At 55.3% G+C, this 922,746-nt stretch carries 871 protein-coding genes, 6 tRNA genes, 1 other RNA gene and 4 pseudogenes (2 of these 882 cut by a window edge); 548 read left to right on the forward strand and 334 right to left on the reverse strand.

What is annotated here, in order from left to right:
- The 4 genes from H8K03_14300 to H8K03_14315 form a co-directional block, all read right to left on the reverse strand.
- On the reverse strand, positions 1-267 hold the start of the coding sequence (locus tag H8K03_14300) for a protease modulator HflC (GenBank protein UVT18973.1). Its footprint begins 594 nt before the window's first position; 267 of the gene's 861 nt are visible here — the first part of the coding sequence; its start codon is at positions 265-267; the stop codon falls past the left edge of the window.
- The gene (gene hflK, locus H8K03_14305) at positions 264-1,391 is read right to left on the reverse strand and encodes an FtsH protease activity modulator HflK (protein ID UVT18974.1); all 1,128 of its coding nucleotides are present in this window, start codon (positions 1,389-1,391) and stop codon (positions 264-266) included. The genes H8K03_14300 and hflK overlap by 4 nt, the downstream gene beginning before the upstream one ends.
- Positions 1,392-1,665: 274 nt before the next feature.
- Entirely contained in the window at positions 1,666-1,836 is a 171-nt protein-coding gene (locus H8K03_14310; GenBank protein UVT18975.1) for a hypothetical protein, read from the reverse strand.
- A gap of 443 nt (positions 1,837-2,279) precedes the next feature.
- Complete coding sequence (locus H8K03_14315) at positions 2,280-2,573, reverse strand: hypothetical protein (protein UVT18976.1); 294 nt, start codon at positions 2,571-2,573, stop codon at positions 2,280-2,282.
- A 325-nt stretch (positions 2,574-2,898) separates the two neighbouring features.
- Here H8K03_14315 and H8K03_14320 point away from each other — a divergent pair, with 325 nt between their 5' ends.
- The 4 genes from H8K03_14320 (at position 2,899) to H8K03_14335 (ending at position 6,552) form a co-directional block, all read left to right on the forward strand.
- Complete coding sequence (locus H8K03_14320; GenBank protein UVT18977.1) at positions 2,899-3,369, forward strand: GNAT family N-acetyltransferase; 471 nt, start codon at positions 2,899-2,901, stop codon at positions 3,367-3,369.
- Positions 3,369-3,785 (forward strand): hypothetical protein, encoded by a 417-nt coding sequence (locus H8K03_14325; protein ID UVT18978.1) that lies wholly within the window; start codon positions 3,369-3,371, stop codon positions 3,783-3,785. The genes H8K03_14320 and H8K03_14325 overlap by 1 nt, the downstream gene beginning before the upstream one ends.
- A 249-nt stretch (positions 3,786-4,034) precedes the next feature.
- Positions 4,035-4,556 (forward strand): hypothetical protein, encoded by a 522-nt coding sequence (locus H8K03_14330; protein ID UVT18979.1) that lies wholly within the window; start codon positions 4,035-4,037, stop codon positions 4,554-4,556.
- A gap of 121 nt (positions 4,557-4,677) precedes the next feature.
- Complete coding sequence (locus H8K03_14335) at positions 4,678-6,552, forward strand: ATP-dependent DNA helicase RecQ (GenBank protein ID UVT18980.1); 1,875 nt, start codon at positions 4,678-4,680, stop codon at positions 6,550-6,552.
- 99 nt (positions 6,553-6,651) lie between these two features.
- Here the strand turns inward: H8K03_14335 and H8K03_14340 are convergent, their stop codons facing one another.
- Positions 6,652-6,873, reverse strand: coding sequence for a hypothetical protein (locus tag H8K03_14340; protein UVT18981.1), 222 nt, complete (start codon positions 6,871-6,873; stop codon positions 6,652-6,654).
- A 444-nt stretch (positions 6,874-7,317) separates the two neighbouring features.
- On the opposite strand from H8K03_14340, the gene H8K03_14345 reads away from it, so the two are divergent.
- The 4 genes from H8K03_14345 to ssrA all read left to right on the forward strand — a co-directional run bounded on the left by H8K03_14345 (position 7,318) and on the right by ssrA (position 10,581).
- The gene (locus tag H8K03_14345) at positions 7,318-7,695 is read left to right on the forward strand and encodes a hypothetical protein (protein ID UVT18982.1); all 378 of its coding nucleotides are present in this window, start codon (positions 7,318-7,320) and stop codon (positions 7,693-7,695) included.
- A 9-nt stretch (positions 7,696-7,704) separates the two neighbouring features.
- Entirely contained in the window at positions 7,705-8,661 is a 957-nt protein-coding gene (locus H8K03_14350; GenBank protein ID UVT18983.1) for a tyrosinase family protein, read from the forward strand.
- A gap of 162 nt (positions 8,662-8,823) precedes the next feature.
- Positions 8,824-10,068, forward strand: coding sequence for an NnrS family protein (locus H8K03_14355; GenBank protein ID UVT18984.1), 1,245 nt, complete (start codon positions 8,824-8,826; stop codon positions 10,066-10,068).
- A 163-nt stretch (positions 10,069-10,231) separates the two neighbouring features.
- Positions 10,232-10,581, forward strand: a transfer-messenger RNA (tmRNA) gene (gene ssrA, locus H8K03_14360).
- On the opposite strand, the gene H8K03_14365 is transcribed toward ssrA, so the two are convergent.
- The 11 genes from H8K03_14365 to H8K03_14415 form a co-directional block, all read right to left on the reverse strand.
- Positions 10,560-12,245 carry a recombinase family protein gene (locus tag H8K03_14365; protein UVT18985.1) on the reverse strand — a complete coding sequence of 562 codons (1,686 nt, stop codon included), beginning with the start codon at positions 12,243-12,245 and terminating at the stop codon, positions 10,560-10,562. The genes ssrA and H8K03_14365 overlap by 22 nt on opposite strands.
- Positions 12,246-12,488: a hypothetical protein gene (locus H8K03_14370; protein UVT18986.1), complete on the reverse strand. Its 243-nt coding sequence runs from the start codon at positions 12,486-12,488 to the stop codon at positions 12,246-12,248.
- A gap of 2 nt (positions 12,489-12,490) precedes the next feature.
- The gene (dnaB, locus tag H8K03_14375; GenBank protein ID UVT18987.1) at positions 12,491-13,804 is read right to left on the reverse strand and encodes a replicative DNA helicase; all 1,314 of its coding nucleotides are present in this window, start codon (positions 13,802-13,804) and stop codon (positions 12,491-12,493) included.
- The gene (locus H8K03_14380; protein ID UVT18988.1) at positions 13,798-14,724 is read right to left on the reverse strand and encodes a hypothetical protein; all 927 of its coding nucleotides are present in this window, start codon (positions 14,722-14,724) and stop codon (positions 13,798-13,800) included. Before H8K03_14380 ends, dnaB begins: the two co-directional genes overlap by 7 nt.
- A gap of 48 nt (positions 14,725-14,772) precedes the next feature.
- Positions 14,773-14,958, reverse strand: coding sequence for a helix-turn-helix domain-containing protein (locus tag H8K03_14385; protein ID UVT18989.1), 186 nt, complete (start codon positions 14,956-14,958; stop codon positions 14,773-14,775).
- A gap of 138 nt (positions 14,959-15,096) precedes the next feature.
- Positions 15,097-15,870: a hypothetical protein gene (locus H8K03_14390; protein UVT18990.1), complete on the reverse strand. Its 774-nt coding sequence runs from the start codon at positions 15,868-15,870 to the stop codon at positions 15,097-15,099.
- A 104-nt stretch (positions 15,871-15,974) separates the two neighbouring features.
- Positions 15,975-16,658, reverse strand: coding sequence for a recombinase family protein (locus H8K03_14395; protein ID UVT18991.1), 684 nt, complete (start codon positions 16,656-16,658; stop codon positions 15,975-15,977).
- A gap of 61 nt (positions 16,659-16,719) precedes the next feature.
- Positions 16,720-17,133, reverse strand: a complete 414-nt coding sequence (locus tag H8K03_14400; protein UVT18992.1) for a hypothetical protein — start codon at positions 17,131-17,133, stop codon at positions 16,720-16,722.
- Entirely contained in the window at positions 17,130-17,351 is a 222-nt protein-coding gene (locus tag H8K03_14405) for a hypothetical protein (GenBank protein UVT18993.1), read from the reverse strand. Before H8K03_14405 ends, H8K03_14400 begins: the two co-directional genes overlap by 4 nt.
- Positions 17,348-17,524, reverse strand: a complete 177-nt coding sequence (locus H8K03_14410; protein ID UVT18994.1) for a hypothetical protein — start codon at positions 17,522-17,524, stop codon at positions 17,348-17,350. Before H8K03_14410 ends, H8K03_14405 begins: the two co-directional genes overlap by 4 nt.
- Before the next feature lie 156 nt (positions 17,525-17,680).
- On the reverse strand, positions 17,681-17,821 hold the full coding sequence (locus tag H8K03_14415) for a hypothetical protein (protein ID UVT18995.1): 141 nt from the start codon (positions 17,819-17,821) through the stop codon (positions 17,681-17,683).
- 101 nt (positions 17,822-17,922) lie between these two features.
- Here H8K03_14415 and H8K03_14420 point away from each other — a divergent pair, with 101 nt between their 5' ends.
- The 7 genes from H8K03_14420 to H8K03_14450 all read left to right on the forward strand — a co-directional run bounded on the left by H8K03_14420 (position 17,923) and on the right by H8K03_14450 (position 23,710).
- The gene (locus H8K03_14420; protein ID UVT18996.1) at positions 17,923-18,111 is read left to right on the forward strand and encodes a hypothetical protein; all 189 of its coding nucleotides are present in this window, start codon (positions 17,923-17,925) and stop codon (positions 18,109-18,111) included.
- A 39-nt stretch (positions 18,112-18,150) separates the two neighbouring features.
- Positions 18,151-18,354, forward strand: a complete 204-nt coding sequence (locus H8K03_14425; GenBank protein ID UVT18997.1) for a superinfection immunity protein — start codon at positions 18,151-18,153, stop codon at positions 18,352-18,354.
- A gap of 35 nt (positions 18,355-18,389) precedes the next feature.
- Positions 18,390-18,650 (forward strand): hypothetical protein, encoded by a 261-nt coding sequence (locus H8K03_14430; protein UVT18998.1) that lies wholly within the window; start codon positions 18,390-18,392, stop codon positions 18,648-18,650.
- A 264-nt stretch (positions 18,651-18,914) separates the two neighbouring features.
- Positions 18,915-19,118 carry an HU family DNA-binding protein gene (locus H8K03_14435; protein ID UVT18999.1) on the forward strand — a complete coding sequence of 68 codons (204 nt, stop codon included), beginning with the start codon at positions 18,915-18,917 and terminating at the stop codon, positions 19,116-19,118.
- Positions 19,119-19,145: 27 nt separating this feature from the next.
- Positions 19,146-20,861 (forward strand): cadherin-like beta sandwich domain-containing protein, encoded by a 1,716-nt coding sequence (locus H8K03_14440; GenBank protein UVT19000.1) that lies wholly within the window; start codon positions 19,146-19,148, stop codon positions 20,859-20,861.
- 1,039 nt (positions 20,862-21,900) lie between these two features.
- The gene (locus H8K03_14445; GenBank protein ID UVT19001.1) at positions 21,901-22,293 is read left to right on the forward strand and encodes a hypothetical protein; all 393 of its coding nucleotides are present in this window, start codon (positions 21,901-21,903) and stop codon (positions 22,291-22,293) included.
- Between the two features lie 1,162 nt (positions 22,294-23,455).
- Positions 23,456-23,710: a hypothetical protein gene (locus H8K03_14450; protein UVT19002.1), complete on the forward strand. Its 255-nt coding sequence runs from the start codon at positions 23,456-23,458 to the stop codon at positions 23,708-23,710.
- 40 nt (positions 23,711-23,750) lie between these two features.
- Here the strand turns inward: H8K03_14450 and H8K03_14455 are convergent, their stop codons facing one another.
- Together H8K03_14455 and H8K03_14460 are read right to left on the reverse strand one after the other, a co-directional pair.
- Positions 23,751-24,047: an STAS-like domain-containing protein gene (locus H8K03_14455; protein ID UVT19003.1), complete on the reverse strand. Its 297-nt coding sequence runs from the start codon at positions 24,045-24,047 to the stop codon at positions 23,751-23,753.
- The gene (locus H8K03_14460) at positions 24,040-24,930 is read right to left on the reverse strand and encodes a hypothetical protein (GenBank protein ID UVT19004.1); all 891 of its coding nucleotides are present in this window, start codon (positions 24,928-24,930) and stop codon (positions 24,040-24,042) included. Before H8K03_14460 ends, H8K03_14455 begins: the two co-directional genes overlap by 8 nt.
- Before the next feature lie 940 nt (positions 24,931-25,870).
- Between H8K03_14460 and H8K03_14465 the strand changes: the two genes are divergently transcribed.
- A complete protein-coding gene (locus H8K03_14465; GenBank protein ID UVT19005.1) occupies positions 25,871-26,371 on the forward strand; it encodes a thermonuclease family protein in 501 nt (166 codons plus the stop codon).
- Between the two features lie 210 nt (positions 26,372-26,581).
- On the opposite strand, the gene H8K03_14470 is transcribed toward H8K03_14465, so the two are convergent.
- Entirely contained in the window at positions 26,582-26,782 is a 201-nt protein-coding gene (locus tag H8K03_14470) for a hypothetical protein (protein ID UVT19006.1), read from the reverse strand.
- Between the two features lie 589 nt (positions 26,783-27,371).
- On the opposite strand from H8K03_14470, the gene H8K03_14475 reads away from it, so the two are divergent.
- The gene (locus H8K03_14475) at positions 27,372-27,608 is read left to right on the forward strand and encodes a hypothetical protein (GenBank protein ID UVT19007.1); all 237 of its coding nucleotides are present in this window, start codon (positions 27,372-27,374) and stop codon (positions 27,606-27,608) included.
- Between the two features lie 20 nt (positions 27,609-27,628).
- Positions 27,629-27,934: a hypothetical protein gene (locus tag H8K03_14480; GenBank protein UVT19008.1), complete on the forward strand. Its 306-nt coding sequence runs from the start codon at positions 27,629-27,631 to the stop codon at positions 27,932-27,934.
- A 932-nt stretch (positions 27,935-28,866) separates the two neighbouring features.
- Here H8K03_14480 and H8K03_14485 read toward each other — a convergent pair.
- Complete coding sequence (locus H8K03_14485; GenBank protein ID UVT19009.1) at positions 28,867-29,289, reverse strand: hypothetical protein; 423 nt, start codon at positions 29,287-29,289, stop codon at positions 28,867-28,869.
- Positions 29,290-29,626: 337 nt separating this feature from the next.
- Between H8K03_14485 and H8K03_14490 the strand changes: the two genes are divergently transcribed.
- Positions 29,627-29,788 carry a hypothetical protein gene (locus tag H8K03_14490; GenBank protein UVT19010.1) on the forward strand — a complete coding sequence of 54 codons (162 nt, stop codon included), beginning with the start codon at positions 29,627-29,629 and terminating at the stop codon, positions 29,786-29,788.
- A 408-nt stretch (positions 29,789-30,196) separates the two neighbouring features.
- Positions 30,197-31,558, forward strand: a complete 1,362-nt coding sequence (gene nhaD / locus H8K03_14495; GenBank protein ID UVT19011.1) for a sodium:proton antiporter NhaD — start codon at positions 30,197-30,199, stop codon at positions 31,556-31,558.
- Positions 31,559-31,851: 293 nt separating this feature from the next.
- Here nhaD and H8K03_14500 read toward each other — a convergent pair whose 3' ends face one another.
- The 7 genes from H8K03_14500 to H8K03_14530 form a co-directional block, all read right to left on the reverse strand.
- The gene (locus H8K03_14500; protein UVT19012.1) at positions 31,852-32,031 is read right to left on the reverse strand and encodes a helix-turn-helix domain-containing protein; all 180 of its coding nucleotides are present in this window, start codon (positions 32,029-32,031) and stop codon (positions 31,852-31,854) included.
- Positions 32,032-32,050: 19 nt separating this feature from the next.
- Entirely contained in the window at positions 32,051-32,527 is a 477-nt protein-coding gene (locus H8K03_14505; protein ID UVT19013.1) for a hypothetical protein, read from the reverse strand.
- Between the two features lie 60 nt (positions 32,528-32,587).
- The gene (locus H8K03_14510; protein UVT19014.1) at positions 32,588-32,788 is read right to left on the reverse strand and encodes a hypothetical protein; all 201 of its coding nucleotides are present in this window, start codon (positions 32,786-32,788) and stop codon (positions 32,588-32,590) included.
- Positions 32,789-33,060: 272 nt separating this feature from the next.
- Positions 33,061-33,501 carry a terminase small subunit gene (locus H8K03_14515; protein ID UVT19015.1) on the reverse strand — a complete coding sequence of 147 codons (441 nt, stop codon included), beginning with the start codon at positions 33,499-33,501 and terminating at the stop codon, positions 33,061-33,063.
- Entirely contained in the window at positions 33,501-33,914 is a 414-nt protein-coding gene (locus H8K03_14520) for a hypothetical protein (protein ID UVT19016.1), read from the reverse strand. Before H8K03_14520 ends, H8K03_14515 begins: the two co-directional genes overlap by 1 nt.
- A gap of 112 nt (positions 33,915-34,026) precedes the next feature.
- Positions 34,027-34,233 (reverse strand): hypothetical protein, encoded by a 207-nt coding sequence (locus H8K03_14525; GenBank protein ID UVT19017.1) that lies wholly within the window; start codon positions 34,231-34,233, stop codon positions 34,027-34,029.
- A gap of 966 nt (positions 34,234-35,199) precedes the next feature.
- Positions 35,200-35,466, reverse strand: coding sequence for a hypothetical protein (locus H8K03_14530; GenBank protein ID UVT19018.1), 267 nt, complete (start codon positions 35,464-35,466; stop codon positions 35,200-35,202).
- Positions 35,467-35,897: 431 nt separating this feature from the next.
- On the opposite strand from H8K03_14530, the gene H8K03_14535 reads away from it, so the two are divergent.
- A complete protein-coding gene (locus H8K03_14535; GenBank protein ID UVT19019.1) occupies positions 35,898-36,452 on the forward strand; it encodes an outer membrane beta-barrel protein in 555 nt (184 codons plus the stop codon).
- Between the two features lie 230 nt (positions 36,453-36,682).
- Here H8K03_14535 and H8K03_14540 read toward each other — a convergent pair whose 3' ends face one another.
- The gene (locus H8K03_14540) at positions 36,683-36,928 is read right to left on the reverse strand and encodes a hypothetical protein (protein UVT19020.1); all 246 of its coding nucleotides are present in this window, start codon (positions 36,926-36,928) and stop codon (positions 36,683-36,685) included.
- 685 nt (positions 36,929-37,613) lie between these two features.
- On the opposite strand from H8K03_14540, the gene H8K03_14545 reads away from it, so the two are divergent.
- Positions 37,614-38,183: an MEDS domain-containing protein gene (locus H8K03_14545; GenBank protein ID UVT19021.1), complete on the forward strand. Its 570-nt coding sequence runs from the start codon at positions 37,614-37,616 to the stop codon at positions 38,181-38,183.
- Positions 38,184-38,333: 150 nt separating this feature from the next.
- Here H8K03_14545 and H8K03_14550 read toward each other — a convergent pair whose 3' ends face one another.
- From H8K03_14550 to H8K03_14580, 7 genes are all read right to left on the reverse strand, one after another.
- Positions 38,334-39,026 (reverse strand): hypothetical protein, encoded by a 693-nt coding sequence (locus H8K03_14550; protein ID UVT19022.1) that lies wholly within the window; start codon positions 39,024-39,026, stop codon positions 38,334-38,336.
- Positions 39,027-39,290: 264 nt separating this feature from the next.
- A complete protein-coding gene (locus H8K03_14555) occupies positions 39,291-40,181 on the reverse strand; it encodes a ferredoxin oxidoreductase (GenBank protein ID UVT19023.1) in 891 nt (296 codons plus the stop codon).
- A 184-nt stretch (positions 40,182-40,365) separates the two neighbouring features.
- A complete protein-coding gene (locus tag H8K03_14560) occupies positions 40,366-41,574 on the reverse strand; it encodes a ferredoxin oxidoreductase (GenBank protein UVT19024.1) in 1,209 nt (402 codons plus the stop codon).
- 50 nt (positions 41,575-41,624) lie between these two features.
- Complete coding sequence (gene erpA, locus H8K03_14565) at positions 41,625-41,945, reverse strand: iron-sulfur cluster insertion protein ErpA (GenBank protein ID UVT19025.1); 321 nt, start codon at positions 41,943-41,945, stop codon at positions 41,625-41,627.
- 311 nt (positions 41,946-42,256) lie between these two features.
- A complete protein-coding gene (locus H8K03_14570; GenBank protein UVT19026.1) occupies positions 42,257-42,577 on the reverse strand; it encodes a hypothetical protein in 321 nt (106 codons plus the stop codon).
- Between the two features lie 542 nt (positions 42,578-43,119).
- Entirely contained in the window at positions 43,120-43,521 is a 402-nt protein-coding gene (locus tag H8K03_14575; GenBank protein ID UVT19027.1) for a hypothetical protein, read from the reverse strand.
- 450 nt (positions 43,522-43,971) lie between these two features.
- Positions 43,972-44,211: a hypothetical protein gene (locus H8K03_14580; protein ID UVT19028.1), complete on the reverse strand. Its 240-nt coding sequence runs from the start codon at positions 44,209-44,211 to the stop codon at positions 43,972-43,974.
- 636 nt (positions 44,212-44,847) lie between these two features.
- On the opposite strand from H8K03_14580, the gene H8K03_14585 reads away from it, so the two are divergent.
- The gene (locus H8K03_14585) at positions 44,848-46,986 is read left to right on the forward strand and encodes an ATP-dependent metallopeptidase FtsH/Yme1/Tma family protein (protein UVT19029.1); all 2,139 of its coding nucleotides are present in this window, start codon (positions 44,848-44,850) and stop codon (positions 46,984-46,986) included.
- Here H8K03_14585 and H8K03_14590 read toward each other — a convergent pair.
- The 4 genes from H8K03_14590 to H8K03_14605 all read right to left on the reverse strand — a co-directional run bounded on the left by H8K03_14590 (position 46,951) and on the right by H8K03_14605 (position 48,382).
- Positions 46,951-47,073, reverse strand: a complete 123-nt coding sequence (locus tag H8K03_14590; GenBank protein ID UVT19030.1) for a helix-turn-helix domain-containing protein — start codon at positions 47,071-47,073, stop codon at positions 46,951-46,953. The genes H8K03_14585 and H8K03_14590 overlap by 36 nt on opposite strands.
- Positions 47,074-47,137: 64 nt before the next feature.
- The gene (locus H8K03_14595; GenBank protein UVT19031.1) at positions 47,138-47,527 is read right to left on the reverse strand and encodes a hypothetical protein; all 390 of its coding nucleotides are present in this window, start codon (positions 47,525-47,527) and stop codon (positions 47,138-47,140) included.
- A gap of 347 nt (positions 47,528-47,874) precedes the next feature.
- Positions 47,875-48,117, reverse strand: a complete 243-nt coding sequence (locus H8K03_14600; GenBank protein ID UVT19032.1) for a hypothetical protein — start codon at positions 48,115-48,117, stop codon at positions 47,875-47,877.
- A 106-nt stretch (positions 48,118-48,223) separates the two neighbouring features.
- Entirely contained in the window at positions 48,224-48,382 is a 159-nt protein-coding gene (locus H8K03_14605; protein UVT19033.1) for a hypothetical protein, read from the reverse strand.
- A 20-nt stretch (positions 48,383-48,402) separates the two neighbouring features.
- On the opposite strand from H8K03_14605, the gene H8K03_14610 reads away from it, so the two are divergent.
- Together H8K03_14610 and H8K03_14615 are read left to right on the forward strand one after the other, a co-directional pair.
- Entirely contained in the window at positions 48,403-48,639 is a 237-nt protein-coding gene (locus H8K03_14610; GenBank protein UVT19034.1) for a hypothetical protein, read from the forward strand.
- Between the two features lie 39 nt (positions 48,640-48,678).
- Positions 48,679-48,930: a hypothetical protein gene (locus H8K03_14615; protein ID UVT19035.1), complete on the forward strand. Its 252-nt coding sequence runs from the start codon at positions 48,679-48,681 to the stop codon at positions 48,928-48,930.
- Between the two features lie 58 nt (positions 48,931-48,988).
- Here the strand turns inward: H8K03_14615 and H8K03_14620 are convergent, their stop codons facing one another.
- Positions 48,989-49,147, reverse strand: a complete 159-nt coding sequence (locus tag H8K03_14620; GenBank protein ID UVT19036.1) for a hypothetical protein — start codon at positions 49,145-49,147, stop codon at positions 48,989-48,991.
- A 280-nt stretch (positions 49,148-49,427) separates the two neighbouring features.
- Complete coding sequence (locus H8K03_14625) at positions 49,428-50,390, reverse strand: helix-turn-helix domain-containing protein (GenBank protein ID UVT19037.1); 963 nt, start codon at positions 50,388-50,390, stop codon at positions 49,428-49,430.
- 104 nt (positions 50,391-50,494) lie between these two features.
- Here H8K03_14625 and H8K03_14630 point away from each other — a divergent pair, with 104 nt between their 5' ends.
- Entirely contained in the window at positions 50,495-50,797 is a 303-nt protein-coding gene (locus H8K03_14630; GenBank protein UVT19038.1) for an antibiotic biosynthesis monooxygenase, read from the forward strand.
- A gap of 222 nt (positions 50,798-51,019) precedes the next feature.
- The gene (locus H8K03_14635) at positions 51,020-51,607 is read left to right on the forward strand and encodes a GAF domain-containing protein (protein ID UVT19039.1); all 588 of its coding nucleotides are present in this window, start codon (positions 51,020-51,022) and stop codon (positions 51,605-51,607) included.
- An 83-nt stretch (positions 51,608-51,690) separates the two neighbouring features.
- Here H8K03_14635 and H8K03_14640 read toward each other — a convergent pair whose 3' ends face one another.
- Positions 51,691-52,911: a PepSY domain-containing protein gene (locus H8K03_14640; protein UVT19040.1), complete on the reverse strand. Its 1,221-nt coding sequence runs from the start codon at positions 52,909-52,911 to the stop codon at positions 51,691-51,693.
- Positions 52,912-53,036: 125 nt separating this feature from the next.
- On the opposite strand from H8K03_14640, the gene H8K03_14645 reads away from it, so the two are divergent.
- Positions 53,037-54,011 (forward strand): serine acetyltransferase, encoded by a 975-nt coding sequence (locus H8K03_14645; GenBank protein UVT22492.1) that lies wholly within the window; start codon positions 53,037-53,039, stop codon positions 54,009-54,011.
- Between the two features lie 148 nt (positions 54,012-54,159).
- Here the strand turns inward: H8K03_14645 and H8K03_14650 are convergent, their stop codons facing one another.
- Positions 54,160-55,164, reverse strand: coding sequence for a cysteine synthase A (locus H8K03_14650; protein ID UVT19041.1), 1,005 nt, complete (start codon positions 55,162-55,164; stop codon positions 54,160-54,162).
- 152 nt (positions 55,165-55,316) lie between these two features.
- Positions 55,317-57,101, reverse strand: coding sequence for a glycoside hydrolase family 15 protein (locus tag H8K03_14655; protein UVT19042.1), 1,785 nt, complete (start codon positions 57,099-57,101; stop codon positions 55,317-55,319).
- A 48-nt stretch (positions 57,102-57,149) separates the two neighbouring features.
- On the opposite strand from H8K03_14655, the gene H8K03_14660 reads away from it, so the two are divergent.
- Complete coding sequence (locus tag H8K03_14660; GenBank protein UVT19043.1) at positions 57,150-59,390, forward strand: trehalose-6-phosphate synthase; 2,241 nt, start codon at positions 57,150-57,152, stop codon at positions 59,388-59,390.
- Between the two features lie 7 nt (positions 59,391-59,397).
- Positions 59,398-60,174, forward strand: coding sequence for a trehalose-phosphatase (otsB, locus tag H8K03_14665; GenBank protein ID UVT19044.1), 777 nt, complete (start codon positions 59,398-59,400; stop codon positions 60,172-60,174).
- Between the two features lie 78 nt (positions 60,175-60,252).
- Here otsB and H8K03_14670 read toward each other — a convergent pair whose 3' ends face one another.
- Entirely contained in the window at positions 60,253-61,728 is a 1,476-nt protein-coding gene (locus H8K03_14670; GenBank protein ID UVT19045.1) for a fused MFS/spermidine synthase, read from the reverse strand.
- Positions 61,729-62,003: 275 nt separating this feature from the next.
- Here H8K03_14670 and H8K03_14675 point away from each other — a divergent pair, with 275 nt between their 5' ends.
- Positions 62,004-63,317, forward strand: a complete 1,314-nt coding sequence (locus H8K03_14675; GenBank protein ID UVT19046.1) for a UDP-glucose/GDP-mannose dehydrogenase family protein — start codon at positions 62,004-62,006, stop codon at positions 63,315-63,317.
- Between the two features lie 156 nt (positions 63,318-63,473).
- On the opposite strand, the gene H8K03_14680 is transcribed toward H8K03_14675, so the two are convergent.
- From H8K03_14680 to H8K03_14710, 7 genes are all read right to left on the reverse strand, one after another.
- Positions 63,474-64,178, reverse strand: a complete 705-nt coding sequence (locus H8K03_14680; GenBank protein ID UVT19047.1) for a HEAT repeat domain-containing protein — start codon at positions 64,176-64,178, stop codon at positions 63,474-63,476.
- Between the two features lie 26 nt (positions 64,179-64,204).
- On the reverse strand, positions 64,205-64,972 hold the full coding sequence (locus H8K03_14685) for a HEAT repeat domain-containing protein (protein ID UVT19048.1): 768 nt from the start codon (positions 64,970-64,972) through the stop codon (positions 64,205-64,207).
- A complete protein-coding gene (locus H8K03_14690; GenBank protein UVT19049.1) occupies positions 64,965-66,065 on the reverse strand; it encodes a HEAT repeat domain-containing protein in 1,101 nt (366 codons plus the stop codon). The genes H8K03_14685 and H8K03_14690 overlap by 8 nt, the downstream gene beginning before the upstream one ends.
- 44 nt (positions 66,066-66,109) lie before the next feature.
- Complete coding sequence (locus H8K03_14695) at positions 66,110-67,204, reverse strand: HEAT repeat domain-containing protein (GenBank protein ID UVT19050.1); 1,095 nt, start codon at positions 67,202-67,204, stop codon at positions 66,110-66,112.
- A 100-nt stretch (positions 67,205-67,304) separates the two neighbouring features.
- The gene (locus tag H8K03_14700) at positions 67,305-68,660 is read right to left on the reverse strand and encodes a HEAT repeat domain-containing protein (protein UVT19051.1); all 1,356 of its coding nucleotides are present in this window, start codon (positions 68,658-68,660) and stop codon (positions 67,305-67,307) included.
- Positions 68,653-69,066 (reverse strand): hypothetical protein, encoded by a 414-nt coding sequence (locus H8K03_14705; protein ID UVT19052.1) that lies wholly within the window; start codon positions 69,064-69,066, stop codon positions 68,653-68,655. Before H8K03_14705 ends, H8K03_14700 begins: the two co-directional genes overlap by 8 nt.
- Before the next feature lie 60 nt (positions 69,067-69,126).
- Positions 69,127-70,146 (reverse strand): alkaline phosphatase family protein, encoded by a 1,020-nt coding sequence (locus H8K03_14710; GenBank protein UVT19053.1) that lies wholly within the window; start codon positions 70,144-70,146, stop codon positions 69,127-69,129.
- 175 nt (positions 70,147-70,321) lie between these two features.
- Between H8K03_14710 and H8K03_14715 the strand changes: the two genes are divergently transcribed.
- Genes H8K03_14715 through H8K03_14725 form a run of 3 tightly spaced genes read left to right on the forward strand, consistent with a single transcriptional unit; the run spans position 70,322 to position 73,221 of the window.
- Entirely contained in the window at positions 70,322-71,341 is a 1,020-nt protein-coding gene (locus H8K03_14715) for a hypothetical protein (protein UVT19054.1), read from the forward strand.
- Positions 71,338-71,898 (forward strand): hypothetical protein, encoded by a 561-nt coding sequence (locus H8K03_14720; GenBank protein ID UVT19055.1) that lies wholly within the window; start codon positions 71,338-71,340, stop codon positions 71,896-71,898. Before H8K03_14715 ends, H8K03_14720 begins: the two co-directional genes overlap by 4 nt.
- A 54-nt stretch (positions 71,899-71,952) precedes the next feature.
- Complete coding sequence (locus tag H8K03_14725; GenBank protein UVT19056.1) at positions 71,953-73,221, forward strand: hypothetical protein; 1,269 nt, start codon at positions 71,953-71,955, stop codon at positions 73,219-73,221.
- Here H8K03_14725 and lon (H8K03_14730) read toward each other — a convergent pair.
- Both lon (H8K03_14730) and H8K03_14735 read right to left on the reverse strand, forming a co-directional pair.
- Positions 73,218-75,614, reverse strand: coding sequence for an endopeptidase La (gene lon, locus H8K03_14730; protein ID UVT19057.1), 2,397 nt, complete (start codon positions 75,612-75,614; stop codon positions 73,218-73,220). The genes H8K03_14725 and lon (H8K03_14730) overlap by 4 nt on opposite strands.
- A 256-nt stretch (positions 75,615-75,870) precedes the next feature.
- Positions 75,871-77,046 carry a class I SAM-dependent RNA methyltransferase gene (locus H8K03_14735; protein UVT19058.1) on the reverse strand — a complete coding sequence of 392 codons (1,176 nt, stop codon included), beginning with the start codon at positions 77,044-77,046 and terminating at the stop codon, positions 75,871-75,873.
- 37 nt (positions 77,047-77,083) lie between these two features.
- On the opposite strand from H8K03_14735, the gene H8K03_14740 reads away from it, so the two are divergent.
- The gene (locus H8K03_14740) at positions 77,084-77,623 is read left to right on the forward strand and encodes an NUDIX hydrolase (GenBank protein UVT22493.1); all 540 of its coding nucleotides are present in this window, start codon (positions 77,084-77,086) and stop codon (positions 77,621-77,623) included.
- A 21-nt stretch (positions 77,624-77,644) separates the two neighbouring features.
- On the opposite strand, the gene H8K03_14745 is transcribed toward H8K03_14740, so the two are convergent.
- The 4 genes from H8K03_14745 to H8K03_14760 form a co-directional block, all read right to left on the reverse strand.
- Positions 77,645-77,908, reverse strand: a complete 264-nt coding sequence (locus H8K03_14745) for a type II toxin-antitoxin system RelE/ParE family toxin (GenBank protein UVT19059.1) — start codon at positions 77,906-77,908, stop codon at positions 77,645-77,647.
- Positions 77,909-77,913: 5 nt separating this feature from the next.
- Complete coding sequence (locus tag H8K03_14750; GenBank protein UVT19060.1) at positions 77,914-78,117, reverse strand: hypothetical protein; 204 nt, start codon at positions 78,115-78,117, stop codon at positions 77,914-77,916.
- Between the two features lie 68 nt (positions 78,118-78,185).
- Positions 78,186-78,536 carry a PilZ domain-containing protein gene (locus tag H8K03_14755; protein ID UVT19061.1) on the reverse strand — a complete coding sequence of 117 codons (351 nt, stop codon included), beginning with the start codon at positions 78,534-78,536 and terminating at the stop codon, positions 78,186-78,188.
- A 204-nt stretch (positions 78,537-78,740) separates the two neighbouring features.
- A complete protein-coding gene (locus tag H8K03_14760; protein UVT19062.1) occupies positions 78,741-79,229 on the reverse strand; it encodes a hypothetical protein in 489 nt (162 codons plus the stop codon).
- A gap of 177 nt (positions 79,230-79,406) precedes the next feature.
- Here H8K03_14760 and H8K03_14765 point away from each other — a divergent pair, with 177 nt between their 5' ends.
- The 3 genes from H8K03_14765 to H8K03_14775 are packed head-to-tail and all read left to right on the forward strand — an operon-like array spanning position 79,407 to position 81,245.
- Positions 79,407-80,117: an A/G-specific adenine glycosylase gene (locus H8K03_14765; protein ID UVT19063.1), complete on the forward strand. Its 711-nt coding sequence runs from the start codon at positions 79,407-79,409 to the stop codon at positions 80,115-80,117.
- 7 nt (positions 80,118-80,124) lie between these two features.
- Positions 80,125-80,532, forward strand: a complete 408-nt coding sequence (locus tag H8K03_14770; GenBank protein ID UVT22494.1) for a (deoxy)nucleoside triphosphate pyrophosphohydrolase — start codon at positions 80,125-80,127, stop codon at positions 80,530-80,532.
- Positions 80,529-81,245, forward strand: coding sequence for a ribonuclease H-like domain-containing protein (locus tag H8K03_14775; GenBank protein ID UVT19064.1), 717 nt, complete (start codon positions 80,529-80,531; stop codon positions 81,243-81,245). The genes H8K03_14770 and H8K03_14775 overlap by 4 nt, the downstream gene beginning before the upstream one ends.
- Before the next feature lie 11 nt (positions 81,246-81,256).
- Here the strand turns inward: H8K03_14775 and H8K03_14780 are convergent, their stop codons facing one another.
- Positions 81,257-82,246, reverse strand: coding sequence for a hypothetical protein (locus tag H8K03_14780; protein ID UVT19065.1), 990 nt, complete (start codon positions 82,244-82,246; stop codon positions 81,257-81,259).
- Positions 82,247-82,299: 53 nt separating this feature from the next.
- Between H8K03_14780 and H8K03_14785 the strand changes: the two genes are divergently transcribed.
- On the forward strand, positions 82,300-82,542 hold the full coding sequence (locus tag H8K03_14785; protein UVT19066.1) for a hypothetical protein: 243 nt from the start codon (positions 82,300-82,302) through the stop codon (positions 82,540-82,542).
- 357 nt (positions 82,543-82,899) lie between these two features.
- On the opposite strand, the gene miaB is transcribed toward H8K03_14785, so the two are convergent.
- Together miaB and mtaB are read right to left on the reverse strand one after the other, a co-directional pair.
- Positions 82,900-84,231 (reverse strand): tRNA (N6-isopentenyl adenosine(37)-C2)-methylthiotransferase MiaB, encoded by a 1,332-nt coding sequence (gene miaB / locus H8K03_14790; GenBank protein UVT19067.1) that lies wholly within the window; start codon positions 84,229-84,231, stop codon positions 82,900-82,902.
- Complete coding sequence (mtaB, locus tag H8K03_14795) at positions 84,228-85,562, reverse strand: tRNA (N(6)-L-threonylcarbamoyladenosine(37)-C(2))-methylthiotransferase MtaB (GenBank protein ID UVT19068.1); 1,335 nt, start codon at positions 85,560-85,562, stop codon at positions 84,228-84,230. Before mtaB ends, miaB begins: the two co-directional genes overlap by 4 nt.
- Positions 85,563-85,702: 140 nt before the next feature.
- Between mtaB and H8K03_14800 the strand changes: the two genes are divergently transcribed.
- The 7 genes from H8K03_14800 to H8K03_14830 all read left to right on the forward strand — a co-directional run bounded on the left by H8K03_14800 (position 85,703) and on the right by H8K03_14830 (position 94,821).
- Positions 85,703-86,086 carry a hypothetical protein gene (locus H8K03_14800; GenBank protein ID UVT22495.1) on the forward strand — a complete coding sequence of 128 codons (384 nt, stop codon included), beginning with the start codon at positions 85,703-85,705 and terminating at the stop codon, positions 86,084-86,086.
- Positions 86,087-86,385: 299 nt separating this feature from the next.
- Positions 86,386-87,696, forward strand: a complete 1,311-nt coding sequence (locus H8K03_14805) for an MFS transporter (protein UVT19069.1) — start codon at positions 86,386-86,388, stop codon at positions 87,694-87,696.
- Between the two features lie 69 nt (positions 87,697-87,765).
- Positions 87,766-88,137: a DUF4359 domain-containing protein gene (locus tag H8K03_14810; GenBank protein UVT19070.1), complete on the forward strand. Its 372-nt coding sequence runs from the start codon at positions 87,766-87,768 to the stop codon at positions 88,135-88,137.
- A gap of 267 nt (positions 88,138-88,404) precedes the next feature.
- Positions 88,405-91,947, forward strand: coding sequence for a vitamin B12-dependent ribonucleotide reductase (locus tag H8K03_14815; GenBank protein UVT19071.1), 3,543 nt, complete (start codon positions 88,405-88,407; stop codon positions 91,945-91,947).
- Positions 91,948-92,193: 246 nt separating this feature from the next.
- Positions 92,194-92,604 (forward strand): hypothetical protein, encoded by a 411-nt coding sequence (locus H8K03_14820; GenBank protein UVT19072.1) that lies wholly within the window; start codon positions 92,194-92,196, stop codon positions 92,602-92,604.
- A gap of 3 nt (positions 92,605-92,607) precedes the next feature.
- A complete protein-coding gene (locus H8K03_14825; GenBank protein ID UVT19073.1) occupies positions 92,608-93,288 on the forward strand; it encodes a septal ring lytic transglycosylase RlpA family protein in 681 nt (226 codons plus the stop codon).
- Between the two features lie 264 nt (positions 93,289-93,552).
- Positions 93,553-94,821 (forward strand): HlyC/CorC family transporter, encoded by a 1,269-nt coding sequence (locus H8K03_14830; GenBank protein ID UVT19074.1) that lies wholly within the window; start codon positions 93,553-93,555, stop codon positions 94,819-94,821.
- 2 nt (positions 94,822-94,823) lie between these two features.
- Here H8K03_14830 and ligA read toward each other — a convergent pair whose 3' ends face one another.
- On the reverse strand, positions 94,824-96,884 hold the full coding sequence (ligA, locus tag H8K03_14835) for an NAD-dependent DNA ligase LigA (GenBank protein UVT19075.1): 2,061 nt from the start codon (positions 96,882-96,884) through the stop codon (positions 94,824-94,826).
- Between the two features lie 229 nt (positions 96,885-97,113).
- On the opposite strand from ligA, the gene H8K03_14840 reads away from it, so the two are divergent.
- The 14 genes from H8K03_14840 to H8K03_14905 all read left to right on the forward strand — a co-directional run bounded on the left by H8K03_14840 (position 97,114) and on the right by H8K03_14905 (position 114,331).
- Positions 97,114-97,755 (forward strand): LysM peptidoglycan-binding domain-containing protein, encoded by a 642-nt coding sequence (locus H8K03_14840; protein ID UVT19076.1) that lies wholly within the window; start codon positions 97,114-97,116, stop codon positions 97,753-97,755.
- Positions 97,756-97,765: 10 nt separating this feature from the next.
- Positions 97,766-99,262 carry an anthranilate synthase component I gene (gene trpE, locus H8K03_14845; GenBank protein ID UVT19077.1) on the forward strand — a complete coding sequence of 499 codons (1,497 nt, stop codon included), beginning with the start codon at positions 97,766-97,768 and terminating at the stop codon, positions 99,260-99,262.
- Between the two features lie 89 nt (positions 99,263-99,351).
- Complete coding sequence (locus tag H8K03_14850) at positions 99,352-99,915, forward strand: aminodeoxychorismate/anthranilate synthase component II (GenBank protein ID UVT19078.1); 564 nt, start codon at positions 99,352-99,354, stop codon at positions 99,913-99,915.
- 184 nt (positions 99,916-100,099) lie between these two features.
- Positions 100,100-101,113, forward strand: coding sequence for an anthranilate phosphoribosyltransferase (trpD, locus tag H8K03_14855; protein ID UVT19079.1), 1,014 nt, complete (start codon positions 100,100-100,102; stop codon positions 101,111-101,113).
- A gap of 7 nt (positions 101,114-101,120) precedes the next feature.
- Entirely contained in the window at positions 101,121-101,948 is an 828-nt protein-coding gene (gene trpC / locus H8K03_14860; protein UVT19080.1) for an indole-3-glycerol phosphate synthase TrpC, read from the forward strand.
- 10 nt (positions 101,949-101,958) lie between these two features.
- Positions 101,959-102,585, forward strand: a complete 627-nt coding sequence (locus H8K03_14865) for a phosphoribosylanthranilate isomerase (protein ID UVT19081.1) — start codon at positions 101,959-101,961, stop codon at positions 102,583-102,585.
- Positions 102,586-102,758: 173 nt separating this feature from the next.
- The gene (gene trpB / locus H8K03_14870; GenBank protein ID UVT19082.1) at positions 102,759-103,952 is read left to right on the forward strand and encodes a tryptophan synthase subunit beta; all 1,194 of its coding nucleotides are present in this window, start codon (positions 102,759-102,761) and stop codon (positions 103,950-103,952) included.
- On the forward strand, positions 103,949-104,752 hold the full coding sequence (locus tag H8K03_14875) for a tryptophan synthase subunit alpha (protein ID UVT19083.1): 804 nt from the start codon (positions 103,949-103,951) through the stop codon (positions 104,750-104,752). The genes trpB and H8K03_14875 overlap by 4 nt, the downstream gene beginning before the upstream one ends.
- Positions 104,753-105,219: 467 nt before the next feature.
- Entirely contained in the window at positions 105,220-110,121 is a 4,902-nt protein-coding gene (locus tag H8K03_14880) for a VCBS repeat-containing protein (protein ID UVT19084.1), read from the forward strand.
- A 69-nt stretch (positions 110,122-110,190) separates the two neighbouring features.
- Positions 110,191-110,847 carry a tail fiber protein gene (locus H8K03_14885; protein ID UVT19085.1) on the forward strand — a complete coding sequence of 219 codons (657 nt, stop codon included), beginning with the start codon at positions 110,191-110,193 and terminating at the stop codon, positions 110,845-110,847.
- A gap of 89 nt (positions 110,848-110,936) precedes the next feature.
- Positions 110,937-111,428 (forward strand): hypothetical protein, encoded by a 492-nt coding sequence (locus H8K03_14890; protein UVT19086.1) that lies wholly within the window; start codon positions 110,937-110,939, stop codon positions 111,426-111,428.
- Positions 111,429-111,450: 22 nt separating this feature from the next.
- The gene (locus H8K03_14895; protein ID UVT19087.1) at positions 111,451-112,899 is read left to right on the forward strand and encodes an RHS repeat-associated core domain-containing protein; all 1,449 of its coding nucleotides are present in this window, start codon (positions 111,451-111,453) and stop codon (positions 112,897-112,899) included.
- 52 nt (positions 112,900-112,951) lie between these two features.
- On the forward strand, positions 112,952-113,335 hold the full coding sequence (locus H8K03_14900) for a hypothetical protein (GenBank protein ID UVT19088.1): 384 nt from the start codon (positions 112,952-112,954) through the stop codon (positions 113,333-113,335).
- Between the two features lie 405 nt (positions 113,336-113,740).
- Positions 113,741-114,331 (forward strand): hypothetical protein, encoded by a 591-nt coding sequence (locus tag H8K03_14905; GenBank protein ID UVT19089.1) that lies wholly within the window; start codon positions 113,741-113,743, stop codon positions 114,329-114,331.
- A 200-nt stretch (positions 114,332-114,531) separates the two neighbouring features.
- Here H8K03_14905 and H8K03_14910 read toward each other — a convergent pair whose 3' ends face one another.
- The 9 genes from H8K03_14910 to lnt form a co-directional block, all read right to left on the reverse strand.
- Entirely contained in the window at positions 114,532-115,080 is a 549-nt protein-coding gene (locus tag H8K03_14910) for a hypothetical protein (protein ID UVT19090.1), read from the reverse strand.
- On the reverse strand, positions 115,062-115,244 hold the full coding sequence (locus H8K03_14915) for a hypothetical protein (GenBank protein ID UVT19091.1): 183 nt from the start codon (positions 115,242-115,244) through the stop codon (positions 115,062-115,064). The genes H8K03_14910 and H8K03_14915 overlap by 19 nt, the downstream gene beginning before the upstream one ends.
- A 151-nt stretch (positions 115,245-115,395) precedes the next feature.
- Positions 115,396-115,965, reverse strand: a complete 570-nt coding sequence (locus H8K03_14920) for a hypothetical protein (GenBank protein ID UVT19092.1) — start codon at positions 115,963-115,965, stop codon at positions 115,396-115,398.
- Positions 115,966-116,016: 51 nt separating this feature from the next.
- Positions 116,017-117,159, reverse strand: a complete 1,143-nt coding sequence (gene traF, locus H8K03_14925) for a conjugal transfer protein TraF (protein ID UVT19093.1) — start codon at positions 117,157-117,159, stop codon at positions 116,017-116,019.
- A 179-nt stretch (positions 117,160-117,338) separates the two neighbouring features.
- Complete coding sequence (locus H8K03_14930) at positions 117,339-118,001, reverse strand: ABC transporter ATP-binding protein (GenBank protein ID UVT19094.1); 663 nt, start codon at positions 117,999-118,001, stop codon at positions 117,339-117,341.
- 61 nt (positions 118,002-118,062) lie between these two features.
- On the reverse strand, positions 118,063-119,340 hold the full coding sequence (locus H8K03_14935) for a lipoprotein-releasing ABC transporter permease subunit (GenBank protein ID UVT19095.1): 1,278 nt from the start codon (positions 119,338-119,340) through the stop codon (positions 118,063-118,065).
- Entirely contained in the window at positions 119,340-120,824 is a 1,485-nt protein-coding gene (lysS, locus tag H8K03_14940; GenBank protein ID UVT19096.1) for a lysine--tRNA ligase, read from the reverse strand. The genes H8K03_14935 and lysS overlap by 1 nt, the downstream gene beginning before the upstream one ends.
- 18 nt (positions 120,825-120,842) lie before the next feature.
- Positions 120,843-121,989 (reverse strand): peptide chain release factor 2 gene (gene prfB / locus H8K03_14945; GenBank protein UVT19097.1). Its coding sequence is split into 2 segments (ribosomal slippage): positions 120,843-121,922 and positions 121,924-121,989, totalling 1,146 coding nucleotides; the frame shifts between segments, so codons are not numbered across the junction.
- Positions 121,990-122,010: 21 nt separating this feature from the next.
- Positions 122,011-123,627 carry an apolipoprotein N-acyltransferase gene (gene lnt / locus H8K03_14950; protein ID UVT19098.1) on the reverse strand — a complete coding sequence of 539 codons (1,617 nt, stop codon included), beginning with the start codon at positions 123,625-123,627 and terminating at the stop codon, positions 122,011-122,013.
- A gap of 113 nt (positions 123,628-123,740) precedes the next feature.
- On the opposite strand from lnt, the gene H8K03_14955 reads away from it, so the two are divergent.
- From H8K03_14955 to H8K03_14975, 5 genes are all read left to right on the forward strand, one after another.
- Positions 123,741-124,070, forward strand: a complete 330-nt coding sequence (locus tag H8K03_14955; protein UVT19099.1) for a PilZ domain-containing protein — start codon at positions 123,741-123,743, stop codon at positions 124,068-124,070.
- Positions 124,067-124,282, forward strand: coding sequence for a hypothetical protein (locus H8K03_14960; GenBank protein ID UVT19100.1), 216 nt, complete (start codon positions 124,067-124,069; stop codon positions 124,280-124,282). The genes H8K03_14955 and H8K03_14960 overlap by 4 nt, the downstream gene beginning before the upstream one ends.
- Before the next feature lie 475 nt (positions 124,283-124,757).
- Positions 124,758-125,771 (forward strand): hypothetical protein, encoded by a 1,014-nt coding sequence (locus tag H8K03_14965; protein ID UVT19101.1) that lies wholly within the window; start codon positions 124,758-124,760, stop codon positions 125,769-125,771.
- A 114-nt stretch (positions 125,772-125,885) separates the two neighbouring features.
- Positions 125,886-128,189: a hypothetical protein gene (locus H8K03_14970; GenBank protein ID UVT19102.1), complete on the forward strand. Its 2,304-nt coding sequence runs from the start codon at positions 125,886-125,888 to the stop codon at positions 128,187-128,189.
- Positions 128,190-128,348: 159 nt separating this feature from the next.
- Positions 128,349-129,317 carry a galactose oxidase gene (locus H8K03_14975; GenBank protein ID UVT22496.1) on the forward strand — a complete coding sequence of 323 codons (969 nt, stop codon included), beginning with the start codon at positions 128,349-128,351 and terminating at the stop codon, positions 129,315-129,317.
- Between the two features lie 71 nt (positions 129,318-129,388).
- Here the strand turns inward: H8K03_14975 and H8K03_14980 are convergent, their stop codons facing one another.
- From H8K03_14980 to H8K03_14995, 4 genes are all read right to left on the reverse strand, one after another.
- On the reverse strand, positions 129,389-129,988 hold the full coding sequence (locus tag H8K03_14980) for a JDVT-CTERM system CAAX-type protease (protein UVT19103.1): 600 nt from the start codon (positions 129,986-129,988) through the stop codon (positions 129,389-129,391).
- Entirely contained in the window at positions 129,985-132,327 is a 2,343-nt protein-coding gene (locus H8K03_14985) for a S8 family serine peptidase (GenBank protein ID UVT19104.1), read from the reverse strand. The genes H8K03_14980 and H8K03_14985 overlap by 4 nt, the downstream gene beginning before the upstream one ends.
- Complete coding sequence (locus H8K03_14990; GenBank protein UVT19105.1) at positions 132,290-132,628, reverse strand: hypothetical protein; 339 nt, start codon at positions 132,626-132,628, stop codon at positions 132,290-132,292. Before H8K03_14990 ends, H8K03_14985 begins: the two co-directional genes overlap by 38 nt.
- A 446-nt stretch (positions 132,629-133,074) precedes the next feature.
- Complete coding sequence (locus H8K03_14995; protein UVT19106.1) at positions 133,075-133,398, reverse strand: pyridoxamine 5'-phosphate oxidase family protein; 324 nt, start codon at positions 133,396-133,398, stop codon at positions 133,075-133,077.
- A 536-nt stretch (positions 133,399-133,934) separates the two neighbouring features.
- On the opposite strand from H8K03_14995, the gene H8K03_15000 reads away from it, so the two are divergent.
- A complete protein-coding gene (locus H8K03_15000; protein ID UVT19107.1) occupies positions 133,935-134,453 on the forward strand; it encodes a DUF4124 domain-containing protein in 519 nt (172 codons plus the stop codon).
- Between the two features lie 29 nt (positions 134,454-134,482).
- Positions 134,483-136,747 (forward strand): WD40 repeat domain-containing protein, encoded by a 2,265-nt coding sequence (locus H8K03_15005; GenBank protein UVT19108.1) that lies wholly within the window; start codon positions 134,483-134,485, stop codon positions 136,745-136,747.
- 342 nt (positions 136,748-137,089) lie between these two features.
- On the opposite strand, the gene H8K03_15010 is transcribed toward H8K03_15005, so the two are convergent.
- The gene (locus tag H8K03_15010; protein ID UVT19109.1) at positions 137,090-138,226 is read right to left on the reverse strand and encodes a pentapeptide repeat-containing protein; all 1,137 of its coding nucleotides are present in this window, start codon (positions 138,224-138,226) and stop codon (positions 137,090-137,092) included.
- A gap of 428 nt (positions 138,227-138,654) precedes the next feature.
- Between H8K03_15010 and H8K03_15015 the strand changes: the two genes are divergently transcribed.
- From H8K03_15015 to H8K03_15025, 3 genes are read left to right on the forward strand one after another with little or no spacing between them, the layout of a single operon-like run.
- Complete coding sequence (locus tag H8K03_15015) at positions 138,655-140,640, forward strand: DNA topoisomerase VI subunit B (GenBank protein ID UVT22497.1); 1,986 nt, start codon at positions 138,655-138,657, stop codon at positions 140,638-140,640.
- 6 nt (positions 140,641-140,646) lie between these two features.
- Positions 140,647-141,750 carry a DNA topoisomerase IV subunit A gene (locus H8K03_15020; protein ID UVT19110.1) on the forward strand — a complete coding sequence of 368 codons (1,104 nt, stop codon included), beginning with the start codon at positions 140,647-140,649 and terminating at the stop codon, positions 141,748-141,750.
- Positions 141,751-141,808: 58 nt separating this feature from the next.
- The gene (locus H8K03_15025; protein UVT19111.1) at positions 141,809-143,368 is read left to right on the forward strand and encodes a DEAD/DEAH box helicase family protein; all 1,560 of its coding nucleotides are present in this window, start codon (positions 141,809-141,811) and stop codon (positions 143,366-143,368) included.
- A gap of 154 nt (positions 143,369-143,522) precedes the next feature.
- Here the strand turns inward: H8K03_15025 and H8K03_15030 are convergent, their stop codons facing one another.
- Together H8K03_15030 and H8K03_15035 are read right to left on the reverse strand one after the other, a co-directional pair.
- Positions 143,523-143,747 (reverse strand): hypothetical protein, encoded by a 225-nt coding sequence (locus tag H8K03_15030; protein UVT19112.1) that lies wholly within the window; start codon positions 143,745-143,747, stop codon positions 143,523-143,525.
- Between the two features lie 292 nt (positions 143,748-144,039).
- Positions 144,040-145,038, reverse strand: a complete 999-nt coding sequence (locus H8K03_15035; protein UVT19113.1) for an endonuclease/exonuclease/phosphatase family protein — start codon at positions 145,036-145,038, stop codon at positions 144,040-144,042.
- Between the two features lie 88 nt (positions 145,039-145,126).
- On the opposite strand from H8K03_15035, the gene H8K03_15040 reads away from it, so the two are divergent.
- From H8K03_15040 to H8K03_15070, 7 genes are all read left to right on the forward strand, one after another.
- A complete protein-coding gene (locus H8K03_15040; GenBank protein ID UVT19114.1) occupies positions 145,127-145,429 on the forward strand; it encodes a hypothetical protein in 303 nt (100 codons plus the stop codon).
- A gap of 16 nt (positions 145,430-145,445) precedes the next feature.
- Entirely contained in the window at positions 145,446-145,907 is a 462-nt protein-coding gene (locus tag H8K03_15045) for a hypothetical protein (GenBank protein ID UVT19115.1), read from the forward strand.
- A 20-nt stretch (positions 145,908-145,927) separates the two neighbouring features.
- Positions 145,928-146,194, forward strand: coding sequence for a thioredoxin family protein (locus tag H8K03_15050; GenBank protein ID UVT19116.1), 267 nt, complete (start codon positions 145,928-145,930; stop codon positions 146,192-146,194).
- Positions 146,195-146,200: 6 nt separating this feature from the next.
- Positions 146,201-146,356, forward strand: a complete 156-nt coding sequence (locus tag H8K03_15055) for a hypothetical protein (GenBank protein ID UVT19117.1) — start codon at positions 146,201-146,203, stop codon at positions 146,354-146,356.
- A gap of 99 nt (positions 146,357-146,455) precedes the next feature.
- Entirely contained in the window at positions 146,456-149,635 is a 3,180-nt protein-coding gene (locus tag H8K03_15060; GenBank protein UVT19118.1) for an exodeoxyribonuclease V subunit gamma, read from the forward strand.
- The gene (locus H8K03_15065) at positions 149,628-152,978 is read left to right on the forward strand and encodes a UvrD-helicase domain-containing protein (protein ID UVT19119.1); all 3,351 of its coding nucleotides are present in this window, start codon (positions 149,628-149,630) and stop codon (positions 152,976-152,978) included. The genes H8K03_15060 and H8K03_15065 overlap by 8 nt, the downstream gene beginning before the upstream one ends.
- A gap of 17 nt (positions 152,979-152,995) precedes the next feature.
- A complete protein-coding gene (locus H8K03_15070; GenBank protein ID UVT19120.1) occupies positions 152,996-153,373 on the forward strand; it encodes a metallopeptidase family protein in 378 nt (125 codons plus the stop codon).
- Positions 153,374-153,609: 236 nt separating this feature from the next.
- Here the strand turns inward: H8K03_15070 and H8K03_15075 are convergent, their stop codons facing one another.
- Positions 153,610-154,404, reverse strand: a complete 795-nt coding sequence (locus H8K03_15075) for a prolipoprotein diacylglyceryl transferase (protein ID UVT22498.1) — start codon at positions 154,402-154,404, stop codon at positions 153,610-153,612.
- 444 nt (positions 154,405-154,848) lie between these two features.
- Here H8K03_15075 and H8K03_15080 point away from each other — a divergent pair, with 444 nt between their 5' ends.
- Entirely contained in the window at positions 154,849-155,118 is a 270-nt protein-coding gene (locus H8K03_15080) for a YtxH domain-containing protein (GenBank protein UVT19121.1), read from the forward strand.
- Positions 155,119-155,180: 62 nt separating this feature from the next.
- Here H8K03_15080 and H8K03_15085 read toward each other — a convergent pair whose 3' ends face one another.
- The 3 genes from H8K03_15085 to H8K03_15095 are packed head-to-tail and all read right to left on the reverse strand — an operon-like array spanning position 155,181 to position 157,578.
- Complete coding sequence (locus H8K03_15085; protein ID UVT19122.1) at positions 155,181-155,927, reverse strand: DUF3365 domain-containing protein; 747 nt, start codon at positions 155,925-155,927, stop codon at positions 155,181-155,183.
- Positions 155,928-155,943: 16 nt separating this feature from the next.
- Positions 155,944-156,975, reverse strand: a complete 1,032-nt coding sequence (locus H8K03_15090) for a transporter substrate-binding domain-containing protein (GenBank protein ID UVT19123.1) — start codon at positions 156,973-156,975, stop codon at positions 155,944-155,946.
- A 51-nt stretch (positions 156,976-157,026) separates the two neighbouring features.
- Entirely contained in the window at positions 157,027-157,578 is a 552-nt protein-coding gene (locus tag H8K03_15095) for a hypothetical protein (protein UVT19124.1), read from the reverse strand.
- Positions 157,579-157,873: 295 nt separating this feature from the next.
- On the opposite strand from H8K03_15095, the gene H8K03_15100 reads away from it, so the two are divergent.
- Entirely contained in the window at positions 157,874-158,434 is a 561-nt protein-coding gene (locus tag H8K03_15100) for a DUF3015 family protein (protein UVT19125.1), read from the forward strand.
- Between the two features lie 72 nt (positions 158,435-158,506).
- Here the strand turns inward: H8K03_15100 and H8K03_15105 are convergent, their stop codons facing one another.
- The 4 genes from H8K03_15105 to H8K03_15120 form a co-directional block, all read right to left on the reverse strand.
- Positions 158,507-158,695, reverse strand: coding sequence for a hypothetical protein (locus tag H8K03_15105; protein ID UVT19126.1), 189 nt, complete (start codon positions 158,693-158,695; stop codon positions 158,507-158,509).
- Between the two features lie 69 nt (positions 158,696-158,764).
- Positions 158,765-158,959: a superinfection immunity protein gene (locus H8K03_15110; protein UVT19127.1), complete on the reverse strand. Its 195-nt coding sequence runs from the start codon at positions 158,957-158,959 to the stop codon at positions 158,765-158,767.
- A 24-nt stretch (positions 158,960-158,983) separates the two neighbouring features.
- Positions 158,984-159,142 carry a hypothetical protein gene (locus H8K03_15115; protein ID UVT19128.1) on the reverse strand — a complete coding sequence of 53 codons (159 nt, stop codon included), beginning with the start codon at positions 159,140-159,142 and terminating at the stop codon, positions 158,984-158,986.
- A gap of 372 nt (positions 159,143-159,514) precedes the next feature.
- Positions 159,515-159,928 carry a response regulator transcription factor gene (locus H8K03_15120; GenBank protein UVT19129.1) on the reverse strand — a complete coding sequence of 138 codons (414 nt, stop codon included), beginning with the start codon at positions 159,926-159,928 and terminating at the stop codon, positions 159,515-159,517.
- 377 nt (positions 159,929-160,305) lie between these two features.
- Between H8K03_15120 and H8K03_15125 the strand changes: the two genes are divergently transcribed.
- A tRNA-Leu gene (locus tag H8K03_15125) sits at positions 160,306-160,395 on the forward strand.
- Positions 160,396-160,486: 91 nt separating this feature from the next.
- Here the strand turns inward: H8K03_15125 and H8K03_15130 are convergent.
- Complete coding sequence (locus H8K03_15130; GenBank protein ID UVT19130.1) at positions 160,487-164,851, reverse strand: response regulator; 4,365 nt, start codon at positions 164,849-164,851, stop codon at positions 160,487-160,489.
- A 606-nt stretch (positions 164,852-165,457) separates the two neighbouring features.
- Here H8K03_15130 and H8K03_15135 point away from each other — a divergent pair.
- The 4 genes from H8K03_15135 to H8K03_15150 all read left to right on the forward strand — a co-directional run bounded on the left by H8K03_15135 (position 165,458) and on the right by H8K03_15150 (position 169,107).
- Positions 165,458-166,273: a uracil-DNA glycosylase gene (locus H8K03_15135; GenBank protein UVT19131.1), complete on the forward strand. Its 816-nt coding sequence runs from the start codon at positions 165,458-165,460 to the stop codon at positions 166,271-166,273.
- Complete coding sequence (locus tag H8K03_15140) at positions 166,270-168,045, forward strand: amidohydrolase family protein (protein ID UVT19132.1); 1,776 nt, start codon at positions 166,270-166,272, stop codon at positions 168,043-168,045. Before H8K03_15135 ends, H8K03_15140 begins: the two co-directional genes overlap by 4 nt.
- A gap of 323 nt (positions 168,046-168,368) precedes the next feature.
- Positions 168,369-168,602: a hypothetical protein gene (locus H8K03_15145; protein UVT19133.1), complete on the forward strand. Its 234-nt coding sequence runs from the start codon at positions 168,369-168,371 to the stop codon at positions 168,600-168,602.
- Between the two features lie 58 nt (positions 168,603-168,660).
- On the forward strand, positions 168,661-169,107 hold the full coding sequence (locus H8K03_15150; GenBank protein ID UVT19134.1) for a hypothetical protein: 447 nt from the start codon (positions 168,661-168,663) through the stop codon (positions 169,105-169,107).
- Here H8K03_15150 and H8K03_15155 read toward each other — a convergent pair whose 3' ends face one another.
- The 4 genes from H8K03_15155 to H8K03_15170 all read right to left on the reverse strand — a co-directional run bounded on the left by H8K03_15155 (position 169,108) and on the right by H8K03_15170 (position 173,138).
- Positions 169,108-169,419: a DUF2007 domain-containing protein gene (locus tag H8K03_15155; protein ID UVT19135.1), complete on the reverse strand. Its 312-nt coding sequence runs from the start codon at positions 169,417-169,419 to the stop codon at positions 169,108-169,110.
- Between the two features lie 37 nt (positions 169,420-169,456).
- Positions 169,457-169,714, reverse strand: coding sequence for a hypothetical protein (locus H8K03_15160; GenBank protein ID UVT19136.1), 258 nt, complete (start codon positions 169,712-169,714; stop codon positions 169,457-169,459).
- A 250-nt stretch (positions 169,715-169,964) separates the two neighbouring features.
- On the reverse strand, positions 169,965-172,622 hold the full coding sequence (gene polA / locus H8K03_15165) for a DNA polymerase I (protein ID UVT19137.1): 2,658 nt from the start codon (positions 172,620-172,622) through the stop codon (positions 169,965-169,967).
- Between the two features lie 84 nt (positions 172,623-172,706).
- Positions 172,707-173,138, reverse strand: coding sequence for a hypothetical protein (locus H8K03_15170; protein UVT19138.1), 432 nt, complete (start codon positions 173,136-173,138; stop codon positions 172,707-172,709).
- Between the two features lie 292 nt (positions 173,139-173,430).
- Here H8K03_15170 and H8K03_15175 point away from each other — a divergent pair, with 292 nt between their 5' ends.
- Positions 173,431-173,496, forward strand: a complete 66-nt coding sequence (locus tag H8K03_15175) for a hypothetical protein (protein UVT22499.1) — start codon at positions 173,431-173,433, stop codon at positions 173,494-173,496.
- A gap of 190 nt (positions 173,497-173,686) precedes the next feature.
- Here the strand turns inward: H8K03_15175 and H8K03_15180 are convergent, their stop codons facing one another.
- The 5 genes from H8K03_15180 to H8K03_15200 all read right to left on the reverse strand — a co-directional run bounded on the left by H8K03_15180 (position 173,687) and on the right by H8K03_15200 (position 177,024).
- Entirely contained in the window at positions 173,687-174,346 is a 660-nt protein-coding gene (locus tag H8K03_15180; protein ID UVT19139.1) for an endonuclease III, read from the reverse strand.
- A gap of 61 nt (positions 174,347-174,407) precedes the next feature.
- Entirely contained in the window at positions 174,408-174,602 is a 195-nt protein-coding gene (locus H8K03_15185; protein UVT19140.1) for a 30S ribosomal protein S21, read from the reverse strand.
- Between the two features lie 51 nt (positions 174,603-174,653).
- Complete coding sequence (gene ftcD, locus H8K03_15190) at positions 174,654-176,141, reverse strand: glutamate formimidoyltransferase (GenBank protein ID UVT19141.1); 1,488 nt, start codon at positions 176,139-176,141, stop codon at positions 174,654-174,656.
- Between the two features lie 81 nt (positions 176,142-176,222).
- Positions 176,223-176,468 carry a sulfurtransferase TusA family protein gene (locus H8K03_15195; GenBank protein UVT19142.1) on the reverse strand — a complete coding sequence of 82 codons (246 nt, stop codon included), beginning with the start codon at positions 176,466-176,468 and terminating at the stop codon, positions 176,223-176,225.
- A 25-nt stretch (positions 176,469-176,493) separates the two neighbouring features.
- The gene (locus tag H8K03_15200) at positions 176,494-177,024 is read right to left on the reverse strand and encodes a DsrE/DsrF/DrsH-like family protein (protein UVT22500.1); all 531 of its coding nucleotides are present in this window, start codon (positions 177,022-177,024) and stop codon (positions 176,494-176,496) included.
- Positions 177,025-177,212: 188 nt separating this feature from the next.
- On the opposite strand from H8K03_15200, the gene H8K03_15205 reads away from it, so the two are divergent.
- Positions 177,213-178,295 (forward strand): Rieske 2Fe-2S domain-containing protein, encoded by a 1,083-nt coding sequence (locus H8K03_15205; GenBank protein ID UVT19143.1) that lies wholly within the window; start codon positions 177,213-177,215, stop codon positions 178,293-178,295.
- 118 nt (positions 178,296-178,413) lie between these two features.
- Here the strand turns inward: H8K03_15205 and H8K03_15210 are convergent, their stop codons facing one another.
- Positions 178,414-180,423, reverse strand: a complete 2,010-nt coding sequence (locus tag H8K03_15210; protein UVT19144.1) for a cation:proton antiporter — start codon at positions 180,421-180,423, stop codon at positions 178,414-178,416.
- 421 nt (positions 180,424-180,844) lie between these two features.
- Between H8K03_15210 and H8K03_15215 the strand changes: the two genes are divergently transcribed.
- Positions 180,845-181,408, forward strand: a complete 564-nt coding sequence (locus H8K03_15215) for a hypothetical protein (GenBank protein UVT19145.1) — start codon at positions 180,845-180,847, stop codon at positions 181,406-181,408.
- 19 nt (positions 181,409-181,427) lie between these two features.
- Here H8K03_15215 and H8K03_15220 read toward each other — a convergent pair whose 3' ends face one another.
- From H8K03_15220 to H8K03_15230, 3 genes are read right to left on the reverse strand one after another with little or no spacing between them, the layout of a single operon-like run.
- Positions 181,428-182,450 carry an NAD-dependent epimerase gene (locus H8K03_15220; protein ID UVT19146.1) on the reverse strand — a complete coding sequence of 341 codons (1,023 nt, stop codon included), beginning with the start codon at positions 182,448-182,450 and terminating at the stop codon, positions 181,428-181,430.
- A gap of 27 nt (positions 182,451-182,477) precedes the next feature.
- Entirely contained in the window at positions 182,478-184,109 is a 1,632-nt protein-coding gene (locus tag H8K03_15225; protein ID UVT19147.1) for an MBL fold metallo-hydrolase, read from the reverse strand.
- Complete coding sequence (locus H8K03_15230; GenBank protein ID UVT22501.1) at positions 184,106-184,543, reverse strand: VOC family protein; 438 nt, start codon at positions 184,541-184,543, stop codon at positions 184,106-184,108. The genes H8K03_15225 and H8K03_15230 overlap by 4 nt, the downstream gene beginning before the upstream one ends.
- 157 nt (positions 184,544-184,700) lie before the next feature.
- Here H8K03_15230 and H8K03_15235 point away from each other — a divergent pair, with 157 nt between their 5' ends.
- Positions 184,701-185,513, forward strand: a complete 813-nt coding sequence (locus H8K03_15235; GenBank protein UVT19148.1) for a uroporphyrinogen-III synthase — start codon at positions 184,701-184,703, stop codon at positions 185,511-185,513.
- Positions 185,514-185,758: 245 nt separating this feature from the next.
- Here the strand turns inward: H8K03_15235 and H8K03_15240 are convergent, their stop codons facing one another.
- The 7 genes from H8K03_15240 to H8K03_15270 all read right to left on the reverse strand — a co-directional run bounded on the left by H8K03_15240 (position 185,759) and on the right by H8K03_15270 (position 192,447).
- A complete protein-coding gene (locus tag H8K03_15240) occupies positions 185,759-186,046 on the reverse strand; it encodes a hypothetical protein (protein UVT19149.1) in 288 nt (95 codons plus the stop codon).
- Positions 186,047-186,279: 233 nt separating this feature from the next.
- The gene (locus H8K03_15245) at positions 186,280-187,875 is read right to left on the reverse strand and encodes a carboxypeptidase regulatory-like domain-containing protein (protein UVT19150.1); all 1,596 of its coding nucleotides are present in this window, start codon (positions 187,873-187,875) and stop codon (positions 186,280-186,282) included.
- Positions 187,876-189,003: 1,128 nt separating this feature from the next.
- Complete coding sequence (locus tag H8K03_15250; GenBank protein UVT19151.1) at positions 189,004-189,297, reverse strand: type II toxin-antitoxin system RelE/ParE family toxin; 294 nt, start codon at positions 189,295-189,297, stop codon at positions 189,004-189,006.
- Entirely contained in the window at positions 189,294-189,566 is a 273-nt protein-coding gene (locus H8K03_15255) for a type II toxin-antitoxin system Phd/YefM family antitoxin (GenBank protein ID UVT19152.1), read from the reverse strand. The genes H8K03_15250 and H8K03_15255 overlap by 4 nt, the downstream gene beginning before the upstream one ends.
- 187 nt (positions 189,567-189,753) lie before the next feature.
- Complete coding sequence (locus tag H8K03_15260) at positions 189,754-190,752, reverse strand: zinc-dependent alcohol dehydrogenase family protein (GenBank protein ID UVT22502.1); 999 nt, start codon at positions 190,750-190,752, stop codon at positions 189,754-189,756.
- 50 nt (positions 190,753-190,802) lie between these two features.
- Positions 190,803-191,414, reverse strand: coding sequence for a polyisoprenoid-binding protein (locus H8K03_15265; protein UVT19153.1), 612 nt, complete (start codon positions 191,412-191,414; stop codon positions 190,803-190,805).
- Positions 191,415-191,454: 40 nt separating this feature from the next.
- The gene (locus H8K03_15270) at positions 191,455-192,447 is read right to left on the reverse strand and encodes an energy transducer TonB (protein UVT19154.1); all 993 of its coding nucleotides are present in this window, start codon (positions 192,445-192,447) and stop codon (positions 191,455-191,457) included.
- 96 nt (positions 192,448-192,543) lie between these two features.
- Here H8K03_15270 and tdh point away from each other — a divergent pair, with 96 nt between their 5' ends.
- The 7 genes from tdh to H8K03_15305 all read left to right on the forward strand — a co-directional run bounded on the left by tdh (position 192,544) and on the right by H8K03_15305 (position 199,039).
- The gene (gene tdh, locus H8K03_15275) at positions 192,544-193,578 is read left to right on the forward strand and encodes an L-threonine 3-dehydrogenase (GenBank protein ID UVT19155.1); all 1,035 of its coding nucleotides are present in this window, start codon (positions 192,544-192,546) and stop codon (positions 193,576-193,578) included.
- A gap of 63 nt (positions 193,579-193,641) precedes the next feature.
- Positions 193,642-194,832 carry a glycine C-acetyltransferase gene (locus tag H8K03_15280; GenBank protein UVT19156.1) on the forward strand — a complete coding sequence of 397 codons (1,191 nt, stop codon included), beginning with the start codon at positions 193,642-193,644 and terminating at the stop codon, positions 194,830-194,832.
- A gap of 83 nt (positions 194,833-194,915) precedes the next feature.
- Positions 194,916-195,383, forward strand: a complete 468-nt coding sequence (locus H8K03_15285; GenBank protein ID UVT19157.1) for a 50S ribosomal protein L9 — start codon at positions 194,916-194,918, stop codon at positions 195,381-195,383.
- Between the two features lie 19 nt (positions 195,384-195,402).
- Positions 195,403-196,668, forward strand: a complete 1,266-nt coding sequence (locus tag H8K03_15290; GenBank protein UVT22503.1) for a serine hydroxymethyltransferase — start codon at positions 195,403-195,405, stop codon at positions 196,666-196,668.
- A gap of 32 nt (positions 196,669-196,700) precedes the next feature.
- Complete coding sequence (nrdR, locus tag H8K03_15295) at positions 196,701-197,165, forward strand: transcriptional repressor NrdR (GenBank protein UVT19158.1); 465 nt, start codon at positions 196,701-196,703, stop codon at positions 197,163-197,165.
- 112 nt (positions 197,166-197,277) lie between these two features.
- Positions 197,278-198,381: a hypothetical protein gene (locus H8K03_15300; GenBank protein UVT19159.1), complete on the forward strand. Its 1,104-nt coding sequence runs from the start codon at positions 197,278-197,280 to the stop codon at positions 198,379-198,381.
- Entirely contained in the window at positions 198,368-199,039 is a 672-nt protein-coding gene (locus H8K03_15305) for a response regulator transcription factor (protein UVT19160.1), read from the forward strand. The genes H8K03_15300 and H8K03_15305 overlap by 14 nt, the downstream gene beginning before the upstream one ends.
- Positions 199,040-199,199: 160 nt before the next feature.
- Here the strand turns inward: H8K03_15305 and H8K03_15310 are convergent, their stop codons facing one another.
- The 8 genes from H8K03_15310 to H8K03_15345 form a co-directional block, all read right to left on the reverse strand.
- A complete protein-coding gene (locus H8K03_15310; GenBank protein UVT19161.1) occupies positions 199,200-200,501 on the reverse strand; it encodes a cadherin-like beta sandwich domain-containing protein in 1,302 nt (433 codons plus the stop codon).
- 317 nt (positions 200,502-200,818) lie between these two features.
- Positions 200,819-202,432, reverse strand: a complete 1,614-nt coding sequence (locus H8K03_15315) for a cadherin-like beta sandwich domain-containing protein (GenBank protein ID UVT19162.1) — start codon at positions 202,430-202,432, stop codon at positions 200,819-200,821.
- Positions 202,433-202,756: 324 nt separating this feature from the next.
- Positions 202,757-205,354, reverse strand: a complete 2,598-nt coding sequence (locus H8K03_15320; protein UVT19163.1) for a cadherin-like beta sandwich domain-containing protein — start codon at positions 205,352-205,354, stop codon at positions 202,757-202,759.
- A gap of 404 nt (positions 205,355-205,758) precedes the next feature.
- On the reverse strand, positions 205,759-207,345 hold the full coding sequence (locus tag H8K03_15325; GenBank protein ID UVT19164.1) for a cadherin-like beta sandwich domain-containing protein: 1,587 nt from the start codon (positions 207,343-207,345) through the stop codon (positions 205,759-205,761).
- A 239-nt stretch (positions 207,346-207,584) separates the two neighbouring features.
- On the reverse strand, positions 207,585-208,967 hold the full coding sequence (locus H8K03_15330) for a DUF4340 domain-containing protein (protein UVT19165.1): 1,383 nt from the start codon (positions 208,965-208,967) through the stop codon (positions 207,585-207,587).
- A 3-nt stretch (positions 208,968-208,970) separates the two neighbouring features.
- The gene (locus tag H8K03_15335) at positions 208,971-210,494 is read right to left on the reverse strand and encodes a GldG family protein (protein UVT19166.1); all 1,524 of its coding nucleotides are present in this window, start codon (positions 210,492-210,494) and stop codon (positions 208,971-208,973) included.
- The gene (locus tag H8K03_15340) at positions 210,491-211,261 is read right to left on the reverse strand and encodes an ABC transporter permease subunit (GenBank protein UVT19167.1); all 771 of its coding nucleotides are present in this window, start codon (positions 211,259-211,261) and stop codon (positions 210,491-210,493) included. Before H8K03_15340 ends, H8K03_15335 begins: the two co-directional genes overlap by 4 nt.
- Before the next feature lie 7 nt (positions 211,262-211,268).
- Positions 211,269-212,255 (reverse strand): ATP-binding cassette domain-containing protein, encoded by a 987-nt coding sequence (locus tag H8K03_15345; GenBank protein ID UVT19168.1) that lies wholly within the window; start codon positions 212,253-212,255, stop codon positions 211,269-211,271.
- Between the two features lie 463 nt (positions 212,256-212,718).
- On the opposite strand from H8K03_15345, the gene H8K03_15350 reads away from it, so the two are divergent.
- The 3 genes from H8K03_15350 to H8K03_15360 all read left to right on the forward strand — a co-directional run bounded on the left by H8K03_15350 (position 212,719) and on the right by H8K03_15360 (position 214,596).
- Positions 212,719-213,354 (forward strand): septal ring lytic transglycosylase RlpA family protein, encoded by a 636-nt coding sequence (locus H8K03_15350; protein UVT19169.1) that lies wholly within the window; start codon positions 212,719-212,721, stop codon positions 213,352-213,354.
- Positions 213,355-213,515: 161 nt separating this feature from the next.
- Positions 213,516-213,725, forward strand: a complete 210-nt coding sequence (locus tag H8K03_15355; GenBank protein UVT19170.1) for a hypothetical protein — start codon at positions 213,516-213,518, stop codon at positions 213,723-213,725.
- Between the two features lie 37 nt (positions 213,726-213,762).
- The gene (locus tag H8K03_15360) at positions 213,763-214,596 is read left to right on the forward strand and encodes a HEAT repeat domain-containing protein (protein ID UVT19171.1); all 834 of its coding nucleotides are present in this window, start codon (positions 213,763-213,765) and stop codon (positions 214,594-214,596) included.
- Positions 214,597-214,602: 6 nt separating this feature from the next.
- On the opposite strand, the gene H8K03_15365 is transcribed toward H8K03_15360, so the two are convergent.
- From H8K03_15365 to H8K03_15380, 4 genes are all read right to left on the reverse strand, one after another.
- Positions 214,603-215,058 carry a hypothetical protein gene (locus H8K03_15365; GenBank protein ID UVT19172.1) on the reverse strand — a complete coding sequence of 152 codons (456 nt, stop codon included), beginning with the start codon at positions 215,056-215,058 and terminating at the stop codon, positions 214,603-214,605.
- A gap of 12 nt (positions 215,059-215,070) precedes the next feature.
- Positions 215,071-216,480 carry a HEAT repeat domain-containing protein gene (locus H8K03_15370; GenBank protein ID UVT19173.1) on the reverse strand — a complete coding sequence of 470 codons (1,410 nt, stop codon included), beginning with the start codon at positions 216,478-216,480 and terminating at the stop codon, positions 215,071-215,073.
- Positions 216,474-218,636 (reverse strand): alpha-glucan family phosphorylase, encoded by a 2,163-nt coding sequence (glgP, locus tag H8K03_15375; GenBank protein UVT19174.1) that lies wholly within the window; start codon positions 218,634-218,636, stop codon positions 216,474-216,476. The genes H8K03_15370 and glgP (H8K03_15375) overlap by 7 nt, the downstream gene beginning before the upstream one ends.
- A 63-nt stretch (positions 218,637-218,699) precedes the next feature.
- Positions 218,700-219,536: a hypothetical protein gene (locus H8K03_15380; protein UVT19175.1), complete on the reverse strand. Its 837-nt coding sequence runs from the start codon at positions 219,534-219,536 to the stop codon at positions 218,700-218,702.
- Positions 219,537-219,671: 135 nt separating this feature from the next.
- Here H8K03_15380 and H8K03_15385 point away from each other — a divergent pair, with 135 nt between their 5' ends.
- From H8K03_15385 to glnA, 67 genes and pseudogenes are all read left to right on the forward strand, one after another.
- Entirely contained in the window at positions 219,672-220,199 is a 528-nt protein-coding gene (locus H8K03_15385; protein ID UVT19176.1) for a DUF4112 domain-containing protein, read from the forward strand.
- Positions 220,200-220,275: 76 nt separating this feature from the next.
- Positions 220,276-222,303: an ATP-dependent helicase gene (locus H8K03_15390; protein ID UVT19177.1), complete on the forward strand. Its 2,028-nt coding sequence runs from the start codon at positions 220,276-220,278 to the stop codon at positions 222,301-222,303.
- 46 nt (positions 222,304-222,349) lie between these two features.
- Positions 222,350-223,243, forward strand: coding sequence for a hypothetical protein (locus H8K03_15395; protein UVT19178.1), 894 nt, complete (start codon positions 222,350-222,352; stop codon positions 223,241-223,243).
- Positions 223,244-223,468: 225 nt separating this feature from the next.
- Positions 223,469-223,554 (forward strand) — tRNA-Tyr (locus tag H8K03_15400).
- A gap of 103 nt (positions 223,555-223,657) precedes the next feature.
- A tRNA-Gly gene (locus H8K03_15405) sits at positions 223,658-223,732 on the forward strand.
- A 103-nt stretch (positions 223,733-223,835) separates the two neighbouring features.
- Positions 223,836-223,911, forward strand: a tRNA-Thr gene (locus H8K03_15410).
- Between the two features lie 165 nt (positions 223,912-224,076).
- Positions 224,077-225,282 (forward strand): elongation factor Tu, encoded by a 1,206-nt coding sequence (gene tuf, locus H8K03_15415; GenBank protein ID UVT19179.1) that lies wholly within the window; start codon positions 224,077-224,079, stop codon positions 225,280-225,282.
- Between the two features lie 97 nt (positions 225,283-225,379).
- Entirely contained in the window at positions 225,380-225,529 is a 150-nt protein-coding gene (gene rpmG, locus H8K03_15420; GenBank protein UVT19180.1) for a 50S ribosomal protein L33, read from the forward strand.
- A gap of 74 nt (positions 225,530-225,603) precedes the next feature.
- A tRNA-Trp gene (locus tag H8K03_15425) sits at positions 225,604-225,678 on the forward strand.
- Between the two features lie 120 nt (positions 225,679-225,798).
- The gene (gene secE / locus H8K03_15430) at positions 225,799-225,993 is read left to right on the forward strand and encodes a preprotein translocase subunit SecE (protein ID UVT19181.1); all 195 of its coding nucleotides are present in this window, start codon (positions 225,799-225,801) and stop codon (positions 225,991-225,993) included.
- 60 nt (positions 225,994-226,053) lie between these two features.
- Complete coding sequence (gene nusG, locus H8K03_15435; GenBank protein UVT19182.1) at positions 226,054-226,590, forward strand: transcription termination/antitermination protein NusG; 537 nt, start codon at positions 226,054-226,056, stop codon at positions 226,588-226,590.
- Positions 226,591-226,669: 79 nt separating this feature from the next.
- Positions 226,670-227,095 (forward strand): 50S ribosomal protein L11, encoded by a 426-nt coding sequence (rplK, locus tag H8K03_15440; GenBank protein ID UVT19183.1) that lies wholly within the window; start codon positions 226,670-226,672, stop codon positions 227,093-227,095.
- A gap of 25 nt (positions 227,096-227,120) precedes the next feature.
- Positions 227,121-227,813: a 50S ribosomal protein L1 gene (locus tag H8K03_15445; GenBank protein UVT19184.1), complete on the forward strand. Its 693-nt coding sequence runs from the start codon at positions 227,121-227,123 to the stop codon at positions 227,811-227,813.
- A 98-nt stretch (positions 227,814-227,911) separates the two neighbouring features.
- Positions 227,912-228,847 carry a 50S ribosomal protein L7/L12 gene (gene rplL / locus H8K03_15450; GenBank protein UVT19185.1) on the forward strand — a complete coding sequence of 312 codons (936 nt, stop codon included), beginning with the start codon at positions 227,912-227,914 and terminating at the stop codon, positions 228,845-228,847.
- A 120-nt stretch (positions 228,848-228,967) separates the two neighbouring features.
- Entirely contained in the window at positions 228,968-232,924 is a 3,957-nt protein-coding gene (gene rpoB, locus H8K03_15455) for a DNA-directed RNA polymerase subunit beta (protein UVT19186.1), read from the forward strand.
- 46 nt (positions 232,925-232,970) lie between these two features.
- Positions 232,971-237,065 (forward strand): annotated as a pseudogene (gene rpoC / locus H8K03_15460) (DNA-directed RNA polymerase subunit beta').
- A gap of 204 nt (positions 237,066-237,269) precedes the next feature.
- On the forward strand, positions 237,270-237,641 hold the full coding sequence (locus H8K03_15465) for a 30S ribosomal protein S12 (GenBank protein ID UVT19187.1): 372 nt from the start codon (positions 237,270-237,272) through the stop codon (positions 237,639-237,641).
- Positions 237,642-237,685: 44 nt separating this feature from the next.
- Positions 237,686-238,156, forward strand: coding sequence for a 30S ribosomal protein S7 (gene rpsG, locus H8K03_15470; protein UVT19188.1), 471 nt, complete (start codon positions 237,686-237,688; stop codon positions 238,154-238,156).
- A 116-nt stretch (positions 238,157-238,272) separates the two neighbouring features.
- Positions 238,273-240,342 (forward strand): elongation factor G, encoded by a 2,070-nt coding sequence (gene fusA / locus H8K03_15475; GenBank protein ID UVT19189.1) that lies wholly within the window; start codon positions 238,273-238,275, stop codon positions 240,340-240,342.
- A 29-nt stretch (positions 240,343-240,371) separates the two neighbouring features.
- The gene (gene tuf / locus H8K03_15480) at positions 240,372-241,577 is read left to right on the forward strand and encodes an elongation factor Tu (GenBank protein ID UVT19190.1); all 1,206 of its coding nucleotides are present in this window, start codon (positions 240,372-240,374) and stop codon (positions 241,575-241,577) included.
- A 38-nt stretch (positions 241,578-241,615) separates the two neighbouring features.
- The gene (gene rpsJ, locus H8K03_15485; protein ID UVT19191.1) at positions 241,616-241,927 is read left to right on the forward strand and encodes a 30S ribosomal protein S10; all 312 of its coding nucleotides are present in this window, start codon (positions 241,616-241,618) and stop codon (positions 241,925-241,927) included.
- 68 nt (positions 241,928-241,995) lie between these two features.
- Entirely contained in the window at positions 241,996-242,616 is a 621-nt protein-coding gene (gene rplC / locus H8K03_15490) for a 50S ribosomal protein L3 (GenBank protein ID UVT19192.1), read from the forward strand.
- A gap of 1 nt (position 242,617) precedes the next feature.
- A complete protein-coding gene (gene rplD, locus H8K03_15495; protein ID UVT19193.1) occupies positions 242,618-243,241 on the forward strand; it encodes a 50S ribosomal protein L4 in 624 nt (207 codons plus the stop codon).
- A 2-nt stretch (positions 243,242-243,243) separates the two neighbouring features.
- Positions 243,244-243,531, forward strand: a complete 288-nt coding sequence (locus H8K03_15500; GenBank protein ID UVT22504.1) for a 50S ribosomal protein L23 — start codon at positions 243,244-243,246, stop codon at positions 243,529-243,531.
- 53 nt (positions 243,532-243,584) lie between these two features.
- Complete coding sequence (gene rplB / locus H8K03_15505; GenBank protein UVT19194.1) at positions 243,585-244,427, forward strand: 50S ribosomal protein L2; 843 nt, start codon at positions 243,585-243,587, stop codon at positions 244,425-244,427.
- Positions 244,420-244,707 carry a 30S ribosomal protein S19 gene (gene rpsS, locus H8K03_15510; protein ID UVT19195.1) on the forward strand — a complete coding sequence of 96 codons (288 nt, stop codon included), beginning with the start codon at positions 244,420-244,422 and terminating at the stop codon, positions 244,705-244,707. The genes rplB and rpsS overlap by 8 nt, the downstream gene beginning before the upstream one ends.
- Before the next feature lie 88 nt (positions 244,708-244,795).
- On the forward strand, positions 244,796-245,152 hold the full coding sequence (gene rplV, locus H8K03_15515) for a 50S ribosomal protein L22 (GenBank protein ID UVT19196.1): 357 nt from the start codon (positions 244,796-244,798) through the stop codon (positions 245,150-245,152).
- Between the two features lie 31 nt (positions 245,153-245,183).
- Positions 245,184-245,852, forward strand: coding sequence for a 30S ribosomal protein S3 (gene rpsC / locus H8K03_15520; protein ID UVT19197.1), 669 nt, complete (start codon positions 245,184-245,186; stop codon positions 245,850-245,852).
- 12 nt (positions 245,853-245,864) lie between these two features.
- A complete protein-coding gene (gene rplP, locus H8K03_15525; protein UVT19198.1) occupies positions 245,865-246,281 on the forward strand; it encodes a 50S ribosomal protein L16 in 417 nt (138 codons plus the stop codon).
- Positions 246,282-246,311: 30 nt separating this feature from the next.
- Entirely contained in the window at positions 246,312-246,527 is a 216-nt protein-coding gene (gene rpmC / locus H8K03_15530) for a 50S ribosomal protein L29 (GenBank protein UVT19199.1), read from the forward strand.
- A gap of 8 nt (positions 246,528-246,535) precedes the next feature.
- Positions 246,536-246,802 (forward strand): 30S ribosomal protein S17, encoded by a 267-nt coding sequence (gene rpsQ, locus H8K03_15535; protein ID UVT19200.1) that lies wholly within the window; start codon positions 246,536-246,538, stop codon positions 246,800-246,802.
- Positions 246,803-246,853: 51 nt separating this feature from the next.
- Entirely contained in the window at positions 246,854-247,222 is a 369-nt protein-coding gene (gene rplN / locus H8K03_15540) for a 50S ribosomal protein L14 (GenBank protein ID UVT19201.1), read from the forward strand.
- 23 nt (positions 247,223-247,245) lie between these two features.
- Complete coding sequence (locus H8K03_15545; GenBank protein ID UVT19202.1) at positions 247,246-247,575, forward strand: 50S ribosomal protein L24; 330 nt, start codon at positions 247,246-247,248, stop codon at positions 247,573-247,575.
- An 8-nt stretch (positions 247,576-247,583) separates the two neighbouring features.
- The gene (rplE, locus tag H8K03_15550; GenBank protein ID UVT19203.1) at positions 247,584-248,231 is read left to right on the forward strand and encodes a 50S ribosomal protein L5; all 648 of its coding nucleotides are present in this window, start codon (positions 247,584-247,586) and stop codon (positions 248,229-248,231) included.
- A gap of 44 nt (positions 248,232-248,275) precedes the next feature.
- Positions 248,276-248,461: a type Z 30S ribosomal protein S14 gene (locus H8K03_15555; protein UVT19204.1), complete on the forward strand. Its 186-nt coding sequence runs from the start codon at positions 248,276-248,278 to the stop codon at positions 248,459-248,461.
- A gap of 49 nt (positions 248,462-248,510) precedes the next feature.
- The gene (gene rpsH / locus H8K03_15560; GenBank protein ID UVT19205.1) at positions 248,511-248,906 is read left to right on the forward strand and encodes a 30S ribosomal protein S8; all 396 of its coding nucleotides are present in this window, start codon (positions 248,511-248,513) and stop codon (positions 248,904-248,906) included.
- Positions 248,907-248,946: 40 nt separating this feature from the next.
- Entirely contained in the window at positions 248,947-249,483 is a 537-nt protein-coding gene (gene rplF / locus H8K03_15565) for a 50S ribosomal protein L6 (GenBank protein UVT19206.1), read from the forward strand.
- 6 nt (positions 249,484-249,489) lie between these two features.
- Complete coding sequence (locus H8K03_15570) at positions 249,490-249,858, forward strand: 50S ribosomal protein L18 (protein ID UVT19207.1); 369 nt, start codon at positions 249,490-249,492, stop codon at positions 249,856-249,858.
- Positions 249,859-249,942: 84 nt separating this feature from the next.
- Complete coding sequence (gene rpsE, locus H8K03_15575) at positions 249,943-250,452, forward strand: 30S ribosomal protein S5 (GenBank protein ID UVT19208.1); 510 nt, start codon at positions 249,943-249,945, stop codon at positions 250,450-250,452.
- A complete protein-coding gene (gene rpmD, locus H8K03_15580) occupies positions 250,452-250,670 on the forward strand; it encodes a 50S ribosomal protein L30 (GenBank protein UVT19209.1) in 219 nt (72 codons plus the stop codon). The genes rpsE and rpmD overlap by 1 nt, the downstream gene beginning before the upstream one ends.
- Entirely contained in the window at positions 250,667-251,116 is a 450-nt protein-coding gene (gene rplO / locus H8K03_15585) for a 50S ribosomal protein L15 (GenBank protein UVT19210.1), read from the forward strand. The genes rpmD and rplO overlap by 4 nt, the downstream gene beginning before the upstream one ends.
- Positions 251,109-252,428 (forward strand): preprotein translocase subunit SecY, encoded by a 1,320-nt coding sequence (gene secY / locus H8K03_15590; GenBank protein ID UVT19211.1) that lies wholly within the window; start codon positions 251,109-251,111, stop codon positions 252,426-252,428. Before rplO ends, secY begins: the two co-directional genes overlap by 8 nt.
- A 4-nt stretch (positions 252,429-252,432) precedes the next feature.
- The gene (locus tag H8K03_15595) at positions 252,433-253,089 is read left to right on the forward strand and encodes an adenylate kinase (protein ID UVT19212.1); all 657 of its coding nucleotides are present in this window, start codon (positions 252,433-252,435) and stop codon (positions 253,087-253,089) included.
- Complete coding sequence (map, locus tag H8K03_15600) at positions 253,086-253,844, forward strand: type I methionyl aminopeptidase (protein ID UVT19213.1); 759 nt, start codon at positions 253,086-253,088, stop codon at positions 253,842-253,844. Before H8K03_15595 ends, map begins: the two co-directional genes overlap by 4 nt.
- Positions 253,845-253,869: 25 nt before the next feature.
- The gene (gene infA, locus H8K03_15605; GenBank protein UVT19214.1) at positions 253,870-254,088 is read left to right on the forward strand and encodes a translation initiation factor IF-1; all 219 of its coding nucleotides are present in this window, start codon (positions 253,870-253,872) and stop codon (positions 254,086-254,088) included.
- Positions 254,089-254,106: 18 nt separating this feature from the next.
- Positions 254,107-254,220, forward strand: coding sequence for a 50S ribosomal protein L36 (rpmJ, locus tag H8K03_15610; GenBank protein ID UVT19215.1), 114 nt, complete (start codon positions 254,107-254,109; stop codon positions 254,218-254,220).
- A gap of 112 nt (positions 254,221-254,332) precedes the next feature.
- Positions 254,333-254,731 (forward strand): 30S ribosomal protein S13, encoded by a 399-nt coding sequence (gene rpsM / locus H8K03_15615; protein ID UVT19216.1) that lies wholly within the window; start codon positions 254,333-254,335, stop codon positions 254,729-254,731.
- 26 nt (positions 254,732-254,757) lie between these two features.
- Positions 254,758-255,141 carry a 30S ribosomal protein S11 gene (gene rpsK / locus H8K03_15620; GenBank protein ID UVT19217.1) on the forward strand — a complete coding sequence of 128 codons (384 nt, stop codon included), beginning with the start codon at positions 254,758-254,760 and terminating at the stop codon, positions 255,139-255,141.
- An 87-nt stretch (positions 255,142-255,228) separates the two neighbouring features.
- A complete protein-coding gene (gene rpsD / locus H8K03_15625; GenBank protein UVT19218.1) occupies positions 255,229-255,855 on the forward strand; it encodes a 30S ribosomal protein S4 in 627 nt (208 codons plus the stop codon).
- A 79-nt stretch (positions 255,856-255,934) separates the two neighbouring features.
- Positions 255,935-256,939: a DNA-directed RNA polymerase subunit alpha gene (locus H8K03_15630; GenBank protein UVT19219.1), complete on the forward strand. Its 1,005-nt coding sequence runs from the start codon at positions 255,935-255,937 to the stop codon at positions 256,937-256,939.
- A gap of 24 nt (positions 256,940-256,963) precedes the next feature.
- Complete coding sequence (gene rplQ / locus H8K03_15635) at positions 256,964-257,395, forward strand: 50S ribosomal protein L17 (protein ID UVT19220.1); 432 nt, start codon at positions 256,964-256,966, stop codon at positions 257,393-257,395.
- A gap of 163 nt (positions 257,396-257,558) precedes the next feature.
- On the forward strand, positions 257,559-258,131 hold the full coding sequence (gene lptC, locus H8K03_15640) for an LPS export ABC transporter periplasmic protein LptC (protein UVT19221.1): 573 nt from the start codon (positions 257,559-257,561) through the stop codon (positions 258,129-258,131).
- A gap of 79 nt (positions 258,132-258,210) precedes the next feature.
- Complete coding sequence (locus H8K03_15645; protein UVT19222.1) at positions 258,211-258,708, forward strand: hypothetical protein; 498 nt, start codon at positions 258,211-258,213, stop codon at positions 258,706-258,708.
- Entirely contained in the window at positions 258,705-259,487 is a 783-nt protein-coding gene (lptB, locus tag H8K03_15650; GenBank protein ID UVT19223.1) for an LPS export ABC transporter ATP-binding protein, read from the forward strand. The genes H8K03_15645 and lptB overlap by 4 nt, the downstream gene beginning before the upstream one ends.
- An 18-nt stretch (positions 259,488-259,505) precedes the next feature.
- A complete protein-coding gene (gene rpoN / locus H8K03_15655) occupies positions 259,506-261,011 on the forward strand; it encodes an RNA polymerase factor sigma-54 (protein UVT19224.1) in 1,506 nt (501 codons plus the stop codon).
- A 44-nt stretch (positions 261,012-261,055) separates the two neighbouring features.
- Positions 261,056-261,367 (forward strand): ribosome-associated translation inhibitor RaiA, encoded by a 312-nt coding sequence (gene raiA, locus H8K03_15660; GenBank protein ID UVT19225.1) that lies wholly within the window; start codon positions 261,056-261,058, stop codon positions 261,365-261,367.
- Positions 261,368-261,551: 184 nt separating this feature from the next.
- Positions 261,552-262,418 (forward strand): RNase adapter RapZ, encoded by an 867-nt coding sequence (rapZ, locus tag H8K03_15665; GenBank protein ID UVT19226.1) that lies wholly within the window; start codon positions 261,552-261,554, stop codon positions 262,416-262,418.
- A 117-nt stretch (positions 262,419-262,535) separates the two neighbouring features.
- Positions 262,536-262,766, forward strand: coding sequence for a MerR family transcriptional regulator (locus H8K03_15670; GenBank protein ID UVT19227.1), 231 nt, complete (start codon positions 262,536-262,538; stop codon positions 262,764-262,766).
- A 15-nt stretch (positions 262,767-262,781) separates the two neighbouring features.
- Positions 262,782-263,888: a type IV pilus assembly protein PilM gene (pilM, locus tag H8K03_15675; protein ID UVT19228.1), complete on the forward strand. Its 1,107-nt coding sequence runs from the start codon at positions 262,782-262,784 to the stop codon at positions 263,886-263,888.
- Complete coding sequence (locus H8K03_15680; GenBank protein ID UVT19229.1) at positions 263,885-264,439, forward strand: PilN domain-containing protein; 555 nt, start codon at positions 263,885-263,887, stop codon at positions 264,437-264,439. The genes pilM and H8K03_15680 overlap by 4 nt, the downstream gene beginning before the upstream one ends.
- A 2-nt stretch (positions 264,440-264,441) precedes the next feature.
- Entirely contained in the window at positions 264,442-265,080 is a 639-nt protein-coding gene (gene pilO / locus H8K03_15685; GenBank protein UVT19230.1) for a type 4a pilus biogenesis protein PilO, read from the forward strand.
- Positions 265,081-265,094: 14 nt separating this feature from the next.
- Positions 265,095-265,721, forward strand: a complete 627-nt coding sequence (locus H8K03_15690; GenBank protein ID UVT19231.1) for a pilus assembly protein PilP — start codon at positions 265,095-265,097, stop codon at positions 265,719-265,721.
- Entirely contained in the window at positions 265,718-267,697 is a 1,980-nt protein-coding gene (pilQ, locus tag H8K03_15695) for a type IV pilus secretin PilQ (GenBank protein UVT19232.1), read from the forward strand. The genes H8K03_15690 and pilQ overlap by 4 nt, the downstream gene beginning before the upstream one ends.
- Positions 267,698-267,941: 244 nt before the next feature.
- Positions 267,942-269,036: a 3-dehydroquinate synthase gene (locus H8K03_15700; protein UVT19233.1), complete on the forward strand. Its 1,095-nt coding sequence runs from the start codon at positions 267,942-267,944 to the stop codon at positions 269,034-269,036.
- Between the two features lie 118 nt (positions 269,037-269,154).
- Positions 269,155-270,936 (forward strand): NAD+ synthase, encoded by a 1,782-nt coding sequence (locus H8K03_15705; GenBank protein UVT19234.1) that lies wholly within the window; start codon positions 269,155-269,157, stop codon positions 270,934-270,936.
- Positions 270,937-271,267: 331 nt separating this feature from the next.
- Complete coding sequence (locus H8K03_15710) at positions 271,268-271,606, forward strand: P-II family nitrogen regulator (protein ID UVT22505.1); 339 nt, start codon at positions 271,268-271,270, stop codon at positions 271,604-271,606.
- Between the two features lie 58 nt (positions 271,607-271,664).
- Positions 271,665-273,074: a type I glutamate--ammonia ligase gene (gene glnA, locus H8K03_15715; GenBank protein ID UVT19235.1), complete on the forward strand. Its 1,410-nt coding sequence runs from the start codon at positions 271,665-271,667 to the stop codon at positions 273,072-273,074.
- Positions 273,075-273,119: 45 nt separating this feature from the next.
- On the opposite strand, the gene H8K03_15720 is transcribed toward glnA, so the two are convergent.
- Complete coding sequence (locus H8K03_15720) at positions 273,120-273,509, reverse strand: hypothetical protein (protein UVT19236.1); 390 nt, start codon at positions 273,507-273,509, stop codon at positions 273,120-273,122.
- Positions 273,510-273,697: 188 nt separating this feature from the next.
- On the opposite strand from H8K03_15720, the gene H8K03_15725 reads away from it, so the two are divergent.
- Entirely contained in the window at positions 273,698-274,459 is a 762-nt protein-coding gene (locus tag H8K03_15725; GenBank protein ID UVT19237.1) for a CBS domain-containing protein, read from the forward strand.
- Here H8K03_15725 and H8K03_15730 read toward each other — a convergent pair.
- Genes H8K03_15730 through H8K03_15750 form a run of 5 tightly spaced genes read right to left on the reverse strand, consistent with a single transcriptional unit; the run spans position 274,436 to position 276,715 of the window.
- Entirely contained in the window at positions 274,436-274,624 is a 189-nt protein-coding gene (locus H8K03_15730; GenBank protein ID UVT19238.1) for a hypothetical protein, read from the reverse strand. The two genes, H8K03_15725 and H8K03_15730, sit on opposite strands and share 24 nt — an antisense overlap.
- A 20-nt stretch (positions 274,625-274,644) precedes the next feature.
- Positions 274,645-275,256 carry a hypothetical protein gene (locus H8K03_15735; protein UVT19239.1) on the reverse strand — a complete coding sequence of 204 codons (612 nt, stop codon included), beginning with the start codon at positions 275,254-275,256 and terminating at the stop codon, positions 274,645-274,647.
- A 5-nt stretch (positions 275,257-275,261) separates the two neighbouring features.
- Positions 275,262-275,699: a hypothetical protein gene (locus tag H8K03_15740; protein UVT19240.1), complete on the reverse strand. Its 438-nt coding sequence runs from the start codon at positions 275,697-275,699 to the stop codon at positions 275,262-275,264.
- Positions 275,700-275,709: 10 nt separating this feature from the next.
- The gene (locus H8K03_15745; GenBank protein UVT22506.1) at positions 275,710-276,267 is read right to left on the reverse strand and encodes a hypothetical protein; all 558 of its coding nucleotides are present in this window, start codon (positions 276,265-276,267) and stop codon (positions 275,710-275,712) included.
- A gap of 55 nt (positions 276,268-276,322) precedes the next feature.
- The gene (locus H8K03_15750) at positions 276,323-276,715 is read right to left on the reverse strand and encodes a hypothetical protein (protein UVT19241.1); all 393 of its coding nucleotides are present in this window, start codon (positions 276,713-276,715) and stop codon (positions 276,323-276,325) included.
- Between the two features lie 214 nt (positions 276,716-276,929).
- Here H8K03_15750 and H8K03_15755 point away from each other — a divergent pair, with 214 nt between their 5' ends.
- Positions 276,930-278,765, forward strand: coding sequence for an ABC-F family ATP-binding cassette domain-containing protein (locus H8K03_15755; protein UVT22507.1), 1,836 nt, complete (start codon positions 276,930-276,932; stop codon positions 278,763-278,765).
- A 96-nt stretch (positions 278,766-278,861) separates the two neighbouring features.
- Here the strand turns inward: H8K03_15755 and H8K03_15760 are convergent, their stop codons facing one another.
- A complete protein-coding gene (locus H8K03_15760) occupies positions 278,862-279,359 on the reverse strand; it encodes a hypothetical protein (GenBank protein ID UVT19242.1) in 498 nt (165 codons plus the stop codon).
- A gap of 120 nt (positions 279,360-279,479) precedes the next feature.
- Between H8K03_15760 and H8K03_15765 the strand changes: the two genes are divergently transcribed.
- The 4 genes from H8K03_15765 to H8K03_15780 all read left to right on the forward strand — a co-directional run bounded on the left by H8K03_15765 (position 279,480) and on the right by H8K03_15780 (position 282,571).
- Positions 279,480-279,827 (forward strand): transposase, encoded by a 348-nt coding sequence (locus tag H8K03_15765; protein ID UVT19243.1) that lies wholly within the window; start codon positions 279,480-279,482, stop codon positions 279,825-279,827.
- A 5-nt stretch (positions 279,828-279,832) separates the two neighbouring features.
- A complete protein-coding gene (locus H8K03_15770) occupies positions 279,833-280,675 on the forward strand; it encodes an IS3 family transposase (protein ID UVT19244.1) in 843 nt (280 codons plus the stop codon).
- A gap of 108 nt (positions 280,676-280,783) precedes the next feature.
- Positions 280,784-281,641 (forward strand): HDOD domain-containing protein, encoded by an 858-nt coding sequence (locus H8K03_15775; protein ID UVT19245.1) that lies wholly within the window; start codon positions 280,784-280,786, stop codon positions 281,639-281,641.
- 186 nt (positions 281,642-281,827) lie between these two features.
- The gene (locus H8K03_15780; GenBank protein ID UVT19246.1) at positions 281,828-282,571 is read left to right on the forward strand and encodes a sterol desaturase family protein; all 744 of its coding nucleotides are present in this window, start codon (positions 281,828-281,830) and stop codon (positions 282,569-282,571) included.
- A gap of 111 nt (positions 282,572-282,682) precedes the next feature.
- Here H8K03_15780 and H8K03_15785 read toward each other — a convergent pair whose 3' ends face one another.
- Positions 282,683-284,263 carry an HDOD domain-containing protein gene (locus tag H8K03_15785; GenBank protein ID UVT19247.1) on the reverse strand — a complete coding sequence of 527 codons (1,581 nt, stop codon included), beginning with the start codon at positions 284,261-284,263 and terminating at the stop codon, positions 282,683-282,685.
- A 193-nt stretch (positions 284,264-284,456) separates the two neighbouring features.
- Entirely contained in the window at positions 284,457-286,736 is a 2,280-nt protein-coding gene (locus tag H8K03_15790; protein UVT19248.1) for a hypothetical protein, read from the reverse strand.
- 59 nt (positions 286,737-286,795) lie between these two features.
- Here H8K03_15790 and H8K03_15795 point away from each other — a divergent pair, with 59 nt between their 5' ends.
- Entirely contained in the window at positions 286,796-288,523 is a 1,728-nt protein-coding gene (locus tag H8K03_15795; GenBank protein UVT19249.1) for a hypothetical protein, read from the forward strand.
- 307 nt (positions 288,524-288,830) lie between these two features.
- Here the strand turns inward: H8K03_15795 and groL are convergent, their stop codons facing one another.
- The 3 genes from groL to H8K03_15810 all read right to left on the reverse strand — a co-directional run bounded on the left by groL (position 288,831) and on the right by H8K03_15810 (position 292,078).
- The gene (gene groL, locus H8K03_15800; GenBank protein ID UVT19250.1) at positions 288,831-290,468 is read right to left on the reverse strand and encodes a chaperonin GroEL; all 1,638 of its coding nucleotides are present in this window, start codon (positions 290,466-290,468) and stop codon (positions 288,831-288,833) included.
- Between the two features lie 57 nt (positions 290,469-290,525).
- The gene (locus H8K03_15805; GenBank protein UVT19251.1) at positions 290,526-290,825 is read right to left on the reverse strand and encodes a co-chaperone GroES; all 300 of its coding nucleotides are present in this window, start codon (positions 290,823-290,825) and stop codon (positions 290,526-290,528) included.
- Positions 290,826-291,082: 257 nt separating this feature from the next.
- Positions 291,083-292,078 (reverse strand): RNA polymerase factor sigma-32, encoded by a 996-nt coding sequence (locus H8K03_15810; protein UVT19252.1) that lies wholly within the window; start codon positions 292,076-292,078, stop codon positions 291,083-291,085.
- A gap of 295 nt (positions 292,079-292,373) precedes the next feature.
- Between H8K03_15810 and H8K03_15815 the strand changes: the two genes are divergently transcribed.
- The 21 genes from H8K03_15815 (at position 292,374) to H8K03_15915 (ending at position 309,311) form a co-directional block, all read left to right on the forward strand.
- Positions 292,374-293,582 carry a bifunctional 3,4-dihydroxy-2-butanone-4-phosphate synthase/GTP cyclohydrolase II gene (locus H8K03_15815; protein ID UVT19253.1) on the forward strand — a complete coding sequence of 403 codons (1,209 nt, stop codon included), beginning with the start codon at positions 292,374-292,376 and terminating at the stop codon, positions 293,580-293,582.
- A gap of 56 nt (positions 293,583-293,638) precedes the next feature.
- On the forward strand, positions 293,639-294,172 hold the full coding sequence (locus H8K03_15820) for a 6,7-dimethyl-8-ribityllumazine synthase (GenBank protein ID UVT19254.1): 534 nt from the start codon (positions 293,639-293,641) through the stop codon (positions 294,170-294,172).
- Positions 294,173-294,175: 3 nt separating this feature from the next.
- Positions 294,176-294,637 (forward strand): transcription antitermination factor NusB, encoded by a 462-nt coding sequence (nusB, locus tag H8K03_15825; protein UVT19255.1) that lies wholly within the window; start codon positions 294,176-294,178, stop codon positions 294,635-294,637.
- Positions 294,630-295,970, forward strand: a complete 1,341-nt coding sequence (locus H8K03_15830) for an adenylosuccinate lyase (protein ID UVT19256.1) — start codon at positions 294,630-294,632, stop codon at positions 295,968-295,970. Before nusB ends, H8K03_15830 begins: the two co-directional genes overlap by 8 nt.
- Positions 295,967-296,761: a chlorite dismutase family protein gene (locus tag H8K03_15835; protein ID UVT19257.1), complete on the forward strand. Its 795-nt coding sequence runs from the start codon at positions 295,967-295,969 to the stop codon at positions 296,759-296,761. Before H8K03_15830 ends, H8K03_15835 begins: the two co-directional genes overlap by 4 nt.
- Positions 296,762-296,782: 21 nt before the next feature.
- On the forward strand, positions 296,783-297,487 hold the full coding sequence (locus tag H8K03_15840) for a phosphoribosylaminoimidazolesuccinocarboxamide synthase (protein ID UVT19258.1): 705 nt from the start codon (positions 296,783-296,785) through the stop codon (positions 297,485-297,487).
- 155 nt (positions 297,488-297,642) lie between these two features.
- Positions 297,643-297,858, forward strand: a complete 216-nt coding sequence (locus H8K03_15845) for a hypothetical protein (protein ID UVT19259.1) — start codon at positions 297,643-297,645, stop codon at positions 297,856-297,858.
- Positions 297,855-298,094, forward strand: coding sequence for a phosphoribosylformylglycinamidine synthase subunit PurS (purS, locus tag H8K03_15850; GenBank protein UVT19260.1), 240 nt, complete (start codon positions 297,855-297,857; stop codon positions 298,092-298,094). The genes H8K03_15845 and purS overlap by 4 nt, the downstream gene beginning before the upstream one ends.
- 16 nt (positions 298,095-298,110) lie before the next feature.
- Positions 298,111-298,824 carry a phosphoribosylformylglycinamidine synthase subunit PurQ gene (gene purQ / locus H8K03_15855; protein ID UVT22508.1) on the forward strand — a complete coding sequence of 238 codons (714 nt, stop codon included), beginning with the start codon at positions 298,111-298,113 and terminating at the stop codon, positions 298,822-298,824.
- Positions 298,825-298,973: 149 nt separating this feature from the next.
- On the forward strand, positions 298,974-299,309 hold the full coding sequence (locus H8K03_15860; protein UVT19261.1) for a hypothetical protein: 336 nt from the start codon (positions 298,974-298,976) through the stop codon (positions 299,307-299,309).
- Between the two features lie 169 nt (positions 299,310-299,478).
- Positions 299,479-301,728, forward strand: coding sequence for a phosphoribosylformylglycinamidine synthase subunit PurL (gene purL / locus H8K03_15865; GenBank protein UVT22509.1), 2,250 nt, complete (start codon positions 299,479-299,481; stop codon positions 301,726-301,728).
- A gap of 20 nt (positions 301,729-301,748) precedes the next feature.
- A complete protein-coding gene (locus H8K03_15870) occupies positions 301,749-303,179 on the forward strand; it encodes an amidophosphoribosyltransferase (protein ID UVT19262.1) in 1,431 nt (476 codons plus the stop codon).
- A gap of 18 nt (positions 303,180-303,197) precedes the next feature.
- Complete coding sequence (locus H8K03_15875; protein UVT19263.1) at positions 303,198-303,545, forward strand: PilZ domain-containing protein; 348 nt, start codon at positions 303,198-303,200, stop codon at positions 303,543-303,545.
- 136 nt (positions 303,546-303,681) lie between these two features.
- Entirely contained in the window at positions 303,682-304,212 is a 531-nt protein-coding gene (locus H8K03_15880) for a TlpA family protein disulfide reductase (protein ID UVT19264.1), read from the forward strand.
- A gap of 159 nt (positions 304,213-304,371) precedes the next feature.
- The gene (locus H8K03_15885; protein ID UVT19265.1) at positions 304,372-304,611 is read left to right on the forward strand and encodes a hypothetical protein; all 240 of its coding nucleotides are present in this window, start codon (positions 304,372-304,374) and stop codon (positions 304,609-304,611) included.
- Positions 304,612-304,643: 32 nt separating this feature from the next.
- Positions 304,644-305,246, forward strand: coding sequence for a hypothetical protein (locus H8K03_15890; protein UVT19266.1), 603 nt, complete (start codon positions 304,644-304,646; stop codon positions 305,244-305,246).
- Positions 305,243-306,046: a tetratricopeptide repeat protein gene (locus H8K03_15895; GenBank protein ID UVT19267.1), complete on the forward strand. Its 804-nt coding sequence runs from the start codon at positions 305,243-305,245 to the stop codon at positions 306,044-306,046. Before H8K03_15890 ends, H8K03_15895 begins: the two co-directional genes overlap by 4 nt.
- Positions 306,039-306,473, forward strand: coding sequence for a hypothetical protein (locus tag H8K03_15900; protein UVT19268.1), 435 nt, complete (start codon positions 306,039-306,041; stop codon positions 306,471-306,473). Before H8K03_15895 ends, H8K03_15900 begins: the two co-directional genes overlap by 8 nt.
- A complete protein-coding gene (locus H8K03_15905) occupies positions 306,470-307,525 on the forward strand; it encodes a methyltransferase (protein UVT19269.1) in 1,056 nt (351 codons plus the stop codon). The genes H8K03_15900 and H8K03_15905 overlap by 4 nt, the downstream gene beginning before the upstream one ends.
- A gap of 379 nt (positions 307,526-307,904) precedes the next feature.
- Positions 307,905-308,345 (forward strand): DUF393 domain-containing protein, encoded by a 441-nt coding sequence (locus H8K03_15910; protein UVT19270.1) that lies wholly within the window; start codon positions 307,905-307,907, stop codon positions 308,343-308,345.
- Positions 308,346-308,438: 93 nt separating this feature from the next.
- On the forward strand, positions 308,439-309,311 hold the full coding sequence (locus H8K03_15915) for a hypothetical protein (GenBank protein ID UVT19271.1): 873 nt from the start codon (positions 308,439-308,441) through the stop codon (positions 309,309-309,311).
- A gap of 50 nt (positions 309,312-309,361) precedes the next feature.
- On the opposite strand, the gene H8K03_15920 is transcribed toward H8K03_15915, so the two are convergent.
- Positions 309,362-310,777 carry a hypothetical protein gene (locus H8K03_15920; protein ID UVT19272.1) on the reverse strand — a complete coding sequence of 472 codons (1,416 nt, stop codon included), beginning with the start codon at positions 310,775-310,777 and terminating at the stop codon, positions 309,362-309,364.
- 135 nt (positions 310,778-310,912) lie between these two features.
- Between H8K03_15920 and recG the strand changes: the two genes are divergently transcribed.
- The 3 genes from recG to H8K03_15935 are packed head-to-tail and all read left to right on the forward strand — an operon-like array spanning position 310,913 to position 314,764.
- On the forward strand, positions 310,913-313,462 hold the full coding sequence (gene recG, locus H8K03_15925) for an ATP-dependent DNA helicase RecG (protein ID UVT19273.1): 2,550 nt from the start codon (positions 310,913-310,915) through the stop codon (positions 313,460-313,462).
- A 7-nt stretch (positions 313,463-313,469) separates the two neighbouring features.
- The gene (locus H8K03_15930) at positions 313,470-313,793 is read left to right on the forward strand and encodes a hypothetical protein (GenBank protein UVT19274.1); all 324 of its coding nucleotides are present in this window, start codon (positions 313,470-313,472) and stop codon (positions 313,791-313,793) included.
- A complete protein-coding gene (locus H8K03_15935) occupies positions 313,790-314,764 on the forward strand; it encodes a Ppx/GppA family phosphatase (GenBank protein ID UVT19275.1) in 975 nt (324 codons plus the stop codon). Before H8K03_15930 ends, H8K03_15935 begins: the two co-directional genes overlap by 4 nt.
- Before the next feature lie 110 nt (positions 314,765-314,874).
- Here the strand turns inward: H8K03_15935 and H8K03_15940 are convergent, their stop codons facing one another.
- The gene (locus H8K03_15940; protein ID UVT19276.1) at positions 314,875-316,365 is read right to left on the reverse strand and encodes a class I SAM-dependent methyltransferase; all 1,491 of its coding nucleotides are present in this window, start codon (positions 316,363-316,365) and stop codon (positions 314,875-314,877) included.
- A 79-nt stretch (positions 316,366-316,444) separates the two neighbouring features.
- Positions 316,445-316,822 carry a hypothetical protein gene (locus tag H8K03_15945; GenBank protein UVT19277.1) on the reverse strand — a complete coding sequence of 126 codons (378 nt, stop codon included), beginning with the start codon at positions 316,820-316,822 and terminating at the stop codon, positions 316,445-316,447.
- Positions 316,823-317,118: 296 nt separating this feature from the next.
- On the opposite strand from H8K03_15945, the gene H8K03_15950 reads away from it, so the two are divergent.
- Positions 317,119-317,583 carry a hypothetical protein gene (locus H8K03_15950; GenBank protein UVT19278.1) on the forward strand — a complete coding sequence of 155 codons (465 nt, stop codon included), beginning with the start codon at positions 317,119-317,121 and terminating at the stop codon, positions 317,581-317,583.
- 46 nt (positions 317,584-317,629) lie between these two features.
- Here H8K03_15950 and H8K03_15955 read toward each other — a convergent pair whose 3' ends face one another.
- Positions 317,630-317,860 (reverse strand): hypothetical protein, encoded by a 231-nt coding sequence (locus tag H8K03_15955; GenBank protein ID UVT19279.1) that lies wholly within the window; start codon positions 317,858-317,860, stop codon positions 317,630-317,632.
- Here H8K03_15955 and H8K03_15960 point away from each other — a divergent pair.
- The 3 genes from H8K03_15960 (at position 317,844) to scpB (ending at position 320,569) form a co-directional block, all read left to right on the forward strand.
- A complete protein-coding gene (locus H8K03_15960) occupies positions 317,844-318,893 on the forward strand; it encodes a hypothetical protein (GenBank protein ID UVT19280.1) in 1,050 nt (349 codons plus the stop codon). The two genes, H8K03_15955 and H8K03_15960, sit on opposite strands and share 17 nt — an antisense overlap.
- Before the next feature lie 69 nt (positions 318,894-318,962).
- On the forward strand, positions 318,963-319,775 hold the full coding sequence (locus H8K03_15965; GenBank protein ID UVT19281.1) for a segregation/condensation protein A: 813 nt from the start codon (positions 318,963-318,965) through the stop codon (positions 319,773-319,775).
- 29 nt (positions 319,776-319,804) lie between these two features.
- The gene (gene scpB, locus H8K03_15970) at positions 319,805-320,569 is read left to right on the forward strand and encodes an SMC-Scp complex subunit ScpB (protein ID UVT22510.1); all 765 of its coding nucleotides are present in this window, start codon (positions 319,805-319,807) and stop codon (positions 320,567-320,569) included.
- A gap of 97 nt (positions 320,570-320,666) precedes the next feature.
- Here the strand turns inward: scpB and H8K03_15975 are convergent, their stop codons facing one another.
- On the reverse strand, positions 320,667-321,551 hold the full coding sequence (locus H8K03_15975; protein ID UVT19282.1) for a hypothetical protein: 885 nt from the start codon (positions 321,549-321,551) through the stop codon (positions 320,667-320,669).
- A gap of 1,053 nt (positions 321,552-322,604) precedes the next feature.
- Here H8K03_15975 and urtA point away from each other — a divergent pair.
- The 11 genes from urtA (at position 322,605) to H8K03_16030 (ending at position 334,021) form a co-directional block, all read left to right on the forward strand.
- Positions 322,605-323,969, forward strand: a complete 1,365-nt coding sequence (gene urtA / locus H8K03_15980; protein ID UVT22511.1) for an urea ABC transporter substrate-binding protein — start codon at positions 322,605-322,607, stop codon at positions 323,967-323,969.
- Positions 323,970-324,132: 163 nt separating this feature from the next.
- Positions 324,133-325,710 (forward strand): urea ABC transporter permease subunit UrtB, encoded by a 1,578-nt coding sequence (gene urtB, locus H8K03_15985; GenBank protein UVT19283.1) that lies wholly within the window; start codon positions 324,133-324,135, stop codon positions 325,708-325,710.
- Positions 325,703-326,836 carry an urea ABC transporter permease subunit UrtC gene (gene urtC, locus H8K03_15990; GenBank protein UVT19284.1) on the forward strand — a complete coding sequence of 378 codons (1,134 nt, stop codon included), beginning with the start codon at positions 325,703-325,705 and terminating at the stop codon, positions 326,834-326,836. The genes urtB and urtC overlap by 8 nt, the downstream gene beginning before the upstream one ends.
- Positions 326,833-327,597, forward strand: a complete 765-nt coding sequence (gene urtD, locus H8K03_15995; GenBank protein ID UVT19285.1) for an urea ABC transporter ATP-binding protein UrtD — start codon at positions 326,833-326,835, stop codon at positions 327,595-327,597. The genes urtC and urtD overlap by 4 nt, the downstream gene beginning before the upstream one ends.
- Positions 327,598-327,622: 25 nt before the next feature.
- On the forward strand, positions 327,623-328,357 hold the full coding sequence (gene urtE / locus H8K03_16000) for an urea ABC transporter ATP-binding subunit UrtE (protein ID UVT19286.1): 735 nt from the start codon (positions 327,623-327,625) through the stop codon (positions 328,355-328,357).
- 306 nt (positions 328,358-328,663) lie between these two features.
- Positions 328,664-328,966: an urease subunit gamma gene (locus H8K03_16005; GenBank protein UVT19287.1), complete on the forward strand. Its 303-nt coding sequence runs from the start codon at positions 328,664-328,666 to the stop codon at positions 328,964-328,966.
- Between the two features lie 358 nt (positions 328,967-329,324).
- Positions 329,325-329,777, forward strand: a complete 453-nt coding sequence (locus H8K03_16010; GenBank protein UVT22512.1) for an urease subunit beta — start codon at positions 329,325-329,327, stop codon at positions 329,775-329,777.
- The gene (gene ureC, locus H8K03_16015; protein ID UVT19288.1) at positions 329,774-331,498 is read left to right on the forward strand and encodes an urease subunit alpha; all 1,725 of its coding nucleotides are present in this window, start codon (positions 329,774-329,776) and stop codon (positions 331,496-331,498) included. Before H8K03_16010 ends, ureC begins: the two co-directional genes overlap by 4 nt.
- A 121-nt stretch (positions 331,499-331,619) precedes the next feature.
- Positions 331,620-332,306 (forward strand): hypothetical protein, encoded by a 687-nt coding sequence (locus H8K03_16020; protein UVT19289.1) that lies wholly within the window; start codon positions 331,620-331,622, stop codon positions 332,304-332,306.
- A gap of 99 nt (positions 332,307-332,405) precedes the next feature.
- Positions 332,406-333,077 (forward strand): urease accessory protein UreG, encoded by a 672-nt coding sequence (ureG, locus tag H8K03_16025; GenBank protein UVT19290.1) that lies wholly within the window; start codon positions 332,406-332,408, stop codon positions 333,075-333,077.
- A gap of 2 nt (positions 333,078-333,079) precedes the next feature.
- Positions 333,080-334,021: an urease accessory protein UreD gene (locus H8K03_16030; GenBank protein ID UVT19291.1), complete on the forward strand. Its 942-nt coding sequence runs from the start codon at positions 333,080-333,082 to the stop codon at positions 334,019-334,021.
- A gap of 39 nt (positions 334,022-334,060) precedes the next feature.
- On the opposite strand, the gene H8K03_16035 is transcribed toward H8K03_16030, so the two are convergent.
- Complete coding sequence (locus H8K03_16035) at positions 334,061-334,951, reverse strand: fatty acid desaturase (protein ID UVT19292.1); 891 nt, start codon at positions 334,949-334,951, stop codon at positions 334,061-334,063.
- Between the two features lie 338 nt (positions 334,952-335,289).
- On the opposite strand from H8K03_16035, the gene H8K03_16040 reads away from it, so the two are divergent.
- From H8K03_16040 to H8K03_16165, 26 genes are all read left to right on the forward strand, one after another.
- Positions 335,290-336,084 (forward strand): hypothetical protein, encoded by a 795-nt coding sequence (locus tag H8K03_16040; protein ID UVT19293.1) that lies wholly within the window; start codon positions 335,290-335,292, stop codon positions 336,082-336,084.
- A 161-nt stretch (positions 336,085-336,245) separates the two neighbouring features.
- Entirely contained in the window at positions 336,246-337,235 is a 990-nt protein-coding gene (locus H8K03_16045) for a methyltransferase (GenBank protein UVT19294.1), read from the forward strand.
- Between the two features lie 72 nt (positions 337,236-337,307).
- Positions 337,308-338,024 (forward strand): DUF420 domain-containing protein, encoded by a 717-nt coding sequence (locus tag H8K03_16050; protein ID UVT19295.1) that lies wholly within the window; start codon positions 337,308-337,310, stop codon positions 338,022-338,024.
- 41 nt (positions 338,025-338,065) lie between these two features.
- Entirely contained in the window at positions 338,066-338,557 is a 492-nt protein-coding gene (locus H8K03_16055) for a PCP reductase family protein (protein ID UVT19296.1), read from the forward strand.
- A gap of 17 nt (positions 338,558-338,574) precedes the next feature.
- Positions 338,575-339,645 (forward strand): hypothetical protein, encoded by a 1,071-nt coding sequence (locus H8K03_16060; GenBank protein UVT19297.1) that lies wholly within the window; start codon positions 338,575-338,577, stop codon positions 339,643-339,645.
- 4 nt (positions 339,646-339,649) lie between these two features.
- On the forward strand, positions 339,650-341,524 hold the full coding sequence (locus H8K03_16065) for a cytochrome ubiquinol oxidase subunit I (protein UVT19298.1): 1,875 nt from the start codon (positions 339,650-339,652) through the stop codon (positions 341,522-341,524).
- A 17-nt stretch (positions 341,525-341,541) separates the two neighbouring features.
- A complete protein-coding gene (locus H8K03_16070; protein UVT19299.1) occupies positions 341,542-342,195 on the forward strand; it encodes a DUF3047 domain-containing protein in 654 nt (217 codons plus the stop codon).
- A 35-nt stretch (positions 342,196-342,230) separates the two neighbouring features.
- Positions 342,231-342,587: a hypothetical protein gene (locus H8K03_16075; protein ID UVT19300.1), complete on the forward strand. Its 357-nt coding sequence runs from the start codon at positions 342,231-342,233 to the stop codon at positions 342,585-342,587.
- Positions 342,588-342,620: 33 nt separating this feature from the next.
- Positions 342,621-343,538: an SUMF1/EgtB/PvdO family nonheme iron enzyme gene (locus H8K03_16080; GenBank protein ID UVT19301.1), complete on the forward strand. Its 918-nt coding sequence runs from the start codon at positions 342,621-342,623 to the stop codon at positions 343,536-343,538.
- A gap of 6 nt (positions 343,539-343,544) precedes the next feature.
- Positions 343,545-344,441, forward strand: a complete 897-nt coding sequence (locus tag H8K03_16085; GenBank protein ID UVT19302.1) for an SUMF1/EgtB/PvdO family nonheme iron enzyme — start codon at positions 343,545-343,547, stop codon at positions 344,439-344,441.
- A gap of 644 nt (positions 344,442-345,085) precedes the next feature.
- Positions 345,086-347,002 (forward strand): cytochrome ubiquinol oxidase subunit I, encoded by a 1,917-nt coding sequence (locus H8K03_16090; GenBank protein UVT19303.1) that lies wholly within the window; start codon positions 345,086-345,088, stop codon positions 347,000-347,002.
- Positions 347,003-347,079: 77 nt separating this feature from the next.
- Positions 347,080-348,384 (forward strand): c-type cytochrome, encoded by a 1,305-nt coding sequence (locus H8K03_16095; protein UVT19304.1) that lies wholly within the window; start codon positions 347,080-347,082, stop codon positions 348,382-348,384.
- A gap of 47 nt (positions 348,385-348,431) precedes the next feature.
- Positions 348,432-349,469, forward strand: a complete 1,038-nt coding sequence (locus tag H8K03_16100) for a cytochrome c (GenBank protein ID UVT19305.1) — start codon at positions 348,432-348,434, stop codon at positions 349,467-349,469.
- Between the two features lie 52 nt (positions 349,470-349,521).
- Entirely contained in the window at positions 349,522-351,294 is a 1,773-nt protein-coding gene (locus H8K03_16105) for a c-type cytochrome (protein UVT19306.1), read from the forward strand.
- Between the two features lie 85 nt (positions 351,295-351,379).
- Complete coding sequence (locus tag H8K03_16110) at positions 351,380-351,991, forward strand: molybdenum cofactor guanylyltransferase (GenBank protein UVT19307.1); 612 nt, start codon at positions 351,380-351,382, stop codon at positions 351,989-351,991.
- A gap of 23 nt (positions 351,992-352,014) precedes the next feature.
- Positions 352,015-353,001, forward strand: a complete 987-nt coding sequence (locus H8K03_16115) for a glycosyltransferase family 9 protein (protein ID UVT19308.1) — start codon at positions 352,015-352,017, stop codon at positions 352,999-353,001.
- Between the two features lie 109 nt (positions 353,002-353,110).
- Positions 353,111-354,835, forward strand: coding sequence for an arginine--tRNA ligase (locus tag H8K03_16120; protein UVT19309.1), 1,725 nt, complete (start codon positions 353,111-353,113; stop codon positions 354,833-354,835).
- Positions 354,836-354,858: 23 nt separating this feature from the next.
- Positions 354,859-356,037: a tRNA guanosine(34) transglycosylase Tgt gene (gene tgt / locus H8K03_16125; GenBank protein ID UVT19310.1), complete on the forward strand. Its 1,179-nt coding sequence runs from the start codon at positions 354,859-354,861 to the stop codon at positions 356,035-356,037.
- 21 nt (positions 356,038-356,058) lie between these two features.
- Positions 356,059-356,445 (forward strand): preprotein translocase subunit YajC, encoded by a 387-nt coding sequence (gene yajC / locus H8K03_16130; GenBank protein ID UVT22513.1) that lies wholly within the window; start codon positions 356,059-356,061, stop codon positions 356,443-356,445.
- 31 nt (positions 356,446-356,476) lie between these two features.
- Positions 356,477-358,114 carry a protein translocase subunit SecD gene (gene secD / locus H8K03_16135; protein UVT19311.1) on the forward strand — a complete coding sequence of 546 codons (1,638 nt, stop codon included), beginning with the start codon at positions 356,477-356,479 and terminating at the stop codon, positions 358,112-358,114.
- Positions 358,115-358,176: 62 nt separating this feature from the next.
- Complete coding sequence (gene secF, locus H8K03_16140; GenBank protein ID UVT22514.1) at positions 358,177-359,094, forward strand: protein translocase subunit SecF; 918 nt, start codon at positions 358,177-358,179, stop codon at positions 359,092-359,094.
- Positions 359,095-359,148: 54 nt separating this feature from the next.
- Complete coding sequence (locus tag H8K03_16145; GenBank protein UVT19312.1) at positions 359,149-362,328, forward strand: PAS domain S-box protein; 3,180 nt, start codon at positions 359,149-359,151, stop codon at positions 362,326-362,328.
- A complete protein-coding gene (locus H8K03_16150; GenBank protein UVT19313.1) occupies positions 362,325-363,770 on the forward strand; it encodes a sigma-54-dependent Fis family transcriptional regulator in 1,446 nt (481 codons plus the stop codon). Before H8K03_16145 ends, H8K03_16150 begins: the two co-directional genes overlap by 4 nt.
- A gap of 111 nt (positions 363,771-363,881) precedes the next feature.
- Positions 363,882-364,289 carry a hypothetical protein gene (locus H8K03_16155; protein UVT19314.1) on the forward strand — a complete coding sequence of 136 codons (408 nt, stop codon included), beginning with the start codon at positions 363,882-363,884 and terminating at the stop codon, positions 364,287-364,289.
- A gap of 85 nt (positions 364,290-364,374) precedes the next feature.
- Entirely contained in the window at positions 364,375-365,346 is a 972-nt protein-coding gene (locus tag H8K03_16160) for an aldo/keto reductase (GenBank protein UVT22515.1), read from the forward strand.
- A gap of 120 nt (positions 365,347-365,466) precedes the next feature.
- Positions 365,467-365,787, forward strand: a complete 321-nt coding sequence (locus H8K03_16165; protein ID UVT19315.1) for a PilZ domain-containing protein — start codon at positions 365,467-365,469, stop codon at positions 365,785-365,787.
- 530 nt (positions 365,788-366,317) lie between these two features.
- Here H8K03_16165 and H8K03_16170 read toward each other — a convergent pair.
- The gene (locus tag H8K03_16170; GenBank protein ID UVT19316.1) at positions 366,318-366,992 is read right to left on the reverse strand and encodes a thioredoxin family protein; all 675 of its coding nucleotides are present in this window, start codon (positions 366,990-366,992) and stop codon (positions 366,318-366,320) included.
- A gap of 99 nt (positions 366,993-367,091) precedes the next feature.
- Between H8K03_16170 and H8K03_16175 the strand changes: the two genes are divergently transcribed.
- Entirely contained in the window at positions 367,092-367,814 is a 723-nt protein-coding gene (locus H8K03_16175) for an SIMPL domain-containing protein (GenBank protein ID UVT19317.1), read from the forward strand.
- 10 nt (positions 367,815-367,824) lie between these two features.
- On the opposite strand, the gene H8K03_16180 is transcribed toward H8K03_16175, so the two are convergent.
- On the reverse strand, positions 367,825-368,904 hold the full coding sequence (locus H8K03_16180; GenBank protein ID UVT19318.1) for a WD40 repeat domain-containing protein: 1,080 nt from the start codon (positions 368,902-368,904) through the stop codon (positions 367,825-367,827).
- Between the two features lie 160 nt (positions 368,905-369,064).
- On the opposite strand from H8K03_16180, the gene H8K03_16185 reads away from it, so the two are divergent.
- The 13 genes from H8K03_16185 (at position 369,065) to H8K03_16245 (ending at position 382,960) form a co-directional block, all read left to right on the forward strand.
- Positions 369,065-370,063, forward strand: a complete 999-nt coding sequence (locus H8K03_16185) for a hypothetical protein (protein UVT19319.1) — start codon at positions 369,065-369,067, stop codon at positions 370,061-370,063.
- A gap of 142 nt (positions 370,064-370,205) precedes the next feature.
- The gene (locus tag H8K03_16190) at positions 370,206-370,808 is read left to right on the forward strand and encodes a 4Fe-4S dicluster domain-containing protein (protein UVT19320.1); all 603 of its coding nucleotides are present in this window, start codon (positions 370,206-370,208) and stop codon (positions 370,806-370,808) included.
- A gap of 157 nt (positions 370,809-370,965) precedes the next feature.
- A complete protein-coding gene (locus tag H8K03_16195; GenBank protein UVT19321.1) occupies positions 370,966-371,937 on the forward strand; it encodes a molecular chaperone TorD family protein in 972 nt (323 codons plus the stop codon).
- Positions 371,938-372,033: 96 nt separating this feature from the next.
- Entirely contained in the window at positions 372,034-372,954 is a 921-nt protein-coding gene (locus H8K03_16200) for a nitrite oxidoreductase, gamma subunit (GenBank protein ID UVT22516.1), read from the forward strand.
- Positions 372,955-373,190: 236 nt separating this feature from the next.
- Positions 373,191-374,969: a radical SAM protein gene (locus tag H8K03_16205; GenBank protein UVT19322.1), complete on the forward strand. Its 1,779-nt coding sequence runs from the start codon at positions 373,191-373,193 to the stop codon at positions 374,967-374,969.
- A gap of 48 nt (positions 374,970-375,017) precedes the next feature.
- The gene (locus tag H8K03_16210) at positions 375,018-376,142 is read left to right on the forward strand and encodes a hypothetical protein (protein UVT19323.1); all 1,125 of its coding nucleotides are present in this window, start codon (positions 375,018-375,020) and stop codon (positions 376,140-376,142) included.
- Between the two features lie 19 nt (positions 376,143-376,161).
- Positions 376,162-376,959, forward strand: a complete 798-nt coding sequence (locus H8K03_16215; protein UVT19324.1) for a tetratricopeptide repeat protein — start codon at positions 376,162-376,164, stop codon at positions 376,957-376,959.
- A 25-nt stretch (positions 376,960-376,984) separates the two neighbouring features.
- Entirely contained in the window at positions 376,985-377,260 is a 276-nt protein-coding gene (tatA, locus tag H8K03_16220) for a twin-arginine translocase TatA/TatE family subunit (GenBank protein UVT19325.1), read from the forward strand.
- A 221-nt stretch (positions 377,261-377,481) separates the two neighbouring features.
- Positions 377,482-378,735, forward strand: coding sequence for a hypothetical protein (locus H8K03_16225; GenBank protein ID UVT19326.1), 1,254 nt, complete (start codon positions 377,482-377,484; stop codon positions 378,733-378,735).
- Between the two features lie 199 nt (positions 378,736-378,934).
- The gene (locus tag H8K03_16230; GenBank protein ID UVT19327.1) at positions 378,935-379,645 is read left to right on the forward strand and encodes a hypothetical protein; all 711 of its coding nucleotides are present in this window, start codon (positions 378,935-378,937) and stop codon (positions 379,643-379,645) included.
- Between the two features lie 80 nt (positions 379,646-379,725).
- Positions 379,726-380,175, forward strand: coding sequence for a PDZ domain-containing protein (locus H8K03_16235; protein UVT19328.1), 450 nt, complete (start codon positions 379,726-379,728; stop codon positions 380,173-380,175).
- A 4-nt stretch (positions 380,176-380,179) separates the two neighbouring features.
- On the forward strand, positions 380,180-381,493 hold the full coding sequence (locus tag H8K03_16240) for a hypothetical protein (protein ID UVT19329.1): 1,314 nt from the start codon (positions 380,180-380,182) through the stop codon (positions 381,491-381,493).
- A gap of 135 nt (positions 381,494-381,628) precedes the next feature.
- Positions 381,629-382,960, forward strand: coding sequence for a hypothetical protein (locus H8K03_16245; GenBank protein UVT19330.1), 1,332 nt, complete (start codon positions 381,629-381,631; stop codon positions 382,958-382,960).
- A gap of 87 nt (positions 382,961-383,047) precedes the next feature.
- Here the strand turns inward: H8K03_16245 and H8K03_16250 are convergent, their stop codons facing one another.
- The 3 genes from H8K03_16250 to H8K03_16260 form a co-directional block, all read right to left on the reverse strand.
- A complete protein-coding gene (locus tag H8K03_16250) occupies positions 383,048-383,764 on the reverse strand; it encodes a hypothetical protein (GenBank protein ID UVT19331.1) in 717 nt (238 codons plus the stop codon).
- An 11-nt stretch (positions 383,765-383,775) separates the two neighbouring features.
- Entirely contained in the window at positions 383,776-384,030 is a 255-nt protein-coding gene (locus tag H8K03_16255) for a hypothetical protein (GenBank protein ID UVT19332.1), read from the reverse strand.
- Between the two features lie 92 nt (positions 384,031-384,122).
- Complete coding sequence (locus tag H8K03_16260; GenBank protein ID UVT19333.1) at positions 384,123-385,295, reverse strand: PQQ-dependent sugar dehydrogenase; 1,173 nt, start codon at positions 385,293-385,295, stop codon at positions 384,123-384,125.
- A 326-nt stretch (positions 385,296-385,621) separates the two neighbouring features.
- Between H8K03_16260 and H8K03_16265 the strand changes: the two genes are divergently transcribed.
- From H8K03_16265 to H8K03_16280, 4 genes are all read left to right on the forward strand, one after another.
- Positions 385,622-387,676 (forward strand): sodium-translocating pyrophosphatase, encoded by a 2,055-nt coding sequence (locus tag H8K03_16265; protein UVT19334.1) that lies wholly within the window; start codon positions 385,622-385,624, stop codon positions 387,674-387,676.
- A 219-nt stretch (positions 387,677-387,895) separates the two neighbouring features.
- Positions 387,896-388,093: a ubiquitin-like protein Pup gene (locus H8K03_16270; protein UVT19335.1), complete on the forward strand. Its 198-nt coding sequence runs from the start codon at positions 387,896-387,898 to the stop codon at positions 388,091-388,093.
- Between the two features lie 156 nt (positions 388,094-388,249).
- Positions 388,250-389,947, forward strand: a complete 1,698-nt coding sequence (gene recJ / locus H8K03_16275) for a single-stranded-DNA-specific exonuclease RecJ (GenBank protein UVT19336.1) — start codon at positions 388,250-388,252, stop codon at positions 389,945-389,947.
- A 6-nt stretch (positions 389,948-389,953) separates the two neighbouring features.
- Complete coding sequence (locus H8K03_16280) at positions 389,954-392,131, forward strand: bifunctional (p)ppGpp synthetase/guanosine-3',5'-bis(diphosphate) 3'-pyrophosphohydrolase (GenBank protein ID UVT19337.1); 2,178 nt, start codon at positions 389,954-389,956, stop codon at positions 392,129-392,131.
- 23 nt (positions 392,132-392,154) lie between these two features.
- Here H8K03_16280 and H8K03_16285 read toward each other — a convergent pair whose 3' ends face one another.
- Entirely contained in the window at positions 392,155-392,631 is a 477-nt protein-coding gene (locus H8K03_16285) for a DUF192 domain-containing protein (protein UVT19338.1), read from the reverse strand.
- Between the two features lie 143 nt (positions 392,632-392,774).
- On the opposite strand from H8K03_16285, the gene H8K03_16290 reads away from it, so the two are divergent.
- Together H8K03_16290 and H8K03_16295 are read left to right on the forward strand one after the other, a co-directional pair.
- A complete protein-coding gene (locus H8K03_16290) occupies positions 392,775-392,960 on the forward strand; it encodes a hypothetical protein (GenBank protein UVT19339.1) in 186 nt (61 codons plus the stop codon).
- A gap of 36 nt (positions 392,961-392,996) precedes the next feature.
- Positions 392,997-393,638 (forward strand): NAD(P)H-dependent oxidoreductase, encoded by a 642-nt coding sequence (locus tag H8K03_16295; GenBank protein UVT19340.1) that lies wholly within the window; start codon positions 392,997-392,999, stop codon positions 393,636-393,638.
- A gap of 74 nt (positions 393,639-393,712) precedes the next feature.
- Here H8K03_16295 and H8K03_16300 read toward each other — a convergent pair whose 3' ends face one another.
- Positions 393,713-393,910: a (2Fe-2S)-binding protein gene (locus H8K03_16300; protein ID UVT19341.1), complete on the reverse strand. Its 198-nt coding sequence runs from the start codon at positions 393,908-393,910 to the stop codon at positions 393,713-393,715.
- A gap of 124 nt (positions 393,911-394,034) precedes the next feature.
- The gene (locus tag H8K03_16305) at positions 394,035-395,834 is read right to left on the reverse strand and encodes a M3 family oligoendopeptidase (GenBank protein ID UVT19342.1); all 1,800 of its coding nucleotides are present in this window, start codon (positions 395,832-395,834) and stop codon (positions 394,035-394,037) included.
- A gap of 154 nt (positions 395,835-395,988) precedes the next feature.
- Here H8K03_16305 and H8K03_16310 point away from each other — a divergent pair, with 154 nt between their 5' ends.
- Positions 395,989-396,321 (forward strand): hypothetical protein, encoded by a 333-nt coding sequence (locus tag H8K03_16310; GenBank protein ID UVT19343.1) that lies wholly within the window; start codon positions 395,989-395,991, stop codon positions 396,319-396,321.
- Between the two features lie 51 nt (positions 396,322-396,372).
- Positions 396,373-397,221: a hypothetical protein gene (locus tag H8K03_16315; GenBank protein ID UVT19344.1), complete on the forward strand. Its 849-nt coding sequence runs from the start codon at positions 396,373-396,375 to the stop codon at positions 397,219-397,221.
- A gap of 18 nt (positions 397,222-397,239) precedes the next feature.
- Here the strand turns inward: H8K03_16315 and H8K03_16320 are convergent, their stop codons facing one another.
- Positions 397,240-397,932 carry a nucleoside deaminase gene (locus tag H8K03_16320; GenBank protein UVT19345.1) on the reverse strand — a complete coding sequence of 231 codons (693 nt, stop codon included), beginning with the start codon at positions 397,930-397,932 and terminating at the stop codon, positions 397,240-397,242.
- A complete protein-coding gene (locus tag H8K03_16325; protein UVT19346.1) occupies positions 397,830-398,147 on the reverse strand; it encodes a tetratricopeptide repeat protein in 318 nt (105 codons plus the stop codon). The genes H8K03_16320 and H8K03_16325 overlap by 103 nt, the downstream gene beginning before the upstream one ends.
- A gap of 122 nt (positions 398,148-398,269) precedes the next feature.
- Between H8K03_16325 and H8K03_16330 the strand changes: the two genes are divergently transcribed.
- The 6 genes from H8K03_16330 to H8K03_16355 all read left to right on the forward strand — a co-directional run bounded on the left by H8K03_16330 (position 398,270) and on the right by H8K03_16355 (position 403,705).
- Positions 398,270-399,214 (forward strand): histone deacetylase, encoded by a 945-nt coding sequence (locus H8K03_16330; protein ID UVT22517.1) that lies wholly within the window; start codon positions 398,270-398,272, stop codon positions 399,212-399,214.
- A 32-nt stretch (positions 399,215-399,246) separates the two neighbouring features.
- Entirely contained in the window at positions 399,247-400,128 is an 882-nt protein-coding gene (locus H8K03_16335; protein ID UVT19347.1) for a sulfurtransferase, read from the forward strand.
- Between the two features lie 85 nt (positions 400,129-400,213).
- On the forward strand, positions 400,214-400,576 hold the full coding sequence (locus tag H8K03_16340) for a metal-binding protein SmbP (protein ID UVT19348.1): 363 nt from the start codon (positions 400,214-400,216) through the stop codon (positions 400,574-400,576).
- A 97-nt stretch (positions 400,577-400,673) separates the two neighbouring features.
- A complete protein-coding gene (locus H8K03_16345) occupies positions 400,674-401,465 on the forward strand; it encodes an acyltransferase (GenBank protein UVT22518.1) in 792 nt (263 codons plus the stop codon).
- Between the two features lie 73 nt (positions 401,466-401,538).
- Positions 401,539-402,099 (forward strand): YqgE/AlgH family protein, encoded by a 561-nt coding sequence (locus H8K03_16350; GenBank protein ID UVT19349.1) that lies wholly within the window; start codon positions 401,539-401,541, stop codon positions 402,097-402,099.
- 241 nt (positions 402,100-402,340) lie between these two features.
- A complete protein-coding gene (locus H8K03_16355; protein UVT22519.1) occupies positions 402,341-403,705 on the forward strand; it encodes a DUF3422 family protein in 1,365 nt (454 codons plus the stop codon).
- A gap of 56 nt (positions 403,706-403,761) precedes the next feature.
- Here H8K03_16355 and uvrA read toward each other — a convergent pair whose 3' ends face one another.
- On the reverse strand, positions 403,762-406,554 hold the full coding sequence (gene uvrA / locus H8K03_16360; protein ID UVT19350.1) for an excinuclease ABC subunit UvrA: 2,793 nt from the start codon (positions 406,552-406,554) through the stop codon (positions 403,762-403,764).
- Positions 406,555-406,681: 127 nt separating this feature from the next.
- Between uvrA and H8K03_16365 the strand changes: the two genes are divergently transcribed.
- Together H8K03_16365 and H8K03_16370 are read left to right on the forward strand one after the other, a co-directional pair.
- On the forward strand, positions 406,682-407,002 hold the full coding sequence (locus H8K03_16365; protein UVT19351.1) for a heavy metal-binding domain-containing protein: 321 nt from the start codon (positions 406,682-406,684) through the stop codon (positions 407,000-407,002).
- Between the two features lie 161 nt (positions 407,003-407,163).
- Positions 407,164-407,739 carry a hypothetical protein gene (locus tag H8K03_16370; protein ID UVT19352.1) on the forward strand — a complete coding sequence of 192 codons (576 nt, stop codon included), beginning with the start codon at positions 407,164-407,166 and terminating at the stop codon, positions 407,737-407,739.
- Between the two features lie 22 nt (positions 407,740-407,761).
- On the opposite strand, the gene H8K03_16375 is transcribed toward H8K03_16370, so the two are convergent.
- From H8K03_16375 to H8K03_16390, 4 genes are all read right to left on the reverse strand, one after another.
- Positions 407,762-408,100, reverse strand: a complete 339-nt coding sequence (locus tag H8K03_16375) for a DUF3147 domain-containing protein (protein ID UVT19353.1) — start codon at positions 408,098-408,100, stop codon at positions 407,762-407,764.
- A gap of 12 nt (positions 408,101-408,112) precedes the next feature.
- Complete coding sequence (locus H8K03_16380) at positions 408,113-409,132, reverse strand: ribonuclease Z (GenBank protein ID UVT19354.1); 1,020 nt, start codon at positions 409,130-409,132, stop codon at positions 408,113-408,115.
- 79 nt (positions 409,133-409,211) lie between these two features.
- Positions 409,212-409,919 carry a CPBP family intramembrane metalloprotease gene (locus tag H8K03_16385; protein ID UVT19355.1) on the reverse strand — a complete coding sequence of 236 codons (708 nt, stop codon included), beginning with the start codon at positions 409,917-409,919 and terminating at the stop codon, positions 409,212-409,214.
- A gap of 7 nt (positions 409,920-409,926) precedes the next feature.
- Entirely contained in the window at positions 409,927-411,492 is a 1,566-nt protein-coding gene (locus H8K03_16390) for a TolC family protein (protein UVT19356.1), read from the reverse strand.
- Positions 411,493-411,560: 68 nt separating this feature from the next.
- Here H8K03_16390 and H8K03_16395 point away from each other — a divergent pair, with 68 nt between their 5' ends.
- A complete protein-coding gene (locus H8K03_16395; GenBank protein UVT19357.1) occupies positions 411,561-412,016 on the forward strand; it encodes a hypothetical protein in 456 nt (151 codons plus the stop codon).
- A 104-nt stretch (positions 412,017-412,120) separates the two neighbouring features.
- Here H8K03_16395 and H8K03_16400 read toward each other — a convergent pair whose 3' ends face one another.
- The gene (locus H8K03_16400; protein ID UVT19358.1) at positions 412,121-413,509 is read right to left on the reverse strand and encodes a M28 family peptidase; all 1,389 of its coding nucleotides are present in this window, start codon (positions 413,507-413,509) and stop codon (positions 412,121-412,123) included.
- Positions 413,510-413,822: 313 nt separating this feature from the next.
- On the opposite strand from H8K03_16400, the gene H8K03_16405 reads away from it, so the two are divergent.
- From H8K03_16405 to uvrB, 4 genes are all read left to right on the forward strand, one after another.
- A complete protein-coding gene (locus H8K03_16405) occupies positions 413,823-414,077 on the forward strand; it encodes a hypothetical protein (GenBank protein ID UVT19359.1) in 255 nt (84 codons plus the stop codon).
- Between the two features lie 95 nt (positions 414,078-414,172).
- Entirely contained in the window at positions 414,173-414,877 is a 705-nt protein-coding gene (locus tag H8K03_16410) for a hypothetical protein (protein ID UVT19360.1), read from the forward strand.
- A 249-nt stretch (positions 414,878-415,126) separates the two neighbouring features.
- Entirely contained in the window at positions 415,127-415,426 is a 300-nt protein-coding gene (locus H8K03_16415) for an RNA-binding protein (GenBank protein ID UVT19361.1), read from the forward strand.
- A 128-nt stretch (positions 415,427-415,554) separates the two neighbouring features.
- Positions 415,555-417,552, forward strand: coding sequence for an excinuclease ABC subunit UvrB (gene uvrB / locus H8K03_16420; protein UVT19362.1), 1,998 nt, complete (start codon positions 415,555-415,557; stop codon positions 417,550-417,552).
- Here the strand turns inward: uvrB and H8K03_16425 are convergent.
- Positions 417,549-417,809, reverse strand: a complete 261-nt coding sequence (locus H8K03_16425; GenBank protein UVT19363.1) for a DUF4321 domain-containing protein — start codon at positions 417,807-417,809, stop codon at positions 417,549-417,551. The two genes, uvrB and H8K03_16425, sit on opposite strands and share 4 nt — an antisense overlap.
- Before the next feature lie 239 nt (positions 417,810-418,048).
- Between H8K03_16425 and ffh the strand changes: the two genes are divergently transcribed.
- From ffh to H8K03_16480, 11 genes are all read left to right on the forward strand, one after another.
- Entirely contained in the window at positions 418,049-419,395 is a 1,347-nt protein-coding gene (gene ffh, locus H8K03_16430) for a signal recognition particle protein (protein ID UVT19364.1), read from the forward strand.
- Positions 419,396-419,437: 42 nt separating this feature from the next.
- The gene (gene rpsP / locus H8K03_16435; protein ID UVT19365.1) at positions 419,438-419,731 is read left to right on the forward strand and encodes a 30S ribosomal protein S16; all 294 of its coding nucleotides are present in this window, start codon (positions 419,438-419,440) and stop codon (positions 419,729-419,731) included.
- 8 nt (positions 419,732-419,739) lie between these two features.
- On the forward strand, positions 419,740-420,258 hold the full coding sequence (gene rimM / locus H8K03_16440) for a 16S rRNA processing protein RimM (protein ID UVT19366.1): 519 nt from the start codon (positions 419,740-419,742) through the stop codon (positions 420,256-420,258).
- A 1-nt stretch (position 420,259) separates the two neighbouring features.
- Positions 420,260-421,045 carry a tRNA (guanosine(37)-N1)-methyltransferase TrmD gene (trmD, locus tag H8K03_16445; protein UVT19367.1) on the forward strand — a complete coding sequence of 262 codons (786 nt, stop codon included), beginning with the start codon at positions 420,260-420,262 and terminating at the stop codon, positions 421,043-421,045.
- Positions 421,046-421,049: 4 nt separating this feature from the next.
- Complete coding sequence (rplS, locus tag H8K03_16450) at positions 421,050-421,457, forward strand: 50S ribosomal protein L19 (GenBank protein ID UVT19368.1); 408 nt, start codon at positions 421,050-421,052, stop codon at positions 421,455-421,457.
- Between the two features lie 67 nt (positions 421,458-421,524).
- Positions 421,525-422,181, forward strand: a complete 657-nt coding sequence (locus H8K03_16455) for a ribonuclease HII (protein UVT19369.1) — start codon at positions 421,525-421,527, stop codon at positions 422,179-422,181.
- Between the two features lie 7 nt (positions 422,182-422,188).
- Positions 422,189-422,569, forward strand: a complete 381-nt coding sequence (locus H8K03_16460) for a YraN family protein (protein ID UVT19370.1) — start codon at positions 422,189-422,191, stop codon at positions 422,567-422,569.
- 38 nt (positions 422,570-422,607) lie between these two features.
- Complete coding sequence (ftsE, locus tag H8K03_16465) at positions 422,608-423,288, forward strand: cell division ATP-binding protein FtsE (GenBank protein UVT22520.1); 681 nt, start codon at positions 422,608-422,610, stop codon at positions 423,286-423,288.
- Complete coding sequence (locus H8K03_16470) at positions 423,285-424,184, forward strand: ABC transporter permease (protein UVT19371.1); 900 nt, start codon at positions 423,285-423,287, stop codon at positions 424,182-424,184. The genes ftsE and H8K03_16470 overlap by 4 nt, the downstream gene beginning before the upstream one ends.
- Positions 424,181-425,365 carry a peptidoglycan DD-metalloendopeptidase family protein gene (locus tag H8K03_16475; protein ID UVT19372.1) on the forward strand — a complete coding sequence of 395 codons (1,185 nt, stop codon included), beginning with the start codon at positions 424,181-424,183 and terminating at the stop codon, positions 425,363-425,365. The genes H8K03_16470 and H8K03_16475 overlap by 4 nt, the downstream gene beginning before the upstream one ends.
- Positions 425,366-425,431: 66 nt before the next feature.
- The gene (locus H8K03_16480) at positions 425,432-426,790 is read left to right on the forward strand and encodes a S41 family peptidase (protein UVT22521.1); all 1,359 of its coding nucleotides are present in this window, start codon (positions 425,432-425,434) and stop codon (positions 426,788-426,790) included.
- Between the two features lie 2 nt (positions 426,791-426,792).
- Here the strand turns inward: H8K03_16480 and H8K03_16485 are convergent, their stop codons facing one another.
- Positions 426,793-427,281 (reverse strand): histidinol-phosphatase, encoded by a 489-nt coding sequence (locus H8K03_16485; protein ID UVT19373.1) that lies wholly within the window; start codon positions 427,279-427,281, stop codon positions 426,793-426,795.
- A 109-nt stretch (positions 427,282-427,390) separates the two neighbouring features.
- Between H8K03_16485 and thiS (H8K03_16490) the strand changes: the two genes are divergently transcribed.
- The 11 genes from thiS (H8K03_16490) to H8K03_16540 all read left to right on the forward strand — a co-directional run bounded on the left by thiS (H8K03_16490) (position 427,391) and on the right by H8K03_16540 (position 438,202).
- Positions 427,391-427,645 (forward strand): sulfur carrier protein ThiS, encoded by a 255-nt coding sequence (gene thiS / locus H8K03_16490; GenBank protein UVT22522.1) that lies wholly within the window; start codon positions 427,391-427,393, stop codon positions 427,643-427,645.
- Positions 427,642-428,415, forward strand: coding sequence for a thiazole synthase (locus H8K03_16495; protein UVT19374.1), 774 nt, complete (start codon positions 427,642-427,644; stop codon positions 428,413-428,415). Before thiS (H8K03_16490) ends, H8K03_16495 begins: the two co-directional genes overlap by 4 nt.
- Positions 428,416-428,647: 232 nt before the next feature.
- A complete protein-coding gene (gene thiE / locus H8K03_16500) occupies positions 428,648-429,274 on the forward strand; it encodes a thiamine phosphate synthase (GenBank protein UVT19375.1) in 627 nt (208 codons plus the stop codon).
- A gap of 141 nt (positions 429,275-429,415) precedes the next feature.
- Entirely contained in the window at positions 429,416-431,185 is a 1,770-nt protein-coding gene (gene arc, locus H8K03_16505; protein UVT19376.1) for a proteasome ATPase, read from the forward strand.
- Between the two features lie 7 nt (positions 431,186-431,192).
- A complete protein-coding gene (locus tag H8K03_16510; GenBank protein UVT19377.1) occupies positions 431,193-432,692 on the forward strand; it encodes a proteasome accessory factor PafA2 in 1,500 nt (499 codons plus the stop codon).
- A gap of 23 nt (positions 432,693-432,715) precedes the next feature.
- Positions 432,716-433,531, forward strand: coding sequence for a proteasome subunit beta (gene prcB / locus H8K03_16515; GenBank protein UVT19378.1), 816 nt, complete (start codon positions 432,716-432,718; stop codon positions 433,529-433,531).
- A 2-nt stretch (positions 433,532-433,533) separates the two neighbouring features.
- The gene (prcA, locus tag H8K03_16520) at positions 433,534-434,220 is read left to right on the forward strand and encodes a proteasome subunit alpha (GenBank protein ID UVT19379.1); all 687 of its coding nucleotides are present in this window, start codon (positions 433,534-433,536) and stop codon (positions 434,218-434,220) included.
- Positions 434,221-434,311: 91 nt separating this feature from the next.
- A complete protein-coding gene (gene pafA / locus H8K03_16525; GenBank protein ID UVT19380.1) occupies positions 434,312-435,688 on the forward strand; it encodes a Pup--protein ligase in 1,377 nt (458 codons plus the stop codon).
- Positions 435,685-436,680, forward strand: coding sequence for a M23 family metallopeptidase (locus H8K03_16530; protein ID UVT19381.1), 996 nt, complete (start codon positions 435,685-435,687; stop codon positions 436,678-436,680). The genes pafA and H8K03_16530 overlap by 4 nt, the downstream gene beginning before the upstream one ends.
- A 91-nt stretch (positions 436,681-436,771) precedes the next feature.
- Complete coding sequence (locus tag H8K03_16535; GenBank protein UVT19382.1) at positions 436,772-437,044, forward strand: hypothetical protein; 273 nt, start codon at positions 436,772-436,774, stop codon at positions 437,042-437,044.
- Between the two features lie 81 nt (positions 437,045-437,125).
- Entirely contained in the window at positions 437,126-438,202 is a 1,077-nt protein-coding gene (locus tag H8K03_16540) for a DUF2252 family protein (protein ID UVT19383.1), read from the forward strand.
- Positions 438,203-438,323: 121 nt separating this feature from the next.
- Here the strand turns inward: H8K03_16540 and H8K03_16545 are convergent, their stop codons facing one another.
- The 3 genes from H8K03_16545 to H8K03_16555 form a co-directional block, all read right to left on the reverse strand.
- Positions 438,324-438,725, reverse strand: coding sequence for a hypothetical protein (locus H8K03_16545; GenBank protein UVT19384.1), 402 nt, complete (start codon positions 438,723-438,725; stop codon positions 438,324-438,326).
- Between the two features lie 460 nt (positions 438,726-439,185).
- Positions 439,186-439,593, reverse strand: a complete 408-nt coding sequence (locus H8K03_16550; protein ID UVT19385.1) for a DUF4410 domain-containing protein — start codon at positions 439,591-439,593, stop codon at positions 439,186-439,188.
- Positions 439,594-440,629: 1,036 nt separating this feature from the next.
- Entirely contained in the window at positions 440,630-441,124 is a 495-nt protein-coding gene (locus H8K03_16555; GenBank protein UVT19386.1) for a hypothetical protein, read from the reverse strand.
- 941 nt (positions 441,125-442,065) lie between these two features.
- Between H8K03_16555 and H8K03_16560 the strand changes: the two genes are divergently transcribed.
- From H8K03_16560 to H8K03_16580, 5 genes are all read left to right on the forward strand, one after another.
- Positions 442,066-442,749, forward strand: a complete 684-nt coding sequence (locus H8K03_16560) for an MOSC N-terminal beta barrel domain-containing protein (protein ID UVT19387.1) — start codon at positions 442,066-442,068, stop codon at positions 442,747-442,749.
- 32 nt (positions 442,750-442,781) lie between these two features.
- Positions 442,782-443,678 carry an alpha/beta hydrolase gene (locus H8K03_16565; GenBank protein ID UVT19388.1) on the forward strand — a complete coding sequence of 299 codons (897 nt, stop codon included), beginning with the start codon at positions 442,782-442,784 and terminating at the stop codon, positions 443,676-443,678.
- A gap of 406 nt (positions 443,679-444,084) precedes the next feature.
- Positions 444,085-444,477: an alcohol dehydrogenase catalytic domain-containing protein gene (locus H8K03_16570; protein ID UVT22523.1), complete on the forward strand. Its 393-nt coding sequence runs from the start codon at positions 444,085-444,087 to the stop codon at positions 444,475-444,477.
- A gap of 5 nt (positions 444,478-444,482) precedes the next feature.
- Positions 444,483-444,671: a zinc-binding dehydrogenase gene (locus tag H8K03_16575; GenBank protein ID UVT19389.1), complete on the forward strand. Its 189-nt coding sequence runs from the start codon at positions 444,483-444,485 to the stop codon at positions 444,669-444,671.
- Positions 444,672-444,713: 42 nt separating this feature from the next.
- Positions 444,714-445,373, forward strand: a complete 660-nt coding sequence (locus H8K03_16580; protein ID UVT19390.1) for a hypothetical protein — start codon at positions 444,714-444,716, stop codon at positions 445,371-445,373.
- 254 nt (positions 445,374-445,627) lie between these two features.
- Here the strand turns inward: H8K03_16580 and H8K03_16585 are convergent, their stop codons facing one another.
- Positions 445,628-445,948, reverse strand: coding sequence for a hypothetical protein (locus H8K03_16585; protein ID UVT19391.1), 321 nt, complete (start codon positions 445,946-445,948; stop codon positions 445,628-445,630).
- Between the two features lie 58 nt (positions 445,949-446,006).
- Positions 446,007-446,378, reverse strand: a complete 372-nt coding sequence (locus H8K03_16590) for a hypothetical protein (GenBank protein ID UVT19392.1) — start codon at positions 446,376-446,378, stop codon at positions 446,007-446,009.
- Between the two features lie 235 nt (positions 446,379-446,613).
- Between H8K03_16590 and H8K03_16595 the strand changes: the two genes are divergently transcribed.
- On the forward strand, positions 446,614-447,381 hold the full coding sequence (locus H8K03_16595; GenBank protein ID UVT19393.1) for a hypothetical protein: 768 nt from the start codon (positions 446,614-446,616) through the stop codon (positions 447,379-447,381).
- Between the two features lie 71 nt (positions 447,382-447,452).
- Here H8K03_16595 and H8K03_16600 read toward each other — a convergent pair whose 3' ends face one another.
- The 5 genes from H8K03_16600 to galU all read right to left on the reverse strand — a co-directional run bounded on the left by H8K03_16600 (position 447,453) and on the right by galU (position 453,943).
- Positions 447,453-448,871, reverse strand: coding sequence for an HD domain-containing protein (locus H8K03_16600; protein UVT19394.1), 1,419 nt, complete (start codon positions 448,869-448,871; stop codon positions 447,453-447,455).
- A 14-nt stretch (positions 448,872-448,885) separates the two neighbouring features.
- The gene (locus H8K03_16605; GenBank protein UVT19395.1) at positions 448,886-449,401 is read right to left on the reverse strand and encodes a DUF2062 domain-containing protein; all 516 of its coding nucleotides are present in this window, start codon (positions 449,399-449,401) and stop codon (positions 448,886-448,888) included.
- Positions 449,401-450,444, reverse strand: a complete 1,044-nt coding sequence (thiL, locus tag H8K03_16610; GenBank protein UVT19396.1) for a thiamine-phosphate kinase — start codon at positions 450,442-450,444, stop codon at positions 449,401-449,403. Before thiL ends, H8K03_16605 begins: the two co-directional genes overlap by 1 nt.
- Before the next feature lie 9 nt (positions 450,445-450,453).
- Positions 450,454-452,952 (reverse strand): endopeptidase La, encoded by a 2,499-nt coding sequence (gene lon / locus H8K03_16615; GenBank protein ID UVT19397.1) that lies wholly within the window; start codon positions 452,950-452,952, stop codon positions 450,454-450,456.
- 94 nt (positions 452,953-453,046) lie between these two features.
- Positions 453,047-453,943, reverse strand: a complete 897-nt coding sequence (gene galU, locus H8K03_16620) for a UTP--glucose-1-phosphate uridylyltransferase GalU (protein ID UVT19398.1) — start codon at positions 453,941-453,943, stop codon at positions 453,047-453,049.
- A 609-nt stretch (positions 453,944-454,552) separates the two neighbouring features.
- Here galU and bamA point away from each other — a divergent pair.
- The 66 genes from bamA (at position 454,553) to aepY (ending at position 531,554) form a co-directional block, all read left to right on the forward strand.
- Positions 454,553-456,826 carry an outer membrane protein assembly factor BamA gene (gene bamA / locus H8K03_16625; protein UVT22524.1) on the forward strand — a complete coding sequence of 758 codons (2,274 nt, stop codon included), beginning with the start codon at positions 454,553-454,555 and terminating at the stop codon, positions 456,824-456,826.
- Between the two features lie 13 nt (positions 456,827-456,839).
- Positions 456,840-457,415 carry an OmpH family outer membrane protein gene (locus H8K03_16630; protein UVT19399.1) on the forward strand — a complete coding sequence of 192 codons (576 nt, stop codon included), beginning with the start codon at positions 456,840-456,842 and terminating at the stop codon, positions 457,413-457,415.
- Between the two features lie 16 nt (positions 457,416-457,431).
- Positions 457,432-457,974, forward strand: coding sequence for an OmpH family outer membrane protein (locus tag H8K03_16635; GenBank protein ID UVT19400.1), 543 nt, complete (start codon positions 457,432-457,434; stop codon positions 457,972-457,974).
- A gap of 36 nt (positions 457,975-458,010) precedes the next feature.
- Positions 458,011-458,466, forward strand: coding sequence for a 3-hydroxyacyl-ACP dehydratase FabZ (fabZ, locus tag H8K03_16640; protein ID UVT19401.1), 456 nt, complete (start codon positions 458,011-458,013; stop codon positions 458,464-458,466).
- Positions 458,467-458,556: 90 nt separating this feature from the next.
- Positions 458,557-459,411 (forward strand): acyl-ACP--UDP-N-acetylglucosamine O-acyltransferase, encoded by an 855-nt coding sequence (lpxA, locus tag H8K03_16645; GenBank protein ID UVT19402.1) that lies wholly within the window; start codon positions 458,557-458,559, stop codon positions 459,409-459,411.
- Complete coding sequence (lpxI, locus tag H8K03_16650; protein ID UVT19403.1) at positions 459,408-460,274, forward strand: UDP-2,3-diacylglucosamine diphosphatase LpxI; 867 nt, start codon at positions 459,408-459,410, stop codon at positions 460,272-460,274. Before lpxA ends, lpxI begins: the two co-directional genes overlap by 4 nt.
- Before the next feature lie 99 nt (positions 460,275-460,373).
- Positions 460,374-461,321: a Gfo/Idh/MocA family oxidoreductase gene (locus H8K03_16655; GenBank protein ID UVT19404.1), complete on the forward strand. Its 948-nt coding sequence runs from the start codon at positions 460,374-460,376 to the stop codon at positions 461,319-461,321.
- Positions 461,322-461,404: 83 nt separating this feature from the next.
- Positions 461,405-462,547 (forward strand): lipid-A-disaccharide synthase, encoded by a 1,143-nt coding sequence (lpxB, locus tag H8K03_16660; GenBank protein ID UVT19405.1) that lies wholly within the window; start codon positions 461,405-461,407, stop codon positions 462,545-462,547.
- Positions 462,535-464,280, forward strand: coding sequence for a lipid A export permease/ATP-binding protein MsbA (msbA, locus tag H8K03_16665; protein UVT19406.1), 1,746 nt, complete (start codon positions 462,535-462,537; stop codon positions 464,278-464,280). The genes lpxB and msbA overlap by 13 nt, the downstream gene beginning before the upstream one ends.
- An 85-nt stretch (positions 464,281-464,365) precedes the next feature.
- Complete coding sequence (locus H8K03_16670; GenBank protein UVT22525.1) at positions 464,366-464,911, forward strand: lysophospholipid acyltransferase family protein; 546 nt, start codon at positions 464,366-464,368, stop codon at positions 464,909-464,911.
- A 119-nt stretch (positions 464,912-465,030) separates the two neighbouring features.
- Positions 465,031-466,365, forward strand: coding sequence for a 3-deoxy-D-manno-octulosonic acid transferase (locus tag H8K03_16675; GenBank protein ID UVT19407.1), 1,335 nt, complete (start codon positions 465,031-465,033; stop codon positions 466,363-466,365).
- A 1-nt stretch (position 466,366) separates the two neighbouring features.
- Positions 466,367-467,458, forward strand: a complete 1,092-nt coding sequence (gene lpxK / locus H8K03_16680) for a tetraacyldisaccharide 4'-kinase (GenBank protein UVT19408.1) — start codon at positions 466,367-466,369, stop codon at positions 467,456-467,458.
- Positions 467,451-469,142 (forward strand): lipopolysaccharide heptosyltransferase II, encoded by a 1,692-nt coding sequence (waaF, locus tag H8K03_16685; GenBank protein ID UVT19409.1) that lies wholly within the window; start codon positions 467,451-467,453, stop codon positions 469,140-469,142. The genes lpxK and waaF (H8K03_16685) overlap by 8 nt, the downstream gene beginning before the upstream one ends.
- Before the next feature lie 94 nt (positions 469,143-469,236).
- Positions 469,237-470,238 carry a class I SAM-dependent methyltransferase gene (locus tag H8K03_16690; GenBank protein UVT19410.1) on the forward strand — a complete coding sequence of 334 codons (1,002 nt, stop codon included), beginning with the start codon at positions 469,237-469,239 and terminating at the stop codon, positions 470,236-470,238.
- An 88-nt stretch (positions 470,239-470,326) separates the two neighbouring features.
- Positions 470,327-471,394: a lipopolysaccharide heptosyltransferase II gene (waaF, locus tag H8K03_16695; GenBank protein UVT19411.1), complete on the forward strand. Its 1,068-nt coding sequence runs from the start codon at positions 470,327-470,329 to the stop codon at positions 471,392-471,394.
- A complete protein-coding gene (locus H8K03_16700) occupies positions 471,391-472,419 on the forward strand; it encodes a glycosyltransferase family 9 protein (GenBank protein UVT19412.1) in 1,029 nt (342 codons plus the stop codon). The genes waaF (H8K03_16695) and H8K03_16700 overlap by 4 nt, the downstream gene beginning before the upstream one ends.
- 105 nt (positions 472,420-472,524) lie before the next feature.
- Complete coding sequence (locus tag H8K03_16705; protein UVT19413.1) at positions 472,525-473,112, forward strand: winged helix-turn-helix transcriptional regulator; 588 nt, start codon at positions 472,525-472,527, stop codon at positions 473,110-473,112.
- A gap of 53 nt (positions 473,113-473,165) precedes the next feature.
- Positions 473,166-473,702, forward strand: coding sequence for a UpxY family transcription antiterminator (locus tag H8K03_16710; protein ID UVT19414.1), 537 nt, complete (start codon positions 473,166-473,168; stop codon positions 473,700-473,702).
- A gap of 184 nt (positions 473,703-473,886) precedes the next feature.
- Positions 473,887-474,711 (forward strand): hypothetical protein, encoded by an 825-nt coding sequence (locus H8K03_16715; protein ID UVT19415.1) that lies wholly within the window; start codon positions 473,887-473,889, stop codon positions 474,709-474,711.
- A gap of 273 nt (positions 474,712-474,984) precedes the next feature.
- Complete coding sequence (locus H8K03_16720; GenBank protein UVT19416.1) at positions 474,985-475,716, forward strand: ABC transporter permease; 732 nt, start codon at positions 474,985-474,987, stop codon at positions 475,714-475,716.
- Positions 475,709-477,055, forward strand: a complete 1,347-nt coding sequence (locus H8K03_16725) for an ABC transporter ATP-binding protein (GenBank protein UVT19417.1) — start codon at positions 475,709-475,711, stop codon at positions 477,053-477,055. Before H8K03_16720 ends, H8K03_16725 begins: the two co-directional genes overlap by 8 nt.
- A 127-nt stretch (positions 477,056-477,182) precedes the next feature.
- On the forward strand, positions 477,183-477,962 hold the full coding sequence (locus tag H8K03_16730; protein UVT19418.1) for a methyltransferase domain-containing protein: 780 nt from the start codon (positions 477,183-477,185) through the stop codon (positions 477,960-477,962).
- 619 nt (positions 477,963-478,581) lie between these two features.
- Positions 478,582-480,075 carry a glycosyltransferase gene (locus H8K03_16735; GenBank protein UVT19419.1) on the forward strand — a complete coding sequence of 498 codons (1,494 nt, stop codon included), beginning with the start codon at positions 478,582-478,584 and terminating at the stop codon, positions 480,073-480,075.
- A gap of 200 nt (positions 480,076-480,275) precedes the next feature.
- Positions 480,276-481,304 (forward strand): hypothetical protein, encoded by a 1,029-nt coding sequence (locus H8K03_16740; GenBank protein UVT19420.1) that lies wholly within the window; start codon positions 480,276-480,278, stop codon positions 481,302-481,304.
- A gap of 382 nt (positions 481,305-481,686) precedes the next feature.
- Positions 481,687-482,751, forward strand: coding sequence for a UDP-N-acetylglucosamine 2-epimerase (non-hydrolyzing) (gene wecB, locus H8K03_16745; GenBank protein ID UVT19421.1), 1,065 nt, complete (start codon positions 481,687-481,689; stop codon positions 482,749-482,751).
- Positions 482,752-482,758: 7 nt separating this feature from the next.
- On the forward strand, positions 482,759-484,687 hold the full coding sequence (gene asnB / locus H8K03_16750) for an asparagine synthase (glutamine-hydrolyzing) (GenBank protein UVT19422.1): 1,929 nt from the start codon (positions 482,759-482,761) through the stop codon (positions 484,685-484,687).
- Positions 484,684-485,631, forward strand: a complete 948-nt coding sequence (locus tag H8K03_16755; protein UVT19423.1) for an NAD-dependent epimerase/dehydratase family protein — start codon at positions 484,684-484,686, stop codon at positions 485,629-485,631. The genes asnB (H8K03_16750) and H8K03_16755 overlap by 4 nt, the downstream gene beginning before the upstream one ends.
- A gap of 35 nt (positions 485,632-485,666) precedes the next feature.
- Positions 485,667-486,734 (forward strand): NAD-dependent epimerase/dehydratase family protein, encoded by a 1,068-nt coding sequence (locus tag H8K03_16760; GenBank protein UVT19424.1) that lies wholly within the window; start codon positions 485,667-485,669, stop codon positions 486,732-486,734.
- Positions 486,735-486,862: 128 nt separating this feature from the next.
- A complete protein-coding gene (locus H8K03_16765) occupies positions 486,863-488,611 on the forward strand; it encodes a hypothetical protein (GenBank protein ID UVT19425.1) in 1,749 nt (582 codons plus the stop codon).
- Positions 488,612-488,702: 91 nt separating this feature from the next.
- On the forward strand, positions 488,703-489,836 hold the full coding sequence (locus H8K03_16770) for a glycosyltransferase family 4 protein (GenBank protein ID UVT19426.1): 1,134 nt from the start codon (positions 488,703-488,705) through the stop codon (positions 489,834-489,836).
- A 2-nt stretch (positions 489,837-489,838) separates the two neighbouring features.
- Positions 489,839-491,839, forward strand: a complete 2,001-nt coding sequence (asnB, locus tag H8K03_16775) for an asparagine synthase (glutamine-hydrolyzing) (GenBank protein UVT19427.1) — start codon at positions 489,839-489,841, stop codon at positions 491,837-491,839.
- 117 nt (positions 491,840-491,956) lie between these two features.
- Complete coding sequence (locus tag H8K03_16780; protein ID UVT19428.1) at positions 491,957-492,952, forward strand: SDR family NAD(P)-dependent oxidoreductase; 996 nt, start codon at positions 491,957-491,959, stop codon at positions 492,950-492,952.
- A gap of 17 nt (positions 492,953-492,969) precedes the next feature.
- Positions 492,970-494,136 carry a LegC family aminotransferase gene (locus H8K03_16785; GenBank protein UVT19429.1) on the forward strand — a complete coding sequence of 389 codons (1,167 nt, stop codon included), beginning with the start codon at positions 492,970-492,972 and terminating at the stop codon, positions 494,134-494,136.
- Positions 494,133-494,762 carry an acetyltransferase gene (locus H8K03_16790; protein UVT19430.1) on the forward strand — a complete coding sequence of 210 codons (630 nt, stop codon included), beginning with the start codon at positions 494,133-494,135 and terminating at the stop codon, positions 494,760-494,762. Before H8K03_16785 ends, H8K03_16790 begins: the two co-directional genes overlap by 4 nt.
- Positions 494,762-495,766 carry an N-acetylneuraminate synthase gene (neuB, locus tag H8K03_16795; protein ID UVT19431.1) on the forward strand — a complete coding sequence of 335 codons (1,005 nt, stop codon included), beginning with the start codon at positions 494,762-494,764 and terminating at the stop codon, positions 495,764-495,766. Before H8K03_16790 ends, neuB begins: the two co-directional genes overlap by 1 nt.
- Positions 495,763-496,926, forward strand: a complete 1,164-nt coding sequence (gene neuC / locus H8K03_16800) for a UDP-N-acetylglucosamine 2-epimerase (hydrolyzing) (protein ID UVT19432.1) — start codon at positions 495,763-495,765, stop codon at positions 496,924-496,926. The genes neuB and neuC overlap by 4 nt, the downstream gene beginning before the upstream one ends.
- 131 nt (positions 496,927-497,057) lie before the next feature.
- Positions 497,058-498,146 (forward strand): nucleotidyltransferase family protein, encoded by a 1,089-nt coding sequence (locus tag H8K03_16805; protein UVT19433.1) that lies wholly within the window; start codon positions 497,058-497,060, stop codon positions 498,144-498,146.
- Positions 498,147-498,208: 62 nt separating this feature from the next.
- Positions 498,209-498,904 carry an acylneuraminate cytidylyltransferase family protein gene (locus H8K03_16810; protein ID UVT19434.1) on the forward strand — a complete coding sequence of 232 codons (696 nt, stop codon included), beginning with the start codon at positions 498,209-498,211 and terminating at the stop codon, positions 498,902-498,904.
- 151 nt (positions 498,905-499,055) lie between these two features.
- Positions 499,056-500,534, forward strand: a complete 1,479-nt coding sequence (locus tag H8K03_16815; protein UVT19435.1) for an oligosaccharide flippase family protein — start codon at positions 499,056-499,058, stop codon at positions 500,532-500,534.
- A 27-nt stretch (positions 500,535-500,561) separates the two neighbouring features.
- Positions 500,562-502,070, forward strand: a complete 1,509-nt coding sequence (locus H8K03_16820; GenBank protein UVT19436.1) for a hypothetical protein — start codon at positions 500,562-500,564, stop codon at positions 502,068-502,070.
- A 251-nt stretch (positions 502,071-502,321) separates the two neighbouring features.
- Positions 502,322-503,458, forward strand: a complete 1,137-nt coding sequence (locus H8K03_16825; protein ID UVT19437.1) for a glycosyltransferase — start codon at positions 502,322-502,324, stop codon at positions 503,456-503,458.
- The gene (locus H8K03_16830) at positions 503,455-504,294 is read left to right on the forward strand and encodes a glycosyltransferase (GenBank protein ID UVT19438.1); all 840 of its coding nucleotides are present in this window, start codon (positions 503,455-503,457) and stop codon (positions 504,292-504,294) included. Before H8K03_16825 ends, H8K03_16830 begins: the two co-directional genes overlap by 4 nt.
- 88 nt (positions 504,295-504,382) lie before the next feature.
- Entirely contained in the window at positions 504,383-506,350 is a 1,968-nt protein-coding gene (gene asnB / locus H8K03_16835) for an asparagine synthase (glutamine-hydrolyzing) (protein ID UVT19439.1), read from the forward strand.
- Complete coding sequence (locus H8K03_16840; protein ID UVT19440.1) at positions 506,313-507,476, forward strand: glycosyltransferase family 4 protein; 1,164 nt, start codon at positions 506,313-506,315, stop codon at positions 507,474-507,476. The genes asnB (H8K03_16835) and H8K03_16840 overlap by 38 nt, the downstream gene beginning before the upstream one ends.
- Entirely contained in the window at positions 507,473-508,468 is a 996-nt protein-coding gene (locus H8K03_16845; protein ID UVT19441.1) for an NAD-dependent epimerase/dehydratase family protein, read from the forward strand. The genes H8K03_16840 and H8K03_16845 overlap by 4 nt, the downstream gene beginning before the upstream one ends.
- A gap of 177 nt (positions 508,469-508,645) precedes the next feature.
- Positions 508,646-509,671 (forward strand): glycosyltransferase family 4 protein, encoded by a 1,026-nt coding sequence (locus H8K03_16850; GenBank protein UVT19442.1) that lies wholly within the window; start codon positions 508,646-508,648, stop codon positions 509,669-509,671.
- Positions 509,672-509,752: 81 nt separating this feature from the next.
- Entirely contained in the window at positions 509,753-510,988 is a 1,236-nt protein-coding gene (locus H8K03_16855) for an O-antigen ligase family protein (protein UVT19443.1), read from the forward strand.
- Positions 510,985-511,785 (forward strand): glycosyltransferase family 2 protein, encoded by an 801-nt coding sequence (locus H8K03_16860; GenBank protein ID UVT19444.1) that lies wholly within the window; start codon positions 510,985-510,987, stop codon positions 511,783-511,785. Before H8K03_16855 ends, H8K03_16860 begins: the two co-directional genes overlap by 4 nt.
- Positions 511,782-512,597 (forward strand): glycosyltransferase family 2 protein, encoded by an 816-nt coding sequence (locus tag H8K03_16865; protein UVT19445.1) that lies wholly within the window; start codon positions 511,782-511,784, stop codon positions 512,595-512,597. Before H8K03_16860 ends, H8K03_16865 begins: the two co-directional genes overlap by 4 nt.
- A gap of 24 nt (positions 512,598-512,621) precedes the next feature.
- Entirely contained in the window at positions 512,622-513,734 is a 1,113-nt protein-coding gene (locus H8K03_16870) for a glycosyltransferase family 9 protein (GenBank protein ID UVT19446.1), read from the forward strand.
- Positions 513,731-515,626, forward strand: coding sequence for a polysaccharide biosynthesis protein (locus H8K03_16875; protein UVT19447.1), 1,896 nt, complete (start codon positions 513,731-513,733; stop codon positions 515,624-515,626). Before H8K03_16870 ends, H8K03_16875 begins: the two co-directional genes overlap by 4 nt.
- A gap of 111 nt (positions 515,627-515,737) precedes the next feature.
- Complete coding sequence (locus H8K03_16880) at positions 515,738-516,478, forward strand: NTP transferase domain-containing protein (GenBank protein UVT19448.1); 741 nt, start codon at positions 515,738-515,740, stop codon at positions 516,476-516,478.
- Positions 516,479-517,495 carry a dTDP-glucose 4,6-dehydratase gene (gene rfbB / locus H8K03_16885; GenBank protein UVT19449.1) on the forward strand — a complete coding sequence of 339 codons (1,017 nt, stop codon included), beginning with the start codon at positions 516,479-516,481 and terminating at the stop codon, positions 517,493-517,495.
- An 85-nt stretch (positions 517,496-517,580) separates the two neighbouring features.
- Positions 517,581-518,432: a dTDP-4-dehydrorhamnose reductase gene (rfbD, locus tag H8K03_16890; GenBank protein UVT19450.1), complete on the forward strand. Its 852-nt coding sequence runs from the start codon at positions 517,581-517,583 to the stop codon at positions 518,430-518,432.
- A 156-nt stretch (positions 518,433-518,588) separates the two neighbouring features.
- Positions 518,589-519,071: an HAD-IIIA family hydrolase gene (locus tag H8K03_16895; GenBank protein UVT22526.1), complete on the forward strand. Its 483-nt coding sequence runs from the start codon at positions 518,589-518,591 to the stop codon at positions 519,069-519,071.
- Positions 519,072-519,079: 8 nt separating this feature from the next.
- Positions 519,080-520,531, forward strand: coding sequence for a mannose-1-phosphate guanylyltransferase/mannose-6-phosphate isomerase (locus tag H8K03_16900; protein UVT19451.1), 1,452 nt, complete (start codon positions 519,080-519,082; stop codon positions 520,529-520,531).
- Between the two features lie 74 nt (positions 520,532-520,605).
- Positions 520,606-522,006 carry a phosphomannomutase/phosphoglucomutase gene (locus H8K03_16905; GenBank protein UVT19452.1) on the forward strand — a complete coding sequence of 467 codons (1,401 nt, stop codon included), beginning with the start codon at positions 520,606-520,608 and terminating at the stop codon, positions 522,004-522,006.
- Between the two features lie 59 nt (positions 522,007-522,065).
- Entirely contained in the window at positions 522,066-522,821 is a 756-nt protein-coding gene (locus H8K03_16910) for a DUF3108 domain-containing protein (GenBank protein ID UVT19453.1), read from the forward strand.
- Positions 522,822-522,869: 48 nt separating this feature from the next.
- Positions 522,870-523,874: a class 1 fructose-bisphosphatase gene (gene fbp, locus H8K03_16915; protein UVT19454.1), complete on the forward strand. Its 1,005-nt coding sequence runs from the start codon at positions 522,870-522,872 to the stop codon at positions 523,872-523,874.
- Positions 523,875-523,916: 42 nt separating this feature from the next.
- A complete protein-coding gene (locus H8K03_16920) occupies positions 523,917-524,840 on the forward strand; it encodes a class I fructose-bisphosphate aldolase (GenBank protein UVT19455.1) in 924 nt (307 codons plus the stop codon).
- A gap of 37 nt (positions 524,841-524,877) precedes the next feature.
- Entirely contained in the window at positions 524,878-526,428 is a 1,551-nt protein-coding gene (locus H8K03_16925) for a DegQ family serine endoprotease (GenBank protein ID UVT19456.1), read from the forward strand.
- Positions 526,429-526,536: 108 nt separating this feature from the next.
- Positions 526,537-527,241 (forward strand): 2-C-methyl-D-erythritol 4-phosphate cytidylyltransferase, encoded by a 705-nt coding sequence (gene ispD / locus H8K03_16930; protein ID UVT19457.1) that lies wholly within the window; start codon positions 526,537-526,539, stop codon positions 527,239-527,241.
- The gene (locus H8K03_16935) at positions 527,238-527,723 is read left to right on the forward strand and encodes a 2-C-methyl-D-erythritol 2,4-cyclodiphosphate synthase (GenBank protein UVT19458.1); all 486 of its coding nucleotides are present in this window, start codon (positions 527,238-527,240) and stop codon (positions 527,721-527,723) included. The genes ispD and H8K03_16935 overlap by 4 nt, the downstream gene beginning before the upstream one ends.
- 19 nt (positions 527,724-527,742) lie before the next feature.
- Entirely contained in the window at positions 527,743-528,393 is a 651-nt protein-coding gene (gene cysE, locus H8K03_16940; GenBank protein UVT19459.1) for a serine O-acetyltransferase, read from the forward strand.
- Positions 528,394-528,665: 272 nt separating this feature from the next.
- Positions 528,666-530,300, forward strand: coding sequence for a phosphoenolpyruvate mutase (gene aepX / locus H8K03_16945; protein UVT19460.1), 1,635 nt, complete (start codon positions 528,666-528,668; stop codon positions 530,298-530,300).
- Between the two features lie 120 nt (positions 530,301-530,420).
- The gene (gene aepY, locus H8K03_16950) at positions 530,421-531,554 is read left to right on the forward strand and encodes a phosphonopyruvate decarboxylase (GenBank protein ID UVT19461.1); all 1,134 of its coding nucleotides are present in this window, start codon (positions 530,421-530,423) and stop codon (positions 531,552-531,554) included.
- Between the two features lie 136 nt (positions 531,555-531,690).
- Here the strand turns inward: aepY and truA are convergent, their stop codons facing one another.
- A complete protein-coding gene (gene truA / locus H8K03_16955; protein UVT19462.1) occupies positions 531,691-532,428 on the reverse strand; it encodes a tRNA pseudouridine(38-40) synthase TruA in 738 nt (245 codons plus the stop codon).
- A gap of 30 nt (positions 532,429-532,458) precedes the next feature.
- Positions 532,459-533,742 (reverse strand): N-acetylmuramoyl-L-alanine amidase, encoded by a 1,284-nt coding sequence (locus H8K03_16960; protein ID UVT19463.1) that lies wholly within the window; start codon positions 533,740-533,742, stop codon positions 532,459-532,461.
- 126 nt (positions 533,743-533,868) lie between these two features.
- Here H8K03_16960 and H8K03_16965 point away from each other — a divergent pair, with 126 nt between their 5' ends.
- Positions 533,869-534,390, forward strand: a complete 522-nt coding sequence (locus H8K03_16965; GenBank protein ID UVT19464.1) for an NYN domain-containing protein — start codon at positions 533,869-533,871, stop codon at positions 534,388-534,390.
- Here H8K03_16965 and H8K03_16970 read toward each other — a convergent pair.
- Together H8K03_16970 and H8K03_16975 are read right to left on the reverse strand one after the other, a co-directional pair.
- Positions 534,377-535,150, reverse strand: coding sequence for a TatD family hydrolase (locus tag H8K03_16970; protein UVT19465.1), 774 nt, complete (start codon positions 535,148-535,150; stop codon positions 534,377-534,379). The two genes, H8K03_16965 and H8K03_16970, sit on opposite strands and share 14 nt — an antisense overlap.
- A gap of 185 nt (positions 535,151-535,335) precedes the next feature.
- Complete coding sequence (locus tag H8K03_16975; GenBank protein ID UVT19466.1) at positions 535,336-536,397, reverse strand: 3-deoxy-7-phosphoheptulonate synthase; 1,062 nt, start codon at positions 536,395-536,397, stop codon at positions 535,336-535,338.
- A 152-nt stretch (positions 536,398-536,549) separates the two neighbouring features.
- Here H8K03_16975 and H8K03_16980 point away from each other — a divergent pair, with 152 nt between their 5' ends.
- The 4 genes from H8K03_16980 to H8K03_16995 all read left to right on the forward strand — a co-directional run bounded on the left by H8K03_16980 (position 536,550) and on the right by H8K03_16995 (position 540,573).
- A complete protein-coding gene (locus tag H8K03_16980) occupies positions 536,550-536,906 on the forward strand; it encodes a hypothetical protein (protein UVT19467.1) in 357 nt (118 codons plus the stop codon).
- Between the two features lie 103 nt (positions 536,907-537,009).
- Positions 537,010-539,421 (forward strand): TonB-dependent receptor, encoded by a 2,412-nt coding sequence (locus H8K03_16985; protein UVT19468.1) that lies wholly within the window; start codon positions 537,010-537,012, stop codon positions 539,419-539,421.
- Positions 539,422-539,435: 14 nt separating this feature from the next.
- Positions 539,436-539,897 carry an energy transducer TonB gene (locus H8K03_16990; GenBank protein ID UVT19469.1) on the forward strand — a complete coding sequence of 154 codons (462 nt, stop codon included), beginning with the start codon at positions 539,436-539,438 and terminating at the stop codon, positions 539,895-539,897.
- A 91-nt stretch (positions 539,898-539,988) separates the two neighbouring features.
- The gene (locus H8K03_16995) at positions 539,989-540,573 is read left to right on the forward strand and encodes a phosphatase PAP2 family protein (protein UVT19470.1); all 585 of its coding nucleotides are present in this window, start codon (positions 539,989-539,991) and stop codon (positions 540,571-540,573) included.
- 13 nt (positions 540,574-540,586) lie between these two features.
- On the opposite strand, the gene H8K03_17000 is transcribed toward H8K03_16995, so the two are convergent.
- The gene (locus tag H8K03_17000; GenBank protein UVT19471.1) at positions 540,587-541,546 is read right to left on the reverse strand and encodes a GTP-binding protein; all 960 of its coding nucleotides are present in this window, start codon (positions 541,544-541,546) and stop codon (positions 540,587-540,589) included.
- Positions 541,547-541,819: 273 nt separating this feature from the next.
- On the opposite strand from H8K03_17000, the gene H8K03_17005 reads away from it, so the two are divergent.
- Positions 541,820-542,347 (forward strand): hypothetical protein, encoded by a 528-nt coding sequence (locus H8K03_17005; GenBank protein ID UVT19472.1) that lies wholly within the window; start codon positions 541,820-541,822, stop codon positions 542,345-542,347.
- Between the two features lie 122 nt (positions 542,348-542,469).
- Here the strand turns inward: H8K03_17005 and H8K03_17010 are convergent, their stop codons facing one another.
- From H8K03_17010 to H8K03_17020, 3 genes are all read right to left on the reverse strand, one after another.
- Positions 542,470-543,348: a hypothetical protein gene (locus tag H8K03_17010; GenBank protein ID UVT19473.1), complete on the reverse strand. Its 879-nt coding sequence runs from the start codon at positions 543,346-543,348 to the stop codon at positions 542,470-542,472.
- 261 nt (positions 543,349-543,609) lie between these two features.
- Entirely contained in the window at positions 543,610-545,244 is a 1,635-nt protein-coding gene (locus H8K03_17015; GenBank protein ID UVT19474.1) for a B12-binding domain-containing radical SAM protein, read from the reverse strand.
- A 223-nt stretch (positions 545,245-545,467) separates the two neighbouring features.
- Positions 545,468-546,832: a DUF2254 domain-containing protein gene (locus tag H8K03_17020; protein ID UVT19475.1), complete on the reverse strand. Its 1,365-nt coding sequence runs from the start codon at positions 546,830-546,832 to the stop codon at positions 545,468-545,470.
- 279 nt (positions 546,833-547,111) lie between these two features.
- Here H8K03_17020 and H8K03_17025 point away from each other — a divergent pair, with 279 nt between their 5' ends.
- From H8K03_17025 to H8K03_17045, 5 genes are all read left to right on the forward strand, one after another.
- Entirely contained in the window at positions 547,112-548,212 is a 1,101-nt protein-coding gene (locus H8K03_17025) for a sensor histidine kinase (GenBank protein UVT19476.1), read from the forward strand.
- Positions 548,209-548,856 (forward strand): response regulator transcription factor, encoded by a 648-nt coding sequence (locus tag H8K03_17030; GenBank protein UVT19477.1) that lies wholly within the window; start codon positions 548,209-548,211, stop codon positions 548,854-548,856. The genes H8K03_17025 and H8K03_17030 overlap by 4 nt, the downstream gene beginning before the upstream one ends.
- Positions 548,857-549,132: 276 nt before the next feature.
- Entirely contained in the window at positions 549,133-549,957 is an 825-nt protein-coding gene (locus H8K03_17035; GenBank protein ID UVT19478.1) for a methane monooxygenase/ammonia monooxygenase subunit C, read from the forward strand.
- A gap of 126 nt (positions 549,958-550,083) precedes the next feature.
- Positions 550,084-550,926: a methane monooxygenase/ammonia monooxygenase subunit A gene (locus H8K03_17040; GenBank protein UVT19479.1), complete on the forward strand. Its 843-nt coding sequence runs from the start codon at positions 550,084-550,086 to the stop codon at positions 550,924-550,926.
- Positions 550,927-551,043: 117 nt separating this feature from the next.
- Positions 551,044-552,816 carry an ATP-dependent metallopeptidase FtsH/Yme1/Tma family protein gene (locus H8K03_17045; protein UVT22527.1) on the forward strand — a complete coding sequence of 591 codons (1,773 nt, stop codon included), beginning with the start codon at positions 551,044-551,046 and terminating at the stop codon, positions 552,814-552,816.
- A gap of 58 nt (positions 552,817-552,874) precedes the next feature.
- On the opposite strand, the gene uca is transcribed toward H8K03_17045, so the two are convergent.
- The 24 genes from uca to H8K03_17165 all read right to left on the reverse strand — a co-directional run bounded on the left by uca (position 552,875) and on the right by H8K03_17165 (position 574,593).
- Complete coding sequence (uca, locus tag H8K03_17050) at positions 552,875-556,489, reverse strand: urea carboxylase (GenBank protein UVT19480.1); 3,615 nt, start codon at positions 556,487-556,489, stop codon at positions 552,875-552,877.
- On the reverse strand, positions 556,482-557,168 hold the full coding sequence (locus tag H8K03_17055) for an urea carboxylase-associated family protein (protein UVT19481.1): 687 nt from the start codon (positions 557,166-557,168) through the stop codon (positions 556,482-556,484). The genes uca and H8K03_17055 overlap by 8 nt, the downstream gene beginning before the upstream one ends.
- Positions 557,165-557,896: an urea carboxylase-associated family protein gene (locus tag H8K03_17060; protein ID UVT19482.1), complete on the reverse strand. Its 732-nt coding sequence runs from the start codon at positions 557,894-557,896 to the stop codon at positions 557,165-557,167. The genes H8K03_17055 and H8K03_17060 overlap by 4 nt, the downstream gene beginning before the upstream one ends.
- A 31-nt stretch (positions 557,897-557,927) precedes the next feature.
- Complete coding sequence (locus H8K03_17065; protein ID UVT19483.1) at positions 557,928-559,364, reverse strand: amino acid permease; 1,437 nt, start codon at positions 559,362-559,364, stop codon at positions 557,928-557,930.
- Positions 559,365-559,654: 290 nt separating this feature from the next.
- A complete protein-coding gene (locus tag H8K03_17070) occupies positions 559,655-560,164 on the reverse strand; it encodes a nucleoside deaminase (protein UVT19484.1) in 510 nt (169 codons plus the stop codon).
- A 122-nt stretch (positions 560,165-560,286) separates the two neighbouring features.
- On the reverse strand, positions 560,287-560,940 hold the full coding sequence (locus H8K03_17075; protein ID UVT19485.1) for a hypothetical protein: 654 nt from the start codon (positions 560,938-560,940) through the stop codon (positions 560,287-560,289).
- Positions 560,937-561,539: a sigma-70 family RNA polymerase sigma factor gene (locus tag H8K03_17080; GenBank protein UVT19486.1), complete on the reverse strand. Its 603-nt coding sequence runs from the start codon at positions 561,537-561,539 to the stop codon at positions 560,937-560,939. Before H8K03_17080 ends, H8K03_17075 begins: the two co-directional genes overlap by 4 nt.
- A gap of 121 nt (positions 561,540-561,660) precedes the next feature.
- Positions 561,661-562,506 (reverse strand): S24/S26 family peptidase, encoded by an 846-nt coding sequence (locus tag H8K03_17085; protein ID UVT19487.1) that lies wholly within the window; start codon positions 562,504-562,506, stop codon positions 561,661-561,663.
- Positions 562,503-563,465: a nucleotidyltransferase family protein gene (locus H8K03_17090; GenBank protein ID UVT19488.1), complete on the reverse strand. Its 963-nt coding sequence runs from the start codon at positions 563,463-563,465 to the stop codon at positions 562,503-562,505. Before H8K03_17090 ends, H8K03_17085 begins: the two co-directional genes overlap by 4 nt.
- Positions 563,434-564,492: a radical SAM protein gene (locus H8K03_17095; protein UVT19489.1), complete on the reverse strand. Its 1,059-nt coding sequence runs from the start codon at positions 564,490-564,492 to the stop codon at positions 563,434-563,436. The genes H8K03_17090 and H8K03_17095 overlap by 32 nt, the downstream gene beginning before the upstream one ends.
- Entirely contained in the window at positions 564,489-565,394 is a 906-nt protein-coding gene (locus H8K03_17100) for a hypothetical protein (protein ID UVT19490.1), read from the reverse strand. The genes H8K03_17095 and H8K03_17100 overlap by 4 nt, the downstream gene beginning before the upstream one ends.
- 6 nt (positions 565,395-565,400) lie before the next feature.
- Entirely contained in the window at positions 565,401-565,646 is a 246-nt protein-coding gene (locus H8K03_17105; GenBank protein UVT19491.1) for a hypothetical protein, read from the reverse strand.
- Between the two features lie 53 nt (positions 565,647-565,699).
- On the reverse strand, positions 565,700-566,863 hold the full coding sequence (locus H8K03_17110) for a radical SAM protein (GenBank protein ID UVT19492.1): 1,164 nt from the start codon (positions 566,861-566,863) through the stop codon (positions 565,700-565,702).
- The gene (locus H8K03_17115) at positions 566,856-567,767 is read right to left on the reverse strand and encodes a radical SAM protein (GenBank protein ID UVT19493.1); all 912 of its coding nucleotides are present in this window, start codon (positions 567,765-567,767) and stop codon (positions 566,856-566,858) included. Before H8K03_17115 ends, H8K03_17110 begins: the two co-directional genes overlap by 8 nt.
- The gene (locus H8K03_17120) at positions 567,751-568,062 is read right to left on the reverse strand and encodes a PqqD family protein (GenBank protein UVT19494.1); all 312 of its coding nucleotides are present in this window, start codon (positions 568,060-568,062) and stop codon (positions 567,751-567,753) included. Before H8K03_17120 ends, H8K03_17115 begins: the two co-directional genes overlap by 17 nt.
- Before the next feature lie 68 nt (positions 568,063-568,130).
- A complete protein-coding gene (locus H8K03_17125) occupies positions 568,131-568,931 on the reverse strand; it encodes a class I SAM-dependent methyltransferase (protein ID UVT19495.1) in 801 nt (266 codons plus the stop codon).
- A gap of 3 nt (positions 568,932-568,934) precedes the next feature.
- Positions 568,935-570,029 carry a hypothetical protein gene (locus H8K03_17130; GenBank protein ID UVT19496.1) on the reverse strand — a complete coding sequence of 365 codons (1,095 nt, stop codon included), beginning with the start codon at positions 570,027-570,029 and terminating at the stop codon, positions 568,935-568,937.
- A 52-nt stretch (positions 570,030-570,081) separates the two neighbouring features.
- Positions 570,082-570,282 carry a hypothetical protein gene (locus H8K03_17135; protein ID UVT19497.1) on the reverse strand — a complete coding sequence of 67 codons (201 nt, stop codon included), beginning with the start codon at positions 570,280-570,282 and terminating at the stop codon, positions 570,082-570,084.
- Between the two features lie 28 nt (positions 570,283-570,310).
- A complete protein-coding gene (locus H8K03_17140; protein UVT19498.1) occupies positions 570,311-570,628 on the reverse strand; it encodes a tetratricopeptide repeat protein in 318 nt (105 codons plus the stop codon).
- A gap of 94 nt (positions 570,629-570,722) precedes the next feature.
- Positions 570,723-571,475, reverse strand: coding sequence for a hypothetical protein (locus H8K03_17145; GenBank protein ID UVT19499.1), 753 nt, complete (start codon positions 571,473-571,475; stop codon positions 570,723-570,725).
- Positions 571,476-571,488: 13 nt separating this feature from the next.
- On the reverse strand, positions 571,489-572,085 hold the full coding sequence (locus H8K03_17150) for an acyloxyacyl hydrolase (GenBank protein ID UVT19500.1): 597 nt from the start codon (positions 572,083-572,085) through the stop codon (positions 571,489-571,491).
- Positions 572,086-572,292: 207 nt separating this feature from the next.
- Entirely contained in the window at positions 572,293-573,057 is a 765-nt protein-coding gene (locus H8K03_17155) for a tetratricopeptide repeat protein (protein UVT19501.1), read from the reverse strand.
- A gap of 242 nt (positions 573,058-573,299) precedes the next feature.
- The gene (locus H8K03_17160; GenBank protein UVT19502.1) at positions 573,300-573,800 is read right to left on the reverse strand and encodes a hypothetical protein; all 501 of its coding nucleotides are present in this window, start codon (positions 573,798-573,800) and stop codon (positions 573,300-573,302) included.
- 37 nt (positions 573,801-573,837) lie between these two features.
- Positions 573,838-574,593: a multidrug transporter gene (locus tag H8K03_17165; protein UVT19503.1), complete on the reverse strand. Its 756-nt coding sequence runs from the start codon at positions 574,591-574,593 to the stop codon at positions 573,838-573,840.
- 76 nt (positions 574,594-574,669) lie between these two features.
- On the opposite strand from H8K03_17165, the gene H8K03_17170 reads away from it, so the two are divergent.
- The gene (locus tag H8K03_17170; GenBank protein ID UVT19504.1) at positions 574,670-576,436 is read left to right on the forward strand and encodes a SagB/ThcOx family dehydrogenase; all 1,767 of its coding nucleotides are present in this window, start codon (positions 574,670-574,672) and stop codon (positions 576,434-576,436) included.
- A gap of 57 nt (positions 576,437-576,493) precedes the next feature.
- Positions 576,494-577,348: a hypothetical protein gene (locus tag H8K03_17175; protein UVT19505.1), complete on the forward strand. Its 855-nt coding sequence runs from the start codon at positions 576,494-576,496 to the stop codon at positions 577,346-577,348.
- 32 nt (positions 577,349-577,380) lie between these two features.
- Here H8K03_17175 and H8K03_17180 read toward each other — a convergent pair whose 3' ends face one another.
- Positions 577,381-577,746, reverse strand: coding sequence for a response regulator (locus tag H8K03_17180; GenBank protein UVT19506.1), 366 nt, complete (start codon positions 577,744-577,746; stop codon positions 577,381-577,383).
- A gap of 344 nt (positions 577,747-578,090) precedes the next feature.
- On the opposite strand from H8K03_17180, the gene H8K03_17185 reads away from it, so the two are divergent.
- The gene (locus H8K03_17185; protein UVT19507.1) at positions 578,091-578,663 is read left to right on the forward strand and encodes a DUF882 domain-containing protein; all 573 of its coding nucleotides are present in this window, start codon (positions 578,091-578,093) and stop codon (positions 578,661-578,663) included.
- A 97-nt stretch (positions 578,664-578,760) separates the two neighbouring features.
- Here the strand turns inward: H8K03_17185 and glgB are convergent, their stop codons facing one another.
- Positions 578,761-580,959, reverse strand: coding sequence for a 1,4-alpha-glucan branching protein GlgB (gene glgB, locus H8K03_17190; protein ID UVT22528.1), 2,199 nt, complete (start codon positions 580,957-580,959; stop codon positions 578,761-578,763).
- Positions 580,960-581,118: 159 nt separating this feature from the next.
- On the opposite strand from glgB, the gene H8K03_17195 reads away from it, so the two are divergent.
- Positions 581,119-582,459, forward strand: coding sequence for an ArsB/NhaD family transporter (locus tag H8K03_17195; GenBank protein ID UVT19508.1), 1,341 nt, complete (start codon positions 581,119-581,121; stop codon positions 582,457-582,459).
- Between the two features lie 6 nt (positions 582,460-582,465).
- On the opposite strand, the gene H8K03_17200 is transcribed toward H8K03_17195, so the two are convergent.
- The 10 genes from H8K03_17200 to H8K03_17245 form a co-directional block, all read right to left on the reverse strand.
- Positions 582,466-584,001 carry a DUF4403 family protein gene (locus H8K03_17200; GenBank protein UVT19509.1) on the reverse strand — a complete coding sequence of 512 codons (1,536 nt, stop codon included), beginning with the start codon at positions 583,999-584,001 and terminating at the stop codon, positions 582,466-582,468.
- Between the two features lie 242 nt (positions 584,002-584,243).
- A complete protein-coding gene (locus tag H8K03_17205; protein ID UVT19510.1) occupies positions 584,244-584,666 on the reverse strand; it encodes a hypothetical protein in 423 nt (140 codons plus the stop codon).
- 64 nt (positions 584,667-584,730) lie between these two features.
- Positions 584,731-585,033, reverse strand: coding sequence for a cupin domain-containing protein (locus H8K03_17210; protein UVT19511.1), 303 nt, complete (start codon positions 585,031-585,033; stop codon positions 584,731-584,733).
- A 38-nt stretch (positions 585,034-585,071) separates the two neighbouring features.
- The gene (locus tag H8K03_17215) at positions 585,072-588,839 is read right to left on the reverse strand and encodes an SIR2 family protein (protein ID UVT19512.1); all 3,768 of its coding nucleotides are present in this window, start codon (positions 588,837-588,839) and stop codon (positions 585,072-585,074) included.
- Between the two features lie 240 nt (positions 588,840-589,079).
- Entirely contained in the window at positions 589,080-591,866 is a 2,787-nt protein-coding gene (locus H8K03_17220; GenBank protein ID UVT19513.1) for a tetratricopeptide repeat protein, read from the reverse strand.
- 89 nt (positions 591,867-591,955) lie between these two features.
- On the reverse strand, positions 591,956-592,894 hold the full coding sequence (locus H8K03_17225) for a cation transporter (GenBank protein ID UVT19514.1): 939 nt from the start codon (positions 592,892-592,894) through the stop codon (positions 591,956-591,958).
- 70 nt (positions 592,895-592,964) lie between these two features.
- A complete protein-coding gene (locus H8K03_17230) occupies positions 592,965-593,819 on the reverse strand; it encodes a hypothetical protein (protein UVT19515.1) in 855 nt (284 codons plus the stop codon).
- Positions 593,816-595,792 (reverse strand): methionine--tRNA ligase, encoded by a 1,977-nt coding sequence (gene metG, locus H8K03_17235; protein ID UVT19516.1) that lies wholly within the window; start codon positions 595,790-595,792, stop codon positions 593,816-593,818. The genes H8K03_17230 and metG overlap by 4 nt, the downstream gene beginning before the upstream one ends.
- 36 nt (positions 595,793-595,828) lie before the next feature.
- Positions 595,829-596,857: a DNA polymerase III subunit delta' gene (holB, locus tag H8K03_17240; protein UVT19517.1), complete on the reverse strand. Its 1,029-nt coding sequence runs from the start codon at positions 596,855-596,857 to the stop codon at positions 595,829-595,831.
- 3 nt (positions 596,858-596,860) lie between these two features.
- Positions 596,861-597,535, reverse strand: coding sequence for a dTMP kinase (locus tag H8K03_17245; GenBank protein ID UVT19518.1), 675 nt, complete (start codon positions 597,533-597,535; stop codon positions 596,861-596,863).
- A gap of 202 nt (positions 597,536-597,737) precedes the next feature.
- Between H8K03_17245 and H8K03_17250 the strand changes: the two genes are divergently transcribed.
- The 17 genes from H8K03_17250 (at position 597,738) to glgA (ending at position 614,019) form a co-directional block, all read left to right on the forward strand.
- The gene (locus H8K03_17250; protein UVT19519.1) at positions 597,738-598,406 is read left to right on the forward strand and encodes a DUF502 domain-containing protein; all 669 of its coding nucleotides are present in this window, start codon (positions 597,738-597,740) and stop codon (positions 598,404-598,406) included.
- A gap of 41 nt (positions 598,407-598,447) precedes the next feature.
- On the forward strand, positions 598,448-600,043 hold the full coding sequence (glmU, locus tag H8K03_17255; GenBank protein UVT19520.1) for a bifunctional UDP-N-acetylglucosamine diphosphorylase/glucosamine-1-phosphate N-acetyltransferase GlmU: 1,596 nt from the start codon (positions 598,448-598,450) through the stop codon (positions 600,041-600,043).
- A gap of 57 nt (positions 600,044-600,100) precedes the next feature.
- Positions 600,101-601,930, forward strand: a complete 1,830-nt coding sequence (gene glmS, locus H8K03_17260) for a glutamine--fructose-6-phosphate transaminase (isomerizing) (GenBank protein UVT19521.1) — start codon at positions 600,101-600,103, stop codon at positions 601,928-601,930.
- A 179-nt stretch (positions 601,931-602,109) separates the two neighbouring features.
- Positions 602,110-602,403, forward strand: coding sequence for an Asp-tRNA(Asn)/Glu-tRNA(Gln) amidotransferase subunit GatC (gatC, locus tag H8K03_17265; GenBank protein ID UVT19522.1), 294 nt, complete (start codon positions 602,110-602,112; stop codon positions 602,401-602,403).
- Between the two features lie 72 nt (positions 602,404-602,475).
- Entirely contained in the window at positions 602,476-602,832 is a 357-nt protein-coding gene (locus H8K03_17270) for an aspartate 1-decarboxylase (protein ID UVT22529.1), read from the forward strand.
- An 81-nt stretch (positions 602,833-602,913) separates the two neighbouring features.
- Positions 602,914-604,380 (forward strand): Asp-tRNA(Asn)/Glu-tRNA(Gln) amidotransferase subunit GatA, encoded by a 1,467-nt coding sequence (gene gatA, locus H8K03_17275; GenBank protein ID UVT22530.1) that lies wholly within the window; start codon positions 602,914-602,916, stop codon positions 604,378-604,380.
- A gap of 64 nt (positions 604,381-604,444) precedes the next feature.
- The gene (locus H8K03_17280; protein UVT19523.1) at positions 604,445-604,852 is read left to right on the forward strand and encodes a DUF948 domain-containing protein; all 408 of its coding nucleotides are present in this window, start codon (positions 604,445-604,447) and stop codon (positions 604,850-604,852) included.
- Positions 604,842-605,165: a YtxH domain-containing protein gene (locus H8K03_17285; protein UVT19524.1), complete on the forward strand. Its 324-nt coding sequence runs from the start codon at positions 604,842-604,844 to the stop codon at positions 605,163-605,165. The genes H8K03_17280 and H8K03_17285 overlap by 11 nt, the downstream gene beginning before the upstream one ends.
- Positions 605,162-606,589: an Asp-tRNA(Asn)/Glu-tRNA(Gln) amidotransferase subunit GatB gene (gene gatB / locus H8K03_17290; GenBank protein ID UVT19525.1), complete on the forward strand. Its 1,428-nt coding sequence runs from the start codon at positions 605,162-605,164 to the stop codon at positions 606,587-606,589. Before H8K03_17285 ends, gatB begins: the two co-directional genes overlap by 4 nt.
- Positions 606,590-606,786: 197 nt before the next feature.
- Positions 606,787-608,073: a phosphopyruvate hydratase gene (gene eno / locus H8K03_17295; GenBank protein UVT19526.1), complete on the forward strand. Its 1,287-nt coding sequence runs from the start codon at positions 606,787-606,789 to the stop codon at positions 608,071-608,073.
- A gap of 27 nt (positions 608,074-608,100) precedes the next feature.
- Complete coding sequence (locus H8K03_17300) at positions 608,101-608,460, forward strand: septum formation initiator family protein (GenBank protein UVT19527.1); 360 nt, start codon at positions 608,101-608,103, stop codon at positions 608,458-608,460.
- On the forward strand, positions 608,457-609,341 hold the full coding sequence (gene era, locus H8K03_17305; protein UVT19528.1) for a GTPase Era: 885 nt from the start codon (positions 608,457-608,459) through the stop codon (positions 609,339-609,341). Before H8K03_17300 ends, era begins: the two co-directional genes overlap by 4 nt.
- Positions 609,342-609,470: 129 nt before the next feature.
- A complete protein-coding gene (gene mgtE / locus H8K03_17310) occupies positions 609,471-610,808 on the forward strand; it encodes a magnesium transporter (protein ID UVT22531.1) in 1,338 nt (445 codons plus the stop codon).
- A gap of 52 nt (positions 610,809-610,860) precedes the next feature.
- A complete protein-coding gene (recO, locus tag H8K03_17315) occupies positions 610,861-611,619 on the forward strand; it encodes a DNA repair protein RecO (protein ID UVT19529.1) in 759 nt (252 codons plus the stop codon).
- Positions 611,620-611,644: 25 nt separating this feature from the next.
- The gene (locus H8K03_17320; protein ID UVT22532.1) at positions 611,645-612,001 is read left to right on the forward strand and encodes a DUF971 domain-containing protein; all 357 of its coding nucleotides are present in this window, start codon (positions 611,645-611,647) and stop codon (positions 611,999-612,001) included.
- Between the two features lie 23 nt (positions 612,002-612,024).
- Positions 612,025-612,489 (forward strand): hypothetical protein, encoded by a 465-nt coding sequence (locus tag H8K03_17325; GenBank protein UVT19530.1) that lies wholly within the window; start codon positions 612,025-612,027, stop codon positions 612,487-612,489.
- A 21-nt stretch (positions 612,490-612,510) separates the two neighbouring features.
- On the forward strand, positions 612,511-614,019 hold the full coding sequence (gene glgA / locus H8K03_17330; GenBank protein ID UVT19531.1) for a glycogen synthase GlgA: 1,509 nt from the start codon (positions 612,511-612,513) through the stop codon (positions 614,017-614,019).
- Between the two features lies 1 nt (position 614,020).
- Here the strand turns inward: glgA and H8K03_17335 are convergent, their stop codons facing one another.
- Together H8K03_17335 and H8K03_17340 are read right to left on the reverse strand one after the other, a co-directional pair.
- Positions 614,021-614,518: a hypothetical protein gene (locus H8K03_17335; protein ID UVT19532.1), complete on the reverse strand. Its 498-nt coding sequence runs from the start codon at positions 614,516-614,518 to the stop codon at positions 614,021-614,023.
- Between the two features lie 174 nt (positions 614,519-614,692).
- On the reverse strand, positions 614,693-615,301 hold the full coding sequence (locus tag H8K03_17340) for a response regulator transcription factor (GenBank protein ID UVT19533.1): 609 nt from the start codon (positions 615,299-615,301) through the stop codon (positions 614,693-614,695).
- Between the two features lie 332 nt (positions 615,302-615,633).
- Here H8K03_17340 and H8K03_17345 point away from each other — a divergent pair, with 332 nt between their 5' ends.
- The 27 genes from H8K03_17345 to H8K03_17475 all read left to right on the forward strand — a co-directional run bounded on the left by H8K03_17345 (position 615,634) and on the right by H8K03_17475 (position 648,632).
- Positions 615,634-615,981 (forward strand): PilZ domain-containing protein, encoded by a 348-nt coding sequence (locus H8K03_17345; GenBank protein ID UVT19534.1) that lies wholly within the window; start codon positions 615,634-615,636, stop codon positions 615,979-615,981.
- 360 nt (positions 615,982-616,341) lie between these two features.
- On the forward strand, positions 616,342-616,887 hold the full coding sequence (locus tag H8K03_17350; GenBank protein ID UVT19535.1) for a hypothetical protein: 546 nt from the start codon (positions 616,342-616,344) through the stop codon (positions 616,885-616,887).
- Positions 616,888-617,091: 204 nt separating this feature from the next.
- Positions 617,092-617,865 carry a glucose-1-phosphate cytidylyltransferase gene (gene rfbF / locus H8K03_17355; GenBank protein UVT19536.1) on the forward strand — a complete coding sequence of 258 codons (774 nt, stop codon included), beginning with the start codon at positions 617,092-617,094 and terminating at the stop codon, positions 617,863-617,865.
- A gap of 241 nt (positions 617,866-618,106) precedes the next feature.
- Positions 618,107-619,165 (forward strand): SDR family oxidoreductase, encoded by a 1,059-nt coding sequence (locus H8K03_17360; GenBank protein UVT19537.1) that lies wholly within the window; start codon positions 618,107-618,109, stop codon positions 619,163-619,165.
- 72 nt (positions 619,166-619,237) lie between these two features.
- The gene (locus tag H8K03_17365; GenBank protein ID UVT19538.1) at positions 619,238-620,473 is read left to right on the forward strand and encodes a class I SAM-dependent methyltransferase; all 1,236 of its coding nucleotides are present in this window, start codon (positions 619,238-619,240) and stop codon (positions 620,471-620,473) included.
- Entirely contained in the window at positions 620,470-621,018 is a 549-nt protein-coding gene (gene rfbC, locus H8K03_17370) for a dTDP-4-dehydrorhamnose 3,5-epimerase (protein UVT19539.1), read from the forward strand. The genes H8K03_17365 and rfbC overlap by 4 nt, the downstream gene beginning before the upstream one ends.
- Before the next feature lie 53 nt (positions 621,019-621,071).
- Positions 621,072-622,337, forward strand: a complete 1,266-nt coding sequence (locus tag H8K03_17375) for a DUF4910 domain-containing protein (protein ID UVT22533.1) — start codon at positions 621,072-621,074, stop codon at positions 622,335-622,337.
- A 71-nt stretch (positions 622,338-622,408) separates the two neighbouring features.
- On the forward strand, positions 622,409-623,218 hold the full coding sequence (locus H8K03_17380; protein UVT19540.1) for a dTDP-glucose pyrophosphorylase: 810 nt from the start codon (positions 622,409-622,411) through the stop codon (positions 623,216-623,218).
- A 230-nt stretch (positions 623,219-623,448) separates the two neighbouring features.
- On the forward strand, positions 623,449-624,195 hold the full coding sequence (locus H8K03_17385; protein UVT19541.1) for a polysaccharide biosynthesis/export family protein: 747 nt from the start codon (positions 623,449-623,451) through the stop codon (positions 624,193-624,195).
- A 21-nt stretch (positions 624,196-624,216) separates the two neighbouring features.
- On the forward strand, positions 624,217-624,867 hold the full coding sequence (locus H8K03_17390) for a polysaccharide biosynthesis/export family protein (GenBank protein UVT19542.1): 651 nt from the start codon (positions 624,217-624,219) through the stop codon (positions 624,865-624,867).
- A 122-nt stretch (positions 624,868-624,989) separates the two neighbouring features.
- Entirely contained in the window at positions 624,990-626,255 is a 1,266-nt protein-coding gene (locus tag H8K03_17395) for an outer membrane beta-barrel protein (GenBank protein UVT19543.1), read from the forward strand.
- A gap of 211 nt (positions 626,256-626,466) precedes the next feature.
- Complete coding sequence (locus tag H8K03_17400; GenBank protein UVT19544.1) at positions 626,467-627,402, forward strand: NAD(P)-dependent oxidoreductase; 936 nt, start codon at positions 626,467-626,469, stop codon at positions 627,400-627,402.
- Positions 627,403-627,680: 278 nt separating this feature from the next.
- The gene (locus H8K03_17405; protein UVT19545.1) at positions 627,681-628,511 is read left to right on the forward strand and encodes an ABC transporter permease; all 831 of its coding nucleotides are present in this window, start codon (positions 627,681-627,683) and stop codon (positions 628,509-628,511) included.
- A gap of 9 nt (positions 628,512-628,520) precedes the next feature.
- A complete protein-coding gene (locus H8K03_17410; GenBank protein UVT19546.1) occupies positions 628,521-629,687 on the forward strand; it encodes a GNAT family N-acetyltransferase in 1,167 nt (388 codons plus the stop codon).
- A gap of 242 nt (positions 629,688-629,929) precedes the next feature.
- The gene (locus H8K03_17415; GenBank protein UVT19547.1) at positions 629,930-630,976 is read left to right on the forward strand and encodes a hypothetical protein; all 1,047 of its coding nucleotides are present in this window, start codon (positions 629,930-629,932) and stop codon (positions 630,974-630,976) included.
- A 396-nt stretch (positions 630,977-631,372) separates the two neighbouring features.
- Positions 631,373-632,659, forward strand: coding sequence for an ABC transporter ATP-binding protein (locus tag H8K03_17420; protein UVT19548.1), 1,287 nt, complete (start codon positions 631,373-631,375; stop codon positions 632,657-632,659).
- 187 nt (positions 632,660-632,846) lie between these two features.
- Positions 632,847-634,100, forward strand: coding sequence for a glycosyltransferase (locus H8K03_17425; protein UVT19549.1), 1,254 nt, complete (start codon positions 632,847-632,849; stop codon positions 634,098-634,100).
- Between the two features lie 10 nt (positions 634,101-634,110).
- Positions 634,111-636,135, forward strand: coding sequence for a glycosyltransferase (locus tag H8K03_17430; GenBank protein ID UVT19550.1), 2,025 nt, complete (start codon positions 634,111-634,113; stop codon positions 636,133-636,135).
- A gap of 446 nt (positions 636,136-636,581) precedes the next feature.
- The gene (locus tag H8K03_17435; GenBank protein ID UVT19551.1) at positions 636,582-638,243 is read left to right on the forward strand and encodes a hypothetical protein; all 1,662 of its coding nucleotides are present in this window, start codon (positions 636,582-636,584) and stop codon (positions 638,241-638,243) included.
- 157 nt (positions 638,244-638,400) lie between these two features.
- Complete coding sequence (locus H8K03_17440) at positions 638,401-639,411, forward strand: glycosyltransferase family 2 protein (protein ID UVT19552.1); 1,011 nt, start codon at positions 638,401-638,403, stop codon at positions 639,409-639,411.
- A gap of 169 nt (positions 639,412-639,580) precedes the next feature.
- Positions 639,581-640,516: a hypothetical protein gene (locus H8K03_17445; protein ID UVT19553.1), complete on the forward strand. Its 936-nt coding sequence runs from the start codon at positions 639,581-639,583 to the stop codon at positions 640,514-640,516.
- 55 nt (positions 640,517-640,571) lie between these two features.
- Positions 640,572-642,116: a hypothetical protein gene (locus tag H8K03_17450; protein ID UVT19554.1), complete on the forward strand. Its 1,545-nt coding sequence runs from the start codon at positions 640,572-640,574 to the stop codon at positions 642,114-642,116.
- A gap of 111 nt (positions 642,117-642,227) precedes the next feature.
- Positions 642,228-643,643: a glycosyltransferase gene (locus tag H8K03_17455; GenBank protein UVT19555.1), complete on the forward strand. Its 1,416-nt coding sequence runs from the start codon at positions 642,228-642,230 to the stop codon at positions 643,641-643,643.
- Positions 643,640-644,767 carry a glycosyltransferase family 4 protein gene (locus H8K03_17460; protein ID UVT19556.1) on the forward strand — a complete coding sequence of 376 codons (1,128 nt, stop codon included), beginning with the start codon at positions 643,640-643,642 and terminating at the stop codon, positions 644,765-644,767. Before H8K03_17455 ends, H8K03_17460 begins: the two co-directional genes overlap by 4 nt.
- A 241-nt stretch (positions 644,768-645,008) precedes the next feature.
- On the forward strand, positions 645,009-646,046 hold the full coding sequence (locus H8K03_17465; protein UVT19557.1) for an O-antigen ligase family protein: 1,038 nt from the start codon (positions 645,009-645,011) through the stop codon (positions 646,044-646,046).
- 25 nt (positions 646,047-646,071) lie between these two features.
- Positions 646,072-647,295, forward strand: a complete 1,224-nt coding sequence (locus H8K03_17470; protein UVT19558.1) for an SGNH/GDSL hydrolase family protein — start codon at positions 646,072-646,074, stop codon at positions 647,293-647,295.
- 185 nt (positions 647,296-647,480) lie between these two features.
- Positions 647,481-648,632, forward strand: coding sequence for a glycosyltransferase family 4 protein (locus tag H8K03_17475; protein ID UVT19559.1), 1,152 nt, complete (start codon positions 647,481-647,483; stop codon positions 648,630-648,632).
- A 20-nt stretch (positions 648,633-648,652) separates the two neighbouring features.
- Here H8K03_17475 and H8K03_17480 read toward each other — a convergent pair whose 3' ends face one another.
- Entirely contained in the window at positions 648,653-649,867 is a 1,215-nt protein-coding gene (locus H8K03_17480; protein UVT19560.1) for a right-handed parallel beta-helix repeat-containing protein, read from the reverse strand.
- 632 nt (positions 649,868-650,499) lie between these two features.
- Here H8K03_17480 and asnB (H8K03_17485) point away from each other — a divergent pair.
- The 5 genes from asnB (H8K03_17485) (at position 650,500) to H8K03_17505 (ending at position 656,242) form a co-directional block, all read left to right on the forward strand.
- Positions 650,500-652,320, forward strand: a complete 1,821-nt coding sequence (asnB, locus tag H8K03_17485) for an asparagine synthase (glutamine-hydrolyzing) (GenBank protein UVT19561.1) — start codon at positions 650,500-650,502, stop codon at positions 652,318-652,320.
- 323 nt (positions 652,321-652,643) lie between these two features.
- Positions 652,644-653,375 carry a glycosyltransferase gene (locus tag H8K03_17490; protein UVT19562.1) on the forward strand — a complete coding sequence of 244 codons (732 nt, stop codon included), beginning with the start codon at positions 652,644-652,646 and terminating at the stop codon, positions 653,373-653,375.
- A 299-nt stretch (positions 653,376-653,674) separates the two neighbouring features.
- Positions 653,675-654,703, forward strand: coding sequence for a glycosyltransferase family 2 protein (locus H8K03_17495; GenBank protein ID UVT19563.1), 1,029 nt, complete (start codon positions 653,675-653,677; stop codon positions 654,701-654,703).
- Positions 654,687-655,346: a methyltransferase domain-containing protein gene (locus tag H8K03_17500; protein ID UVT19564.1), complete on the forward strand. Its 660-nt coding sequence runs from the start codon at positions 654,687-654,689 to the stop codon at positions 655,344-655,346. The genes H8K03_17495 and H8K03_17500 overlap by 17 nt, the downstream gene beginning before the upstream one ends.
- Positions 655,343-656,242, forward strand: coding sequence for a polysaccharide deacetylase family protein (locus H8K03_17505; GenBank protein ID UVT19565.1), 900 nt, complete (start codon positions 655,343-655,345; stop codon positions 656,240-656,242). Before H8K03_17500 ends, H8K03_17505 begins: the two co-directional genes overlap by 4 nt.
- 260 nt (positions 656,243-656,502) lie before the next feature.
- Here the strand turns inward: H8K03_17505 and H8K03_17510 are convergent, their stop codons facing one another.
- Positions 656,503-657,726, reverse strand: coding sequence for a right-handed parallel beta-helix repeat-containing protein (locus H8K03_17510; GenBank protein ID UVT19566.1), 1,224 nt, complete (start codon positions 657,724-657,726; stop codon positions 656,503-656,505).
- A 436-nt stretch (positions 657,727-658,162) separates the two neighbouring features.
- Here H8K03_17510 and H8K03_17515 point away from each other — a divergent pair, with 436 nt between their 5' ends.
- The 8 genes from H8K03_17515 (at position 658,163) to H8K03_17550 (ending at position 666,835) form a co-directional block, all read left to right on the forward strand.
- A complete protein-coding gene (locus H8K03_17515; GenBank protein ID UVT19567.1) occupies positions 658,163-658,315 on the forward strand; it encodes a hypothetical protein in 153 nt (50 codons plus the stop codon).
- A gap of 283 nt (positions 658,316-658,598) precedes the next feature.
- Complete coding sequence (locus H8K03_17520) at positions 658,599-660,026, forward strand: MBOAT family protein (protein UVT19568.1); 1,428 nt, start codon at positions 658,599-658,601, stop codon at positions 660,024-660,026.
- A 188-nt stretch (positions 660,027-660,214) separates the two neighbouring features.
- Positions 660,215-661,021: a hypothetical protein gene (locus H8K03_17525; GenBank protein ID UVT19569.1), complete on the forward strand. Its 807-nt coding sequence runs from the start codon at positions 660,215-660,217 to the stop codon at positions 661,019-661,021.
- A gap of 174 nt (positions 661,022-661,195) precedes the next feature.
- Positions 661,196-661,348: a hypothetical protein gene (locus tag H8K03_17530; protein ID UVT19570.1), complete on the forward strand. Its 153-nt coding sequence runs from the start codon at positions 661,196-661,198 to the stop codon at positions 661,346-661,348.
- A gap of 452 nt (positions 661,349-661,800) precedes the next feature.
- Complete coding sequence (locus H8K03_17535; GenBank protein UVT19571.1) at positions 661,801-663,384, forward strand: Gfo/Idh/MocA family oxidoreductase; 1,584 nt, start codon at positions 661,801-661,803, stop codon at positions 663,382-663,384.
- 14 nt (positions 663,385-663,398) lie between these two features.
- A complete protein-coding gene (locus tag H8K03_17540; GenBank protein UVT19572.1) occupies positions 663,399-664,535 on the forward strand; it encodes a DegT/DnrJ/EryC1/StrS family aminotransferase in 1,137 nt (378 codons plus the stop codon).
- Between the two features lie 39 nt (positions 664,536-664,574).
- Positions 664,575-666,419: a carbamoyltransferase gene (locus H8K03_17545; GenBank protein UVT19573.1), complete on the forward strand. Its 1,845-nt coding sequence runs from the start codon at positions 664,575-664,577 to the stop codon at positions 666,417-666,419.
- 11 nt (positions 666,420-666,430) lie between these two features.
- A complete protein-coding gene (locus H8K03_17550) occupies positions 666,431-666,835 on the forward strand; it encodes a sxtJ (GenBank protein ID UVT19574.1) in 405 nt (134 codons plus the stop codon).
- A gap of 723 nt (positions 666,836-667,558) precedes the next feature.
- On the opposite strand, the gene H8K03_17555 is transcribed toward H8K03_17550, so the two are convergent.
- The 5 genes from H8K03_17555 to H8K03_17575 form a co-directional block, all read right to left on the reverse strand.
- Positions 667,559-669,874 (reverse strand): AAA family ATPase, encoded by a 2,316-nt coding sequence (locus H8K03_17555; protein ID UVT19575.1) that lies wholly within the window; start codon positions 669,872-669,874, stop codon positions 667,559-667,561.
- A gap of 84 nt (positions 669,875-669,958) precedes the next feature.
- Positions 669,959-672,505 carry a polysaccharide biosynthesis protein gene (locus tag H8K03_17560; protein UVT19576.1) on the reverse strand — a complete coding sequence of 849 codons (2,547 nt, stop codon included), beginning with the start codon at positions 672,503-672,505 and terminating at the stop codon, positions 669,959-669,961.
- On the reverse strand, positions 672,505-673,662 hold the full coding sequence (locus tag H8K03_17565) for a DegT/DnrJ/EryC1/StrS family aminotransferase (GenBank protein UVT19577.1): 1,158 nt from the start codon (positions 673,660-673,662) through the stop codon (positions 672,505-672,507). Before H8K03_17565 ends, H8K03_17560 begins: the two co-directional genes overlap by 1 nt.
- Positions 673,663-673,870: 208 nt before the next feature.
- On the reverse strand, positions 673,871-674,101 hold the full coding sequence (locus tag H8K03_17570; GenBank protein UVT19578.1) for a hypothetical protein: 231 nt from the start codon (positions 674,099-674,101) through the stop codon (positions 673,871-673,873).
- 827 nt (positions 674,102-674,928) lie between these two features.
- Entirely contained in the window at positions 674,929-675,192 is a 264-nt protein-coding gene (locus H8K03_17575) for a hypothetical protein (protein ID UVT19579.1), read from the reverse strand.
- 136 nt (positions 675,193-675,328) lie between these two features.
- Between H8K03_17575 and H8K03_17580 the strand changes: the two genes are divergently transcribed.
- From H8K03_17580 to H8K03_17710, 27 genes are all read left to right on the forward strand, one after another.
- A complete protein-coding gene (locus H8K03_17580; GenBank protein UVT19580.1) occupies positions 675,329-676,903 on the forward strand; it encodes a hypothetical protein in 1,575 nt (524 codons plus the stop codon).
- A 540-nt stretch (positions 676,904-677,443) separates the two neighbouring features.
- Positions 677,444-678,739 carry a nucleotide sugar dehydrogenase gene (locus H8K03_17585; GenBank protein UVT19581.1) on the forward strand — a complete coding sequence of 432 codons (1,296 nt, stop codon included), beginning with the start codon at positions 677,444-677,446 and terminating at the stop codon, positions 678,737-678,739.
- 220 nt (positions 678,740-678,959) lie between these two features.
- The gene (locus H8K03_17590) at positions 678,960-681,293 is read left to right on the forward strand and encodes a hypothetical protein (GenBank protein UVT19582.1); all 2,334 of its coding nucleotides are present in this window, start codon (positions 678,960-678,962) and stop codon (positions 681,291-681,293) included.
- Positions 681,290-681,796 (forward strand): type II secretion system protein, encoded by a 507-nt coding sequence (locus H8K03_17595; GenBank protein ID UVT19583.1) that lies wholly within the window; start codon positions 681,290-681,292, stop codon positions 681,794-681,796. Before H8K03_17590 ends, H8K03_17595 begins: the two co-directional genes overlap by 4 nt.
- On the forward strand, positions 681,771-682,172 hold the full coding sequence (locus H8K03_17600) for a prepilin-type N-terminal cleavage/methylation domain-containing protein (protein ID UVT19584.1): 402 nt from the start codon (positions 681,771-681,773) through the stop codon (positions 682,170-682,172). Before H8K03_17595 ends, H8K03_17600 begins: the two co-directional genes overlap by 26 nt.
- 47 nt (positions 682,173-682,219) lie before the next feature.
- Positions 682,220-682,993, forward strand: a complete 774-nt coding sequence (locus H8K03_17605) for a LysM peptidoglycan-binding domain-containing protein (protein ID UVT19585.1) — start codon at positions 682,220-682,222, stop codon at positions 682,991-682,993.
- Between the two features lie 86 nt (positions 682,994-683,079).
- Positions 683,080-684,252, forward strand: coding sequence for a type II secretion system F family protein (locus tag H8K03_17610; protein UVT19586.1), 1,173 nt, complete (start codon positions 683,080-683,082; stop codon positions 684,250-684,252).
- Positions 684,253-684,309: 57 nt separating this feature from the next.
- The gene (tadA, locus tag H8K03_17615; protein ID UVT19587.1) at positions 684,310-686,037 is read left to right on the forward strand and encodes a Flp pilus assembly complex ATPase component TadA; all 1,728 of its coding nucleotides are present in this window, start codon (positions 684,310-684,312) and stop codon (positions 686,035-686,037) included.
- A gap of 4 nt (positions 686,038-686,041) precedes the next feature.
- Positions 686,042-687,037, forward strand: a complete 996-nt coding sequence (locus tag H8K03_17620) for a hypothetical protein (protein UVT19588.1) — start codon at positions 686,042-686,044, stop codon at positions 687,035-687,037.
- 1 nt (position 687,038) lies between these two features.
- A complete protein-coding gene (locus tag H8K03_17625) occupies positions 687,039-687,674 on the forward strand; it encodes a PilN domain-containing protein (GenBank protein ID UVT19589.1) in 636 nt (211 codons plus the stop codon).
- Positions 687,671-688,243, forward strand: coding sequence for a hypothetical protein (locus H8K03_17630; GenBank protein ID UVT19590.1), 573 nt, complete (start codon positions 687,671-687,673; stop codon positions 688,241-688,243). Before H8K03_17625 ends, H8K03_17630 begins: the two co-directional genes overlap by 4 nt.
- A gap of 2 nt (positions 688,244-688,245) precedes the next feature.
- Positions 688,246-688,851 (forward strand): hypothetical protein, encoded by a 606-nt coding sequence (locus tag H8K03_17635; GenBank protein ID UVT19591.1) that lies wholly within the window; start codon positions 688,246-688,248, stop codon positions 688,849-688,851.
- Positions 688,852-688,911: 60 nt separating this feature from the next.
- Positions 688,912-689,541, forward strand: coding sequence for a hypothetical protein (locus H8K03_17640; GenBank protein ID UVT19592.1), 630 nt, complete (start codon positions 688,912-688,914; stop codon positions 689,539-689,541).
- 158 nt (positions 689,542-689,699) lie between these two features.
- Positions 689,700-690,725: an SDR family oxidoreductase gene (locus tag H8K03_17645; protein ID UVT19593.1), complete on the forward strand. Its 1,026-nt coding sequence runs from the start codon at positions 689,700-689,702 to the stop codon at positions 690,723-690,725.
- A 103-nt stretch (positions 690,726-690,828) separates the two neighbouring features.
- Complete coding sequence (locus tag H8K03_17650; protein UVT19594.1) at positions 690,829-692,139, forward strand: glutamate-5-semialdehyde dehydrogenase; 1,311 nt, start codon at positions 690,829-690,831, stop codon at positions 692,137-692,139.
- Positions 692,140-693,921: a hypothetical protein gene (locus H8K03_17655; GenBank protein ID UVT19595.1), complete on the forward strand. Its 1,782-nt coding sequence runs from the start codon at positions 692,140-692,142 to the stop codon at positions 693,919-693,921.
- 164 nt (positions 693,922-694,085) lie between these two features.
- Positions 694,086-694,262 carry a hypothetical protein gene (locus H8K03_17660; GenBank protein UVT19596.1) on the forward strand — a complete coding sequence of 59 codons (177 nt, stop codon included), beginning with the start codon at positions 694,086-694,088 and terminating at the stop codon, positions 694,260-694,262.
- 96 nt (positions 694,263-694,358) lie between these two features.
- Positions 694,359-694,637: a hypothetical protein gene (locus tag H8K03_17665; GenBank protein UVT19597.1), complete on the forward strand. Its 279-nt coding sequence runs from the start codon at positions 694,359-694,361 to the stop codon at positions 694,635-694,637.
- A gap of 513 nt (positions 694,638-695,150) precedes the next feature.
- On the forward strand, positions 695,151-695,474 hold the full coding sequence (locus H8K03_17670; protein ID UVT19598.1) for a hypothetical protein: 324 nt from the start codon (positions 695,151-695,153) through the stop codon (positions 695,472-695,474).
- An 84-nt stretch (positions 695,475-695,558) separates the two neighbouring features.
- Positions 695,559-696,290 (forward strand): hypothetical protein, encoded by a 732-nt coding sequence (locus H8K03_17675; GenBank protein ID UVT22534.1) that lies wholly within the window; start codon positions 695,559-695,561, stop codon positions 696,288-696,290.
- Between the two features lies 1 nt (position 696,291).
- Complete coding sequence (locus H8K03_17680) at positions 696,292-702,822, forward strand: hypothetical protein (protein ID UVT19599.1); 6,531 nt, start codon at positions 696,292-696,294, stop codon at positions 702,820-702,822.
- Between the two features lie 101 nt (positions 702,823-702,923).
- Positions 702,924-705,116, forward strand: a complete 2,193-nt coding sequence (locus tag H8K03_17685; GenBank protein ID UVT19600.1) for a type I secretion system permease/ATPase — start codon at positions 702,924-702,926, stop codon at positions 705,114-705,116.
- 13 nt (positions 705,117-705,129) lie between these two features.
- Positions 705,130-706,521: an HlyD family type I secretion periplasmic adaptor subunit gene (locus H8K03_17690; GenBank protein ID UVT19601.1), complete on the forward strand. Its 1,392-nt coding sequence runs from the start codon at positions 705,130-705,132 to the stop codon at positions 706,519-706,521.
- 3 nt (positions 706,522-706,524) lie between these two features.
- Complete coding sequence (locus tag H8K03_17695) at positions 706,525-707,877, forward strand: TolC family protein (GenBank protein UVT19602.1); 1,353 nt, start codon at positions 706,525-706,527, stop codon at positions 707,875-707,877.
- Between the two features lie 252 nt (positions 707,878-708,129).
- A complete protein-coding gene (gene malQ, locus H8K03_17700; GenBank protein ID UVT19603.1) occupies positions 708,130-710,349 on the forward strand; it encodes a 4-alpha-glucanotransferase in 2,220 nt (739 codons plus the stop codon).
- A gap of 79 nt (positions 710,350-710,428) precedes the next feature.
- On the forward strand, positions 710,429-711,601 hold the full coding sequence (locus H8K03_17705; protein ID UVT19604.1) for a hypothetical protein: 1,173 nt from the start codon (positions 710,429-710,431) through the stop codon (positions 711,599-711,601).
- Positions 711,601-713,013 carry a sigma-54-dependent Fis family transcriptional regulator gene (locus H8K03_17710; protein UVT19605.1) on the forward strand — a complete coding sequence of 471 codons (1,413 nt, stop codon included), beginning with the start codon at positions 711,601-711,603 and terminating at the stop codon, positions 713,011-713,013. The genes H8K03_17705 and H8K03_17710 overlap by 1 nt, the downstream gene beginning before the upstream one ends.
- Here H8K03_17710 and H8K03_17715 read toward each other — a convergent pair.
- The 3 genes from H8K03_17715 to H8K03_17725 all read right to left on the reverse strand — a co-directional run bounded on the left by H8K03_17715 (position 713,010) and on the right by H8K03_17725 (position 715,319).
- On the reverse strand, positions 713,010-713,498 hold the full coding sequence (locus H8K03_17715; GenBank protein ID UVT19606.1) for a hypothetical protein: 489 nt from the start codon (positions 713,496-713,498) through the stop codon (positions 713,010-713,012). The two genes, H8K03_17710 and H8K03_17715, sit on opposite strands and share 4 nt — an antisense overlap.
- Positions 713,495-713,749, reverse strand: coding sequence for an Lrp/AsnC ligand binding domain-containing protein (locus H8K03_17720; protein ID UVT19607.1), 255 nt, complete (start codon positions 713,747-713,749; stop codon positions 713,495-713,497). Before H8K03_17720 ends, H8K03_17715 begins: the two co-directional genes overlap by 4 nt.
- Positions 713,750-713,912: 163 nt before the next feature.
- On the reverse strand, positions 713,913-715,319 hold the full coding sequence (locus H8K03_17725; GenBank protein UVT19608.1) for a hypothetical protein: 1,407 nt from the start codon (positions 715,317-715,319) through the stop codon (positions 713,913-713,915).
- 378 nt (positions 715,320-715,697) lie between these two features.
- Between H8K03_17725 and H8K03_17730 the strand changes: the two genes are divergently transcribed.
- The 5 genes from H8K03_17730 (at position 715,698) to H8K03_17750 (ending at position 721,458) form a co-directional block, all read left to right on the forward strand.
- Positions 715,698-716,813, forward strand: coding sequence for an SGNH/GDSL hydrolase family protein (locus H8K03_17730; protein UVT19609.1), 1,116 nt, complete (start codon positions 715,698-715,700; stop codon positions 716,811-716,813).
- Positions 716,814-718,229: 1,416 nt separating this feature from the next.
- Positions 718,230-718,427 (forward strand): hypothetical protein, encoded by a 198-nt coding sequence (locus H8K03_17735; GenBank protein ID UVT19610.1) that lies wholly within the window; start codon positions 718,230-718,232, stop codon positions 718,425-718,427.
- Between the two features lie 1,044 nt (positions 718,428-719,471).
- Entirely contained in the window at positions 719,472-719,726 is a 255-nt protein-coding gene (locus tag H8K03_17740) for a hypothetical protein (protein ID UVT19611.1), read from the forward strand.
- Positions 719,727-720,241: 515 nt separating this feature from the next.
- Positions 720,242-720,577: a hypothetical protein gene (locus tag H8K03_17745; GenBank protein ID UVT19612.1), complete on the forward strand. Its 336-nt coding sequence runs from the start codon at positions 720,242-720,244 to the stop codon at positions 720,575-720,577.
- 62 nt (positions 720,578-720,639) lie between these two features.
- Positions 720,640-721,458: a prohibitin family protein gene (locus tag H8K03_17750; GenBank protein UVT19613.1), complete on the forward strand. Its 819-nt coding sequence runs from the start codon at positions 720,640-720,642 to the stop codon at positions 721,456-721,458.
- 87 nt (positions 721,459-721,545) lie between these two features.
- Here the strand turns inward: H8K03_17750 and H8K03_17755 are convergent, their stop codons facing one another.
- A complete protein-coding gene (locus H8K03_17755; GenBank protein UVT19614.1) occupies positions 721,546-721,944 on the reverse strand; it encodes a hypothetical protein in 399 nt (132 codons plus the stop codon).
- A 347-nt stretch (positions 721,945-722,291) separates the two neighbouring features.
- Positions 722,292-724,175, reverse strand: a complete 1,884-nt coding sequence (locus H8K03_17760; protein UVT19615.1) for an aminoacyl-tRNA hydrolase — start codon at positions 724,173-724,175, stop codon at positions 722,292-722,294.
- A gap of 893 nt (positions 724,176-725,068) precedes the next feature.
- Here H8K03_17760 and H8K03_17765 point away from each other — a divergent pair.
- Positions 725,069-725,344: a hypothetical protein gene (locus H8K03_17765; protein UVT19616.1), complete on the forward strand. Its 276-nt coding sequence runs from the start codon at positions 725,069-725,071 to the stop codon at positions 725,342-725,344.
- Between the two features lie 47 nt (positions 725,345-725,391).
- Here H8K03_17765 and H8K03_17770 read toward each other — a convergent pair whose 3' ends face one another.
- The 4 genes from H8K03_17770 to H8K03_17785 all read right to left on the reverse strand — a co-directional run bounded on the left by H8K03_17770 (position 725,392) and on the right by H8K03_17785 (position 729,498).
- Complete coding sequence (locus tag H8K03_17770) at positions 725,392-725,574, reverse strand: hypothetical protein (GenBank protein ID UVT19617.1); 183 nt, start codon at positions 725,572-725,574, stop codon at positions 725,392-725,394.
- Between the two features lie 80 nt (positions 725,575-725,654).
- A complete protein-coding gene (locus H8K03_17775) occupies positions 725,655-725,858 on the reverse strand; it encodes a hypothetical protein (protein UVT19618.1) in 204 nt (67 codons plus the stop codon).
- A 617-nt stretch (positions 725,859-726,475) separates the two neighbouring features.
- A complete protein-coding gene (locus H8K03_17780; protein UVT19619.1) occupies positions 726,476-727,885 on the reverse strand; it encodes a sigma-54-dependent Fis family transcriptional regulator in 1,410 nt (469 codons plus the stop codon).
- Complete coding sequence (locus H8K03_17785; GenBank protein UVT19620.1) at positions 727,882-729,498, reverse strand: HAMP domain-containing protein; 1,617 nt, start codon at positions 729,496-729,498, stop codon at positions 727,882-727,884. Before H8K03_17785 ends, H8K03_17780 begins: the two co-directional genes overlap by 4 nt.
- Positions 729,499-730,197: 699 nt before the next feature.
- Between H8K03_17785 and H8K03_17790 the strand changes: the two genes are divergently transcribed.
- The 3 genes from H8K03_17790 (at position 730,198) to H8K03_17800 (ending at position 735,044) form a co-directional block, all read left to right on the forward strand.
- Positions 730,198-733,389 carry an efflux RND transporter permease subunit gene (locus tag H8K03_17790; GenBank protein ID UVT19621.1) on the forward strand — a complete coding sequence of 1,064 codons (3,192 nt, stop codon included), beginning with the start codon at positions 730,198-730,200 and terminating at the stop codon, positions 733,387-733,389.
- Position 733,390: 1 nt separating this feature from the next.
- Complete coding sequence (locus H8K03_17795; protein UVT19622.1) at positions 733,391-734,605, forward strand: efflux RND transporter periplasmic adaptor subunit; 1,215 nt, start codon at positions 733,391-733,393, stop codon at positions 734,603-734,605.
- A gap of 130 nt (positions 734,606-734,735) precedes the next feature.
- Entirely contained in the window at positions 734,736-735,044 is a 309-nt protein-coding gene (locus tag H8K03_17800) for a hypothetical protein (GenBank protein UVT19623.1), read from the forward strand.
- A 297-nt stretch (positions 735,045-735,341) separates the two neighbouring features.
- Here H8K03_17800 and H8K03_17805 read toward each other — a convergent pair whose 3' ends face one another.
- From H8K03_17805 to H8K03_17815, 3 genes are all read right to left on the reverse strand, one after another.
- On the reverse strand, positions 735,342-735,560 hold the full coding sequence (locus tag H8K03_17805) for a hypothetical protein (GenBank protein ID UVT19624.1): 219 nt from the start codon (positions 735,558-735,560) through the stop codon (positions 735,342-735,344).
- A gap of 131 nt (positions 735,561-735,691) precedes the next feature.
- The gene (locus tag H8K03_17810) at positions 735,692-735,895 is read right to left on the reverse strand and encodes a superinfection immunity protein (protein ID UVT19625.1); all 204 of its coding nucleotides are present in this window, start codon (positions 735,893-735,895) and stop codon (positions 735,692-735,694) included.
- Between the two features lie 413 nt (positions 735,896-736,308).
- The gene (locus H8K03_17815; protein UVT19626.1) at positions 736,309-736,629 is read right to left on the reverse strand and encodes a hypothetical protein; all 321 of its coding nucleotides are present in this window, start codon (positions 736,627-736,629) and stop codon (positions 736,309-736,311) included.
- A 399-nt stretch (positions 736,630-737,028) separates the two neighbouring features.
- Between H8K03_17815 and H8K03_17820 the strand changes: the two genes are divergently transcribed.
- Positions 737,029-737,616, forward strand: a complete 588-nt coding sequence (locus H8K03_17820) for a DUF3365 domain-containing protein (protein ID UVT19627.1) — start codon at positions 737,029-737,031, stop codon at positions 737,614-737,616.
- Positions 737,617-737,752: 136 nt separating this feature from the next.
- Here H8K03_17820 and H8K03_17825 read toward each other — a convergent pair whose 3' ends face one another.
- From H8K03_17825 to H8K03_17835, 3 genes are all read right to left on the reverse strand, one after another.
- A complete protein-coding gene (locus tag H8K03_17825; GenBank protein ID UVT19628.1) occupies positions 737,753-738,211 on the reverse strand; it encodes a hypothetical protein in 459 nt (152 codons plus the stop codon).
- A gap of 648 nt (positions 738,212-738,859) precedes the next feature.
- Positions 738,860-739,459 (reverse strand): hypothetical protein, encoded by a 600-nt coding sequence (locus tag H8K03_17830; protein ID UVT19629.1) that lies wholly within the window; start codon positions 739,457-739,459, stop codon positions 738,860-738,862.
- 267 nt (positions 739,460-739,726) lie between these two features.
- Positions 739,727-739,963: a hypothetical protein gene (locus H8K03_17835; GenBank protein UVT19630.1), complete on the reverse strand. Its 237-nt coding sequence runs from the start codon at positions 739,961-739,963 to the stop codon at positions 739,727-739,729.
- Between the two features lie 2,322 nt (positions 739,964-742,285).
- Here H8K03_17835 and H8K03_17840 point away from each other — a divergent pair.
- Positions 742,286-742,534: a DUF2934 domain-containing protein gene (locus H8K03_17840; GenBank protein ID UVT19631.1), complete on the forward strand. Its 249-nt coding sequence runs from the start codon at positions 742,286-742,288 to the stop codon at positions 742,532-742,534.
- Positions 742,535-743,400: 866 nt separating this feature from the next.
- Here the strand turns inward: H8K03_17840 and H8K03_17845 are convergent.
- The 4 genes from H8K03_17845 to H8K03_17860 form a co-directional block, all read right to left on the reverse strand.
- Positions 743,401-743,477 (reverse strand) — tRNA-Arg (locus tag H8K03_17845).
- Positions 743,478-743,504: 27 nt separating this feature from the next.
- Entirely contained in the window at positions 743,505-744,614 is a 1,110-nt protein-coding gene (locus tag H8K03_17850) for a site-specific integrase (protein ID UVT19632.1), read from the reverse strand.
- On the reverse strand, positions 744,589-744,798 hold the full coding sequence (locus H8K03_17855; GenBank protein UVT19633.1) for a helix-turn-helix domain-containing protein: 210 nt from the start codon (positions 744,796-744,798) through the stop codon (positions 744,589-744,591). The genes H8K03_17850 and H8K03_17855 overlap by 26 nt, the downstream gene beginning before the upstream one ends.
- Before the next feature lie 343 nt (positions 744,799-745,141).
- Complete coding sequence (locus H8K03_17860) at positions 745,142-746,029, reverse strand: hypothetical protein (GenBank protein UVT19634.1); 888 nt, start codon at positions 746,027-746,029, stop codon at positions 745,142-745,144.
- 211 nt (positions 746,030-746,240) lie between these two features.
- Between H8K03_17860 and H8K03_17865 the strand changes: the two genes are divergently transcribed.
- The 7 genes from H8K03_17865 (at position 746,241) to H8K03_17895 (ending at position 750,365) form a co-directional block, all read left to right on the forward strand.
- Positions 746,241-747,041 carry a type IV toxin-antitoxin system AbiEi family antitoxin domain-containing protein gene (locus tag H8K03_17865; protein ID UVT19635.1) on the forward strand — a complete coding sequence of 267 codons (801 nt, stop codon included), beginning with the start codon at positions 746,241-746,243 and terminating at the stop codon, positions 747,039-747,041.
- 7 nt (positions 747,042-747,048) lie between these two features.
- A complete protein-coding gene (locus H8K03_17870; protein ID UVT19636.1) occupies positions 747,049-747,408 on the forward strand; it encodes a nucleotidyl transferase AbiEii/AbiGii toxin family protein in 360 nt (119 codons plus the stop codon).
- A 9-nt stretch (positions 747,409-747,417) separates the two neighbouring features.
- Complete coding sequence (locus tag H8K03_17875) at positions 747,418-747,912, forward strand: nucleotidyl transferase AbiEii/AbiGii toxin family protein (protein UVT22535.1); 495 nt, start codon at positions 747,418-747,420, stop codon at positions 747,910-747,912.
- A gap of 188 nt (positions 747,913-748,100) precedes the next feature.
- On the forward strand, positions 748,101-748,559 hold the full coding sequence (locus tag H8K03_17880) for a helix-turn-helix domain-containing protein (protein UVT19637.1): 459 nt from the start codon (positions 748,101-748,103) through the stop codon (positions 748,557-748,559).
- A gap of 2 nt (positions 748,560-748,561) precedes the next feature.
- Positions 748,562-749,131 carry a PIN domain-containing protein gene (locus H8K03_17885; protein UVT19638.1) on the forward strand — a complete coding sequence of 190 codons (570 nt, stop codon included), beginning with the start codon at positions 748,562-748,564 and terminating at the stop codon, positions 749,129-749,131.
- A gap of 500 nt (positions 749,132-749,631) precedes the next feature.
- A complete protein-coding gene (locus H8K03_17890) occupies positions 749,632-749,874 on the forward strand; it encodes a hypothetical protein (GenBank protein ID UVT19639.1) in 243 nt (80 codons plus the stop codon).
- Between the two features lie 65 nt (positions 749,875-749,939).
- Positions 749,940-750,365, forward strand: coding sequence for a hypothetical protein (locus H8K03_17895; protein ID UVT19640.1), 426 nt, complete (start codon positions 749,940-749,942; stop codon positions 750,363-750,365).
- Positions 750,366-750,455: 90 nt separating this feature from the next.
- On the opposite strand, the gene H8K03_17900 is transcribed toward H8K03_17895, so the two are convergent.
- Positions 750,456-751,118 carry a hypothetical protein gene (locus H8K03_17900; protein UVT19641.1) on the reverse strand — a complete coding sequence of 221 codons (663 nt, stop codon included), beginning with the start codon at positions 751,116-751,118 and terminating at the stop codon, positions 750,456-750,458.
- A gap of 541 nt (positions 751,119-751,659) precedes the next feature.
- Here H8K03_17900 and mobC point away from each other — a divergent pair.
- The 4 genes from mobC (at position 751,660) to H8K03_17920 (ending at position 754,652) form a co-directional block, all read left to right on the forward strand.
- A complete protein-coding gene (mobC, locus tag H8K03_17905; protein ID UVT19642.1) occupies positions 751,660-752,211 on the forward strand; it encodes a plasmid mobilization relaxosome protein MobC in 552 nt (183 codons plus the stop codon).
- The gene (locus tag H8K03_17910) at positions 752,196-753,191 is read left to right on the forward strand and encodes a hypothetical protein (GenBank protein UVT19643.1); all 996 of its coding nucleotides are present in this window, start codon (positions 752,196-752,198) and stop codon (positions 753,189-753,191) included. Before mobC ends, H8K03_17910 begins: the two co-directional genes overlap by 16 nt.
- Positions 753,192-753,441: 250 nt before the next feature.
- Positions 753,442-754,386 (forward strand): hypothetical protein, encoded by a 945-nt coding sequence (locus tag H8K03_17915; protein UVT19644.1) that lies wholly within the window; start codon positions 753,442-753,444, stop codon positions 754,384-754,386.
- Positions 754,386-754,652: an N-acetyltransferase gene (locus H8K03_17920; protein ID UVT19645.1), complete on the forward strand. Its 267-nt coding sequence runs from the start codon at positions 754,386-754,388 to the stop codon at positions 754,650-754,652. The genes H8K03_17915 and H8K03_17920 overlap by 1 nt, the downstream gene beginning before the upstream one ends.
- Before the next feature lie 126 nt (positions 754,653-754,778).
- Here the strand turns inward: H8K03_17920 and H8K03_17925 are convergent, their stop codons facing one another.
- The 5 genes from H8K03_17925 to H8K03_17945 all read right to left on the reverse strand — a co-directional run bounded on the left by H8K03_17925 (position 754,779) and on the right by H8K03_17945 (position 758,968).
- Complete coding sequence (locus H8K03_17925; protein UVT19646.1) at positions 754,779-755,813, reverse strand: RES family NAD+ phosphorylase; 1,035 nt, start codon at positions 755,811-755,813, stop codon at positions 754,779-754,781.
- Positions 755,814-755,819: 6 nt separating this feature from the next.
- Positions 755,820-756,764, reverse strand: coding sequence for a sce7725 family protein (locus tag H8K03_17930; protein ID UVT19647.1), 945 nt, complete (start codon positions 756,762-756,764; stop codon positions 755,820-755,822).
- A 4-nt stretch (positions 756,765-756,768) separates the two neighbouring features.
- Positions 756,769-757,659: a sce7726 family protein gene (locus H8K03_17935; GenBank protein UVT22536.1), complete on the reverse strand. Its 891-nt coding sequence runs from the start codon at positions 757,657-757,659 to the stop codon at positions 756,769-756,771.
- Positions 757,660-757,981: 322 nt separating this feature from the next.
- Positions 757,982-758,593, reverse strand: coding sequence for an ImmA/IrrE family metallo-endopeptidase (locus H8K03_17940; protein ID UVT19648.1), 612 nt, complete (start codon positions 758,591-758,593; stop codon positions 757,982-757,984).
- Positions 758,594-758,605: 12 nt separating this feature from the next.
- Entirely contained in the window at positions 758,606-758,968 is a 363-nt protein-coding gene (locus H8K03_17945; GenBank protein UVT19649.1) for a helix-turn-helix transcriptional regulator, read from the reverse strand.
- Positions 758,969-759,102: 134 nt separating this feature from the next.
- On the opposite strand from H8K03_17945, the gene H8K03_17950 reads away from it, so the two are divergent.
- The 3 genes from H8K03_17950 to H8K03_17960 are packed head-to-tail and all read left to right on the forward strand — an operon-like array spanning position 759,103 to position 760,812.
- Positions 759,103-759,339, forward strand: coding sequence for a DUF2188 domain-containing protein (locus H8K03_17950; protein ID UVT19650.1), 237 nt, complete (start codon positions 759,103-759,105; stop codon positions 759,337-759,339).
- A gap of 38 nt (positions 759,340-759,377) precedes the next feature.
- On the forward strand, positions 759,378-759,656 hold the full coding sequence (locus tag H8K03_17955; protein UVT19651.1) for a multiubiquitin domain-containing protein: 279 nt from the start codon (positions 759,378-759,380) through the stop codon (positions 759,654-759,656).
- Entirely contained in the window at positions 759,631-760,812 is a 1,182-nt protein-coding gene (locus H8K03_17960) for a ThiF family adenylyltransferase (GenBank protein UVT19652.1), read from the forward strand. The genes H8K03_17955 and H8K03_17960 overlap by 26 nt, the downstream gene beginning before the upstream one ends.
- Positions 760,813-761,424: 612 nt before the next feature.
- Here H8K03_17960 and H8K03_17965 read toward each other — a convergent pair.
- From H8K03_17965 to H8K03_18030, 14 genes are all read right to left on the reverse strand, one after another.
- On the reverse strand, positions 761,425-762,057 hold the full coding sequence (locus H8K03_17965) for a hypothetical protein (protein ID UVT19653.1): 633 nt from the start codon (positions 762,055-762,057) through the stop codon (positions 761,425-761,427).
- Between the two features lie 417 nt (positions 762,058-762,474).
- Entirely contained in the window at positions 762,475-762,753 is a 279-nt protein-coding gene (locus tag H8K03_17970) for a conjugal transfer protein TrbM (protein UVT19654.1), read from the reverse strand.
- 46 nt (positions 762,754-762,799) lie between these two features.
- A complete protein-coding gene (locus H8K03_17975) occupies positions 762,800-763,903 on the reverse strand; it encodes a hypothetical protein (GenBank protein ID UVT19655.1) in 1,104 nt (367 codons plus the stop codon).
- 18 nt (positions 763,904-763,921) lie between these two features.
- Entirely contained in the window at positions 763,922-764,899 is a 978-nt protein-coding gene (locus tag H8K03_17980) for a hypothetical protein (GenBank protein UVT19656.1), read from the reverse strand.
- A gap of 14 nt (positions 764,900-764,913) precedes the next feature.
- Complete coding sequence (locus H8K03_17985; GenBank protein ID UVT19657.1) at positions 764,914-767,031, reverse strand: type IV secretory system conjugative DNA transfer family protein; 2,118 nt, start codon at positions 767,029-767,031, stop codon at positions 764,914-764,916.
- 8 nt (positions 767,032-767,039) lie between these two features.
- Positions 767,040-768,149, reverse strand: a complete 1,110-nt coding sequence (gene virB11 / locus H8K03_17990; protein UVT19658.1) for a P-type DNA transfer ATPase VirB11 — start codon at positions 768,147-768,149, stop codon at positions 767,040-767,042.
- The gene (gene virB10 / locus H8K03_17995; GenBank protein UVT19659.1) at positions 768,130-769,530 is read right to left on the reverse strand and encodes a type IV secretion system protein VirB10; all 1,401 of its coding nucleotides are present in this window, start codon (positions 769,528-769,530) and stop codon (positions 768,130-768,132) included. Before virB10 ends, virB11 begins: the two co-directional genes overlap by 20 nt.
- A gap of 10 nt (positions 769,531-769,540) precedes the next feature.
- The gene (locus H8K03_18000; protein UVT19660.1) at positions 769,541-770,467 is read right to left on the reverse strand and encodes a TrbG/VirB9 family P-type conjugative transfer protein; all 927 of its coding nucleotides are present in this window, start codon (positions 770,465-770,467) and stop codon (positions 769,541-769,543) included.
- Between the two features lie 13 nt (positions 770,468-770,480).
- Entirely contained in the window at positions 770,481-771,236 is a 756-nt protein-coding gene (locus H8K03_18005) for a type IV secretion system protein VirB8 (protein UVT19661.1), read from the reverse strand.
- 37 nt (positions 771,237-771,273) lie between these two features.
- Positions 771,274-771,999, reverse strand: a complete 726-nt coding sequence (locus H8K03_18010; protein UVT19662.1) for a type IV secretion system protein — start codon at positions 771,997-771,999, stop codon at positions 771,274-771,276.
- A 3-nt stretch (positions 772,000-772,002) separates the two neighbouring features.
- Complete coding sequence (locus tag H8K03_18015; GenBank protein UVT19663.1) at positions 772,003-773,049, reverse strand: type IV secretion system protein; 1,047 nt, start codon at positions 773,047-773,049, stop codon at positions 772,003-772,005.
- A gap of 9 nt (positions 773,050-773,058) precedes the next feature.
- Positions 773,059-775,518, reverse strand: a complete 2,460-nt coding sequence (locus tag H8K03_18020; protein UVT19664.1) for a VirB4 family type IV secretion/conjugal transfer ATPase — start codon at positions 775,516-775,518, stop codon at positions 773,059-773,061.
- Positions 775,519-775,538: 20 nt separating this feature from the next.
- Positions 775,539-775,880 (reverse strand): VirB3 family type IV secretion system protein, encoded by a 342-nt coding sequence (locus H8K03_18025; protein UVT19665.1) that lies wholly within the window; start codon positions 775,878-775,880, stop codon positions 775,539-775,541.
- Position 775,881: 1 nt separating this feature from the next.
- On the reverse strand, positions 775,882-776,241 hold the full coding sequence (locus H8K03_18030) for a TrbC/VirB2 family protein (protein UVT19666.1): 360 nt from the start codon (positions 776,239-776,241) through the stop codon (positions 775,882-775,884).
- Between the two features lie 278 nt (positions 776,242-776,519).
- On the opposite strand from H8K03_18030, the gene H8K03_18035 reads away from it, so the two are divergent.
- The 8 genes and pseudogenes from H8K03_18035 to H8K03_18070 all read left to right on the forward strand — a co-directional run bounded on the left by H8K03_18035 (position 776,520) and on the right by H8K03_18070 (position 786,582).
- The gene (locus H8K03_18035) at positions 776,520-776,906 is read left to right on the forward strand and encodes a type II toxin-antitoxin system RelE/ParE family toxin (protein UVT19667.1); all 387 of its coding nucleotides are present in this window, start codon (positions 776,520-776,522) and stop codon (positions 776,904-776,906) included.
- Positions 776,903-777,238 carry a helix-turn-helix transcriptional regulator gene (locus H8K03_18040; GenBank protein UVT19668.1) on the forward strand — a complete coding sequence of 112 codons (336 nt, stop codon included), beginning with the start codon at positions 776,903-776,905 and terminating at the stop codon, positions 777,236-777,238. The genes H8K03_18035 and H8K03_18040 overlap by 4 nt, the downstream gene beginning before the upstream one ends.
- 381 nt (positions 777,239-777,619) lie before the next feature.
- Positions 777,620-777,853 (forward strand): hypothetical protein, encoded by a 234-nt coding sequence (locus tag H8K03_18045; GenBank protein ID UVT19669.1) that lies wholly within the window; start codon positions 777,620-777,622, stop codon positions 777,851-777,853.
- 491 nt (positions 777,854-778,344) lie between these two features.
- Positions 778,345-778,818 (forward strand): JAB domain-containing protein, encoded by a 474-nt coding sequence (locus H8K03_18050; GenBank protein UVT19670.1) that lies wholly within the window; start codon positions 778,345-778,347, stop codon positions 778,816-778,818.
- A gap of 156 nt (positions 778,819-778,974) precedes the next feature.
- Positions 778,975-779,468, forward strand: a pseudogene (locus H8K03_18055) (efflux RND transporter permease subunit).
- 827 nt (positions 779,469-780,295) lie between these two features.
- Positions 780,296-781,585, forward strand: a complete 1,290-nt coding sequence (locus H8K03_18060; GenBank protein UVT19671.1) for a TolC family protein — start codon at positions 780,296-780,298, stop codon at positions 781,583-781,585.
- A 16-nt stretch (positions 781,586-781,601) separates the two neighbouring features.
- Positions 781,602-783,359, forward strand: a complete 1,758-nt coding sequence (locus H8K03_18065) for an efflux RND transporter periplasmic adaptor subunit (protein ID UVT19672.1) — start codon at positions 781,602-781,604, stop codon at positions 783,357-783,359.
- Between the two features lie 49 nt (positions 783,360-783,408).
- A complete protein-coding gene (locus tag H8K03_18070; GenBank protein UVT19673.1) occupies positions 783,409-786,582 on the forward strand; it encodes an efflux RND transporter permease subunit in 3,174 nt (1,057 codons plus the stop codon).
- A 134-nt stretch (positions 786,583-786,716) separates the two neighbouring features.
- Here the strand turns inward: H8K03_18070 and H8K03_18075 are convergent, their stop codons facing one another.
- A complete protein-coding gene (locus tag H8K03_18075) occupies positions 786,717-787,115 on the reverse strand; it encodes a MerR family transcriptional regulator (GenBank protein ID UVT19674.1) in 399 nt (132 codons plus the stop codon).
- 78 nt (positions 787,116-787,193) lie between these two features.
- Between H8K03_18075 and merT the strand changes: the two genes are divergently transcribed.
- The 5 genes from merT (at position 787,194) to H8K03_18100 (ending at position 790,295) form a co-directional block, all read left to right on the forward strand.
- On the forward strand, positions 787,194-787,580 hold the full coding sequence (gene merT / locus H8K03_18080) for a mercuric ion transporter MerT (GenBank protein ID UVT19675.1): 387 nt from the start codon (positions 787,194-787,196) through the stop codon (positions 787,578-787,580).
- An 11-nt stretch (positions 787,581-787,591) separates the two neighbouring features.
- A complete protein-coding gene (gene merP, locus H8K03_18085; GenBank protein ID UVT19676.1) occupies positions 787,592-787,870 on the forward strand; it encodes a mercury resistance system periplasmic binding protein MerP in 279 nt (92 codons plus the stop codon).
- Between the two features lie 8 nt (positions 787,871-787,878).
- Positions 787,879-788,118, forward strand: a complete 240-nt coding sequence (locus H8K03_18090) for a hypothetical protein (GenBank protein ID UVT19677.1) — start codon at positions 787,879-787,881, stop codon at positions 788,116-788,118.
- Between the two features lie 39 nt (positions 788,119-788,157).
- Positions 788,158-789,594 carry a mercury(II) reductase gene (gene merA, locus H8K03_18095; protein UVT19678.1) on the forward strand — a complete coding sequence of 479 codons (1,437 nt, stop codon included), beginning with the start codon at positions 788,158-788,160 and terminating at the stop codon, positions 789,592-789,594.
- 473 nt (positions 789,595-790,067) lie between these two features.
- Positions 790,068-790,295 (forward strand): MerR family transcriptional regulator, encoded by a 228-nt coding sequence (locus H8K03_18100; protein UVT19679.1) that lies wholly within the window; start codon positions 790,068-790,070, stop codon positions 790,293-790,295.
- A gap of 246 nt (positions 790,296-790,541) precedes the next feature.
- On the opposite strand, the gene H8K03_18105 is transcribed toward H8K03_18100, so the two are convergent.
- A protein-coding gene (locus H8K03_18105) for an IS3 family transposase (protein ID UVT19680.1) occupies positions 790,542-791,677 on the reverse strand; the annotation gives its coding sequence in 2 pieces (ribosomal slippage) (positions 790,542-791,413 and positions 791,413-791,677; 1,137 coding nt in all).
- Positions 791,678-792,760: 1,083 nt separating this feature from the next.
- On the opposite strand from H8K03_18105, the gene H8K03_18110 reads away from it, so the two are divergent.
- From H8K03_18110 to H8K03_18120, 3 genes are all read left to right on the forward strand, one after another.
- Complete coding sequence (locus H8K03_18110) at positions 792,761-793,177, forward strand: tetratricopeptide repeat protein (protein ID UVT19681.1); 417 nt, start codon at positions 792,761-792,763, stop codon at positions 793,175-793,177.
- A 182-nt stretch (positions 793,178-793,359) separates the two neighbouring features.
- On the forward strand, positions 793,360-795,327 hold the full coding sequence (locus tag H8K03_18115) for a copper resistance system multicopper oxidase (GenBank protein ID UVT22537.1): 1,968 nt from the start codon (positions 793,360-793,362) through the stop codon (positions 795,325-795,327).
- An 8-nt stretch (positions 795,328-795,335) separates the two neighbouring features.
- Positions 795,336-796,259, forward strand: a complete 924-nt coding sequence (locus H8K03_18120) for a copper resistance protein B (GenBank protein UVT19682.1) — start codon at positions 795,336-795,338, stop codon at positions 796,257-796,259.
- A 295-nt stretch (positions 796,260-796,554) separates the two neighbouring features.
- Here H8K03_18120 and H8K03_18125 read toward each other — a convergent pair whose 3' ends face one another.
- The 3 genes from H8K03_18125 to H8K03_18135 all read right to left on the reverse strand — a co-directional run bounded on the left by H8K03_18125 (position 796,555) and on the right by H8K03_18135 (position 802,489).
- Entirely contained in the window at positions 796,555-797,793 is a 1,239-nt protein-coding gene (locus H8K03_18125; GenBank protein UVT22538.1) for a multicopper oxidase domain-containing protein, read from the reverse strand.
- Positions 797,794-798,776: 983 nt separating this feature from the next.
- Positions 798,777-798,998 carry a hypothetical protein gene (locus H8K03_18130; protein UVT19683.1) on the reverse strand — a complete coding sequence of 74 codons (222 nt, stop codon included), beginning with the start codon at positions 798,996-798,998 and terminating at the stop codon, positions 798,777-798,779.
- A gap of 755 nt (positions 798,999-799,753) precedes the next feature.
- Positions 799,754-802,489 carry a cation-translocating P-type ATPase gene (locus H8K03_18135; GenBank protein UVT19684.1) on the reverse strand — a complete coding sequence of 912 codons (2,736 nt, stop codon included), beginning with the start codon at positions 802,487-802,489 and terminating at the stop codon, positions 799,754-799,756.
- A 301-nt stretch (positions 802,490-802,790) separates the two neighbouring features.
- On the opposite strand from H8K03_18135, the gene H8K03_18140 reads away from it, so the two are divergent.
- Positions 802,791-803,540, forward strand: a complete 750-nt coding sequence (locus H8K03_18140; GenBank protein UVT19685.1) for a hypothetical protein — start codon at positions 802,791-802,793, stop codon at positions 803,538-803,540.
- On the opposite strand, the gene H8K03_18145 is transcribed toward H8K03_18140, so the two are convergent.
- The 24 genes from H8K03_18145 to H8K03_18260 form a co-directional block, all read right to left on the reverse strand.
- On the reverse strand, positions 803,537-804,850 hold the full coding sequence (locus H8K03_18145; protein ID UVT19686.1) for a hypothetical protein: 1,314 nt from the start codon (positions 804,848-804,850) through the stop codon (positions 803,537-803,539). The two genes, H8K03_18140 and H8K03_18145, sit on opposite strands and share 4 nt — an antisense overlap.
- A gap of 131 nt (positions 804,851-804,981) precedes the next feature.
- Complete coding sequence (locus H8K03_18150; protein ID UVT19687.1) at positions 804,982-807,045, reverse strand: heavy metal translocating P-type ATPase; 2,064 nt, start codon at positions 807,043-807,045, stop codon at positions 804,982-804,984.
- A gap of 243 nt (positions 807,046-807,288) precedes the next feature.
- Positions 807,289-808,212 carry a copper resistance protein B gene (locus H8K03_18155; protein UVT19688.1) on the reverse strand — a complete coding sequence of 308 codons (924 nt, stop codon included), beginning with the start codon at positions 808,210-808,212 and terminating at the stop codon, positions 807,289-807,291.
- An 8-nt stretch (positions 808,213-808,220) separates the two neighbouring features.
- A complete protein-coding gene (locus H8K03_18160; GenBank protein UVT19689.1) occupies positions 808,221-810,164 on the reverse strand; it encodes a copper resistance system multicopper oxidase in 1,944 nt (647 codons plus the stop codon).
- A gap of 35 nt (positions 810,165-810,199) precedes the next feature.
- Positions 810,200-810,565 (reverse strand): DUF1622 domain-containing protein, encoded by a 366-nt coding sequence (locus H8K03_18165; GenBank protein UVT19690.1) that lies wholly within the window; start codon positions 810,563-810,565, stop codon positions 810,200-810,202.
- A gap of 54 nt (positions 810,566-810,619) precedes the next feature.
- Positions 810,620-811,408: a hypothetical protein gene (locus H8K03_18170; GenBank protein ID UVT19691.1), complete on the reverse strand. Its 789-nt coding sequence runs from the start codon at positions 811,406-811,408 to the stop codon at positions 810,620-810,622.
- Positions 811,405-812,151, reverse strand: coding sequence for a hypothetical protein (locus H8K03_18175; protein UVT19692.1), 747 nt, complete (start codon positions 812,149-812,151; stop codon positions 811,405-811,407). Before H8K03_18175 ends, H8K03_18170 begins: the two co-directional genes overlap by 4 nt.
- Positions 812,151-814,013 carry a 2Fe-2S iron-sulfur cluster binding domain-containing protein gene (locus H8K03_18180; GenBank protein ID UVT19693.1) on the reverse strand — a complete coding sequence of 621 codons (1,863 nt, stop codon included), beginning with the start codon at positions 814,011-814,013 and terminating at the stop codon, positions 812,151-812,153. Before H8K03_18180 ends, H8K03_18175 begins: the two co-directional genes overlap by 1 nt.
- A 392-nt stretch (positions 814,014-814,405) precedes the next feature.
- The gene (locus tag H8K03_18185; protein ID UVT19694.1) at positions 814,406-815,329 is read right to left on the reverse strand and encodes a periplasmic heavy metal sensor; all 924 of its coding nucleotides are present in this window, start codon (positions 815,327-815,329) and stop codon (positions 814,406-814,408) included.
- Positions 815,330-815,354: 25 nt separating this feature from the next.
- Positions 815,355-816,566, reverse strand: coding sequence for a hypothetical protein (locus H8K03_18190; GenBank protein UVT19695.1), 1,212 nt, complete (start codon positions 816,564-816,566; stop codon positions 815,355-815,357).
- Positions 816,567-816,586: 20 nt separating this feature from the next.
- Positions 816,587-817,054: a cytochrome c gene (locus H8K03_18195; GenBank protein ID UVT19696.1), complete on the reverse strand. Its 468-nt coding sequence runs from the start codon at positions 817,052-817,054 to the stop codon at positions 816,587-816,589.
- Between the two features lie 33 nt (positions 817,055-817,087).
- The gene (locus H8K03_18200) at positions 817,088-817,798 is read right to left on the reverse strand and encodes a hypothetical protein (protein UVT19697.1); all 711 of its coding nucleotides are present in this window, start codon (positions 817,796-817,798) and stop codon (positions 817,088-817,090) included.
- Between the two features lie 39 nt (positions 817,799-817,837).
- The gene (locus tag H8K03_18205) at positions 817,838-818,014 is read right to left on the reverse strand and encodes a YHS domain-containing protein (GenBank protein UVT19698.1); all 177 of its coding nucleotides are present in this window, start codon (positions 818,012-818,014) and stop codon (positions 817,838-817,840) included.
- A gap of 77 nt (positions 818,015-818,091) precedes the next feature.
- Positions 818,092-818,577: a hypothetical protein gene (locus H8K03_18210; GenBank protein ID UVT19699.1), complete on the reverse strand. Its 486-nt coding sequence runs from the start codon at positions 818,575-818,577 to the stop codon at positions 818,092-818,094.
- 89 nt (positions 818,578-818,666) lie between these two features.
- Complete coding sequence (locus H8K03_18215; protein UVT19700.1) at positions 818,667-820,979, reverse strand: hypothetical protein; 2,313 nt, start codon at positions 820,977-820,979, stop codon at positions 818,667-818,669.
- A gap of 69 nt (positions 820,980-821,048) precedes the next feature.
- Positions 821,049-821,717 carry an isoprenylcysteine carboxylmethyltransferase family protein gene (locus H8K03_18220; protein UVT19701.1) on the reverse strand — a complete coding sequence of 223 codons (669 nt, stop codon included), beginning with the start codon at positions 821,715-821,717 and terminating at the stop codon, positions 821,049-821,051.
- The gene (locus tag H8K03_18225; protein ID UVT19702.1) at positions 821,710-821,943 is read right to left on the reverse strand and encodes a DUF2933 domain-containing protein; all 234 of its coding nucleotides are present in this window, start codon (positions 821,941-821,943) and stop codon (positions 821,710-821,712) included. Before H8K03_18225 ends, H8K03_18220 begins: the two co-directional genes overlap by 8 nt.
- 50 nt (positions 821,944-821,993) lie before the next feature.
- Positions 821,994-823,826: an alpha-glucan family phosphorylase gene (gene glgP, locus H8K03_18230; GenBank protein UVT19703.1), complete on the reverse strand. Its 1,833-nt coding sequence runs from the start codon at positions 823,824-823,826 to the stop codon at positions 821,994-821,996.
- A gap of 78 nt (positions 823,827-823,904) precedes the next feature.
- On the reverse strand, positions 823,905-824,111 hold the full coding sequence (locus tag H8K03_18235) for a DUF2934 domain-containing protein (GenBank protein UVT19704.1): 207 nt from the start codon (positions 824,109-824,111) through the stop codon (positions 823,905-823,907).
- A gap of 147 nt (positions 824,112-824,258) precedes the next feature.
- On the reverse strand, positions 824,259-824,597 hold the full coding sequence (locus tag H8K03_18240; GenBank protein ID UVT19705.1) for a hypothetical protein: 339 nt from the start codon (positions 824,595-824,597) through the stop codon (positions 824,259-824,261).
- A 142-nt stretch (positions 824,598-824,739) separates the two neighbouring features.
- Entirely contained in the window at positions 824,740-825,066 is a 327-nt protein-coding gene (locus H8K03_18245; GenBank protein UVT19706.1) for a hypothetical protein, read from the reverse strand.
- A 331-nt stretch (positions 825,067-825,397) separates the two neighbouring features.
- Positions 825,398-828,550 carry an efflux RND transporter permease subunit gene (locus tag H8K03_18250; GenBank protein ID UVT19707.1) on the reverse strand — a complete coding sequence of 1,051 codons (3,153 nt, stop codon included), beginning with the start codon at positions 828,548-828,550 and terminating at the stop codon, positions 825,398-825,400.
- Positions 828,551-828,556: 6 nt separating this feature from the next.
- Positions 828,557-829,579: an efflux RND transporter periplasmic adaptor subunit gene (locus tag H8K03_18255; GenBank protein ID UVT22539.1), complete on the reverse strand. Its 1,023-nt coding sequence runs from the start codon at positions 829,577-829,579 to the stop codon at positions 828,557-828,559.
- 239 nt (positions 829,580-829,818) lie between these two features.
- Positions 829,819-831,123: a TolC family protein gene (locus H8K03_18260; protein ID UVT19708.1), complete on the reverse strand. Its 1,305-nt coding sequence runs from the start codon at positions 831,121-831,123 to the stop codon at positions 829,819-829,821.
- 956 nt (positions 831,124-832,079) lie between these two features.
- On the opposite strand from H8K03_18260, the gene H8K03_18265 reads away from it, so the two are divergent.
- Positions 832,080-832,670 (forward strand): sigma-70 family RNA polymerase sigma factor, encoded by a 591-nt coding sequence (locus tag H8K03_18265; protein ID UVT19709.1) that lies wholly within the window; start codon positions 832,080-832,082, stop codon positions 832,668-832,670.
- 211 nt (positions 832,671-832,881) lie between these two features.
- Here the strand turns inward: H8K03_18265 and H8K03_18270 are convergent, their stop codons facing one another.
- From H8K03_18270 to H8K03_18290, 5 genes are all read right to left on the reverse strand, one after another.
- Positions 832,882-833,763 (reverse strand): cation transporter, encoded by an 882-nt coding sequence (locus H8K03_18270; GenBank protein UVT19710.1) that lies wholly within the window; start codon positions 833,761-833,763, stop codon positions 832,882-832,884.
- Between the two features lie 132 nt (positions 833,764-833,895).
- Positions 833,896-837,021 carry an efflux RND transporter permease subunit gene (locus H8K03_18275; protein UVT19711.1) on the reverse strand — a complete coding sequence of 1,042 codons (3,126 nt, stop codon included), beginning with the start codon at positions 837,019-837,021 and terminating at the stop codon, positions 833,896-833,898.
- Complete coding sequence (locus H8K03_18280) at positions 837,018-838,238, reverse strand: efflux RND transporter periplasmic adaptor subunit (protein UVT19712.1); 1,221 nt, start codon at positions 838,236-838,238, stop codon at positions 837,018-837,020. Before H8K03_18280 ends, H8K03_18275 begins: the two co-directional genes overlap by 4 nt.
- The gene (locus tag H8K03_18285) at positions 838,235-839,494 is read right to left on the reverse strand and encodes a TolC family protein (GenBank protein ID UVT19713.1); all 1,260 of its coding nucleotides are present in this window, start codon (positions 839,492-839,494) and stop codon (positions 838,235-838,237) included. Before H8K03_18285 ends, H8K03_18280 begins: the two co-directional genes overlap by 4 nt.
- Positions 839,495-840,196: 702 nt before the next feature.
- Entirely contained in the window at positions 840,197-840,652 is a 456-nt protein-coding gene (locus tag H8K03_18290; protein ID UVT19714.1) for a MerR family transcriptional regulator, read from the reverse strand.
- A 42-nt stretch (positions 840,653-840,694) separates the two neighbouring features.
- Between H8K03_18290 and H8K03_18295 the strand changes: the two genes are divergently transcribed.
- The 12 genes and pseudogenes from H8K03_18295 to H8K03_18350 all read left to right on the forward strand — a co-directional run bounded on the left by H8K03_18295 (position 840,695) and on the right by H8K03_18350 (position 854,391).
- Entirely contained in the window at positions 840,695-841,075 is a 381-nt protein-coding gene (locus H8K03_18295) for a mercury transporter MerT (GenBank protein ID UVT19715.1), read from the forward strand.
- Between the two features lie 12 nt (positions 841,076-841,087).
- Positions 841,088-841,375, forward strand: coding sequence for a mercury resistance system periplasmic binding protein MerP (gene merP, locus H8K03_18300; GenBank protein UVT19716.1), 288 nt, complete (start codon positions 841,088-841,090; stop codon positions 841,373-841,375).
- A 753-nt stretch (positions 841,376-842,128) separates the two neighbouring features.
- Complete coding sequence (locus H8K03_18305) at positions 842,129-842,335, forward strand: hypothetical protein (protein ID UVT19717.1); 207 nt, start codon at positions 842,129-842,131, stop codon at positions 842,333-842,335.
- A 22-nt stretch (positions 842,336-842,357) separates the two neighbouring features.
- On the forward strand, positions 842,358-842,546 hold the full coding sequence (locus H8K03_18310) for a hypothetical protein (protein UVT19718.1): 189 nt from the start codon (positions 842,358-842,360) through the stop codon (positions 842,544-842,546).
- 86 nt (positions 842,547-842,632) lie between these two features.
- A pseudogene (locus H8K03_18315) lies at positions 842,633-843,259 on the forward strand (hypothetical protein).
- A gap of 29 nt (positions 843,260-843,288) precedes the next feature.
- A complete protein-coding gene (locus H8K03_18320; protein ID UVT19719.1) occupies positions 843,289-844,542 on the forward strand; it encodes a TolC family protein in 1,254 nt (417 codons plus the stop codon).
- Positions 844,539-845,774 (forward strand): efflux RND transporter periplasmic adaptor subunit, encoded by a 1,236-nt coding sequence (locus H8K03_18325; GenBank protein UVT19720.1) that lies wholly within the window; start codon positions 844,539-844,541, stop codon positions 845,772-845,774. Before H8K03_18320 ends, H8K03_18325 begins: the two co-directional genes overlap by 4 nt.
- Positions 845,775-845,803: 29 nt before the next feature.
- Positions 845,804-848,947 (forward strand): efflux RND transporter permease subunit, encoded by a 3,144-nt coding sequence (locus H8K03_18330; GenBank protein UVT19721.1) that lies wholly within the window; start codon positions 845,804-845,806, stop codon positions 848,945-848,947.
- Between the two features lie 265 nt (positions 848,948-849,212).
- Positions 849,213-850,067: a hypothetical protein gene (locus H8K03_18335; protein UVT19722.1), complete on the forward strand. Its 855-nt coding sequence runs from the start codon at positions 849,213-849,215 to the stop codon at positions 850,065-850,067.
- Between the two features lie 30 nt (positions 850,068-850,097).
- The gene (locus tag H8K03_18340) at positions 850,098-850,403 is read left to right on the forward strand and encodes a hypothetical protein (protein UVT19723.1); all 306 of its coding nucleotides are present in this window, start codon (positions 850,098-850,100) and stop codon (positions 850,401-850,403) included.
- A 17-nt stretch (positions 850,404-850,420) separates the two neighbouring features.
- Positions 850,421-852,322, forward strand: a complete 1,902-nt coding sequence (locus H8K03_18345; GenBank protein ID UVT19724.1) for a cation-translocating P-type ATPase — start codon at positions 850,421-850,423, stop codon at positions 852,320-852,322.
- Positions 852,323-853,101: 779 nt separating this feature from the next.
- Complete coding sequence (locus H8K03_18350) at positions 853,102-854,391, forward strand: TolC family protein (protein UVT19725.1); 1,290 nt, start codon at positions 853,102-853,104, stop codon at positions 854,389-854,391.
- Positions 854,392-854,427: 36 nt separating this feature from the next.
- Here H8K03_18350 and H8K03_18355 read toward each other — a convergent pair.
- The 5 genes and pseudogenes from H8K03_18355 to H8K03_18375 form a co-directional block, all read right to left on the reverse strand.
- Positions 854,428-854,968 (reverse strand): annotated as a pseudogene (locus H8K03_18355) (substrate-binding domain-containing protein).
- Positions 854,969-855,081: 113 nt separating this feature from the next.
- Entirely contained in the window at positions 855,082-856,206 is a 1,125-nt protein-coding gene (gene arsB, locus H8K03_18360) for an ACR3 family arsenite efflux transporter (GenBank protein UVT19726.1), read from the reverse strand.
- Positions 856,203-856,625, reverse strand: coding sequence for an arsenate reductase ArsC (locus H8K03_18365; protein UVT19727.1), 423 nt, complete (start codon positions 856,623-856,625; stop codon positions 856,203-856,205). The genes arsB and H8K03_18365 overlap by 4 nt, the downstream gene beginning before the upstream one ends.
- Positions 856,625-857,098 (reverse strand): VOC family protein, encoded by a 474-nt coding sequence (locus tag H8K03_18370; protein ID UVT19728.1) that lies wholly within the window; start codon positions 857,096-857,098, stop codon positions 856,625-856,627. Before H8K03_18370 ends, H8K03_18365 begins: the two co-directional genes overlap by 1 nt.
- Complete coding sequence (locus H8K03_18375; GenBank protein ID UVT19729.1) at positions 857,095-857,466, reverse strand: helix-turn-helix transcriptional regulator; 372 nt, start codon at positions 857,464-857,466, stop codon at positions 857,095-857,097. The genes H8K03_18370 and H8K03_18375 overlap by 4 nt, the downstream gene beginning before the upstream one ends.
- Before the next feature lie 319 nt (positions 857,467-857,785).
- Between H8K03_18375 and H8K03_18380 the strand changes: the two genes are divergently transcribed.
- Positions 857,786-858,139, forward strand: a complete 354-nt coding sequence (locus H8K03_18380; protein UVT19730.1) for a hypothetical protein — start codon at positions 857,786-857,788, stop codon at positions 858,137-858,139.
- Between the two features lie 400 nt (positions 858,140-858,539).
- Here the strand turns inward: H8K03_18380 and H8K03_18385 are convergent, their stop codons facing one another.
- Both H8K03_18385 and H8K03_18390 read right to left on the reverse strand, forming a co-directional pair.
- Positions 858,540-858,740 carry a helix-turn-helix transcriptional regulator gene (locus H8K03_18385; GenBank protein ID UVT19731.1) on the reverse strand — a complete coding sequence of 67 codons (201 nt, stop codon included), beginning with the start codon at positions 858,738-858,740 and terminating at the stop codon, positions 858,540-858,542.
- Positions 858,689-859,894 carry a HipA domain-containing protein gene (locus tag H8K03_18390; GenBank protein UVT19732.1) on the reverse strand — a complete coding sequence of 402 codons (1,206 nt, stop codon included), beginning with the start codon at positions 859,892-859,894 and terminating at the stop codon, positions 858,689-858,691. Before H8K03_18390 ends, H8K03_18385 begins: the two co-directional genes overlap by 52 nt.
- Before the next feature lie 685 nt (positions 859,895-860,579).
- Between H8K03_18390 and H8K03_18395 the strand changes: the two genes are divergently transcribed.
- On the forward strand, positions 860,580-861,302 hold the full coding sequence (locus tag H8K03_18395) for a carbonic anhydrase (protein ID UVT19733.1): 723 nt from the start codon (positions 860,580-860,582) through the stop codon (positions 861,300-861,302).
- A gap of 104 nt (positions 861,303-861,406) precedes the next feature.
- Here H8K03_18395 and H8K03_18400 read toward each other — a convergent pair whose 3' ends face one another.
- From H8K03_18400 to H8K03_18450, 11 genes are all read right to left on the reverse strand, one after another.
- Positions 861,407-862,225, reverse strand: a complete 819-nt coding sequence (locus H8K03_18400) for a hypothetical protein (GenBank protein UVT19734.1) — start codon at positions 862,223-862,225, stop codon at positions 861,407-861,409.
- Positions 862,226-862,402: 177 nt separating this feature from the next.
- Complete coding sequence (locus tag H8K03_18405) at positions 862,403-862,651, reverse strand: hypothetical protein (GenBank protein UVT19735.1); 249 nt, start codon at positions 862,649-862,651, stop codon at positions 862,403-862,405.
- A 20-nt stretch (positions 862,652-862,671) separates the two neighbouring features.
- Positions 862,672-863,217, reverse strand: a complete 546-nt coding sequence (lexA, locus tag H8K03_18410) for a repressor LexA (protein ID UVT19736.1) — start codon at positions 863,215-863,217, stop codon at positions 862,672-862,674.
- Between the two features lie 527 nt (positions 863,218-863,744).
- Entirely contained in the window at positions 863,745-863,948 is a 204-nt protein-coding gene (locus tag H8K03_18415; protein UVT19737.1) for a TOBE domain-containing protein, read from the reverse strand.
- Between the two features lie 171 nt (positions 863,949-864,119).
- Positions 864,120-864,512, reverse strand: a complete 393-nt coding sequence (locus H8K03_18420; protein ID UVT19738.1) for a TOBE domain-containing protein — start codon at positions 864,510-864,512, stop codon at positions 864,120-864,122.
- 62 nt (positions 864,513-864,574) lie between these two features.
- Positions 864,575-865,144, reverse strand: coding sequence for a hypothetical protein (locus H8K03_18425; protein UVT19739.1), 570 nt, complete (start codon positions 865,142-865,144; stop codon positions 864,575-864,577).
- 33 nt (positions 865,145-865,177) lie between these two features.
- Positions 865,178-866,269 (reverse strand): molybdenum ABC transporter ATP-binding protein, encoded by a 1,092-nt coding sequence (gene modC / locus H8K03_18430; GenBank protein ID UVT19740.1) that lies wholly within the window; start codon positions 866,267-866,269, stop codon positions 865,178-865,180.
- On the reverse strand, positions 866,266-866,940 hold the full coding sequence (gene modB, locus H8K03_18435; GenBank protein UVT19741.1) for a molybdate ABC transporter permease subunit: 675 nt from the start codon (positions 866,938-866,940) through the stop codon (positions 866,266-866,268). Before modB ends, modC begins: the two co-directional genes overlap by 4 nt.
- Positions 866,941-866,949: 9 nt before the next feature.
- Positions 866,950-867,705 (reverse strand): molybdate ABC transporter substrate-binding protein, encoded by a 756-nt coding sequence (gene modA, locus H8K03_18440; protein UVT19742.1) that lies wholly within the window; start codon positions 867,703-867,705, stop codon positions 866,950-866,952.
- 12 nt (positions 867,706-867,717) lie between these two features.
- A complete protein-coding gene (locus H8K03_18445) occupies positions 867,718-869,262 on the reverse strand; it encodes an alginate export family protein (GenBank protein UVT19743.1) in 1,545 nt (514 codons plus the stop codon).
- Positions 869,263-869,326: 64 nt separating this feature from the next.
- Positions 869,327-870,508, reverse strand: coding sequence for a helix-turn-helix domain-containing protein (locus H8K03_18450; GenBank protein ID UVT19744.1), 1,182 nt, complete (start codon positions 870,506-870,508; stop codon positions 869,327-869,329).
- A gap of 299 nt (positions 870,509-870,807) precedes the next feature.
- On the opposite strand from H8K03_18450, the gene H8K03_18455 reads away from it, so the two are divergent.
- From H8K03_18455 to H8K03_18535, 17 genes are all read left to right on the forward strand, one after another.
- A complete protein-coding gene (locus H8K03_18455) occupies positions 870,808-870,996 on the forward strand; it encodes a YezD family protein (protein ID UVT19745.1) in 189 nt (62 codons plus the stop codon).
- Between the two features lie 158 nt (positions 870,997-871,154).
- Entirely contained in the window at positions 871,155-872,795 is a 1,641-nt protein-coding gene (locus tag H8K03_18460) for a hypothetical protein (protein UVT19746.1), read from the forward strand.
- A 35-nt stretch (positions 872,796-872,830) separates the two neighbouring features.
- Positions 872,831-873,655: a molybdate ABC transporter substrate-binding protein gene (gene modA / locus H8K03_18465; protein ID UVT19747.1), complete on the forward strand. Its 825-nt coding sequence runs from the start codon at positions 872,831-872,833 to the stop codon at positions 873,653-873,655.
- Complete coding sequence (locus H8K03_18470; GenBank protein ID UVT19748.1) at positions 873,652-874,350, forward strand: hypothetical protein; 699 nt, start codon at positions 873,652-873,654, stop codon at positions 874,348-874,350. The genes modA (H8K03_18465) and H8K03_18470 overlap by 4 nt, the downstream gene beginning before the upstream one ends.
- A 58-nt stretch (positions 874,351-874,408) precedes the next feature.
- Complete coding sequence (locus tag H8K03_18475; GenBank protein UVT19749.1) at positions 874,409-875,458, forward strand: sulfate ABC transporter substrate-binding protein; 1,050 nt, start codon at positions 874,409-874,411, stop codon at positions 875,456-875,458.
- Between the two features lie 101 nt (positions 875,459-875,559).
- Positions 875,560-875,877 carry a DUF2325 domain-containing protein gene (locus tag H8K03_18480; GenBank protein ID UVT19750.1) on the forward strand — a complete coding sequence of 106 codons (318 nt, stop codon included), beginning with the start codon at positions 875,560-875,562 and terminating at the stop codon, positions 875,875-875,877.
- On the forward strand, positions 875,870-876,661 hold the full coding sequence (locus H8K03_18485) for an amino acid racemase (protein ID UVT19751.1): 792 nt from the start codon (positions 875,870-875,872) through the stop codon (positions 876,659-876,661). The genes H8K03_18480 and H8K03_18485 overlap by 8 nt, the downstream gene beginning before the upstream one ends.
- An 83-nt stretch (positions 876,662-876,744) precedes the next feature.
- A complete protein-coding gene (gene cysT / locus H8K03_18490; protein UVT19752.1) occupies positions 876,745-877,581 on the forward strand; it encodes a sulfate ABC transporter permease subunit CysT in 837 nt (278 codons plus the stop codon).
- Between the two features lie 6 nt (positions 877,582-877,587).
- Positions 877,588-878,463 carry a sulfate ABC transporter permease subunit CysW gene (cysW, locus tag H8K03_18495; protein UVT19753.1) on the forward strand — a complete coding sequence of 292 codons (876 nt, stop codon included), beginning with the start codon at positions 877,588-877,590 and terminating at the stop codon, positions 878,461-878,463.
- Positions 878,464-878,504: 41 nt separating this feature from the next.
- Positions 878,505-879,572, forward strand: a complete 1,068-nt coding sequence (locus H8K03_18500) for a sulfate ABC transporter ATP-binding protein (GenBank protein ID UVT19754.1) — start codon at positions 878,505-878,507, stop codon at positions 879,570-879,572.
- Positions 879,573-879,615: 43 nt separating this feature from the next.
- Positions 879,616-880,035 (forward strand): hypothetical protein, encoded by a 420-nt coding sequence (locus H8K03_18505; protein UVT19755.1) that lies wholly within the window; start codon positions 879,616-879,618, stop codon positions 880,033-880,035.
- 29 nt (positions 880,036-880,064) lie between these two features.
- Positions 880,065-880,265 carry a sulfur carrier protein ThiS gene (gene thiS / locus H8K03_18510; protein ID UVT19756.1) on the forward strand — a complete coding sequence of 67 codons (201 nt, stop codon included), beginning with the start codon at positions 880,065-880,067 and terminating at the stop codon, positions 880,263-880,265.
- Positions 880,262-881,194, forward strand: a complete 933-nt coding sequence (gene cysK / locus H8K03_18515) for a cysteine synthase A (GenBank protein ID UVT19757.1) — start codon at positions 880,262-880,264, stop codon at positions 881,192-881,194. Before thiS (H8K03_18510) ends, cysK begins: the two co-directional genes overlap by 4 nt.
- Positions 881,195-881,294: 100 nt before the next feature.
- The gene (locus H8K03_18520) at positions 881,295-882,254 is read left to right on the forward strand and encodes a hypothetical protein (protein UVT19758.1); all 960 of its coding nucleotides are present in this window, start codon (positions 881,295-881,297) and stop codon (positions 882,252-882,254) included.
- Positions 882,235-884,025 (forward strand): cysteine desulfurase, encoded by a 1,791-nt coding sequence (locus H8K03_18525; GenBank protein ID UVT19759.1) that lies wholly within the window; start codon positions 882,235-882,237, stop codon positions 884,023-884,025. Before H8K03_18520 ends, H8K03_18525 begins: the two co-directional genes overlap by 20 nt.
- Positions 884,026-884,028: 3 nt before the next feature.
- Positions 884,029-885,003 carry a serine acetyltransferase gene (locus H8K03_18530; protein UVT19760.1) on the forward strand — a complete coding sequence of 325 codons (975 nt, stop codon included), beginning with the start codon at positions 884,029-884,031 and terminating at the stop codon, positions 885,001-885,003.
- A gap of 18 nt (positions 885,004-885,021) precedes the next feature.
- Complete coding sequence (locus H8K03_18535; protein UVT19761.1) at positions 885,022-886,098, forward strand: sigma-54-dependent Fis family transcriptional regulator; 1,077 nt, start codon at positions 885,022-885,024, stop codon at positions 886,096-886,098.
- Between the two features lie 165 nt (positions 886,099-886,263).
- On the opposite strand, the gene H8K03_18540 is transcribed toward H8K03_18535, so the two are convergent.
- The 4 genes from H8K03_18540 to H8K03_18555 all read right to left on the reverse strand — a co-directional run bounded on the left by H8K03_18540 (position 886,264) and on the right by H8K03_18555 (position 887,722).
- A complete protein-coding gene (locus H8K03_18540) occupies positions 886,264-886,518 on the reverse strand; it encodes a hypothetical protein (GenBank protein ID UVT19762.1) in 255 nt (84 codons plus the stop codon).
- Between the two features lie 336 nt (positions 886,519-886,854).
- Positions 886,855-887,025 (reverse strand): YHS domain-containing protein, encoded by a 171-nt coding sequence (locus tag H8K03_18545; GenBank protein ID UVT19763.1) that lies wholly within the window; start codon positions 887,023-887,025, stop codon positions 886,855-886,857.
- A gap of 139 nt (positions 887,026-887,164) precedes the next feature.
- Positions 887,165-887,461, reverse strand: coding sequence for a hypothetical protein (locus tag H8K03_18550; protein UVT19764.1), 297 nt, complete (start codon positions 887,459-887,461; stop codon positions 887,165-887,167).
- A 6-nt stretch (positions 887,462-887,467) separates the two neighbouring features.
- The gene (locus H8K03_18555) at positions 887,468-887,722 is read right to left on the reverse strand and encodes a metal-dependent hydrolase (protein ID UVT19765.1); all 255 of its coding nucleotides are present in this window, start codon (positions 887,720-887,722) and stop codon (positions 887,468-887,470) included.
- A 341-nt stretch (positions 887,723-888,063) separates the two neighbouring features.
- Here H8K03_18555 and H8K03_18560 point away from each other — a divergent pair, with 341 nt between their 5' ends.
- On the forward strand, positions 888,064-888,810 hold the full coding sequence (locus H8K03_18560) for a hypothetical protein (GenBank protein UVT19766.1): 747 nt from the start codon (positions 888,064-888,066) through the stop codon (positions 888,808-888,810).
- Between the two features lie 73 nt (positions 888,811-888,883).
- Here the strand turns inward: H8K03_18560 and trmL are convergent, their stop codons facing one another.
- Positions 888,884-889,348: a tRNA (uridine(34)/cytosine(34)/5-carboxymethylaminomethyluridine(34)-2'-O)-methyltransferase TrmL gene (gene trmL, locus H8K03_18565; protein UVT19767.1), complete on the reverse strand. Its 465-nt coding sequence runs from the start codon at positions 889,346-889,348 to the stop codon at positions 888,884-888,886.
- A gap of 134 nt (positions 889,349-889,482) precedes the next feature.
- On the opposite strand from trmL, the gene H8K03_18570 reads away from it, so the two are divergent.
- The gene (locus tag H8K03_18570; protein UVT19768.1) at positions 889,483-891,240 is read left to right on the forward strand and encodes a tetratricopeptide repeat protein; all 1,758 of its coding nucleotides are present in this window, start codon (positions 889,483-889,485) and stop codon (positions 891,238-891,240) included.
- Positions 891,241-891,499: 259 nt separating this feature from the next.
- Here H8K03_18570 and H8K03_18575 read toward each other — a convergent pair whose 3' ends face one another.
- The 10 genes from H8K03_18575 to rplU form a co-directional block, all read right to left on the reverse strand.
- On the reverse strand, positions 891,500-892,342 hold the full coding sequence (locus tag H8K03_18575; GenBank protein UVT19769.1) for an IS3 family transposase: 843 nt from the start codon (positions 892,340-892,342) through the stop codon (positions 891,500-891,502).
- Positions 892,343-892,347: 5 nt separating this feature from the next.
- The gene (locus tag H8K03_18580) at positions 892,348-892,695 is read right to left on the reverse strand and encodes a transposase (protein ID UVT19770.1); all 348 of its coding nucleotides are present in this window, start codon (positions 892,693-892,695) and stop codon (positions 892,348-892,350) included.
- 198 nt (positions 892,696-892,893) lie between these two features.
- Positions 892,894-893,886, reverse strand: a complete 993-nt coding sequence (gene bioB, locus H8K03_18585) for a biotin synthase BioB (GenBank protein UVT19771.1) — start codon at positions 893,884-893,886, stop codon at positions 892,894-892,896.
- A 117-nt stretch (positions 893,887-894,003) separates the two neighbouring features.
- Positions 894,004-895,404 (reverse strand): tetratricopeptide repeat protein, encoded by a 1,401-nt coding sequence (locus H8K03_18590; GenBank protein ID UVT19772.1) that lies wholly within the window; start codon positions 895,402-895,404, stop codon positions 894,004-894,006.
- 3 nt (positions 895,405-895,407) lie between these two features.
- The gene (gene rsfS, locus H8K03_18595) at positions 895,408-895,782 is read right to left on the reverse strand and encodes a ribosome silencing factor (protein ID UVT19773.1); all 375 of its coding nucleotides are present in this window, start codon (positions 895,780-895,782) and stop codon (positions 895,408-895,410) included.
- A 28-nt stretch (positions 895,783-895,810) separates the two neighbouring features.
- Complete coding sequence (nadD, locus tag H8K03_18600; GenBank protein ID UVT19774.1) at positions 895,811-896,545, reverse strand: nicotinate (nicotinamide) nucleotide adenylyltransferase; 735 nt, start codon at positions 896,543-896,545, stop codon at positions 895,811-895,813.
- Positions 896,546-896,575: 30 nt separating this feature from the next.
- Positions 896,576-897,697, reverse strand: coding sequence for a glutamate 5-kinase (proB, locus tag H8K03_18605; GenBank protein UVT19775.1), 1,122 nt, complete (start codon positions 897,695-897,697; stop codon positions 896,576-896,578).
- Positions 897,679-898,704, reverse strand: coding sequence for a GTPase ObgE (gene obgE / locus H8K03_18610; protein ID UVT19776.1), 1,026 nt, complete (start codon positions 898,702-898,704; stop codon positions 897,679-897,681). Before obgE ends, proB begins: the two co-directional genes overlap by 19 nt.
- Before the next feature lie 123 nt (positions 898,705-898,827).
- Positions 898,828-899,091: a 50S ribosomal protein L27 gene (gene rpmA, locus H8K03_18615; GenBank protein ID UVT19777.1), complete on the reverse strand. Its 264-nt coding sequence runs from the start codon at positions 899,089-899,091 to the stop codon at positions 898,828-898,830.
- Positions 899,092-899,112: 21 nt separating this feature from the next.
- On the reverse strand, positions 899,113-899,427 hold the full coding sequence (rplU, locus tag H8K03_18620) for a 50S ribosomal protein L21 (protein UVT19778.1): 315 nt from the start codon (positions 899,425-899,427) through the stop codon (positions 899,113-899,115).
- Positions 899,428-899,636: 209 nt separating this feature from the next.
- Here rplU and H8K03_18625 point away from each other — a divergent pair, with 209 nt between their 5' ends.
- The gene (locus H8K03_18625) at positions 899,637-899,981 is read left to right on the forward strand and encodes a PilZ domain-containing protein (GenBank protein UVT19779.1); all 345 of its coding nucleotides are present in this window, start codon (positions 899,637-899,639) and stop codon (positions 899,979-899,981) included.
- A gap of 136 nt (positions 899,982-900,117) precedes the next feature.
- Positions 900,118-901,032 (forward strand): branched-chain amino acid transaminase, encoded by a 915-nt coding sequence (locus H8K03_18630; GenBank protein ID UVT19780.1) that lies wholly within the window; start codon positions 900,118-900,120, stop codon positions 901,030-901,032.
- 93 nt (positions 901,033-901,125) lie between these two features.
- Here H8K03_18630 and secG read toward each other — a convergent pair whose 3' ends face one another.
- The 4 genes from secG to gap all read right to left on the reverse strand — a co-directional run bounded on the left by secG (position 901,126) and on the right by gap (position 904,601).
- Positions 901,126-901,482: a preprotein translocase subunit SecG gene (gene secG / locus H8K03_18635; GenBank protein UVT19781.1), complete on the reverse strand. Its 357-nt coding sequence runs from the start codon at positions 901,480-901,482 to the stop codon at positions 901,126-901,128.
- Positions 901,483-901,488: 6 nt separating this feature from the next.
- On the reverse strand, positions 901,489-902,271 hold the full coding sequence (locus tag H8K03_18640; protein UVT19782.1) for a triose-phosphate isomerase: 783 nt from the start codon (positions 902,269-902,271) through the stop codon (positions 901,489-901,491).
- A 36-nt stretch (positions 902,272-902,307) separates the two neighbouring features.
- A complete protein-coding gene (locus tag H8K03_18645) occupies positions 902,308-903,501 on the reverse strand; it encodes a phosphoglycerate kinase (protein UVT22540.1) in 1,194 nt (397 codons plus the stop codon).
- 89 nt (positions 903,502-903,590) lie between these two features.
- Complete coding sequence (gap, locus tag H8K03_18650; protein ID UVT19783.1) at positions 903,591-904,601, reverse strand: type I glyceraldehyde-3-phosphate dehydrogenase; 1,011 nt, start codon at positions 904,599-904,601, stop codon at positions 903,591-903,593.
- 223 nt (positions 904,602-904,824) lie between these two features.
- On the opposite strand from gap, the gene H8K03_18655 reads away from it, so the two are divergent.
- Entirely contained in the window at positions 904,825-907,242 is a 2,418-nt protein-coding gene (locus H8K03_18655) for an endonuclease MutS2 (protein ID UVT19784.1), read from the forward strand.
- Positions 907,243-907,398: 156 nt separating this feature from the next.
- Here H8K03_18655 and H8K03_18660 read toward each other — a convergent pair whose 3' ends face one another.
- The 6 genes from H8K03_18660 to H8K03_18685 all read right to left on the reverse strand — a co-directional run bounded on the left by H8K03_18660 (position 907,399) and on the right by H8K03_18685 (position 916,708).
- Positions 907,399-908,559, reverse strand: coding sequence for a catalase family protein (locus H8K03_18660; GenBank protein UVT22541.1), 1,161 nt, complete (start codon positions 908,557-908,559; stop codon positions 907,399-907,401).
- A gap of 89 nt (positions 908,560-908,648) precedes the next feature.
- A complete protein-coding gene (locus tag H8K03_18665; GenBank protein UVT19785.1) occupies positions 908,649-910,160 on the reverse strand; it encodes a peroxidase in 1,512 nt (503 codons plus the stop codon).
- A complete protein-coding gene (locus H8K03_18670) occupies positions 910,157-911,455 on the reverse strand; it encodes a hypothetical protein (protein ID UVT22542.1) in 1,299 nt (432 codons plus the stop codon). The genes H8K03_18665 and H8K03_18670 overlap by 4 nt, the downstream gene beginning before the upstream one ends.
- Before the next feature lie 36 nt (positions 911,456-911,491).
- Positions 911,492-913,393, reverse strand: a complete 1,902-nt coding sequence (locus H8K03_18675; GenBank protein ID UVT19786.1) for a hypothetical protein — start codon at positions 913,391-913,393, stop codon at positions 911,492-911,494.
- Between the two features lie 72 nt (positions 913,394-913,465).
- Positions 913,466-914,380 (reverse strand): hypothetical protein, encoded by a 915-nt coding sequence (locus H8K03_18680; GenBank protein ID UVT19787.1) that lies wholly within the window; start codon positions 914,378-914,380, stop codon positions 913,466-913,468.
- A gap of 30 nt (positions 914,381-914,410) precedes the next feature.
- On the reverse strand, positions 914,411-916,708 hold the full coding sequence (locus tag H8K03_18685; GenBank protein UVT22543.1) for a cytochrome c: 2,298 nt from the start codon (positions 916,706-916,708) through the stop codon (positions 914,411-914,413).
- A 1,003-nt stretch (positions 916,709-917,711) separates the two neighbouring features.
- Between H8K03_18685 and H8K03_18690 the strand changes: the two genes are divergently transcribed.
- From H8K03_18690 to H8K03_18705, 4 genes are all read left to right on the forward strand, one after another.
- Positions 917,712-918,605, forward strand: coding sequence for a glycine--tRNA ligase subunit alpha (locus tag H8K03_18690; protein ID UVT19788.1), 894 nt, complete (start codon positions 917,712-917,714; stop codon positions 918,603-918,605).
- Positions 918,602-920,773 (forward strand): glycine--tRNA ligase subunit beta, encoded by a 2,172-nt coding sequence (locus H8K03_18695; GenBank protein UVT19789.1) that lies wholly within the window; start codon positions 918,602-918,604, stop codon positions 920,771-920,773. The genes H8K03_18690 and H8K03_18695 overlap by 4 nt, the downstream gene beginning before the upstream one ends.
- Positions 920,774-920,835: 62 nt before the next feature.
- Positions 920,836-921,327, forward strand: a complete 492-nt coding sequence (locus tag H8K03_18700) for a hypothetical protein (GenBank protein ID UVT19790.1) — start codon at positions 920,836-920,838, stop codon at positions 921,325-921,327.
- A gap of 29 nt (positions 921,328-921,356) precedes the next feature.
- Positions 921,357-922,746, forward strand: the beginning of a protein-coding gene (locus H8K03_18705) for a pyruvate, phosphate dikinase (protein UVT19791.1). It continues 1,409 nt past the right edge of the window; 1,390 of the gene's 2,799 nt are visible here — the first part of the coding sequence; it begins with the start codon at positions 921,357-921,359; its stop codon lies off the right edge, out of view.

The following is a 922,746-nucleotide window of genomic DNA, read 5'->3' on the forward strand; positions in this document are numbered from 1 at the left end:
GTCCAGCAACAAGGTCTTCTTGTCCTGGGTAATGACATCCTGCGCATTCGAATCGTAGTCCAACAGTCGTTTTTCGAAGTACGTCACCTCCTGGACGAACGGCATTTTCATGTAGAGTCCGGGTTCGGTGATATTGCGCACGGGTTTTCCGAGTTGCACGACGATGGCCGTCTGGATGACGTCCACGACGAAGATCGGAGACGCGCCAAGCACAAACAACGCGACAATCGCGGCCAGGACTGTGATCGCCAATCCCTGTTTCGTCATGGTCTGGTACCCCGAGATTTTAAGCTAGGAGATGGCTCAGGCCGAGACTCCTCAATCTCCGGTTGTGAACCTGACTTGACGCCGGCCGTGGACGCAGGTCTGGAGTGACGGTCTAAGGGAAGATACGGCAGCAAACGCTCACCGCCTTTTCCGTCGATAATGATCTTCTCCATGTTCGGCAGAATTTCTTCCATCGTTTCGATATAGATCCGTTTGCTGATCACGTCCTTCGCTTGGTTGTACTCCTTCAAGGTCGCGAGGAAACGGTTCGTCTCTCCCTGGGCACGATTGAGTCGGGCCTGCGCAAACCCCTTTGCTCGGTTGACCAGTTCAGCGGCTTCACCTTTCGCCCTCGGGATGATGTCGTTTCGGTATCCTTGGGCTTGATTGATGAGCTTTTCACGGTCTTCTTTGGCGTTCGTCACGTCTTTGAAGGCGGCGGCGACCGCTTCCGGAGGACCGACGTCTTGAAGTTGCACGGCGGCAATCTGCACGCCGGAGCGGTACTGATCGAGGATCAGTTGGAGCAACGTCAAGGTGTCTTGCTGAATCACCGCTTTCCCGGTGGTCAGGGCTTCATCGATCTTGCTCTTGCCGACCACTTCCCGCATCGAGGCTTCAGCCGCCTTGCCGATCGTTTCATGGATATCCGCTACATTGAACAAGAAGTCGCGAGCTTCCTTAATCTTATATTGGACGATGAACTCGATGGCGAGGATGTTCATATCGCCGGTGAGCATCAGGGCTTCCTGAGGCACCATCTGCTGGCGGCCTTGCTGGTTGGTCCGGAAGCCGACCTCCACACGATAGAGTTTAGCGACTTTCGGCTGGAGGACGGTTTCAACGAGAGGAATCTTGAAGTGAGGACCGGGCTCAACCGCGCGGACCGGCACACCGAACCGTTTCACGACACCTTCTTCGTCGGGAGCGATGATGAACACACTCTGCCAGACCAGCAGAATCATCAAGGCGGCGAGGACGAGGTTCCACATTCCGCCCGAGGGTAGGAGGCTCTTCAACTTGCCGGGAGGAAACAGATCCTTGAATTGCGATTGGGCCTGCTTGAATGCTTCCTCAAGCGGATCAGCCTTTTTACCCCAAGGATCTTTTGGGTCCCAGACCATTCAGAGATGTTTGAAATCCAATGAATAACAGGAAACGGTCCCACACATTAACAGAGTGCGGCTACTGTGACAAGGTGCCAAGGCATGAATACAAGAAGCTGAACACTATCGGAGAGAATATAGCCGCATATCACACCGTGATTCCCATGGCGGGTAAAGGAGGGAGGTCCAGTGCGCCTCCAAGTAACTGGGGACCTGGAACGATAGATTGATATCGAAATACCGAGAAGAGACTTGAAGAGGCAGTCGTTTGTTTCGCGTGGTCAAGCAGGGCTCAGAAAACCTTCCCTAAAGCCTCCAGCAGGGTCAGGTCAAAGTTCAGACGGTAAAGATTCACTTGCAGGGCTTCAAAGGTCTCTCCTTGCACCCAGTGGTCGGGAAAGTTCGGCAGATAGGCCAGCCACTGCTTTTCATTTTCCAGATAGAAATATTTAATCGCCTGCATGGGGCACCCCTAATATAGATTGTGGCAACACACCAAAACACGCACCCGTCCCTCAAACCACTCATGAATTCGAACACAAGATTGTATACAAGTCAACAATCGCCTCGAAGCCCGCCTAGGGACGTCCTGTTCAGTAACTTTTTGAGAATTGCCTCTTGCACAGTATTCTAATAAGAACGCTGGTGTTTCTGAACTGGTGAAAGCCCGAAGCCCGTTCAACTTATGATCCCCGCTGCTGCGTCAATGCTGTCTTCCGCATCCGCTTCTCGTACTATTATCGGCCGGTCTCGCTTCATTCTGGATAGGGAAACACCTTAGGAACTCACAAAAAAGACCTGAATCTAAGTCGCTGGGCCATTGAATTGGGACAGCGATGTAGCCCTACGGTCGATTCATGCGGTTTTCGGGGTTGGCGGCGTATGCTTGACGAAGGCCGGTTGCGCTCAGTGATTGCTGATCATCGTGGACAGGAGCTGTTCAACCCGTGCTCGGCGCTTGATCTGGGCGCGCGACATCGGACGGGACATCGTGGGGGTGTGACTGTGATGCTGGTTGTACTCACTCTGCTGGTATTGGTCCTGTTCTTGCTCCCGGGCGGTGAGCTCTTGATGCAGTTGCCACAGCTTGAACTGCAGCTCCTCGAACGAGTTACCATGCGCTTCAAACTCTGGATAGCCCTCCAGATACCCGCGCCACCCGTTTTGTTCCTGCAAGATGATGTATTTAGTGGAATGCATGAGGGAAAGTATATCTGGAGTTTTCAGGTGCGCAAGTGAAGAGAGGAAAGAAACAGCGGGGACGGCCGCCTGCGAAAAGTGTCAAGAAAGCCAATGGGTTAAGTCGGCAGTCCCCAGCACAATCTGTGAAGGCCTTCGCCCTTAGTCATGATGCTCACCCGGGAACACACTTTTGATCTGAGGCAAGTACAACCCGATTGACAATTACCGCCAACAAACCAGTATCTAGACAACCCGTACCTGATCCTCCGTGAAGATGAATCCACGACTGCATATCCTCGTTGACTGGGCCACGCCCGCCGAGTAGCCTCCGTCTTGAGTATTTATGACATTTCAACTGGCGCTTGCAGAAGCTGATGACGCGGAGGCCATTGCGACGATGGTGGGGGAACTGTTGCATGAGATCATGGCCCTCGTGAGCGACAAGAGTTTTGATTTCGATGTTGCCGAGACTGTCGGTCGAGCACGCTCCTGGATGGCGGAGGGACTGTACACCGTGTTGCTCGCGCGGGCGGAAGACAAGCCGGTTGGAGTGCTTGCTCTCTATGAAAGTTATGCGCTGTACACCGGAGGTGTGTATGGAACGATCCCGGAATTCTATGTCCGGTCGGCGTACCGTTCGCATGGGATTGGATCAGCACTACTTGCCGAAGCTCAAAGAATTGGCCGGCAACGAGGATGGACACGTCTCGAAGTCACCACTCCTCCGTTACCGCACTTCGATCGGACGCTGAGCTTCTATCAACGGAACCACTTCACCCTCTCCGGTGGGCGCAAGTTGAAATTGGAGCTGTGATGAAGCCGGTGATCCAACGGGAACAAACCGGCTGCGGCATCGCCAGTGTCGCGGCGCTCTCCGGCGTGAGTTATGGCGCCGCAAAGCGTGTGGCCAACCGGATGGGCATCTCTGCGGCGGACAGCCGCTTGTGGTCGGAGACGGCGTATGTGCGTCGGCTCCTCAAGTACTATCGGCGTCACGCGTCGTCAAGAGTGCTGCCGTTTGTTTCGTGGGAAGCGCTGCCGAGTCGAGCGCTCTTGGCAATCAAGTGGCATCGGATGAGAGGGCGAGCATACTGGCATTGGGTGGTCTTTGTCCGAGATCCCGGCAGGGCCTACGTGCTGGATTCGGGTCCGAGTCTCACACGCCATGTCCGGACGGATTTCGGCCGCATGAAGCCGAGATGGTTTCTTGCAGTGAAGGAGTTTTCGTGATTTCGTCCTATCCTTTCCGCTTCATTGCTCGCAGATAGACTCCAGTTCTGCATCGTCTTCCAAGGAAACCGGCCGACACGTTCAATGGATGGCGCATCGTTGGACTGGTCTGCAGATTGCGCGGCGGATGGGGCTGTCAATTTGGCGTGAAAATGTCGACAAGAACCGCTTTCACCGATACATTTTCACCCAGGCGTTCGGAAACGTTCCGATTTGATACTCCAATCGACTGTAGAGAGGAGCCCAGACATGATGCCAACCCAAACACTCACGGATGAACAGTTGAAGAACCACGCGATCAGACAAGCATTGGCGGGCGATACCGTTGGCGCGCGACACACCGTCAGTGGAATGGTCGACAGACGGTATCTGCGGGAAGTCTGGCAAATGATGCTGTTCATCCAATCGGAACGCGGGGACGTGCAGGCCGTCAAGGACACAATCCTCTCATGTCCCGATCCGTCGTTGTTGGCAAGCCACTTCTACCTTGAGCTTCCTCAAGTCTTCGTCAAGGCCGGGGACCGATCAGGAGCCATCGAGATCGCGCAGGCCATGGGTCAGTATGGCGTATTGCCGCTCATCGGAATTGCCGCCCACTTGGCTGAGGACGGTGATGCCGTCGGGGTACGAGAGGCGCTCTCTTACATTGATGAAGATTTGAGAGCCCTGATTCTGTACAAAGTAAGCACCTGTCTACCAAAGGGCGGGCGACTCGACGCACCGAGCACGGCGATGGACCAGAGTTCTCCTTCCGGTTCACTGGCGGCCTGACAGTTTCCATAACCAAGTCCGCTTACGCACACGTCTCTTGACTCCTTCCCCCGGCGTGCCTAGCCTAGCGACGATTCTACATGGATAAGCGGGAGTGCTTGGATGATCCAACCTAAGCACCATGGGAAAAATCGCTCCAGTTCACCTCACCGTGGATGATCTGACTCGACAGCTCAGCGAACGATTCGGTTTTGCGACGTTTCGGCCAGGCCAGGAAGAAGTCATTCGCGAGGTGTTGGCTGGGCGAGATGCGATGGCAGTCATGCCGACCGGACAGGGAAAGTCGCTCTGCTATCAATTACCGGCGACCCTCTTGCCGGGGCTGACGCTGGTGATTTCTCCGCTCATCGCGTTGATGCAAGATCAAGTGACTGCCATGAAGCAGCGGAAGATTGCTGCGGCGGCGTTTCACTCCGGCCTCACCGGGTTTGAAAAGAACCGCGTGATGCAGGATCTCCAGCAGCGGCGGCTTCAGCTGCTCTATCTGGCGCCGGAACGGATGCAGCATGAGGGGTTTCTCCAACTGTTGCGTTCTCTCTGGGTTTCATTACTGGTGGTCGACGAAGCGCACTGCATTTCCCAATGGGGCCATGATTTCAGGCCTGATTATCTCAAGATCGGTCACTTACGCCGGCAACTTACAAATCCTCCCTGTCTGGCGCTGACTGCTACGGCCACCACTCGAGTGCAAACGGATCTCTGCCAGCGGCTGTCGCTCCGCGATCCATTCCGTTTGGTCGCAGGTTTTCGCCGGGCCAATCTTGCCTTGTCCGTCCACCTCTGTCAGTCACGGGGGGAAAAACTGACGACGCTGGAACGCTTGGTTCGCGAGACGGAGAAGGGCACGATCCTCGTCTATTGCGCCACCCGCAAGGCGGTAGAGGAGGTTGCGGCATGGCTGGGACAATCTCACCCTTCGGTCGGCTACTATCATGCCGGTCTTTCGGATGAGGAACGGCGACTCGTCCATGACGATTTTCGCCGGGGGAGGCTGAGGATTTTGGCCGCGACGAATGCCTTCGGCATGGGCATCGATAAGTCGGACGTCCGATTGGTCGTGCATTTCGACATTCCAGGGAGTGTGGAAGCCTATTATCAAGAGGTCGGGCGTGCCGGTCGCGACGGACGTCCCGCTGCCTGTGTGTTGCTTTTCCACGAGCGTGATCTGGCCACGCAGGAATACTTCATTGAGCAGGCGTCACGAGATCCTGAAGGCGTTGAACGTGCCGGGCGAATGAGGACGCTCCTTCAAGAAATGCTGGGATATGTATCGGTATCGACTTGCCGGCAGCTCGCGATTCTTGAGTACTTCAGCGATGAAGCCGAGCTGGCCTTGGGCCCTTGCAGCCTGTGTGATCGGTGTGTCGCACCGCTGCGGCAACAGGGCCGGACGATTACTCACGATCCTGCCGTTTCCGAGAAGGCGATCTTGGAAACCGTATCCTGGTGTATGGGACGGTTCGGCATGAATCGAATCGTCGACATTCTTCGTGGAAGCCGTTCAAAAGTGCTGCTGGCCTACGGTGCAGAAGCCTGTCCGACATATGGGACTTGTCGAGCACAGACGAAGCTGTCTCTGACCGGCTTGGTGAAGGGCCTCATCGACTCAGGGTATCTTCAGGTCGAAGGCACGGAGTATCCCACTCTCGATGTGACGCGCACTGGGCGAGAGGTTCTGCAAGGGTTTCGCACCGTGATCTTCACACAGGGAGAGGAACATCAGTCCGATTTATCGGTGAAGAAGCAGAGTCGCGTGTATGCCGCCTCTATCCCGCCGGATCCACAGCTCTTCGAACGGCTCAGACAGCTCCGCACCGAACTTGCCGAGGAAGAGGGCGTTGCCCCGTTTGTCATTTTTCACGACAAAACGTTGAAGGCTATTGCCGGTTCCAAGCCCGTGACGCATGCCGCCTTGTTGGAGATTCCCGGCATCGGCGACGCGAAGGCAGAACGGTATGGCCGGCGAGTGTTGAATGTGGTCAACGGCGATCAATAGCCATCGACGATCGGCTCTCGGTCTCACGCGCAACCTGCCTTGCCCGCATGGGTCTTGGTGGACAACTTGCTTCGGGTCGACAAGTCGTTCGACCACTCATTACGCTGCCTGTGCCGGTTGAGCTGCCGTACGTGCTAACCGTGATGCAAGCCGCTCGGCTCTCTGTGCGCGCCGAACCATACGGTTGTGCTGGATCACTGGATCAACGATATTGCCGCACGTGACACACCGGTGTGCCCGCATCCACATCGGCAGATAGCTTTCTTGCATGTCCAGTAGATGATCCACGATCATCAGCCCGCAGCACCTTGTGCATTTCATGGGAACTCCCTCCTTGCTGAATCGTTGAGAACCGGTGCCCCTACCCGCGATCCATGCCTTCATCTGCTCAGGAAATAAGCAATGCTGGTGCCAGAGTAAGGCACAGCTTCACGAGCCATTTCCCTTCCATCGTCCCGTTATGCCTTGCGGCCTTCCAGCAGGCTCCAGTAGGCGCTTGCAGACCAGTCTGTGGAGCTCGCTTTCTCTTCTACGCATGAGTTCCAGAAATGGATTTCAATCGCGGATGGTATCTCGAGCGATACGCACGGAGGAACAAAACGATACAGCTATTACGCTTCGCGAAGGGCAACACCGATTCTGCGTGAATTCCGCCCACTGTCCGGCAACGAAGTTTTGTGGTTGGAGCCACCCAACGGAAGATGCTAATGATATGAACCGGCACGGGGGAGTCATGTACTTCACAGCCGCCAGAGGAGACCTCTTATGGCTAAGCGACGCGAAATAGAGCGACCCACTACCAAATCGATTCACTCCTATGTGACCAAGAATGCCGGCCGCGTGAAGCAGACGCAGCGGTTGCCTCACCACAGGGCTGAATCCGTGCGGACGGCCGAGTATCGAGGGCATCACATCGTTGTGAAGACACGATATGCCATCGAAGTGGATGGACGACCGGTGATGGGGCATTTGGGGGTAACCAATGACGGCCATGTTCACTATCACCCGGTGCCCAATCTGTCCTTCGCTTCGGCGGTTGATATGGTGAAAGCCATTATCGCTGTGTTCCCGGACCGCTTCCCAAAGAAAGCCAAGCCCAAGAAGCAAGGCGGCATGCATGGGGCGAAACACGCTCACCGCTAGGAGGTTACGATGGCTGTCACGCGACCCAATCTGTTGACGAATGCCGTGGCTAGACAACAGTACGCGCGAGGGGTCAATCTTCTGAAACAAGAGTTTCCCGGACCGACAACCTCGAGTCTGGGTATCCCCGGTCCGTCGACACCTGTGAGCACATATGACCTCTTTGTGGTGTGGCATCACACGGCCATGATGACGATGACGCCGCCGGACCAAGGGGATCGAAATGCCGCTCACCGCGGCCCCGTGTTTTTCCCCTGGCATCGCTTCATGCTGATTCAGCTGGAGCTCAATCTTCAACGGGTGTTAAACGACGCGACGTTCGGTTTGCCCTACTGGGATTGGGCCACCGATGGACAGCGCACGGCAGCGCAGCAGCGACGATCACGAGTTTGGCGAGCCAGTGCAATGGGAGGGACGGGTACTCCCGTGCGGACCGGACCCTTCCGGTTTAGGTCCGGGAACCCTACCAGTTTTCGCGTGCGAATCGAAGCGGATGAAAACGGACAGCTGGCGCAGAGCAATCGGGGATTGTCTCGCGCGCTGGGCTCGTTTATTCAAACTCTACCCGACAAAACCGACACGGAAGGTGTGCTCGCGTTGACGCCATATGACACGCCAAATTGGGACACCACCTCGGCGGGGTTCCGTAATCGATCTGAAGGATGGGCACCGCCCGATGCGCCGGCTTTGCATAATCGCGTACACGTGTGGGTTGGCGGGGACATGTTGCCGTCTACCTCGCCCAATGACCCCGTCTTCTATATGAATCACTGCAATATCGATCGTCTGTGGGAGGCCTGGCTGACTGAGCATGGACGAACGTACCGTCCACTCCAGAGCGCACCGGCCTTCTTACAAGGACATCGGATCAACGATGAGATGTCTTCGTTAATCTCGGCACCGATGACACCGGCCGACATGCTCGATGTACGGTCTATTTATGTCTATGACTCGATTGAAGTGTAGTGGGAAGCACAGCGCTCTACCGCGATTCTTTTAAGGAGCGGCACTCTTAGCTAAGTAGCCCTCGTGTCTATCAGATAGTAAGCCCATTCTCTGTCGGACCGTCACGTATCATCTCCTTTGAGTTGACAAGCTTCCGACCCACCGTCGAGAATCCCTTTTAGGATGTCATCGAAAGAAATTCCAATCGCCAGTCAACCAGTGGTGCCCGCGGCTCAAGGGGACGAGAAACCGACATTTCCGCCCTACGACGGGCCGGCGTTCTTGTCGTACGGGTTTCGACCCTTCTTTCTGGGAGCGGCGCTGTTTGCCGGTCTCGCTGTCCTGGCCTGGGTCGCTCTGTTCGCGGGCCGGGTGCAGGTGGATTTTCTCTATCCTCCGCGCGAATGGCACGTCCACGAGATGCTGTTCGGGTATCTGCCGGCGTTGATCGCGGGATTTTTGTTGACGGCTATGCCCAACTGGACCGACCGTATGCCGCTCAGGGGCGTGCCGTTGCTCATGCTGTTCCTGCTGTGGCTGGGAGGGCGACTGCTGATCGTGTTCCCGTGGGCGGGTGCGTCTATAGCTGCAGCGGTTGACGGAGCCTTTCTGGTCGCGCTGGCCGCCTACGTGTGGCGGGAGATTGTTGCCGCGCGAACGTGGGATCGCGCGCCGATCGGGGTGTTGGTGAGTTTCTATGCCTGTGCCAATATCCTCTTCCACCTATCGGCATTGCGCGCCGCGCCCACGGATTTTCCTGAGCGTCTCGCCCTGTCGGTCATGACGCTGATGTTGACGATCATCGGCGGACGTCTCACGCCCACCTTCACGCGCGAGTTCTTGAGTGAACGCAACATATCCGAGCTGCCGGAGGTGTTTACTCCGGTGGATGGGATTGCGATCGCCCTGGTGCTCGCGGGTGCCGTCACCTGGATTATTCAGCCGGAGAGCCTCTTGGCAGGAGTCATGCTCATCGTGGCTGGGATGGCGAGTCTGGGGCGATTGCTGCGCTGGACCGGGTGGAAGACCTGGCCAGAGCCATTGGTGTTGATTCTCCACGTAGGCTACGGATGGGTGGGACTGTTTTTGGTAGTCCTTGGCGCATCGATTCTGGGGCTTGGGTTGTCAACTGCCAACGCGGTCCATCTTCTCACCACCGGGGCGATGGGCACGATGACGTTGGCGGTGATGACCCGAGCAAGCCTTGGCCACACGGGACGACCACGACATGCCGATCGGCTCACCGTCGCGATCTACCTGATGATCAATCTCGGGGCCTTGCTCCGCATCTTTGCTCCGAACCCCGACACTCCCACGGCGCTGACCCATGCAATGATGGGCTTGTCGGCGCTTAGCTGGGGTGGAGCATATCTTCTCTTTGCCCTTCATTATGGCCCCTTCCTTGTCCGGCCGAGCCTGGATGAGTAGGGGTTTCACAAGAAGAACGACTGGCGTCCCATTGACCTGTGCGGTATCATTAGTATCTATAACGCACGTCGTTCGTGAAACGTGAAGCGTATCTCGCATGAAGTCCGTTGGTGTTTTGCGCTTCACGAATGACGAGTGGTAACGCTTCACAAAGTACACGAAAGGGGGCGACCGGTTTCGACGGGGATACTGAGGTCACTGTCGCATGTCGAGCTCTCGGGGACTCGTAACCCTCCGGGAAAATGCAACTGCCAATCAAGAACTGGCACTCGCAGCCTAATTTAGGCTGAGACGTCGTTCCATCTGAGGCCCGCGGGGGTGGAATGGCGCGATGCAGCGGGCTGGTCCCAAGCCGGTGCTCAGCGGCCGAGGATGAGAACTTTCTGGGCTAGCGGCTGTTCTAAGCTTGCCGATAGGCGTGGATGGCTGCGAAACTTAAATTGTCGGCTACACATGTAGACGCAGTGCACTGACGATCTTCGGACAGGGGTTCAACTCCCCTCGCCTCCACCACCACGGTTGATCAGGCTCGCGCCGGTCAACAAGCGATCGAATGTCCCGGTTGCCGTGAAGCGGTAGCCGGGCTTCCCCTCCTCCAGTATTGGCTCACACAGAATATGCCCATCCAGGAGCTTTCGGAGCATCTGGCGGGAAAGATCGACATGTCGCCCGAATAACGACGGGAGACTGCCCAGCTCCTCCTGTAAGCGCTTCGTAAGCCGCTTTTGATCCAGAGAGAGGGTGGTGGCTAGCTCTTGAAGATGCTCAAGTTCCTTGGTGAGTGCGAGCTTCCGTGCCTCCTCGCGATGAAGGGAGTGCACGACGGTCGGAGTTCCCTGGCCGGTTGCGACTAATTCCACCAGGTGGTGAAGGCGAGTCTCGATCAGAGACAGCTCGCGGAGTAGGGCCGTGTGCTGGTCGGGAAAGCGATCTTGTTTGGCTCGAAGCTTCTCTAATGCCCGGGCGACGGAGGCTGTGAGGACCCGATCATCAATGGCCTCGTTCATGGCGTGTAGGATGGCGGAATCAAGCAGGTCTTGACGGATTGAGACCGCATTCGTACAGATCGCAGGGCCGCGCTTATGATAATACGAACACCGGTAAACGGTCTTTCCGGACTGACCCTGGGGCCCCTTCTTGATAGCTACGATGGATCCGCCGCACGTCACACACTTGGCGATGCTGCTCAAGAGATAGGCGCTGTGCTGGTCCTCGCCGGTGGGACGGGCCACGAGCCTTCCTTGCGCTTCACGTTGGTAGGCGGCTGCGTTCTTTCTTCGCCTGGCTTCAACCTGTTCCCACAACACATCCGAGACGATACGCAGTTCAGGCGCTTCAAGGCGAATCCAGTCTGATTCTGGACGTTGGCGCCGCTTCCTCGTGCCACCGCGTTGGATCGTCTGTGTTCGGTTCCACCACACGATGCCCCGATAGAGGTCCCGCCGAAGAAGTTCCCGGATAGCCGTTGGACACCACCCCAGAGGTCCGCCCATGGGTGGGGCAACACGATCCTCATTGAGACTCTTCGCAATGGCGGCCAAGCCAAACCCGGACGCATAGCGCTCGAAAATCTGAACCACGACCGGCGATTGCTCAGAATTGATCTTGCGGACCACATGCTGGCGTCTGAGAGTTCCATCCGCATTCCGATCCGTGCCATAGACCGGGAAATTGTCGTAGCCATAGATTTTATTGCCGGTCACATAAAGGCTTTTGGCCTTGCGCAACATGGCATCGTGAGTGCGTTGGCTCGCTTTCTCACGTTCAAACTCGGAGGCGAAGTTCGTGAGCGCCAGCAGCATCTTGTCTGTGGCGCTATCAAGCTTCCGTTCCTGGTCGGTGAGATAGAAGAAGACCTGCACCCCTGCATCGACAATCTGCTTGAAGGCATAGCCGACCTGGATGGCTTCACGGCCGAGCCGCGATTCCTCGGACATGACCAAGACCTGAAAGGGTGCGTGGGGCTTGAGGGCGTTCATGAGCCGCAAGAATCCGGGCCGTTTCACAAATTCGGCGCCGCTGACCCCGTCATCGACGAACACATGATTGTCGGAGACCGTCCAACCCTTCTTCTCGGCGTAGGCCTTGGCGTTTTCGATCTGGCGAGTGACTGAGCGGGCCTCGGCGGCTACGCCGGTCTGTTCCGTGGATTTTCTCGCGTACACAGCTGCCTGCATTTACGCCTCGACGACCTCTGGTGAACCCGGACGATGCCGCTGAACCTCAGCGAATGTCAAGCCCGGAGCAGGACCCGTGGTGTGGACCGACTGGTATTCCTGCACGAGGATCTCGGAGAGCAGCTCTACCACGGCGTTAAAGACATCGGGTGGCCAAGTCTCCGAACCCAGGCCTCGCCGGAGGCCGGACCCTTGCCCCTCAGCAATACCCGAAGCACGTGCAGGAGTCGATACAGTGAGCATAATCACTCGATCCCTAAATCCTCGAACCGTGCATATCGATCCACAAACCGCAGGCGCCGATCGCCGACGGGCCCATTGCGATGCTTCCGGATAAGAACCTCGGCGACCCCCTTCTCCTCAGTGTCCCGCACATACACTTCGTGTCGGTACAGAAACAGCACGAGGTCGGCATCCTGCTCGATGGCGCCAGAATCGCGAAGGTCGGAGAGCATGGGGCGCTTGTCGTCTCGTCGTTCGCACTCTCGAGACAGTTGGGAGAGCGCGAGGACAGGGATATCCAGTTCCTTCGCCAGTAGCTTGAGCCGCCGTGAGGCATCGGCAATGCCTTGCTGCCGCGTCTCGGCCTTCGCAAGCGAGAGGAGTTGCAGGTAATCGACGATCAGCAGATCCAGACCCTTCGTTGCTTTCAGGTGTCGGTCTTTGGCGGCCACCTGCTCCACGGTGAGCACCGAAGAATCATCGATCCAGAAGGGGAGGTGTTCGAATTGCTGGGCGGTATTGGCGAAGAGCCACCACCCCTCCGAGGTCAGCGATCCAGTCTTGAGGGCATGGACATCGATCGGGGCTCCCATCCCATGAAGCCGAAGCCCAACCTGCAACCGAGACATCTCGAGGGACAACACACCGACATGAAACCCCGATTGAGCCGCGGCAAGGGCTGAACCCAGGACGAAGCTGGTTTTGCCCATGCTGGTGCGGGCCGCGATGATCACGAGGTCGGAACGCTGCCATCCCCCGAGCAATGAATCGATCGCGGCAAACCCTGACGGAATGCCGATGAGCTTGTCTTTCTGCTTGTGCACCCTGTCAACGTAGTCCGCCGTTTCGTGGGTCAGCTCGCCAAGGGAGCACCAGGTGCGATCGGAAGCGCCAGCTTGGAATAGCACCCGTTCCGCCGCTCGCAGGAGAGGCTCGAGTGCGTCCTTGTTGTAAGCGCGCTGGTTGATCTCCGCGGCTAGGGCAATTAACCGTCGACGGGTTGCTTGATCTCGCACTATTCGGCAGTGATACGCGATGTTGGCGGCTGAGGCCGTGACGGTGAGGAGTTCGGCGAGAGCTCCGCGTCCGCCGATTTTTGAGAGCTCCTGTCTTCTGTCGAGTGCGTCCCCGACGGTCAGCAAGTCCACTGGTTCCCCACACTGGGTCAGTTCACTCATGACCTGAAAGATTCGTTGATGCCGGCTGTCGTAGAAGTCTCCGGGTGTCAGGATCTCCTGAGCCGGCGCCAGAGCGGCCGCATCAAGCAGTACGGCGCCGAGGATGGCTTGTTCTGTCTCGAGATCGTGCGGTTGAAGTCTCGGTGTCTCGGTTAGCATGTGGCGGCAGCTCCTTCGGCATGTGTCAGGGGCATGAGGTGTTCGGAACAGCGTGGTTCGTTGGGTCGGCAACGAGGATCCACCGGCGCTCCGCATGGTTTCAGAAATTCGCCTTTCTGGATACGTTTGCTGCAGGTCAGGGGGGCATGGCCGTTGGTCAGCCTTGCTTGCTCTGGTTCGATCCATTCCCGCCAAGGTTCATCGCCTTTTCCATTCTTCAACCACCGGTGGGGGTCCTGGATGCCGATGCCTTTCGTCACCAGCTCACTGCTCGCGTAATGCCGAACGGCAATCAGCACCAACTTGCGATCGTCAGCCCTCAGGCGGTTCCACTTACGCTCGGCCTCGGCCCGTCCTAGACGCTTTCCGTTCCTCATGGGGTAGGTCTTCCAAAATTCCTCAAACTCGTGATCAACCGCCGGCGGCACATCCTGCTCTTGCTCCTGTTCCTGCTCTTGCTCCTGAGATGGCGAACGTTTGGGGGAACGTTGGTGGGAACGTTTCGCTAACGTTTGGGTAAACGTTTCAATGAGGCTTTCAGGAAGGTAGGCCGTATTGGTTGAAAACCGCTCTAGGAGAGGAGTTTCAGGGAGATCGTCGAGATCTTTCAGGTTGCCGATAACGTTGTTCGCGTTCTCCGGTTGGTTATACCTCCACCACGTTGGGAGGTAGATTACACGGGTGTCGAGGTCCCACTCCCAATGCAGGGTCTGACAGACCTTCACGAAACCTTTGCGGAACGTTAGGAGTAACGTTCCAAGATCCTCGCACGCCTTCCCGGGGGAAAAGGTAAAGAGCCCGATCCGATTGGACTGGGCAGTGAGGATGTAGAGGGCAATGCGCTGTTCTTCGGCCTTGAGCAGTCTGAACTTTTCATCGGTCCAGATACGGGGGTCTATTTTTCGATAGCGTGACGCCATGTCAGATCCTCATACCCATTCGACTGGCGATCATCATAAAACTGCTCATTACTGAACAGCCGGGCGTTTCAATGCAGCTCGAACTTCAGAGACTGATACGCGAACGCCACGCATTTTCCCGCCTGCCGAATAGGACGGTACTCTGCCCGCTTTTGCGAGGTTGTAGAGCGAGTGGGCGCTCATGCCGAGAATTCTCGCGCAGTCTTTTATCTTCACCAAAGCTTCTTCACTCATAGTTCCCCCTGTTTCACAACGCATGGCCTTGCATCGCGTTATGCCATACCGTGCCTCAGCGCAAAATGGGGAGGTAAGGATTTATTCAGTACATCCCTATAAAACTATGTGACGGGAGCTTTCAGAGAAGTGAAATGACTATCGGGAAGGTTTGCGAGGTGGCCAATTCTTCATTTCGGCTGCCGCTATGATTCGTTCAATTTCTCGAATTGCGAGCTCGGCTGTATCGCGCTTTTCAGATGTCCCATAAACCTTGTTTGCGATTTGGCCATAACTCCATATGGAATGGTGGACAAGCAGATCATAACACTGGAAATATCTGACCCAGACTCTAACGTCTCCAAAGACCGGATCAAGTGTTTCTCTATACCATTCATCAATCGCGTCTAGAGGTTTAGACGCCAACCACTCTTCACGCTTTTGTGTGAGGTAGGGACGAAGAGCTTTCACAAGTGCAGATGGACTCTGGTCTAGATCAAGCTTGAGATATACGAACTGAGATCGTGGGTTTCGAAGTGACCTAAGTATCTCCTTTTCACCACTTTCCCCCCACAACTCAGATGGTCTCAAATGCACGACTTTTGTGAGATCAGTTATCCCGCCGGGAAGGATTCCATGATCTAGAAAAGTCTGCTCTAGAGCATCATTGCCTCTTCCCGGATAAGGAGTAAATAACACGTGATGCTCTCCCTTCAGCGTGTCGCATTTAATCCCGTGCTCCTTCAGAAACTCCTGGAAATGTGAGTCCCCTTCACGATGGGCCTTGTGGGCCTGTTCGCTCCGAAGAATGGCTTCGATGTGAAAGACTGTATGGACACACCATGGATGGGGATTCGGGCTCGAGTCGTTAAAAGGCAACGGCAAAATTGGATATGGGTAGGGACATTTCCTTTTTCTAGGTCTGCTACCCATCTGTCCCTCCTGTCGGGTCCTGGTGAGGAAGAGAGGCACGGGCGCCAGGAAACGCCCGCCGGCTGGTTCAAGAGGCCAGCCGTTGCCTCTCAAGAATCACACGATCATGAAGATCGAGTCATAATCCGTGAGAGTTGAGTGGCGGTCCAGGTGCCTGAACCTCGATAAGTCGGCACGCCGCTTTGGTTCATCGCATCAGCCGCAGCACGAAGGGTCAACCCTTGTGCCCTGTAACCCAGGATCATCGGCCTGATCGAACGAGCAAAGGAGTCAGCCGCCAGTTGTCTCGCATGAGCTCCGCGACGTGAGGCATCACACAGGCTTCGATGTGAGGGGTTGCCGAGTTTGACCCCTCGACGTTTCAATGCGGCTAACGCCTCGCGAGTTCTGACCGAGATCATACTGCGTTCCTTTTCGCTGAGCGCTGCATACAGATGCAGCACGAACGGATCCACGTCAGGCCCTAGATCTGCGACTATAAAAGGGACACGCTCAGCCATCAAGCCGGCAATAAAGGCCACGTCCCTCGAGAGCCGGTCGAGCTTGGAGACGATGACTGGGGATTTGAGCCGGCGAGCTTGGCGCAGAACCTCTGCGAGTTTGGGCCTTCTGGTCAGGGCGTCGGCCCCCTTACCCGTTTCGATCTCTTCCACCCAGTCGAGGATCGTGAAACCCTCGGCGTCGGCGAAGCGGCCGATAGTCTCTCGTTGGGCGGCCAGGCCATTACCCTTGTTTCCCTGTTCCGAGGTGGAGACTCTCATGTAAGCCAGTGCAGCTCGGTTTGCCATAATCTCCCGTCCTATACACAAAACCATACGAGCGTTTGAAGTTGTGTATTTGTTTCCTCCTTCATGAGGCAGACTTCACAAGGGTCAGAGTGCGACCTCCTTTCCTCTTATCTGGGCCACTCACCGGAGGCAAGCCCTCTGCCTCCTCGAACAGTTCCTGTGTGGAGCGTACATAGGACGCTAGCTCACCACTCTCATCCAAGATGACGCCGACTTCTTCGAGGATACGGAGAACCAGGTGGGCATCTATTTTGGGCCGGTTCTCCGCGGCGAGGGCGAGGACCCCTAAGAGCTCCTCAACGCGGATGAGATCCTCGACTGCAGTCGAGCCCATCTGTTCCAGACTCCTGAGCCCGTACCCGCATTCAGCGTTCGTCACGTCGAAAATCTTGCCTTGCTGATCCCGGAGCAAGACCCGGGCGTGGAGCATGACCTTAGCATTCGGCAATTTCTTCGATTGTTTATTCTTCTTCATGTCGTTTCCTTCCTTTCAATAAGAGTGGATTGTGATTCGCACGACCTGCTCATGTTCGGCTTTCGTGCCTCTGCCAGCAGAGACTCCAGCCGCTGCAAGTCGATGGCTTTGCCCAATTTCGATTGCAACCGCAAGCCGCGCCCGCCGACTTTTCGCCCACCCGCAAACGCTGTACGGGCGTGGCCATTGGCTGGTCTGCGAAACTGTTTGAAGTTCATAGGACATCCTCGTCTTCGTCCCTGGACCCATCCGCTCCCCTCCGGGGATCTGGACCGAAGGGCATCGCCATCTTCTCGTCCATCTCTTGACTAATTCGCTGCCATTCTTCGCGCTGGACTGGGTCCGCCATGGCCGCGTCGTAATCATCAGCGATATCTCGCAGCACATCCATGTAGGTTACGCCTTCCTCTTCTGCCCACTTGAGGACCTTGGCCCGACCGTCCGGGCCGAGCGTTCGTCAAATGTCTTCTGAAGGACTTCATCTCGCGAGAGTCCCTCGAATGAATCAACATACAGATACATGGAACCGCTCCTGGTTGGTTGTGAGTTACGCGGCCTTCCTGCCCTTGAAGTACTGCTCCAGCAAATGCCGAATGAGCCCCGCTGCACTGGTGCCGCGCTTCCGTTCGGCGTCAAGCTTGGTTTTGAGATTTATTGGGATTGAGATATTCATACGTGCCAGCTTCATGACCTCACCTCCTGTGATGATACATATATGTATCATCTGATACATAAGTGTGTCAACTGGTGCTTGAGGAGGCCCGGTGGAGGCTGCTAGTATCCGGCCCCATGCTCAAGAAAGAGCCTGCAAGTCACCAAGGCACGATCAACATTCGAGGCGTTCCTAAAGACTTTGTATTTCGATTGAAGCAAGCCGCTTTGGCAGAACGGCGGACTGTGAAGGCGTTTCTTCTATCTCTAGCTGAAGAGCGGATTCAGGAACTCGAAAAGAAGGGGCTGTTGCCGAAAGGGAAATAACACAAAACGCCAGGCAACCCCGCAGGAAGGGTGTGACCCATGGAGGATGATCTCGTCGGCAACCTCTTTACCTTGGGGAAGGCGTGCTTGTATTTCCTTCCCTCGTTTATCGCCCTCGGGCGGGGGCTTCGCAACTGCATCACGATTGTGGTCGTGAATCTCGCGTTAGGATGGACGGTGATCGGCTGGGGGGTCGCGTTGTTCTGGTCGTTAAAGCGGGGACAGAGCGAACGCGTAGCCTGACTGAGCAGAGGATAGCGGCCGAAGGAGCAGTGCAGGTGATCCGAAATGCCTATCGGCGGTTCGTGATTTTGTTTGGGGCACACCGGTCGCGATTCATTGCGTTGAATCGGGCCACGACGAGCGATCGCTCGAAGGCAACGAAGTTCTACATAGCCGATGAGGCCAAAGCGTTTGCGGACCAGAAAGCCATTACGCTGAGCCCCCGCACCTCTATCGAGCAGGAAGACTTTGTAGCAAGTGAACTGCGGCAAGGGCGGTTTCATTATGTGGAGAGGAGGACACCATCGGAGGACTAGGGAAAACCACCAACAGCAAGCGCGATCGCGAACGAGCCCAGCAACAGAAGCAACGGGAGAAGGAGGCCCGCCGCCTTCAACGCCAGGCCAACAAACGGACCTCCGGCCAGGCCTCCGAAGGAGAAGACCCTGATCTGGCCGGGTTACGCTGGGGCCCTCAACCGCCGCAAGATTGACCGCCGATCATGGCATGTATCAGAAGTTCGCCGGGCAACACACTATGACATCGGCATCAAGACCACCCCTCAGGCCGGTGAACAGATCATGATCTTCGGCTTTGGTAAGTTTACAGTCCGACATAAGCACGCTCGCCCAGGACGGAATCCCAGAACACGCGAAGCGATAACGATCTCAGCCCGCCGAGTGGTGACATTTAATGCGAGCAACCTTTTCAAGACGGAAATAAATTCTCCATCGGCAGAAGGCAGGGAAGGCGGAAAAGAAGGGCTTCTGCCGAAGGGGAAGTGAGTTAGGCCTGTATCTTGACTTTCAGCAATGAGCACAATCCTGATCTCATATCGCCGCGAGGATAGTGCCGATGTCACTGGTCGAATCTACGATCGACTCATTCATGAATTTGGCCGAGCGTTGGTGTTTAAGGATGTTGATTCCATCCCTTATGGTATCGATTTTCGAAAATATCTCGACGAGCAGGTGGCCAAGTGCGAGGTGTTCCTCGCCGTGATCGGACCGAATTGGATTAGGAAACGTGGAACCAAAGGCAAGTCTAAACTGGAGGACCCAACAGATTTCGTCCGTATAGAGGTGGAGTCAGCCCTAAAACGACAGATTCCAGTGATTCCGGTCTTGGTGAATGGGGCAGTCATACCGCCTGCTGATCGGCTCCCGACTAGCATTAGGGATCTGTCTTACCGTAACGGAATCGTAGTGCGCCACGATCCGGATTTTCATAGGGATATGGATCGCCTCGTCGCCTACCTGAAACTACCTGGTGTCATCGGTGCTTCGGGCACGACAGCTGCTCAAGCATCAATGTCCAGCCAATTACCCGCTCTAAGGGGGAATAACAGCCTGGCTGGTCTGGCGGTTTCGCCAGGCACTCTGGCTCCCGCATTCGATGCGAACGTGCAAAGCTATACCGTCAGTGTTGCCAACAATGTCGGAAGCATCAATGTCACTCCCACGCTGTCGGATCCTGCTGCAACGGTCACCGTGAATGGACAAGCCGCGATCTCCGGTCAAGCCCGTGCAATCACCCTTAATGGCCCAGGCCATGGCACGAAGATCACGATTATCGTGACCGCCCAGAACGGCAATGACAAAACTTATCTCGTGACTGTAAGCCGCGGAGTGTCCGCCAATAACAACTTGCAAGGTCTAGCCATTTCACCGGGACCGTTGGCCCCGGCCTTCAACGCAGGCACAGTCGGATACACAGTCAACGTAGGAAGCGGCGTGACCCAATTTACGGTGACGCCGACACTGCAAGATACCGCGGCAACCATGACAGTGAATAATCAAGCCACCAACTCCGGGCAGGCTCGAACCATTCCGTTGAATGCGGCCGGATCGAGCACCTTTATCAATATTGTGGTAACCGCCCAGAATGGGGCCCAGAAAGCGTATTCCGTGAACGTCATGCGCGCCTCCTTGGACGTGAATAACAATCTGTTGGCCTTAATGATCACACCAGGCTCCATGAATCCTCCATTTGCTTCGGGAACCTTGAACTACACGGTGGATTTGGCCACTGACGTTACCGAAGTGACCGTGACGGCAACGAAGTCCGATTCGAATGCTGTGCTATCGGGCGATGTGCCCAATCAAGGACAAGCAACTATCCCGCTCGATGGGCCAGGGACAAGCAAACAAGTGTCGATCATCGTGACCGCCTCAAATGGTGTCTCAAAGACGTACGCCCTCACCGTGAATCGCGCAGCGCCTGCAAGTAACAACAACCTGTCGGCACTGACGGTGACACCTGGGACATTAGTTCCTGCCTTTGCTGCGAGCACGACGACCTACACTGTAGAGGTTCCGCTCAGTGTTGATAGCCTGACCGTCTCTTCGACCAAATCTGATCCGAATGCAGTGATGTCCGGGGATGTGCCGGCAGGGGCAGGAGTTGCTACAGGGCAACAGACCTTTGTGCTCACGCCACTGGTGCCGCGATCGGTATCGATCACTGTCACGGCTCTGAACGGTGACACAAAGACATATTCTGTTACCATTGTCCGCACATTGTTCTAAAAACACAGACTTTCACTTAACAGGCCGATTTCAGAAGAGGAAAAGAAGGGGATTCTGCCGAAGGGAAATAGGTGGCTACTTGATAGAGGAAGTACGAGACCTTCTCTTTTTTCTCGAACAGGAACAGCAGACTCTTCAAAATTCTCGCCTTCAGTGGGAACAGGAGCTAAAGCTCTTCGCAGATCTTGCACACCTATATATTAAACTTAAAACCATTACGAAGCTTTCGACCAAACATCGGCATCTCCTGGCCTCGGTAGATCTTTTTCTTTGTGCGGAAAGTAGTATGTATTCTGCGGTATCCCATCTTCTAAGGCGAAGACTTGGGGACGCTGAGTCGGTAACGCGTCGAGCTATCGAGGAAACAGCTACTGCTTACCGGCTCTTCAAGCACCCGAATCTTTTAGAAGTCTACAGAGACGCCTATCCAATTTCCAAAGACTCCTCAAGTTCTGATTGGCGACCATCTGAACAATATCGACAAGCATTTGCGAGCGGGAAGCTATTCAGCGAGCCACCTGAATTTTGGAGCGAGCTGAAAATAGACTATGCCATGTTCAGTGTAATGGCTGTGCACGCTGGCTTGGGAACTATCACAAAGTTGGTGACAACAGATACTATGCGTACGATGCCACTCTTCGAGCCAGATGATAAAAATATCTACCGTACCTGGTATCACTTCTGTTCAATTTACTCCTCACTTCTCAAGGTCTTCGTACATATACTTCGCGGCGCGGGAAATAACGACATGATTAGGCTATTAGAGGACGAAATCGTTAGTTGGCATAACCGAGCGTCCGCTTTGCTAGAGAAGCGTGCGCCTTGGATTGCTGAGTCGACTAAGGCTCGGTGGGCTGAACAGGGTAAGAATCGTTTTGAGTAGATAGCGATATTTGCCTTCCAATCGTGCTCAGCTTGTCAAAGCCATTCACCAGTAAAGCGGGGAAGCGGGTCAAGGATCGGACGGAGAGGAGGGGCTGTTATGGAGTTCAATAGGCCGGTTCTCATTGAACCTTATCCACCAAGTAAGCCCTCTGGCATGCTGGCTTTTCTTCTGGAACACAAACTATGGATTGCCTGGACTGTGCTCATGGTCATTTTTTATCAGTTCAAGGAAGGCATTCAGTCGGTTATTGCCGCGACTCTCACACTCTTTGGGCTTATCATTCTGGCCGATTTCTTTACAAACCTTGAAGGCGGGTATGAACGGAAAGAATTTCATATCGATCCTGACATCGGGATGATTGCGATCGGCGCGTTAACTTTCCTGGTCACGTGGATTGGATGTGCGGCCGCTTATGGCTTTCTATTCGGGTTCGGTCTTGGCTGGATACCTGCCTACATTCTGGCTCAAATTCTCATGTTGATGTGGCGGGTTGTCTCGCTCGCCGTCATTTCATTGCTTGTTCTGTTTACGGTATGGGTTCACTAGCCCGCTATACTATACAGGTCAACAAATGCAGGCGAAGTGGGGCTAACATTTCTATTGCTAGATATGCTGGAAATCCTGAAAGCTCATATTAAGAAGTGAAACAGAAGGGGATTACGTTGGCGCTGGATAGCCGGCGGGCGAGCAAATAACAACAATAGCGATCCGCAAACATGGCACGATCTCAACCTCTTATTACCTCCTCCATAGCCATAGCTCTCAGCTGCTCATTGCTGTTAACGGGCTGTAGTAGCCTCATAATTCATGACGACGATAATATAGCCGTTGTGGCTGGCAAGCTTGGGGCCAGGACAGCAAATTGCGCCTTAACCATTTTCATGCTCTGCGCCAGCGAATGGATTTGGATGGAAGAGGCGAAGCGTCAATCAGTGGTCTGGTACGGGAACGGTGATATACACGGTGACAATTACCGATGTCAGCTAGAAGCATCATCTAATTCTCCTAGAGCGCCTGCGTATATACATATGCCCATGGGACAAAATGTAATGTCTTTGCCCGTGGACACTGGAGGGGGACCACAGATAAATCAACAGCTCTACCATGCATGCATGAGAGCACATGGTTATTCGCTGGTGGATTCACATGATCTGGCTCGATGGAAGGCGGAACAGACGAAAGGCTCACACTGTGTGTCTCGGACAACAACAATTGGAACCCAACTAAGAACGTCCGAAGGTCAGACCGTTAAAGTCACAGAAATATATGGCCCTTCATCTAGATGCTCAGATCCGGCCACTCCTGTGCTTGTAGATGCTAAATAGAAAAACTAAGACGATTGGATATATGGGTTTGTTAATCATAGTCATCGCTACGCTTCTTTTATATGGCTGCACACCTTGGCGAGCACAGTATCTCCAGGAAGCGACCGGACGAGCAACACAGGATGAGATCACTTCGAAGCTAGGCCCGCCAATGAATGAACGCACCTTAAGCACTGGTGAATCAATTTGGCTGTATCGTTATTCTGGTGCGACGGCTGGTCAGTACGGAGGCTCAACCTGGTGTCGTGAATACGTGCTCAAATTTGACACTCAACATGTGCTCAGAACGTGGAACCACCAAAAGTGCTAGTGTTGGTCCTGAATAGAGCGCGAAAGCCTGTGCAGGCCAGATGGAAGAAGGGTAAGCAGCAGTAAGGAGAACCATGACACGGAAAGAATGGAAGGAAGGAGTGAATCAATTACTGAAACCGATCGACTTCGAGGATCTGATTTCCGGAGGACTCCTAAAGAAGGCCGGCGCCTGGTATCGGTTCACCAACATTCATGACCTGCCGCGCCATGTGACCGATCACATCATCGAACTCAAGGCGACCCCCGGCGTCCCTGGCGGTCTGGCGAAGTTTAAACTTCCTTCGCCTCGGCAGCGGAAGATGTTGGAGAAAATTGCCTCGCGCTAGCCGATTCGGTGAAGATCTTTGCCGATATCAATTAGATGAATTAATTCGTTATTTGGCTATGCATTGCAGTTAATGTGTGGTTTAGCACAAACTGCAACCGAGGCAGGAGAAGACAATATTTCACCTGGGTCCCCAAAGCGTCTGATCCGTAATCCGCATGTAGCCTATATATGAAGGTTCCGAAGAATGAACTGGAAGCAATTTCAACACCGTCGAAATCAAGTAATACCTTCTCTCCCTTGACTAATAGACGCTTCACTTTCTCGTATAATTGATCACCCTCCTCAACCGTCCCACAGTAAACACTAAGTCCCTCTGCGACCAATACTCTATGCATACCGGTCCTCCTCTTGATTGTGGAAGGTTGGCTGAAGGAGATCAGTATGAATGCATAGATTAATGGAACTACCTGGAAAAGAGAAGGGCAAAGTCATTTGCATCGTTTTCCCATCGGAAAACTGCTTCCACACCCCATCCTTCGATATTATTTCCAGGTCGCCATGGTGGATTCTCAGCCACTCGCTAAGGATGTGTAGACCTGCACCAGCATTGTTCTGGCGAGCTCTGCTGGTAACACCTGGCTGGATTGCTAATGCGACGGCTGAGGCTTCAGAATTAAGCTGAGGATACAATCGTGTGAGTGTCTCAAGGAATCCAATACCGAAATCCGTAACAGAGATCATTAGTTGCTTTGTGCTCTGATATGCCTGTGCACAGACACAACACCCGATTAATGACTTGCTGTGATCGAAAACATTGTAGATAATTTCCGGCAATGTAACCGTAACCATCTCCACGATTGCATAACGCGGAATATTGGAGTTGCCCACCAGCCAATTTGCAATCTGCATCGGATATGATCCCTCAAATTGATCAAGCCGACGCAACATAACGCTTTTGCTGTTTGCCCGTCGACGTAGCAGCTGACGGGGACCCCGGAAATCAAACTCCTCAAAAAACCCCTGGTCTGTAAGGTACTGGAGAGTCTCAGCCTTAGCAGGAGGAGTGAATAAAATGTCTTTGCCCCGTAAATGCAGGTCATGAATCATGGCTGCAAGCAATGTGAGTCCCAGAGGTCTAAACTGGACTGTGTTGCCGCATTCGATTCTCACTGGCTCAAAATTGATCAGAGCGGCTGTGTAGCATTGCAAGGCGAATTTATAATGAGTTATGTCCTCGGAGCAGACGTATGGAAACGGCACAAAGGAAGGAACAGTCATATTAACGGCACGATCCGCATAGACATCTTTCTTAAAATCAATCCTCGCACGCCTCGAGGGCTTTCATCAACGCCTGAATCTCGATGCCGCTTTCCCCTCAGACCGATTGTTCACGAGGACATAAGCCCGTCTGCTCTTCTGGATACCTCCCAAAATCCCATTGCGGACCCATTCTTCTATCTTCTAGAATCTACCCCACGCTGTCGAGGTGGCTATGCCAGTCAGCACGGTGTCAGTTCCCATCGTTGTCCTCCTAACGACAGTCATAACAACATCTGCGATAGCTGCTGATCGAGAAGCGGTCTGCGTCAAGTATGAGATGGAGCATGGCTGGTCTAAAGGCTATGCAGTTGAAGGGGTTGTTATATCAGGAGTCGATCTTAATGCGAAGGTCGGAAGCATAAGTAGATTCAAATCTTACTCCACATATGTCGTGATCTTCTGGGATCAAGGTCAAGCAACGATTCTTGAGCTCTCAGCTTTCTCTATGGGCGTTCCAATCTTTGAGAGTCAGGTGCGAGATCAAGATGGACGCTTGTGGAAGGTGAAGCAGGGTCACGGATTCTGTTTCTAATCACCAAGTGTGCTTACGGGTTTGTGTTTTCATTGAGCATTAGACTTACGACCTAGAAGCGATATCTGTGTCAGCTCGGACTGTACGACGAATGCGGAGAAAGAAATGCGAGATGGAAACATTGGCCGTATTAATGAGTCACAAAAGTAAGTGGCCGATGAAACTGACTCCAATGGTGGCCAACTGTGTGCTCATACTCAGTGGAAGCGAACTTGCTCCATGCTCAGGCTCCATGCAGGCGACGCTTTTCACAGAAAGCCCGGAACGGCGTGGCTGCTGCTCCCATCATGGTGGAGTCTGTGGTTGTGAGAAGGGGCGGGCGCTCTGTTGTGACGGGCGGCTGAGTCCGTCGTGTGGTTGCGATCGATGACGTGGCAATGGACGCTCGTCCTGATACTCGCCCTTCCCATTCCCTCTCTAGCTTCAGCAGGTATTGAGTTCAAGGGCAAAGTTATCGCCGTACTAGATGGCGACACCATTGAGGTTCTGCACAACAAGAAAGCTGAACGGGTCCGCCTCAACGGGATCGATTGTCCTGAGAAGAAGCAAGCCTTTGGCACGAGAGCGAAGCAGGCCACGTCTACTTTGAGCTTTGGGCAGACAGTGACCGTTCAGAGAACGGGCAAGGATCGGTATGGACGCACGCTTGCAACGGTGATTCTACGAGATGCAAAGAATCTGAACCATGAACTTGTGAAGGAAGGCTGGTGCTGGTGGTATCGCAGGTACGCGCCGGACTATGCAACCCTACAGGCCCTAGAAGCCGAAGCGCGTCAGGCCAAGAAAGGCCTGTGGGTGGATGCCAACCCAGTCCCACCGTGGGAGTGGCGGAAGAAAGGTAAGCAAGTGGCTTTGACCTACCGCTGAGATAATCATCGTTACGGATCTGGCTTGAAGGGGCACCTGTCGAAGGTCAGGCGCATCATATCGGCGCCTTGCCGGTTACCAGCTGGAGGGAACAAGGACACCGATTATTTCTTTGCTGCGATGCGAGTCAGATTATAGGAGGAATCATGCCGGGTAGACATGAGGCCGCATGGACTTTCTCAGAACCGTTCAGTGTGACTGCATGAGTTCCTATACCTTCTTGCTCTTTGCGATTGCGTGCTCTACATCAAGCACAATGCGAGCAGATTCCTTGGTGATGTCCACCCGCTCCTCGACGATGTTCCGTGCTCGTCCCTTGATAATTTCCAATGATCTCACCAGGTCTTGATTCGTCTTTTGTAATTGATCAATCTCCGCTTGCAGCTTTGTCTTCTGGTCAGCTTTCATCATCGCTCCTCCGGATAGTTGGCAATGTGTCAGCAAGTGTAGCCAATCCCTCACGGAGGTCAAGATCAGGAAGTTCGCTTAGGCTGCTGCTCCCAGACTGATCCAATGCTTTGCCTTCTATTGACCATGACTTTCCCGCTCCACTAAAGCCCTGACAATCTGAGCATTTCGCCCAGCAATGCGGTTTTTTTTCTGCTATGCTCACAAATTATCGTGAGTACCGATACCGTTCACCTTGAATGGCATCTCACGCCGCGAGGATGGGTACTCGGGGAATGGTCGGCCAACGAACCGCTTCTTCCAACTTTGGATCCTCCACCGGATCGTATTGAGACATGGGTGAAGACAGAAATCCGTCATGGGATCTCGTTCGCTCTCCTCAGGACAACCTGGTCGTTGATAGGCTCCTCGCCTTACTATAGTGAGACGGATCGATGGGCCGATGTGATGAGTGGATGATCATCTATCGGAGCCCATTTAATAGCCCATCTCTGATCAGCAGTATCGTTTGCTAAGGGCGCTATCTTGCGCCCTAAAGGCTTCCCACCTACAATACGTTCCTTTTCAGTAAATAGTCTCACGGACAATAGAGATGAGCCGCGCAGTATCCTATAAAGGCTACATCATTCGGCCCGCTCCTCAGCATCTCGTGGAGAGCGGCATGTGGGGATTGAACCTTCACATTTCGTGGTCCACTGGTAACAAAGAGCACTCTCATCATTTTTTCAAAGACGAAGCGTATGGGACGAAGGACGAGGCCGAGATTATGTGTATTGACTACGGCAAACTGATAATTGATGGCCAAGTTCCTGACGAATCGGTTGGATAACAAAAGATAGAGAGGCCGCCATGTCATTCATGCTGGTGATTACTTCCTTACCGAACCGAGATGACCACCGCGAGATCGAGGCTTGGGCAAACTTTCGTGGTTATGCAGATATGGATAACCTTCAAAAGGTTAAAGGAGTGTTTTGTTTTAATGAATCGGCATGGCTCTTTGATACCAGGAAGGCTCTCGCCCCATTAGGCGTATTTATTTACCATGCCAATAGATTGTCCATCCAATTGCATAGTCTCCAACTCGATGACGAAACAATTCGATGTCGTCTGGCGTCCCCAGCGTCAGCCAAACTGGAAGAGTTTCTTTCTTCATAGGCTGATGAAGCCAAGCCAGTTCGCTGGAGCCGTGGAGGGTTGAGAAGGTCTTAGAGAGCCTTATTAACGCGTCCTCGCACCCGCCTCTCCTCACGCCGGCCAATTTCATCACATAAAAGCCCAGGCTGACGGATTCAATTGAACAGTTGAGTCGCGTGCACTTTTGACCATTTCCCCTGTGAGGGTAATGCTATTGTCCACCCTCGGCTCAACCATCATGAATACTCCCCGAACACCGCCCGATGTAATCTGGATCTGTCGAGAATGCTGGAAACAGAGTAATGGCAACGAGATGGCCGTTCGTCCCATACCGACCTTTATTGGTGCGTGTGCGGAATGCGGCGCGACAGATGCCCCTATCACCTATATTAAAGTGGTTTCCACGTCGAGGCATGACTATAAGGGACGCTCGATCAGATTGACGCTCGGTCAACAGGATGGACACTGGGGGTGTCACTTTTCAATTATTGAACTCGGGAATACCCAGGCGCCGTCTCTAAAGGGGTTTGTGGCTAGGAGGGATTATTCTTAAGCAGACGCGGAGGCGGAAGCTCTAAAAACGGCGCAACAGCTCATCGATTCAAATTAGCTCCGTGAAGGAGGTCACACTATGCCGGGACCAGCTGACATCATCACCTACGTTATTCTGGGCGCCTTCGCCCTGGCTATCATTATCTGGGCAATGATGAATACGGGATATACACCGCCGGGTCAGTGAGATTCACGGGGTTGTAAGGGCATGTGCTCGTAAAGGAACGCCTAATCTCGAGTTTGGAATCGTTACTTTGCTCTGAGCTATCGCGACGGAGCCCCTTTCGAACTGGCACGGCGGAAATGATCATCGATTCACGGATAAAGACCAGTGAGAATCGGGAAATCGTCGGCAGGGTGATCCGATTATGCTTGAGGGGGGCCGCTCCCATCTTCGTCCTCTAAAAACGTCTCTCAGAACCGGTGTAACTACCAGGCGGTGCAAACCCACCCCCATCCATGCCACTCAAATCCTTGACGCTCGGATCGCCCGACGATCGACGGTCCCACCAAGGACCGGACGAAGAAGTATCACCCTTCGCGCCAGGATGAATATCGAATGATGGCCCCAGAGAATCGCTATAGGATCTCATGCCCGTGCCACTGGACTTGTCCCCAGAAGATCCTTTGAATGCCTCACCGTCGTAACTGGAAACATGGCTTTTAGCTGAGAAATCCTCAATCTTCTGCACTTTGTGAATGAAGGAATTATGTGCGCCCAAACTTTCTGCAGAGTAAGGCAGTCCCTTGGCTGACACTAAGACCGGCGCGGCTAACCAGACACTTGTCAAAAGCAGACATATAGTTAGATTCTTGTTTTTCATCGCATCACTCCTTAGAATTTGTCGAACCACAGCACCTGGACTTGAAGGCCCCTGTTTTCTTCAGACATCCAGTGGCAATCACTTGCCCATTGACATTGTGCTCTGAACAGTCAAGCTTGAGTACTCAGAATTCCCCTGGCCGGACTGGGTCATGAGGCCCTTCCCCCCGAAGGGCCCCTGACGGTACATAGCCTTCTTTTTGTCCTGGTGCGCTACCGTATCGCCCCGCATGACCGATAGCTAAGGATTCACAGCCATGGAAGGCGAATGATTAACTGACATATTCCATATAGAATGAACGAAGTCGGCTAGATGTTCGAGAAAAGGGAGGTGCATCATGGTGAGTAAACTATCAAAACGGATAGAGGAGCTTGAGTTCCGTCTTAGACAGGCAGAAGGTAAAGAGCAGGACATGTCCTACAAGGCCGTCCTGGAGCTCACAAGTTATGTCCATGAATTGTCACGGAAGATCGATCAGCATCAAGAATCCATCGCCTGACAAGAGTGCATGCGTGATGCTGACAGCCTTTCCACGAGTCCTTAAACCGTCTTGAGAGGGCCCAGGCGAGCTCCCATCCGCTCTCTCTGCTACCTCAACTGAACGCTCCTTTGGTTCATCGCGGACTTTCTCCTCGTGGAGCGGCCCTTCTCTCGGCGGGAGAGAGGGGGGTAGTTTGTATTCGGCTATACCAGGCTGGCCAATTTCATCATTAAGGGTTTAGGTCTTCCATCTCATGCGTATATGGGATGCTCTTCACACCTCGACTGCATTATATGCCTATTTCATGTTCCAGACACGCCCCGTCCTGCGGCCATGCCAATATCGGTAGGGAAAGAGAACCGCGGTGCTCTTTACCCCGCATGCATTTTCTGATTCAGTAACTGCCGCCATATTAGAAGGGATTGGATGACGAGTTTTGTACATCACTGGACGGGTTATACGGCGCTGGCCGTGTTTGTCGCTGCCTACGTTCTGGTTATTGTCGAAGAATCCATTCATCTGCGGAAATCCAAACCGGTCATGGTCGCGGCAGGAGCCATCTGGATTTTGACGGCACTGGCGTATGCTGCTCAGAAACAATCTCATGCCGCTGCAGAAATCCTGCGGGATACCCTACTCGAATATGCCGAGCTAATGCTCTTCCTTCTCTCCGCGATGACCTTCATCAATACCATGAGCGAGCGGAATATCTTTGAGGCGCTGCGTGCTCGGCTTACTTCATTGGGATTGTCGCTGCGCAGCGTATTCTGGCTCACAGGTATCCTGGCGTTCTTCATCTCCCCCGTGGCCGATAATCTCACGACGGCGTTGGTGATGGGCGCGGTGGTCATGGCGATCGGCGCGGGCAACGGACGCTTCATCGCCTTGGGATGCATTAATGTGGTCGTGGCCGCCAATGCCGGAGGCGTTTTCAGCCCGTTCGGGGATATCACGACGCTCATGGTCTGGCAAAAAGGCGTGGTGAAATTTGGAGAGTTTTTCGCGCTCTTTGTTCCGTCACTCGTCAACTGGCTGGTGCCGGCCATTGCCATGGCAATGACGATCGCACGTGATAAGCCTTCATCCACAATGGAACCGGTGGAGGTGAAGCCTGGCGGTTACCTCATTGTTGGGTTGTTTTTACTCACGATAGCCGGCACCGTGGTGATGCATCATTTTCTGGAAATGCCTCCGTTTCTCGGAATGATGACCGGCCTGGGGATTCTTAAATCCTATGGGCATTTTATACGGCGGAAGGAATTGGACGAATGGACGGACATTCCCGTGGTTGATGAAGAAAATGCGGGACAGAACGATGGATTGTTGAAACCTGCCGTAAAGCCATTTGATATTTTCATCAGCATGAAACGCGTGGAATGGGATACGTTGATGTTTTTTTACGGCATCATGCTCTGTGTGGGGGGCCTTGGGGCGCTGGGTTATCTCGCCGTGCTCTCCGATTTTCTGTATCAAGGACTGGGCGCAACGGCCGCCAATGTCCTTGTGGGGATTCTGTCAGCACTTATAGACAACATCCCCATTATGTTCGCTGTCTTGAGCATGAACCCCGAGATGAACCTTGGCCAATGGCTTCTGGTGACGCTGACCGCAGGGGTCGGGGGATCGCTCCTCTCGATCGGTTCGGCAGCTGGCGTGGCGCTCATGGGACAAGCGCGGGGGATCTATACCTTCATGGCACACCTGAAATGGACATGGGCAATCGCGTTGGGCTATCTAGCCAGTATCGGCGTGCACTGGGCGATGAACCGCCATCTGTTTCATCCGTAGGGTGGTGGTTATCGCCTTAGACCTAAGGTCTAATCCTAGCTCGAGATTTGGTGACCCTTGGCAAAGCTAGAACGGCGTCTTTCAGTATCCTCTCAGGAGGCAATTATGGAGGAGAAGAAATGCGCCCATCCTCAATGCAAATGTCTCGCTGAAGCGGGAAAGGAATTCTGCTTTGACGAATGCCGCACCGGCCGCACCGCTTGTGCTTGCCACCATCCGGGCTGTCGGACTACTAGATGAAGCTGGCAGACGGGTGCTTAGTACGAAGAGCGTAGAAGCAGAAGTGTACGTTGTCATGTGTGATTCAGCATCCTTTCTACCTCTTCGCGCCGGATCTTAAACGGCCGACGGGTAAGGATCGTGGCGATCTCGCCGCTCTCAATCCACCGGTAGACCGTTGCTCGCGACACATGGCAGATTCTCGCCACCTCGCTGGGCCAGAACCAGGTGCGATTCGTATCGAGGAGATTCATCGGCGGCCGATGTCAGGACTCACCGAGCTTTGTCCGGCAAACGATTGCCGTTTCCATCATACTCATACGATTCCAAGACGATCTCTTCTAGGGTCGGCCCAAGAGTCCCGTCCGTCTTGGTTTTCAGCAAGCCCCCATAGAGCTCGATCAAGCGATCCGCCGCCGCCATGCGCGTCTGATGATCGGGGAACGGCTCGCCGGTCTCCGGATCTTTGGGGATCTGTGCATCCCCGAGCTGGGTTGATTTCACGATCAATGGCGCGTCTAATGCCTGGACCAGTGGCCGCACGATCGCATCGAACTTCTTGTTCTCCTGTTTCATCACTAGATCAACCGCCTCGGTCACGATGCTCTGGATGTAGGGTCGCTTCACAATCGTGTAGCCGTGAGATCGGGCGTAGCTCTCGCTGTAGCCAGCCTCAACCATGGCTGAGACTGGTGACATGCCCTTGGCCACATTTTTGGCTGTCTTGAGATGCCGTTGTTTTCGTGACATAGGACGTGGTTTTGCTCTCTTCATCAATCACCTATGTTTTACCGATGTTTTCGCCTTGTCTCAGCACAGAAACCGCCGTCTATGCGAGAAGGCGTTGACCAGCTCAAAGCCCGGATTCATGATGGCGAAGCGTTGTATGGCCATAGCTAGGAGATAGACGGTCAGTGGAGCGGCCGTCGTATGGGCTGCGACCTGCTCAATATGGTCATGCGTCTCTTTGAACCACGGAAGAGACAGCATGGCCTGCACCCGTTTCGTCATCGTCACTCCGTCCGCCCGATCGGCGGTATCCAGAGCAGCGAAAAGGACATCGTCCCGTGCCTCACCTATGGCCTCCGCCTCTTCCAGTGCTTCGGGAAAGAGTAGGCCCTTCCCTGGGCCAGGATGCCTGCCTTTCGAACATCGTGTGCCGTCCAGAGTGGCCAGGGATACCGCGCATTGTACAGCTTGATTACCTGCTTCCGAGGTAGGCCCGTAGCTTGAGAAAGGAATTGCACCAACACTGCTGAACTCATGACCGCTCCTTCACGTCTTCAGCGACAGGCATCGGTCCTCGAGAGTTTCACGAGTTCTTCGATCAGGTCGGCGAGTCCCTCTTCTTCATGCTTGTCTTTCATCTGTCCACTGTATAGGTCGACAAGACGATCCGAAGCCTGCATCCGGATCTGATGGTCCGGCAGGTCTACTTCCTGGGCATCACCCAACTGCTGGCTCCTTACAATCACCTTCGCGCTCAACGCCTCGAACACTGGCTCCAGAATGTCATCCAAGACCAGATCCCGCCGCTTCATAATACGGTCGCATGACTCGGTGAGGATGGTTTGAATGTACGGACGTTTCACCACGGTATAACCGCGGGCTTTCGCGTAGGACTCACTGTAACCGGCTTCAATTAAGGCGGTCTTGGCATCCATGCCCTTGGCCAGGTTCCTCGCGGCTTTGGTCTGTTTCGCTTTGCGTGAGGGCTTTTTCATCAAGACCGACTTTGTCCCGACATTTCGACTGTTGCCCCTGTGACATGGGCCTGCTCCTCACGACCGCAGTACTCGACCAACAGATGCCGGCCAATCAGATCGGGGAGGCTGGAGCAGTGTTTCAGCCGCTCATGTCCAGACACGGGGCCGCATGGGGCGAATTTGGCGCCTGTGAGGAGATCACCAAGCTTTTCGAGGGAAGCACCGTATTGAAGAGCCACGCTCATCAGACGGGCTATTACGTCGTAAAGCGCGATCGTCTCTGGAGTGCAATCGGAACCTTTCACCCGAAGGAAGATTTCGGCAGGGGAGGGATCGTCGTGGACGGAGATATAGAGCGTTCGCTTGTCAGCAATACGGACTTTCTGGGTGATGTGGTAACGACGGGCGGGAAGTTTGAGCCGGTTTGTCATGCGGCAAGCACCTTCCCTTGGATTGTGAAGGTAAGACTGGGGCCGAGATGGCTAATCAACGATGGGTTGAGCGCCTCGCCTCCACCAAACCTCGCTTGCGCGGGCCGGCGGCTCATCCCTTATTGGTGCCGCCGGAAAGAGTCATCAACCCGCAGGTGTTCTTTTCTTCGGTTGACTTGCTGGCCTCTTTATTGTCTTTTCGTAATTGAGGCCAAGCCTCGAGCCCCAGCCTTTCCGGTTGAGGCCGTTTCCGTTGCTTCTTGGTGCCGTCGCGTTGAATGGCTTTTTCTGCATTGCAGGCATGAGGAAACGCTGCCATGTGATCCCGGAACTATAATGAGGCTCACGTATTAGTATTCTGACTAACGATAACTCTTCCTCCTTCTCTGCAAGTACATTCGCCCTTCAAGTTCGTTTTCTGAAATCCAATTAGAATTCATGGAATGTATTAACGAGTGTTGTAACCCAGGATAGCGTTTTGATGATCCCTATGAATGTTCAGTGGCTTTGGAAATCGTCTGGAATAGCAAGAGGATCCAGCCGTTGCTTTCGTTTTCCATAGGCCTTCTATTCAGTCTTGGAGGATGCAATGCCTGATATCGGTAGAGTCAAGCTAGGGCTCAGAGCGAGTGTGCTGGGTTGTATGGTTCTGTCGTTGAGCGCATGCTCGACTATCGTAGATCACCGGCTAAATTTGTTGAATAACTTCACTCCTGATTCAACAACCGGGATCGAAGTGGGAAAAGTCGTCAGCAACAGTGGCAAGACCATCGAGTCGGACATGCGCCTTGAAACGATGTTACAAGAGGCTTTGAGAGGCCAACTAGAAAGAGCAGACCTCTTGTGGAATAACACCTTCTCAAGGAAGCTAGTTTGTGATTGCAAGATTCTTGACTACGAGGAAGGAAACGCGTTCAAGCGGATTCTGTTCCCTGGTTGGGGGGCCACTCGCCTAACGATTCAGTGTAATTTGCACCAGGAGGGCCAATTAGTTGGGACCATTGATTCGAAACGGACCATCTTCGGAGGCGGGATAGACACAATCGGTGCATGGCGGTACATTTTCGCCAACGTTGCCGAAGATCTCTCACAGAATTTGCGCCAAAAAGGATTTGCGCGTACCGACTAGTATACGCGGAAGTCAGAAAGGCATTAGGAGGCTGTCATGAACTGAATCAAATATCTTGACGACCTCAGGCACATTCGGCAACGAAGATCGGTAGTTACCTAGTCTGCGAATTTTAACAACTGACTTCGATGAGCTAACTACTCTGCAGAACCGGACTCAGAGTATCTCTTTAAGATTATCCCATCGAGCCCGTACAGCCCGGGTGGCACCCTGCAATTGAACAAGAAGGTCAAACACGTCCTCGCCAGTTTCCGTGATTTCGAGTGTTGCGGTCGGTAGCCAGAGCGAAGCGGTGGGAATGTTTCCAGGCGCAACGACTAGTCGCCTCCCATCCTCGAGTTCGAGCACATCGTCTTCCTCGGCCACTTCAAGAAGCCTTACCACTTTCCGCTCGTCACTTTCCTCATCGTCCTCTGGGCGCATGCCGGCCTCCATCGAGTGCCAAGTGTGCCAGTTCGATGCAGAGTGACGATTCGCCCTGGCTCGCATATAGTAGCTGCCGCTACAGCACAGCCTGTCACCTGTCGCATATTGCCCCATACATTCACAGAAACTCGCCCTTCGCACCGATCCGCGCACTCGTAAAAGGTTTGACTTGAATCGTCTTGGAGTTATGCCGTGGCCTTAACGACTAGGCCAAGTAGTTGCATTTCCATTCCTCCAACCAAGTCAAGTTCCCGGCCTGTTGATTGGATCGCTACTGATCGGAAGGCCGGAGAAAGAGTGAGTGCAAGATGAATCGTTCATGGGCTGTTCCTCGATGGAGTCCTGTGATCATGGGGGGACTCGCCCTGCTGCTCTTCAGCCACCCCGTACAGGGAGAAATGTATGTTGCTGGTCAAATTGGAGCTCACATGCCTAATGACGCGAGCAACGTGAAGTGGAGTGGAGTTGGAGGTGGAGTCGGCGGGAGTGATCTTGCGCTGCAAAACTCCCTGATCTATGGAGGAAAACTCGGGTATTATTTCGATCAGGTGAAGTTAGGGCGGTTCAATCCGGGCATCGAAACCGAGGTATTCAATGCAACGCCTCATCTTAAGCAACAAGGGGCGACCATAGGAGGCACCACCAGTACGTTGTCAGGGTTTACGCATAGTGTCGTGACATGGGCACCGGTGGTCCTCTTAGTCCGGTATCAAGCAGGGGCGTTCGAACCGTATGCGGGAGTGGGGGTCGGTTTGTTCTTTTCCAACCTTAGAACTGGAGATAATGGCGATGCCACCATGCATGTAGGACTGAACACTCAAGTCGGGATTCGATATCGCGTGACTCAGAGCCTCTCACTGTTCACGGAGTGGAAATACAATCACGCGCATATCGAACATAGCAATATTGGGGGAAGTCCACTTTCCTTGTCCTTTGACTATAACGTGCACATCGTTGCCGGTGGCGTCGGCTATCATTTTTGATCCATTATGAATGACTCTCGGTTCCCATACGCTCTGGGAACTCTCTGATGCGGTATCTTTGTTTCCCCGTTGCCACTCGCCCCACTACCTCCCCTCTCCTAGACTGTGCGCCAACGGGCTGCGATAGGGCAGATTCGGTCAGCGCCATGGCGTTGAACAAGGTGTCGTGGGCGTGAGGCGCTAGCCGTCGGATTTCCCTTTTTAGGCCCCGGGGCTGTCTGACAAGCCCCCTAGGCGGCCAGAGCAATCCCGTGAATATGAAAGCGAAACCGGGGAGCCAACGACGGTGGGTATCCCTCGCCTCCACCAAACCGCACTTCGTGCGTACCGGCGGCGCGTCCCTCATTGATGCCGCCGGAAAGAGTCATCAACCCACTCTGATGGGCGTCTGCCTCCCAAGCGTCGGTCAACACGCGGTCAAACGTCCCGGTTGCCGTGAAGGGTAGCCGGCCTTCCCGCCTCCAGTATCGGCTCACACAGAGTATGGCCGTCTAGGAGTTTTCTGAGCATCTGACGGGAGTGATCGACATGCCGCCCGAACAATGACGGGAGACTGTCCAGCTCATCACGTAAGCGCTTCGTTAGCCATTTTTCATCCAGAGACACGGTAGCGACAAGGTTTTGAAGATGCTCCAGCTTCTTGATCAGAGCTAGCTTCCGTTCAGCCTTGCGATGAAGCGGCTGCACGACGGTCGACGTCCCTGGCCGGTCGCGATTAATTCCTCAGGATGATGGCGGCGGGTCTGGATCAGAGACGGTTCGCGGAGGAAGGCTGTGTGCTGATCACGGAATCCATTCTTGTTTGGCTCGGAGCTTTTCTAACGTCTGGGCGGCCATAGAGAGCCTCATTACGGTGTCCTCACAACCACTCGTGAGAGCCCGTTCAGCGTCCCGCTCTAGGCGTGAGGGGGTTAGTTTGCATTCGCTAGCTCCAGGCCCGGCCAATTTCATCACATACGAGCCCAGTCTGGCGGATTCAATTGAACCGTGAATCGCGTGCACTTTTGACCATTTCCCGTATGAGGGCAATGCTACCGTACCGGTCTAAGGTCGCCCACTGCTCTGTCGACAAGACCATTGCTATGGATGCACGCATCACACAAGGCGATCCTTTGCTTAACCATAAAAAGACTCCTCTATCGCTCGCATGGCGGTATCTCCATGCCTGTAAGTGGGATTCGTGGTGCGCATAACATTCGGTTGGGATCGCATCTCTGTTTGTTTTATCGGCGGCCCCAAGAGTATTTGCAGGTGACCGCCTCCTTTCTGAAAGCGGGCATCGTCAAAAATGAGTTCTGTGTTTGGGTGCTTCCCCCACCATTGACCATTGCGTTCGCTCTCGACGAACTCTTGTATTGCGGCCTGAACGGTCCGAGACTGCAAGCCACGAAGCAGCTGAAGATCATGTCTGCGGAAGACTGCTGGTTTTCGAATGGCGCGTTGGACATGGGGAGGTCCCGAAGTCGGCTGGCCGCCTTACCTTCGATGGCTCGGCATCTTGGATATGAGCGTGTGCGTTTGGCGGGGGGGCCAGGGCCGTTTACGTCTGAAGAGGGTCGCCAGGCCTTTATGACCTATGAGCGCCGGGCCACGGCTGTCATCGCCGAATCTCCAGTGATCGCGTTATGTGGCTATGCCTCGACCGAATGTGTGGAGACTGCCATGTTTGACATCATGAGCGCTCATCCCCAGGCGTTGCTTCGGACGCACGCTGGGTGGGTTAACATCTGAACTCAAGCGTGAACGACGGATACTCGTCTCACCGAATGGATCGCTGACGACGCTGGACATTCACCGTTAGTACTGCTCCTGGCTCTTCACGCAAGGAGAGGGGATCTGAAGAGGATGACGAGGATAGAACAACAGAAGACGTGTTAGTAATCAACTGGGCACGATCCAACTCCCATCCGTCTCTGCAGTCTCTTCGCCGTGGTCATCAGCTAGCGCGGCATAATGGCGAGCCCACGTCAGATATATCTCTCCCCTGCATCGTAGAATATCGACTCCCTCCAGCAACTTGCCCACCGTCTCGAAATGTTTTCCACTCGCCACGAGGTCTGCGGCACGACGCTTCACTGCCGGGGTCAATGCAGCCATCAAGGTGTCTATCTGAGCAACTAACTGCCGAATGTCTGGTCCCGCGTTATCCCTGCGTTCTGGTGCACCCAGCACCGTCTCTCTACTGGCCGTGTCACTCGCCATGGATAGCGGAGCATGCAATTGCTCGAATCGATCGATCAGAGGCTGTGATCCCGATGTACTTACTTGCGTCCGTTCGCTTGCAGAATGACCCCAGGTGAGTGTCCGGATACCGGCTTCCGTGAGAATACTGCGGATGGTTTCGACCATCGCGTCCAGCGTTACCGGGGTCCAAGATGTAAAGTCTAGCACCCGTTTCTCAGGCCTGCGGGGAGGGGGGCTTTCGTCAATCAGCACCCAGCAGCGGTCAAAGATTTTTGTGCGTAACTGGTCAGAGATATTCAGAACGATCCCACGGGAGGTGCACAGTGCCGTGATCAACACAGTGAATTCAAGATCGGGCAAGTTAGGGCAATCGATATCAAGTGTCGGCATGATCTGTCCCCCCATGCTAAACGTTGTATCGGTTCAGTGGAACTCCGTTCCAGTGTCGAGTGCTTGTTCTCATCTTTCACTGAAGAGGTCGAAAAACGCGTCGACGTCTCGACGAGCCTGGCTTTGCAGTGCTGTTAAGTAATGACATGTCCGTTATAATTCTTCTCTTCTCAGGTCCATCACCAGGGGGATCGGCTGAAGGGTGGAGGATTTGAGGGAGCCGTGTGGGCCTTCTCTGGAATCCTTCCACCCCTATCCATGTGATTACACCTTCGTGAGAGCCGCCACCGGCTTCTGGATGAACTCCTTGTAACCATATCGATCAGCCAGATAGGCCTTGGCGTCTTCGCTGACATACTCGGTAAATTTGTATCGATCGTCCTCTACGGTCTTGGCATCTTCCATGACCTTGTCGGTCGGAATCGCGTATTCGATATTGCAGGACGTATAGGCCTGAATATACGTCGGACCGACCTCGCGCGCGATCAGCACGGCCTTCTTGATGCAGCTTTCCACCCGCCGCGGATTATTCGGCACAACGGTGGCAATATACGCGCAGCCGGCGATCTTGGCCATGCTGACCATGTCCATTTTCTCGAACTTCTTGCCGAGCGGGGCCATCTTGAGCACCGCCCCTCTGGTGGTCATACCGCTTTCCTGTCCGCCCGTATTCCCGTACACCTCATTGTCCAGCATGATCGTCGTGAACCGTTCCTTCCTAAACCACGAATGGAGGACCTGCTGGAATCCGATGTCGGCGGTTCCGCCGTCACCGGCCATCACCACAACATCTTTGGGCTGGTCGCCGAATCGGATTCGTAACCCGCGCGACAACCCGCTGGCGACGCCGTTCTGGTCGCCATAGTTGCCGTACACGAAGGGAATCGCCGCCTGAGAGATGGCGAGCCGGCCGCATCCTGCCGTCCCGACTGTAATCGTGTCTTCTGGGTTCGGGAAGGCGACAATCGCCAGCCGGATGAACAGAGTCATGGCACAGCCCGCGCACATCGGATGCTCCTCCAGGATTTCCTTGAAGCTGCCCATCTGCGACACCGTTGCTTTCTTCCCGAAAGGTCCGTGTTCAACCATATCCCGGTATTCTTTCGGCATGAACGTATCGAATCCTGGCGTGAACTTTACGTAATCGAGACTCATCTGACACCTCGCTTTCACTGTTATCCGCAGTTGCGGTCGAATGGATATCTCTTGCACAGTCGATGGCGTTGCCACGGCACTTTCCCTTTGCCTGTGCGGCGACTTCGACGAGCAACGCTTCGCCGGTTCGTGACAAGTTCTTCAACGCTGTCTAGTTATCCCCTCCTGGTGCGGCCGGGTATGCTCATCCACCGCGCCCCGCCAGCACTCCGGATCGCATCCCGATCGCCTTCTTGACTTCCTCCACGATCACTTCCGGTGGTAAGGTCATGCCCCCGCAGACACGTGGTCCGGCGACGACACGCTCGCTGTTGGGGATCGTGGCTTTGATTTCTTTGGCCATCCATCCGATGACATTGAACTCGGGCACGATGATGTGTGAGGCATGCTTGGTCGCTTCGCGAAGTTCTTCTTCCGGCCAAGGGCGCAAGGTCTTGATCTTGACGAGTCCAACGCGCACCCCCTCATCGGCCAGCAGGCGCATAGCTTCCCGCCCCTGGGAAACGGCGGTTCCCGAGGAGATAATGAGGATGTCGGCATCGCCGTCTTCGACGTCGATCAGCCCATCCAGCCAGGCGATCGTGTGCTTGCGCGACCGTTCTGCGGCGGCCCAGACTTCCTGCTGCCAACTCGCGTGCGTGGCGTAGCTGATGTAGTTGCTCTTCATCACAAAGGGATCGCGCATCATCCGGACCGGTGGACACTCCATATCCATGCAGGGCACGGGTGAACGATAGGGATCGTACGGTGGCAGGCACATCTCGGCGGGAGTCAGGCCGACGACGTCCTTCGTGTGGGTCACGAAGAAGCCGTCGCAGCAGAGGGCCAACGGTAAATGCACATCCGGCTCTTCCGACACCATATATCCCTTGAGAATCCAATCATAGAAATCCTGTGCGGTTTCCGCATGCCAGACGAGCATGCCTGTATTCATGAGGTAGGCGATCTCGATCGTGTCCGGCTGGATCGACAGGGGAGAATTGATGCCGCGGCAGGTCACGATACATTGGATCGGCAATCTGGATCCGGCCCACATCGGAAAGTTTTCCATGGCCCGCATGGTGCCCGGCCCGGCGGTGGTCGTGAAAACCCTGGCCCCGCCGAAAGCGGCGCCGGCGCACTGTGACATGACGGCAAATTCGCTCTCCCCGCGGAAATAATCGCCGATATACCCCTCGGCAAAGAGTTCGCCGCATAGGGCGGCCGCCTCGCTCTGGGGCGTAATGGGATAGGCCACCATAATGTCGACGTTGGCGCGCTTGACGGCTTCCTTAATCACTTCACTGCCGGTAAAAAATGATGGTGTGCGAGGCGCGTCGTTCATCATCACGCGTGGATCGGTGATGACTTGACCCTTCTTATTCTTGGTTCCGATGATGGCTGTGGTGTCCATAGCTTGTTCCCTTCCTGTCGACAGTGGTGGCCGGCGATCTGGCGCTGTTGTTAGGCGCTGAACGAACTGCCGCACCCACACGTCGTTTTGGCTTGTGGGTTTTTGATCGCAAAGCCTGAGCCTTGCACGCTGTCCTGGAAATCGACTTCACAGCCGGCGAGCAGTGGGGCACTCTGGGAGTCCATGATGATTTTGAGGTTACCCTTTTCGATCACCGTGTCGTCATCGCCGGTTGCAGACTCGAAGGCCATCCCGTACTGGTAGCCATGGCACCCACCGCCTTTGACATATACTCGGAGACCGACGGTCTCCTTGTCCTCTTGCATCAGCTCCCGCATCTTCTCTTCGGCTTTGCTTGTAATCGTAATCATTGTTACGTCCTCCTATGGGTACACTTTGTTCAGCACACGTCAGCACGATCGATGATCGTCCGCATGAAGACCAACATGTCTCGATAATTGGCCGGAAGAATCCGCTTGTCATACGACCCATCAAGACTGTCTATTTTTCTCTTCCTCCGGGATCGAGCTCCAGATCGTGATACTCCACAACAGCACGACAATCGCGACTAGGCTATAAATCTGATACATGTTCATCACCTCCGGTTTGACTTCCCTCCGAATGTGCCCGTATGCTTCGGTTCCCCCATCACCTTCCCATCATGTGGGGTTAGAGTGCCCCTTCAAAATTTCGGTGCCGACCGGATCGTTTTTCTCGTCTCCTCTTCCCCTGCACAGGTTTGATCAGCCAACAGGTGTTGCCCGGCGCTGGCCAACTCAGGAATTCTGGCCTTACAGGCCGTGAGCGTATCCTCCGCTGCCCCGGAGGCCACGACAGCACGTTCTCCGATCGGAACAGCAAGCTCTTCTGTCGGGGGTGAAATCATCGTTCCTTTCACGTGCGAATCTTCTGCTTGAGCAGGCGGAATTGACGATAGGGATAGGGCTGCGAGCAGCACCACCATCCAGAGGGCTGCTCCTTTTGTTATGATCGTGGTCATCATGATTACTCCTCCTCTGTCATGGTCTGTGCCCCGTGGACCTCAGGCGCAGAAGACACCAACACTGTGAAAGGCGCTTTCGCCTCTTGCATCGCTGGATCCGATGACGGTCGTCCTTCGAAGAAACGGAGGCAGAGACTGAGGAATCAGACGCGCCGGAGTGGGAAAAGGGAATGCGCGAGAGATGGGACAGTCGACGCGGTTCAATACGTCATAGCATCACCCTGGGCGCATTCAGCACCGGAGTCAAGCGGTATTATGGGTAAGGGATGGTTTGCACACGCTCATGAGCCATTCTTCATCCCCTTCTCACTCCTTCTTCATCCTAGGGAGATACACTCCAGAGTATGGAGTGTATTGTGAGTTTAGGCGATACACGGAAGGAGACATGATGGATCCAAACTGGCTGATATTCGGTGCGGCGATTCTTGGCGTGGAAGTTGCGGCTGTCGTGGTCTATAAGAAAGACCAACAGTGTAGTGGTGCCTGACCCTCAGGCAGTGAAATGCAGATGGCCTAGGTGTACCTCAATGGAAGCAAATACCCTATTTCTTTTTTGGGCAAATCTCGACCGTCGCTTCAATTTCACCATCTCTTGGACTGACCATCAACAGCATGCCCTTATGCTCCAAGGCCCTCTTGAACAATGTGGCATAGCCAGCATTGGATTGACGTGGCTCGTCTGTGGTCTCGCCGCTTTGGCTATTGTATGAACTTTCGAGAACAAATGCGGCCACGGATTGCGTGCCGTTGGCCCGCGATTTGCTCGTGACGCGCCAGAAACGATTCTTCGGATCGAGCGTCCCTTTCGAGGCGTCTAGGGCAGCATTGGGACACAACTTTACACCTCTCGACACTTCCACATACTCACCTCTATCCTCAAATTGAGCAAAGGCTGACACGGGCAATCCAATAACGATTCCAAGAATAAGTATATACAGAAACATGGAGCCCTCCTTCATTTACAACGATATGTTCATTGTCCATCAATCGACCTGTTCCGTACTCTACACGGTGACCATTACCATCCATTCATCGCATCGAGCCAGGAGCTTGAGAGGCATGCTTCCTGCGCGAGATCCCGCGCGTTCTCCCCCCACTATGGAGGTGATTCGCACGAACGACGGCATCCTCGATACACCCACAACTGATGCAGCGTGTGGCCATGTTTAAAGAGTTGGTCTCGGCGTTCCATTCACCGAAGGTGTTTTGTACTAGGAGTCCGCGACAGCGTCGACAGAGCATATCTCCTCCTCCTGCGCCCAAGGGCGCGCGTATGAAACACCAGGCGCCACCGTGACATGCACTTTCACCCTCATGACTTGTGCCGCGGGTGATCAGCCCGCTGTGGCATGTATCCCTGGGCGGGCCCGAGCGAGACGGGTTCGGTTGGAGACTCAGGCCCTCACGGGACTGGCCAGGGCTTCGGCATTCACGTGGCGAGAATTAATCCCGGTGGTCATGAAGTAATGCCGCTTGTAGCGGAGGATGGAGATAACTTCCGTGGCCAGCGCTTCATTCGGCAGCCCAGTCACTCTCTCCACGTCGGCTTTGCCTCTCAGGGTCATGCCGCTGCCTTCAACGCCTTCGCGCCTCTCAAACGGCCATGACGGAACTGTGTTCGCTCGTGGCAGCATTCACACCTTCTCCATTGTGGAGAAGCATACTGGAGGGGACGGCTGCCGTCTGTGCACAATTGCTCAGGAGGGAACGAATACAAGATGGGCCGGATGCGACCAGGCTCTACTGAGTCACGCCAACTCGGGACTTCAGCCATCCAACTACAAACATCAATGTTGCCGGTGTTCCATAGAACCTCCGTTTAGTATCGAATCATTCACCTATGAGACCACCGAATCGGGAGCTGGGGAACACCGTGGATGGGTTGGAAGCCTGACGCCTCACTGCTTCCCCTTGTGCATTGGAGCCTCTCTCCTTCGATCGATGTTGGCTGCTCGCGTTCTCGCCCTATGGCCTTTCCTAGTACGACGCCCCATCCAGATTCGTTACACTAAATCGCCGCGTGCTGACGAAATTTGTGGGAGGATCATACGGTGGTTGGCAACGCTTTCTTCATTAAGGGTCCGATGCGTTCCCACGGCAATCATTGCCCGGAACAGCGGCCTTGATCACCGGATGTGCTGCTGCTCCCTGTCCACCGTTTAATCGGAGCACCAGAGTGAACTTGTTATGCGAGTAGGGGAAGTGCTAGGGTCGAGGAAGACTGCACACATCTCCGCCGGCTACGAGCCAGTGCGTCTGAGGAGGTCACCATGCGCGTGACGGAACAGCAGACGCGACGTAAGAATAGCGATTCCACACCAACCAGGCGCCTCCAGCCAACCGACAGCGGGCCAGGTGCTCGAAAGAGCACCGAGCAGATGAAGGTGCCGCCGCGTAAGACATGGCTCTGGTTCGTGCTCATCCTGGTCGCAAACTTCTTACTCGGAAGGTTTCTGATCCCGAGCCAGGAAGCGCCAGTCACAGTGCCCTATACCTTCTTTAAGCAGGAGGTAGGGAAGAACAACGTCGCGGCGATCTACAGTCAGGCGGACACCATCACGGGCCGCTTCACGACAGCTATCACCTATCCACCGTTGGGTGAAAAGAGTACGGCGTCCAGTGGCGAGGCCAAAACCACGAACGAGCGTGGTGCGGTCTCCGGCACCGAAACCAAAGTAATCAGTGTGTTCACAACTACACTCCCTTCCTTCGTAGACCCTAGCTTGGAACAATTCTTAATCACGAATGGGGTCGAGATCAGCGCGAAACCGATTCAAGAAGGCGGCAACCCATGGGTGACGGTGTTTTTTAGCTTTGGCCCGGGCCTGCTCTTCATCGGCTTTTATATCTGGCTCTTCCGTCGGGCAGCGCAGCAAGGCGGCGGCATGATGGGTGGAGGAGTGATGGGCATGGGCAAGAGTCGAGCCCGCCGGTATGACCAGGAGCAGAATGCGAAGATCACCTTCGACGACGTGGCCGGCATCGACGAAGCTGAGAACGAACTGATCGAGATCGTGGATTTCCTCAAGGATACCAAAAAGTACACCCGCCTCGGAGGGACTGCTCCGAAAGGCGTGCTGCTGATAGGTGCGCCGGGGACCGGGAAGACACTGCTCGCGAAGGCTGTGGCAGGAGAGGCGGGGGTGCCCTTCTTCTCGATGAGTGCCGCGGAGTTTGTGGAGATGATCGTGGGAGTGGGCGCAGCGAGGGTGCGGGATCTCTTCAAGGAAGCGCGGGAGAATGCGCCCGCGATTGTTTTCATCGACGAACTCGATGCCATTGGACGCGCCCGCGGACAGATGGCGATTGGCGGATCCAGCGAGCAGGAGCAAACCTTGAACCAAATCCTGACCGAAATGGACGGGTTCTCGAGCCGAGAAGGTATCATCGTGTTGGCGGCGACGAACCAACCGGACGTGCTCGACAAAGCGCTCCTGCGCCCTGGACGCTTCGACAGGCGCGTGGTCGTGAATCTCCCCGACAAGACCGGGCGGGAGGCAATCCTCAAGGTCCACACTCGCAACGTGCCGCTCGCGAACGATGCAATCCTTGGAAATCTTGCCGCAATGACGCCAGGGCTCTCAGGGGCCGACCTCAAGAATCTGGTGAATGAGGCCGCGCTGCTGGGAGCTCGCCGCGAGCAACAAGAGGTCCGTCACAAGGACTTCCTCGACGCACTAGAGAAGATCGTGCTCGGCCCAGAACGCCCGATTCTCATGAGCCGGGCCGACCGAGAACGCATTGCCTATCACGAGGGTGGACATGCCATCCTCGGTCTCGTGGTGTCTGGCGCCGACCCCGTGAACCGGGTTACGATCGTGCCACGCGGGCAGGCGCTCGGCGTAACCTATCAGCGCCCCGACAGCGACCGCTATAACTATCCGGAAGCCTATTTACGCGCGAGGATCGTCGGAATGCTGGGAGGGCGTGCAGCCGAGGAGATTGTCTACGGGACGAAGACCACTGGGGCCGAAAACGACATTGAGCAAGCCACGGGTCTTGCCCGTCGGATGGTCACACGTTGGGGTATGAGTGAGCGGCTTGGGCTCGTGCAGCTCGCCCCAAGGGAGAACCCCTATCTGAGCGGCTTAAACGGTTACGGAGACGCGAAGCCGTTCAGCGAGGAGACTGCCAAAGCCATCGATGCCGAGGTACTCAGGATTATCGGTGAGAGTCACGACGAAGCCAGGCGGCTCCTCAGCGCGCATCGCAAGCAACTCGATTTGCTTGCCGAAGCCTTGCTCGCTCGGGAGACACTCAACGAACAGGAGATTCTCGAGGTTACGGGGCTCCCCCATGCGCCGGCCCTGGAGACTGGGATGTTGCCCCATCCTGGTATGGGTAGCAGGAGCGCTGACCCAATCATTACCCAGTTAGAACCCGCCCAATCTCATCGTGTTGAATCGTGAACGGGCGCCGTTGAGGATCGTTTGCATTTTGCCTTGTTCGATCCAGCGGTAGACCGTGGCCCTCGACACCCGGCAGATCTTCGCCACTTCACTCGGTCAGCACCAGAGACCACCCAGATCTAATAAGCCGGTACTGTGTCCACCCCAAACTCTACACAGGCATGGACGGTCTCACGCATTTCCCTTCCGGTTGCTTCTGTTCGCGTTTCGCCCGCCGCTTCTGTGCGAGTAACACCAACTCTTTGAGGGTCGACGAAGCCGCGCCAACGTCGACCTTCTCGACAGAGCCGCGTTTCCGCCCTTGGATTTTAAGATAGAAGCAAATCCCCCAAGCTTGCCCGTTGTTGATTGCCTTAAGCAGTGCTAGCTCTGCCCGATCGAGACATGGTTCGTGCGCATCGTAGAATGTATCTTTGACTTCGGGATAGGAACGGACGGCGTTATAGATCGTTTGCATGCTGCAATTGAGTAAGCCTGTCGCGACGGTGATCATCCCATGGGCGCGCTCCAAGGCTGATGCAATGACGGTCGGATCAAACACCTGATTGGGCGAAACTCCAGTTCACCATCTGGATGCCGCGTGCTCGTCTTTCTTTTTTTAGGGGAGGGTTGTCCAGATTGTCTGGAGCCTGCTCTCATGATCAATCCTCCTTCTACAGTTGCCGAACGTAGCCATTAGTAATCGCGCCATCCTACGAGATCTCAGTGGGAGGGCAGAGCACATGCGCGAGCTGCTCACGGCCGCAGTGTTCCACCAATAGGTGCCGGCCGATTAGATCCGGCAAACTGGAGCAGTGTTTCAGCCGGTTCTGTCCAGAGACAGGCCCGCATTGGGTAAATTGGGCGCTCGTGAGGAGATCACCGAGTTTCTCAAGGGATGGCGCCGTGCTACAGAGCAATGCTCATCAGACGGGCGATCACGTCGTAGGGGCCGATCAACTCCGGGGTGCTGTCGGTACCTTTCACTCGAAGGAAGATCTCGGCCGGGGAAGGATCGTCATGGACGGAGATGTACAACGTCCCCTGGCCTGCAATGCGGACCTTCTGCGGGATGTGATTACGGCGAAATGGAAGAAGATACCCGACGGTCGTAGGATGTAACCCATTCGTAAGTTTGATATTATGCGGCAAGCACTTTCCCCTTCGATTGTGAATATGAGAGAGGAGCCGAGTCGGCCTTCAACGATGGGTTGAGCGCCTCGCCTCCAAACCTCGCTTGCGCGTGCCGGCAGTTCATTCACCATGGACGCTGCCGGAAGGAGTCTTCAACCCACTCTGGTGGGCGTCTGCCCACCCACGCGCCGGTCAACAAGCGGTCAAATGTCCCGGTTGCCGTGAAGCGGTAACCTGGCATGCGGTTCTCCTCAATGAACGGGGTCACAGTGAGGCATTCCATCCAGCAACCTCCTGAGCACGATGACTAAAACTGTGACCTACAAAGGATATACCATCCAGCCCGCGCCTCGGCTTCTCGTGGATACCGGCCAGTGGGAGTTGAATGTCTTCATTTCATGGCCGACCGACGACGAGGAGGACAGTCGTCATTTCGTGTCGACGGGTCGGCATACGACTGAGGACGAAGCCACCGCCCAATGCATTGCCTATGGCCAACAGATCGTTGATGGCAAGATTCCCGGCTCTTCGGTTGGATAATCCCAAAAATGTGCAGAGGCGCTTACCATGGGAGGAGTCATGAGTGGTGAATCTCTTGCTAGCCTTGTCTGGTGCTTAACTCGTCTACAACTGCAGTGTGAGGCCGTGATTGAGGCGCTCGAGAAGAAAGAGCCAGGTTTTCGCAATCTCGTTGCTGAGGAAATGAAAGAGCTTCGTGAGCAGGGGAGAATTCTCCAGATTGCCGCCGAAACCAAGCACGAGATCGACCAAGTTTCTGATTGGAGTTGGCTGAAGTCACACGGGATAGACCCCAATTCACCAAAAGTCTAATCCGTGAACCCCAGGAGGTTGTGAAGTGGGCTTCTGCTGGCGAAGATTTGGTCGTAGGTCAGCCTGGGAAGATAGGTGGATACTTCTGAGCAACCTCAAACAGGTAGTACTGGATAAGCTCCAGATCGAGGCTGGTCAGTTCCTCGGCTCTCATGGTGCCGTCGAGCAAGTTTTCCGAGGCGATCATAAATTGCCTAATCTCTTCGCGCAACATCATAAGAAAGCCGCTCTTTCTGCAACAATGACGGCGGTCAAGTTGAGAAGTTTGCTGACAAATGCAATGTTTGAGATGAGATGCAGTTCTCCTGTCTGGGTGCTACGTATAATGTTGTAGAACCCTCCGCTCAACTAGGGATATCCCTAGCTGGGTCCTCCTCGGTGGAACTCAATGGCGACGACTCTTCTGAATACGCGTTGTTGTGCTCTGCCTCGGCGCCCTGCACAGCGACAATGAACTCGTGCTGCAAGGCCTAGTCGGGACGATCCCCAGAGCGCGATCAGACACGCGCTCTCAACTCGCGCACCCCGAGGCCGATTTTGCGTCGGATGAGGGTTCGCAACGTTACCCCGCTGGCATAGCCGACCTGGGCAGCTATCTCGTCAATACTGTGGTCGCTGGTCTGTAGCAGGTGGACAGCACGCTCGATGCGAATGTCCTGAAAGTATGCGAGGGGCGACTTCCCAACCACGGCGTGGAGTCGACGCGTCAGCGTCCTTGGACTAGTTGCCACCGCACAGGCGGCTTCATGGAGCGAGAAGCCGTCAGCCAAACGGCGCCGGGCCCACCGTTCGAACCGCTCCACAAACGGATCTGCGTGAGCCAGGTGGTCAGGAATGGCGAAGGTCGCCTGCATCGGTCTCGGGTCAACCACGAGGTAACGAGCCGTCAGCGCCGCCAACGCGGGACTACGGCGACGCACGAGCCACAAGGCCAGATCGAGATGCGCCAGCGCGGCGCCGGCAGTGATGAATGGTGACGAGTGGACGATCATACGTGACTCGTCCAGCATCACATGCGGATACCGTTCACGAAAGAAGGGAGCCAGCCACCACGAAGTCGTCGCATGATGGCCGTTGAGCAGGGAGGTTCCTGCAAGGATGAACGTGCCCGTGCAGGCAGCCCCAAGCATGGTGCCTCGCTGGAACCATCCCCGCAGGAAGCTCTGTGCGTCCACTATTTCCCGTCGGGCGAGCATGATGCGCAACGTATCAGGCATCTTCGCCCCCATGGCAGGAACCAGGGCGACATCGGGACGAGCAAGCCCCGTCGCCGGCTCCACCGGGATCGACAGGCCGTGACTCGTGGTCACTCGGGAGCGAACACCCACGATGGTGACATCGAAGTGTGTCGTCAATGTCCTCGAGGATGCGGCGAGTTCATTCGCCACGCTGAAAGTGTCAAGAAGGGTGGATAAGCCAGTATCGAAAGTGTCCTGAAGTGCAAGGATGTAAATTCGCATGGCCAGAACTGTATCATAATTGGCATTCTTGCCAATAGACCATGTTCGGTCCACGCGCTAGGATGCCCACAGCAATTCGTTCAACTTCAGAAAGGATGGACAACATGGTACGAGTGGCATTGTTAGTGAGGTTGCAGGCCAAACCGGGAAAGGAAGCGGAAGTGGGTCGTTTTCTCGAAGATGGCCTTGCCCTGGCGAATCAAGAAGCCTCCACGCCGATTTGGTTTGCCCTTAAATTGGGACATGCCACATTTGGCATTTTTGATGCGTTTACCGATGAGACGGGGCGTAAGGCGCATCTTGCTGGACAAATTGCGGCAGCACTGATGGCAAAGGCACCTGAGCTGCTGGCTCAACCACCGCAGATCGAACAGGTCGATGTATTGGCCGCGAAGATTTCGCAGTAGGGTTGCCGACTGGGATAGCGTGGTTCCGGTAGGCTAGGACGAGGCGGATGTCGCGGGAGCAATACGGACACTCTATAAGACCCGCATTGCTTGATCGACTATACTGGCGGCTATTCTGATCGTCGCGGCCGCCACCGTCTTGTCCAATCTCTTCTCGAGTTACCTTGACGCGCTTCAGGTGCTGGTGCATATTCCGCGACCATTCTTTTCCCTTATCATTCAATGCCAAACAAACGAACCACATTCGACCGTGGCCTGATTGTCGGGTTGTCTGATACGGTTCAAAAAACCATCGCCGCTCGGGAAAATACCGCAGAATCACGGTCCAAGTCTTGGTGCGAACGGCTCGGCACGAAATGGTCCAACCGTCATAACGCTCTTTCCCTGGAGGCTGCGGTGTCCGTGATGAATGCTGATCGCGCCAACCTTCAGTTCGCTCACGGTGAGCGATTAATCCTGAAAAGCCATCGCGGTTTCAGCCAAGCCTTCCTGGACTATTTCAAGGTCGTCGTTGACGAGAAGACGTGCTGCCTGGCGGCATGGAAAACGCGGCGTGCCATCCATGTCCAGGATGTCACGACCAGCCAGCACTTTTCCCAACCCGCCATAGAAGTCTTGCTCAAGGACGGGATTCGAGCCGTGTCTTCTGCGCCGTTGCTGACCGACGCTGGTCGTATGATCGGAGTGCTTTCCGTGCACTACTGTCAGCCCTATGCGATGTACGAGAAGGACCTGGCCCGTTTTCGTCGGCTCGCCACATACATTGCTGAGTTACTCGATCAACGCTCAAGCCGTACTCGTTCCGAATGAGCGTTCTCCGTGGTTTTTTGGCTACTGCCTCGTATGTCGTGTTCCAGAGACTCATCCCTCAATGACACCGCCGGTAGAAGTCTTCAACCTGCTCTGGTTGGGAGCCTCTGCCCTACGCGTCGGGCAGTCCAGCCGAGCAATACCCCCACCGTGAACCCTGTCAGGTCGACACCTGCCAGCGCCCATTGCCCCCTCGGTAGTGTCATCAACAAATGGCTATTTGTCGTGAGTCCATTGAGCAGAGGCAAGAATCCTAACAGGAGTGCCGCCCCATACAGTTGATCTCTCCAGGCCATGATGGAATCTCGTCGCAACAGGCTATGGGCAAGACAGAGCGCCCAGGCGGCAAAGAAACAACGGATCTCCCAGAACGATCGCTCACTCAATGCCAGCGGCAAGAGTCGATTCGCCCAAAAGAACGCGGCTATGGCCACAGGTAACCCGGCCACAGTCGCCACATTGAGGACTTCAACAACGCTGTAGCCTACTCCGCGTGAATCCGCCTGGGATCTCTGTCGCTTGATGGTCCACAAGACGAGTCCTGTCGCAATCATGACCGTGGCCGTCAACCCCATGATGAAATAGAGCCAGCGCATCGGACTGCCCCCGAATTGTGCGAAGTGCAGCACAGAGATCAGCGGCAAGATGCCCTCGCTGCCTCGTAGAAGCGGGACGTCCACCGGCATATAGATTGACCAGAAAATCATCAGACCGGTGACCGCAATCATCAGATGAAACGGAATCATCAGGGTGCCGGTCAGGTTGTGCGCATCCAGCCAGGCGCGTGGATGATAAGGCCGGAGGCGAAGCATCACGACGTCCTTGAACACCCATCGATGACTACACAGTCCTGTGGCGAGGGTGATGAGCATCATGAGCGCAGCGGCAGCCACCACCCATGCACCGGGCCATCCGAATAGCAATCCATAATGGAAATGGTAGAAGAAGTCGCCTCCCTGGGTGTCGCGGAAGATCACCATGCGGCCCGTGACGGGGTCGACTGTTTGCCCGGAGAAAGTCCGCTTCTCCTGGAGCTTGACCATGCGGAGAAGAGGGCTGTCGGGGGAAACGTCCGGATTCTCAGGTGCAGGCTGCGAGGTCAGCTGGGCCGGCCAAGGTATAGATCCATCGATCTGACCGGTATCCGAAGAGATCTCCAGCAACTCCGGTTGCATCCAAGATGTGATCTCCGCGTCGAATACGGTCAGTGTTCCGGTAAGAAATACCGCAAACAAGAGCCATCCAAAGAGAAGCCCGATCCATGTATGCAGCCAACTCATCAATTGGGTGAGGCGATTTTTCATGGGAAAGCCGCTCCACTCTATCAAGGAGGTGGCAACGTGCGCCACAGGCGTGCTCCTCCACTCACCGGCTCCACCTGATCAGAATGGCTTCCACCAAGGCCGGCGTGGTATTGTTCGTCAACGCTATGGACGACGACACGATGCACCGGCAGGACACTCCGGCGACGAATTGGAACTTGGATCAGATCGTCACGGAACTGCGCGCCTCACGTGAACTCACGCACAACATCCGGCATCAAGGTCGGATTCACAAATTGCCGTCACGAAAGGCGCTCCTCGGCATCGTCGACGGTCTGTGTGCCGCACTGTTTCCGACTCACTACGGCCGCGCGGATCTCAACGAGACCAACATCGATTATTTTGTCGGACACACCCTGAATCAGACCTTGCCTCTTTTGCAGGATCAAGTCCGCAGAGGATTGGTGTTTGCGTCCCATACAGACCAGCAGGACGACCGCTCGCTTACTGACAAAGCGAGTGCAATTACAAGCGAATTCGCAGGCCGACTCCCGACAATCCGGGCGTTACTGTTCACCGATTTACAGGCCGCGTTCCGAGGCGACCCTGCGGCCACCAGTACGTCCGAAATTCTTCTCTGCTATCCCGGCATGACGGCCGTCATCTATTATCGCATCGCCCATGCCCTGCATCGCTTGGGAGCGCCGTTGATCGCTCGGTTGATTTCGGATATCGCGCATTCATCCACCGGCATCGATATTCATCCCGCTGCCGACATCGGCAGCCACTTCTTTATCGATCACGGGACCGGTGTCGTCATCGGTGAAACCACTGTCATCGGAAAACATGTCCGTCTCTATCAAGCCGTCACTCTTGGCGCCAAACGGTTCGCAGAAGGCGAGCAGGGTGTTCTGGTCAAGGGAGAGCCTCGCCATCCGATTGTGGAAGATAACGTGGTGATCTACGCGGGCGCCACGATCTTGGGACGTGTCACCATCGGCCGGGCGTCCGTCATCGGCGGAAACGTGTGGCTGACCCAAAGCGTGCCGGCACGAAGTCACGTCGTCCAGGCGCAAATGCGCACCTCAGCGACCATTCACTCGAAGCCGATCGAGACTCCGTCCACGGACCGGAAGACGTAGCGGTCGGCTGGTTTATATCTTTCCAATTCGCCGGCTTTGATCCATCGAGATCCGGACCCATCGGAAGACAAACGTATTGCGCTTTCATCGCTGCTGCTCAAAAGCATGCGGTATGAGTGGATGTCTTCGGAGACGCGACCGCGCGGCACTATGCAAGAAGGGTCTCGATGGACAAATCGGTCCTCAGTCCATTGGCCGCCAGCCATTCCGGGTTGAAGATCCTCGATTGATACTTCGCGCCGGAATCGCACAAGATCGTCACGATGGTCTGGCCCGGTCCGCGCTCGAGTGCCATCCGAACCGCGCCGGCGACGTTGATGCCGGAAGATAGGCCGAGAAACAGCCCTTCTTCGCGCAGAAGCTGGTACAGAATGGTAAGCGCCTCCTGGTCGGGAATGCGCCAGGCGGTATCAACCGCAATCCCCTCGAGGTTCTTGGTCACGCGGCCTTGGCCGATACCTTCGGCAAACGAATCGCCGTCGTTTGTTTCTGTGTTGCCGTTGGTAAACCACGACCACATCGCCGCGCCGTAGGGGTCGGCGCAACCGATCGTGATCGTTGGATTGCGTTCCTTAAGATATAGGGTTGTTCCCGCCAGTGTCCCGCCGGTACCGACTGCGGATACAAAGGCGTTTACCTGCCCGGCGGTCTGTTCCCAAATTTCCGGACCGGTCGTGCGGTAGTGGATGAGCCGGTTGGCGGTGTTGTCGAACTGGTTGGCCCAGAACCAACCCTTTTCCTCCGCCATCCGCCGGGCGACATGGTTGTAGTTGCCCTGATTGGAATAGGGTTTTTCCGGCACGGGGAGCACCTCCGCGCCAAGGGCGCGCAGTAGGTCGATTTTTTCATGAGACTGAGTCTCGGGAATGACGATGACGGAATGGTACCCTCTCGCATGGCCGACAATCGTCAGGCCGATTCCGGTGTTCCCCGCCGTCCCTTCGACGATGGTGCCGCCCGGCTTGAGGAGCCCTTTCACCTCGGCATCCTGGATGATCCCGAGCGCCGCGCGGTCCTTCACCGATCCGCCCGGGTTCATGAATTCGGCTTTCCCGAGTATTTCGCAGCGCGTCAGCTCTGAAATGCGGCGGAGGCGGATAAGCGGGGTGTTGCCGACGTGACCATCCACCCCCTGATAGCGTGATGTATTCATCTGATTATGTTTGCAGCTCCATCCCGGCAATAGTCGTGGTTCTTCTGGATACTGCTTTACGGCACAAAACGCAAGGGGGTTCGCAAGGACGAGGCCGAATGGGCGAGTAGTGGTCGCTTGAACGAGTGGAGGTTGCAGCCGATCGATGGGTGCTAGAGCACGTCACTCCACGGCGGACTGACGGCAAACGCGGCATTGATCAAACCTACGTGCGAATAGGCTTGTGGGAAATTACCGAGCTGGAGGCGGGTTTCCGGCACGAAGTGTTCGGCGAAGAGCCCCACGGCGTTGGCTCCGGTGAGAATCTGCCTCATGATCTGCTTCGCTTCGGCCAGGCGACCGAGTTTGGCCAGCGCCTGCACGACCCAGAATGAGCAAATGACAAAGCTCGATTGCGGTTTTCCGAAGTCATCCTGTCGCAGGTAACGAAAGAAGAAGCCCGTCTCCTTTCCGTCGCGGCGTAAGGCCAGGGCCTGTTTGATCTGCGTGATCGTCGTATCGCACACTTCGCGATCCGGAAATCCAAGAATGGCCAGCTGCGCCAGGGAGGCGTCGTAGCTGTCGTCGGTCGGTCCGTTCCGCAACGCCTTGTCTTTCGTCGCTTGCAGCAGGGCGTTCGCCGCCCTGGTCCGCGCCGCGTCAAGGTCGGTTGTCAAATCACGGAGAAAGCCTGCACGCTGCATGCGGTAGGCCCGATCGAGCCCGGCCCAGTTCATCAGGTTGGTGAACGAGTGCTCCTTCCAGCCGTTACGAATCTCCCATGGCCCGGCATCCGGTTGAGAGATGCTTCGCTCGCAGAGACGGACCAAATTCGCGACCAGCGCCTCGTGGTCCTTGGTCCGCAGGTCAAAAAATCGGTTGTCGAAGAAGATCGGAGCGAGCGTGAGAATCATCTCGCCGTAGACGTCGTTTTGTACATGTTCGGCGGCTTGATTCTGACTCCGTACGGGCCGGCTGCCGAGAAAACCCTGCCAATTGGCGTGTTCGGTTTCCGGGATGGGCAGATCCTGGCTGAGCGTGTAGACCGGCGCCAAGCGATCCTGAGAATGCTCGTACGCATATCCCACGTTGAGCAGAAACTTCAGGAACCCTTCCATTTCTTCGAAGTGGCCCAGGTTGTAAAAAGCGGACAGCGAGAAGTGCGCATCGCGCAGCCAGCAGTAACGATAGTCCCAGTTTCGAGGGCCGCCGGGCTCTTCCGGCAGGCTTGTCGTCAGGGCCGCGAGAATCGCCCCGGTATCTTCATAGCAGTGGAGTTTGAGTGCAAGGGCCGAGCGGATGACTTCCTCCTGATACACGACCGGGATCGAACAATGTTTCACCCAGCTTCGCCAGTACTTGGTCGTTTGGTCCAGAAATTCATGGCTGACTTTGACCAGGTCGTCTTCAATGCCGATCCCCCAGGTCAACGCAAAGTAGAGCTTCGATGTCAGCTTGACCGGTGATTGTTCGCAGAGATACGTGAGCGGCATGTTGGTGAGCAGACGCAAGTACTCACCTCGGATATCGTACCGGAGATGGCTGCTGCCGCGGACAGAACGGACCGCGCTTTTCTCCCAGCCGGAAACCGGCTTGCAACAGACACGAATAGAAGGCGACCCGTTCAGCGGCTCCACGATGCGAAACAGCGCGGCCGGCCGGTAGACACGACCGTACTGTAGAAAACGAGGGCAAAAGTCGGTGATCTGGTATGAATCCCCGTTGGAAAGCGAGACGGTCGTCACCAGGATATTCGTGTTCGGGAGATATCGTTGAGTGGTGGTCGTTTCGGTCTCGGGTGCGGACGAGGAGATGGAAAAGTGGCCGCCCTCCTCATCCAGGATTTTGCCGAAGACCGGAGGACTGTCCGGCCTCGGGAGACACAACCAGTCGAGAGATCCCTCCGCACTGATCAGCGCCGAAACCTGGCAGTTACCGATGAGTCCGTACGAGTACACACTCTGACCATATTTGATTTATCCTCGAAAGTAAACTAACTTGTTCCTATGAGACTCTTGAGGCTCTCGCTCCGGTTTGTTCTGCCGTTGGGGATCGTATTGGGGGTGATTGCCTTTGGAGTGATCCCGCTTGTCGACTCGCTGGAATTGAAATGGTTTGTCCGGGACCTCGACATGCGGTCCAAACTCATGGTCAATACCATGGAGGGACCACTCGCGGATCTCCTGGTCTCCAACTCAAAAGGCAAGATCCTCGCATATTTTACTCGAATTATTCAGGATGAACGATTGTACGCGTTGGGATTTTGTGATCTCGACAACCGCCTTCTCTATGAGACTCAGGCGTACCCGCACGATATAACCTGTCAGGACACGCTGAGCCTTGCTCCCAACTCTTCTACGGTACGGTCGTTCGGCAGCGGACCTCTCTATATTACCTCAGCCTCCATCGAATCAAACGGGCGCCCGCTCGGACGGCTCCTGCTCCTTCACGATATGAGTTTCATTCAGCAGCGCAGCAGCGATACGAAGTGGTATGTGTTCTATCTGTTTGCGGGCCTCGCGGCGGTCGTCTCGCTGGTCACCGTCTTGGTCGCACACTTCAGTTTGAAAGGGTGGGTTGCCGGGGTGAGAGCCATGCTGAAGGGAGAACGACTCCTGACTCCTCTGAAGCATGAAGAGCACGCGCCGGAACTCCAGCCCTTGGCGAAGGACTTGCGCTCGTTGGTGCTGGCGCTCGAGACTGACCGCCGCATGCGCGATGAGAGTCAGATTTCATGGACCCCGACAAGCCTCAAGAAGATTCTTCATGAGCAGCTGGCCGGCGACCAAGTGCTGATCGTTTCCAATCGGCAGCCGTATGCCCACTATTGGCAAGATCAAAACATCGTGGTGCAAGTGCCGGCGAGTGGGCTCGTGTCGGCCCTGGAGCCGGTCATGCGGGCCTGTTCGGGAACCTGGGTCGCGCATGGAAACGGATCGGCGGACCGGGAAGTCGTGGACGAACGGAGTCATGTCGGCGTGCCTCCGTCGCATCCCACTTATGAGATCCGTCGCGTCTGGCTGACCGCAGAGGAAGAGGCCGGGTACTACTATGGGTTTGCCAATGAGGGATTGTGGCCGCTCTGCCACATCGCCCATGTCCGTCCCACGTTCCGCTCGTCGGATTGGAAACATTACGTGGCCGTCAACGAACGGTTTGCCCAAGCCGTGTATGAGGAGGCCACGACCGACAATCCGGTCGTGCTCGTGCAGGATTATCATTTTGCGCTGCTTCCGAAGTTGATTCGCGATAAATTACCGACTGCGACAATCATCATGTTCTGGCACATTCCATGGCCGAACGCGGAAAGCTTCGGGATCTGTCCCTGGCGCGAAGAAATTCTGGAAGGGCTGCTCGGAAGCAGCATTCTGGGATTCCACACCAGAGTGCATTGCAACAATTTCATCGATTGCATCGATCGGCAGCTTGAAGCGCGTATTGATCGAAACAGCTCGACGGTGTCCTATGGGGGCAAGATGACGGCGGTCAACCCCTATCCGATTTCCATTGAGTGGCCCCTGCAATGGCTCGGCCAGCAACGGCCGGTGCCGGAATGCCGAATCAAGCTCCGGGAGACCTATGGGATGCCGTTGGAACGTCTCATCGGCCTTGGTGTTGAGCGCCTTGACTACACCAAGGGAATCCTGGAGCGATTCATGGCCGTGGAACGGTTGCTGGAACTTCAACCGGAATGGATCGGGAAATTTACGTTTGTTCAGATCGCCGCCCCCAGCCGTTCGATGATCGAGCAGTACCACCATTTTACCGGCCAGGTTTCCGCATTGGCGGAGCAGATCAACAAGCGGTTTGGGCGGGACGGCTATGAGCCGATCTGCCTCCGGATTCAACATCATGAGCCGGCACAGGTCCATGAGTCTTACCGTGGCGCGGACGTGTGCGTAGTGAGCAGTCTCCATGACGGCATGAATTTAGTCGCCAAAGAGTTTGTCGGCGCTCGTGACGACGAGCAAGGTGTTCTGATCCTGAGCCAGTTTGCGGGAGCCGCCCGAGAGTTGACGGAGGCGCTCGTGATCAACCCGTACGACATCGATCAGTTTGCCGCCGCGCTCCACCTTGCCTTGACCATGCCGAAGGTGGAGCAGCGCGCAAGGATGCAGAGCATGCGCGGGCTGATCCAGGAGTTCAATGTCTATCGCTGGGCCGGTCGTATGCTCATCGATGCCGCCCGCATGCGACAAAAGGAGCGAGTGATGAAACAAGTTGGACGGTCGAGTTTGTTGAATTGATGGACCGATGATGGACTATCTATTGACGGAGAAAGGCAGAAGCGACCTTGAGGCCCTCATGAGGGTCCGTTCCCTGTATGCGTTTGATTTTGACGGGACTTTGGCGAAGATCGTCCGAGACCGCCATTCCGCCCAATTGGGACGTCCGATCCGCTTCTGGCTGGGAGAACTTGCCAAGCGTGCTCCCACCGCCATTATCTCGGGGAGATCGGTGGAAGATCTGCGATCACGGGTCGGCACAGCCGTGCCCTACTTGATCGGTAATCATGGCTCCGAAGGACCGCATACGGCCCAGGAGGTCATCCAGCAAGTTCGAGAGATCTGTCATGGATGGCTCCAATTCATCGACGAACGATACCATGCCGAGCTGACTCGATGCGGGGCATCCGTCGAGAACAAGTCCTACTCGCTCTCATTTCATTATCGAAATGCCGATCGGAGAGATGAAGCCAAGACACTCATCTTCCGCATCCTGGACGAATTGTCTCCCCGTCCCCGGATCGTCCTGGGAAAATCCGTCGTCAACGTCATACCGTTGGGGGCGTCGCACAAAGGCGAGGCAGTATTGGAATGCATACGGCAATTCAACTGTACTGCCGCTCTCTATGTAGGTGACGACGAAACCGATGAGGATGTCTTTGCCTTGGGAGATCACCGCATTCTCACCGTGAGAATCGGCAAGAAGAACGCCTCGTCTGCTCGGTTCTTTCTGAAAAGGCAGACGGAAATCACGGAGGTGCTGCGATTACTGGTAGAAGTGGCTGATCGAAGTATTCATACCTAAAGCAGCTGCCTGGAACATCCGCATGAGTTTATCCGGCGGTTCTCGATGTCGTAACAGCCGCACTCCCTCTTGCCTGCGTCATTCCCTCAATTGAGATCGATCTCGTCCAAGCAGAAGGTCATACGGGGCATAGTCGTCGCTTAAGACGACGCCGGAGGGCCAGGGTTCGGTCCGGCGGGTGCTCAGCAGCGTGATGGCTTCGAGCGGGACTCGCTGCTTCGTCGCCATCTCGGTGATTTGGGTCATGAGATGGTCAGCTGATTCGCGTTCGATGTACCGGCCTCCAAAGAAAATGAGGTTCTTCGCCGGCGTCATTCCGGTTTTCCACGGGCCTTCGACCGCAAAGGTCTCGAGGACTGGGAAGGCTTGTTTCATGGTCTGAACCACCGCCGCTGCGCGGGCAAGATCTCCTTCTTTGCCGGACGACGCCAAATTGACCGCGACGATCCCCTCCGGGTTCAGACGCGCCCGCACCAGAGCATAAAACTCCGCCGTGGTGAGATGAAACGGAATCATGTCCCGCGCAAACGCGTCGATCCACATGACATCGTAGGTATGTTCCGTGGCGTTGAGAAAGGTTCGACCATCCTTCACAAAGACATGGTGATTGGCCGGTGGGTGATACTCAAAATACTCTTCCGCCATGCGGACGACGACCGGGTCGAACTCCACAATGTCCAGCTCCAACGCAGGCCAATACCGCGCCAACCACTTTGCCAATGAACCGCCGCCATGACCGATGATGAGGCCTCGTTTCGGTTCGGAGACCAGCGCCAGGGAAGACACCATCATTTGGCTGTAGGGGAGAAAGAGAGAAACAGGCTCGACTTTCCACATGGTGGCATGGAACGTTCGATCCAACACCAGATAGCGGAAGAGATCGTCTTCTCGAATTCGAACCTGCTGATAAGGACTTTCCTCTTGATGGATGGGGACCTTCAGTCGTTGGAGCGGCTGGAGGGCTATGGTCCCCAGGAGGGTACAGCAACCGAGTACGACCAGTAGGACGAACCGACCGGTCGAGGTTGCTTTCACGAGCCACCAGACCCCAAGCCCTACCTGAATGCCGCCCAACCATGCGACGAGGGATTGACTCCCGAGCCAGGATAAGAGGAAGAACGCGGTCCCCCAGGTTCCTGCCAAGCTGCCCACCGTCGACAGGGCGATCATGCGGCCGGTCTGCCGTCCGAGATGATCCATATCTGCCACGGCCAAACGTAACATGGCCGGTAGGACACCACTGAGTCCGAACGCGGGGGGTGCGAGAAGGACGGTGGCTGCGAGACAGGGTCCCCAGCGAGGGTCCTGCACCATCTTCTCGATTTCAAACAGAATTGGTTGGTTCGCCCAAGCGACCAGAAACGTCCAGCCTCCGGAAAAAATCAGCAGGCCGGCCAATACGTGCCCGCCGGTATAGCGGTCGGAGACCCAACCGCCGAACGCGTACCCGCTGCTCATAGCCGCCAGAATCACACCTATCAAGGCGCCCCAAACATAGAGCGAGCTGCCGAAGACAGGCGCCAACAGCCGACTGCCCAAAATTTCCAAGGCCATTACCACTCCCCCTGTGACCAGGGCGGTAAAGAGCAAAAACCAGCGAGGAATTTGTGGTGCGGGAAGAGTCATTGTTTGGACGGAGGGATGAAGATGCTTCTCCTTGTCGGGTCAGAAGCGGCGTCGGATTGTACTCAACGCATTTTCTGAGAGTCAACGAAGCTTCGGCCTCACATTGGTACTGATAATGCCGAAGGATCATGGAATTCATTGCTCGCTGCGAGAGTGGTTGCTATACTTTCGGTCAAATTGCTTGTGGCAAGAAGGAGGGGCGCATGCACATCAGTGTGATTGGGAGCGGCTACGTCGGACTCGTGACGGGAGCATGTTTCGCCGAGTTCGGCGTTCATGTCACCTGTATGGACAGCGATAGCCGAAGAATTGAGAAGCTCGAAAAAGGCGAAATTCCGTTTTTTGAACCGGGGCTCGCAGAACTGGTCGCCAAAGGGGTTAAAGAGGGCAGATTGAGCTTTACCACTGACGTCGCTCAGGCCGTCGACAAGGCGCTCGTGATCTTTATTGCTGTGGGAACCCCCCCGAGCGCGGATGGCAGCGCTGACTTGTCGTTTGTCAAGGAGGTGGGAAGAGGCATCGCCCGCCATATGAACAGCTATAAGGTCATTGTGACGAAATCGACTGTGCCGGTAGGGACTGGGGAAACCATTCGAGAGGTGGTCAAAAAGACGCAGAAAGATGCTATCCGGTTCGATATGGTTTCGAACCCGGAATTTCTCCGGGAAGGGTCGGCGATTGAGGACTTCATGCGTCCAAATCGCGTGGTGATCGGCGCGGACAGCGATCAAGCGATCGCCATCATGAGGGATCTCTATCGCCCCCTCTATCTGATCGAAACACCGATCGTCGTGACCGATGTTCCGACCGCCGAGCTCATCAAGTACGCGTCCAATGCCTTCCTGGCGACCAAGATTTCGTTTATCAATGAGGTCGCCAATCTGTGTGAGAAGGTCGGAGCCAATGTTCAGATGGTGGCGAAAGGCATGGGGCTGGACCATCGAATCGGGTCAAAGTTCCTACATGCAGGTCCGGGCTTCGGGGGGTCTTGCTTCCCCAAAGACCTAGCCGCGCTCATTCAGACCGGAGAGCGCAACGGCTACCCAATGCAGATTGCTTCCGCAGCGTCGCGCGTGAACGACATTCAGCGTGAGCGGATGATCGAAAAGATACGGGACGCGGTCGGAGGATTGAAGGGGAAGACCTTGGCAATGCTCGGCCTCTCCTTTAAACCGAACACCAACGACCTTCGAGAAGCCCCGGCCTTGGCGATCGGTCGGGAGCTTCTGGCAGAGGGCGCAACTATTCGCGCATATGACCCGGAGGCTTTGACCGAAGCCTGTCAGATGATGCCCGAACTTCAGCCCTGCCGAGACACCTACCATGCGGCTGAAGGCGCTGATGCATTGGTGATCATGACCGAATGGAATGTGTTTCGAAACCTCGACTTTGAAAAGTTAAAGTCAGTCATGCGCGTTCCCATCGTGCTCGACCTTCGGAACGTCTATGATCCCGAGCGTGTCACAGCCGCCGGGTTCAAGCATGTATCGGTGGGGCGTGCGGCACAAAGCCCCTGACAGGCTCTTGAAAAAGCCCGCCAGCGGCACTCTCCCGGCGCGTAGGGGCTTAACGTACGCTTCGTCTCTTCGCTTGCTGCGGCCTCGCTGGATGGACTTTTTGACCAGCCCGTGGGTTCGCGTGAAATGGCCTGGTGGACATCTCGCTAGGTTTGGTTAGGTCAGCCGCGGCAACTCGGTCTTAGCCTGGTCCTTGGTTTTTGGCTTATACCCCATCCGATCGAGAACCTTCATGATTCGTGTCTTCAATCGGTCATCGGCTTCTGTTAACGCAGTCGCCAGCGGTTCTACGGCCGGCTTGCCGATCTTCCGAAGAATCTCGGTGGCTGATTGGCGCATCTCGTCTTCTTCGGACGCCAGTAATGGAATGAGCGATGGTACAGACGGGCCACCGAGCTTAATCAGCGAATCATAGGCTCGTTGCCGTACGTCCCCGACCTCGTCGCTCAATGCCGCAACCAACGGATCGACGGCGCGAGGATCCTTCAAGTCGCCCAATACCTCCGCCGCATACTTCCGGTTCAACCAGTGTGAATCCCTCAGGTCGAGCAACATGGCATCGGCCTTGGCGGCATTGGGATCTTTGGGACGGATCCTGAAGCTTTTCGCGACGCGCTTCCCGCCTTCCTCTACGACACGGATGGTCGCGCCATCACCGGCTTTGAGTATCTTGAGGTCTTCAAGGGCTTCCTCGTCCACATCCAGAAGGACGGTCTTGCCGTCGTAGGCCAAGAGCTCGACCTCGAGCTGTCGACTTTCCGGATTGACCGCCACGACCCGTTCCGTCACCAAGTTGAACCCGTCCTTCTTGTCTCCACCTTTGGGAACGATCTGAATCAGCTTTGGAGCTTCATCCGCCATGGGTAATAATCCTTTGTTGAAATAAATTATTGCGGGGCCGGTTTCCAGCCGAGACTGGCCAGCACGGCCTCGGCCGTTTCCTGCACCATCGTATTTTCGTCCTCGAGCAGCGCCACCAAGGGCTGAACGGCTTCCTTCGCGCCCAGTCGAGCGAGCGATTCCGCGGCATTTCTCCGGACCAGCCAATCTTCGTCCTGCAACGACGTGATCAACGGGGGAATTCCTCGTTGATCCCCGATTTTCCCCAACGCCTCGGCGGCATGACGCCGCACCATCCAATTGGAGCCCATGAGCCCATTGATCAGCGCCTCGACCGCCCGCACATCGCCGATCTTTTTCAGCACCCGCGCCGCATCTTCCCGCAGGGTGCTGTCCATGAGCGCCTCGATCAGTCCGGGCACCGCCTGTGAATCGCCGATGCGTTCCAATGCCCACACAGCCGCCGTGCGCACCGCGCCGTCCCGGTCCTTGATCGCTCTGACCAGCGGATCCACGGCGCGCCTGTCCCGCAACTTTCCGAGAGCCGATGCCGCCTGTTCCCTGATTGCCCATGAGTCGTCCTGTAACGCGTCGATCATCGGCTCCACGACCGATGGGCCCATCCGAACGACCGCACTGGCTGCGGCTTCCCGGATCACCGCATCTTCATCGGCCATCAGATCGATCAACCGGGGAAGCGCTTCCGGGCCGCTCTGACCGAGGCTCGCGACGGCGTGGTCGCGCAAGGCTTCGTTGTCGTCATGGAGCGCCCGTATCAGCTGCTCGATTCGATCAGATGCATCTTGTTCAGTCATGTTTGGTGTCCTCTTCGTGGGCCTGGGTTTCCATGGCCGTGAGGGCTTCCAGCTTGTCGGCGATCAGGCCGGCATTATAGGCCACCAGACCGTCACGATCTGTCCTGAGCCGATCGAAAAGTTCCTTGTACGGGCGCAAGACTTCCACTTCCTTGATCTTGGCCAAGGCCTCCATGGCATACACACGCAGCGGGCGGATCGGAATGGCGTCAAGATAGAGCTGAGTCGGGCGCGCATCACCGATCAGTCCCAGAGCCTTGATGGCCAGCTCTTTGACGCCGGTATCCTTGTCATGTCCCAGCCGCCTCATCAATGGTTCGACGGCCCGCACGTCCCCGATTTTTCCCAGTAAGTCAGCCGCCGCCTCGCGCACCAGCCAGTCTTCGTCTTCGAGATACTCGATCAAGATTTCCACGCTCGGCCGCCCGATCCTGAGTAAGTCAATGACCGTCGCCATTCGGGCCTCTTCGCGCTCGCTCGCTCCCTCGACCTCCCGCAACGCATTGAATGTCTCGTCGATCCGTTCTCGGATCGCGCCCAATTTCTTCAAGGTGCCGACGGCGATGTCCCGGACGACCGGCCGCCCCATCGCATCGATGAATGCATCGACGGAACGGGGATCCAATAATTGATCCAGCATCAATGCGGCCGCGAGTTGCGCGTCCTGGTCCGGATGATTGAGCATCTCGCATAATGGAAGGACAGAGGTCGGAATCGCTCCAATCAAGTGAGTCAGCACCTGGCGTGCCTCGCCTTCCGGAGTTGTCGGCAACAAAGAAACCAACGCGCGGGCGGTGTCCGTATCGAGTACGCCCGCCATCTGTTCAAGGGCGGCCGCGCCGGCTTTCCGGACGACCTCCTCGTCATGTTCGAGAAGTTCGACCAATGCCACTCCGGCATGTGGGTCCTTGATTCGGGCCAGCATCGCCGCCGCTTCCTTTTTTAACTCAGTGGGTCCGGACCGTAATGCCTCGATCAGCGCCTGAACCGACCGAGGACCACCGGCCACACAAGCCGCCGTTGCTCGCATACGGCGCCAATCTTCTTCATGGATCAGTTCGGAGACCAGCGTCTCAATCGTTTCCTTCGACATGGCATTCAGGAGAAGAATGACCTACATTCCGTGGGCTATTGCTTTCATCCGATACGTGATCTCCTGCTAGATCTCCACCCTGCTGATGTCAGGGCCTCACGGACATGGAACCGAAGATTTTCATCGTGCGAACTGTTCAACAGCGGAATCAGGAGTGGAACGACCTTCGATCCGAACTTGGCCAGGGCCGCCGCCGCCTCCGCCCGGGTAAACGTCGGTTCCAGCGCCGCGATGAGCGAAGGGATGGCCCGGTCGTCGCCGATCTGGCCCAACGCCCGCACGGCTGCGGCTTGAGTGATAAGTTCTTCGTTCCACTGATCCCCGCAACCGGCCACTGTCCTCGTCACTTCCGGGGTGTTGGTTCCTGTGAGGATCCCGATCAGTACCGGAACCGCGCGCGGGTCACCGATCCGACCGAGCGCTTCAACCGCCAATGTCCGTAATCCGGGCTCACGCATGGCCGTGAACAGATACTCGACTGCCTGCGGATCGCCGATCTCGCCTAATGCCCGCACGGCATCTTCGCGAACCGCCGAATCTTGATCGTTGAACAACACTGACAGCAGAGGCTCCACAGCCTCCCGTGATCTGGTCTTGCCCAGCGATTCCACCGCATGAAGCCGCACCAGCCATGCCTCATGTTGCAAGGCATTTATGAGCGACGGGATTGCCGCGTCACCAATCGCGGCCAGCGCAGCGGCCGTTTCCTCGCGCACCGCTTTGACCTTATCCTGCAACAGTGGGATGAGCGGCTCGACGGTGCCGGTGTGTCGTACCCGACCCAGCGCCTTGGCCGCGTGCATCCGAACGATCCAATCGCTGCTGCCTAACGCACGCACGAGGGGAACGGCTACACGCTCATCCGCGATCGTTGCTAAGATCGCCGCCGCTGCTTCTTGAACAGAGAGGTCGGTCTCGTCCAGACAAGCACCCAGCACCTCGACCGCCGGTGTTCCAATCACACGCAGCGCTTCGATCGCCGCCTCGCGAACGGAGCGGTCGCGATCCCGGAGGAGAGAGATCAAGGGAATGACGGCCCGCGGGTCCTTGAGGGTACCAAGAAGGCCGGCCGCTTCTTCGCGGATCGCCCAATCCTGGTCCTTGAGGGCCGCGATCTGTTCTGTCACCGCATCGGTCATATTGTTATCGGGCGCTACGAAGGATCGTCATTCGTTAGGGCGCAGAACCCGTCGTCGCTACTGTGCCATGAGGCATGAGCACATGCTCGTTATGGCGCGATCACGCGATGTCGCCGGATGGGCCAAAGCGCCCGGTCTGTCCCAGGGGGCGGTCGACGCGCAGATTGTCGGCCTGGCTTGAACTGATTTCCACCGCTTCATCATGAGGCGTCCATCCAAGCTTTTCCAGCGTCTCGAGAGTAATCTGCTTCAAGGCGTCCTTTGCCGTCAACCGAACAGACGCGTAAGAAAGCACACGTTCTTTTTCAGCCTCAACTTCGGAGGCCTTGGGATCATAGAGAAAGGCGATCAAAGGTTCGATGGCCGCGTCACCGATCACCGCCAGAGCCGCTGCTGCTTTTTCTCGTAACACCCCATCTTTGAGCAACATGATCAGGTCCGGGATGACTCGAGGGTTACGAAACTGACCAAGGGCGGTCGCCGCCGCTTCCTTGATGAACGCATCCTCGCTCACAATGCACCCCGGCGTGGGCGAGCCTTCTTGCTTGATCCCCTTCCCTTTTAAGGCATTGAGGACAGCCGGGAGGGCGCGCGAGTCGCCGATCATGCCGAGTGAAGCAATGGCATGCCGCTTCACGGCTCCGTCCTTCATGGCTTCCATCAGCGCATCGATAGCCCGGGAGTCGCCGATCATGCCGAGTGCAATCGTCGCATCTTCACGAACGGCTCGATCAGGGTCTTTCAAGGCGGCAATCAAGGCATCCACCACTTTGGCGTCTCGCACCCAGGTCCTGCCGATTTGATAATCGGTGGTCATTCCACCCAATGCGCGGGCCGCATGGCAGCGAACGACAAAGTCTTTGTCCTTCAAGCTTTCAATCAGTGGATCGACCGATGGGTGTCCGATGTAGACGAGCGCCGTTCCCGCTGTTTCCCGCACAATCTTGGAAGAATCCCGGAACAGCTTGACCAGGACCGGAATGGCCTTTGGATCGGCGATTCTGCCCAGGGCTTCCGCCGCTGCGCTCTTGACGGCTCCGTCGCGATCGCGACACGCGACGATCAAGGCGTCGACCGATCGGGAATCTTTGAGTTTGCCGGCGGCCTTTGCGGCGTGCTCGCGGACCCGCCAGCGCTCGTCTTTCAAGGCGGCAATCAGACGATCAAGCACGCCTGGCCCCATCTTTGCCGCCGCGTCGACCGCTTGGTCCCGAACTTCCATGATGGAATCATTGAAAAGGCCGATCAGCGCCTCGATAGCCTTCGGACCACCGATCTTCGCGACACCGCAGCCGGCATGTGCCCGCACGGACCAGAAGTCATCGCTGCACGCGCCTATCAGCGCATCCAAGGTAGAGGGGTCTCCCAGGTCGGCCAGAGTCTTCGCCGCCTCTTCACGGGTGGCGTCGTCCACATCCTCGAGCGCTTCTAAGAGATTTTCGAGTAGGTCAGCCATTGTTGGGCTTTTGGTCATAGTAGGGATCGCGTTGCCCGCCATAGGGATACATACGTTTGCACAGCACGACCAAGGTGTGCGTTCCGCGACCTTCGACACACTGATCCAATGATGTTGAAAAGTCGAGCGTGCCGTTCAGATTGACCGTAAAGGGAAAATCGAAGGTGAAGCTGATGAATTTGTACTTGCCCGGCCGTAGCTGCAACTCGCGAGGTTCCGATGTCTTGGGGGCATCGAGCGAGTCGGGGTCTGAATTCCAGATCGAGGGTGTGATCCCTGGCACCTGCCACCATGAAGCAGGGACCAGCTTGGTTGCATCGATGGTAATTGGGTGTTCTTTGAGATGAGCAGCCGGCGGCTCTCCGGCGAGTCCTCTTTCGCTCGAAGCTATTACCAGCAGCCCCATGAGGGCCCAGCTGCATGCGAGTGACCAGCGTCGTATCACAGTATCATTCCTCATAGTTCGTTAGCGTTTCTTGGCGCGCGGCACGGAGGGAGTAGCCGCAGCGGTTTGGAAGATTTCCTCTACGGCCTTGCTGTCCCATTCCGTGTGAGTCTGGAGGCCTAGGATTCGCATTACCGTGGCTCCGGTATCGATGATTGAGACCGGTTGGCGAATGATTTTGCCTTGCTTGATTCCGGCGCCGGAGACAATCCACGGAACAACCGGTGAATTGGCCCCCGAGACCTCGGCGCCTGGGTCGGTTCCTTTTTCGCTCAGAGCAGTGACGAGAACGGCCGTGCGATCCAAGATCGAGTATTCTTTGAATAGATCCAGGACGGATTTCATCGCGCTGTCGACTGTCCGCAAGGCCTCACGATACTCTTTGGAGCTCCAGCCGTGCGTCACTCCGGCTCTGCCTGCTTCGGGAAGGTGAACCACCAACAAATGAGGTAATGAGAGAATCGCATGGCCGTATCCATGCCCGCTGGTCGCCTTCTGAAGGTACTGCTGGATATAGGAGACAAGTTTCTGGGAACCGCACTCGGGCCGCAATGCCCCGCAGAGTTGATAGTCGGTGTAGGGTTCGGGCTTGGCCAACTGATATAACGACTCATCCATATAAAAGATGGCACTATCGCGGCCTCCACTCAAATCCAGATAGTCGAATAAGCTGGGTGAGCGAGGGTAGCCTCGGCTGAATTCGAAAAAGTTCCAGGTAATCCCATGTTTCTCTACCGGCATGCCGGTAACCAGCGACGCCATCATGGGCAACCGTAGTGCCGGTTTTACCCCCTTTGCGGACCAGGTCACTGAGCCATCCTTGATGAGCTTGCTCAAGATCGGCATGGTTCCGCCCTGGAGCGACTCTTGACTGAGCCCTTCCAGGACAAAAAGGACGACATGTTCCGTCAACGGGGTTGAAGAAGCGGTTCCTCGGCCATGCGGGGGAGCCGCATCGACAGGCGCGTGGATTCCGGTTTCAAGCAGAACGCTCAGGAGACCGACAAGGATCAGGAGAAGGCGGCGTGAGGGATGGTTCATGACAACATATCACCCGTGTGTGTCCTAAAAGTAAAGGTGCTACCCTAACATGCAAATTTTCAGGAAGGCAAGGAGGGCAGAACCCCGGCTGAATGCTGGCGAAACCCCTTTTCGGGTGCTAAGCTGAAAGGAGTGACCGTTTTGTCCGTGTTTTCGAGCTAGAAGAGGGGAGGCGATGTTCAATCCATCTCACCAACCGCCTCCTCCCATGCATCAGCGTTCGACCACCCCCGCCCGTTCTCTGGCCTTTTGTCTCGCGCTCGCCGCGGTCGTCGCCGCGGTTCCGGCGCTCGCTGACATCCGTGTCGTCAACGCGCAAGGCGAGCATCGGATGGGAGACCGCGACACCCGCGAGGATGCGATCCGACTTGCCGTCGAGGCGGCCAAACGAAACGCGCTCGAACAAGTCGCGACCTATCTTGAGAGTGTCACCGTCGTCAGCGACATGGATGTGACGAAGGACGAAATCCGCTCGTATACCGCCGGGTTGGTGATTGTCCTGAATCAACAGGTCTCCACGTCTCTGGATGGTGACGTCGTGGTCGTGAAAGTGGATCTGCTCGCGCAGATGGATACGGAAGCCGTGGCACAGGCGATCACAGCGCTTCGAGAAAACGAAGATGCCCGTGTGCAGCTGGCGGAACTGAGACAAGAGAATGAACAGCTTCAGCAGGAGCTGAACACGGTGAATCAAGCCCTGGGCAACGCGACTACGCCGGATCAGGTTCAGCAGGCGGCGGAAAAGCGGAAGGAGATTCTCAATCGAGTGCAATCCAATGCCATGGTGTCGCAAGCCTGGACCAATTGGGTGCTCGTCTCGCCGGTCGGCCTTCCCCAGGCCCTGCTGAACAGCGCTGGCGGTCTGTATCCAAGCAGTCCGCACATCGCAGTCGCGCAGCAGATCATCATGAACCGGCAGCCATCTATGCCCGGCAGGACGAGACCCCGGATGCCAAGCCATGAGCTTGTTCCACCTCCCGGTGCGCCGGGTGGGTCACGGACATTGAACGAGATCATTTATCGAACCCCGACAGCACAGCCACAGACCAATACTCAACCGATGATCCAAGGATTCTCTCAGTCTCCGCCGTCGGTCAGGCCGCCTCGGCCCCAAAACCCAGGTCCGCATTCTCGATCGGCGCCGTTCTTGAGAACACCCGGGGCCGGCTCTGGAGCAGGAGGAGGGAAGCCTTGACGCGCGGAATTAGACTTGTCATCGCGGTGGGCCTTTGTCTTGTCGAGGGACTCGTTCTCATTGCGGCGCAAGCGGCGGAACCTGACGATGTGAGGAAACACGCCGAGCGATCCTTCGACCGACTTCAAGGTCAGCTGGATAGTAAGGCTATGGACACGTCCGCCATGGTCAGACGAACAGCTGAAGCCGGAGATGGCGGCTTTTCTTCAGATCAGTACTGGATCGGCAAGGGTCAGGGTGACTTGACCAAAGGCAAGGCCGTCTGCCAGCGCGTGTCGGAGCTTTCCGCCCGCACTGATTTAGCCAAGCAAATTCGCGTGTTGGTCAAGGAACATATGATCGATCGTGTCCGCGAACGGTCGGGACGCGAGAACGAGCAGGATATTGAACTGACTCGCGAAGAAATCGTGCAAGAATATCTTCAAGACGTGAAGATCGTCGACCGCCGGATCGATGAAGAGAATAAGATTTGTACGGCTACCGCTGTCATGCCGAGGTCCCGCGTTCACTTGAAGCCTGCCACAGACCAGGAACTCAGCCCGACTCCAGTCCATTGACCGTCCCAATGCCGTTGTTGCAGCCTTGAACCTAGATCGGCTATGTAGTGTTTCATGCCGATCGAGAATAATTTTCAGCACGATGAGCTGTCACGGAAGAATCCGGGTGAACGGTTACGTGTTGCCGACTTGGTAGATGTCGCGCCGCCGGAATCTCCGGCGTGGGCTGAGGGCATGGCCAAGTGTGGGAAGAGTCTCTCTCAGGCCGGTGTTGCGGGCGTCGTCTTTCTCCATGGTTCGATCCATGGCTCGGATGTCTTCGGAATGCAGCGATTAGATGAAGCGGGCGGGCTCAAACGAGGCTACTCACGGGGTGTGTCGGGTGTTGATGCCTTGCTCGCGGCCATGCGGGAGGAACACAACGGGATTCCGTTGCTGCCGGGGGGGCTTAAGCCTCCGCTCACCGACGATACTGTGACGAAAGCCCTTTTAGATGAGCAGGTCGGCGACGCAGGTAACTTTACCGAACCCTATATTCAATCGTTCAGACAAGCTATCAACAAGCACCTGACTCAGCCGATTGTTTGCACCAGACTCCTCTGGTCATCCGAACATCATCATCTTGGACGAGCATTGGCCGCAGTTTCTCTGCTCGGCCAGCTACACAGAGTCTGTAAAAATCAGAACTTTGGAAAGGGAAACCGGATCCTGGTGCTGGCGCACGGCCAAGCCGGACTGGTCCTGGCTCTTGCATCGAATCTTCTCTGCCCGAGCCCTGTGACGGGGCGATCGAAATTGCTCGAGATTCTTACCGGGTATGCTGAACAGACCAATCAGGCAAACCTCATTGGTACGATCAGACACGTCGACTCTTTGATCACGGCGGGATCACTCCTTGCCGGAGGTTCACTCGACCTGGTGACCTTTGGAACACCGGTTCGCTATGGGTGGGATCCGTCTGGAATCGGAAAGCTGTTGCACGTCGTGAATCACCGGAACTTGCGGACGGATGGAAAGAGCTGGTTGGCGAAGATGGAGCTGCCTCAAATCACGATGGAAATGCCCATTGCCTGGGGCGGAGACTATGTGCAGGAACTAGCGGTCGCGGGCAGCGATGCCGTCCCTCCCACGGAATCGGCCAAGGTGGCCAACAAGGCTGTATGGGAAATGGTCGAACCCTACGATGGATTCGAACGGTGGTTGGAGTGTGCCAGACGTGCCGTTCGTTGTCCCAGTGAAGGGAACTGTCTGCTCGTCGATTACAAGGACAGTACCGGCTCGACGAACCCCCGCGACCACTACTATGGCCACGCAGTCTATACGCGCCGGCACGTCTTACTGTTCAACACCATCCAGATTGTTCGCGCTTTCTACGAATCCTAGGCATCCCCTGTGGCGCTGGAAGTCGTCACCGGTTCGTGGCCGGCGGCCCCATCCTGCGGGTCCGGATTGAAGGCCGCCGGTAAGACATCTTCTATCCGTTCCGCCAAGATAAAGGTCAACTCGTCGCGCACTTCCTGCGGGACATCCTTGAGATCCTTCTCATTGGCCTTCGGCAGAATGATGCGTCTGATTCCTGCGCGATGCGCCGCCAGCATCTTTTCCTTGATGCCGCCCACCGGCAAGACAAGTCCGCTCAGACTGATTTCACCCGTCATGGCCGTGTCGCTCCGTACGGCTTTGCCCTCGTATACGGAAGCCAGCGCCGTCGCCATGGTGATGCCGGCCGATGGGCCGTCCTTTGGAATGGCTCCGGAGGGCACGTGAATATGGATCCCGTTGCGTTTAAAACGGGAGATGTCCAAACCCATGCTCTCGGCATGCGACCAGAGATAGCTCCGAGCCGCACGCGCGGATTCTTGCATCACCTCGCCTAACTGCCCCGTAAGGGTCAACTCATGACTGCCGGGGAGCAAGGTGGTTTCAATATAGAGCACATCCCCTCCGGTCGGGGTCCAGGCGAGGCCGGTTGCCACGCCGGGAGGAAGATTCTTCCGAGCCTCTTCCGGCATAAATCGTTCAGAGCCCAACCACTCGCCGAGCATGTCGGTTTGAATAGCGACGGGTTGTCGCTCACCGCCCTCCGGGAGGTCGGCAAAGGTCAGTGCCACCTTTCTCGTCAACCGTCCCAGCATTTGCTCGAGCTGGCGGACACCGGCTTCGCGAGTGTACCGCGAGATGACGAGATTCAACACCTCGTCCGTAAGCACGACTTGCGTCCCCTCGATGCCGGCCTCCTTGAGCCGCCGCGGCCAGAGATAGCGCCGGGCTATTTCAGCTTTCTCGCGCTCGCTATAACCCTGAAGCCGGATGACTTCCATTCGGTCCAACAGGGGCTGGCTGATCGTATCCAGGGTGTTGGCCGTGGTGATAAAGAACACTTTCGACAGATCGAACGGTAAGTCCAAGTAATGATCACGGAACGTGTGGTTCTGCGCCGGATCGAGGATTTCCAGCAATGCCGCTGCCGGGTCGCCGCGGAAATCCCGCCCCATCTTGTCGACCTCGTCGAGCATCAACACCGGGTTGTTGACTCCCGCTCGGCGGATGGCTTGAATGATGCGGCCCGGGAGCGATCCCACATATGTGCGGCGATGGCCCCGAAGCTCGGCTTCATCATGGACGCCGCCGAGACTGAATCGTTCAAATGTCCGGTCCATCGCCCTCGCGATCGACTGCCCCAAGCTTGTCTTTCCGACTCCGGGAGGCCCGACCAGACAGAGAATCGGAGCCTTCGCAGTCGGGTTGAGCTTCAGCACCGCCAGATGCTCGACGATCCGCTCTTTGACCTCCTTGATCCCGTAGTGATCTTCTTCCAGGACTTGACGCACCGTCGAGAGGTCAAGGTGTTCCTTGGATGCCTTCTTCCAGGGAAGTTCGAGGACCAGTTCAAGGTAGGTGCGAAGGACCTGATGGTCCGGTGACGTCGGGGGTACTTTGCCCAGCCTGGTGACTTCGCGTTCGACTTCCTTGCGAATATGATCCGGCAGGTCGGCCTCCTCGATTTGCTTCTTCAAGCTGGCGACCTCGTTTTCTTCTCCCTCGCCTTCGCCCAGTTCTTGCTGGATGGCTTTCAGCTGTTCGCGCAAGATGTACTCTCGTTGGCTCTTGCCGATTTTGGTCTGCGCATCCTTGGCGATCTTTTCCCGCAACTGCAGGATTTGGATTTCTTTCGACAGCGCGGCGTAGAGGCTACGAAGAAGATCCAAAGTCGAAGAACATTCGAGTAAACGCTGCTCTTCCACCACGTTGAGATTGACGAGTGAGGCGATGCGATAGGCCAGTGCGATGGAATCATTCTCGTTGCTCAACACCGCGCTGACTTCTTGGATGCCCGGAGCTTCGATGAGCTTGGGTAAATCGGACAGTAATTCCTGTATGGCTCGATGCAGAGCTTGAACCTCGGGCCCGTTGTCAGAAGGACGTTCGAGAGAACGGACACGTACCGTGGGGTAGGGGGTGGCCTGTTCTTCTTTCAAGAGTACGACGCGATCCAGTCCCTGGACCAGCGCGTGGATCACTCCCTCCGACGTCTGTCCGATTTGCTTGACGATCGCCTTCGTTCCGATGGAGTACAGATCAGCCAGGCCTGGTTCTTCGGCCTGAGGATCCCGCTGCGCCACGACGACGATCATCTTCTCTTCCGTCTTCATGGCCGCGTTGACTGCGGCCACGGACCGTTGTCGCCCGACCGTCAGCGGCATCATGACCCCGGGGAACAGGACCGTCCGTTTGACGGGAAGTACCGGTAACGTCGACAATATAGTGTTTTCCATTGGTGTCCATCCTTGCTGAGAGTTCACAGCATTATAACAGCCTGATAGGTTGCGGCGCGCAGAAGTCAAGGGGAAGGGATCGGAATTAGCGGCAACTAATGGACTCCACAAGCACGCGGCGTTGTATCGTGACGTTTGATCGGATGCTTATCCTGCCGGGCCACACCGGACCCGCTGATTGCTCAAGATCCGGTTCGTGTGAAGCGGTAAGAAGGTCTTCTTCAGTTCGACCGGTCACCTTCTTGCGGGATAGATCTCAAGCTTGTGTTGGCGGCGTGAGGCGCCGCCTTGCTCCGCCTTGGACGATCACGAACTCATAGAGTCGGCATTCCAATGCCCCGTTGAAGAGGGGAATACGTTTGGACGGTGTCAGCCCGATCAGCTTTGGCACGCGGGCATCGCCGGTCAGCACGTAGGCACGCCAGCCGACGAAGCGCTGCTTCAGCCAATCGCCCAACTTGGGGTAAAGCGTTTCCAGCTCGTCCGACCGGCCGAGGCGGACTCCATAGGGCGGATTGATGACCATCACGCCTTTGTCGGCCGGCGCGTCCAGATCCAGAATATCGCTTTGCTTCAGCCGGATATCAATCGGCACTCCGGCGCCTTGAAACGTCCCGTACGCAATTTTCACCATCGCCGGATTCCGGTCGGACGCATAGATAGCAGCCGGGACCTGATCCACTTGTTTTGCCCGTGCCGCTTCGCGGAGATGGTCCCACCGTTGTGGATCGTGGACGAGGAGCCGTTCGAAGGCGAAGTTCCGCGAGATGCCCGGCGGAATTTGACGGGCCATTAAGGCAGCTTCGAGAGGAATCGTCCCGCCGCCGCACATGGGATCGACCAGTACATCTTTCGGCGTCCAGCCGGCCAGCCGCAGAATGCCCGCTGCCAAATTCTCTCTCAAAGGCGCCTCGACGGACATTGTCCGATGGCCACGTTTGAACAGCGGCTCTCCCGATGTATCGACATAAAACGTGACAGTGCTCTGGTCCAGAAAGGCGTCGAGCTTGATGTTCGGCCGTTCCGTATCGACGCTGGGTCGCCGCTGCGTGGCTGCGACGAACTTATCGCAGACGGCGTCTTTGATACGGAGGGTCAGGAAGTCCAGGCTGGGGAGCGGGCAGCGACGCGCGCTCACCTTCACCTTGATCGTCTGAGCGGGCGCGAACCATTCGGGCCAGGCGAGCGCATAGGCAGCCTGATAGACATCGTGTTCTGTTTTGTAGACGCTCTGTCCGACTTCCCAAAGAACGCGGCTGGCGATGTGCGATTTGAGATTGACCCAGTACATGGTCGACCAGGGCGCGCTGAAGCCGACGCCGCCTTCCGTCTTAGTCGTCGCCGGCACGCCAAGGCTATGGAGCTCTCCCTCGAGTACGCCTTCAAGCCCACGCGGGCAAGGTGCAAAGAATCGACGTTTTGTGTTATCCATTTTGCTTGCCGATGAGTAGCGATGACGAGGCCAGATGATGAATTTTTGCAGTGCCTGCGGCAAGGCAGTGATTCAAAAAGTTCCGCCGGGTGATAACCTGCCTCGGTTCGTGTGTGAAACCTGCCAGGCTATTCATTACCATAATCCCAAGATCGTCGCAGGCTGCATTCCAGAGTGGGAAGATCAAATCCTTTTGTGCCGGCGGGCCATCGAGCCGAAATCCGGACTCTGGACCTATCCGGCCGGTTTCATGGAACTCGGCGAGGGCACCGAACAGGCGGCGGTGCGGGAGACGCTTGAGGAGGCGCAGGCGCAGGTGACGATCACGCGGCTCCATTCCGTGTTGAGTCTGCCCCGCATTGGACAGGTCTATATGACCTTCATCGGCCGTCTTCAGACCAAGCAGTTCAGCGCAGGATTCGAAAGTCTGGACGTGCGGCTCTTTCCACGCGACGCGATCCCGTGGGAGGAGATTGCCTTTCCGGTGGTCAAGGAGGCCTTACGGCACTACATTGAGGACGCGGCGCGGGGGACGTTTCAGCTGCATGTCGCCGACGTTCGGGGAGCCATCAACTGACCGCGGTTCGATCGGAGTGCTTTAGAAGCCAAGCTCGCTCTGTCGCAGGATGGCATGAATGTCGACGAGTTGTTCCGTGCGGTCGATGGCATAGAAAATCCGCCATTCCCCCACGGCATACTTGCAGAGTCCCGGAAGGTCGTCCGCAATAGGTTCATGTCGCAGGTTGTCGACATTGGAGGCCAACCACTTGGACTTGTCGAGGAGCCGTTGGGCTATGGACTGGTCGACCATGGCGAGGTCCTGCGCGGTGCCGGTTCGAAAGGTGAGACGATACCAGGGCATGGGGCCTACCAGCGAAGCCCAAGTCGCTCGGCCACCTCTTCACCAGACAGCCGCTCGCCGCTCGTCAATGACTGCTTGAGGCGGGCTCTGAGTGAATCGCCGAGCTGGAGACCGAGATCGGGATCTCCGATCAACTCGCGAATCCGATCGTCCACGAGGCCCCGTACCAGTTCCTTCAATTGTTCCGTCGACAACGATGAGAGGTCCATGGAAGAAGAATACGGTTCAGGATGGATGGAATGCAACGGGTCGGCAGCCAAACAGCGACGGGCTTGTATTAGTTCGCGGCTTTGGGAAAGATCAAGGCCTGTCCTGCCTGAACCGAGAGTTGCTCAACCACACGTTTGAGCCGTTCTTCGTCAGCAGGCGCCACTATCAGAAATTCGACCCCCAGGCCTTGCGACCCAGTCCACCGGACGGTCGCATTGCTGATATGGATCGGGGTAGCCTCGCCGGGCAGTTCGAGAAGCAGCTCCACCATCATCCCGGTGAAGGGGCGGATAGTACTCTCCAGCCGACAGCCCTTCAGAGAGAGGTCCTTCACGGAGGCTTTGTAACGAAGCTTGTCCCTTTGAACTAACGTGCTCGGCAGTGTGAGTGGAAACCGCGGGAATTTACGAACAACCATCGCGCATCCTCTTGTCCGTCAGCAGACTTCCGACCCGCTTGATGTAGGTGAATTCGGCAAGGCGGCCGATGTCGTACTTATAATGTTCTACTGAGCAGGCTATTTGTCGGAAGCGATCTTGTCAATGAAAAGCCCTGATCCGAGCAGCGGGGATGAGTGGGAGGTGATAATCGGGTGCCCTGCGAATCAAATCTATCTAAGGCCTCACCAGCGATAACCCCAATATCCATAATGTCGAGGACCCCAAAAAGGACGAACATAAGGGCCGTAGTAAGGTGATGTGTAGATCCCAGAACCGCCAAAGGCCAGTCCGAACCCCAACCCAATGCCGTAGGGGTAACCGAAGGAGTAGGGATATGAGTAAGGGATCGGGACGACGCTGGTGGCGGGCCGATCCACAAGCTGGCGTTGCAGATCTGCAGTTGCAGTCGCTTGCCGATCGAGCTGGCTTTTGAGTTGACCGACGGTGCCCTCCTGGGCTTGGAGCTTTCCTTCGAGTTCAGCGATTTTTTTCTGCTGCGCTTCCATGAAGGCGTTGACACAACGGACCTGCGCGTCGCCGGCGTAGTTGGAACACTCCCATGGCACTTGGAGGGTTTCAGATGAGGCCGGAAGCGGGGAGAAGGCACAGGCCAAACTTCCGGATAAAACCAAGGCACGTACCAACCGATCTCGGAAGGCTTTCACGTTCATGGTCCCTGCCTCTAGGGTTATCTATAGGCTACCACGAGAATTTTACTTTGAACAGATTGCCGATAGGAGCTTACAAAACGGTCTCAACGCTGTGAGTCGGGCAACACGTTTGATTTTTGGGGAAAGGGACTTCTACAATGCCGTCGGTCAAACGCGGTCATAATGAAGGCTCGGTTTATGCCTGCGCGGCGTCCTTCCAACAAGAAAAAACCAGGCAAGTCTGTTCTTCCGGATCTTTCCGCTAAACGTCGATTTCAGCGGCGGCTCCTGAAGTGGTATGGGGAACATGGTCGGGATTTACCCTGGCGGAAGACCTCAGACCCCTATCACATTCTCGTTTCCGAAGTGATGCTCCAGCAGACGCAAGTCGATCGGGTCGTCCCGAAGTATCACGAGTTTTTGGAGCGGTATCCGAGTTTTGAGGACCTTGCGGAGGCCCAGGTCGCTGATGTGAAGAAGACTTGGTACCCATTGGGATACAACATTCGTCCGGAACGATTGCACGGCATTGCGTGCGAAACGGTGGATCGGTACGGAGGGAAATTACCCAGTGATGCCGAGGAATTGCTCTCGTTCAAAGGCATTGGACGTTATACGGCCGGGGCGATTCGCTCGTTCGCGTTCAATGAAGATGCACCGATCCTGGATACGAACGTGATTCGAGTCCTACATAGGGTCTTCGTCGCCGAGGGCGATCCTAAAACACAAAAGACCATGTTATGGGAATTGTCGGCCGCTTTGATCCCGACGGGAAAGGGGTATGACTTTAACCAGGCCATCATGGACTTTGGAGCGATGGTCTGTACGGCCCGTGACCCCTATTGTCTGCTGTGTCCGATGAAGGCCTTCTGTAAGACCTATCCGTTCAGTCCGACCCGTGAAAGGTAGCCGGTAAATCGTGCAAGTCATTGAAGTGGCGGCGGGACTTATCCATCGGGACGGTCGTTATTTGATCGCACGTCGAAAGCATGGTGTTCATCTGGCCGGTTTCTGGGAGTTTCCCGGAGGAAAACGGGAACGCGGCGAATCTCTCGCGGAGTGTTTGCAGCGGGAATTGCTCGAAGAACTCCGTATTCACATCGACCTCCCCATCCCGTATCAGATCGTTCGGCATGACTATCCCGACAAGATCGTGGAGTTGCATTTTTTTCGCTGCGCGATCGAACAGGGTGAGCCGGTTCCCATCGGCTGCGAAGAAATCCGATGGGTGCATCCCGAAGAGCTCACACAATTCAAGTTCCCATCCGCGGACTATGCGGTTATCGAGGCCTTGCGGCGCGAAACGTTGGGAGCTTCACAATGAAGGTCGTGCTCGACATCGAAACCGTTCAGGCTCCCCGCAATGAATGGGCTCGTCTATTGGGGAAATCGTCGGCAAGTGAGGGGTCTCCACCGGCGGAAGGGGGTTACGATCTCTTTGCAGCAGGAGTTGCTGAAGAACGGCGCCGCGCGGAGGACGAGTCGTATGCCAAATCAGCGTTCGATGGGACATTCAGCCGCATCGTTTGCATCGGTCTGCTGGAATTTTCCGATCAGATGGAGGCTCGTAGCGCCGTTGCCTGGTTTGGCGCGGACGAACGTGAGCTGCTCCGGCAATTTTGGGCCAGACTGGCCCACGACCGTCCCACCTTGTTCATCACGCATAACGGGCTTGGTTTTGACCTCCCCTTCATTAGGAAGCGGTCCATCATCAATCAAGTGAAACCCAGCCTCGACATCAATCTGGCGAAATTCCGTGCCGAACCGGTCTATGACACGATGGCGATCTGGAGTAATTGGGATACGAGGGGTTGGGTCAAGCTCGATGTCTTGGCCCGAGCGTTACAGGTGGAAACAAAATCAGGCAGCGGAGAGCAGGTCGCCGAAATGTGGGAGAAGGGGCAGGGCCGCGAGCTTGCGGAGTACTGTCTGCAAGACACCTACGTGACGTATGCCTGCTACTGCCGCATGAACTTTCGCCAGCCTCTGTCCAGGGAAGTCGTTCTGCTGCAACCTGAGTTGTACGACATCGGCTGATCGATCGGCTGTCAGCGGATCGGGCGCGCTTCCGCTGCTTTCTTTTTCGGGGCCGGACGGCTGGATGTCTTGCTTGCCTTCATGGCTTTCATCTCTTCCGCCCGGTGGCGAAGCTCTTGCTTCATCCAGGCGGCTTCTTTCTTCAGCATCGCGATCTCAGAATCCTTCGCCTTGTTGGCCGCACGCGCGTCGCGGAGTTCATCCAATTTCTTGTTCAGCAGCTCATCGGTGGTCAATTGAGGAGTCCCCGAATCAACGGGGATGTTCATCGAAGAATCCTGGGTGTCGATAGATGCTTCCTGCGGCGGTGTTGCTGTCGTGGCCGGAGCGCTCGGCACCTGCATTGCGGCCGGTGAGGCAGAAGCCGGCATGGGTTTCGGTAGCCCTGCTACAGGGAGTGAGCCCGGCATCGGCGCCTTGGCGAGAGCCTGCTGATCGATCACCATCGTCATGGCTCCGCTTCCCATCGCGACGAAAGAAGGAGCCTTTTCAAGGCGAGCGGCAGAGCTTGGCACGAAGCCCGAAGCCTTCCTATTCTGAGAAGCAGCAATGGTCATGTAGATCGAGCCTTTATGAACATAGAGGGTGCCCGCCGTGGGTTCAGTGCCTGACCCTGCCGATGGAGACACCTTAAAACCGACAATCTGCTCCGGTTTGGCTTGCGATAAGCCTTGGGCTAGCAGGGGAGCAAGAAACTCGGCGTCTTCATCGCTGAATACTCTCATCGGCTTGCTGCCACTGGCGGGCGCGTTGGCCGGCATTTTCAGGACGTCGTCGGCCATGACGCCTTTGATGACTTTCAGCATGGTCATCTGATCGATCGTGACCGGATGGCTGGCTTCAAACGACCAATCAGCGATTTCCTTGAGATAAACCGATCCTTTCGCGTTTTTCTGAACCTTCGCCTCTCCGGAAAACATCGAACATCCGGTCACGAGCAGGCTCAGGGACATCAAAGCGCCGACATATCGGGAACCGTGGATGTGGAAGTATGCGCGCATGTGGGGTCTCCTGATGAGTAATCTTGATCGCTGAAGGCTCATCCTGAAATTTGATGGAATCTCTGCACCTTCCCGTGGCTCAGGCGAACTACCAGATACCGAGGCCCATCAGTATCATCCCTAAAGCCAACCAGCCGATTACCCCGACTGAAATGATCGTTTCGAGTGTGATGCGGGAATCAGAAGAGTTGGGAGTAGGCTTTGAATTGGAATCCGCGGGCTTCATGACGGACGGCAAGTTTCCTAGATATCAAATCGATGGACATAAAAAGCTCAGCAAGGTCCATGCCTTCTGAGTTTGGATAATGGAAGCTGGATTGATATCCAGCAGGGGCAGGTTTTTTCTCAGCATCATATGATCGAGAGATCGAGGCGACTGGTAAAGTTTCACACAGAATGCACTTTGATAATCATAGAGTTAGCGGTGAGTGATTAATTATTCGGTGGTGTGACGGCTTGAGAGAGAGGGGGGAAGAAGTCCGTCATAATCACGATTGCGTTGAAGCGGGATGAAAATGATTGGTGAAAAAGCGTCAGAAGATAGTCAGGGAGGCTGTCAGAAAATGTTCATTCCGAGCGTTGCGCGTCCAGAATTGTCCCAGAAGGTACAGCCACACGTCTCAGCAGGATCGCTGTCTGGAGAGCGATAGCCGTCATTCCCCATAGAGAGTCGCAGCCGATGCATCAAAGATATGTTTCGTCATGAGAGTGCCCGGTCGAAAGTGCCCGGTACCTTTGTCCCATACGACCGTGATATTCCCATCGGTCTTTCCCATCCCTTGCGAAGAAGAACGGGTTGCGTCACCCTCGATCAAAACTTCCAGAGCCGTGCCGATGTACAGTCGGTTGCGTCCCAAGGTAATGCGGCGTTGAATCTCCACCAGTTGGGCAACGCGCATGCCCTTGACGTGATCGGGGATATCGTCCGGGTATTTCCTTGCCGCAATCGTGTGCTTCCGCTCGGAATATTTGAAGATATAGGCCGAATCGAACTGGACCTGTTCCACCATGCGAGAAGTGGCTTGATAGTCCTCGTCCGACTCTGAGCAGAACCCGCAGATGATATCAGTGGTCAGCACGACATCGGGGATGGCGCTTCGAATGCGATCTACCAGAGCCAGGTACTCGGTTCCTGTGTAGGTCCGTCCCATCCGTTCGAGTATCCGATCGCTCCCTGCCTGAAGCGGCAGGTGAATGTGCTTGCAAACTTTTGGATGCGCGGCGATGGCCTCGATCAGTCCAGAGGGAAAGTCTTTAGGATGAGGGGAGGTAAATCGCACTCGCTCGATGCCCGGCGTGTCTGCCACGGCGCTGATGAGCTTGGCAAAGTCCCACTCTCCATGACGGTAGGAATTCACGTTCTGACCGAGCAGCGTGATTTGCCTGAACCCTCTGACGGCTGCATCACGAGCTTCACGCAGCACGGACTCCGGATCTCGTGAGCGTTCACGTCCTCTAGTATAGGGAACGACACAGAAGGAACAAAAATTATCGCAGCCTCGCATCACGGTGACCCAGGCATTCACCCCGCTATCGCGGTCCGGCATGATCCCTTCATAGGTTTCATACTCCGACAGCTCAAGGGCGAATCCTTTTTGAGACAGTCCCTGTTCTTGCGCAGCGAGGGCTGTTGTCAGCAGCGACGGAAGGTGCCGGTAGGCGTCCGGCCCGGCCAACACATCGATGAGGGGTTCCTTCTCCGCCATGGCGGCCTTGAGGTTTTGGGCCATGCATCCGAGGACGCCGACGACGAGCGGACGGTGTTTTTTCAGCGCCCTCAACTCGGAAAGATGGGCGTAGATCTTGTTGTGAGCGTTCTCTCGAATAGCGCAGGTATTGACCAGCACCACGTCGGCCCGCTCACGGTCTTCGGTAAAAACGAAGCCCTCCCGTTTGAGCATCGAGCGAACGAGTTCGCTGTCCGATTCGTTCATCTGGCAGCCGAATGTCTCGATGTGCACTTGGGGGAGGGTCTTTACCATCATAGGACCGCCAGAGCGGAGTTCGCCGGTTGAGCATAGACGACATGGCCGAACGTACAGCGGTCTGTCGCGGCGGAAATCGTGACGGGTAGAATCCGATTCTGAAGAGCCTCGGAATCCATGACCGCGACCTTCGTAAAGTTCGGGGTTGTACCGACGCGATACGACTCTCGTGCTCCCGCTTCAAATAACACCGAAACCGTCTTTCCAATTTGCCTATTGTGAAACGCGAGCCGTTTGGCACGATCCAGATCCAGGAGCATACCTGTCCGTTTCTTTACCGCGGCCGTCGGCACGTGTTGTTTTAGGCGCATCGCGGCCGTACCCGGCCGAGATGAATACGGGAATACATGAAAATAGGAGAAGGGAAGGTCTGTTGCGGCGGCCAACGTATTCCGAAATGCCGCTTCTGTCTCCCCGGGAAATCCGACCAGGAGATCAGCTCCAAGGCCCAGATCTGGAATCATCGCGACGGCCGTTTCGATCAGTCTACGATAGGTCTTGATCGTATGGCGTCGATTCATAGCCTGCAAGACTTGGTCGTCTCCGCTTTGCAAAGGGATATGCAGGTACGGACAGAATTTCTTCGATGACGCGAGGAGTTCGAGTAATTCGTCGCTGACGGTTGTGGGTTCAATCGAAGAGATGCGGATGCGTTCGAGGTCGGCGACTCGATCGAGTCGCCGCAGTAACCCGCAAAAGTCCAAGCCGTTGTGCGAATACTGCCCGATATTCACTCCGGTCAGCACGATCTCCCGGTATCCTCCAGCCGTTAAGGATTCGACTTCATGGAGGATGTCGTCGAATGTTCTACTGCGCTCGTGCCCCCGCGCAAACGGAATAATGCAGAAGCTGCACATCGCGCTGCAACCGTCCTGTATTTTGAGTAGCGCACGGGTGGAGTCAGGTTCTGCGAAGTGCGGGAGATCAAAGTTTTCCCGCGACATCGTTCTTGTATGATGAATCTCCACGACGGAACGCTTCCGTAACTCATGGGCGGGAGGGAGATAGGCAGGCAAGTCGAGTTTGAATTGGTGGCCTACGATGAGATCGATTCCTGCTTGCTGCTTAAGGGTCTCCATTCCCGTTTGAGCGTAACAGCCGGTCACGGCGATGAAGGCATGGGGAGAGTGTTTCAGGGTTTTGCGAATCAGGTATCGCGAGGTTCGTTCCGCGTCTTCCGTAACCGCACAAGTATTGAGCACGAGGAGGTCGGTCGGTTGACCGAAGTCCACGAGCTGAAAACCCTTGTGCCGCAGACCTTCGCCCAGGATCGATGTTTCGGCTTGATTCAGGCGGCAGCCGAGCGTATGAAGTGATGCACGGATATTCATAGGAGGGCATCATTATAGGGAGATGAAGTGTGTCCCGGCAAGATTGGATGTTACCCCGACGTCATTGATGCCGTTCGTTGGTTGCCGGAGATACGCTCGACCCCAGGCTGAACGTGACGATCGTGCGCCTGCTTACTCTCATGTGGGTTGTTGCCTGGCTGCTGTGGAGCCCGCCTTCGCCGGGGTGGAGCAAAGATTCTCTGCCCGAGGAGCCCGATCTCAGCACTCGTGTCGATGAACTGTATGACCACGAGGCGCGGCTTTTCATCATGCTGTATTCACTCAGCGGCAATGGCCAGATCGACTATGTGACCGCCCGGTTGGTTCAGGAGTACTCCCGCAGCAGTTACGGCAATCCTGTCTACCAGACCGAAGCCCACCCTCTGTTCTATTGGTGGAATCACACCATGTGGAACGATCCGGAGCAGGACGGGGTCAACGGTAACGAAAAGGTCTATCAGGAAAATACGGATTTCGATATCTCACGGTACAAGCCCTGTCTGTTTAACGGCCAGCCCTGTTAACAGGCTGTTGAAAAAGTCCTCCAGCTTTGTTCTCACGTCGCTCAGAGGCTCAACGTACGGGACCGAGTACGCGTCGCCTCTTCGCTCGTTGCGGCCTCGCTGGAAGGCCTTTTTGAACAGTCTGGGGACTCTTGCAAGGCCGCCTCGGTCCTTTCGGGTGAGGCCGCTCCCGCATGTTTTGTGATTCTGCTGAGCCGCACCGGGAGGCGATGGTATTCTGCGTTGCAGCTGAACATCGCCTCGGCCGCTATGCCTGTGGGTACGTCCAACTCAGCCGACGTTCGTACGAGTGAGTTCCCATGAAACACGGATCCTTCGACCTGACCGGTCTCATGAATCGGCGCATATTGGTGATGCTGCCGCTGGGTTTTGCGTCCGGCCTTCCGCTTGCGCTCACGTCCGGTACGTTGCAGGCCTGGCTGACGGTCGAGGGAGTCGATCTCAAGACCATCGGTATTTTCACGCTGGTCGGACTTCCCTATACCCTCAAATTCCTTTGGGCTCCCGTGATGGATCGGGTGGTTCCTCCCTGGTTAGGTCGGCGCCGTGGATGGATGGTGTTGACGCAACTCTGCGTTGCAGTCGGCCTCGGGCTCATGGCCGCCACCAATCCGCGAATTCATCCTGGCTGGCTGGCGGCGTATGCGCTGCTGGTCGCATTTCTTGCCGCTTCGTTGGATATCGTCTTTGACGCCTATCGCACGGAAACTCTCCGTCCTCACGAGCGTGGATTGGGTGCGGCGGTGTGGGTGAACGGGTATCGTATTGCACTGTTGGCCTCCGGGGCCGGCGCGTTGGTGCTTGCCGATTATATTGGATGGCAGATGACGTATCTCGCGATGGCTGTCGTCATGCTGGCGGGAATGGTTATCGTCTTGGTCAGCCCGGCTCCCACACTTGTTGCCGATGCCCCGAAGAGCCTGAAAGAAGCCGTCGGCGCGCCTCTCGCTGAATTCTTCACCCGGCCCCATGCGTGGGGCTTCTTGGCCGTGATTATCCTCTACAAGCTTGGAGATGCCTTTGCATCTACACTCCAGACCGCCTTTCTAATAGGTGGGCTTGGCTTTTCCGCGACGGATGTCGGTGCCGTGAAGGGGTTAGGTGTTTTTGCCACATTGCTGGGCGCTTTTTTCGGCGGGCTCTTGATGACCAGGTCCGGACTCGTGCGGTCGCTGTTGCTCTTCGGTGTATTGCAGGCTGTCTCAAACCTCGGATTTGTCGCATTGGCATTGGCAGGAAAAAATGCGACGGTACTGACAGCGGCAGTCGTGATCGAAAATGTGACAGGAGGGATGGGAACTGCAGCGTTCGTGGCATTGGTCATGTCGCTCTGTGATCCGCGGTATACGGCCACTCAGTTCGCGCTGCTGTCTTCATTGGAAGCGTTGGGAAGGGTATTTGCCGGCCGCCCATCAGCGGATGTCGTTGCCTTGGTCGGATGGACGCAGTTTTTTGTCTTGACTGTGGTGGCGGCTCTACCGGGTCTCTGGGCCGTCTGGCGGATCCGACGGGTTCTCGATCCGGAACAACCGGCCCTCCCACGAACATCCGTCATGGACCCCGACTCACAAGGACCAGGTGAACGCAGTCAGGGCAAGCTGATCGGCTGACAGTTAGCTGCCAAATCAGGCTGGTTTGGCCGTCATCGGATTGCATTGGAAATAAAGGTTCAGAGCCTTATGAGCCTTCTTCGTTTGAGCATGCTGGTCGTGGCACTGACCGGCGCGGTCGGTCTGGCATGGTCGAATCCCACCATGGACGACTATTTGCGCTTTATTGAACAGGAACTCGGCAAAGCGGTGGACCGAATGGATCAGCGTACACCGACTCGAGAACAGCAATTCATTCGGCAGATGTTTCAGTCACAAAGCAAGAAACTTCTAGAGTCAGTTGTTCGGCCGAATACCGCAAGACACAACTGGTGGTTTCTTAGCCGGTATGAGACGGATGTGGCAGATACACACGTTGTGGTTCTCGGTCTTGGCGGTCAATTCATTCCTCTCCATGGTGTCGAGGAAGTGACGCTGAAAATTGGGCGAATGGCCTTTTAAGAGAGAAAAATGGCCCGGGTAATTTGCTGGGCCCTAATTCCATGGGTCATTTCTGTGGATAACCTCCTTGATGAACCACTCGGATCGGCTTGAATATTCGCATTGAGACTATCCACAGGCTTTCCTCTCATTCCCCAGTACACACACAATATTTGGTATTGACAAAAATTCATGGTCGCTATATGTAGTCATCCTCATCAGAAATGAAGGTCATAACCCACATGCCGCTGAATAACATTATCCTTTTCCTCTTTGAGGAGGGCCACCGTGAGAATTGAACGAAGATTCACCTGTCGAGGAATGAGCCCTTACGATGGTCTGGCGTTCGTCAAACGGTCGTCGGAGATCCGGAACCCTGATGGGTCCACTGTCTTCAAGCTCGAGAATATCGATGTTCCCGAGTCATGGACTCAGTTGGCTATCGATATATTGGCTCAAAAGTATTTCCGGAAGGCCGGCGTTCCACAGCGCGACCAGAACGGTCAGCCGCTTGTCGGTTCGGACGGTGAGCCGGTTCGGGGTGGAGAGCGGGACGCCCGTCAGGTTTTTGAGCGCATGGCGGGATGCTGGACTCATTGGGGCAAGTCTTACGGGTATTTCAAGTCGCCGGAAGATGCCGACTCTTTCCACGATGAGATGTGTTACATGCTGGCGCACCAAATGGCGGCGCCGAATTCTCCCCAATGGTTCAACACCGGCCTTCATTATGCCTATGGGTTGTCGGGACCGGCGCAAGGACATTATTACGTCGACCCCAAGACCCGCGAGGTGGTGAAAGCCACCAATGCGTTCGAACATCCTCAACCTCATGCCTGTTTCATTCAGTCGATTGAGGACGATCTCGTGAATGAAAACGGGATTATGGATCTCTGGGTTCGGGAGGCTCGGTTATTCAAATATGGTTCCGGGACCGGGACGAACTTCTCGAAACTCCGGGGGGATGGAGAAGGACTTTCAGGCGGTGGGCGGTCTTCGGGTCTCATGTCGTTTCTCAAAATTGGAGATCGAGCCGCCGGGGCGATCAAGTCGGGGGGGACCACGCGCCGCGCCGCCAAGATGGTCTGTTTAGATCTCGATCACCCGGACATCGAGGAATTCATCGATTGGAAAGTCGTCGAAGAGCAAAAAGTTGCCGCGATGGTAACGGGTTCAAAGATTTGTGCCCAGCGTCTCAATGCCGTGCTGAAAGCCTGTCATACGGTCGATGGCCAGGGTGCGTTGAGGCTGGATCTCGATCACAAGACGAATCCGGTCTTGCGTGACGCTCTGACGTCGGCCCGTCGCGATATGGTGCCCGAGCCGTATATCCAACGAATGTTTTCCTACGCGCAGCAGGGTTTCACGCATTTCGTGTTTCATGAGTACGATACCAATTGGGATGGGAAGGCCTATCAGACGGTCTCCGGGCAAAATTCGAACAACAGTGTCAGAATTCCGAATGAGTTTTTTGCTGCGCTCGAAGTAGACGGGGACTGGCAACTCAAACGCCGAACGAACGGCAAGGTCTGTAAGACCATCAAGGCGAGAGAGCTATGGGACCGGGTCGCTTGGGCGGCATGGATTTGCGCCGATCCCGGGACGCAATACGATACCATCATCAACGAGTGGCACACCTGTCCGGAGGATGGCCGCATCAACGCCTCGAATCCTTGTTCTGAATACATGTTTTTGGACGATACGGCTTGTAACCTCGCCTCCCTCAATCTCACGAAGTTCTACACTGCCGATGGGCAATTCGAACTGGAGCATTTCCGACATGCCGTTCGGTTGTGGACCGTCGCGTTGGAGATCAGCGTGCTGATGGCTTCCTTCCCAAGCCGATCGATAGCCGAAAAAAGCTATCAGTTCCGGACGCTTGGGTTGGGCTATGCGAATCTGGGCACGGTCCTGATGCGACAAGGGATCCCGTATGATTCGCCGAAAGCTCTGGCGATCTGCGGGGCCATCACTTCCATTATGACCGGAGAGGCGTACAGCGCCTCGGCTGAAATGGCAGCCGAGTTGTCGCCGTTCCCGGGGTACGCAAAAAATCGAGAACACATGCTGCGGGTCATTCGCAATCACCGACGGGCGGCGTACCAGGTGTCGCGTACCGAGTATGAAGGTCTCACGGTCGTTCCGGAGGGAATCCGCCCCGATCATTGTCCTCCGGACATGCTCATCGCTGCCAGACGAGCCTGGGACCATGCGCTTGAACTCGGGTCAGCCTATGGGTACCGCAACGCACAGGTGACCGTGATCGCTCCAACCGGCACGATTGGGTTGGTCATGGATTGTGATACCACCGGCATTGAGCCGGACTTTGCTCTGGTGAAGTTTAAGAAGCTGGCCGGTGGAGGGTATTTTAAGATCATCAATCAAAGCCTGCCGATTGCTCTGAGCAACCTCGGATATACAGACCAGCAGGTGCAGGATGTCATCCGCTACTGTGTCGGTAATCAGACGCTCAAGGGAGCACCTTTCGTCAATCACGATACTCTGCGCCAGAAGGGATTCGACGACGCAGCCTTGGATCGTCTGGAGCGCAGCTTGGCACAAGCGTTCGAAATTCAGTTCGCCTTCAATAAATTTACGCTGGGAGAAGCGTTTTGCGCCGAGAAACTCGGTCTGACTGAGGCGCAGCTGAATGAGACGAACTTCAATATGCTGAAGGCGCTCGGCTTCACGCAGGAAGAAATTGCGGCTGCAAACGATTTCTGTTCCGGGACGATGACGGTGGAAGGAGCGCCGCACTTGAAGGCCGAGCACCTGGCGGTATTCGACTGTGCCAATCGATGCGGTCGAATCGGACAACGCTCCATCGCCGTCGATGCGCATATCCGCATGATGGCTGCGGCGCAACCCTTCATCAGCGGCGCGATCAGCAAGACCATCAACATGCCGGCCGATGCCACGCTTGATGACGTCAAGTCGGCCTATTTGCTTGCCTGGAAAAGCATGGTCAAAGCAGTGGCGCTGTATCGTGACGGGTCCAAGCTTAGCCAACCGTTGAGCGCTTCGACCGATAGTGGAAAGGCCGTGGAGGCCGCCCCTAGTGTCTTGGAGATGGCGGAGAAAGTTACCGAACGGGTGATGTTTCGCTATCTCGCCAAGCGGCGCCCGTTGCCGAGCAGACGCAATGGGTACACGCAAAAGGCCATAGTCGGAGGACATAAGCTCTATCTACGAACCGGCGAGTATGATGATGGGACGGTCGGGGAAATCTTTTTGGACATGCATAAGGAGGGGGCGGCATTCAGAAGCCTCATGAATTGCTTCGCGATCGCCATTTCTCTTGGGCTCCAGCATGGCGTGCCGCTGGAAGAATTTGTCGAGGCGTTTGTCTTTACCAGGTTTGAGCCGAACGGTCCCGTGAAATTGAACGATCGAATCAAAATGTCGACGTCCATCATCGATTACATTTTCCGTGAATTGGCCGTCACGTATCTCGAACGTTATGACCTAGCGCAGGTGAAGGAAGAAGATCTGCGCATGGATTCGATGAAAAAAGACGATATGGACCCCGAATGTTCCGAAGAAGTGGCGGACCTCGATGCACTGGCCAAATCGTCCGTCCTGACGGAACATCTTCCGATCCGTCGGAACGGGGGAAAAGGACATGGGCATGGAAATGGGCATGGGCATAGTGTTGCTCGGCAGGTCGAGATCACTAGGGAAACGCTGACACTGACAGAGATTCAAAATGCCAAAGATGCCAGGATCAAGGGCTATGAAGGCGATCCCTGTCCCGAATGCAAGCAGTTCACCATGGTCCGGAACGGCACCTGCCTCAAATGTGTCACGTGCGGCGCGACGAGCGGATGTTCATAAGAGGGGTTGAAGATGCAGAGCAAGCGGCCGTCATCATGTGTCTGGTGTAGAAAACGGCGGTTCCTGCAAAGTCTGTCGAGCGCTGAAGTCTTTTTATTGTGGCGGTTGAGGCCGAGCACGCGTTGCCAGAGACCGGCGTCGTTTCTGACCGTACGTCATCATCGCGGGGCATGGTCTCCGTTGCGAGTGTCTCGTTCAGCGAGACGGAAACAGCCCTGACGACGGAGAGCCACAAGGAGTATTGATATGCCGACAACGACGCAGCTTGTCATCAGCGAGCAGAGTAAGCCGGGTGCTCTTTCGAGGGTGACGGCGGTCCTCGGTGAAGCAGGAGTCAATATTAAGGCGTTCTCCGCTCCTGAGGTCATGGGAACGGGTAAGTTGCGTCTGCTCGTTGCCGATCTCGATGGGGCTCGCGCGGCTCTGAAGGCGGCGAAGATTAAGTTCCGCGAGGAGACCGCTCTCGTACTCAGCCTCGAAAACAAGCCTGGCGCGTTGAGAAAGGTGGCCGATCTCCTAACGAAGAGCCGGATCAACATCAAGTGCGGCTATTGTACGCCTTCACGGGAAGGAAAGCGGGCGATCGTGGTCCTGACCGTGTCCAAGACCGACAAAGCCCTGACCATTCTCCGCAATCAATCGCTCGACGAGTTTTGATCCATGCGGCTGGAGCCGCTCGCGAGAACTGCTTCTAGATTCATCGTCGTGGTCGGTCTCTTGGGGGTCCTCGTCTCCCAGGGATGCACCACGCCTTCCCGTCGTGCCGATCAATTTCCCGGATATCCTGTTGGATTTGTCGAGCGAGGGATGGCTTCATGGTATGGCCCCGGTTTTCATGGAAATAAGACGGCCAACGGGGATCGGTACGACATGCACAAGCTGACCGCTGCTCATCGGACGCTGCCGTTGGGATCCGTCGCAGTTGTTCATTCATTGACCTCGGGTCGCCATATCACGGTTAGGATTAACGATCGGGGGCCTTTCGCGAGGGGGCGAATCTTGGACTTGTCCTTGGCGGGTGCTGAGGCTCTCGGGATGATCGGTAATGGAACCGATCAGATCGAGCTTCGAGTTGTGGGCTATAATGGCCGACCTGAAGGGATGGGGGTATTACGGCTTCAAATCGGGGCATTCGCTGATCTGCAGAACGCGCAGGCACTGTTCTTACAGGTCCAACGAGATTTTGCCGATGGGCGCATCATTCAGGTCGATCTTCCGGAAGGGCGCCGTTACCGAGTTCAAATCGGCCGCTTCCTGTCTGAGTCGGAGGCTCAGGCGGCTTCGACTCGTGTCGATCGTACATTTGGTCTGCAGTCGTTTGTGGTGCGGGATGATGGCTAGGCAGGGAAGGGACGGGTGTCGTTGTCAGCAAGCCAGCCAGGTCGTCTATTTAGAACTGATTGATTTTCCAGCAACATTTTTTGAATTGCTTGCCTGTACTCGGTCCCTGTGATAGATGTATCCACTGTGAATCCTATTCTAAGCGGTTCGGTTATCCTGATCGTATGCTCCTCTGAAGGGTCGACCAAGGGGTATCCTCTGGGAGACGCCCGGCTTCTCATCAAGCCAGCCATAGTAGTTCAACGTCCCTAATATACTGCTGTGATGGACATCCTCATCCTTTTGGGATTGATAGGGTTATCCGCCATTATTTCCACTGCCGAGATCGGCTTCTTCTCGGTCAATGAAACTCGCCTGAAAGCATTGGCTCAAAACGGGAGCAAACGGGCAGAAAAAGCCGTTCAACTGCGGAGCGACCCACAAAAGCTCTTCTCGACCATTCTGGTGGGCGATCGCCTGGTCAGCACAGCCATCCCAATGTTCGCCACTTTTATCACGTTGAATACATATGGAGGGAAGAGCGTTTTTGAAGAAGCCATTGCGGTGATGGTCGGCATCTTGACCTTTGTGCTCCTAGTATCCGTGGACGTGGTCCCTAAGACTCTGGCTGCCAAATTTTCAGTACCTGTCACTCTCAACTTGGCCTACCCAGTCTATTGGGTCCAAGTGATGTTGAAGCCGATTCTTTTCTTGATGGTGCCGCTGATCTACAAATTGACAGGAGGGAAGGGGCTGACTCATCCATTGGTGACAGAGGAAGAGTTGAAAATCATGCTGGACCAGGGCGGCAAGGCCGGAGAGCTGGAATCCGAAGAAGTCAAGATGATCAAGAACGTGTTTCAATTAAAGGACATTACGGCGGAAGACGCGATGACGCCCCGCATTTATGTCTTTGCGCTCGACGGAAACCTTCGGCTCAAGGAAGCAGAGGAGCTGTTGTACAATTCGAAGTACTCCAGAATTCCGCTCTACGATGGAACGCTCGATAACATCACGGGCATTCTCTACAAAACCAAGGCACTCACCGAGCTGGCCAAAGGGCGGGCGGAAGTGCGTCTGCGGGATATCGCTCATCCTCCGCTCTTTGTCCCAGGAGGCAAAACAGCGGATGATTTGATGAAGCAGTTTCAGCAGGACAAGCGCCACATGGGAGTCGTGGTAAATGAATTCGGGGGCGTCATGGGGCTTGTGACCCTCGAGGATCTGCTGGAAGAGGTCGTCGGCGAAATTGTCGATGAAACGGATATCACGGAAGAACTCATCAAGCGGATTGGGAAAAGCCAAATCCTGGTCCATGGAAGGACAGAAGTGCGGAAAGTGAACGACTTCCTGAAGGTCGACCTTGGAGGAGATGAAGCCCTGACTATCGGAGGGCTGATCCAAGAGAATCTCGGCCGAATCCCTGCAGCCGGAGAAGAACTCCGCATCGAGAATTGTCGCTTGGTCGTCCACGAGGCCGACCCGCGCTCAATACGGAGCGTGCATATTTTCAAGGAAGAGAAGGTGGCGGTGCCGGTCGAGGCTCCCGTATGACCCTATGTGTTGCCCGATCCACGGATTAAGTCTCCGAATCCCTCCTCATTGAGGATCTTCACTCCCAATTTCTGAGCCTGATCGAGTTTCGATCCCGGGTCTATGCCTGCCACTACATAGGCTGTCTTTCTGCTGACGCTGGAGGAGACTGTACCGCCACGCTCTTCGACAAGAGCCTTGGCCTCTTCCCTCGTCCACCTCGCCAATCCGCCGGTGAACACGAAGCTCTGTCCCGAGAAAGGCAACGCCGCGGCGCTGCGGGATATAGGGGTATCCAGGATCGAAAGCCCCAGCATTCGCAGTTGATCGATAACCCGTTGGTTCGCACTTTCTTGAAAATAGGCGACCAAACTCGCCGAGATTTCCGGTCCGATCTCATGGACTGCCTGAAGCCGATCTTGATCGGCCGACATGATGGCATCAAGGGATCCAAATTCGCGGGCAAGCACCTTTGCGATGTGCTGCCCGACTTGGCGGATGCCCAAGCCCATCAAGAACCGGTCGAGGGACACGGTTTTGCTTCGTGCGATAGCGTCAAGGAGCAAGGTGGAAGACCGCTCGGCAAACCCTTCGAGCTTCAAGAGTTGCTCCTGATCGAGTCGATAAATGTCTGACAGATCCTTGACGAGTCCTTGATCGACTAATTGAGCAACGGTCTTCTTGCCGAGACCTTCGATGTTCAGGGCGGACTTCGAGGCAAAGTGTTCGACGGCTCCTTTCAACTGGGCCGGGCAGACGGCTTGCCCGGTGCAGTAGAAATACGCGCCCTCTCGAGCGACCGCTGAGCCGCACACGGGGCAGTGGTTCGGCATGGCAAACGGTGCCGCTCTCGATTCTTCCGGTACCGGCACGCGTTCAGTAATGGCCGGGATGACGTCGCCGGCGCGCTCGACTTTGACTGTGTCCCCGTCGCGCACGTCTTTTCGAGCCACCTCGTCTGCATTGTGCAGGGTGGCTCGGCTGATCGTGACACCGCCAACTTCGACCGGATTCAGCAGCGCAAGCGGCGTCAAGGTGCCGGTCCTTCCGACTGAGACGATGATCTTATGAACTTTCGTGACTTCCTTTCGAGGGGCGAATTTGTAGGCGATTGCCCAGCGGGGGCTTCTGGACTTCATGCCGAGCTGCTCTTGCCAGCTGCGCCGGTTGACTTTGACGACGACGCCGTCGATTTCATAGAGAAGGTCGTCACGCTGCCCTTCGATCTCATGGTGAAACGCCATGACGTCCTCGATCGTTTCGCAACGCCGGCGAAGAGAAGGAATCGGAAGACCCCAAGAAACCAATGCGTCCAATTCGTCCCAATGCGACGAGGGTGGTGTTCCGTCGATGGCCATCATCTCGTAGCAGGTCACCACGAGGGGGCGTTCGGCTGTGATGCTCGAGTCCAGCTGCCTAAGAGAACCGGCGGCGGCGTTGCGCGGGTTCGCGAAGGCGTCGTCCCCCCGTTCCGTTATTCGGCGGTTAAGCGCATGGAAGTCTGCAAGGCGCATGTAGACTTCACCCCGCACGGCCAGGTGATCAGGATGTGTGTCACTCTGTAATTGCAGCGGCAATGATCGAATGGTGCGCAGATTGATGGTGATATCCTCACCGACACTTCCATCGCCTCGAGTTGAGCCCCGAACAAACCTTCCCTGTTCGTAGACCAATTCCACAGAGAGACCGTCGAATTTCGGTTCGACCGTATACTCGATCCGGTCTGTTTCCAGCTCGCGTTTCATCCGCTGGTCGAAGGCCAGCACTTCTTTCGAATCGACCAAGGAATCGAGGCTCAACATGGGTTTCACATGCTGGATCTTGCCGAGCGCATCCAACGGAGGGGCACCGACACGCTGGGTAGGAGAATCGGATGAGATCAGTTCTGGGTATGCCTGTTCGAGTTGGACCAATTCCCGGAACAACCGGTCATACGCTCCATCTGAAATCTCGGGCTGGTCCTTGACGTAATACAGGTAGTCGTGGTGCCTGATTTGGCTTTTGAGTAGAGTATGTCGCTCTTGTTGGGCGCGAGGGGCTTTCGAAGAGGACAATGAGTCGTTATCGAGTGAATCCTGTCGCATCGCCCTTAACGATGTGAAGCCTCGGTGATCACACCTGGCATGCGATGACAGATGACGTTTGGCATGTGGGTGAGGAGAGGCTTGAACTGTGCTGACCGTAGCACAGCGTTACGGAAACGGTCAAACCACCAAGGCTTGGCCTGCTTTGACTTTCCTCTCAGTGGCCACTATTCTAAGCGTCTCTTCGGCTGGTCGGAGGTCCGCGGAGCACTTGGGCAAAGGAGGATGTATGCAGAAGGAAGAGCAGCAAGGCTGTGAACATACAAGGAAGATCGTCCTATCAGGGATACTGCTCTGTAGTGGGTTGCTGCTAAGTGGATGTGTCGTCCTGGAAGAAAAATACAACGCCGAAAAGGCGCGAAGTTTGAACTTTCAGCGTCTCCTGGCGCAGGAAGAAAAGCGGACGGCTGAACTGGACAGTGAAGTCAAACGCACCAAGCTCGAACTGGCTGAATTCGAGGCGAGGAACCGTGAGCTGTCCGGGCAAGTGCAGGTGGCACGAGAGCAGATGGGGCGCCTCCAGGAAGAGGCAGAAGCCATTAGGGAAGCGACGTTACTCGAACGGAAAGCCTTGGAGGACATGCGGCGGAAAGGCCATTCCCCCGCCGTCAAACAGAAGAAAGCCGAATCAGCAAAGGATTCTTCCGGTGAGGCGGGTGAAAACGACGCCGTGCTCAAAGGAATGCCGACCGCGGCCGAGACGCATGCTGCATCGAAAGCAGACGGGACGGTGCATGTGGTGAAACCCGGAGAAACCCTCTTCGGGATCGGTCGGCGCTATGGAATTGAGGTCGATAAGTTGAGGAAGCTGAATAAGCTCCCAGATGACATCATCGAAGTAGGCCAGAAACTCCTGGTGGGAACTGAGTAGCCGGAACACTATGCAGTCTGCGACCTATTCACTCACCCTGGATGAATTTCGCTCCTACGCAAAACAGGGCAACCTCATTCCGTTATTCCGCGAAATCCTGGCGGACCATGATACGCCGGTCTCGGCCTTTGCCAAGATAGATCATGGCCCCTCGGCCTACCTGCTGGAAAGCATTCAGGGCGGAGAAAAGTGGGCGAGGTATTCTTTTCTCGGGAGTGGGGCTCCACTCGTCATCTACGAAGATCGCGGTGATCTGTGCGTGAAAAAGGGTTCGCATCGCCGCCGCATCCCCAGCCGGGGGGCGCCGTTGGATCGTCTCCGAGAGATCATGGAAGCCTATCGCCCCGTGACCGTTCCTGGTCTCCCGCGCTTCGTCGGTGGAGCCGTCGGCTACCTCGGCTACGATTTGGTCAAGATGTTCGAAGACCTTCCTTCACGAAAAAAGGACCAAATCGATCTTCCGGACTTTGCCTTTCTGCTGACCGACACCTTGCTCATCTTCGACAACGTGTCGCAAAAGATCAAAGTGGTGGCCAACGCACACGTGACGTCCACGTCGGAGAGAAATATTCGTTCGGCCTATCGTGAAGCGACTCGCCGGATCGAAGCGATGATCGCCAGAATCCGCCGGCCGCTTCGGCGTGTTGCGCCGAAGCGCCGGCGATCCCCCAGCCGCTTTACGGCAAACATGAGCCGGGCGGACTTTGAAAAGATGGTGTCTCGTGCTCAGGAATACATCAAAGCCGGGGACATTTTTCAGTGTGTGTTGTCGCAACGCTGGGAAACAAATCTCCAGGCCTCTCCGTTTCAACTCTATCGTGCCCTGCGTGTGGTGAATCCATCGCCCTACATGTACTACCTGCGGATCGCCGGGGTGGAACTGGTCGGCTCGTCTCCGGAGATTCTTGTGCGATGCGAGGACGGTCTTGTTTCGGTGCGCCCGATTGCGGGGACCAGACGGCGCGGCGCGACGATCGAAGAGGACATGGAACTGGAACGCCGTCTTCTCGCGGATTCCAAAGAACGGGCCGAGCACATCATGTTGGTGGATCTCGGACGCAATGATGTCGGTCGTGTCGCCGAACGGGGATCGGTCCAGGTTGAATCCTTGATGAACGTCGAACGATACTCGCACGTGATGCATATTGTCTCGAACGTTACCGGGAAACTGGGAACGACCAAGACTGTGTATGATGTGTTGAAGGCATGCTTTCCCGCCGGCACCGTATCCGGGGCACCGAAGATCAGAGCCATGGAAATCATCGAGGAACTGGAACCCACCAAACGCGGGCCTTACGCCGGTGCGGTGGGCTACATCAGTTTTTCAGGCAATATGGACATGTGTATCAATATCCGCACCGTCGTGGTCTCTCGACATCGGGCCTTTATCCAGGCCGGAGCAGGTATCGTCGCCGATTCCAATCCCGAGCACGAGTATGAAGAAACCTGCAACAAGTCCCGTGCAATGATGAAGGCGATCGAACTGGCGGAACAGGGGCTGGAATGAGGTGGTGCCTCGTGAAGGGTGAAGCGTGAAGCGCGAACAACAAGTCATTCGAAATACGTTTCACGAGCGGCGAGCTACGGGGAACATCAATGTTGTTGGTCATCGATAATTACGATTCCTTTACCTACAATCTCGTCCAGTACCTCGGAGAATTGGGCGAGGACATACAAGTGTTTCGTAACGACAAGCTTACGCTGGACCAGATTGAGGAGATGCGTCCTAGTCGCCTTGTCATCTCTCCCGGGCCGTGCACGCCTAAAGAAGCCGGTATTTCAGTCGAGGCTATCCGCCGGTTCGGAGGGAAGATCCCCATTCTCGGCGTATGTTTGGGGCACCAGTCGATGGCCGTCGCCTACGGAGGTGAGGTCATCCGCGCTCCTCGCTTGATGCATGGGAAGACATCCCAAATTTCACATGACGGCAAGACGATCTTTCAGTCGTTGCCCAATCCGTTCCAAGCGACGCGCTATCATTCGTTGATTGTGAATCGGCTCAATGTTCCGGACTGTTGTGAGATTTCCGCTGAAACCGCCGAGGGCGAGATCATGGGCCTCCGTCATAAGACGCTGTGTGTCGAAGGGGTCCAATTTCATCCGGAATCGATTCTGACGACGGTCGGAAAAGATCTCCTCCGCAACTTTTTAAAACTCTAGCAGGATGCTGAAAAAGTCCGCCAGCGGCGTTCTCGCATCGCTCCGAGGCTCAACGTACGGCCCAAGGTACGCCTTCGCCTCATCGCTCGCTGTGGCCTGGCATATGGAGAGGTGCGTCTTGGCGCACCGGGGTCGGGCGGGTGAGACCAGCGGTCTTATTGAGCACCCTGCCTGCTAAAATCCCATGATCAAAGATGCGCTCGCCAAATTGGCCGACCGAACCGACCTTTCTGCATCGGAGGCCGAAGCGGTCATGTTGGAAATCATGGACGGAGCTGCAACCTCGGCTCAGGTGGCCGCCTACCTCATGGGACTCAGGCAGAAAGGCGAAACAGTCGCCGAAGTCGTCGGTTCGGTCAACGCCATGCGATTACGGGCGACGCGAATCAGGGTTGGGGCATCGATCATCGTCGACACCTGCGGCACCGGCGGGGATGGGGCCGACACGTTTAATATCTCCACGACAGCGGGATTCGTGGTCGCCGGAGCCGGCATTACCGTGGCCAAACACGGCAATCGTTCCGTGTCGTCCAGATCAGGCAGCGCTGATGTGCTGAGCGTCCTCGGTGTCAAGATCGATCTGGAGCCGAACAGGGTCGCCGAGTGTATCGATGAAGTCGGTATCGGATTTTTGTTCGCGCCCCTCTACCACGGCGCGATGAAGCAATGCGCCGGGGTGCGGCAGGAGATGGGAATCCGGACCATTCTGAACGTGCTTGGTCCGTTGGCGAATCCAGCCGGCGCCACGCACCAAGTGCTCGGAGTCTATGATGCAAAGTGGACGGACATCTTGGGGCGCGTCCTGCTGGAGCTGGGATCACAGCATTGCTTCGTGATTCACGGCATGGATGGTCTGGATGAGATCACCCTGTCGGACCGGACGAAAGTCTCCGAGGGGAAGGCCGGCGTGGTGTCGAGTTATTTTGTTTCGCCGGAGGAGTTCGAGGTGAAGCGGATGGCGAGAAAAGAGGTCGCCGGCGGCACGCCGGAAGACAACGCGCGCATCGCGAAGGAGATCTTGCAGGGCAAGAAAGGTCCAAAACGGGACATCGTATGCCTGAACGCCGCTCCTGCAATGGTAGCAGGCCGGAAAGCGAAAACCCTGAAGGAAGGCTTCCGCCTCGCCCAAGAAACGATCGACTCGGGGGCCGCTGCAGAGAAGCTGGACCGGCTCATTGCATTTACTACAAGAGTGTGACCGACTCATGATCCTGGATCGCATCCTCGAGCATAAAAAAGCGGAGCTCAGGCACAAGCAAAGCCGGTCCTATCTGGCCGACCTCAAAGCGGCGATCCGAGACGCCCCGCCGACACTCGGCTTTGCCGTCACGCTGGACGCGACAAAACCTCGCACCAGCCCGGCCCTGATCGCGGAGGTCAAAAAGGCGTCTCCGAGTTTAGGACTGTTACGACCGGAATTTGCTGTACAGTTCGACTATCTGACGCTTGCCCGTACGTATTATGAACAGGGCGCATCCGCGGTGTCGGTCCTGACGGACAAGGAGTTTTTCCAGGGCGACCTGCGGTACTTGAAAGAGATCAAGGAAGCGTTGCCGATCCCGGCGCTCAATAAGGAATTCATGGTCGGCGAGGTGCAATTCTATGAAGCGCGGGCACACGGTGCCGATGCCGTCTTGCTGATCGTGGCTGCGCTGGAACGTCGCCAACTCATGGATTTCCACGCTTTGGCCACCGAACTGAAGATGGACAGCCTGTTCGAAACCCATCACGAGAGGGAGTTGGATACGGTCTTGGAGTGGATTCCCACCGCGAGAATGATCGGGATCAACAATAGGGATCTCAACACCTTCACGACCGATCTCAACGTCACCTTCCGTCTGGCGAAACGAATTCCTTCCGACAAGCTGATCATCAGTGAAAGCGGGATTCATGGCCGCGATGATGTGACAAAACTGATCGAGGGCGGCGTTCATGCCATGTTGATCGGCGAATCGCTTATTCGCGCCGAGCACACGGCCGACAAAGTTCGAGAGTTGCTCGGCGTCGTCTCTGGCAGTGCGCAGTCTGCGTAGAGCATTCACCATGAAGATAAAAATTTGCGGGATCACCAACCTGGAGGATGCGAAGGGCGCGGTTGCCGCAGGCGCGGACGCGCTGGGATTTGTGATGTACCGCAAAAGCCCACGCTGGGTAGACCCGTCTCTGGTGAGAGCCATTGTCGCGGAACTCCCGCCTTTCGTGCTGCCGGTCGGGGTGTTCGTCAACGAAGAGGCCGGGACGGTTCGGGCGCTCATGGATGAATGTGGTTTTGCCCTTGCCCAACTGCATGGAGATGAATCGCCTCTGTACTGCCAACACCTCGGTCGTCCGGCTCTCAAAGCCCTCCGTCTCAAGGACCATGAGACCGTTCTCACCCTGGCCGGGTTTCAAGGGCAGGCAAATGTTCGAGGATTTCTCATCGATGCGTATTCAGACCAGGCTTATGGAGGCACGGGGCAGACAGTCGATTGGACATTGGCCCAGGAAGTAGCTCGATCTCTTCCGATCATTCTGGCCGGTGGATTGACTCCGGAAAACGTGGCAGACGCGATCAAGACGGTACGTCCATATGGAGTCGATGTGAGCAGCGGGGTGGAAAAGAGCCCCGGCAAGAAGGACCTCCATAAGCTTAAGGCGTTTATTGAAGCGGCCAGACTTGTGCCTGTCTGATCGCCGTGGCTATACTCCTAGCAGGCTGTTGAAAACGTCCGCCAGCTTTGTTCTCGCATCGCTCAGAGGCTCAACATACGGAGCAGAGTATGCCTCGCCTCTTCGCTCGCTGTGGCCTCGCTGGCCGGCCTTTTTGAACAGCCTGCTGAAATCTTTTTAGGAGGGTTGATCGAATGCCGATGCTTCCAGACAGCCATGGCCGATTCGGGTCTTATGGTGGCCGTTATGTGCCTGAAACCCTCATGCCGGCGCTTTTGGAGTTGGAAGGCGAGTATGCCAAGGCAAAAAAAGACCGCCGATTTCAGACCGACCTCGCCTATTACCTCAAGCAATATGTCGGACGGCCTACCAGTCTCTATCGCGCCGATCGGCTGACCAAAAAATTAGGCGGAGCCAAGATCTATCTGAAGCGGGAAGACCTGTGTCATACCGGCGCGCACAAGATCAACAATGCGATCGGCCAAGTGTTGCTGGCCTTGCGCATGAAGAAGCAGCGAATCATCGCCGAGACCGGGGCCGGTCAGCACGGTGTCGCGACGGCCACGGCGGCGGCCATGTTCGGACTGCAGTGCGAAATCTACATGGGTACTGAAGATATGCAACGGCAGGCGTTGAACGTCTTTCGTATGCGCCTGTTGGGTGCGACCGTGACCGGTGTCGATGCCGGCAGCCGCACCCTGAAGGATGCCATCAGCGAGGCCATGCGGGATTGGACGACCAACGTGCGCACCACGCACTATGTCTTGGGCTCGGTTCTGGGCGCGCATCCCTATCCCATGATGATCCGCGACTTTCAGGCGATCATCGGGCGGGAGGCGAGGAAACAGATTCTTTCCGCTGAAAAGCGCCTGCCGGACTACCTCGTCGCCTGTGTAGGGGGAGGAAGCAATTCGATCGGTCTTTTCCATGCGTTTCTCCGAGACGCTAAAGTCAAAATGATCGGCGTGGAAGCCGGAGGGCTCGGGGTCGAAAGCGGAAAACACGCCGCGCGGTTCTCTGGCGGCAAACCGGGAGTTTTGCAAGGCACTATGACCTACCTGCTTCAGGATGAAAACGGACAGATAAATTTGACGCATTCAGTTTCGGCCGGTCTGGATTATGCGGCTGTCGGACCGGAGCATAGTCTCTACCATGATCAAGGCCGGATTGAGTACACCTATGCGACGGACGCGGAAGCGTTGTCGGCCTTTGATCTCCTGGCGCACGAAGAAGGTATCGTCCCCGCGCTCGAAAGCGCCCATGCGATCGCGCAAGTCGTCAAGCTCGCTCCCAAGCTCAAGAAATCCCAGCTCATCATCGCGAACCTTTCGGGGCGTGGAGACAAGGATGTGCAGCAAGTCGCGAGAATGCGAGGCGAATCATTATGACCGGGCGGCTGGAAGCTAGATTCAATGATCTGCGCAAGCGAGGGCAGAAAGCGCTCATTGCCTACCTGATGGCAGGAGATCCGGGACTCGCTGAAACGGAACAGTTGGTAGTGGCGTTAGAGCAGGCGGGGGCCGACATCATCGAACTGGGCGTCCCCTTTTCGGACCCGATCGCCGACGGGCCGGTGATTCAGCAGGCTGCGGAGCGCGCGCTGCGGAACGGCACGTCTCTTCGGCAGATCCTGGCCTCCATCACCTCACTCAGGCAGCGGACAAATATCCCCATCATCCTGATGCTGTACTACAACTCCATCCATGCGATGGGTTGTGAAAAGTTTTGCCGCGCGGCGCAGGCAGCGGGAGTGGATGGACTGATCGTGCCCGATATGCCGCCGGACGAAGCGGGACCCCTCAAGGCGCCGGCGGACGCAGCCGGGCTGCCGCTCATCTTCTTGCTCGCGCCGACCAGTACGGCTGATCGGCGAAAACTCGTGGCGAAAGAGTCGCATGGCTTCGTGTACTATGTTTCGCTGACCGGCATTACCGGGGCGAAGCTCAGCAACGTCGGAGACATAGGACAGAATATCGAAAAGCTGCGGAAGGTCTCCGCCACGCCCGTCGCAGTCGGATTCGGCGTGGCGACTCCGGAGGATGCGGCGAAGGTGTCAAAGATGGCCGATGGGGTGATCGTCGGCAGCGCCATCGTGAAACGCATCGCGTCCCATCAACAGGATCCCGCCATGGTCAGACATGTCGCTGAGTTTGTCCGCTCTCTCAAAGCGGCCATGGTTCCAGCCTAGATAGCCGTTCGGCCACACGCCGTCCTAGTGAAGTAGATTCTTCCAGCGCCTCACTTTCTTCTTACGGAAGTCTTCTGATCAGCCTTTGCGCGAAGGTCCAAACGGCCTCATTGGCTAAGGCCATCTTCGGGGATTGCAGAAAATCACAAATAACGTAAGGTGTATACCGTAAGAATGTACTTGCTCATGGCCGGTTGAGTTGCGTGGTGGCTATTTGTTTCCGCCAATGGCCCTGGAACGGGAGCAACGATGAGCGCAATCCTCTCTCGAATGTATCAGCGGGTAACGATCAGTCTAGGTGCGACTGCCCCTGCCCTATGCAATAAGCGGGTACCACCCCTCTCAGACTCCATGAGACTACGAGACATGGCTCGTGAGTGGGAATCGACTTGCCCCGTACCTGATCGGATTGTCCCGTCCCCTTATCGTCTCGTACGCACCATTCCCTATCGTGAAAGGAGACGGCAATGCAGACCGGTCGTCTTGAGCTGATCGTTCTTGCCTGTGTTCTGTATTGGTGGCTGCTCCCAGTCGGTCCAGGGATTGCCAAAGAAGTTGATGAGGATCTCCCGATGGGAACGGCGGGCGGGGCGGTTCATGTCGATCCTTTCACCGGCACAGCGACGACCAGCATTCCAATCAGCGTGTTGCCTGGGCGCAATGGGGTTCAACCCAATCTGCAACTGACCTATGCCAGTGGAAATGGAAACGGCTGGGTGGGGATGGGGTGGAAACTCGAATTGGGAGCGATCGAAATGAACACGCGGTTCGGGGTGATCTATAAAGAAAGCCCAGCCGATAACGGGAAAGTTTATGCCGTGCGGATGAGTAGTGTATCGGCGGAGCTGATCAAGCTCCAACCCAGCGTACCGACTGATCCCGAATATCGAGCAAAAATTGAAAGTGGCTTCTTCAGGGTCCGTACGTTGACGACCGGCGGATGGGAAGTGACTGATCGCAAGGGCGTGAAGTACTTGTTCGGAGTAAGCGCCAACGCACGGGTCGAAGATACCACCACGGGTCGCATCTTCCGGTGGAACCTGGAGCGAGTGGAAGACCGCGACGGCAATTATTTGCTTGCGACCTACATAAAGGATCAGGGCCAGTCTTATCTCGATCAGATCAGGTACACCTTGACGATGAAAGATGCCACGCCCGCTCCTTATTCCATCAAGTTCTACTCGAATACCCCAGCAGGGATAACAGCACCAGATACCTACAATGCCTATTTCAAAGTCGAGACGGCCAAACGATTGAGAGCGATCGAACTGAAGGCGAACGGCGCGACGATGCGTGTCTATAAGTTGAGCTATACCCGCAGCATCACGACGGGTACGCAACTGCTAACACAGGTGCAACAGTTCGACCGCAACGCGTCTATCAATCTCACGACATTTGACGTAACCGGAACTGCGTTGCCGCCCATCACGATGACCTACTCAACCTCCGCCTCGACCTTTACGCCGACCATTAATCCTTGGCTCACCGGCTGGTGTAGCGGGGGGACCGAGATCAATCCTGGTGAGTTGAATGCTGATGGCCGGCAGGATTTGTGGTGTGAAAATCCATCTGGAGGCATATCCGGCGCACGAGCGAATAGTACTGCGACGTTTACCAATACCGGTACAGGGGCAACCGGATGTACGTCCATTGGAGTCGGAGACTTCAACGGCGACGGTCGTGGGGATGTTGGCTGTTATACGCTCCAGCTCGATGGGTGCGTTGATACAGCTCCTCTGTTGTGCAATCCCACTCCAGGTGCTCATGCCCAAACCCCAGTGTTGCAAGTGGCAGTAAGCGACCCAAATGGAGTTTTTGGTACTAAAGCCACGTGGTTAGATCTCAACACCTGTTACTTACCTTCAACGAATGCGGGAAGCCAACCCATTCTAATTGGCATCCTGGACTACGATGGCGATGGCCTTAACGACATCTGGTGTGTGGATACATATCAAATCAATAATACCCCAAAGATCTCGTTCGCCCGTTCGACGGGCAGCACGTTTGTGTCGGCCGGCAGCATCACTAATTGGTGCGGGACGAGCGGTGTGATGCTGGGGGTAGGAGATTTCAATGGAGACGGGAAGTCCGATCTCTGGTGTCTCAACTCGGCAGGAAGTACCTCCCTTGTCTACTCCACCTCGACAAGCACCAGCACGACCTTCTCGATCCCCAGCACGCCGTTGGGCGGGTGGTGCGTCAAACCGAGCACAGCACCTCCCCACTTGAGACCCGTAAACCCACCTCCACCAGGAAAAGTATACGCCACCGATTTTAATGGGGATGGCCTTCAAGATCTCTGGTGCCATCTGACGGATGGTACGGTCAAAGTAGCGCTTTCCACTGGGACGTCGTTTTTCTTGTCGGCAACTCCCTGGCGTACTGGTTTCTGCACCACAGGCAAGGTAGGCACAGCGGATTTCAATGGAGATGGGCTTACCGATCTCTGGTGCCATACGACGACTGGGGTTACACAAGTCATGCTGTCTACGGGAAGTACGTTTGCCACCCCCACGACCTGGGTGAGTGGATTCTGTACGATCGACATATTCGGGGCTGCCGATTTAAACGGCGATGCCAAACCTGACCTGTGGTGTCTCAACAGTGGGACTGTCTCAGTCGCCATTGCCGGCAGTCCCAGTGTCAAAACCGATCTCCTTGCCACATTGTCGAACGGGATTGGGGCATCAACTGCGATCACTTACACCCCTTCGACTGCACTCGGGGTGTCCCATACGCTCCTCCCGTATCCAATCTACGTAACCACGATATTGGCGAAGACCGTATCCACGATCGTCGCCGGAGTCACGGGCAATCAGACCACGGAGACGACGTATCAGTATGAAAAGGGCTATCACAGTATCCCAAACCGCGACTTCCGCGGCTTTCAGAAGGCGACCGTCACGGCTTGTGCCAGCTGTAGCACGGCAGAGAAAACGGTGACGGTCACCGAGTTCCATCAGGGCGTGGGTACGGGAACGACAGAGGACAATGGAACTGCGCTGACACATCCGGATGCCCCGACCAAGGGGTTGCCATATCGGATCGTGGTTCAGGATAGCGTGCTGGTTCCTCAGCTCGAGACGCTCACTACCTATACCAGCGACGTGGATTCAGTCGCGCCCTGGTACACCCCCTCTTCGCAGGTGGTCACCAGAACCTACGCGAATGGGGTCCTTGCAAAGACGACGCAGGTCAATTTCACATACGATCATACCTACGGCAACGTGACACGCGAAGATCACTTAGGCGACACAGGTGTCACGGGGGATGAAAAAACTATCGATCGGGCGTTCGCGAATGAGCCAACTGCCTGGTTAATCGGGTTTGTTACACGCGAAACGATCTACAAAGGGATCACCACAGCGCTAGCTGACAAAATGGCCGAAACGACGTTCTTCTATGATGGGACGACGAGCTGTACGACCGCGTCAACCCTTCAAGTTCCCACGCTCGGCCATCTCACGAAAACCGTCAATTGGCTGAACGGGGGAACCAATCCAGAAACGCGGAGAGCGTATGACATCTATGGCAATCAAGTGTGCACAAGAGATCCGAGAGGCAACTTTACCACCATCACGTATGACACAACGAATAAGTTATTTCCCCGCGTTGTCACGAAGCCGCTTGGGGTGGTTACAACGACGGAGTACTTTGGTGTCAACGCGGTTCCCACGACCTTCGGTCTCTTCGGGCAAGTCCAAAGTGTGAAAGATCCGAATAATCAGACTATGACGACGAAGTACGACCCCTTCGGACGCAAGATCGAAGTGGTCACTCCGCAAACCGATGGGACTTTCACGATCACCATCGAGTACAGAAATTTCGGGCAGGGGGTGGGCACCGATCCGCTGACGAAACAACATGTCTACACCGCCAACGCGCTGGGGTTATTCAGCTGGACCTTCTTTGACGGATCAGGACGGACGATCACGACGAAGAGTACCGGTCCAACCGTGAGTGGGTCTATCCGAACCGATACCCTGTATGACCTACGCGGTCAGATGGCTCAAACGAGTGTGCCGTACTTCGAAGGGACGGGATTGCCGCTCTATCGGACCACCACCTACGACGTGCTGGGGCGCGTGAGCCAAGTGACGAACCCCGATGGGACGGTGAGCACGATTTGTCGCAATGGTTGGGAAACGACCACGCTTGACCCCAAGCAACACCGGAAGACAGAGACGGCGGACGCGTATGGGCGGACGATTAAGGTCGAAGAGTTCACCGGCATGCAACCGACCTGTACGAGCAGCGGGGCGACGCTCTATGCGACGACGCGATATCAGTATGACGTCATCGGTAATCTTGTCAAAGTTACCGATCATCCCGGCAACGTAACCACTATGCGCTACGATACGTTGGGCCGCAAGATCGCGATGAGTGACCCGGATATGGGCAAGTGCGGCGACCTCACCGCGCTCAATCCAAACGTGACCTACCCGTGGTACCCCACGCCCTGTTGGAACTACAAGTACGATGACGCCGGCAATCTCGAACGGCAAACCGATGCCAAGAATCAAACTCTCTGGTTTACGTACGACGCGCTGAATCGTCGTACGCAGAAGGACTTCACCACGCAGAAAGCCGCCGGAAGTGGCGATGTTCGCTACCTCTATGAGACTTCGGTCACCACGTTTAACCAAGTGGGCCGGATCAAGCAAGTCATCGACGCCTCGGGCAACATGCAGTTTCGCTACGATCCTACCGGGCGCATTATTCGAACTGACAAAGTGCTCGATGGGGTGACGTATGTGACTGAGAGTAGTTACGACGGACTTGGGCGCATCGTGCAGGTGAAGTATCCAACCACGCCGATGAAAGCTGTCGATTATCTCTATAACGGTCCTTGGCTGGCAACGGTCAAGGATTCGGCTGGGAGTGGGACGACCACCTACGTAACATATTCGAACTTCAATGCTTTAGGTCAACCGAGGACGACCACCCAGGGCAATGGTGTGGTAACCACGCGCACGTTTGACCCCCTCACGTTCCGACTGGAGACCGTCAATACAGTCAACCCCAATACGCCGTCGCCTGACATTGCTGCTCCGACGATACCGACGAAGGTCACGACTACGATCATCAATAGCACGCAAATCAATCTTAGCTGGACCCCGAGCCTCGATAACATAGGAGTGACCGGCTATTGGATCGAACGGTGCCAGGGGGCCGGGTGCACAAGCTTCACGCAGGTTGGGACTTCAACCGGAACAACATTTAGCGACACAGGTGGCACCACGGGCACCATCTATAGCTATCGTGTGCGTGCGACGGATGCCGCGGGCAATGTCAGTCTGTATTCGATCCCCACTCCAACAACAGGATACGGCTCGGGCCCGTTCGGCCTCTCGCCGTATGGGTCATGAGGCGCGACATCCTACGCGCACGAAAGGTCAATTGCACGTGACACCGACTCGGACAAGGAGGTGGAGAGGATGAAGAATCAAGAGACGCATTCGACGGCGATGGTCATGGTGCTGACCATGCTCACCGTGTTCTTCGTATATTGGCAGCAATCTGCTGAGGCGGTCTGCACGCCTCTCGGCACCACAACACCGAATGTCGGACTGTGCAAACCAGGAAACGGCGAGACGGGATGGACGAACGCGATCAACGACAATTGGACCCTCCTGGACAACCGCCTAGTTCCACCCGGCGCGGTCCTGTTTTATGCAGCGGCTACCCCTCCAAATGGCTGGTATGTCTGTGACGGCACCGCGAAGAATCGGACGACCGACGCCGCCTTGTTTGCGGTGATTGGAACGACGTTCGGGGCCGGCGATGGGGCCACCACATTCAACGTGCCCGATGCCCGGTCGCGCAATGTCGTTGCGGCGGGCCAAGGAACGGGATTGACCATGAGGAATCTGGCCGGCTCGGGAGGGGAAGAAACGCACACGCTAACGATCTCGGAAATGCCGAGCCACAACCACACGATCTCGAATGCGATGCCAGCGTCTGGCTCAGTGTTCCAGGGCTCAGGCGTCGGTGGCGGGGGTTCGGGGACAGTATCAATCGGGCTTACGGGCGGCAATGGGGCTCACAATGTCATGGATCCTTTTCTGGTCCTCACCTGCATGATTAAGCGATAGAGCGGCCTCGAGTGGTCGCGAGAGCACACACTCGAATGGGGTCGAGAGCGCCAGACCGCGTTGGATCTTTGTGGCGGAGGAGCACTGATATGGACCGACAAACATTGAGGCAAAAGCAGAGTCGAGGAGGCGCCTTATCGCGCTGCGTTCTGGTCGCTGTCGCACTTCTAACAACTCCGCCGCCAGTCTTTGCCGAAGTCCTTCAAAGCCTGCACTATGCGTATGACGAGGCCGGAAATGTTATTCGAATTGGCGATCAAATTACCTTGGCGAATACACAGATTTTGATCTATGACGATATTGATCGGTTGCTGACGGCGAACGGCCCCTATGGCGCAGGGGGAACCAATAGTACGTTCACCTATGCGTATAATGAGATCGGCAATATGACCGTAAACCCACAGGTGGGGACCTATACCTATCCATCCGGTGGTCCGACCACGGTGCGACCTCATGCCGCAACAGTGGCTGGACCCTATCCTATTACCTATGACAACAATGGCAACGTGCTCACCATGACGGATTCAACCGGGTTCTTTGGATACAACGCGACCTATAACACGGATAATCGCTTGAAGTAGTGTCACCACCACTTTTGCAAGTGTGCCCACCACCACCACGTTCGTCTATGACGGCGATGGCGGGCGGGTGAAGAAGATCGTGGGCACGACGACGACCCGCTACATTAGCAAGCTCTATGAGTGCGAGACGACTGGCGGATCAACGAGCTGCTCACAGTTTATCTTAGCTGGAGACCAACGAATTGCCACGGTCTCTAGTGGTGGCACCATACAATACTGGCATGGCGACCATCTTGGATCCACGAACATGATTACCAACAGCTCCGGCGCTCGGGTGCAGACGCTCGCCTACTATCCCTATGGCGATATTCGCGTGAACCAAAGCTCCGCGACTCCCACTGTCGATGCGCACTACAAGTACACGGGGAAAGAGCTGGACGCGAGTAGCAATCTCTACTTTTATGAATCCCGGTACTATCACGCCATATTTGGCAGGTTCGTCTCGCCGGATAGTATCGTGCCAAACTTAAAAATTCCCCAGGATCTGAACCGGTATGCGTATGCCCGTAACAATCCTATGCTTTATACCGATCCCTCGGGTCACTGTCCCATATGTATCGGGATTGGCATCGGGATTCTCGTCGGCGTGATCTCATCGGGGATCCAGAGCGATTGGGATTTGGAGGCGACCCTCATCGGGGGCGCGATCGGCGGCGCGAGTGCCGGCGTTGGAGCCGGGGTGGCGTCATCGGTCTACAGTGCCACGCTTAGTGCGCTGGGAGGGACATGGGCTGGTGTGGCCGGTGGTGCGGTCGGAGGGGCAGCTGCTGGAGGAACAAGTGCGGTGCTCGCCAATGCAGCGGGCTATCGAGTCAATGTTGGGCTTGCCATCGCGTCAGCTGCAGCGGCTGGTGGTATTATGGGTGGTGCTGGTGCATGGGGGGCACAAAAGGGATATGGGGAATTGGTGGCTTTCGCTGCCTCACCGGTGGCCGGCGCGTCTGCAGCGGCGATTAATGGCTCTGATCCAGGGTTCGGCGCGCTTATCGCGGCTAGCACTACCGCATTCTCTCTCTCACTCCAAAGCTCTTTGCGTAACCTTACATTGCAAGGCCGAGTCTTGACAACTGAAGAGCTGGCCGTCGCAAAATCTGTGTTTGGTGATAGGATCGATTATGGGAATTTAAGAATTTTCAGGTCTAAATATTTCTGGACCCAAGGGGCTGATCACGCCGTGACCCCCAATGGGAATGTTTATTGGCCGAGCGATTCTTGTGGCAATATGATCCTGTGTGGTCAGGGTAAATTGTTTATCCACGAGATGACACACGTGATGCAATACCAACAAGGCATAAGTGTATTTGGCCAAGGGCTTCTGCTCCAGGGTGCTCGCTTTGGTAGTCTCCTGTTCTACGATCCATACAATTTTATCTATGACCCCAATAGGGCGTTCAGTTCCTACAATATAGAACAACAAGGTAAGATGGTTGAGGAAATGTATGAGGGTAGGCTTCCAAATAGCATTCAATAGAATTAACGGATTGCATTGCGCAAAGCGGTCATTAGCAGTGGCGGTCTTAGTCATGATGTGCATCGTTTATGCGGCAGCCTGTTCGCGTCTGTTCATCGTGAAGCCAATAGGCACGTACGGTGATGCGATCGCATTCCGTTTTTATGACATTACAGATGAACAACCATCACGGCACAATATCGTTGACCTATATGTTCAAGAGTATATCGGAGATGGTAAATGGAGCAGTGTCTGGATGTTGAAAGGCAAACAATCGCTTGAAGAGATTGTGTATGGACAGCGTTATGAGGGTCTAACAGAAGTGATTCCACCCAAGGCTCTTTCATTAAATGGAGCATATCGTGTTTTCGTATCAGATCTACCCATGTTTGAGCCCGCCGGGGGTGCTTCTGCAGGATTTGCCTTTGACACAAGGGGAAATCTAATTCTGAAGTGATGGAAGAGGGGCACGTGCCAGAGTGATGATATGACCTCTTCATGAGATTTTGAATTTTTCATGCTATCGGCGGTCGGGTATTGAGTGACAGAGATGACAGGCCATGCCGGAGTTCATCGCGTGAAAGTGAGTCGACAGCTCAAACAGATGGAACTGGGCCCTAGGTAATGCAAGACATGACTTCTTTAGTCGTAGTCGACGATCACGTATAAGCCAAGCCATGGAAGTAAAGCACGATGTAGGATAGACCAAAAGTGCTTCTCGATGCCTCCCGCATCAACCGGGCCTTTCTCTTGCTCGTGCTCTCGTCCTGCCTGGGCTGCCCCCTACGGGGTGTAATCCGTGCCGGTTTCATTCTTCTCCATACAGTCAACCTGAGCCACCACATTTGCCGAGGGAATAGCCATGAACAACCATGCCACCTTTCGCCGCGGCGCCTGTCTCTTCGGGACACTGCTGTTGGGGGTCGTGGTCTGTGTCCCTTCATTCGCCAATGCGCAGTACCCGGTGCTTGAAAATTTACGCGAGACGGAGATCGAATTCGATTTCGATGTCCCCCAATTTCTTGCCCCGAAAAAAGAGCAGGCGCTGCGCATCTTACGAGACGCCGGCGTTCGCATCGCTGCGCATCTGAATACGCAACTTCCATTGGATAAGCTTCCGCCATGGCTTCAACTCACGGTGAGGGTCATCGACTTGGGTGAATGGTCAGTTATTGATACTAGCAAGACTCCAGCTGTTCCAAGAGATTTGAAACTCTGCCCCGGCAAGAAACTCTATATCCGCAAGCTTGAACTCTTGGAGAAAGTCGTGATTCCACGATTGCCGGTGAAGGAGTCCCCGATATGGATATCGCGGACAGTCACATGGAGCCGGGCGCTCCCATTGCCGATCATCGTGGAATCCCTCAGCGAGGACGAGATCTGGCGCGATGTGGAAAAAATGCTACGGGACTTCGCTGAAGACTTTGAACCGGGGAATCACATCCGCAAATAACGATGCGGAGTGGCGTGAAGTGAAGAATTGTGGTAACCCAGGGGACCAAGAAAAGGTACCGGGAGTCTTTTTTAGGTCTTCCGGTTGTAGCAGAGCGGTTGTGATCAGCGCTTGGTCTGCGGAGGCATGTATTTGATCATCTCGTCGGCGAGCTCTTTGGCGATGTCCTTGAGGCTTGGCACAATGAACATGATGTTAACCTAGGCGACAGAATCCAGGAGGGTTCGTACTTCTTGGCCAAGTTCCAATGCATCTCCCAGTTCAATAAGCTCGTTCCGATCATTCACGCCCGGCTTTCGCACTGCCACAATGTTGTTCGCGTCCAGCAGATCGATGGGTCCTCCAGCAAAAAGCTTCAAAAGGACAAGCGATTTCCAGTTCACCACCGGCACTGAACAGCCAAGCGTGTCTAGTCTTTCAATGTTCTTAAAAGCAAGAGCAGCCATCTTCGATGGCAGTACGATCAGTTGAATCGGCACGTCTTGTCCTTCGGATGTCATGCTCAGGCGGAAGACGCCTTGTAGTGGGTCATCTATGCCGCCAGGTTCGTATGTGGCTCCTAGGTAAACGGCCAAGGCATGCGGTTCCGAAGTTCCGAGGGCGACGGCCAGATCGATGTCTTGCGTGGCCCGCGCAACACCCCATGCCGACACGGCGAAGCCACCGATCAACGCATAAGAAGAAAGCAGTCGAGCGCTGTGGGCTTGATCTAAACGTTCAACAATCCGGCTTAGGGCTTCGGAGAACACCGGTTCAATTCGTAGCAGACATCGGAGAGGTGCAATGCGATGGTCAGCCGTTCTTCAGGAGTCTGAAGCCGAGCGCGTTCGATCTTCTCATCGGACAGCTGTCGACCCAATTTACTCGGTCGCCGTCCATACTGCTTCGAACTGGTCGAGTGTTGAAGCTTCATGGTTCTAAGTATACATGGGTCAGCAGAAACCTTAAAGGATGAAAAGGAACCATCACACTCCGACTTGCTCATGACGCATGGTGAATCAGCAAGGGGGCCAAGATGCTTGAGACATACGGCCACATCTGAGCGGGGAGAGGAGCGGCTGTGATCAGCGCTTGGTCTGCGGGGGCATGTACTTGATCATCTCGTCGGCGAGTTCTTTGGCGATGTCCTTGAGGCTCGGTTTGATGAACATGTAGCTGTTGGACCGTTCATGGCGCGCTTTCCAGACCGTCGTGCCGGTCGCCGCATCGATCAGCCGCAGGCTCAACCCCACTCGTCCGACGTTATCTCCTTCCTTCCGCACGTATTCCCAGGAATTGACCCGGACCACCAGGAAGGAATCGACGTTGAGCGCTTTACCGAGCTTGATGGCCGAATCCTTATCGGATTGACCGGTCATCTCGAGGCGGGAGAAATAAAACACCAGTGAATCGAACGCCTCTTTTGAGGCCTGAAAAATATCCGTCACGTTTTCCGGCGACATGACCTTCTCGATGGTCCCCTGACGATTGAGCGCTCCGGCCAAGACATCCTGAATATCCTCGCGTGCGCTGTCGTATTGGCTCGCCATCGGCGGCAACACGGCGATGCTCTGCGGTCGAAAGACTCTGGCGCCGGGGCCTTCCCACACTTCCTGCAAGCCGCCACAACCTGCAAGCATCAAGGCCAGAGCCATTACGGATGCCAGACGTACACATGTTCGAGACAGCATTGGTTTAGTATACCATTAGAATGTGAATGAAACAGAGGCGGAAACTAGGGCGCCCTTTTCACGGAAGTCGTACCCACCTCCGGCGTCCGCCCGGAATGAGAACCATCGCACCCCTAGTCCCGCTGTAGGAACGAAGGGCGTGGATGCATCCTGCATGTTCTTGAACGTGCCGATTCTAAATGACAGAAACTCGGACAAGATCGTTTGTTCGAGCCCCAAGCTCAGGAGCTGGCTTTTCACTCCCGGGACGAACGTCTTATTCGAAGTCGCATCCACATCGGCCGTCAATGTCAGCGTGGAGTACGGATTGATCGCGACGCCGGCGCGAACCTGTGGTTCCAATTTTAATTCCCCGCCCTCTGCGGCATCGAAGGTCGGTTTGTTGATGTCCTTCGCGACGATCCCAAACCTGATCCACGAGGATGGGCGATAGATGGCTCCGATGTCAATTCCGTAGGTCGTTGAGATGTTCGGTTTGCCGAAGTGATCGGTGGTGCTGACACCGCTCCCGCCTTGAAGGTCGGTCGAACCACGGTACGCGGCGCCTTGGATAACCTTTACGGTCATCCCGATTGAAAAGGTCTTATCGGAAAAGGCATAGGCATAGGAAAAGGCCAACTGTCTGGCTTCGAGCCCGCGAAGCGCCATCTGGCCCGCCACGGTGATGGGCGCGCCGGGCCCCGATTGGGTCGCCTGGACCGGTGTCGAGACAAATCCGCCACCGGTTGCGACGTCGGACACGTTGAATCCAAACGCATGTTCGCCAAGGTGTCCCTTCACATAGAGTCCGGCGGACCCGTTGACCGAGATCGCCGCACCTGACCGATTGATGCGATCGGCGATGCTCTGAGCCCTCGACAAATTACCCGGCGTGGTATCGCCCGTATCGAAGTTCTCCAGGTCATGAAGCGCATCGCCCAGGCCGAGTCGATCGAATGCCATCCCTCCCCCCTGGACACGGATGTCTACGGTTTGGGTCATCGCCAACCCGGCGGGGTTCCAATAGGTCGCGAGCGCGTTCGTCGTGACGGCGACGCCGGCTCCACCCATGCCCATAGCGCGTGGCCCCGCGATGACGAACTCCGCTGCCGATACATGGGACGGCAAGGTGGCGGCGATCAGCAAAACGGCTAAGCGAATTGATGGCAAGCAGCGCATGTCATGTCCTCGCGCGGATGCGCAACCATGCGAGTCTAGAGAAGGAATCATTGTTCGTCAAGGATTCGCATGGTCTATCCGGCCGCGGTTGTGAGCGATGAAAAGACGGAGCGCATGTTCAAAAACTTCCGGAATCGAGACGGTGGGAGACAGAGCTGCGGTCTCGGGAGACGATCAGCTCAGACGATTTGTCCGTCCTGCATGTGGATGATACGGTCGGACTGGGCGGAGAGTTTATCGTTATGCGTCACGATCACGAACGTGGTTCCGCGTGTTGTTTTCAAGTTGCGCATCAACTCGAACAACCCTTCCCCGCTGTGTGTGTCGAGGTTGCCGGTCGGCTCATCGGCCAGGACCAAGTCCGGATTCTGCATCAGGGCGCGTGCCATGGCGACCCGTTGCTGTTCCCCGCCGGACAGTTCTCCGGGTTTATGATGAAGGCGATGCCCTAATCCGACTTCCGTGAGGAGGGTCGTGGCGTCGGCTGTGACGGATGTGGGTTCCCGTCGTTGGACGAGCGCCGGCATGCAGGCATTCTCCAACGCGGTGAACTCGGCGAGCAGGTGATGAAACTGAAATACAAACCCTATCCGCCGATTGCGGAATTCAGCCTGTTGCGCCTCCGTCATTCGGAACAGGTCCTGTCCATCGAATGTGACGGTTCCGCTGCTCGGTTTGTCGAGGGTTCCGATAATATGCAGGAGGGTGCTTTTGCCGGCTCCAGAGGCTCCGACAATGGCCACCAATTCGCCGCGCTGAATCTCAAGATTGATTCCCTTGAGGACGGGCAGTTCGTAGGATCCCATCGAGAAGGATTTGTTAAGATTGACGACTTTAATCATACGACAATCGTCGAGAGTTTCGCTCTCTGTCACCGTCGACGCCGTGCGTGACGAATGACGTTCATTCGTAACGCAGCGCGGCGACCGGCTCGAGCTTGGCCGCCTGATTAGCCGGGTACACGGTCGCCACAAAACTGATCAGGATGGCGGAACCGGCCACGAGTAACACATCCTCGGCCAGCACGTGAACCGGAATGGTCGAGATATAGTACACGGTTGGGTCGAACGTCCAAAACGTTTGAATCAGCCAGAGAAACGCATAGCCCAGGGGAATCCCGATGCCGGTCCCGGCAAATCCGATGATCAACCCGTTCAGCATGAAAATGCGTCGGATGCTGCGCTTTGTCGCGCCCATCGCCTTGAGAATCGCGATCTCCTTCTGCTTCTCCGTGACAATCATCGTGAGGGTGCTGACAATGTTGAACGAGGCCACGATCGTGATCAGGACGAGAAGCAGAAACATCATCGTCTTCTCCAGCTTCAGCGCCGAGAAGAGGTTGCGGTTCATCTGCATCCAATCTCTGGCCCCGTGACTGAATCCCAGCTCCTGCTCGATACTGCGGGCGATCTCCCCGGCGCGGAACACATCCGTCACCTTGACTTCAATCCCCGACACGCCCGCTTCCATGCTGAAAAACTTCTGCGCCTCGCCGAGTTCGATATACGCCAGCGAGGAGTCGTATTCGTACATCCCGGAGTGGAACAGGGCCACCACGGCGAACGTTCGGATTTTTGGCACCATGCCCATCGCACTCACAGGGCCGACGGGAGAAACCACGTTGACCGTATCGCCGACGAATACGCCCAGCCTGAGCGCCAATTCTTTGCCGAGAATAATACCAGGCTTTTCGACGACCCGTGGGGTGCCCTGAGGGTCATCGATCGGAGCCTGGGTGACTTTCGCCGGTGTGAGCAGATCGAACAGATGTCCACTCGTGATGTTCTTCGAAAGCTCGGTGACATTGGCCTCTCGTTTCGGATCGATCCCCCGCAGGACGATTCCCTGCACGCCGGATTGAGTGGTCAGCAGCACTTGACGAAGCACAAAAGGCGTGGCCGCCACCACGTCGGGCACCGGCCGAATCTTGTCGATCAAGTGATCATAGTCGGTCATGTTCTCTTTCATGCGCTCTTGGACGATGATGTGAGCGGTCGTGCCGAGAATCTTGCTCTGAATATCCTCCCGGAAGCCGGTCATGATGCCGACCGTACCGATCAGCGCCGCTACACCCAGCGTGATGCCGGCGATCGACACGAAGGTGTTCAGCGAGATCGTCCGGTTACGACGCTTCGCGCGCAAGTAACGGAGTCCGACGAAGATTTCATAGGGAAGCGCCACTATGATTTCTCTGGTCTAAGCTGGGGGAAGAGGACCACATCCCGGATGGAAGCTTGATCCGTGAACAACATGATCAATCGGTCGATCCCGATTCCTTCTCCGGCGGTAGGCGGCATCCCGAACTCGAGGGCGCGAAGGAAGTCTTCGTCGACGAGATGGGCTTCTTCATCGCCCGCCTCATGCTGTGCAGCCTGGCCTTCGAACCGTTCGCGTTGATCCAGCGGATCATTCAACTCGGAAAAGGCATTTGCGATTTCCCGCCCGGCGATGTAGAGCTCGAAGCGGTCCGTCAGGGTCGGGTCAGAATCTTTGCGTCGTGCGAGCGGAGAGATTTCGATCGGATAGTCCGTGATGAAGGTCGGCTGTTGGAGGTTGGGTTCGACGGTCTCTTCGAAGATTTCATTCACAATGGTGAATAGGGACGCCTTGGGGTCCACCGGCACATGAAGCCGCTTAGCCGCCGCCAGTGCCTGCTCGCGATCCCGCAGCGCCGATGGCTCGAGGCCATTCACCTCGAGAATGGCTTGGTGATAGGACCATCGTCGCCAAGGGGGGGTAAGCACAATCTCTTTCCCTTGGTATTGCATGACGGTGTGACCCAAGATCTGTTTGGCCAAGCTCGAGACTAGTTCTTCCGTGAGCGCGATCAAATCTTGATAATCCGCGTATGAAACGTAGAACTCCAGCATCGTGAACTCGGGATTATGTATGGTCGAGATGCCTTCGTTCCGGAAGTTTCGGTTGATCTCGAACACGCGTGGAAACCCGCCGACGATCAGGCGTTTCAAATACAGCTCCGGCGCGATACGCAAGTAGAGATCCACGCCGAGCGCATTATGGTGCGTGACGAAAGGCTTGGCGGCTGCGCCACCGGGAATCGGATGCATCATCGGAGTCTCGACCTCGAGAAATCCTCGTTCAATGAGAAACGCTCGGATACCGGCGATGATGCGGCTCCTGGTCGAAAAGATCTGGTGCACCTGGGGATTGGCGATCAGATCGACGTAGCGCTGCCGATACCGTGTTTCGACATCTGTGAGGCCGTGCCACTTTTCCGGGAGCGGACGGAGGGCTTTGCTGAGAAACGTCAGGCTATGAACCTCGACCGTGAATTCATTCGTCTTCGTGCGGAAGAGCTTTCCCGTGACGCCGATCCAGTCTCCGAGATCGAGCTGCTCGACGACTGTATACGCTTGTTGCGAGAGGAGATCTTTCTTGAGGTAGACTTGGAGACGATCGGAACCGTCTTGTAAGACCGCAAACCCGGCCTTCCCAAAACGCCGCAACGCGACGATCCGTCCCGCAAAAGTACAAGAGATCTTTTCCTGCTCCAACGTCTCCTTGGTCTTTTCACCGTGCATTCTAAGCAATGCTCCGGCACGGTCTTTGACCTCGAAGCGGCTGCCGTAGGGTGGGACACCGGCCTCTCGCAAGAGTTCGAGTTTCTTGATCCGCTGTTGCCGCTGTTCGTTCAGTTCATCCATGGCGTCGTCACAGGGTTGCTAGAGATCATCCTCGGGACCACCCACCGGTGCAAGTTGATCGCTTCCTTTCCCGAGCTTCTTCTTCAAATAGGCCTCGATGAATCCGTCGAGGTCGCCGTCCATGACGGACGATACATTGCCGCTCTGATGCCCTGTCCGGTGATCCTTGACCATCTGGTAGGGCTGGAACACATATGAACGGATTTGGCTTCCCCACGCGATGTCCTTCTTTTCGCCGACGATCGCGTTGAACTCCGCCTCTTTTTTCTTTTGTTCCAATTCGAAGAGGCGCGATTTCAAGATCTTCATCGCTCCGTTTCGATTTTGGAGCTGAGAGCGCTCATTCTGGCATTGAACGACGATGCCGGACGGTAAGTGAGTAATGCGAATGGCGGTTTCCACCTTGTTGACGTTCTGTCCTCCGGCTCCTCCCGAGCGAAAGGTATCGATCCGGAGATCCTTCTCTTCGACCACGACGTCGATATCCTCACTCAGCTCCGGATAGACGAAGACGGACGCGAATGAGGTGTGCCGCCGCTTGTTGGAGTCGAATGGGGAAATGCGCACCAACCGATGGACCCCGGCTTCAGCCTTCAGATACCCATAAGCATAGGGTCCCGTGATCGAGACCGTCACGCTCTTGATGCCGGCTTCGTCGCCGGGCAATAGGTCCAACGTTTCCACCTTGAACTTCTTGTGTTCCGCCCACCGCACATACATGCGGAGGAGCATCTGTGCCCAATCTTGGGATTCCGTGCCGCCGGCGCCGGGATGAATCGCCACGATGGCATTATTGGGGTCCAGTTCGCCTGATAGAAGGAGCTCGACACGCAACGTCGCCAGGCGCGGTTCCAATTGTCTCAGTTCAACGGCGAGTTCTGCCTCCAGACTCGCATCGTCACTCTCATGGGCGAGCTCCAGCAGAGCCCCCAAATCGCCCATTTTAGCCTCGATTTCTTGCCACTGTTGAAGTTCACGCTCGATGGTTGCCTTTTTTCGGCTGACCACCGTGGCGGCGCGGGCATTGCTCCAGAAATCGGGCTGGCCCATTTGTGCTTCAAGTTCTTGCAGGTCGGCGGTCATATGAGCGAAGTCAAAGATGCCCCCGTAATTCAGAGACCTGTTCAGAAAGGGCGCGCACACGAACTTTCACGTCTTCCAACATACCGTGATCCTCCTTCTTCGGTCACGCCGGTGTGATCGCCGTCAGGGCTGGTTCCTTCGTGCGGAAATACCCGAACAGACACAAAAGCGCGCAGATTATAACACAGGCATGGGCAAACACATCGCCGTAATAGCTGTAAAACGTGGGGGCTTGCCGGGTCGGGATGGCTGCGTACGACGCCTCTTCCGTGAATAGGGGGGTGGCCTGGATGATTTGCCCGAATGGATCGACGAACCCGGAAATCCCCGTGTTGGCGGAGCGCGCGAAGGCCAAGTGGTTTTCCACCGAGCGAAAGACGACCATGGCGAAGTGTTGCGCGGGGGCTGAGGAAGGCCCAAACCATCCGTCATTCGTGATCGTGACCAGAAACTCCGCGCCATTTGCGGCGAACTGACGGACCAAATCCGGGAAAATCACTTCGTAACAGATGGCCACCCCAAACTTGACGGATCTGGCGCCGAGCGGACTGTCTTTGCTCCATGACTTAGGGGTGAACGAAAGAGTCGTCGGTCCCGGGCCCGCTTCAAAATCTCCGATCCCCTCCACAAGTTTGTCGAGAAAGAACAGCAGCGACGATTTGAGAGGAATGTATTCTCCGAACGGCACGAGATGGTGTTTATCATAACGGCCGAGCACCGTGCCGTCCCTTCCCAGCAGATAGGCGCTGTTCAAGAGATAGGGGCGGCGATCGGGGTAGAATCTCAAGGCTGGACTGCCGAGGAGAATCGGCGCCTGTGCACGTTGAGCCCAATCGATCAATTGCAACTGATACTCTTTTTCCCGCTCCAAGATGAACGGGGTCGCGGCTTCGGGCCACACAACCAAGTCCGTATTGGCGCCCAGTTGGGCTGTCAGGCGGTCCAATCGCCGCATCGTTTCGTCGCGATATGCCGCATCCCATTTCACCGCTTGATCGATATTCGGTTGGACCACCCCCACGATAATCGAAGGTTTCGGTTGTTTTAGGTCTCTGTCGCTCAAGACCGCCGAACTGTAGACCCATGAGAGCACCATACATGCGGCCGCGGTGGTGAGTAACTCCCACGGAAGCTTGGCTGGGTGAAATCCGCGGAAAAACGGCATGATCCACAAAAGAAGTTCCGCTAAGGACAAATTTACCAGCACGATCAGAAAGGAAATTCCGTACACGCCTGTATGGTCTGCCACCTGGATCAATGCCAGCTCTTGGTATTGCGAATAACCCAGGAGACACCAGGGAATGCCAGACAGAAGATGGGTGCGGAACAATTCGAGTGCCACCCAGAAGCAGGGCGCAAAGAATATGCCGTAGCGTGGAATCAGTTCACGCAGCCAGACCACGGCCAGGCAATAGAGTGCGACGTAGAGTCCGAGATAGGTGGTGAGAAGCAACAGAATCGCGTAGCTGACGAGCTCGGGCACCTTGCCATAGGTCGTCATGGCCGTGACCACCCAGGCCATGATCCCGGTGAATCCGACGATCCCGCTCAGCCAACCGATCCAAAAAGCCCGTTGCCTGGAACATTGATCGAGCGCGAGATGAAGAGGAATCAGAGCGACCCAGGCCAGCAATCCCAGGTCGAATTTTGGAAAACAAAGAGGCAACAGCAGTCCGCTCGTGCAGGCGAAGAGTATCTGGCGCGGACGAGACCCATCCATCGTGCCGTACCTTACGAAAAGATTCGACGACTTGCAAGAGAACACTCGAACAATCAGGGACTTGGAAGGGTTCCACGTGCTTTTTGTGGCCGAAACGGGTATGCTGACTTTCTATGGAACGGCGTCGTCACCGTCGGGTTTCCGCACAGGTCAAAAGCTTGATTAAGGCCAACTCTCATGAAGTCGAGGGGGAGACCATGGATCTTTCACTGGGTGGCGCCCGGATCGAAAGCTCTCTCGTGGTCCAGCCCGGAAGTCAGATAGCCGTGAAGCTCATTCTCCCGGGAGATGATACCCCGATCGTGATCGAGCAAGCGCAGGTCCAATGGAGCCTGGATCGGACGTTCGGCGTCAGATTTCTCGAAATGCCGCAGCAAGAGTTGGATGAATTGGAGCAGCTCATCGAGGAATGTATCGCGCTTGATGAAGGGAGAACCCCATGAAACCTGTGGACACTCGCACTGAGACACAGAGTGACGACCAGTGCACCTGGATTGGTGGTGAAGCGACCGTTGGCTCGCAGGCCGGTCGCCATGTCCGCCGGCAAGCGCGACACACGCCGTCTTTGTTCGGCATCATCCTCGGCCTGACCTTCTTCGGTGGTCTCACGCTGGGCAGCTCCGTCGGTCTGCTCTGTCGAACCAAGGGCAAGTAACCTACCAGAGTTAGGGATCGGCCTTCCCCATCCGGAAATCAACCGCCGTCCTCTCGGAACTCGAATACTAACCGCGCCTGAGTGCATGTGCTCGGCATTGCCTGCCTGCATCGACATGGAACGAATTGGATCGCCACCGCGTCGGTGCTGCGAAATTCTGCTCCTGTGCATTAACAGGCCCACTCCATCGGTCTCGTGAACGATGTATCTCTTTTGTCCTCCAGTGTATCTACTTAGATACCAAAGAAGAGAAGCTGAGGATTCCATCGCGCATGCCCGCCACGAGTAGACGGCTCAAATCTTAAGGTCTTAGAGACGTCTTTGGGGAGAATCAGAATGGCGCACGGCATTCAGAATAAGTTAGGCACGTAAAGTGCTTACAAGGAAACACGTAGCCGTTCAGATGATTCGATTCGCAAGCCGCGTTTCGCTCGCCTTGTGAGGCGTTGACGGTTACTACGTCAGGAGATGGTCTATGAACCACCCGAGTTTCATGTTCCAAGGCCTGTTCGGTTATGAAGATTCGGACAGTCCGGACACCTTTTATCATGTTCCCGGTGAGCCAAGTCCGGAGCGAGACCCACAGGGTAAGCCGACCTTGAGCCTATTGGCTCTTGGGGATACGGCAATTCTGAAGCTCGGCGCTCAGTGGGGTCCCGAGGAAAAGACGCTTGATGCGTTCCGGCGTGACATTGTCGATGAATTTTCCACTCGCCGTTTGACTTTGTCAACGATCCGACTCATTCACAGTCCGATCACGATGCGTAGTGCCGACCTTGTCGTCACGTGTGAGAATGGCCGGTCCGAACTCCTGCAGTCGGTTGCCACATCCGGGTTTCCTCCGTTCATGGCGATCTTCAATGTGCGACTGAACGCCGTGGCCAAGGCTTCGGTGATCCGCGCCCTTCATGGATCCCCCTATCTTCTCACGGTGAAGTATCGAGGTTGTTTCACAAGCCCCTTGCCGCTCTCGGCCTCTATTTCCGGTGATGCTCGTGACGAGGTTCGTGCGCTGCGTCCTTCCTCAACCGTGGCCGAGGCCCGTGCGCTCGTGGATCGAGCGCTTGCCTCGGGACAATTTACGCGTACTCGACACTCGCCGCGGGGTATGCCAACCAGCATTGAGAATGTGGTTGAAGAAGAGGTTCGCATGGCTGCGGCAAAAGCGCTTGGGTGGTTGGTGCAGAGACAGGCCACGGTGGCGGACCCGGAGGTGCTCCGCTTTGCTGTCATGATATCGAAAACGTTGAACATGGAACTCCCTTTCGACATCACGACCGATGTGTCGGCATGGTTTCCTCGAGCTCAAGGGAACACACACATCCGCGCCGTGAACCCCATGTACGAAACCACGTTGGATAAACCCGCCGATCCCCAATTGAGACGAATCATGGCCGAGCAAGATGGAGATGGACTGTCAGACACTCGCCGCAAAGGTGTCGAGCGCACACCATTGCCCATTCAAGCAGTAGGAGGTCCGTCATTCTGATGTACGAGTTCGAGAATGACCGGCGTTCAGGCCACTGATAGGTCATCATGATCAAGATCTGTTGGGGAAGGGATGTCGTTGTCCCTCTCCGTGAACGGGAGGAAGGAGCCGGGGATGCTCTATCTCAATCCGCCATTTCATCTCATCAACGGCGTCTCACTCTTTCGTGACCACGAAGACCGGATGCACTGGTATTACCAATCTGGCGTGCCCTTGCCGGTGGGCATGTCGGATGGTGCCGGCGGCGTGCTGCCTCACGTCCAACTCATAAAATTTTGCGGGGCGGCAGGAAACGGCGGTCTACTGAATTTTGACGTCCAGTTGGGGCTGTGCAAAAACCCTGAGGAAGAGGCAGACGTCCTTGGCGAGATTCGCCGGGAACTGATGAAAATCGAAGACTTGAAGGGGCTGCCGCGCCTCTCACCCGTTTCCTTGGTCGACGGTTCTGTGAAACTGATGTTGTTCGACCTGATGGCCGGGACATCGCAGTCGGGATCGCCTGGCACATTGCCTTCAGGCTCCGCCGCCCCATCGTCGCGTCTTGTTCTGAAGGCCAATCACAATGCGAAGCCGGCCTTGTTTGGAAAGAACGAGGCGACCTTTTCGGTCCAGCTCTCAGTGGACGGGGTTGCGATCTTGGAAAAGGCTCTTCAGGGAGAAATGTCTCCGGTCGGGATTGTGTACTCGCTCGACTTCTTGGGCCTGCGGCCCGCCTATTCTGTACGGGTCGACGTGAATTGGAATCGGGTGCAGGCTCACCTGGAAGAGTATTTCAAGGTGGGAAATCCGCACATCACTCAGTCGGGCATAGACAAGATTGTCGACAAGCTCATCGAGGAACAAGTCATTCGTATTGACGTGGATAGCTTCGTTCCTGAAGGGGACGATACGAGCGGACTGATCTCTTGCCGAGATCGAGCCGTGGCCGAGATTCAGGATATGGTCACGGAGACATTCTTCGAGCCAAGTCTCGACCTCATGACACGCGACGATTTCCGTAGTTCCGGTACGGCCACGCGCATCATCCAGCTTCTTCATGCGCACGGCACCTTGGAGAATGCGTGGTTCAGCTACGGCAAGGCCGACCTAAGCCGAATCGATCAGAAGCGGCTCAACGTCAGGATGAACGAGCGGACGACGGTTAAGCGGAGCATCTATCCTCAAGGACATTTGGCCGGGCTGTTTCGAGTGATCGAGGAGCAGGGGTTGGATCTGGAGCGATTCATCAGCTCCGTTGACGCGCACGATCCTTGGTTCGGAAAGCGCAAGGTCACTGCCATCTCTCGGGCTGAGTATGCCGAAGATTCGATCCGATCAGTAAATGTCAATCTAAGGTACGGACATGAGACCAAGAATTTGGTGCTCGATGGCGCTACTGATAGGAAGGTGTGCGAGTGGCCCAGTATCCTCGATGGCGGCGTCATGAGATGGCCAGTCACCGCTCATTACACGGTGAACTTTAAAGGAGTAGACGCCACCGAACGGCCCGCCAAGCTTGAGTCTCCACGTAAGACAATCACCGTCGAAACCATCGAAATCGATCCACGTGAGCTTTATGCCATCGTTCAGGTGCCCATTATTGCGCTTGCGTTTCCATGGGAACGGTACACGCAAATCGAGGTGCAACTTCAATACAGCGATCCAATCAACGGTATCAAGATCGGCGACACCTATGTGTTGAGTCAGGGTGCCTCGATCGCCATTTGGAAGTTCTTTGTGCTGAACCCGGAACAGACGCGGTATCGCTACAAAGTGATCTATCGATCCGGAACCCACAAAGATGTCGAGATGTCGTGGGAGGACTCCAATGCTGAGCAGATCACGCTACGAGACCCCCATCCCAATAAGCGAACACTGGAAATTGTCCCGGCGCTTGACTGGGTCAAGGTGGACCGTGTGTTCGTCGACGTGGCTTATCAGGATGAACCCAATGAGATATTTGAACAAGCCTCCTTCGAATTCAGTGAAACAAATAAACACGTCCAGAAATTCATGGTGTCCATGGAGAACCCGGACAAGCGCATTGTGGGCTACAACGTGACGGTAATCAGCAAGGATGGCACGGTGTCCCAAGTACCCACTTCCTACACACTGGAGAAACGCATTGTCATACGGGGAGATATGAAAGGCCATCGGGTCATCATGCTGCGCCCGGAGCATGTGGATTTTTTGGCTCAGCAAGTGAAGGACCTGACGATCGATATGCGCTATGAGGATTCGAGTAACGGGTTGAGCTACGCGGACACGTTCACGTTCCGATCGCCGGACGACCGTGGACATTTTGAGTATGACTATGTGGACGGCGGCACGTCGCGATTCGAGTATCGCATCAAGACGCGCTTCAGCAACAACTTACAACGGGAGACCGAATGGATTCCCAGCAACAGCGACGAGCTGGAATTGAGAGTCGGAAGTTAGGCCTGGCATTTCTCGGGTTTTACTGAAGCTGCTCCTTATTTTAATCAGGTATAGAATGGAGTTATGCCATACGACAGCAGATTGTCATCGCAGCGGGGCTGGTTCTCCTCGAAGCCGATTCTAAAATCCACGTCGTTGCTCGCTGGGCTTCTCCTGATCATGTTGTCTGTCTCCGTTCCTTCGGTACTGGCCGAGGCGGATCGGGGAACGTGGCGCACAGCTGCGCCGATGCCGACAAGACGGACAGAGGTGGCCGTCGCGGTGTTGGACGGGAAGATCTACGCCGTCGGTGGGTTTGAAAAGCCGAGCTTGGGCAATGTGATGAATTTCGCGATTACGCCATCGGTCGAAGTCTATGATCCCGTGACAGATCGATGGACCTCTAAAGCCTCTATGCCGGTCGGCTTACACCATGTCGGGATCGGGGTTGTCGGTGGACGATTATATGTTATCGGCGGGTACAGTAGGTCTGGCTTAAGCGTCTGGAACCCGGCAGCGACGGTATACGTCTACGACCCGGCTACGGACACTTGGATTGAGCGCGCTTCCATGCCCACCGCGCGAGGCGCATTGTCTGTCGCAGAGTACGAGGGAAAGCTGTATGCCATCGGCGGATACGATCGGAAGGCGAACAGCGCGGCGGTCGAAGTGTACGATCCCGTGCGCAACGCCTGGTCAACGGTCGCCTCTCTCCCGACACCTCGTGATCATCTCGCTACAGCGACCGTGGCCGGAAAGATTTATGCAATCGGTGGACGATTGAATGGTGACTATGCTCGGAACCTTGCCGTAACCGAAATGTACGATCCGGCTACTGATCGCTGGACCCGCGTCTCGGACCTCCCGACTGCGCGTAGCGGCATTACGGCCGCCGTGATTGATGCGAGAATCTACGTCTTCGGCGGGGAAGGGACGGAGGGGACCTTCCATGAGAACGAGGCCTACGATTCAGTGCGCAACAAATGGCAGACGATGGCCTCAATGCCGACGGGGCGACACGGCCTCGGGTCGGCAGTGGCAGAAGGACGCATTCACGTCATCAGCGGCGGTCCGACGCCGGGCGGCTCCTTCAGCGATCTGAACGAAGTGTTCGTGCCACCGTCGGTAAGCCAATCGATGGCTGAGTGAGTCTTAGGCCATAGGCTTCCAAGCGAGCCCTCCGTCATCTGCAGCGCAAGCGCAGTCCCAAGGTGAGCATCCTAAAAGGAGTTTGAAAGAGTGGCGCCACCGATGAGAAAAAAATACCCGGCATTATAGAAGACATGCAGAGCGATGGAGGGATACACGGATCCAAAGCGATCACGTACGAAACCGAAACAGAGCGAAGGAACGAATACGAGAAGCGACCAGAAGAGAGAATGACTGGCCAGATGAGCACATGTGAACAAGAGAGATGATAGAAGATTTGAGGTGGATAGACCAATCCATGTCTTCTGCCTCGCTATGGATTGCAGAAAATACCCCTGAATGATGCCACGGAACAACAACTCCTCGAACAGTGGTTGCCATAGAACGACGGAAAGAAAAGCCGGTACCCATATGGCCTGCCGAGGCAGTGGTTGAACTGTAAAGAACTCGATCATGGAAAGCCATGCGATCGGGCCAAAGATTACCAAGAGGAGAAATACAGGATCCCGATAAAAGGGTCGATCGTATTGAAGGCCCAGTAATGTCATAATTTGCGCTGAGCGGCTTCGTAGATGGGATTCACCAGAGGAAACGCCTTGGACACCAACCATTGGGTCGAGGTCCGGCTTCCGCTGTGACGGCACTCCTCGCGTTCCGAAACTCAGTCTCATCGGCGTCTTACTCTCCGCAACAAGAGAATCAGAGACATCAGCAGCATGGCAGGGAGCAACATGTCTCCAGTTGCCCCAGGGGCGAGCGTGCAGCCGCCTCCGACGCTATCGCTGGGAACCGGCGGAGGAGACGCGATGTTGAAGGTTGCGGTGACAGTTGCGTTTCGGGTGAGCGAGCAGGGATCAGATCCGCTACAATCTCCACTCCATCCTGCAAAGGCAGACCCGGGATCCGGTGCTGCGGTGAGGTTTACGGTACTACCTTGGGGAAACTGTCCATCGCATGTCGCTCCGCAGTCAATTCCGGACGTGTTGGACCTCACCGTACCGTTGCCGGCACCTGCCTTACTGACGGCGACGGTGAAATTCATCACAACGCTGGCCAACGCGGCCCGGGCATTGATGCGCCCACCGCTCGACACCTTCCCTCTCAAAGAAGCCTTCCGATCCACTGTGTTCAGGATTGCGTTCCTGAGTTGGGATACGGTGAGATTGGGATTGACCGAGAGCAGCAAGCCCGCGAGTCCCGTCACATGGGGAGTGGCCATCGAAGTACCCAGAAGAAACTGGTAGTCCATCGTTTCCGACGGCGGACCCGCAACACAGGCAACACGGACATCGTCTACATACACACCGTCGAAGACCTGACGTTCATCTGATATGAATCGAAAGCGAAAGCGTGATCCAGCCGCACCATCCGCGATGTCCCCCCAGGTGAAAGGTACAAATTGGCCGTTGCTGTTTTCTGTGTCCCCACGAATGGGCTGCCAACTGGTCCCGCTGTCTCTCGATGTTTCTACAACAAGTCCGTCTATATCCTGCTCGGTATCCAGGCGAAGGCGGCTGTCAAACCGGCACCCCCGCTGTCCCTCGGTACTAAATACTGGTCCGATCGCGAAGGAATCAGTGTTGTTCTGATAGTTTCCCATCGGACTGTCGGACAGACTGTTCGGTTGGCTGAATGATGCGGAATTGGTGAATCCCCAGGTACTATTGACTCCTCCGAACACATACCCAAGGTATGTTGGGTTGGAATCAAAGTCATGGAGGAGGGCATTCGTAATCTTCGACGTGGGCCTCGTGCTGTTGATGCTGACTCCCGGTGCAGCGACCTGTACGCTAGTGGATCCGAAATTAGAGAAACTCGCCAATTGATCATTTTGGTCCGTCGCGGCTACCGCGATCACGTTCGCCAGCGCGGCCTTCTGTTGCCCGTTGCACACTGAAGGAGCACTGAAATTTGCGGGGAAGCTCGGGACGTTGTCGTTATCCGATTCTTCATTTCCCGCCGCTGCTACAAACAGTACGCCTGCCTTATTCGCGGCACTCAGCGCATCATAGAGAGCCTGGCTACAGTCAGGTCCGGCAAAGCTTGCATTGATCACCCGTGCGCCATTCTCGACAGCATAGTGGAGCGCGCTGACAATGGCGGTGGTGGATAAGGAGCGGTTCACACCTCCGGCTTTCAGAGCCATCAGTCTCGCAGTCCACATAACCCCTGTGATTCCAGTTCCGTTGTTCCCTGCTCCAGCGATGATTCCTGCGACATGAGTGCCATGCCCCGGGTTGCCACCTGGATTGAGATCGAGAGGGTCCATCGGCTCACTGTCGTTCATGTGAAAATCCCATCCATGCACATCATCTATCAGCCCATTTTTATCGTCATCAATGCCGTTTCCTGCAGTCTCTCTCGGATTCGTCCACATATTGGGTGCGAGGTCCGGATGATCATAGGCAATACCGGAGTCAATGACGGCGACAATCACGTTTGGGCTTCCCGTGCTGATATCCCAAGCTTCCGGTGCATCGATGTCGGCATCTGGCTTTCCCGCTGTTCCATTCACAGTTTGACCGGTGTTATGGAGGCCCCATAACGAACCAAACTGCGCATCGCTGGGAATGGTTTGTAACCTGTAAAGGTAGTTCGGTTCGGCAAACTCAACGGTGGGATTACGTTGGTACTTCGAGACCGCTTCTTCAACCGACATGGCACCGTCTAATTTGTACTGATGAATCACTCTGGCATTCACCGACAGCACTTTGACTTCTTTGGCGCCTACATCTGTATTCAGAGACATGACGCCTGATAAGGACACCTCATCCCTGAACTTGACGAGTACCTCTCCCGGTGCATATCGCACTGGGTAACGTGCTTCCCCTGATAACGACGTCATTCGGCGAGCTGCTTGTTTCTGCTCCGCATGAACCACACGGTCCCCCGGCACAAGTCCCGACAAAGAGATCCCGACTATGACGATTCCCAGGATGGTCCTGCCTCGGCAGAACACAATGTTCTTCACCCTACTTCTGCGATTTGTACCGGTAATTGGGCTCTGCATATTCGATCTCCTGATATGAAACGAGTTGAGCGATGGCGGATTCAACCGACCGATCGTCCAAGATCATGACGTGATAGAGGCGTCCGCGTTGAATTTCAGCCATGATGGCGATCCTGTTATCCTTCAGAATGGATGTGATCCTTTCCGGTGAAGTCCCGTCCTTGAACTTGACCAACACTTCATGCGGAACGAAGCGAGGTGTCGGGGATGTCGCCGCGGGTTCAAAGGCATGTGTCGAGGTCGCGTCCCGGTTCGGTGCGTGACAGGATGCGAAGAACCAGACAGCCGACACACACATCATGATTGTGAAAAATCGTGTTATCCGATGAGATAGAGCGGGCAACCGAGCCAACGAATTCTCTCCCTGAAACGGACAAGATCACTGAGTCCTCTGATCAAGGCGACTACGCGTCGTAGAGATGGCGGTAATTATATATCCCGCTAATGTGGGACAAAAAGGAGATATTGTCCGATCCGTTCAGCCGAGTATCGCGCCGGCGCCTTGTTCGCCATGTACACAAGTCGTGTGACGGTAGCTTTGATGGTGCGTGATGTATCGGCTGGGTTGTCGGGCGTCAGGTTGAATCGGGCCGCGTATGCGAGCGAGTGCGGCTCTTCCGACGATCAGTCTTTCGTTGAAGCCGGCCGCTCCGGTTTTTGATGGACCCACCTGGTCGGCGTTGCGGCGGTCGAGACAAAGGCTTGGCCGAAGCCCAGGACAACATGCGCTTCGTCAAGTTTCAACTCTCAGAGGGAAAAATCGCCGAAACCAAACATGGGCGCTGCTTGTGGAAACTCTGTCAGATACTGTTCTTTGATCGCGTCATACATCGGCATCTTGGACGTGAGCGGGGCCGCTTCTCCTTGGAGATTCATGCGCCTCAACGCCAGAGGATCTTTCCCAGGTCCGTCCGGCTCAGCGATAAACAGTGAAAAATGAGGATCAGTCAGTAGATGTTGCGTATGTAACGCCAAACCGCTGAGATGGAGATACGCTCTGGTCCAGTCCGATCCGAACACATAGGGCACATGCGATCCGAACGGCCGTCCATTCCGCAGCGTCAAAAGCACGGCGGTTCAAACGGCTTGCGCCAGCGCCGACCATGCTTCGTGTACGTCCTGACTCGTGAGTGCGACTGCCATGTCGATCTTGTTCCAGGTGGTTACACGAAGTTTGACTCTTCAACGAGCTCATCATCACCATACCATCAGTCTCAGGCGATCACCAGATGAGGAATAACGACAAGTCCAATTTGCCATACCTCTTGACTCACTTCTGTTCGAAGCCTATCGTACCCTGGTGGGGGGAGTTAACGCCCCGAGGGAATATGGTTCAAAAGGGGGTCGAGCGTGAGGATGGTGTGCAGGACCAGCTTGTACTGGGAAGCCTAAAGTCCTCCCAAGATCTCCGCCGTACCTGATCGTCCTCGGTTAGGTGCGTGCTCCTCCCACCCTTACCGGTTTCCCCTTTCCCACTCTAAGTCTCCGACCTCCTTTTCAGTTCGGTCGAGTTCCAGCCGTGCCTGTGTGTCCAGGCATAAATGGGATCACCTGCTATACTTTGCTCCATTGAGACATCATCCGTAGACCCGGGGGGCCTAGATAGCATGAGACTCTTCATTCTAAGCACCATGTGTTGCGTCCTCCTATGGCCGGTTCTTGGAACCGCACAGCTCTATAAATGGACCGATGATCTAGGGAATTTCCACATCACTGATACACCGCCTCCCGGCTCCCCAAAGAAACCCTCTGTCGGCGCGGTGCCCGCACCTCAAACGACCGTCCCAAAGAAAGCCATGGTCCGGCCGACCTTGCCTATGCACCCTCAAGCGCAGATACATCTTGTACCGGCTCCAACGGTAGCTGTTCCCTCGGTCAAAGAAGTCTTTGCCCAACAGGCAACGGGAGGGTTGAACCCTAATCAAGCGACCGTGACGAGTTTCTGGCAAACCTTCGAAGGCCCCGCCGTGACCACCAAGGCTCCGGTTCATCGCTGGAAAGACGAACAGGACCTTGATCACTTTACCGATATCGTGCCGACGGCCCAAGGTGGTTTGAGTGTAGACGCAAAGTTGAAAGAGGTTCCAGCAAGACAGAAACACCTCACCGGTCAAAAGGCCAGATGAAAAACAGTTTCGGTTGGAGCGAACCGAACATGAATTGTTGGGAACGGCAGACAGACTGGTTGAAGATCACACTGGTGGTCGTCATCCTATCTATGACTCTACCGATCCGGCAGGCGGATGCCTATCTTTCCAAGACTCCTACGGCGTTTTCTGAGGATGGACGTCTCCTCCTGGTCCAGATGAGCGACTTGGTCTTATGGGATCTCGAGTCCAAGGCGCTCCTTGCCAAAGTCCCGCTCAGCTCATGCCAACAGGTGATGTTACTGAAGCAGGACGGATGGGTGATGTGTGTGGCAAACGAAGTCGTCATCTACGATTGGAAAGCCCAAGCTTCTGTGGCAACCATTCCGGCGGAATCGCGGCAGCCTTATAGCGTGCTCGCCTATTCGAACCAGAGCGATCGGATGGTTCTCCGTCACGGCAACGATGCCGTCTCTGTCTGGCAGCTGGGCAAAAAGCTGGTGCCGCTCAAACATATCGCGCTGGATGTCAAGAAGAAGGTTCCTTCGGTGGCCGCCTCGCCAGATCTGAAAATGCTGGCGATCGCACAGGGGCACACCATTCATCTGCACGACCTTGCCGGAACAGCGATCCGCGACTTGACCATTGAAGACGGAGAGCCGCACGATCTCCTCTTTTCACCCAACGGCTCAACTCTGGCTGCGAGTGTCGGGAACACGATCCTTCTCATCGACACCGTAGAGGCGTCCCTGCGTGCGCGCGCCACGCTGACGGTCGCTGATGGAGCTCGCGGGTCGATCACGCCTCGAGTCTTTTCCCGGGACGGTCATCGACTTGTGGCGGGCAATGGGGAATGGAGTTATCCGCTGTTCGATGCCGACACGGGCAAGCAGGTCTCCTTGACCGAATTCACCTATGCCGATCAAGAACGTGGTGTGCGGTCGCATACCCATCTCTATGCCGTCGATATTTCCGACGACGCAGACTATTTGGTTGGGCAACCGGAGTATCCCTCCACGTTGCAGATGTGGGATCTGCGCACCGGCTCCCTATTGCCGGATCTCTGCGGAAACGACTGCCGGAACATGGGACCGCGCGTTTCGCTGCTCAGATGGTCGCCGACAGGTTCGAAAATTGTGGTTGGAATGCAAGGAGGCCAGAATCCGGACGTAGACGGCAAGATATCGGTGTGGGATGTACAGACCAGGTCCCCGGAACTGGTGCTGGACCCCAGCCAACCGCAAGCGAAAGTGTTGGCGAAGCGCGTCGTGCCGGACGTCGTGGCGGCTGAGCCGTCGGTGAATTCTGGCGGGCCTTCCGCCGCAAGTGCGAGACCGGCCTTCATCCATGCGTCGGCGGTGCGTTCGATGGCAAGTTCCCCCAGCGCAAATGTCCTTGCCACCACCGGCGATGACGGCATGCTCAAAATATGGGACCCAGGGCAGGGAAGGCTCTTGCGTCAACTGGTTCTCGCTTCTCCCGGAAGTGCGTTGGCGTTCAGTGCCGACGGTCTGATCCTAGCGATGGGCACCACCAAGGGAGAAATACGGCTATGGGAAACTCAAACCTGGCGGGAGTTTCCATCCTATTCAAGCCGGCAAGGCCGGATCAATGCCCTGCAATTTCTACCCGGCAATCGCCTTCTCGTTGTGGCGGGAGAACAACCGAAAGTGCCTGTGGTGGATGTCTCGACACGCGAAGTGATGAAAGAACTTGTGCATACCGGCTTCTCTCAGGCCTGCGATACGAAAGGTTGTGTCAAGAAACGGGCGATACAGGGAGAAGTCGTAGAAAGTTTGAGTCTGGTGGATGGAAGCCCTTTTCTCTTAACGGAATCACGGAACGGCCGTGCCGTCTGGGATACCAGGACCTGGAGGGAAATTGACAAGCCGGTCGGGCTCCCGGATGTGTGGTCCGGTCTTGGATGGAAACGTCCTTTTGTTTCGACGACCATTCGTCCTGGTGATCAGAAGGTGTTCACGCTCGCTGTCTGGGATACCAAGCGCAATGGTATCATGGCGAGCCTCGATACCTTCACCAAACGGGACACGGAAATAGTCGAGAATGGACCGACGGTGGCATTGGGGACATCGATGGCCGTCGATCCGCTGTATCGATGGGCGGCCACTCGTATTGGTGAACATGTGTCAGTGTGGGATCTTTCTGTTCAAGCCAAGAAGAAGACCTTCCATGTGAAAACCCCCTCTCATCTCCACTGGACGAGCGATGGAAAATATTTGCTCGTCTCCACGCTCGACCGGAAAATGCTTGTCTGGTCCGCGGAAACCATGGAACCGGTCCATTACCTGCGGGATCCTTCCATAAGCCGATAGCTGGGTCTTGACCAGCGGTTATACCGAGGGGTTAGTCGCGCACGACGATTGACCGAATGCTTGCATGATCAGTTGTTGCCGCATGGTGTAGCCCAATCGTATAAAGCCGGCCCAAGCACTCTCGGTCCATTTCTCTTTCTAGTAGGCCAACCTAGTAGTCGGATAACTTATTGGTGTATTGGGTGCCGAGCTTTCTATCACTTACTTCGACATGATGAAATAATAATGACCGTGGAAAATTCATAAACTAGGTATGGTCTGACAGCCATATCGGAAACATCATATGGATCGAGCCTAGAACAGCGAGATGTACCGGCAGATGATCATTAAATGGTTTTGAGCCTACCTTGGCTGCGCAGTGCGTTGGTCCTTGGCTTTCTGTTCAGCTGGAACGATCACGGCAGATTCAAGTGACGTGATCAGGTCATGTTGGTCTTGGTAGAGGAAGGTTTTCAGAACCCAAGGATACCGTTGTAGGTGCTCAAACATCGTATATTCCTGCTTCTGGGATGCAAGCAGCAACGGTTGGACAGGTACGGAAGGTAGGTCTTTAACGAAGCTCATCAATTCATGGGGGATGCTCTTAGGGTCAGTGAGGTCCGCGATAACGAACCTGGCCATGCCCGCTAATGTCATCACTGTTTCAGTGAGGTCTCTTGTCGCAGGTCTCTCAAAATCAAAAACAACCGGCGAATAGTTCGTTCTTCGAAGCTTGTCTCGAATGGCGTCAAGTATTATCTTGCGCTCAGGCGTAAAGCGTCCCAAAATCAAAACGACCTTCGAGGTGATAGTATCGATAACCTGGCGAATGCTTGGATTATCAAGAAGTAGGTATATGAACTGCGCTATTTGGAGATTGTCAACGGTAAGATCAGATTGTCCAGATGGGGTAATAATGAGATCGGTCTGCTGGGTCTCCTTAAGTTCTAAGTCCCAGGCTGCCAGGCCATAGACGCGGCAGCCTGTAAAGATGGCCTTATTGCACGTCGTACGAACAAAGATAGCGCGTTCAAGCGTAGCGGCGGTCAAGTCGGCTTCGCTGAGGTCCGCCTCGCTGAAGTTCGCTCCCTCAAGGTGTGTGTTGCGGAGGTTCGCCCATCTTAGGTCGGCGAGGCGGAGGTTTGCCCCCTCGAGGTTTGCCTCGCAGAGGTTCGCTCTGGGGAGGCGCGCCGCCTGGAGAAATGCCTGGACGAGGTTCGCCTTGTTCAGGGTCGCCTTGCTTAGGTCCACTGCATAGAGGTCCGCCATGCGAAGGTCTGCGCCGGTGAGGTCCGCTCCTGGGAGGTCTGACTTGCGGAGGTTTGCCCCCTCGAGTTTCGCGTTCCGGAGATCCGCCCTGGGTAGGTCGATTCCGCGGAGATTCGCATTACGGAGGTTCGCTCCGCTTAGGTCTGGTTTGACGTTAGGGTTATCTGCTATCCAGTTGTTCCACTCCCCCACATTTCTTGTGATGAGGTTAAGGTGTTCAGGGTTCGCCATTTGGACAATGGAGAAGAGGAAAACTATTTTGACATGATGACAAATGCAAATATGTCAGTCAATCAACAAGTAGATCACAATGTTCCTAAGGTAGTCTGTTCTTCTTGACTCCGGTGTAAACGCGGGATCCTTCCATCACACGATGACAACCTTCCGATACACTCAACCGGCAGTCATCACGGGGTCGTGTTTGCGGTCCATTTCTGAGCGAGGCATGCAATCCCTGAAGATGGCCTTACGTGACGGAGCCATTTGGTGCCATTGTTTCCGCAAAAGTTTTGTGGTACCACACAAGGAACGTTTGTTTCATGCGAGGGTGAATGGCAAAAAAGAAAGCATCCGCATCACATACTGAATCAACACCTTCCGCTCCTCCGCCGATCCCTGAACCATCCGCAAAAAAGAAAGCCCCCAAGCAGGCAGAACGGGTGACTGCGGTTGAGATGGGGGCGCGGCAGCGGGAGATCTCCGTCTCGGAATTTTTCACGAAGAACCGGCACCTGCTCGGGTTCGACAATCCGCGCAAGGCATTGTTGACGTGCGTCAAGGAAGCAGTCGATAACGCGCTCGATGCCTGCGAAGAAGCCGGAATTCTTCCGGACGTGACGGTCAAGTTGGAGGTTGTGCCGAACGGAGAGCCGGTCGCGCCCAGCCAAGCCAGCAGGTTTCGCGTCACGGTGACCGACAATGGCCCCGGCATTGTTCGCCAGCAGATTCCCAGAATTTTTGCCAAGCTGCTCTACGGATCCAAGTTTCATCGTTTGCGAATGAGCCGCGGCCAGCAGGGGATCGGCATTTCCGCCGCCGGAATGTATGGGCAGCTCACGACCGGGAAACCGGTCAAAATTATTTCCCGTATCGGGCCTAAAGCCGCCGCCCATTTTTTCGAAGTCCAGATCGATACGAAGAAAAACGAGCCGCTGGTTCACGAGAACAAACAGATCAACTGGGAGCAGCCGCGGGGCACCCAAGTTGCGCTGGAAGTCGAAGGCAAGTATCAGAAAGGCCGAGCCTCCGTCGATGAATGGCTCGAACAGACCTCCATCGCCAACCCCCACGTTAAACTGATCTATCAGACACCTGAAGGAGAGACAAAAGAATACCCCCGCACCTATCACGAGTTGCCCCCGCAACCTCGCGAGATCAAGCCGCACCCGTACGGCATCGAGTTCGGCATGTTGCTCAAGATGTTGCAGGACACGAAGAGCCATTCGCTGTCCGGCTTTCTCGCGGGTGATTTTTGCCGGGTGTCTTCCCCCATGGCGGATGAGATCTGCAAGGCGGCGAAGGTACGTCCGGATCTCAGACCTCGCGACCTCAAAGGGCCTGCGGCAGAGACGCTCTACAAGGCATTGCAGGAAACCAAGATCATGGCGCCGCCGACCAATTGCATTTCACCGATCGGCGAAAAGGCGATCCTGGCGGGACTCTACAAGCAGATCAAAGGCGAGTTTTATACGGCCGTGAGCCGGCCACCGGCGGTGTATCGCGGCAATCCCTTCATCATCGAAGCGGGGCTTGCCTACGGCAATCGGCCGCAGGATCAGAACAAGCCGCAACAACCGGCCGTGCCGAAAGCCGAGGGAGAACACGAGGAGGAAGACTCGGAACTTGCCCGGGTGATCCGTTACGCCAATCGGGTGCCGTTGCTGTATCAGCAATCGGCCTGTGCGACGTTCAAGGCCGTCATGAGCACGACGTGGAAGAACTACGGCTTGACGCAGTCGCGCGGCGCATTGCCGGCCGGACCGATGGTCATTTTCGTCCATATGGCTTCGGTGTGGGTGCCGTTTACAAGCGAGTCCAAAGAAGCGATCGCCGATTACGACGAGATCCAAAAGGAAATCACCCTGGCGCTTCGCGAGTGCGGGAGGCGGTTAGGACTTTTCATTCGTCGGCGTGAGCGGGCGGCCAGTGAATATCGGCGGCGGAATATTTTCGAGCTGTATATCGAAGAAGTCGTCGAGGCGTGTAACCGGTTGAAAGGCGGCAAGCTGCCGAAGGAAAAACTGAAAGCACAGCTCCAGAAGGTTGCGACCTCCCGCACGGGCGGTCAGAAAACCGATGAAGCGCTGGGGAAGACCGGTGCAGGGCCTGAAGGATTGCCTCATTCGATTATCGTCACGGCGGAGGGAGTCGAGGGCGAGACTGAATTAGCCACTCAGGTCGAGGCCGATCAGGTTGCAGCGGCGCCTGCGACTGAGCCGGATCTTCTGGGTGACACACGGTCGGTAGACGAGAGTGCTTCGAAAGAGAAATCCAGCCGACCAAGGACATCGGAGAAGTCGCTAAGAAAAGCGAAAGCGAAACCAGATCAGATGGCGCTCTTTGCCGGCGGGTCTGGGGCGAAGAAGAAACCAGGTGGGAAGTCTGTCAGGCCGACCAAGGCAGCGGCTCCGCGCAAATCTAAATAGGACATCATGACGACGAAGACGAAGAAAACGACTCATGTCGAGAAGAAGCTGATCGGCCTGGCCGATATCGTGATCCAGGCAGCCGAACGGTCGAAAGACCCGACGTTTCAGATTCCGATCCGCGCCCTGTCCAATGTGTCCTTCAACGAGCGCAAGGGCCTGATCGAAATGGGGAGTAAGAAACAGGAGCGGTCGTTTTTCAATGTCGGCATGGCAAAGAAATTCATGCAGACGGTGCTGGTGGCGGACGCCCTCTCTGAGTTGCAGCGCGCCGATCTGACGACGTCGCTACGCGAAATCTACTATCGCACGAAACATACGATCAAAGACTCACACGAGAACACCTTCGATACCCAGGATGAATCCGATCCAGTTATTGAAGATTTGGAAGTCTCCCTCGCCGCTCTTCGTGAGGAGTTGCATGTTCGAGCGGAGAACAGCGGCAGTATCGTCGGGCCGGTGGTTTTCGGAGATGACGGCGACCGCGTTGACTGCTCTAAGCTCGGCAAAGGCGGGTACTCGGTGCCGTCGATTGTGGAGCCGGAGTATCTGGAGATTCGCCGCTGCACGGCGGATTTCGTGCTACTCGTCGAAAAGGGAACACAGTGGAACCGACTGTCGGAGGATAAGTTCTGGCGTCGCTATAACTGTGTGTTACTCACTGGCAATGGTCAGCCGCCGCGCGGGGTCAGACGATTAGCGAGACGGCTCCATGAGGAATATCGTCTGCCGGTCTATGTCTTGGTCGATAACGATCCATGGGGGTACTACATTTACTCTGTCATCAAGCAGGGCTCGATCAATCTGGCCTTTGAAAGCCAGCGCATGGCAATTCCGAAGGCCAAGTTCATGGGTTTATCGAGCGCCGACCCGGAGCGGTATGAGTTGCCGCGCAACGTCGGCATCAAGTTGAACGACAAAGACATCGCCCGCGCAAAAGAGTTGATGAACTATCAGTGGTTCCAGAAACCGGCCTGGCAGGCGGAGATCAAGCGGATGCTGGCGAGTGGATTGAAGTACGAGCTTGATGCGTTGGCGAACAAAGACTTTCAGTACCTCACGAAGAAGTACCTGCCGAGGAAACTCAAAGAGAAAGACTGGTTAGACTAGCCAGCACCATTTGAGTCAGCGTTGCGGCGCTGGCTGTCCTCACGTGCACACACTTGCCATGAAGACTTTGCCTGCCTGGACGGCACTCCTTCGAGATTGGCAGCGCCGCGCTGTCTCGGCAGTGCGTGCCCATTCAACGACAGACTTTCTCGCGATGGCGACCCCCGCTGCCGGGAAAACGCGATTTGCCCTGGCCGTCGCGCACCATTATCTGACCCAGCGAGCGGCTGTTCGGGTGGTGGTGGTCTGTCCGACCAATCATTTGCGGGGGCAATGGTCGGATGCGGCGGGTAAGGTCGGCCTGCATCTCGATCCGGCTCTGACGAACGACCAGGCCGTTGAGGCGGCGGACTATCACGGCGCCGTGGTCACCTACCAGCAAGTCTGCCTGTCTCCCGCGATCTTTCAACGGGCGTGCAAGGGCAAAAGGACTTTGCTCATTCTCGACGAGCTGCACCATGCCGGGGACGGTAAGAATTGGGGGAAGGCGCTGCGCACGGCGTTCGATCCGGCCGTGTTCCGGCTGGTTCTTTCGGGTACGCCGTTTCGTTCAGACAACAATCCGATCCCGTTTATCCGGTACGAACATGGAGAGAGCAGGGCCGATTTCAGTTACGGCTACACCGACGCAATACGCGACGGTGTCTGCCGGCCGATCGTCTTTCCCAGCTATGAAGGCGAACTCACCTGGTTTTCGGAAGGCCGCGAACATACGGCGACGTTCCAAGATGGGCTAACGTTCGACCGGCAGCGGGAACGCTTGAAGACGGCGCTATTACAAGAAACCTGGCTCGGTCCGGTGATCACCGATGCGCATGCGCAACTCACCCGATTGCGCAAGGACGAACAAAGTGATGCGGGAGGGCTGATCGTAAGTATGGATCAAGATCATGCCCGCTGGGTCGCGGAACTCGTCGGCCGCATCACCGGCAGCAAAGCAGCGATTGCGGTGTCGGACGACCCGACGGCATCCCGCGTGATCGAGGAATTTGCCGGGCACAAGAAGCAACAGTGGTTGGTCGCGGTCAATATGGTCAGTGAGGGCGTGGACATTCCGCGTCTTCGTGTCGGCGTGTACGGCACGAATGTGCTGACGGAAATGTACTTCCGGCAGGTGGTGGGACGGTTCGTCCGAATGCAGGACGGCATGCCCAAACCGCAACGGGCCTGGCTCTATCTGCCTAAAGATCCGGTCCTGGCGCACTATGCGAGACAGATCAAGGCGGAGCGCGATCATGTGTTGGAGGACATTGTGCCGGCCGGACAACGGGATCTCTTCGGTCGTGTCGTGGTCTCGACCAACGAATACATGCCGTTGATGGCCGTGCCCAAGATAGACAGTGTCATCGGAGAAGACGACGCAAGGGACGAGAACGAGGCAGCTGTCGTCGGCGATCCAACAGTCTCACTCCACGAACAAAAGAGAGACCTCCGCGATCTTCACCGGTTGCTGGTCAGCGCCGTATCAAGGAACAGCGGAATCGACCATCGGCGCCTGAATGCGGAACTGATCGCGCGCACCGGGAGCCGTGTCGATCAAGCGACGATGGATCAGCTCCGCCGGCGCATCCAACTCTTGGAACGGTGGCGCGACCGAGGCTACGAAGGCAAGCGATGATGGGATGCATGGTTTGGTGAGTCCTGCCGGCGGGCGTACACAAGCACATGGACATCAGGACCGCACCACACGTGATCGATCTAATCCTTGAAGACCTAGCCCCAATGGCCTCGACGAGGCAGTCTTGTTTCTATCGCGCCGTGATCCGATCAGCTTAATTCGGCGGCAGCATCCAATACGACCAGACAAGAATAACCGGAGCTGCCACATACATGGCCGTTTTCCCGAAGGAATCGTAGACTCCATAAATCAGGATTGTGGCAATGAAGGCGAAATAGATCCACCCGATACCTCGATAGCTGGCGTTGTGTTCTACCGCCAAGGCGAGGGCAGGGGATCCAAGGATCAGTCCGGCTGAGAGTGTGGCTAAACGTTTCATCGCGGGCTCCTTCCAAGACAGGTAAACGGACAGGACGTGTTGCCGAGGCAGGGTGCGGTTGCGGACACAAGAACGCCCTCATAGTGATGGACACCAGGAGGGCGTGATGGTTGTCGCGGATAACGCTCTATGGTGGGCTGGGAAAAACCTAGCAAACAGTCACAGAACACCTCTTTGTCTAAATGGAATGAGTTATGCTGGGCCTTTCTGGCTAGGAAGTCAAATCAGGGACAATCCAAATGCCAACGTCGAGGACATTGCTGCGCGCTAGCTTGAGGTGTCTTGAATGGTGCTAGTCGGGTAGCTGGTTCATCCGTGGGCTGTTGATAGGTACACATGCAATATCAGCTAACACCCCGCGATGGTCGGACGGCCACAGTGCGGTGCCGTCGGGCAGCCGACCCGGGTGCTCAAATGCCAGATGACTTGAGCGCACCACCGACCTGTTGCCGGTCTTCCCATCGAGCAAGAAAATAAAATCGACCCGTCGATCGGCGGTCGGCTGTTCCACATGGATGTTTTGCCACACCGTACCTCCCGATACCCCTGGATTGGCGACCCGGAAGACATCGATGAATCCCGGCTCCTTCTGCCACCCAGTGAGGACCTGAGATTGCTCGCCGGTGTTCAAATCACCCATCAAGATTGCTCTCCCGTTCCCTCGATGCTCACGGAATAGCTCCCCGACTCGTTGAAGCTGGCACTCGTCTCCTTTCGAAGTATGGGCGGAAAAGACCTGGACTGATCCGTCGGGCGTATCGATCTCGGCGCGCAGCAGAATGCGAGGATCCAGCCGATATCGGCAGCGCGGTAGATCGTAGATTTCCGAGGCAACGATTGGATATCGGCTCAGGATGGCAGGGCCTTCCTTGAAACCAAGTGCGGAGGTGATCACCCGATCCAAGGATCTGATGCCGAAAATCCGATCTGTCGCAGGCGCGAAGACCATCTGATACCCAAGCGCATCGGCGATCCGCTGCGCCACATTGCCATGTCTTCGGCTCTGTGAGGCTTCTTGGAAGGCAATCACATCAGGTTGCACACGTCGCAATTCTTGAATGGTCATCTCGAGCCGTTCCTCGAGATGGGTGCCATTTTCGACGAATCCCGACCACGGCCCGTCGTGCAGCAGGTTATAGGTCAGGACACGAAGTTGGGCAGGCTCGTTTGAAGCTGCCGCCGATTCATCGGTTAGGCAGGCCACCACAAGACAAACGACCGACAAGGCCACCATCAATCTGATCGCGGCGCAGGTAAATTGGTCACCTGCTTTTAAATGTGAGCGGTTCACGAGACCTACAGAGTTCTTCACCCAACCGGGGAATCTCCGAGTAGGCGGAGATGCGTGCTGTCCGGTACCCTTAGTCATGAGACGAGCGTTGTTTATTCTACTCCTGATTTTGTTGAGTTCACCTGTGCTGGCGGCCGACATGACTCCGCCTTCTCAATCGCCTCCGCCGTCAACGCCACGAGATCCCTCACCCGAGAAATCACAATCGGATAATCCTCCTGGCACGCGCGATCACGGGATGGTGAAACAACCGGAGACGGTTCCTCATCCGGATTCTGTCGTGACGCCGCCGGTTATCGATCCCAAGATGGCGATCGATCCCGAAGCCAAGACCGAAGGGGATCGTCATCCCACGCTACCGCCTGAAGGGACGTCACCGCCGAAACAATAACGGGCAAGAGGCGGTCATGCCTGATGTTCCTGCTAACACGAACGATATCAAGGATATCAGGGTGGCCGGTTGCCGCGTGAAGCTCTCATTTCGATCAATGGAGCATGGGAAATGGATCGTCCAGGGCATTCTACAGCTTCTGTGCGGTGATACTGGCGGTGTGTCTGGGTTGCGTACCGAAGGAAACCAAGAATTCTCTCTAGCTCAGCAGACTGGAGAACCAGGGAGCACGATTCCAAAGACCGAACCTCCTTACTATCCCAACACCGCCGGTAATATCGTGGCTCCACCGGGAAATCCAGCCGGGAACCCTGCCGGGGCTCTTCCCATCACGGGCGGGACGGAAAATCAGTCCGGTGGATGGCCTGCCGGGAGATCGTTTCGGATCGATTGTCTGATTTATGAGGACATCAGTGGGCGACGTGCTCCTTGCGCCGACTTTTCAGCCGGTGCTAAGATCCGAGCATCGGAGTCGTAGAGTCCAGTGTCGGGAGTATTATGCCAAACATTACGTTACTCGTGTCGCCTAGTTGTGGAGCCTGTCCTTCGGCCAAGAGCCTGTGGAAACAGCTGCGAGTCAAATATAGCTTTTCGTACCGAGAGGTGGACATCACCACGAAAGACGGCCAAGAATTGGCGGACCGTCATTCGGTCCGTGCCGTTCCCGCGACCATTATCGATGGGCGATTGACGTTCGTTGGCGTTCCCAGTCGGGAAAGTGCGGAAAAAGCCATTCAATTGAAGATCAAACAGCGGGAAGGATAGCGAGTCATGGATGAAGAGGATTTCGAGCTGCCCGATCTTCCCCTCCTCGATAAAGGACCTCCACCCGACTGCCCAATCTGTGGTGATCCCATGTCCTTCATTGATGGGGACTGGGCCTGTGTCGACTGTAACGGCGAGCTCTTGGGACCGGAGACAGGATAGTCGCGTCGTTCGTCGCTTGTGAAGCGCAATTCCATGGGAAGGCAAACCATGTCGATATTCGTACGCTTCACGCTTCACGTTTCACGAAACCCGAGTTAGATGCTCCGCGTCGTCACCGGTCGGTTTCATCCGTCTCTCGAATCCTCCCTCGTCGATCATGTCAGGCGTACCAAGGCAGCCGATCCGCTCGCACCAATCGCGATCATCGTTCCATCCAAACCATTGGCCGATCGCATTCGTACCCTTTTCACCGTCGGACACCGGCTGTCGGTCCTGAACTTATACGTCCTCACCTTCCATCAATTGGCCCTACGATTGGCTGGAGAGGAATCTGCAAATCGCCAACTGCCGCGAGTGATCGACGAACTGTTCTTCGAACAATTGATACGTCACATTGTTCGCAGCAAGCTCTCGAGCCAGGCTCCCTTACAGCGAATCGGGCAATCATCCGGTACTTGGGGAGCGCTCTGGGCGACGATGCGCGACCTGAAAGATGCGGATGTCGATCCCGTGCAGGTGCTTCAAGGCATCCGTGAAGGCTATTTCGACGAAGACGACCGGGAATGGCTCGGCGCACTCATTTCGCTCTATGCGTCGGTAAAGGAAGTGGGGAAGACGCTTGAGGTCGGGACGCAAGACGATCTGGCTGCGCAGCTCATCCCCTGTGTTCCGACCGCCCCGTTCCTCCAGTCGCTAAGGGAAGTGCTCTATTACGGGTTCTATGACCTCACACAGGTGCAGCTGTCTCTCTTTGAAGCCATCAGTCGGGTCAAGGAGACCACACTGTTTTTCCCGCTGGAGGACGATCCGGCGTTTGGATTCGCCCGGCGCTTTTTCGATCGCTGCATCCAGCCTCTGGTGATGTCGGACGATGGGATGATCCGATTGGAACCGGAATTGTCCACCGCAGCGCCCAAGCCCATCCACCTCACCATACGGAGCGTGATCGGTCCCGAAGAAGAACTGGCGGCGGTTTGCCGCACGATTCTCGATCTGGTGGAAACGAATGGGTATCGGTTCGACGAGATCGGTGTCACCGCCCGCACGCTGGATCCCTACAGCCTGCATCTGCGATCGATCTTCGATCATCACCGCATCCCTTTTCGCACGACAGCCGTGCGGCCGTTGATTCAGGAACCGATCTGCAAACTGGTGTTGCAGTTGGCGGGCCTGACGTTGAACGATTTTTATCGCGCATCGGTCCTCGATGTCGTGACGTCACCTCTCTATGCCACCAATCTGTATGACGGCCTGTCGGAGTCCTACCGGCCTGAACAGTGGAAGCTCCTGGTTCAAGTTCTGCACATCACCCACGGAGTCGAGGAATGGAAACGGCTGGACCCCGCGAGCCGAGCGGCACTGATTCTTGACGGTGAGGAGAGCATCGTCGGTTCTTTGACCATTGCGCCGGACGTGATCAGCCTTCTCTGGCAGGTCGTCTCACAACTCATCGAGGACTGTTCAGCCCTTCCAACACGGGGGACGATCGGCCAGATGGTCATAGCGTGTCGGGCGCTCATCGAGCGGAGCCTGTGTCGGCCTGGTGCGGCGGGATCGACTGCCGAGGATGTTCAGCTTGCCCACAGCGCGCTGACATGGGACGCCATCGATCATATTTGGACGACGCTCATGGAATTGGAGCCGCTCAACGATCAGATGACCTGGGCCGAGTTTGTGGAGTTGCTGGCTCATACGTTTGAGCGGACGACGAAGCCCCTCCATGATGCATCACCCCATGGGGTGATGGTGTTCGATGTCATGGCGGCTCGCGGGGTGCCCTTCAAAGCCCTGTTCGTCCTCGGCCTGAACGAAAAAGTGTTTCCGCGCTATATCCGAGAAGACGCGTTCCTCCGGGATCGCCATCGGCGAGTGCTGGACTCCACGCTCGGATTTAAGATCGACGAGAAACTGACGGCGTATGGAGAAGAGGCGTTGCTCTTCCACTTATCCCGTCAGGCAGCCGGCCAGCGGCTCTATTTATCCCATCAACGGGCCGATGAATCAGGGCGCATGCTGGCCGCGTCTCCTTATCTCGGAGAAGCCCGCCGCTGGCTGGGCCATGATGAGCAGCCGATAGACGTGGTGCCTCGCCGACTGACCGATCGGCTCTTGCAGCAGCCCGCGACCAAAATGTTCCTGACGCCGGCTGAGCTGACTCAGTGGTTGGCCTTGAACGCGCAGGACCCGACCGAGCTGATGGTAGCGCTGGGGCGTGACGCGGAGATCTTTCGCCATGCGGCAGCGGCGCTTGATCGAATCGAAGAGGACGGGGCAACGTTGAACCTCTTCGATGGAATGACCGGGGCGGTCGAGTCTCATTGGACAAGGCTCGTCGAACGAGGTGTCGCTCCGACACCACTCGAACGGTATGCGCGATGCCCCTTCCAATATTTTGCCGCAGATATTCTGCGGCTCGAACCGAGTCGTGTTTCGGTCGGACAGGAACCGGACGCAGCGCTGGTCGGTACGCTGTGCCATTCGTCGTTGCGTCGTTGTTATGAACAGCTCGTGCAGGCAGGGTGGCCGACTGAACGGGTAACGGACGAAGCAATCCAGCGGACGATCCGTTCGTCGGTCGAGCTGGCGGCGACAGACTTGGAATCACAGTATCGGACAGGTCCCTATCTGCTGTGGGAGCTGGCTAAGGAACTGATTGTGACGCTGGCGACCGCGGCGGTGGAAGCGGACGAGAAGGAGCAGGCCGAGCATCCCTACACCCCCGTTGCATTTGAAATAGACGGGGAAGGGACGGTACCTGGGATTCTCGAGGAAGGAGCGTTGAAGGTCCGCGGCCGGATCGATCGTCTCGACCGGAATCGGAACTCCGGCGCGCTACAGGTCCTCGACTACAAGTTCAAAGTCGGTTCGGCCATGAAAGCGGAAGACCGCAACTTGGCTCAGTCGGCGGTCCGCGGATATCGGTTGCAACCGCCGCTCTATAGCTGCCTCACTGTTCCTGGACAGGCTGCGCCCTCAGCACCGAGCCGTGTGCAGTTCCTATTTCTTGCTCCCCGATGGTCCACAGCGATCAGCCGATCGACGTTCAATGCGACTTCGTGGACGTCTGAAACGGGGATACTTATTCAGAAATCGATCAGAACGCTGGTGGACGGCATCCGTAGCGGACGATTTTTCATTCTTCCGGACGGCTATTGCGACGGATGCGAGTTTCGTGTGATGTGCCGCCGAGAGCATGCTCCGACGTGGTGGAGGGCCTATCGCGCGGCCGAACCGAAAGTGCTGAAGATGCTTCGTACGCAGAAGATTGCCGATGAGTAACGACTTTCTGATACCGGATCGCTTGGCCAGGGAGTCGGCCGAGACGACCTTCGACCGCAATGTCGTTGTCATAGCCGGAGCGGGAACCGGCAAGACGACCTTGCTCGTGAATCGTCTCGTATACCTGCTGATGAAGGAACCGGCTCCGGTTCCAATCACGCAGATCGTCGCCTTGACGTTCACCAACAAGGCGGCGACAGAAATGAAGGTGCGGCTACGGGAACGGCTTACTATCCTCGCCCATCCGGAGGCCGGTTCGATGCGATCGACTGACGGAGGGGTCGTTTCGCTCGATGCTCTGCGAGCGCGATACGGGCTCAGCGCCGATGCAGTTGCCGCGCGTGCCCAGGCCGGGCTCAACGATCTCGAGAAGGCCCAGATCGGCACCCTTCACAGTTTCGCCGCACACGTGTTGCGCCTCCATCCACTGGAAAGCGTGGTCGATCCTGATTTCAAGGAGGACGACGGCTTGCGCTTTGAGGAACAGTTTACGGCCGCGTGGGATTGCTGGCTTGACCAGGAATTGAGCCTCGCTGGGCAACACCATCGAGTATGGCGATCCGTGTTGTCATCGACCACGCTCGAGGCGGTCAGAACCTTGACCCGGTCCTTGTGCAGTGAATTGGTTGATCTCGACGCTCTGCAGCATCAACTCGAATCAACGGCAGTGCCGCCGGCGATGTCACGCTGGATACAGCAGATGGATGTTCAGGCGGAGCAGCTCTTGAAGGCATACGACCGGCCTAAACGCCGTAAAGTCGAGCACATGCTTGCCGCCACGGTGTCATTGATGCACCTCATGACAGAAAAAGGCTTGGCCGGCCGGGAAGATCTGACGACGGAGGAACGAGAATGGCTCGACAAAGATCTCGGGAATGCCGTCGCCGGATGGGAGAAAGCTGATTTCCGAGAGGCAGGCATCCTCATCGAGACGGCGCAACAGCTTCTATCGGTCGACCATGAATTCTTAACCAATCTTCTGAAGCTGGTCATCCCGCTGGTGCGGAACATTCGTGACGCCTTTGCTCGGCAAGGCTGGATTTCGTTTGATGGTCTGCTGGCACGGGCGCGAGCCTTGCTCTTCGAGCATCCGTCCGTCCGCGAGCGGATTAAGCGGGATTATCGAGCCGTATTGGTCGATGAGTTCCAGGATACGGATCCCGTACAGTACGAGATCATCCTCGCGGTCTCAGAGCGGCAGGGGAACCAGGCGGCGCACTGGCGGGAGATGGTCCTGGAGCCGGGAAAGCTCTTCATTGTGGGAGACCCCAAACAATCGATCTATGCCTTTCGACGCGCCGACATTGAAGCCTTTGATCTGGTTGTGGAGAAAGTGACGGCTGACGGTGGAGTGAGCCAGACGTTGACGACGAACTTCAGGAGCGACGCGGCCGTCTTGGAGCCGGTGAACGAGGTTTTCGACCGGCTGTTCGAGCGACGGTCACTGGTCCAACCGGCGAATGTTCGATTGGAGGTTCGCCCCCAACGGCGCCCGGCTTCGATAGAGCCGGGTGTTCGCCTCTGCGTGACGAGGCCGGATAGTGAAGACGAGACATTCGATGCGGCGGGAGCGACAAGAGCCGAGAGCGAAGTGCTGGTTCGCTGGCTGGCGGAGGAGGTCCTGAGCCGCGCTTCGATGAAACCAGGCTGCGTGGCGCTGCTGTTCAGGAAGCTCACGCAGGCGGATGCCTATCTCGATGCGTTGCGACGGCACAACATTCCCTATGTCATCGAGGGAGAAAAGCATTTCTATCGCCGCCAAGAAGTGATCGACTTCGTCAATCTGTTGCGCGTCTTGGATCATCCTCATGACGAGATCGCCATGGCTGGCCTCCTTCGTTCACCGCTTGGAGGGTTGACCGATCGGGATCTCTACGAGCTCAAGCAGGCGGGGCAGTTCGATTATCTCCACGCGGTGCGTCTTGAAACGTGGCCACATGGGTGTGCCTCCGCTGTTCGGAGGCTCTTCGAACACCTAGCTTGGCTCCATCGAGCTATTGCGGTTCTGCCGTTGGTCGAGGCCATCAAGCTGATATTTGACCGATTACCGGTCCTCGATTTGGCCGCGGCGTCGCTCCATGGCGAACAAGCCGTGGCGAACCTCATGAAGATCAAGCAGACCGCTGCCGCATTGGCCGACCGCCCTCACATGACCTTGAGCGGATTTGTGGATCTGATGATCGCCCGGCTTGAAGAACAGCCGGATGAGTCGGAGAGTCCCCTTGCCGAGGAGTCTCTCGAAGCGGTGCATGTGTTGACGATTCATAAGGCCAAGGGGTTGGAATTTCCAATCGTCGTTCTGCCGGGGCTCCACCAGGGGAGCGGTCGGGAGCGGAGTACGCCGCAGGTCTCGCATGATTGGTCGAGCGGAACCTATGGTCTCTCTCTGGAGCGCTATCAGTCGCTCGGGGCGCTGCTCGTCCACAACAAACTACGGTTGAGAGAGGAGGCGGAACGGCGGCGCGTGCTCTATGTGGGGATGACGAGAGCCAAAGAGTTGTTGCTGTTGTCGGGGGGCATCACCGCGCGTTCGGTCGGCGAAACGGTCTTCGAGCTGTTGCAGAATATCGGGACGGGCGAGATCGGCGCGGTCTCGACTGAGGCATTGAAAATCGGGGGCAGCTCGATCCCCCACCGGGTTGTCGCAGCTCCTGAGCGAAAGCGGCCTCGCCGACGTCTGGGCAAAGCAGGCGGCGGGACATTGATCGACCCGCATGAAATTGCCGAACTGTGGAAGGCGAGGACAGTCAGATGGAAAGAGGCGTGTGAGACCCCTTCTCATCTGACGCCGACGGTATTGGGCAAACGAGTGGCGCTGATCCGAGGTGAGACCACTTCTGTTCGACCGGATGCGGCGGTTGGGCGGTTAGCCGGTGTGGTGGCTCACCGCCTGCTCGAGCGGTGGGATTTCTCACAGGACCCCTCCGGGTTGCTTGAGCAGGTTGTCACTGCCATTCAAGCGGCTCTTGGACCAGACGACCAGTCCTATGCGGGCGCAGTCGCCGAGTCCGTACACGATCTCCTTGCGACGTTCGGCCGATCGGAAGCCTATGCACGTCTCCGTTCCGCCCAGATCCTTGGCCGCGAAGTCCCGTTCGTCATACCGTGGGGAGATAGGCAGGTCATGGAAGGAATCATAGACCTCATCTACCGGTTGGATGGAGAGCTCTGGGTCGCCGACTATAAAACGGATACTGTATCGCCCGATCAGGCAGCGGGTCGCGCAGAGCTGTACCGACCTCAGAGTGAGGTATATAAAGTTGCGGTTCGACAAAGCCTCGGAGTCGAAGCGGTTCGATTCCACTGTCTTTTTTTGCGGTGTGCGACGGTAGTAGAGTTATAGAAGTAGGATCCCGGGAAATGGCTGGGCGCAACCATATCTCATCCGATGCCTTTGCAAAGCTGGTGCAGCAGGCGATCGCTGACTTGCCCCCTCCCTACGCCAAGCTGATGGAGTCGATCGCCGTGGTTGTCGAAGAGGAGCCGCCGGAAGACGTATTGCGAGACTTGGAGATGGACGACGAGAGCGATTTGCTGGGCCTTTATCAAGGCCAGTCGCTGGCGGCCGATTCATTCTTTAGGCCCGGTGGTGAAGCACCGCCGCAGATCTCCATCTATCGCGGACCGATCCTTCGTCTTTGTGAAACCCCGGAGGACGTAGTGCAGGAAGTCTACGACACGGTGGTCCATGAACTGGGGCATCATGTCGGTTTGGATGATGACGAAATGCCGTACTGAGGATGCTGGAAAAGCTCTCCAGCGTCGTTCTCGCATCGCTCAAGGGTTCAACATACCAACCGCGTATGCCTCACCCTTTCGCTCGCTTCGGCCTTCCCCGGTGAAAGACGCGTCCCGGCGCGTCGGGGTTGGGAGGGTGAGACGGTGAACATTTTCAGCATCCTCTGAGACCAGCCCATACAGATGAGTTGAAATGTGCTGAGTTGTAAATTCAGGATCTTCTTCGCTCAGAATCCTTAAGAGTGAGCTGCCTGCTGCCGTGCTTTTTGGTAGCCCAAGACGAGCATGACTGCCCCAATCAAGACCATGGGTAGGGAAAGAATCTGACCCATGGTGATCGGTCCCAAGATAAAGCCCAAGTGTTGATCCGGTTCACGGAACAGTTCGACGATCAGTCGGCTGAGGCCGTAGCCGGCGATGAAGCTCCAAAATATCGTCCCAGGCGGAGTCGGGCGTCGATCGATCCACCACAAGGTTGTGAACAACACGAGACCTTCCAGTGTTGCCTCATACAATTGCGAAGGGTGGCGACATGCAGGGCCCCCGGTCGGGAAGACCATGCACCAGCTTACGTCGGTTGATCGACCGTACAGTTCGCCGTTGATAAAGTTCCCCAACCTGCCGAACCCCAAGCCGATCGGCGTGACGGATGCGGCCAGATCAGCGGCGATATAGGTCGGGATACCCTGTCGCTTACTGAACCAGATCAGCGCGATGATGGTGCCCAGGAGTCCGCCGTGGAAGGACATCCCTCCTTCCCAGACAGCGAGAAGTTTCAGAGGGTTCTGGCTGTAATACGAAAAATTATAGAAGAGTGTGTAGCCGATTCGTCCGCCGAGAAAAACCCCGAAGGCTGCATAGACCACCATGTCGTAGATCTGGTCCTTCCGGATAGGGAGCTCTTTGCGTGCCACCTTGTGTTGAATGAGAAAGTACGCTGCGGCAAGGCCGATCAGGTACATGAGCCCGTACCAGCGCAACTGAATGGGGCCGAGCGCCACGATGACCGGATCGATATCGGGGTAGGGGATGGCGGCGGGGTGACCCATCAATAGGCTTCCGGGATAGATCTATCTTGGTGGGAATGCGAATTTTCCGTCATTTTCAGCAACGTTCATGACCTATGGCATAGGCTTTCCGCTGGATCATACGGGGGCTCACCTGTCAATGCAAGCCACGGATAAAATTAGAAAAGGTTAAATGTAGACCCTGTAAATCGGCTTCCATGGCCAGCTTACAAGAATGTACGGCGTGCAAGTGTTGGGTTTCTGAAACGACTGTGTCATGCCCTGTTGAGAAAAAGAGACCCTTTATTAGGCGCTCTTAATCGCTGTGGGCTCGCACCCACGATTTTTCATGGAAATCGCTTTACCTACGGATATTTTCATCTTGGCACAGAGCATGCTGATAGGCATTGGTCGTAGGAAGAGATATAGGACAGTCTTCAACCATCCATTATCATGAGGGAGGTTGCCATGTCGGAGCAGGGAAATCAGGTCGCCAAGGCAGCAGCATTCATTGCCGGTGGGGCGGTCATCGGAGCGGGACTCGGGCTTCTCTTTGCTCCACAGACCGGCGCAGAAACTCGTCGAAGCATCAGCCGCTATGCGCGTAAGGCGCAGGTCCAAACTACGCGTTGGGGCCGGGCGGTCAAGTCGGGCGTCGAGGAAGCGTTGGATCGAAAGCCCGCAGCTGAGAAGAAATGTGAAGAAGAGCGGCCGCAACTCACTGCGGTCTTGAACTAGTCCGAAGATCGTCGGTAGCAGAACAGCCCGTCGCTCTCTCCTCCGTCGGCACGGGTTGTCTGCTACCGATGGTCCACGGAAATCTGAATACTGATGGCCCCGGCCAGTTCCCCTACTTGCGCGCCCTCTCTCGGATAGCCGGAAATATCAAGGATCCCTTTTGGGTTCCCGTGGCACGTGAGGCAATCCTCCGAATAGTAGATCGGCATCATGGTTCTAAGGAGCCGCCCACCGTCGAGCCATTCGACAATCGGTGTCGTCGAGGCCGGTTGGCTGGCAAGCCGCTTCAGCACTCTTACCTCATACTCATCCGGATCATTTTTCAAGTTCCTCGGATTGAGCGTGGTCTGTTTGATCGTCACTTTCGAGCGCTTTGAGAATTTTCGCGCCGCCTGGCTGCCGAATGAAGCCGGGATAAAGTTTTTATACCCGATGCCTCGTTGGTTGATCACCAGCTGGGCATCGGCGACTACTTCTTTGCTCGCGAGGAGCAGCATAGTCAGCAGATCTTTAGTCGTGGAAGGGAGTGAGGAAGGAGGGTGTTTCAAATCAATGCGTGTCTGCTGGAAGAACTCATCGAGGACCAGTCGTTCAAAGACCTCAGGAGTGAATTCCTTATCGGCTTTCGCCGAATCGTTGATCAACGTCTGATTTCGCTCGACGACGACGCGCCCTGCGTTGAGGAAGGTCGCAAGGAGCTCCGCAGTCTGTTCAACCTCACTCTGAGAGGTCTGAGCCCAGACGCTCTGGAAACCTATGAGCGTGAAGACCAGGCCGAGAGAGAGACATGCTTTCGAGAGAACGATCATAAGCACCTCCGTTGTCTCATTGTCCCCCCGCAGGAAGGCACTTCCCTTGATCATAGTGCTGAGGAACTTGCGTGACCTCCAGAGGCAGGCCTTCTGCCGTCGCGCGCCGAGTAGGCGCGTATTCCGCTTCCACCCATCTCCGGCGCATGTGATTCAGCCGACCTGATTCTTCCAGACGAAACAGCAGATTATTCAAGAGCCATTGTAACTGTCTGTGCTGCTCGCTTGTCACGATGGACAGGTCCTCATGAGTCAGAACCAAGGGGGTCCCGTCGATGTGTGTCAAGAGCCGCCAATCCTGCCAGACCCGTTTCGTCACATATTCGAGGATGGAATGGTTGGTCAGGATGACATCGATATTCAGATCCTTCGTTTCGATCGAGGCAGGAAGCGAATCGCAGACGACCATGCGAACCCGTTTGAGATTGGCGTTGGCATACTGGTGAGAGGATCGTCCCTTCTGAACGGCGACAGTCAAGCCGGCAAACCCTTCCTGGACGGCAGCGAGCGTATCCGGCTTTCCGTTCTGCTTTCGAAATTGTTCCCGCACGCGTTCCGCTATTTCGGGCTTTTGGATGATGGCTGCGACACCGTCATCATGAAAATAGGGAGGTGAAAACCACAAGCCCTGCGGCCTTGCGCCGGGAACGGTTCCACTGACGGACGAGACGAACAAATCCAGTTGGCCCTCGTTCATTTTGATGAACAGATCGGGGAAGCGAGTGAGGTGCAGGATCGGTACGATGGGCGTGGCTCCGCCGCAATACGAAGTAATCGCATCGGCTATTTCTCGAATCAGCTCGACATCCAGGCCTGTGACACGAATGCCTTCGTCGGTATACACGGCGGGGAAGACAAACGGGCGAAACGGTTCGATGGAAATGCCGACACGTAGCCGCGCACGAGAACAAATCGACGACAATTCATCGCGCGTCAACGGGTGTATGAGCTCGACGGCGTCATAGACAAGACCGCATCCTTGCAGAAGCATGCTGAGCCCCGTCAGGACAAGCGAACCAAGAAATCTGTTGATGGCGCAGAAGCGCATGACCCATCTCCTCCATGTCTTGACATGTCACGAGGATCACGAACCATCGGCTTAAAACCGAACGCCGATGGTGAAGAGCCATTGTTTTGTCAAGTTAGTATTGTTCTGGAAATCAATCTCATACCGCGTGTACTGAAGTCCCATATCGACGGAAATTCCCTGAGCGACAGGAAATCGTACACCGACCTGTCCTCCATACACATAGCCCGGCGAATGTGCACCTCGCCCCGGCAAGGTACCCCCCAGGATTGCGCCGACATAGGGTACCGCCCGGTGCTCCAGCGGACCGAACAGAACATGTCGCAGGATGCGGTTGATCGGTTTGCCGCTGGGAAAATCCAACAAGTCGATGAAATTATTCCAGCGCGGGTTCGCATACACGGAATGTTGGTCGGTAATAAAATTAGGTGTATGGAGACTGAAAAACTGGTAGACGCCTCTCACTTCCAGGGGGCCGTAGCGAAGCGCGGTAATTCCGGCTTGAAGGTTGATCAGTCTGCGCTTGGGCGCAAAAGATTGATCGATGAAGCCCACGTCGAAACTGAACGGGCGGAGCGGGAGGATATCCAGAACCGCTTCTTGGCTCAGCGCTTTACTCGGCATTGCCAGTCCGAGTACGAAAAGAGCAGCCAAAAAACATGAAACGTGTGTTCGCAACAGGCCACCTCCCCATCATGGATCGCTTCACGGATACTCGGTCATCCGTCCGTCGCATTGTAGCCCAACCGCGTGATCTTTTGCATGTTGCCGGTAGGGAACAGGCCACGAAAAGGGCTGTGGCTTGAGTCGACGCGACTACATCCTATGATTATTCCTAGGTGCGGATAACGGAATGATGACATATCGTGAGGATGGTCATTGCGACAGAAGAACTAAGCGATTGATAGGAGGGTAAATCATGAAGGGTTTCCAATCATATTGGCTAATCTTAGGAGCGCTGATATTCTCTGGCTGCATTACAGATGCCACGGTGGAACTGACTAAAGCTCCATTCGATGCGACAACGGCGCTCACGAATGGCACCTCGAAAGCCGTGGGCGAATTGCTGGAGCCAACGCAAAAATTCCTCTCGAGCACGACTCCGGGAACCGCCGCGATCAACCGCTTCACTCGGGCCAGGGAGAAAACTGAGCTCTTTGTGGGGTATACATACGAGCACTTGCGGGCAGAAACCGCCCAAGGATCCGGCGAACACATCGCTTCTCTCGCGGTCCTTGCGGGAATTCCTTCAGATCGCCACGCTCAATTTCAGGAGAGCATGCGCGATTCCTATTCCACGATGTTTAACGAATCCCTGACTCCTCGCGAATCGAGGCTTCGCCTTGTGAACGCAGCGTGGTCGGAAGGATTTGGCAGGCAGGAATCCGATACCATTAAGCATCAAGAGACCGGCATCAGCGATCTTGACTTAACATTTGTAAAGGCTCGGAAATCGACTCCCCTCATGACCCAGCGATGAGCACCGTCTGAGATTGTGTGGAACGTAATGGATGGATGTGCCCCTGACCCGATTACAGAGGGAGACTCACGTTCACTTGGCTTTCGTTAAGAGAGTTTTAAGCTTCTCATAGCCCGGCGCTTCAGGATGGCAGTAATACTCGGTCAAGGATCCACTGCCGTTCCTGATGGAGATGCGGAAACTCTTGCCGTGGGCCTCGATCTTCACCGTCTCAACAATGTTGAGATAAAGGTCCTGATTCACCTGGACGATGTTATCCACCTCTCTTCCTCCAACCAGTCAGGTCCTCAGCGCGTGTTGCCATGTAGGTCCATCGAGAGTGCCGATATCTCATACGCGAACCGGTTTGTAGATGGCCCACACCAGGGCGCCGATCCATCCGATCCCCGTCCAGCCCAGAACCAAATTGAGTGCGCTAATCTCAAACCGGTGATCGTGGTTTCGTACTACGGCGACGAAGCTCGGGATCAGGTAGATGATCAGAGGCCCTGGCCCGTGCAGGTTATAATTTCCAAGTTCCAGCATGGTTTCTCCCAACAGATGAAGCGATCAATCCTCTGGGTAGTCCCGCCCATCACCGAACAAGACCGACAGGCGCTTCGCCATGTGCTGCACGGCCCCTACCTCTTCATCCGTCAGCTCGCTCAGTTCCAACACTCGTCGGCTGGCAAGAATATAGTCTCGAACGCTCTGCCGGTAATCAGACATAGCACGACGTTCCTTCGACACGGCCCGAATAAAAGGCTATTTAGTGTGCCTTCGGTTGGAGGATCTGTGCTTTCAGCCCCTCCGCGTAATGTTCTACCAATTCCCGTTCACCACTCGATAACGGTGCATTGGCAGAAGGGAGCGCAGAGTAGAGGAGCCGTTCGCAGAAACAGATGTACTCCTGGAGTTCTTTGCGCAAGTTAGAGAAATGAATAGGAGATGCCGCCAAGGCCCACCGCCTTTCTCACAAGGTGTCGGCGGTGGGCCTTCCTCGACCCGACGGCAGGTTGTGGTTGGATTGTAGGGGCAGAGCCTACGCGCTCTTGTCGGGGGTGTCAACAAGTACACCCTGAGAGAAACTGGAATTTTGTCTCATGTCGTGAGCGCCGCACGGATAGTCCGGTATAAGTCTTCCGGCGCAGTTTCTTTGCTCAGGTAAGCTGAAGCTCCCGCGGCATCCATTTCGTCGGCAACTGCGACGCTCGTATTGACCGACAGCCCTATAATAATGACGTCTGGAAGGTTCGCTTTGATCCGGCGCGTCGCCTCGATCCCATTCATGTTGGGCATGTGAACATCCATCAGGATGACATCGGGCTGCAACTGTTGCGCAAGCTCGCAGGCCTGCGTACCATCTTCCGCTTCACCGACGACCGTGAACTCACGATAGAAACTGAGAATGTTCCGCAATTCTTGGCGCAGAAGACGATGGTCATCAACCACGAGGACGTGAACGGGTTGTGGTGAGACCTCCCTGCCATTGTCTGAGATTTGTTTTCGTTCCATATTCATAGAGCTCTGACCAAAACCTGGACACACTGGTCGCCTTTCCTACACTAGCGCACCCCTAGTGGGGGTTATACTGGGAAAAGTCTTAGGGATGAACAGATAGAAAGGCAACAGGTCTCATCGTCCTTGGTGGACCAAGATGTTCAATCCCCAATGGGCGGTATACACGAGATACCGTGGTCGAGATGATCACTCCGGTTCGGCCATGGGATGCGCGATCTTGGAAGGAATTTCCACGCAGGAGTATTCGATCCATCATCTGATCACACCTCAGAAATCTAACATTGACCCGTGCAAAGATATTGGCACAGGGCCATGAACCGACCAAAATTAGGGTCGCAAGTGCTTGACAATATGTTAAAGTCTCCCCTCTCGCCGGAGTGGCGGAATAGGCAGACGCAAGGGACTTAAAATCCCTCGGGCTCACAAGGCCCGTACCGGTTCGATCCCGGTCTCCGGCACCAGATATCAGCGACTTAGCCATGATCCCTCGTACGCACTGCTTCCTCAGCTCTCGATTGGGGTTCAGCCCAGGGTGGTGTGCTCGCGTTGTGCTTATCCTTTTGGCTGACCGACGGATACTTGCATCGATTGCTGGATGACCCCATACAGCCGCTCCACAGCAGCCTCTTTCGTCAACAACGTCCAGGCTCCCGCAGTCGTGAAAGCATTGAAGGCTTCCCTTCCCGTATTCACCGACAAACCGACGACCTGGACCTGAGCATGGGATGTTTTGATGAGGCGTGTTGCTTCTATACCATCCATCTTTGGCATGTTGAGATCCATGACCACCACATCTGGAGAGAGCCGATCCACCAACTCGACAGCCTCTTCTCCATTGGTTGCTTCCCCAACCACCTCGATGTCGGCATATCCGGCAAGAATGGTCCTCAATCCCTGACGCATCATCGTATGATCGTCGACGAGGAGGACGCGAATACAGGGCTTCTGAGAGGACTCCTGAATACTAGGCGGTTGCTGCTTGAAAGGTTTGTTATCGTGTCCTGGTGATGCTTTCCCGTTTGCTTCGGCGTTGAGGTCTTTCCGTGCTTCGGGATCTTGATGCAATAACGGCAGCGCCAGAGTCGCCGTGGTGCCCTGACCGGGGGTTGATTGAATGATGAATGACCCTCCCAATGCCCGCATACGTTCCTGGATACTGAATAACCCAAATTTAGAAGAAATCCCGCCACTGGGGGTGTCTGCTCCAACGGCTTCAGCAACGTTGAAGCCTGATCCCTCATCGCGCACCACAATTTCAAGAGCATCATCCAGCTGGGTCATCGTGACCGCTGCCGCTCCCGTCCCGGCATGTTTCGAAGCATTGATGAGCAGCTCCCGCACGGATTGAAACAACAGAATCGCCTGATCTTCGGGCAACTGGGGTACGGAACTGTCCGGCACTCTCACGCTGACTGTCTGGTCATGTTTCTTCATATAGTCGGCGAGCCATTTGAGCCCAGCGGCCAACCCATGGTAGCGCAACACGGGCGGGCTGAGTTCCGCCACCAGCGTACGGGTGTAGGTCAATGCCTCCGAGAAGACATCCTCCACCTTCTTGATCAATTTGAGAGCGGCTGACACATCCCCGACTGAGCGCCTCCCTTGCCCGATGGTCATCTTCCCATAGACGAGTACTTGTTGCAGATGATCATGCAGCTCTGTGGCAAGTCGTTTGCGCTCACGCTGTTCGGCCAGATTCAATTCGCTCGTGAGGGCCCGTAGGCGCTCTTGCGATTGCTGTAATTCCACCGTCTTAAATTTCACCGCTTTTTCCAGCTCCACATTCCAGCGCTGCAGCCGTTCTTGCGCCTCGCGCAGTGCTTGTTCGGCCTGTTTGCGGTCATGAATGTCGACGCAGTACTCGGCGATCGTACCTTCTCCGAGATCTCGCCCAGCGAAGAGCATCCATCGGCGTGTGCCGTCGGCTAGGAAATACTCTTTTTCGTACGGACCGATCCGTCCAGTTTCTACAAATTGTTTCATCTGATTTTCACTGGCTTCGACCCATTCCGGCGGCGTCATCGTGCGCCATGTTATTTCACGCCGCTCAATCCGCTCTCGTTCATAACCAGTCATCCGCAGAAAGACGTCGTTGGCTTGAAGCAATGTTCCGTTGCGGTTGAAGAACAGTACTCCTACGGCGTCGGTTTCGAGGACACGTTGTAAGCGCTGTTCGCTCTCCCGCAGAGCCGCTTCCGTTTGCCGTAATCTGGTCGAATCATAGTAATAGCAAATGACGCCAGGCTGCCCATCGGGTAGGGTCAGGCGATGCAGTTCCCATTCATAGCCCTCCACTTGATTCACGTCGGCGCGGAGGTTGATGAAGTCACGTGACGAGTAGGGCTGCCCTGTCTCAAGCGTATGACGGAAGGCGGCGATAATGTCCGCGGCAACTGTCTCTGGCCAGAGAATACGCATAGTCTCGGGAAAGTCCCGGCCAATGACTGGACGCACATTGCGAAATGCGCCCTGCTTGCTGGACTCGTTCATGTGGACGATGCGGAGTTGAGTGTCCACGATATACATGCCGAATGGCGACCCGTCGAGTAACTCTCGAAAGCGACGTTCGCTGTGTCGCAATGTCTCGGCGGCCTCTTGTCGAATTCGAACCATGTCAAGATGAACTTGTACGCGCGCCAGCAATTCGCGGGCGCTGAAGGGCTTGATGAGATAGTCGTCGGCGCCATGCTCCAATCCTTCGACTCGGGATTCCTCACCGGCTCTAGCCGACAGCAAAATGATGGGAATGGCCTTTGTCACAGGATCGGCGCGCAACGCACGCAATAGTCCAAACCCATCTAAGCGGGGCATCATGACATCGGAGAGGATCAAATCTGGCGGGTTACGCCGCACCGCCTCCAATGCGGCTTGCCCATCGGCAACCGCGATGACTTCGTACCGTTCTTTCAACAAACGGCTCACATACTCCCGCATGTCGGTATTGTCGTCCGCTAGGAGGACACGAGAACGAGTGGTGAGCGATGGATCGGTTGTGACAACCCGCGATAGATCGTCACTTTCCGACGATGTTCCATTCACCAATTTCCCTGCTTCGCTGGCGCTTGGCACCAATCTCGTCGCTTCCTCTACGAACGACATGGCGCCTAACGCCGCGGTCTTCCTTTCAGTTATGCCGATGTGTTTGTGCGGTAGATGATTCTTCCCCAGGGGAATGAATACCCGGAATGTGCTTCCCTTCCCATACATGCTCTCAACGGAGATCGAACCACCGTGAAGATGTGCCAGTTCCTGCACAAGGGAGAGTCCAATACCTGTGCCTTCATAGGTGCGGCCTTGCGAGCCGGCAATTCGATGAAACCGCTCAAAGATCTTGCCGAGTTGGTCCTCCGGAATTCCCGTCCCGGTATCACGAATGGAGAGTTCCACATGTTTTCCACTGGGGCGCAGCGTCACCTGGATCTCGCCGTCGAGCGTATATTTGAACGCATTGGACAGCAAATTCAGGACAATCTTTTCCCACATGTCTCGATCTACGAACACGGGCTCAGGCAAGGGAGGACAATCGACAATCAGAGAGAGACCACCTTTTTCCATAGTGGAGCGAAAGACGCTCGCCAGGTCGGCCGTGAACTCAGCGAGGTCCGTCTCTTCATACACCGCCTGTACCCGGCCTGCTTCGATGCGTGAAAAATCCAGTAGCTGGTTCACCAGTTTGAGCAGCCGCAGCCCATTTCGATGGACCACATCGACCTGCTGATACTGCGAGGCGTCAAGTGAGGACGTGGAGCGGCCAAACTGCGCTTTCAAATCCTCCAGCGGACCGAGCATCAGCGTGAGGGGGGTGCGCAACTCATGGCTGACATTACTGAAGAAGGCGGTCTTGGCGCGATCTAATTCCGCCAATGCCTCGGCTCGTTGGCGCTCTTCTTCATACCTCTGTGCGTTGGCGATGCTCGCCGCAATCTGGCCCACGACCAAATCAACAAACCGTTGAAAACGGTCGTCGAAAAGCCTATACGGATTCAACCCCACGATTAGAACCCCGGCTTTTCCAGTCTTACCGGATGGGATGATCGGCAAAACTACGGCCTTATGAGGAGGCTGTTTCCAAGCACCCGTCGGCAGATGGTCGAACAGCCGCGGGAGATCCGTAATGACCGAAGGCTTCTGCGTCCGGATTACCTGTGCCAAAGGCCAAACAGAGGGCGCATCGAGAGCAGGACCCGCAGTCGCTATAGGATTCGGCTCGATGCCGCTCGAGGCGGCGGGTACAAATCGGTTCCCTTCTGGTTCCGCGAGATAAATCAGCGCGAATGGAAAATCGTGAAGGTCGTTTTGCAAAGAAACCGCACTCAGCCTACATGCGTCATCGAATGTCTGTGCATGGGCTGTCCTCGCCGCCAAATCTTTCAGCAGAGTCAATTGCCGTTCTCCGATCATGCGATCAGTATCATCTGTATTGGCGCAAAAAATGCCGCCCACGCCACCCTGATCGTCGGGGATAGGACTGTAGGAGAAAGTGTAGTATGTTTCTTCCGGGTACCCGTTTCGCTCCATGATGAGGAGTTGCGATTCCACATAGGTGCCTTCGATACCGCCCATGGCCTTCCGCAGCATCGGTCCAATCTCAGGCCAAATTTCCCTCCACACAACGGAGGCAGGTTGGCCCAGTGCAGCCGGATGTTTTCCGCAGACGATGGCTTTGTAGGGATCGTTGTAAAGCTTGATGAGTTGTTCACCCCAGCCGAGCCAAATAGGCTGACGAGAGGTGAGCATGATGCGGACGGCAGTTTTTAGGCTCTGTGGCCATCGATCAGCTGGTCCGAGCGGTGTCTTTGACCAATCTTTCGAACGGATCAGCCCGCCCATCTCACCGCCGCCCGAGAGGAAAGCGAGATCGGATGGCAGTCCTTGAAAATTCCCCTTTGGCAGATTGGAGAATGGCGGGTGGGTCACGTAACCTCGCTTACCTCTGTCCCAACATGTGCTGTAGGCTATCGATCGCTAGAGGCAATTTCAGATCAACGTTGTTACCAGTAAAACATGGCGGCGCCTCTAAAAACTAGGGATATTCCTAGCGGGCTATCGCTGGTTCCGACACACCTAATGCGCATCAACGTGAAAGCATCTTGCACCTGCCGATAGCGGCACAGTTACGAAACATTAGTCATGGGCAACACTGTCCGGTGGTTTCGGGGTGTGGTGGGTTCTTAAAATCCCTCGGGCTCACAAGGCCCGTACCGGTTCGATCCCGGTCTCCGGCACCATGTTTTAAGCTGCTAGGGTAACCCTTCCTCGATCGATATTCCGGGTCTTCTCTGAACACTGTGGTTGAACTGCGGCGTACTCCGATCTTATCTCATCCGCGCACTGTAGCCTCACCGGTTTCTTGAGCCCTCGAAGAGATCCGTTTTCTTCACGGCCGCCTAGCACGAGATCCTCCACTTAGGTAGGAACCAATTAAGAAGATCACAGAATAGCCCCCGCCGAGGTTTCTGTCGCAGAATGCCAGGACCTGCAATTTCTATTTCTGCTCTCAAAGGAATGACGAGGTGACACACGATGCCACATGTATTCGATCCCGGCTATGGGCAGGAACCCTTCAAGAGTTTGTGCGAGGTCTACCCGGATGCGACCGTGTATCCGGCGACCGACTTCCGTTTTGAGTGGGGGCCCATCTTTCACCGAGGGCGCCTCGACGGCTCCGCCCGGATTCTCGTGATTGGACAGGATCCCGCGCAGCACGAAACGATCATCCGTCGGATTTTGGTGGGCGAAGCGGGACGACGCGTCCAGGGTTTTCTGGCCAAGCTCGGCATCACCAGGAGCTACGTCTTCATCAACACCTATCTGTACAGCGTCTACGGCAGCGTCAAGGCCAAGACTCGCAAGAGCCCGGCCCTGATCGAGTACCGCAATCGGTGGTTCAACGCTTTGCTGGTCGGCAGTCAAGTCAAAGCCGTGCTTGCCCTCGGGCAGGCCGCGGACGAAGCCTGGCAATTCTGGAAAACAACGCCGGCGGCGCAGTCGGTGCACGTCACCTATGCGGCGGTGTCGCATCCGACACAACCGGAAAGCTCGTCGAAGGGGAACAAGACCAAGCTCGTCGCCGCCACCAAGAAGATGCTGCAGAATTGGAATGCGGCCCTCCAGATCCTCTCGCCGAGCATGCAAGACGTGGATGTCTCCACTCCGCTGGTGTTGTACGGCGAGAGCTGGGCTGACGGCGACCGTGTGGGCATTCCAGAATTTGACCTGCCGGCCGGCTTGCCCGCGTGGATGCACGAGCAAGACGGCTGGGCCAAGCGCTCCGGTGCCGATGACCTCGCCAAGCGCCGCAATATTACGATCACCGTACCCAAGGGGATCGTGGTATGAGCGAGGTCCCACGCCGTTGGTATCCGCTCGCGGGGACAGCTGACACAGCCCGAGGAGTCACTCCTCGAACAGCGAGAGCGACGAAGCGGCGTGGGCTGATCGATCCCCTCACAAGTCCCAAGGTCGCGCTGGCGGGGCGGGTCGTCACCATGGACGACGCGTGGACTGTGAAGCCCAACGCTGTCCTGTTCATCGACAAAGGGACCATTGTTGCGGTGCAAGACCGTGCCCAGCGGCCACCAGCCGACTTCGACGATGTCGCCGTGGTGGAAACCGACGGCACACTCTTCCCGGGCCTGATCGAACTCCACAACCATCTCAGCTATAACGCGCTGCCGCTCTGGAGCCCGGTCCCGAAGCGATTCCAACACCGTGGCCAGTGGCCCACCCACCCCGATTACCGCAAGCTCATCAGCGGTCCCATGACCGTCGTGGGCAAATACCGGGACGCCCATGGGAACCCTTCGCTGTTGGCTCCGCTTATCCGCTATGTCGAGTGTAAATGTCTCCTCGGAGGCGTCACGACGAGTCAGGGGATCATGCTGAGCAGTAATGCCGGCGTGCAGCGGTATTATCGGGGAATTGTGCGCAACGTGGAGAACACCGACGACCCGGTTCTCTCCGAGGCCAAAGCCCGGATCCCAGACCTCGATGCCAAGAGCGCCCGATCATTTCTGGCGCGGCTGAACAAGGAGGATAGTTGTTTCCTTCTCCACCTGAGCGAAGGGATCACCGCCTCCGGACAGACCAGTTCGATCGCGCGCAACCATTTTCTCGCCCTTCAGGTGGCGCCAAACGAGTGGGCGCTCAATGACCGGTTCGCGGCGATTCACGCAGCTGGTCTGCTGCCCGAAGACTTCGCGGTGTTGGGAGAACATGGGGGGTCGATGGTCTGGTCGCCGCTCAGCAACTTGCTGCTCTATGGAGCCACGGCGCGGGTGGAAGACGCGAAGCGAACGGGCGTGCGCATCGGCCTCGGCAGTGACTGGTCCCCGTCGGGAAGCAAGAACTTACTCGGCGAGCTCAAAGTCGCCTGGCTCTATTCTCAACATCTCTTGGGGGGACTGTTCAGTGCGCGCGAGCTGATCGCGATGGCGACACGGGAGGCGGCCAAAATTCTCAAATGGCATGAAGCGCTCGGGTCGCTCGAAGCAGGCAAACGCGCCGATGTGGTCGTCATCGCCGGCCAGGAGGGGGATCCCTATGACGCATTGATCCAGGCGAAGGAAACCTCGATGAGTTTGGTCATGATCAACGGGGTCGCGCGCTATGGACTATCTGAGTTGATGAGTGCGCTCGGTTCGAAGGGGGAGACGGTGCGGGTGGGCGGAAAAGCGAGACGCCTGTTTCTACAACAAGAGACCGGCGATCCTGACGTTGCCCAAATCTCCCTCCGTGCGGCGAGGACCGCGTTGCAAAAGGCCTTCCGTGACCTCCCAAAGCTCGCCAGAGCGCTGGAGACGCCGCGATCACGAGCTACCAGGCGGGCCGTATTGGATAGGCAAGAGCCGGTGGTATGGACCTTGGCCCTCGATGAGATTCAAGCGACAGGAACCGATCTGCGGCCGCGGTTGCCGTTGAATGGGCCTCGGGACTTCACGGGCCCTGACCGGATCGCCCAGCGAGCCGCCGCCATGCCGCTCTCGCAGCTGCTCCAGCCGATCACGCTCGATCCGCTCACTGTGGCGGACGATTCCAATTTTCTGGCGGAGATTTCGAATCAGCCCAACCTGCCTGAGCCGATCCGCACGGGCCTCGCGGAACTCTACTGACACAGTTCGCAATGGGTCTTCCCTCCGCCGCGATGAGTACACACATGCCGGCTGCAAAATTGTGACAGAACTGCGAAGAACCCTATTCAATCGGAAGTGAGCAAAGCGGTTCTTGGCACCAGTCGAGTCTATCCTCCAAGCCATTTTTTTAGTCGGTTCAGCCTGAATTTCTTCGGATAAATTTTGACGAGTCTCTATAGACTCTGACGGGACTTCAGTTTTAAAATCCTCGGGCTCCAAGGCCCGCACCGGTTCGATCCCGGTCTCCGGCGCCAGTCATGCGAGAATCGTGCGTCAGTCGACCACAAATTTCTAGAGGAATCATGAATACAAAAGGAATCGTGATGTTCATTGCCGGTGTCATGCTCTTTCTTTGTGTCATAGGGATTGGGGCCTGGGTGATGACTGCCCCACTGGAAGCCGGAGAGGTGGAAACGAAGCGTTGTAATGAATACGTGGGTGAGTTGGATCAGGTGAATAAGTACAAGTGGTTTTGGACACCCTATCATCAGCGCATGGCGTTCAATACCTGCATCACCAAGAAAATAGGGCAGTAGAAGTAGTCGTCACCAAGTCTCTTCCGTTAAAACCAGTCGTCAGGAGTTCTGTTTCAACATGCGCATGGTGTGGTGGTGGATGCCTTGTGCTCGTGCAGGTCTCCAGGGAGCGTCGAGACTTCTCCTTGGGTTTACGCTCCTACAGCTATGGAACGCTGCCCCACTGCGCGCGGAATGGTCTCTTGTCGATAGGAACGACAAGGCCAAAATCTATGTTGATTCGGAAAGCATCATCCGGAATGGTGAGTTGGTGAGCGTATGGGTCTTGGATGATCTGAAGATTGCTCAAATGCGTGGGTTCAGGAAATACTTGTCCTCACGCGCCCAGGAAGAACACGACTGTATCAAAGAACGCTTTCGGCTGCTGGCCTTAGAATATTTCTCGGGAAATATGGCATCCGGAGAAGCGCTCTATAAAACATCAGGCGAATCGGACTGGACGCCCATTCCACGCGGAACCTTGGCGCAATCGGTCTGGAGGCATGTGTGTAAGAGGTTGAGGTAATCAGCCTCTTTCCTGCCCACACTTCCAACACTCCGCAAATTGACTCCCGTGACGCTCGCCGCATCCTATGCATACCCAAGAGTCTTGGTCCGATCCTGACAACACCAAACCTTCGTCCAGTAATTGCCGCGCCCGATCATAATCCTCATCCTGAATAACCCACACTTCCTGGAAAACTTCGGTAAATGGAATCTCTCCGGCCAAGCCCGAGGAACGCTGGTTCTTGATCATGCACTGGATACCGGCCTGCTCCAGACGCTCCTTGCGCATCTCAACCTCGAACAAGTTCTGCGACACGAAGACCTTTTTCATCGAGTCCAAATCTTCGCGAGGTTTCTTATGCGCCCTATCACTTCTTAAAAACCAATCGTGGTTCGGTCATACTGCCCATCGATACTGCCACCAGCTCCCATCCGTCTGCCCCAAACTCGTTCAGCTTGGTTTGCATATTCTGCGTATCCGGGAGTACTTCGATGATTTGGTATTGATAGCGTTTGTGCTCCTGAGCCTTTGCTGTGAGCGGTTGGCCGAAGAGGAGCACAAGCCCCAGGGCCCCAAGGCTGATGAGTGCGATCGTCCACGCAACGGAAATGCGTATGGTCAGCATATGTCACCTCGCATGTGTGTGAGTTAGGAATTCGTCACGCGTCAGTTGTTGCCGGCACTGACACCATTCAAGCGGGCCTGACGCTCGGTTGCTTGCCGATACTTCTATTTCTGTTTTTACCTGCTGCTGGATCTTGTTGCAAGCATCAGGGATGGGAATGAGGTTCGAGTCCTGGGTAAGGGCGCTCCGGCCCATTAGTCGGTGTCACGTCTGCAGGGAGAACTTCAGAAATAACGATCGTCATTGGCGTCTATGGATGCGCAGCGCGCCAGTTTTTGCCGACGCCGAGATCTACTTTGAGCGGTACCGATAAACCCAACTGTGTTCCGACAGCTTCCATCTCCTGTTTCACTAATCGCTTCGCTTCCTCCAGGTTATGATCCGGCACTTCGAAGATCAATTCGTCGTGGACTTGAAGGATCATTTTCACGTGCGGCAGTTCTTCGCGAAGCGTTTTATGCACGTTGATCATAGCCAGCTTGATCAAGTCAGCGGCTGAGCCTTGAATGGGGCTATTCACCGCCATGCGTTCGCCGAAACCACGTTGAACCGGATCACCACTTTGAAGCTCGGGAATCGGCCGGCGGCGGCCGAGGATCGTCGTGGTGTAGCCCTTCTCTCGTCCTTCGGCGATATTCCGATCCATGAGAGCCCGCACCGCGGCAAACCGCTCAAAGAAGGTCTCGATGTATTTCTTGGCCTCGGATTGCGGTACACCCAAATTCTGAGAGAGACCGAATGGACTGATGCCGTAGACGATCCCAAAGACGACGGTCTTGGCCGTTCGGCGCATGTCTCTGGTGATCTGACTGGAGGGAAGATTAAAGATTTCCATGGCCGTCGCCATGTGGATGTCTTCGCCCTTGGTAAAGACGGACACCAAACGGGGATCTTGTGAAAGATGGGCGAGTATGCGCGGTTCGATCTGGCTGTAGTCGGCACAGAGAAGGTCGTGGCCTTTCGGGACGATGAAAGCCTCGCGAATACGTAAACCATAGTCACCCTTGACCGGGATGTTTTGAAGATTCGGGTCGGTGGATGAGAGGCGTCCGGTCGCCGCGACCGTTTGGTTCAGCGACGTGTGGAGCCGTTTCGTCTCCGGATGCACCAGCTGCGGCAGCGCGTCCACGTAGGTCGATTTGAGTTTGCTGAGACTTCGGTAGTTGAGGATCTGGGCGGGCAGCTCGTGTTGCGTCGCGAGTTGTGTGAGGGTGTCTTCGTCGGTCGAGTAGCCGGTCTTGGTTTTTCGCATGGGCTTGAGGCCGAGTTTCTCAAACAGCACTGCGGCGAGCTGCTTCGGTGAATTAATGTTGAATTCGCTCCCGGCTAATCCCGCGATGGTTTCCATCATGCGGCCGAGCTCTCGCTCCAATTCGTTGCTCAAGGACTGAAGCCCTTCGACATCGAGTAAGAACCCGTTCCGTTCGATATCGGCCAATACCGGGACGAGCGGCATTTCGACGTCAGTGAAGAGCTTCAGGCTCCCTTGGGCCGTCAACCGTTCTGTCAGAATCGGCTCCAATTTCGCCAGGACGGCGGCGGCTTCCGCTGCCGTCTCACGTGAACCGGTGTCGACTTCGAAGAGCGATTGTGGTTGGGCCTTTTCCTGTTGGCCCGATCCGAGCCGTTCACCCAACAGCTCCAACGCGATCGTTTCGAGGCCATGGTCGCGGCGGTTGGGGTTGAGTAAATAGTCCGCGATCATCACGTCCAGGTACGGAGGTGCCAAGGTGACACCGAGGCGATGGAAGACCAGGAGAGTGGCTTTGAGATCATGCACGATTTTTGGCCTGTCCACTTCATGCAGCAGGTGCGTGATAGGCCGCATGAAGGTGTGGACATCGACCGGAATGAAGGTGGTCTGCTCGCCCGTGGAAAGAGCCAGACCGAGGACATCGGCGTGAGCGCTTGATTGACCGGCCAATAAGCAATGCAGCCCGAGCGGCGCACCGTTCTGCAAACTGCCGACAAAACGTTGCGCGGCGGCTTCATCTTCGATGATGGCGGTGGCATGAGTCTTTGTCTCCGGCTGTTTCGACGAGGGCTGGAGGCTCTTGAGGAGCGAGGTGAACTCCAACTCGCGCAGAAGCTCGGCCAGCTGTTCGTCATGCGGCGGTTTGACTCGGTAGGAGTCGGGATGGAACTCCACCGGACTCTGTGTGTCGATGGTGGCCAACTTCCGGCTGAGTCGCGCATTCTCAGACTGTTCGGCGAGGAGTGTCTTGATACGGGCAGGTGTGACCTCATCGAGGCGGCGCAGCAGCTCATCGATCGTCCCGAACTGCGCGATCAATTTCATTGCCGTTTTCTCGCCGATCCCTTTCACGCCGGGAATGTTGTCCGTGCTGTCGCCCATGAGACCCATGACTTCCACGACCCGCGCCGGCTCGACCCCGAACCGTTCACGACACTCGGCCTCGCCCGACCATTTGTTTTTCACCGGATCGTAGATGCGGACGTGTGACGTGAGCAGTTGCAACATATCCTTGTCGCCTGTGACGATCACCACATCGTAGCCCGCTGTTTCGGCCTGCCGCGACAACGTGCCGATGAGATCGTCGGCTTCGTATCCGGCCTGCCTGACGGCGGGGATATTCAGCGCTTCCACCACGCGATGAATGTAGGGGATCTGTACCGACATCCCGTCCGGCATCGGCGGGCGCTGGGCCTTATACTCTTTGAATTCCTCGTGCCGAAGGGTCGGGCCCTTTTCGTCAAAAGCCACCGCCAGACCATCCGGCTTGTGCTCCCGGATGATCTTGAGGAGCGTGGTCATGAATCCATAGACCGCGTTGGTCTGGAGACCTTTCGAATTATTCAGCGCCGGCAGGGCAAAGAAAGCCCGATAAATGTAGGCGCTGCCGTCGATGAGATAGAGAACCTTGCGGGTGGATGTAGGGATCGACATAGCCACAGCTTACCGCGTTGAACCTTCAGCGGTCAGCAGTTGATTTTTATCCATGGCGATTGTCGATTGCTGTCGACTCATCTATTACGGTTCCGGCGCAATAACCAACGGCGGCTTTCCGAATTTCTTACGCATGTTGTTGATCGTGTTCAGGACAGCGGGTTGACCGATCATTTTTGCTTCCAGCTTGCGCTTGCCGGGAAAGTCCAGCATGGTCACTCCGATCAACATCGTGAGAATGCCCTGTCCCGGCAAGAACAACATCAAGAAGCCGGCGAACAGAAAGATCGCGCCGACCACGTTCTTCGCAAGGTGGCCGAGCACCCGAAGCACCGGGTGGTGGTTTTCCATCCAGCGTCGCGGTACACGGGTGTCGAAGAAATCCGTCGGAAGCCGGACGAGGATGAACGGGATGGCAATCAGCGATCCCACAAAGAAAACAATCGAGAGCGCCGTCAGTGTAACGAGGGTTTCGGTCGAGACGTATTGCTGAACTGCGGACAGGAGCCCATCCATCGGAGGGCATCCTAGCATGGGCTCCGGTGCCCCTCAAGACAGATTGGTCTCGAGCTCGTGTTTACGCAGTCGTACGCGATCGATATAATCATCCTTCGTGGAGCATCGGCATGAATCTTCTCAAGCCGCGCGCAATGGTCGTATGGCTCATACTCATCATGACCTCGGTAGCCTGGCATTTTTCTCTTGTATGTACGGCATGGGCATCTGCTTATGCGGGTGACGATCTCCGGATCGAGATCACTAAAAGAGGCGCGGGCAAACAAGTCGTGATTTCACAAGGGGCTCAAGAGTGGTTCATGCTGATCGATGTGACCCCCGAAAATGCGGTGGTTCTCCGGCAGGAGAAAGAGCATGATCGATACCTTGTCGATGAAAGCGAAACACATGACCGCCCGATGACCTCCGACGAGGTCGATGCCGCCATCACAGACTACGTGAACAGTGTGAAAGCCCGCGCACAGAAGAAATAGATACGGCCCGCGGGTCGAAGTCTTGCGCGTATTCCGCTGGTTGTTTGTCAGCCTGTAAGATTCACTCGTCGACCCCTAACGAGATCGTGTGACCCCGGTTCGGTCGCATAAGTCTGCCAACTTGCAGGTGCTGCACAACGGGGAGACCGGAAGGCAAAGGTTCTGACCGTAGGGGACCAGGAGATCGTTATAGGTAATCCAGTACTGTTTGGGCAGCTTATGCCGCAAGGCGTTTTCCGTCTCTTCCGGTGTCTTTGTGTTGATATACCCCCAGCGGTTGCTGATGCGATGCACGTGCACATCGACGCAAATACCGGGCTTCTGAAAACCGACGGTGACGACGAGATTCGCCGTCTTTCTTCCCACCCCCGGTAGAGTCACCAGTTCATCGATCGAGTCCGGTACTACTCCATCATACTCATCGAGGAGTCGGCGGCAGATTTGGTGAATCGATTTGGCCTTCATCCGGTAGAACCCGACCGGGTAAATCGCCTGTTCGATCCTCTTCAGAGGGAGCTTCACCATCGACGCCGGTGTGCGCGCCATGGCGAAGAGTCGATCGCTGGCTTCTCTGGTGGTCTTGTCCTTGGTCCGGAGGCTTAAGAGACAGGAAATCAGGATGAGAAAGGGATCACGACCGGATTGTTTCGCGACGATGCCGAGGACAGGTTCCTGCCATCGGCGTACCTCCTCCTTCACAAGTCGGATAGCCGTATGAATTTGACCCGGGCGCATCGGACTTGGATGAAAACGGGGGAAGGAATGGACGAGGGCGGTGTCTAACCCAGAACGACGTCTAGTCAGGCTTCCGCTTCGATAGCCACTTCTGCCGGCGTCGCTGAGCTTCGCGTTGCTTGGCTTTCTTTCTCACGCTGGGCTTCTCATAGAAGCGGCGACGCTTTAACTCACGGAACAGACCCTCGCCTGCCAGCTTCTTTTTGGCGACCTTGAGTGCTTTTTCAACGTTGTTGTTAAAAACCTTGATTTCCATCCGGTTGGCTTTCGACTTTCTCAGGCCAAGTGAGCCTGCTACTTCTGGTTTTTAAGAATTCGGCGCCGGAGTGTAACATAACCTCTGCAGTTCCTCAAGATTCTCGGCGGCCTTTGCAATCCTGGTTTGAATGGTATCGGTAAGTTGCTGATTTTGTTGTGAAGTTATGTTGGTGTTGACGGTGACAAGGCCTGCCTGAGCAGCAGCAATAGCCATGGTCATGCCGACGGTGAGATCTGAACGAACTGCCGGCTTGACGAGCTCGCGTATCGAGTGAAGATACCGGCCGACCTCACAGGCCGCCTCCGAGATTTCCAGAGGCACTGCAGTAGCCTTCTGCAGAGCCATTGAAACTGCCCTGGGGCGGTCTAAGTGATGCTTGGGGATTTTGTAGGCATCTGTCAGGTCGTTGTAGGCCTCTGTATCTTCTTGAACGAGGAGATGGAGCCGCCGGCTCAACTCCAGTAGACGTTGTTCTTTGTCCGGTTGTCGGGCAAGACGTGCGCCCATCACTCCCAAAGCGGCCGCCAAGGCTCCCACGAATGCCGCCACGCCACCACCGGCTGGTGTCGGTTTGGCATCAGCGACTGCGGTGATAAAGTCCGACAACGTGTGCTCCGTTTCCTTCTTCCCGAGCATTGTCTCGGCTATTCTCGTTTCGAGTACCTGGCCCGAATCGAATCGGTCGAGCTGCACCGCAGCCGCCGCGGCTTGGTCCAATGCCGCCTGCGGCACTAATCCGATCAGTTCACTTCCCGCCACCTCAATTCCCCGGTTTGCGGCTTCGGTTTTGACCATCTGAAATGCCGTCAGGATCGGCGTTGCCAGGTGGTCGGTCAGATTCATCGCCACTTGCACCATGCCGCGGCTGGCCAACTCTACGCCGATCGCTTTCAGATGGGGCAATCCTCCGGTTGATTGGCGAACGGCCCTCGCGATGGACTGGGCCACGTCGACGTCCTTGCATCGGAGGTTCACGTTGTAGGCAATCAGGGGGGGGCGGGCGCCGATCGCAATCGCTCCGGCGCTCTCATGGAGTCGAGGCGGTCCAAAGTCCGGTGTCCAATCCGGATCGTTGGCCATCCGGAAGGCCAAGCCTTCAAGCCCCCCACGTCTCACTGCCTCCAACGGTATGTGGTCGGCATGACTTGCGGCCCGTTCGTATAAGAAAACGGGAATCTCCAGCTCACGCGCGACTTTTTCTCCCAGTCGCTTGGCGAGCTGCACACAGTCCTGCATGGTTGTACCTCTGATCGGAATAAACGGCACCACGTCGGTCGCCCCCACACGAGGATGTCCGCCGACATGTTTGCGCAGGTCGATAAGGTCTGTCGCGATCCGAATGGCACGAAAGGCCGCCTCGACGATCGCGTCAGGGTTTCCACAGAACGTCAGGACCGACCGGTGGTGGTCCGTATCCATGGAGTGGTCTAAGAGCGCCACGCCGGTGGTCGATGTCACCGCATCGATCAGAGCTTGAATCGTCGCTCGATCCCGACCTTCGCTGAAATTGGGGACGCACTCGACAATTCCGTCCATAGGCCTCTCGTAAACGAAAAAGCCGGAGGACTGAGCATCGTCCCTCCGGCTTCTTGCCTTGCTGTCTCCAAGAAGGTGTGATTATTTCGTTTTCTTGACGAAGGCCTTATAGATCCGGCCGGACTTTGCCTGTTCCTCTTCCAAGCCCATCATTTCATGGCCCGTGGATTCGCACCACGCCGGCATGTCCTTCTTGATGCCCTCATCATCGGAGATGACCTCCAGCACTTGTCCCAAAGCCAGCTCTTTGATTTTCTTCGACGTCAAAATAATCGGCATCGGGCAAAAGTACCCCAAGGTATCCAGCTTGATATCGGCTTGCACCATCAAGGCACCTCACTCGGTTGGCGGTTCAAATGAACAAGTTGACGCTGCCATGTTTTGCTTCCGCCAGATATGTGGTCACACCCGCGAACTGATCAATCCCGTCGATCAATGTATCTTTGGAAATGCCCATGAGGCCCATCGTCGTGGTACAGGCGATAAATCGCACATCCAGGTCAATGGCTGTTTGCATCAGCTCAGGAACACCGGGCATCCGATTTTGCTTCATCACCTGTTGCATCATTTTGGTGCCCAGCCCGCCGAAATGGAAGCGGGATAATGGCAACGTGTCGGCTCCGCCTTTGTTGAGGAACCCAAACATACGTCGAAGCCAATCCTTCGCTGAGCTTGCCGCGCCCTTCCTTCGAATCGTATTCAACCCCCAAAATGTGAAGAACATGGTCACACGCATACCCATCGCGGCGGCACCAGTCGCGATGATAAAGGCGGCCATGGCTCGATCAAGATCCCCGCTCAATAATACAATCGTCACTCGCTCGGGCTTGGATTCTTGCAGCTGTGCCAGTGTTGTCGTCGGCTCTACGTGAGAGGCAATCATCATGTCACCTCTTCATGCTTGTACGATTTGCATATTCTATGCATAAACAGAATAGTATGTGATCCTTTGGGGTGTCAAGAAACCGGGCGACCACGCTCCTCTGATCATTGCTTGACCTATTAGCCATCCCCTCGCTATAGTCGGGTCCCATTGTCCGATGCCCTTCTTGTGAGCTTCCTGCCTATCTCATGACCGAGCAACCGTCACCCGAGGTCGTATTTTCCAAGAGTGCTCCACTCTTTGGGTTCTGGTACCCTGCCGTGCCCAGCCATACCCTACCCCCTGGTACCATGAAGGGATTGCAGATGTTGGGGTTGCCGATCGTCCTCTGCCGGGATCGAGCGGGTAGCCTCGCGGCAATGCGTGACATCTGTCCCCACCGTGGCATGCCTCTGTCGTTCGGACGGTTCAACGGCGAGCGGGTGGAATGCTCGTATCATGGCTGGCAGTTCGACATGAAGGGTCGCTGCCGGTGTATTCCTGCCTTACCCGGAGAAGCGGAGCTACAAACCGATAAAATCGGTGTCACGACTTATCCGGCCGAAGAAACGGACGGCATGATTTGGCTGTATCTGGCCGATGAGCGAGGGAATATGAATCCGCTGCCGGCTGCTCCGCGTATGCCGCTTCCATCGGAACCTCGGCAATCGTTCCATATTTCGTTGACCTATACCTGTACTGCGGATGACGGCATCATTGGTCTCATCGATCCGGTCCACGGACCGTACGTGCATTCCTGGTGGCGCAGCGATGCGCGTATGCACGAGAAGACCAAGATCTTTGAACCGATTCCTAACGGTTTTCGAATGACCGCCCACCGGCCGGCGAAGAACAGCGGGCCGTTTCATTGGATTGAGCGTATCTATGGGGGACCGCTGACCACCACGATCGACTTCCTCTTGCCGAACCAACGAGTGGAACTCATGCAGTGCGGGAGCGTGTGGCTCGCCAATCGATTGATGGCCACACCCGTATCCGATATGGAATGCCGTATCGATTTCTCCGCCTATTGGCGCGGACTGCACTGGCTCCCGTTCGGCAATTTGATTTTTCGCACCCTGACGAAAATGTTTCTCGGCCAGGATGAGCGGGCGATGAAGCATCTGGCAGTCGGTCTTCGTCACAAACCCTCATCGATGTTTCTCGGCGATGCCGACATGCCGGCCAAATGGTATTACAAATTGAAGGCGGCCCATGTGGCCTCCGTCCATACCGGCCAGCCGTTCGATCACCCCCTCAAAGAGCGAGTGACGCTGCGGTGGCGAAGCTGACCGCACTCGTTCGATCGGTATGCCTATCGGTGCGTGCCGACTTGCATAAGCTCGACGTTCCTTCGGGATTTATCGCGGCGATGCATCAGGCGTGAGGCGTCTCAATCCAGACTGTACGCTAGCTTTCAGGCTCGTTCGCCAGAATAAAGCTCATGGCCCGCCTGATCTCAGGTCGCGATCCGAGCAGCACGACGATATCGCCGGCGAGGAGTGTGGTCTTCTCCGACGGGTTGGATTCCGTAACGCCGCTTCTGGTCAATGCAATGATGGAGGCCCCTGTCCGTGGCCGCAGCGCCAATTGGGCGATTGTCTTTCCGTCGGCCGGTGAATCTTCCTCAATTCGGCACGTCTCCACTTCGACATCTGTGAGGGTGCCCCCGCGAAGGTGATGAGCCAACTCGGGGAGCTCGCTGCGGCGTAGGAGCGCATAGCCCTCACGGCGTACCTGTTCAGCCTTTCGCACGACGAAGTCTTGCGGCATGTTGTACGTGCGGAGTACGAGCGCGAAGATTTCGATCGATGTTTCAAATTCTTCAGGCACCACATCGTCCGCGCCCAGTTGGTGGAGTTCCTCTAACTCCCGCAAATAGCGGGTTCTTACGACGATATGGATCTTTGGGCTCAAGCCTCGGGCGACCTGCACGGTCCGACGGGCCATGAACGGATCAGAGATCGCGACGACCAAGACCCGTGCGTCTTCGATCTTCACGTGCCTCAGCACAGTCGGGTTTGTCGCATCTCCATAATAGAGGGGCAAGCCATGGGCGGCCTCGCGGCGCACTCTGTCACCGTCTAAATCCAATGCGATGTACGGCACTTCCGTCTCACTCAATACGCGGGCCAGATTGCGCCCATTCAACCCATACCCCACGATAATGACGTGGTCCTTGATGCGTAGGTGCCGCCCCTCCGCTTCCAGTACATGGGCTTCTGTTTGTCCAGGAAGCCAATGGTGGAGTCGTTGCACAGCTTCGACTCTTCGACCGAGATGCGGCGACAGCTGCATGAGGAACGGTGTGATGATCATGGAACAGACCGAGACCGCCAGGAAGATCTGATACGGCGCTCCCGACAACAGCCCCTTCTCCTGTCCTACTTGTGCCAGCACAAAACTGAACTCACCCACCTGCGCAAGGGCAATGCCGGTCATGACGGCCGAGCGCGGAGGGACAGGGATGGTCAAGACGGCTCCAGCGCCGGTGACGAACTTTACAAGCAGGACCACGAGCAAGACGCCGGTCACCACGGCCGGATACTCCGACAAAATGCGCCAGTCCATCAGCATGCCGATGGAGACAAAAAACAGACTGTTGAAGCTGTCTCGAAACGGCAACACTTCGGCAATGGCCTGGTGACTGTACTCCGATTCGGAAATCACGAGTCCGGCGATGAAGGCGCCTAAGGCGAGCGACAGTCCACCCAGAGCAGTCAACCACGCGATGCCGAGGCACATCACGATGATCGTCAAGAGAAAGAGTTCCCGGCTTCGACTGCGAACGATGTGATCGAGCAGTTTCGGGACCACATACCATGCGGCTGCGACGATACAGACGACCACCACCATAGACTTGCCTAACGAGAGCAACACCGAGGTGACCGCACCCTCATTGGGACTGGCAAGAATGGGCGTCAACAAGATCATGGGAACGACGGCCAAGTCCTGAAAGACCAGAATGCCGACGGTGGCTCGCCCATGCGGCGTATCATTGTCTCCACTGGCCGCCAACGCTTTCAACACAATGGCGGTGCTGCTGAGTGAGAGCAGAAAGCCCCAGAAGATCGCCTGAGATGTCGGCAATCCTGTCAGGGTGCCGCCAAGCCATGCGATGGCAATGACTCCTCCCACTTGAATGGGAGCGGCAACCAGGAGCAGCCGCCGGAGTGATGCGAGTTGTACCAGTGAGAATTCGATGCCGATCGTGAATAGGAGCAGCGCAATTCCGATTTCCGCCAATAAGTGAACCGTCTCGATATCGGAAACAATATTGAGTCCGTGTGGACCGATCAACGCACCGGCCACGAGGAATCCCGCGATAGACGGCAGTCGGAATTGATGAAAGAGAAACACCACCGCGATGGAAACGGTGTAAATGAGCAGTAAGTTTCCGAGCACACCGTGGTCAGTCATGTCGTACGTTTATCGCATCGGCTGTCATGCGTAGAACATCCTCGTCGTCTGTGGTCCGACGATTTGTTGCTGAAGCAACATTATCCCTCGTCCAGAGGCCGTCACGAGAGATACGAAGGATACCTGAGGTCCATGCAAGGGACAAGGCAAAGCGGCAACCCCACACAAAGATTGTTCAGAGACTTTTCCGATCCTTGCATGGGTTCCAGAGGTCGCAGGGAGAGGTGCGTGCGAAGCGAGTACAGATTAAAGATGGAGGATAGGAGCGTCACCGATTGGTCTTTCGCGGCCACAGTCTTGGCTTTGCCCCCTCCAAAGAGGCATAGACCGAACAATAAAGTATTGCGTAGGGTGTGGGCACCTTAACGTGACACGGCGACCAGGCACCGAGTGCCTCCGCCATATGATCTGGAGGTGCCCCATGCGGCTGATCAGAACGGCGTTCTTCTCATCGGCAATCCTGGCGGTTATGTCTGCTGGGCCGGCTTTCGGCGACTCCTCACCCGGGTCTGCGGCGACGTGGGAATGCCCCCAAGCCGATGGTAGCTCTGTGTACACCAATAAGGAGAGAGCCGGTTGCCATGCCATGGCGCTCAAGCCGCTGTCTGTGGTACCCGATTTGGAAAATATGCCGACGGCTCCTCGAACCATGACCACCGCCGCACCGCGATATGAGGTGCCTCCTTATCAGGGGCGCTCATCCGGGACGGAAGGTCGTCAGGTGCCGGATTGGGCGCGCGACTGGTATGCGAGCAACACGTCCACCGGTTCTGTACAAGCCGAGGTGTGCAGTTTGTATATGGAATGGATGCAACTTGTGCAGAAGACCCGGGGCGGCGTATTTTTCGGAACGGATCCGTCCTATGGGGGCGATATCAGCGGGCGTGCTCAAAGAGGGGCAAGCCACTCCTTTTACGACAACTCACGCTATATTGCACTGTCGAGGCTCTTCGGCCCAGGGTTCGTGCCTGTGGGGTGTTTCTAGCGCGAGGCACCCCAACGCGTCACACTCTATAGAATTCACGATACCACTTCACAAAACGAGGAATGCCCTCTTCGATCGGGGTGGTCGGCTTGAAGCCGATATCGCTGGTGAGATCGTCGATGTCGGCATAGGTAGCAGGGACATCTCCTGGTTGTATCGGCATCAATCTCTTTTCTGCCTTTTTCCCCACCGCGCTTTCCAGAACCTCGATGAAGTGCAAGAGTTCCACCGGCTGATGGTTACCGATATTATAGATACGCGCCGGAGCCGAACTGGTCCCTGGGTCCGGCTTGTCTCCTGACCACGATGGATTGGCCGTAGCCGGATGATCAAGAGTCCGGATGACCCCTTCGACGATGTCGTCCACGTAAGTGAAATCGCGTCTCATCCTGCCTTGGTTGAAGACCTCGATGGGTTTCCCCTCCAGGATTGCCTTCGTAAAGATGAAGAGGGCCATATCGGGGCGTCCCCAGGGCCCATACACGGTAAAGAATCGGAGACCCGTGCAGGGCAGCCGATACAGGTGGGCATAACAATGGGCCATCAATTCGTTGGCTTTCTTGCTGGCGGCATAGAGCGAGACCGGATGGTCCACATTGTCGTGAATAGAGAATGGCATGTGGGTATTGCCGCCATACACGGAACTGGAGGATGCATAGACGAGATGCTCGATGTGACTGTGCCGGCAGCCTTCCAAGATATTCATGAATCCTTCGATGTTGCTCTCCGTATACGCATGGGGATTGACGAGGGAGTAACGCACGCCTGCTTGCGCCGCAAGATGAACCACACGTCGTATTGGCTCATCGGTAAAGAGATCGCGGATGCCTTGTCGATTGGCCAGGTCGAGCTTGACGAATCTGAACCCTTCGCGGGATTTCAATTGCGCGAGTCGAGCTTCTTTTATCCGGACGTCGTAGTAGTCATTGATATTGTCGAGGCCGATGACAAGGTCGCCTCGGTCCAACAGACGCGTAGCCACATGGAATCCGATGAACCCCGCGGCACCTGTGACAAGAATCGGCGACTGTGATCCACTCATGTCTTCTCCTCAATCAAAGAAAATGGTTCATCCTCGTGTGGCGGCTTTTATAAACGGCGGATCCTGGTGGTCCAACCGGTACAGAGTCAGCGGAGCCAACGCATGTCCCCCTGAAACGATTTCGATCCTGTCCCTGCCGGCTGTTCGATAGAGGTCCAGGGCGTGGGCACAATGATATCGACATCCGTGCGGGGTGAGAAGGTCTTTTAATTTTTCAGGCGGCTCCCAGTGAGCCGTCAACAGCGCGGTCCTGGCGGGGTTGCGACGGCTGAACATAAAGGAAAGATGATCGGGATACCAGTCGGCTCCGCCGGTGGCGTATGAAACAAACACCCGTGCCTGGGCGGCCGCGCAGACCTCGGCAAGATAGCTGTTGGTGAGATAGCCGTTTTCACCGACATCCAGCCATTCGCCGGGATGGGAGAGAGGGGCGTGGGTGGCATGGCTCCGGATTTCGAGCAGCTGCTGCTGCGACGCCAGCACCAAAGGTATCGGCCCATACTTCACCACCAATTGCTGAATGATATTGTCCTTGAGAGCCGATCGTCCGTCGTTGGTCGGGCCGCTGTCCGCATGGATCAACACGTTGTGCCCACGATCCGAGATCAAATAGCAATTCCTCGGCATTTCGAGGTCGCAAGGGTCTTCTCCATAGAAGGGAACGGAGAGCACCGCGCCGCCTTCAAACGGCCAACTTTCGCCGTGGGCAAGTTCGATGATTCGATCGAACCCCAGTTCTGTAAGAAGCGACCGATAGTCAAAGAACAGCTGCTTTCGGTTTCGTCGGCTGGGAACGATGATCGGCGTGTCTTTCGGCAAATGGAGCAAGGTGCGGGGATCGACATGATCATCGTGATCGTGGGTGAGGAACACCGCGGCGGGTCTAGGGAGAAGTGCACCCCAGAGCGACGGCATCGGTGATTCGGCAAACCACGGCAGAAGCCATGGGTCGAAGAGTAATACCGTCTCACGTTGTCGGTAGAGCAGGGCCGCATGTCCCAGGTGGACTGTGTCTTGATCCTGTACGGTTTCGAACCAATGCCGCCGGACTGATGCCGTTGGCGAAGCGGCCAAGCACCCGTGCAGTTGCAGTAATTCCATCAACTTCGCCAGTACTCCCTGTGCGTCACGAGGCAGTGCGGACACTGCGGATCTGAGATCGTTCACCGTATGAGTTCCATCGAGCAGACCGAGTAACCTTCCGACGATAGGACCCAGAGGCCGATCATTGAATCCGATGGGGACCACTTGGTGGTTGACCGCATCAAAAATGCGAAGACCGCCATTGGTCACGGTTGCGGATGCGGTCGGATCGATCGGAAACTCCCAATGGAACGTTCCATCCGGTCGGCGGCCGCAGCGAATGTGCTGCTTGAGGTATGGTCGCGCGTTGACCAGCTCTGCATAGGCATCCTCCAGCCGTCGCTGGCGGTCGAAATCATCGAGCGGTGCCCGTTTCGCGAAGACATCGCTGATTGCCGTATCAATTGCACTGGACAGAAGACCATGCGCCTCGTGGAGACTGGCAACGACCTCAGGGGCCACACCGCATACGAACGGGAAAGGCCCCGGCGGCTCCGCGCTTTCCAGTTGGATCCAGCACCAGGGGGCGAGGCTAAGATAATGATTTGGGGGGAGGCTGGTCCAAGTCCGGCTCATATATCGGCTCTGAACTTCAGCTTGCTGATCGTCGGCTCATACAGAGCCTGAATCAGATTGCCGTCAGGATCTGAAAAATAGAACGAATAGCTGCCGTCTCGGTGTTGCTTGGGCTCCTTGGTGATTCGTCCTCCCAGAGATTCGATCTTCAGCATGACCGCTTGATACATCTGATCGACGGCCTGTGGACTGTCGAGAATCACCCCGATATGATCGAGCAGTTGAGCCGTTGGGGGTTGGTAAGCGGACAGCTCATCCTTTGGAATTTGGTGGAGCGCCAGATTGTCGGTCCCGGAGCTAAAATATACATTCTCTTGGTCCGGTTCCCAAACGGTCTGCATACCAAGCAGCTGTTCATAGAACCGCCGCGAGCGAGGAAGGTCCAGGACACGTAGCGCCAGATGGCGAAGACCTTGATGGAATGGAGCCGTCATACGATCGCAATGCAAGTTGATCAAACTGGAATTGGTATAGTAGGGAGACCAACGACCAGCCGTCAACGGAAAATCGGCTCCTGCCCCAAATCGTCGACTGTAGGATGATCGCATACTTGATGACTTCAGGGTGCTCAGGTCAATGACATTGAACGGAATGACAGTTGTGACATTCGAAAGCCGGATGGCAACGGAGATGGCCCGCCTGATCGAGCGTTATAGCGGACGGCCACTCGTCGCTCCCGCCCTGCGCGAAATTCCACAGGAGAAGAACCCGGCGGCAGAGGAGTTTGGGGCTCGGCTGATGGCTGGACGGATCGACCTGCTTATCTTGCTGACTGGTGTCGGCACCACCACGCTGTTTGACCTCCTCAAAAGGCACTATCCGTGGACGGCAATCTCGGAGGCGCTGACACGGACTATTCTTATTAGCCGGGGGCCGAAGCCGGTCGCGGCTCTTAAAGCCTTGGGTCTCAAGGCGACGGCAACTGTCCCCGAACCAAACACCTGGGTCGATCTGATTTCCACCTTGGATCAGTCTTACCCTGTGAAGGGATTGCGGGTGGCTGTGCAAGAGTATGGGGTTTCGAACCCCGATCTGCTGAAGGCACTCGAGCGGCGAGGCGCAGAAGTCCTTCCTGTTCCGATTTACAAATGGGCTTTACCGGAGGATCTTAGTCCAATTCGTCATGCAATCGATGAAATCATCGCGGGGCGCGTCAACGTGATGCTGATTACCAACGCGGCTCAGGTGGACCATCTCATGCATGTGTTGGAGCAGGATGGAACCACGCAACCCTTCCGCATGGCACTAGGAAAGATGGTCGTTGCCTCCATAGGCCCGACGGCCAGTGAACGGCTGCGACACTATAGTTGGCCGATCGATTTCGAGCCGTCACACCCCAAGATGGGGGTTTTGGTGAAGGAAGTGTCGGAACAAGGTTCCAAAATTCTCGATAGAAAGCGATAAATTCAGGTGCATGCCTAGGTCGGACGCTGCAAGAATTCTGACCGAGTATTCCAAAGTTGCTGGTTGTTCATGGCCCGATTGTGTAACGACTGACCGGTCGTTGCACAGGCCTAGGGCCCTCCAGCCGTTTCTCATACTACTTCATAGTTGACGCTCCATTTGCCGGCTTAAGTTCTGAATCACAGTCCTTTGTGCGTATGGTATCAATAGCATCTCGCGCAGCATTTCCTTTAACCGTCAGTTTTTTACATCATTAGCCATGTCGGCATATTCACCAGCATCACCAAAACCAAAAAGAGATCCCAGCCAAGTTCTTTCACCTTTACGAGCTTTTGTTCGTCTGTTAAGCAAAGTGGGTCATTACTTGGAGCCTCCGCTTGACCGACACTCCCTCCTCCAGGCGCTACCGGCCTGGAGCTGCTGTCACGTCCACTGCTACACCCTGCAATCATCGTCGTCATACACAGTGAAAGGGCGATCTTCATGGCCATCGGGGGAATAACGTCGCTCTTGCCTACAATTAGCAGAGTCATAATGTTTCTCCACTAGAATAGTACTGGCCGCTGGTGGGACATATAAGTTGTTGAAAGTAATAGAAGTTGTCGACCGAAGTGGTGGCTCATCTTCAGGGCTTCGGATGCCAGCAGGTTGCTCTTATTCGGCGCAACATTCTTTCTTTGGAGAGGCCTATCCAACTGGATAGGCCTCTCCCCCATGTATTCTTGTGCCAATACTAGATAGACCGCTAATTGAGACCCCGCTTCGCCTAGTTCACGATGCAGAATGTCGGAGTTCCACCGGGTGACGACGCAGGTTGTTGATCCAACCAGGCATTTATTGGAGTCACTGACACATTGCATTGCGCATCCACGATAATATTGAAGATATGCCACCAAAGCTTGGACCCTTCACCAGGGGGTGGGGCAAAGACGCTGGTATTCCCGTTCTGGCTGAGCTCCACGCGACCGGGCGACCCTGTCATGCCGGGAGTCAGGGTCCCACTGAAATTATGCACGGCATAGGCGTAAGTTCCTTGCATTAACTTGCTGATTGTCACAACTTCGGGGCCGAAGCTGGTGGTGTCATCCACGTCAAGACTTACAAAAGGCAGAGCGGTCAAGGAACCTGGCGCGCCAAAAAACACGTGGCTACCGTTGGGTGTGAACAAATGGGAGTCGAGATCGAGAGGGTTTGCGCCCCAGGTCAGTTTGATGTTCAAACCTCTCAGGTCAGTAGTTATGGCGAGGCACGGGTCTAAAACAATGTTTGTCCCTGCAGGCCCGGCTGTCACAGTGTTGGTTAATTGTGTACCGACAAGGGCTGTGAGCGTCGCTTTACCGTTTTTACTGATAGGTATCTGGAATGAGCCGTCTGTTGCGGTATAGACTCGTGAGGAGCCGGAGTAGTCAATGCCGTCGCTTTCGACGAGGGCATTCCCTGCAGGCTGGCCTGAGTCGTTTCTCACACATCCCGTTATAAAGATGGTCTCTGTTACTAGATCAGCGTTCCAATAGATCAGCCGAGTCACGCTAGCCTCGTAATAGCGATTGGGACCAGTACCAGCCAACGTTGCTTGACCTTCTTGGATCCATCGCCCGGTCGAGTCATCAAAATAGAAGAGCGGAATTGTCGCGGGAATATTAGCGGATCTTGTACTGACAGGAATACGAATCGTGGAGATGCTCCCCGGAGATAAGTTGTACCGCACGTCATTGCTGTCACGGACATCGATTGCCATTGCACCAAAGCTCTCGATCTGTCTGATAGCACTACCAACAGAAGCGGTAAAATCTCCGGGCATGTCGTTCGTAGTAATTGCTACGTTAATAGGAGTGACCGAGACCGCGACATTGGCTGCCAGGGATCCACCCGTTTGTGGAACAAGTCCGTTCGCTGGAAGGACAATCTGGGCCGTAGAGTTTGGTACGGTTATCGTGCCTCCGGTCGCAATGGCGACATTCTGCGTAATGCCGACCCTGACAAGTTGTACGGTGAGCGGCGTGCTCTCCCCAGCCGTCACACGAGCAATGCGAAAGTTCTCTGCAAAGCCGGCAGCTTCGACTCGCACCACTGCCCGGCCAGTTGCAGGTACAGAGAGTGTATAGCTGCCATCAGATCCTGATGAGGACCGCACGGACCCCACTTCAATTGTTGCATTGGCAATTCCTCCCGTACCGTCAGAAGAAATAACACGGCCAGTGATAGTTCCATTGGCTCCAGGATTTGAAGACGGCTCGGGAGTGCTATCTCCACATCCTGTAAGGGTCACGAGAAGTAGGAGTGCAAGGGGTCGTATCCAGCATGAAAGTGCAGACTTGGACTGATACCGGAAACACAATATCCAGGAAACATTTCTTCTCATGAAATTCTCCTTCTGGTTTAACGTGAGGCTCTTGCAAGCTCAGCTCCATATGATGTGTGGAGAGGTGGACGGCGGGGGGGCTATGTTTCAGGCATGTGGCCTATTCGTCCACTCGCTCGCAGATTGCAAAGTCGTTAGCCGCGAACGATAGCAATTCTGTACGACTGCACTTACTCCACTTTGAAACAAGGACGACTTTGCTTGTTCGGCAGAGCTGTATGGCTCCAGCGTTATATTTTTAAGTAACTATCATAAAGTAAGGATAATAAGCTAGTAAGAAATTGTGCTGATATCCGATGGGCGTAGTATCTCGGGTCGGTTATTTAGTGCCTTGCCAGCCTGTGTAAGATGCCGCACGGTAATCGTCTATAAACGCGTCTATACATCCCATCATCGACCGTGAGCGGGCGACGCATGTCCGTATAAGTCAAAAACGCGAGATTGTCCGGAAAGAGAGTAGTTGATATTGGTGTATCCGAAGTGGATGTTGATGTACGGGACCAGGCAATTGAGGAGTTCGAGAAATGGTCGAGGGAAGGAGATTAAGGGGGGATAGACAGAGTCTACGGCGAGACACTAATCAAAGTGAAGGCTGCGTGAATCTGAACTCCTTTCACCCCTCTTGTTTTTGAAGCTGCCAGAGATGCGGAAGGTAAAGGATGGCGTGGCATTATCGAAAGTGAACTACTTGGGGACTGTAAAGAAATCCAATTCGGAAGTGAACAGGGCTTCACTACAGAGAAATTGCCTCCCATTACTGGCCCAGCCGCGTTAGCAAGGGCTGCCTCCAAGGACCGATATATACCAGCGTCAAGAACCCAAGCCTATTAGTTGCACATCGCTGAACAGCAAGCGGGTGAGAGAGATTGTGCTCTTCTAGGTCAGTTCTTTATGGTCTGCTGATCTCGCAGTCAATTAATAGACTTGGTTAAATACTTAGGAAGGGCTGACCAGATTACCTTGAAAGAGCAGTTTTAAGATCACTTCCAGTTCCGCACGATCACATGGTGAGGACCGCGGCTCCCTGGAAGGTCCCGGCCTTGAGCTCCTGCAACGCGTGGTTGGCTTGTTCAAGAGGGAAGCGGATCGTGTGTGGTTTGATAGGAATGGCGGCTGCTTCGCGCAGCATTAAATGCGATCCAGCTCTCGATAATCCCGGTCGCGGTGCAGGACCCTGGCCACTTTCACCACCTTAGCCTTTTCATCGATTGCATAGATGATGCGATATTCTCCCTGTGTCACCCGAAATCCAGTAAAACCCCGGTAGGTGAAATGCGCGAGTTGTTCGGAGTCAGGAGGACGGGGGGTACGGCGGAGAGTAAGAATCTTGAGAAAGACCTGGCGGAGCCGTTTGGCATCGGAATGTCCAAGATCTTCAAGCGTCGCGAAAACGGCCTCTGAGAACTCGAGCGAATAACTCACAGGCCTAGACGCTTGGTCATATCATCGAGGGTCAGGAATCGATCGTCCTTGAGGCTTTTGGTGAGGAGGGCGGACTCGTAACGATCTTCTAAATCAACCAATCGCTGATAGTCATCATAACCAAGGATTACGGCGGTCGGGCGCGCCCCTTTCTTAATCACGATCCGCTGCCCCTGATAGCCGGCTTTGGCTAAGACGGCTGAGAAACTCGCCTTGGCCTTAGTCGCCGTCACCGTGTTTTCTGCGTGGACAGTGTTCGACTTCTTCATGGGCGCATTCTACTCAATCAGGCTAAAATAGTCAAATAGGTCATTAACATCTGACGTGGAAACCCCTACGCTTTCGACTATTACTGTTTCAATGCGAGTGATGCGTTCTCTCGAGCGCTTGCCGGCAGGCTCTTGCGGTAGCTTCCGACGAAGAACCAGCAGCATTGGTAATTCAGTCACGTCACGATCACATGGTGAGAACCGCCGCTCCCTGGAAGGTCCCCGCCTTAAGCTCTTGCAACGCGCGGTTGGCTTGCTCAAGAGGAAAACGGATCGTATGCGGTTTGATAGGGATGGCGGCTGCTTCGCGCAGGAGATCGAGCCCGTCCTGTCTTGTGTTGGCGGTGACACTGCGGATCACCCGCTCGCCGAACACTTCACGATCATAGTCCAGCGAGGGAATCGGCGACATATGAATGCCCGCCAAGGCTAAGGTCCCCCCTCGGTCGAGCGCTCGTAATGCCCGAGGAACGAGCTCCCCGGCGGGCGCGAAGATGATCGACCCGTGCAGTGTATCGGGCGGCGAATCCGTTGCCCCGCCCACCCAGACTGCTCCAAGTTGTCTTGCCAGAGCCTGATGCTCCGGCTTGAGGGAACTGACGTAGACCTGGCAGTTCCAGTGGCGCGCGATCTGGATGGCGATATGCGCTGATGCGCCGAATCCATAAAGTCCCAAACGCTGGCCTGGCTGAATGCCGCTGAGACGCAAGGCGCGATATCCGATGATCCCAGCACAGAGCAAGGGCGCCGCTTCATCATCCGAGAAGGTCGACGGGATTGGGTAGGCAAATCGTGCGGGTACGGCCACATACTCGGCATAGCCCCCGTCGACCTGATAGCCGGTAAACTTCGCCTGTACGCAGAGATTTTCCCGCCCGCTTGTGCAGAATGCGCAATGTCCACATGTGCCCTGAAGCCAGGCAATCCCCACACGGTCCCCCTCCTTGACCTCAGAGATCTCGGAGCCAACTTGTATCACCGTACCAACGGCTTGATGGCCGGGGATCAGGGGCAATGCAATGTCGGGAAGTTCTCCCTCGACCACGTGAAGGTCTGTCCGACAGACTCCACAGGTATGAACTTTGACGAGAACCTGATCAGGCTTCGGAACAGGAATCGGCCGATCTTGAAGTTGCAAGGGACTGCTGGAGACATCGCTCGTATGGTTGAGCACCATCGCTTTCATCGTCATTCAGGGTTATCAGTTTCGAGTTGCGGGCTTCCGGTTCGTAACACTTACGGATTGTTCGCTTGGATGCACTCGATATCAAGCCGGATTTCCACTTCTTCTCCGACGACGAGTCCGCCGCTGTCGAGCGTTTTGTTCCAAATCATGCCGAACTCTTTGCGGTTCAGCTTTCCCTGAGCGGTGAATCCGGCTCGGGTGTTGCCCCAGGGATCTTTGGTCACACCATTGAAGGTTCCAACGAGCGTGACCTCTTTGGTCACGCCACGCAGGGTGAAGTGACCGATTACCGTGTAGGTGTCTCCCTGTTTCTGGTACTGCTTCATCTTGTACGTTATCGTCGGAAACTGTTTGACGTCCAAGAAATCGGCAGTGCGGAGATGCGCGTCGCGTTTTTCGTGGTTTGTGTTGATCGACTCGGCGGTGATCGTGGCTTCAATGGCTTTGAAGGTTTTGGCGTCCGTGTCCATCTCGACAAATCCACGGTAGTTCATGAACCGCCCCGATGTCCTTGACACCACCATATGGGCGACACGGAACTCAATCGCCGAATGATCCGGGTCGATATCCCAGTGAGTCGTTTCCGCCTCGACGCCTAGCGGGAGGAGCGTCAACAATCCCGTGATCACGACTCCCCGCATCCATCTCTCACCGATCTTCATATCTGCCCCTTTCGGTATCGCAGCCTCTGTGAACGATGGGTCATTTCTTCAGCAATCTCGAAGTTGGGCGAGGTTTCTCAGGGTTGATGACCGCACGAGATCCCTGTCCTCCCTTCGCCTCTGTCTTCATCAGCACGTGGACATCGATGGGCTCCGATCCCAAATCCTGGGGAAACACCGGAAATGGTTGCGCGTGGAGGATGGCATGGATACCGGCTTCATCAATCTCACGAGCCCCGGATCCTTTTTCAATCTGGATCAACTGGGCTCGTCCACCGGGATAGAGCCGAAATCGTACATGCACGGTCTCGCTGGACGGGGAGTGGCGGACTCGGCGCACGGTATGACTCCAGCTTCGGCTGACGAGGTGGCTCACTCGGTGCCAATAGGATTGCGGCTGTTCCGCTGAGGGGGGCGGCAGGAGATCTTCTTCAATCACCGGCCCGCTGGCCAATGGAATAGCGGCCGGCAGTGGTTCAGCTTGGTCCGTGGCCAAATCGCTTGCGCTCGATTCATCTTGATCGAGCGGCGACGGCTCCTTGGCGCGACTAGGTAGTTCCGGTGGTTCCAACGTGACGTACACGATGCGTGTCATGATCCGTTCGAACTTCTTTTCATTGGATCTGGCGAATGTGAATTGTATCCGTGAAATGTTCGGGTTCACCGACAGTTGGGTTGGTGGAACGGGTTCAAGGGTCGTAGTTGCCTTCATCACCATGGATGAAGGATCGGGTGTAAATGTCACGACCTGTAACTGGAAATGGCTTGATTCACAGATGGCGACCAACGGCGCATGGCCCTGGGCGACTCCGCCGAGTGTAATCGACAATTCGAGCGGTTGGCCGAGTTGGATATCCCCGGAGTGATTCGAACCGGCGAAATCGAACGTGACCCATCGTTTTCCGGAAGAAAATGCCTGAGACGCCACAGGCTGAGAGTCTGCTCGCGCGTCGTCCTGAAGAAGCGCGAGGCTCAATACAACGATCGGAACGCCGGAAGCCAAGATCAGACGGGTAATAGCCGGATGAACCATGGTCATGGCATCCTACTCATCGTCGGGAGGTCCGCGCAACCCGTTCTTTCCCTAAACCTATGTGTCGAACCGATGGAGTTAGTATAGAATAGGTTCGTGCAAGCACTCGTCAAGATTGCCGCAGGACCGGGTTTAACTCTGAGGGATTGGGCTGATCCGACCCCTGGTCCACATGATGCTGTCGTGAAAGTAGCCGCCACGTCATTGTGTGGAACCGATGCGCATATCTACCGGTGGGACGAATGGGCGCAGAAGCGTATCCAGCCTCCACGCATCATCGGCCATGAATTGTGCGGCCACGTCGTGGAGGTTGGGCGTGAGGTTTCTCTCGTCAAGGTCGGTGATTACGTCGCGGCCGAGTCGCACCTGACCTGTGGAGCGTGCTTCCAGTGCCGGACGGGACAGGCGCACGTGTGCAAGAATTATAAGATTCTCGGGGTCGACCGAGACGGGTCCTACGCAGAGTATGTCGTCTTGCCTGAGGGTGTTCTGTGGCACACGGATTCGGGAATCCCTCCGGAATTGGCTTGTGTGCAGGAACCTCTCGGGAATGCGGTTGACGCGGCGCTTGCTGAAGATCTCACCGGTCATACGGTGTTGATCACGGGATGTGGTCCGACGGGCCTCTTTGCCGCTGCGGTCGCGCGAACCGCCGGCGCCGCCACAATTATTGCGTCCGATGTCAGCGACTATCGCCTTGGGTTGGCGAAGCAAGTCGGCGTGGATCATGTTCTCAATGCGAAGACGGAGTCAGCGGAACGAGTGGAGGCAGCGATCCTCGATATGACGGGCGGTGAAGGGGTGGATGCGGCGCTGGAAATGTCAGGGAATCCCACGGCCTTGCACCAGGCCTTCCGCGCAGTGAAGAACGGGGGGCGAGTGACTCTGTTCGGCATTCCGACCGGTTCGGTGTGCTTCGATCTGCCGAACGAAATTATTTTCAAGGGCATCCGCGTCTATGGAATCACCGGCCGTCGTCTTTTCGGCACGTGGTACCGGTTGGCAGGACTGTTTAAAGCGGGTCTCGATATTCGTCCGGTCGTCACCCATTCATTTCCATTGCGCGAGTTTGCGACCGGCTTTGAATTGATCCAGTCCGGCCAGTGCGGCAAAGTCGTCTTGTTCCCTTAACCGGTCAGCCGGCAGGCCTTCCGGATCTTTCGCGTAGCGTCTACTCCATGTCGGCAACGGACCATGGCGTATAGCTCACTTAAAGCGTCTCTCCAAACTCAACTAACCGATATCAGAGCCCGCGGTCTCTATAAGGTCGAACGTCGATTGTTGAGTCCGCAGGGTGCCGACATCAGAGTGGCGCAAGGCCACGTGCTGAATCTCTGCGCGAATAATTATCTGGGATTGGCCAATCACCCCGCCATTGTGCAAGCCGCCCGCAAAGGGCTGGAAACGTATGGTTATGGTATGGCTTCAGTGCGGTTCATCTGCGGCACGCAAGATCTGCACAAACAGCTGGAACAGGCCATCAGTGAATTTCTCGGCACCGAGGACTCGATCCTATACAGTTCGTGCTTTGATGCGAATGGAGGATTGTTCGAAGTCTTGTTGGATGAGCAGGATGCCGTCATCAGTGATGCGTTGAATCATGCCAGCCTCATCGACGGCATCAGACTGTGCAAGGCCAAACGTTTCCGGTATGCCCATTCCAACATGGCAGAACTTGAAGCTCGGCTGCAGGAATCGAGTGACTGCCGCCTGCGGCTGATCGCAACCGATGGCGTGTTCTCGATGGATGGCGATCTGGCCAAATTGGATCAGATCGTGGAGCTTGCGGAACGGTACGATGCGGCGGTGGTGGTCGATGACAGTCATGCGACCGGGGTCCTCGGCCCCAAGGGACGGGGCACACCGGCTCATTTCGGGGTCGCCGACAGAATCGAGATCGTCACCAGCACATTGGGGAAGACACTCGGCGGCGCGACCGGCGGATTTACATCCGGGAAGGCCGAGGTGGTCGAGCTGCTGCGCCAACGGTCGAGGCCCTATCTGTTTTCGAATGCGCTTCCCCCTCCCGTCGCGGCGGGTGCATTGTGTGCCCTGGATCTGGTGAAGCAAGGCGACCATCTCAGGGAAAGCATTTGCGCCAATGCCGCCCTTTTCCGGGAACAGCTGGCTTCCCTTGGTTTCAGGCTCGTTCCTGGGGAGCATCCGATCATCCCCGTTATGTTAGGTGATGCCATCCTGGCCGCGTCTATGGCGGAAGCGTTACTGAAAGAAGGAGTCTATGTCGTCGGGTTCAGTTATCCGGTGGTGCCGCTAGGGCAGGCAAGGATCAGGACTCAAATGTCGGCTGCCCATACGACCGATCAGCTCAAGCAAGCCGTGGAGGCGTTTGCGCGGGTGGGACGATCGCTCAGTGTGATCCGCTAGCTCCTTCAAGGATTACCCAAGAATTGACATTTCACAATCAGGTCAGTATCCTCGCACTCTTTATCATGTGAAGGAGTAGGGGTATGAAAGTCATTCTTCAAGAGACCATGGACGGGGTGGGACATCTCGGGGATCTCATCAACGTCGCTGATGGGTTTGCACGAAATTATCTGTTACCGCGCCGCAAGGCGGTTGAGGCCGATGGCCGTAGCATTAAGGCGTTCGAACACGTCAAGCGAGTGGCCGCTGAGAAGGCCAAGAAGGAAAAGCTGGAGATCGAGTCCTATGCCAAGAAGGTGTCGGCGGTTGAGCTGACGATTGAGGCGCAAGTCGGCAAAGACGACAAGATGTTCGGTTCCGTCACGGGCAAAGACATCGCTGAAGGATTGGCCGCCCAAGGCGTGACGGTGGATCGCCGCAAGATTCAGCTGGCGCATCCGATCAAGGAACTCGGCACGGTGGCGGTGCCGATCAAGATGCCCAGAGATGTGACGGCGACAGTGACGGTTCGCGTGGTGAAGAAACAAGAGCCTGAAGAGCCTTCGGCGTAGGTATTTGAACATGGAAAAGATGGTCGGCGATGCAATCGGTTCATGGGATGCGCTGAAAACCGCAGATCCTGAAGTCTGTGCTGCGATCGAGGCGGAGGAAGTTCGGCAGCGTGAGAAGCTGCTGTTGATTGCGTCGGAAAATTTTGCCAGCCCCGCCGTCCTGGCGGCGCAAGGGTCCTTGCTCACCAACAAGTATGCCGAAGGGTATCCCGGCAAGCGATACTACGGTGGATGTCAGCATGCCGACACAGTGGAAGATCTGGCGATTCAGCGGTGTAAAGACATTTTCGGGGCCGAACACGTCAATGTGCAGCCGCATTCCGGTTCGCAGGCCAACATGGCGGCATATCTGTCGGTTCTGAAGGCGGGGGATACCATTCTTGGAATGGACCTTGCCCAGGGTGGACACCTTACGCATGGGAGCAAAGTCAACTTCTCCGGTCTTCTTTTCCGTGTCTTCTCGTATGGTGTTGATCGCCAGACCGAAACCATCGACTATGATGCCGTCCAAAAGATCGCGGAAGAATGCCGCCCCAGGATGATCGTGGTCGGAGCCAGTGCCTATGCCCGTGTGCTGGATTTTCCAAGATTCCAACAGATCGCCAAATCGGTGGGAGCCTATCTGCTGGTCGATATCGCCCATATCGCCGGGCTCATTGCGGCAGGGCTTCATCCGAATCCCGTTCCCTATGCAGACTTTGTCACGACGACGACCCATAAGACATTGCGCGGTCCGCGCGGGGGCGTCACGATGTGTAAGACCGAGCATGCGAAGGCTGTCGATAAACTGGTGTTTCCGGGTCTACAGGGCGGACCATTGATGCATGTGATCGCCGCCAAGGCGGTCGCCTTCAAGGAGGCGTTGTCGCCGGCATTCAAGCGCTATCAGCAGCAAGTACTCACCAATGCGAAAGCCCTGGCGAGAGAATTCGTCGATCGCGGCTACAAGATCGTCTCCGGCGGAACGGATACGCACCTGATGCTGCTGAACCTCACGAACAAGGGGATCACCGGGAAAGAGGCGGATGCCGCCCTCGATACGGCAGGGATTATCGTCAATAAGAACGCCGTTCCGTACGATGAGAAGCCACCCGCCGTAGCCAGCGGTATCCGCTTGGGGTCGCCGATCGTGTCGACGCGCGGGATGCGTGAATCGGAAATGAAGCAGATCGTCGACTTAGTCGACCGCGTCCTTCAACACCGGCAGGACCCGGCGGTGCTCGAAGAAGTTCGCACACAGGCCAAAGCGTTGTGCGCCAAGTTTCCCATCTTTCATCCCTACTAGTCAGCCGATAACGAGAGAGCAGGTCGCCCCCGGTGAAATGTCCGTTCTGCGATGAACTCGAAGACAAAGTAGTCGATTCTCGTATGGCCAAGGAAGGCGAGGTCATCCGCCGCCGGCGCGAGTGTCTTGGTTGTAAACGCCGCTACACCACCTACGAACGCGTCGAGGAAATTCTGCCCGTCGTCGTGAAAAAAGACGGCCGTCGCGAATCGTTCGACCGCACCAAGATTCTCGCCGGAATGAAGAAAGCGTGCGAAAAACGGCCGATCAGCACCGGGACTATCGAAACCGTCACCGATCGGATAGAAAAACGGATTCAGGAGATGGGCGAAACGGAGATTGAAAGTCGAGTCGTGGGGGAAGAAGTCATGAAGGAGTTGCACCAGCTGGACCAGGTCGCTTATGTTCGATTTGCCTCCGTCTATCGGGAGTTCAAGGACATCGAGCAATTTATGGACGAATTGAAAACGCTGGCTCAGCAACGCCGCGAACGGTAACACGGTACTCCTGGCGCCATGGTCCGTCTTCTCCGGACTCGTTCTTTCCTCTCCGATTCGACAACCAGCCACATTTGATCCTGACGGACTCTGTGCAGGAAGTTCTGAACCGATGAGCAAACCGCTTCCCAAGCGAGTCAGACGGAATACGCCGAGTTCAGGCGCGACGAGCGTCGCCATCATCGGCGCCGGTCGTGGTGGTACGGCATTGATGGAGATTTTTGCGAATGACCCGCTGGTGCAGATTGTGGGCGTCGCGGAACGCGATCCGGAAGCGCCGGGACTGGGATTGGCCAAACAGCTCAGAATCCCGATCACCCGCGATTATCGACAGTTGTTGGCAATGGAGCGAGTCGATCTGGTCATCGATGTGTCGGGCGACGCGGATGTCTGGGTGTTTCTCCAGGATTTTCATCGCATGGGGGTGACGATCATCGGCGGTGCCAGCGCCAAGTTCATGTGGGAATTGATCGAAGCTCGGATTCGCGCAACGGCCGAGATTGAGAAGACCTTGAACAAATATCAATCCCTGTACCGGCTCTACGTGAAAGAGAGCGGAGCAGCGGTGACGGAGGAGCGGACCAGAATAGCCTGCGAGATGCACGATGGACTGGTGCAAAGCCTGGCGGGAGTGAATTTCAAACTGGATCTCTGCCAACAACTGTTCCGGAAGAATCCAAGAGCCAGTTTGACCACCATCAAAGAGAGTAAGGCCCAACTCAAGTTGGCCATTCAGGAGGCCCGGCAGGTCATTTTCAACCTCCGGCCCTTGCACTATGACAAGATGGAATTGATTCCCGCCCTGACAAACTATTTCAAATCCTACGAGATCCAGACCCACATCAACACGAAGTTTACGGTGGCCGGGGATGAGCAAATCCTCTTTCCACGAACGAAGATATTCCTTTTCCGGATCATCCAGGAAGCCTTGAGCAACGTTCAGAAACATGCGAAAGCCGACCGCGTCTCGATCAAACTGGACATCGCGATCGATATGTTGCGCGTCACCATCACCGACAACGGGGTAGGCTTCGACCTGGAAACTGTTTTGCGTGACCCTGAAAAGTGGGATCATTTCGGGATTAAGGGCATCTTGGAACGAGCGCGCTTAGTCGGAGGAGAGGGACGCGTCCAATCCAAACCGGGGAAGGGCACAAAAATTATCGTCGAGGTGCCGCTGGGTTATAAGGAGGAGAGGGGCAATGGAGAAAATTAAGGTTCTGATTTCCGATGATCACCGAGTCGTCCGGGAAGGCTTGGCCGCCATTCTCAAGACCAAAGAGGACATTCAAGTCATCGGTGAAGCGCAGGACGGTGTTGAGGCGGTGGAGAAAGCTCGTGCCCTGCTTCCGGACGTCATTTTGATGGATGTGAGCATGCCGCGAATGGGGGGCGTGGAGGCAACGAGACAGATCAAACGCGAATTTCCCCACATCGGCATCGTGGCCTTGACCATGTATGAGGAACAGCAATACATCTTCGATCTCGTCCGTGCCGGAGCGACGGGGTATTTGCTGAAAGACTCCGAATCGTCGCAGATCGTTGCGGCCATACGCGCCATCTATCGAGGCGAATCACTGATCCACCCCTCCGTCGCCAGCAAAATCTTGGCCGAATTCTCGTTGATGGCCCAAAAGAAAGGAAAGAAGCCGGCTTGGGCGGAGCATGATTTGACCGAGCGGGAGATTACGGTGTTACGATTGGTCGCCGACGGCAAAACCAACAAGGAGATTGCCAACAACCTCGATCTCAGTGAAAAGACCGTGAAGAATCACGTCCGGAACATCTTCCACAAGCTGCAAGTCTACGACCGTACACAAGCGGCAATTCTCGCCATCCGCAAAGGACTGATCGAGCTCGATCCGAAGCGGTAGGATGTACTGCCGCGACAAGGCCGTAGCCTGCACAGTAGCCTTTCGTAGCTCCTTACAGATTGAGTTCCGAGAAGAAGCCCATGGTTTATAGCTAGGGACAGATTCTCTACGGCAGGCTGGCTGAAGCGGCCGCTAGCAGACAGAACAGCCTTCAATATTTCTAGCGGAATCCACGGTCTATGGTGATGGTGTAGGTTCTGGGGTTTCCATTCGGTGCAGTCACGGTGATCGATGCTACGGTGATTGTCCCTGGCCCATTCAATGGAATGGCCGCCCGGCCGGTTGCGATTCCTGCCCCAGCTACCACTGAACCGGACATCACAGCGCTCGGATCAGCTTTGGTTGCGGAAACGGTCACACTGTCGATACCGGCGCCGACGGTGACCGTGTAGATCGGGATACCTGGAGCAAACGCGGGAATCAAACGGCCTGGGGTCACGTTCAACGCCGACAAGGCATTCTCGCTGCCGGGTGTTGCTCGATTTACGGTAATGCCATATGTTTTTGAATCTCCATTCGGTGCCGTCACAGTAATTGACACGGCGGTCGATGTTCCTTGCCCTCCGAGCGTAATGGCCGCCTGGCCGGTTGCGGACCCGGCAGCAGCGGACACCGAACCAGACATCACGGCGTTCGGATCGGCTTTGGTCGCGGAGACGGTCACACTGTCGATGCTGCTGCCGACTGTGACCGTGTAGTTCAGGGTGCTTTGGGCAAACGCGGGAACCAAAACGCCTGGGGTCACACTCAACGCCGACAGATTGTTGTTTACTCGACTCACCGTGATGCGGTACGTCTTCGCGATTCCATTCGACGCGGTTACGGTGATCGACACCACGGTACTTGACCCTGGCTGGCCCAACGGAATGGCCGCCTGGCCGGTTGCGGACCCGGCAGCAGCGGACACCGAACCGGACATCACGGCGTTCGGATCGGCTTTGGTCGCGGAGACGGTCACACTGGTGACGTCGGCGTCGACATCCGTTGTGTAGTTCAAAGTGCCTGGAGCAAAAGCCGGCGACAAGGAGCCTGGTGTCACGCTTAACGCCGACAGATCGTTGTTTACTTTGCGCACAATGACGACATACGTGTGCTGATTTTGGCTCGGTGCCGTCAACACGATAATGATATTCGTTGTAGGCTGCGGGAGCGCGATGGTGCGTGCCTGCCCAGCGCTCGTCTCTTGCCCGTTGATGGTCATCGTTGTTCCGCTGTCTTGAGGGGTGGCTCTTACAGTGACGCTGGTGTCCGCTGTCGACACGTCGACCGTATAGCTGGTGATATCGCTGGAAAAAGCCGGATCAAGCCCTCCAGGGCTAACGCTACCGGTAACGCTCAAGCTGGCGAGCTGCCCCTCCTTGTTAACCGACGCGGTATCCTGGCAGCCGGAGGTCCCCAAGCCGATGACAATCAGAAAGACGGCAGCAATAAATTGTCCGGCTATGGTGAGCGTGCGCCTCATGTAATGCAGGTCACTTTCTCTCGATCGATGATGAGCTGTCTGTTTCGGTGAACCCAAACGGTAGGCGTAGAGGCTACGAGAGGGCTCAAAATCAGCCTATGAGGTTTTCACAAGGCTTAGTGATGGTATAGCTGATCCAATTTGTCGGGTCAACACATTGGATTAGGAGCTGTGAGGATTGCGAAGGGTCCGAGGCAGGTTGCGCCGATGGCTGCGGAGCATTTCTTTGCGCGCTTCCACGTGCTCAGTGTGGAATTCAGTTTGGAGATAAATGGATTCAATGGATTTATTGGATCTACGAATGCGAGGACGATTCGCTAGCGGAACGGTCGGCTCACGGTGATGCGGTAGGTTTTTGGGGTCCCATCCGGTGCGGTCACGGTGATTAACACCTCAGTGCTTGTTCCCAGCCCCACGGAGGCGTTCACTTGGCCCGTTGGGTCCCCTGCCACGGCGATTACCGATCCGGAGGAGGACATCACTGCATTCGGGTCGGATTTGGTGGCGGTAATGGTCACATTGGCGACTCCGCTGTCGACGTTCACTGCGTAGGTCACGATGCTCGGAGTAAAGGGTGGTGCCAGGCTGCCCGATGACACAGTCAAGGCTGACAAGTTGTTGTTCGCGGACGCTGCTCGGCTCACGGTGATGCGGTAGGTCTTGGAGTTTCCATTCGGAGCGGTCACGACAATGGAAATGCTCGTGTCCGATCCCGGAGCGCCGAGGGCAATGTCGCGGCCTTGGCCTGAGCTGGTTCCCTGTCCATTCACCACCATGCTCGCATTCGAATCTGCTTTCGTCGCGGTGACGGTTACGTCGGAGACCGTGGTCGCCACGTCCACCGTGTAGGTTGTGGTCCCTGAAGCAAACCCAGGATCCAAGGAGCCTTGTGTCACAGTCAATGCCGACAAGTTATTATTGCTGGCGAGCGCCGCTCGTTCTACCGTGATGCGGTAGGTCTTTGAGTTTCCATTTTGGGCAGTCACGGTGATCGCCACCGAGGTGGTCGTCCCTGGCCCCCCGAGTTGAATGGATGTTTGTCCCGAAGCTGTTCCCGTCCCGGCGGTTATCGAACCGGACATCTCAGCATTCGAATCGGACTTGGTCGCGAAGACGGTCACGCTCGTAACGGTGGCCGCCACATCTGCGGTGTAGGTCAAGGTCCCAGCAGTAAAGGCGGGAGACAAGGCGCCCGGGGTCACACGCAAGGCCGAGAGATTATTATTGCCCGATTCCGCTCGATTGACGACGACGACATAGGTGTTGCGGCTTCCGCTCTGCGCCGTTAAGACGATCGTAATGCTTGTGCTTGACCCCAGCGATCCCAGCGTGACGGTGCGTCCCTGCCCAACGCCGGTGGCAGCGCCGTTGATCGTCATGGTGGTCGTGTTGTCTTCAGGGGTGGCCACCACCGAGACGCTCGTCACGGTGCTCGCCACGTCTACCACATAGCTCGAGGTGCTTGGAGCAAATGCAGGGGACAAGACGCCTGGAGTTACGCTCAAAGCCGACAGATCGCTATTGTTCGATGCCGTTCTATTGACGACGACGACATAGGTGTTGCGACTTCCACTCTGCGCCGTTAACGCGATCGTAATGCTCGTGCGCGACCCGAGGCCTCCTAACGCGACGGTGCGTCCCTGTCCCGCGTTGGTGGCAGCGCCGTTGATCGTCATGGTGGTCGTGTTGTTCTCAGGGGTGGCGGTCACCGTGACGCTGGTGACGGTCGTCGAGACATCGACCTCATAGCTGACGGTGTTGCTTGAAAAGGCCGGCCGGAGCACCCCGGGGCTGACGGATAGGCTGGAGAGTTGGGCCTCCGGTTCATTCGAGAGCGACCCGCTGTCCTGGCAACCGGAGAAACCTAGTCCAATCGCGAGGAAGAGAACGGCAACGAGAGATCTAGCTGCGACTGTGATGGTACGTCCCATCTCGAGGCGATCACCTTCCTTTGATGCGTGAAGTGATGAGCCAGTCGGTTCTGGTGAACCCAAACGTGAGATGTGGAAATGACGAGAGGGTTCAAATTGGCTGAGCAGGAGTTAAATGTATAGCCAATCCGACCAGTGAGGTCAAGACTTCAAATCGAGCGGGGGTAAATCGGGATGCATGGGAATCGGACGCTTATGGCGAGAGAGATTCTGTGAGAGGCCTATTCTTCCGGAGCTGTGACCGTCTCAGCCATTCATATTCCTGATATCAGGACATTCAGATCGGCATTGAGGACTGAGACGGTCATGCCATTGGTATTGAACTTATCCTGGTCCTCCAGGGGCTGTGCTGTCGATGGTCACACTCAAGCCGCCACTCTGATCAGATTCAAGGCTCGTTGCCGTACTAGTCACTGTGCTGGTAATCGTGTGGGGCCCGTCACTCAGCGATGACGTTGGCTGTAGGGTACCCGCACTAAAGGTAGATCCGACTTTGTTTCCATCCACATACAGGTTTGGAGTCAGACCTGCGCCCGGCTGAGGTATTGCAAATCTAGGTGTCGTGATGTTGGTGTTGTTGTCCGACCTACTAGTGCCAGGCGCGCACCCATCAGGATCAGGATTTGTAGGATCAGGAGGATCAAGAAGGGGACAGGAGTCATCCGCTGCTATCAGATTTGGCGCACTCGCTGGCGCCGGCGGCGGACTCGCCGGAGCCGCCCGGTTCACGGTGATCGTGTAGGTCTGAACGTTAACCCCGTTCTGGGCGGTTACAGTGATCGACACCGATGTGGAAGTTCCTGCTCCGTTCAATGGAACAGTCGCTTGACCTGATGCTGTTCCCGCTGGGATGGTCGCACCACCTAAGGACATAACGGCATTTGAGTCGGACTTAGTCGCGGAAACTGTGACGCTCGTGACGGTGCTATCAACGTTCGTTGTGTAGTTCAGTGTGCTCGCAGCAAAGTTAGGAGATAGGGTACCTTGTGTAACGCTCAATGCCGACAGGTTATCGTTGCTCCCGAGCGCCGCTCTGTTCACGTTAATGCGGTATGTCTTTGAGTTTCCATTGGGGGCCGCCACGTCGATCAACACAGGCGTGGTTGTCCCTGGGCCGCCGAGTTGAATGGTTGCTTGGCCGGTTGCTGTCCCTGCTCCGGCGGTCACGTCCTCGGACATCACGGCATTCACATCGGCCTTTGTAGCCGAGACATTGACGCTGGTGACGTTGCTCGCCACGTTCACTGAATAGGTAAGGGTGCTCGCAGAGAAGGCAGGAGACAGGGTGCCTTGCGTCACGCTCAAGGCCGACAGGTTGTTGTTACTTGCGAGCGCTGCGCGATTCACGGTGACGCGGTATGACTTGGGGCTGCCATTCGGAGCAGTAACCGTGATCAAAACCACGGTGCCCGTCCCTTGCCCGCCGAGTTGAATGGTCGCTTGACCGGTTGCCGTTCCCGCGCCGGCTATCACGTCTTCAGACATCACGGCAGTTGCATCGGCTTTGGTGGCCGAGACATTCACGCTGGTGACAGTACTCGCCACGTTCACTGTGTAGTTTAGGGTGTTTTGCGCAAACGCAGGAGCCAAGGCACCTTGCGTGACACTCAATGCCGAGAGATTATTGTTTCCACCAAGCGCGGCACGGATGACGTTCACCGTGTATGTATTCTGGCTGCCGTTCTGTGCCCTCACCGTAATATTGATCAAGGTGTTCGATCCGGCCGCATTCAATCCGATGGTCCGAGCCTGCCCGGAGTTGGTGGCTTGATTATTCACCGTCATGGTCGCCGCGGTATCTTGCAGCGTCGGCGTCACCGTAAATTGGGTCACGCCGCTTACTACGTTGACTGTGTAATCCTCTGTACCGGCGCTGAAGGCGGGGGCTAAGGATCCCGGCGACACAGCCAAACCCTGAAGATTATTGTTTCCCGCAAGCGCGGCGCGCATGACGTTTACGGAATACGTCTTCTGAGTCCCATTCTGTGCGGTTACCACGATATTGATAAAGGTGCTCGATCCGGCCGCATTCAATGCGATAGTTCGGGCCTGCCCGGAGTTGGTGGTTTGATTATTCACCGTCATAGTTGACGCGGTATCTTGCAGCGTCGGCGTCACCGTAAATTGGGTCACGCCACTTCCCACGTTGGCCGTGTATCCAACTGTGCCTGCGTTGAAGGATGGGGCCAACGTTCCTGGTGAAATGGCCAGACCTTGCAAGTTGTTGTTGGCGGATACTCCGCGGCTTACAGTCACGAGATAGGTTTTGTCATTGCCATTCTGGGCGGTCACGATAATCGTGATGCTTGTGCTTTGGCCTGGGCCATTGAGGGATACTGCGCGGGCTTGACCAGAGACCGCGGCTTGTCCATTCACGGTCACCGTTGCAGCAGGATCCGACAGCGTGGGAGTTATATTGACGCTTCCGACGTTGTTGGCAACACTTACGGTATAGCTTTGCACGTTCGCATCGAATGCAGGCGCCAGTGTTGCGGAGGCTACCGCCAAACTCTGCAATGAATTGTTTCCAGCCAATCCTGCTCTGACCAGACGGACTGTGTAGGTTCTCGAATTATTGGTTGATTCTGAAACCACAACATTGACGACTGTCGTTGACCCTGCCGGGTCCAGTGTAATGGTACGGCTTGTCGTCGACTGCCCATTGATAGACACAGTGTCGCCTGACACGGCCGCTTGAGCGGTGATGATCACACTTGCAATGTTATTGGTCAGATCGACACGGTATGAGGTTGTTCCCGCGCTAAACCCCGGTTGAAGTGTGCCGGGACTGACTGTGAGCCTGGAGAGTTCCACTTCTGGGTTGACTGTCGCTGAGTCGCCACAACCATAGGCGCTCAACCCGAGTGCAACAAGAAAAGCGGCGGCTAGATACTGTCCAGCAACGGTCATGGTGCGTTTCATAATTAGCATCGTCTTTCTTTAGAGGTATGAAGTGTCAGGTCCATCATTGTGAACCCTAACAAGAGGTGCGGACACTACGAGACGGCTCAAACTGGTCCATTTACCCACTCATGCACCAGTGTATGTTTCAGTGAACGGGGGCAGTACGTATAACCGATCCACTTGGGTGAGGTCAAGAGCCATCAGGCGGCGGTGGGCTGGGCTCTGCGGGAATCAAGTACCTACTGTGGGCAAGATTTTCGATGAGAATTGTGAGGCCGCTCGGGTCACTCACCCAGGGTGTGAGAACCGCTGGTGTTCGGACTAGCGGGATTGTGTGGGTCGTATACTGGTATGGCGATGTCGATACGGCGGCTCTATGATCCGTCGGATCCCATAGGATCCGACGGCGAGTGGGATCATTTCTAGAATAACGTTCTGACGATGACAACAGAGTATGGCTTTGATTCTCCGTTCGGGGCCGTAACGGTGATCGACACCGTCACGGGTAATAGTGGTACGAGGAGAAAGGGCTGTTGTCCTGTTGCGACCCCGGCTCCAGCCGTTACGTCACCCGACATCACGGCATTCGGATCGGATTTGGTTGCGGAGACGATTACACTGTCGACACTGAACGGAACTTCCACCGAATACGTCGTTGTGCTCTGAGCAAAGTCGGGAACCAAGGTGCCGGGTGTCACCGTCAATGCCGACAGGTTGTTGTCGCTGGCCGGAGCAGCTCGGTTCACAGTGATCCGGTATGTCTTTGAGGTGCCATTCGGAGCCGTCACGATGATGGACACCAGCTTGCTGGTCCCCGGTCCATCGAGCGGGATAATTGCGTGTCCTTGATTGGGCACATCACCCGATATTACGGCATTCGAATCGGACTTCGTTGCCGTGACGGTCACTTCGGTAACGTCAGTGGCCACATCCACCGTGTAGTTCAAGGTTCCCGAAGCAAATGGAGGAGCCAAGGCGCCTGGTGTGACCGTCAAGGCCGACAGATTGTTGTCACTTGAGAGAAGACGGTTCACGGTAATCGTATAAGTCTTTGAGTCGCCATTCGGGGCTGTGACACTAATCGATACGATCTTGCTGGTCCCCGGTCCATCGAGCGGGATAATTGCTTGTCCTTGATTGGGCACGTCACCCGATATCACGGCATTCGAATCGGACTTCGTGGCTGTCACGGTCACTGCAGTGACATTGGTGGCCACATCCACCGAGTAGTTCAAAGTAGCCGGAGCAAACGCGGGATCCAAGACACCTGGTGTGACCGTTAAGGCCGACAGATTGTTATCGCCGGAGAGGCGGTTGACAGTAATGGTGTAGGTCTTAGCGGCGCCATTCGGCGCTGTGACAGTGATCGACACCTGCTTGCTGGTCCCTGGCGCATCAAGCGGGATGGTCGCTTGTCCTGTTGCGACTCCTGCTCCAGCCGTTACCGAACCAGACATCACAGCAATAGGGTCAGATTTCGTTGCCGAGACGGACACTTGGGTAACCGAGGTAGCAACGTTAACGGTGTAGTTCAAGGTAGCCGGATCAAAGGCAGGGGCCAACGGGCCCGGTGTGACGGTCAACGCTGATAGATTATTGTCGCTTGATAAGGGTCTAATGACGTCGACGCTATAAGTGGTTTCGCCTCCTGTCTGTGTCGTCAAATTGATGCTGATGGTGGTAGTCGATCCAGGAGGACCAAGTGTCACGATGCGCCCCTGCCCAGCACTTGTTAGGTTCCCATTGATCGTAATCGTTGCTTTACTATCCTTGGGCCTGGCCGTCACTGTGACACTGGCCGTGGCTGCCGATACTCTGAATGCGTAACTTGTGACATTGCTTGAAAAGGCCGGCTGGAGCTTCCCGGGGGTAATTCCCAAGCTCGAGAGTGGTACCTCAGGTTCATCCGAAACCGAGGCTTTATCCGAACAGCCAAAGGCGCTCAAACAAAGAGCGACGATCAGGGTAGCGGCTAGATATTGGCATATGGCAGTAACGGTTTGTTTCATATGAAGCCATCCATTTTCGATTGACACTGAAGGAATGAGGTCTTTTCAAACTCCTGTGAATCCACAGGGTAGAACTGGATACTACGAGAGGGTCCTAAATCGGTCTAGCCCTACATAGGTAAGGGTTTGCCTGAATTTTAAGGAGCGAAGGATCCGAGGATGAAATTATTATTTTGGAGCTGGAATGCTGAAGGTGCCGGTAGTCACAAGTCTATCGGACATCTTTGACTGCGAGGCCATCACTGTCCGGTTCCCTGAGTGCCCTGCGGTTTGGCGAGAAGGTCGGTCTTGAGTGGAATCTGGGTGAGGAGATCAGGACGCACTTGAAACACACCCTGCAGACGTTGGCCGGTGGCAAAGACAAGGTTTCCTGCATGGTTGCCGAGCGTCAGTTTTCCGATGGTTTTGCCGTCTTTGCCGGTGGCGACAAATTCCGCACTGGGCGCCAATAGTCCATACGGAGCCAGCGGCGCCGACTGCTTCATCACGCGTTCCTCGGCCGGCAGATTCGCAACTCGACTGACGAAGAGATCCGCCGCCTCTTGGCTGACCTTATCCGTAGGCTGGTCTTCGAGCACCCACTCGCCGGTTTGATTGATCAAGACATACTGCTGATCTCTGGTTTTGACCGACAACATCGCGATATCCGTGTAGTCAAGGCCGAGGAGTCGTTTATCCTGCAGATTGAACAGCTCCTTGGTCAGGTCCTTGAGCAGCGCCGGGTTGATGTAATAGAGCGGCGCATCGGCTGTCGTTTCCGCAATGGCCTCGCCGCTTTGGGGATCGGGCTGATAGAGCCGGACTGATTGGTCGCCGGCGGCGGTATGTAGCGTGACCTTCACTTTTGGCGTCGTCAGGGTCTTGGCAATAGCGTCTCGTTCGGGGCCGGGATCGATGATGCCAAGCGCCTTCAGGTCTTCCAATCGAAACATCATTGAACGAACTTCATTCTGGTCTGCTTCGGCTTCGATCGGATAACGGATTTTCCACAAGGGCTTGGGCTTGTCCTTGGCCATATTGTAGATCACGATTTCGGTCGTCGGATAGGTCAGGCGAACCCGCTCGATGTCGTTTTGCACGAATCTCAGCAGCTCTTTCCGGCGGAACGCCATCAAGGATTTATTGATGAAGTCTTTCGGCGCCAGGTTCGTCAGGAGCACACGCCGGTCCGATACACGCAGCACATAGAGAGTATTTGAAAGGGGACCGCTGTCGCCGATCAAAATCGTCTCTTGTTGCGTTCCGGCTGTGATGGTGAGAGTAGTCACCGGCTGTTCAAGCCCGAATGGCGCCAGTGTGGTGGCTTGCTCTTCAACCGTTCTATTCACAGCCCCCGTCACTAACGCTCGAATGAGTGCCTGCACCTCGCGGTTATCCGCATCCGTTTGAAGGGGGGTTACGATAGTCCACTTGCCAGGTTCCGTCAGCTTGAATTCGATCGGTCCCTGTGCGGTGGTGATGGAGAGTCCGGTGATCGCGGTTTCCGGGAAAAGCAGGAGGTGCTTCTGCTCGCTTTCCTGTTTCTCTTCTCGTTGCTTGGCGGGAAATTCGACGAGATAGAGGTAGCCACCCAGACCGGCCAGCACGGCGAACATGAGTAAAGTCGGCCAGTAGCGCGTCATAGGCTAGAGGCGGCGGCGTTTTCTCCACACGATGATGCCGGTGAGAAACGTCATGAGCGGAAGGAAGACGACCTGAATGTAAATCAACGCGCGTTCCTGCGTGGGGTTAGGCGTGAAGGGTCGCAACGCGGGCTCTTTTGGCGCGATGGAAATCAAGTCGCGTTCTTCTGCCAGCCAACCCGTCGTGTGGAGGAAAAAGTCGCTGTTGCCGGGAAAATTGAAAAACGCGTTGGACACAAACGTGGAGTTGCCGATCACCACGATAGCCGGACGCGGTTTCCCTTCTTCAGGAGCCTTCTTAGGCGCCAGCGCTGCGGCCATGGGTAGCGGTCCTTTCACGTCTTCCTTTTCGTTCAGGCTCACGACCCGGCCCTGCATATTCGTTTCAGCCCAACTGTTCGGCGATGTACGGGCAAGCGGCACGAAGTCCCAATCTTTTCCAACTAGTTCGTCGAACATCACGTGTCGGGACAGTGGCAACAGCACGGCAGAGGTGAGGTCCTGGGTGATCTCATGCTCAGTAAACGTCCTGACCAATAGTGCGGTAAGGTCTCCCTGGGCCAATCGATCCTGTAAGTCCACCAAGACCCCGGGACCCAAGCCGAGTCCCCAATGGGCGAGCAGTGACTCCAAACCAGTCTGAGTGTCGGGGTCGGCCAGAACCAAAAGATGGCCGCCCTTCTCGACATAGTTCTGAATACGGTCCTGCTCCTCTTTCATCACAGCGCGGCGTGGGCCGGCCAAGACCAACACTGAAGTATTGTCCGGCACGGCCGATTCCTTCAGGAGCGAGATGGTGCCGACCTCATAGCCTTGACGAGTCAGGGCTTCTTTCGCAAGGGAAAGGCCGTTGCGATCCTTATCCTCGACACTCAGCTCGCTGTGCCCCTCGACAAACACGATGCGTTTCTTGGCGTCCTTGGATATTCGAAGCAGGGCACCGGTCAATTCCACTTCAGACGGTGAGGTGACGCGGATCGTCTGGCCGTTGCTCTCAAAAATTGCGGTATCGGTTCGGAAGATTCCATAGTTTTGGGCAAGCTTTGGCTGTTTCTCCGGATCGATGAACTCTATGGTGAGCTTCGTGGAGGCTTGTCGATAACTCTCCAGTCGTTCCTTATAGGCCTGGTAGCCGGGATCTTTTTCCCTCGTGAAAACGGTGATCTTGACGTCGCGCGCCAAGGTTCGAAGGATCCGATGAGTTTGCGGTGCGAGCGTGAAATTCTGGTTCTCCGAAAGGTCCCAGCGTACTGAGTGCCGGGACGCCAAAAAGTTCATGATGACCAGAATACCCGAAACGAGCACGATCATGAGAAAGCTATTCAGCCCCATCTTGGTCGAACGCCGGCCTGAAAAGGCTTTGACGGTCTCGAAGTGCAGGACGAAAAACAGCACCAAGCAGATCAATGCCAACCCTTCCGCGATCGTGACCGCCCACAGCCAGTCAGGTCGAAGGCTGTACGCAATCATGCCCCCGATTCCGAGCACGACTCCGAGCAAGCCGAGGGGGAGAGATTTGAGGTTCATTTCCAGCGTGTCGATTCCACGACTCGATGTGTGAGGAACAGCATGAGCGCCAGTCCGCTTCCGAAGTACACGAGATCGCTTGTGTCGATGAGTCCCCGCACCAGACGCTCATAGTGCTCCATGAAGGAGACATACGAGATGATTCGGCCTGCAGGGGTGTCGCCGAAAAGGCTCCCTAACCCGGAAATCAACCAGATCGTTAGCAGCATGCCGAAGCTGACAAAGGCGGCGACGATCTGGTTCTCCGTCAACGCCGACGCAAACACTCCCACGGAAAGAAAGAGGGCTCCCAACAGCACCATCCCCAGATAGCCGGTCCAGATGGGGTTCCAATCGAAATCGCTGAACAGCATCAATACAGTCGGCACCAGCACGGTTAGTCCCAAGAGGCCGAGATAAACCAGAAAGACACTGACGAACTTGGCGATGACTATCTCATTGATCCTGATGGGCGACGTCATCAGGAACTCAAACGTCCGAAGCTTGCGCTCTTCCGCGAACAATCGCATGGTCAGAATAGGCAGAATGAGCAGGAGGACGATACGCATGCTGGCGAAGAGATTTCGAAAGACCAGATCGTTCAAATTGATCTGGGCCATCCCCCCCTGCATCTGCATCAATTGGATGGCTTGCGCACCGGCAAATCCGACATAGAGATATGAGAGTAGTCCAAAGATGAGCAGAAAGACGGCCCCCACCACATAGACAATGGGGGATACGAAATACCCACGCAGTTCCTTGGCGATGACGGCCTGCACCGGGGTCATGGGGTGTCTACGCGTCCGTCCTTTCAGCAGAGGCCGTGCTGACCATAGCTTCCGTCGGATCTGAGAGATGGTCCTCGTGGCGCGTGAGGTGGAGGAACACGTCTTCCAATGTCATAGACACGGTGCGGAGTTCGAGCAATCCCCACTGGTTTGAGACCACCACACGTGCGATCTCGTCCCGCAGATCGTGACCCAGTTCGCACTCGATGAGGAAAGTGCCCCCTGCCTGGCCTGGGAGAACATTCAAGATGCCGGAGATCGCACGGAGCTTCATCTCGCAGTCGGCCGGGCATGTCTTGAGGGTAATTGAAATTTTCTCCGATTGACGTAGTCGGGCCGACAATTGTTCGGGGGTATCCTCCGCGACGATCCGCCCCTTGTTGATAATGACCACTCGTTGGCAGACTGCCGTCGCTTCCGGGAGGATATGAGTGCTGAGAATGACTGAATGCGAGCCGGCCAGGCTCTTGATGAGTTCCCTGATTTCAATGATCTGTTTGGGATCGAGACCGACCGTCGGTTCGTCGAGGATCAGCACCGGGGGGTCGTGCAGCAGCGCTTGTGCCAGTCCTACGCGTTGGCGATAGCCACGGGAGAGGTTGCCGATCAGCCGGTGGCGTACGGAGCCGAGTTCGAGCCGTCCGACTGATTGGTCGAGCGCTGATGTCAGCTTAGGTCCTGTGATCCCGCGAAGTCGTCCGACAAAGGTCAGATATTCGGTGACCGTCAGTTCTTGATAGACCGGCGGAGTTTCCGGCAGGTATCCGATCTGCCGCTTGACCTCCAGTGGTTGATCGGTACAGTCATAGCCGGCCACTTTCGCACTGCCCTCCGTCGCCGGCATGAAACAGGTCAGGATCCGCATGGTGGTCGTTTTGCCTGCGCCGTTGGGGCCAAGGAATGCCAAGACTTCTCCCTTGGCCACGGAGAAGGTGACGCGATCAATAGCCGTGTGATGGCCGTATCGTTTGGTAATGTTCTGAACGTCGATCACGAATGCGATATCGGTGTGAGCAACTGTGGAGAATGGAGCGGTAACGCTCTAGAATACGACAGCATTGACTCAGGGATCTTACTCACTCCGTCGGAAGCAGTCAATACGGCCACAAGGACCACATGCCCTGAGGAAACACGACTGCGCAGTGGTATGGCTATTCGGACGTGAACGTTCGTCACTCTGTGCTCGTCGATAGTTCTTCGTCTTCATTGCCCGGTCTGTTTCACTCTCAAGGTGTTGATTTAGACGTACTTCTCCTTTATATAGAGGTGCGCCGCAGGCCAGCTTCTTGCCGTTGCGTGTGTTTTCCCCCCTTGATAACGGAATTGGTGGACTCCATACGGAGGTGGGGGTGGCGGGTACTCCAGTCGGTATTGTTGAAGTCCTATGTCTCTCATAACCTGATATCGACGTGTACGACGAACGGTCGATAGCAAGCCAAAGGGAGGCGAAACGCAGCATGTACACAGACATCCACCACAGCTGGTCCTCATCGTATAAGCATTGTGCAATGGTTCTATGTCTTTCGTTGGGAGCCTGTTCTTGGATTCCCAAAGGGGATATGCAACTCGATGTCGGGATCAAGGATCGAGGAGTAGCTTCATGGTACGGTGAACAGTTTCACGGAAAACAAGCTGCGAATGGCGAGCTATTCGATATGGAAGCCCTGACGGCTGCGCATAGAACTATTCCTCTTGGGAGTGTGGTGCGTGTGGTTAATTTGACCAATGGGAAACACCTCTATGTGCGGATTACCGACCGTGGTCCTTACGAAAAAGGCCGGATTCTTGATCTTTCCCGTCGTGCGGCCGTGCAGTTGGGTATGGAGCATGAAGGGTTGGCGCATGTGCAAGTGGAGATCGTCGGTGAGCGCCATCCGGAGCTGATCTTGCTTTCAGAACGATTCTCAGAACGAGCGACCTCACTTCTTGCCGCTGCCGGGCCGGAATTTGACCGGACGTCACCTGGTATGGTTTCGCCAGCTCGAAATTTCATAGGTGATCTTTGGATCGAGAGGCGCAATCGCTGGGCGCTTGCGATGCTCGTTGCGGATCATCCGGCGCAGGTTCCGGTCGCCTCATTGGTCATCAACTAAGTTCAGCCTATTCCGCAGGCTTCCCGGTCTGCTCCTCGCCAACGACCCCGTATGCTGGTTGTCCACTCGAGGTTGACAGTGCGCAAAGCTCTCTACTAGACTGCACCTTCTCGTCGTCACCGTACAATACGTAAGTCTATTCGAAGGGGAGGCACAGATCGATGGCCAAGAAGCGAGCCGCGGAACCGGATGAAGCCAGGTTGAAAAAGAAGATTACAGCGAAGCTCACCAACCACGGCAATCCTGAAGGGGATTCCGCGGTAAGATCACTCAAGAAACGATTGAAGAGGGAGCAGCGGAAACGGCGGGCGCTTGCACTGCGAAAAAAGCGGGCGGCTGGAAGCAAAGGTGCGGCGGCTACCTCTGCCTAGTCTAGCGGGTGCCGCAGTCGTGTCTGGTACTGATTCAATGGAACAAGAACCAAAACATTCAATTCAGGGGATGAATCCTCTCAACCAGCAGGCCGGTGATGGGCCACTCGGTGGCGTTGCCGCCGATCCGACCCAGGCTGAATCACCAGCCCAGTCTGACGCGCTGACCATCGGCCAAGATCCTGTTGCGCTTGAAGAAGAGCAGGTAAAGGATGAGATCGATATTCAGATCGACCTCCTGAATGATCCTGACTGGGTGGTCCGCCGAGAAGCTATCATCACACTCGGCGAGATGGGTGACGAGCGTTGTGTGGCGCCATTGACCCGCGCGTTGCGCGACGGTGATTGGCAGGTCCGAGAAGTTGCGATTGAAGCATTAAGTCAGGTGGGCTCTCCCGCCGTCGACACACTCCTCAAATTGCTCCGTGACTGGGAAGTGCGCAAGTATGCCATTGCTGCGCTCGGCAAAATCCGCGATGAACGCGTGCTTGATCCTCTGATGCTCCAACTTCGGAACGATGAGTTTAAGGATGATGCCATCGAGGCCTTGGTCCAACTGGGTCGGCCGTCCGTTGAGAAGTTGATTGTGGCGCTTCGCGACAAGGATGAAAATGTCCGCAAGAGCGCAGTGCTCGCGTTGGGAAGGATTAAAAGCGGCGAAGCCATCGATCCGTTGATTGAAATGCTTGGCGATAAAGACTGGTTCACGCGGTTGACGGCGGCTGCCGCCTTGGAATCGATCGGCGACGAACGAGGCCGCGAAGCGATCAAGCCGTTGCTCAAGGATCCCGATATGGTGGTCAAGATGCGGGTGGAACGAATTTTGGCGAAGTGGAAGAAACAGCCGATCTCTCAACCGGCCAATGCCTGACCCCGTTTACTTATTGAGCAATTGATCCATCCGTAGCTGTAACTCATCCAGTTTCTTCAACGATACCGGCTTCCCCATCGCGATTTCCAGCCGTACCTCCCTCAGTGCTCCAGCCAGATCCGCTAGGGCATTCGTGGAGCTGTCCGGCTTGGTTCCTTTCGTAGTGGTTTCCACGGCATTGACGGCCTCAGCCAGTTCTTTCGCCGTGTCGCCGAAGTTTCGTTCCACGAGGTGCGCTTTTGCCTGTACTAAATGGGATTTGGCCTCCACGAGACCTTGACGCCTGCGGAGATCGCGCTCGATTCCGAGCGTCGTATCCAATACGTTTCGAGACAAATCCTTTAACGTCTGTTGAAGGTCGGAGACCGTTTTCTGCAGCGTTCCGACGGGCCGTTGTCCGAGATAGTAGCCCGCTCCGAATGCGCTGACGAGCAACACCAGGACGCTGAGAAATTTGGCCATGGAGGTCCTCAGTTAGCGGCGACGTGTTGATGGGTTCAGCCGGCCTAGCTGTTGTAACAGACTGTTCGCCGCAGCGATTCGCACGGCTTCATCGGAGTCTTGTAACCCTCTCACCAGTGAGGGCACAGCGTTGTCACTGCCTTTTCGCAAGGCCTTGGCGGCCATTAGGCGAGGAAGCGGCTGCTGATCCTGCAGTAGGGTTTGTAGAACCGTCAGCGCTTGTTCGCCGGAGGATGCGCTCAAAGCCTGCGCTGCCGCGCCGCGAATGGAAGGGTCGGGATGCCGGGCCAGATCAGACGCGAGAGTAATCGCTGAGGCCTCTCCGAGGTGCAGCAGCCCTTCTGCGGCATTGGCACGGACGTGAAAATTCGGATCCCTGGTGAGCGCCATCAACAGAGGCCGGTTTTCCTTGATCCCGAGTTTCCCCAGACTTGCGGCGGCCACGCCGCGAACCATCGCCATTTCGTCCCCTATGGCATGTGTCAACGGAGCCACGCCGCCGGGGGAACCGAACTCTCCCAGCGCTCCGGCAGCGAAGGCACGCACGGATGGATCGGGATCATACACAGCTTGGGCAAGGACTGCCAGGCTTGCCGGGCGCTTCAGGCGCCCTAAGACACCCAACGCCGCCATTCTCGATTCCGCATCCGGTAACGTGGCCGCGCTGGTGATGTCGTCCAGCTTCTCGGAATGGCCCAGCTTAAACAGGGCTGCGTACGCGAAAATGGCTTCAGGCCCGTCTTCAGAGCGCGCAACGTCGAGCAACCGTTGCCGAACATCGGCGGCGTTCGCTTCTCCCAATGCGGTCATCGCGGCGATGCGGACGGTCGGCATCTCATCACGCAGGGCACGGCGTAATGCGCCGGACTTCGCGGCGAGTCCGGCTTTCCCGATCGCCTCTGCCGCGCGCGCCCGTACGACAATCGAGGTATCAAGTAGGCCATCCTCTAACAACGCCGCAGTTTCCGGCAGGCCCAAGTCTGCCAAGGCCGAATAGGCTGCGATACGAACATGCTCTTTCCGGTCCCGAACATGGCTGGTAATTACGCCGAGTGCCAATGGGCGAAGGAGTGAAGAGTCGTGAGACTGTCCCAGCTGGTTCAATTTCCCGTAAATCGCGAGCGCTTCATCTGTTCGCCCAGTGCGGACGTAGCTTAACAGGGAAAGGCGGAGGAATTGTCGCGACGGCCTGGCATCAGGTGGCAGCTCTCGGAAGAGAGCCGTGACGGCTGGGTAGTCACCGGCTTTGAAAAGGGCCTCAGCTTTCGATTCGACCGCGGCAGGAGTTTCTGCCGATGCGGTATAGAGAGGCGCTGTGATGAGACTGAGAAGGAGCGCGCCTCGTACCAGCCGGGTGCGGAGTGGGTTGACCCCTGGATGCTCTGGGTGACGCCGACCTACAACGTCGAACCGAGCTACCATGTCGTCGGCAGACGTACCGTGGCGCCACGGTACATTAGACTGACATAGTCTTTCACCATACGCGTGGTGCAGAACTGGGGTGCGATGGTACGGATGCATTCTTTGACCATTTGGAGCCAACCTCGGGGAATGCCGTCACGATCGCGCTGATAGAACAGCGGCACGACTTCTTGTTCCAACATGCGATAGAGCTGTTCGGTATCGTGGTGATCTTGAGCTTGCGGATCGGCCTGCTCGCTCAACGGCTGGATGCCCCAGCCGTTGGCCCCGTTGTATCCCTCGACCCACCATCCATCAAGAACACTCAGATTCAACACGCCGTTCAGGGCGGCTTTCATTCCGCTGGTGCCGCTGGCTTCCAGCGGAAATCGAGGGGTGTTCAACCAAATGTCGACGCCTTGGACGAGATACTTCGCCATATGCATCTCGTAATCTTCGAGGAATGCGACGCGACCTCCCAGCTTATGATCATGGCAGAAGCTCAGCACTTCATGAATAAAGTATCGCCCTGGTTCATCGGCCGGGTGGGCCTTTCCCGCGAAGATAAGTTGCACCGGCCTCCATCGGTCTTGGAGGAGAGCCTTCAACCGTTCCAGGTCTCGGAAGAGTAAGGTTGCCCGTTTGTAGGTCGCGAATCGTCGGGCAAACCCGATCGTCAACGCTTCGGGATCCAGCAGCGTGCCGCGCGTGAGGACTTGAGACGGCTGCAGGTGCCCATGCATCCAACCGTTTCTGGCTCGATCGCGGATAAACCCCATCAGCTTCCGCTTCATCGTTTGTCGAACGGTCCACAGTTCATGATCTGGGATATCCATCACCCGCTGCCACATGGCCGGATCGTCGCAGGTGTGTGTCCAGGTCGGGCTGAGTGATTTGCTGTATAAATGGTGGAGTTCCGGCGAGATCCATGTCGGTGCATGAATCCCGTTCGTCACGCTGCGGATCGGTATCTGGTCGGTCGGCAACCCTGGCCAGAAGTGGTGCCACATCTCGCGCGTGACGCGGCCGTGCTCGCGGCTTACGCCGTTGACGTGGGCCGACAAGCGCATGACCAGGGCGGTCATGTTGAAGCCTTGTCCGCGCGACTCGGGAGTTTCACCGAGTCGGAGAAATTCGTCACGCGAAAGGCTCAATTGTTCCCAGTAGCCTGCAAAGTATCGATCCATCAGATAGTGCGGGAATACATCGTGCCCGGCCGGCACGGGCGTGTGCGTCGTGAAGACCGTGCTCTGACGGACAAGTTCGCTGGCTTCCGCGTGGGATGAACCCTTTTGGACCAATTCGCGTACTCGCTCCAGTGTGAGGAATGCTGAGTGACCTTCGTTGGCATGCCAGACTGATGGAGAGATACCGAGCGAACGCAGCATGCGCACGCCGCCGATGCCCAGCAAGATTTCTTGACACAGCCGCATTTCCTGATCGCCGCCGTACAGACGAGCCGAAAGAGCGCGGTCTTCGGGACTGTTTTCCGGCACGTCGGTATCGATGAGGAAGAGCGGGATCCGTCCCACCAATACTTTCCAGACTGCCGCGGTCACACGGCGGTTGCCCATCTCGACCGCAAACCGGCAAGGCTCTCCCGAGGGAGTCAGCGCCGGATGCACTGGAGACTCGTCACGGTTGAACGGGGCGTAGGCCGCCTCTTGCCATCCTTCCGGCGTAATCCGTTGGCGAAAATAGCCTTGCGGATACATGAATCCGATACCGACGAGCGGTAAACCCAGATCGCTCGCTTCCTTACAATGGTCACCGGCCAAGATGCCGAGGCCGCCGCTATAAATGGGAACGGAGGCATGTAAGCCGAATTCGGCCGAGAAGTAGGCGATGGTCGTCTTCGTCAAGTCGGCATGGTGAGTTCCCACCCAACTCTTTTTGTTGGCAAGATACTCGTCAAACAGGCGGAACACGGCTGAGTATTGACGGAGAAACGCTGGATCCTCGGCCAAGCGCGTGAGCCGGTCCGCCTTGACATCAGCAAGGAGTTTGACCGGATTATGGTTGGTGAGAAACCACAAGGTCGGATCGATCACTTCGAACAGTTGACGAGCTTCCAAGGTCCAGCTCCACCACAGATTCCGCGCCAGTTCAGGCAGGCGGTTGAGGCTCTGGGGGAGAGGATTGGGGGAACTGGTTACGTCATTATTCTGAGAATCCACAAACACTCCTTAGGTCAAAATAAGGCATGGATACAGGCTGTGGAGGGCGACCACGGGTTTGGATCAGGCATGCCCTGCCTTATGCCACGAGGCCCATTCTTCGGAGAATGCCACGGCGGCATAACGTTCGCCAAGGATTTTCGCAACCTGGTTCAGCAGTTTGGTGAGTTGCTGCAGTTCGGTCGGCGTCAGGTCGTTGCGGAATTGCGGATGAAGGCCCCAGCGTGTCTCAACCTCTTCGCCCGATACGCTCGACATCAGGCTGACAAGCTTAATGTCCTGACCGGTCGATCGCTGCTGTCCAATCGTAGGTTGGTCGGAAGTAGGCGCGCCTTGCACAATTTCAGGAGAGGGTGGCGCTTGTCCTTGCAACACCGCGCTGAGCGCGGGAACCGCCGCGCTGGCACAGAGCGTTGCGGCTGAGCTCAGCTGGACATTGCCGGGCGCCCCGAGGGCCTCCGTTACTTTCTCGCCGAAGTCATGAAACATCTCATTCTTGGTCTTGGAGTCTTCCGTGATCAAGAATTTGTATTTTTCGTATACTCGGCGGCTCTCCGCTACCGTGGTGCCAATGGTCAGCACGATTTCCATTTGATCCGCATTAGCCCCGAATGCCGGTTCCAGTGCGCGTTTCAACTGTTGCGTCACGGCGTCTTCCAACCCGTTCATGAACTCCATCTGGTCCTTCAACGGGACGTGCAGGGCCACCAGTCTGTCCGTGAGATTGAACATGATCTTGAGAAATTCCAAATAGATGCCCCATTCCTCCTGGCGTTTGAGCTTCAGCGCCTGTTCGGGCGCATTGCGTTTCATCATGGTGACCGATTCGCCCGACACGGCGAGCATCAGTTCAGCCAGTTGGCGAAGCTGTTCCTTATATTGAGTATTGGCAGTGGCCATGAATTCTCCTAGTAAAGCGCGGATTATAGCGGAGACCGGAGCGGCATTCAAAGCGTGACGGATAGCTTCTCGCTATGTTGCCGTAAACCATCCCTTCCGATAGAGTGAGTTCTGCGGAATCAGAGGGCTCATCAAATGGAATTCAGTCCGGCGCAGGATGCGGAGTCGGAGCCTCGCGTAAAGGTGTTGCCGCGCGATGAGGCGCGCGAACACCTGCTCGCGATTGCGGATATGCTTGCCAAGGCGCTGGATACCACGATCAAGATTCCGGGAACGTCGATCTATTTAGGACTCGATCCGCTCTTGGGACTCATTCCCGGAGTCGGCGATGTGTTGGCCAATCTGATCGGCACGATCATTCTTGCGCTGGCGACGCGTTTGCAACTACCGCGCATCGTGGTGGCCCGCATGAGTCTTAATCTCCTGATCAACGGCACGGTGGGAGCAGTTCCGATTGTCGGAGATCTTTTCTCGGTGTGGTTTCGGAGTCACGCGAGGAATGCCGCGCTGCTTCGCGAGGCTGCGATGAAACCGGGCCGTGAGACCCATACCGATTGGTTCTACGTGGTCGGAATTATCGGAGGTACGGTGGCGCTGCTGATGTTCATGATTGCCTTCGTGGTTTGGCTGGTGATCAAGTTGTGGGTGATGATGTCGCTGTGAAAATACTGGTGGAGTATGGTATAGAACGACTCTTCCCGAATGATCGAATCGTCTAACAATTTCTTCCCGTATCTCCATGGAAAGAGAAGTTAAAACGTATGTGTTGAAGCGGCCTGCTGAGGAGGCCGTACCGCGCAAGTTGACCATCAACTATGCTGCGGCGTTGAACCCCCAGCAACTGGCGGCGGTGACGGCGGGCGATGGTCCCTCGCTGGTCATTGCGGGTGCTGGGAGCGGAAAGACACGCACATTGGTCTATCGCGTGGCTTATTTGATCGATTCCGGCGTGGACCCGTCCAACATTCTCCTCCTTACGTTTACGCGGAAGTCGGCCCAGGAAATGTTGGAGCGCGCCGGCGACCTGATCGGAATGAGTAGCCGGCGGGTCTGCGGCGGGACGTTCCACTCGGTGGCAAACATGCTGCTGCGGCGGCACGGCAGGTCCATCGGCGTCGAACCGGGGTTCACCATTCTGGATCGGGGCGATGCGGAAGATTTGATCGCGCTGGTGAGATCGCAGCTGGGTCTGAACGAAAAAGACAAGCGCTTTCCCCGCAAGGGGACGATCATGGAAATGATCAGTAAGAGCGAGAATACCTTACGCAGTCTCGACGAGATCATCTTGGAGGAGTTCAGCCATTTTGCCGATCACTCAGAGGAGCTCGGGCGGCTTCAGAAAGCCTATCAAACTGCGAAACGTCAAAAGCAACTGTTGGACTACGACGATCTGTTGGTCATGCTGCGACAGCTTTTGTTGCTGGACGAGGCGGCTCGCGCGAACATTTCCCGTCAGTATCGCTACATCCTCGTGGATGAATATCAGGATACGAATCGCTTGCAGGCCGAAGTCATTCGCCAGTTGGCGGCGACGCATCAGAATGTGATGGTGGTCGGCGATGATTCTCAATCCATCTACGCGTTCCGGGGCGCGACTTTTAAGAACATCATGGATTTCCCGGCGCTGTTTCCCGGCACGACGATCTACAAGCTTGAAGAAAACTATCGCAGCACCCAGCCGATTTTAAACTTGGCCAACTGCATTATCGAGGAAGCGGCGGAGAAGTATACGAAGCGCCTCTTCACGAGAAAGATCGATGGGCCGTTGCCGGCATTGGTCGAGGCGGCCGGAGAAAATGCGCAATCACGGTTCATTGGGCAGAAGATTCTTGAGTTGCGGGAAGAGGGAGTGCCGCTGAGCGAAGTGGCTGTGCTGTTTCGGTCGAGTTTTCATTCCTTTGACCTGGAAATCGAACTCTCGCGCAAGGGGTTACCCTTTATCAAACGCGGGGGCGTGAAGTTTATCGAAACGGCGCATGTCAAAGATTTGCTGGCCCATGTGCGAGTGGTCTCGAATCCACTTGATACGGTCAGCTGGCATCGTGTCCTCATGTTGGTGGAAGGTGTGGGGCCGAAGAAGGCCCAGGACTTACTCGCTGCGATTGTGAAAGCTGAACGGCCCTTTGATGTGCTGCGCGGGGTGAGTGGCCGATCTGGACAAGGTCTCAAGGATCTAGCCAATACCTTGGAGAGTCTGGGTGGATCGGATGACCGGCAGCCCGCTGAACAAGTCAATCACATTTACGAGTACTATCTTCCGATCCTCAAAGATCAGTACGACGACTATCCGAAGCGTACGAGAGATTTGGATCACCTTCACACGATTGCCGAGGGGTATCATGGCATCGATGAGTTTCTTGCCGATTTGGCGCTGGAACCGCCGGATGGCAGTGCGGTGGATGTGGAGGCGCCTGATCGCGATGATGAGCGGCTGGTGCTTTCGACGATTCATTCCGCAAAGGGACTGGAATGGCAGTGCGTTTTTGTGATTTGGGTGGTGGATGGTCGGTTTCCGTCCGCCTATTCCTTTCTCACGGATGACGAATTGGAAGAAGAGCGGCGGCTCTTCTATGTGGCCGTGACTCGAGCGAAGCGCCATTTGTTTTTGACGTATCCCATCAACGTGTACGACAGGACCAGCGGAATGTTGCTTTCAAAACCTTCGAGGTTTCTGGACCATGTGTCCTCGGATCTTCTCGATACACTCGCATTGATAGAGGAGGGTGGACGAGAGGACTGGGGGATGGCACGAGACCCGTACTATTAATCACGCAGTTTCCGGCGTTGCGCGCTGGCTCTCCTTCCCCGCCTGTATGAGTGACCTCTCGATCCGATTGTTTCTGGTGTGGTGCTGCTGGTCGGGGTCGGCCTTCCTCGCAGAAGCCTCGGCCATCTCGTCGAATGAAGAGCGGAGTGCGGGCCAGACATGGGCACGTCTCATCGATGACGCGGAACGCTTACGGTTGCCGACCAAGTTTCTGAAAGCACTGCCCCCTGATTTTATTCATTTTGAATTCGATGATCTTCGGACCTACGCTGCCGAATACCATCTCGGCGAGCATCGAATGGTCCTTAATCGGTCGTTGTCATTTAATGCCGCTGGAAGGACGCTCAAACCGCTTGGCAAGATGACGCACAAGGAATTGGAGGTGCTCTATCATGAACTGTTCCACGCCTATATGGATTACTTGGCAGTCACTGAGAGCGACCAGCGCCCCGAAGGACTCCTGCGCTTCGCGAGAGAGTGGCAAGCCTGTCGATATGGAGAAGTGGAGATCACTCCGATTGCCCAGCGAAAAGATGAGACGGAATCGCGCTACTTGACACCGGTAGAGTCGTGGGAAGCGCTCAATGAAACGTGGGCAGTCTTCATTGGTTGGGTGGTGTGGAACCAGCTTGAGGTGCAGCGCAAGATCGGCAAATCAATGTTTCAAGAGCGGCAACAGGCCAGTGAATGGACACGCCGATTCCAAGTGGCATTTGAGAAAGGAGAGCTCCGTGGGTATTACGTCCCAGAAGATCCGGATGAACGGCGCCTCGCGCAGAAAAGATATTTGGGCAAGCCGTCGCAGCTCAGTTTGGATGAGGCAACACTCTTAATGAGGCAAGTTCTTGGTTTTCAATATGATTTTATAGTTCGATTAGAAACTTTACCAGGATTCTCCAGGGTCTCCCCCTGTCCGAGTTTCAAGGACATGACAAATTAAAAGGACCCGAGCCGAATTCTCCTCTTGACACGGAGAAAGTTCATCAATAGAATCCAGCATTTCGTGATCTAGCCTGTCCGAGCACCTCAGCGGATCAATCTTCAATGATTCGAGAAAGAGAGTTGTGCACGGGTAGGCCTACTTGTCTTTGTTGAACGATTGGTCGGTGAGAGCGTCCTCTATTTGTGCTGCAAATTTGGTTTGCATAGAACAATGAAACATTGCGGGCAGGTACCCAAGCGGCCAAAGGGGGCAGACTGTAAATCTGCTGGCTTATGTCTTCCAAGGTTCGAATCCTTGCCTGCCCACCAAACCAAGCTTCGCTCGTACCGGCGAGCTTGCAAGTGGGCGAGTCAGAAGCGTACCTCAAGAGTTTTGGTTTGAATCTGTATGTGAATGAAGAAGGGAAAGTAGGCGGGCGTAGCTCAGTGGTAGAGTTCCAGCCTTCCAAGCTGGCTGTCGTGGGTTCAAATCCCATCGCCCGCTCCAAAAAGCTGGTGCTAGGGCGGTAAGAGTCAACGTCAAGCGTCGTAGTTGAAATAGATAGATTGAGGAGAGCCTGGTTGCACGAATGACCCTTGACGCGCCGAATGCCCACGTAGCTCAGTTGGTAGAGCACGTCCTTGGTAAGGACGAGGTCACGCGTTCGATCCGCGTCGTGGGCTCCATACCGCGCTTGACACTATCGGGAGCCAAGTAGGAGTGATCTTAGCGGTCGACTAGACGCCTCGCGTGTTGGGCTCTTGGTTTTGTGTAGGCTTGCTCGACTCGAAGCGCAGGGCATGGAGCACAGCGGGATTTTACCTTTTGTGTTTTAGACAAAGGAGTGGGGTATGGCGAAGGCGAAATACGAGCGGAAGAAGCCGCACGTGAACATTGGGACGATCGGGCACGTGGACCACGGGAAGACGACGTTGACGGCGGCGTTGACGAAAGTGTGCGCGGATCGGGGGATGGCGAAATTCATCAGTTACGACGAAGTGGCGAAGGCGAGCGAGAGCCAAGGGCGACGGGACGCGACCAAAATCATGACCATTGCCATCAGCCACGTCGAGTACGAGACCGATGCTCGGCACTATGCGCACGTGGACTGTCCGGGCCACGCCGACTACGTGAAGAACATGATCACCGGAGCGGCCCAGATGGACGGGGCGATCCTGGTCGTGAGCGCCGCAGACGGCCCCATGCCGCAGACCCGGGAGCACATCTTATTGGCGCGGCAGGTGGGGGTGCCGTACATCGTTGTGTTTTTGAACAAGGCCGACAAAGTCGACGACAAAGAGCTGTTGGAGTTGGTCGAGTTGGAAGTGCGGGAGCTGCTCTCCAAGTATGGGTTCCCAGGGGACAAGACCCCGATCGTCCAAGGCAGTGCCCTGCAAGCCATGGAAGGCAACCAGGGGCCGTTGGGGATTCCGGCCATCATGAAGCTGTTAGAGGCGGTCGATACCTATATTCCCACGCCGCAGCGGCCCATTGACAAGCCGTTCCTGATGCCGATCGAAGACGTGTTCACCATCAGCGGCCGGGGCACCGTCGTGACGGGGCGGTGTGAACGGGGCATCGTGAAGGTCGGGGATGAAATCGAGATCGTGGGGTTGCGGCCGACGCAGAGCACCATCGTGACGGGCGTCGAGATGTTCCGCAAAGTGCTCGACGAAGGGCAGGCGGGGGACAACATTGGGGTGCTCTTGCGGGGGACCAAGAAAGAAGACGTGGAGCGGGGCATGGTGCTCTCGAAGCCCAAGAGCATTACGCCGCATACGAAGTTCAAGGCGGAAATCTATGTGTTGACCAAGGAAGAGGGGGGTCGGCATACCCCGTTCTTCAACGGGTATCGGCCGCAGTTCTACTTCCGGACGACGGATGTGACCGGGGTGGTGCAGCTCAATCCGGGGGTCGAGATGGTGATGCCGGGGGACAACGTGAGTGTGACGGGGGAGTTGATCAGCCCGATCGCGATGGATCAGGGGTTACGGTTTGCCGTGCGCGAGGGGGGCAAGACCGTCGGCTCCGGGGTCGTCACGGAAATTCTGGCGTAAAACGGACGGCAAGCGTCGATGGTCAGTCAACCGGAGAAAACGGGCAGACGAATCCTTCGCTTGATGTTGTGACGGTTGACGAATAACGAGGACTACAATGCGAGAAATTATCGACATGGCGTGTACGCTTTGCAAACAGCGGAATTACTCGTCCATGAAGAACAAGAAGAACGATCCGGATCGGTTGGAACGAAACAAGTTCTGCAAGTTCTGCCGAAAGCACACGCCTCATAAGGAAGTGAAATAGCGTACTGAGCGCGCAGTGCGAGGTTTGTGAAGGAACCGGTTAGCGCGGCACTCAGGACTCGGCACTATTCAGGGAGGGGCATGGTGTTAATGGTAGCACATCGGTCTCCAAAACCGAGAGTCTGGGTTCAAATCCTAGTGCCCCTGCCACCCCAAGCTTGCTCGAACCGGGAGTCAGGGGGGGTGTTGAGTGTGGTCGTCGGATAGGCACTGCAGGTCTGACGTAACCGGCTGGGTAGTTCTTAATAGGACGATAGAAGCGGAGTCGCAATGTTTAAGCGTATGACAGAATCGATTCGGTTGTTTGTGACGGACGTGCGGGCGGAGATGAAAAAGGTTTCGTTTCCGAGTCGTGCAGAAACCGTCGGCTCAACAACGGTGGTCATTGTGTTCTGTATCCTAATGTCGTTGTACTTGTCCGTCATCGATTCATTCCTTTCATGGTTGGTGGGCAAGGTCATTTAGCCTCCTGAAAAATGGGTAGGAAGATTCCGCGGTAATTCATCGAAGACCTGAGGGTGGTGCATGACAAAGAACTGGTACGTCATCCATACGTACGCGGGTTTTGAGGGGCGCGTGAAGACCAGTCTCGTGGAGCGTGCGAATCAAATGGGGCTTGTCGAGAAGCTCGGGCAGGTGCTTGTTCCGACAGAAGATGTGATTGAAATCAAGGATGGCAAGCGACGCACCTCCCGGCGAAAGTTCTTTCCGGGTTATGTTCTTGTGGAACTGGAGTCTCCATTGGGGGATGAGACGTTGCAAATGATCAAGGAAACTCCAAAAGTGACAGGGTTTGTCGGAGGGGGCGCCGTGCCGACACCGCTGACCAGCGAGGAAGTGGAGTCCTTGCTCAAGCAAGTCGATGCGGGTCAGGCTGAACCACGCGAACAGGTCAAGTTTATCAAGAGCGACAACGTTCGCATCATCGATGGCCCATTCTTGGGGTTCAACGGTGTGGTTGATGAAGTCGATCAGGACCATAGCCGGTTGAAGGTCATGGTGAGCATATTCGGCCGGTCGACCCCGGTTGAATTAGGATTTTTACAAGTGGAACGGATATAGACCGATCGGCCGACGTCAGCCCAGATCACGGTTGACGTCAATAGCTGATTGCTGATCGCGTAAGGAGAAAGAGGAAGAAATGGCGAAAGAAGTGTCGGCGCAGATCAAGTTGCAAATTCCGGCTGGCAAGGCCAATCCAGCTCCTCCTGTCGGTCCCTCGCTGGGCCAGCATGGAGTCAATATCATGGAGTTCTGCAAGCAGTTCAATGCCAAGACCCAGAAGGACGGAGACAGTATCATCCCCGTCATTATTACGGTCTACAAGGATCGTACCTTCACCTTCGTGATGAAAACGCCGCCTGCTTCGGATCTCCTTAAAAAGGCCGCGGGGATCATCAAGGGGTCTGGTGTGCCGCAGAAAGATAAGGTTGGGAAAATCACGAGACAGCAATTGAACGAAATTGCCCGCAAAAAGATGGCGGATTTGAATGCGGCTGATGTGGAGGGGGCGGCCAAAATCATCGAGGGTACCGCCCGCAGCATGGGCGTCGTCATTCAAGGATAATAGCGAGAGCGAAGGAGCGGCAGGTATGGGAAAGAAAATGGATACGGCGATCAAGAACGTTGAGCCTCGCGTGTATGGATTGCGTGAGGCCGTTGAAACCGTGAAAAAATCGGCCTTTGCAAAGTTTGATGAGTCGGTGGATCTTGCGCTTAGGCTGGGAATCGATCCAAAACGCTCCGATCAGCTGGTTCGAGGAACGGCTTCGCTTCCCCACGGAACGGGGAAAAAGGTTCGTGTCCTCGTGTTTGCAAAAGGCGAAAAGGAGCAGGAGGCGCGTCAAGCGGGTGCCGACTACGTCGGGGCTGATGACTTGATGGAAAAAATCAAGGGTGGATGGATGGATTTCGATTGCGCGATCTCCACGCCTGATCTTATGGCCTCGGTCGGAAAACTCGGTAAGGTGCTGGGGCCTCGGGGATTGATGCCGAATCCTAAGACGGGGACAGTCACTTTCGAGGTTGGAAAGGCTGTCGCGGACATCCGAAAGGGTCGTGTGGAGTTCAAGGTCGAAAAGGCCGGTATCGTGCACGTACCGGTTGGGAAAGTGTCGTTCGATCCGACGAAACTGTACGACAATGCCTCGGCCATCCTTGAATCCGTCATCAAGGCTAAGCCGGCCTCATGCAAAGGGCGTTATCTCAAGAGCGCCACGATTTCCAGCACGATGGGTCCCGGTGTGAAATTGGATACCGTCGCGCTGACGAAGCAGTGGAGTTAGTCGAACGACGTCTTTCGTCACGCGTCCGTCAGGGCACCCATGGTTCCTGGTCGACGACTCATCAGTGACGGTTGACGATTCTTCGAAGAAGGAGAGCGATGAAGAAGGAAGAGAAAGTTACAGCGGTGGCGGAATTGGCCGAAAAGTTCGGTCGCGCTCGTCTCGCCATCTTGACTGAATGTGTCGGCCTGCCTGTGAACCAGGTCACAGAGTTGCGAAAGCAGCTCCGTGGGGCGAAGGCCGAATATCGTATCGTGAAAAATACGTTGGCGGCTCGTGCCGCCGAGGGCACGGTGTTGGCCGGCCTCAAGGCGCATCTCAAAGGTCCGACCGGGGTGGTCATCGGGTACGACGACCCTGTGTTGCCGACCAAAGTTCTGAAGGATTTCATCGGCGCGGAGAAGCGAGAAGAAAAGATTCGCATGACGGCCGGAGTGCTGGAAGGGAAGATCCTCCAGCCCGCAGAGCTGGCCGCCGTTGCGAAACTGCCGAAGAAAGAAGTTCTCGTGGCCATGCTGCTCTCGGCCATGCAAGGGCCGATTCGCGGCGTCGTCTATACGTTGAACGCGGTTTTATCGAAGTTCGTCAGAGTCATTGCAGCCATTCAGGATAAACGGAAAGGAGAAGGGGACATGCCAGCTACGGAAGGGAAATTGTCGCAGGAAGAATTGATCAAGGCGATCGAAAGCATGAGTGTGCTCGATCTTGCTGAACTGGTGAAGGGGTTGGAAACGCGGTTTGGCGTGACGGCAGCGGCTCCGGTCGCGATGGCAGCAGCGCCGGCTGCAGGTGGTGGAGCAGCGGCTCCTGCCGAGGAAAAGACGGCATTCGACGTCATCCTCGCGTCCGCTCCGGCTGATAAGAAGATCCAAGTCATCAAGGTGGTGCGCGAGCTCACCAGCCTCGGACTCAAAGAAGCCAAAGACCTTGTGGAAGGGGCGCCCAAGCCGGTCAAGGCCGGCGTGACCAAGGAAGAAGCCGATACGATGAAGAAGAAGCTCGAAGAAAGCGGTGCCAAGGTCGAAGTCAAGTAAGCACATTCGTCATAGCTACTGGGTATTCGTTAGTCGGTGAGGCTGACGACGGTCGTCTTTTCATGAGCGTGTTATGACTGGTGACTGCTGTTCACCATCAACCCGCGTGGAGGAGTAGGCATGTCCGAAACGACTCTACAGGAGTTCGTCGAGCGGAAAGATTATTCTCGTATTCGAACCAACATCGATATTCCGGATTTGATTGAAATCCAAAAGCGTTCCTACGAAGAATTTTTGCAGCTTGAAGTCGAGCCGGAACGTCGGAAGGATCATGGACTGCAGGCGGCGTTGGCCAGTGTCTTCCCGATCCCGGACTATAACAATACGGCGGTACTCGAATTTTCGAGCTACACGTTAGGGACACCGAAATACGACGAACGCGAATGTCTTGAGCAGGGTATGACCTTTGCGGTTCCGTTGAAGCTGCGTGTCCGTTTGGTCGTGTTTGATAAGGAGGATAAGGGACCTCGGAAGAAAGTGCTGGATGTGCGCGAGCAGGAGGTCTATGTCGGTGAATTGCCGTTGATGACTGAGCGAGGCACGTTCATCGTCAATGGAACGGAGCGAGTCGTCGTCAGCCAGCTTCACCGATCTCCTGGCGCGTCGTTCACACACGACAAGGGACGCACCCATGCGAGCGGCAAAGTGTTGTACTCGGCACGAATTATTCCCTATCGAGGCTCTTGGCTCGATTTTGAGTTCGATGCGAGAGACATCCTGTATGTGCGCATCGATCGCCGCCGGAAGATGCCGACTACCATCTTATTGAAGGCTTTTGGGTTTTCGAGCGACGATTTGCTCAAAATGTACTACCCGGTCGAAGAAATTCGGGTATCGAAGGGCAAGATGTTCCGCAAGTTGGACCCGGAAATCCATCATGGGCTTCGGTGTTCCGCAGAGGTGACGGACAAGGGTGGCAAGGAACCGATAGTCCGGGAAGGCGCCAGGCTGACGAAAGGCATGATCGCCAAACTGAAGGCGTCGGGCGTGAAGGAAATTCCCATGCTTCCGACCGAGTTGGTGGGGCGTGCCATTCTCACGGAATTGCTCGATTCGAAGAAGAACAAGCTGGCGGAAAAGAATCAGCGCTTGACCCCCGAGATCGTCGAACAGATTGTCGAGAGCGATGTTGAGGAATTTAAGGTCATCTATCTCGATATGGCCACCGCGACGCCGGTGATCCTCGATACGTTGGAAATGGAGAAAATCGGGTCGAAGGAGGAAGCGATGGTGGAAATCTATCGCCGTCTCCGTCCCGGTGAGACTCCGTCCGTCGATACGGCACGGGCGTTGTTCGACAATTTATTCTTGAACTCGAAACGCTACGATTTGTCCCCGGTCGGCCGGCTCAAGCTCAACAAGAAACTTGGATTGGATCTGCCGCTCGATCAGCGCACCCTGACCGCTCAGGACATCGTGGAAGTCATCCGCTACCTCGTGAACCTGAAAATCGGAAAAGGCGAAATCGACGACATCGACCACTTGGGCAATCGCCGTGTACGGTCGGTCGGTGAGCTGCTCGAAAATCAGTTCCGGCTGGGCCTGGTTCGCATGGAGCGAAGCATCAAGGAGCGCATGAATCTCCTCGATATGGAAACGGTACTGCCCCACGATCTGATCAACGCGAAACCGGTGGTCGCGGCCGTCAAGGAGTTCTTCAGCAGCAGCCAGCTGTCTCAATTTATGGACCAAACGAACCCGCTGGCTGAAATCACGCATAAGCGACGACTGTCAGCGCTTGGTCCGGGCGGACTCACGAGAGAGCGGGCCGGGTTCGAAGTCCGAGACGTGCATCCGTCCCACTACAGTCGAATTTGTCCGATCGAAACGCCGGAAGGTCCGAACATTGGGTTGATTACATCCCTGGCGACCTATGCGCGCATCAACCAGTTTGGGTTCATTGAGGCACCCTATCGAAAGGTTGTCAAAGGGCGTGTCACCGATGAAATTGAATTTCTCTCAGCGATCGAAGGTGACAAATATATCATCGCCCAAGCCAACTCAAAATTAGATGGAACGAACAGGTTGGTTTCAGAGACGGTCTCCTGTCGTCACGGGGGAGACTTTGTGTTGGCGGCTCCGGATAAGATCGAGTACATGGACGTCTCGCCGAAGCAAGTGGTGAGTGTGGCGACCGCCCTCGTGCCATTTTTGGAGCACGACGACGCCAATCGCGCGCTAATGGGTTCCAACATGCAACGCCAAGCGGTTCCCTTGGTGACGTCCGAATCTCCTCTCGTCGGGACCGGAATGGAGGCCGTGGTCGCTCGAGATTCAGGATATGTCATCCAGGCTCGTCGTGCCGGGGTCGTAGAAAGTGTCGATGCAACCCGTATCGTCGTGCGGGCCGATGCGAAAGACGGCAAGAAGGGTAAGGATTCCGGGTTAGACGTCTATGACCTGATCAAGTTCCAGCGGTCGAACCAAAACACCTGCATCACCCAGACTCCTGTGGTCCGAATCGGGCAGCCGGTCAAGAAAGGACAGGTATTGGGAGACGGGCCTGCGATCGATCATGGAGAGCTCGCGCTAGGGAAGAATGTGCTCGTCGCGTTCATGCCATGGGGAGGCTACAACTTCGAAGACGCCATTTTGCTCAGCGAGAAGTTGGTCCGCGAAGACGCCTTCACCTCGATCCACATCGAAGAGTTCGAGGTGGAAGCCCGGGATACCAAACTGGGTAAGGAGGACGTCACGCGGGATATTCCCAATGTCGGCGAAGAGGCGCTCAGGAATCTGGACGAGAGCGGGATTATCCGTATCGGGGCGGAAGTGAAGCCGGGCGACATTCTGGTGGGTAAAGTCACGCCCAAAGGCGAGACCCAGCTGACCCCAGAAGAAAAGCTGCTCCGGGCGATCTTTGGCGAGAAGGCCGGCGATGTGAAGGATACGTCGTTGACTGTGCCTCCTGGAGTGGAGGGCATCGTGGTCGACGTCAAGATCTTCTCGCGTAAAGGGCTCGACAAGGACGAACGTTCGAAGAGCATCGAGACCGATGACCAGATGAAGTTACAGCGTGACCACCATGAAGAGCTGCGGATCATCGATGAAGAAAAGACGAAGAAGATTCGGAAGTTGTTGCTCGGCAAGGTCGTAGGTCGCGATCTCATGGATCCGGAGAGCGGCGACGTTATTTTGAAGAAGAAGGGCAAGCTGACAGCGGAGATTCTCAGACGATTGCCCGACGATACGGTACGGCACATCATTCTGAGCGATCCTGACGAACAAAAAGAACTGGAAGACGTCGAACGGCGCGCGAAAGAACAGATTGAGATTCTCCAGACTCTGTACGACGAGAAAGTCGGCCGCTTGAAACGGGGCGATGAATTGCCTCCCGGTGTGATCAAGCTCGTCAAGGTCTACATCGCGATGAAGCGCAAGATCCAAGTCGGTGACAAGATGGCCGGCCGTCATGGGAACAAGGGCGTGGTATCGCGGGTCTTGCCCGAGGAGGACATGCCCTATTTACCGGACGGGACCCCTGTGGAAATCGTGCTGAATCCACTCGGCGTGCCGTCGCGTATGAACGTAGGGCAAATTCTGGAAACCCATCTTGGATGGGCGGCCAGGGCTTTGGGGATCAAGGTGGCGAGTCCGGTGTTTGATGGAGCATCGGAGAAGGAAATCAAGGACCTGTTGAAGAAGGCGAAGCTGCCGACGAGCGGTCAAACCCAGCTGATCGATGGGAAGACTGGCGAACAGTTCGGCAGTCCGGTGACGGTCGGATATATGTACGTGCTCAAGCTCCACCATTTGGTAGACGACAAAATCCACGCACGGTCCATTGGCCCGTACTCACTCGTGACCCAGCAGCCACTTGGCGGTAAGGCTCAATTCGGTGGCCAGCGTCTGGGAGAAATGGAAGTCTGGGCGTTGCAAGCCTACGGTGCGGCTTCGACCCTGCAGGAATTCCTCACCGTGAAATCCGACGATGTGCCGGGCCGGTCACGCATGTACGAAGCGATCGTCAAGGGCGAGCCTTTCCTCGAACCAGGGTTGCCTGAGTCGTTCAACGTGTTGGTCAAGGAATTACAGAGCTTGGGACTCGATGTAGAGTTGGTCAAGACGCAAGACTAACCGCTTGTGTGCCGGTGAAAAACCGGCATCAGAGGAGGTCACTACCTTGGAAGGCGTATATACATTATTCGAAAAACAACGGGATTCGGTGTCGTTCGATTCAATGCGCATTCGCATTGCATCGCCCGAGAAGATCCGGTCCTGGTCGTACGGTGAAGTCAAGAAGCCGGAAACGATCAACTATCGGTCGTTCAAACCGGAAAAAGATGGGCTGTTCTGCGCCAAGATTTTCGGCCCCACCAAGGACTGGGAATGCAATTGTGGCAAGTACAAGCGCATGAAGCATCGCGGAATTGTCTGCGATAAGTGCGGCGTCGAAGTCATTCAATCGAAGGTTCGTCGTGAGCGTATGGGGCATATCGAATTGGCCGCGCCTGTCGCGCATATTTGGTTTCTGAAGGGTGTGCCAAGCCGGATTGGAACCTTGCTCGACATGAGCCTCAAGCAGTTGGAGAAGATTCTCTACTTTGAAAGCTATGTGTGCGTGGACCCGGGCTCTACCGATCTGTCGGAAAAGGAATTGGTCCCGGAGGATAAGCTTCGCACGCTCATCTCAGAATTCGGTTCAAGTGGGTTCAAGGTTGGGATTGGTGCCGAAGCCATCCGTGACTTATTGAGGAAGATCGATATCAATGCGCTATGGGATGACCTACAAGTAAAGGCGAAAGCGTCGACATCGGCGGCCATGAAGAAGAAGTACGCCAAGCGTCTCAAAGTCTTGGAGGCGTTTCGCAAGTCCGGGAACAAACCGGAGTGGATGATCATGGATGTCATCCCGGTGCTGCCTCCCGAGCTGCGCCCGTTGGTTCCCCTTGATGGCGGACGGTTTGCCACGTCCGACCTGAACGATCTCTATCGTCGTGTCATCAATCGGAATAATCGGTTGAAGCGGTTGATGGAGCTCAAGGCGCCTGGCGTCATCATCAGGAACGAGATGCGGATGCTGCAGGAAGCTGTGGATGCCCTGTTCGACAACGGTCGGCGCGGACGCGCGATTCGTGGACCCAACAAGCGTCCGCTGAAATCGTTGAGCGATATGTTGAAGGGCAAGCAGGGCCGGTTCCGTCAGAACCTCCTGGGGAAGCGCGTTGATTATTCCGGCCGTACCGTCATCGTCGTCGGCCCTGAGCTGCGTCTCCATCAATGTGGTTTGCCTAAGAAAATGGCGCTGGAGTTGTTCAAGCCCTTCATTTTCCACAAGCTCGAAGCTCGGGGAGCGGCAACTACCATTAAGAGCGCCAAGCGACTGGTCGAAAAAGAGCGGCCGGAGGTTTGGGATGTTCTTGACGAAGTGATTCGTGAGCATCCCGTGTTGCTGAATCGTGCTCCGACGCTCCACCGGCTGGGCATTCAAGCGTTCGATCCCGTGCTGGTCGAAGGTAAGGCGATTCGATTGCATCCGCTCGTCTGCGCGGCGTTCAACGCGGACTTCGACGGAGATCAGATGGCGGTGCATGTGCCGTTGTCTGTCGAGGCGCAGGTCGAAGCGCGGGTCCTGATGATGTCGATCAACAACATTCTGTCGCCGGCCAACGGCAAGCCGATCGCGGTCCCGTCTCAGGATATGGTGCTAGGGTGTTATTGGCTGACAAAAGAACGGCTTGGTGCAAGGGGCGAGGGCAAGGTGTTTGGGTCTCCCGAAGAAGTTCGGATCGCCTTCGACGCGCGAGAAGTGGAAGAGCATGCGCGGATCAAGGTCCGCCTCGCGGGCGCGATGGTGCAAACGACTGTCGGTCGTGTGTTGCTTTCGGAAATCCTTCCTCAAGGCTTGCCGTTCGCCAATGCGAACAGGCTCATGACCAAGAAGGAGATGACGAAGCTGATCGACGCCGTCTACCGTCAGACCGGTCATCGGGACACCGTCGAGTTTCTCGATAAGATCAAAGATATAGGTTTTACCTATGCGACCAAGGCCGGCTTGTCGATCTGTATCGACAACATGCACATCCCGAGTAAGAAAGAAGACTTTATCGGGAAGGCACAGCGCGAGGTGAATGAGATCGAAAAGCAGTATTCAGAGGGTTTGATCACCAATGGAGAGCGCTACAACAAGGTGATCGACATTTGGGCGCATGTGACGGAACAAGTTGCCAACGAGATGATGAAAGAGCTTGGTGCGGGAGGCGATCCGGGCAAGGCGGAATCGTTCAACCCCATTTTCATGATGGCGGATTCCGGCGCTCGAGGCAGCTCGCAACAGATTCGGCAGTTGGGCGGTATGCGCGGTTTGATGGCCAAGCCGTCCGGTGAAATCATCGAGACTCCGATTACCGCCAACTTCCGTGAAGGGTTGACGGTGTTGCAGTACTTCATCTCGACTCACGGCGCTCGTAAAGGTCTCGCCGACACGGCGTTGAAGACCGCGAACTCGGGTTATCTGACGCGGCGATTGGTCGATATCGCTCAAGACGTCATTATCAATGAAATCGATTGCGGTACGCGCGACGGCATTATCGTCAGCGCTCTGGTCGAAGGCGGTGAGATTATCCAACCGTTGGAGGAACGCGTCCTTGGTCGCTTGGCGGCAGAGGATATCCGCGACCCTGTCACGGGAGAAATCATCGTATCCTGGAATGAAGAGATTAATGAAGAATTGACGAAGTCGATCGTTGAAGCCGGGGTGGACCGTGTCAAGATCCGGTCCGTGCTGACCTGTCAATCACCGCGCGGTGTGTGTCGTGCCTGTTATGGCCGTGACCTGGCCCGTGGGCGTCTCGTGGAAAAAGGTGAGCCGGTCGGTGTCATCGCCGCACAGTCAATCGGCGAGCCCGGCACGCAGTTGACCATGCGGACCTTTCACATCGGCGGTACGGCCAGTAAGGTCGTCGAACAGACGGTTCTTGAGGCGAAGCATGCCGGGCGAATCAAATTCATGAGCTTCGATGCCAAAAAGAACGCGGACATTCACAACTCTGGGATCGCAGTGCGGAACAAAGAGGGCGAATGGGTCGTCATGAACCGCAATACGAAGATTGCGATCGTCGACGACAGCGGGCGGGAGCGTGAGAAATATCCCGTCGTATATGGGGCCAAGATTAAAATCAAAGACGGAGATCCGGTGGTCGTGGGTCAGAAATTGGTTGAGTGGGACCCCTACTCTCTCACGATTTTGACCGAGGTTGGTGGAAGGGTCGCCTACGGCGATATCGTCGAAGGTGTCACGATGAAAGACGAATTCGATGAAGTGACCGGCTTATCGCGCAAGGTGATCATCGAACATACCGGCCAGACTCTCCGTCCTCGTGTGTCGATCAAAGACGACAACGGCAAGACAGCGAAAGTGCCCGGCGGATCCAATGCCGTGGCGAGGTACTTGTTGCCGGTCGGAGCGCACATCTTCGTCGAGAAGGGCGCCACCGTGTATGCCGGGGACGTCCTGGCAAAGATTCCTCGTGAAACGACCAAGACGAAGGACATCACCGGCGGTCTTCCGCGTGTCGTCGAGCTCTTCGAGGCAAGGAAGCCGAAAGAACAGGCAGTCATCACTGAGATCGATGGAGAGGTTTCGTATGGCGGGTTCGTGAAAGGCCAGCGCAAAGTTCTTGTCGACAACAAGATGGGTGATGTGAAGGAATACTTTATTCCAAAGGGTAAGCACGTCAATGTCCACGAAGGTGATTGGGTGCGGGCCGGAGAGCCATTGATGGATGGATCGGCGAATCCTCATGACATCCTCGATGTGCTCGGCCCCAACGAATTGCAGAAATACCTGGTGGACGAAGTACAGGATGTCTATCGATTGCAAGGTGTTTCGATCAACGACAAACACATTGAGATTATCGTGAGACAAATGCTGCGCAAGGTGCGGGTTGAAGATCCGGGTGACACGCAATTCTTGCCGGGCAGCCAGGTCAGCAAGAGCCTGTTCGAAAAAGAAAACGAACGAGTGCTCACCAAGGATGGGAAGCCGGCTTTGGGCAAGCCTGTTTTGCTTGGGATCACCAAGGCGGCATTGACAACCGACAGCTTTATTTCGGCGGCGTCTTTCCAGGAAACCACACGAGTCCTGACGGAAGCGGCGATCAATGGGCGTGAGGATAATCTGTTGGGCCTGAAAGAAAACGTCATCGTCGGTCGATTAATTCCGGCTGGGTCCGGATTTGAAGAGTATCGCGATACGTTCGTGATCAGTGAAAAGCCTGAAACTGCAGCGGTAAGCGCCGCACCTGCGGCGGCCGCTGTGACATCTGATGCGCCTGTTCCAGCAGTGACGGGAGAGGCGACTCGGTCATAATGAGGCCGGGAAATCCCGACCACTTGACAGGATGTAGTTGCCTCATTATAATCCTGCGGCTTTGCTCTTGACGGCTGGTGGTTTTGTGTTTCTCGAGAGGGTCTAAACGCGATGCCGACGATCAATCAGCTAGTTCGAAAAGGCCGGATGTTTGTGAAGGCGAAGACGAAGAGTCCGGCCCTGAAGTCCTGTCCACAAAAGAGAGGCGTTTGTCTTCGCGTCTACACGACGACGCCAAAGAAGCCGAATTCAGCCTTGCGGAAGGTTGCGCGTGTGCGTCTCACAAACGGCATGGAAGTGACAACCTATATCCCAGGTGTTGGACACAATCTCCAAGAGCACTCGATCGTGCTTGTGCGTGGAGGGCGTGTCAAAGACCTTCCGGGCGTTCGGTATCACCTGGTTCGTGGTGCCCTGGATGCCGTGGGAGTGGCCGATCGAAAGCAGAGTCGTTCAAAGTACGGGGCGAAACGGCCAAAGTAGGGTAATTGTTTAGGTGGTTCTAACTCGGATTGAAATAGGTCAACATGCCACGCAGTAGATTTTTAGGTCAACGTGAAGTGCTTCCCGATGTGCGGTATCGAGATAAGTTGGTGGGGAAGTTTATCAATACGCTGATGAGCAGCGGGAAAAAGAGTACGACTGAACGAATATGCTACGGAGCCTTCGACGTTATTCAAGAGAAGACCGGCGGCGATCCGCTTAAGGTATTTAAGGCGGCTGTGGACAATGTGAAGCCGATCGTTGAGGTCAAGTCTCGCCGGGTGGGAGGTGCCTCCTATCAGGTTCCGGTCGAAATCAGGCCGGCACGCCGGGTATCGTTGGCGTTGCGTTGGTTGTCGCAATTTGCCCGTACGCGCGGTGGTAAGAGCATGCGCGAAAAGCTCGCAGCCGAACTGATGGATGCGTCGAACAATACCGGGGCTGCGGTCAAGAAGCGGGAAGACGTGCATCGGATGGCAGAGGCGAATAAAGCGTTCGCCCATTATCGCTGGTAACGTCATTCTGTGCTGCAGTTGAGCCGCGTGCTGCGATCCGCAGACCTGGATGCTCCTCCATCGCAGCAACGTGATCCGGCTCGATCTGCAGCACAAGTGTTTTTAGAGGAGTTGAAGTGGCTCGTCAGACATCATTAGAGCGTACGAGAAATATCGGCATCATGGCTCATATTGATGCAGGGAAGACTACGACCACTGAGCGGATCCTCTACTATACGGGCATGACGCATAAAATGGGCGAGGTCCACGAAGGCGCCGCAACCATGGATTGGATGGAGCAGGAACGAGAGCGTGGTATCACCATTACCGCTGCTGCTACCACCTGTTTCTGGCGTGACCATCGCATCAATATCATCGATACTCCGGGACACGTGGATTTTACGATTGAAGTGGAGCGTTCACTGCGGGTGCTTGACGGCGCCGTAGCGGCATTCGATTCGGTGCAGGGAGTTGAGCCGCAGTCTGAGACGGTATGGCGTCAGGCGGATAAGTATCACGTACCCCGCATTGCCTTCATGAATAAGATGGATCGGGTGGGGGCAGATTTTTACGGCAGTGTCCAATCTATTATCGACCGTCTGGGGGCAAAACCGGTTCCGATTCAAATCCCGATCGGCCGTGAGGCGGAGTTTCGAGGATCCATCGATCTAGTCAGGATGAAGGGGTACTTCTACGACGATGAGACCTTGGGTGCGAAGTACAAGGTCGATGAGATTCCTCAAGAACTCCTTGCTCAGGCCAAAGAGTACCGCGAGAAGATGATCGACGCAGTCGCAGAATTCGATGACCAGGTGATGGAAAAATATCTGAATGGTCATTCGTTGACGGAAGAAGAAGTCATGCGTGCGATCCGAGCCGGGGCCATTTCGATGAAAATTACCCCCGTGCTCTGTGGATCGGCCTTCAAAAACAAAGGCGTCCAGCAGCTCCTCGATGGTGTCGTCGACTATTTGCCATCGCCGCTCGATATTCCTCCTGTTATGGGAATAGAGCCGAACACCGGCAAGGAAGTAGAGCGGAAATCTGATGACGGTGAGCCCTTTGCAGCCTTGGCGTTCAAGATCATGTCTGATCCGTTTGCGGGTCAGTTGACCTATTTTCGTGTCTATTCCGGGATGCTCAAGACGGGTACGCCGGTACTGAATGTCACAAAGGGGACTAAGGATCGGATCGGGCGTCTCCTGAAGATGCATGCCAATAAGCGGGAAGATATCGACGAAGTCCACGCGGGGGATATCGTCGCAGCGGTAGGGCTTAAAGGAGCCACCACTGGAGATACGTTGGCTGATGAGAAGCAGCCGGTGTTGCTTGAGGTGATGAAATTTCCTGAACCGGTCATTGCAATGGCGATTGAACCGAAGACCAAACAGGATCAGGAGAAGATGGGTTTTGCGCTCCAGAAATTGTCGCAGGAAGACCCCTCCTTCCGCGTACGGACGGATGAAGAAACGGCACAAACGATCATTGCCGGAATGGGGGAGTTGCATCTCGAGATTATCGTCGACCGAATGTTGCGTGAATTCAAAGTTGAAGCAAACGTCGGAAAGCCTGAGGTGGCGTTCAGGGAAACGATTCGACGGAAAGCTGAGGCTGAATCCAAATACATTAAGCAGACCGGTGGCCGTGGGCAATATGGTCATGTCGTGTTGACGGTCGAACCGTCGGATCCGGGTAAGGGGTTAGAGTTCGTCAACAAGGTTGTGGGAGGAGCGATTCCTAAAGAATATATCCCCGCCATTGAAAAAGGTGTGAAGGAACGGATGGAGACAGGGGTCGTTGCGGGTTATCCTCTTCGAGACGTCAAAGTGACCGTCATTGACGGGTCATACCATGACGTCGATTCAAATGAAATGGCGTTCAAGATCGCCGGATCGATGGGCTTTGCTGATGCCTGTAAAAAAGCTGATCCTGTCTTGCTCGAACCGATTATGAAGGTTGAGGTCTTGGTTCCTCAGGAGTTCATGGGCGATGTCATCGGCAATCTCAACGGGCGGAGGGGCAAGGTGCAGGGTATGAAGGTTCGAGCTGGCGCCCAAGCGATTGAAGCTGCCGTGCCTTTGATGGAGATGTTCGGTTACGCGACTGACTTGCGATCTCGAACGCAAGGCCGCGCAACCTACAGTATGGAGTTTGATCGGTACGATCAGGTGCCGAAGAATATTGCGGAAGCCATCATCAAGAAATAGCGGGTGGTGAATCAGGGGAGGAGTGGGGTATGGCGAAGGCGAAATACGAGCGGAAGAAGCCGCACGTGAACATTGGGACGATCGGGCACGTGGACCACGGGAAGACGACGTTGACGGCGGCGTTGACGAAAGTGTGCGCGGATCGGGGGATGGCGAAATTCATCAGTTACGACGAAGTGGCGAAGGCGAGCGAGAGCCAAGGGCGACGGGACGCGACCAAAATCATGACCATTGCCATCAGCCACGTCGAGTACGAGACCGATGCTCGGCACTATGCGCACGTGGACTGTCCGGGCCACGCCGACTACGTGAAGAACATGATCACCGGAGCGGCCCAGATGGACGGGGCGATCCTGGTCGTGAGCGCCGCAGACGGCCCCATGCCGCAGACCCGGGAGCACATCTTATTGGCGCGGCAGGTGGGGGTGCCGTACATCGTTGTGTTTTTGAACAAGGCCGACAAAGTCGACGACAAAGAGCTGTTGGAGTTGGTCGAGTTGGAAGTGCGGGAGCTGCTCTCCAAGTATGGGTTCCCAGGGGACAAGACCCCGATCGTCCAAGGCAGTGCCCTGCAAGCCATGGAAGGCAACCAGGGGCCGTTGGGGATTCCGGCCATCATGAAGCTGTTAGAGGCGGTCGATACCTATATTCCCACGCCGCAGCGGCCCATTGACAAGCCGTTCCTGATGCCGATCGAAGACGTGTTCACCATCAGCGGCCGGGGCACCGTCGTGACGGGGCGGTGTGAACGGGGCATCGTGAAGGTCGGGGATGAAATCGAGATCGTGGGGTTGCGGCCGACGCAGAGCACCATCGTGACGGGCGTCGAGATGTTCCGCAAAGTGCTCGACGAAGGGCAGGCGGGGGACAACATTGGGGTGCTCTTGCGGGGGACCAAGAAAGAAGACGTGGAGCGGGGCATGGTGCTCTCGAAGCCCAAGAGCATTACGCCGCATACGAAGTTCAAGGCGGAAATCTATGTGTTGACCAAGGAAGAGGGGGGTCGGCATACCCCGTTCTTCAACGGGTATCGGCCGCAGTTCTACTTCCGGACGACGGATGTGACCGGGGTGGTGCAGCTCAATCCGGGGGTCGAGATGGTGATGCCGGGGGACAACGTGAGTGTGACGGGGGAGTTGATCAGCCCGATCGCGATGGATCAGGGGTTACGGTTTGCCGTGCGCGAGGGGGGCAAGACCGTCGGCTCCGGGGTCGTCACGGAAATTCTGGCGTAAAACGGACGGCTGCCGGTTGGTAGCTGAGGAGTAATGAAGTGAAAGTTGATCAGCGGATCAGAATCAGGTTGCGAGGATTTGACTACCGTGTGCTGGATCAATCGGTCAGCGAAATTGTCGAAACCGTTCGACGCAGTGGAGCCAAGGTGGTCGGTCCGATCCCGCTTCCCACACGGATTGAGAAGATTACGGTTCAGCGATCGACGCATGCCGACAAGAAGTCTCGCGAGCAGTTTGAAATGCGCACACACAAGCGATTGCTCGATATTATGGAGCCCACGCCCGAGACGATGGATTCGCTGATGAAGCTTAATCTCGCTGCGGGAGTGGATGTAGAGATCAAGTTATGAACCTCGAGTGCTAGGCCCTGAGTGGTAGGGCTCTGCACTCAGGACATCATGCTCAGTATTGGATGATTATGACGAACGGACTGATCGGGAAAAAGCTAGGGATGACACAGGTTTTCGATGAGAGTCGTTTGACGCCGGTAACGGTGATCGAGGCGGGTCCATGTCGAGTGGTGACCGTCAAGACGAAGGAACGGGATCAGTACGAAGCAGTTCAGCTTTCTTTCGGTGAAGTCAAAGAGCGCAAGCTCTCCAAGCCGGAGCTTGGCCATCTGAAGAAAAATCAAGCCTCGCCCAGCCGTATCTTGCGTGAGTTTAAAAAGGACGGCGACCCGACGGTCGGCCAATTGGTCACGGTCGAAATGTTTAAGAAGGGTGATTGGGTCGACGTGATCGGCATATCGAAAGGCAAGGGGTTTCAGGGTGTCGTCAAGCGACATCACTATGCGGGTGGGCCTGAGTCCCACGGATCCATGTTTCATCGGGCTCCTGGTTCTATCGGCGCAAGTTCATTTCCTTCTCGCGTGTGGAAGGGGAAGACGCTGCCAGGTCATATGGGGTCGGAGCGAGTCACGGTTCATCGATTGAAGGTCATCGAGTCGCGATCTAATGAAAATCTCCTATTTGTCCGCGGCGCGGTTCCCGGTGCCACCAATGGGATCGTGGTCGTGAGGAAGTCCAAGAAGAGCTAGTATGCCTACTATCGATTTGGTCGATCTGCAAAGAAAAAAGGTGGGAACGGTCGAGCTGTCGCCGCAAGTGTTCGGCTGTGAACCGCGTGTTGCGCTGGTGCATGAAGCGGTCATCATGCAACGAGCCTGTGAGCGCAGGGGGACCGCGTCCACCTTGCGCCGAGGTGAAGTAAGCGGGTCTGGGAAAAAGCCGTGGAAGCAAAAGCATACCGGACGCGCACGGGCTGGATCGCTTCGTTCTCCGGTCTGGCGTCATGGGGGTAGTGTGTTTGGACCGAAGCCGAGAAGTTACGCCTATTCGATGCCGAAGAAAAAGTACCGCGCTGCGCTTCAGAGCGCGTTGTCCGCCAAAGTGGTGGAGAACAAGTTGTTTGTCGTGTCGGATCTTTCTCTGCAACAGCCCAGAACCAAGGTGCTGGCTCAAGCGTTGAAGCAATTTAGTGGGGGTGATCACGCGCTGGTCATTGTGGGGAAGGGGCACCCGGAAATCGTGCAGGCTGCCGGAAATTTGGCCGCTGTTAAGGTGCTCAGCGCGAATGAGTTGAATGTGTACGACGTTGTTCGTGCGGGAGTGATCCTGATCTCTGAGCAGGAGCTTGGCCCCGTGAGCGAGGTCTGGTCATGAAGATCGACATGCACAGAATTTTGATTCAGCCGCTCTTGACGGAGAAAATTACGGGGCTTCGCGAAAAGTCCAATACGGTGGGTTTCGTGGTTCATCCTGATGCGAATCGCGTTCAGGTCAAGCAAGCGGTAGAGGCGCTCCTCAAGGTTAAGGTCGACAAGGTCAACCTTATGAATGTCCGTGGAAAGGTTAAGCGCCTCGGTCGGTTTTCAGGCAGACGTTCTGATTGGAAGAAGGCGTTCGTCACGCTCAAAGAGGGTGAGAAGCTGGAGATGTACGAAAGCGCTTAAGTAGACGAGGGCATCGTCTCTACTTGTTGAGGTCTGGAAGGTAGGAGCAGCACATGGGGTTAAAGGTATATCGTCCAACGTCTCCAGGCCGTCGCGGCATGACGGCTGTGGTGACCGAGGAGCTGACCAATAAGAAGCCGGAAAAGTCGTTGACTTCTTTTCATGTGCGGAGTGGTGGGCGGAACAACGATGGTCGGATGACCATCCGTTTTCGCGGGGGTGGACATAAGCGTCTGTATCGGACGATTGATTTTCATCGTGACAAAATCGGGATTCCGGCAAAGGTTGAAGCCATTGAATACGATCCGAATCGATCTGCAAGGATCGCCCTCTTGAAATATCGAGATGGAGAGAGGCGGTATATTTTGGCTCCGGTCGGACTGAGCGTGAATGATGAAGTCCAATCGGGACCTCAGGCGGAGATTCGACCGGGCAATGCGCTCCCGTTGGTCAATATGCCGCTCGGCACGACCATTCATAATCTTGAGCTAAAGGTCGGCAAAGGGGGGCAGTTGATCCGAAGTGCGGGTGGGTCTGCGCAAGTCATGGGGCGTGATGGTGACTATGTGCAGGTACGACTGAAGTCCGGAGAGATGCGGCGCATCTTGGGCGTCTGTATGGCGACGGTTGGGCAAGTTGGCAACGTCGATCATGAAAACGTCAGCGTTGGGAAGGCGGGGCGAAGTCGGTGGAAGGGGAAGCGGCCGCACGTGCGAGGGGTGGTGATGAATCCTGTCGACCATCCTCACGGAGGTGGGGAAGGAAAATCAGGGCAAGGAAACCCGCACCCCGTCTCTCCATGGGGCCTTCCGACGAAAGGCTATAAGACCAGGCAGAATAAGAAGACAGACAAGTTCATTATTGCTCGACGTAAGTCAGGGGTGCGCAATGCCTAGATCGGTAAGCAAGGGGGCTTTTGTCGACGGCCATCTTCTCAAGAAAGTTGAGCAGATGAATCAGACGAAGGATCGCAAGTTGATCAAGACATGGTCTCGGCGATCGACGGTTGTCCCCGACATGATCGGCCATACCTTCGCAGTTCATAACGGGAAGAAATTCATCCCAGTGTTTGTGACTGAGAATATGGTTGGTCATAAACTTGGCGAGTTCGCTCCGACTCGGTTTTTCAAAGGGCATGGACAAGCCAAGACAGAAAAAGCTGTCGCCCTGAAGTGAAGGACAGACGGTCGTGGTTCGCCGTCAAATCTGGTGCAAAGCGTAGTTTGTTGCTCACGGAGAGTTGACCGGTAATAGGGTTGTGAAGATGACTGAAGCACATGCAGTTCTCAGGTTTGTTCGCGTGGCGCCGCGTAAAGCCAAACCGGTGATCGATATGATTCGCGGGAGGCAGGTGCCGATGGCGTTAGCCATCCTCAAGCACACTCCCCGGCATGCGGCGCGAGTGGTGGAAAAACTCGTCCGTTCCGCTGTGGCAAATGCCGAACTGAAGGAAATGGGCGACAGTGAATCCATGGTGATCTCCAAAGCCTTTGTCGATTGCGGCCCAACGTACAAGCGTGTGCGTGCTCGCTCGATGGGGCGAGCCAATGCGATTCAGAAGCGTACCAGTCATATTACCGTCGTGGTGACGGCGCCGGAAATTCGGGGTAACAAGAAGTAGGTCGATCTTCCTTTATTGAGGCATACAACGCATGGGTCAAAAAACACATCCAATCGGTTATCGCCTGGGCTACAACTATACGTGGAGCTCTCGTTGGTACGCAGGGAAAGATTATGCCAAGCTGCTCCATCAGGACGTCAAGATTCGCAAAATGGTCAAGGCCCGGCTGTATCATGCCGGGGTGGCAAAGGTTGAAATTGAACGGTCCGGAGATCAGACCAGAGTCATCATTCATACGGCTCGGCCCGGTATCATCATTGGCCGTAAGGGAGCCGAAGTCGATAAGTTGAAGGCCGATCTGGAAAAACAGTACGGGGGGCAGGTTTACATTACGGTCAAGGAAATCAAAAAGCCCGAGCTTGATGCCCAGCTTGTCAGTGAAAATGTCGCCACACAGCTTGAGAAGCGGGTTGCGTTTCGTCGAGCTATGAAGCGTAGTGTCCAATCTGCTCTAAGACTTGGCGCTCAGGGTATCAAGATCATGGTGGCGGGGCGGTTGGGCGGTGCGGAAATCGCGCGGACGGAGTGGTATCGAGAAGGGCGTGTGCCGTTGCATACTCTCCGCGCAGAAATAGATTATGGTTTTGCTGAAGCGCACACGACCATGGGGCAGATCGGGGTGAAGACCTGGATTTACAAAGGAGAACTTCTTCCGGTTCAGCCTATGAAAGCGGAGTCCTTAGAGCGACGGTTTGGGTGAGGAGATCGAACTGTGTTAGCGCCTAAGAAAGTCAAATTCAGAAAGATGCAAAAAGGCCGGATGACCGGGAAGGCCTATCGTGGTGGACAGATTACGCTGGGAGAGTTCGGTCTTAAGGCATTGGAGCCGGGATGGGTCACCAGCCGACAAATTGAGGCTGCTCGTATTGCGATTACTCGCTATGTGAAGCGAGGTGGCCAGGTGTGGACGCGTATTTTCCCGGATAAACCGATTACGAAAAAGCCGGCCGAGACTCGAATGGGCAAAGGAAAAGGGAACCCTGAATACTGGGTTGCCGTCGTAAAGCCGGGCAGGATTCTCTATGAGATGGACGGAGTGACACCGGAAACCGCTCGAGAGGCGTTTCGGCTGGCGTCTCACAAATTGCCTATTGCAACGAAGTTGGTTGTTCGCGGTGAATTTGGATAAGTTCTTGCCGGTGGAAAGAGGAGCGGGCATATGGCGTTGGACGTCAAAGAATTGAGTGGTATGGCGGTGGATGAACTTGCGGAGAAAGAGAAGCAGCTTGTGCAAGAGCTGTTCAATCTGCGCTTCCAGTTCGGCACCGGGCGTCTCGAAAACCCTATGCAGATTCGGAAAACGAAGCGAGATATTGCGCGGGTGAAGACCGTTCTCCAGCAGGTGAAGGGTCGAACAAAAGGACCTAAAAGGTAAAGGACATTATGTCTGAGGTGGCAAAGCGACGTCATTGGTATGGCGATGTCGTCAGTAACAAAATGCAAAAGACCGTCGTCGTCGTCGTTTCACGGTCAGTCGTTCATCCGGTCTACAAGAAGGTTCTTAGGCGGGTGACGAGATTAAAGGCTCATGATGAAAGTGGGATGTGTAAAGTGGGAGACCGGGTCAAGCTCGTTCAGACCAGACCTCTGAGTAAAGAAAAGAATTGGCGCGTCGTCCAGGTCATGGAAAAAGGACAGCCTGAAAAGTAGCCGAGGTCATTCTCCAGCTCATCAGCTTTCGATGCTCGTAGGAACATATCGATGATTCAGAACTATACGTATATGGATGTGGCCGATAACTCCGGCGCGAAGCAGGCCATGTGTTTTCATGTCTTTGGGGGGACCAGACGGCGCTACGCATCGCTGGGCGATGTCGTGGTGGTGGCTGTTAAGGAGGCTATCCCTCAAGCGAGTGTGAAGAAGGGGGATGTGAGCCGAGCGGTCATCGTCAGAACGACGAAAGAAGTTCGACGCGAGGATGGATCTTACATCAAGTTCGATCGAAACGCGTGCGTCTTGATCAATAAAGAGGGAGAACCGATTGGGACGCGTATCTTCGGTCCCGTTGCTCGCGAACTCCGCTGGAAGAAATTCATGAAGATCATTTCTTTGGCACCTGAAGTCTTGTAGGGGCAGAACGAACGAGGGGCGTTGTGGAAGTACTCCGAAACAGCAGAATTCGAAAAGGGGATACGGTTGTCGTGGTTTCCGGCCGTGAACGAGGCAAGACCGGGAAAGTTTTGTCAGTGGATCGCGGTGCCGGCAAGGTCGTCGTCGAAAAGCTGAATATTGTCAAACGACATACAAAACCGAATCAGAAGGTCAAGCAGGGGGGCATATTGGAGCGAGAAGCGCCACTTCAGATTTCCAATGTGATGTTTCTCTGCCCAGTCACGCAAAAGCCCACTCGGCTCGGGGTTCGCATATCAGAGGATGGGCGACGCGTGCGCTTCAGCAAAAAATCAAACGAGACCGTGGAATAGGTTAGGGAATGGCAAAGGAATCGAAAAACCGACCCAGCAAACCATCTGAACGAAAGTCCTCAAAGAAGGAAAGTCCGGCGCAGCAACTGGACCAGGGGAGCGAGGAGTCCAAGTTTCGGCCGAGACTTCGTGACAGGTATGAGCAACAGGTGATACCGGCACTCATGAAGGAGTTCGGCTACAAGAATGTGATGCAGGTTCCCAAGCTCGAACGCGTGGTCCTGAATGTGGGCATGGGTGAGGCGATTCAGAATGTCAAGCTCTTGGAGAGTGCGGTGACTGAATTGGGGATGATCACGGGGCAAAAGCCGGTGGTCACGAAGGCCAAAAAGGCCATCGCCGGATTCAAGCTCAGGCAAGGGTTGCCCATCGGTGCTAAGGTGACGCTCCGTAGCCGACGGATGTATGAGTTTTTCGATCGATTGGTCTCGTTAGCGCTTCCTCGTATCCGTGACTTCCGCGGTGTCTCTCCAAAGGCATTCGATGGTCGCGGGAATTATACGCTGGGGTTGAAGGAGCAGCTCATCTTCCCGGAAATCAAGTACGACGAAGTTGCATCCATTCACGGTATGGACATTACGGTCGTTACCACGGCCAAGACGAACGACGAAGGGAAAGCTCTTTTAAAGCACCTCGGAATGCCGTTCCGCGTATGAGAATGGCATAAGCCGACGGTCGCGGCCGGATGGAAGGAGTGTTTGTGTCACGATTAGCGCTGAGAAATAAGGCGGCAACGAAACAGAAATTTTCCACTCGCGAATATCATCGCTGCGGTGTCTGTGGTCGGGTGCGGGGGTATCTGCGTCGGTTTCGGATGTGTCGCATCTGCTTTCGGATGATGACGTTACGCGGCGAGATCCCTGGAGTACGGAAATCGAGCTGGTAGGTGGTGTGTTCACGTCTGTGACTGTAAACGGAGGGTAGAAGGATATAGCATGGTTACAGATCCAATCGGCGATCTTCTTGTTCGTTTAAGGAATGGCGCGCAACGCCGTTTTGAGATGGTCACGGTTCCCACCTCAAAGCTGAAGCGCGCGATTTTGGAGATTTTGAGGCGAGAGGGCTATGTTGACGCAATTGAGGACGGGGTGCAGGACGGCCATCCCGTTCTGAACGTCCGTCTGCGATATGTCGGTGAGGGACAGCCTATGATTACGGGGCTTGAGCGCATCAGTAAGCCGGGACGCCGCGTCTATGTCGGCAGTCAGGACATCAAAAAGGTCCGTAATGGGATCGGTTTGTCCATCCTTTCAACATCAAAAGGAATTATGACGGACCAGGAGTCTCGCAAGAGTCACCTCGGGGGTGAAGTCCTCTGCTCGGTATGGTAGGCAGATAAGTTCTCGAGACCTTGACTGAAGGATACAACAGATGTCGCGTATTGGGAAAAAACCGATTGCCATTCCTGGTGGAGTGGACGTCAAAGTTGCTGGATCAACCGTGTCGGTCAAGGGTCCGCTCGGTAAGTTAGATTGGTCGCTCGTGCATGGAGTTGATGTTGCCGTGAACAATGGCCAGGTCATCGTCGGTCGCTCGAGCGACGATCGCAAGTTACGGGCGCTACACGGACTGACCCGTGCGGAATTGAGCAACATGATCCATGGTGTGACGAAGGGGTACGAGCGCTCGCTCGAAATCACCGGAGTGGGGTACAAAACCCAAATCCAAGGTCGGACGTTGAGCTTCAATGTGGGGTATATCAATCCGGTGATCTATCAGGTGCCGACAGGTATCGATGTGAAGGTGGACAAACAAACGCTCATCAACATCAAGGGAGTCGACAAGCGATTAGTCGGCCAGGTCGCAGCTGATCTGCGAGCCATTAAGCCGCCGGATGTCTATAAGCAAAAGGGTGTCCGTTATGCGGGTGAGGTCTTGCGCAAGAAAGAAGGCAAGACTGGGAAGTAGGAATCGATGATGAATGCTGCAGACAAAGTTCGACAGCTTGAGCGCCGCCGTCGGCGGGTGCGGCGAGTCATTTTGGGAACGACTGAACGGCCTCGCTTGAATGTCTTCAGGAGCGCGGTTCATATTTATGCTCAGGTTATCGATGATACTCGAGGAACAACCCTTGCCGCCGCGTCCTCGCTCGATAAAGCGCTCCGTAAATCGCTCAAGTCGACCGGTGGGATTGAGGCGGCCAAGGCGGTGGGGAAATTGATCGCCGACCGCGCCAAAGCCGTGAAAGTCACAGCCGTGGTCTTCGATCGAGGTGGTCGTATGTATCACGGTCGAATCAAGGCGCTCGCCGATGCATCACGTGAAGGGGGTTTGCAATTTTAGGTTGAAAAGGTGAGAAGCGGGCAGGGTGTCATGGATGATCTTCCTCCCGAACTGTAACCGAACTTAGGACTGAGGGGTAAGAGCGTGCGAGTCAATCCCGATGAGTTAAGCCTCAAAGACAAGGTGGTCTTCATTAACCGTGTCGCAAAAGTTGTGAAGGGTGGAAAGCGCTTCAACTTCTGCGCGCTCGTTGTCGTCGGTGACGGTCACGGGTGGGTTGGGATTGGTAAGGGAAAGGCTGCTGAAGTCCCGGTCGCCATCTCTAAGGCTGTCGAACAGGCCAAGAAACACCTCGTTCATGTCCCTCTGAAGGGCGGAACCATCCCGCATGAAGTCCATGGATTGTTCGGGGGAGAGCACGTGTTACTGAAACCAGCTGTCGATGGAACAGGCATTATTGCCGGAGGGGCGGTTCGCGCCGTCGTGGAATTAGTCGGCGCGCACAATGTGATCGCGAAAACCCTAGGGCGTGGCAATCCCTTCAATGCGGTTCGCGCGACACTCGACGGGCTGACCCAATTGAGAAATTTGGAAGATGTTCTTCGCTACCGTCGGCAGGGGGTCGCCGAAGGACAAGAAAGGGTGACGGCTTGATGGGGGCAACAAAGGCATCAGGTAGTTCAGAGCCTGGGGTTCAGAGTGTGCGAGTGACCCTGAGGCGCAGTCCCATTGGAACGCCTGAGCGCCATCGGCTCGTGCTTCGTGGCCTGGGGCTTCGACGCTTGCGTCAGACCGTTGTGCGTCCAGATACCCCTCAGGTACGAGGAATGATTCATAAAGTCGGTTATCTGCTTGAGGTTGGAAAGCCATGAATCTTCATGATTTGACTCCGGCGCACGGGGCAAAGAAGCGACGGAAACGTATTGGGCGTGGGCCTGGATCCGGTCACGGGAAGACCGCGACCAAAGGGCATAAAGGGTTACTAGCTCGATCCGGTGGGGGGAAGCGTCCTGGCTTTGAGGGTGGGCAGATGCCGTTGATCCGCCGCCTTCCGAAGTACGGCTTTACGAATCCTTCCCGAGTGGAATATGCCATCGTGAACCTCAAGAGTTTCGAAGGGTGGGCTGGGAGCGAGACAGTCACTCCGCAAGCCATGGTCGATGCTGGATTAGTGAAACGAAAAAAACTGCCGATCAAGGTTCTTGGCAACGGTGAGCTGAAAAAGCCACTCGTTGTGCAGGCCCACAAGTTCAGTAAATCTGCTGAAGCGAAGATCCAAGCGGCCGGAGGGCGAGTCGAGGTCATCGGCGGTGCTTGAGCGGCTTCTCACCAGTTTTCAGAATATCTTCAAGATTCCCGAGTTGCGCACTCGTGTCCTGTTCACGCTCGGAATGTTGGTCGTGTATCGGGTGGGGTCGCATATTCCGACTCCCGGTATCAACGGTGAGGCGCTCTCCGAGTTCTTGCAGAAACAGGGCGGATCTTTACTGGGGTTCCTTGATATTTTCTCAGGCGGATCATTGTCCCGCCTGACAATCTTTGCGCTGGGCATCATGCCCTATATCAGCGCATCGATCATTCTCCAATTGTTGACGGTCGTTATCCCGCATTTGACCAAGTTGGCCAAAGAGGGTGAACGTGGCCGCAAGAAGATCATTCAGTACACGCGGTTTGGGACGATCGGGATCGCCTTGATTCAAGGGTTCGGTATCGCGATTGGGTTGGAACAAATGAATCAGGGAGCGTTCGTACTCAATGCCGGTTGGGGATTCCGTCTCATGACGGTGATCACGCTGACAGCCGGCACCGGCTTCTTGATGTGGCTTGGGGAGCAGATCACTGAACGAGGGATCGGTAACGGAATCTCCTTGATCATTTTTGCCGGTATCGTCGCACGGTTGCCGGCAGCCGTCGCCCAGACCTACAATTTGTATGAGATCGGCCAGCTCAACGCGTTCTTGCTGATTGCCTTGGCTCTCTTGATGGTGTGTGTGGTCGCGGCGATCGTATTTTTGGAAAGCGGGCGCCGAAAGATTCCGGTGCAATATGCGAAGCGGGTGATTGGACGTCGGGTCTATGGGGGACAGAGCACGCACATTCCGTTAAAGATTAACACGGCAGGCGTCATCCCTCCCATATTTGCCTCGTCGATCATTGCGTTTCCTGCAACCATTGCGGGATTCTTTGAGACACCATGGGTGAAATCGATCGGAGCCCAGCTGGCCCCCGGATCGGTGCTCTATACATTGATGTATGTCGGCTTAATCGTCTTTTTCTGTTTCTTTTACACCGCGGTCGTCCTGAACCCTGTGGACATGGCTGATAACATGAAAAAGTACGGAGGGTTTATCCCTGGGATCCGACCTGGGCAACGAACTTCCGACTATATCTATAATGTGCTGACGAAGATCACGTTTGCCGGTGCCATCTATCTCGCCGTCGTCTGTGTCATTCCGGAATTCCTGATTTATAAACTCAACGTCCCATTTTATTTTGGGGGAACGTCCCTTTTGATCGTGATTGGGGTGGGACTCGACACGGCCCAGCAAATTGAATCCCATATGTTGATGCGTAACTACGAGGGATTTTTGGGCAAAGGAATGGCGCCGCTGCGTGGGAGAAGCGGATAGGGGTATGCGGCTTGTATTTCTAGGTGCTCCGGGTGTCGGAAAAGGGACGCAGGCCGATAAGGTCGCGGCTCAGTATCGCATCCGTAAGATTTCAACGGGTGATTTGCTACGGGAGGCGGTTCGTAATCAGACCCGACTTGGGCTGGAAGCCAAAGGGCATATGGACCAGGGAAAGCTGGTTCCTGATTCCGTGGTCATTGGGTTGGTGCGGGAGAAACTAGCTGACCCATCTCACACCGATGGATTTATTCTTGATGGGTTTCCACGGACGGTTCCTCAAGCGGAAGCGCTGGCAAAGGTGCTGGAGGAGCGAGGCATTCACCTGGATCAAGTGATTAATTTCCAGGTTCCTCGAGAAGCAATCGTCAAGCGTCTGAGTGGGCGACGGAGCTGTCCTAAATGCCAGACGACCTATCACGTAGATTTTGCGCCGCCTAGGGGCGGAAGCTCGTGTGATCGGTGCGGAGAAATATTGGTTCAGCGAAGTGATGATCAGCGGGAAGCGATTGAGATGCGTCTCCGTGTGTATGAAGAGCAGACAGCACCATTAATCGCTTTTTATGAACAGAAGCACGTGTTGTCGCATCTCAATGGTGCCGAGGCGGTGGAAGCCGTCTACCAAAACCTCGTACGAACGCTGGCGGCATACCAGGCGGCATGATCATTCTGAAAACGCCCGCCGAGATTGAAGTGATGGCGGCGGCGTCACGGGTGGTAGCTGAGGCGCTGGAGATCGTAAAGAAGGCGGTTCATCCCGGTATCAGCACCGAAGAACTGGATTGGATTGCCGAAGAGGAAATACGGGCCAGAGGGGCGGTTCCAGCGTTCAAGGGCTATCGGAACTATCCCAAGACCCTCTGTGCCTCCGTGAACGAACAGGTGGTTCACGGTATCCCTTCGAAGCGAAAGCTTAAGGATGGAGATATTATCGGGCTGGACCTCGGTGCTATTGTCGGTGGATTCTATGGAGATTCTGCCGTGACGGTTGCGGTTGGGCGAATCCCTGAGGCGACAGAGAAGCTAGTTCGGGTGACAAAAGAGGCGCTCTATCTGGGGATCAAACAGGCAGTCGTCGGCAATCGGTTGACGGACATCTCGCATGCCGTGCAGCGTCATGTTGAATCGGCCGGGTTCTCGGTCGTGACAGAGTTTGTCGGTCACGGGATCGGTCGGCAGTTGCATGAAGAACCCCAAGTTCCCAACTATGGGAAACCTGGACAGGGGCCTCGATTGCAGCCAGGGATGGTATTGGCGATTGAGCCGATGGTGAACATGGGCCGGAGTGCTGTTCGTGTTCTCGAGGATCGATGGACGGCTGTCACGGTGGATGGCAGTCTGTCTGCCCACTTCGAGCATACGATTGCTATACAACCGGCCGGACCTCCCCAGGTCTTGAGTCAGATAGAGAAACTCTAGGTTTTCAGGAAGAACACAGAACGACGTGGCAAAAGAAGACATTATTGAAGTTCAGGGCTCGGTCGCGGAGACGCTTCCCAACGCCATGTTTCGTGTGAAACTCGAAAACGGCCATATCATATTGGCTCATATCTCGGGGAAAATGCGGATGCATTTCATTCGCATTCTTCCTGGCGATAAGGTCACGGTGGAGATGTCGCCGTACGATTTGACCAGAGGCCGTATTACCTATCGCTTTAAGTAACGGGAGCCGTGAATTCATATGAAGGTCAAATCATCAGTGAAGCCCATTTGCGCGAAGTGCAAAGTCGTACGCCGTCGGGGAGTCGTTCGGATTCTCTGCAACAACCCTCGTCATAAGCAACGACAGGGATAAATGAAAGCCCCGAACGACAGGTGCTGAATCTCGAGCGTGTATGTATGATGGACGCAACGAATGAGGAAGCAGGCTCTTAGCTAGTGCCCAAGCACGTATATCTGGAGGAAGCATGGCACGTATTGCTGGCGTCGATTTACCGCGGAACAAACGAACCGATATCGGGTTGACGTACATCTACGGGATCGGACGAGTGTCCGCCCAACACATTCTCGACGAAGCCGGTATCGATGGGGCGGTCCGTGTCAAGGATCTCAGCGAGGACAAGATCGTCAAGTTACGTGAAATCATCGAGCGCGACCATCGGGTCGAAGGAGATCTTCGCAAAGAAGTGTCGCTCAATATCAAGCGGTTGATCGACACTGGATCGTACCGAGGGCTACGCCATCGCAAAGGATTGCCTGTCCGCGGTCAGCGGACCAAGACGAATGCCAGGACACGAAAGGGACGACGTGCGGGCGTCAGTAGTAAGCCGAGGTCGACGGTTACCAAAACGGCGCCAAGCGCCTAGTCTGCTGAAACAGCCGGAGGAGTTGTATGAGCGTGAAAAAAGGCAAGAAGAAAGAGCGTCGGATCGTTCAGAGCGGAGTGGCGCATGTTCAAGCGTCGTTCAACAATACGATCGTGACTATCACCGACATGAGCGGCAATACGGTGGTATGGGCAAGCGCGGGCAATCAAGGGTTCAAGGGATCGCGAAAGAGCACCCCGTTTGCTGCGCAACGCGCCGGGGAGGCAGCAGCGCGAAAAGCCATGGAAAGTGGGATGCGGCAGGTCGATGTGTATGTCAATGGTCCGGGTTCCGGTCGAGAATCGGCTATTCGCTCACTGCAGGGGGCTGGCTTGCGGATCAACTTGATTCGTGACGTGACACCGATTCCGCACAATGGGTGCCGGCCACCCAAGCGTCGGCGAGTCTAACCCCAAGAAGGAGTGAGTCCTCTGGGTCAGAGGGTCCAGATGACCGGTTTTCCAAGCAATTAGTAGCCATTTGGCGAGGAGGCAGCAGTGGCAAGGTATCGTGGTCCAGTCTGTCGGTTGTGTCGGAGAGAAGGTGAGAAGCTCTTTCTCAAGGGCACTCGTTGTATGACGGAGAAGTGTGCCATCGAACGCCGGAGCTATCCTCCTGGGCAACATGGGCAGGGGCGTCAGCGTACCTCAGACTATAGCCTTCAGTTGCGCGAGAAGCAGAAGCTGCGCCGAATCTATGGGCTTCAGGAGTGTCAATTCCGCGGTGTGTTTGAACGTGCCGAGCGACAGACCGGGGTCACCGGCGATGCCTTATTGCGATTGCTCGAATGCCGATTGGACAATGTCGCGTACCGATTGGGGTTTGGGGCTTCTCGGAAACAAGCTCGTCAGATGGTCAGTCATGGCCATTTCACAGTGAATGGCAAGAAGATTACGGTGGCCGGTGCCTTGGTGAAACCAGGCGATGTGATTGAGATTCGTGAGCGGAGTCGAGATTTGGCGGCCATCCAAGCCGCGTTGGAATCCGTCGATAGTCGGGGGATTCCCGATTGGCTTGAACTGGATAAAGGCGCGTTCAAGGGAATTGTGCGGGCCCTGCCGGTTAAGGAGCAGATCGCGTTGCCGGTAAACGAACAGATGGTGGTGGAATTGTACTCACGATAGGTTGCCGGTCTGAATTTCGTTCCGTTGGTTCAGGTCATCTGTCAATGTGTTCCTCACTCGATGGTATGGAGGGTGGGTCATGATCAAAGCGATGAAAGACTTTCAGATCCCAATGCGGGTGGAAGTCGACAAGGATGCGCATTCCCCCACATTTGGGCGGTTCACGACGGAAGCGTTTGAACGGGGGTTTGGCACCACGATCGGTAACGCCCTCCGTCGCATTTTGTTGTCGTCGCTTACGGGGGCTGCGGTTACGACGGTGAAGATCGAAGGAGTTGTGCACGAGTTTTCGACGATTTCGGGTGTGACGGAAGATGTTACGGCGATCATTCTGAATATCAAGAGTTTGCGGTTAGCGCTTCACACCGACAAGCCGAAGACCATCCGGTTGAAAAAGAAGGGCCCCGGAGAGGCGAAAGGCTCCGATATTCTTCACGACGCTGACGTGGCGATTCTGACGCCTGATTTGCATATCGCGACGCTCGACAAAGATGCGACGCTTGATATCGAAATGACCGTCAAGCATGGGCGAGGGTATGTGCCGGCCGAGCGCAATAAGGAAGAAGGATTGCCGATCGGGGTGATCGCCATCGATTCCATCTTCTCTCCGATCAAGCGAGTGAATTTCCATGTCGAAAATGCGCGCGTCGGGCGGATGACGGACTATGACAAGCTGACGATGGAGATCTGGACGGACGGCACCATCAGTCCCCGGGATGCCCTTTCTACCGGAGCGGGCATTCTGCGCGAACATTTGGATATCTTTATCAATCCGGAGGAGCGCAGCGAAGGAAAAAGCGAAGCGGGGTATGAGGAGTCTCAGCGGGAAGTGAATAAGAATCTCTCCCGTAGCGTGAACGAGTTGGAGCTGTCGGTTCGCGCGGCCAATTGCCTGAAAAACGCGAATATCAAGACGATCGCGGATCTTGTGCAAAAATCGGAAGGGGAGATGCTTCGGACGAAAAACTTCGGGAAGAAGTCCCTCAACGAGATTAAGGAAATTCTTACTGAGATGGGACTTTCGTTGGGGACTAAAATCGAGGCTGCATCTTCTCCACACAATGGAAGTCCGAAACCCGAGTAATGCTTTCTAGCCAAGGGGAATACCGTGCGACATAGGAAAAAAGGACGACAACTTGGGCGGCAGACCAAGCACCGAGGGGCATTGTTCAGAAACTTGGTGACCTCGTTGTTGGATCAAGAGCGAATCGAGACCACGGGAGCGAAGGCCAAAGAGATCCGGGGGTTTACGGATCGCATGATCACGCTTGGCAAGGAAGGGACGCTTCCTGCTCGACGGCGGGCATTGGGGTTTCTTCGCAGCAAGGCCGTCGTGTCCAAACTGTTCACCGATGTTGCCGTAAGGTTCAAGGATCGTTCGGGCGGATACACGAGAATTGTGAAAACTCGTCGCCGTATTGGAGATGCCGCTGAGATGGTCGCGATTGAGTTAGTGTCCCGCCCGGAAATAACGACCAAGAAGAAGTCGGCTGCCCGTACTGCACAGCCTGCGTCAGGCGAGACCGGAACGTCGGCGTAAGTTTCAAACAACCACACTCAGTTCGAACCTGAAGACTCCCGCGTGAAAACACGCGGGAGTCTTTTTGTTTCCAGTTCTCTGGAGGACGTTTACTTGACAAGCCGTGCATGCTACGATCGTGCCAGCTATCACCGTGGATCTATGTTGGGAGAATTCCTCACGCATGTGGGAACTTGTAGCGAGACGAACCCTCCTCGCGTTGAGCGTGCTCTTGGCCACGTTTCTCGGCTTTCTTCTCTTCAGAAATGCTGACTCAGTGTCTACTGGCCAGGCAGTACCTTCCGGATCGATTGAACAAGCCGATGCCAAACTCTTGGAGTTCACCTTTACGCAGTCAAAAGGCGAGATCGTCCAATGGCAGGTGCAGGCCAAGCAGGCTCGGCTATTTGAGCAAGAAAAGCGGGCAGTGCTCCGCGAGGTTGCCCTCATCTTCTATGGCGGGGAAGGTGACGAAGTGACCGTGCATGGCGATGAAGGGACACTCGATACCGCAACGAAGGATTTTGCTTTGGCCAATCGTGATACGCCCATTGTTGTGGAAACCAAGAGCGGGTATACCATTTATACCAACCATTTGGTATGGACGGACGAAGCCAAAGAAATTCGGACGGGAGATCCGGTGCGGATCGTGGGGCATGGGTTGGTGGTAACGGGACAAGGGTTGCTCGGGCGAATGGAGTCTGAAGAATTCGAGGTTTTACAAGATGTCCATGTGGATCTGGTACCTGCTTCTTAATGTCATCTTCGTCGGATCCACGTTGGCAGCTCCTTCAATGGAATCTGGAAACCTGAAGAGGAGTGTGGAAGCATCCGACGTGCCGACTACGATTACTTCCAAGAAAATGACGGTGCGAAACCAAGACAGCCAGGCAGTTTTTGAAGGAATGGTCGTACTGACTCGCGGCCCACTCGTTGTCCACTCAGATAAGATGGTTGTCCTGTTCAATTCGCGAAACCGTGAGGCCATGCAGTCGCCCCGTGGAGGAACGGATCAGGGGGAGTCCGTTCACAACTCTCTGCCCAAAGAGAGTAGTGCCGTATCCACGGTGTCGAATCGTTCTGTGAGCCGGATCGAGGCGACGGCAGACGCCCATCACGTCAAGATCAAGTATGAGAACGGCAATGCCACGTGTCAAAAAGCCGTGTATTTCGTTGACGGCGAGAAGATTGTGCTGACGGGTGATCCTGTGGCATGGGAAAAAGGGACTCGTGTCAGCGGCAAACAGATTACGATCTATTTGACGGAAGAGCGGAGTGTGGTAGAGGGAGGCTCTCATGTACGCATCGAAGGCGAGGGTCCGAACCAACCATGACTCAGAGTGTTCACGCTGAGCCTGGCGCGCTCGTCGACTCGATCTCTGCACGGCAGGGGGAATGTTTGCGAGCCACGGGATTGGTGAAAAGTTTTCGTAGCCGTAAAGTCGTCAAGGGTGTCGCGATCGAAGTGTACGCGGGTGAGGTGGTAGGGCTTCTCGGTCCGAATGGGGCTGGGAAAACTACCATCTTCGACATGATGGTTGGTTTGTGTCAGCCCGATGAAGGAGAAATAACCTTCAAAGGGGAATCCGTCACCAACCTGCCGATGTATAAACGAGCGCGCCGGGGAATTGGGTATTTGCCACAGGAGTCATCCGTCTTTCGACGGCTTTCGGTGGAGCACAATGTCTTGGCGATTCTCGAAATGCTGGGGTATGCTCGTCACGAACGAAGCCAACGAGTGGATGCGTTGCTCAAGGAATTGGATCTCATCCATATTCGAAAGAGTATGGCCTATGCGCTTTCGGGGGGGGAGCGACGGCGTTTGGAAATTACGCGTGCATTGGCGACCACGCCGTCCTTTATGCTATTGGATGAGCCATTTGCAGGGATTGACCCCATAGCGGTAGCCGATATTCAACAGATCATCACACGATTGAAAGAGAAGGGGATCGGTATATTGATCACCGATCACAATGTGCAGGAAACGCTGTCGATCGTGGACCGGGCGTATATCATTAACGAAGGATTGATCCTGGAATCGGGGCCTCCCGAAGCGATCGTGCAGAGTGAGACTGCCCGAGCGGTCTATCTTGGGGAACAGTTTAAGTTATAGAGGAATGAATCGTCCGCGATGAAACTGCGTCTTGATCTAAAGCTCAGTCAAAAGTTAATCATGACGCCGCAACTGCAGCAGGCCATCAAGTTGTTGCAGCTGTCTCGCCTCGAATTGCAACAGAGCCTCACGCAACACCTTATGGAGAACCCTTTATTGGACGAGGTTCAAGCCGATGTAGAGGAAGGTGATCAGCTGGTCAATGAGGAAAAGGCTGAAGAAACCTCTACCTCGACGGGGCAGGAGCAGTCGGCTGCGGCTGAAACGCCGGAAGAGCGAGGGTCGCCGGAGGAATTTTCCGCTTCCGGGTGGGAAGAATACTTTGGCAGGGATCGGAGGAACGGCGAGTCCGAATATTCTTCAGCGCAAGACGACTTTCCCTCATACGAACAAACCGTGGCAAAGGCGACCTCTCTAGAAGAACATCTTCTCTGGCAATTGTCCCTGTCCACACTTCCTGAGCGAGACAAGGAGCTGGGTCGCTTGATCATCGGCAATCTCGATGACGACGGGTATCTTCGCATTTCGTTGGCTGAAGTGATTGTGGGAACCAGTTTCACTGAAGCCGAAGCAGAGTCCGTGCTCAAGGACATTCAGACTTTCGATCCGACCGGCGTCGCTGCGAGGGATCTTCCGGAATGCTTGCTGCTACAGCTGGGGCATTTAGGTCGAAACCCCTTCGGCTCGCTCGGATCACCTCCCGGAGCGCTGAAAGGATCCATTATTGAGAGCATCGTCCTGCATCATTTGAAGGACTTAGAAAAGAAGCAATATGCCAAGATTGCCAAGGCCTTGAACGTCACGGTTGAAGAAGTGTTTCAAGCCACTAAGATCATCGGAGAGCTCGAGCCCAAACCAGGGCGGCCGTTCACCAATACACAGAACTATGTCATCGTCCCCGATGTGTTTGTGGTTAAAAATGAAGGGGAGTGGGTTGTGCTGTTAAACGATGATGGACTGCCACGCATGAGGATCAGCCCATATTACAAGCAGCTCATTTCCTCGGGACAGGGCGGAACTCCGGAGACCAAAGCCTACATGGATGAAAAGTTGCGAGCTGCCCAGTGGGTTATCCGAAGCATTGAGCAGCGCAATAGGACGATCGTCAAAGTCGTTTCCAGTATCGTCAAGTTTCAGGAGCAATTTTTTGACCATGGCGTACAATATCTCAAGCCATTGGTTCTCAAGCAGGTGGCCGAAGATATCGGGATGCACGAATCGACGATCAGCCGTGTGACGGCTAACAAATATATGTATTGCCCGCAAGGTATGTTGGAGCTCAAGTTCTTCTTCAATGCCGGGCTCCAACGAGCCGATGAGCCTTCGGGGATGCATTCTTCCGTTTCCGTCAGAGACATGATTAAGACAATGGTGGCTGAAGAGGATGCCAAGCGTCCGTTGAAAGACGAAGAGATCGCCGCCAGACTTCGCCATCTAGGCGTGCTCATTGCGAGGAGGACGGTGGCTAAATATCGGGCTGAATTGAACATTCCCTCCGCCAGCCAGCGCAAACGGTTTTTTTGATCGCTGCTGCTTCGCATCCAACGTGATCCAAATTGGAGGTGAGCATGAAGTTGAGAATTACAGGCCGCCACATGGACATCACGCCGGCGCTCAGAAGCTATGTGGAAACTCGATTCGGTCGATTGGATCGCTATGGGTTAAAGGTGGGATCACTCAAAGTTGTACTGGGAGTTGAAAAGCTTCAGCATAAGGGAGAGGTGATCGGTGCGGTCAGCGGCAAGCGAGTGCAAGCCAAGATATCGACTCCGGAGATGTATGCCACCATCGATGCGCTCGTCGACCGTGTGGATGCGCAGTTCCGAAAGTGGAAGGAGCGCCTCGTCAGTCATAAGCCAGCCAAGCCGAAGAGGGCGTGACCTGTTTCTCCAAATGACACCCGCGATGAAAAATACGTGCGGTGCTCCTGACGGACTCCGTTACGGGAGAGGAAGGAGGAACGCGATGCATCGTGTTTGCCACGGTAGTTCTCATGTGTGGTGGATTCGGTCGTGAAAGCCTGATCCGGATATCTTCGGTAGCGGTCGAGGCAATCCTGGACCTATGGCTCGGCTCAATTTAGTCATCATCAGCGGGTTGTCGGGATCCGGAAAATCCTATGCCCTCAAAGCATTTGAGGATGCCGGGTATTTCTGTATCGACAATCTTCCTCCCGCTCTGCTTCCAACCTTTGTCGATCTTTGTCATCAGCAGCATGGCGAAATTGCAAATGTCGCTCTTGGTATCGATATACGGGAACGTGTGTTTTTTTCGGATTTTGTCGGAATCCTGGAACGAGTCAAAGCGCTTGGCCATGCCATTCAATTGCTCTTCTTCGAGGCTCGTGAGGAGGTATTGATCAGACGTTTCTCCGAATCCCGGCGGCCCCATCCCCTCTTGCCAAATCTTCCAGTCCTGGATGGTATTCGATATGAAAAAGAGCGCATGGCCGAACTTCGACGGCGGGCTGATCGTATCATCGATACCTCCGATCTGACGGTGCATGAGCTCGGTGAACTGCTTGCCAGGGAGTTCCAGAGGGAATCATCCGACAGGCGGCTCATCATCTCACTCCTGAGTTTTGGGTACAAATTCGGTGTGCCATACGACATTGATCTGTTATTCGATGTGCGCTTTCTGAAAAACCCATTTTTTGTGCCCGATCTCAAGCCACTTTCCGGAGATGATCCACGGATCCGTCACTTTGTGCTGACGGATCCGGATGCCACTGCCTTCCTAGAACATGTCGAACAGTTACTGAAGTTCCTTCTGCCGCTATTTCAGCGAGAGCGGCGTAGTTATCTCACGATCGCAATCGGGTGCACCGGTGGACGGCATCGCTCCGTGGCGATTGCCAGGAGTCTCAGCGAACACCTCGCCTCCTTGGGGTATGAGGTGGGGCTCAAGCACCGAGATATTGATAAAACATAGGTTGTTGCCGGGTTGGCAGCAATCGTGTTCCTTCCGTGATCGCCCTCCAAAAGCCGTTTCCTTGACAGGTAGAGCATATTGACTATACTTACCTTTGTGATCAACAAAAGCCGATGAATGGGTGTAAATACGGAAGTGAAACGACTTACGCAGTACTCAAAACAGACAGGCTTCAAAGCATATGAGATATGCGACTTATTCGATATTTCGAAGGCCACGCTCTTTCGCTGGGAACGAGAGGGAGTTATCACTCAGCCGGCTCGTGATTGGAGAAATTGGCGGCTGTATACGCGAAAGAATGTGGATGAAATTGAGAAAGTTATTCGTGCCAGGAAAACCGTCGTGTAGAGTGACAGGTAACGCATGCTGACTTCGTTTAAAAAGCTCGTAGAAACCGACATCATTGCGATGCTGACTCCTCGCCGGCAATTGGTGGGGCTTGATATCGGATCGAGTGCGATCAAGGTTGCCCAGCTTAAAGAAAGTAAGGGACGGTACTTTCTTCAAAAGTTCGGCGTGAAGCCGCTTGAGCCGGAGGTGATAGTCGACGGGACCGTTATGGACGAAGGTCGTGTGGTCTCGGCTATTCAGGAATTATTCGATGAAGCCAACGTCAAGAACAAGCATGTCGCGATCTCGATCTCAGGGCATGCCGTCATTGTGAAGAAGATCAGCTTGCCGCCGATGCCGGATGACGAGTTGGAAGGACAGGTAAAATTGGCGGCTGAACAGTATATCCCCTTCGACATCAACGAGGTGAACATCGACTTTCATGTTCTGCCATCGGATGCGTCTGGTGACGGACAAGGGGATATGGCGGTGATTCTTGTTGCTGCAAAGAAGGACAAAATCAATGAACTGACCGAACTGGTCAAGTCCGCCGGACTGATTCCAATGGTCATGGATGTCGACGCCTTCGCAATTGAAAATATGCACGCGATTAATTATCCGATGGCACAGGAAGAAACGACGGCTCTGGTGAATCTTGGCGCGAGCGTGATGAATGTGAATATCATCCGCGCGGGGTCTTCCTTGTTTACTCGAGATATCGCATTGGGAGGGAACCGGTACACCGAGGCTATACAGCGGGAGATCGGACTGTCGTTTGAAGAAGCCGAAGAGAGTAAGAAAAACGACCGAGGGAGTGATGCGGGCGGGCCGTCGCTCAACAATGTCATAGACAGTGTGAATGCAGAGGTCGCGTCGGAGATCGCCCGGACGGTGGATTATTTCAAGACATCGACCGCCGACTCAGAGCTCAATCGTGTTCTGGTCTGTGGCGGCGTAGCGAGGGCCAAGGGATTGATTCAGCAGCTCGGTGATCGCATGCAACTTCCGGTGGAATTGGCTGATCCATTCGGCGAGATTGATGTTTCGGGGTGTGGCGTCGACCCTGACCTACTGGCTGAGCTGGCTCCATCTGCAGCCGTCGGCATCGGTCTGGCTTTGAGAGCGGTGGGTGACAGATGATTCGCATTAACCTCCTTCCCGGCGGGCCCAAGGGAAGATCAGCAAAGCCCCAATACGACGTCCGTGCGCAGGTGCTGCTCGGTGTCGGGGTGATCCTGGTCACGCTAGCCGGCTGTTGGTGGTATTCAGCGTCCTTGGATAGCGAACTGGAAGCTCGGCAAGAGGACAAACGGGACAAGGAAAAGCAAGTTGCTCAGCTGAAAGAGCAGGTCAAGCAAGTCCACGATTTCGAGCAAAGGAAAAAGCTGCTTGAAGACAAGAACCGGATCATAGATCAGCTTGAGCAATCAAGAATGGGACCGGTGAAAGTTCTCGATCATGTGAGTCAGAGCGTAGAGCCGCTCAAAGTATGGCTCACAAAGTTAGGCGTGTCTTCCGATGCGGTCGAATTAGAGGGGAAAGCGTTGACAAACGATGATGTGGTCGAATTCGTCAACAATTTGCGCCGCACGGATTACTTTACCGGTATCAACCTTCAGGAAAGTAAAGCTGCGGTCGAGAACAAGATCAATCTGTACCAGTTTCGGTTGGCCTTTCGTCTGAAAGGGTAGGAATGGCGTTACCCCAACTCAATCTCGATGCGCTTCGCAATGTGCCGGCTGCGCAAAAGGCTGCCCTCTTGTTCCTCCTGGTCGGCGGCATGGTTGCCGGTTTCTATTTCTATATCGTAGAGCCGAAGTCCGCAGCCATTGTGGCCATCGAAGCTGAAAACTCCGGGTTGGAGAGTGAAATTCAAACCCTCACGATCAAGGTGAAACATCTCGATGAATTAGTCGCAGCCAATAAACAGCTTGAAATCGAATTGGCCAAAAAGAAAGAGCGCCTCCCGCCGGAGGAAGAAGCGATCATGCTGTTGAAGCAAGTGTCCGACTTAGGGGTGCGTTTGGGGCTCGATATCAAACTGTGGAAACCCGGCGCTCAGACTGAAGATCCGTCAAAGCTCTTTGTCAAAATGCCGGTTAATGTCGAAGTGTCGGGTGTCTATCATACGGCCGCGCTGTTTTTCGACCGTATCAATCGACTACCTCGGATTGTTACGGTATCGGGCCTGAGGATGGGCTCTCCGAAAATCGAACAAGGGCGGATTGTGTCGCAAACAACGTTTGACCTGATCGCATATGCTGCGCCGCAAGAAAAGCCCGTTTCCGGAGCATCGGCAAACGCTCCCAAAGTGGCCCAAGCCGGCAAATAGGGGATCGCGAAACCATGCGTCAATTGGATCTCAGCGAGAAGAAGGCTTGGAGATATTCCGTGGCAGTCGGTGTCGGCACAGCCTTCTCGTGGAGCATCCTTTTCGGGAGTCTGGCAGCTCAAGCTGAGCCATCTGCCATTCCTGGACAAGTCGCCCCGATGAGGCACAACACCATCAAAATGTCTCCCGATCCGGAAGTCCCACGGACCACTCCGCCGGCTATGGAAGCCCCATCGATGGGCGTCAATGCTCAGGCGCCTTCCCAGTTGCCATTAACGGATGGTGTGGCTGGGTCTGGGTATGACCCTTCGGGTCGGCGAGATCCATTCGCCCCCATCATCCAGGAGCTTCAGCCTGGAAAAACCGATTCCTCTCTTCCGCCATTACAGCGGGTGACGCTGACGGAGCTCAACCTTATTGCCGTTGTATGGGGAGCCTACGGCTATACGGCTATGGTGCAGACTCCTGAGGGGCATGGGTATACCGTTCGGCGAGGGACGAGGATCGGGCAGAACAACGGAGTGGTCAGCGCCATTACCGAGCGTGGCATCATTGTCCAAGAGCGGTTCACGGATGTGTATGGCACTAAGCAGGAGCGCGAATATGTCAAGCTCCTTCATCCCAAAGAGGGATCAGAATGAAACCACTATTTTGTCGCACAGATAGCTTCCTGACAGCTGGATGTTTCATCGGAGCCTTGTGGCTGTCGCTCGCCGCTCTGATTATCTGTACAGATATGGCTGTTGGTGCCGAAGAGAGCGGCGTGATGAAGCGGAGTGATGTGGCGCGGGCAGAAAAGCCTACTCTGCGATTGCTTGCACAAGCCGTGACCGCAATTGATGTGCACCATGAAGCTGACTCGGTGACGGTTGTTATCGCCGGTGACGGTCAGTTATTCCCCGAGGCCAACTTTTTGGATGAGTCTCGGTTGATCATTGATATTCCAGCCGTATCGTCCACCCTCAGACGATCCGTGGTGCGCGCCGACCATTACCTGCTGAAGAAGATCAGAGTAGGGCATCATGCCGATAAGGTCCGGTTGGTGTTCGACGTACCGGAACGGCCGGTCTTTTCTCTCTCGCGCGAAGACAATAACGTCCTGGTGACCCTGAAACCGAGCGAACGGAAAGTACCTTTGGTGGTTGCTGCGAAATTGGAGAGGGAGGAAAGCGTTTCAATCGTTCCTCGAGCCCGCAAAGCTCTGTTTGAATCTGGAGACCATGTGGTCAGAAGGGCGGCGAGAATTGTCAGCCCGGCACAGCCTCAGTTCAAAGTGCAGCGGGTGCAGATGGCGGGGGAAAGCGCTCCTGCCGAGAAGGACGACCGATCCGATGACCTTGTGGTAGGACAAACGCGATTCGTAGGTCGGCGCATCTCGCTCGATTTTCAGCAAGCTGACATTACCAACATTCTCCGATTGATTGCGGAAGTCAGCGGCTTCAACATCGTCGTGGGAGAAGGCGTCAAGTCGAAAGTCACGATGAAGATGGTGAGTGTGCCATGGGACCAAGCGTTGGACATGCTCTTGAAGATGAACGGGCTTGGCATGATTCGTCAAGGGAGCATTGTGTGGGTAGATTCGCTGGCGAATCTTGCGAAGCAGCAGGATGAAGAAGCACGGGCGAAGGATGCCAAGACCAAGGCCGAGGAACTCGTCGACCGCGTCTTTTATATCAGGAATCTTCAGGCGCAGGAACTCATGCAGTCGCTCCGGCAGAACCTAAGCCCGCGCGGCCTCATGCAGTTTAATGCAGGAAGTAACGCATTGGTCGTGCGGGACACGGAATCCAAGTTGACTATCCTTAAGCAGCTTGTGGAAGGGCTGGATCTGGAAGTTCCTCAGGTTCAGATTGAAGCGCGCATCGTTCAAGCTGACACCGTGTATGCGAGAGGACTCGGCATTCAGTGGGGCTTCCAAGCAGGTAATCGCACACCCACCGATTTCTTTGCCCTCTCGAGCCTTACCGGTCCATTCGGGCAGATTGCCGGAACGGGAAGCAATACGATCGATCGGTCCTTTCTGGTCAACTTGCCGGCCCAGGTCGGTGGGTTACCAGCCGTCCCCTCGATTGGCTGGACCTTTGGAAAGCTTGGTGGCGATTTCGCCTTGGATATGCGGCTCTCAGCCGGAGAGTTGCTTGGTTTGACCAAGGTGATCGCAGCACCGAAGATCACCACACTGGACAAGCGGGAAGCGAAAATCTCACAGGGCGAATCGATTCCGTTTCAAACAACATCCTTGCAAGGCACACAAACGACATTTGTCGATGCGAACTTGGAGTTGAACGTCACGCCGCAGATCACCTCGCGCGACCCGAGGGAAGAGGCGAAACGAATCTTGATGCGCGTACGGGCAACTCGTAATGCCGTCGGCGCACGGAGCAACCCGGCCGGGCCGAGTATTGATCGACGAGAAGCCACCACTCAGGTGATTGTCAGGGATGGCGAAACAATGGTGATCGGCGGAGTGTTCGTCGATACACAAGCCAACAATGTGCAAGGTGTTCCCTATCTCTCTCGCATGCCGGTTCTAGGCTGGTTGTTCAAAAACAAGTCTGAATCGGTCGGGAAACAAGAGTTGCTCATCTTCCTCACACCGAGCATCATCAAGACCTAGCGACCATCTCAAGCGTGTGATCAGCAAGAGCATGGCGGCGGCGAAAGGCGCCGCCATGCTCTTGCTCTTATCCCACCGGGTCCCCTTCAACACCATCCAGGGCTGAGCACCAAACTGGAAATGACCATCATTTGAGTTTTGGCGGGGCTGTGTTACCATGCCAGCCCCTTGTGATGTGTGAGGCATCATTCCGGGATGGAAATGACATGATCTTCTGTCTCTCCCAAATATGCAGAGTGACGAAATGACTCCAGCTTCGACGGTTACTGTTTCCCTAGCTGAAAGAAGCTACGAGATCATCATCCAGACCGGGATTTTGGAGCGGCTCGGGCGGGAGTTGAAGAAGCAGGGAGTGAAAGGAAAAGTAGGAATTGTCACTGATCGGAATGTGGCGCGGCACTATTTGAAGCACACGTGCGAGGCGATCAGGCGGTGCGGGATTGAACCCATTCCGATCGTGTTCTCTCCAGGAGAACGCTCCAAAACACTGAAGACGGTGGAACACATTCTCGATGTGTTGGCACGTCATCGATTTGAACGGTCGTCTCTCCTCTTGGCATTGGGAGGGGGAGTCGTAGGCGACGTGGCTGGGTTTGCGGCCTCGATCTACCAGCGTGGCATCTCGTATGTCCAAGTCCCGACGACACTTGTCGCCCAGGTGGACTCCAGCGTCGGAGGCAAGACAGGTGTCGATCATCGGCTGGGTAAAAATCTGATCGGCTCGTTTTACCAGCCACGCGCCGTATGGATCGATCCATCGACGCTGCGGACGTTGCCCGTGCGTGAGTGGGTCGCGGGGCTTGCCGAGGTGATGAAGTATGGCATCATCGCAGACGCGCCGTTCTTTGATTATCTGCAACGAAACATGCCGGAGTTACGGAAACAAACTCCTCATGTCGTCGCAACGGTGGTGAAGCGATCGTGTGAGATCAAAGCTGAAGTGGTCGCTGCGGATGAGCGAGAATCCGATCGGAGGCGCATCCTCAACTATGGCCATACAATCGGGCATGCGCTTGAAGCGTTAGGGGGCTATCAGTCGCTTGTCCACGGGGAGGCTGTCGGCATTGGATTGGTCCAGGAAGCCGACCTCGCTTGTTTTCAGGGTATGTGTGCCCGTGACGTCGTCGAAGAGATTCGAAGCCTTGTGAAGGAAGCGGGGCTAAGCGACCGCCTACCCCGGTGGGCTCCCGTGAAGATATGGAAGGCCATGCTTCATGATAAAAAAGTATCGGAGGGTCGGGTTGTTGGAGTGTGGCCGTTGCGCATCGGAGAGGTCCGGATAGCGCCGTTAGAGAAGCGCGTATTTGATCGGTGGTATGCGGCATCGCGGACGACATAATTCATGCCGAGATCAACCTGAAACCTCCTTGTGCCGGGGCCATGCTCAGGGGAACAGCTCCTCATCGTAAGATGGCCTATTATTTTTCAGTGTCATAATCCCGGTCGACTGGAGTGCGATGAAGGTATTACGGATCGCGATGGCACAAATGAACCCTGCTGTCGGGGATTTGAATGGCAATGTTCATCGGATTTTGTATTGGCTCGGCGAGGCGAAAAAAGCCAAGGCCGACTTGGTTGCCTTTCCTGAACTGGCGATTACAGGCTATCCTCCCGAAGATCTTCTGCTCAGGCCGCAGTTTGTGGAAGATAATCTACGTGCCCTGAACGAGATCATCCCCGCTTGTCGCGGCTTAGTTGCCGTAATCGGCTATGTGGGGCGAGGTGATCAACGTGACTCACGTTCATCGCAGCCATCGATTGGTTCAGCCCGTCAGCATACGCTCTCCAATGCGGCAGCGCTGATTGGCGATCGCAGGATGGTCGGCAGCTATAGCAAGCGGTATTTGCCGAACTATGGCGTGTTCGACGAAAGCCGGTATTTTCACCCCGGGCGGAGGCTTCCGTTGCTCGTGGTCAATGGAACGACGATCGGTGTGAACATCTGCGAAGACATTTGGCTCCCCCAAGGGCCCACCCGTGTTCAAGCAACGGCTGGGGCGGAGGTGATCGTCAACATCAATGCTTCTCCATTTCACGTCGGTAAAAGCCGCTCGAGGGAGCAGATGTTGGCGACCCGAGCGCGTGAAAGCGGAGTCATCGTGACCTATACGAATATGGTGGGAGGTCAAGACGAGTTGGTCTTCGATGGGAATAGTGTAATTCTCGATCGATCCGGCAATGTGATCGCACGCTGTGGCGCGTTCCGGGAGGAGTTGCTTGTGGCTGATTTACACGTGGATGCCGTTCCCCGCAGGCGCGGGACTCACGGACGGAAGAGGGCATTGACGGGAAAGGTGGCTTCAATTGTCGATCGTCTCGCGGTGAACATGCCTGCGACAAAGAAGAAACGAGGTCGAATCGTACCGGGTTTGGCAGAGCCTTTGGGCGAGGTCCAAGAAGTCTACCAAGCTCTGGTACTGGCTGTGAAGGACTATGTCAGCAAGAATGGGTTCAGGCGGGTCGTCATTGGGCTGAGCGGGGGGGTTGATTCAGCATTGACCGCGGCGGTGGCCGTGGACGCGCTTGGGACCACAAACGTCCTCGGGGTGTTCATGCCGTCTCCCTATACATCGCATGAGAGCGAAGAGGATGCTGTGGGCCTTGCGCAGTGCCTCGGCATCGACTTGAACGTCATTCCGATTACTCCGACGTTTGAGGCGTATCGACAGTCGTTGGCTCCGTCATTCGGCGACCGCGAGGCAGACGCGACAGAGGAAAACCTTCAGGCGCGCATTCGCGGCAATATCCTCATGGCGATATCCAATAAGTTCGGTCATGTGGTTCTGACCACTGGGAATAAGAGCGAGCTGAGCGTGGGATATGCGACTCTTTACGGTGATATGGCCGGCGGGTTTGCCGTCATCAAGGATGTGCCGAAGACGATGGTCTATGACCTGGCGAAGTTCAGAAATGGTCGTGATCCGTCACCAGTGATTCCCAAACGCACACTGGACCGGCCACCGAGTGCCGAACTCAAACCCAATCAGAAGGACGAAGATACGCTGCCCCCGTATGGGGTTCTCGATCCCATCCTTCAGGCATATGTGGAAGAAGACCGATCATTCGATGAAATCGTCGAAGCAGGGTTTGATCGCGCCACGGTGGCTCGCGTGATGAAGATGGTCGATAGCAGCGAGTTCAAGCGCCGTCAGGCACCCATCGGTGTCAAGATCACCCCTCGCGCCTTCGGCAAAGATCGGCGGATGCCGATCACCAACAGGTACCGGAGTATACGGTAGTTATACTGGTTTATTCCCCAAACACACCGATATTACGGAGACATTTGCCTTCCGATCTGAATGCGAGTGGAGGAACTGGGTTGCTTCTCTTTCCCGCTCTCCCTGTCACCGAGAGGTCGAGCGATTATGCGGACTTTGAACGATTTCCACGTTGAGTGCGCGGAAAGGATGGGCTATGATGGCTCTCCCAAGTCAGGCAGACGGATGGAGTGGCCATGGCTTTCGCGTGGCGATAGGCGTAGCTTACCGGTTAACTGCATCGAACTCCTCAATGGTCCGATCTCAGAACCTTCACGGGTTCTTGAGCCAGCTGGGCAGGGAGGGCATCTACATGAAGTTGGTCGAGGCGATTGTCAAACCGTTCAAGCTAGAAGAAATCAAGGATGCCCTACTAGAAATCGGTGTCCAAGGCATGACCGTGTCCGAGGTCAAAGGGTTCGGACGTCAGAAGGGCCATAAGGAAATGTATCGGGGGCAAGAGTATACGATCGAATTTGTGCCCAAGGTCAAGATCGAAGTCGCCGTGACGGATGCACAGGTGCCACGGGTGACCGAGGCCATCATTCGCGCCGCTAAAACCGGCAGTATCGGTGATGGGAAAATTTTTGTTCGAGAATTGAGCGAGGCGGTGCGTATTCGGACAGGAGAAACCGGAGAAACCGCATTGTGAGGGAAGGGATTCAAGCGGTGGAACATCATCGCAAAGGATCTCGTAAAGGAGGAAGGGAATGAACGTGCGTGAGGTGTTGGAGTTCGCCAAGAAGCACAGAGTGCAGATGGTGGACTTGAAATTCGTCGATCTGCCGGGCGTGTGGCAACATATGACGATCCCCGTGAGCGAACTGACCGAGACGTTGTTCAAGGACGGTTCCGGCTTGGATGGATCATCCATTCGCGGCTGGAAGGCCATCAACAACAGCGACTTGTTGGTAGTGCCTGACCCGGCGACGGCCTGCTTGGATCCCTTTACCGCGGTGCCGACACTCAGCATGACCGGCAACGTCGTGGACCCGATTTCCCGCGAAAATTACGACCGCGATCCCAGATTCATCGCTCAGAAGGCCGAGCGGTATCTTCAAAGCACCAAGATCGGGGACAGTTCATTCTGGGGCCCGGAAGCCGAATTTTTCATCTTCGACCATGCCCGATACGATCAGAACAGCCACAGCGGCTTCTATTATTTGGATTCTGAGGAAGGCGCATGGAACATGGGGCAAGAGGGGCTCAACCTCGGCGGTAAGATCCGCCACAAGCAAGGGTATTTCCCCGTGGCTCCCGCAGATACCCAACAAGATATCCGAAGCGAAATGGTCCTTGAAATGGAAAAGGTCGGCATCGTGGTGGAAAAGCACCATCACGAGACGGCCTCGGCCGGGCAGGCCGAGATCGATATTCGATTTGATTCCCTCTTACGGACTGCGGACAAGATGATGATGTACAAGTACATCGTCAAAAACGTGGCCCGTCGACATGGGAAGACGGCGACGTTCATGCCGAAACCGCTGTTCAATGATGCGGGATCCGGAATGCACACGCACCAGAGTATTTGGAATGATGGAAAACCACTCTTTGCCGGGAAGGATTATGCCGGCATTTCACAGCTCTGTTTATACTATATCGGCGGCATCCTGAAACATGCGCCGGCATTGGCGGCGTTTACCAACCCGACGACGAATTCCTACAAACGCATCACCCCTGGATTCGAAGCTCCCGTGCTGCTGGCCTATTCCAGTCGGAATCGATCGGCCGGCATCCGTATTCCGATGTACTCCCCGAGTCCGAAAGCCAAGCGGATCGAGGTGCGGTTTCCGGACCCGTCCTGCAATCCGTATTTGGCGTTCTCCGCGATGCTCATGGCGGGGCTTGACGGCATCCAAAACAAGATCAACCCCGGCGAACCGGCCGAAAAAGACCTCTATGATCTCGATCCCAAAGAGGCCGCCAGTATCCCGACGATGCCCGGGAGCCTTGATGAAGCGATCAGCAGCCTGGAAAAGGATCACCAGTTTCTGCTCAAAGGAGAGGTGTTTACCGAGGATCTAATCGAAGCCTGGGTCGGCTATAAGCGAAGCAAGGAGATCGATGCGATGCGTTTGCGTCCGCATCCGTATGAGTTTTTCCTCTATTACGATGTGTAGCAGAACAGGCGTCGTGAGTAGACAGTAGGGGGTGCCGCTCGACGGTCAACGTTTCCCGCATGCGGTCTGCAACAGAGCGCGATCGAGGCTTGGAGTCTCAATAGGCTGCCAACGGCCATTTTCAATGTAGCCGGCCGCCGACTTGCCGCTTCCCATCTGACGGGAAAATTCCACAACTTGCAGCACGCGCACGCGAGATTGCGCGCAGTCAAATTCCTTGTGGGTCTTGGCGGACAAGAATCGTGTCGTGTCATTCCACTTGATATCCGTGAGCTGCCAGAGGGTCGCACGACTTCCGTCCCGGCGAATCGTCTCCGGATCAAAGTACACGGTTTCCAGACCAGCGGATTGGTACTGTTTCTCGACGGCCACCCAACCCGCAAAGGCCTGTCCATAGCTGAGGACGAGCATAGCGACCAGCACCAATCGGATCATGGCCGCGCACCCGATTTGTTTTCTAATCCATCCGCCATACAGGTTGAGAGTGGATGGCATAAGGACAAACGGTCAAAAAATCAAGCGGCAAATTGTGATGTGGCGGGACAAGAGATCCCATCCTATGGGCCTCTTGAGCCTCATCCTGGCTTAGAGTATGCTCGCGCTCATAACCGAGGAGGGTGACGATGCCGAAGCGAGTTCGCACGGGGTTGACGCGGAGTGATATTCTCGATCGGTATGTCGAACGGTTCAAGCAGCAGCTCGTGAAATTTCAACCCTTCCTCTCGCGCAAACGCGGGTCGGCTTCGCTTGAAGATTTCGACGAAACAGCGGAAGAGCTGATCGGTCAGGTGTTCGGTGCTGCCTCCGATGAATCGGAGGCCTATCTCCTAGCAAAAACGGGAGAGTCCGCGCTCTTACCGGAAGAAGCGCAGGAAAGTGGGACGCACAATGTGGAACGCGAGAGTCTACAGCAGCGACGACAAGTACTGGAAAGCTGCCTCGCCGACCTCGAATTGCGTCGCCGTGTGCAGGCGACCAGGAAGGCAAAAGGAGTTGGGCAGGCACTCGTCGCAGACTATATGTCGCACGAGGTCCGAAGCATCCATAGAGAGGCCTCGATCAAACAAGCGGGGCAGATGTTGCAGAAGCACAAAGTCGGTTCACTGATCGTGGACGATGGTTCTCGTTATATCGGGATCATCACCGATTCCGATGTCACCCGCAAAGCGGTCGCCAAAGGGTTGGATCCCAACAGCACCACTGTCGCCACCTGCATGAGCCGATCAATCGTGACAATCGAAGAAGATGAGTCTTTAGCGGACGCCATGTCGCTGATGAAGAAGCAGGGAATCCGGCATCTGCCTGTGACTGCCGATGCCACCATCATCGGCGTACTTTCCGTCTCAGACCTCCTGCGTGCCTTAGAGGCGCAGATATCGTCCTAACGTCATGTCCTGCACCACACGCGCATGGCGGCAGGGACGGCGATCCAGCCACTGGTGAGTGATTGTGTCGACTGCCTGCAACGGTGGCGTAGCGGCCAGGCCGGCAATCGGTTCCTTCCTGGCAATCTGTGCCAGATTCCGCACCTCTTTCGTCTGAGGGATCACCAAGAAAAGTATGACGCCGGTTACTCGACGGAGTGGCCTTCCAGGAACACCGCTTGTTCCAAGGTGCGGAAGAACTGCTGGTAGGGAAGGGGATCCTCAACGGCGCGAAGGTAAAACTGAGCGCTGGCTCGGACGACGAGCTGCGAATCGTTGCGCTTACGGACGGTGACTGTGAAACGAACCAGATTACTGCGGTGATCGAACGAGCCCCACGTCCGGTCATGACGGTTGAGAACGAGTAAGGCATCGGGTTGATACAGCAGATAGCTCAGGTCGACACCATAAATCTGCTCATTCTCGACGTATTTCTTTCCTGAGACGACGCCCAGTTCTTCATCGAGCACCTCTACTTTAAAATCCAAATCCTGCAGAGATGAAACGATTGTTGCCAACATCCTACGCTGATCCACGGTATCAAACACACGCGATTGGGCGGCGCGAATTTTGACCTGGCTTTCTTCGGAAAGCCAGATTTGCTCGTGCGAGTCCCACTGGTTGACATGCCGCAATTCGTAGGGTGTTGGGCATCCCTGTAACAGCAGGCAGAGGCCGACAAAGAGGCAGGGGCTCAGCCGCCTCGATCCTGCAAGAGACAAGGTGTGTTCATCACGGTTCCTCTGGTGAGAGACCATATCCATTAATTCTTAGTGACAAAGAGAGACCGTTCCAGTGTGGCGAAGAAATTCTGGTACACCTTGGGATCTTCGACGGGTTTGTTGTTGTAGATGGCATTCGCGCGAATCATCATACGACCTTCGGCTTCTGAGCGTACCGTGACGGTCACACCCACGACGTCGTAGAAGTTCGGTTCGGCGAAACGCGCAGCGGTCACCAGCCCCAAAGGCTCATTGGCTCGCTCGATGATGAAACCCAAGTCCTGCAACGCCGCAATGACGCCGCGCATGGCCATTTGGCGATCCTTTATGTCGAAGGACCGAGTTTGCATACTCCGGATCTTCATCTGCGCCTCAGTCGGCGCCAGCAGATTCTGACTGGGCTGCGGAACGGCGCAGCCTTGCAGGATGACAAGTATGGCGGCGCCAATGATTCCTGCCACATTCGCTGACTTCATCATTACCTCGCGCTCAGAGAGCAAATGCTTCCAGAAAGACAGCTTTTGACAATTTAGCAAAGAAGGTCTGGTACATCACGGGGTCGCGTAGCATTTCCATCCGTTGTTCGCCAGGTGGAATGCCCTGACGGCCGGCCAACCCTTCTCCCTTCCACACGACCCGGTAGAACACGACTCTGACTTCCTGGCGCGTGGCCTCGGAATTCACCGGTCTCGTGACCAGCGCGGCGGCGATTTTTTGATGCAGGTCCACGGGCATTACGATAGGAGGCTGTTGGACGAATACCAGCGGAGTGCTCAGGAGAAAGACGAAAAAGCGAGCGATGTCCTGGCCATATTCTCGAGCACTTCGTTCTTTCGCCGCTCTTAAAAATCCAACTTCGCGCACGCTTTCTTCAACCTGGAAACCAAGATCCTGCAGGACAGCCGCTGAGGCGGACAATAACTCCGCTTCATCCTTAGTCTCGAAGAGGCGGGTTTGCATGGCCCGGTTGGCTGCGCTCTCAGGTTTCAGCTGGAACAGTTCGTCCGGTTGTGTATGAGTCACACACCCTACGAACAGGCTCGACATGGCAAGATATGTCACCGCCAGAAGTATTCGCTGAGCCACAGATCCGCCATGCATGCTAGAACTGGGTGGCGTTGTAGGCAAAGTCACGGACCTTCTTCTCTTCGTCGTACTTGATGATGATCGTGAGAGTCCGTTGGCGTTGGGAACTCGAACTGTCACGTGAGGTGGTGCCAAGAATGATGATGCTCGCAAAGGAGGAACTGGCCGTGTCGACGCGATCAGTCGAGACCTTGTCGTAGATCCAGACCTCGCGCCGCTTCTCGTCTGTCGTCACGATATTGGGACTCCCCAGCAGTTCGGCTACCTGAGAGGCAGGCATTCCAACTTTGACCTCGCCCTGCACCTTGCCGACGGTGAGACGGTCTTCCTTAATTTCGGCTTTGTTACTGCCGCAACCTATGGTTGCCATGATCAGACAAAGACTCAGAATCGACCATATCGATTTCATTGATGGGTTCCCCTTTCTGTCGTCCCAGTGTGGCGCAGACGTGACTCTGAGCACAGGCTACTGTGCCTGAGGCGAGGTGTCAATGATGGGAAAGTAAGACGAGATAGACCAAGCAATGAGCGGCCGCGTGTCGGCGAATGGGGCTGCGGCTCATCCTCTTGAAGAAAGATACCCGTTTTCTCACTGCGATCGGGTACACTGCGCGTCACCCATCATGCCGCCGATCATGCTGCTCAGTTGCGAGTCTCTTGGGAAGACCTTCGGTATCAAACCGTTGTTCACTGACCTGTCGCTCGGACTGTGCGAAGGCGACCATGTCGGGCTGATCGGCCCCAACGGTTCCGGGAAATCCACGTTGCTCAAGATACTCGCCGGCCTTGAGGTGCCGGATAGCGGGACTCGAGCTGTGCGGCGGCAGATCCGCATCGGCTATGTCCCACAAGAGCCCTCCTTTGCTGAGCAGCACTCGGTCGAGGACACGTTGGCCCAAGTCCTTCTCGACGAGGGACTGGATCCGCATGAGCATGGCGGGCGAATTGCCAAAGCGCTCAGCCTCGGAGGATTTGTTCGATCCGATCAGGTGGTCTCGACACTTTCGGGAGGATGGAAGAAGCGGTTGGCGATCGCACGGTCACTGATGCTGGAACCGGACGTGCTGCTCATGGACGAGCCGACTAACCATCTGGACCTCGACGGCATCCTTTGGCTCGAAGACCTGCTGAAGGCTGAGCCGAATGCGTTCATCGTGATTAGTCACGATCGGCGATTCCTGGAATCAGTGACCACGCGAATCTGGGAATTGAACCGGAGATACGCCAATGGCCTCTTTCAGGCAAACGGGCGGTACAGCGAGTTCCTGGAGCAGCGCGACGCGGCCTTGCAGGCACAGGCCGACTATCAGGCGTCATTGGCCAATCGAGTCCGGCGCGAAGTGGAATGGCTCAGGCGAGGCCCCAAAGCCCGCACGACCAAAGCCAAGGCCCGGATTGACTCGGCGGGACGGCTCATCGACGAGCTGCAGGATATTGAGTCCCGGCAGGGGAGCGCGTCGGCCGGAATCGACTTCACGGCTTCCGGTCGAAAGTCGAAACAATTGTTGGTCGCAAAAGAGATTGGGAAATCGCTCGGCGGCAAGCCCATCGTGTCCTGCCTCGACCTCATGATAGGGCCAGGCGAACGGATTGGTCTCCTCGGCCCCAATGGGGGCGGCAAGACCACTCTCCTCAAACTCTTGGCGGGCACGTTGCCGACAGACAGCGGCACCATCACCCGAGCCGATCGGCTCCGTGTCGTGACGTTCGACCAACATCGCGAGTCGTTGGACCAGCAGGCCACGTTGCGGCGTGCCCTCGCTCCTGCCGGTGGCGATGCCGTCGTATACCAGGATCGGTCCGTGCATCTGGTCTCATGGGCCAAGCGTTTTCTGTTCAGGCCGGAGCAGCTGGATTTGCCGGTCTCCCGTCTGTCCGGGGGAGAGCAGGCCCGGTTGCTGATCGCACGGTTGATGCTCCAGCCGGCGGATCTCTTACTCCTCGACGAGCCCACGAACGATTTGGATATTCCGACGCTCGACGTGCTGGAAGACAGCTTGCTGGAGTTCGCCGGGGCACTCGTTCTGGTGACGCACGACCGGTGGCTGCTGGACCGCGTCTCCACCAGACTTCTCGCTCTGGATGGGACGGGGTGCGCCGAGTGGTTCGCCGACTATGCCCAATGGGAATCCGCGCAGGCCAAAAAAACGACGCAAGAACGAAAATCTCAGATTGCAAAGGAAAGCCTTGGACCGGCGGGGGCGTCCAAACGGAAAGGCTTGTCGTACAAAGAACAGAAAGAATGGGATCAGATCGAAGTCACGATTCAGAAAGCCGAAGCGCGGGTGGCCGCCTGCCAAGTGGCGGCAAATGATCCATCCATTGCTTCCTCCGCTTCCGATTTACAAGAGCGCTATGCAGCGTTGCACACCGCGCAGGCCGACGTCGAACGTCTCTACGCCCGCTGGGCCGAATTGGACGAGAAACGCGCCCAGGCGATCAGCAGCACGAAATTCTAGCAATGGGGAATTCTATCGAGCGCCGAAAAAGGAACACTGCTCCCTATTTGGTTGTTTCTGAGCCGGTCCTCGGAAACGCATTCCAGGCGTATCTTATTAATAGAAGGAGCGGATGTACGAATGAAAATGCTTTAGTGACATATCCTCATTCAACCTTTCAAAGTCTTCATAATTCCAAGGACGTAGTTTGTTTCTGTGCGCCACACTCGTTGCTCCACCGATAAACATTCGATAATGCACATGTTTCGGAGGCGAGCTCCCTTTGTCACCTAATATCATGACGTATCTGAGAAATGGCCAATGGGTTTTAGCTGCCTTAATTACAGCAAGAGCATAGGGCACAGGTATACGTGAACCAACCCATATGCCTTCATGTTCATTGGCCGTGTTACTGTCATCTGTCGCAGAAGTATAAAACCCGGCTTTGAAGCCGAGGTGCCTCAGCTCAAAAACGAGATCTTCTGCTCCAGCTAGCAAATTTACCTCTACCGACAAACGCTGAGGTGTTGCGCTGGCGGGTTGGGCAATTTCCTTAACCTCGCTGATGGATTCTTCCTTTAATCCGATCTTGAGATATTCCTGTGCGAACTGCATGAATCGTTCCGAATTGTATATGTGAAACATACGGACGGAAGATTCTCGCGAAATCTCATCCAGAAGCTCTTGTTGTGCCCCACTTAATATTTGGACAGCACCAGAAGTCGGGAGGGAGCAATGGAAACCACGATGAAACCTGGTCAGAATGGTCGAGGGCGACGGCGGCGGTGGAGTGGTGAGCAGAAGCTGGCGGTGTTGCAGGAGTGGCAGACTGGTGTCCCGCTGGAAGAGATCTGTCGGAAATACGCGGTGAATGCGGCACAGATGTATCGATGGAAGCGCAGTCTGGACCAGGGGCTGAAGGACTCCGGAGAGATGGTCCCGAAGAATGTGGTGGGTGGGCTCCAGAAGCGCATCGAGGAGCTCGAACGGGCATTAGGCCGGAAGGCCTTAGAGGTCGATGTGTTAAAAAAAGCCTTCGAGCTCAAAGGGCTCAAATCACCCGAGGGGATATACGGTGGCTAGTCCGCATGACAGGCTGCTCGCTCGCCATGGTCTGCCGAGTCCTCGGCAAGCCACGGAGTTGGTGGTACTATCGGCGGCGCGCGAAGCATGCGCGTCGACTCCGGCGACCCGACATCGAGCTGCTCATTCAGCACCTGGTGGCCGGCAGTCCGACCTCTTATGGGTATCGGCGAATTCATGCGTTGCTCAAACGACGTGGGGTGTCGTGCAATCCCAAAACAGTGTGGCGGGTCTTGCAGCGGCGGGGTTGGCTCTCCACCAGTCGTCATCGCGGGCCACGACTCGGACGACCGCATACCGGTCAGGTACGGGTGGCCGATTCCAATCGGCGCTGGGCCTCCGATATCACCGGCATTCGGGCATGGGATGGCCGCAAGGGCCGCTTGGCCATCATCATCGACTGTGCAGACCGGATGATCTTGTCCTGGCGCTTTGCCTCACGCATGACCGCCACGGATCTCGCCGAGATGCTGCGCGAGGCGATCTTCCGACGGTTCGGCGAGACCCGCGCTCAGGCCCAGGGCATCGAGTTCCTCAGCGACAATGGACCGGAGTACACGTCGCACCGATTCCGGCCGTTCGTCCGTGCGATGGGACTGATCCCCTGTCACACGCCTCGGCGGAGTCCGGAGTCAAACGGCCTCGCCGAGGCCTTCTTTGGCAGCTTCAAACGGGATTATGTGTATCAAGCCTGCCTGGAGACGTTAGAGAAAGTGGCGCAGCTGCTACCGGCGTGGATCGAGCACTACAATCACCAGGCCCCGCACAGCGCGCTGAAGATGCGGTCCCCGGCCGAGTGCTATGCCGAGTGGGTCGTCAAAACCAAAACCCTACCTGTCCAAAATTAGATGGGGCAGTACATTTTCTTAGACGGCCCTTCTCTACAGTTCCACCTGTTCGTAACCGATAGAGTAGGCGAGAGCCTATATCGGCGCATAACCGAAGGGATATCCACCATGCCATCGGCGAGCGAGTTAGTCCAATCCTGCACCACGGTCTTCACCTTGCCGGAGATGTACATCCGTGTGCGGGATGTGGTGGACGATCCCGACTCGACCATGGACGATCTCGCCAATGTTCTCAAGTTGGACCCAGCTATTTCGGCCAGGGTGCTCCGCATCGTCAACAGCCCGCTTTATGGGTTTCCCAAACAGATCGACACGATCACTCGCGCCGTGACGCTTCTCGGGATACAGGCGATCAATGACCTCGTTACGGCGACCACCGTCGGACGCACTTTTTCCGGGATGACGGTGCAACTCATGGACGTCCCTCAATTCTGGCGCAAAAGCGTGCTCTGCGCTCTGGTCGCGGGAAAGATCGCCAAATCGTGTGGTATCGCGGATAGCGAGCGCTTCTTTATCGAAGGCCTGCTGCGCGACATCGGCCACCTTGTCCTGTACGAAGCTGTGCCGCAGCGCGCCCAGTCCGCTCTCATCGAAGCAGGGTACCTTGAAACCTCCCTGGCTGAAGTGGAGCAGTCCAACATTGGGTGCGACTTTGCTGAAGTAGGGGCCGAACTCATTCGGTCATGGGGCATGCCCATGCAGATCGAACAGGCCATCCGTTGCCAGCTGAGTCCGAACGATGCCGGCGAGTACATGCTCCATGCTTCCGTGGTGCATCTAGCCGGTGTCGTTGCCGACCATGAAGAACTCGAGCCCAGCCGTCGCCCTGCCGTACCGCCGTTCAGCCCTCATGCTGTGACCGCCGCTCGGTTTGTACCGGCCAACCTCCCCGCATTACTAGAGGAGGCGCACACGCAACTGCAAGAGACGCTGGCGCTCGTTTACCCCCTCGCCCTGGCAGCGTAGCACCTTAGAATTTTCCTGTGATCAGACAACAATCTCCGAAGTGGCATGTTCGCTGACCGGGTCGGCCTGCATAGGAAGGGTAAATGGAGTGTTGCACCGACTTGACCGGCACCTTCAAGATGGGCGATCCTCTTGCCTTACTTTTTCCTCGTTGTCGATCTAACACATGTTTCCTACAGGAGCATAATGGTCGACTTCTTGACCAATCTGATTTCGTTGGAATGGCTCGCCATCTATTGGGGAATCGGCCTGCTCTTTTTCGCAGCGGAATATTGCTGGCCGTCGCGCGCACTCCTCTATCGCCACGTGTTTCTCCAGGATGTCGGGGCGTTCATCACCTATCAGGTCTTCTTCGTCGTCGCTACACAAGTGACGGATCGAATCCCATTTCCTGACTATTCACACTGGCGTTGGCAGGCGGTCCCATTTGGGTTCAAGCTGCTGGTGTTCCTGTTCGTCATGGACGGAATCGCCTACTGGATGCATCGGCTCTGGCATACATCGTGGGGATGGCCGATCCATCGCTGGCACCATTCACCGACGGAACTGTACTGGCTGGCCGGTATCCGGGCGAGCCTTCCGCAGGTGGCACTTGCCAACATCCCTTATCTGCTGGCGTTTCCCCTACTCAAGCCGGTACCGGCACTGTTCTTTCCCCTCTATTCCTACATGCTGATCCTGACAAATAACTGGATGCATATGAACGTGACGTGGCAATCGAAAAAGCTGGAGTGGTTCTTCGTCACGCCCCGCTACCATCGGGTGCATCACCTGAGACAGATCGGGAGAGCTGGGGCGAATTTCGGGGTCCTGTTTACCGTATGGGATCGGCTGTTCGGCACCTATGCGGATCCCGACCAAGTGGAGACGACGGGGCCATACGGGATTTCTGAAGCGGTCCATCCGGTCCGCTTGGCCATCGGGATCTAGATAGAGGGTCCTGGCGCATCAGGAGGCCGATTGCTGAGGCCAAACAGGATGTGAATGTAGCGTGGTCGAACCGTCGCGGACTGTCTTTGTGATGTCCAGATGGAGGCTGAGCTAGAGTATGCCGGCCAGTCGATTCAGACCCAATGTCGTCTGGGCAAAGAACAGCTGCAAGGCCTGGTAGTCCTGAGCATGCATCGGCTGGTTGCTCGTCGCCCGATCGCAGTAGACGAGTCCGATTGGTTTCGCACCTACCCGCAGGGGTGCGAGGATTGCCGATGTCGGTTTCCAGACCTCGAGAAAGTCCTGCTTCATGGTTCCAGCCGCTTGATCTGAAAAGTTTGGAACGAGCAGAGGATCGACTCGCTTGAGGACCGTCAGGAAAAACTGGTGTTCCCGACTGAGCGAACCGGACAGGGACCGGATGTAGGGGGCTAGTGGAGCCACACCAAGCACCAGCCTTCCGACAAGCAGATCACTATCGCTTTGGTTCAGGAGTGCCAAACCCACGCGGTCAAATCCGGCGTCCTGGTGCAGAGAGGTGACGAATGTGCCAAGTAAGCTGTTCAGGTCCTTCGCACTCTGCAGCGAGTCCTGAAAGGCTTGGAGTGTTTCAAGCGGCTTGGTCCGAATCGGTGCAGGGGGGAGGTCTTGTGTTGGAGAGACCCGTTGAGGAGGAGACGCTGGTTTCTCACCAGTCATCGGTGGGGCGGATGGCTGGCGTGAGGTCGACTCGGTGCTCTCCCGTGATTCGTCTTTTGCCTCGGCGGAGGAGTCGAGCGACAACCCCATCGAGCGAATGAGCTGGCGTCCTCGGTCCATGGCACGAATCATCAAATCTGCGAACTGCGCTGAAGTAAGCCCGCTTCCGAGGAGGAGTATTCGTTTGGCTTCCTCAATGGCAGCCTGTGGAGCGGGGTTGGTCGTCACTTCGACCAGCCGGATGGAACCGACGACGACTCCTCTGTAGGTCGGGAACCCGCTTGGCCAACGTCCCATCACCAGTTCCCCGGGCCTGCTGAAGAGCTCGATAAGATCGTCAGGCAGTTTCCACATCCGAGCCAAAGCTTGAGCCAAAGTCAGACGAGGTATACCGAGGAGCTGGGTCTCTTGAAGCACACATTCCGCCGGTAGCTTCGCTTTCCGAGAAATGGCTTGGAGGGCTTCAAACAGGTCCGGGTCCTGATACGCAATCGCCAAGTCTCCGATGGAGTAGAGAAGCGCTGCGGTAAACAACTGGCCCGGCTGCGGGTATTCGATCGCCATGCCCAGTTCGCACGCATAGGTTGCGGAGATGAGGGACTTGGCGATCAAGGTTCGAAACTCATGCTGGCGAACAGGCCAATGTCGCAGCTGCTCGACAAGATGCGCGGCGGCCACGAGGGACCGAACGGTATCGAGCCCTAACCAGCTGACCGCATGAGGGACCGAGACAATCGTCTGTTGCGGGCTGTAGGCGATGCTGTTTGCGACCTGCAGCACCTTGCATGTCAGTCCGTGATCGCGGCTAATCACCCGGGCCAGGCTCACGGCGTTGGAATGAGGCCCCATGTGACTCAGGATTTGCTGGCAGGTTGACTGTAGGATCGGAAGGCAGCGGCTGGACTCATCGAAGAGGGGCTTGAGATTTCGATGGAGGCAAGGACGAATAGAGTCGATCAAGGCCGATTCCGCGGCTATGCCTGACGAAATCATAGGAGTTCCTCGGTCGAACGTCTGAAGCTCTATCGGTTAGAACACCACCAAGCTTGAGGAGACGAGGCTCCTTCATTATCTTGCTTGATGTCCGTTTCGAGGCGCCGGGCCTCCGCATCATCGTGTGGCCATTACCCGATAGTCAGGTCTTCGTGAGGGCTTCAGAAGACTTAGGGGCGTGGCGTGAGGAGAGCTAGAGCTTTCCGTAGGTCCGCTCGAAGAATTCTTTGGTGAGCCTCATATGCTGTTCGACGTCGGTGTGGAGATGCCGAGCGCCGGCCTCCCAGTCGTCTGTGGCATAGCCGACACGACGGGCGAGAAAGATAAATTCATCGGAGTCAACGGGCGGGAGGACACGATCTTTCGCGTTGCCACGGACCATGCGGAGGCCGTCGATGAGCATGCGGATGAAGAAATAGGCCTTGCGAAGATTCTCGCCATCCTGCCTCGTCACGATCCCACAGTCGACCAAGGCGGCCAGGGCCTGCATGGTGTTGGGGGTGCGTAGGACGGGGAGCCGATGGCCGTGCATGACTTGAAGGTACTGAACAGCATATTCGATATCGACGATGCCACCCGGACTATGTTTCAGGTTCACGGTGCCGCGCTCGACCAGTTGCTTCAGCTGCTGACGACGCAAGTCGAGGGCTCCAGGAAGATCCCAGGGATGGCCGCTGTAGACATAACTGTCGCGGTGAGCTTCGACTCGTTTACCGAGAGCGGCATCGCCGGCCACATGCCGCAGTTTGATCAACGACTGGCGCTCGAATGCGGCGGCAAGGCCCTGATCACTGTAGTAGTTGGAGATCTCGTCGAAGGGGTTGGTCAGAGAGCCTTTCCCACCATGGGGACGGAGGCGTACGTCCAGGTGAAAGATGCCCTCCTGTTTCGCCTCAATCCACTGCAAGAGTTCGTGCCCCAGCCGCTCAAAATATTCGCTGTTCTCGATCGGCTGCTTGCCGCCGGTGCGGCCCGCGTCGCCATATACAAACATCACTTCAATATCTGAGGCGTAACCGAGTTCCTTGCCGCCGAATTTGCCCAGGCCGAGAACGGTGAATGGACAGGGTTTCTTATTCGGCAATCGCGGCGGGCCATAGAGTTTGTTCAATTTGGCTTGGCAGTCCTTCAAGCTCCGATCGACGATCACTTCGGCCAGTTGGGTGAGTGCCGCGGAAAAATCAGGGAGAGCGGTGCCAGGCTCGACGATATGCTTCATATCGATGCGAAACAGCTCGCGATCTTTAAAGCTGTTCAGTGCCGCCTTCCTCTCCTCATCGGTTGCAGCCCGATTCACCAGACGATCAAGGTCCTTGCGAAGTGTCGCTCGTGGCGCAATAAGGGGCGCATCTCGATAGTCTTGCAGGAGGGGCAGGAGGTTGCTGTATTGGCGCCGCAGAAAGTCTTCCCAGAGAAAATCGCTGGCGCCCAGCAGACGGGCGAGCAAGGGGAACGTCTTTTTGTCGCTGAGAAAGGCCAAGGCTTTCTGCTGGGCTTTCCCTTTCGCCTGGTGCATGGTGAGGTCAAGAAACTGGTCAAACGATTCCAAGGCTTTGGTCGGGTCTGGGGCCCAGGTCAGGGCATGCGTGAACTGCTTAATAAGCACGGCCGTCAAGCGTAACTGCTGCTGATCAGCTGCGTCAGTCAGCTTCTGGCCGTGGCGGTTGCGGACATAAAAGCGGTCATGAATCTTGCCATTCTCGACGTCAAATTGCGCTTTGGAAATGTACACGTTGCGCATCGCGAGGGCGTTGGCGAAGGCGTACAAAAAGGCCGGGGTATCGTCCGACCGGATATCCATGACTGTGTCGGTCGGGGATTGGCTGTTGTCGAACGTGATCTGGACCGGATTGAGTAGGCCGCTGAAGGATCCGCGCCGCTTACCCAGTTGTTCAACCAGCCGCCGGTTCACCGCAAAGCGCGCTTCCTCGAATTGTCCCTTGTCGAGCAACATGATGACCGAGTGGAGTGAGTCTGCCAGGAGATTCTGTTGTTCAATCCCCAACTCCGCGCCTGATACCGGCAAGACCCGGAACACGTCCACAATCTTTTTTCTGCTCAAACTCGGGCTGCTCTTTGCGCGGACACGTGGTCCGTATCCTGTCCAATTCGTGCGAGCGGACTGCGGGGCGGTTTTGTCGGCAAACGTATAAATCTGTCCTTCTTCAATGTTCAAGCCGAAAGCTGAAAGCAGGCCGCAAATAGTGGCGAATTCGGAGAAGTAATCGTACGCCACGATCGTCACCTCAAACCGTTTATCGTGCTGTTCAGCAAAGGCAATTGTGCAGGGATGTTCCGAAGTCAGCTGTGCCGTCAATCGGATATGTTGGGCGATCGTCGTGGGGTCGAACCGCCGGAAATACTCCTGATCCATGCGGGTGAAGAAATCTTGAAGAGCTTCTTGCGCTACGTCAGGACACAATGGACGAACTGTGTTGAAGATCGGCCCGAGGTCGGGAGAGCTGATCGGCATGGACTTCAGTATACCCGAATGGGTTTCATTGTGCGTAGGGGAGAGTATAATGCCCCGCCATGACTCAATCATCCATTCCGTTTCCGCCGGCACAGGTTCAACCAACAATTCAGACGACTTCCTCCAAGCCGGATCCCAGGCCCGTCTTGCTCGCGACCAAGAGAAATGCCGAGGAAGTGCGGGCCATTTTGTTAGCCTATGGTCTGCGTGACCCCGGCCAGGCGGACCGCAACCTCAGTGCAATGGCAGGCGACCCGATCCAACGCCGCCGGTTGGCCGACATCCTGCCGCTGTTGTTGGAATCGGTCTCCAGAACGGCTGACCCGGATCAGGCGCTGAACCATTGGGAGCGCATGTTGTCGCGTGTCGCTCGTACCACATTTTTCGACTATTTGCACAGCTGGCCGCGCATGCTCGATCTCCTCTGTGTCATTTTCGGTAATAGCGACGCCTTGACCTTCACCCTGATTCGAGACCCGACGTTGGTGTATTGGCTAGCCGAGGAGGATGTTTTGGCCAGATCGCCGACGCGGAATGGGTTGGAGAGCGCGCTTCGCGAGAGCATTGAGCATCTTACGTCCAGCCAATTGAGGTTGGACGCACTGCGCCGGTTTCGGCGGCGGGAAATGTTACGGATCGGTGTCCGGGATCTGCTGCGTCTCGCCACGGTACCTCAGACGACGGCATCATTGTCCGATCTGGCCTGTCTGCTCATTCATGCGGCCTATGAAATTGTCGACGGTGATCTCAGACAACAGTATGGCCTCCCGATGCACCGAAATCGGCAGGGACGATGGGTGGAAACAAGATTCGCCGTGATCGGGATGGGCAAGCTCGGTGGCCATGAATTGAATTACAGCTCCGATGTCGATCTGCTCTATATCTATGAGTCCGATGACGGGGAAACCAGGGCCCCGGGAGGCAGGCGCGCCGCCAAGCCGGCCGGTGTCGGCATTTCCAATGAGGAATATTTTGAGATCCTTGCCCGGGAACTGACGCGAGTGTTGATTGAACCTACCAGGGAAGGTCATGTCTTTCGGGTCGATCTGCGTTTACGGGCGGAGGGATCTGTCGGCCAGTTAGCACGCTCGATCTCGGGCTATCGGCGATACTATCTCAGACGTGGACAAGTCTGGGAACGATTGGCGCTCCTGAAGGCCTCGCCGGTAGCCGGTTCGACACGTGTCGGGAACGCATTCTTAGGTGTGGTGAAGCCTTTTATTTTCGGGAAGCCTGGAAAGAAGACGAGTTTCGCCGAGGCGCTGCCAGTGGTCCACGAAGTGAGGATTGTCAAAGAGATGATCGACACGAAAATAGCAGACCGTGGGCACGAGCGGCGTGATGTGAAGCTGGGAACAGGGGGTATCCGGGAGATAGAATTTCTCGTGCAGACAATTCAGGTACTGGCTGGGAGGCGGGTTCCGGCACTCCTTGACCGCAGTACCCTTGGTGCTTTGGATCGGTTCGCCCGTCGGAAACTGATTTCGGTGAAAGAACGGGATGATCTGGCAGCAGCGTACCTGTTTCTTCGGGATGTTGAGCATAAGCTCCAGATGGTCCAGGATCTCCAGACCCATGCCCTTCCGGAAAGCCGGATTGAACTCGAGCGATGTGCGATTCGCTTGGGGTATGGGTCGGAAGATCGGGATCAGGCGAACGAACGGTTTCGTCAGGATCATCAGCGCCATACAAATATGGTTCACCGCATGTTTCTGTCTTTGTTTTCTGACCCAGAAACCTCCCCCCTTCTCAAAGCGGCACTCTCAACAGCCGCGGGTAACGCCTAACTTGATTATCACGCATGTGCTCCAGGAGAAGAGCCTGCTACGCTGCCGCCTGCTGAGGATAAAGGCTTTGTGGATAGCATTAATGTGCTCAGTAGATAAAGAAAGCACTCTTAGCTGGGCGAGTAGTTCTGCTATTCCCCTGCCTCAGTTTAAACATGAGTATAAAGGATATGCTGGAGGTTGATGAACATAGGTGATTCTGGGGGAAAAGCGGAGTCTAAAAAACACAAAGGGCCCGGTGGTTTCCCACCGAGCCCCTCATGCCTTTAATTCGGACTGGCGGCTAGCCGCCCGCAGCTTGTAGGGCTTAGTACATCCCCTCCATGCCGTGGCTGTGTCCGCCCGGCGCGGCCTGTTCCTTCTTTTCCTCGGGGAGTTCCGTGATCATGACCTCCGTGGTGAGCATCAAGCCCGCCACGCTGGCGGCGTTCTGGAGCGCCGTCCGCGACACTTTGGTCGGGTCGATGATGCCGGCCTTGATCATATCGACATATTCATCCGTTGCGGCGTTGTAGCCACCGTTCACGTTCTTGTCTTCCCGAACCTTGCCGACGACGACCGAAGCTTCCGCTCCGGCATTCGCGGCGATTTGCCGAACCGGCTCTTCAAGCGCACGCCGGACAATGTCGAGTCCGACTCTCTGCTCCATCGGAATATCCTTGAGTCCATCGAGCGCTTTGACGCAGCGGAGGTAGGCTGTGCCGCCGCCAGGGACGATTCCTTCTTCCACCGCCGCCTTCGTGGCGTGGAGGGCGTCCTCGACGCGAGCCTTCTTCTCCTTCATCTCGGTCTCAGTCGCGGCGCCGACATTGATGACCGCGACGCCGCCCACGATCTTTGCCAGCCGCTCTTGCAGTTTCTCGCGATCATAGTCGGATGTCGTTTCATCGATCTGGGCCTTGATCTGCTTGACACGGCCTTCGATCTTCTTGGAATCGCCATAGCCTTCCACGATCGTCGTATTGTCCTTATCGATCGTGACGCGTTTGGCGCGCCCAAGGTCGGTCAGCTTGACGTTCTCGAGCTTGATGCCGATGTCTTCGGAAATCACCTGACCACCTGTGAGGATGGCGATATCTTCCAGCATGGCCTTGCGGCGGTCACCGAAGCCCGGTGCCTTCACAGCCGCGACGTTCAGGGTTCCGCGGAGCTTGTTGACGACGAGGGTCGCCAAGGCTTCCCCTTCGACTTCTTCAGCAAGGATGACGAGCGGTTTGCCCATCTTGGCCACTTGCTCGAGCAGCGGGAGCAGATCCTTCATGCTGCTGATTTTCTTCTCGTTGATCAGAATGAGCGGCTCTTCCACGGAGCATTCCATCCGCTCGGCATTGGTGACGAAATAAGGAGAGATATACCCGCGATCGAACTGCATGCCTTCGACGACGTCCAGCGAGGTCGTCATCGACTTGGCTTCCTCCACCGTGATGACGCCGTCCTTGCCGACCTTTTCCATGGCTTCCGCGATCAGATCGCCGATGGTCTTGTCGTTGTTGGCCGAAATGGTGCCGACTTGGGAAATTTCGGTCTTGTTTTGGCAGGGCTTGCTGAGCTTCTTGAGCTCGGCGGTGATGGCCTCGACGGCCTTATCGATTCCTCGTTTAATTTCCATCGGATTGGCGCCGGCGGTGATGTTCTTCGCGCCTTCCCGGAAGATCGCTTGGGCCAATACCGTTGCCGTCGTCGTTCCGTCGCCCGCGGTGTCGCTGGTCTTGCTGGCCACTTCGCGGACCAACTGGGCCCCCATGTTTTCGTATGGGTTCTTCAGCTCAACTTCTTTGGCGACCGTGACTCCGTCTTTGGTAATGGTCGGCGCGCCGAATTTCTTGTCCAGAATCGCATTCCGGCCCTTGGGGCCGAGTGTCGCTTTCACGGCGTCTGCGAGCTGGTTCACCCCTTTCAGGATGGCGGCTCGTGCTGCATCGCCGTACATAAGTTGCTTTGCCATTGGATTCCTCCTGTTATCGTGTTCTATTGTTTCGTCTGGGTTGTTTGCGACTTGACCTTAGCTGGTGAAGATTCCGAGGATGTCTTCTTCCTTGAGGATCAAACATTCTTCGTCCTCAATCCGAAGCTTGCTGCCCGAATACTTGTCGAAGAGGACTTGATCACCGACCTTGACGTTCTCCACTTTCTTGCCGACGGCTTGGACCACTCCCCGTTGGGGCTTTTCCTTTGCTGAATCAGGCACGTAAATTCCACCGGCGGTGCGCTCCAATTCCTCGGTGTACGTGACGAACACCCGTTCACCCAAGGGCTGGAATCCTTTGGCCACATTCTTTTTTTCCTTCTCGGCTGTACCCATAACAGAACCTCCTCCTGATGAAAGTTAACGCGTTAGGTGTTGACGGTTGAGAGTTGGGCTGAACTCGATAATGACCCTAGAAGCCTATGACTCGATGGAGATAGGCCTTAGTTCATCCAAGTCAAGAGGGGACTCGAGGGATTTTTATAGCCCTGACATTCTCGCCGCTTCATTGAACCCTCTTACATCGTAACCTATTGTGAAACCGATATTCTAGGGTTTTTTGCGTGAGGGAGGAAGCGGATTGACCGGAGACGTCATGCCCGCAAATGGTCAAAATCTTTGATGTCTTTTTTCATGTAGTCACGAAGGCGTTTGATGATACGCGCTTCCAATTGGCGGGTCCGCTCCTTCGTAATACCGTATTTATCGCCCAAATCATCCAAGGTGAGGGGGGAGTCGGACAAGATGCGGTTTCGAAGAATGTCCTCATCTCGCTCCTCGAGGGTTGTTATGAACTCGGCGAGCTTGGCCCGAAAGAGCGTTTTCAGCTGATGATCGGCAATCTGCTCGTCCGCCGGTTCTTGGTGAGACGGCAAGACGTCCAGCAGCGTGCTTTCCTGGTTTTCTCCGATCGGCTGGTCGAGCGATAGTTCCCAGTTGCCGAGGCGCTGATCCATCTCGATGACGTCGCGCTCACGCACGTTCAGACGATCAGCGAGCAATTTGGTGTCGGGCGCGAAGCCGTCCCGTTCGAGTTTTGCCTTTTCCTTTTTTAAATTATAGAACAGCTTTCGCTGATCCTGAGTCGTCCCGACCTTCACCAGCCGAAAAGTATGCAACAAGTACCGCAGAATATAGGCCCGCGACCACCAAGCCGCATAGGCATAGAATCGCACGTTTTTCGAGGGGTCGAATTTCTTGATGGCTTGCATCAGACCAACGTTGCCTTCTTGAATCAGGTCCATGTGATCGGCCCCGGTATGCAGGTACTCGGCCGCGATCGAGACCGACACGCGCAGGTTGGCCATGATGAGCCTGACAGCCGCTTCGCGGCTGCCGTGCGTTTGGTACTCTTGAAAAAGCTGAAGCTCCTCTTCTTTGGAAAGGTAGGGGTATCGACGCACCTCGGCCAGGTACTGCTGCAACGCCGTGACCGGTACCACCGCCGTCGTATCGGCTCGGGGGCTTGTTTCGTGTTCAGGAGCCGGGCTAAGCTCGGCGCTGGCAGGAATCTCGTTCGGCTCCGTCTGAGAGGGCTCCGATTCTTCAGGCTCGTCCGGCTGCGTATCTGTCTCGTCGAGGATGGACATGAAGAAGGAAGACTACACTAGATTCCTAGGCTGCAACAATGCTGAAAAAGCCCCGCCCGCTCATGCGGACGTTGAGGAGGCACACGATCTTCTCTGGCGCAGAATACAGGATGTGGTGACGGATGGCTCTTCTCCATCAAGACTCGCGGAAGTTCGGTGTTTTTTTGGTTGACAGTCGGGGCGGAAACAGAGTTAAGCTGTCAGCTTCTTGAGCTTCTAAATCTTCAATGTTTAATGATAAATTGCCGGCGTGTCATAGGTAAAGGTTGAGTTCACGGCTCTCCGTCAGAAACATATGACGACTCCTTTCGATAGCATCGAAAACGCAATTCGGGACATCAAGAAGGGAAGGTGCGTCATCTTGGTGGACGACGAGGATCGTGAAAATGAAGGTGATCTCGTCATTGCAGCGGAGAAAGTGACTCCGCACGTGATCAACTTCATGGCGACGCACGCTCGAGGCCTGATTTGTTTGGCTCTGACGCCTGAACGGGTAGAAGAGCTGCAATTGCCACAACAGGCTTCCGAGAATACCGCTGCGTTCGGCACCGCCTTTACAGTATCCATCGATGCGCGAAAGGACATTACGACGGGAATCTCGGCCGCCGATCGAGCCACGACGATCCATGTGGCGATCGACCCAAAATCCAAGCCGAGCGATCTCGCGCGACCTGGTCACGTTTTCCCGCTCAAAGCGCAAACAGGTGGGGTGCTCCGTCGCGCCGGACAGACGGAAGGATCTGTCGATCTGGCCAGGTTGGCCGGGCTTCGCCCTGCCGGCGTGATATGCGAGATCATGAACGCAGACGGCACGATGGCCCGCGTGCCCGAGCTGACAAAATTTGCCAAGACCCATAAGCTCAAGATGGTCACGGTCAAGGCCTTGATCGAATACCGCATGAAAAGAGAGACCTTCGTCAAACGTGTCACCAGCGCACGGTTGCCCACGACCTTTGGCGAGTTCGAAGCGGTGGCGTTCGAGAATCAGATCGACGGTGTAACGCATATTGCCTTGGTCAAGGGGCATGTCGACGGCGGTCCACCGACCCTTGTTCGTGTGCACTCCGGCTGTCTGACGGCTGATGCGCTGGGATCGTTGCGTTGCGATTGCCGTGATCAATTGCATGCGGCGATGGAGATCATTCAGAAAGAAGGCCGCGGAGTGCTCCTGTACCTGAATCAAGAAGGCCGTGGAATCGGGTTGCTGAATAAGATCAAGGCCTATGGCTTACAGGATCAGGGGAGTGATACGGTGGAAGCCAATCTGCAACTCGGGTTTAAGGCGGATCTCCGGGATTATGGAGTCGGCGCGCAAATTTTGGCGAACCTCGGTTTGCACCAGATCAAATTGATCACGAATAATCCGCGTAAGATCGTGGGAATCGAGGGCTATGGTCTCAAGGTCGTCGAACGTGTTCCTGTCGAGATCCCCCCGCGCGCGGCGAATGTTCGGTATCTTCGGACGAAAAAAACGAAGCTGGGGCATATTCTCAAGAAGGTCTGAAAGTCGCCACCCACGTCCTATTTCTCCGGAATCTGGGCCAAGACGGCTGTTGAAAGATGAAATCTGCGAAGACGGGGCGTTCCATGGCGGGATTGAAGTTCGGCATCGTCGCGGCGAAGTTCAATCAGCGCGTCACCAGCAAGTTGCTCGATGCCTGTATGGATACCCTCGAGAAACGTGGTGTGGATACAAGGAACATTGAGGTGGTAAGGGTGCCGGGAGCGTTCGAAATTCCGCTTGTGGCCCGCACATTGGCCAAGTCGAGCCGGTTCGATGCGGTGATCTGCTTGGGAGCGGTGATTCGCGGTGACACGCCCCATTTCGAGTATATTAGCTCCGAGGTAAGCCGTGGGATCGGTCAAGCGGCGTTGGATACCGAAGTGCCGATCATCTTCGGTGTGTTGACCACGGAAACGGTGGCACAGGCGGAGGAACGCGCCGATCCGGGCAAGCTCAATCGTGGTGGTGATGCGGCCACGTCTGCGATCGAAATGGTGCTGGTCATGAGACGGTTGAAGGGAATCGACCAAGAGCCGGATGCGGGTCGGTCGGCTCATCCACGGCAGGCCGCGCAGCGGCATGCGAACTAGCGTATGGGATCCCGTCATCAGGCCCGCGAGCGAGCCTTGCAGATTCTGTTTCAGCACGACATTCACGGGAAGGCCGATATTCACCTGGACGAGTTCTGGCGTGAATACGCGGCGTCCGATGAGACGAAAGAGTTTGCGGAGCGGCTGGTGAAGGGCGTGATGGAACATAAGATGGAACTCGACGCCACCATTGGCAAGTATGCGACGAATTGGACGGTGGGTCGTATGCCGATCGTCGACCGCAATATCTTGCGTGCCGGACTGTATGAGTTGCTGTGGTTAGATGAAGTGCCCGCGAAAGTCACGATGGACGAAGCCATCGAACTTGCGAAGAGTTTCGCCGACGACGAGGCTTCAAAGTTTGTGAACGCGATCCTCGACAAGGCCTTGACCACCGAGTCGCGGCTGGCGGAGAAGCGGGCGGATCCGGCTCGGGCGGTTTGGAGGAGAGCGGAAGGTGATTGAGCGGTATACGCGGCCTCGCATGAAAGCCATTTGGGATCTCAAGCATAAGTATGAGATCTGGCTGGAAGTCGAGTTGCAAGCGTGCGCCGCGTTCGAGCGGGTGGGACAGGCTCCGCGCGGGACGGCGGCAAAGATCCGCAAGCACGCGAAGGTCAATGTCGAACGAATCGCCGAGATCGAAAAGGTCACCAAGCATGACGTGATCGCCTTCCTCGAATCCCTCATGGATACGGTGGGACCGGAGCACCGGTTTCTCCATATGGGGCTTACGTCATCGGACATTGTCGACACCTCACTCGCTGTGCAAATGACGGAAGCCCTCGATCTGATTCTGGAGGGAATCAAGGAGTTGCTGGTCGTACTGAAACGACAGGCGTTTCGGTATAAGAGCCAGGTAATGGTCGGACGCTCACACGGGATTCACGGCGAGCCGATCTCCTTCGGGCTTAAACTCGCTCTCTGGTACGAAGAAGTCCGTCGCCACCAGGAACGTCTGCGGTCGGTGCGGAATGAGATCGCAATCGGCAAACTGTCCGGTGCGATGGGAACCTTCGCGCATCAGGGCCCCGATATCGAAGACTATGTCTGCGCAAAGCTCGGCCTAAAAGCGGATCCGGTCTCCAACCAAGTGGTCCAACGGGACCGTCATGCGTCCTATTCGGCGGCGCTCGCGTTGCTGGCGGCAAGCATCGAGAAATTTGCCGTCGAGATCCGCCACCTTCAGCGCACTGAAGTCCTCGAAGCCGAAGAGTATTTCTCCGAAGGTCAAAAGGGATCCTCGGCGATGCCGCATAAACGGAACCCGATCGTCTCGGAAAATCTGTGCGGCTTGGCGCGGCTGGTGCGGGCCAACAGTGTGGCGGCGATGGAAAATGTGGCCCTCTGGCACGAACGTGATATCAGTCATTCGTCGGTTGAGCGGGTCATCATGCCGGACAGCACGATTTTGATCGACTACATGCTTGCCAAGATCACCGATCTGATCAAAGATTTGATCGTCTATCCGGACCGAATGCGCCGAAACCTGGAACTGACCGGAGGACTCATTTATTCGCAGCGGTTACTGTTGGCCTTGGTTGACAAGGGCGCGCAGCGAAAGGAGTCGTACGAAGCCGTTCAGCGCAATGCCATGGCCTCCTGGAGGGGAGGAGGTGGGTTGCAGGAACTGGCAGCGAAAGATCCGTTTATCTCGCAGCATCTTAAGAAACATGAAATCGCAGCCTGTTTTAACCCCAAATATTACTTGCGTCATCTCGATCAGATCTATCGGCGGGTATTCGGGCGAGGCAAGTCCCGTTCATTCGGCACCGGGAAGAAGGGAACGAGATCATGACTCAATCGCTCGTGACGGGACTGATGCTCATTTGGTTGACGGTGGGACCCTTATTATCCGGCGTTCAGGCTGCGGCTGACCGCGAGAAGCTCCTCAGCGAGCCCGGAGTCTATGGCACGTTTGCAGTATTTGCTCTCGACGAGGAGTGGGTCAAGCAAGACCCCTCGACCCGCATCGCTCATCTGGCGACATTCAAAGGCGTCGTCGAACAGTATCGGGAGAAAGTGGCGATCGATCTCTACCTGCTTCGTGGGCTGTCCGATCAGGCCGATCTGTTGTTCCGGATCCACGCGACGGAATTGCGTGATACGCAGGAATTTCTGGTCGATTTGCGAAGCAGCCATTTCGGGAAGCATCTCAAGACGGCCGGGGTCATGCACGGGCTCACTAAAAAACCGAATTATGTTCCAGGATTCTCGGATCAGGTAAAGGCTGAACTGAAAACCCTCAGCGAGCCGGGTCCGAAGCCCTATGCCATCGTGATCCCGATCAGGAAATCGCCCGAATGGTGGGGGCTGGATCAAGAGAAACGGGTGGGGATGATGCAGGAGCATACGGCGGCGACGCTGCCCTATCTGAAGACGGTCAAGCGAAAGCTTTACCACTCCAGTGGGTTGGACGATCTGGACTTTATCACCTATTTTGAAACATCCAAGCTGGAGGACTTTCATAGCCTCGTGTTGTCGCTCGAGAAGGTGAAGGAATTCCACTATACGCGCCGGTTTGGAAACCCAACTTTGCTCGGGACGATGAAATCGTTGGACGAGATCATTGAGATGTTGGCGCAGTGAGCTGAATCATCGAGGTCTATCATGGCGACGGGGACGCTTCTTTACGAAGGGAAAGCGAAGAAAATCTTTCTAACGGGCAACCCGGATCAGGTCGTTCAGTATTTCAAAGACGATGCGACAGCCTTCAATGCACAGAAGCGCGGCACCATCCTCGAAAAAGGTGTCATCAATAACAAGGTGTCGGAGCGGCTTTTCCGGCTCTTGGAGCAAAGCGGTGTCCGTACACACTTTGTGGAGCGACTGAACGATCGGGAAATGCTCACGAAGAAGGTGAGGATCGTGCCCGTAGAAGTCGTGGTGCGCAACGTGGTGGCGGGCAGTTTGGCCAAACGACTCGGACTGAAAGAGGGGAATCGGATTGATCCGGCGCTCGTCGAGTTCTATTACAAGAATGATGCGCTCGGTGATCCGCTGGTCAATGACGATCACCTTCGACTGATGAACGTGGCGACACCAGGAGTCTTGCGTGAGCTGCGCGAGTTGGGTCACGCGGTGAACAAGATCCTCAAACCGTTCTTTGCTGAACGGCAGATGCGGTTAGTCGACCTCAAATTAGAGTTCGGCATCTTTCATAACAAACTGATCCTGGCGGACGAAATTTCTCCGGACACGTGCCGTTTTTGGGATCTGACGACCGGGGAGTCGATGGATAAGGATCGGTTTCGAAAAGATATGGGGAAGATCGAGGAGGCGTATCAGGAGGTGTTGAAACGGGTGTGTGGGTGAGGAAGGGGATGGCGGGGTCATCCTCCTTGCTCGCGCAACGCGCATGCGGTACTCATGAAATTATGATCAAGGCGGGCGATGCTCGTTGCATGCGCGCAGTTGAGGACAACCCAGCCATGCCCTTCAACAGTTAAGGGAAGGGAAAAAGAACAAGGATGCTGCGGGCATATTTGAATTATGGCCTGATCGCATCGGTGGTGGTCTGGGCGGCCATCGTGGGCATGATGGCCTATCGGTTGAACGAATCGCCCTGGCGCTGGGCCTTTGTCGGCCTGGTGTTTGCCGGCGGGCTGACCGTCGCGGCCATCTTGTGGATCAAGAGATACGTCGATCGTCAGACCAAATCGGCCGATCAGAGGAGTCAAGAGTGAAAGTCAAAATTCATGTGACGCTGAAGCAAGGGATACTCGATCCGCAGGGTAAAGCGATTGAGCATGCGCTGGACTCGCTGGGGTTCAAGAATGCCGCTAATGTTCGGGTAGGAAAGTACATGGAGCTGGAGCTCCAGGAGACGGATAAAACCAAGGCCGAAGTTGAGGTCAAGTCAATGTGCGAGAAGCTTCTGGCAAATACCATCATTGAAGAATATCGATATGAGTTGGGATGAACATGGCGAGGAACTGGTGAATATTGGAGTAGTGGTTTTCCCAGGCAGTAATTGCGATCACGATTGTCGGTACGTGATTCGGGATGTGCTAGGGCAAGATGTGACGATGGTGTGGCATAAGGAGACGTCACTCGCGGGGTTGAACGCGGTCATCCTGCCGGGCGGGTTTTCGTACGGTGATTATCTCCGGACGGGAGCCATTGCGCGGTTCTCTCCCGTCATGCAAGCGGTGAAGCAATTTGCCGCCGACGGTGGACTGGTGCTCGGGATTTGCAATGGATTCCAGATTCTCCTCGAAGCGGGGCTGCTGCCAGGCGCCATGTTGCGCAATAAGTCGTTGCACTTCATCTGCCGCGAGACCTACGTGAAGGTGGAGAATGCCGCGACACCGTTTACGAATGGATGCACGTCCGGACAAGTGCTCAAGATCCCGATTGCGCATGCGGATGGGAATTACTATACCGATCCCGTGACACTGGCGAGCCTTCGGGCGAACGCCCAAGTGGTCTTTCGCTATTGCACGGCAGATGGAGAGGTCACAGAAGATGCTTGCCCGAACGGTTCGCTCGACAACATCGCAGGTATCCGCAATGCCGAGGGGAATGTGCTGGGTATGATGCCGCATCCGGAGCGCTGCGCAGAGGCGGTGCTTGGTAATGATGATGGGCGGACTATCTTCCAGTCGATCATTGCGTCGTTGGGGCACAAAAAGTTAGCGCACGTGCGGTAAGCGCTCCATATGCGAGAACAGTCAAGCGAGCTCGACAATTGACCGAGAGCGTTGCCGAAGGATTGAAGATGAGAAGTGGTCGCGGTAAAGTGTGGAGGCAGTCAGTCGGTATCAGTCATGATCTTCTTTCATACATGAGGAGGGTTGAGATGAGAGGTGTAGGTGCAGTATTGGCGGCGGTTGGGTTGTTGGCCTTCGGTTCGGGTGTCAATGCGTTTGCTGCCTCAGATGACGGCAGCAAGGTGGCGATAACGAGTCCGGCACAGGGAGCCAAGGTGGCGAGTGACGTCGAGGTGGTCTACGAACTTACGAAGGGGAACCAGGCGACGCACGTCCATTGTTTCGTAGACGGCGAATACCAGAAGGGCTGGAAAGGGACGGTCAAGGGGATGTCACCGGGCAGCCATGAGATCAAGGTCGTGGCGGCAGATAAAGATCATCAAACGCTAGCCGCTGAATCAGCCGTGAAGGTGGAAGTACAGTAGAACAATCGGGTTTTGCCTTTCAATCATCTGACCGGCGAGGCACTCGATCGAGTGCCTCGCCGGTTACGCTTGCAGCGCTTGCGGCTGCGGCATGCATGTCCGGGAGCTGAACAGTCGGGAGATTGGAATATCCCATGGAAGTCTTTATCGCTGTGACCCTTAGGGCATGATGCAGACCGGCACGTCGCATATCACCAAGGATCTGATCGCACAGCACAATCTGACGGGCGAGGAATACCAAAAAATCCTCGGCATTCTTGGGCGCGAACCCAATCTGACGGAATTGGGCATGTTCTCGGTCATGTGGTCCGAGCACTGTTCATACAAGAGTTCGCGTGTGCACTTGAAGAAGCTGCCGACGACCGGGCCCCGTGTCGTGCAAGGACCCGGCGAAAACGCCGGGGCGATCGATATCGGCGAAGGACTGTGCGTCGTCTTTAAAATGGAGTCGCACAACCATCCGTCGTTCATCGAACCCTATCAGGGAGCAGCCACGGGAGTCGGCGGGATTCTGCGCGATATCTTTACCATGGGGGCGCGGCCGATCGCGCTGCTCGATTCATTGCGGTTCGGGGAATTGCATTCGCAGAAGAATCGTCATCTCATGAAGGGAGTCATCTCCGGTATTGCGGGATACGGCAATTGCATGGGGGTCCCTACCGTGGGAGGCGAGATCGTCTTCAACGACATCTATGCGCTCAATCCGTTGGTCAACGTTTTTTGTCTGGGTCTTGCTCACAAGGACAAGATATTCCGCGGCACGGCAGCGGGCGTCGGCAATCCCGTGATTTATTTCGGCTCCAAAACCGGGCGCGACGGGATCCACGGTGCAACAATGGCCTCGGATTCGTTCGACGATCAGTCGGACCAAAAACGTCCGACGGTGCAGGTCGGCGATCCGTTTACCGAGAAATTGCTGCTGGAGGCATGTTTGGAATTGATGGAGCGCGATGTGCTCGTCGGAATTCAAGACATGGGCGCCGCGGGTCTGACGAGTTCTTCTTGCGAAATGGCTTCCCGCGCCGGCAACGGGATCGAGCTGGACCTGACCGTGGTGCCGAGGCGCGAACCCGGCATGACGCCGTATGAAATCATGCTGTCGGAGTCACAAGAACGCATGTTGATGGTGGCGAAAGCCGGCAAGGAAGACGAATGTATCGCAATTTGCCGGAAGTGGGATCTGGACGTTGCGGTGGTTGGAAAAGTGACGGCCGATGGAATCTTGCGTGTGACGGATCAGGGAAAGGTCGTCGCGGAAATTCCGGCCAAGGCCTTGGCCGACGACGGCCCGCGTTATGACCGGCCCTATCAGCCGCCGGCTTACCAAGACATGTTGACGAACCTGAATTACGACGCCATCCCCGATGTGAAAGATGCGAATGCGGCCTTGCTGGCGCTGTTGGAATCGCCGACGATCGCCAGCAAGCGGTGGGTGTACGAACAGTACGATCATATGGTGCGAACGAACACGACGGTGCGTCCCGGATCCGACGCGGCGGTGGTGCGGATCAAAGGCACGAACAAAGCGGTGGCGATGACGGTCGATTGCAACAGCCGCTATTGTCTGTTGCATCCCTATGAAGGCGCCCGTCTGGCCGTGGCTGAGGCGGCGCGCAATCTCGTCTGTTCCGGCGCCGTACCGATCGGCTTGACGGATTGTCTCAATTTCGGCAACCCCGAGCGGCCCGACATCATGTGGCAGTTCGTCATGGCGATCGAAGGGATGAAAGACGCCTGTGAGCACTTCCAGATCCCCATCGTGAGCGGGAACGTCAGCTTTTACAATGAAACCAACGGGCTATCGATCTATCCAACGCCCATGCTGGGTATGGTAGGACTTATCGAAGATTCCGAAAGAACGCTGACCCAGTGGTTCAAGCAGGAAGGCGACGATATTATCTTGCTGGGCTCCACTCGAGAGGATTTGGGAGGATCCGAGTACGTCAAGGTCGTTCACGCTCGCGAACAGGGATCGCCGCCGTACCTAAGCCTGGATACGGAAAAGGCGCTGCATGATTGCGTACTTTCACTAAGCCGTGACGGACTCTTGCAGTCCGCGCACGATTGTTCAGAAGGCGGCCTAGCCGTTACATTGGCGGAAAGTTGCATCTCTGCACCAGAACAGACTCTGGGCGCTGTGGTAAGATTGACGAGAAGCCGGCTTCGAAAAGATGCTGTTCTCTTCGGCGAGAGTCAATCGAGGGTGGTGATTTCCGCGCCGCCGGCTCATCAACAGGCGATTCTCGATCGGGCAAGGCGCTTCGGTGTGCCGGTGGAAGTGATCGGAGCGGTCACTGGTGACCGGCTCATCGTCCATATGAACGATGAACATTCAACGGAACAAGTGATTGATCAGCCGGTTGGGATTCTGCATGCTCGGTGGGGCCTTTCCTTGGAGCGAACACTGATCCAAGACTAGTCAAGAGACCGCTGAGGATCATGAACAAAGAACTGCCAATCCTATCCCCCGACAAGTTTCACGACGAATGCGCCGTCTTCGGCATCTTCGGCCACGAGGAAGCCGCCAATCTAACCTATTTGGGGTTGTATGCGCTGCAGCATCGCGGGCAAGAGGCGTCCGGGATTGTTGCGGGAGATGGGGAACAGTTCTTCATGCAGAAAGGCATGGGTCTTGTTGCGGATATTTTTCACAAATCAGTGCTCGAGAAGCTACCCGGGCACATGGCCATCGGACACAATCGTTACTCTACCACCGGGGGCCACGATTTGAAGAATGTGCAGCCGCTCACCGTAAATTTTGCGCTCGGCAATTTAGCCTTGGCTCACAACGGCAATCTGATCAATGCCCAAATGCTCCGGCACGAACTGGAAGCCTACGGGGCGATCTTCCAGTCCACATCGGACAGCGAAGTCATCATCCATCTCATCGCGCACTCACGCGCAGACTCCTTTCTCGCACGGGTCGTCGATGCGCTGAACCAGGTGCGTGGCGCGTTCTCGGTTGTGTTGATGACCGACAACGGCCTGATCGCCGCGCGTGATCCCTACGGGCTCAGGCCTCTGTGTATTGGGCGCCTACGCAGCGGCTGGATTGTGGCCTCGGAGACCTGCGCGTTTGACTTGCTCGATGCCGAGTATGTTCGAGAGGTTGAACCGGGTGAGTTGATCGTGATCAGCGATCAAGGGCTCGACAGCCACCATCCGTTCCCCAAGAAGGATCCGGCCATGTGCGTATTCGAGTATGTCTACTTTGCCAGGCCTGACAGCCGAATTTTCGGGGCCAACGCTGTCTACGCCACGCGCAAGGCGTTGGGGCGGCAGTTGGCTCAGGAGTCGTGGGTGCCGGCGGATGTCGTCATTCCGGTCCCGGACTCCGGCGTGCCGGCGGCGCTCGGCTATTCCGAAGGAGCAGGAATCCGCTTTGAAACCGGGTTGATCCGCAACCACTATGTCGGACGGACGTTCATCGAGCCGGAACAATCGATTCGCCACTTCGGTGTCAAGGTAAAGCTGAACGCAGTGCCCGAAGTGTTGGATGGGAAGCGAGTCGTCGTCGTCGACGATTCGTTGGTTCGCGGCACGACGAGCCGCAAGATCGTCAAGATGATCCGACAAGCCGGAGCAAAAGAGGTCCATATGCGGATCAGCTCACCACCGATTCTCTCGCCTTGTTTCTACGGAATCGACACCCCGACCAAAAAGGAACTCATCGCGTCCGATCATTCGATCGAAGAAATCCGCAAGTACATCACCGCCGACAGTTTGGCGTATCTCAGCCTTGACGGTATGCTGAAATCCGCACCGAGGACACCCGATCAGTATTGTACTGCCTGTTTCACAGAGCGCTATCCTATCCCGTTTACCCGCGCAGAAGAGCTTCAGCTGGGCCTGTTCGAATCAGCGCGCTGAGCATTCTGTACGGACGATATGACACCTCCCGACAGCGACAACAAGAATGAGTCTGAGACAAGAGGTCGACTCCGAGTCCCGGTCGACTATCCTGTGTTATTTACGGGAGATGAAGGGTCAGGCCATGGGACGGTGAGGAATCTGACACTCGCCGGAGGTGAGATTGAGAGCCATGTCCAGGTCCCTGTCGGGTCGCATGTGTGTCTCCATGTGCATCCTTCGGGCGCTCGGCCCCCGATCATCATTGGCCTCGCCGTCGTCCGTTGGAAGCATGGTGATCGATTTGGGCTCGAGTTCGTTCGATTTGAAGGCAAGGCGAAGGAACAGCTCGAGGACATGCTGAATCAGCGAGACGCGGTAGACTAGTTCTATCCCCGCCATGCGGTTGCCGTCAAAAAAATTGCCATGGTAGGATGCAGTCTTCAAGAGCTGAAGGCGTATGCAGCTGCTAAGCTTTTCCATGAAGCAGAAGATCGTGGTCTGTCGATCACGGGAGGTTGCGATGAAACGGATACTATTTGCGTGTGGACTGCTGACCTTCCCGGTGCTGTGTGTTTCACTGGTTCTTGCAGCCGGATTATTCCGGGTTGGAGAAAAGGCCCCGTCCTTCACTCTCACGGCCATGACCGGCGAAACCATATCGCTCGAATCCTACAAGGGCAAGGTCGTGGTGTTGGGACTGTTTCACATTTGTGACCCTTGCATGATGCAGGGGAGTACATTGCAGAAGGTCCATGAGTCTGTGCGAGGCAAGAACGTGGCAGTGCTGGGAGTCAATTCGTCGGGTGACGGTAAGCCGGAGGTCGGCGAATTCTTGTCTGGTTTCCCGGTCAAAGTCACCTATCCCTACCTTCTGGATCCCGCCAAGGTTACCGATAAACTCTATGGTGGGGGAAGGTTTATCCCAAATGTTTATGTGATCGACCAACACGGAGTCATCCGTTGGCAGCGGGTCGGTAATATGGAGTTGGCCGCAGCCGATGTAATTGTTGCAGAGGTTGAAAAGCTGTTGGCGGGTGGAAACAAGATGTAATGGGCGGGGTCGGATGTTTCTCAGAGCTCGCTGACCACCCGCTGAGACTCTATCGAATTAAGAACGTTGGCGGCGGTCGGTCAATGCGCGCTGTGAGAGAAATTTCGGCGATTGACTTGTGGACAATTTAAGACGAAACCGCGAGGAGACATACAAGCGATGGATGAGATCGACGAAGGGAAACAAAATTTCCTGGAAATCATACGAGGGGTCGACGGATCTGTGCAAGTGGTAATTCCCGTGACCTCCTCCAACAGCATGTTCTTGATCTCGTTGACGAAGGGGACGAACAGGAAATTCATCACGGTGCCCGAAGACGATATCATTGACTTGCCCAACGACGCGAGCATTCAGGCAAAGATCACCAAGACGATCAAGGATGCCATCTCCGCTCTGTGATCTCTGTGGTGTCGTGAGCCCCGGTACTTGCTATGAAACAAATCTTACCCGGTATCTGGCAGTGGTCATCGTTTTCAGATGAAAAGCAGCTCGACTTCAACGGCCTGTTACTGACGATCGGTGAATACAAGATTCTCGTTGATCCCCCTCCGATGACTGTCGAAGCGAGAGAGATTGTCCGACGAGAGGAGCCGATCGATTACATCATTGTTACCAACCGGGATCACCTTCGAGAAGCTCCTGCCTATCAAGCTGAGTTGAATTGCCAATTGTACGTGCCGGAGGCTGACGCAACCCAGATGGAAGTGAAACCGACAAGGACTTACAAAGACGGTGAACTTCTGCCAGGTGGGATCTGGGCAATTCACCTGAGGGATCAGAAGTCTCCGGGAGAATCCGCTTTGTTTATTGAACGGGGACGAGGTGTTCTGATCGTAGGGGATGCATTGATCGGCAAACCGCCTGGCGCGGTACGTCTGCTTCCTGATGAAAAGTATGCCGACCTCGGGAAAGCCAAGGAAGGACTTCGCCGGCTCTTGAAGTACAGCTTCGACAGTCTTCTCGTTGGAGACGGCTGCTCCATCCTGGTCGGTGGCAAGCAGCAGGTGGACCAACTGCTGTCGGTGATGCCATGACTTTGCGGAACGGCCTTTCAGAAGAACTGAATCGGCAAGGCAACGAGCACTTCTCGCGAGGGTACTACACCGAGGCGTATACCTGTTACGCCAAGGCGTTGGAGTGTGATCGGCTTACCGGTGATCGGCGAGCCCTCGTCGCCACCCTCGGCAACCTGGGCAACATTTGCGCGGTCAGCGGAAGGCGGGATGCGGCTCAGGCGCACTATCAGGAAGTTTTGGAACTGCAAAAGATCCTTGGCGATGAGAAGGGCATCGGAACGACGCTGGCAAATCTGGGGAATCTCCGGGCGGATGCCGGAGAATGGGACCGGGCACGAGCCTATTATCTGGAGGCCCTCGATCTCATGACCAAGACACACGATGAGGCGGCCCAAGCCGTGTTGTTCTCTGACCTTGGTTTGGTGGCCCGGGAAACCGGTCTGTTTGACGAAGCGATCCAGTTTTACGAGCGGTCGTTGGCATTGATGCGCCGGTTGGGGAATCTGGGCGGCGTTGCGGACGCGTGGCGCATGATCGGCCGCACGTTCTTGATACGAAAACGCTATGGCGATGCCATTGCGTGTTGTCAAACCAGCCAATCAATCTCCGAGCGGTTACGCGACGAACTCCGCGCCGGCGGTGCCCGTTACGTGCTCGCTCAATGTTATGAGGAGATAGGGCGGCTGCAGGACGCCGCAGATCTGCTCGAACAGGTTGTGTCGATGGACCGCAAATATCGCCTGCCGAAACTTGAAGAAAACACACAGCGCCTGAAGATACTCCAGGCCCGACTCGCTGAGGGATGCATGCATGAGTGAGCCGACTTCAGCATGGGAGCGACTTCGCACTGAACTGGTGCGGTCATTCCCCCGGTTCTACGATTTGGAGCCCAACGGACCGCTCATGATGGATCTAGGGGAGGATGGTTGGCTCTTGGAGGTCAGGCCGGAAGGCACGGTCCTGTGCCAATATGGTGTGGCAATGGAAGATGTCATGGCCCTGATGTCGGAAGGAACGCCGGAGGATTTGGGAACCGACGAAGTTGCGAAGCAGGCCAAGTATTTTCTTCAGCCGGCGGTGGCCAAGTATAGGGCACTCCTGCTGCAATCTGGGTTTGTTGAGGAGACCGAGATGACCGACGAGTTTGTAGCGGTCACCTTTACACGTGCCGTCGATCTGCAGAATCGCCCCAAACTGGAAGACCTTCTTCGATGGTGTTGCCGACAAATCGGAGGTGCCTCGTGATGCAACGCATTACGAACTTCGATGAGTTTCGAGACGCCATTTCGGCCTATCGCTTGCCCCGGGTGTTGCTGGCGGCGCTGGAACTGGATCTCTTTACGACGGTCGGCGAACGATCATGGACGATTCCCGATCTTGCCAAGGAACTCAAAGTCAGCGAACGAGGTCTGAGCATTCTCTGTCGTAATCTGGCCGCGGCCGGAGTCCTACAAAAAAAGGGAGCTATCTATAAGAACACCCGGCTGGGCGCGACGGCGCTGAATGCCAACCATCGCGTCTATCGCGGCGGGTATTTGAACCTCATCCGAACCCACTGGGCAGATTGGATGCGACTGTTGGAGTCTGTGCGGAGCGGGTTGCCGATCGATCATGATGCTCCCGACAGTCCAGACTACCGCCGACAATTTACGTGGGCCATGCATCACCGGACCTTGGAGATTGCTCCGGCAATTGCGGCACAACTTCACATGAGTCGAGCGAAAACTCTGCTGGACCTCGGCGGAGGGCCCGGCACGTATGCGATGGCATTTCTCGCGAAGAATCCCAAGCTTCGTGCCACCGTGTGTGATCGGGAAGCCGCTCTTGAGGTCGCGAAAGAAATTGCCAGCACTCATAGGACGGGGCGGCGGCTTTCCTACCTCCCGCTCGATTTTTCAAGGGACCCGATAACGGGAGCCTATGACGTCATCTGGTACTCGAATGTGCTGCATATTTATTCGCCTGAAGATAATCAGGCCATCTTTTGCCGCGCCCTGGCTGCATTGATGCCGGGTGGTCGACTCATCATCCAAGACGCGTTTCTGCACGATCGCGAAGGGTTGTATCCACTGGAAGCAAGTCTGTTTGCGGGATCGATGCTGCTGTTCACGGAAGGTGGAAACACCTATTCAGCCTCGGAGACGGGGGAGTGGTTGAAAAAGGCCGGATTCGTCGGTATCAAGATGCACGCGCTTAAGAAGGGGACGGGGGACTGGGAGGATGGGATTTTAGAGGCATCGGCTCCTGGCCCAGGTCTAAGAGCGACCGCCCGCCGAACACGATCAGTAGGAAATTGAGGAACCCGCTGACTCCGCTCGCCATTATGATCGGAGCCGCGTCAGAATCGATGTTGAGCATCTGAATGATCGTTGCGACGTCCATGGCTAGTCCAACCGTTGCGTAGATCACGCAAACCATCGCGGCCCATCGCAACCTTAGCCAAACCAAGACAGCAAGCGCGAGTGGGAACAGGATAAAAAAGCCGAGTCTCCACGCCAAGCCTGGCGCCATAGATATGGCGTTCTGATTCAAGAGCAGTCCCGCCTCGACGAAAAGCAAGCCTAGTAACAGAGTCAGTAAGGCAGTGCGTTTCATTCAGAGACTATAGACCGTAGAGGAAAACGTCGGCAATGGGTGCCTTGTTGTCGGCAGTTTTGGGATGCTAGCCTGATTTGTATGGATTTCAGCGAGCGGACAGAGAGTGGTCTAGGCGAGCAGGTCTGCCTGCTCATCTATGACGCGGAATGCCGACTTTGTGTTTCCACCAAAGCGAAACTCGAGCGGGTAGGAGTTGCCCAAGCAGGGACCAACGTCAGATTTCTTGCGTATCAAAGCGAGGAGGCCATGAAAGCTCTGGGGCAGGACTACCGCCCTGGTCGCCCTGATATGGCGTTCTTAATCCAATCTTCAGGAGAAGTGCTCCGAGGCTTCGATGCCTTTCTTCCCTTCATCCCTAACCTCCCTGGCGGAAAACTTCTGCGATGGGGGTTAAGACTCCCTTTCGCAAGGCGGCTGACCGAATTGGGCTATCGCGTGGTCGCACGCCATCGGTATCGATGGTTTGGCCATGCCAAGCCGGTCGAGAGAACTGAAGCAAGCAATTCCATTCTTTCGTGATGCCCCCCTCTTTCGAGGGGATTCTTCCCACAGCGGGGAATTTACCGGCGATCTCCTCTCTTCCAGAATGCGCTCACTCCTGGAGGAGGGCATATGTCGCACATGCGGGTCGTGTCGCAGAGCATTTCTGGTTTCGTTCATGGGACAGACCGAAAATGTAACGTCTTCTGTCATGACCGTTCGAACATGCCGATCTGGCTGGCTGTCGTGGGGCTTTGTCTTTCGCTTTCTATCGGTCAAGCATGGGGTGAAGTAGGCACGGGAGAAAAAGGAGCGATTGTGGCGGCAGGGTTCGGTTACCAAATCGGCTCTTCATCGGTGATCGCTGTGAAGATATATGACGCAGGATCGGGCGCAATTTTATCCGATGAAGTTTATGAACTGGCTGTCAAGGAAAGTGAGGAGACGGGCCAGACTAGTGAGCCACGGATTTTTGCCGGTGGAATCGGACTTGGTGCGACCGACCTTTCCAATTTTGTATTGCGGGTATACGACGCAAATACTGGGGCATTTCAGTGGGAGGGACGACTCAACCTTGTTCAGCCCGACAAGAAAGGAGCGGGACACGTCATATCGGCTTCGATGCCACAGCGCGCAACTGTCACAAAGGTACACAGTGTAGCAACGGTTACCGAACAACCCGTGTTCCTCCTGCGTGCATTGAATGCCATAACCGGGTTATCTGTCTGGGAAGATGAATTTACAACGGTGGGCGCTCGAATTCCTCGAGTACAGCCGATCGCAAGCCGGTCGATCCAGCCGGCCGCGCTCACAACAGTCAGCTCCCATGCATTTGACTTCAGAATTCGTATGTATGATCCCAGTGGGAAGAAAGTTCTTTGGGAGGATCAATTATCCAGCTTGGATGCTGATGAAGGCAGCCAAGAATCGTTCAGCGACCGGGCTCATCTCCTTCCCCCCTGGCCCAATCAGTCGCCGGAAGAGTCTGCCGCAGAGTTAATGTAACGACAACCCACATCCGTTCTATACCGATCCAGGATCATGGGCGAGCGAAGCTACGAGCGGTTGTGTTCGAAGCTCTCGAGCCACTGGCGGTGGAACTGTTCGTAGGACACGAACAGTTTGTTTTGGAGTGCATTTGCCACTGATGCCTTTGCTTGAAAGGCATTCAGCAATTCATCGACACGGGCCATGCCCCATCGCTCGATTAGGTAGCGCGTTGCAGAATTCGCTTCTAAATAGGCAACCGTCGAAGTGCTGGCCGGTAGTGCGCTCCAGGAACCTTCCAGGTAGGCCAACGGAATTACTTTGATATCTCCTTGCATAACGTGATCAAGTTCCGGCCACGCATCTCCAGCCAATTGCATGGCAAGACCTTCGTTCAACCACGTAGGCAGCGCTCCGCTGCTCGTCCCCAAACGGTCATGGAGCAGCGCATGGACATACTCGTGACGGAGCACACTGGTGAGCCACTTCCTATCTGTCGTCGCCCCTTGCGTGGGGATCTGAATGCGTCCAAGGTTGGGGTCGTAAAGGCCGTCGGCCCAAGCCGGGCTTCCGGTCGCCCCTTGAAACGTATCCTTGGCGTGGAGGACGACTATGATCGGCTTCGACGGGAAATGCCCAAACTTCTGCCCGATCTCTCGATAGGCTTCTTCAAGTATCTCCAGAACTGAGGCCCATGTATTCTGGTCTTCCTCGCCATCAAACTTCACCACAAAATGAGTGCTGCCTCTTACGGTCATATGGGATTCAACCGACTGAGTGCGACGAATCTTCGCGGTGACAGCAGCCAGATAGGACTGAAGGGCTGGATCCTGCCGTGCTCGGTCGGCTGCTTGGCGTAAATGTTTCCCTGCTTCAGCCAGTTCATCTTGTTCTTGTAACAAGTCGGCCATAGCGAGATGTGGGAACGGCTCTTCCGGAACTAGCTTCATCAATTTCGTTAAGAATTCAATGCTCAGCGCAGGGTCCCGCTGCTCCCAGTAGGCATGGGCGAGGTTTAAGAGGATCACAGGGTTGGAGTCGTCAATCTCGGCCGCTCTCTTAAACAACTTGATGGATGCTTTCGTGCCATTGAGCCGTTCCTGTTGCAACCCGAGATTGTTCCACATGACTGCGACGAAGGGTTTGGATTTTCCGTCCGACAAGACCGCTGGCGGAAGCTCTTTGAGCCTCGTCTCGGCAAGCGCCAGGTTATGTTTTTCGATCTCATCACGAATCGCCTCTAGGAGTGCCTCGTGCGGGGTAGGCGGGATCACGCTTTGGTCGAGTGCACGAACCGGTGTCGCTTCACTCTCAGCTGACCGGGTCTGTGGTGGGGCTGGAGGTGGCGCGACAGTCTCCATGGTTTCTGCGAGCTGTGCAGTTGGTGGTGGCATGACAGGCTTCAGAAACAGGTGGTACCCAACCAGGAGGGCCAGCCCCAATCCAAGCGGCGTGAGAATGTGTGTAATGTTCCGGCGGTACATGGGCGCTCGACCACGAGTGTAGCACCCTAAGAAAAGGTGACCAAGCATTCGAGCAAAAACCGTCGGTGGATCCCGACATGCCGTTTGAGCGGTTCATTGAGGGCTGGAAGGCACTATGCTACGATTCCGTACCGTATGCAAGGTGGTCCTACAGGATTGGGTCCGCACACATCGTTTCAGGAGTTGTTAGAACGCATCGCGCGACCTATCGAGTTCGCGAGCCGGGATGATTGCGCCCATTTGAAGACGGTCTCAAATCTGAGCGCGTTCATCTCCACACAAGTCTTGTCAGCCCTTCGGCAAGAAACCTACCCCAAAGCTATTGAAGCTCGCCTGATTTCGTTGCGGGATCTGTTCGTCGATTTTCTGCCGGCGTTACCTCTCGACGAGCAACATCGACGATTGCGGGCGGCTATGCTGCTCATCAAGGCACTCCGAGTGGCTGGTCGGTCGCAGCCTGCCCATCCTAATGATTCGTTGGCACAATCTTCCCGCGGTTCTGAAGTGGCAAGTGTGAGGCGTCCTGATCTCTGGAACCTTGCGGTTCGGTTCGTCAAAGGTGTCGGACCCAAGCGGACCCATCTTCTACAACGGTTACGTATTCAGACGGTAGAAGATGCGCTTTGGACCATCCCTTGGCGCTATGAGGATCGTTCAGTAATGACGCCGATCGGGAACCTCGTCCCTGGAATGGTGGCGTCGATTTGCGGGACGGTCGGCAAATGCGACGCGAAACGGACAAGAAATCGACGGTTGAACGTGCTTGACGTCGGTGTCGAGGATCAGTCCGGGCGAATGCAGGTGGTCTTTTTCAATCAGCCGTATTTGGAAGATATTCTGACGGTTGGGACTCGGGTGATGATGAGCGGGCGGGTGATCGCCGGTCGGCAGGGATGGATGGTGCCCCGAATGGATGTGGTCCAATACGAGATCGTCGGAGAAGATACCGAATCGACGTTGCATGTCGGACGAATCGTTCCCATCTATCATGAAACCAAAGGATGGACCTCTCGTCAAATGCGGGTGTTGGTGAGGAGCCTGTTGGCAGACCATGGGCTTGAGCTCCATGACCATTTACCGGTGCCCCTTCGGGCGCGTCAACGGTTGATCCCAATTCATGAAGCGCTGCAGGACGTCCATTTCCCGAAGACCGGCACAGATCCTCAGCTGCTGGAACGAGGGAGGACACCTGCGCATCGGCGATTGGCGTTTGAGGAACTCCTGCTTCTCCAGGTGGCGTTAGCGACGAGACGTCGATTGATGCATGATGAGCCAAAGGAGCTGCGATTCAATCTGCGGACCCCGCTTGTAGAGAAGCTAGGTCGCCTCTTGCCCTTTCGCCTCACGACGGCGCAGGATCGTGTCATTCGCGAAATATTTCGAGACATGATCTCGACGCAGCCCATGAATCGCTTGGTGCAAGGAGATGTGGGGTCTGGGAAGACAGCGGTCGCCTTGCACGCCATCGTGATGGCCTGCGGATCAGGATATCAGGCGGCCCTCATGGCACCGACGGAAATTCTTGCCGAGCAACACTATCGAAACCTCTCCGGAACATTTCAGGCCTTGGGCCTTCAAACGATCCTCGTGCGCGGGGGAGAGAAGGCTTCGGTGAAGCGGGCACAAGCAGAACAGCTGGCCACAGGCGAAATTCAGGTGGCCATCGGCACCCATGCCCTCATTCAACAGGGTGTGAAATTCAAGAGTTTGGGTTTGGCGGTGGTCGATGAGCAGCACAAGTTCGGTGTGCTGCAACGGAAGACCCTGATCGATAAGGGTTATACCCCTGATGTCCTCGTGCTGACGGCCACTCCTATTCCACGGACGTTGGCCATGACGGTGTATGGCGATCTTGATGTATCGGTGATTGATGTGCTGCCGCCGGGACGAAAGCCGGTGCGCACGTTTCTATTCGGTGAGGGCCATCGGCGGCGAGCCTATCAGATCTTGCGAGATGAACTCCGCAACAAAAGACAGGCATATGTGGTCTATCCACTTGTGGAGGAATCGGAAAAGACCGACCTCCAGGCAGCGATTCAGGGTGCCGAACAGTTGCGGAACGGAGAATTTTCTGAATTCAGCGTTGGCCTGCTGCATGGACGTATGAAGGCAGCTGAGAAGGAAAAGGTGATGGCGGACTTCAAGGCTGGCAACATCCAGTTGTTGGTGGCGACAACCGTGATCGAGGTCGGCGTCGATGTACCCAATGCGACCATGATGATGATCGAACATGCAGAGCGATTTGGTCTTGCGCAGTTGCACCAATTACGTGGACGAGTGGGACGGGGCAGCCATCAATCCTATTGCCTGTTGATGGCGGCGAATTTGGGGCAGAGAAAGACTCAGTTGGGACGGCGTCCAGTGGACGACAATCACGAGTCAGTGCCATCCACGGCAAGGGAGCGTTTGGAAGCGCTCGTCCGCTCCAACGATGGATTTGTGATTGCCGAGGACGATCTGCGGATCAGAGGGCCGGGAGAGTTCTTCGGCTTACGTCAATGGGGGATGCCGGAATTTCGTGTGGCCAATCTGGTCCGAGACGGTGATTTGTTGCAGCAGGCCAGGCAAGAGGCTTTTTCATTACTGAAAGCGGATCCAGGCCTGAAAGAGCCGGCGCATGAAGGATTGCGTGAGGCAATGTTACGAAAATGGGAGAAGAAGCTCGAACTGGGTTCAATCAGCTAGGATATCGATGGGACTTCTACAGCGATTGAAAGACGATTTGCGAGCCGGGATCGCCACTCTGCGCCTGGGAACCGTCCATGCGGCCGGTCGCGCTCTGGAAGAGACGGAACTGCTCCGAATGAGGCTGGAACTCCGCAAGCTCGACCAGCAACTCTCTGATCTCTTTAAAGACATCGGTGAGCGGGCCATCGACATGAAGGAGCGTGGCGAAACGGCGGAACGTGTCGTCTATGATGCCGAGATCGTACGCCTCGTGAAAGAGGTTCAAGAGCTCAAAGAGTCGCGGAAGAAGCTGGAGGCTGAGATGGATGAGATTCGGAACGAGCAATGACGGCGCCGTCTTGTCGCACATTCCGCTTGGCTGGTATCGATATTGGTACACTGACCTGCCGACTCCTTATCGCTGACTTGCCTCATGGTGCTTCTCTTAAAGTACTTCGATCAGACCGGCGCATCCTTCGCCTGGGAGAAGGCGTCGATCAAACCAAACGACTCAGCTCCGCCGCAATGGATCGGGTCATCCGCTGTCTCTGTGAGTGGCGGAATGTCATTGATGGCTATCATGTCGAAGGATCTTCGGTCGTGGCGACGAGCGCCGTCCGAGACGCCTCGAATCGAGACGAGTTTCTTCAGCGGGTCAAACGAGAAGCAGGGTTCGAGGTAGAAATCATTCCGGGGGACGAGGAGGCTCGACGGACGTTGCTCGGCATTCGATCCGGCTTGCCGGCCGGAATAGCGGACCTTCTCGCGTTGGACATCGGTGGCGGCAGCACGGAATTTATTCTGGATCGTCCCGGACAGCCCTCAATCGTCCGCTCCATTGATATCGGAGTAGTCAGATTATGCGAGCGGATTCTGCATCACGATCCGCCGACGGAAGAAGAAATACAGCACGCTCGTCATTGGATACAAAAGGACACCGAGGCTGCGGTTGCCGATATGTCGCGATCTGCGGGGCTCACGCTTGTCGGGACGGCTGGAACCATTACGTCGCTCGCCGCGATGGCGCAGCAGTTACCATCCTATGAGCCGGCGAGAATCCACAACTATGTGCTGAAGCTCGAAACCGTTCGAGAACTGGAGCGCACGCTTCTCAACAGAACAAAGACGGAACGAATCGGTCTGCCGGGCTTGGAGAAAAACCGCGAAGAAGTCATCGCTGCTGGGGCAATCATTATCCGAACGATCATGGAGACGCTGGGGCAACAAGCGTGTCTAGTGAGCGATTTGGGGTTGAGAGAAGGGGTATTGTTCAACCTGGCAATGCGAATAGAGAATCTATCAGTGAGGAAGCATGAGTGAAGCTGCGACTGTGCGCGTCGACCGAGCAGCGTCTTGGACTATGACAGTAATGGTTCTTTGTGTGTGCGGTCGGTGAGTTAAGGTAAGTACGCAGGCTGCCCTCAAGTCTTCTACTTCTGCGAATACCAGCGATAGCCTTTGCTTTCGGTGAATTGGGCTTTCGGCGCGCCGCCGGGCTTTTCCAGCAACAGCACCTTGAAGTCCTGGAGGCCGAACCAGGCTGGATCGGCGAGGTCGTGGTAATGGATGCCTTGCAGCTTGGGGAGCATATCACCTAACGCCCGCTGTAATTCCTCTTCGGTATAGGCGCGCACGTCGAAGGGCCGGTTTACGGCTTGACAGAATCTCTGGATCGTATAGGTGGCACCGGTGCAGAGGACTTTTGTATCCGGCTTCAGTCCCAGAAACTGGGGAAGTACAAGGTACCGTTCTTGGAAGCCGAGCCAGCGCACCGCTTGCCGGAGGTGACCGTACTGGACTTCGTATTCGGTGTGCCCGGGCAGTTTCACTGGGGCCGGCCATCCTTCGTCAACCCCGAACTCCGTGAGAAACGCCCGTCCACCGGGTTTGAGTACCCGCCACAGTTCTGCGACGAAGCGAATCGGCCCAAGGTTGAAGATCACGGATTCGGGCAGGTTTGCCTCGATCGGAAGGCGAAGACGTCTGATCCAATCCAGTGCTTCTTGATGTTGTGCCGTTTCCCCGACTCCGCACGCCAATTCGTTTCTGCTCAATTGCACCGGCGTCATGTCCGCCATGTTCTCATTGTCGATCACGAGATCGATGGAATGATCGGCAAACGGGAGACATTCCGCGTTGGCGCGTGTGCCGGCAGCATTCCATCCACCTGCTTGAGCCCGAGTGACTTGAAGGTTCAGAAATGGCTGCGTAATATCGAGCGACAGATATCTGATTCCCTGCTTTTCAAAAGGTAAGAGATCTCGGCCCAGTTCCTGCGCGACATAACCCAGGCCACCGCCGATTTCCAGCAGGGCTTTCGGCTTGGGATTGAACCACCCCAGTCGTCGTAGTTGGCGCATAAGGAGCCGGCCGTAGGTCAGGCCGGACAGCGCTTCGCTTGGTTCACGGAACAGATGGGAGACGGTGGTCTCTATCAGGTCAAAATGACGATCGTCTCCTTCATTGTGGGCGAGCTCATGGCGGTGGAATTCTTCCAGGTGCTCTTCACCCTCGAACCCTTCTTGACCTGACCAGCCTTCGCGGACCTGTTGCAGCAAGATATCCCACTTCGCCTTGTGTCTGTGGCCGCCCGGTGGCTCGGCCCCGTAATAGCACAGTGAGTAGTTTGGTGTGGCCCATCGTTCGAGGTGCCACTGCCCCGGTTGACCATCGGGTCCACACATGCGGGTGCCATAGGTTTCGAGCAGGGTGCCCACGGCGTTGTGGCCGTTCATAGCGTGAAGCATGTCCATGCCGGTGCGGTTCAATCGCACCAGCGGCAATTGATCGTCGAGCGGGGCCACCCAGAACTCATCGTCGGCCTGTTGGTACACAACGAGGTCGGGAATCCGCCAGGTGAGGAGACGCAGCGTCTCGCCGGTCAGGCGTTGGGGAGAGTGGACGGCGGCAGCGGGTTTCATTGCGAACGGCTTTCTGTATCTGGTGTTGGCAGACTACAGGAGCGATCGACAATCCTGCAAGATGGTGATCGACATACGGCTAGAGTTGAGAAGGGGTTGAAGGACTGTCGGTCACTGTCAACTGCCCCCGCATGATGGGATGGATCCGGCACTGATAGGCATATCGACCGGCTGGCAAGCTCGGCACAGTGAAGTACGATCCCGGTGGGACTGCACCTGAATCGAATAGGCACTGCCCCCCATCCTCCATGCAGCCGTTATGTGTCACAGTGTGATGGGTCGGTGTCGGATTATCCCAGCGGATTGGTGTACCGCTGACCACGGTTGCGTTGATGGGAATATAATAGGGCGATCCGTCCTCCATCATGATCTGCACGGGAAAGGATGTGTCCAGAGCCAGCCCACTTGACCCGACTCCGAGCCATAGGGCAAACGTCACGAGGTAGAACCGGTTCATGGTGTTACCACTTCATACAAGGCGGTCAAAGCACAAAACCTCGCGAGTAGGGTGAAGGAATCAGACGCGTTTCCCATATGGATTTATCTTAGCATGGGATTGAACGGGGCCCTCGAAAGCGCTGGACTGCTGCTCAAACTTCTCCCGTCGATTGCAAAGATAGCTGTCTGATTGGATTCTACTCAAGGGGGCAATGGCCGATCGAGAGAAATAAAAATCGGGTGGTTGCAAGAGGCTGTTCGTTCATGCTAGATGGAGGCCGTTGCGCCGCCCTGAAACGAAGAGGAGGAATCGGAATGGCGAACAAGAAGAAAAAGGCCGTTACGAAAACGGCGTCACAGAAGAAAAAAGCCGCACCGTCAGCGAAGAAAAAGGCGGCAAAGCCAACGGTGAAGAAACGTGCGGCGGTGAAGCCCTCCAAGCCGGTCTCGAAGAAGAAGGCCATCAAGAAGGCTGCTGGAAAATCCGCCAAGAAGGCCGCGCCCAAGGTCGGCCGAGCAAGCGCGCCCGTTAAGAAAGCCGCGGCACAAGAAGAAGATGCCGCTCCACGTAAGCCGCTGGCTGCCAAGCAAGCTGTGCCTATGGAGCCGGAGGACACCGATCTCGATGATGAGGAAATGGTTCAGGATGAGCTGGAAATGGAAGGCGAGATCGAGGAAGACGACGTTCAAGAAGAATTAGATCTTGACGCCGATGATGGAGGGGACGAGCTTATCGATAAGTCCGAGGACTTGTTGGACGACGATTATCGAAACAACTGATAACCAGGCGTTCTTCGATGTATCCCAGCTAGATCCAGAGTCCGTGCTATTCGATGCATGCAACCCATCGCAAGAGCGAGGGTGGTGATGTCTGATTCACTTGTTGCTTCCACTGAGAGCTGCTGGAATTGATCAATTCCAGCAGCTGCATCTCATCATTCTCCCGTGAAGTACCGACAGGTGCCCAGTCTCGCTTCTTCCCGTTTCGTCCGTAGACTCCCATGCTAAAGCGCATATCGCGTTGCTGGTATGTAGCCTTGATGGTTGTCTGTGTCATCGGAACTTATCTCCCTGAAGCCGGTGCAGCGTGCGTCATCGAGACGCTCTCTGGCGAGACCGAGACGGGGATAGTTGTTCATCTTTCGCCCACGTGTTCGCCGGCTGAACGTGAAGCCCATGCTGTGCCGAGTGCAACGGTCATGGATGCGATAGCCAAAGGGCGTCCTGTCGATCTCACTGGTGTGATCGTCCGCGGAGATCTCATCTTCGATACCCTCGCTGTAGATATGCCTTCCAACCTCCAGACAGCTGTTCCTGAGACACGGAACCAAGGGGGGCATGCTGATGACGACGAGCAGCGATTTGTTCGCGCAGTGCTGAGGATAAGGGACTCTGTGGTCTTGGGGGCGTTACGCCATCATTCCGCCAAAGGCACACTCAGGTTTGAAGGGCCTGTTGACTTTCAGGGGTCTCGTTTCAAACAGGGCGTGGATCTCTCGCGGTCAGTATTCCGGGGACCGGTTGAGCTTTCCGGTGCGACATTCGAGAAAGAGGCCTTTTTCGTTCATGGGCAGTTTGCCCGGGAAGTGGGTTGTAGGGAAACGAGGTTTGGACCCAGCACCAGATTTCATCAGTCCACGTTTGGGGCTTCTGTGGACTGTACCGGCGCTCTTTTTGACGGCATGGCGGAGTTTCTGGAGGTGAGTTTCGAGCAACCGGCGGTATTCGAGCGGTCGAGATTCGGTTCGGGGACCGGATTCTCCGGAAGTCGTTTCAAGAGTCGGATCAACTTCGGCGACGCGATCTTCAGCCGTGAAACCTTCTTTGGGTTTGCAGTTTTTGAGAGCGAGGCGGTGTTCGCCGGTGCCCAGTTCCTGGGACCGACTGACTTTTCAAGTGCTGAGTTCAGACAACGAGACGATCTTGTGAAGGCACGGTTCGACCAGCCACCTCTCTTGGCCCAAACAAAACGACTTGAACAGGACCAGTCAAGTGGCCTCCTTCAGACCAGGACAGGGCAGTATGCCCTTACCGTAGCCTTCCTCGTGGTGGCAGCTTTGCTGGTAGCCTACGCGATAAGACTCAAATAAAATCGGTGGCGATCCCCAATATATAGAATCCGACTTGCTCGCTTCCCTATAAGTTGGTATAAACACACCGTGGATTCTCCAGCTGAAGGTTCTGAGCAAACAGAGCTTCCCTACCAGGTCCGCGTCGAAAAATTCGAGGGACCACTCGACCTCCTGCTCCATCTTATTAGAAAAAATGAGATCAATATTTACGACATCCCGGTTGCGATGATTGCTCAACAATATCTCGAATATCTGGAAGCCATGGAAGAGTTAAATCTCAACGTGGCGGGGGATTTCTTGGTCATGGCGGCGACGTTGTTGCAGATCAAATCCAAAATGCTGCTGCCGGTCGATGAGACGGCTGACGACGAGGAAGATGGGCCGGATCCACGAGAAGAGCTTGTTCGCAGATTGCTCGAGTATAAGACCTACAAAGAGGCGGCGCGTCAGCTCGACGACCAGGAAAAAACGTGGCGCGAGATCTTTTGGCGTGAGGACATTCCAGCATTCGATCAGGTTGAAGTTGAAGAAGATCTTTCGTTGGAGAATGTGTCGCTTTTCGATCTGGTTGATGCCCTCAAGGAGGTTCTCGAGCGGAATCCTAGCAGCCGACTTCTCGAAATTGTTCCCGACAACCTCACGGTTCGCGAACGAATGAACCTCATTCTGGAAATGCTCGAAGGCAAAGATTCGGTTTCGTTCGGTGCGCTGTTTGAAGGGCCAAGTCATCGGTTGACGGTTGTCGTCACATTCTTGGCATTGCTTGAATTGATGCGGCTTCGAGTTGCACGCGTGTTTCAAGCAGAAACATTCGGGCCGATTCTAGTGTCACGGATGTTCTCGCTGGTGCCTGATCCGGCAGAGCTCGATGAGGTCGATGTAGAATGGAGGGGAGCATGACTCCACTGACGGTAGACTTGGTTGAGGATATGCCGGAAGCCGGCACGGTAGAGGTCGGCGAGGCAAACGGTACTCCTGAGGATCAGGGTTTCGAGGATGATGGCGCGCGAAGCGTGGGTGAGCTTCAGGCCATCTTGGAGTCGCTGCTTTTCGTCTCTTCGGAACCGTTGTCCTTGGCGCGTCTCACGGCGGTGCTCGGAAATGTGGCAAAGGTTGAAGTGGAGTCAGCGTTGCACAATCTCGGTCAAGCGTTTGAACAAGAAGGGCGTGGCGTGCGGCTGGCCGAGATCGCGGGGGGGTACCGTCTCGTCACAAAACAGGAGCATGCTCCCTGGATCAAGCGGCTGGACAAGGCCAAGACGGCGGCGAAACTGTCGAGGTCTGCCTTGGAATCACTTGCGATCATTGCCTACAAACAACCATTGGTTCGGTCAGAAATCGAAGAAATCCGAGGGGTGGAAACTTCCGGTGTGTTGCGAACCCTGCTGGAGCGAAAGTTGGTGCGAATCGTCGGGCGTAAAGAAGTTCCGGGGCGTCCGATCATGTATGGGACGACCAAATTCTTTCTGGAGCATTTTGGTTTGAGTGATCTTTCACAACTCCCGCCACTTCGTGAGTTCAAAGAACTTGGTGACGCGGAGCAGTCACTTCTTCCGATGGATGGCGGGGACATTTCATCTGGTGACGAGTCGATTGAGACGGTCGAGCTGGATGCAGAGCAGTCGGTGAGTGCGGAACCCCAGGCGTCTGTCATGCTGGACGAGATGTTCGATCCGCTTCAAGCAACCCAATAGTCAACGGGCGGCACAAGAAACTCAAACGAGGTCGATTGGGAGGCCATTGGCCGTCTAGGCTGAGGCCGGATCGTTGACTTCCGTCTGCCCGAGAGAGCTAGGGCATCGGCTTTTTCGGGGGCGGGGCGTTCTTGAGTCGTTGGAGTTCTGCGTTCTGCTCGTCCACTTTTTTCTGGAGCGCCTTCAGCTCTTCTTTAAAGGCTTGAAGATCGGCATCATGTTTCCCAATCGGTGCGGCTTGACCAGGACTCGATTGGGGCGATGGTGTGACTGGTGCCACTGCCGCTGGGATCTGCTGGACAGCAGGAACAGGTTGGGGAGCTGCAAGGACCCTCGCCAATAGCTGATAATCAATCGCGAGCGACCGATCTTCAGATTGTCCGATCCAACTGGACCGATCGTAGACGTCCGGACGCACGGCAGCCTCCGGAACGAAGGTGACTTCCCGGTCGCGCAGGCCATCCGTATCGGGAAGCGGACGTGGTTCTTTCTGAGTCGTGTTGGATTTTTTCCCGGGCCGAAATCGGTACTGAGTCAGCGTGAAATGTAGCGACAGGCCGTCTGCGAAAAGATATCCCGACGTGGTTTCTCTATTCTGATTGACCTTTGGAGACTGTGAAATTTCCGGTGCGGAATAGACGTGGAATCCCACCCGCTGATTGGGAGTCGCTTGAGCGAGGGCGGTGACAATGTGCGGAGTCAGGAACGCAATATCATCCTCAGAGAAAGTGCGAATATCGTTCAGGTTCGTTGACTTCAGCGCCTTGCCGAGTAACAGCAAAAGACCGGTTTTTTCTTTCGTGTGGACCCCGCGCAAAATGTCTGCGACAGTTGTCTCCGACAGCTTGATGGGATGTGCGGCCTGGAAGGAGTTGGCTGAGACATTCTCAAGGAATACTGTGCCAAGAGCAGCCTCATGAATGGGCGTGGGAGGTCGAGGGCCGGCGCAGCCGACGGCTACGAAGCTCAGGCACCCAAGCATCAGAAGGCTCAGAGTCTGTTTGATAGAAAAACGATGGGAACCCATAACCTTGTGTTGTGAACTTGAACTCACGTCGCGTGTAGTGTAGCAGGAACATCGGGCAAAACAAAAGACTGTACGGGTACGACACGTAGAACGGTAGACCGTAGCCGACATGGTGCTCGAGGAGCTCGGCGGGAGTCAAGTAGCCGAAGGCTTGATGGGATCGGCAGTTGTCCGCGTTCCCAGTTGCGCTGTGCGCTTCACGGAGTAGGAAGGTCGGGGAGGCTACATCTCGTTGCGATTCCGCCCCAGATTCCCTATTTGCAAATCCTACTAAGAGCCTTCAGTAGATTCTCCAGTGTCCCTCAGGGAGCTGCCGTCGTTCATTCAGGATTTCCCCGATAGGCTAGGGAAGACTATTCTGACATGTTGAGGACAGAACACAGGCGCAAAGATTGGATGCCATATCTGAGGGAGCTAGGGACGAACGCAGACGTATCCCCACTTCTCGACTTCGCTCACGCCTCGTCGATGAAAGTCGTCAGTCTCTCAATCGGCAGGAGAAATGGTTTGCGTATCCCAAATCTGAGTTTGGTTGGGATGCCTAGGGATTCGAAGCTCTCCAGAACTCGAGAACGCTTCGTTTTCAGGCAAGGCGATTCCAAGGCATGTCATAAAGGTGCAACCATCGGTTTAGGTCTAACAACATTAATCTAGTTGCAAGTCATTAACGTAAAATAATTATTTTGCTATAACAAAGAAGTCTTGACGCACCGACGTAGGTTGTATACAATCGCCTCGCGTTGCGGAGGAAGCGAGTTGTAATGGTAATTAAGCGCGAGCGCAACAGCACATCACTCAAGACGCCTTCCAGACAACGAATCACGCCAAACGAAAACATTCATCCTCGGTTCTCGCTGATTAGTGGAATAGTTCCCAGTGGTGTCTTGACGCTCTTGCGAAAGGAGGGTGGCGGGCGGCTGATCGTTCTGGAATAGTTTCAGTAGGTGGAAAGCATCAACCGGAAGTTTGCAACTCACAGCATACGAAAAGGAGTGATGCAACATGGAAATGAAAGCGCCACAGGGTTCTGAAAACGCGAAGGAGACGGAAGTTCCTACCGAAGCAGCTGGATCCTCAAGAAGAGAATTTCTTGGACAGAGTGGGCGCGTCGCAGCAGGCGTCGGCGTGGCGGCATTGTTGGGCAACCTGGGCAACTATGTGTTGTCCTACGCGGCCGGTGGGCCACCCATTAAGATCGGTGTGTTGCACTCCTTGAGCGGTACCATGGCCATCAGCGAAGTGTCGTTGCGCGACGTTGTGCTCATGGCGGTCGAGGAGATTAACAAGGCAGGCGGAGTCATGGGGCGGCAGGTTGAGGCCAAGGTTGTCGACCCTGCGTCGAATTGGGACCTCTTTGCCGAAAAAGCCAAGCAACTGCTCTTGGAAGATAAGGTGTCTGTGGTATTCGGCTGCTGGACGTCGGTCAGTCGAAAATCGGTGCTACCGGTCTTCGAAAAGAACAACGGGCTCCTCTTCTATCCCGTACAATACGAAGGTGAAGAGTGCTCTCGCAACGTGTTCTACACTGGGGCAGCAGTCAATCAACAGGCGGCGCCGGCGGTAGAATACTTGATGAGCCCTGAAGGAGGATCCTACAAGAAGTTTTATCTCTTAGGTACCGACTACGTCTATCCACGTACGACGAACAAAATTCTGCGCGCCATGTTGTTGGCGAAGGGAGTGCCTGCGGCCAACATCGCGGAAGAATACACGCCATTCCATCACCAGGACTATCAGACCATCTGCGGTAAGATCAAAAAGTTTGCAGCAGGCGGCGGCGCCTCTGTCATCAGCACGATCAACGGCGACAGCAACGTCCCGTTCTACAAAGAATTCGGCAACCAGGGGCTTCGCGCAGAAGATGCACCGATTATGGCCTTCAGCGTCGCCGAGGACGAGCTGCGTGGTATGGATACCAGCGCGTTGGTCGGACATTTGGCGGCGTGGAATTATTATCAGAGTGTGGATACGCCACAGAACAAGAAGTTTGTGGCGAATTTCAAGGCCTATTGCAAGAGGAACAACCTGCCGGACGGAGAAAATCGAGTCACCGACGATCCGATTGAGGCCGCTTATTTCGGCGTCTATGTCTGGAAACAGGCCGTCGAGAAAGCTGGTGCCATTGAGGTCGACAAGGTGCGCGCGGCTGTGTACAACCAGAAGTTCCTGGCGCCGGGTGGGGAAATCATGATGGATTGCTGCAACCAGCACACGCACAAGCCGGTGCTGATCGGAGAGATCCTGAAAGATGGCCAATTTAAGGTCGTTCACCGGTCCAAGGGGTTGGTGAAGCCTGAGCCTTGGAGTGAATACACGAATCCTGAGAAGGGCTGTGACTGGATTAACCATCAAGGTACCTATCAGAAGAAATAAGTTCAGGATGCATAGCTGTATCTCTATTTCCTGAACTGTTCTGACGAAGGACACTGTCTGCAGGTAACGGACGGGAATCTCTAGAGAGGAAATTCCCGTCCTCCTGCGGGTATCGGGTGGTTGGGTAAGGTTATAATGTCATTGGTCGTGGAGGTTATTGGTAATGAGTCTAGGCCGCATCCCGAAGAGAATACTTGTACTCATTCTGTGTACCTTTCTCCCCTTAGGGTTTGACCTACCGTCGGCGCTGGCAGTCGAGGAAGGGATCCCGGCAACTTCGGCGGTTCCTCCGCCGGCAAATCCGATCGAGAAAGCACTCATCGACATAAAGAGTGAAGACGCGACGGTCCGTAGCAATGCGGTAGCGCTTCTGATCGAAAAGGGAGATGCGAGCCTTATTCCCAAATTAGATGCGATTCGTGCGGAGGCTGATCGGGCCACCAGGCAGGCCATCAAGCCGGTTATTGATCTGCTCAAGAACCGTGCGAACCTGACGAGTGAACAATCGGATACAAGACGGTCGGCCGCTGCCGATTTGGTGGGCACGGGTAGGTCGGAGGCTGTTACATGGCTTGAACAGGCAGCTGCAAAAGAGCAAGTGTGGTGGGTCAAGTATACGATGGAAGAGTCCGCGCAATTGATTCAGCTCCACTCTCAAGATGATGCCGTGCGTCTGACGGCTATTAAGAAACTGGGAGAGCTCAGAAGCCAGAACGGTCTGTCGGCGCTACAGGAATTAGTCCAGGCTGGTGCACAGGGTGAGGCGAACGAGCAGCAGAAGAGTTTGGCAGCAGCGGCCGAAACAGCGATCAGTCAGATTGATTCTTGGAGTTGGTGGGCAAGCTCCATTGAAACACTGTTCCGGGGAATCAGTCTCAGTTCCATCTTGCTGATCATGTCTCTTGGCTTGGCTGTCGTTTTTGGTTTGATGGGTGTCATCAATATGGCGCATGGCGAACTGATGATGATCGGTGCATATGCCACATTCGTGACGCAACAAGCCTTTATTGCATGGTTTTCTCCTGAATCGTTCGATTGGTACTTCCCTGTGGCGTTGCCCGTTGCCTTTCTTGCGGCCGCTGCATTCGGATGGCTGCTCGAGGCCACTGTGATTCGCTTTCTCTATGGGCGCCTACTCGAAACCCTGTTGGCGACATGGGGGGTCAGTTTGATCCTGATGCAAGCCGCCCGAGTATACTTCGGGGATCTGACGGCGGTCATTGCACCAGGTGCGCTTCGTGGCGGGGCCCAGGTGATGGTCGGAGTATATCTTCCCTACAATCGGATTTTTATCATCATTCTTTCAATCATCTGCGTCCTGGGGATTTACTTCCTCCTCTTCCGCTCAAACCTAGGAATACGGGTGCGGGCCGTCACTCAAAACCGCAATATGAGCTCGTGTCTCGGTATCCCGACCAGGAAAGTCGATTCTTATACTTTCGCGTTTGCCTCGGGACTGGCGGGCATCGCGGGCTGGGCACTTACCATGGTCGGGAACGTCGATCCGGGTCTGGGCCAGAATTATATCGTCGATGCTTTCATGGTTGTGGTAACGGGAGGGGTGGGAAAACTCGCTGGGACGATCTGGGCTTCTTTGGGAATCGGGGGGCTGAATAAGCTGATCGAGCCGGTCAGCGGCGCTGTCTACGGAAAGGTATTTATTCTGGTCGGTGTGATCTTATTCCTGCAGTGGCGCCCTCAAGGCCTATTTGCAGCCAAAGGACGGAGCGCTGATGCCTGAACAAACGGTCCCACAACAAGACAGCCGCGAAACACTAGCCTTTTATGCGGCAGGCTTCATTTTCTTAGTGGTCCTGCCGTTATTGAATGTGTTGCCTTCCGAAGACTCTTGGTTCCACCTCTCCGACTTTCGATTGAATCAATTCGGCAAGTTCTTGGCCTTTGCCATCCTTGCGCTTGGATTGGATCTGATTTGGGGCTATTGCGGCGTCCTCAGTTTGGGCCAGGGAGTCTTTTTCGGCTTCGGCGCCTATTGCATGGGGATGTATCTGGCACTGCAGATAGGCAAGGAAAGCGTGTATGGCAGCGAACTGCCGGACTTCATGGTTTGGACCCAGGTCAAGGAATTGCCCTTCTTTTGGTATCCATTCAAGAGTTTTATTGGGGGTTTCTTAGGGGCGATGCTTGTTCCGGTGATCTTCGCGACGATCTTCGGGTTTCTAGCGTTCCGCAGCAGAATTAAGGGAGTTTATTTTGCCATCATCACGCAGGCGTTGGCCTTTGCAGCCTGGCTGGTTTTCAATCGAAATGAGACACGGCTTGGCGGAACCAACGGATTGACCGACTTCAAGCAGTTACTTGGCTTCCGGCTTTCTGATCCCTCGACGCAGCGCGGGCTTTATATCCTGACAGTCGTGGCCCTTGCCGCCTCCTACCTCTTTTGCCGTTGGATTGTCGCCTCGCGAGCGGGAAAAGTACTTATCGCGATACGAGACAGCGAATCGCGAGTCACATTTTCGGGGTATACGCCATGGGTTTACAAGCTCTTCGTATTTGTCGTGGCGGCTGGGCTGGCAGGATTAGCAGGGATGCTGTACGTGCCGCAGGTCGGCATCATTACACCGGCACAAATCGGAGTGTTGCCGTCCCTTGAAGTGGTCATTTGGGTGGCGGTCGGAGGGCGCGGCACGTTGGTTGGCGCCATCTTGGGGGCCGTCGCCGTCAACTATGGCCGCAGTGTGTTGACGAACTATTTCCCGGAAGCCTGGCCGTTCATTCTGGGCGGACTTTTTGTGGTCGTGGTGACGTTGTTCCCGGATGGACTTATCGGCATCATTCGTAAATTGAGTACTCGAAAGAATTCGCACTCGCCTTTAATCAAGGCTGAAGGGAGTACCGCAGCGTGACGGACGGGGACTTAATTCTCAACTGCGAAAATGTGATTGTCGACTACGATGGGTTCAAGGCCCTGAACAATTGTAACTTCAGCGTCCACTACAATGAGCTCCGCGTGGTGATCGGTCCGAACGGCGCCGGCAAGACCACGTTGCTCGACGTGATTTGCGGCAAGACCAAACCGGCGTCCGGCAAGGTCATTTTCGGCAAGGACAATAATTTAGTCGGCAAGAATGCGGAGGACATCACAAAGCTCGGAGTGGGGCGTAAGTTCCAAGCCCCTTCGGTCTATGGCAACCTGTCGGTCTGGCAGAACTTGGATCTTTCAGTGAAGCGGGCGAGCAAAGGAGTCTTCCCAACGTTGGTCGGGCGTTCGTCACCGGCGGAACGAGAGCAAATCAGTGAAGTATTGGAAACCATAGGATTGACGGAGCATGCCCATGCGCGCGCCGGATCCTTATCGCATGGTCAGAAGCAGTGGCTTGAAATCGGCATGGTCATTTTGCAGGACCCTTCGCTTCTGTTAGTAGACGAACCGGTCGCCGGCATGAGCGATAAGGAGACGGAACAGACCGGCCGATTGCTGATGGCCCTTGCTAAAAAACACGCGATCGTCGTGATTGAACATGACATGGACTTTGTCCGGCAAATCGCGCGTATTGTCACCGTCTTGGCGGAGGGGACCGTCATTTGTGAAGGAACGGTCGAAAAAGTTCAGGCTGATGATCATGTCCGGGAAATCTACCTCGGTCGCGCGAAGGTCGCGCATTAAGTAAGGAAAAGAAAGACATTTGGCTATGGCACAAGAGGCGAATCGGGTAACGCTGGTACTTGAAAACATCAATGCGTACTATGGCGAGAGCCATATTCTTCGGAACGTTTCCTTTACGATTGATGCGGGAGAAGTGGTTTGTCTGATGGGCAGAAACGGCATGGGAAAGACGACCACATTAAAGACGTTGACAGGTTTGCTTCCCGCCCGTTCAGGGAAAATTACATTTGATGGTTCGGATATCACGCATGATCGTACAGATATCAGAGCAAGAAAGGGGCTAGCGTATGTACCGCAAGGGCGGGAAATCATCCCCCACCTGACGGTGCATCAAAACCTCCTTCTTGGGTACTGGAACCGGCCCTCCATCAGTGGTGATGTCTCCGAGAAGGAAGCCTTCGAGGAGGTCTATCATCTCTTCCCGAAGTTGACACAGATCCTCCACCGGCCCGGCGGTGTGCTCAGTGGAGGAGAGCAACAACAGCTCGCGATTGGGCGAGCCATTTTATCGAGCCCCAAGCTCTTGTTGCTAGACGAGCCGACCGAAGGAATTCAGCCGTCGATCGTCGACCAGATTGAGGATGTCATCATAGGGTTCAAGAATTCTCGGCGCTTCGCGATTCTGTTGGTCGAACAGGGCCTCCACTTCGCTGCCAGACTTGCGGAGAAGTATGTCGTCATGGCCAAAGGAGCAGTGAAGGCGCAGGGCAAGAGCACGGAGTTGAATGCGGACATGGTGAGACAACACCTGACGGTATAAGAGTCAGGCCGGAAAGCTGGACTCTATCTCCCGGGCTGTGGTAAGTACCCGTTGCTGGATGAGTTCGGTGCTCACTCGATACATGTTTGGTTGTTTGTAAGACGAGACGATTAGGGTAAACAATTCCCAACCTAAGAGAGGTGGGACGGGCTGATGTATCTGGTTATGTTTAGCCGTCGGTGCAGTAGTAAGTGCTCCCCTCTCTGAACGTACTAAAATCCAATATCATCACATTTATCATCACAGTAACGGTTTGCCATTTGAAAGCAGTTGCGTCTCAAGTCTTAACCTTAGGAAGGAGGAGCTATGCGTTTAAGTCCGAGAGAGCAGGACAAGCTGATGATCTATGTTGCAGCCCAGCTTGCAACCGACCGTAAAAAGCGAGGTCTCAAGCTGAATCACCCCGAGGCGGTTGCCTACCTCACTGCCGCCGTGTTGGAAGGTATTCGTGATGGAAAAACCGTCGCTGAATTGATGACTTATGGTACACAGCTTCTTTCGCGCAAGGATGTGATGCCTGGCGTTCCTGAGATGATCCGCGAATTTCAGGTGGAAGGAACATTCCCGGATGGCACGAAGCTCGTTACCGTCCACAATCCAATCCAGTAAGCATGCACAAGTATATGCCCTTATATGACCTGTGCCGAACGGTAAAGGCCGACAGAGGGTGATGTCTTGAATGATTTCTTGAACACAAGGGATTGTCAGAAAAGGTTTGCGTTTTGCCGAGTATCAAAAGGAGTTAGGGAACATGAAAGCGAAAGATTCACGAGGTTTGAAGGACGTCAAAGCAGGAGAGGCTGCTCCTAAGGCTGGACCATCCAGGCGAGAGTTCCTTGCACAGGGTGGACGTGTTGCGGCGGGAATCGGGGCGATCTCGCTCTTGGGAAATGCGGGTCAACAAGGAATGGCTCATGCTGCGAATGAATCGCTGATGAGAAAAGTCAGCGGAACAGGAGGAGCTAAAATGAAGAAGCAGGATGCACCTCAGAGATCAAAGGAAGCGTTAGCCGCTGCGGTGAAAGCCGAGCTGGCGGCTCCGATCATACCCGGTGAGATTATGACGGTGGCTGGTGACATCGAGGTGTTCAAGGGGCGAGAGACAAAAGATGTGCTGGTAAAGAATTTGGGTGATCGACCAATCCAGGTTGGGTCTCACTGCCACTTCTTCGAATCCAATCGCGCGCTCAAGTTTGACCGTGAACAGGCATTCGGGTTCCGACTCGCTATTCCAGCCGGGACAGCGGTTCGGTTTGAACCAGGAGAAGAGAAAAAAGTGCCGCTCGTGGCCTTTGGCGGCAACCGACTTGCACAAGGCGTGAACGGATTGACGGAAGGATCATTGGATGATCCAAAGGTCAAAGCCAAGGCAGTGTCACTCGCTGCTGATCGCGGATTTGGAAAAGGAGGAGCCCGGTGAAAATTCCACGCAAACAATACGCATCTCTGTACGGTCCAACCACCGGCGATCGTGTCCGACTTGCCGATACAGATTTGATCATCGAGGTCGAAGAAGATTTGACTGTCCCCGGGGAAGAGGCGGTTTTCGGCGGTGGGAAAACTATTCGTGACGGGATGGGGCAGTCGGCTCGGGCGACAAGCGCCAGCGGTCAGCTCGACACGGTGATTACCAATGCGCTCATCCTCGACTACACCGGTGTGATCAAGGCGGACATCGGCATCAAGGACGGCCGCATCGTCGGCATCGGCAAATCCGGAAATTCAGATCTGATGCCGAATGTCACGCCGGGCATGGAGATTGGTCCCGGAACGGAAGCGATTTCTGGAGAAGGCCGTATCATCACGGCCGGCGGTATCGATACGCATATCCACTTCATCTGTCCACAACAATGTTGGGAAGCGCTGTCTGCCGGCCTCACCACGATGATCGGCGGCGGAACCGGCCCTTCCAGTGGAACTAGTGCGACGACCTGTACACCTGGACCATGGAATATTCATCGCATGTTGGAAGCCTCTGAGGGTATTCCGATCAATCTCGGCTTCTTGGGGAAGGGCAATGCGTCTCGACCCGAAGGTTTGAACGAGCAAATCGAAGCTGGTGCCATCGGGTTGAAGCTGCATGAAGACTGGGGCACCACCCCGGCTGCGATCGACACCTGTTTGAGCGTCGCGGAGCGGTATGACGTGCAGGTTGCCATTCATACCGATACGCTCAATGAAGCCGGGTATATTGAGGACACCATCAAGGCCATCAAGGGACGATCGATCCATAGTTTCCACACGGAAGGGGCAGGGGGTGGTCACGCGCCGGACATCATCAAGATTTGCGGTGAGCCCAATGTGCTGCCGTCCTCAACCAACCCCACGATGCCGTTTACCGTGAACACGATGGATGAGCATCTCGACATGCTGATCGTGTGCCACAATCTGAACCCGCGGATCCCCGAAGACGTGGCGTTCGCGGAATCCCGCATCCGGCGTGAGACCATTGCGGCGGAAGACATTCTGCATGACATGGGTGCGATCAGCATCATGTCATCGGACTCGCAAGCCATGGGCCGTATCGGAGAAGTCATCACCCGCACGTGGCAGGCCGCCCATAAGATGAAGGCGCAACGTGGCCACCTTGCACCAGCCAGCGGAAGAGATTCTGCGCAGCACGACAACTTCCGGGTTCGGCGCTATGTGGCCAAGTATACGATTAATCCGGCCATTGCACACGGCATCGCTCATGAAGTGGGTTCGGTTGAAGTTGGAAAAGTCGCCGATCTCGTCATCTGGCGGCCGGAGTTCTTCGGTGTAAAACCGGAGATGGTGTTGAAGAGTGGCTTCATCGCTCAAGCGCAAATGGGCGATCCCAACGCGTCGATTCCGACGCCGGAGCCTGTCATTAGTCGGCCGATGTTCGGTGCGTTCGGTCGCGCACTGTCCAGCACGAGCTTTACCTTCGTGTCACAGGCTGCCTTGGATCATGAGATCCCCAAGCGGCTTGGGTTACAGCGGCGCATCGCGGCCGTGAAGAACATCCGCAGCGTGAAGAAGCGCGATCTCAAGTTGAATGACGCGCTGCCGAAAGTGGAAGTGAATCCGGAGACCTACATTGTGACGGCCGATGGGGTCCCGCTCACCTGCGAACCGGCGATTGTGTTGCCGCTCGCGCAGCGGTACCAATTGTTCTAATTCCAACGGGAGAACCATCCGTCTGGAAAGACGGGGGAACCTATCGAATAGCCGGCTCGGCTACGAGTACGGGGAAATCTGGTGGTAGCTGACCGGCTGTTCCTATTTGCATCTACTCAGCATGAATACACCCGCGTTACTTGAAGGGTTGCGGTTTATCGACACATTCTTTCCATCTGGCGGGTACGCGTTTTCTTCGGGCTTGGAAGCGGCTGTGCAAGGCGGGGCCGTGAAGAATTCCGATCAACTCGCCCGCTACATTGAAGATTTGCTGCGAGGTGGGATGAGTCGGCGAGAAGCGCTGGCCACAAAAATAGCCACTCGAGCGGGAGCGTCAGGGAAAATTTATTCAGCCATCGATATTGATCGAAGACTCGACGCCACAAAGTTGAGTCGGGAGTCTCGGTTGGCGAGCCGTCAAATGGGCAGGCAGGTTATCAGAGTTGCGGCAGATCAGATCAGAGCAAAGCCGTTGCTGAATGAGTATCGCGATGAAGTAGAATCTGAACGAGCTCCTGGTCATCTAGCCGTGACGTTCGGGCTGACGATGGGTGCGAGTGGCTGGAAGCCTGAGGAAACAGCCGCGGCATTCCTCTATCAAACTGCGGTGGGTTTTGTGTCTGCGGCTATGCGACTGAGTCCGATTGGCCAACATGAAGGACAGCGAGTGTTGGGTGAATGGCTTCCGTTGATTGAGCGGATCAGCCGAGAAAGTGATTCAAAGACATTGATGAGCTCGTGGTCACCGGTGCAAGATATTTACGCGATGCGTCATGGTTCTTTGGAATGGAGACTTTTCCGATCCTAAACTTCCTGGTCCATGACCGGAGAGCGTCGCAACTAACAGAAAGGAAATGAACGGCGGCTGATGGCGTGTTGTCTTCAGTGATCCGCTATTCGAACAGCCATGCATGACTTGAATCATCAACACAACCACAGTTGGAGTCCGACTCAAGCTCGAACAAAAGGTATTCCGGTTATCGGGATCGGTGGGCCTGTCGGTTCAGGAAAAACGGCTCTCGTCGAAGGATTGTGCCAACGATTGCGCGATCGCTTCAGTTTGGCCGCGGTGACGAATGACATTTTCACAAAAATCGACGCAGAAATTCTGACCAAGCGCGCAGCCTTACCAATGGATCGGATTCTTGGCGTGGAAACCGGTGGGTGCCCCCATACGGCAATCCGGGAGGACGCCTCGCACAACCAAGAGGCGATTGACGATCTGCTTCGCCGCCATCCGGATGTCGAATTGATTTTTCTCGAAAGCGGAGGGGATAACCTTGCAGCAACCTTCAGCCCAGAACTTGTCGATCATGTCATCTACGTGATCGATGTGGCAGGAGGCGATAAGATCCCGCGAAAGGGTGGACCCGGTATCACCCGATCGGATTTTCTTGTCATCAATAAAATGGACTTGGCGCCGCACGTTCGGGCGGACTTGTCCGTCATGGATCGCGACACCCGCCGTATGCGGGGTGATCTTCCGTTCGCGTTTACCAACATTCTTTCCGGTGAGGGATTGGATTCCGTCGTAGCCTGGGTGGAGGAACGCATCCCTCAACGGACTAGGCGCTCATAATCGTGGCGGCTCCTGGGGTACAGCGAAAAAGAGCGTCCCGGAAAGCTAGTGTTTCTCCAAACAGAAAAACCTCTCGGAGGAGAAACTCGCCAGGACGGTTTGCGACCGAACTCGTTGGACGAGTCGGTGAACTCAAGCTTGACTATGCCAAGGTTGAGCACAGAACCGTTATTGCGCACTCATACTTCACGACACCGTGGAAACTACTTCCTCCCATTTATCTTGATGACACAGGAGCCGCCTACACGCTACTAGTCAATCCTTCAGGAGGCCTGGTTGGGGGCGACTCTCTCACCATAGATATGAACCTAGATAAGGACGCGCGAGTCCTTATTTCCGCCCCTTCCGCCAACCGTGTCTACCGCACTGAGGGAAAGCTCTCCGAACAGCATATCAAGATTACCGTCGGGTCCGGTGCGGTCCTTGAGTGGTTGCCGGAACATACGATTCCGTTTGCCGGATCACGATTCCGACAGACACTTCATGCGCAATTAGAGCCGGGTGCGACCATCGTCTTGTGGGATGCCATCGCGTCGGGGCGAATTGCGCGAGGCGAACGATGGGCGTTTACAGACTTGGAGAACGAGATCCAAATCACGACGGCCTCGAGAGGTTCGCTTGTGGAGCGTTACGTCCTCGACCCAGCGACGGACTTAGGTTGTGTCGGGCTTGCAGACGAATGGGATTATGTCGCCTCACTATATGTCGTGAACGATGCGGTATCATCCGATGTCTGGAAACGATTGGAAGGGAAGGTGGCCGGCATACTTGACCAAATCCCTGGACAGGTACTGGGCGGAGTTTCAACGCCGGCTATTCCCGGTATCGCAATTAAACTGCTGACTAGGACTGCCCCTGACCTCATTCAGATGCTCGAAGCACTATGGGCGGCCGTTCGCCAAGAATTGTGGAATCTCCCGCCAGTGTCTTTACGAAAATATTAAAAACTAGACGCGTGTCGATACCAGGCAGGTTGCTGCGGGCTATGCCGAAGGAGTCGGAAGATCTGAAACCCTCGTTTCGGCAGCATTGGCAGTGCGGAGCGACCAGGCTAGTCCGAATAGGGAGAGCGTGAAAATCAGCCATTTCGAGGGATCGAAATTATACCAGCGAGGCCCGTTTCGGTAGTCACTTTGGTACGTGTGATGGTAGTTGTGATACCCCTCACCGAACGTGATTAACGAAACCAGCCAGCTATCTCGGCTCGAATCCGCTTGGCCGTGCGGTTGGCTTCCCCAGAGATGGCACACGGAATTGATACAAAAGGTCGAATTCAGCACGGCAAAGGTCCGACCGACGCCGGCGAGCATAAAGCAGCCGACCCCACTACCCCAGCCGCCGTAGAGAAAGCCTACTAGGAACGGGAGTGCCAATCCTGCAAGGAAAATAGGCACGTAATATCGGTGCTGCCACATGACCACCGGATCTTGTCGCAGCCGTGTGGCGTATTTCTCGTCCGCGTACTGCTGGTTGGAGAAGAGCCATCCGCAGTGACTGTGCCAGAATCCACGCTGCGCGTTGTAGGGATCGGCATCTTGGTCGCACGCCGCATGGTGGCGGATGTGATCGGCTCCCCACTTCAGGGCAGAGTTTTGCAATGCCCATCCGCCGGCGATCAATAATCCAGCCTTGACCCACTCGGGACACGTGAAACTCCTGTGTGAAATCAGGCGATGGTAGCCGACCGTAATGCCGAGTCCGGTGACGATATACAACAGTCCGAACATGGTCCAGTCTACCCAGGTATACCCATAGACAAGGCCGAAAGCGGGAACGCCTATGAGTGCGCTCCCTACAATAAGCGTGAACAGGAACACTGTGATATAGAGGGGATACGTACGTTTGAGCACGATGGCAGACTGTGCGGGTATCATAAGGATGCTACTAGAGGGAAGAGCATGCGTTCATGTAAGGCAGATGTTTTCGTCGATAGATAGGGTTCGAATCGATGGTATTAATTTCTTGGACTGTATCAGGACAAGGGGAAAATAGCTACTGTGGAACGGCCAACGGCAGCCTCTTGTTTGACATTGACAGCGGGCGGTAATATTTCATATACATACTCGGTCTAAGTCAGCCTCGCCAAATGGTCGTTTATCGTGTCCATGGTAGGAGCTGTCATTACGAAGAGTTCTCCTGGCCGAGAGGAAAACTCGGAGAGAGCAGGTCAGGAATCAGGATGGTTGGTCTATTACTACAAGGAGGCAGTCCCATGAAGAGTGCGTTAACAATAGTATTTGGTGTAGCAGCCGCCGCATTGGTCGCGGCGCCTCTCACCTCCTATGCGGGTGGAACGATCACCGGCAAGGTGACGTATGCTGGTAAGGCGGAGCAGAAAGAGTTCCTCTTTTCCAAGTTCCCGAATCCGAAGTTCTGTCCCCAGAACCCGAATAAGAGCTTGATGGACGGGGACAAGCGGTTTCTGAAACAGATCGAAGTTGGGAAAGACGGTGGTTTGAAGGGCGCGGTCGTTGCCGTGGCGGACATCGAAGACAAGGCGTGGATGGATGGATTCGCTGGGACGGAAGTGACGGCTGCGTTCTGCGAATTTTTGCCGTTCAGTGGCGTAGTCGTCAACACCCGTCCCTTCAAAGTTGAGAACACGGATGCCGACCCAGATGATCCTAAATCCGTTCAGGGTGTACTCCATAACCCACATAGCTTCACCGTAAAGGGCACTTCGTCGGCGACCGGTTTCAACATCGGTCTCGCCAAGAAGGGCGACAAGCTTGATAAGCCGGTGACGTTCCGTGGCGGTGCAGAAAAAGAAGGGTACTTGCGCTTACAGTGCGACCAGCATGAGTTTATGCAATCGTTCTTCCTGCCTGTGTCGAACCCCCATTTTGCCGTTGTGAAGGACGACGGTTCGTTCGAGCTCAAGGATGTGCCGGCCGGCAAGCACAAGATTGTGGCCTGGCATCCTTTTGCAGGAAAAGCCAAGAAGGTCGAGTTTGAGGTGGATGTGACCGATGGCGGCACTGCAAACCTCAAGGCCGAAATCAAGTAGACGAGACGATTCAGTCAGACGTTATCTGCCAGGGAAGGGCAGCGGAGCAATCCGCTGCCCTTCGTGTTTTCGGCATCATTCCAGCCGAGTTCGTCGCCTTGCCTTTCTATTTCCTCAGTGGGTAAGATGCCTCTTTTAAGCGCAAAGCTGAAGGGAGTGGTGTGTCACGAGAACTCTCGCTGGCGGAAGTGTTCCAGCTTGGCTACTACTGGGAGACCAAGATCCTGCTGACGGCAGTGAAACTGGACGTATTTTCCGCCATAGACACAAAACCAAAGACAGCCCAAGAGATCGCGAGTCGCATCGGCGCGGATGCCTCCACGCTCAGTATTTTATTGAATGCACTGGTAGCGATGAAGTTGTTGACCAAGAGCACTGAACTATACGGAAATTCCTCCATGGCACTGACGTACCTCGTTCGGCATTCGTCCCAATATGTCGGTCATCTTCTGCTCTTGCATGATGCTGAATGGAACAACTGGGGACAATTGGAAGAGACGATTCGAACGGGACGTCGGGCAGTCGATCGGCATGTCTTCGAGACCGATCCGGAGCTAGGGAGCAATGTGTTGACGGTCCTCAATCGCATCGGACAGCAAAGCGGACCTGATTTTGCCAGACGATTGAAACTCACAGGGTCGGAGCGGATGTTGGATCTGGGCGGTGGCGCAGGAACCAACGCGATCGCATTTTGTCAGGTGTATCCTGAATTGACCGCCACGGTCTTTGATCTTCCGGCGACGCTCAGGTTGACTGAAAAAACTGTGAAGGAAGCCGGATTGGAGTCGCGGATTCGGCTGCTGCCTGGTGATTTCAATGCAGATCCGCTTGGCGGGCCGTACGATATCGTCCTCATGTCCGATATCCTGCATTATCAAACCTTTCAGATGAATCAAGGGTTGGTTGAGAAAGTCTTTGCCTCCCTTGCATCGGATGGGCGGCTGGTGATCAAGGATCGGTTTCTGGAAGAATCCGGCGCGGGTCCGGCTTGGACGACTGCATTTGCGGTCCACATACTCGTGAATACGCAGCGAGGCAGTTGTTACCGAACGGACGATGCAATTCAATGGTTGACCGCCGCCGGATTTGTATCCGTCACGGAGTTGGAAAAGACAGCTGTCGTGCAAGGTCTGAAATCTGGTGAAGCGTGAAGCATCGTTCGTGAAGCGCGAACCTAATTTCGAGATACGATTCACGAGATACGAGCGACGAAAAGAAGAGCGATGGATTGGTTAAGAGAACCGGGGTTCTTCGGAACTCATGCAACAACCGGCGCAGATCTCAGCCAGTTGATGGCCACGTTATTCACCACTCTCTTCGTCATTGGATGGTTCCAAGCGCGCAAGCGAAACGCCGATGCACACCATTGGTTGATGTTTGGGGGAATGATTTCCATGCTCAGTTTCTTCATCGCCTACTATCTTTTCCGACAGCTAGGCGTGTTGGCATTTGAGGGCAAGGAAGGATTCGGAGGACCTCAGTCGATTTATGACCATGTCTTTGTACCAGTTCTCATTCTTCACATTAATCTCGTCATAATCGGCCTCATCATGGCTGTTTATCTCATGATTCTAGGGTTTAGAGCGCAAACTTTTGTCGGCGGCGTTCGTCAACTCAGAACAGGGCCATTACAAGTTTCTTGGGCTACGATTGCCAAGCTATGGGGTGGTGTGGGTGCACTCGTTGGTACGTATCTTTATTATTCGTATGCGACGGAGCGTCTTTCTTCCGGGATATCGATTTTCTGGATTATCTTTATGATGTTGTTTGGACTAGTGCTGATATTTGAAATCGTGGCCATTCAACGAATTTGGCCTGACGGAGCACGGCGTCATCGAGCGCTTGGCCGGTTCACGATGGTCATCTACTGCGTGTTGTTCGTCACGGGGAGTTTCACCTACACCATGCTGTATATCCTGTACCCCGGTAAGATCGGCTAGGCTATGCGTAGACATGTCGACACGCTTCATGGTGCGGTGTCATGTTGACCTGCGGGTGTGGTCGCTGGATGCATACCGAGGGGATCGAAGAACGTATGAGCGGCGAGATGCCCCAGTGGTTTGTCCGATCGGAATGTCGCGGTTGCGGCCTGAAAGTCGGTGTCGATGTACCGGAGGGCCAGACACAGGGACTCGTTGACCGCTTGATATGGACCGATGAGGCCTTGCATCGGTTGGATCGTATGCAGCCCTATGTGGCCGCACTCGTTCGGGAAGAGGTGAACCGGGGTGTTCGTGCTCGAGGGCTCCAAGTGGTCACCGACGAGACGGTCCTGCATCCTTCCGTAGGGGAGCGGGTGGAATGGGAACCTGACGCAGAGCGGCGATTGGAACGGGTGCCGGCACCGGTTCGCGCAATGGCTCGAATCGAGCTCGAGCGCACGGCGGCGGATCGCGGGCTATCTCGTGTCACGGCCTCTCTGATGGAAGAGATCAAAGCGAAGTATTTTGGGATGGGGACTCAAAAAGGTTAGGTGAGGCAGGAACGGGAATGTTGCATCGAATGGCCTTGCGGGTGCTTCCGAGCTTGAGTCTGGCGGTCACGGAAGATGCCGTGCGCAAGCAAAAGCGGATCGTGATGTTCGTCCCCGGGTTGATCGCCTTCGGGGTGTATCGCCTGGCTAAGCATCTCGTTCCGATTGCGGACCCGCTTGTGCTGTTGACGGTCAGCAGTGTAGTGGCGGCGGTCACTTCGCTCCTCGCGTACAAGATTGGGCGGGCTTCACCATGGTCTTTGATTGTCCGCCAAGACGGAGCGCGGCGTCTCGGTTGGCTTGCCGGATGGATCGGAGCGGTCTATGGCATTCAGCTCTCGTTGTTGGTGCTGACCCTACTCTGGATTATGAATTACAGTTACCTCCAACATCCCGATGGGCCGGCAATGATGGCGATCATTATCTCCTGTACGGCTGTCGCTCGCGACGCATTTGAAATCGGCCATGTACGCAAGCTCTCCGTCATGGGGAGGCCATTTCTGACGTTCCCTGATGGAGAGGAGTTCCGCGTCCTGGTGCAGCACCGGGCTTCGCAATTGGGACCGTGGGTTCTGACAGCATTGGGTGTTGGTGCAATGGCGTCGCTGGCTGGGATGGCGATCGCCGATGAGCAGGCAGCCGCTCTGACTCAATTGCTGAGTGTGACACTCCTCGGCGGTGGTCTTGCCCTCTGCGCGTATTTTGCCGGACTCTATCCTTCCATATCCTGGGTTCACACGCTCCGTCAGACCGCTCCCGGTGAATTGCTGAAGTATTGGTGGTGGCCTGGGATGGCCTTTGCCTCCACCTATTATCTGGTGACGATGGGACTGTTGTTGTTTGTCGCACGGCAACCGACGATTACGTTGAGCTCAGCGGCCGTGATGGGCGCGCTGGTTACGGCGATGATGGTGTTGTATGGCTATTATCTGGGTGATCGGCGTCATATTGAAGACGAACAATCTCCACAACTGTCGAGTGGAATGTTGCGCTGCCCCTTCGTGATGGGGATTCTCGGCAAGACCGTGAATGCGGCGGACAGTGCCGGAGGGGAATTGGTCTTTGGAAAAGATGGAACCAAGGGGTAGGTCTATGGAGCGAGAATTTCGAGGAACACGTTCCGTGATCAGTCTTGTACTGTACGTCGCGTTTGTCTTAGTTGCGCTTGGATACTCGTGGCACGGATCCGATGTGTCTTTTGCAGAATCATCGACGGACATCTACTTTGGAACCGACGGAGCTCCCGAAGGACCGGCGGCTCCCGCTCCTGATGAGACGACGTATCCGCGAATCGGCTCATTGGACAGTCGTCTGGTGGTGTGGTTCGTGACGCAGCAGCATACCTACTTCGGCGGGTTTGTGCTCGCCCTTCCCTTGTTCTGTGCACTGATCGAGTTCCTCGGATTGACGACAAGAAAACCGGCTTTGGCGCTTCGCTACGATGGCCTCGCGAGGGACCTGGCGAAGGTGGCGGTCTTGGCCATGTCGGCGACGGCGCTCATCGGCAGTCTGATGCTGACAATGTTCATTATGCTCTATCCCAGTTTTATGAAGTATATGGGCGGCACGTTCAAGGATTTCATGCCGCTCTACGCCGCCGTCTTTGTGGGGGAAGCGCTGCTGCTGATCATCTATTACTATAGTTGGAACCGGATGGCTGAGCGGGGCATGAAGTGGATCCATGCGGCGATCGGCATTCTGACGAACATCGTGGGAACTGCGTTGCTGATGATGGCGAATGCTTGGTCTGCCTTCATGATGTCCCCGGCCGGCGTCGATGCCCAGGGACGATTCTTGGGAAATGTCTGGCATCTGTTGCACTCGGCTCTCTGGAATCCGCTGAACGTCCATCGTTTCCTCGCTGACATCATGTCCGGGGGAGCGGTCGTGCTGGCCTATGCCTGTTATCGATTCTTTACCAGCAAGACCGATGAGGAGCGGGCGTATTTCGACTGGGTCGGATATGTCTTTCTATTTGTCACGGTCTGTGCGCTCATTCCTATGCCGATCGCCGGTTACTGGCTGATGAAATCGGTGTTCGTGTTTCGCCAGACCATGGGCGTGACGATGATGGGAGGATTGCTCACATGGCTGTTTGTCGTCCAGGCCCTGTTAATCGGCGTCCTGTTCTTGGGAATTAACTACTATCTCTGGCAAAGTATGGCGCGGATCAAAGGGGGGGAACGCTATCAGCCGTATTACCAAGTCTTGTTGGCTATTCTGATGCTGGCGCTCTTTATTTGGCTGACGCCGCATACCTTGCTGATGTCTGCGAGTGAAGTGAAAGCGATGGGAGGCGCTCAGCATCCCGTGATCGGCAACTACGGAGTCATGTCGGCCAAGAACGGCGCCATCAATATTCTGATTCTCGTTACCGCGCTCAGCTTTTTGTACTACCGCCGAGCGAATCGAACAATGACCATCTCGTGGATCAAAACCGGTAACACGATTCTCACGGTCCTGTATGTGGTGGGTGCTTTGAATATTGTGTGGTTATCAATCTATGGGTTCTATTTGCCGGCGAAAGTTCGTGTCGGTCTCTCCGCCCCGCAAGCCTTCACGACATTAACGGTCATTGTGGTCGGGGTGGTGATCAACCGTCTCATGCTCAGACGGGCTGTGGTGCATGGCCCGATTCAATGGGGAAAAATTCCGCTGCGTGGCATGGTCGGCTTGTTTGGGCTGGCGGCGTCCTTCAGTTGGGTGATGGGCCTGATGGGCTACATCCGTTCTTCGGGCCGCTTGTCTTGGCACGTCAGTGAACTGATGGCCGATGTCTCGCCGTGGGCTTTTACGCCGGATCTCCAGTTCGCCGCAAAAATGGTGACATTGAACATGGTGGTATTTTGGGCGGCAGTCCTCGCGCTGTTCTGGATGTGCCAGCGCGGGCAGCAGCCGGTGATGGGTGAAGAATTCCGAAAGGAACAGGCTCCCTTACTCTCGCCGGTTCCGTCGCAAGAAACATAAGAAAGGGAATGATACTCATGGAGTACCGTGCGTCGATGCGTGCAGCGGCAGTTCTCGGCATCCTAGCGGGCATACTTGTGTGGCAGGTTCCCGTCGGGGCTCAGGGGCAGGCGCTGGTGCTTGAAGATTTTCAAGCGAAGGAAGCAGATGGATTCCCTTCGCAGTGGGATCACGAAAATCAGCGAAGTCAATCGAAAGGTCGTGAAGCCTATAAAGTACGATCCGAGAACGGCGCCAATTTCTTATCGGCCAAGGATGCAGGTCAGCGCATTAAGAAAAAGAAAATCGATTGGGATCCTAAGGCCTATCCCATTCTGACCTGGCGCTGGCGTCTGAATAAGGCGGCCACTGGGAACGAGCCGCTTGCTGCGGTCTATGCGTCGTTGGATACTGATCTCCTCTTTATTCCGGTGTTCACGAAATATGTGTGGAGCGGGTCGAAACCGGATGGCACGCTGACGGAAGGCGGCATGTTTAGCGGCTCCGAGATTGTTGTGCAGGCTGGGACGAAGGAGATCGGGCAGTGGTTTGAAGAGCGGGTGAATGTGTACGAAGACTTCAAGCGGATCCATCAGCATGAGCCCGCGGCGAAGGCATGGGGCATTTCCATCATCGCGGCACCTGGTGTCGAAATCGATTTTGGCCCATTAATTGCGACTCCGGCCAAGTAGAGATCGGTCTTCTCAGTTTGAGGAGGACTCGTGTGATGGGGAGGAACAAGGTGTTTGACATCGCACTAGGACTCGGCGTGATGGGTACCGTGGGTACGCTGATTGGGCTCACCATGGGCGGTGGGCTGATGCCTGTCGCGATCTCTGTTGGGCTTGGTCTCGGTGTTGTCATCGGGTTTCTCGGCGGCCGCCGATTTCTTGTGAGTATCCTGGTCGGCACCGTGTTGGGTGGCGTGTTAGCTTGGCTGATGGCTGGTGCCGAGAGGATCTGGGTCGGCGCTGGCGCGGGTGCGGCCATGGGTGGTTTTCTAGGCGTCCAGATATCGATGTTGCTCGATGTGCGTGCTGCAAAGAAGGCGGCGGCGGAACAGGCCGAGACGTTGCCGCTCTAATCGGTAGGTATTCTCTCGATCAAAGAGGTTTCTGTGGAAAACAAGGGTGTCTTAGTCGGGTCCATCATTTTTGTGTTTGCATCGTTCATTCTCATGATCGGCCTGCTGGCCTATGAATCCTATAAGGCCAAGCAAATGAAACAGCTGGCTCTGTCGGTCAAGTCAGAAGCCCGACCGACAGCGAGTAACCTGCCGGCTCAGGATTTCTCGATGTACAAGACCAAAATAGGGGATGAAGGTCGGGAAATGGTACAGATCCCGGAAGGTCCCTTTACCATGGGAAGCAATGAGGGTGATCCGGATGAGGCCCCGGAACATCAAGTCTACCTGAAGGGGTTCTTTCTGGATCGAAAGGAAGTGACACAAGAGGAATATGTGCGGTTCGCGAAGATGACCAAACGTGCGATGCCCAGAATCGAAGTGTTTGACGACGATCAGTCCAAGATCTTAAAACCGGACTTCGCGGCGATGAGTGTCTCCTGGGACGAAGCGGCGGCCTACTGCAAGTGGGCCGGCAAGCGACTTCCTACCGAAGCCGAGTGGGAAAAAGCCGGTCGTGGTGAGAGTAAGAGAAAATATCCATGGGGAGATAAGTTTGTCACCAATGCCGCCAATGTCGATGGCAGCGAAGACGGGTATAAGTATCTGGCTCCGCCCGGCTCATTCGATGTGGGACGAAGTCCTTATGGTCTCTATGACATGACAGGCAACGTTGCGGAGTGGGTGGAGGACTCCTATGACGAACACTACTACAAGAAATCTCCATTTCGTGACCCGAAGGGGCCAGCGAATGCGGATCTTAAAGTCGTGCGTGGAGGCTCATGGCGGGAGACCGAGCATAATGCGAGGTTGTCCAAGCGATTTGCGGCCAAACATTGGCGGACAGATGTCACGATCGGTATTCGATGCGCAAGCGATCTGGATCTAGCGGTGGCCACTCCAGAGCCGTAGACGGGTATGCTCGAAACCAAATTTAAATTGATCTTCCTGCTCGTGGTGCTGGTGTGCGCCGCCATGCCCATCACAGCCATTTTGCGAGGCACCACCCTCACGCCGTATGAAAAGCCGGTGTCCGAAAACATTGCCGAAGTTGAACCGGAGCAGGAGAGTGTTTCCGGAGAGGAGCCTATTCCGGAGGACATGGTGACGATTCCGGCAGGGCCGTTCATTCGCGGAACGAAGGATGGTGGATTCGATGAGCAGCCGCAGCGCGCCATTTCCCTCGATACCTTTTCGATCGATCGATATGAAGTGACCAACCATCAGTATCAGCAATTTGTTGTGGCCACCGGCCATCGAAAGCCAGGATTGCCCTCGCGCTATGCAAAAAGTGGCAGCAGAGTGCGTGGCGTCAACCAACCGGCTGTCTATGTTTCGTGGGACGACGCTGAGGAATACTGTCGCTGGAAAGGTAAGCGGCTTCCGAGCGAAGCCGAGTGGGAAAAGGCTATGCGCGGTACGGACGGGAGGCTCTGGCCATGGGGAAACATAGAGCAGCCTCAGGGCGCCAATTGGGCGCGTGTGCAGGACGGTCACGAGGTATCTGCACGCGTGGGAACTTTTCAGGCCGATAAGAGCCCCTATGGAGTCATGGATGGGGCCGGCAATGTCATCGAATGGGTAGCTGATTGGTACAATGAGACCTATTACAAGGATTCGCCGGAGCAGAACCCTCCAAGCCCTGAGCATGGCACCTATCGGGTACTCAGGGGGGGAGGGTATACGACGACCGGCGGTGATATCCGGATTACCAGCCGAAGCAAGATGATGCCGGATTTTCGAGATGAAACGATCGGATTTCGCTGCGCAATTTCGAAGACGGGAACGACAGAAGCGGGAGAGAAAAAAAGCTGATGAACCTAGAGAAAATCAAAGTAGTAAAGGATCAAAAACACGGCCAAAATGATGTTGACAACCATACCGGCCAAAACTATAATGTCAAACACTTTTGAGTTCTTCGTCACGGTTTCTCCTGTTGATTCGCGCACTAGCGACTAAAGTTTGATAACACAGGGTTTGGTACCTGTCAAGAAAATGCAGTAATTCTGAATCGCCCACCAAACTATCTTGATCGGGAGTAAAACAGATGGCAAGCGCTACCCCTGACAGCGAAATTAAGATAAAAATCGGCAAGATGATTTTCTACATAACCTGTGCTGTTGGAATATGGTTTTTCTATTGGTTTGCAGGAATCCAGTGTCCCTGCTGAGTTGCTGATCTCGTCTAGCTGCCAGGGGTCTGGCCGCACAGCTCAATCAACGGATGGCTGGGTTAAGTAAGAGGAGAAAAGGGAAATGAGTGCGTTAAATAATCCTGTGGTGGCGGTGATTGTCTCCCTTATTATCGCGGTCGGCTATTTTACATTGGTCGATCACTATCTGATGGACATGCAGGGGCTGGACTACTGGTACCTGTTCCGGAAGTAGGCCTGTGAGGAAGTAGTCAAGTCTTCTGGTGAGATTCGGCAATTTAACGAGAGTGTATCAAGGAGGTAATCCATGGGCCTTTTAACCGGCAAGCGCGTCTTTTCTATCATGGCGCTCTGCATGATGGTTGGCCTCCTTCTGCTTCCGATCGTCGTAGCGTTGCCTTCACCGGCTATCGGTGGGGATGCTCCTGCCGGCGATGCGGCAAAGAAGGATGGAGATAAAGTCGAGAAGGGCCGGGATGTCTATTACAAGACCGAAGGTATTGTAGTCGGCGCTCCCGCTCCTAAGACGACGGATGGTCCCAGGGACTATCCGCGATACAACTTTGAAAGCCGTGTCCTGCTGTGGTTTGCCAATCAGCAACATCTCTACTATGGCAGCTTCGTCCTAGCGGTACCGATCTTTTGTATGATCATTGAGTTCATGGGCGTGGTCACTAAAGATAAGGCACTTGCGAAGCGTTACGACCAGCTGGCGTATGATTTCATCAAGATCAGTCTCACGGCCTACTCGCTTACGGCTATTCTAGGCGGCATTCTGATCTTTACGTTTCTGACCTTGTACCCTGCCTTCTTCTCCTACTTGTCCGGCATATTCCGTCCCGTCATGCACATCTATGCGCTGATGTTCGTGGCGGAGAGCGGTACTCTCTACATCTACTATTACGGTTGGGACAAGATGAAGGAAGGGTTCCTCAAGTGGATTCATTTGAGCATGTCGGTGATCCTGAACATTATTGGTACCCTGCTCATGTTCTTGGCCAATTCCTGGATCGGCTTCATGATGTCGCCGGCCGGAGTCGATGAGCAGGGCCGATATCTCGGAAATATCTGGCACGTGATCCACACTGCTCTGTGGAATCCGCTTAATCTCCATCGCATTCTGGGCAACATGGCGTTTGGTGGAGGAGTTGTCGCTGCCTACGCCGCATATAAGTTCCTGGCGGCAAAGACCGATGAGGACCGCGCGCACTACGATTGGATGGGCTACATTGCCATGGCACTGGGTGTCGCCTTCTTGATCCCGTTACCTTTTGCTGGCTATTGGCTTATGCGTGAAGTGTATGCCTATCGCCAACAGATGGGGATCACCCTGATGGGCGGTTTGCTTGCCTGGCTGTTCATTATTCAGGCCACGATGATCGGCATTCTCTTTCTGAGCACTAACTACTACCTGTGGCAGGCAATGGGCCGCATGCGCGGTGCTGAAAAATACCAACGGTACATCAAGTACCTGGTGTTCCTACTCGCCTGTGGGTATATGGTGTTTATTACTCCCCACACGATGGTTATGACCCCGGCTGAATTGAAGGCCATGGGAGGCCAACAACATCCCGTACTGGGGAACTACGGAGTCATGTCCGCGAAGAACGGCGGGATCAACGTTATTATTACGACGACCGTGCTGAGCTTCGTTTGGTACATGAGAGGAAATAAGGTCTCCACGGTATCGTGGGCGAAGTTCGGTAATATTTTCATGGGAGTATTTTTTGCCTGCGCCTACGTCAACATCATTTGGCTTGCTATTTACGGGTATTACATTCCGGCAAACGTACGAGTCGGTTTATCTGTCCCCCAAGTGGCAACAACATTGTCTTGTCTCTTCTTCATGTTCGCGCTCAACAGCGTGATGATGAGGGGCGCCAAGCAAATGGGGCCGATAGAGTGGGGTAAGATTTCCGCTCGCTCTCAGTATGCCCTTATTATGCTGGCGACGGCATTTACCTGGATGATGGGTTTAATGGGCTATATTCGCTCCTCGGTCCGTCTGTTTTGGCATGTCAATGAGATCATGCGTGACAATTCCCCTTGGGCCTATACGCATACCGTCGGATTTGCCGCTAACATGATTTCATTTAATGTGTTGTTTTTCTGGATCACTATTCTCTTTGTCTTTTGGCTCGGCAGCTTGACTGCGAAGAAAGTTCCGGTGGAGGCAAAGGCGGGTATCCCGGGCAGTGTCCCGCAGCCGGCCGCTAGTCACTGATCGGTGCCTTATTGACAGTTGGCTCAACGGGGCGAGGAAGCTTTCCACCGCCGTTGAAGCTGTAGGAGGTCAAGACCTTGGGTAACCTGATTGCTGAAGCACTCTCAATGGGTTGGATGGCTCTGGCCATCGTTGCAGGTCTGATGGTCTATTTTCAGGTGTCCATCAGTGATCCTGCCGCAAAGAAGCGCGCGGTGTTTAAGACTTTTATCGGTCTTGTGGCGACGTTTTTGCTGTTCGCTGCCATTGCGAATTACGCAAACAACTTCTATGGCGAAAATCGGTTGTTGCCGGTCTCGCTTGTGATGATCACCGTCACAACTTTCGTGATGGCCTTGTACTTCACTAATCTTAGCGCACTTTTAAAGATTGGTGGTTTCATGTTCTTTGTGGCTGCCTTTCTTTCCGGCTATGGGAACTGGCTTCCGCAGGTCGAAGGTGGTTTCCCTCCCAAGGAAGAAAAGCTTGATTTTAGCTCGATGACGCCGCAGCAACTTGCTGACGAAGGCGAAAAGATCATCTTTGGCGGGATCGGGAAGAACAAGGAGCAGGGAGCAATTGGCAAGGGGCAATGCCCTCTCTGTCATGCGTTCCATGCCGGTATGCTCGGCGAACGTGCGCCTAACTTGGCGGGACTTCCCGGTCGCGGGAAGGAACGATTGGAAGATCCAAAATATTCCAAAGGTAATCCAGCCAAGCGGGAATACGAAGTTAAGGAAGCATTCGCTGGTTCAGGAACTGCAGAAAACGCACAGGAGTACATCGCGGAATCACATGCTTGTCCAAGTTGCTATGTGGTTGCGGGATATGGTGTGAAGGGAACGAATGACAAACAAAGTCCGATGCCGGCTATCCATAAGCCACCCATCTCGCTCAGCCTCCCAGAACTTGCGGCTGTAGATACGTGGATGTATGTGCGTGAAGGGATTGATGCTCCCTCCTTCGAAGAAATCGTCAAGTCCTACGAAAAGTTTATCCCTGAAGCCGACCGTCCTAAGATGGCCGAGGACAAACCAGCAGGGGCTACTTCACTGATGGCCGATGGGTCGGAACCGGTGGACCAGATTTTTGCTAAGGCGCAATGTGTCTCCTGTCATACAATTCCAGGGATCCCCGGAGCAATGGGGACCATCGGTCCTAAACTTGAAGAAGGTACAACCGCAGCGCAGCGCATCAAAGATCCTACCTATAAGGGAACTGCCAAATCACCAACTGAATATATTATGGAATCAATCGTGGATCCCAGTGCGTTTGTGGTGAAGCCGTTTCCTGATAACACCATGCCCAAGGTCTTTGGACAAAAGCTAAGCGCGGGTGCCTTAAAGAAAATTGTCGACTATTTATCACAGGTTAAAACTGGAGCGCCGCCGCCAAAGATTTGATAGCTGCCTCCAATTGCCTGTATTGCGGAGAGTAAAGGGAGTTGCCGATGAAAGCGTTGATGTCACTCGGTGCCTTGGTGGGAGTAGCGGGAATTCTCCTTCTTGGTGGGATGACTTTCGACATCGTTCCATCCACTACCATACGGTTGATCGAAGGTTACATGCCGATCCAGATGCTGCTTGAAGTGACGTGTTATGTGATCGGCTTTGCAGGGTTGAGTTACATGCTCAGTGCCATGGGCATGCCTATGCCGAGATTCTGGCAGGGAATCGGCTTCTGGGTATTCTTCATGCTCTATCTGAAATACCGTGTATATCCACCGATCCCCTTCAGTGTGCGAGCCATGTATGGCACGGTAAGCCTCGTCGCGGTGTTCATGTGGGTCTCTGCAAATGAAGAGGACTGGAGAAAATTTAAACAGCCAATTATGAATGTGCTCGACGCACAAACGGGGATGAATAAACTTCTGCGTTATGCGTATCTTGTAATCCTCCCGATCCTTATTGGTGGATTTTCGTTCAATGCCATGATGCCAAAATCGGAAGAGCCGATCGAATTGAGGACGGTTCACCCGGCACCGCCAGCAAGCACAAAAGTTCATGGTAAAACGTATACATTACAGACTTCGCAAAATCCTTATCGCGTGAATCCAGAGGGAAAGTACGATCAGGAGTTTTCGAACGCCAATATTGTTGAGCAAGGTATGGGGCGTTTGATGAAGCCGAATGCCAATCCGTGGGACGACAAGAATACGGGGTATTTGAAGTACGTGCGAGAGGGAGGCGAGATATTCTTCCAAAATTGTCATTTCTGTCATGGTGACAATCTCAACGGCCGTGGCCTCCACGCCTTTGCATTCAATCCGATTCCCGCCAATTTCACCGACCCAGGGACGATTGCACAACTCCAGGAAACGTTTATCTTCTGGCGTGTTTCTAAGGGCGGAATCGGCTTGCCGAATGAAGGATTTCCATGGGCATCGGTTATGCCCCCATGGGAACAGCATTTGACCGTAGACGAAATCTGGAAGGTGATTTTGTTCGAATATTGGCACACCGGCTACTATCCCCGTACCTGGGATTAACAACGAAATTGCGTTATTGACAACTCAGACATACGGAGAGATGAGGATGAACATGATGGACAGCATAACTCGGAAGGCCAGAATTACAGCCGTCGTTGCCTTCGGAGTCGTTCTGGTGTCTAGTGCGGGCTATTCGATTGTTTCAGCACAAGGGCTCCCCGAAGGTTTCAAGAAGGGGGATCTCGCACCTGAACCCTCCGCAGAAATGATTGAAGCTGGGAAACGTGTTTATTTCACCAAGTGCGTCTGGTGTCACGGTGTCGATGGCGCCGGTGATGGGCCTGGAGCCGATCGGCTTTGGCCTCGTCCACGAAACTTCAATCAAGGAACGTTTAAAATTCGTCATACCGCTAGCGGCGAACTCCCGCTTTTTGATGCAAAGAAGCCGATCCCTGGCCAAAACGATCTCTTTGAGACGGTTACCCATGGTTTGCCAGGATCTGCGATGCCACCCTGGGAAGGCATCTTAACCGAAGAACAGCGCCTGCAAGTTTTGTCTTTTGTTACAACGCAGCTGGTTAAGGATCGGAAGTTCACTGATAAGCAGTCTGAAAGTCAAACTATTTTGCAGTTGGCTGATCTTAAACCCAAACCGGCAACCGATGAGAGTAAGAAGCGCGGTTCCGAGCTCATCGTTGAAAAGAAGTGCGTAGAGTGCCATGGAATGGAAGGCCGTGGTGATGGAAACGCTTTTAATTTGAAGGATGACTGGGGTTTCTCGATTCAGCCGGCCAATTGGCATAAGTGCTGGAACTTCCGAGGTAGTCGTCAAGATCCATATAACGTGAGCAACATCTTCCGAACCTTCTCTACCGGCGTCAATGGCACTCCGATGCCGTCATTTGCAGATAACACGACGGTTGATGAACGGTGGGACATCGCGAACTTTGTCAATTCTCTTTGTGAGAGAGATACACTGGGCAATCCGCTTCCCATTGACCCATTGACGGATAAGCCTAAAATCAACTTCGTGGTCCCGTCGGATCTCGTTGAGGGGGAAATTCCTGCCGACATCGAACATGAAGCCTGGCAAAAGGCCCCGAAGCGATATGTGGCTATGGGCGGACAGATCACTCATAAGCCCAGAAACTTTGTCAATCGGATCGATGATATCTGGGTACGGTCTCTCTACAATGATAAATCAATTGTCTACCTGCTCGAGTGGGATGACCGAACGAAGAGTGTCGCTGAAGCAAAACTTCCCTGGGCCCCCACACAGGTTAACATCGATGTAAAAGAACAGGACCCAAAGACCGGTGAGGAAGGGTCAATTGCAGCGCACCAAAATAACTACACGGTTTACAACGATGCGATTGCCATTCAAACAGCAGTGAAGTGGAAAGAGCTTCCCGCCCCGATCAAGCCTCGTTACCTGTTTGGTACCAATGACCAATTCCCCGTCGACATTGTCAAATGGGAGGCAGACGGCTCTCTCCGTGCATTCAAGGGCACGGGTTGGGACAAGGATTTTGAAGAGCGCGACAACTATGAAGAGAGCATGAAGCTCCTAAAGGCAGAGTGGAAGAATGGTCGTTGGTATGTAATGATTCAGCGACCCGTTGGAAACAAGAAGGATCAGGATTACGACGAAGACACATTTTTTGAAGTCGGGCAATATATTCCGACGGTGTTCTTTGCGTGGGATGGTCACAACGGAGATGCCGGGAGAAAGATGGCCGTCTCCGCTTTCTTCTACACATTTATGAACCCGCCGGTCCCCCAGGAAACATACATCTATCCAGCTGTTATTGCGGTGGGTGTCGTCCTGTTGGAGGGATGGGTCCTGACCCGTCGTGCAAACAAGAAAAAGGGAAAGACACTGTAGTCTTCTCCAAAGGAAGATCAGTGTAGTAAGACTGAGGGGGTGGGGAAACCTACCCCCTCTTTTTTTATAGGACAACGACGGACTCATGATCAGCGATGTGACGGGCGTTTTGCTTGCCGGAGGAAAAAGTAAGCGGATGGGCGAGGATAAGCGATTCCTCTTGATCGGGGGCAGTACCCTGATTGAACGGAGCGTCGGTGTCATGTGTGCCCTCTTTCAGCAGGTGTGTGTTGTGATCGCCCAGGATGGCCCGGTGCCGTCAGTACGCGTGCCGGTCGTGCGTGATCTTGTCCCGAATTGTGGGAGCCTCGGCGGGCTCTATACCGGTCTTCGACAGTCTACAGATCAGCACATATTTGTTGCCGCCTGCGATATGCCGTTTCTCTGCTCTAGCCTTGTGCAGTATATGGTCGCCTTGAAGGAAGAGGCCGACGTCGTCATGGCACTCTGGAAAGACCGCCTTCAGCCGACGCATGCTGTCTATAGCCGACGTTGTCTGCCGATTCTTGAAGACATGATTCGTAGGCACGAAGTGAAAATTCAACATGTCGCCGCGCATCCCGCTCTTCGCGTGCGGATGGTCATGGAGGCCGAGGTGAGCCGAATTGATCACGATGGGCGATCATTCCGCAATATCAATACTCCTTCGGATCTTGAAGCGGCTCGATCGCTATACGAGAGCTCTAGCGGCTCCTGATTCTGAGGTTTCCTGGCGTTCTCATGAAACGCACGATTGTGATACTTCACCCTGGCGCGCTCGGTGATGTTTTGTTGGCTGTCCCTGCGATACGGAACCTTGGGATACGGTTCCCGCAGCACGAAATCTTGCTAGTCGCAGACGCCACCGTCAGTCGCCTTCTTCACCTATGTCGACTGGTCGATGATTGGATGTCCGTAGAAGGGCGGGCATGCGCGGGGTTGTTTGGTGGATCCGCTCACCTCTCTGAGGAGCTACAGTCGTGGCTACAGCGATGCGATGTCGTCGTGGCATGGACAGAAGACAAGGATGGGGCTCTGGCCGCCCTTGTGCAGCGATGGGGTGTAGCGGAGGCGCACATCCACTCACCATTTTCGCCGCGATTGCGAGCAAGCCATCAGCGCGATCGCTTTCTTGAAACAATCGGTCAGACCGAAGAAGAAGTTTCTAGCGCGTGGACGATCGAGATTCCCCACGATCTCGTGGAACAAGGGAGAATCTACCTTGAGTCCATTGGAATTATGCCTGATCGACCGCTGGCGCTTGTGCACCCCGGAAGTGGAAGCATGCACAAGTGTCTTGGCCCAGGGAAAGTAGCCTTGATACTCCAGCAGTTGCAGCGAGGAGAGATGTGTCCACTCGTCTTAGAGGGGCCAGCCGATCATGATGCGGTGGAGGCGGTGCTGAAATTAGCTAGTAAGACGCCTCCTGTCCTCAGAAATCTTGACCTACCTCTGCTTGCAGGAATCCTTGCGGGCACTGTGCTCTATTTGGGTCATGACTCCGGTATTACGCATCTAGCTGCATTGCTGGGTGTGCATACGATCGCAGTATTCGGTCCGACAGACCATGCTCGCTGGGCACCCATCGGTGATCATGTGACGATCTTGCGAGGGGCACCTTGTGTCTGTCCATCATGGGAGGCTGTAAAAGGGTGTCACGAGAAGCCCTGCCTTGACGTACCGATTGAGAAGATGCTGCCTGCATTGGGACCTGAAACACGGGTATAAAAGTCACAAGCCCTCGTAATTCCAGGTAAACCGCCTTGTCTCTGCCTACCTCATATGTTAGAGTGGCGCGTTAATTTCCTTTCATTGGTAAGGACTTAGGAGAGCTGTTGTGTCGCAAGGCGTTGTGCAGGAAAAGGTGACCACAGCTATTCTCGGCGCCCTAAATGAGGCGAAGCAAAAAGGGCAATTGAAGACAACGGCCTGGCCGACACTGAGTCTGGATGCTCCGAAGCGGCCTGAGTGGGGGGACCTGGCATCGACGGTGGCCATGTCATTAGCTTCCTCCGAGCACAAGGCCCCTCATGATATTGCCCGCATCATCGTGGAGAACTTGTCCGAGCAGGAGCAGTTGTTCGATCGCGTAGAAATCGTCCGTCCCGGTTTCTTGAATCTCACGGTCAAACCCGCTCTCTGGCAGGAGGTCCTCCGTGACGTTGAACGACAGGGAGCCCGTTATGGTCGAACAGACATCGGTAACGATCGTCGTGTGCTAGTTGAGTATGTGAGCGCAAATCCGACCGGTCCATTGCATGTCGGACATGGAAGAGGGGCCGCGGTCGGGCAGGCAGTGATCCGATTACTGAGAGCGATCGGGTACGAGGTGGTGGGTGAGTACTACGTCAACGATGCAGGACGGCAGATGAAATTGTTGGGCGCGTCCGTCTATGCCCGTTACCAAGAGTTGTCCGGGCAGACCATCAATTTTCCTGAGGATGGCTATCATGGTACCTACATCACGGCCGTGGCTCACCAGATCAAGGAACAACTTGATCGTGAAGCAAGTCATCTCGCTCCTGCCGATCTTGAGGCTCGCTGCCGAGCACTTGCGTATCAGGAACTGCTGGGACTCATCCGTGATGACCTCACGGCATTTGGTATCGAGATTCAATCCTGGTTCAGCGAGGCCTCACTGCTGGAATCCAAGGCGATCGAGCAGGCTTTGGATGAATTGAAGGCGCGCGGGCTTTTGTTCGAACAGGAAGGGGCGTGGTGGTTTCGGGCGTCGCTGTACGGCGATGAAAAAGACCGCGTAGTCAAGAAGCAGGACGGTGAGTACACCTATCTCGCCTCCGATATCGCCTATCATCACGATAAGCTCCGGCGCGGCTACGATCTGCTGATCGATGTCTTTGGCGCCGACCACCATGGGTACATTCCCCGCATGCAAGCCGTGATGCAGGCGTACGGATCTCCAAAAGAGCGTCTTCAAGTGGTGCTCGTCCAGTTAGTCAAGCTCTTGCGGGACGGGACCGAAGTGAAGATGTCCAAGCGGACCGGGGAATTCATTACGATGCGGGAAGTCATCGACGAAGTCGGAGCGGATGCCGCAAAGTTCTTTTTCTTAATGCGGGATTCCAAGACTCATCTCGAATTTGATCTGGAGTTGGCGAAACAGCGATCCGCCGACAATCCTGTGTATTACGTCCAGTACGCCCATGCTCGAATCTGCAGCCTCTGGCGTGTGGCCTCCGCACGGGGAATTGCCCGCCCATCCGCAGTGGAGACCGATCTCTCGGTTTTGACGGATCCCGATGAATTGGGGATTATCAAAAAACTGTCCTCCTATCCTGAGGTCATCCAGGCGAGTGCCGTGGTCTTCGAACCGCACCGTGTGACGTATTACCTTCAGCAATTGGCGGCGCTGCTCCATACGTTTTATAACAAACACCGTGTGTTGCCTGCGGCGACTGATCAAGAGCATGACGAGTCGGCACCCATCGAAGCCCTCACGCCAAAGCGAACTGCGGCGCGATTGGTCCTGATGGGGGCGGTCCAGCAAGTGATCAGGAATGGGCTTGACGTGCTGGGTATTTCAGCGCCTGAGCATATGTAGCGGATGACATCTTACGGAATCTAATGCAGTATCAGGTCGAACAACCGGATTCATGCTCGAAGGGCCGCGTCGGTCTGCTGACCACCAATCACGCGGAGGTTCAGACTCCCGCCTTCATGCCGGTGGGTTCGTTGGGCCCAGTCAAAGGGCTCGAATCTGAAGATCTTCAGGAATTAGGCTTCCAGTTGATGCTCAATAATGCCTATCACCTGTATTTGCGGCCTGGGCACAAGATCGTTGCTGACATGGGGGGGCTCCATGCCTTCACCGGCTGGCCGGGAGCGATTCTCACCGACAGCGGAGGGTTTCAGATTTTTAGTTTGGCGAAGCTCTGTGAAGTGACCGACGACGGCGTCACGTTTCAGTCACACATTGACGGGTCACGCCATTTTATTTCGCCTGAAAAGGCGATAGAGATCGAGGAGGCGTTAGGGGCCGATATCATCATGGTCCTCGATCAATGTGTCGCGCTTCCCACCGGCCACGAGGTGATTCAAGAAGGTGTGCGCCGAACCAAGCTCTGGGCCGAGCGCTGTCAGGCGAGCCGGCGAAGAACCGATCAGGCGTTGTTCGGCATCGTGCAAGGTGGGTTGGATCCCGACTTGCGCATTGCCTCAGCGAGGGAGTTGGCGACATTGGGGTTCGAGGGCTACGCGGTCGGTGGGCTCTCAGTCGGAGAAGGAAAAACCGACATGTATGCCATGCTCGATATCACGGTTCCGGAGTTGCCAGAGAAGAAGCCTCGTTACCTTATGGGTGTCGGACTTCCTGAGGACTTAGTCGAAGGCGTGGCTCGGGGTATCGATCTATTTGATTGCGTCGTCCCATCTCGTCATGGCAGAACTGGCTCTCTGTTTACCGCGTCAGGTCGGGTGGTCATCAAGCAGGCGCAATATGCCGATGATGAACGACCGGTGGATCCCGCTTGCGCTTGTCCGGTGTGCCGTCGGTATTCGCGGGCCTATCTCCACCACTTGTTCGTGGTGAAAGAAATGTTGGGGGCACGGCTCAATACGATTCACAACCTTTGGTATTTTTCCGATTTGATGCGCCGGATGCGGGAAGCACTGGTGGAAGGAAGGTTTTCCGCATTCCGCGAGGCGTTCTATCGTCATCAAGATCGGCAGTCAGAGATGATAACTGAAGCGGCGAATGGCGAGTTTGAACCATACAGCCAATGGCATAGGAGCTGTCACACATAGAAGGGGATTCGTTCGATGTTGATGGAATCGATCGCGTGGGCTGAAGGAACGGGCGGAGGCGGATCGGCCGCCAGCGGAGGTGCTGGAGGGATCTTGTCGCTGATCCCGTTCCTCCTGATCTTTGTCATTTTTTATTTTCTCCTGATCCGGCCTCAGCAGAAGAAACAGAAGCAGCAACAGGCATTGTTGGACGCTTTGAAGAAAGGCGATAAGGTCGTGACGACGTCTGGAATCTGGGGAACGATCACCAACCTCGGGAAGGAGACGGTCACCCTGCAGATAGCCGATAATACCAAGGTCAAGATGCAGCGTGAAAATATCGCGCGAGTGCGCGGAGAAGATGAAGACAAAGAGAAAGACAAAGAGAAAGAGAAAGAGAAAGAGAAAGAGAAAGAGAAGGACGCGTAGGTCAAAAACGGGATAAGAGGTCGCGGACGAGATGAAAAAAGTAGGTGGGCGCTTATGGTTGTTGATCCTGGTGCTTGTGGGGTCGGTCGTGGCATGTCTTCCGTCATATCAGCCTTTCTATCAAGCGTTGCCCGGTTGGCTGAAGGGAGTATTGCCGAACAAGGGCATTACGCTGGGTTTGGATCTGCAGGGCGGTATTCATATGGTGCTGGAAGTGGATGAGGACCGTGCCGTGGAGATCGCCGTGGACCGTTCTGTCACCGCGTTGCAGGATCTCCTCGCCGAGAAGTCCATCGCGGTCGCCTCGGTCAAGCGAACCGGTCATGACCAAATCACGATTCAGCTGCAGAATGCCGACGCAAAGGCTCCGGCTCAAAAGGTCGTCGACAACTTTCCCATTTTCGCTGAGAAGGAATCAGCAGGGTCGACTGCGACCATCGTGTGGGAGCTTCGTGAGGCGGAAACCAAGCGGATTAAGGATTCGGCTATCAACCAAGCATTGGAAACCATCCGAAATCGGATCGATCAATTCGGCGTTGCGGAGCCGATCGTTCAGCGACAGGGGTTGAAGCAAATCGTTGTTCAGCTGCCCGGTGTCAAGGACCCGAAACGCGCCAAGGACTTGATCAAGGAAACGGCGCTGCTCGAGTTCAAAATGTTGGATGAAGATATTCGGCTCGATCTGCCGGTCCGCATTCCAAAGGATAAAGAAGCTGAGGTGCTCCAGCAATTTGCAGGCAAAGTGCCTGAGGGAGACGAGATTTTGTTCGAACGAGTGGTCGATAAGGACACGGGCTTCGAATATCACGTTCCCTATGTGGTCAAAAAGCGGGTCATGCTGACCGGCGATGTGCTGAGCGATGCGCGGGTCGCCATCGGCCAATTCAACGATTCGTACGTGTCCATCACCTTTGATTCCAAAGGCGGGCAGGAGTTCGAACGGATTACAGGTGAAAACGTCAAAAAGCGCATGGCGGTCGTTCTCGATAACAACATCTATTCGGCGCCGGTCATTCAAGAGCGTATTTCGGGGGGACGCGCTCAGATTACCGGGAGTTTTACGACGCAGGAAGCCAATGATTTGGCGATCGTTCTGCGGGCCGGCGCGTTGCCAGCGCCGCTGAAGATCGTCCAAGACCTCACAGTCGGGCCGTCGCTCGGACAGGATTCCATCGACAAAGGCGTCAGGGCGACTCTGATCGCGGGGGCTATGGTCGTCGTCTTCATGATCGTGTACTACCGCTTGTCCGGGCTGATCGCGGATTTTGCCCTAATCTTGAACCTGGTGTGCCTGATGGGTGCGCTGTCCGCGTTGACCGCCACGTTGACCCTGCCGGGCATCGCCGGCATCGTGCTGACGATCGGAATGGGTGTCGACTCCAACGTCTTGATTTTCGAGCGCATTCGAGAAGAACTGCGTGGGGGCAAGGCGGTGCGATCAGCGATCGATGCGGGGTACGACAAAGCGTTGCTGACGATCATCGACTCACACGTCACGACGCTGATCACCGGCGTTGCTCTGTTTCTATTTGGAACCGGTCCCATCAAGGGGTTTGCCGTGACCCTGTGTTTGGGTATTGCCATCAATCTCTTCACGGCATTGGTCGGGACAAAAGTGATATTTGATGTGTTGTATCAGCGGCAGAAAGTCGAAGCGCTGAGCATCTAACCATGAAGCCGTCGGCAATCAGCGTTGATGGGGAAGCCCAAGGTTATCAAAAGGGAGCGCGCATGTTAGAGATTCTCGGGAAAACCAACATTGATTTCATGGGCAAGCGCAAGTTCTCCTTTCTCTTTTCAGGGATCATGGTCGTGCTTGGGCTCATTGCCCTCGTCCAAATTGCTCGGGGCGCGGCCAATTTGGGGATCGACTTTGCCGGGGGGACAGCCGTCCAACTCAAGTTCGAACAGCCGATTCGGATCGATGAGGCGCGTAAGGCCTTGGAAACGAGCGGGTTGAACGATGCGGAGTTGCAGGAATTTGGACAGGACAACAAGCTGCTGATCCGAGTGAAGGCTTCAACGACGATCGAAGAGAAGATTGCGGAACGTGTGGTGGGAATCTTCAGCAAGGAGTTTCCAAACAACAAGTTCGTGGTGGACTCGACGACTGAAATCGGGCCGGCCATCGGGAAGAAGCTTCAAGAAGATGCGCTTGTGGCCATCGTCGTCTCATTTGCGGGTATTATTCTGTACATTGCGGCGCGTTTCGAACTTCGATTCGGTGTCGCGGCGGCGCTGGCGACGTTTCATGACGTCCTGGCCGTGATCGGAGCCTTCTACATCCTGGACAAAGAAATTACCCTCTTGATCGTGACGGCGCTCTTGACCCTGGCCGGATATTCCCTGACCGATACCGTCGTCGTGTTCGACCGAATCAGAGAGAATCTGAAGTTGCGCCGCCGTGAGAGCGAAGAAGCGACAATCAACAGCGCCATCAATCAAGTGTTAAGCCGCACAATCGTTACGAGTTTGACTGTCGTGATTGTCCTCATTCCCTTGACTCTCGCCGGCGGAGAAGTTTTGCATGATTTTTCGCTTGCGCTACTCTGGGGGGTGATCTTCGGCACGTATTCTTCCGTCTTCGTCGCGAGCCCACTCCTGCTCCTGTGGCCAGGAACGCCGGGTCGACTCTTGAAACGCAGCTGAGCGAATGGTGGAATAGAGCGTCGTGTGTCGCTCCTATCTCTCCGTGGTGTAATCATGGCACTCTGGAGCCGGTCTCACAGTCTCCAGCAGAAGATCATCGCAGCGATTGTGATGGTCGGTCTCCTGCCGCTTACCCTCCTGCTGGCCCTGATCTATGTAGAAGAACGGCGTGCCTTGCGTGAGTCGACGGGGACGAATTTCAAGGAAGTGGCTGTCGAAGCCGCCCGTCGGATCGAAATGCACGTCACCCGGGGCATGAACGAAGCCCAGCAGCTTGCGACCACGCCCTTCCTTCGTACCGCCGTCTCGGAAGCCAACCGGACGTACGAAGGCAAGGATGCTCAGAGTATTTCGGAGATCATCAAGGATTGGCAACAGCGGTGGGGACAGCGTGACAAGCGAAGCGAGTTCCCGCTCTTCGTCAACCGAATTGTGACCAATTACTTGATCCGATGGCACGAGATTCGAAAATCTGATTATGTCGGCATTTTGGTTGCCGATGGACAAGGCGCGTTGGTCGTCAGTTCTATTCCCCAGGTTGAATACTCCTATGCCAAGACAGCCTGGTGGCAGGCGGTGGTGAGGGGCGGCAGCCAGCAGCCCTACGTGAGCGAAATCGCCTTTGATCCCGCCTTTGGCACGCACGTGGTCGTCGTCGCGGCGCCGATCCTTGATGATCAACGCCGGTCTGTGATCGGAACCGTGGCCATCCTGCTTCGGCGCGACACATTGTTTCAGTCCATTGCCGAAGCGTCGTTCGGTGCGACGGGTCATGCCATGCTGTTGGCTTCAGACGGGGGCGTCGTCATTTGTCCTGTGCTCGGGCCTGAGGCCCACTTCGTCGACGCGGAATTGATCAACGCGCTGAGCGGGACGAAACCAGGATGGGCCCTGGCTGCCGACGATTCGCATGGCAGCAAGAATGCCCTCATCGGGTTTGCGCCGGTGCGATTTGCCGATCAGCTCGCAAACGGTAGTCTCGGCGGGAAACATTGGAGCACGGTCGTGCGTCAGGATCCAGGGGAAACGTTTGCCCCGCTAGGTGAGTTGATGGCCAAGGTCTTGTCGCTCGGCGCAGTGGTGCTGATCGGGCTTGGAGGAATTGGGGTCGTCGTTGCCCGCCGAATCGCAAGGCCGATTCGGTTACTGCAGGAGGGCGTGCAGCAGATCGGGAGTGGCCGCTTGGAGCAGCGATTGGAGTTGAAGACCGGCGATGAAATCGAAGGACTTGCCCAGGCCTTCAATCAGATGGCGCACAATCTCCAACGTTCGTTCGGGCAGCTGGAGCAGCGAATGACCGAAGTCCGACAGTTGGAGGAGAAATATCGCGATCTGATCGAACATGCGCCGGAGATGATCTGCCAACTGGATCGAGGCGGTCGGCTGGTTCACATCAATAAAACCGGGCTCGATAAACTGGGGTATACGCACGACGAAATGATGGGCATGAAGCTATGGGAGTTAGTTCCCAGCGGACGGGAATCGCAGGTGTTGCATTATCTCGAGCGGCTCGTCTCGCAGGGGCAAAGTTCAATGGAGACGGTCTTGTTGGCCAAGGATAGTCGGCCGATCGATGTGGAAATTCATGCGACCGCGCTCTTCGATCAAGCGCGAGGCGGGCTGGTCCACTCCCGTGCCTTCGTGCGGGATGTCACCGAACGGCGCCGGTTGGAACAGGAGCTGCAGCGGTACACGGTCGGGTTGGAACAGGCGGTTTCCGAGCGTACACGGCAGCTGACGGTATCCCAGGCACGGTACAAGGCTCTATTCGATTTCGTGGCTGATTCAGTGTTTATGGTGAGTGCCACGGGGGCGGTTGTCGCCGTGAATGAGCGGGAAGCGCAAGTGCTGGGCTATGGCGAATCGGAGATCATCGGGAAACACATTCTCGACATCGTGCCGGATGCCTATCATCAGGCTTTCAATGACTGGTTGTGCGATGTGAGCACGGAGCAGCGGCAAGTCGCTACCCAGGAAATCACTGTGTACCACGCCGATCGGCATGAGATTCCGGTGGAAATGGACTTGATTCGGGTAGGTGGGACCGAACAAGGGCTCGTGATGGTGCAGCTCCGAGATATTACCGATCGAAAAAAGCTCGAGCGCCAACTCCAATCATACCGCGAAGACCTCGAACTGAAAGTCAGAGAGCGCACCAGAGAAATCGAAGACACAAAGCAGTATTTGGAGAATCTGCTTGAGAATGCCAATGACGTCATCTATACGCTCGATCTGGATCAGCAGTTCACCTATGTTAATAGCAAGGTCAATGCCTGGGGGTATCGCAAAGATGATCTGATCGGCCGTCCGTATCTCTCCCTCCTGTCGCGGCGTCATCGGGGGCGTCGCCTCAAGAATACGTTGGATATCGGTGCCAAGCAGGTGTACGAGGTCGAGGTCGTCACTCGGCTGGGCGAGGCGCGTGCCGTCATGGTCAGCGTCTCCCCTCTGCAAGGGGCCGACGGCGAGATCCTAGGAGTGCTCGGCATCGCGCGCGATATGACGGAGACCAAAAAGCTGGAGCGACAGATTCGGAATGCGGAAAAACTGGCCTCTATCGGGAAACTCGCGGCGGGTGTGGCCCATGAAATCAACAATCCTCTCGGCGGAATCCTCAACTGTCTCTACAACCTCCGAAAAGGCACTCCGTCGCCGGCACGCCAAGAAGAATACTGGGCTTCTATGGAACATGGTGTCCGGCGTGTGCAGAAGATCGTTCGCCAGTTGCTCGATTTCTCACAGCAGCACGAACCCGAATACAGCCCTGCCGATATCAATCGCATTGTAGAGCAGGTGCTGGCGCTGACCACCCATCTCTTTGCTCCCAACCAGATTCGATTGGAAACCTTCCCAGGTCATGGCTTGCCCAATGTGATGGTCGATCGGCATATGATTGAACAGGTCTTGATGAATTTGATCTTGAACGCGGTGCAAGCGATGAAAAATGGAGGAGTTCTGACGATTCGGACATCCGTGGCCGAGGGGGTTTGCCGTGTGGACGTGCAGGACACAGGATCGGGGATTCCCGCGTCAGTCCTCCCACGTGTCTTCGATCCCTTCTTTACGACGAAAGGTGAGGGGGAAGGGACGGGACTTGGCCTCTCGGTCAATCTTGGCATCGTGGAGCGCCATGGTGGAAAAATCTTGGTTGAGAGCGAGGTCGGGAAAGGCACGACATTCACGCTGTGCCTGCCCGTGTCGCGAGAGCGTTCCTTGGCGGAGAAGGAGGCATGAAAGGCTTGAGCATTTTGCTGGTCGACGATGAGCCCTTGATGCGCCTCTCGATGACCGATGCATTGGAGGCCGTAGGCTGTGAGGTTCGAGCGGCGTCTTCCGGCTCGGAAGGGATCGAAGCGATTCGGGAGAAGACTTTTGATTTGGTCATCACTGATCTCCGGTTGCCGGGTGCCGATGGATTGACGGTGCTCAAAGCGGCCAAAGACAAAGAGCCCCGGACCGAGGTATTGGTGATCACCGCGCATGGATCCGTGGAAACAGCCGTCGGAGCCATGAAACTAGGCGCGTTTGATTACATTACGAAGCCGTTTCAGATGGACGAATTGCTGCTGATCGTCGAACGAGTCAGCGGCGTGATTGCGTTGCGTCGGGAAAATCAGGACCTCAAGCACCAACTCGAGGACAAGTTTTGTTTCAATGGTATTTTAGGGGCGAACAGTCAGATGCGCGCGGTATTGGACAAGATCAAGCTGGTGGCTGAGACCGACTCGACCGTCCTGATCGTCGGGGAAAGCGGAACGGGCAAGGAACTCGTCGCCAACGCGCTGCACCAAAACAGCTCGCGGAACGGATACCCGCTGATCAAAGTCAGCTGTGCCGCGTTGCCTGAAACGCTGCTGGAAGCGGAACTGTTCGGCCACGAAAAAGGCGCGTTTACGGGTGCGCTGCGTCAGCGCCGGGGACGGTTCGAAATGGCCAACCGGGGCACCCTTTTTCTCGATGAAATCGGGGAAATTTCGACGGTGGTGCAAGTGAAACTCTTGCGCGTCCTGCAGGAGCGCACCTTTGAACGCGTCGGGAGCAATGAGCCGATCGAAACGGATGTGCGGCTCGTGTGTGCCACACAAAAAGACCTGCGCAAAGAAGTGGCTCTTGGGCGATTTCGTGAGGACCTCTTCTACCGACTCAATGTCGTCCCGATCGTCGTTCCTCCGCTCCGGCAACGGCAGGAAGACATTATGGTGATTGCCGAGCATGTTCTGGAAACGTGTGCGCAGAGGCTCAACAAACAGCTGCGTGGGTTTTCCCAGCAAGCTCGTGAATTGTTGCTTCGCTATTCGTACCCGGGAAATGTGCGGGAGTTGGAAAACATGGTCGAACGGGCCGTGGCGCTCGGACGCGACCGGACGACGGTCCAACCCGCAGATCTCTGCGGGTTTCAGTCCTGCCCGTACCTGGGGGGTGTTCCACAGGAATCCTGTGGATTCTGCAGCGAAGGGTTGACCGGGGGAAAAAAGAAAAAAGGTACGGCTCTGACCTCGCTCGCCGCGGCGCGAGAAGGCTTTGAAAAGGAATACATCGTCTCCGTGTTGGAGCGTGTCGAGGGGAGTCGTACGACCGCATCGAGAATCTTGGGATTGTCCCGAAAAGCCCTCTGGGAAAAGTGTAAACGCTATGGCATCCCCTCCGCTCATAGCGACGGCGAAGAGGATAGCTAACCCTCCCCTGCTCGTCGCACCGGCCGGAGTCTAAACTGTCGTATGATCACAAAAGAGGGGTGTGGTGTTTGGCTGTGCGTATGTAACCTACTTGGTGGAGGGATCTGGATCATGAAGTCATGGCAGCGTGCTATCAATGTTTCATTGGGCATTGCGTTCTGCGCGGCAGTTGCCTATGCAGCTGAACCCGCCGAGGTGGAAAAGTTCGTCAATGCGCGGATTGAAATCGGCGAGATGATGACGGACTATGTCAAGAGTGGAGCGGGCTATGGTGAAGGGCAGCGACCGTCACAAGAACAAATGCGACAGATTGGGGCGGATATCAATACCAAGCTGACCACTGTTCTCGCAAAACACGATCTAACGCTCGACGACTATCGCAAACGCAGCCCCGAGGTATTTGCAGACGATGCAGCGGTCAAGCGCTATCTTAACGAGCATCCGGACCTCAAAGTACGCTACGAGGCGCTTCCGCTGGACCGAATGGGGCGTGGCGGTAGTACGGGGCGGGGGTACTAAGCTCGATGACTGTTTCAATAGAAGAATGCCTTCCTCTCTCTAGGTCATTCCCCAGGGTTGTTTCCAGATAGAAAGGCCGTTCGCCCTGAAATATAAGCATCTGGGTCGGTCAGGAGTGAAAGTCAGTCGGCTCTGTCTCGGCACGATGAATTTTGGACCGCAGACGGCCGAGGCGGACAGTTATGCCCTGATGGATCGGGCCTTGGAACTCGGCATCAACTTTTTCGATACGGCGAACGTGTATGGCTGGAAACTCGGCGAAGGGTGGACAGAGCAGATCATCGGCCGTTGGTTCGCACAAGGTGGAGGCCGTCGAGACAAGGTCGTGCTGGCCACTAAAGTGTATGGCCGTATGGGCGAATGGCCGAATCAGTCGCGCTTGTCGGCCGTCCACATCAAACGAGCGTGTGAGGACAGCCTTCGACGGTTGAAGACTGACTGGATCGATGTGTATCAGATGCATCATGTCGATCGGGACACACCGTGGGAGGAAATCTGGCAAGCGATGGAGCAGTTGGTGAGGGAAGGAAAAGTCGTGTATGTGGGCAGCAGCAACTTTGCCGGGTGGCACTTGGCCCAGGCCCAGGAATCCGCCTGTGGCCGCAACTTTCTGGGGTTGGTGTCGGAGCAGAGTCTGTATAACCTGACGCAGCGTACGATCGAATTGGAAGTCATCCCCGCTTGCGAGGCCTATGGTATCGGACTGATTCCGTGGAGTCCACTGGGACGCGGGCTCTTGGCTGGTGTTCCAGAATCCGCAGATACCGGGCGTCGATCGGAGGCGGACGTAAAAGAAGAGGCGGTCAAGTTGCGTCCGAAACTCGAAGCCTATGAGGCGCTGTGCGCTCGGATCGGTGAACGACCGGCGGATGTTGCGATAGCCTGGCTGTTACATCAACAAGCAGTGACGTCGCCGATTATTGGACCTCGGACGATGGACCAGCTGGAGGGATCTATGCGGGCATTGAGCCTTACTCTCGGCAGCGAGACTTTAAAACAGCTGGATGAGCTCTTTCCTGGTCCTGGTGGACCCGCGCCGGAATCCTACGCCTGGTAGTCTGTCCATTTTCCGGCTCCTGCTAAGTTCTCTGCTCTTTCCGGCTGAGTCACTTGCGAGTATGGATGCCTTAGGTTATCCTGTACAAGGATACTCTAAGATCATTAAGGAGAAACATGCATGGATCTCCGTCGCCAGCAGCGGTTTACGGTCTGTCTTCATAGTATTCTTTCAGGCCCTCGTCGAGAAGAATGGGTCGGCACAGTGATGAACCTTTCAAAAGGTGGCTGCCTCATTGAGGTGGACGGGCAGGTTTATTCGGGTATGCAGGTCTCACTCCGACTCGACGTTCCCGGAGGGACGACGCCGATCCTTGTCGCGCGAGCAGCGGTGCGCTGGAGCCGAGGACGGGGGGTCGGCTTAGGCTTCATCACCGTGGATCAACCTCATCAAGAGCGATTGGATCAGCTTCTTGAACGGCTAAAACAGGAGCTTCAATGACTTGCTATTCCGTCGATGAAAGCATACAGACCACGTCTGTGAAATGCCATTTGGCTCTAGTTACCCTAGATCTTTTTTCCGACCAGTGGAGCCTTCTTTCTTGCCCCAAGTCCTTGACAGATACGAAACCACGCTCCTGACGCAGAGAACCGCAATCCCCAGAAAAATCTTCATCCTGTGGATAGCGATCCGAACGATTGAATTGAGCACGACTACGTAGTCGTGCTGCTTCGACGGAGGGAAGAGATTGCTAGGAAATGCGTGAAAGCATTCAGAAATATGCTGCTGAATACTATTAGTTGTGGTTCGATACAGGTGATGCAGACGCCTAAAAAATAGGCAGTTTGATAAATAAACGCGTCAATCGTGCCATCTTTTCCCTCGAAGGGGACTTGTTCACAAGGTTATCCACAGAAGGTGGGGAGTAAATTTTGAGGCATTAACATACTTGACTCATCACGCCACAATTAGGGGGATAACTAGGGGCAGTGTACAACTATAAGACACTGGGTTGGAGGAAGATTTTCCTATCAGGCATACGAGGGCGCGTTGCCGTGCTTCCATTTGATGCTGCAGCCGATACTGGCCCGTTGCGCGCCATCGACCGGTTTGCCTGCCAGAACTGCCTCGATCGCGTTTCGTAAGTCGCGCCCTGTGACAGGTCGGTTGTTTCCAGGACGGCTGTCGTCGGGTTGGCCGCGATATACCAACCTCCGGTCATAATTGAAGAGATAGAAGTCCGGCGTGCAGGCGGCTTGATAGGCTTTTGCGACTTCTTGGGTCTCGTCGTGGCAGAATGGAAATGTAAGGTCCAAACGTTGGGCCATTTCTTTGAGTTTTGGCGGCGCATCGTCGGGATATCCGACCGCGTCGTTGCTGCTGATGGCCAGAATGCCCAAGCCTGTCTCCAGATAGTCTCGCCCAATCTTTGCGATTTCCTGCTCGATATGCACCACGTACGGACAATGTCTGCAGATAAACATGATCAGGAGCGCGGTTTTCTCGGCAAATGAGTCGAGCGAATAGACCTGCCCCTTCACCACATCGTGTAGGGAAAACGGCGGTGCAACTGTTCCCAAGGGGAGCATAACGGATGGTATTGCCACGATGGTCGTCCTTCCCAACAGTTGTAGGGGAGAAGATGCCGCATTGTCTGTAATAGCGTCAAGTGCCCGGCGACTGGAATGGAAGGTTTCTTGCGCCATGGATGAGGTGGAGGATAAGCTTCCTATGCGTCTTCTTAGTACGGCGGGCGAAGAGGGGATGGTTGTGGGTAGACAGGCGAGAAAAGAGGGGGGTGACGCATGGTCGTTATTGGGCTACTGGTCCTGCTTGGATTTCCGGTTGTGGTGCAGGCCTATGATGAACCGAAGCCGGAGATACCGTCCTTGACGGTCAGTGAAACCGGGATACTGGCACTTGCTCCGGATACGGCGTTCGTCACCTTCGGCCTGGAGACTCCAGGTAAATCGCTTGCTGAGGCCCAACGTCGGAATGCCGCCGTCATGAGCAAAGTCATGGACCAGTTTCGGGATTTGCAGATCGAGAAGGAGCGGATTCAAACCTCGTCATTTACGGTGACACCACAGTATCGACCGCCGTCCACCCGTCCCGCCCCAGCGCCGCCTGCTACTCCAGAAATCGTCGGCTACATCGTCAGCAACATGGTGACAGTGGAAATCCGAGCCCTCGACAAAGCCGGTACGATCATCGAGGAAGTCTTGAAGGCCGGCGCAAACAGCTTTCAGGGGTTACATTGGGGATTGCGCGACGAACAACCGGTACGGCTCAGCGCATTGAAACAGGCGGCCGTCAAGGCGCGTGAAAAAGCAGCAGTCCTGAGCGAGACGTTACACGTGAAACTCGTACGGGTTTTGTCGGTGAGCGAGGGTGGCCATGTCGTCCGGCCTGCGGCTCACGTGGCACGCATGGCTCTGGAAACTCACGCAGGTTATGTGCCGATCTCGGCAGGCGAGCTGAAGGTCGAGGCGTCGGTGACGCTGGTCTACGAAATCGCTCCGAATTGAGCACGGGCCTTTATTCCACCGCCGCCGGTCCCCCTTCCCACAGCTTGACCGTGCGGTCCCATGAGCCGCTGGCGAGGCGTTTGCCGTCGGGGGAAAAAGCCAGACCCCGGACTCCACCACTGTGGCCTTTCACGGTGCGGAAATTCCGGCCGGTGGCCAAATCCCAAAACTTAATCGTCTGATCGTCGCTGGCGCTCACCAAGACCTTTCCGTCCGGCGACACCGCAAGATTCCGAACCCAACCCTTGTGGCCGGTGAGGGTTTTTTTCTCGACCACGTTCGGCATCTCGAACAGCTTGATGGTGGTGTCTCGGCTGCCCGTGATCAACAGTTTTGCGTCCGGAGTAAAGATCATGGCACCGATCCAGTAGTCCATCGGTTTTTGGAATCCGCCGTCATCCTCGACAAAGTAACCGCGAGTCTCGGTGGAATCTAACTCGTCTCGCCGCCAATGGGCGTTGTGGAGAATCTTTTCCTCGCCGCTCGGGAGCACTTCCCACACCTTGATTTTCCCGATGTCGGTTCCGCTGGCGAGATGAATGCCGTCCGGTGAAAACGCCACGCAGACCGACCAGTGGTGGTCGTACTCATCCTTTCCGAGCAATGTCATCAGCTCGGTGCCGGTGGTCACTTCCCAAATCTTGATGTCTTTGTTATGGCTCCCGCGCGCGAGCATGAGGCCGTCCGGCGAGAGCGAGAGGCTGCAGACATTATGATCGTAACGTGTGAACAGCAGCTTCATCGGCTCGCCGGTCTTACCATTCCATAACCGGATGGTGCGGTCCTCACTCCCGGTGGCGAGGAGCTGCCCGTCCGGCGTGAAGACGATGGCACGAATGTCGTGGGTGTGGCCCCGAAGGGAGCGCAGTAGCCGGCCGGTTTCGATATCCCACATACGCACGAGGCGTTCGGCGCCGCCGCTGGCGAGTGTCGATCCATCGGGTGAAAAGGCGACTGCCCAGACTCCATGCGAATGGCCGCGGAACGTTTTCACTTCCCGGCAATCGGTCGTCCAGTATTCTACGAAATCGACGGCAGGCACAGGTGCGGCCGCCGTTTCAGAGGAAGCATTCACCAGCGAAGAGGTCATCGTCGGCTCCAACATCGGTAATCTTCTTTTCTTGGCCGCCTGGTCCTTGATTGGCCATCAGCCCGGCCAGTATAATTCCCTCGGTTATTTGGATCGTAAGAGATGCCTCGCGGCCAAGTCAAGCCGACGGTGGTCTTCTCGAGCCGCCAAGGGTTCTCCCATGGAAATTAGATTCCAACCAGCCTTGCTTCAGGAAGTGATCGACTCGTTCGTCGAGAAGACGGAACGGGAAGGCGATCCGACATACTACAAGGAATTCCATGAACATGCCGACCCGATTTACGAGAAGTTTATCCTCGAAGACCGGGAAGCGGAGTTCAAAAAGTTGTATCAATATCTTTTCGGCATTTGGGGGTTTTCGGATATCGTCCGCGATTCGTTCAACGAGTATCCGCTGTTGAAGCAGAAGGTGGGGATTGTCCTCGTCAAAGGTGTATTGAAAGAAGATCAGGAAGGTGTCGACATTCTCCGGAAATGGGGGTCGGTCGAAAAAGACCTGGCCAAAGAGTTTGAGGAGAAGGGAATGAAAGGTGTGGGGATTAAGTTGATTCCCCGCCGATTTTACGATCCGGCGCTGACCCGCTATTGCCGCCACGAGTTGATGCACATCTCCGACATGATCGATCCGCTGTTCGGATACGATCCGGATACCAAGATTGGACAGAACCCCGGCGAAGAGACGTTGATCTTGCAGCGCTATCGTATCCTTTGGAGTTTGAGCGTGGATAGTCGATTGGTTGCAGCGGGCAAGGAGCCCATGCTGAGCAAGGAGGATCGATTCAAGGAATTCCGGTCCTGGTACCGAAAAATTCCACCTCCTCAATTGAAAGCGGTATTCGAGGGGCTCTGGCAGACCTCGTACTTCACGCACTCGGAGTTGATCGAAATGGCTGCCGACACACTTCGTGTGATGGATCGAGCCGTGGATGTGGAAGGCGGCGAGGTTCCGGAAACCGAAAATAAGATCATGCTCATGCCCGGGTTTCCATGCCCGTTGTGCCGGTTTCCCACGTATTCCTGGGTGGAGGATATGCAGACGAAATTGGAGCCGTACGTGCTCGACTTTATTCGCGAGAATCACCCAGGGTGGGATGTGGAATTTGGGGCCTGTGATCGCTGTGTTGAGGTGTATAAGTTGCGTGCCGATGGGGTGATGTAGGTGCGGAGGGTGAAAAAGGCCGCCGGCTGCGTTCTCGGCTCGCAAGGATCCTCAACGTACCTCCGAAGGTACGCCTGCGGTCCTTGCCTTATCGCTGGTTGCCGAACGACCTTTTTGACCCTCATCTAAGGAATCCACGCCCGTGGCAACCAATCCTGCATACGGCCGGCGAGACTTCTTGAAGGATTCGGTCTTTTCGACTGTCAGAGCTGCGCACGAACTTGTCAAACAGTCCGATGGTCTCCCTGCGGAGCCGGTCCCATCGCCGGTTCGTATTGATTGGTTGCGCCCCCCCGGCGCCGTGTCAGAACAACTTTTTCTGGAGCGCTGTACGAAGTGCAATGATTGTGTCACGGCCTGTCCCCCCGGCGCGATCGTTACCCAACCCCAAGACGGTACCCCGGTGCTGTTCGCCGATCAATCACCCTGCCTTCTGTGCGAGGACTTTCCCTGCATCGCAGCCTGTCGAGCAGACGCGCTCTTGCCGGTCGAGGGAATCAACCACGTTCACATGGGAATCGCTGCGGTGTCACATCGGCTCTGCACGGCCGGTCAGGGATGCCACGCGTGCGTGTCGAAGTGTCCGACAGACGCCCTGGTAATGGATTTTCAATCGTTGCATCTGGCCGTGGTACAGGAGGCCTGTGTCGGGTGCGGAATGTGTGAGATGGTCTGCAAGACCGTCAACGACCATGTCGCAATCCGCGTGGTGCCATCAAGGCATCTGGCAAGGGCTGATTCATAATGACGTCCCTTCGGCGAGATCATTCTGGAGGATATTCCAATTCACAATATCGAACCAATTCACCCTTGACTTCGTACGGCTCATTTCATATACATACATGGCTCTGTTGCGTCACCTTTTTCGGTTGGGCCAACAGGGCGGCTAGGAGACGATCGCTATGACTAGTCAACAGCCGATGCAAGAGGTATCTGCATCTGCAACCGCCACACTGTCGACCCCCTCCACCATCAAGGATTCCCCAGCTGTCGAACGTGCGCTGAACCGCAGTAAAATCTATCTGCTGATCTCCTGGAGTCTCCTGTATCCGGAGGATGAGGAGTTTCTCGATTATCTCAGGTGCGGGGAGTTTGTGGATGATGGTCGGACCGCCCTCGATGCTTTAGAGGCTGCCATTGGCCCCGAGAGCAGCGAACGAGCCAAGGGAAAGTTGGGCTTGCTCAAGAAGCAGTTGGCGCGGGTGGAGAGCCTGATCGCTTCCGAGTGTGTCAATTGGCAGCTGAGCGATCTGCAGTCCGAGCATCGCCGAGTGTTCAGCAATGTCATTACCCTCGATTGCCCTCCCTACGAAACCCTCTTCGGAAATGACCACGTGTTTGCTCAATCCCATGTGATGGGGGATATTTCAGGGTTTTACAAGGCTTTCGGAGTCGAATTGTCCAAGGATATTCATGAGCGACTGGACCACCTCAGCGTTGAATTCGAGTTCATGCACTTCCTTGCCTACAAAGAGTCCTATTCGCGCTGCCACGATGTGATCGAGAAGACACAGATTGTGGTCGATGCGCAGAAGAAATTTGTCAAGAATCATATCGGCCGATGGGTCCCGCTGTTCTGTCGCATGCTGACGAAGAAAGCGGACTCCGGTCTCTTCAAATTGGTGGCCGATATGACCGCCGATTGGATGGATTTTGAGACGGCGTTTTTAGGCGTCACCCCTCAGCCGTATACGGAAACCGATTATCGTCCGGCGACGTTCAGCTCTCCTGAAGGCCAGACGTATGAATGTGGCGCACAGGATCAGGGGAACGAATTGACTATGTTGCTGAACGAAGTCGGAGCGCAATCGTTCATGGACGTGAAAGAAAAAGACAAGGGTAACGAAGAAGAGGGACCTTCGGGTACCGCCTAAGCGAATCGATAGTAGCGATATCAGTGGACGCATTGTTTACAATCATTGAGAGGAGGGAGTAGCATTATGAGAGTAGCGCAGACGACCAACAAGAAATTGGTGTTTGCCATTCTTCTCTCCGCCCTCACCGTCGGATTCATGCTGACGTTGGGGCGAGTACCACTGGCCGTCAGTCAACCGGTCACCATACCGGCTAAGACGGTCAAGGGCCCAATCCCGATGGACGGCGCTAACCCCGTGTGGGAAAGTGTTCCGGGCGTCATTGTTCCGTTGAGTGGTCAGCTGATCACGACGCCGATGCACCCGAATATTTCGGTAAAGTCGGTATTCGTCAAAGCCATGACCAACGGCAAAGAGGTTGGGCTGCGTTTAGAGTGGGTTGATCAGACGAAGAATGACACAGCGATTGGCCCGCAGGATTTCCGGGACCAGGTCGCGGTGATGTTTCCCGTGAACACTGCCGGTGCTCCGCCGTTCCAGTGCATGGGGCAGTCCGGTGGAACAACCAACATCTGGCGTTGGAATGCCGAATGGCAGAAGGACATCGGAAAGGACAGTGCGGGAATTTGGGATGTGGACGACCAGTATCCCGGCATTTTCTGGGATTATTACTTTGAAGAGCCAGCCGGTGGCGTCACCTATCCAGACCGCATCGGCCGGAGCCTCGGGCCATTCAATTCCGGCATCTGGTCGGGAAATATCATGTCGGACCCAACGTTGCGCGTGAGTTCAGTCGAAGATCTCAACGCGAACGGCTTCAGCACGTTGACGACACAAGCTCACCAGGATGTGATCGGTAATGGTGTGTGGGAACCGTCGGGATCCGTTAAGGGCGGAGGCTACACCGGTCCGACATGGCGCGTGGTCGTCAAACGGACATTGGAAAACGGCGATGCGAACGATATCCAGTTTAAAGCCGGGGCCTCGGTGCCGATTGCTTTTGCCGTGTGGGATGGTGCCAATATTGAGCGAAACGGCATGAAGTCGCTTTCCACTTGGTTTACGTTGAAGCTGTAGTGATGTGGGGCGGTTGGCGAGCCGCGCCAATGCCCGACATGTCAGAGAGTTGAACAGAGGCCTCGGATCAGTTTCTCGAGTAATAGGGGAGCTGGTCCGAGGCTTTTTGTTGAGTGCCATATCCGGACTTATCTGTCGTCCGAGGTGTAGGATTGCATTTCACAAAGCGCGGAGGGTATAAGAGAACGGGGTGTCGAAGCTACTGATTTTCAAGCATAAAAGGACCAATATACGCCATGAAAGTCTCTCTGCTTTTCCCTCCGACGTGGCATCCCTCTCAGCCGTATCTCAGCCTGCCGTCCCTAACGGGATTTTTGCGCCAGGGTGGGATTTCGGATGTCTCACAGCGCGACCTCGGTATCGAGCTGTTGGACATGGTTTTGACCAGAGACTATGCGGAGGAGGTCTATCAACGTTTGATTGCCAAGCAGCGTGAGCTGGAACGGACTCAGAACGGAGAGACAGGGGCAGGCAGTCGGGAGCATTACGTGAAGGTGACCGACTCGCTCGACCGGTTCTCGTATCTCGTGGACCGTATCGAGCTGGCGAAAGAGACATTGCGGAGCGAAGGGTTCTACGACCCTGATGCCTATCGAGCCAGCCTGTTCATGATCGATAAGTGGTTGGAGCTCGTCTCCTCGGTATATTTTCCGACCCGGCTCACGGTTGTGGATAATCAATTTGGGAATTACTCCATCTATTCTTCGAAAGACCTGATGAGGGTCGTTCGTGACGAAGCGCAGAATCCCTATCTCAGTCTCTTTCGCGACCGATTCATTCCGTCGATCATCAAGAGCCGCCCGGATCTCATCGGAGTTTCGATTACCGCCACCTCCCAGATCATCCCCGGTCTGACGCTGTGCCGCTTGATCAAGGAGGCCGCTCCGGATCTTCACCTGACGATCGGTGGCAGCATCTTCACCCGTCTCGTGGACAACATTCGCCGCTGCCCCAGTCTCTTCGAATTGACCGACGATATCGTGGTGTTTGAGGGTGAAACGGCTCTGCTGGAATTAGTGAATCAGGTGGCCGGCAAGAAAGATTACAGCAAAGTTCCCAATCTCATTTATCGGCACAATGGGAAGATTACGGTGAACCAACCGTTCTATTCTGAAAATGTCAATCAGCTCCCCGCGCCGAATTATGACGGATTCCCCCTGGATCGCTATTTGTCGCCGGAGCCGGTGCTGCCGGTCCAGTTTTCTCGGGGCTGTTATTACAAGGATTGCGCATTCTGCGCGCTGACGCTCGACCACCAAAACTTCAGACAGAAGGATCCGGGACGGACGATCGAGGAACTGCAATGGTTGAAGCAGCGCTATGGCGCCCGACATTTCTTTTTCACCGACGAATGCTTTGCGCTGGCACCGACGAAACGGCTCTGCCAACAGATGATTGACAAGCAGCTCGACATCAAGTGGACGTGCGAGATGCGGTTTGAGAAAAATCTCTCCCGCGAGCTGTTGGCGTCGATGCGGGATGCCGGATGCCTGAAAATCGTCTTCGGATTGGAATCCTTCAACCAGCGGATCATGGATTTCATGAAGAAGGGAATCAAGCAAGAATGGGTGCGGCGCGTCGCCGATGACTGTGTGGATCTCGGGATCGCCGTACATTGCTATATCATCGTCGGATTCCCCACGGAAAAAGAAGAAGAAGCGCTCGAAACCATGAACTTTGTCGTCGAGAACAAGAAACTCAATGGATCATACGGGTTTTCGTGTCAGCCCTGCCTGTTTGATTTGGAAAAGGAAGCTCCCATCATGAGCGACCCTGGTGGATACGGGATTCGACGAATCATGCGGCCGTCGGCGGAAGATTTGAGCCTCGGGTTTTTCTACGAAGTGCAAGAGGGCATGACTCCCGACGAAGCGGAGCGGTTGTATCAGTATGTCTATGAAAGGATCAGCGAAGTCGTGTGCGAGCTTCCATTCAACTATGCGATGGCGGATGGGCTGCTCTATATCTCAAGAGCTAAAGAAGGGGCTGAACAGGCACCGCTGGCTGCACGTTGACCCTATTTTTTTACGGCAGCTATAATGGCGGTTCCTGTGGGTATGGTCATGAAGACGGCAAGCTTGAGTGAGCGAATCACGGGAAGAGTATCGGACTTTGGTCCGCTGTTTGAGTATACCGTCAAACTTGTACTCCTGACCTCCTTTCTTGAGCTGGTTCTGTATCGTCTGGTCTCCCGGCTTGGGATGCATTTGAGTAAGATGGCGGCAGATCACCCGTGGATCACACCCACATTCACCGCATTGACTGAGGTGGGCACGTGGTTGCTCAATATCGTCGCGGTGTTGTTGTTTTTGGCGCTCACGTTGACGATGGTCAATCGATGGGGAGGGCGTGATACAAGCAAGCTTGTCAAGATGGGGATCGCGGGTGCAGCTCTCTTGCTGTTCTTGACCGTCCTGTTTCTGGTCGTGCAGCCGGGAATGCTGGGCGCCATCATCTACAACGGCTTGACACTCCTGGTGCTCACGTTGTTCGTGTCGGAGTATGTGATCACCCATCGTGAGCCGGCCCAACGGATTCTGGCGGCCACATACTATTTGGGTGTCTCCGGGTGGCTGTATTATCAGATTATTTCGACCGTCTACAGTCTGGCGGGAACCTTGGCGGCGCCTCCCCTGGTCTACGAATCCCATCGGGCAGGTGAGGCGCTGATGGTGCTGGCCAGCTACCTCGTCTTTGTCGCCTACGGAAGCAGTAAAAGTTTGTCGCTGCGAACAACGAATCGACGGCAGCGGAACCGGGCCATTTGGTTTTGGTCGACGACGGGCATCATCTTCACAGCGCTCATCGTCGCAGACTATTTTTTGGATCTCTATAGTCCGGCGTTCGCATCGGCGTTCCGCCAGGCATCACAGGGCATCGGCTGGATCTTTCAATTCGGGATGGGCTATACCTTCTACCTCCCATTTGCCGTGTATGTCGGAGGACTACTCTGTTGGTCCTATACGGTTATCAAGTTGGTGATGACAGGTCGGCTCGCGGGCTATGGAATTGGTTTGATGTTTATCGCCGGCTATGCCTTACTGTTCTCGAATCTTACGTTGATGGTCGTTCTCGGAGTCATGTTACTTGCCCTTGATCGGGCGAAGGCGGCCGCAACAGAAGCGGTATCGACGACCGCCGGCCCTATGATGCCGGCAACAGACGGCCTTATTACAGGGCGAGCCTAAGCCCGGAGCGAGCTTACTTATGGAAACGCCTGCACCAATATCACCGCAGACAGAGGCCACCGCCGATCAGCCCATGTCGCCGGACGAAGAGATCACCGCGATCGAAACGTTATTGGCGAGCGAACCTGACGACTTTCAGGCTCGCTGCCGACTCGGCGAATTGTACTTCAGTAAAGGGCGGCTCGATGACGCCTTAGCAGAAGTCAAAAAAGCGATTGAGATGGCCGAATCCCTTCGCACAGAGATGAATCGTTCACTGGCTATGTACTATGCGAACCTCGGAACGATTTACGCGACCAAGAACATGACCGATGAGGCCGAAACCGAATTTCGGCATGCGCTGGAGGTTTTCCCCCATGACGTCCTGGCGTTGTTCAACCTCGGGCGCCTCTACGCGGACAACAAAAAGTACATGGAAGCGAAGAACTACTACGAGCGTCTGGTCGAGATGACCCCGGATGACCCGATTGCTTGGTATAATCTCGCTGGGGTCTATATTGAGTTGGATAACCCCCAAGTGTCCGACTACAACACGATCGACATGGGGATTCAATGTTATCTTCGCACGTTGGAGCTGGACCCCAAACATTTGGAGTCAAGCTTCAAGCTGATGGAAATCGCCCTGAATCATAAGAAGACCGATTTGGCGATCCGGGTCATGGAGAGTGCCGTCGAGCACAATCCGGATGAGCCGCTCGCGTACTACAATCTCATCAGCGTCTATGACAAGTGCAAGCTCTTTGAACAGGCGGAAGAGACTCGAAAACGGTTGAAAGATCGGTTTGCCAAGAAGACAAAGGACAACCCACGGTCCTGATTCACTTTTAGGGAAGGGGGGCACTATGTTTGGTAGTCTAGGGTTCACCGAGCTGATCCTCATCCTCATGATCGTGTTGATTATCTTCGGCGCGGGGAAATTGCCACAATTGGGCGAAGGGCTCGGCAAAGCGATCAAGGGATTCAAGAAGTCCGTCCATGAGGCGGACCAGATCGAGGCCGAAGCTCAGACGGCGGCGCAACAGGCGGCAACACCCAACGCGATAAACGCGGCTCCTACCCAGAACGCCGCATTGAATCAGCCGAGTGGGGCTACGGTGCAGCCGGCCCCACGCTCATAGCAGGATGTTGAAAAAGTCCTCCAGCTTCGTTCTCGCGTCGCTCAGAGGCTCAACGTACGATAAAGAGTACGTCTCGCCTCTTCACCCGCTGTGGCCTTGCTGGAAGGCCTTTTTGAACATCCTGTGTACCGCCCATTCCGACTGAGTCCATGACCATCGGAGGTCGACGGTACGCGTGAGTCAGAATAAATTTTCAACAGCTTGCTAGGAACGTCGCACCTATGGACACTGAACTGGGCTTGGCCGCTGGTTACATCGAGACGTTTGCCGGAAACGGCAAAGCCCGAAGCACGGGTGACGGCAAACGTGCGGTGAAAGCCGGAATCCCCCTCCCTCATCACGTCGCCCTCGACAAGCATGAGCAGTGGCTGTACTTTGCGGAGTCAGGATCCGATCGCGTCAGGCGCATTCATCTTCAGGAAGGCACGCTCCACAATTTCGCGGGTATCGGGGAAACGTGCTACAGCGGCGACGAAGGTCTCTGTGGAGAGGCGGGGCTCTACCTGCCGTTGGCTGTCGCGTTTGATTCCCATAATAATTTGTACATCTGCGATTCGGGAAGCAATCGGATTCGAAGGATCGATCATGAAACGGGCATTATTACGACGGTGGTCGGTACCGGTCAGCATGGTTTTAACGGAGATGGCCCTGCGCTGGAAGTCAATCTAACCTGGCCGGCTGCGATCGCGTTCGATAAGGACGACGTCTTATACATCGCTGATACCCAAGCCCATAAAATCCGGCGTTATGACTCGAAGACGGGAATGGTGACGACGATTGCAGGAACGTGGACAGCGGAGGACGATGCACGGGAGCAGCCGCTGGTGGCAAGAAATTTAGTTGTCTTGTCCGGTGATGCGATCGGAATTGATTTCAGTGATGATCAGGGCTGGCTCATGCCGGTCTGCTCCGATGGGCTGGACATGTCGATGTACCTGGATGATGGAAAGTCCGCGATGGACGCGCGCCTTTACGACGTCGTCGGCATTGCGGTCGACGGCCAGGGCAACGTGCATATCGTCGATAAGGGGAGCAATCGTGTCAGAAGAATCGACTCGCGGACGGGAATTATTTCGACAGTCGCGGGTGTCTGCCGGTACGGGTACGACGGTGATGACAAACCGGCCGTCAGAGCGATGCTGCACGCTCCAGAAGCCGTGATCTTCGATCACGATGACAATCTCTATATCTCCGATACCATGAACCATCGGGTCCGCAGGGTGGATGCGAAGACCGGTATCATGACGACGGTGGCGGGAAACGGGGACAGTGGGTATGAAGACAAGAATATCGGCGGTTGCGGTGCCGCTCGATTTGTCGCCAAGGAATCGGCTGGAATGTTGAAGCACGGTGACGGTCTACTCGGGATCGATGCCGTGGTGAATTCTCCCGTCGGTGTGGCGTTGGACTCGCAGGGCCATCTCTATATTTGCGAACGCGGAGAAAACAAGATTCGCCGTCTGAAGATCACGTAATCATCATCCCTCGCCGTCACGTTTGTCCCGCACTGGTTTTGTGGTATTCTGAGTTCGGCTCCCTCGGAGTACGTTACGGGTGCGAATGACATACATCGGCGGGTCTCGCTCTCACCTTCTTGGATTTCTGTCAGGCCTTGTTGTCCTAGCCAGTCTCCTCGGCGGTTTCGGGATTCCCCTCGTCAGTTCGGAGGGGCTGATGATCAGGTCCCATCTGATCCCAGGTGACCTGCCGAATGCCGCCGATGATGCGGCTTGGCAAAGGGTCTCGCCGACCACGATTCCCCTCAGTGGGCAGGTCATTACCAGGCCGGTGTGGCCGGAGCCGACCGTCCATGCATTGACCGTGAGGTCCGTTCACAATGGGACCGACATCGCCTTCCTGCTTGAATGGCAAGACAATACGAAGAATGATCGCCTGACTCCCGGTACGTTCAGGGATGGAGTCGCCATCGGTCTTCCGCTCGGTGATGCACCGGCTTTTTTCTGCATGGGGCAGCTGGACCACTACATCAATATTTGGCACTGGAAGGCGGACTGGCAAAGCGATATCGATCGGCGGGCGGCCCGGGCCCCGGAGAAAAAAGAGGGCGGCGTTCGGACATTCGAGGTCATTCCGCGACGCGTTTCTTCGGTTGAAGATTTGATCGGCGGGGGATTCAGCACGTTGACGACAAAAGACAAGCAGGGGCGAGTACAAGGGCAAGCACTGTGGAAGGACGGTGTCTGGCATGTCGTGATGCGGCGTCCCCTGATCAGCGAGGAACAAGAGAATGAAGCAAAGCTCGTTCCCGGACGTGTCCAGACCGTGTCATTTGCCGTGTGGAACGGAGAAAACAAAGAACGCAACGGCCAGAAGGCCGTGGCCCCGTGGTTTCAACTCAGCATTGATCCTGTCGCTCACCTGTAGCAGAGCAGCGAGCCGATTCGCCTTCGGTCGGTCTCTCTTGTCCGAATGAGTTCTTTACGGAGCTGAGCTGTGAGGTGGTGGTGGCACACAGGATTTTGAGAGCACGGATCGTATGGAACGTCATGCTGGCCGGCGGTCTACTTGTGGGTGGTATGGAGAGCGCGTGGGCCGCGACCCAGAACGGCGCCATGACGGAAGAAGAAGCGGCCAAGCTTGGAGAAGAGTTTGGGATCATTGTCGGCGCCGTGGACGAAGAGATTCAAAAGGAACTCAAGCTTCAGAAACCACAGGGCGTTGCAGTGTTCGAGGTGATCGGAAACTCGCGCGCGGATTATGCAGGGATCAAGGTGCGATCCGTCATCAAGGAAATTGACAAACAAGAGATCCGAACCATGACGGACTTCGGGCGAGCCATTAAGAAGTCCATGAAAGAATGCAACTTTACCGTCGGGACCTATGAGCCGGCCGATCCCGATGACCCTGTCGGATGGGGTGTCAATTTTCATTTCGTCGGCTGTAAGCGGGATTAGCAGAATGTTGAATATGTCCGCCGGCAATCGTCGGCGAATCACAGCCGCATCGATATGTCTTGCCCTTCTTGTGAGCGGCGGCCTTTATCATCGGCAAGCGGCTGCGGAGGATGCCAAGGAGCAAGCCCCCGGGGACTGGGTCGCGGAGATCGAAAAGATATTCATCCGGTCGGAAGACTGCAAACAATGCCATGATCGTCATTATGAAGAGTGGAAGGGCGCCAGGGAGCAGACGCCGGACTTGAAAACCTTTGGCCGCGTGGATGCCGCTCTTCTACACGGCACGTCGCTGGAGTCTCCGGTCTTTCGTACCGTCCTGGGTCTTTGGAAGCAGACGAATCCCACGCCAGACGAACAGCGGCGCTGTCTCTCGTGCCATGTGCCGTCCGTAAACGCGTTTCCTCAGCATGCCGAGAAGATTGCGGCGCAAGTGATTGCCGGGAAGCCAAGGATCGAAGGGATCGGTTGCGCGGCCTGCCATTTGATGAACGGGATGGACAAGACCTCGAACTCGCCGCCGACCTTTACGCTGCAGCCGGGCAACACACTCTACGGTCCGTACTCCAATCCCGAGGAGAACCTCGTCCATCAGGCCGCGCAGTCGGATCAGTTTCGTGCAGCCAGTTTTTGCGCATCTTGTCATTTCGATAAAGTGAAAGATGTGACGCAGAAGAATCTGCCGGGGGAAATTCTTGAGGGGACGATTTGCCAAGATTGTCATATGGAGTCCTCCACCGGGAGCTCCACCTCAAGACGCGGGGCAATGACCAGAGCCATCGGACGCCACTGGTTTCGTGGTGTCGTCGTCGCTGGTACGATGTTGAAGAACCGAAATCTGCAAGCGGAGTGGATGCCTCGCATTGACGTTGAGGCGACAAAAACCGGCATGGTGGTGGAAGGCACCGGCATTGTAAAAGTCGGCAGCCTCCCGCACAGTTTTCCCGATGGCGATCCGGTCCTGAAGCAGTTTTTCCTGACGATCACGGTGAAAGATGCGAAAGGGAACACGTTAGCGGAAGAGACAAAACAGTTTGGCTTGCCCTATGACAGGATCCTTCGCGGGCCGATCCCTGATCCCTTCATCAAGGGCGGGAACACGAGGAAGGTTCCCTTTGCACTGACGCTTCCCGGGGGGACCGCCGCCTCGTCGATCGAGGCCGTGCTGACCTATGCCCTTATTCCAAAGCCTGAGATTCCCTTACAGGAACAGTATTTTGCCACTCTCCAAGCGGACACCGAACGCGAGGAGGCGCGGAAGATTATCCAGGAATATACACAACGGCGCTTTCTGACCTATCGTGTCAAATCACTCTCCTAGCAGAAAGTTGAAAGAGTCCTCCAGCGTCGTTCTCGCGTCGCTCAAAGGCTCAAGGTGGGAAATAATCCATTCAAAGGGGGGTTATCCGTTCGCCAAGAATCATGCTACGGGCGAACGGCTCACACGAAGTGCGGTTTGTACCTCCTCGCCGCTTCGCTCGCTGCGGCCTTGGTCGGTGGAAAGCGCGTCGTGGCGCGCTGGGGTGGGCGGGTGAAGATGAAGGCCTTTTTGAACATTCCACGGGCAATTCTGATTCGATGCGTGGCTGTCGTAACGATCGGTGCCGCTGTGTTATCCGATGGCGCGGTTACATCCGCCCTGGCACAGAATGTGGCAAGCCAGTCGTTGATCGAGAAGACCTTCCCACATTCCAACAAATGCAAACGGTGTCACGAACGGGTGTATGAAGAGTGGGAAACCTCGCCTTTGTCGAAGTCCATCCATTCCCCGGCATTCCGGGCGTCACTCGATGTGTACCTGAACTCAGCCGGTGGAAAGGACAAAACGTTGTGCTTCAGGTGTCATGCTCCGCACGTCCGAGAATTCCCGGATCATGCGCAACTCTTTGTCGATCAAGCGAAGGCGGGTGATCCGTCCTTGGACGGCGTGGCGTGCAGCCAGTGCCATCTGATCAAGCATGTGGACCGAGCCAAGCATCCCCCGGAGCCGAAGTATGAGATCGGCGGCAAGACGCTCTATGGCCCATACCAGGATTTCGTCCAGAATCTTGCGCACCAATCGATGGAACTGAGTCTGTTTCAGAAATCCGATCTGTGTCTGAACTGCCATCAATCCGTGCCGTCGGCTGTGAACTTGGGCAAGTCCAACGACTTGCTCGGGAATTGGGACCAAAGCCGAGCCATAAAGTCCGGCAAGGAATGTCAGACTTGCCATATGCCGCAACAAGTAGGGGAGTCAGCCAATGGGGAAAAGAAACGCAAGATTGCCAATCATAGTTTCCCGGGTCGTATCGGCAAGCTTCGGCAAGAGGCTGCGAAGTTAGACGTGCAGACGAAGGTCGACGGTGACAAGACGACTGTCATGGTAAAGGTCCAAAGCCTGGTACCACACAACCTGCCTGCCACCCATCCTGCCTGGGCCGCGGTGGTCTTAAATCTGGACGTCAAAGGGAAAAACCTCAAAACGGTATTTACGGATAAGCGTGTCTATGGTCGGACGTATGTGGATACTCAAGGACAGAAGACAGTCTTTGACTCCGAAGCGGCGAAGGTTGTCGAAGACACGGTCCTAAAACCAGAGGAGACCAGAGAAGAATCCTTCACGTTCCCGACGCCGAAAGACACCAAGACCTTCGATGTCGAGGTCGCATTGAATTATGCCCCCTTAAATGGCCCGGCCTCATTCCTCCAGCGCGTCGAAGCGGAGTCATCCCAGGGATCACAGGATCCTGCCTTCCAGCCGATCGAAATTGTAAAACGGACCGACAATATTCCGGTCAGCAGGTAATCGTTACTCACCGTCGGTCTCTCATGAGGTGTGAAATAGAAGGGGGACGCAATGCTTGGCTGCGAGATACACGTCACGAACTCCGCGTTATGTGCATTCCTTCATTGCCAGAGGCTGTCCCTCTTGGATGAGACCAATGCAGAGGGCATACGCAACGAAACGGCCGTACGACGCATCGCGGCAATGCTCCCAATCCGACTCGACCCAGTAGTTCCGCTTTGAGACCCGCTTGAGAAAGTGCTGCGTGGTAAAGGGGCTCTTGCCGTCTCGGAGCAGTCCGTCGAAAAACTCGTTGTAACCGATCGGCAAGCTGGCCACGATTTGTCCACCAGGGGCGAGGCATTGGTTCCGTAAGTGTTCGATGGCGCACAGTATCTTGGCCGGCTCTCGTGGCTCCTCGTCCCATCCGACGTGTTCCAGCGTCGAGATACTCAGAATAAGGTCGTACCGCTCTGTTGGCACAAACTCGACAATGTCCTTGTTGATGACACCGGGAGCCACCTCGTACTTGTCGACCACATCGTGGTGGGTCGGGAAGTAATGCGAGAGCACGTTGCCGACCTCGAGAATTCGTGCGGTCTGATGACGAAGAAGGATCTCCCGGAAGATCGGGATTTCAACGCCACGCTCATTTTTCCAAGTCCTGTTACAGAAGTGATAGAGGTAGGGGTACGATCGCCCATCAAAGGTAAAGGTCTTGGCCCTTGTCCAGCGGGTCAGCGCCATCTTGGCAAAGCGCCAGTAGCGCGCGGATGCGCTCTCGCTGCCGATGGCGGCATTCGTGTAGTCGTAGGTGTAGGGCATGAAGAAAACGGTCACTCAAAGAGAATGCGGGAACCGGGGGACTTCATCTTGAAGATCTGCAGCGCGTTATAGATGCCTTTGGCGGGATGGTTCAGGATCAGACGAGAGTTGGTGATATGCGTATCGAGGAGCTCATATTGCCCGCCACTGTAATACAAGTCGCAATCATCGATTTGACAGTTCTTATAGACGTGATTGTCTAATGCGAGTTTTGCCTTCGTGAAGGTCTGGCCGTCGATAACAATGTAATTTGGTTCGAATTCCATAGAGATTCTTATGGCGAACTATAGCAAAGTAGATGATGGACGTAAACTAGCTCACGTGCAGCGATGAAGCCATGGAGCCAGTCATAAAAATGCTAATTCGGAACGATCCGAAACACATTGCCATTTTGGGTCAGAACATAAAGTTCTCCTGAACTGTCTTGGCCGAAGCTGGTTATTGAAGGTACGGTAAGCAGGGGCCACTCTGTTTGTTCGAGAGCCGAGCCGTTGTTGAATCGAAAACTGCGAACAAAGCCGGCGCAGAAATCGGCGTAGAAATAGGTGCCGTGGATTGCCGGCACTGCCGGGCCTCGATACACGTAGCCGCCGGTGATGGCGCAGGCTCCGTTATCGTGGGTATACTCAAGAATCGGTAAGGTGAGCCCACCGTTATTACAGTTGGCACCGGGATTAAAACAGCTCGATCCTTCCATGAGCCGCCATCCGTAATTCAGTCCGCGTCCGGCATTGGGTCCTTGTGACACATCGACCTCTTCCCGTGCATCCTGGCCGACATCTCCGATATACAGATCGTCGCCGTCAAACGAAAAGCGCCAGGGATTACGGAGTCCATAGCTCCAGACCAATTGATCACCTCCACCGAGAACAAACGGATTTAGTATTCCACTCGTGCACGCTGCTCCGGTGGTCGGATCGATCCGGAGAATCTTCCCCAGCCGACTTGCGAGGTTCTGAGCATTGTTGCTGGGATCCCCTGAGCTTCCTCCGTCACCGACTCCTGCATACAGACAACCATCCGGTCCGAATACCAACATGCCTCCGTTATGGTTGGCAAAGGTCGGATGCGGAATGGAAACTAAGATGACCTGCGAAGCCGGATTGGCGAGGTTGGCATTCGTTGCCGATACCAAAAGCCGAGCGATCGTGATCGCGCCATTGGCATTTGTATAGTAGACGTAGAAGCGGCCGTTAGCATTGTAGTCTGGGTCGAAGGCCAACCCCAGCAATCCTCGCTCCCCCCCACTAGTGATGCCGGTTAGTGAGAGATATGTGGCAAGTACGGTTCCTGCCGCTCGATCAAGAACTTTGATCGTGCCGCCCTGTTCTACGACGAACAAGCGATCGGTGTCGCCCGGGGGAGTGGTGACGAACACCGGGGAGCTGAGATTGCCTGCAACGAGTTGGAGCTTGAGGCTGGTGGACGTTGGGACGGTGTTCGTGTTCTGTGTGTCTCCGCCACTGCTGCATGCGGCGAGGAGTCCGACGAAATACCAACCAAGAGTTATGCGGACGATTGTTTGTCGCATGGTTGAGCGGGTGCTCTGCTTAAAAGACGATCTGTATCCTATCATTCCAACTGGTGGCAAATCGCTAGACAAACGGACGGTGGTGTGTCCATTTCACGGGTCGGCAACGATTAAACACCGTCATCGTCACTATTTCAAACGCCCAGTATTTTGTCTTGATCCGCTCAGTCTAACCCTATAGAATGGCTCAGATTTTCGGGTGGTTAGCTTCTGATTCGACTCCGCCCGCCTAGGGTTTCCCCACTCGCTCATGTACTTTGGATGGGTTGAAGCCACGGAGAGCCGTGTGACATATGGAGTTCGTTTAACCAGCAGGAGGATTGCAAGTGAGTGATTCAGCGATTGTAATCTTTGCACTCATCGCGGCCGTGACCGGTATTGCCTATGGACTGTACCTGGCGATGTGGGTGTTCAAGCTCGACGCCGGCAACGCGAAGATGCAGGAAATCTCAAAGGCCATTCAAGAAGGTGCCAGCGCCTATATGAATCGACAGTACAAAACTGTCGGCTTTGTGGCGGCGGGTTTGTTCGTTGTTCTGGCAGCTGCCGGAGCAGTGTCGGATAAATTCGGCTTACTCACTGCGATCGGTTTCTTGGTCGGCGCGGGAGCTTCGTCCATCGCCGGCTATGTTGGAATGATTATCGCGGTTCGCGCCAATGTGAGAACCGCGCAAGCAGCACATAACGGCATGAACGCCGCCCTGATCGTTGCTTTCCGGGGTGGGGCCGTGACCGGACTCCTGTTGATCGGCCTCGGCCTGCTGGCCATCACTGTGTTCTACACCATTGCACAATCTGTGGCTGGTCAAGAGAAAGCGATTCATGCGTTGTTGAGTCTCGGCTTCGGCGGCAGCTTGATCTCGGTCTTTGCACGCGTCGGCGGAGGGATCTACACAAAGGCAGCGGACGTCGGTGCCGACTTGGTCGGCAAAGTAGAGGCGGGTATTCCGGAAGATGATCCGCGGAATCCAGCTGTCATCGCGGACAACGTCGGTGACAATGTGGGAGATTGCGCCGGAATGGCGGCAGACCTGTTTGAGACCTATGCCGTCACGACGGTGGCGGCGATGGTGCTGGCGTTTACGATGTTCAAGGGAGCCACCGCGCCGATTCTTTATCCGCTGGCTTTGGGTGGAGTGACGATCTTTGCGACCATCATCGGTATTCTCTTTGTAAAGGTCAGTCCGGGCGGTGAAATTATGACCGCCCTCTATAAGGGGTTGTTCGTGGCGGGCGGGATTTCGGCCGCGGCATTTTTCCCAATTACCTCCAAAATCATGGATGGGGTCGGCGGTGTGAGTGGGCTCAGTTACTACTTCGCGGCTTTGATAGGATTGGGGGTGACGCTCGCGCTCGTCTTCATTACCGACTACTACACGTCGAAGAGCTATGAACCAGTGAAGTACATTGCCAAAGCGAGCGAAACCGGCCACGCCACCAACATTATCGCAGGCTTGGCAGTAGGCATGCAGTCGACAGCGGCTCCGGTGGTGGTGATTGCAGCGGCGATTCTCGGCAGCTATTGGATTTGCGGTGGCGCAGAGTCAGGCGGGCTATATGGCGTGGCGGTGGCGGCAGTGTCGATGCTTTCGATGGCTGGGATCGTCGTGGCGATCGATGCCTTTGGTCCGATCACCGATAACGCCGGTGGCATCGCCGAAATGTCGCATCTAGGCAAGGAAGTGCGCGATATCACCGATCCATTGGATGCCGTCGGCAATACGACGAAGGCGGTCACGAAAGGGTATGCGATCGGGTCTGCCGCATTGGCGGCAGTGGTGCTGTTTGCCGAATACTCGCGTGAGGTTGCCGCGCACAATCCGGCGCTGGCCGCATTCGATCTTTCCAATCCAAAAGTCTTGGTGGGACTGTTCCTCGGCGGCATGTTGCCGTTCATCTTCGGCGCCCTGTGTATGAGGGCCGTCGGTGAAGCGGGAGGGCTGATTGTGGAAGAAGTGCGGCGCCAATTCAGAACGATCAAAGGCATCATGGAGGGGACAGGTAAGCCGGAATATGGGACTTGTGTGGATATCGTGACCCAAGCGGCGATTCAAAAGATGATGATCCCCGGTTTGATTCCGGTGCTCTCGCCCGTGATCGTCGGTGTGGTGCTTGGGCCACAAGCGCTCGGCGGCGTGTTGGTTGGCAGCATCGTGACAGGTCTGTTCGTTGCGATTTCCATGACAAGCGGCGGTGGCGCGTGGGACAACGCCAAGAAGTTCATCGAAGAGCAGGGCAAAAAGGGCACCGAAACACACAAGGCGGCGGTTACCGGCGATACGGTTGGTGATCCGTACAAGGATACGGCAGGTCCGGCCATCAACCCGATGATCAAGGTGATCAATATCGTAGCTCTGCTGATCGTTTCACTTATTGTATAATAGGGACCTCTCGTCTTTGGTGAGACGTGGACTGCGCGACGAAGAGCAACTGTCACCTGATCTAGATCGGGAGGGTTCTTCTCTCAATTCCAAAGACCCCTGAGGGAATCGGCTTGTATTCCACGAGAAGCGCTTTATAGATTCTCCCTTGGCTTGACGGCTTCGCGAGTGCTGGAGTAAGGTGAATGTGACTATCCCGGATTCTTGGGAGGTGCTCGGATGGAAAAGCAAGAGCGAAAGCAGGAAGCCAAACGAGAGCCGCAAGGGAAGGAAGAAGTAAAGGCCAATCCCAAGGTCGTCGAGGCCGGCAAGAAAATTAAAGAGGACATCGACAAACTGGTCGACGAAATCGATGATGTCCTTGAAAAGAACGCTGAAGAATTTGTGAAGAATTACGTTCAGAAAGGAGGGGAATAGCGCAGGTTCGAAGTCTCCCCTCTTGCTCGACGAAGCTTACCCGTCCTCGCAGCCTATCTGTTTGACAAAGTAGAAGCGGCTTATTACAGTCTTTCACCTTTCCCTGTGATCCCTGGTCTGAATTGTGGAACGGCCCAGGCCCGTAAGGAGGCGAGGATGAAGTCTAAGCTCTGGGTCGTTCGTCAGGTAGATCCCGTCCAACGTGGCCTCATATCTCGGGCGTTATCAATCTCCTCGGCTACTGCGTCACTGTTGCTCAATCGAGGGGTCACCAGTGTGGACCAGGCGACGGCCTGGATGACTCCGATCAGAACCCATGATCCCTTCTTGATTCCCGATATGGAACGAGCCGTTGACCGTCTTTGTCAGGCAATGCGACGGCAGGAGCGGGTGTGCTTTTATGGTGATTACGATGTGGACGGCATGTCCGCCACTAGTATCTACCTCTCATTCTTCCGCGGCCTTGGCGCTGAAGTCCGAGCGTATGTTCCTCATCGCTTGCGAGAGGGCTATGGTCTCAATGAGGCGGCCGTCAAGATCCTGGCCAAGGAAGGTGTCACTTTGCTGGTCACGTCCGACTGCGGGACGACATCGCACCGTGAGATTACTCTCGCAAATGAACTCGGGATCGATGTGATCGTGACCGATCACCATCAAAGCGATATGGATATGCCGCCTGCTCTGGCAGTGATGAATCCGCATCGACGGGAGTCGCGGTATCCCTTTCATGGGCTCTGTTCCGGCGGGCTTGCGTACAAGGTCGCCCAGGCCTATCAGACAAAATATGGATCGGGTTCTGCCCCCCTGGAGTCGCTATTGGATTTGGCCGCCCTTGCAACGATTGCCGATGTTGTTCCACTCCAGGATGAAAACCGACTGTTCGTTCGCGAGGGCCTCGCCCATATCTCACGAGGTGCCCGCTGCGGTATACGAGCCTTGAAACAGGTGGCGGGCATCAGCCGAGAATGCACGACGGAAACGATTGCCTTCAAACTTGGGCCTCGACTCAATGCCGCGGGGCGCTTGGATGAGGCCATCAAAGGCGTCAAGCTCCTGACTACGGAGTCGGAGCGGGAAGCCAAAGAGTTGGCTGAAGACTTGGAGCAATTGAATCGAGCTCGCCGGGAACTTGAGGCCGATATTCTTCGGGATGCATTAAGACAGGTCGAATCACGGGAGTTACCGGCCGGTATCGTCTTGTACGCACGGGGGTGGCATCTGGGGGTCGTCGGTATCGTGGCTGCCCGCATCATGGAGCGCTTTCATCGTCCTACGGTCGTGATTGCCGTGAATGAACACGGGGTCGGGAAAGGATCGGCTCGGACCATACCCGGATTCGACCTCTATCAAACCTTAGCGAGTTGCCGGGATCTGCTTATAGCGTTCGGTGGGCATCCCAGTGCGGCGGGGGTGACCATTCAGGAGGCGAGGTTGCCGGAATTTTCGGAGCGCTTTTCCGCGATCGCAGAGGCATGGATCCGGGAGACTCAAAGCGTTCCCATGTTGCACGTCGATTCAGAAGTGCGTCTGGACGAGATCACGCTTCAGCTGATCCGGGAAATCGGGGCGCTGCATCCATTCGGTGCCGGGAATCCGGAGCCGACCTTCGCCGTCAGGCGTCTGGATGTCCTCAACGCACGCGTTGTCGGGGAGAAGCATTTGAAGCTGACGGTCCGGCAGGACAGGTCTTTACCGTTTGATAGTATAGGATTCGGGATGAAATCGCTGGAGGATCAGGGGTTGTCGTTAAAGACACCCGTCGACGTTGCCTTTACGCCCGAGCTCAACCATTGGAATGGCTATGATCGAATTCAATTGCGCATTCGAGACATAAGGGCGGCGGGGTGTGAGTAACAGACGATGTACGAAACTGTCACAGATATCGACCAACTGCTGGATCGCCTCCAAAGCTATCAGCCGGACGCCGATCTCGCTCTGGTGCGAAAGGCTTATGAGTTCTCCGCCAAAGCCCATGAAGGACAAACTCGCCGCTCCGGTGAACCCTACGTAAAACATCCCGTGGCGGTGGCCGGTGTGTTGACGGCCCTCAAAACTGACGCCACGGCAATCGTGGCTGGACTCCTTCACGATACGTTGGAAGATACGGTGGCCACGGCCGACGAACTTCAACAGGAATTCGGCAAGGAAGTTGTCCAGCTAGTCGACGGCGTCACGAAGATCGGGAAGATCACCTTTCGAAGCTCCGAAGAGAAGCAAGCCGAAAACTTCCGCAAAATGGTGCTCTCGATGGCGGATGATATCCGCGTCGTGATCATCAAGCTGGCCGATCGACTCCACAACATGCGGACACTCGAACATCTCAAGGAAAGTAAGCGCCAGGAAATCGCGCAGGAGACGTTGGAGATCTATGCGCCATTGGCCAACCGCATCGGAATCGGTTGGGTGAAGAACGAACTCGAGGATCTCTGCCTCAAACATCTCAAGCCGGATGTCTACGAAACGTTGCGCGTGAGCGTGGCGAAACGGGACGAAGATCGCCAGCAATATATCCAAGAGGTCCAAGCACTGGTCGAGAAGGCTCTGGCGGAAAACGGGCTGGCGGGGGCGGTGTACGGAAGGCCCAAGCATCTGTACGGCATCTATCAAAAGATGAAGAAACAATCGATCTCGTTCGAAGAAGTCTATGACCTCACTGCGTTACGGATCATTACCGATACCAAGATGAACTGCTATGCCGTGCTCGGGGTGATCCATTCGCTGTGGCGTCCGCTGCCGGGCCGTTTCAAAGATTACATCGCGATTCCTAAGTCCAATCTCTATCAGTCGCTCCATACGACCGTGGTCGGACCGAAAGGCGAGCATGTGGAGTTTCAGATTCGCACCGAGGAGATGCACCGTGTGGCCGAATACGGGATCGCGGCCCATTGGAAATACAAGGAACAGGGGCGGGTGCAAGATAAAGACAGCAAAGCATTTGGATGGCTGAGGCAATTCATCGAATGGCAAAAGGACTTGCCGGATAACCGCCAATTCATGGATTCGGTGAAACTCGAGCTGTTCCACGACGTCGTGTATGTTTTTACCCCCAAGGGAATGGTGAAAGAGCTGCCCAAGGGTGCGACCCCAGTGGATTTTGCGTATGCCATCCATACGGAAGTGGGTGATCACTGTGTCGGTGCGAAGGTCAACGGCAAGATCGTTCCGCTCAAGCACGAGTTGACGAGCGGTGATACCATCGAGATTCTGACGTCATCCAATCAGACTCCGCACAAAGATTGGCTCAAGTTCGTCCGAACGTCACGGGCAAAAACAAAGATTAAGCATTGGATCAAGGCGGAGGAACAGAAGCGGAGTCTGGAAATCGGCCGGCGTTTGCTCGAAGCGGAGATCCGTCGTCATGGGTTAGCGCCGGCACAGGTGTTGAAGTCCGAAGCGCTTCTCGAGGTTGCCAAACAGGAAGGATATGAAACGACTGACGAGCTGGCCGCAGCCGTTGGCTTCGGCAATGTTGCGACGGCTCAAATCGTCGGCAAGTTGATTGCTCCGGCATCCGGCGGCGCGCCTGTTCAGCCGGAACCTGTGAGCCTCCCAAAAGTCTCAAGCCGTGGAAGAGCAGAACAGGGCGTTCAAGTGAAGGGCGGACGGGATCTTTTGATGCAACTATCCCGCTGCTGTAATCCGGTTCCCGGTGACAAAATCTTGGGATACATCACCCGTGGAAGGGGCCTTACGATCCATTCGGTCGACTGCCCTAACCTGGAAGCGTTGGATTATGATCGAGAACGGTTGGTGGAAGTGGAATGGGATACCGCCACGCCCAGCCAACATGCGGTAAAAATCGCCGTCATTGCAGCAGATAAAACCGGAGTTCTGGCGAACGTCTCGTCGGCCATCGCCGAATGTCAGGCGAACATCAGCCGTGCCGAAATCATCACCAGGGAAGACCGTAAAGCCGAGCTGGATTTCGTCGTCGAGGTTGCCGATACGGACCATCTGAATCGAGTGTTGAAAGCTATCGAACGGGTAGAGGGTGTCATTACGGCGAGACGTCTGAGGTCTTGGAGACAAAAATCATGAGCGAGTGCGTCACAGGAATAGACCTATGGCCTGCCGAACAGTAATTTTGTTCCTTTTTCGATCTTGTACCCATCAATCGTACCACCTGCAATCTCGAGGACGTACACGGCATTATCGCTATTCGGACGATATTGAGGACATGAATCGTCGGTCTTGGTGCAAATCGGCACGTTCCGTTCGACATGCGTGACTCGCTTTTTATCGTCCAACCAGATCAGATCGAGCGCAATCTTGGTATTCTTCATCCAAAATGACCACGCCTGGGGTTCGCTAAAAAAGAACAACATCCCATGGTCTTTCTCGAGGTGATCCCGGTACATGAGGCCCTGAGCACGCTTTCTCGGCGTGTCGGCGATTTCGGCCTGAATGGTGACGCCTGAAGGAGTCTGGATCGAGACGAGCCCGGAATCGGCCGCGAGACCGATTGGAATAGTGCCGAAGAGTGACCCGGTGAACACCAAGGCGCAAAGAGCGAGGAACGTAGGAGCCCTGCCACACATGAGCGCATCGTAATGATCGCTTCCTCTTCAGTCAAGGAGGCCATCCGATGAAAATGGCGGCCGGCCCGTCTCCGGTTCCGCGAATATTGCAATCATGTCGGAGGTTGTGCCATCCTCCAGCCGGATTCGACAGAGAGGAAACTATGCAAGAAAAGCGGCGGGTGCTCTATAAAAAAGGAGTGTTCGTGTGTCCAGGATGTCGCCAGTCTTACGTCCAGGAGAAATGGATTGAAGAATGGCGGATTCGTTGCCATCGCTGTACGTATCGTGGAACGCTGACGGAAGTGTCGGTCGAAGAACACATGGAGGAAGAAACGTTTCGGCACTAGCGCCTCTCGTTTCTCCCATAGCCAGGTCGTAACGTTGTGTCATCACATCCCGCACGGACCGCTACCCTGAGTGAGTGGCGGCGTTTCTTGGCCGTCGCGCTGATGTTGGTCACGGTTTTCGTCGGCTGCGTATCGAAATCTTTAGCAGACGAAGCCTCACCGCCGATCAAAATCCTCGTGACCTACCATTCTCTCTCGGGAAACACCGAACGTATGGCAGAAGCAGTGGTCGCCGGCGCACGATCCGTCTCGGGCACCGAGGTTGTGGTCAAGCGTGTCGGACAGGTGACCGCAGAAGAACTATTTGCCGCCGATGCGGTGGTCGTCGGCTCGCCCGTGTATTGGTCCAACATGTCAGGGGAGGTAAAAACCTTCTTCGATAACTGGCAATTCAAGTTCGGTGTGTTTCCTGAATTCAAGATGAAGAACAAGGTTGGGGCGGCCTTCGCCACTGGAGGGCAAATCTCAGGTGGTAAGGAAGTCACCATGTTGACTATTCTCGCCGCAATGCTTGGGAATCAAATGATTGTGGTGAGCGGCGGTGGTGCGTTCGGAGCGTCGGCGACAACTGAGGGTGACAGCCCAGGGATCGATAATAAGGAGATTGGAGAGGCCAAAGCGTTAGGCCAACGTGTGGCCGAGGTCACGAAGCTCGTCAGAGTCGGTTCGCCGCGTTGAATTGTTCTGTGAGAGAGGCGAGGAAGGAATACGGAATCTCTTCTCGTAAACCGGCACGTGCCGGGAAACGATAGTTAACGGTCCACAGTGCTGGTCGCTGCCCCCTGGACCGCGATCTCTACAAATTCATGAATGTTCCTCGCGCAGCGGCCGCAACTGCCGCTTTGCTTGAGGCCAAACTTGGATTTGAGCTGACAGGGCATCACAAATCCTGCTCGCCCTGCCTCACGAACATCCGCTTCTGTAATTCCTTTGCACAAGCAAACGTACATCTTTCCTCCAGATGAACGATTATGAGAAGCATTCTCAGTATGTCATGACTTCGAGACTTTGTCAAGTCCTTCACGGCGGACAACCTGAATCCAGAATTCACTTTGCAGATTCAGCAGATAGGGGCTAGGAGAGGGTCTGTTCGAGCTGATCAACCATATCTCGGACGGTATTGAATCCCGACTGCCAGAAGGCCTCTGACCCCATATCGACACCCACCTTGCTCAGGATGTCTTGCGGTGACTGGGATCCGCCGGTTGCGAGCAGGTCGAGATATTTCGGAATGAATGACTCTCCTTGCTCTTTATACATGCGGTAAAGAGCCAACACGAGCAGATTTCCGAAGCTATATGCATAGCAGTAGAACGGGCTGGCGAAGATATGGGGAATCGTGATCCACTCCCATTGAAACTCGTCCGACACCTGTACGCTCTTGCCGAATTGCTGCCTCAGTTCCGCCAAATAGGCCTGCGCCAGCTGATCGCCCGTCGCACCGTCCGCCACCATGTGGTGGGCCATCTTTTCAAACCGAACGAAATAGGCCTGGCGTAGGACGGTGGCATAGATATCATCCAACTGATTGAGGAGCAGACCCTGTCGTACCGCCTTGTTTCGCTCTTGCGAGATCAGCGCATCTGAGAGAATGCGTTCGCCGAAGACCGATGCGGTTTCTGCCAATGGGAGTGTCGAATGAAAGGTATAGACCGAATGGTCTTTTGCCATCATCCCATGGACGGCATGGCCAAGTTCGTGGGCCATGGTGGCGATGTCTCGGGCTTCACCCGTGAAATTCAACATGACATAAGGGGTCAGGCCCGGTGCTACACTATAGCAGTAAGCACCGCCTAGCTTACCAGGGCGTGTTGGTCCATCGATATGCCGGGCTCGAAAGACCTCTTCGGCCAGATCTGCCAGGCGGGGAGAAAACTCGCGATAGGCCTCGAGTACCATTGCGACGGCATCGACGTACCTATACTTCTTTGCCTCTACCCGATGGGGCGCATAAATGTGATATCGGCTCATCGGCCTGAGTTTGCAGATCTTCGCTTTCAACCTGAAGTACGCATGGAAGATATCGGCATTCTTCGCGCACGTCTCCAACAGGACATCAACCGCGTGATCCGGAATATCATTGCCGAGATTGCGAGTGGCAATGGGAGAGGAGAACTTCCGAAGTCCTACGTTCTCGGATTTCCAATCGTTGACGAGTGTTCGATACATCTCCCCGAGTAGATCGCGTTGCGTGGAAAATACGCGGTAGAGTTCTTTGTAAGCGGCCTGCCGGACAGCAGCCTTGGGGCTCCGGACGTAGCTCATGAGTTCTTCGCGGTTCATGGAGCGCGTCTTCCCGCCGATCCTCATCGTAAAAGTCATCCCGTTAGTCACCACGTCATAGAATGTATTGACAGCGCTGCGTCCGGTGACATTCTTCACATTGATGATTTTCTCTTCCGGTTCGGAAAGCGTATGAGGCTTATAGCGTCTGATCGTCTGCAAGTAATATCGCAGGTCACCGGTATCGGCCATCAGTCGCTCGGCATTGACATCGTCAACTCCCTGCCACCACAGATCGAAGAAGAGCAGGCGATTGTTCAGCGCGGTGAGTCGCTCCTCCACTTGTGTCTTGAATGAGCGTGACGTCGCATATTTAGTGTTTTCTGAGAACCACAGGTAGGCGAACGCGCCAAGCCGAGCTGAGCCCTCTGCGATCGACTCGGTGTGCTTCAGAATCGCTCGGAACTCATCGCTGGCCATTGTCGCCTGCAGCTGAGGACGAACCGACTCGACTTGCCTGACTCGTGCATCAAGATCCGCCAAGTGCCGTTCCAAGTCCTTCAATGGGTCTTTAACAAGGTGAGTGAGATCCCACTGGTCTGATACCGTGGAACCGGAATGTTTACGTCGAACGGGACGTCGAGCGGCCATTGCCAATCTCCTTACGTGAAGCTCATACCGTGGGCGCGCAGCATCTTATCACCAAGCTGCGCCGTGATTGGAGAAAATCCTCAAGCTTAAACAGAAATACAGCAGCGTTGACAGTCAATCGTCGAGATGCAAAAATCTCTTGAGCCGGTAAGAAATGAACGAGCAGGAACTCCATCGTGTCGTTCAGTATGTGACCGCCAGCACGTCCTATGCGCGTGAGACCGTGGCGGATATCCTGCACACAGGTCTAGGCGAGCTGTCTACGCTGGCCACACATTCCACCAGATCATTCGAGCGAGATGCGCTGCTCGAATACGTGTCACAGTGGACGATCAAACGAACGGGACAGCCGGAACCGTTGGTACGTGAAGTATTGGGTTGTGCTGGACGTTGGTTGGATGAAGCGTACGCTGAGATTGCCGCGCGACGGCCGGATATCTTGGGTGAGTCTCCGGAGGGCGACGAAGGCGGCGAGCCAGTGCCATGACCGGCTTCGGTCCTCCGCGAGCCGGCGTCTCACGGGACAGGGGAGGGCGCGATGACATCCTGGCGGCCTCGACGCACGATCAAACTGCGTTCCCGCTTGTACGGCTTTCATGGTATCTCTGTGATAACTGCCAAGCGTCACCCCCAGCAGGGGCTTTCTCGCCATCTCAATGACCATTGGAATCTGCTGCATCGACATTGTGCAGATCATTCAAGCCGTCTTCGACTCGGGCGACTTCTTTATCGTCTGACCCATCACGATTCCGGCGTGCAAGAATCCGCCTTGGCGGAGGTGGAGTTGGCCACGCAGCTGATCCGTGCCGGACTCCACGTCGCATTTCTGCCTGAGTCGCTAGCTCGAACAGCCGACCTTGAATGTCGCCATGAATCGGAACGGTTTTTTGTAGAGGTGACGGCGATGATCGGTTCCGCCGAACGACGACGGCTTCCGCTTCGTGTAGCCATGAATGACGAAGAACACGGTGTGGAAACAGATCGTGGCGTGCTGTTGATCCATCGAATCTTGGCTCGCATCAGACAAAAGGCCAAGCAGCTTGCCGACTACTGCGAACCGGTAATTTTGAGCATCTCGATTCCGAGGGCGGACCTTCGGGGTGGGCATCAAGGACGGCGAGAGCAGATTCGAATGGACGTGAAAGCCCTAGCCGGTTCCATAACCGTTGATCTGATGAAACTTCGACATCTCAGCGCTGTCCTGATCTCGCTCTGGGATGTGGAGCCGATTCCCTCGCGCGCGGCGTTGAGGCTTGCGAATGTCGAGGTGATCGAACGGGCCAAGCACCAGCAGACTCAGCCGCGCGTCCGCCTGCTGATTCTGAACCCCAGAGCTTCAGTTCCGCTCTCCGAAGCTCAGGATGCCTCAGTCAGGCAAACGTTGTAGCTCCTTCGCCATGTGGTGTTATCTTGGCGCCTCCCGCGCATTGTAAATGCGGCCTCCGGCTTGCTGATAACGCTGGAAGACGGCGATGGCCTCTTTGCGGCAAACGTCTCGGGTCACGGAGACCCCGCGTTGTTCAAATGCCGCCACCCAGTTCCTGGGTTTGGGTCCTTCGTCGAACCCGATCGCTGCGGCATCGCGACTCCTGGCGCCGCAGACAATCTTGCGAACACCAGACCAAAGGATTGCGCCATAACACATGGCGCACGGCTCACAACTGGTGATCAGCTCGAGTTTCGGCAGGCCGGCCGCGCTGAGATCAAAGTGTCCCAGGATGCGGTGCGCATTCGCCAGCGCAACTGTTTCGGCGTGAGCAAGCGAGCAATTCGACGATTCGACGAGATTCACGCCCACAGTGACGAGGCGCCCGGTTCGAGGTTCAAAGATCGCCGCGCCGAACGGCCCGCCGGTCTTGGACGTCACATTGGTCATCGCAAGCTGGATGACAAATCGCATGCGATCGACAGCAGCAACAATGCGTGTCTGCCGGCGCGCAAAACGGATGGCCCAGGCTGGAAGGCGAAACGGAGAAGCGGACGATAATCCGGATTTCACGACGCGAGAGAAAGCTTTAACGCATCGAGATGCTTCGTGACCATGGCATCGCCGTTTTTGGTGGATACGTCGATGCCTGTCGCGCAGACGGTTCGGCATTCTTCCACGCGTCCGAGCTTCTGGAGTGATTGGGCAAGTGCGAGATATGCGGCCGAATAGGTCGGTTTCACCGTGACGCACTGACGCAAGGATTTGGCCGCTTCTTCGAAATTGCCGTCATCCATATAGGCTTTCCCCAAGCCGAACCAGGCCACATCATCGTTGGGATCTATGGCCAGAAGCTTCTTGAGTGGTTCAATCCGGGGATTGGGCATTGCGTTACTCCTTATCGCGATCTCTGGCGGACGGTATCATGCGCATCGCGCATTGTCTATGGCGTTTTCTGCATGATAATCTGAGCGAGTTCCTGTCTCTCGTTCATGTTTATGGTTATGTGATGGGAAGAACCGGTCTCGTCTATCATCCGGCCTATCTTGAGCATGACATGGGATCCGGACATCCGGAGTCTCCCAATCGGCTGCGTGCCATTATGCAGCAGTTGGAACAGAGCGGAACTACAGCTCGGTTGGTTCGGATCGAGCCGCGAAGAGCTGAAGATGAATGGATTACACGAATTCATAGTCCCAGCTATGTTGCGGCGCTCAATCGAGTATCTCCTGACACCGGGCGCGTCTCGCTGGACCCCGATACATCAATGTCGCCCGGCTCGTTGAATGCTGCCTATTATTCGGCGGGAGGAGCCTTGGCGGCGGTCGATGCAATCATGACGCATCAAGTTGATCACGTGTTCTGTGCCGTCCGGCCTCCCGGCCACCATGCCGAAGCCGGGAGGGCGATGGGGTTCTGTCTCTTCAACAACGTCGCGATCGCGGCGCGCTATGCTCAAAAGAAGTACGGGCTCAGCCGAGTGCTGATCGTCGACTGGGACGTCCATCATGGGAATGGGACGCAGCATAGCTTTGAAGAGGATCCGTCCGTGTTATTCTTCAGCACGCATCAGTCTCCCCATTATCCCGGCACCGGGCGAGCGACGGAACGAGGCCAGGGAGCGGGAGAAGGATTTACAATCAATGTGCCGATGGAGTCCGGTGAGGGAGATGACGAGTATCGCGCGGTCTTTCAGAAAGCATTAGTGCCTGCGGCCGAGGCGTTCAAACCGGAATTTGTCATCATCTCGGCGGGATTCGACGCGCACAAAGATGATCCCTTGGCGAGCATGGCATTGACTGAGGCGGGCTATGCGGATTTGACGGACATTGTAGTGGGGATCGCCAAGCGCCATGCGAAAGGTCGCATTCTCTCTTCACTTGAAGGCGGGTATAATCTGACGGCATTGGCCGCGTCGGTCCACGCACACATCGAGGCGCTTGTGAACGCCTGAATGCAGACTGAAAATCATTGTGGGTGTATGACATGATGAAACATCCCCTGTTAATCGATACTGAGTCGTTGCAGCAGCAGCTTGGCCGGCCCGGCCTCGTCATCATCGACGTCCGTGGGAAGTCGGCGTACGAATTCGGCGGTCATATCCCCGGCGCTGTGCATTCGACATGGCATGAGTACAGCGATCCCAATGCCGTGCCGAAGGGGCTGCTGAATCCCGATCTTGGCCAAATTGAGCTGATCCTCCGTCGGCTGGGGATCAATCACGATAGCGACGTGGTGATGTACTCCAATCCGTTCGACAACTGGGGCGACGAAGGACGCATGTTTTGGATGTTGGAATATCTGGGGCACACACGACTTCGTATCTTAGACGGGGGGTGGGTGAAGTGGACAGCTGAGAAGCGGCCGTTCGAGCATGGACGTGTATCTCCCGCACTCGGAAACTTCAAGTCGCAACCGGTGACGTCCTTGATCATGGTGAAAGACGACCTCAAGGCGGTCGTCAGGGGCCCGCATCCTGAGACGGCGATTCTGGACGCTCGCAGTCTTGAAGAATATCTCGGGAAAGAAATATCCGGCATTTCACGGTCCGGACACATCCCGTCGGCCATCCATGTGGCCTGGAATGGATTTTTGAACAAAGACGCGACCGTCAAGGATCCGTCCGTAATCAAGGAAATGTTGGAAGCAAAGGGGATTCACGGCGGACAAAATGTGATCTGTTACTGCACCGGGGGCGTTCGGTCGGCCTGGCTTTATTTCATACTTAAATTCGTCGGGTATCCGAAACTCAGTAATTATCCAGGATCCTGGTGGGAGTGGAGTCGAGACTATGCGTGCCCGGTCGAAAAAGATCTTCACGCGCTGCAGAAAATCCTCGGATTCGATCCGGCGGCCAAACCTTCTTGACACGTCCGACGAGCGCTGTGTAAGGTGAATTTTAGTCCATCAAACAATCTGCTGAGCAGCGAACACTAACCAGAAGGGGGACGCAATGACCATGAAGATCCGTCAAAGCGCGTTGGTTGTGGCCGTGACCGGGATGCTAGTGGGGATTCCGCTGTTCAGTGGGCTCGCCGTAGCAGGCTCACCGCCTGCCGGGAATAAACACATCAGTGAAGCAGTCGAACATGCGAGAGGCGCCGCGTCCCATGGGAAAGAAGGACATGCCGATGCGTGTGTCGAACATGCGACCGAAGCGCTCAAGCACGCGACAGCTGCTGGAATGAAAAATCCTCATCTGGAGGAAGGTGTGAAGCACTTAACGGAAGCTGTGAAGCATGGCAAGGCCGGACATGCCGAGGCCTGTACCGAACATGCCGAAGGAGGCGCTACGCACCTGGCAGAAGTAAAGTAGTGGACGTCGCCAGCCGCTAGCCTTCATTCAACACACGTGTTTCCAGGAACGGGCAGGGATGAGTCCCTGCCCGTTCTTGTATGGGGCGGAGCTTACCATGCGAGTCGGGTACTACCAGTTCGATCCACGCTTTGGCGATGTGTCCACGAATCTCGAAAGGGTGACTGCCAAGCTGGAACAGGCCGAGGCCGATCTTATCGTGTTGCCGGAATTGTTCGCGTCAGGTTATCAGTTCGTGTCTCAGGAGGAAGCGCAACAGCTCGCCGAGCCGGTTCCCGATGGCCCGACGGTGCGACGGCTGGGAGAGGTCGCGAAACGGCGCCAGATGCATATTGTGGCGGGACTTCCTGAACAGTCTGGGTCCAGCTGCTACAATTCCGCCGTGATCGTAGGACCATCCGGGTTTCTTGGCTGCTACCGAAAGACCCATCTCTTCTACGAGGAGACGCAGTTCTTCACTCCGGGTGACTCGGGATTTCTTGTCTGGGATATCGGACCAGCGAAGATCGGCATCATGATCTGTTTCGATTGGTACTATCCGGAGGCCGCGCGGACATTGGCGATCCAGGGGGCCGAAATCATTTGCCATCCTTCCAACCTGGTCTTGCCGAACTGCCCGGATTCCATGCCGGTCCGGTGCCTCGAAAATCGAGTGTTTGCCGTTACCTGTAATCGCATCGGCAGTGAGGCGCGCGGGGGGAAAGAGCGGTTGACCTACATCGGCCAGAGCGAAGTCGTTACGCCCAAGGGAGTCATTCAGCATAGGGCGTCTCGTGACCAAGAAGAGCTGACTATCCTTGATATTGACCCAACCGAGGCTCGCAACAAACGCTTGAATCGGTTCAACGATCTGCTTCGTGATCGCCGCACGTCGCTGTATAAAATGTGACCCCGAGCTTCATCATCCGTCAAGAGGAGCACAGTGCTTGCGCAAGTTCAGCGGGCACGGTAGGATTTCGCTCATGACCACAGAACTCCGCAAAGGCATTTTTCTCATCGCTGCTCCCAGCCTGCGTGACCCAAACTTCCGCCAGGCCGTCGTCCTGCTGTGTGAACATGGGCCGGAGGGCGCCCTCGGCGTCATTGTGAATCGACCCACGGCTATGTCCATTTCCGAAGCCCTTCCACAGGTTCCCGTCATCGAGGGAGCCGGCCACGTGCTCTATGCCGGAGGGCCTGTCCAGACGAATCAAGTCATGTTGCTCTATAAAGGTGACGAGTTCCCGGAAAATGCACACCATGTCTTCGACGGAGTCTGCCTTGGCGGCGACGTCGGCATGGTCGAACGCATTCTCACCGGGGCCGGCACCACAGAATCCTTCCGCGCCTACTTGGGGTATTCGGGATGGGGACCCGGCCAGCTGGAAAACGAGATGAAGACCGGGTCATGGATCACCTTACCTGCCGATCCCCAGGCGGTATTTGAGAAAGACCCGGTCCGTGTCTGGGGGGATATCTTGAGCACCCTAGGCGAAGCCTACCAGCCCTATGCCGAGATGCCGTTCGATCCATCCTGCAACTGAGGTCTAAGAGTCGTTTCTCAACCCCTATCGTCGTTGAAACGTGTCGCGCCGGATGCTTGAGTCAAACGGCATGTGAGAAGGGTGTGCCTGTCGCGTCGTTGGCGGTCTCGGCCTTGCTAATTGGTCGTCTTTTCTGCACTATCGTTAGGGCTGAGAAGCGCTGACGCCACCGTCACGTGACGCGAAAGCCGAATTGGCCATCCGTAGGAGGAGGGAGAGGAGCAACGTGGATCAGTCGGATATGCCGTCGTCTGGAACCGAGACCTTCTTAAGGAAATTACATGAACGCCCACAGTTGCCCCTTGGTGACTGGCTTCGGGCGCCCGCACATGTCCATTACAAAGCCTTTCGCATGTCCGACCCGCCGACGCAGCGTCCGGCCAGCCGATCGGAGTTCCAGTCGCTGCTGGGGCATTTCAAGATTCCCATCGAGACGACCCATATTCGGGAGACATTCGGCTATGGCATCAAGGAAGCGGACAATGGCGATCGACTGATTGTGGTGTGGCAAGCGCACACCGAGTATTACAACTACCAATTCTGGCATCTGCCGTCGAAAGCCAGCGGCGGAGTGACCTTCGGGCCATTGACGTTTCCCAATTACACATTTCCTATGTCGCCATTGGGGTCTGATGTCTGTCGCTTGGACCTTGTGTTGACGACGGACATGCTGCCGCCGCGCAGTGAACTGCGCGCGCTGCTGCCGGGTCAGGTGATCTATGGCAGCCGAATGTTTACCGAGCAGACAAGTGTGGCGACCAGCTTTACTCCCGACAACCAGGGACGAGAACGGTACTGGGTCAGCGTCAGATCATCTCAAGGTGAGGTGCCTCGCTTGAAAGACATCGTCGATGCCATTGTGCGGATCGAGACCTACTATCATTTGTTGTTGATGCAAAAGCCGCTGTTTTCCGCCGCAATCGACCAGGTGTATAAGTTCGAGCAGGTTCACTTGAAACAACGGGAGATCATCACGTCCCATATCGGCCACGCCGACTCGCAGACGCTGCAGCGATGGCTGAACAGTTTGACGCAGGATTTGTTGAAGACCAATCGCATGGCAGGAAAACTGCACTTCGAGTTGTCCTCATCGATTCCGTACGACAAAATCGTGCATACCACGTTGGCATCGCTCGGCGAACAACCGATGGACTCCTACCGCCAGATCTCCGACTATGTGCTGGGGGGCATCACAGGGGTCGCCGAAGGGTACCAGCAGCTCTTGCGCCGCATCGACACGTTGCGAGGCGGCTTCGAGGGCATCATCGCCATCATTCGCACCCGCATCGACTTGATTCTGGAAGCACAAAACCTCGCACTGCTTCAGAGCGTGGACAAGACGACCAAGAGCCAGGTCATCCTGCAACACACGGTCGAAGGACTCTCTGTCATCGTCATTGCCTATTATTTGGCTGGACTGGCGGGATATGTCTTCAAAGGATTACAGGAAATGGGTTGGCTGGCGAACGCCAGCCTCGCCACGGCGGTGTTCGTACCGGTCGCCATCGGCTTGGCTTTTCTCGTCACGACGATGAGTAAGAAGATTATTCAGAAAAAGCTGGCCGCGGAACAGCCGGCTGAGGAATCAAAGAAGCCGCAGCCGTGACGGGCCTCTCTCTTCGAGAAATCACAGCCATGAGTACAAAGACCTTCAGCGAATGGTTAATTCGGCTCAATCAAAACTTTTGAAAGAAACCGACCCGTATGCGACGTGGCCACCTTCGCCACCTGCTCAGGCCGCCCTTCCGCGACGATCTGTCCTCCTGCCGCGCCGCCTTCGGGACCGAGGTCGATGATCCAGTCGGCAGACTTGATGACATCGAGGTTGTGTTCGACGACCACCAGCGTGTTGCCGGCATTCACGAGTTTGTGGAGGACAGCGAGGAGCTTTTTGATGTCTTCGAAGTGCAGGCCGGTTGTCGGTTCATCCATAATATAGAGGATATCTTTGGCGGAGGAGTCTTTCAGCTCGGCGGCGATTTTCAATCGTTGTGCTTCTCCGCCGGACAGTGTCGTGGCCGATTGGCCAAGGCGCAGGTAGCCGAGGCCGATGGACGTCAGGAGGTGAAGCCGTTCCTGTAGCTTCGGCGTTCCAGTGAAGAAAGAGATCGCGTCTTCCACCGTCATGTTGAGCACATCGAAGATCGTCTTGCCGCGATAGCGAATCTTCAAGACTTCCGATTTGAAGCGTTTGCCTTCACAGATCTCGCAGGGCGCATAAATATCCTCGAAGAAGTACATTTCCAGCTTTTCAACACCGCTGCCCTCGCAACGTTCGCAGCGGCCGCCGACAGCATTGAACGAAAAATGGCCCGGTGTGAAGCCTTGATGAAGCGCCGCTCGTTCAGAGGCAAACAACTGACGGATGTCGTCGAACGTTTTGAGATAGGTGACCGGGTTGGAGCGGGGAGTCCGTCCAATCGGCTGTTGATCGATCAGCCGGATCCCTTTGAGATGCTCGATGCCTTTGATAGCCTTGAACCGGCCCATGGGAAGGGATTCCACCCGAAAGGCGCGGGCCACGGCACGATAGAGGGTATCTTCGACCAAGGTGCTCTTGCCCGATCCTGAGACGCCGGTCACACAGATCAGCATGCCGAGGGGAATGCGAACGAACAGGTCTTTGAGGTTGTGTTCGGTCGCACCGGCGATCACCAACATCTTCCCGCTTCCAGATCGTCGCGATTTGGGCTGGGGGATCTGCTCTTCGTCGCGCAGGTATCGGGCGGTGGTTGCACGGCGGTCTCGGATGAATTCCTTCGTGGATGCGGCACAGATGACCTCGCCGCCCTTCTCGCCTGACTGAGGGCCGAGTTCGACAAGATAGTCGGCCGATTCGATCATGTGCCGGTCATGTTCGACGACGATGACTGTGTTGCCGACGTCCGCGAGCTCATGGAGAATGCCGGCCAACAGGTCGGTATCCCGGGCATGAAGACCGATGGTCGGTTCGTCGAGGACATACAAGGTCCCCACGAGCCGAGACCCCAGCTGGTTGGCGAGCGCAACCCGCTGAGCTTCCCCTCCGGAGAGCGTCTTAGTCTGTCGACTGAGCGTGAGATATCCAAGGCCGACGCGCTGGAGAAATCCCAGTTTAGCCTTGAGCTGTCGGAGGATATCCGCCGCGATCTCCTGCTCGATTCGGCGAAGCGGCAGAGATTCCACCCATCCTAAAAGACTTTCGACGGTGCGCTCTGTCGTCTCATGGATATCGCTGCCGGCAATTTTGACGTATAAGGCTTCTGGTTTGAGACGGCTGCCATGACATCTGGGGCAATCGAAGGGTGTGCGGTAGCGGCTGAGGAACACACGGACATGGAGCTTGTAGCGTTTGCCTTCCAGATACTCGAAGTAATCGTTGATGCCGTCGAATGACTTGTCACCATTCCAGAGGAATTGTTGCGTGTCTTTGGGAAGGTTCTTGAACGGAGCTGTGATGTCGACTCCACGCCTCTTCATCGTGAGCAACATCTTCTTCTGCCACCAATCGGAACTGGGTTTGCTCCAGGGTTCGACCGCTCCTTGAGCAAGCGATTTCGTGTGATCGGGGATGACCAGCTCCGGGTCATACCGCAGCACATTGCCGAAGCCTTTGCACTCCGGGCAGGCTCCGAGCGGATGATTGAACGAGAAGAGAATCGGCCGCAGAGGCTCGAAGGTGCGCCCGCAGTTTTGACAGAGGAATCGCGTACTGTAGGATTGCCGTCCATGACCGATGATGTCGATGGAGCAGCGGCCCTCTCCTTCACGAAACGCCGTTTCGACAGCTTCGACGAGACGACCACGATTGTCTTCCCTGATGATCAGACGGTCGAGAACGACATAAAGCGAAGAAGAGCCATGAAGTCGAGGCTGATCCGCCTCATGCAGGTCGAGGACCTCATCCTGAAGTTTCAGTCTGGTAAACCCACGCGTCAGGAGTGACTGAATGAACAGGCCTTCTTCCTTGGAAGAGGGAGCGGCGAGGGGAAACAGCACCATGGCCCGGGCATCGGGCCATCTCGCCAGCAGATCGTCCACCACGGTGTCGGGCTGAAAGGAGCGCGCTTCTTGACGACAGTCCGGACAGGTGGGTTTCCCGATCTTGGCGAAGAGGAGGCGGAGTAGATCGGCAATTTCGGTGGTCGTGCCGACCGTCGAGCGGGCCGTCCGCACCTGATTCTTCTGCTCGATGGCAATGGCCGGCCGGACATTGAGGAGACGATCCACATCGGGGCGAGCCACCTTGTCGAGAAACATTCTGGCGTAGGTCGAGAGGGACTCGACATACCGCCATTGACCTTCGGCGAAGATCGTATCGAAGGCGAGAGAGGATTTGCCGGACCCTGACACACCGGTAATGGCCGTGACCTGATTATGTGGAATCTGCAATGACACATTCTTCAGATTGTTCTGTCTGGCACCTTCAATGATGAGGTCTGCAGACTGATTCCGGGGAAGAGGACTTTGTTCCATGGCGCGGTCCAAGAATGATAAACACATGATGCTAACAGTCTGACTCTGTCGCTTCAATGGGATTGAGGAAAGGCTTGTTGATTGATTCATTGAGTGAGAGGATGAGGGCACTCAACCAGGAGGACACATGATTCTTTCCACGACCAACAATATCGAAGGCAAAAATGCGGTGAAGTACCTTGGCTTGGTGTCGGGGGACGCGATCCTGGGCGCGAATATCTTTCGGGATTTTTTCGCGTCGATTCGAGATATCGTCGGCGGCAGATCGGCGGCCTATGAAGCGGAACTCCGTAAGGCGAAGGATATTGCGCTTGGAGAGATGCGCGAGCAGGCCAAGAATCTGGGGGCCAATGCGATCGTCGGGATCGATATCGACTATGAAACGATCGGCGCCAATGCCAGCATGTTGATGGTCAGCGCCAGCGGCACGGCAGTGGTGATCGAGTAGCAGGAGCCTGAAAATGTCCGCCAGCTTCGTTCTCGCATCGTTCAGATCCTCAACGTACCCCAGAGGGTACGCCTCGGCCCTTCACTCGCTGCGGCCTTGCTGGACAGTCATTTTGAGTCTCCTGCAGGAGAGGGGCTTCTTGGGGCGATATAGCGAACGCGATGACGTTGCCGTCGAAAGCTGATTACCTCAACATCGGCCGCCAGATTGCGAGTCTGCTCGGCTCAGCGTTAACCGGGCCTTCGGCAGAGGAGCTTCGTGAACTTGCCCGAGCCTATGATCCTACCGCGGATGAATCCTGTATCAGCGCCGAAGTGTTTTTATTCCACAAATATCTCCTGATGCAGGCCTGCGTCGGCGTGTTTGCAGAATCGCAGGTCGAGCACGTCGTCGGGGGGCTGTTCGCCGCGCTCAATGAGCGGGCCAGCGGACTGGAGCTCAGTCCGGAACGGCAACAGGCGATGGAAGAGATGTGGCAGCTCAGGGTCGGACAATTCGATCGCTTTTTTTCGCAAGACCGTCTTCAGTTTCTGGAAGAGCGGTCGGAGCCGATCCACTGGAAGCGGACGATTGATCGATTCTGTCAGAACGTGCGAGCCACCGAGAATCCTCCTGATATCTGGGGTGGCGCCGACACTCCATCGCACGTCGCCAGCCATTCTGTCACTCGGGCGCTTGATCACATGGTATCAGCGCTCGAAGAGATCAACCGATTGCATTTCAGCAGAGCGGTGTGACCTGCACGGGAGAGTGCTCTCTTTATTTCAAAATCACCTTCACCAGCCCGATGCATCCGACATAGAGGACCAGGGATCCAGCCATCGCGGGCCAGAAGCCGAGGCGAGGGATACCCGTGATCATGGCGAGGACATAGACCGTCCACGGTGGGACAAACCACAACAAGTTCTTCGCGTAGTCGACCGTCGTGGCGCCGCCGCCGTTGGCATACAGCAGAATAAATGTCACGCCGGTGATGGCGGGAAAGGTGCTGACCATGGCGGCCAGGAACGACTTGCCTTGCGAGCCGAGATATGTGGAGAAGCTGACGATGGAGCCACCCAGGAGAAAGTAGATCGCATACTTCACAAGATCACTCACGAGAAGTCCTCCTTATGCCGATCCATGGAATGCCTCCATGGCTTCTCTCTCCAGTGCCTCTCCCTGGCCGGTATAACGCGGTGAAAAATGAAAGACCGCGAGGTCTCGGACTTGCGCCTTACGCGCCATGAGTCCGGCTTGTCTCGCGGTCAGATGATACCGGTCGCGAGCTTTTTCCGCATCACCATCCAGATACGGCGACTCGCAATACAAAATGTCGGCGCCTCGGGCAAGCGCGACGATCTTGGCTTCGTTCTCCTCGTCGTAACGCGCGTCGACCACGTACGCAATCTTTTGGCCTCGTGAGATCGTGAGAAACCGTTCCTTCAATTCGCCGAGTATGAATGCGTGCTCTTCCCGACGATGTTCGTCGCATACCGTGGCAGTGAATCGGAAGTCGTCGGGTTGTCCTTCCCATATATGTTGCTTGACGTCTTTCAGCCAGGCACCGACCGGCAAGCCGGCCTCGTGCAATTTGTGTTTGTTGACGTTGACGTGGAACTGCTCCTCGAGCGCGTAGGCAAATGAGGGGATGCGATGATTTAACGCCACGGCCTTTACGGTAAACATTGGGTCTTCCAGTACAGTGAACACCGGACCTTCACCATGAGGAACCGGGTGGTGGACTCGTTTCGGCTGTTCAAACCCGTTGGTTGCCCGGAAAGAGGCCTGATGGATCCCACTTTCGTGGAACTCCCGAACTTCAATCGTGAGCGGATAGCCATCCACAAGATTCCACGTATAGCCCCGCAGCTTCCCCTGCACGTTCTCAATCAACCCGGGAGGACCGAATAATCTGAGCGTCTTGCCTCGCCCTAGCGCGACGCGAAGAACGGCGTCAAATCCGATGAAGTGGTCCATATGGGTATGTGAGATGAAAATCTCTCCTGCCCTGAGCAATCTGGTCGGTCCCAGCCCATCGTTATGTCCGAGATCGAAGAGCAAGGCCCGCTTCGACCAGCGAACTTCTACGTAGACGCCTGGGTCGCCAAAGACATCGTTCACCAGATAACTGGAGAATGAGGGGTTCATAAGAGTGATTGGGGCGTTACATCATCGGCCTATTGAGGGTCTCTCTGAATGGACTGTCGTTGTCACGATGATTCCCGTGTCACCCTATGGCGGCCCTGACCGCACTGTACATGATGATGACTTCGACCGCATGCGCCACGATCGTCATCCAGAGATTGCGCGTTCTGAGCCAGATGCTTCCCCAGATGAGTCCATCCCAGAGCGCGATCCAATGGAGGTACCGAAAAGTATTGACCATGAACGGGTCAAATGCAAACGTGAGGGTGCTGGCGATGAGCGCAAGAGGCGCCATATGTCGTCTCGAATCGGTGGCCCGCCAGTGTGATTCGAATTCCGCGAGGCGCCCCAGGAGAAAACCGCGGAAGTTCAACTCCACGAACAGAGCAATGCCGCAGATCAGCCATGGCACCATGAGGGGGATGGGAAGCCGACCGTGAGGCGTCTGCTTCAAGAACGTGATGTCGTAACCAAGAAGGGGATAGACGGCCAGAATCACGAACGTATTTAGACTGCCGAGCAATAATCCCGTTAAGGCTCCCCACCGGACCCCGTTCCGTACCGTTTTCTTTTCCAGCCCGAGCTGCATGAGGGGCTGTGTAGCATATACAGCCCAGAGACCGAGCCCCGCATAGGCGAGCAACTGCGGCATGAATTGGACGAGGAGTTCTTCTCTGAACGACTCAGGAAGACCGTAGTATCCGAACGTGGCGCCGATGGGGAGCAGCGATAAGGCTGCTCCCATGACGGAGGCGTGACTGTGAGCCGGCCGACCTAGCCCGGACGTCATAAAACGACTACGACAATTCGAGATGATAGCGATCCAACGTGGTGGCTTTCTGTCGCGCAAGATTGGACAGCGACTTGTTGTAGTCGACGATGGCGCGCAACTCATTGCCCTGCGCAGTGGCCAGATCTCGTTGGAAATCGAGCACGAAGCGGGTGGTGCTGAGCCCGACTTTCAAGCGTTCCTGCTCGGCTTGCAGCTGTTTTTCGGCCATGATGCGCGCCGATCGGGTCGTTTCGATACGCTTAAAGTCGGTCTGGACCCGGCGCACCGCTTCGCGAACCCCGACGATGATTTGCTGGCGGATGCTGGTCAACGTGATTTCGGCGTTCTTGGCCTCCAGCTGCCGTTTGTTGTAGCTGCTGATGGCTGCTCGGTTGCCGAGCGGGTAACTGAGGACCAACCCCGCTCCATAGTTATAGAAGTCGCCGCTGAAGTTTCTCGTAAAGGAGTCGTTGTAATCACTGCCGAGGCCGGCCAGTCCGACCGTGCCCTGAAACGACAGCGTTGGGAGCAACTGGTTGCGCGCGAATTGCTTATTGAGTTCGCCTGACTCGACGTTTTTTTTCGCCTGTGTGATTTCAGGACGCTGCTCGATCGCGGTATCAATAGCTTCCTGAAGGCTGATGGGTTCGAGCATAGTGAGGGGGGGATCGGCGGGGGTGAGCCGGACGTCTACCCTCAAGTCCTCCTCGCCGGGATTCAAGAGTCGCCGCAGTTGATCCTCCTGGTCGCGAATGGCTTTCTCCGCCACCAAGATCTGTTCCACTCTCGACGCGACCGCGGCTTCTGCTTGCAGCACATCGACGATGGACATGACGCCGGCCTTGGCTTTGGCGCGGTTCGTCGCTAAGAGCTCTTCGGCGGCCTTTAAAGCGGCTTGCGCAACCTTCAGGTTCTCGTTTGCAAACACGAGTTCCCAGTAGGTCTGTTCCACGGTGGTAATGACGGTCATGACCTGGTCTCGAAAGACATGTTGTTCGACCACGGCGTTGTTTTGAGCGACCTTGATGAAGGTCTTATTGATCCCGATACCGGCGTTTCTGAGCAACGGTTGAGTGAATGTGAATGCCAGGCCGCCTGTCCAAGACGGATTGAACAGGAATCCCCTTGCGACATTGGCGTTGACGCTGCTTCGCGCCGGAGCATAGTTCACGTCGAAGTTGCCGCCTGTAATCAGGTTCGTTTGTGCATCGACCGTCAGGGAAGTGTTGCGTTGATCGAAGGTTGTGATCTGATTGAGGCTGCCGCCGGTTCCACCGAACACCGGTCGATTGAGCGGGTTGACGGTTCGGTTGTACTGGCCGTTGATACTCAGGTTGGGGTCGAACTTGGATTGTTCGATGATAATGTCGGCCAACCGACTTTCCCGATTCTGGCGGCTGATACTGATATCGAGATTACTCTGCAGAGCGTGCACGGCTGCGTCGGCCAGCGAGACGATCTCCCTTCGTTCCGCAGGGATCGGTTGGGTCACATCCAAGCTCCAGCTGGCGGGTGGAGATGCGATGCCTCCTAAGCCGGCGATCATCATGATCGCGAAACGATAGGAGCGAGTTGAGGATCTGCTGTTCATACGGGCCTCCTTGATCAGGGATCAGAACGAGAGCATACTATATATAATTACTCTCAGGGGGCTCTGTCATGAATATTAGCGTTCCTCCTCCTTGGATTGAAAAGGCAGCTCATCGTGTGCGACGGGTCCGTGTTCTGACGGGTTTCCTGTGCGTGCTCGCGGGAAGTGTTTTTTATGCCGATGTATCTGCGTTGGCGCAAACCGCGTCGGGGGCATCGAGTGTGCGGTCGCTAGCCGGCGGGGTCGCTCCGCTGTTCAACTTTGGGGGAGGCAGCCTCTATATCGACAACCAGGGAACGCAGGGGTTCATTTACAAACCGGGGGCAAACTTTCAAACCTATAATTTCCGTAACCCCTCAAGCGGCCAGGCTTGGAGTGGTGCCATTATGACCTTCGGTCCGCAACTGTCTATTGGACTCATTCAGGGCGCAAATCAGGTTGGAGGCGCAACCGTTCTTCCCGGTCCACCGCGCCAAACGTCGCCGGTGCCTGAGATTGAATCTACAATCGACGACATTCCCTAATTATCGAACGAAACGATCTCCCCGCTCGAATTCCTTCAGGGTTGAATCTTCATTTTATTTCTTACTGTCCCTTGCTTGGAAATTCTAGAATTGCTCGTAAGGTTTCACGGTTCATAGGCTAGGCGACAGGTCACCGCCAATACATAGCGAGAAACGGTTCTTAGAATTTCCGGATCGATGGTATCGGCGGTATCCGTCGGTTGATGAAAATGCGGATGCACGCCGCCGCTGACCACGGTGACCGTCGGCACGCCGGCTTCCTTGAACGGCACATGATCGCCTCCGGGGAAAAATCCGTACAGGTCCAGTTTGTCATGAACTCCGGCAGCCTTCCCTGTTTCCAGCAGGACATCCTTTTCTAATCCTGTCACGCCTACGGTGAGCCGTCCGTTTCCGACACCGGCATGGTCGATGTTGATCATGGCTTTCGTTGCACTGAGCGGGACCAATGGCCGCGAGGTATACAGGCGCGAGCCAAGAAGATCGCGTTCTTCACCGCTAAACGAGACAAAGAAGATCGTTCGGGATGGCCGCAGCTCGGCTTTCGCCAGAGCCCGTGCCACCTCCAAGATCACGGCTGTTCCGGAGGCGTTGTCATCTGCTCCCGGGAAGAGCACGCCTCCTGCGCGACCGAAGTGATCACGATGAGCCCCGATAATCACCGCGTCCGTTCCGGTTCCAGGGATCATCCCCACTACGTTGATCAAGGCCCCCTCCGTGGTCGTCGTCTTCCACTGAAGCGAGGCAAACTTGCCGGTCAGGACGGCTTGTGACGCAGGGGTGTGGTTCAGTTTTTCTTGAAAAGCCCGCAGACGATCGGGAATTTCCCCCTTTGGCTCCGCAAGAATCTCTTGGGCTAGGGGTGTGCTGATCCATGCGCCCGGAATAGCCTGATCAAGTGGCAATTGTCCGTAGAACGCGCTGGGATTTCCCGTGACGCCTTTTCGAGCCTCATAGGGGTGGAGGATCGGTCCGGTGGCCATGAGATAGCCTATCGCCCCGTGATCCCGGGCGACTCGAACCTTATCGGCATGGCTGACGGAACGTTGGTAATGTTCCGGCTTGCCCCGCAAAAACAAGACGATGCAATTGTTCACGTCGATACCTGCATAGTCGTCGATGCCTTGTGCAGGATCGACGATGCCGTATCCGACGAAGACGATCTGGGCTTGGATGTCCGCGGATGGAGAGTCAAAAATAGGGAAGTAATCGGCACCGACCTGTTTTGCGGATAAGGTGCTTGTGGTGCCGATCTTCAGTATTGGGTCCGGTGCAATCGTCACGGTGGGTACGAGGGTGGCCATAGCCCCTAAAAAGTTGCCTTTTTTATCCTCTATGAAGGGCAATATCAGTGGGCCATTACGAATGTTCGGCAGCCGCAATCCAGCCGAGAGAAACTCTTGTGCCACCCATCGCGCTGATTCGTGATCATCCTTCGTGCCACTCTGCCGTCCATTGAATGAGGGACCGCTGAGTGTCCGAATGTCCGCCATCAATCGTTCCACTGAAAGCGAATTGGTGGCAGCTAGAAGGGCTGCCTCAGGTGATTGAGCCAGGCATGGATTCAGTGGCAGAAGCAGCGAGACGGCAGCGCAGGCTAGAATGCAGGGCATCCGAGAAGGAATAGGCAAGCAAATCCGACTCATCGTGATTTCATGGTCATGACGTGGCGGCAATTCAAGCTGCGGATCATAGCATACCCGAGAAACCAGGTTGCAGAGCCGGATTGAGCCAGGTACTATTCAGAAAAAGTATGGGTTGGTAATCGAGCCGGAAGAACACCGCTTCAGTAGTAAGGGAGTGAGTATGGCAGGTGGCGAGCCAGGAAAAGGACTGTACGATCACTTGTATCGGAGATTTTTCGAGCAACGCGACAGTCATGACGGGTATTTGTTCCAGGAAGCCCCAGGCGGCAGCGCTCCGACGCCGGCGCTTACGTTCGGCGAAAAGCTGCGGTGGTGGACCTGGGATCGATGGCAACGACGGAAGAAACTTCTTGCCGAGCGCGACCGCCTGCAGCGCGAGATTCTCCAAATCAAAAAACCGGAAAGTTCAGCGTAATGTGGACGGTATCGACGAGTGTTCGAGCGTGTCATGTTAGGACACGAGTTTGCGCCACGTTCTGCGCATTCTTTGCGGCTTGTGCGGGCCTCGCCATGGAATGCGCGCCTAGCTACGGAGTGCAGAGCGAAACACAGGAAGAAAAGGCTGCCAACCTCAAAAGCCAAGCCAAAGGCGGGCTATTCCAAAAGTGGACGTTCGATCAAGATCAACTCAATGCGCTGCCCAATGGTTTCGTGAAGAGCATATCCGGTGACGAGCCGCTTGCCGAATGGGTCGTACAAGGTCGTGCGACGGCGCCTACTCCACCATACATGCTCGCCGGCGCGTCAAATTGTTCGCAACTCTGCTATCAACTGCTGGTGGTGGAGGGGTTGCAGTACGAATATCCGGACCTCAGCGTTCGGTTTCACACACCGGAAGGATCAGCCGGTTCCGGAGGAATGATATTTGGGACGCGAGATGCGAAGAATTTTTATGCAGCACTGATCGACCCAGTCGTCCGACATGTGCAACTTGTTCGTATGTCCGACGGGCGCGCGACACTCCTCGGTCACGCTTCAGTCAACCTTAAGCCGGTCGACTGGCACTCGCTCAGGGTGCAGCGGAATACCATCATCAGCAAGGATTTTATCGAAGTGTTTGTGGATGGGACACTTGTCTTGTCCATTGAAGACCAAACACTCGGGTTGGGACAGATCGGATTGGTCCTTCTTGGAAAATCCACGATGTTTTTCGACAGCTTCCATGCGGTCCCGCTTTTTTCGCACCGGCCGTTTTCCGGCCCGCCGGCGTACTGAAGCCAGTCGGTTGGTCCCAAACTTGCCTTTTCTCGTCGGTCTGGGGTAGCATGGCGTTGCCGGATTGCGAAAGGCCTGGCAAGACCGGCGCTGAGAGTGACAAGGCCTGGACGAATGTTGTTTTGGGCCAGCCCGGGAACTGATCGGAAGCCAGAGCTAAGCCGCCGCTGTGTTGACGTCTTCGGCCCATTCCTTCCTCGTTGTTTTCTCGAGTCCAAGACAACATCATTGTGTCAAAGGAGGAGCCTGATGGGTGCGAAGATCTATGTCGGTGGACTACCGTATTCAACGACCGAGCAACAGTTAAGCGATTTGTTTGCGGCGCACGGGTCCGTCGCCTCAGCGCGGATTATTACGGACAAGTTTACCGGGCAGTCGCGAGGGTTTGGATTTGTCGAAATGTCGTCCGACGGCGAAGCGCAGGCAGCGATTTCTGCCTTGAATGGTACACAGCTTGGCGGTCGCACCCTGACGGTCAACGAAGCTCGTCCTCAGGAACCCCGTTCCGGTGGAGGAGGGCGTGGAGGTTTCGGAGGGGGTCGCGGCTGACGTCGGTCTGTTTTGCTGCGATAAGGGCTGCCGGAACTCCCGGCAGCCCTTTTTGCTTTTCAGACGTGTTGCCAGAGTCGCACAAATGCTGATCAGACTTCTGTTCATAGGCTCCATGAGAGGGTGCGATGCCACCCTTTAGACTAGAGGCTCCTTTCAAGCCCTGCGGGGATCAGCCGGAAGCCATCGCTAGGCTGACGGCTGGGGTGCAGACGGGAAAGAAGCACCAAGTTCTGCTCGGTGTGACGGGTTCAGGCAAGACTTTTACGATGGCGAGTGTCGTTGAACGTGTTCAAAAACCCACGCTGGTACTGGTCCATAATAAGACGTTGGCCGGTCAACTCTATCAAGAATTCAAGCAGTTCTTTCCGGATAACGCGGTTGAGTATTTCGTGAGCTATTATGATTATTACCAGCCTGAAGCCTATATCCCGCAGAGTGATACGTATATCGCAAAGGATGCCTCCATTAATGATGCCATCGATCAGATGCGTCATTCCGCGACGACCGAGCTCTTACAGCGGAACGATGTCCTGATCGTATCCTCGGTGTCCTGTATCTACGGACTCGGGTCGCCGGAGGTGTACCATGACATGCTGATCTATTTGGAGGAGGGCACCGAGACGAGGCGAGAAAAGATTCTCTCGAAGCTGGTGGAGATTCAATACGAACGCAACGACGTGGACTTCCATCGTGGAACGTTTCGAGCGCGCGGAGATGTCATCGAAATTTTCCCTGCTTCGTCGGAAGCGAAGTCGGTGCGTATCGAGCTCTTCGGGGATGTCGTCGACGCCATTCACGAAATCGATCCGCTTACCGGCAAATCGTTGGGCAAGCTTCCCAAGATCGCCATCTACCCGAATACCCATTACCTCATCGCTCCCGATCGCTATGAGCGGGCCATCACCGGCATTGAGGACGAACTCGACGAACGAACCGCGTATTTCAAGAAAGCGGGGCGTCTGGTGGAGGCTCAACGCATCGAGCAGCGCACCAAGTTCGACCTTGAAATGATCCGCGCCATGGGCTATTGCCACGGGATCGAAAACTACTCTCGTCATCTCAGCGGCCGGTTGCCGGGTGAGGCGCCTCCCACGTTGTTGGACTATTTTCCGAAGGAGTTTTTGTTGATCGTCGATGAGTCTCACGCGACCATTCCCCAAGTTGGGGGAATGTACGAAGGAGATTACTCCAGGAAACGGACGTTAGTGGAGTACGGATTTCGGCTTCCGTCCGCTGTCGACAACCGCCCATTGAAGTTTTCTGAGTTCCAGAATTGTCTCAATCAGGTTGTGTATGTGTCCGCAACCCCCGGCTCATACGAACTGGAGCATGCCGGCTCCGATGTGATCGAACAAATCGTTCGCCCGACCGGTCTCATGGATCCGCGGATCGAAGTCGTGCCTGCCAAGGGGCAGGTGGACCATCTGCTTGGTCAGGTCCGCGCGGAAGTGGCGAGAGGCGGCAGGGTGCTTGTGACAACCTTGACGAAGCGCATGGCGGAAGACTTGACGGAGTATTACCACGACCTGGGAGTCAAAGTGCGCTATCTGCATTCCGACATCAAGACGCTTGAGCGAGCCGAGATCGTGCGCGACCTGCGCCGCGGTGAATTTGACGTGCTGGTGGGGATCAATTTGTTGCGGGAAGGTCTTGATCTTCCCGAGGTGAGCCTGGTGGCCATTCTGGACGCCGATAAGGAAGGCTATTTGCGCTCGTACCGCGCCTTGATTCAAACGGCGGGGCGAGCCGCGCGCAATCTCGACGGACGGGTGATTTTTTATGGGGATGCTGTGACGGATTCGATGCAACAGGCCATCGAAGAAACAGGCCGCCGCCGCGGAATCCAAGCCGAGTATAACCGCGTCCACGACATTACCCCTGTCGGTATCGTCAAAAGTATTCCATCCTTGGAATACGCGGTCGCCGACATGGACTATGTGCGGTTGGATGTTGCCGCCGAATCAGTAGAGCCGTATGGGTCGGCGGAATCCATGGATCAGGCCATCGAGCGGCTCGAGGCAGAGATGAAAGCCGCCGCCAAAGAATTGGCCTTTGAACGGGCCGCGGAGTTACGTAACCAGATTCGGTCGCTGCGATTGCAGGCGTTGAACGCGAAGTCTTAGACGTGCTTATAGAGATAGATCCCGATGAACATACCGAGGATGCTGAGGATGTTGACTTTAATATTGAACCCTAATACGAGTTTGATCAGGACCAGGTCGATGGTAAGGGGAGGGCTGATACCGGGGGTGAAATGAGTTGAGAAAATGCTTTGGATGGTGCCTTGAGGCGCCATGACGTGGAGAATCTCCCCGAGTATCCCACCAAGCAGCCCTCCGATCAGCACGAAAATGAGAAGAACCCAGGGCGATTTTCTCACGCGACCGCTCTTTCTCCCTTTATGGATTTCCCGATCGTCGTTCGCTGGTGTTGAAAGGCACCATATCCGAAGGTTCCGGGCATGTCAATAAAACTACCGACTCATGTGCACCTTGACTTGCCCCCCTTTGGTTCTATACACTGCCCGATGGTCTTTTTCTAGAATTTTCAAAGCGATCGGAGATCTGGTCTAAGACTTCAATAGTCTCTTCCTCATGGTGATGTGATAGATGTGGCGTCATGCTTGATGCGCTGAGCGAGAAGTTTGAAAAAATCCTGAAGAAGCTACGTGGGCAGGGTGTGCTCACGGAGCAGAACATTACCGAAGCGTTGAAGGAGGTGCGCTTTGCGCTTCTTGAAGCAGACGTCAACTTCAAGATTGTCAAAGAGTTCATTGATCGTGTCCGTCAAAAGGCCATTGGACAGGAGGTTCTGCAGAGTCTGACTCCCGGGCATCAGGTCGTCAAGGTTGTCTGGGATGAGTTGCGGGAGATGATGGGGCATGAGCGGGCTAGGCTTGCTCTGAGCTCTAATCCGCCGACCGTGGTGATGATGGTCGGATTGCAAGGCGCCGGGAAAACGACGACCTGCGGCAAGCTGGCTCATCTCTTTAAGAACCAAGGTAAACGAGTGTTGTTGGTTGCGGCTGATCCACGCAGGCCTGCAGCCGGCGAGCAATTGAGCGCCCTTGGTCGGGATCTCGGCGTGGAAGTTCATCGCGCTGATCATGCGCAGGCTTCTCAAGCGGATGTCGTGCGTATCTGCCGCGCGGGGGTTGACCGAGGACGAGAGCAGGGCTTCGACGTCGTCATTCTGGATACCGGCGGGCGGTTGCATATCGATGACGAGTTAATGGGCGAACTGGTAGCCGTGAAAACAGCCGTGACTCCTCATGAAGTGCTGTTGGTCGCTGATGCGATGACCGGTCAGGATGCGGTGATGATGGCCGGCCAATTTGACCAGAAGATCGGGTTGACCGGCGTCATTTTGACCAAGGTAGAAGGTGATGCGCGCGGAGGGGCGGTCTTGTCCATTCGTGCCACGACCGGCAAGCCTATCAAGTTTCTGGGTGTCGGCGAGAAATTGGACGCCCTTGAGCCGTTTCATCCGGACCGAATGGCCTCCCGCATTCTCGGGATGGGCGATGTGCTGTCGCTCATTGAAAAAGCCCAAGAGAGCATCACGCGGGAGCAAGCCGAGGAAGCTCAGAAGCGGCTGACCAGCAATACGTTCACCCTTGAGGATTTTCGCACTCAGCTCGGACAGATGAATCGACTGGGCTCATTCGAGCAGATTCTGGGCATGCTCCCTGGCGGGCAAAAGTTAAAGCAGGCAATCGAAGGGGACAAGCCGGAGCGGGAAATCGGACGTGTGGTAGCCGTGATCGATTCGATGACCGCGCGGGAACGCCGCGATCATACGATTATCAATGGAAGCCGCAAGAAGCGAATCGCTCGCGGCAGTGGGACGACCGTGCAGGACGTGAATCGGCTCATCAAGCAATTCTTGTCCGCGAAGAAGTTGGCAAAGGCGATGACCGGTGCGGGGGGGCGACGACAGCTTGCCCAACTCATGCGCTCCCGGTAGGCGCTCTACACATAGCTCAAAACCGTGTAAAGGAGGATAGTTGTGGCTGTACATTTGAGATTAGCTCGAACTGGGCGTCATAAACGCCCGATGTATCGGTTGGTAGCGGCTGATTCGCGCAAGGCGCGCGACGGGCGTTTCCTCGAGATCCTGGGAATCTTCGATCCATTGAAAGATGCCGGTCTGCCGGAGCTGAAGCAGGAGCGTGTCCTCACCTGGCTTCGGCACGGCGCTCAACCCACGGTGACCGTGCGGACCTTGTTGCGCCGGGCTGGCGTGTGGAAACAGTTCGAGGCTGAAAAAGCCGCTCAGAAAAAGGCGCCTGCTTCATCCTGACGTCGTCAATGGTGAATGAACTGGAAACCGTGACGGTGGGACAGATCGAGCGGCCCTTCGGCGTCAAAGGGGAAGTGAAGGTTCGATCGCTCTCCGATGTGCCTGGCCGACTTGAAGGGTTGAGAAGAGTCAGCCTCGTGGCAAAGGACGGACAGATTCTTGAGACCAGCGTCACGCATGTGAGGCGGGCTGGGGCAGGATATATTCTCGGGTTGGCTGGTGTGACTACACCGGAGGGGGCGGGCCTTTGGCGCGGCGGATTCATTCGGACGACTCGCGGATCCGTGCCCGCGCTCCCGGATGGGCAATACTATGAGTGTGATCTGGTCGGTCTTGCTGTCCACACCGAAGAGGGGCGGCCGATCGGTGTACTGGAAGACATTCTAGAAGTGCCGGGAAATCCCGTATTCGTTGTTCGTCAAGGAGACAAAGAGATCTTGATCCCGGCGGCGAAAGAATTGGTCCTTGCCGTCGATCTTCCGGCTCGCAGGATGACGGTTCGTTTAGTCGACGGGTTGGGTGACTAGCATGTTGCGGTTTGAGATTCTGACATTGTTTCCGGAGATGTTCGCACCGGTCTTGGCGCACAGTATGCTCAAGCGGGGCCAAGATAAGGGCCTGCTCAATGTGAAGGTGCATAATTTGCGGGACTTCACGACGGATCGTCACAAGATAGTCGATGATATGCCGTATGGAGGTGGGGCCGGCATGGTCATGAAAGCCGAGCCGATTCTTCTGGCGGTTGAGGCGGTCCGGAGCGAAGCGCAGTCGAGCGGAGAGGACATTCGGGTGCTGTTTCCGACTCCGCACGGCCGCCCGCTTACACAGCACTATGTGCAGCAGTTAGCCGGGGAGTCTCGCCGAATTGTCATTCTGTGCGGGCACTATGAGGGAGTGGATGAGCGTGTACGCCTGGCGTTGGCTCCTGAGGAAGTTTCGCTCGGAGATTATGTGTTGACGGGAGGTGAATTGCCGGCCCTCGTGTTGATCGATGCGGCGGCACGGCTCGTTCCCGGTGTGTTAGGTGACCCCAGTTCTGTGCTGGAGGAATCGTTTTCTGATTCGTTGTTGGAGTATCCGCAATACACGAGACCGGCAGAGGTCGGTGGAGTCGGTGTGCCCGACGTGTTGCTGTCGGGCCATCATGAGGCCATTCGGGTGTGGCGCCGCAAAGAGGCGTTACGCAGCACGTATCTCCGCCGTCCCGATCTGCTAAAGGATCGGACGTTTACCAGTGAAGATCGACAGTTGTTGGATGAATTGATGAACGAAGGGCTATTGACGGCCCCGGTATCACGTCGGGAGGAGGGGTAAGGACATGAATCAGTTGGAGCGCATTCAGCGGTCGTTGACGAAGAAATCGGCGCCGAACTTTGAGATCGGGGATACCGTCAGGGTCCACGTCAAGGTTGTGGAAGGCGAAAAAGAGCGGATTCAGGTGTATGAAGGGACTGTGATTGCCCGCAAGGGGAGCCTGAATACGGAAACATTCACGGTCCGAAAGATTTCGTACGGGGTGGGGGTCGAGCGGATCTTCCCGGTGCACTCCCCGATCGTCTCCAAGGTAGATGTGGTTCGGCAGGGACGGGTTCGACGCGCGAAACTGTATTATTTGCGCGGCAAGAAGGGGCGGTTCGCGAAGGTCGAGGAGCGCGAGTTTGTCGGAGAGAGCAAACCGTCCGCGCAGCCGCCCGCGGCTGCTGAAGAAGAGACCGTCACGGCCTAGATCACTTCTTTGAACCTGTTCCATCACGGCTGGCCGATCGTGTGACTTGCCGGCGAGGGGACGTCTGATGGGACCCACTGAAGAATTCGAGCGGGTAGCCCGATTATGTGGGTATCGACGCGTAGCCGGCATTGATGAAGCAGGACGTGGCCCTCTTGCCGGTCCGGTCGTTGCGGCCGCTGTCATCTTACGGCCTCGGTGTCGACTCTCAGGGATTGACGATTCGAAGCAACTTTCCGAAGGGGAGCGAGAGCGGTTGTATGCCGTGATTCATGAGCAGGCCGTGGGGATGGGAATCGGTTCGGCGGATGTCGCTGAAATCGATCAGTTCAATATCCTCGGGGCCACTCGTTTGGCGATGCGTCGAGCCATTGATCAACTGGTCCCTTCCCCTGATTATTTGCTCATTGATGCCGTTGCCCTTCCTGAAATCAGAGTCCCCGCGCGGCCTATCATCAAGGGAGACTCCCTATCCGTATCGATTGCCGCTGCTTCCATCATCGCCAAAGTGACGCGGGATCGTCTCATGGCGAGGTACCATGACATGTTCCCCGAATATGGCTTTCTCTCGCATAAGGGGTATGGTACCCCGGAACATCTTGAACGACTCCTGCGCTATGGCCCCTGCTCCATTCATCGTCGAACATTCGCGCCGGTGCAAGAAGCGATGATCGCTGCGAAGATGGAGTATGCTCAACCGCCGAGCCTTCCATTGTTCGAATAGTACGCGCATGGCCACTCCGGACCCGCGGCATCAGTTCGGCCAAGCCAGCGAAACGCGGGCCGAACAGTTCTTGCTTGCCAAAGGCTATCGCATTCTCGATCGCAACGTGCGGACGCCGATCGGAGAATTGGATCTCGTGGCGGAAGACCATGGTGTCGTGGTATTCGTTGAAGTCAAGGCCAGGACTACCCTGGCCTTCGGCGGCGCACTGCTGGCAGTGGATCATCGTAAACGGGCGAAGCTGGCGAAACTGGCAGCACAGTATTTGGCGCAACGGCATTGGTCCGAGAGGGCCTGCCGATTTGATGTCGTGTTGGTCCAGGGTCAACCTTCGACCCATGGCCAAATCGAACATCTTCAGAACGCGTTTGACGTCGCCGAACACTGACGGTTCCAGCCCTGCTCAAAGGGGTCTTCGTGGACGCGATCATTCAGCTGATCCATGTGTCGAAATGGTATGACCGGAGAGCCGCGCTGTCCGATGTCACGCTCGAGGTCGAGAAAGGGGAGTTCGTTCTTCTTATGGGGCCGAGCGGAGCCGGTAAGTCCACCTTACTGCGGATGCTGATCGGCGAGGAACAGCCTGATGAAGGGCAGATTTTCGTTCAAGGCAGAAATGTCACCAAGCTCAAACAGTCGGAGATCCCGTATCTCCGGCGGAAGGTCGGATCAGTTTTCCAAGACTTCCGTCTGCTGCCCAAAAAATCCGTGTTCGACAATGTCGCGCTTCCGTTGGTCGTTCAAGGCGCGTCCGAGAAAGATATTCGTCGTAAAGTCACGGAGGCGTTGCGTGCCGTGGGTGTCGAGCACAAGAAAGATCAGCCGCCGAACAGTCTCTCGGCAGGAGAGCGACAGAGGGCATGTATCGCCAGAGCGATCGTCAATGGTCCGGTGGTGCTTCTCGCCGATGAACCGACAGGCAGCCTCGACCCGGAGCGCACGGGGGAAATCATAGAATTGTTCAAATTGATCAGTGCCCGCGGCACCACCGTAATCGTGGCCACCCACGACCCTCAGGTCATGCGCCAGATCAACGGCCGGGTGATCACCCTGGCGCAAGGAGCGGTGGTACCGGAACGCCGGGCGACAGTAGGGGTTGGAGTATGAGACGACTATTTTACCTCGTCCGCGAAGCGTGGGCCAACATGCGGACCAACCGCACCACCACGATCGTCGCCATCTTAACCACGGCCTTCACATTAGCCTGTGTCGGCATTTTTCTGTTGCTCTACGTGAATCTGAGGAGTGCAGCCGGATGGCTACAGGAAGATGTCAAGATCATGGTCTATGTGGAGGAACGGCTGTCCCGCGAGGGGATGCAGGAATTGGAGCGAACACTCAAATCCGATCGTATGGTGGCGGGGGTGCTCTTTGTATCGAAGGAACAGGCGCTGGGAGAATTTCGCGCACAATTCCCCGCGGATTCTCATTTACTCGAGGGGCTCGGCGAGAATCCTCTCCCGGCTTCGTTCGTGGTGACGCTGGCGCCGAATTTTCGCTCTCCCGATGCGATGAAAGGCTGGGTCGAACGAGTTCAAACGATGGAAGGGGTCGCCAAGGTCGACTATAATCAAGAATGGATCAATGTGTTGGCCGAACTCATCGGCTACATCGAACTGGTGGCGATCGGTGTGGGGGTCCTGCTCTCCGCAGCGGCCGTGACGATCATCGGGAACACCATCAGGCTTGCACTGTTTGCCAGACGAGAGGAGATTGAGATCCTCCGCTCCATCGGGGCGACACGCACATTCATCCGCATTCCGTATTTCCTCGAGGGCGCCGTGCTCGGCGCCTGCGGCAGCGCGCTCTCGCTCGGAATTCTCAAGCTTGGGTTCGAACTGTTTCTGCAGCAGATTCAATCGGCTGGCCGTTTCAGCGGGATGGAAAGTCTGGTCTCCTTCTTCCCGCTCTCCATCTGTATGGCGCTTGTTGTGGCCGGGATGGGGCTGGGCTTTGCGGGAAGCGTGGTGTCTCTCTTGCGCGTTGGGGAGGGGCGCGCATGAAAATTCTCCTCTCCGGTCTGGTGTGTTGCGTCGCGCTAGGCGGAGGGTGGGCAGCTGTTGTCGATGCGGCCGGTGATCCGATCGCCGAAAAAATCGAGCGAGAGCGAAAGACCCTTGAAGCGCTGAAGGACAAGATCGAAGAGAAACGGAAACGGGCCGAGGAGGTGGGGAAAAAACGGGAATCGGTCCTTCAAGGTATCCAATCCCTGGATGAACGCCTGGTCCATCATCGACAAGATCACCATGACATTAAAAAGAAACTTCGGCAGAAGGATCGGGAAATCGAGGAGATTACAGAGCAGCTGGCGGTGATGCGGACCGGCATCCAATCGCGGCGTGAAGCCATCCTCGCACGGCTCCGTGTGCAGTATATGGAAGGGCGGTTCGGCTATATCAAGGCGCTCCTGACGGCGGATACATACGGCGACCTTCAGCGCCGGGGGCAATATCTCTCCACCGTTTCACAAAAGGACTACGAATTACTCGAGACGTTCCGAACCGATATGGCGCGGATGGAGCAAGCCGAACATCAGCGTGCCGAGGCCAGAGCCGGAATGGTGGCCTTCAAACAAAACGTCGAAAAGAAGCTTGCCGATATTCGCGTCACTCAGAGAGAGAAAAAAGTGTATCTCGCGAAGATCACACACGAAAAGGATTCTTACGATCGTGCCGTCGAAGAACTGGAGCGGTCCGCCTCACGCGTCGACAGCCTGCTGCATGAATTGGAAGCGCGCCGACGTGCCCTGGCCATGCGCCCTCCGACGGCGTCACCACTGCCGCGTGGAACCAGAGGCGCGCTGCCTTGGCCGGCCGAGGGGAAAGTCGTGTCATACTTCGGACGCCAGAAGCACCCGACGTTCAACACGTATGTTCAGCGTAAAGGCATTGAAATTCGAACCACGGAGGGAAGCTCGATTCATGCCGTCATGCCCGGGAGCGTCGTCTATGCGGACTGGTTGAAAGGCTATGGACTCGTTATAATCTTGGATCATGCCAACGGATTTTTCTCCCTGTATGCGCATGCCTCCAAGATTCTGGCCAGAGTCGGCGAACAAGTTGCCGAAGGCCAGTCTATCGGAGAGACGGGAGATACGGGCATGATCGGAGAAAATACATTATACTTTGAGTTGCGTGAAGGGGCTGAACCGGTCGACCCGCTCCACTGGTTGGTGAAGCGATAAGGCAGGTCTCGACAGCGTCTTCGAATTGGTGATCTGACAACGCAGGAAAGAAGGGATGTGAAGATGATGGAACAGCAGCCACGGCGGAAGTCTTGGGTGGTCGGACCGATGATTGCACTGGCTCTGCTCTGTGGAGTCGTCATCGGGAAAGGATGGGAGCGGACCGGCCACGCCAGCGAAACGTATGAAGAGCTCAAGACGTTCTCCGAGGTTTTGAACCAAGTTCAGAAACATTATGTCGATGAGACGAAGCCGAAAGATCTCATTCAAGGGGCTATCCGCGGCATGCTGTCGACGCTCGATCCGCACTCAGCCTACATGACTCCGGAGATGTACAAGGAAATGCAGGTAGAAACCAGGGGGGAATTCGGGGGAGTCGGCATTCAGATCGGCGTGAAGGATAACCGTCTGGCCGTGATTGCGCCGATAGAAGGCACGCCCGCTCATCGCGCGGGTATTAAGGCCGGCGATTTCATCATCAAGGTCAATGATGACCCGACGAAAGATCTGACCCTAATGGATGCGGTCCAGAAGATGCGGGGGCCGAAAGGCAGCAAGGTCAACTTAACCATACAACGGGACGGTACGCCTGATCCAATGGTGTTCACCCTCGTCCGGGACACGATAAAAATTGAAAGCGTGAAGTCGAAGGTGATCGACAATCTTGGATATGTCCGGCTCACTCAATTTCAAGAAGCGACCGGAAGGGATCTCTCCAAAGCGATCAAACAGTTCCGAGAACAGAAAGTGCAGGGGACCATTCTCGACCTACGAAACAACCCGGGTGGATTGCTGACTGCCGCGGTCGATGTGTCCGAGCAGTTTCTTCCCAGCGGAAAGCTGGTTGTGTATACCAAGAGTCGCGAGGGGAAAAAGGATGAGTGGTTCGCAAAGGCCAAAGATCAGATGGAAGACCTTCCCGTGATTGTCCTCGTCAACGAAGGATCGGCGAGCGCGTCGGAAATTGTCGCCGGAGCACTGCAAGATTGGGGACGAGCCGTCGTGGTCGGGACCACATCATTTGGAAAGGGATCAGTGCAGACGATTCTGGCCCTAGGGGATGGTTCCGGACTTCGCCTCACAACTGCCAAGTACTATACCCCGAAGGGTCGGTCGATCCAGTCGACCGGTATCACTCCCGATATTGTGGTGAAGCTGCCGGCTCCATCGGTCGCCAAAGCGCCTGACGGGAAGTCTGCCGACAAAGAGTCTGAGGTGAAGGCGGTTAAGCCTCCTGCTGGCAAGGATGCTGTGCCACCGAATGGAAAGTCCCCGGATGAGGCCGGTTCCAAGAATGGGACCGTTCCGCAGCCGTCCCCGGCTGAGGCGGGAGGAGAACTTTCGCTTGAACAGGATGCTCAGCTCCAGAAAGCTGTGGAACTGCTCAAGAGCTGGAAGATCTTCAAGGAACTCAAGACATCCTGAAGTTATCCCGGCGGGAGCCTGCTAAGCTCGTGATCTTGGACGCGTTGTCGGACGGCCTGCAGCAATTGCTCCTCCGATCCTGAAAAGCTCGGCAGAGTTCGAAGCAGGTGGGATCGGATGAGCTGGTCGAGATCCGGGAGCGTCCGTATACCGAGGCGGAAGTACAAATAGGCGACGAGTGGTTCAGAGAGCCCCGGAAGGGTCGCCCAGCTCTTGACCTCTATTGGAAGAGGTGTCTTAAGCTCTTCATACGCCCGGATGGTCCCCGTCTCAAGAAACTCGTCGATTTTTTTAGCCAGATCCGCTCCGATTCCGTCAATCTCCTCAAGCCCCTGGCGGGCAGCCACAGTTGCCACATCTTCCTCTATGGCAAGTAGCGCATCCGCCGCGTGTCGATAGGCCCGCACGCGAAACGGATTGGCCCGTTGAGAGGAAAGCAGGTCGGCCATTGACCGGAAGAGGGAGGCCAGTTGCTGATTCTTCTCCTTCATGGGTAGAACCTTGGTCGTCTATTGTGCGGGTTGCTTGCCCTTTCAGGCAAGAGCACTTTGTTGACAAGGCGAATTCCGGTCCCATAGGATGACTGCCGTGCAGGATACGATCCAAATCCATGTGAACGGCGAAGCAAGGACCTGGCGGAGCGGCGCATCGGTCGCTGATCTGTTGCAAGATCTCGAGATCAGGACGGAACGGGTGGCAGTCGAACTGAATCTCGAAATTCTTGATCGAACGGCATTTGGCCAGCGCCTGCTCAAAGAGGGGGATCGGGTCGAAATTCTCAGTTTTATCGGCGGTGGGACCGTTGGAAGCGATGGTGAGATAGTTCATGTGTCTATCCGAGAGAGGGTAAGATGACGAATGATCGACTGATCATTGCAGGGCGTGAGTTCAAGTCCCGGTTATGGGTCGGAACGGGAAAATACAAAGACTTTCTCGAAACGCAAAAGGCCATCGAAGTGTCCGGCGCTGATGTTGTGACAGTCGCGGTTCGTCGGGTGAACATCACCGATCGATCGAAAGAGAATCTCCTCGATTACATCGATCCAAAGAAGTATACAATTCTGCCCAATACAGCCGGATGCTACACCGTGGAGGATGCCGTTCGATATTCTCGATTGGCTCGTGCGGCCGGCGTCTCCGATTTGGTGAAGCTGGAGGTGCTCGGCGACGAAAGGACCTTGTTCCCCGACACGGCAGGGTTGATCGAGGCGGCCAAGATCCTTATCAAAGAAGGATTCATTGTCCTACCGTACACGAACGATGATCCGATTGTTGCAAAGAAACTCGTGGATATCGGATGCCCCGCGGTCATGCCCTTGGCTGCGCCCATTGGATCAGGGCTCGGCATCCGGAACCCATACAACCTGAAAATCATCATGGAAACCGTCAAGGTGCCGATCATCGTCGATGCCGGGGTTGGAACCGCATCGGACGCAGCTTTGGCGATGGAGTATGGCGCCGATGCGGTGCTGATGAACACAGCGATCGCCGGCGCCAAGGATCCCATCGCCATGGCGGAAGCGATGAAGTATGCCGTGCATGCCGGTCGTCTGGCCTACAAGGCCGGCCGCATTCCCAGGAAACTCTATGCCACGGCTAGTAGCCCGATCGAAGGGATGCTCTAACAGGATGCTGAAAAAGTCTGCCAGCAGCGTTCTCGCATCGCTCAGAGGCTCAACGTACCATCGGGTTAGAGCTGCAAAGTGCAGCTTGGGGCGGGTGGGTGAAAAAAGAATACGCCTCGCCTCTTCGCTCGCTGCGGCCTTGCCGACAGCCTTTTTGAGCATCCTGAAGGCATTCTGGCGTTGGCAGTGAGTGTTCAAATTCGACATCGATCGGAACGTGCCTCCTTGGGACATGCCGTCCGTTAATTTCCGCCTCCTGCTTGTGACCGACAGGACTCAAGCAGGCGGTCGATCCCTTCCCTCTCTTATCCGACAGGCTATCAGTGCCGGGTTGCCCGCTATTCAGCTACGGGAGCGCGATCTCTCGACGAATGAGCTGCTGGTATTGGCGCAAGATATTCAGGCGGTGACGAAGCCGGGCTCGGTGGCCTTGATCATTAACGATCGGGTTGATCTCCTGATGGCGTTGAATTGGGACGGCGTTCATCTTCGCGCCGACAGTTTGCCGTCAGTAGCCGTGCGTCGGGTGATCGGCCCTCGTCGATTGATCGGGGTCTCTACCCACTCCGCCGAAGAAGTTCGATCTGCGAATCATGACGGTGCCGACTACGTGGTGTTTGGTCCGATTTTCGATACTCCATCGAAGCGTTCATTCGGGCCTCCGCTTGGACTGGATCGTCTGTCCGATGTCTGCCGCCAATCGAGAATTCCCGTCTTCGCCATCGGAGGGATGACGAGTGAACGGGTGCGCGACGTTCGTCGAGCCGGTGCGCACGGAGTCGCCGTGATCGGAGCGCTGCTGACCCGTGATGATGTCGGCGCGGCTGTGCGGGAGTTCAGAGAGGCTCTCGAGACGTGAGCCGTTGTCACGTAAGGTGGATGTCCATTGTGTGGGATCACCCGTTGGAGTTGACCACCCCTAGGTCGGGTGTTAGAATCCGGGCACAGGCTTAAGTTTACGCGCTTATCCATCGTTACGAGCTATTCGTGTCGTCTCGATATGGCGGAAAACAAGGGTCAGCCAAATCGACTCCGGTCCCTCCGAGATTCTGTCAAGAAGATTACGAAGCGACTGTCCGAAGGTGATGGAGACATGACTCACAAGAACGACGAACACGTTCGTGAACTCGACAAGCTTCGCGTTCAGATTCAGTCGATGGAAGAGGAGATCCGTCGGCTCTATCAGTCACGCTATCAGCTCGAGCAGGCCAATAAACAGAACGAAAAGCTCGTCACGACGCTGCAGGAAGCGAAGGCTCAGATCGAAGCGTTGCGGACTGAAGTGGAGAAATTGACGGCACCGCCGTCGGCTTATGCGATTTTTTCCAGCATGAACACGGATGGGACAGGCAATGTGTATGTGTCGGGGCGAAAAATGAAGGTGAGCCTCCATCCTTCGATCAAGCCTACTGAATTGCGGAAGGGACGAGAAGTCGTCCTCAACGAGGCGCTCAACGTGATCGAGGTCAAGGGGTTCGACAGTCAGGGAGAAGTCGTTCGGCTGAAAGATGTGCTGGAAGGGGGACGGGCCTTGGTCACGCTCCATTTCGACGAGGAGAAAGTGGCCGAGCTCGGCGACCCGCTACTTGCCGAGCGACTGAGTGTGGGTGACCATCTCTTATATGATCCCCGTTCCGGATACGTCATCGAGAAATTGCCGAAGTCTGAGGCGGAAGAGCTTGTGTTGGAAGAAGTCCCCGATGTCGACTATGAGCACATCGGCGGCCTCCAGAAAGAGCTGGAACAGGTGCGTGATGCCGTTGAACTGCCCTTCCTGCATCCGCAGATCTTCTCGGAATACAAACTCAGTGCGCCCAAAGGCGTCCTGCTCTATGGCCCGCCCGGTTGCGGAAAGACGCTGATCGCCAAAGCGGTGGCTAACTCGATCGCCAAGAAGTTGGGCCATCGGGCCGGTAAAGAGATTCGGAGTTACTTTCTTCACGTGAAAGGCCCTGAACTGCTCAATAAGTATGTAGGGGAGTCTGAGCGTCAGGTGCGCGAAGTGTTCAAGAAAGCGAAAGAGCGGGCCGAGGACGGCCATCCGGTCATCGTCTTTTTTGATGAGATGGATGCGCTTTTCAGGACCCGCGGTACGGGAGTGTCGTCCGACATCGAGTCGACGATCGTCCCCCAGTTTCTCTCTGAGATCGACGGAGTGGAGCGATTGCGCAACGTTATCGTCATCGGGGCGAGCAACCGGCAGGATTTGATCGATCCCGCCGTGCTTCGTGCCGGCCGGTTGGACGTCAAAGTCAAGGTGGGACGGCCTGATGCCACGGCGGCCCGGGACATTTTCTCGAAGTACATCTCTACGGATCTTCCCTTCGCCGCGGAAGATCTGGAGCGTCATGGAGGAGATCGACAGGCGCTGGTGGAGCGATTGACGTCGCTGACGGTCGAGACCATGTACGCCGCCAGCGAAGAAAACAAGTTCATCGAAGTGACCTACGCGAACGGCGAAAAGGAAGTGCTGTACTTCCGGGACTTCGCCAGCGGAGCGCTGATCGAAGGGATTGTCTCGCGCGCGAAAAAGTTTGCCGTGAAGCGCGTGATCGCGCAAGAGGGCGCCGGGCTGCGCTCGGAGGACTTGGTCCGCGCCATCCGTGAAGAGTTCAAGGAGCACGAGGATCTTCCCAATACGACCAATCCGGATGATTGGGCGAAAGTCGCCGGTAAGAAGGGCGAAAAAATCATTCATATTCGGACCATCAGCGGTGGCCCGGCGGAACATCGGCAGATCGAAACCATCAGTACCGGCCACTATCTCTAACTAGCCTATGCAAGAACACATTCCGACGAATCGCGCGCGAGTGCTCGGCACGGAAACTGAGTTCGGCATCGCGGCGAAAGATCCGTCCGCGATGGATCCGGTCTCCGGTTCATTTGCCGTGATCGGCCACTATCCGGGACTGCCGGCTCCCGGGGCAATTTGGGATTACGAAAATGAGAATCCCCTCTTGGACGCCAGGGGTTTCGAGGTCGATGGCGAACGAGAGCGGCCCAACCCTGACTACAATCGGCAGTTGAATAAAGTGCTGGCGAACGGCGGACGCTTGTATGTTGATGGAGCGCATCCCGAGTACTCCACTCCGGAGTGTTCAAACGCCCGGGAGGTGGTGGCCTTTGAACGAGTCGGAGAGCGGATCCTCGCCAAGTGTCTTCTGGAGATGGCGCGGGTGAGGGGAGCCGAACAGTATGTGCTGTACAAGAATAATTCCGACGGCAAAGGCAACAGCTACGGGTACCATGAAAACTATTTAGTATCGAGAGCCGTGTCGTTCGACAAGATCGCCAGGGTGTTGACGCCGTTCCTCGTGACGAGGCCGATTTTTGCCGGGGCCGGAAAAGTCGGAGCCGAAAACCAGACCAGTCCGGCGGAGTATCAGATTTCGCAGCGCGCCGACTTTTTTGAGTGTCTCATGGACCTCAATACGATGGTCAAACGCCCGATCATCAATACGCGCGACGAGCCGCATGCCGATGCCGCGAGGTTTCGGAGACTGCATGTCATTACGGGCGACGCCAATATGGCCGAGGTGTCCACGTATCTCAAGGTCGGAACCTTGGACATCGTCCTGCATCTCCTCGAAGCGGGAACTGACTTGCCTCAGCTGGAACTCGATGAACCGGTTCGGGTGTTCAAGCAAGTCTCGCGCGACTTGGACGTGAAGGAGACGATTAAACTGGCCGGTGGGAGGCCTACAACGGCGCTCGCTGTTCAACGGGCCTATCTGCAAGCGGCCAAGAGCTTTTACTCCTCGCAGGCTCCCAATCCATCCGCTCAGGATGTGTTGCTCCGCTGGGAGGATGTCTTGAACAAGCTCGATCGCGATCCACGATTGCTGGTTCGCGAGTTAGATTGGGTGGCCAAGCGTCATATGATCGAATCCTATATGGAGCGTAAAGGGTGTGGATGGGATGACCCGCGAATGAAGCTGATGGATCTCCAATACCATGACGTTCGTCCCGAGAAAGGGTTATTTTACACGTTGGAACGCAGCAATCTCATCGAACGGATGGTTGAAGACGAAGATATTCAGCGCGCCGAGTTGAATCCGCCGACTGGAACCAGAGCCTATTTTCGTGGGCGCTGTGTCAGCAAGTTCGCGAAGTCGCTTTACGGCGCGAGTTGGACGTCCGTTCTGTTCGACGCGGGCGATACGACGATCAAGAAAGTCCCTCTCATGGACCCGCATCGTGGCACTCAGACGTTGACGCGGGAACTGCTCGATACGACCGATTCGGTAGCAGCGCTGCTTGCAAAGCTCCAGGTTTGACGGATGACGGTTCGAAGCCCACAATGAAGCTGCCATATCTCCCCGATCACGACGACTCCAGCTTTTTCGACTTGATCTCCAAACATTATCCGGGGTTGACGCTGGGAAGCCAACACATCGCACCGGTGCCCGAGCACATGCGAGTCCCAGGGTCAATGTCCGTGCCGCATGCGACGACCGTCTTGGCGCTCAAGTCTCAACAGGGAGTCGTGATTGCCGGTGATCGGCGAGCCACGGAAGGATTTCAGATCGCGGATCGCCGTATCCAAAAGGTGTTCAAGATCGACGAATGGTCGGCCATGGCCATCGCCGGCGCAGCCGGCCCGTGCATCGAGATGGCCAAATTGTTTCAGACCGAGCTGGAACATTACGAAAAGCTGGAAGGGATGCCGCTTTCGTGTGAAGGAAAGGCGAACAAGCTCGGCCAAATGGTCAAGGCCAACCTGCCGATGGTGTTCCAGGGGCTCGTCGTGATGCCGTTGTACGTCGGCTACGACGAGAAGCGGCGCGAAGGGCGTATCTTCAAGTACGACATCACCGGTGGGAGGTATGAAGAGTCCGACTACCATGCCATCGGGTCCGGAGGTAAAGACGCGCGCAACACCATGCGTGAGCATTTTCGGAAGAATCTTTCCGAGCAAGAGGCGCTTAAGCTGGCGTTGCTGGCGCTCTACAATGCGGCCGATGATGATGTCGGGACGGGTGGACCGGACCTGATCCGAGGGATCTATCCGACGGCCAAGTTTGTGACCGCTCAAGGCATCACCGATGTTCCGGATGACCAACTCAAAGCCGTCTACGACGAGATGATCGTCGTCCGGCGTGCAAGGGAGACGTAATCATGCCGATGCCCTATTACGTATCCCCTGAACAGATGATGCAGGACAAGGCCGAGTATGCCAGGAAGGGGATTGCCAAGGGCCGTTCGATCATTGCGATGGAATATGTCGACGGCATCCTGTTGACCGCGGATAATCCGAGCTCGTCGTTGCACAAAGTTTCTGAAATTTACGACAACATCGCGTTTGCTGGAGCGGGCAAATACAGCGAGTTTGAGAACCTTCGAAAGGCGGGAATTCGTCACGCCGACCTCAAAGGGTTTATGTACAGCCGCGAAGACGTCACCGGCCGCTCGCTGGCGAACGGGTACTCGCAAAGCCTCGGGACCGTCTTCAGTCAGGAAATGAAGCCGCTTGAGGTGGAGATTCTTGTCGTCCAGGCCGGCACCAACAGCCACCCGAACGAAATCTACCGTATTTCGTTCGACGGCAGCATCATCGATGAGAAGAACTTTGCGGTGATCGGCGGAAGGGCAGAAGCGGTGCAGACTGTCCTGAAGGAAAAGAGCCCGAGCCAGGCTCCGTCCCTGGACGCGGCGCTCACGCTGTGTGTCACGGCGCTCGAACAGACGGCGAATCAAAAGCTGCCTCCTGAAGGTTTGGAAGTCGCGGTCCTGGATCGAACCCGCATCGGGCGAAAGTTCCGCCGGCTGGCGATCAATGACATTCGCCGCATCCTCTCTCCCTAACCGCAGCCTTTCATGGGAGGCTCCCTTTGTTGCAGATCCGCGGACGGGCGTGTAATCTGTTTCTAAGCCTTCCATGACGTCGCCGGGTCCCATGAAACAAAGAATCTTCGGCCTCGAAAATGAGTACGGCCTCATTTTTTCTCCCAACGGTCGTATCTATCTTCCGATGGAGAAAGTCCTCGGCTACATCTTCGAGGGACTGATTCCAAACAGCTGGCCGTCCAACGCGTTTTTGGTCAACGGGGCGCGGTTCTATCAAGACACCGGCTGTCATCCCGAGTACTCCACTCCCGAATGTGACAATATCCTCGACCTCGTGGTTCATGACAAGGCAGGAGAACGGCTTTTGGAAGCCTGTTTGCCCGCGGCTGAGGAGCGGCTTCGGGAGGAAGGGCTGTCCGGAGAAATCTATATTTTCAAGAACAACACGGATTCTCTTGGCAACACGTATGGGTGCCACGAGAACTTTCTCATGCGGCGCGACGTGGACTTTTGGAAAGTCACGGAACAGCTCATCCCGTTCTTCGTGACCCGGCAGGTATTCAGCGGGGCGGGAAAAGTATTAAAAGTATCCGGGAAGCCACAGTATTTCATCTCGCAACGGGCCCAGCATATTCATGAGAAGACGTCGTCATCGACCACGTCCTCCAGGAGCATCATCAACACCCGCGATGAGCCCCATTCCGATGCGGAGCGCTATCGGAGGCTGCATATCATCGTCGGGGATTCAAACATGTCCGAATACGCGACCTACCTCAAGGTGGGGACGGCGGCGCTCGTCTTGTCGATGATCGAAGAAGGGTACACGGTACACGGGATGGAGCTTGAGGACTCCGTCAAGGCCATCCGCGAGGTTTCCCGCGATCCAACCCTGAAAAAGAAAGTCAAGCTCGATGACGGCCGGCAACTGACCGCGATCGAAATTCAACGGGTTTACCTGAAGAGAGCCAGAGAATATCTGATCCAGCAGGCTCACGAACCTATTCTCGAAGATGTGTGCGACAAGTGGGAGACCGTGCTCGATCAGTTGGAGGAAGATCCCATGCAGCTCACGCATCAGATCGATTGGGTCACGAAAAAACATTTGATCCAATCCTACGTGGACAAGAAAAATTGCGGCTGGGACGACCCCAGGGTGTTCCTCTTGGATTTGCAATACCATGATGTGAAGCGGACGCGGGGACTGTATTACTTGATGGAGTCTCGTGGGTTGATCGAACGAGTCGTCGAGGAAGAGGCTGTCCAACGGGCGATGTCCACCCCGCCGCAAACCACGAGGGCCAAGGTGCGCGGGGACTTCATCCGATTCGCGCGCGCCAAGAATCGATCCTATACCGTGGATTGGACGTACCTGAAACTCAACGGGTATTGGGAGGAGACGATCCTCTGTATGGACCCCTTCAGCGCAGTCAATCGGCGCGTCGAAGAGTTGATTTCCCAAGTATCTGGAGGGCGGTTCTATCGATGAGGCCGACGCGAGGGCTGAATACTCGTTGCCGTGCCCTGCTGAGCCGTGTTGCGCTCGGCGCCGCCGTTCTGCTCGCCGGCAATCTTCCAGCCGACCTTTTTTCAGGCTCCTTACCGGTTCCTTCAGGGTTCGATGGTCAATATCGTGGAAAGCAGGGACAAATCCTCGTCATCAAGGTTTCTGCCGATGATACGGTCACCCAGGTACAGGGACAGTTCCTGGGCCGCTCCCTCAGCTTTTTCCCGGATACTCGGCCTGAAGAAGCGAAAGGATTCGTCGGATTGCTTGGGATCGATCTGCAGGACGAGCCGGGACATCATGAACTGGCCGTCGAGGTAAAGACCGGGGAACAGAGTCGTACCTTGCGGTACCAGGTCGTGGTCCTGAAAGAGAAGTTTCATGTCGAGCACCTCACGCTGCCTAAAGACAAAGTGGACTTGGACGACAAGAGTTTGGCTCGCTGGAAAGCGGAGCAGGAGCAGGTGAAGGAGGCGTTGGCGACGGATTCCCAGAGCAAACTATGGCAGCCGGGTTTTGTGGAGCCGGTGAACGGGAAACGAACCGGGATTTTTGGAAGTGTCAGAATCATGAACGGTCAGGCGCGCAATCCGCACAATGGCGAAGACATCGGCGCTCCGCTGGGCACCGTGGTTGCGGCGACGAATGATGGTGTTGTGCGGCTCACCGTCGATCATATCTTCTCTGGGAAGGGCGTGTTTCTGGACCACGGATTGGGTTTCTATTCGATGTATTTCCATCTGTCCGAAGTCCTGGTCAAGGACGGCGATCATGTGAAGGCCGGCCAGATCGTCGGAAAAGTGGGGGCGACCGGACGAGCCACGGGTCCCCATCTGCATTGGGGGGTCAAGCTCAACGGTGCGCGCGTGAATCCCTATGCCTTGTTGGACCTGCCGTTCAAGAGTGTGACCCAACCGGCGGTTTCAATGCCCGTCTCGGATGCTCCTCCCAGTGTGAGTACATTATCTCCATAGTTGCGACCGGTTTCATTTCTGTTCTTCCACACGATTTCCGGTTGACCTCGTCCCACCGTGGGCATACCCTTTTGGGTGTGGGGCATGAGACATGAGAATCTTCTTGTTTGTCCTCTCGGTGCTCTCCCTCCTGCTGGCCGCGCAGCGATTTTCGATCGCTGAGCACACCGGGCAGCATAAGGGAGGACTCTTCTTTCTCCTCATCGGCATTCAGCTCCTGATCGCCGCAGCACTTATCGGTGGCCATCGAGAAGAACAGGCATCCAAGTCACCGACGTCGAAGGATGAAGGAGACAACAACGAAACCGAGGGAAGTGCCGGGAGGGCCTTGAGAGAACAAGAGAAGAAGTCTGGAGGGAAATGATCTCGCCGAAGTGGAGCTTATAGATCCCCGTCAAGACTGATATCTTTCTGACCGTCCTCGCCAAAAGCGAGACATTTCCGAATGAAGATTGACCAAGCAACGAAAGACTACGAAAAATGGCTGAGAAGACAGATCCCGCTGGTACCCTCAGACCTCCGTTTGAAGCACTCCTTCATGAAACGAAACAGCTTTGCCTTCCTCCGGGCGACATTTTACCGATGGATGCAGGTGTGGGTTGAAGTCTGTGCGGATTTGGCCACAGCGCCGGTCCTGCGGGCAATTGGGGACCTGCATGTGGAGAACTTCGGCACGTGGCGCGACAGCGAAGGCCGTTTGATTTGGGGAATCAACGATTTCGATGAGGCATACCCACTCCCTTACACAAACGATCTCGTACGATTGGCGGCAAGTGCGAAGCTAGCGGTCACCGCCGAGCATCTCCTCACCAAGCCAAGGAATGCCTATGATGCCATCCTGACAGGCTACACGGAGGGGTTGAAGTCAGGTGGCCGACCGTTTGTGTTGTCCGAGCAGCATCCATGGCTGCGTGATATTGCAACCAACTCCCTCCGCGACCCGGTGAGGTTCTGGCGCAAAATGCAGACCCTTCCGGTTGTACAAGGATCGGTTCCTCAAGCAGCCATGGCGGGACTCGATTTCATGATGCCGGAAGCGGGTCTGTCGTATAGTCTTCGGCGTCGGGTTTCGGGCTTGGGAAGTTTAGGACACCCCCGATTTGTGGCACTGACGAACTGGCGTGGAGGTATGATTGCCAGGGAAGCCAAGGCACTCGTCCGCTCCGCCTGTTCGTGGGCCCGGAGTGGACAGGGAAGCAATGAGATTTTGTATTCTACGATGTTAGAGCACGCCGTCCGCTGTCGAGATCCCTTTGTGCGGATGGAGGGAATCTGGCTCCTTCGCCGGCTTTCCCCTTATTGCTCCCGGATTGAACTCACGGCACTGCCGCGTAAACGAGACGAAGACAAGCTTTTGTATGCCATGGGCTGGGAAACTGCGAATGTGCATCTTGGAGATCCCAAGGCGATTAAAGACATACAGCGTGACCTCGCAAAGCGAAAGGGCAAGTGGTTGATGAAGGCTGCGAAAGCGATGACGCGGGCCACCATCACGGATTGGCAGGATTGGACGAAGAGATAGTGCTGCTATTGGGGAAATCCAAGTAGAGTGCTCTCGCCTCAAAAACTCTGTACATTTCAGAAAAGTGGTGGCCGATTTCTCAGGTTGGAGCGAAGTCCCCTACCCTCGTGCAGTCACACCTCTACCTCATTGATGGGTCACGGTTCAATTCCCTGACCGCTGGATCAGCACTCGGCGTCGTCGGAACCCCTCCATAAATGGTTTCACTGTAGGGCGAAGTCGGGGATCCAGACGATTCTTTATGATAGGAGGGGTCAGAGGATTTTCCGCCGTATCGAGGGTCATTACTGGGTGAACCATAGGTAGATTCACCTGGCTGGCGGGATTGAGCACCTGGCATGGCCCCCTGCTGGGAGCTTGCAGCGTCGGGCCTCAAGATGCCTCCAGACATCCCGGAATACGCATCGGCCACCTTATGGATCAACGTCTCTCTTTGCCAACCTTCGGCAAGGCTATCGGAAAGGTTGACTGCTCCGGTTACTGCGAAGATCGCCAAGGCTGTCAATACGTGCTTCTGCCTCATCGCATCCTCCTTATCCACGTATCGTTAAACTGCTGTTTCTCTCATAACATCGTAGCGCACGATATTGCACGACTACAAGAGCATTGGCAACCTGCCGTTCGGGATTCCCTTTAAACCGGCTGTCGCATGAGCCGAACCGTAGTGGTCCCAAGCACTTCAGAAACTGACTTCGGTTTCCGGCACACAGCTCTTATCCAACAGGAAATACACCGGACAGAACTCCGTGAACGCACCTAGATCAGACTGAAGCCGATCACGCCAAGTACAAGTAACTAGGAAAGGATGGCAGGCCGATTCGCCAGTCCTGTCCGCATCCGTCATGTTGTAGAGTGAATCAGGCCAACTTACCAACTCATTTCCGCTGACACCAAAACCGGTTGTTTTTGATTTGGTCTGCTCTCGCCTCAAAACCCCTGCAAATTCGAAAAGAGCGGGGAGTCGATTTCTCAACGGGTTTAGATTACTTGGAGGTTTTTACCCCCTCGGCAATTTCAACTTCGTCTGCTTTCTTACCCTTCCCTAGTAGAATTTCTGCTACCGCTGCTGCGAATCCTTCCTCGACCTCTTCAATCTTGGTACCCATCCCATAAAGGCCTCCCCATGCGAAGGTCTTGTTCACTTCATATTTTCCTACCACCTCAGATTTATCGCGGTCCTGCAGCGTTAGGGTTCCGTCAATGTGCATTTGTCCCAACCCGGCCAGGAGGAACCGCAAAAACGCATTGCCCTTATCATAATTCGTAACTTCGACCATGGCATTGAGCGTGTTAGGACTAGGATTAGCGACGTTCAACTCTTTAAAGCGATTAGTCACCTGCAGTTGTCGAACGATGTTGTTAACGAGCCGTTCCCGATCGGTCTGTATCATGGGGACTTCGTTCCTGTTAGTGGCTTCAATATGGAGATTGGTGTATCGCTCAATCGTTGTTCCTGCCTTTAGTGGGATGACTGGTTCGTAAGATCCCGGGGAATGTGCGCAAGCGGAAACTGAGAGTCCGACAACGACAAAGAACCAAACTTTCACTCGCCGCATGTAGACACTGCTTATCATGACTTCCCTCTCAAGAGTGGATTGATAGGCTACCGACAATGATGTTCATAGAACGGTCATAGGTAGGTTTAGAGTTCCGGCACTAACAACCGTAGTATCGATCTACGCACCGTCCTATTTTTCATCGTTAAAGCATGTGCTCCGACCCTGTGCACGTGAAGTGGGAAATCGCGATTTAGGATGAATCGTATATTGCAAATGTATGAATACCCAGAAGTTTTGAGAAATGGTCCGCTCAGAGTTAGAGTCGGCGTCGGTCGGCATCGAATGAGGTGGGCGATTTGACTCCACTTTCGCGGAGAAATGTGACCTGGTTACGTTAAGATCACAGGGATGGAAACTTCCCGTCGTGTGGGGATGTGAGATTCGGCTAGGGAATAGCTAAAAAGAAGGCAACCATTGTCTCGGAATGGGTCCTTCATTCGAACATGTTGGATGTGCTCATCTGCTGTTCAAGCCCACCTCACTCCACCCCACTCGGGCCTATTCCAGCTAACATCGAGTTCAAGTCTTACTATTGGATATGCTTGGCCTGAATGAGTCTGAGTAGGCTGGAAGAGGGTAGACGAAAAGCTTTCCTCGACCGCGGGTCGTCTTACGCGCAATGACCCTCCGATCGTTGCCCAGCTCCCGCGGGTGAGAAGTCAATTTGATCGTATCTCCAATACACTATACAAACATCTTCCCACAGATGACGCAAATTGAGTGCATGGCGACACGTCTGTGCGGGTCAGTGGCATTCTGAGTCGCTGTAGTGCGTGATCCGCGATATCGACCTCGCCTCCCCCCGAGGAAAATGCGTGACCACCAACGCCAAGTGCCAATCGGCGTACATGCATGCACACCGATGCATTCAGCGGATTGGGTGGATATCGACAACAATGTTGTCTTCATTCAACTCTACTTGCACGAGTTGACCTTCCTTGAGAACAGCCAGCCTGCTGCCGGCAGATTCATCCACAGCAAAAGTTTGCTTCCGTCCCGCAGTGTTGATCTCGATGACTTCCCAGAGCCGGTCCGCATAAGACAACTTGCCAGCGATGCTGTGATGCCCTGCAGCTGGAACATCTTTCCTGTGCAGATCGATCAACAGGTTGTTATCATCGATGACCAAGATAACCTCATCTCCCACCTTGGCTTGGGATAGCCCCATGCGCTCCGCCTTGTGGATGCTCACTTCACGATGCCCCAGCCGCTCCGTTGATTTGAAATACATGAGCCCTGATTGGATCTTTTCGATCGTGGTCGTGAGCTGTTGATGCGCGGGCGGCTCGGTTTGGCCGGCCACACTCCCACCCCACGCGAGACCTATCGCCACAATAATGATGATGACAAGAATGGGGCGCATAATTCCCCTCCTTTCATCTCTTCCCCAGTAGAGGGAGGAGACCATCGCGTGTACTGTCCAGAGAACAGGTCGAGTCTTCGCTCTTTCAGTCGGTTCCGGTTGAAGGCCATCGTTATTTCTTCAGCCTTCTCTGACAAGCCTATCTCGACAAACTGATTGCCCAATGGCTGACCGCTGGTCTTGATCTTGATCACACATGCCGAAGTGACCGTGCGCTCTGGCGCACGGAGTAGGCGAGACCACATGTCCATCACGGAACTTGTCAGGCGCTCCACATAAATCCTTGGACTCATGTGTGCCTCATGAAGAGAGGTGCAGGCTAATTATGGCGTTAGAGCGGCGGAGACTGAAAGAGGGTTGCCCAAGCAAGCTCCAGGACACGCAAGGGCAAGACCAGTCAACGCGGCTGGAACGTCTTAGTTAAATGCTAGGCGCATAGAGGCGGCTTCGTCAAGCAGTATCTCCAGGGTACTCATCTTGTGCTCGATCCTACCTTATTCCACCTCTCTCTGGCCTACTCCAGGGAGCCGGGTCGAGTGCCGGGAAGGCTTTGGAGGATAACGAGAAGAAGTCTTGAGGGAAGTGGTCTCGCCGAATCGGAGCTGCTAGTGCGCCATCAGGTCCAACGTATCTTTCTAGCCGTGCTCGCAGAAGACATTTATGGCATCCGCGTCCAAAACCCTTGTAAATTCAAAAGTAGAGATAGTCGATTTCTCGAGGGGTTTGAATTATCCTAAAGCCCGTTCAAAAACTAATAACTTGGGAACGGGAGAGATGAAGCATCGCGCAGCCCTCAAAATGAGACTATCTATATGAGTGGTCGAAGCCCCATGCCGGGACTCATTCGACTGTAAGAATTGCAGCCTTTGGACGACGAACCGATAGGTCATGTCAGACCACTAGTAGACTCAGCGGTACTCTCCACAGGAACAGAGGTGGCCATGAAGATCACGGAGATCTGGAGATATCCGGTTAAGACAATGGCAGGCGAGAAACTGCAACGGGTACGCATTGGGCCGCTCGGAATTGAAGGCGACCGAGTTGTACATGTCGAGGACGCCCGGGGACGGGTAATCACCTCACGCTCTCATCCACGTTTCCTGGGTCATAAGGGTACGCTGGGTCTGGATGGCGAACCTCTGGTGGACCGTCGACCATGGGACAGTCCAGAGGTCGCCGTCGAGGTCACAGATATAGCTAGCCCAGGCGCGAAGCTGGTGCGCTACGACGGCATTGAACGCTTCGATGTACTGCCGTTGCTGGTGGCCACCGACGGTGCCATCGCCGCCTTCGGTCACGACCATCGCCGCTTGCGGCCCAACCTCGTGATCGGTGCCGTCCAGGGATTGACTGAGCGCGAATGGCCAGGCGGCTGCTTGCGTATCGGCACGGTGCTCATTGGGGTCCAGGATTTGCGCCTACGGTGCATCATGACTTCGTACGATCCTGACACGCAAGTCCAAGACAAAGAAATCACCCGCGGCATCTATCGGAGGTTCGAGGGCAAACTCGCGCTCAATTGCTTCGTGATCGAGAGCGGCGAAATCTCTGTGGGCGACAATGTGCAACTAGTCCGTGGCCGTGCTTGCGCTGAATCCGCCGCTGCCGCAGTCTTCACCGAGTAGCCTAACCAAGCCCAACAACAAGAGAGGTTCTAATGAACTACGTACCCGCCATCACAGACACCACAGTGCGGACCGGAACCATCGAGGTCCAAGGGCTCAACATCTTTTACCGCGAAGCGGGTAGGCCCGGTAGTCCCAAGCTTGTGTTGCTCCACGGCTTTCCAGCCTCATCGCATCAATACCGCAACCTCATTCCAGCGCTGGCACACAAGTTCCATGTCATCTCGATGGATTACCCCGGCTTCGGCAACAGCGCCTTGCCAGATCCGACCGAGTACTCATACACCTTTGACAAGACCTCGGACGTGGTCGAGGGTTTTCTGAACCAAAAAGGCTTCACCCGCTTCGGTCTCTTCGTGCAGGACTACGGCGGTCCGGTGGGCTTCCGCATCCTTGCGCGCCGCCCGGAATGGTTGGAATGGCTGATCGTCCAGAATACCAACGCCTATGAGGAGGGTTTCACGGCCGCCTGGGATGGTTTCCGCAACGCGCTGTGGAAGAAACGGACACCCGAATCGGAAAAGCCGCTCATGGGCTTCCTGGAAGTGGACGCTATCCGAAGCATTTATCTCCACGGGCACAAGAAACCGGAGTTGATCAGCCCGGACAACTGGAACATGGATGCTTGCTGCATGGGGCGTCCGCAGGCGCGGCGGATACAGATGGAATTCTTTTATGACTACCGCAACAACGTCACCCTCTATCCGAAGTGGCAAGAGTTTCTGCGCAGTCGCAGTCCCAAGACCATCATCTTCTGGGGCCAGGACGACATCTTCTTCACCCGCGAAGGCGGCGAGGCCTATTTCCGGGATTTGCCCCAGGCTGAAATGCATCGGCTCGATTCAGGCCACTTCGCGGTAGAGGACTGCCTAGAGTACATCGCCAGAAACATCCGTCGATTTTACGACGAGAAGGTGGCTGTCAGGTAGTGGGGTTATGGGACATGGCGACCTGGACTGAGTTTCCGTGCGCCGGTCAGCGTGGCCGTAGTGTGAAACCGCCAAACCTTCATTCCAGCGGCCCGGCTAAAGCCAGCGGTTGAAGTTACATGTCCTGTAGTTAATCGAGTCTGCAGATCTACATAGTGCCCATCAGAATATGGAGAGGAGCAAATTGCTTAAAGCAGTTCGGGGATACGGCGCCCACTCCCATTTGTTCACGGGCTTCCCAATGATGTCTCATGGCAACGTGTTCGTCTGGATATATCAGAATTTGTGCGACTAAAGTACGCCAAACATCCCGCTTGGATTACGCTTTCTAGCGGGTCCCGTCTCGTAAGAGATGGAACAAGTAACATCGATAAAATTCTAGTTCAGGACGTCAATGGCACCATCAATGAAAACGTCAAGAAGGTTGTTGCCGACATTCAAAATCGAAAGAGCTATCCAGAGACACACGCGCATCATCGTGACACACTATGGCGAACTGGATGCCATTTGTGTGGTTGACGAAGAGTGCCCCGAGCCGAAAAGTGGTGAAGTGCGGGTGAGAGTGTTGGCCGCAGGGGTCTCCTTGCCCGACCTGATGGTGCGGGAGGGCATCCATCCCGAAACGCCTCCACTGCCCTTCACGCCCGGGTGGGATTTAGTGGTTGAGGTGGATCGACTCGGCGCAGGTGTCTCCGGAGGTGAGCCAGGTCAGATGGTTGCCGCGCTGCCGATTCGAGGTGCGTACGAGGAATTCGTCTGCCTGCCACCCGATGAACTGGTGCCCGTACCATCGGGGTGAAACCGGTGTTGTTTCAACAAGATTTGATCGCCCTCTTCGAGCTCCTACACCAGCGGAAGATCCAGCCGTTGATCGCGCAGCGAATCCCATTTCCCAAGGCAAGGCGCGCACATGAGTTGCTCGGGACGGGAGGGGTGATAGGAAAGATCGTGCTTGTGCCCAACGAGTCGTCGCTTGAGTCGGGCGCATCATAGCAACGCCGTCCAGCTTTGGCACTACGTACGCGACGTAATACTATGTTCGCAGGCCACATCGGTGCAGCACTAGCCATCGGGCGGGCGGAACGGCGCGTCAATCTCGGTATTCTGGTCTTTGCCGCACTCCTCCTTGATGTCATGCTCTGGACCTTCATTCTTTTGGGGTGGGAATCAGTCGTCATTCGTGACAACTTTGCTGCCACCCACCAGCCGGAGTTTATCTTCCCCTATTCGCACAGTCTGCTCGCGGCCATTGCATCGTCCGCCCTGGCTGGTGCCGCCGCCTTCCTTTGGTATCCGCGAATGAACTCGCTGAAGTTACGCGCGGCGGTTTGCGTCGCCACTGCTGTCTTCTCACACTGGCTCCTGGATGCGCTCGTGCATATTCCCGAGCTACCGCTAGCGGGAGAGAATTCGTTAAAGGTGGGGCTTGGCATGTGGAGCAGAATGCCGGTGGCGCTCTCCGTCGAGGCGTTCATCACCATAGCGGGACTTTGCCTGTTTCTTGCCGGCAACCCAATCTCGCGAGCCAGGAAATTCTGGGTGACGGCACTGGCGTGTTCTCTGATGGCCTTCACTGCAGTTGGGATGACGGTTGCACCACCACCGCCTTCGGTCATGACAATGGCTTCCAGTTCGCTGGCCACCATCATAGTGGTCTGCGTGCTTGCCGGATGGCTGGGGAAACGAGCACCGTGAAGCATGAGCCGAACCATGCTCCGCTAATTATCCCCATTTTGTGCTCAAGCCCACATCACACCAACTCATCCCATCCAACTCCAGCCAAGAAGGTGCTTTGGTTTAAACTACTGATAGCATTGGCCTGAGTGAGCCTGAGTAGGATGGAATGGGACAGCTAAAAAGCTTTCCTAACCCGCGGGTTCTATAAGTTGTTTTAATAGTCGAACAGTATGCGCCGATGGTGAGGTTTGCAGTCTGACTGTTCGATTCTCTCAATACACAATCGCCGGGCGTTTACCTTTGACGATCAACAGTAGCCGTTTGAATTGTAACGGCTTGTCGGGATCACGCGTATAGTGGGTGGGATCTTCTGAGACTTCGACGTCGCTGAGCGGGAGCGACAGCTTCTGTTTGAGGTGCGGCACGGTCGTTTCCAACGCCACATCCACCAGCCGCTCCGTGCAGGCGAGCACCTCGCTGTTGATATCGCGCTGATCGTCAAACTGGACGGTGACCCGTTCTTCAGGGTTGATCCAGGGGGTGATGAGGGCTACCTTTTCTGCGCGGCTCATGGCGGAGGGAGTGTCCATCATGCTGCATCATACTCCCAGACGTTCCCTCAATGGCACTCGGATTTTCCCTCAGTGTTTCCTATTCCGGCGAGATGCCCAATCCTCCCAGCAGCGGCATGAGGCTGTCCTCCCCAGGTCCTTTTCCCTCCTTCGAGGCTGTGCTGATCTCAGAGAGTAGTTGCTCTGCTTCGGGACTCAGTTGCCGTAACTTCTCTCCAAGATGACCGGACATCAGTCCTTGCTTGATCTCGTTGTCCGTGAGTTTGCCGTCTTTGATCCCTTGTTGGAGGATCTGTGCCAGCGATTGGACCTTTGCCAGGACGTCGGGAGGCATCCCCTTCAGGATGTTGGCTGCATCCTGTCGGCCAGCCCCGAGTTGGGCATAGCATGGAACGGCCAACCACATTGAAAGCGCCACAATCGCGATCATCTGCTTCCCTGTCAATGCCATCGCCGCCTCCTTCGTTTGACATGACGACCAAGTCATCCCCCAAATGCTGCATGATGTTTGCCAGTTTTAGACGAGAATGGAAGGAGCACTGGGTCGGAGGGTGGGGGAGCACGCGCTTCAACCGCCGAAGGCGGCACGACTCCGTACTCATTGATCAAACAGCGAATTCTTTAGGCGACTCGTCTGTTAGTTGGTATTGTCTATCAACTAATCCTGTAGGTGGAGGAGCGCGCCGATGCTTGACGGCTGGGTATTTCCGGACATAACGGTTCATTTGGTGGCCATCCTCTGCCTACTCGTCGTGTGGCAGTACTACCAGATGCAAATCATGGCTGGTCGCATTCTTGCCGTCGATATCTTCGATCGCTCCGGCATTCGTATGTATGTCTATGTCACGCCTGCTGCAGACCATATCTGCGAGGTGTGCGCGAAATCGAGCGGCCGAGTGTTCTTGCCCTCTCAGGTGGCGAAGAAACACTTTTCTCCTCTTGCCGGGAAGTGTAAACGACCGACTCCCTGTCTCGGAGCGCTGGTCGGACTGTACGGAGGGTGGTTGGAAGCACGAGGGGTGTTGGAGCACCTGCGCAAGAACATGAAAAAAGGCGGCATTCAGTTGTCAGCCGAAGAAGTGCGGGCCTTGGTGAACGGGCAGTGGGAGCGTTGTATCAGCGCGGAAACAGATCGTCTGGGCGTCCATATGATCGAAGCGCTCTCCTATGAAAAGATCAATCAAGATGTCTCGGTCGTGGGATACCGCTTTGTGGCGAACGAGTCGAAAGAAGTCCGGCATTTGATGTTTCTCGTTCCGGCCTATCTCCGCCTCATGCACTTGCTGCTTGAAGCGGGCGAAGAGGCGGAGGCGCTTGAGGTCATCGACCGATTTGAGAATCGGTTCCCGCCGACCAAACACGGTCCGCATTTCCCATCGGACGAGCAGCGGGATATGATGACGACAAGAAAATCCCAGCTGATGAAAGGCCTGCCGCTCAGGATCCCGGCCTAGCGGCAGACTTGTAGATACAGTCCTCGAACTCTTCCACAACGTCATCACAACGAAATTCAATAACCAGCCGATCAGTAGTTTGTTTCGAGGCTGGTCGGTGTCTTGTTGAGCACGGTCGCGGCAGCTTGCGACAGGATCGCGTCGTGATTGTGGTCGGGAGAATAAATCCGAAACTGAACGAGTCTCGTGGGAAGAAGGTCCAAGAATTCTTCCAGTGGCTCAGCGGAAACCTGGCCCGTCCCAGGGTCATACACGTATAAGGCGTTTCCACGGCGATCCTTGGGATCGGGGCGTGGGTCCAACAGGGCCATGTCCACCCGAAATGGGAGCCGCTTCAAACCGGCCGGTAGTTCTTTGATGATCTGTTGCTCAAAGTGCCGATGGCTGGGGAATGCCATTCCGCGTTCCTGCCCTTTTTCTTTCAAGGTCGTGCTGTAGGCCATCTTCCATTTGACGTCGCGGTTCAGGATTCTCGCCCACTCATCCCCCAATTGTCGGCGGGCCTTGTGGCGAGACTGTTTCCACCCGCGGACCTCCTCCAAGAGCGACCAGTCCGTCAGGGTACGATAATCGGCCATGTGCTTTTGTGGGTTGTTCGGGCAGAGCAGCTTCATGGTCTGGCCGAAGATGTCCCGCAAATGGATGTCGATCGCTCTGGTGGTTCGATGGAAATAGACGTTGGAGTAGAGGTACATCCTGGTGTTCAGGAACATTTGGAGTGCCGGGAGTCCGGTCTTGTGAATGGTGAACCCTTTCTCGGTCACGATCGTGTAATGAATCAACCGTGTCAGATCGACCGGACCCACCGCCACGCCGCACATATATGAATCCCTCAAGACGTAGTCCAGATTGTCTCCGGTATAGCTTCCGGAAATCACCGGCTGGAGCATGTTCAGCCATCGAGGGAGTCGGGAATTATCTTTCCCTTTTTCTTTGAGGATCAGATGGGCGATCTGGTCCGGATTCAGCTCTTCTCCCTTCGCGAAAGGGCCTGAGGGGCTCCGGCGGATTTTCTTGATCAGCGGCGCCAAATGTTCCCGGATGATGATCTGCCCCAAACGTTCATGGGTCAGGCCGAAGGCATGGAGATAATTGTCATCGAAGAAATGGCAAAACGGTCCGTGTCCGATATCGTGAACCAAGGCCGTTATTCGTAAGAGCTCTTCTACATAATTGGCCGACGGCACATCTTTGACGGCTTTCTTGAGAAACGGATACAGGTGTCTGGCGAATCGCCCCGCCACGTGCATCGTCCCCAAGGAGTGGACGAATCGGGTATGCTCGGCCGAGGGATAGACCCACCGGGCACTCTGCAGCTGATAGATGTACCGCAGCCGCTGAACCCAGGGCGAATCGATCAGGTCCTTCTCGGTGTGCTCGTGGGGATCCGGGTCGGCGTAAGGAACGGTGAACGTAACGTACTTGTGGATCGGATCGGCAATGAGTGCCGATCCATCATATGGCGCGTTCGGTCGGTCTGCTGATTCCATGGCGTGAGAGCATCTTAGCCCACCTGGTCCGAAGGCGGCAACGGCTTGGCCGCGGGCATGTCCGGCTCTCTGCGGTGTTTGACCACTAAGAGATATGCAGCCGGGTAGGATAGCAAGGCACCCAGCACGCTCAGCACGAGCCCTCCCAGTATGAAGGGAGCGGCGTACGGAAGCACTTGCTCATAAATTCCGCTGAAACTCAAATCATGCCAATCGAAATTCGGTGCATCGGTTCGTCCCAAGAGCAATGCGCCGGTCCAATAGGTGGCGCCCAGGATTGGAATGATGGTCCACGGATTGTTGACGAAGGCGCCGGCGAGCAAAGCGATCAAATTGAGACCGAACAGCCAGGTGCACAGCACCGCCATGGCGGTGTGAAGACCGTAAGCCGGAGAAAACGCGATGAAGACACCGACTGCGAACGCCAGTGCAGTGCGTTGGGGGGACTCCTGCAAATGGAGCACTTGCCGCAGCAACGCACGGAATGATCGGGGCCCTCGAGCAGAGGGATGTTTGCTCGCGTCTGACATCAGTGGAAATGCTCATAACTGGTTACCGGCATGGGCAGGATCCGGCCATCGGATGTCATCTGCATTCCAAACCGCTGTGGGCGAATCGTGCCGATGCAGGTCACACGATAGCCTCGCACGCGGGCCTGCCGCTCGAGGAGTTCGCGATTCTTCGGCGAAGCGGTGAACAGGAGTTCGTAGTCTTCACCTCCGGTGAGCGCGAGTTGAACCGGCGAGACTCCAACGGCCTGAGCATAGGCGCGGCAGGCCGACGAGATCGGTATCTTCCCGAGTTCTACTTCCGCGCCGACACGACTTTCCTCGCAGATGTGCCGGAGATCGCCGGAGAGGCCGTCGGACACATCGATGGCAGCGGATGCCAGCCGTTCACTGTTGAGCCACTGGCCTTCGGCGACCCTGGCCGTCGGATAGAAATGGCGACGCATGAGAAACTGTCGATGAGAGTGAGACAAGGGAGCGCTCCGCGTGCCCGAGGAACGGGAGCGTTTGCCGCGCCCCGACAGCCGGAGACCCGCGAGCGAATCTCCGAGTGTGCCAGAGACAAAAATCTGATCTCCCACTTTGGCGCCATGACGAAACAGCGCCCGGTGTTTGGTGCTGGTTCCAATCAGGGTGATGCTGAGAAAAAGTCCGGCCATGGATGCCGAAGTATCTCCCCCGACGAGGGCAACTCCATAGAGCCGGCAGGCCTTCATCAAGCCTCCGTACAACTCGTCGACTTGCGGCCGCTTGAATGTTTTCGGGATCGCGAGGGCAACGAGCAGATAGCGAGGGACTGCTCCCATCGCGGCAATATCGCTGAGGTTGGCCATGGCGGCTCGATATCCGACTGACTCAGGGGCGGCGGACTTCAAGTCAAAATGGATGCCCTCAGCGAGCAAATCCGTCGTGAGGTGCCACCACGCCGGTGCGGTTGTCGCAATCACGGCCGCATCGTCGCCGATGCCTTGGACGAGCCCTGACGCATGCCGGGCAAACCGGCGCTGGAGATCGCGGATCAGGGCAAATTCCTGGAGGGCTGGTTTGGCCTTACGACGGGCCACGACACGATCCTATGTGCGAGTTGGGGGTCGGCTCGCCATCAGAGTGGCAGGGAGTTCGTGCGGCCGTCGACCTTTGCCGGGACGCATGGGACGGATACGGGTCGGCGCTGAAGGTGCCGACGGCCTCTGAGATGTCGACGGAGTCTTGGTCCGTCTGCGCAGGGCGATTTTCATGACGTCGTCCATGGTATCGACGAACGCCAATTGAATGCCTTTGAGGAGATGTTTGGGAATTTCCTCCAGGTCCTTCTTATTCCGACGCGGGAGGATCACGGTGGTGAGCTTGGCCCGTTTCGCCGCCAAAATCTTTTCCTTGAGTCCTCCGATCGGGAGCACACGGCCGCGCAAGGTGATCTCTCCGGTCATGGCCAGGTCTCTTCTCGCCGGAGTACCAGAAAACGCCGAGGCGATGGCGGTCGCCATCGTGATACCGGCCGAGGGACCGTCCTTGGGGATAGCGCCGGCCGGGACATGGATGTGCAGGTCCTGCTTGCTGAACATGCCGGGGTTGAGGTTCAAGGTTTTTTCACGTGAACGGACGTAACTCAGCGCCGCCTGGGCGGACTCCTTCATGACGTCTCCCAGGTGGCCGGTGAGGGTCAATTGACCTTTCCCCTTCATCACGGTCGCCTCGATGTACAGGACATCACCACCGGCTTCGGTCCACGCGAGGCCGGTGGCCACGCCGATTTCGTCTTTTTCCAGTTCCGCTTCCGGCACATATTTGGGGACGCCCAAATATTTATGGAGATTGGAAGGATCAATGGGGAACCCTTGAGCTTTGCCTTCGGCGACTTTCTTGGCGACTTTGCGCATTACGTTGGCGATTTCGCGCTCAAGATTTCGTACACCGGCCTCCCGCGTGTAATGCGAGATAATTTGCCGGATCGCCGGTTCCGTCAATCGGACATGCTTCCCGGTGATCCCGTGCTCTTCGAGCTGACGGGGAATCAGGTATTTCTGCGCAATGCCGAGTTTTTCTTCCTCGGTATACCCTGGGATTTCGATGACCTCCATGCGGTCGCGCAGCGCGGGAAGGATCGGGTCGATCAAATTCGCCGTGGTAATGAACATCACTTCGGTCAGGTCGAACGGGACCCCGAGGTAATGGTCGGTGAACGCGCTGTTCTGTTCCGGGTCGAGGACTTCCAGCAAGGCCGCAGAGGGGTCGCCCCGAAAGTCCATACCGACTTTGTCCACTTCGTCGAGCATAAACACGGGATTTGCGGTGCCCGCTTGCTTCATCCCTTGGATGATGCGTCCGGGTAAGGCCCCCACGTACGTGCGTCGATGTCCGCGGATTTCGGCCTCATCGCGCACACCGCCCAAGCTGATACGGACGAATTCCCGTCCCAATGCGCGGGCGATCGATTTCCCCAGCGACGTCTTGCCAACTCCGGGAGGGCCGACGAAGCAGAGAATCGGACCCTTCATCTTTTCTTTCAGTTTGCGGACGGCCAGATACTCCAAAATTCGCTCTTTGACCTTTTCGAGGTCATAGTGATCGTCGTTCAACACCTTGGCGGCGGCCTTCAGCTCAAGGTTGTCTTTCGACCGCTTCGACCACGGTAGTTCGACCATCCACTCCAGATAGGTCCGCACGGTCGCCGATTCGGCGGTGTCGGGGTGCATCTTTTCGAGACGCTTGAGCTGTTTTTCGGTCTCCTTCAAGACCTTGTCGGGCATCTTGGCATCTTTGATCCGCTTGCGGAATTCGGTGATTTCTTCCGCCCGTTCGTCGAGCTCGCCCAATTCTTTTTGAATGGCTTTCAGCTGCTCTCGCAGGAAGTACTCACGCTGGGTCTTGTCCATCTCCCCTTTGGCCTGCGCCTGGATCTTTTGCTGCATGGATAGGACTTCGATCTCTTTCCCGAGAATGTCGCTCACCTGGCGAAGACGCAGGATCGGGTCGGAGATCTCCAAGACCGCTTGAGTGGCGTCGACTTTGAGTCCGAGATTGGACGCGACCATATCGGCCAAGCGGCCGGGCTCTTCGAGGTTCTCGATGACGACCATGACGTCGGGAATCAAAACCTTCCCCAAACTCACGATTCGTTCGATCTGTTCTTTCACCGTCCGCATGACGGCTTCGGCCTCGAGTGTGGTCGCCGTCGACTTCGTATCGGCCAGTTTGTCGATGCGAACCGAATAGTACGGGTCGGTCTGAATGTATTTGGTGATCTTCGCTTTGGCGATGCCCTGCACCAAAATTTTGATGCGTTCGTCCGGCAACTTCAGCATGCGCATGATGATGCCGACGGTGCCGATCGAGTGGATGTCTTTGGGGGCAGGGTTCTCGACGTCGAGCGCTTTCTGTGTCGCCAGGAAAATCATCCGGTTGCCGGCAAGGGCGGCCTCGATGGCTTTGATCGACATGTCGCGTCCGACGAAGAGGGGGAGCACCATATACGGAAAGACGACGATATCGCGGACCGGCAGCAGCGGGAGCTGAGTGGGGACCTCAATGTTTTGAGGAGGCTGAATCTCTTGCTCGTTTGGATCGGTCATGTGTGTGCCTGTTCTCTGATAGAGAGGGAAGGTTCACCCAACCATGTTCGGCCTGCTGAACCTTTCGACAGAGTGCTCATCAAGACTGATGGGATTAACCCCGGCGATTCATCGATGTGGTGTGCATTCTGGTCGAAAGGTAGTCGCGGAATTCCGCTCCTAATGCCGGATTCTTCAATGCAAACTCGACGGTGGCGATCAAAAATCCCAGTTTGTCTCCGGCGTCATGGCGTTGTCCCTCCACCTCAAGCGCGTACATCGGAGATCGTCTCGCGAGCTCCTTGAGGGCATCGGTCAACTGAATTTCTCCGTTCTTTCCGGGCGCGGTTTTTCTCAAAATAGGAAAGATTTCCGGAGGAAGGATATATCGGCCGATCACAGCCAGCGTTGACGGAGCATCGACCGGCGCCGGTTTCTCAACCAGACCTTCGACTCGATGCAGGCCATGGGCGACGCGCTTGGGCGTCACAATGCCGTACCGGCTGACGTCCGCCTTCGGAACGTCCTGGACTCCCAGCACCGCCCCATGCCGCTTCTTGTAGACGTGGACCAATTGCGCAAGCGCCGGAACATGGGCATCGATGATCTCATCGCCGAGTATGACCGCGAACGGTTCATCGCCGATTAAGTGTTGCGCACACAACACGGCATGGCCGAGGCCAAGGGCCTCGGATTGCCGCACGTAGCAGAAATTGGCCAGATTCGAAATCTGTCGCATTTGATGGAGGATCTGACTCTTGCCGGTGCCTTTCAAATTTTCTTCCAACTCGACGGACCGATCAAAATGGTCTTCGATGGCGCGCTTGCCGCGGCCGGTGATCACGATGATGTCTTCAATGCCTGAAGCGACCGCTTCTTCGACCGTATATTGAATGAGCGGCTTATCGACCAGGGGCAGCATTTCTTTGGGTGAAGCCTTTGTGGCGGGAAGGAAGCGTGTCCCAAGGCCGGCAGCGGGAATGACCGCTTTTCTGACTGCGAATCGTGACATGGGTGGATACTATGTGATGGGTTGTGTGAAGTCAAGAAACAGACAAACTCATCGCATCGCCTGCGCGGACTTGTCGGAAGATTTCAGGACGATACTCGATTACACGCTGTGTCCTGGCGGAACAATCGCATGAGGATATGACGCGTGGTGGTGTCGCAAGCGCGCGCTTCGATCATGGTAATGACTCGAAACTGCATGATGTGGCGTTCAGGCTCGTTGACAGTTGGGGAGCTATACGATCATGGCCTGCATCGCGATCGATATCCTTCGCGGGCACCGGCCAAATTCGAATCGGAGGACAGGTCACTCCTTTACAATGTGGAATGACCCCAATATAATCCGGAAGTTTTGCGTGGGTGGTTTATGCGCGGACGACCTCGCCGGGGAGTAAGCTGGCTGAGCGTTTTCTGACAGAGCGCTTCCGCGGTTCAGTCCCCGATCCGGAGCAGGACAGTGCCGAATGATCGGGATGGGGCGTGTGCGGTCACGTGCGATGAGGACTTGTGAGATGAATCCGGCTGTATCATCCATCTCTGCATTTCGCTACAGGAACCCTCATCGGTGACCCAGTATGTCGTCCACAGACCTCGATGTTTCGTGGTCGCTGTCATGGTGTTCTCTGTGTTATGGGGGGTGCTCGACGCGCTTGCTCAGACACCGGAAGTCAAGGTGACGTCGATTGAGATCCGGGGGGTCAAGCGCATCGAAGTCCCGGCCATTGCCGGCCGGCTCACATTGAAAGCCAACGATCCCTATACGCCGGAAAATGTGCGTGGCCAAGTGAAGATCTTATATGATACGGGCTTTTTCGAGGATGTGCAGGTTGAAACCGAATCGGTCGCCGAGGGAATGTCCGTGACGTTTGTCGTGCGGGAGAAGCCGTTCATCACCGAGATCGTCTTCGACGGCAATCAAAGCTTGACGGATGAAAAGCTGAAGGAAAAGACGACCATCAGGAATCAGACATTCCTCGACCAGCAACTGGTGAAGGAAAGTACCGAGAATATCCGCCAAGCCTACCAGCATGATGGGTATTACAACGCTCAAGTCACGCCGGTGATTGAGACGTTGGATGAGGATCGAAAACGCCTGATGTTCCATATCATCGAGGGGGAGAAAGCGAGAATCAAAACGGTGGTATTTGAAGGACTCCGCGCGGCGACCAAAAACGAGATGTTCGCGGTCATGTCGACGAGGGAGTGGATTCCTTGGTATGGATTCTTTACCAAGTGGAAGCTCCCTTCCGTTGTGTCCGATGCCGGTGTGCTCAAACGGGACGAGCTGACGAACGATGTGGAGCGGCTCAAGGAAGTGCTGTTGAACAAGGGGTACTTCAATGTCCGAGTCGGCCAGCCTGCGGTTGAGCTGAGCGAGGACAAGCAGTGGTTCATCATCACCTATCACATTTCCGAAGGGGAGCCGTTCACCATCGGTGAAATCGGGTTTCGAGGGCATACGGTCTTTGAAGAGCCGGAGCTTCGCGAAGGATTGCGGATGAAAGAGGGGGAGATCTTTCAACGAGCCAAAATCCGAGATGAGATCACCCGGTTGACGGATATGTATGGAAGCAAGGGGTACTCCTTTGCGGAAGTGATGCCCGGGGTGAATCCGAACAATGAAGAGCGGACGGTGGGTATCATTTTCAATATCAAAGAAGGCGAGATGATGCGCATACGTCAGATCAATATCTACGGGAATGACAAGACGCGGGACAATGTCATACGCCGGGAAATTCGAGTCGATGAACAGGACGTGATCGACACGGCCTCACTGAAACGAAGTTTCCAACGGTTGAACAACCTAAATTTCTTCGAAACGGTCGAAATCTTGCCGGCGCAAATCTCAGCCGACAAGGTTGATCTGAATGTGCGTGTGAAGGAAAAGCCAACCGGGATGTTCAGCCTCGGCGGAGGGTTCAGCACATTGGACCGGCTTGTGGCGATCGCCGATATTACCCAGGGTAACTTAGGAGGGTATGGTTACCTTGGACGTATTCGGGGGCAGCTTGGACAGCGAAGAAGCCTGGGTTCCATCACGTTCCGCAATCCTTACCTGAACGATTCATTGACCTCGTTGCAGCTGGACGGCTATAGCAGCTTTACGAACTACCTCTCGTATTTTGAGCAACGAACCGGAGGGAACATCACGCTCGGTCGCTGGCTATCGGAGTATGTCACCGGGAGCGTCAGCCTCTTTGCGGAGCAAATCAGGTTTAGTGATCCTCAGTTCGGGATCTGTCCGGATCTGGTTCCCATCGTCTGTCGCCAGTTGGGAACCCGGTCGTCAACGGGATTTCGGACGACCATGTTCAGAGACACCAGAGACTACTATATCGATCCTCGATCAGGCTGGCGGATTGGAGGAGGGTTTGATGTCGGCACTCCATATATGGGGGGGACCAACAATTTCATCAAGTATTACGTGGATGTGATCAAGGTCACCCCTCTTCCCTTTGATCTGAGAACGTCGTTGCGGGCACGGTATGGAGAGGTCAAAGCGATGGGGGGGACGGAAGTTCCGCTGAACGAGCGATTCTTCGTCGGCGGCATCAACACGATGCGAGGGTTTGCCTTCGGTCGGGCCGGTCCCACGGTTCCCACGACACATGCGCCGTTCGGCGCCGTCAGGCAATTGATTTTCAATGCCGAACTGATTTTTACGATTTCTACCGAGGCAAAGTTGAACGGCGTCATCTTTTTCGACTATGGGAAGGGTTTTGATGATGGTGAACCGTTGTCGATCGATTTAAGACCTGCCGCCGGTTTAGAGGGGCGCTGGATCTCTCCCTTTGGTCCGTTGCGTGTTGCCTATGGGATCAATCTTGATGCCCGTACCGGTGAGCGGTTCGGGGTTTTCGAGTTTACGATCGGGACATTGTTTTAGTCGGAGTTGTAACGTGGCTGGTTTGAACAGGAATTCGCGGTGGGGTCGGGTGCGGTGGATCGAATGGATATCGATATCGGCGGTCATTGCCATCCCATTGGTGTTCGGCGGATGCGTTGGATCTGGAGCCAAGGTCGACGGCAAGGTGGGTGTGATCAATTCGCAGCGCTTGCTCAACGAGACCAATGCAGGCAAACGTGCCAAAGACAATCTGGCCTCCTTTTCAAAAAATCGGCAGGCGTTGATGGAATTGGAGGAGCGAGAGTTGCGGCGGATGGAAGAGGACTTCATCAAGCAGTCCTCCATCCTCAGCCCGACGGCCAAACGGGATCGGGAAGAGCAATTTCGCCGGCGCATGCAGGAGTATCAGCAAAAGGCGGCGGAGTTGAATCGGGAGGTTCAGGAAAAACAAAAGGACGTGCTGGAAGGGTTTCGTGACAAGCTCGAGATGGTGGTTGCGAAGGTCGCCAAGCGCCTGGGGCTGCAGGTCATTGTGGATAAAAGTAAGGGCGGCGCGACCATCTATCATGAGGAGGGGTTGGACATTTCAAGCCAAGTGATCGAAGAGTTCAACCGAGAGTTTCCCTAGCATCTGGAGGTAGGTCATGATGGGTGCAGCGAGAGCGATAGTGATAGGCATCGTGTTATCGCTGGTGCAGTGGGTGGGGCCGCTTTTCGCCAACGACACGCTCCGCGTCGGTGTCATGGATCAACAGATGGTCATGGAACGGAGCAAGGCTGGGAAGCTGGCTCTTGAAGATGTGAAGGGATATTCCATGACCAGGCAAAAGATCATCAATTCGGATGAGCAAGAGCTCAAGGATCTGGAACAGTCCTTACAAGATCCGAATGCCAAGCTCACCGACACGGCAAGGCAAGAAAAGGAAGAGCAGCTGCGGGGGAAGGTGGAAGCGTATCAGCGCCGTCTTCAAGAGTTCAATCGCGAGGTCCAACTGAAGCAGCGCGAGATGGTTGCGGAATATTCACGAAAGATCGCCGTAGCGGCTCAAGCCGTGGCTCAGAAGGAGGGCTATACGGCCATCCTTGATAAAGGCAGTGACGCATTGCTGCGCGTCGTGCTGTATCATCAACCGGCGTTGGATGTGACGGAGTTGATCATCAAGGAGTTTGATCGGCAGAACCCTTAACATCGGATTTATCTCTGCAGAGAGGAGGCAGCGTCGATGGCATCCGTCGAACAAGCTGAAATTCAGACATTACTTCCGCACCGGTATCCTTTTTTGCTGGTGGATCGGGTCAAAGAGTTTGAGCCGCATAAGAGGATTGTCGGGTTCAAGAACGTGACGGTCAATGAGCCGTTTTTTCAGGGACATTTCCCGGGACGCCCCGTTATGCCTGGGGTGCTCATCATTGAGGCGATGGCTCAAGTCGGCGGCGTGCTGGTCTTCAAGTCGGGAGGGCCGATCGGAAAAACCACTTTGTATCTAACGGGTATCGATGAGGCCAAGTTCCGGAAGCCCGTGGTTCCTGGCGATCAGCTTCGTTTTGAGATCGAAGTGATCAAGAAACGTCCACCGTTCTGGAAAATGCAAGGGAAAGCATTCGTAGACAACGAAGTAGTGTGCGAAGCGGTGGTGACCGCCATGGTGATGGAGGAGAAGACCGAAACACGGCAATAATGAGTCGTCATGCGGCAATCTCTGGGATCAAAGATGTGGAGTGCCGACGAAACAGTGAGGCGGCGGCTGACGAATAGTCGTTGACGTTTGATGCGTGTAAAGGGGGCAAGTGTGAAGATACATCCAGCAGCGATCGTCCATCCCAAGGCGAGTCTCGATGATGATGTAGAAATAGGACCGTTTTGTGTAATCGGGGAACACGTCTCGATCGGAAAAGGCAGCCGACTGCTTTCCCATGTGACTATCGATGGATGGACAGAGATCGGGGAGCGGAACGAAGTGCACCCGTTCGCTTCGATCGGAGGGCCACCTCAACATCTGGGCTACAAGGGAGAGCCGACCAAGGTCATCATCGGTCATGACAACGTCATTCGCGAATATGTCACCGTCAATCGAGGAACTGTGCAAGGAGGCGGGGTGACGTCGATCGGATCAAAGAGTGTTCTGATGGCCTACGTGCATATGGCGCATGATTGCCATGTCGGCAATCATGTGATCATGGCCAATGCAGCAAGTCTGGCAGGACATATCACGATTGGCGATCATGCGATCATCGGCGGATTGACGGGCATTCACCAGTATGTCCGTGTCGGGGACTACGCGATGGTTGGCGCGTGTTGTGGCATTGGCCAGGATGTCCCGCCGTTTATGTTCGCCGCTGGCGGGTATCGGGCGCACCTGTACGGCCTCAATTCAGTCGGCCTGCAGCGGCACGGGTTTTCAAACGATCGGATCGCTCTGCTCAAAAAAGCGTTTGATCTCCTTTTTCGGGAGGGGCATCGGATGGCCGAAGCGATTCGATTGGCCAAGAAGCAATTCAAAGGGCAGGCCGATGTGGCCAGGATTCTCACGTTTATAGAAGGAACCAAACGCGGAATCTCGCGAGTTGTCAGCATCGATCTGGATCTTGAATTTGATCAGGAAGTGCGAAATCAGTCGTTATGACCGAGGCAGTGTCCATACCAGACGGGCGAATCGGGGTGATCGCCGGGAATGGCCGATTCCCGATCATATTCGCAGATAATGCCCGCAAGATGGGCCTTCAAGTCTATGCGGTGGCTCACGAAGGCGAAACCGAGCCCGAGCTCGAGCAGCATGTCGATCGTATTCATTGGGTCAAGATCGGCCAGCTCAACAAGTTGATCAACGCCTTCAAGACCGACGGTGTTCAGAAAGTGGTAATGCTGGGGGGAATCAAGAAAACCCACATCTATAGCAAAGCGCGGCCTGATTTTCGGGTGTTGGCCTTGGCCACTCGATTGGTGCTTTGGAAGGACGATGATATCCTGCGGGCACTCGCCGCAGAACTCGAAAAAGATGGCATCACGATTTGCGAGTCGACATTCGGTCTCGAGGGGATTTTGGTCCAGGAAGGGACCTTAACATCTCGCCAACCGACCAAGAAAGAGTGGGTCGACATCCGTTATGGTTGGGAGGTGGCCAAGGAAACCGGGCGTCTGGACATCGGCCAATGTGTGGTGGTCAAGGATCGGGTGGTTGTCGCAGTCGAGGCGGTCGAAGGAACCGATGAGGCGATCAAGCGCGGAGGAGAGTTGGCGAAGGACGGTGCAGTCGTCGTGAAGCGGTGCAAGCCGCAGCAGGATCTTCGGTTTGATCTGCCTGCCGTCGGGCCTCGAACCATTGAGGTCATGCGCTCCGCCAAGGCCTCAGTGCTTGCCGTTGAAGCGGGTCGGTCTGTGATACTGGATCGGGACGTGCTCCTTCGCGAGGCAGAGGAAGCCGGAATCGCCGTGGTGGGGGTCGCTCGCGAAGAGGAGTCGAGCGGGACGACGGCAGTGAACGGCTGATTCGAACGAATCCGACGGTCGATTGATCGGTCGATCGATCTCACAAGTGCAATCCGTGGTTGGATTGCAAGACTCTCCACGGTGTTACCAAACAGGTGTATGGTCAAGCTTCGTGCCGGTGTGATCGGGGTCGGCCATCTCGGGCAACACCATGCGCGCCTGTATGCCTCGTTGCCGGACTCGACACTGGTCGGTGTGACTGATCAACACCACGGGCGGGCGTCCGTCATCGCCGAGAAATACGGCGCACAGGTATTCGATGCCCTGCCCGATCTCTTGAGGCAGGTCGATGTTGTCAGCATCGCCGTGCCCACATCGGGTCACTATCCCCTTGCCAAAGCCTGTCTCGAGGTCGGGAAACATGTCCTGGTGGAGAAGCCGCTCGCTGTGCTGCCCATGGAGGCAGAGGAACTTGTAGGGTTGGCAGAGCGTAATGGATGTACGCTGCAAGTAGGGCACAGCGAGCGGTTTAACCCGATCATGCAGATGATGCGGCCGCTCATTCGGCGGCCGGTGCTGTTCGAGTGTCATCGCCTGGGAACCTATAGTGAGCGAGGCACCGATGTCGACGTCGTCCTGGATTTGATGATTCATGATCTGGACCTGGTGCTGTCCTGCAATCCGGGCCCGATAGAAGACGTGCGGGCCGCCGGGATATCGGTGCTTTCTTCGACGTGCGACGTGGCCAACGCGCGGATCCAGTTTGGAAACGGGTGTATTGCCAATTTGACCGCCAGTCGAACCTCACCGAAGGCGATGCGACAATGGCGGGTCTTCCAGCCCGACAGTTCCCTATCAATCGATTTCCAGTCCCGCCGGGGGGCGATCGGACGCCGCTCGACTGAGCCCGGCCGGAAACCGATCATGACGGTTGAAGAGATTCATGCCGGCGATGATGAGCCTCTGAAATTGCAGCTTGAATCGTTCCTCCGGGCGATTCGCGAGAAATCTCGTCCGGTCGTTTCGGGTGAAGACGGAGCGGCCGCTCTGAAGCTCGCCCATCACGTGCTATCCGCAATAAGCGCGGATGTGCGGCGGAATGCGTAGGCATGCTCTTGTGGCGCGATTGCACAGGGGAGGTGCCGGCACTTCTCGAATCGCCATTACCATCTGTGGCATTGTAGAGCAACATGGCGCGTATCCTGATCGTGACGGGTGAAGCTTCCGGGGACCTCCATGGGGCCAACCTTGCTAGAGCCTTGAAAGCATGTGACCCCCATGTGTCGTTGGCCGGGATCGGAGGCCGCGCGATGGAGGCGGCCGGTGTGCAATTGGTGCAGGAGATGGGGCAATTCGACGTCATCGGTATGGTCGGCCCGTTGGCGTTCGTGTCGATCATACGGCGGTTTTTGATGATGCGGCGGCTCTTCCGCTCCAAACAGTGGGATACCGTGGTGTTTATCGATCACCCGGGACTGAACCTCCGCTTTGCGTATTTTGCCAAGGCGGCCGGCTTGCGTGTGGTCTATTATATTGCGCCGCAGATCTGGGCTTGGGCTCCTTGGCGGATTCATTGGATCAAGCAGCGGGTCGATCACGTCCTGGTGATCCTTCCCTTTGAGAAGCCGATTTACGACGAAGCGGGTGTGCGGTGTACGTTTGTGGGCCACCCCATATTGGACGCCGTCGCCGGCCACTACGATCGGAAGGCGCTTCGGATCAGTTTCGGCCTTTCCCCAGCCCGCCGTGTCATTGCCTTGTTGCCGGGGAGCCGGGCGCACGAAGTACAGGTGTTGTTGCCGATCCTCATCGAGGCAGCGGAGAAATTGGCAAGGCGCGAACCTGAAACCGAGTTTTTGTTGGCACAGGCCTCGACCATTCACGATAATCTGTTGCAGCCTCTCTTGGCACAGAGCACGGTTTCCATCACCGTGGTGAAGGAACAGGCCAATGAAGTGATGGCTGTTTCGGATTTGGTGCTGGTCGCCTCGGGTACGGCGACCCTGCAAGCGGCGGTGGTGGGAACTCCCATGGTGTTATTCTATCGGACCAAGGCCCTGACCTTTTGGGCTGCGAGTTTGGTGCACAGGTTCTTGATTCGAGTCAAGTGGATCGGGCTGGTGAATCTCGTGGCGGGTCGGACCGTTGTGCCGGAATTGATCCTATCGGCGGCGACGGGACAACGATTGTACGAAGAGGCCCTTCGGATCTTGGAAGATCGATCAGCGTACGATGAAATGAAACGGGATTTGGCAACGGTGCGAGCTGCCCTTGGAGAGCCGGGCGCGTCAACTCGAGCGGCAGAGATGGTATTGGCAGCATGTCAGGCCTAGCGCGATTCAAGCGGCTCATGCGCTATGTGAAACCGTACCGGGTGCGGTTTCTGGCGGCCTTCGCCTGCTCCGCGCTGGTGGCGGTATTGAGCGGAGCCTACGCGTGGCTGGCACGCCCTGTTCTCGACGACATTTTTATCGAGAAAAACGAGCAGATGTTGATGGTGCTGCCGTTGGCCCTTTTCGGAATCGCGACGCTCAAGGCCGTATTCAGTTATGGTGTGGGATATTTAATGGCGTATGTCGGCAATCGCGTCGTGGCGGACATCCGACAGGAATTGTTTCAACAGCTCATGCGGATGTCGGTCGGGTTTCACGACGCCAACACGTCGGGCCGCTTGGTTTCTCGGGTCGTGAACGATGTGGGGATGATGGCCAACGCCGCCTCGAGCGTCGTGAAGGATATTTTTCAGAACGGCCTTACCTTTCTTGCCATGATCGGTGTCATTCTCTATCAGAATTGGAAGTTGGCCGGACTCTCTCTGATTGTGATTCCGCTCTCGGCGCTGACCATGGTGCGGGTCGGCCGGCGATTGAAGCGATTGGCGACCAGTGGACAGGAGCAACTGGGCGATATGTCCTCAACGCTGCAAGAAACGCTGTCTGGCATCCGAATGGTGAAAGCATTCGGGCGGGAAGACGCGGAGGCTGAGCGATTTGCGGAACGAAACCGTAAAGTGCTCTCGACGACTCTCAAGAGCAATCAAGTCTGGTCGATCGGCCACTCTCAGATGGAGGTCATCGGAGTGATCGGCGTCGCGACCATTATTTGGTACGGAGGCTATTTGGTCATCAACGGATCGATGACCCCCGGCGCCTTTTTCTCGTTCATGGCGGCAATGTTCATGGCCTACACCCCGATCAAAAAATTGTCGGGGTCCAATAATCTCATTCAACAGGCGCTGGCAGCCGCGGAACGCGTCTTCGACGTGCTGGACCTTGACACTGAACAGTCCCATGATCACGGGACGTTACCCTTGACCAGGATCAAGGACTCCATCGAATTTCAGAATGTCTCATTGCGTTATGAGAACCACACGATCCAGGCGCTGGCGGATATCGATCTTTCGATTCGGGTCGGTGAAGTGGTGGCGCTGGTTGGAAGCAGCGGGAGCGGAAAAACGACATTGGTCAGTTTACTGCCTCGCTTCTATGAACCGACTGCGGGGCGCATTCTCCTGGACGGTGTTCCTCTGAGCTCCTATGAGTTGAAATCGCTGCGTGCCCATATCGGGATTGTGTCGCAAGAAACCATCTTGTTTGACGATACGATTCGAAACAATATCGCATTCGGACGGACGGACGCCAGCCAGGCCGAGGTTGAGCAGGCGGCCACGCTGGCCTATGCACATGACTTTATTCTCCGGTCGCCGGAAGGGTACGATACGATTATTGGAGAGCGGGGGGTCAAGCTATCGGGCGGCGAGCGGCAGCGTCTTGCTATCGCCAGGGCTATTCTTCGGGATCCGCCTGTGATGATCCTGGATGAAGCAACCTCGGCCCTCGACACCGAGTCCGAACGGATCGTGCAGTTGGCCTTGGCCAATTTGATGAAGAATCGGACGACGCTCGTGATCGCCCATCGGCTCTCCACCATTCAAAACGCGGATCGTATTGTCGTCTTGGATCGAGGGACTATTGTTGAAATGGGTTCTCATGAGACACTGCTGCAACAGGGAGGCGTGTATCGCCGGCTGCATGCCATGCAATTTCAGGATGTGACGAGTGTCTGAGCTTATCAAATCTTGCGAACGCTGGTTGAAGTGTTCGCTTCTACCTCCGGTTGGAGCCGCGGCTATCCGTGGTGTAGCGCGTTCGATGCGCTTTGAGACCCGCGGTCACGAAGCGGTCGATGCGTTGTATCAGGACGGGCGGCACATCATTCTGGCTTTCTGGCATGCCCAGCAGTTGATGATCCCGATCGGCTATCGAGGGACAGGTTCTCATGTCTTGATCAGCCGGCATGGCGACGGAGAAATCATCGCGCGGATCATCGCCCGATTCGGCCATGAGGCGGTTCGGGGATCGAGTACGCGTGGAGGGGTTGGCGCGCTCAAAGCTCTGATCAAGCTGGGACGGTCCGGCCGAGATGTGGTGGTGACGCCCGATGGCCCCAAGGGGCCGCGTCATGTCGCAAAGCTCGGCGTGATTCATTTGGCCAAGGCGACGGGTCTTCCGATCGTGCCGCTGGCCTTTGCCTGTTCAAAAAAAAACTCTTTGCGAGCTGGGATCGTTACATGGTCCCATATCCGTTCTCCAGAGGCCTGTTTCTCTACGGAAGTCCGCTCTGGGTCTCGCGCGAAGCCGATGAGGCCTCACTTGAAGCGACTCGCCTGGAGCTCGAGACGGTCCTCAATCGCTTGACGGATCAGGCCGAGCAAGCTGTCATTCGTCGCTCGCCGGCTATCCGATGCGACGCTGAAACCGGTAACCCGAATACTCCCAAGGCTGATGCATAGCGATCGGCGGTGAACGAGTTTTTCATGTGGCGATTCCTCTATAATTGTCTTCTCCTCCTCGCTGCACCCGTGATCATCGGTGTGCTTGTGGCGAAACCACGCTGCCGGCCTGGATTTCTCCAACGCATGGGTTGGCAGCACCCTTCTGACGGTTCCGGAGCGTCTCAGCCGCTGATTTGGGTGCATGCCGTGTCGCTCGGCGAAGTGGTGGCGGCCGCGCCGCTTGTGAAGGCCCTGCACGAACGCCATCCTGAGTTTCGTTATATCGTGACGACGGTGACCGAGACCGGACGTGAGGCAGTCGAGCAACGATTGGCGGGGATCGCCGAGCATCGGTATGCGCCGCTCGATTTTCCCTGGGCGGTGGCCGGCATGGTGCGCCGCATGCAACCAGTGCTTTACGTATTCGTCGAGACCGAAATATGGCCGAATTTACTGTGGACGTTACGTGATCAGGCTGTGCCGTCTGTTTTGGTGAATGGGCGTCTGTCGTCCCGCTCATTCGGCCGTCAGGACCTGCCTGTGATTCGCTCCTTCTATCGATCTGTGCTTCGGACGCTGACGCTCTGCTTGATGCAATCCGATCGGGATGCCGACCGCATTGTTGCGTTGGGAGCCGATCCGATGCGTGTTCACGTCACCGGCAATATCAAGTTCGATCAGCCTCTGCCGGATGTTCGCTCAGACGAGGTCTTCCGCCGGAGCTTCGGAATCGATGAGCACGAACAATTGATTCTGGCCGGCAGCACGCACCCGGGAGAAGAGGAACTGTTGGTCTCGGCCTATGGACACATCGCAAACATCCATCCCTCAACCGTCTTGATGTTGGCGCCCCGCCACATCGAGCGAGCGGACCGAGTCGAAGCGATGCTTCGAGACGCCGGATTCGCGGTTCAGCGCAAGAGTCAGATCCGAGAGAAACAATCCGGCCCGCGTGTGGTCATTTTGGATACGCGGGGAGAGCTGTCTCGCGCCTATCGAGAAGCCGTCGTGGCGTTCGTCGGCGGGACTCTGGTTCCCGTGGGTGGACACAACTTGCTAGAGCCGGCTGTGTGGGGCACCCCGGTGATGTTTGGACCACATACGGATCATTGTGCCGAAGTCGCCACGCTCTTGCATGAGGCTGGCGGAGGGCGCCGAATTATGGGAAAGGAGGATCTGGTCACCTCCCTTGAGGAATGGCTGGGACAGCCTGACGCTCGGCATCGGGCGGGGCAGGCAGCGAAGCGAGCCGTGTTGGACAACCAAGGTGCGCTGATGCGGAGTCTGGAGTTTATTGAAACCTGTCTCCGTGCGGCGCCATCGTACTCCAACCGGTGTGTGACAACAGGGTCTGGACCTCTTATGGCCAAACGCTGATATGGCATTCTTGCATCCTGGACAGCCGGCTCGGAAAGGGCTTCACTGGGTTGCTTGGTTGTACGGCCTCGCCATTCGATTTCGGCTGTGGTGTTATCGGCGAGGCTGGATCGCGACCACACGGTTACCCTGTCGTGTGGTGAGCGTAGGAAACCTGACGGTCGGGGGAACGGGGAAAACTCCCCTTGTCATTCTTCTTGTACAGCGGTTGCTGGCCCATGGGCAGCGGGTCGCCATCCTGAGCCGCGGGTACAAACGGACGAGCACCGCGCCATATCTTCTGGTGTCCGATGGATCCCGAATTGTAGCCGGCCCATCGGAGTCGGGGGATGAGCCGTTTCTCATGGCGCAGCGTTGCCCGCAGGCCGTCGTCGCAGTGGGGGCGGATCGCGTTGCGCTCGGTCGGTGGGTGTTGGAGCAGCATCCCGTCGATTGCATCGTCCTTGACGATGGCTTTCAACATCGGGCGCTCCATCGCGATGTGGATCTGGTGTTGCTGGATGCCACCGATGTTGGAGGGCTTGATGCGCTGCTCCCGGCAGGACGGCTACGAGAACCACTGAACGAATTGGATCGGGCGAGCGCAGTGGTGATCACGCGAGCCGATTCTTCGGCGGATGTGGAAGCGATCCGCAGCCGATTGCGAACGGTTGCATGTCGCCCCGAAGATGTCATGGAAGTTGTGTTTCGACCGGAGTCCTTCGTGCCGATGATTTCGGGAGAAGAGCACGTGATTGATTGGGGCCACGGGAAAAAAGCCTGGTTGGTGAGCGGGATCGGGAACAGCCAATCGTTTCGCCGATCAGCCGAATCCATCGGAATTGAGATTCTGGGTGAAACGGCATTTGAAGATCATCACGGCTACAGCCCATCTGATATCGAGCGCATCCGCGCCACCGTGCAAGCCAGCGGGAGCGATATCGTCCTGACGACCGAAAAAGACGGCGGAAAACTCTCTGCCTTACTCACAACCGACGACCCCTGGTGGATGCTTCGTCTTGGGACGGAGATCGTACGTGGGGAAGAGCGACTCTTCCAGTTGATCGATGGGCCATCATCGGATGGGGGCCCACCGTTGGGAACGTATGCGTAAAGAACTGCCTCGAAAAGTCTTGGTGCGCGCTCCGAATTGGATCGGTGATGCCGTGATGTGTGAGCCGGCCCTCCGCGGGCTTCGAGCGCTGTTTCCTCAAGCGAACCTGGCGATGCTTGCCAAGCCCGCCATTGCAGAGCTCTTCATGGCCTATCCTGGGCTCAATCAGGTGATTGTGTATGACGACAGGGGGGCCCATGCAGGGATTGGAGGAAAGTGGACTCTCGCCGGTTCGTTGCGACGGTATCACTTCGATTTAGCGGTGCTGTTTCAGAACGCGTTTGAGGCGGCCTTCATTGCGTGGCTTGCCGGCATCCCGAGGCGATATGGTTATGCAACCGACGGAAGGGTCCTCTTTTTGACCGAACCGGTTGCCGTTCCTGATCGTCGTGCGCCGGCGCATCAAGTCGAATACTACTTGAACTTGCTGAGGCCACTGGGAATGACTGCTAAGGCCTCACCGCCGAAACTGCCCGTTTCGGCTGAGGAAGACCGTATGACCGGTATGAGGCTCGCCTCGGAGGGGATCGACTCGTCGGATCTCCTCATCGGTATCAATCCAGGATCGACCTACGGCAGCGCCAAGCGTTGGTTGCCTGAACGATTTGCCGAGGTCGCCCGACGGCTTGCGGAGCAATTGCGAGAAGCCGAAGGTGCGCAGGTCGCCGTCGTCATTCTCGGGGCGAAAGGAGAGGAATCGCTGGGAAGGGACATCGCGGCGCGGATCGATGGGCGATCAGTCGTCTTGTCCGGCTCGACGACCATTCGCGAACTCATGGCGGTGGTGAATCGCTGCCGTCTGATGATTACCAACGACACGGGACCGATGCATATTGCCTCCGCATGCGGTGTGCCGGTTGTGGCGGTGTTTGGCCCGACGGATTGGCGCACCACTGCTCCCTACGGGCAAGAACGGTCGGTCATACGAGAAGCGGTAGACTGTGCACCCTGTTTGCTCAGGGAGTGCCCGATCGATCACCGATGCATGACACGCGTTTCCGTCGACCGGGTCTATGAAACAGCACTGATGCAACTTCAAGGAACAGGGGTGACAGGTCGGAATGGACCGAGAACAGGCCACGCGCCCCTGGACGGCGTCACCATTTTTCTCGATCGCGATGGAACACTTAACCTGGACCCCGGCTATATCAAGTCGCCCGATCAGTTGGAGTTGTTTGTAGGGGTGCCTGAGGCCCTCGCGAGTGTGAAGCAGGCCGGTGCCAAACTAATTATTGTGACCAATCAATCGGGAATTGCACGGGGACTCTTCTCACATAACGAGCTTGAAGCTGTTCACATGAAGCTCGTACAACTCCTTGAGGCGGCAGGGGTATCGCTCGACGCCATTTATTATTGTCCTCACCATCCTGACGATGGTTGTGGTTGTCGAAAGCCAAACCGCGGGATGATCGATCAGGCGGTGCGGGAGCATGGAGTGGATCTCGAGCGATCGTACGTGATCGGCGATCAAGCCCGTGATATCGAACTGGCGAAGCGGGTTGGAGTCAGGAGCATCTTGGTGACGACCGGAGCGGTTTCCCCAGAGGAAGTAGATGGCCTGAAGCCCTCGGGGCTCTCCCCGGATTGGGTAGCCCCTTCGCTGGCTGAGGCTGTCGCCTGGCTGATGACTGATGCGAGTACATTATCCGTGCGGACCGGCGGGCGTGGGGTCGCGCATCCGTGATGCTTGTCCACGATGTTGTGCCACACAATGTGAGCGTCAGTTGCGCTGAAAGAATCGCACCGGAGAGTTGGTCGTTGCACAGAGTGAGGGGAGCATGCCAATGAGCGAGCCGATCAGCCATTCTTCTATCCCATGCAACCTCTGCGGTGGTCGAGAAGTCTCGATCCTTTCGAACAGAAGTCGAAGCGGGAAACCCTTGCAGACCGTCATCTGCCGAGTGTGTGGCCTTGTGTGGTCGGATCCGCGTCCCCACGATGCCAGGCAGTTCTACGAGGATGAGTATCGTCTCTCCTATAAGCGCACCTATAGCCCGAGGCCGAAGCATGTCTTGCGGGCGGGCAATGTGGCGTTGTCGCGATTCGAAAAGATCGAGCGGTTGCTGCCGAGCCGGAAAGCTGTTCTCGACGTCGGCACCGGTGGAGGGGAGTTCGCGTATCTCCTACAATCCCTGGGGCATCGTGTGAGTGGGATTGAACCGAACAAAGGATACGCCGACTATTCGATACGGGAATATGGGCTCGCGGTTCAGGTCGGTTTCGTGCAAGACGCCGCGTTTTCGCCTGAATCGTTCGATGTGGTGACCATTTGGCACGTGCTCGAACATACGGAAGATCCCGGATCCGTCCTCGCATTGCTGAGATCCTGGCTGAAAGCCGACGGAATACTCGTTGTGGAAGTTCCCAGCGTGGAGGCCACCTGCCAGGCCCCTCAGAGCACGTTCCATGAAGCCCATCTCTATAACTTCAACGTGGTGTCATTGCGCCGGTTGGCCAAAAAACATGGATTGCATGAAGTGTCGCATCTGATCTCGCGCGATGGCGGCAACATCACGATGTTCCTCACTCGCGCTGAACCTCCTCTCGAAGATCGGTATGAAGCCGCCATTCCTGGCAACCATGAGTGGGTTTCCAGAATCGTGCGAGGACACAGCAACTTCCGCCGCCATTTGACGCCGCTTCCCTACCTGCGGGCTTGGCATCGTCTCTGCCGATCACTGGAAGAGAACCGCGAAACTGCCGGTGCCACAAGTGGTAAGGAGCTGCTCGACAAGCTATATTCTCCTCAGTTGCAGGTCCATTCTGTGGGGCAGGGATGAGTAGACCCGGATTGGGCAAGGATCATCACACGCATTCTTCTTCCGTCTGCTGGTTCCGACACGGTTAAGTCCGCCGGAAGGTTGTCCAGTGCCATCTCTAAGCACGCTCGATGCTCGTGTCTCCTCGGCATTAACCAATGCTCGTATTCTTCTGATCAAGCCGAGTTCTCTCGGGGATATCGTCCACACGTTTCCGGTCGTGTCGGCGATCAAGTCGCAATGGCCCGGATCGCATATCACGTGGCTGGTCAAACGTCAGTGGGCTGAGCTTGTCGAACGGGCAGAAGGCGTCGACCGTGTGTGGCCGGTGGAGATGACGGTGAGAAGTTGGCTCAGGGAGGGCCGGGCGCTGCGAGCGGAACGGTTTGACATCGCCATGGATTTGCAAGGGTTGCTCCGCAGTGCCATCCTCGCTCGCCTGAGCGCGGCACCCATACGCATCGGGTTTGCCAATGGAAGGGAAGGAAGCCCGTGGTTCTATACTCAGCGTATACCGGTTCTTAATCCCGATATCCATGCCGTTGACCGATACCTTTCGGTTGTTGCGGCGTTGGGGGTGTCACTGCCTGAGAAACCTCGATTTGGGTTCAGGTTGCCGGAGGAGGATGTGGCGACCGTTCGAGAACTCTGCCGACGCAGAGGACTCGCAGTGGACAGCCCATGGGTCGCGATGAACGTGGGGGCACGGTGGCCGACAAAGCGGTGGCCGCTGACGTCTTTCGCGGCCGTTGTGGATCAGCTGCACGAGGCGCAGCTTGATCCTGTCGTCATGATAGGAAGTTCGGATGAGCGGGAATATACGGATCGGTTGAGGACTCTGACAAAGAAGCCGTTCATCGATCTGAGCGGTGAGATCCCGTTGAGGTGTCTTCCGGCGCTGCTCTCAAAAGCGACCGCCATCATCACCAACGATTCCGGCCCGATGCACATTGCCGCAGCGGTTGGCATTCCGGTGGTGGCGATGTTTGGACCGACCAGTGCGATTCGGACGGGCCCGTATGGCGCCGGCCACCAAGTACTCGTCGGTTCGGTCCCCTGCAGCCCTTGTTTCAGCCGGGTCTGCCGACACGACCCTGAAATGGAATGTCTTCATGTCATCAAGCCAACCCAAGTGGTCGATATTGTGCGGCCGCTCCTAGCTGCTCGCGTAACATGACAATGAATGTCTTGATCGTTCGCCCAGACGGCATCGGCGACGTCCTCTTGTCTCTTCCCGTGGCCACACAGCTTCGCCGCCTCGTGCCGGGCGTGACGATCGGGTTTCTCGCCAGCCCTACCGTCGCTCCCCTTCTGGATCATCATCCCGACGTGGATTATGTCCGGACGATTCGTTTCACAGATCCATTGAAGGAGTTGCGGCGTGCCTTTTCGCAGGGAGTCGAGGCGGCGGTATTTTTGAAACCGTTTCGACGCCTGATGTGGGCCGCCTGGTTGGCCGGTGTGCCGATTCGAGTCGCTACGAGATACCGTTGGTACAGCCTGTTGGCCAATCGCCATGTCCATGAACACCGCAGTGAGTTTGCAAAGCATGAATCAGAGTACAACGTCGAAATGTTAATGGGGTTAGGGCTGCGCCCGCAGCCCGTAAGTCCCCCGGTACTGACCCTGAGCGAGGCGGAGCGGGCCGCTGGGGCACATCGTTGGTCAGAGTTGTCGACCCCTCGTATCGTGATTCACCCAGGTGGTGTTTCTGCGCGCCGGTGGAGTTTCCAGCATTACCATGAGTTGGCTGTGACTCTGACGGAGAGCGGGTATGGTGTCGTGCTGACCGGCAGTGATCAAGAGCGAGTGGAGTTCGGAGGAGGCACGCGTCCTAGTTCTGCGCTTCATCAGACGGGAATAGTGGATCTTATGGGTAAACTCTCGCTGCGAGAACTTATGGCGGTGATCGCCAATGCTCACGTCGTCGTCTCGGGAGCTACGGGACCGGCTCACATGGCAGCAGCGCTGGGTGTCCCTACGGTCAGTTTGTTCGATCCTCGACGCAACAATCTGCCGGTGAGATGGAAACCGCTTGGGAAGGGCGTCGTGCTGCGGCCGGATGTGCCTACCTGTGACAAATGTATCGGGCAAGCCTGTTCCTATTGGGATTGCCTTGATCGAATGACCGTGTCCAAAGTGGTGGCGGCAATTGCCCATACCATTAGGACTCCCTCTGTCCTTACCGTCTTTCATACATAATCAAGCTGATCCACAGAGTCGAGTTTCTCGTATCCAGATTTGTTCTTGACTCCTGCCTGCATCTATGTTCATATTCTGAACGTCTATCTCAACCGACCTAACTATATGAATCTTCAAGGCCAAAGGGATCTTCTTTTACTTACCGAAGTCGAACGAGATGGTGCGGTTACACAACGGTCCTTAGCCACCAAACTCGGGGTTGCTCTTGGCCTGACCAATCTATACCTCAAGCGACTGGCCCGGAAAGGGTATATCAAAATCACAACAATTCCCTCGCACCGCGTTCGGTATTTGGTCACTCCCCAGGGGTTTGCCGAAAAATCCAGGCTTACGTACCTGTACATGGAGTATTCCTTGTCTCACTACCGAGATATGCGTGCACGGTTACGAGAAGCACTGTCTCACGCGGCTAGAAACGGAGTGAAACGAGTCATCATTTATGGAACCGGTGAACTCGCGGAGATGGCTTATCTGTCCCTCCGTGAAATGCATATGATCTTGGTGGGATTCGTGGATGACGGCCAACAGGAATCGTTCTTATCCTATCCGGTCTGGTCGTCGAAGGTTTTGGGTGAATGGGAATTCGACGCGGTGCTATTGGCAGATCTTGAACAGACGGCACGACACCGAGCAATGCTGGGGCAACAACACGTTCCTGACGAGAAAATTCTCGTGCTGGGCCCCTCGGTCTAAGGGCCCGAGAAGTCAGCGCATTTTCTGTTTGCTGTAAGTGAGAGGGCGAAGCTGTGTCCGGAGACAGCGGGTACAGAGAGAACGAAGTCAGCACGCCAAATGGCCCACGCTGGTACGCCCTGCGTACCAAGTCACGTCACGAAAAATTGGTGCGGGACCAGCTCGACAAGCGGGGGATCGAACCGTTGCTCCCAACGGTGAAACGATTGAGCCAATGGAAGGACAGGAAGAAGGAAATCGAGGTCCCACTGTTTTCCGGGTACTGTTTCGTGCGGTTCTCCCAGCGAGAAAGGATGCCGGTACAAAAGACCGCTGGTGTGGTCGAAATCGTCGGCAGCGGAAGCCGACCCGAGCCGATCCCGGAGCAAGAAATCGACGCGCTGCGCCGTCTTATGACGAGCGTCCTTCCGTATGATCCGCATCCCTACCTCCATGAAGGGATGAAGGTGGAAGTCGTTCGTGGTCCCTTGCAAGGAGTTCAGGGCATCCTTCTACGAAAAGAAAAGCGACATCGGCTCGTGCTGGGCGTTCGAGTAATTCAACAGGCGGCGGTGGTGGAAATCGATGTGAATGACGTGGTGCCGGTGTGAAGAATGAAGTGTCTTCGAGGAGCCGTGTGTTTTCGGGTGTATATTCGAAACAGACATGCTCAATCGCCAGCACGGTTTCAGCTCACTGCAATATTGCTTAGTGGGATATTCGCAAACCTAACAGTTACGTTTGCCTTGAAGGAATCATCATGCTAGCAATAGAAGATGAAGCAGTGGAAAGGCAGTGGCGGATTTATCAAAAAAGGCTTTTAGGGGAATGTCGAGGACCCAAAGATCGTTCCTGTCTCTTATTGCGCTATTGGTTATCGGATTGGGGATAGGCGTCCATCTGAGGTTAGATAATTCTTTTAACGAAGAAAAGGCCGCCAAAGTTGATCTTTCGGCAATTGACATAACATTGAAGTGCCTATCTGAGGATTCAATTGAAGCTGTGCGAAATTCTGGTTCGATTGATGTATTGATTCCTCGGTGTTCGGAAGAGTTGCGGGTAGTCCTTGGCGATGAGTTCCAATCAATCGGCTACGGCGCATTTCGGGCGATACTTGCAACCGTGACCGCCGCGAACTTTGCTGAATATGGCGCAAGTTCTGCGCAATCTTATGAAGAGATAAAAAACTCTTCCCATTTAGATTGCAGCCGCACAATTCTTCTGGTTGGCTATCTCCTTGATGCGCTTGAGTCTCAACGTCTTCAACCTATTGGATTTGATGGTGGGTTTATCGGAAATCATGCGCAATTACTATTCAATGGTAAGAATGATGCCATTTTGCTGGATCCAACGTCTGGAATAATCGCTAAAACGAGCTTCAATGATTTACTGCGTGGAATTCCTCTTGATGAGAAAAGCATCAAAGCCTTTTCCATGAAGGACAAGAGTATTAATTCATTTAGAGAAAATGTCTACATGGCGATAAGTCACGGGAAATACTTGCCCTCAGATCTCATGTACATGCACGAATCTCTAGCCGAGCAAAAACTTGGCGGTTCGGATTCTTATTTCACTCCCGGAGGCATTACGGTCAGATCGAAATCGAAAGGCCAGAGTTAGGAAAAAGCATGTCCGTGAGCTTGGGGGCAAAACCTTGCCGTCGGTAAGACGAGGGCAAAGAAGATTTTGAATGATGCCTTCGATAGGGCTCGAACTCCGTTATTCGGGTGTCAATCCGTCCTTTCCATTGCCCTGCGTTCGAATCCACGAAGCAGGCCCTTATCAGCCTCAATCCCAAATGACTGGTGTGCGCAATTGGTATAGTCGACCCGCCTGGTAATGCCCTCAACACAGTTGTTTTTTCGATACCGTAGCATATTCATCCGAACCTTGATGGATGAAGTGCGTACAAAATATGCCGGTTCAGTTGTGGGGCTTTTCTGGGTGGTACTTTCTCCGCTGATTTTACTGACTTTATATTCTGTTGTGTACCTGGTTATTTTTAGAGTTCAACCCGCATCAATGACTCAGCATGGCTATGTGCTGTACATATTATCCGGCCTGGTTCCCTTTCTTGGATTTGCCGATGCGCTACATACCGGGAGCTCATCTCTGTCTTCCAATAAGGCGATACTGCTGAACACCGTCTATCCGGCTGAACTCGTTCCTCTCCGAGCCGTTCTTGCCAGTCATGCCATGACCCTTGTTGGTTTGGGAATTGTTGTGCTTGCCACCTTATTTCTCGGAAGTTATTCATGGGCGCTCGTGCTCCTCCCAGTTCTTTTGCTTTTTCAGGTGATGTTGGCAGTGGGGATTGCTTGGGTCTTCTCTCTCGCCAGTCTTGTTCTTCGCGATATTTCCCATATCCTTGGATTTGCCACGATGCTGCTCTTGATCATGAGCCCTATCGCGTATACACCGGACATGGTCCCCAATAATTTGCAGTTCATTATCTATCTCAACCCGCTTTCTTACTTCATCACAGGGTTCCAAGAGATACTCGCCTACGGTCGACCACCATCCTGGTCATTATTCAGTGCAATCACGTGCTTGGGATTAATGAGTTTCTGTGTCGGGTACTGGGTGTTCTCCAGAATGAAAAAGGCCTTTTTTGACTATGTCTGACACGCCTCTCGCGATCTCTTTGAAGGGTATTTCCAAAGTCTATCGGCTTTATGGCAGCCTGGCGGAACAGGCGCTGGACGTGTTTGGGCTGTCTAAGCTGCTCTTTTGGCGGAGGCCCAGATATGCCGAGCATTGGGCGCTGAAGGATATTAATTTGGAAATCGGGCGTGGGGAGCGCATTGGTATTCTTGGGCGAAATGGAGCCGGCAAGACGACACTTCTGAAAATCATTACGAGCAACTTTGTGCCGACGACAGGAGACGTCATAGTCAATGGATCGGTTCAGGCTCTCATGGGCGTAGGGCTTGGGTTTCACCCGGAGTTTACCGGCCATGAGAATATCAGGTCCTCGCTCTCCTACAATGGACTTTCAGGCAGAGATTTGGATGTTGCGCTTGATGAGGTCATCAAGTTTGTTGAACTGGGTGAATTCCTGCATCAGCCAGTGAAGACATACTCACTAGGGATGCAGGCGCGGTTGATGTTTGCCGCCTCGACGGCTATCAAGCCTGATATTCTCATCATCGACGAAATCTTGGGTGCCGGAGATGCCTACTTCAGCGCCAAGTCTTCGCATCGAATGGAAAAGCTGACTTCAACCGGATGCACGCTCCTCCTGGTGTCCCATTCTACGCAGCAAGTGTTGCAATTCTGTTCACGCGCAATCTGGCTGGAATGTGGACGGATTGTCATGGAGGGAGAAGCGCTTGGAGTAGTGAAAGCGTATGAAGAATTCGCCCAGAGATTGGAATGGCAAGCTGCAAAGCAGCCCGGACACAAATCGGTACTGGACGATCCTGAGTTGCGATCAAAGATCTTGACCGAGGTGTTGGGTTCAAGCCCGGGCTTGGCGCCAATGGTCGGCCATGCAGATGATAAGGCAGTTGTTTCTCGGTGGGCGGGTGAAGGAGGACTCAAAATCACAGCCGTGGAAGTTCTAGACGACGAGGGGAAGAACATCACAGTCGTAAGGACTGGGCAGCGGATCGCTATAGCGATAGAGGCCGAAGCCGAATATGAAGGCGAATACCCATGCTCTTTTGTCGTTGTCCTTTTCACAGCCGATGGTCGCGTGTTGTCTCGTCACTGCGGTGAAACGACGACACTCAAGCTATCCACTGGTCAACGGGTGAGATGTTTCCTTCAGTATCCCGCTGTCTTGCTAGGGAACGGCAGTTACTTTTTCTCTGCTGCCATCTATAGGGAACTCGATCTTCGCCGATTGTCATCGGCACGGTTTTATGATTTGTTGTCGAGGAGCTTCCAATTCCGCGTGTTCGACGAACTTGCCGACGATCCATCACTGTTTCACCATCCCGGAACGTGGAGTTGCTCCTAGTCAGCAAGGGCCGGTATCTCAAGAATCAATGTTGATCTGCCCGGAGTGTCATTCCAGTGCGCTAGACTCAAGAGAAGTGTGCTGCAACGTCTGTCAATGGAAGGCGACGGAGCATGATGGAGTGTCCATGCTTCTTTCGAAACGAGACCTTGATGAACCGGTATTTAAGCAATATCTTGAGAACTACGACCGTATTGCGGCTCAAGATTTGAATCATTCCATTCAGGACACAAAATACCTCACCGCTCAAGCACTCAAGATCCCAGGCTATATCAGAAATGATGTATTCGGTGCTGAGGTATGTGAGGTCGGAGTTGGGCAAGGGTTTCTGTTGAGAACCCTCGCGTCAATGAAGCCGGCCCGCATCGTCGGTTTGGATATCAGCCTTCCATACCTCAAGCCTCTCTCGAGAGAGGGATTTGAGGTGTATCTCTGCAACGCAGAGAACCTACCCTTTAAAGATGCGTTTCAGGTCCTTATTGCCACGGATATCCTTGAGCATGTGTTGAATGTTGGTGATTTTTTAGTGAGTGCAAACCGTGCTTTGGTCATGAATGGGAAGCTGGTCGTACGAGTCCCACTGGAAGAAGATCTCGTCTCATACGCTCAACAGATGGACTGCCCGTTCCGCTTTGTTCATCTCAGGACTTTTAGTCGTCGTGGGTTAATAGTGATGCTTGAGCAGGCCGGTTTCCAAGTCGAGGCAGTCCATTTTGATGGATTTCAGCGAGCGTATCCACAGGAGTATCTTCCCGAACGCGTGGCTAAACGCATGGTTGAATTCATCGAGGGGCGGTCCCGCTGGGTCCATGGTGTGCCTTCCATAGGAGGCTGGTGGGGTCGGTTCTTTTTTCGTCCGTTTGAGATTGCTGCAGTCTGCGTGAAAGTCCGTCCCTTGAAACCCTAGCCCATGGTATGAACTCGCGAGGTAGTCCAGCCTTGCATTTGCCGGATGGACAAACCTTTCCGCTCAAGGTCCGCTCTCTCGTCGGGTTGATCCCGCTCTTCGCCGTAGAAACCCTCGACTCTGAGTTTGATCGACAGGCTCCCACGGTTTAGCACCGTATGTAGTGGCTCATCGAAATCGACTCGATTTCAGCGCCCATGATAGAGCGGTCGTCTCTCGCTCGTATCTCCTGGTATAGGCAGTGTGCTGGCCGATCGGGATAACCCTAGTTGATCCAAATGGTGCTTTCGACTCAGAATGCTACCACTATTTTTCTATTGTCGTGGAACTCCAGTCACTCATAGGTGACATGGATTATGAAGCTGTAGAATCTGCGGTGTGGCAAGGGGACTTGGGCTCTAGAAAAGTATCGTAGTGATCTTCTATCTATGATAGCTATGTTCTTGGACGCGTATGGGGGTGATCGGTAGCGTGAGATGGAGAGCTCTATATGAGCCCATGGCCGAACTCTTTCCCAGATGCTCGGGCGGAAGTCTGAATCGCCGTGGCATCAGACACTCCGCGAATCGGAGCTCCGATATAACTGCGCGAATGTTCTTGGTATGTGGTGATTGTTAAGATGCAAGTTTCAAAAGGCCAAGCAGTGGGGAATGTGTCGGGTATCTATCCCAATGATCGAGAGGAGAGCTATCCCCGACGAATCCTGATGCTGGTGCCTCATGAGCCTGAGGAAGACCCGAGAGTCGGCTGGGTCATCGACCTGTGTAAGGAGGTTGGCCGGACCGATGTTTTGGGATTCAGCTGGCTTGTGGGTGCAAGGCCGTATCGGCAATATGACGGACACGTCTTTATCGAGCGGGTCTTCCCTCGGAGTAATGTTCGTAAAAAAGCCCTGGGGCATGTTCTGCAACTTCTATGCAACCCTACCCACACGATTCTCGTCTCGTCCAAATGTCGTCGGCTGCTCCGTCTCATGCGTATGGAAGGGATTGTCCGGCCGATACTCGAACGGCGGATGATGTCCAAAATTCGGTCTGCTCATATAAGCCGTCCATCTCCGGAGAATTTAAGTCGGCCGACGCTACGAAGCATCACGATGGGTGCACTGCGCCGCGCATGGCCGTCTCTGGTCAGCTGCATCGATATCCTGCGAGGCATGCAGGTTATCTACCGCACGCTTTATGAAAGAGCTCGAGCGGTGTCCATCGTACCTCGAGTCATTCTTTGCCATGACATATATGCCTTGCTGGCCGCTGTAAAACTTAAGAAGCTCATGGGCTGTGCCGTGATCTATGACTCGCATGAGGTATGGCCGGAGGCGTTCCTAGAGGCCGGGATGTTGGAGCGGCGTGTCATCGCGTTTATCGAGAGGAAGGCGATCAGACAAGCCGACGCCGTCATCACGGTCAACCCTCAGGTTGCGCGTTATCTCGAGCGTCAATATGGAATCGAACACGTTGTTGCGGTTCCTAATGCGGAGCCCTTGAGAAAGGACGTGGAACCCTCCAGTGCTCGACCGGTCACCTTTCCGATCAAAATTCTGGTTCAAGGACGTATTGTACCGGGGCGAGGCTTTGAGGAACTCCTGAATGCATGGGCCCTCATCGATGACGAGAGAGCGGTGCTCCTGTTGCGATCTCCAATGAACGAATACTTTCAGCGATTGTGTGAAGTTCACCGCGATCTCATCTCAAATGAACGTATTCGGATAGAAGAGGCGGTGGCTGAGGATCAACTGGTTGAGGCGGCATCACGAGCCGATGTCGGCGTCATTCCTTACCGAGGGCCGAACCTCAATCATGTGTACTGCTGTCCCAATAAGCTCTCGCAATACATGCAAGCAGGACTGGCGATACTCTCCACCAGCGAAACGCAATATGTGTCCCAGATCCTTAGCCAATATAAATGTGGGCTTACGTATGATCCATCAAGTCCAGACGGTTTGAAAGAAGCTGTGAAACTGTTGATCAACGATACAACACTGCTCTGTTCGCTGAAGGAGAACGCCCACAAAGCGACTCACGCCGGATTCAACTGGGCCTGTCTGTCTTTGCCGTACCGGCAAACCATAGAAAAATTCTTTGTCGAGGAAGTCTCGCACCAATGTCCCTAGTTCCCAAGACAATTCTCGTCCTCTACTGGTATCCGGAGCCATTGCCAAAAATGAGACCGGCTATCTATGCGCATCTCCATGTTATGGATAGCAGCGAAGTTTCCCATAACCTTTCCTACTGGAATGCATTTTACCCTCCTCCGAATTGGTTGCGTCGCACCCAATTTGATGCCGTAATCCTACATACAACGTTCTTGTGTATGCGCTGGGCTCCTGCGTTCTATGACTGGAAGTGGCAGTTGCGATGGGTGGCGTCCCTGGATTGTCTCAAGCTGGCCATGCCGCAGGATGAATACGATCATTCCGAAGTCTTAGACGAATGGCTGTATGAATGGGGCGTGTCGGTCGTCTTCTCGAACTTTGATCCATCGCATCACGTCAGGTTGTATCCACTGATGCATAAAAAGGCTTTGTTCTACAAGGCCTTTACCGGATATATCGATGAACAGGCGATGAGCCGATGGGGAGGGAAGCAGCCTGCTCTGAAAGAGAGACCCATCGATATCGTATACCGTGCAAGTCGATTGCCCTATTGGTTTGGGAACCACGGACAGCTGAAGTCACAGATTGCTGATCGGGTAGCTGAAAGGGCGAGCGAGAGAGGTCTGAAGTGCGATATCTCGACTCGACCGGAGGACACCATCGTCGGTGATCGCTGGGAAAAATTTTTGGCTTCCGGGCGGGCTATTATCGGATGCGAAAGTGGGTCGAGCGTGCTTGATCGGAATGGAGAAATCAAGGCCTTGATCCAATTCGAGCTTCAATCAAACCCCACTCTGTCGTATGAACAAATAAGCCAAACTCTTCCAAAGGGCTGGGATAGCTATAAGTTCTTCGCGATAGGGCCTCGACATTTTGAAGCCGTTGTGACGAAAACCTGTCAGGTTCTGATTGAAGGCCACTATGACGGTGTTTTTGAAGCAGATCGACACTATATTCGGCTGAAACGTGACTATTCCAACTTGGAAGAGGTGTTGGACAAGCTTAAAGATATCCAGCTGATGAGTAAGATCGTCGACCAGGCGTACGCTGATATTTGTCTGTCCGGTAAGTATTCTTATCGCGCGTTTGCCGCTATGATCGATCGGGCTCTTTCCGAAACAACTCCACGAGGTGCCGCATGGCATTTCAGGTCGAGCAGGTTCTTTGGTGATGCAGGACGCGTTCTCGAGAAAATGAATAACGGACGGCTTGCTGTTCGGGGACGATTGAAAGAGTTGATACGGTAGTTAGGCATATCTCGTCATTGTCTGCCAAATCTCAAACATCACGGTCAGTCCTTTGCTCGTGCTCTGAGAACGTCTCGGAAGGTACTCCTATCCATGTCCACGGTTGTGCGTAAAGATCGGGGCGTGTCGAATCTTCTCAAGCTACTGGCGAGATGCCGAATGCATCGCCATTCCCTTTGAATAGATGACAGAGTCGGAAGCCCAGCCAGAACAAGCGGAATCATCGACGAGGCCGTTATTCGCGGGTGGTACAGGTGTTTGCTCAACCAACGTTCCATCAGGCGGCCGAAGTCGTGGGGCTCTCGGCGGCCGGGCAGTTGCTTTCCGGTCTGTTCATGATGAGGCTCCCGGTGGGGTAAATATACGGGATGGATATTGAGTTATGAAATGTGTGTCTATTGTCGGCGCCAGGCCGCAATTCATCAAAGCCAGTCCTCTGACGATCGCCTTACGAAAACGGAGTGAGGAGATACTGGTTCATACGGGCCAACACTATGACCACGGCATGTCGGACGTGTTCTTCGAAGACCTCGGAATTCCTGCACCGAATTATCATCTCGGTATAGGAAGCGGCTCGCACGGCATGCAAACAGGCGCCATGTTGAAAGCAGTCGAGGAGGTCTTGCAAAAGGAACAACCGGACGTGGTGATCGTGTACGGAGATACCAATTCGACATTGGCCGCTGCGCTGGCCGCAGCAAAGTTAAATATCCCCGTCGCGCATGTCGAAGCAGGCCTGCGGAGTTTCAATCGAATGATGCCGGAAGAAATCAACCGTGTCATGACGGATCATCTGTCGACATGGCTCTTTGCTCCTTCTGCGGTATCACGCGACAACCTACGTCGGGAAGGTATCGAGACCGGTGTTCATGTAGTCGGCGATATCATGTACGACGCATTACTTCTCCACCGTGCGAGTGCGGAACGCCGATCGAATATATTGATACGCCTCGACCTATCTCCACGCTCTTACTATGTGGCTACCATACATCGAGCTGAGAACACCGACCATCCTGACCGGCTGCGTTCTATATTGCAGGCCTTTCAGACCGTGAAAAAGCCGGTGATTCTGCCTCTTCATCCACGGACGAAAAAGAAATTGAATGAGTATGCTGTTCACGTGGGAAACAATGTCCGGTGTATGGACCCTCTCGGGTATTTGGACATGGTCCAGCTCCAAGAGCATGCCGCTTGTGTGTTGACCGATTCAGGTGGAGTCCAGAAGGAAGCATATTATCTGCGGATTCCCTGTGTTACGTTCAGAACCGAAACGGAATGGATAGAGACCGTCACGGCAGGCTGGAATATTGTGTGTGGGGGCGATACGGCGGCCATCGTGAACGCTGTCGATAAGATGGAGCGGTGCCAAGCGCCTCATCGGAGTTTGTACGGCGATGGCCGTACGACAGAACGGATCGTAGAGGTCCTCACCTCTCGCAAGGAGTAATCCTCTCATGTGCGGCATCGCCGGCATACTGAGCCTTGATTCTGAACGGATCGACAATCTTCGGCGTTCGCTGGAAGTTATGAGCAAACTCCAGCGACACCGCGGTCCGGACGGCGAGGGGACATGGCTGCACTCCTCCGGAACAGTGGGGTTCGCCCATCGTCGGTTGAGCATCATCGATGTCGCGTCCGGCCAGCAGCCGATGAACGATCGCGCCGGCAATTGGATCATCCACAACGGAGAGATTTACAACTACCTCGAGTTGCGTGATGAGTTGGGGGCGAATCTGTTCAAGACGCACTCGGACACCGAAGTCATTCTACACGCCTATCACAAGTGGGGAGTGGAGTGTCTCAACCAGTTTCGCGGGATGTTTGCGTTCGCGTTGTGGGACGAGGCCAACGCCACACTTCTATGCGCCAGAGATCCGTTCGGGATCAAACCGTTGTACTACTGCGTGGTGAGAGGCGCACTCTATTTCGCATCGGAGTTGAAAGCGTTGCTGCCGTTTGTGCCTGAGATCTCAACCGATGTGGAAGGGTTAAAAGACTACCTCACCTTCCAGTTTTGCTTAGACGGCAAGACGCTCTTTAGCGGCATCCAGGAGCTTCAGCCCGGGCATGTGTTGATTGCGCGAAACGGCCGGATTGAAACACGACGCTACTGGGAAGTGTATTACCATCTCGATTTCAACCATACGGCGAAGTACTTCGAAGAGCAGCTTCGATTCTTGATGCAGGATTCCGTGGCGCTCCATCTTCGGAGTGACGTCCCGGTAGGTGCATATGTCAGCGGAGGGTTCGATTCAAGCATCATCGCCTCGTTGGCTTCCGAGCGGCAAGCCCATGAGCTGATCGGGTTTGCGGGGAAATTTTCCCTCGGGGAAGCCTACGATGAGAGCAACTATGCCCGCGACCTGGCGCGATTCAGATCCTTTCCGCTCCACGAGATCGACATTACCGCTGAAGACTTTGTCGAGAACATTGAGCGGGTCATCTATCATTTGGACTTTCCTGTAGCCGGTCCCGGATCATTCCCTCAGTTCATGGTTTCCCGGCTCGCCGCGCAGCATCGGAAGGTCGTGCTTGGAGGACAGGGAGGCGACGAGATTTTTGGAGGCTATGCGCGCTATCTCATCGCGTATTTTGAGCAATGCATCAAAGCTGCCATTGACGGCACGATGCATTCCGGCAACTTCATCGTCACCTATGAGTCCATCATTCCCAATCTCACCGCACTCCGAAACTACAAGCCTCTGTTACAACAGTTCTGGCGCGAAGGATTGTTCGAGGAGCTCGACAAGCGCTACTTTAGGTTGGTGAATCGCGCGGCATTGCATGCCGACGAGGTGCGATGGGAACTCTTGGGCGAGTACTCGCCCTTCGAGACGTTCAGGAAGATTTTCCGCGGTTCCAACGTTCAGAAGGAGTCCTACTTCGACAGCATGACGCATTTCGATTTCAAAACGCTGCTCCCGGCTCTGCTCCATGTGGAAGACCGTATGAGTATGGCGCATGGCCTGGAATCTCGCGTGCCGTTCCTCGATCGCCCGCTGGTAGAAATGGCTGCAACCATTCCGGCGGATATCAAATTCAAGGACGGGCATATGAAGCATGTGCTGAGAAGCGCCCTGGGGTCGGTTTTGCCCGAATCGATCGTTCGGCGGACAGATAAGATGGGTTTCCCAGTTCCGTTGCAGGAATGGGTGGGGGGGAAAGGAAAGGTCCGCGATTATGTGACCGACATCCTATCGTCTCAAAAGGCCTTGGAGCGCCCGTTGATCAGTAACCGGACGGTTCTGGCCGGGTTGGGGCGCGAGTTAAAATTTGGACGAAAGTTGTGGGGCTTCCTGTGTCTGGAATTGTGGCAGCGAGTTTTTCACGATAGGGCATACGAGTATCGACGTCTGTTGATGAATGAGGAGACACCATCATGAAAGTATTGATCACGGGAGGCGCCGGATTCATAGGATCGCATCTGGCTGATCGCCTCATAGGACAGGGGCACGAGGTGTGCGTCATCGATAATTATGCGACCGGTCGTCGGGACAATCTCACACCGCATGGCCGACTCAGAGTGGTGGAAGGAACGATTGCGGATCAGTCCCTCGTCGATCGGTCGTTTGATGAGTTCGGACCAGACCAGGTCGTTCACGCGGCTGCCTCTTACAAGGACCCAGAGAATTGGAGAGAGGACACGCTCACGAACTGTGTCGGTACCGCTCATGTTGTGCAGGCTGCAAAACGCCATCATGTACAACGGCTCATCTATTTTCAGACCGCGTTGTGCTACGGCCTGAAGCCGTTGGAGCAGCCGATCACGATCGACCATCCGATTCGGTCTGAGGCCAGCAGCTATGCCATCAGCAAGACGGCCGGGGAGCAGTATGTCATGCTGAGCGGACTGGATTGGGTCTCGTTCCGGCTTGCCAATGCGTACGGGCCTCGAAATCTCAGCGGGCCTCTTCCGACGTTCTATCACCGTCTGACCAATAACAAGCCTTGCTTTGTCATGGATACCCGGCGGGATTTCATCTACATCGATGATCTCATCGAGGTCGTGTTGATGGCTATTTCGGGAAAGGGACAGTCTGGACCCTACCACATCTCTTCCGGCTCCGACTTTGCCATCAAAGATCTCTTCAATGCGACGATTCATGCACTCCGAATCAAGCTCGAACAGGACGTCGAAGTGCGGCCCCGCGGTCTCGATGATGTGTACACCATATTGCTGGATCCTTCAAAAACGCTTCAGGTATTTTCTGGGTGGCAAGTGCGCACGCCTTTGGAGCAGGGTGTAACTGCCGCCATCGAGTGGTACAAGAAATTCGGCATCAGCCAAACATTCACACATTTGAAGCCTGTGGATGAGAAGAAGTAAGGGACGTCCGGGTTGGAATCGGGAAAGGCGAGGAAATGGACGCGTTGAAAAGGTCGAGATGTCTGGTGGTGGGTGGAGCCGGCTTTGTCGGAAGTAACCTGATTCAACTGCTGCTTGATCATGAATGCGAAGGGGTGACAATCGTCGACAATTTTTTGTCGGCCGAACGATTCAACGTGCCGGACGATCCTCGCGTGGACTTGCGGGAAGGGTCGATCGCCGATGACACTATCCTGACTAGCCTACGCGATAAGTTCGACTATGTCTTTCATCTCGCCACCTATCATGGCAATCAAAGTTCGATCGCCAATCCGCTCGAGGATCATGCGAACAATCTCATTACCACGCTTAAATTGTATGAAAGGATGAAAAACTTTCGCCGCGTAAAGAAGCTGGTCTATGCGGCGTCGGGTTGCACCCTCGCTCCTCATACGTATGGTTCTGCTCAGCCCACCACGGAGGATGGTCCGGTTCCCATCGAGTTGGATAGCCCTTACCAGATTTCAAAAGTAGTTGGTGAGTTTTACTCTGTCTACTACCACCATCAGCATGGGCTTCCGACCGTGCGTGCGAGATTTCAGAACGTCTATGGGCCACGAGAGATTCTTGGCGCCGGGCGTTGGCGTGGAACTCCGGCGACCGTGTGGCGCAATGTCACTCCGGCCTTTATTTACCGCGCGTTAAAAAAGATGCCATTGCGTGTCGAAAACCATGGGCGTGCGAGCCGCGACTTTATCTATGTTGAGGATATCGCACGGGGTTTGGTGGCTTGCGCGAGTGCGGGTAAGGCCGGTGAGGTCTATAACTTGGCGAGCGGAGTAGAAACGTCAATTCTGGACCTTGCCAGATCAATAAATAAATTGACCGGTAATAGCGCCGATATCGAATTTCTGTCCGAACGACCTTGGGATAGGTCGGGCAAACGATTCGGTAGTACGGAGAAGGCCAAGCGGGAGATCGGTTTTGAAGTACGTACAGATCTCCTCGATGGTCTTTCGAAGACGATCGAATGGACAACGCAGAATTTGAGTGCCATCGATGGGTGTATTCAAAAACACGACTCACAGATAAAGAATTTCGTCGCCGACAATGATCGACGCTGATCACCGCCGTCTATCATGATATCCCTCTCTCGAGGTGGCCTGAGACTTCTTCCTGCGCCTCTCCAGTGGTGAACCGATCAGGTCGCTTTCCATAGATCCCAGCTCCTCAACAAGCACTGGGGAACCTTGTGAATTCTCTTTCTCGTGTGGTCTTGCTCATGACGGTAGTCGTGCTCGGCTTGATTATTCTCGTCGTGAAACAAGCCGGATCTACGCAGTGGAAACAACGAGTCGAGCCGCTCGCATACGACGGACATACGAGACAACTCATTCTGGACGGTAAGAATGTTCCCGCTGTCTCTCCGTTTATCAGTGCAGTAGCCATCAACCGGCGTTATGCCGCGGTGGCCGACTATACGCATCTCTACTGCCTTGAACTTAACTCTGGTTCCTTGAAGCTTGTGGCACCTATCCTAGGTAGTAAGGGGCCGTCCATATGGCTCCCTACAGGTCTTGCCTATGACGATGCCCATCAAAGATTCATCGTTGCGAACAATCTTGGAAATCAGGTGTACGAGGGTGTCCTAGACTGTGACGAGACCACATTTTCCATTCGGGCTACTATTGCGTCACAGGATACCATCACTCCTGAAGGTGTGGCCCTATCGGACGGCGGGGATGTGCTTGTGGTGGCCAGCTATGATGGCCACAACATCGCGGCTTTTCGACGAACCGGCGATGGCGACTGGAAGCCGCTTTGGAGCTTTGCGCTCCGGAATGCGCATGGTGTTGCAATCCTCGGAGATCAAGTATTTGCCTCCAGCTTGGAACGACGGGAAATAGTGCGCATTGATCTCATGAGCGGGGCGCTAAACAAGCGGATCGGGTCTCAGGGTTGGAACCCCTGGGATCACCGAATGCTTTGGCCCACCTCCCTTGTCGTGCATCACGGCAATCTGTTTCGATCAGATGCCCACACCGGATTTGTTTGTTCACTCGATCCTCAAAGCCTTGACACCCAGCGATGCTTTGGAGGGAATGGCCCCTTGCGAGAGCATCTCAACATGCCGTACGGAATCGCCTCATTGGGTGAAAACCTAATAATCACGTCGACATTTCAAAGCCGTGTCCTTGTTGTACGTCTTGATACGGCCGGAGGTGCCACGATTCTTACGGATTATGTGACAAGGACCGATGGGTGGGAGGCGGTCGGCGGCCTGGCAATTCAGGATCGGGAATTTCAAGACGCCCGATTCCCTTCCTACCGACGTGACTGGTCGAAGGATGGATATATTCAGGAATGTGATCTTGGCCCCCCGCTTGAAGGCTTCCGATGTGGCTATGGTGGGCTGCACCTCAGGAAGCGGCATGTACGGTTGCCGACGATGGATGGATTGGTGAACCAGTGCGGGTACTACTATTTTGTCGAAGGCCTGCGGGGCAAGTTTGGAACCTTCCTTTTCTCGCCGCAGAACGCATGTGTCATCTACCTGTCGATAGAACAGTCAGGGAAAGTCGGACTGCTTCCATATCACAATAGGCACGGGGGGTGGCTCATCGATCATTATCTCGTCAGCGGTGATCAAGCGCTATCTCTTACCGAAGTCGAGATGGAGCTCAAGACCATGCTGACGAAGTTGCAGGACAAGCGAGACCGAGACGGAGTTTTGCTACCCGACGATGCGGCCACGGTTTTCTGCCCTGGTTGGCCTGATAGAACGGCGCGCAACATCGCGTTCGAGACGAAGCTAAAAGCCACACTCACTTCGTCTGAGGGACAACACTTTGTTCGGACCTACCTGGCATGCACGCGCGATATCTGTGCTGGAACAGACCTTCAGAAGATCGCCGCGTTGCTCAGTAACAGCGAGGATGCCAATATGACCCTTGAGTCCAGGTACCTACCGTGTTTTTTGTCCGGCGCTCGGTGCTTATAGTGGTTATTCCGGTTGTTCATAAACATGAGTCAGAGAAGCGGCTGGGTCGGAGATATGGGGCTCTTTCATCTGGACGGTGTGTGGTTCTCCTATGGCGACGGTTCTTGTCATTTCATTCACTGATCTAAAGCAGGATCCTCGTGTTCGCCGGCAGATCGAAGCCCTTCGAACACATCACGCGGTGATCGCTGCAGGCACTGGCGATCCTGCAATGTCCGATGTTCGCTTTCTTGGTTGCAAGCACAACGCTCGGACCTTCACGCGAAGATGTGTGGGAGGCATTAAACTGCTGTCACGCCGGTATGAATCGCACTACTGGTCAAGGGAACATGTTCAAGAGCTCCATCGCAAGCTGGAAGGGATTGCCTTCGATACGGCGATTGCGAATGATTTGGAGGCGTTGCCTCTTGCACTTTCTCTTGCCGGGACTCGACCGGTCATCCTCGATGCACATGAATATGCTCCTCTGGAATTTGAGGAGCGATTGGTGTGGCGTCTATTCCATCAGGGGCATGCTAACTATCTCTGCAAAACATACATTCCTAGGACGGCACGAGTCATCACGGTGGCAGACGGCATCGCCGAAGAGTATCGCCGTCTCCTTGGAGTCAAGCCCGTCGTCATTCAGAACGCCGCTCCAAGCCATGTCCTGGCTCCCCGTGCGACACCGATGCGGCCGGTCCGCATGATTCATCATGGCTATGCGATGCCAACGAGGCAGATCGAGAAGATGATCGAGGTCATGCAATGGGTGGATGACCGCTTTGAACTCGACCTCATGCTGGTTCCGACTTTCCCCGGCTACATCCAAAAGCTAAAGGCTAAAGCTTCCGGTAATCCGCGGGTTCGATTTCTCTCGCCGGTATCAATGGAAGCGCTTGTTCCGTTCACCAATGCCTACGATATTGGCCTGTATCTCCTGTCCCCTTCCAGCTTCAATAATTTTCATGCACTTCCGAATAAGTTTTTTGAATTCCTCCAAGCTCGCCTTGCTGTGGCGATCGGGCCATCTCCAGAGATGGCCAAAATCGTGCGCGAGTTCGGATGTGGTGTCGTGGCGAACGATTTTGCACCGGCCTCCCTCGCGCGCGCGTTGAATCAACTTACATCGGCCGATATTGATCGGATGAAAGCCGGCTCCGAGCGGGCGGCGCAGGCCCATACTGCTGAACGCAATGCCGAGAAGTTGGGCCAAGTTGTGGCTGACGTACTTGGAGAGTTGTAGCCATGTGTGGTATTGCAGCGCTCTTTTGTCCTGATCCACATCCCTTGGACGATCTTATTCGAAAGATGACCACGGTGGTTCGCCATCGAGGCCCAGACGGCGAAGGGGCTGTTATGTTTTCAGCTCGGGAATTTGTATCGACACCGGTTGGAGGAACGGATACTCCGGACGAGGCGTACTACTCAAGACTGACCTATGCGCCCAGGCGGAACAGTAGGCCGGTCATTGATGCGGTTATGGCGTTGGGACATCGCCGTCTTGCCATCATTGATCTCTCCGTAACCGGTCATCAGCCGATGTGCACGGCGGATGGCCGCGTGTGGATCACGTATAACGGAGAAATCTACAATCATCTCGAGTTGCGGCACGAGCTTCAACAACTGGGGCATGTCTTTGTCTCGCAGAGCGATACGGAAGTGATTCTGCAAGCCTACCTTGCCTGGGGCACGCAATGTGTCGATCGATTCAACGGCATGTTCGCCTTCGTGCTTATTGACCGAAGGGCAGGGCGGGTGTTTGCCGCGCGCGATCGATTCGGCGTCAAACCGCTCTACCTCTGGCGTTCGCCGGATGGGCTGGTCGCCATGGCATCGGAGATTAAACAGTTTACGGTGCTGCCGGGGTGGTCGCCTCGAGTCAACGGGCAATCAGTGTATGACTTCTTGAACTGGGGCTTGCTCGATCACACTGAGGAGACGATGTTCCAAGGTGTCTGCCAGCTCAGAGGAGGCGAGTGTGTAGACGGATCTATCGAGGATCTTCAAAAGACCTTCCCGGTCCGCAGGTGGTATCAACTGACGCCACGTCCTTTTTCAGGGGACATGAAAATGGCTGCCGATGAGTTTGTTGCGCTGTTTACGGATGCGGTACGACTTCGTCTGCGGGCCGACGTCCCCGTCGGATCCTGTCTATCCGGCGGACTCGACTCGTCGTCGATTGTCTGCGTGGCGAATCTGCTCCTCCAATCCACCGGAGCGGGATACCACCAAAACACCTTTTCGGCTTGCGCCACGGAGAAACGATTTGATGAGCGGAACCATGTCGATGTCGTTGTCGGGCACACCGGTGTGAAAGCTCATTACGTCTATCCGAACCTGGACGACCTTTTTAAAAAGCTTGATGCCATGACCTGGCATCAGGATGAACCGTTCGGTTCAACGAGCATTTGCGCCCAATGGGAAGTCTTTGAGCTTGCGAAGAACGCACGCGTGAAAGTGTTGTTAGATGGGCAGGGGGCAGATGAGCTGCTCGCTGGTTATCATGGGTTTTTCGCCTCGCATTTTGCAGGACTATTTGTTATGTGGCGATGGGGGACGTTGCTCCGGGAGGCGCGCGCGGCTAAGCATCTTCATGGGCTGAGTTATGTCAGCTCCGCTAAGTACCTTGGGAACACAGTCCTGCCCGAACCGTTGCGTCAACCTTTGCGCCGGCTCTTTGGAAAACGATCGTCGGTGCCTTATTGGATCAATCGAGAACGGCTTGCATTTGATGCCCGAGATCCCAATCTCACCTACGGCGTCAAAACAACCTCAGTCAATCAGATGGCTCATGCCATGCTGACAGCCACCAGTGTACCGATGTTGCTTCATTGGGAAGATCGTGATTCCATGGCTCATAGTGTCGAGTCGAGGCTGCCTTTTCTCGATTATAGGGTCGTGGAGTTCCTGACAGGCCTTCCCCCCGAAATGAAGTTATGGAATGCCACAACGAAGCAGGTCTTACGCGAAGCGATGCGGGGAACCTTGCCTGAGCCGATCCGCACACGAATGGATAAAATGGGTTTTGTGACACCAGAAGAAACGTGGATCCGCAAGGATGCGCCCGAGCGCTTTCGCCTTGAGCTGCGCCGTGCTGTAGATGCCTCGCAAGGCGTACTCAACGCCACGGCACTCGACCATTTCGATGCCGTGATCGGCGGCGGCGAATCGTTCAACTTCCTGGTGTGGAGAATGATCAGTTTCGGGCAGTGGATGGAGCGGTTTAACGTGAGAGCGGCGGCGTAATCGGAGCCACGGTATGCTGAAGATGTTACCGCAATGACTGTACCGGTGCTGTACCTCAATCCGAGTTCAACATGACCAAGCGGATTCCCTCATTCGGCCGAAGGAAACCCTGAGTCCATGAAGCTGCTGATCACCGGCGCCGACGGTTTTATTGGTTCCCACCTGACGGAGGCTCTGGTTCGTGGAGGTCACGATGTTCGTGCCTTCGTGTTTTACAATTCATTCAACTCCTGGGGGTGGTTGGATCATTGCAACGAGGATGTGAGCGGGAAATTCGAAGTATTTACCGGCGATGTCCGAGACCCGCATGGTGTGCGTACGGCAATGAAAGGATGCGAGGCGGTTTTGCATCTCGCGGCCCTGATTGCGATTCCCTATTCTTATCATTCTCCCGACACCTACGTGGACACCAATGTGAAAGGTACGCTGAACGTGCTGCAGGCGGCGCGTGAGCTGGGTGTCAGACGGATCATTCATACCTCGACCAGTGAGGTATATGGCACGGCTCGGTTTGTGCCCATTACGGAAGAGCATCCATTGCAAGGTCAGTCGCCGTACTCGGCCACCAAGATCGCCGCTGACCAAATGGCCTATTCCTTCTATGCTTCGTTTGGACTGCCGGTCGTCATTGCACGCCCGTTCAATACCTATGGCCCGCGCCAATCTGCCCGGGCCGTGATTCCGACGATCATTACACAGATTGCCGCCGGTCACCGACGGGTGAATCTTGGCGCAGTGTCACCCACGCGCGACTTCAATTTCGTGCAGGATACCGTAGCGGGTTTCATGGCGATATTGAACTCCAATCGGGGATTGGGCGAAGTCGTCAATCTCGGCAGCAACTTCGAGATTTCAATCGGAGACACCGCTCGATTGATTGCCGAAGTTATGCATGCCGACATTGAAATCGTCACAGACGAAGCGCGCCTGCGTCCCGAACATTCCGAAGTGGAACGCTTATGGGCGGATAACAGGAAAGCCAAGGAATTGTTTGACTGGCACCCTCGGTACGGCGGTCGCGAGGGCTTCAAGCGTGGTCTAGTCGAAACGATTCAATGGTTTGCACGGCCCGAGCATTTGCATCGGTATAAGTCTGACATCTACAACCTGTGAAGGGCCGTGGCTCGGAGATGAGTCTTGTTGACCGGATCGTCAAGGCGATTCGCGATGTGGTCGGGCCAGGCCCTGTGGCTCTGCATGAACCGACCTTTGACGGGAACGAGTGGACGTATCTCAAAGAATGTCTCGATTCGACATTCGTCTCGTCAGTAGGCAAGTTCGTCGACCGCTTTGAATCGGATCTGGAGGGTTTTACCGGGGCCAGGCACGCCGTTGCCGTCGTCAATGGCACGGCAGCGCTGCACATGGCATTGAAGCTCTTAGGCGTGAAGGCCGATGATGAGGTCCTGATTCCTGCCCTTACTTTCGCCGCGACAGCCAATGCCGTGACCTATTGCGGGGCTGTGCCGCATTTCGTTGATAGCGAGTTCCGCACATTGGGCATTGATCCACAAAAATTGCGCGACTATCTCGTCACCTCCACGGAGCAACGAGCGGGGCACTGCGTCAATCGAATGACCGGCCGTATTATTCGAGCGCTTGTTCCTATGCATACCTTCGGCCATCCGGCGGATCTGGATAATCTTCTGGCACTGGCGCGCGATTTTAATATCGCAGTGGTCGAAGATGCGGCTGAGTCGTTGGGTAGCTGGTACCACGGCCGACACACGGGCACGTTCGGGAAGATGGGCATCCTCAGTTTCAATGGCAACAAGACCATTACGACCGGAGGAGGCGGGGCTCTCTTAACCGATGATCCAGAACTTGCCCGTCAAGCCAAGCATCTGACAACCACCGCTAAATTGCCGCACGTCTGGGAATATCGCCACGATGAAATCGGCTACAATTACCGACTGCCTAACTTGAATGCTGCCTTGGGCTGTGCCCAGTTGGAACAGTTGCCGAACAGACTTGCTTCAAAACGGAAGCTGTTTGCTCGTTATCAAGACGCGTTCGGGTCCATGGCCGGCGTCCGGTTGGTGGAGGAGCCTTTCGCCTGTCGAAGCAACTATTGGCTGCAAACACTGCTGTTGGATGTCGACCAACAAGATCAGCGGGACCGCATCTTGAGGGCCACGAACGACGCGGGATTCATGACACGGCCGGCCTGGGTCTTGATGCATGACATGGCGCACTTCAAAGATTGTCCGCGGATGGATTTGACCGGCGCCGAGTCGCTTTCGAGGAGACTGCTCAACATTCCGAGCAGTGCGGGGCTGATTCCAACACCATCATGAGTAAGCCCCGCTTGATCGTGATCGGTGCCGGGGGACATGCCCATGCATGTATTGATGTCATCGAGCGATGCGGTGCGTACGAGATCGTCGGATTGGTGGGGCTTCCGGAGGAACTGCATACCGAACAGTTCGGCTATCGCGTCATCGGCACAGACAGCGATCTACCTGGGCTCGCCAAAGATTGCAGTCATGCGATTGTCGCGGTGGGTCACATACGTTCTCCGGCCGTTCGCATCCATCTCTACCAACGCGCAGTTGAGCTCGGACTGCAGGTGCCCACGATTGCTTCGCCTACCGCCTATGTCTCTCGTCATGCCGTGCTCGGCCTAGGGACTATCATCATGCACGGGGCCATCATCAATGCGGGCGCGCGGATTGGGAACAACTGCATCATCAATACCCGTGCGATCGTGGAACATGACGTGACGGTGGCAGATCACTGTCACGTCTCGACCGGGGCCATACTAAACGGCAACGTGACGGTTGGTGCGGGCAGTTTTATCGGGAGCGGGACCGTCGTCAAGGAAGGCATCTCCATTGGAGCAAATTGCATCATGGGCATGGGACTCGCTGTACGGCACCATCAGGCCGATACGACCAGGTTCGCAGGCAACCACAAATCGTGATGCCCCGCACAGTAATCATTGCCGAAGCGGGGGTGAATCATAACGGCAACCTCGATTTGGCTTGCCGGCTGATCGATGTAGCGGCGGAGTGCGGTGCGGACTTCGTGAAGTTTCAGACGTTCGACGCCGATCGGCTTGTCACGGCACACGCGGGCAAAGCCGAATATCAGCAACAGACGACGGCCCCCCATGAGACCCAGCACGCGATGCTCAAACAGCTGGAGTTATCTCCGGCCATGCATCGGATTCTGCTGGCGCGGTGCCGTGAACGAGGTGTCGGGTTTCTCTCGACCGGATTCGATACCGAGAGTATTGATTTTCTGATCCAGCTGGGAATCGATCGGGTGAAGATCCCTTCCGGAGAAATTACCAATCTTCCTTATCTGCGTCATGTGGGTCGCATTGGGAAGCCCGTCATTATGTCGACTGGAATGGCCACGTTGGAAGAGGTCGGTGCCGCGTTACAAGTACTTGAGACGGCGGGAACTCCACGGGCGAGTATCACCGTGCTTCACTGCACCACCGAATACCCCACGCCAATGGCACACGTGAATTTACGCGCGATGCAGGTACTGCGTGACACATTCAATGTCGCAGTCGGCTACTCCGACCATTCCAAAGGGATTGAAGTGCCTATTGCGGCCGTGGCTCTGGGAGCGACGGTGATCGAGAAGCATTTCACGCTCGATCGCGCTTTGCCTGGTCCTGATCATGAGGCAAGCCTTACCCCGGATGAATTGAGGGCGATGGTTTCCGCCATCCGTAATATCGAGAGCGCTCTCGGGGACGGCGTGAAGAGACCTAGTGCCGGTGAAGAGAAGAATATGTCGGTAGCCAGGAAATCCTTGGTGGCGTCTCGTCCGATTCAGGCTGGAGAGTTCTTCAGTGAACACAATGTGACGGCCAAACGGCCTGGCACGGGAGTGTCGCCGATGCGGTGGGATGAGGTCATTGGACGACAAGCCCCCCGTACCTTTATGCGGGATGAGCTGATTGAGTTGTGATGCGTAAGATTTGTGTTGTCACCGGAAGTCGAGCAGAATACGGCCTTCTCCGGTGGGTCATGGACGGCATTCGGGTGGCGCACGATCTCACGTTACAAGTGATCGCGACCGGGATGCATCTCGCACCAGAATTCGGGCTGACGTATCGAGAAATTGAAGCTGATGGGTTTGTGATTGATCGTAAGGTCGAGATGCTCCTGAGTTCGGACTCGCCCGTTGGGATCGGAAAGTCGATAGGACTGGGAATGATCGGATTTGCCGATGCGATCCAGCAGCTTCGGCCTGACATCATGGTGGTGTTGGGTGATCGGTTTGAGACTTTTGCGGCGGCGTCCGCCGCCATGGTTGCGCGGCTACCTATCGCACATCTTCATGGTGGAGAAGCTACCGAAGGGGCTATCGACGAGTCCATACGCCATTCGATAACCAAGATGGCGCAGCTACACTTCGTTGCGGCGGAAGAATATCGGCGGAGGGTCATACAGCTTGGCGAAGATTCGAACCGAGTATTTCTCGTAGGCGGACTCGGCGTTGATAGTATCAAGAGACTTCACGCTATCTCCAGGGCCGACCTGGAGCATCGCCTGTCGTTCAAGTTCCGGGAGAGAAACTTGGTCGTCACATTTCATCCAGTTACGCTCGAAGTGGCATCTGCCCAGCGTCAGTTGGACGAATTGCTGGCCGCGTTGTCGGAATACCAAGACATAGGATTACTCTTTACGATGCCTAACGCGGATACTGAGGGGCGAGCATTATTCAGCATGATCGAAGACTTTTCAAAGACGCGCCCAAATGCGAAGGCCTACACATCATTGGGGTCAACGCTGTATCTTTCTGCCTTAAGCCAGGTGGATGGGGTCGTAGGTAATTCGTCAAGCGGACTAACCGAGGCGCCCAGCTTTCGAATTGGAACCATCGATATCGGTGATCGCCAGCGAGGGCGTCTGAAAGCCGACAGTGTTATTAGCTGTCAGCCGATCAAGGAGAGCATTATGGCAGCCATATCCGAGATGTATTCTCCCGCCTTCCAAGATCGACTTAAGTCGGTCGTGAACCCCTATGGCGATGGAGGGGCAGCAGACCGGATCGTCAATGTGTTGGCGACTATTTCGTTAGACGGTATTCTCAAGAAACAATTCCACGATCTTGTTGTGTCATGAGCATTGTTTTGTAGTGGCTGCCGAATGGTCTCGACAGTGTGGTGCCGGTGGGCGTTCCCGGGCCGCGGAAGCGTTCGAACTCTTGCGGGAGCGACTCTAGTCGAGAGGCCAAACTTGGGTACGCACCGAACATGAGCCCGTCGATTTCAGCGAGTAAGGAATGGCGGAAGGCCATTCTGCCAAAGGGCGCCACGATCCAGCAGGCGATTCGCTCTTTGAACGAATCGTCTTGTCAGATTGCCTTGGTTGTCTTGCCCGACGGGACGCTGCAGGGCACTCTGACTGACGGCGACATCCGGCGGGGACTCTTGCGCGGATTGGATCTCAACAGTGCGATTGATACCATCATCCAACGTGAGCCATTAGTCGTGCCGCCTGAGTTGAGCCGTGACACGGTGCTCCAGCTCATGCAGGCCAACAGAGTTCATCAGGTCCCGGTCGTTGACGGCAGCCGGCGCGTCGTGGGGTTGCATTTGTGGGCTGAGCTCATGGAGCCTCCCCAGCGGGCAAATCTGATGATCATCATGGCTGGAGGCGAAGGTACTCGCTTGCGGCCGCATACCGAACACTGTCCAAAGCCGTTATTGCCGCTCGGCGACAAGCCGATGCTCGAACACATTATAGAACTGGCCAGGGCAGAAGGCTTTGTCCGATTTGTGCTGGCGATCCATTATCTTGGACACATGATCGAAGAGTATTTCGGCGACGGCAGTCGTTGGCAGGTACAAATTACCTATCTGCGTGAATCGTCGCCCTTGGGCACGGCCGGCGCGCTGGGGTTACTGCAGGCACGACCCGAACTTCCGTTTGTGGTCACCAACGGAGATGTGATTACCGATATCCACTATGGAAAGTTGCTTGACTTTCACATTCGTCACGAGGCGACTGCGACCATGGCCGTCCGAGTACATGAATGGCAGCATCCTTTCGGAGTCGTGCAGACGCAAGGTGTCGACATCGTCGGTTTCGAAGAAAAGCCGGTTGCTCGCAGCCATATTAATGCCGGTGTCTATGCTCTCGACCCGGAGGCTTTGAGTGTCTTGAGCCCAGAGTCCTACTGTGATATGCCCGTTCTCTTTGAGCGTCTACGAGAGAAGGCCAAGCGCACCGTGGCCTATCCGATGCATGAACCGTGGTTAGACGTCGGCAGGCCTGATGATTTGAGTCGAGCGATCGCTGAATCCTCCAAAACGTTAAAAGACGAGCCAAGAAAAGTCTGACCCGTTTCTTCATCAGTTGACGTGTCGCGCCCTCAATTGTTCTGATTCCTCTGAATGAAACGATGATCCGTAACAGGGCGGTTCTCGGCTTGATCCCCGCTCGAGGCGGGTCGAAAAGAGCGCCGAAGAAGAATCTTCGCCGGGTAGGAGGGCGACCGCTTATCGCGTGGACGATCGAAGAGGCGCGAAAGTCTCGCTACATCGATCGCCTCATCCTATCTTCTGAAGACGATGAGATCATTGCGGTCGCGAAAGAGTGGGGTTGCGAGGTCCCGTTCAAACGTCCTCCGGAACTGGCTACCGATGAGGCTCGGGGCATAGAGCCTGTCTTGCATGCGTTACATGTCGTGCAAGGCTTTGACCTCATCGTGCTGTTGCAGCCGACGTCACCGCTTCGCATTGTGGACGATATTGATCAGTGCATAGAGAAATGTGTCTATGATGAGGGCGCGCCTTGTGTCGTGAGCGTCGCGCAGGTCGACAAGAATCCCGGCTGGATGTATACCTTAGAAAGAGCGAACAAGCTGAGACCCCTTCTCAAGGGTACAGACTCAAGTACGCCGTACGCTCTCGATCCCGTCTATGCCTTAAACGGCGCGGTCTATGTCGCTGAGGTTAATTGGCTGAAGAAATCGAAATCATTTCTAACGGACGAAACGGTAGGAATGATCATGCCTAAAGAGAGATCGTTGGATATCGATACGGAATTGGATTTCCGGATCCTTAACGCCATCATTCCAAGCAATGAGCAGGTCTAAGTGTCCACGTTTTACCGATGCATGCCGATTCAGAGTCACAACGGATCGCGTTGAGCGTTTCATCGCCCTCCCTCAGCCTTGAGAATCTTTCTCCATTGCGGTTCGCAACCGTACCTGCGGGTTCTTTTCTGAATCGAGCGGTCTTGCCACAATGTCCCTCGTAAGACGGGTCGCCGGCAGTTCCTTCATCTATGCAACGACAACGCTGTTGCAACGAGGAATCGCCTTCCTATTGCTGCCCCTGTACACACGATTTCTCACTCCTGAGGATTACGGTGTTCTCGCGGTCGTGGGCGCGCTGAGCACGTTTCTGGTCGTGTTTTGTTCTCTCTCGATGCACGGGGCGGTCAATCGGTATTACTTCTTGTATCGTGACTCCCCAGAGGTGCTCAAAGACTTCTTGGGGACCGTTATTGTCACATCATTAATGACGGCGTCGGGATTCACGATCGCTCTCCTAGCCGTCGGTGAATGGATATTGGCTCCCGTCTATGGAGCCATTCCGTTCTGGCCGTATGTGGTCTTAGGAATAGCCACGGCCGCCTTTCAACCCGTATCGCTCATGTTCCTGGCAATGCTGCAAGCGCGCCAAGAGGTCAAGCGGTATGCTTTTCATAGCCTCGCGCAGTTCGGCTTAACGGTCATGTTGGTGATCGCATTTGTCGTGCTGATGCGATGGGATGCCAGAGGGCCGCTCCTTGCGGGGTTACTCGTTGCGGCACTGTACTGCATCCTGTCTTTGTACTTGCTGAGACACGAGTATAGGGTCTGTTTCAAACCCGAGCACTTTCGTAGTGCACTGAGCTACAGTCTCCCATTAATCCCGCATACGGTGGCGTCGCAAGTCACGGCGTCGTTCGATCGGATTATGATCAACGGCATGGTCAGCACGGCTGCCGCAGGGCTCTACAACATCGGGGCCTCGTTTGGCGGAGTCATGGCATTTATGGCGGATGGCATGAATCGGGCCTATGGGCCGGTGGCCATGGATTCTTTGCAAGCAGGGGATCGCCACAGACTCGACGAACTCGCGAAGATAGGGTTGATGATTATCGCCGGTCTCAGCTTAGCGGCCTCTGCGCTATCCTTGTTCGCCAAGGAAGCGGTCGCGTTGCTTACGGCGCCCGCCTTTCATGACAGCTATGCAGCTGTTCCGTGGATAGCGTTCAGTTTCGTTGCCTCAGGAGTGTACTACCTATTTGTGAACATTTTCTTTTTCAACGTTCACCTCACGAAGATTATCGCGGTCGCGACGTTAAGTGGGGCGGTGTTCAACATCGGCCTGAACTACGCGCTGGTCAAACTATACGGACTGATAGGTGCGGCAGTGGCCGCCCTCTTGGCAAAGATCGCGATAGCCATGATCGTCGCCGTGCTTGGGCGGCGATATGATCCGGTGACGTGGAACTACACGCAGATCGCTCTTATCCCTCTCATATGTCTGGTAGCTGTCCTCATGGTTGATGTCGCGAGCTCCGAGGATCTTGTGGTAGCCGCCCTGGAAAAGATGGCGGTTCTGTGCGCTCTCGTCTTGGTCATTGGTCAATCGGCCTGGCGTGATCCTCTCTATCTCATGCGGAGCGGAATGACGGCGGCACGGGACATGCTCGGAGCCCTGAAGGTTGCTTGAGACGGTAAAGGATCGGTGGTGCAGAGGATGAAAGCGTCCGAGATCGTCGATCAAATTATCGAGATCGAAGCAGCTGCGCCCGTGGAACAATGGACGATTGATGGGATACACGTGTGGCCTCTCATCCGGATCCAACTCGGTACGGATCTCTTTAAAACTCATCAATCGACGAGATCGGATCTATCCGGAGCTTCCCATGTTTGGAGAAGGGGGGCTGCCTGTTTGAGGGGCTGGGGGGCGTTTTCCGCTGCGAGTTGGCTGGACCGAAGAGAAGGGCATGCGGACATCGGGAAAGCGCAGGCACTGTTCCTCACGAGTGGGGTGGCCTTTACGGCTCTTCAAGGGAAGTATTACGAACGATTTTGCGATCCTATCCGAAGTTACTTGGATTCCCGCAACATATCTTCGCTCATGCTGACCCCTCTTGACCGATTTCTTGTTCCGCGATTCTCTCCATCCAGGTTCATCCAGCCTCAGTTGGACTGGATACAAATAAAGCACACGATCTTCCGAAATAACCGCCGACCGGTGGAATGTCTGCCTGGATTTGAGTCAGTCTTCGAGAGGTTGAGACAGGTTGCCCCGGCCGTTGTGCCGAAGCTTGATCGCGTTCGCCATCATGTTTCGTTAGTCGTCGAGTTTTCCCGCTATTTCGAGCGTCTGCTGGAGCAAGTCCGGCCGAGAATCTGCTTCCTTGTCGCGTACTATTGGCTCGTGGGGTATGGACTGCTGCTGGCGTGTAAGCGAAACGGCATCCCGACAATCGATCTTCAGCATGGGACGCAGGGGGCTATGCATCGCGCTTATGGCAATTGGACCAAAGTTCCTGCGCAAGGGTATGAGCTTCTGCCGACACACTTTTGGTGCTGGACCGACGACGAGGTGGCTGTCATTCAAAGGTGGGCGGAGAGCACCGGAGGCGCGCATCGGCCTGTGGTGGGGGGGAATTTGTTCCTCAATCTCTGCAAGTCAAACAGTCTATCATCTGTACGCGAATGCGATGATCTGGTGCGAAAAAAAGTAGGCGCGTTGGGAGCCGACAAGCAGATTCTCGTCACATTGCAGTGGGGATTACTGACGGATGAATTTACGCGAACGCTGTCACGCGCAATTGAGAGCACCGTGGATAGGTATCAATGGTGGCTCCGCTTGCACCCCTCGATGCTCCAAGAGAGAAAAAAAGTCAGAAAAATGTTCGGCCATTTTCCTAACGTGGACGTAGACATGGCGACGGATCTACCACTCTATGCCCTCCTGCAGCACATGACCGTGCATGTGACACACTCCTCCTCCACCGTGTTAGAGGCGTATGAGTTCGGCATTAGGTCGGTCGTATGCAGTCGCTACGGGCAAGAACTCTTTCTGAATCAAGAGAAAGAAGGTGTACTCATATATGCAGGAACGCATGAGGATCTTCTTATGGCTATTGATAAGCAGCGGAACCTCAGGGGTGCAATGGAACAGATAACAGCGCAAGGGTCCGAGCAGGTCAAAATGTCCTATAGCGTGTTGGACCGCTTGGTGGGGGTCGTGTGACATGATGATGGCCCGTGTCGATCATTGTCCGGACCACCTCAACCGAGACTTGTTTTCGCTTTTCTTTTTCGGTGCCACGTCGCGGTTCCGTTGTTGCTCATTGGTGCCATATGTCGGATAGGGGAATTGCGTGCCCAATCCCCTAAAGGCAGGACAGTGGAACCACGCAGGCAATCATGCGGCCAGTCGCGTCATCACAGGTCTCGTGAACGAGCTGTAGCGGCGGTGCAGAGAGGTCTGGCCATGCGCAGATGAAGGTCTTGTTTGTCACTCATGATGCGGGGCTGTACGGCGCGTCGCGAAGTCTGCAGCCGGTCGTCAAAGGGTTCGCCGGAGAAGTCGCGGATCTTATCGTCAGCCGGCGTTTCGTCGACAATGTCTCAGCTGCGGACCTTCGTGCACGTTTTGGAGACCATCTTAGACGGATTTATCGCTATTTCTTGCCATTCGATCGTATCTATCGAGGCAAAGATACGCGTAAAGCGCGATCGGCTGTCAGCGCAACGGCTCGTGCCATGTTGTGGCGGGCGCAGCGTCCGGCCGTGATGAGACTTCTCGAGACAGAACAGTACGATATGATTCACCTGAATTCGCTGTCTCTCTTCGGGCTGGTTGATCCGGCCTATCCGTTCTTCATCCATGTGAGAGAGATCTATGACGGGACCAATCCCATGGTGTGCACCAGGCTGCGCCAAGCGCGCGGAGTGATTTTTATCGATGAGGCGACGAAGCAACCATTCCAACATTTGTCGTTGCCCAACAGTGTCGTCCTCAACAATCCGTGTGACATGACACCGGTGGAATCATGCGGGATGAATCATGGTCGAGCGTACCGGGATAAGGTCGTGTTCGCCATCATTGGAAAGCTCTCGGACAACAAAGGCACGCAATTCGTCATCGAGACGTTCCGCAGATTTACAAACGAAAACGTCATGTTGTTCATTGTGGGGAACGGGGATAAGGGCTATGTAGATTCCTGCAAACGGTCTGCGGAGGGCGATGCGCGCATTCGCTTCCTCGGCGAGCAGCCGGAAATTGAGAAGATTTACGCCATAGTGGATTATGTGCTTCGTGGGGAAGCGTATCCCTGTGTCGGAAGAACGATATACGAAGGGCTCTATGCCGGGTGTGAAGTGATCGTTCCGGGAGGGGCCGAAGCGGAGTCCTGTTTTTTTGAGACCGGCCGATTCAGCGGTAAGCTGCACTTCTATGAACCGAGAAACACGGAAAGCCTCATGAGCCAGTTGAAACGGCATGCCGGACGGAAAATCCTGGTCCGGCATCCGCTGTCGAACGTCCCTGAGTATCTGAAGCTGTTCAAGGCCTTCGTCTCTGCAAAATCACCTGGGCAGTCGATTCCCACTCCTACTGTGGCAGTGCGCCCATGAGTGCCGCAACCGCCGAAGCGCCTCGCGCCACCCTCATCGTCGCGGTCTATAATGCCGCACCGACAATCGCCAAATGTCTCGACAGCGTCGCGGCTCAAACATATGTTTCACGTGAATTGATCGTGATCGACGGGGGGTCCACCGATGGAACGGTGGATATCCTCCGGCGCAACGCCGACCAGCTCTCGTACTGGATATCAGAGCCGGACGCGGGAGTGTACAGTGCGTGGAACAAAGCGCTCGCCCGTGCACGAGGCGACTGGATCGCGTTTCTTGGTGCCGATGACTATCTTTGGGCTCCCGATGCCCTTGAGCGCTTAGTTCGGGAAGGTGATCAGGTGTTCCCCCGTAAGCGCATCATATACGGGCGAGTTGGATTCGTCTCAGCTCTTGGGAACGTGATCGAGACCGTCGGGAGACCGTGGGCGGAAATCCGCGATGAATTCAGGAATCGTATGGTTCTTCCGCATCCCGGACTCTTGTGCCATCGTTCGCTATTCGCCGAGCATGGGCTATTCGATGAGTCGTTCCGCATCTCCGGCGACTACGAATGGCTGCTGCGGGAGTTGAAGGATGGTGAGGCACAGTTTATCGACGGACCGTTTGTCGTGGGTATGCGGACGGGAGGGATGAGCAGCCAAGCGGGACGAGGCATGCAAATTTTCGTCGAGACACGACTGGCACAGCAGAAGCACGGATTGCGGCCGCATCTTTTTATTCGAGCATGGACATTCATGAAAGCGTATTTGAGAACAAAAGCAAGCGATATGTTCGGCGAATCTCTCGCGGCAAATCTTGTGAACAGGCTGCGCTGGCTTCGTTCTCGAATACTCTAATGGGATTCATGCGCGTGCTGCGGACTCCCATCTCACGCTGTTCTCCTCAGTCAGGGAAGGCTGCCCCCCAGTTGGGTCAGTGCCATAGATGTGCGGTATAGCCGGCGTTCTAGCGTGCAGACAATCTGAACCGAATCTTCTTGTTTCTGCGATGGTCGGGGCGATTCGCTATCGCGGGCCGGACGATTCAGGTGTGTGGAGCGATCCGTCTGTAGGCGTTGGGCTGGGCCATGCCCGGCTGTCGATCCTGGATCTCTCTGCCGCCGGTCACCAGCCGATGCATTCGACTTCCGGTCGATATGTGATCGTGTTCAACGGCGAAATCTACAATCATATGGACCTTCGCGAACAGCTCGGTAGTGTGCCGTGGCGCGGACATTCGGACACTGAAACACTGCTGGCGGCCTTTGAGAACTGGGGTGTCGAAAAAACTCTCCAAACCAGTGTCGGTATGTTTGCTGTAGCGCTGTGGGATCGGGTGGAGCGCTGTTTGATCTTGGCTCGTGACCGTATCGGTGAGAAGCCGCTTTACTACGGATGGCGCAACGGGACGTTCATGTTCGCCTCGGAGTTGAAGGCTTTGGAAGTCCACTCAGACTGGACCGGCGAAATCGATCGAGGCGCCCTGGCGTGCTTTCTGCGCTATGCCTATGTGCCCTTACCACATTCGATCTTTGTCGGGATCAGGAAACTCTTGCCGGGAAGCTATGTGATGATCTCAGCCATGGATTCAGCGGAGCATTGGCCGGAGCCCAAGCCTTATTGGTCTGCGGTGACGATTGCAGGACAGGACCGGCGGTTTGATTGGACCGATGAGACGGCCACGGATGAACTGTACCGGCTGTTACGTCGCGCAATCGGTGGACAGATGCTGGCCGATGTGCCGCTTGGCGCCTTGCTGTCGGGCGGCGTCGATTCCTCGACCGTGGTGGCCTTGATGCAGGCGCAGTCATCCCGGCCGATCAAGACTTTTTCGATCGGTTTTCTCGAAGACGAATACAATGAGGCGCCTCAGGCGAAAGCTATCGCGGCACACTTGGGGACCGAGCATACCGAATTCTACGTGGGTCCCGCCGACGCGTTAGCAGTGATTCCGCTCTTGCCGTCGATGTATGACGAGCCGTTTGCCGATCCATCCGCCATTCCAACTCACCTTGTCGCCCAGTTGGCCAGGCGGTCTGTCACAGTGGCACTTTCCGGGGACGGGGGTGACGAGCTGTTTGGAGGATACAATCGGTATTTCTGGGGGCGTTTAATCTGGCGGCGGATCGCGCGCCTGCCAAGATCCATGCGGGCCATGGTGGCTCGCGCCATAACCGTACTGTCACCTGACCAGTGGGACCGGTTCGGCAGAATATTGCGGCCTGGTCTTCCGGCATCATTGCGGATCCCGACGTTTGGCGACAAAATCAGAAAATTTGCTGAAATCGTCGATGTCGACAGCCAAACAGAGCTGTATCGGCGCTTGGTTTCGCAAGATCGAGAACCGGCCTCTTTGGTTCTCGGCGCCAAAGAGGAACACATATGGGCCGACGGCCAAGCGCGGCAGTTGGGAAAGCAGGACTTCAGTGAAGAAATGATGTTCCACGATTTGGTGGGCTATCTCACGGACGATCTCCTGGCCAAGGTCGATCGGGCGGCGATGGCGATCAGTCTCGAAACACGGATGCCCCTGCTCGACCATCGGGTGGTGGAGTTTGCCTGGACTCTTCCGATTTCGATGAAGATCAGAACTGAGCGTGAAGGGAAATGGCTGCTCCGGCAGGTTCTGTACCGCCATGTGCCTAAGCAACTCGTCGAAAGGCCTAAGATGGGCTTTGCTCTGCCGTTGGACTCGTGGCTCAGAAGCAGCTTGAGGGACTGGGCCGAGGCGTTGTTAGATGAGTCGCGGCTCCGACGTGAGGGATACTTGGATCCGGTTCCGATTCGAGCGAAATGGCGGGAGCATCTCTCAGGTCGGCGCAATTGGCAATATTGGCTCTGGAACGTGTTGATGTTTCAATCTTGGCTGAGTGCTCATGAGCGACCGCCCGCGCCTACTGTATCTCATCACTGAGGACTGGTATTTCTGGTCTCATCGCGCCGATCTCGCGCGGGCCGCGCAAGAGGCAGGATATGAGGTCGTCGTCGCGACGCGCGTGACCGATCATGGTGAGCGAATCAGAGAGCAAGGGTTTCAACTCATGCCGCTGGGAATGGTCCGTGGGAGCCACAATCCATTTCGCGAGTTGATCGCCATCGCCGAACTGGTGCGATTGTATCGCCGTGTCAGACCCACTGTGGTTCACCATGTTGCCATGAAGCCGATTCTCTATGGAACCCTCGCTGCGTGGGTCACTCGAGTTCCCGGGGTGATCAATGCATTTGCCGGTCTCGGGTATGTCTTTGTCGACGACCGGAGTCGGCTGCTACGATGGTGTGTGAAGACGGCGCTGAAGGCTGTGCTCCATTTGGGGCGCTCAACCGTCCTGGTCCAAAACCACGATGACCAGAACCGGCTTGTCAGTGAAGGGGTGGTTCCTGTCTCGCGCACGAGGATTGTTGCGGGCTCCGGTATCGACGTCGAATTGTATTCTGTACAACCGGAACCGTCAGGTATCCCGATCGTTCTCCTTCCGGCCCGGATGTTATGGGACAAAGGAGTAGGAGAGTTTGTTGAGGCGGCTCGCGACTTGAAACGCAAAGGCGTCATGGCGAGATATGTCCTTGTTGGGCGATGTGATGAACATAATCCTGCTGCGATTTCTCAGGCACGGCTTGCCGAATGGGTACAGGAAGGAGTGGTGGAATGGTGGGGACACCGTGAGGATATGGTGTCTGTGTATGGGGCTGCCACTCTCGTTGTGCTGCCCTCCTATTATGGAGAAGGTCTTCCCAAAGTGCTCTTAGAAGCGGCAGCTTGTGGCAGGGCGATTGTGGCAACGGATATGCCGGGTTGCCGAGACATCGTCAGAGACCGTGACAATGGTCTTCTGGTTCCGCCGAGAAATTCTGGGGCGCTGGCGTTGGCGATTGAGGAACTCTTGGCCGATGGCCGGAGTCGCCAGGCAATGGGCCGTCGAGGCCGGGAACTGGCCGTCGCCGAATGGTCGGTTCCGGAAATCGCAGGGCAGATGCTGAATTTGTACCGAGAGCAGTTGAAGGCCGTTTCAACGATGGACCAATTGAATGGGTATGCATGACCAAGGTGTTGGTGACAGGGGCATCAGGGTTTCTCGGATCGTCCGTCGTCAAAGAACTGTGCCGGTCTGGCTATCAAGTTCGGGCGCTCCTTCACGACGCAACAAAATCCATCTCATTTTTGCCAGGAGTCGAAACCGTCGTGGCGGACGTCCGGGATTCTCAGCGAGTCAGAGAGATAACCGATGGCTGTGGGGCCATTGTGCATCTGGCGGCCAAGGTTCATGCGCTCGATGATGCTGGGTTCGAACAAGACTATGAAGCCGTCAATATTAAAGGCACGAAGCACATCCTGGATGCGGCAGTCGAGGCCGGTGTCCGGAGGATCGTGTTTGCGAGTTCAGTCAAAGTCTTCGGCGAAGAGACAAGCGGATGTATTGATGAAACACGGACTCCCGATCCACAGACAGCCTATGGCCGGTCAAAATGGCAAGCCGAACAACTTGTCTCTGACTATGACGCCCGACATGATCTCACCGCCGTATCGCTCCGTCTTCCCATGGTTTATGGACCGACGAACAAAGGCAACCTCTTTCAAATGATCCAAGCGATTGACCGTGGACGGTTTCCTGCTTTGCCTCGTCTCCCAGCGGTCCGAAGCCTCTTGCATGTCGGCAACTTCGTCCAGGCCGTATTGCTGTGCCTCCAAGCGCCGAGTATCGGGCGAGCGGCATACATCGTCGCCGACGCCGAGCCGTATTGTGTGACCGATCTGTACGACTGGCTGCGAACCGGATTGGGGAAGGCTCCCCCGCGATGGCGGGTTCCACTCTGGGTGCTCAAAGGAGGGGCGCGATGTGGCGACTTGCTCAAAGGGATCAGCGGACGGCATACTCCCCTGACAACCGAACGTCTGGCAAAACTCATCGGCTGTGCGTGGTTCAATTCCACAGCCATCACACGTGAATTAGGGTACAAGGCGACGCACTCGTTCAAAGAGGCGGTTCCCGAACTGATTGCGTTCTACCGCGGGGCAACCGGCGCCGGATCTTGAGAAAGTCGAGCATGGAGAGTAGTGTGACCCGATAAGACAAGAACCATGCAAATCATAATGGTCATATTCCCAGCGGCTGTGGCTTTTCTCTCGGCGTGGTGGATCACGCGAAGCTTGTGTTCACCCAAATCGTTTCTTTCGATACTCGCCCACCCAAATGAGCGAACATTGCATTCCATGCCGACTCCGCAAACCGGAGGGTTGGCCATTGTTGCCAGTGTGGTGATCGGTCTTATTGCAGCCGCAAGCATGCTTGCCATTGCACAACCCACGAAAGCCGTGCTCCCGAAGGGAGTGGCCTCGGGAAGCGTCTGGATCGTGGCTTCGATGCTCCTGATCTTCATTGTGTCCTTCATCGACGATTGTGTCGGTCTCCCCGCAAGTCTCCGCCTGGGTGTACAAGCAGTCTCTGCTTCTATCATTATCGGCGGTGTCGGGCTGACGATGTCATCCATTCCCATACCTGAAGTGCTGGTGATCCATCTAGGACTGGCAGCGATTCCAGTGAGCGCCCTCGTGCTGATGTGGATGGCGAACCTCTATAACTTTATGGATGGTATGGATGGATTTGCGGGCGGGATGACGTTTTGGGGGTTCGGCTTTCTTGCCTATTTCGCGTGGGAGGCCAATTTCCCGATCATGCTCATCATCGCCTCGTTCGTCGCGATGAGTGCGCTGGGATTTCTCGCTCATAATTTCCCGCCGGCGCGTATTTTCATGGGTGATGCCGGGAGTATCACGGTCGGTTTCTTGGCGGGAACATTGATGTTACTTGGAATGCAAGTCAAGATGTTCGATTTTTGGGTACCGATCATTGTCTTCTCGCCCTTCATCATTGATGCGACTGTGACCCTGATTCGGCGGGCAGTCCGTCGCCAAAAGATCTGGGAGGCTCACCGAGAGCATTATTATCAACGGTTGGTGCTATGCGGATGGAGCCATCGCCGGACCGTGCTCGCAGAGTATGGAGTCATGCTCACCTGTGGAGGATTGGCAATTCTCTACCATCATTCAAACGGAAATTGGCGGTTGCTCATTCTTGGTGCATGGCTGGTCATGTTTTTCGTATTAGGGAAACTGGTGAATAGGTTGGAGCAGAAGCGAAACTACTCTCATCCTGCCCGAGATCCGCAAATCATAAGTGACAGCAATCCCGTCCCTGTGCCGGCACAGGATTCTGCCAAAGTAACCGTCGAAGTGTAGCGTGATCGTGCTTCACATCGTGTTGTCCCGAACAAAGTAATTATGTCCGTTTCAAAGAGGGTTTCGGGTATGGGGGAGGGCATGGAGTTATCCCCTTGGGGGATCAACCGTCTGCAGATGGAAGCGAGGCGGGTGGCAGGTTGGGCAACAACCGCACTCGGCTTCACCTTACCGATCTGGGTGTCGGCGGACGGCGTTCTTGTCGCCCTGCTGGTTGTGTGTTGGGTCGCAAGTGGAGAGTGGCGGGAACGAATCCGTCGAATCACGGCGAATCCAGTGGCAGTGAGCGCAATACTCTTGTTCGGGTGGTTGTTGGCCGGGTCTCTATGGGGAATGGGTTCTCTGGAAGAGCGAGTGCTGGCCGTAAAGAAGTACGCCGATCTGCTGCTGATTCCTCTGTTGATTTCGATGGCGGTCGGCATCCACGAGCGAAATCGCGCGCTCCTTGCGCTCACGGCATCGTTGGTTGTGACGCTGCTGCTGTCCCTTGCCTTAAGTGTGGGGTTTCTTCCAGGCAGCCAGGCTCTCAATTGTGATCGGTTCAACCCGTGCGTATTCAAAAAGCACACAACGCATAACGTGCTGATGGCCTTCGGTGCGTTGTTGTTTGCCGTATTGGCTTGGAAATCTTCACAGAGGTGGGTGCGTTGGGGGTTGGGAGGCGCCGCAGTCTTGGCCGCAGGTAATGTGTTATTGATGGTGCAGGGCCGAACCGGGTATGTGGTGTTGGCCGGGCTTGCCGTAATGGCCTTCCATATGTACTTCGGATGGCGAGGCATGCTCGCGGCGATCGTGGGCTTATGCCTGGCATTTTCGGCGGCGTACCAGGTGTCGTCCTCTTTCCATCAACGGGTGGAGCTCGTCGTCTCCGGTACCACACAGTGGAACCCCCAGGTGGCGGCTGCCGATCCGGTAGGCTGGCGATTGGAATTCTTCTATCATACGGCCGAGATTATTCGGGACCACCCCCTGATAGGCGTCGGGACCGGAGGGTTTGTTCAAGCGTACCGCTCGCGTGCGGTACAACCCGGCATGGCAGTACCCCCCCACCCCCACAATCAATACCTCTTCATCATGGCACAAGTAGGAATAGTCGGACTCGGCTTACTACTCTGGTTGTTTGTACAACAGTGGCGATCGGCACCACTGGCCGGTGATGCGGCGTACGGGCTGCTCGCCAGAGGACTGGTGGTCACTATTGCGGTCGGATGTTTTTTTAACCCTTTTCTTGTCGACCATACGGAGAAACTGTTTTACTGCTGGTTCTCCGGGCTGATGTATTCCGGGACTGATCCGCAACTCGATACGAAGACATGAGTCTTTCGACATATATCATCGCCTACAACGAGGCGAAGAAGATTGCCGATGCCATTAATAGCGTGTTATGGGCGGATGAAATCATCGTGGTCGATTCTGCCAGTACGGACGAGACGGCCCGGATTGCCCAGGACTTGGGAGCCCGGGTTGTCCAGATTCCGTTTCAGGGTTTCGGCCATCTGCGAAATCAAGCCATCGAGGCCTGCACGCACGAGTGGATCTTCAGCCTCGATACGGATGAACGCTGCACACCGGACGTTCGGGACGAGATTCTCGCGGTCCTTGCGGAGACTCCTGCACACGATGCCTATCTGGTGCCGCGACGGAATTACTTCATGGGACGTTGGATTACGCATTCCGGCTGGTATCCGAATTTCCGCCAGCCGCAGTTGTTCAGGAAAGGGGCTATGAAGTATGCGGAATCTCCGGTCCACGAAGGATACGAACTCTTGACCACCAAGCCGGTCGGACGGCTGACGCATGCGATTTGGCAGATCCCGTTCGGCGACTTCGAAGAGGTCGTCAAGAAGGCCAACCGCTACTCGTCGCTTGGAGCGTTGAAGCTTGCCGATCAACGGGTGTCGATGGGGGCGGCTCTGTTTCACGGCCTCTGGTCATTTCTCAAACATTACGTGGTTAAACGTGGGTTTCTGGACGGCTGGCCCGGCTTCGTCATCGCCTTCGGAAATTTTGAGGGAACATTTTATCGATATGCCAAGCGATTCGAGCAGCAGGAGATGTGGCCGCTTCCCAAACAGATGCCGCTTCGGCGCACCGGTCACGCCCCTCCGAAATGAAAACAGCGGTAATCGTTACGACGTACAATCGTCCTGATGCGCTGGCGGCTGTGTTGGAAGGGTATTGCGGCCAAAGCGATCACGATTTTGGACTGGTCGTTGCGGATGACGGTTCGAAAGAAGAGACGGCGGAGGTCGTCCGGCAGTTTGCGCGGCGCGCACCGTTCTCGCTGACGCATATCTGGCAGGAGGATCGAGGATTTCGCGCCGCAGCGATTCGCAACCGAGCCGTCGCATCGACGAGCGCCGACTACATTATTTTTACGGATGGAGACTGTGTTCCCTCCCGGCATTTCGTGTGTGCTCACAAGCGACTTGCCGAACCTGGTTACTTTCTCGGGTCGAATCGTGTGTTACTTGCCGCCGAGTTGACGAACCGTGTTGTGCATGAGCGGCTTCTAATTCACGCATGGGGCGGAATCGAGTGGGTCCTTTCCTGGTCACGAAGGGAAATCAATCGCGTACTTCCGTTGATGACATTACCTGATGGCGGGTTCCGAAAATGGTCGCCGGGTCGTTGGAAAGGCATCAAGACGTGCAATCTCTCCGTGTGGCGCGCAGACTTGATCCGTGTGAATGGACTTGACGAGTCCTACGAGGGATGGGGGCTGGAAGATTCTGATCTGATCATTCGGCTTCTCCACGCCGGCGTGAAGCACAAGAACGCACGGTTTGCCGCGACAGTCTTCCATTTGTGGCACCCTGAGCAGGATCGCATGAGACTTCCGACCAATCAGAAGCGTTTGGATGAGCTGTTGCAATCGACGGCGGTGCGTGCCGCCATAGGACTTGATCGGCACGGTGGCCTCTGATGCGATACGATACCTAGGTGCTCGATGAATCGGGAAATGCGAAGCGCATTGGTCGTCTGTACGCGTCGAATCGGCGACGTGCTCTTAGCGACACCCGTCGTACGCTCCCTCAAGACCGCGTTGCCGCATCTGATGATCGATATGCTGGTGTTCGAAGGGACCGAAGATATCGTGTCGGCAAATGAGGATATCCGGCGGATCTGGACGATTCCCGAGCGCCCGACGATTGCGAAACATCTGAAATTACTGCGCGCGATGTGGCGACGCTATGATGTCGCGCTTTCTGTTCTGGCGGGAGACCGTCCCACCTTTCACGCTTGGGTGGCCGGTCGATATCGTATTGGGACTCTCTTGCCGGACAACAAATCACGGTGGAAACAACGCCTACTTCACGAATGGGTTCCCTTTGACAACCTGCAGACTCATACGATCGTCATGAATCTGCGGTTGCTCGAATCCTTGAAAATCAAGCCGCTTGGAACTCCTATTGTGACGTGGACTCAAGACGATGAAAACTCAGTTCAGCGCATGTTTCCTCAGATGCGGGATGCCCGACGATATGCCGTGTTACATATATCGCCGAAGTTTGCCTACAAGACTTGGACGGTGGCTGGGTGGGTGGCGCTTGGGCAGTGGTTGATTGACCGTGGGATGGGGGTAGTTGTCACAGGTATGGAGTCAGGCCAAGAGGCGTACTGCGAACAAGTCATCCAGGGCTTGCCGGGTGCCGTGAATCTGGTCGGCCGAGTGACGCTGCCGGCCCTTGGGTGTCTCTTAAGCCGCGCGGCTGTGTATATCGGAACTGATACGGCGGTGAGTCATATGGCGGCCGCTGTCGGGGTGCCTACCGTCGTGCTCTTTGGGCCGTCAAATCCGGTGAAGTGGGGTCCGTGGCCGAAGGACTTCTCTCCCACGACGCAAAGTCCGTGGGTCAGGCAAGGTTCGCAGCGGCAGGGAAATGTGTTTCTGCTCCAGGGAGAAGGGGAGTGTGTGCCTTGCTTTGCTGAAGGGTGCGACCGTCACATCAACAGTTTGAGTGATTGCCTCCAGCAGCTATCCGTGCAGCGTGCCATTCAGGCCATCGAATCCATCCTTGGAGAGCGGGCGCTCCTCGTTCCGACCACGGGGTACGCATGAAACAGTCTGCTGCCAAGCTATATCACTCCATTGCCGGACGATACGGGAACGTGGTCCTGCTTTATCGGTCATTTCTCCTCATCGGCGCACAGTTGGTTCTGATTTTCTTGGCAAACCTGACCGCGTTTGCACTGCGATTCGATGCCGACCTTCCTCCCGAGTATCAGCAGATGATGTGGGATCACGTTCCCGCCGTGCTGCTGATATTCGGTTCCGGCTTATGGATGTTTGGGATTCAGCGGGGACTTTGGAGATATGTCGGCATTTACGACTTAGGAAAAATCCTGCTGGCTTCCCTGACCGGCGCGGCGGCTTTTTACGGAGTCATCCATCTCATCGGCGGGATTACCCAGTATCCTCGCTCCGTCATCGTCCTGACCGGCCTGTTGAACGGACTATATTTGTCGGGCATACGATTGGCGGTGCGGGGATTCAGGGAATGGATCCGGATCGCCGATCCGACTGCCCGTCGAGTGCTGATCGTCGGCGCTGGAAATGCAGGCGAGTTGTTGGTTAGAGACATGCTTTCCGATGCCAACTATAACAGCCGGCCGGTTGGGTTTGTGGATGATGATCCCATCAAACGCAAGATGTCGATCCATGGAATACCGGTCGTGGGTACGATCGGCGATACTAGACATGCGGCGGATCGGCTGGAAGTTCAGGAGATCATCGTCGCCATCCCATCCGCGACAACCACGGTGAAGCAAAAAATTCTGGCGGCTTCAGAAGGGTGCACGGTCCCGATCAAGACCCTACCCAATCTCAAACAATTATTGGGTGATCCCGTCTCGTTGCAACAAGTACGGCCGATGAGTCTGGACGATTTGCTTCAACGTGAGCCGATCCAGACTGATTGCCAGGACTTGCACCCGCTCATCACCGGTAAGACATTGCTGGTCACCGGAGCGGGAGGTTCGATTGGGTCCGAGTTATGCCGGCAGATTTCGCAGTACAAGCCCAAAACCTTGGTGCTGTTTGAGCGGTATGAAAATGCCCTTCATGCGCTCTTGCTGGAATTGAGAGCGGCCTTTCCGGAAGCGCAGATACTCCCCCGCATAGGGGACGTGACGGTGCCCGACCGTGTGTCGGAAGTGTTCCGCCAGACCGGTCCCGATATTGTGTTCCATGCAGCGGCACACAAACATGTTCCGCTCATGGAACTGAATCCGAAGGAAGCGATTCGCAACAATATCTTAGGAACCCGTGTGGTTGCCGAAGCCGCCATGAAATCAGGCGTCGAGCGCTTCGTTCTCATTTCCACCGACAAGGCGGTCAACCCATCGAGCATCATGGGAGTCACCAAGAGAATTGCTGAGCATTTGCTTCAGGATTTGAACCATACCGGCCTTACGAAGTTCACCGTCGTGCGGTTCGGCAATGTGCTAGGCAGCAATGGAAGCGTGGTACCTCTCTTCACCGAGCAGATTCGTAAAGGTGGACCGGTGACGGTGACCCATCCGGAGATCAAGCGGTTTTTTATGACGATTCCAGAAGCGGTGCAATTGGTGCTGCAAGCGAGTGTGATGGGACGGGGAGGAGAGGTATTTGTCCTGGATATGGGTGAGCAAATCCGAGTTGCCGATCTCGCGAGAAACATGATTGTGTTGGCCGGCCTGGTTCCTGGCAAGGATATCGACATCATTTTTACCGGTCTCCGGCCTGGAGAAAAGTTGTACGAAGAACTCTTCGAGGAACGTGAACTGGTTGAGCCGACCTCCCATCCGAAGATCCATCGAGCCGCAGGAGCCCCTGTCCCAGTCGGCGAACTGAGCGAATGGTTGGAGTCACTGCAGGCCAATCTTCCGAAATACGAGGAAGAGGCGCTGCTCCGAGACCTCAAGCGGCTGGTTCCGAGTTTCCATCCGAGCCTCTCGCCAGGGGTCTGGTAGTATTTTCGTGTCGGCACGATGCTTCCTTGGTGTCCATCACACCCGCTACAGTTTTAACCGATGCCAACCGATAAGAACGGAAAGTGTTCGACCGAAATAGGGGGTGAGGCAGTGAAAGGTGTCGTGCTGGCGGGAGGACTCGGCAGTAGATTATTGCCCCTCACGAAGGTCACGAACAAGCATCTGCTGCCGGTTTATAACCGGCCGATGATCTATTATCCGATTCAGACGCTGGTCAATGCGGGTGTGACGGAAATCATGTTGGTTACCGGCGGGAATAGCGCCGGCGATTTCCTAAAACTGCTCGGGGATGGCAGAGAGTTTGGCCTCAAACATCTCAATTATACGTATCAGGAAGGCGAGGGAGGCATTGCCGACGCCCTTCGGTTGGCGGAGCACTTTGCCGATGGTGAACCGATCTGCGTCGTGTTGGGGGACAACATTATTCAAGGAAACATCGCCATGGCGGCGGACCGCTTTCGCAGTCAACGAAAGGGAGCGAAGATTCTTCTCAAAGAAGTGAAAGATCCGCAACGGTTCGGCGTGCCGGTTTTGGAGGGAGAACGTGTCGTAAGAATCGAGGAAAAGCCGCTCGAGCCACGGTCGCCCTATGCCGTAACCGGCATTTACTTTTATGATCCGCACGTCTTCCAGTTCATCCGGGAGCTGAAGCCTTCCGCAAGAGGAGAGCTGGAAATTACCGACGTCAACAACGCGTATATCAAGGCCGGGACGCTGACATGGGATCTGCTTCAGGGATGGTGGACGGATGCTGGCACCATCGAGTCATTATACCTGGCCAATCAGCTCGTCGGCCAAACCGGCGCAAACAACCTTCAAGTGGAATCGTAGATGCGCATCCTTGTTACCGGCGGCGCCGGGTTTATCGGCTCTCATCTGGTTCGACGTCTGCTGGTGTCGTCGCAGCATCAGATCGTCAATCTCGATGCCCTCCGCTATTCGGGGAACTTGACGAACCTGGACGCGGTCAGCCGGCATCCGGGGTATGTCTTTGTCCAGGGCGATATTTGCGATGCGCAACTGGTTTCATCCGTGATTCGCAAATATCGAATCGAAGGTATCATCAATTGCGCTGCGGAGACGCATGTCGATCGTTCAATTCTTGACCCGGGTAGCTTTGCGCGCACTGACGTGGTGGGTACGGGCGTGTTACTTGAAGAAGGGCGCCATGCCGGGGTTGCACGCTTTCTACAAGTGAGTACCGACGAGGTCTACGGCAACGTCGAATCCGGCCTGTCGACCGAAGCCGATCGGTTGGCGCCGCGTAGCCCCTATTCAGCCAGCAAAGCTGGGGGGGATCTTCTTACGCTGAGCTATGGGACGACCTATGGATTTCCCGTGGTCGTGACAAGAGGCAGCAACACCTACGGTTCCAATCAGTATCCGGAAAAATTTATTCCTCTCTTCGTGACGAACGCCATCGATGATCAGCTGTTGCCGTTGTACGGCGACGGAAGATATTGCCGAGATTGGCTTGCCGTCGAAGATCATTGTGCCGCGATCGAACGGGTCTTTTTTGATGGAGAACCGGGAGCCGTCTACAATATCGGTGGGGGGAACGAGCGTGAAAATATCGTGGTTGCCGAGGAGATTCTCTCCTGTCTGGGCAAGCCGAAGAGCTTGCTCCGCTTTGTGACGGACCGGCCCGGTCACGACCGCCGTTATGCCGTTGATTGCGGGAAACTGCGGCAGCTGGGATGGTGTCCTGCCGTACCGTTCGAAGAAGGGTTGCGCGCGACGGTTCGTTGGTATCAAGAGCATGAATCCTGGTGGCGTCCCATCAAATCCGGAGAGTTCCGGAAGTACTATGAGCAGATGTACGGCAAACGGTTGCAACAAGTGAGTTAGAACGACGAGTCCTGTTGAAGAGCCGACGGTCACACCGGTCCGAGACTCCACCTGAATCGCAGTTTCAAGCCAGTCGATTGCCAACATGCGAATTCTCCTCACCGGGGCTAATGGGCAACTGGGTACCGTGCTCCGCAGGGCCCTCGGATCCGAAACAGTCATCTCCAAAGATTTGCCGGACTTCGATCTCACGCAGCTGACGGTTCATGACGAAATCGTTGAAGCCTCGCCGGATTTGATTATTCATGCGGGGGCGTACACAGATGTGGATGGGGCCGAGCGGGAACCCGACCTCGCGATGGCGGTGAACGCGAGGGGAACGGAACAGGTTGCGAAGGCCGCCGTTCGGCTTGGAGCCCGCCTGATCTACATTTCCACCGACTATGTGTTCGACGGCGAGCAGCAAAGACCATATGGTGAGTACGATAGCCCTCGCCCGATCAATCAATATGGACTGTCAAAATGGAAGGGGGAACAAGTTGTTCTGACATCGGGAGCCGACGCGCTTATCATCCGGACGGCGTGGCTCTATGGGGCCGTCGGTAAGAATTTTGTGAGGTCGATCATGCGCGCCGCGCAAAGTGAGTCGGTCTTGAAGGTCGTGAATGATCAGTACGGATGTCCCACATATGCCGAAGACCTGGCCTCCGTCCTTGCGTCGCTTATCGGTCAGGATGTGCAGGGAGTCGTCCACGCGACCAATCGTGGACAGTGCACGTGGTATGAGTTTGCGCGGGCTATCGTCCGCCAAATGGAACTCCCCTGTTCTGTCCTGCCGATCACGACCCAGCAGGCAGGTCGCCTCGCAAAGCGGCCGCCCTATTCTGTGCTGAGTGCGGACCGGCTGGAGTCATTGGGTTTCGCGTTACCCGAATGGCGCCAGGCATTGACCCGATTTGCCAAAGACACGCAGGTCCCTCTAACCGACCCTCAATAAGCAAGAGTTCATCCCGGCCAAAATCCTTTGCAATGGCCGAGAGACTCGCTAAGATAGCGATCGATTGCTGCCGGAGAGGCAACTTCTTCTTGTGAAACGCTCGTGAAACTCAAACCTCGGCACAAGCCCGCGAGAAGTCTCCTGCGGAATATCCGATTGCTGGCAACCGATGTGGACGGAGTGCTGACCGATGCCGGCATGTATTATTCTGAGTCGGGTGATGAATGGAAAAAGTTCAATACCCGTGACGGAATGGGGATCAAACTGCTGCAGAAGGCCGGACTCATTACAGCGATCGTCACGCAGGAACGAACCAGGTTGGTGGCCAGGCGTGCTGAAAAACTCGCCATCCCCGAGCTTCATCAGGGGGTGATGGACAAATTGTCGGTGATCCGAGACATGGCGACACGGCATGGCATTTCACTCCGGCAAGTCGCGTATATCGGCGATGACGTGAACGACATCGAGGCGTTGAAAGCCGTGGGGTTGTCAGCGGCTCCCGCGGATGGGCTTCCACAAGTGTTGGAGATCGTCCACTATATCTGCCGGAAGAAGGGCGGAGAGGGGGCGGTTCGAGAGCTTGCGGAAATGATTCTTCAATCTCGTAGCGAGACGAACATCACAAGACGGGATCGTTGAGGGAAGTTATGGCGCGTACATCCAATCTGTATCCAGTGATCATGGCAGGGGGCAGTGGTACCAGGTTTTGGCCGTTGAGTCGCCATCTGTTCCCGAAACAGCTCTTGCGGATCGGCGGAGAGCATACGTTGATTCAACAAACGATGCGACGCGTCTCAGGCTGTGCGCCGGCAGCTCACGTGCTGATCTCGACGAATGCGGCGCAGGCTGACCTCATCCGTGGCCAATTGGCCGACTGGAAGGACGAACTGACCGATGGATTCCTTCTGGAACCGGAAGGACGGAACACGGCGCCCGCAATTGCATTGGCGGCGCTTGAGGTGCTGGCCCGAGATCCTGATGGACTCATGTTGGTCGTTCCTGCCGATCATGTGGTAACAGGGCAGCGGGATTTTGAGGCGGCGGTTCAATTGGCTTCCCAATTGGCAGCGGAAGGTTATCTGGTCACATTTGGGATCAAGCCGATTCGGCCGGAAACCGGGTACGGCTATATCAAACCGAACGGCAAAGTACTGCTCGGCAAACAGGGAAAACTGAAGGGACATCCTGTTCAAAGGTTCGTGGAGAAGCCCAATGCGACCAAGGCAGCCCAATACCTCAAGGCAGGTCACTATTTTTGGAACAGCGGTATGTTTGTCTGGCGTGCTGCAACGATCTTGGAGGAGATTGCCCTTCATCAGCCTGCGATTGCGGTCTCAATGGAGCGGATCCGGAGACTCAAGAAGGACGGCGTTCCTAAACAGTCGATAGACGACGTGTATCGTCAAATCACGCCCGTCTCTATCGACACGGGTGTGATGGAACGGTCGTCGAAGGCGGCCGTGGTGCCGGTGACCTTCAAGTGGTCGGATGTCGGGAGTTGGGGTAGTTTGGACGAAGTGGCGGAAAGGAATAAGGCCGGCAACGTCCTGACCGGACGAGTGATCGACCTTGAGAGCACTCATTCGATTGTCTACGCGGACCGGCGTGTTGTCGCGACGATCGGATTACAAGACATGGTGGTGGTGGATACCCCTGATGCGACATTAGTGTGTCCAAAGTCAAGAGCGCAGGACGTGAAGAAGATCGTCGATGTGCTCAAGCAGCAGCAGGCACCCGAACATATGGAACACCTGACGGTTCAGCGGCCATGGGGTTCGTACACGATCCTGGAAGAAGGTCCGGGGTTCAAAGTGAAACGTGTGACGGTCAACCCCGGTGGACGGCTCTCGCTTCAGTTGCATCACAAGCGTAGCGAACATTGGGTCGTGATCGCGGGCACCGCGCGCGTGACAAGAGACCAAGAAGTGTTCGATTTAAGGGTTGGAGAAAGTACGGCCATTCCGGTCAACACCAAACATCGTTTAGAGAATCCGGGACAGGAGACCGTCCACATTATCGAAGTGCAGAACGGACCCTACCTCGGTGAAGATGATATTGTGCGGTTCAAGGATGATTACGGCCGAGTAGCGACGAATTGACGCAAGGAATAGACGGCGGGTCCCAGCAACGCGCCAAGTATGGGTTCGGCTGAGGAGTTTACTAAGGAGGGATCGTGGGGTTGTTTCGGGAATATGATCTCCGCGGAATTGTCGGCAGGGAACTGACCGAGGAGGTGGCCGAACGGTTCGGTCGAGCCTATTCCACATATGTCAGCGTGCGTGGAGTGAAGACGATCAGTCTTGGGCGTGACGGTCGATTAAGCTCTCCAGCCCTCCACAAGGCATTGCTCAAGGGTCTGCTTGCCGGAGGGCTCGACGTGATCGACATCGGAATTTGTACGTCTCCGCTGGTCTACTTTTCCTTGTTCACGCTGCCGGTCGGCGGCGGCATCATGATTACGGGGAGCCACAACGCAGCAGAATATAACGGGTTTAAGGTCTGTATCGGCAAGACAGCCATCCATGGAGAGGAAATTCAGGAACTTCGGCGAGTGATGGAACAAGGCACCTTCATATCGGGAGAAGGTCGTCTTTCCGAGCACCCGATTATTCCTGACTACCTGGCGCACCTCAAGAAGAGCTTTTCGCATGTCAGGGCACATCGCCTACATGTCGTGATCGATAGCGGGAACGGCGCGGCCTCGCTCGTGGCCAAGCAAGCCCTCGAGTTGTTGGGGTGTAAGGTGACAGGATTGTATTGTGATCTGGATGGATCTTTCCCCAATCACCACCCGGACCCTACGGTGCTGGAAAACCTCTCCGACTTGATGCAGGCAGTAAAGAATTACCAGGCTGATGTGGGAATCGGTTATGACGGGGATGCGGATCGCATCGGGGCCATTGACGAGCAGGGCAATGTTTTGTGGGGTGATCGCCTCTTGGTCCTCTACTCCCGCGACATCTTGGCCGTGAAACCCGGCAGCACGGTCATCTCGGAAGTGAAGGCCTCTCAAAGTCTGTATGATGATATTGCCAAACAGGGCGGACGTCCGATCATGTGGAAGACGGGGCATTCGTTGATCAAAGCCAAGATGAAAGAGGAATCTGCGGTATTGGCCGGTGAAATGTCCGGGCATATGTTTTTTGCGGATCGGTATTTCGGGTATGACGATGCGGTGTATGCATCTTGCCGGCTGATTGAAATCTTGGCCAAAGCGCAACGGCCGCTTTCGACCCTCATCTCTGATCTTCCCCAGTCGGTGGTCACTCCTGAAATACGAGTAGATCTTCCCGATGCCGTCAAGTTCGATGTCGTTGAACAGATTCGCATGAAATTTGAGGAATACCTGAGGACCAAGCAAAGCCTCGGGCCCAACAAGCTTGTCCTTCAGGGCCTCATCACGATCGACGGCGTCCGTGCGAAATTCGACGATGGATGGGGGCTCATCAGGGCTTCCAACACCCAACCGGCCTTAGTGCTGAGATTTGAAGCGATATCTTCCGCCCAGCTCGATGTCATTCGAGCGCTCATCGAAGACGAACTCGCAGAAGCGAGACGAGCGCTCGGGTGCTAGCAGGTGCCCGAGGTCGGACGGTTTGGAATCGTGGTGTGACCCATCTCTGGCGTTCTGCCATGATCGCAGCTGCTGTGTCGGCCCTTTTATTCCCGGCCGGCTCCACAGAAGCTGAATCTCCGGGTAAAGCAAATCGCCCGTTTCAGGTCGGAGAACGGCTGACCTATCAGGTGTCCTGGCTCAACATTACTGCGGCGATCGCCGTGATGGAAGTAGCGCGGATGGAAGGAACGAAGGAGCAAACGGTCGCCAAGTTGGTGGGCACAGCGCAATCGACTCCGCTCCTCACGAAGTTTTTCCCCGTCGATAATCGTGTCGAGTCGGAACTGGACCTGGAGGCGCTCGTACCGGAACATATGACGTTCCGCCGACGCGAAGGAAAAAAGAAAGAGGATATCGAGTACAGATTCCATCAAAAAGAAGGGATGGTCACGGCAGTCAGAGGAGGCACCACGGAGTCATTGCCTATTCCGGCCGGCACTCAAGATATCATTTCCTGCTTGTACTATACGCGTACGGTGTTGCCGCCGACGCCGGGGGCCTCACTGAAAATGAACGTGTATCATGACAAGAAGAATCGACCGGTCGAGGTGCGCGTAGAAGGGCTTGAGACTATTGAAGGGTCGTGGGGCAAGGCGGAGACTGTGCGGGTGCTGGTCATCATGCCGTTCCATGGCCTCTTCATGAATCAGGGGAACATCCGTGTTTGGGTCACGACTGATGAGCACAGGACTCCGCTCCGCATGAAAGCGAAGGTCACACTGGGATCAATCGTGGCGGATCTGGTGGATGGGAAACCGGTTTCGCAAAGCTGATATCGGTTGTTGTTCGCGCGGGTCAAACTCGCTATACTGAGCGGCATCATGAGAGAATTTCCCCTTACTTTAAGCCGGTTTATAATTCAAAATCAGGAGTCGCACCAAGGCGCGACGGAGGAATTCTCCAGCCTGTTGACCCGGATCGGTCTCGTCGGCAAGCTCATTGCGCAAGATCTCAGGCGAGCCGGCCTGATCAACATTCTTGGAACGACGGGCGACACGAACGTACAGGGAGAAGTGGTCAAGAAGCTGGACGCCATCGCCAATGACGACTTCGTCAAAGTCTTCCAGCATAGCGGATATGTTTGTGCTCTGGCTTCGGAGGAAATGGAAAAGCCGATCTCGCTGCCGGGCAATTGGCCGCAGGGCAAATACATGCTGCTCTTCGATCCACTCGACGGCTCCTCCAATACGGACAACAATATGCCGCTCGGCGCTATTTTTTCCGTGCTCAAGTACGGACGGTCAGATCATTTGCCCGCTGAAGAGGAATTGCTGCGCCGAGGGACCGAACAAGTCGCGGCCGGGTATCTGCTGTACGGGTCGAGCACCATGTTGGTCTATACGGTCGGACAAGGTGTATACGGATTTACGCTTGAACCGGGGATTGGAGAGTATCTGTTGTCCCATGCGCGGATCAGTATTCCCAATAAAGGCAAGGTCTACGCTGCCAACGAGGGGAACTATAACAAGTGGTCGGAAGGAACGAAAAAGTATCTGGATTTCCTCAAGGTCAGCGATAAGGCGACCGGTCGTCCCTACAGCGCCCGGTATTCGGGCTGCTTGGTGGCCGATGTACACCGCTTGTTGCTCGGAGGAGGAATCTATCTCTATCCGGGCGAAGTCGATAAACCGGAAGGGAAACTCCGGCTTCTGTATGAGGCGAATCCGTTGGCGTTTGTCGTCGAACAGGCCGGTGGAACAGCTTCGACGGGAACGTCGAGAATACTGGAAGTAGAACCCAAGAAGCTCCACCAACGCGTGCCGCTGATCATCGGCAGCCGTTACGATGTCGAGCAGGCGGAAGCGTACATTCAGGGGCGAGCCTAATTACTCATGTATGTGTTACTGTGATGTTGGCGGGAGGAAATCATGGGAGATCGAGTTCAAGAAATTCTGAGTTGGTATGGCAGCGATAACGTCGGCACAAAAACCAATATCGCCCGCTTGCTTCGATCCGGCAAATTAGCCGGAAGCGGCAAATTGGTGATCCTGCCGGTTGATCAAGGATTCGAGCACGGTCCGGCGCGGAGCTTCGCGCCGAACCCGCCCGGCTATGATCCGCACTATCATTTTCAGCTGGCGATCGATGCGGGGTGTAATGCCTATGCCGCACCGTTAGGTTTTCTCGAGGCCGCAGCCAATCAATTCGCGGGGCAGATTCCCCTCATCCTCAAGTTGAACAATCACGATGTGCTGCATGACGAGAAGGATCCGTTGCCGTCGGTCACCGGCAGTGTAAAGGATGCGCTTCGTTTGGGGTGTTCTGCTGTGGGGTTTACGATCTATCCCGGGTCGGCTCACTGCAACGCCATGTATGAGCAATTGCGGGCCATTGCCGAGGAAGCCAAGGAGAGCGGCCTGGCCGTTGTGGTCTGGTCGTATCCGCGCGGGTCCGCGTTGAGCAAAGAGGGTGAAACAGCCATGGATGTGGTGGCCTACGCGGCGCAAATTGCGGCGCAACTCGGAGCGCACGTGATCAAGGTCAAGCTTCCGACCGCGCACCTCGAACAGTCTGCGGCTAAAAAGGTGTACGAGGCCGAACAGATTCCGATCAAGACGCTGGCGGAACGAGTCAAACATGTGGTGCAGAGTTCCTTCGATGGCCGGCGGATTGTAATCTTTTCCGGCGGGGCGAAAAGCGAGGATAAAAACGTCTTTGATGAAGCGCGGGCGATTCGCGATGGAGGCGGATTCGGGAGCATCATCGGCCGGAATTCATTCCAACGCCCGAAGGCGGAAGCGATCAAGTTTCTCCAGACCATCATGGGAATCTATGCCGGCCAGATTCAATAAGCACTGATCCAGCCCAAAGAAGAGCAGATCAACCATCATGAACCAGTTGGACCTCGGACAGAAGCCACCTCAGAAGACCAGAAGTTGGATCGTTGCAGCCACCTTGTTGACTGCCGGGATGATCATCGGTTTCGTCGTGGCGTCGGACCTCGGTTGGCTACCGACAGGCCACGCCATACCGGATACACCGTCTCCGGCAGCGCCTCCGCCGGTCGCCAGACCGGTTTCGACCGCTCCTCAGCCTGCACTAGGTGGGAGTAGTCAAACCTTTGTGGACATTGCCAAGTCTGTGAAGCCCGCGGTGGTGAATATCTATGCCACCAAAAGCGGTCGTTCTGAGGGATCAGGGACAACGCCGTTCGACGACCCGTTGTTTCGAAAGTTTTTCGGCGATGAGTTTTTTCGGAAATTCGAACACCCGAAAGAACGAAAAGAGCGGGGGCTTGGGTCCGGCGTCATCGTAGAATCGAACGGGCTGATCATCACCAACAATCATGTCGTCGGCAAGGCGGATGAGATTCGAGTCACGCTGTCGGATAAACGCGAATTCAAGGCGAAACTGATCGGCACCGACCCGAAGACAGATGTGGCTGTCGTAAAGATCGATGCGACGGGGCTTCCTACGGTGCCTTGGGCGGATTCAGATAAACTGGAGGTCGGGGAGTTCGTTCTCGCCGTGGGAAATCCGTTTGGCCTGACACAGACTGTGACCTTAGGAATTGTCAGTGCGTTGGGTCGAGCTGCAGGAATTGCCGAGTACGAAGATTTTATCCAGACAGATGCGGCCATCAATCCAGGCAACTCCGGCGGGCCATTGGTCAATGTGAGAGGCGAGCTGGTGGGGATCAATACGGCGATCTTCAGCCAGAGCGGCGGCAACATGGGGATCGGGTTTGCTGTACCGAGCAATATGGCGCAAGGCATCATGGGGCAGCTCGTGCAGAGCGGAAAAGTCGTCCGTGGCTGGCTTGGAGTGTCCATTCAAGAGTTGACGCCGGAATTGGCCTCCCAGTTCGGCGTTGGGGACACAAAAGGTGTGCTGGTCAGTGATGTCATGGACGACAGCCCGGCTAAAAAGGCTGGATTCGAGCGAGCCGATGTCATCATTGAATATGACGGCAAACCGATGGATTCGCCGACACACCTGCGTAATGCCGTGGCGCAGACTCCGGTTGGGAAAAAGGTGGCCATCAAGTTCATCCGTGACAAGAAGCCGAAAACCGTCGATCTCACTATCGTCGAGCAGCCCAAGTCGATGTCGCAGAATGGCGATGACGACGGGGGAGAATCGGCCACGCCGACCGGGGTGCTCTCCAGTCTGGACGTTCGCGACCTGACTGAAGAATTGGCGGGCCGGTATGGGTTGAAGTCGAGTGACCGAGGCGTCGTGATTGTTCGGGTCAAGCCCGGAAGTACGGCTGAAGAATTAGGGGTCCGAGAGGGCGATATCGTTCTCGAAGTGAATCGTCAAGCCGTAACATCGGTGAAGGTCTTTGAGCGGATCGCCGGCAAACTGCCGAAGGATCAGGCCGTCTTGCTGTTACTGAAACGGCAGGGCAGAACGATCTATCTTACACTTCGTCCATGAGGCGCCCTGAAGTCAGCAAGATCAAAGAGGCCGGCGTCGAGGTTGCGCCGTTTCGTCCCATCGTGATGAGCAAGTCCAGCCCAGACTTCATCCGTGAGTAATCGCACCGTGGCTCTCGTTCCTGCCGCCGGACGGGGGCTTCGCATGGGCGGCCCTGTGCCGAAACAATTCCTATCGCTCGGCGGGGAGCCTCTTATCCTCCATTCTCTCCGTGTACTTCAAGTCTCTTCAGCCATTGATGAAATCATCCTAGCTGTTCCCGCAACTGAGATGGACTATTGCCTCACGCAGATTGTGGCACAGCATCACTTCACCAAAGTGACAAAAGTGGTGCCTGGAGGAAAGGAGCGGCAGGATTCAGTTCGGCATGCGCTTGAGGAAGTGCACGACGATGTCGAGGTGGTGCTGGTTCATGATGCGGTACGCCCGTTTCTCACTGAGCGGATGGTGGAAGAAGTGGTGAAGAAGGCGCGGGCTAAGGGAGCAGCGATCATTGCTCTGCCGATGAAAGATACGGTCAAGCAGGTGGGGGCGGACCATGTGATCGAACGGACTCTCGATCGGGAGACGCTATGGCTGGCTCAGACCCCGCAAGCCTTCCGGCGAGATTGGTTGTTGGCAGCCCATCGGAAGGCTCATGGGGAGGGAGTTCGCGCGACGGATGACGCCTATTTGATGGAGTGGTGCGGATATCCTGTTTCTGTGGTGGAAGGGAGCGGAGAAAATATCAAAGTGACGAGGCCGGAAGATATGGTGATCGGCGAAGCAATCTTGTCGTCACGTCGATCGGATGGCATGAAAGGAACGGTATGAAAAAGGGCTCTCGCATCGGCTATGGCTACGACGTCCACCCGCTCGGACCGGGCCGCAAATTGATTCTTGGGGGAATTGAAATTCCACACACGAAAGGATTGCTCGGCCATTCCGATTCCGATGTACTGGTGCATGCGGTTTGCGATGCGCTGTTGGGCGCGATGGGAGAAGGAGATCTCGGGCGGCACTACCCGAGTTCAGACTCCAAGTACAAGGGGATCTCGAGCTTGAAACTGCTGGAAGATGTCATGGCGAAGCTGAAAGCCAATGGGTATCGGATCGGAAACATCGACACCGTGATTGTGGCCCAGGCTCCCCGCCTCGGCCCACATCTGGCAGCGATGCAGAAGAAAATGGCGGAGACTGCGGATATCGATCCTGCCCTGATCAATGTAAAGGTCAAAAGCGGGGAAGGATTAGATGCGGTCGGGCACGAAGAGGGAATGATCGCTCACGCTGTATGTTTGATCGAGCCGGTCTGACGTCGTACGATACTCAGTCGTGTTGACGAAGATCAAACAAGACCTCCAGGCGATTTTTGATCGGGACCCCGCGGCGACCAGCACACTGGAGGTGGTCCTGACCTATGCCGGGTTTCATGCGCTCTTGGCCTACCGCTTCTCTCACTGGCTGAAGTCACATGATGTTCCGATTCTGCCGCGTGTTATTTCGCAGTTAGCGCGCTGGATGACCGGTGTTGAGATCCATCCTTCCGCCAAGATCGGGACCGGGTTTTTCATCGATCACGGCATGGGAGTCGTGATCGGGGAAACTGCTCAAATCGGTGATTACGTGACGCTCTTTCAAGGAGTGACATTGGGTGGCACGGGCAAAGAGCGAGGGAAACGCCATCCCACTCTCGGGAATCACATCATGGTCGGGGCTGGTGCGAAGATCCTTGGCGGCATTACGATCGGCGACAATGTGAAGATCGGTGCGAATTCAGTCGTTCTGAAGAACATCGCGGCCAATTCGACCGTGATCGGAGTGCCTGCCCGCGTCATTAAGACCCAGGGGACGCGTTTACCAGATGCGACCATGGATCAAGTCGATCTGTCCGACCCGATTATTGACCGGCTGATCGCCCTTGAACGGGAATTGATCGAACTCCGCAAGAAGCTCGAAAACCAGGATACACCGCCCCGTCCTTAGGCCCTTCCACTCGACTCGTCGTTTTCTGCTCGCCCGCCGCTGTATTGCACACCTTTGTCCGATTCTTTAGGCCAGCAGTGCTAGTCCCGCCGGCCGATCTTCCATAAGCCCCATCTTCTCGTCTGCACACTTCACCGCTCTAATTCATCACTGGTCTCAGGACTGAAGGGAGGAAGATTTCTCCCGGAGAAATAGGGTATTCTCTCCGGCGAGCCAATGCGCATCGCGGCAGCCGTATCGAACAGTTTCAGCAGGAACAAGGAAGGGAACCTATGAGTTCAACACCAGGCATCACACCGGCGCGCCAATTTAAGAAGCTCCTGATGTCCGAGCAGTTGGAATTCATCTGTGAAGCCCACAATGGTCTGAGCGCAAAAATAGTTCAAGAAACCGGCTTTCGAGGCATTTGGGCCAGCGGTCTTTCCATCTCGGCGCAATTCGGTGTCCGCGACAACAACGAAGCCAGTTGGACCCAAGTCCTGGACAATCTGGAATTCATGTCCGATGCGACGACGATTCCGATTCTTCTCGACGGCGATACCGGATACGGCAACTTCAATAACATGCAGCGTCTCGTCCGAAAACTGGAGCAGCGCCGTATCGCCGCGGTCTGCATCGAGGACAAGCTTTTTCCCAAGACGAATAGCTTTATCAAAGGGGACGCCCAACCGATGGCGGACATGCAAGAGTTTTGCGGCAAGATCAAGGCGGGCAAAGATGCCCAGACCGATCCGGACTTTTCCATCATTGCCAGGGTGGAGGCCTTTATCTGCGGCTGGGGGCTGGCGGAAGCTCTGCGTCGAGCGGAGGCTTATCGGCAGGCGGGTGCCGACGGCATCCTCATTCATAGTGCGCTGTCGGTACCGGATGAGATCTTGTCGTTCAAACAGGAATGGGGAAACCGATGCCCGGTCGTGATCGTGCCCACTAAATATTACGCTACGCCCACCGATGTGTTTCGGCAGCATGGATTTTCTATGGTGATTTGGGCCAATCACATGCTGCGGGCCGCGGTGGCCGCTATGCAGAAAACGGCGCGGATTTTAAAGGAACAAGAACATCTCCTCTCCATTGAAGACAAGGTCGTGCCGGTTTCAGAAATCTTTCGCCTGCAAAATGCTGCGGAATTACAGGATGCTGAAGACCGGTACCTTCCCCGCGGCGCCGAAAACACGTCCGCCATTGTGCTGGCCGCTTCCCGCGGGGAGGAACTCCGGGAGTTGACGGAACATCAGCCCAAGACGATGGTGAAAATTCAGGGCGCGTCGATTCTGTCTCACATCGTGGACGCCTACAACGCCGTGGGGATCAAGGACATCACGGTCGTCCGTGGGTATAAGAAGGAGGCGGTGACCCTGCGGAATCTGACCTATCTCGATAACGATGACTTTGCTGAAACCGGTGAGTTGGATTCGCTCGACAAAGCTCTCCGCGCGCGGAAAGGCCTGGCTAAGGATCTGATCATTTCGTACGGTGACGTGCTGTTCAATAAGTACATCCCTCAGGCTCTCTGCCAGGAAAAAGAAGACTTTGTGATCTTCGTGGACAGCGATTGGCAGAACCAAAGCAGTTATGCTCGCCTGGGCGGCTTTGCCGAATGCTCTCTGCCGAATTCAAAGAAGGCGTTTAACGCCAAGATCTACCTCAAGCAATTAGGAGATACGGTTTCGAGAGAACACACGCATGGAGTCTGGATGGGTTTTCTGAAAACGTCTGCTGCCGGAGCCGTCCAGTTACAGACAATTCTGACCGCAATGCTGGCCGACCCTGCCAATCGCAAAGCCGGCATCCCCAATCTGTTGCAAGAACTGCTGAAACGTCAGCATCCGATTCGCGTGCTGTATACGGTCGGACACTGGCTCGACATCAACAGCCTCGATGACGTGGTTCAGGCAGGTAATTTTTGACTTCTGTGCGCGGTTTACGCGCGTGCACTCATCTCGTCATGATGGTGGCGCTACCGGGTGATTCGGGTCGCCCCACTCGCAACATATTCCTACTCAATCGTGCTCTATGGAGAAGAGTCCATGCTGAACCCACAGGAATTTATTGAATGTCTGAAAGAGAATGGCGTTGAGTTCTTCACGGGAGTGCCGGATTCCCTGCTTAAAGAGTTTTGTGCCTGCATCGCTCATACGAGTCGAACCGATCGGCATATCATCGCCGCGAATGAAGGCGGAGCAGTCGCACTGGCACTGGGGTACCACTTGGCAACACGCAACGTTCCACTCGTCTATTTACAGAACTCCGGGTTAGGCAACGTCATCAATCCACTTTTGTCACTGGTTGATGGAGAGGTGTATTCGATTCCTCTGCTGTTCGTCATCGGATGGCGTGGTGAACCGGGGTTCCACGATGAGCCTCAACACAAAAAGCAGGGACGAGTGATGCTTCCCATGCTCGAGGCCATGGAGATTCCCGTTTCGGTGTTGGGACCGGAGTTGGATCATGCGGGAACGATTGTGAAGGACGCACTGACATATGTCCGAAAGACCAGCACCCCCTTTGCCCTTATCATCAAACAAGGAACCTTTGGATCGTTTGTTGCCCCGCGGATAGAGAGAACGGAATTCCCCCTCACTCGGGAAGAAGCTATCCAGCAGGTGATCGATGCCCTGGAAGAGCGAGACGTGGTTATCTCTACCACCGGCATGCCTTCTCGAGAAGTGTACGAATACAGGAGCAAAAGAGGTGACGGCCATCACCGCGATTTCTTGACGGTAGGCGGCATGGGACACGCTTCGCAAATTGCGCTCGGCATTGCGCTCCAAAGACCTGAGCGTTCCGTCTATTGTCTCGATGGAGACGGCGCTCTTCTTATGCACATGGGGGCTCTGGCGCTCAATGGAACGCTAAAGCCCAGAAATTTGAAGCATATTATTCTGAATAATGGCGCCCATGATTCGGTCGGTGGCCAGCCGACGGTGGCACGGGATGTTGATATTCTGGGCATTGCTCGTGCCGCTTCCTATGAACAGGTTTTTAGGGCTCAAACGAAGCAGGAACTTCAGTCGTGTCTGGAAGAGCTGAAACGCTCAATTGGTCCGAGCCTGCTTGAGGTCTGCGTACGCCGCGGAGCAAGGAAGGACTTGGGCAGACCGGCCACCACTCCGGTTCAAAACAAGAAGGCCTTCATGGAGTTTATCGAGCACAACAGTTAGCGAATACGCGAAACTGGATATAGGTTGAGTGCTAGGTGTGGCCTCGTGGAGGGCATGGTCTCCCATTGAGGCTGAATTCAACACGATCCAGCAAGTAGCGACCCACTTTCAGCGATTCTTCTGCATCTTTGAAGCATCAATCATAGTCGACTCGCGCCAAAAACAGCCCCTGTGGGGGAGCGGTTTTGCCGGCTGCCGAGCGGTCGCGAGCTGCAAGAATGGTTTTGAGGCTGTCCGCCTGACGTTTGTGCGTGCCGACTTCCACAAGGGTTCCGACGAGCGATCGGACCATTTGCTTCAAGAACCGGTCGGCGTAAGCTTCGATCCGCAATCCTTCACCCTCTCGAAAGACGGTGAATCGTTGAAGATGACACACGGGATCATCGTTTTCTGTAGGCTGTGTCTGGAACGAAGAAAAATCGTGTGAGCCGATCAGGTAGAGGCCGGCTTTATTCATCGCCGCGTCATCGAGAGGCCGATGGATGTGCCAACGATAGTCACGTTCAACCGCCGGACGCTCCGGGCGATTCACAATGCGGTACTCATAGAGTTTGCCCTTCGCCGAATGCCTCGCATGGAATGTGTCCGGCATGAGCGTGGCTGACCGCACCACAATGCTCTCCGGCAGGTGAGCATTTAAGGCCCTGCTCCATTCACGAGGCGTCATGTCTCGGTCGGTACGGAAGCTTGCAGCCTGCCCCAGCGCATGAACTCCGGCGTCGGTACGTCCGGCGCCGATCACCGGTATTTTGGCTTGAGTGACGCCGAAGATGGCCGTTTCGACGGCTTCTTGAATCGTCGGCCGGCCGGGCTGGCGTTGCCACCCTGCATAGGCGGTGCCGTCATATTCGAGGATGAGTTTTATGGTGGGCATGAAACCCGGAGCTCGCGACCAAGGAAACGATCATCGGATATCCGATCTATTGCTGGCGAGGAACGAGACAATGCCTTGATAGAGCGATTGAGCGACATCCCTGACGAATACCGGTTTCTGGAGGAGGTCTTCTTCAGTAGGGTTCGAGATATAGGCAATCTCGGCCAAGATACTGGGCATACTCGTAAATCGCAATACGTAAAAAGGGGCTGTCTTGACGCCATGGTCGTTGACGGCGTAGTGCCCGTTCATTTGAGCGACCATCGCCTCTTTCGCGTTCCAGGCGAGCTCCAACGATTCTTCGATCTTCTTGGTGGTCAGCAAATCCGCAACGAGATATTCCCATCCGACTCCGGTGTTGCTGATGGGCGTGCCGTTTTCTCGCGCCGCCACTTCCAAGGCCCGCTGATCCTTGGCCTCTCCGAAATGATAGATTTCAATGCCTTTGACGGAACGCGAGGGATGCGAATTCACATGGATGGACACGAATAAATCGGCCTCGTGGCTATTGGCAAACTTGGCCCGGTCTCCCAGCTCGACAAAGACATCACGGTCCCGTGTCATCATCACGCGCATGCCCGGTTGCTTGCTCAAAAGCTCCCGTAGTTGAAGTCCGACTTTCAGTGTGATGTCTTTTTCTTCCGTTCGCCGAAGGCCACGTGCTCCGGGGTCCTTCCCCCCATGTCCAGGGTCTATCACAATCGTGGTGTAGTCTTTGGCAGGAGGCGCTATGGGCTGAGGGGACGGAGGGATTGAACGCGAAGGTATCTCACGTATTCCGTTTGGAGAAGCGGCACCCTGGTCTATGGAGGGGGTAACATCGACAACCAACCGGGGAGGATCGGAAAGCGCGAACTGCTTATACGTCCGAAATGATGTGGTCGGAAGGGACACGGCGACGATATGAGGAGTCAGTTGACTCACCATAAAGAGAGAAGGGACCGTACCATCAGCGGCCTTGGCCAGCGCCGGTTGACTTAACGAGGCATTGGAAAGCGCAATGACCACGCGACTCGGATTGTCTTCTCGTTGCTCGATGACCTTGGTGTGGCGATCTAAATCCATCACGAGTCGGGTTTTGCCCGGGCTGGTCATCACACGGAGGTTTCGGACAGTGACAGGAGCGAGGGATGCGGGCGTTGCCCCTACACGGGGCTTTTTCGACTTCGTCGCCGCCTGAGGACGGTGATGGTCAGGGGATTCACCCCAGGCCGGTTGAATCAGAACGGCGTGTGCGGAAATAAGGAAGATCCCGCAGAATAAAAGGTGGATAACGGGCTTGACTGAAAGCAGCCGTGGTTCTCGTGCTTGCATACGCCCTTTTCAGGCAATGAGGATGTGAAACTATTCTCAGATGTCCGTCGCCTTGTCAAGAAATACGCTAGTTAGTAATGCGGAACCCGCATTGACTGTTCCATCATCTCCGCGGTAGCGTGAAAGATGCCCACTCATCTGATCGTCGACGGATATAATCTCCTGGGAGTTGGCGGAACGCGTTCCGGACACCTCGAATCGGCACGCGAATCGTTGTTGCGGGATCTCGCGGCTTATCGTCACCGCAAGAATCATCATATTACCGTCGTGTTCGATGGCTGGCAGCAGGGCCGATCGACAGAGAAGCGGGAACATCGCGCCGGTGTACAGGTGATCTATTCGAAACGGGGAGAGCGGGCGGATCAGGTGATCCAACGGTTGGCGCGGGAATATGGGGTCGACTGCGCGGTCGTCAGTTCCGACCATGAGATCGTGAATGCGGCCAGAGCGCATGGGGCCTTCGTCATGGAAGCTCGGGAGTTTGCGGGGAAACTCCGAGGATTGACGGCTTCCGTCGGCATCGTGCCATACAAGGAACTTGATGTCGGAGATGGCGAACCCTCAAGGCGCGGACCGGAAAAGAAGGGGAATCCCCGGAAGCTTCCAAAGTCCCAAAGGCAGCGCGACCGTCAGCTCAGGCGATTTTGAATAGCTGTTTCGCATTGTCGCTGGTCTGCTTGGAAATTTGTTCCAACGACAGAGATGGGGTATGCAGGGACGCCAACTGTTGTGCGACCAGGGTCACGTAGGCGGGTTCGTTGCGCTTCCCTCGATGGGGGACGGGGGTGAGATACGGGCAGTCGGTTTCGATGAGTACGCGATCCAGCGGCGTCTGCCGGGCGATTTCGCGGAGTGCCGTTGCGTTTTGAAACGTCAGGATTCCAGAAAACGAAAGGTAAAAACCAAGATCCAGCGCCTCTTTCGCCAGCCAGCCATCCCCGGAAAAGCAGTGAAACACCCCGCCGACCTCTGATGCCCGCTCTTCCTTCAATATCGCGATCGTATCCTCCTGCGCCTCTCTCGTGTGAATGATCACGGGCAGCTTGAGTTCGCGCGCAAGCTGAATCTGTTCGCGGAACCGTTCACGCTGTTCCTTGGGAGAAGAATGATTGTAGTGATAGTCGAGCCCGATCTCTCCATAGGCCACGACCTTGCCGCTCTGCGCCAAACGGCGGAATTCATCGTACCAATTGTCCTCGATATGTTTGACCTCATGGGGATGAACCCCGACTGAGGCATACACGAAGGGAAAGCGATCGGCCAGTACGGCGGCAGATTGGCTGGTTGTGAGATCACAGCCGATGGTGATGAACATTGTGACTCCGGCCTCGCGCGCGCGGGCAATCATGGCTTCACGGTCGTCGTTGTAGCGGGCGTCGTCGAGATGTGTATGTGTGTCGATCAACATCGGCGCATCCTACCATGGTGGTGAAATCCAGGATACTCAAGTGTTCTACAATCGGTTTGTCCAGAGTGTGTCGAAGAGACATGGTCGGTGCCCATGGTTCAGCATCCCTATGATTGATCGATCACGGACTCGCACGGTCATCGTTGTCGAAGTGTAAGGGGTTCCGATGGTCGGAGAGGATGGGATCAGGAGACCGGCTTAGGAATGATCGCGGTCGCGAGCTCGTGCAACAGATGTTCTGTTTCGCCCCAGCCAAGGCAGGCATCGGTAATGGAAACGCCGTGAAGGAGGGCGACCCCTTCTTTCCATGCCTGTCTACCGGGGTTCAAGTTGCTTTCGAGCATCAGCCCCATGATGCTTTGGCGGCCTTCCCGGAATTGCCGCAACACCTCATGGGCGACAAAGCCTTGACGGGTATGGTCCTTCTTGGAATTGTCGTGTGAGCAATCGATCATGATCGGGCGGGCGATGCCTTCTTCTGCGACGGCAGCTTCTGCCTTGGCGACATGCTCGGCTTCGTAATTGGTTCTTCCGCCTCCACCGCGCAACACGATGTGGCGGTCAGGGTTACCCATCGTCTTGATGATCGCGGTTTGGCCGTCGGCGTTGATACCGACGAAATGATGTGGAATACGGGCGGAACTCATTGCGTTGATGGCAACCTGCATGCTGCCCTCGGTCCCATTCTTAAATCCGACCGGCATGGACACGCCGCTGGCCATTTCCCGATGGGTTTGGCTCTCTGTGGTGCGGGCGCCGATCGCCGCCCAACTGATCAAATCGGCGACGTATTGCGGGCTGATGGGATCCAGCAATTCCGTCCCGCAGGGGAGGCCCAACTGATTGATCCTGAGGAGAATCGCTCTCGCCAACTCCACCCCCGTCGCAATGTCACAAGTTCCATCGAGGTGAGGGTCATTGATAAGGCCTTTCCACCCGACGGTGGTCCGGGGCTTTTCAAAATAGGTTCGCATGACGATGAGGAAGCGATCACGCAGCGCATCGGCAACGGGCTTTAGTTTGGCGGCATATTCATAGGCGGCATCAGGGTCATGAATGGAACAGGGACCCACGATGACCAGCAGCCGATCACGATCTTGCCCATGGAGAATTCGGCGAATCGCTTCCCGGGTTTCGACGACCAGGGCTCCTGCTTGATCGGTAATGGGCAGTTTTGTCTTGACGGCACGGGGGGAGGGGAGTGCCTTGATTTCGATAACGTGCTGGTTGTCGATCGGTCTATTCATGAATTCCACGCACCCCGTGTTGGCCCTTGGTCGACTCTAGCCTGAAAGAGGACGAATCTAACGAATAATAGCAGAAAAGTCCATACTGCCTAACTAGGCGGCCGATCAGAGAGAATTGGGGCCTGGAGCGAGGAGTTCTTGCAATTTCAAGCATGGGTTCTTATTCTAGTGCCATGCGAGCGATGATGGCTGGATCCACGCGTTTCTCCCCGCTACTCCGTCTGGGAGTCGCGCTGGGGATGATCTGCATCATGCTGGGCATGGCGCCTTTTGCCATGGCCCAGGACGTTCATCATGAGCTGGCCGCAGCTGATTCGGATGGCCACGAACATTCGGACACCGACATTTGTCAGTGGGTTCAGCACCATACAGCCGGCTCAGTCGATTGTGATGTTCCTCGGTTAGCTCTTTGCGAATCAGTCCAACAGCGGGAGCTTCCGTCCGAAACCATTCTGCTGTCGGCAGCCCCTTCGCTCGTCGGTCCTTCTCGCGCTCCTCCCCGTTTGTAACCATCGCGTCAGTTTCAGGATAGGGAAACAGGCTGCTCGGCACGGGGTATGCCTGATTCTGTCCCATGTTTCCACGATCGTCGCGTTGTGACTGAGGAGGGGCATGATGTACCCAGTGGTGAGATGTGTACTGTGCGCAGGGTTTGCCATAGGAATGGCCTGGTGTAACTGTTCAGACATTTATGCGGCAGAGCATGATGAGCCCTTGGTCGTTAAGGGAGTGGTTCAGAATCAGGATCTTCGCCGAGTGCCACAGGCAGTGGTTGAGGTGAAGAATCAAGAGGGGGAAACGGTATCCTCCGGAGTCTCGAACGATGCCGGCGAATTCAAAGTCTCTGTCAAAGAGATCGGCACCTATTCCGTCAGCGCCCTTCAGGAAACCTATCGAAGTGAATATGTCGTGCTGACGCTGGGTGACAAGCCACCAAAACCTGTGACGCTCACCCTCTCAAAAACCACGGAAGTTGCGCTCGAGGTGGTGTCGCCGTTGCCGCCCATTCAGGCCAAAACGTCGAGTGAGACCTATTCGCTCAGCCGAAGAGAAATCGATGTTCTTCCGCGCGGGAACAACATCAATCTGGAGGATCTGTTAGTAACGATCCCAAGCGCAACCTATGGATCTTTGAAGCAGGTCCACATCCACCAGGACCATGCCAATCTTCAGTTCCGTATCGATGGGGTTCCGATTCCAGACACGGTCTCTTCAACGTTTTCGGATGTGATTACGCCCAGAGCTTGGGAGCGGGCAGATATCGTACTGGGTGGTATGGAGGCAAACGTGGGGAACAAGGCGACGGCGCTCCTCGACATCACAACCAAGAGCGGGACGAAGCCGGGGTTTGGGTCGCTTCAAATGTTCGGAGGGTCGAACAACACCATCAATCCGTCCATCGAGTACGGAGGAACCATCGGCCAGAAGTTCCGTTACTACTTCTTGAACAGCTATACGGCGACGAATCGGGGAATCGAGCCACCGACCCTCGGTCATTCCATCTTTCACGGACAGAGCGAGCGGAACCAAACGATGTTTCGCGGTGATTATCAGCATGATAACAACAATAACTTCACGTTCTTATTCTTGAACTCCGTCGCCAAGTATCAGATTCCCACGCTGCCGGGTCAGGCGCTGAATCCCACCATCGCCGGCCTGTTACCCGGAGGGTTGACCTCCGTGCCGTCGGAAATGGTGGATGAGAATCAAAAAGAGAACAATCAGTACGGCCACGTGGTCTGGAGACACGACATCAACACCCGTAACTTTTTCAGTATGGCCGGGTATTTCCGCCGCACGAGGGCCACATTCAGGACCGATCCGTTCAATGTCCTGGCGTACGTGCCGGACGAAACCGAACCTTTCTCGGCCGGTAGTCAAGATCGCACCGGTTATTCCGGCGGTGCGCGCTTCGATTACACCTTTGTCCACAGCAAGGAGCATTTGATCAAGGCGGGATTCCAGATCGATCGCACTCAGGCGATCAATAAGACGAGGCTGTTTACGTTTCTCGATGACGGGTTGGGCGGTCCAACCGGAAGTGTCATCAATGTCAATGCCGACAACCGGCTGATCGGTTGGCGCCAGGAGTTCTGGATTCAGGATCAATGGACTCCGAACGAGCACTGGACCTTCAACGTGGGCGTCCGAGGGGATGCCGTGCAGTACCAGCGAAACGAAGGGCAGATCAGCCCGCGGATCGGCGTTACGTATCGATACAACCCAGCCCACGCGTTCCACGCCTTCTATGGCCGGCTCTTTACTCCTCCGAATCTTGAGGCGATTTCCTTCACCAAGCTGAATACGGCGGGAACGAAGGCGGCTCCGGAGGATACGACCAACAATCAGCCTCGCGCCGAACGCGCCCATTATTTTCAGATCGGCAGTTCCCATGCCTTGACGGATTGGGCGACGCTGCAACTCACCGGCTACTACAAGCTGGCCAACTTCCTTTCGGATGCCGGCCAGTTTGGCACGACGCCCTTGTTGAATTATTTTGCCTTTGAGCGAGGCTGGACCAGGGGCGCCGATGCGGCGCTCAAGGTGTGGTTCATGGAGAATCTGTCGGGCCGCGGGAACATCGCGTGGGGACAGTGTAAAGGGTATGGGCTGCAATCCGGCCATTTCTTATTGGAGGCGGCCGAGATTGCGGATATCAATACCTCCAGTGGAATCCATTGTGATCACCAACAGACGTTGACCGCTTCGGGCGTGCTGAGTTATCGATTGCTCGAGCGAACGACGATCACCGGGCAGGTGTTGTTCGCATCGGGACTTCGAACGGCGGAGGAAGGTGGAAAGACCAATTCGACTCATAGCCCGTCCTACACTGTCTATAACTTTTCGATCGCCCACGTCATTCCGTTGCCCTGGGATGGGCAGAAGCTACTGCTCGGGTTCGATATCGTGAATGCCCTGGATCAAAAGTATTTCATCAATCAAGGGGAAGGTAGTATCGGCCTCGGGGTCTCTCATGCCGGGATGCCTCGGTCCTTCTTCTTCCGAGGGCAATGGTTCTTCTGATATAAGAGGATGGTATGGATGGAATCATGACGATGCTGTGCCGCGCTGGTACACGGCTCGTGTTCTCCGGTGTGCTGTGTGTGTTCCTGGGTCCGGCCGCTGCAAATGCAGCGGCGGGTGACGACGCGACCCATGAGAGCGATCACGAGGAAGACGTCCTGGAGCTGCCGGAGGTACACGTTCATGGACTGCCTCTCAATAAAGATCAGCAAGTGGGTCCTGTCGCCAAGTCCACGCTATGGCCCGCCATTCCTGCATCACTCGCCGGCCAAGAACTCGATGATTGGATGAAGGCACGCTTGTTGGTTTCCAAGCAGGCGAAGGTGACGGTCGTGGTGTTGGAGCCGTGCAAACATCGGGAACTCACGACTGCCGGAGTCAATGCGCTCGGCAGATGGACCTTCGATCCCCAGATGCGTGGGGACGATCCGGTTGACGGTGAGCTGACCGTCCGAATCCATTTTCGGACGCGGTGAAGGGTGGCTCTCTGACAATCGTCATTTACTTTATGAGCAAGAGAATGGTTGCCGCTTGACGCCCAACGGGTAACGCTTTATCGTCGCGTGCATGAGCATAGACGAGACTCTTTTTCTGGCGATCAACGGCTTGGCGGGCCGATCACCGGCTGCCGATCACTTCTTTCTCCAACTGGGACACCGGAGCCTGCTCTATGTGCCCGGGGCCTGCGCTATCGCATATTGGATATGGAGCAACCGGCGAGAGGCATTGTTAGGCGGACCGGTTCTGGCCGGCGCGGTGGGACTCGCTGATTTTATCGGTGGACAGCTCAAATGGGTCTTTGAGCGTGTCAGGCCATGCCGGGCAGTTTCCGAGGCCGTCAAAATCGAGCCGAGCGGCTGCGGAGGATTATTCAGTTTTCCGTCGAACCATGCGATCAACACGGCGGCCGCCGCGGCGTTCCTGCAAACCCTCTATCCGAGATCCGGTTGGGTCACCTGGCCGATCGTGGGACTCGTCGGATTCGCCCGCGTATATATCGGCGCGCATTATGTGACTGATGTGCTCGGCGGATGGGCGATCGGAGGACTTCTTGGTGCAGGAGCAGCATTCGTCCTGCTTCGCTGGCCACGATTCAGAAAGAAGTTAGGATCGGTGGCCGTGCCGGTAGGGGAAGCGCACGTAAGGCCGTAAAGGATTCTGCGGACTATGTCGGCTGCTCCACCGTCGCCAAAAGATCCGCTCGCAGACGATCGATATCATATCCTCGGCCGATCAATACCAGGGCCGGATCCGGTTCATCCAACAAGGTGAGCGGCGCAATTGTCGCCTGCCCAGGCGGCGCATACTGGAATTCCTGCAGCTCCGGTTCATTCGCAAATCGGAAGTAGCCTTTCGCCCGTTCCAGTTCCTTCGGAAGAGTTTTAATCCACGCCAAGAAGTGCCGGCGAATGAGCGGACCCGGTAGTGGAACTGTGGTCGCGATCGGATGGTAAGCCGCCCGTTGAAGGGAACTCGCTCGTGACTTGCTGAAGAGTACATTGGTGGGCACCGCCTGTTTCGCCGATGGATGGGGCGTCAGAAGGGCTGCGGCATCGAGTCGCGCATGGGACGTTTCCCAGAGGCGGGCATAGGGATTTTGTTCGAGAATGGTGTCGCGGAACCTTTCCCAGTGGCCAGGAACGTAGAGGTCCCGCTTGTTCAAGATCAGTTCGTCGGCACAACGGATCGCTTGGGTCGTCACATAGGCGCTGGAATGGCTTTCTTCCGTCGAGACAGGATGGAGGAGAGCAATCACCCGTTCAAGCGCAGCCAGCCGCGCCGTATAAGCATCAGTTACCGCGTCGATCACTTCGGCGGGATCGGCGAGCCCGGAACATTCCAGGATCAGAACATTCGATCCATGATCGCGCACCAGTTGCGCGATTCCCCAAGACAGGTCCTCTTTCGTGTCGCAACAGACGCAGCCTCCGGCCAGGTTCATGACCTGCTCGGCCAGTGTGCCGGCGCGAGGGCCATCGATGCTCACCGCCCCTGCCTCGTTCATGAGGACACCGGTCCGCCGTCCTTGCGCTTTCCAATATTCGAGCAAACGCATCAACAGCGTGGTCTTGCCCGCGCCAAGGGAACCGCAGAGAATATAAAACGGAACGGGAAGCGAGGCCATATCCCTCCTCAATCCAACTATACATTCTACCGGGATATGGCGAGAACCTGAAGAGGATCGACCATACCGCCATTGGGCGGAAAATTTAACGCCGTTCTGATCGGGCGATGACCATCATGAAAAATTAGGTGATGCATCCTGCCGGCTGGAGAAATCCGGCCGGGCTAGTGTATTTTGGAGCCTGAAATGGTGTGACGCTTAGCTTCTTGGTCGTAAGATAGAAAGAGACTGTCGAACCGGCATGCAGGGCTTCAGCCTAGCGAGGAGGTAGGTATGATACCACTTCTTGTCCGATTGATGAGTGGAACTGTACTGGTAGGTATAGTGATCGCGATACTTTCACAGCCGGTTTTGTCCTCCGAAAGCGGCAAAGCTTGTAGTTTGGTCACGTCGTCGGATATTGAATCCGTTCTTGGGTCGACCGTCACGTTGAATGCCGGCCAATCAATGCCGGGAGGACGTGCCGAACTCTGCGCAGGAGAAGCGCCAAGCGCCAAAGTCCTGCTGCGGTTAGTGAACGGCCTTGATCCTGGGAGAGACCGATCAGGCCGCAAGGAAAAGGCCGGTCTGGAAATGATGAAAAACATGGGGGTACAGATTGAAGTAAAAACCGCCGGACCCATTGTTTGCTCCACGTTGGTTCCGCCAGCCGGAAAGGAGCAGATAGGCTATAACACCACCTGTACGGTGAACAAAGACAAAGCAATGGCGGCCATTGAAATCACGGTGAACAACAAGTCGGACATGGTTCCTATCGACAAATTATTTCCATTGGCCGAAAAGATGTCCGGCCGATTCTAGGGGGCCGGAAATGCAGTGGGAATTGGGATGGTCGCAGTGACGATGCCGTGGTTCGGTTATCGAGCAGACCAGTTGATGGACAGACAAAGGCGAAGAACGCCTGCGAAATGGTGAAGCGACGGTTAGTGCTGGTAGCAATTCCTAACCGGATCATCCGGCGGTGAATCGTGGGCGCAGTTCGGGCCCATGGGCCGTGGCGCCCGAACATAGCCTTCTACCGTATGGTTTTTTTCTAAGATCTCAAAATGAGACTCGTGACACGATCCTGAACATCCGGTCGTGGTCGGCAATGGGTTGTTCAGGGCCACGGATTTCCCGCCGACCGGGATAAAGCGCGGATAGGATATTGTTGTTGCGCCGAACGTTAACCATCCCTGTTGCGGCGACTGCTCGACACGGGTGGTAAATGTCGGGCGTACGCGCTCAGGTCTCAACACCGTTGCCCAGGTGGGATCGTCAGGGGCGACCAAGAATGCGTTGTTCCCGCGATGACATTCGGTGCACGCCACAGTCCCGAGAGCGAATCCTTGGACGGGGTCTCGGAGCGAAGATAGCTGTACCTCGGTTGCCTCGGGTGTCCACTGTGTACGCGATGAACTCGGGTCGTTTCCCCAAAAACAGGCATGCCCTGTCGTGGCGCTTTGACAGATAATCTGGAATGATCCACCATTTCGTCCAAGCGCGATGCAGGCGCCTCTCACGTTTGGTGAGGCGTACGACCAGACGCTTGCGAATGCAGTGTGATCGACCGGTGCCTGCTCCGGACTATTGGGCGTCAGCAGGATGGTCTTGAGATTGCCGTGGCTTTCCCATTCGGAGGAAGACTGCTTCCAATCAGGTGGAACCGGCACACCTCTCGCGCGGCACGATTCCATGTAATCGCCTTCGACCGTGACGCCCAAGATCGCTGTCTGAGTTGCACCAGGCGATCGGGAGTTCCCCGCTTCTTTCGGTGGCTCGACGAACAAGCAGCCTGCGAGGAGTAGGCAGACCGAGGCCATGACATATGATCTGAGAAAACTCCCTGTTGTTCCAGAATACCTGGCACTCATCTCCGCACGTGCTGTATGGCGTTATGTGAGTAGGGTGCCTGATTATACATCACGGGGGCTGATGTCAAGGGCTCCTTTGGCCGGTTGTATTCTGTAGCGGCTACGCGCCGCTCTTCGCTCGGGGTACTACTGCACACGTTCTTGCGATAGAGAAACTATACCGGAGGCTTTCTGATTTACCAGCGCGTCTGCGGAATAACCGTGTCAGTCCTACCTGGTTTGGACCATCGGAAGTTCACGTGAACTTTCTGCTGCTCGCTGAATCCGCAGACGTTCGAGACGCGAGGCTTCGAACACGTTGTGGAGCATGTCATCCGCCACCTGGGTCAGCTGCGCCGCGGCATCTTTCATGTCGGCGTGCTCGACCAAACGCGAGACCACTTCGGCTTTGGTAGCACCTTTCTTCTGACCCATGAAGGGCTTGAGGAGGAGATAGACCACGTCTCGCACCGGCATATAGCGAAAGAAGCGGCGGAGGAGCTGAAAGGTTTGGACGGGGTAATGGATGAGTTTATAGAGAAACAGTTTTTTGATTCCTGCTTGTCGCACGCGGTTGATGGTTTCACCTGAGAGACAGGTTGGATCGATTTCTGAACATTTAAAATATTTGAACCAATCCGTGGATTCGTTGACCAGCCCGCGTTTGACGTATTCCTGCCACAAGGGTGTGCCCCGATAGACACAAAGCCGGTTGAACCCGAAGGTATCGAGGGGAAGGGCTGATGCGAAGTCGAAGGTGGCCTCCATATCCTCAATCGTCTCGTCCGGATTGCCCACCGTGAAAAATCCGTGCACGATCTCCACGCCGGCCTTTTTTGCATTCTTGACGGCGGTGGTGACCTGGTCCAGCGTCTGTTCCTTTTTCAAGCGATCGAGAATCTTCTGGCTGCCGCTCTCGATGCCGAACATCATGGCGCCGCAATTGGCCTTCGCCATGGCCGGAAACAGATGTTGGGCGACAGAATCCACACGCCCCTCAATGCCCCATCGGATCGACAGCTTTGCTTCCATGATCCCGTTGCAAATCGCCTCGATTCGCTTGGGCTGGAGCAGGAAATGATCGTCGACAAAACCGACGGACTCATAGCCCAGTTTTTCCAGATACTTGAGTTCCGCGACCACATGCTGTGGGCTACGGGCTCGCCATTTCCCTTCGTTGAAGATCGGAATGTCGCAAAAAATACAGGGCCAGGGGCACCCTCGAGAGGTTTGCATGGTCGTGAACCGTCTCATCGAGAGAACCACGGGTACATCTAATGGCATGGACTCGACATAGTCGAGTTTCAAACTCTCACGATCCGGGAAGGGCCACTGATCCAGTTGCCGCTCCATGGAGCGATTGGGATTGTGGACGACCTGCCCGTTCTTCATCCACGTCAGACCCGCGACATCTTGCGGGTTCTCGAAGTTCGCCAGCAGATCGAGCAGCAACTGTTCACCGTCCCCCCGACATACATAATCAACTTCGGGACATTGCAATTTCACCAATGGCGCATTCAGGCTGGCGAACACACCGCCGAACGCGAGCTTCACAGCCCGATTGGTTGCACGAATCTCCCGTGCAAGCATCTTGGCGTAGGGATAGCTCGTGGTACTGAGAAAACTGAGGCCGACCAGCGCCGGTTGCTCTCGATTGATTTGATCGATAATGACTTGGTTCGGGGTGTCGGGGTTGGCCTGATCGAACATCACACATTCGTGTCCTGCCTGCTTGATGACGGACGACAACGACATGATGCCGATGGGAGGAAACCCCATGACGCGAATATTGCCGTTCGTGGCGCGTGTTTTAGCGGGTAGTGCGTAGAACTGTGGATCGCGAACGTGGATCAGGTAAACGAGCATACCGGCCTCCCAACGTGGAATGGTTCCTACGGGCTACACTGCGAAGTGTGTTTTGTCGTCGGGACAACGCCGGGTCACGTCACCCGCACCTCGGTTCCAGTCTCTTTTTAGAAAAACCAAAGAGAATTCAATCGAAGTATGCCTGGGCAGAATTTGGCAGACTGGTCAAAATTGCTCACTTTTAGGAGAGATGAAGGATCCAGGAAGCTCTGCTCCACGAGCCCTACAGAATCGAATCGTGTATGGAGCTGCGGGCTGACTCTGGATGGCCTGCAGCAAGTGCGCGAAGTACCTCATCCCCATACGCCAGCAAGCTCTCTGCGTCGGCTGCCTGGGCGATCTCACGCTTGGCTCCCTCCAACGCCAACCGGATGTGCCTGGCGGCGGCCGCGCGCCGATCCTGGCTTGCGGTGCTCGTACACACGTTCTTGAGAAGCTGGATCAGGCTCCGCACGACGGTCGGCTCCTTCGCCCCGAACCGACGGATTTGTCCGGTGCTGAGCTGCAGGTAATCCGCAAAACCCGGGAACGGAATCGCCACACGCACCGTGCCCTGCTCGTCACGGTACAGCCGGTCGCCCAACCGTCGGCGAGCCAGAACGCAGAGGACTTCCGACAAGTGGTGCACGGCCTGGGTCGCTGTGTAGGGGTCGTTGATTGCCGAGGACAATGCTCTGTTACCGATATCGACCAAGCGGCGGATGCCGAAGGGAACATCTTGCAGCATCGTCCGCTCGAACCCGATCTGGACCGAGTCGCGGATTGCCTTTTCAAGTTCAGGATCAGGCGACGGATGATCGGCCGATGGGTGCCAAGCCCAAGCAATCGGCGTCCCGGCGATCACGTGATGCCCCACCGATTTGACAAGCCGAATAATCAGGTCCTTCTCCGTTGCAGTGTGGACGAGCGCTTGAGGGCTGACCTCTTGAATGTATCCGGAGCAGTGGGACGGTAGAGGAATGGCCCAGGCGGGTGGATCCGGGCAGCGCTCCTCAGATTCCGGACTGCCGATCTGGTCAGGGCAGAGGTCGTCAATAACTTGCAAGGTTTCGCGCACGATCATGCTCATGATCGTGTCGATCTGAATTGAGGAAGAAAGGTGGTGGATGAAGTAGATCAGTACGCCCAAGCTTGCCAATGCAAGCCCAAGCGATCCAGAGACGGCCAGCCGGGGCATGAACGCCGCCTCGTCGGGATTCTGGACTCCGACGGTATGTAGTCCTGCCGTGCTATATGCGAAGGCCCCCACGAAGACGCTCAGGACGAACTGCGTCCCCCGGTCTCGCATGAAATTGCGCAGCAACCGGGGGGAATACTGCCCCGAGGCGATCTGCAAGGCGATGATCGTCAGCGCAAACACCAGCCCGGTCACCGTGATCATCGTGGACGACACGACGATCAGCATTTGCCGAGCGTCTTCGGGCGTACCCTGGAAGACCAGCAATCGTAAAGGGGAGTTGTCGCCGATGGACACATGAGACAATACCGCACCCGCGACCAGGAAAATCACGACAGACACGGTCGGCATGACCCAGAGTGCGCTACGAAGATGATCCCACAAGATCCGACGCCGAATACGCACGCTCATATCGCGGCCTCCGATTGAGAGCGCTTCTACGTCATGAACGAGCAGCACCTTCGAGGTTGATGCGGACGGCGATCTCGGTAGTCCATGAAGCCGAGGCTCCAAGGTATTGATGCTGGAAGACAAACTAGCGGTATGATGAGCAACTAGTATAGCGAGATTGATCCGCACAAAGCAAAGTTCATGATCCCACGGGGGGCGAAAAACTCTGTGTTTCCATGTCTGTCCTTCTTGATTGGCCGGCCATGAAGGAGGATAATTCAGGAAAGGTAGGATGAGTCCATGCCTGTCCCGCGCGTTAGAACGGGGGCGTTTGCCGCCGGTATCGCTGCATTGATAGTTGGATTGCTTATCTTCCATCTTCCTACCGAAGTTGCGAAATCTTTTCTCTCGTTATTTCCTCAACCAATAGCGACAACGTTTGAGATGGAACACCTCATGTCGGCGGCACGGGAAAATGCCACCGCCCTCTCACCTCAGGCTATCGATGAACCGTCGTGGAAGCCCTTGGTGACTCGGGTCTTTAGCATGGCGTTGATCGGACTGCCCATTTGGTACCTTTTACAACGTCGTGAACGCGAAGAGGAACTCCAGCGACGCGATGAAGGCTGGGCGGCGCGCCTGCACGCGCGCAGTGAAGAGCTTATGGCCGTCAACAACGCGCTCGTCAGCGAGGTGTCGAAGCGAATTGATACCGAGCAATCGCTCGAAGCCAACCGGCGGGACCTTCACGTGCTTGCCTCGCAGCTTCTTCGCCTACAGGAGGACGAGCGACGGCGAATTTCGCGCGATCTGCATGACGACATCAATCAACGGTTGGCCCTCTTATCGATCGACATCGAAATGTTGGAACAGCAGCTCTCGCACGCTTCCGACGGTACCGTCAGAACGGTGCACGCCATTCAGACCCGCATTGTCGAACTTTCTGAAGATGTTCGCCGTCTCGCGTACCAGTTTCACCCATCCATCCTTGATGACCTTGGTTTATCCATTGCGCTCCGCCGCCTCGTCGATGATTTTCAGGCCCGTACTGGTCTCAGTGCCCGGTTTGTCTGCAAAGACATACCGAAACATTTGGCGCAAGACGTCGTCACCTGTTTGTACCGCTTGGCGCAAGAAGGCTTGACGAACATTTCCCGCCATGCCAGGGCAAAGAATGTTCGGGTTGAGCTGTGTCGATTACGAGACGGTCTTCAGCTTCTAGTGAGTGATGATGGAGTGGGATTTGACGTGAATCGTGACGACGGTCGGCGAGGAAGTCTCGGTCTATTGAGTATGAGGGAACGCGTTTCCTTGGTTGCCGGAACCTTCGATATCCAATCGGCTCCTGGAGAGGGAACACGTGTCTGTGCTTGGGTGCCGTTGAAACAGGAGCGTGCATGAGCAAGCCTCGTGTCCTCTTGGCGGATGATCATGCATTGGTGCTGGAAGGATTCAAAAAGCTGCTGGAAGAGCATTGTCAGGTCGTGGGCGCCGTAGAAGACGGCCGGTCTCTGCTGGATGCGGCGAAACGGTTGCGGCCGGATATCGTGGTGATGGATATTTCGATGCCGCAACTGAATGGTCTCGATGCGGCGCGCCGCTTGCGAAAAATAGTTCCCCAGGCTCGATTGATTTTTGTGACTGTCCATGCCGATCCGGACTACGTCAATCAAGCCTTCAAGGCCGGCGCATCAGCCTACCTGCTGAAACGGTCGGCCGGGTCCGAGCTGTCACAGGCGATAGATGCGGTGAAGAAGGGCAATTATTACGTCACTTCTTTGATTGCAAAGGATCTTGTTCAATCCGCAATCTCTGAAACGGAGCCGGATAGTGGCAGTCAGGATCGCTTGCCGGCGCGCCAGCGGGAAATCTTACAGCTAGTGGCCGAAGGGCTGACGCTGAAAGAAATCGCTTCAACGCTCGGTCTATCTCCAAAGACGGTCGAATATCACAAGGCAAAGCTGATGGAGCAGCTTCGCCTCCATACGACGGCTGAACTGACAAAGTACGCGCTGGCCCACGGTCTCACCCCTTCATCCGAATAGCTTGAAGCTCGTTTTGATTTTTCCCCAAATTCCTGCCCATGGAATTTCCTCTCGTACTTTAGGCAAGTACCTAATGGCACATGAAACGGTGCCCTGCTAAATATTAAACGTACCCGCCGTTCTTTCAACGAAAGGAGCAGAGTTCGTGGCGGCTTATGGAGGCAGAGACCCGGGGCAGTGGATGGTGTCGATACCCAGAGTCGGGATCTCTTCCTATCGGTATACCCATCTAAAAGTTCAAATTTGCACATTCGTACTAAACAAGGAGGTCTAGACATGGCATCACCTCAGGCGACTGCTGACAAAGGGTATGACATTTCACAGTGGTATGACTCGAAGCCGGTGAAGTTGGGCTGGCTGGCGATTCTGGGGATCGGGGTGTTTTGGGTGCTGTATCAACGGGCGTTCGGGTACTCGCACGGGTTAGACTCCATGACCCCCGAGTTCGATTCGGTGTGGATGGGGCTGTGGCGGTTTAACATCTTAGCGAACGCGGTGTTCTTTGCGACGACGATCGGGTGGATCTGGGTGACGCGGGATCGGAACCTGGCGAACCTGGACCACAAGCTGGAGCTGAAGCGGTACTTTTACTGGATGGGCTGGCTCGTCTGCTACATCTGGGGGGTGTACTACGCGGGCAGCTACACGTTAGAGCAAGATGCGGCGTGGCACCAAGTGATCATCCGGGACACGAGCTTCACGGCGAGCCACATTGTGGCGTTCTACGGGACGTTCCCGTTGTACATCACGTGCGGCGTGGCGAGCTACCTGTATGCGCAGACGCGGTTACCGCTGTACGCCCAGGCGACGTCGTTCCCGCTGGTGGCGGCGGTGGTGGGGCCGATGTTCATCCTGCCGAACGTGGGGTTGAACGAGTGGGGGCATGCGTTCTGGTTCGTCGATGAATTGTTCTCGGCCCCGTTGCACTGGGGCTTTGTGACGTTGGGGTGGTGCGGGTTGTTCGGCGCGGCAGGCGGCGTGGCGGCGCAGATCGTGAGCCGGATGTCGAATCTGGCGGACGTGATCTGGAACAACGCGCCGAAGAGCATCCTGGATCCGTTCCCCAGCCAGGTGGGCCCCGGGCACAAGACCGTGTACTGACAAGACTGGTCCTGAGGAGTGACGGTCAATTAGATGGACGTCCAAAACGTAGCTTGTGCTGGAACGGCAGACCGGGTAGGCCGGATCCGCCGCTCCAGCCGGCTGGAATGACGGAGGATGTCAGTTATGTTTAGAACCGATGAGATTATTAAGGCCTCGAAGTTGCCGCCGGAAGGCGTGGCGATGTCCAGGCACATCGATTACATTTATTTCATTCCGATCTTGTTTGTGACCATCGTGGGCACGTTCCACATGCACTTCGACCTGCTGGCGGGCGACTGGGATTTCTGGATTGATTGGAAGGATCGGCAGTGGTGGCCGATCGTGACGCCCGTCACGGCGATTACCTTTTGTGCGGCTCTCCAATATTACAATTGGGTGAACTATCGCCAGCCCTTTGGGGCGACGATCACCATCCTGGCGCTGCTGGCCGGGAAGTGGGTGACGATCGTGGCCGCCTGGTGGTGGTGGTCGAACTATCCGTATAACTTCGTCATGCCGTCCACTCTGCTGCCGAGCGCGCTGGTGCTGGACATCGTCTTGTTGTTGACCCGGAACTGGACGTTGACGGCGGTGATCGGCGCGTGGCTGTTTGCCGCGTTGTTCTATCCGACCAACTGGGCCATCTTCGCCTATAGCCATACGCCGCTCGTCATCGACGGCACCTTGCTGTCGTGGGCGGACTACATGGGCTTTGCGTATGTTCGGACCGGGACGCCGGAGTACATTCGGATGATCGAAGTGGGCTCGCTACGCACGTTCGGCGGGCACAGCACCATGATCTCCTCGTTCTTCGCGGCGTTCGCGTCGTCGTTGATGTACATCCTGTGGTGGCAGTTCGGGAAGTTCTTCTGCACATCCTACTTCTACCTGACGGATGACCGGCAGCGGACGACCAAAGTGTACGATGTGTTCGCGTACGCCACGTTGGCGAACCAGGACAAGGCCAAAGTCGGAGGGAAAGCATGAACGCCAAACACGCCTTTAAACGGTGATAAGAGCTTCACAGAGCTAGGCTATCTGCTCAGACAGATCTATTGTGAGAGGCTACTCGTGAAAAGCAAAGCACAAACTGTACTGTTTTGGATGGTGGTAGGCCTGTCCATGGTATTTCTTCTCAACCTATGGAACATGCCGACGCGCGTGTCAGAGGAAGAGATTATTTTTAGCGATTTCATGGCGAAGCTCGACCAGGGCGACATCGAGAAGGTCATCATCAAGGGACATCATATCAGCGGCGTATTAAAAGATAGTTCCCGGCTCCGAACCTACGCGGCGGACTATCCCGATCTCGTCCAGGTGCTGCGAGAGAAGCACGTTCAGATCGAGGTCAAACCACTCGATGAAAGCCCGTGGTACGTCCAATTTCTGATGACCTGGGGACCGTTCGTGCTCTTTCTGGGCCTGTTGTTGTTCTTCATGCGCCGGATGCAGGTTGGGAAGGAAGCTCTGTCCCTCGGGAAAAGCAAAGCCCGCATGCAGACGGATGCGCGGAAAAAGGTGACGTTTTCCGATGTGGCGGGAATTGATGAAGCGAAAGAAGAAGTACAGGAAACGGTTGAATTTCTGAAAGATCCTCGAAGATTCCAGAAACTCGGCGGACGCATTCCTAAGGGTGTGTTGGTCGTAGGCCCGCCGGGAACCGGGAAAACATTGTTGGCTAAAGCGATTGCCGGTGAGGCGGGAGTCCCCTTCTTCAGCATCAGCGGTTCGGATTTTGTGGAAATGTTCGTGGGGGTCGGGGCCTCTCGCGTTCGGGACATGTTCGAACAAGCGAAAAAGCATGCCCCCTGTATCATTTTTATCGACGAGATCGACGCCGTCGGGCGGTCACGGGGGGCAGGGCTTGGCGGCGGAAACGATGAACGTGAGCAGACGCTCAATCAGTTGCTGGTCGAAATGGACGGATTTGATACGACGGAGGGTGTCATCCTGGTCGCAGCCACCAATCGGCCGGATGTGCTCGACCCGGCCTTACTGAGGACGGGTCGGTTCGACAGGCAAGTAGTGGTGAATCAACCTGACCTCCGAGGCCGTGCGCAGATCCTGAACGTGCATACGAAGAAAGTGCCGGTTGCAGCTGATGTAGAACTGGAGAAGATCGCTCGAGGAACTCCCGGTTTCTCAGGCGCCGACTTGGAAAACTTGGTCAACGAGGCTGCGCTTTGGGCTGCTCGTCAGAACAAGAACGAAGTCGGGGCCGCAGACTTCGAAATGGCGAAAGACAAGATCATGATGGGCGCAGAGCGTAAGAGCATGATACTTACGGACGAGGAAAAACGAGTCACCGCCTATCACGAGGCGGGCCATGCTTTGATGGCCAAACTTCTGCCGGGCACCGATCCAGTTCACAAAGTGTCCATCATTCCAAGAGGCCGCGCACTAGGTGTGACCATGCAGTTGCCAACCGACGATCGCCACAATTACTCAAAAGAGTTTTTGCACAATAGGCTGGCGATTCTCATGGGTGGTCGAGTCGCGGAAGAACTGGTATTCAAGCACGTCACAACCGGAGCCGGCAACGATCTGGAGCGTGCAACCGAGCTCGCGCGCAAGATGGTCTGCGAATGGGGCATGAGCGAAAAGCTGGGGCCGCTGACGTTCGGGCAGAAAGAGGAATCGATGTTTCTGGGACGCTCCTTTGGGGGCAGGCGTGATGTCAGCAGTGAAATGGCGCTGGAAATCGATCTGGAGATCAAGCGTCTTGTCACAGAAAGCTACGAGCGGGCCAAGCAAGTCCTCACCGAACAGATGGTGAGCTTGAAGGCGCTGGCGGCAGCACTCTTGGAAAAAGAGTCGCTGGATGGGCCGGAAATCGACCGGATTATTCTACAGTCTTCTCCAGTCGCTTCTGCCTAATGCGGTTGTGATGCGCATACCGGCTCGCTTTCCTGGAATGCGAGCCGGTATCGGCAGCTCACTCTTCCTGAATCACGAGTAACAGCTTTCCGGCGGAAACATGCTCTCGCTCCTGGCAATATAGCTGTTGCACAGTCCCATTCACCGGAGATTGGACCGTGAGCTCCATTTTCATCGATTCAAGAATAACTACCGGGCTTCCCGCAGTGACGCGCTGTCCGCTCGCCACGAGCAATTTCCACACAGTACCCGTTACGTGCGCAGTGATGGCGTGGGCCCCTTCGGGAAGATCTATCTCAGCTGATGGTTCTGCCGGGCCGGATTCGGTGTCACTGATGTACTCCGCCTGACCACTGCTCCTCCAGCGCTCGCGCTCGGCTTCAAATGCAGCTTGCTGCTTGGTTTTGAACGCGCTGATCGAGGCGGCATTCTGTTGCAGGAACGTATTGTACTGTTTCAGGCTGAAGGTCGTTTCTTCTACCTTCAACTTAAGTCGTCCAGCTGTGAAATCCTTGCGCAGTTCCAGCAGTTCGCTCCCGCTCACGGGATAGAAGCGAATCTGATCGAAAAAGCGCAGCAGCCAAGGGTTGCCCTGCTTGAAGTCGCCGGTTTGACGATAGCGATTCCACATTTGTACGGTGCGTCCGACGAACTGATATCCGCCGGGGCCTTCCATGCCGTAGATGCACAGGTACGCGCCACCTATTCCCACCGCGTTCTCCGGAGTCCAGGTGCGTGCCGGGTTATATTTCGTGGTCACAAGGCGGTGGCGGGGATCCAGCGGAGTCGCGACCGGCGCACCCAGATACACGTCCCCCAATCCCAATACCAGATAGCTCGCCTCAAATACGATTCGATGCACCTCCTCAATGCTACCGAGACCATTGATGCGACGGATAAACTCGATATTACTTGGACACCACGGCGCATCGTTGCGCACGGACTGCATATATTTATCGATGGCGACCTGTGTCGCCGCATCGTCCCATGAAAGCGGAAGATGCACGATGCGCGTCGGCACTTCCATTTCATCGATAGCGGGGAGGCTCTTCTCTGCATCCACCAGGATGTCGAGCAGCCTGGCACGCGGCAACACTTGGGGCTGAAAATGAATCTGCAGGGACCGGATACCGGGCGTCAGGTCCACGATTCCTTTCAGATGATCCCGGTCGATTGTTTGCTGGAGCCATTCCATCAGGGCGTGCGCATGAAAGCGAAGATTGAGGTCGAGTATCGGCGGCCCATACTCGATCAACAGATTTTCGTCGCCCGCCTGGCGATACACGACCTGCATGTGCCGAGGGCCTTCAGGAATGTGATGCAAAATAGACTGGTCCAGCAGGTCGGCTTTCGATGGCTCCGGCACGATTGTGGGAGGTCGAAGGTCTTGGATGATTAGGTCCTGTGCGTGCTCAAGCGCCAATGCGTGTTCTGCTGAAATCCGGCAGAAGCGTACGCGATCACCCGGTTTGAGCTGACCTATCTTCCAGAGATCGGCGCGGACGATCGAGGCGGGGCAGACAAAACCGCCGAGACTGGGACCATCAGGTCCCAATATCACCGGCATATCGCCGGTGAAAATCACTGCGCCAAGGGCATAGGCATTGTCGTGGATATTGGACGGGTGCAGACCTGCTTCGCCTCCGTCGTGGCGCGACCATTCAGGCTTTGGGCCGATCAGGCGTACGCCGGTACGGCTGGAGTTGTGGTGGATTGCCCACTCGGTCTCAAAAAACATGCGGATATCGTCATCAGAGAAAAACTCCGGCGCTCCGTGTGGGCCGTACAGCACGCGGATTTGCCAGTTATCGGTATAGTTCGGAATCAATTCCTGCGGCACAGTGTGGGGGATGTGGTCGTGCATTGCCGCAATGTGCAGTAGGTCGCCACTGCGCAGAACGCGTCCGGCATGTCCGCCGAACTGGCCGAGGGTGAAGGTGGCCTTACTGCCAAGGTAGGCGGGTACTTGAAAGCCGCCTTGCACGGCCAGATAGGCCCGGCAGCCATGGCTGCCGATTCGCCCGAACTGCAGCAATGCCCCTGCCTTGACCACATGCGATTGCCATTGCGCCAATGGTTTGCCGTCCAGATGCATCTCGATCGATGCGCCGGTTGCGGCAATGACGCTGTCGCAGTTGAAACGAAGGGTCGGGCCGATAACAGTGATCTCGAGTCCGGCCTCATCCTGTCGGTTGTTGACCAGGCGATTGGCCAGACGGAATGCCAGATCATCCATCGGGCCTGACGGCGGCACGCCGACTTGCCAATACCCCAGACGTCCTGGATAGTCCTGCACCGTCGTCTGCATTCCAGGGGTGAGCACCTCGATGGTCTCTGCGTGGTATCCAAATCCTTTGAGCACACCCGTCGTGTACCGACCGCTACGGAACGCTGCACCGTGTAGGACTTGCTTGAGATAATTCAAATTCGTTTCAATGCCGTGCAGGGCGGTCTTATGGAGGGCTGCCGTCAGGCTTGCAATGGCTTGTTCACGCTCCGGCTCACGGATAATAATCTTGGCCAGCATCGGGTCATAGTATGGAGAGACTTCGACACCACGCTCCACCCAGGTCTCGACACGTGCTTCCGATGGAAAGTCTGCGGCCGTGAGTGTGCCGCAGGACGGTTGAAAATCTTTCGCCGGACTCTCGGCGTACACCCGTGCTTGAATGGCGACTCCTCGCGGTTGGATGTTGAGTGAATGCAGCGGTGGGAGATTCCCGGCAGCCTGCCGTACCATCCATTCCACCAGATCAATGCCGGTCACTTCTTCGGTCACACCGTGCTCGACCTGCAGACGCGTGTTGACCTCGAGGAAATAGAACTCGCCACTGGAGGCATCGACAATGTATTCCACCGTGCCGGCCGACTGATAATTGACCGCTTTCCCCAAGCGCGCGGCCGCATCCAGCAGGGCCTGACGCACGGACGGAGTCAGATTAGGAGCGGGGGTCTCTTCTATGACCTTCTGGTTGCGCCGTTGGACTGAGCAGTCACGTTCGCCCAGCGCGATCACCCCGCCCTTCCCGTCGCCGAAAATCTGAACCTCAATGTGGCGGGCATTTTCGACGTATTTTTCGAGAAACAAGCCGGCATCCTTAAAGTTGTTCTGTGCCAGGTATTTCACCGACTCGTACGCCTCGTTCAGTTCCTCTTTGTTCCGGCACAGACGCATGCCGATCCCGCCGCCGCCGGCTGTGCTTTTCAGCATGACGGGATAACCGATCTTTGCCGCCTCGAATACGGCGTGGTCGATGCTATCCAGCAGACCGGTCCCCGGAAGCAGCGGAACTTGATTCTGCATAGCCAGGGCGCGCGCCGTGTGTTTGAGACCGAAGGCGCGCATCTGCTCCGGGCTGGGGCCGATGAAGGAAATGCCTTGGGCCGCGCACTGCTCGGCGAAATGTGCCTGCTCGCTGAGAAAGCCATAGCCGGGATGAATGGCCTGTGCGCCGGTTCGTCTGGCAACATCCAAAATCTTGTCGGCGCGGAGATAACTGTCCGCTGCGACTCCGCTGCCGATCCAATGGGCTTCATCAGCCTCTACCACGTGCCGAGACAAGAGATCGGCGTCTGTATACACAGCCACGCTTTCCACCCCGATACGGCGCAGCGTACGGATGATACGGCAAGCAATGGTGCCGCGGTTGGCAATCAGTACCTTCTCAAACATGCGCAATCCCTTTTTCTGCCGGCTCCCATACCAACAAGCGAATCGGCGTGGGATTGAAGGCATTACAGGGGTTGTTGAGCTGCGGGCAATTCGAGATCATCACGACGACGTCCATTTCAGCGCGCATTTCGACATACTTGCCGGGCGCCGATACCCCGTCGACAAATTCAAGCCCGCCGGCGTCCGTCACCGGAACGTTCATAAAAAAGTTGATATTGCTGGGGAGATCGCGTTTGGTTAGGCCGAGTTGTTCACAAAGCGGATCGTGCGCCAAGGAATGGAGAAAACTATCTCGGCAGCTATGCATCGCATACTTGTCCAGTGCATAGCGAACTCTGTTGCTTTCCGACGCGCAGGCCCCGCCCAGCGTATCATGACGCCCGCACGTGTCGGCGACGATCGTGAGCATGACGTTGCCGAAATTGGAATAGAGGTTGGTGCCAGTAGTCAAATACAGGCTTCTTTGCCGGCTGATCGTGTCGGTGGCGCTATAGCGTTCCGGTGTATGAGCCGGGTTGAAGAACAGGGTATCGACCGCCTGGTTTCCTTCCAGATCGACAATGCGAAACGTCGCTCCTTTTTTTACCAGCTTGACCCACGGTTCGCCTGCGGGGCAGATCTCATCGACGACGGCATGCTCTGGATCAAGCCGGCTTTCGATCAGGTTGTGCACGCTCATTCGACACCTCCCTTACAGGCATACAATCGTTGAGTGTGTTGGAGACCTCGCATATTCTCAGCCAAACCCATACATTCTGCGGTGGATCCAGCCGGTGTAGGGAACAGGGCTAAGCGGACTGCACCTGGACGGTAGACTTTGGATGGGTCGAGCGGGTGCGGGGCGGCGGACAGCACAACCAGCGTATCCATTTCGAAGCTCAGATCGACGGAGTCGCCGGGTCTTTTGTTGTCGGCCTGAAAGGACAATTCGCCGGATGCGTTGGCCGTGATCTTACTGAAAAAATTAATGTTAGAGACGACATCCCGCATCCCTAAACCCCATTTGCCTAGCTCGATGAGCATCCCGTCCAGCCCGCTCCGATACATCTGATTCCGATGCTCCTGATATCGGGCGACACCGTATTGCTTCTCTATCAGCTCGGCATCACTCAATCCGCATGTAGTGTCATGCCAACCGGTCGTGTCTGCGGTAATGAAACAGAAAATGCGCCCCATATCGGAATAGCAGGCATGTCCTTGGGTCAATCGGAAGGTATGTTGACACTTCAACGTATCCGCCATGTTGTACCGTTCCAATTTCTCTTCGTGGTTGAACAGCAGCACTGCGGCGTTGGCTCTGCCTTCGACATCTTCCAGCCGCAGGGTCGTGCCACGGCGCACAATGCCGGACCAATGACAACCTCCGGGGACGTTTTCTTCCCAGAGCAAGGAATGAGCGTAATTCATGTGTAACTCCTCCATAACGTAAGGCGATTGATTAATTCTTGCGGAGACTGTTGGTCAGCACGTACAGCGTCGTCACTCCCAAGATGCCGCCGAGGACCAGCGGGACGGCCCAGAGTTGCCACCAAGGCGCATCGGGCGAGGTTGCATAGGGGCGGGGCCAGGCGATATTGATGAATTCGAATACTGACCAGAGGAAGGCGATCGTATTGATGAGCAATCCCCAGGCGCCTAGCTTCAGCTGCCCTAACGAGGGGTCCCAACGGCCTGTAAGACGGGTGAAGAGTCCAACGCCCGTGGTCATTGCGAACATCGCGTACAACCCGCCCGTGCCGAACGCCAGTACCGTGGCGACCGCTTCGTCGTTGAGTCCGAAGAGCAATCCGAGCGTGGCGAGGAGAACCGTGAACATCACCGCGTTATGCGGGGCTCCGGCAGCGGTGACCCGACTCAGGACGGCCGGCATACTCCCCTCGCGTGCCATGGAAAACACAATACGGGATGTGTATTGCACCATAGATGACCCGCAAGCCAGAAACGCGATCATGACAATTGTCAGGAAAGGGGTTTCTGCCCAGGCTCCGAAGTTGTCGACGATCACGGGGGTGACGGGGTCTGACGCGGCGCTCGTGTGGACCAACGTGTCACGGTTGAAGCTGAGGGTGAGCGCGGCAGAGTTGAAGAGCACCACGCTTCCCACCATACAAAGGGACAAGAAGATCGCGCGCGGTACCATCCGCTTGGGATCATGAGTTTCTTCGGCAATGGTTGAGCAGGCATCGAAGCCGATGAACGCCCATCCGGAAATGGCGAGCGCCGCCAGAAACGCAGCCGTCTGGCTGGGGGCGGTTCCCGTCCCGAGATGCGCGAACAGTTCGGAGAATTCATGTTGCCGGAAAAAGAGAAACAGCAGCAGCGCGACACCGAACGAGCCGACGATTTCCGCATAGACACCCAAGGAAATAAGGAACTTAAATATTGAGACGTGGACCATGTTGAGGATGGTGCAAACCAGCATGAACACCGCGCCCCATATCACGAGGCTGACTCCCGTTCCACCTCCTGATCCGAAAAAAATCGCCAGCCAGACGCCGCCGGTGTAGGCGGTGGTGGTGAGCATCGCGATTGTGGAGCTGACATAGATGGCTCCGGCATATGTCCCCGTCGTGGAGCCTCCGAGCTGCCTCGCCCATTTGTACGCTCCACCCGCGATCGGAATCTGAGAGGACAGCTCCGCATACACGGTCGCCACCAGCAGCTGCATCACTAGACAGAGCGCCAGCGCTGAAAACCAACCACCTCCGGTCACCACCGTCTGCACGCCGATGATGGCGTACAATCCTGCAACCGGCGAAACGGTTGCGAATCCGATGGTGAGGCTGTTCCAGAGGCTGAGGCTGCGGTTGAGTGTCTCGGGAGCACTCGGAGCGGTAGCGGGAAACAGCATATCCGGATTGTCTTTAATCGACATGACAGACCTCTCTGCTTGGCAGCAGGCCTGCGTGATCCGGTACGGAAAGAACTATGGAGTGGAGATGCATAACGAAGCCTCCTTGCCGAGCGGGTTAAGATCCGAGAAGGCCATGTACCGCAGTACATGATCTCCCGGGCTTTTATCCCTCCGTGGAGCCTCGTTATGCGAGACCGGAAACTCTCGGACCAGACGCTCCCAGTAAAGGCAGCCGGAACCCTAGTTTCCCCTTCGATATGTTTCTTTTACGGTCTTACAGCAGTAAAGTCAAGACAATGTATACACAGCCGTCAACAGTCCTTCTGTCGAGGTGTATGACCGGTGTTGTTGCCCGGTGCCCTGGACCGTAGACTTTGAAAAAATTCCTGCAAGAGTGCCTGGCTTTTCTCCTCGAGCAAGCCACCCTCGACGTCGACTTGATGGTTGAACCGGTGTTCGCCGGGGATGTCAATAATCGATCCGCACGCGCCCGCCTTGGGATCTCGGGCGCCAAATACAAGGCGTGCAATGCGGGATTGTACGATGGCTCCGGCACACATCGGGCAGGGCTCCAACGTCACATAGAGTGTTGTGTCAATGAGCCGCCAGCTCCGCAACTTCTCCGCGGCCTTTCGGATCACGAGCATCTCCGCATGAGCCGTGGGGTCCTGCGAAACCTCTCGGTAGTTGTGGGCAACGGCGAGCACGCCGTCTTTGTAGACGAGGACGGCGCCGATTGGCACTTCTCCGATCAGCGGGGCAAGTCTAGCCTGCTGAAGGGCCAGTTCCATGTAGGAGGAATCAAGATCGTCTTGCTGCATCGAAGACAATGCCGCTAAGCCTAAGGTTGCGACGCATGCTAGCATGGGAACCGGAGACAGGGAAGATCAGGTGTGTTGCGCTCTGAATGGCAGGCGCGTCATGGGCGAGTTGCCGGTTTGTCCTAGGGCACTCGTACCGATCGGCCGCCTCGTTGAGCAAGTTGCGCTTTCAGATCATCTACTTCGGCTTCTCGCTGAATCAATTGATCTCTTACCTCTGCCAGCTCCGCCATGCGGCGTTGCAGCTCCTCTCGGGTCTGTGTGAGTGATTCTTCACGCTCGCTGAGCTGTTTCTGGAGGGTTGTCAGCTTCGTGCCGGCAGTCTCCGCTTGAGCCTGCAGCTCAGCCAGCTTCTCGGTGTCTCCATTCCCTTGCGTGGAGGCATTCCAACTCAGAGCTGCCAAAATGATCAAGACGGCGAGAAAGACCATTCCCAACACCCAGTCGAACGATATCGCAGAGGGGGAAGAGGGAGGGAAGAGGTGCTTCATCCATTCGCCTGGTTCGAGGCTCGGTTTGGCAGGCGATTGGGCTGTCGGTTCTATGGCGGAGACCGGCATACGGGCTGCTAGGATCTTTCCCTTCAAGGCTCGTGGAGGAGGCGTAATGACAAGACCGAACGGTAACGCGACTGCAACCGATTGATATTCCTTGAATGCCGTGTGGCAGGGGGCACATCCAGAAAGAAGATGGGCTTCGAGAGTCTGCCGCTCAGCTCGCTCCAGCGCTCCCACCACGTACAAAGGAACGGCTTTTTCTAATGCTTCATGCGTCATGCCGATTCATCTTGTTGCCAATACAGTTGCAACGAATCCCGCAGTTTCAACATGCCGCGCCCGATGTGGGTCTTGACCGCATCGACCTGTTGATCGAGCCTCGTCGCAATCTCCAGGGGAGATAATCCTTCATAATATGACAACTCGATCACCTGCTGTTGCGGCTGCGGCAAGGTTGCGAATGCCTCTCGCATCAGATTCTGCAGCGCTTGGTCGGCGGGTGACTCGAACTGTCCGGCATTCCGCTCCACACTCTGTGCAGTCTGTGCCTCATCGATCGGAGCATTCTGACGGCGAACACGAGGGCCACGTGTCCGCAATCGGTCGATGGCTCGACCGCGGGTTAACATGATGAGCCAGGCAATCGGTGTCCCGCGGCCGACATCGTAGCGAACCGCCTTTTTCCAGATGTCAAGGTAGACCCCTTGAAGTACTTCCTCCGCCTCCTCACGGCTGCTAAGAATTCGTAGAGCCATGCTGTATAGGATAGGACTCGATTGATCGTAAAGCTGATGGAAGGCAAGCTGTTCGCCTTTGACGACACGAGTGATGAGTTTTGGGTCGATGGTCGATGCCGCGTGCGGAGAAGAGATGTCCATAGTAAATATGTGGCGCTCAAACTGATTCGGCAACAGGTCACAACTATAGCACCCTCCACGCACTCCACGAAGAAATCGCGCAAAGGATGCGTACTGCCTCGCTCGGTGGAAAAGGGAAATGTTATTGCTTTCCGCAGCTGGGTATAGAATTCAGTACGGAGAGCGACGAAGCATGAGGTGCTAAGAAAGGACTGATTGATTCGAATACAACTGCAGTAGTCAGATCTTGAAGAAGCGGCCTCAAGTATAAACCCCAAGGGTCGAGCGTACAGGTTCCGAAATAGATAGGACCCACACGAATGATGAGCATGATGTCACCATCTAACGTCGACAGATGCCGCTGAAGATCATCGGACTGATCGAGATGGGCATGGTGTCGAGCGATATATCCTTGGAGTGAATGCAACGACCCTCGCGTCAGAATATCGATGGTCATGAGTCTTTTCAGAATAAGTCGAAGAATGTTCCGCATAACCGGCCGATCCGCGACCCAATTCACGAATCGTAAGGCGTGGACTCTTCCCAGATGTAAGCTCCACGTCGCAGTTCGAACCCATGTGGAATCTCTCTGTGTACGCGAGATCTTGGGGAGATGATGAGGAACTGCGATTCGTGTCCCATGACGGAGCAGCGTCTTTACTCGACCGACGACCTGTCGGAGATCGATTTCCTCGAAGGGACCGGTATTCGCGTCTCCCCGCAGAAACAGCCTATGGCCTTGGATTTGGTGAATGCGATGACAGACGAACCACCGGCCATGCCGGTATACGACGACGTCGCCGACCTGAAGATCATCGGCATCCTGCAATCTGAGCTCGTCACCTTTCCGGAGCGTAGGAGTCATGCTCTCGGAATTCACGATAGGCGTCAGGATTTTCTGAAGGACCAGTCCATGCGTAGTGTCCGGTAATCCGTCGGTCGAGAAGAGAGCCGATTCGGCAGATGGGTTGAGAAGTCGAACGATCATAGTCGGGGCTCCGCCGATGCTGCGGTGAGTCGCTGAAGCACCCGTCCACTGAGGAGGAGTCCGGCTTCAGTCAAGTGATACACGCGCAACACTCTTGCCTTCCACGGCATGCGTAGTCCATCCGAACCGTACCGGTAGGAAAGAAATGCAGTTGAAGGATAGAGGCGTTGCATGAGCCAGCCCAATTTGTTTCTGCCGGGCTGCGTGAGGAACAAAAGAAGATGGCCGACTTCCGGAAGCGGCTCGGTGGTCACCAGCTTTCGGAGCAACCAAGCCAGCCTCTGTTGCTTTCTATTCTCCGGGGATAGTGCCAGGAGCACGCTATCAGGAATTACGATCGAGGAAAAGAGCTTTCGCACATAGGAGAGGCCGTGCAAGAGGGGCATCTCCAGTCTGGCGTGCTTGGTTCGTGCAATCACCGCAGACCAATTAGGCGATTCCTTCACGATGAGCAGTTTCATGTCCTGAGCAAAGGCTGCAGACAAGTGTCCCCGGTGGATGACGGCGTAGGCTGTCAAATAGATCAACAGGTCCGCGGTATCGAGGCAGGAGATGGTTGTGTGACCGAATGTTCGTACGCGTGCTCGTGTCCATAGATCACCCAGCTCTCGATCGTCGAGGTACCAGAAGGAGGTGATCAGATCCAGCGAAAGACCTTGTTCAGAAGACGCGTACGAAGGATTGCCGTCGATCTGTTGCGTGAAGCCGAGATTGCCGAGCAGGCGGTCGATGGCCGGCAAATCCGATTCATGGACCAACAGATCTACATCCGCAATAGGCCGCGAACCTCGCACTCCGTAAAGCCGGGAGATGACATCCGCGCCCTTTAGGGCGATAAACGCGATCCCTTGCTGTCGAAATTGCTGTGCGATCAATGCGAACGCATTCAGCATCAGCCGGTTTTGGCTGCTCACCCGAGCGTAGGCATCAACCAGGTCGTCGAGGGTCGAGGAGGGCATGGGTGCGGTGCTCCAGTTCAGCCCATTCTTTGAAGTGCGGAAGACAGGTACTCATATCGCCGGTTTCGAGCCACGCATCACTGCGTCCCTGACGGCAGTATGAACGGACTTCACAGGTCGGACATTCATATCGCGCGGTTGGGCGGGCTTCATCAACGGTGCGTTTGAGTGTTTCCCAGCCTTCCTGCACCGTGCCGGTTCTAAGATCGTACCGGGGAATGGGAAACGCCGTGCACAGGTTCATCTCCCCGTAGGGTGTGATCGCAAAGCGCGTCTGGCCGCAGGCGCATTCGATGAACCGGGATGTACAGCACGCGCCGTCTTCCAGCGGCGCGGATCCCCAGCCTGCAAGCATCCGCTGATCGATGGCCATTTTCCTAGAGGGTGGTAACCGGTATTCCAATGGACTCAGGCCGCCGGTCACCGTGGAGGTTATGTCGAGGGAATACTGAAACTTTCGGCCAAGATTTTCCACCAGGCGGCGACATGCTTCCACTTCGTGATCATTGAGGCTAGTCACGGGCATGCGGACGACGACCGGGAGATCCGCCTTGGCCAGCATCGTCAGCCCGTGAAGAAATGCGGTGTAGGAACCCGAGATGCCGGTCATTCGCTCGTATGTCGCTGCCGTGGCGCCGTAGATGGAGACACAAACTTGTTCAACGCCGCATTCTTGCAGGACAGAAACCAAGGCGGCGTTGACTCGTGTGGCATTCGTGAGCAGGCGTATCAACAGCCCCTTGCTGCGAGCATGTAGCAGGATCGTATGGATATCCGGTCGAACGACCGGCTCCCCCCCGGTGAACGTCACGGTTAGGACGCCAAACGCGGCCAGTTCGTCGAGGAGGCGTAGGACTTCCGAAGTGACGAGTTCTCGAGGCAACGCGCGGTGGGTCGGATTGAAACAATGGACACAGCGGAGATTGCAGCCATACGTGAGCTCGAACGTCACTCCGTCGGGATGCCGCGTGTGGCGTGCTTGAAGCGAGACGGTCGAGAGAAACGTGTCTGCGTTGAGCTGCTTCATAGCGGTACTGTCGCGCTTACAGGGGGTTGCTGTTGAACGAGGTCAACCAGATCGGATTGTTTAAGAAAGGCCAGGCTTCGACATGGCACTGATGAGACGACTGAAATCAGAAAGTCTAGAGATCTCTCAATACGATCGCGATCCCAGTGAGGCAGAAAGGATTGTTGCAGCAGCCGAGAGACGGCGATTGAGGCAGGCATCCGGGCGATACGGTGGCGGTCCTGCGCATGGCTGATGACGTACAGAGCGGTCAGAGGGGCCGATGAGTTGGCCGCATACTCACCGGAGCCGACCCAAGGGGAGCCGTAGATGCTGACGCTGCCTTTTTCAAATCGGAGGACGACGCGTTCGTCGCTGAGCACGTGGGCTTGGCGATCTGCAAACATTCGGGCAATGGTGGATTTACCGGTTCCTGAAGATCCGGTAAAGATAAACCCTTCCTGCTGAGAAACCAGGCCGGCTGCATGGAGGAGGATTCCGCCTTCCCGCGCAAGGCGTGCGAGAAAGCACACCTCGATGACCGGATTGAACAGGTACATTGGGCACCACCCGACCTGTCCTCCTAAATATTCCGGGAGTATCCACGCATGAATCCGCCGATAGTCGTCCAGGATCACGGCACGGACTCGTGGCTGACGTGTGGAGGTATGCAGGCTTTCGATGGCTAATCCGGCATCGGTATCGAACAATTTCCAGAGTCCTGATCCGGCGTCATACCGAAGTCGTGGAGAGTCAAAGTCGGGTAAGGGGGAGACGACCGAGACGTCGACATGGATATCCGCAGGAGCGCCGGGCGGAGCGACAAATGATTCGAAAGGGCGCAGTGGCCAGGCCAAAGTCGGATAGTCCCCGGCCTCGCTCATCCTGATGATGAAACCGCCGATAGAGATCGAAATATCCATCGCCGGCTATGAGGCTCGGACACCGGAATCGTGGCAGGTCTGACCCATATAGACCACCGGGATGGTCGATCGTTTGCATCCTGTGGCGCTTGCATTTGGGTAATTCATGCAGCCGGCCGGTGGTCGGCAGCCGTTCGTTCCTCCGGCGCTGACCGAAGAGGTTAGAATGCTGCATGACGACAAGATTGCCTGTTCATGATCGAGTGCCACTTCGAATAGCTGTGGAGGTTCGTAAGGTTTCTTGTTGCTCATACCGATCCCTTTCTTGCAGGAGCCTCACGGATTGGAATTCCCGTTCCCGCGTCCTAAGTATTGACTGAACTGGGCGGCGACGCCGGCCTCCGTTCGCCACTGCCGCGCTCTGTCTGCCCACTGCGTAACGGATGCAGCAAGGCATGGTGTCCGGCCGTCTGTGCTCTTGCATAGGCAATATCGCATGCATAAGGGATCGGCGCATCCGGGCTGCCAGTTTCCCATCGGGCATGTGTCGGCTGCTTGTCGCAAAAGTGATGTACCGCACAGGACCTGCACGGCGTATCACGCTGATAGCGCAGTCCTCGTACTTCGGAAAAGACTCGGTCAACGGCTTCTCGCAGGGAAAACTGTCTGAGCGAAAGGCGAGTTTCGTACTGGAACGTGCAGGTACTGAGCTCGCCCCAGGCATTGATATGGACGGTATTGGTGCCGCAGCCGCAACGAAAAAGCCGGTCGTGATCTGGCCCGCCGAGTGGAGCCCAATCACAAGGCTGGCTATCTTCGGCGCCGAGTTCGCTTCGACCGATCGCTCGCAGGTCTTCGGGCGAGATTCTGTAAGCGAGCGAAGAGCAATCGCCATTAAGCCTCGGAGAAAGCGAGGTGGTGTATCCGAACGGCTGGCCGAGTGACTCCGTGAACGTCTGAAGATTGTGCAGCTCATCCTTGTTCCAGTTCATCAGCTTGGTCTTGAGCGTGAAGGGCAGATTGCTCTCCCGGAGCAACGCGACGCCGCGCATGAATGCTTGATAGGAGCCCGGGACCTGCGTAAACCAGTCGAAGCGTGCCTCATTCAGCGTATGACAAGAGACATCGATGGTGAAGGGGGGCATGGCTTCCAAACGCTGGATCATTGCACGAGTAAACAGAGTCCCGTTGGTGTAAAGCTGGAGCAGGAATCCTTTCCTGTGCGCGTGCTCATAGATCTCAAAAAACCGCGGATGCATAAAGATGTCGCCACCGGAGAGGTTCAGCCAGATGACGCCGAGGTCTCGCAAATCTTCCACGAGACGGTAGAGTTCGTCGAGAGTCAGTTCTCGCGAAAAAAACTGAGGGTCATTGTAGGGATCGGTATAGCAGTGACGGCAACGAAGATTGCAACGATAGGTGAGTTCGAGCTGGGCTTTCACCACCTGATGGTGTTGTGTAGACCAGTCGTGGACTTTCCGGCTGAAGGTGCCATACGGGACCGTCGGTATGGCTCGTGCCTTACCCACGGTGCGTCATCAGTTGGAGCAATGTCGAGAATTCCGGCTTCTTGTGTTCACAAGCGAACGTCGGCAAGGCCTCAAAAAAACCTTCTCTGAATGATCCGTTCCGCAGGTCGTAGCTTTGGCGACGATTGCCTGAGCAGAGTTGCATGCCACCATATGCATCGATGTGAAATCTCTGCATTCCGCTTGTGCAGGGGGGAAGGTCGGCTTGGGATCGCCGGCAGGCTTCTTCCCACAACAGAGGATCCTTCCGGGTCAGCTCCTGCAACTCTTTTTCGGACAGTGCATACTGGAAAGGACCGGCCCCTCCGTCCAGTTCGGACCGCAGATCCTGACCGAGCTTGAATTGGACGGAGCCTAGCGAACCCGCATACTGCTTGATCGATAGGATTTCATGTTGGTTCAGCGACAGTGCGGTGGTCTTGAGCGTCAACGGGATGTGGCGGTCGAGCAGTAAGCGGATGGCCCTGAGGCAGCGGTGATACGAACCTTGGTGTTGAGTAACCCGTTCAAAGGTCTGGGGAGTAGACCCATGAAGGCTGACCTCAATACGGTGAGGCGGCAGGGCTGCAAATTGATCGGCTTCAGAGTCCGTGATCAGTGTCCCGTTTGTAAAGACCGTGACTAGGAATCCACGCCGAACGGCCTGTTCGTAGATCAAGAAGAAATCAGGTCTGCTGAGGGGTTCGCCGCCGGTCAGACACAATTCCAATGTGCCGGCTTCGGCCATTTCGTCCAGAATGCGCAACATCTCGGCTGTCGAGAGCTCTCGGCGGATAAACTCCGGATGATTGAGGCAATCCGTATAGCACATGGTGCAACGGAGGTTGCAGCGACAGGTAATCTCCCATTGGCAGGAAAGCGGGAATCGTTCGGGCAAGGACCGAATCTTATCCAGTGGGACCATCGGTGACAGTCACCTCGTGAATGGCATGAATCGAAAGCAGGTCGGTCAGCAAAGTCTGCAAATCCTGATGCAGCTGTTCCGCGGTGACGTCATATTCCTCAACAAACTCGTCGGCGATCGTTTGAAGGGATCGGGTTCCGTCGATCCGCCTCCAAAGGGCGGCTCCCGTTTCGTTCAGGACGTAGATGCTGTTCGATTCGGTGAGGTTCCTGCGTATGGGAACGAGAATGCATTCGCCGGCAACATCTCGCTGCACATAGTCGGAATTGTGTGTGTAGATGGCGGCGGGGTTCATAGGCCCGGAGAATAGCAAATCCCATGTGCCCTCGCCAGGGATATTTCGCCGTCCGCCTCCCGTAGTCGTTAGGCGATCACGGCGAATCCTTCCTTCCAGTTGAGTTCAAGTATCGTTGCACCGGCTTCGGCAAGCTCGGACCGGAGTTCTGTCTCGTCCAGAAACGCGTGCATGAAGTGACTATGCGAGCAGAAATCGCCCAGCTGATAATCCTGATTCGATCCGGGCAGTTTCAGCAGCCATCGGTTGACGGCTTCGATCAGGCGGTGCGACTTCGTCTGCCATTCGTGGGACAGCAGGAAGCTCAATACGATTTTCCCCTCCTGTCTCAACGCAGAGCGGAATACACGAATGCATTCCTGGCGTTGCCGCCTGGCCGGGATGGCGCTGTACATGACGCTGGATAGAAGCAGATAGTCTGCCTGTCCTTTGCCGATCGGGAGTCGCCGAAAGTCTCCCTGGAGAAAAACAACGGGAAGACGTATTTCGGATGCGCGCGCGGCAGCAATATGCAACCCGTCATAATTATTGTCCAGTCCGATCACCCGATGGCCCCTCTCGGCTAAGGCGATGGATTCACGACCCAGGCCGGCTCCCAATACGACGACGGTCCCGTTTGAAGCCATATGTTTCGCGGCCACGGTTTCTTCCCAGTTGTCGAGAGTCCATTTGTATCGGTCCGCGTGAAAGTTTTGTTCAAGCCCTTCATAACTCCTGCGGTAATAGGTGCGAGTCAGCGCAATGAGCTCGTCGGGAGGAAGGAGGACGGGAAGCACTCCATAGAGGAAAAACTGGATCTGAGAGAGTAGAGAGCCTGTTCGTTCAACGAAGCGAGTCAGCAATATGATGGCGGTGACGCGCAGGCGCACGGGTTATGGTCCCGTTCTCGAAAGGTATGAGGCGAGGATAGCTGCGGCTTCATTCGCCCCGGTCGAAGGCGGAGGTGTGACGGGGACTGGGAGACCAAGGACCTTTTGGAGCGCCGGAAGCCACCGGCCCTGCAGAAAATCGCTCACTGAGAGTTCTACACCCTTCCCATATCGGTGCAGATAGTCGACCAGTGGCTGTTCGTCGGCAAAGTTGTACCGCCGCACGTAGACCAGTGGAGTTTGCAATGCTACAGCTTCCACTAAGGTTCCGTAGCCCGGTTTGGTCAGGATGATATCAACCGAGGCCATCAGCGTTTTGAACGAAAGCGGGAGGGTTTTGATCGACAGGAATCGCATGCTTTCCGATGGCACCGGTCCGTCGAAGAGGAATCGGTAGCCTGTCAGTGGCTCCAATGTCCGAAAAGGGAGCGAACTGAGCGGAATGCCCCCGAATCCGATGAGCACGGTACGCTCCCCTGGGACCAGTGCCAGAAGCTTGGCGAGTTGTTCACGATCAGCCGCAGCCGGTTCGATGATCGGCTGGATATCGATCGTTCGCCGGAACAACTCCATTTTAGGCGAAGGGGCAAGTCGGAGCGCAAGATCGGCGTGGACATAGGCCTGTTGAATCGACTGGATGAGTGCCCGGCCATCGATCGATGGGGGGGCCTGATACTCGGACAGGATCAGATCCCAGGTAAAGCTGACGAGCGCGATGGAAGGAATGGCCGCCGCTTTTGCCGCTGCCAGTGCCAGGTATGGAGTGTCGGCCAGGACAATATCCGGATCGGCAGCCTGCATGGCGGCGACCTCAGCCTGAAGGCGCTCGTTCCAGGTACTGTGGAATCGGTGATGTTCACGCCAGGTTGCTTCGACGTCGATCGTCATGGGGCCGTTTTGAATGCAGCCGATATCCTGCTGGACGGCACTGGTCTCCCATGGAATCGTGAGTCGATCCTTGAAAAACAACGAGGGGACGGTGGTGCGGAGGAACACTCGGAGATTGGGAACGAGACGGCCCAATGCATTGAGGACCGGCACAACTTGGGCGGCGTGGCCGAACCCATGACCTGAAATAGCGGCCCAGATTAGCGGCATAGGCAGGAATGCGTGACAACCCCGGGTGACAAACGCTACAGGGAATAGCTACTCAACTACTGGAGTGGTCTGATTCCATCGGGGCGATGTTGTACAGCAACTCAAGATCGAACTCTTCGATCAAGTCGTTGAATGCGCCGGCTCCCATATCGGAGCGAACCTCGGCCATGACGAGGTCGATCGCCGGAGCGGCATGTTGTCCGTATTGGGTCACGGCCGATTCAATTCGCTTTCTGGCATCGTCGAGGTTCATGAGTGACTCCTGTGTCGCGTAAGCGGGTTCATGCAAGGGTCTGCAGCAAATGTTGCATTTCCGGCACCAGATCCTTGCCGCCGTTGGATCGTCCCGAGAGGGCGGCCTCGATGCCGGCGGCGAGGATCGGCTTGGCATCAGCGTTCCTGCCCAATCCGATCAATGCACGGCCCAGCGCCAGATGGGAGGCGACATGGGTCGGGTCCAGTTGCGTGGCAACCGTAAGATGCTCCACAGCTTCCTCGACACTGCCGCCTTCCTGGAGGATCTTGTTCCCCAGTCCGTAACGACCGAGAAATCCTTTGGGATTCTTGGCGACCATGAGGCGAAAAGCGTCAATGTCCATGAAGCGTCTCTCCGTTGGTAGAGGAGAGGCACTATAGCATTGAAGGAGCCGGATGGGCCAGATGGAGGTTTGACTTAGACCCGATGAGCCTTGCTCACGGGGCCGGTACTGCGGTGACCGGGACGATGGAACGAGTTGGGGTCACGGTTGTCGGTTTTCGGGCTTTGACGGTCACCGTGCGGATGCCGGGGGCCGGCGACGTAGCGCTGCTGGCCAAGTAGAGATTGGTGTCGTGAACGAGTTGTCCCGTCAGGTTGGCGAGGCACGCGTCCGTCACATGCCCCTTCAGTTCGTCGATCATGACCGGCGTGGCGCCGAACAGTTTGTAATGGACCGTGCCCGATGAGCGGGCTTCATAGCGCTTCAATTGGCCGTCCCAACGCTCGAGCTCGAGGCCGACCTTGACGGCATAATCATATTCCAAATCGAAGAAGGGTGAGAGGAGAAACATGGAACCTCCGATGAGGATACCTTTCAGCGCGGACAGGCCGGAATGGGGATCGATGGTCTCGTCCACCGTAATACGGGCCGACACGATTTTTTCACCGAGCGAATCGGATGTTCCGCCCATGGGAATCAAGGTCGAAAACAGACGGGTTTCCTGAACGCTGTTCAAGATCCGCCGTTCGACGTCGGCGGAAGAGTATTGCGGCGAGTCGTTTCTCGAAAGGTGAAAGGAATCCATCACGAGCGGAACTCGTTCTTGGGTGGGCAGCGAGTGGGTGAGGGCTGCCTGTGGATCTGCTGCCGTAGGTTTTACATCGATCCATCGGGTGCATCCGGTCGCGGCGCACATCACGAATCCGGCGAGACCGAAGACCGACCAGCGAAAGGCATCCGTTGTCATGATCGCTGTCTCCTTAGAAATAGAATGAAAACCCCCCGAAGGGCAGGCTCGCGTTCAGTCCAAGATTGGGGAATGCCGTCCCAGCGTTGGAAATATGGTGGAAGCGGTAGCCGGCATTGAAGGCGATTTGCGACGTGAGAAACCATGACACGCCCACTCCACCTGTGAGCACGAAGTTGAATTGATTGGCTTGTTCGTGAATGCGACCGCCGAGATCCGTCCAGAACGGCCCGCCGGCGAATTCTGCATACGGCCGGACACGGCCCAAGGCGACGAACGTGTACTTGATTCTCGGCGTGAATCCGACCCCGTGTGTTAACAGAGGTTCTCGGAACTCAAGGTAGACCATCTCTGCACCGAGCGAGACCTGCCCCCGGTACCAGCCGTCGCCGATGGGATCGGTGATCGTCATCATCCACGTGGGCATCAACGCAGGTCCATGTTGTTTGGTGGTGTGAAGGTGAGTCAGTCGGTGAGAGAACATATACCCGGCGGTGAGCCCGACTTCTTGCGTGCCGACCGTGATCGTCGGCGAAACGTCGCCGGCCTGTACAGAAGGCGCCGCCATGATGATGCCGAGCGCCAAGGCGATGATCGTGCGAGTGAGCATAGACATCCTTGTGTCAGTCAATCCTCTGTCGGCTCATGTGAGGTGAAACTTGATCAATGGGCGACTAGGTGTGACGCTTTAAAGGTAGCAGAGGTTTGAATTCTGTCCAGAAAGTCGGACGCTTCGTGCCCCGTTCGAAAATGAAAGAATGCTGGACGGCGAACAGAAAATGGTCAGGAAGAAATGGAGAGCCCGCGCAGAGTCGGTTTATTCAGAATGGCGCAGTTTGGAGAGATGTGCGGAATCAGTGTGGAGTTCAGGAAGGGTGTATCGTTCGTCAAGGGACACGACACGCTCAAGACAGCGTACGGCGGAAAGGGAATCGCGTCGGGTCTCATACACCGCTGCGAGCAGGCGGAGGACGGCGGCTTCGGCCGGTTCGTTGCCGAGTTTGATGTAATGCTCTGAGGCATTGTTCAAGCAGCGTTCTGCCCTGAGCAGGTCTTCCTGGTCGAGGTAGCATTTCCCAAGTTGGCTATAAGTCACCGCGAGTCCTTCTTCATTGCCGACTGTCCGATGATGGTCGAGGGCTTGTTTAAACGAAGCAACGGCCTGATCCCACTGGCCGTCACGGGCCTCCTGTAGCGCCAGGTTGTTGTAGAGGATACCGAGTCCGCGGCTGTCCTGTAGCTGGCGCAAGAGATCCATGGCCTCCAAATAGTAGGGCCGGGCTTTTTCCGGATGATCGGAAGCGATCTGGAGGTTACCCAGGTTGACCAGGGTATGAGCAACGGCCGTAAGGTTGCGCTCAATTCGTTGAATGTGGAGGACATCCCGATAGCACTGTTCTGCGCGTGGAAAATCGTTCATCAATGCGCAGGTATTGCCGAGGTTGCCAAGTGAATCCGAGAGCGCTTGCTGATCGCCGGCGGTTCGATCATCGGCCACTGCCGCTTCCCAGGCAGCGCGAGCCTGAACCAGATCGCCGCGATGAAGAAAGATTCGCGCCCGATGTTTATGGTTGTCCGACATATCAGGCCTCTTGAGAGGGTGAGGAAAGTTTGCTACGGTGCGGCACACAACCATGGCGCAAACGAACTGCAAGCGATGTGGTCGGGAATATATTTATCACTGTTGCGATGGACCGGTGTGTATGCCGTGCCCCCATTGCGGCTTCGACGAATCCGATCCTGAGCCCTCCATAATCCGCGATACACATTCCCCTTCCGAGAACCGACTCAGCACGTAGGACATCGTACCCGGTACGTTTCCCCTTAGTCTCCTCCCTTCGGCGTGTCTCGCCGATACTCGGCCTGAATCTCGTCCTCTTCCACCAGTCCCAATCCAGCCTTGAACGAACCGTACAGCTCTTCGATCTGTTCAACATCTCGTTCTGTTCGCGCTTCACGAGATGCGAGATACGCTTCACACAGCTTTAAGCCCGTCTCGAAGTGATGCGCGATGGTTTCTTCGGTCACCTGCTGCCACGTAATATAAATGCAGAAAGCGTGGAATGAATAAGCGTTGGGATACTGCCGCGCAAGCGCCAACAGGCCCTCATAGGCGTCGCGCGCGGTCATGCCCGCATTGGAGGAGAAAGTGTCTTCCAGCTCAACAGCCGCATCCCAGTCCGTACCGAGCTCGGCTTCCGCTTCACAAAAGGCATCTTGGGCCGCAAGGGCAGGGTCAAATTGCATAAACTTCCTCGAATCTGTTTCTGCAGCATAAGCTGAGATAGAAAAGGAGGTCAATGATGTCAACAGGATTTCTGTCACTGATACGGAGTGAAGATCAACTCATCGAGGCGATGAACTACGAACTCTCGCTCAAATGATCGAGACGTAACCGTACGTCATAGTGGTCAATCAGATAATTCAGCAGGGCGCTGATGAGAACGATAACACCCGCCATTTCGAGGCCCTCCTCCATTGTCGAGAGCATGGAGTACTGAAAATTCTGCAAACCGTGTGATCCGCCGTAGAAGCCGCCGACAAGTTCCATCCCCATCCCGCCGCTAAGAAAAGTTGCCGCAGCAGCAAGGAATTGCTTTCGTGTTTTCGAGGGGAGACTGAAGAAGAAATTCAGATAGGAAAGGGCAAAACCTATGACAAAGGCAATGCCAAAAATGATCCACGAAAAGTAGAGCATCCTGCTGAGGCGCTCGCCGAGCAACCAATCAGCAGGTCTGTGCAGCAATTCATGGATGCCGGAGGCCTCATCAACCGCCATGTACAACAGAACGTACGAGAGAACTGCCCATTGGCGCCACCGGGAATCGCTGGATCTTCTCTTGAGTGCACTGATGACGGCAAGAAGCAAGGATGCCAAGAGCAGAAGAAATGATGAAAAGAAAGTGGGGACGTTGCCTTCGGTGTCTACGTTGAACAGGCGAATGATTCCATATGCATCATCGTATCCGAGCTCATGCTTTGCCAGCTGCCCTGCAATACTGGCAGCAAGGAGGGAAAAGGTTATCGCACTCAACACGCGAACTATCGTTTGACGATTAAACGATATCTCGCTTTGGGAAAGCATGCTATTTTGACACTGTGCGACGGCATGTATCATGATAATAGCCTAGACCGTGCAAGTTTATAAACAGCGTATATCCTCTGCTATACCTCTTTAGCCGGGGCAGTCATCAATGAACACCACACCGTCTCCCCAAGCTGCACAAGCTGATTTCCTCAATGAGGTCATTCGGTATCACGTGCAGACCAAACACCATTTCAACCGGTACGCACGGTCATTGGGGCACTTGGATTGGGCGAACCAGCCGGATCCGTTCCGGCGGTTTGAAGGAGCCCCGTTAATCCCCCTTCCATTACTCAAGCTTGACGAAGAACCGCTGTCGCCCGCGTATGAAGCAATGTATGCGCAGGGAGCCGTTCCCTGTCAGCCTGTGAATGTGCGAACTCTTTCGCGGTTCTTCGAGTTTGCGCTTGCTTTGTCCGCTTGGAAGATAGCGGGAGAGTCAAAATGGGCGCTGCGGAGTAATCCATCTTCCGGCAACCTGCATCCGACGGAAGGCTATGTGGTCTTACCGCAAATCGATGGACTCGATCTGACGTCAGGCCTCTATCACTATGCCCCGAAAGAACACGGGCTGGAGTTTAGAGCGGAATGGCGGGCTGACATCGTGGAACGTCTGCTGGCGTCTTTCCCTAAAAGCGCCTTTCTGTTTGGATTGACCTCGGTTCACTGGCGAGAGGCATGGAAATATGGCGAGCGGGCGTTTCGCTACTGCAATCATGATGTAGGCCATGCGATCGGCACGGCCCGGATTGCGGCGGCGACTCTTGGCTGGAACATGGTGCTGTTGGACGGTCTGGATCAAGCCACCGTAGCCATGCTGCTCGGGACAGATCGCCAGGAGGATTTTGAGAAGGCTGAAGCAGAACATCCCGATTGTCTGGCGGTGGTCTGGCCACCTGAAAACGTGAAGCGTGAAGCGTCGTTCGTGAAGCGCGAGCATTTGGAGATGCCGTTGTTTCTTGATGTGGCAATTGTGAAGGACCTAGCGGGTGCAACTTGGCATGGGAAAGCCAATACGTTGAGCCGGGAGCACGGCGTCCATTGGGACATTATCGATGAGGCGGCCGAGGCTTCGTGGAAAAGGCAGAGTGAGAAACCGATCATTACTCTCCCGGTGACCCTCATCCCACCAATCGACACGATTCATGCTTCACACCCCAAGAACGATGTGGGTATCACGGCGGGGCAGATCATTCGTCAGCGACGAAGCGCCGTGGCCTTTGACGGGAAAACGTCGATTTCCGCCGCAACCTTCCTTCACATGATGCAGCGGGTCATGCCGCGGGCTGAACGTCCGCAGCTGGAGCGGCCGATGCCGTGGGATGCCTGGCCTCATGACCCTGCCATTCACCTCGTGATATTCATCCATCGTGTCGATGGACTTCCACCAGGACTCTATTTCCTCGTGCGCGATACCAAGAAACTGTCGTTCATTCAGCAAACGATGAATCCCGAACTGATCTGGACCGTCGCACCGAAATGTCCCGCGGACTTGCCGCTCTATTGGTTGCTGGAAGGCGATGCGAAAAAGCTGGCCGCGCAAGTGAGTTGTCATCAGGACATCGCCGGCGACAGCGCGTTTTCCTTTGGAATGCTGGCCGAGCTCGAGGGATCATTGCGGGCGCGAGGCGCCTGGTGGTATCCGCGGATGTTTTGGGAGTCGGGATTGCTTGGACAGGTGCTGTATTTGGAGGCCGAAGCCGCGGGAGTTCGGGCCACGGGAATCGGCTGTTTCTTCGATGACCCGGTCCACGAAGTGGTCGGCATTCAAAATTTGGCGCTGCAGTCGCTCTACCACTTCACGATTGGTGGACCAGTAGAAGACCGACGGTTACAGAGCTTGCCGCCGTATGGACACGTGAAGCGTATCGAGTGAGGCGTATTTCGCAAGATACGAAATAGGAGCGACGAGATACGAGGGACGATCCGAGAAATGTTCAAGATCAAAAAGAAAGCCGAAAAGCCGAAACGCGCGGTGCTCTATAACATCGTCGAAGACTATTCCGAGTTCGACGCACCGGGGAATGTGACCGTCTGTGCTATGACCGAGGCGGAGAATATATCGGTTCATGCGAAGATCCTCGCGGAAAGCTATGACGTGCCGCTTGAGACGATGACGACCTTGCTGACAGAAGGCGGAGTCTACGTGTACCCGGGGGAGGGCGGCATTCTCACACGCGGGTTGTTTGCCTGCTGGATTGATCCTTCCGGGCAAGCGCCGAAGCAAACGTGGACGTTAGACCTTATGCAATTCGCCGAGGCAGAGCGATCGGTTCGAACCGGTGTGGTTCCGCTGCTTGATGCGGCGCTAGAGGTCTTTCGGAAGACGTTGCCGGGCGAGCTGAAAGCCAAGCTGGAGCAGAAGAATTTGGGGCTGGATTACCGGACATTGGATCGCGCTGTCGCCAAAGGCGGCGGCATCAAATATATCGATTTCCGGAAGGACTGGTCACCGCATTTCAAGCGGCTTTGTATCATGCCGGACGGACGGCTGGTCGAGACCGGGGGCATACAGGAGTTTGCCGCGCTTCACGGCATCATGCTGGCTCAGGCGAAGACGTTGATCGAACAAGGCGGTACGCTCGAAGTGAACGGTGAGGTGCTGGCCTGTCAGATTGTGAACGGTCAGCCGGCTGTCGCGCGGTTTAGCGCGAGGAACTATGCGAGGGCAAAGGAATTGGTCGCGTCGAAGGGACTGCACTTGCTGGATGCGCTGAGTGAGGTAGGATACGGCGATCCAGCCATGATGCGCGGTCTTGCACGGAAGGAACTGACAGGTCAACGATAGCTCGGAGTCGAGTGTGTCCGCGTGAACCCGATTCAACCGACGGCGAGTTCTTCGTTCACCGCTTCAACCAGTTTGTTGATGTCGAACGGTTTTTCGAAGGTGCGGCGGGCGCCGAAGAGTTTCGCGACATCCAAGAAGTTGTGATCACCTTGCGCCCCCGTGATGGCAATCACTTTGGCGTCGAGATACTCTCGAGTGAGCTGAAGAGTTGCTTCAAGGCCGTCCGTCTCCGGCATCAATAAGTCCATGATCACGAGATCGACGGCTTCTTGCTGATAGAGGGTGAGCCCTTTTTGGCCATCTTCTGCCTCAAATACACGATGACCCGCCTTCACCAGGACTTCTTTGAGCAGCCCCCGGATGGATGGTTCGTCGTCGATGACCAGGATATTTGCCATAAGATACTCTAAGGACTTTCGCTGGATCTTACCTGGGGATTCCTGACGCTGTCTAGAAATAAAAGGATATTTGAGATACGTGCAAAGGGGGTAAATGCGATGGGGCCAATCAGCCTCATGAATCATGGCCGCTGCCCTGTAGGTTGATATCGGTTTCACTGATCGACAATCGAATGATGTTTCATCTGACGGTAAACCGAATAAGATGTAACCCAAGAAAAAGAAAGAATTTTTGGTTGACCGACTTTCTGATTTTTGTTACAAGCGTGAAGCCTCAGTCTTTCATCACAATGTATTTTCTTGCACATTGATTTCGACCTGTGCTGTCCAGTAGGGAGGTCTCAGTGAATAGTGCCGATCAGTCGACATGGGCATGGACCCGCCGAGCATTTCTTCATGTATCTCTGGTAGGAACTCTCTTGCTGAGTGGGCGGCTGGTTGGTCCCCAGCCTGCGCAGGCTCGGGAACTGCCTGAGGGAAAGCTCACCTTGGTCAACGCATGGACAAATGAGAGGTTGGATGTGACCTACCGTGACGAAGCGGGCGCCTATGATCTTGCGGCGCTTGACGATGTGAATCATATCCTGCGCTGTCATTACACCGGCGAAGTCGCGGCCATGGATGTGCGCGTGCTCGAGCACGTGAATTTGGTGCAGAAGAAACTCGGCGGTCAGCGAGAGATCCATGTCATTTCAGGCTTTCGGTCTCCCGAGTACAACGCCATGTTGGTTCGAACCGGCCGGCGTGCCGCTCGAAACAGTCTGCATATGCAGGGGCAGGCGATCGATCTTCTGATCCCTGGAGTCCGTCCGAAGCAGCTTCGCCAAGCAGCGCTCGAATTGCAGTACGGCGGAGTCGGCTATTATAAGCGTTCTAGTTACGTGCATTTGGATTCCGGTCCATTCCGGCATTGGTAATTTCCAGCCGCATCCCTTCAAGAGACATTTCACATCCCTGGTAGCGGACGTTGTTAGGTTCTGGAATCGGATGATGCCGAGTCCCGGCAGTGATTTGCTATGACTGTCGCTTCAACAACAGGATGGACAGAGGGGGGAGTGTGACGGTCAATGAGTACGGAAAACCATGACTCGGGGTTGCGGCCGCCTGCACACCGCCGTCGTTTCCGATATTGCTGCCGCCATAGGCGACGCCGTTTGTGTTGAGCAGTTCCCGATACCAACCGGGTTCAGGAACTCCGATGCGATAGCCGTGACGAGGGACCGGTGTGAAGTTGCATAGGCAAACGATGGCCGCTTCCGTGCTTTTTGCCTTTCGGAGGTAGGCGATGACGGAATTGTCGGCGTCGCTGAAGTCGATCCACTGAAATCCGTTCCAGTCAAAGTCGACTTCGTGCAGCGCCGGTTCTTCGCGATAGATCCGGTTCAAGTCGCGAATCAAACGTTGCAGCCCGCGATGCGGATCATAGTTACAGAGATGCCAATCCAAACTCGTATCATGATTCCATTCGTGCCACTGGCCGAACTCTCCGCCCATAAACAGCATTTTCTTGCCGGGATGGGTATACATATATCCATAGAGCAGCCGAAGATTCGCAAAACGCTGCCAGGCATCGCCGGGCATTTTGTCGAGCAACGTGCGCTTGCCGTGGACCACTTCGTCATGAGAGAGGGCAAGGATGAAATTCTCACTGAAGGCGTAGAGAAGGCCGAAGGTGATTTGGTTCTGATGGAACCGCCGGTAAATCGGGTCGTGCTGAAAAAATGTCAACATGTCGTGCATCCACCCCATGTTCCATTTGAAGGTAAACCCGAGCCCTCCCGTATAGGTTGGTCGAGACACACCGGGCCACGCCGTGGATTCTTCCGCGATGGTGACGGCTCCTGGAAAATCCCGGTGGATCAGGACATTGAGTTCTTTCAAGAGTGAGACGGCCCCGAGGTTCTCCTTGCCGCCGAACTCATTCGGAATCCATTCGTCTGCCTTTCGGCCGTAGTCGAGATAGAGCATTGACGCCACGGCGTCTACGCGCAACCCATCGATGTGATACTTGTCCAGCCAGAAGAGCGCGCTGTTTAAGAGGAAGGTGCGGACCTCGACTCGGTCGTAATTGAAAATACGGCTGTGCCAATCGGGGTGGTAGCCGAGACGCGGATCGGCATGGTCGTAGAGATGCGTGCCGTCGAACAGTGCCAATCCATGCGCATCGTCCGGAAAGTGCGCCGGCGCCCAGTCCATGATCACACCGAGGCCGGCTTGATGAGCGGCATCCACGAATGCCATAAATCCCTCAGGATCACCGTACCGGCTGGTGGCGGCAAAGTAACCGGTCGCTTGGTAGCCCCATGATCCATCGAACGGGTGTTCCGTCACCGGCATGAGCTCAAGGTGCGTGTATCCGAGATCCTGCGCATAAGGGATCAGCCTGTCCGCGAGCTCTCGATAGGTCAACCACCGATTGTTCTCCTCGGGAACGCGCATCCAAGACCCCAAATGAACCTCGTAGATTGAGAGGGGAGATGTCAGCGCATCCCATTTCGACCGAGCAGCCATCCACGCGTCGTCGTGCCAGGTGTAGGTGGACAGATCGTGAACGATCGAGGCAGTGCGCGGACGGAGTTCACCGGCGAAGGCATACGGATCGGCTTTCAGTAACAGCATGTCGTGCTGCCGCGACCGGATTTCATACTTGTAGATGGTGCCCTCCGGCAGATCAGGAATGAAGAGCTCCCAGAGACCGGTGGCGCCGCGACCCATCATGGGGTGGCGGAGGCCATCCCATCCATTGAAGTCGCCGACGATGCTCACACGGACGGCATTGGGAGCCCACACGACAAAGTGAACTCCGCGGACCCCGCCGACAGTGCGGATATGAGCGCCGAGACTTTCATAGGCCTTATACAGCGTTCCGTTGGCGAACAGGTGCAGTTCGAAATCCGTCAAGAGGGGGGAAAAGGCATAGGGATCGTGAATTTCAGTCGCGGTACCGTCGTGGAGAGTGATTCGTAGCCGGTAGGACGGCACTTGGGTTTCCCCCGCAAGAAGCGCCTCAAACAGGCCGGCTTCATGGAGACGAGTCATGCGCCACAGAGCGGAGTCCGATACCACCTCGACCTCCTTCACGTCCGGGAGCCAGGCGCGGATGATGACACAAGGGCGGCCGTCGATCGTTACGGCATGCGGACCGAGGATGTTGCGGGGATTCCAGTGCGTGCCCGCAAGGAGGAGATCGAGATCGTCTTGTTGAAAGGTCATTGGAAGCGGCATGGCTCTATCCTAATGGCTGCGTGTTCGATTAGGAAGGAGAAAATGTTCTCGGCGGTGTCGGCTGAACGACCGGAAAGACGACTCTCATTGCATTATCGCGGATGCCCCCCGATAATGCGCTGATTTTAGTCGGTCACGAGGAGTTGAATGTCATCTCTCACTGTAGCTCTTCTCATCTTCAGCGTCTGCTACCTGCTGATCGTCACGGAGCGGATCCACAAGACGATTGTGGCGCTGTCCGGCGCGGCGTTGATGATCGTGTTCGGCGTCGTGTCGCAAGAGGAGGCGTTTTATTCCCATGAATTCGGTGTCGATTATAATGTCGTTTTTCTGCTGATCGGCATGATGGTGATCGTCAATATTGTACGGGAGTCGGGTCTCTTCGAAGTCTTGGCCATTTGGGCGGCGCAGCGCGCGGACGCAAAACCGTTTCGCTTACTGGTCCTGCTGGCTCTGTTGACGGCCGGGCAATCGGCCATGCTCGATAACGTCACCACCGTCCTGCTTATGGCGCCGGTTACGTTGGCGATTACAAAACGGTTGGAGCTCAATCCGATCCCATTCCTGTTAACCGAAGCCCTCGCCTCCAATATTGGCGGAACGGCGACGCTCGTCGGCGATCCACCCAATATCATGATCGCCAGCAAAGCGGAGCTCAGCTATCTGGATTTTTTGCTGGCCATGGGGCCGATTGCGATTCTTATCATGGCGGTCTTCGTGGGTGCGTTGTGGCTCATCTTTGGACGATCGATGACGGTCGAGCCCCGTCTGCGGGAAGCCATTCTCTCGCTGAGCTCACGAGAAGCCGTGCCGGATCGCGCCTTCTTGAACCGCTGTCTATTCTTGCTGGTGGTCGTCAACGTCGGATTTTGCGTTCACTCGCTCATTCATCTGGAGCCGGCCACGATCGCGCTCCTGGGTGCGAGTTCATTTATGTTGATCGGTCATGCCCGGCGGAAGGCGGATGATGCCGAAGAGTTGACGTATCTGGCGGAAGTGGAGTGGAAAACCATCTTTTTTTTCATCGGATTGTTTATTCTGGTCGGCGGACTAGTCAAAGTGGGTGTCATCCGGTATCTGGCCGATCAACTGGTGGCGGTGACGAGGGGCAACCTCACCGGGTCCACGATGGCAGTCCTGTGGGGGTCGGCGATACTCTCCGCCGTTGTGGACAATATCCCCTATGTCGCCGCCATGAATCCGCTCATCGTCGATCTCGCCAGGTCATTGCACCCCGAGATCTCCGATTACGCGACCTTGGTCCATCAACCGGATATCATTCCACTCTGGTGGGCCCTGGCCTTGGGGGCTTGTTTGGGAGGAAACGGGACCATCATCGGCGCGAGTGCCAACGTCGTGATTGTGGACATCGCACGCAAGGCCGGCTATCGGATTACCTTCTGGCAGTTCTTCAAGTTCGGATTTCCCGTCATGGTCGGATCGGTCGCGCTGAGCGCGCTCTACCTCTGGCTTGTGTTTCTGCGCTAAGGTAATTTACTGCTTGCCATTAGCCTTCAGGTTAAGTGATCCGTCACTCATCACTCGAACGAACAGCGCGTTCACGTCGGCGAATACGCCGATACCTTGCACCGACTGGACCGTCCCCTGCAGGGAGAGCGTCTGACTGATTGAACGATTCAGTGCCATTCGAAGCAGGCCTTGCATGCGTTCGATTGCCGGAGACACGCCGAGTAAGGTTTCAGCCGTGACGAGATCTCTGAACGAGTAGGCAAGCCAATCGGGGCCTTCCTTTGTGAGCAACTGTTCGGAATCGCGGTCCAAGCGGAGGCCACCGATTTGGATAGACTGTGTCAAGATGTTCATTTCAGGCTTTCCCACGAAATACAAGTGGCCGGTCGCATCTCCCTCAAACACTATCCGCAGGACCACTTGGTTGCCACCACGGCCCAAAATGGCCGCATCAGAGATCTGAACGAATTCCCCTTTCATGGCGACACGTTTTCCCTTCAACCGCGCTGCAAGTGATTTGGACAGCGAGGGATAGTCCAGCGGGATGTCAGCGACGACGTGGAATCCAGTGGGAGTGAGGCGATTCGCAAGCGTTGTGGGAAGTGTGCCATACAACTGGGCATCGGCGGCACCGTGGAATCCGGTAGAAGTGGGTGGAGTGTCGAGTGGAGGAAGGGCTGCACCTCCAGAAGGTGGTTCCGGGCCGAAGACGATGACCGGTTTCGCGGTGATGTGGATGGTGTCATCGACAATGGGGCCGGTCCCCGAAAAGCCACTATGTCCGACTTTGTCGATATTGAACTGGAGCCAGGCATTCGGTTCTAACTGGATGGGGTGGTGCAGTGTATTCCACACATCTTCCACGTGAGATTTGACTGTCAGCGCATTGATGCGGGTGACCGCTCGGCTAAGTCCTCCTCGAACGATGTCTGCCAGCCTCTGTTTCACTTCCTGAGTCACGTCAAGATCGGCGACTCGAATCTGGCATGGATCACTGGTGTTCACTGTCACGCTGGCGACCGATGCGGATAGACCATAGGTCGGAGTCAGCTCAGTCGCAATACTCCCATGCAGTGTGGCCCTTCGTGGCCATTCACTGCCATCGCCACAGTACAGCGAATTCGCTCCAATTTTATATCGAATGGCGGTGCCGACAAATATGTGGGAGCTGGAGAGTTCGATCCCTTTCCACCAATCACGGAGAACTATGCCCGAAGGTGTGCCGTTGGCTTGCTGAGCGCCCGAAGGTGCCATCGTAAAATCATCTCGCTCCGCATAGTATTTGAATTCAGTGCCCTTGGGATGCTTGATGACGCTCGTCCAATGGTCGAATTTCTTCGGGATCACGCCGTCATCGTTGGCAGCAGTGAGAAACGGTGACAGGTCGACATGGACAGGAACGCTGATACTGGATTCTGTCGACGGAGAGAGGGGGTTCGGGATTGCCGGCAGTAGCGTCGGCGCCGGTGGACGAACGACATACTGCTTGGCGAGACAACCCGTTAACGGCAGCAACAAGGATAAGACGACGAGAGCCTTGCCTATGGGTCTGGAAAACATCTGCTTTCCCCCTTTAGATAGTTGCTGATAGTGAGGTGCGTGGCTTCAACCCGCCTCAAGCCTATGAAAAGTGAGTCTAGGTGATGAAGAGACGGGGGCTAGGATACCAGAAACACGCTATTGTTTGTCAGGTCCAAAATAGCGGTCACAGAATTCGAGTTCTATAAATACCAGAGCTACTTGGCCGTGATCGAGGGGGCGCAGGGATTTCCAAGGAGCAAGATAGGGCGGATAGACTTGCGTTACGGTGTTTGATCCTTTTTCAGATGGTCGCAAGCGATTTCCCAAAGGGCTTGATTGAGCGTTTGTGATTCGATCGGTTGCCACTGATCGTTCGAGATGTACCCCGACATGGCCGTACCTGTCGCCATATGCCCGTAATGTTCCACGAATGACAGTGACCGGACGCGCCGGTTCACGCAGTCGAACTGTTTGCGGGCGGTGGTGGATAGGAACCGCGGCGTCCCGACATAGTTGCCTTGCATCCATTTGTAGTCGATCAGTTGCCAAATCGTCATGAGATTCCCGTCGCGTTGGAGGTTGGCTGAGTCCACGTACACCGTTTGCAAGCCCGGTGAAAAATAGTCACGCTCCACCACCGTCCATTCAGCAAAGACAACGGTCGAGGTCAGCATGAGTAGGGTTATGACCAGGAACGGTTTCATGAATCGTCTTTCAACAGCGCTTCGCTCTCATGAAATTGAACCGATCTCTCACATTTTAGCGATCTCAGTCATACCCATATAGCCAATGCGTCGCGGAGGAAGAAATATTTTTGACGGAATGGCGGATCCCTTTGGGAATAAACACCTCGTCGCCCGGTTCCGCGATGATGTCTTCTTTATCGATGATCAACCTGAGTTTTCCCGCCACAACGGTCACGAGCTCGTTCGTGGCATGGACGAAACCATTCCACTCGCGTCCGGGTGGGTCGATGAACACATCACAGGAGTAACCTCGCCGGCGCCAGTCTTGAGCCACCTGGTCACGGTCGAGAGGTATCGGGAATTTCTGACGGGTGAGATAAGACATCGGGCAAAAGTTAAGGGCGGTTTCAGCTGCTCTGCCCTTTACCCACGGGAATATCGGTTGTAATACTCGCGCAATCGACGAAAAGACGCCTCGGAACCAACTTCTGGCTTAACCGACATAATCTGTTCTAAACAGGTGGACAGCTCCTCAAGAGGCCATTGCTCAGATTCATCTACGATCGCATTCAAGAGTGACAATGCTTCCGATGGATACTGTGTCGCTAACTCAGATTCAGCGAGAGCCTTTACAGGTAAGTAAAAGTGTTTGGTTTGAATTATCATCGGTTTGAGTAAGTTGAAAGCTTGTAAAAACAGCGGGCCGGCATACACGCACAGTTCCATGAAGGCAGCCGACTCATTTCCGGTACGCTTGTCATGTGACTTTGGCCAAGCAGATTCAATCAGTGGCTTTACTCGATGAGTCCAATAATCAGGACGACGGTTTTCTGCACTGCCAAGTGAGCGGGCTAGCATTTTTGCTGCTTCAGCTAATCCCTCCTTGGGAAGGGCATTGAACGTGTCTCTCAACTCGCCAATGGTAAGTTGATCTCGCAGCTCAAGTGCCGCCACTACCAATAGAGAGGCATACTGTTTGTCATGTTTCCCAAGGCTATTGTATTTACAGGCTGTCTTAAGAAACGGAGCCTTGAAGGCATCGAGCAATTCTGCACTTATCCTTGGCGTCCACAAATAGCCTTCCCATACTGCTTGTGCTTCTGTCGGGTTTGTCCCCCAGTCAAAGTATGGCAAGAGATGTTGAGCAGTCCACGCAGGGTCCGCTGAATAAAGAGATGTCAGGTGTGCAGCCATGATTGTGCGACCATGGACAAATCCTTTTATCGCTGGATTGGTGAGCATCGTTAGCCTCGCCTTCACCGGCTCGTGTAGTTCCGAGCCAACCATGGGGTCTGTTTGGTACCACCAACTAAGAATGGCCTCTGTAGCGTGTCCCACTGGATTATTAATTGCTCTGCCAACAGGATCTCCCTCTAGCGAGTTCACATCTTTGTCAGCGTTTTCGAAGACCCTATCGATAAGCTGAAACCAAATGTTCTGTAATAAAGGTGATAGATCCTTGACTAGGATTTTCAGCCACCAAGCATAAGTGTGTCGCAATTCCCGAATCGTTTGGTTTGGGGCGTTTAGCAATTGCGGCCCAATCTCGGTCAGAGCGAGTATGCGATTGTCGCTTTCAGCCAATACTTGTAAGGCGTCTCTCCAAACTCCAATGTTCCAGTTTGTTCTTGCAGCAAGGTTCTTAAGGGCATTGATTGCTTGATTCGCATCGGCTTTACAAATCTCTCTCCAATCATCTTTATACCCAATGTTGTCTGTAGGGCGGATCGCAAGCGCATTTATCAACTTGTCTATTTCTCTCGGTAGCGTGATGTGCTCCCCAATTAGTTCTCCTTCTCCAGATTCCATCCAGGTTGGGAAATGGTCACGTTCACCTGACTGAAGGGTCCACCGAGGATATTTGTTTGAGAGCGTTTGCAGCTGCTTTTTAGCAGCATTAGATAGCGAAACATCTGTGGTTCCCAATATCTTTAGCCGTAGCCAAATCGCACGACCTGCTAATTCTTCCCAGCGCATTTCCTGGAGGTCATCACGAAACATGATCCGGGGAGGTCCGGCAAGGATGGTGTTGCAAAGAGTGTCGAGCTGACTGTCATCGAGTTTTGGACCGAGTGATAAAAGCAGGCGAAAAGACTCTCGCTGAGTCTCCGAGGACCAAAGCCACCACCCATTATCCTGCAACAGGAGGGCTAAACCTTCTGAAGGGTGAATAAGAGAAGACTCGCTTGCTGCAAAAAACTCCAACCTCCTAAAAATTGGAAACTTGATGAACTGCCATCGTTCCAATTCTGCCTTTGCCAATGAAGGAGTTTCTGCGGCTGCACATAACCAGGCATCTCGACACAGCTCTATCAAGCAAGTCCATTCATGAAAATCATTGTTCTGCTCGTGATCTGTGATCGAAGGGCGATTAATGTAAGAGAAATCACTCTTGTCAGAAGCCCCCTCTAATTCAGCCATCATATCCATGCTTTCCTGAAGAGAAGATGTGAAATATGGAAGGCATTCGATAGCGGCTTTCGTCCAATCCGGATGTGTTTTAATTTCCTTTAGCTTTTCCCATGGGTGTTCTCCAACGTTTAGGGTAATTTCCCAATTAACAAGGTCTCGGATACGCATCTCCTCAGGGATAGCTTCATGATTCCCTTCCTCTCCTTGTCCTCGCTGACGCCAGCGGAAAGGTTCGCTGAAACAGATCAGCGGTCGGAGGAGACGAAGCAGTTCACGCTTGAGCAAAAAGTTCCACCCAGATCTTTTCAATTCGTCTGCCCACCTATACAGGTGCATGGAAGAACGATGGCGACTGTTCGTCCCTAGTCCAGCACATATCATTCTCCAAATCGTTGTAACGGGACGAGGGAGACTAGACAGCTCATCATTGAGTTTTCTAACAATGAGCTCTTTGAAGGAGGGGTGTAGCGAACATCCGTGCCGGATCGCCCACATTAGCACTTCCGGTTTGTCGAGATGACGAACGATCCATCTACCTATGTGCCACATCACTTCATCTAACTGAGATAATGTGTAATGTGACTCTCCCATGTTCACAAGTGACATGAGGGCACCGCTACTGAGAGGGGCAGGATGATCTAACAGGGAGAAGCGGGTTGGGGTATGGCTTGAAGACGATGGGGTTATCCCAAGTTTGTGAAGATCTTTCTCTGTGAATCTTGGCTCTTCAAACAGATTGAGCCATTGAACTAACGGCACAGGATCAAGGTCTGCAAATACCCTTGCGGTTTGTCCCGATGGCTCCATAAGGGCCCAGAGGACTCGCTCAACTTGGCCGTCACTACTTATTTGAGAGGGAGCGCCAGATGCTTCACGAACAATAAGCGCTCGACGTCCGGTAATGCCATCTCGATATAGTTCGGACCATTGCAGGAGGGTCTCATGCAACAGTTGATGCGAATGTGTCTCGGGGTAGAGGATAGGCACGACTCCTTTTGAACACCAGTCTTGTTCGGCTTGAGCCGAGTCTCCGGCACTCTCAGCAAATGAACCAAATGCGTAAACCTCCTCTGACATTTCACCGAGAAGTCTGTCTGCCGACAGCGCATCAAGCATATATCTCATCACAGGGTCATCAATGCTGTACCCTATGAAGCAAACTACATAGTTGCGGAACAGCTCCGTTATGAATCGGCTAGCCCACCGTTCTGCCAAATATGCCAAGCCAAAATCACCGCTCGAAACAACAAGACTATTGAGCGCAGCTGCATTGTTGTTTTCTGGTAAAAGGCCGTGCAGGTACACAAGACCATTCCACCTGCTTTTCTTGGGAACTGGAAGTAGCGGAGCGACATAATGGTGCAAGGACGGGTCTAACCTAATGAAGATTCTGTCGAAATTAGTGGTAATTAAGCGAATGGTCTGGTCTTTGTTCTTGGCTAGTGTCAATAAGGCAAGATGAGTAGCAGTTGAAGCTGAATCGCCTAGATCCTTTGGAGTGAGAATTTCCTTGATTTTTTCACGAACGACAGATCGTTTCTTTATCCTTCTTTCCAGTAGATCGAGTGCCTGATCAAAGCGACCCTCGTCGATAGCCTTCTTCTCTGCAGAATTAGGATTTTCTCCCAGAGATTCAAATATGCCATTGGTGAGTCCTTTAAAACCAGGCAAGCCAGCTGGATAGGAGATACCTGCTCCACAAAAGAAGATGACCTCTCCGTCTTCATGAGCCTGTACTAGGCGATTAGGTATATCCGGTCCGTCCTTGATGAATCGCATTGGAATGATGCCTTGGGGGAAATGTGTGAAAAGTATACGTGAGTATAAGGAAATACGAAAGACTGGTCAGGTGCTGAACCATTCCTTCATAAGGTCAGAACCGTACGTAATGATGCGCGAAAACGTCTGTCCTTGGTGCTGCTCGGTCAGCTACTGAGGAGCGCAATGGATGTCGCTACCGTAGCCATGTGTTTGAGACCACAATCGGCGGTAATGCTCGCGGCGAAGGTTTCAAGGTTTCTAGGGTGGATTCTGGGAAAGCCGCTCGTCGCACAGGGCGATCAGGCGTTGAGCCGTTGCGTAATCTTCTGAATCGGCGGCAAGCAGTGCCAAGGCTTGCCCGGCAAGTACTCTGGCTTGGCCCCAGTCTTGTCGGGATTCACATGTGATGATCGCAGCGTTCAGTAGCGCTGTGGCGCGATAGTGCTGGTTGCCAGTGTGCTCCGCCACTTCGGCAAGCTGGAGGAGTAATGGCAACGCTGATTCAAGGCGCTCCTGCCGAATGAGCGTATCTACCCAGGACTGCAACAGGGACTCGCAGTTGCTGAACGCCTCTCCGGCCTGACGCGTGCGCCCGAGTTGCAGAAAGCCGTTGCCGGCGGCGCCATACCACTCTACGGCCCGCGCCACGTCGCCGGCGAAGCGCGCGCTGCTCGCGGCGGATTGTTGAAAAGCCACGACCAGTTGTTGCGCGCCGATCTGTTGATACATGGCGATGAGTTCGGGATAGAGCCTAACCATTTCGCTCGCCGCCTGCCGTTGCCGTTCGATGTCGGTGAAGGTATGACCTTCGGCAGACAGCTTAGCGATCCGGGCATCGAGCTGCACGGCTGTCTCGCACAATCGGCAATAATCCCGCTCACGAGCTTGGCCGAGTGTGTCCCATAGCTCGGCGGATTCGGTAAACACAGTTGCGGCTTCTTCATCGCGTTGCTGGAGCAGCAATGTCAGCCCCAGGTTTTGAAGGAGGCCTGCGAGCGTCGGCGGATCACGGCGCTGTCGGGCCAATTCGACGGCTCGACGGGATGCTTGTTCTGCTCCCGCTAAGTCGCCCATTCGCAGAAGAGTTCGTCCTATGAGACCATACAAGTCTTGCTCCAAAACGGGATGCCGTTGTTCGACGAGCGGAAGGGCTTCTCTGGCAATCTCGATCGCGCGTTGCATCTCACCCGCCTCGGCTTCCAGCGTCGCGAGGCGATACAGTGCAAGCGCCTCGTTCGTGGGATTATGCAATCCGCGCTGCAGGTCCACCGCTTGGTGGAACCAGCTGCGCGCCGCATCGAGGTTGCCGCGGCCCCGCTCCAGCAAGCCTAACGCAAGGCAAGTAGACGCCTCATTTTCTCGCCGTCCGGTTCGCCGGTTGATGGCCAAGCTCTGCTGATACACTTGCTCTGCCTGATTGAATTCACCTTGAGCCGTGAGCACTTCGCCGCTATTGGTCATGGCGGCGGCAGCGGCCTGGTCGTCGCCCAGCCGTGTAAACAATTGTTCCACTTGCCCGAATAGATCGAGCGCGGCTGTATAGTCGGCTCTTAGCTTTGCGATCAACCCAAAGAGGTTGAGTGTGGTGCCGCGCACATACTCGTCGCCGATGGTCTTGGCAAGGTTCATAGCCTCTTCACACAACCTATGCGCTTCGTCCAGCTCAAGTTGGCGAATCAGAAAAGCTCCGTAGCCGAGCAGGCCGAAGACAATGGCGGTGGGGTCGCCGCGTCGGCGATAGCCCGCGAGTGCCTCGGCGTACAGTTCCTTAGCTTCGGCGATGTATCCCAACGCTTCAAAGCTCGTCGCCAGGTTGCCGCGCCAGCGGTCCCGGGTGTCGCCGTCCTCGGCAGTCTCGATGGCTTTCACGAAACGCTCCGATGCTTCTTCGTGCCGGCCGAACCCCTGCAGAAGTATCCCCGCGGCGTTATTGACGAGCGACAAGGTGGTCGATACCGCTTGGGCATCGGCCGCCGGAAGCTGTTCCATGGCAGATAGAATCGCGAGTATGAGATCGAGCGCGACAGAGGGTTCGGCGCAAGCGCGCACCACGAAGGCTACCGAAAGCCCGCATAGAGCGGACGGAAGGGCAGATGCCCAGTCGGCGGCCCCTTGTCGTAGCGTCAGGTTCCCTTCCTCTTGTGTCGGAGCAGGTTGAACGGCAATTCTGGAGGCGATCTGGTCTCGTGCCTGTGGGGCGTGCGGCTGTAGCAAGTCCTGCACGAATTCAGGGAGCTCTCCTTCCACAATCGCCGCCCGCGCCCCATACCGTTCCCGCAAAGCGAGTACGGCCGGTTTTGGTTGGGTCCCCTTGCGCACCATCCAGGTAAAGCCGACGGCGTGTTCGGACTCAGCCGCCAGGCCGAGATAGTTCGGTTCGGCTTCCAGATCAAGGCCCGAAAATCCGAGAAACAGCCAGTGAGCCTGCCGCAGCAGATGGCGTGTACATTGTGTGACCGTAGGCGGAAAGCCCCGTTTGCGCTGTGCCAATGTATCGATCAGCGTATTGGGATCAACCACCGACCCATGGAGTTTCAACAGATGACACGGGCCACCGGCGACGGTGAGCTGATCGAGGTTTTCAGCGAGCGCTCGAAAGTGTTCCGGCTGGTAATGCACGTGAAGCGGCACATCCAGCAATGAGAACGCCGATTCCAGCACTCGATCAAAATTGGTCGTCACAATGGCGCGTACGAGACCTGCACGCGCCAGCCACGCGATCGCGAGATGTGTGGCATTCGCCCGGTCACTATCGAGATGTCGAATCACGTCAAAGTAACGGCGACGCAGGATCTCGGCGAGCACCTGGGCTTGATACTCCGGCGGTAGTTTCTCCTGTCTATGCCGGGTGGACACCACGTCCACGGCCCGATCGGCGAGCGCACGATCGAGTAGCGGTGCCGAGGCGTCGGCGAGCGCTCGGATCACGACATGATTGAAGTCGCGCCAGGACGGCAAATTTGTCGGCGGTGCCATCGAGATGCCGGCACCGGCAAAGATCACTAAGCGAGATTCATCCGAGGCTTGTACGAGTGGTTGGAGCATCGGGACGATTGTACTCTGTCCGCGCGAAAAGAGGAAAATAGGCCGGGCACGTTCTCGCTAAGCGATTACGCGAGGATGATGCCGGCCCATCAATGATGGTGGGCGAAGGTAGGTGTGTCGTCGTGCTGCTCGGTCAGCTTCCGGAGGTCGCAGTGCATGTCGTCAGGATCGCAGCATTCGGTTTCCAGTTGAATGGTCATGTGTTTGATGCCGAAGTCTGTTGTGATCCGGTTCTGGATCAACTGCAACAGCTCCGGAGGCGTGTGATGAGGTTCGATCATGACGTGACTGGTAAGCATGACCAGCCGAGGTTCGACCGCCCAAATATGAAGATCGTGCACATTTTTGACACCGGGAATGGCTTCCATGGTTGCGGCGACATGCGACGCGCTGATTCCCGGTGGCGTCGACTCCAAGAGGACTTCCATCGACTCTTTAAAGATCGGCCAAGCTCCACGGAGGATGGCGCCGACGACCAGCAAGCTCACGAGCGGGTCCAGGATGGCCCATCCCGTCAGGAGTATCGCGGCACCGCTAACGATGACGCCGAGGGAGACCCAGGCGTCCCCTAACATGTGCCAAAACGCACTGCGAATATTCAAATCGTCTTTCGCTCCGTGTTGAAGCAATAGGGCGATCACGAGGTTGGCGGCAAAACTGACGGCGGCGACCGCCATGACCCACGAGCCATCGACGGGAACCGGATGGAACAATCGTTTCAGGCCGACGATCGTGATGCCCAGTGCGGTCAACAGAAGGATAAAGCTGTTTAAAAATGCCGCGATGATGCCTGCGCGATGATACCCGAAGGTCCGGCTCTCTGAAGCCGGCCGTGCGGTGAGGAGATGGGCGTAGAGGGCCAGAAACAGCGATCCCTGATCGACGAGGTTGTGCCCCGCGTCGCTCATAAGACCAATGCTGTCGAGAAACCAGCCCCCGACGAACTCAGCCGCAATGATGACCGCATTGATGGCGAGGGCGAGTTGCAGCCGTGATCGAAGATGTGAGTAAGATGCGAGCGTCGTCATTGATACAGTTTCGCATGGGTTGCGCCATGCGGCAAGCCTTGGCAAAGGTTTATCGAAAAATCCGCAGCGACTAGCGGACGGGTTTTGATGGGAGACGTTCGCTCAACACCGGGTAGTTCGCCTGATCCATCCCTGAATTGCCGGTGGAGAGATCGGTCGCAATCACGCGCAGCTTGATTCCGTCGGGAGCCTCTCTCGACGGAGGGACAAAGAACGGAGCTTCGAATGTGCGGCTTCCTTCATCGTAAAACATCTGCAATCGCTCGATGATTCGATCACCGACCAGGACCTCTCCATAAATACGGATTTTTCTGGAGTCCCAATCTCCATGGGGACGGACCAAGGAACCGGATAGGGTGCGGACGGAAGCTCGCAATTTGACGTCGTCTTTGGCGATCAACGGATCTCGCGGCTTTGGTCGTTCGATCTGGACTAGGTAGCCAGAGAGATGCAGCACGATCCCGTCATCCGTCAGATCCTGCCCCGGTATCAATAAAAGCGTCTTGCTGGTCTTCTGCATTGAAGCCGGATAGGCCAGCGGCCCTTCGGCGGAGATGTCCACCACCGTCGGTTTCTGCAACTCCAACGTCGTGATGAAGGAGGCGGAGGGACGAGAACTGTAGATCGGCTCCTCCATCAGGTGGGGGGTGCGCATGATCTGATTCTGATCGCCGGCCTCTCCTTGCTGCAGGCCGGTGGCCAGAATGCGGCCGCTGGCAATGTCGGTGATAGTCACGCGAGCTCCACCCACCTCGCGGCCCAATACCATCGCTCCATGAGCGACGACCCGTACAAGCACTGTCGTCGGGTGTGGAGCGTTGAGCGACGAATCGGGCGGGGTTTGGCTTTGGACTGGAGCCGGAAAGCAGGGAAGCAGGGAGAGCGAGACGGTCAATCCAAACCGGACGAGGGCGGACTGCGTCATTTTACTTTGGTGCCGGGATCGACTTCTTCCAGAATGGTGAGCAGGCCGCGCACGTCGGCATCACCCGCCGCCAGCACCATCCCCTGCGATTCGATACCCATGAGCTTTGCCGGCTTGAGATTGGCCACAATGACGATCGTCTTGCCGACGAGCGTGTCCGGCTCGTACTTCTTGCCGATGCCCGCGACGATTTGACGCTGTTCGGTGCCGAGCGACACCTGGAGCTTGATTAACTTTTCCGATTTCGGTACGCGCTCGGCGGAGAGCACCTTGGCGGTCTTGAGCTGAATCTTCATGAATTCATCGATTGTGATCTGCGGCGGCACGGGCACTGCTGCTTGAGCAGCGGGTGTGACGGTTGCAGCAGGGGCCGGCTGTGGAGTTGCGGATGTGTCGTTCACGGATTTGGCTCCTTGTGGTTTCGATTCGATGCGTGGGAAGAGTGACGGTCCCTTATGAATAAGAGTGCCGGGCCTGAGGCCGCCCCATTCGATCTTGTTTTTCAGCAAAGGGGATATGAATTCGGCTGAGATGCCAAGCTGAGAACAGATCGACTGCGCGCTCGACGGCATAAAGGGATACGTGGCCAGGCTGAGGCAGCGGAGGGTCTCCGCCATGGTGTAGAGAACTGTCCTCAGTTGTTCTGCGTCATTCTCATTCTTTGCCAGTGTCCAAGGCGCAGTTTTGTCGACATATTGATTGGCCAGTTGAACGACTTGCCAAATCGCTTCCAAGGCTCGATTGAACTCCAACTGCTCCAGATGGCGCGGGAACACCTCATTCAAGAGCGTCATCGTGGCATGTTGCAGCTCTTGCTCTACCGGCCCGATCTCTTTTGGATTCGGTATCAGCCCGGCTTGAGTCCGTTCAATGAGGGTCAACGTGCGACTGAGGAGATTGCCGAGACCATTGGCAAGATCGCTATTGATTCGTGTGAGCATGGCGGCGAGGGAGAAATCTCCATCCTGCCCGAACGGCACTTCACGGAGCAAGAAGTAGCGAAAAGCATCGACCCCATACACTTCCGATATTTTGTAAGGATCGACGACGTTGCCGCGGCTCTTGGACATCTTCTCGCCGTCCACCGTCCACCAGCCATGGGCGAAGATGGTTTCGGGTAATGGAAGATTCAACGCCATCAGCATGGTGGACCAATACACCGCGTGCGTCGTCAGGATGTCCTTGCCGACCAGGTGAACATCGGTGGGCCAGAATCGGTTCCCGGCCGGTTTTTCTCGTGGCAGGTACTCCAGCGCGGACACGTAGTTGACCAGCGCATCGAACCAAACATAGGTGACGTAGTCGCTATCGAAGGGGAGTTCGATTCCCCAAGACAGCCGTGATTTCGGCCGCGAGATTGAAAGATCACCGAGTTTCTGGGTTTGGAGGAAGCCGAGGACTTCATTGCGACGAGAATCCGGTCTGATAAACGACTGACGTGTCTTAATGTGGTCAAGCAGGCGGTCTTGGTACTGGCCCATTTTGAAGAAGTAGTTGTGCTCACTGAGCTGCTCGACGGGACGTCTACAGTCCGGACAGAGTCCGGATTCCACGTCTTTCTCGGTCCAGAACCGCTCATCGAACGTGCAGTACCATCCGGTGTAGGAATCCTTGTAAATCAGCTTCTCGTCGTAGAGTTGTTGAAGATACCGTTGGACGACGAGTGTGTGCTGTGCATCCGTCGTCCTGATGAACGCCTCGTTTGAGATGTTGAGGCGTTGCCACAGTGTTTGAAACTGTGGCGCGAGTTTGTCGCAATGAGTCTGCGGGGGGATGCCGGCCTTGGCGGCAGCCTGCTGAACTTTTTGTCCGTGTTCATCGAGCCCGGTGAGAAAGAACACCTCGCGCCCGCGCAGCCGCCAATAGCGCGCCAGCACATCTGCCGCGATAGTGGTATAGGCGTGCCCGATATGCGGGACATCGTTGACATAGTAAATCGGGGTGGTGATGTAAAAGGTGTTATCTTCTGCCACGATAAAGGCAAGATATCAGGTTGGCAGTATTTATTGCTAGGCGGAGGCTCCAGCCGGGATTAGGCCAAGCGCTTCGCGCAGGCGAAGAAACGTGGTCTCCAGCGCCATCTGCATGTTCAAGTGCCGCGTCGCTTGCTGCTCGATGCGCTCGATGTCATTCAAGAGAGTGAGCAAAGTGTCGATGTCCGCTCGTTGGGCGTATCGACGCAATTCGGCAAGTTGATCGTCGTGAAGAATCTGGTCCTGATCTCCCCCCACGATGACGATGACCAGATCGCGGATCCATCGCGTGAGCCAGTTGAGCGTCTCCTCTCCCCGGTCTGTCTTGGCCAGGCTCTCGGCGGCGGAAAGGACGGTGGTGCTCGATGTCAAAGATTCCGGCTTCACCAAGGCCAGGCATTCTTGTTGTCGGGCTCGAACTTCCGCAGCATTCGTCGTGAGAGCTTCTCCGATACGTCCATCGGTAAGCACTGCGAGGAAACGCGCATCGGCAGGGGAGAGTTCTCGCGTGAGTATCAGCGCCGCTTCTACTTGCGTGCGGGCGGGTGTGGTGAAACGGAGCGCTTGGCAGCGCGATCGAATAGTGATCGGGAGCGCATGAGGCCGGCTCGTAGTCAAGACGAAAAGACTATGGCCAGGAGGCTCTTCCAGGGTCTTGAGGAGCGCGTTGGCGGCCCCGATGGTCAGCCGATCGGCGTCGTCGATCAGGCAGATCTTTCGTTCACCGATCAGCGGTCGATAGACGAACTGTTGTTCGATTTCGCGTACCTGCTCGATCTTGATCTGCGGCGTGGCCAACTCCGGATCGGGCTCGATGACCGAATAGTCCGGGTAAGTCCGTGCGGCGATTTGCAAGCAGGATCGGCAACGGCCACAGCTATCCAAATTATCCGCGTGAGAGGGCTGCTCGCAGTTCAAGGCTTGGGCCAACCTCACCGCGGTCATGAATTTTCCGATCTTGGCTTCGCCGTGGAACAGGTACGCATGGGCCAGCCGTCCGTTGCGTATGCTTGCCTGGAGCAAGGAGATGGGTTGCTCGTGGCCGGTGATATCTGCGAAGGGCATGGTTTATCGGCGCCTTGGCTTTTGGGAACGGTGAGTTTTGAGCCAGTTGCTTACTCGGGATTCTACTTCGCGTTCGACCGATTCTATGGATCGAGAAGCGTCGATCATCATAATGCGCCGAGGCTCTTGCTTTGCTAAAGCGTGAAACCCCTTTCGCACACTCTCGTGGAATCGTTCAGCTTCTCGATCCAAGCGATTTTGGGAGGAGGTCTGGCCCCGCCGACGCCTGAGTCCGACGGCAATAGGAACGTCGAAGAGCAGGGTAAGATGGGGGACCAGTTTCCCCGTCGCCCAACCGTTCATGGTGCGTAACACTCGAAGGTCCAACCCACGTCCATACCCCTGGTAGGCCGTCGTCGAATCTGAGAATCGATCGCAGACAACGATCGTCCCATCGGCGAGAGCAGGCCTAATGACATGGTCCACATGTTGGCGCCTCGCCGCAAGAATGAGCCAGGCCTCCGTTTCCGGAGCGATGGTCTCCGCAGAATTTTCAAGCAGGATCGTGCGCAACCGTTCAGCAAGGATGGTGCCGCCCGGCTCTCTGGTATGCAGGACATTCAATCCCTGTGCGGTCAGCCACTGACACAGCCTCCGAGCATGCGTCGTTTTCCCACTTCCTTCACCGCCTTCCAGCGTGATGAAGATGCCCGTCGATTTTCTGGATGCCTTACCCATGAGCGATGTTCGTATCAACCCCCGATCGGGGAGTGATCCTATGTCAGGCCAGGGTGAATAGCAAGACCGGTACCCTTCAGGAATTCGTCCGGCTTGAGTGCATAACCCTTTGAAATTTACAATAAAACGCTTGCGAGGCCGGTCCGGATCTCTGTAAGATGAAGAGCTCAATGTTCCCCCAGCGACTGGGTGCCGGTGATTCATGATCAAGACCGCTCTGAGACGTTATTTTTTGACGGGCCTTCTCCTTGTCACCCCCATCTGGGGCACGATTCTCGTGCTCAAGACCCTGTTCATCGCAGTGGATGGTATCCTGGGGGACGCGGTCGCGGAATTGGTGCCTGATCATTACATCCCCGGATTGGGGATAATTACCCTGGTTCTGCTCATCTTTTTGGTCGGGTTATTTGCGGCCAACTTTATCGGACGCCAGATCGTCAGTCACTGGGAGGATTGGTTGAACCGGCTGCCCCTCGTCCGTGGGATTTATTCCACGCTGAAGTCCATGATGGATATTCTTTCATTTTCGGAGCGAGGGTCGTATCGGCGGGTCGTCTTGATTCAATTCCCGAAGAACGGCCATTATTGTTTCGCGTTCGTGACCGGCATGACGAAAGGTGAGACGACGGCATTGGGTCAGGATGCATTGATTCATGTGTATGTGCCCACCTCACCGAATCCGACGTCGGGATATTTTCTGTTAGTGCCGGAACGGGAAGTCTCGTCCGTTGATATCAGTATCGAGGAAGCGATGAAACTGATTGTCTCGGGCGGTCTCTATACGCCGTCCGCCGCGATGGTGGCGGCCCTGAACGCGGAAACGAAGTGGAATCAGGTCAAGCAACCGGAAGCCGGTGTGCCGATTGGATAGAACGTTTCCCGATACTCTGTTGAGATACCCTATCTTCTGAGATGAAACAGTCAGCAGGCCAACACACAACACTCTCCCGCATTTCCGGCTTAGGCGTGATCGTGATGGCGGCTGGCCTGGGCAAGCGAATGAGGTCCACCCAAGCGAAAGTCCTGCATCACGTCGCAGGACGGCCGATGGTTCTCTACGCTGTCGATGTGGCGTTGCAGGTAGCGGGTCATCGGATTGCGGTGGTGGTCGGACATCAGGCCGACAGGGTTCGGCAAGTCATCGAAGAAGGCATTGCGGACAAGCCGGGAGGGAACGCGGTCAGCCTCGTCGAGCAGGCCGAACAACTCGGGACCGGCCATGCCGTCATGCAGAGCCGTTCCGTGTTTTTCGTGGCTAAGGAGGCACTCCCGACCAATTACCTCATCTTAAACGGTGATACCCCGTTACTAAAAGAGCAGACTGCGCGCGAACTCTTGCAAGTTCATCAGTCGCAAGGCGCATCGGTGACCATTCTCACCGCGAGGCTCGATGATCCCCGTGGGTATGGACGGGTCATTCGTCGGGAGTCTAGCCGAAAAGCTGATGGAGTGATTTCGTGCGAGGTGCTGAAGATCATCGAAGATCGAGATGCGACCGCAGCAGAGCGGGCCACCAACGAAATCAATGTGGGTACGTACGTCGTGTCGGGAGAGTTTCTCTTCGATGCGCTCGATAAACTGGAACCTAATAATGCTCAGGGTGAATATTATCTGACCGATATTGTGCGGATGGCCGTGGCGCAAGGGCGGCGTGTAGCCGCGGTCACTCTCAAAGATCCCGATGAAGGATTGGGGATCAATACTCGACAACAGTTGGCGACTGCGGAGCACGTCATCAGACAGCAGATCCGCGAGCGCTGGCTCGAGGCCGGCGTCACGATGCGAGATCCCGGCTCCGTGTGGATTGATGCGGGAGTCACTATCGGACGAGATACGGTGCTCTACCCACACGTGAATCTCGAAGGCAAAACTATAGTCGGTGAAGGGACGACAATCCGTTCCGGGGTCTGCATTTCAGATTGCGTGATCGGAAACAATGTGGAGATTCTCGATCATTGCGTGCTACGCGAATCGCAAGTCGACGACGAGGCTCATCTGGGACCTTTCGCACATTTGAGGCCGGGGGCGATCGTGCGGCGGAAGGCGAGGGTTGGAAATTTCGTCGAGATGAAAAAGGCCGAGCTCGGCGAAGGATCGAAGGCGAATCACCTCACGTATCTCGGCGATGCCCGAATCGGGAAAGGCGTCAATATAGGGGCCGGGACGATCACGGTGAATTATGATGGTGTGAACAAACACCGGACCGTGATTGAGGATCAAGTCTTTGTGGGGAGTGATTCGCAGCTGATTGCGCCGGTCACGATTGGAGAGGGGGCGGTGGTGGCGGCTGGGACAACCGTGACGCAAGACGTGCCGGCCGATTCATTGGCAATTACTCGCGTCGCACAAGTGAATCGAGTGGGGTGGGCGGCTAAACGTCGAATGTTGCTGGCCGGCCGTGCCCCCAGTGGACACTCAGCACGGGCAGCGGATGAGCCGACGAACCTGAAAACCAAGAACGCTTCAAACAAGCTGAAAAAGGGGCGCGCGAAGTCATCGAAACGCTGATCACGGTGAGAGAGTCGTCGTCTGCCGGTCAGTCTAGTTAGGCCTGGAGTAACCGTCATGTGTGGAATCATCGGATACGTCGGCAATCAAGATGCGGTTCCGATTCTCATCGGGGGATTGGCGAAGCTGGAGTATCGCGGTTACGACTCCTCGGGAGTAGCCGTCATGCAGGGGGAAAAGATTGTGGTCAGGCGGAGTGTGGGCAAACTGGTCAATCTCCAAAATTCGCTCAAGGCCAACGAGCTCAAAGGGACGGTGGGAATCGGCCACACCCGTTGGGCAACCCATGGAAAACCGTCGGAACAGAATGCCCATCCGCATCGGTCGAAAGGCTGCGTGTTGGTGCACAACGGAATCATTGAAAACTATCAGCAGCTGAAACAGCAGTTGGAAAAAGACGGCTACAAGTTCGAATCGGAAACCGATACGGAAGTTGTTGCGCATTTGATCGACAAGTATCTTCAGAAAGAGAACAAGCTGGCCGATGCCGTGCGGTTGGCGACCAAAGATGTGAAGGGTAGTTATGCATTGGCCGTGATTTCCGAGCGGGAGCCCGGTACCTTGATTGCCGCGCGTTCCGGTTGCCCGCTGGTCGTCGGGAGGACCAATCAGGCGTCCTATGTTGCCTCCGATGTCATGGCGATGCTCGCGCACACGCGGGAAGTGACCTACCTCGAAGAAGGAGATGTGGCGGTCGTCACTCAAGATCGGGTCGATCTCACCGACGTCGACGGCCATGCCGTGTCGCGGAAGCCGTCAACGATTACATGGGACGCATCGGCGGTGGAGAAGAGCGGGTATCCGCATTTCATGCTGAAGGAGATTCACGAGCAACCGCAGACAATTCTGGATACGATGCGCGGACGGTACTCGTATGAGACCGGTGAAGCGGATCTGCCTGATATTGGGCTGACACCGGAGGAGTTCGCCGCCGTTGAACGCATCTGGATCGTGGCTTGCGGCACCTCCTGGCACGCGGGGCAGGTGGGAAAATATTTGTTCGAAGAAATGGTCCGCACTCCGGTGCAGGTGGATATCGGCAGCGAGTTTCGGTATCGCGACCCGCTTGTCGGCAAGAAGGATTTGTTCATTACCATCTCCCAGTCCGGTGAGACAGCCGATACGCTGGCCGCTGCGCGAGAGGCAAAGGGAAAGGGTGCGCGCGTCGTCTCGATCGTGAATGTGGTCGGGAGCACCTTGGCGCGGGAGTCCGATGGGGTACTGTACACCCATTGCGGGCCCGAGATCGGCGTCGCGTCGACCAAGGCCTTCACCGCCCAGCTCACCGCCCTCTATCTTCTGGCATTGCATTTTGCCCGAGTTCGTAATGTGATGAATATCGCGGACGGCAAAGCGTGGCTCGACCGGTTGGTGCGCTTGCCGGTATTGGTGGAGAGTGTGCTGCGGAGAGAAGCTGAAATCGTGGCGATCGCCAAGCGCTATTATAAGAAGCGGAACTTTCTGTTCCTCGGGCGGGGCATCAACTATCCGATCGCGCTGGAAGGCTCGTTGAAGCTGAAAGAAATCTCATACATTCACGCTGAAGGCTATGCGGCGGGCGAGATGAAGCACGGTCCGATCGCGCTGATCGATAAAGACATGCCGGTCGTGGTCTTGGCGCCTCGCGACCGGCTGTATGATAAAACGGTCAGCAATCTCATGGAAGTCAAGGCGCGGCACGCGCCGGTGATTGCCTTCGTGGCCGAAGGCGAGCGGGAGCTCGGCAAGATCGCGGATGCCGTGTTCACGGTGCCGGACACCCATCCGCTGATTTCGCCGATTCTGTTTACGATCCCGCTGCAACTCCTTGCGTATCATATTGCGGTGCTACGCGGCGCGGATGTGGATCAGCCGAGGAACTTGGCAAAAAGCGTGACCGTGGAATGAGGCAAGAGTGAGGCGCGAAGGCGGGTCCCCGTGCTCGCTCAACGCTCGAGCCCTAGGGGAAAGGCGGCGTCTTGGCGCTGCCAGGGCGGCGAGGGTAAGAACTGTCAAGGCCCTCGCTGAATGCGCGCAGTAGGAGATCCCACCATCACGCCTCATGGATAAGCGAGAGGAATAAGAAGGTGGAGATTACGCAGCAGGATGTGGAAAAGGCGGCGCAGTTGGCACGATTGACTGTCACGCCCGCCGAGAAGGAGACCTTTGCCAAACAGTTGAGCGAGATTCTTACGCACGTCGACAAATTGAACCAGTACGACACAACCGGAATCGAACCGACTGCGATGGTCATGGGCCAAGTGAATGTGTTTCGGGATGATGTCGTGCGTCCATCCCTCGCACAGGACCAGGCGTTGGCGAATGCGCCGCAACGTGAAGCGGACGGCTTCGTAGTGCCTAAAATTCTAGAGGAGCGTTAACCGTCAAGCGTCCGGTTCATACGCGGCGTGCCGCGAATGACGAGGGACGGATGACGAATGACGAACAGATACATGTTTCGACAAATGCTACGTTCGAAAATTCACCGCGCCACGGTGACGGGTGCCCATCTTGAGTATGAAGGCAGCTTGACCATCGATCAAGATTTGATGGAGGCCGCCGGTATCCTTCCCTATGAGGCCATCATCTGCTCGAACTTGAATAACGGCGAGCGATTCATGACCTACGCCATCAATGGAAAGCGGGGAAACGGAGATATCATCCTGAACGGGCCTACGGCGCGAAAAGCGGCGGTCGGAGATCAGATCATCATCTTTTGTTACGAGTATTACGGCGACGAAGAAATCAAGAAGCACGCGCCGAAGATCGTCCGAGTGGACGAAAAAAATCACATCGTGACCGTGCGCTGACCAATCGGGGAAGTAGGACGACGGAAACGGTCGGTGATCCAGTCGGCCGATGTTTGGTCACGTGGCGGCAGCGGGGAAACGATGTCCCTCCACAAACTGACTCTCTTCGAGCTTCACAAAAAATTCAAGGCAGGCGAAGTCACGGCGACAGAGATCGTGCGCGCCTACTTCCTACGTCTCAGCCAGGTGGAGCCGAAGATCAAAGCCTTCGTCACTCAAACAAAAGAAGCCGCGTCCGCGCAGGCAGAAGATTTAGACCGGAAACTCAGGGACTGGCGAAGGACCCAGCCGCTCACCGGAATGCCTCTTGCCGTCAAAGATAATATCTGTACGGACGGCGTTCCTACGACGTGCAGCTCTCGAATGTTGCAGAATTTTGTGCCGCCGTACGATGCCACGGTCGTCGCCAAGTTGCGTGCGCAAGAGTACATTTTGTTGGGCAAGACGAACTTGGATGAGTTCGCGATGGGATCGTCTACGGAAAACTCGGCGTTTGGGCCCAGCCGGAATCCCTGGAATGTGCACTGTGTGCCGGGAGGGTCGAGCGGAGGGTCCGCGGCGGCGGTGGCGGCAGAGGAATGCGTGGCCGCGCTTGGATCGGATACCGGAGGTTCCATCAGGCAGCCGGCGGCCTTCTGTGGCGTGGTGGGACTGAAGCCGACCTACGGACGGGTGTCTCGGTATGGCTTGGTGGCGTTTGCTTCCTCGCTGGATCAAATCGGCCCGATCACCAGAAATGTGTCCGATGCGGCGTTTCTCCTTCAAGCCATTGCCGGCCACGATCCAATGGATTCCACGTCGGTCGATCGCTCTGTGCCGGATTACATGAAGGCGTTGCAAAAGCGTGACCTCAAATCTCTGAGGGTGGGCGTGCCGGCTGAATTTTTCACCGAAGGCCTAGATCCCGAAGTCGAGCAGGCAGTCAGAGCTGCCATTGACGAGTTGAAGCATCTGGGAGCTGAAATCAAGGAAATCCGGCTGCCGAGGACCGATGCTGCGGTGGCGGTCTACTATGTGATCGCGACGGCGGAAGCCAGCTCGAATCTTGCCCGTTTCGACGGGGTGAAGTTCGGGTTGCGCGCCAAAGAGACCAAGGATCTGCTCGAACTGTATATGAAGACGCGGCAGGAGGGGTTTGGGCCGGAAGTGAAACGGCGAATCATGCTGGGGACGTATGTCCTCAGCGCCGGGTATTACGATGCGTATTATGGAAAGGCGCAAGCTGTCCGCACGCTGGTCTGCCAGGACTTCACGGCGGCACTAAAAGAGGTCGATGTGATCGTGACTCCTGCTACTCCGACACCGGCTTTCAAGTTGGGGGAAAAGAGCGAAAATCCCCTGCAAATGTACCTGTCGGACATTTTCACGATCTCGGTGAATCTCGCGGGTCTGCCGGCGATTGCCCTCCCCTGTGGGTTCAGCAAGGCGGGGCTTCCGATCGGGTTGCAGTTGATCGGGCGGGCGTTCGAGGAAGAAACAGTGCTTCGAGCCGCGCATGCCTATGAGCAATCGACGCAATGGCATCTTAAAAGGCCGGTGATACGGTAGGGACCGGGCGGAGAGTGGCAAGGGAGAGGATGTACGGGATGAAAGACCGGGAGGATTGGCTGCTATGAGCATCGTTGAACTCGCTGCGCTCCTCGTGGCGATCGCCTTCGTTGTGTTGGTCGGGTATCTCGTGCCGGTATTGATGCAAGTCCGCAAGACGGTCGCCGAATCGGAACAGCTGCTGTCGAAGATGAACGTCGAGGTACCGGCGCTTGTGGCGGAACTACGGACCATGAGCCAGAACTTGAATGATGTGACGAATCAGGTTCGTGAAAGCACGGAACATGCGGCGGTATTGCTTCATGCCGTGGGGGAAGTCGGTGAGTCCGTGCAACAAGTCCATAACATCATTCGCGGATCGGGTGGCACGCTATTGACGAACGTGGCAAGTATGGTGGCTGGCGTGAAGGCAGCCACCCAAGTCGTGCGAGAACGAATGCGACAAGAAGGAGGGACACACAATGGCGGATGATCGAGGAACATCGGCAGCGGTCCTCTTGGCATTTTTAAGCGGCGCAGCGCTGGGTGCGGTCGCAGCGCTGTTATTGGCGCCGCAATCAGGGAGCGAATCCCGCGATCGACTGCGTGGGTATGCCCGTCGCGCGGAAACCGATCTACGCGACCTTGCCGGACGGGCCGGAGAGGCGTTTGAGGAAGCCGTCGATCAAGGCAAAGAGTTTGTTGAAACGAAGCGATCGGTCCTACGCGAGGCGTTCGATGCGGGACGCGAAGCGATGAAACGCGAACGTGGCCGCATCCAAGAGGAGGGGCCGAACCGAGGATGATCTTTGAAACGGTCATCGGAGTGGAGGTCCACGCGCAGCTCCGGACCAAATCTAAAATGTTCTGCGGGTGCGGCACGACATTCGGGTCGTCGCCCAACAGCCAGACATGCCCGGTCTGCCTCGGTCTGCCGGGCAGCTTACCCGTCATCAACCGGACCGCGGTCGAAATGGCGGTTCGCGCGGGTCTGGCGCTGAACTGCGCGATCACGGCGAATAACCAATTTGCGAGAAAAAACTATTTCTATCCGGATTTGCCCAAGGGGTACCAGATCTCTCAGTACGAATTGCCCATCTGCCAACATGGTTGGATTGAGATTGCCGCCGCCGGGGTGATTAAGCGAGTCCGCATACGCCGAGCCCATCTCGAAGAGGATGCCGGCAAGAACACGCATGGAGCCGGCACGGGGGAAAGCCGTGTGGACTTGAATCGCGCCGGCACGCCGTTGCTGGAAATTGTCACGGAACCCGACATGGGGTCAGCCGACGAAGTGGTGGCGTACCTCAAGGGACTGCGGGACATCTTGATGTATCTTGAAGTCTGCGACGGCAACATGGAGGAGGGGAGCTTTCGGTGTGAGCCGAACCTGTCGCTCCGTCCGGTGGGGCAGAAAGAGTTTGGGACGAAGGTCGAGCTTAAGAACATCAATTCCTTCAAGTATGTGAAGGATGCGATCGAGTATGAGATCAAGCGCCAGACCAAGGTCTTGAATGAAGGCGGCAAGATTCGCCAGGAAACCAGACTCTGGAACATCGACCGTGGTGAAACGGCCGTCATGCGATCCAAAGAAGAAGCCCATGACTATCGCTATTTCCCGGATCCGGATCTGGTGCCCTTGAAGCTGGAGCAGGAATGGATTGACGGATTCAAGTCATTGTTGCCTGAATTGCCGGCCGTGCGCATGCGGCGATTTGTCGAAGCGTATGGATTGCCGGAGTACGACGCGGGTGTATTAACGGCGTCGAAGGGTATGGCGGACTATTTCGAGAGCAGTGTGAAGGAGTTCAATCAACCGAAAACCGTGAGCAACTGGGTGATGGGAGAGTTGACGAGAGAGTTGAACAACTCCGGGACGGATATCAGCGTCTCACCGGTCAGTCCTGAGCGTCTCGTCAGCCTATTACAGATGGTGGACAAAGGCGCGATCAGTCTAAAGGTGGCTCGGGATATGTTTCCGGAGCTCTATTGCAGCGGAAAAGCGCCTGAGCAGATTGTTCAAGAAAAGGGTCTGACGCAGGTCTCTGATGAAAACGTATTAGACAAGATAATCGCTGAAGTGCTGAGCAAAAATCCAACCCAGGTGGCGCAGTTCAAAGAAGGCAAGCAACAAGTATTGGGTTTTCTCGTTGGACAGGTCATGAAGGCGAGCGGGGGGAAAGCAAATCCAGGAAAGGTGAATGAGTTGTTGAAGAAGAAGTTGGGATGATCGCGGGTCCTGTCGCCGACTGGCCCTTTCGTCCTCGCTTCACCCATCCCCCAGTGGGTCCCTTACGCTGCGGGCGCTCAGGGAAGGCCGTGTCTTGGCGCGGCGGGATTGGGAGGGTGGAAACCGTTGCTCAGTCGGCGCCACCCGCGCATGTGGGATAAGAAATTTGTGATGTGTATAAGTGAGGAGAGGAAAGCATGAGCGCGATTAGAGAAATCAAGGGCAGGCAGATCATCGATTCACGGGGCAATCCGACGATCGAAGCTGAGGTCACGCTTGAAAGCGGTGCGAAGGGGCGGGCGGCGGTGCCGTCAGGCGCGTCAACCGGGGAAAAAGAAGCGATCGAACTCCGTGACGGCGACAAGAAACGCTGGATGGGGAAAGGTGTCACGAAGGCTGTGGCGAATATCAGTAAGGTCATCGCGCCCGAGTTGCTTGGCAAAGAGGCGTTTGATCAAGCCGGCGTCGATCGAGTCATGATTGCCTTAGATGGAACGAAGACGAAGGGCAAGTTGGGGGCGAATGCGATCTTGGGGGTGTCGCTGGCTGTGGCGAAGGCAGCGGCGAATGAAACGGGGCAGCCGCTCTATCGTTATCTGGGAGGGAGTAATGCTCGAGTACTTCCGGTCCCGCTCATGAACATTATCAACGGTGGAGCTCATGCCGACAATCGGTTGGATCTCCAAGAGTTTATGATCATGCCGGTGGGTGCCGGCCGGTTCAGCGAAGCCCTCCGAATGGCCACCGAAGTTTTTCATTCGCTGAAGGCCCTCTTGAAGAAGAAGGGGCTCAACACGGCTGTGGGGGATGAAGGCGGGTTTGCACCGGATCTGCAATCGAATGAGGAAGCGCTGAGCCTGATTTCCCAGGCGATCGAAGAGGCCGGCTATAAGACCGGGCGAGATATCGCACTGGCGCTGGACTGTGCAGCGAGCGAGTTCTATGACAAGGGACGGTATGTCCTGGAAGCGGAGAAGAATCCGGAACGCTCATCGGAAGCCATGATCGCATACTATGGCACACTGCTGGATCGTTATCCGATCCTCTCGATCGAAGACGGTCTGAGTGAACTGGATTGGAAGGGTTGGAAAATGCTCACGGAAAAGCTGGGAAAGAGGGTGCAGCTTGTCGGGGACGACATTTTCGTCACCAACGTGGAGATCTTTTCGAAGGGGATCAAGGAAGGAATTGGGAATTCCATCTTGATCAAGCTCAATCAGATTGGAACATTGACGGAGACCTTGGATGCGATCGAGCTTGCAAAGCGGTCAGGCTACACGGCGATCATTTCACACCGGTCCGGTGAAACTGAAGACACGACCATAGCGGACGTGGCGGTCGCGACGAACAGCGGATTGATCAAGACAGGATCGTTATCCCGAACAGATCGAGTGGCGAAATATAATCAACTCCTCCGGATTGAAGAAGAGCTGGGGGCCGCCGCGCTGTATCGTGGCCGGGAAGCAGTGCCCGTGAGGGCATAACTGGTTTTGGAGTCGATGGACGCGCAGATGATCATCAAGCAGAATCGTGGCCGACAGTGGCTGGAATGGCGGGGGCGTCTCTTTGCCGTGATGCAAGTGATTGGGGCTGCGGGATGTATCTGGCTGCTCGTGGCGCTGTTCTCCGGAGAAATGGGCCTGACTCGCTATTTATCCATGAGGGATCATGCTACGAGCCTGGAGCAAGAGCTGTCGGCCTTGCGCAGAGAAAATGCCACCTTACAGCAGGATATTACTCGTCTGCAGCATGACCCAGCCAAAATCGAACAGTTAGCCCGAGAACAGTTGGGTTATGTGCGCAAGGGAGAAACCGTCTATCAGCTTGTACCGGAAACTATAAAGAAACAGGAGCCCTCGTCGAGGCCATGAAGTTCGGAACGGTAGCCATCATTGGACGGTCCAACGTCGGCAAGTCGACGTTGCTGAATCATTTGTTGGGTGAAAAAGTCTCGATTGTGTCGAGTAAGCCTCAAACCACCCGGACACGAATTATGGGCGTCGTGCATGCGGAAGGAGCCCAGATTGCGTTTCTCGACACGCCCGGCCTGCATAAGCCCGAGCATTTGCTGAATCGCCGAATGGTTCGAACCGCCGTGGAAACCTTGGAAGACGCGGATCTGTTGTACATGCTCATGGATGCGACGAGCCTGCCGGGCCCAGGAGATATGACGGCCATTAAATATATGAAGGAGGCGCTGGCGAAACATGCGCGGCCGGTGATCCTTGTCGTCACGAAGATTGACCTCGTGAACAAGCACAAGCTGCTCCCCGTCATCGATCGATATGCCAAGCTGTTCGCGTGGACGGAGGTCGTGCCGGTTTCCGCACAGGGAGACGACAATGTGGATCGGTTGCTGGCGGTCACGGTTCCCTATCTTCCCTCCGGAGAAGGAGCGTACGATGACGATGTCATCACAGATCAGACGATGAGGACGCTGGCGGCGGAAATGATCCGAGAGAAGGTGTTGCAGGAGACGGAAGAGGAGGTGCCGCATGCTGTTGCAGTCGAGATCGATGAGTTCGTCGAACAGGGAAAACTCGCGAAAATTCGGGCTTCGATTGTAGTTGAACGAGAGACGCAGAAGGGCATCCTGATAGGCAAGCAAGGGGAGCGTTTGAAAACGATCGGTACGCAGGCCAGACAGGATATGGAACGACTATTCGGTATGAAAGTGTTTCTTGAGCTTTGGGTGAAGGTCAGAAAAGCCTGGCGTGAGGACGAGCAGGCGTTGGTGCAGCTGGGGTACTAGAGAGTTATGCAGCCGACGGAACGACCAACGGAGCCACGCGTACCGGATCAGCGGCCTCGCCCGTCTGAGCGGGATGTACTGCGCGAAGTCTTGCGCGATCAGGCCGAGCGTGGGCAGACGAAGTCGGATATCGTCATTCAGTCTGTCCAGAAGCTGCTGCGGCGAGGAGCGATCACGAACCTATCCAAAATGTTAGGGCGCATGCACCCTGCCGATATCGCCAAAGTCGTGACCCACCTGTCATCGCTAAAAGAAAAGCGGGAAATATTCGAGCTGGTCCGCGGAGAAGGCAAGCGGGGCCAAGTGCTGAGTGAACTCGACGGCGAAAGCATTCAACAAGTCGTCGCGGATCTGCTGCATTCCGACATTGCCTGGCTCTTAAAAGATCTTGGCCCTGACGATGTGGCCTACATTCTCGGATTCCTTCCCGAAGAGCGCAGCAAAGAAATTCTCGCCCTGATGAAGACCGAGGATTCGACCGAGGTCGCCGATATCCTCAAGTATCCGAAGGATACGGCCGGGGCGATCATGACGACGGAGTTCTTTTCCTTGCCGGAAGACGCCACGGCGCAGGAGGCGATCCGCCGGTTGCAGCAAGCCACCGATGCGGAAATGGTGTTCTATATTTATGTCACAGACAAAGATGATCGCCTAGTCGGTGTCCTCTCGCTCAGGCAACTCATCACGGTCCCTCCTACGACTCCGCTGAAGAACATCATGACCCGGGAGGCCATGAGTGTCACGATCGACATGGACCAGGAAGAAGTCGCACGCCAAGTGGCCAGTTATAACTTGTTGGCTATTCCCGTCGTGGAACGGGACGGCAAGTTGGTAGGCATTATCACGGTTGATGACGTGGTCGACGTCATCCGGGAGGAAGCGACCGAGGATATGTTGAAGATGGCCGGTGCGATTGAAGAGGAGTCAGGCTCGAAGTCTTCAAGCATCGGTTCAGCGAAGCTTCGACTGCCATGGCTTTTTACCAACTTAATCGGCAGCCTCTTGTCCGGCGCGATTCTCTGGTATTTCCGCTATACGATCCAGGAGGTCGTAGCGATTGTGAGTTTTATTCCCGTGATCGCGGCGATGGGCGGCAATGTGGGCTTGCAATCCTCGACGCTGATTATTCGAGGGTTGGCTACCGGTACTGTAGAACTCACTCATGTATGGCCCGTCTTCTTTCGCGAAGCGAAGATCGGCCTGGTTATGGGAGTGGCCTGCGGCGTGACATTGACACTGGTTGGTTGGGTGCTACATCAGGGATTTTTGGGCATGGTCGTTGGAGCTTCGCTGATCATCGCCTTTCTGGTGTCGACCAGCATGGCGACGATTATGCCGATCCTTCTCAAGCGCATGGGAGTTGATCCGGCTGTTGCGGCTGGTCCTTTTGTCACGACGGCCAACGACATCACCGGTATTACGATATATCTGACCTTGGCTACTCTTTTCTTGGAGTCTCTCCGGTGACGCGAACCAACGCATTGTTCGGTTTCTGTGGTGTTGGTGTGAGGGAGTGGCCGTGCCTCTCATAAAAACAACTGCGATCATTTTGCGGAGCCGCAAGTGGGGTGATGCTGATCGAATCGTGACCTTTTATTCTAAGAATTTAGGAAAGATCCGCGGGGTGGCCCGTGGCGCCCGTCGCCAGAAAAGCCGTTTCGGGGCTGCGCTTGAGCCCTTCAGCCTGTGTCGCCTGAATCTGTTTGAAAAAAGTGGGGATTCGCTGTTTCGGATTTCGCATGTTGATTTGGTGAGGTCCGCTCAGATCTTGCGGGAAGATCTCACCTTGATGGCTTCGGCGGCACGAATGGTCAACGTCGTGGGGGCAATCACTCCAGATGGCGATCCGGATCCGCTCTTATTTGATACCCTGGATCAGGGGCTGATGTCGCTTCACGAAAGTGAAGATCCTGCGTTTACGGCTTTGCTTTTTCAGATCAGACTGTTGGGGCTCACGGGGTTTCGTCCGCAGACCGATCATTGCGTTGCCTGCGGGAAGACACGTTTCGTCGGGGAGCCACAGTTTTCTCCGATCGCTGGAGGCCTCGTATGCTTGGTGTGTGCTGCACACCAACGGGTGCAGTGTGTCGCACTCTCACGAGGCAGCCTCTCGTTTCTCCAACAAGCCATTCGGCTGGCTCCCACCATCGTCACGCGGTTGCGGGCCACGGGTCAAGTGAGGAACGAAGTAGAGGAGGCGATTGAAGGATATGTGACGGTGGTAGCCGGGCGACGGCTCCCACCGGTGAACTTTCTGTCGCTCGCATCACCGGGATGAGTAAGACACCATGACAGAGGAACGCATGGCCGGTACTGCTTTAGAGCCTCGGGATATGGAGTGGCTCGACAAAGGAGTATTGGGAATTCAGTGGAGCGACGGACACAAGGGCATCTATCCGGTTCGCCATTTACGGCAGCACTGTCCCTGTGCTGCCTGTGTCGATGAGTGGACAGGCGATCGCCGGCTCAATGCCGAAGATGTACCGCTCTTGATCATGCTGCAGGATATTCAACCGGTTGGCCGCTATGCCTTCCAGTTCACGTGGAGCGACGGCCATGCGACCGGCATCTATTCCTATTCTTTACTGAGAAAGTTGTGCCAATGCGATGTCTGTCAACCGGTGAAACCAGTCGAAGCCAAATCCCGCCGGCTCATGTGAGGGCAAGATACAAGGTGATCGACATGCTCATCGTCCCGATGAAGATAGTGCTGGGCCTCTGCGGTCTTTCGGCGTTCGTGTTGCTCGTCGGCTGTAAGAGCATGCCGACGCTGGAGCAGCAAGAACAGCTGGTACGGGCCGATAATCTTGTATTGGATCAAATCACGGCTGGAGCAGTTGTCAGCGCCTGGGGGAAGCCTCCTCTCTATCACAGTGAGTTCACCTATTTTTTCGTGATGCCGGACTTCAGTGTCATTCCTCGATCGCGAGTGGCCACGGGAGAAGCGCCGAAGGGGTGGAAGGCTGGAGTGCATGCAGGTGAAGGGGTTTACTTCGCATACCCCGATCGCGGCTGGTTACTGGTATTTCTCGATGATCGCCTTGTTTACAAGGAAAAGCTCAAGCCCGACGAGTTACAGGTCCTTGCAAAGTCATGGGCCTATGAGGATCGATTCAAGACCATGCTCGATGAACCTTCCCGTCCTTAGTTCCGCTGCTCGATATCCTTCATGATCTCAACATTACCAGATGGTTTGCATATCGCGATGGCAGCTTCCGAGGCTGTCCCATATGCGAAGACGGGTGGGTTGGCCGACGTGGTCGGCGCGTTGGCGATCGAGTTGACGAAATTAGGGCATCAGGTGACATTGCTGTTGCCGGGGTACCGAACCCAGGCAACCCCTGAGTCTCGTCAACCGACCATGCGATTCTCTATTGCGTTGGGTGGGAAGACGGCGGACGTATCGGTAGAAGAAGAGTATGTCTCGGTCACAGGAGCCTTGCATCGATTGAGAGTACTCTTCGTGCGGTATGATCCCTACTTTGATCGTGAGGGGCTCTACCAACAGGACCATCGTGATTATCCGGACAACCTCAATCGGTTTGCCCTCTTTTGCCGCGCAATTCTTGAAGTATTGCAAGTGCTGGCCGATGTGCGAGGAGAGAAGGTCGATGTGCTGCATGTGCATGATTGGCAGACTGCATTGTGTCCGGTCTATCTTAAGGCTCTGCCTCATGAGTACAAGGGGCTCCAACATCTAAAAACGTTGTTGACCCTGCATAATTTGGGGTATCAAGGTATATTTTCAGGCCAGCAGTTCGTCGAGATCGGGCTCCCTCCCACATTGTTTTCTCCGAGCGGCGTGGAGTTCTACGGGTCGATCAATTGCCTAAAGGGCGGTATCGTTTTTTCAGATGCTGTTTCTACGGTGAGCCCTACCTATGCCAAGGAAATCATGACGGCGGAATTCGGCTGTGGGCTTGAAGGTGTACTGGCGAGCCGCCAGGATGGAGTGAAAGGTGTTACGAATGGCATCGATGTCAGCGTTTGGAATCCCGAACACGACCCCTACCTGCCTACGCGGTACATGGCAACTAATTTGTCCGGGAAACACGTGTGCAAGCGAGTGTTACAGCGGGAACTTGAATTGCCGATTCTTGAGGTGCCTCTTTTGGCTGTGATTGGTAGGCTGACATCTCAAAAGGGTTTTGATCTCTTGATAGAGGCTATCCCTGAACTGATGTCTCTAGATGTACAAGTTGCCGTGCTGGGCACCGGTGATCGTCATTTGGAGCAACAATTTATTGCAGCCAAGGCGAGATATCCGAATCAGATCGGCCTTCATCTTGGCTTTAATGAAGAACTGGCGCATCGAATTGAGGCTGGCTCGGACTTGTTAGTCATGCCGTCTCGCTATGAACCCTGTGGATTAAGTCAACTCTATAGCCTTCGGTATGGCACGGTACCTATTGTGCGTCGTACAGGAGGTCTAGCTGATACGGTCGTTCCTTTTCGTCCGTCAACGGTCGAATCCAAGTCCGCGACAGGCTTCCACTTTACCGATGCCACAACTGAATCCCTGCTTTCCACGATTCTGCTTTCCCTTTATGTATATAAAGAGCGAGAAACATGGCAGTCATTGATCAATGCAGGAATGAATACCGATCTGTCTTGGACACGATCGGCAAAACTGTATGTCGAGCTTTATCGCGGGTTGCGGAGAGAGGAAAGGAGCTAGGCTAGCGAGTATTGAACGAAACGTTGATTCCTTGCCCGAGTTTTGCCAGAAGAACTTTTGCTCTAAGAACGTAGTACGAGTTTTCTTCCCTCTGAAGCTTGGTGACTGAAACAAGGAGATCGCGGGCAGTGTCGGTCTGCCCTTGATTTAAAGCCAGCTCCCCAGAGTGGAGGGCACAGGCGGCAACCATTGCCTCTGCATCAACTGCGACTCGACTTGTTGGATTGGCAACCAGGCGCTCAAGGTGAGTTGGCAGTGGAAGGATAAATCCTTCGTTTCCATCGGCTAGTTGACTGGCTGAACGAAGTTGGCTCAAATCTGCCATTGCCTGGCTCAAATCAGAAGTAGATTTGCAGTCGGCATAGGTGTTCCAGAGCGACATGAAACCGCTGTTCTGTAGCTCTGTTACCTGGGATGATGGGCTAGTTGCACAAGCTGAAGTAAGAACCGCTGTTCCAAGCAACCCGATGACTAGACTTTTAGCTACCATGCCTTGCATACCGGCTCACCTCTAGCAAGCCTTACTGCAAGTGGTAGGCCTGACAAATATCTTTTGGATTTCAAGGAAAATTGGAAAAAGTCAGGATTTTCATAACCAGAAGATGTGTCAATCTCAACTCACTGTTGCGCCGTTGACACAATCAAAAAGCTATAGCAAAGGGAAACGTGAGGACTAGGAATTGAAGATTTGGACGAGAATGCCGGTCCGGGTGGTAGCGTTCGTTTTTCTCATAATGTGCTTAATATGTTCTTTTACTGTTTGTTCAGTAATCTGAAGGGCATTCGCGATTTCCTTATTGGTCCACCCTTTTGCCAGATGTTCAACTACTGACTGCTCGCGGTTTGTTAATTGGAACCGTTCTCGAGCATGTTCGGTATTGAGATTTTGTTTCCGCCCCAGCTCCTCCATGGTAACCACAAGCCTGGCGTTCTGAATCCCTCCTCGATCTGGCAACCCAAATCCCCTTAAAAGAATCGGCTGGTTCGGATCTCCAGTCACACGCTTGAGTTCGAATTGTTCCCAATCCTTAGCCTCTGTGCGTATATGAAGGGCTTTAATAATTTCCGCACAAAGCTCAGTCAGGGCAGTAGGGAGGACTCCACGTGCTGAAATTGCGGTATTGCCACCATGCTCAACAGCATTGATTTTTTTAGCAAGTTCAGTAGCTTGTCGATTCATATGAAGAAGTTGCATAGATGCTGATAGCACCACAATCCCAGATCCAGCCCTTTGATCAGCAAGCACATCTGTTTGGTCAACACCTTTTGGTGATTCAGTCATAAGACTATGACGGCACTCTATTCCTATGGAATGAGCCAGTATCGATTCTCGGCAACTCTAATTAGATCAGCTCGATAGGGATAACACAGGTTAATGCAGGTATAGTACCTAACCCTTTCGAGGGAGTCAACATATACCTTTGGGAAAGCAGCCTACATCATTGGTATTGTTGATCCAAGTTGCAACAAATATATTCACCACAGATTCTGAAAGATATGGGGAAGAATTTCAGTCATAGTTAGGCACGGTCCAGTCGATTCTAGCCTCATTATCTAAATGTGACTACTAAAAATTAAGTCTATTCAATGCTTTATAGCCAAGGAGGGTGCGAAGTGATACCAATAGAATGGGAATGGTCGATAAGGGACAGCCATGAAAAGCATAGCGAACGAGCGGCGCTACTGAGGCCGATTCTCTATCAAATCACATCTCCGGAAGAGGGAAATAGCATTTCCGCGAGAGATGGCAGAGCGCTATCGCTGAATATCAGCAGCGGCGGTATGCTGGTCCTCATGGATCAAGCTCCAGCCGTTGAGCAGGTGTTGAAAGTTTATGTGCCGACACCGATAACCATTGCCGAAACACCGACATTGGCTGAGGTCCGGTGGACGAGGAAACTGCCGTTTGGGAATTCAAATGGTCATGCGGTATATTTTGTGGGGCTTAAGTTTATGTTTTGATTATCAATGAGAGTGAGACTGTGCGAAGAAGAATCTCAATTTTGAAAGTGGCTCGTATAGAGCCGAATGGCATGGGTAAGTGGTGAAAGAGGTCATTGGAATCAGCAAGATAGCCAACATACATGCGAATACCGGTCACGGGTTATCTGGTTTTCAGTCAGGACTTGCAAGCTCTTCGCATGACCTGTTAAGAAATATTTCTTTGACCATTGGGGCATCGTTCTTGTGCTGCAACGACGGTTTCCTCTCGGTCGATTGACAGGTGTGTACACAATTTGTTGTAGAAGGAAGATCGGGTATGTACCGGATGGGCGGTAGCCTGTTTCGAACTCAAGTTACACATATTGGAGACGCCTCCATATGAGCGATTCTTCCTGGGACAAATCGAGATCTTCCGAGATGCGTTGGTATGTAGTTTGCGCAAAGCCGAACCACGAAAGGCAAGCTGAGCAGAACATGGAACGGATGGGGGTAGAGTGTTTTCTGCCGCTATTGCAAGAGCAGAAGACTATACGCCGCAAAATAAAAACCGTAATTGCTCCTCTTTTCCCAGGATATTTGTTTGTTCGGATCAATCTGTCGGAGCAGTATCGGACAGTGATGTATGCTCGAGGAGTTCGAAAGTTCGTTGAATTCGGCTCCAGTCCTGTGGAGGTCGACATTGCTATGATTCACGCAATCAAGAATAGAATGGAAGATTCTAGGGTGTATGTGCTTGAAAAACAGACAGAGCTGAGAAGTGGTCAACTTGTCCAGATCAAGAGCGGCCCGTTCATCGGGCTTGAGGCTGTCTTTATGCGGGAAATGCGAGGGCAACAACGGGCGATGGTTCTACTCCATACACTTGAACTCCAAGCGCGGGCTGTAGTGAATATTGATCAAATCGTTCCATGTGCTGCTGCGTGAGCGCTGATAATCCTCATATCAGATGGTCGCGTAGTGACACGCACCAGCAATCCAGGTCCATGTACATGACGTATCTCATCCTGTGAAGGCCAGGGTGTGATGATAAGGTTCACCGCTTCATGCTGATCAAACGCAACGTTGTTTCTTAAAGTAGAGTATCCGGTAGGTTATGGGGGATCTGCCTGGTTCTCAAGGAGAATGCGTATGAAGGCAATAATTCTTGCAGGTGGAATGGGAACTCGACTTTCTGAAGAGACAACCCTACGGCCTAAACCCATGGTCGAAATCGGGGGAAAACCAATCCTATGGCACATCATGAAGATTTATGCTGCTCACGGGATAAAAGAATTTATTATTGGTCTTGGATATAAGGGGGAGATGATCAAGGAGTACTTTCTCAACTTCTACGCCTTTAACAAAGATATTTCGGTCGACCTTGGGAGCGGAAAAACAACGATTCATGATGGAAGACGGCATGAAGACTGGATTGTGCATCTCGTCGACACTGGCCTGCACACTCAAACTGGAGGCCGGCTCAAGCAGCTGAAGAAATGGATAGGCGAAGATGAAACATTTCTATTTACGTATGGCGATGGAGTGTCGGATGTCGATATCCAAGCCACCATTAAGTTCCACAAGGCCCACGGAAAGTTAGCGACAGTGACGTCGGTCTTGCCTCCTTCTAGGTTTGGCCGGCTCGTGTTTGATCAAGATCACATAGTCGACTTTAAAGAAAAGCCACATGGCGATGAAGGCTGGATTAATGGTGGCTTCTATGTCCTTGAGCCTAAGGCCATTGATTACATTAAAGGTGATGAGACTGTGTGGGAGAGAGGGCCGATCGAGCAGCTCACGAAAGCTAACCAGTTAATGGGTTATCGGCATGGTCGCTTCTGGTCCTGCATGGATACGCTGAAAGAGAAGAATTATTTGGAGGAGCTGTGGCAGTCGTCAAAAGCTCCATGGAAGGTCTGGTAAGCACCTTAATTCTCCGAATCGTCATCGTATTCTTTCTGCCGTAGCCTTGAAAAGGACCTGGAAAGCCATAATCGTTTTATACAGCTAGTTAATAAATAGAGCACGAGGTGTACATTTCGTTCTAGGGTATCCGGAATTTTGGGTCGTTTGGCGAGAACAGTCTCGTTCAGCACCCTGATAGCGTATATATACAAGAGGTGTCTGTCGACATGGCAGGGTTGCTAAATCGTGGAGATAGGACATGAGAATTTTGATCACCGGCAACATGGGGTATGTAGGTCCATTGGTTCTGCGCCGATTGAGGGAATCGCATCCTCAGGCTACCCTCATCGGCTACGATATGGGCTATTTTGCGCATTGTCTCACAGGTGCTTCCCGACTCCCTGAAAGTCAGGCCGATCAGCAATATTTCGGGGATATCCGACATGTTCCTGAGCAGATCCTGCAAGGAATCGACGCCATCGTGCATCTCTGTGCCATCTCAAACGATCCGATGGGCGCCACTTTTGAAAAGGTTACCCTCGATATAAACCATCGAGCGAGTATCGATCTTGCCGGGAAGGCAAAGCGAGCGGGGGTTAAAGCGTTTGTGTTTGCGTCAAGCTGTAGCGTGTACGGATTCGCCGAAGGTGGTCCCCGTCGAGAGGAGGATGCTCTGAATCCTCTTACGGCGTACGCGAAATCGAAAGTCCGAACCGAACAAGATCTGGCCGAGCTTGCATCAGAGACATTCACTGCAACTTGCCTCCGATTTGCAACGGCTTGCGGAATGAGCGATAGACTTCGGCTCGATCTTGTACTGAATGATTTTGTGGCAAGCGCGGTTGCCACAAAACGCATCAACATCCTCAGCGATGGGACACCATGGCGCCCGTTGATTCACGTTCAGGACATGGCCAGGGCAATCGATTGGGCAGTGCGACGAGACCATCGGGATGGAGGGACCTTTTTGACGGTTAACGTGGGAAGCGACACATGGAATTATCAGGTGAAGGATTTGGCGGATGCGGTGGCCAATCTTGTGCCGAATGTTGAGGTGTCGATCAACAAAGATGCGCAGCCGGATAAGCGCTCATACCGGGTGAACTTTGACAAGTTCACTAAGTTGGCGCAAGGATTTCTCCCTATGGTTGATCTTCAAAGCGCCGTGAAGAACCTCCATGATGGGCTCATCGCCATGCGGTTTCGCGACCAAGAGTTCCGGGCCGGTGATTTGATACGACTCGTTACGTTGAAGCGACTAAGGGAGAACGGACAACTGACCGACGAACTCGTCTGGAAAGAGCGAACCAATGGCTGAAGATGTATTCGGTTGTCGTGTCGGGCGTCGATCCCGGCACATCATCGTTCGTACGTAGGAGGGGACATCAGCATGGGACAATCAGTGTGTCGGTCATGCGGTACGATGCTGAAGAGCACGTTCGTCGATCTTGGCATGTCTCCGTTGGCCAATTCTTACCTCAAACCCGAGCAGCTGAATCGTATGGAGGCCTTCTATCCGTTACACGTATATGTGTGTGAAACGTGTCTGCTGGTCCAGCTAGAGCAATTCTCAAGCCCGCACGATATTTTTTCTGACTATGCCTATTTCTCATCTTTTTCAGATTCGTGGTTGGCTCACGCTCGAGCCTATGTCGACATGATCGTGGCACGGTTCAAATTGCATCATCGTTCTAGAGTTGTGGAAATCGCCAGTAACGACGGATATCTTCTGCAGAATTTCATATCGCGAGGCATTCCTGTGCTAGGAGTCGAGCCTGCCGCAAATGTAGCTGAGGTCGCGAAGAAGAAGGGGATCAATACCAAGGTGGCCTTCTTTGGGGAAAAGACCGCGCTCGACTTAACGGCTGAAGGATGGGGCGCTGATCTTATTGTTGGAAACAACGTGCTGGCTCATGTCCCTGATTTGAACGATTTCGTGAGGGGACTCAAGATGCTGCTGAATCCAACGGGTCTGGTCACGATGGAATTCCCCCATCTCCTTCAGCTCATGCGGCAGAATCAGTTTGATACGATCTATCACGAACACTTTTCCTATTTTTCGTTCATAGCCGTTGAACAGGTGTTTGCGCGTCATGGAATGAAACTGTTCGATGTGGAAGAATTATCGACTCATGGCGGATCTCTCCGAATCTACGCGTGCCACGAGAACGATACGTCCAAACCTACTGAGACGCGGGTAAGGGAGCTGAAATTACGAGAAGAGACGGCAGGATTTAATAAGCTGAGTCACTACCTTTCATTTGGCCCACAGGTCGAGTCAACGAAGAGGCAGCTGCTCTCATTTCTGATCTCTGCCAAACAGGAAGGCAAGCGTGTTGTCGGTTATGGAGCTCCGGCGAAAGGCAATACGCTGCTCAACTATTGCGGCGTTCGGACGGACTTCATTGACTACACCGTCGACCGAAGCCCCCATAAGCAAGGCCATTTTCTGCCCGGGGTCCATATCCCGATTTATGAGCCGGAACGAGTTTCCCTGACACACCCTGACTATCTCTTGATTCTGCCCTGGAATATCCGGGAGGAAGTCATGCAGCAGATGAACTACATTCGGGAGTGGGGAGGGAAGTTTGTCGTTCCGATTCCTGAAGTCCAAGTGTATTCATGATCTTCACGGAAACCGGCCTCAAGGGTGTATTCGTAATTGATCCTGAACCGGCACGAGATGAACGTGGCATGTTCGCCAGGATATGGTGCCAAAAGGAGTCTGAGGAGCAGGGCCTTGCCGTCACGTGGGTTCAATCGAGTGTCTCAGTGAATACCCACAGAGGAACCCTGCGGGGGATGCACTATCAAGCGGCTCCGAATGAGGAAGTGAAATTGGTCCGATGTACCGCGGGGACTATCTATGATGTGGTTGTAGACTTACGGCCTGCATCGCCCACGTATTGTCAGCATGTGGCAATAACACTATCAGCAGACACTCGCCGGGCCGTCTATATTCCGAAAGATTGTGCCCATGGGTTTCTCACACTCGAGCAAAATAGTGAAGTGTTGTACCACATGTCGGAGTTCTACATGCCTGCCAGCGCTCGGGGATTCCGATGGGATGATCCAGCGTTCAAGATCGCCTGGCCGGCACCTATCTTGGTCATGTCGGAGAAGGATCGAACCTGGCCGGCATTTGTCATGAACGGACCCTTGAAACCATGACATTCGTTGACCAACGGGAGGCATCGATAGGTGGTGAGGACTTAGGCAAAGAAATGCATAACTTCATGGTAGAACTCTATCCCATATGCCGGAGCATTACGGGTGAGGGGGTGAGGGAAACTCTCCGAGCGATCCAAAAGCGCATTCCACTGGAAATTCAGGAAGTCCCTAGTGGAACGAAGGTCTTCGACTGGACAGTCCCGCTGGAGTGGAATGTATCTGATGCCTATATCGTGAACCAAGAAGGAAAACGAGTCGTCGATTTCAAAGCTCACAATCTGCATCTGATGAGCTATAGCGTACCGATCCGAAAACAGATGAGACTCGAAGAATTGAGGCCGCATCTGTTCAGTCTGCCGTCGCATCCAGAATGGATTCCGTATCGGACATCCTATTACAAAGAGAACTGGGGATTTTGCCTTCGGCATGCGGATCTCGAACAACTGCGTGATGAGGAGTACGAGGTCGTCATCGAATCCAGCCTTCGGCCTGGTTCCCTGACCTATGGTGAAATCTATTTGCCGGGAGAAACCTCTGATGAAGTCCTCGTTTCGTGCCATGTGTGTCACCCCTCACTCTGCAATGACAATTTGTCGGGGATCGTCGTGTCCGTGCGGCTCGCGGAGATCATGGCTGTTCGTGCAAGGCGCTATTCATACCGATTTCTCTTCATCCCGGGTACGATTGGATCGATTACATGGTTGGCACGAAATGAACATGTGGTGTCTCGTATTAAGCATGGGCTCGTCTTGACGGGGATTGGGGATGAGGGGAAGATCACTTACAAAAGAAGTCGCCAAGGAAATGCGGAAATCGATCGCGCCATGACTCATGTGCTTCGATATTCGGACGAAAACCACACTATTGTCGACTTTTCGCCTTATGGATACGATGAAAGGCAATATTGTTCTCCAGGGTTTAATCTGCCGGTTGGATGTTTCATGCGGACTCCTCACGGTCACTACCCGGAGTATCATTCATCTGCAGATAATCTGGATTTTGTGAAAGCAGAGTCCCTCGCTCGGTCCTATGCTCGATGCTTGGAGGCCGTTGAGTTACTGGAAGGGAATCAGACCTATAGGAATCAAAACCCGAAGTGCGAGCCGCAACTGGGCCGGCGGGGCCTCTACCGAGCGGTCGCAGGACAGAATGAAAAGCAGACTCAAGAGTTGGCGTTATTATGGGTGTTGAATCTTTCGGATGGACAGCATTCGTTGCTGGACATCGCCATGCGCGCTGAAATGCCCTTCCGTGAGGTGCGGCGGGCGGCTGATTCGTTACTTGGCTGTGGACTACTGGTTGAAGTCGGAAAGACATGACCACGCCCAGGTTCTTCGTGCGGATTTCATGAGATGAGGAAACGACGGTGATAATCCGGGGACGTGAGGTCGTGGCTCTGCTCCCAGCAGCTGGACAATCTCGTCGATTGGCACCATTACCCTGTAGTAAAGAGCTATTTCCAATCGGCTTTGGTTCCATTTCTGGGCTCAAGGGGGCTCGACCAAAAGTTGCAAGCCACTACTTGCTGGAGCAGCTAGGAGCAGCAGGCATCAGCAAGGGCTACATCGTAATTCGAAACGGGAAGTGGGACATTCCTGAGTACTGGGGTAATGGCAGTAGGGTGGGGATGGACCTCGCTTATCTTGTGATCGAAGGTTCCGACGGACCACCGGACACAATCGATCGGGCGAATGCGTTCGTGCGAGACAAGGTCATTGCATTTGGCTTCCCGGACATACTGTTTCGTGCGAAGGACGTGTTTCTTAGGCTCCTGGCTCGTCTCGATGAGTGTGGGGCCGACCTTGTGTTAGCTCTATTCCCAGCGCATGACCACAAGGCAATGGACATGGTAGACATTGACGCAGGTCACCGTGTGCGGGCCATTCACTTGAAGCCGAAGAAGACTCGCTTGAGATATGCTTGGTTATGCGCTGTGTGGACGCCAATTTTTACGGAGTTTCTGCATCAATTCCTGATTCGAGTGAGAAGGGGGCAGACGGCGGGACTGATCGGAAATCATAAGATTGATCCTCAAGGAGACATCCCGGTCGGAGCCGTGCTGGCCGCGGCGGTGCGTGCTAAACTTAACGTCAAAGGAGTGAAATTCCCAGCGGGTCGATATATCGACATCGGCACCCCGCAGGGTCTGTCGGGAATTCGAGGTTTTGTTTCCCGTTTCCCGACACCATGCATGACGTAACTCAAGAGGAAGGGGCAGGAGTGTTTGGAGAGAGCTATACGGTTCCGAAGTTGCCGAGCTGGCGTGTAAAAAGACACCCGTAGTTACACTGAGTAATGATTGGTAAGATATTACCGGTTCGCGTCTCGGAAATCATGAGATTCAGGCGATATTGATTCAAAGAGAGATAGTTGAGTAGTGTCATGATAGGGACTATGTGGGTGCTTGAACCAGAGAAGGAGCCAATAATTATGAAACGCACCCTCTATATCAGTACGGTCTTGCTATCGTTGGGATTCGGTGCAGGCTTGGGATTGTGTGAAACTCCGACAAGCGCGCCGGCCGCACCGGGAAAATTGAAGACTGACACGGCACTGTCTGTTCCGCTTGCGGGCCAGGGTGAAAAGGTGGCAGCTCAGATGAACAAAGAGGCTCCTGCCGTAACACAATTGATGGAAAAGCCCTCGAACGCCGTGAGCAGCGAATACGTCATCGGCGCCGAAGATGTCCTGGACATTACTGTCTGGAGGAATCCTGACCTGTCGAGACAAGTACAGGTTCGTCCCGATGGCAGAATCTCTATGCCGATCATCCGGGATGTGGTGGCTGTGGGAAAGACGCCCACGCAACTGGCAGAGGAATTGACGAACAAATTGAAAGAATATGTCCAAAACCCCGTCGTTGCCGTGACTTTGAAAGACGTCAATAGTTCCAACATTTTCCTGCTCGGTGAAGTGGCTCACCCTGGAAAGTATCCGCTGAAAAGTAAAACGACGCTCCTGCAGGGGATTACCATCGCAGGCGGATTCAAAGAGACCGCGGCACGAAATCAAATCGTCATTTTTCGGTTTACAGAAACCGCCCCAGGAATGAAACGGTTCACGGCGAGCTATGACGATATCGTGCTGCGCAGTGGAATCAGCGACAATTTTGAACTCAAGCCTGGTGATACGCTCGTGGTTCCGAGTGAGTCGATGGTGGTCTTCCCTGGTCGATAGGGAACGCCGGAAAGGATTGCTGTGGACAATTACGCGCATTGGACAGGAAAGCCAGGGCGGCATCTGCCAGTACTGAGAGCACTGTCGATTGGGTTCTTGTTGTGCTTAGTCGTCGTCCAATCCGGTTGTCTGGGACCGGTGACATCGAGAGAATACAAGGCATCCGACGTTCCGACCGAATTTCTTCTCGGTTCTGAAGATCAGATAGAGATCAATGTGTGGAAGAATCCGGATCTGTCAAGAGTCACCTTGATCCGGCCGGATGGATATGTTTCGATGCCGATCATTGGAGATGTTCAGGCAGCGGGTCTCACGGCGGAGGCTCTCGCTGCACAGATTACCGAGCGCCTTAAGGGGTACATTCAGAATCCTTCCGTGTCGGTGAACGTCAAGGAGCTGAATAGTTATTCAGTGTTTGTCTTGGGCGAAGTCGCCAAACCCGGTAAATATCAGCTCAAGTCCTATGTGACGGTGCTTCAGGCTATTTCAATGGCCGGAGGCTTTACAAATTACGCGAGTAAGAATAAGTTGCAGGTGGTGCGAGTGATCGAAAGCCCTGGCCACAAACGACAAGAGATCCATATCCCTTTGCGTTACGATGATCTCGTCAGTGGGCGTGGAGAGCCCGGCAATATTGTGCTGGCTTCCGGCGATACGCTTGTTGTACCTTGATCGCCGTGACGCAATTTACCTGACATGCCCTGATGTTGTCTCCAGTAGGGGTGCTTAGCAGAGCCGGATTGGTTTATTGAGATTCGGCCTGGTGCTAGCGGCTCCCAGATGAAGGAATGGTAGTGATTCGATTGTGGTGTCGCAGGTGTGCCTGGCTCGGCCGATCGCTCAAGCTTGGAGTCGCGTTCGCGCTTGTCTGTGGCGGATTGCCGCTGGCATCGGTTCAGGCAGAGACAAAGATTGTTCCCTCCATGAATGTGACAGGGCGTTATGACAGTAACATATGGGGTCGGCCATCACAGCTCTTACCCGCGGGCACGCAGCAAGGTGATTTTGTGGCGAGCACGGGGGGAGACGTACGCCTATTGCATGAGACACGAGACCTCGAAGCGAATATCGCCGTCGGAGGAAGCTTCAATGCCTATGCGGATAATTCAAACCTGAATTATTTTAACGCGCATGTGAGGGGCTATGTCACGTTGGATCGATGGGTTGATCAGTTCGTGAGGGGAGCGCGGTTGCAAATCGTCGAGAATTTTAGTTATACGCCTGAAACTCCCGGTTTTATTTCAGGGGTGCGGGAGACCGTGGTTAGCAGCGATGGGTTCTTTCGTGGTATCCAGGGATTCCGGGCGAACACGTTCATCAACACGACATCCGTCACTGGCTCATATCCGGTGTCGAGAGACCTTTCTTTAGAAGGCGGTTACACGTTCGGACTTCGGAGGGTGGGTAGGATTGTAGGGGGGGACACACCCGGCGTCAGCTTCTTCGATACAAATACGCACACCTGGTTCGGAGGGCCTCGGTATCAACTGACCAGAAACGACAGCATAGCGGCCGTGTATCGACAGACGTTCATGCTACAGTCACGAGCCGAAGGCGGCAGGTTATTCAGTACCACTCTGGTGACGCTGGCAGGCGATTACACCAAGGTGTTCCAGGAGTGGAAGCTTAGTATTGAAGGAGGGGTGACGTTTGTCGAACCGGCCGGTCGGACATTTCCATCCGGGTCCATCCACATTACAACCCAACCTGAGCGAGATACGGTACTCAGAGCAGTGATTTCACGGGAAGCTAGGCCATCTTATTTTTTACAGGGTGGAGCGACGATCAGCCATCTTGGATTGGTAGGGATCAGCCATCGGCTCCATGAACGGCTCACTGCCGATGGGAGTGCAGCGTATGGCTATAACCAACTGTTTCCCAATACCAATCAGACGTTTCAGAACTTCACTGCGTTGGCGAAGCTTAGTTACAAAATAACCAGGAGTATCATAGGAGATCTTTCATATACCTACACGACCATCAAGAGTGATCAAAGCACACTCGACTACATGTACTCGCGCCATCAAGTTGGATTTTTCCTAAGAGCTGAATGGAATTAGTATAAGCTTGGGATCCCACCCTCAAGCAGAGGCTTCAGTGGGATTTCCGGATGTGTTTTCCGCTAAATCCTAAACGATATTCCTCGTCTTACTTGGCCACGACGCTGTTATCTGGGCCGTTCCTCCATACAGAGGTCATTCTTGCTGGGAAAGTAGTCGCGCCTTCAAGGTTGTTATTCTCGAGACATACTGAGATTCAAGGAATTCTAGAATGGAATTCTCTCAATTGACAGGCCGGAAAATATTTGTGACCGGTGCGGCCGGATTCATCGGTTCGCATTTATGCCGCACGCTTCGTAACCGAGGTGTCGAAGTCCATGGCGTTTCACGGGCTGTTCAAGTGAATACTGAAGCCGGCATACAGTGGTGGCACGGCGACCTCGCGGACATGTCGACCGTGCGGAATCTTCTGGGCAGGATCAAACCCGATATCGTTTTCCACTTGGCAAGTCACGTGGCCGGTTCACGGGATTTACAATTAGTCCGGCCGACCTTTGAGAGTAATTTGGTAAGCACGGTGAACTTGCTGACGGTTGCTTCAGAAATAGGCTGTGAGCGGATCGTCTTGACGGGTTCGTTGGAAGAGCCGGTAATCGATGGAGGCGAGACCGTCCCATGTTCTCCGTATGCGGCCGCGAAGTGGGCGAGCAGCTGCTATGCGAGCATGTTTCACGCGCTATACCGGACTCCTGTCGTGATGGCACGGCTGTTCATGGTGTATGGGCCTGGACAAAGGGATGTGAACAAATTGATTCCATATGTGACCCTGTCTCTCTTAAACGGGCAACCACCGAAGCTCGGTAGCGGGCAGCGTCAAATAGATTGGATCTACGTTGAAGACGTCGTGGAGGGGTTGCTTGCAGCCGGCCTAGCTCCGAACGCGGAAGGGCGTACGGTCGATGTAGGTTCAGGCACCCTGGTGTCGATTCGGGCGATTGTCGAGGAATTGGCCGATCGGATAGACTCTCAGGTAGAGCTATTGTGGGGCGCGCTTCCCGACAGGCCGATGGAGCAGACTCGTGTTGCCAATATTGCGGGAACATATGACATCATAGGGTGGAAGCCGAGGATTCCCTTATCGATGGGGTTGGAACGGACGGTGAATTGGTATAGGGAAGAAGGTAGGTCACTTTCTAAGACATGTTGAAACGGATTGCTTTTCATATGCGCATCAGATCGATCATAGTCTGACATCTCCAACCCGGCGCGCCGTGCATCATCAACCGATGCCTGTCCTTTGTGATTTAGGTAGCGCCAATGCGACAAAAGCTTATGATAAGGTCTAACCGGAGCCACGGCTTGGCCGGTGCTGCTCCGGTATGAACTGTGTTGGTGTCGGGATATGTCTGAACGCCAAAACAAAGCGTTCAGGCCTTAAAACTTCTGGTACTCAGCCGCATTATAAGTATCTATACGAGGTATTTGATGGAAGGCAATGCTCAGATTATTCGGATCACGGCGACCAAAGGGTGGGTGGCCCTGCAACTAAAAGAGTTATGGGCTTATCGTGAATTGCTCTACTTTTTGATTTGGCGTGATGTGAAGGTGCGGTACAAGCAGACGGCGCTCGGCGCAGCGTGGGCCATTATTCAACCCGTGTTCACGATGATCGTCTTTAGCGTTTTCTTTGGGCGATTGGGAAAGATTCCTTCCGACGGAGTCCCCTATCCGCTCTTCGCATATGCGGCCCTGGTTCCATGGACGTTCTTTTCTCAGGGGCTGAGCCAAGCGTCCAACAGCTTAGTTGGAAGCGGGAATCTGATCAAAAAAGTCTATTTCCCCAGGCTGTCCGTCCCCATCGCGGCGGTGACCTCCGGCCTTATTGATTTTGCGATTGCTTTTATCGTGCTGCTCGGGATGATACTGTATTACGGTATCACTCCCACCCTCAACGTCGTTTGGCTTCCGTTCTTGCTTCTGCTCACACTGATAACGTCGCTCGGTGTCTCGCTCTGGCTTTCCGCCTTGAATGTTCAGTTTCGCGATGTCCGTCATGCAATCCCTTTTCTGACTCAATTCTGGCTCTTCGCAACTCCCATCGCGTATCCGAGCAGTCTATTGTCCGAACCGTGGAGGACGCTGTATAGCATCAATCCGATGGTCGGAGTGGTTGAGGGATTTCGTTGGGCGCTGCTTGGGACGGACACCGCCCCAGGGCCGATGATCATTGTTTCAGCGCTGGCCGCGCTGGCCATTTTGGTGAGCGGAACGTTCTACTTCCGGCGTTTAGAAAAAACGTTTGCGGATGTGATTTGAGCACCGGGGATGAAAGTAACAGTCATAGATGACATCAGCCGCTTTTATGAACTGAGAAAGGCGTGGAATGCTGTCTATGCTGTCGATCCTGATGTAACCGCCTTTGATTCATGGGCCTGGCTTTGTGGATGGTTAGAAAGTACTCCTCGCAAATGGCTGGTGTTGGGGGTCCAACAAGATGATCCACAGCCATGTGTTCAAGAAAATCACATGCGGGAGGTTTCCACTCATAGTGCGAGCGAGAGCACACCGTATGTGGCGTTTATGGCTTTTTCAGCCCGCACGAAAGAGTCGAGGAACATCTTATCGATGGGGGGCTATCCCCATGCAGATCACACAGGATTTGTGTGTTTGCCCGAGTATGTTGCAGAAGCCATTCCTGCCATGGCGGTCTTCGTAAGGGAACAGCTGGAATGGGACACACTCCAGTTGTTGAACGTATTTGACCCACGCTTGGATCTTTTTGTTAAACATTTATCTTCAAAGCGGATCAGCATTCAGGAAACGAAGGGACCTTCATGTCCGTATATTCCGTTGCCTGAAAGTTGGGATCAGTACTTCAATACGGTGCTGGGCAGCAGCACCCGCAGGGGTTTAAGAAATGACCTCAATAAGATCAGGCGCCTTGAGGGTTTTCATGTGACCGAAATCCAGCGCGGCAACGCGGAGTCTCACATTGAAACACTGCTGTCGCTTTGGCAAGCGCGCTGGGGGCTTAAAGATGATGACAACTACATGGATCTTAGACTTGAAGACGTGATCAATATCAAACGCTCATTCCTCCGCTCCTGCTTCGAAGATGATCGACTGTGGTTGAATATTGTATGGGACGGGGAAACGCCGATTGCAGCGGGTGCAGTATTTGTCGATACAGTCAGAAAAAACTTCTGCATCTTAAAAATTGCGGCCAATTATCAGTATGCGCAATACTCTCCGGGCAACATCTGGTGCTTATTTGCGATTCAATACGCAATTGAGAAGGGGTTTAGAATTTGTGACTTTGGAAGGGGAACCGAGAAATACAAGTTTTCCCTTGGATCGGTAGAGAGATTCAATAAGAACGTGATAGTCGTCCGAACCAGCCCAATCATGAAGTTACTCACGAAGTTGCGAGGCCGATTGCAAATACGGACACGTTTGCAGAAACTGAAAGGAAGTCGGCCTGTAGTGCACTGACGGGGCTCCGGCACATTTCGCACTGCCTCGGTATTGGATTCAACAGCATCGTGCACGTGGACATCGTCACACCCAGGCTTTGTGTAGCCCCGGGTGAGTCGTGCGAGTTGAAATGATGAACGATAGGTGATGCATGGGACACATGTATGGTGAGCGGACGACGGTGAAAGGCGGACCGATTTGTAATTTTGAGTAAGGCGAGAGGTCAGCTCCATATCTTTCTTAGCGTGAGGGGTGGCGCGATGAGGGAGGGTCCAACCAAGCTCTTGTATGCAGTGCCGAATTTCATCAATGAAAAAGAATATGGGGCGGGTAATTGGAAAGCCGCGGCGGCGAATCGCCTGGCCTTGGATCGGGCCGGAGTTACCTACAAGCATATCGTGTTCGATCCGGACAATCCCGCCACATTATTGGAACAGATGGGGCCCGATATTACGCATCTGTTGATGGAGTACAGCGGATGGCCTGAGATTCTGGAACAGTTGCGGGACAGGCAGCCTCAGACGAAAATATTCGTCCGAACCCATAACGCGGAAGCGTATCATCATTTCCATCGGAAAATTATCGCGTCTAAACGGGACTATGTGAGTGTCAAGAATTGGTGGAAGCTCATTCAGTTGGCTCGACGCGATTCGCACTGTCGACAGGCGGCCGACACATTGTTGGGAATCAGTGAGTGGGACGATCAGCACTATTGGGGATGGTTGCGAGGAAAGGCGAATATCCGATACTTGCCGTACTATTCTCCATGGCCCTATCTTCGACCGGAAGTCGATATTCAAGCCTGGAATCATCGGAGGCGCGCGATCGTATCCATGGGCGGAAATTTCGACCCATCCGGAATTGCCAACTTCGTCAATTTTGACAGACTCGCAACAGGGCTTTCCGAGCGGATGGCTGAGCGATGGTCGTACTTATTGACTTGGTGGTCTCAATGGCATCGGAGGGTGCCGAAGGTGAGTGAACACATCGAGATCGTGCGTGACTGTCGAGAGCCCTGGGACCTTCTTTGTCAGTCGCGCGCGCTGGCGGTGTTGACCCCATTGGGTTTTGGGTTTAAGACCACGGTCCTCGATGGCCTCGCGGCCGGCTGTCATGTCATAGTGCTGTCAAAACTCGCAGATCGGCTCCCGGGCCAAGTGAAAGACCTTTGTCTGGCGGGCGACCCGTCTCGGAAGCAAGACATCGATAGGTTGGCGGAGGCTCTTTCGGCTCCCCCGAAACCCCACAGCCTTAATCAGCATCTGTATGACAGGGTAGCCGAAGATTTTCGAGCGATGTTTAGCTGACCGTCATTTCACCGAATGGATTAGGTGTCGCACGGCGCTCTTACTTGCTCATATCTCTTCAGCATCGAGAGCATCACTATCAATCGTGTCCAAGTCATCGAGTAGAATCAGGGTTCATCATGCTGCAGAGGTTAGACCAAAAGTGGGGCATCGAACGGCTCTTTCTGGGGTTTTAAGGAGTATGCGCCTGGAGTAAGCGTTTCGGAAGTACGAGGTGGATGATGGGTGGTTGGAAACGGGCTATGGTGGTAGAATTGTTAAGATGTGCGCCCGACGATCCGTTGCGCATCTATTCGACTGATTCCCTGTACGGTCCTTGCTGTACTCTCAATGCTTGGGCAAAATCACAGCGTCGAACAACAGTGAACTGAAATGTTACGAAATGGATGACCAAACATGGGCGACATCGCAATACGAGTAGAAGGGCTCAGCAAGCAATACCGTATCGGGAAAAAAGAACGGTATCAAACCCTGCGGGATACGTTGACTTCGGCGATAACCCTTCCGTTCAGCAAAGTGGGAAGGTTATTGAAAGGGGGAGGAGAGGCTGGTGAATCGACTGAGACGATCTGGGCGTTGAAGGACATTTCCTTTGACATAAAGCAGGGTGAAGTCATCGGTATTGTCGGCGGCAACGGTGCCGGCAAAAGCACCCTCTTGAAGATACTTTCGCGGATCACCGAGCCGACGAACGGATTCGCTGAAATTCACGGACGCGTGGCCTCCCTATTGGAGGTGGGAACCGGATTTCATCCGGAGTTGACGGGGCGGGAGAATATCTATCTCAATGGAACGATCCTCGGCATGAGGCGGGCGGAAATCGAGAGAAAGTTCGATGAAATCGTCGACTTCTCAGAGATTGAGAAATTCATCGATACCCCTGTGAAACACTACTCGAGCGGCATGTATCTGAAACTGGCGTTTGCCGTCGCAGCGCATTTGGAGCCCGAAATTCTGTTGGTCGATGAGGTGCTTGCGGTGGGAGATGTAAGGTTTCAAAAGAAATGTCTCGGCAAAATGGAAGGGGTGGCCAAAGAGGGGCGGACGGTCATTTTCGTCAGTCACAACATGGGCGCGATTACCCAGCTTTGTGGAAGAGGCGTACAACTGGAAAATGGACGGTTGAAGCGAATCGGTTCTTCCGTTGAAGTGGTGACCGAGTATTTGGCTTCAGCGCTCGGATCGGAAGTCAAATCGGACTGGTCAAGCACATCCATGAAGCCCAATCTACCCGTCCAATTGCGATCCGCACGGTTGTTGTCGGTCGATCAGCAATCTCCATCCGTCGTGACCTTTAACGATCCGCTTCTGATCGAGGTTGCATATGATGTGAGGGTTCCCATAGGAAACCTTGCCGTGACGTTTCACCTGTTTGACTCGATGAATCATTTAGTATTTGAGTCGATGGAAACCGACTTGCCCGAATGGCAGGATTGTGAGAGAGAGCCAGGTCGGTATCATGCCACCGCTAAGATTCCTCCATGTCTCCTCCGGCCCGGCCGGTATTCAGTATCATGTGTCGCATTCATTGAGGACGTAAAGGTCTTCGAGCGCCAGGAAGCAATATTGAGGTTCGATGTGTCGGAGATGGGGTATCCCTTGAATCCCCACCGCTTGGGCATTGTTTCTCCAGTGCTTGAATGGAAAGTGATTCGCTCAAACAAAACCGATCAAGTTTCGTGAAGGTCTTCCGAGAACCTATTTCAACATTGAATCGCGATACACAATCAGCGACTGTTCACGCAAGCCTCGGGGTAATGAAGCGCGGGGGAGTCCGCAGAATTCCCGACGTTGTCCGACGGTGCTATCCTAAACAGAGTGATGTTGGGCTAAGCGCTGGTCTCACGAGAAGTATGAAGAGAAAGGCAGTATGAAGGTTCTCCATCTTACAGAGGGACTTGTGGATGGTGATGGGGGCACGATTTCGCTGAACCGGCTGCATTGCGGCTTGAAAGATGCCGGGGTCCAATCTCAAGTCTTGTGCACGGCCAAATGGCCGATTGGGGCGCCTGATGACATCATAAAATTGCAGGCTCCACGAATAGGGGCAAGGGCAACGCAGTATCTGAAGAATATTTCGCGAAAGGTCGGGCTGGAAGGTGCGCTCGATCCGACTCATCGGGAAATTCTCACGAATAGAGCGTTCTTGGATGCGGACGTTCTCACGATGCATAACATCTACGGGTCTTGTTCATATCTCGCCATTCCGGCGATCACTCAAAGTAAGCCGACCGTTTTCGTACTCCGTGACATGATGAGCTTCACCGGACACTGCTTTCATAGTTTGGATTGTGAACGATGGAAGACAGGTTGTGGAAATTGTCCCTATCCAAATACCTTTCCTGCAATTACTGTCGATAATACACACTTGGCATGGAAACTCAAGAACTGGTCTTTCAGCCGTTCTCGTCTTGCAATCGTGGCACAAAGCACTTGGATGGTTGCCATGGCGAAACAGAGCATGCTCAGCCGGTTTCCTATCCATCACATCCCCAACGGAATCGATACGGAGACGTATAAACCTCGTGACCAGGAACTTTGTCGTTCGGTGCTGAACATACCAAAAGGGAAAAAAGTGCTGATGTTCATGGTGACGCATCTCACGAGCCGTTTGAAGGGGGGGGATCTCTTCATCAAGGCCGTCCAAGGTTTGCCAGAATCCCTGAAGGCCGAAACGGTAATTTTGCTTCTGGGGCGGCAAGGGGAAAAGCTTGCCAACTCACTCGGAATGCAAGCCGTTTATTTGGGGTATGTCGGGAGTGATTTGCTGAAGGTGATGTGTTATTCAGCCGCGGACTGCTTTGTCTCGCCGACTCGAGCCGAGTCGTTTCCCAATGTCTTGTTGGAGAGTATTGCCTGTGGAACACCGGTGGTGTCTCAAAGGGTCGGTGGTGTACCCGATCTTGCCCGTCATAAGGTGACGGGGTTATTGTCGAATCCGGAGGATGTAGAGGGATTTCGAGATCATATCGTTGAACTGCTTGAGAATGAAACCTTGCGTAGTGAGATGCGTCAACACTGTCGAAGGATTGCCTTGGAAGAATATTCCGTCAATCGTCAAGCGCAGCGGTATATCGGGTTGTATCAACAGGTACTGAACGGCTCCGCGGAAGTGAAGTCATAGGTTGAGAACGGTGAGCCGAGAATTCACCACAGCTCATCTCCCTCGGCCTGCTGCTCAAAGGGCGACCATGGTGGCGAGCACGCGTGCTGCTGTTCCGAGCGTACTGGAAGACTCGATCGTCGTGGTCGCTCATCCGGATGACGAGGTGTTGTGGTTCAGTTCCATCCTGGACAAAGTGAATGATGTGGTGGTCTGCTTTCTGGAGGCCAAGCGGTATCCTTGGTGGAGTGTCGGAAGGCGGAAAAGTTTGGAGGAATATCCGATAAAACATATATCCTGCCTGAATATCGATCAGTCGGATGTGTTCGAGAGCGCGGATTGGCAGAATCCGGTGGCCACTGAGTATGGAATCGAGATCGTAGACCAGAGTATCCCCGGTAGAGATGAGCAGTACAAAAAGAACTATGAAGAGCTGAGACGGCAACTGGAGAAACGATTGAGCGGGTATCGCAATGTGTATACCCATAACCCTTGGGGCGAATATGGGCACGAAGAACACGTACAGGTGTATCGTGCCGTCAAAAGTTTGCAAGGTGAGCTTGGATTCAACTTATGGTATTCCAATTATGTCAGCAATAAGTCGTTCAAGTTGATGTCGAGCCATCTCGATCGGTTCCATTTCGAATATGTCGCCTTCAAAACGAATAAATCCCTGGCACACGAGATCAAACACATTTACATAAAGAATAAGTGTTGGACCTGGTACGGAGACTGGGAATGGTTCAAGAAAGAATTGTTCATACGGGAGGTGTCTCATGGGAAAGAGAACAATCGAGGTCACGCCTTCCCGACGAACTTCATTAAGATGAACCCCTCCTCTTCCTACAACCCGCCGATCAAGCGAACCATGGTGGAATGGATGAAGGAAACCCTGGGGAAATTCGGCGTGTCCATAACGAGGCCTCGGTTCAGAAAAGTCGTATCGCTTCAGCCGGAAAACTCTTCCAAAGGAGACGTGCTCCTCTCCTGGCTCGTTGACCCGTTTTTGCTGAAGCCGGGTGAGCCGATGCCCAATTCTCATACCCAATACTGGGATTGCTTTCAGATCGCACGGACATTTTTGGATCTGGGATATTCCGTTGATGTGATCGATTCTCGCAATAAGACGTTTGATCCAACGAAAAACTATTCTGTTTTCATCGGGCACCGTATCAATTTTGATCGGATTGCCGAGCTGCTCAAACGCGACTGTGTCAAAATCGCACATCTGGATACGGCGCAATGGGTCTTTAATAACCATGCGACCTACCTGCGCAAAATCGAACTCCAACAAAGAAGAGGGGTAACGATAAGGCAAGGCCATCGAATCATTGAGCACAATCTTGCGATTGAAAACGCGGATTATGGTGTGACATATGGAAACCGGTTTACTCTTGATACCTACCGGTATGCGAATAAACCGATTTTCAGGGTTCCGATATCGACATGCGCTCTCTTCCCGTGGCCGGAGGACAAGAATTACGACGCTTGTCGATATCATTTCCTATGGTTCGGCAGCGAGGGCTTGGTGCATAAGGGATTGGACTTGGTGCTGGAAGCGTTCGCTGAAATGCCGGATTGCCATCTGTACGTCTGTGGACCGCTGCAGCAAGAACAGGACTTTGTGAAGGCCTACTATAAAGAGTTGTATCAAACTCCGAATATTCACGCGTTCAGATGGGTCGATGTGAATGGTCCTGAGTTTGCCGAGATCGCCAACAAGTGCCTGGGACTTGTCTATCCGTCTTGTTCTGAAGCCGGCGGAGGAAGTGTGATTACGTGCATGCATGCTGGGATGATTCCGATTGTAAGCTACGAAGCGAGCGTTGACGTGGATGATTTCGGTGTTGTTCTCAAAGATCATTCCGTCGAGACGATCAAGAATACCGTGCGAATGATTGCCGGCCTTCCTGCCGAACAACTGCAGCGCATGGCCCGAAAAGCCTGGGAGTTTGCGAGGGCACATCATACGAGAGAGAACTTCTCGGAAGAGTATAAGAACATTGTCCTGGACATCATGAACAAAAAGAAGAGCGGGGAAGGCAGTGTTCAATAGATGATGAGGCGATGCCCGAACTTCTATAACCATGAGAAACCGTATCGAGTGCTTCATGGGTCCACGATCGGGCGAGTGTGCTTTGACGACCTGCCGCTGCAGCGCACTACTGCGTAGTGCTGAACACCGCGAGTGCTCCTAAGGAGTGGACCACGCTCGTGCCGGCAAGCGGGGGCACCTCTTTCGTGTAAGGGAAGTTTTGAGTTATTGGGAAGGAATCATTCGCAATGCCTGGAATGTTTGGGGTTTTAAATCTAAACCCTACCAATCAAATGCCGGATGATTGGGCCACTGATGTTCTAAGGACCATGGCGAACGATCTAAGCCATGGGGCTAAGAACGTTGTGAGCACGTGTATCGGTAGGTCTTATGGGGTTGCAATTGGACGAATCTCTCTTTCTTCGAGCGTGAATTGTCCCTGGCCTGATACTACCCGAGAATCGCAAATGCATCCTAAGCTGTTTACACACGGTGTTTTGTTCGGAAGCTTTACAGATATCGTTTCCGAAGCACAGCAGAAAGATATTTTTGCAAAGCCTGAGGTCTTTTTACGGGATCTGTCGGGATTCTACAGCCTGGTTATGTATAGTAAAGAAAGAGAAACTGTTATTATTGCGGTGGACCGAAGAGCTTCTGAGCCGATTTTTTATCTGCAAAAGAAGGATCTGATTTTTTTTGCCCCAGAGGTCAAAGCACTGCTTTCTGCTTCGTCTCATTCGATCGAGCTCAGCACTGAAGCCGTTCCAATGTTTTTGTCTTGTGGGCACTTATTGGGAGAACAAACATTAGTTTCTTCCGTTAGGCGCTTATCTGGAGGCGCCTATCTTAGGATCCAGAATGGAAAATTATCCCAGGGATCTTACTGGTCTTTCCTCCCAGGTTCCCAAAGCCAAAATGCAACTGAAGATAGCCTAAAAGAGGAACTTAAAGACCTATTGAAACAGTCCGTAACGAAAAATATTGGAGATGCATGCACAACAGCTATTTTGTTGAGCGGGGGTGTGGATTCACGTGGGATTCTTGCAAGTGCGCTGGCTGTGATGGAGGGGCATGAACACGATTTGCACACCGTCAGCTGGGGGCTGGATGAAACGGTGACCGGATCGGACCCCAATATCGCAAGAACAATCTCCGACAAATTTAACTTGCATCATACCTTCTTCCCACGGTTGACCGCACAGTATAAGGATTTCTTTGAAGAGACCAATTACATTGTTGATGGATTGTCGGACATTGCAGCTTTTCATCCGTATGAATTGACCATCATGAAGAAAATCAGTGAATGTGGGTATGATCGGGTGCTTCGAGGGGATGAAATTTTTGGATGGCACGAAAGGGTCTATACATATTCTCAGGCAGAAACTGAGGTGGGGCTCCGCTCGTTGGGAATGCTTCCTTTTTATTCAGAAGTAATTCAACCGAAATTTTATTCATTATGGTCTGCCGCCAGTGATGCGATTATGGTCGATATACGGTCTTCCATTCAAGGAATGGAACCCAATGATGCAAAAGACCACCTGTACTTTACGCACCGACTCCAGGGCTATCTCCATACCTCTGCGTATTACAAACAAGTTTATTTGGATCATAGGAATGTTTTGTTGGAAGACTCGATCCTTGAGTTTCTCGCTCGGGTGCCTCCGCAATATCGAATCGACAAAGGGCTATTTCGCAAAGCGGTGTATGAGTTGAATCCATTGCTATCAGGTATTCCAATTGCCAATCGAACGGGATATGAGAACTGGGCAAATGAATTGGTGTCATCATCCTCATTGCGTGAATACACACAAACTCAACTGAACGACACTAAGAGCGGGATTTGGGAGTATTTCAATAGACCTGCTATGGTCAAATTGTTCAATTCGCTCTCTCTCGCCACTCCATCCCTAGCTTCTCAAGAAGAAGGAAGTCTCGAATTTGTTAAGAATTGGATTGGCGGTAAGACAAAGGAGGCACTTTTTGCGTTTGCTCCTCGCCATACCACTGAGCTTCGTGCCAAACGATTGCAAAGTGCCTTACTCCCTTATCATGTGATTCTGCGTTTTCTCGTGTTCAAAAATTGGCACGATCGGTTTGTTTCGCAATGTGGAGGGCCATCCTTGCATTAATCCGGCGGGCTACCGGCGAACTCTTTGGGCAGTGGGATCGATTGCCGGTTATGTGGACCTCCTGGAGAGGAATCAAAGCTAATGTGTGTCGTTGATCCGTGTGTCTTCAGTTTTGTCCTGTGGGCCTGAAGTTCGACACCTGCTGGAAGCAGAGCCTATGAAGCCAGCATCACAGCCTTTAGTGAGTGTGCTCACGCCGGTCTACAACGGCGAGAAATATCTAGTGGAGTGCATTGAGAGTGTGCTCGCGCAAACCTATCAGAATTGGGAGTATTGTATCGTCAATAATTGCAGTACCGATCGAACGCTGGAAATCGCCGAGACATATGCTGGAAAGGATAAGCGGATCCGCATCCATAACAATTCGGAATTCGTAGGTTCTCTCCAGAACGGAAATATCGCGTTTCGGCAAATGTCATCGAACAGCAAGTATTGTAAAGTCGTCCATGCAGATGACTGGCTGTTCCCGGAATGCATCATGAAAATGGTCGAATTGGCTGAGGCTCACCCCACTGTTGCAATCGTAAGCGCCTATCGGCTTACGAATACCCGGATAATGGTGCAGGCCTTGCCATATGAGCGTACGGTGATGCCCGGTCATGAAATTTGTCGCAAGACCCTCCTGGGGCTCCCGTCTGTGTTTGGGTCCCCATCGTCGATGCTGATTCATGCCGATGAGGTGAGAAAGCGCCCAACTTTTTTCAATGTGTCCAATCCTCATTGCGATATGGAAGCCTGTCTCGATATTCTCAGAGAACGCGACTTCGGTTTTGTGCATCAAATGTTGACCTTCTCACGATCCCATACCGAATCGGAGACAGATCGTGACAGTCGTTTTGGCACCTCTCACGTTGCAAGGTTTGAACACCTGATAAAGTATGGACGGGAATACTTGAACGAGAAGGAATACGACGCACGGTTCAAGACGCGAATGGACGACTATTACAAGTTCTTGGGGTCTCGGGTATACCGCAGGAATGAGAAAGGGTTTTGGGAGTATCATCGGAATGCCCAGCGTAGACTCGGCTATTCATTGAGCATGGCTCGGATTGCCAAGGCCGTATGCGTGAGGCTGCTCAACTTGGTCCTGAATCCGCTGGACAGTTTCAAGAAAACGACGAGAAAACTGTCCCATTCTTCCGAGAACACAACGACCCAGATGAAGTGAAAGAAGTGACACATGCCGCAGCGCACTAGAGCGTTGCCGCGCATAATGTTCTGCAATCAGCAGGGACCCTTGCGGCCCGTTTGCCGGCTGTATATCAGACCGGTTACTGCTAATAACGGAGAGGGGGCCTAGGGAGAGCAGTCCACACACCACGAGGCTTCGTTTAGGGATGGAACATTTTGTCCAAACGACATGGTCTACCGCTGTTCGGGATAGGTTGCAAGGCACATGGATTCATTCTGTTTTTGACAAATTGCGCAACCTAAAGCGAGGGTTGCTACGCCGATCCGAAGGTGAGGCTATTTTGTTACGGCGGTACATTCGCGTGCATGGAAGGCCGCTCAATTTGAAGAGCCCAAGCACGTTCACTGAAAAGCTCTTTCGCAGAATGATCACCTTGAATCGGAACCCGAACCCGCATTTTACCCTGGTGTCAGACAAATATGCCGCGCGGGCATTGGTGGCGAGCAAAGTAGGTGAGCAGCATCTCGTGAAACTATTCTGGCACGGAGAGGATCCACGAGCGATTCCGTTCGATAGTTTGCCTACAGAGTACGTGGTCAAGACCAATCACGGGAGCGCACAAGTTATCGTGGTCAAAGGAGTCGCCGATCGAGCGGATATTACGGGCAAACTGTCGAACTGGTTGAAGAAGAATTTCTATTGGTCCTCGCGAGAAGCCCAATACTACGACATCAAGCCGAAGATCATGATCGAGGAATATCTGAGAAATCAGGACGGTAGCGGACCTCTCGACTACAGATTCTGGTGCTTCAATGGGGTTCCCGAAGTCATTCAGGTGGATAATCACGCACATGACATCAACCCATTCTTTGATGTCCATTGGAATCTATTGGATCTCTACTATAGAGAGGGTGTCGCTCGACCGCTCATTCCAAAACCCATCGACTTTGAGAGAATGCTCGCGGTGGCTTCGCAACTATCGGATGGGTTTGATTTCGTGCGTGTCGATTTATACAACATTGACGGGAGAATATGCTTCGGGGAGTTTACCTTGACGCCTACGTCCGGGTCGCTCACATTGCGGCCGCATAGCTGGGACATGAAGTTAGGGGAGAAATGGGCATTGAAGTCAGCCGACTGACCATTCGATTCTTCAATGTGTTACGGGATTGTACTGACCTCTTTCCGGTATCTACATGCTACTGCAAGCTCTAGCCAATCCGTCATTGCCCAAACTCGCCTGGGTCGCGGAAGTCGATCGGACGAAGGATGTCGTGACCTTGCAGCACGGTTCAGGTGTGGAAGTTCGGTCGACCTTTTTCATTGAGGGGGTGTGGAACGGTCCGTTCGAGGAGGGGGACTTCAGCGACACCGACTGTGTCTTCGGGACCGGGGGCATTCTCGGCGAAGAGTCGATTCGCTTCGTGACGAGCGCTTGCACGACAGACTACTTGTTCTATGCCGACACTCCAGGACTGGTCACAGTATCGAACTCCCTGCCGCTGCTGCTGGGGTCCATCGGGGATGCGCTCGATCCTCGATATCTGGGATACCCCGAAATCTGTGATTCGATCATGGAAGGCATCAACCGGTATCGACGAGACATTCCGACACAGCGAGGAATGGTGCGGCGTCAGATGTACCGAAACCTGGATGTCTCCAGGGAGAAGGTCTTTGAGACAGAAAAGCGAATGCCGCCTCGGTTCAGGAGTTTTAAGGAGTACCGGAGTTATCTCCAGGAGAACTATGCCCTGATCGCGGCCAATGCGAGAGATCCACAGCGAACACACCCGCTCGAAATATGGTCTACTCAATCGAAGGGCTACGACACGACCGCGGTGAATGCGATTGCACGGACCTATGGGATCGATAAAGTCTTTACCGTGACCAAAGCCAAGCAAGTCGGCGTGCTGGCCCACCAAGACGAAGGCGAGTTGCCTGACGATGATGGGGGGGAAATTTGCGAGTCACTCGGTCTGTCGTGCATCCGGCTCAATCGGCGTGCGTTTACCGAGGAATTCGATCAAGAGTACCTCTATTATTGTGGGCTCCATCACAATCAGGATGCGAATCTCAAAGATATCAGTAAGCACATCTCGAAAGTCGGTGTTCTGCTGACCGGAACGCATGGGACGATCTGGTACACAAAAACTTGCTTAGGGAAGCGAGCCCATTTAGATTCGGAACTGAGAAAATGGGATATGGGTGGCCACGGAATGGCTGAACTCCGTCTGGTGGCCGGCTTTATTCATGTCCCATTGCCGTTCATAGGAGCCAGGAGAAAAGAGGATATCGTCGAGATTACGGAGTCTTCCGAGATGAATCCGTGGCGGTTGGGAAATGCGTATGACCGGCCGATCGCGAGACGGATTGCCGAAGAAGCCGGCGTTCCCCGACACGCGTTCGGCCAATCCAAAATGGGGTCCGTGGTCCTTTTCCCTGGCCCGTCGGTCCCTTATGGCCGAGCGCTACGAATCGAGTTTTTCAATTACCTGGCGAATGAAAAGATTATGATGAGATCCGCGGCGTGGTTCTGGCCGTTGGTCCGGTGGGTCAATACCGTTCTCATGATGAAATCAAGGCGACGCTATGCGGCCGTCTACTACGTCGAACGGGTGATTGCCAAGCTGACCGGCCGGGACTTTCGTTTTAGGCAGTGGTGGCGGGAACATGAGGGTTCACTCTTTTGCTTTTGCGTGAATAGAACGGCAAGGACGTATGCGGAACATCTCCAACAATGAGCCGATGCGAGATCACGCGCCAAAGAAATACGTCATGAAGAAGCGACTTTCTTTCAGGATGGCGTACGCAAGGGTACCTTATCGTTTTCCGGTGTGTGGAAGCTAAGACCCATGGATTCCAAATCCATCCTCATGATCTCCTACTATTTCCCACCGGAGGGCAACGCCGCCGTCTATCGTTCTATGCGTTTCTTAAAAGAGCTGGTGAAGGCGCGATGGCAAGCGACAATGGTCTGTTGCCAACCGTACCAGTACGAACGATATGATCCACAGCTTCTCGACCAGGTGCCGCCGACTACTCGGGTTATTCGAATCAAGGCTCGGGATCCCTGGCGTGCGATACAGACCTGGCGCGGAGTACGGACAGAGAACAAACTTGCCAGCTCATCCGTCCAGGAAGCGCGGCAGGTGGTCGCAGGACATCACGCGCCGTGGCGGTCAAGCCTTCGCGAGTTAGTCCGCAGGGCGGAAGCGTGGGTGTACCGCCCTGATATGGCCATGCTCTGGATAAGGCCGACGACGCAGGAAACCATAGCCTTCTGCCGGCAAAGTGAACCGAGTGTCATTTGGGCTACGATCGGACCGCTCTCTGCCGGTGTGGTCGCCTATCGGACATCAGAAGCGACCGGCATCCCCTATATGCTGGACTTCAGGGATCCCTGGGGGTTGGAGTATTACGGCCGTGAAGCCAGGCGTCCGGCTTGGGCCAAGAAAGTGGACAATCGGATCATCGCCCGCATGTTCGAGCGAGCGCGGGCGGTGGTTTTCATGTTTGAGTCGGTTGCTCAGGCATACTTGCGCGCGTATCCTCAATCGTTGGAGCGAACGAAGATTCATATCATCCCGAACGGTTTCGAAGGTGAGGTTGAATCCTTTGTGCATGCGCCTGGAGAGCGTTGCCTGGTTCTGTATGCCGGCACGCTGAGTTCATATCGATACGACACACTCCTCGAAGGCATCGTCCAGTTCAAGCGCAAAGACCCTACGCGAGCCACACAGCTACGATTGTTATTCATAGGCGGAGGTCTTCGGGAATTCGCCGAACGAGTCAGAGACCTCGAGATTGAGGATGTGGTCAAAATCCTTCCACCCACCTCCAGTGCCGAAATCCGCCGTCTTCAACGAGAGGCTCATGCGCTCCTGGTGTTGGGCAGAGAGTCGGGAGTAAAGGGACATGAACTCGTTGCCGGTGCAAAACTGTTCGGCTATCTTCAGGCCGGAAGGCCAATTGTCGGAGTCCTCCCTCATGACGAAACACGCCGCATTCTCTGTGAAGTCGGGAACACGCTCATCGCAGATGCAAGCAATCCCGAAGAAGTGACCGCCGTTTTTGAAAAAGTCGTCGAGGCTTGGGCAAGCAGGACACTCGATCGATTTGTGCCGAATCGCGCAGCCTGCGAGGCTTACTCGTCCGGCCGCCAGATCTCGAATCTTATTGCCGCCCTAAATGGGGCTTCCCCTGAGAAGATAGTGACAGTGGATGCGTCTAATATGCCGCTGCGGTTGCAATCAGAGGTTGCCCCATGAAAATCGTGTATGTGAACGATATTGTCTATGGATACGCGATCGGAGATCCATCGGCGAAAGGCGGAGCGGAGCGGTATGGGTGGTATCTGACACGAGCGTTAGCGGCTCACGGCTGGTCGGTCACCGTAGGGGTTGTATCTGCCTTAGGAGAAGGAGAGGAACGAGTAATCGAAGGTGTACGATTCCTCGGCCTTAGCCGCCGCGCCCATTTTCTATTGGATTGGTACGAATTCCTGAAAAAGGAGCGGCCGGACTGGTGCTTCTGGCAATGTGCCGACCACCTCTGGGGGCCGGCAGCGGAAATTGCTCGATGGCTTGGAGTGCGAACAGCCTTTTCCGTGATGCACGACTTGGACGTGCAGCCACGGATAGCGCTCAGGCGGCGGAGAAAGAACTGGTGGCTGCTCTATAAATGGGGACTTCATCGCACCGACCTTATGTTTGTTCAACATGGCGCTCAGCGTGACTTATTGCCGGCAGTTTGGCGCGAGAGGGCATTTCTCCTTCCCGGCATTGTGCCGTTATCTGACCAAGTGATGCCTCATTCAGAACGGAATGGAACCGTGGCCTGGGTCGGCGTAATCAGGCCCATTAAACGGCCTGATCTGCTGATCGAAATCGCGCGCCGACTGCCGACGATTCGCTTCGTGGTATGCGGTGCGCCGACTCTTGGTTACTGGAATGCTAAAGAAATCGAGAATATCCTCGCACAGTTGCGATCTCTCCAGAACGTCGAATACCGGGGCCATGTCGCCCCTGACCAGACTGTGAAAATCATCGGCGGGGCCAACTTGCTGCTTTCAACATCGGATGGCGAGGGCTTCCCCAGCGTCTTCTTGGAGGCCTGGGCCTCGGGAACACCGGTGGTGAGTCTTCAGATCGATCCCGATCACAAGATTCGGAATGGTGAGCTGGGAAAGATCACTGACACTGTTGAAGGTGCCGTTGAGGCGGTGCGCTTTTTAATGGGATCCGATAAGAGCCGTCAAGATATGGGGACAAAAGCTCGGCGCCATGTCGAAGAGCTGCATAGCCCGATTGCGGCAGTTCAAGCATTTGAAAGCGCGGTTGCAAGTGTCACTGCATTGAGGGCTTCAACCTTGATGCAACAGGAGAGTCGGTGAGAGTTCTTGCCTGTGCATTCGAAAGTATCCGGATCTTGAATATTCCTCGAATTTGGACCATCTAATGGCGGTGATGCGTAATCTACAGAGTGCTCATGTAGGTGTGACAAGGCGGGCAACCGCTGAAATGGGAGCCGCTCCACCGCCTATTTTGGAGTATTTGTGGTACGTGAGCCTTGTTTACGCGATGCTTGGACAAGTATGGGGTATTGTCATCCCTTCAATAGGAGGGGCGATCTGGATGATCTTGGCAGTAAGTTGCTTCCTGAGCGTTACTGCCAAGGCCGTTCAGGTGTATGCGCCAGTCGCATTGGCTTTCTGCACCGGAATCTCGACCCTTGCGATACACTTCATGTTTTTTGAGGTGAATGACAATGCGATGGCAGAGGCCCTTTATTTTCTTGGATGGCTCGAATTGTTGGTCATTGTTCAGGCCTTGTCTCTTCGCCCAGGGTTTCTGCACCGTTTTGCAATTGTGGCTCTCGCGATCGGGTTAGCAACCGTGCCCTATGTCAATTTAACCGGCGGCGCCGGTGCGATTGTGCGGGCTTCGGCTGTTGGAACAGCGCTCGCCAACGGAAATGCGCTGGGGATGTGGTTCGGTTTCTGTACCGTGTATTCTATCTTCTGGGGTTTCCAGTCTCAGAATATAGCTTTAAGAATTACCTCTTGGGCCATTGCAGTAGGGTGTTTCTACATGGTCGCAATTACGGTCAGCCGGGGTCCCGTGTTGGCGATTGCCTTGGCATGTATCGTTGGGTTTCGTTCAATGCTGAAGCACAGCTTTGTTCCTCTCTTGGTGCTCGTTCTGATGATATCCCTGCTTTATCTATCCGGTGTGTTTGATCAAGAGTTGGAAAGCTACACATCTCGAGGGGTAGAGGAATCTGGGCGTGGAAAACTATTCCCACGCGCTCTGGAGCGGATACTGAATTCCCCATGGATTGGTGTCGGCCTGGACGACATCAAAGTACCTTATGGGGGGCGGCGGGTTATGAACCCGCACAATGGGCTCCTCCATATTTGGCTAGGGGCAGGAATCGTCCCCGCGATGTGCTTTCTGGGTTATTTGTGGAGAGTGGCAATCGGCACTCGCCACCTTATGCGAATGGTGCCTGTGGACGAAGCTATGCTTATTCCGCCACTGGTCGTGTTCGGATTGGTGGAGTTCATGGTCCTTGATTACACGTTCATGTCCCCCTGGACCGTAGTGGCATTTGGTTTGGCTGCTGGCGCTGGTCAAGCGTATGCTCGCCGCGCTCCCCCGCCCCTGCAATGAATCGATGTAGCTTTGGCTTCTTCCTATGTCCAGGGGTAAAACACTCACAGCTAATCTCGGACTTGCAATCCTGGCCGTGGCCATTATCCTTGGTGTGTTGGAAGCCGTGTTGGCAATAACGAAGTTCAATGCCCCGTCTGCATCACGTTTTGTTCCTGGTAAAGGAGTGACATATATTCCACATGCGTACTACCGTCATACAAAGGAAGGTTTTTCAGAAGGACACTATAACTCCCAGGGGTTTCGTGATTATGAACGCACATACATAAAAGCACCCGGTGTGTTTCGAATTCTTATCTTAGGGGATTCCTACATCGAAGCCCTACAAGTGGCATTGGAAGACACTTTCTCTGCACAACTTGAAAAGCTCCTCAATAGCCAAGCAGCTTCTACTCATACACGATTTGAAGTTCTTGCACTTGGCCAGTCCGGTTTTGGCACCGCTGATGAATACATCCGCTATCTCAATTTCGGTGCTGCTTATGATCCTGATCTTGTGATTCTGGCGTTCTTCACGGGGAATGATTTTCGCAATAATTCGAAGTATCTCAATCGTGAGAACGTAGGCTTTTACTATACGTTTGATCGTCAGCATAATCTCGTTCTTGATCGATCGCTGATTGATGCGTATGAGAGGAATCTTTCATTTGCAAAACGCCTCTACGAAGAGCTGAAAGCCAAGTCCCACCTATTGAGCCTGATCTCAGAGAGAATCTATCTTTTCAAGCGCCAACTCCTGGAAGATAGGATGGCAGAAGCGGATAAAGATAGGGAGAACGTTGGAGAGAGAAAGAGCCGGACAATTGACTCGTTATCGGATCTGAACATTTATCGGACGGATCTTTTGCCACCATGGAAGGAAGCGGTAGAGATTACTAAGGAGATTATTCTGAAATTCAGAGATGCAGTTGAAGAACGCGGGGGTCGGTTCTTACTGCTTGGGCTTTCCAATGCCGAACAGGTCCATCCCGAGGTAGGGAATGAACTGAAGAACCAATACGATATTGATCTGGATTATGAGCAACCGGACAGAATCTTGGAGGGGTTTGCCAGAGAGAGCGGAATCACGTTCTTAAAACTCATGCCGGCTTTTCGAGAATACCATGTGAAAACGGGGGAGTATTTGCATGGCTTTGGGGCCAGCCACCAAGGTCACTGGAATCAAGAAGGGCACCGTCTGGCGGCCGAACTAACGTTCAAGTTCCTCAAGGAGCGCAATCTGTGCGTGCTCGAGAACAGGGCATCGTGAAGAAGGTCAGTCGTTCATTCAAAGCTAGGTAACAACCTCCTCTTCTATCTCCGGTCTTCTTGATAAACTAGGGCGTTAATATGAGGATGTGACATGATCTGTATACTCGGGGTGCAGGGAATAGCTTGTACATATCAAGGCTAAATTCATGTTGGAGTGACAACTCACGCACTATGAAATTCAATATGCCTGGGCCCGTTCCCCAGCAGATCCTAGGTCCCATTTCAGGCAATGTACGCTGCAGACTTCTCTACGTTGTGGGACAACTTGGGCTTGGGGGGCTCGAACGGCAACTGTTCTATCTTCTTGCGAATCTAGATCATGCCCAATATCGACCTGCCGTGATTGTCTGGAATCTCAATCCAAACGACAAATACGTTCGGGACATCGAAGAGCTGAGAATCCCAATCTGGGGATTCCCTACTGAATGGTCGCCTTTCTCTAAGTTGCGAGCCTTGGGAGTATTAGCACGGCAGGTTGTGCCGGAGGTCATTCATTCGTACGGCTTTCATACAAACTTTGCCGCATATTATGCTGCATGGAAAACCGGAGCGCTGGCGATCGGCTCTCTCCGCAGCGACTTTGCGAATGCTAAGCGAGAGGGAGGAACTCTGAGAGGAGCGCTCAACGCCAGGTGGCCGGTTGCCCATATCTCAAATAGTCAGACATCGGCTGACGCCGCGCGATGTGCTACCGGCTTGTTTGCGCCTAGACAGGTATTTGTCGTCCGTAATGGTCTTGATCTCGACCGCTTCAGATGGGTGAGCGATGGCACTGGGAAGAGAGAGTATGTGGCAGCAGTTGGGTCCTTGCTCCCGGTCAAGCGTTGGGATCGCTTGTTAAGAGTGGTTCAAAGGGTGAAGGCCGTCGTGGGCGAAGACGTACGGTTTCGGATTGCGGGTGATGGTCCCCTGCGCCCCACTCTCGAAAAACTGGCAGATGACCTTAGTATTTCAGGAACCGTGGAATTTTGCGGAGCCGTTCATGACATACCGGCGTTTTTGAGCGGGGCCAAGTTTCTCGTCCACACTTCGGAGAGCGAAGGATGTCCCAACGTAGTAATGGAAGCCATGGCTTGCGGTCTTCCTGTTGTAGCGATGGAGGCAGGGGATATCCCATATCTCGTGGAAGATGGAAGAACTGGATTTGTCGTTCCTCAAGGAGATGAGAGAGTGTTTATGGAACGTGTATCCGAACTGCACGGCGATGATGAGCTGAGCTTCCGCTTAGGAATAGCTGCCAGAGAAAAAGCGCGACAAGAGTTCACGCTGGAGCGCCTTGTTTCGGAAACGCTAGCAGCTTACAACGCTGCCGGGTGGGGGAGACGAAAGCGATGACAATTCTCCTCTGGCAAGTGTTATCGGATCACCAGTTCAGTGGGAGCAGCAGGCAAGGATGAATCATTCTCATCTGAAAATTCATAGGCTCCAATATCAGGAGCTCCGTCCTTGACAGGAGGAACTCCGAGCTTCGTTCCTCTGTTGATTGCGGCACTTGCAGAGGAAAGGTGAAAGTCGTTCTTCGACTTTGCGATGAAGCCTAGGTTGGTACTCTCTTGGACATTGTTGGAAAAAGTGACGCCCGCAGGCGGCGATCCGATTTTCTCTTGAGTGTCAGAGAGGTTGTTGCTGATGGTGACGTCGGAAGCTTTCAAGTAATACGTAATTACCATTCCGTTCTGCGCATCATTCGAAATATTATTCTTGATGGTGGCACCATTGATCGTGCCACCCAAGAGGATATGCCCGGCTGGCTTCCCTGTTGGGCTATGGCCGGAGATTGTGTTGTGATAGATATTCAAGTCTGTCGTTGTTCCGCCGTAGACGTGGATAGGCCATCCGCGGGATGTGTCATAGAATACATTTCGTCGTACGATGACATTCGTGACTCCATTAATATAGATTCCATGATCATGGTAGCCAGTCTTCGCAGTGCAGCCATTCTCTCCCTCTCGCAGGCGTCCAATAGAATAGAAATAGTTTTGCTCTACAATAATATCTCTTGCTTTATTGAGAAGCATACCTGTTTTTCCGTAAGGGCTATTGGTGCAGACGTTTGTGGCTATGTGGTGGAACGAGTTCAATCGGGCGATTCCACCGGCTATTTGGTTAAACACGATGCCGCTATGGCTCGTTTTCAGTCCAGTATTGGTTCCTCCTCTGATATCGAATCCTTCGATAATATAGTATGGTCGGCTGATGTAGAATCCCACATTGACAACATCATCTGGGCCATTGGGTAGAATGATCACGGCTCCAAGTGGTGTCTCGCTTTTAATTGTAATAGGTTGTGAAGCAGTACCTGCAGGTGAGCGTCCTGAGGCATACACTACGATTCCCTCTCCTTTCGTATCAGTATAACTGCCATCTCGCACGATACAGGTATCGCCTGCTTGGACGGGCGAGGCAGCACATTTTTGAGGATTACGCCATGGATTGTCCGACGTCCCGGGGTTGCTATCATTTCCTGTCGTGGCCACATAGTATGTCTCAGCATGAAGCGTGACGGTGCTCAGTAGGAGGAAGGCACTTTGTGCTAAGGCAATCACGTGCTTTCGTGAAATTGTGATCATGGGTCAAGTCCTCAAAATAATTAACGCTTCTTATTATATGACTATTGGCATGTATCCGTTATCGTTTGGTTCAGACAAGGCGTTGATGTGAATAGTCAGCACAAGTCGTGCCAGAAGCGTTTGTTTTAAGCTATTGATTTATTGAAATAGTTCAGCTCGGAAGTCTTTCCCAAGAGTTCAAAACAGGTATTCTGCGGTACAGAACGGGACTAACCTAATTACTGCCGGATAATCAATGAGAGCGCGGTTGAATAGGCTTTGAGATAATCCTGCACGGATTGGATCTAAATGTGTCGGTTTGACATGGCATTGGTTACTATATCAACACTGCCAGGTTGAAAAATCTATAGTTGGCTCAACGGCACTTATTGATTGGGCTAGAACGAAAGACGCTAAATGGACCGACAAGCCGTATCGCTGAGTAGTTTTCAAGCTAGACGTTTAGAGGGCCTGTTCTCAAGGTATTTTTTAAAGGCAGACGGTGGGGAGTGTATTTCAAGGCACAGGCTCTACCGGCGGATCGTTCGTCTCCATCAATTCAGCTAGCACTTGAGTAGAATACGATTTAGCATCTTGTGACGAGGCATCATATGTGTGGAATTGCGGGGTTCGTATACGAGGGAATAGAAGCTGTGGCGGCACAAACGGCAGTGCGCCGAATGATTCAAGTGCAGCGGCATCGAGGACCAGATGGGGAGGGATTCTACGACGGTAAGGGGGTTTCTCTTGGCCACTGCCGATTGTCGATCATTGATTTGACTGAATCGGGTCATCAGCCGATGACCGATCAGAAGAGTCGGTATTGGATTACTTACAACGGTGAGATTTATAACTATTTGGAATTGGCAGCGGAATTGCGTGGCCTTGGATTTCGTTTTCATGGGCGATCCGATACCGAGATACTTCTAGCTGCATTTTGTCAGTGGGGAGAGAAGTGTTTGGAGCGTCTCAGAGGCATGTTCGCGTTTGCCATTTGGGATGAACGGACACAGTGTCTTTTCGCCGCGCGAGATCGACTTGGAATCAAGCCTTTCCATTATTGGGTAGACGGGGACAGGAGATTCGCTTTTGCCTCCGAACTGAAAGCGCTTCTTGAATTCCCATCACAACTCAGTGCCAATCCACAGTTGGCCACGGATTTTCTAGCCTGGAATCTTCTTGACCATGAAGCCGAGGACACGATGGTGGCTACAATCAAACGGTTGCCACCTGCTCACGCTATGATTTGGCAGAAGGGCATTGGTATCCGGCTGTGGCGATATTGGCAGATCTCAATCAGTGAGGAGCTTGAGGTTACGCCTGAACGAAGGTCGAAACTGAATGAGGAATTCCGTCTTCGATTCGAAGAAAGCGTGTCTCTCCACCTCAGATCTGATGTGCCGGTCGGCACATGCTTGAGCGGCGGCCTTGACTCTTCAGCAATTACCTGCGTGGTTAACGCTGAGTTACATCGCCGAGGAGTGTCGAAAGAAAATCTCCAGCATACCTTTAGTGCCTGTTTTGAGGAGCCTCGCCTTGATGAACGACAATACATTGAAGCAGTTGCAGCTGCTACTGGTTGCGAGACCCACTTTGTTTTTCCAAACGGCGAACGGATGCGCGAGGATATGGATAGGTGGATTTGGCACCAAGAGGAACCTGTAGGAGGGTCTGGTGTTTATGCTCAATATTGTGTTGCCCGCCTTGCACGGGAGTACGGAATCAAGGTGCTGTTAGATGGACAGGGAGCCGATGAGCAGCTTGCAGGGTATCGAAAATTTATCCTGGTATATCTGAAGCAGCTCATAAAATCGAGACGCTTCGTTCTAGCTGCCAGAGAAGCCATCGCTTTCTTTGGGAGCCCTGAAATTTTACGTACTAGTCGGCTTGCTGATGGGCGCCGGTACCTCTTCGGTTCTGTACCTGAGTTTGAGCAGATTCGGTGCGGCAACTCTCATCTAGCCCGCCCGTCAATGTTGCGAATTGGAGATTCCTTGGGTCGACGACTGGAGGCAGACCTGATGAGGTTTAGTTTGCCAGTTCTACTCCGCTACGAAGACCGAAATACTATGGCGTTTGGAATCGAATCGCGGGTGCCATTTGTTGATCATGTCTTGGTAGAGTGGGTAGCAAGTCTACCGGCCAATATGCGCTTGTCAGGTGGGTGGACCAAGCGGATTCTCAGAGATGCGCTCGCCGGAATTCTTCCGGAAATGGTACGTCAACGCAAGAGTAAACTGGGTTTTGAAACTCCAGAAACCAAGTGGATAAAGGGTCCACTATCTGACTGGCTCAGAGATACCTTGCATGCCCCACGTCATCTTGCCAATGTGGTTGAGATAGAGGGCATCCATCGCTTACTGGCTCAACGGGATGGAGGAGATCCGTTTCTTTCCCGTCAGAATCTATTGTTCCGCTTAGCAATTTATGAGAGTTGGGCGCGTCAATTTCTAAAACCCATATCTCCAAGCTGACCAGAATGATTGTGAAAAAACCAATTAGTCCCGATCAATGCAGCCTGCTTTCTCGCAGTAATGGAGCGGTGGAGGTAGGAAGCCCTCATGTGCTGATCGTATCGAACCATATCGGAGCGAAGATGTACATGTCTCACGCTGGTATATTCGTTGATCGTCAGATCGCTTCCGTGAGTCAGGCAGGAGTAAAAGTTAGCACATTTGACATTGGCACTAGTCATTCCCCGATTCGGCTTTTCTGCAAGTGGCTGGAGCTACGCCGGCGGGTTAAACAAGTCGATCCTGATCTTGTCCATGGCCAATATGGAACGGTTGTAGGTATCATGAGTGTGTTCGCAGGCCGTCCATCCATCATTTCTTTCTGCGGGAATGATTTGCAATCTGGGGCATCGGTCTCCTTACTGCGCGAGCTGTGTGGTTTCACCCTTTCCAATCTTGCTGCGCTTTGTGCGAACGGTTTGATCTGTAAGAGTGAACAACTCCGCCATGCGTTATGGTGGCGAAAAGCCCAAGCCGTTGTCATTCCGAGCGGAGTTGATCTCAACCTGTTCATGCCGGGTCCACAGGATGAAGCCAGAGAAGAGTTGGGCTGGAATCTTGAGAGTCCCATTGCTATCGTCAATGTCGGAGGGGATGCAAAGGTCAAAGGCATCGATTTCGCTAGGGCGGCTATGAAGTTTGTGCATGCGCGCCTTCCAAATGCTGAACTGCAAGTGCTCGCGAGTGTGGAGCCCATGCGAATGCCCTTGTACTATCGAGCTGCTGATGTACTGCTATGCACGAGCCTATCGGAAGGTTCACCGAATGTAGTTAAGGAAGCACTAGCCTGCAACCTGCCGGTCGTCTCTACGCCTGTCGGTGATGTCCCTGAAAGACTGGTTGGCGTACACCCATCGTCTGTAGTGTCACGGGATCCGAGGGTGTTCGGAGAGGCCATAGTGAATATCTTGCTAACTAGGCAGCGAAGTAACGGGCGCGAGCGAATTGTGCACCTTGGTCTCGATCAAATTGCAGGTCGGCTGCTAGACACCTACCGGTCGGTTCTCAATGGGTAGGTGTTGATGAATGGTCGAGGAATCGTTAAGCAACAAGAGTCAAGATATGAGTCAAGCTATTGTACGGCTAGTGTGGGATTGGGACAGAGCACATTTTGGCAGACGCACTTAGTCAGCTCTAAACCGTGGCACCGAAACAAGTGCAGCATTGTTTGATCCGAAGCTAGCTTTTGATATGCGAGTCATTATAGGCTTTAAGTAGTATCTGAATTGCGGTTTGGCATGTAATCTATGGGTGTTAGAGTGAATCATCGCCATGCGGCTCTGGGTTACATTAATTTGGGTATCAATACTAGATTATGATTTCAGTTGTTGTTCCATGCTTTAACGAACGCCAACACATTGAGACCTGTGTACGGTCGATTATGAACCAGGAACGTCCGGCGGAAGGTTTGGAAATTATTGTGGCGGACGGTCTTTCCGAGGACGGTACCCGGGAAATCCTAAAACGTCTCATGTCGGAATATCCTGAGTTGCGGGTTGTTGATAATCCCAAGCGTGTTACACCCTGCGCGATGAACGCGGGCATTCGTGAGGCCCGTGGTCGATATATCGCCATTCTTGGAGCCCATTGCCAGTATGCTCCTGATTACCTGTCGACATGCGTCGCCCTTCTTCAGGAGCACCCTGAAGTATCCTGTGTTGGCGGACCGGCTGTGAGCATGGGAAAGGGTCTCTTCGGTCAGGCCGTTGCGGCTGCAATGTCCCACCCTGTGGGAATCGGCAATGCCAAACATCGATACCCGACATACGAAGGTTATGCCGAAGGGGCGTGCTATCCGGTATTTCGTAGAGAAGTGTTTGAAAAAGTCGGGCTCTATGATGAAATGTTGGTTCGTAATCAAGATGATGAGCTCAACTACCGGCTTGCCAAGCATGGGGAAAAGGTCTTTATTTCACCGCGCGCCCGATATTCTTATTTTATCCGTGAGACACCGTCCAGACTCTTCAGGCAGTATTACGAGTACGGTTATTGGCGGGTCGCGGTATTAAGGAAGCATCGGATTCCCGCTTCCTTTCGACAGATCGTGCCACCCGTATTTATGACGATCATGTTGATGAGTGTGATCTTGGGTTTGTCTCTGCCGGGGTGGTGGCGACTTACTGCTGTAACGATCCCGGTCCTTTATGGAGTGACCTTACTGACGGTTGGAGTGACTCAGAGGGGTCATGGTGATTGGCGGGTGGCAGTCCTTTTCCCTGTCGCAGCTGTCATTATGCACGTGGCGTATGCTGCGGGATTTGTGCGTGGGCTGATGAAGGGGGGCGATCGTCCGGTGCAGAGTGGACAGAGCAACAAAGGAGAATGTCATGAATCAGGAGCATAATGCGGCAACCTTTTTCAACAGCTTTGCCGAGGCCTTTGACACCATATACGACCAAAAACGGAATCCGTTCATGCGCTGGGTGGATTCCACGTTCCGGAGTGACATGTTTATTCGGTATGCCCTGACATTCGAAGCGCTGGGGGAGCAGCTAAAAGGGGGGACGGTGCTGGATATAGGATGCGGTTCCGGTCCCTATATTGCCGAAGCCTTCAGACGGGGAGCGGATCGGATCACCGGACTCGACCCAGCTCCCAATATGCTGACTCTTGTGCGCCAACGCCTTGATCAGAGGGGGATAGCTGAGAACCGGTGTACGTTGGTTGAAGGAATCTTCCCGGGAGCACGGGTAGAGCCGCATGATTTCGCGATTGTCATGGGCGTCATGGACTATGTGGAAGATCCGCAAGCCTTCTTGAAGGCTCTTCGACCGCTGGTCAAGCGTTTAGCTGTTATATCTTTTCCCAGCGAACATTGGTTCAGAACGCCGTTCCGGAAATTCCGGTACCAACTGAGGCAATGTCCGGTTTACTTCTATAATGAGGACGGGATTCGCCGACTCTCTGCCGCAGCAGGGTTTTCCGATGTTCGAATTCAGAAAATCCCCGGAGCCGGTATGGACTTCCATGTCAGTTTAAAGCCATGAGTTACGGTCCACCGGTCATCTCCATCGACGTCGAAGATTGGCCTCAATCCACGTGGGACCACAGTCTTCCAATCACGGACCGAGCGGCTGAGAACACGCGCCGAGTGCTTCGACTTCTACGTGAAACCGAGGTACGTGCTACCATGTTCGTGCTCGGCAAGCTTGCCGAACGATTTCCAGAGGTTGTGAAGGAGATTGAGGCTGATGGGCACGAAGTGGCATGTCATGGACACGGACATCTTGAAATCGGCAGGCAGTCTCCCGATGAATTTCTAGCCGATGTCCGCCGCTCGAAGGATCTCCTCGAACAGATCATCGGCAAGGCTGTGAAAGGCTATCGCGCCCCTGATTTCTCGATTGTTCAAGACACGCTTTGGGCGTTGGATGCGCTCGCGGAGGCTGGGTTTGAATACGACTCGAGCATTGTGCCGGCTCAAATGCCTCGGTACGGAATCGCCGGTTGGCCTATCCATCCGGTTCGGGTTCGTCTCGGTCAAAGCGCCAGCATCTTGGAGGCTCCTCTGGCCACGTTTCGGGCGCTCGGCAGAAATTTGCCGGTAGGGGGAGGCGGGTATCATCGTCTGTTGCCGGGATTTGCGAGCCGTCACTTTGCCCGGAAGATCATGACGGTGGCTCCGTTTGTCTTTTACTGCCACCCTTATGAGTTCGATGTCCACGAATTTAGGGAGATTCCGGTCCGTGTCCCACGTACGGTTAGATTTCATCAAGGGGCAGGACGGAGATGGTTTGAACAACGCTTCCGATCTTTTGTGAAATGTTTCGGTGGCCAAACAATGTGCGACATGCTTTCTTCACAGCAGTGGTCCGACTTTCGTCTCAATAGTTTGAAATTGGCTCCCGCCCCAGAGATCAGTGCATCACTCCAAAGACAGTAGCAGGGTTGGAATTCCGGCAGCGAACGGACAATTCCGTTGTGCCGGAAGCGGTGCATCTCCATGATGTAGAGGTAGCCTTATAACTACAGCAAGGTGTGTAATCATCCAATCCCACTTGTGGGCCACACAACCGTTCAGCCTGTTTCAACCGGTGGCTGTACACAGCTTCAGCTTTATGAGGAGGTTGTGGGAGAAGGAGGGGATGAATCTGAAAATCTCCATCCCCTCCAGGCTGTGGATACAGCACACGAAAAATGGTCCTATTGGACCTTCACTCCGGTAGGAGTAAGGGGTGATGATGTAGCGCTCTGTAAAGAATACTCATAAGCTGCAATGTCTGGAGCTCCGTCCGGAACTACAGGAACTCCGGATGTCGTACCGCGGTTGATGGCGGCACTGCTAGAGGTCAAGCGGAAGTCGTTGGTAGACTTACTGATAAAGCCTGGGGTGGTACGCTCCATGTTACTGGAGAACGTGGCACCCGATACACTTGATGTGGTTTTCATTAAAGTATCGGAGAGATTGTAACTGACAGCTATATTAGAGCCAGACAACGCCCAGGAATTGATCATCCCAATCTGTGCATCACTCGAAATATTGTTCCTGATCTTCGCGGTATTGATTGTTGAGCCCAACATGATCTGTCCTGCTGGCTTGCCGGTCGGACTACGGCCGGAGAACGTGTTGTGATAGACATTGAGGTTTGTCACTGTCCCCCCATAGATCTGAATCGGAAAGCCGCGATTTGTATCATAGAATACATTCCGGCGGATGGTGACATTCGAACCTCCGTTGACATAGATTCCATGGTCGTGCTGAAACTTGTCAGTAGAACAACCGCTCTCGCCGTTTCGTTTTCTTCCGATACTGTAAAAGCGGTTTTCCTCAATCACCGCACCGGAGGCACGTGCGACGTGTATGCCGGACATCGAGTATGGAGAGTTACTACAGACTGTCCGTCCAATGTGGTGCATGGAGTTGGATCGAGCGATTGCACCGGTTGCCGTGGATTGAATGGAAATTCCAGTAAAACCTACCGTGCTATGACTAATGGTACCTCCGGTTATATCGAATCCTTCAATGATGTAGTAGGAACGAGTGACATAGAACCCTATGTTTGAGGTGCTGGTGGTGTTGGGTAGGGTTATAACGGCTCCTTGGGGTTTCTCGCTCTTGATGGTGATCGGCAGGGAGGAGGTGCCAGCGGCTGAACTTGCGGAGACATATACGGCCACATTTTTGCCGCTGGGAGGAGAATAGGTGCCACTGCGCACGATACAGGTATCACCCGCCTTCATGGGTGACGCGGCGCATTTCTGCGGGTTTCGCCATGGGCTGGTCGATGTGCCAGGGTTGGAATCACTGCCTGTCGTTGCCACATAGTATGTGGCACCCTGGGCAGTCATGGCGCCGAGAAGAATGTATAAAAGGCTTATTACGGAAAGCGAGAGCAGCGGGACTTTAATCAAGCGGTTTATCATCATGGTCTCCTCAAGGCAGTTGTAGCATCCCTTCTGCTATACAGGCGTCGCGTACCCAGCATGGAAAGGAGACGCCTTCGTAAGCAGCACCGGTTCGACGCAGGCGATCTCTAGCAGATCTCATGCCATATTTTTATTACATAAGACATTGATTAGATTAATAACTCTCTTGTGCTATCTTTCGATCCTGTGTAGAAGGGTAGGTCTGCGTATACAGTGCTAAGCCTGCTCCTACAGAGATTATGGTTTTTGGTGGTTCCTCACTTGTTCTTCAAGTACGTCGGGGAGCTTGTGAAACCACTTGACAGACCGATCCACATGTTGATTTCAATCCAGAAGGAATGCATATGTGAAGTGCGAAGGTGAGAGCGAGACGTCTAAGATTGTTTGCCTTCAACGAACCGACAAGTATCTATTGTTCAGTTAAGGGAGGATCTCTATGAAAGACGCTGTTACGGAATTGTGGGCGTTCATGAGGGAGCGAAAAAAATTCTGGCTATTGCCGATCCTAGTGGTTCTGCTTTTGTTCGGTACATTGATTGTGTTGACGCAGGGTTCAGCTGTCGCTCCTTTTATCTATACGTTATTCTAATGCAGGGGGAGGGGTACGCCTAGGAAACCATCTGTCGTCTGAGGAAAACTGTGCAACAAGAAGAAAGCCGGATTCAGGATGTGTATGAGCGACGTCGGAGCGAAAAAACAGCTCTATTCGTTGTTTTGACCGACTGGAGAAAGTAACGACATCTGTCATCATAATCGGCCGCGTGCTCAATGAATGTTGAGCTCGAATTCTTTTGCATCCCTTCACTTCTGAATCTCCAACAACGCCAGGTTGATTTATTTGGGAATTGCCTTTTCGTTTCTCACTTCTGACCATGCTCTTCAACTCCTTTGATTTTGTCCTGTTCTTTGTCGTTGTGACCAGTGCGTATTTTGTATTACCGCACAGGCTTCGCTGGCTGCTGTTGCTAACAGCCAGCTGTTTCTTCTACATGGCATTCATTCCCATCTATATTCTCGTCTTGTTCACGACGATCCTCATCGACTACTTCGCAGGAATCTGGATCGAGGACACAGAAAATCCTCACAAGAAACGTCTATACATGCTTATGAGCATCATCTCAGTCTGCATCGTGTTGTTCTTTTTTAAGTATTTTAATTTTTTCAATGAAAACATCGCCGCTTTCGCTTCAGCCTTCCACTGGAACTATCCCATTGAATCCCTCCGGATCATCTTGCCGATTGGCCTTTCATTCCACACCTTTCAGAGCCTGAGCTATGTGATCGAGGTCTATCGTGGCAGGCAACGCGCGGAGCGGCACTTTGGAATCTATTCCCTATACGTGATGTATTTCCCCCAATTAGTTGCCGGTCCCATCGAGCGCCCCCAAAACATGCTGCACCAGTTCCACGAGCGAAAGGTGTTCGACTGGGCGCGTCTTGGAGACGGTCTCTCCCTGGTGCTTTGGGGGTTGTTCAAGAAGGTGGTCGTTGCTGACAACCTTGCATTGTACGTTGACACTGTCTATAACTCGAGTAGTCACCACACCGGCACGAGCCTCCTGCTTGCTACGTACTTTTTTGCCATCCAGATCTACTCCGACTTTTCGGGGTATTCTGACATTGCGCGGGGTGTCTCACGCGTTTATGGTATCGAACTCATGAAAAACTTCGAGACCCCGTACTTCTCAACCTCCATTCCCGAGTTTTGGTCTCGTTGGCACATCTCTCTTTCCACATGGTTCAGGGATTACGTCTATATTCCTCTGGGGGGCAATCGAGTTTCACTGCCTCGGAACATCTTCAATCTCTTCGTGGTGTTTCTCTTGAGCGGTTTCTGGCATGGTGCGAATTGGACCTTTATTGTCTGGGGTGGACTCCACGGCCTGTACTTGATCGTCTATCGTCTAGCTGAGCGAGTGACTCGCCGCCTATCATCTAGCACGCAACAGCACAAACCGATTCTCGTGCTTCGAGTGGTCAAAGTGATTGTGACCTTCCATCTTGTTGTGTTGGCATGGGTATTCTTTCGAGCCGATAGCCTTGAAACTGCAGTGCAGATTCTTCAGAAGATCGCACTGGATCACGGGTCGTTATTCTGGGATCCGACCATCATTCCACAGGCCCTGTGCGCAACGGCCGCGCTTTTCTTTCTGGACCTGTTCAATCGGAGAACAGGCTATTGGGCCAAGCCGGAGTCTTTTCACCTTGGGTTCAAAATGGCCTATGCGGTCGTGCTGTTTTTCGGTGTAGTCCTATTCGGCATGGACAGCGGATCTCAGTTCATATACTTCCAGTTCTAAGCGAGAGGCCCATGAGGCGATTCCTGCTTATCGCTGTGCTTGTCATTGGTTTAGATCAAACGATCGGCTTCTTGCTAAATAGGCTGTACTTGCAGACTACTACTGGTGAAAATGGAGGGGCTATCAATGGCGTTCTTCGCAGAAACCCTGACGTGCTTGTACTCGGTTCTTCAAGGGCGAAACACCATGTGATGCCAGCCATTCTGCAAGAAAGGCTGTCCGCCTCGGTCTTCAATGCAGGAATCGATGGCCATGGCTTTCTTTATGCGATCATGCTGCTTGATCTCTGGACGCACTCCCATGCTCCTCCCAAGGCAATTCTTCTTCATGTCGATCCCACATCTCTGACGTACTCCGAAGAAGAACTTGCGAGGACAAGCGTCTTTTCCGGACACTTCGGTCATAGTGATCGCGTTCGCAGTATCCTGTTGATGCGCGGGAAATATGAATGGCTCAAGTACCTTTCATCTTCCTACCGCTTCAATGGCAAAGTTCTCCCCATCATTAAGAATCTGACCACGCGCCAGGATGATACATTTGACGGATTCATTGGGCTCGAAGGTTCGCTGGAGTCTGGGGCAATCCCCGGCGCAGATTCTCGTGAAAGCTTGAGCGAGTATTCGGCCACATTCTGGGACCTAAAACTTGATTACCTCTCTGAACTTGCTCGATATTGCAAGATGAACGGAACACGGCTCATCCTGTTCCATAGCCCCCGCTTTCAGGAGGATCCGACAGCTTTGGCTGCTTGGTCCCAGCGGCTCTCTGCCTTACATTTATCCTATGACGGAGTGGAGTTCCTTGATCTTTCGGAACGCACACATAAGCTCCTTGCAGGACGGCCTGGGCTCTTTAAGGACATTGCCCACCTGAATGCCAAGGGAGCCGAGGTGTTTTCAACGCTTCTGGCGGAAGAGGTTGGCAATCGAATCGGCGGACCAATTTCTGGGGGGATAGGATCTAAGTCAAAGTCATATGATCATACATCATCATAAGCCGGTCGCTTTCAGTTGTTGTCCATACATTGTTTTTAGACCAGTATTGGCCTTGCGAAGTACATTGAGATACCTGCTTACCATCAGACACTAGATCGTCCGGGGTACCCCCAAAATCTATACTGGTAAAGAATGGGGTTAACTTGCAGTGATTTTAGTTGAAGGAGGAGGATTATGGGTGGATTTATTACGGAACTGTGGGCGTTCATGAAGGAACGAAAAAAATTCTGGCTGTTGCCAATCTTGGTGGTTCTACTTTTGTTCGGCACATTGATTGTGTTGACGCAGGGTTCAGCTGTCGCTCCCTTTATCTATACGTTATTCTAAGGCAGGAGGAGCCTATTCCTGGTTACTCTGCCAATTACTCGAACGACTCAAGGTGTTCAACACTCACTATTTGGCTCTCATTCGCAGGTAGATCGCTGAGCGGACGGGTCATAGGGCTCCAACGGCAGCCCCTGTGATCCGGTGTTTTGCAGAGAAGGCTTCTAAAACATGGGACTCTGTGATGAAATGCTGGTACGTTGTCGGGTGACGAGCATTGGTACCGCCTCGCCAAACAAGACCATCGACGTTCCACCCCTTATGCTGCTGCAACGAAACACATTGTTTGGGGGTTTCAGACCAAGAGCCTAAGGCGTACTGTCTTTCAGGCCGACACTGGAGGTTGCCGGTCGAACACATATGAAATCGGGTTGAACATAGCCACGGCAAGGTTCAGAATATTGGATTCCATCTCGTGGGGTCAGTCCGTTTATTGATGCAGGAGGAAGAAAAGCATGATTGGTGATGCATCAGGCAGCGTTAAAGTGGCAGTCGTTGGAGCCGGTTATTGGGGGAAAAACTTGGTGCGTAACTTCTCTGGTCTGAACTCACTGGGAGCCATCTGCGACAGCGAGGCCGAACGGTTGGAATCTTTCAAGCAGCCGTATCCCGGAGTCAAGTTGTTCAGAGCGTATTCGGATGTGTTGAGAGATAACACGATTCGCGCAGTGGCGATTGCCACACCGGCGGAAGGACATGCCGATTCCGTGAGAGAGGCGCTGCTGGCGGGCAAGGATGTGTTCGTAGAGAAGCCGCTCTGTCTATCAGTCCAAGAAGGCGCAGAACTCGTTGCCTTGGCCAAGAAAAACCAGCGCATTCTCATGGTGGGCCACCTCCTCTGGTATCATCCGGCGGTCCTGAAACTGAAGGAACTGATTCGTGCGGGTGACTTAGGGCGTATTCAGTACATCTATTCGAACCGTTTGAATCTCGGCAAGATTCGGCGGGAAGAAAACATTCTCTGGAGTTTCGCGCCACATGATATCTCCGTGATCCTCGGATTGTTGAACGAAACACCCGATATGGTCAGGGCGCAGGGTGGAAATTATCTTCACCAACAGATCGCCGATGTCACCATCAGTCTTCTGTCGTTTCCAAGCGGCGTCAAGGCCCATATTTTTGTCTCCTGGCTGCACCCGTTCAAAGAGCAGAAATTGATCGTGGTGGGTGATCGGCAAATGGCGGTCTTCGATGACTTGGAGAAAAAGGATAAGCTGCTCCTCTATCCGCATTCAATCGACTGGAAGGACAATCTTCCGATCGCAAACAAGGCGGATGCCCATCCGATTGAACTGGATCAGGGAGAGCCTCTGCGAGCTGAATGTCAGCATTTCCTGGAGTGTGTGGCCACGCGGGCCAAGCCGAGAACAGACGGTGAGGAAGGGCTGCGCGTGTTATCCGTTCTGCAGCGATGTCAGGAAGCACTCGAACAGGTCGCACCTTACCCGACCCCGTCCACGATCCGGACGGACAGCCCCTACTTCGCTCATGAATCGGCCTTCGTTGATGACGGCGTGGAGATCGGCGAGGGAACGAGCATCTGGCACACATCACATATCCTTAAAGGATCGCGTATCGGTAAGAACTGTAAGATCGGCCAGAATGTTGTCGTCGGTCCTCATGCCACTGTCGGCAACAATGTCAAGATTCAGAACAATGTGTCTGTCTATGAAGGTGTGACACTCGAAGATCACGTTTTTTGCGGCCCATCGATGGTGTTTACCAACGTCTTTAATCCTCGAAGCGAGATCCCGCGGATGAAGGAGCTCAAACAAACCCTTGTACGGCGAGGAGCCACGCTGGGAGCGAATTCGACCATCCTGTGCGGCATTACGATCGGGCGATATGCCTTCATCGGAGCGGGGGCAGTTGTGACCAAAGATGTGCCGGATCATGCGCTCGTGGTCGGCAATCCTGGTCGGATCACGGGTTGGATGTGTGTGTGCGGAGTCAAGCTCCGCGTCGATGACGAGAAGGCCGCCTGTCCGACCTGTGGACAGCACTATCGAGCCGAGCGGACTGGGATGGCTGCAGTCTAAGAAAGGAGAATTTCATGGGTGTTCCGTTACTTGACTTAAAGGCACATCACGAACCGCTGCACAAAGAGATTATGGCGGCGTTGGAACAGACTTTTCGGAGTCAAGCGTTTATCCTGGGACCTGAGGTGGGCAAGCTGGAGGAGCGGGTTGCCGCCTATTGCCAGTCCAAATACGGTATCGGTGTGACCTCAGGAACCGACGCGCTCCTGGTCGCTCTCATGGCTCTCGGTGTGGGTCCTGGTGACGAGGTCATTACCACCCCCTATTCATTCTTCGCAACGGCCGGGGCTGTCGTGCGGCTCGGAGGCAAGCCGGTACTCGTGGATATCGATTCCACGACCTACAATCTCGACCCAGCCAAGCTTGACTCGGCGGTGACAACCAAGACCAAAGCCATCATTCCGGTCCATCTCTACGGGCAATGTGCCGATATGGCGCCGATCATGGATGTCGCCAGACAGCACAATTTGGGCGTCATCGAAGATGCAGCACAAGCTATCGGCTCGGAGTACCGAGATGGCCGACGGGCCTGCAGTATGGGTACGATCGGTTGCCTCTCGTTTTTTCCGAGCAAGAATCTAGGGTGTTTGGGTGATGGGGGAATGGCTGTGACCAACGACCCGGATCTCGCAGAGCGGATGCGAGTCCTGCGCGTCCACGGGAGTAAGCCGAAGTATTACCATAAATTAATCGGAGGAAACTTCCGGCTCGATACGATTCAGGCCGCGGTTCTGAACGTCAAGCTCAATTATCTCGATGGATGGACCAAACGACGGCAAGAGAATGCCACCAGGTATGAGGCGCTATTTCAGCAGAGTGGTCTCGTGCAGAAGGGGAACGTGCGATTGCCGGAGGCCCTGTATCGGGCCTCGAACGCGAAGCATTATCACATTTACAATCAATTCGTGCTCCGCGTGGAGCGGCGAGACGATCTCATGGCATATCTGAAACAGAAAGGGATCGGGGCGGAGATCTACTACCCGGTTCCCTTCCATTTACAAGAATGCTTCCGATACCTGGGTTACAAAGAGGGAGACTTCCCTGAATCCGAAGGGGCAGCGAAAGAGACCGTCGCGATTCCGATCTACCCAGAGTTGACGGCAGAACAGCAGTCTGAGGTTGTCGAGGTTATCGCTGCGTTCTACCGATAAGTTCGGCGGAATGTTCAACACAATCCGGAGAAAGGGATCATGAGTAATATCCTTGGTATCTCGGCCTTCTACCACGATAGTGCGGCGTGTCTCGTTCGTGATGGAGACATTATCGCGGCTGCTCAGGAAGAACGGTTTACCAGAAAAAAACATGATCCGGGGTTCCCTGCTCATGCGGTCAACTACTGTTTGGCAGAAGGGGGGATCTCGCTGGCTGATCTCCAGTACATCGTCTTTTATGATAAGCCGCTCGTGAAATTTGAGCGGTTGATCGAAACCTACCTGGCTTTTGCTCCGAAAGGGCTTCAGTCGTTTGTCGCGGCGATGCCGGTGTGGTTGAAAGAAAAGCTGCTGCTCCGGAATCTGCTGGCGAAGGAATTCACCGCTCTGGTTCCGGGGATGAAGCAGTCGGAACTTCCCCCTCTGTTATTCGGCGAGCACCATGAATCGCATGCGGCTTCCGCCTTCTATCCGTCGCCCTATGACAAAGCGGTCGTGCTCTGCATGGACGGAGTAGGGGAATGGGCGACGACGTCCGCATGGCTCGGTGACGGAAACTCCTTGACGCCGCTCTGGGAAATTCCTTTCCCTCATTCTCTCGGGCTTCTCTATTCAGCCTTCACGTACTACACAGGGTTCAAGGTCAATTCGGGTGAGTACAAGGTGATGGGGCTGGCGCCCTATGGCGAGCCCAAGTTCGTCAAAGCGATTTATGATCATGTGCTCGATCTCAAACCCGACGGGACATTTCGTTTGAACATGGATTATTTCAACTATTGCACCGGATTGACCATGACGGGGGATAAGTTCGATGACTTGTTCGGCGGGCCTCCCAGAAAGCAAGAAAGTAAACTCACCCAGCGAGAAATGGACCTCGCCCGATCGATCCAGGAGGTGACGGAAGAAGTGATGCTTCGCGTGACCAAGACGCTTCACCGTGAAACCGGAGTCGAGTATCTCTGCATGGCCGGCGGTGTGGCGCTCAATTGCGTGGGGAATGGTCGGATCCTACGTGAAGGCCCTTTCAAGGGCATCTGGATTCAGCCGGCAGCCGGGGATGCGGGTGGAGCGCTCGGTGCCGCGCTAACCGCGTGGCATCAATACGAGAATCAGCCGAGGCATGCCACCGGCGTTGATAAGATGAAGGGGAGTTATCTGGGCCCAAAACATACCACTGCCGAAATTGAACAGTTTCTCAAGCAAGCCGATGCCCCATATGACCTGCTCGATGACGAGGCGCTCTTCGATCGTGTGGCGAAGGATCTTGCCGACGGGAAGGTGGTGGGATGGTTGCAAGGTCGAATGGAGTTCGGTCCGCGCGCCCTCGGCGGTCGAAGCATCCTCGGCGATGCCCGCAATACCAAGATGCAGTCCGTGATGAACCTGAAGATCAAGTATCGCGAATCGTTTCGTCCATTCGCTCCTTCGGTTTTGCGGGAGCACGTGTCGGATTTCTTTGAGATGAACGCCGATAGCCCCTACATGCTGCTGGTGGCGCCGGTCACGGAGAAACGACGGCTCCCTTTGCCTGCTGAACATGCCGGACTCTGGGGTATTGACCTGCTGAATGTTCCGCGGTCGGATATTCCTGCGGTCACTCACCTGGATTATTCCGCGAGGATTCAGACCGTTCATGAGGAGACCAATCCCCGCTATTACCGGCTCCTCAAGGCGTTTGGAGCACAGACAGGCTACCCTGTTCTGGTGAATACATCCTTCAATGTTCGAGGAGAGCCGATCGTGAGCACACCGGAGGATGCCTATCGGTGCTTCATGCGAACAGAAATGGACGTACTCGTGCTGGAGAACTGCGTCCTGTATAAGTCACAGCAAAAACCTTTGACGAATGATACGAACTGGCAAAAAGAATTCGAGCTCGATTAGGAGATTGCGAAATGAAACCACAAAGTCAGCAGCCCACCCCCAAAGATCTCCGGCAGTTCGGTCTCCTGGTTGGAGGCGTATTTGCGGTGATTGGATTGTGGCCCATCGTGTTTCGAAGCGAGCCGCCTCGTCTCTGGGCAGTGATTCTCGGCAGCCTCCTCATGGTTTTGGGTGCAGTTGTCCCGCAGAGTCTGAAACAGGTTCATGGTGGATGGATGAAGATCGGCCACGTGCTTGGCTCGATCAACACGAGGATCATACTCGGAATTATTTATTATCTGCTCATTACCCCGATGGGTCTTGCGATGCGTCTGATGGGCAAAGATTCCATGCACCGCGTCCTCGCGCGAGATGCCGACACCTATCGCATCTTACGAGCCCCTAGGCCTCGCCATCATATGCGAAATCAGTTTTAGGATAGCTGAAGAATTCGGTAGCCTCGGACGCTAACGATAACTGATGGGGCAGATCGCTCAGGAATGAGTCGTTTTCCATACGACCAAGTGCCAATTCGGCTCTGAGTCGGCCGCTACGTGGTTCAATAGAGCCGTTCTCCACGGATTTGCCAGGCGCTGAACGAAGTGGAGTTGAACGCTTCGCCCAGAGACTCAATCTTCCCATGCTCGAGAGTGAAATTCCGTCCCATGGTCGACCGTGATGAAGCAGAGACCCAGCTCCTCACAGGATATGTGATCCAATATCTGGCTTATGGTCTTGCCCAGGGATCTGACGCATGCACGACCCGCATGCGCAGCCGCAACGCCGTTTGATTCTTGCCCGTGCTCTTTCGATACCACGAGGCGCGTTTGAACTGCGCCAGGTGACTGGTCCGCGTAAGACTTACCGAAAAGGTATAGCGAAATCGGTGAGCAATTCCCAGAGACGAGCGGATCGTGTTCGCGTGCAGCCTCTGGAACAGGGAACTAGCCTTTTAGGATGATGGCCGTCAAAGCGCCGCGTCGCTTGACCGCCCACCGTTCAACGGGTTTGAAACCTTCTTGAGCCATCGCCACCTCCTCGGTCCATGTCAGGACTTTGTCGTAAAGGTGGTCTCAATTTCAAGGGGAGCAGTATAAAACAGCACTCCATTCTGTAGGGGGCCATCTCAGCGCGTGAGAGCCCTTCTTCACGGATGGAATCTAGACGGCCACTCGACTCTCACTGGCAGAATAATCCAGCATATAGCTTGGAAGTGAATTTGACGCGACACCATTGAGGACCACATGGATGGGCTTGGCCGCACGCAAAGACCTCAGTGCCTGGGTAACCGCTTGCTTAGACGTCAGGTTTGCCCTCACCACAAGGAGGAGGAGATCACTATGACTTTCCAGCACGTTCATCGTCGCTACCGGTAGAATTGGCGGGGCATTCAGTAAGATATAATCAAATTCTTCCCGCAGTTGTGACAGGACACGATTGAGCTGACCTGCTCGCAATAGTTCGTTGGAATCTTCTACAGACTCGCCGGCAGGCATAATCCAACAGGGGACATCGGCAAAGGGACTCATGGCCTGTTGCAGGGGAATGTCGCTTCTCAGGCAATCGACTAGCCCATACTTGATCGGGGTTTCCAGAAAGGCCGTCAGTTCGGGAAAGACGAAGTCACAATCCAGTAGGAGTACTCGTCTCCCAAAGTCTCGCGAAAGCGTGTAGCCGAGATTAATGACGGTCGTCGTTTTCCCTTCGCCTTTGATGGCGCTTGTCACAGCCGCAACCATCGGTTCCCCCGATGTGTTGAGCAGCTGTAACCGCGCAGCCGCGACCCGATACTGCTCAGCGGCCATAGAACGCGGGAACATCTTTGTCACAAATCTCTTGTCGATTTCGTGCAAACCCGACCGCTCAACCAATGGTTGCTTGTTCAGCACAACTTCCGATCGCGAGCTCAGGGGCATACTCAGCGGCCGTTTGGACAGAACGGAGTTGCCCCAATACTGTGGGTCAGTGACCGGCCGCCACAATGATGAGAAGTCAGGAATAGCTGCCAATAACCTCGGACCGGCAAGAAGCAGTTCCACATCTTCCGGGCCTCGGAACTGCGGAGTGAGTCGTTCGCGCAATATGGACAGCCCTGCTCCAGAAACACACCCCAAAAGAAGCCCCAATGCCAAGACCTTCAATTTGTTTGGAATGACCGGAGCCTGAGGGAAACTGGCACGCTCTAGGACGCGAAATTTCCCGTCCTTCTGTCGCTTTTCCATATTCTCTTGAACTCGCGTATGCAGCCGCTTATCAAGAAGCATCGCGTAATTGGCTTTCATATTGTTGTAGTCGCGTTCGAGGACCAGTAGCTCCTGCTCAACCTGAGGCGATCGCTCCAAACGCTTTTCAAAATCTCTCTTGCCGGCATGCAACAGCTCGAGACGTCGTTGGAGCAGCGATATCTCGGTTCGTTCCTCACTCTGTAGTCTCAACAGATCCTGAAGGTACGGATCAAGCGGCGTCTTGTCTGGCCGAACGGCATCCTTACCGTACAACCTGGTCAACTCCTCCTCCACTTGCCGTATTTCTTCCTTGGTCAAGACGATCTCTGGATAGCCGTCCCAAAACTCTGCTCTCAGCTTGACCAGTTTTTCCCGTAGCTCCCTCAACTGGCGAAACAGCGGATCAGGATCCACTGAGCGTGTTGTTGCCGCGATTCCAGAACTCTGCTGCCCGGTGGCACGGTACTGTTGCACTGCTTGACTCAGTGCGGAAAGCTTCTCGGAGTGTCGCTGAAGATTCTCGGTGCTGGCAACGATCTCTCCTTCTGTTCGGTCCAAGGCCCGGATGTTGGCATCTGCCTGCTGGGGGAGGTCGCTGATGTGAGCCTTCTTGAAGGCACTAATATTTTGTTCCTTCTTTTCCAGTTCTTGTTTCATCCAATGTAGTTCTTCATCAAGAAACTCCCCCGTGCCTTCAACCTCCTTCTCACGTTCCTTGTTATTACTCTCAATGAATTTGTTTGCAATTCGCTCTGTCACCTGCATGGCGGTTTTGGGATCCTCATGCATGAAGCTGATCACGAATCCTTCAACCATGCTTGGCCCGCTGAAGCCACCGCCTTGGTCCGTCTTGATCCGTGTGATAACCGTCTTGCCCACCAACCCGTTGAGGGCGGCACGCTCCTCATCCTCGTCGAGTCCTTCTGCATAGAGACTCAGATCTTTTGCAATCTCACGAATGAAATCCCTATTGCGGATCTGGCGTTGAATAAGAAAGAACAGCTGGTCAAAATTCTCTGCCACATCCTCCTTCTTGCCAACGCTATCGATTACCTTGCGTACCTCTGCAACAATCATCGTGTCCGATTGATAGTACTTTGTCGCAAGCAGGTAGTATGCTAAAGCCAATGTCAGAGAGAGCGCTATCGAACTGGCTATCACCCATCTGTTGCGCGAAGCGATGAGGAGATATTCGCGGGCAGTGGCCGCTCCCGTTTGTTCACCTAGCACAGTAGCATCAGTGGTTTGCATTCCTTTACTCCAAAGAAGCGCCTACCGTACAACGAGCCCAGGTACAGAGAACACGCATCAGCAGTTATTCCATCGATACATACATTATTTATTTATAGCAGCATCAATATCGGTCGAAACCGTCAAAAACTCCGCACCGGAAGCGCAAGCTTGAAACATCGGAACGATGTCCTTGAGTCGTTCGAGCACCGTATTGGTTTCATCTCGATAACTTGCTGCCTCTAGCGCAACTAGCTTTCCACGGAACTCTTCAAAGTCAAGCCGGTTGGTTGTCCGAATCTGCAAGATCTTATCTAGGGATGAGCCCACTGCCACCTCTCCTTCCCCGACCAATTCCTCGTAAAGCTTTTCTCCTGGACGAAGGCCAACGAATCGAATAGGGATGTCCTTGCCGGGAATAAATCCTGACAACCTAATGAGGCTCCGGGCGATATCCAGGACTTTGATTTGCTCCCCCATGTCAAGGATATAGATGTGACCTTGTTCGCCGATTGTCGCCGCCTGAAGAACCAACTGAACGGCTTCGGGAATAAGCATAAAGTATCGACGAATCTCCGGGTGCGTAACCGTCACTGGCCCTCCAGACCGGATTTGTTCCTGGAAGCGCAGCAACACACTCCCACTACTCCCAAGAACATTGCCAAACCGCACAAGAAGGAAACGTGTCCGACTCGTTCTCGCAATGTCTTGAATAATGAGTTCCGCCACTCGTTTGGTAGCTCCCATCACACTCGACGGGTTGACTGCCTTGTCAGTGGAGATATGGACGAATTGCTCAACTCCATAGAGACTCGCGGCTTCTGCAGTGACACGCGTGCCGACGCAGTTATTTTTTACAGCCTCAAGTGGATTCATTTCGACGAGAGGAACGTGTTTATGTGCAGCCGCATGGAACAGAATCTGGGGTTTGTATTGTTCCAATACCGTGCAGAGTCGATGCGCATCAGTAACGTCCCCAATCAGAGGGAGGATGGGAAAGGCGAGATTCCGATCATCTAACTCTTTATGAATATTGTACAGACTGTTCTCATGGCGCTCATAAAGCAGTAACATCTTGGGCTCGAATAGCGTGATTTGGCGAGCCAATTCCGAACCGATCGATCCGCCCGCACCGGTGATTAAGACGCACTTGCCTCTGACCATCTGCTTCGTTGCTTGATTGTCCAAATCTATAGGCGCGCGGGACAGAAGGTCTGGGACAGAAATATTGCGCATCTGGCTGACGGCACTTTGGTCCGTGAGAAGCTCCTCTTTGCCGGGCAGTGTTTTAATGGAGACATCATATGGCTCCAACTTGATAACGAGGTCTCGAAGGAACTCAGGTGTCGCCTCGGGGATAGCAACCACGACCACTTCGGGCTTGAGTTCTTCTACGAGTTTCGGAATGTCTCTCACGCAACCCAATACTCGGACTCCGTGGATACGCTGATTGAGAAGCCCGATATGGTCATCAACGATTCCGATCGGCTGACAGTTAAACACCGTCCGAGTTTTCATTTCCCGTACGACCCGTTCCCCTGAATCGCCTGCCCCAACGACCAGAACTTTCCGCTTCTTCTGAAAAATTGCTTTATCTCGGAGGATCCTCGATGGCAATCTCACCCCGGCAAGAAATCCGACGAGTAGAATGGCGTCGATAGCGAATATAGAGCGAGGATAACTGTGTATCTCCATTATCCAATGAACCCAACCATAAAAAACAACTGTACTTGTTAGGACCCCACCGAGGATATACTGAAGATCCCAAATACTCGTATACCTCCACAGCCCCTCGTTGAGGCCAAACAAGGCGAACGCTACCCCTCTAATGGCAATCAGCCCAATCACGGTTTGCTCGAAGAGATCAACCTCACTTGCAGGAATGCCTCCATCGTATCTCAACACAAATGCTAAATAGTTGGCCAAAACTATCAAGGCCACATCAAGCACGACAATAATTGGCCTGCGCCACCTTGTTACAAATGTCGACAGAGTAGTCCAGGGAGACGCCGAAGGAAATTCTACAGCAGCTTTTAGTTCCGGAAGCGTGAAGACTACGATCGGCAACCTAACAATGTGCAGGAGAGTTTGCATGATTATGGCGAAATCGAGTCGCAGAGACATGTGGCGAATATACAGCTTGGCCAATCGAAGTTTTTCGGGAAGGACTTTCAGCTGATATTCTTCTTCAGGGTTGGAGGAGTATGCGAGAAGGGCTGCTTCATCAATGTACCTCAAAGAGGCTAAGTCGGTAATCCCGGGACGAACGGCGAGCACCTCGGAATATTCAGCACGTAAGCGCTCAACATAACGTGGAACTTCTGGCCTTGGGCCAACAAAGCTCATATCGCCTGCGAGGACATTCAGCAGCTGAGGGAGCTCATCGAGCTTGTACTTCCGCAAAATTCGACCAACTCTCGTTATGCGAGTATCTTGTCCGACGGTAAGGGGCAGGCAGTCGCGAGGAGGATCGACAGCCATGGTTCGGAATTTTTGTATCGCAAACGGACGAAATCCTTGTCCCACACGAACCTGGCGGAAGATGACGGGTCCTCGTGAATCAATCTTGATCAAAATCGAAATGATCGCTAGAAGCGGCGACGTGATAACCAGTCCGAGAGCGGCCAAGCAGACATCAAACGCGCGTTTCATCACCGTCTGTTCCTCTCGACAAGATCACGAACGGTGTCGATGACGCGATTGATCTCGTCTTCTGTCATCTTTGAATATAACGGCAATGAAACGATTCGTTGGAACACCATACTTGAAACGGGAAAATCTTCCGGTCGGTAGCCTCCCATATCTCGGTGATAGGGATGCAGATGCAGGGGAATGAAGTGCACACTGCACCCCACCCCGGCTTGCTGCAATTGACGGATAAATTCATCGCGATTGATTCGTAAACGATCTAAGTCCAGTTGAATCACATAGAGATGCCACGCATGTTGTACATGAGAAGCTGTCTCAGGACAAATAATTTCGGGGACATCCTGAAAACCGTCCCGATACAGGGCTGCGTACCGTTCGCGTCCCTTCCAAAACCGCTCACACTTCTTCAACTGGGCCAACCCGAGCGCTGCAGCGATATCGGTTAAATTGTACTTAAAACCCGGAGAAAGTATCTCGTAATACCAAGAGCCTTGAGCAGAGTAGCGATTCCAGGCATCTCGACTGAGACCATGCAAGCTCATCATTCGCATGCGGGCAGCCCACTCAGCATTATTGGTAGTAATCATTCCTCCTTCGCCAGTGGTGATGTTTTTCGTTGCGTAGAACGAAAAACAAGTGGCGTCAGAGATACCGCCGATCATCTTGCCGTGATATCGCGCCGGCAAGGCGTGCGCCGCATCTTCAATTACATGTAGGTTATGTGCCCGTGCTATCGTGTGAATTGGTTTGAGGTCGCACGGATGCCCAGCAAAATGGACGGGGATAATCGCTCTCGTCTTATTCGTGATGGCCGATTCGATGCGATCCGTATCCAGATTCAGCGTATCTTGCATGCAATCGATCAGAACCGGTCGTGCATTGAAGTAGGTGACTACCTCGGCCGTTGCGGCAAAGGTCATGGTCGGAACCAATACCTCATCTCCTTCACTGACGCCGGCTGCTTCAAGGGCGAGATGAAGTGCGGCCGTGCAGGAATTAACTGCGATTGCGTGTTCAGCTCCAACCATCGCGGCGAATTCTCGCTCAAATTCTCTAACCTTTGGGCCGGTCGTCAGCCATCCTGACCGGAGGACATCCACAACTTCAGATACCTCCTCTTCACCCACGTCAGACCTATGAAACGGCAAAAAGTCTTTCATCCACAGATCTCCTTTAGGTGTTGGGGAACTTGCTCACGAGTTCTACACTTTCCCACAACTGCTGGAAATCACAACCCACCTTTGGAGGGGGCTACGATAGAGCTGTCTTATGAAAATGCAGATCAAAGTAGGAAGCAATTTTATAACAATGGAACGACCTAAGGCTATCGGAAGGCGTAGAATTAAAATTTTATAATTCTGCGGGGTTCTACCTGGCGCTGCTCAGAAACGGGAACGCTGTAAGCTGGAAACTCGGTGCTTTTGTAGACTCCCCCGTCAAGGACACTTCTAAGAGACAATTTCTGGCTTCACATTGAGCCCGAGACATGGCAGGGGGGAGGCCTACCAACGCGTCATGAGGCCGCGCCTCGTTGCCACTCTGTAACCACTCTGCACTGATCTCTTGGACCTGATCCAGCGACTCGAACACATATGGCATTGAGCACTTCCATGCGAAACGTACGGTTGAATCGTTCATCGAATGCATTCTGATCCGGCTTCCTCGGCTTGATGTACTGCGGCTCAACCCCGTCCCTTTTTGCTGGTCCGGACTTGTGAGAGGTAGTCAGGTTTATACAGGAACCTACGCCAAAATAGACTCCAGCAATATCAATAATATCCTGGCATCGATCCCATTGAAAATTCAATTTATTCATTCTACATTAAGCAATTGCATCATAAAGTATCAACTATCACTTTATGTGTACAATTATGAGAGCAAAACGCTTCTCCTTCCCAACTGAGGCCATCTCCCTCGGAACACCACCCAGAGATTCGCTTTCCCTCAAAACCAATAGAATCCTCTTCATTTAGCCCTCAAGATCGGCAAGATCTTTGTCTCCCTTTGCAAGGGCATTCAACTTGCTCAACTCTGGGCCTAGCCTTGTGTCTTACATTAACGACAGGTCGCAGTCTATTTGGAGGATTCCCGACAATGCGCCAGAATATTCAGCGATTGTTATTCCTCGTCGCCGGCCTCGGCGCGTTCCAGGTGATTTTTGAGTCCGCGATTTTATCAATACAACCAGTCTTAGCGGCGGATGATGGACGTACGATCATGGTCCAGCAGGGCACTACTCAGGGGAGATTTAGTGATTCTCGCCCAATCGACGGTAGAGCGATATCGGGAGTGTCCGCGCCTACGAGTACAGCACCCACCCCTCACAGTCTCCTCAAAAAACCCGTACCTCAACCGCAGGCGGAGATAAGCCGTGCTACACCACCGGCCCCTTTAACGACTCCTGTCGGGGTTTCACAGTCCGTATCTCAGAACTCGCAGGCGACTGTCACGTCTCCACTCAGTTCAAGTCCAAGCGTGACTGCTGCCAAGGATACCTCAGCACCCGTAGGATCATCTGTATCTGCTCCGGCCACCTCTAGTGCGAATGCGATGGCGGCACCATCGCCTAATCCCCTTCTCAAGCAGTCTCCAGCCCCTATGCGGCGGCTGATGTCTACGATGCCGGAATTGACGCAACTTGCCCCTCCGCCCACACCTATTCCGCCTCCACCGACACCCGGTCCTTCCATGGCAATAAGCTCCACGAGCTTTTCTTTCAATGCACAGCAAGGCCAAGGCAATCCGCCAGCTCAAATCGTCACCGTTACCAACAGCGGCGGTGGAACATTAAACTGGAGTGCCACCGCTAATATGGGATGGTTAACTTTGAGTCCAGCTTCTGGCATGGGCAATGGTATGGTCACATTGACCGTTACCACCGGCGCCCTGACAGCGGGGACCCACACGGCAGCAATCACGCTGAGTGCCTCGGGGGCACCCAGCGTGTCGATCCCAGTGACCTTTACCGTGACTCCGGCGCCCGTGCCGCCGGCGATCGGGACCGGCCCCAACAGCCTGTCGTTTACCGCGCAGCAAGGGAGCGGGAATCCCGCAGCCCAAACCCTGAGCATCAGCAACACGGGCGGGGGCACCCTGACGTGGAGTGCGAGCGACAATGCGGCCTGGTTGGTCCTGTCGCCGGCCTCCGGCACCGGCCCGGGGGCGCTGACCGTGAGTGCGGCTACTGGGTCGCTGACAGCGGGGACCCACACGGCGGCGATCACCCTGAGTGCCTCGGGGGCACCCAGCGTGTCGATCCCAGTGACCTTTACCGTGACTCCGGCGCCCGTGCCGCCGGCGATCGGGACCGGCCCCAACAGCCTGTCGTTTACCGCGCAGCAAGGGAGCGGGAATCCCGCGGCCCAAACCCTGAGCATCAGCAACACGGGGGGAGGCACCCTGACGTGGAGTGCGAGCGACAATGCGGCCTGGTTGGTCCTGTCGCCGGCCTCCGGCACCGGCCCGGGGGCGCTGACCGTGAGTGCGGCTACTGGGTCGCTGACAGCGGGGACCCACACGGCGGCGATCACCCTGAGTGCCTCGGGGGCACCCAGCGTGTCGATCCCAGTGACCTTTACCGTGACTCCGGCACCGACCTCGATCACACTAAACCCTTCGTCACTGACCTATACAGGCGTGTCGGGCGGCTCTAATCCATCCAGCCAGTCTGTGGCCATCACCTCGAACGGGAGTTGGACGGCCAGCGACAATGCGGCCTGGCTCACGCTAAGTCCGACCTCGGGTTCGGGCGATGGAAACATCTCGGCGGGCGTTAATTTAGGGAACGTTCCGGTCGGAACAAATACCGGCACTATCACTGTGACCAGTGGAGGCACCACAAAAACTATTAGTGTGTCCTTAACGGTTTCTGCCGCTTCATTGACGGTATCGTCCAATAACCTCGCCTTTACGGCAACTCAGGGAGCCGCAAACCCTGCGGCCCAGACGATCACCCTGGGTTCAAACGGAACGTGGACTGCGAGTGACGATGCCGCCTGGCTGTCGATCAGTCCGACCTCTGGATCGAAGAGTGGAAGCATTACGGCAAACGTAAACACGGCAAGCGCCACTCAGGGAAACAATTCAACCACAATTAGGCTGACCAGCGGGGGGATAACCAAAAACGTGATCGTCACTTTGACTCTGAATGCTCCATCGAGTTCTTCCGCAACTCTGACGTGGAGCGCAAATAGCGAAAAAGATTTGGCCGGATACAAAGTGTACCGAGCAACATCTTCAGGAGCCTATGGAGCTCCCATTGCCACGCTCAGAGCAGGTGTGACCACTTACCAAGCAATAGGTTTGCAATTCGGGACAACATACTTTTTTGTCGTGACGGCCTATGACGTTGCGGGAAATGAAAGCGCTTATTCGAACGAGGTCAGCAAAAGTATTTTTTGACCAGGTGAGGGCTCGTGAATGGTGGCAACGGCACGGGAGCTGAACCAAGAGCCAGGTCCAGGTGGTATCCAGACTTTTGTCTCCGGCCCCTACACCAAATCGCGAATGCGTAATCCTAGCGGACTGACTTCTGGCTTAGTTGCATCGATACCGGAATGACGTTCAAATTGGATCGAGCAACAGGCGTGTGTATTATTCATCTGCAACGTCCCGTGAACCCGCTGGATCAGTTCCTGTCCACAGGCAGGTCTTAGCCTGTCCTTCGTAAACCCTCCAAGAGCGTAGGTTTGTCTAGAGAGATCCGTGACCAGCCGCTTTGGCCAGATGTTCGCTTCCTCGAACTCCTGAGGCGACGAAGTTCACTCACGCCCAGGTGAGACCCGCTCTGCTTCCAGGTTCGATCGGCGTCAAAGATAGCTCTCGTCATGACAGGTCATCTTAGAAAGAATCAAAGATGATAAAGCCCATCTGTTCCTTGACGATCGCGGAGTCTTCTGCCATTGTTAACGTCGTTCACATCCTCTCAGACCTGGGGGTTATATGAAGAAACGACCGTCGCGTTCTATCGCTGTTGTAGGATTGGGTTATGTCGGTCTTCCGATCGCAGTGGCGTTTGGGAAGATTGCCCCAGTCGTTGGGTTTGATGTCAACAAAAAGAAAATTGACGAATTACGTAAGGGAATCGATCGGACGGGGGAAGTATCGAAAAAGGATCTGAAAGCTACGCAGGTTCGGTATACGTCAGAGCCGTCGGACCTCAAGGCTGCACAATTCATTATTGTTGCAGTTCCAACCCCTATCAATGAGGCATTGCAGCCGGATCTGACGGCGTTGCAGAAGGCATCAGAGCTGATCGGGCGGAACTTGGCTGCAGACACCATCGTGGTGTACGAATCCACTGTCTACCCCGGCGCGACGGAGGAAGTGTGTCTGCCGATTCTAGAAAGAACTTCGGGAATGAAAGCCGGCGTTGATTTCAAAATCGGGTACTCGCCGGAGCGGATCAATCCAGGGGACAAGGAACATACGCTCGAAAAGATTACGAAGGTGGTATCGGCGCAAGACCTGGAATCGCTGGATATCGTAGCGGAGACCTATGCGCTGGTGGTGAAAGCTGGTATTTATCGCGCATCAAGCATCAAGGTGGCGGAGGCGGCCAAAGTCATCGAAAATACTCAGCGAGACCTGAACATTGCGTTGATGAACGAGCTGGCACTGATTTTCCATCGACTGGGAATAGATACGACATCCGTTCTTGAAGCCGCTGGGACGAAGTGGAATTTCCTCAAGTTCTCGCCCGGCCTCGTTGGTGGTCATTGTATCGGCGTGGATCCCTATTATTTGACCTCCAAGGCGGAATCAGTGGGCTACCATCCCCAGGTCATTCTTTCTGGCCGGCGCATCAACAATGGTATGGGAAAGTTTGTGGCAGAACATACCATGAAGTTGCTCAGCCAGCTGTCACGCCCTGCGAATCAACTACGAGTAGGGGTGCTCGGTTTGACGTTCAAGGAAAATGTGCCCGATCTTCGTAACAGCAAGGTGCCCGATATCATTCATGAGCTTCGTGAATATGGGATCGAAGTGCTGGTGCATGACCCTATCGCAGAAACTGAAGAGGCAATGGCAGAGTACGGCATTCATCTCGTCGAATGGAACAAGTTGAAAGATCTCGACGGACTGATCGTGGCTGTCGCACATAAGAAGTTCGCCGATGTGAGCTTAAAGGATCTGCTCAAGCCTCTTCGGAATCGAAAACAGGGCGTCGTGATCGACGTCAAGAGCATCCTTGACCCGAGGCAAATCCCTTCTTCTCTAAAATACTGGCGTCTCTAAGGATCATCCGAGTTCATAGACAACAGAAAAGCCTAATGAGAACATATAAGTACCCGATTATCGTACCGTGAATGTGTAACTCCTCAACTCCCTCCCTCAGTTTCTAGCCTTTTTCTTTGAGCCAGCCGTAATCCGTAGTATAAGAAAATTGATTATCGGCAGGCTGAATTTCTGCTGCTGTGCCGAATGTGTGCGCAGAAACAAGGGTGAGGCTCGTCATATGACCGCGCGTCTCTTTGGTCGGGCGATGAAGTTTGCCAGGCCCTTAGGAATCTTTGGGATCGCTGGTTGCGCGCTGGTGGTGTCTCCTGATGTGAAACGTGGAGATCATCACTTGGCTGCGCAACGTTGGGAAGAAGCCGGTCTCGCCTATCGCCTCGCGTTAAAGGATGATCCTTTTAATGCTTCTTTGCAGACTAAGTACGCGTTGGCCCGCGAACGCACCGCGGCCACGTATGCTGAGCGCGGCCGTACGTTTCTGAAAGAAAAGCAAGCCGATCTGGCGCTTGAAGAATTTAAGCGGGCGCTCACGATCGAGCCTTCGAACGCCGAGCATCAGGCCGGCTTCCAGGAAGCCGTTCGCTTGAAGGAATCTCGATCATACTATCGCGAAGCGGAACGCCTGTCGCAACTAGGACGAATCGAAGAGGCGATGGATGGCTTTACTCGCTCCGCTGAACTGGACCCAACCTTTCGGGAGCCTCTCGAGAGCATCAGCAGGTTGACGGAGGAGCAGCAGGCTCTCCTGAGGAGTGATCGGATGAAGCAGCCTGTCACGCTCAAATTCAGGAATGCGGGGATTAAGGAAGTACTGGAAGGAGTGGCAAAGGCGGGTGGGTTTACCTTGATCTTCGATAAGGACGTCAGGAACGATCCGATTTCGATTTCGATTCAGGACACGCCGTTTGACGACGCGCTGCAGCTCCTTCTCAACAGCAACAGCCTATTTTCCAGGATGGCCACTCCAGGGGTGCTGATCATCAGCCCCAATACGAAACAGAAGCAGGAACAATATCAGGACTTGATGATTCGGACCTTTTATCTGTCGAACGCGAAGTCCAAAGACATGTTGACGCTGCTGAAAAGCATGCTCGATGCAAAACGTATGCATGCCAACGAGCAGCTGAATACCATTGTGATCCGTGACCAGCCTGAAAAAATTCAGATGGCTGAGAAAATCATCCTGGCCAATGATCGTCCGGAGTCGGAAGTGCTCTTTGACGTCGAGGTGTTGGAGGTCAATCGAACCGTCAATCAGACCTATGGACTGACATATCCAAAACAGGTAGCCGGCGCCATGGTTCCGCCCGGCCCTGCGGGCGTGATTGCCGGGACACTGGCACAGCAATTCACCTATCGCCAGTTGGCCAATCTAGGGCCGGATAATTATCTGTTCAAACTCCCGACGAATGTCCAGCTCGATTTCTTCAAACAGATCACGGATGCGAAGACGCTGGCCGCGCCGAAAATCCGGGTCGTGAACAACAAGAAGGCGGAAATCAACATCGGCGACAAGCAGCCGATCTTGTTGTCGACCACGAACGTCTTACCCGGTCAAGCCGCGACGGGTGCCGTGCCGACCACATCGACGGTGACGTCGATTGAATTTCGAGATACCGGTGTCAAACTGACGGTGGAACCTTCCATCCGGTTGGGGGGTGAGCTCGGATTGAAAATGAAGATCGAAGTGATTCGGCTCGGCGAGCAAATCACGCTGCAGGCCTCCCCGCCCATCACGCAGTTCAAATTCGGCAATCGATCTGCTGAAACGATGCTGAGCATAAAGGACGGGGAAACCATCATACTGGGCGGACTCTTGCAAGAGGAGGATCGGAAGACCAGAGTGACGGTCCCGTGGCTTGGCGACCTTCCTGTAATCGGAAACCTCATCAGTTCGTTCAGGACGGACCGAGTCACCACCGAAGTGATTTTGACGATCACACCGCACATTGTGCAGAACATGACCCCTCCGACGCCCAGCACGCAAGCGTTCTGGTCCGGGACGGAATCGACCTATACCACCGGCCCCATGTTTTCGATCCCTGCGCGGAAAATGTCCTCGCCGTTGGGGACGGGGTATGGGGACCATCTCATGGAGGGCGGCAGTGCCGCGAAAACGGTCGGGGTGGCCAGCCCAACCCGTTCCTTGGCTCAACAGGGGGCTCCCGATCCCCGACTAGCCATCCGGCCGAATGAATCGGCGGTTCAGACCGGTCGAGAAATCAAGTTGTCGATCCTAGATGGGCGGCTCGACCCATCGGACCAACACATCTTCAAGTTCGAGTATGACCCGAAGATTCTTGAGTTCAAACAGCTTGGCCAAGCGGAACTTGTCGGCTCGTCGGGATCCTCTTCAGGGGATCAAAAAGAAGCCGTGGGAAGTATCGCGTTTCGACTGGCCCTTCCCAACGGGCCTACTCCTCGGTCGGCGAGCATTGTCTTTGTCGCAAAATCGCCTGGGGTGTCTCCGGTGCGTGTTGAGCTCATGGCTGCAGAGGGTGATGGCCGGGCGGCTGCTTCAGAAATCGGGACAGGAGTGGTGAAGGTGCGGTGAGGGAGGACGGCCTCACACTCATCGAGATTCTCGTCACAATGACCATCGTTGTGATCTTGGCCTCGGTCGCCATGCCTCTGAGTAAAGTATCGACGAAACGAGCCCAGGAGATCGAACTGCGCCAGCATCTTCGGACAATTCGTAGCGCGATCGATGTGTTCAAGCTGGAATGGAATCGTGACGGCGAGATCCTACTTGGAGCCGTGTGTGTCAAGAATAAGCTCACGTGCAAGGACGTCACCGGGCCGTATGGTTATCCGAAGTCTCTCGAGGTGCTGTTGGGGGTGAAGTTAACGGGGCAGGAAGCGACGGTTCGAGGCACCACGACGAGGCGCTATTTGCGAGTCATGCCGATCGACCCCTTGACGGGTAAATCTGATTGGCTCTTGCGCTGTTACAAGGATCGCCCGAAGCCGACTAGTTGGTGTGGCGAAGATATCTACGATGTGATGACGCAAAGCGAGGCGACCGCGCTCGATGGCACTAAGTACCAGGATTGGTAGAGTGAGCGAATGGAACACGAAGGGTTTTACGCTTGTCGAACTCATGATTGTGGTGTCCATTGTCGGCATTTTGGCCACGCTCGCGGTTCCGTCCTATCAGTCATCGTTGCTCAAAGCCAAGGAGACGGTGTTGAGACAAGATCTTTTCACGCTGCGCGAGTTACTGGATCACCACCGAGCCGATCAGGGGAAGTATCCTCCGTCGTTAGATGGTCTGGTAGCGGCGGGGTATCTACGGGGCCTTCCCAAAGATCCCTTCACGAATTCGTCGAGTTCTTGGCAAGAGATTATGGAACCGACCGAGGGTGGTATCTTTGATGTGTATTCCGGCTCAGACCTTGTTGGGACGAATGGAACTCCCTATAACAAATGGTGAATGAGAGGAATAAATTTTGGTTGAGAGACAAGGTATCCCGAGGCGGGATGGGGAGGAATACTGCCGTTGGGATCCTTTTACTTGGGATATCGGCGTGTAGCTCATTTGAACCGCTTGTTGAGCAGGAAACCTCGGATCTCCAACTCACCGTGGATGCACTCAAAACATCGCTAAATGATGCCCAGCGGGCCCTTGTCGATTTGCGAGTGGAGGTTGAAACACGGCGCCAAGAATTCACCGATGCGCAAATTACTCGGGCTCAACTTGAGGGGCGCATTCGAGAGGCGGAACGTCGGTTGACTGAAGCCCGCCATGTCATTGATCTTCAACGAGAAGAGTTGGCGAGTTCGCGTACTGAGCGAGATCGTGCCCGGCGGACCGGCGCCGCCCTTCAGAGCCAACTGAAGCAGCTCCAAAAGTACCAATCTAAGATGGGAAGGCACACCGCAGGAGAAATGCCTACAGCTATGGCGTTCCCCAGAGAGAGTCAACTGGAATTGGCGACCATGAGCCTTCAGGAGGAAGCCCTGTCGGATGATATTGGGGAAAGCACCGGAGTCATCTCCCAGCCGGCAATTCATCTGTCGAGAGACTCTTCGGTCGGTGCAGTTCCGAGCACCGCTCGACCGTCAACCATGACCACTGACTTACCCGTGTTGATCAAGCCTGGAGATACGCTCTGGAGCCTCGCGCAACGGCATCGTACGTCCGTAAAGCGCCTCATGGAGATCAATGCGCTTTCCAATGACCATATTCAGGCTGGTCAGGTGCTCTGGCTTACTGAATCATCCACCAGCGAGTCCGAACACGAGCGAATGTAGTCGCGTGGAACGGGCTAGTCCGCGAGTCTCGAAGGTCCACCGCTATGGCAGTATTTGCATACCGCGTTGCACGACCTGATGGCTCCATGATCCAGGGGCACCTGGAAGGGGAGGAGGAATCGCACGTTCGTGCCAAACTAGAGGCACAAGGCTTGTTGGTGTTCAATCTTCACCGTCGTGGAATGGTCTCGGTGAGGACGGGCAAGTCTTGGTCATGGAGCGGGCTTCCGCTGGGGCAGTTTTTGGTTTTCAATCAAGAGCTGCTCGCGCTCGTCAAGTCGGGATTGCCGATCTTACGGGTGTGGGATTTGTTGATTGAACGTGCAGGCCATGCCGGATTTCAGCAGACGTTACGTGAGGTGAGAGAAGACATTCGAGGGGGAGCATCTGCCTCTGATGCATTGATGAGACACCCGATGTATTTTCCGGAGCTTTATGTTGCGACGGTGAAGGCGGGAGAGCAATCAGGCAATCTTCCTGAAGTCCTCCAGCGATATATCACGTACTTGAAGCTGATGATCGGGCTTCGTCAAAAAGTCACGAAGGCGATCTCCTATCCGATTTTCCTCGTGTTTATTGGCATGGCCGTGATCGGGTTTCTCCTGACCTATGTCATGCCGACATTCGTGTCAGTCTACGGAGAGGCAGCGAGGACTCTCCCATGGGCTACTCAACTCTTACTCGACGTCGTGACCCACGTAGAGGTTTGGGGATTGCCCGCCGGTATTGCGGTGATCGGCATCGTGTTAGGGATACACGCCTACTATGCCACGGCCGCAGGGCATCTTGTCATCGACCGTCTTGTGCTGAAACTTCCCCTCGTGGGTCCGATCTCCGTGAAACATAATACCGTGCAGCTTACGAGAACACTCGGAACTATTCTGGCGGGCGGAACGCCTCTCGTCGATGCGTTGCAGGGTGCGCGTGCAGCCGTATCGAACCGCTTTGTTTCGCACGCACTCATTGGGGCATCCAATGAGATCCGCGAGGGAACGACGTTGGCCGTTGCCTTGGACCGTCCGAAGGTGCTTCCGAAACTCGCGATCGAGATGTTGTCGGTAGGCGAAGAAACGGGTTCTCTCGATACGATGTTGCGGGATGTCGCCGAGTTTTATGAAGCCGACCTCGATACCAGGCTTACCCAGCTTACGACGTGGATCGAGCCGGCTCTGTTGCTTGTGATGGGAATATTGGTGGGCGGGATCGTGATCGTGATGTATCTACCGGTCTTTCAGATGGCGGGAACGGTTGGCGGGTAGATTGGGACAATCGGTTTGTGGATCAGAACGATGTGATGATGACCTGGGAGTTTGCGCATGCTGCGTAGTCTTGCTCGGCCTTCTCTCGCGGAGGTCCTCGTCAGCCAGGGCCTCCTTGCACGACAGACGGTCGAGGACGTGCTGCACCGATTGAAAGGTGTCACGGCAGCCTTAGGACACACGCTGGTCTGCGAAGGGCTCCTCTCGGAGGATCAGTTGGCTCATGCACTGGCCACTCAATACGGGCTTCCCTACGATCCGCTGACGAGTTTTCAAGTCGATCCCCGCTACTACGAGACGATTTCCGTCAGGTTGATGCAGCGATTTCCGTTTGTCCCCATCGCCGAGAGAGACAGTGTGATGACCATTGCCGTCGCGGATCCTCAAAATTTGTTGGGCCTCGACGAATTGGAACTCATGATCGGAAAGCCGCTGGAGCTGATCGTCAGTTCTAAGAGCGCAATCCTGTCCGCGTTGGACCGTAGCGCGGGCTCCAGCCAAGCGCTCCGCGAGCTCGAAGCGGAGTATCGATCGGTCTTGGTGAAAGAAGATGATCGAGGAGAAGAGGTGGCAGCCCTCGATCAAGCGGGAGAGGATCAGAGTCCTGCCGTAAAGCTGCTGGACTCTATCCTGCTGAGCGCGATGCAGCGCCGGGCCAGCGACATTCACATTGAGGCTGCAGACCGCGCAACCAAAGTCAAACTTCGTGTCGATGGCATTCTGATTCCAGCCATGGAGCCCCTGGATATTCGATTGCACGCGCCCTTGGTGTCGCGTCTGAAGGTCATGTCCGAGCTCGATATCGCCGAGCGTCGAGTGCCGCAGGATGGAAGTTTTCGAATGAGGCTGGATCGAAAGACCGTGGATTTTCGTGTCTCTATCCTGCCCAGCGTCTTCGGTGAATCGGTGGTGATCCGGATACTGGACCGCGATTCCATTGCGACCGGAGTGTCGTCCTTGAAGCTCGAACGGCTCGGTTTCAATCCGGAAGATCTCAAACGATTCCGGAAAGCGATTGCCCGTCCCTACGGCATGGTGTTGGCGACAGGGCCTACCGGAAGCGGCAAGACGACGACGTTGTACGCCGCCATATCGGAGATGAACACGCTTGAAGACAAACTGATCACGATCGAAGACCCTGTTGAATATCAGCTTCCGGGGGTGGTGCAAATTCCAGTCAATGAAAAGAAAGGCCTCACCTTTGCCCGAGGGCTCCGGTCCATTCTTCGCCATGACCCGGACAAGATCATGGTCGGTGAAATTCGAGATGCCGAAACAGCCCAGATCGCGATCCAGTCGGCTATGACCGGCCACCTTGTCCTGACGACCGTTCATGCGAACAACGTATTCGACGTGATCGGGCGATTCGCGTCGATGGGGATCGATTCCTATAATTTTCTGTCCGCACTCAACTGTGTGTTGGCCCAGCGACTGGTCCGAATCTTTTGCGCCTCGTGTCGAACGCCGGTCAAAGCCCAGAAGGCCCTTATCGAAGAAGCAGGGTTGGACTATGAACAGTACAAGGATACGACGTTCTACGAAGGAAAAGGGTGTCCGCAATGTCATGGGACAGGGTATCGAGGAAGAAAATGCATTACGGAATTCCTCGATCTGACGGATGAGATCAAAGAGATGATCCTTGCGGATCGGCCGCTTTCTGAAATCCGTTACCGGGCGGTCACTGACGGAATGATCACGCTTCGGCAATCGGCACTGAAAAAAATGTTGAATGGCGAGACATCGCTGCGTGAAGTCAATCGTGTCACGTTCAGCGAGGAAGGATAACACGATGTGGGAATGGGTCAGCAGCCGGCCCCACCACTGTTTAAAGTTCGGCATTGATTCGATTGCGTGGGCCGAGACTGAACGGAATTGGCGCGGGCACTCCCGACACCGGTGCACGATGTCGGCCCTTTCCGATGGCATGGTGAAACCGTCTGCCACCGACGAAAACTTGGCGGAGCTTGCGCCACTGGCAAGTCGTATCCGGGCCTTGACCGGTTCAGGATCAGATCATCGCATTGTTGGGGCGTCAGGTCTTTCCGCTCTTCCTCGGCGGATCACCATGCTGCTTCCAGACACCGCGGTCAGAGCGACGGTGCTGCACCTGGAACAGTTGCCCGTTCGCCGTGAGGAACGCGAGGCGCTGATTCGATGGCGGCTGGGTCAAGAACAGCTGTTTCCCCTCAATGGGGCCAAGATTGTGTTTCAGGCATTTCATGATCGACGGTGCGACACCCCGCGAATCTACACAGTTTTGGCGGTGGCGGTTCAGGAAACAGTACTGAGACAATATGAGTCTCTTTGTGAATCCGTCGGATTGATCCCTCACGATGTGGGGGTCACAAGTCTACGGCTGTTTAATCTCTGGCGGAGGGCTTCCGGCTGGTCTGATTGGCGACGTCGCGATGTGCTGTGGGTCAGTGTCTCTGATCGAGCCCTGACGACCATGGTGTCCCAGCGAGGGCGGTTGCTGTTTTACCGATGCAAGCTCTTGGGTGTGGGAGCAAGCGAGGTGCCGGCGAAGCCCGAGTTGTTGAAAAAGATTCTCGATGAATGCGGTGCATCGCTGGAGGTCTGCCGACAGGAACATCCCTCCGCGGTTATTAAAGAAGCCGTGATCTGTGCGGATGGAGACATGGCAGCTTTACAAGAGCAGATGGAGGTAGAACTCCGAGTCTCGGTGGAACAACTCGACTGGAAATCAGTCGAGGCACTTGGATGGGTGGCGACTGGGAGTCATCGAGGAATGCCATCGCTGGCGGCGATGGCGGGGGTGGCGTAACGTGGCGCTCACGAATGTTCTCATCGGAAAACTCATCGATCCACTCAGGTCTATTCCCTTGCCGGGCGGTGCTCCTGACCGGTTTCAGATAAATCTGGGCCGCCGATACCGAGCTGTGATGGCCCCGCTTCGACTCCTGTTGATCGGTAGTTGCGCCTTGCTGGCGTTGGGTATTCTCTGGAATCTCAGGCAAGCGATCCTGGCGTATCAGGAAAACCAGACCATCGAAGCTGAACTGGATCGAGTTCGGCAGCAGGATCTTGGCTTGATTGCGGAGGCTAGGCGCGAGGGAATAGACATGTCCGAGGAGGGCTTGACACGATTGCGCTTCGAGGTCGAGTTGGCCAATCAACTGCTTGAGAAGAGAATATTTTCGTGGACGAAGTTTCTGACCGAACTAGAACAAACCGTTCCCTCACGCCTGGCACTGAGTAGTGTGCGACTCGATCAAGCTGGTTCGACGGTTCGACTCGCGGGGTCGGCGATGAGCCTGGAGGACATCACGACCTTTACCGTGGGGCTTGAGGACCACTCCACGTTTCAGGATCCGGTATTGGCTCACCACCGTGTTGGATCGAACGGTTTAGTGGAGTTCGATATTACGGTGCGATACCGTTGGGCGGAGCTTGAGAGATGAAAGATCGCTTGATCATCGTGTTGCAGCATCCTTTTGCACCATTGCTTCCATGGGGCGCGGCAGCCCTGGGTCTACTTCTGATGCTCCTTGTCGTGCACACAATCGGTGTGGAAGGCGCCCAATCCGAACGAGAGCGTTTAGAGAAGGAATGGGGCGCGACGCGACAGTCGTTGATGCATCATCGAGAGGCCAGAAATGCAAGAAAAGACCTGGGCCGAATATGGGCAGCGCTTCCCGCTGAACGAGACTTTGCTCCCTTGGCGCTGGGGATTTCAGAGGAAGCGAAACGTGATCGAGTCACCCTACCGGCATTGTCCTACAAGACCGAGGCCACTCTTGTCGCGAACACGAGCAAGGGATTGTTACAGGGGGCGATGAGTGGGCGATACGAAGATCTCCGCCGATTTATCTATGATCTTGAGACGGCGGAAGAGATGGTGTTTATCGAAGACCTAGAACTGGCTCGGTCCGGGGGTGCGCCAGACGCGCTGTTGACGTTCAATATCAAGATCGCGGCGTATCTTCGCTCCGATACCGAGAGGCCCGGCGTGCAGGAGGCCGTCCCTTAGCCATGGATTCGAAGAAGAAGACGATTCTCGCTGCCTCACTTATCCTTCTGTGGGCAGGACTGGCTGTCTGGCAATGGCGGCTGCTGGAGGAGCCGGTGCGTGTCCCGCTCACGAACGTCTCCGGTTCCGCTTCATCGGGTCGACACGACGCGATGACGGGAACCGGCTTGCGCGTAAACCTCGGCCTCCTTGCGTCCACTGGAGCCCAACGTGCGGCAACCTTCACAACGCCTCGCAACATTTTCACGGTGCCCCGTTCCGACCGAACCTTTCCCACCAGCAATAGTTCGGCCCCGGTGAACCAGCAGGGGTTAGCACAAGCCGAACCCTTGATGGAACAGGCAGAAGCGATGGAATTGGGGCCGTATCGATATCTGGGATTTCTGCGTCTGGGCGAAGGTCGGAAAACAAACAAAGAGATGGCGGTGCTCAGCAAAGAAGATGAAGTGAAGGTCCTCAAAGTCGGTGATCGCATCGACGGTCATCTGGTCCTCAAGGCGATCACCTCAGAGAGCGTGACCATACGCGATACCGGCACACGTGTGGACCAAACGGTGTCGTTGTCGAAAGAGGCGAAAGAAGCGAAAGCGGCGGTGGACCAGGAGTGAGAGACGGTGAGGCGGATCTCCGTATTGCCGAGGCGTCAAGAGGCAGGATTCTCGTACCTTATGGTGATGATCGCTGTCACGCTGATGGGGCTTACCTTGACGATGGCGGCCCGGCAGTGGAAGACAATGGTGCAACGGGAGCTAGAGGCGGATTTACTGGCCAAAGGTATCGAGATCCAAACAGCGTTGGCCCTCTACTCGGCCAGTGCAAAGGCCGGAAGAGTCATGCCCGGCGAGGTGTATCCTCAAACACTCGCTGAACTCACGAGGCCACCCAAGCCTTTTCTTAGGAAGGTCTATCTCGATCCGGTTGGGCATGGTGAGTGGGAACTGCTGCGGGCACCCACGGGGGGGATCATGGGTGTCCGAAGCAAAAGTAGGCACACGCCGATCAAGCAGGGCGAGTTCCCACCTGCTGTCCGCCATTTCCTCGGTAAACCGACCCATTACGATTGGGTATTCCAGCATCCCAATCCCTCCATGGCCGTAGTCACGGGCTCTATGACCGGACCGCTTCCGGTCCGTGAACAACCACCCGTATCCGACCAATCAATGGTTCCGGGAGAACCCGCCTCAGAATCTGTGGATTCTCCTGGGCATGTAACGGATCCGACTGATTCTCCTCCTCCGATGGATCCGTCTTTGCCACGAGAGCCTACGGGTCCTTCCTCACCGGAGACAATCCCATAGGCCACAGGGGGACGAGTTGGCGGCCTTTCATGATCCCTACGGCTACGTGATGTTATGACTAGACCGACTAGAATCTGTCCTGGAGAAAGCTGTGGCTTCTTGCTCTCATATAACTTGTGATAAACTTGACCGAATCCAAACTGAGAGGAGTCCGGAATATGCGCATTTTAGTTACAGGTGGGGCCGGGTTTCTGGGAAGCCATCTTGCCGAGTCGCTCATCAGCGAAGGGCATCATGTCATTTGCATGGACAACCTCAGCACCGGAAAAGTTGAGAACGTCGCTCATTTAATGGGTAACAGTTCATTTTCGTTCATTAAATACAACGTGTGCGACTATGTTCATGTCGAGGGCCATCTTGATGCGGTGATGCACTTTGCCTCTCCTGCAAGCCCCCAAGATTATCTCGACATGCCCATCGCGACATTGAAAGTCGGGGGATTGGGGACGCATAAGGCCTTAGGGTTGGCTAAAGCCAAGGGAGCACGCTTTCTGCTGGCCAGTACGTCGGAGGTGTATGGAGACCCGCTCGTGAATCCGCAACCCGAGTCGTATTGGGGAAACGTCAACCCTATCAGCCCACGGGGTGTCTACGATGAAGCGAAGCGATTCGGAGAAGCGATGACCATGGCATACCATCGCTACCATGGTCTGGACACACGGATCGTCCGCATCTTCAATACGTTCGGACCGCGCATGAGACCCAATGACGGACGCGTCGTGTCGAACTTCATTGTGCAGGCTCTGCAAGGGAAGCCTCTCACGGTGTATGGAGATGGCATGCAGACGCGGAGTTTTTGTTATGTGGACGATCTGGTAAGGGGCATCATTGCTCTGTTATTCGTGGACTCTGATAAGACAGTCGAGCAGCGGACCGACCGGAAGTTCTTCTTCACCGAACAGAACGGCAGGCAAGCGAGCAGTATTCATGATCCCGTCAATATCGGAAATCCAAGGGAACTCACGGTGTTGGAAATCGCCAACGTGATTCTGAAGTTGACTCACTCATCGAGTGAAATTGCCTTCCATCCGCTACCCGCCGATGATCCTAAGGTCAGGCGACCGGATATCGCTCGCGCGAAAACCTTACTGAAGTGGGAGCCGAGGGTTGAATTAGAGGATGCTTTAACGAAGACCATCCAGTACTTTCAAACAGTCTTGGGTCAGGCGGTATCAGCCCACTGATAGGGATCCAGCCTACCAAGCAACCCTGAGACTCTTGACCCGTCTCTCACCCACACGGTATGGTCAGTCTCGTTCTCAGGTCATAGAATCATTGGTGAAAAGCATGGAAGCCGTAGATCGGACTGTCCCCGATCCGAAGATCGAAGAATCCAAACCACTGCCTGCTTCTGAGTATGTATTGGAGCTGGTCTCCAAAGCGAAACAGGCGGCAAGGAGATTGGCTTCTCTGCCGACATCGACTAAAAATCAAGCGCTCCTTGCGATGGCGGAGGCGATCGAGGCGAAGTCAGCCGAATTGATCGAGGCGAATGAACAAGACCTCAAAGCATTTGAGACGGCATCTGACAAGAAAGCGATGGCTGATCGCTTGAGGCTGACCGAGAAGCGCATCGGAGAGATGGCGGCCGGCGTTCGCGAAGTCGCGAAGTTACCAGACCCTGTCGGGGTGATGTCTGCCATGTGGACGAGGCCCAACGGGATGCAAGTTGGTCGGATCCGTGTGCCCATCGGAGTGATTGGGATCATTTACGAGTCGCGCCCCAATGTGACGGCGGATTCGGCTGCTCTGTGTCTGAAGTCCGGCAACGTGTGTGTCTTGCGCGGCGGCAGTGAAGCGATCCATTCAAATACCGCGATTGCCGCCATTCTGTCCGAAGCATCCGAGAAGGCCGGTGTCCCTCCCGGCGCGATCACCTTTGTCGACCGTGCCGATCGTGAGGTGGTCCCAATTCTCTTGAAGCAGGACCGATTCATTGACTTGATCATTCCGCGCGGCGGTGAATCGTTGATGAAGCTCATCGCGGAGCACGCGACGATTCCGGTGGTCAAGCATGATGCGGGTGTATGCCATATCTATGTCGATGCCGCAGCAGACCCGGCGATGGCGGAAGCCATTTGCGTCAATGCCAAAGCACAGCGGCCGTCGACCTGCAACGCGATGGAAACCCTGTTGGTTCATCAGACCGTCGCGCGGACGCTCCTCCCCAAACTCGCCACAAGCCTGAGAGCGGCCCATGTTGAGATTCGCGGATGCCCGAAGACCTGCCAACTGATTCCTGAAGCGAAGCCGGCAAGCGACCAGGATTACGGAAAAGAATTTCTTGATCTGATCCTTGCCGTCAAAGTCGTCAAAAGCATGGATGAGGCCATGGAACACATCGCCCAGTACGGGTCACGGCATACGGAAGCCATCGTGACCTCGGATTACGGGCGCTCCATGCGATTTCTCAAGGAAGTCGATGCCAGCGCCGTGCTCGTGAATGCATCCACGCGACTCAACGACGGATATCAATTCGGCCTTGGCGCCGAGATCGGTATCAGCACCTCCCGGGTTCATGCGCGGGGCCCTATGGGATTGGAGGAGCTCACCTGCTGCAAATTCATTGTCTTGGGGAGCGGCCAGCTCCGCGAGTGAATGCCCTCGAATGCCATTGCATTTGCCCTAAAGACCCCCGGCCATCTCCGGTTTCCCTCATCACGCACGCTCGCTAAGCAATTCGATCAGATGGGTGGACACGTCGAAACCCTTCCGACCGGGCATCTGGTGTTCTATCGGCCTGATGGACGGAGATTTCTCGCCACCGATCCGGCAGGCCATCCCATGCATGAGTGTGAATGGGAGTCGACTACTATAGGGACCGTCGCGCTGACGCGAGCGCGCGTCCGGCTGGATTGGGGGCGGTGGGTCGGAGTTAAACCTTCCGGACTGGTGAACGAAACGAGATTGAACCTCGCTGCGAAGCCCAATTGGCAGCGGACCACTCCCGATGATCTTCGCGCCTTGGCTGCCGGGGCCTTACGAGTACCGATCGAGGAGGTGCGGTGGTTTTATCGGGATGAGGATCTGACGATCGATCCAAAAGGGACGGCGACGATTCGCCAGCGAAAAGATGCGTTGTATGTGTTGGATGACGGAGGGTTTGAGCAGGCTCGTTTCATGTCCTGCATGGGCTCGATGCATTGGGATCGGATTGATTTTCTCCCGGTCGTCGAGCTGTTCAAGTCGCTGTTGCCGGGGACTGGATCAGCGGTGTTCGAGTTGATTCGCGGGTTGTATGACGATCAAAACAAAGGACAGGTCACTCCGAGGCCGTTACGATATCGCGGGATTCCCACCTATCCATCTGAGGCGGCATTTCGCTTGTTCAGCAGTTTTTTCACACCGCAGAGAGTAAGCGGGGCGGACCCATTTGCCGATTTCATGAATCCCATGAAATCCCATGTTGGTACATGGCTGCCGGCCCAGCATCCTCCGGTTCGCTATCTCGACGAGAGCCAAGGATTATGTCTGACCGTACAAGCTGGGGTCGTCCAAAAGGCGACCCTTGCGGATGATACGGCCGGCCTTTCATACGTGAACCCAAGCGGTCGTCTACTTCCCCTGGACCGCAGCATGCAGGTCCAAGGGACTCGGTTGATCCTGAAGGATCGGGAAAAGGAAACAGTCGTCTCGTTAACGACAGGTTTTCATCCGCTGCCCTCGTCTTCTCCTGAGTGTCCCATGAGCCCTGTCGATTGGCGTACAGTATTCACGCAAGGGTTCCCGAAGATTCTCCCTGCCGAAGCGTTTGAGGCGGTGCCGTTGTTTCCGGACGACGATGAGGAGATTGACGAACTCGCCGCACAAGCTTTTGTTGCGGACTATCTGGACGATCTGAGCGAACAAGACCGTGAGATAGGGATGGTACGATCGCAGGCCGAACATGTCCTCATCGACAACGGAGACGCCGTCATTGCTACATGCATTCTCTTCGACCGGCCGCGCGACTATACGGTCAGTGTCCGGCACTTTGCTTACGCACAGCGTCAGGCTCAGCAACTCTGGACTCAATGTGCCGCCGTGCGGCAATGGGAGTGGCTTCAACGAATTCGTATGATACCCGCTGATGGGTATGAACAGTCTCCAGCGAACCGTGGGCCCTATGATCTGCTGTATTGCTGGGTGCCGTATGCTTCGTTTGGGTCTTTGGATGCGTTGACGACAGTCCCCACACAAATGAATCGCACGTTGCGGCGGGGTGGTACGGCGTTTATCGTCGGGCCTGTTGAATTGCGCGAGACGTTGGCGAGAGAACGGTGGGATGTGCGCTGGGACCAACCAGTCGAATTTCTCCCGACTTTCCGCATGCACAAGGCGATCTTGCCTAAGGCAAGAGTGAAAGCAGGGCTGACATTGTTCCATGCCAGACGGCTCTAGCGTTGCCTGTAAAGGTGCCTCTAGCGAACGGCTTCCTCTGCTTTAAGAACTGGCTTGTCCCTGGCAAGTTCTGTAGAATTCCGAGCCTGGTGTCTATGTGTCACACCGTCCAGGCAAGACCGTAGCCTGATCGGAGCGTAGTCAATCGAGCGAGGAGGGAAATTATGCCGAGCGTGCTGGACCGAGTCATCGAGAGAGAATTGAGAAAAGAGCTCAAGGATGCGCTGGTTAGGTTTGAACAACAGCTGCGACAGTCAGGTGTCTCAGACGAGAACGTAAGAAATCGTATGCGTGGAGCCAAGCAATTCGTGGCCTTTTTGTACGGCAGGTACCTCGGGTAGCATTCGTCTCAATGTCCTGTCCGATTGGTACTATGTGAAGGCATGCTGCTGGCAATGTGAGTAGGCGTCGAGCGCCATTCAACCAAGGAGGGACCCATGACAACCGCACGGTCGCTATCTCTATTCGCTATTCCCGCATTCTTGCTCGGATTCGTGTTGGGAGGGGTGTCGTTGCATGTCGCCTCGGCTGAGGGGCTCTTTGGGCTCAAGGATTCCGTCACCCAGATCGGAACCTCTTTGGTCGACATGCAGAAGAATGTCGATGCCCTGCAGAAGAATATGAATACGCTCAAGCAGACCAAAGACAATCTATCTTCGCTGTCAGTGTCCGGTGGTGGCGCCAAGGGAGCGATGGATTCCCTCATGAACAAGTGAGAGCTCTGGTTCATAGCAGTAGTTACCCGCCTACATCCGGTTGGTCTGGCAATGAGCTGGACCAGCCGGTGCCTCTCTCGAATCAACGCGACTTCATGACGTACTCGATTTTCTGCTAATCCGTTCCTCAGATCGAATCCTCTCTTCATCCAGCAGCCATCATCACCTTATCTGTTTCCTCCAGCAGAGAACTCTAGATTCTCCTATTAGGAACCACGGTACGGTTTCTCTTGCGGTCACATGGGGCCAAGCTGACATCATTTGATTTCAACCAGATGCGCAGTCTTGGTGTAGTTGAAGCCCTCTTCTCTAGGTGTGAGCCATCCCTCCTAACTTTCGTGTAGGGCCATTCCAAATGGCTCTGGAAGCCGATTTACAGGAATCATATCTTGACAGACGACTGACGGGCCACTACACTCACGCTACTTTATAATTAAGAATAGTCACGTGAGTGTTTAATCTTACTATATCTATTCTTCTGGCCTCTCACTCACTGTCAAGGAGTGTGCGTTGATGGGCGAGCAGAAAGACACGACCATCGCGTTAAACGTCCGGTTGAAACCTTCTGATTCTTCGGCTCACCCACGTGCAGCCAACTACACCAACGTCGGCGTCGCGCAGGGCATCGCCTATCTGGATTTGGGCTTCATCGAGCCTACGGCGCTTGCAGGGATCGCGAGGACGGCCAAGGATGGCCAGGCCGTTCCGAAAGGTGTAGAGGGGCATCTCATCACTCGCGTCGCCATGGACTTCGGCGCGCTGGCACGCCTGCAGCAGCAGATCCAACAAGCGCTGGGAAGCTTGGGCGCGGCGCGGCAGCCGAAGGCAAAGGGCTAGTCCTTAGGAAGAAGGCGACTAATGAATGGGAAATGGCTAAACCGGTCGCTGATCGTTGCGAGTTTGCTAACGGTGCTGTCGGGCATTGGAGTCCGCGCCGAAGCCGGTCTCTTTGGCTTTGGCGGAGACAGTTGGCAAGAGGAAGTGCTGTTGCATGACGGGCGTAAGTTGGTTATCACCCGTTCACAATCTTATGGTGGGAGCCATGAAATCGGACAGCCACCACCGATCAAGGAACATACCATTGCCTTCACACTACCGGGTTCAAACAAGACCATTACGTGGACCAGTGAGTACGGCAAAGACATCGGACGCACGAACTTTTATTTACTAGCTGTGCATGTGCTGAACGGGACACCCTATATCATTGCGGAACCGAACTTGTGTCTATCGTACAACAAGTGGGGGCGGCCTAATCCGCCCTATGTGTTCTTTAAGTACCACGGCAGAGCCTGGCAGCGTATTCCACTTGAAGACGTTCCCACCGAGTTTCAATCCATCAATGTGGCTCTCGACATTCTTGGACATGAAGTAGAAAACTTGGTGAGACTTGGTTTTGTTTCGTCAGAGCAGATCAAGGAATTGAACCGACATATTGTCAGCCCTCAATACAAGAGTATTCTGCGAGAGCCAGTGAAGGAGCATGGGCAAAGCCAGTGCGGCGAGATGGTCGACGCCGGAAATGGCAGATGGATTGGGTTGGGATGGTTTAAGAAACAGTCTTCGGATGATGCTTGTATCAAATACTGTGAAAAGGAGAACGTGTTAGCGGAACAGTGTCCCTGTGCCACGTTGTTTAAGGAAAAGGGAGAGTAACATGGTGACAGAACTTGAATATGCATTCATGGCTGGTCGGGCGTATCAATCCACTCGTGCCGAAAAGAATTGGTTCCCAACTCTAAATGGCTATGGTTGGTTAGAGCCTCTGGAAGAGAGAAAAAGAGATCTAGGCACTGGCTTTGAAGCTGGGTATTTTCAGCGTGGCAACGAGATTGTGATTTCCTTTGCAGGCACGAATCCTAACGACGGTATCCTGCCGCCCGGCCCAGACAACACGGCCAATATCTTGCTTGCATCCGGTATAGGTTCTGTGCAGCTGTTGCAAGCGGCTGAATACTATCTGCAAGTTCTGGCGGCTAATCCCGGCGCAACCATTACGTTTACGGGGCACAGTCTCGGCGGCGGGTTGGCGGCACTCATAGGTGTGTTTTTCGGTAAACAGGCGATCACGTTTGACCAAGCGCCATTTGCCCTATCCGCGACGCCAAGCTTGACTCCAAGTGTCGCCGAGACACTCCTCTCCGATCTGCTTACCCGGGGCCACAGTGTCTCGGCCTTGGCTGGACTGACCGACTTTTTACAACGTCGCGCCGTGAGTGGTGGGATCCCGAATGCTGATTTGGTGAGCAGCATCAATGTGCAAGGGGAATTTCTCGCCGGAGTCCCCTGGAATGTCCTGGCGAACCGCATTGGTCTGCCAACCTATCTCCCTATCAATGCTCCGGGCGTGTCCGGGGGCGATCTGCATTCGCACGCTTTGCTGACTGCGTTTCTGCAAAGCATGCAAACCGCTCTGTCCGGACAGACGTTGAATGGCGTCACTGACAAACTTACCGATCTGATGGCGATGATCTTTTCGAGCAGCTTATTCGCGCACCCGACTACTGACCCTCAGAATCGAAACTTCCTCGAACGTCTGGTCCAAAACGAAACCGCCAACGCGATGGTGACCCGCTTCACCAAGGATCTGTGGAAACTGGCGCAAGATGGGGGACTGACGATGACGGATGGTCCCACTCCCGCCACGAATTTGGTTAGCAAGACGCTGATCGCGTTTGCCATGCAGATGTACTACGAAGACACCGTTAATGCCACGAACGCGAGTAAAGAACTGTTCACCGATCTTGCCACGGCAGGCATTGGTAGCGGGGGTGTCCACTTTGATCGGGCCGATGTGGCGACTACGCTCAGCAACGCCAAGGGTTACACCCTGTACTTTCAGAACTACCTCAACTCATCTGCCTTTACCAATACCGATCGTCAGCAGATTCAATCGCAACTGCCCACGCTGCGCGACTGGTATGTGCAGGCAGGACCTGGTGGGATGAATGCGACCGATGCCGAGAACCGTGGAGCCTTTCTGCTGGGCGGCGGGGGTGCTGATTCGTTGACTGGAGGCACACAGACCGACCTGTTGGTGGGCAATGGTGGGGCTGACAGACTGAATGGCGGTGGGGGCAATGACACCTTACTCGGCGGCATCGGCTTCGACACCTACTATTACACCACGGGGGAGGGACACGACCGAATCGAGGATGCTGACGCGCAGGGGCGGATCCTGTTCGACGGGCGGTTGCTTGTTGGTGGGGTACACAAGGCCGATGATCCGGACAATACCTACAAGAGCTACGATGGAGCCGTGACCTATGTGATGTCAGGGGGGCACCTCATCGTCAACGGCGTCTTGACGGTCAATGCGGATTTTGAAAATGGTCAGTTCGGGATTGATTTGATTGATCGCTCGGATGAACCCACCAGTACTCCACCGGTTGTCGACTATTCCAATGGGTTCCCAACAGAACTGCTCTCTGCGAATGCAACCATGTACGCGGGCTCGCTACTGGGAGGATCGGGAGAAACCTCAGTGAACTATATCATCCAGGGATATCAAGGAGAGGAGGACTGGTATTTCTTAGGGGGTAGTCTTGGGAGCCACCAAGTCTTTGCGGTCGAGGGCGATGATGTTGTCATGGCAGGGTCGGGGCCTGATCGTCTCCATGGGGGTGGTGGCAACGATGTGTTGTGGGCCTGGTACGGCGATGATGTAGTTCACGGTGACGATGGGAACGATATCCTGCAGGCCGGGAGAGGGGAGGATTTTGTCGAAGGTGGGGCGGGCAATGACGTGGTGCTTGCTGGATTCGAGAAGGATGTCGTGTTGGGCGGTGACGGAGCAGACCTCCTGTATGGTGATGGGCTCAATCCCCAGGTAGGAGGTGAGTTCGGAGTTGGTGCGTGGGTCGGTGATCCGGCACTCATGGATGACGATTATCTGGATGGACAAGCTGGGAATGACTGGCTGTTTGGGCTCTTGGGGGATGACGTGCTTCTTGGTGGGGATGGAGCAGACCATCTTGTCGGAGATATCGTGCCAGAGAATGGACCGGCGGTCAGGATCCTTTATACCAGCAGGACCATTCTGTTCGGCGAAGTCGCCTTTGAATCTTCGGATTTTTGGTTCACCAATTTTGAAGGAGGGGAGGACTTTCTCGACGGTGGTGACGGAAATGACGTCGTGCAAGGGGATGGGGGCAACGACATACTTCTTGGAGGGAACGGGGACGATCAACTAATTGGCGACGACGGCACGGTCCTCCACGTTCAGCAGGGTGATGACCTGTTGGACGGCGGAGAGGGTAACGATCGGCTCCAAGGCGGAGGTGGCGCAGATACCCTGACTGGAGGAGAAGGGAATGATCAACTGAGCGGGGACTACCTTAACGCCAGCGGACCGGACGAAGGGGCCGATATCCTGGATGGTGGCGGGGGCAATGATCTTCTCTTCGGCGGTGCCGGCGATGATCAGCTTAATGGAGGAACTGGGGACGATTTCCTCATGGGGCAGGACGGCGACGACTTCCTTGATGGCGGAGATGATGACGATGAGCTTCAGGGAGGTGTCGGATTCGATACTTTGGTCGGGGGAGCAGGCAACGATCTGCTGTTTGGAGAAGACGACAACGATACGCTCTTTGGTGAGGAGGGCAATGATGAAGTGCAGGGCAATGCGGGCAACGATTTCGTGGCCGGTGGAGTGGGCGACGATCGGCTCTTCGGACAGGAAGGGCATGATGAACTCTATGGGAGTGAGGGAAACGATGGGTTGCGGGGGGACGAGGGCGATGATCAGCTGGATGGCGGGGCCGGTGACGATATCCTGGTCGGGGATGCTGATGGGCAGATCGGGGGATCGGGAGGGAACGATACGCTAACGGGCGGGGTCGGCAATGACACGCTCGTCGGCGGTGGGGGAGAGGATACCTACATCTTCAATCTGGGCGACGGCAGCGATACGATCGTGGAGGCGGCGGGGGAAGGCAATCACCTGGTTTTCGGGGTCGACTCCGGGTCGGTGACGCTGGGGATGGAGATGGACGATACGTTGGTCCTTCACATAGGAACGGCCGGGGATACGGTGCGGATCACCAACTTCGACGTGATGATCCCCGCCGGGGCGCATCCCATCGACACGTTCGAGTGTTCCGATGGGACCGTACTCACCTATAGCCAGCTGATTGGGCGAGGATTCCACCAGAGCGGCACGGCCAACAGCGAGACCCTTACGGGGACTGCATTCATCGATCACCTGGCCGCCGGTGCTGGAAATGATGTGGTCTCCGGTCTGGCCGGAGCGGATACGCTCATGGGGGAAGAGGGCAATGACGTATTGAACGGTGGCTCAGGGGACGACACCTTAGATGGCGGAGTCGGCAATGATCAGTTGTTCGGGTCGGAGGGGAAGGATGTGCTCTACGGCGGCGCCGTCGATGACTTCTTAAGCGCCGACCTCGGGACCGATCGCTTAGTGGGAGGGGCTGGGAATGACCTCTATGAACTCTTCGGGGCGGGTCATGTGATCGTCGAGGTTGCTGGAGAAGGAAATGATACGGTCAGAGTCGCGGTCCCCGGATCCTTTGTGTTGCCTGAGGCCGTTGAGAATATCGAACTGCGCGAGGATACCTTCTTCTCCGGTGCGTTCGATCTGGTCGGAAACCAGCTGGACAACCGGATGACCGGGTCCAACGTGTTGGATGGGCGGCAAGGCAACGATACGCTGATCGGGCTCGGGGACAATCTCTATGTGTTCGGACGAGACTACGGGCAGGATGTGATTCAGACCGGCAGGCAGACCTATGCGTCGCCGAACGTTCTCGATTACATCCACGTACAGGAAGGGGTGGCGCCTGCCGATGTGACGTTCGAGGGACAGGGCAACCATTTGGTGATGAAAATTGTCGGCACAGCCGATCAGCTCACAGTAGAGAACTATTTGATTGAGCCAGGCCTTCGAAAACCCACGATCGGCGAGATCCATTTCGCCGACGGGACGATCTGGGGGGAGCCGGAGATCACCAGTCGTATCCGAGTGATCACCGGCACCAGCGGCAACGATATCCTCACGGGGCTCGACAACGAGAATGAGCTGTTCGGGCTCGGCGGGGACGATCAGCTGGGGGGGAATGGCGGAAATGACCGATTAGATGGCGGCACAGGCCTCGATATCATGACAGGCGGGTTGGGGAACGATCTCTACCTCGTCGATCAGATCGGCGATGAGGTGACGGAGAACCCCACTGAAGGCACCGACACCATCCACAGTTCAATCACCTTCACGCTGGGCCCGAATGTGGAGAACTTGACCTTGGTCGGGACGGCCGCGATCAATGGGACGGGCAATACCCTGAACAACATCCTGACGAGCAACAGCGCGGCGAATGTGCTGAACGGCGGCACGGGCAGCGACAGCATGGCCGGCGGCGCCGGCGACGACACCTATGTGGTTGATGCAACCGGCGATACGATCACAGAGAACGTGAATGAAGGGGTCGATACGGTCCAAAGCGCCGTCACTTATACGCTCGGCGTCAACGTGGAGAACTTCACCTTGACCGGCACCAGCACGATCAATGGTACCGGAAACATCCTCGACAATGTCCTCGTGGGCAACAGTGCGGCCAATGTCCTGACCGGGGGAGCCGGCAACGATACGTATGTGGTGGGGACGGGCGATGCGATCGTCGAGAACACCGGTGCCGGGACCGATACGGTCCAGAGTGCGATCACTTGGACGCTCGGGAGCAACCTGGAACACCTCACCTTAACTGGTACGAGTGCCATCAATGGGACCGGCAACACGCTGAACAATGTGCTCACCGGCAATAGCGCCGCCAACGTGCTGAACGGGGGCACCGGCGCCGATGCCATGAGCGGCGATGCCGGGAACGATATCTATGTCGTCGACACTCTCAGCGATACGGTCACGGAACATGCGAATGACGGCACGGATCTCGTCCAAAGCGCGGTCACCTATACTCTGAGCGGTGATGTGGAGAACCTCACGCTTACAGGCACGGCCGCCATCAACGCCACGGGCAATGGGCTGAACAATGTCCTGACCGGCAATACCGGCAACAACGTGCTCGATGGCGGCCAGGGGGCCGACACCATGGCCGGTGGGACCGGCCACGACACCTACGTCGTGGACCAGGCCGGCGACGTCGTGACCGAGGCGTCGAGCGCCGGAACCGATACGGTCCAGAGCGCGATCACCTATACCCTCGGGAGCAACCTAGAGGACCTCACCTTAACTGGTATGAGTGCTATCAATGGGACCGGTAACACGCTGAATAATGTGCTCACGGGCAATAGCGCCGCCAACGTGCTAAACGGCGGCACGGGCAGCGACAGCATGGCCGGCGGGACTGGGAACGATACCTATGTCGTAGACAATACCGGCGATACGGTGACCGAGAATGCCAATGCGGGGACCGATCTTGTCCAGAGTAGTATCACCCAGACATTGGCTGCCAATGTGGAACATCTGACGCTGACAGGGACCAGTGCCATCAACGGAACCGGCAACACGCTCGACAACCTCCTCATCGGCAACAGTGTCAACAACACACTCACAGGTGGGGCCGGCAACGACACCCTGGATGGCGGGCTGGGGAGCGATACCATGATCGGGGGGACGGGCAACGACATCTATGTGGTCAATACCACTGGGGACCTCGTGACCGAGAATGCGAATGAGGGGACTGACACCATCCAGAGCAGTGTCACCTGGACTCTGGGTTCCAATCTCGAGCAGGTGACCTTGGCCGGCACCAGTGCGATCAACGGGACCGGCAACACGCTCAACAATGTGCTGACCGGCAATGCCGCCAACAACGTCTTAACGGGGTTGGGCGGCAACGACACGTATCTGTACAGTCGCGGGGGTGGCCAGGACACGGTCGTCGATAGCGCGGGGACTTCGGATACGCTGGGATTTGGCGCGATGATCACGCCGCTCGATCTGGTCCTCAGCCGCCAGGTCAACGATCTGCGCCTCGCCATGCATGGCACCACTGACCAGGTGACTATTCAGAACTGGTACACGAGCCCCACCACGAATCAGGTGGAAACCGTCCAGGCCGGCACGGGGCAGCTGCTGCTTAGCACACAGGTCGAGCAACTCATTCAGGCCATGGCGGCGTTCACGCAACAGTCCGGACTCACGTGGGATCAAGCCATCGAGCAGCGGCCCCAAGAGGTGCAGGCTGTCCTGGCCGCCAGCTGGCAGTAAAAAAGCATTCAGGGTGCCGATAGCTGAAAAAGGGTGAAGGCCATTAAGTATAATTAGCGAAAACGTTTGGTCATGAAGGAGCCTTATCTTATGATGGCCACATGTCGGCTCAAGCAGCGAGAGTGCTTCCTCAGGACCCTGATTCACCGATACTGACTCAGTCACGAACCCCCACCGATACGGGACTGACCTGTCTTCTTATCCTTGCCCGGCTTCATGATCTCCCTGCCGATGGTTCCCAGCTTCGGCATCAGTTCGCCCAATCGGGGCAAGTTCTTTCCGACACCGATCTGCTCCGTGCCGCCAAGCATCTTGGCTTGAAAGCCGGCTTGGTTAAGACGCAGTGGCGCAAACTTCAAGAGATGCCGTTGCCTGCCATGGCCAAGTTAGTGGATGGGGGCTATCTCGTATTGGCCAAGGTCGGAGCGGAGAAGGTGCTGATCCATAATCCCGTCGAAGCACGCCCGCTCGTCATCTCTCGTGAACAGTTCGAGGTGATCTGGACTGGGGAACTACTGCTCTTTACCAAGCGCACTGAGGTCCGTCTGCAGGATCTCAAGTTCGATTTCACCTGGTTCATTCCGGCAATCGTCAAGTACCGAACGTTTTTCGGTGAAGTGTTGGTCGCTTCGTTCTTTCTTCAGCTCTTTGCCCTGTTGACTCCGCTGTTTACGCAAGTCGTCATCGACAAAGTGCTTGTGCACAAGGGATTTACGACGCTTCATGTGTTGGCGATCGGCATGATCGCGCTGGCCGTCTTCGAGGCCCTCCTCGGCGGGCTCCGCACCTATCTGTTTTCCCATACGACGAATCGGATCGATGTCAGCCTCGGGGCCCAACTCTTTCGGCACATCTTGGCCCTGCCTCTGTCTTACTTTGAAGCGAGGCGAGTCGGCGATACGGTCGCCCGCGTGCGTGAGTTGGAGCAGATTCGACAATTCCTGACCAGTCATTCCGTCACGGTGGCGTTGGACGTCGTCTTTACCGCCGTCTTCCTCACGGTGATGTGGTTCTACAGTTCGACGCTGACGCTCGTCGTGATGGCCTCGCTCCCGATCTATGCACTGCTGTCCGTAGCGATCACCCCGGCGATTCGAACGCGCTTGCACGAAAAATTCAATCGCGGGGCGGAGAATCAGGCGTTCCTCGTCGAGGCGGTCAGCGGGATCCAGACCGTGAAGGCCATGGCCGTCGAGCCGCCGCTGTTACGCAAATGGGAAGAGCAACTGGCCGGCTATGTGCGGGCGAGTTTTCGGGCCACGAGCTTGATTACGATAACCGGCCAATCAGCGACCTGTGTCCAAAAGGTGACCATGGTAGCCGTGCTGTGGGTGGGTGCTTATCGCGTGATCGAGGGTGATCTCAGCATCGGGCAGCTGATTGCGTTCAACATGCTCTCGTCGCAGGTCACCGGCCCGCTCCTGCGCCTAGTGAATCTTTGGCAGGAATTTCAACAAGTGGGTATTTCGGTGCAGCGGTTGGGCGATGTGCTCAATACCCAGCCCGAGCCCTCATATAATCCGAATCGGACCACGCTCCCGCAGGTCCGAGGCCAGGTGCGATTCGAAGAGGTGACATTTCGCTATCGATCCGACGGTCCTGAGGTGATTCGCAAGGTGTCGTTTGCCGTTGAGCCGGGTCAGGTGATCGGCATCGTCGGGCGTTCAGGATCCGGAAAGAGCACCATTGCCAAGTTGATCCAGCGTCTCTATGTGCCCGAGGGAGGGCGAATCTTAGTGGATGGGGTGGATCTGGCCCAGATCGATCCGGCATGGCTTCGCAGACAAGTAGGAGTCGTGCTGCAAGAGAATTTCCTGTTCAACGCCTCGGTGCGAGAGAACATTGCGCTGACGGATCCCGGCTTGGCGATGGACCAGGTGATGCAGGCGGCGAAACTGGCCGGAGCCCACGAATTCATCCTGGAATTGATGGACGGGTACGATACCGTGATCGGAGAGCATGGATGCACGTTGTCGGGAGGGCAGCGCCAGCGGATCGCCCTTGCGAGAGCCTTGGTGGCGAACCCTCGGATTCTCATCTTGGATGAGGCCACCAGTGCCCTGGACTACGAGTCTGAGGCCGTGATCCAGCAGAATATGGCGCAGATCTGTAAAGAACGCACGGTCTTCATCATCGCGCATCGACTGAGCACGGTGCGGCCGGCCCATCGTATCTATGTCGTCGATCGAGGAGAGATTGTTGAGCAGGGGGCGCATACCGACCTCCTCCGTGCCGGCGGGTGTTATGCGAGGCTGCATGCGCATCAAGCCGGCAGAGAAAAAGCCGTAGGGTGAGGTAGGAGATACAATGGCATTCGTGGCGTTTGCTCGGCATTGGACTGTGTGGAAGGCGGCTTGGCAAGCGGAGTCAAGTCGGCCCGTCGGAGCTGCTCCCGGCGGACACGCCACGGAATTCTTACCGGCGGTGCTGGAAATTCAACAGGCGCCTCCATCACCGATCGGTCGGAGTATCCTCTGGACGATCCTCGCGGCCTTCACGGGCGGAGTGCTGTGGACCACGTTCGGATGGATCGACATCGTGGCGACAGCGCAAGGCAAGATCATCCCCAGCGGCTACTCGAAGATCATCCAGCCATATGAAACCGGAGTCATCGCCTCCATTCATGTGCAGGATGGACAAGCTGTCAGGCAGGGCGATGTGTTGATCGATCTCGATTCGACTCTCAATCGAGCCGATCTCGATCGGACGCTTAATGAATACCGCGCCGCGAAAGTGGAGGCAGCGCGATTGCGGGCACTGATTCGGAACCAGGACACGTTCGAGGTGCCGTCCGATGCGGATGCAGCCTCCGTGGCGTTGCAGCAGCAATTGCTACGGGATCAACTGGTGGAATATCAGGCCAAGGTCGCTGCGGCGCAGCATTTGGTGGATCAGCGCCAGGCTGCGGTCGAGCAAACCAACGAGAATATTCTCCGTTTAGAAGCCACCGTTCCGATGGAGAGCGAACGTGCCGAGGCCTACAAGAAACTATTCGATCGTGGGGCAGCAACCAAGATGGACTTCCTGCAGGCCGAAGGCCAACGCATCGACAAAGTGCAGGAACTCGCCGGGCAAAAGAAGAAACTTCAACAAGACCGGGCCGCGCTCGCCGAGGCCGAGACGCACTACCGAGCCATGGTGTCAGAATTTCAACAGACGAAGCAGGCGGAACTATCGGCACTCGAAACCAAGGCCGCGTCGCTCGCTCAGGAAGTGACGAAGGCCGACCAAAGGACTGACTTGCAGCGGCTCATCGCGCCGATTGATGGCGTCGTGCAGCAATTGGCGGTGCATACCGTCGGGGGGGTTGTGACATCCGCCCAGCAGTTGTTGATCATCGTACCGCAGGACCATCCGGTCGAGGTGGAGGCACAGGTCGAGAACAAAGATGTGGGATTCGTACGGGAAGGGCAGCCGGTCGAAATCAAGGTGGAAACATTTCAGTTCACCCTCTATGGCACGATTCCTGGTCGCGTGGTGACGGTTTCCGATGATGCAGTCCCCATCGAAAAGGTGGGCCTGGTCTATCCTACCAGGGTCAGTATGGATCGAGGAACGATTCAGGTCGAAGGCAAGTCGGTCAACCTGTCGCCCGGCATGGCGGTGGCCGTCGAGATCAAGACCGGCCAGCGCCGCATCATCGAATACCTGTTGAGCCCTTTGCTGAAATCCATGAAAGAAAGTCTGAGAGAACGGTAACGGATGTTGAAGGTGTTTGCACCTCTTGGATTCTGTGTATGTGCCGCCACGATGCTTGCGCCAAGTTTCTCGACCGCCGGTATGCCAATCGGAGAACCGAGTAGACCGTCTCAATCAGCTGCCCCCGAACCTCTTTCTCTCACCTTGAAAGGCGCCTTGGCGGCGGCGGTCAGCAACAATCCCGACGTCCTCCTGTACAAAGAACGAATTCAGGAGGGGCAAGGTCAGGTTCGGACCCAATTGGGGGCGATGCTCCCCAACCTGTCTGCCAATATTCGCCAGACCAGACAGACGCAATTCTTGGGTACCATCGGGCTTTCTCCCGTGCGCACCGATCCATTCAGCATTTTCGATACGCGCATCAGCGCGACACAAAACCTGTTCAGTCTCAGCTTGATTCAGCGATGGCGGGCTTCACGGGAGACGTTGCATGTCACCGAACATGAATCGGAGGTGAGAAAGTTCGACACGATGGCCAGTGTGGCCCTGGCCTATATGGATGGGTTGAAGGCCATGGCCACGATCAAGGTGCATGAAGCGAATCAGCACGTGATGAACGAACTACTGGAGACGGTCAGACACCGGCAGCGTGGAGGAGTCGCGACGTTACTGGATGTTGCGCGGCTAGAAGCACAACTGGCGGCTGAGCGGCAACAGGAATCATCGGCGCGGTATGACCTTGACCATGCCAAACTGAATCTCATCAATCTGCTTGCGCTCTCCATGGAAAGCTCCCTGGTTCTGACCGATGAGTGGTTGACGGAGGTACAGGACCTACCGACGCCGGAACAGGCGATAGACTCGGCGTTGAGCCAAAGACCGGAGGTTCAGGCGCAGATCACACGCATGAAAGCTTCGGAGCTGACCTATTCGTCCATCACCGGGGAGCGCTTACCGTCGCTGGTTGCCCAAGGCGAGTATGGCCTCATCGGTAATCGTTGGAACAACTCCGTAGACACGTACAATATGGCGTTGACCCTTCAGATTCCGATCTTCGATGGAGCGCAACGCGAAGGCCGCATCGTACAGGCGCGGAGCCAGGTACAGCAAGAAGCGTTACGGATGAAGTCGGTGCTCAATCAAGTCAGAATGGAAGCGCGCGATGCACTCGCTTCACTGACCGCGGCGAAAGAACAGGTGGGCATCGCGCAGACCGGTCTCGAGATGGCAACAAAGGAATTGGAGCTTGCGCGCGAACGCTACGCCGTCATCAGCTCGGCCAGCCATTTCGAACTGACCAACGGACTTTCCGCAGTCACCCGCGCCAGAGAAAACCTCGTCAATGCACTTTTCCAACTCAACGCTGCTCGCGTCAATCTGGCTCGCTCCACAGGCGGCTTAGATCGATTGAACTAGTGGCACTGGCCATCAGACCAGCGTAGACGACTGCCCATTCCAAAGACAGGGGCCAAGGGCATATCACGCGCCGCATCGTGTGGAAACGAACGCCAGTGCCGTTCATAGGCTTCCTTCAGCACTCTTCCTCATATAGCCAACCTGCCGTCGAATTCAAAGAAAAGGGTTTAGAGACGGCATTGTCTTGACTTGACTTAGCCCTTCACTCACACTCAAACAATGTACAATCAGTCTGAAAGTGACCTCCTGCGCATGTTGGCCGATCGGGCCGGGATTGTCGCTGATTACTACGACATCGCCGGCACGCATCATGTGACGACGGATGAAACGCGTCGGGCTATCCTCACCGCCATGAGTCTCCATGCCGCAAACCGCGATGAACTCATTGAGGAACTGACGGCTTGGGATGACCGCCCATGGCTACAAGGATGCGAGCCGGTCCATGTGATTCGGTCAGGGCGAGAGATTGGGATGTGGTCATTGCATGTGCCGTGCGAGCGTTCGGACGATGCTCTCCTACAGATCCACTGGTCCCTCCATGCAGATACTGGAGAGACGCACTGGGAGAGGGAAGAAGGGCCAGGGCTCAGAATCGAAGATCAGCGTGTGATCAAAGGGCGTCGCTTCATTCGTGTGGCCTTGGCATTTCCACGAGAATTGCCGCTCGGGTATTACGCGGTGAGAGCTCAGGCGAAGGCAAGTGGCACGCACACTGAAACAATGTGCCGTCTGATCGTAGCCCCTGAGCGTTGTTACGTTCCTGAGAAACTTCAGCGTGGTGCTCGATGGTGGGGTATCGCCTTGCAGCTCTATTCGTTGCGGAGCGATCGCAATTGGGGCATCGGCGACTTCGGCGATCTCGCGACCATCGTAGAATGGGCTGGAAAGCACATGGGTGCTGCCGTGGTCGGACTCAACCCACTCCATGCGCTCAAGAATTCCAAACCCTATCATGTGAGCCCGTATTCACCGGCTAGCCGCCTGTTTCTCAACGACCTGTATATCGATGTTGAACAGGTTGCGGAGTATGGGACGGCACCGGAGGTACGGAGCCGGTTGGCTGATCCGGCGTTTCGCGCGCAGATCGAGGCAGCGAGGCGATGCGACTTGGTGGATTACGATACGGCCAAAACGATGAAACGCGAGATACTCGAAGTCTGCTATCGTGCGTTTCTTCGGGAACATTTCGAAGGTGAAGAGCCCGAGTTGAAGCCGACGACGGAGCGCGGGAACAGCTTTTCTCGCTTTGTCGAGCGTGAAGGAGAATCTCTGGCCGAATATGCGTTATTTCAAGCGCTGGAGGAGGAGCGGCAGGCGCTCCAATCACCCTCGGTCGTTTGGGCGGACTGGCCGGAGCCCTATCGAGTTCCAACGTCGGAGGCCGTGCAGGAATTTCGGCACCGGCATATGTCGCGGGTCAGGTTCTTTCAGTACCTGCAGTGGTTGGCGGCAGAACAGCTACGTGGGCTGGTTGAGAAGGCACAGGATGCCGGAATGCCGATCGGGTTTTACCACGATCTTGCGCTCGGGAGCGATCGCTACGGAGCCGATGGGTGGCGGTATCAAGAGGTGCTGGCGTTGAATGCCGATTGCGGTGCGCCGCCCGATGCCTTTGCTCCCCAAGGGCAGAATTGGGGATTCTCTCCGCTTGATCCGCTCCGGCTTCGCGCGAGTGGCTACCAGTACATGATCAACTTGCTCCGCAACAATCTCCGCTATGGTGGCGCGATTCGAATCGATCATGTCATGGCGCTCTTCCGCTTGTTTTGGATTCCACGCGGCCTTCCCCCCTCGATGGGCACATATGTGCATTACCGTGACGAGGAACTGCTGGCGATCTTGGCATTGGAGAGTGTGCGGGCTAACGCACTCGTCATCGGCGAAGATCTGGGAACCGTTCCCGATTGGGTGCGTGACCGACTGGGAACAGCCGGCGTCCTGTCCTATCGGGTTTTGTATTTTGAACGGACTCCCTCAGGGGCCTGGAAACCACCGGCACAGTATCCGGCGCAATCACTGGCGGTCGTCACGACTCACGATCTTCCGACGTTGAATGGATATTGGGAGGGTGCCGATATTGAGACTCGATCCGCTCTCGGCCTATTTCCTTCCGAGCAAGCTCGGAACGCGATGCTGGATGAGCGGCAACAGGAGAAAGCCGGTATCCTCGCTGCGTTAAAGTCCGAAGGACTCTTGCCGGCCGGTCTATCGGAAGACCCAGCGCTCATGCCTACCATGACTGATGAGTTGAGAGAGTGTGTTCATCAGTATCTGGCTCATACTCCATCCTGGATTGTTCTGGCCAATCTCGAAGATGTCATCGGCGCTCGCGCTCAGACCAATTTGCCTGGGACGGTGGATCAGCATCCGAATTGGTGTCGGAAGCTGAGTCTCACGGTCGAGGAGCTGAAGAGCGACCCACGATTCGAACGGCTCGCGGCTCAGTTGCGTTTGACGCGCCCCCTTGTGTAAGAACATCCGTGAACGGATCTTCTCTTTATCCATTGTCTCGAACCGGTTGTCTTGATCACCGGCGGAGCCGAGCGATTCGATGATCGCCATGACGCATCGTGACCGCCTCGTTCTTGCGATCGCTGCAGCCTGCTTTCTCATTATCTTAGTGATTGAAGAATTTGCTCCGGCCAACGTCGTCGGGGCCTATGGGTACGTCTTGCCGATTTTGTTGGTGACGACGCTTCGGAATCGAACCGTGATGTTGGTGACCGTCTTGGCTTGTGTCGTCGCGACGTATTCAGGGCTGCTACAACCGACCAAGCCGGGCCGATTTCAAGCGGCGGTCATCAATCGGAGTGTCGTCGTCGGCGTCCTGCTGTTGGTGGCCTATCTGGGGGTAAGTTGGGAAGAACGGAAGGCACGGGAGGAAGCGGCGCGGGCGGCCTTGGCCCGACAAACGGAGAATCTGCTCAAAGCCAACACCCAACTGGTTCAGGCAAAAGATCAACTCAACCGGTCGGAACGGCTGGCGGCGGTGGGACAACTCGTGGCGTCCGTTGCGCACGAGGTGGGCACGCCTCTCCATTCGATTGCGTGGCATGTCCAGGCGCTGGCGGAGGAGCCTGGGGTGACGCAGGAGATGAAGAAGCGGGTCGCCATCATCGATGAACAGCTGACGCGAGTGGTGCGGATCATCCAAGACCTGCTTTCCTCCACCCGGCCACGTCAGCCGGAGCCCAAGTGGTTGCCGGTAGAGGAAGTCATCGGTCCGGCGGCCGACTTGATGGAGCCCGCGTTTCATGCGAAAGGGATTACCTTGACGATTCAGATTTCTGAGCACCTGCCGCTGGTCTGGGCCGATAAGGAAAAAATGCATCAGGTGTTGGTGAATATCCTGGCGAATGCGCTGGCCGCCACTCCTTCGGAAGGGACGGTGAACATCGTCGCGGGAGCCCGCGAGGCCTCTCCGGAAGAAGTCGACCGCGGGGGAAGGGCGGCCGGCCGAATGTCCCCTCTAGTGATGACCATGACCGTCCAAGATACAGGGTGTGGCATGCCGGAAGCCGATGCAGAAAAAGCCTTCGAGCCGTTTTTTACGACGAAGGCAGTTGGCAAGGGGACCGGCTTAGGACTATTCTTGAGCCGCGAAACCGTGCTAGCTCATGGCGGGAATCTCATGCTGACGAGTGAGATGGGGCGTGGCACCACCGTAGCGGTGACGTTGCCCGCGGTGCAACGTGAACCCACCCGTATGATGGAGGAGGCGTGATGCAACCAGCGACGATTCTCGTAGCCGACGACGATGTGGTTGCACGTGAACTCCTGGCGGAAGCGCTTAGGAAAGAAGGGTATCACGTTGAGGCATTTGCCAGTGGAGAAGAAGTGATCGCGCGTGGGCGACAGGGGCGGGTCGATTTGGTATTGACGGATATCCGTATGGGCGCCGTGGATGGGCTCACGGTTCTGAGGGAGTTCAAGCGGGTGAGCCCGAATACAGCGGTTGTGGTCCTGACCGCCTTCGGTTCTCTGGAAGGAGCGATCGAAGCGATCAAGCAGGGGGCCTATGACTACCTGGCGAAGCCGTTCAAGAAAGAAGACATCAAGTTGGTCGTCAAACGAGCCTTGGATCACTGCCGACTGCTCCAAGAGAATGCGCGGTTCCGAGAAGAGTTGAAGAGCAAGGGGGAATGGTCTCCCTTGGTCGGAAGCAGCACGGCGATGCTGGAAGTGTACAAGTTGGTCGCGCGCGTGGCTGAGAGCAAAAGTACGGTTCTGCTGCAAGGGGAAAGCGGAACGGGCAAAGAGCTCATTGCCCGGGCCATCCATACGAATGGTCCGCGCCGTGATAAGCCGTTCATCCCGGTCAATTGTGGCGCCTTGCCGGATACGCTGCTGGAATCTGAAATGTTCGGGTATGAAAAAGGGGCATTTACCGGTGCAGCAGGAACCAAGGTGGGGCTCTTCGAGTCGGCCAACGGGGGAACGTTGTTTCTCGACGAGATCGGTGAACTTGGACAGGCCTTACAAGTGAAATTGTTGCGGGTAATGCAGGATCAGGAAGTTCGCCGAGTGGGGAGTACGACCTCCACAAGGGTCGATGTGCGGATCATTGCGGCGACCAATCGGGATCTTGAGCAACTCGTGAAGGAAGGAAAGTTTCGGGACGACCTCTTTTATCGTCTGAAAGTCGTCCCTATCACGTTGCCGTCGTTGGTGGAGCGGCGGGAAGATATTCCGATGTTGGTGCATCATTTCTTACAGAAATGTGCTGCGGGAACTGCGCATGCAGTGCGCGGTGTGCTGCCGGAAACCATGGCGTTGTTGACCCAGTATCGGTGGCCGGGCAATGTTCGAGAGCTTGAAAACGCGATTGAACGGGCTGTGTCGTTGAGTCACGGGCCTCTCTTGACGCCTGAGGATTTGCCCGACGTGATTCGTCAAGGCGCAGCTGCCGACGTCGATGCGCGACAGACGCAAGCTGATCGACTCGATGAAGTGTATCTCACGTTAGAGGAAGTGGAAAAACGTCACTTGATTCGTGTGCTTAAAGAAACGAAGGGCAACAAGGTGAAGGCCGCAAAAATCCTTGGCATCGACAGACGAACGCTCTACCGTATGGCAGAGCGTTTCGGCCTGGATCTTGGCGAGGAAGCTGAGGGAGTAGAAAAAGAACCGGTCTAAGGTTTTGCGCCGTAAAAGGTCTCAGTTGTGTACGTCGATTGTACGATTTTCAATTCGTTCTTGATCAACCGGAGCTTGTTTTCAGCGCTTTGAGGAACTTGGGGAGCTGTGGGACCCCAGCTATCGAACATCGTTTGCTTGCCTTCAGACAAGATTTGTAACCGGAGTCTGGTAGCTTTGTCGGTTTCCGGTGTTACCGATGCTTCGGCACGGCTTCTTACCACACCGAACCGTCCTTTCAGGAGCCAATCCCAGATACTGGACTGTTCATCCCTGTAATCTGCCTGTAACTGAGATCCGTCCTTCCAGTTCACGTCGTAGTCATCGTCTTTCAAGACTTTTGTCACGGCTGCCTTCACTTGATCTGCCGGTACGGGCAATGTCACGTCGACGACATCGGGTTCGATCGTGGCACGCGGGGCGCTGCTGCATCCAAAGGCAAAGGCGGCGATGACGACGATGGCTAGACAGTCCTTTCGGATCATTTTGTTCTGGCCTCCTTCAGACGGTAGACAAGGTGAGTATCGGTCTGTGTCACTCCTTCTATGCCATGAATACGACTCAAAACCAGTTGGGTCAAGGCGTCCTGGTCCGGGATATCAGCGACTGCGATGATATCTGGCTTGCCCCAACAGGGATCGATCGTCTTAATCTCTTTGATTTCCCCTAGCGCTTTGACTACAGCGGATGTCTGGCCCGGCAACACATTGATCAATACATAAGCACGATCCGACATACCTTGATCTCCTGGAGCCGGACCATGAATCGTGTAGGGGATTGCCCCAGAAGTGGGGTGCTTTATAGCAAAGTCGGTCTGGTCTGTCAACACCGGCTTGGTTTTAGTGGCCTTGGACGATGAAGGAGAGGGGATAGATTTCAAATTTGGTTTTGCCATGGTCTCACTTTGGCGCAACAAGCACTTCGACCCTGCAGTGCTCGCTGACGCTGGTTAAGGTTGTTTCCAGCCGTTTCGGACTGCCGATGCGGCCTTCCGGATCGTACATAAAGCAAAACAAGGTTGAGCATCGCCCTTGCGTTCTGTAGTGCGCTGAGTCCGCAGTAACTTGATCGGCAAGTTCCTTTGTCGTCAATCCAGGCCTGGTCTTCTTCGCTACCACCGCGATCTGATCCCTATTGACTAGGAGCGTCGTTCTTGGAGCGCCTCCTGTATAGGGTGGCGTCCATTCATCGGTGGCCACTTCATCAAACTCTACCTTCAACAACGCGCACAATAGATCCTGTAGGTCATAGTCATCCTCGACCTCGAGGGTCGGACGATAGTCTCTCCGCAGACGGAGCTGGCGAGCGACGGCGTGGAAGCGAAGACAGACTTTCCGAATGACATGAAGCGGGTCTTGGTCAATCGCAGGGGCAAGCACGGATTCGACCAACCGATCGCTGCTCAGACTGATCGATGGCTTCTCAATCTGCGGATCGTGCGGTGGGGGTACAACGGAATGAGTCATCGCTGGGGGTACGGTGTGAGTGCTCACCGTCGGGGGTGGGGAATTGACATGAGGTTGAGCCGGTATAGAAGGGGATGACGGAACGACCGCCGGTGATGGCGGGACTTGCTTCTCCTCGACTGAGCTGTCGACCGCCGATAGTATCGCTTGAGCGGGTGGAGTTGATATCGGCGGGGAGGAGGATTCTTGGATTGGGGCAGGGATTGGGGCAGCGGGCGCCTCGGATGCGGCGGGTATGGGCATCGGCGTAGGTGTCGGAGTAGGTATTGGAGCCGGTGTCGATGCCGTGATCCGAGGCTCTGTCGCAGCCGATTGGACGTGAGGTATGGGTGTGACAGGGGGGATCGACGGCCCCACATTTGTCGTCATGGCCACGGCGACCGTCATCGGCGAAGTCGCTTGCGTTGTCACAGTCGTTGGCGTCGCGGGCGAGACAAGCACCAGACGTGCGGTGTTGTTTATGCTTGCTTCGTGTGGTGGCTCGGGTTTTGGTGGCGGCTTGAGTCCTTGAAGTTCCAGCTTCCGGTCCTCCAGGGTATGCATAAGGTCTTTAATGACAGAAAGGGTCTGTGCCGCCTGTGACTTGTCCGCTGTGCGAATCTTGAAGTTCCGATAGGTTTGGTATTCGTGGGAACGCTCACCGAACGTCTGCCGCAGGCATTCGCGAAACTGCAACTCGGCTTTGCTTTGTGCAGCGTCACGATAGGGGAATCCCTCCTGGCTGAGGTCCTTGATTGCGGTCAGGACTTCCTGGAACTTGTTGATTCCATGAGTGATCTCTTCGATGAGAGCAGTTTTCGATCGGGGTCGTTGGTGGTCCGCTGCGCGCGTCCGTGCCATGGCTGTGTGAAAAAGTCTAACTGAGGGTCACGCACCTGGCAAGAAAACAACGGGTTTTTACGGAATTGGTCAGAGCACCGAAATCCTACTCGAGAGGGACGAGCATAGATGCGTCGAGCGTAGAATCACTGAGATTGCATCAAAACGACGCAGGAAAAAGACTCGTTGGAATGTGAGAGTCCCCTTATCTTTCATATGTACGTATTTCAAAGGATATTGACTTCAGCCGTTGACTTCTGCCATTTTTTCACCCTTAAAAATTCGAAGGGGCCTCAAGGGACACGTGAGTCAAGACGGTTCGACACGACACCTTGCGGGCATTCTTACGGTGGTCTGGGTGTTCGCGCGATGCCGGCGTTTCATGGATCGAGCAAACGAATGACCTGGAAGCGACACATCATCTTAATCTTCTCGATGACCTCGTTGACCCTTCTCACGCTTGAGATAGGGCTACGAGGATATGATGCGTTTCAAGGACGGAGTTTCTGGAAGACCTACGGAAATATCTTAGCCGAACCGATCAAGCTCTTTCCGTTTCGCACGTTTGGATTTGATCTTTATAAGACCGTTGACGGACAAACCTATATCAGTTCCCGCCATAAAGAACTCTATCCGGTTAAGAAACCCAGCAATACGTTTCGCATTGTGTGCATCGGGGGATCGACCACGGAAAATTTAGTCGAAGGGGTGCATTATCCGAAGGCATTGGAGTCGAGGCTGAAAGAACGCTTAGGCCGCGACAACATAGAAGTCATCAATTTAGGCAATTCGGCGTATGCGACGCCGCATTTCATCATTCTTCTCGCTTTGGATGTGGTTTCGTGGAATCCCGATTTGGTTATTCTCAGTGAAAATGTTAACGACTTAGCCGCAACGTATTTCCCGAACTTTACCTATGACTACTCGAATAAGTACTCCAATCCGTTCTTTTTTCCCGATTATGTTTCTCGCTTCACGATCCCCAATGTCCTCTTTCAGCATTCGCGGCTATACTGGTTTATCTACCATCGTCTTCATAAGAATCCGACATACAGTGTTCAGAGAAAATCGTATGGGCATGTGCCTAGTCCGGTATCGAGCGCGGTGTTTAAGCGGAATCTCCAATCCTTTGTAACTCTGGCTCAGGGCAATGGGATCCCCGTGCTCCTCGCCTCTCAACCGTTACACCCCTCTGAGGAATATTTCGTAAACCATATGGCATATAAGCCATACAATGACATTGCGGTCTATCCGTTACAGGACGAATTCGTGAGCCACCATAGATATTACAATACCATCATCGAGGAAGTCGCCGCTGAGACGAAGTCCTTCTATCTCGATAATGATGCCATCTTACGTGGCGAAACAGACTATTTTGTGGATCCGGTGCATTACACGCGAAAAGGAGTCGAACAGTTAGCAGAAAATTATGCTAATTATATTATCAAGCACAATATCATAACCGCTCACCAGCGGCAGAATGTCGTTTCCTCCCTCCAAAACAACACCAACTGAACACTTCTGCGGCGGTCCGTTCTTTCTCACGGTGACAATGCTTTCGTCTGCTCCGAGCACCCGATCCTGTAGGAGCTCACGGTCTCGCCCGACATCAGAACTCCGGTCTGTACAGCCTGACTGATGCGATCTCAAGAGTCGACGGCCGTCAGGATACTGACGGCCGTCCATCAAACCGATACCAGCGCTGCATCCGCTTGCGGATCACTCCTCAGACTTCCCGCGGCAATCACACTCCATATGATGATGCACAAACCGCAGTCGGTCGCGGGCTAGACCCTACATGCGCAGCCTTCTGCAGCGATTCAGGCAGTTAAGCCGCGTCTTTAGATGTCATTTGTGTGCAAGATGCCGCACAGCGGCGGCACATCTCGGCGCACTGTTTCACCATCTGATCGTCACCAGTTATGTGCTCGCAGCTCTCCGCGCAGAGCCGGCACATCTCAGAACAAAGGCCGCACATTCGATCGTGAAGTGAAGACTCCCGAGCCATATAATCGGCAGTCGTTGTGCAGATCTGCGCACAGTCCATCAATAAGCGGATATGGTCTGGGGCTGCATGACGGCCCCCAAGCTCTAAACAATGCCCGATCATTTGAACGCAGAGCACATGGCAGTCTTGGCAGAGCCGTATACAGCGGGCCATCTCTTCGGTCGTATGATGCCCTCCTCCCATGGCGCTTGCCTCGTGCATCGCGGCATCCACGACCCGCAGCATCATCAACGAAGCACTCGTCGTGAGCAAAGAGGCGCCGGTAGTCACCAATGTTCTTCTGCTTATGTCTGGCATACGTCCCCCTTTCGTGGTTCTGACCCTCGTCGATCGCGAGGATCTGGGATCCTCGAAACAGTATGGAAACGCCTAACAGGCTATTGCAGAAAGCGAGATGAAAGGGGGTATCAAATCCGTAGGACCGTTGTTCGAACCGAGGGATGAATGGAAGTATCGGTGTTACGTGGCGGTTTGGTAACTGAAACACGCGAAACAAATGTGTCGGGAAGGAGCGGAACCGGCAACGCACTTTCAAGAAGGAAGGTGCTTACGACCTCGTGAGTAGAAAGCTGTGAAAGCGGACCCATTTCGAGAAAGGCATCGCATGTTTCGCGAACAGGCTCTTCTGTCCCTGACGCGCAGTCCATTTTGGCAGTTTGTTGTAACGGCAGGACGCAGGCGTAGGCATTGAAGGTCAGGACAATGAGGAGGAATGCCAAAAGGACAGATATCCGTACCATCAATTTAAATGCTACGCCTTGCGTTCAATGGTGTCAATCCGAGCTTCATGCCAGTGATTTCACTGCTGTGAACGACGTGAATGATGCCTGGAGGGATTCGCTGGAATCGCGTGAGACCAAGCCGGTCATAGCCATCTAGCTTTGACCGGTGACGGATGTAGGTGCACACGAAGACTACACTGAATGCTGGTGCTGATGTTCACCGTGCTCGCCGGTGTGCTGGTGATCATGGCGTCCGGTATCGGCAGCATGTTCGTGCGTATGGGCATGCTCGTGTTCATGTTCATGGTTGTGAGTCTGAGCAGCGCCATGCATGTGTTCATGACTGTGGACGTGCTTATGAGAGTGAGAGCCTTTCATGGAAGTACTCCTTTCAAATAAACTCTTCCAAGAATACCACTCTTTCTTGAATCATGGAATACAGATGGGGCGTGGACTATTTCGGGGAGCTGCAAGATGGGCTGGTGGAAAGGGTGGTGACACAGGCCGAGCCCAACGCTCCCATTCATGGAGAGCGCAGGACTAAGGCGGACCTCAGTCTCTAGAACCTGTTTAGCTCAGAGGAAAATCCCAGCATGTGGGCTTTGGATTATCCGACTCTGGGACTGGCACGCGGTGCATTGCCCGTAATGCAGTTCGATCTGACTCACTATGTTGAGACGATGCCCACGTCCGTGACCATTCCTTTTGTATGTGAGAGAACTGATGGTCGTGCGTGGTTTCTGTCTTGACCCACGTCTCAATGCGGTCCTCCGGTGGTGCAATTCTTGCCTTAAGGGGTGTGTTGGCGGACCAATTGCCGCGGACCCATCCACGCGGAGTAAGGTGCCATTCAACATGGACTTCTTCGATAGCCAATCGGAGGTCCCTTCAGGACATTGGTCTTAAGTGAAGTAGCCCGAGACAACGCCCGATCTGGTATCGAAAGGCAAATTGTATACCTATGCACAGCTTGACGAGGTGGCTGCTGAATATCCAAAAAATCATACTTTTCTCATGCGGGTACCTTCTCTCCAACTGGGTCATAGCATCGGTTAGATTCAGCATGTGAATCAATTTGTATCCAGTGAACACTCAGTTCGCTGATCCGCGGTTTGGGAAAGGCATCAGCGGAAGATTCGCCACCTCCTGAATCCCAGCCACAGCAGTCTGATTCCACATATTCACCACGACATAGCTTCTGACAGACCGTTGCATCCAGTTACGTGAGCGCTTCCCGGAGGCGGCTCAGCAGTGGTCAAACGGCCATCCACTGGGACGTATCGCTGGCGGGGGGACGACTCACATCATTCACCAAAAGGAGGGCTGGGTCCCCTACAGATGCGGGATTGGGTCTTGTAAAGGTTAGGGCAGGATGGGAGCTTGATGCATGGGATCATTAGTCAACTCCCTGTTCTTATTCACCCGCACTGGAAGGAGGCGACGATGTTCATACAACCCCAAGAAGGTCATGGGTTTCACACTGGGTACAAGGGTGCTCTCGCGCTCGGCGCTTTGCTGTGCATGATCCTGTTGCTTATTGGCTGTACCTCGTCCCGGAAGGAATATGTTGTGGATTATGCCCGCGGTAACGATGTGACAGCTCAAGGCTCACGCGACCGTCCATGCCAGACTGAGGTGCAATGCCGGATGCTGGCTGAGCGCGATGGGGTGCATTCGTATTGGATGGTTTATCAGTGAGGGCAGGCAAAACGGTCCGTTGTATTCTCTTCCGAAGGAAGGGCTCAGTCTAATCGAGCTTGATGGGGACGACATTCATCTCGTAAAAGTGCGATTGTGCACAGCCCGATTTTGTATTTCCGCGCATACACGATCAAAGCGCAACACACACATCTAAGGATCCAGCATTGCTGCGAGGCGGAGCATCGCTCAACCCTTTGTAACTTTTATATCTTAAATATCTGCTCACTTCCGATCTGCAAAGAGCCGGTCAGCGTTCTAGCGATGGCACTGAACCTGCTCGGCTCTGCGTCTGCAGGGAGTCCTCTGTCCAAACATCGAGGCCTACCCACACTGTTAAATTGACGTATAAGGCGAATCGAGTGAGCGCTCTCATAGAGGCCTCTATCCCGAAGGAACAGGTTGCGCGCGCACAATGGCCACGTGTGCATCTTGCTAACTGATAAGTCCCCATCTCGACAAACTGTCGGCAAGGGATCCGGCTCGATCATCATTGTTGAGATGAAGGTGGCCTCATGAAACATGCCGTTGTGTCCTCCTTGGTACTCGGTCTCTTCCTTCAGACAGGGTGCAGCAGTGGAGTCACTGCCCCACTAGAAATGACCACGCTCAATCCAGGCGACGATCATCAGACTATTGCACGTCACTACCTTCACGAGGCACGTCTGTCACGCCAGCAGGTCGAAGAACTGAGCAATCAGGCAGCGGTCTATGAACGGCTCTTCGGGCAAGAGTCTGACTGGGTATCCGGCACGCGGCTCTTAGTGCAGTTCTATCAAGAAGTCGCGCAAGAGCAAGACCGACTGGCGGAGCTACACATGCGCCTTGGAAAGGATCGGTCGTCCAAGTAAGTCACACCATCGCGAGAGAGCACTAACCGGCCACACAGAGTGTGGCTACGAGGGAGGACGCAATGACACGCCCAATCGTGACGAGTCTCGTGGTCACGTTCCTACTGACCACGGCCTGTGGAACAACCATCCAACCAGGCCAGCGCGGATTGTTTTGGCACCCCCTCTCTCAGGGGCTTTCCCAAGAACCACTGAAAGATGGGTTTTACTGGCGCGCACCATGGAATGATGTGTATGTCTATGATGTCAAATGGCAAAGTCACACGGAGAATATTGATGCCTTGAGTGCGGATGACCTTCAGGTACTGATCAAGGCGGCGATCATCATTCGGCCTATCCCAGAGGAGCTGTACTTTCTCAATCAAGAAGTGGGAACAGACTACTACGTCCGCATTGTCAAACCTCAATTTATGGCGGCCGTTCGGAGTGTCGTCTCCGGCTACAATATGGTGACGGTTCCGGAAAAGAGCACAGAAATCGCCGGCAAAGTTCGAGCGGTCGTCATCGAAAATCTCAAAGGTCGTCACTTGGAAGTTCAGAACGTGGCTTTATCGGACGTAGATTTTCCAGAACTCGTGCTGCGTGCCATTGAACTGAAACAGGCCAAAGAGCAGGAAAAGGAACAGAAGGAGTTTGAGCTGACCATCGCGGCGAAGGATGCGGAGATTGCCCGTACTCGGGCCAAGGGCGAGGGGGATGCGATTCGCATTCGGGCTGACGGACAGGCACAGGCACAGGAGACAATTACAAAAACCCTGACGCCGGCCTTCCTCCAATACAAATTGTATGACAGTCCCAATTCCAAGCTGGTGATTTTGCCGGAGCACATGAAGGTTCCCTTTCTAGTCAATCCTGGGGAATTACCGGCATCAGGCAAGTGACATCTAGAGTCTGACTGGATTGGGAGCCCAGGCAATGCGGCCTACGAGTCACCGATGGCTCTCCCAAATCTCGTGCGAATGCAGACCTTAAGACTTCTTATTGCGGATGGCCAGATGTAACGTGATGGGGAATACCATGACATAAAACAACAGGAGCCCTCCCAGTAGGAGCTGGCTGCGGATTTGTAGAGGATCGACGAGGATATCGTGCTCCCTCCAGAGATGCTTGGTCATGAGGTCACACGCAAACCCCGCGACGGCCAACGCATACCAGAACCGCCACCGGCGCTGGCTGTACAATGCTTGCTCTCGTCGGTGGATGAGAAGAACCTGAGCGAGAAGCCCAACGATGGCGGGGTAGGGGGCCCACTCAGGAACCCCTTGAGGCCATAACAGCAAGACCAAGGTGATGGCGACGAAAATAATGATGGTCCCAAACAGGAATCCGCGGCGGGTTTCTGAAAGGATCGTGCTCTGGCGTTCCATCAACCTACCCAAGGAGTTCGTGCGCGTGACCGTACTGGATGGGTGCATGGGTGTCAAGGTACATCGCTTGATGAGGAGAGCAGAAGGAAGAAAGAGACTAAAATGGTTGGAATATCAAAAAAAGGTTGATGCCCCGGATACGAATTGAATCTACGACCCGCGGATTGGGAATTAGTGAAGGGGATTGCTCAAGTCATTGAGGGCATGGGCAATCCCGCTTTCCCTTCAATTACATAGCCCATTTCGTTGTAGTCTGATTTCGTACCATTTCATTTCACTTCAGTCGACTTTGTCGCTCTTGTTAAACACCGTATTAACACCTGCTGCCCAGGCATGATCGGCAGACCTTAGGCACTGATGGGATGCATTTTGATCATCTCGAGTACCCGGATAGCTGCTTGGCCGCAAGCGTTCTCAATAGTGTCGCGCTCCGAAGATTCAAAGGGGGTCAACACATATCTTGGAACCGGTGTCCCATCGGCTGGTAGGCCCACCCCAATTTTAACTCGACGAATACCTTCGGTCTGGAATTCGGCGATGATAGACTGCACGCCTTTATGCCCACCTGCGCTGCCGCTCATTCGATTGCGGATCTGCCCTAACTTGAGATGTATGTCATCTTGAATGAGCAGACAGTCTGGGGCCCTCAATTTCCATTGATCCGCCACCTTCCGCATCCAGGGTCCAGTATGGTTCATTTCGGTCGCCGGTTTAACCAGGAGCACCTCCTGGCCTTGCACTGAAGCTCTCGCCACGACTCCACACTCTTCCTTCGACCAATGCGCTTGCAACAATTCGGCGAGCAGCTCCAGCGTCCGTTGGCCCACATTGTGAGGAGTGTGCTCAAACCGCTTGCCGGGGTTCCCTAAGCCTACGACTAGTTGACCGACCCCCTTGTTGATGCTCACGTTATCGGTCGACATATTGGGAGCACCGCTCGCGATCTTTGTCGTGACTGAACTGTCGAGATGGGGATGAACATCGACAGATCGCCCCTGCGGCTTGGAGTTCCAAGCCGAGACGATGCGCGATAAATGATCGGAGCCTGATCCTTTGATGAGGACCAAATCCCCTGACTCCAAGAAGCCGGGCAAGAATCGATTTATGTGGTCGACGGTCACAAAAGCCTGCAGGGCGTGGTCTTCGACATGCCGTTTGGCACGCAGACAGCGTGAGGCCCATCGGCCGACGAAAAACACGTAATCCGCCACGCCCAACGCTTGTCTGGCGACGCGAGCATAGGTCGGGTTCCTTGGTTCGAGGTAGTCAGAAAGCGTGCCCAGAATAATGATTTTGCGTTGTGCAGTCGCGCGTCGCATGAAGTCTAACGCCGGGGGAATGGTCCATAGGGGAGCCTTCGCGTCATCGCATAGAAACGTCACACCATCGGGGCTGAGAACTGGGCACATGCGACCTTCGAGTGGAGCCATGCCTTCCAGCGCCGCCGCCGCCGATTGAAGGCTGACACCCATTGTTCGGCCGACGGCTATCGCGGCAAGCACATTCGGCACTAAGTAGGCGCCGCACAATTGAGTGTGAACTCGAACCGATTCGCCCTTATGCAGAACGGTCAGGGACAACCGGTGGGGCCAATCGTCCCGAATATCTTCGGCACGCAGCATGGCGTCCGGGGACAAGCCGTACGTCAGTGTGCGCCCTTTGCATCGGTTCTGCATCGCCAGGACCAGATGATCATCCGCATTGAGGATCGCAGTGCCATCGTTCGGGAGCGCGGCAATCAATTTCCCTTTGGCCGCGGCAATCGCCTCTCTACTGCCGTGCGCGCTGATATGATCATCTCCAACGGTGGTCACCACACCCAGCTGCGGCTTAAACATGTGGTACTGTGTCTCGAGCGAGATCTCATCGCCAATCCCCCCGACCGTGAACTCCTGGACGCAGAATGTATGCCCCCGTCGAGTCCGTAAGATTGACCGTATGACATCTGTGACCAGATTACGATTCCACGGGCTTTTATACCCTTGGTATCGACTGGACAGCACGGCAGCGATCATTTCCTTTGTATATGTCTTGCCACAGCTGCCGGTTACGCCGATGAACACGACTCTCTGGAGGTTCAGCCTGTACATGGTGACGATCCTAACGACAACCCGTAGGACCACGAGCCGCAGCCGCTTCCGCGTGTAATTTCGGACAGGGAGGGTCCAGAATTTAAACCAGCTCCAGGCACGGTCACGAAGATCTCTGATATGTTCTAGTGAAGTTGCCATTCGTTCCTCCGTGCCCTTAGCAAGGAGCGCGCCTGGCATAATCTCATTGAAAGAAAAAGAGTTACGCAAGTGAATACACCTACGAAGTGTATTGATCTGATTCACATAGAATCAAAATGGATTCAGGCTAACTGTCTGAGTCTCACCCCCTGTGGGCATCACACGAGAGAGATTCTGACATTTTGGGGGAACCTCAAAATCCGAGAGCGGATTTGGTGCAGGGAATGGCACTTGTCAAATCGCCAGGAACCGTGCCGAGGCTCTGTCTCTAGAGTTTGCGATTGCAACGTAAGTCCCGACTGCCCCGTACGGGATGAGGGAGCCGGCTAACACACTAGAGAAGCTCGCTCATCAGTTGTGTCTAACGCTGACTAATCCGGCTTCTGCGGGTCCCTTGCCCAACCCACATAATGAACGGGATAAGGTACTGTCAGAGGAGGAATGGACGAAGCTTTACCAGAGTGCCAAACCTCAGCTTGGACCGGTCCTGCTATCGGCGTACCATCTCGGCAGCGATTTGGTGAGATTATGAATTTGACATGGGATAGGGTGGACCTACAGCGAGGGGTGGGTAGGGGACAGACAGAGGCAGCCCAATAACGTCATTCTTCTGCACCCCTGCACTCGTTTCCCACCCAGCAATTAAGCCAAACATACCCCCGCCTACCATTTCCAGAATCGCAACCCGTCGCTACGCTGGGATTCGTGTCTGGTGCTGGGATGTTTTAGGAAGTGCTTCACCAGATAATCAGCGATTTCAAACTCGTCAACGACCTCCATGCATCGACCGCTTTGCACAGAATGCTTACGGGTGGGAATAGCCAGAATTACCTGTCCAAACACTGAGAGTGAGAGCACACACGCCCCAGCGGATAGTGATCAGTTTTGTCCTGATGTTGTTATCACTGGCGGGATGCTATTGGACGCTTGAGCAACGGTGGCAAGCATTTGACGAGCAGACGCGACAAGAAGTCGGGGCCAAAACCAAGGATTACTATGTTCATGAGTGGGGGAACCCGTCAAAGCAACTGAAGACCATCGATGGTGAAGAGGTGTGTACGTGGGAATGGAGAGGGTATGGTGGAAGTCAGGGATGGAACAAAACGCTGAAGTTCTCGCCAGTCGGGGTGTTAAAAGATTTTCATCGAGAGTATTGGCCCAAGGATTGAGGGATTGAGAGTTTTCCTCGAGATGAAGCAATACGAAAGTTATGCACCTAAGCCCCCGCGTCAAACTCCACCTCAGGAATGACCTTGTAGTATCCAGGCCGTTCAGCTTGCTGCCGGACGATCCAGGCTTCAGCATCTCCCTTCGTGGAGAACTGCTTCACCGAGACGAGGTTATCGAGGTGACCGATATTGGCAAAGACGTGGAAGGGATAATCCGAATAAGTGGACATGGCATTCCTCGCGCATTTAGACCGGCGTAGATGCTCTACACCTGCCGAAATCGACAGTCACGGAAACTGACTGGATAATTCTATCCGGCTTGGGTGACCCAATCGGGCACCGGATAACTGGTCACGCTGGCCTCCCGTCCACAATGATCACATATTCCCTGGCGAGTGACCGACCCATGCCTTCGGAGCTTGGCCCAGTAGAGTTTGATTTCGTCTTCATTCCTTGGTGCGGTGAATGACAACCGATCACAACATGTCGAACAGTATTGAACCGTCATAGCCATGATTACCTCTCCTCTCGTGGCCGATGGACTGGATTCCTCCTGTGTACAAGGCCCCAGCCTAATAGGCCTCAATGGGGCACAGCGCTGGGACAAACCCTAGAGCGATAACGTGAACGTGAAAGAATGGGAGTGCAGCTAAACAGAGCTCCTTTCCCTACGGCTGGTCACTATCCGTCTGTCGAACTTTCCTCTGCAAGGGCTCCAGGATAGGACCGCTCCATTCATTGAACTGGTTTACCGCTGAGGGGAGGTCAACTCCATCCAGCGCTTGAACTCAAAGCTGATGGTTTCACGACCTTCGGAGGAAGCAGTGGGGCAGTCACTCAGCTTTCCAACCAGTACCATATCAGGATCAATCCGACGAAACGGATAACACGCATCTGGCACTCTCCTTTCTGTGAAGGCCTCCCCGGCTCGGTCTCAAGCCTTACTCTCATCACTAGCAAACGTGATACCAGTGATCATAACGGAGCTTTTTCATTCATGAGGGAGAATTGGGCCATTGGATACGATTACGGCTGGAATCCATTTTGGACACTGTCGCGCAGGCTTAGCGACAGTCTGGATGATATGCCGCAACAGCACACTGGAAGCGAGATAGCTGGCTGTTGAATCAATCAGGAAGGGATGGAATCTGAAGTATCAGCCTCGGGTGATGACGGAGGCTTACCGAGACCGTGGCGTTCGATGTGGCGATACAACGTCCGCCTGCTGATGCCAAGCAAACGTGCCGCCCGCTCCTTGTTGCCGTGGGTTGCCTCCAGCATTTTGAGCACCTGATCGCGCTGCAACGCTTTGAGTGTGCCCGGGAGAATCTGTGTTTGTGTATGGGATACCAGATCTCTGCCTTTACGAAGGACTTCAGGTGGAAGATCATCGATCGAGAGAACCGCGTGGCTGGCCAGCGTTACCGCTCGTTCCACGACGTGTTCTAACTCCCGCACATTCCCCGGCCATGAATAGTCGGTCAACGCTTGCATGGCGGAAGAGGAAAACGACGTGACAGGCACTTCCTTCTGGTCGCCATACTGTCCCAGGAAGAATTCGGCCAGTAGCTGAATATCTTCAGGCCGTTCCCGAAGCGGTGGGATGACAATCGTGACCGTGTTCAGCCGATAAAGCAAATCCTCACGAAATCGACCGGCCGCCGTTAACTCAGCAAGGTTTCGGCGGGAGGCCGCGATCATCCGCAGATCAACCCGTACCGACTCATTACTGCCGACCCTTCTGATTTCCCCTTCTTGAAGGACACGCAGAAGTTTGGCCTGCCCAGCCGGAGTGAGATCACCAATCTCATCCAGGAAGAACGTGCCACCGCTTGCCTCTTCAAGCAAGCCGCGCCGCATCGTATGAGCGCCGGTGAATGAACCCTTGGTGTGGCCGAAGAGTTCGCTTTCGAGCAACGAGTCGGGGATCGCGCTGCAGTTGACGGCGACGAACCGGTGTATCGAACGCGGGCTGTGGTCGTGAATCGCCTGGGCGATCAATTCCTTGCCGGTGCCGCTTTCTCCCTGAAGCAAGACGGCTGTCCGGCTGTGGGTGACTTTTCCGATAAGTTTGAAGACCTCGACCATCTTTTTGCTTTGCCCGATCAGAGAAGCGGTCCGCGGCCGTTCACGGATTGCACGGTTGAGCGTGCGATTTTCCTCGATCAGGCGCCGATGCTCGACGGCCCGCTTCATCGTGACCACGAGGTCGTCGAGATTCACCGGCTTGGCGATGTAATCGAACGCCCCGTGCTTCATGGCCTGGATTGCCGTGTCAACGGAGCCGAAGGCGGTCAAGAGCACGATGGGCATTTCCGGCAGGGTCTTGCGAAAGGAATCCAGCAGGTCCAGACCAGAATAGGGGACCATGTGGATGTCGCTCAGGACAGCATCATACGGGACCACATCGATCTTGCTCATGGCTTCTGCGCCGTCACGGGCGGTGTCCACTTCAAAGCCGGCCTGGTTCAAGGCTTCCGCCATCATCTCTCGATTCCGCTGGTCGTCATCGACGAGAAGTATCGAAGGTGAATCACTCATTGATGTCTCCGTATGTTCCGCTCGGTGTTCCAGATAGGCAGATCAATGGTGAACTCAGTTCCGTGCCCTACGTGGCTCTTCACGGCCAGCCTGCCGCCGCTGTCGGTCACCACGCGGTGACAGATCGCCAGCCCAAGTCCCGTCCCTCCTTGATCATGCCGGGTCGTGAAGAACGGTTCGAAAATTCTGGGGAGGTGCTCCGAAGGGATCCCTGTGCCCGTGTCCCCGATCGTCAAGCGAACCGTCGCTTCTTCGATCGGAGCGCCTTCACCCACCATGACAATTCCAGGAGGCCTTTCGCCGCACGCGATACGGGTCCGGATGGTCAATTCTCCGCCGAGCGGCATCGCTTGGATGGCGTTGGTGACCAGATTGAACAGCAACCCGTGCAGCGCACGGGCATCCCCGGCGACCGGTGGAAGATCGTCTTGCAAGTCGGTCTTCAGGGTGACGTGCTGCCTCGGCAGACCGGGGGAGAGGAGGGTCGTCACCTCCTGGATAGTTCCATTGAGATTCACACGGGCTGAGCGGAGCTGCATACGAGTCTGATCCAACAGCTGCTTGATGATACTGACCATACGGTTGACTTCCGACCGAATGACGGCAAGATGCCGGTGGCGACTGGCGGAATCAGTCGTGCCAGTGAGCATTTGCAGATGACCGGAGAGTGCGTTCAAAGGGTTGCCCAATTCATGGGCCACGGTGGCAGAAAATTCTCCCAGTGCAGCTAACCGTTGACTTCGTTCAGCGGCAAGCCTTGCTTCGACGAGTTCGAGATTGGCTCGCTGCAGTTCCTCGGTTGCCTCCGCGACCCGAATCTGAAGTGTTTCGTTGAAATGGCGAACCTTGTCCAGGAGAGCATCCTTTTCTATCCCGGCTTCCCGTACGCGATCGAGCATCTTATTGAACTGAATCGCCACCTCTTGGATTTCGGAGGGGTAGTGGGTCAGCGGATGGCTGGATAGGTTTTCCGCTTCGACACTTCGTATGGCATGCAACAGCCGGTGAACAGGCCGATGGACCTTGACCCGGATCAAGAGCCACAAGGTCAGCGATGTGACGGCCACAACGCCGATGCCAATTGACTTGGCCAACTCGGTTTCCTGCTTGATGAGGTCGTCGTACTCCTTCACAGAAAACAGTCCGCGTAAGGCCCCAACGACCTTGCCGTCAATCTCAATCGGAGCGGTCATGCGCACGGCTCTCTCTCCCGATGCATCCTCGAGTTGCATGACGGAGCCCCTCGCTTCAACCTTCGCCCGTTCCTGTGAATCCAATATCGTTGGCACCAACTGAGACTCGGTGCTCGCAATGAGGGAACTGGATTGAGGTGAGATCTCGTACACCGAGAGCCGCAGAATTTCGGGGTGGATCTCGATGATCTCATGGATCAAACCTTCCAGAGCCCTCACGTCTTGGATTCCGCCTGCCTGGCTAATCATGGCGCTGACTGACTGGGAAAGGAGCACAAACGCAATCTCCCGGTTGTGCGTTCCCGCACGATCGATGATCTGACGTTCAAGAATGGTAATAAATACAATCGAGAGCGCCACGAGCATCACCCCGGTGATGGTGACCCAAACCATGATGCCTCGAAACTTGAATGGCTTCATGGATGTCTCCACCGCATTGATTCTATTGATATTATTTGAAAGGCGAGTTGAAGACGGAGAAATATGCTCCTCTATCTTCACCGTTCTTCACCGTTGTAAGACTCCTGAGCGTCCATTATGTTGCTGAATCAGGCACACGACTGCCGTTGAAAGACGGTTCCAACCCCTCGTTCGCACGGTGTGACATACACAAGCGATGCCGCGATGGGCAGCCCTGTCATTGTCACACCATACGGCACCTGTTCCATGCGATATATCGGTGCCTCCTCAAGCACCATCCCGCCTCGATCCACGAGGAAAATTGCTCTGAGAAGCATTCCCATCACCGAATGAACACACGACCACCGCTCCGTATCTGATGGTGACCTGTGGCACAGATGTGTCTGTGCCAAGCGGATACCTTTGGCACTCGTGTGTCATTGTGGTACGCCAGATTTTTTCCAATCATACCCAGCGCATCGAATTGCCACAGAATTCCGTGACACAGATCCTTTGCGCACCCAGGCAAACTCCTTGCTCATTGGCTCACACATCGTTGTGACAGGGTGTCGGTTGCTGAGCGCGTCAAAAGAGCTGATGAATCACTATTAGACGTAAATGAACATAAAACGAGGTTGGAATTAACCAGAACGTGCTCGCATCCGAGGCGACGCTGGTCTACATGAAACAATAGCCCCTATCCGCCGAGAGGTAGCTCGCATGAATAAGCTCGTCCAGGTAGCCCTAAGTAAGCCCTATACCTTTGTGGTTCTCGCCGTCCTCATCGTGCTGTTCGGCGCGTTGGCGGTGACTGAAGCTCCGACCGACGTCTTTCCGGTGATCCAAATTCCCGTCAGTTCCATCGTCTGGATCTACGACAACCTGATGCCGGCGGACGTCGAGGGCCGCATTACCTATGTGTTTGAACGATTTCTGACTCAGACGGTCGAGGGCATCAAATACATCTGGAGTAATTCGTTATTCGGGAACGCCATCATCAATGTCTATCTTCAGGACGGAGTCGACCTGGGTGGGAGCGAAGCCGATATCGCGGCGATTTCGCAGACGACCGTCAAGGCGCTTCCGCCGGATATTAACGCGCCGATGGTCATGCGGCTGTTCCCTTCTCAGGTGCCGGTGGCTACATTGCAAATCACTTCGGATACGCTGACCCCGGCGGAACTCTATAACCTCTCCATTATGCGAGTCCGTCCCCTCCTCGTCACGATCCCTGGCGCGATCCTGCCGCACCCCTATGGGGGCCAGGACATGCAGGTCATGATCAATCTCGATCAGCAGAAACTACTCGCCCGTCACCTCACCCCGGCGGATATTCACGAGGCTGTTTCCAGGCAGAATTTGGTGCTGCCGGGAGGGGATATCAAGCTGAAGGCGACCGACTGGCTCGTCCTGACGAATGCATCCGCATTGAAGATCGAGGATTTCGACGAAATCCCGATCAAGCGAGACGGCAACTCCTTCATTCATTTGCGTGACGTGGCCGTCACTCGCCTCGCCGGCCGGGTGCAAACGAACGCCGTGATCGTTGAGGGCCAGCAAGCCGTCATCGTCGTGGTCATGAAAAGCAGCGAGGCCTCCACGTTAGAAGTCGTGCACGGAATAAAGGAAATCATTCCGCGCCTCCAGGATGTTCTGCCGAAAGATGTCAAAGTCAAGCTCCTCATCGATGCCTCGCAATTCGTAAAAGATGCGATTGCGGACGTGGTGCACGAAATGCTGACTGCCGCCGCGCTGGTGGGGCTCATCGTGTTACTCCTCCTGGGATCCTGGCGACCGACGCTCATCGTCCTCACCTCGCTCCCGCTCTCTATCCTGAGCGCGCTCATTTTGCTGCACATTCAAGAAGAGTCGATTAACGTCATGACCCTGGGCGGATTGGCGCTGGCCGTCGGCATTCTCGTCGACAACGCCGCGGTCATGATCGAAAATGTCGACACTCACCTCGCGATGGGTAAAGCGCTGGAGGAGGCGATCATCGAGGCCGCCAATCAGATCCTCTTGCCCACGTTCGTCGCCACGCTCGCCATTACGATTGTCTGGGTGCCGCTGTTTCATCTGAGCGGAATCTCCGGCTGGGTCTTCCCGCCAATGGCGAAAGCGGTCATCTATTCGATGGTGGCTTCCTTTATCTTGACGTATACGTTGGTGCCGACCATGGCGAAATATATCCTGAAGCCTCACGGTGGCCCGCATACATCCGGGCACGAAGGCCACCACCAAGCGGGCCAATCGGGGAGTGCTCTCGTCCGCTTCCAGCAGTGGTTCCAACACAGCTTTGATCGCTTCCGCGACGGCTACAGTGCTCGCCTCAAACTGGCGGTGGCCCATCGTGGCATGTTCGTCACGGTCTCGTTCGTGATATCGATGGGTTCCCTTGTGCTCTTTTACTTCAGCGGCACGGAGTTCTTCCCCGAGATCAAGTCCGGGATCATGCAGTTGCACATGCGGGCGCCCCTGGGTACGCGCATCGAAGTGGCCGCTCGGTTGACCTCCCTGGTCGCGAAGGATATCGAACAACTGCTGCCGGGCCAGGTGGAATCCATTGTCAGCAATTGCGGCATTCCAGTCGGGGCCCACAACCTCGCCTTCATTCCAACACCGACCGTTGGTACGCAGGACTGCGACCTCACCATTTCGTTAAAAAACGGACAGTCGCCCGTGTGGGACTATCGCCGCACCCTCCGCAAGGGGCTGAATGCCCGCTATCCAGGAACCGAATTCACCTTTCAGCCGGCCGATCTCACCGCGAAAATCCTCAATTTCGGCTCTCTCGCGCCGATCGATGTGCAGATCAACGGTCCGGACATCTATGCCAACCATGAGTTTGCCCGTAAATTGGCAGGAAGGTTGCGGCAGATCCCCGGCTCCACCGACGTGGTGGTCCAGCAACCGATGGGCATGCCGACGCTACTTGCAGAGGCAGATCGACGGTTCGCGCTGGGGATGAACCTGGACCAGACGGACTTCGGGAACAATATGCTCGTCACCACCGCCGGCAGCCAACAGGTCGATCAGAAGTATTGGCTCGATCGCGCGACCGGCATGTCTTATCGGATCAATGTGTATACGCCGCAACCGCAGCTCACGAGTCTCAAAGATCTTATGACTGTCCCCATCGCTAAGGAAGGACACGAGTCCACGTCGGAGGGAGGAGTCGTGAATCCTCAGCTCCTCGGAAACCTCGCCAATTTAAGACCGGTCGGTACACCGGGGGCGGTCACGCACGGGAATATCATGCCGCTGATCGACGTCTATGTTGCCGCAGAGGACCGGTCCCTCGGCGAGGTCCTTGCGGATGTCCAGCAGATCACGCATCAGATGGAAGGAGAGCTGCCCACGGGTGCAGTGATTGAAATAAAGGGCCAGGCCGAGGTGATGCACCAGGCTCTGGTTGAAATGCTCTTGGGGCTCCTGGTCGCAGTCGTATTGGTATATCTCTTGATCGTCGTCAACTTTCAGTCATGGCTCGATCCCTTCATTATCATTACGGCCTTGCCCGGAGCCTTGGCTGGTATCGCGTGGGCCCTGTTCATCACTCATACGAATATTTCCGTGCCGGCTCTCATGGGCGCCATCATGACCATGGGTACGGCAACCGCCAATTCCATCCTTCTCGTGTCATACGCCCGCGAGCGGATCGCTGTCCATGGCGACGCTCTGTTGGCTGCGGTAGAAGCCGGTACGGCTCGTATTCGGCCGGTGCTCATGACTGCAGCAGCCATGATCTTCGGCATGCTTCCGATGGCGACGGCGAACTCACAAAATGCGCCGCTCGGTCGTGCCGTCATGGGCGGCTTGTTCGTTGCCACCCTGTTTACGCTGTTCTTCGTTCCATGCGTCTATGCCATGATCTATTCTCGACGAACCGCCGTGCAAAAGGAGTCTATCTGACATGAATGCCATGAGCGGAAAACTAGGCGTGGTTTTAACCGTCATCTTAGTTCTCATGTTCCTCGTGTACCGGTACGTTGAAGGTCAACAGGCGGGTAAAGCATTGGAGGAGACCACCCTCGAAGCCGCCATCCCATCTGTAGCCCTCATACAAGCCAAACCGTCGCCGGCAACCGATTCCATTACGCTGCCCGGCACGATTGAGGGGTGGTACGAGGCGCCCATCTATGCGCGTGTCGAAGGCTACGTGAAGGCCTGGTACAAGGACTATGGCAGTCTTGTGAAGAAAGGTGACATCCTCGCCGAAATCAATACACCGGATCTCGATGCCGAATATCGACAGGCCCATGCAGATTTGCAGGCCGAGCGTGCCAGGAACGCACTGGCTCAACTGACCGCCCAGCGCTACCTCGCCATGCGAGAAAACCAAGCGCTTTCTGAGCAAGCCATCTCCGTACAACTTGCTGAAGCGAAAGCAGCGGCAGCGAAACTCGCGGCGGCTGAGCAAAAGGTGAAGAATATTGAGGCCTTCATTGGATTTAAACAGATCATCGCACCCTTCGACGGAGTGGTGATACAGCGGAACATCAATGTCGGGGACTTGGTGTCCAAAGAAGGCAGCATCAATACCACCAACGCCAAAAACAACCTGTTTACCGTCGCTGTGGTGGATAAGCTGCGTCTGTTTGTGAACGTACCGGCAAATTTTGGTCCCTTCCTGAACCCCGGCCTGACGGCCGAAGTAACCGTGCCGCAAATCCCCAAGCGCCATTTCGCCTTCGAATTCTTGACCGTGGCGAAAGGGTTCGATGTGAACACCCGCACGGCGGTCACGGTCTTTACCCTGGACAACAAGGACCGCATGCTCTGGCCGGGTTCCTATGCCACCGTGCGGCTGACGGCCCCGGTGGAGGCAGGCGTGATCACGATTCCGACCAGCGCGATGGTATTTCAGGAGCATGGCACGCAGGTGGCCGTCCTCACAGAGGACGACCGGATTCATTACAAATCGATTGCCGTGGCTAAAATGCTTGACAGCACTGTTGAGGTCCAAGATGGGATCGCCGAAAACGACCGTATCGTCAATAACCCCAGTAGCGCGTTGCTCGAAGGAGACAAGGTGCGGATCGTGAAGCCTGCTCCAGGGTACGACCTGCTGACTGAGGAAGGAACGGCACCCATCGTACCCAAGGAACAACTAGCAAAGCCTCTATGACACCACGGTTGTTTATGGAGTCACACGTACAAGCGGCATCCGATACACTCGTTACCTGTCGCAGCTGGCGATGGCCACGCTCGCGTTGTCACCCATATGGTATGGGTCTGGAAAGAAGGATGGTGCGCACATGAGAAATCTCATCATCGTGGCTCGGAACTCGATGCTAAGCGACTTAGAAGAGCTCTTACACAAAAACGGGGTTACGGCGTACTCCATCCTCAACAACGTCATGGGGAAGGGCGGGGCTGGTCGAGTCTATGGGACATTTCTCAGCCCTGAGATCAATGCCATTATTTTTGCAGTTCTCCCCTCAGACCAAGTGGAGAGGGCCGTCATCGCGTTGAAGACGCTTCACACCACACGAACCGACGCTGCTCCATATGACACACCTATCCCGCTCAAGGTATTTTCTTCTCCGTGTGAAGAGCATCTGTAACGCGCTGGACTAGGCCTCGAGAGCATACAAACCCGGGGCCCTCACTTGCTGAGCACCACAAGCGCATGGAAGAAGGCTTCCATTGAAGATGCCCTATGAGGAGGCCAAGAAACGGGCAGAGCCGTATACCAAGATCGTAGGCGAGCTGCCAGAAATGCGAAAAGATGCGGTTTCATCCAGCAATCGATCAACCTGGCGAAACCGGCCTATGTCTTGGTGAATAACCGGTCAGAGGACAATGCGCCGCTCACGATTCAGGCGTTGATATCCGCGCTACTCCCGCCCGCGTCATGATGACTAGTGATCAGGTCGAGGCGCTTTACTGAAAGGCATGCCGTGTTTTCTCTGCCATACTTCGAGCGCTGCCTGCAGGATCAGCACCGTGTTGTAGATTAAATCGCGTTCACTATCTGCGAGCGGCTTACCGGATAGAAGATGCCGTTCGATCGGCGTGCAGCTCGACACAAACCGAACCACTGAGCGTGTGAATGGTACCGGATCACCGGAGTTGGCCATAATGCCCTCGTGGGTTAGGCGGTGCTGTACCGCGCACCACCGTGGTTGGCCGTCGATGGACTGGCGGCAGTAAATGTTCTTCGATAGTTTACTGACTCATGTCCCCTTCGGCGGCTGCCGATTGCGCTCAGTCAGGACTCGCGCTCTCTCTGTCGGCTCGTTAACGACCAGACCAACGCACCCACCCAGCCGACCACCGTCCATCCTAACGAGAGATTCACGACCAAAATCGTGATGCAGTTGCGATGTCCTCGCCCGAGGGCGACAAACGAGGGAATGCAATACAAGAACGCGGTGCCCACGACGTAAAGATCAGTGACGATATCATCGTCCATGGGGCACACCCTTCCTTCGAGGTCGCAGGGCGTTCTCTTCTAGTGGCTCTTCGGCAGAAGCCTTTCTACGTCAATCACAGAAGCTCGTTTCCCCTTCCCTTTATCGGGGTACTTCTTCAGAAGATCCGTAATCGCATCTTCAACAAGTTCGTTCATGTCCCTTTCATGATCTACTGAAACATGCTCCAGATCCTACATACGTGAGGGCCAAGACGTAGCCCATACTGCTGTTTCACGTTTTCTGAGCGTGGTCTAGGCATGAGTGGGCGAACTGTAGCAGATGACCTTCGGGCTATCAATCGGTGGAACCCGACATCATTATCAGCATACGCCTATCATGCCAAACCGATGCACGCATCGCTGGCGGGACAAGGATGGGCGCATGTCTTCTCAGCCATACTTGCACCTAGAAGCTAGTCGATTTCGGCTTCAACGCCAACAAAACGTATCGGACGATCTCGACTGAGATGCTGCGGCGTAAGAATGTAGGTACCATACATAGTAGGGATCCAGATTCTGTTCGCCGTGGTCTCACAGAATCCCGACAATACATAGGCGAGGCCCCCGACGATGCCACCCCCGAGAGCAAATGTTGCTTTAAACGGGAAATAGAGGATCGTGGCAGCGGCGGCAGTGAGCTGTATGTCAGGAGGGCCCTGACTCCAAGCCGGAGGAACCAGGACCGAACAGCAGGTGAGGACCACGATGAGAAGCACGAGTGGGAAGAATCTCATGTGCGGCCCCTTCGTTCGTAAGCCGCCGGTCCTAACTTCAACTGTTTCAAATAGTCTCTTGTTTATTGACTTCCAGCCGCTGCCTAACAGCGAAAGGCAACAATCATCAAGACAAGTTACGGTGACAACCGGCGGCCTACGCAGTCGAAGACACAGTGGGCGAGATCATGAATGAACGTTGCTCAAGGTTTCTACCCGGGCACAGGCAGACGCTGAATTTGCCACGGTCGGCATAAATAGGATAATTCTAATCTAGCCGAAGCTCAGATTTTGGAACCTTCTGCTTTACAATCCAGTCCGGAGAGATGCTGAACCGCCAGCGCCATGCGACCTATAAAGACGAACGGACGAAGGAGTAATCACGATACCCTCATACATATTTGAAACAGAGAGGACATCATGATGACCAACGCTTGTGTCCGGATCACTATCATTGCCACGCTCGCAGTGCTGTCTGCCCCGATCACTTCCGCTGTCGATAGAAATGCTGGAGCTCCGGCGAGTATTCCTCCAAGAGTCGTCGCTGACTTTCTTCACGCGGTCATCATGGCGCATCGGAACTTTTACACGATCCATATCGTCAACCCACTGCTGCAAGAAGGGATTGTGGATGTCTCGGAAAATTGGCGGGCGAAAACCGCATTGCCCTTACCCGTGCAGTTCCTGCAAGAGACAAGCGAGATGGCGGAATTGACCAGCGCCGATGTCCATTACCATCTCATCAGTCAATGGCCGATCAACAAGGCCAATGCACCGGTCACCGAATTTGAGCGGCGCGGCCTCGAAGCCGTTCAGGCCGACCCGACCCAGCCCTATTCCAGCACATTCGGGGGCGCCAGCGGACGGCGATTCGGGACGGTCTACGCCGATCTGGCCGTCACACGGGTGTGCATCGATTGCCACAACACCCACTCCAATAGTCCTCGATCAGATTTCAACGTCGGTGATGTCATGGGAGGACTGGTGATCAGTTTCCCGCTCCCTTGACAGGGCAAACAGCAACCGGTCGGCGCATGCCGGTGAAAAGCGCCGACCGGCCGTCACGCATCCGAAGCCACACATTCTTACGTGGACTCTGCACCCCGCAGACAAGCCCAACTTCGAGATGATCGCCATCTCGGTCTCATCCGCCTTCCCGAACTTGGTCGATGAGAAGCATTTCGCCTTTCACAGTTTTGTGCATATCACACCAGAATGCGTGCGTCCGGTTTTCGTCCTTGCCATCACTCGTTGGAGTAAATTTAATCACCATCGTCCGGCCTGGCTCGACCCGATAGACATTCGCCCCTTTTCCTTCTGCAACAGCACCTCCAACCATCTCGACTTTGTCGGCCCTCCCGAATGCCGAGGAATTGAACCCGTGTGTAACGGAGTCCTCATTGCGGATGCTGATCTCGGTCGGAAAGCCGGTGTACATCGTGCCGCGAACCAACTTCGCTTCTCCGGATTGGATCACGATCTCAACTTTCTGAACCTGCGCTCCTCGAACCTCCACACCGCTGATCCCCACGCCAAGGAATGTGCCGACCGCCAGTGCCACGCACATCAACTGAGATTTTGTGACACATCTTCCAACCCTCATAACGTGCCTCCTTCGGTTAGACAGCCCACGATACGTCCAGCCTATTGAAATGCGCATTATTCAGTCGGACGAACAACCTCCTTTGCTCAAGGAACACACATGATCATGTCGCTTTGGCCTGGATACATGCTCCGGCTGGAAATCACGATATTCCTGCATACTGCCTTGAAGACTCTGCACAAGAGCAGAATAGCGACACGCACCAGAATGGCGTTGGAATCTGGGATGATGAGAAAACCGATCGCCAACGCAACGCTTCGCTTAGTGACGAACCACGGTAGGACAAGAAGAGGCATGGGCTAGACCCACTCCTACATATAGTTTCCTCCTTGCAGAAGCTTAGGTCAAGCGAGTGCTTCGGAAAAAGAGAAGTTTCTTTATGTGGACGACATCAAAAATGTCCCTATATCCGCATAAGAATCCATCAGACAACCGCAGAGGCGGAGGCGCGGTTCATGGTTCCAGAGTTCAATACGGCTACCTTGTGTTCCGCCGCATTCGTGTGGGCGGTGTCTCGGTTGGCGACGATACGGCTCAGGCAGTCCAGGCCGCATGGAAAGAGTCCCGCCGAGGTCCCATCTCATGACACCCAGCCAGATGAATCCTTAGCAAAAGGAGGCGATTGGTAATGACTCAGAGCCTGATGGATCATGGTGTGTCGTAGTGTTCTGGCATTGCCGTGGCACCACGACTGCCACGTGCTGGATTGTTTTGGTCTGCATGGAGGCCGAGCCCGACCTGCTCCAGAGGCCTTCTCTCTCTGAATGCTACCAAGTCTGCCAGGATTTCGGTGATCGTTCGACTTAAGCGGTTGATGTCATCCACTGACGAGGCATTCCCACCTGCCGCCTTCTTGCGATTGAAACAACGTACGGGCTTTCCCCCGTCGATAAACCAGAGTGAATGCAATAACTCGTTTCTTTTCCTTGCCGCGCTTTCTATCCTATCCAAAATACGTCGAAAGTCCTCGCGGTCTTTCTCTTTGTAGATCAGCCACTCCTCGCTGGAGCGTAATTTCTCTACCAGGAGCGTTATCGGCAAGTCCTTCGTCAGAACCAGAGCCGTCCGTATCGCAAGCCCCCATGCTTCCCAGGCAAAACACTCCAATGAGATATGGAGTAAGGAAAAGCGGATGGTCATTTTGCCAAGGGCCTTCTCATAGGGGGCCTCATGGTGTGCTTGTGCCCGTAAATTCTTGTCCAACTCTCGGAACGCGTCAGTAGCAATGCTAGTATCTTTGCTCACCATCCCAATCCTTTCACGTTTGCTCCTCAGTCTCAGGTATTTTGTCGAATAGAGAATCCCGTGCCCGAATCGTCAGCAAAGAGTGAGCCACGTCGATTGCGCGGGAAGAGTATGCATTCACACGTATTGTCGTATGTCTGGTAACAAGACGTGCGATGAAGTGGATCATTTGGATACATGTAGAACCCAAATGGATTCATTGTTCCTACGGGAACCATGACCAATCCAGTCAAATCTTGAGACGAAAGCGGCTTCAGCGTACCGGCGTGGCTATCCAACCGAAGCTCCAGGAATCTCACCGTCAATGATGAGTTTGCCGTAGTGAATACAGATGACCTCGGCTTCATCCTTACTCGCGTACGCTTCGTCTTTGAAGAAATGAAGAGTGTGTTCTTGGTTGTGAGTGGACCATGAAATGAACAGGTTCAATCCCCACATGCCGCTCTCCGCGAGATGCTGGGGTGCGGGTCGAATACTGAATCCTTTGTAGGATACTGCTCGGGTCATGTCGATTGACCTTGAGCACGGTAGTGAATAGAACGGCTAAACCCCAGAATCAATTTGACCCTTGGCAGCTTTCAATGCCGCTATCTCGGCCTCAAGGGACGTATCGAAGTCCCCTTCAGCATGTCCTTGTTTTGGATGAGGCCGGGAGTCAAGAGCTTCCACAAGGATTGAATACTGGCATCTCCATCGCCCATTCGCTTGTCGCAGGGGTGTCAATGTGATGATGTAGCCAGCATAGTAAAATTCTCGCCATGGGATGACCATAAAGTGGTCGGAGTGCTCGCTAAGGCTGTTTTCCCGTAATCGTGATCCCGCTGTCTGCCCCAACCTCAATCCTCATATTGGGATGCTGCAGAATCGCCGGGATCATCGTACTTTCCATAAACAACTCCGGATTGGTCTTATGTGTTAATCAGTTCACAGGTTGACCCACCTGGAGGGGGATATTCCAATCTTCACCGTCATGCTTGCTGAGCCTACCTGGAGGAGGTAGGACGGGCGGGAAACTTCTTGTCAATCTGACACAGATAGTGCCAAATCAGATCTACCTCGAGGACACCCCTCGAGTAGGACTTCCGAACCCGCCATAAAGTGCTTAATTTCATCGTGCAAGCTAAGGAGCGACCCTTGTCGGTAACTGGTCAGCGTTTGGCGGACCCTACAAGAAGTGCCATAGCGGTAACAACTAGATGTTAGCTCTGTTTTTGACACTAATTCTGCTGGGAGCGAATCAAGCATTTGAGATTAGGGTCTGAAGGACGGCAATGCGGCGAAGGGAATGCGTCGTTGACGGTTCAGGCCTTGGCGAAAAACCTGGCAGATGTGTAGGGTTAGCTGCTTGAGCAAATGATACGGATAAGAACACGGACATTTTCAAACATTGCCGGTGAAGGTCAGAAGCATATTGAGCCATCAAGGGAAGCGTTTGTCTCCGCCTGATTAGCACTCCCGTCGCTGTGCCCATCTTCCTCATATCGACGTTTTAAGCTGAGATATCCCCCTGGCTCCTGTCAGTATCCTGGGCATAGAAACTGCACAATTCAGCATAGCGTTCCGTAGCAGTCATCATAGGAAAGGAGTAACCGCCAATATGCCAGGAATAATCGAAGCGATCCTAGTGAGCTCAATTGTGGGACTGACGTACATCATGGTAGCTGCATGGCGTAAGTAGACGGAGCGGTTCATATCGTTCAGGAGCCTTCGCCATGAGCGTGAATGGGGTGAGAGGTCAGCTAAGCATAACCGCTCAGCCGGTTCTCGCGGTGAGATACATTTCGTTTCAATAACCGGGTAGAACTGTTCCAAGGTCGCGGCTAGACCGATACCCCTCAAATAGCCATAAGGCTTACTGTTGGTTATTCAGGAGAACCTGCACCCTCAGTGTTGAATAATCAGCAGAGGCAAGATCACGAGTTATGATCAGGGTATCTGCCACGGCCCGGTGCAGGCCAATGGGGAATGACACCATTCACCCACCATGCACTCGCCCGTCGCCCGTTGGCGGGAACCAAGCAGAAGAATTAGCACAGGCCGAAGTAGGCTCGGCCGAGCTTGTCAAGTTAGTACCTGATCTCCCACCTATCAACTGAGATAACGCGATCACCGTAGGTGTTCTTTATAAATCTATAATAGAAACTCCGTAAATATGGATCCTCCGGAATGTCCGTCATCTCTGCCATACAATGGCAGGCAATGATTGAATGGTATGGCACGCCAAGGCAGCTAGCAAACTCAACACGTATCTGCAAACCAACACGGTATTAACACCTGCCTCTTCGAGCGAAGTTTTTGTTTCCGTAACCGCTTGAAAGATTGATGTCCCCGATACGAATTGAACGTACGACCCGCAGTTTAGAAAGCAGTGAAAGGGGATTGCTCAAGTCCATGAAGATTTGGACAATCCCGCCTTCCTTCAATCACATAGCCCATTTCGTTGTAGGGTGACTTCGCACCAATTCATCTCATTTCAGTCCGCTTTGTCGCTCGCGCTAACACCGTATTAACACCGGCCATCCAGGCCTGATCGGTTGACCCCCCACCGGCACAATCTTGGGACCCATATTCCCTCTGCAACACCAGGACAAAATGAACGGCGTTGTCGGCAGGCGGATGGGTGGGCCTGTTTAGGGAACTCGACGTCTAGTTTGTTATCTCAGGCACCACCATGAACAAAGGGAGTAGTCATGCTGAGGCCCTGAGGAGGAGGGCTGTATTCTGTCCAGCTCCCGGTCCAAACATCCCTATTTCCTGGGGGAACCCTCTGCTATGGTTGTACAGTGTCAGTGGGCACGTTGAGTATTCCATTTCCAAAGGAGATCGTCGATGAAAACGCAACCTTCGAAGCAGCGAACAAAGAACACACCGGCCATTCCCAAGGGAAGTCGAACCCAGGAGCAATCATCGGCTGGGACGGCGGTGCCAAAGAAGCAACCGACGTTTGACGATTTGCATGCGCGTATCACCGTACGAGCGTATTATCTGTACGTTGAGCGGGGTCGCCGTGAGAGCTGTGCAGAGCAAGACTGGCTGGATGCGGAACGGGAGATTCTGAACCACACATTTCCCGTGTAGCACCGAATACCAATTCAATCAACTGCTCAGCTTGATACAGTACAACACGGTGTGCCGCGATTGTTCCAACGCCAGCAGGGTACTGCGCAAGCCTGAAACGCGTTTCGAAAAACACCTGGCGGACATCTTGTGATCGAGTAGGGCTCAAGGAGAATCTATTTCACGATCTTCGTCGTACAGCGGTGCGTAATGTGGTGCGCGCTGGAATTAGTGAACGGGTTGCAATGGCCATATCGGGTCACAGAACGCGATCAGTTTTTGATCGGTATGATTATTGTGACAGGAGTAGACTTAAGAATAGCGCAGACTCAATTAGAAGCAACTGATAGCGTGTCCAACTTGTCGCTACCGGTATCGAAGCCCTAACTCTAGCGCAAGTTGCGCTATGACTTCTTCCGAGGTCGAGCGTGAAATGAGCAATACATTTGCGAACGCATCATGCCAAAAGATCAGAGCTTCAGCTTCTTTGTATAGCGACAGGTGATCAAGTAGTTCGGGTTCGGCGTGATCTTGGGCGAACTCGGCGAGTGTTTCCATTAACCTTGCTGAAAATTTACACCGGAACTTTTTGGATACTGGCCAAACGGTTTGAGCTTGGGGCAGGTATGCACCATCCTCCTTGTGAGCCTCGTAACATTTTTCAACGTCATCAGATATCGCTGCCCCCTCTGCATAGAATGTTGTGGCCTCAGGAAAGTATTGCGGTAGAGCCTTAAAGAACCGGGCGCTATCTACTTTCCTCTTCTATTTCCTAAAAATCACTCATACCGTTCGGTTACAGAGAAGAGTTCTGCCCTAGTTTGAGCACAATTTCGAGCACAGTAGAGGGGTGGAGAAGGAGGGCAGCAGCCTAAGCAATTGAAATTTGGTGCCCCCGATACGAATTGAACGTACGACCCGCGGTTTAGGAAACCGCTGCTCTATCCAACTGAGCTACGGGGGCGAGGCCAAATTTCAATGACTTACAGTTCTACAGACTCTCGGTCATAGGGTCAAGTGTTCCCGGCGTGTTCTCTTGGAGGTATTTTTGAACTTTCAGCGCTGCCTGAACCAAGTCGCGCTCCTCGATTGCATTATAACGCTTCCACATCTTCTCAGACTTATGACCAACGATCTTCATCGCGGTCGCTGTATCCACTCCAGCCCTTCGCAAGTTCGTAGACGCACAATGTCGAAGATCATGGAACCTAAAGTCGGTAATTCCGGCATCTCGTAAGGTTGTGCGAAAAGACCGGCTGATGCGTTGTATAGGTTTGCCTCTGAACGTGAAGACATGACGTGTTGAGAGTGAACGGATTTTCGACAGGCGTTGAAGGGCCACTCGTATATCTGGAGTCATTGGGACTTGGCGAGGCTTCTTAGTCTTCGTATCCTGACTGCGAAGTGTAATAAAGCCCCTCTTGAGATCAACACGGTCCCATGTCAGTCCGACAATCTCACCAAATCTCTGGCCCAGCTGATAGGCGAGTAACAGGACAGGCTTTAGATGTCCCTTTGCGACATCGTAGAGTTTGCTCCATTCTTCTTCAGTCAACACTCTATCTCTGGCGTTCTGTGGATCAGGAAGCGGAACCCTGGTAGCGGGGTTGACCTGTAAGAGCCCCCGTCGGATTGCCACGTTCAGACAATGTTTGAGTACAACATGGTCATTGTTCACAGTCTGAATAGTGGGCTTTGTTCCATCCTTCTTCTTACGTTGTGCTCGGAAGGCTTCGACATCATGAGGCTTAATCTCCGTTAAGACCTTTCCACCGAAGAACGGGATTAGCTGCCGCTCCACGATTTCGAGTCGGTCTTGGTAGCTGCGAAGAGCCTTGATTGATTCGAGATTCAGATAGGCAGTTGCCCATTCCTTGAAGAGAATCGGCTTAGCCTGTTCGGTTTTCTCGTGGCCCAAGAGCAAACGGGTTTTGATCGCGGCTTCCATCTCGCGAGCGATTGTCTTGTTCAGGCACCCCACTTTCCATCGCTTCTTTTTGGCTCCGGGTACGCCACTGGCGAGGATCCACGATTTGCCATCCTCATTCTCAATCACACGGAACTCAACATAGTAACTATCGCGCCGCTTGGTTAGTCCCATGGCTGTCTCTCCGTGGTGTGATCGTGTGCTGATCGATCCATGCGTCCAGCTGAGTCTGCTTAAACTTCACAAGTCGCCCGATTTTAACATACCCCAGTTTCCTCGCGGAGACCCATCCGTACAGGGTCAATTTTGAGATACCTAAATACTTCGCGGCTTCATCCATTGTCAAAAGATTGTTCATGGCTCTTCAGATAGGCCTTTCCATCATGTGCCACCAATGAGGTCGAGTGATCCGACCGACGCCTCGGCACAGCTCTCGGGACTGGCACTTATGAGAGAGTTCAGAAGTTTTGGCCATACCGAAAAGGTAGGGGAGGCCGCACAGAGGAAAGGAGTGTGGGGGGCGGGTATGCCCGCGTCTCGAGGGGGTACTCATCTGCGTTTGCGGGAAGGCGAAGTGTCGGATGAGTTAGGTCTGAGGCGTCGGTAGCTTCATCTTGGGGTCCGAATTACATACATTCACGTCACGGCAAATAGAGAATACCGTTTAACCAGGAAGAAGCTCATTTTTGAAAAGTTAGAACTTAGATGCTGAGATCGGCAGGATAAAAAATTCTCCAATAAGGATCATATTTCAGTGTTTTGGCTCCATGTATCAAGTAGAAATCATACCGCAGTCCCTGGGCCCTGAGTGCAGACCAAGATTCTTCCTCAAGCCCAGCCATTTGGAGATAGAACCCTATTGCTTGATGATAAGGATACACATAATCTAAAGCCTTCAGTATCCTGATTAACTCAGTTGACTGGACTGTCTTACGAGCTGCCTTATAACATTGCATTACCTTGTTTATACCACCCGCATATCCAGGACGAACTGTAATATCAATGAGTGTTCTTTCAACTTCCGTCCATTCGAGGAGTTCTCCATGCTTCCCTCTACCCTGCTGCACACCGAGCCTGTTCGTGTTCTTCCCACTTAAAAGAGTTATTCTCGTACTACCATGGCGTAGAATAAATTTTGACCGCCGTTGTTCTCGCGAGAAGGCTAAATTCAACGCCTGCTGAGTAAGTTGGCTTTCCGATCGCGGCTTGGAAGATTGCTCTTTATTCACGTAGATTGTTGAGGATTCCTCTGTGGTCAGACCATTTAGAAATGCGGCAGTTCCGTGGCTCAGGTATGCATTTTTGTGAATTGAGAAAGCTAGTTCGTAACGAGAAGCATCGCCATGAGCATATCGTATCGGGGTATTCTCATATGGGGAATTGAGGGTAAGTATTTTGAATAATTCTTGCTCAAGAATTAGGCTGACAAATCTTTCGCGGGAATGCTGTGGGTATCTACGTTCTTCGGAAAGCTCAAAAAAAACGTCCTGGTATAGGGTTTCTAATTCTGCCTTTGTGTAGATACGCTTCGGTGATCGCAGAATTATTTCCTGGGTTTTGGTTATAATTTTTCTTTGGAGGTCGGTCATCTCACAGAATTGGCTTTAGTTATGAGTTACAATACTATTCTTTGGCGGGAGACAGGTATATATACCTGTCTCCCATCGACGCGCTTTTTAGGTCGCCAAGCATTCCAAGGTATATATACCTTGGAATGCCTGCATGGGAGAGATCCCTTGAGTTGCACTATATTTCATGTATATTGCCCAGCAGGCAATTTGCTTAAAATAGAGTACATCCATGAAAAAAAATCTAGGTCGTTATGAAAGGCAGCTTCTCGCTTATGCTCAGTTACGTGGCAAGAACACAATACGCACTGGTGAGATGTCAAAATCCTTGCGCCTTTCTCCAAAGCAAGAGCGCGAGCTTCTTTCTAGGCTTACTCGCGCAGGAATGATTGCCCGTGTGTCACGCGGATTATATCTTGTGCCGCAACGGCTGCCCTTAGGTGGGAAATGGAGCCCAAGTGAGGTCCTCGCGATTGATACCTTAATCAAGGATAGAGGTGGGTCTTATCAAATATGCGGACCAAATGCATTTCACCGCTATGGGTTTGATGAACAAATACCCAACCGAACATATGTCTACAACAACCGTATTTCAGGTGAAAGAAAGGTTGGGCCAATTGCATTATCGCTTATCAAGGTTGCCAACAAGCGGCTAGGTTCAACTGAGGAAATCCATACAGAAGAAAACATAAATTTGGTATATGCATCACGAGTCCGGACCCTTGTAGATGCTGTATATGATTGGTCGCGATTCAATAGTTTACCCCGCGCTTACGATTGGATTCGCAGAGAACTCAAAATGAAACGGGTCAGTCCAGGTGATTTGGTAAATATCACATTGCAATATGGTGATACAGGGACAATCCGTCGCATGGGCGTTATCTTAGAAAAGGAAGGTGTAGGAGCATTACTTCTTAGCAGACTAAATTCGGCATTGAAGCCAACAACAAGTTTGATTTCGTGGATTCCCAGTCGTCCCAAAAGAGGAATAGTGAATCGGCGATGGGGTGTATTGATAAACGAAACGGCATGAGGCTCGCGTGATAACTCTTCACGAAGACGAACTATTATTTAAGGACGCGATAAATCTTACCGCTGCAGAAACGGCTTTTGCGGCTCGCCTCATTGAGAAGGACTATTATTGCAGCGTACTACTGGAACAGTTAGCCATAGCAGCTGGACAAGATCTGGTGTTCAAAGGGGGCACGTGTCTCGCAAAGGTCCACGGCGATTTCTTTAGGATGAGTGAAGACCTTGATTTTGCCATTTCAATGCCTGTCGATTCATCGAGAGCAGAGCGGAGCAGGAAAGTTGCTCGCCTGAAGCAAACAATTGACAATCTCCCAGATTCTCTAGGATGTTTTTCAATTACAGAACCAATGCAGGGGGCCAATAATTGAGCGGAGTATCTGGGTGCCATCGGGTATATTTCAGTTCTTGATGGGCAGAAGGACAATATTCGCATTGAGATTAGTCTTCGCGAACCATTACTCACCGCAACGGTGAGCGGTAAAGCTAGAACGCTTATGATAGATCCAGTGTCCAACGCTTCATTGATCGCTCCTGTATCAGTAAGTTGCATATCGCGAATTGAAGCGCTCGCAGAGAAGTTTCGAGCTGCATTGACAAGAAGGGAAGTCGCCATCCGTGACTTTTACGACTTGGATTATCTTATGAGGCAATATGCGATCAGGAGCCAAGACTTGGAATTAAGAACATTGGTCAAAAGTAAAATCCATGTGCCTGGCAATGGTCCTATTGATGTAGGCGAAAGTCGCTTGGCCGAGCTACGAAATCAAATGGATGGACGATTAAAACCAGTACTTCGAGAAAAAGACTTTTCAGAGTTTTCCTTAGCTCGTGCTTATGAAACTGTTACGCACATGGCTAGAATAGTGGCATGACGAAATCTTGCCTTCTCAATACTCAGATGAGTCTGAGCTAAATATAACTATATCAAATCTCCACGCCTACCAAATTAACCTGCATACCGCACAACCACAGAAACCTGCATATTATTTCACTTGTTTCGATTATTGCGCTTATTTCGATTGGCTGCTATACTACCTTCTGGGAAGAGAGGAGCGAATCCATGGCTACTTTAACCAGAGAACCGATTGTGCCGACCGCTGAGGACGCAGCGCTCGCGAAGAAAGCGCTACAAGCCCTGGCATCGCACCAAGACCCATCCATGGATTTCCACGTTCAGATTATTCAGAAGCGGAAAACCCCTGAACGTCTGTTTTTGCCTCCTTCGGCTGTGCACCTCCTATTCACCATCCTTGACGAAATGTCGGCGGGCAATGCCGTCACACTGATTCCGGTCCATGCCGAACTCACGACGCAAGAAGCCGCCGACGTGCTGAATGTGTCCCGTCCGTTCCTCGTGAATCTGTTAGCCGAGCAGAAAATCCCCTACCGTAAGGTTGGCACCCACCGGCGCATTCTCTTCGCGGATCTCATGCGTTACAAACATCAGATCGATGCGGACCGCCGTGGTGTCCTCGATCAACTGACCCAAGACGCGCAAGCGCTGAAGATGGGCTATTGAATGTGGCCACCTTCACCGCGCTCTACGATGCCTGCGTCCTGTATCCCGCTCCTCTTCGTGATCTGCTCCTCGAACTCGCTGTAACGGATCTATTTCGCGCCAAATGGTCCTCACACATTCATGACGAGTGGATACGGGCGGTACTTGAGCATCGATCAGATCTCACCGTTGCGCAGCTCCGGCGCACGAGAGACCTCATGGATGACCATGTTCGCGACTGCCTCGTTGAGGATTTTCAGGAGTTGATTCCATCCCTCACCCTACCAGACCCGAATGATCGGCATGTCCTGGCGGCCGCCATTCGCGGGAGGGCTGACGTGATTGTCACCTACAATCTTGCGGACTTTCCCGATAAGGAACTCCAGAAATACGGCATCACGCCCCAACATCCCGATGAGTTTCTGCTACACCTCTTCAATCTGGCACCGAGCATCGTCTGTGCCGCTGCCAGAACGCATCGGGCGAGGCTCAAACATCCTCCAAAGACCACGGCTGAATACCTCGAGACGCTTGAACGCCAGTCCTTGTCACAATTCGTGGCGGCGCTTCGTCCCTACGCGGTTCGTCTCTGATCTGATCCCATCTTTCAGCACAATGGTGGTGTTTCCCCCGGCAAGCTCGCGAGAGCCGTTCAGCATGCAACTGTGTTCTGTAACCATCTGACGCGTAGTTGGTTGCCTGCCGGCCGACAGCCGCGTCAAACTAAGTTCGAAGCTGACCCATTGATCATCCTTCACATCGACAAACGGGCGAGCGTTGGTCAACATGTGAACACAGGACCTGTACTCCTCGTGTCCATTCTCTGATCGTGCTGTGCTCTCCGTGCGTGAGAGCCGGTTTATTGGTTATTGCCTGTGTGCATGCGGCCTTCGTCCTGGCTTTCCTCCGGCGGGCTGCGTCGATCATGCCCGCGGGCCGCCACTGAGGCGGCTCCCTTGCGCGCGCATTCCTCCGCATCGCGCCCGCCGGTCCGCCAGGATGCGGCGGCCTCTCTGTCTCCTTTGTCGTCGCTGTGTGGCCTCCACGCCTAGTGAGAGGCCAACACAACAACTCAAACCAAAGGAGACAACACATGGCAACTCAAGAACACAAATCCAAGCCGGTCACCACGCTGCGATGCAGCAGCATCAAGGCAAGTATCTGGAAGAACGAGGGCGTAAAAGGCCCGTTCTACAACGTGACCGTAGCCCGCTCGTACAAGGGCCAGGATGGAGTCTGGAAGAATTCCGAATCCTTCGGCCTGGCGGACCTTGACGCGCTCGTGGCTGTCGCCCAACAGGCGAAACTCTGGGTCACCGAGCGGTCAGGTCGCTGACCGTCACGGGAAGCCTCCGGCCCTCGCGCCGGGGGCTTCCTGAATCCGAAGAAAGGAGAAATTCGATGGAAACATATCTGGAATGCGCGAAGCTCCTGGACGAGCTACTCGCCGGCGCACGCGCGGTGCGTATCTCAGTACCTGGTTATATGCCGCTATCGGTCGAGGAGATTGGATCCAGTGAAGAGGGACACCGCTTGGTGTCCCTCTGCCATTATGGCGAACAGAACGGCGATCTGATGCGCGATCCCGACATGGTGTTCCTGTTCCATAACGTACCCGACGGTGTGGCAGCCGAACCGGTGTCCTTTAGGAACGACTACCTGGGGATCTCGCAAGAAGTCTATCGCTATAACGAGGCTGGCAGACGCACCCACGTGTTTCCCACGCTGAAACAGGAGTTGAAGACGTTTGCCACGACCTGGTTTGCCACGCTCAGAGTTCAGGGATTCTTTGGGGCCACCGCCATTCGAGAGATTTTATCGCTGTGATCTCTTCAATCCATTTCACGAGGCATAATGTGAAGAGATCATGCGCCGTCAACAAAATGAAACCCTGATACAACACGGAGCCAGTGAGGCTTATCGCTTCGTGCCGATAAAAATGAAGCTGGTGGTCCTGGCACTGTTGAGGGCCGCACTGTACAGCCGGTGTGTTGGTGCATCGTAAAAGGCCACCCCGTTGACTGTGTCGGCTCCATGGGAACAGGCGCCACCTCCGAATGTCACCGAGGTATGAAACACATTTCCCTTTGCACGAGGAGATAGGGTGCCAGCAAAGGCGCATCCATCTGTTGAATGACCTGAAAAAGTCCCTGCTGAGTCTACGGTCACCGTGACCGTGTGGTTGTCCGCACGGAGCCCAGCATAATTCCCGGCTACCAGATTCAGATTCGGGGCCGACTCAGAGTCCGCATCGTACGTAGTCGTAAAGCTCTCTGTGTCGCCATTGAAATACGCGATCGTCCCGCGAAAGCTCTCTTTCAGACCATAGGTGCCACTCATTGTCGCACCACGAATGCCCGCGCCTTCCAAATTGAAATCCCTGGTGTTCGAGGAACCGAAGGAGCCGGAGTGCGACGTGCCAGTGCCCTGAACCAGTCCAGCCAGAACGGTGGGATTGTTTCTTGCCGCATAGAAGACCCAATAGGAGCCGTCATCGAGGACCAGTCCACGGACTGTGCGACTCGTGGGAGTCGCGCCCGTCCAGCGACCTTCAGGTGATGGGGCTGTTGGCTGCGGCATAGAAGAAGGGTGACTTTCGCCATACCCGCCTCCACCCCCACAGGCGACGGAAGCGAACCCACTATTTATGCAATTGGCCAGGTTGCCACATGCAACGAGCCCACTCATCAAACAGACTGTCAGAAGGCATTTCATCGTGTTCGGCCATGTCGTGCGCATGGTTGTCGCCTCAACCCGAGAGCGAAAGGTAGAGGGTGTTGCACCCGTTCTCAGTATAACAAGAGGGTAATCCCCCTCCATTGGGGGAAAGAAAACGGGGAACACAACGCGAGACGATGCCGGCATGCCCGCTTGACGGAAGGTCCATCGACGAGTGATCCAGGCGCGGTCCTGGTGTCCTTGGAAAGCGTGAGAGAGATCGATTTTAAGAGGTTGCAGGATATGGCTGTTGCCCGTAGTTGTCTTACATTTCTTGTATCGTTTTGCCTATGTTCTTTTACCCCCGGATCACCGCGCCCGGACTCTCCTCCGATGAACAGAATCAGGCACACGTTGGTAATTGGTGTGAAGCGTCTCAACTTGGGCTGGTGCAGGTGAGCTGATGGGGCAGACGGCCAAACGGACGACCACGATCACGGTGGATCTGGGTGAACTGAAAGCGCCATGGCATACCTGGTGTCAGGACCGCGGCGTCACGCCGAGCCATGCGTTGCGGAACGCCCTTCGGCAGGCCATGGATCGGAGAGCAACGCGGGCTCCTGCACCTCGGCTGCGGGTCATGCCCAAGCGAGAACGAGCCACCGCTCGCATCGAACTGAACCTGACGACCTCAGAGCTTGCCGCTCTGAAGCGCATGGCCGGTCACGAAGGCTACGTGCCGACGAAATGGGTAGTGGCGATGGTGCGCGCTAAGTTGTCCGGGCAGCCGCAGGTCGGACAGTCGGAACTGGAGACATTGGCCCGGTCGAATCAGCAACTCCTCGCCTTGGGGAGGAACCTGAACCAGATTGCGAAAGTTCTGAATACTGCGCCTCAAAACAGGACAGCGTTTCGGGTTGAGGTCGTCACCGAACTTTCTCGCGTGATCCAGGCTCATACGAAGAAGGTGTCCGATGTCTTACGCGGGACCGTGGAGCGATGGCACCTTCAGTGACCCCGCCAACCAACCGGATCGACGAGAAGCTCGATGAGTGGGGGAGTCGGCTCTTTAATGTCTCAACCGAGACCCTACCGCGGCCGCGTAGCAGCAAGTGCAATCCTCTTGGCTCAGCCAAGCCCGTAAGTACCGGCGGGCGGCTCAGTACGCCGCAGGCTCGTGCGACCTATGTGCGGCAGAAACTGCAGGCCATGGTCCGCCATGCGCCACAAGTGGTGGTAAAACTCGTCAAGGCGCCGAAGGGTATGAAGGGGATCTCCAATAACCTCACCTACATTTCGCGTGATGGCCAACTCGAGATCGAGGATCAGGACGGCCAGGTGATCCACGGGAAGGATGCCGTGGCGGATCTGAAGACCGAATGGCGCGACGGCGGCATGCCGATTGCCGCAGACTCGACGATGCGCGATGCCTTTCATCTCGTTCTCTCCATGCCGGCACGGACCGATCCACTCTCGGTTCAACGGGCGGCGCGTGACTTTGCGACGCGGGAGTTCTCAGGGTTTCAATACGCAATGGTTCTCCACACATTCGAGACCGATCCGGACCCGAACCCCTCTCCGCATCCGCATGTCCACCTTACGGTGAAAGCCGCGGGCCTCAATGGGGTCCGCTTAAATCCCAGAAAGGTAGATCTGCAACGCTGGCGAGAGGGATTTGCGAAGGCCTTACGAGAGCATGGCATTGAGGCCACCACGACCAGTCGCCTCCACCGTAGGAATCGGGAACGCTGGACGGTGCGGCATCTGCATGAATCGAGCGATAAAGCGAGGTCGCTAGAGCGGTTGAAGCGCACAACGCGCCGACCTGCACAAGCTCAGGAAGTCATGTGGAATTATGAGCAGGTGATGCGAGTATTAGCTCGGTCAGATCGTGGAGAGGATCGACAACTGGCGGCAGACCTGGTCCGTTACTTGGGTGAGCGTTCGCAGGACGTCTCAAAGACTCGTTCGCCGGAGCGCGACCGATCTTCTTAAGGACCTGCACTATCCGTTTCTTGATCCCTAGTTTCCGAAAGGTATTGTCTTGAGCCCCCCAACACCCCACGACCAAGGGGACCTCGCTCCCATGTGGAACCCTCGACCCGAGGGAGATGTTGGCTCTCCCCTTGGCAGCTCCCCATGAATCCGAACTTCGGATCTCATTCCAGGTGTATTTCTGTCCGTTGTGGACTAGGCTACAATTGATCTCTGATCACGAAACAGGAATTTCGTTTTAGTAGGATTTGTGTCGGAAATCTCCGATTTAGAAGCAGCTGGCATCATGTGGGACTGGGTTTTACGCGGGTCTCTCATTATCGCTACGCTTGGCGCATTTGCCGAGTTCTTCGCGAGCTGGACCACTGTGATTAAAACTACACAGGAAACTAGCATTGAAAAAGTAGCTCCTTTAGTAGTCATCCTCGGCTCAGTAGGTGGACTTGCCGCAACGTGGAATCTGTCAAACACAAACGGCCAGATAATCGCAATTCTAAATAAGCAAGTCGCCAATGCCCAAACTGAAGCTGGACACGCTATGGCCACCGCCGCCGAGGCGCAAATACGCCTCGAAGAAGCAAGAGAGCGTACGGCAAAGGTAGAGGAGAGGGTGGCTACTGCCTATAAAGCCGCAAAGGACGCAGAAGCCCAGGCTCGAAAGTTTGAATCTGTGATAGCAACAGCTAACGCACGTGCTGAGGAGGCAAAACAAATCGCCGAACAAGAACGGCTTGAAAGAGTTAAGCTTGAGGCACAAGTAGCGCCACGCCGCCTCGACAGAGAGCAAGAAAAGACCATCATCAATTCGCTTAGCCGCTTCAGGGGCCGAAGTGTAGCCGTCGTATCCTACTCTTTAGATGTGGAGGGTGGAGTGCTGGCGATGCAAATAATCTCTATCCTGCGGGGAGCCGGCATTTTAGTTGAAGATAGTGTTGCTGGATTGTTAACAACGGGATCGTTCTGGACCGGGGTGATCTTGAGAGGACCTGCTGAGGAACAAGACTTTGTTAGCGCACTGACAACTTCTCTTAAAATTGATGGACGCCTAGCCGTACGAAACGAAGCCAAAGAATTTGTTGTCCCTCCGGGAATTTCTAAGCTAGGAGAAAAAGCTGTGTTTCTTCTTGTCGGAGCCAAACCCCCTCGAATAAATGTCAGTCACGCCCAGAAAGATCAACCGGAGAGAGTAGATTAATGCTCAACAGGAATAGTAAATCCGTAAGTGCTAACAATCAAGTATTCAATAATGAGACCGAAGAACGCTATGCAATGCCGTTCGCCAACCTGGTGGTTTACGCCAATGTCAGCAAGGATAAGAACAAGCTTTACATTAATTACGTTTTCGCGCCACAAGAGTTACGCGGCAAGGGGGCGGTCGGAGAATTCATGAGTAAGTTGATGGATGTTGTGCGCGTGGAAAAACTGAAGGCCGTGCCCATATGCGGCTATGCCGCAAGTTGACTTCGGCGGCATAGCGAGTATCAGTATTTGGTTTCTGATTAGTACCCGTAATCGTCATTCTTAAACGGGCCGCTCGCCGAGACGTGCGCTACTCCTTGGTTAGAATAAATCCAACTGTTTGAGACCTTACAAAACAGTTCTTATCTCGGAGACGGCTACAGTGACGTTAGTGACCGAGTATTCAACGACAGCACCGGGTTTGGCTTTCGCTGGGTAAAAAAGGGCCAAATTCATTCCATCGCTCACCGAGCTGCGATAAATGACTCCATCGTAGCTACACCGCTTAACGAACTCACACAAAAATTGGCTAGGAGTATAGTCAACAGCCGCTGCCTGAGGAAGGACGGGCGTGGTCAATTCTAAGCCTAGCCGCTCAAGAAATGGCAAATCGTTTCTCATTCTTTGGATATCAAGCGCATCGGCTAGCAGAAATGGGGACACCGTCCTCCGTGGTGCACGTAGATCAACGAGCTTAAGGTCAGAAGGAGTTCTAAAATCGGCCACGCAAGCTCTTTCGCCTGTGTGAGGCCTAATTTCAGATACGGCAGTTTTTGGATTCGAACCCAAATATAAGTAGGGGATTCCTGCGGGATTCGCACGTCCGTGCGTGGCAATCCTTCTATCTGGCGCACCCATCTTTTCAATCGGAAATGGAACATCTTCAGTTGATATTCTCGCTCTATACCACACGTCGGGAACTTCTCCCACTGTGACGCTTAGATGAGCAAGAAGGTTTTTCAACCGCTCTTCGTCGAGTTCCACATCGGGGAAAAAACGGTTTCGATACATCAATTCTTCCCGAAGTTTTTCCCACTCGCTCAATCTATCTTTGTCAACCATTTCGGAAGGCAGAAAGGATTTCCTTACAATATCACCGTCATCTAACACCTCACTCAGGAGCTCCTTAGCTTTTGAATCATTCATAGGCGAGTTCGCAAACAAACCCCAATCCTCCCGAAACCAATGGACAAGTAACTTGCCAGTTGCATCCGAGCGGTACGCACTTACCAATAGCTCAAAATATTCTTGCAACTGCGTTGGGTTTAGGAGCGGCTGGCTCTCTGCTGCGCAGAACGAACATTTGCCTTTCGCTGGCAAGAAAAGGGGGAAGATGTTGTGGCGAAGACCGCGATCACCGAAGCATTCCGGACAACACTTCATGGCGAGCTAAGTCGCCGGATTGAAGTAGAGGGCAAGCGTCTCGATGTGATGATTCATCGAAAGTTTCTTGATATATCCCAAACCAGGAAAATGCCCTCGCCGGTGAAGCTCGCGAAACTCTTGGACTGCCGATGTCTCCTCTATCTTGGAGTGCTTTTTCTTCAGAATCGAGATCATCTTTTCCAGCGCCTCAGCAAATTTCCCTGCGGGGTCTTGGGGCGTATCCTGTCGATCCGAAACGAAATGATAAATCTGCATTGCATCATCTTTCTCTGAGTCTATGAATGTAAGATGGATTGCGACTGCATAGGCTGGTCCCCCAGTTTCGCTGTAATCATCACCAACGATTAGAAAATCGCCGAATCCATCCATGCCTTCATCCGTGTAGGTAACGTGAAGGTCGGAAAAAAACTCAAGTTCTTCATAATCTCGATTTCGCTTTTTTTGAAAGCCATCTCTTAAGAGCACTCTGTGTGCTTGTTTGAAATGTTTTTGGTAAAGTTTTCCGCAAAAGCGATCAACAAAGATATGGCATTGGTCTTTCATCGACTGGCCTAACTTGGCCGACAAAGTTTTGGCATCGGTAAAGCCCGCATGTATGAAACAAGGTGAGTGGTCAGAGTGATCTTCGAAACATTCAAGCGCTTCGGCAACTGACATGTTGGGCTTGAGAAGAATTCCCGCTGATATTCCAGGTAAGTTAAGAAATTCCTCCTGTAAGAGTTCTGTCAATGGTTCCCCTGATTCTGACAGATCACCATGGTGTGGATTTACAATGACGATTGCACGTCCCTCGACCTCTGCAACAGCTTTTAACGTTCTGTTAAGCCCATTCAAGGTTTCCTTGACTGGTTCAATTATCGGACAAAACTCCGCCTCCTGAAAAATAGCGGCCATTTCTCTTATCGTTATCAGTTCATACTGTTTTCCGCGAAAGTAAGGATGATACATGCGCTTATGCCCAGACCAATGAGTCTTTCAAAGGCGTGTTCACTGCCGAAACGAGTCTTGCATGGTCTAGCTTTCGAAGAGGTACGGAGAGGGCTGCCGTCTTCAGTGAGTACGGAAGTTGAGCAACCAGACCCGAGAGCGGAAGCAGATTGCGTGTTGTCCTGAGGACTCTCACCATGCCTTCGTGTGCCTCACGCGGTTTCAACGTAATGAATAATTCTCGAAGCGCTCCGTTTAGTTCAGTATTGGGTACCAACGGAATTTGCACACCTAGAGCATGTAAAATTGAGCGTGCTTCTTGCGTCCGTATCGACTCGAAGATTACCTCAGGTTCTGTTCGCTCTGGTTGATCTAATGCTTCTCTTAACCGTGAAATCTGATAGCGCTTGCTAAGGCGCATCACGCCTACGTACGAAGGTACTGAGCCGAGAACCGAACAAACGTGATCTTCAGCGGCAACAACATACACTTTGGCGAATACTTTGGAATATGCAGCCACTTGGCGCTCCAGCCGGCTGAGAGAATCACGTTCGGACTTAATTTCGTAAACTGTCGATGTGCCATTGAGAATCGCAACGTCAGCCTTACATTCACGTATGCGAAATTCAGTTAGCATCGAAGCATTTTTTAACCCATGTATGCCGAGCAATATATTATGAGTGAGCGCTGTCTTATAAATATATTCATGTCGATAACCTTCGCGCTTTAGTAGTGCGAACGCTGTATCGAACAGGTCCCTCACACAATCGGATCCAGGCAATGATCGACAGAGTCCAGACTGAGCTGCCAATCTCGCAAAGATAGGCGATCTGCCTTTTCTCGCCATTTCCCGGACTACTCCTGAGGAAAAGAGCCGAGAAAGTGCAGCTAATTGTTCTGACGCAATGTTGATCATAATCATAATAGTGCGCCCTCAGTGTGGCGCCTTCAGAAGAACTTTAACGCAACATACCGCAAACTCGCACTTGCTTATATCATATTGTCATTATTTTTCATAGCGTTACCAAAGCTACACGTGCAGGACTATCCTTATGTTATTGCGTTTCACAAACCGATTTCGGCTTCGAAATTGACGAGCGACGCAAAACTACGTCACTGCTCGGCATGAGGGAAGATCGGACGCATAGCAACACAGCCAACAGGTGATCATTCTAATTGCGAGCCACAATCACTTGTTGCGGAGGAACTTTGGAAATCGCTGCTGCATGGGATATCACTCATGAAGCGAATCTATGGCGCAAGTGGTATGGCAGGCCAAAGATTTGATACTCCAGCTTTTGAAATTGAATGTCCTTGAATTGATTGCGTGATATTAACCCAAGACGTTCTAGGCGCTTGCATACAAACTGGTAGCTAACTTTGGCCTTACAGTGCTTTTTAAACATAACGACCGCATCTGGAGTCCAAGTGGAAATTTTTGAAGATTGTATATCCTGAGAAAATTCAATCTCTGGATAGAGAAATTCCGCCGCAAATACTTCAGCCCCGATCTCTATCAATTCATTTTGATTGTAATCGCCGCAATTAATTTTACCTTTGTTTATATCGTCTTGGTCGCAGTAGTGGTGCTTGAGTTCGTGAATCAAGGCAAAAAGTTTAGGTTCTTCAGGTAAGTTCTTCTGAATTGCTACGGAATAGTCTGCATCGGAGCACATATATAAGGCTTTAATCTTATAAGGTAAACGGTAATAATCTATGCGGATGCTTTCCGCAGAATAAATCTTTCGCACTTCCCTCAACCCCAATGTAGCCGTAGGTATGTTGTAAAGTTCTCGTTTATGACGGGCCAAGGCCTTCATTTTTTCAAAGTATATATGGCGCTCAGACATTGGCATTACACTCTATTTATTTTTAGGGGATTTTGTAAGCCTTAGGGCGCTACGAACTTTTCGAAATTCAGCATATCGTAAAACTTCCTCAAAATCTTTCTCATTCAGACCTCCGGTAGCCGATGTTAGAGCGGCAATTCGGGCGTCATCTATTTTCTGATTGGGGAAGAAAATGGTAATCGGGACTTCAAAAAACCGGGCTAGTTGATCCAAATTCTCGGCGGTTGGCTTATAAGTCCCCGTTTCCCATCTGGATAATGTATTGGGTGGAATTTTTAGTTGGGCGGCCAAAGCTTCTTGACTTAGAGAACCTTTAGGGTATTGCTGCCTTAGCTCTCTGATTTTCCGACCAATATCCTCGTAGATATCTCCCACAATAAAATCCTCCTAAATTAGGATTATACCATCCTAATGTAGCTTGACAATGAAAAAGTTTAGTATTACTGTTACGGGACGATGAGTTCCTAAAACAGGAGTGCACTTATTTCGGACAAAAAAGGAGGGATGAAATGTCAAAACGAGGACCCGAAACTCATCATGTAGTGCATAACCCTGAAGGCGGATGGGATGTGAAGCGAGGTGGAGCCGAACGCGCCAGTAGTCACCACGACACAAAGCGTCAAGCTATCGACGAGGGCCGAGAGGTCAGCCGCAATCAGGGCACAGAGCTTCGAGTTCATAATCTCAACGGTCGAATCGGCAGCAGTGACAGCCACGGTGGTGATCCAAATCCGCCTCGCGGGTAAAAGACTTGTTCAAAATCTTTTGAGAAAGGTAATCGCAAATGCTCCAGGAAAAAGTAAGCCATCAAGCAGACGCACCCGGCCACCAAAAGTCCTTTACGATCATCGTCAACGGACGCCGCCGAACTATCACAGATCATAAGCTCACCTACATCGAGGCTGTGCATCTGGCATACCCCTGCGAGCAGCCATCCGAAACGGTTTCATTCACGGTCACCTATTCTAATCCGCACGGCAAGGACGGCTCTCTTGTTGAGGGTCAGGAAATCAAGGTTCAGGATGGGATGGTGTTAAATGTCCGTAAAACTGATCGCTCGTAGCCCCGACCTGAAGCGGCTGCAAGATGAGGGGTACGAGATTGAGGTTCGGAGCGGGTTTCTGATCGTCCGCTCCGTTCCTTACGTCACGTCAGGGAGGATGGTGGCCTTTGGCACCGTCGTCACCGACCTCGCGCTAAACGATGATATTACACAGAAGCCGCGAGATCATCAGGTGTGGTTTGCAGGTGAACAGCCATGCCACGCCACTGGCGCACCGATTACGGCGCTTGGGCCACAGCAGTGCAGACAGACTCTGTGCGATGGCGTGGTGGTGGACTTTCGCTTCTCGGCAAAGGCCGACTATCCCGATTACTACGCCAAGATTACGCAGTACGACGAAATCCTTTCCAATCCGGCGAGATCGCTGAAGCCCGCCGTGACGGCGCGGACTTTTCGTCCCATTGAAGCGTGCGAGGAAGATTCAATTTTTCTGTATGCTGATTCTGCAACCAGTCGCGCAGGCATCGTACCTGCGTCCATCAAACTCGCTATGAAGAGGATTGCCGTAGTCGGACTCGGCGGGACCGGCGCATATGTGCTGGACCTTGTCGCCAAGACGCCCGTGCATGAAATCCATCTATTCGACGGCGACCGATTCCTTCAGCACAATGCCTTCCGATCACCAGGCGCAGCGTCGCTGGATGACCTGCGACAGAACCTTTCGAAGGTTGAGTATTACACGGCGCTATACAGTCGTCTGCGTCGCGGGGTGATTCCACACCAAGAATTCATCAGCGATGAGACCATTGGCCATCTTGCCAACTTCGATTTTGTTTTCGTATGCATAGATCGTCCTACCGCTCGCAGGATGATTTCGGAGTTTCTGAAATTAAACAATATGCCGTTTATTGATGTCGGTATGGAGCTTGAGCTGATCGAAGATCAGGCAAGCCTTGTTGGAGCATGCCGGATTACACTCAGCACTCCCGGAAAGCGTGATCACTTCGCGCGCCACGTGTCGCTCGAAGGCGCAGTTGCTGAGGAGCTATATGGCACGAACATTCAGGTTGCCGATCTGAATGCACTGAACGGCGCGTTCGCCGTCTTAAAATGGAAGAAGTTCTGCGGCTTTTATCAGGATTGTTACCAGGAACACCAGTCGGTTTACGCGATTAATGCGCATCAGCTTACACGCGACGAAACGGTCACGATGTGAGACAGACTTTTCTCCGGTTGCAATTGGTAAAGTATATACCTGAGCATTTGGAAGACGGTGTTATCTATGTGTCGCAGCGATACCGAACCGCCACACATCGCTGCTGTTGTGGCTGTGGTGAGGAAGTTGTTACACCTTTTGGCCCGACCGATTGGTCATTGCAGATCGCCCATGGGGCCATAACGCTTTATCCCTCTATTGGAAATTGGAGCTTTAGGTGCCGGTCGCATTACTGGATTCGCAATAGCAAGGTGGTGTGGGCCGGGTCGATGACCAAAAGGCAGATCGAATATGGTCGTGCGCTGGACCAGCGGATGCGAGATGCATACTTCGCTAGGGCAAATAGTCAGATAGGTGGACTATTGGCAGCGCCTCCGTCACAACACAAAGGACTGGTACAGCAATCCAACTGGACCGACACATTGTCGAGAGCCTTCAAGAAATTGTTGGGCCTCTGAAACAAGTGAAGTACGTGTAAAGCCAGTCGTGGTTTACCCTCTTGGCCATACCAAGATAGGGAAAGAGCATTGAAGACTGCGTTTGATTTTTTTCTCTTCCTTCAAGGGCCATGATTCATTCGGATCATGGCCCCTTTCACTTCCTTGTTCTCGCTCACACGCCGGCCAACGCGACGATCTTCATGACATCCGTCTCGGTGTGCGCACAGCAGGGGCAATAGATGGCCCGCTGTCGGATTTCGGGAAAGACAATCTCCACGCCGAGAATCCGTAGACAACGGCGAACCGAAAGCCGGACATTCATCACCGGCTTGCCGGGTGCTAAGCGCTTCGGCGATAGCCATTCATAGGCATGAAGCAGGAGGTCGCCGATCGTGTCGACGCCTCGTTGTTTCAAATCCTGATGTGCGCGGGGGCAAAGGAGCAGACTAGCGATCGGTTGCGACGCAAAGCGGCGCACCGCGTCAGGAGGGATGCGTCGTCCCGTCCTCCGGTCCAGCATCCGTTTAGTCATGAAGCAATAGGTTGCGTCGAGGACGACACAAGTCCGTCCATCGAGAGCTGCAAAGATGTGTTGAATCAGGCTCTCGTCGCAGCGACGTTGTTCCCGAATCGAGTGACCGAGGTGGGCCGCTCGTTCCATGATGGATACACCATTGCGCGCACGGTCCCACTCGGCCTGTGCCCAGGGACTGAGCCTCGAATGGACCGAGTCAAGGGCCGCGCGCTTGGTCGGATGGTTAACAACAATATCCATGGTGAGCGTCGCCAATCGATCTTTCTGCATAATAGTGCGTCCTTCCTTCCCTTTGATATGTGGTGACTCGCGAATCCGCACGCCTCACGAACGCCCTGTACTTCATGTCGTTGCCCAGACAGCAGACGGAGGAGGCGCGTGGCGCCGTGTTGTTATGAGGAAGGACAGGTTTTGGGACCATTCCCTTGAGGTAGGATAAATTCTACACAAGAGGGAGAGTTGAAATACGTAGCACTAACGAGGGATAAATCATACATTAATTAAAATTAGTTTTTAATTAATGTGGAGCTCAAACGCGGGCATCTTGGTAGAGAAGCTTGATCTTGGCGGGGGCTACTCCCAGCCACCGCGTCTGCAGGTGTTGTGCAACGGCGAACCTGGCACCGTAGCTCGGTCTTGTGACGCGGCCACCGTGCGGGCCCTTCAGCCCAACATGCTCTGGTGAGCTTATTTCTTCGGGCAGAGCTGTAAAAAGTTGCGCCGCTTCACCAGGGTTTGGAACGGACTCGTTCCCTGGATCAAGTTGTATTTCATCAATGCGCTCTCGCATTCTTTCGGAGCCTGGGTGCCTGCTGATAAGCACAGGAGACATTCACAGGCCAGCCTGGCATCACCCTCCAAGAAGGAGGGTTTAGGCGTCGCTTGTGCCAGCGCATCATGGGCCATGATGAGGAAGCCCACTCCCACAAGGACCTCGATCCATTCGCGACTCTTCCACCAATTCATGGGCTCACCTCCGTACGACCCGGGGATATGTTCTCGACGACATGAGTCACCGGCTACCTCGTGTCCGCTCCAAGGCAGGGCTCCGTGTGACATTTGGCGCGTGATCGGTCCGGGGCGCTGTGTGATCGAACCGAGGCACGACTGGGTCCTGTGTGCCGACACGCACAGCCTCGTTCAGTTGATGCTGTTCAACGACCCCGCGAGAGTCCAGCTTGATGATCTCCCACCGATTGCGAGTCGCTGGTTGTGAAGCCGCGCCGAACAACGCGCCAGACTGATCTCGTAGCGGAACCGTCTCAGGCACGCGCTCATGTGCCTGTTGCACCAGCGCCACTGCATCACCTGGTTGCACGTTTCCCTGTTCACGGGCGCGCGCCAGATCGATGCCCCAGATCTCTCGTTCACCACGATCGGTCAGTATCTTCACGAAATAACTCTTGTCCTTCTGGACATCGTGTTCATAGTGGTCTATGCCGTAGTCCACAACGGTACCCACCACTACTCGGTCACCCTGCAATCGCGTCTTCATTTCCTGAAGGGCCGCAGCGATCATGGTGGGGGAATCCCCCCGTGCCGTCAGAATTGCTTCAAGCGTGGCCATCGCGACCTGTTGGCCGGCGCTCAGAGTCTCTTCTAGTCTTCTGACATGATCATCCGTCGCCCGATGAGGAGACGCTTCGCGTTCGACAGGCTGCTGTGCTGTCTTACGACGGACCGGGCGCGGCTCCCTGCGGTCCTCTGCTCGCGCCAAGTCGATTGCACGCGGCGTATAGCGTTCTACATCAAGTCCGGCGATTGTCGCTTGCACCCATGCTTCTGTTTTGAACTCAGGGGTGCCGTTCACCCGGACGGTGGTCCAGCCCTTCGCTTTGGCCCGGAGCACCATCCCCTGAATCACGCTTGGGTCGTCATGTTCCGTGACTAGTCTTTTCCCGTGATCAGTAAACGCAATCTTCGTGGGCTCGCCGATCGCCGTGCGGTAGTAAAATTGCTCGCCGGCTTCGATGAACCGCTTCCGCAAGGATTCGGCGGCGTCACGACGGTGATTCAGTGGTTGTTGTTCAGGATTCTCGTCCTGCATTCTGTCCGCAGGCTTCCGCTCGTCCTTCCCTTTGGTTGCTTGCTGCTCGCCCAGCCCTAGTTCATTCATCCTGTCCCTTCCTCTCTTCTATCCGTACCACTGCGGCCATATGGACGCCGGATTGTGCTCCTTCACTTCAATCTCCACCCGTCGATTCTTCGCTCGACCTTTCTTCGTCGCATTGTCGGCTACATGTTCTCCGATCGGAACGACGGTGATCTCGATTTGGTTCGGGGCATAGCCCTGGGCGATGAGATAGGCACGCGCCTTGTAGGCCCGCTGCTTGGCCGTCTCACGTTCGATCCACTGATCCTTGTCGCCGTCCGTATACCCACGCACGTGCAGACAAGGCCCACGCCTCAAGACCTGTTTCAGGTGAGCTTGCAGAGGCTTGCTGGGAAGAAACTCAGAACGCCCTGTCCGTTCAGAAACCCGGAAGATGACACTATGGCGATGCAACTCGATCTGTTCCAGTTTACTCAATTCAATGACTCGTGGCCTCCACGAGTCGATCGGCTCTTCGGATATCAAAGGTGGAGGGGAGGGCGATGGCGCTGCTGATAAGGCGATACTGCAGGTGGGGCCACCCGATGTCGAACGCTCTTCTGCACTCTGGGCCGTCTCGGTGTGTGTCAGGCTCAGATCAGGCACAGTCGGAGAGGCACCACCTTCGCGCGGTGGCGCAGCGCTCGTCGGGGGACCCTTCCACTCTGGTGAAAGGGGATTGATTTTGAGTGCTGTTTTCGTGATCGTGAGGCCAGACCGGGTTTTGCCCTTGATCATCTCCTGCTGGTGGAGTTGCACAATGGTTAGCGCGGTACTCAACTCCTGGACCTGTTGTGTCAGCGATTCCAGCTGCCGTGTGAGGAGACTCCGCTCCTGCTTTTCACGCTGGTCGCTCTTCACCCCTTCGCGGTACTGATGGATCCTCTCGTCACTATTGATGGGCACGCGAGCCGCACCGGATGGCACCACTGGCTTCTGAGCACAAGACAGCGTCGCGGTGCAGGCGAAGAGGATTACAAGATCTTGAAGCCGAGTCCGTCTTCTGATGAATATAGTCATACGTCCCTCTCTTCTCACTCTCGATCCACCAAGGACCGATCAATCTTCCCCTCTGTTCTCTGGATTCTTGCTCGTTCGGTCACGAGACTCATCTTCTCCGTCGGTCCGCTCGAGGCTCCGTGTGGCACCCCCTGCTCGATACTCACTCCGCCGTTTTCTCGTTCCACAGCAGTGACTCCTGTCTCAACCTTGTCGGTCCATTGCAGTTGGGCAACAAAGGCATCGACCAAATCGTTCACTTCTTCGAACGTCGGTGGGTCGCGCGGAACGACCGGCGGCAGGGTGGTCAGATCTATCGCCAGCTTCGACACGTCGATCGGCTCATCAGGTTGTACTGGACGTACCCGTCGTTCGGCTTTGGCGCGATGGAGTTCCAGGTCGAGCCTGGGAATCTCCACGGACAGCTCCCGACTCACGAAGGCCGCCTCTTCGAGTTCAGCTTGGGTTGGCATCCGCTTCCCGACCGAGGCGAGGGATGGACTGATGCGCTTCAACCGATCGACGAAGATCAGATCGGCATAGAACCGTGCCTTGTCGCAGAGGATCGGCTTCGTATGCATCAGGTTGATAATCGCCCGCTGGTCTCCGAGTTCCTTCACTTCCTGTGGCAGCAACAGAGGCCGAGCCTGTTCCGAGCGAGTGGAACTGGACGAGGCCTGTTTGCCGTTGCCCCAGGCGAGTGGTCGGCTCGTGCCGGTCGAGATCGCGTCGGCCGTGTACGTGCCGAGCATCTGGGAATAGTACTGTGCGTCTCGTTGTTCGCGAGGCGCAAAGAGGATCTGGCAGGCGTGGTTCGTGACGAAGGTGCGGGCATCCTTTTCACCATAGACCGATTCGAGCTGGGAGAGGCTCTGAATGATCGGCAGCAGACGCAGATTGTAGCCGGCTATGAAGCCGACGGCCTTTGCGAGAATGTTAACCCGCCCAATGGCGGGGAACTCATCGAGGATCACGAGGCACTGGTACTTCAAGCGGGGATTCGTCGCGGGCAAGTCGACGGTGTTGTAATGAATCAATTGGGAGAAGAACAGGTTGACCAGCAACGCCGCATCGCTGAGCCGATTGGCCGGAATGCCGACATAGATCGACATCCGCTGCGCGCGCACCTGTTTCAGGTCGAAGTCCGTTGCACTCGTTGCCGCATCGACGATGGGATTACTAAAGATTGTGAGTGGAGCGGTCAGGGTGGCGAGGATCCCCGCCATGGTATTTTCGCTGGTGGCACAGAACCGGTGCAGGGCCGCCCTACAGTCGTCGCTCAGGGGGGCGTCACTCTTGGCCCGGGTGCCGATGAGATCTTGCAGATAGTCCTTAATGGGCTGCCCCTTGCCGGAAGCCTGCCGGAGCACTTCCCCGAGACTGCACTGTAAAGACGGTGTTTCCATCACGTAGAGAGTCAGTCCGAGAAAGAGGTTGCGAGCGGACTCGTTCCAGAAGGCATCCTTGATCTGCTCCGTCGGATAGAGCACTTGCCCGATGGCTTGGATCTCGCCCACTCGCCGATTCGGGTCGCGATCGACAGCATCCAATGGATTCCAGCGATGGGTCTGGCCGTCCGCGCCAAAGGGATTGAACAGGAATACTTGATGTCCATGCGCCTGTCGGAACTTCGACGTGTAGGCGAAGTTTTCCATTTTGATGTCCAAGACCACGACCGAATCATCGTAGTTGAGCAGGTTCGGCAATACGATGCTCACGCCTTTTCCCGATCTGGTCGGCGCGGCCAGCAACACGAATTCCTGGCCTCCATAGACCAAGTACCGCCGCCCGACTTTTCCGATGATCAAGCCACGCTCTCCATAGAGCCCGGCGTGCTGAATCTCACCATGAGACGCAAAGCGCGCCTCGCCATGGAGCGGCTTACGCCTATTCGTGAAGGACACCACGAGCAGCGCCGGGAGGCCGAATACGGCGAATCCTCCGAGTGCGGCGGAAAATTGCAGCCGCTTGCGTTGAATCGGATCCTCTCCATAGGCTCGCCAGGAGTCCGGCCAGCGGCTCAGGGAAAGGTCGTCGGGCATCTGCTTGTTGGTAAGCGAGAAGACAGCGCCGGCGAGGGCATCTGCTCCGCAGAGCCCAAGCGGGAGATAGAGCAAAAAGGCCACCGCGATCCGCATGCTTTTGCGTGACATCGGTTCCTCTATGCCCTCAACAAGGTTGCTTCTCCGAATCGCGCCACAAGTTTCGCGATCGGGTCATAATGGACTTCCTCCACGTAGCGCTCCTTCTTGGTTGGCCGTCCTTCCTCGTCGTAGTGATTCTGCGCGACCACATGGAGAATCACGTCGATGGTTAAGGCCACCAGACGCTTAAGGGCTGGCACATCATACGTTGCCGCCTGTTCATGTTCTTTGCACATGAAGACATAGCGTTCGGCCGCCAGAGCACAGGACTCTGCATGGTAGGAAGTGATCGAGCCACTGTGGCCGGTGGTGAGGAGTTTGAGGAAGTCGAACGCCTCTCCTCCGCGCAACTCGGCGAGGAACACCCGGTCCGGCTTCATGCGGAGCGTGGAAGCAATCAACTCCGATGGTGTGATCGTGGCCGCCCCTTGCCCTCCTTTGGTGTACAAGAGATGCACCCGGTTGCCGTGCTGGGGGAGCAACAGTTCGCGCACATCTTCGATCGTGATCAGCCGTTCCTGCTCCGGGACCACCTGACAGATCGATTTCATGAGCGTAGTTTTTCCGGAGCCTGTGTCCCCCACGACGGCAATATTCTTTTTCGCCAGCACAGCCGCACGAATGAACAGACCCAATTGACGAGTGGCGAGATAGTCCACCAACTGACGTTCGCCTGGGTCGAGCTCGGCGGCGCGACAGTCCAGGGTCGCCGCCTTGGCCCAGACATAGCGGTTGAAAGCTCCTTCCGTTTCATATTCACCCAATGTCTTGATCCAGGCGCTGGGGCGGCGGATCGAGATCGACAGGGTTCCCACTTCCACCGCGGGTGGCAGCACGATTTGCACCCGTTCCCCATCCGGCAACATGGCGGAGAGAATCGGGTGGTGTGGTCCGATCTCTTGCTCGGTCGCAGTCGCGATGGCCGTGGCGAGCGCGGTTAATCGATCGAGGGTTAGGTCCGGTGAGTGGTGATGCTGCCAGGCTGCGCCGACCTCGATATAGACTTCCTGTGGACGATTGACGACGATCTCGGTCGCGCCGGGCAGCGCGAAGTACCGCAGCAACGGTCGTAGCAACTCGCGCACCATCGTGTCGTGCGCGAGCAGGTCAGTGGGGATGCAGTTCATAGACGGTGCTGAAATCCATATCCCGCGCGACGAAGATGGTCCCGCGGTCGCCCTGATTCTTGTAGAGCGTGGGTTTGATGTTGATGGTGGATTGGAGGATGAGTTCCGCCATGCGGTTCCCGGTCGTGGCAGAATGTTGATAGATCCCGAGGCTCTGTGCACCGCTGGTGTTCGCCTGCGCCGCCGTGGCCAAACCGATCCCATCCTGTACGAGCGAGAGAAGAAAGGCCGCGCCGAGCCGGTCCCACCAATGGTTGTCCACGATGCCGACCAACCCTGAGGTGCCGAGCGCGTCGGCGGCGGGCGAATTCAAATTGATCACGACGCCCGTCGGCGTTTTGACTCTCGTCCAGAGGAGGAAGAGACGGCGCTGGCCCTGCGCCATCGTCGCGGCATATTCGCCGACTGCTTCCGATCCTCGTTCCAAGAGGACGACGCGGCCGTTGTCACTATAGACATCGCTGTTCAAGACACAGCTCGCCATGCCGGCGACTTCATTGATCATCCGGACGGTCAAGGCACAGTCGATAGTCCGTCCTTTGGGAAGGATCAGGTTGCGATCACCCAAGAGACCGGCTTGGACTTTTGGTGTGTCCGATGGCGTCAGGAGCCCACCGATGGGACCGGCTCCGCTGGCCGCGGGACCGGGTGGCGCCGCGAGACCGACGCTCGTCACTCCAATCGAAGGGCCGCTGGCTCCGCCCATGTACCCAATCGACGCTGGCGTCGAACTTCCTGTGTCTGTCGCCGTGCTGACAGGCATCGCTGGGCCACCCAACAGGCTCTCGGAGCCCGCGTCCGGCTGTCTCGCACCGTTGAGAAGCTCGCGCACTAAGGAGATGGCCGCGTCTGGTCCGGTTCCCGCGTGTTGAGTCCGGGGAATGTCTGAAGCAGGGGAGTTCGTCACAATGATTTCCCCACCGAAGCGACTGGAAGAGCGACTGCCAAGTGAGGGGTTGCCTTGTGCCGTGTCAGGAGCAAGTGTTATTGCTTGGCTTTCGTCACCCATTGCTCTGCCGCGGGTCGAGCGCGTCACATGATCTGCGGACGCAACAAGCGACGTGATGGTCGGTTGCAGGAGTGCGGTGGTGTGTTGAGGTGGCAGGGGATCGGTGTCGAAGACCCGCTTCAGTCCGACCTGGGCGGGTTTGTTCTCCACCTTCGCTGCCCGTTCTTCCTCTGTGGCCTCCGCCTTGCGTTTCGCGCTCCAGGTATTGGCTGCGAAGACGAGCCCCACCACGACCGTGATGGCCATCACGACAAGAAACGCCACGCGCGCCGCTGTCTCGTTCCTGCCACCGGCGTGATGGTTGACCGACACAATTCCATCGACGATGTGAGGCTTCTCAGCTTGCTCTCTTGACTCGTGTGGTTGTTCCATCCTCGTTCCTTCAGCGCAGCGTCCTGGTGATTCCAGAGACAGTGGTTCCCTCGATGGCGGGCACCCCGGTCTTGTCGTAGGCGTCATTCCAAATGCCGACCACGGCGTCGCCCAAGCGCAACACAAACCGCCGCCCCATCCGCTGCACGACGGCGAGGTCTTTCTCCATGTGGAAATTGATGCGGGTTTCTTCACCCAACGGCGAGAAGTAGAAGATGGCGGGGATCTCGCGATTGGGAGGAAAGAGAAAATAGGTGAAGCGGCCGTCATCGAATACGAGCGCCGGCGCGATATCGTCGCCTCCCGGGAGCACCTCCATCGAATAGGACCAATTGCGCGGTTCAGGCGTGAAGGCGTCCAACCGCTCGGCGAGGACGTCGGCCTTGTCGCGAGCTTGTTTTGCGCGATGGGCCGAGGCTTGCATCGCCGACATGGCGGCAGGGTGTGACGAAGTCAGCGGATACCGGAAAATGACGCGGTACATCGGCTCATCTTTTCCACGCTGCCCCTGCCCGGTGTTCTGCTTCCGTCCGATACGCTGGTCTCCCACGACGGTGAACTCTAGGCTGTAGTCCCGCTTGTCTGTACGGATTTCCAGATTGTTGTGCGTCGCATGGTCTTTGGGCTTGATCCAGACCTGATTGGTCCCGATATCGGCCCTGATGCACCATTCTGCTTCCGGCTTCGCACAGTCCGCGAGAAAGCCGCTGCCGGCGATGACGATGCGTTCGTCGACTCCCAGTACAATGCGCGTGACGACACCACGGCGCACCGTGACGCGGGTCACTTCATCACGTTGATAGGTCACGTAACGCACGCGCTGATCTCCGTCGCCAGGCTCCGGGACCTCCGCCGCGTCCGGTGAGGCTCCTGAACAGAGAAGGACGACGGCGAGCCATACCGTGATCGACCCTGTGTGTTTGTTCATGACGTGCATGACCAGACTCTCCCTATTTCTTCTCCGCCATCGACAGGACCGACATCGTCGGCGTGATCGTCCCGATTTCCGCGTCCACACGATAGCCCGTCACTTTGTAGCCCAGCGGGTTCTGGATCAGATCCTTTTCCTGTCCCTTCATCGTGTGGCGGTACTCGAAGGAGACCGTCGCGATGAAATACTGTGGGGGCTCAAGGCTCTGAGCGTCGAGCCGCTTCACCGTCTTTTCAAATCGCACCGTGGCCTTCGGTCCAATCGAATCGCTCTGAACGGTCACGCTCAAGACATTCACGCGCCATTCGATGCCGGTCCCTAGCTGTTTATCGCGGGCGTGGACACCGTCAAAGAGGCTCGCATAGTCGCGACCGATTTCATCCGTACTCATTGCCAAGACCTGGTCGTAGTCGGCTTGGAGTAGCCGGTACGAGTAGGATTCTCGGGCGATCACGTATTTTTGCGTCCAATGTTTATCGAGCAATTCCTGATACCCCAGCACGGTCCGATCATCCGCCGCGCTCACCAGCTCCACGTTGCCGGTGGCGCGATCGATTGCGAAGACATAGGGCACGGTGGTTTTGAACGGAGCCAGACAGGCGATGCCTATTCCCAGGAGCAAAGCCATGGCGCAGGAGGTGCCCGCGACCCACCAGGCCTTTCGTTCGGACGCCTCTAGCCTCAGTCGCCAGTCGGTATCCCAGTCGCGACCCTGATCATAGAATTGCGGTTCGTCCGCTACATTCACGAGTGAGGAATCCGTCTTGTTTGTCATCTCAGCCACTTTCTTGTCCTCTGTCTGATGGGCAGGACTAGGGCGTCCAGGGAGCCATGTGGTCGAAGGTCCGGGACGTGCCGGGGGCCAACATCTTAAGCACTCGTTCTTGCTGTTCCTGTTGCGCGGCTTTTTCTTCTGCCTCGATCATGGATTTCATCGTCAGGATGCGGTTCGTGTCGTTGCTCACCTGGGCCTGCTCCGCTGCGATCCGGCCATTGAGTTCCAGAATCCCTTTTTCGTCCTCGGTCTGATTGATGCGAGTCGTCAAAGCCCGGATCTGCTGCATACGGCCGAGCAGCATCTGATAGGTGTTCGCGTAATAGGCCTGACTTTGGGGCGTCTGGTTAAGCATGTTTTGACAGATGCGCAGGGCATCACCGGTCTTGCCTTCGCAGTTATAGATCATGCGATTGTGACGGATGATCTGCGCCGCCGCGGTAAGGCCCTGAACCCCACCAAACCGAATCGCATGGTAGACAGCGTTGACGTCGGAGGGGACGACTCCGGCCAAGGTCAGATTGTTCAAGAGACTCCCCATGTTGCGGGAACCCATAATCGCGTGAATTTGCTGGTCGGCTTGGAGGATCTGTTGCTGCATTTGCTGAAACTGTTGTATCCACGCGAGGGCTTGCACGATGGATTGCACGAGATTTGCCGTGTCGATGACGGGAATTCCCGTGGTGTGGGCTTTCGACGTTGGACTCACGACGATCATCAGGGCAATGCCGATCGCTATCACTGTGCGTTTCATGCGGGACATGGTTTACTCCTTAGGCGAGACGCTGTTGCGTAACCGCTCCAACGAGGCCCGTTGATAGAGGTCACTCCCTGGCTGGTTCCTCACGGCAGGCAGTGCGCTCAGCAGGGCGCGAGCCACCGCGGTTCGCGGTCCACTTAAGGAACCCCCGGTGGAGGCCATGGCTGATGGGATCAACCGACTCAGACCGGATGTGACGCCGTGCAGTAGAACCATTCCACTCCTGGTGGCATCACCGGCTGGGTTTCCCAACGAGAGGCCTCCGGCCAAACTCGCCCCCAGCGACGCGACGTGCAGCAAGACATAGGCGGCGGTGATGGAGAGAAACAGCAGGCCGACGACATCCGCCAGAATGGAGGAGACAGAATAGGCCTGCAGCACATGCAGACAGGCATTTCGCAGAAGGCTCGCGAGAAAGGTGATGACCGCCATGATGAGGATATTCGTAAAGACCGCGACCAGCGAGCTGGACAGCCAGTTCTCCGCATAGCGCTGCGTGACCGGAAACATCGCGCAGAAGATGAAGGCGGGTCCGACCGAGAGCAGCAGGGCGAGGCTCACTTTCGCGACGAGAAAGAGCCCCATCGCGACAAAGGCCATTACGATCGAAGCCGTGGCGCAGATTGCGCCCGCGATAAACAGTGAGAATTGCGGCATCAGTCCAGAACTTGCTTCTGTGAACAGGGTTTCCATGAGCGTCGTAAAAGGGTCCGCCATCTGATCAATGGTCCCTCCCATCGACAGGACTCCACCAAAGGCGGAGGCAAAGGCCTCTTGAATCCCGTCTAACCCTTCTTTCACGAGGCTCCGATACTGCGGGCCGTTCACCGTGAGCCCGGTGATGAGCGCTACGCGAAACCACCGCCACACAAGCGCGGTAACCGGTTCATGCACGTCGCCGCGCAACACCTGGAAGCCGGTCCACATCACATAGAGCGTCACCGCCGTCACTGCGATCGGTGTGAGCACTCCGATGACGGCATCGCTGGAGGTCACGACGTAGCGGTCCAGCGCGTTGTTGACCGACTGCTCGATGTAGGTCGCCATCCCCATAAGTGTCCTCTACGTAGCTTTTCTCCCGTTCTCACGCCGGAGGCGTTTCCGTTCCGTGATACGCTCATGGAACAGGGGCAGCCAGACTGTGGGATCATCACCCACTTCGGCTCGGATCTGGTCCAACAACGCCACGTTGTCCGTCGTGCCGGATAGGACATTCAATAGATCCGGCATGCTGCCCAGGTCGAATTGCACGATCGCGGAGCTGTGGCCCTGCTTCACGAGAAACAGGCGGCTCGCTTCCCCGAGATTCTTAATGATGTGAAATTCCGCCTCCGTGACTTTGAACCCCTCCACATAGTCCTCCCGGTCGGCGCGAGGATTGGGCAAGAAGATCTGCGTCACGCTCTGTTCGACCATTGTTTTCCCGATCGGATGTCCCAGCACGTCCGAAGGCGATTGCGTCACGAAGACGCCGAGGCCGGATTGTTTTCGAATGGTCTTCTGTTTGTTGAAGGCGAAGTCCGCGAACACCGGATCTTGCAACGGCTTCCAGAATTCCTCCATGACATAGATGAAGGGCTCGCCCGTGATCAGCCGTTCGGTCAGATGGAGCAGATAGGCCATGATCGGGGTTCGAACTTCGGGATCATCCAGAAAGTCTGTATAGTCGTATCCGAATAATCGTGCATGGCTGGTATTGTGAGTCTCCTGCGGATTGTCGAATGCCCAACCCAGCGAGTGACCGCGGGTCCAACGCTTCAACCTCGCCCGCACACTCTGGTCGCCAGTCGCCGATAGGTTCTGGCGGAGGAGGGACAGACAACGCAGGTCCGGTGAGACTGCCTCACTCATCACCGTCTGCACGGCATGGCTGATCTCGGTTTGCTCCTTCGCGGTGAGCCGTGGAATCTCGTCACCAGCCTGTTTGACAAGTTGCGCCACCAGCTGTTCGCAGAATTGCCAATTCTGAGGGTTGGGTTTGAGCTGAAAGGGATTGAAGCCGGTCGGTCTTCCGCGTTTCAGGGACTCATACTTCCCGCCCATCGCCCGAATGCCGATCTCCGCGCCGCGATCTTTGTCGAAGACCACGCAGCGGAGGCCCTGGTACTTGGTGGCGAAGGCCAGGAGGGACAATTCAAGCGCGGTCTTGCCCACACCCGTGCTGCCGCAGATAAATGTATTGCCGGGATACTTTTCATCGCGTGAATCCCGATCTTCCGGTGACACGTGGAAGTTGAAATAGTAGGGCTGTCCGCTCGGAGTCTTGAACAGGGCCAAGGCTTCGCCCCAGGGATTGCCGGCTCGTTTGCCACGCGCAAAGTTGTGAAAGGGACTGAGGCAGACAAAGTTGCGGCTCGTGATCACAGCCTCGCGTGGCCGCAGACTCCAGTTGCCAGGGATCTGTGCAAACCAGGCACATTCGGGGATCACGTCGACCCGCGCCATCTTGAAACCCGGCCCATCCTGAAATGTGGCCCGGGCATCGGCGAGAGCGGTGCTCACCGATTCCAGCGTGTTGCCGAAGATCGCCAGGCTGTAATGGTACTGGCCTAGATCGATGAGCCCACTCTGCAGATCATCCGCGGCCTGGTCCATCTGTTCGATCTCGCGCGTCGCCGCGTCTTCCGACGCGATCAAATGCCCTTTCTGGGTGGCGAGCGACTTCAGAGCCGCGCGTTTGTTAAGGCATGAGAAGCTCTGGGTTTCGATGTACTCGGCATCGCTATAGAGGAGGCCGTTATTCATGCCCGGCTCGGAGAACGGCGGGTATTCCTGCATGTCGAGAAACCCGGCGAATTTCCGCTCGCGTGGGTGCCAGATTTCCATCATGCCCGTCCGGTCGCCGAAGTGCAGGCGTGAAGTGGGAAGATACGAGGCCAGCGGTGCCCGGCGCAGGGCGATTTCCTCCCAGACTCCATTGATGAGGTAGCTGAGAAAGGCCAGCTGGTCAGAGTACACGATGTCCTGTTTCGTATAGGTTCCCAAGCGTGTGGGCCCATAGCGACTCAGACTCGCTTCGAGCTGTTTGCCCATGTCTTCCAGGATGGTCAGCTGTGCGGTTTCCTGCTCTCGTCGTTGCGCCAGGGTGCGCGTGGACATCCGAGTGAAGAAGCTCGTGATCTTGGAAGGAAACGGTCGGTACAGCAGGGACAGGTACAACTCCGTCGCCATTTGCCGATGCTGAGTGAAGGACTGATAATAACGGTCTGTCAGGCTTTGGCAGAACGGATTGGGCGAGGTGCCATGCAACCGCTCAGTGACGACTCGTCGAATTTTATGAGACCAGACGGCAAAGGATCCGCCGCCCAAGGATCGGAGAAACTGGTGCAGCGCTTCTTTGCGTAGCAGGACTTCTGAACGGTCCGCTGTTTCGAACGTGATCCCTTCCAGTTTCCAACAGGCCAGGTATTCCCCACCGGTCAATGTGATGACGGTGGGCGTGATCGCCGTCCCCAGCGGGATATAGTCACTCGCGGGAATCTGCGCGGACGCGGCTTTCGTGAGGGCGGCTCTGGTTCTCATCAACATAGGTCTATTGACACTCAACTCTTCCACTGTGATCGTCTGGTCTTCCATGACAGGGGGCCATAGGAAATAGCGCCCCACGTCGCTCGACTCGGTCCGTGACGGAGTCGCATCCGCGCCCGCATCATCACTTGGCGCAAGCGCTGATCGTCCGTCTTCGTCGTCTGGCGCATCCAGAGCACGAGGGGAATCGCGATCAAAACGAGACCCAACGAGAGGTAGCCGCTCACGAGGTAGTACAGCCAGACCGCCAACAGAAGGGTCAGGCCACCGATCAGAATCAGCGGCATGATCGGCACGCCGCCCAACATCGCGGGCCTCGTGCAGCCGGTGAAGATGGGATCGCGAAACTGGTCCATGCTAGTTGATCAACCAGGCCGCGATCCCCGCAGCGCCGCCTACCAAGATTCCGCCAATCACGACGTTACTCACGTCGGACCATTGGGCATGACTGAAGGCCATCTTGAATCCAGCCCACATGATGGCGACGGTAAAGAGTGTCACCGCCACACTCGTCAGGACCGTTTGCACATTCTGCATCACCGTATTGACCTTGGTGATCTGAGCCCAGGCAGGGTCCGATTCCAACAGGAGGGCCACACCGAGTAGCCACGAGGCGGTGGCGATCAAACGCCCATTCCCTTGGCTGATCCCTCTCAAGCTCCCTATCCCTGACGTCCTGTCCTTTGACTCATCCGCTCCCGTCTTCACGTCTTCCATCTTTTCCTTCCTTTCTATGAAGTGACATCCGTGGCGAACATGCATACCTTTCTGTGCTCGCTCTAATCGCCAAACGGGGGTGACATGTAGTGAGGTTCACATTTTGGGTCAAGCCTGTGGTCACTACGTAGCCTCGGCGATCACATGATTGAATTGTGCCGGCGACAACAGAGGGAAGAGTGACGTACGCTAGGCATTCTTACGTGAGAGGACACACGGTATTACACTTGTGGAATATGTTCTGTATGTAATATGATTGGCGGAGGAATGTTGAGAAGATGAAAGAGTGGACCGTTATTTATCGCCCGCGATTCTCAGCGTGGCTCGACCAATGTACGATGGCCCTACAAACAGAAGTTCTTGCACATGTAGAGGTGCTCAGCAGGTTAGGTCCGAATCTCGGACGGCCCCGCGTGGATCACATCAAAGCTTCCACGCATCCGAACATGAAAGAGCTTCGTGTTCAGTTCAAAGGTGACCCCGTGCGCATCTTGTTCGCATTCGATCCAGCGCGCCGCGCAGTCTTGCTTCTGGGAGGTACCAAGACGGGCGATAAGCAGTGGTACCGCCGCAATATTCCGCTCGCGGACAGGGAATTCAGTGACCATGTGCGGACCATGCAGATGGAACAGCGGTCAACGCACCGCAAGGAGGACTCACGATGATCACGCATCGAGATATGATGAACACGCTCCCAAAGAAACGCCGTCGTGCCATTGAGGCGCGAGCGGCGCAAATCCTCGCCGAGGAAATGACGCTCCAGGAGTTGCGTCGCGCCCTCAAGCGATCACAAGTTGCCATAGCGAAGACGCTAGGGCTTCAACAAGCAGCTGTGTCACGGCTTGAGAATCGGAACGACTGGCGCCTCTCGACCCTTCAGGACTACGTCCAGGCGATGGACTGTGAGCTTGAAATTTATGCCCGCGAAAAGAAGCGCGGCCAACGCCGCCTGATCCGCATTCTTCCGAGACCACGGTACCGCCGTTCAGCCGCGTAAAAGCGAACGGCCGTGAGGATCGGCAGACCGCTGTCATGGAGGCAACCCTTGCAGAGGCGTTGTCCCAGCCGTACCGCAGCATCGAGACGCCTGTCTGCCGCTGTCCCGGTGCGAATGTGTGTGTGTGCTTGCTTGCTCTTCCTCCATCACCCGCCAGCCCTGGAGCTGTCCTCGGCTCGGCGTGCTCGTTCGTGGCCTGGCCGGTTTCCGCTTGTCCTGGCTCGGCTGCATCGTTTTGGCCCACCTCCACCCGCGGGCATGTCCGCTTGCCTATCGCCGAGCCAGCCGCTCAACGGCCCCACTCCATCCCTCCTGTCGTGTGTCTGGGGTCTCCCCCGCCTATGAGAGAGCCACATTCACACTCATACAGGAGGTTTTCACATGGCCACTCAAATATCACGCCCCGTTCACTCGTTTCAGTGCGCCACCGTGCGTGCGTCGATCTGGAGGAATGAGGGCGAGCGCGGCGCGTTTCACGCGATCACGCTGTCCCGCACCTTCATGGATGCCGAGGGGCATCCAAAAAGCTCCGGATCATTTGGAAAGAACGACCTCTCCGCTGTCGCGACTGTGGTCGCGCAGGCTGAGCAGTGGGTTCATGAGCACGCGGTGTAATCGCATCACGGCCGCCTCTGGTCGTCGGGCCAGGGGCAGCACCCTTGCTGCCTGAAGGGAAAGATGAGACGCGCATTGGCATATGACGGTGCAGTAAGCCGCTCAGAGCTTCTAGCGTTCAGGAATCAATCCCTCCAATAGTCCCCATCACTTTCTTCATTCTCGGTTCCACATCAACGTACCCTCTCGTTCTAATCTTCTTCGCTTTGCCAGTTGCGGCATTTCTTTCAAGTCTCATCGCTCTGAAGCAGGCGCGTTTAGCTATTGTCATCGGTCGATCGGACTTGTTCGGCCATGTCAGGCCGGTGGCCTGCCGAGCACTGATCGCCTGACGCAGCGCCCGCACCAGCACAGATCTGTCACGGCCGCCGCTAAGTCCTCATCCGCTCGTGCTTATTCGGCAGTCCTCGCCCCGTCACCTCCGTTGTCCTGCACTGGCGCTTCGGCCTCTGCGAAAGCGCCAGTTCGTTCAACATACAGGAGGTGCCACCATGGCCAAACAATCCGTCAACCGACTTCCCGTTCCACAGTTCATTCCGCGCTACCGCGTCACGCTGGTTTCTGAGGGAGGTCACACCGCTCCCTGCGGTCTTCTTCGCGATTCCGCTGCCGCGGTCGCAGCGTTGCGCCCATGCTTTGCTGGTCTCGATCGCGAGCAGTTCCTCGTCTGTTGTCTTGATGCCAAGAACGCCAGCATTGGCGTGAACGTCGTCTCGATCGGCACACTCACCCTGAGCATTGTGCATCCACGTGAGGTGTTCAAGCCCGCGATCCTGCTCAACGCTTGTGCGATCATTGCCGTGCACAACCATCCGTCAGGAGATCCCACACCCAGCCCGGAGGATCGGAAGCTCACCACACGACTGCGGGAAGCTGGAGACCTACTGGGCATCAGGCTGCTCGACCATCTCATTCTCGGTGACGACAGTCTCTATAGTTTTGCAGATCAAGGCTGGCCACTGTGAGGCGACAACGAAATTCTGTCGCTCTTTTCGTCGATTATTCTTCTGAGCAGCTTGCGCATGTCGACACATTAAGAAGATTCCAAGTTCCTACCACCACTGGTGGTCTGCTTCTGATACAGCGGAGGCCTAAAAAATGGGCAATATGCTGAATGGACCATGATGTGCTGTCACTCATGCGCCCAACGCGGCTTGTTTACAAAGTTATCCCCAGAAAGTGGGGACGACGGGCTGAGCGTGATGGCCTCGCTCTCGTGCTACTGGGTGCCGCATAGGCGAGTGGTGGCGGGGCTGGACGGCTACATCGAAAGAGTTTCAGTGGGCGGATCTTACAGTTACTTATTAGATCTGCGCAAGCAAGGGCGCTCGGCGGAAGACGCAGCCTATGAAGGGGCATTGATTCGCATGCGGCCGGTTCTGATGACCGCGATGGTAACCAGCTTGGGATTCGTGCCAATGGCGCTCTCAATCTCCGCTGGGCGGAGGCACAACGGCCGCTCGCGACCGTGGTAATTGGGGGACTTGTGACCTGGACTGCGCTCACGCTTCTCGTCCTTCCCACTCTGTATGTTTGGGAAGAGCGTCTCCGAGAAGCATGGACCCAAAGAAAGGAAGAAAAAGAGGTGCCAGTGCCTCATAAAACGGATTGGTAGTGGAGAAGAACTTCACGCGTGCCGGCCATTGCAGATCGACCAAAAAAGAACGGAAATAAGCAAGCCAATAGCCCTATCTGGCCAGGAGAATTAGGCAGGTAGAAAACGAAAGGGTGTCGCTTATACAAATTATTGCGATTGCCCATCAATCAGTGATCACGAACCCCCTGACAGGCTGGATGAGGTTATTTCGAACTCATGTGGTCACACGTCGACACTTAAGCTTGCAAGCCATCCGGCATCAGCAATCGAAGGGCAGCTGCATTAATAGAAAGACCGTTGACGATGATGTTATGGAAGAATACACTATGCGTATGAGGACTAGCCGATCTCAATCTTTTCTGGCGGGCACTATCGCGGTATTCCTCTTGGCATTCAGCTTCAATGCGTACGCCTGTGTTCTGCCGTTGTCAGACATCAGCGATGCCTCGATGGCGAACGGCTGCTCGACGCCTGTCGAACAACCTAGCCGGCAATTATGTGACGCCTTCAAGATCTTGGGAGTCGAATCCCACGCTCAGTCGGCATCGTTGCTCATGGACCATCATTGGTCGGCAGACCATACGTTGCCTACGCTTTCCACGGTGAGCCCTCGGCTCGTACAGATTTCCAGCCTATATTGCCATCTCGAATCAAGTTCTCCTCCACATCAGTCTCTTGCGAGCACAGTGCTTCGAATCTGAGCTTTCCGGTTCTTCCTTATATCGTTTCATCATTATTGCGTAATCTGCCCGGCGCTCTGTCCCAGCTCATGCAATCGCTTCTTCTGTAGCAGGACGAGGCCAGCGACAGTCGTGGGCAGGAAAGCTCTTGGGGAGGACCATTACATGACTCTTTCAATTCGTTTTCTGTTGGTCGCCATAACGGTCGTGAGCATGAGTTTTTGGGCAGGCGAACGCCATGTCGCCCATGCCGCCGATCACACCGACCAACCGGTCTTGGTGTTACCAGAGTTGATTCAGGAAGTTTTGGCGAAAAATCCTGAGCTTCTGGCAGCGCGCAAGCAATGGGAAGCAGCCACGAATCGGATTGTCCAGGCTCGATCGCTGGATGACCCGACCCTGTTCGTCGACTTGTTTAATATCCCTCAGACCTTCAATGTTACGCAGACGCAGAACAGCATCTTCGGTCTCTCTCAGAATCTCCCATTCCCCGGCAAGCTGGCCCTGAAAAGTGAGATGGCGGGCAAGTCAGCTGAGATGACCGAGCAGGCGCTGCGCGCGAAGGAACGTGAACTCATCGCCCGTCTTAAGCAAGTCTACTACGACCTGTTTCTTGCAGATAAGGCGATCCAGATTCATCATGAGCAGATTAATCTGCTCAAACAATTTTTTGAAATAGCCAATGCGAGGTTCCGTGCGGGCAAGGGAGGTCAGGTCGATGTCCTCAAAGCCCAGGTGGAACTTTCAGTGCTTCACGAGAAACTTCCCGTCCTGGAACAGCGTCGGCAGACTGCCCAAGCAATGCTGAACACCCTCGTGGATCGGGATCCGCGCTTTCCACTCGCATCTCCGCAGCCTCCGCATGAGGGACGGTTTGATCTGGACCTTGAAGAGCTCTATCGCGCGGCGGCGACGGCCAGACCGGAGTTGAAAGCCGCCGAGCTGGCCCTGCAGCGGAACGAACAGTCTCACGCGCTGGCCCAGCGTCAGTACTACCCGGACTTTAATGTGTCATTTCGGCGCTTCCAGAACTTTCAAGCCCAGGACGGATTCGGCGCCTACGTGGCGATGACCATCCCCTTCTCGTTCTGGACCAAACCGAAGTATGACGCAGGCGTGCAAGAAGCCATGGCGTCCGTCGCGGCTGCACGAGCACAACGGCACCAGCTGGAAAACATGACTCGCTTTCAGATTCGCGATCTGCTGGCCAAGATCCGAGCCAATTGGGAAGTGGCCGTGCTGTATCGGACCACCGTGTTGCCGCAAGCTGAACTAGGCTTGGAGGCTGCGCGGGTCGGATATCAGGTGGGGAAGTCCACCTTTCTGGACCTCTTGGATGCCGATAGGGCCTGGCGGGGGTTTCAACTTGAATACTACCGAGCGCTGGTTGAGCGGGAGTATCGTCTCGCCGAACTCGAACAGGTGATCGGAACCGATCTGAATGGAAACAGCTAAAAAAGGAGGAATGGCCATGAATCGGGACATGCGTACAAAAAGCCTTGTTGTCGGTATCGCAGTCGTCAGCTTGTTCGTCGGAATCACCGCCGGATTCTTCGCTGCCCATGGGGTGATGGGTGACATGTCAGGAATGAAGAGCAGTGGGGGGATGAAGGGCCATGGGATGGACGGTATGAAAGGCATGGAACCAATGCCAGGCATGTCCGACGCTTCATCCGGGGCAGTCGTTGTGCCGGCCGTGGCGAGACAGTTGATCGGTGTTCGTAGTGCTTCGGCAGCCCATGCAACTTTGGAGGAAGAGATCCGTACGGTCGGCACGGTCGGTTATGACGAACGGGGATTCACGCAAGTCACGCTGAAGATCTCCGGGTGGGTTCGAAAGGTCTTCATCGATTCGAGCGGTCGACCGGTTCGCAAAGGTGAACCGCTCTTCACCTTCTACTCGCCGGATCTCTTGGCCACGCAAGACGAGTATCTCCTTGCCATGAAGACGCGTGCGCAACTGACCGAAAGCCCGATCGACGAGGCGAAAGTCAACGCCGATGCGCTCGTGGCGAGCGCGCGGGCACGCTTGCGACTCTGGGATGTGACCGATTCGCAGATTGCGGCCCTGGAACGTCGTGGCCAAGCCGACCCGGTGCTCACGGTCTACGCGCCTTCCTCCGGCATCGTCATGAAACGTGACGCCTTACCCGGGAAGTATGTGGAGCCGGGCACGACGCTGTATGAGATCGCGGATCTTTCCACAGTCTGGATCTCCGCTGATATCTATGAATCAGAAGTGGCGGCCACGAAAGTCGGCCAGCCGGCAACGGTCACGTTTGCGGCTTATCCGGGGAAAACGTTCCCCGGCAAGGTGGCCTATGTGTACCCGACCTTGAATACCGAAGCCCGCACAGTACGGGTGCGATTGGAGTTTCCAAATCCTGGGCTGAGATTGAAGCCCGGCATGTACGGAAACGTGACTTTGCAAACGAATGCGGTCAGAACCCTGGTCGTGCCAAAGGAAGCCGTGATGGAGACCGGGCTTCGTCAACTCGTGTTCATGGATCGGGGGCAAGGCCGGTATGAGCCTGCTGCGGTCAAGTTGGGTCGCAGGGGTCAGGATGCAGTGGAAGTGATGGAGGGACTCAAAGAAGGAGACCGCATCGTGACCTCGGCCAATTTCTTGTTGGACGCGGAAAGTAAATTGGCATCGGCGTCGAGCATGCAGGGCATGATGGGCCGGATCGGCATGGGCGACTGGCAAATGCGCGGCGCCTATGAAGCCAAGATGGAGGGGATGGAAGGTATGTCCGGCATGCACGGGATGGAGGGCATGAAGAGCATGGGAGGAATGGCCGGCAGGGGAGTGGAGGGTATGAAAGGCATGGATGAAATGCCGGGCATGAAGGACATGAGCGGCATGCCGGGTATGGATCCTGGTTCAGCTAGGGCTATCTCAGGAACTCGCAAGGTAGCAGGATACACCCTGACCTTCACGACTCTGCCTGAAACGCCCAAGGCGGGTGAGGTGCTCCTCAGACTCAGGGTGGCGGATCAGAGCGGCAAGCCAGTGACCAATGCGCAAGTCCTGTTCGTCTACACCATGCCGATGCCAGGCATGACTGATTCAAAGGCCGCAGCTTCGCATATTAAAGACGGGCTCTATGAAGGCAAGGGGATGTTTGGGATGAGTGGTACTTGGGTTGTCACTGCCAATCTGACGATACCGGGCCAACCTCCAATAGTTGAAAAGTTTCAATTCCTGGTCGTAGGGGGAGGCATGTAATCAGAGAACGGGAGTTGCAGCGCGCCGTGTAGTTGGAAGGCGGAGAGACATGATTTATCGACTAATCGAAGTGAGTTCTAGGAATCCGGTGCTGGTGATTTTGTGTGTACTCTTGTTGACCGTCTGGGGTGGCTGGGCCGTGCTTGACGTTCCTCTGGATGCCATTCCCGATCTTTCGGATGTTCAGGTCATCGTCTATACCGAGTGGCAGGGGCGCAGTCCCACGCTTATTGAGGATCAAATCACCTACCCGGTCGTGACCTCTCTGCTCGCTGGACCTAAAGTCAAACGGGTCCGAGGTGTTTCGGAATACGGTGTCTCCTATGTCTATGTGATTTTTGAAGACCGAACCGATCTCTACTGGGCACGAAGTCGTGTCCTCGAATATCTTCAGAAGCTCACCGGCAAGTTGCCGTCAGGCGTGACGCCGACACTGGGGCCGGATGCGACCGGTGTCGGATGGGTCTATCAGTATGCGTTGGTGGACGAGTCGGGGGCTCACGATCTTGCACAGCTTAGGAGTCTTCAGGATTGGTATCTACGGTACCAACTGGAGAGTGTGCCTGGCGTGGCGGAAGTGTCGGCGATCGGCGGATTCGTCAAACAATACCAAATCGAAGTGGACCCCAATACGTTAGCGGCTTATCGGCTCCCGATTCAGAAGGTCATCGAAGCCGTCCGCAACAGCAACGCGGAGGTAAGCGGCCGGGTGTTGGAGATGGCCGGCACTGAATACGTCATTCGAGGCCGAGGGTATCTGCGGTCGGTTGATGAAATCGAGCTGATTCCCGTCGGCACGGATGGACGAGGCACGCCGATCCTGGTGCGTGACATCGGGAATGTCCAACTCGGGCCGGATCAGCGGCGGGGCATTGCCGAATTGGACGGCAAGGGCCAGACGGTCGGCGGCATCGTGATCATGCGGGCCGGAGAGAACGCGCTCGCCGTGATCGAGCGGATCAAATCCAGGCTGAAAGAAATTACCCCCGCTTTGCCAGAAGGCATACGCATTGTTCCCACTTATGATCGGTCCGATCTTATTCATCGTGCGATCGCCGTCCTCCGCGAGAAACTGGTTGAAGAAAGTGTGATCGTGAGCCTGATCGCACTGGTCTTTCTGTTTCACGTTCGAAGCGCCCTGGTGGCCATCCTCATTCTCCCAGTGGCAGTGCTGCTCGCTTTTATTCCGATGGCTTACTTGAAGATTACGTCCAACATCATGTCATTGGGCGGGATCGCCATCGCCATCGGAGCCATGGTCGATGCCGCGATCGTGATGGTTGAGAATGCCCATAAACGGTTGGAGCAATCTCCCTCAGGCAACCGGACGGAAATCATCATCGCTGCCGCAAAAGCGGTCGGGCGGCCTCTGTTCTTTTCACTGCTGGTGATCGCGGTGTCGTTCCTGCCGATCTTTGCCCTGGAAGCGCAGGAAGGTCGGCTGTTCACGCCCCTGGCCTACACCAAGACCTTTTCGATGCTCTTTGCCACCGCGCTCTCGGTGACATTGGCGCCCGTGCTGATGGTACTGTTGATTCGTGGGAAGGTTCGCCCTGAAGCCAAGAATCCTCTGAACCGGTGGCTCATTGCCCTGTATCGCCCCATCCTCTCAGGCGCCCTGCGAGTCCGGTGGCTGACCGTGGGCGTCGCCGTCGCGGCAGTGGCCGTTACGGTGCCGGTGTTCTCCCAACTCGGCGCGGAATTCATGCCGCCGCTGAACGAGGGCACTATTCTTTACATGCCTACGACCGTTCCAGGTCTTTCGATTCCCGAAGCGACGAAAGTCTTACAGGTCCAGGATCAGTTGCTCACAACCTTCCCCGAAGTTGAGCGGGTATTCGGCAAAATGGGAAAGGCACCGACCGCGACCGACCCAGCCTTTGTAGGAATGGCTGAGATTACCGTCACGCTCAAGCCGGAATCGCAGTGGCGGCCAGGCATGAACTGGGACCGATTACTGGATGAGATGGATGCCAAGCTGCGCATCCCTGGCTTTCCGAACATCTGGTGGATGCCGATTCAGACTCGCACGGAAATGATCACGACCGGTGTCCGAAGTCCGGTGGGAATCAAAGTGCTGGGGCCGGATTTGAAGACAATCGAGCGAATCGGTCTAGAGATCGAGCAGGCCTTGGCGACTGTTCCGGGTACTAAGAGCGCGTTCGCCGAGCGGCTTAATGAGGGCTACTACTTGGATCTGATCGTCAATCGGCGTGAAGCGGCCCGCTATGGCCTGACGGTGGGAGACGTGCAAGCGGTGATTACCTCGGCCATTGGAGGGGAAACTGTGACGACCACGGTCGAAGGTCGGGAACGGTACTCAGTCAATGTTCGATACAAGCGCGAGCTGCGCGACGATCCGGACCGGCTCAAACGGGTGCTGATTCCCACGCCGACCGGCGCGCAGATCCCCCTTAGTCAAATCGCGGAGATGGTGATCACACAGGGGCCCCCGTCGATCGCGGATGAGGCGGGATCGCTCGCCGGCCTAGTCTCGGTGTCGGTCAGCGGACGAGACCTGCGCGGCTATGTCGAAGATGCTCAACGAGCAGTCCGAGAGCTAGTGACCTCGCCGTCTGGGTACCGGCTGATCTGGACCGGGCAATACGAACATCTGGTGCGGGCGGAAGAGCGGCTGAAGCTGGTAGTGCCCGTGACACTGGCCGTGATTCTGTTGCTCCTGTATCTCAATTTCCGCTCGCTTGCGAAATCGCTGATCGTCCTCTTGTCCGTCCCCTTCGCCGTGATCGGAGCGATCTGGTATCTCCATTACCTTGGCTACAACCTCAGCGTGGCGGTCTGGGTGGGTATCATTGCGCTGGCTGGCGTGGCAGCGGAGACGGGTGTGGTGATGCTCGTCTATCTCGATGAAGTGTATGAGCGGCGTGTGCGAGAAGGCCGGATGACGACGGAGCAGGATCTACGCGAATCCATCATGGAGGGAGCCGTTCAGCGCGTGCGGCCAAAGATAATGACGGTGGCGGCGATCATGGGCGGCTTACTCCCCATCATGTGGACCACCGGAGCTGGCGCCGACGTGATGAAACGGATTGCCGCACCAATGATCGGGGGCATGATGTCGTCCACGGTGCTAACGTTGCTGGTCATTCCGGTGTTGTATGCCATGTGGCGGGGTTGGTCTGGGACCTTCGGAGCTCCCTCGCCACTCACCAGTACCGACCCTTTCCAAGAGAAGAAAGCACCAGTGTTGCCGAGAGGTTAACACATGAAACGCGGTGAGCAGGATAAGGATACGTTGAATCAGCTGTCAACGTGATGAGGCCATATGCTGTAAATGCATCATAAGATGACGAGACATTATTGTATTGATCGTGCTCTCGCGGATGAATCGGAAAACTAATCCTGTTCGAGCACCTGAATAATCGGACATCCCTTCGCAGGTTGCTTCCTATCGCATTGCCGAACCAGCCCAGCTAATGCTTTCCGCATTGCCTCGAGGCCCATGAGCTTCTGGTCAATCAGTCGCATCTTGTGGGCGGCCAGGGCACGGGTCTCCGCACAGGCACCAGCTTCCTCCAGCCGTAGCAGTTCAGCGATTTCCTCCAACGTGAATCCAAGGGCCTGCGCCCGCTTAATAAAGCGGATATGTTTCACGATATCCGCCGGATACCGCCGATACCCCATATGCGGCTTGTCCGGCTCGGCCAGCAGTCTCCGTCTCTGGTAATAACGGACCGTCTCGACATTCACCCCGGCCAGCTTCGCCACTCGACCTATCGTCAATTCTGAAGCCATTAAGATTTCCCTTGATTCCGTACCGTAGTACGGAGTTTATACTGGTATCAATAGGTAAGTTTGGAAAATAGGTGATGTATGGAGAGGTTGTCCAGGTCGGAGCAAGAGAACCCGTGGTCTAAACCGCCAAATGGTCGCGGCGCGTTGGGTCTCGGCGGCGTCGCGGCGGTCCTCGCCTCGATCTGTTGTGTCGGCCCGCTCGTGTTGGTGGCGATTGGCGTCAGCGGCGCGTGGATCGGCAATCTGACGGTGCTCGAACCGTATCGTCCGATCTTTATTGGCGCAGCACTCGTGGCGCTCTTCTTTGCCTACCGGCGCATCTTCCGACCCGCCGAAGCCTGCAAGACGGAGGAGGGCTGTGCCGTGCCGCAGGTCAAGACGGCGCAGACGATCATGTTTGTAATCGTGGCCGCCCTGACGGGGCTCGCGCTGGCATTCCCCTATATTCTGCCGCTGTTGTACTAAAGGACCACCTCATGAAAACGCTGATCGCTCTACTGGCCCTCTTGGTCGCCTTGAGCGCGCCCGCCTGGGCCGCCACGCAAACGGTCACCCTGTCGGTGCCCGGCATGAAATGCGCGACCTGCCCGATCACGGTCAAGAAAGCGCTGAACAAGGTCGAAGGCGTCAAGAACATCGAGGTGAACTTGGAGAAGAAGGAAGCCCTGATCACCTTCGATGACGCCAAGACCACGGTCGAGGCACTGCTGGAGGCCACGAAGAACGCGGGTTATCCCTCCACCGTTCATCCGTAGGAGCCGCAATGGACGCGAAAGCCAACGAGACGCCGTCCTGGTTGGGCCGAACGCTCATGGCGGTCGGCATCAGCGGCGCCGCGTTTGCCGCACTCTGCTGCCTGGCGCCGTTTCTTGTGGCCGGTCTGGTCACCGCTCTTGGCCTTGGGTTCATGCTCAACGACACCCTATTGATCGGTCTTCTTGTGATGTTCATCGGAGTGGCCGCGCTAGGGTACTACTTCCGTGCCCGGCAGACGTGCGCATGACCTGCAGGACATGCCCGGACAACCAACCCAGGAGGGGACATGATGGCGCAGGAATTTGATCTGGTGATTCTCGGATCCGGCTCGACGGCGTTTGCGGCGGCGCTTCGCGCGGCAGCAACCGGACACACGGCAGCCATGACCGAAGTGCGCACGCTCGGGGGCACGTGCGCCAATCGTGGCTGCTTGCCCTCAAAGAACCTCATTGAAGCCGCGAAAATCCTCTACGATGCGAAGAATCCGCGCTACCCAGGGATTTCTCCTACCTCAATGAGCCTGGACTTCCGCGCGCTAATCGAGCAGAAGGATGCCGTGATTGAAGACTACCGGAGAAAGAAGTATCAGAGCATTATCTCCAACTCTCAAAGCATCCGCGTGTTTGAAGGAGCCGCCCGCTTCAGCGGCCCCCACGAAGTGACCGTGAACGGGCAGGTGCTCTCAGCGGCTCGATTCCTCGTCGCGACGGGAACGGCGCCCACTGTGCCAGAGGTTCCTGGGCTTCGTGACACGCCGTATCTCACCAGCGACCTGCTCACGAGCCACGAAGACCTCGAGCTCACAGCGCTTCCGGCCTCGCTCATCATCCTCGGTGGCGGCTACATCGCGCTGGAGCTCGGCCAGATGTTTGCGCGCTTCGGCACCAGCGTCACGATTCTGGCACGCGGAGCGCGAATTCTTTCGGCCTACGAGCCGGAGATTGCACAATCAGTGGCAGAGGTATTTCGTGAGGAGGGCATTGCCATCCATACCAAAGCCGCGGTGAGCCGGGTACAGGGCGATGAACGCCACGTCCTCGTCACGCTCCAGGTGGACGGGAGGAAGAAGGAACTGAAAGCGGCGAAGCTGCTTGTTGCCACGGGGCGCAAACCGAATACGGCACACCTGGGGCTTGACCTTCCAGGAGTCGATCTGGATGAACGTGGCTTCGTGAAGGTCAACGACGAGCTTCGCACGTCTGCCGCGCACGTGTATGCCGCCGGAGACGTGATTGGTTCCTACACCGGAAGCCAGATGGCAACTCCTGTGGGGGCGCAGGACGGCGGGATTGCCGCCGAGAATGCGCTCAACGGCAAAGGAGGCCATAAGGTAACCCACGCCGTGATTCCGCGCGCGATTTTTACCGACCCGCAGGTGGGCGTCGTCGGACTGTCGGACGCGGAAGCCAATGCGCGCGGGTACGCGTGCGATTGTCGGGTTATTCCTATGTCCCTCGTTCCCAGAGCTGGGGCGGTCCGGGAGACCAGAGGGGTCCTGAAGATGGTTGCGGACCGGAACACGAAGAAGGTGCTGGGGGTGTCCATGCACGGAATGAACGCGGCAGAGGTGATTCATGAGGCGGCCATGGGGCTTCATTTTGGTGCGAGTATCGACGACTTCGCCCATATGCTGCACGTCTATCCAACCATGTCCGAGGCGCTTAAAATAGCCGCCCTGTCTTACACAAAAGACGTGTCGAAAATGAGCTGCTGTGCGGACTAGAGTTGCACCTATTCCGCTCTCAATATTTTTCAGCCGATGGCTGGCGGTATGGTGAGATCGACCCTACTCACGCTGGTCGTCATTCCAGTCCTCTATTCTTTTTGGCGACGCGTTCAGCTCCGCTCCACGATTGAATCTTAGAGAATGTTGCAGAAGGAGACTATGAAGGAGAACATGTTCAGGAGGTTCTCTTGATAATGCTGGGAAATCCCAGAAGGGTGGCACATTGCGAAGCTACCCTTCCGTTTTCTCAGTTATCAGCTGAAGAGGTTGTGCATCCACTGCCACACCTTGGATGCGGCCTCATATGGACAAAATCCCAAGTATTCTACCCAAGGGCACATAGTCATCACCTCCCTTTCAACGCCATCCTACGGTCTGTACCATAGTATCGAGTCAAGAGGTGCGAATTTCTGTAGAGGCGCTTGACTCTATACTGTAGTGCAAGGACTAGATTCTTTTACGGTGATGATATGGCAGTTCAACTAACTATTAGTCAGTTTGCCAGAATTGTCGGAGTGAATGTCCAGACCGTCCGCTATTACGAGCGCTTAAATCTTCTTGACCCATCAACGAGAAGACCTTCAGGGTACAGGGTCTATGGTCAGGAACAAGTACAACGCCTGCGGTTTATCAAGAAGGCCCAAGCATTGGGCTTCACCTTGCGCGAGATTGCCGAATTAATTGCTCTACGGATTTGACCTAGCCCCCTTAAACCGGTCCACCCACTCTGTTAGGGTCGGGCCGAATGACCCGCCCCGCGAATGTAGGCCGAACCAGATCTGAGGAGTTGGCCTGCTGACCCGCCCCGCGAATATAGACCGCCCGAGACCTGAGGATTTGGCCTGCTGACCCGCCCCGCGAATATAGACCGCCCGAGACCTGAGGATTTGGCCTGCGCGTGATCGGTTTGAGCCGCTGATGCGGCGATGGGAACCTAGCATAGCTCACGTGAGTGTCTCCAGCAATTCGGGTGTGGCAGGTTCTCTCTGGGTCATCGCTGACCAATCTGCGGCGAAGGCAGCTGGTGTCTCGTCCTGCAGCGAGCTGTGGGGCCGTTGATGGTTGTAATCCTCCCGCCACCGCGTCAATTTTTCATGTACATCCTCAAGCGTGAAGAAGACTTCCACGTTCAAACACTCATCGCGGAGCCGCCCATTGAAGCTCTCGATGAAGCCATTCTCGACCGGCTTGCCGGGCCGAATAAAGTCCAACTGAATCCCGTGGCGATAGGCCCACGCGTCCATGACGCGACTGGCGAATTCACTCCCATTGTCCACCGTGATTGAGCGAGGCGCCCCGCGCTGGGTGACGATGGGTTCCAACGCCTGCGCTACCTTCTCTCCTGTGAGGGACTGATCGGCCAGCAGGCACAGGCATTCACGGGTGAACTGGTCCACCACCGTCAGGATGCGGAACCACCGCCCATCCGCGACCCGCTCACTCATGAAGTCCATGCTCCATCGTTGGTTCGGTCCCCTCGCCAGAGCCGGTGGCACCCGGCTTCTCCGGGCCGCTCGCACACGGATTTTGGTCCGCACCCGTAATCCTTCTTCGGTGTAGAGCCGATAGATCCGCTTCGCGTTCACCCGCCATCCGTCCCGTCGCAATAACACTGTGAGTCGTCGATAGCCGAAGCGCACCCGGCTCGCTGCCAACTCGCGCAAGCGTATCCGCAACGCCTCTTGCGGATCCCGCCGACTCCGATACTGTAGCGAGGCCCGGGCGATCGGCAACAGCCTCGAGACCCGGCGCTCGCTGACCTGATAGGTCACCTGCGCCCAGCGGGCGAGGGCCCGCCGGTCCCGAGGCCTTAGAGCTTTTTTCGCACGATCTCCTGCAGCATATGCCGATCCAGCGAGAGATCGGCGACCAGGCGTTTCAGCTTCGTGTTTTCCTCCCGCAGTTGCCGGAGCTCTCGCAATTCGCTCAGACCGAGCCCCGCATATTTCCGTTTCCATGTGTAGAACGTCTGCTCGGTGATGCCCACCTGCCGACAGACCTCCACCACGGTCGTCCCACCTTCCGCTTGCCGCAAGGCGGCCAGGATCTGTTCCTCCGTATGTCCTCCTCGTCGTGCCATCGTCGGGTCCTCCTTGTGAATCCAGAAGACCACGCCGCACGCCACGTCCTCAAGCTGCCACTGGCCTACTTTTCGGGTTTTGGGTCAATTGCCTCAACGGCCTGCTGTGATGATGTGCAAAAACGAGCACAGGCGAAACTCGTGCAGGTGGAAATTAAGGTTCAAGACTTACGGTTACTGGCTCGCGCGCTGAAAAAATTAATCCAAACTTGTGAAGCTGGTCAGTCCACTGACCGTTGTCCGATCTGATGAGCCTAGAAAAAGAAGCATAAGCCGGGGTAAAGTAAGAGAGACCGCCACCTGAAAAACAGCCGAAAGAAAAGTGGTGACCCAGCGAGAACCAGCTTGACTTCGATGATCGCTTGGTCATAGAAGAGTTCCATGTTCAAGACTCTGCTCATAATAGCTCTCAGTCTACTGCTATTGTGCATACTCCCACTTATGGGGAGCATGCCTCACTATTCTGGTCACCTTCATCACCATGACAACACTGCGTCTTGTGCCTCCTGTATGGCTTCAGTCGACTTGTCAACGATCTTCCTACTGCTAACCCTTCTAGGTCTTGCCACTTCGTTTGCCCCTGTGCTTCCAAATCTAATTGCTCTCCGCTCACCGTTTCATCCTCCGCGGTTCCCAATCCTAGCCATTCCATAACAGCCATTAATCAATGGCCATCTTGAGCAACGTGTAGCTGTCATTTCGTACACTCACCAAGCGTGATGTGTATCGGCGTCATTACACGTTTAGTTTCGGCTGTAGGACTAGGTCATGTCCTCTATATCTTTCATCGCCGGCATCAAGGAGGCCTCAAAGCCACTTGCGACTAGTGCGACATTTTTTCGGTTATTGATCGCCGGGTGTGAGACTCGAGACGTGGAAGGAGAGCTCTTCATTGCCTCAGAGGGCGTGCGCTTGAGTATGGACGTATGGAAAATGTCTAGGAAGAAAAATCGGTAAAAATCCAAAACGGAATCCATCGAACATGGCGAAGGAAACTTTCTAATCGTGCGACTGAGAAGGACAACAGAGATCCACTCTCCAGAGTCAGCATCCTATGCCGAAATAACAGAAGGAGGATATCTAATGAGGATTGGACCCGCAACTATCATGACCCTGTTTATAGCCACGGCAGCGACCGGTGGATGTCAGCTATGGCAAGGTCCGCTGTTATCTGCTCCGTACGGGACCAGTGACCTCGCAGCGCGCCACAACAAAGCAGGAATTCAAGCGTACAAGCAAGAGCAGTGGAACCGAGCGAAGGAACAATTTGAGGTTGCAGTCACGATTGCTCCGTCGCTCGCGGAAGGGCATTACAACCTGGGCATGGTTTTATATCGGCAAGGCAAAGATGCGGAGGCCGAGACGCATTTTCTGAAAGCGGCCGCGTTGGCCCCTGAGAATGAGATGATCCAAAGCGCACCTCCGTTCACGAAAGCGGAGGCGCCATCCAGGTCCGGTGGATATCAGGGTATGTCCGATGGACACAGCCATAGTCATTAATGGGGTAGGGGGGATTTCTTAATTTGGTGGAGTGAGGTCAGTTCGCGGAGTCAGTTCGTTTTTTGAACGAGGTGACGAATGAGAAAGTAGAAGCGACTAAAGGTGTCATCGGATAACGCGCATATTGCAAGCGACCGGGCTCGATATGCCAAGAGGCCGCGTGAAAGAGGGAACGGATCATGATGCGATCAAAAAGGAATGTATCAACTCACGAAGTGGACTTTATTTCGAGGCGCCTGTTCCTACAGTGGGCCGGGGTGCTCTGGCTGGGGGCCACAGCACCCCAACTCTTTCTTGCCTGTGCCTGGATGGATAACGCCACTATCCAGGGCCGTGCAGGGGTAGGATCACCCCCCATGCTGAATGGAAAGGTGATTGATCTGACTATAGACGAAACTGCCTTTACAGTGAACGAACGAACCGCGACCGCGATCACCGTCAATGGAACGATTCCAGGCCCTGTGATTCGCCTGCGAGAGGGCCAAGAGGTGACCCTGCGGGTCACAAACCGCTTGGGGGAAATTACGTCGATTCATTGGCATGGCATTCTGCTCCCGCCCGTGGTGGACGGCGTGCCGGGGGTGAGTTTCGCCGGCATCAAGCCCGGTACGACTTTCACCTACCGCTTTCCGGTCACACAGAGCGGCACCTACTGGTATCACAGTCACTCCGGGGGGCAGGAGATGCTAGGCGTCTATGCGCCGATGATCCTCGATCCACTCCAACCCGAGCCATTTCACTACGACCGAGACTATGTCGTGATGCTCTCGGATTGGACCTTCGAGTCGCCGGAGTCCGTGCTCGCTAATCTCAAAAAGCAGCCAGCCTACTATAACTTCCAAGAACGTACCGCGGGTGAGTTCTTCTCGAATATCGCAAACTGGGGCTTGCGGGCGACGCTGAAGAACTACCTCATGTGGGATCAGATGCGGATGAATCCGACGGACTTCGCGGATGTCACCGGCTACACCTTCACCTATCTCATGAACGGCATGTCTCCGGGTGCTAATTGGACCGGCCTGTTTCGCCCTGGAGAAAAAGTCCGCCTTCGCTTCATCAATGCGGCGTCTATGACCTTTTATGACGTGCGTATTCCTGGCCTCACGATGACAGTTGTGCAAGCCGATGGGCAGAATATCCAGCCCGTCGCGGTGGAAGAGCTTCGTATGGGAGTGGCGGAGACCTACGACGTGATCGTCGAGCCCACGGACGATCGTGCGTATACCATCTTTGCCGAGACGCTGGATCGTAGCGGGTACGCGCGCGGAACGCTTGCCCCTCGGCCTGGGATGGAAGGAGAGATTCCAGAACGTCGTCCTCGTCCGCTTCGGACGATGGAAGACATGGGGATGAGCATGAAAGGCATGGAGATGGATGGCATGGATATGCCGGGGATGAAGATGCCACATGGCAGCGAAATGGCGATGCGAGGCATGGAGATAAGGGGGGATCAGCCGAGTATGGAGCCGTCCGACCCTAAGCCAAATACGGAACATACGCAGCATGATTCGGAAATGCCGTCTACACAGAAAGGGCAGCATCCACAGGACATGTCCAAAATGCCAGGAATGGAAGAATACGATCAACGCCGCTCAAGGATTCCTGGCTCAGAACCCGTCAAGCATGCCCCCGATGATCATGGCACCGGCAACCAAACGGTGGCCGAGTATTCGCAGAACCGGTTTGGGGAACCAGGTAGAGGGCTGGAGAACAGCCCCTGGCGGGTGTTGCGTTACACCGATTTGAAAAGCCTGACCCCCTACCCTGACCAACGGGAACCGGATCGGGAAATCGAACTGCACGTCACGGGCAATATGGCGGATCGGTATATGTGGTCGTTCAATGGGAAAAAATATTCCGATGCGCCGGAGCCGATTCGTTTTCACTACGGAGAACGGCTACGTCTTACGTTCGTCAACGACACGATGATGGAGCATCCGCTTCATTTGCACGGCATGTGGATGCACTTGGAAAACGGCGCGGGCAAGTATCTGCCCCGCAAGCACACCGTCATCGTCAAGCCCGCGGAGCGGGTATCCGTCGCGGTCACCGCGGACGCCCCCGGACCCTGGGCGTTCCATTGCCATTTACTCCTTCACATGGAGGCGGGCATGTTCCGGGTCGTCGAGGTGTCCGATAAGGCGCCGTAGGAGCGATCATGTCATTTCACGCGCTTCATCCAATTGCCTTGGCCGGTGTCCTGAGCGTTATCATCTGGGTTCTAGTTGCCTCAGCTGAAACCTTTGGGAACGCATCGAATACGGGCACTGTGTTGGGTCCGTCCAATTCCGCCGGCCCGCTCAGTCACGCAGTGAAAACGGTTCAAGCGCCGTTGGAAGGAGCGTCAGGAATCCTCGGAGAATCTGTCCGCACCTTGCCGAACCTCTCGCCACAACAGGACTGGGCTCCCCCCGTCAACGATCAAGAGAACCACCTGTTTACACTAATAGACGCCCTCGAGTATCGCCCCAAAACCGGTGGAGGCGAAAGTACGAGCGGCTACCGGTGGGACCTCGAAGGGTGGTATGGCGGAGACTACAATCGACTCTGGTTCAAGAATGAAGGCCAGCAGGACACCGCCTTCAAAGCGGGCTATGATTTGGATTTTCAACTCTTGTATGGACGCTTTATCCGGAAATATTATGATTTTCAGATCGGTCCGCGCCTCGAAACGCAAACATTTCGCGGACGGAATGTGACCCGTGGATTCGCGGCAATCGGAATCGAGGGGATCGTGCCCTACAATTACACGATGGAAGCCACCTTGTTCATTGCCCAGAATGGCGCAGTGTCCGGGCGTCTGACGTTGACGAAGGATCTGCTGCTGACCCAGCGGCTAATCCTCCAGAGTCGCCTTGAAACGAATGCCGCCATACAAAAGGTTGAGGAATTCACAACCGGTTCAGGTTTCAACAATCTCGAATTCGGCATGCGCCTGCGCTACGAGATTCGGCGCGAATTTGCGCCCTATGTCGGCGTATCGCTCGATAGAAGTTTCGGAGAGACGGCCACGCTGGTGCGCCAGGAGGGGGGGAATCCGAGTCAGATCCGATTCGTAACCGGCCTGCGGATGTGGTTCTAGTATGCTGGATTGGATCGAAGAGGCAGCTGGACGACTGCCCGGAGAAATGACTTCTTACAACGCTAAGCCAGCTATCGTCATGCGCCGACATATCTTCTCATAACTTCACCACCACATAGTGAACAACACAGGGGATTATTTCTCCGAAGGAAATGACGGAGTTCTTTCTATGCTCTTCGGCACTGCCAGATTTATGTAGCTCCGACAAATCAAATCGCATCGATCCATGTATGTCGAGCAATCTCGCATTGGACTGCCCGGCATCGTGAGGCTGGTTTTCAGGTACCACTCTTACCTAGTAATCGACACCCATCCGATATGTTCTTACCGTACCTCTTGCAGCGGTGACTTTGTACGGACGCATCATGTCATTGTCCTCATGATCGAGGATATGACAGTGCCATACGAATCCATGCCCCCCGGCATCTGGTTCAAAAGAGTAGTTCCCGGCCACGCCGGATGGCGTGTCTGTCGGCGCGAAGCGCACAGCGATGCGAGTAACTTGGCCCGGATACGCGATGAACGTATCTTTCCATCCCGCTTCATTGGATTCAGGAGGATGTACGGGGCCATGCAGATAGGGCTGGATATTCGGACTCCCTCCGTATTTCAAGCCAGAAGCAACGGAGGGTTCATACTTCAACGGGGGACCGTCGCCAAATATAGAGGCGCCTCCCGGGAAAGCCCCTGCATAGGCTTTAGCGTAGCGGTTCAGATGAAACTTCTGCCGATTCATCAACTGAACCTCCGTCAAGTGTATGTGGATCGGATGGGCGTCGGCTGTCAGGTTGACGATTTCCCAGATTTCGGTCTCGCCTTCAGCCGGCAACTCGGACACATATTCCGTCATGCCTCCCACCGTGACAGCCGTGAAATCCGTTCGGATCGTTCCATCGGCACGTTTGCCGGACACCTTCGTATTGTTAAGCAGCAATTCGACCATTCCCATTCCGCCGGCACCCATCATGTCGTTCAGGGTGAGTTGGCGCGTTTTCGAAGGAGCGACCGCCAGCGTCCCCGTGGCCGGGTTCACTAACCGACGCATCGGAGAGCGAAGCCCACCGCCATGAGCCGGATTGTAGCTTGCGTCCGCCCCTGCCAACGTGGATGATCCCACCCGGAACTGGAGAATGCGTCCCACCGTCGCCCCATCGGGTGGTGCCCCATCGGGGAATGGTGTGCGGCCGTGGTTCTTCAAAATCAGCGTGCGGCCCTCTAATCCTGAAAAGTCGATAATGATGTCGGCTCGCTCAGCAGGCATCAGGGTTAACTTATGTAGCCGGACCGGCACATCGAGATACCCTCCGTCGGTTGCGATCTGCCACATATGTTGTCCGGGCAAGGAGAGTTCGTACGTGCGCGCGTTCGATGCGTTGAGGATGAGGAACCGATAACGTCTGGCCTCCACATTCAGATACGGCCAGACCTTGCCGTTCACCACATTCGTGTCGCCGAAGAACTCCATCATCCAGAACGGGTGCTCCGGGTTGGGCCCCATGTTGGGGAAATAGAGCTGCCCGTTCGTATCGAACATGCGGTCCTGGATTACGAGCGGAATGATATAGTCTACGGAGCCTGCGGCGCCCTGTTGCAATCCGGTCGGATGCAGACCGGCCGGCAATGTGAGTGCCGGATCAACGATCAGATACCCTCCTGCCAACCCTGCATAGATGTTCAAACGTGTGATTCCCAAGGTATGGTCATGAAACCAGAGTGGAGCGGCTTCCTGTTTGTTTGGGTAGCGGTAAATCGCTCCATTCGAAGCCGCACCCGCTTTGCTGTAGTACGAATGACCTCGGTAGACGCCATCACTAGTGAACCAGGCATCAGGATTTCCGTCCAGCACCGGCGGCACCTCTCCTCCGTGCAGATGGGGTACGGTTGGGACTGGACCGGCATAATTGAAAGCGCAGGTCCCTAGCGGCGGTTGGTTTTCAGTGACAGCGTCTGCGCACCTGTTGGCTTCACCGTTCAGCGGGTCAGCCCAGTGAAGAGTCTGATCGGTCGAAGTCTTCCAAGCAGATAGTTGGCTCGCCGCTGTGTTGGGTAGACTGTTGATGTACTGAACCGCGGTCGGAGTTCCACGCGTCGCGACGAACACCGGCCCAAAATAAGTTGGGATTGACATTGCCGATCCTGGGCATGTTGAACCGTTGCGGTAGCCCCAGACATAGGTTCCCGAGTAGGCGGCAGTGGAAGACGCCGGAACGAATGTCGAAGGCATGACATGAGCCTTGAACTCGCACATCGAGAGCGTCGCTGATGACGCGGCAATTGTCTCGATGGTACCGCCCGCGACAGCGAGCAGAGGCAACTGGTCCACGAACTGCGGAATCTCACTTCCCGGTAACGGCACTGGCTGGGCAATGGCTGGAGTGTATGAGAGCATCGTTAGTGCAAGTAAGAGATATTGTGCCGAAGTCCAATTCTTTATTATCTTTTCACGAAGGTATCTCATGTTACCCTCCAAATAGGAATAGAGATAGAAGCACCACGTTCCCTAATCACACGAGACGATCACGATTCGTCGCGTTCTGAGCCTCCCCGTATTATCAACACCGCCGCAACGATAACGTAGGCGATGACCGGAATCGCCCACAGGATCTTCGTGCTGTCAAACTCCATGCTGTCAGACGCCGTGGTGCCAAACCCCAGGAGCAGCCATATCGGCTCATGAATCAAAAGGAAGAACGCCATCATTGCCAAACCAAGCCAATTGGTCCAACGCATGCCCATCATGAGATGTTCTCCTTTCATGTGATGATCAGCCTCTCTTCGGAATTTGTGACACCGGGTGGGATGGCATCGGGGCCAATTGCGTAATGACACCTCCAGGCTAAGCCGAACGGATGAATCATTCCCATCCCCGGCCACAAAACCGGAGTGACAGTGGATGACTGAAGTTTTGAATTAAATTCGAAGGACCGATGACGAGGCTATCGAGATGGGAAAGAACTCCGAGGCAGAGCTCCAGGACAAGGAATCTAGGATTGGAGAAGCGGTGAAGTTTGCGACAGTGCTGAACAGTACTGGCGTGTGATCCAGGTCAATGGTTGCTGCATGCTTAAGTTGCCGCTCTGGTGATGATACGGCCGATGGCGGGCACATAATGGTCCCGTCCATTGGACAGGCCATATGATTCATCTCTTCAGCCATCCGTGCCGTATCGTCGGCCAACGACAGGTCCGGCACCGTACACATCGTCCCGACGATCTGACAGAGGGCGAAGAATAAAACCAGGCTGAAGAACTGAACTCTCATCTTAGCAACTAGCCTACCGTTCATGGTGTGATAGCTTGCCTCAATGCCGAGAGACCCGTCAAGCCCCAACATAAGACATATACCGACCTGTCGTCCGACCGAAGCTTCGGTGAAACGGCCAACTCTGGAGCGTCAGCAGAGTGGAGATTCGAGCCAGGTAAACACTATCCCGGTATTCGCAATGAATGGCCGCCTGTTCAGCCGCTACCGTAGAGGGCGATTGATGGGCAGCACTAATAGCCCTCGGGATCCGGTGGGGACGAAGAGATGCGCCTTTTCGCCAGACCAGCTTTCCAGATCTCCATCGCCACCAGTGGCAAAATCCCGATGCCGAGAACGAGAAGCCAATGCTCCATGTCAAAGGGCACGACGTCGAAAATTGGATGGATCTGCGGCGTCAGCACGATGACGGCTTGCAGCACAGCGGAAAGCGCTACGGCCCCAAGTAGCGGCTTGTTCGTGAGCAGTCCGATCTCGAAGAGCGACCGGCAATCGTTGCGATTATTGAAGGCATGGAAGAGCTGGGCCATGACAAGGATCGTGAAGGTCAGCGTGCGAGCCCGGTCCAGGTTCAAGTCCATGCCGTACAGGCAGTACACAAACGCTCCGAGCGTAATCAGTGCCAAAAATGAGCCCTGAGCGAACAACAGGAGAAACCGCTCTTTCGTCAGAAATCGTTCCGCACGTGGTCGGGGTGGCCGTCGCATCAGGTCGGGATCCTTGGGATCAGCGGCGAGCGCCAACGCAGGGAGCCCATCCGTCACCAGATTGATCCAGAGGATCTGCACCGGCAATAATGGCAGCGGGAGGGCAAACAGCGTGGCGAGCAGCATGAGCAGAATCTCACCGATGTTGCAGGAAAGGAGATAGAAGACCGCCTTTCGGATATTGTCGAAGACGGCTCGTCCCTCTTCTACGGCCGCCGCAATCGACGCGAAGTTATCGTCAGTGACGACCATGTCAGATGCTTCTTTCGTGACATCCGTGCCGGTGATGCCCATGGCCACACCGATATCGGCCGCTTTCAACGCCGGCGCGTCATTGACTCCATCGCCAGTCATGGCGACCACTGCCCCTCGCCGCTTCCACGCCTTCACGACCCGGAGCTTGTGCTCAGCCGACACCCGGGCGTAGACCGCGGTGCCGGCGACTCGCGTCTCCAACTCATCATCCGAGAGCTGGTCCAACTCCGTGCCGGAGATTGCTTGCACACCCGTTTCCAAAATCCCCAGATCGTGCGCAATGGCAATCGCCGTGTCCTTATGATCCCCTGTAATCATAACCGTCCGAATGCCAGCAGCCCGACAGGTTTCCACGGCCGCCTTGGCTTCCGGCCTGATCGGATCCTTCATGCCGACCAACCCTAAAAAGGTTAAGTCGTGCTCCAAGCTGGTGGATGTATACGCGTCCGGCAGGAAGTCCAATGGACGCATAGCCACGCCGAGGACCCGCAAGGCTTGCGAAGCAAATTGCCGATTGGTGGAGAGGATTTGTTGACGGATCTCCTGGGTCAGCGCTGTGATCTTCCCGTCACAGGTCATCCAGGCAGTGCAATCGCGCAGCAGTACATCAGGTGCGCCTTTCACATAGGCGACGGGACCGGAGGCAGCGCGACGGACCATGGTCATCTTTTTGCGGTCCGAATCGAACGGCACCTCACCAAGCATTGGATTATCACGATCCAGATCGGCTTTCGAGAGTCCGGTCTTCGCCGCTGCGACGAGTAGGGCACCCTCTGTCGGGTCGCCCAGCACCTGCCAAGCGAACGCTTCTAGACGCAGTTCGGCTCCATTACACAACACGACTGCCTGCAGGAGGGATGGGAGCCCCGGATCCGGAGTTCCGTTGGTCGGTCGTCCGTTCACACGGATCTCACCAACCGGCGCATAGCCTTCGCCCGAGACAGTAAAAACCTCACCGCCGAGGTACAGTTGAGTCACGGTCATCTCGTTCTTCGTGAGGGTACCCGTCTTGTCCGAGCAGATCACGGTGGTGGACCCTAAGGTCTCCACTGCCGGCAGACGCCGGATCAAAGCATGGCGCTGCACCATGCGGGTGACGCCCAGCGCCAGTGTGATGGTGACCACCGCGGGCAAGCCCTCTGGAATGGCCGCAACAGCTAAACTCACCGATGTGAGAAACATCATGATCAGTGGTACACCGCGGAGCATTCCCAGAAGGAACACCACAGCCACGATTGCCAATGAGAGCCACAGTAATGTGTGGCCGAGCTGTTCGAGTCGGCGCTGGAGGGGCGTCTCCTCCTGCTCCGCCTGCGCCTCGCGATGAATCATCGCCGCGATCTTTCCCAGCTCCGTCTGGGGTCCGGTGGATGTCACCAACGCCCGGCCTTTCCCGGAGACGACAACGGTGCTCATAAAGAGCATGTTGCGACGATCCCCCAAAGGCACCTCAATTTGAGGAATGAGCTCGGCGGACTTGCTGACCGGCGTGGACTCGCCAGTCAGAGAGGCTTCTTGTGTCTGGAGGCTCGTTGCATAAATCAACCGGCTGTCGGCTGGGATCCGATCTCCGGCTTCCACTTGGATGAGATCGCCGGGAACCAGTTCGCGGGCCGGAATCGACCGCGCGACTCCCGCTCGGATCACCCGCGCCATTGCGACCGACAGTTTGCGGAGTGCTGCCAAGGATCGTTCGGCGCGGAACTCCTGGACGAAACCTAAGATGGCATTCAAGACCACAATCGCCACAATCGCGGCCGCGTCGATCCATTCTTGCAGCAAGCCAGATACAAGCGCCGCGCCAATAAGAACCCAAACGATCAAACTCGAGAATTGCGCGAGGAGGATTTTGAGAGGGGAGGGTGGAGAAGCTTCAGGCAATTCATTCGGCCCCACCGTCGCGAGACGATGCTCCGCCTCACGTTCAGTCAATCCATCATTGATGTCGGAGCTTAGTTCACGTTTCAGCGATTCGAACGTGAGCGTGTGCCAGCCGTTGGATTTCATGTTGCCTCATGAGAGATAGGCTGGCCCCACTCGCTCGGGGGAGTCCTCAGCCTCTTTAATTTGGGACCCTGACCCACCATATCTCGTGCCTCCCATCAAAGATCAACCGGCTTGGTTACGTTGCGAAAACGAGAGCTTCCTACGATCCAACACCAGAACTGGAACCTGACTGGCGCACAATCTTGTCCTTATGCACGCCCTCACCTATAATCATCTTGTGATGACAATCCGGTTTAGCCCCTTTACATGGAGGGGGTGCAACGCCTCTGGCGTTGCCGCCATCTTCCTCCTCACTGGATGTGTGAACTCACCCATCGTTTCCCGGACCGTGTACGAAGATCCAATCCTCCTTGTGCGATTGGATAGTCCTCCACCTCTGAAGGAGGTTGCCGGAGGATCCGATCAGCGCGTTGCCGAGTTGACCTCCACGGATCTTATTAGCCTCCTGCGATCTATTAAGATCCAGCGGGAGACAAGCTTCCTCAGCTACTGGGTTCTGAGACGAGTACCGCAACCGGAACAGGCTTTTCCCAGTGACGATGCTCAACTCCTTGCCCCTCATTTGCTGGCCGCATTGGTCAAAGCCCGACCCGATGAAACAGCCGTCTTTGTTCTGCGACGAACCCGTGAGGATGGCATTCCCCTCGTTACGACAGGCGGTATACTCATCCATGGTGATCAGCTCATTGTCTTGCTCGCGAATGCCCGCAGACCGACCACTACGTCACGAAAGCGTGAAACCTCCGAGGAGGCTCCTCTTCAGCCAATCGGAGAAATGGAGTTTCATTTCGTGCCTGAACCTCACCAGACAACCTTGGCCAGGGGCGATCTCTCAAGGACTCTCATCAAGGACTCTGTCCAAACGCTTTCTCTCGACTACAAAGCATGGCTCACTGAACCTAGCCCGGCTTCTCCGCCCAAGAAAGAATCGGAGCTGTCAATGGCGACAATCGAAGATAAACTACGCCGCTTGAAGATCTGGCGTGAACAGGGCCTGATCACCGACGACGACTATCAAAACAAGCGCCAGAAGATCCTCGAACATTTTTAAACCGCGTCCCGCACAGTCCCCGAATTTGGAAGTTTATTTGCCCATCTCTTATCAATGGCAGTCGTCGTGCGAGCAATCTTGCTTAGGATCGAATGATTTTCCCCGAATTTACAAAGCGCATCACAGTGCTCACAGAGGGCACCGAATGGAATGAAGGCCAGAGAAATATCGGCAAGATCACCACGGAAAGCTGGGCGGGCTAACTGCGCCATCACTTCTTTCTCGCGTTCATCTGGTGCCACCAGATAGACCTGGCAGGTGCAGCCGGGAATCGAGCGTACCAAATCCTCCAGCCGGAGAATGCCGGAGTAGATGGATGTGCTTTTCTCTACCTCAAAGGCGCTGACGAATTCCCCTGTCTCCGGTTTCAACCAGATCACGTCGATCAAACTCACCGTTTCCATCACTTCGGGTGGCCAGCCCATCGGGGGCAATTCCGGCACCGTCAACAGTGCAAATGCCTGACCGTCATACGACCGATGGCGGTCGTTGCGGGCCACGTATACCGCGTACTTCAGTGCGCGCCCCACTTTGATCAGCAAGTATTGAATCCGTGTGTGCTCGCTCTCTTCAGCCTGTTCCGATACTACGTCCGCATGCCGGGCGCGGGCGGTCTTCTCTGCCTTGACCTTTTCCGCCGCCAGGACCGCGTCGACATTGCCGCCGACGAGTAACCGCCCAGAACCGACCTCAAAGAGCAGGCCTGCGAATGCGCCAAGATCTTTGGAAAGACGATCACGCACGTCGGCGTTCGTGCGCACAATGACCTCGCGCATGGCCAGATAACTCTCCCAGGAGCCGAGTTGCTTCTTATCACCGAACAAGGCGTTGAAACCCTTGACCATCGCGGTGTTGAAAGGCGGGACCAATGTCGGGTGCAGGAAATAGATGATATTCGCGACCGCCGGGCCAAGGCCTTTGATTTGTGCGGCAGCAAGCCGGCTCATCTGGGCCAATACCTGCTCCTCACGCGTAGCTGTCAGACAGGCCTCAAGAAAGGCCGCAAACGTTCGCTTGTTGGCATCATTTTCATAAATGTCAGGGATGCGGAGTTTGGGCTTCCAGAAAAATGCATGAGCGGCGCCCTGAAAGACTTGCTTCTGTTCAGTAATGGCCGTCAACACAACTTCGAGCGGCGAGCCTTTGAAATCAGTCCCGAAAGTTCCAGCGGCAATGCTCTCCACCGTATCGCGGACGCCGCGTCGAATGGCACGGAAGGCTTTCATACGGTCTTCGCTGCTCACGAACCACGTATTGTACACGGATTCCGGGTCGGACTTGTAGCTATTGATGAGTTCGGTCAAGATCATCAAATCCCTGTCCTCCTTCCGAGCCTTGGGCAACGGCTTGCTAATTTGATCCGATTGGCCTATCTCCCTCTTCTCACTTCAGAACCACCGTCGCCAAACGAACGGCCGTTCCGAGGGAATCCGCCCGCAGTTCATCGAAAGCCCTCACGTCTGAGCTTTAGGTGTCGAAGCAACTGCGCATTGATGGCCACAATGATGGTGGACGCGCTCATCGCGACGGCGCCCACGCTCATCGGGAGATCGAATCCCCAGCGGACGAACAGTCCCCCGGCGACCGGGATCGCGACTAGGTTATAGGCGGTCGCCCACACAAGATTTTGAATCATTTTTCGATAGGTCGCACGAGAGAGCTCGATGGCTCCGACCACGTCACGGGGATCGCTATGCACCAGCACGATGCCCGCGGATTCGATGGCGACGTCCGTACCCGCGCCGATCGCAATGCCGACATCGGCGGTAGCCAATGCCGGGGCATCGTTCACTCCATCTCCTACCATGGCGACCTGCTTACCGCCCGCTTGAAACCGCTTGACGGCTGCAGCTTTGTCGCCGGGAAGCACCTCCGCCGCGACCTCATCGATCCCGAGGCGTCGGGCGACGGACTCCGCCACGGTTTTCGCATCTCCCGTGATCATCGCGACTCGGATACCCAGCCGATGCAGGTCGGTGACGGCTTCACGGGACTCGGGCCGGATCTCGTCTTCTACAGCAAGCGCACCAAGCAATTGTCCATCGGCGATGACGGCCAGCACCGTCCTTCCGTCCGACGCCCAGGCGCTCATCACCTTCTCCACCTCTGGAGGCACCGTGGCCAGGACCTCGGCCAACAGACGCGGTCCACCGACGGCAATGCTCTTGCCATCGACCATGGCCCGAGCCCCTCTGCCCGCCAGTGCCTCGAAGCTGGCCGCTTGTAATTGGCGCACGCCTCGGCGTGTGGCTTCTTCGACGATGGCCATTGCCAGCGGATGCTCCGAGTTGGCCTCGACCGCAGCGGCTACCGCAAGCAATTCGAACTCCGACGTCCCAGGCGCAGCTGCGATTCCGGTGACGGCAGGAGCACCACGAGTGAGTGTGCCGGTTTTATCGAAAATCACCATGTCCAACAGGCGAGCCCGTTCAAGCGCCAACCTGTCCTTCACAAGAAGACCATTCCGCGCGCCAAGTGATGTGGAGATGGCGATCACCAGCGGGATCGCCAGCCCTAAGGCGTGGGGGCAGGCAATGATGAGGACGGTGGCCGTCCGGATGAGGGCGTGTTGAGTGTCCCCCGACACCCACCAGTAGAGGAACGTCACTGCGCCGGAGGCAACGGCCACATAGAACAGCATGGCGGCGGCCTGGTCGGCCAAGGCTTGCGTGCGAGAACTCGACGCTTGGGCGGCGGCCACCAGTCGCATGATACCGGAGAGAGCGGTCTGCTCACCGACTGCGGTCACGCGGACTCGCAGGCTTCCACCGCCGGCGACCGTTCCCGCGATCACGGTCGCCCCTGCTTCCTTCGAGACTGCTTTCGACTCGCCCGTGATCATCGACTCATCGACCTCGGCGGCGCCTTCGACGACGGCGCCATCCGCCGGAACGCGCCCTCCGGGCCGGACAAGGACCACGTCACCCACGTGGAGTTCCGATAATGGCACCGTGCGAACGTCCGCGCCAGTAACCCGCTCCGCCGTGTCCGGAAGCAGTGCCGCGAGCGCATGGAGCGCGCCTTGAGCCTGGGAAATGGCGCGCATTTCGAGCCAGTGGCCCAACACCATGATCGTAATCAAGGAGGCAAGTTCCCACCAGACTTCAACTTGGAAGAGACCGACTGTCGCTGCCAGTGACGTCCCAAACGCGACGATGATGGCCAAGCTGATGAGCGTCATCATGCCTGGCTTACGGTCGGCAAGCTCACTCTGCGCCCCCCGCAAGAACACGAGCCCACCGTACAGGAAGACGGTTGTTCCGAGAATTGCGGGAATCAATGCGGAGCCAGGGAAGGAGGGCGCCCTGTAACCAAGCCAGTGTTGGACTTCGGGCGACCAGAAGACCGTGGGAAGTGTGAGGGCGAAACTCAACCAAAACTTATCGCGAAACATCGCCACGGAATGGCCCGCGTGACGATCGTAGCCCTGGGGGCCGTGCGACACCGTGTGACCAGCATGTGGGTCAGACGTCTGTCCGGGATTTGTGTGTGTCATAGGGTCCATGTTGCGCTCCGATCGTTCCCAATGGCGGTTCCTTTTACCACGATCCCAGTGACGGGCCCGCAGTAGGGCGGAGAGCAGGTTTCATGCAACCTGAGCACCCCTCCAGACGCTGCTCTTCCTTCAGTCAGACAGTTGGATCGAGTGGCAGAGGGCGTGAGTCAGGATTCCCATTTTGCCTTCCGGTTCCCGGCCATAGGCTTTCCATCCCATCCGTTGTCCACATTACAGTGCGCTCAGCATTGGTCAAAACCACGCCCGCACACCCACAACAAATCGAATCTGACTCGGGTTTCCCCCTTCTTGGCGCACGAGCGTGGCGGTCTCGCCGAAGCTTCTCTCCAGCGAGATACCAATGTAGGGCGCAAACTCGCGCCGAATCTCGTAGCGCAGGCGCATGCCGAATTCGAGATTGTTGAAACCTGAACCGGTTGTGAATTCCTCAACCTTTTGTATGGCGGCATTCGTTTCAAGGCGACTCTGGAGGATTAGCCGCTGGGTCAGCAACAGATCCTTCGTTAACGTCAGGCGCCCGGACACCGCGCCATTCTGGTCGATGAACAAGGTGGCTTCCATCGTGTAATCGTAGGGCACGATCCCCTCGATTCCGATCGCCGCGAATCCACGGGTCACATTCCGCCCGCGAAACGTTTGCGTTTCGAGGCGCGGGCCGATCTGAAAATCGTAATATTTCTGAATGAACCGGCCATACAACAGTTGAAAGTCCACGTCATAGTCTGCTTTGAAAGCCGTATCCCGTTGGCCCTCGCTTTTGAACCAGAGTCGGTTGTAATCGCCGCCGTAGTAGCCTTCGATATCCCACCGATAGTCATCCTTTGCTCCTGTCTTTCCCAGACTTGGGCGGTATTCGAGCACGTCGAACAGGGTCCAGAGGTGGTTCTCCTGATCGTTGACGGGCGGAGCCCAGTCCTGTTGTGGCGAGAGGTTCGGCAAGGTGCGGACCGGTCCGAGTGGAACGTTCGATGGGTTGCCCAACACGGTCTGTGAGGATTGCTCGGCCCTCTTCGGCGGAGTGACTGTATCGGATGTCGGAAACGGGCTCGGCCTGTTGGATGGTCCTAGCACGGTCTGAGCAGAGACGGCTGAAGCGCAGAAGACGGCGCTCAGAAGACCGACTATAGCTATCGGCTGAAAGGTTTGAAGAGGCATGGACGCACCTACGACTCCTTGTCGGACACCTCGACGACGCGGAACATCCCGGCTTCCATATGAAGCAGCAGGTGGCAATGAAAGGCCCAGCGTCCCGGGGCGTCCGCGGTGACCGCGACGGATACCCGCTCCGCGGGCTTGACGATGACGGTGTGCTTGCGGGGCAGGTACTTGCCTGCGCCGTTTTCCAAGTGCATCCACATGCCGTGCAAATGAAGCGGATGCTCCATCATCGTGTCGTTGACGAACGTAAGACGTAGCCGTTCTCCGTAGTGAAAACGAATCGGCTCCGGCGCATCGGAATATTTTTTCCCATTGAACGACCACATATACCGATCCGCCATATTGCCCGTGACGTGCAGTTCGATTTCCCGATCCGGTTCCCGTTGGTCAGGGTAGGGGGTCAGGCTTTTCAAATCGGTGTAACGCAACACCCGCCAGGGGCTGTTCTCCAGCCCTCTACCTGGTTCCCCAAACCGGTTCTGCGAATACTCGGCCACCGTTTGGTTGCCGGTGCCATGATCATCGGGGGCATGCTTGACGGGTTCTGAGCCAGGAATCCTTGAGCGGCGTTGATCGTATTCTTCCATTCCTGGCATTTTGGACATGTCCTGTGGATGCTGCCCTTTCTGTGTAGACGGCATTTCCGAATCATGCTGCGTATGTTCCGTATTTGGCTTAGGGTCGGACGGCTCCATACTCGGCTGATCCCCCCTTATCTCCATGCCTCGCATCGCCATTTCGCTGCCATGTGGCATCTTCATCCCCGGCATATCCATGCCATCCATCTCCATGCCTTTCATGCTCATCCCCATGTCTTCCATCGTCCGAAGCGGACGAGGACGACGTTCTGGAATCTCTCCTTCCATCCCAGGCCGAGGGGCAAGCGTTCCGCGCGCGTACCCGCTACGATCCAGCGTCTCGGCAAAGATGGTATACGCACGATCGTCCGTGGGCTCGACGATCACGTCGTAGGTCTCCGCCACTCCCATACGAAGCTCTTCCACCGCGACGGGCTGGATATTCTGCCCATCGGCTTGCACAACTGTCATCGTGAGGCCAGGAATACGCACGTCATAAAAGGTCATAGACGCCGCATTGATGAAGCGAAGGCGGACTTTTTCTCCAGGGCGAAACAGGCCGGTCCAATTAGCACCCGGAGACATGCCGTTCATGAGATAGGTGAAGGTGTAGCCGGTGACATCCGCGAAGTCCGTCGGATTCATCCGCATCTGATCCCACATGAGGTAGTTCTTCAGCGTCGCCCGCAAGCCCCAGTTTGCGATATTCGAGAAGAACTCACCCGCGGTACGTTCTTGGAAGTTATAGTAGGCTGGCTGCTTTTTGAGATTAGCGAGCACGGACTCCGGCGACTCGAAGGTCCAATCCGAGAGCATCACGACATAGTCTCGGTCGTAGTGAAATGGCTCGGGTTGGAGTGGATCGAGGATCATCGGCGCATAGACGCCTAGCATCTCCTGCCCCCCGGAGTGACTGTGATACCAGTAGGTGCCGCTCTGTGTGACCGGAAAGCGGTAGGTGAAAGTCGTACCGGGCTTGATGCCGGCGAAACTCACCCCCGGCACGCCGTCCACCACGGGCGGGAGCAGAATGCCATGCCAATGAATCGACGTAATTTCCCCCAAGCGGTTTGTGACCCGCAGGGTCACCTCTTGGCCCTCTCGCAGGCGAATCACAGGGCCTGGAATCGTTCCATTGACGGTGATCGCGGTCGCGGTTCGTTCGTTCACTGTAAAGGGCGTTTCACCGATGGTCAGATCGATGACCTCTCCCCTCAGCGGCGTTTGTGACCATACAGATGAATGAATGTTGGTAGCAGCGTTCGTCCAGGCACAAGCGGGAAGGAGTTGTTGTGCCGCGGCCAACAGCCCCAGCGCCCCAGTGCGTTGCAGGAACAGGCGGCGTGTCATACGGGTACCCTGAATGTCCATGACGATGTTTCCTTATTCCTATTCTCGAGCGGCTCTCACGCTTGCTCCGTACGGCCCGCCCCTCTCACGCGCTCTTCTTTCATTTCGCGCATGAGAAAATAGTTGAGTCCGGTGCGGATCACCACGATGGCGCCCAACTTGCCGATTTGGTCCCAGCTCGGTGCAATCGCCGTCGAGAGGATGTCCGCGGCCAGTTCAAACTCAATCGCGAGTGCCAGATAACGCGCCAAGGTCAGCCGGACCTCGACGTAATGTTCGGGCCGTTGCAAAGCAAGCGCGCGTCCAAAACCGTAGATCGCCACAATGACGCCGATCGCAATCACGAGCGCGCCCATCGTTTCTACGGCGAGCCGCAGCCACTGCACGAGAGTGATAATGGTGGCTTCGACGGCTTCCATCATCGACTTTGCCTTTCCGAATGCACCACTCCATCATGGTTCCATCCCGACCCTGCATCAATGATGCTTGTAGTACCCCACCCCACGCAGATCGTTCCACGATGTCGTCTGATGGCACCGGTAACATTGGTTGACTTGCACGTTGTCGCAGCACCGACTGCCGAGCGTCCCTCGGGCGACAACGTTCTTAGACACCATGGCAAAGTGTTCCATGTAGTGGCTCGGCGGCGCCTGATGGCACTGTGCGCAGTCCATCGAGCGCGGGGAGGGATGCCGGTAGTCGGCGATCGTCCACTGCTCCGTCCCATGGCAGTCGCTGCAATTTGTACCGAATAGGCCCACATGGCGGTCTTTCGTCGCGTGGCACGTGATGCAGTCCAGCGCCGTTGCCGGTCGAGCGGCCCCGGACTGATCACGAAGCCAATATCGAATCAGGTCGGTTCTCGAAAGGGTTTCGGTCTCCGGATCGGATATCCGTAACTCGCTCCAGCCAATCCACGCGAGGGCCGCGTGGTCCATCGCGACCGGACGCACATTCACGCCCCGGTGCTCGATATGGCACTCAGCACAGCGGCTGATGTCCGCATGAAAGGCAGTGGGTTGCCGCTGGAGCAGGATGTAATTGTTCGTATGGCAGACGATGCAGTTGGCCGCCTCAACGCCGTGAATCGAGGTGTGACAGGTACTGCATTTCTGTTCAAGGAACGCATGGGCGTTCGAGAGTGGCCCTGGACTGATAAAGCCTTGCAACTGTTCAGCGTTGGCCGGCATATGAACGCGCACTACTCCGAGGGCGAGGGCCGCGAGAGCCAGACCGAGCACGACCACAATGATCCACTTTTTCATGGACGGAACCATCTTAATCCATAATAGAGGGCAGCCCAGACATGAATGCCGAGAAGGACCATGAGAACGGCGGACAATACGATGTGCGCGGTGAGCCATCTCGAGAAGGCCCGCTTCAAGGTTTCGTGCATCTTGACGGCATAATCGACATCAGCAATGGACTCTGCGAGCCGGATGGCTCGCGCGGCTGCCTGCATCCCGTTCTCGGCCCTCGGTCCCGACAGAAGCCATCGCGACCACCGGGCTTGCAATGCTGTCATGAGTGCCGGCTGGGGCGCGCTGCGGAGCTCCATCGCCACCCAGTCGTAGGCCGTCTGTAATCCGGATAGCGTGGCTCTCTTTTCACGCACCTCCTGGGACGTCTGATTGAGCAGATAGCGCCCGATGAACCCGCTCACCACCACCACCAACATCGCCGCGGTCAGCAGCATGCCAAGCATACTGTCGAATTTATGTCCCGTATGCAGAAGGCCAAGCATGGAACCGACGAGGCCCGCATAGACATGCCAGGCGAGTAGCGTGCGAAGCGAGACCCACTTTGTGACGAGATTCTTGATCGCGGGGATCCGTTTCACCGGGGCATACAGGATACAAAACACCATCAGCAGCGCGCCCGAGACTCCCAGCACGCCCCCCGTCAGTGACCCTGCAAAGCGCGGGGAACGGTGCACCGCAAAGCCGAGCCAGAGCGCGAGCATGAGAAGCAGCATTCCGGTCACGACGAGCCGTTCGCGTTCCTGCATTACGCCTCCACCTCCACGTTGGCTGTGGACCTGGCCTGGCAGGCGAGAATGATGTTCGCCGCTTTGTCTTGTGGGGTTAGCGCCTCTTCGACCGCCATCGTGACCAGCCCGGAGAGGAGTTTGACCTTGCAGACCCCGCAGTAGCCTTGCCGGCAGGAGTAGTCGATGTTCACCCCGACATCCTCAGACGCTTCCAGCAGGGTCTGGTCCTTCGCCAACGGCGCAGTCTTCCCCGAGCGAACGAATCGGCACGTGGTCGTGACTGCGGCCTGCCCCAGTTCCACAGGAGTGGGTGCGCCGGGGGGCTTGGTCGGCCGCGGCTCCGCCCCGAGAAAGTTTTCGCTTTTGACCTGGTCCGGAGGGACTCCCATGTCGGCGAGGATGCCTTTGACGGCCTCCATCATCGCGGGCGGCCCGCAGAGGTGGATGCGCCGCGTCGTGAGATTCGGGACGGCCTTCGTCAACAAGTCTCGGGTGACATGGCCCCGTGGTCCGGTCCATGCGGATGAGGTTTCCCTGCTGAGCGTGATCGTCAGCTGGAAGTTCTCGTAGCGTCGGACGAGATACTCCAATTCCTCGTGGTAAATGAGATCCTGCATGGTGTTGCAGGCATAGATCATGAAGATCTCCCCGGTCCAAGCTTGGTCCGTCAGGCAACGGATCGCGCTCATCAACGGCGTGATCCCGACGCCGCCGGCAATCAGCACGACGCTCGGGGCCTCGTGGCCGCGAAAGGTAAATTTTCCGAACGGCCCGCTCACGCTGATGAGGTCTCCGACCTGGATACGCTCATGTAGATAATTCGAGACCAGTCCGGCTGGCGTCTGCTTGACCGTCAGCTCGCAGAATGTGCGCCGGCATGGCGAAGAGGCGATGGAATAGGATCGCTTCGTCTCCTTGCCGTCGATATTGACGGTGACCGTCAAAAACTGGCCGGGTTCGAACACGAAAGGGAGGACGGGAAGGTCTCCCCCGGACGGATGCACCAGGCGAAATGTTTTTACGTCGGCCGTCTCCTGAAAAATCTTGGCCACCCGAAGTTGTCCAGACCAGCGGCCGGCGGGGACTGTCACGAGGGACGTGGCGGCGTCCGACGCTGCAGGTGTTCTGGCTACCATGATAGGAGCGGCGCTCGCGGCCGGTGGTGTCGCACTCGGCCTCAGCAGCGCCGCGGAGAACTCCTGTCTTTCTCCCGCCAGGCTTGCCAGCAAGGCGTCCGCCCGTCGCAGGCGGTGGTAGTACATCCACACCATAGAGGCGGTGGAAACGAGCAGCAGGGCCATGACGAAGTAATGAAACCAGGACAGCCCGAAGATGCCGTGCGGGGGCGGGCCGGACGAGGCCGGCAAGAGGTGCATCTCTCGCTTGAACCATTGCAATGCGATCTCGCGCGGCGCCCTAGCGTCGGCAAGCGCCCGGTGCGCCGCGAGCCCGCTTTCAAACTGCGCCAAGCCCTCCCGCATCTGCTCCGTGGCCTGCTGCATCAAGACGTAATCGTCGCGCACCGCACTCGACGAGAGCGCCGAGAGGCCTTCCGACATCAGCTCCGCGCCCTTCGTCATTCGCTCGTGGGCCTGGCGTTCGACCTCCGCGCGCGTCTCGAGGGCGAGGCCCGGAAGGCTCATCAAGGAGGGATAGAGTTCTTTGGGGGGTGAAGTCCCCATTCCCATCCCTCCCATCTCCCCCATGCCACCGCCCATCCCCTCGCCCGAAGCTATACCCGACGCGTTGCTCGAACCAGCCGAATCACCTGGACCCGGATGGTGCTCCGCATGTTGCCCCTGTGCCGTGTGGTCGAGAGACGGCACAGCCCATCCCAGAGCGCTTGCTAAAATTGCAGCCGACCAACGATTGCAATGCATCTTCATCGCCTCACGCATCTTTGCTAGCGCATCTCATGAGGGCCAGACAGGGGATCTTTCCCCTCGGAGTGGGAGCCACGGCCACCTCGCCTCTGTCCCATTCCCATATGCCCCATCCCCTCTTGAATGGGACACTGACCGGTCTTTGAAAGAACGGCACAATCCTTTGCGATATCCCGCTGGCAGTCATCGGCGGACTTCCCCATTCTTAGACAGTCCGCCATCTTCTGCTACATATCCGCCATATTTTTTCGCAACTCCAGCGACGCCTGGCTCGACTTGTCTTCTCCGAAACTCAAGGAAGAGAGACTCAACACAAAACAAACAAGAACGACTGGAAGGATGTGTCTTGGTGTTCGCATGGCACTTACTCCTTTCATGGTTCGGTCTTTTTACTTTGGAGTGGATGTCATCGTCCCCAGCAGGGCCCGATGTTGATCATGTGTGAGCACATTGGTGGCCTCCCCCACCGCTCGGATGAAATTCATGCGCTGATCGGCCCGCAGCTTCTCGATCTCGGCTACTTTGGCTTGGATTTTGGCAGCATCCGGCTGGTCGGCGCCCGTCAACAGGTACAGATCCTGCTCGGCTTGATCGATGCGGCGTTGCTGCGTCGCGCGGTCGAGAAGGGCCTTCTCCTTCAACCGATTCAACGTCGTCTTTTGTTCAGGGGTGAGGACAATATGCTGTGCATGGTCAAGGAAAAACCCGGTGGACCCGATGTGATACAAGTGGGAGGCGCCCGGCTGTCCCGGCATGGTGGATGGCGATCCTTTCATGCCGCCCATACTGGAACTCTTCATGCCACCCATCATCCCTCCCATTTCGCCCATACAACACATCTTCATGTTGCCGCCTGAGGTCATCCCGCCCATCTCGCCTTCCATCATGCCCATGCCGCCGCCTCCGCCGGAAGACATCCCGCCAGAAGACATGCCGGCCATCTCTCCTTCGTCGTCCATCATGCTCATGCCCATACCGGGGCTACCCCCGGACGACATGCCGCCCATCTCACCTTGATCGTCCATCATGGGCATGGCGCCCCCGCCGCGCATCTTTCCGCCACTTCCCATCCCGCGGTTGCGCTGCTGGGTGTGCTGCTTCTCAATAACGGCCTGCAAAGTTGCGACCTGTTGCTGCAATTGCTGAATCTGTTCGGCCAAGGCTCGAGTCTCGGGAGCCTGAGCTCCCGCATGTTGCACGGATGACTTCTGGGCCTGCGCCTCTAGCACCCCCACTGCCAGACCTCCGGAAAGCAGGAGCAGTCCTGCAGCTCCGAGCACCGTCCACCGCCTTTGCTTGCTCATGACATTCATAAAGTTGACTCCTTTCATTGTGATGCTAAAAGGCGAAGTGAATCCCGATCAGGTAGCGTTCCTGACTACCGGCCGCGATAGCATTCGATTCGCCGATCCGCTGTACGTCCAGCCCTTCACCTTTCACTTTGGTAAATTCCACCACGGCTCGCACATTCTCTGTGACGTAATAGGAGGCATGCGCGGTGACGAGAGTGCCGTTAGCCCTCATTGGATTGTTGGGACTGCCGGGCGCCAGCCCCGTATCCTGTATCTCGTAGCGGGCATCCAGGAACAGTTTCTCGGGCAGCGCTTCGAGGATGCCCTCCACCAAATAATTCCTCCGATCCTGTCCATTCACGCCTCCGATATCCCAGTTATGAAAATAGCCGAGCAAGATCTGGCCGCGAGCAAAGCGGAGATTCAGCGTGGCATCCAATTGCTGCCTGGTTCGGCCGTCAATGATCGGCGAAGGCTGATCGGAATTCGCCTTCGTGTTGATGTACCTGATGCCAATGATGTGGTTCCACCGTGTGTAGGTTCCCCAGGCGTAGAAACCCTGAAATTTCTTGTCCAGGTTAACCGTCGGAGGGTTGATTCCTTCCTCGCGCTCGTCGTTGACGACTCCGGCTGCGTACCGAAGTCCAGACCAGAATCCGTTGAGTTCGACGCCGGTCACATTGAATGTCACCGGCGCCAGGTACCGCTGGAAGGTCAGTCGCCGTTTCTGTGAAAGGTAGTACTGTTCGTTCAGCATGCGTCCGGCCCGGAGGTTGAGCACACTGGCCGGTATCAGGTCGCTAAACTGCATCCAAATCTGTTCGTTTCCAAACGAGCCACCCGCCGCTACCTCTTGGGCGAACTCCGCGAGAAATCCCACCTTCGGGGCGACTGTGCCCGCGGCCATGATCTCGATCTCGTCGATTTCGGCTTTGCTGGACGAAGATAGCCGGGCTCTAATTACGGGATCGTCTTCATGCGCGTTGAGGTACTGCATGATACCTATCACGGAGACGGGCAGACTCTTCAGATCCCAGGGATACTTACCGTCCTCGTCGGGCAGCCGAAACCCTCGTTGCTTGAACTCCATCCCGAACTCATTCAGCAGGGGGAATCCCGCATGGCAGTCGCTACATTTGAGACCATGTTCCCGGGAAAATGACGGAACGGCCGAGGCTCGCCGCGCGGACAAGAGGACCAGGGCTACCAATACTACGAGCATCAGCACGGCGGTCATGGGGATAAACGATTTCTTCACAGCGACCCCCTTCCGGCGGTCTACTTACCGGATGATGCCAGGGTCCGCAGATACACGATCACTTGCCAACGCTGCTCTTCGGTCAGTTTGTCTTTATACGACGGCATCGTGGTTCCCGCTTTCTTTTCCGAGATACGCCAGAACCAATGTGTATCCGAATGCTTCTTGCTGATCGCTGGATCTGAAAGATCCGGAGCTCCCTTTCCCAACTTGGTTGGTTTGCCATCGCTCCCATGACATCGAGCGCAATTGACTGCTGGATTACTTTTGCCTTCGTAAATCTCCTTCCCCACCACTTGTGCTTTGGGGTCGTTGGGCATTCCGGTCGCCATAATTTTCCCAGCATACTCGATGGGAATAGCTTCCTCAGGTGCATCCTCCGCCGAAGCGGCGGTTCCTGCCAAGGCAACCAGGAATCCGATGACCGCCCACATCTTGATCGCCACATTGCTTCTCCCCGTTACCAATCGACGATCTGCGTTTCCCATTTGTCCGTTCTCCTGTATGTGAACAGCAGCGCATCAATGCATTGTCCGAGCAAACCACATCTCGTAAAGCGAAATCCCAATCTGCAACGCCAGAGACAGTCCCATCAGCACCCCTCCACCGATCACGATGTAGGCAAAGAGAGGAGCGTGTTTGGTAAACCACCAGGACCCGATGTCCAGCCAGATGGCGAGGAAAGGAATCGCCACCAGAACGGCCCGAATGGAAGCGGGGATTTCACTGAAGACGAAGATGAGGCTCGTGAGCATAAAGATGAAACTCATGCCGAACAGATGAATATGAGAGACTCGAACCAGTGACTGGATGGATTGGCCAAGGTCTAGTTCGGTATAGCGAACGACCTCAGTATAGGAAGAAAGCGACGGCAAGCCCGTCCCCGAGGACGCACTGTGGCAGTCCCCGCAAGCCTGCTTGAGGATCGGCTGGACCTTCACGAAGTCGGTTTCGGCCGCGCCCGCTCGTATCCACTGGATCATCTGTGTTCGCTGCGCGTCAGTAACATATTCTGTCATAGGTCCTCGGAGGGCCGCTTCAAGCTTTGTCGTGTCCCGTTGACCGTAATATTTCATGATCACGCCGGCGGTGAGTCCCATGCCGTGTTTGGTGTGTGGCTCCACATCAATCAGGTAAAGGTACGCCAAGGCGAAAAGATAGGCCACGCCGATCGTGAGCAGAAAGACGCTCGCAAGTACCTTGAGAGGCAAGGTCAATGATCGGAGAGTCATGCTATTTTCCCGCAGGCAACATCCGACAGGCCGATCGCTTCAAGGTTTGCGACCCTCAAATCCTTTCATGTACCGCACGGGATCCTCGTCAAACTGCTCTTTGCAGGGCTTCGAGCAGAAATAATAGGTCTGTCCTTGCCAGGTGCTGCGAAAGGGAGCCGTTTCCTTGTCGATCCACATCCCGCACACGCGATCCATGGCTTTTTGGTGTGTCATGGCTCTCCCTCCTTATCTCGTTTATCCCCGACCTGCGACCGGCACAGAGTCGCGCTCTAAAGAACCACCTACTTTCTCTATGTCTCTTCCCAGTTCTCATACCGGGTGCCGATCTCTTTCAGCCTACTTTGCATTTCGTGGAGGCAAAAAACTTCGCAGGCGTTCACGGGAACGTCCAGTTGCGCTCGATCCAGAATCTTGATCGTGACAGTCACCTCCGACCGATTGCATCGGATGGGGTCATAGAGAATGACATTGTCCGAGACAGCTATCTCATACCGAGAGGGCCGCTCCGCTTTCGGCAGGATCCACTCTGCGATCTCGCGCAGATGGCCCAGAATGGTTCCACATCGCTCGCAGCCTGGTCTTGGCGGGTCGGTTCCGTGCGCATGGGCGCCGTAGAGTGCCAGATTGAAGCCGATCTGCAGCGGCTGCTCATCCGGGACAGGCAGTAGTACTGGTAATACCTCCCAGCACACGCGGTGTTCACGCCCGAACGCGCTCAACCGCACCATGGCGTAGGTGCTGGCTGTTTGTTTTCCTCGCTGCTCGTCTTGCGACACTGATCACCTCTCTCGGTTTTCTCCAAGCTCTGAACCTCAGTCTATCCCGCAGTAGACGCAGGCTTACGAGAGCCTCCACCAGACCTTCCCTAGCGCCGTCCCTGCGCCTGCTTCCCGGTGACCTCGATCCGCCGAAGTTCGAATCGGCAGCACGGATCGGTCCCGCAGCAAGCCGGATGCGCACATTGGAATCGGAACTCAATCTGGCATGTCGCCGGGGCAAACGGTCCCAGCGTTACGCCGTAACGATGGATCGCGGCCATTACTCCTCCAGCCGAAACCATTTCACATGTTCGCCATTGGTCATCGGAATCGGTTCTCCAGCTGAGTCGACCAGGACAATTCGTCCGAATGGTAAGTCGGTCCTCTGGTCGGATTGAGGCAATCGGACGTGCGAAGGTCCAGATCAGCGTATGGGGCACGATGGATTGATCAAGGGCCACCGGTGGGGTCCGGCCAATGGCGCGGTAGACCGTCTTCAGATGATCGCGAAACAGGTCATCGAACTCCGCATCGGAGTCGGAAGCCTGGTCCTCGCCGAACCACCAGAACCAGTCGCTACCCTCGGCAGCGTACAGTGCCTCAAAGACCTTGGGATGACGCGATGCCGTAACCTTCATGCGGTCTATAAGATCACGGGTCTCCCCCAGTAAGTCCCACGCCCGGTTTTCTTCCGCCTCACCGACCCAGGTGCCAAGATCGTTCCCGGGCCGCGAGCCGTTCTCGTCGATCCAGCTCGCTTCAGCGAGGTCATAGACTTTCGGCAATGCTTCGATCGGGTGAGCCGGCACCCGCCGCATCGGGTTACCCTCAAGGTACTCCCGAAACGTGACTGTGCGAATCTCCGGATCAGCGGCAAGCGCCGTATACAGGGCATGCAGAAACGGGCGCGCCTGGTGTGGATAGGCCCCCCACGCGTTTTCCCCATCTAGAATCACGGACACGATCCGGTTCGGAGGGTCGTTGACCTGCCAGGCGAACCGCTCTTTCAATTCTTGCAGAAAGTCGGCGGCCGCCTGTGCGGGACTTGCGTAGCTGTGGTAGTGAAAGCCGATCTTGTCTGACAAGACGGAATCGCGGAAAAAGACGGCGACACCACGGCCCAGCCCATTTTTAGCTCGATACGCTTGGCATAGGACATTTGAGTCCTGGACGTCGTAACCATACTGCCCAGAGCGTGCCAGGACGCCGCGATCGGTCGCGATCCATCGCACGCCGGACTCTGTGAAAAGAGAGATAACCGACTGGCCGACCGCGCCCTCAGCAGGCCATATCCCGGCGGGCGGATGCCCGAAGCGTTCTTCGTAGAACCGCCTAGCACGATGGAATTGTGCCACTGCGTCTTCTGGGTGGTGAAACCGCCGGGGATGCACTGCGCCAGGACGATCAATGGTGGCGCGATCCGAATCAACAAGCAGCGGAAGGATAGGATGGTAGAAGGGGGTAGTGGAAACCTCGATTTGGCCTCGCTCTTGGAGCTGTCGATGGATCGTGGCGACATTGTGCAGGATCTTTAGTTGCTCCGTGATCATCTGCTCAATCTCACGGGCGGTATAGCCTGCGCCCTTTTCGACGAAGCGACGCACGGAGGAAGTTCTGCCATTAGGCAGCGCCACCTTGCCTTCTTGAAACTCTGGGCCGAACCAGGACAGGTTGAACCACATCTGGAGATCCGCGAGATCCTGGACCGTGAACGCACGACTGTTCTGGCGCTGCTCAAACAGTTCACGATAACGAGGCCAGGGAAAGATCTGGGTGTGCCAGTCGGCTTCGTAGAAGGTGGCGAGGAGCTCCTCGCGTTGGGCGGTTGAAAGCCGGTGCGCAGGAGTCATGGTCAGATCAAGGGCGCGATCCGTCGCCCCGCGCTCGACATAGTCCTCGATCTGCCACAGCAGCACCGGGGTCAGGTTGATGGTGAGGTGGACCTGAGGATGCTGTTCCAGCAACGCAGCCATAGCGTAGTAATCGCGGATGGCGTGCAGCCGCACCCAGGGGAACCGATACGATCCCTGCGGTCGCTTGGCTTTGAGATTTTTGTACAATGGCTGGTGTTGATGCCAAAGGATCGCGAGATGAATTTTGGGACCTACCTGAAAGGTGAAGGGGCCAATTTCACAAGCCCCGGACGGCGAACTCCCGTGCAGCCTGTACTCCACCCGATCTCCATCTGCAAACGGCCCGACGTTGATGAACCAGTAGCTATTGGCATCGCGGTTGAAGTTCCACGTTCCCTCGACACGCCTGGCCTCCTCGGCCCCGTTCGAATGCACAACCCGAACGTCGATCCAGGCATGCTGGCCCTCCTCGATCGGCCATGTGCCGAACTGGAGGTTAACGTTCTGCCCCGCACTAACATGGAACGGAAAGCACGGCGTGTCCGATGTGAGATGCCAGATCACCATGCTCTATGATTCTCCTGCTTCTTCTACCTCCATCATGTCGTCAAACGGCTGGTTCTGACTATCAACCCATCAACTATCCAGACGCCCGTCAATTTGTTCTCGTCTCTGCCTTCCCCATCGCGGGAAGAAGGCGGGTGTGGTCTCTGCATAACGATCATAGGACTCGCCGAATTCCGCACGGACCTGCCTCTCCTCTTTGTGAGCGAGACGGACATACATCGTCACGAGTATGGGGAACATGAACAATGTTGGAATGGTTGGCCATTGGAGGAGAAAACCCAGCATGATCACGATGAAGGCTACATACTGCGGATGTCTTATCCGGGCATAGGGTCCGGTCATGGCGAGGGTCTGGCTTCGTTGCGCCCTATACAAGACTTCCCACGAAGCCGCCAGTAGAAAGAACCCTCCGAAGATCAGCAGCCCACTGAGAATGTGCAAGGGATCACTATGCGCATGGCTTTTCATGCCCAGCAGGGTATGCCAGAGATGCCCGGTTTCGTGGGACCATAGATTTACTCCGGGATATCGGCTTTCCAGCCATCCGGAGAGCAGATAGATGGTCAAGGGGAATCCGTACATCTCGGCAAACAGAGCCACGATAAACGCCGAAAAGGCACCCAGGGATCGCCAATCGCGTGTCGTCCGCGGCCGCGTGAAGCTAAACGCGAAGAGGATAAACACCACCGAGTTGATGATCACTAACGACCATAACCCATAAGCCGATCCTTCATCCATGGGAATGGCCTCCGGTGTTGGCCTGTGAGTCGGGCTGCTTCCCGCCTGGTGGAGATTCGGAGTCATGACCACCATGTCGCCTGTGTAGAAGGAGATGGAACAACGGGCAGGCGAACAAGAGAAGATAGGGGAGTATTCCGAACACATGCGCCCGGTGTTCGGTCACGAGAAAAAATCCCAGGACCGCGAGAAAGGCGTAGAGAACGAGCCGTCGTAAATTATTCATCGAAATGGACCTCACTTGCACCGGTGGATCATCGACGCGTGCATTTGCTCTTACACATAGGCATTGGCGGCATACTGCTGGACCATGCGGTGGGTGTTGAAGAATGACGCGTTGAACGCCATCGTATGCCGCATCACGTTGATCCAACGATCCCGCGATTGGTAGTACATCGGCACGATCGTCCATCGCAGCTTCTGATACAGCTCACGCGCCTCTTCCGCTTCATCGGCGACTTGCCCCAATGTCCGTGAGCCGATCGACCAACCCGTCACGCCTTCGATGTGGCCTTCCACCCACCAGCCGTCCAACACACTCAAGCTTGGCACACCGTTGTGGGCCGCTTTCATGCCGGACGTCCCGGATGCTTCGAGCGGCCGCTGAGGCGTGTTCAGCCACAGATCCACGCCGGCTGTCAGGAGCCGGGCGAGGGTTACGTCGTAGTTGTCGAGGTAGAGAATCGTCACATCCCGTTCGAGCTGCTTAGCCGCTTGCACGATCCGGCGGATCATGTCCTTGCCGGGCTCATCCTTGGGGTGCGCCTTGCCCGCGAACAAGATCTGCAGCGGTCCTGCGTTCTTGGCCACGGCGGTCAATTCACGAGGTGCCGACAAGATTAAATCGGCCCGCTTGTATAAGGTTGCACGGCGGGCGAAGCCGATCGTGAAGGCATCCGGCCTCAACTGCTGCTGAGTGCGCTGCCTCACTTCTTCAAGCAGCCGCGTCTTGGCCTTGATATGCGCGTTCCAGATCTCCTGATTTGGGACACTAATCGTGTAGCGAAGAGAGAACGGATCGGTTCGCCAACCGGGAATCGACCGATCGTAAAGATCCTGGAAGCTCTCGCTGGTCCAGGTGACTGAATGGATGCCGTTCGTGATCGAATCGATGACATGCGCGGGAAACATCTGTTGCGAGACTTCGCCATGCCGCTTGGCCACGCCATTGACATAGGTGCTCATGTTGAAGCCCAGGAGCGTCATGTTCAGGCGGTCCTGCCCACCTAGCATCTGTAAGACTTCCAACGGTAGTAGGTCCCCCATGACCCGACGAACACGGTCATACGCGAATTGATCGTGGCCGGACGGAACCGGCGTGTGGGTGGTAAAGACGCAGCGCCGTCTTACCGCAGGGAAGTCCCACTCTGTGGAACCGACCGGAGTTGACTCGCGTAGGAGTTGGAGCGTCAAGAAAGCGGCATGACCTTCATTCATATGGAATCGTTCCACTGCGGAATACCCAAGAGCCTGGAGCATTCGGATGCCGCCGATGCCCAGGATGATTTCTTGCGCGAGCCGGTAGCGGTCATCCCCTCCGTAGAGCCACAAGCTCAGCTCTCGGTCTTGCTGGGCATTGTCCGGACGATTGGCATCCAACAAGAGCACTGGTACCCGACCGCCCGTGACACCGATAAGATCATATTGCCAAGCCTGGACGATCACTGTCCGTGCTTCGATGGCCACGGTCACTGTGGCCGGGAGGAGGCGAAGTTGGACTCTCGGCTCCCACGACACCGGCTGCTCGTGCTGGTTGCCCCACTCGTCCAGCTTCTGCTCAAAATATCCGTTCCAGTACAGGAGGCTGACTCCAACGGCCGGAATTTTGAGATCGGCAAACGATCGGAGCGTATCTCCCGCTAGAACCCCCAACCCTCCACTGTAGGTGGGCATTGCAGGATCAAGCGCCACTTCCATCGTAAAATACGCTACACGTTGGGTGAAGGGGCCAGCCGTCCCGGCCGGTTCAAGCGGTCTCAGGTATCTCTCGGGACCAGCGAGGAAGGTGCGCCGACACAGATCGGAACAGAAGTAGAACATCCGGTCTCCGTAAGTGGCCGCCAAGGCCTGCTCTTGGAAGACCTTCATGCCACAGACCGGATCTTTCATACGGTATCTCCCATTTGCGGTGCCACCACGCCAGCAAAGTAGGGGACGGCCAACGTCGGATCACCACCGTCACTCCTGTCACTTCGGCGACGTGAGTATTTCTCGCTCCGCGTCAATCCAATCTTCCACATCACACCCCGGTCTGCAGCCTCGATCGATGTAGAGCTCATAAGCTCGCTTCGCAATCCGGTCACGAAGGTCATCGGACATGATTTGCTCTGGGATAGCAGCCTGTGTGGTATCAGCCTTGTCGTTGTGCCGTTTCTTTACCCGTTGCGGTTTCATGCTTCCCCCTTTTCCAGTCCTAGAGATGAAATATCTACCGGGTGCTGCGAACTGTTGAACCATGACTGAAATATGGGACTGATTCATGATTGAGCGGGCGGCTTCAGACTCATTGAAAAATCCGCATAGCGTTCAGAATATTGCCCTTCAGGGAATGCCTAGCTCTTGTTCGCGATGCAGCTTGGCGAGAGCCTCCGCTTCTTCGGCGGCCTTCGTGTAATAGCGCATGAAGTCGCGACAATGCCTGAGCAGCTCTCCCTTGGACTCTTTTGGAGAAAGCGGATAGTCGTGGGCTGCGTATCGATCGCTCATCTGACGCATTTCTTCTGCTTTACCGTGCAGGCGCAGAGCTTCCTGCTCATACCAGCTCGCCAGTCCACTGTGATTGTTGCGTTCAATGAGTTCGCGTGGTGGACCAGTTGAACAGGCCATGATCGCCACGCCGAAGAACAGGACAAACCACGACAGCTGCCGCGAGATCTTCATGGGCGCTTCACTCCTTCGAGCATGTGTTTATGCGCAGCTCGACACTCCAAAACCCAGAGCGGCGCCGGGGATCTTTTCGTACAAATTGCGTGATCGCCTCGGCGCCCCTGGTCATCCTATCGACATGTTCCGATGCTACAACCTATGGTCCCTTGCGGGTTAAACCCAAGTGTTCGGTCGCCAAAGCTGCAGCCTCGTCTGCCATCTTCCGGTAGTTTCGCGCAATTTGACGGCAATGGGCCGCCTCGTCGGCAATGTCGCTCGACTTATAGAGCTCCGGGTGATGCTCGTAGGATTCAGCGGTATTGTCCCAGAACCTTGCTTTCGCCTTGAAATCCTGGGCCTGCTCCGCATAGTACATCGCGAGTTCCTGATGATTACCCTTGGCAATCCCAGGCTCAGGACCTGTCATGGCAAAGCTTGGAATGGCCAAGCCCAGTAAGAGGACGATGAATGATAATCCCCTCATAACCTGTCGCATCGTAAATCCCCCCTTCTATTTTTGGCAGTGATCCATTTCACTGCCTGTGCTGATGCCGAAGCAATCAACGTACCAACTACTTAGGGCGATATTTTATATAGGAACCAATTCTATTACTGTATTAACTGACCAACACCTCCTCTTTTGCGACAATTCACCGTGGCAATAAAGGACAGGCTTCAATTTAACTGTCGCGTAACGCGACAATGGGCCATTACAAATATTCTTCCGACGGGACCGTCTGGCCTCGAACAGGCTCCTCTTATTACAGTTTCTGCACGGATGTATGGCAATTCGTTTGTTAAGAACGTCACGAGTGTCATGATCCTCTCGCCTCAATTTTTATCGTCCGGCCTTGCCTGCGCTCGCTCCACCACCTCCACATGACATAGATGGGCGGAATCACAAACAGCGTCAGGACCATTGCGGAGAACACCCCACCGACCTGTGGAGCGGCGATCCGCTTCATTACATCCGCCCCGGTTCCCGTAGCCCACATGACCGGGATCAACCCGATGACATCGACCAAGCCAATCATCATCATGGGCCTAATGCGTTCGACTGCCCCCAGCTGGACTGTGTCGATTAAATCTTCCAACGTCGTGAGCCCGCCGGCCGCTTTGCGTCGGGCGCAAGCTTCATCCAAATAGGCCAGCATGACCGCGCTGGTTTCCGCCGCGGTCCCCACGACAGTGATCAGCCCCACCCACACGGCAATGCTCATGTTGTAGCCAAGGATCGAGAGGTACCAGACGGCCCCGACTAATGAGAGCGGCACCCCGATCATCACCATGAAGGTCTTGGCCACCGACGCAAAAGAAAAGTAAAACGTGACAAAGATGATCACGAGCGTCAGCGGCACGACGAACTTCAGTCGTTCCTTTACCCGCTGCATGAATTCATACTGGCCGGACCAAACGATCGTATAGCCCGCTGGCAGTTCGACTTTTGCTGCCACAACCCTTTTAAGGTCCTCCACGTATCCGCCGACATCACGCCCCGTCATGTCCAAGAACACATACCCTGAGAGCATGCCGTTTTCGTCACGGATCATCGGCGGCCCATTGACGAAACGTAGTGTCGCGAGTTGCGCTAGCGGCACTTGCGCGCCGGTCGGCGTATCCACCAGCACGCGCTTCAGCTTTTCAGGATCATCCCGCAATTCACGGAGATAACGGACGTTGATTGGATACCGCTCACGGCCCTCGATCGTCGTCGCGATGTTTTCGCCGCCGATGGCCGTTTCGATGATCTTGCCGACATCCATCAGCTTGAGCCCATAGCGTGCGATCTCCTCGCGATTGATATCGTAATCAAGGAAGTAGCCGCCTGACACTCGCTCTGCATACACGCTGCGCGTGCCTGGGACCTCTTTGAGCACCATTTCCAGATGTCCACCGATCTGTTCGATCTGTTTCAGATCGGGACCAAAGATCTTGATCCCGACCGGCGTCCGAATGCCAGTCGTCAACATGTCGATCCGGGCCTTAATCGGCATGGTCCAGGCGTTCGTCACACCAGGAATCTGGAGCGCTCGGTCCATTTCATCCACGAGTCCCTCATAGCTCAGACCTGGCCGCCACTGGTCTTTGGACTTTAGCTCAACCACGACTTCCATCATGCCAAAGGGCGCCGGGTCGGTGGAGGTTTCGGCTCGTCCAGACTTGCCGAAGACATGCTCCACCTCCGGAAAGGATCGCAGCTTTTGATCCATAATCTGCAGTAGCCGGCTGGCCTCCGTCACTGACAAGCCCGGCAAAGTCGTCGGCATATAGAGGATCGTGCCTTCGTACAGGGGCGGCATAAATTCGGAGCCCATCTGCTGGTAGAGCGGGACGATGCTGGCCATCAACACAATAGCTCCGATCACGACCGCTTTCCGATAGTACAAGGCCGTGCGCAGCACGGGCGCATAGAGCCGTTGGAGCCCGCGGGTGACAGGATGCTTCAGTTCCGGAAAGATCTTGCCTCGAATGAACGTCGGTAAGCAGGCCGGGACCAACGTGATGGCCAGGACCGCGCACATCACGATGGCCAGGTTGTTGGTCCAGGCCAGCGGCTTGAACATGCGGCCTTCTTGCGCTTCGAGCACGAAGACCGGGATGAACGAGATCGCGATGACGAGCACCGACGCAAAAATGGGCGGGCCGACTTCCTTGGCCGAATCGATCAGGACTTGGAGCCGATCGCCGACCTTCCCATCTCGTTCCCATTCCTCGAGGCGTTTGTGGGCGTTGTCCACCATCACGATAGCGGCATCGACCATGTCTCCGATCGCCACGATGATGCCGCCGAGCGACATGATGTTGATGCCGATGTTCATCAGATAGATGGGAATGAAAGAGATCAGGACGGCCAGCGGAAGCGTCAGGATCGGGACAATCGCAGAACGGACATGGAGCAAAAACGCCAGGATCAGTACCCCCGTGACCACCAATTCTTCGATCAGACTTTCCTTAGCCGTGGCGATAGATTCGTGAATCAAGTCGCTCCGGTCGTAGACCGTGACGACCTTCACGCCTTTCGGCATGGACGGCTCAATCTCTTTCAGCTTCGTCTTGACTCGTTCGATCACATTGAGCGCATTCTCGCCAAACCGCATAATCACAATGCCGCCTGCGACCTCGCCTTGCCCGTTGAACTCCGCCAGCCCTCGTCTCATGTCCGGCCCGAGCCGGACCGTGGCTACGTCGCGCAACAGAATTGGCGTCCCGTTCTCGTTGACTGCCACGGCGATCTTCTCTATGTCCTCAGCCCTCTTGATGTAGCCACGCCCGCGCACGACGTATTCGATCCCCGAAAACTCTACGACACGACCGCCCACGTCGTTGTTGCTCTGTCGAATCGTTTCGACAATAGAAGGAAGAGAAAGGCGATAGGCCAAGACCTTGGTCGGATCGAGATTTACTTGGTATTGCCGGACGAAACCGCCGATACTCGCCACTTCAGCCACGCCCTCCACGGCGCGCAGCCAATACCGGAGATACCAATCCTGGAAACTGCGCAGGGCGGCCAGATCATGCCGGCCAGTCTCATCGACGAGGGCGTACTGATAGACCCAGCCCACGCCCGTCGCGTCTGGGCCGAGCTGCGGCGTGACCCCTTCCGGCATCCGTCCAGAGAGTTGGCTCAACCGTTCGAGGATGCGCGACCTGGCCCAATAGATATCCGTGCCGTCTTTGAAGAGAATGTAGACATAGGAGTAGCCGAAGTCCGAGAAACCACGGACGACCGTCACGTTGGGAGCTGACAGGAGCGCTGTGACGATCGGATAGGTAATTTGGTCTTCGACCAGATCTGGCGAACGGCCCTGCCAGGTCGTATAGACGATGACTTGTGTATCGGAGATATCGGGCAGTGCGTCGATCGGCGTTTGCCACATGGCCCAGAGTCCGACCGCTGAGAATGCGAAGACCAGCAGGAAGACGATGAAGCGGTTTCTCGCGCTGAATTCGATGATCCATTCAACCACGGGCGTTCAATCCTTCATCTTCATGCCGGGCATGCCACCCATGCTCTCGACGACGGCCTTAAGACGGCTTTCGCTGTCAATTAAGAAGTTGGCTGAGGTGACAATGTGCTCACCTTCTTTCAGACCTGTCAGCACTTCAGACCATTCGCCGGTCTTGACTCCGGTTTTGATCAGGCGCGGCTCGAGTTTCCCGTCGCCCAGATGGAGAAAAACGACCTGCTTTTGTCCCGATTCGATGATGGCTTCTTGCGGAATCGCCAAACGAATGCCCAAATTCACCCGCAACTCCACGTTGGCATACATGTCCGGCTTGAGCGTGTCATCACGGTTGTCGAGTTCGAACCGCACCTTTGCCGTGCGGGTTTTCGGGTCCAAGGTGGGATAAATGAAGCTCACGTGGCCAGTCAGCGCCGTGCCAGGGTCGTAGGAGAGGGTGACGGCAGCATTCTGTCCCGCTTTGATGAACGACAGCTCGTATTCGTAAATGTCCGCCAAGATCCAGATATGGGAGAGATCCGCAATGGTATAGAGTTCTACTCCAGCATCCACATGCGCACCGGCGAGGGCGTCCTTCTTGATCACCGTTCCGGTGATGGGCGAATGGATCGGCAGGGTTTTCAGCACCTTCCCGGTCTTTTCGAGTTCTTGGATGTGATCATCCGTGATATCCCAGAGCTGAAAGCGGCGCTTGGTCGCTTCGAGCAAATCCTTGGAGCCTTGCGCCACTTCGGGAAACTCGCTGCCCCCCAATTGCTTCTGACTATGCACCGCGAGGAGATACTCCTCTTGAGTTGCGACCAGATCGGGACTATAGATCGTGAAGAGCGCCTGACCTTTCTTCACGTGATCCCCGAGCGCGCTGACGAACAGCTCTTCGATCCACCCGTGAAACTTGATCGTGACTTTGGCCTGCTTGCGCTCGTCAATGGCAACTCTGCCGACCGTGCGGATACTCTTCTCCAAGGGACGACGTACCACCTGCCCATACTTCACCCCGATTGTTTGCAGCCGTTCCGGTGCAATGGTCACGATGCCTGGCACACCTTCGGACTCGAGGGGAGTCTCCGGTCCAACCGCTTCCTCCACCGGGGCCGGTTTCCTCTGTTGCTCCTTTCCCATCCCCGGCATGTCCATCCCGGCCATCTCGTCCTGTCGGGAATCCGTCGGTGGAGGCACCACCGGCCTCGTCGTCAACCAGACAACTGCGGCAGCGGCTATGATTATGATGAGGACCGCTGCCATACCGATGACACGCTGACGAGTCATGATCACGGTTTTCTTTCCGACAACGGGCCGTCGAATGCCCCACCCGTTACAGCTTCGAGCCGAGCGAGCGCTTTCTCGTGGTTTACCATCTCGCCATGCAGCTCAAGCTGGCTTTCTTGCAACGTCAGGAGGCTATTCAGCAGCGTGAGGAAGTCTACTTTCCCCACCGCGTACCCTGCTTGCGCGGCCTGCAGGCCGAGCGTGGCCTGGGGAATGATGGCATCGCGTAAGATGGTGATCAGCCGCTCGGCCCGCTGGGCCTGCACAAATCCATCTTTCACCTGGAACAACAGATCCTGACGAGTCGCCGTAAAATCCTCACGCGCTCCCTCTAAGCTGGCTAGCGCTTCTCGGACCCCTTGTTTCTGTTTGGTTTCATAGAATAAGGGGATCTTGATGCCCACCATCACCTGGTAGCCGTTGTCATTGATCTTGTCGTTGCGGATGCCGAGAGCTGTGACATCGAAATCCGGATAGAACTGTCGCTTCGCAAGGGAGACAACCCGCTCAGAACGATCGATGCCTTTTGCCGTCGCGAGCAGCGCAGGTGAGAATTCGTTTGCCCGCCTGTTGAGTTCCTGAAGAGGGAGTGTCAGAAGGGTACTCTGTACGTCTTCCGGGGTGCCCAACGGACCATCTGGTGGACGATTCAAGAGCCGATTGATGGCTGCGTGAAGGCTCTCTTTCTGCTGGTCGAGGACGGCCAGCCGATCGAGGACGCGTGAAATTTCGACCTGGGCGCGAAACACGTCCTGCTGCGCGGCTTGCCCAACGCTGTATCGAGTCTTGGCTGTCTTCTCGAATTGCGTCAGCAGTCCCTTGTTTCTCCCCACGATGTCGATGCTCTTATGGACGAAGTGGAGATCGAAATAAGCCTGCTTCAGCGCTGCCACGAGCCGCAAACGGGCCGCAAGATACTCTTGTTCCATTCGCTCCGCCTCCTGTTGAGCGACTTCTCCTCTCAGCTTGAGCTTGCCCGGAAAGGGGATGTCCTGCCCGACTCCATACATCACCCCTTCAACTACGGGAGGCACCATCGGCATACGCTGATAGCCAATTTGAAGACGAGGATCGGGCAAGGTCTGAACTTGTGGTACGACCGCCTTCGCGGATTCCCATCGTTGGCGGGCCGCCTTAATCTCGGGATTTGCGGCTTCGAGTTCTCGAATAAGGCTGGAAAGCTCCAAGCGTGGTTCAGCCGATTCCTCGGCCGCGCCGACCGGCCAGGGGAGAAGCAGGAGCGTTAGCGTAATCAGCCACCCGGCCCGCACTCGAGGGAATGAAAGAGGGATACGAGTGTGTTTCATGACCCACCTCCGACGGTAAAAAGCATTACCGCCCGCTCAGCGTCAGCAGCTAAGCAGGGGACGACGAAACCGGAGGTGGACGATCAGATGCGAAGAACCGAGGAGGAGCTTATAGAGAGAGGAACAAGGGAATACGCCGTACTCCAAGACCACATCGTCTCAGTAGAGACATCGGTGGAGATTCCGGGATGATTGAGTAGAGACGGAACAGGATCAATCACCACCACGCTGTTTTTTATCTGACGCTCAGGAGACGCGGTCAGTGAGGGAGAGCACATGATGGCCCCGTCCATTGGACAGGCCATATCATTCATTTCTTCAGACACCTGTGGCAGGTCGTCAGCCAACGATAAATCCGGCACCGAACACATTATCCCGACGATCTGGCAGAAGGCAAAGACCAGAACCATGAACCGTATGGTAGCTTGGACACGCATTATAAAATAAAGCCGACCTCTCCCACGCTAGGGCAATTAGTATACGCTCATTCGAGCAGGTCCATCAAGTCCAGCAAACTCCCTACAGGAGCATCAACAATGCCAGCAAACCAATTCGAGGAGCCTCACGGAATAGGAATTATGATTCCAAGAGATTGCGACGATCTCCAGTCGATGATGTCGATTTCTTTCCATGCAAGTAGTGGGGCGTTTCCGGACAGCTGCGTAGTTTGTAACCGTGGCGAATTGCCTCACGTGAGAGGATCAAGCAGAGCCATCCAGTTAGCGAAGTGAAGGAACAAGAAAGAATGTTGCCTGACTTGATGATACCATCCATATGGGCATGTCGTTCTACCGAAGCTTCGGTGACCATCTCCCGCTGGTGCGCAAAAGACGGCGCGAACCGAGTCAAATTCAATTTTGTGGTGGGCATACGGGCGTGTTCTACACCAGAAATGGATTACCGCAGAAGGTCGGAATTCTGAGCTGCAGGTATAATGCGATACGAAAGAGCTTCCCATGACTACGCCAAAGAAGAAACAAACCGGTTTGTCTTCTAATGCCGAGTCAGTCATTCATCGACTAGCAGAGAATCAATCCCTTTTCGAGGCATTCCTGCGCCGTCGGGTGGAGGATGACTTCATCGTCCAGGACCTCCTCCAGCAGAGCTTGGTGAAAGCTATTCAGCAACAGCATTCGTTGAACAACGAAGAAAGCGTAGTGCCGTGGTTTTATCGAATACTTCGCAATACCGTGATCGATTACTATCGTTCAAAAGCATCCGAGAAAGCCAGACGAAACGATTTTCTGGAACAAGCCAAGGTCTTAGCCGACGACCATGTACCGTCGTTGGATGAGGTCAAATCGACGGTGTGTCGCTGCCTGGATGACGCCATATCGGTTCTTCGTCCAGGTTATTCCGAATTGATCCGACGGATTGATTTGGCGGGTGAAACCGTCTCTGTAGTCGCAAAAGATTTGCAGATCACGCCCAACAATGCAACGGTTCGCCTTCATCGCGCCCGTCAGGCTTTACGACAAAGTTTGGAGCTGTCATGCGGCGTATGCAGCACGCATGGTTGTATCAACTGCACGTGCAAAGAATCCTAGAACTTGCGCGATTTCATCCATGTGCCGGTCCCTTCCCGCGTGAACTGTAACATTCGGTGGCTCCTTCCGTCAGTAAAGGTGTACGAGGCGAATCAATCGACTCAGAACCCACAGATGATAAGGAGGTAGTAATGCAGATATTGGCAGTACAGATCGACGGTAGGACCAGCGGGCATTGCATTGTAAGAATTATCTAGGCAGTGAAGGGCTGCTATTCCACCTGAATCCTCTCCGATCGTTCCTCCATAATCTGAAGAGTGGTATGCTCAATTTTCCACCGGTCTCGTAGCAACGATTGAAGACGGCCCAACACTGCATCCCGATCCTCACCTACCGAGACCACCACGTGAGCGCTAAGGGCGTCCAAGCCGGTAGTAATGGTCCAAATGTGAAGATCATGAATTCCTATCACCCCAGGCACACCAGCCATGGCTTGTCCCACCTGTATAGCGTTCAGATGAGTCGGCACCCCTTCCATGAGGACATGCGCGGCTTGAGAAAGCAGTCCCCATGTGCGCCACACAATAAAGAGACTGATTCCAGCGCTCAGGAGAGGATCGATGAGCACCCATCCAGTCATCCAGATGATGCTCCCGCCGAGTATGACCCCGAACGAACTAATGGCATCACTGAGCATTTCGAGATAAGCACTGCGAACATTCAGACTTGATGCGGATTCGTGAGCAAGCAGTTTCATGCTAGCAACATTTACAGCGAGGCCGACAAGTCCGATGAACAACATCGGAATGCCAAATACATGGGCCGGCTCGAATACACGTCGGTACGCCTCGTAGAGAATCCAGACCGACAGCAACAACAGCACCACGGCATTAGTAACAGCGGCAAGTATCTCAGCACGGTGATACCCATAGCTTTTCTCCGGCGTGGATGGCCTTTCCGCCATCCACATGGCAAACGCACTGAGTCCAAGCGCTGCCACATCCGTCAGCATATGGCCTGCATCCGCCAACAACGCTAAACTTCCCGTGAACAAACCGCCGATCACCTCAATGACCATAAACGTTCCAGTCATCATTAGGACGATCAGCAGATTTTTTTGCTGTCCGGATCTGCGTTCTGAATGGCTATGCATGAGAGCCTCTTTCGTTTGAGCCGCTGGCTTTCTCCAGTCTTGCTTGTAGTAGGTTCTGCATCGTAATTGTGCCCCAGGAGTAGCAATCATACTGTCGAAGCACGATAAGCCTCTTCACAATCATGGTTTTGTCTACAGAGTAGATCGTCGGGCACCGACTAGAGAGTCCGTTTCCTGTCGTTCAACCATTCGGTGTTCCATCCACCGATAGAGCACCGGCAATACCAGGAGGGTTAAAGCGGTCGATGAGAACAGGCCCCCGATCACGACCGTGGCGAGCGGTCGCTGGATCTCGGAACCGGGCCCAGTCGCCAACAACAGCGGAATGAGCGCCATCATCGCGACAATCGCCGTCATCAATACGGGACGTAACCGCAAAACCATACCGGTCAGCACGGCCTCGTCTAGCGGCATGCCTTGTCCGCGCAGTTGGTTGATATAGGCGATTTTCACGACCCCATTGAGCACCGCGACACCGAACAAGGCAATAAATCCGACTGATGCCGGAACGGAGAGGTAGAGCCCGCCGAGCAACAGTCCCAGTAGCCCCCCGACCATCGCAAACGGAATCGCCAGGAGAATGAGCGCCGCTTGCCTGAGGTTGCCGAAGGTAAAAAAGAGCAGCAGAAAGATTAGTGCAATAACGAGAGGCACGACGATAGCCAGGCGAGCCATCGCCTGCTGTTGGTTTTCGAATTGGCCTCCCCAGACGACATAATAGCCTGACGGAAGCTTCACCAGCCGATCGACTGCTGCTTGCGCCTCTTCGACCGCGCCGACCAGGTCGCGACCGACGACATTGGCTTCGATCACAATTCGGCGGCTCGCGTGCTCACGGCTGATCTGTGCCGGGCCGTCCACAATTCGAATATCGGCCAAATCCCGAAGAGGAATGCGGGAGCCGTCCGGCGCGGTCACCCAGAGTGCGGCAATCGTCGACACATCGGCGCGCCGATCATCCGGAAATCGTACCCTGATCGGAAAACGCCATTGCCCTTCGAACATTTCCCCTGCGGCAAGGCCACCACCGACGGCTTCAATCACTTCTGTGATTTCAGCCACGTTGATTCCATGGCGCGCAATTTTGGCACGGTCGATGTCGAGCTTCAGATAATAGAGGCCCGATACCTGTTCAACCCGAAGATCGGACATTCCGCGCACATCCCGCAGCACCCGCGCCATCTCATCCGCCTTCGCCCGCAAGGTCTCAAGATCCTCGCCGAACAGTTTGACGGCGACCTGAGACCGGACCCCCGAAACCAATTCATCAACGCGCATGGCGATCGGCTGTGATAACCCGAACGCGATGCCGGGTACTTGCTCCATCCGGCTGCGAACCTGCTCCTCAATCTCTGGTTTAGACTTGGCTTCCCACTCGGATTTGGGCTTGAGCAAGACGTACATGTCACTGACTTCCATCCCCATCGGATCGGTGCCCAGTTCATTTGCTCCCGTACGGGAAATGACAGAGCGCACGTCCGGGATCTCAAGCAAGACTCGTTCGACCTCCCCGGAGATCTTCAGCGATTCGGTCAAGCTGATGCTGGGAAGCCGCATGATATTCACCACGATCGTGCCTTCATCCATGATGGGGACGAACTCCCGGCCTATGAACGGAATCAGTGCCGCCCCCCCGACGAGCACACCCGCCGCTATGAGGACGACCAGACCCGTGTGGTGGATGGCCTGCTCTAACAGCCGGCGATACCCTCGCCGCCAGCGCTCCAACAGGGGCCCGCTCTTCTCCGTGGCCCGAGGCTTCATCAGCACCGCAGCCAGCACGGGGATGACTGTCATCGAGAGCAGTAAGGAACTCAGGAGGGCGATCACCACCGTGAGGGCCAGCGGAACGAACATTTTGCCTTCCATGCCTTGAAGCGTCAGGAGGGGAACAAAGGTCAATGCAATGATCAATTCTCCGAAGAGGCTCGGTTTCCGTACTTCCAGCACAGCGCGTAAGACAACTGGCAATCGGTCCGTGATCGAGAGGGCACGGCCCTTGGTTTGCTCCGTCAAATGCCGCTCGACATTCTCAACCTGCACGATGGCCGCATCGACAATCATTCCAAGCGAAATGGCCAACCCGCCCAGAGACATCAGATTCGCCGACAGGCCGACCTGTTGCATGATCAGGAATGTGGCGAGGACGGCCAGTGGTAATGTCAGGGCGACAACAAGGGCGCCACGCAGATTTCGGAGAAACAAATACAGCACGAGAATGACGACCGCGACACCCTCCAGCAAGGCCCGTTCGACCGTATCGAGGGCGCGTGTCACCAATTCGATGCGATCCAGGAAAGGCACCATCTTCACATCGGCCGGCAAGACCCGATTGATCAGCTCGACCTTGTCTTTCACTGTGGAGACAATGTCCCGACTGTTGCCGCCTCGCAGCATGACGGCAATCCCTTCCAGCACCTCGCCCTTCCCGTCACGCGTCGTGCCCCCCAAACGGATGGCCATGCCTTGTCGAACCTGCGCGACGTCTCGAAGATAGATCGGTGTGCCCTTGTGCGCGGCGACCACGATCTGCTCCAAATCTTGTGCGGAGCGGGCCAGTCCTACACCATGGACGACCAACTTATCTCCGCCGTGCTCAATGTAACTGCCCCCGGCATTTTGGTTGTTGCCTGCGACGGCCGCATGGACCTGCCGCAACGTGAGGTCAAAGCTCGTCAATCGATTGGGATCGACGAGGACCTCATACTGTTTTGCAAAGCCCCCCAAGGTATCGACATCCGCGAGGCCTGGGACCGCGCGCAGCATCGGACGGATCACCCAGTCTTGCAGAGTCCGCAACTCCATGAGACTCTGTGTCGAGCCCTCGACGAGATACATGTAGACCTCGCTCAATCCAGTACTGACCGGTCCCAGTACCGGCTCGGCGCTTTGTGGGAGCCCGGATTGCGCCCGGAGTATCCGTTCCAAAACGAGTTGTCTTGCGAAATAGAGATCGATCCGATCCTCAAAGACCACCGTGATCACAGAAAGTCCGAATCGCGAAATAGACCGCATTTCCGTTTTGCCCGGCAGGTTCGTTAGTTCGATCTCCAATGGGAAAGTCACGAGGCGTTCGATTTCTGAGGGAGCGAGGGACGGTGCGCGGGTGATCACTTGGACCTGAACTGGCGTGACATCGGGAAAGGCATCGATCGGGAGATGGCGGAACGCCGCTATGCCGCTCACGATGAGCACGACCGTGGCGAGCAACACGATGAGCCGTTGTTCGAGCATGGTGTAAATCAGCCGTTCAATCATGAGCCGCCCTCCGATGGGAGCTGTTCGCGAAGGTACTCGGACTTGAGGGCATAACTGCCTTGGGTCACGACTTCATCTCCGACCACCACTCCAGTGAGAACCTGAATGTACTCGCTTGATCCCTGGCCAAGGGTCACATCATGGGCTTCGAATCGACGTGGTCCCTGCACCACAAAGGCGACGGTCCGGCTGCCGACCTGCTGCACCGCCGCACGTGGCAGGCTCAAGACGGATTGCTCCTCTGTAGACACCGCGACTTCGGCGAACATCTCCGGCCGTAATCGGCCCTCAGGGTTGGACACATCCGCTCGCACCATGACTGTCCGCGTAGCCGGATCGATGACCGCCCCCACGTAGTTGATAGCGCCTCGGAAAACCGCGTCCGGATAGGCCGACACCCGCACCTCAAGGGTGAGTCCGGTTTTCAGCTGACCGGCCTGTTGCTCCGGGAAGTCCGCGCGCACCCAGACAGTCGAGAGATCCGCCACGGTGAACAGGGTCTTATTGGGATCAACCACTTCGCCGATCGTCGCGTTCCGTTCGATCACTTCGCCGGTAAAGGGGGCGCGAAGGGAGACTTGCGCGACCTCCGCATGGGGCAAGGTCTTGTCGGTCAACCGCTGAATCTCCCGTTCCGTCATGCCGAGTAAATGCAGCTTTTCTTCCGCTTCAAGGAGAGCGGCCCGGGCGTTCTCATAGTCGGCCTCGCGCCGTTGGTATTCCCCTGCGCCGATCGCCCCGCGATCCAGCAACGCGGTAGCCCGGTCCAGCGCCTTTTCTGTGACCGTTAGCGTCGCCTTTCCTTTGCGATATTCCAATTGTGCTTCTCCAAAGGCAGGACTATCGAGCAGAAGCAGCCGGTTGCCTTCTTTGACTTGGTCTCCCAGGTTGGCATAGACGGCCACGATATGCCCGGGAACTCTCGCGCTGAGGTGCGCCAATCGATTCTCATTGGCCAAAACCTTTCCCCCTTGCGCCTTGAGGACGGTCCGAATGGGCCGGATCGCCACTCGATCCGTCTGAAGCTTTGTGACGGTCGGGCTCCCTTCCGGCAGTTCGAGGATGCCGGGCTCAGCAGATGCCGTAGCGTTCGGTGGAGGTGGCTTCGGCACCTCGTCTTGCTTGGACTCACAAGACATAAGCAAGGTGGCGACGAACAGGAACTGGACGATCCATACAAGAAGCGATGACGGAGGCATCACCACACGACTATTCATGGCAATCCTCCCACCGCCCGCTCCAGTCGGGCCAACGCGATGGAATGATCAGCTTGTGCTTGGGCATATTCGAGCAAGGTCTGGCGATAGACACGCTGTGCGTCAATGACTTCGAGCAGGCTGGTCGCTCCGTGGCGAAAACTGAACTGGGCGATGTCGAGGGCTTCTTGGGCTTGATGCAGAAGCCCTTGTTCAAAAACCTTCATCTGCGCTTGACCGGTCTGCATGTCCTGAAAATGCCGTACGATGGTCTGCTCTAATTCCTGCTGCATTCGATCTCGCTCCGCTTGCGCTTCTCGATGTGTTCCCATCGCCACCCCGATTTCGCCCTGTCGGCGATACCAAACGGGCAGTGCCACACTGAATCCCGCCGTGATGGATTCATCGCCGGCTTCTCGATGATATTGGCCGATCACTGAGACATTCGGGATGCGCGACGCGCGTTCGTGCTCGATCGTGTATGCGGCTTGCTCGACCACCTTTTGCTGTCGCCGCAGTGCAGGTTGTCGGTCGATCGCTTGATTCATCAATGTGTGGAGTTCCAAGTCGGCTCTCACTGTTTCAAACTCTCCTTGAACGGCAAATGATTCTCCCAAAGCTTTGCCTGTCACCGTGTTGAGTTGCGCCCGAGCGACGAGAAGAGCATTATCTGCCCTCGCCAGATCCTTTTGGGATTTCTGGAGTTCGACGGTCGCCTTGATCAACTCGAATTTCGCCGCCTCCTTGGTACTGACCCGCGCACTTACCAATTTGACGAGATCTTCGACCGTCTTCAGATTCTCTCTCGCAAGTTGTGCAGCGTGTTGCGCAAAGAGCAATTGAAAGAACGACTCTTTGACGCCAGCCAGGACCATCACTTTGGCTTGTTCCAAGCCGGCGAGGGCACCCCCTACGCCCGCTTCAGCAACCCGTTGCCTAGCTGCACGTTTGCCCAGCCACTCCAGCGGCTGCTCCACGGTAATGGTTCGTTCGGCAATGGAGACACCTGTTCTGGGGTCACGAATCGACCCTCGGCCGATGGAGCCGGTCATCGTGGGATTGAGATAAGCGTCGGCCGTGATCCGTTGACTCCGACTCTGTTCCAAGACTGCTTCCGAACCCTTCATTGTGGGGTTGTGTTGAAGCGCGAGTTGCACGACTTGACTCAATGTGTATCCGCTAGAGTTAAGCTCGGTGGCAGAGCTCTCAGGATAGGCTCCAGATATCATCGCGCATCCGAACGCGGCGATGATTCTGCAAACAAATGCAGGTCTCATGCTGTCCTCCCTCATCGGCGCCATAGCCATTCGCCTCCAGGAGAGACGGACATGACCACCGCTCAAATATATTGAATCGTCAGTAGCTATGAAAAAATGAGATCACACGGAAGGGGGAGCACGGGAAGGAAGATTGGTTATTAGAAAAAGGTTCGTCAGCGAAGTACAAGAGTGCGGTTGGCATGTCGCCTGACTCTTTGTTGGTTCATGCCTAGAGAAAGAATATGGGGCCATGTCCAAGCCGGTATCTTTGCCGACTTGAGGCTTGGCAGAAGATGCAAGAACGAAATCTATTTGTGGGTGCTCCGCTCCATGGAGCGGTTGCGCAATCAGGTGAAGCGGACAGCGGGATTCGTTTGCTGCAACCAAAACATGATCGTAGTGCGAGAACTCGCAGCTGAGGTCGGGTGAAAAAACCGTATGAACTGTACCACCGTGAACATGACTCGGGTCGCCATGTCGATGGTCGGCCTCAGGATGGATATGCACCAATGGAGCGACAAGCATCCATAGGACGGTCCACATAAGGACGGCCACATTAGGCAACTGTATAATATTTTTCCTCAATCGCATCGCGACAGCTGTTAATCCGCTTATAATTGAGAGATCTGCAGGAGCGAATTTTACGCCTACTGTTGCTGCTTAGCAATGCGTATTGCCTCTGGACCACATGTTTCGATGCATCCATGAAAAAAGATATTTTCAAGAGTAAAAACGAGAGGGAGGTCTCTCCTTCCTTTTCGGTGCAGTACGAGAAGATTCGTCCTGTTCCAGAGCTCGAATAATAGGGCATCCTCTTGGAGACCTTCCGGCGTCGCATTGTCGCACAAGAGCGGCCAGTGCCTTGCGCATGCTCGTGAGTCCGGTCAATTTCTGGTCAATTGCGTTTATCTTGTCCAGGGCGAGAGCGCGGGTCTTGCCACAGGCGGGGGCTTCCTTCAATTCCATGAGGACGGCGACCTCATTTAAGGTAAACCCCAGAGCCTGAGCGCGTTTGATAAAGCGGATGTGTTTCACCATGTCCGCCGGATAGCGGCGGTATCCCATGTAAGGCTTGTCCGGCTCCGCTAGAAGCCCTCGCCGCTGGTAATAGCGGATCGTCTCGACATTGACCTCAACCAGCTTCGCCACCTTTCCTATTGTCAATTGCTGAGCCATCGAAGTTGCCCCTTGATTCCGTAGCTTAGTACAGGGTTTAGGATGAATCAAGAAACGGGTTCTAGAGAGGAACTTATGGATTCACGGAATGGAAACGGAACGCTCATTGTGGGTGCATTGGCTGCGGTGGGCGCGTCGTTATGCTGTGTCGGACCACTCGTCCTGCTAGCATTTGGCATCAGCGGGGCATGGGTCAGTAGCTTGATTGCGCTGGAACCGTTGCGCCCGGTGTTCATCGGTTTGACGCTGCTGTTTCTGGGACTAACCTTTCGCAAGCTCTATCTCCATCCTCAAGCTTGTGTCCCCGGCACAGCATGCGCTGACCCCCGCATAGTCAAACGTCAGCGCGGCTTATTTTGGGTAGTCGCGGGGCTGCTGCTCACCCTGCTCGCGGTGCCGTGGGCTGCACCATTCTTCTACTGAAAGGATATTTAGATGCGCAAAGTAAAATTGTTGTTATGTGTTTTCATCTTCTTGGATGGTTGGGTTGCCGTGGCCGCTCCGCCTGAAACGGTTACGCTCGCTGTGAAGAATATGACGTGCGAACTTTGTCCTATCACCGTGAAGAAGGCGCTCGAAAAAGTTCCGGGAGTGAGCACGGTGAGTGTGAATTTTGACAAGAAAACTGCCACTGTGATCTTTGATCCTGACAAGGCTAATCCGGAAATGATGACGAAAGCCACGACCGATGAGGGATATCCATCGGTAATGGGAAAGGAGTGAGATGGTAGACGTACTGCTTCAATCGGTTTTGACGTGCCCGCAATGTCAGAGCACTGTGAAAGAATCAATGCCGACCGATGCCTGTTTGCAGGTTTACGAATGCCTGCAATGTAAAGCGGTGCTGCGGCGAAAAGACGGGGATTGCTGTGTGTTCTGTTCTTATGGATCGGTAAAATGCCCGCCGGTGCAGACCTCGTGTCAATCATGAATCCAGTTCCTGGATCGCTGCAAACTATGGTATATTAGCGAACCCATGATAAAGCCAAGACACTCAAATGTGTTGCTTATCGCGCTGGTTCTACTGCTTGGAGTCCAACTTACCGGTCTCACCTGTCTGGATGAGTGGCAGGGTCCGATCCACTCAGCACAAGCTGAAATACTGAGCGGATCTCCGGCTACTGAGGCGAATGTGTTGGATCATGGGTGTCCTTGTCATTTTGTATTCCAGTCGGTATCCCTTGGTGTTCCTGAGATCTTGTCTCCTCACACAGATGATATAGGCTCAAGTCACAGGCTATACGTGCCAACCTTCGTCGTGTCCCTCTTCCATCCTCCTCTCAGCATCTAACGCATCACCAGAGTCGTTGCACATAGTGCGATCGAGGCCAGCATTGTCCGCCTGCGGACAATGGGGATTCCTGCACTATACGATCATGTGGCTTATCGGCAGCATTACGTTGCTCTTAGAAGGCACCGGGAATCGCCGCGCATGAACGATGGCTCAAGTCCAGAGGTGACGAAAGGAGCAATCTCATGATGGGGATGCGAGGGTCGAATTGGGTGGGGTTTGTGATGTTGGTGATCTTAATCATCGCTGCTGAGCCGATATGGCTGATCCTGGGGTTAGACACCCAGGAATTTGATAGCACGAAGATCCTGTGGGCCATTCCGATTGCAGCTTACGCCATTGTGGCGATCGTATTGTTAATACGAGGAGGTCCGGACCGCGACCTCTCCTGATTCTGGTTTTACGATGAGGCGGATGAAAGGAGCTAATTTCATGATGGATATGCGCTGGTGGAATTGGGTGGGCGTTGCGATGTTGGTGATCCTCCTCTTTAGTTATGTGCCGATATCGCAGTTCGTGTCGTCGGACACCGAGAACATTAAGTGGATTGTAGCCTACATCATCGTTGCCATTTTACTGTTAATAAAGGGAGCGGACAGATAGTGCCGAAGCTTCTTGCAATAAGCACGTATTCTACTAATCCGTCAATCGAGGCACGCACCAAGTGTTTAAAATAATTTGAAGTACGGATGGTGGGTCACGAATCGCAGTGTCACTCATGTGATGAGCAGGAAGAATTCGGTGAGCTGCTCAAATATACCGGGGCAGGATTTGCCGGGGGACTTATTACCGGCGCAGTACTTGATCATTTTGGATTCCAGCAAAGCGCACTCGGTCAATGACTCGTTCGCACGCTTTCCGGAGAAGGAGAAAGCCTGCTTGAAGGCATCTATGCCATCCGGCAACGCATTCGAGGTTCAGCCGGGTCAATGGCGTACGGATGGGGAAAGTTGTCTGGGATGATATTCCCGTGGGTCATCGATTGGGGAAGCCGAATGATCGGAATTGATGTCTACGCAGTGGAAGGGTTTTACATCCCGTTCTTTTACGCGTTGAGCGACCAATTTGGGGCGAGTGTCGCCGGATTCATCTTCCTTCGAAAAAGATCAGGGGCCTGGGGAAGAGCGCTGAATGAATACGTTAGACATCCCGTCATGCTGAGCAGTGCTGCAATTATTCTCCTGGTCCCTATTGGCCTGCTAACCGCGAGGCTGCTGGGGTTCAGTCCCACGACACAGACGTTAACGGCCATCGAAACTATTGTTGCGAATCTCTGTTGGATACCGCCGCTTATAGGTTGGGTGATGCGCAAGTAACCGTCCCTCACAAGTAAGGAGGAGTTGTCATGGTACATCTGCCGCGAACTCTGCTTTTGGTCGGAGTCCTCCTCATGCCGGCTCTCCTGAGCTGCACAGTGGTCCTGGCGCAAGAAAATCGTTCCTATCGATTGGACGAAATGACCGATATGGCGTTGAAACACAATCCCGCTTTGCAGGAAGCGGCCACTCTCATCGATCAAGGGAGGGGTGCTCAAGTGACTGCAGCGGCCTATCCTAATCCATCCATTACCGGAACCTTGGGACCGGGCAGAACGCGAGAGGGCCTCCGCGATAGCAGTTTTTTCGAGCGTGGAGTGGCAGTAAGCCAACCGGTGGAGTGGCCGGGTATGCGTCAAGCCCGTCAGCGGGCGGCAGAGGCCGCGCTCGCCGGATCCCAGGCGGCTGTTGATGCGACTCGTTTGAATCTGCTTGCTGAGGTAAAGATCGCCTTCTATCAACTCCTTCTCGCACAGCGCAATGAAAAACTGATAATGGAAGCTCTCGCCAGTGTTCAGGACTTCCTACGCGGCGTCAAGGCAAGGGTGGATGCTGGGCAGGCGAGACCATTTGAAGCCCTGAAAGCAAATGTAGAAGTGCAAAAGGTAAGCAATGATCTGAATCATGCAAGACACACCTTGGTTGTCGGACGCTCTCGACTGAATGCGTTGACCGGCGGCTTGCTCGGTAAGAACTTCGATGTTCAGGGCACCTTCGTTTCACCCCCGCTAGAACTCAACTCTGATGGTTTGGTTGCAAGCGCTAGAACACAGCACCCGACTCTCCGTCGTGTCAAAAAAGAGATTGAACGAGCGGAGCATAGCGTTGTGCAGGAACGCCAATCGCTGATTCCCTTTGTCACCGTCTCCGGCATCTTTCAACAGGAAGCTGCCGAGACGGCCTACCTGGCTCGATTGAGTGTCCCCATACCGCTCTGGTATCGGCGGCAGGGAGAAATCACAGGGGCCTTGTCGGCGAAGCAACGCGCTGAAGCAGAACATGCGAGGTTACAAAACGAACTAGTGGCAGCGATTACCGAATCTGTGGAGGAGGCCCACGCCGCCCAGGACCGGATCGGGGTATATGAGAAAGGGTTATTAAAACAGGCGGAAGAAACGTTGAGGATCGCGAGGATAAGTTTTCAGCAGGGCGCGGCGAGCCTGCTCGAATTCATTGACGCCCAACGAGTGCATCGACAAATGTTGCTGGAGTATGCGCAAGCACAGGCGAGTTTCTCCATCGAGATGGCGCGGTTGGAACGCTGGACAGGGGAGCTTCGATGAGCTGGCGCACTAAAGAGTCTCGCATCAGTGTGAATGCCGGTATTCTTTTGGGAAGTCTGCTTGTTTCCCTTGCCCTGGGCTGCAATGACAGTCCCGCACCACAACCGGCGCAGAAGGCACCCGCTGAGCAAGAGAGAATCCAACCTGGTCATGAGACCGGTGAGGCGCACCAACTAACCGTTCAACCTGAGGCGCTCGAGGGACAAGCACTCCAGACGGCAATCATCGAACGCCGCTCCTTCCGGGATGAAATCACGGCTACGGCCACGATCAAGCCCAACGAATACCGCCTGGCACACCTCAGCCCTCGCATCGAAGGCCGGGTCATCGATGTTAAGGCGGTGCTTGGTCAACACGTGAAGTCAGGGCAAGTCCTGGCCCTCATGGATAGTATTGAACTGGGCCAAAAGAAATCCGACTTCCTTCAGGCCAAGACGAATCACTATGTCGATAAACGGAACTATGTTCGGGAAGAAGGGCTGTACAAACAACAGATTACCTCGGAAAAGGAATTCCTGGACGCCAAGGGGCGCTATGAAAAGAGCCTTGCCGCCTTCCACGCCGCGCATGAAGCGTTACGCCTCATCGGCCTCTCCGAGGAAGACATCAATCACATCGATTGGAGTAGTAAGAAGCACCCCCTCTCCTATTTTCCTTTGGTCTCTTCCTTGAACGGCACTGTCATCGAACGGACGATCGCGTTGGGAGAATTAATCAGTCCGAAGGATACGGCCTTTACGGTCGTCGACTTGGCTACGGTGTGGATCATCCTTGATGTCTATGAACAGAATCTCGCAGCTGTTCGAGTGGGAGCCAATGTGGAGATTATGGTGGACGCCCTTCCTGGCGAAACCTTCAAGGGGGCAATCGTCTATCTCAGTGACGTCATGAATCCCGCAACCCGCACGGTCGATGCGCGCATCGAAATACCCAATTCCCAGCGTCGTCTCAGGCCCGGCATGTTTGCCAGAGCTGCGGTCATCTTGCCGGGGCGGGGCAATGATACGCTCGTCGCGCCGCTGGATGCTCTTCACCAGGTGAACGACAAGACAGTGGCGTTTGTGGAAAACAAACCAGGCACGTATGAGGTGAGGCAGGTGACCGTAGGACGGCGATCACCGCCGTACGGCGAGATTCGCTCCGGCTTGCATGAGGGTGAGAAGATCGTGACGACGGGGGCTTTCTATCTCAAATCGATCTTATTGAAAGAACAGATAGGTGGAGGAGGTTAGCGGCTGATGCCACTCGGAGAGCACCTGTTATGCTGAATCGAGTCCTCGAATTTGCGCTAGCAAACCGCTTTCTGATTCTGGTGTTTGCCCTGCTCATCCTCATCAGCGGCGTCTATGCCATGCGGCAGCTGCCGATTGATGCCGTTCCGGACGTAACACCGAACCAAGTCCAGATCCTCACGAATGGGCCTGGCCTTTCCCCAGTCGAGGTCGAGCAATTCATCACCTTCCCGGTCGAGGCTGCGATGTCCGGATTGCCTGGTATCACCCTGATTCGGTCTGTCTCCCGGTTCGGGCTCTCGGCAGTGACCATCTATTTTGACGAGGGAATGGACATCTACTTTTGTCGGCGCCTGGTGATGGAACGATTGCCTCGGGCCCGCGAAGCGATCGGACCGCGTTTTGGTAACCCAGAGCTAGGACCAATTTCCACGGGATTGGGCGAGATCTTCCAGTTCGAGGTCAAGGGAGATGGCTACTCCCTCATGGAGCTGCGGACCATTCTCGATTGGGACATCGCGTTCAAGCTCCGCTCCGTTCCTGGGGTGGTGGAAGTTAACACCTATGGCGGAGAGTTGAAGACGTATGAAGTGCAACTGGACGCCGCCAAACTGGTCTCCTACAAAATCCCGCTCGAGCAAGTCTTCCGAGCGCTCGAACAAAACAATGCCAATTCCGGCGGGGGCTATATCGAACATGCGCAGGAACAGTATTTGATCCGAGGCGAAGGCCTTGTGCAGACACTGGATGACATCGACAACATCATCGTGGCGACCGGACATGACGGGACGCCGATTTATATTCGCAATTTGGGCAAGGCGCAGTTCGCTCCGATGGTCCGGCAAGGCGCGGTCACACGCGACGGTCGTGGCGAGGTGGTTACGGGCATCGTCATGATGCTCATTGGTGAGAATGGACGCGTCGTCGTAGATCGGGTGAAAACCAAGCTACAGCAAATCGAGAAAACCTTGCCCGCCGGTGTGACCATCGAACCCTATTACGATCGGACCGATTTGGTCAGAAAAACCATCAAGACCGTCAGTATTAACTTGACCGAGGGTGCGCTGCTGGTGATCGCCGTGCTGTTTCTCATTCTGGGAAATCTCCGGGCCGGTCTTATCGTCGCCGCCGCCATCCCGCTTTCCATGCTGGTGGCGTTCACCGGGATGCTAACCGCCGGCATCTCGGGCAACCTGATGAGCCTCGGCGCGATCGACTTCGGCCTGATCGTCGATGCCTCCGTCGTCATGATTGAAAATACCATCCGGCATTTGACCGAGCGACGGCCTGCCGCCGGGGGTGACCGGCGCATGTCGGAAGACCAGATGCGCACGGTGGTCATCGAGGCAGGACGAGAAGTGCTCCGTCCGATCGTGTTTGCGGTCGGGATCATTATCATCGTCTACCTGCCGATTCTGACCCTGCAAGGGATTGAAGGAAAGATGTTTCGCCCGATGGCCGTGACCGTCATCTTTGCGCTCGTGGGGTCTCTCGTGCTGACCTTGACCGTCACGCCGGTGCTGGCAAGTCTGTTCCTTAACCAAGGCGTGAAAGAGGAGGAGACCTGGATCATTCGTCAGGCCAAGCGATGGTATCGCCCATTTCTCTCAAAGACGATGCAGCGCCCGGCTATTGCCGTAAGCCTTGCCGCTGCGCTGTTTGCCACCAGCCTCGGCGTAGCCGCCTTTCTTGGCGCAGAGTTCATTCCGACGCTCGATGAAGGCACCATCGCGCTGCAAGCATGGCGGCTGCCGAGCGTCTCTTTAGAGGAATCAGTTCGGACCACCACCCGCATTGAGCAGGTCCTCAAAGAGTTTCCAGAAGTGGCCACAGTTGTATCGAGAACTGGACGAGCAGAAATCGCGACCGATCCAATGGGTGTCGAGGTTAGCGACATCTATCTCATTTTGAAGCCTGACTCGGAGTGGACGACCGCCAGGACGAAGGACGACTTGATTGAGGCGATCAACCTGGCGCTGACTAAGGCCGTTCCCGGCAACATGTTCAGTTATTCCCAGCCGATTGAGCTCCGGGTCCAGGAATTGATTGCGGGGGTGCGATCCGACATCGCCATTACCATTTTTGGTGAAGATATGGAGACCCTCCGCCGCCTCGGCGATCAGGTCGTCCGGGCGGTGTCAAAAGTTCCCGGAGCGGCAGACACCAAGTCTGAGCAGGTGGCTGGAATGCCGTACCACGTAGTGGCCATTGACCGCGAAAAGATCGCTCGCTATGGCATCAATGCGGGGCAGATTTTGGATACCGTCACAGCGTTGGGGGGCCGAATTGTCGGTCAAGTCGTGCAAGGCAACCGTCGCTTTTTCATGCAAGTGCGGTTTAGTCCTGAAGACCGCAAGAATTTCGAGCGCATTCTGGATATTCGCATCGCCGATGCGCAGGGTCGCCTCATTCCGCTCAGGCAATTAGCTAATATTCGTATCGAAACCGGTCTGGCGCAAATCAGCCGGGAGAACATTCAACGGCGGCTGGCCGTCGAAACTAATGTGCGCGGGCGAGACCTCGCTGGATTTGTTGGCGCAGCGCAGAAGGCGGTGGCCAGTCACGTGACCCTGCCGTCTGGATATTGGATTGAATGGGGTGGCGAATTTAAAAATCTGCAGCGCGCGTCTGCTCGGCTCGCGATTGTCGTACCGATCGCACTGTTTCTTATCTTCGTCCTCTTGTACGCGACTTTCAATAGCCTCCGGCCGGCTCTGCTCATCTATCTCAATGTGCCACTGGCGGCAACCGGAGGCATTCTGGCGTTGGTGTTCCGTGGCATGCCCTTTTCGATCTCCGCGGGCGTCGGGTTCATTGCGCTCTTCGGCGTGGCGGTGCTCAACGGTGTCGTGTTGATGTCCTACATTTTAGATCTTCGCAAGCAGGGGCGCTCGGCGGAAGACGCAGCCTATGAAGGGGCGTTGGTTCGCATGCGTCCGGTCTTGATGACCGCGCTGGTAGCCAGCTTGGGATTCGCACCCATGGCTCTCTCAACGTCCGCTGGTGCGGAGGTGCAACGTCCACTCGCGACGGTGGTGATTGGCGGACTTGTGACATCGACTGCGCTCACGCTTCTCGTCCTTCCAACGCTGTATGTGTGGGAGGAGCGGTTCCGAGAGGCCTGGGCACATTGGTGGTATAAGACTAAAGAATCTTCGAAGCCATACGGGTAAGAAGTTTAATGCAGCGCGAGTTCCTCCTCTGTGAAGATGGGTAGGACGATAGAAGATCGTAGTCAGTTTAGAGCTATGCCTGTAAAGGCGGCGGGAATCCACGGAGCGGAACATGTGCTCGACGGTCGAAGTGATCATGAACTGAGCAGGAAAAGCGGGATTCAAGATAAGCCGTGGAGTGCCCATGGGAGGGAAGGGCAATGATAGCCGAAACGAGCGGTAAGGGGGTAGCGGCTCTAGCCAGTAACCGCATGCGCAGCCAGACATGCCTCCTAGGTGTGCCCACCCTGATCCTGCTCTGCGTGACCGGTGGGTGCGCTGGCTGGTGGTCCAGAACGCGCTGCCGCCGTCGGATCCTCCGCTGAAGATCGTGGTGGCACAGATCACGCTGGAGGCACCCATCACCAAGAGCACACAAATGCATACGTTTGAGGAGACGCCGTCTCCGGAGATCGAACCGAATCTCCGGGCTCAACTGGTTGAGGAAGTGGAGCTCAGAGCTCAACGGTTCTTGACGGAACAGTTGTCGGCGCAACCGGGGTTCCAAGTCCTGCCGTTCGCCGAGACCAGGCGTCTATTTGGCAATCTCGGCTTTCGACGGGAACATCTCAGCGACGCGCAACTCCGTGCCCTTGCCGACGAAAGCGGGGCCGATAACATTGTCACAGGACGCATTCTCGATTATGGTGCCGTCCGCTGGCAGTACTGGGTGAGTGGGTGGGGCTTGAGCGCGAGCATTAATCTGACGGTTATCGGTTTTGCGACTGCATGGAATCCCGCAGCCATCGGCTCGTACATGGCATTCGATCTGTTGACCGACCTCCCGCTCTGGTGGGGCGGCGCGTATGCCTTCGGCTGGGCGCTTCGGCCGGTACGGGTGCAGGTGGAGGCGGTGCAGCCCGGCCAGTGTGAAGGACCGGTGTGGAGCACAGAGGATGTCGTCGTGCTGATTCCAGGAAAAACGCTCGCGACCTTCCCGCCGGAAGAGCGGCGGCGGAAGGAAGTTCAGCTGAGGGTCAATCTGGAACGCGCCATGACACACATCGCGGAGGCGGCAGGCCGGTCGCTGCGGCTAAAACCATGTGCGACCGAACAGGAACTCGGGGAAACCCTGCAATGAAGAGACGGCATAAATATAAAGGAGACAGCCATGCATGAACCAATGATGGGGCCTTGGGGCTGGACGGGGTCTGTCTTCATGATCGCCTTTTGGGCACTACTGATTGTTGCGCTTGTCCTGTGGATCAAGTCGCTGCTGCGGCAGGAAAGAAGGGCGTCGGCATTTGGAGAACCGGAATCAGCGTTGGAGATTCTGAAAAAGCGCTACGCCGTGGGGAGATCAGCAAAGAAGAATTCGAAAAGCAACGCAGCGATCTCCTCTAAAAAACGAAAGAGGGAGAAGTTGAATGAGAGCTTCAGGTGCACCGCCTTCACGGTAGCAGGTAAGGGCCGATGAACACCGAGGAGCAGGTGATGGACCGAAACCATAACGGCGGCTTTGCGGGCTCATGGTGGCAATACCCGGTTCTGCGTAATGCGCTGATAGCCGGCATGCTGGCGGGCGTGGGATTTGCGTTGGCTTATCTGGGTGCGGTCTCTGAGCGGACCGAGGCCCTGTTCTATTTTGTGGCCATTCCGCTGGGCGGCTACCACTGGGGCTGGGAAGCCCTGGAGTCCCTGATCCACGAACGGGTCATCGGGATCGACTTCCTCATGATGGCGGCCACCGTCGGGTCCGGCATCCTGGGGCTGTGGGATGAAGCCGCCTTCCTGGTGTTTCTCTATGGGTCAGCCGAGGGCCTGGAAGAATATACCTACGCGCGCACGCGCTCGGCGATCCGCGCGCTCTTGGACTTGGCGCCCAAAGAGGCACATGTCCTTCGCAATGGCCAGGAAGTCACGATTCCCGCCGAAGCTCTGCAGGTGGGAAACCGGTTCCTCTCCCGGCCTGGCGAGACCATTCCAACCGACGGGGTGATTCGGATCGGAAATTCCAGCCTAGACGAAGCGGCAGTCACCGGTGAATCCATTCCGGTCGATAAGGTCCCTGGCATGAAGGTCTTCGCAGGCACCCTCAACCGGCAAGGCCTCCTGGAGATCGAGGCGACCGCGTCGTTTCAAGACAACACCCTGGCCAAGATTATTCATCTCGTGGAGGCGGCGCAGGAGCGCAAGGGGCAAGCACAGCAGTGGATCGAGCGCTTCGGTCGCCGCTACAGCCCCGCCGTGTTGCTGGTGTCGGTGGGGTTTCTCCTTGTACCCTGGCTTCTCGGTTTGCCGCTGGAGAATTGGGCCGAGCGCGCGGTGGTGCTCTTAGTCGCAGCTGCGCCATGCGCGCTGGTGATGTCGACGCCCGTGGCGACTGCTGCCGCGATTGGCTGGGCCGGCAAGCATGGCATTCTCATCAAAGGCGGCGTGCATCTGGAGCATCTCGGGAGGATCCGCGTGGCAGCCTTCGATAAGACGGGTACCCTTACTGCCGGCAAGCCGGTTGTCACAGACCTCATCACTCTCAACGGCTCACCAGGTGAATTGCTCGCGGTCGCGGCCGGCATCGAGCATGGCTCTGAACATCCGCTGGCGCGGGCCGTCCTTGAGAAGGCACGGGCTGAAGGGCTTGCTCTAAGACCAATGCAGAAGTTTGAGGCTCTGACCGGCGTGGGGGCTACCGCAGTGTCTTCTGATGGCGTGAGGTGGTATGTCGGCAGTCCGGCGCTGTTCGAAGAACTAGGGATCCCATTGGACGCAGTCCGAGAGAAGGTGCAGACACAGCAAGCCCAGGGAAAAACTGTCGTCCTCGTTGGGACGAATCACAACCTGTACGGCCTGCTCATCTTGCAGGATCGTGTCCGCGACGGCGTGAAGGATGTCATCCTTGAGCTCCGCCGCATGGGGCTCCGCTCGGTCATGCTGACCGGAGATAACGCGAGCACGGCCCGAACTGTGGCGGAGAGCTTCGGCCTTGATGACAGCCTGGCGGATCTCAAGCCGGAGGACAAGGTTGAAGCGGTCAAGGAGTTGGAACGTCGCCACGGACCGGTTCTGATGGTCGGCGATGGGATTAATGATGCGCCGGCCCTGGCGGCTGCAACCTGCGGCGTGGCCATGGGAGCTGCGGGAACCGATGCGGCGATCGAGGCGGCAGATGTGGCACTGATGGCCGATGATCTGGCGAAAGTGCCTGAGGTACTGCGGCTTGCGTTCAGAGCGAAGCGGATTAGCACGCAGAACATCGTCTTCTCCCTTCTATTGCTGGCCATTCTCATTCCTTTGGCCGTAAGCGGTGTCCTGAGTGTGGCCTTGGCCGTCGTTGTCCATGAAGTCAGTGAACTGATCGCCGTCGCCAATGGTCTCCGGGTCGCTCGGACGACCTAAAGCCCCTAATCGAGGTTCTCCAGCAGCTCCTACGAGATTGATGTAGAAGCGATCATGCCAGGCTAAAGATTTTGGAAGTACGATTGGATCGGGTTTAGGGCGCAGGAATCAGCTAATTATAAGGCTGGAGTAGGATTCATGAGTCTACCGATCTCTCTTGGATTATTTGTACTTGCCGAATTATGCGAGATTGTGAGGTGGGTATCTTGATATGGCTGGCAAGCGGAGAGGGCAGGCATTGGGGTTACGGCGCAGCCGGCTCACTTTGGGCGCTCAAGCCCAATGCGGCCTATAGTGTTAGAAAGGTGAGCCAGGCCCAGAAATGTCTGCTTGTTGTAAGAATGACGAGAGGAGTCAGACTGATGAGCAAGGAGCCTCATGAGTCGGCATGCCGCTGAAGTAGATTTTCCCCTGTGCATCCAGGAGAACGGTGGATTTGTTTGCATTCGCCGATCGAGGGCTGATGAATTAGAAATACCGTTGACGGGTAACATGGACGAGGGATAGAGGTCGGCAGACCATACGTTGCCTACGCTTCCCACGGTAAGCCCTCGGCTGGTACAGATTTCCAGTCTATATTGCAATCTCGAATCAAGTTCTCCTCCGCATCAGTCTCTTGCGAGCACAGTACTTCGAATCTGATCTTTCCGGTTCTTCCTTCTATCGTTTCATCATAGCGTTATCTGCCCGGCTCCGCACGCGAGCTCATCCCGCCGTTTCCTCTGTAGCGGGACGAAAGCCTGAGATGCGGGCAGGAAAGCTCTGGGAAGGACCATCCCATGACTCGCTCAATTCGATTTTTGCTGCTGGCCATAACAGTCCTGAGCATGACCCTCGCGGTAGATGGACGCCATGCCGTCGATGCCGCCGATCAGGCTGCACAATCGTCCTTGGCGTTACCAGATTTGATCCCGGAAGCCTTGGCCAGAAATCCGGAACTTGTGGCGGCGCGCAGGCAATGGGAAGCCGCCTCGCAACGGATTGTGCAAGCTCGATCGCTGGATGATCCCACGCTGTCCGTGCACTTGTGGAATTTTCCGCAGACCTTCAACGTCACGCAGACGCAGAACAGCATTTTCGGTCTTTCGCAGAATCTCCCGTTCCCCGGCAAACTAGCTCTGAAGAGCGAAATAGCGAGCCGGTCGGCCGAAATGACAGAACAGGTTCTCCATGGGAAAGAAAGGGAACTGATCGCTCGCGTCAAGGAGGCTTACTACGACCTGTTTCTTGCGCACAAGGCAATCCAGATTCATTATGAACAGGTCGAATTGCTCAGGCAGTTCTTCGAGATTGCGAACGTGAAGTTCCGGACGAGGAAGGGATCGCAGGCCGATGTGCTCAAGGCTCAGGTCGAGCTATCTGTGTTGCACCAGCAACTTCCCGTTCTGGAACAGCGTCGCGAGACCGCAGCAGCGCTGCTGAACACCCTCCTGGACAGGGACCCTCTATCGCCTTTGGGCGTTCCTCAGGAGCCGTCTCTGATGCCGATCGACATAACCATCAACGATCTGCATCGTCTTGCACTGGACACTAGGCCGGAGTTGAAAGCCGCAGAACTGGCTGTTCGACATAGTGAACAAACTCGCGCGCTTGCCCAGCGTCAGTACTACCCGGACTTCAACGTGGCGTTTCAGCGCTTTCAGAACTTTCAAGCCAGCGATGGATTCGGCGCCTACGTGGCGATGACCATCCCCTTTTCGTTCTGGACCAAACCGAAGTATGACGCTGGTCTGCAAGAAGCTGTCGCGTCGGTTGAAGCCGCGCGGGCACAGCGGCACACGTTAGAAAACATGACTCGCTTTCAGGTCAAAGACCTCCTAGCCAAGGTTCGGGCGAGTGAACAGGTGGCCAAGTTGTATCACACCACGATCCTTCCTCAGGCCGTACAGAACCTTGAAGCCGCGCGAGTGGGGTATCGCGTGGGAAGGGGAGGGTTTCTGGATCTTATTGATACGCAACGAGCCTGGAGGGGATTTCAGCATGAATACTACCGAGCGCTGGTCGAGCGGGAGCATCGTCTTGCGGAACTCGAACAGGTGATCGGAACTGGTCTGAATAAAAACAGCTAAGAAGGGAGGTATGGGCATGCGACAGTTCCTGCGCAAAAAAAGTCTTGTTGTACCTGAGGCGGAATTCCGCCCATAGATACTGATCGGACTATCGCCCAGCCCGTCAGCAAAGCCGGCCTCTTTCCACATCCGAATGTTGCCATCGTGGCCCCAGCGGCGGCTCTTGGAGAAGATCGCATCGACTTGCGCCATCGTGAGTCCTTGTATCGGATTGTCCTTGTTGACGTAGACCGCAAGCGCATCAATGGCGACGGGGATCGCGGTGGGTTTATATCTGTGTTTCTTTTCGAAGGCATCGATCTCGGTATTTTTCATCGAGCGGGACATCGGCCCAAACTGCGCCGTGCCTTCGATCAATGCCGGTGGAGCGGTGCTCGAACCCTTGCCTTCGATCTGAATTTTGACGCTGGGATATTGTTTGCGAAATCCTTCGGGCCCAGAGGGTCATCAGATTATTGAGCGTATCCGAGCCGATGCTGTTGACATTGCCGGATACCCCGCTGACCTTGACGTAGGCTTTCAAACCGGGGTCGAGCGTGACCACGTTATCGGCATAGACCGGAGAACTGTTGGACATAAACGCCCCAAGAAGGGCGACACACCCCAGACCGGACCAGGTAATTGCTCTGTTCATTGCGACCTCCTTTCATCATGCATAAAGGTTGATGTTTGAGGGAGACCCGAGTTGAGTTACTGGAGCGTAGCCGGCTCGCGAGCGTGAACGAGTTGTGAAGGCTGGCCATCTCTTTCTTGAGACTCTGGGGGGAACCAATGCCGTGTCTGGTTGCAGACCCGACAGATGGAGAGCATCACAGGCACTTCCACCAGCACGCCGACCACTGTCACCAGAGCGGCACCGGATTCAACACCAAAGAGCGCGATCGCCGTGGCGACGGCCAATTCAAAGAAATTGCTAGCTCCGATCAATGCGCCCGGAGCCGCCACCGAATACGGCACCTTGAGCCATTTCATCGACCCATACGCCAGCGACGCATTCAAGTAGACCTGGAGCAAAATCGGAATGGCGATCAAGATTACATGCCAGAGTTTCCCGGTAATGTTCTCCGCCTGAAAGGCGAATATCAGCACCAGGGTGAGCAGCAATGCCACAATGGTGACAGGACCGAACCGGCCTATTATGTTCGCTTCGAACCATTCTTTTCCGTACTGACCGATGAACCACATCCGCGCCGCAATGCCGATGGTCAACGGAATCACAATGAACGCAAGGACTGAATAGAAGAGTACTTCAAATGGAACGCTGAGCGATGACGCCCCGCTGACCAGAAACCCGACGATCGGCGCGAATAGGACGAGCATAATGAGATCGTTGACTGCTACCTGAACCAAGGTGTAGCCGGGATCGCCGTCCGTGAGATAACTCCAGACGAACACCATAGCGGTACATGGCGCTGCCGCCAGGATGATCGAACCCGCGATATATTGGTCAGCTTCCCCCGGCGTGACCCAGGCGGAAAAGATGTAGCGAAAGAACAGCCACGCGAAGAAGGCCATCGAGAACGGCTTCACCAGCCAGTTGATCACCAACGTCACGGCCAGGCCTTTCGGCCGCTTGCTGACATTGCGCACGGAGGCAAAGTCCACCTTCATCATCATCGGAATGATCATCAACCAGATCAACATGGCGATGGGGAAATTGATGTGGCTCCCTTCACCGAATTCCAGACTTCGGAAGGTCTGAACGACATCAGGCAAGGCCTTCCCAAGGATAACCCCCGCCGCCATGCAGCCAGCGACCCAGAGGGTGAGATACCGCTCAAAGAGATTGAGTTGTTTGCTCGCGGGTGCCGTCATTTCAGTAATTCCTCAATACGGTTCTTGAGCATGAAAAACGCCTGATCAAACGCCGCGTCTTTTTCGGCCTCGGATCCGGTGACTTTCGCCGGATCAGGTGTACTCCAATGCAGTTTCTTCGCCTTGCCGGGGAATAGCGGGCAGCTCTCTCCGGCGGCTCGGTCGCAAACCGTGATGATGAGGTTGTATGCTTGCCAAGCGACTTCATCCACTGACTTGCTGCTTGGATTCCCAGGATTGATACCATGGCGTTGTAGCGTCTCGATCGACTTCGGGTGAACATAACGCGCGGGCACGGTTCCGGCGCTCCAGGCCTGATAGCAGCCTTGGCCGAAATGGTTAATCAGGGCTTCGGCCATAATGGAGCGGCAGGAATTTCCCGTACACAGCACCAGCACTTTGAGCGGATGCTTTTCCATCAGCCGCAACATCCCGCTGTGTTCTCGGAAGGCTCGCAGCAATTCGGCGTGCCCATCGTTTCCGGTGTGCAGCAGGCACTTTCTGGGCTAACGGGTTTCTCAGCAAAAATCTGGGCGTCTTCCATCGTCCGGTAGGTTTCCCATGCCACGCCCGCAGGGTCTTGCACCCAAGTTTTATCGGACTTGGCATAGCAACAGACCGTTTCACCTTCATCAAACACGGGCAACGCTGCGCTTTTCATCCGTCCGCGTAATTCATCCAGCTCGCCAGTGTCATCAACTTGAATCCCGAGATGGTCGACACCCTTCTTGCTGGCGCGGGTCGAAACCGCAAAATTCACGTGCGGGTCATCGAGCAGCCACTTCGCATAGTCCGCTTTGGTTTTGACTGGCTCCGCGCCGAACAGGGCACTATAGAAGGGAATGGCCTGTTCGATATTTTCGACACCGACATGGATGTGAAGGCGTTTCATGATGTTTTCTCCTTTGCTTCGCAGCAGTTGGACAATTCAATGATCGAACATTTCCGCTTTTTATCATTGCGGATGCTGGCAAACTCGATCCTGCAGCAGTCTTCGACCATGAAGCGGATCAACCCTGAGAAAAATTCGAAATTAGCACTGTAGATAATGGAGCGACCTTCTCGACGCGACACGACAAGATCTGCATGACTCATATGCGACAAGTGAAACGAAAGCGTATTGTGAGGGATCTGCAAGGCCTCGCTCAGTGAACCGGCCGACGCACCAGACGGTCCATATTTCACGAGCATACGAAACACCCGCAGGCGGGTATCCTGTGAGAGCGAATCAAAGGCGGCGAGAGCTTGTTTAGTGTCCATATGTCCAGAATACTAGACAAATTATAATGAGTCAACCCTCCCCTTCCCTCTTGTCTCTGTGACGGCCGCGATGAAACCTCATCAGACACCTTCGATGATCCTTTCTCAGACACTGCCCGCACCCCGCGGATCCTTCGCCCGAGTCTTTCACGACGGAGAGACGCGTGATGGACAGCGTCGAGCTGTCCTAGGTCGCCACCACCGTTTCATCTATTCTTGAGACGACGAACGATTAGAAATGAGGCAACATGCTCATCAGTCAGTTATTCACTGTGATTGTTGCGCACCAACATGTTGTTCATGAAGTTATCCTCAGAACATGGGATCTCAGAGCCGTAATGTTTTCACTTGTACCTATGGATTCTTCAAGGAACATGCCCTCAAAAACGGGGATTTCAAGGACGAAGTCAAAGAACAGCCGGGCTCAGCCTCCGTGGTCCAAGGTATAAGTGAAGACCAGGCGGGTATCGGCTATAGCGGTATAGGATATCTCACCTCGAACGTCCGCACCGTTCCACTGGCAGAGAAGGACGGCATGCCGTATCAAGAGGCCAACCAACAAAACGCGGACAATGGATCCTATCCGCTCTGGCGCCATCTCTACCTCTATGTCAACAAGGTGCCGAATAAACCTTTGGATCCTATCGTCAGAGAATTCGTCAAATTCATCTAGAGCAAAGAAGGGCAACAGGTGGTGATCAAGGATGGGTTTTTCCCACTGAAAGCCGAGATGATCGAGAAAGAACTGAAGAAACTTGATTAGCGCGTGGTGCCCGCTATGGGACGATGATATCTCCCTCGCCCCTTATGGCGGGGGAGAATATCGAGAATCTGTCCCTGGCTCATCGCCATTACCGGCGTGAAGATCTACCCACATCGACACCTTAGCACAGCCATAGGCTCCAGCTACTGCCGCGTCTTTAACTGCAACCATGCTGCAGCAGTCCGGACGAAGCGAGTCCCACCCGGCGGAAGGCCTGGGGACACTGGAAACATCAGCCGGGTGCGAGTCGCTCGTCCAACTCGTTGAACCACCGATGCCACCGTTCCAAGTTTCCTGGACCAGCATCGCTTCAAGCCAGCCCCAGGCATCTGAGGATTTTCAGAGCTGATCCCAGCGTAATGGTCGACCGTTTCTGTTCGAAATCATTAACCGTCGGGCCGCTGACACCCGCCAGCACGGCCAGCTTCTTCTGGCTTAATTTCTGTTCCTTGCGGCGCCTTACCGCTTCTTCGACAAGGCCTTGCCAATCAAGGCGAAGGTTCCGTTCCATCGTTTGTCCATGTGTGAGAATATTTCATCTTTTATCGAATTGCTGCCGATCTTGCTCTTCGCGATGGCCTCCCTGGCGGCCTGCCGGCGTCGATCCAGCTGACCCGTTGCCATCGCCATAGCGTCTGTGGATAAACCGAAATCCTCACCCAATCGGATCAGTGTCTGCGGCTTCAAATTCACTATCGAAATATTCGTAGCACCGCCGATCGATAGCGCAATGGTCTTATATCCATACAAGACTGCCGATACGGCGTCGTACGCGGGTGACAATCGCAAGCCGGTATCGGTATGGAACATGGCGAAGTTCTTTAGATGCATGTCGGTGTTGCCGAGCAGAACCCCGGCGAGGATGCGCAAATAGAGCTTGTAGATCTCGGCGGGCAGGCAGCCCGGCGTCTGCCGAAGGAAATCCGCCATGCTTTGGTGGCTTCCGCTGTATTTTGCCTCGGAAGGGTTGCCCAGCAACTGGTTAAACTCCTCGAAATGTATCCGTTGGCTGTCCGCTGTCCGGTCAAAACGCTTGATGATCAGCGCCTGATCGGTAAAGCCCTCAATGCGTCCCATGTACAGATGAACAATGCTGTCGTCGGGCAGCAGCGCCTTGAGCGCCATCGTTGTCAGGTATTCATTGGCCGTCAGGTCCTCATGACGCGGCGACGGGAATTTTCCGATATGCGTGCTCAATTCCCTCGCGCGCGCCGGCCTGAATTTTCCATCCTCCTCGATGAGGGCCAACTTGGGCTGGATACCCGAGAGCGATGCCCGCCCGGCCATGACCGCCATGTCCATGGGGTTGTCAGGTTGGATGGTGCCGCGCTCCTGCGGTTCCGGATCGATCACGGAGACGGCGCCAGCGCAGTCCTGCCCGAAAGCCAACAGCAATTCAAAGCGCGAGGCCCGGCGCTTGGCCAGTAGGCGCGTCTGCGCTTCTTCCAGCCAGCCTTCTGCGACCAGGTTGTCAAAGAATGGCGGCAGCCCGGACTCCGATATCACGGGCTCTGTCTGAAGAGGAAGAGTATGCGCTATGGACGGCTGACCAGAGGAAAAGTAACTTTCATGATAGGTAAAAGAAGTCCGGTCTCCTGGTTCCTGGCGCAGGATTCCTGCGAAGTGGTCCTTATAATAGATGTTTCCCCAAAGTAAGTTTGCCATGGTAAATTATAATTTACCATGAACGAATTTAATTTAAAAGGGTAAACTATATTTTACTGTTAATATGTTATTGATTCTGTGGTAAACCAAAGTTTACCAATTCAGATTCAACGGGGAGAGGAAGATGGTTAACGGTTGTCGAGCCTGCGATCACGCCGTCGATTAGTAGGAAGACCAAACAGAGGCGAAAAGTGGCGTAGATTAGCCCTAGCTCATTCTTCACTCCAAGCACATAAGCATAAACCCTACGTGTTCCCGGCGTGTTCTCTTCACAGCACAACTGGCCCAAATTCCCCTGAATTGGGCTGACCAGAACTGAGTCGAAAAAAAGCCAAACGCCGCTCCTACAGATGGTTTTCACTGTTCTGACAAGGAGATGTGAGGGAAGGTCGGAAGGGCTTAGGAAACCGCTGCTCTATCCAACTGAGCTACGGGGGCGTGACTGTAGTTTCAATGGTTTGCGACTCCCTGTCAACCCCGATCGTACCCTCCATTCCGGTTTCAGCCTCCTGTTCCCATAGATAGCCTTCTCTGTATGGCTAGCCTACCGAGATGCATGCCGCCATTCGCCGTGATTGACTTGGCCCTCATGACCATGGTTTCGTACCGCCGCTGATCAGCGGATCAGCAACGCCAAAGAAACCGGGTGAATGCCGGTCAGGGCGCAGGTTCCCAACCGTGAGGGATGAGGAGGGCATGGCACATGGAAGATCGTACGTCGAGTGACTCGGTGGTCAGCAGGAGGCAGGTTCTGCAAACGATCGTGTCAGGCGTGGTGGTAGGCATTGCCACTCAGGCGGGAAGCGAGCTGGTTTTTCCTCGAAGAAGCTATGCCCAAAGCAGTTTGAGTCCGGACGAAGCTCTGGAGAAATTGCTTGTAGGGAATCAGCGCACAGTCGCGAATCAACTGACCTCGCTCGAACACGACCTCGCCATTCTGAGAGAGCATACGGTCGACAAACAAGAGCCATTCGCCGGGATCCTTGCCTGCGCCGATTCTCGTGTGCCTGTGGAACTCGTGTTCGATCAAACGATCGGCCGACTATTTGTCACTCGAGTGGCTGGAAATATGGTCACGCCAGAGGTGATTGCCGGACTCGAATATGGAGTTGCCGTCCTTGGGATCAAAGTGCTGCTGGTCCTCGGTCATAGTGGATGCGGAGCGGTCAAGGCGGCGATGAAAACTACAGCGGTACCCGGGCAAATCAGCGCTCTGTATCAACACCTTCAGCCGGGAGTGGCACGGTCCGGCGGCAACATCGATGCGGCAATTGAAGCCAATGCGCGGATTCAGGCAGAGTTGCTGCGCATGTCTTCTCCTGTGATCCGGGATGCGATCAAAGCCGGAAACCTCAGAGTAGAAGCTGCGGTGTACGATCTTGCCACCGGCAAAGTTTCGATGAGGTGACTGCCCGGCGCACAAAGTGACTGACGCGACTTGGCCATATCCCGAACGGGATGGAACGCTCCCATGTTCGACATCGTGTGCCGCTGGAGAAGCCCTCGTCTTGTTTAGGAAACCGCTGCTCCATCCAACTGAGCTATGGGGGCATGGCCGAACGCTAGGGCACTGGCAGTCGGATTGGAAGGGGAGAGGTGGTCTGCGCCGAGGCCCTCAAAATGCTCTGCATAAGCGGGCATGGGGTCAAACGAGAGTTCTTCCGTTATGATTTTCCCCTGCGCTTCATGTACACGGATGCAACGGTGGCTCATCACACGCAATGCGGTAAACAGCCGATGAGCCGGAGTCATCGGCCTTGGAATGGAAGGGCAGGGGCAGAGCAGTGAAACTCCCTGCCGCGTCAAGTGGCGCACCGATTCGATCATCCGGTCCGCCAGCCGGTCGGCCTCGTTGTCCGTCAAGCCGTTTACAGACAGAGTTTCAAGCAGGCCGGAGATCACCGCCGTGTTGGTTTGATAGCGCTCTAAGGCGCCGGCCAAACACTGGGACATCAGGCGTTCCAATTGCCGCGCGCTGAAGGCACGCGCCACATGGATCATCGCAAGGGCTTTCCGAGTCTGCTGCCGTCGGCCGCGAGCCAATTTCCCGATAAGCAGCGCATCGAATGTGTGGACTCCATCCAGGTACACGATTGGACGCCCGGATAGGGCATGATCGACGAGAACCTGTGAGGCGATTCTTGAGGCGACCGGATGACCATATAACACCGTTAGTCGATCGGATGGATTCAGTACAATCGCATGGCTGCCCTGATCTCTCGCTGCTTCTCTCACAGATTTTGGCCGTGAAGCGCGCCTGTCACGGAGATGCCCCACGCCAGTAGCCGGCAACCGTATCGCGCTATTTTTTGTTGCTTCTGCGCCGCTCATGCCGAGGTGTTCTCCTATCCGCAGCACCCACCGGAAAAGACTTGTCGCTGCCGGTACGCATTCCAGCAGGAGGCGCACAGCTGAACCGTGGAGTGGGTCAGACTATCAATTGATTCCACCCGCTGCTCGACGACCAGGCCACAATCAGAACAGGGGCCTGTCGTCACCGATGATGATCTATGCTCTTGGACTATCATGAGGCACCACCTTCGTATTCGAACGCACACGTTGATTGCAGACTGCCGACATAAACTCGTTTCCCTGTCTGGATCTCATCATGCTCCGAAAACGCCCAATCAGTGAGCCGGTATGAGGTGGCTGCAGTCCCCACTGAATCGTTCGCAGTCGGGTATCCAACGCGGCCACAGTCCTCTCCAAATTCATCAACCGGTCTTTCGTGATGACTGTTTGTTCGATCATGTCCATCGCTCCCTCCTTTGAGTTGTCTAGACGGTACAATGGCGAATGACGCCGATGACAATCCCTTCGATGTGAAACTCATCCGATGGCCGGACGATGATCGGCTGCATTGTTTCATTGGCCGGGTGAAGTTCAATACGCGAGTCCTTCTTAAAATACGTCTTGATCGTGGCCTCGCGATTCACCAAGGCGACGACGGTTTGCCCGTTTTTAGCCGTGCTCTGTTTGCGCACGACCACCAGATCGCCGGGTAAAATCCCGTCATCTTTCATGGACTCGCCTTTCACCTTTAACGCGAAGGTCTCACCGCCTCGCAACATACTGGGCGGCACGTCCACGAGTTCCGATTGCGGCACCGGGTCGATGGGGAAACCGGCTGCAACTAGACCAGCCATCGGAATCGCCGTCTTCTGTCGTAATTGATCCAGCACAACTGACACGACACCGGGAATCTTCCGCATCCCGGCTTCATACCGCGCGACGGATACCCGTGTGGTGTGCAATGCATCAGCAAGTTGCTGCTGCGTGAGGCCTAGTTCTTCTCGAAGGCGTTTGAGGTCTTGTGCTCTCATGGTGTAACCATTGGTAACATGCCTATTCCTCCCTGTCAAGGGAGGATATTTCGGGATATTCACGAGGGCTGCTGTGTATAACTTCTGGACTTGGGGAAAATTTCAACGTTACGAACTCTCTAACAATTTCGAAACATAGAATTAACCGACTTTTAGAGCTTTTCTTTCCGCGTCCGCCGAAGACCACTAGATGTAGTGGCCCATTTCCATTTTCAATCAATGATTAAAAAATAGGCAAAAGGGTCTCTCCCCACGCATTCGGCTGATTCAGGCATCGCGAAGGCACTTGTTCACAGACTTATCCACAGAAATTGGGGAGAGTGGAATCCCTCGAGAAAGTGAAAAGGAATAAGTGTGCGAGCTAAATGTGGTGACCGTCAGTTGAATCAAGGAAGATTGCGTGATGAGAAGCTGAAGAAGAAATCGGCAGCGATGGCAACACACACAAACGCCGCTTACCCGCCTCAACGAGCGGGTAAGCTGAGCGTTATCCTGATCTCTATCGCGACGCGATAAGTAACGAGCCGTTACTTTCCGATCATCACTTCTGTGGCTTTGATGGCGACCAACACTGAGTCATTCACCTTCAACCCCATATTCTTGACGGAGCCTTCCGTGATGGCCGCAACAAACTCGAGTGTGCCGACCTTAACCGTTACTTCGGCCATTGCTTGTCCTTCTGTGATGCGACTGACGGTGCCTTGGAACTGATTGCGCGCGCTAAGTTTCATGATCTGTCCTCCTTTGATAAGTAAAGAATCACCGTAGCTCCTCCCCATACCGTATCAGTCTCTCGTGAGAAACGGATGTACGTTCGGTAAGAATTTTTCGCTAGTCTGTGCGGGATCGATTGGTTTTTGTAAGTCAAGACAGTCGGGACGAGGTGGTTCGAATTGATCGGTTTAGTTTTTCACGATCATGACCTCGGTCGCTTTGACCAAAGCAATGGCGGTGTCTCCGATGCGAAGCCCGAGTTCGTCCAGCGCATCACGAGTGATCACGGCGGTGATCTTGTGGGAACCAATGTCGACGTCGATCTGTGCCATAATCGCGTCCCGCTTGATTCCAGTCACCCTGCCGACGAGCTTATTTCGTCCACTGACATCATCAGCGCCGGATGGCTTTTTGCCAAGCCACCGGTCCAGCAACGATTTTGTAAACCGATAGCGTCCCCCAATCTTCGGGGCCTCAATTTTGCCCTCCCAGATATATCGATAGAATGTCGGCAATGTCAGCCGAACATATCGTGCCGCTTCCTTGGCGGTTAGCACGTCACCCATCATTCTTTTCGCCATCGATGGTTCCTATCATTGAATCGACTACCCTGGAGTCTGTTTAGCCTAGACAGGGTCTTCCACTAAAGTGGCATCGACGTATCTTTGGCACTGCAGCCCTGCATCCACATTCGTCCGTATACCAACGCCTCGGGCTCCAGAGCAGCCACTCGCTGACTGGGAAATAGCTGGATTCTGCGGGGATCGACGATGATACTGACTGGATCCCATGTTCGAGCTGAACTCGTGGATCCCAAGACCGGGATCGTGCTGGCCAGAGCCCAGCTTTCGCCATGAATTTTTGCTGTGACGGTTTGCCCTTCCTTGAGCGGCTTTATCAGCACAATGCGACCGTACCAGCGGTTCAGTCGCTGTCTACTCCGACGAAATAAACCCGCCTCAAGCCGAACGGCCTCAGCCGGAATCTTGGCGATGACGGGCTGTCCGGGGAAAAAGCAATGGTCATCGCCGAGTGCCAGCCTGATGCGCATGTCGACTCGGCGTCCCGCACGGATGCGTACTGTGGGGTGAAGAAGACCCACGTACTGGGAATGAACGATTCCTTTCACAAGGGTGACCATGGAATCGGCGAGGAGCATGTTGCCCTCTGGATGATCAGGAACCCTCCCGCCAGAGATGGTGTCATGATTCATGACCGGACCTCCGATCGTAAATGATGCCATGCACTAGGCCATCAACTCTTCATTCAACGCCACGGTCTTGATATGGGCGAATACCCGTTGTCTAGGTTTCAATCCCAGCGTGACGAGCGATTTTCGAGTGATGCTGGCTACGAGTGGAACTCCGATGTCCAACAGCACGTCGACCGAGGCCTGGTCCATCTCCCGGATCTCGACAATCGTGGCCTCCAGAATATTCAACACACTGGTCGGCGCGATGGTCTTCTCCAAGACGAGGCTGACATCGCTGGAAAGGATGTGGACGCGCACGACCTGTCCAACGGTGACCGACTGAAGCGGCACAAAGAGGCGCTGGCCGTTGAATTCCAGTTGAGTGAGGCCGTACTGCGCTTCATGAACAGCGACACGAGCCTCCAAGATGGCGCCGATTCGATGCGCTCCGAAATGTCCCCGGAATTGCAAAGAAGTGAACACCTCATTAAGCGCGCCGGACGCGATGACCTTCCCCTCTTTCAAAAGAACGACACGGTCTGCCAGTTGAAGGATTTCAGCGATCGCATGGCTGACGTACATCACCGGGATACGGAGTTCCTCATGCAGACGACGGATGAAGGGAAGGAGCTCTTGCTTGCGTTGAATATCCAGCGAGGCAAGTGGCTCATCCAGAAGGAGCAGTTTGGGACTTGTCAGCAGCGCACGGCCGATCGCCACTCGCTGTTGCTCCCCGCCGGATAGTTTGTGAATGCGGCGTTCAAGAAGATGGCCGATTCCCAGAATGTCGACGACTTGCTCGATCGTAATGCGGCGTTCTTCTGAAGAGATACGCTTGTACCCGTACAGCAGATTCGCGCGTACGTTGTAATGGGGGAACAAGCGGGGTTCTTGGAAGACATACCCGACCGGTCGTTTATGGAGCGGTAGGCACAGATCTTTTGTTTCATCCTGCCAGACATCGTCGCCGAACCGCATGACGCCGTTCGGAGCCCGTTCGAGCCCGGCCAGACACCTCAAGAGAGTGGTCTTTCCTGATCCGGACGGTCCGAAGATGGCAGTAATGCCCGACATTGGGACATCCACATCAACGTCCAAATGAAAGGCCGGAAATCGTACATCAAAGCGTGCCAGCAGACGGCTCATGACACATGGATGGGAAATCGTCGGTTTGTGATATAGACCGCCAACAGCACCAGAAACGAAAAGATCAGCATGAAGGCTGAGACGGCGTGCGCCTGAGCGTATTCCCCGACTTCGACATGCTCGAAGATGGTTGTGGATAGGACACGTGTTTGCCCCGGAATGGATCCACCGACCATAAGCACCACTCCAAATTCTCCCATCGTATGTGCAAACCCCAGCACAATTGCACTGATATAGCCTCGCAGTGCGATCGGGGAGATAACCGTTAGAAACGCATCCCACTTTGAAGCACGGAGTGACCAGGCCGCTTCCATGGGTGCCTTGCCGACCGCTTCAAATGCGCTTTGCAACGGCTGAATGATGAATGGCATTGAATAAAACACTGAGGCGATCACCAGACCGATGAAGGTGAAGGCGAGGGAGAGATCTGCAAACCGGCCGAGCGGCCCGTAAGGACCTAGTGCGACGAGAATGTAGAATCCCAGGACGGTGGGCGGAAGCACGATCGGGAGCGCGACCACAGCTTCTATGATAGGTCTCAACCGGGATCGTGTATGTGCCAGCCACCAAGCGAGGGGCGTGCCTACGATCAGCAGAACGATCACTGTCATCGTGGCCAGTCGGACGCTGACCCACAGCGCGCTCAGATCCAGATCTGTCAAAGCTCCCATATGCACGTTCTACTTCAACTCATAACCATAGTGTTCGATGATCGCCTTTGCCTGCGGGCCACCCATGAACTCCATGAGCGCTTTGGCCGCCGGGTTGTCTTTTCCCTTCGTCAGCAAGATCACGTCTTGTTTGATCGGTTCATGCAGATTGGTAGGGACGTCCCATCGACTACCTTGACCCTTGATTTTCGGATCGAGGACCTGTGATAACGCCACAAAACCCAATTGAACATTGCCCGACTCGATGAATCCCATGGTCTGGCCGATATTTTCTCCCATGACAATTTGGGGTTGTAGACCCTCCCAGAGATCCAACTTTTGCATGGTCTGCATCGCCGCCAGGCCGTAAGGCGCGGTCTTGGGATTCGCGATGGCGAGGCGCTTGAAATTTTTTGAGCGTAACGTTTCCTCTCCTTTCACCAGGTCGGCATTCGGACTCCACAGCACGAGGCGGCCTATGGCATACGTCAAACGGGAACCCTTGACCCCCAACCCCTCGTCTTCCAACAGCTTTGGACGTTCCATATCGGCAGAGAAGAACACATCGAACGGCGCCCCGTTCTTGATTTGCGAATAGAAGTTTCCGGAGGAACCGGCGGCCACCCGGAGGTTGTGACCGGTTGCGGTTTCGAATTCAATCGCTATTTCACGAAATGGCGGAACAAAATTGGCGGCGACGGCCACCAAGACCTGCTCGGCGAAAGCCGGTGTCACCGCCGCACTCGCGATGACACACACATACCATGCTAGAAACCTCTGTTTCATGGTCAATCCTTTCTAGATCCTGACTCGCATCTGCGCGTAAAAGTAATCACTATCCTTGTTCCCGCCGGTCGGCATTTGAGCCAGGATGGCGGGGCTGTCGAAATAGGAGCCCTTGAACCAATGGATATAGCCGACATCAAAGTCCAGGTTCTTATTGACCGCCCACCGTGCGCGTAGTTGCATGTCATGTCCGAGCGAACCACCGGAGTTGCCGGTGGGGTCCCGCAACCCAGAACTCCCGAAGACATCCTTGTTCTGGGCGAGATACCAGACGCGATGTTTGACTTCCAGAATCCAGCTGGGGGAGGGGGCGAGGATCAGCCGCCACCCCGGCGTAATGAGGTTAGTTCGGTAAAATGGCCCCCACATACTGGTGATCATGTATTCAAAGTTGCGTGCGCCAAATAACGTATCGAACCCTTCGTCTTGACTATCGCCCGGCTTGTGATCGCCGCTGACGTAGTCGAAGTGAAAGAGCAGCCGGGGTGTCCAAGGCAGATTGAACATATAGCCGATATCTAAGTGCTGAAAATGGGCGAAGTGTTTGGTCACGCCCCGGTGGCCGATCTGCCAGGCGGTCTCGATTTCATAATCCACTTCTCCCGGTTTAGCCTCTTTAAAGAGGCGACCGCCAAACGTGTTATAGGTGCGATGGCTAGTCACCGTCGCGACCCGCCGATCATTCAGGCCCAGGTAATAGGCGTCCAGGTTAAACCAGCGGAACTGCTGGCTCTCAAAATAGGCCCCCCAAAAGAGCGACTTATTGTTCTCGGTATCGAGGCTCACATCGTCTCGCTGGACCGTCTCTGTGACGAAGGCCTTGAGCCGCCAGGCATTGGGCTGACTAAGTTGCCAAAGAAACCCATCGAAGGCATTGGTGGTATTGCGGAAGTCGTTGCGCGCGACCAGGCGCCGGTTGCCCAGGTCCAGGGTAAAGCGTCCAAAGAGAAGATCGGTCCGCAACCCGGTGCTCAGGACATTGTCCAATTTCACGGCTCCAAAGAGCTGAAGCACATCGAATTCATTGATCATCGTGAGGTCTCGGAAATCGCCGGGCTTTCCATTATCAAACGACCGCGAGTCCTGTCCCTCGAAGAGAAATCGCAGCGGCCCATTGCCGCCCAAGCCCACACGAAGCCGCGACCGCATGGGAATTTGGAAGTCTGTCGCTCCGTTTCCAATTTTTTGGGCAGCCCTCCATGGGTGGTCATACGACTCAAATCTGGTCCGGTTTTCGAGCCCCAGATCGATCCAGTCGGGCAGGTGCAGCGCGGTTTTCAGGTAGCGGTTCCATTCGATATCCCTCCGGCGATTGAGGATTGCATCGGCCGGCTCAATCCAGTTTTTGCCGGTCTGTTCCGAAATTTGAAAATATCGCTCATTCGAGATCCGGCCTGTGTCACGCATGTACTTAAAGACCGGATCTTCGGTATTCTTAAATACCCATTGCCCATCTTTCTGGACCAATTCTCCATACTCGACGGCGTTCGTTGTGCTTGCTCCCACAAGCAGGAGCGACACACTGAGCAAGGCCCACCACAACGATTTCTTCGACATTGATTCTCCTCTTTGTTCCGGCGGTTGATGTGAATGTGTGTCGTAACCCTTGGCGAGAAAGTACTTAAACGGCCCTCAGGACATGGACTTTCCCCGTGTCGCTCGTGTCGTATCCTCCCAAGGCTTCGACCTCATTTCGAAAAGCTTTGCTCACGATGGTTTCAAACAAGTGGGCTAGGGTCGGATGAGATTTTAAGTAGAGCTTGGGTACGACCAGATCGTAGCGCGCGGCTTGGAGTGGAACGAAGTCGAGTTCAAAAAGTTGTGCCGCCGAGCGAATGCCAAGCCCAACGTCGGCCTGGCGCCCATTGACGGCTCGAGCTACTTCAAAATGAGAGGATACGACTCGGTCGTATCCTTGAACGTGTGTCGGCTCTACTCCGGAAGCCCGCAATCGTTGATCAAGCAACAGCCTCGCCCCGGAGCCTTCCTCCCGATTGATCAAGGTGACCGTCGGTTGGCCAAGATCAGCAGCAGTCCGGATGGACAATGGATTCCCTTTTCGAACTAAGAAGCCCTCTTCCCACGTCGCAAAAGTGACGACCTCATAGGCCGATCCTTTGAGGTGTCGCCGAAGGAACGGCATATTCGATTCGCCGGTGGCTGGATCAAATAAGTGCAATCCGGCAACATGGACCTCGCCACGCTGCAATGCCCGCAGTGCCGCCATACTGCCCATCGGCCAACCGATGACCGTCGTCTGATCCTTGTGTCGCCGCAAATATTCGCCGGCCAAAAAAATTGCCGGGTCGCATCCGGCTACGGAGATTTCCTGTTGGATCGCTTCCCGGTCGCGTGAGAGTTTTACTCGAACGGTTGAGCCGGAGGGCTTGAGATGTGTGTGGGTGATATATCCATCGGCAGGAATTGCAAAGGAAAGTTGCCCGCCCAAGTCGGCGACAGGACGCACGATCATCCGTCTTCCTATAGTGGAAACCTTGACCCGAATGGGCGAGATAGTCGGCTCTTTTTCTACGCGCTGACCGATCAACTCACCTTCGATTATGTCTTCAGCTGGGATAAGAGCGAATAGATCCTCTACGCGGCATGTCAAAACAGAGGCCAACCGGAGCGCAACGGCCGTGGTCGGCAAATACAGATTTGATTCAATCGAAGAGACAGCCTGCCGCGTCATGCCTGCTCGCCTGGCGAGTTCACCTTGGGAGAACCCGTTCTTCGTTCGGACAGATTTGAGGTGATTGGAAAACTGAACGGCGTTTTCCTGTTGTTTGGTCTGAATTTTCATGGCGGCTGTATAGCAATCATAATTGTCATATGTCAATTATAATTTACTCAATCTTTTTGTATAGCTAAAAAATGAGTAAATCGCCTGGCAGGGAATATTGGTAATCGAGAGCATGTGAAACAATCATTTAAGAATATAAATATCTCCTAACAAGTTGATTGTATTACAAGGATTAGAAATTTTCACTTTATTATTTATTATGTTGACAAAGAAACTCTAGTTTAGATATAAGATGCATCGTTAATCACGATCGGTAATGTAAAGATTGACGTGGCGATCGAGAAAGTAGAGTCAAAAACATGTTTAAAGCAGATCAAGAGGTAACGAATCCAAGCTTAGATTCGGCGGTCGAGCAAGCAATCCTGCTTGCCCTGAAGGGGATTCGGTTCGGATCTGTCGAAATCATCGTTCATGACTCAAAAGTGGTCCAGATCGAACGAAAAGAAAAGACACGATTCGACGGCACACTTTCACGCTCGATTCGATGACGCGCTGATGACAGTACAAAAAGAGCCGTTGTACCTAGGAGTATTCAGATGATCAGGTAGGTAGTCCAGACGACTGGAAGTGCCAGAGTTGCTATTAATTCATTTAACTAAGAACTGACCGGACCACCGGAAGTTCACATGTCAGGGAGGAATGCGACATGAGAATTTCCGGTTCCATTCTTTTGCTTGTGATCATGGCGATTTCGCTTACACGTGTTTCACCGACTTTGGCCGTGGAAGAAGGTCAATTCGTGAGGAAGGACGGCAAGTGGGAATACTACTCGGGCGAAGATCCAGGCTTGAAGTATCTCTACTTGAAAGGACTGATTTCGGAAGAAGAGTACAGCAAAGGCCTGAAGGTCATCGAAACCAGAGAACGGCTCACCAAGCCGAACTTTAACGTCGATGTCAACAATGGCTTGAACTTCCGCGTCGGTGAAAAATTTCTGCTCAAACTGCGGCTTCTTACACAGGTTCGCTATACCCACAGCAATTACAATGAAGCCTGGGGGACCATCGGTGACTCGAGAAATCCGGAGATTCTCGGCGGGCAAGTCGAGTATCGGGCATATCGGTATGCGAGCGATTCGAATAAATTTTCAGTTTCCAATGTGCAGCTTCAATTCATGGGGCATGCCTTCGATCCTGACCTTCGGTACAATTTTTCTTTGGCCGCGACCCAACCGGCCTTTGACCAAGAAGGGGGGAGCGGGCGACTCAACCTGCTTGATGCCTATATTTCGTCATGGCACATCCCTTGGGCCACTGTTCAAGTCGGTCAGCAACGAGTCTGGTTCAATCGTGCGCTGATCACTTCCAATGCCACGACGACTTTTGCAGATAACATGGTGGTGCAGAGGGTCTTTGCGGCGAACCTCCAGAGCAGTCGGGACGTGGGTATCACCATTATGAGTGATGAAGAGAAGTATAAGTTTAACTATGCCATCGGTATTTGGGGAGGGGTTGGAGCAAATCTCACGCGAGAGGGTACGGCGGTCAGTCAGAATGTGTTGCCCCAAACCGGAACTCCGGGCGCACCAAATGCTGGAACGACCAGAACATACAACTACGATACTCGTTTTTTGACCGGCGAGATGATGTATACGGTCAGGTTGCTTTATAAGATCGCTGGCAATCCAGGGTACGGACAGGGAGATATTCTCAATTCACGTACCCCACAAACAGCCATTGCGTTCGCCTATGCGTATGATCCGGCTCAAAACTACCTGAGCTCGATCCGATCCGACATCGTCGAGCGGACGTTTCGTCAGCGAGTTACCCAGGCCTACAATGGGAGGCTACTCGGTGGCGGCATTTACGACTTTCACACGTTTAACCTGGATTATATCCTCAAATACAAGGGCTGGTCGCTTCAAGCGGAAGGGTTCTATCGCATTCAAGATGTACGGAATAGCGATGCTGGAACCAGACCGTTCGACTTGGGAACAATCCCCACCAGTCCCCTCGCCGTTGGGCCGCCGGTGTCACTTGGCGATGCATGGGGCTGGTATGTGCAAGTGGGGAAGTATGTGATCCCACGCAAGCTCGAAGTCGCAGTCCGATACGGCATCCTGGATCCTTCGATTAGACAGAAACAGGATTTGACCAAAGAACTGGGCGTTGCCATCAGCTATAGCTTCGACGGCACGTACAATAATCGCATTATTCTCGATTACTCGAATATTACGATGGGCAGCGGTGGACGAGCGCCGGATCGATTTCCCTTCGAAAATCTTCCGGGATTTGGTCGGGATCTCGTCGAAAACCGGTTCAATGTCCAATATCAGTTCTATTTCTAACGCAGATGAAACAGCACAGACATAAGGAGATTGTCATGACATTCGCGCCTCTTCTTGCTCGCGCACTGTTCTTCGTCAGTATCGTCGCGTTTACCGAATCAGTGGCTACACCCGCGTATGCACAATCCGAGGTCCTCACCATCGCGGCGGCTAATAACCTGAAAGACGTGCTTCGGAAGATATTGCCTCTTTTCGAAGCGCAAAACCGAGACATCGCCGTACGGGTCATTTATGCACAACCCAAGACACTCACCAAGCAAATCGAGGAAGGGGCACCAGTGGATGTCTTTCTTCCTGCGCTCATCGAGGACATCGATCAGCTGGAGAGCAAGGAGCTTATCCTTAAAGGCACCAAACATGTCTACGCTCGCACGGCCCTTGTGTTGATCACCAACAGCGCGTTCCCGGCGCAGCTCGACTCCATTCAAGATCTTGAAACCAAACCGGTGAGGCATATCGCTATCGGAGATCCCTCGACGTCAGCCGTCGGCAAAGACACCATCCAGTTCTTGAGAGATCGAAATCTCGAGTCCCGTCTGAAATCTCAATTCATCTACGGAGAACATTCTCGAGCCGTGCTGGATCTTGTCTCAAGGGGAGAGGCGGAGTTGGGTGTGGTACATCGAACCGATGCCATCGGATCGAAGCGAGTGCGCATCATCGATTCGGCGCCATCCGACAGTCATAGACCGATCGCATACGGAGTCGTCTCACCTTGGACAGCACGCAACATTTCGGGAGCCCGCGACTTCGTTTCGTTCCTACAGAGCGAAAAGGCGCAGGGAGAATTCAAGCAATACGGTTTTGAGTCGGTCGTTTCAGATATCAACCTCACACAGCGCGAGGAGGTCAAGCCATGAGGGAATGGACAAGCAGCGACAATCATAAGAGCTCATGGTTTGCCCGCACACTTCTCGTTCTAAGCATCGGCATCGTGACTGGTTGCGCAGGGACTTCAGTTGCGCCAGAGATGAGCATTTATCAATCTGGACTCAATCGTGTGTATTTGGAAAAAGATCCTGCTCCTCACGTGAACACCCATCCAACGGCATTAACTTCAAGCGAGGTCGGTTCGTTGTTGCGAGGGGTGCGCATTTGGAAACAACGCAACATTGTCCATCGACTCCTTTCCGGAGAAGCCGAGCGAACAAGGGCCTTTCGCAATGAAGAGGTAGCGGTGCTCGCACCGGCAATTTCCAGAGCCTTGGAGCTGGCCTCACCCGATCAGCGTGTCTATTTTCACCTCGGTCAGGTGACTGAGTACGGAGAAGAGGAAACGACGACCGGTTGGTTGTCCATTCAAGGCAATCTGCTATATCTCGCCTTGACCGAGGCCCATGACCGCCATAGTCCCGGGCCTGACATCAGCAAGTACGACCGTCAGATGCCGAATGTGCCCGAACAGGCTCCTGCCTTTCACGCGACATTTGAGCCGGAAGAGTATTTGCACACGGTCCATTCAGGATGGAGGTTGTTCACGATCGACCAGCGAGAGGAACTGCACATTCGATATCGCGATGCACTTGACGCTCTCACAAAAAGTCCCCGCTCGTGAACGAACAGTACGGTTCGACCGGTCTGAACGGGATTGCTGTCATGGAGGCGATTGGGTCATGAAGACTGAGAAGAGAAAGGAGTATGTTGTGCAGATAAAACGGTTAGCTTCCATATCTATAATGGCAGTGTTGTCTGGATTGTTTGTGCTGAGTTCATCGCTTCAGGCTGCCGAGTCCGTGGTCATCTTGAATGTGTCCTATGATCCGACGCGGGAGCTGTACCAGGAATTCAATGCGGCCTTTGCAAAGTATTGGCAGAAGGAAAAAGGCCAACCGGTCGTCGTCAAACAATCGCATGCTGGGTCCAGCAAGCAAGCGCGGGCCGTGATCGACGGCCTGGATGCCGACGTGGTGACGTTGGCCTTGGCCTATGACGTGGATGCCATCGCCAAAGCTCGCCTGTTGCCGGCAAATTGGCAGACACGGTTGCCACACAACAGTTCACCCTATACCTCGACTATTGTCTTCCTGGTGCGGAAGGGAAATCCCAAAGCCATTCGTGATTGGGACGACCTCGTGAAACCCGGAGTGGCGGTCATTCCTGCGAATCCGAAAACGTCGGGGGCCGCGCGTTGGGCCTATCTGTCCGCGTGGGGTTATGCACTAAAAAAGTATGACAATAGTGAAACGAAGGCCAAGGAGTTTATCGGAAAGTTTTACGCGAATGTGCCGGTGCTTGATTCCGGTGCGCGGGGTGCAACCACGACATTCGTTGAGCGCGGAATCGGGGACGTGTTGGTCGGATGGGAAAACGAGGCATATTTGGCGCTCAAGGAATTCGGCGCAGGGAAATTCGAGATTGTGACCCCATCGGTCAGCATCCTCGCGGAGCCGACCGTATCGCTCGTCGATTCGGTGGCGAAGAAAAAGGGCACCGAAACACAGGCGCAGGCCTACCTGCAGTATCTCTATTCAGATGAAGGGCAGGAGATCGCAGCCAAGCACTTTTACCGCCCCCGTTCGGAGGCGGCGTTGGCCAAGTATGCAAATCAGTTCTCCAAGGTGAGTTTATTTACGATTGATGACGTATTCGGAGGGTGGCAAAAGGCACAGCAGACACACTTTGCAGACGGTGGGGTCTTCGATGAGATCTACAAACTGAAATAGTTCGCTGAGCGTGAAGTTTCTGGCGGAGGCGGCAGGGAGCTGGCGGTGCTCCTTGCACGATGAGAAGGTGGTCGTCGAACAGCAAACGGTCAGGAGATACCATGAACATCCTTCTGGTCGGCGGTGATTCCGCCGAAGTGTTCCGGAAGCGCTCGGGTGGCAGAAAAAGTCGTGTGGAGCATTGGACGGGGCGCAAGCATCGTGATCTGGTGCGATCAATCCCGAAAGCCACTGAGGCAGTCGTCGTGGTGTTGGACCGGGTGAGTCACACATTGGCGAGAAAAGTGCGCGGTGAAGCGTCGCGACGCGGGTTGCCTGTGTATTTTTTGAAGCGAGGCCGACAGATGGATGTCGATGCGCGCTCGGAATCTGTTTGTTTTGATTCTCGTCGATATCGGGAGCTTTCTGTCAATGGGTAACCTCACTCCAAGAATTCCGCACATCGGGATTGTTGCCGGAACGGCTGAGGGGGCGGCCCTCTGTTACCGAACCATCTGTCTGGAAGCGGAGCATGTCATGGGGCGCCGATATGTGCATCCGGAGATCACGCTCCATTCGTCCCCGCTTCATCTATATCTCAACGCAATCGATCGGAACGACTGGAGAGGGGTGGCTGCTCTCATGTCTCACTCGGCCTCGAAACTGGCCCGGGTCGGCGCCGATTTCTTTATTTGTCCGAACAACACGTTGCACCAGGCTATTGACTTGGTTGAATCACCGCTCCCGTGGCTGCACATCGCCAAGCCGGTTCTGGAAGAAATCATACAGCACGGTTGGCGACGAGTCGGAATTCTCGGAACGCAGATCGTCATGGAAGGGTCGATCTATTCGCATGCACTGAAGCAGCGAGATGTCGAGACGGTGATTCCAGCGGGGGCCGACAGGGTTCGAATTCAGCATATGATTCGGAGCGAACTGATTGCAGGCCGGTTTACAAGCGACTCTCGCCTTTTTTTGCAGAAGGTGATCTCGGAGATGGCTGATGAGGGAGTCGAGGCGGTCATTCTCGGATGCACGGAATTGCCTTTATTCCTCTCTGAAGAACAATCAATTCTTCCGATGCTGGATTCAACACGCTTGCTGGCGCGAGCCGCGCTGCGTTACGGGGTCCAGAGGGAATGGCACCCGGGAGAAGAGCGTGAGACGGGTCGTCGATGTGGGGCGAGTTTCACCGACAGAGTGTTGTGTGCGGACCAAAACTGACATGGCGATGAAGGCTTCGGTGATGAGACGAATAGGTTTTCGTATACACGGAATTTCCACGAATTGATACGGACAAACACCTTATGCGCCTGACGTTGAAACAGCCCAGCGTGCTCCCAGGATTCGGTCTGACATTGGGGTTCACCGTCTTTTATTTCAGCCTCATCGTGTTGATCCCTCTCAGCGGACTCTTCGTGAAGACCAGCACGTTGTCCTGGGAGCAGTTTTGGGAGATCGTCACCAATCCACGGGCCATTGCCTCCTATCAGCTGACGTTCGGGGCTTCGCTGGTCGGCGCGCTCATCAACGGATTGTTCGGGTCGATCATCGCGTGGGTGTTGGTCAGGTACCGTTTCCCAGGCCGGTCTCTCGTCGATGCGCTCGTCGATCTACCCTTTGCCCTGCCGACCGCAGTCGCCGGCATTACGCTGACGGCGATCTATGCGTCAAACGGATGGATCGGCCGGTATCTGGAACCGTTGGGCATCAAGGTCGCTTTCACTCCGTTGGGTGTGCTTGTTGCGCTGACGTTCATCGGATTGCCGTTCGTCGTCCGTACCGTTCAGCCGGTGCTGCAGGACTTGGACAAGGAAGTCGAAGAGGCCGCCACCACGTTGGGGGCCAATCGATGGCAAACATTTCGAGCCGTCATCGTGCCCGAGCTTTGGCCTGCGCTCCTGACCGGGATCGCGATGGCGTTTGCGCGCGCCGTCGGGGAGTATGGATCGGTCATTTTCATTGCGGGCAATATGCCGCTCAAATCGGAGATCACCCCGCTGCTGATCATGACCAAATTGGAACAGTACAATTATTCGGGAGCCACTGCGCTGGGCGTGGTGATGCTTGTGGCATCGTTTGTCCTGGCCTTGGCGATCAACCTCCTTCAGTGGTGGAGCAGCACTCGCCACATGAATCAATAGGAACCTATGAATTCTGTCACGACTGCCGCCGACAAGGATCTGGAGTGGAAAGATTCGCTCACGACCGAGAGCTCTCTCGTCCGTAGGCTGTTGATTGCCGCCGCGTTCCTTTATTTGACGCTCTTCCTATTCGTCCCGATTGTCGCCATCTTTAGCGAGGCGTTGAAACATGGACTCGCCAGTTACTTCGATTCGTTTCTCAATGAGGATGCCCTTGCAGCTATTCGTTTGACCCTCCTGGTCGCGGCTGTGGCTGTGCCGCTGAACGCCGTCTTCGGGGTGGCGGCGGCTTGGGCTATCGCCAAGTTCGAATTCATCGGTAAGCAGGCGCTTATTACCCTGATCGATATGCCGTTGGCCGTCTCTCCCGTGATCTCCGGATTGATCTATGTCCTGCTCTTTGGGGCTCAGGGCTGGCTGGGTCCGTGGTTGGCCGAGCATGATATCAAGATCATCTTTGCGTTGCCCGGTATCGTCCTCGCAACGATTTTTGTGACGGTTCCGTTTGTCGCCCGCGAGCTCATTCCCCTTATGCAATCGCAAGGGCGTGAGGAAGAGGAAGCGGCCATCACGCTGGGGGCCTCGGGCTGGCAAATGTTTACACGCGTGACGCTCCCGAATATCAAATGGAGTCTCCTCTATGGGGTGATTTTGTGCAATGCGCGTGCGATGGGTGAGTTCGGCGCGGTGTCGGTGGTCTCAGGCCATATTCGAGGGCTGACGAATACGATGCCGCTGCACGTCGAGATTTTATACAATGAGTACAACGCTGCGTCGGCGTTCGGCGTCGCCTCACTCCTGACCCTGTTGGCGATCGTAACCCTCTCAGCAAAGGCGCTGATCGAGCGGAAAACAGCCTCACCGCATCAGCGCATGCCCTAGCGGTAACTGGACACAGATGCCTATTTAGCCAGGAGTCCATCATGAGTATCCGGGTCGATCATGTCACGAAACGGTTTGGAACGTTCACCGTCTTGAACGACGTCAATCTGCAGGTTGAGGCGGGAGAACTTGTTGCGCTCCTCGGCCCGTCAGGTTGCGGCAAGACGACGCTGCTGAGAATTCTCGCTGGATTGGAACGTCCGGACCAGGGACGCATCTTTCTGCATGGCACGGAGGTGACCGATCAGCGAATCACCGAGCGCCGCGTGGGATTCGTCTTTCAGCATTACGCGCTGTTCCGTCATATGACCGTGGCGGAGAATGTCGCGTTTGGGCTGAGCGTACTGCCTCGGACACAACGGCCTTCCGCAGCCCGCATCCAGGACAAGGTCCATGAACTGCTCACGCTTGTGCAGCTGCAGGCAATGGCCGATCGGTATCCCAGCCAGTTGTCGGGCGGCCAACGACAGCGCGTTGCGCTGGCCAGAGCGCTGGCCGTGGAACCGAAGCTCCTTCTGCTGGATGAACCCTTTGGGGCATTGGATGCGAAGGTCCGTAAAGAACTCCGCCGCTGGCTCCGGCGGCTCCACGACGACTTGCATATTACGAGCATCTTAGTAACCCATGACCAAGAAGAAGCTCTTGAAGCGGCTCATCGTGTCGTCGTGATGCATCAGGGGAATATCGAGCAGGTGGGTACGCCGGATGAAGTCTATGAAAATCCGGCAACTCCCTTCGTGTATCAATTCCTCGGCGATGTCAATGTCTTTCACGGGCGCATGGCACATGACCGACTCCTGGACAGAGAAGCCGGTGAACGGGCGCAGGCCGATGGAGATGCTTCCGATCATAAGGAAGTGACGTTCGTGCGGCCTCATGATTTTGAGCTCAGCCCGACTCGGACGGCACCGACACAACTCGAGGCGACCGTCCAGTTTCTCATTACGGCCGGCGCGCGAGTTCACGTGGAACTGGTGTCGAAAGAATCGTCTGAAATTATCGCGGTCGAGTTGACGAAGGAACGGTATCGTGAGTTGAAATTACAGCAAGGTGATGTCGTCTTTGTGCACCCGAAGCAGTTGCAGGTGTTCAAAGTGCCTCATGCTTAATTCCGCTCTGCCAGATTGATTGTCGATATATGAAGGTCAAACCATGACACAGCAACCTCGTTTTGTCGTGTTTGCGCACAATGCGACCTATGACAAACTCCACCAGGTGGCAACGCTCGGCATGACCGCAGCTGCAATGGGGAAGGATGTCATCATCGTGCTGCTCTTCTGGACGATCAAGAAACTTGCGGAAGGGAAAAGCGATGAAGTGGATTTTCCTCCGGAGTATGCCTCTGTGTCCGGTGAGGTCTCACGTTTGTTGCGGGAGAAAAAAGTTCCAAAGATTTCTGAGATGTTTGCAGATGCCAAGCTGGTGGGCAAGCTCCGATTGATCGCCTGTAGCGCAGGGCTTGAGTACATGGGTGTGGAAGAAGAAGCGGTCACGACACGGGTGGATGCGGTGATGGGATTGCCGGCTATCCTGACATTGACCGCCGGCGCCGAAACCACATTGTTCATCTAGCGGTCCGGAGGCGGGAGTGAACACTCGGCATGGTGATCACGGTTAATGGAAAGCCTGAAGACATTCAGGCGTCGGTTCTCTTGGATCTTCTGAATGTCAAGCGGATTGAACCTCAAATGGTTGCCGTGGAATTGAACGATGTCATGATCGCACAGGACCAGTTGGCCGGCACGCCGCTCAAGGAGGGCGACCGTGTCGAGTTCTTGTTTTACATGGGAGGCGGTCGGTGACCGGTCGACGGCATAACAATGCGACGGAATTGATCGGGAATACTCCACTCGTTCGGCTGAATCGGCTTTCGCCCAAAGGCGGTGCAACGATCTATGCGAAGGTGGAATATGCGAACCCCGGCGGGAGTGTAAAGGACAGAATTTGCCTCAATATGATCGATGAGGCGGAGCGGAGCGGGCGGCTGAAGCCCGGCGCGACGATCGTCGAGCCAACCAGTGGGAACACCGGCATCGGCCTGGCGCTTGTCGCAGCGGTACGAGGGTACAAATTGATCCTAGTCATGCCGGAAACCATGAGTCTGGAACGGGCCAGTCTCTTATCGTCGTATGGAGCGGAATTGGTGTGCACCGCCGGTTGGGAAGGGATGTTGGGTTCAATTAGAGAAGCCGACCGCATTGTGAGCCGTAACCCGTCATACTTCAAACCGGATCAATTCTCCAACCCCGCAAATCCGGCGATCCATCGGAGAACGACGGCTGAGGAGATTTGGAATGCGTTGGACGGGCGGATCGACGCGTTCGTTGCCGGCGTCGGCACCGGCGGCACGATCACGGGTTGCGGCGAAGTGTTCAAGGAGCGGAACCAAGCGGTTCGCATCATTGCCGTTGAACCAAGCGCCTCGCCGGTTCTTTCTGGAGGCCCTCCTGGACCGCACAAGATTCAGGGTATCGGTGCGGGATTTGTGCCGGACGTCTTGAATCAAAAGATCCTTGACCGGGTAATTGCCATCACGGACGACGAGGCGTATCGCACCTCTAAAATCCTGGCGAGCCAAGAAGGTTTGTTCGGAGGAATTTCTTCCGGCGCGAACGTGGCTGCAGCCCAGCGCGTAGCGGCCGAGTTGGGGCGCGATCAAACGGTCGTCACGATACTTTGTGATACCGGCGAACGATATCTCAGCATGGGAAAGTATTTCGCTGAACATTGATGCTGATCGGAATCAAATTTGCCGACGAACAGATCACGTGAGGCGATAAGTCTCCATACAGGCGGGTATCATGCCCGTCCATTTTAGAAAGGATAAGCCAATGAGTCCAAGCGATACCCGAACCAGCTTGAGCGCCCAAGCGGCGCGTAATCTCGCAACCGCCACGGTCACTGTCCCGCAGATGCTGGAGATCACTCCGCGCTGGCTGCACAAACTGCTGCCTTGGGTGGATGTCGATGGGGGCGTCTACCGCCTCAATCGTGTGGCCAAAGCCAAAGGGAGACAGGCGAACGAATCCGGTGAAGTGAAAGTGGAACTGTTGACGGTCGATACCGGCGAGCCACAACTGCCGAACACGTTCGTCGATTACGAGTTGGATCCGCGTGAATATCATTTGAGTACCATCCAGACCATCGTGCACACGCATACACGCGTCACCGACTTGTACAGCAACCGCATCGATCAGCTCCGCGAACAGGTGCGCTTGACGGTTGAGGCGGTGAAGGAGCGCGAGGAGTGGGAACTCCTGAATCACCCGAAATTCGGTCTGCTGAACGAAGTGGTGCCTGGACAGCGCATCGATGCCCGTAAGGGGACCCCCACGCCGGACGATCTGGATGAACTCTTGACTCTGGTTTGGAAGAAACCGGCGTTCTTCTTGGCGCATCCCAAAGCGATTGCCGCCTTCGGGCGTGAAGCGACCAGGCGGGGCGTACCGCCTGCCACCGTGCAGCTGTTCGGGTCTCCGTTCATTACCTGGCGTGGCATTCCGCTGATTCCGAGCAACAAGCTGGAAGTTGATAAGGCGGGCAAGACCAGCATCCTGTTGTTACGTGTGGGTGAGCCGCAGCAGGGCGTCGTTGGCCTACAAAAAGCTGGTGTCGCCGGCGAACTCGAGCCCGGTCTCTCTGTCCGCTACATGGGGACCAACGATCACGGCATCGCCTCCCATCTCATTACACGGTATTTTTCAACCGCCGTGCTGACGGAGGACGCGATCGGCCGTCTCGACAATGTTTCGATCAAGTTCTATCACGAGTATGTCTATCCGAAGGGATGACACCATGACTACCGCGCACAATCCGATCAGTCATGACGACGATTCATTCGACACGGCGTTGATTACACGACTCGCGAATGAGTTGTACAGGGATTCCGCCATCACGCCCCAATCATCGTCACCGACTCCCGGAGGGCCACCTGTGTTGCCGGGTATTCCCACAGCGCTCGCTGGAATACCGGGAGGATTACCGGGTATCAGCGAAACACTCTCGGCATTCCCGACCTCGTTTGCCACTTTCCCGACCGACAAGCCGGACAATCCCGGTTTAGCAGGCGGGTATCCTTTGGCTACCACGACGACCCATCTGCCGGTGCATGCCGCGCAGACAGAATCCCCTGATGTGTCATCTCCCGAAAAAGCGTTCGGCTCCGGTGAGCATAAAGCTGACTCCGACGAGGTGTACCCATTCGGGGAGCCTCGTTGCAACGGCAGCTTCAGTGCGCGAGAAGTTTACACCAAGGCCATCGACGCGGCTCCGGCATACTACTTTCTACGTGAAGGCGGTTCACGCCCCGGTTCCATAGCCCGCGAGCCCGCAGCCGGTTCCACATTGTCGAGACTGGAGGTGGATGCCATCCGGCGGGATTTCCCTGTGCTTCACCAACGCGTGCACGGTCACCCGCTCATCTGGTTCGACAACGCCGCGACCACTCAGAAGCCTCGGAGCGTCATCGATGCCACGTCGCGCTTCTACAGCCGTGACAATTCCAACATCCATCGTGCCGCCCATGCCTTGGCGGCACGCGCAACGGATGTGTATGAAGGTGGGCGTGAAAAAGTTCGACAGTTCATCGGCGCGGCCGATACCAAGGAAATTGTCTTTGTGCGTGGCACCACAGAGGCCGTCAACTTAGTTGCTCAGACCTATGGACGCGCCCATATCGGCCGCGGCGACGAAATCCTCCTCACCGTAATGGAGCATCACGCGAACATTGTGCCCTGGAAAATCCTGGCAGAGGAGACGGGAGCTCAGATTCGAGTTGCGCCGATCAACGACGCCGGGGAATTGATTCTCGAGCAGTTCGCCCCGCTGCTGGGACCACGCACCAAACTGGTGGCAGTTACACAGGTCTCGAACGCCTTGGGTACGATCAACCCGGTTGAGACGATCATTGGTATGGCCCATGCTCAAGGGGTACCCGTCCTAGTAGACGGCGCCCAGTCCGCGCCGCATCTCCCGATCAATGTGCAGGCCATGGATTGCGACTTCTTCGTGTTTTCAGGACACAAAGTTTTCGGGCCGACCGGCATCGGAGTGTTGTACGGCAAAGCCGCTCTGTTGGAAAAGATGCCACCCTATCAAGGGGGTGGCAATATGATCAAAGACGTCACCTTTGAGAAAACGACTTATCAAGGAATTCCACAAAAGTTCGAAGCGGGCACTCCGGATATCGCCGGAGTCGTGGGCCTTGGCGCGGCGATCGACTACCTCACGCACATCGGCATGCCTGCCATTGCCGCGTATGAGCACGAGTTGCTGGAGTACGCGACTCAGGCGCTTTCGGCCGTTCGCGGGCTCCGTCCCATCGGGACGGCTTCCGTCAAGGCCAGTGTACTGTCGTTCGTCATGGACGGGCTTTCCAACGAGCAGGTCGCCAGGCACTTGGATCATCGTGGGATTGCCGTGCGAGCGGGACACCATTGTGCCCAACCCACAGTACGTCGGTTCGGCTTGGAAGGAACCGTGCGCCCGTCGCTGGCCTTCTACAATACACACGATGAAATCGACGTACTGGTCAATGCATTGCATGAATTGCGGAGGACATGATCCATGGATGTCAACGCGCTGGATGGGAAAGAGACTGTGACGACAACCTGGAATCTCGACGAGATTGTGACGGAACTCCGAGCGTCGCGCGAAATGGCGCACAATATCAGGCTGCACGGACGGAGTTGCGAATTGCCGTCTCGGCAGGCGTTGCGGAGCATCGTGGAGAACCTATGCGCCGCATTGTTCCCGACCCACTACGGCCGTGCGGATTTGAACGAGACGAACATCGATTATTTTGTCGGGCACATCTTAAACCAAACCTTGTCTCTCTTGCAGGATCAAATCAGAAAAGGATTGCTGTTCGCCGCCGGCCCAGTCGAATTAGGACAAGCGCCGCTCGACCGTAGGGCTGCAGAAATGACCGGTGTCTTTGCGCGACAGCTCCCGACAATCCGGGCTCTCCTGTTCACTGATTTGCAGGCTGCCTATCAAGGCGATCCGGCGGCCACCAGCGCCTCTGAAATTCTGCTCTGCTATCCAGGCATGACCGCCGTGATCTATTACCGCATCGCGCATGCCTTGTATGATTTGGGCACGCCCCTGGTTGCTCGTTTGATTTCGGACATCGCGCATTCGTCCACCGGCATTGATATTCATCCAGGCGCTGAGATCGGCAGTCATTTTTTCATCGATCACGGAACCGGTGTGGTCATCGGTGAAACGACTGTCATCGGCCGGCGCGTCCGTCTCTATCAGGCTGTTACGCTCGGCGCGAAGCGCTTCACGGAGGGTGAACACGGCGTGCTCGTCAAGGGAGAATCTCGCCATCCGATCGTCGAGGACGACGTCGTCATCTACGCCGGGGCTACGGTCCTGGGACGGATCACGATCGGGCGAGGCTCGGTCATTGGGGGCAATGTGTGGCTGACGCAGAGCGTTCCGGCCGGCAGCGAAGTCGTTCAGGCGCAAATGCGTACGTCGGCGATGATCCAGCCAAAGGCGCTCGAGCAACGCATCGGGCAATGGACCATTTAACCGTTCACTGAGTCAAGCATGCGCAGCTCTGCCACATTTCCGATTCAGATCGACATGGCCCCGAATTCGCATGCGCTGGATCTGTCCGCTCGTGCGAGTTGTTTGGTATTCGAGGACCAGGCTTCCAGGTCGCTTCTGGTTGAAGTTCAACATATCGCGCCTAGCGACGCGACGGTGCTCATCATCGGTGAGACCGGGACGGGCAAGGAGTTGATTGCCCGCCATATTCACGAATTGAGCAACCGCCGAGGTGGTCCATTCGTTGCGGTGAACTGTGCCGCCATCAGCGAGTCGCTCATGGAAAGTGAATTATTCGGTCATGAGCGCGGCGCCTTTACCGGCGCTGTCGGCGATAAAGCAGGATGGTTTGAAGCTGCTCAGGGGGGCTCATTATTCCTGGACGAGATCGGAGACCTTCCCTTCTTGTTGCAAGCCAAATTGCTGCGAGTGATCCAAGAACGGGAAGTCGTCCGTGTCGGTTCACGACGCCCTATTTCAATCGATACACGATTGATCGCTGCGACCAACGTGAAGCTCGACGAGGCCGCAAGTGCCGGCCGGTTTCGGAGCGATCTCTATTACCGGCTAAAAGTGGCATCGATTGATTTGCCTCCGCTCCGGAAACGTCCCGGAGATATCATGCCGCTGGTTCGGCATTTTTTGAATCTCTATGGGGCGAGACTCGGTTATGCCAAGGTTGAACTTACCCCTGAAACCGTGCAGATCCTCCTGTCGTATCCATGGCCTGGCAACATTCGTGAACTTGAAAACTCCATCCACCATGCGCTCCTCGTCTGCTCGGGGACGAGCATATGTCCAGAAGACCTGCGTCTGCCGGTTTCTCCTCCGCAGGAATCAGGGACGCTGGAGGTGGCGCTGCTGCCAGCGCTCGAATCGGTTCTGAACCATTTGTTCTCGAGCAAGAATGCCGTACCGGATCTGTATCGGTCGATTGATGAGACAGTCATTCGCACGGCGTATGGCTATTGTGAGGAAAATCAGCTTCGTACCGCGCGGCTTCTTGGCATCAGCAGAAATGTGGTTCGCGATCGCTTGATCCGGTACGGGATGCTCGGCTCTCAGGCCGTGAAATAATCATCGCGACGATGCCGCCTCTCTGCCGGACCATGAACGTGAGAACGGAGATGGGGGAGGAAACGAAACTGGTTCCAACGGCACCGGGGGCCCGAGGAGTACGATAGGGCCAGTTCTCTACTATTGAATTGCCTCGCTGCTGATCGCTCAGCTGAGTTCCGGCTCCTAGAGGAGCCGGTGATTTGGCGGTAACACCCACAGGAGATACTCTCCCTTTTGAGGCGGACCTATCGCAATCTTCCCTGACCGGCTGAGTCGATCGATCGCGAACAGCAGTTGTGCGCTTCCAATGTGAAGCAGCTCGCTTTCGAGTTGACCCAACGTCCTCGCGCCTTGCCGATTCAAGATATCCAGAACGTGTGTTTCCACTGCAGTACTCTGAGTCTTTACGTGATTATGTTCGACGGTTTCCAACATCATGTTTCACCTCTTCGGTAGAGTAGCTATAGGGTATGGTCACATCTGCCTGATCAGTGTTGTCCTTCTTGCATCGGCTCTGCAGAATGTGTGCCGTTGTTTCGTGGGGGATTTCAGGTCTAGTCAGCGCACAATGCTGCCGGTTCAGCAATGATCGCAGGGGAGGAGTTTCCCCAGAAGCAGATCAGTACGTGTCTGCACACTAGCTGGAAGCCTGCAAGGGCGTTCCACACTCGTGCTGCGTGAGATCTCGCCCGCCATCGTGTATATGTGGCGGGCGAGAACACCGTAGGTAACGTCAGTGGTATGAGGACAGAGCTGACCCGTCGCCGCCCTCATTCACATAGTTTGCTTCGCATAGCGTTCGGGGTCTAGTTGAAACGCGCTATGGCAAACTGCGTTGCAGAAGTAATATTGGTGGTTCTGATAATCTTCCCGCTCGACCGCCTCGTCAGGATCGATCTCCATTAGGCACACCGGGTCCTTAACCGTCTTGGAAGTGGGTGTCATGGTATGCTCCCTTTGTTCATATCCGAAGTACATTTCTACTGATCTTAATTGTGGTGGAAGATCGACCTTTGTCCGAACTGGGCAGATCCCTAGTCCATCCATCGCGCGCAGTCACATTCTATGAGTGTTTATAGGAGCATCATCGCAATCCTTTTTCCAACCTACAGCGCCATACAGAGTGAACCGCGCGAAGAATCAGGTATATCCCGATCGTAGGAAGCCAAATCCACTTGATCTCACTGGTGAGGATACGCAGGGCATCGATGCTGAAAAACTCGCTGAGACCGATCGGAGACACCGCAACCGGTCGAACAGTGAAGAAATATCGGTTTGTGTCGAACGGGGAGAGGAACGCCACACCCAATCCTCCGTTGGTCATGGCATCCAGCACGCCGTGAGAAGCGGTGCAGAGAAAGAAATAGGCAAAAAGACACACCTTTGTCTATGCTGATCTGTTCCGGTAGAACAGACCTATGAGGGCGGCGCTTAGCAAACCGGCGAAGAAGATGGAATGCGTCATGCCGCGATGCCCCCAAAGATCGCCGTATTGGATGCCAAAGGAGAAGCCGATGACATCGAAATCTGGAACAATCGAGCAGACCGCGCCCAGCAACAAAACAGGCGGAGTCATGCCGGGATGTTGAGGAGCTTTGCCCAAAGCCAGGGCGACGAACGCATGAGAGAAGGCAGAGGCCATGTGTTACTCTATGCTCATCCAAACCGACGACAGCTCACTTTCTATTATTAGGATGCCGGTAGAAATTCGAGAATGGCAACAACTTGTCCATTCTATGGAATCAGTCGATGTCCGCACATCAAACCTTCTCATCCCTTGCAAACATGTTTCGCTGGGCTATAGTGAGCCATACTCCATCATGTCCCTCCCACAGCGACCGAACAGCTGCTCCTTTCGCTGGAGGACTGTATCGAGCGTTATATTGCCGAACGACGCAGCCGCATTGAGCCATTTGTCCACAGCCATTTTTCCCTTGAAGAAACAATCAGGCTTCAGAGACGCTCGCTCCTAAGCGACTTGGCATGCTATCCGATCAATACTTTATGGGCGATCCCCTATGTGTTCATGAAAAAATCAGGGAATCTTTTGCCAAAATGGGATGGACCACCGCCCACAGTTTTCTGTCTATTGTGCCGTCCGGCATGAAGCGCCGTTACCAAAAAGACATTGAGACCGCTGTCCGAAACGAGATCTTGGAGTGGCCGATTGACTGGCCTTCTGATACGGACAACCGTCACGGTCTACTCCAAGTCCTGAAAAATGAGGAGCGCGTCGCCCCTCTTTTGGCCACGCCGCAATTTGCGAGCCAGCTTGACCTCGCAGTAGCTGATGTCAATCGCCTTATCGAATCTTATGGTGCCAATCGCACACTCGCTTCAGATCTTGTGGGATCGTTCCTAACGCTTGCTACGGGCTGGTTGATGTTCGGCGACCATTCTCTCGGTGTCGGAGGGATCGGAGAACAGCTGGCAAACAAGAGGGCAAAAGAAAGAGCCGCCTCGTCTTTCATTCTGGGATCCGGCTTGGGCTCGATGTTTTATTCCGTATTCCCGCCGAAGCCGTCCCTATGGGAAGTCGTGCTCGCGACGGCGGTAGTAGGCCTTCTACTCACGATCTGCGGGATGATCATCGGAGTTTTCGCTGATCCGGTCTTGAAACGACTCGGTCTCCATTGCCGCCAGTTGCATGCTCTGCTCGACGATATCGAGGATCGCCTCCATCTTCTGAGAAGACGGATCAAGCCGGCCGTCAAGCAACTCGCAGCTTAGCCCGTTCGAGAACCGCTTGGTCAATAGAACAAGGATAGGATCTAGATCAGAAGAACAATCTGCTGCTCTTCCGTCACCTGTTCGATCCGAATCCGATCTGCCGCCAAGCTTCGTACACCACGACCGCCACAGTATTGGAGAGATTCAAGCTTCTGCTGTCGGGCATCATGGGGAGACGAATCCGCTGTTGTTCGGAAACGGCTTCCAACAATTCGGCCGGCAAGCCTCGGCTTTCCGGTCCGAAGAGGAACACGTCGTTTGTAGCGTACGCGATCAGATCGTAGCGTTGAGTGCCTCTGGTGGAAACGGCAAATAGCCGGCAGCCAGCAAACCGTGTTGCGCACGCAGCCCAGCTGTCGTAGACCTGAAGCGTGGCAAACTCGTGGTAATCCAGCCCGGCGCGTGTCAGTTGCTTATCGTCCATCGAAAAACCCAGCGGCTTCACGAGATGCAATCTCGCGCCGGTGTTAGCGCACAGGCGGATGATGTTGCCTGTGTTGGGTGGGATCTCGGGTTGATAAAGAATCACGTCGAACATCGGGGGAGGGAGTGTATCACGGAGCGGGTGGTTTCACGATGCAGCCCGATGCGCCGAGAAGGACACACAAGCAGTCGGCTCATTTCGCCGTCGCTGGCTTCTTGATATAGTGAGTTTTCTGAAGGAAAACCAGGATGATTCGAACTCGATTCTTGTCCGCATGGGCGCAATGGTTTACAGGCCAGCCGATCAAGTGCTTGATTGTCCAGGTCGTTGGCATGCCGCTGATCCTGACGCTCAGCACAGGTTTCTCCGTGTTGGCTGGCGAGCACTCGCTTGGTTCAGACGAGCAAATTGCTCAGCATGCCGAGGCCGCATGGGAGAGTGGCGCGATCGCGACGGCGCTTGAGATTCTTGATCGCGGCGTGAGTACTCATCCGAATGCGGTTTCCCTGTACAAACTTCGGGGAGATATTCTTTCCACCTTTCGAGATCCCAAGGAAGCCATTCAAGCGTACGACCGGGCTCTTGCCGTACAGCCAACGGCATTGGATATCCGTTGGGCCAAGTGGGGCCTCTTGGCGCGGTGGGGACAAGACGAGGGCGGGATCGAAGAATTATATGAGATCGCCCGGATCGAAGAGAACAATCCGTTGATTTACTGGCGTCTGGCGCAAGAACTCCGAAAGCTCGACCGCTTGGAGGAATCTCTGGATGCGTACAAGCGGGCCGTAGCACTCATGCCGGGCTTGTTAGGTTGGAGACTGGCGCTGGCTCGTGCGCGCTTCGACGTCCTCGATTATCAAGGAGCCGACACGGATTTGCATTATGTGCTGCAACATGTGCCACCGGGTTCCCCACTCGAGATTCCGGCCAGGAATCAGCTTGCACAGCTGTATGAATCGATGGAACGGGGGCGGCGATTCAAGCCGGCACCGACGCCTCAGGCCGCCGAGTCTCAACTGAAGGAATGGGCCGCCATTCGTTCGGATGCTTGGAAACTGTTCGAAGCAGGTCGGTATCGGCAAGCCGAACCGATGTATCGCAAGTTGCTGAGCCTCAATCCCTATGATTCCCTTGCCACCCATCAGTTGGGCCTGACTCTCATGCAATTAGGCCGATGCGAAGATGCGCTCGCCGTGTTCGGCAACATGTCGAATCTGAACCCAAGTGAGGAAGACTTCGCGGACACGACCTATCGCATGGGCCAGTGCTATGTGGAGTTGGAACGATGGGATGAAGCCTTTGTCCACTTTCAGATGTTGTATGATGCCGCGGTTGAGTTTGAACAGGCCAACAAGGATGTCCCGATACCGGCCGGAACGCGAGTGCTGGCTAAAGAGAAGATTGGCCGCTGGCTCGACAAAGTGCGGCCCCATGTCCCGGAGTTGGTGAAGCTGAAAGAAGAGGAAGCGAAAAGGGCCGATAGCCCACGAGATTCTTCATCTCCGCTGCCGGAAGAAGCTGTCTACGCAGGAGCCCTCGAAAAGATAGAGCCGCAGAAGACGCTGGAGACAGGAGTGGCGATTGCGGGTCGTGATGCTGATTTCAGCTGGTTTCGCTTCGTGATTCCAGCCGCCAAAGTTGTGCGGGACGACTTTCCGACCGGGGCCCACGAGTTCATCCCGCTGAATCCGGGAGATACGTTTCTCGCCACTCAACCCGAAATCTACTTGGTCTTTAAACTGGTGTCGGATTCATTCGACAGCGTGTCGCTGACGGCACGATGTTCACCGGAAGTGCCTGAGATGATCGAAGATCCGCAAACGACAGTACAGGACCGAGTCATGACCACCATGAACGATCGCTCCGGCTATTTCCTCTTGAACCGCCCAAAAACCGGCTGGACGCCGGGTCTCTATCGCTGCGGGTTATTTGCGGGTGAGCGAGCCTCCGCTTACACCTATGTGGATGAAGTCCGATTCCGGATCGTTCAAGCGGGTAGGCCCTGAAGACTGATGCGGCGTATGCACCTATAAGTCATTCGACACACCAGGACAAAGTGAAGCTCCAGCAATTAGTTCCTTTTGCCCCGTCGCGCTGGACGTTTGATTTGTGTTGATCGAAGAGTTCTTCTCTTTGCCTTAGCTTTAGTCCGTAACTTTCGCTTCACTGCCCCCATGTGGGTAGAGCAATTAAAGCTCTGAACCGAAACGTTAGGAATATTTTCGAACGCGCTCTTCACCTCAATCAAGTTCTGTACTGCCCCATCTAATTTTGGACAGGTAGGGTTTTGGTTTTGACGACCCACTCGGCATAGCACTCGGCCGGGGACCGCATCTTCAGCGCGCTGTGCGGGGCCTGGTGATTGTAGTGCTCGATCCACGCCGGTAGCAGCTGCGCCACTTTCTCTAACGTCTCCAGGCAGGCTTGATACACATAATCCCGTTTGAAGCTGCCAAAGAAGGCCTCGGCGAGGCCGTTTGACTCCGGACTCCGCCGAGGCGTGTGACAGGGGATCAGTCCCATCGCACGGACGAACGGCCGGAATCGGTGCGACGTGTACTCCGGTCCATTGTCGCTGAGGAACTCGATGCCCTGGGCCTGAGCGCGGGTCTCGCCGAACCGTCGGAAGATCGCCTCGCGCAGCATCTCGGCGAGATCCGTGGCGGTCATGCGTGAGGCAAAGCGCCAGGACAAGATCATCCGGTCTGCACAGTCGATGATGATGGCCAAGCGGCCCTTGCGGCCATCCCATGCCCGAATGCCGGTGATATCGGAGGCCCAGCGCCGATTGGAATCGGCCACCCGTACCTGACCGGTATGCGGTCGTCCGAGTCGTGGCCCGCGATGACGACTGGTGGAGAGCCAACCCCGCCGCTGCAAGACCCGCCACACTGTTTTGGGATTGCACGACACCCCACGTCGTTTGAGCAACGCATGAATTCGCCGATACCCATAAGAGGTCGGACTGCCGGCCACCAGGTGCTGAATGAGCAGCTCGATGTCGGGTCGCCGGAGTCGACGCGCATGCTTCGCGCGCCGCCGATAGTACCACCAACTCCGTGGCTTGCCGAGGACTCGGCAGACCATGGCGAGCGAGCAGCCTGTCATGCGGACTAGCCACCGTATATCCCCTCGGGTGATTTGAGCCCTTTGAGCTCGAAGGCTTTTTTTAACACATCGACCTCTAAGGCCTTCCGGCCTAATGCCCGTTCGAGCTCCTCGATGCGCTTCTGGAGCCCACCCACCACATTCTTCGGGACCATCTCTCCGGAGTCCTTCAGCCCCTGGTCCAGACTGCGCTTCCATCGATACATCTGTGCCGCATTCACCGCGTATTTCCGACAGATCTCTTCCAGCGGGACACCAGTCTGCCACTCCTGCAACACCGCCAGCTTCTGCTCACCACTCCACCGCCGCCGTCGCCCTCGACCATTCTGACCAGGTTTCATCGTGGTTTCCATTGCTCCCTCCCGACTTCTGGTGCTGTCCAAATATTAAGTGGGGCACAACAAAAGGGGAATGGCGTGGTTGGATCTTTAGCGCAGAGATTGAAATGGAAGCCTAGCTTAGAACTATCCGTGTCCATGAACGACAGCTCCGACAAATCTCTGAGGCTATCGTCTCTAGATAATCTTAGCGAGATCTGCGGCGGTGCTTCCTCAATGCGCCACCGGCTGCTGATAGTCCACTTCGATTGTGAAGCCGAGATCTTTGATCATGCCCCAGACTTCCGGAGCCGGAGCGCCCGGGGTCGTCAGATATCCGTTCACGAAGACGGAGTCAGCAGGATAGAGCGCGAGAGGTTGCAAGCTGCGTAGGTTGTGTTCTCGACCACCCGCGATGCGAATTTCAGTGCGGGGGTGAAGAAAGCGGAAGAGACAGAGCACTTTCAGGCAACGTTGAGGCGTGAGGTGGTCGCAATTCTCCAATGGGGTGCCGGCTACCGGATGGAGTGTGTTGAGGGGGATCGAATCCGGCTTTACCTCGCGCAGAGCCATCGCTAGTTCGATCAAATCCTCGTCTTTTTCTCCCATGCCGACAATTCCACCCGAGCAGATCTCTAACCCTGCTGCGCGGGCGTTCCTGATCGTCGCCAGCCGGTCTTGAAATGTATGGGTCGTGCAAATCGAAGCGTGAAACGCCTCGCTGGTGTTCAAGTTGTGGTTCACCCGATCGACGCCTGCTGCTTTCAGTCTCTTGGCTTGGGATTCGTTCATTATTCCAAGCGAACAACAGATTTGAATCGGGACTTCCTGCTTGATGGCGCGCACAGCTCCGGCGATTTCGTCGATTTCACGATCCAATGGACTGCGTCCGCTGATGACGATGCAGTAGCGCTGGGCTTTTGAAGCGGCCGCTTGCCGGGCGCCAGCGATCATTTGTTTCTGTGGAAGGAGATTGTAGCGCTCGATCGGTGCCGTCGAGATGGAGGATTGCGAACAGTAGTGGCAGTCTTCTTGACACGCTCCGCTCTTCGCATTTTGGAGCATCTGCAGGCGAACGGTGCGGCCGAAGTATTTCGATCGGACTTGAAAGGCCGCGTGCAACACTGAAAGCAATTCGTCGTCCGGCGCACTCAAGACGGAATGGCATTCTGCTTCGGTCAAGAGTTCGTCATTGAGGGCTTTGTCTGCCAATGTCATATAGGTCATAGAATCCTCAAAAACAGTGAAGTGGTGATGAGGCGCTTCGTTTCCGATCGGTTGAATCGAGGAGCAAGACTTCTCGAACCTGTCAGATCAAATTATCTACAAACGCCGGCGGGAAACCTACACGGTTTCAAACGGAGAAGCAATGCCTTGGTACGGAACTGCGGGCACGGAAGAGGGCTCGGCATCCGAGTGTGCAGCGGCTTGGCCGGCTTCGAGCCAGGGGAGCGCGGTGAGCGTATTCCACTTGGCGCAACGGCGGCAACGGCCGGACCACTCGACGGACTCCTGCTGGCACTGAGTGCAGATATAGGGCACCACCACACGCTTCTTGAAGCTGAGGGCTTTTTTCAATTCGATGATGGCTTCCTCAAAATGCTGCTTGCGCAAGAAGAGATTGGCCATGATCTTGTGATAGTCCAAGAGGTGATCTTGAGGTCCCTCTATGGTCGAAAGCAGGTCGAACGCCTCATCCACCATTTCCAGCCGATAGTAAAGTTTGCCCAGGTAGAATTGGAGGATCGGATTCTGCGGGTTTTGCTGCAAGGCCTCCTGATAGATTCTGATGATCTCGCTGGGCTCGCCTTGATCCAAGAAGAGTTCTTCCAGCCGATGCAGAATGATCACGCTACGTGTTCGTGTATACACCTTCTTTAGGATTTCCACAGCGTCTTTGGTTTTGCCTTCGTGGAGCAGAATTTCACCCATCCCAATATAGGCGGGGAGGAAACTGCGGTCCTTCTTGATGGCGCCTCGGAAGTATCGCCGAGCTTTGTCGGGATGCCCGCGTTCGAGCAGTTGCCGCCCGACTTCGTACATGCATCCGACCAGCAACGCCGCTTCCGCCTGCTTTTCGGGAGCGGGGAGATTGGCTTTGAGTAAGCGGTGCTGAATCTCAAGCGCTTCGCTCCATCTCTCCATGCGGATGTTGAGGTCCCGTTTTCGGATGAGGGCCGTCAGGTTGTCGGGCTCAATCTTGAGAATTTTCTGGAGGGCTTGAAGCGCCTCTTCATACCGTTTGGCGTCTTCCAAATCCTTGCCCAACTCCAACAAGACCTCGATGTTCCGATCATCGACGCGATGCGCATGTTGATGGAGCCGGACGGCTTCGGGGAAATTCTGTTCCGCCCGGTAGATATTCCCCAGCCAAAGAAGCGAATCGACGCGATTGGGATCGATGGCCAGGGCTTTTTCAAAGAGCGTAATCGCTTCCAAGGTGCGTTTCGACATGAACGCATGGGTTCCGTCTCGATGGAGGGTGTCGACCTTCTCCTTCCGACGCACCAGTCGGTTGCTGCGCCAATTCAAGATCAAATGCGCCGTTTGTTGCAGCCCCACGACAAACGTGGCGAGCACCGCGCCGAATGCCATGGAGATCAAGACGAGTGTGACGGGACTGAGCTCAAACTCTGCGCCTGGGCCGGTGTGCACCACGACGGTCCCCGGGTTGAGCTCGCGGAAATAACTGTAGATGAATACCCCGGCGCTGATGACGAAAATGGTGATCAGCAGTTTGAACATGGCCTACACCGACTTCTGCGAATCCGTCTTCCGGGTCACGCGCCGCTTCGGGGCGATCGTTGGGGCCGGCGCTTCGTCAGGAATAGGAACATGCCGTGCATCGCTCCACAGACGCTCAATCGCATAGTGCGACCGAGAGTCCTGCCTGAATACATGGGCCACGACATCGCCAAAATCGAGGAGAACCCACTGGCCCGAGGTTGTCCCTTCAATACTCAGCGGCCGTTGGCCCACGCGAGAGAGTGCGTCGACAATGGAGTCAGCGACCGCGCGTGTTTGTCTGTCGGATTCCGCCGACCCGATGACCAGGTAATCAGCGATTGAGGTGAGCGGGGCCACGTGGAGGACTTGGACATCGAGGGCCTTCTTGTCAGACATAGCCCTAGCTACGGCAAGGGCGGTGGCCTTAGATGCGCGTACGATTACTGCCCTCCTGATAAAGATTATGGTGAAGTATATAAGATTCTACTGAGGGGGGCAACATATTTGCCAGCGGCAGCCCGGACCGAATCCTCTGCCTGATTTCCGATGCGGAGGTCGGATGGGGTGGGAGGGACAAGCAGGTGATCCCAGGAGAGGCGGGGACGGCGATATCCACTTTGCTCACCGCACCGGCGTCGAGCCGTGCAAGCATCTGTGGATCGAGATGGGGAAACAAGGAAATCTTGGCTAGAGCACTGAAAGATTGTCCCGGCCTGGGAACCACGACGAAACGGCAGATCTTCAAGATCTGCTCCGGTGTTTTCCACATAGGAAAGTCGAGAAACGCGTCCAGCCCAATGATAAAGAACAGCTCTGTGGAAGGGCCAACCTGTTCCTGTAGTTCAAGAACCGTATCAATGGAGTACGATTTCCCCTTTCGCCGCAGTTCGAGGTCGGTGACGTCAAAAGCCGGGATTCCGGCGGTCGCCAGACGCACCATTTCGAGCCGAGCGTACGCTGGTGCGAGTGATTGGTCCTGCTTATGCGGTGGGTCGCCGGTTGGAATGAAGAGGATTCGAGAGAGCTGCATCCGATCATGCACGTCATGCGCAATGGCCAGGTGGCCGTTGTGAATGGGGTTGAAACTGCCGCCGAATAAGCCCAGACGAAGTGAAGCCGAGCGCTGAGTGCTGCGTACTGAGGGTTGAGGAGCATTCATAACGCAGGATTCAGTACTGGAGACTCGGGACTAGAGGATCACAAGATTGTCTCGATGGATGACTTCCTCATATTCTTGAGGGCCGAACTGTTCTTGAATATCGGCTGTCTTGAGCCCTTTCATTCGGTTTAATGAGTCGGACGAACAGTTCACCAAGCCTTTGGCGAATTCCTTTCCGTCCGTATCAAGACAATTGACCGGATCCCCGGCTTCAAATGATCCCGTGACCTGGAGGACGCCCGAAGCCAATAGACTTTTCCCTCGCTTCGTCAGTGCATCGACTGCTCCTTGGTCGAGGTGTATCTGGCCGCGGGCGCGAAGCGTGAAGGCGATCCAATGTTTGCGACTGTTGAGGCGACGCTCCCTGGCAAGAAAGAGACTTCCGCCTGGCTCACCGGCGAGAACCTTCGGCAGGAGTCCGGCCCGTTCGCCGTTGAGAATCAGGGTAGAGATTCCATACTCTCCGACTTTTTTGGCGGCTCGTAGCTTGGTTGCCATTCCCCCGGTGCCTTCAAATGTGCTGGACACTCCCGCCCGGCGCTCAATATCTTGGGTAATCTCCGGAATGAGTGGAATCAGAGTGGCGGACGGATTTTTGCGCGGATCTTCAGTATACAGACCGTCGACGTCCGAGAGAATCACCAGCAGGTCTGCATCCGCCAGGTGAGCCACTTCGCTTGCAAGGGTGTCGTTGTCGCCGACTCTGATCTCATCAACCGCGACGGTATCATTTTCGTTGATGATCGGCAGGATGCCGAACCCAATGAGCGCCGAAAGGGTATGGCGGGCATTGAGAAAACGGCGTCGATCAGCGAGATCCTGGTGGGTGAGGAGAATCTGCGCCACTTGAATCCCCAGGCGCTCGAAGGCCTTTTCATAGGCCCACATCAGTCGGCTTTGCCCCACAGCCGCCGCAGCCTGCTTGACTGGAAGGCTTTTGGGATAGTCTTTCAGCTGTAACTTTCGAATACCGGAGACGATGGCACCCGAGGAGACGATCAGGACTTCACGATCCTGAGTTCGGAGAGAAGCAATTTCATCGGCCAATCTCTCGATTTGGTGGGGGCGTAAACCCTCCGCACGCGAAGCGATCAGGCTGCTGCCGATCTTGATGACGATCCGTTTGGCCTGTGCTAAGAGCGTGTCTCGCATGGGATCGTTCGCAACGTCTCCATCTGCTTCCCGACGTAAATGATCAGGTTATCGAGCCCCTGATTGGTGGCGGCCGAAATCGCCAAGCAGGGATAGCCTTGCTGCCGGCAATAGGTCTGCAGCCGAGCCAGCCGCTCACTTTGGCCGATCACATCGATCTTTGTCGCAACGATGGCAAATGGGCGGTGGGTGAGTGTCGGGTCGTAGGCAGAAAGTTCCTGCCGCAGAGTTTCGAAACTGGCGACCGGATCTTCAGCGGCCCATTCTGAGACATCGATCAGGTGGAGTAAGAAAGCGGTGCGTTCGATATGACGGAGGAACTGTACCCCCAGACCTTTTCCTTCGTGGGCACCCTCGATCAAGCCGGGGATATCGGCCACGACAAAGCTGCGGTCGGATCCCCACCGAACAACGCCGAGATTCGGAACCAGCGTGGTAAAGGGATAATCAGCGATCTTGGGACGCGCCGCTGAAATAGCGGCAATGAGCGTTGATTTCCCGGCGTTCGGAAATCCCAGCAGCCCAACGTCGGCAAGCAGTTTGAGCTCAAGCCGCAATGTCCGCTCTTCTCCCGGAGTGCCGGGAGTGCATTTTGTCGGTACTCGATTGACGGAGGTGGCGAAGTTGCTGTTCCCTTTCCCGCCCCGCCCTCCTTGTGCAATCACGGCTGTTTGGCCATCCTCGATGAAATCGACGACTATTTCTTTCGTCTGGTCATCGTAGACGATGGTACCGACGGGAACGGTGATGGTGACGTCTTCTCCCGAGCGGCCTGTGCAATTGGACCCACCGCCGTGGCGCCCATCTTGGGCCTCATACTGCTTCTGGTAGCGGAGGTCGAGTAGAGTCGTCAATCGATGGGACGCGGTCATGATGATATCGCCGCCATCGCCGCCGTCGCCGCCGTCCGGACCTCCGCGTGGAACGAACATCTCCCTTCGGAAGCTGCAGATGCCGTTTCCGCCGCGGCCGGCTCGCACCATGATGTGTACTTCATCGACGAACATAGGCTGGTAAACCCTATAGACGGTTTGATTAAGAGATGAGAAAGTATACCTGACCCTGAGCCGAGGAGGGGAGGGAGAATTTACCCAACCATGATCGTTAGGGAAGCGAGCGGAAAACGAGAATCAGGACTTGGTTGGAACGGGGTACACGCTGACCTTTCGTCTGCCGCGTCCACCCTCAAACTTGACCACGCCGCTCATTTTGGCGAACAAGGTATGGTCCCTCCCAAGGTCCACATTGAACCCAGGAAAAAACTTGGTACCACGCTGGCGGACGATAATGCTGCCGGCGGTAACCGTTTGACCGCCATAGGCCTTCACACCTAAATATTGAGGATTGCTGTCGCGGCCGTTACGTGATGATCCGCCGCCTTTGTTTGTCGCCATGGTAGGTCCTTCTCGTCTTAATTAGGCCGTTGCAATGTTCGTGATCAACAGCTTGGTGAATCCTTGTCGGTGTCCACGGGTGCGGCGGTAGTTCTTACGGCGTTTCTTCTTAAACACGGTGATCGATCGAGTCCGTCCGTGCCGCACGATTTCGGCTGTGACTTTGGCACCGCTCAGTAGCGGTTGTCCGATCATGACACCGGCATCGCCGTGCACGAGATGAACCTGGTCGAGTTCGACCTGAGCCCCGACGTCTCCGGCCAGGCTTTGAACCTGAATCGTAGAACCTGTTTCGACCCGATATTGTTTACCACCCGTTTCAACGATTGCGTACATATCCATATCTCCACGCTTGAGGAACGGTTCATTTAACATGGGGGTATGAGGGGTGTCAAGCCGAGCGCCTCATAAATCAGCGATCGCCTGCAAGCCCCCTCTTTCGTGGGCTAGGACGTCGGCCCCGCCCGCACGTATGCTGAGCGCCACCAAGAGATAGCACCGATCCGGTGCTTCTACAGTACAGACAGGGAGATGACAACGAGATCATGCCTGCTACCAACAAATTTGTGATTCGTACGTATCACCGGATTCCGGTTCGCTGCGAGGTGTACTACCTGGGCGGAGATTTTCTCGGAAAGGGAACCGTGATGAACCTGTGTCGTAACGGATTCCGTGTGCTGGGCGATCATCAAGTGGTGCCCGGGATGGAGCTTGTCATTCGGCTCACCCTTCCTGACAGAGATGAGCCGGTCGAAATCCAGCGTGTTATTGTTCGATGGGTGCGTGGTCTGTTGTTTGGGGCCAAAGTGGTGACCATGAGCCCGGATGGGGAAGATCGAGTCGGAACGTTTCTGAGTTCCCGCCTTCGCGCCTATTGCGCCTCTTCGTAAGCGATCGCGTCACCCGGCGAGCATGCTTCCAGGCTAAGTACCGGTCCGTTTGCTTGACCCCCGTACAGCCTCACGCTATAGTCGTTCTCGTTGATCGAGCCGGGATTGCACCATCCTGAACGGGAGATTGCCTCCAATGCTGGAACCAGTTGAAAAAATCTGGATGGACGGAAAGTTTGTGGCGTGGGAGGAGGCCAACGTCCATGTCCTGACTCATTCGTTACACTATGGTTTGGCAGCGTTTGAAGGACTCCGGTGTTACAAAGGCAAATCGGGATCCGCAATTTTCCGGCTGCAGGAGCATGTCGATCGACTATTTGATTCGGCCCATATCGCCATGATGGTCATGCCGTATGACAAGAAACAGATTGCCGACGCCATTGTGGAAACAGTTCGCATCAATCGTCTCGATGCCTGTTATATTCGCCCCTTGGTCTACATCGGGTACGGTGCGATGGGCGTGCACCCGGGCGACAATCCGATACGGATGGCCATTGCGGCTTGGAAATGGGGCGCTTACCTGGGTGACGATGCGCTGGCCAATGGGATGCGTGCGTGTGTTTCTTCCTTCACCAGGCACCATGTGAATGTGTCCATGACCAGAGGAAAAATATCCGGGTACTATGTGAACTCCATCATGGCCAAGCGACAGGCCAAGGCCGACGGATATGACGAAGCGATTCTTCTCGACCCCGAGGGCTACGTAGCCGAGGGAACCGGAGAGAATGTGTTTATCGTTCGCCGGGGCGTTCTCAAAACGACGCCGCTCACGTCGGTGCTGGAAGGGATCACGAGAAACTCCGTCATGCAATTGGCCCAAGAGCGAAAAATCACTGTGGCCGAAGAACGATTCACGCGCGATGAAATGTACATCGCCGACGAAGTGTTCGTAACCGGCACTGCCGCCGAATTGACCCCGGTTCGAGAAATCGACAATCGGCGAATCGGAAATGGCGCGCCCGGACCGATTACGCGTGCCCTCCAACATGCCTTCTTTTCGATTGTGCGTGGGGAAGATCCTGCCCACGAATCCTGGCTGACCCGGGTCTGACGATCGAAAGCACCGTAGAACGATCATTGACCGGGGAGCGGCCTCGCCGCGATATTCCCGTTTGAAGAAAAACGCGAAGCTGATTTCGTCCGGTTAGTGGCCGGCTGCCGGAGTGTCCCCTGACGGATGCGATTCCGAGGGTGGCTGGGAGGATGGCCCTGACGGAGGTGCCGCCGGTTCGCTTTTTTGCTGCAGGTCAATCACTGTCGAGGAAAAGTTCCGTTGCTTGGCCAAAATTGCCAGCGTGAGCGACGTGACCATGAATACGGCCGCGACGATGACGGTAAACTTGCTCAGGAAGTTGGCAGGTCCCCGGCTTCCAAACACCGTCTGACTGGAGCCGCCGAATGCGGCACCGATCTCCGCTCCCTTCCCTGATTGCAGAAGAATCGCCCCGATCATCAGAAAACATATCAGCACGTGGACTACGACAATCAGCGTATACAGCATGAGATTTCAGACTCCGATTGACTTCGTGACGGAAGCGATCTTGGCGATTGTAGCAAAGGAATCAACCTGGAGACAAGCTCCGCCGATGAGTGCGCCATCGATCTGGTCAGAGGATAACAACGATTCTGCATTTTGAGGCGTGACGCTCCCTCCATAGAGAATCCTCGTGGATTCGGCGATCGTGGGCGACCATGTGACGGCAAGGACTTGTCGAATCGTGCGGTGGGCGGCGACGGCTTGGTCCGCTGTCGCTGCTTTGCCGGTGCCGATCGCCCATACCGGCTCATAGGCGATGATGAAGTCGGCCATTGCGTCGGAGGGAATGCCGGACAGACTTTCCTGGAGTTGGTGGGTCAGCACGGTGTCGGTCGTCCCGCCGTCTCGTTGGGCCAGCGATTCCCCGATGCAGAGGATGGGGCGCAGCCCATGTTTGAGCGCTGCGCGAATCTTCTTGTGGATGCCGTCGTTCTGCTCGCCGAAAAGAGTTCGCCGCTCAGAATGGCCTAGGATGACATAGCGGCAGCCGAGGTCTTTGAGCATCGGCGCGGAGACTTCTCCCGTAAAGGCGCCGCTATCTTCCCAAAACATATTCTGGGCGCCGAGCTGAATCGGAGACGATGGGCCCAAGGCGTTGCGGACCGATTCCAGCGCAGTGAATGGGGGAGCAATGGCCAGTTCAACGGTTGTGGATGGAGCAGGAAGGCGCTCTTTCAGCTCACGCACGAAGGAGACCGCTTCGGACGCGGTCTTATTCAGCTTCCAGTTGCCGACGATCAGGACTCTGCGCACCGCGATTCCCGGTCTCTATTCTTTGAGGGTTATCGATCAGTTCGGGCGGTCAGGCAGCGCCGCAAGGCCGGGAAGTGTTTTGCCTTCGAGTAATTCCAGGGCCGCGCCACCTCCGGTGGAGATGAACGACATATTCTCCGAGACGCCGGCTCGATGAACGGCCAGACTCGTTTCGCCGCCGCCGACTATCGTGAGGGCGTATGCATCGGCGATCGCGTGAGCCATGGCAAACGTGCCCCTGGCATAGGCGTCGATTTCGAACACACCCATCGGGCCGTTCCACAGGATGGTTTTCGCATTTTGAACCGCTTCATTGAACAGCTTGACGGAGGCCGGACCGATGTCGAGGGCATACCATCCTTTGGGAATCTCCTGCACAGGAACAATCTTGGTTTCAGCGCCCACCTCTCGGCTGGCCGCAACCACACAATCGACGGGTAGGTAAAATTTGACTCCTCGTGAGAGCGCGTGGTCTTCGATTCCCCGGGCAAAATCCAACATGTCCATTTCGACGAGGGAATTACCGATCTCCATGCCCTTTGCCTTCAAGAACGTAAACGCCATCCCGCCGCCGATGATGACTTTATCGACTTTCTTCCCCAGGTTTTCGATGACGCCGATCTTTCCGGATACCTTCGCGCCTCCCAGAATGGCGGCAAACGGCCGAACGGGGTTGGCGACAGCGCCCTCGAGGTACTCGATTTCCTTCTTCAGCAGCGCGCCTGCGGCCGCGTCAGCAATGAACTTCGTGATCCCGACGGTCGACGCGTGAGCCCGATGCGCTGCTCCGAAGGCGTCGTTGATGAAGACGTCGCCGAGCGAAGCCAGGGCCTTGGCGAAGGCGTCGTCGTTCTTCTCCTCGCCTTCGTGAAAGCGGAGATTTTCCAGCAAGAGCACATCTCCGTCCTTCATCTTGGCGACCAGCTTCTCGACGGCCGGGCCAATACAGTCCGGCGCGAAGATCACTTCTTTACCGAGCAGCCGGCCCAGGCGTTTTGCGACAGGCGCCAGGCTATACTTGGGCTCAAAGGCACCCTTCGGCCGACCGAGGTGAGAGCAGAGAATAACTTTGGCGCCCTCGTCGACGACGCGATTGATGGTCGGCAAGGTCGAGCGAATGCGGGTGTCGTCGGTAATTTGCAGCGCTTCATCGAGCGGGACGTTGAAATCGGCGCGGATGATGACGCGCTTGCCACGAAGTTGCACATCGTCGATCGTTTTCTTGTGCAAGTTCATGGCGAGGCTCCTTCAGCTAGGTTCGGCCAAAACGGGTTAGATGAATTCGTTAGACGCCTATCCCACCTTCACGCTCGGGGCACTCAGTGCGTAGACTTTCCGGCCAAGACCTTGACCAGGTCGCGGACTCGGCATGAGTAGCCCCATTCGTTGTCGTACCAGGCTGTCACCTTCACCATGCGCTTGTCTACAACGTTGGTCAATGGAGCATCGACGGTGGCCGAGTGATCGTCACCCTTCTGATCGATGGAGACGATAGGCTCTTCAGAGTACTTGAGAATGCCCTTGAGCGGACCCTCCGCAGCCTTCTTGAAGGCGGCATTCACAGATGCGATATCGCAATCCTTCTCGGTTTCCACGGTGAGATCGACCAGGGACACATTCGGCGTCGGTACGCGAATGGCGAGGCCGTCCAATTTGCCCTTGAGTTCAGGAATGACGAGATGCAGGGCTTTGGCCGCGCCGGTGCTGGTCGGAATCATCGACATCCCGGCTGCACGGGCGCGCCGAAGGTCCTTGTGAGGAAGGTCGAGGAGCTGCTGATCGTTGGTATAAGAATGGATCGTGGTCATGGTCCCATGCTTGATGCCGAACGTTTCCAGCAAGACTTTGGCAACGGGCGCCAGGCAGTTGGTCGTGCAGGAGGCATTGGACACAATGTGGTGGGATTTCGGGTCGAGCTTGTCGTCGTTCACGCCGAGTACGATGGTCACATCGGGATCTTTCGCCGGTGCCGAGATGATCACGTGCTTGGCGCCGGCGGATAAGTGTTTACCCGCAGATTCCCGGTCGGTAAATCGGCCGGTCGATTCTATGACCACGTCGACGTTCAGCGCCTTCCAGGGCAGTTCTTTCGGATCTTTGACCGCGAGCACGGTGATGGGTTTCCCGTCCACGAGGATCTGGTCTTCCTTGGCTTCAACACTGGCGGAAAGGGTGCCGTGCACCGAGTCATACTTGAGCAGATACGCAAGCGTCTTCGCGTCCGTCAGATCGTTGATCGCAACGATGTGAAGGTCTTTGTCACCCATCGACGCACGCAGCACGTTGCGCCCGATACGTCCGAACCCATTGATTCCAACACGAATGGCCATGGCTAATCCTCTACATGCAAATATATTGGTTGAGTACACCTGGATGGCACAGCACGAACCGCGATAGTATCGACGCCCTCTGCTTCTTGTCAAGACACCGGGATAGCGTCAAAATGTCACAACTACGGGGGACGCTCGTGGGCACCGGACCCGTTGGCGCGCTTTTGGTTCCGGTACGTGGCTGTGGAGTCCAAAGTACAGGCAGGCAATTTTGGAGACACATGTGAGCGAGACATTATCTGAACAGGCGGCACAGGCATTGGAGTGGCCTCGGTTACTGGAACTCCTCGCGCAACATGCGCGGTCGGTGATCGGAATGGCTCAATGCCGGTCTCTTCCCCTGTCGGGTGACCTCGCGGAGGCATGCCTCCAGCAACAAGAGACGACGGAAATGGTGAGATTACTGGAAGGGAGTGATCCGGTGCCGACGCTGTCATTTCCCGATATTCGTGAGCAACTGACTCGATCGAGCAAGGGTGGAGAGCTTGAACCCGTTGAATTGCGAGATTGCGCGATGGTCCTGACACTGATGACTGAAGTGGAGCAATACGCAAAGTCCCATACAGTCGAGACGCGGACTCTGGCGAGGGTTCTGGAGCCGCTTCATGTCACGAAGAGTCTGCAGGGCCTCCTGAGGGCTATTGAGAGAGTCATCCAAACGGACGGGTCGATTAAGGATTCGGCGTCGCCGGAGCTCCAGCGTCTGACAAGTCAGGCACAGGAGCTCAAGCATGAAATGCGTCAGCATCTCGAGCGGATCTTGCATTCCAAAAGATATGAAGACGTGCTCCAAGAGTCGTATTTTGCACAACGAGAAGGCCGCTACGTCGTGCCCGTAAAGGCGGACATGCGGGGGAGAGTTCCCGGGATCGTCCACGACGTGTCGGCCAGCGGCGCAACCGTCTTTGTGGAGCCTCGCGAATTGGTCGAACTGAACAATTCTATTAAAGTGGCGGATTTGGAGATCGAGCGGGAGGTGCATCGCATCTTGCGAGAGCTCAGCGGGTTGGTGGCTTCCAAAGCGAACGATATCGGTCAGGGAATCGAAGCGTTGGCCGAATGCGATGTCATCAAAGCGAAAGCCGAGGTGAGTCGTCGGCTGAAATGTAATCCGGTCGCGTTGAATGAGCAGGGACGTGTGGTCCTGAAGCAGGCACGGCATCCGCTGCTGCTCATCGCGAAAGATCACGTTGTGGCCAATGACATTCACATGGAAGAAGCGATCCGGGTTCTGGTGATCTCCGGACCGAATACGGGAGGGAAGACCGTCACACTGAAGATCCTTGGGCTGTTCGCGCTCATGGTGCGGGCAGGACTGCATCTCCCTTGCGCTCCGGAATCCGAGATGGCGCTCTTCACGGATCTCTACGCCGACATCGGGGATGCACAGGACTTGAGCCGCGATCTGTCCAGTTTTTCGGCCCACATGACCCATATGATCCGATTGCTTTCCGAGAGCGCTGCCGGACCGACACCAGACGAATGCTCCATGCCGTGTTCGCTGGTGCTTCTTGATGAGCCGGTGACCTCGACCGATCCGCAAGAAGGGGCAGCCTTGGCAGAGGCGCTTCTGTGCCGCTTGTTCGAAATGAACATGAAGGTGGTGGCGACGACGCATTATGGCGCGCTCAAAGAGCTGGCACAGACGACTCCTGGTTTCGCCAACGCCAGCGTGGAATTCGACGTGGAGCGCTTTGCGCCGACCTATCGATTGTTCGCAGGGATCCCGGGTGGTTCATCTGCCTTGGAGATCGCCGGCCGACTTGGGATGGATGAACGTATCGTGAACGACGCGCGAACGCGGCTCCACCGCGATAATCAACGGCTCGACGAACTCATGGCCGATTTGCAACGGAAGCAGCGCCAACTGGCTGAAGATAGCGTCCGGATCCAGAGAGCCAGGCAAGAAGCCGAGCAAGCGGCTCGGGAAGCGCAAGCGCTCCGGGCGCAATTGGAAGCGGCCGAGCAGGAAGCTCGACGAGGGCTCAAGAAGAAACTTGGCGAGCAGTTTCAACGCGCACGAGCGGAGGTCCAGGCCACCGTCGATTCCCTGAAGCGCGAGCAGAAGCTGATCAAGGCGAAAGAAACCAAGGAGCGCTTGCGCGAATTGGAAACGCGAACCAGAGAGGAACTTGCTCCGACCGGCAAGCCGATTCCACTTGAGCAGCTTGGGATCGGCGATACGGTGGAAATCGTCGGGTTGGCCATGACCGGAAGTTTGCTGGAAACGCCTCAAGGGAAAAAACGCGTTCGTGTCAAAGTCGGCGAGGGGGAAATCCTGGCGACTGTCTCGAGCCTTGTCGGTCTCGCGCACGAAACAGGTGCAGAAGCGGCACCATCGACATCAACCGTTACAACTCCCCGACGAGTTTCGACGAGCAATGGATTGGGGCTGGATGAACAGACAGTGGTAGACGTACGAGGGCAGGCGGCAGATGACGCACTCGATCAGGTCGTCGCGGCGTTAGATCGGGCGGCTCTGAGCGGCGCCCCGTACCTCCGTATCATCCATGGGCATGGGACTGGTCGTCTCAAATCTGTCCTGCGCGAGTACCTGGAAGAGTCGCCCTATGTAGCGGAGTTTCGCCCTGGTGATCGCGCCGAAGGAGGGGATGGAGTGACGGTGGCGAAATTGTGCTGATTATTTTGGCGGAGGATACGTGCCGAGATAATTCTCAGGCCACTCGATGTGGCCAAGAAATTCCCTCCTACTCTTGGGCCTCGCCCCGATGACGCCCAATGCTGAGTCCATGATGACCGATCTGGCGTCATGGCTGTCGCCTGCGAGAGTGCCTAATCAAAACGTTTCATCCCCAGTCGGCTCATAGTGCGGCTCAGCGTTCATGTCGTGTCGCAACTTCGATAACTCGAAATACATTCGGCGCCGTGCCCGGCTTTGATTGCCGAGCGGGCGGTGCTCGGCGATGCAGTGCCACGGGTTGTAGGATAGGCGTCGCGCGAACGCGATCTGCGCCGGTGCGTCAAACTTCTGTTTTGGGATGCGCAAGGTGGCCACCGAGACCCGGGGCGACAGTCGCTCCGGCCACAGCACCGCATTGTTTTCGATCGGCATCAGATGAGGATCGGTCTGTAACTGCAAGCGAATATCCAGCTCGACATCGCCCTGATCGAGCGCGGCGACCATGGCCTTGCGCAGGTAGTCATCAGGCGGCCGCAGCGGCAGGCGTGGGATTGGGGTTTTCTTGTTTGATTTCGGCCACACCGAATACTGCATCGCCTGCCCTTCTCCCAGCAGATAGGGCACACAACTGAAGTACGGCGCCTCGAACGGGCTACTCTGCGTCTTGATCCACAATCCCTGCATGATGAAGTCCAACAGGTGGGGACGGCGAAGATTGAAAAAGTAGAACATCTGCGCATTCTTCAGGCTCTCAAGTTGCAACTGAGCATTCGCGCGCGTGTCCGGCGTGACAAAGGTCGGCGTGGACACGCCAAACATATCCTGCGTGAATTTCTCCTCGTCCATTAATTTTGGACCGGGAACTCCCATCAGCTTGATGCTGATGCTCATGAACCCCACGTCGTCGATGTCCGGCGTCACGTAGGGCCCGGGCCCGGAAAAGCGGACCCATGCGCGATAGGTTTTGGGTTGCGCGTAGATACCGTGTCGGAACCGAGACGGCAGGCCGTCATGGACGATGAACTCCGCGCGCACGATGCCGTGGGTCTTGGTATTTCCGCCGCGTTCGAATCCGCCCGGCTTCCACAGCCCGCGCATCTGCTTCCGGAAGGTATCGATGATCGATTGGAGCGAACTTTCTTCGTCTGGTTGCACCCGTTCCTCGGCAATCTTCAGCCCTTCGTCCCGACGCTGCCAGTTGATCAGGGCGGTGGTCAGACTCGTGATCGGGTCTCGCAGCACCGCATCGAAGGCCGGACGCATCCAGGGATCGATGCGCCGCTGCAGTTGCACCAGTCGCAGGGACGTATCGCTGATCCAATTGAGAACTGCCGAACCCGTATTGGAAGGCGGCACCGGGCGGCTCGTGTTTGAACCCAACACGTTCCTTGTCATGGTGACCCCTTTCAGCGCGCCGTGGCGAGGTACCGCAATGCGCGAATACCGGGCAGGAAAAAGTAGGCGCCGCCTTGCACGGTGACGAACCGTGGCAGGCCGGTCAGCCGTCGATCCGGACCATCGGCTTGCGGAATCGAGAAGCCGTCGGTGGGAGAATCTCCGGGGTCCGGCAATCGATGGCCGAGCAGTGGGTCGCTTTCGCCGGTGAGCCCGGCAAACTTGCTCCCGATCAACCACGCGCTTTGCACGAACTCGAACTGGCGCTTGATATTGGCCACAAGGCAGATGAAATAGATCCCGGTCTCCGTGCAGGGCGAGGATTGCGTCGCAGACAGCTCAGGCGTTACGCCTGCACCGAATGTTCGTCCACGGCGAAGCAGGCGATGAAAGCGTGTCGATGCGACCAAATCCTGTTCCAGCGCCGCTGCGTTGAATCCCAACATGCGCCACAGACGCGAGAGGATTCCCCCCGGGCCGCCCGGCAAATCCGCATTGCGCGGATTGGTCCGGCGAATGTGAGCACCCAACGGGCAGCGCAGCCCTCGCGGATCAGCTCCGTAGGTGAAGTCGTTCAGTTTTGATTGCTGCGCGGCAGCGTCGCCGGCGACTGAGTCCTCGCTTGGCGCGACCAGAGGTTCGCCATTCTTCTTCCGGCCAACCATCGCGGCGGCTAGTCGCTCGCGCAAGTCCGTATTGCCTTCCGCTTGCCGGTCCAGTTCGCGCCAGAAGCCTTGCACGTCCTGGTGAAGTTGACGCAACACGAGATAGCAGCCGTTGCGTCCGAGGTCGGCTTGGTCCGGCGCGTCTTCGGCTCTCGGCAGGAGAGCATCGGGGTCACGCCGTGGAGTAAGCAGCGGACGCGGTGTGTAGAGCCCGTATTCGTTGGGATAGCCGAGCAGGAACTCGCCGAGGCAACTCACGTTGCTGTACTCGAGCTGGTCCTGGTCGCGCACCGGGCGCTTGCGCTCCCAATCGATTTGCGGTTGCGAAATGCCGTCGACGAATCCAAACGGTTCCACGCCATGTAAATCGGATGTCGACAGGCGTTCGATGCGCACGAATCCGGCCCCGCATTGCGCTTCGATCTCCTGTTCCCATGTCGCCAGTCGCCCGGAACGGGCATACAGAAGCACGGCGACGTGCGGCACCCGCTCCCCGGCGCCCCAATGCCAACCGCTTGGATCATTGGCGCCGATATCTCCCAGACGGCGCGCACGTGCGGCATCACTCGCCACGCCGGCGACAAATTCAGCTGAAAACTCCGCGAGCAGGTCGGGGGCGAACTCCAATGCACGCAGTCCCTCGCTCGTGAGGGCGACGTGGAGCGCAGTCTCGGGCAGTGGATCGGCCTTGACGGCGCTCGTGACCGGCGCCTGCGCCAGCCACGCGCGCGCAGCGGCCGGATCCTTGACGCGCAGTAGGAGAAAACAAGCTTCCGTCAGGTGCTTGTACCCGAACCGCACCAGGCCCTGAACGTCGTCCAGTTCCACAGACCGCCCCTGACTCAGGATTGTGCTCATAGCAGCTGTAACCAGGCTTGAGCCTGCGTATCAGTCACGTGCGCAAGCTCCAGCCCTTCCCTGATGCGCTGGTTGCGCTTGAGGTTGACCAGGGCCAGGCCCGGGTAGGCCTGGTACCAGACCTGTGTCGGCAACTGATGGCGCCGCTGGTAGTGCTTGAACTTGTTTTCAATGCGTGCGCCGCGCGCGACCAGCCAACGCGTGCGCGGCCAGCCCACGCCGTGGCTGAAAGCGAGATTCAGGCCCCACGCCACCTTGTTGATGAAGTCATCCATGTAGGCCTCGTGGCCTCCGTCATAGTTGCTGGTGAAGACGAGCCGACGATTGTCATCGAGAAAGGCCCAGAACGCGAAGTGAATCGTCTGCACGCGTGCGAGAAAACCGCGCGTGAAGACATGGCGACAGGTATAGTCGATCAGCACCAGCAGCACCGTCACGAGCCAGCGGCGAAATAGCCCCGGCTTGACCGAGCCGAACGCCGTGTATTGGTTGGTCACGTCGTAGTCTTCCAGATGTTGCAATTCCAGGAGCGCCGCGCGGTCCGGGGGCGGGCATATTTCGGCGTCGCTGTTCTCTTTCGTTCGCAAGACGAGGATCAAGAGCGGCGACAGGACAATCAGAAACGGCAGCAGGATCAGGCCCGCCAGCGGAATCGTAACGAGATGGAGGAACTTGGCGATGTGCCAGCGCAGTGGTGTCGGCTCCGGCGGCGTCAGGCCAAGCCTCCCGGCGCTGACTTCAGCATCGACGAAGTCGATCAACTCGCGCCGGAGTTGCTGAGCTTGCACGGCCGATGCGATCGCCGCGCGCGGCACTCTCGCGGCGAGAGCACGTTGCAGTGCGCTTTCCTCCTTGACTTGCCGTACCGTGCGACCGACCCAGTTGATGTAGTTGGCAGCGAGTCGATGTTGATGCGCTTGCATCCAGGGTAGTAGATCCTCATCCGCGTTGAAGCCGTCGCAGTGCATGAAGATTCGGCGCAACCCCGTGTCCGCGCGCCGAGCCAGATCCGCGATGCACTCGCCTGCTGATCCGTCACAGCTACCGATAAACGCAAGGTAGACGGGTAGGCTCGGGCGTGGGACACCGTGCGCTTCGATGTCGCCGAGCGTGGGATCGTCCAGCACCACCAGCCGCGCAAAATGAAGGCGTTCGAACTGCCCGAATGGCAAGACCGCGTTCGTTGGGTCGGCCATACCTGGCTTCGAATTCATCGTGTTCAGCAGTTCCCGCAGACCGCGTTCCCGACCTGGCGTGACCGGTGCCACCAGCATGAATTGGGACTGCGGAGTCACGGCATCACCCATCTCGTGGCAGTCTTGGCTGTTGGCCTATCCATGGTGTGCTCCCGCTCCCGACGCCACGGTTGGTTCACGACGGGGTGCGAGGCAGGCCGGTAAGGTGTCGTAGTCCTGTCGCAGCAAATCTTCCGCGTCAAAGGTTGCACCCCGTGTTCGGTGGATCGCTGCCACTGTTTCTTTGCGAAGCATCTGCAGATCTGGATGACTCTTCCACTGGTCCAGGCTCACTCGGTGATGCAATAGATGCATGGCCGGCGGCATCGGCGCTTCCAGCTGTGCGGGACCGGCAAGATCCCACATGCCTAACCGCACGAAGATCCGATCGGCACATTGCGTTAAATTCGTCTCGACCTCGGCGGGAGACCCATGGAGAAAGTTCGGGGGGAAACTATCCTCTCCATGATGGCAGGCACCACAATACTGATGGAACGTCTTGTGTTCGCCGATCAGTGAAGCCTCGTGTGCCACGCCTGGTCTGGGATGAGAGGCAACTTCGTCGTCCACCGGCAGGGGCATGCCACGATCATCCAGACAGCAGCGAGCGACGACCGGAACGCCCAATTGCTGATCGAGTGCCGCCAAGAGTGTCACACGGCGGAACGGCTGGTTTGCGAACACATCAGTTCGGCTCATCAAGGTCTCTCGTGCCACGGCGCTTACCGCATGTTTGAACCGCTCAGGTTGCCGATGTGCCACGTGTTTCAGTCGATCGAGATCCACTGGAGTGAAAAACTGCGCGAACGTAGTCAGGACTCGTTCGAGTGTCTGTGGAGTATCGGGGACGGTCCACACTTCCAGTGGTTCTCGCGGCAGCGTCGGTTCGTGCGGTCCGCGAAACAAGGATCGTGGTTCTCCTCCCTCCAGGGCAGTGGCTTCTACCTCACTGAGCCCTGGAAACTCGCTTACCGCCACATACCGAAACGGATTGCGGTTGGGGATATCCGGATTGGGAATGGACAGCCCTCGCGGCCAGCGTGCTCGCCACGTGGCAAGGAAGGATGGTGGCTCCACGTGGGGATCTCCAGTTTGCCAATCCTGGACCGATCCTTTTGACATCGCATACCGGAGCACCCGCTCGATCAGTTCGGCTCGACACCTGATCGACTGTTCCGGTCGATCGGCCTGTTCGCATCCCTCGCGCCAGAGCAGGTGGGCCAGCGAAATCTCGTTGGCTCGGTCGGTGGCATCATCGAAGGCCTGTAGCACACCCACCCCTTGTCGAATGGGAAAGCCGTGATATTGGCGGCGTTGATGCGCAATGAGCGCGGCGATTTTGGGATTGACGTTGGTTTCATCCCACATGGGTCGGGAAAAGATGGGGCTCTGATTCTGGTGGCAGGCGGTGCAGAGTGCACGGTTGGCATACCGAACAGTCGGCGTGCCGCCGGCCAGATAGTTGCTGACAATTTGAAACTCGAACCGGCCCGCCGCCTCGTTATAGCTGATGATCTCCAATACAGCCGTCTTTTCGTGGTAGCCGATGAAGAGCCGATCTTTGAGATGTAGGCTCGATGCGCCTAAGGCCGAATCGGCTTCCGTATCGACAGCGAGCACAGCTCGCGGATAGGTAAAGTACTCGCCGTCGCCGGCCCGCCGCTGCAGCGAGCGATTGACGGGAATCAGCAATCGTTTCAGGGCCGGCTGTGCGTGTTCGGGATGGAGGTGCGATTCGATGCGAGCCAACAGAGCGGAAAACGGAAATGGAATGTCATAGATCTTCTTACCGTTCACGTTCTTTGTAATAAGGAAATCGAACAGAGATCGCCCAATCGGTGGAAGGTTCGTCCCTGGTTCGGTCGGATCGACAACCCATGGTGGTATCGTGGAGCTGGGAGGCGAAAGAGCAGTAGATTGTGCAACCTTGGCAGGCCGTTGGTCAGCAGACGTTCCTGCATCTCGGGGATCACATCCTGAAACCAATACCGTGATCATGACCATACATCCCAATCTCGTCGCCCACAGTCTGGCCATTCGTCGCATGGTTTGTCCGGTTGACATTCGCAATCACTGGGTTTCCGCTACCCGGGCATGTTGGTTGCCCGGCTTGTTGGTCATCGCCGTCATGCGTTGATTACCGATCCAACAGTCTTCATTGATGGACCCAGAGCCGACAAAGCCAGGTGCCTCCTTCTCCGCGACCGCCTTATTGTAGAGGGTGAAATTCAATGCGAAGACCTTTCTGATGTAGGCACGCCCAAGATAGAACCCGGGGCGAACCATGCGAATCTCGTCGCGTATCTCCAAGCCTTCCCGTCCGGCCAGCACGTCCGGCATCTCGCGGTAGCCAGGCAGGTCGTCCGTAAAGGCATAGTCGATGATGATGGATTCTCGACGCCCATCCAGCAGGCTCTGACCACAATAGAGTTTCGCGGGGAACAACAACCAGGCGTCCTTGCCGTCTACGTCCAGTTTTTGGATCTGCTCGATGTCGGGACCCACAATCGGCTTCAGGATGCGCAGATCCTCAATGCGATTTCGAAGTACTCCTTCGCTGCGATAGAAGACCTTCCCTTTCCAGATAAATTCACCGACGTGCTCGAGTGTGGCGGCCTTGAGGTCGACGATGAATCCTTTGATGCCTCCTCCGACGATTTCGGCAAGGCGGGCCCGTTCGCTCGATCCCTTCGGGAAAAACATTTGCCCATCGTAAACCCCGTCCGGAACCGGGCCGGCTGTCAGGCGGGCATAGATCTGATCGATCTGTTCCTGAGTGGCCCCCTTGAGATTGTCCGGCGTGACCTTCATGAGATCGGCCGGCTTGAGGGGGGACTCGTGCTCCAGTCGGGCCAAGTCGATCTTGTCGGAATATCGTTCGCCGCCCTGGGCGAAGGGAATCGGCGGCGGATCTGGGTTACAGCCGAGGAGAACGGTTTGGCTTACCATCAAGCCGATTGCTATCAACCATCGTGTGCGTCTCATCGTGATTACCTCTTCCCAGGGTTCATGCCATCAGAGTGTCGCGAGGAACGCTGTCAGCGCATCCTTCTCCTGATCCGAAAGATCTTCGCCGAATCGGTGCCCATCGTTTTCGATGACCGCGAGACTGTTGCTGTAGATCTCGCGCAATTCCGCTCCGGCCTCGAGTATCGATCCCGGTTTCGCGAGCAACTCCGTTCCCTTGTCTTGGATCGTTTTGGCGATCCGTTCGCCTTTTTCTGCTCCATACCGGTCGGCGTACTTGGCTTTCAGTTTGTCGAAATTTACCCGTGCCATGACGAGGTCTCCCACCAGCTCCTTGTGACGGAAGTTCCCAATGCGCGCGGCCGGCGTGCCGACCGGAAAGCGAATGGCCGTGTCAATAAAACGTTCCAGCTTGCCGTCACCCAGCTTCGGGAACAGCCGAATGGTTACGTCGGAATTGAACCCGGTCACTTTTGGAATTCGTTGGGATGGGTTGAGGAGCTCTTTCATCGACGCTTTGTAGAGCGTGAATCGACCCTCTACGCTGGGATCGAAGACCCAACAGGGCGGCGGGCTGGCCAGCGGCTTCCCATCTTTATCGACATATGGCGGGTAGTAGTGTTCGTCCAATGGGCCACCGCAGACTTCAGGGCCCACTGCGTTATCGTGCATGAATGGCGCATAGGCCCATAGGCTGAGCAAGGATATGTTTCGGTAGTAGCCCCGTCCACCGTCGGAGGGTTCCTTGAGTTGAGGATCACCGGGTTTTGCCCGTAAGGTTTCCGAGGCGTACTCTTCCCAAACATGGCCTTTCATGTGATTGGAATGGAGGGAGCGAGAACGGTTTGTGCCTACCTCACTCACGGGGATGAGCTTGTCGTTCCCGAGCCAATCGACGCGAATGCCTTTGTCCTTTGGATCTGTGGAAACCGTTCGAAAGTCTCGATTCTCGAACGGTCCGCTCTGGCTGGAATGGCACGAAGCGCATTTGCTCGCGAAAATCGTGCGGCCCTTCTCGACTGCCCCTTTACCGAATTCCTTATTGAGTTGTTCGACAAGCGCGGCGTTGTTCTTCAACCCACGCGCTTGGTACAGATCGGCCGGGGCTCCAGTTAGCAAGAACTGAGCGATTTCGCCCAAGCGATCTTCAATCGCCCGGAATTGCGAACAGTCCCGGCGAACCTGTCCGATGTCGAACGGCGTCTGCCCAAAGCCGCGCATCGTGGGATCGAGTTGGCGCATATCCGTAAGATGGTTGACCCACCCTTCCTCGGAGCAGCTTCCGATGTTGAAGTACACACGTTGAATTGCTTCGAGTGTCCCGATACTGTCTTCTCCACCTTTCAAAATATGGTGAACGAACTCTTTCTTTCGGCCCCGCTCCCAGCACTTGCCGTCCTTGCCCGGCTCGCACCAACAGGTCCGCTCGTCTCCTCCAGCCGGACATTGGTTGGTCTTGCGCCATTTGATGATGTCTTCCTCAAAGGTCGGCCGCTTGGCCAGATTGATAATTGCGTTCATCGTGCCGGCATTGTTGACCTGATCGTTGGGAATCGCGGAGGTATCGACGGCACCCGGCCTAGAATGTCCGTATATTTGGTATTCAATGGTGTTTGGCGCCATTCCCGACCCTAAGATCTGCGCAAATCGGCCGTATTGATTGCCGACCGTACCGGAGAGATTCTCCCATTTCGGATGGGCGGGATCTTTAGGAGGATGGAGTGGGTCAAAGGCGATGTGGCAGGCTCCGCAGGACATGCCGATGCGATAGGGCGGTTCAATGGAGCCATCGACTAAATGACTCTTCGCTGGCGCTTCGCGGTCCTTCCGCGGTGCCACTTTGGCCGTATAGCCGTCCCACGAGTCCAAGTGCCCGCCGTTAATCTTCAGCCATTTCACCTTGTCGAACTTTGGATTGGGAAATTTTCGCAACCCCAGTGCTCCGGTCGACGTACCGAATTCGAGGTCGCAGGCTGACTGACGCATATCTTTGGGACCGTGCGGATCATCTTTGGCGAGTGGAACATCCTTCAAATCGCAGGCGGGATCGCGATAGCCAGGCTTCCCGACATGCTTGAGCAATTCGTCATCGCCCGGGCAATAGTCAAACCCATAGGTCTCGTCATAACTCTTCGCCGGACACTGAGGATCGCCCGGTGTACAGCAGTCCGGATCGTTGATGAGACCCCACCGATGGAAGCGTTCCGCGCGCGTGTCGCTGCGCAAGACCCGATACCAGTCAATCATGACGCCGAGCCGTTGCTGATAGACGTAGGTAAAGAAACGCGCATTGCCGGCCGTGGCGTTGAACCAAATGTCCGCTCCGACTCGCTCGGCCTCCGTCAGATTCTTGCCATATTGGAACGGTGAAGTGATGGGGGTGTTGCTCGCGGCATTTACCGGTCCATCGTGTAGGGCGAATGAACCGACAAACAAAGCCAGGCCGAGCATGATGGTAAGCACTGCGTGTGTCCGTCGTATGACCATGTCTTCCTCCTGTCCTTACGTGCGGATTCCCCAAGGAGCCCGTCGCTCTTGGTGTACTACCTACGTGTGGTCAGCTCGTCGAGAGCTGCCGAAGAGGGTATAAGACCGGTATTCCTCCTCTCGCGATTCTGGTAATTGTGAGGATTAGTTGTCGTTCGACGGCTCACGGAGGTCTCCTTCCGACAGAAACCGTCCATAGTCAATGAACCTGGACGGCAAGATACCTAACGACTGTCCAAAGAGCAAATAGGCAAAGAGCTTGCCGAACCGCGGGCCGGAAATGACCATCCAGATTTGTGGAGATAGTAGAAGGAGCTCAAGAGTTAAACTCTTAGACGAGTATCGAATCGGATACCGAAGAAGACAGAAAGATACGAGCGAAGAAGATTTTTCGACTTGTCGGGACGGACTCTAGTAAAAGTAACGAGTCCGTAGGACAGTGGCGCGCATGTTAGGCGGAGCGATCTCACGGTATGCAGCTTGAGAAGAATCTTCTCTCGGAGCGTACGCTGTTGCGACAGTGTGTACATAGTAGGTTGGTTTTGATTATTTTGTGATGATGGAAGAAGAACTCGAAGGTTGTGTATCTCCTCCGACACCGACTGGGGCGAGAGATCAGCCGATTTCGCTCATACCATGATGTAGAGTTGCCATATCGTCACGGAGGGAACATACGGAAGTTCAATCGCCCCACCATACAGGCGTGATAAACAAGATATCCTGAATCTTGCCGCCTCTCGAACTGCAAGCCATTGATCTAGAGGGCTTGTTCCTTGACAGGTGAAAAGCATTCTTGCTAGCTTGGCTAGTTATTTCTTAAAGTAAGCGTCTGATCATCTCTCCCGACCAGGCTATAGGTTCAGTGACTTTCCAAGAACTCATTCTTGCCCTTCATCGATTCTGGGCCGATCAAGGGTGTGTCATTCATCAACCCTATGACATGGAAATGGGTGCCGGCACCTTTCATCCGGCCACATTTCTGCGATCACTCGGACCGGAACCCTGGCGGTCGGCCTATGCCCAACCCTGCCGCCGCCCGACCGATGGCCGTTATGGTGAAAACCCGAACCGTCTTCAACACTATTACCAATACCAAGTCGTGCTGAAGCCCTCTCCGGACAACATTCAAGAGCTGTATCTGGACAGTCTGGCTCGGCTGGGGATCAACCCGAAACACCACGACATCCGCTTCATCCAAGACGATTGGGAATCGCCGACGCTGGGGGCCTGGGGATTGGGATGGGAAGTGAGACTGGACGGAATGGAGATCACTCAGTTTACGTACTTTCAGGAGATCGGCGGGATAGAACTGAGCCCGATCACCGGCGAAATCACCTATGGCACGGAACGCATTGCGATGTATCTCCAGGGAGTCGACAACGTCTTTGATCTCGCCTGGACCGACCGTGTCACATATCGAGACATCCATCACGAGACCGAAGTACAAGGGTCGCGCTATAACTTCGAGCAGGCGGACGTGGCCATGCTCATGCAAGCGTTCCAGGCGAATGAAGCGGAGTGCAAACGATTGCTTGCGCAGACCGATCAGCGTCTGACGCTGTCGGCCTACGATTACTGCATCAAATCATCCCACCTGTTCAACCTGCTGGATGCCCGAGGGGCGATCAGCGTCGCTGAACGGACGGGCTACATCGCTCGGGTGCGGGCTCTCGCCAGGCAGTGCGCCGAGCGCTATCGCGATGAGCGGGCGGCGATGGGACATCCGTTGATGAAGGCGCAGGTCACGCATCGATGAGCCGCACACTGGTCAAGAAACGGCAACAACGGACGCTGCCGGCCAAGGTTCACGCCGAGTTATTGTTCGAGATCGGCACTGAGGAGCTGCCGTTCGAATTTATCGTTCCAGCCGTGGCATCTCTTCGAGAAAGTGCCGACCGTCTCTTGCGGGACGCGCGATTGACCTTCGAATCGATCAACACCTATGCGACACCTCGACGGCTGGTCTTGACTGTCGATCGCTTGGCCACCCATCAAATAGCCGTCGTCAAGGAAACAATGGGGCCGTCGAGAATGGTGGCGTTCGACCAAGCCGGCCAGCCCACGAAGGCGGCGATGGGGTTTGCTGCGGGCCAGGGTGTTCCAGTCGAGAGCTTGGAGATTCGTGAAACGCCGAAAGGCGAGTATCTTTTCGCGGTCAAGCGTGACGCGGGGCGATCGACTGCGGCGCTTCTTCCTGAATTGCTGCCACAACTGATCGAAAAAATGTCGTTTCCGAAAGCCATGAAATGGAACGAAACGGGTCTACGGTTCGCGAGGCCCGTGCGATGGATCGTTGCCTTGTTTGGAGGGAAGGTGGTGCCGGTGCAGGTGGCCGGCATCAAAGCCGGCAATCGGACATACGGGCATCGCGTGATGGGCAACGGAAAGCCCATTACTGTGAAGGATTTCACGACCTACACCCAGGGGCTTGAGCGGCAGGGAGTGATCATAGATCCCGACCGCCGTCGCACAACGATTCGCGAGCAAATCGACCGTCTGTGCGCCAAAGCCGGTGTTGGGTTGAATGCCGATGACACCCTGCTTGATCAGGCGGTGTATACGACCGAATGGCCCTGTGCCGTCCTGGGCAACTTCAAACCGGAGTATTTGGCAGTTCCCCAAGAGGTCTTGATGACGTCGATGAAAGAACATCAAGGATTCTTCTCGGTCAGGGACAAGAAGTCCGGTAAGCTGGCGCCGCATTTCATCGCCGTCGTCAACAATGAGCTTAAGAATATGTCGCTGATTCGGACGGGAAACGAGCGAGTATTGGCGGCTCGCTTGGCGGACGCGAAGTTTTTCTTCGATGAAGACCGGAAAGTGAAGCTGGAGGAACGGGGGAAAAAACTCACCGGCGTCACGTTCCATCAGAAACTCGGTACGATGGCCCAGAAGCAGGAGCGAATCAGAAAACTGGCTGTCTTGATCGCCGCTCACCTGGATCCTGGACAGGATGCGTTACGGCAAGTTTGTGATCGGGCGGCGGCTTTGTCCAAAGCCGATCTGCTGGCGGGGATTGTGGGTGAGTTCCCTGAACTGCAAGGCATCATGGGGGGCGAGTACGCCCTGCATGATGGAGAATCGACTGCGGTGGCCCAGGCCATTCGGGAGCAATATCTGCCCAAGGCGATCGAAGGAGAATTGCCCAAAACGTTGGCAGGGCAGATTCTTTCCCTGGCAGATCGGCTGGATTCTATCGCCGCATTTTTCCATGTGGGTATTGTCCCGACGGGATCGGAAGATCCCTTTGCATTGCGCCGTCACGCCACCGCGATCGTGAGGATCGTGCTTGAGGGGAACCTTCGAATCAATCTCCGAACATGTATCGATCATGCCATGGATATTGTGGCAAAGGACGGATTCAAAGGCGCTCCGGGATCGGAACGGGAAGCACGCCTGCGCATCACAGAGTTTATCTTTGAGCGGGTTCGCCACTACGGTCGGATCGTGTATGCCTTGCGCGATGACGTCATCGAGTCGGTTTTGAAGCCGGCGCATGACAACGCGATTGACCTCGTCGATCTCGTCCAGAAGATGAAGGCGCTTGAAGCCGTGACGAAAAAGCCAGAGTTCGATCCCTTGATCGTGGGCTTCAAGCGAGCCCATCGACTGGTGGAAAAAGAACAGTGGGAACAAGGGCCGGTCGAGGAGGCCAGGTTTCAGCATCCATCGGAATCGGCGCTTCACAAGGCGGTTGGGAAAGAACGAGATAAGATAGCCTCGGCCCTGGTGGTCGGTGAGTACAGCAAGGCGCTGGATTCCTTGGTAGGGCTCAAGCCCGGGATTGACGCCTTTTTCGAGGCTGTGATGGTGAATGCCGAGGACAAGGCCGTTCGCAGCAACCGGTTGTCGTTGCTCAAAGAGGTCGATGGGCTGTTCATGTCATTCGCGGACTTTTCCCAGATTGTGGTACAAGGACGGTAGGTCAAATCGGACCAAGAGACAGGCATCCGGCCGGCGAGGTGTAAGGCAAGACTGGAGGTGCCATGGATCAGCCGATGACGGACAGCCGCCGTCGGGCGGACAAGGTCCGGCGATTTTCCCTGGCAGTCTCGCTGGCCTTGATGGTGCTCTGCAATGCGATCCTTCTCGCCGGGCTCAGACTCAGCGGTATCAACTTGGATGACTTGGTGAAGACGCCCGATCTGTTCAATGCCAAACAGGATGTGTGTCTTCGGCTGACGTGGCAGTCATTGCCCGGCGCGAGTGAGCCTGTTCAGCTCTGTTCGGAATGGCTCAATCTCGCCGATCCTAGTGGAAAGACCCATTATCTTCAGTCTGACACAAAGCTCAAAAAGGGGTCGGATGGTCAATACCATGTCGATGAAGGTATTCAAGCGGATTACCGGTTATTGATGCTGATGCTGTTTGTCATCGTCATTATCGTCGGTGGCGTCAGGGCGAAGTGGTTCCTCGTGAACCGGTATCGGCTCCGTCTGGAATCAACCGATAGTCGGGGCGCGTCGCCCGCTCATTGATACGCATTCTTCCTGGAAGGAGAAGTCACGTGGCAAAGAAATACGTCTACTATTTCGGCGATGGCAAAGCCGAGGGCACCTCGAACATGAAGGAGTTGCTCGGTGGAAAAGGCGCAGGGCTGGCCGAGATGACCAATTTGGGTATCTCAGTCCCGCCGGGGTTTACGATTTCTACCGAAGCCTGCGTCGAGTATTACAGGATCGGCAAGCAATACCCTCAGGGAATGTGGGATGCCACGTTGAAGGCGCTCAAACGTGTCGAACGATCGATGGGCATGGGATTCGGGAATCCTGAACGGCCGTTGCTGGTCTCAGTTCGATCCGGGGCGCGAGCCTCGATGCCGGGCATGATGGACACCGTGCTGAACGTCGGCCTGACGACGAAGACCGTGGAAGGGTTGGCGGCAAAAACGCGGAACGATCGGTTCGCCCAGGACAGCTATCGGAGATTCGTGTCGATGTTCGGCAGTATCGTGATGGGCGTGCCTCGCGAACATTTCGAAGCCATCCTCAAACACAAGAAAGCCGAAGTCGGGGTCGCGCACGAGACGCATTTGGATGCCAGGCATCTCCGCGAATTGGTTGCAAGTTTCAAAGCCCTCATCAAGGAAGAAACGAAAAAAGATTTTCCGGATGAGCCGCTCGAGCAACTGGAGCTGGCGATCAACGCCGTCTTTTCGTCCTGGTTCGGCGCGCGCGCCATTACCTACCGCCGGTTGTACGGCATTCCCGATTCCTGGGGAACCGCAGTGAACGTCGTGGCGATGGTCTTCGGGAATATGGGGGAGACAAGCGGCACGGGGGTGGCCTTTACGCGGAGCCCGAGTTCCGGCGATCGGGCCTTCTTCGGTGAATGTCTGATGAATGCGCAAGGCGAGGATGTCGTCGCGGGGATTCGAACCCCTCTTCCGGTGAGTGCCCTCGCGAAGAATGTCCCTGATGCTTACAAGGACCTCGAACATACGTATAAGAAGCTCGAAAAGCACTACCGGGATATGCTTGACCTCGAATTTACCATCCAAGAGGGCAAGCTCTATATGCTGCAAACTCGTGTCGGCAAGCGGACGGGGATTGCGGCGGTGAAGATCGCTGTGGATATGGTGAAAGAAGGGGTCATTTCCAAGCAGGAAGCGGTGCAGCGTATCGGGGCCGATCAACTCGCGCAGTATCTCTATCCGATTTTCGACTCCAAAGAAGAATCGAAATCGAACCCGCTGGGGAAGGGGTTGCCGGCCGGACCGGGCGCAGCTGCGGGGAAGATTGCGCTGACCCCTGATCGCGCGGTTGAACTGAGAGCGGCGGGCAATCGCGTCGTACTCGTCAGGCAGGAGACCAGCCCGGATGATATTCACGGCATGAATGCGGCGGCCGGTTTCTTGACGGCGCGCGGCGGGATGACGTCTCATGCCGCTGTGGTCG

Origin of the sequence: Nitrospira sp., from assembly GCA_024760545.1 — a bacterium.
Classification (GTDB): domain Bacteria; phylum Nitrospirota; class Nitrospiria; order Nitrospirales; family Nitrospiraceae; genus Nitrospira_D.

Excerpts from the sequence above, each read along its gene's own strand:
- hflK (UVT18974.1), bottom strand. The coding sequence starts at position 1,391 with ATGGTCTGGGACCCAAAAGATCCTTGGGGTAAAAAGGCTGATCCGCTT.
- H8K03_14310 (UVT18975.1), bottom strand. The coding sequence starts at position 1,836 with ATGCAGGCGATTAAATATTTCTATCTGGAAAATGAAAAGCAGTGGCTG.
- H8K03_14315 (UVT18976.1), bottom strand. The coding sequence starts at position 2,573 with ATGCATTCCACTAAATACATCATCTTGCAGGAACAAAACGGGTGGCGC.
- H8K03_14320 (UVT18977.1), top strand. The coding sequence starts at position 2,899 with ATGACATTTCAACTGGCGCTTGCAGAAGCTGATGACGCGGAGGCCATT.
- H8K03_14325 (UVT18978.1), top strand. The coding sequence starts at position 3,369 with ATGAAGCCGGTGATCCAACGGGAACAAACCGGCTGCGGCATCGCCAGT.
- H8K03_14330 (UVT18979.1), top strand. The coding sequence starts at position 4,035 with ATGATGCCAACCCAAACACTCACGGATGAACAGTTGAAGAACCACGCG.
- H8K03_14335 (UVT18980.1), top strand. The coding sequence starts at position 4,678 with ATGGGAAAAATCGCTCCAGTTCACCTCACCGTGGATGATCTGACTCGA.
- H8K03_14340 (UVT18981.1), bottom strand. The coding sequence starts at position 6,873 with ATGAAATGCACAAGGTGCTGCGGGCTGATGATCGTGGATCATCTACTG.
- H8K03_14345 (UVT18982.1), top strand. The coding sequence starts at position 7,318 with ATGGCTAAGCGACGCGAAATAGAGCGACCCACTACCAAATCGATTCAC.
- H8K03_14350 (UVT18983.1), top strand. The coding sequence starts at position 7,705 with ATGGCTGTCACGCGACCCAATCTGTTGACGAATGCCGTGGCTAGACAA.
- H8K03_14355 (UVT18984.1), top strand. The coding sequence starts at position 8,824 with ATGTCATCGAAAGAAATTCCAATCGCCAGTCAACCAGTGGTGCCCGCG.
- H8K03_14365 (UVT18985.1), bottom strand. The coding sequence starts at position 12,245 with ATGCAGGCAGCTGTGTACGCGAGAAAATCCACGGAACAGACCGGCGTA.
- H8K03_14370 (UVT18986.1), bottom strand. The coding sequence starts at position 12,488 with ATGCTCACTGTATCGACTCCTGCACGTGCTTCGGGTATTGCTGAGGGG.
- dnaB (UVT18987.1), bottom strand. The coding sequence starts at position 13,804 with ATGCTAACCGAGACACCGAGACTTCAACCGCACGATCTCGAGACAGAA.
- H8K03_14380 (UVT18988.1), bottom strand. The coding sequence starts at position 14,724 with ATGGCGTCACGCTATCGAAAAATAGACCCCCGTATCTGGACCGATGAA.
- H8K03_14385 (UVT18989.1), bottom strand. The coding sequence starts at position 14,958 with ATGAGTGAAGAAGCTTTGGTGAAGATAAAAGACTGCGCGAGAATTCTC.
- H8K03_14390 (UVT18990.1), bottom strand. The coding sequence starts at position 15,870 with ATGGGTAGCAGACCTAGAAAAAGGAAATGTCCCTACCCATATCCAATT.
- H8K03_14395 (UVT18991.1), bottom strand. The coding sequence starts at position 16,658 with ATGGCAAACCGAGCTGCACTGGCTTACATGAGAGTCTCCACCTCGGAA.
- H8K03_14400 (UVT18992.1), bottom strand. The coding sequence starts at position 17,133 with ATGAAGAAGAATAAACAATCGAAGAAATTGCCGAATGCTAAGGTCATG.
- H8K03_14405 (UVT18993.1), bottom strand. The coding sequence starts at position 17,351 with ATGAACTTCAAACAGTTTCGCAGACCAGCCAATGGCCACGCCCGTACA.
- H8K03_14410 (UVT18994.1), bottom strand. The coding sequence starts at position 17,524 with ATGGATGTGCTGCGAGATATCGCTGATGATTACGACGCGGCCATGGCG.
- H8K03_14415 (UVT18995.1), bottom strand. The coding sequence starts at position 17,821 with ATGAAGCTGGCACGTATGAATATCTCAATCCCAATAAATCTCAAAACC.
- H8K03_14420 (UVT18996.1), top strand. The coding sequence starts at position 17,923 with ATGCTCAAGAAAGAGCCTGCAAGTCACCAAGGCACGATCAACATTCGA.
- H8K03_14425 (UVT18997.1), top strand. The coding sequence starts at position 18,151 with ATGGAGGATGATCTCGTCGGCAACCTCTTTACCTTGGGGAAGGCGTGC.
- H8K03_14435 (UVT18999.1), top strand. The coding sequence starts at position 18,915 with ATGATCTTCGGCTTTGGTAAGTTTACAGTCCGACATAAGCACGCTCGC.
- H8K03_14440 (UVT19000.1), top strand. The coding sequence starts at position 19,146 with ATGAGCACAATCCTGATCTCATATCGCCGCGAGGATAGTGCCGATGTC.
- H8K03_14445 (UVT19001.1), top strand. The coding sequence starts at position 21,901 with ATGCTGGCTTTTCTTCTGGAACACAAACTATGGATTGCCTGGACTGTG.
- H8K03_14450 (UVT19002.1), top strand. The coding sequence starts at position 23,456 with ATGACACGGAAAGAATGGAAGGAAGGAGTGAATCAATTACTGAAACCG.
- H8K03_14455 (UVT19003.1), bottom strand. The coding sequence starts at position 24,047 with ATGCATAGAGTATTGGTCGCAGAGGGACTTAGTGTTTACTGTGGGACG.
- H8K03_14460 (UVT19004.1), bottom strand. The coding sequence starts at position 24,930 with ATGACTGTTCCTTCCTTTGTGCCGTTTCCATACGTCTGCTCCGAGGAC.
- H8K03_14465 (UVT19005.1), top strand. The coding sequence starts at position 25,871 with ATGACGTGGCAATGGACGCTCGTCCTGATACTCGCCCTTCCCATTCCC.
- H8K03_14470 (UVT19006.1), bottom strand. The coding sequence starts at position 26,782 with ATGATGAAAGCTGACCAGAAGACAAAGCTGCAAGCGGAGATTGATCAA.
- H8K03_14475 (UVT19007.1), top strand. The coding sequence starts at position 27,372 with ATGAGCCGCGCAGTATCCTATAAAGGCTACATCATTCGGCCCGCTCCT.
- H8K03_14480 (UVT19008.1), top strand. The coding sequence starts at position 27,629 with ATGTCATTCATGCTGGTGATTACTTCCTTACCGAACCGAGATGACCAC.
- H8K03_14485 (UVT19009.1), bottom strand. The coding sequence starts at position 29,289 with ATGAAAAACAAGAATCTAACTATATGTCTGCTTTTGACAAGTGTCTGG.
- H8K03_14490 (UVT19010.1), top strand. The coding sequence starts at position 29,627 with ATGGTGAGTAAACTATCAAAACGGATAGAGGAGCTTGAGTTCCGTCTT.
- nhaD (UVT19011.1), top strand. The coding sequence starts at position 30,197 with ATGACGAGTTTTGTACATCACTGGACGGGTTATACGGCGCTGGCCGTG.
- H8K03_14500 (UVT19012.1), bottom strand. The coding sequence starts at position 32,031 with ATGAATCTCCTCGATACGAATCGCACCTGGTTCTGGCCCAGCGAGGTG.
- H8K03_14505 (UVT19013.1), bottom strand. The coding sequence starts at position 32,527 with ATGTCACGAAAACAACGGCATCTCAAGACAGCCAAAAATGTGGCCAAG.
- H8K03_14510 (UVT19014.1), bottom strand. The coding sequence starts at position 32,788 with ATGACGAAACGGGTGCAGGCCATGCTGTCTCTTCCGTGGTTCAAAGAG.
- H8K03_14515 (UVT19015.1), bottom strand. The coding sequence starts at position 33,501 with ATGAAAAAGCCCTCACGCAAAGCGAAACAGACCAAAGCCGCGAGGAAC.
- H8K03_14520 (UVT19016.1), bottom strand. The coding sequence starts at position 33,914 with ATGACAAACCGGCTCAAACTTCCCGCCCGTCGTTACCACATCACCCAG.
- H8K03_14525 (UVT19017.1), bottom strand. The coding sequence starts at position 34,233 with ATGGCAGCGTTTCCTCATGCCTGCAATGCAGAAAAAGCCATTCAACGC.
- H8K03_14530 (UVT19018.1), bottom strand. The coding sequence starts at position 35,466 with ATGCGCCCAGAGGACGATGAGGAAAGTGACGAGCGGAAAGTGGTAAGG.
- H8K03_14535 (UVT19019.1), top strand. The coding sequence starts at position 35,898 with ATGCCTAATGACGCGAGCAACGTGAAGTGGAGTGGAGTTGGAGGTGGA.
- H8K03_14545 (UVT19021.1), top strand. The coding sequence starts at position 37,614 with ATGCCTGTAAGTGGGATTCGTGGTGCGCATAACATTCGGTTGGGATCG.
- H8K03_14550 (UVT19022.1), bottom strand. The coding sequence starts at position 39,026 with ATGCCGACACTTGATATCGATTGCCCTAACTTGCCCGATCTTGAATTC.
- H8K03_14555 (UVT19023.1), bottom strand. The coding sequence starts at position 40,181 with ATGAGTCTCGATTACGTAAAGTTCACGCCAGGATTCGATACGTTCATG.
- H8K03_14560 (UVT19024.1), bottom strand. The coding sequence starts at position 41,574 with ATGGACACCACAGCCATCATCGGAACCAAGAATAAGAAGGGTCAAGTC.
- erpA (UVT19025.1), bottom strand. The coding sequence starts at position 41,945 with ATGATTACGATTACAAGCAAAGCCGAAGAGAAGATGCGGGAGCTGATG.
- H8K03_14570 (UVT19026.1), bottom strand. The coding sequence starts at position 42,577 with ATGATGACCACGATCATAACAAAAGGAGCAGCCCTCTGGATGGTGGTG.
- H8K03_14575 (UVT19027.1), bottom strand. The coding sequence starts at position 43,521 with ATGTTTCTGTATATACTTATTCTTGGAATCGTTATTGGATTGCCCGTG.
- H8K03_14580 (UVT19028.1), bottom strand. The coding sequence starts at position 44,211 with ATGCTGCCACGAGCGAACACAGTTCCGTCATGGCCGTTTGAGAGGCGC.
- H8K03_14585 (UVT19029.1), top strand. The coding sequence starts at position 44,848 with ATGCGCGTGACGGAACAGCAGACGCGACGTAAGAATAGCGATTCCACA.
- H8K03_14605 (UVT19033.1), bottom strand. The coding sequence starts at position 48,382 with ATGGAATGCCTCACTGTGACCCCGTTCATTGAGGAGAACCGCATGCCA.
- H8K03_14610 (UVT19034.1), top strand. The coding sequence starts at position 48,403 with ATGACTAAAACTGTGACCTACAAAGGATATACCATCCAGCCCGCGCCT.
- H8K03_14615 (UVT19035.1), top strand. The coding sequence starts at position 48,679 with ATGAGTGGTGAATCTCTTGCTAGCCTTGTCTGGTGCTTAACTCGTCTA.
- H8K03_14620 (UVT19036.1), bottom strand. The coding sequence starts at position 49,147 with ATGATGTTGCGCGAAGAGATTAGGCAATTTATGATCGCCTCGGAAAAC.
- H8K03_14625 (UVT19037.1), bottom strand. The coding sequence starts at position 50,390 with ATGCGAATTTACATCCTTGCACTTCAGGACACTTTCGATACTGGCTTA.
- H8K03_14630 (UVT19038.1), top strand. The coding sequence starts at position 50,495 with ATGGTACGAGTGGCATTGTTAGTGAGGTTGCAGGCCAAACCGGGAAAG.
- H8K03_14635 (UVT19039.1), top strand. The coding sequence starts at position 51,020 with ATGCCAAACAAACGAACCACATTCGACCGTGGCCTGATTGTCGGGTTG.
- H8K03_14640 (UVT19040.1), bottom strand. The coding sequence starts at position 52,911 with ATGAAAAATCGCCTCACCCAATTGATGAGTTGGCTGCATACATGGATC.
- H8K03_14645 (UVT22492.1), top strand. The coding sequence starts at position 53,037 with ATGGACGACGACACGATGCACCGGCAGGACACTCCGGCGACGAATTGG.
- H8K03_14650 (UVT19041.1), bottom strand. The coding sequence starts at position 55,164 with ATGAATACATCACGCTATCAGGGGGTGGATGGTCACGTCGGCAACACC.
- H8K03_14660 (UVT19043.1), top strand. The coding sequence starts at position 57,150 with ATGAGACTCTTGAGGCTCTCGCTCCGGTTTGTTCTGCCGTTGGGGATC.
- otsB (UVT19044.1), top strand. The coding sequence starts at position 59,398 with ATGATGGACTATCTATTGACGGAGAAAGGCAGAAGCGACCTTGAGGCC.
- H8K03_14670 (UVT19045.1), bottom strand. The coding sequence starts at position 61,728 with ATGGCCTTGGAAATTTTGGGCAGTCGGCTGTTGGCGCCTGTCTTCGGC.
- H8K03_14675 (UVT19046.1), top strand. The coding sequence starts at position 62,004 with ATGCACATCAGTGTGATTGGGAGCGGCTACGTCGGACTCGTGACGGGA.
- H8K03_14680 (UVT19047.1), bottom strand. The coding sequence starts at position 64,178 with ATGGCGGATGAAGCTCCAAAGCTGATTCAGATCGTTCCCAAAGGTGGA.
- H8K03_14685 (UVT19048.1), bottom strand. The coding sequence starts at position 64,972 with ATGACTGAACAAGATGCATCTGATCGAATCGAGCAGCTGATACGGGCG.
- H8K03_14690 (UVT19049.1), bottom strand. The coding sequence starts at position 66,065 with ATGTCGAAGGAAACGATTGAGACGCTGGTCTCCGAACTGATCCATGAA.
- H8K03_14695 (UVT19050.1), bottom strand. The coding sequence starts at position 67,204 with ATGACCGATGCGGTGACAGAACAGATCGCGGCCCTCAAGGACCAGGAT.
- H8K03_14700 (UVT19051.1), bottom strand. The coding sequence starts at position 68,660 with ATGGCTGACCTACTCGAAAATCTCTTAGAAGCGCTCGAGGATGTGGAC.
- H8K03_14705 (UVT19052.1), bottom strand. The coding sequence starts at position 69,066 with ATGGGGCTGCTGGTAATAGCTTCGAGCGAAAGAGGACTCGCCGGAGAG.
- H8K03_14710 (UVT19053.1), bottom strand. The coding sequence starts at position 70,146 with ATGAACCATCCCTCACGCCGCCTTCTCCTGATCCTTGTCGGTCTCCTG.
- H8K03_14715 (UVT19054.1), top strand. The coding sequence starts at position 70,322 with ATGTTCAATCCATCTCACCAACCGCCTCCTCCCATGCATCAGCGTTCG.
- H8K03_14725 (UVT19056.1), top strand. The coding sequence starts at position 71,953 with ATGCCGATCGAGAATAATTTTCAGCACGATGAGCTGTCACGGAAGAAT.
- lon (UVT19057.1), bottom strand. The coding sequence starts at position 75,614 with ATGGAAAACACTATATTGTCGACGTTACCGGTACTTCCCGTCAAACGG.
- H8K03_14735 (UVT19058.1), bottom strand. The coding sequence starts at position 77,046 with ATGGATAACACAAAACGTCGATTCTTTGCACCTTGCCCGCGTGGGCTT.
- H8K03_14740 (UVT22493.1), top strand. The coding sequence starts at position 77,084 with ATGAATTTTTGCAGTGCCTGCGGCAAGGCAGTGATTCAAAAAGTTCCG.
- H8K03_14745 (UVT19059.1), bottom strand. The coding sequence starts at position 77,908 with ATGCCCTGGTATCGTCTCACCTTTCGAACCGGCACCGCGCAGGACCTC.
- H8K03_14750 (UVT19060.1), bottom strand. The coding sequence starts at position 78,117 with ATGGACCTCTCATCGTTGTCGACGGAACAATTGAAGGAACTGGTACGG.
- H8K03_14755 (UVT19061.1), bottom strand. The coding sequence starts at position 78,536 with ATGGTTGTTCGTAAATTCCCGCGGTTTCCACTCACACTGCCGAGCACG.
- H8K03_14760 (UVT19062.1), bottom strand. The coding sequence starts at position 79,229 with ATGAACGTGAAAGCCTTCCGAGATCGGTTGGTACGTGCCTTGGTTTTA.
- H8K03_14765 (UVT19063.1), top strand. The coding sequence starts at position 79,407 with ATGCCTGCGCGGCGTCCTTCCAACAAGAAAAAACCAGGCAAGTCTGTT.
- H8K03_14775 (UVT19064.1), top strand. The coding sequence starts at position 80,529 with ATGAAGGTCGTGCTCGACATCGAAACCGTTCAGGCTCCCCGCAATGAA.
- H8K03_14780 (UVT19065.1), bottom strand. The coding sequence starts at position 82,246 with ATGCGCGCATACTTCCACATCCACGGTTCCCGATATGTCGGCGCTTTG.
- H8K03_14785 (UVT19066.1), top strand. The coding sequence starts at position 82,300 with ATGGAATCTCTGCACCTTCCCGTGGCTCAGGCGAACTACCAGATACCG.
- miaB (UVT19067.1), bottom strand. The coding sequence starts at position 84,231 with ATGATGGTAAAGACCCTCCCCCAAGTGCACATCGAGACATTCGGCTGC.
- mtaB (UVT19068.1), bottom strand. The coding sequence starts at position 85,562 with ATGAATATCCGTGCATCACTTCATACGCTCGGCTGCCGCCTGAATCAA.
- H8K03_14800 (UVT22495.1), top strand. The coding sequence starts at position 85,703 with ATGTGGGTTGTTGCCTGGCTGCTGTGGAGCCCGCCTTCGCCGGGGTGG.
- H8K03_14805 (UVT19069.1), top strand. The coding sequence starts at position 86,386 with ATGAAACACGGATCCTTCGACCTGACCGGTCTCATGAATCGGCGCATA.
- H8K03_14810 (UVT19070.1), top strand. The coding sequence starts at position 87,766 with ATGAGCCTTCTTCGTTTGAGCATGCTGGTCGTGGCACTGACCGGCGCG.
- H8K03_14820 (UVT19072.1), top strand. The coding sequence starts at position 92,194 with ATGCCGACAACGACGCAGCTTGTCATCAGCGAGCAGAGTAAGCCGGGT.
- H8K03_14825 (UVT19073.1), top strand. The coding sequence starts at position 92,608 with ATGCGGCTGGAGCCGCTCGCGAGAACTGCTTCTAGATTCATCGTCGTG.
- H8K03_14830 (UVT19074.1), top strand. The coding sequence starts at position 93,553 with ATGGACATCCTCATCCTTTTGGGATTGATAGGGTTATCCGCCATTATT.
- ligA (UVT19075.1), bottom strand. The coding sequence starts at position 96,884 with ATGCGACAGGATTCACTCGATAACGACTCATTGTCCTCTTCGAAAGCC.
- H8K03_14840 (UVT19076.1), top strand. The coding sequence starts at position 97,114 with ATGCAGAAGGAAGAGCAGCAAGGCTGTGAACATACAAGGAAGATCGTC.
- trpE (UVT19077.1), top strand. The coding sequence starts at position 97,766 with ATGCAGTCTGCGACCTATTCACTCACCCTGGATGAATTTCGCTCCTAC.
- H8K03_14850 (UVT19078.1), top strand. The coding sequence starts at position 99,352 with ATGTTGTTGGTCATCGATAATTACGATTCCTTTACCTACAATCTCGTC.
- trpD (UVT19079.1), top strand. The coding sequence starts at position 100,100 with ATGATCAAAGATGCGCTCGCCAAATTGGCCGACCGAACCGACCTTTCT.
- trpC (UVT19080.1), top strand. The coding sequence starts at position 101,121 with ATGATCCTGGATCGCATCCTCGAGCATAAAAAAGCGGAGCTCAGGCAC.
- H8K03_14865 (UVT19081.1), top strand. The coding sequence starts at position 101,959 with ATGAAGATAAAAATTTGCGGGATCACCAACCTGGAGGATGCGAAGGGC.
- trpB (UVT19082.1), top strand. The coding sequence starts at position 102,759 with ATGCCGATGCTTCCAGACAGCCATGGCCGATTCGGGTCTTATGGTGGC.
- H8K03_14875 (UVT19083.1), top strand. The coding sequence starts at position 103,949 with ATGACCGGGCGGCTGGAAGCTAGATTCAATGATCTGCGCAAGCGAGGG.
- H8K03_14880 (UVT19084.1), top strand. The coding sequence starts at position 105,220 with ATGCAGACCGGTCGTCTTGAGCTGATCGTTCTTGCCTGTGTTCTGTAT.
- H8K03_14885 (UVT19085.1), top strand. The coding sequence starts at position 110,191 with ATGAAGAATCAAGAGACGCATTCGACGGCGATGGTCATGGTGCTGACC.
- H8K03_14890 (UVT19086.1), top strand. The coding sequence starts at position 110,937 with ATGGACCGACAAACATTGAGGCAAAAGCAGAGTCGAGGAGGCGCCTTA.
- H8K03_14900 (UVT19088.1), top strand. The coding sequence starts at position 112,952 with ATGATGTGCATCGTTTATGCGGCAGCCTGTTCGCGTCTGTTCATCGTG.
- H8K03_14905 (UVT19089.1), top strand. The coding sequence starts at position 113,741 with ATGAACAACCATGCCACCTTTCGCCGCGGCGCCTGTCTCTTCGGGACA.
- H8K03_14915 (UVT19091.1), bottom strand. The coding sequence starts at position 115,244 with ATGAAGCTTCAACACTCGACCAGTTCGAAGCAGTATGGACGGCGACCG.
- H8K03_14920 (UVT19092.1), bottom strand. The coding sequence starts at position 115,965 with ATGGCTCTGGCCTTGATGCTTGCAGGTTGTGGCGGCTTGCAGGAAGTG.
- traF (UVT19093.1), bottom strand. The coding sequence starts at position 117,159 with ATGCGCTGCTTGCCATCAATTCGCTTAGCCGTTTTGCTGATCGCCGCC.
- H8K03_14930 (UVT19094.1), bottom strand. The coding sequence starts at position 118,001 with ATGATTAAAGTCGTCAATCTTAACAAATCCTTCTCGATGGGATCCTAC.
- lysS (UVT19096.1), bottom strand. The coding sequence starts at position 120,824 with ATGGATGAACTGAACGAACAGCGGCAACAGCGGATCAAGAAACTCGAA.
- lnt (UVT19098.1), bottom strand. The coding sequence starts at position 123,627 with ATGGATGGGTCTCGTCCGCGCCAGATACTCTTCGCCTGCACGAGCGGA.
- H8K03_14955 (UVT19099.1), top strand. The coding sequence starts at position 123,741 with ATGGAACGGCGTCGTCACCGTCGGGTTTCCGCACAGGTCAAAAGCTTG.
- H8K03_14960 (UVT19100.1), top strand. The coding sequence starts at position 124,067 with ATGAAACCTGTGGACACTCGCACTGAGACACAGAGTGACGACCAGTGC.
- H8K03_14965 (UVT19101.1), top strand. The coding sequence starts at position 124,758 with ATGAACCACCCGAGTTTCATGTTCCAAGGCCTGTTCGGTTATGAAGAT.
- H8K03_14970 (UVT19102.1), top strand. The coding sequence starts at position 125,886 with ATGCTCTATCTCAATCCGCCATTTCATCTCATCAACGGCGTCTCACTC.
- H8K03_14975 (UVT22496.1), top strand. The coding sequence starts at position 128,349 with ATGTTGTCTGTCTCCGTTCCTTCGGTACTGGCCGAGGCGGATCGGGGA.
- H8K03_14980 (UVT19103.1), bottom strand. The coding sequence starts at position 129,988 with ATGAGACTGAGTTTCGGAACGCGAGGAGTGCCGTCACAGCGGAAGCCG.
- H8K03_14985 (UVT19104.1), bottom strand. The coding sequence starts at position 132,327 with ATGCAGAGCCCAATTACCGGTACAAATCGCAGAAGTAGGGTGAAGAAC.
- H8K03_14990 (UVT19105.1), bottom strand. The coding sequence starts at position 132,628 with ATGATGTGTGTGTCGGCTGTCTGGTTCTTCGCATCCTGTCACGCACCG.
- H8K03_15000 (UVT19107.1), top strand. The coding sequence starts at position 133,935 with ATGAGACTCTTCATTCTAAGCACCATGTGTTGCGTCCTCCTATGGCCG.
- H8K03_15005 (UVT19108.1), top strand. The coding sequence starts at position 134,483 with ATGAATTGTTGGGAACGGCAGACAGACTGGTTGAAGATCACACTGGTG.
- H8K03_15010 (UVT19109.1), bottom strand. The coding sequence starts at position 138,226 with ATGGCGAACCCTGAACACCTTAACCTCATCACAAGAAATGTGGGGGAG.
- H8K03_15020 (UVT19110.1), top strand. The coding sequence starts at position 140,647 with ATGACGACGAAGACGAAGAAAACGACTCATGTCGAGAAGAAGCTGATC.
- H8K03_15025 (UVT19111.1), top strand. The coding sequence starts at position 141,809 with ATGAAGACTTTGCCTGCCTGGACGGCACTCCTTCGAGATTGGCAGCGC.
- H8K03_15030 (UVT19112.1), bottom strand. The coding sequence starts at position 143,747 with ATGAAACGTTTAGCCACACTCTCAGCCGGACTGATCCTTGGATCCCCT.
- H8K03_15045 (UVT19115.1), top strand. The coding sequence starts at position 145,446 with ATGCCTGATGTTCCTGCTAACACGAACGATATCAAGGATATCAGGGTG.
- H8K03_15050 (UVT19116.1), top strand. The coding sequence starts at position 145,928 with ATGCCAAACATTACGTTACTCGTGTCGCCTAGTTGTGGAGCCTGTCCT.
- H8K03_15055 (UVT19117.1), top strand. The coding sequence starts at position 146,201 with ATGGATGAAGAGGATTTCGAGCTGCCCGATCTTCCCCTCCTCGATAAA.
- H8K03_15060 (UVT19118.1), top strand. The coding sequence starts at position 146,456 with ATGCTCCGCGTCGTCACCGGTCGGTTTCATCCGTCTCTCGAATCCTCC.
- H8K03_15065 (UVT19119.1), top strand. The coding sequence starts at position 149,628 with ATGAGTAACGACTTTCTGATACCGGATCGCTTGGCCAGGGAGTCGGCC.
- H8K03_15070 (UVT19120.1), top strand. The coding sequence starts at position 152,996 with ATGGCTGGGCGCAACCATATCTCATCCGATGCCTTTGCAAAGCTGGTG.
- H8K03_15080 (UVT19121.1), top strand. The coding sequence starts at position 154,849 with ATGTCGGAGCAGGGAAATCAGGTCGCCAAGGCAGCAGCATTCATTGCC.
- H8K03_15085 (UVT19122.1), bottom strand. The coding sequence starts at position 155,927 with ATGATCGTTCTCTCGAAAGCATGTCTCTCTCTCGGCCTGGTCTTCACG.
- H8K03_15090 (UVT19123.1), bottom strand. The coding sequence starts at position 156,975 with ATGCGCTTCTGCGCCATCAACAGATTTCTTGGTTCGCTTGTCCTGACG.
- H8K03_15095 (UVT19124.1), bottom strand. The coding sequence starts at position 157,578 with ATGCCGAGTAAAGCGCTGAGCCAAGAAGCGGTTCTGGATATCCTCCCG.
- H8K03_15100 (UVT19125.1), top strand. The coding sequence starts at position 157,874 with ATGAAGGGTTTCCAATCATATTGGCTAATCTTAGGAGCGCTGATATTC.
- H8K03_15110 (UVT19127.1), bottom strand. The coding sequence starts at position 158,959 with ATGCTGGAACTTGGAAATTATAACCTGCACGGGCCAGGGCCTCTGATC.
- H8K03_15115 (UVT19128.1), bottom strand. The coding sequence starts at position 159,142 with ATGTCTGATTACCGGCAGAGCGTTCGAGACTATATTCTTGCCAGCCGA.
- H8K03_15120 (UVT19129.1), bottom strand. The coding sequence starts at position 159,928 with ATGGAACGAAAACAAATCTCAGACAATGGCAGGGAGGTCTCACCACAA.
- H8K03_15135 (UVT19131.1), top strand. The coding sequence starts at position 165,458 with ATGCCACATGTATTCGATCCCGGCTATGGGCAGGAACCCTTCAAGAGT.
- H8K03_15140 (UVT19132.1), top strand. The coding sequence starts at position 166,270 with ATGAGCGAGGTCCCACGCCGTTGGTATCCGCTCGCGGGGACAGCTGAC.
- H8K03_15145 (UVT19133.1), top strand. The coding sequence starts at position 168,369 with ATGAATACAAAAGGAATCGTGATGTTCATTGCCGGTGTCATGCTCTTT.
- H8K03_15150 (UVT19134.1), top strand. The coding sequence starts at position 168,661 with ATGCGCATGGTGTGGTGGTGGATGCCTTGTGCTCGTGCAGGTCTCCAG.
- H8K03_15155 (UVT19135.1), bottom strand. The coding sequence starts at position 169,419 with ATGAAAAAGGTCTTCGTGTCGCAGAACTTGTTCGAGGTTGAGATGCGC.
- H8K03_15160 (UVT19136.1), bottom strand. The coding sequence starts at position 169,714 with ATGCTGACCATACGCATTTCCGTTGCGTGGACGATCGCACTCATCAGC.
- polA (UVT19137.1), bottom strand. The coding sequence starts at position 172,622 with ATGTCGATCCCTACATCCACCCGCAAGGTTCTCTATCTCATCGACGGC.
- H8K03_15170 (UVT19138.1), bottom strand. The coding sequence starts at position 173,138 with ATGGATGGGCTCCTGTCCGCAGTTCAGCAATACGTCTCGACCGAAACC.
- H8K03_15180 (UVT19139.1), bottom strand. The coding sequence starts at position 174,346 with ATGCGCCCGGGTCAAATTCATACGGCTATCCGACTTGTGAAGGAGGAG.
- H8K03_15185 (UVT19140.1), bottom strand. The coding sequence starts at position 174,602 with ATGGAAATCAAGGTTTTTAACAACAACGTTGAAAAAGCACTCAAGGTC.
- ftcD (UVT19141.1), bottom strand. The coding sequence starts at position 176,141 with ATGGACGGAATTGTCGAGTGCGTCCCCAATTTCAGCGAAGGTCGGGAT.
- H8K03_15195 (UVT19142.1), bottom strand. The coding sequence starts at position 176,468 with ATGGTGCAAGCCGATATCAAGCTGGATACCTTGGGGTACTTTTGCCCG.
- H8K03_15200 (UVT22500.1), bottom strand. The coding sequence starts at position 177,024 with ATGATTGCCTCTCACGTAGAGCCGACGACAACACTGGCACAGCTGCAA.
- H8K03_15205 (UVT19143.1), top strand. The coding sequence starts at position 177,213 with ATGACCGAGCAACCGTCACCCGAGGTCGTATTTTCCAAGAGTGCTCCA.
- H8K03_15210 (UVT19144.1), bottom strand. The coding sequence starts at position 180,423 with ATGACTGACCACGGTGTGCTCGGAAACTTACTGCTCATTTACACCGTT.
- H8K03_15215 (UVT19145.1), top strand. The coding sequence starts at position 180,845 with ATGCGGCTGATCAGAACGGCGTTCTTCTCATCGGCAATCCTGGCGGTT.
- H8K03_15220 (UVT19146.1), bottom strand. The coding sequence starts at position 182,450 with ATGAGTGGATCACAGTCGCCGATTCTTGTCACAGGTGCCGCGGGGTTC.
- H8K03_15225 (UVT19147.1), bottom strand. The coding sequence starts at position 184,109 with ATGAGCCGGACTTGGACCAGCCTCCCCCCAAATCATTATCTTAGCCTC.
- H8K03_15230 (UVT22501.1), bottom strand. The coding sequence starts at position 184,543 with ATGACGGCTCCATTCCATCAAGGTCTTCGCCATCTGGCGCTACGTGTC.
- H8K03_15235 (UVT19148.1), top strand. The coding sequence starts at position 184,701 with ATGACAGTTGTGACATTCGAAAGCCGGATGGCAACGGAGATGGCCCGC.
- H8K03_15240 (UVT19149.1), bottom strand. The coding sequence starts at position 186,046 with ATGACTCTGCTAATTGTAGGCAAGAGCGACGTTATTCCCCCGATGGCC.
- H8K03_15245 (UVT19150.1), bottom strand. The coding sequence starts at position 187,875 with ATGAGAAGAAATGTTTCCTGGATATTGTGTTTCCGGTATCAGTCCAAG.
- H8K03_15255 (UVT19152.1), bottom strand. The coding sequence starts at position 189,566 with ATGAAGAAGTCGAACACTGTCCACGCAGAAAACACGGTGACGGCGACT.
- H8K03_15260 (UVT22502.1), bottom strand. The coding sequence starts at position 190,752 with ATGAAAGCGATGGTGCTCAACCATACGAGCGATGTCTCCAGCAGTCCC.
- H8K03_15265 (UVT19153.1), bottom strand. The coding sequence starts at position 191,414 with ATGAAGATCGGTGAGAGATGGATGCGGGGAGTCGTGATCACGGGATTG.
- H8K03_15270 (UVT19154.1), bottom strand. The coding sequence starts at position 192,447 with ATGGTTCATCCGGCTATTACCCGTCTGATCTTGGCTTCCGGCGTTCCG.
- H8K03_15280 (UVT19156.1), top strand. The coding sequence starts at position 193,642 with ATGGCGTATAGCTCACTTAAAGCGTCTCTCCAAACTCAACTAACCGAT.
- H8K03_15285 (UVT19157.1), top strand. The coding sequence starts at position 194,916 with ATGAAAGTCATTCTTCAAGAGACCATGGACGGGGTGGGACATCTCGGG.
- H8K03_15290 (UVT22503.1), top strand. The coding sequence starts at position 195,403 with ATGGTCGGCGATGCAATCGGTTCATGGGATGCGCTGAAAACCGCAGAT.
- H8K03_15300 (UVT19159.1), top strand. The coding sequence starts at position 197,278 with ATGAGCAAACCGCTTCCCAAGCGAGTCAGACGGAATACGCCGAGTTCA.
- H8K03_15305 (UVT19160.1), top strand. The coding sequence starts at position 198,368 with ATGGAGAAAATTAAGGTTCTGATTTCCGATGATCACCGAGTCGTCCGG.
- H8K03_15310 (UVT19161.1), bottom strand. The coding sequence starts at position 200,501 with ATGAGGCGCACGCTCACCATAGCCGGACAATTTATTGCTGCCGTCTTT.
- H8K03_15315 (UVT19162.1), bottom strand. The coding sequence starts at position 202,432 with ATGGGACGTACCATCACAGTCGCAGCTAGATCTCTCGTTGCCGTTCTC.
- H8K03_15320 (UVT19163.1), bottom strand. The coding sequence starts at position 205,354 with ATGAAACGCACCATGACCGTTGCTGGACAGTATCTAGCCGCCGCTTTT.
- H8K03_15325 (UVT19164.1), bottom strand. The coding sequence starts at position 207,345 with ATGAAACAAACCGTTACTGCCATATGCCAATATCTAGCCGCTACCCTG.
- H8K03_15330 (UVT19165.1), bottom strand. The coding sequence starts at position 208,967 with ATGACGCGCTACTGGCCGACTTTACTCATGTTCGCCGTGCTGGCCGGT.
- H8K03_15335 (UVT19166.1), bottom strand. The coding sequence starts at position 210,494 with ATGAACCTCAAATCTCTCCCCCTCGGCTTGCTCGGAGTCGTGCTCGGA.
- H8K03_15340 (UVT19167.1), bottom strand. The coding sequence starts at position 211,261 with ATGACCCCGGTGCAGGCCGTCATCGCCAAGGAACTGCGTGGGTATTTC.
- H8K03_15350 (UVT19169.1), top strand. The coding sequence starts at position 212,719 with ATGTACACAGACATCCACCACAGCTGGTCCTCATCGTATAAGCATTGT.
- H8K03_15355 (UVT19170.1), top strand. The coding sequence starts at position 213,516 with ATGGCCAAGAAGCGAGCCGCGGAACCGGATGAAGCCAGGTTGAAAAAG.
- H8K03_15360 (UVT19171.1), top strand. The coding sequence starts at position 213,763 with ATGGAACAAGAACCAAAACATTCAATTCAGGGGATGAATCCTCTCAAC.
- H8K03_15365 (UVT19172.1), bottom strand. The coding sequence starts at position 215,058 with ATGGCCAAATTTCTCAGCGTCCTGGTGTTGCTCGTCAGCGCATTCGGA.
- H8K03_15370 (UVT19173.1), bottom strand. The coding sequence starts at position 216,480 with ATGGTAGCTCGGTTCGACGTTGTAGGTCGGCGTCACCCAGAGCATCCA.
- H8K03_15380 (UVT19175.1), bottom strand. The coding sequence starts at position 219,536 with ATGGCCACTGCCAATACTCAATATAAGGAACAGCTTCGCCAACTGGCT.
- H8K03_15385 (UVT19176.1), top strand. The coding sequence starts at position 219,672 with ATGGAATTCAGTCCGGCGCAGGATGCGGAGTCGGAGCCTCGCGTAAAG.
- H8K03_15390 (UVT19177.1), top strand. The coding sequence starts at position 220,276 with ATGGAAAGAGAAGTTAAAACGTATGTGTTGAAGCGGCCTGCTGAGGAG.
- H8K03_15395 (UVT19178.1), top strand. The coding sequence starts at position 222,350 with ATGAGTGACCTCTCGATCCGATTGTTTCTGGTGTGGTGCTGCTGGTCG.
- tuf (UVT19179.1), top strand. The coding sequence starts at position 224,077 with ATGGCGAAGGCGAAATACGAGCGGAAGAAGCCGCACGTGAACATTGGG.
- rpmG (UVT19180.1), top strand. The coding sequence starts at position 225,380 with ATGCGAGAAATTATCGACATGGCGTGTACGCTTTGCAAACAGCGGAAT.
- secE (UVT19181.1), top strand. The coding sequence starts at position 225,799 with ATGTTTAAGCGTATGACAGAATCGATTCGGTTGTTTGTGACGGACGTG.
- nusG (UVT19182.1), top strand. The coding sequence starts at position 226,054 with ATGACAAAGAACTGGTACGTCATCCATACGTACGCGGGTTTTGAGGGG.
- rplK (UVT19183.1), top strand. The coding sequence starts at position 226,670 with ATGGCGAAAGAAGTGTCGGCGCAGATCAAGTTGCAAATTCCGGCTGGC.
- H8K03_15445 (UVT19184.1), top strand. The coding sequence starts at position 227,121 with ATGGGAAAGAAAATGGATACGGCGATCAAGAACGTTGAGCCTCGCGTG.
- rplL (UVT19185.1), top strand. The coding sequence starts at position 227,912 with ATGAAGAAGGAAGAGAAAGTTACAGCGGTGGCGGAATTGGCCGAAAAG.
- rpoB (UVT19186.1), top strand. The coding sequence starts at position 228,968 with ATGTCCGAAACGACTCTACAGGAGTTCGTCGAGCGGAAAGATTATTCT.
- H8K03_15465 (UVT19187.1), top strand. The coding sequence starts at position 237,270 with ATGCCGACGATCAATCAGCTAGTTCGAAAAGGCCGGATGTTTGTGAAG.
- rpsG (UVT19188.1), top strand. The coding sequence starts at position 237,686 with ATGCCACGCAGTAGATTTTTAGGTCAACGTGAAGTGCTTCCCGATGTG.
- tuf (UVT19190.1), top strand. The coding sequence starts at position 240,372 with ATGGCGAAGGCGAAATACGAGCGGAAGAAGCCGCACGTGAACATTGGG.
- rplC (UVT19192.1), top strand. The coding sequence starts at position 241,996 with ATGACGAACGGACTGATCGGGAAAAAGCTAGGGATGACACAGGTTTTC.
- rplD (UVT19193.1), top strand. The coding sequence starts at position 242,618 with ATGCCTACTATCGATTTGGTCGATCTGCAAAGAAAAAAGGTGGGAACG.
- rplB (UVT19194.1), top strand. The coding sequence starts at position 243,585 with ATGGGGTTAAAGGTATATCGTCCAACGTCTCCAGGCCGTCGCGGCATG.
- rpsS (UVT19195.1), top strand. The coding sequence starts at position 244,420 with ATGCCTAGATCGGTAAGCAAGGGGGCTTTTGTCGACGGCCATCTTCTC.
- rplV (UVT19196.1), top strand. The coding sequence starts at position 244,796 with ATGACTGAAGCACATGCAGTTCTCAGGTTTGTTCGCGTGGCGCCGCGT.
- rpsC (UVT19197.1), top strand. The coding sequence starts at position 245,184 with ATGGGTCAAAAAACACATCCAATCGGTTATCGCCTGGGCTACAACTAT.
- rpmC (UVT19199.1), top strand. The coding sequence starts at position 246,312 with ATGGCGTTGGACGTCAAAGAATTGAGTGGTATGGCGGTGGATGAACTT.
- rpsQ (UVT19200.1), top strand. The coding sequence starts at position 246,536 with ATGTCTGAGGTGGCAAAGCGACGTCATTGGTATGGCGATGTCGTCAGT.
- rplN (UVT19201.1), top strand. The coding sequence starts at position 246,854 with ATGATTCAGAACTATACGTATATGGATGTGGCCGATAACTCCGGCGCG.
- rplE (UVT19203.1), top strand. The coding sequence starts at position 247,584 with ATGGCAAAGGAATCGAAAAACCGACCCAGCAAACCATCTGAACGAAAG.
- rpsH (UVT19205.1), top strand. The coding sequence starts at position 248,511 with ATGGTTACAGATCCAATCGGCGATCTTCTTGTTCGTTTAAGGAATGGC.
- rplF (UVT19206.1), top strand. The coding sequence starts at position 248,947 with ATGTCGCGTATTGGGAAAAAACCGATTGCCATTCCTGGTGGAGTGGAC.
- H8K03_15570 (UVT19207.1), top strand. The coding sequence starts at position 249,490 with ATGATGAATGCTGCAGACAAAGTTCGACAGCTTGAGCGCCGCCGTCGG.
- rpmD (UVT19209.1), top strand. The coding sequence starts at position 250,452 with ATGGGGGCAACAAAGGCATCAGGTAGTTCAGAGCCTGGGGTTCAGAGT.
- rplO (UVT19210.1), top strand. The coding sequence starts at position 250,667 with ATGAATCTTCATGATTTGACTCCGGCGCACGGGGCAAAGAAGCGACGG.
- H8K03_15595 (UVT19212.1), top strand. The coding sequence starts at position 252,433 with ATGCGGCTTGTATTTCTAGGTGCTCCGGGTGTCGGAAAAGGGACGCAG.
- map (UVT19213.1), top strand. The coding sequence starts at position 253,086 with ATGATCATTCTGAAAACGCCCGCCGAGATTGAAGTGATGGCGGCGGCG.
- rpmJ (UVT19215.1), top strand. The coding sequence starts at position 254,107 with ATGAAGGTCAAATCATCAGTGAAGCCCATTTGCGCGAAGTGCAAAGTC.
- rpsM (UVT19216.1), top strand. The coding sequence starts at position 254,333 with ATGGCACGTATTGCTGGCGTCGATTTACCGCGGAACAAACGAACCGAT.
- rpsK (UVT19217.1), top strand. The coding sequence starts at position 254,758 with ATGAGCGTGAAAAAAGGCAAGAAGAAAGAGCGTCGGATCGTTCAGAGC.
- H8K03_15630 (UVT19219.1), top strand. The coding sequence starts at position 255,935 with ATGATCAAAGCGATGAAAGACTTTCAGATCCCAATGCGGGTGGAAGTC.
- lptC (UVT19221.1), top strand. The coding sequence starts at position 257,559 with ATGTGGGAACTTGTAGCGAGACGAACCCTCCTCGCGTTGAGCGTGCTC.
- lptB (UVT19223.1), top strand. The coding sequence starts at position 258,705 with ATGACTCAGAGTGTTCACGCTGAGCCTGGCGCGCTCGTCGACTCGATC.
- rpoN (UVT19224.1), top strand. The coding sequence starts at position 259,506 with ATGAAACTGCGTCTTGATCTAAAGCTCAGTCAAAAGTTAATCATGACG.
- raiA (UVT19225.1), top strand. The coding sequence starts at position 261,056 with ATGAAGTTGAGAATTACAGGCCGCCACATGGACATCACGCCGGCGCTC.
- rapZ (UVT19226.1), top strand. The coding sequence starts at position 261,552 with ATGGCTCGGCTCAATTTAGTCATCATCAGCGGGTTGTCGGGATCCGGA.
- H8K03_15670 (UVT19227.1), top strand. The coding sequence starts at position 262,536 with ATGGGTGTAAATACGGAAGTGAAACGACTTACGCAGTACTCAAAACAG.
- pilM (UVT19228.1), top strand. The coding sequence starts at position 262,782 with ATGCTGACTTCGTTTAAAAAGCTCGTAGAAACCGACATCATTGCGATG.
- H8K03_15680 (UVT19229.1), top strand. The coding sequence starts at position 263,885 with ATGATTCGCATTAACCTCCTTCCCGGCGGGCCCAAGGGAAGATCAGCA.
- pilO (UVT19230.1), top strand. The coding sequence starts at position 264,442 with ATGGCGTTACCCCAACTCAATCTCGATGCGCTTCGCAATGTGCCGGCT.
- H8K03_15690 (UVT19231.1), top strand. The coding sequence starts at position 265,095 with ATGCGTCAATTGGATCTCAGCGAGAAGAAGGCTTGGAGATATTCCGTG.
- pilQ (UVT19232.1), top strand. The coding sequence starts at position 265,718 with ATGAAACCACTATTTTGTCGCACAGATAGCTTCCTGACAGCTGGATGT.
- H8K03_15700 (UVT19233.1), top strand. The coding sequence starts at position 267,942 with ATGACTCCAGCTTCGACGGTTACTGTTTCCCTAGCTGAAAGAAGCTAC.
- H8K03_15705 (UVT19234.1), top strand. The coding sequence starts at position 269,155 with ATGAAGGTATTACGGATCGCGATGGCACAAATGAACCCTGCTGTCGGG.
- H8K03_15710 (UVT22505.1), top strand. The coding sequence starts at position 271,268 with ATGAAGTTGGTCGAGGCGATTGTCAAACCGTTCAAGCTAGAAGAAATC.
- glnA (UVT19235.1), top strand. The coding sequence starts at position 271,665 with ATGAACGTGCGTGAGGTGTTGGAGTTCGCCAAGAAGCACAGAGTGCAG.
- H8K03_15720 (UVT19236.1), bottom strand. The coding sequence starts at position 273,509 with ATGATCCGATTGGTGCTGGTCGCTATGCTCGTCCTCAGCTATGGACAG.
- H8K03_15725 (UVT19237.1), top strand. The coding sequence starts at position 273,698 with ATGCCGAAGCGAGTTCGCACGGGGTTGACGCGGAGTGATATTCTCGAT.
- H8K03_15735 (UVT19239.1), bottom strand. The coding sequence starts at position 275,256 with ATGGTCTCTCACCAGAGGAACCGTGATGAACACACCTTGTCTCTTGCA.
- H8K03_15740 (UVT19240.1), bottom strand. The coding sequence starts at position 275,699 with ATGATGAAGTCAGCGAATGTGGCAGGAATCATTGGCGCCGCCATACTT.
- H8K03_15745 (UVT22506.1), bottom strand. The coding sequence starts at position 276,267 with ATGTCGAGCCTGTTCGTAGGGTGTGTGACTCATACACAACCGGACGAA.
- H8K03_15750 (UVT19241.1), bottom strand. The coding sequence starts at position 276,715 with ATGAAATCGATATGGTCGATTCTGAGTCTTTGTCTGATCATGGCAACC.
- H8K03_15755 (UVT22507.1), top strand. The coding sequence starts at position 276,930 with ATGCCGCCGATCATGCTGCTCAGTTGCGAGTCTCTTGGGAAGACCTTC.
- H8K03_15760 (UVT19242.1), bottom strand. The coding sequence starts at position 279,359 with ATGCAGTTCGCACAGGAATATCTCAAGATCGGATTAAAGGAAGAATCC.
- H8K03_15765 (UVT19243.1), top strand. The coding sequence starts at position 279,480 with ATGGAAACCACGATGAAACCTGGTCAGAATGGTCGAGGGCGACGGCGG.
- H8K03_15770 (UVT19244.1), top strand. The coding sequence starts at position 279,833 with ATGACAGGCTGCTCGCTCGCCATGGTCTGCCGAGTCCTCGGCAAGCCA.
- H8K03_15775 (UVT19245.1), top strand. The coding sequence starts at position 280,784 with ATGCCATCGGCGAGCGAGTTAGTCCAATCCTGCACCACGGTCTTCACC.
- H8K03_15780 (UVT19246.1), top strand. The coding sequence starts at position 281,828 with ATGGTCGACTTCTTGACCAATCTGATTTCGTTGGAATGGCTCGCCATC.
- H8K03_15785 (UVT19247.1), bottom strand. The coding sequence starts at position 284,263 with ATGATTTCGTCAGGCATAGCCGCGGAATCGGCCTTGATCGACTCTATT.
- H8K03_15790 (UVT19248.1), bottom strand. The coding sequence starts at position 286,736 with ATGCCGATCAGCTCTCCCGACCTCGGGCCGATCTTCAACACAGTTCGT.
- H8K03_15795 (UVT19249.1), top strand. The coding sequence starts at position 286,796 with ATGACTCAATCATCCATTCCGTTTCCGCCGGCACAGGTTCAACCAACA.
- groL (UVT19250.1), bottom strand. The coding sequence starts at position 290,468 with ATGGCAAAGCAACTTATGTACGGCGATGCAGCACGAGCCGCCATCCTG.
- H8K03_15805 (UVT19251.1), bottom strand. The coding sequence starts at position 290,825 with ATGGGTACAGCCGAGAAGGAAAAAAAGAATGTGGCCAAAGGATTCCAG.
- H8K03_15810 (UVT19252.1), bottom strand. The coding sequence starts at position 292,078 with ATGTCCATCCTCGACGAGACAGATACGCAGCCGGACGAGCCTGAAGAA.
- H8K03_15815 (UVT19253.1), top strand. The coding sequence starts at position 292,374 with ATGACGACTCCTTTCGATAGCATCGAAAACGCAATTCGGGACATCAAG.
- H8K03_15820 (UVT19254.1), top strand. The coding sequence starts at position 293,639 with ATGAAATCTGCGAAGACGGGGCGTTCCATGGCGGGATTGAAGTTCGGC.
- nusB (UVT19255.1), top strand. The coding sequence starts at position 294,176 with ATGGGATCCCGTCATCAGGCCCGCGAGCGAGCCTTGCAGATTCTGTTT.
- H8K03_15835 (UVT19257.1), top strand. The coding sequence starts at position 295,967 with ATGACTCAATCGCTCGTGACGGGACTGATGCTCATTTGGTTGACGGTG.
- H8K03_15840 (UVT19258.1), top strand. The coding sequence starts at position 296,783 with ATGGCGACGGGGACGCTTCTTTACGAAGGGAAAGCGAAGAAAATCTTT.
- H8K03_15845 (UVT19259.1), top strand. The coding sequence starts at position 297,643 with ATGCTGCGGGCATATTTGAATTATGGCCTGATCGCATCGGTGGTGGTC.
- H8K03_15860 (UVT19261.1), top strand. The coding sequence starts at position 298,974 with ATGAGAGGTGTAGGTGCAGTATTGGCGGCGGTTGGGTTGTTGGCCTTC.
- purL (UVT22509.1), top strand. The coding sequence starts at position 299,479 with ATGCAGACCGGCACGTCGCATATCACCAAGGATCTGATCGCACAGCAC.
- H8K03_15870 (UVT19262.1), top strand. The coding sequence starts at position 301,749 with ATGAACAAAGAACTGCCAATCCTATCCCCCGACAAGTTTCACGACGAA.
- H8K03_15875 (UVT19263.1), top strand. The coding sequence starts at position 303,198 with ATGACACCTCCCGACAGCGACAACAAGAATGAGTCTGAGACAAGAGGT.
- H8K03_15880 (UVT19264.1), top strand. The coding sequence starts at position 303,682 with ATGAAACGGATACTATTTGCGTGTGGACTGCTGACCTTCCCGGTGCTG.
- H8K03_15885 (UVT19265.1), top strand. The coding sequence starts at position 304,372 with ATGGATGAGATCGACGAAGGGAAACAAAATTTCCTGGAAATCATACGA.
- H8K03_15890 (UVT19266.1), top strand. The coding sequence starts at position 304,644 with ATGAAACAAATCTTACCCGGTATCTGGCAGTGGTCATCGTTTTCAGAT.
- H8K03_15895 (UVT19267.1), top strand. The coding sequence starts at position 305,243 with ATGACTTTGCGGAACGGCCTTTCAGAAGAACTGAATCGGCAAGGCAAC.
- H8K03_15900 (UVT19268.1), top strand. The coding sequence starts at position 306,039 with ATGAGTGAGCCGACTTCAGCATGGGAGCGACTTCGCACTGAACTGGTG.
- H8K03_15910 (UVT19270.1), top strand. The coding sequence starts at position 307,905 with ATGGATTTCAGCGAGCGGACAGAGAGTGGTCTAGGCGAGCAGGTCTGC.
- H8K03_15915 (UVT19271.1), top strand. The coding sequence starts at position 308,439 with ATGTCGCACATGCGGGTCGTGTCGCAGAGCATTTCTGGTTTCGTTCAT.
- H8K03_15920 (UVT19272.1), bottom strand. The coding sequence starts at position 310,777 with ATGTACCGCCGGAACATTACACACATTCTCACGCCGCTTGGATTGGGG.
- recG (UVT19273.1), top strand. The coding sequence starts at position 310,913 with ATGCAAGGTGGTCCTACAGGATTGGGTCCGCACACATCGTTTCAGGAG.
- H8K03_15930 (UVT19274.1), top strand. The coding sequence starts at position 313,470 with ATGGGACTTCTACAGCGATTGAAAGACGATTTGCGAGCCGGGATCGCC.
- H8K03_15935 (UVT19275.1), top strand. The coding sequence starts at position 313,790 with ATGACGGCGCCGTCTTGTCGCACATTCCGCTTGGCTGGTATCGATATT.
- H8K03_15940 (UVT19276.1), bottom strand. The coding sequence starts at position 316,365 with ATGAAACCCGCTGCCGCCGTCCACTCTCCCCAACGCCTGACCGGCGAG.
- H8K03_15945 (UVT19277.1), bottom strand. The coding sequence starts at position 316,822 with ATGAACCGGTTCTACCTCGTGACGTTTGCCCTATGGCTCGGAGTCGGG.
- H8K03_15950 (UVT19278.1), top strand. The coding sequence starts at position 317,119 with ATGGCGAACAAGAAGAAAAAGGCCGTTACGAAAACGGCGTCACAGAAG.
- H8K03_15960 (UVT19280.1), top strand. The coding sequence starts at position 317,844 with ATGGTTGTCTGTGTCATCGGAACTTATCTCCCTGAAGCCGGTGCAGCG.
- H8K03_15955 (UVT19279.1), bottom strand. The coding sequence starts at position 317,860 with ATGACACAGACAACCATCAAGGCTACATACCAGCAACGCGATATGCGC.
- scpB (UVT22510.1), top strand. The coding sequence starts at position 319,805 with ATGCCGGAAGCCGGCACGGTAGAGGTCGGCGAGGCAAACGGTACTCCT.
- H8K03_15975 (UVT19282.1), bottom strand. The coding sequence starts at position 321,551 with ATGCTTGGGTGCCTGAGCTTCGTAGCCGTCGGCTGCGCCGGCCCTCGA.
- urtA (UVT22511.1), top strand. The coding sequence starts at position 322,605 with ATGAAAGCGCCACAGGGTTCTGAAAACGCGAAGGAGACGGAAGTTCCT.
- urtB (UVT19283.1), top strand. The coding sequence starts at position 324,133 with ATGAGTCTAGGCCGCATCCCGAAGAGAATACTTGTACTCATTCTGTGT.
- urtC (UVT19284.1), top strand. The coding sequence starts at position 325,703 with ATGCCTGAACAAACGGTCCCACAACAAGACAGCCGCGAAACACTAGCC.
- urtE (UVT19286.1), top strand. The coding sequence starts at position 327,623 with ATGGCACAAGAGGCGAATCGGGTAACGCTGGTACTTGAAAACATCAAT.
- H8K03_16005 (UVT19287.1), top strand. The coding sequence starts at position 328,664 with ATGCGTTTAAGTCCGAGAGAGCAGGACAAGCTGATGATCTATGTTGCA.
- H8K03_16010 (UVT22512.1), top strand. The coding sequence starts at position 329,325 with ATGAAGAAGCAGGATGCACCTCAGAGATCAAAGGAAGCGTTAGCCGCT.
- H8K03_16020 (UVT19289.1), top strand. The coding sequence starts at position 331,620 with ATGAATACACCCGCGTTACTTGAAGGGTTGCGGTTTATCGACACATTC.
- ureG (UVT19290.1), top strand. The coding sequence starts at position 332,406 with ATGCATGACTTGAATCATCAACACAACCACAGTTGGAGTCCGACTCAA.
- H8K03_16035 (UVT19292.1), bottom strand. The coding sequence starts at position 334,951 with ATGATACCCGCACAGTCTGCCATCGTGCTCAAACGTACGTATCCCCTC.
- H8K03_16040 (UVT19293.1), top strand. The coding sequence starts at position 335,290 with ATGAAGAGTGCGTTAACAATAGTATTTGGTGTAGCAGCCGCCGCATTG.
- H8K03_16050 (UVT19295.1), top strand. The coding sequence starts at position 337,308 with ATGGATTGGTTAAGAGAACCGGGGTTCTTCGGAACTCATGCAACAACC.
- H8K03_16055 (UVT19296.1), top strand. The coding sequence starts at position 338,066 with ATGTTGACCTGCGGGTGTGGTCGCTGGATGCATACCGAGGGGATCGAA.
- H8K03_16060 (UVT19297.1), top strand. The coding sequence starts at position 338,575 with ATGTTGCATCGAATGGCCTTGCGGGTGCTTCCGAGCTTGAGTCTGGCG.
- H8K03_16065 (UVT19298.1), top strand. The coding sequence starts at position 339,650 with ATGGAGCGAGAATTTCGAGGAACACGTTCCGTGATCAGTCTTGTACTG.
- H8K03_16070 (UVT19299.1), top strand. The coding sequence starts at position 341,542 with ATGGAGTACCGTGCGTCGATGCGTGCAGCGGCAGTTCTCGGCATCCTA.
- H8K03_16075 (UVT19300.1), top strand. The coding sequence starts at position 342,231 with ATGGGGAGGAACAAGGTGTTTGACATCGCACTAGGACTCGGCGTGATG.
- H8K03_16085 (UVT19302.1), top strand. The coding sequence starts at position 343,545 with ATGCTCGAAACCAAATTTAAATTGATCTTCCTGCTCGTGGTGCTGGTG.
- H8K03_16090 (UVT19303.1), top strand. The coding sequence starts at position 345,086 with ATGGGCCTTTTAACCGGCAAGCGCGTCTTTTCTATCATGGCGCTCTGC.
- H8K03_16100 (UVT19305.1), top strand. The coding sequence starts at position 348,432 with ATGAAAGCGTTGATGTCACTCGGTGCCTTGGTGGGAGTAGCGGGAATT.
- H8K03_16105 (UVT19306.1), top strand. The coding sequence starts at position 349,522 with ATGATGGACAGCATAACTCGGAAGGCCAGAATTACAGCCGTCGTTGCC.
- H8K03_16110 (UVT19307.1), top strand. The coding sequence starts at position 351,380 with ATGATCAGCGATGTGACGGGCGTTTTGCTTGCCGGAGGAAAAAGTAAG.
- H8K03_16115 (UVT19308.1), top strand. The coding sequence starts at position 352,015 with ATGAAACGCACGATTGTGATACTTCACCCTGGCGCGCTCGGTGATGTT.
- tgt (UVT19310.1), top strand. The coding sequence starts at position 354,859 with ATGCAGTATCAGGTCGAACAACCGGATTCATGCTCGAAGGGCCGCGTC.
- yajC (UVT22513.1), top strand. The coding sequence starts at position 356,059 with ATGGAATCGATCGCGTGGGCTGAAGGAACGGGCGGAGGCGGATCGGCC.
- secD (UVT19311.1), top strand. The coding sequence starts at position 356,477 with ATGAAAAAAGTAGGTGGGCGCTTATGGTTGTTGATCCTGGTGCTTGTG.
- secF (UVT22514.1), top strand. The coding sequence starts at position 358,177 with ATGTTAGAGATTCTCGGGAAAACCAACATTGATTTCATGGGCAAGCGC.
- H8K03_16145 (UVT19312.1), top strand. The coding sequence starts at position 359,149 with ATGGCACTCTGGAGCCGGTCTCACAGTCTCCAGCAGAAGATCATCGCA.
- H8K03_16150 (UVT19313.1), top strand. The coding sequence starts at position 362,325 with ATGAAAGGCTTGAGCATTTTGCTGGTCGACGATGAGCCCTTGATGCGC.
- H8K03_16155 (UVT19314.1), top strand. The coding sequence starts at position 363,882 with ATGAAGTCATGGCAGCGTGCTATCAATGTTTCATTGGGCATTGCGTTC.
- H8K03_16165 (UVT19315.1), top strand. The coding sequence starts at position 365,467 with ATGGATCTCCGTCGCCAGCAGCGGTTTACGGTCTGTCTTCATAGTATT.
- H8K03_16170 (UVT19316.1), bottom strand. The coding sequence starts at position 366,992 with ATGGCGCAAGAAACCTTCCATTCCAGTCGCCGGGCACTTGACGCTATT.
- H8K03_16175 (UVT19317.1), top strand. The coding sequence starts at position 367,092 with ATGGTCGTTATTGGGCTACTGGTCCTGCTTGGATTTCCGGTTGTGGTG.
- H8K03_16180 (UVT19318.1), bottom strand. The coding sequence starts at position 368,904 with ATGACCTCTTCGCTGGTGAATGCTTCCTCTGAAACGGCGGCCGCACCT.
- H8K03_16185 (UVT19319.1), top strand. The coding sequence starts at position 369,065 with ATGGAAATTAGATTCCAACCAGCCTTGCTTCAGGAAGTGATCGACTCG.
- H8K03_16195 (UVT19321.1), top strand. The coding sequence starts at position 370,966 with ATGACTAGTCAACAGCCGATGCAAGAGGTATCTGCATCTGCAACCGCC.
- H8K03_16205 (UVT19322.1), top strand. The coding sequence starts at position 373,191 with ATGAAAGTCTCTCTGCTTTTCCCTCCGACGTGGCATCCCTCTCAGCCG.
- H8K03_16210 (UVT19323.1), top strand. The coding sequence starts at position 375,018 with ATGAAGACGGCAAGCTTGAGTGAGCGAATCACGGGAAGAGTATCGGAC.
- H8K03_16215 (UVT19324.1), top strand. The coding sequence starts at position 376,162 with ATGGAAACGCCTGCACCAATATCACCGCAGACAGAGGCCACCGCCGAT.
- tatA (UVT19325.1), top strand. The coding sequence starts at position 376,985 with ATGTTTGGTAGTCTAGGGTTCACCGAGCTGATCCTCATCCTCATGATC.
- H8K03_16225 (UVT19326.1), top strand. The coding sequence starts at position 377,482 with ATGGACACTGAACTGGGCTTGGCCGCTGGTTACATCGAGACGTTTGCC.
- H8K03_16230 (UVT19327.1), top strand. The coding sequence starts at position 378,935 with ATGATCAGGTCCCATCTGATCCCAGGTGACCTGCCGAATGCCGCCGAT.
- H8K03_16240 (UVT19329.1), top strand. The coding sequence starts at position 380,180 with ATGTTGAATATGTCCGCCGGCAATCGTCGGCGAATCACAGCCGCATCG.
- H8K03_16250 (UVT19331.1), bottom strand. The coding sequence starts at position 383,764 with ATGCCCTACACCTACGACTACACGAATGCCGCCATCGGCAGCGAGAGC.
- H8K03_16255 (UVT19332.1), bottom strand. The coding sequence starts at position 384,030 with ATGGAATTCGAACCAAATTACATTGTTATCGACGGCCAGACCTTCACG.
- H8K03_16260 (UVT19333.1), bottom strand. The coding sequence starts at position 385,295 with ATGCGACAAACAATCGTCCGCATAACTCTTGGTTGGTATTTCGTCGGA.
- H8K03_16270 (UVT19335.1), top strand. The coding sequence starts at position 387,896 with ATGGAAAAGCAAGAGCGAAAGCAGGAAGCCAAACGAGAGCCGCAAGGG.
- recJ (UVT19336.1), top strand. The coding sequence starts at position 388,250 with ATGAAGTCTAAGCTCTGGGTCGTTCGTCAGGTAGATCCCGTCCAACGT.
- H8K03_16280 (UVT19337.1), top strand. The coding sequence starts at position 389,954 with ATGTACGAAACTGTCACAGATATCGACCAACTGCTGGATCGCCTCCAA.
- H8K03_16285 (UVT19338.1), bottom strand. The coding sequence starts at position 392,631 with ATGTGTGGCAGGGCTCCTACGTTCCTCGCTCTTTGCGCCTTGGTGTTC.
- H8K03_16290 (UVT19339.1), top strand. The coding sequence starts at position 392,775 with ATGCAAGAAAAGCGGCGGGTGCTCTATAAAAAAGGAGTGTTCGTGTGT.
- H8K03_16300 (UVT19341.1), bottom strand. The coding sequence starts at position 393,910 with ATGTACGTTTGCTTGTGCAAAGGAATTACAGAAGCGGATGTTCGTGAG.
- H8K03_16305 (UVT19342.1), bottom strand. The coding sequence starts at position 395,834 with ATGGCCGCTCGACGTCCCGTTCGACGTAAACATTCCGGTTCCACGGTA.
- H8K03_16310 (UVT19343.1), top strand. The coding sequence starts at position 395,989 with ATGAACGAGCAGGAACTCCATCGTGTCGTTCAGTATGTGACCGCCAGC.
- H8K03_16315 (UVT19344.1), top strand. The coding sequence starts at position 396,373 with ATGACATCCTGGCGGCCTCGACGCACGATCAAACTGCGTTCCCGCTTG.
- H8K03_16320 (UVT19345.1), bottom strand. The coding sequence starts at position 397,932 with ATGCCGAACCGTCTGCGCGACAGGCATCGACGTATCCACCAAAAACGG.
- H8K03_16325 (UVT19346.1), bottom strand. The coding sequence starts at position 398,147 with ATGCCCAATCCCCGGATTGAACCACTCAAGAAGCTTCTGGCCATAGAT.
- H8K03_16330 (UVT22517.1), top strand. The coding sequence starts at position 398,270 with ATGGGAAGAACCGGTCTCGTCTATCATCCGGCCTATCTTGAGCATGAC.
- H8K03_16335 (UVT19347.1), top strand. The coding sequence starts at position 399,247 with ATGATGAAACATCCCCTGTTAATCGATACTGAGTCGTTGCAGCAGCAG.
- H8K03_16340 (UVT19348.1), top strand. The coding sequence starts at position 400,214 with ATGACCATGAAGATCCGTCAAAGCGCGTTGGTTGTGGCCGTGACCGGG.
- H8K03_16345 (UVT22518.1), top strand. The coding sequence starts at position 400,674 with ATGCGAGTCGGGTACTACCAGTTCGATCCACGCTTTGGCGATGTGTCC.
- H8K03_16350 (UVT19349.1), top strand. The coding sequence starts at position 401,539 with ATGACCACAGAACTCCGCAAAGGCATTTTTCTCATCGCTGCTCCCAGC.
- H8K03_16355 (UVT22519.1), top strand. The coding sequence starts at position 402,341 with ATGCCGTCGTCTGGAACCGAGACCTTCTTAAGGAAATTACATGAACGC.
- uvrA (UVT19350.1), bottom strand. The coding sequence starts at position 406,554 with ATGGAACAAAGTCCTCTTCCCCGGAATCAGTCTGCAGACCTCATCATT.
- H8K03_16365 (UVT19351.1), top strand. The coding sequence starts at position 406,682 with ATGATTCTTTCCACGACCAACAATATCGAAGGCAAAAATGCGGTGAAG.
- H8K03_16370 (UVT19352.1), top strand. The coding sequence starts at position 407,164 with ATGACGTTGCCGTCGAAAGCTGATTACCTCAACATCGGCCGCCAGATT.
- H8K03_16380 (UVT19354.1), bottom strand. The coding sequence starts at position 409,132 with ATGAACCCCTCATTCTCCAGTTATCTGGTGAACGATGTCTTTGGCGAC.
- H8K03_16385 (UVT19355.1), bottom strand. The coding sequence starts at position 409,919 with ATGACGTCCGGGCTAGGTCGGCCGGCTCACAGTCACGCCTCCGTCATG.
- H8K03_16390 (UVT19356.1), bottom strand. The coding sequence starts at position 411,492 with ATGAACAGCAGATCCTCAACTCGCTCCTATCGTTTCGCGATCATGATG.
- H8K03_16395 (UVT19357.1), top strand. The coding sequence starts at position 411,561 with ATGAATATTAGCGTTCCTCCTCCTTGGATTGAAAAGGCAGCTCATCGT.
- H8K03_16400 (UVT19358.1), bottom strand. The coding sequence starts at position 413,509 with ATGGCGGACATTCGGACACTCAGCGGTCCCTCATTCAATGGACGGCAG.
- H8K03_16405 (UVT19359.1), top strand. The coding sequence starts at position 413,823 with ATGGCAGGTGGCGAGCCAGGAAAAGGACTGTACGATCACTTGTATCGG.
- H8K03_16410 (UVT19360.1), top strand. The coding sequence starts at position 414,173 with ATGGAATGCGCGCCTAGCTACGGAGTGCAGAGCGAAACACAGGAAGAA.
- H8K03_16415 (UVT19361.1), top strand. The coding sequence starts at position 415,127 with ATGGGTGCGAAGATCTATGTCGGTGGACTACCGTATTCAACGACCGAG.
- uvrB (UVT19362.1), top strand. The coding sequence starts at position 415,555 with ATGCCACCCTTTAGACTAGAGGCTCCTTTCAAGCCCTGCGGGGATCAG.
- ffh (UVT19364.1), top strand. The coding sequence starts at position 418,049 with ATGCTTGATGCGCTGAGCGAGAAGTTTGAAAAAATCCTGAAGAAGCTA.
- rimM (UVT19366.1), top strand. The coding sequence starts at position 419,740 with ATGGTGAATGAACTGGAAACCGTGACGGTGGGACAGATCGAGCGGCCC.
- trmD (UVT19367.1), top strand. The coding sequence starts at position 420,260 with ATGTTGCGGTTTGAGATTCTGACATTGTTTCCGGAGATGTTCGCACCG.
- rplS (UVT19368.1), top strand. The coding sequence starts at position 421,050 with ATGAATCAGTTGGAGCGCATTCAGCGGTCGTTGACGAAGAAATCGGCG.
- H8K03_16455 (UVT19369.1), top strand. The coding sequence starts at position 421,525 with ATGGGACCCACTGAAGAATTCGAGCGGGTAGCCCGATTATGTGGGTAT.
- H8K03_16460 (UVT19370.1), top strand. The coding sequence starts at position 422,189 with ATGGCCACTCCGGACCCGCGGCATCAGTTCGGCCAAGCCAGCGAAACG.
- H8K03_16470 (UVT19371.1), top strand. The coding sequence starts at position 423,285 with ATGAGACGACTATTTTACCTCGTCCGCGAAGCGTGGGCCAACATGCGG.
- H8K03_16475 (UVT19372.1), top strand. The coding sequence starts at position 424,181 with ATGAAAATTCTCCTCTCCGGTCTGGTGTGTTGCGTCGCGCTAGGCGGA.
- H8K03_16480 (UVT22521.1), top strand. The coding sequence starts at position 425,432 with ATGGAACAGCAGCCACGGCGGAAGTCTTGGGTGGTCGGACCGATGATT.
- H8K03_16485 (UVT19373.1), bottom strand. The coding sequence starts at position 427,281 with ATGAAGGAGAAGAATCAGCAACTGGCCTCCCTCTTCCGGTCAATGGCC.
- H8K03_16495 (UVT19374.1), top strand. The coding sequence starts at position 427,642 with ATGACGAATGATCGACTGATCATTGCAGGGCGTGAGTTCAAGTCCCGG.
- thiE (UVT19375.1), top strand. The coding sequence starts at position 428,648 with ATGCCGTCCGTTAATTTCCGCCTCCTGCTTGTGACCGACAGGACTCAA.
- arc (UVT19376.1), top strand. The coding sequence starts at position 429,416 with ATGGCGGAAAACAAGGGTCAGCCAAATCGACTCCGGTCCCTCCGAGAT.
- H8K03_16510 (UVT19377.1), top strand. The coding sequence starts at position 431,193 with ATGCAAGAACACATTCCGACGAATCGCGCGCGAGTGCTCGGCACGGAA.
- prcB (UVT19378.1), top strand. The coding sequence starts at position 432,716 with ATGAAGCTGCCATATCTCCCCGATCACGACGACTCCAGCTTTTTCGAC.
- prcA (UVT19379.1), top strand. The coding sequence starts at position 433,534 with ATGCCGATGCCCTATTACGTATCCCCTGAACAGATGATGCAGGACAAG.
- pafA (UVT19380.1), top strand. The coding sequence starts at position 434,312 with ATGAAACAAAGAATCTTCGGCCTCGAAAATGAGTACGGCCTCATTTTT.
- H8K03_16530 (UVT19381.1), top strand. The coding sequence starts at position 435,685 with ATGAGGCCGACGCGAGGGCTGAATACTCGTTGCCGTGCCCTGCTGAGC.
- H8K03_16535 (UVT19382.1), top strand. The coding sequence starts at position 436,772 with ATGAGAATCTTCTTGTTTGTCCTCTCGGTGCTCTCCCTCCTGCTGGCC.
- H8K03_16540 (UVT19383.1), top strand. The coding sequence starts at position 437,126 with ATGAAGATTGACCAAGCAACGAAAGACTACGAAAAATGGCTGAGAAGA.
- H8K03_16545 (UVT19384.1), bottom strand. The coding sequence starts at position 438,725 with ATGAGGCAGAAGCACGTATTGACAGCCTTGGCGATCTTCGCAGTAACC.
- H8K03_16550 (UVT19385.1), bottom strand. The coding sequence starts at position 439,593 with ATGATACAGACCGATCGGGAACGGCTCGTTAACAACATCGTTCGACAA.
- H8K03_16555 (UVT19386.1), bottom strand. The coding sequence starts at position 441,124 with ATGCGCCCCATTCTTGTCATCATCATTATTGTGGCGATAGGTCTCGCG.
- H8K03_16560 (UVT19387.1), top strand. The coding sequence starts at position 442,066 with ATGAAGATCACGGAGATCTGGAGATATCCGGTTAAGACAATGGCAGGC.
- H8K03_16565 (UVT19388.1), top strand. The coding sequence starts at position 442,782 with ATGAACTACGTACCCGCCATCACAGACACCACAGTGCGGACCGGAACC.
- H8K03_16570 (UVT22523.1), top strand. The coding sequence starts at position 444,085 with ATGAAAACGTCAAGAAGGTTGTTGCCGACATTCAAAATCGAAAGAGCT.
- H8K03_16580 (UVT19390.1), top strand. The coding sequence starts at position 444,714 with ATGTTCGCAGGCCACATCGGTGCAGCACTAGCCATCGGGCGGGCGGAA.
- H8K03_16585 (UVT19391.1), bottom strand. The coding sequence starts at position 445,948 with ATGATGGACACTCCCTCCGCCATGAGCCGCGCAGAAAAGGTAGCCCTC.
- H8K03_16590 (UVT19392.1), bottom strand. The coding sequence starts at position 446,378 with ATGGCATTGACAGGGAAGCAGATGATCGCGATTGTGGCGCTTTCAATG.
- H8K03_16595 (UVT19393.1), top strand. The coding sequence starts at position 446,614 with ATGCTTGACGGCTGGGTATTTCCGGACATAACGGTTCATTTGGTGGCC.
- H8K03_16600 (UVT19394.1), bottom strand. The coding sequence starts at position 448,871 with ATGGAATCAGCAGACCGACCGAACGCGCCATATGATGGATCGGCACTC.
- H8K03_16605 (UVT19395.1), bottom strand. The coding sequence starts at position 449,401 with ATGTCAGACGCGAGCAAACATCCCTCTGCTCGAGGGCCCCGATCATTC.
- lon (UVT19397.1), bottom strand. The coding sequence starts at position 452,952 with ATGACCGATCCAAACGAGCAAGAGATTCAGCCTCCTCAAAACATTGAG.
- galU (UVT19398.1), bottom strand. The coding sequence starts at position 453,943 with ATGTCACGATTCGCAGTCAGAAAAGCGGTCATTCCCGCTGCCGGCCTT.
- bamA (UVT22524.1), top strand. The coding sequence starts at position 454,553 with ATGGTGTTCTCTGTGTTATGGGGGGTGCTCGACGCGCTTGCTCAGACA.
- H8K03_16635 (UVT19400.1), top strand. The coding sequence starts at position 457,432 with ATGATGGGTGCAGCGAGAGCGATAGTGATAGGCATCGTGTTATCGCTG.
- fabZ (UVT19401.1), top strand. The coding sequence starts at position 458,011 with ATGGCATCCGTCGAACAAGCTGAAATTCAGACATTACTTCCGCACCGG.
- lpxA (UVT19402.1), top strand. The coding sequence starts at position 458,557 with ATGCGTGTAAAGGGGGCAAGTGTGAAGATACATCCAGCAGCGATCGTC.
- lpxI (UVT19403.1), top strand. The coding sequence starts at position 459,408 with ATGACCGAGGCAGTGTCCATACCAGACGGGCGAATCGGGGTGATCGCC.
- H8K03_16655 (UVT19404.1), top strand. The coding sequence starts at position 460,374 with ATGGTCAAGCTTCGTGCCGGTGTGATCGGGGTCGGCCATCTCGGGCAA.
- lpxB (UVT19405.1), top strand. The coding sequence starts at position 461,405 with ATGGCGCGTATCCTGATCGTGACGGGTGAAGCTTCCGGGGACCTCCAT.
- msbA (UVT19406.1), top strand. The coding sequence starts at position 462,535 with ATGTCAGGCCTAGCGCGATTCAAGCGGCTCATGCGCTATGTGAAACCG.
- H8K03_16670 (UVT22525.1), top strand. The coding sequence starts at position 464,366 with ATGCGCTTTGAGACCCGCGGTCACGAAGCGGTCGATGCGTTGTATCAG.
- H8K03_16675 (UVT19407.1), top strand. The coding sequence starts at position 465,031 with ATGTGGCGATTCCTCTATAATTGTCTTCTCCTCCTCGCTGCACCCGTG.
- lpxK (UVT19408.1), top strand. The coding sequence starts at position 466,367 with ATGGCATTCTTGCATCCTGGACAGCCGGCTCGGAAAGGGCTTCACTGG.
- waaF (UVT19409.1), top strand. The coding sequence starts at position 467,451 with ATGCGTAAAGAACTGCCTCGAAAAGTCTTGGTGCGCGCTCCGAATTGG.
- H8K03_16690 (UVT19410.1), top strand. The coding sequence starts at position 469,237 with ATGCCAATGAGCGAGCCGATCAGCCATTCTTCTATCCCATGCAACCTC.
- H8K03_16700 (UVT19412.1), top strand. The coding sequence starts at position 471,391 with ATGACAATGAATGTCTTGATCGTTCGCCCAGACGGCATCGGCGACGTC.
- H8K03_16705 (UVT19413.1), top strand. The coding sequence starts at position 472,525 with ATGAATCTTCAAGGCCAAAGGGATCTTCTTTTACTTACCGAAGTCGAA.
- H8K03_16720 (UVT19416.1), top strand. The coding sequence starts at position 474,985 with ATGGATGAAGTGCGTACAAAATATGCCGGTTCAGTTGTGGGGCTTTTC.
- H8K03_16725 (UVT19417.1), top strand. The coding sequence starts at position 475,709 with ATGTCTGACACGCCTCTCGCGATCTCTTTGAAGGGTATTTCCAAAGTC.
- H8K03_16730 (UVT19418.1), top strand. The coding sequence starts at position 477,183 with ATGCTTCTTTCGAAACGAGACCTTGATGAACCGGTATTTAAGCAATAT.
- H8K03_16735 (UVT19419.1), top strand. The coding sequence starts at position 478,582 with ATGCAAGTTTCAAAAGGCCAAGCAGTGGGGAATGTGTCGGGTATCTAT.
- H8K03_16740 (UVT19420.1), top strand. The coding sequence starts at position 480,276 with ATGCGCTGGGCTCCTGCGTTCTATGACTGGAAGTGGCAGTTGCGATGG.
- wecB (UVT19421.1), top strand. The coding sequence starts at position 481,687 with ATGAAATGTGTGTCTATTGTCGGCGCCAGGCCGCAATTCATCAAAGCC.
- asnB (UVT19422.1), top strand. The coding sequence starts at position 482,759 with ATGTGCGGCATCGCCGGCATACTGAGCCTTGATTCTGAACGGATCGAC.
- H8K03_16755 (UVT19423.1), top strand. The coding sequence starts at position 484,684 with ATGAAAGTATTGATCACGGGAGGCGCCGGATTCATAGGATCGCATCTG.
- H8K03_16760 (UVT19424.1), top strand. The coding sequence starts at position 485,667 with ATGGACGCGTTGAAAAGGTCGAGATGTCTGGTGGTGGGTGGAGCCGGC.
- H8K03_16770 (UVT19426.1), top strand. The coding sequence starts at position 488,703 with ATGGCGACGGTTCTTGTCATTTCATTCACTGATCTAAAGCAGGATCCT.
- asnB (UVT19427.1), top strand. The coding sequence starts at position 489,839 with ATGTGTGGTATTGCAGCGCTCTTTTGTCCTGATCCACATCCCTTGGAC.
- H8K03_16780 (UVT19428.1), top strand. The coding sequence starts at position 491,957 with ATGAAGCTGCTGATCACCGGCGCCGACGGTTTTATTGGTTCCCACCTG.
- H8K03_16785 (UVT19429.1), top strand. The coding sequence starts at position 492,970 with ATGAGTCTTGTTGACCGGATCGTCAAGGCGATTCGCGATGTGGTCGGG.
- H8K03_16790 (UVT19430.1), top strand. The coding sequence starts at position 494,133 with ATGAGTAAGCCCCGCTTGATCGTGATCGGTGCCGGGGGACATGCCCAT.
- neuB (UVT19431.1), top strand. The coding sequence starts at position 494,762 with ATGCCCCGCACAGTAATCATTGCCGAAGCGGGGGTGAATCATAACGGC.
- H8K03_16805 (UVT19433.1), top strand. The coding sequence starts at position 497,058 with ATGAGCCCGTCGATTTCAGCGAGTAAGGAATGGCGGAAGGCCATTCTG.
- H8K03_16810 (UVT19434.1), top strand. The coding sequence starts at position 498,209 with ATGATCCGTAACAGGGCGGTTCTCGGCTTGATCCCCGCTCGAGGCGGG.
- H8K03_16815 (UVT19435.1), top strand. The coding sequence starts at position 499,056 with ATGTCCCTCGTAAGACGGGTCGCCGGCAGTTCCTTCATCTATGCAACG.
- H8K03_16820 (UVT19436.1), top strand. The coding sequence starts at position 500,562 with ATGAAAGCGTCCGAGATCGTCGATCAAATTATCGAGATCGAAGCAGCT.
- H8K03_16825 (UVT19437.1), top strand. The coding sequence starts at position 502,322 with ATGAAGGTCTTGTTTGTCACTCATGATGCGGGGCTGTACGGCGCGTCG.
- H8K03_16830 (UVT19438.1), top strand. The coding sequence starts at position 503,455 with ATGAGTGCCGCAACCGCCGAAGCGCCTCGCGCCACCCTCATCGTCGCG.
- asnB (UVT19439.1), top strand. The coding sequence starts at position 504,383 with ATGTGCGGTATAGCCGGCGTTCTAGCGTGCAGACAATCTGAACCGAAT.
- H8K03_16840 (UVT19440.1), top strand. The coding sequence starts at position 506,313 with ATGAGCGACCGCCCGCGCCTACTGTATCTCATCACTGAGGACTGGTAT.
- H8K03_16845 (UVT19441.1), top strand. The coding sequence starts at position 507,473 with ATGACCAAGGTGTTGGTGACAGGGGCATCAGGGTTTCTCGGATCGTCC.
- H8K03_16850 (UVT19442.1), top strand. The coding sequence starts at position 508,646 with ATGCCGACTCCGCAAACCGGAGGGTTGGCCATTGTTGCCAGTGTGGTG.
- H8K03_16855 (UVT19443.1), top strand. The coding sequence starts at position 509,753 with ATGGAGTTATCCCCTTGGGGGATCAACCGTCTGCAGATGGAAGCGAGG.
- H8K03_16860 (UVT19444.1), top strand. The coding sequence starts at position 510,985 with ATGAGTCTTTCGACATATATCATCGCCTACAACGAGGCGAAGAAGATT.
- H8K03_16865 (UVT19445.1), top strand. The coding sequence starts at position 511,782 with ATGAAAACAGCGGTAATCGTTACGACGTACAATCGTCCTGATGCGCTG.
- H8K03_16870 (UVT19446.1), top strand. The coding sequence starts at position 512,622 with ATGAATCGGGAAATGCGAAGCGCATTGGTCGTCTGTACGCGTCGAATC.
- H8K03_16875 (UVT19447.1), top strand. The coding sequence starts at position 513,731 with ATGAAACAGTCTGCTGCCAAGCTATATCACTCCATTGCCGGACGATAC.
- rfbB (UVT19449.1), top strand. The coding sequence starts at position 516,479 with ATGCGCATCCTTGTTACCGGCGGCGCCGGGTTTATCGGCTCTCATCTG.
- rfbD (UVT19450.1), top strand. The coding sequence starts at position 517,581 with ATGCGAATTCTCCTCACCGGGGCTAATGGGCAACTGGGTACCGTGCTC.
- H8K03_16900 (UVT19451.1), top strand. The coding sequence starts at position 519,080 with ATGGCGCGTACATCCAATCTGTATCCAGTGATCATGGCAGGGGGCAGT.
- H8K03_16910 (UVT19453.1), top strand. The coding sequence starts at position 522,066 with ATGATCGCAGCTGCTGTGTCGGCCCTTTTATTCCCGGCCGGCTCCACA.
- fbp (UVT19454.1), top strand. The coding sequence starts at position 522,870 with ATGAGAGAATTTCCCCTTACTTTAAGCCGGTTTATAATTCAAAATCAG.
- H8K03_16920 (UVT19455.1), top strand. The coding sequence starts at position 523,917 with ATGGGAGATCGAGTTCAAGAAATTCTGAGTTGGTATGGCAGCGATAAC.
- H8K03_16925 (UVT19456.1), top strand. The coding sequence starts at position 524,878 with ATGAACCAGTTGGACCTCGGACAGAAGCCACCTCAGAAGACCAGAAGT.
- H8K03_16935 (UVT19458.1), top strand. The coding sequence starts at position 527,238 with ATGAAAAAGGGCTCTCGCATCGGCTATGGCTACGACGTCCACCCGCTC.
- aepX (UVT19460.1), top strand. The coding sequence starts at position 528,666 with ATGAGTTCAACACCAGGCATCACACCGGCGCGCCAATTTAAGAAGCTC.
- aepY (UVT19461.1), top strand. The coding sequence starts at position 530,421 with ATGCTGAACCCACAGGAATTTATTGAATGTCTGAAAGAGAATGGCGTT.
- truA (UVT19462.1), bottom strand. The coding sequence starts at position 532,428 with ATGCCCACCATAAAACTCATCCTCGAATATGACGGCACCGCCTATGCA.
- H8K03_16960 (UVT19463.1), bottom strand. The coding sequence starts at position 533,742 with ATGCAAGCACGAGAACCACGGCTGCTTTCAGTCAAGCCCGTTATCCAC.
- H8K03_16965 (UVT19464.1), top strand. The coding sequence starts at position 533,869 with ATGCCCACTCATCTGATCGTCGACGGATATAATCTCCTGGGAGTTGGC.
- H8K03_16970 (UVT19465.1), bottom strand. The coding sequence starts at position 535,150 with ATGTTGATCGACACACATACACATCTCGACGACGCCCGCTACAACGAC.
- H8K03_16975 (UVT19466.1), bottom strand. The coding sequence starts at position 536,397 with ATGAATAGACCGATCGACAACCAGCACGTTATCGAAATCAAGGCACTC.
- H8K03_16980 (UVT19467.1), top strand. The coding sequence starts at position 536,550 with ATGGGTTCTTATTCTAGTGCCATGCGAGCGATGATGGCTGGATCCACG.
- H8K03_16985 (UVT19468.1), top strand. The coding sequence starts at position 537,010 with ATGATGTACCCAGTGGTGAGATGTGTACTGTGCGCAGGGTTTGCCATA.
- H8K03_16990 (UVT19469.1), top strand. The coding sequence starts at position 539,436 with ATGGATGGAATCATGACGATGCTGTGCCGCGCTGGTACACGGCTCGTG.
- H8K03_16995 (UVT19470.1), top strand. The coding sequence starts at position 539,989 with ATGAGCATAGACGAGACTCTTTTTCTGGCGATCAACGGCTTGGCGGGC.
- H8K03_17000 (UVT19471.1), bottom strand. The coding sequence starts at position 541,546 with ATGGCCTCGCTTCCCGTTCCGTTTTATATTCTCTGCGGTTCCCTTGGC.
- H8K03_17005 (UVT19472.1), top strand. The coding sequence starts at position 541,820 with ATGATACCACTTCTTGTCCGATTGATGAGTGGAACTGTACTGGTAGGT.
- H8K03_17010 (UVT19473.1), bottom strand. The coding sequence starts at position 543,348 with ATGGCCTCGGTCTGCCTACTCCTCGCAGGCTGCTTGTTCGTCGAGCCA.
- H8K03_17015 (UVT19474.1), bottom strand. The coding sequence starts at position 545,244 with ATGCTCGTTTACCTGATCCACGTTCGCGATCCACAGTTCTACGCACTA.
- H8K03_17020 (UVT19475.1), bottom strand. The coding sequence starts at position 546,832 with ATGAGCGTGCGTATTCGGCGTCGGATCTTGTGGGATCATCTTCGTAGC.
- H8K03_17025 (UVT19476.1), top strand. The coding sequence starts at position 547,112 with ATGCCTGTCCCGCGCGTTAGAACGGGGGCGTTTGCCGCCGGTATCGCT.
- H8K03_17030 (UVT19477.1), top strand. The coding sequence starts at position 548,209 with ATGAGCAAGCCTCGTGTCCTCTTGGCGGATGATCATGCATTGGTGCTG.
- H8K03_17035 (UVT19478.1), top strand. The coding sequence starts at position 549,133 with ATGGCATCACCTCAGGCGACTGCTGACAAAGGGTATGACATTTCACAG.
- H8K03_17040 (UVT19479.1), top strand. The coding sequence starts at position 550,084 with ATGTTTAGAACCGATGAGATTATTAAGGCCTCGAAGTTGCCGCCGGAA.
- H8K03_17045 (UVT22527.1), top strand. The coding sequence starts at position 551,044 with ATGGTGGTAGGCCTGTCCATGGTATTTCTTCTCAACCTATGGAACATG.
- uca (UVT19480.1), bottom strand. The coding sequence starts at position 556,489 with ATGTTTGAGAAGGTACTGATTGCCAACCGCGGCACCATTGCTTGCCGT.
- H8K03_17055 (UVT19481.1), bottom strand. The coding sequence starts at position 557,168 with ATGAGCGTGCACAACCTGATCGAAAGCCGGCTTGATCCAGAGCATGCC.
- H8K03_17060 (UVT19482.1), bottom strand. The coding sequence starts at position 557,896 with ATGAATTACGCTCATTCCTTGCTCTGGGAAGAAAACGTCCCCGGAGGT.
- H8K03_17065 (UVT19483.1), bottom strand. The coding sequence starts at position 559,364 with ATGTCGATTAAAGACAATCCGGATATGCTGTTTCCCGCTACCGCTCCG.
- H8K03_17070 (UVT19484.1), bottom strand. The coding sequence starts at position 560,164 with ATGCAGCAAGACGATCTTGATTCCTCCTACATGGAACTGGCCCTTCAG.
- H8K03_17075 (UVT19485.1), bottom strand. The coding sequence starts at position 560,940 with ATGACGCATGAAGCATTAGAAAAAGCCGTTCCTTTGTACGTGGTGGGA.
- H8K03_17080 (UVT19486.1), bottom strand. The coding sequence starts at position 561,539 with ATGGACATCTCTTCTCCGCACGCGGCATCGACCATCGACCCAAAACTC.
- H8K03_17085 (UVT19487.1), bottom strand. The coding sequence starts at position 562,506 with ATGATCGTTCGACTTCTCAACCCATCTGCCGAATCGGCTCTCTTCTCG.
- H8K03_17090 (UVT19488.1), bottom strand. The coding sequence starts at position 563,465 with ATGCCCTCCTCGACCCTCGACGACCTGGTTGATGCCTACGCTCGGGTG.
- H8K03_17095 (UVT19489.1), bottom strand. The coding sequence starts at position 564,492 with ATGAAGCAGCTCAACGCAGACACGTTTCTCTCGACCGTCTCGCTTCAA.
- H8K03_17100 (UVT19490.1), bottom strand. The coding sequence starts at position 565,394 with ATGGATATTTCGATCTCTATCGGCGGTTTCATCATCAGGATGAGCGAG.
- H8K03_17105 (UVT19491.1), bottom strand. The coding sequence starts at position 565,646 with ATGAGCAACAAGAAACCTTACGAACCTCCACAGCTATTCGAAGTGGCA.
- H8K03_17115 (UVT19493.1), bottom strand. The coding sequence starts at position 567,767 with ATGGTCCCACTGGATAAGATTCGGTCCTTGCCCGAACGATTCCCGCTT.
- H8K03_17120 (UVT19494.1), bottom strand. The coding sequence starts at position 568,062 with ATGAACCCCGCCGCCATCTACACACACAATTCCGACTATGTGCAGCGA.
- H8K03_17130 (UVT19496.1), bottom strand. The coding sequence starts at position 570,029 with ATGCCGCTAATCTGGGCCGCTATTTCAGGTCATGGGTTCGGCCACGCC.
- H8K03_17135 (UVT19497.1), bottom strand. The coding sequence starts at position 570,282 with ATGAACCTCGACGATGCCAGAAAGCGAATTGAATCGGCCGTGACCCAA.
- H8K03_17140 (UVT19498.1), bottom strand. The coding sequence starts at position 570,628 with ATGGACATTGACGCTTTTCGCCTCATGGTCGCCAAGAATCCCAAAGGA.
- H8K03_17145 (UVT19499.1), bottom strand. The coding sequence starts at position 571,475 with ATGACAACGGATGCCTTTCGCTGGTCGGTCTTCGGTCTCGCCGGATTC.
- H8K03_17150 (UVT19500.1), bottom strand. The coding sequence starts at position 572,085 with ATGCTCACTCGCACGATCATCGCCTTGGCGCTCGGCATCATCATGGCG.
- H8K03_17155 (UVT19501.1), bottom strand. The coding sequence starts at position 573,057 with ATGTCGGACAACCATAAACATCGGGCGCGAATCTTTCTTCATCGCGGC.
- H8K03_17165 (UVT19503.1), bottom strand. The coding sequence starts at position 574,593 with ATGATACATGCCGTCGCACAGTGTCAAAATAGCATGCTTTCCCAAAGC.
- H8K03_17170 (UVT19504.1), top strand. The coding sequence starts at position 574,670 with ATGAACACCACACCGTCTCCCCAAGCTGCACAAGCTGATTTCCTCAAT.
- H8K03_17175 (UVT19505.1), top strand. The coding sequence starts at position 576,494 with ATGTTCAAGATCAAAAAGAAAGCCGAAAAGCCGAAACGCGCGGTGCTC.
- H8K03_17180 (UVT19506.1), bottom strand. The coding sequence starts at position 577,746 with ATGGCAAATATCCTGGTCATCGACGACGAACCATCCATCCGGGGGCTG.
- glgB (UVT22528.1), bottom strand. The coding sequence starts at position 580,959 with ATGACCTTTCAACAAGACGATCTCGATCTCCTCCTTGCGGGCACGCAC.
- H8K03_17195 (UVT19508.1), top strand. The coding sequence starts at position 581,119 with ATGTCATCTCTCACTGTAGCTCTTCTCATCTTCAGCGTCTGCTACCTG.
- H8K03_17200 (UVT19509.1), bottom strand. The coding sequence starts at position 584,001 with ATGTTTTCCAGACCCATAGGCAAGGCTCTCGTCGTCTTATCCTTGTTG.
- H8K03_17205 (UVT19510.1), bottom strand. The coding sequence starts at position 584,666 with ATGAAACCGTTCCTGGTCATAACCCTACTCATGCTGACCTCGACCGTT.
- H8K03_17210 (UVT19511.1), bottom strand. The coding sequence starts at position 585,033 with ATGTCTTATCTCACCCGTCAGAAATTCCCGATACCTCTCGACCGTGAC.
- H8K03_17215 (UVT19512.1), bottom strand. The coding sequence starts at position 588,839 with ATGCGATTCATCAAGGACGGACCGGATATACCTAATCGCCTAGTACAG.
- H8K03_17220 (UVT19513.1), bottom strand. The coding sequence starts at position 591,866 with ATGCTCCAACCACTCGTACAAGCCTCGGATGAATCTCGCTTAGTGATC.
- H8K03_17225 (UVT19514.1), bottom strand. The coding sequence starts at position 592,894 with ATGACGACGCTCGCATCTTACTCACATCTTCGATCACGGCTGCAACTC.
- H8K03_17230 (UVT19515.1), bottom strand. The coding sequence starts at position 593,819 with ATGACGCAGTCCGCCCTCGTCCGGTTTGGATTGACCGTCTCGCTCTCC.
- holB (UVT19517.1), bottom strand. The coding sequence starts at position 596,857 with ATGCCCTTCGCAGATATCACCGGCCACGAGCAACCCATCTCCTTGCTC.
- H8K03_17245 (UVT19518.1), bottom strand. The coding sequence starts at position 597,535 with ATGGGTAAGGCATCCAGAAAATCGACGGGCATCTTCATCACGCTGGAA.
- H8K03_17250 (UVT19519.1), top strand. The coding sequence starts at position 597,738 with ATGATCAAGACCGCTCTGAGACGTTATTTTTTGACGGGCCTTCTCCTT.
- glmU (UVT19520.1), top strand. The coding sequence starts at position 598,448 with ATGAAACAGTCAGCAGGCCAACACACAACACTCTCCCGCATTTCCGGC.
- glmS (UVT19521.1), top strand. The coding sequence starts at position 600,101 with ATGTGTGGAATCATCGGATACGTCGGCAATCAAGATGCGGTTCCGATT.
- H8K03_17270 (UVT22529.1), top strand. The coding sequence starts at position 602,476 with ATGTTTCGACAAATGCTACGTTCGAAAATTCACCGCGCCACGGTGACG.
- gatA (UVT22530.1), top strand. The coding sequence starts at position 602,914 with ATGTCCCTCCACAAACTGACTCTCTTCGAGCTTCACAAAAAATTCAAG.
- H8K03_17280 (UVT19523.1), top strand. The coding sequence starts at position 604,445 with ATGAGCATCGTTGAACTCGCTGCGCTCCTCGTGGCGATCGCCTTCGTT.
- H8K03_17285 (UVT19524.1), top strand. The coding sequence starts at position 604,842 with ATGGCGGATGATCGAGGAACATCGGCAGCGGTCCTCTTGGCATTTTTA.
- gatB (UVT19525.1), top strand. The coding sequence starts at position 605,162 with ATGATCTTTGAAACGGTCATCGGAGTGGAGGTCCACGCGCAGCTCCGG.
- eno (UVT19526.1), top strand. The coding sequence starts at position 606,787 with ATGAGCGCGATTAGAGAAATCAAGGGCAGGCAGATCATCGATTCACGG.
- H8K03_17300 (UVT19527.1), top strand. The coding sequence starts at position 608,101 with ATGATCATCAAGCAGAATCGTGGCCGACAGTGGCTGGAATGGCGGGGG.
- era (UVT19528.1), top strand. The coding sequence starts at position 608,457 with ATGAAGTTCGGAACGGTAGCCATCATTGGACGGTCCAACGTCGGCAAG.
- H8K03_17320 (UVT22532.1), top strand. The coding sequence starts at position 611,645 with ATGGCCGGTACTGCTTTAGAGCCTCGGGATATGGAGTGGCTCGACAAA.
- H8K03_17325 (UVT19530.1), top strand. The coding sequence starts at position 612,025 with ATGCTCATCGTCCCGATGAAGATAGTGCTGGGCCTCTGCGGTCTTTCG.
- glgA (UVT19531.1), top strand. The coding sequence starts at position 612,511 with ATGATCTCAACATTACCAGATGGTTTGCATATCGCGATGGCAGCTTCC.
- H8K03_17335 (UVT19532.1), bottom strand. The coding sequence starts at position 614,518 with ATGCAAGGCATGGTAGCTAAAAGTCTAGTCATCGGGTTGCTTGGAACA.
- H8K03_17340 (UVT19533.1), bottom strand. The coding sequence starts at position 615,301 with ATGACTGAATCACCAAAAGGTGTTGACCAAACAGATGTGCTTGCTGAT.
- H8K03_17350 (UVT19535.1), top strand. The coding sequence starts at position 616,342 with ATGAGCGATTCTTCCTGGGACAAATCGAGATCTTCCGAGATGCGTTGG.
- rfbF (UVT19536.1), top strand. The coding sequence starts at position 617,092 with ATGAAGGCAATAATTCTTGCAGGTGGAATGGGAACTCGACTTTCTGAA.
- H8K03_17360 (UVT19537.1), top strand. The coding sequence starts at position 618,107 with ATGAGAATTTTGATCACCGGCAACATGGGGTATGTAGGTCCATTGGTT.
- H8K03_17365 (UVT19538.1), top strand. The coding sequence starts at position 619,238 with ATGGGACAATCAGTGTGTCGGTCATGCGGTACGATGCTGAAGAGCACG.
- rfbC (UVT19539.1), top strand. The coding sequence starts at position 620,470 with ATGATCTTCACGGAAACCGGCCTCAAGGGTGTATTCGTAATTGATCCT.
- H8K03_17375 (UVT22533.1), top strand. The coding sequence starts at position 621,072 with ATGCATAACTTCATGGTAGAACTCTATCCCATATGCCGGAGCATTACG.
- H8K03_17385 (UVT19541.1), top strand. The coding sequence starts at position 623,449 with ATGAAACGCACCCTCTATATCAGTACGGTCTTGCTATCGTTGGGATTC.
- H8K03_17400 (UVT19544.1), top strand. The coding sequence starts at position 626,467 with ATGGAATTCTCTCAATTGACAGGCCGGAAAATATTTGTGACCGGTGCG.
- H8K03_17405 (UVT19545.1), top strand. The coding sequence starts at position 627,681 with ATGGAAGGCAATGCTCAGATTATTCGGATCACGGCGACCAAAGGGTGG.
- H8K03_17410 (UVT19546.1), top strand. The coding sequence starts at position 628,521 with ATGAAAGTAACAGTCATAGATGACATCAGCCGCTTTTATGAACTGAGA.
- H8K03_17415 (UVT19547.1), top strand. The coding sequence starts at position 629,930 with ATGAGGGAGGGTCCAACCAAGCTCTTGTATGCAGTGCCGAATTTCATC.
- H8K03_17420 (UVT19548.1), top strand. The coding sequence starts at position 631,373 with ATGGGCGACATCGCAATACGAGTAGAAGGGCTCAGCAAGCAATACCGT.
- H8K03_17425 (UVT19549.1), top strand. The coding sequence starts at position 632,847 with ATGAAGGTTCTCCATCTTACAGAGGGACTTGTGGATGGTGATGGGGGC.
- H8K03_17435 (UVT19551.1), top strand. The coding sequence starts at position 636,582 with ATGCATCCTAAGCTGTTTACACACGGTGTTTTGTTCGGAAGCTTTACA.
- H8K03_17440 (UVT19552.1), top strand. The coding sequence starts at position 638,401 with ATGAAGCCAGCATCACAGCCTTTAGTGAGTGTGCTCACGCCGGTCTAC.
- H8K03_17445 (UVT19553.1), top strand. The coding sequence starts at position 639,581 with ATGGAACATTTTGTCCAAACGACATGGTCTACCGCTGTTCGGGATAGG.
- H8K03_17450 (UVT19554.1), top strand. The coding sequence starts at position 640,572 with ATGCTACTGCAAGCTCTAGCCAATCCGTCATTGCCCAAACTCGCCTGG.
- H8K03_17455 (UVT19555.1), top strand. The coding sequence starts at position 642,228 with ATGGATTCCAAATCCATCCTCATGATCTCCTACTATTTCCCACCGGAG.
- H8K03_17460 (UVT19556.1), top strand. The coding sequence starts at position 643,640 with ATGAAAATCGTGTATGTGAACGATATTGTCTATGGATACGCGATCGGA.
- H8K03_17465 (UVT19557.1), top strand. The coding sequence starts at position 645,009 with ATGATCTTGGCAGTAAGTTGCTTCCTGAGCGTTACTGCCAAGGCCGTT.
- H8K03_17470 (UVT19558.1), top strand. The coding sequence starts at position 646,072 with ATGTCCAGGGGTAAAACACTCACAGCTAATCTCGGACTTGCAATCCTG.
- H8K03_17475 (UVT19559.1), top strand. The coding sequence starts at position 647,481 with ATGCCTGGGCCCGTTCCCCAGCAGATCCTAGGTCCCATTTCAGGCAAT.
- H8K03_17480 (UVT19560.1), bottom strand. The coding sequence starts at position 649,867 with ATGATCACAATTTCACGAAAGCACGTGATTGCCTTAGCACAAAGTGCC.
- H8K03_17490 (UVT19562.1), top strand. The coding sequence starts at position 652,644 with ATGAGTGTGTTCGCAGGCCGTCCATCCATCATTTCTTTCTGCGGGAAT.
- H8K03_17495 (UVT19563.1), top strand. The coding sequence starts at position 653,675 with ATGATTTCAGTTGTTGTTCCATGCTTTAACGAACGCCAACACATTGAG.
- H8K03_17500 (UVT19564.1), top strand. The coding sequence starts at position 654,687 with ATGAATCAGGAGCATAATGCGGCAACCTTTTTCAACAGCTTTGCCGAG.
- H8K03_17505 (UVT19565.1), top strand. The coding sequence starts at position 655,343 with ATGAGTTACGGTCCACCGGTCATCTCCATCGACGTCGAAGATTGGCCT.
- H8K03_17510 (UVT19566.1), bottom strand. The coding sequence starts at position 657,726 with ATGATGATAAACCGCTTGATTAAAGTCCCGCTGCTCTCGCTTTCCGTA.
- H8K03_17515 (UVT19567.1), top strand. The coding sequence starts at position 658,163 with ATGAAAGACGCTGTTACGGAATTGTGGGCGTTCATGAGGGAGCGAAAA.
- H8K03_17520 (UVT19568.1), top strand. The coding sequence starts at position 658,599 with ATGCTCTTCAACTCCTTTGATTTTGTCCTGTTCTTTGTCGTTGTGACC.
- H8K03_17530 (UVT19570.1), top strand. The coding sequence starts at position 661,196 with ATGGGTGGATTTATTACGGAACTGTGGGCGTTCATGAAGGAACGAAAA.
- H8K03_17535 (UVT19571.1), top strand. The coding sequence starts at position 661,801 with ATGATTGGTGATGCATCAGGCAGCGTTAAAGTGGCAGTCGTTGGAGCC.
- H8K03_17540 (UVT19572.1), top strand. The coding sequence starts at position 663,399 with ATGGGTGTTCCGTTACTTGACTTAAAGGCACATCACGAACCGCTGCAC.
- H8K03_17545 (UVT19573.1), top strand. The coding sequence starts at position 664,575 with ATGAGTAATATCCTTGGTATCTCGGCCTTCTACCACGATAGTGCGGCG.
- H8K03_17550 (UVT19574.1), top strand. The coding sequence starts at position 666,431 with ATGAAACCACAAAGTCAGCAGCCCACCCCCAAAGATCTCCGGCAGTTC.
- H8K03_17555 (UVT19575.1), bottom strand. The coding sequence starts at position 669,874 with ATGCAAACCACTGATGCTACTGTGCTAGGTGAACAAACGGGAGCGGCC.
- H8K03_17560 (UVT19576.1), bottom strand. The coding sequence starts at position 672,505 with ATGAAACGCGCGTTTGATGTCTGCTTGGCCGCTCTCGGACTGGTTATC.
- H8K03_17565 (UVT19577.1), bottom strand. The coding sequence starts at position 673,662 with ATGAAAGACTTTTTGCCGTTTCATAGGTCTGACGTGGGTGAAGAGGAG.
- H8K03_17570 (UVT19578.1), bottom strand. The coding sequence starts at position 674,101 with ATGCCATATGTGTTCGAGTCGCTGGATCAGGTCCAAGAGATCAGTGCA.
- H8K03_17575 (UVT19579.1), bottom strand. The coding sequence starts at position 675,192 with ATGGAAGGACCGGGTGTCGGTGGAGGCGGAATAGGTGTGGGCGGAGGG.
- H8K03_17585 (UVT19581.1), top strand. The coding sequence starts at position 677,444 with ATGAAGAAACGACCGTCGCGTTCTATCGCTGTTGTAGGATTGGGTTAT.
- H8K03_17590 (UVT19582.1), top strand. The coding sequence starts at position 678,960 with ATGACCGCGCGTCTCTTTGGTCGGGCGATGAAGTTTGCCAGGCCCTTA.
- H8K03_17600 (UVT19584.1), top strand. The coding sequence starts at position 681,771 with ATGGCACTAAGTACCAGGATTGGTAGAGTGAGCGAATGGAACACGAAG.
- H8K03_17605 (UVT19585.1), top strand. The coding sequence starts at position 682,220 with ATGGGGAGGAATACTGCCGTTGGGATCCTTTTACTTGGGATATCGGCG.
- H8K03_17610 (UVT19586.1), top strand. The coding sequence starts at position 683,080 with ATGATCCAGGGGCACCTGGAAGGGGAGGAGGAATCGCACGTTCGTGCC.
- tadA (UVT19587.1), top strand. The coding sequence starts at position 684,310 with ATGCTGCGTAGTCTTGCTCGGCCTTCTCTCGCGGAGGTCCTCGTCAGC.
- H8K03_17620 (UVT19588.1), top strand. The coding sequence starts at position 686,042 with ATGTGGGAATGGGTCAGCAGCCGGCCCCACCACTGTTTAAAGTTCGGC.
- H8K03_17630 (UVT19590.1), top strand. The coding sequence starts at position 687,671 with ATGAAAGATCGCTTGATCATCGTGTTGCAGCATCCTTTTGCACCATTG.
- H8K03_17635 (UVT19591.1), top strand. The coding sequence starts at position 688,246 with ATGGATTCGAAGAAGAAGACGATTCTCGCTGCCTCACTTATCCTTCTG.
- H8K03_17640 (UVT19592.1), top strand. The coding sequence starts at position 688,912 with ATGGTGATGATCGCTGTCACGCTGATGGGGCTTACCTTGACGATGGCG.
- H8K03_17645 (UVT19593.1), top strand. The coding sequence starts at position 689,700 with ATGCGCATTTTAGTTACAGGTGGGGCCGGGTTTCTGGGAAGCCATCTT.
- H8K03_17650 (UVT19594.1), top strand. The coding sequence starts at position 690,829 with ATGGAAGCCGTAGATCGGACTGTCCCCGATCCGAAGATCGAAGAATCC.
- H8K03_17655 (UVT19595.1), top strand. The coding sequence starts at position 692,140 with ATGCCCTCGAATGCCATTGCATTTGCCCTAAAGACCCCCGGCCATCTC.
- H8K03_17660 (UVT19596.1), top strand. The coding sequence starts at position 694,086 with ATGCCGAGCGTGCTGGACCGAGTCATCGAGAGAGAATTGAGAAAAGAG.
- H8K03_17665 (UVT19597.1), top strand. The coding sequence starts at position 694,359 with ATGACAACCGCACGGTCGCTATCTCTATTCGCTATTCCCGCATTCTTG.
- H8K03_17670 (UVT19598.1), top strand. The coding sequence starts at position 695,151 with ATGGGCGAGCAGAAAGACACGACCATCGCGTTAAACGTCCGGTTGAAA.
- H8K03_17680 (UVT19599.1), top strand. The coding sequence starts at position 696,292 with ATGGTGACAGAACTTGAATATGCATTCATGGCTGGTCGGGCGTATCAA.
- H8K03_17685 (UVT19600.1), top strand. The coding sequence starts at position 702,924 with ATGTCGGCTCAAGCAGCGAGAGTGCTTCCTCAGGACCCTGATTCACCG.
- H8K03_17690 (UVT19601.1), top strand. The coding sequence starts at position 705,130 with ATGGCATTCGTGGCGTTTGCTCGGCATTGGACTGTGTGGAAGGCGGCT.
- H8K03_17695 (UVT19602.1), top strand. The coding sequence starts at position 706,525 with ATGTTGAAGGTGTTTGCACCTCTTGGATTCTGTGTATGTGCCGCCACG.
- malQ (UVT19603.1), top strand. The coding sequence starts at position 708,130 with ATGTTGGCCGATCGGGCCGGGATTGTCGCTGATTACTACGACATCGCC.
- H8K03_17705 (UVT19604.1), top strand. The coding sequence starts at position 710,429 with ATGATCGCCATGACGCATCGTGACCGCCTCGTTCTTGCGATCGCTGCA.
- H8K03_17710 (UVT19605.1), top strand. The coding sequence starts at position 711,601 with ATGCAACCAGCGACGATTCTCGTAGCCGACGACGATGTGGTTGCACGT.
- H8K03_17715 (UVT19606.1), bottom strand. The coding sequence starts at position 713,498 with ATGATCCGAAAGGACTGTCTAGCCATCGTCGTCATCGCCGCCTTTGCC.
- H8K03_17720 (UVT19607.1), bottom strand. The coding sequence starts at position 713,749 with ATGTCGGATCGTGCTTATGTATTGATCAATGTGTTGCCGGGCCAGACA.
- H8K03_17725 (UVT19608.1), bottom strand. The coding sequence starts at position 715,319 with ATGGCACGGACGCGCGCAGCGGACCACCAACGACCCCGATCGAAAACT.
- H8K03_17730 (UVT19609.1), top strand. The coding sequence starts at position 715,698 with ATGACCTGGAAGCGACACATCATCTTAATCTTCTCGATGACCTCGTTG.
- H8K03_17735 (UVT19610.1), top strand. The coding sequence starts at position 718,230 with ATGCTGGTGCTGATGTTCACCGTGCTCGCCGGTGTGCTGGTGATCATG.
- H8K03_17740 (UVT19611.1), top strand. The coding sequence starts at position 719,472 with ATGTTCATACAACCCCAAGAAGGTCATGGGTTTCACACTGGGTACAAG.
- H8K03_17745 (UVT19612.1), top strand. The coding sequence starts at position 720,242 with ATGAAACATGCCGTTGTGTCCTCCTTGGTACTCGGTCTCTTCCTTCAG.
- H8K03_17750 (UVT19613.1), top strand. The coding sequence starts at position 720,640 with ATGACACGCCCAATCGTGACGAGTCTCGTGGTCACGTTCCTACTGACC.
- H8K03_17755 (UVT19614.1), bottom strand. The coding sequence starts at position 721,944 with ATGGAACGCCAGAGCACGATCCTTTCAGAAACCCGCCGCGGATTCCTG.
- H8K03_17760 (UVT19615.1), bottom strand. The coding sequence starts at position 724,175 with ATGGCAACTTCACTAGAACATATCAGAGATCTTCGTGACCGTGCCTGG.
- H8K03_17765 (UVT19616.1), top strand. The coding sequence starts at position 725,069 with ATGTTGTTATCACTGGCGGGATGCTATTGGACGCTTGAGCAACGGTGG.
- H8K03_17770 (UVT19617.1), bottom strand. The coding sequence starts at position 725,574 with ATGTCCACTTATTCGGATTATCCCTTCCACGTCTTTGCCAATATCGGT.
- H8K03_17775 (UVT19618.1), bottom strand. The coding sequence starts at position 725,858 with ATGGCTATGACGGTTCAATACTGTTCGACATGTTGTGATCGGTTGTCA.
- H8K03_17780 (UVT19619.1), bottom strand. The coding sequence starts at position 727,885 with ATGAGTGATTCACCTTCGATACTTCTCGTCGATGACGACCAGCGGAAT.
- H8K03_17785 (UVT19620.1), bottom strand. The coding sequence starts at position 729,498 with ATGAAGCCATTCAAGTTTCGAGGCATCATGGTTTGGGTCACCATCACC.
- H8K03_17790 (UVT19621.1), top strand. The coding sequence starts at position 730,198 with ATGAATAAGCTCGTCCAGGTAGCCCTAAGTAAGCCCTATACCTTTGTG.
- H8K03_17795 (UVT19622.1), top strand. The coding sequence starts at position 733,391 with ATGAATGCCATGAGCGGAAAACTAGGCGTGGTTTTAACCGTCATCTTA.
- H8K03_17800 (UVT19623.1), top strand. The coding sequence starts at position 734,736 with ATGAGAAATCTCATCATCGTGGCTCGGAACTCGATGCTAAGCGACTTA.
- H8K03_17805 (UVT19624.1), bottom strand. The coding sequence starts at position 735,560 with ATGGCCAACTCCGGTGATCCGGTACCATTCACACGCTCAGTGGTTCGG.
- H8K03_17810 (UVT19625.1), bottom strand. The coding sequence starts at position 735,895 with ATGGACGATGATATCGTCACTGATCTTTACGTCGTGGGCACCGCGTTC.
- H8K03_17815 (UVT19626.1), bottom strand. The coding sequence starts at position 736,629 with ATGAGATTCTTCCCACTCGTGCTTCTCATCGTGGTCCTCACCTGCTGT.
- H8K03_17820 (UVT19627.1), top strand. The coding sequence starts at position 737,029 with ATGATGACCAACGCTTGTGTCCGGATCACTATCATTGCCACGCTCGCA.
- H8K03_17825 (UVT19628.1), bottom strand. The coding sequence starts at position 738,211 with ATGAGGGTTGGAAGATGTGTCACAAAATCTCAGTTGATGTGCGTGGCA.
- H8K03_17830 (UVT19629.1), bottom strand. The coding sequence starts at position 739,459 with ATGGTGAGCAAAGATACTAGCATTGCTACTGACGCGTTCCGAGAGTTG.
- H8K03_17835 (UVT19630.1), bottom strand. The coding sequence starts at position 739,963 with ATGACCCGAGCAGTATCCTACAAAGGATTCAGTATTCGACCCGCACCC.
- H8K03_17840 (UVT19631.1), top strand. The coding sequence starts at position 742,286 with ATGAAAACGCAACCTTCGAAGCAGCGAACAAAGAACACACCGGCCATT.
- H8K03_17850 (UVT19632.1), bottom strand. The coding sequence starts at position 744,614 with ATGGGACTAACCAAGCGGCGCGATAGTTACTATGTTGAGTTCCGTGTG.
- H8K03_17855 (UVT19633.1), bottom strand. The coding sequence starts at position 744,798 with ATGAACAATCTTTTGACAATGGATGAAGCCGCGAAGTATTTAGGTATC.
- H8K03_17860 (UVT19634.1), bottom strand. The coding sequence starts at position 746,029 with ATGACCGACCTCCAAAGAAAAATTATAACCAAAACCCAGGAAATAATT.
- H8K03_17865 (UVT19635.1), top strand. The coding sequence starts at position 746,241 with ATGAAAAAAAATCTAGGTCGTTATGAAAGGCAGCTTCTCGCTTATGCT.
- H8K03_17880 (UVT19637.1), top strand. The coding sequence starts at position 748,101 with ATGGCTACTTTAACCAGAGAACCGATTGTGCCGACCGCTGAGGACGCA.
- H8K03_17890 (UVT19639.1), top strand. The coding sequence starts at position 749,632 with ATGGCAACTCAAGAACACAAATCCAAGCCGGTCACCACGCTGCGATGC.
- H8K03_17895 (UVT19640.1), top strand. The coding sequence starts at position 749,940 with ATGGAAACATATCTGGAATGCGCGAAGCTCCTGGACGAGCTACTCGCC.
- H8K03_17900 (UVT19641.1), bottom strand. The coding sequence starts at position 751,118 with ATGCCGCAGCCAACAGCCCCATCACCTGAAGGTCGCTGGACGGGCGCG.
- mobC (UVT19642.1), top strand. The coding sequence starts at position 751,660 with ATGGGGCAGACGGCCAAACGGACGACCACGATCACGGTGGATCTGGGT.
- H8K03_17910 (UVT19643.1), top strand. The coding sequence starts at position 752,196 with ATGGCACCTTCAGTGACCCCGCCAACCAACCGGATCGACGAGAAGCTC.
- H8K03_17920 (UVT19645.1), top strand. The coding sequence starts at position 754,386 with ATGCTCAACAGGAATAGTAAATCCGTAAGTGCTAACAATCAAGTATTC.
- H8K03_17925 (UVT19646.1), bottom strand. The coding sequence starts at position 755,813 with ATGAAGTGTTGTCCGGAATGCTTCGGTGATCGCGGTCTTCGCCACAAC.
- H8K03_17930 (UVT19647.1), bottom strand. The coding sequence starts at position 756,764 with ATGTATCATCCTTACTTTCGCGGAAAACAGTATGAACTGATAACGATA.
- H8K03_17935 (UVT22536.1), bottom strand. The coding sequence starts at position 757,659 with ATGATCAACATTGCGTCAGAACAATTAGCTGCACTTTCTCGGCTCTTT.
- H8K03_17940 (UVT19648.1), bottom strand. The coding sequence starts at position 758,593 with ATGTCTGAGCGCCATATATACTTTGAAAAAATGAAGGCCTTGGCCCGT.
- H8K03_17950 (UVT19650.1), top strand. The coding sequence starts at position 759,103 with ATGTCAAAACGAGGACCCGAAACTCATCATGTAGTGCATAACCCTGAA.
- H8K03_17955 (UVT19651.1), top strand. The coding sequence starts at position 759,378 with ATGCTCCAGGAAAAAGTAAGCCATCAAGCAGACGCACCCGGCCACCAA.
- H8K03_17960 (UVT19652.1), top strand. The coding sequence starts at position 759,631 with ATGTCCGTAAAACTGATCGCTCGTAGCCCCGACCTGAAGCGGCTGCAA.
- H8K03_17965 (UVT19653.1), bottom strand. The coding sequence starts at position 762,057 with ATGCAGAAAGATCGATTGGCGACGCTCACCATGGATATTGTTGTTAAC.
- H8K03_17970 (UVT19654.1), bottom strand. The coding sequence starts at position 762,753 with ATGAATTGGTGGAAGAGTCGCGAATGGATCGAGGTCCTTGTGGGAGTG.
- H8K03_17975 (UVT19655.1), bottom strand. The coding sequence starts at position 763,903 with ATGAATGAACTAGGGCTGGGCGAGCAGCAAGCAACCAAAGGGAAGGAC.
- H8K03_17980 (UVT19656.1), bottom strand. The coding sequence starts at position 764,899 with ATGACTATATTCATCAGAAGACGGACTCGGCTTCAAGATCTTGTAATC.
- H8K03_17985 (UVT19657.1), bottom strand. The coding sequence starts at position 767,031 with ATGTCACGCAAAAGCATGCGGATCGCGGTGGCCTTTTTGCTCTATCTC.
- virB11 (UVT19658.1), bottom strand. The coding sequence starts at position 768,149 with ATGAACTGCATCCCCACTGACCTGCTCGCGCACGACACGATGGTGCGC.
- virB10 (UVT19659.1), bottom strand. The coding sequence starts at position 769,530 with ATGGAACAACCACACGAGTCAAGAGAGCAAGCTGAGAAGCCTCACATC.
- H8K03_18000 (UVT19660.1), bottom strand. The coding sequence starts at position 770,467 with ATGCACGTCATGAACAAACACACAGGGTCGATCACGGTATGGCTCGCC.
- H8K03_18005 (UVT19661.1), bottom strand. The coding sequence starts at position 771,236 with ATGACAAACAAGACGGATTCCTCACTCGTGAATGTAGCGGACGAACCG.
- H8K03_18010 (UVT19662.1), bottom strand. The coding sequence starts at position 771,999 with ATGTCCCGCATGAAACGCACAGTGATAGCGATCGGCATTGCCCTGATG.
- H8K03_18015 (UVT19663.1), bottom strand. The coding sequence starts at position 773,049 with ATGGGGATGGCGACCTACATCGAGCAGTCGGTCAACAACGCGCTGGAC.
- H8K03_18020 (UVT19664.1), bottom strand. The coding sequence starts at position 775,518 with ATGAGAACCAGAGCCGCCCTCACGAAAGCCGCGTCCGCGCAGATTCCC.
- H8K03_18025 (UVT19665.1), bottom strand. The coding sequence starts at position 775,880 with ATGGACCAGTTTCGCGATCCCATCTTCACCGGCTGCACGAGGCCCGCG.
- H8K03_18030 (UVT19666.1), bottom strand. The coding sequence starts at position 776,241 with ATGGAAGACGTGAAGACGGGAGCGGATGAGTCAAAGGACAGGACGTCA.
- H8K03_18035 (UVT19667.1), top strand. The coding sequence starts at position 776,520 with ATGAAAGAGTGGACCGTTATTTATCGCCCGCGATTCTCAGCGTGGCTC.
- H8K03_18040 (UVT19668.1), top strand. The coding sequence starts at position 776,903 with ATGATCACGCATCGAGATATGATGAACACGCTCCCAAAGAAACGCCGT.
- H8K03_18045 (UVT19669.1), top strand. The coding sequence starts at position 777,620 with ATGGCCACTCAAATATCACGCCCCGTTCACTCGTTTCAGTGCGCCACC.
- H8K03_18050 (UVT19670.1), top strand. The coding sequence starts at position 778,345 with ATGGCCAAACAATCCGTCAACCGACTTCCCGTTCCACAGTTCATTCCG.
- H8K03_18060 (UVT19671.1), top strand. The coding sequence starts at position 780,296 with ATGACTCTTTCAATTCGTTTTCTGTTGGTCGCCATAACGGTCGTGAGC.
- H8K03_18065 (UVT19672.1), top strand. The coding sequence starts at position 781,602 with ATGAATCGGGACATGCGTACAAAAAGCCTTGTTGTCGGTATCGCAGTC.
- H8K03_18070 (UVT19673.1), top strand. The coding sequence starts at position 783,409 with ATGATTTATCGACTAATCGAAGTGAGTTCTAGGAATCCGGTGCTGGTG.
- H8K03_18075 (UVT19674.1), bottom strand. The coding sequence starts at position 787,115 with ATGGCTTCAGAATTGACGATAGGTCGAGTGGCGAAGCTGGCCGGGGTG.
- merT (UVT19675.1), top strand. The coding sequence starts at position 787,194 with ATGGAGAGGTTGTCCAGGTCGGAGCAAGAGAACCCGTGGTCTAAACCG.
- merP (UVT19676.1), top strand. The coding sequence starts at position 787,592 with ATGAAAACGCTGATCGCTCTACTGGCCCTCTTGGTCGCCTTGAGCGCG.
- H8K03_18090 (UVT19677.1), top strand. The coding sequence starts at position 787,879 with ATGGACGCGAAAGCCAACGAGACGCCGTCCTGGTTGGGCCGAACGCTC.
- merA (UVT19678.1), top strand. The coding sequence starts at position 788,158 with ATGATGGCGCAGGAATTTGATCTGGTGATTCTCGGATCCGGCTCGACG.
- H8K03_18100 (UVT19679.1), top strand. The coding sequence starts at position 790,068 with ATGGCAGTTCAACTAACTATTAGTCAGTTTGCCAGAATTGTCGGAGTG.
- H8K03_18110 (UVT19681.1), top strand. The coding sequence starts at position 792,761 with ATGAGGATTGGACCCGCAACTATCATGACCCTGTTTATAGCCACGGCA.
- H8K03_18115 (UVT22537.1), top strand. The coding sequence starts at position 793,360 with ATGCGATCAAAAAGGAATGTATCAACTCACGAAGTGGACTTTATTTCG.
- H8K03_18120 (UVT19682.1), top strand. The coding sequence starts at position 795,336 with ATGTCATTTCACGCGCTTCATCCAATTGCCTTGGCCGGTGTCCTGAGC.
- H8K03_18125 (UVT22538.1), bottom strand. The coding sequence starts at position 797,793 with ATGTTCGATACGAACGGGCAGCTCTATTTCCCCAACATGGGGCCCAAC.
- H8K03_18130 (UVT19683.1), bottom strand. The coding sequence starts at position 798,998 with ATGATGGGCATGCGTTGGACCAATTGGCTTGGTTTGGCAATGATGGCG.
- H8K03_18135 (UVT19684.1), bottom strand. The coding sequence starts at position 802,489 with ATGAAATCCAACGGCTGGCACACGCTCACGTTCGAATCGCTGAAACGT.
- H8K03_18145 (UVT19686.1), bottom strand. The coding sequence starts at position 804,850 with ATGATCTTGACCGAACTCATCAATAGCTACAAGTCCGACCCGGAATCC.
- H8K03_18150 (UVT19687.1), bottom strand. The coding sequence starts at position 807,045 with ATGGACCCTATGACACACACAAATCCCGGACAGACGTCTGACCCACAT.
- H8K03_18155 (UVT19688.1), bottom strand. The coding sequence starts at position 808,212 with ATGCCTCTTCAAACCTTTCAGCCGATAGCTATAGTCGGTCTTCTGAGC.
- H8K03_18160 (UVT19689.1), bottom strand. The coding sequence starts at position 810,164 with ATGGACATTCAGGGTACCCGTATGACACGCCGCCTGTTCCTGCAACGC.
- H8K03_18165 (UVT19690.1), bottom strand. The coding sequence starts at position 810,565 with ATGATGGAAGCCGTCGAAGCCACCATTATCACTCTCGTGCAGTGGCTG.
- H8K03_18170 (UVT19691.1), bottom strand. The coding sequence starts at position 811,408 with ATGAAAAAGTGGATCATTGTGGTCGTGCTCGGTCTGGCTCTCGCGGCC.
- H8K03_18175 (UVT19692.1), bottom strand. The coding sequence starts at position 812,151 with ATGCAGGAACGCGAACGGCTCGTCGTGACCGGAATGCTGCTTCTCATG.
- H8K03_18180 (UVT19693.1), bottom strand. The coding sequence starts at position 814,013 with ATGCATTGCAATCGTTGGTCGGCTGCAATTTTAGCAAGCGCTCTGGGA.
- H8K03_18185 (UVT19694.1), bottom strand. The coding sequence starts at position 815,329 with ATGAATGTCATGAGCAAGCAAAGGCGGTGGACGGTGCTCGGAGCTGCA.
- H8K03_18195 (UVT19696.1), bottom strand. The coding sequence starts at position 817,054 with ATGGGAAACGCAGATCGTCGATTGGTAACGGGGAGAAGCAATGTGGCG.
- H8K03_18200 (UVT19697.1), bottom strand. The coding sequence starts at position 817,798 with ATGACTCTCCGATCATTGACCTTGCCTCTCAAGGTACTTGCGAGCGTC.
- H8K03_18205 (UVT19698.1), bottom strand. The coding sequence starts at position 818,014 with ATGACACACCAAAAAGCCATGGATCGCGTGTGCGGGATGTGGATCGAC.
- H8K03_18215 (UVT19700.1), bottom strand. The coding sequence starts at position 820,979 with ATGGTGATCTGGCATCTCACATCGGACACGCCGTGCTTTCCGTTCCAT.
- H8K03_18220 (UVT19701.1), bottom strand. The coding sequence starts at position 821,717 with ATGGATGAAGGATCGGCTTATGGGTTATGGTCGTTAGTGATCATCAAC.
- H8K03_18225 (UVT19702.1), bottom strand. The coding sequence starts at position 821,943 with ATGAATAATTTACGACGGCTCGTTCTCTACGCCTTTCTCGCGGTCCTG.
- glgP (UVT19703.1), bottom strand. The coding sequence starts at position 823,826 with ATGAAAGATCCGGTCTGTGGCATGAAGGTCTTCCAAGAGCAGGCCTTG.
- H8K03_18235 (UVT19704.1), bottom strand. The coding sequence starts at position 824,111 with ATGAAACCGCAACGGGTAAAGAAACGGCACAACGACAAGGCTGATACC.
- H8K03_18240 (UVT19705.1), bottom strand. The coding sequence starts at position 824,597 with ATGAAGATCTCGCGGCAGCTGTCGTGGTTTGTCCTGTTCTTCGGCGTG.
- H8K03_18245 (UVT19706.1), bottom strand. The coding sequence starts at position 825,066 with ATGAGGGGATTATCATTCATCGTCCTCTTACTGGGCTTGGCCATTCCA.
- H8K03_18260 (UVT19708.1), bottom strand. The coding sequence starts at position 831,123 with ATGAAACACACTCGTATCCCTCTTTCATTCCCTCGAGTGCGGGCCGGG.
- H8K03_18265 (UVT19709.1), top strand. The coding sequence starts at position 832,080 with ATGACTACGCCAAAGAAGAAACAAACCGGTTTGTCTTCTAATGCCGAG.
- H8K03_18270 (UVT19710.1), bottom strand. The coding sequence starts at position 833,763 with ATGCATAGCCATTCAGAACGCAGATCCGGACAGCAAAAAAATCTGCTG.
- H8K03_18275 (UVT19711.1), bottom strand. The coding sequence starts at position 837,021 with ATGATTGAACGGCTGATTTACACCATGCTCGAACAACGGCTCATCGTG.
- H8K03_18280 (UVT19712.1), bottom strand. The coding sequence starts at position 838,238 with ATGAATAGTCGTGTGGTGATGCCTCCGTCATCGCTTCTTGTATGGATC.
- H8K03_18285 (UVT19713.1), bottom strand. The coding sequence starts at position 839,494 with ATGAGACCTGCATTTGTTTGCAGAATCATCGCCGCGTTCGGATGCGCG.
- H8K03_18290 (UVT19714.1), bottom strand. The coding sequence starts at position 840,652 with ATGGCTCAGCAATTGACAATAGGAAAGGTGGCGAAGCTGGTTGAGGTC.
- H8K03_18295 (UVT19715.1), top strand. The coding sequence starts at position 840,695 with ATGAATCAAGAAACGGGTTCTAGAGAGGAACTTATGGATTCACGGAAT.
- merP (UVT19716.1), top strand. The coding sequence starts at position 841,088 with ATGCGCAAAGTAAAATTGTTGTTATGTGTTTTCATCTTCTTGGATGGT.
- H8K03_18305 (UVT19717.1), top strand. The coding sequence starts at position 842,129 with ATGATGGGGATGCGAGGGTCGAATTGGGTGGGGTTTGTGATGTTGGTG.
- H8K03_18310 (UVT19718.1), top strand. The coding sequence starts at position 842,358 with ATGAAAGGAGCTAATTTCATGATGGATATGCGCTGGTGGAATTGGGTG.
- H8K03_18320 (UVT19719.1), top strand. The coding sequence starts at position 843,289 with ATGGTACATCTGCCGCGAACTCTGCTTTTGGTCGGAGTCCTCCTCATG.
- H8K03_18325 (UVT19720.1), top strand. The coding sequence starts at position 844,539 with ATGAGCTGGCGCACTAAAGAGTCTCGCATCAGTGTGAATGCCGGTATT.
- H8K03_18330 (UVT19721.1), top strand. The coding sequence starts at position 845,804 with ATGCTGAATCGAGTCCTCGAATTTGCGCTAGCAAACCGCTTTCTGATT.
- H8K03_18335 (UVT19722.1), top strand. The coding sequence starts at position 849,213 with ATGCCTCCTAGGTGTGCCCACCCTGATCCTGCTCTGCGTGACCGGTGG.
- H8K03_18340 (UVT19723.1), top strand. The coding sequence starts at position 850,098 with ATGCATGAACCAATGATGGGGCCTTGGGGCTGGACGGGGTCTGTCTTC.
- H8K03_18345 (UVT19724.1), top strand. The coding sequence starts at position 850,421 with ATGGACCGAAACCATAACGGCGGCTTTGCGGGCTCATGGTGGCAATAC.
- H8K03_18350 (UVT19725.1), top strand. The coding sequence starts at position 853,102 with ATGACTCGCTCAATTCGATTTTTGCTGCTGGCCATAACAGTCCTGAGC.
- arsB (UVT19726.1), bottom strand. The coding sequence starts at position 856,206 with ATGACGGCACCCGCGAGCAAACAACTCAATCTCTTTGAGCGGTATCTC.
- H8K03_18365 (UVT19727.1), bottom strand. The coding sequence starts at position 856,625 with ATGGAAAAGCATCCGCTCAAAGTGCTGGTGCTGTGTACGGGAAATTCC.
- H8K03_18370 (UVT19728.1), bottom strand. The coding sequence starts at position 857,098 with ATGAAACGCCTTCACATCCATGTCGGTGTCGAAAATATCGAACAGGCC.
- H8K03_18375 (UVT19729.1), bottom strand. The coding sequence starts at position 857,466 with ATGGACACTAAACAAGCTCTCGCCGCCTTTGATTCGCTCTCACAGGAT.
- H8K03_18380 (UVT19730.1), top strand. The coding sequence starts at position 857,786 with ATGGGATCTCAGAGCCGTAATGTTTTCACTTGTACCTATGGATTCTTC.
- H8K03_18385 (UVT19731.1), bottom strand. The coding sequence starts at position 858,740 with ATGGAACGGAACCTTCGCCTTGATTGGCAAGGCCTTGTCGAAGAAGCG.
- H8K03_18390 (UVT19732.1), bottom strand. The coding sequence starts at position 859,894 with ATGGCAAACTTACTTTGGGGAAACATCTATTATAAGGACCACTTCGCA.
- H8K03_18395 (UVT19733.1), top strand. The coding sequence starts at position 860,580 with ATGAGGAGGGCATGGCACATGGAAGATCGTACGTCGAGTGACTCGGTG.
- H8K03_18400 (UVT19734.1), bottom strand. The coding sequence starts at position 862,225 with ATGAGCGGCGCAGAAGCAACAAAAAATAGCGCGATACGGTTGCCGGCT.
- H8K03_18405 (UVT19735.1), bottom strand. The coding sequence starts at position 862,651 with ATGGACATGATCGAACAAACAGTCATCACGAAAGACCGGTTGATGAAT.
- lexA (UVT19736.1), bottom strand. The coding sequence starts at position 863,217 with ATGAGAGCACAAGACCTCAAACGCCTTCGAGAAGAACTAGGCCTCACG.
- H8K03_18415 (UVT19737.1), bottom strand. The coding sequence starts at position 863,948 with ATGAAACTTAGCGCGCGCAATCAGTTCCAAGGCACCGTCAGTCGCATC.
- H8K03_18420 (UVT19738.1), bottom strand. The coding sequence starts at position 864,512 with ATGGCGAAAAGAATGATGGGTGACGTGCTAACCGCCAAGGAAGCGGCA.
- H8K03_18425 (UVT19739.1), bottom strand. The coding sequence starts at position 865,144 with ATGAATCATGACACCATCTCTGGCGGGAGGGTTCCTGATCATCCAGAG.
- modC (UVT19740.1), bottom strand. The coding sequence starts at position 866,269 with ATGAGCCGTCTGCTGGCACGCTTTGATGTACGATTTCCGGCCTTTCAT.
- modB (UVT19741.1), bottom strand. The coding sequence starts at position 866,940 with ATGGGAGCTTTGACAGATCTGGATCTGAGCGCGCTGTGGGTCAGCGTC.
- modA (UVT19742.1), bottom strand. The coding sequence starts at position 867,705 with ATGAAACAGAGGTTTCTAGCATGGTATGTGTGTGTCATCGCGAGTGCG.
- H8K03_18445 (UVT19743.1), bottom strand. The coding sequence starts at position 869,262 with ATGTCGAAGAAATCGTTGTGGTGGGCCTTGCTCAGTGTGTCGCTCCTG.
- H8K03_18450 (UVT19744.1), bottom strand. The coding sequence starts at position 870,508 with ATGAAAATTCAGACCAAACAACAGGAAAACGCCGTTCAGTTTTCCAAT.
- H8K03_18455 (UVT19745.1), top strand. The coding sequence starts at position 870,808 with ATGTTTAAAGCAGATCAAGAGGTAACGAATCCAAGCTTAGATTCGGCG.
- H8K03_18460 (UVT19746.1), top strand. The coding sequence starts at position 871,155 with ATGAGAATTTCCGGTTCCATTCTTTTGCTTGTGATCATGGCGATTTCG.
- modA (UVT19747.1), top strand. The coding sequence starts at position 872,831 with ATGACATTCGCGCCTCTTCTTGCTCGCGCACTGTTCTTCGTCAGTATC.
- H8K03_18470 (UVT19748.1), top strand. The coding sequence starts at position 873,652 with ATGAGGGAATGGACAAGCAGCGACAATCATAAGAGCTCATGGTTTGCC.
- H8K03_18475 (UVT19749.1), top strand. The coding sequence starts at position 874,409 with ATGAAGACTGAGAAGAGAAAGGAGTATGTTGTGCAGATAAAACGGTTA.
- H8K03_18480 (UVT19750.1), top strand. The coding sequence starts at position 875,560 with ATGAACATCCTTCTGGTCGGCGGTGATTCCGCCGAAGTGTTCCGGAAG.
- H8K03_18485 (UVT19751.1), top strand. The coding sequence starts at position 875,870 with ATGGGTAACCTCACTCCAAGAATTCCGCACATCGGGATTGTTGCCGGA.
- cysT (UVT19752.1), top strand. The coding sequence starts at position 876,745 with ATGCGCCTGACGTTGAAACAGCCCAGCGTGCTCCCAGGATTCGGTCTG.
- cysW (UVT19753.1), top strand. The coding sequence starts at position 877,588 with ATGAATTCTGTCACGACTGCCGCCGACAAGGATCTGGAGTGGAAAGAT.
- H8K03_18500 (UVT19754.1), top strand. The coding sequence starts at position 878,505 with ATGAGTATCCGGGTCGATCATGTCACGAAACGGTTTGGAACGTTCACC.
- H8K03_18505 (UVT19755.1), top strand. The coding sequence starts at position 879,616 with ATGACACAGCAACCTCGTTTTGTCGTGTTTGCGCACAATGCGACCTAT.
- thiS (UVT19756.1), top strand. The coding sequence starts at position 880,065 with ATGGTGATCACGGTTAATGGAAAGCCTGAAGACATTCAGGCGTCGGTT.
- H8K03_18520 (UVT19758.1), top strand. The coding sequence starts at position 881,295 with ATGAGTCCAAGCGATACCCGAACCAGCTTGAGCGCCCAAGCGGCGCGT.
- H8K03_18525 (UVT19759.1), top strand. The coding sequence starts at position 882,235 with ATGTCTATCCGAAGGGATGACACCATGACTACCGCGCACAATCCGATC.
- H8K03_18530 (UVT19760.1), top strand. The coding sequence starts at position 884,029 with ATGGATGTCAACGCGCTGGATGGGAAAGAGACTGTGACGACAACCTGG.
- H8K03_18535 (UVT19761.1), top strand. The coding sequence starts at position 885,022 with ATGCGCAGCTCTGCCACATTTCCGATTCAGATCGACATGGCCCCGAAT.
- H8K03_18540 (UVT19762.1), bottom strand. The coding sequence starts at position 886,518 with ATGATGTTGGAAACCGTCGAACATAATCACGTAAAGACTCAGAGTACT.
- H8K03_18545 (UVT19763.1), bottom strand. The coding sequence starts at position 887,025 with ATGACACCCACTTCCAAGACGGTTAAGGACCCGGTGTGCCTAATGGAG.
- H8K03_18555 (UVT19765.1), bottom strand. The coding sequence starts at position 887,722 with ATGGCCTCTGCCTTCTCTCATGCGTTCGTCGCCCTGGCTTTGGGCAAA.
- H8K03_18560 (UVT19766.1), top strand. The coding sequence starts at position 888,064 with ATGCTATCCGATCAATACTTTATGGGCGATCCCCTATGTGTTCATGAA.
- trmL (UVT19767.1), bottom strand. The coding sequence starts at position 889,348 with ATGTTCGACGTGATTCTTTATCAACCCGAGATCCCACCCAACACAGGC.
- H8K03_18570 (UVT19768.1), top strand. The coding sequence starts at position 889,483 with ATGATTCGAACTCGATTCTTGTCCGCATGGGCGCAATGGTTTACAGGC.
- H8K03_18575 (UVT19769.1), bottom strand. The coding sequence starts at position 892,342 with ATGACAGGCTGCTCGCTCGCCATGGTCTGCCGAGTCCTCGGCAAGCCA.
- H8K03_18580 (UVT19770.1), bottom strand. The coding sequence starts at position 892,695 with ATGGAAACCACGATGAAACCTGGTCAGAATGGTCGAGGGCGACGGCGG.
- bioB (UVT19771.1), bottom strand. The coding sequence starts at position 893,886 with ATGACCTATATGACATTGGCAGACAAAGCCCTCAATGACGAACTCTTG.
- H8K03_18590 (UVT19772.1), bottom strand. The coding sequence starts at position 895,404 with ATGTTCAAACTGCTGATCACCATTTTCGTCATCAGCGCCGGGGTATTC.
- rsfS (UVT19773.1), bottom strand. The coding sequence starts at position 895,782 with ATGTCTGACAAGAAGGCCCTCGATGTCCAAGTCCTCCACGTGGCCCCG.
- nadD (UVT19774.1), bottom strand. The coding sequence starts at position 896,545 with ATGAATGCTCCTCAACCCTCAGTACGCAGCACTCAGCGCTCGGCTTCA.
- proB (UVT19775.1), bottom strand. The coding sequence starts at position 897,697 with ATGCGAGACACGCTCTTAGCACAGGCCAAACGGATCGTCATCAAGATC.
- obgE (UVT19776.1), bottom strand. The coding sequence starts at position 898,704 with ATGTTCGTCGATGAAGTACACATCATGGTGCGAGCCGGCCGCGGCGGA.
- rpmA (UVT19777.1), bottom strand. The coding sequence starts at position 899,091 with ATGGCGACAAACAAAGGCGGCGGATCATCACGTAACGGCCGCGACAGC.
- rplU (UVT19778.1), bottom strand. The coding sequence starts at position 899,427 with ATGTACGCAATCGTTGAAACGGGTGGTAAACAATATCGGGTCGAAACA.
- H8K03_18625 (UVT19779.1), top strand. The coding sequence starts at position 899,637 with ATGCCTGCTACCAACAAATTTGTGATTCGTACGTATCACCGGATTCCG.
- H8K03_18630 (UVT19780.1), top strand. The coding sequence starts at position 900,118 with ATGCTGGAACCAGTTGAAAAAATCTGGATGGACGGAAAGTTTGTGGCG.
- secG (UVT19781.1), bottom strand. The coding sequence starts at position 901,482 with ATGCTGTATACGCTGATTGTCGTAGTCCACGTGCTGATATGTTTTCTG.
- gap (UVT19783.1), bottom strand. The coding sequence starts at position 904,601 with ATGGCCATTCGTGTTGGAATCAATGGGTTCGGACGTATCGGGCGCAAC.
- H8K03_18665 (UVT19785.1), bottom strand. The coding sequence starts at position 910,160 with ATGAGCACAATCCTGAGTCAGGGGCGGTCTGTGGAACTGGACGACGTT.
- H8K03_18675 (UVT19786.1), bottom strand. The coding sequence starts at position 913,393 with ATGATCACGGTATTGGTTTCAGGATGTGATCCCCGAGATGCAGGAACG.
- H8K03_18680 (UVT19787.1), bottom strand. The coding sequence starts at position 914,380 with ATGAGACGCACACGATGGTTGATAGCAATCGGCTTGATGGTAAGCCAA.
- H8K03_18695 (UVT19789.1), top strand. The coding sequence starts at position 918,602 with ATGAGCCGCACACTGGTCAAGAAACGGCAACAACGGACGCTGCCGGCC.
- H8K03_18700 (UVT19790.1), top strand. The coding sequence starts at position 920,836 with ATGGATCAGCCGATGACGGACAGCCGCCGTCGGGCGGACAAGGTCCGG.